778 protein-coding genes, 6 tRNA genes, 4 pseudogenes and 4 riboswitches (2 of these 792 running past the window's edge) are annotated in these 922746 nt (G+C 62.0%); of the genes and pseudogenes, 362 read left to right on the top strand and 426 right to left on the bottom strand.

What is annotated here, in order from left to right:
• Both AXF13_RS14375 and metE read left to right on the top strand, forming a co-directional pair.
• A protein-coding gene (locus AXF13_RS14375) for a bifunctional diguanylate cyclase/phosphodiesterase (protein ID WP_062254280.1) crosses the window boundary here: on the top strand, positions 1-1796 show its 3' portion. 427 nt of this gene lie to the left of the window's left edge; 1796 of the gene's 2223 nt are visible here — the last part of the coding sequence; the start codon falls outside the window, past its left edge; it ends in the stop codon at positions 1794-1796.
• 176 nt (positions 1797-1972) lie between these two features.
• A riboswitch (cobalamin riboswitch) is annotated at positions 1973-2150 on the top strand.
• 259 nt (positions 2151-2409) lie between these two features.
• Positions 2410-4674, top strand: coding sequence for a 5-methyltetrahydropteroyltriglutamate--homocysteine S-methyltransferase (gene metE / locus AXF13_RS14370; RefSeq protein ID WP_062254278.1), 2265 nt, complete (start codon positions 2410-2412; stop codon positions 4672-4674).
• Between the two features lie 141 nt (positions 4675-4815).
• Here the strand turns inward: metE and AXF13_RS14365 are convergent, their stop codons facing one another.
• Positions 4816-5385, bottom strand: coding sequence for a hypothetical protein (locus AXF13_RS14365; protein WP_062254276.1), 570 nt, complete (start codon positions 5383-5385; stop codon positions 4816-4818).
• Between the two features lie 176 nt (positions 5386-5561).
• On the opposite strand from AXF13_RS14365, the gene panC reads away from it, so the two are divergent.
• Positions 5562-6410, top strand: a complete 849-nt coding sequence (gene panC / locus AXF13_RS14360; RefSeq protein ID WP_062254275.1) for a pantoate--beta-alanine ligase — start codon at positions 5562-5564, stop codon at positions 6408-6410.
• Positions 6411-6440: 30 nt separating this feature from the next.
• Positions 6441-7613, top strand: coding sequence for a methionine adenosyltransferase (metK, locus tag AXF13_RS14355; RefSeq protein ID WP_009303238.1), 1173 nt, complete (start codon positions 6441-6443; stop codon positions 7611-7613).
• A gap of 207 nt (positions 7614-7820) precedes the next feature.
• On the opposite strand, the gene AXF13_RS14350 is transcribed toward metK, so the two are convergent.
• From AXF13_RS14350 to AXF13_RS14330, 5 genes are all read right to left on the bottom strand, one after another.
• Positions 7821-8462 carry an ABC transporter permease gene (locus AXF13_RS14350; protein WP_062254273.1) on the bottom strand — a complete coding sequence of 214 codons (642 nt, stop codon included), beginning with the start codon at positions 8460-8462 and terminating at the stop codon, positions 7821-7823.
• On the bottom strand, positions 8455-9231 hold the full coding sequence (locus tag AXF13_RS14345; protein WP_062254271.1) for an ABC transporter ATP-binding protein: 777 nt from the start codon (positions 9229-9231) through the stop codon (positions 8455-8457). The genes AXF13_RS14350 and AXF13_RS14345 overlap by 8 nt, the downstream gene beginning before the upstream one ends.
• Entirely contained in the window at positions 9228-10145 is a 918-nt protein-coding gene (locus AXF13_RS14340; RefSeq protein WP_062254269.1) for a glycine betaine ABC transporter substrate-binding protein, read from the bottom strand. The genes AXF13_RS14345 and AXF13_RS14340 overlap by 4 nt, the downstream gene beginning before the upstream one ends.
• A gap of 14 nt (positions 10146-10159) precedes the next feature.
• Positions 10160-10729: an ABC transporter permease gene (locus tag AXF13_RS14335; protein WP_223299937.1), complete on the bottom strand. Its 570-nt coding sequence runs from the start codon at positions 10727-10729 to the stop codon at positions 10160-10162.
• A 239-nt stretch (positions 10730-10968) separates the two neighbouring features.
• Positions 10969-11295, bottom strand: coding sequence for a hypothetical protein (locus AXF13_RS14330; RefSeq protein WP_150116191.1), 327 nt, complete (start codon positions 11293-11295; stop codon positions 10969-10971).
• Positions 11296-11864: 569 nt separating this feature from the next.
• Between AXF13_RS14330 and aroC the strand changes: the two genes are divergently transcribed.
• The 5 genes from aroC to AXF13_RS14305 all read left to right on the top strand — a co-directional run bounded on the left by aroC (position 11865) and on the right by AXF13_RS14305 (position 17834).
• Complete coding sequence (gene aroC, locus AXF13_RS14325) at positions 11865-12959, top strand: chorismate synthase (RefSeq protein WP_062254264.1); 1095 nt, start codon at positions 11865-11867, stop codon at positions 12957-12959.
• The gene (locus AXF13_RS14320; RefSeq protein WP_062254261.1) at positions 12956-13261 is read left to right on the top strand and encodes a helix-hairpin-helix domain-containing protein; all 306 of its coding nucleotides are present in this window, start codon (positions 12956-12958) and stop codon (positions 13259-13261) included. The genes aroC and AXF13_RS14320 overlap by 4 nt, the downstream gene beginning before the upstream one ends.
• Positions 13261-15555, top strand: coding sequence for an SF1B family DNA helicase RecD2 (gene recD2 / locus AXF13_RS14315; RefSeq protein ID WP_062254259.1), 2295 nt, complete (start codon positions 13261-13263; stop codon positions 15553-15555). Before AXF13_RS14320 ends, recD2 begins: the two co-directional genes overlap by 1 nt.
• Positions 15556-15603: 48 nt before the next feature.
• Positions 15604-17220: a glucosyltransferase domain-containing protein gene (locus AXF13_RS14310; protein WP_062254257.1), complete on the top strand. Its 1617-nt coding sequence runs from the start codon at positions 15604-15606 to the stop codon at positions 17218-17220.
• A gap of 422 nt (positions 17221-17642) precedes the next feature.
• The gene (locus tag AXF13_RS14305) at positions 17643-17834 is read left to right on the top strand and encodes a hypothetical protein (RefSeq protein WP_009303252.1); all 192 of its coding nucleotides are present in this window, start codon (positions 17643-17645) and stop codon (positions 17832-17834) included.
• Positions 17835-17951: 117 nt separating this feature from the next.
• On the opposite strand, the gene ribB is transcribed toward AXF13_RS14305, so the two are convergent.
• The 6 genes from ribB to dsrA form a co-directional block, all read right to left on the bottom strand.
• Positions 17952-18632, bottom strand: a complete 681-nt coding sequence (ribB, locus tag AXF13_RS14300) for a 3,4-dihydroxy-2-butanone-4-phosphate synthase (protein ID WP_062254255.1) — start codon at positions 18630-18632, stop codon at positions 17952-17954.
• 234 nt (positions 18633-18866) lie between these two features.
• Positions 18867-19019: riboswitch (FMN riboswitch) on the bottom strand.
• 70 nt (positions 19020-19089) lie between these two features.
• Positions 19090-19674: an AmmeMemoRadiSam system protein A gene (amrA, locus tag AXF13_RS14295; RefSeq protein WP_062254253.1), complete on the bottom strand. Its 585-nt coding sequence runs from the start codon at positions 19672-19674 to the stop codon at positions 19090-19092.
• Positions 19675-19973: 299 nt separating this feature from the next.
• Positions 19974-20201: a hypothetical protein gene (locus AXF13_RS16920; protein ID WP_150116190.1), complete on the bottom strand. Its 228-nt coding sequence runs from the start codon at positions 20199-20201 to the stop codon at positions 19974-19976.
• 155 nt (positions 20202-20356) lie between these two features.
• Positions 20357-20593, bottom strand: coding sequence for a dissimilatory sulfite reductase D family protein (locus AXF13_RS14290; protein ID WP_008682714.1), 237 nt, complete (start codon positions 20591-20593; stop codon positions 20357-20359).
• A 56-nt stretch (positions 20594-20649) separates the two neighbouring features.
• A complete protein-coding gene (dsrB, locus tag AXF13_RS14285) occupies positions 20650-21795 on the bottom strand; it encodes a dissimilatory-type sulfite reductase subunit beta (RefSeq protein WP_009303254.1) in 1146 nt (381 codons plus the stop codon).
• 18 nt (positions 21796-21813) lie between these two features.
• Complete coding sequence (gene dsrA, locus AXF13_RS14280; protein WP_008682717.1) at positions 21814-23127, bottom strand: dissimilatory-type sulfite reductase subunit alpha; 1314 nt, start codon at positions 23125-23127, stop codon at positions 21814-21816.
• A 430-nt stretch (positions 23128-23557) separates the two neighbouring features.
• Here dsrA and AXF13_RS14275 point away from each other — a divergent pair, with 430 nt between their 5' ends.
• Genes AXF13_RS14275 through AXF13_RS14265 form a run of 3 tightly spaced genes read left to right on the top strand, consistent with a single transcriptional unit; the run spans position 23558 to position 25457 of the window.
• Positions 23558-23827 carry a hypothetical protein gene (locus AXF13_RS14275; RefSeq protein ID WP_008682719.1) on the top strand — a complete coding sequence of 90 codons (270 nt, stop codon included), beginning with the start codon at positions 23558-23560 and terminating at the stop codon, positions 23825-23827.
• A complete protein-coding gene (locus tag AXF13_RS14270) occupies positions 23824-24750 on the top strand; it encodes a hypothetical protein (protein WP_062254252.1) in 927 nt (308 codons plus the stop codon). Before AXF13_RS14275 ends, AXF13_RS14270 begins: the two co-directional genes overlap by 4 nt.
• Positions 24747-25457, top strand: a complete 711-nt coding sequence (locus AXF13_RS14265) for a septal ring lytic transglycosylase RlpA family protein (RefSeq protein WP_062254250.1) — start codon at positions 24747-24749, stop codon at positions 25455-25457. The genes AXF13_RS14270 and AXF13_RS14265 overlap by 4 nt, the downstream gene beginning before the upstream one ends.
• An 85-nt stretch (positions 25458-25542) precedes the next feature.
• Here the strand turns inward: AXF13_RS14265 and AXF13_RS14260 are convergent, their stop codons facing one another.
• The 4 genes from AXF13_RS14260 to AXF13_RS14245 form a co-directional block, all read right to left on the bottom strand.
• Positions 25543-26211: a YiiX family permuted papain-like enzyme gene (locus AXF13_RS14260; RefSeq protein ID WP_062254248.1), complete on the bottom strand. Its 669-nt coding sequence runs from the start codon at positions 26209-26211 to the stop codon at positions 25543-25545.
• A gap of 19 nt (positions 26212-26230) precedes the next feature.
• Complete coding sequence (locus tag AXF13_RS14255; protein ID WP_008682724.1) at positions 26231-26926, bottom strand: LrgB family protein; 696 nt, start codon at positions 26924-26926, stop codon at positions 26231-26233.
• A complete protein-coding gene (locus AXF13_RS14250) occupies positions 26914-27297 on the bottom strand; it encodes a CidA/LrgA family protein (RefSeq protein WP_062254246.1) in 384 nt (127 codons plus the stop codon). The genes AXF13_RS14255 and AXF13_RS14250 overlap by 13 nt, the downstream gene beginning before the upstream one ends.
• A gap of 418 nt (positions 27298-27715) precedes the next feature.
• On the bottom strand, positions 27716-28738 hold the full coding sequence (locus tag AXF13_RS14245; RefSeq protein ID WP_062254244.1) for an SDR family oxidoreductase: 1023 nt from the start codon (positions 28736-28738) through the stop codon (positions 27716-27718).
• Between the two features lie 250 nt (positions 28739-28988).
• Between AXF13_RS14245 and AXF13_RS14240 the strand changes: the two genes are divergently transcribed.
• Together AXF13_RS14240 and AXF13_RS14235 are read left to right on the top strand one after the other, a co-directional pair.
• Entirely contained in the window at positions 28989-30125 is a 1137-nt protein-coding gene (locus AXF13_RS14240; RefSeq protein ID WP_062254242.1) for a glycosyltransferase family 4 protein, read from the top strand.
• 10 nt (positions 30126-30135) lie between these two features.
• The gene (locus AXF13_RS14235) at positions 30136-31485 is read left to right on the top strand and encodes a sugar transferase (protein ID WP_062254240.1); all 1350 of its coding nucleotides are present in this window, start codon (positions 30136-30138) and stop codon (positions 31483-31485) included.
• A gap of 9 nt (positions 31486-31494) precedes the next feature.
• On the opposite strand, the gene AXF13_RS14230 is transcribed toward AXF13_RS14235, so the two are convergent.
• The 20 genes from AXF13_RS14230 to hisH form a co-directional block, all read right to left on the bottom strand.
• Positions 31495-32436: a glycosyltransferase family 2 protein gene (locus AXF13_RS14230; RefSeq protein WP_062254238.1), complete on the bottom strand. Its 942-nt coding sequence runs from the start codon at positions 32434-32436 to the stop codon at positions 31495-31497.
• Between the two features lie 52 nt (positions 32437-32488).
• On the bottom strand, positions 32489-33475 hold the full coding sequence (locus tag AXF13_RS14225; RefSeq protein WP_062254236.1) for a glycosyltransferase family 10 domain-containing protein: 987 nt from the start codon (positions 33473-33475) through the stop codon (positions 32489-32491).
• A 203-nt stretch (positions 33476-33678) separates the two neighbouring features.
• Positions 33679-34734, bottom strand: a complete 1056-nt coding sequence (locus AXF13_RS14220) for an FAD:protein FMN transferase (RefSeq protein ID WP_062254234.1) — start codon at positions 34732-34734, stop codon at positions 33679-33681.
• Between the two features lie 12 nt (positions 34735-34746).
• Positions 34747-35655 carry an RnfABCDGE type electron transport complex subunit B gene (gene rnfB, locus AXF13_RS14215; RefSeq protein ID WP_062254232.1) on the bottom strand — a complete coding sequence of 303 codons (909 nt, stop codon included), beginning with the start codon at positions 35653-35655 and terminating at the stop codon, positions 34747-34749.
• Positions 35656-36029: 374 nt separating this feature from the next.
• Complete coding sequence (locus tag AXF13_RS14210; protein WP_008682742.1) at positions 36030-36605, bottom strand: electron transport complex protein RnfA; 576 nt, start codon at positions 36603-36605, stop codon at positions 36030-36032.
• A 53-nt stretch (positions 36606-36658) separates the two neighbouring features.
• A complete protein-coding gene (gene rsxE, locus AXF13_RS14205; RefSeq protein ID WP_008682744.1) occupies positions 36659-37333 on the bottom strand; it encodes an electron transport complex subunit RsxE in 675 nt (224 codons plus the stop codon).
• Between the two features lie 37 nt (positions 37334-37370).
• The gene (rnfG, locus tag AXF13_RS14200; RefSeq protein ID WP_062254230.1) at positions 37371-37946 is read right to left on the bottom strand and encodes an RnfABCDGE type electron transport complex subunit G; all 576 of its coding nucleotides are present in this window, start codon (positions 37944-37946) and stop codon (positions 37371-37373) included.
• 2 nt (positions 37947-37948) lie between these two features.
• The gene (locus AXF13_RS14195; protein ID WP_062254229.1) at positions 37949-38905 is read right to left on the bottom strand and encodes an RnfABCDGE type electron transport complex subunit D; all 957 of its coding nucleotides are present in this window, start codon (positions 38903-38905) and stop codon (positions 37949-37951) included.
• A complete protein-coding gene (locus AXF13_RS14190) occupies positions 38902-40182 on the bottom strand; it encodes an electron transporter RnfC (protein WP_062254227.1) in 1281 nt (426 codons plus the stop codon). Before AXF13_RS14190 ends, AXF13_RS14195 begins: the two co-directional genes overlap by 4 nt.
• A 7-nt stretch (positions 40183-40189) precedes the next feature.
• Positions 40190-40990: a cytochrome c3 family protein gene (locus AXF13_RS14185; protein WP_062254225.1), complete on the bottom strand. Its 801-nt coding sequence runs from the start codon at positions 40988-40990 to the stop codon at positions 40190-40192.
• Between the two features lie 532 nt (positions 40991-41522).
• Entirely contained in the window at positions 41523-43043 is a 1521-nt protein-coding gene (locus AXF13_RS16265; protein ID WP_083522121.1) for a sensor domain-containing diguanylate cyclase, read from the bottom strand.
• A gap of 242 nt (positions 43044-43285) precedes the next feature.
• Positions 43286-44659 (bottom strand): alanine/glycine:cation symporter family protein, encoded by a 1374-nt coding sequence (locus AXF13_RS14175; protein WP_062254223.1) that lies wholly within the window; start codon positions 44657-44659, stop codon positions 43286-43288.
• Positions 44660-45097: 438 nt separating this feature from the next.
• On the bottom strand, positions 45098-45850 hold the full coding sequence (locus tag AXF13_RS14170) for a hypothetical protein (RefSeq protein WP_062254220.1): 753 nt from the start codon (positions 45848-45850) through the stop codon (positions 45098-45100).
• Positions 45847-47961: a L,D-transpeptidase Cds6 family protein gene (locus AXF13_RS14165; RefSeq protein ID WP_062254219.1), complete on the bottom strand. Its 2115-nt coding sequence runs from the start codon at positions 47959-47961 to the stop codon at positions 45847-45849. The genes AXF13_RS14170 and AXF13_RS14165 overlap by 4 nt, the downstream gene beginning before the upstream one ends.
• A 55-nt stretch (positions 47962-48016) precedes the next feature.
• Positions 48017-48574: an orotate phosphoribosyltransferase gene (gene pyrE / locus AXF13_RS14160; RefSeq protein ID WP_062254217.1), complete on the bottom strand. Its 558-nt coding sequence runs from the start codon at positions 48572-48574 to the stop codon at positions 48017-48019.
• Between the two features lie 15 nt (positions 48575-48589).
• Complete coding sequence (gene purB / locus AXF13_RS14155; protein ID WP_062254215.1) at positions 48590-49900, bottom strand: adenylosuccinate lyase; 1311 nt, start codon at positions 49898-49900, stop codon at positions 48590-48592.
• Between the two features lie 267 nt (positions 49901-50167).
• Positions 50168-50560 carry an FmdB family zinc ribbon protein gene (locus tag AXF13_RS14150; protein ID WP_223299936.1) on the bottom strand — a complete coding sequence of 131 codons (393 nt, stop codon included), beginning with the start codon at positions 50558-50560 and terminating at the stop codon, positions 50168-50170.
• A 554-nt stretch (positions 50561-51114) separates the two neighbouring features.
• Positions 51115-52026 (bottom strand): ATP-dependent sacrificial sulfur transferase LarE, encoded by a 912-nt coding sequence (larE, locus tag AXF13_RS14145; RefSeq protein WP_223299935.1) that lies wholly within the window; start codon positions 52024-52026, stop codon positions 51115-51117.
• Between the two features lie 14 nt (positions 52027-52040).
• On the bottom strand, positions 52041-52820 hold the full coding sequence (hisF, locus tag AXF13_RS14140) for an imidazole glycerol phosphate synthase subunit HisF (protein WP_008682777.1): 780 nt from the start codon (positions 52818-52820) through the stop codon (positions 52041-52043).
• On the bottom strand, positions 52810-53451 hold the full coding sequence (gene hisH, locus AXF13_RS14135; RefSeq protein WP_062254211.1) for an imidazole glycerol phosphate synthase subunit HisH: 642 nt from the start codon (positions 53449-53451) through the stop codon (positions 52810-52812). The genes hisF and hisH overlap by 11 nt, the downstream gene beginning before the upstream one ends.
• A gap of 291 nt (positions 53452-53742) precedes the next feature.
• Between hisH and AXF13_RS14130 the strand changes: the two genes are divergently transcribed.
• The 4 genes from AXF13_RS14130 to AXF13_RS14115 all read left to right on the top strand — a co-directional run bounded on the left by AXF13_RS14130 (position 53743) and on the right by AXF13_RS14115 (position 56350).
• Positions 53743-54654, top strand: a complete 912-nt coding sequence (locus AXF13_RS14130) for a sulfite exporter TauE/SafE family protein (RefSeq protein ID WP_062254209.1) — start codon at positions 53743-53745, stop codon at positions 54652-54654.
• A gap of 41 nt (positions 54655-54695) precedes the next feature.
• Positions 54696-55526, top strand: a complete 831-nt coding sequence (gene murI / locus AXF13_RS14125; RefSeq protein WP_008682783.1) for a glutamate racemase — start codon at positions 54696-54698, stop codon at positions 55524-55526.
• Positions 55527-55868: 342 nt separating this feature from the next.
• Entirely contained in the window at positions 55869-56144 is a 276-nt protein-coding gene (locus AXF13_RS14120) for an HU family DNA-binding protein (protein ID WP_008682784.1), read from the top strand.
• Positions 56145-56260: 116 nt separating this feature from the next.
• Positions 56261-56350 (top strand) — tRNA-Ser (locus AXF13_RS14115).
• 168 nt (positions 56351-56518) lie between these two features.
• On the opposite strand, the gene AXF13_RS14110 is transcribed toward AXF13_RS14115, so the two are convergent.
• Positions 56519-57259 (bottom strand): LexA family transcriptional regulator, encoded by a 741-nt coding sequence (locus AXF13_RS14110; RefSeq protein WP_223299934.1) that lies wholly within the window; start codon positions 57257-57259, stop codon positions 56519-56521.
• Positions 57260-57365: 106 nt separating this feature from the next.
• Between AXF13_RS14110 and AXF13_RS16260 the strand changes: the two genes are divergently transcribed.
• From AXF13_RS16260 to AXF13_RS14095, 5 genes are all read left to right on the top strand, one after another.
• Positions 57366-57617, top strand: coding sequence for a helix-turn-helix domain-containing protein (locus AXF13_RS16260; protein ID WP_083522120.1), 252 nt, complete (start codon positions 57366-57368; stop codon positions 57615-57617).
• Positions 57618-57704: 87 nt separating this feature from the next.
• The gene (locus AXF13_RS14105) at positions 57705-58031 is read left to right on the top strand and encodes a helix-turn-helix domain-containing protein (RefSeq protein WP_062254207.1); all 327 of its coding nucleotides are present in this window, start codon (positions 57705-57707) and stop codon (positions 58029-58031) included.
• A gap of 2 nt (positions 58032-58033) precedes the next feature.
• Positions 58034-58201, top strand: coding sequence for a hypothetical protein (locus AXF13_RS16255; RefSeq protein WP_236887149.1), 168 nt, complete (start codon positions 58034-58036; stop codon positions 58199-58201).
• Positions 58202-58536: 335 nt separating this feature from the next.
• Positions 58537-59124, top strand: coding sequence for a hypothetical protein (locus AXF13_RS14100; protein ID WP_062254205.1), 588 nt, complete (start codon positions 58537-58539; stop codon positions 59122-59124).
• 106 nt (positions 59125-59230) lie between these two features.
• Positions 59231-59791, top strand: coding sequence for a DUF4823 domain-containing protein (locus AXF13_RS14095; RefSeq protein ID WP_062254203.1), 561 nt, complete (start codon positions 59231-59233; stop codon positions 59789-59791).
• A gap of 52 nt (positions 59792-59843) precedes the next feature.
• Here the strand turns inward: AXF13_RS14095 and AXF13_RS14090 are convergent, their stop codons facing one another.
• Positions 59844-60842 (bottom strand): AraC family transcriptional regulator, encoded by a 999-nt coding sequence (locus AXF13_RS14090; RefSeq protein WP_062254202.1) that lies wholly within the window; start codon positions 60840-60842, stop codon positions 59844-59846.
• 298 nt (positions 60843-61140) lie between these two features.
• On the opposite strand from AXF13_RS14090, the gene AXF13_RS14085 reads away from it, so the two are divergent.
• Both AXF13_RS14085 and AXF13_RS14080 read left to right on the top strand, forming a co-directional pair.
• Positions 61141-61548: a thioesterase family protein gene (locus AXF13_RS14085; RefSeq protein ID WP_062254200.1), complete on the top strand. Its 408-nt coding sequence runs from the start codon at positions 61141-61143 to the stop codon at positions 61546-61548.
• A 186-nt stretch (positions 61549-61734) separates the two neighbouring features.
• Positions 61735-62283 carry an NADPH-dependent FMN reductase gene (locus AXF13_RS14080; RefSeq protein WP_062254198.1) on the top strand — a complete coding sequence of 183 codons (549 nt, stop codon included), beginning with the start codon at positions 61735-61737 and terminating at the stop codon, positions 62281-62283.
• A gap of 126 nt (positions 62284-62409) precedes the next feature.
• Here the strand turns inward: AXF13_RS14080 and AXF13_RS17295 are convergent, their stop codons facing one another.
• Genes AXF13_RS17295 through rnhA form a run of 4 tightly spaced genes read right to left on the bottom strand, consistent with a single transcriptional unit; the run spans position 62410 to position 65622 of the window.
• A complete protein-coding gene (locus tag AXF13_RS17295; protein WP_062254196.1) occupies positions 62410-63705 on the bottom strand; it encodes a biotin synthase BioB in 1296 nt (431 codons plus the stop codon).
• Positions 63702-64142 carry a C-GCAxxG-C-C family protein gene (locus AXF13_RS14070; RefSeq protein WP_062254194.1) on the bottom strand — a complete coding sequence of 147 codons (441 nt, stop codon included), beginning with the start codon at positions 64140-64142 and terminating at the stop codon, positions 63702-63704. The genes AXF13_RS17295 and AXF13_RS14070 overlap by 4 nt, the downstream gene beginning before the upstream one ends.
• Before the next feature lie 12 nt (positions 64143-64154).
• Positions 64155-65129, bottom strand: coding sequence for a hypothetical protein (locus AXF13_RS14065; protein ID WP_062254933.1), 975 nt, complete (start codon positions 65127-65129; stop codon positions 64155-64157).
• Between the two features lie 13 nt (positions 65130-65142).
• Positions 65143-65622 carry a ribonuclease HI gene (gene rnhA / locus AXF13_RS14060; RefSeq protein WP_062254193.1) on the bottom strand — a complete coding sequence of 160 codons (480 nt, stop codon included), beginning with the start codon at positions 65620-65622 and terminating at the stop codon, positions 65143-65145.
• Between the two features lie 265 nt (positions 65623-65887).
• Here rnhA and AXF13_RS14055 point away from each other — a divergent pair, with 265 nt between their 5' ends.
• From AXF13_RS14055 to AXF13_RS17355, 3 genes are all read left to right on the top strand, one after another.
• Entirely contained in the window at positions 65888-66919 is a 1032-nt protein-coding gene (locus AXF13_RS14055) for a LacI family DNA-binding transcriptional regulator (protein ID WP_062254191.1), read from the top strand.
• Between the two features lie 87 nt (positions 66920-67006).
• Positions 67007-67696, top strand: a complete 690-nt coding sequence (locus AXF13_RS14050) for a Bug family tripartite tricarboxylate transporter substrate binding protein (protein WP_062254189.1) — start codon at positions 67007-67009, stop codon at positions 67694-67696.
• Complete coding sequence (locus AXF13_RS17355) at positions 67606-67965, top strand: tripartite tricarboxylate transporter substrate-binding protein (RefSeq protein WP_190276412.1); 360 nt, start codon at positions 67606-67608, stop codon at positions 67963-67965. Before AXF13_RS14050 ends, AXF13_RS17355 begins: the two co-directional genes overlap by 91 nt.
• Positions 67966-68051: 86 nt before the next feature.
• Here AXF13_RS17355 and tnpA (AXF13_RS14040) read toward each other — a convergent pair whose 3' ends face one another.
• Positions 68052-68510, bottom strand: coding sequence for an IS200/IS605 family transposase (gene tnpA / locus AXF13_RS14040; RefSeq protein ID WP_062251401.1), 459 nt, complete (start codon positions 68508-68510; stop codon positions 68052-68054).
• A gap of 335 nt (positions 68511-68845) precedes the next feature.
• Between tnpA (AXF13_RS14040) and AXF13_RS14030 the strand changes: the two are divergent.
• From AXF13_RS14030 to AXF13_RS13925, 23 genes and pseudogenes are all read left to right on the top strand, one after another.
• A pseudogene (locus tag AXF13_RS14030) lies at positions 68846-70278 on the top strand (tripartite tricarboxylate transporter permease).
• A gap of 21 nt (positions 70279-70299) precedes the next feature.
• Entirely contained in the window at positions 70300-70896 is a 597-nt protein-coding gene (locus AXF13_RS14025) for a tripartite tricarboxylate transporter TctB family protein (RefSeq protein WP_062254181.1), read from the top strand.
• A gap of 50 nt (positions 70897-70946) precedes the next feature.
• Positions 70947-71444 (top strand): nucleotide-binding domain containing protein, encoded by a 498-nt coding sequence (locus AXF13_RS14020; RefSeq protein WP_062254179.1) that lies wholly within the window; start codon positions 70947-70949, stop codon positions 71442-71444.
• A complete protein-coding gene (locus AXF13_RS14015) occupies positions 71441-71992 on the top strand; it encodes a class II aldolase/adducin family protein (protein ID WP_062254178.1) in 552 nt (183 codons plus the stop codon). The genes AXF13_RS14020 and AXF13_RS14015 overlap by 4 nt, the downstream gene beginning before the upstream one ends.
• Positions 71993-72111: 119 nt before the next feature.
• A complete protein-coding gene (gene otnI, locus AXF13_RS14010) occupies positions 72112-72906 on the top strand; it encodes a 2-oxo-tetronate isomerase (RefSeq protein ID WP_062254176.1) in 795 nt (264 codons plus the stop codon).
• Between the two features lie 34 nt (positions 72907-72940).
• Entirely contained in the window at positions 72941-73822 is an 882-nt protein-coding gene (gene ltnD, locus AXF13_RS14005; protein WP_062254174.1) for an L-threonate dehydrogenase, read from the top strand.
• A 1360-nt stretch (positions 73823-75182) separates the two neighbouring features.
• Complete coding sequence (locus AXF13_RS14000) at positions 75183-77015, top strand: hypothetical protein (protein WP_150116189.1); 1833 nt, start codon at positions 75183-75185, stop codon at positions 77013-77015.
• A 78-nt stretch (positions 77016-77093) separates the two neighbouring features.
• Positions 77094-77705, top strand: coding sequence for an SIS domain-containing protein (locus AXF13_RS13995; protein ID WP_062254171.1), 612 nt, complete (start codon positions 77094-77096; stop codon positions 77703-77705).
• An 11-nt stretch (positions 77706-77716) separates the two neighbouring features.
• Positions 77717-79234, top strand: coding sequence for a PfkB family carbohydrate kinase (locus AXF13_RS13990; protein ID WP_062254169.1), 1518 nt, complete (start codon positions 77717-77719; stop codon positions 79232-79234).
• A gap of 2 nt (positions 79235-79236) precedes the next feature.
• Positions 79237-80205 carry a GSU2086 family protein gene (locus AXF13_RS13985; protein ID WP_062254167.1) on the top strand — a complete coding sequence of 323 codons (969 nt, stop codon included), beginning with the start codon at positions 79237-79239 and terminating at the stop codon, positions 80203-80205.
• A complete protein-coding gene (locus AXF13_RS13980) occupies positions 80198-81274 on the top strand; it encodes a radical SAM protein (protein WP_062254165.1) in 1077 nt (358 codons plus the stop codon). The genes AXF13_RS13985 and AXF13_RS13980 overlap by 8 nt, the downstream gene beginning before the upstream one ends.
• Before the next feature lie 85 nt (positions 81275-81359).
• The gene (locus AXF13_RS13975) at positions 81360-82958 is read left to right on the top strand and encodes an aminoglycoside phosphotransferase family protein (RefSeq protein ID WP_062254162.1); all 1599 of its coding nucleotides are present in this window, start codon (positions 81360-81362) and stop codon (positions 82956-82958) included.
• Complete coding sequence (locus AXF13_RS13970) at positions 82955-83791, top strand: transketolase (protein ID WP_062254161.1); 837 nt, start codon at positions 82955-82957, stop codon at positions 83789-83791. The genes AXF13_RS13975 and AXF13_RS13970 overlap by 4 nt, the downstream gene beginning before the upstream one ends.
• Positions 83788-84717: a transketolase family protein gene (locus AXF13_RS13965; protein ID WP_062254159.1), complete on the top strand. Its 930-nt coding sequence runs from the start codon at positions 83788-83790 to the stop codon at positions 84715-84717. Before AXF13_RS13970 ends, AXF13_RS13965 begins: the two co-directional genes overlap by 4 nt.
• Positions 84718-84739: 22 nt before the next feature.
• Entirely contained in the window at positions 84740-86329 is a 1590-nt protein-coding gene (locus tag AXF13_RS16240) for a TIGR04372 family glycosyltransferase (protein ID WP_083522115.1), read from the top strand.
• A 314-nt stretch (positions 86330-86643) separates the two neighbouring features.
• Positions 86644-87318 (top strand): class I SAM-dependent methyltransferase, encoded by a 675-nt coding sequence (locus tag AXF13_RS13960; protein ID WP_062254158.1) that lies wholly within the window; start codon positions 86644-86646, stop codon positions 87316-87318.
• A 187-nt stretch (positions 87319-87505) separates the two neighbouring features.
• Positions 87506-88513: a class I SAM-dependent methyltransferase gene (locus AXF13_RS13955; protein WP_190276356.1), complete on the top strand. Its 1008-nt coding sequence runs from the start codon at positions 87506-87508 to the stop codon at positions 88511-88513.
• Positions 88513-89040 (top strand): WbuC family cupin fold metalloprotein, encoded by a 528-nt coding sequence (locus tag AXF13_RS13950; protein WP_062254154.1) that lies wholly within the window; start codon positions 88513-88515, stop codon positions 89038-89040. The genes AXF13_RS13955 and AXF13_RS13950 overlap by 1 nt, the downstream gene beginning before the upstream one ends.
• Positions 89037-89783 carry an SDR family NAD(P)-dependent oxidoreductase gene (locus AXF13_RS13945; RefSeq protein ID WP_062254152.1) on the top strand — a complete coding sequence of 249 codons (747 nt, stop codon included), beginning with the start codon at positions 89037-89039 and terminating at the stop codon, positions 89781-89783. The genes AXF13_RS13950 and AXF13_RS13945 overlap by 4 nt, the downstream gene beginning before the upstream one ends.
• Before the next feature lie 2 nt (positions 89784-89785).
• On the top strand, positions 89786-91024 hold the full coding sequence (locus AXF13_RS13940; protein WP_083522110.1) for a methyltransferase domain-containing protein: 1239 nt from the start codon (positions 89786-89788) through the stop codon (positions 91022-91024).
• A 7-nt stretch (positions 91025-91031) separates the two neighbouring features.
• Positions 91032-92273 carry a class I SAM-dependent methyltransferase gene (locus AXF13_RS13935; protein WP_062254149.1) on the top strand — a complete coding sequence of 414 codons (1242 nt, stop codon included), beginning with the start codon at positions 91032-91034 and terminating at the stop codon, positions 92271-92273.
• 19 nt (positions 92274-92292) lie between these two features.
• Positions 92293-94725: a TIGR04372 family glycosyltransferase gene (locus tag AXF13_RS13930; RefSeq protein WP_062254147.1), complete on the top strand. Its 2433-nt coding sequence runs from the start codon at positions 92293-92295 to the stop codon at positions 94723-94725.
• A gap of 9 nt (positions 94726-94734) precedes the next feature.
• Positions 94735-95253 carry a hypothetical protein gene (locus AXF13_RS13925; protein ID WP_062254145.1) on the top strand — a complete coding sequence of 173 codons (519 nt, stop codon included), beginning with the start codon at positions 94735-94737 and terminating at the stop codon, positions 95251-95253.
• Between the two features lie 344 nt (positions 95254-95597).
• On the opposite strand, the gene AXF13_RS13920 is transcribed toward AXF13_RS13925, so the two are convergent.
• From AXF13_RS13920 to AXF13_RS17350, 8 genes and pseudogenes are all read right to left on the bottom strand, one after another.
• A complete protein-coding gene (locus tag AXF13_RS13920; protein WP_062254143.1) occupies positions 95598-96263 on the bottom strand; it encodes a class I SAM-dependent methyltransferase in 666 nt (221 codons plus the stop codon).
• Positions 96264-96324: 61 nt separating this feature from the next.
• Positions 96325-97386 (bottom strand): radical SAM protein, encoded by a 1062-nt coding sequence (locus AXF13_RS13915; RefSeq protein WP_083522107.1) that lies wholly within the window; start codon positions 97384-97386, stop codon positions 96325-96327.
• Positions 97387-98004: 618 nt separating this feature from the next.
• On the bottom strand, positions 98005-98643 hold the full coding sequence (locus AXF13_RS16235) for an LbetaH domain-containing protein (protein WP_083522192.1): 639 nt from the start codon (positions 98641-98643) through the stop codon (positions 98005-98007).
• 10 nt (positions 98644-98653) lie between these two features.
• A complete protein-coding gene (locus AXF13_RS13905) occupies positions 98654-98884 on the bottom strand; it encodes a hypothetical protein (RefSeq protein ID WP_062254137.1) in 231 nt (76 codons plus the stop codon).
• 27 nt (positions 98885-98911) lie between these two features.
• Positions 98912-100075, bottom strand: a complete 1164-nt coding sequence (locus AXF13_RS13900; protein ID WP_062254136.1) for a 3-oxoacyl-ACP synthase III family protein — start codon at positions 100073-100075, stop codon at positions 98912-98914.
• Between the two features lie 212 nt (positions 100076-100287).
• Positions 100288-102333, bottom strand: a complete 2046-nt coding sequence (locus AXF13_RS13895; RefSeq protein ID WP_062254134.1) for a glycosyltransferase family 2 protein — start codon at positions 102331-102333, stop codon at positions 100288-100290.
• Positions 102308-103189 carry a DegT/DnrJ/EryC1/StrS family aminotransferase gene (locus tag AXF13_RS16230; protein ID WP_250636998.1) on the bottom strand — a complete coding sequence of 294 codons (882 nt, stop codon included), beginning with the start codon at positions 103187-103189 and terminating at the stop codon, positions 102308-102310. Before AXF13_RS16230 ends, AXF13_RS13895 begins: the two co-directional genes overlap by 26 nt.
• Positions 103190-103275: 86 nt before the next feature.
• Positions 103276-103350: pseudogene (locus AXF13_RS17350) on the bottom strand (hypothetical protein); the annotation flags it as partial.
• Between the two features lie 825 nt (positions 103351-104175).
• Between AXF13_RS17350 and AXF13_RS16225 the strand changes: the two are divergent.
• Together AXF13_RS16225 and ltnD (AXF13_RS13885) are read left to right on the top strand one after the other, a co-directional pair.
• A complete protein-coding gene (locus tag AXF13_RS16225; protein WP_223299932.1) occupies positions 104176-104559 on the top strand; it encodes a leucine zipper domain-containing protein in 384 nt (127 codons plus the stop codon).
• 381 nt (positions 104560-104940) lie between these two features.
• Entirely contained in the window at positions 104941-105834 is an 894-nt protein-coding gene (ltnD, locus tag AXF13_RS13885; protein WP_062254931.1) for an L-threonate dehydrogenase, read from the top strand.
• A 31-nt stretch (positions 105835-105865) separates the two neighbouring features.
• Here ltnD (AXF13_RS13885) and AXF13_RS13880 read toward each other — a convergent pair whose 3' ends face one another.
• Both AXF13_RS13880 and AXF13_RS13875 read right to left on the bottom strand, forming a co-directional pair.
• On the bottom strand, positions 105866-106981 hold the full coding sequence (locus tag AXF13_RS13880) for an aldo/keto reductase (protein ID WP_083522106.1): 1116 nt from the start codon (positions 106979-106981) through the stop codon (positions 105866-105868).
• A 26-nt stretch (positions 106982-107007) separates the two neighbouring features.
• Entirely contained in the window at positions 107008-107421 is a 414-nt protein-coding gene (locus AXF13_RS13875) for a putative quinol monooxygenase (protein WP_223299931.1), read from the bottom strand.
• 236 nt (positions 107422-107657) lie between these two features.
• Between AXF13_RS13875 and AXF13_RS13870 the strand changes: the two genes are divergently transcribed.
• Positions 107658-108599, top strand: coding sequence for an AraC family transcriptional regulator (locus tag AXF13_RS13870; protein WP_062254927.1), 942 nt, complete (start codon positions 107658-107660; stop codon positions 108597-108599).
• A 25-nt stretch (positions 108600-108624) separates the two neighbouring features.
• Here the strand turns inward: AXF13_RS13870 and AXF13_RS13865 are convergent, their stop codons facing one another.
• The 3 genes from AXF13_RS13865 to AXF13_RS13855 all read right to left on the bottom strand — a co-directional run bounded on the left by AXF13_RS13865 (position 108625) and on the right by AXF13_RS13855 (position 111841).
• Entirely contained in the window at positions 108625-109173 is a 549-nt protein-coding gene (locus AXF13_RS13865) for a pyruvate kinase alpha/beta domain-containing protein (RefSeq protein ID WP_062254128.1), read from the bottom strand.
• A gap of 110 nt (positions 109174-109283) precedes the next feature.
• Entirely contained in the window at positions 109284-110705 is a 1422-nt protein-coding gene (ahcY, locus tag AXF13_RS13860; protein ID WP_062254127.1) for an adenosylhomocysteinase, read from the bottom strand.
• Positions 110706-110917: 212 nt separating this feature from the next.
• Positions 110918-111841 (bottom strand): ArsR/SmtB family transcription factor, encoded by a 924-nt coding sequence (locus AXF13_RS13855; RefSeq protein WP_062254125.1) that lies wholly within the window; start codon positions 111839-111841, stop codon positions 110918-110920.
• 103 nt (positions 111842-111944) lie between these two features.
• Here AXF13_RS13855 and AXF13_RS13850 point away from each other — a divergent pair, with 103 nt between their 5' ends.
• The 5 genes from AXF13_RS13850 (at position 111945) to AXF13_RS13830 (ending at position 115429) form a co-directional block, all read left to right on the top strand.
• Positions 111945-112502 carry a DciA family protein gene (locus AXF13_RS13850; RefSeq protein WP_062254124.1) on the top strand — a complete coding sequence of 186 codons (558 nt, stop codon included), beginning with the start codon at positions 111945-111947 and terminating at the stop codon, positions 112500-112502.
• Positions 112503-112947: 445 nt separating this feature from the next.
• On the top strand, positions 112948-113319 hold the full coding sequence (locus AXF13_RS13845; RefSeq protein WP_008682987.1) for a hypothetical protein: 372 nt from the start codon (positions 112948-112950) through the stop codon (positions 113317-113319).
• Positions 113320-113667: 348 nt separating this feature from the next.
• On the top strand, positions 113668-114057 hold the full coding sequence (locus AXF13_RS13840) for a PadR family transcriptional regulator (RefSeq protein ID WP_223299930.1): 390 nt from the start codon (positions 113668-113670) through the stop codon (positions 114055-114057).
• Positions 114058-114106: 49 nt separating this feature from the next.
• Positions 114107-114559 (top strand): C-GCAxxG-C-C family protein, encoded by a 453-nt coding sequence (locus AXF13_RS13835; protein ID WP_062254120.1) that lies wholly within the window; start codon positions 114107-114109, stop codon positions 114557-114559.
• A 21-nt stretch (positions 114560-114580) separates the two neighbouring features.
• Positions 114581-115429, top strand: a complete 849-nt coding sequence (locus tag AXF13_RS13830; RefSeq protein WP_062254118.1) for a split-Soret cytochrome c — start codon at positions 114581-114583, stop codon at positions 115427-115429.
• Positions 115430-115535: 106 nt separating this feature from the next.
• Here AXF13_RS13830 and AXF13_RS13825 read toward each other — a convergent pair whose 3' ends face one another.
• Positions 115536-116396: a hypothetical protein gene (locus AXF13_RS13825; protein WP_008682983.1), complete on the bottom strand. Its 861-nt coding sequence runs from the start codon at positions 116394-116396 to the stop codon at positions 115536-115538.
• A 326-nt stretch (positions 116397-116722) separates the two neighbouring features.
• Here AXF13_RS13825 and AXF13_RS13820 point away from each other — a divergent pair, with 326 nt between their 5' ends.
• Complete coding sequence (locus tag AXF13_RS13820) at positions 116723-120268, top strand: FAD-binding and (Fe-S)-binding domain-containing protein (protein WP_062254116.1); 3546 nt, start codon at positions 116723-116725, stop codon at positions 120266-120268.
• 469 nt (positions 120269-120737) lie between these two features.
• Here AXF13_RS13820 and AXF13_RS13815 read toward each other — a convergent pair whose 3' ends face one another.
• Positions 120738-121406, bottom strand: coding sequence for a class I SAM-dependent methyltransferase (locus AXF13_RS13815; RefSeq protein WP_062254114.1), 669 nt, complete (start codon positions 121404-121406; stop codon positions 120738-120740).
• A gap of 504 nt (positions 121407-121910) precedes the next feature.
• Here AXF13_RS13815 and AXF13_RS13810 point away from each other — a divergent pair.
• From AXF13_RS13810 to AXF13_RS13785, 6 genes are all read left to right on the top strand, one after another.
• Positions 121911-122585, top strand: coding sequence for a site-2 protease family protein (locus AXF13_RS13810; RefSeq protein WP_062254113.1), 675 nt, complete (start codon positions 121911-121913; stop codon positions 122583-122585).
• A 175-nt stretch (positions 122586-122760) separates the two neighbouring features.
• Entirely contained in the window at positions 122761-123198 is a 438-nt protein-coding gene (gene ruvX, locus AXF13_RS13805) for a Holliday junction resolvase RuvX (RefSeq protein WP_035073122.1), read from the top strand.
• Positions 123195-124247 carry an endolytic transglycosylase MltG gene (gene mltG / locus AXF13_RS13800; RefSeq protein ID WP_062254112.1) on the top strand — a complete coding sequence of 351 codons (1053 nt, stop codon included), beginning with the start codon at positions 123195-123197 and terminating at the stop codon, positions 124245-124247. Before ruvX ends, mltG begins: the two co-directional genes overlap by 4 nt.
• A gap of 30 nt (positions 124248-124277) precedes the next feature.
• On the top strand, positions 124278-124514 hold the full coding sequence (locus tag AXF13_RS13795) for a hypothetical protein (protein ID WP_062254109.1): 237 nt from the start codon (positions 124278-124280) through the stop codon (positions 124512-124514).
• A 250-nt stretch (positions 124515-124764) separates the two neighbouring features.
• The gene (locus AXF13_RS13790; RefSeq protein ID WP_062254108.1) at positions 124765-126363 is read left to right on the top strand and encodes a cobyrinate a,c-diamide synthase; all 1599 of its coding nucleotides are present in this window, start codon (positions 124765-124767) and stop codon (positions 126361-126363) included.
• A gap of 9 nt (positions 126364-126372) precedes the next feature.
• Entirely contained in the window at positions 126373-127023 is a 651-nt protein-coding gene (locus AXF13_RS13785; RefSeq protein WP_062254106.1) for a precorrin-8X methylmutase, read from the top strand.
• A 23-nt stretch (positions 127024-127046) separates the two neighbouring features.
• Here AXF13_RS13785 and AXF13_RS13780 read toward each other — a convergent pair whose 3' ends face one another.
• Together AXF13_RS13780 and AXF13_RS13775 are read right to left on the bottom strand one after the other, a co-directional pair.
• Positions 127047-128006: a DUF4272 domain-containing protein gene (locus AXF13_RS13780; protein ID WP_223299929.1), complete on the bottom strand. Its 960-nt coding sequence runs from the start codon at positions 128004-128006 to the stop codon at positions 127047-127049.
• A gap of 262 nt (positions 128007-128268) precedes the next feature.
• Positions 128269-129147 carry a hypothetical protein gene (locus AXF13_RS13775; RefSeq protein ID WP_062254103.1) on the bottom strand — a complete coding sequence of 293 codons (879 nt, stop codon included), beginning with the start codon at positions 129145-129147 and terminating at the stop codon, positions 128269-128271.
• Between the two features lie 113 nt (positions 129148-129260).
• Here AXF13_RS13775 and AXF13_RS13770 point away from each other — a divergent pair, with 113 nt between their 5' ends.
• From AXF13_RS13770 to AXF13_RS13755, 4 genes are all read left to right on the top strand, one after another.
• On the top strand, positions 129261-130280 hold the full coding sequence (locus tag AXF13_RS13770; protein WP_062254101.1) for an NAD-dependent epimerase: 1020 nt from the start codon (positions 129261-129263) through the stop codon (positions 130278-130280).
• A complete protein-coding gene (locus AXF13_RS13765) occupies positions 130277-132448 on the top strand; it encodes a peptidase U32 family protein (RefSeq protein ID WP_062254100.1) in 2172 nt (723 codons plus the stop codon). The genes AXF13_RS13770 and AXF13_RS13765 overlap by 4 nt, the downstream gene beginning before the upstream one ends.
• 422 nt (positions 132449-132870) lie before the next feature.
• Positions 132871-133683 (top strand): tRNA1(Val) (adenine(37)-N6)-methyltransferase, encoded by an 813-nt coding sequence (locus tag AXF13_RS13760; RefSeq protein WP_062254098.1) that lies wholly within the window; start codon positions 132871-132873, stop codon positions 133681-133683.
• A gap of 8 nt (positions 133684-133691) precedes the next feature.
• Positions 133692-137057, top strand: a complete 3366-nt coding sequence (locus AXF13_RS13755; protein WP_062254096.1) for a UvrD-helicase domain-containing protein — start codon at positions 133692-133694, stop codon at positions 137055-137057.
• A 264-nt stretch (positions 137058-137321) separates the two neighbouring features.
• Here the strand turns inward: AXF13_RS13755 and AXF13_RS13750 are convergent, their stop codons facing one another.
• The 3 genes from AXF13_RS13750 to AXF13_RS13740 form a co-directional block, all read right to left on the bottom strand.
• The gene (locus AXF13_RS13750) at positions 137322-137579 is read right to left on the bottom strand and encodes a hypothetical protein (RefSeq protein ID WP_062254095.1); all 258 of its coding nucleotides are present in this window, start codon (positions 137577-137579) and stop codon (positions 137322-137324) included.
• 136 nt (positions 137580-137715) lie between these two features.
• Positions 137716-139158, bottom strand: coding sequence for a sigma-54-dependent transcriptional regulator (locus AXF13_RS13745; RefSeq protein ID WP_062254093.1), 1443 nt, complete (start codon positions 139156-139158; stop codon positions 137716-137718).
• Positions 139158-141536, bottom strand: coding sequence for an ATP-binding protein (locus AXF13_RS13740; RefSeq protein WP_062254091.1), 2379 nt, complete (start codon positions 141534-141536; stop codon positions 139158-139160). The genes AXF13_RS13745 and AXF13_RS13740 overlap by 1 nt, the downstream gene beginning before the upstream one ends.
• Positions 141537-141774: 238 nt before the next feature.
• Here AXF13_RS13740 and AXF13_RS13735 point away from each other — a divergent pair, with 238 nt between their 5' ends.
• From AXF13_RS13735 to AXF13_RS13720, 4 genes are all read left to right on the top strand, one after another.
• The gene (locus tag AXF13_RS13735; protein WP_008682949.1) at positions 141775-142242 is read left to right on the top strand and encodes a NapC/NirT family cytochrome c; all 468 of its coding nucleotides are present in this window, start codon (positions 141775-141777) and stop codon (positions 142240-142242) included.
• Entirely contained in the window at positions 142235-143806 is a 1572-nt protein-coding gene (locus AXF13_RS13730) for an ammonia-forming cytochrome c nitrite reductase subunit c552 (protein WP_062254089.1), read from the top strand. Before AXF13_RS13735 ends, AXF13_RS13730 begins: the two co-directional genes overlap by 8 nt.
• Positions 143807-144126: 320 nt before the next feature.
• The gene (locus AXF13_RS13725; RefSeq protein ID WP_223299928.1) at positions 144127-144537 is read left to right on the top strand and encodes a C40 family peptidase; all 411 of its coding nucleotides are present in this window, start codon (positions 144127-144129) and stop codon (positions 144535-144537) included.
• Between the two features lie 412 nt (positions 144538-144949).
• Entirely contained in the window at positions 144950-145540 is a 591-nt protein-coding gene (locus AXF13_RS13720; RefSeq protein ID WP_062254085.1) for a MerR family transcriptional regulator, read from the top strand.
• Positions 145541-145689: 149 nt separating this feature from the next.
• On the opposite strand, the gene AXF13_RS13715 is transcribed toward AXF13_RS13720, so the two are convergent.
• From AXF13_RS13715 to AXF13_RS13705, 3 genes are all read right to left on the bottom strand, one after another.
• Positions 145690-146151 (bottom strand): GNAT family N-acetyltransferase, encoded by a 462-nt coding sequence (locus AXF13_RS13715; RefSeq protein WP_062254083.1) that lies wholly within the window; start codon positions 146149-146151, stop codon positions 145690-145692.
• 1 nt (position 146152) lies between these two features.
• A complete protein-coding gene (locus AXF13_RS13710; RefSeq protein WP_062254081.1) occupies positions 146153-146965 on the bottom strand; it encodes a DsbA family protein in 813 nt (270 codons plus the stop codon).
• Positions 146966-147692: 727 nt separating this feature from the next.
• Positions 147693-148094, bottom strand: coding sequence for a response regulator (locus AXF13_RS13705; protein WP_062254079.1), 402 nt, complete (start codon positions 148092-148094; stop codon positions 147693-147695).
• A 322-nt stretch (positions 148095-148416) separates the two neighbouring features.
• On the opposite strand from AXF13_RS13705, the gene AXF13_RS13700 reads away from it, so the two are divergent.
• Positions 148417-149205, top strand: a complete 789-nt coding sequence (locus AXF13_RS13700) for a ParA family protein (protein WP_062254077.1) — start codon at positions 148417-148419, stop codon at positions 149203-149205.
• A 15-nt stretch (positions 149206-149220) separates the two neighbouring features.
• Here the strand turns inward: AXF13_RS13700 and AXF13_RS13695 are convergent, their stop codons facing one another.
• Positions 149221-149625 (bottom strand): hypothetical protein, encoded by a 405-nt coding sequence (locus tag AXF13_RS13695; protein WP_062254075.1) that lies wholly within the window; start codon positions 149623-149625, stop codon positions 149221-149223.
• A 120-nt stretch (positions 149626-149745) separates the two neighbouring features.
• On the opposite strand from AXF13_RS13695, the gene AXF13_RS13690 reads away from it, so the two are divergent.
• Positions 149746-150672 (top strand): ParB/RepB/Spo0J family partition protein, encoded by a 927-nt coding sequence (locus AXF13_RS13690; RefSeq protein WP_062254073.1) that lies wholly within the window; start codon positions 149746-149748, stop codon positions 150670-150672.
• Positions 150673-150871: 199 nt separating this feature from the next.
• Here AXF13_RS13690 and AXF13_RS13685 read toward each other — a convergent pair whose 3' ends face one another.
• The 13 genes from AXF13_RS13685 to AXF13_RS13625 form a co-directional block, all read right to left on the bottom strand.
• On the bottom strand, positions 150872-152266 hold the full coding sequence (locus AXF13_RS13685; RefSeq protein ID WP_062254072.1) for a transcription antitermination factor NusB: 1395 nt from the start codon (positions 152264-152266) through the stop codon (positions 150872-150874).
• Complete coding sequence (locus AXF13_RS13680; protein ID WP_009303347.1) at positions 152263-153096, bottom strand: DUF116 domain-containing protein; 834 nt, start codon at positions 153094-153096, stop codon at positions 152263-152265. Before AXF13_RS13680 ends, AXF13_RS13685 begins: the two co-directional genes overlap by 4 nt.
• 467 nt (positions 153097-153563) lie before the next feature.
• Positions 153564-154556, bottom strand: coding sequence for a methionyl-tRNA formyltransferase (fmt, locus tag AXF13_RS13675; protein WP_062254070.1), 993 nt, complete (start codon positions 154554-154556; stop codon positions 153564-153566).
• Positions 154529-155047 carry a peptide deformylase gene (gene def, locus AXF13_RS13670; protein WP_008682933.1) on the bottom strand — a complete coding sequence of 173 codons (519 nt, stop codon included), beginning with the start codon at positions 155045-155047 and terminating at the stop codon, positions 154529-154531. The genes fmt and def overlap by 28 nt, the downstream gene beginning before the upstream one ends.
• Positions 155048-155062: 15 nt before the next feature.
• Complete coding sequence (aspS, locus tag AXF13_RS13665; protein ID WP_062254067.1) at positions 155063-156922, bottom strand: aspartate--tRNA ligase; 1860 nt, start codon at positions 156920-156922, stop codon at positions 155063-155065.
• Positions 156915-158171, bottom strand: a complete 1257-nt coding sequence (gene hisS / locus AXF13_RS13660) for a histidine--tRNA ligase (RefSeq protein WP_062254065.1) — start codon at positions 158169-158171, stop codon at positions 156915-156917. The genes aspS and hisS overlap by 8 nt, the downstream gene beginning before the upstream one ends.
• Before the next feature lie 91 nt (positions 158172-158262).
• Positions 158263-159663, bottom strand: a complete 1401-nt coding sequence (gene purF / locus AXF13_RS13655; protein WP_020990206.1) for an amidophosphoribosyltransferase — start codon at positions 159661-159663, stop codon at positions 158263-158265.
• Between the two features lie 6 nt (positions 159664-159669).
• Positions 159670-160479, bottom strand: coding sequence for a tetratricopeptide repeat protein (locus tag AXF13_RS13650; protein ID WP_062254064.1), 810 nt, complete (start codon positions 160477-160479; stop codon positions 159670-159672).
• Positions 160469-163042 carry a DNA gyrase subunit A gene (gene gyrA / locus AXF13_RS13645; protein ID WP_062254062.1) on the bottom strand — a complete coding sequence of 858 codons (2574 nt, stop codon included), beginning with the start codon at positions 163040-163042 and terminating at the stop codon, positions 160469-160471. The genes AXF13_RS13650 and gyrA overlap by 11 nt, the downstream gene beginning before the upstream one ends.
• A 326-nt stretch (positions 163043-163368) precedes the next feature.
• Positions 163369-163677 carry a hypothetical protein gene (locus AXF13_RS13640; RefSeq protein WP_062254060.1) on the bottom strand — a complete coding sequence of 103 codons (309 nt, stop codon included), beginning with the start codon at positions 163675-163677 and terminating at the stop codon, positions 163369-163371.
• A 120-nt stretch (positions 163678-163797) separates the two neighbouring features.
• A complete protein-coding gene (gene gyrB, locus AXF13_RS13635; protein ID WP_062254058.1) occupies positions 163798-166203 on the bottom strand; it encodes a DNA topoisomerase (ATP-hydrolyzing) subunit B in 2406 nt (801 codons plus the stop codon).
• A 55-nt stretch (positions 166204-166258) separates the two neighbouring features.
• The gene (gene dnaN / locus AXF13_RS13630) at positions 166259-167413 is read right to left on the bottom strand and encodes a DNA polymerase III subunit beta (protein ID WP_062254056.1); all 1155 of its coding nucleotides are present in this window, start codon (positions 167411-167413) and stop codon (positions 166259-166261) included.
• Positions 167414-167560: 147 nt separating this feature from the next.
• Positions 167561-168934, bottom strand: coding sequence for a helix-turn-helix domain-containing protein (locus AXF13_RS13625; RefSeq protein WP_062254054.1), 1374 nt, complete (start codon positions 168932-168934; stop codon positions 167561-167563).
• A 317-nt stretch (positions 168935-169251) separates the two neighbouring features.
• On the opposite strand from AXF13_RS13625, the gene AXF13_RS13620 reads away from it, so the two are divergent.
• The 3 genes from AXF13_RS13620 (at position 169252) to AXF13_RS13610 (ending at position 173048) form a co-directional block, all read left to right on the top strand.
• The gene (locus AXF13_RS13620) at positions 169252-170946 is read left to right on the top strand and encodes a M23 family metallopeptidase (RefSeq protein WP_062254052.1); all 1695 of its coding nucleotides are present in this window, start codon (positions 169252-169254) and stop codon (positions 170944-170946) included.
• A gap of 174 nt (positions 170947-171120) precedes the next feature.
• Positions 171121-171345: a hypothetical protein gene (locus tag AXF13_RS13615; protein WP_020990204.1), complete on the top strand. Its 225-nt coding sequence runs from the start codon at positions 171121-171123 to the stop codon at positions 171343-171345.
• A gap of 170 nt (positions 171346-171515) precedes the next feature.
• Positions 171516-173048, top strand: a complete 1533-nt coding sequence (locus AXF13_RS13610; protein WP_062254050.1) for a sensor domain-containing diguanylate cyclase — start codon at positions 171516-171518, stop codon at positions 173046-173048.
• Positions 173049-173156: 108 nt separating this feature from the next.
• Here the strand turns inward: AXF13_RS13610 and larB are convergent, their stop codons facing one another.
• On the bottom strand, positions 173157-173930 hold the full coding sequence (gene larB, locus AXF13_RS13605; protein WP_062254048.1) for a nickel pincer cofactor biosynthesis protein LarB: 774 nt from the start codon (positions 173928-173930) through the stop codon (positions 173157-173159).
• A gap of 109 nt (positions 173931-174039) precedes the next feature.
• On the opposite strand from larB, the gene AXF13_RS13600 reads away from it, so the two are divergent.
• A complete protein-coding gene (locus AXF13_RS13600) occupies positions 174040-175527 on the top strand; it encodes a sigma-54 dependent transcriptional regulator (RefSeq protein WP_062254046.1) in 1488 nt (495 codons plus the stop codon).
• A 459-nt stretch (positions 175528-175986) separates the two neighbouring features.
• Here AXF13_RS13600 and AXF13_RS13595 read toward each other — a convergent pair whose 3' ends face one another.
• From AXF13_RS13595 to AXF13_RS13535, 13 genes are all read right to left on the bottom strand, one after another.
• The gene (locus AXF13_RS13595) at positions 175987-176238 is read right to left on the bottom strand and encodes a GlsB/YeaQ/YmgE family stress response membrane protein (protein WP_008682910.1); all 252 of its coding nucleotides are present in this window, start codon (positions 176236-176238) and stop codon (positions 175987-175989) included.
• Between the two features lies 1 nt (position 176239).
• A complete protein-coding gene (locus tag AXF13_RS13590) occupies positions 176240-176938 on the bottom strand; it encodes a DUF421 domain-containing protein (protein WP_008682908.1) in 699 nt (232 codons plus the stop codon).
• Between the two features lie 391 nt (positions 176939-177329).
• The gene (locus tag AXF13_RS13585) at positions 177330-178010 is read right to left on the bottom strand and encodes an RraA family protein (protein ID WP_062254044.1); all 681 of its coding nucleotides are present in this window, start codon (positions 178008-178010) and stop codon (positions 177330-177332) included.
• Positions 178011-178186: 176 nt separating this feature from the next.
• Positions 178187-179347, bottom strand: a complete 1161-nt coding sequence (locus AXF13_RS13580) for a UxaA family hydrolase (protein WP_062254041.1) — start codon at positions 179345-179347, stop codon at positions 178187-178189.
• 3 nt (positions 179348-179350) lie between these two features.
• Positions 179351-179635, bottom strand: coding sequence for a UxaA family hydrolase (locus tag AXF13_RS13575; RefSeq protein WP_062254039.1), 285 nt, complete (start codon positions 179633-179635; stop codon positions 179351-179353).
• Between the two features lie 89 nt (positions 179636-179724).
• Entirely contained in the window at positions 179725-180318 is a 594-nt protein-coding gene (locus AXF13_RS13570) for a FumA C-terminus/TtdB family hydratase beta subunit (RefSeq protein WP_062254037.1), read from the bottom strand.
• Positions 180319-180328: 10 nt separating this feature from the next.
• Positions 180329-181210 carry a fumarate hydratase gene (locus AXF13_RS13565; RefSeq protein ID WP_062254035.1) on the bottom strand — a complete coding sequence of 294 codons (882 nt, stop codon included), beginning with the start codon at positions 181208-181210 and terminating at the stop codon, positions 180329-180331.
• A 12-nt stretch (positions 181211-181222) separates the two neighbouring features.
• Complete coding sequence (locus AXF13_RS13560) at positions 181223-182668, bottom strand: cytochrome b N-terminal domain-containing protein (protein WP_062254033.1); 1446 nt, start codon at positions 182666-182668, stop codon at positions 181223-181225.
• The gene (locus AXF13_RS13555) at positions 182668-183978 is read right to left on the bottom strand and encodes a 2Fe-2S iron-sulfur cluster-binding protein (protein WP_062254031.1); all 1311 of its coding nucleotides are present in this window, start codon (positions 183976-183978) and stop codon (positions 182668-182670) included. Before AXF13_RS13555 ends, AXF13_RS13560 begins: the two co-directional genes overlap by 1 nt.
• 11 nt (positions 183979-183989) lie before the next feature.
• Positions 183990-184328 (bottom strand): succinate dehydrogenase/fumarate reductase transmembrane subunit, encoded by a 339-nt coding sequence (locus AXF13_RS13550; RefSeq protein ID WP_062254029.1) that lies wholly within the window; start codon positions 184326-184328, stop codon positions 183990-183992.
• A gap of 30 nt (positions 184329-184358) precedes the next feature.
• Positions 184359-186086, bottom strand: coding sequence for an L-aspartate oxidase (locus tag AXF13_RS13545; RefSeq protein ID WP_062254027.1), 1728 nt, complete (start codon positions 186084-186086; stop codon positions 184359-184361).
• 192 nt (positions 186087-186278) lie between these two features.
• The gene (locus tag AXF13_RS13540; RefSeq protein WP_062254025.1) at positions 186279-187625 is read right to left on the bottom strand and encodes an SLC13 family permease; all 1347 of its coding nucleotides are present in this window, start codon (positions 187623-187625) and stop codon (positions 186279-186281) included.
• Positions 187626-187706: 81 nt separating this feature from the next.
• Positions 187707-188465, bottom strand: coding sequence for a sulfite exporter TauE/SafE family protein (locus tag AXF13_RS13535; protein ID WP_062254023.1), 759 nt, complete (start codon positions 188463-188465; stop codon positions 187707-187709).
• 346 nt (positions 188466-188811) lie between these two features.
• Between AXF13_RS13535 and AXF13_RS13530 the strand changes: the two genes are divergently transcribed.
• The 3 genes from AXF13_RS13530 (at position 188812) to glmS (ending at position 194726) form a co-directional block, all read left to right on the top strand.
• A complete protein-coding gene (locus AXF13_RS13530; RefSeq protein WP_062254021.1) occupies positions 188812-190446 on the top strand; it encodes a sigma-54-dependent Fis family transcriptional regulator in 1635 nt (544 codons plus the stop codon).
• Positions 190447-190632: 186 nt separating this feature from the next.
• Entirely contained in the window at positions 190633-192555 is a 1923-nt protein-coding gene (locus AXF13_RS13525; RefSeq protein WP_062254019.1) for a SurA N-terminal domain-containing protein, read from the top strand.
• A gap of 344 nt (positions 192556-192899) precedes the next feature.
• The gene (gene glmS, locus AXF13_RS13520; protein ID WP_062254017.1) at positions 192900-194726 is read left to right on the top strand and encodes a glutamine--fructose-6-phosphate transaminase (isomerizing); all 1827 of its coding nucleotides are present in this window, start codon (positions 192900-192902) and stop codon (positions 194724-194726) included.
• Between the two features lie 466 nt (positions 194727-195192).
• On the opposite strand, the gene AXF13_RS13515 is transcribed toward glmS, so the two are convergent.
• The 12 genes from AXF13_RS13515 to AXF13_RS13460 form a co-directional block, all read right to left on the bottom strand.
• Positions 195193-196635, bottom strand: coding sequence for a phospholipase D-like domain-containing protein (locus AXF13_RS13515; protein WP_150116185.1), 1443 nt, complete (start codon positions 196633-196635; stop codon positions 195193-195195).
• Positions 196636-196722: 87 nt separating this feature from the next.
• Positions 196723-197145 carry a universal stress protein gene (locus tag AXF13_RS13510; protein WP_008682875.1) on the bottom strand — a complete coding sequence of 141 codons (423 nt, stop codon included), beginning with the start codon at positions 197143-197145 and terminating at the stop codon, positions 196723-196725.
• Between the two features lie 704 nt (positions 197146-197849).
• Positions 197850-202670 carry an ATP-binding response regulator gene (locus tag AXF13_RS13505; RefSeq protein ID WP_062254015.1) on the bottom strand — a complete coding sequence of 1607 codons (4821 nt, stop codon included), beginning with the start codon at positions 202668-202670 and terminating at the stop codon, positions 197850-197852.
• Between the two features lie 174 nt (positions 202671-202844).
• Positions 202845-203603: a tetratricopeptide repeat protein gene (locus AXF13_RS13500; protein WP_062254013.1), complete on the bottom strand. Its 759-nt coding sequence runs from the start codon at positions 203601-203603 to the stop codon at positions 202845-202847.
• 133 nt (positions 203604-203736) lie between these two features.
• Positions 203737-204408, bottom strand: a complete 672-nt coding sequence (locus AXF13_RS13495) for a tetratricopeptide repeat protein (RefSeq protein ID WP_062254011.1) — start codon at positions 204406-204408, stop codon at positions 203737-203739.
• Positions 204401-204538: a CcmD family protein gene (locus AXF13_RS13490; RefSeq protein ID WP_009303319.1), complete on the bottom strand. Its 138-nt coding sequence runs from the start codon at positions 204536-204538 to the stop codon at positions 204401-204403. The genes AXF13_RS13495 and AXF13_RS13490 overlap by 8 nt, the downstream gene beginning before the upstream one ends.
• Positions 204539-204571: 33 nt before the next feature.
• Positions 204572-205243 (bottom strand): cytochrome c biogenesis protein, encoded by a 672-nt coding sequence (locus tag AXF13_RS13485; protein ID WP_062254009.1) that lies wholly within the window; start codon positions 205241-205243, stop codon positions 204572-204574.
• Positions 205244-205921: a heme exporter protein CcmB gene (locus AXF13_RS13480; RefSeq protein WP_062254007.1), complete on the bottom strand. Its 678-nt coding sequence runs from the start codon at positions 205919-205921 to the stop codon at positions 205244-205246.
• Positions 205909-206631, bottom strand: coding sequence for a heme ABC exporter ATP-binding protein CcmA (ccmA, locus tag AXF13_RS13475; protein WP_062254006.1), 723 nt, complete (start codon positions 206629-206631; stop codon positions 205909-205911). Before ccmA ends, AXF13_RS13480 begins: the two co-directional genes overlap by 13 nt.
• Positions 206632-206648: 17 nt before the next feature.
• A complete protein-coding gene (locus AXF13_RS13470) occupies positions 206649-208577 on the bottom strand; it encodes a heme lyase CcmF/NrfE family subunit (protein WP_062254003.1) in 1929 nt (642 codons plus the stop codon).
• A 273-nt stretch (positions 208578-208850) separates the two neighbouring features.
• A complete protein-coding gene (locus AXF13_RS13465; RefSeq protein WP_062254001.1) occupies positions 208851-209264 on the bottom strand; it encodes a cytochrome c maturation protein CcmE in 414 nt (137 codons plus the stop codon).
• Between the two features lie 154 nt (positions 209265-209418).
• Positions 209419-210489 carry a hemolysin family protein gene (locus tag AXF13_RS13460; protein ID WP_008682861.1) on the bottom strand — a complete coding sequence of 357 codons (1071 nt, stop codon included), beginning with the start codon at positions 210487-210489 and terminating at the stop codon, positions 209419-209421.
• Positions 210490-210797: 308 nt separating this feature from the next.
• Here AXF13_RS13460 and AXF13_RS13455 point away from each other — a divergent pair.
• A tRNA-Met gene (locus AXF13_RS13455) sits at positions 210798-210874 on the top strand.
• Positions 210875-211366: 492 nt separating this feature from the next.
• Here AXF13_RS13455 and AXF13_RS13450 read toward each other — a convergent pair.
• The 5 genes from AXF13_RS13450 to AXF13_RS13430 are packed head-to-tail and all read right to left on the bottom strand — an operon-like array spanning position 211367 to position 219338.
• Positions 211367-212275 carry a restriction endonuclease gene (locus AXF13_RS13450; protein ID WP_062253999.1) on the bottom strand — a complete coding sequence of 303 codons (909 nt, stop codon included), beginning with the start codon at positions 212273-212275 and terminating at the stop codon, positions 211367-211369.
• 32 nt (positions 212276-212307) lie between these two features.
• Complete coding sequence (locus AXF13_RS13445) at positions 212308-213915, bottom strand: type I restriction-modification system subunit M (RefSeq protein WP_062253998.1); 1608 nt, start codon at positions 213913-213915, stop codon at positions 212308-212310.
• Entirely contained in the window at positions 213912-215021 is a 1110-nt protein-coding gene (locus AXF13_RS13440; protein WP_062253996.1) for an AAA family ATPase, read from the bottom strand. Before AXF13_RS13440 ends, AXF13_RS13445 begins: the two co-directional genes overlap by 4 nt.
• Positions 215018-216373 carry a restriction endonuclease subunit S gene (locus AXF13_RS13435; RefSeq protein WP_062253995.1) on the bottom strand — a complete coding sequence of 452 codons (1356 nt, stop codon included), beginning with the start codon at positions 216371-216373 and terminating at the stop codon, positions 215018-215020. The genes AXF13_RS13440 and AXF13_RS13435 overlap by 4 nt, the downstream gene beginning before the upstream one ends.
• Positions 216366-219338 (bottom strand): type I restriction endonuclease subunit R, encoded by a 2973-nt coding sequence (locus AXF13_RS13430; RefSeq protein WP_062253993.1) that lies wholly within the window; start codon positions 219336-219338, stop codon positions 216366-216368. The genes AXF13_RS13435 and AXF13_RS13430 overlap by 8 nt, the downstream gene beginning before the upstream one ends.
• 187 nt (positions 219339-219525) lie before the next feature.
• Here AXF13_RS13430 and AXF13_RS16910 point away from each other — a divergent pair, with 187 nt between their 5' ends.
• The 5 genes from AXF13_RS16910 to AXF13_RS13410 all read left to right on the top strand — a co-directional run bounded on the left by AXF13_RS16910 (position 219526) and on the right by AXF13_RS13410 (position 227443).
• Entirely contained in the window at positions 219526-219702 is a 177-nt protein-coding gene (locus tag AXF13_RS16910) for a hypothetical protein (protein ID WP_223299927.1), read from the top strand.
• A gap of 484 nt (positions 219703-220186) precedes the next feature.
• Complete coding sequence (locus AXF13_RS13425) at positions 220187-220696, top strand: hypothetical protein (protein ID WP_062253991.1); 510 nt, start codon at positions 220187-220189, stop codon at positions 220694-220696.
• 150 nt (positions 220697-220846) lie between these two features.
• On the top strand, positions 220847-222130 hold the full coding sequence (locus AXF13_RS13420; RefSeq protein WP_062253989.1) for an MFS transporter: 1284 nt from the start codon (positions 220847-220849) through the stop codon (positions 222128-222130).
• Positions 222127-222615, top strand: a complete 489-nt coding sequence (locus tag AXF13_RS13415) for a methylated-DNA--[protein]-cysteine S-methyltransferase (RefSeq protein ID WP_083522104.1) — start codon at positions 222127-222129, stop codon at positions 222613-222615. The genes AXF13_RS13420 and AXF13_RS13415 overlap by 4 nt, the downstream gene beginning before the upstream one ends.
• Before the next feature lie 199 nt (positions 222616-222814).
• Entirely contained in the window at positions 222815-227443 is a 4629-nt protein-coding gene (locus tag AXF13_RS13410; RefSeq protein WP_062253987.1) for a PAS domain-containing protein, read from the top strand.
• A gap of 98 nt (positions 227444-227541) precedes the next feature.
• Here AXF13_RS13410 and AXF13_RS13405 read toward each other — a convergent pair whose 3' ends face one another.
• The 3 genes from AXF13_RS13405 to AXF13_RS13395 form a co-directional block, all read right to left on the bottom strand.
• Positions 227542-228159, bottom strand: coding sequence for a nitroreductase family protein (locus AXF13_RS13405; protein ID WP_062253985.1), 618 nt, complete (start codon positions 228157-228159; stop codon positions 227542-227544).
• 150 nt (positions 228160-228309) lie between these two features.
• Complete coding sequence (locus tag AXF13_RS13400) at positions 228310-229395, bottom strand: glycerol dehydrogenase (protein ID WP_062253984.1); 1086 nt, start codon at positions 229393-229395, stop codon at positions 228310-228312.
• Positions 229396-229512: 117 nt separating this feature from the next.
• Entirely contained in the window at positions 229513-231207 is a 1695-nt protein-coding gene (locus AXF13_RS13395; protein ID WP_062254922.1) for a sensor domain-containing diguanylate cyclase, read from the bottom strand.
• A gap of 273 nt (positions 231208-231480) precedes the next feature.
• Here AXF13_RS13395 and AXF13_RS13390 point away from each other — a divergent pair, with 273 nt between their 5' ends.
• From AXF13_RS13390 to AXF13_RS16900, 10 genes are all read left to right on the top strand, one after another.
• Positions 231481-231759 carry a helix-turn-helix domain-containing protein gene (locus AXF13_RS13390; RefSeq protein WP_236887148.1) on the top strand — a complete coding sequence of 93 codons (279 nt, stop codon included), beginning with the start codon at positions 231481-231483 and terminating at the stop codon, positions 231757-231759.
• A gap of 422 nt (positions 231760-232181) precedes the next feature.
• Positions 232182-232475, top strand: coding sequence for a helix-turn-helix domain-containing protein (locus tag AXF13_RS13385; protein ID WP_062253981.1), 294 nt, complete (start codon positions 232182-232184; stop codon positions 232473-232475).
• A 263-nt stretch (positions 232476-232738) separates the two neighbouring features.
• Complete coding sequence (locus AXF13_RS13380) at positions 232739-234250, top strand: glutamate synthase-related protein (protein WP_062253979.1); 1512 nt, start codon at positions 232739-232741, stop codon at positions 234248-234250.
• Positions 234251-234530: 280 nt separating this feature from the next.
• On the top strand, positions 234531-235535 hold the full coding sequence (locus AXF13_RS13375; RefSeq protein WP_062253978.1) for a methionine ABC transporter ATP-binding protein: 1005 nt from the start codon (positions 234531-234533) through the stop codon (positions 235533-235535).
• Entirely contained in the window at positions 235528-236190 is a 663-nt protein-coding gene (locus tag AXF13_RS13370; RefSeq protein WP_062253976.1) for a methionine ABC transporter permease, read from the top strand. Before AXF13_RS13375 ends, AXF13_RS13370 begins: the two co-directional genes overlap by 8 nt.
• A gap of 34 nt (positions 236191-236224) precedes the next feature.
• On the top strand, positions 236225-237025 hold the full coding sequence (locus AXF13_RS13365) for a MetQ/NlpA family ABC transporter substrate-binding protein (RefSeq protein WP_062253974.1): 801 nt from the start codon (positions 236225-236227) through the stop codon (positions 237023-237025).
• Positions 237026-237555: 530 nt separating this feature from the next.
• Positions 237556-237870, top strand: coding sequence for an ElaB/YgaM/YqjD family protein (locus AXF13_RS13360; RefSeq protein WP_008682825.1), 315 nt, complete (start codon positions 237556-237558; stop codon positions 237868-237870).
• Between the two features lie 8 nt (positions 237871-237878).
• Positions 237879-238163: a hypothetical protein gene (locus tag AXF13_RS13355; protein ID WP_062253973.1), complete on the top strand. Its 285-nt coding sequence runs from the start codon at positions 237879-237881 to the stop codon at positions 238161-238163.
• Complete coding sequence (locus AXF13_RS13350; protein WP_062253971.1) at positions 238127-238390, top strand: hypothetical protein; 264 nt, start codon at positions 238127-238129, stop codon at positions 238388-238390. Before AXF13_RS13355 ends, AXF13_RS13350 begins: the two co-directional genes overlap by 37 nt.
• Positions 238391-238509: 119 nt before the next feature.
• The gene (locus tag AXF13_RS16900) at positions 238510-239151 is read left to right on the top strand and encodes a hypothetical protein (RefSeq protein WP_150116184.1); all 642 of its coding nucleotides are present in this window, start codon (positions 238510-238512) and stop codon (positions 239149-239151) included.
• A gap of 685 nt (positions 239152-239836) precedes the next feature.
• Here the strand turns inward: AXF13_RS16900 and AXF13_RS16895 are convergent.
• The 3 genes from AXF13_RS16895 to AXF13_RS13335 all read right to left on the bottom strand — a co-directional run bounded on the left by AXF13_RS16895 (position 239837) and on the right by AXF13_RS13335 (position 242258).
• The gene (locus tag AXF13_RS16895) at positions 239837-240703 is read right to left on the bottom strand and encodes a hypothetical protein (protein ID WP_150116183.1); all 867 of its coding nucleotides are present in this window, start codon (positions 240701-240703) and stop codon (positions 239837-239839) included.
• A gap of 153 nt (positions 240704-240856) precedes the next feature.
• Positions 240857-240932, bottom strand: a tRNA-Ala gene (locus AXF13_RS13340).
• A gap of 132 nt (positions 240933-241064) precedes the next feature.
• On the bottom strand, positions 241065-242258 hold the full coding sequence (locus AXF13_RS13335) for a pyridoxal phosphate-dependent aminotransferase (protein ID WP_062253967.1): 1194 nt from the start codon (positions 242256-242258) through the stop codon (positions 241065-241067).
• Between the two features lie 127 nt (positions 242259-242385).
• Between AXF13_RS13335 and sfsA the strand changes: the two genes are divergently transcribed.
• Together sfsA and AXF13_RS13325 are read left to right on the top strand one after the other, a co-directional pair.
• Entirely contained in the window at positions 242386-243237 is an 852-nt protein-coding gene (gene sfsA, locus AXF13_RS13330) for a DNA/RNA nuclease SfsA (protein WP_150116182.1), read from the top strand.
• A 161-nt stretch (positions 243238-243398) separates the two neighbouring features.
• Positions 243399-244688: a phenylacetate--CoA ligase family protein gene (locus AXF13_RS13325; protein WP_062253966.1), complete on the top strand. Its 1290-nt coding sequence runs from the start codon at positions 243399-243401 to the stop codon at positions 244686-244688.
• A 131-nt stretch (positions 244689-244819) separates the two neighbouring features.
• On the opposite strand, the gene AXF13_RS13320 is transcribed toward AXF13_RS13325, so the two are convergent.
• On the bottom strand, positions 244820-245731 hold the full coding sequence (locus tag AXF13_RS13320; RefSeq protein ID WP_062253964.1) for a sirohydrochlorin cobaltochelatase: 912 nt from the start codon (positions 245729-245731) through the stop codon (positions 244820-244822).
• A 44-nt stretch (positions 245732-245775) separates the two neighbouring features.
• A riboswitch (cobalamin riboswitch) is annotated at positions 245776-246013 on the bottom strand.
• Between the two features lie 154 nt (positions 246014-246167).
• Between AXF13_RS13320 and AXF13_RS13315 the strand changes: the two genes are divergently transcribed.
• Together AXF13_RS13315 and AXF13_RS13310 are read left to right on the top strand one after the other, a co-directional pair.
• The gene (locus AXF13_RS13315) at positions 246168-246806 is read left to right on the top strand and encodes a hypothetical protein (RefSeq protein WP_062254920.1); all 639 of its coding nucleotides are present in this window, start codon (positions 246168-246170) and stop codon (positions 246804-246806) included.
• Positions 246807-246902: 96 nt separating this feature from the next.
• The gene (locus tag AXF13_RS13310; RefSeq protein WP_062253962.1) at positions 246903-248621 is read left to right on the top strand and encodes a 30S ribosomal protein S1; all 1719 of its coding nucleotides are present in this window, start codon (positions 246903-246905) and stop codon (positions 248619-248621) included.
• 348 nt (positions 248622-248969) lie between these two features.
• Here the strand turns inward: AXF13_RS13310 and AXF13_RS17475 are convergent, their stop codons facing one another.
• The 6 genes from AXF13_RS17475 to AXF13_RS16200 all read right to left on the bottom strand — a co-directional run bounded on the left by AXF13_RS17475 (position 248970) and on the right by AXF13_RS16200 (position 251917).
• Positions 248970-249104, bottom strand: a complete 135-nt coding sequence (locus tag AXF13_RS17475) for a helix-turn-helix domain-containing protein (protein ID WP_417926380.1) — start codon at positions 249102-249104, stop codon at positions 248970-248972.
• 183 nt (positions 249105-249287) lie between these two features.
• Positions 249288-249833 carry a helix-turn-helix domain-containing protein gene (locus AXF13_RS17290; protein ID WP_223299926.1) on the bottom strand — a complete coding sequence of 182 codons (546 nt, stop codon included), beginning with the start codon at positions 249831-249833 and terminating at the stop codon, positions 249288-249290.
• A 31-nt stretch (positions 249834-249864) separates the two neighbouring features.
• Positions 249865-250062, bottom strand: coding sequence for a helix-turn-helix domain-containing protein (locus tag AXF13_RS13300; RefSeq protein WP_062253959.1), 198 nt, complete (start codon positions 250060-250062; stop codon positions 249865-249867).
• 100 nt (positions 250063-250162) lie between these two features.
• Positions 250163-250663, bottom strand: coding sequence for a helix-turn-helix transcriptional regulator (locus AXF13_RS13295; protein ID WP_062253957.1), 501 nt, complete (start codon positions 250661-250663; stop codon positions 250163-250165).
• Between the two features lie 108 nt (positions 250664-250771).
• Positions 250772-251323, bottom strand: a complete 552-nt coding sequence (locus tag AXF13_RS16205) for a DNA-binding protein (protein ID WP_083522102.1) — start codon at positions 251321-251323, stop codon at positions 250772-250774.
• 60 nt (positions 251324-251383) lie between these two features.
• Entirely contained in the window at positions 251384-251917 is a 534-nt protein-coding gene (locus tag AXF13_RS16200) for a helix-turn-helix domain-containing protein (protein ID WP_083522101.1), read from the bottom strand.
• 127 nt (positions 251918-252044) lie between these two features.
• Here AXF13_RS16200 and AXF13_RS13290 point away from each other — a divergent pair, with 127 nt between their 5' ends.
• On the top strand, positions 252045-252731 hold the full coding sequence (locus AXF13_RS13290) for a LexA family transcriptional regulator (protein ID WP_062253955.1): 687 nt from the start codon (positions 252045-252047) through the stop codon (positions 252729-252731).
• Positions 252732-252926: 195 nt separating this feature from the next.
• Here AXF13_RS13290 and sppA read toward each other — a convergent pair whose 3' ends face one another.
• The 4 genes from sppA to AXF13_RS13270 all read right to left on the bottom strand — a co-directional run bounded on the left by sppA (position 252927) and on the right by AXF13_RS13270 (position 256762).
• Positions 252927-254003 carry a signal peptide peptidase SppA gene (gene sppA, locus AXF13_RS13285; protein ID WP_062253953.1) on the bottom strand — a complete coding sequence of 359 codons (1077 nt, stop codon included), beginning with the start codon at positions 254001-254003 and terminating at the stop codon, positions 252927-252929.
• A gap of 224 nt (positions 254004-254227) precedes the next feature.
• Positions 254228-254401 carry a helix-turn-helix domain-containing protein gene (locus tag AXF13_RS13280; RefSeq protein WP_062253951.1) on the bottom strand — a complete coding sequence of 58 codons (174 nt, stop codon included), beginning with the start codon at positions 254399-254401 and terminating at the stop codon, positions 254228-254230.
• A gap of 44 nt (positions 254402-254445) precedes the next feature.
• Complete coding sequence (locus AXF13_RS13275; RefSeq protein ID WP_062253949.1) at positions 254446-256122, bottom strand: AMP-binding protein; 1677 nt, start codon at positions 256120-256122, stop codon at positions 254446-254448.
• Between the two features lie 70 nt (positions 256123-256192).
• Complete coding sequence (locus AXF13_RS13270; RefSeq protein ID WP_062253947.1) at positions 256193-256762, bottom strand: helix-turn-helix domain-containing protein; 570 nt, start codon at positions 256760-256762, stop codon at positions 256193-256195.
• Between the two features lie 156 nt (positions 256763-256918).
• On the opposite strand from AXF13_RS13270, the gene AXF13_RS13265 reads away from it, so the two are divergent.
• The 4 genes from AXF13_RS13265 to AXF13_RS13250 all read left to right on the top strand — a co-directional run bounded on the left by AXF13_RS13265 (position 256919) and on the right by AXF13_RS13250 (position 261834).
• On the top strand, positions 256919-259390 hold the full coding sequence (locus AXF13_RS13265) for a carbamoyltransferase HypF (RefSeq protein WP_062253945.1): 2472 nt from the start codon (positions 256919-256921) through the stop codon (positions 259388-259390).
• A gap of 119 nt (positions 259391-259509) precedes the next feature.
• Positions 259510-260337, top strand: a complete 828-nt coding sequence (locus AXF13_RS13260) for an ABC transporter substrate-binding protein (protein ID WP_062253943.1) — start codon at positions 259510-259512, stop codon at positions 260335-260337.
• A gap of 148 nt (positions 260338-260485) precedes the next feature.
• Entirely contained in the window at positions 260486-261208 is a 723-nt protein-coding gene (locus AXF13_RS13255; RefSeq protein WP_062253942.1) for an ABC transporter permease, read from the top strand.
• Positions 261205-261834 carry an ABC transporter ATP-binding protein gene (locus AXF13_RS13250; protein WP_062253940.1) on the top strand — a complete coding sequence of 210 codons (630 nt, stop codon included), beginning with the start codon at positions 261205-261207 and terminating at the stop codon, positions 261832-261834. The genes AXF13_RS13255 and AXF13_RS13250 overlap by 4 nt, the downstream gene beginning before the upstream one ends.
• Positions 261835-261876: 42 nt before the next feature.
• Here AXF13_RS13250 and AXF13_RS13245 read toward each other — a convergent pair whose 3' ends face one another.
• The 4 genes from AXF13_RS13245 to AXF13_RS13230 form a co-directional block, all read right to left on the bottom strand.
• The gene (locus AXF13_RS13245) at positions 261877-263238 is read right to left on the bottom strand and encodes an MATE family efflux transporter (protein ID WP_062254918.1); all 1362 of its coding nucleotides are present in this window, start codon (positions 263236-263238) and stop codon (positions 261877-261879) included.
• Positions 263239-263332: 94 nt separating this feature from the next.
• Positions 263333-263992 carry a YkgJ family cysteine cluster protein gene (locus AXF13_RS13240; protein WP_062253938.1) on the bottom strand — a complete coding sequence of 220 codons (660 nt, stop codon included), beginning with the start codon at positions 263990-263992 and terminating at the stop codon, positions 263333-263335.
• Positions 263993-264008: 16 nt separating this feature from the next.
• A complete protein-coding gene (locus tag AXF13_RS13235) occupies positions 264009-264452 on the bottom strand; it encodes a winged helix-turn-helix domain-containing protein (protein WP_020990224.1) in 444 nt (147 codons plus the stop codon).
• 55 nt (positions 264453-264507) lie between these two features.
• The gene (locus AXF13_RS13230) at positions 264508-265791 is read right to left on the bottom strand and encodes an NOL1/NOP2/SUN domain family protein (RefSeq protein ID WP_062254916.1); all 1284 of its coding nucleotides are present in this window, start codon (positions 265789-265791) and stop codon (positions 264508-264510) included.
• 170 nt (positions 265792-265961) lie between these two features.
• Here AXF13_RS13230 and AXF13_RS13225 point away from each other — a divergent pair, with 170 nt between their 5' ends.
• From AXF13_RS13225 to purE, 3 genes are all read left to right on the top strand, one after another.
• Positions 265962-267647, top strand: a complete 1686-nt coding sequence (locus AXF13_RS13225) for an FG-GAP repeat domain-containing protein (RefSeq protein ID WP_062253936.1) — start codon at positions 265962-265964, stop codon at positions 267645-267647.
• 87 nt (positions 267648-267734) lie between these two features.
• Entirely contained in the window at positions 267735-269030 is a 1296-nt protein-coding gene (gene purD / locus AXF13_RS13220; RefSeq protein ID WP_062253934.1) for a phosphoribosylamine--glycine ligase, read from the top strand.
• A 54-nt stretch (positions 269031-269084) separates the two neighbouring features.
• Positions 269085-269582: a 5-(carboxyamino)imidazole ribonucleotide mutase gene (gene purE, locus AXF13_RS13215; protein ID WP_008683036.1), complete on the top strand. Its 498-nt coding sequence runs from the start codon at positions 269085-269087 to the stop codon at positions 269580-269582.
• A gap of 131 nt (positions 269583-269713) precedes the next feature.
• Here the strand turns inward: purE and AXF13_RS13210 are convergent, their stop codons facing one another.
• Entirely contained in the window at positions 269714-270016 is a 303-nt protein-coding gene (locus tag AXF13_RS13210; protein WP_008683037.1) for a hypothetical protein, read from the bottom strand.
• Between the two features lie 144 nt (positions 270017-270160).
• Between AXF13_RS13210 and mutL the strand changes: the two genes are divergently transcribed.
• On the top strand, positions 270161-272188 hold the full coding sequence (gene mutL / locus AXF13_RS13205) for a DNA mismatch repair endonuclease MutL (protein ID WP_062253932.1): 2028 nt from the start codon (positions 270161-270163) through the stop codon (positions 272186-272188).
• A gap of 117 nt (positions 272189-272305) precedes the next feature.
• Here mutL and AXF13_RS13200 read toward each other — a convergent pair whose 3' ends face one another.
• From AXF13_RS13200 to AXF13_RS13190, 3 genes are read right to left on the bottom strand one after another with little or no spacing between them, the layout of a single operon-like run.
• The gene (locus tag AXF13_RS13200) at positions 272306-272647 is read right to left on the bottom strand and encodes a hypothetical protein (protein WP_223299925.1); all 342 of its coding nucleotides are present in this window, start codon (positions 272645-272647) and stop codon (positions 272306-272308) included.
• The gene (locus AXF13_RS13195; protein ID WP_223299924.1) at positions 272647-273978 is read right to left on the bottom strand and encodes a tetratricopeptide repeat protein; all 1332 of its coding nucleotides are present in this window, start codon (positions 273976-273978) and stop codon (positions 272647-272649) included. Before AXF13_RS13195 ends, AXF13_RS13200 begins: the two co-directional genes overlap by 1 nt.
• 6 nt (positions 273979-273984) lie before the next feature.
• Entirely contained in the window at positions 273985-274587 is a 603-nt protein-coding gene (locus AXF13_RS13190; RefSeq protein WP_062254912.1) for a hypothetical protein, read from the bottom strand.
• Between the two features lie 261 nt (positions 274588-274848).
• Here AXF13_RS13190 and serS point away from each other — a divergent pair, with 261 nt between their 5' ends.
• Positions 274849-276120: a serine--tRNA ligase gene (gene serS, locus AXF13_RS13185; RefSeq protein ID WP_062253929.1), complete on the top strand. Its 1272-nt coding sequence runs from the start codon at positions 274849-274851 to the stop codon at positions 276118-276120.
• Between the two features lie 218 nt (positions 276121-276338).
• Here the strand turns inward: serS and AXF13_RS13180 are convergent, their stop codons facing one another.
• The 7 genes from AXF13_RS13180 to AXF13_RS13150 all read right to left on the bottom strand — a co-directional run bounded on the left by AXF13_RS13180 (position 276339) and on the right by AXF13_RS13150 (position 287357).
• The gene (locus tag AXF13_RS13180) at positions 276339-276629 is read right to left on the bottom strand and encodes a putative quinol monooxygenase (protein WP_062253928.1); all 291 of its coding nucleotides are present in this window, start codon (positions 276627-276629) and stop codon (positions 276339-276341) included.
• 19 nt (positions 276630-276648) lie between these two features.
• On the bottom strand, positions 276649-278664 hold the full coding sequence (locus AXF13_RS13175; RefSeq protein ID WP_083522100.1) for a putative bifunctional diguanylate cyclase/phosphodiesterase: 2016 nt from the start codon (positions 278662-278664) through the stop codon (positions 276649-276651).
• Positions 278665-278786: 122 nt separating this feature from the next.
• Positions 278787-280160, bottom strand: a complete 1374-nt coding sequence (locus tag AXF13_RS13170; RefSeq protein WP_062253926.1) for an L-serine ammonia-lyase — start codon at positions 280158-280160, stop codon at positions 278787-278789.
• Between the two features lie 873 nt (positions 280161-281033).
• Positions 281034-283361: a hydratase gene (locus AXF13_RS13165; protein ID WP_062253924.1), complete on the bottom strand. Its 2328-nt coding sequence runs from the start codon at positions 283359-283361 to the stop codon at positions 281034-281036.
• A 41-nt stretch (positions 283362-283402) separates the two neighbouring features.
• Positions 283403-284083: a LysE family translocator gene (locus tag AXF13_RS13160; RefSeq protein WP_062253922.1), complete on the bottom strand. Its 681-nt coding sequence runs from the start codon at positions 284081-284083 to the stop codon at positions 283403-283405.
• Positions 284084-284298: 215 nt separating this feature from the next.
• Positions 284299-285438 carry an NADP-dependent isocitrate dehydrogenase gene (gene icd / locus AXF13_RS13155; RefSeq protein WP_062253920.1) on the bottom strand — a complete coding sequence of 380 codons (1140 nt, stop codon included), beginning with the start codon at positions 285436-285438 and terminating at the stop codon, positions 284299-284301.
• Positions 285439-285512: 74 nt separating this feature from the next.
• The gene (locus tag AXF13_RS13150; protein WP_062253918.1) at positions 285513-287357 is read right to left on the bottom strand and encodes a triose-phosphate isomerase; all 1845 of its coding nucleotides are present in this window, start codon (positions 287355-287357) and stop codon (positions 285513-285515) included.
• A gap of 246 nt (positions 287358-287603) precedes the next feature.
• On the opposite strand from AXF13_RS13150, the gene AXF13_RS13145 reads away from it, so the two are divergent.
• The 4 genes from AXF13_RS13145 (at position 287604) to thrC (ending at position 293533) form a co-directional block, all read left to right on the top strand.
• A complete protein-coding gene (locus AXF13_RS13145) occupies positions 287604-288278 on the top strand; it encodes an amidase family protein (RefSeq protein WP_236887147.1) in 675 nt (224 codons plus the stop codon).
• A gap of 542 nt (positions 288279-288820) precedes the next feature.
• Positions 288821-291001 carry a ribonuclease catalytic domain-containing protein gene (locus AXF13_RS13140; RefSeq protein WP_062253916.1) on the top strand — a complete coding sequence of 727 codons (2181 nt, stop codon included), beginning with the start codon at positions 288821-288823 and terminating at the stop codon, positions 290999-291001.
• A 339-nt stretch (positions 291002-291340) separates the two neighbouring features.
• Positions 291341-291934, top strand: a complete 594-nt coding sequence (gene plsY, locus AXF13_RS13135) for a glycerol-3-phosphate 1-O-acyltransferase PlsY (RefSeq protein WP_062253914.1) — start codon at positions 291341-291343, stop codon at positions 291932-291934.
• A gap of 189 nt (positions 291935-292123) precedes the next feature.
• Positions 292124-293533, top strand: a complete 1410-nt coding sequence (gene thrC, locus AXF13_RS13130) for a threonine synthase (RefSeq protein WP_150116222.1) — start codon at positions 292124-292126, stop codon at positions 293531-293533.
• Positions 293534-293607: 74 nt separating this feature from the next.
• Here thrC and AXF13_RS13125 read toward each other — a convergent pair whose 3' ends face one another.
• The 6 genes from AXF13_RS13125 to AXF13_RS13100 form a co-directional block, all read right to left on the bottom strand.
• Positions 293608-294330, bottom strand: coding sequence for an aspartate/glutamate racemase family protein (locus tag AXF13_RS13125; RefSeq protein ID WP_062253910.1), 723 nt, complete (start codon positions 294328-294330; stop codon positions 293608-293610).
• A 186-nt stretch (positions 294331-294516) separates the two neighbouring features.
• Entirely contained in the window at positions 294517-295950 is a 1434-nt protein-coding gene (locus AXF13_RS13120) for a sodium:solute symporter family protein (protein WP_009302513.1), read from the bottom strand.
• Between the two features lie 188 nt (positions 295951-296138).
• Positions 296139-297527, bottom strand: coding sequence for a (2Fe-2S)-binding protein (locus AXF13_RS13115; protein WP_062253909.1), 1389 nt, complete (start codon positions 297525-297527; stop codon positions 296139-296141).
• Positions 297527-297808, bottom strand: a complete 282-nt coding sequence (locus AXF13_RS13110; RefSeq protein WP_008683094.1) for a (2Fe-2S)-binding protein — start codon at positions 297806-297808, stop codon at positions 297527-297529. Before AXF13_RS13110 ends, AXF13_RS13115 begins: the two co-directional genes overlap by 1 nt.
• A gap of 11 nt (positions 297809-297819) precedes the next feature.
• Complete coding sequence (locus tag AXF13_RS13105) at positions 297820-298953, bottom strand: NAD(P)/FAD-dependent oxidoreductase (protein ID WP_062253907.1); 1134 nt, start codon at positions 298951-298953, stop codon at positions 297820-297822.
• A 25-nt stretch (positions 298954-298978) separates the two neighbouring features.
• The gene (locus tag AXF13_RS13100) at positions 298979-299362 is read right to left on the bottom strand and encodes a RidA family protein (protein WP_062253905.1); all 384 of its coding nucleotides are present in this window, start codon (positions 299360-299362) and stop codon (positions 298979-298981) included.
• A gap of 348 nt (positions 299363-299710) precedes the next feature.
• Between AXF13_RS13100 and AXF13_RS13095 the strand changes: the two genes are divergently transcribed.
• Positions 299711-301636 (top strand): sigma-54-dependent Fis family transcriptional regulator, encoded by a 1926-nt coding sequence (locus tag AXF13_RS13095; RefSeq protein WP_062253904.1) that lies wholly within the window; start codon positions 299711-299713, stop codon positions 301634-301636.
• 194 nt (positions 301637-301830) lie between these two features.
• On the top strand, positions 301831-302355 hold the full coding sequence (locus tag AXF13_RS13090; protein WP_062253902.1) for a DUF2179 domain-containing protein: 525 nt from the start codon (positions 301831-301833) through the stop codon (positions 302353-302355).
• A gap of 69 nt (positions 302356-302424) precedes the next feature.
• Here AXF13_RS13090 and mgtA read toward each other — a convergent pair whose 3' ends face one another.
• The 4 genes from mgtA to mtnA form a co-directional block, all read right to left on the bottom strand.
• The gene (gene mgtA, locus AXF13_RS13085) at positions 302425-305211 is read right to left on the bottom strand and encodes a magnesium-translocating P-type ATPase (RefSeq protein ID WP_062253900.1); all 2787 of its coding nucleotides are present in this window, start codon (positions 305209-305211) and stop codon (positions 302425-302427) included.
• A gap of 238 nt (positions 305212-305449) precedes the next feature.
• Positions 305450-305881 (bottom strand): C-GCAxxG-C-C family protein, encoded by a 432-nt coding sequence (locus AXF13_RS13080; protein ID WP_062253899.1) that lies wholly within the window; start codon positions 305879-305881, stop codon positions 305450-305452.
• Positions 305882-305888: 7 nt separating this feature from the next.
• Complete coding sequence (locus AXF13_RS13075) at positions 305889-307832, bottom strand: TIGR04326 family surface carbohydrate biosynthesis protein (RefSeq protein WP_062253897.1); 1944 nt, start codon at positions 307830-307832, stop codon at positions 305889-305891.
• Positions 307829-308887 (bottom strand): S-methyl-5-thioribose-1-phosphate isomerase, encoded by a 1059-nt coding sequence (mtnA, locus tag AXF13_RS13070; protein ID WP_062253895.1) that lies wholly within the window; start codon positions 308885-308887, stop codon positions 307829-307831. Before mtnA ends, AXF13_RS13075 begins: the two co-directional genes overlap by 4 nt.
• A gap of 181 nt (positions 308888-309068) precedes the next feature.
• Between mtnA and AXF13_RS13065 the strand changes: the two genes are divergently transcribed.
• Positions 309069-309623, top strand: a complete 555-nt coding sequence (locus tag AXF13_RS13065) for a hypothetical protein (protein ID WP_062253893.1) — start codon at positions 309069-309071, stop codon at positions 309621-309623.
• Positions 309624-309711: 88 nt separating this feature from the next.
• Here AXF13_RS13065 and AXF13_RS13060 read toward each other — a convergent pair whose 3' ends face one another.
• The 3 genes from AXF13_RS13060 to AXF13_RS13045 form a co-directional block, all read right to left on the bottom strand.
• Positions 309712-310050 carry a DUF3467 domain-containing protein gene (locus AXF13_RS13060; RefSeq protein ID WP_062253891.1) on the bottom strand — a complete coding sequence of 113 codons (339 nt, stop codon included), beginning with the start codon at positions 310048-310050 and terminating at the stop codon, positions 309712-309714.
• Positions 310051-310052: 2 nt separating this feature from the next.
• Complete coding sequence (locus AXF13_RS13055; RefSeq protein ID WP_062253889.1) at positions 310053-310631, bottom strand: OmpH family outer membrane protein; 579 nt, start codon at positions 310629-310631, stop codon at positions 310053-310055.
• Positions 310632-311468: 837 nt separating this feature from the next.
• Entirely contained in the window at positions 311469-316385 is a 4917-nt protein-coding gene (locus AXF13_RS13045) for an autotransporter domain-containing protein (protein WP_062253885.1), read from the bottom strand.
• Between the two features lie 496 nt (positions 316386-316881).
• Here AXF13_RS13045 and AXF13_RS13040 point away from each other — a divergent pair, with 496 nt between their 5' ends.
• The 11 genes from AXF13_RS13040 to AXF13_RS13005 all read left to right on the top strand — a co-directional run bounded on the left by AXF13_RS13040 (position 316882) and on the right by AXF13_RS13005 (position 327433).
• Positions 316882-317139: a type II toxin-antitoxin system Phd/YefM family antitoxin gene (locus AXF13_RS13040; protein WP_062253884.1), complete on the top strand. Its 258-nt coding sequence runs from the start codon at positions 316882-316884 to the stop codon at positions 317137-317139.
• A 2-nt stretch (positions 317140-317141) separates the two neighbouring features.
• Positions 317142-317402: a Txe/YoeB family addiction module toxin gene (locus tag AXF13_RS13035; protein ID WP_062253882.1), complete on the top strand. Its 261-nt coding sequence runs from the start codon at positions 317142-317144 to the stop codon at positions 317400-317402.
• Positions 317403-317787: 385 nt separating this feature from the next.
• Positions 317788-318546 (top strand): hypothetical protein, encoded by a 759-nt coding sequence (locus AXF13_RS16885; protein ID WP_150116181.1) that lies wholly within the window; start codon positions 317788-317790, stop codon positions 318544-318546.
• 1 nt (position 318547) lies between these two features.
• The gene (locus tag AXF13_RS16880) at positions 318548-319084 is read left to right on the top strand and encodes a hypothetical protein (protein WP_150116180.1); all 537 of its coding nucleotides are present in this window, start codon (positions 318548-318550) and stop codon (positions 319082-319084) included.
• Positions 319085-319087: 3 nt separating this feature from the next.
• Positions 319088-319576: a hypothetical protein gene (locus AXF13_RS16875; RefSeq protein WP_150116179.1), complete on the top strand. Its 489-nt coding sequence runs from the start codon at positions 319088-319090 to the stop codon at positions 319574-319576.
• Between the two features lie 343 nt (positions 319577-319919).
• Positions 319920-321101: an aminotransferase class I/II-fold pyridoxal phosphate-dependent enzyme gene (locus AXF13_RS13030; RefSeq protein ID WP_062253881.1), complete on the top strand. Its 1182-nt coding sequence runs from the start codon at positions 319920-319922 to the stop codon at positions 321099-321101.
• Positions 321102-321103: 2 nt separating this feature from the next.
• Positions 321104-322459, top strand: coding sequence for a homoserine dehydrogenase (locus AXF13_RS13025; RefSeq protein WP_062253880.1), 1356 nt, complete (start codon positions 321104-321106; stop codon positions 322457-322459).
• A gap of 229 nt (positions 322460-322688) precedes the next feature.
• Positions 322689-323846, top strand: a complete 1158-nt coding sequence (locus AXF13_RS13020; RefSeq protein WP_062253878.1) for an ATP-grasp domain-containing protein — start codon at positions 322689-322691, stop codon at positions 323844-323846.
• A gap of 11 nt (positions 323847-323857) precedes the next feature.
• Positions 323858-324295 (top strand): secondary thiamine-phosphate synthase enzyme YjbQ, encoded by a 438-nt coding sequence (locus tag AXF13_RS13015; RefSeq protein WP_062253877.1) that lies wholly within the window; start codon positions 323858-323860, stop codon positions 324293-324295.
• Complete coding sequence (locus AXF13_RS13010; protein ID WP_062254910.1) at positions 324292-326028, top strand: cation:proton antiporter; 1737 nt, start codon at positions 324292-324294, stop codon at positions 326026-326028. Before AXF13_RS13015 ends, AXF13_RS13010 begins: the two co-directional genes overlap by 4 nt.
• Positions 326029-326185: 157 nt before the next feature.
• The gene (locus AXF13_RS13005; RefSeq protein ID WP_062253875.1) at positions 326186-327433 is read left to right on the top strand and encodes a DNA polymerase IV; all 1248 of its coding nucleotides are present in this window, start codon (positions 326186-326188) and stop codon (positions 327431-327433) included.
• Between the two features lie 198 nt (positions 327434-327631).
• Here AXF13_RS13005 and AXF13_RS13000 read toward each other — a convergent pair whose 3' ends face one another.
• Positions 327632-328426: a TlyA family RNA methyltransferase gene (locus AXF13_RS13000; RefSeq protein ID WP_062253873.1), complete on the bottom strand. Its 795-nt coding sequence runs from the start codon at positions 328424-328426 to the stop codon at positions 327632-327634.
• 239 nt (positions 328427-328665) lie between these two features.
• Here AXF13_RS13000 and rpmE point away from each other — a divergent pair, with 239 nt between their 5' ends.
• The 3 genes from rpmE (at position 328666) to prfA (ending at position 331227) form a co-directional block, all read left to right on the top strand.
• Positions 328666-328878 carry a 50S ribosomal protein L31 gene (rpmE, locus tag AXF13_RS12995; protein ID WP_008683132.1) on the top strand — a complete coding sequence of 71 codons (213 nt, stop codon included), beginning with the start codon at positions 328666-328668 and terminating at the stop codon, positions 328876-328878.
• A 19-nt stretch (positions 328879-328897) separates the two neighbouring features.
• Positions 328898-329908, top strand: coding sequence for a DUF1385 domain-containing protein (locus AXF13_RS12990; protein WP_009302524.1), 1011 nt, complete (start codon positions 328898-328900; stop codon positions 329906-329908).
• 248 nt (positions 329909-330156) lie between these two features.
• Positions 330157-331227: a peptide chain release factor 1 gene (gene prfA, locus AXF13_RS12985; protein WP_062253872.1), complete on the top strand. Its 1071-nt coding sequence runs from the start codon at positions 330157-330159 to the stop codon at positions 331225-331227.
• 109 nt (positions 331228-331336) lie between these two features.
• Here prfA and AXF13_RS12980 read toward each other — a convergent pair whose 3' ends face one another.
• From AXF13_RS12980 to AXF13_RS12920, 14 genes are all read right to left on the bottom strand, one after another.
• Positions 331337-335077, bottom strand: coding sequence for an ATP-binding protein (locus tag AXF13_RS12980; RefSeq protein WP_190276355.1), 3741 nt, complete (start codon positions 335075-335077; stop codon positions 331337-331339).
• A 320-nt stretch (positions 335078-335397) separates the two neighbouring features.
• The gene (locus AXF13_RS12975; RefSeq protein ID WP_009302526.1) at positions 335398-335694 is read right to left on the bottom strand and encodes a DUF1330 domain-containing protein; all 297 of its coding nucleotides are present in this window, start codon (positions 335692-335694) and stop codon (positions 335398-335400) included.
• A 30-nt stretch (positions 335695-335724) separates the two neighbouring features.
• Positions 335725-336687, bottom strand: coding sequence for an SPFH domain-containing protein (locus AXF13_RS12970; protein WP_008683138.1), 963 nt, complete (start codon positions 336685-336687; stop codon positions 335725-335727).
• A gap of 100 nt (positions 336688-336787) precedes the next feature.
• Positions 336788-337261: an NfeD family protein gene (locus AXF13_RS12965; protein ID WP_008683139.1), complete on the bottom strand. Its 474-nt coding sequence runs from the start codon at positions 337259-337261 to the stop codon at positions 336788-336790.
• A gap of 105 nt (positions 337262-337366) precedes the next feature.
• Positions 337367-338362 (bottom strand): hypothetical protein, encoded by a 996-nt coding sequence (locus tag AXF13_RS12960; RefSeq protein WP_062254908.1) that lies wholly within the window; start codon positions 338360-338362, stop codon positions 337367-337369.
• Positions 338363-338442: 80 nt separating this feature from the next.
• Positions 338443-340683, bottom strand: coding sequence for a polyribonucleotide nucleotidyltransferase (gene pnp / locus AXF13_RS12955; protein WP_147568428.1), 2241 nt, complete (start codon positions 340681-340683; stop codon positions 338443-338445).
• A gap of 203 nt (positions 340684-340886) precedes the next feature.
• Positions 340887-341156, bottom strand: a complete 270-nt coding sequence (gene rpsO, locus AXF13_RS12950) for a 30S ribosomal protein S15 (RefSeq protein ID WP_008683142.1) — start codon at positions 341154-341156, stop codon at positions 340887-340889.
• A gap of 25 nt (positions 341157-341181) precedes the next feature.
• Positions 341182-342135 carry a tRNA pseudouridine(55) synthase TruB gene (gene truB, locus AXF13_RS12945; protein WP_062253869.1) on the bottom strand — a complete coding sequence of 318 codons (954 nt, stop codon included), beginning with the start codon at positions 342133-342135 and terminating at the stop codon, positions 341182-341184.
• Positions 342136-342201: 66 nt separating this feature from the next.
• Positions 342202-343218 (bottom strand): DHH family phosphoesterase, encoded by a 1017-nt coding sequence (locus AXF13_RS12940; RefSeq protein WP_062253867.1) that lies wholly within the window; start codon positions 343216-343218, stop codon positions 342202-342204.
• Positions 343205-343495 carry a DUF503 domain-containing protein gene (locus AXF13_RS12935; protein WP_062254906.1) on the bottom strand — a complete coding sequence of 97 codons (291 nt, stop codon included), beginning with the start codon at positions 343493-343495 and terminating at the stop codon, positions 343205-343207. Before AXF13_RS12935 ends, AXF13_RS12940 begins: the two co-directional genes overlap by 14 nt.
• Positions 343496-343945: 450 nt before the next feature.
• Positions 343946-346984 carry a translation initiation factor IF-2 gene (gene infB, locus AXF13_RS12930; protein WP_062253865.1) on the bottom strand — a complete coding sequence of 1013 codons (3039 nt, stop codon included), beginning with the start codon at positions 346982-346984 and terminating at the stop codon, positions 343946-343948.
• Positions 346977-347411 carry a YlxR family protein gene (locus tag AXF13_RS17410; RefSeq protein WP_083522099.1) on the bottom strand — a complete coding sequence of 145 codons (435 nt, stop codon included), beginning with the start codon at positions 347409-347411 and terminating at the stop codon, positions 346977-346979. The genes infB and AXF13_RS17410 overlap by 8 nt, the downstream gene beginning before the upstream one ends.
• On the bottom strand, positions 347398-348792 hold the full coding sequence (gene nusA / locus AXF13_RS12925; protein WP_062253863.1) for a transcription termination factor NusA: 1395 nt from the start codon (positions 348790-348792) through the stop codon (positions 347398-347400). The genes AXF13_RS17410 and nusA overlap by 14 nt, the downstream gene beginning before the upstream one ends.
• A gap of 38 nt (positions 348793-348830) precedes the next feature.
• Positions 348831-349529 (bottom strand): ribosome maturation factor RimP, encoded by a 699-nt coding sequence (locus tag AXF13_RS12920; protein WP_062253861.1) that lies wholly within the window; start codon positions 349527-349529, stop codon positions 348831-348833.
• 334 nt (positions 349530-349863) lie between these two features.
• On the opposite strand from AXF13_RS12920, the gene AXF13_RS12915 reads away from it, so the two are divergent.
• Positions 349864-351426, top strand: a complete 1563-nt coding sequence (locus tag AXF13_RS12915; RefSeq protein WP_062253860.1) for a methyl-accepting chemotaxis protein — start codon at positions 349864-349866, stop codon at positions 351424-351426.
• Between the two features lie 121 nt (positions 351427-351547).
• Here AXF13_RS12915 and mutY read toward each other — a convergent pair whose 3' ends face one another.
• Positions 351548-352729, bottom strand: a complete 1182-nt coding sequence (mutY, locus tag AXF13_RS12910; protein ID WP_223299922.1) for an A/G-specific adenine glycosylase — start codon at positions 352727-352729, stop codon at positions 351548-351550.
• 172 nt (positions 352730-352901) lie between these two features.
• Here mutY and AXF13_RS12905 point away from each other — a divergent pair, with 172 nt between their 5' ends.
• From AXF13_RS12905 to AXF13_RS12895, 3 genes are all read left to right on the top strand, one after another.
• Positions 352902-353411 carry a peptidylprolyl isomerase gene (locus AXF13_RS12905; protein WP_008683157.1) on the top strand — a complete coding sequence of 170 codons (510 nt, stop codon included), beginning with the start codon at positions 352902-352904 and terminating at the stop codon, positions 353409-353411.
• Between the two features lie 18 nt (positions 353412-353429).
• Entirely contained in the window at positions 353430-353909 is a 480-nt protein-coding gene (locus AXF13_RS12900) for a DinB family protein (RefSeq protein ID WP_062253857.1), read from the top strand.
• 136 nt (positions 353910-354045) lie between these two features.
• Positions 354046-354978, top strand: coding sequence for a diguanylate cyclase domain-containing protein (locus tag AXF13_RS12895; RefSeq protein ID WP_223299921.1), 933 nt, complete (start codon positions 354046-354048; stop codon positions 354976-354978).
• An 82-nt stretch (positions 354979-355060) separates the two neighbouring features.
• Here AXF13_RS12895 and AXF13_RS12890 read toward each other — a convergent pair whose 3' ends face one another.
• Entirely contained in the window at positions 355061-355522 is a 462-nt protein-coding gene (locus AXF13_RS12890; RefSeq protein ID WP_062253854.1) for a nuclear transport factor 2 family protein, read from the bottom strand.
• 245 nt (positions 355523-355767) lie between these two features.
• Here AXF13_RS12890 and cysK point away from each other — a divergent pair, with 245 nt between their 5' ends.
• Together cysK and AXF13_RS12880 are read left to right on the top strand one after the other, a co-directional pair.
• Positions 355768-356685, top strand: a complete 918-nt coding sequence (gene cysK / locus AXF13_RS12885) for a cysteine synthase A (RefSeq protein WP_062253852.1) — start codon at positions 355768-355770, stop codon at positions 356683-356685.
• A gap of 195 nt (positions 356686-356880) precedes the next feature.
• Positions 356881-357822 (top strand): chemotaxis protein, encoded by a 942-nt coding sequence (locus tag AXF13_RS12880; protein WP_008683165.1) that lies wholly within the window; start codon positions 356881-356883, stop codon positions 357820-357822.
• A 68-nt stretch (positions 357823-357890) separates the two neighbouring features.
• Here AXF13_RS12880 and AXF13_RS12875 read toward each other — a convergent pair whose 3' ends face one another.
• From AXF13_RS12875 to AXF13_RS12835, 9 genes are all read right to left on the bottom strand, one after another.
• A complete protein-coding gene (locus AXF13_RS12875) occupies positions 357891-358106 on the bottom strand; it encodes a hypothetical protein (protein WP_062253850.1) in 216 nt (71 codons plus the stop codon).
• Between the two features lie 90 nt (positions 358107-358196).
• Positions 358197-359492 carry a TRAP transporter large permease gene (locus AXF13_RS12870; RefSeq protein WP_062253848.1) on the bottom strand — a complete coding sequence of 432 codons (1296 nt, stop codon included), beginning with the start codon at positions 359490-359492 and terminating at the stop codon, positions 358197-358199.
• Positions 359492-359998: a TRAP transporter small permease gene (locus tag AXF13_RS12865; RefSeq protein ID WP_062253846.1), complete on the bottom strand. Its 507-nt coding sequence runs from the start codon at positions 359996-359998 to the stop codon at positions 359492-359494. The genes AXF13_RS12870 and AXF13_RS12865 overlap by 1 nt, the downstream gene beginning before the upstream one ends.
• Positions 359999-360057: 59 nt before the next feature.
• On the bottom strand, positions 360058-361059 hold the full coding sequence (locus AXF13_RS12860) for a TRAP transporter substrate-binding protein (protein ID WP_062253844.1): 1002 nt from the start codon (positions 361057-361059) through the stop codon (positions 360058-360060).
• Between the two features lie 24 nt (positions 361060-361083).
• A complete protein-coding gene (locus AXF13_RS12855; protein WP_062253842.1) occupies positions 361084-362796 on the bottom strand; it encodes a thiamine pyrophosphate-binding protein in 1713 nt (570 codons plus the stop codon).
• A 210-nt stretch (positions 362797-363006) separates the two neighbouring features.
• The gene (locus tag AXF13_RS12850) at positions 363007-364425 is read right to left on the bottom strand and encodes a sigma-54 interaction domain-containing protein (protein ID WP_062253841.1); all 1419 of its coding nucleotides are present in this window, start codon (positions 364423-364425) and stop codon (positions 363007-363009) included.
• A 582-nt stretch (positions 364426-365007) separates the two neighbouring features.
• Positions 365008-365691, bottom strand: coding sequence for a phosphoribosylglycinamide formyltransferase (gene purN / locus AXF13_RS12845; RefSeq protein WP_062253839.1), 684 nt, complete (start codon positions 365689-365691; stop codon positions 365008-365010).
• Positions 365692-365710: 19 nt separating this feature from the next.
• Complete coding sequence (gene cobA / locus AXF13_RS12840; protein WP_062253837.1) at positions 365711-367231, bottom strand: uroporphyrinogen-III C-methyltransferase; 1521 nt, start codon at positions 367229-367231, stop codon at positions 365711-365713.
• A complete protein-coding gene (locus AXF13_RS12835) occupies positions 367228-368733 on the bottom strand; it encodes a leucyl aminopeptidase (protein WP_062254902.1) in 1506 nt (501 codons plus the stop codon). Before AXF13_RS12835 ends, cobA begins: the two co-directional genes overlap by 4 nt.
• Before the next feature lie 181 nt (positions 368734-368914).
• Here AXF13_RS12835 and hemW point away from each other — a divergent pair, with 181 nt between their 5' ends.
• Entirely contained in the window at positions 368915-370180 is a 1266-nt protein-coding gene (hemW, locus tag AXF13_RS12830) for a radical SAM family heme chaperone HemW (protein ID WP_062254900.1), read from the top strand.
• A gap of 74 nt (positions 370181-370254) precedes the next feature.
• On the opposite strand, the gene AXF13_RS16185 is transcribed toward hemW, so the two are convergent.
• The 5 genes from AXF13_RS16185 to AXF13_RS12810 form a co-directional block, all read right to left on the bottom strand.
• Positions 370255-370674, bottom strand: a complete 420-nt coding sequence (locus AXF13_RS16185) for a GNAT family N-acetyltransferase (RefSeq protein ID WP_236887146.1) — start codon at positions 370672-370674, stop codon at positions 370255-370257.
• Positions 370675-370811: 137 nt separating this feature from the next.
• Positions 370812-371462 (bottom strand): class II aldolase/adducin family protein, encoded by a 651-nt coding sequence (locus AXF13_RS12825; RefSeq protein ID WP_062253835.1) that lies wholly within the window; start codon positions 371460-371462, stop codon positions 370812-370814.
• Positions 371446-372372, bottom strand: a complete 927-nt coding sequence (locus AXF13_RS12820; RefSeq protein WP_062253833.1) for a glycosyltransferase family 2 protein — start codon at positions 372370-372372, stop codon at positions 371446-371448. The genes AXF13_RS12825 and AXF13_RS12820 overlap by 17 nt, the downstream gene beginning before the upstream one ends.
• Positions 372372-373445: a thiamine-phosphate kinase gene (gene thiL / locus AXF13_RS12815; RefSeq protein WP_062253831.1), complete on the bottom strand. Its 1074-nt coding sequence runs from the start codon at positions 373443-373445 to the stop codon at positions 372372-372374. Before thiL ends, AXF13_RS12820 begins: the two co-directional genes overlap by 1 nt.
• Before the next feature lies 1 nt (position 373446).
• Positions 373447-375747, bottom strand: a complete 2301-nt coding sequence (locus tag AXF13_RS12810; RefSeq protein WP_062253829.1) for an ATP-dependent helicase — start codon at positions 375745-375747, stop codon at positions 373447-373449.
• Between the two features lie 116 nt (positions 375748-375863).
• Here AXF13_RS12810 and AXF13_RS12805 point away from each other — a divergent pair, with 116 nt between their 5' ends.
• The 3 genes from AXF13_RS12805 to panB all read left to right on the top strand — a co-directional run bounded on the left by AXF13_RS12805 (position 375864) and on the right by panB (position 379498).
• Complete coding sequence (locus tag AXF13_RS12805) at positions 375864-376397, top strand: hypothetical protein (protein ID WP_062253827.1); 534 nt, start codon at positions 375864-375866, stop codon at positions 376395-376397.
• Positions 376398-377774: 1377 nt separating this feature from the next.
• Positions 377775-378671 carry an agmatinase gene (speB, locus tag AXF13_RS12800; RefSeq protein ID WP_062253825.1) on the top strand — a complete coding sequence of 299 codons (897 nt, stop codon included), beginning with the start codon at positions 377775-377777 and terminating at the stop codon, positions 378669-378671.
• Complete coding sequence (gene panB / locus AXF13_RS12795; protein WP_062253824.1) at positions 378668-379498, top strand: 3-methyl-2-oxobutanoate hydroxymethyltransferase; 831 nt, start codon at positions 378668-378670, stop codon at positions 379496-379498. Before speB ends, panB begins: the two co-directional genes overlap by 4 nt.
• Positions 379499-379602: 104 nt before the next feature.
• On the opposite strand, the gene AXF13_RS12790 is transcribed toward panB, so the two are convergent.
• The 9 genes from AXF13_RS12790 to AXF13_RS12750 form a co-directional block, all read right to left on the bottom strand.
• Entirely contained in the window at positions 379603-380130 is a 528-nt protein-coding gene (locus tag AXF13_RS12790) for a GNAT family N-acetyltransferase (RefSeq protein WP_062253822.1), read from the bottom strand.
• Between the two features lie 26 nt (positions 380131-380156).
• Entirely contained in the window at positions 380157-380414 is a 258-nt protein-coding gene (locus AXF13_RS12785; protein ID WP_062253820.1) for a YjhX family toxin, read from the bottom strand.
• A gap of 334 nt (positions 380415-380748) precedes the next feature.
• On the bottom strand, positions 380749-382080 hold the full coding sequence (locus AXF13_RS12780) for an amidohydrolase (RefSeq protein ID WP_062253819.1): 1332 nt from the start codon (positions 382078-382080) through the stop codon (positions 380749-380751).
• A complete protein-coding gene (locus tag AXF13_RS12775) occupies positions 382077-385211 on the bottom strand; it encodes a DEAD/DEAH box helicase (RefSeq protein ID WP_062253817.1) in 3135 nt (1044 codons plus the stop codon). The genes AXF13_RS12780 and AXF13_RS12775 overlap by 4 nt, the downstream gene beginning before the upstream one ends.
• A 1-nt stretch (position 385212) precedes the next feature.
• Entirely contained in the window at positions 385213-385908 is a 696-nt protein-coding gene (locus tag AXF13_RS12770; protein WP_062253815.1) for an acyltransferase, read from the bottom strand.
• A 305-nt stretch (positions 385909-386213) separates the two neighbouring features.
• Positions 386214-387119, bottom strand: coding sequence for a PP-loop family protein (locus tag AXF13_RS12765; RefSeq protein WP_062253813.1), 906 nt, complete (start codon positions 387117-387119; stop codon positions 386214-386216).
• Between the two features lie 321 nt (positions 387120-387440).
• On the bottom strand, positions 387441-388691 hold the full coding sequence (locus tag AXF13_RS12760; RefSeq protein ID WP_062253812.1) for a glycosyltransferase family 4 protein: 1251 nt from the start codon (positions 388689-388691) through the stop codon (positions 387441-387443).
• Positions 388691-389641 (bottom strand): aminotransferase class IV, encoded by a 951-nt coding sequence (locus AXF13_RS12755; protein ID WP_062253810.1) that lies wholly within the window; start codon positions 389639-389641, stop codon positions 388691-388693. Before AXF13_RS12755 ends, AXF13_RS12760 begins: the two co-directional genes overlap by 1 nt.
• Before the next feature lie 16 nt (positions 389642-389657).
• Positions 389658-390704 (bottom strand): aspartate-semialdehyde dehydrogenase, encoded by a 1047-nt coding sequence (locus AXF13_RS12750; protein WP_008683199.1) that lies wholly within the window; start codon positions 390702-390704, stop codon positions 389658-389660.
• 375 nt (positions 390705-391079) lie between these two features.
• Positions 391080-391196: riboswitch (glycine riboswitch) on the top strand.
• Positions 391197-391251: 55 nt separating this feature from the next.
• Between AXF13_RS12750 and AXF13_RS12745 the strand changes: the two genes are divergently transcribed.
• The 9 genes from AXF13_RS12745 to AXF13_RS12695 all read left to right on the top strand — a co-directional run bounded on the left by AXF13_RS12745 (position 391252) and on the right by AXF13_RS12695 (position 400673).
• Positions 391252-391650, top strand: coding sequence for a GrdX family protein (locus AXF13_RS12745; RefSeq protein WP_009302561.1), 399 nt, complete (start codon positions 391252-391254; stop codon positions 391648-391650).
• Between the two features lie 134 nt (positions 391651-391784).
• On the top strand, positions 391785-393071 hold the full coding sequence (locus tag AXF13_RS12740; protein ID WP_062253778.1) for a glycine/sarcosine/betaine reductase component B subunit: 1287 nt from the start codon (positions 391785-391787) through the stop codon (positions 393069-393071).
• A 190-nt stretch (positions 393072-393261) separates the two neighbouring features.
• Positions 393262-394572, top strand: coding sequence for a glycine reductase complex selenoprotein B (gene grdB, locus AXF13_RS12735; protein WP_083522097.1), 1311 nt, complete (start codon positions 393262-393264; stop codon positions 394570-394572).
• Positions 394573-394647: 75 nt separating this feature from the next.
• Complete coding sequence (gene trxB, locus AXF13_RS12725) at positions 394648-395565, top strand: thioredoxin-disulfide reductase (protein WP_062253773.1); 918 nt, start codon at positions 394648-394650, stop codon at positions 395563-395565.
• Positions 395566-395711: 146 nt separating this feature from the next.
• Positions 395712-397250, top strand: a complete 1539-nt coding sequence (gene grdC / locus AXF13_RS12720; RefSeq protein ID WP_062253771.1) for a glycine/sarcosine/betaine reductase complex component C subunit beta — start codon at positions 395712-395714, stop codon at positions 397248-397250.
• Positions 397251-397258: 8 nt separating this feature from the next.
• Entirely contained in the window at positions 397259-398440 is a 1182-nt protein-coding gene (grdD, locus tag AXF13_RS12715) for a glycine/sarcosine/betaine reductase complex component C subunit alpha (RefSeq protein ID WP_062253770.1), read from the top strand.
• Between the two features lie 199 nt (positions 398441-398639).
• Positions 398640-398960, top strand: a complete 321-nt coding sequence (locus AXF13_RS12710; protein WP_062253768.1) for a thioredoxin family protein — start codon at positions 398640-398642, stop codon at positions 398958-398960.
• Between the two features lie 51 nt (positions 398961-399011).
• On the top strand, positions 399012-399488 hold the full coding sequence (grdA, locus tag AXF13_RS12700; RefSeq protein ID WP_083522096.1) for a glycine/sarcosine/betaine reductase complex selenoprotein A: 477 nt from the start codon (positions 399012-399014) through the stop codon (positions 399486-399488).
• A gap of 246 nt (positions 399489-399734) precedes the next feature.
• Positions 399735-400673: an AEC family transporter gene (locus AXF13_RS12695; RefSeq protein WP_062253766.1), complete on the top strand. Its 939-nt coding sequence runs from the start codon at positions 399735-399737 to the stop codon at positions 400671-400673.
• Between the two features lie 29 nt (positions 400674-400702).
• On the opposite strand, the gene AXF13_RS12690 is transcribed toward AXF13_RS12695, so the two are convergent.
• From AXF13_RS12690 to AXF13_RS12630, 13 genes are all read right to left on the bottom strand, one after another.
• A complete protein-coding gene (locus AXF13_RS12690; RefSeq protein ID WP_062253764.1) occupies positions 400703-401287 on the bottom strand; it encodes a hypothetical protein in 585 nt (194 codons plus the stop codon).
• A gap of 268 nt (positions 401288-401555) precedes the next feature.
• A complete protein-coding gene (locus AXF13_RS12685; RefSeq protein ID WP_062253763.1) occupies positions 401556-402092 on the bottom strand; it encodes an HdeA/HdeB family chaperone in 537 nt (178 codons plus the stop codon).
• 166 nt (positions 402093-402258) lie between these two features.
• Positions 402259-403119 carry an FAD/NAD(P)-binding protein gene (locus AXF13_RS12680; RefSeq protein ID WP_008683212.1) on the bottom strand — a complete coding sequence of 287 codons (861 nt, stop codon included), beginning with the start codon at positions 403117-403119 and terminating at the stop codon, positions 402259-402261.
• A gap of 396 nt (positions 403120-403515) precedes the next feature.
• On the bottom strand, positions 403516-404589 hold the full coding sequence (locus AXF13_RS12675; RefSeq protein WP_009302573.1) for a 4Fe-4S dicluster domain-containing protein: 1074 nt from the start codon (positions 404587-404589) through the stop codon (positions 403516-403518).
• On the bottom strand, positions 404586-406034 hold the full coding sequence (locus AXF13_RS12670) for a hydrogenase iron-sulfur subunit (protein ID WP_062253761.1): 1449 nt from the start codon (positions 406032-406034) through the stop codon (positions 404586-404588). Before AXF13_RS12670 ends, AXF13_RS12675 begins: the two co-directional genes overlap by 4 nt.
• Entirely contained in the window at positions 406022-407983 is a 1962-nt protein-coding gene (locus AXF13_RS12665; RefSeq protein WP_008683215.1) for a CoB--CoM heterodisulfide reductase iron-sulfur subunit A family protein, read from the bottom strand. Before AXF13_RS12665 ends, AXF13_RS12670 begins: the two co-directional genes overlap by 13 nt.
• A complete protein-coding gene (locus AXF13_RS12660) occupies positions 407980-408876 on the bottom strand; it encodes a CoB--CoM heterodisulfide reductase iron-sulfur subunit B family protein (protein ID WP_062253759.1) in 897 nt (298 codons plus the stop codon). Before AXF13_RS12660 ends, AXF13_RS12665 begins: the two co-directional genes overlap by 4 nt.
• A complete protein-coding gene (locus AXF13_RS12655) occupies positions 408873-409457 on the bottom strand; it encodes a 4Fe-4S dicluster domain-containing protein (protein ID WP_008683217.1) in 585 nt (194 codons plus the stop codon). Before AXF13_RS12655 ends, AXF13_RS12660 begins: the two co-directional genes overlap by 4 nt.
• Before the next feature lie 126 nt (positions 409458-409583).
• On the bottom strand, positions 409584-410042 hold the full coding sequence (gene aroQ / locus AXF13_RS12650; protein WP_062253757.1) for a type II 3-dehydroquinate dehydratase: 459 nt from the start codon (positions 410040-410042) through the stop codon (positions 409584-409586).
• A gap of 148 nt (positions 410043-410190) precedes the next feature.
• A complete protein-coding gene (locus tag AXF13_RS12645) occupies positions 410191-411084 on the bottom strand; it encodes a shikimate dehydrogenase family protein (RefSeq protein WP_062254898.1) in 894 nt (297 codons plus the stop codon).
• 305 nt (positions 411085-411389) lie between these two features.
• Positions 411390-412901 carry a flagellar hook protein FlgE gene (locus AXF13_RS12640; RefSeq protein WP_062253755.1) on the bottom strand — a complete coding sequence of 504 codons (1512 nt, stop codon included), beginning with the start codon at positions 412899-412901 and terminating at the stop codon, positions 411390-411392.
• Between the two features lie 447 nt (positions 412902-413348).
• On the bottom strand, positions 413349-413807 hold the full coding sequence (locus tag AXF13_RS12635; protein ID WP_062253753.1) for a rhodanese-like domain-containing protein: 459 nt from the start codon (positions 413805-413807) through the stop codon (positions 413349-413351).
• A 16-nt stretch (positions 413808-413823) separates the two neighbouring features.
• Positions 413824-415014 (bottom strand): pyridoxal phosphate-dependent aminotransferase, encoded by a 1191-nt coding sequence (locus AXF13_RS12630; protein ID WP_062253750.1) that lies wholly within the window; start codon positions 415012-415014, stop codon positions 413824-413826.
• An 89-nt stretch (positions 415015-415103) separates the two neighbouring features.
• On the opposite strand from AXF13_RS12630, the gene AXF13_RS12625 reads away from it, so the two are divergent.
• Positions 415104-415535, top strand: coding sequence for a YbhB/YbcL family Raf kinase inhibitor-like protein (locus AXF13_RS12625; protein ID WP_062253748.1), 432 nt, complete (start codon positions 415104-415106; stop codon positions 415533-415535).
• A 142-nt stretch (positions 415536-415677) separates the two neighbouring features.
• Here AXF13_RS12625 and AXF13_RS12620 read toward each other — a convergent pair whose 3' ends face one another.
• Positions 415678-417429, bottom strand: a complete 1752-nt coding sequence (locus AXF13_RS12620; protein WP_062253746.1) for a 3-phosphoshikimate 1-carboxyvinyltransferase — start codon at positions 417427-417429, stop codon at positions 415678-415680.
• Between the two features lie 420 nt (positions 417430-417849).
• Here AXF13_RS12620 and aprB point away from each other — a divergent pair, with 420 nt between their 5' ends.
• The 6 genes from aprB (at position 417850) to AXF13_RS12590 (ending at position 426348) form a co-directional block, all read left to right on the top strand.
• Positions 417850-418338, top strand: a complete 489-nt coding sequence (gene aprB / locus AXF13_RS12615) for an adenylyl-sulfate reductase subunit beta (protein ID WP_062253744.1) — start codon at positions 417850-417852, stop codon at positions 418336-418338.
• Positions 418339-418375: 37 nt separating this feature from the next.
• Positions 418376-420364, top strand: coding sequence for an adenylyl-sulfate reductase subunit alpha (aprA, locus tag AXF13_RS12610; protein WP_062253743.1), 1989 nt, complete (start codon positions 418376-418378; stop codon positions 420362-420364).
• A gap of 341 nt (positions 420365-420705) precedes the next feature.
• Positions 420706-421941, top strand: a complete 1236-nt coding sequence (locus AXF13_RS12605; protein ID WP_009302591.1) for a CoB--CoM heterodisulfide reductase iron-sulfur subunit A family protein — start codon at positions 420706-420708, stop codon at positions 421939-421941.
• Between the two features lie 5 nt (positions 421942-421946).
• A complete protein-coding gene (locus AXF13_RS12600) occupies positions 421947-424223 on the top strand; it encodes a hydrogenase iron-sulfur subunit (protein WP_062253741.1) in 2277 nt (758 codons plus the stop codon).
• Positions 424224-424236: 13 nt separating this feature from the next.
• Positions 424237-425421, top strand: coding sequence for a quinone-interacting membrane-bound oxidoreductase complex subunit QmoC (qmoC, locus tag AXF13_RS12595; protein WP_062253739.1), 1185 nt, complete (start codon positions 424237-424239; stop codon positions 425419-425421).
• Positions 425422-425622: 201 nt separating this feature from the next.
• Positions 425623-426348: a coiled-coil domain-containing protein gene (locus AXF13_RS12590; RefSeq protein ID WP_062253736.1), complete on the top strand. Its 726-nt coding sequence runs from the start codon at positions 425623-425625 to the stop codon at positions 426346-426348.
• Positions 426349-426444: 96 nt separating this feature from the next.
• On the opposite strand, the gene AXF13_RS12585 is transcribed toward AXF13_RS12590, so the two are convergent.
• Both AXF13_RS12585 and AXF13_RS12580 read right to left on the bottom strand, forming a co-directional pair.
• On the bottom strand, positions 426445-426897 hold the full coding sequence (locus tag AXF13_RS12585) for a GNAT family N-acetyltransferase (protein WP_062253734.1): 453 nt from the start codon (positions 426895-426897) through the stop codon (positions 426445-426447).
• A 35-nt stretch (positions 426898-426932) separates the two neighbouring features.
• A complete protein-coding gene (locus tag AXF13_RS12580) occupies positions 426933-427157 on the bottom strand; it encodes a SlyX family protein (RefSeq protein ID WP_009302599.1) in 225 nt (74 codons plus the stop codon).
• A 118-nt stretch (positions 427158-427275) separates the two neighbouring features.
• Between AXF13_RS12580 and AXF13_RS12575 the strand changes: the two genes are divergently transcribed.
• Positions 427276-427686: a diacylglycerol kinase gene (locus tag AXF13_RS12575; RefSeq protein WP_062253732.1), complete on the top strand. Its 411-nt coding sequence runs from the start codon at positions 427276-427278 to the stop codon at positions 427684-427686.
• 150 nt (positions 427687-427836) lie between these two features.
• Here AXF13_RS12575 and AXF13_RS12570 read toward each other — a convergent pair whose 3' ends face one another.
• The 5 genes from AXF13_RS12570 to AXF13_RS12550 form a co-directional block, all read right to left on the bottom strand.
• The gene (locus AXF13_RS12570; protein WP_417926379.1) at positions 427837-429792 is read right to left on the bottom strand and encodes a YgiQ family radical SAM protein; all 1956 of its coding nucleotides are present in this window, start codon (positions 429790-429792) and stop codon (positions 427837-427839) included.
• A 337-nt stretch (positions 429793-430129) separates the two neighbouring features.
• Positions 430130-430564 carry an EF-hand domain-containing protein gene (locus AXF13_RS12565; RefSeq protein WP_009302603.1) on the bottom strand — a complete coding sequence of 145 codons (435 nt, stop codon included), beginning with the start codon at positions 430562-430564 and terminating at the stop codon, positions 430130-430132.
• Positions 430565-430710: 146 nt separating this feature from the next.
• Positions 430711-431106 carry a hypothetical protein gene (locus AXF13_RS12560; RefSeq protein WP_062253728.1) on the bottom strand — a complete coding sequence of 132 codons (396 nt, stop codon included), beginning with the start codon at positions 431104-431106 and terminating at the stop codon, positions 430711-430713.
• A gap of 63 nt (positions 431107-431169) precedes the next feature.
• Positions 431170-432435, bottom strand: coding sequence for a phenylacetate--CoA ligase family protein (locus AXF13_RS12555; RefSeq protein WP_008683254.1), 1266 nt, complete (start codon positions 432433-432435; stop codon positions 431170-431172).
• 212 nt (positions 432436-432647) lie between these two features.
• On the bottom strand, positions 432648-434024 hold the full coding sequence (locus tag AXF13_RS12550) for a chloride channel protein (RefSeq protein ID WP_062253726.1): 1377 nt from the start codon (positions 434022-434024) through the stop codon (positions 432648-432650).
• Positions 434025-434158: 134 nt separating this feature from the next.
• Here AXF13_RS12550 and AXF13_RS12545 point away from each other — a divergent pair.
• A tRNA-Phe gene (locus AXF13_RS12545) sits at positions 434159-434234 on the top strand.
• Positions 434235-434418: 184 nt separating this feature from the next.
• Here AXF13_RS12545 and AXF13_RS12540 read toward each other — a convergent pair.
• The 3 genes from AXF13_RS12540 to AXF13_RS12530 all read right to left on the bottom strand — a co-directional run bounded on the left by AXF13_RS12540 (position 434419) and on the right by AXF13_RS12530 (position 437021).
• Complete coding sequence (locus tag AXF13_RS12540; RefSeq protein WP_062253723.1) at positions 434419-434754, bottom strand: hypothetical protein; 336 nt, start codon at positions 434752-434754, stop codon at positions 434419-434421.
• A 339-nt stretch (positions 434755-435093) separates the two neighbouring features.
• Positions 435094-435528, bottom strand: a complete 435-nt coding sequence (locus AXF13_RS12535) for a hypothetical protein (protein ID WP_062253721.1) — start codon at positions 435526-435528, stop codon at positions 435094-435096.
• Between the two features lie 53 nt (positions 435529-435581).
• Positions 435582-437021: an SLC13 family permease gene (locus tag AXF13_RS12530; protein ID WP_062253719.1), complete on the bottom strand. Its 1440-nt coding sequence runs from the start codon at positions 437019-437021 to the stop codon at positions 435582-435584.
• A 229-nt stretch (positions 437022-437250) separates the two neighbouring features.
• Between AXF13_RS12530 and AXF13_RS12525 the strand changes: the two genes are divergently transcribed.
• Positions 437251-440313: a sigma-54 interaction domain-containing protein gene (locus tag AXF13_RS12525; protein ID WP_062253718.1), complete on the top strand. Its 3063-nt coding sequence runs from the start codon at positions 437251-437253 to the stop codon at positions 440311-440313.
• Between the two features lie 57 nt (positions 440314-440370).
• Here the strand turns inward: AXF13_RS12525 and AXF13_RS12520 are convergent, their stop codons facing one another.
• The 12 genes from AXF13_RS12520 to AXF13_RS12465 form a co-directional block, all read right to left on the bottom strand.
• Complete coding sequence (locus tag AXF13_RS12520) at positions 440371-441651, bottom strand: 2-hydroxycarboxylate transporter family protein (RefSeq protein ID WP_062253716.1); 1281 nt, start codon at positions 441649-441651, stop codon at positions 440371-440373.
• Between the two features lie 142 nt (positions 441652-441793).
• Complete coding sequence (locus tag AXF13_RS12515) at positions 441794-442549, bottom strand: sulfite exporter TauE/SafE family protein (protein ID WP_062253714.1); 756 nt, start codon at positions 442547-442549, stop codon at positions 441794-441796.
• A 357-nt stretch (positions 442550-442906) separates the two neighbouring features.
• Entirely contained in the window at positions 442907-443131 is a 225-nt protein-coding gene (locus tag AXF13_RS12510) for a MoaD/ThiS family protein (protein ID WP_062253713.1), read from the bottom strand.
• Between the two features lie 55 nt (positions 443132-443186).
• Complete coding sequence (locus tag AXF13_RS12505) at positions 443187-444029, bottom strand: ThiF family adenylyltransferase (RefSeq protein ID WP_062253710.1); 843 nt, start codon at positions 444027-444029, stop codon at positions 443187-443189.
• Positions 444030-444089: 60 nt separating this feature from the next.
• Positions 444090-445829, bottom strand: coding sequence for an aldehyde ferredoxin oxidoreductase family protein (locus AXF13_RS12500; protein ID WP_008683267.1), 1740 nt, complete (start codon positions 445827-445829; stop codon positions 444090-444092).
• 316 nt (positions 445830-446145) lie between these two features.
• Positions 446146-446604: an IS200/IS605 family transposase gene (gene tnpA, locus AXF13_RS12495; protein ID WP_062251401.1), complete on the bottom strand. Its 459-nt coding sequence runs from the start codon at positions 446602-446604 to the stop codon at positions 446146-446148.
• A 260-nt stretch (positions 446605-446864) separates the two neighbouring features.
• Positions 446865-448298 (bottom strand): tetratricopeptide repeat protein, encoded by a 1434-nt coding sequence (locus AXF13_RS12490; protein ID WP_062253708.1) that lies wholly within the window; start codon positions 448296-448298, stop codon positions 446865-446867.
• A gap of 104 nt (positions 448299-448402) precedes the next feature.
• Positions 448403-449764, bottom strand: a complete 1362-nt coding sequence (locus AXF13_RS12485) for a tetratricopeptide repeat protein (RefSeq protein ID WP_062253706.1) — start codon at positions 449762-449764, stop codon at positions 448403-448405.
• 6 nt (positions 449765-449770) lie between these two features.
• Complete coding sequence (locus AXF13_RS12480; protein WP_062253705.1) at positions 449771-451840, bottom strand: alkyl/aryl-sulfatase; 2070 nt, start codon at positions 451838-451840, stop codon at positions 449771-449773.
• A 115-nt stretch (positions 451841-451955) separates the two neighbouring features.
• Positions 451956-453245: a hypothetical protein gene (locus AXF13_RS12475; protein WP_062253703.1), complete on the bottom strand. Its 1290-nt coding sequence runs from the start codon at positions 453243-453245 to the stop codon at positions 451956-451958.
• A gap of 15 nt (positions 453246-453260) precedes the next feature.
• Complete coding sequence (locus AXF13_RS12470; protein WP_062253700.1) at positions 453261-454754, bottom strand: MBOAT family O-acyltransferase; 1494 nt, start codon at positions 454752-454754, stop codon at positions 453261-453263.
• A gap of 398 nt (positions 454755-455152) precedes the next feature.
• The gene (locus AXF13_RS12465; protein ID WP_009302678.1) at positions 455153-455440 is read right to left on the bottom strand and encodes an integration host factor subunit alpha; all 288 of its coding nucleotides are present in this window, start codon (positions 455438-455440) and stop codon (positions 455153-455155) included.
• Positions 455441-455698: 258 nt separating this feature from the next.
• Here AXF13_RS12465 and AXF13_RS12460 point away from each other — a divergent pair, with 258 nt between their 5' ends.
• From AXF13_RS12460 to AXF13_RS12450, 3 genes are all read left to right on the top strand, one after another.
• Positions 455699-456772, top strand: coding sequence for a radical SAM protein (locus AXF13_RS12460; protein ID WP_062253698.1), 1074 nt, complete (start codon positions 455699-455701; stop codon positions 456770-456772).
• A 148-nt stretch (positions 456773-456920) separates the two neighbouring features.
• Positions 456921-457160 carry a hypothetical protein gene (locus AXF13_RS12455; RefSeq protein WP_062253695.1) on the top strand — a complete coding sequence of 80 codons (240 nt, stop codon included), beginning with the start codon at positions 456921-456923 and terminating at the stop codon, positions 457158-457160.
• A gap of 177 nt (positions 457161-457337) precedes the next feature.
• On the top strand, positions 457338-459401 hold the full coding sequence (locus AXF13_RS12450) for a methyl-accepting chemotaxis protein (RefSeq protein ID WP_062253693.1): 2064 nt from the start codon (positions 457338-457340) through the stop codon (positions 459399-459401).
• 635 nt (positions 459402-460036) lie between these two features.
• Here AXF13_RS12450 and AXF13_RS12445 read toward each other — a convergent pair.
• Together AXF13_RS12445 and AXF13_RS12440 are read right to left on the bottom strand one after the other, a co-directional pair.
• Positions 460037-460552: a Spy/CpxP family protein refolding chaperone gene (locus tag AXF13_RS12445; RefSeq protein WP_062253692.1), complete on the bottom strand. Its 516-nt coding sequence runs from the start codon at positions 460550-460552 to the stop codon at positions 460037-460039.
• A gap of 718 nt (positions 460553-461270) precedes the next feature.
• Positions 461271-461744: a periplasmic heavy metal sensor gene (locus tag AXF13_RS12440; protein ID WP_062253690.1), complete on the bottom strand. Its 474-nt coding sequence runs from the start codon at positions 461742-461744 to the stop codon at positions 461271-461273.
• Between the two features lie 398 nt (positions 461745-462142).
• Between AXF13_RS12440 and zraS the strand changes: the two genes are divergently transcribed.
• From zraS to AXF13_RS12425, 3 genes are all read left to right on the top strand, one after another.
• Positions 462143-463681 carry a two-component system sensor histidine kinase ZraS gene (zraS, locus tag AXF13_RS12435; RefSeq protein ID WP_062253688.1) on the top strand — a complete coding sequence of 513 codons (1539 nt, stop codon included), beginning with the start codon at positions 462143-462145 and terminating at the stop codon, positions 463679-463681.
• 119 nt (positions 463682-463800) lie between these two features.
• Entirely contained in the window at positions 463801-465168 is a 1368-nt protein-coding gene (locus AXF13_RS12430) for a sigma-54-dependent transcriptional regulator (protein ID WP_083522093.1), read from the top strand.
• A 174-nt stretch (positions 465169-465342) separates the two neighbouring features.
• On the top strand, positions 465343-465963 hold the full coding sequence (locus AXF13_RS12425; protein WP_062253686.1) for an HD domain-containing protein: 621 nt from the start codon (positions 465343-465345) through the stop codon (positions 465961-465963).
• A gap of 215 nt (positions 465964-466178) precedes the next feature.
• Here AXF13_RS12425 and argB read toward each other — a convergent pair whose 3' ends face one another.
• A complete protein-coding gene (argB, locus tag AXF13_RS12420; protein ID WP_062253684.1) occupies positions 466179-466961 on the bottom strand; it encodes an acetylglutamate kinase in 783 nt (260 codons plus the stop codon).
• 158 nt (positions 466962-467119) lie between these two features.
• Here argB and AXF13_RS12415 point away from each other — a divergent pair, with 158 nt between their 5' ends.
• Positions 467120-469123 (top strand): ATP-binding protein, encoded by a 2004-nt coding sequence (locus AXF13_RS12415; RefSeq protein WP_062253682.1) that lies wholly within the window; start codon positions 467120-467122, stop codon positions 469121-469123.
• Between the two features lie 83 nt (positions 469124-469206).
• A complete protein-coding gene (gene gltX / locus AXF13_RS12410; protein ID WP_062253679.1) occupies positions 469207-470598 on the top strand; it encodes a glutamate--tRNA ligase in 1392 nt (463 codons plus the stop codon).
• A gap of 423 nt (positions 470599-471021) precedes the next feature.
• Here the strand turns inward: gltX and AXF13_RS12405 are convergent, their stop codons facing one another.
• The 4 genes from AXF13_RS12405 to nth all read right to left on the bottom strand — a co-directional run bounded on the left by AXF13_RS12405 (position 471022) and on the right by nth (position 476284).
• Positions 471022-473337, bottom strand: a complete 2316-nt coding sequence (locus tag AXF13_RS12405; RefSeq protein WP_190276354.1) for an ATP-binding protein — start codon at positions 473335-473337, stop codon at positions 471022-471024.
• Between the two features lie 313 nt (positions 473338-473650).
• A complete protein-coding gene (fliR, locus tag AXF13_RS12400) occupies positions 473651-474442 on the bottom strand; it encodes a flagellar biosynthetic protein FliR (protein ID WP_062253675.1) in 792 nt (263 codons plus the stop codon).
• Positions 474443-474543: 101 nt separating this feature from the next.
• Positions 474544-475497, bottom strand: coding sequence for a chemotaxis protein (locus tag AXF13_RS12395; protein WP_062253673.1), 954 nt, complete (start codon positions 475495-475497; stop codon positions 474544-474546).
• Positions 475498-475600: 103 nt separating this feature from the next.
• Positions 475601-476284 (bottom strand): endonuclease III, encoded by a 684-nt coding sequence (gene nth / locus AXF13_RS12390; RefSeq protein WP_062254894.1) that lies wholly within the window; start codon positions 476282-476284, stop codon positions 475601-475603.
• A gap of 872 nt (positions 476285-477156) precedes the next feature.
• Here nth and AXF13_RS12385 point away from each other — a divergent pair.
• From AXF13_RS12385 to AXF13_RS12355, 7 genes are all read left to right on the top strand, one after another.
• Positions 477157-478194 carry an HD domain-containing phosphohydrolase gene (locus AXF13_RS12385; protein WP_236887145.1) on the top strand — a complete coding sequence of 346 codons (1038 nt, stop codon included), beginning with the start codon at positions 477157-477159 and terminating at the stop codon, positions 478192-478194.
• Positions 478195-478204: 10 nt separating this feature from the next.
• Positions 478205-478555, top strand: a complete 351-nt coding sequence (locus tag AXF13_RS12380) for an Hpt domain-containing protein (RefSeq protein ID WP_062254892.1) — start codon at positions 478205-478207, stop codon at positions 478553-478555.
• A 262-nt stretch (positions 478556-478817) separates the two neighbouring features.
• On the top strand, positions 478818-481391 hold the full coding sequence (locus tag AXF13_RS12375; protein ID WP_223299920.1) for a response regulator: 2574 nt from the start codon (positions 478818-478820) through the stop codon (positions 481389-481391).
• Between the two features lie 131 nt (positions 481392-481522).
• Positions 481523-481846, top strand: coding sequence for a divalent-cation tolerance protein CutA (gene cutA, locus AXF13_RS12370; RefSeq protein ID WP_062253667.1), 324 nt, complete (start codon positions 481523-481525; stop codon positions 481844-481846).
• A gap of 95 nt (positions 481847-481941) precedes the next feature.
• Positions 481942-482895, top strand: coding sequence for a carbohydrate kinase family protein (locus tag AXF13_RS12365; protein WP_062253665.1), 954 nt, complete (start codon positions 481942-481944; stop codon positions 482893-482895).
• Between the two features lie 183 nt (positions 482896-483078).
• Positions 483079-483507, top strand: coding sequence for a DMT family transporter (locus tag AXF13_RS12360; RefSeq protein WP_062253663.1), 429 nt, complete (start codon positions 483079-483081; stop codon positions 483505-483507).
• 226 nt (positions 483508-483733) lie between these two features.
• The gene (locus AXF13_RS12355) at positions 483734-484198 is read left to right on the top strand and encodes a YbaK/EbsC family protein (protein WP_008683307.1); all 465 of its coding nucleotides are present in this window, start codon (positions 483734-483736) and stop codon (positions 484196-484198) included.
• A gap of 435 nt (positions 484199-484633) precedes the next feature.
• Here AXF13_RS12355 and AXF13_RS12350 read toward each other — a convergent pair whose 3' ends face one another.
• From AXF13_RS12350 to AXF13_RS12340, 3 genes are all read right to left on the bottom strand, one after another.
• A complete protein-coding gene (locus AXF13_RS12350) occupies positions 484634-486304 on the bottom strand; it encodes an NFACT RNA binding domain-containing protein (RefSeq protein WP_223299919.1) in 1671 nt (556 codons plus the stop codon).
• Between the two features lie 232 nt (positions 486305-486536).
• Positions 486537-486899, bottom strand: a complete 363-nt coding sequence (dksA, locus tag AXF13_RS12345; protein ID WP_062253659.1) for an RNA polymerase-binding protein DksA — start codon at positions 486897-486899, stop codon at positions 486537-486539.
• Positions 486900-487057: 158 nt separating this feature from the next.
• On the bottom strand, positions 487058-488155 hold the full coding sequence (locus tag AXF13_RS12340; protein WP_062253656.1) for an adenine nucleotide alpha hydrolase family protein: 1098 nt from the start codon (positions 488153-488155) through the stop codon (positions 487058-487060).
• A 357-nt stretch (positions 488156-488512) separates the two neighbouring features.
• Here AXF13_RS12340 and recA point away from each other — a divergent pair, with 357 nt between their 5' ends.
• The 10 genes and pseudogenes from recA to AXF13_RS12285 all read left to right on the top strand — a co-directional run bounded on the left by recA (position 488513) and on the right by AXF13_RS12285 (position 501509).
• Positions 488513-489610: a recombinase RecA gene (gene recA, locus AXF13_RS12330; protein WP_062253653.1), complete on the top strand. Its 1098-nt coding sequence runs from the start codon at positions 488513-488515 to the stop codon at positions 489608-489610.
• Positions 489611-489693: 83 nt separating this feature from the next.
• Positions 489694-492372 carry an alanine--tRNA ligase gene (gene alaS, locus AXF13_RS12325; RefSeq protein ID WP_062253651.1) on the top strand — a complete coding sequence of 893 codons (2679 nt, stop codon included), beginning with the start codon at positions 489694-489696 and terminating at the stop codon, positions 492370-492372.
• Between the two features lie 11 nt (positions 492373-492383).
• Positions 492384-493565, top strand: coding sequence for a 12,18-didecarboxysiroheme deacetylase (ahbC, locus tag AXF13_RS12320; RefSeq protein WP_062253648.1), 1182 nt, complete (start codon positions 492384-492386; stop codon positions 493563-493565).
• Positions 493566-493651: 86 nt separating this feature from the next.
• On the top strand, positions 493652-494641 hold the full coding sequence (hemB, locus tag AXF13_RS12315; protein ID WP_062253647.1) for a porphobilinogen synthase: 990 nt from the start codon (positions 493652-493654) through the stop codon (positions 494639-494641).
• Positions 494641-495816: a heme b synthase gene (ahbD, locus tag AXF13_RS12310; protein ID WP_062253644.1), complete on the top strand. Its 1176-nt coding sequence runs from the start codon at positions 494641-494643 to the stop codon at positions 495814-495816. The genes hemB and ahbD overlap by 1 nt, the downstream gene beginning before the upstream one ends.
• Before the next feature lie 41 nt (positions 495817-495857).
• Positions 495858-496367, top strand: coding sequence for a siroheme decarboxylase subunit alpha (ahbA, locus tag AXF13_RS12305; protein WP_062253642.1), 510 nt, complete (start codon positions 495858-495860; stop codon positions 496365-496367).
• A gap of 222 nt (positions 496368-496589) precedes the next feature.
• A pseudogene (locus tag AXF13_RS17340) lies at positions 496590-498010 on the top strand (amino acid permease).
• Between the two features lie 347 nt (positions 498011-498357).
• The gene (locus tag AXF13_RS12295) at positions 498358-499047 is read left to right on the top strand and encodes a phosphatase domain-containing putative toxin (RefSeq protein WP_062253641.1); all 690 of its coding nucleotides are present in this window, start codon (positions 498358-498360) and stop codon (positions 499045-499047) included.
• Positions 499034-500467, top strand: a complete 1434-nt coding sequence (gene aldA, locus AXF13_RS12290) for an aldehyde dehydrogenase (RefSeq protein WP_062253639.1) — start codon at positions 499034-499036, stop codon at positions 500465-500467. Before AXF13_RS12295 ends, aldA begins: the two co-directional genes overlap by 14 nt.
• Before the next feature lie 223 nt (positions 500468-500690).
• The gene (locus tag AXF13_RS12285; protein WP_062253637.1) at positions 500691-501509 is read left to right on the top strand and encodes a hypothetical protein; all 819 of its coding nucleotides are present in this window, start codon (positions 500691-500693) and stop codon (positions 501507-501509) included.
• A 91-nt stretch (positions 501510-501600) separates the two neighbouring features.
• On the opposite strand, the gene AXF13_RS12280 is transcribed toward AXF13_RS12285, so the two are convergent.
• Complete coding sequence (locus AXF13_RS12280; RefSeq protein WP_062253635.1) at positions 501601-501951, bottom strand: cupin domain-containing protein; 351 nt, start codon at positions 501949-501951, stop codon at positions 501601-501603.
• An 82-nt stretch (positions 501952-502033) separates the two neighbouring features.
• Positions 502034-504661: a mechanosensitive ion channel family protein gene (locus AXF13_RS12275; protein WP_062253633.1), complete on the bottom strand. Its 2628-nt coding sequence runs from the start codon at positions 504659-504661 to the stop codon at positions 502034-502036.
• A gap of 160 nt (positions 504662-504821) precedes the next feature.
• On the opposite strand from AXF13_RS12275, the gene AXF13_RS12270 reads away from it, so the two are divergent.
• Positions 504822-505808, top strand: coding sequence for a DUF362 domain-containing protein (locus AXF13_RS12270; RefSeq protein WP_062253631.1), 987 nt, complete (start codon positions 504822-504824; stop codon positions 505806-505808).
• 11 nt (positions 505809-505819) lie between these two features.
• Entirely contained in the window at positions 505820-506488 is a 669-nt protein-coding gene (gene thiE / locus AXF13_RS12265; protein ID WP_062253629.1) for a thiamine phosphate synthase, read from the top strand.
• 125 nt (positions 506489-506613) lie between these two features.
• Here the strand turns inward: thiE and AXF13_RS12260 are convergent, their stop codons facing one another.
• The 10 genes and pseudogenes from AXF13_RS12260 to AXF13_RS12220 all read right to left on the bottom strand — a co-directional run bounded on the left by AXF13_RS12260 (position 506614) and on the right by AXF13_RS12220 (position 517480).
• Complete coding sequence (locus tag AXF13_RS12260; protein WP_062253627.1) at positions 506614-507006, bottom strand: helix-turn-helix domain-containing protein; 393 nt, start codon at positions 507004-507006, stop codon at positions 506614-506616.
• A gap of 428 nt (positions 507007-507434) precedes the next feature.
• Positions 507435-508462 (bottom strand): annotated as a pseudogene (locus AXF13_RS12255) (IS110 family RNA-guided transposase).
• An 895-nt stretch (positions 508463-509357) separates the two neighbouring features.
• Positions 509358-509681, bottom strand: coding sequence for a hypothetical protein (locus AXF13_RS12250; protein WP_062253625.1), 324 nt, complete (start codon positions 509679-509681; stop codon positions 509358-509360).
• An 83-nt stretch (positions 509682-509764) separates the two neighbouring features.
• On the bottom strand, positions 509765-510370 hold the full coding sequence (locus AXF13_RS12245) for a DUF8043 domain-containing protein (protein ID WP_008683340.1): 606 nt from the start codon (positions 510368-510370) through the stop codon (positions 509765-509767).
• 101 nt (positions 510371-510471) lie between these two features.
• Entirely contained in the window at positions 510472-512112 is a 1641-nt protein-coding gene (locus AXF13_RS12240) for a glycosyltransferase family 9 protein (protein WP_062253623.1), read from the bottom strand.
• Between the two features lie 19 nt (positions 512113-512131).
• Positions 512132-513277 carry a VgrG-related protein gene (locus AXF13_RS12235; RefSeq protein WP_062253620.1) on the bottom strand — a complete coding sequence of 382 codons (1146 nt, stop codon included), beginning with the start codon at positions 513275-513277 and terminating at the stop codon, positions 512132-512134.
• Between the two features lie 228 nt (positions 513278-513505).
• On the bottom strand, positions 513506-515647 hold the full coding sequence (locus AXF13_RS12230; protein WP_062253618.1) for a methyl-accepting chemotaxis protein: 2142 nt from the start codon (positions 515645-515647) through the stop codon (positions 513506-513508).
• Positions 515641-515778: a hypothetical protein gene (locus AXF13_RS17165; protein ID WP_190276353.1), complete on the bottom strand. Its 138-nt coding sequence runs from the start codon at positions 515776-515778 to the stop codon at positions 515641-515643. Before AXF13_RS17165 ends, AXF13_RS12230 begins: the two co-directional genes overlap by 7 nt.
• A gap of 170 nt (positions 515779-515948) precedes the next feature.
• Positions 515949-516593, bottom strand: a complete 645-nt coding sequence (gene traT, locus AXF13_RS12225) for a complement resistance protein TraT (RefSeq protein ID WP_062253616.1) — start codon at positions 516591-516593, stop codon at positions 515949-515951.
• A gap of 170 nt (positions 516594-516763) precedes the next feature.
• Positions 516764-517480, bottom strand: a complete 717-nt coding sequence (locus AXF13_RS12220) for a hypothetical protein (protein WP_062253614.1) — start codon at positions 517478-517480, stop codon at positions 516764-516766.
• A 241-nt stretch (positions 517481-517721) separates the two neighbouring features.
• Between AXF13_RS12220 and topA the strand changes: the two genes are divergently transcribed.
• The 6 genes from topA to AXF13_RS12190 all read left to right on the top strand — a co-directional run bounded on the left by topA (position 517722) and on the right by AXF13_RS12190 (position 528465).
• Positions 517722-519962, top strand: coding sequence for a type I DNA topoisomerase (gene topA, locus AXF13_RS12215; RefSeq protein ID WP_062253612.1), 2241 nt, complete (start codon positions 517722-517724; stop codon positions 519960-519962).
• Positions 519955-521127: an XdhC family protein gene (locus AXF13_RS12210; protein WP_062253610.1), complete on the top strand. Its 1173-nt coding sequence runs from the start codon at positions 519955-519957 to the stop codon at positions 521125-521127. The genes topA and AXF13_RS12210 overlap by 8 nt, the downstream gene beginning before the upstream one ends.
• 75 nt (positions 521128-521202) lie before the next feature.
• Positions 521203-521829, top strand: coding sequence for a hypothetical protein (locus AXF13_RS12205; protein ID WP_062253608.1), 627 nt, complete (start codon positions 521203-521205; stop codon positions 521827-521829).
• 763 nt (positions 521830-522592) lie between these two features.
• Positions 522593-523711 (top strand): efflux RND transporter periplasmic adaptor subunit, encoded by a 1119-nt coding sequence (locus AXF13_RS12200; protein WP_062253607.1) that lies wholly within the window; start codon positions 522593-522595, stop codon positions 523709-523711.
• A 6-nt stretch (positions 523712-523717) separates the two neighbouring features.
• Positions 523718-526921 (top strand): efflux RND transporter permease subunit, encoded by a 3204-nt coding sequence (locus tag AXF13_RS12195; RefSeq protein WP_062253605.1) that lies wholly within the window; start codon positions 523718-523720, stop codon positions 526919-526921.
• Positions 526918-528465 carry an efflux transporter outer membrane subunit gene (locus tag AXF13_RS12190; protein WP_062253603.1) on the top strand — a complete coding sequence of 516 codons (1548 nt, stop codon included), beginning with the start codon at positions 526918-526920 and terminating at the stop codon, positions 528463-528465. The genes AXF13_RS12195 and AXF13_RS12190 overlap by 4 nt, the downstream gene beginning before the upstream one ends.
• Positions 528466-528698: 233 nt before the next feature.
• On the opposite strand, the gene AXF13_RS12185 is transcribed toward AXF13_RS12190, so the two are convergent.
• A complete protein-coding gene (locus AXF13_RS12185; RefSeq protein WP_062253601.1) occupies positions 528699-530819 on the bottom strand; it encodes a HAMP domain-containing methyl-accepting chemotaxis protein in 2121 nt (706 codons plus the stop codon).
• Positions 530820-531466: 647 nt separating this feature from the next.
• Between AXF13_RS12185 and AXF13_RS12180 the strand changes: the two genes are divergently transcribed.
• The 4 genes from AXF13_RS12180 to AXF13_RS12165 all read left to right on the top strand — a co-directional run bounded on the left by AXF13_RS12180 (position 531467) and on the right by AXF13_RS12165 (position 536311).
• Positions 531467-532135 carry a hypothetical protein gene (locus AXF13_RS12180; protein ID WP_223299918.1) on the top strand — a complete coding sequence of 223 codons (669 nt, stop codon included), beginning with the start codon at positions 531467-531469 and terminating at the stop codon, positions 532133-532135.
• Between the two features lie 380 nt (positions 532136-532515).
• The gene (locus AXF13_RS12175) at positions 532516-533310 is read left to right on the top strand and encodes a helix-turn-helix transcriptional regulator (RefSeq protein WP_062253596.1); all 795 of its coding nucleotides are present in this window, start codon (positions 532516-532518) and stop codon (positions 533308-533310) included.
• A gap of 317 nt (positions 533311-533627) precedes the next feature.
• Positions 533628-535157, top strand: a complete 1530-nt coding sequence (locus AXF13_RS12170; RefSeq protein ID WP_062253594.1) for an aldehyde dehydrogenase family protein — start codon at positions 533628-533630, stop codon at positions 535155-535157.
• 71 nt (positions 535158-535228) lie between these two features.
• Positions 535229-536311: an ABC transporter substrate-binding protein gene (locus tag AXF13_RS12165; protein WP_062253592.1), complete on the top strand. Its 1083-nt coding sequence runs from the start codon at positions 535229-535231 to the stop codon at positions 536309-536311.
• A 76-nt stretch (positions 536312-536387) separates the two neighbouring features.
• Here the strand turns inward: AXF13_RS12165 and AXF13_RS12160 are convergent, their stop codons facing one another.
• On the bottom strand, positions 536388-536582 hold the full coding sequence (locus AXF13_RS12160; RefSeq protein ID WP_062253590.1) for a hypothetical protein: 195 nt from the start codon (positions 536580-536582) through the stop codon (positions 536388-536390).
• A gap of 381 nt (positions 536583-536963) precedes the next feature.
• Between AXF13_RS12160 and AXF13_RS12155 the strand changes: the two genes are divergently transcribed.
• Positions 536964-538559, top strand: coding sequence for an amidase (locus AXF13_RS12155; protein ID WP_062253588.1), 1596 nt, complete (start codon positions 536964-536966; stop codon positions 538557-538559).
• A 60-nt stretch (positions 538560-538619) separates the two neighbouring features.
• On the opposite strand, the gene AXF13_RS12150 is transcribed toward AXF13_RS12155, so the two are convergent.
• Positions 538620-539162, bottom strand: coding sequence for a flavodoxin family protein (locus AXF13_RS12150; protein WP_062253586.1), 543 nt, complete (start codon positions 539160-539162; stop codon positions 538620-538622).
• Between the two features lie 209 nt (positions 539163-539371).
• Between AXF13_RS12150 and AXF13_RS12145 the strand changes: the two genes are divergently transcribed.
• Positions 539372-540331, top strand: a complete 960-nt coding sequence (locus tag AXF13_RS12145; protein ID WP_062253584.1) for an AraC family transcriptional regulator — start codon at positions 539372-539374, stop codon at positions 540329-540331.
• A gap of 82 nt (positions 540332-540413) precedes the next feature.
• On the opposite strand, the gene AXF13_RS12140 is transcribed toward AXF13_RS12145, so the two are convergent.
• Complete coding sequence (locus tag AXF13_RS12140; RefSeq protein ID WP_062253582.1) at positions 540414-541607, bottom strand: MFS transporter; 1194 nt, start codon at positions 541605-541607, stop codon at positions 540414-540416.
• Positions 541608-541671: 64 nt separating this feature from the next.
• Positions 541672-542727, bottom strand: a complete 1056-nt coding sequence (locus AXF13_RS12135; RefSeq protein WP_190276352.1) for an alpha/beta hydrolase — start codon at positions 542725-542727, stop codon at positions 541672-541674.
• Between the two features lie 216 nt (positions 542728-542943).
• Here AXF13_RS12135 and AXF13_RS12130 point away from each other — a divergent pair, with 216 nt between their 5' ends.
• Positions 542944-543858, top strand: a complete 915-nt coding sequence (locus AXF13_RS12130; RefSeq protein WP_083522091.1) for an AraC family transcriptional regulator — start codon at positions 542944-542946, stop codon at positions 543856-543858.
• Between the two features lie 251 nt (positions 543859-544109).
• On the opposite strand, the gene AXF13_RS12125 is transcribed toward AXF13_RS12130, so the two are convergent.
• The 8 genes from AXF13_RS12125 to AXF13_RS12090 all read right to left on the bottom strand — a co-directional run bounded on the left by AXF13_RS12125 (position 544110) and on the right by AXF13_RS12090 (position 549787).
• On the bottom strand, positions 544110-544532 hold the full coding sequence (locus AXF13_RS12125) for a hypothetical protein (RefSeq protein WP_008683383.1): 423 nt from the start codon (positions 544530-544532) through the stop codon (positions 544110-544112).
• Positions 544529-544852, bottom strand: coding sequence for a hypothetical protein (locus AXF13_RS12120; protein ID WP_062253580.1), 324 nt, complete (start codon positions 544850-544852; stop codon positions 544529-544531). The genes AXF13_RS12125 and AXF13_RS12120 overlap by 4 nt, the downstream gene beginning before the upstream one ends.
• Before the next feature lie 53 nt (positions 544853-544905).
• A complete protein-coding gene (locus tag AXF13_RS12115; RefSeq protein ID WP_062253579.1) occupies positions 544906-545580 on the bottom strand; it encodes a flagellar basal body-associated FliL family protein in 675 nt (224 codons plus the stop codon).
• Between the two features lie 239 nt (positions 545581-545819).
• Positions 545820-546200, bottom strand: a complete 381-nt coding sequence (locus AXF13_RS12110) for a chemotaxis response regulator CheY (RefSeq protein ID WP_008683386.1) — start codon at positions 546198-546200, stop codon at positions 545820-545822.
• 82 nt (positions 546201-546282) lie between these two features.
• On the bottom strand, positions 546283-547062 hold the full coding sequence (locus AXF13_RS12105) for a FliA/WhiG family RNA polymerase sigma factor (protein ID WP_062253577.1): 780 nt from the start codon (positions 547060-547062) through the stop codon (positions 546283-546285).
• Between the two features lie 167 nt (positions 547063-547229).
• The gene (locus AXF13_RS12100) at positions 547230-548042 is read right to left on the bottom strand and encodes a MinD/ParA family protein (RefSeq protein ID WP_008683388.1); all 813 of its coding nucleotides are present in this window, start codon (positions 548040-548042) and stop codon (positions 547230-547232) included.
• Between the two features lie 32 nt (positions 548043-548074).
• On the bottom strand, positions 548075-549127 hold the full coding sequence (locus AXF13_RS12095) for a flagellar biosynthesis protein FlhF (RefSeq protein ID WP_062253575.1): 1053 nt from the start codon (positions 549125-549127) through the stop codon (positions 548075-548077).
• A gap of 207 nt (positions 549128-549334) precedes the next feature.
• The gene (locus AXF13_RS12090; RefSeq protein WP_062253573.1) at positions 549335-549787 is read right to left on the bottom strand and encodes a helix-turn-helix domain-containing protein; all 453 of its coding nucleotides are present in this window, start codon (positions 549785-549787) and stop codon (positions 549335-549337) included.
• Between the two features lie 818 nt (positions 549788-550605).
• Here AXF13_RS12090 and AXF13_RS12085 point away from each other — a divergent pair.
• Positions 550606-555885: an autotransporter domain-containing protein gene (locus tag AXF13_RS12085; RefSeq protein ID WP_062253571.1), complete on the top strand. Its 5280-nt coding sequence runs from the start codon at positions 550606-550608 to the stop codon at positions 555883-555885.
• Between the two features lie 484 nt (positions 555886-556369).
• Here AXF13_RS12085 and AXF13_RS17160 read toward each other — a convergent pair whose 3' ends face one another.
• The gene (locus tag AXF13_RS17160; RefSeq protein ID WP_190276351.1) at positions 556370-556519 is read right to left on the bottom strand and encodes a hypothetical protein; all 150 of its coding nucleotides are present in this window, start codon (positions 556517-556519) and stop codon (positions 556370-556372) included.
• A gap of 82 nt (positions 556520-556601) precedes the next feature.
• Here AXF13_RS17160 and AXF13_RS12080 point away from each other — a divergent pair, with 82 nt between their 5' ends.
• On the top strand, positions 556602-557180 hold the full coding sequence (locus AXF13_RS12080; protein WP_062253569.1) for an OmpH family outer membrane protein: 579 nt from the start codon (positions 556602-556604) through the stop codon (positions 557178-557180).
• A 2-nt stretch (positions 557181-557182) separates the two neighbouring features.
• Positions 557183-557521 (top strand): DUF3467 domain-containing protein, encoded by a 339-nt coding sequence (locus tag AXF13_RS12075; protein WP_062253567.1) that lies wholly within the window; start codon positions 557183-557185, stop codon positions 557519-557521.
• A gap of 81 nt (positions 557522-557602) precedes the next feature.
• Here the strand turns inward: AXF13_RS12075 and AXF13_RS12070 are convergent, their stop codons facing one another.
• The 3 genes from AXF13_RS12070 to flhB form a co-directional block, all read right to left on the bottom strand.
• Positions 557603-558319 (bottom strand): tellurite resistance TerB family protein, encoded by a 717-nt coding sequence (locus tag AXF13_RS12070; RefSeq protein WP_062253565.1) that lies wholly within the window; start codon positions 558317-558319, stop codon positions 557603-557605.
• Between the two features lie 133 nt (positions 558320-558452).
• A complete protein-coding gene (gene flhA / locus AXF13_RS12065; RefSeq protein ID WP_062253563.1) occupies positions 558453-560561 on the bottom strand; it encodes a flagellar biosynthesis protein FlhA in 2109 nt (702 codons plus the stop codon).
• 50 nt (positions 560562-560611) lie between these two features.
• Complete coding sequence (gene flhB / locus AXF13_RS12060) at positions 560612-561691, bottom strand: flagellar biosynthesis protein FlhB (RefSeq protein WP_062253562.1); 1080 nt, start codon at positions 561689-561691, stop codon at positions 560612-560614.
• 144 nt (positions 561692-561835) lie between these two features.
• Between flhB and AXF13_RS12055 the strand changes: the two genes are divergently transcribed.
• From AXF13_RS12055 to AXF13_RS12030, 6 genes are all read left to right on the top strand, one after another.
• A complete protein-coding gene (locus tag AXF13_RS12055; protein ID WP_062253560.1) occupies positions 561836-563779 on the top strand; it encodes a sigma 54-interacting transcriptional regulator in 1944 nt (647 codons plus the stop codon).
• A gap of 192 nt (positions 563780-563971) precedes the next feature.
• The gene (locus tag AXF13_RS12050) at positions 563972-564970 is read left to right on the top strand and encodes a Bug family tripartite tricarboxylate transporter substrate binding protein (RefSeq protein ID WP_062253558.1); all 999 of its coding nucleotides are present in this window, start codon (positions 563972-563974) and stop codon (positions 564968-564970) included.
• A 79-nt stretch (positions 564971-565049) separates the two neighbouring features.
• Positions 565050-565523, top strand: coding sequence for a tripartite tricarboxylate transporter TctB family protein (locus AXF13_RS12045; protein ID WP_062254887.1), 474 nt, complete (start codon positions 565050-565052; stop codon positions 565521-565523).
• A gap of 10 nt (positions 565524-565533) precedes the next feature.
• On the top strand, positions 565534-567018 hold the full coding sequence (locus tag AXF13_RS12040; RefSeq protein WP_062253556.1) for a tripartite tricarboxylate transporter permease: 1485 nt from the start codon (positions 565534-565536) through the stop codon (positions 567016-567018).
• Positions 567019-567054: 36 nt separating this feature from the next.
• Entirely contained in the window at positions 567055-568698 is a 1644-nt protein-coding gene (locus AXF13_RS12035; RefSeq protein ID WP_062253553.1) for an amidohydrolase, read from the top strand.
• A 48-nt stretch (positions 568699-568746) separates the two neighbouring features.
• Positions 568747-569994 carry an MFS transporter gene (locus AXF13_RS12030; RefSeq protein WP_223299917.1) on the top strand — a complete coding sequence of 416 codons (1248 nt, stop codon included), beginning with the start codon at positions 568747-568749 and terminating at the stop codon, positions 569992-569994.
• Here AXF13_RS12030 and AXF13_RS12025 read toward each other — a convergent pair.
• The 6 genes from AXF13_RS12025 to AXF13_RS12000 all read right to left on the bottom strand — a co-directional run bounded on the left by AXF13_RS12025 (position 569987) and on the right by AXF13_RS12000 (position 576824).
• Positions 569987-571438, bottom strand: coding sequence for a sensor domain-containing diguanylate cyclase (locus AXF13_RS12025; RefSeq protein ID WP_062253551.1), 1452 nt, complete (start codon positions 571436-571438; stop codon positions 569987-569989). The genes AXF13_RS12030 and AXF13_RS12025 overlap by 8 nt on opposite strands.
• A 142-nt stretch (positions 571439-571580) precedes the next feature.
• Positions 571581-572366 (bottom strand): prephenate dehydrogenase/arogenate dehydrogenase family protein, encoded by a 786-nt coding sequence (locus AXF13_RS12020; protein ID WP_062253549.1) that lies wholly within the window; start codon positions 572364-572366, stop codon positions 571581-571583.
• Complete coding sequence (locus AXF13_RS12015; RefSeq protein ID WP_062253547.1) at positions 572363-573808, bottom strand: 3-phosphoshikimate 1-carboxyvinyltransferase; 1446 nt, start codon at positions 573806-573808, stop codon at positions 572363-572365. The genes AXF13_RS12020 and AXF13_RS12015 overlap by 4 nt, the downstream gene beginning before the upstream one ends.
• Before the next feature lie 4 nt (positions 573809-573812).
• Complete coding sequence (gene pheA, locus AXF13_RS12010) at positions 573813-575033, bottom strand: prephenate dehydratase (protein ID WP_150116176.1); 1221 nt, start codon at positions 575031-575033, stop codon at positions 573813-573815.
• A gap of 4 nt (positions 575034-575037) precedes the next feature.
• Positions 575038-576021, bottom strand: a complete 984-nt coding sequence (locus AXF13_RS12005) for a 3-dehydroquinate synthase II family protein (RefSeq protein ID WP_008683412.1) — start codon at positions 576019-576021, stop codon at positions 575038-575040.
• A gap of 5 nt (positions 576022-576026) precedes the next feature.
• Entirely contained in the window at positions 576027-576824 is a 798-nt protein-coding gene (locus AXF13_RS12000; RefSeq protein ID WP_062253545.1) for a 2-amino-3,7-dideoxy-D-threo-hept-6-ulosonate synthase, read from the bottom strand.
• Positions 576825-577288: 464 nt separating this feature from the next.
• Between AXF13_RS12000 and AXF13_RS11995 the strand changes: the two genes are divergently transcribed.
• The 5 genes from AXF13_RS11995 to AXF13_RS11975 all read left to right on the top strand — a co-directional run bounded on the left by AXF13_RS11995 (position 577289) and on the right by AXF13_RS11975 (position 582652).
• On the top strand, positions 577289-578521 hold the full coding sequence (locus tag AXF13_RS11995) for a dicarboxylate/amino acid:cation symporter (RefSeq protein WP_008683415.1): 1233 nt from the start codon (positions 577289-577291) through the stop codon (positions 578519-578521).
• A 20-nt stretch (positions 578522-578541) separates the two neighbouring features.
• Positions 578542-579246: a cysteate racemase gene (gene cuyB, locus AXF13_RS11990; RefSeq protein ID WP_020990272.1), complete on the top strand. Its 705-nt coding sequence runs from the start codon at positions 578542-578544 to the stop codon at positions 579244-579246.
• Between the two features lie 85 nt (positions 579247-579331).
• Positions 579332-580339 carry a D-cysteate sulfo-lyase gene (cuyA, locus tag AXF13_RS11985; protein WP_062253543.1) on the top strand — a complete coding sequence of 336 codons (1008 nt, stop codon included), beginning with the start codon at positions 579332-579334 and terminating at the stop codon, positions 580337-580339.
• A gap of 87 nt (positions 580340-580426) precedes the next feature.
• Positions 580427-581827: a Na+/H+ antiporter NhaC family protein gene (locus AXF13_RS11980; RefSeq protein WP_062253542.1), complete on the top strand. Its 1401-nt coding sequence runs from the start codon at positions 580427-580429 to the stop codon at positions 581825-581827.
• 165 nt (positions 581828-581992) lie between these two features.
• Positions 581993-582652: a GntR family transcriptional regulator gene (locus AXF13_RS11975; RefSeq protein WP_062253540.1), complete on the top strand. Its 660-nt coding sequence runs from the start codon at positions 581993-581995 to the stop codon at positions 582650-582652.
• 13 nt (positions 582653-582665) lie between these two features.
• Here AXF13_RS11975 and AXF13_RS11970 read toward each other — a convergent pair whose 3' ends face one another.
• The 6 genes from AXF13_RS11970 to AXF13_RS11945 form a co-directional block, all read right to left on the bottom strand.
• Positions 582666-583421 (bottom strand): class I SAM-dependent methyltransferase, encoded by a 756-nt coding sequence (locus AXF13_RS11970; protein WP_062253538.1) that lies wholly within the window; start codon positions 583419-583421, stop codon positions 582666-582668.
• Positions 583422-583435: 14 nt separating this feature from the next.
• Entirely contained in the window at positions 583436-584488 is a 1053-nt protein-coding gene (locus AXF13_RS11965) for a DHH family phosphoesterase (protein ID WP_062254881.1), read from the bottom strand.
• Between the two features lie 277 nt (positions 584489-584765).
• Positions 584766-585523 (bottom strand): IS5 family transposase gene (locus AXF13_RS16865; protein WP_150116175.1). Its coding sequence is split into 2 segments (ribosomal slippage): positions 584766-585199 and positions 585199-585523, totalling 759 coding nucleotides; the frame shifts between segments, so codons are not numbered across the junction.
• A 136-nt stretch (positions 585524-585659) separates the two neighbouring features.
• Complete coding sequence (cbiR, locus tag AXF13_RS11955) at positions 585660-586496, bottom strand: cobamide remodeling phosphodiesterase CbiR (protein WP_062253533.1); 837 nt, start codon at positions 586494-586496, stop codon at positions 585660-585662.
• Positions 586493-587371 (bottom strand): sulfotransferase family protein, encoded by an 879-nt coding sequence (locus AXF13_RS11950; protein WP_062253532.1) that lies wholly within the window; start codon positions 587369-587371, stop codon positions 586493-586495. Before AXF13_RS11950 ends, cbiR begins: the two co-directional genes overlap by 4 nt.
• A gap of 2 nt (positions 587372-587373) precedes the next feature.
• A complete protein-coding gene (locus AXF13_RS11945) occupies positions 587374-590286 on the bottom strand; it encodes an insulinase family protein (protein WP_062253530.1) in 2913 nt (970 codons plus the stop codon).
• Positions 590287-590779: 493 nt separating this feature from the next.
• On the opposite strand from AXF13_RS11945, the gene AXF13_RS11940 reads away from it, so the two are divergent.
• The 3 genes from AXF13_RS11940 (at position 590780) to AXF13_RS11930 (ending at position 595699) form a co-directional block, all read left to right on the top strand.
• Positions 590780-591352 carry a (2Fe-2S)-binding protein gene (locus AXF13_RS11940; protein ID WP_223299915.1) on the top strand — a complete coding sequence of 191 codons (573 nt, stop codon included), beginning with the start codon at positions 590780-590782 and terminating at the stop codon, positions 591350-591352.
• Between the two features lie 9 nt (positions 591353-591361).
• Positions 591362-592669, top strand: coding sequence for a cytochrome c (locus tag AXF13_RS11935; protein ID WP_062253527.1), 1308 nt, complete (start codon positions 591362-591364; stop codon positions 592667-592669).
• 96 nt (positions 592670-592765) lie between these two features.
• Positions 592766-595699, top strand: a complete 2934-nt coding sequence (locus AXF13_RS11930) for a xanthine dehydrogenase family protein molybdopterin-binding subunit (RefSeq protein WP_062253525.1) — start codon at positions 592766-592768, stop codon at positions 595697-595699.
• Between the two features lie 176 nt (positions 595700-595875).
• Here the strand turns inward: AXF13_RS11930 and AXF13_RS11925 are convergent, their stop codons facing one another.
• Genes AXF13_RS11925 through AXF13_RS11905 form a run of 5 tightly spaced genes read right to left on the bottom strand, consistent with a single transcriptional unit; the run spans position 595876 to position 603337 of the window.
• Positions 595876-596916, bottom strand: coding sequence for a tellurite resistance/C4-dicarboxylate transporter family protein (locus AXF13_RS11925; protein WP_062253523.1), 1041 nt, complete (start codon positions 596914-596916; stop codon positions 595876-595878).
• The gene (narI, locus tag AXF13_RS11920; RefSeq protein ID WP_223299914.1) at positions 596916-597599 is read right to left on the bottom strand and encodes a respiratory nitrate reductase subunit gamma; all 684 of its coding nucleotides are present in this window, start codon (positions 597597-597599) and stop codon (positions 596916-596918) included. The genes AXF13_RS11925 and narI overlap by 1 nt, the downstream gene beginning before the upstream one ends.
• Positions 597596-598186 carry a nitrate reductase molybdenum cofactor assembly chaperone gene (narJ, locus tag AXF13_RS11915; RefSeq protein WP_062253521.1) on the bottom strand — a complete coding sequence of 197 codons (591 nt, stop codon included), beginning with the start codon at positions 598184-598186 and terminating at the stop codon, positions 597596-597598. The genes narI and narJ overlap by 4 nt, the downstream gene beginning before the upstream one ends.
• A complete protein-coding gene (gene narH, locus AXF13_RS11910; RefSeq protein ID WP_062253519.1) occupies positions 598183-599643 on the bottom strand; it encodes a nitrate reductase subunit beta in 1461 nt (486 codons plus the stop codon). Before narH ends, narJ begins: the two co-directional genes overlap by 4 nt.
• Positions 599633-603337, bottom strand: a complete 3705-nt coding sequence (locus AXF13_RS11905) for a nitrate reductase subunit alpha (protein ID WP_062253517.1) — start codon at positions 603335-603337, stop codon at positions 599633-599635. The genes narH and AXF13_RS11905 overlap by 11 nt, the downstream gene beginning before the upstream one ends.
• A 38-nt stretch (positions 603338-603375) precedes the next feature.
• Here AXF13_RS11905 and AXF13_RS11900 point away from each other — a divergent pair, with 38 nt between their 5' ends.
• The 4 genes from AXF13_RS11900 to AXF13_RS11885 all read left to right on the top strand — a co-directional run bounded on the left by AXF13_RS11900 (position 603376) and on the right by AXF13_RS11885 (position 607883).
• Positions 603376-603711 (top strand): hypothetical protein, encoded by a 336-nt coding sequence (locus AXF13_RS11900; protein WP_062253515.1) that lies wholly within the window; start codon positions 603376-603378, stop codon positions 603709-603711.
• Positions 603712-604381: 670 nt separating this feature from the next.
• A complete protein-coding gene (gene rpsB, locus AXF13_RS11895) occupies positions 604382-605179 on the top strand; it encodes a 30S ribosomal protein S2 (protein WP_062253513.1) in 798 nt (265 codons plus the stop codon).
• 119 nt (positions 605180-605298) lie between these two features.
• Positions 605299-606156, top strand: coding sequence for a translation elongation factor Ts (tsf, locus tag AXF13_RS11890; protein ID WP_062253511.1), 858 nt, complete (start codon positions 605299-605301; stop codon positions 606154-606156).
• Positions 606157-606296: 140 nt separating this feature from the next.
• Positions 606297-607883 carry a TerC family protein gene (locus AXF13_RS11885; protein WP_062253509.1) on the top strand — a complete coding sequence of 529 codons (1587 nt, stop codon included), beginning with the start codon at positions 606297-606299 and terminating at the stop codon, positions 607881-607883.
• Between the two features lie 18 nt (positions 607884-607901).
• On the opposite strand, the gene AXF13_RS11880 is transcribed toward AXF13_RS11885, so the two are convergent.
• Complete coding sequence (locus AXF13_RS11880) at positions 607902-609122, bottom strand: bifunctional nucleoside/nucleotide kinase/histidine phosphatase family protein (RefSeq protein WP_062253507.1); 1221 nt, start codon at positions 609120-609122, stop codon at positions 607902-607904.
• Positions 609123-609181: 59 nt separating this feature from the next.
• Between AXF13_RS11880 and AXF13_RS11875 the strand changes: the two genes are divergently transcribed.
• On the top strand, positions 609182-609874 hold the full coding sequence (locus AXF13_RS11875; protein ID WP_062253506.1) for an aspartate/glutamate racemase family protein: 693 nt from the start codon (positions 609182-609184) through the stop codon (positions 609872-609874).
• A 27-nt stretch (positions 609875-609901) separates the two neighbouring features.
• On the opposite strand, the gene AXF13_RS11870 is transcribed toward AXF13_RS11875, so the two are convergent.
• The 9 genes from AXF13_RS11870 to hisI form a co-directional block, all read right to left on the bottom strand.
• On the bottom strand, positions 609902-611641 hold the full coding sequence (locus AXF13_RS11870; RefSeq protein WP_062253504.1) for a hypothetical protein: 1740 nt from the start codon (positions 611639-611641) through the stop codon (positions 609902-609904).
• A gap of 73 nt (positions 611642-611714) precedes the next feature.
• Positions 611715-612911 (bottom strand): tyrosine--tRNA ligase, encoded by a 1197-nt coding sequence (gene tyrS, locus AXF13_RS11865; protein WP_062253503.1) that lies wholly within the window; start codon positions 612909-612911, stop codon positions 611715-611717.
• A gap of 190 nt (positions 612912-613101) precedes the next feature.
• Positions 613102-613350 (bottom strand): hypothetical protein, encoded by a 249-nt coding sequence (locus tag AXF13_RS11860; protein ID WP_008682089.1) that lies wholly within the window; start codon positions 613348-613350, stop codon positions 613102-613104.
• A 258-nt stretch (positions 613351-613608) separates the two neighbouring features.
• Positions 613609-614499: a hypothetical protein gene (locus AXF13_RS11855; RefSeq protein WP_062253501.1), complete on the bottom strand. Its 891-nt coding sequence runs from the start codon at positions 614497-614499 to the stop codon at positions 613609-613611.
• Positions 614500-614618: 119 nt separating this feature from the next.
• Positions 614619-615350, bottom strand: coding sequence for a hypothetical protein (locus tag AXF13_RS11850; protein WP_062253499.1), 732 nt, complete (start codon positions 615348-615350; stop codon positions 614619-614621).
• 2 nt (positions 615351-615352) lie between these two features.
• On the bottom strand, positions 615353-616618 hold the full coding sequence (locus AXF13_RS11845) for a sulfite exporter TauE/SafE family protein (protein WP_062253498.1): 1266 nt from the start codon (positions 616616-616618) through the stop codon (positions 615353-615355).
• 347 nt (positions 616619-616965) lie between these two features.
• On the bottom strand, positions 616966-617739 hold the full coding sequence (locus tag AXF13_RS11840; protein ID WP_062253496.1) for a YkgJ family cysteine cluster protein: 774 nt from the start codon (positions 617737-617739) through the stop codon (positions 616966-616968).
• Between the two features lie 167 nt (positions 617740-617906).
• Positions 617907-618800 carry an ATP phosphoribosyltransferase gene (gene hisG, locus AXF13_RS11835; protein WP_062253494.1) on the bottom strand — a complete coding sequence of 298 codons (894 nt, stop codon included), beginning with the start codon at positions 618798-618800 and terminating at the stop codon, positions 617907-617909.
• Positions 618797-619228: a phosphoribosyl-AMP cyclohydrolase gene (gene hisI, locus AXF13_RS11830; RefSeq protein ID WP_062253493.1), complete on the bottom strand. Its 432-nt coding sequence runs from the start codon at positions 619226-619228 to the stop codon at positions 618797-618799. Before hisI ends, hisG begins: the two co-directional genes overlap by 4 nt.
• A 328-nt stretch (positions 619229-619556) precedes the next feature.
• Between hisI and AXF13_RS11825 the strand changes: the two genes are divergently transcribed.
• From AXF13_RS11825 to AXF13_RS11810, 4 genes are all read left to right on the top strand, one after another.
• On the top strand, positions 619557-621182 hold the full coding sequence (locus tag AXF13_RS11825) for a DEAD/DEAH box helicase (protein ID WP_062253491.1): 1626 nt from the start codon (positions 619557-619559) through the stop codon (positions 621180-621182).
• Positions 621183-621193: 11 nt separating this feature from the next.
• Positions 621194-621667, top strand: coding sequence for a hypothetical protein (locus AXF13_RS11820; RefSeq protein WP_009302759.1), 474 nt, complete (start codon positions 621194-621196; stop codon positions 621665-621667).
• Between the two features lie 347 nt (positions 621668-622014).
• Entirely contained in the window at positions 622015-622938 is a 924-nt protein-coding gene (locus AXF13_RS11815; RefSeq protein WP_062253489.1) for a bifunctional riboflavin kinase/FAD synthetase, read from the top strand.
• Positions 622939-623075: 137 nt separating this feature from the next.
• On the top strand, positions 623076-623903 hold the full coding sequence (locus AXF13_RS11810; protein WP_062253488.1) for a histidinol-phosphatase: 828 nt from the start codon (positions 623076-623078) through the stop codon (positions 623901-623903).
• A gap of 71 nt (positions 623904-623974) precedes the next feature.
• On the opposite strand, the gene AXF13_RS11805 is transcribed toward AXF13_RS11810, so the two are convergent.
• The 11 genes from AXF13_RS11805 to AXF13_RS11755 form a co-directional block, all read right to left on the bottom strand.
• Complete coding sequence (locus AXF13_RS11805) at positions 623975-626527, bottom strand: ATP-binding protein (protein WP_062253486.1); 2553 nt, start codon at positions 626525-626527, stop codon at positions 623975-623977.
• A 361-nt stretch (positions 626528-626888) separates the two neighbouring features.
• Positions 626889-627701 carry a tRNA (adenosine(37)-N6)-threonylcarbamoyltransferase complex dimerization subunit type 1 TsaB gene (gene tsaB / locus AXF13_RS11800; RefSeq protein WP_062253484.1) on the bottom strand — a complete coding sequence of 271 codons (813 nt, stop codon included), beginning with the start codon at positions 627699-627701 and terminating at the stop codon, positions 626889-626891.
• Positions 627702-627714: 13 nt separating this feature from the next.
• Positions 627715-628869, bottom strand: coding sequence for an RIP metalloprotease RseP (rseP, locus tag AXF13_RS11795; RefSeq protein WP_083522087.1), 1155 nt, complete (start codon positions 628867-628869; stop codon positions 627715-627717).
• 124 nt (positions 628870-628993) lie between these two features.
• On the bottom strand, positions 628994-630325 hold the full coding sequence (gene dxr / locus AXF13_RS11790) for a 1-deoxy-D-xylulose-5-phosphate reductoisomerase (RefSeq protein ID WP_062254875.1): 1332 nt from the start codon (positions 630323-630325) through the stop codon (positions 628994-628996).
• 214 nt (positions 630326-630539) lie between these two features.
• Positions 630540-631349 carry a phosphatidate cytidylyltransferase gene (locus AXF13_RS11785; protein ID WP_009302770.1) on the bottom strand — a complete coding sequence of 270 codons (810 nt, stop codon included), beginning with the start codon at positions 631347-631349 and terminating at the stop codon, positions 630540-630542.
• Entirely contained in the window at positions 631339-632061 is a 723-nt protein-coding gene (gene uppS, locus AXF13_RS11780; protein ID WP_062253483.1) for a polyprenyl diphosphate synthase, read from the bottom strand. The genes AXF13_RS11785 and uppS overlap by 11 nt, the downstream gene beginning before the upstream one ends.
• 147 nt (positions 632062-632208) lie before the next feature.
• Positions 632209-632769: a ribosome recycling factor gene (gene frr, locus AXF13_RS11775; protein WP_062253481.1), complete on the bottom strand. Its 561-nt coding sequence runs from the start codon at positions 632767-632769 to the stop codon at positions 632209-632211.
• 107 nt (positions 632770-632876) lie between these two features.
• Complete coding sequence (gene pyrH, locus AXF13_RS11770) at positions 632877-633593, bottom strand: UMP kinase (protein ID WP_062253479.1); 717 nt, start codon at positions 633591-633593, stop codon at positions 632877-632879.
• A gap of 158 nt (positions 633594-633751) precedes the next feature.
• Positions 633752-634117 carry a DUF4911 domain-containing protein gene (locus AXF13_RS11765; RefSeq protein WP_150116174.1) on the bottom strand — a complete coding sequence of 122 codons (366 nt, stop codon included), beginning with the start codon at positions 634115-634117 and terminating at the stop codon, positions 633752-633754.
• Positions 634117-634461, bottom strand: a complete 345-nt coding sequence (locus AXF13_RS11760; RefSeq protein ID WP_062253478.1) for an AzlD domain-containing protein — start codon at positions 634459-634461, stop codon at positions 634117-634119. Before AXF13_RS11760 ends, AXF13_RS11765 begins: the two co-directional genes overlap by 1 nt.
• Positions 634458-635249 (bottom strand): AzlC family ABC transporter permease, encoded by a 792-nt coding sequence (locus AXF13_RS11755; RefSeq protein WP_009302778.1) that lies wholly within the window; start codon positions 635247-635249, stop codon positions 634458-634460. The genes AXF13_RS11760 and AXF13_RS11755 overlap by 4 nt, the downstream gene beginning before the upstream one ends.
• 78 nt (positions 635250-635327) lie before the next feature.
• Between AXF13_RS11755 and AXF13_RS11750 the strand changes: the two genes are divergently transcribed.
• Complete coding sequence (locus AXF13_RS11750; RefSeq protein ID WP_062253476.1) at positions 635328-636389, top strand: methyltransferase; 1062 nt, start codon at positions 635328-635330, stop codon at positions 636387-636389.
• Between the two features lie 125 nt (positions 636390-636514).
• Positions 636515-637306, top strand: a complete 792-nt coding sequence (locus tag AXF13_RS11745; protein WP_062254872.1) for a putative metalloprotease CJM1_0395 family protein — start codon at positions 636515-636517, stop codon at positions 637304-637306.
• Positions 637307-637441: 135 nt separating this feature from the next.
• On the opposite strand, the gene AXF13_RS11740 is transcribed toward AXF13_RS11745, so the two are convergent.
• Complete coding sequence (locus AXF13_RS11740; protein WP_062253474.1) at positions 637442-638668, bottom strand: EAL and HDOD domain-containing protein; 1227 nt, start codon at positions 638666-638668, stop codon at positions 637442-637444.
• 531 nt (positions 638669-639199) lie between these two features.
• Between AXF13_RS11740 and AXF13_RS11735 the strand changes: the two genes are divergently transcribed.
• The gene (locus AXF13_RS11735; protein WP_009302786.1) at positions 639200-639475 is read left to right on the top strand and encodes a helix-turn-helix domain-containing protein; all 276 of its coding nucleotides are present in this window, start codon (positions 639200-639202) and stop codon (positions 639473-639475) included.
• A gap of 79 nt (positions 639476-639554) precedes the next feature.
• Here AXF13_RS11735 and AXF13_RS11730 read toward each other — a convergent pair whose 3' ends face one another.
• The gene (locus tag AXF13_RS11730; protein ID WP_062253473.1) at positions 639555-639929 is read right to left on the bottom strand and encodes a helix-turn-helix domain-containing protein; all 375 of its coding nucleotides are present in this window, start codon (positions 639927-639929) and stop codon (positions 639555-639557) included.
• Positions 639930-640356: 427 nt separating this feature from the next.
• Positions 640357-641385 carry an IS110 family RNA-guided transposase gene (locus tag AXF13_RS11725; protein ID WP_062253472.1) on the bottom strand — a complete coding sequence of 343 codons (1029 nt, stop codon included), beginning with the start codon at positions 641383-641385 and terminating at the stop codon, positions 640357-640359.
• Between the two features lie 446 nt (positions 641386-641831).
• On the opposite strand from AXF13_RS11725, the gene AXF13_RS11720 reads away from it, so the two are divergent.
• Together AXF13_RS11720 and AXF13_RS11715 are read left to right on the top strand one after the other, a co-directional pair.
• Positions 641832-642401, top strand: coding sequence for a DUF417 family protein (locus AXF13_RS11720; protein ID WP_062253470.1), 570 nt, complete (start codon positions 641832-641834; stop codon positions 642399-642401).
• A gap of 13 nt (positions 642402-642414) precedes the next feature.
• Positions 642415-642930 carry a DUF302 domain-containing protein gene (locus AXF13_RS11715; protein ID WP_062253469.1) on the top strand — a complete coding sequence of 172 codons (516 nt, stop codon included), beginning with the start codon at positions 642415-642417 and terminating at the stop codon, positions 642928-642930.
• 349 nt (positions 642931-643279) lie between these two features.
• Here AXF13_RS11715 and AXF13_RS11710 read toward each other — a convergent pair whose 3' ends face one another.
• From AXF13_RS11710 to AXF13_RS11690, 5 genes are all read right to left on the bottom strand, one after another.
• Positions 643280-644341, bottom strand: a complete 1062-nt coding sequence (locus tag AXF13_RS11710; protein ID WP_009302793.1) for a tetratricopeptide repeat protein — start codon at positions 644339-644341, stop codon at positions 643280-643282.
• Positions 644338-646092 (bottom strand): LIC12162 family transferase, encoded by a 1755-nt coding sequence (locus AXF13_RS11705; protein WP_062253466.1) that lies wholly within the window; start codon positions 646090-646092, stop codon positions 644338-644340. Before AXF13_RS11705 ends, AXF13_RS11710 begins: the two co-directional genes overlap by 4 nt.
• Positions 646089-647150, bottom strand: a complete 1062-nt coding sequence (locus AXF13_RS11700) for an N-acetylneuraminate synthase family protein (protein WP_062253465.1) — start codon at positions 647148-647150, stop codon at positions 646089-646091. The genes AXF13_RS11705 and AXF13_RS11700 overlap by 4 nt, the downstream gene beginning before the upstream one ends.
• 131 nt (positions 647151-647281) lie before the next feature.
• On the bottom strand, positions 647282-648562 hold the full coding sequence (locus AXF13_RS11695; RefSeq protein WP_062253463.1) for a molybdopterin molybdotransferase MoeA: 1281 nt from the start codon (positions 648560-648562) through the stop codon (positions 647282-647284).
• A 67-nt stretch (positions 648563-648629) separates the two neighbouring features.
• Positions 648630-649445, bottom strand: a complete 816-nt coding sequence (locus AXF13_RS11690) for a MerR family transcriptional regulator (protein WP_062253460.1) — start codon at positions 649443-649445, stop codon at positions 648630-648632.
• A gap of 153 nt (positions 649446-649598) precedes the next feature.
• Here AXF13_RS11690 and AXF13_RS11685 point away from each other — a divergent pair, with 153 nt between their 5' ends.
• The 11 genes from AXF13_RS11685 to AXF13_RS11635 all read left to right on the top strand — a co-directional run bounded on the left by AXF13_RS11685 (position 649599) and on the right by AXF13_RS11635 (position 662962).
• The gene (locus tag AXF13_RS11685) at positions 649599-650762 is read left to right on the top strand and encodes an MFS transporter (RefSeq protein WP_062253458.1); all 1164 of its coding nucleotides are present in this window, start codon (positions 649599-649601) and stop codon (positions 650760-650762) included.
• Between the two features lie 172 nt (positions 650763-650934).
• Entirely contained in the window at positions 650935-651840 is a 906-nt protein-coding gene (locus AXF13_RS11680) for a DMT family transporter (protein ID WP_062253456.1), read from the top strand.
• 22 nt (positions 651841-651862) lie between these two features.
• Positions 651863-652492 (top strand): RdgB/HAM1 family non-canonical purine NTP pyrophosphatase, encoded by a 630-nt coding sequence (rdgB, locus tag AXF13_RS11675; RefSeq protein ID WP_062253454.1) that lies wholly within the window; start codon positions 651863-651865, stop codon positions 652490-652492.
• A gap of 284 nt (positions 652493-652776) precedes the next feature.
• On the top strand, positions 652777-655998 hold the full coding sequence (gene fliD / locus AXF13_RS11670; RefSeq protein ID WP_062253452.1) for a flagellar filament capping protein FliD: 3222 nt from the start codon (positions 652777-652779) through the stop codon (positions 655996-655998).
• A gap of 237 nt (positions 655999-656235) precedes the next feature.
• Positions 656236-656901, top strand: coding sequence for a flagellar export chaperone FliS (gene fliS, locus AXF13_RS11665; RefSeq protein WP_062253450.1), 666 nt, complete (start codon positions 656236-656238; stop codon positions 656899-656901).
• A gap of 171 nt (positions 656902-657072) precedes the next feature.
• Positions 657073-658677 carry a hydroxylamine reductase gene (gene hcp / locus AXF13_RS11660; RefSeq protein ID WP_062253448.1) on the top strand — a complete coding sequence of 535 codons (1605 nt, stop codon included), beginning with the start codon at positions 657073-657075 and terminating at the stop codon, positions 658675-658677.
• Positions 658678-659079: 402 nt separating this feature from the next.
• Positions 659080-659766: a Crp/Fnr family transcriptional regulator gene (locus AXF13_RS11655; RefSeq protein WP_223299913.1), complete on the top strand. Its 687-nt coding sequence runs from the start codon at positions 659080-659082 to the stop codon at positions 659764-659766.
• A gap of 32 nt (positions 659767-659798) precedes the next feature.
• Positions 659799-660290 (top strand): flavodoxin family protein, encoded by a 492-nt coding sequence (locus AXF13_RS11650; RefSeq protein WP_062253444.1) that lies wholly within the window; start codon positions 659799-659801, stop codon positions 660288-660290.
• Between the two features lie 120 nt (positions 660291-660410).
• Positions 660411-660887, top strand: a complete 477-nt coding sequence (locus AXF13_RS11645) for a pyridoxamine 5'-phosphate oxidase family protein (protein ID WP_062253443.1) — start codon at positions 660411-660413, stop codon at positions 660885-660887.
• A gap of 155 nt (positions 660888-661042) precedes the next feature.
• The gene (locus AXF13_RS11640; protein WP_062253442.1) at positions 661043-662365 is read left to right on the top strand and encodes a 4Fe-4S dicluster domain-containing protein; all 1323 of its coding nucleotides are present in this window, start codon (positions 661043-661045) and stop codon (positions 662363-662365) included.
• Positions 662366-662422: 57 nt separating this feature from the next.
• Complete coding sequence (locus AXF13_RS11635) at positions 662423-662962, top strand: HPP family protein (RefSeq protein ID WP_062254870.1); 540 nt, start codon at positions 662423-662425, stop codon at positions 662960-662962.
• A gap of 463 nt (positions 662963-663425) precedes the next feature.
• Here AXF13_RS11635 and AXF13_RS11630 read toward each other — a convergent pair whose 3' ends face one another.
• The 13 genes from AXF13_RS11630 to AXF13_RS11575 form a co-directional block, all read right to left on the bottom strand.
• A complete protein-coding gene (locus AXF13_RS11630; protein ID WP_009302805.1) occupies positions 663426-663665 on the bottom strand; it encodes a hypothetical protein in 240 nt (79 codons plus the stop codon).
• Positions 663666-663867: 202 nt separating this feature from the next.
• Positions 663868-664467, bottom strand: coding sequence for a 4Fe-4S dicluster domain-containing protein (locus tag AXF13_RS11625; RefSeq protein ID WP_062253440.1), 600 nt, complete (start codon positions 664465-664467; stop codon positions 663868-663870).
• On the bottom strand, positions 664460-664843 hold the full coding sequence (locus tag AXF13_RS11620) for a hydrogenase maturation nickel metallochaperone HypA/HybF (protein WP_062253437.1): 384 nt from the start codon (positions 664841-664843) through the stop codon (positions 664460-664462). The genes AXF13_RS11625 and AXF13_RS11620 overlap by 8 nt, the downstream gene beginning before the upstream one ends.
• Before the next feature lie 147 nt (positions 664844-664990).
• A complete protein-coding gene (locus AXF13_RS11615; RefSeq protein ID WP_062253435.1) occupies positions 664991-666073 on the bottom strand; it encodes a hydrogenase large subunit in 1083 nt (360 codons plus the stop codon).
• A complete protein-coding gene (locus AXF13_RS11610; RefSeq protein WP_062253433.1) occupies positions 666070-666606 on the bottom strand; it encodes an NADH-quinone oxidoreductase subunit C in 537 nt (178 codons plus the stop codon). The genes AXF13_RS11615 and AXF13_RS11610 overlap by 4 nt, the downstream gene beginning before the upstream one ends.
• A 30-nt stretch (positions 666607-666636) precedes the next feature.
• Positions 666637-667215 carry a hydrogenase gene (locus tag AXF13_RS11605; RefSeq protein WP_008682107.1) on the bottom strand — a complete coding sequence of 193 codons (579 nt, stop codon included), beginning with the start codon at positions 667213-667215 and terminating at the stop codon, positions 666637-666639.
• Position 667216: 1 nt separating this feature from the next.
• Positions 667217-667378, bottom strand: coding sequence for a hypothetical protein (locus AXF13_RS17155; protein WP_009302806.1), 162 nt, complete (start codon positions 667376-667378; stop codon positions 667217-667219).
• Complete coding sequence (locus AXF13_RS11600; protein WP_008682106.1) at positions 667379-667828, bottom strand: NADH-quinone oxidoreductase subunit B family protein; 450 nt, start codon at positions 667826-667828, stop codon at positions 667379-667381.
• Positions 667829-667838: 10 nt separating this feature from the next.
• Complete coding sequence (locus tag AXF13_RS11595; RefSeq protein ID WP_008682104.1) at positions 667839-668810, bottom strand: respiratory chain complex I subunit 1 family protein; 972 nt, start codon at positions 668808-668810, stop codon at positions 667839-667841.
• The gene (locus AXF13_RS11590) at positions 668810-672571 is read right to left on the bottom strand and encodes a complex I subunit 5 family protein (protein WP_062253432.1); all 3762 of its coding nucleotides are present in this window, start codon (positions 672569-672571) and stop codon (positions 668810-668812) included. Before AXF13_RS11590 ends, AXF13_RS11595 begins: the two co-directional genes overlap by 1 nt.
• Before the next feature lie 377 nt (positions 672572-672948).
• Positions 672949-673959 (bottom strand): NAD(P)H-dependent glycerol-3-phosphate dehydrogenase, encoded by a 1011-nt coding sequence (locus tag AXF13_RS11585; RefSeq protein WP_062253431.1) that lies wholly within the window; start codon positions 673957-673959, stop codon positions 672949-672951.
• A 5-nt stretch (positions 673960-673964) separates the two neighbouring features.
• Positions 673965-675437: a M14 family metallopeptidase gene (locus AXF13_RS11580; RefSeq protein ID WP_062253429.1), complete on the bottom strand. Its 1473-nt coding sequence runs from the start codon at positions 675435-675437 to the stop codon at positions 673965-673967.
• Positions 675438-675665: 228 nt separating this feature from the next.
• On the bottom strand, positions 675666-675863 hold the full coding sequence (locus AXF13_RS11575; RefSeq protein ID WP_009302810.1) for a heavy-metal-associated domain-containing protein: 198 nt from the start codon (positions 675861-675863) through the stop codon (positions 675666-675668).
• Between the two features lie 86 nt (positions 675864-675949).
• Between AXF13_RS11575 and AXF13_RS11570 the strand changes: the two genes are divergently transcribed.
• From AXF13_RS11570 to AXF13_RS11535, 8 genes are all read left to right on the top strand, one after another.
• Positions 675950-678322 carry a heavy metal translocating P-type ATPase gene (locus AXF13_RS11570; protein WP_062253428.1) on the top strand — a complete coding sequence of 791 codons (2373 nt, stop codon included), beginning with the start codon at positions 675950-675952 and terminating at the stop codon, positions 678320-678322.
• 138 nt (positions 678323-678460) lie between these two features.
• A complete protein-coding gene (locus AXF13_RS11565) occupies positions 678461-680194 on the top strand; it encodes a calcium-binding protein (protein WP_223299912.1) in 1734 nt (577 codons plus the stop codon).
• Between the two features lie 334 nt (positions 680195-680528).
• Positions 680529-681038 (top strand): tripartite tricarboxylate transporter TctB family protein, encoded by a 510-nt coding sequence (locus AXF13_RS11560; protein ID WP_062253426.1) that lies wholly within the window; start codon positions 680529-680531, stop codon positions 681036-681038.
• 38 nt (positions 681039-681076) lie between these two features.
• A complete protein-coding gene (locus AXF13_RS11555; protein WP_062253424.1) occupies positions 681077-682582 on the top strand; it encodes a tripartite tricarboxylate transporter permease in 1506 nt (501 codons plus the stop codon).
• Positions 682583-682677: 95 nt separating this feature from the next.
• Positions 682678-683643 carry a Bug family tripartite tricarboxylate transporter substrate binding protein gene (locus tag AXF13_RS11550; RefSeq protein WP_008682226.1) on the top strand — a complete coding sequence of 322 codons (966 nt, stop codon included), beginning with the start codon at positions 682678-682680 and terminating at the stop codon, positions 683641-683643.
• A gap of 63 nt (positions 683644-683706) precedes the next feature.
• Positions 683707-685089 carry a glycerate kinase type-2 family protein gene (locus tag AXF13_RS11545; RefSeq protein ID WP_223299911.1) on the top strand — a complete coding sequence of 461 codons (1383 nt, stop codon included), beginning with the start codon at positions 683707-683709 and terminating at the stop codon, positions 685087-685089.
• 28 nt (positions 685090-685117) lie between these two features.
• On the top strand, positions 685118-686404 hold the full coding sequence (eno, locus tag AXF13_RS11540) for a phosphopyruvate hydratase (RefSeq protein ID WP_062253420.1): 1287 nt from the start codon (positions 685118-685120) through the stop codon (positions 686402-686404).
• Positions 686405-686755: 351 nt separating this feature from the next.
• A complete protein-coding gene (locus tag AXF13_RS11535) occupies positions 686756-687436 on the top strand; it encodes a GntR family transcriptional regulator (RefSeq protein ID WP_062253418.1) in 681 nt (226 codons plus the stop codon).
• Between the two features lie 418 nt (positions 687437-687854).
• Here the strand turns inward: AXF13_RS11535 and AXF13_RS11530 are convergent, their stop codons facing one another.
• The 10 genes from AXF13_RS11530 to AXF13_RS11490 all read right to left on the bottom strand — a co-directional run bounded on the left by AXF13_RS11530 (position 687855) and on the right by AXF13_RS11490 (position 701307).
• The gene (locus AXF13_RS11530) at positions 687855-690050 is read right to left on the bottom strand and encodes a putative bifunctional diguanylate cyclase/phosphodiesterase (protein ID WP_062253417.1); all 2196 of its coding nucleotides are present in this window, start codon (positions 690048-690050) and stop codon (positions 687855-687857) included.
• 351 nt (positions 690051-690401) lie between these two features.
• Positions 690402-690728, bottom strand: a complete 327-nt coding sequence (locus tag AXF13_RS11525) for a DMT family transporter (RefSeq protein WP_008682217.1) — start codon at positions 690726-690728, stop codon at positions 690402-690404.
• The gene (locus AXF13_RS11520; protein ID WP_062253416.1) at positions 690725-691612 is read right to left on the bottom strand and encodes a tRNA (adenine-N1)-methyltransferase; all 888 of its coding nucleotides are present in this window, start codon (positions 691610-691612) and stop codon (positions 690725-690727) included. The genes AXF13_RS11525 and AXF13_RS11520 overlap by 4 nt, the downstream gene beginning before the upstream one ends.
• A 53-nt stretch (positions 691613-691665) precedes the next feature.
• On the bottom strand, positions 691666-693279 hold the full coding sequence (locus AXF13_RS11515; RefSeq protein ID WP_062253414.1) for a GGDEF domain-containing protein: 1614 nt from the start codon (positions 693277-693279) through the stop codon (positions 691666-691668).
• Between the two features lie 17 nt (positions 693280-693296).
• A complete protein-coding gene (locus tag AXF13_RS11510; protein WP_062253411.1) occupies positions 693297-694097 on the bottom strand; it encodes a substrate-binding periplasmic protein in 801 nt (266 codons plus the stop codon).
• 37 nt (positions 694098-694134) lie between these two features.
• Positions 694135-696573 carry a penicillin-binding protein 1A gene (locus tag AXF13_RS11505; RefSeq protein WP_062253409.1) on the bottom strand — a complete coding sequence of 813 codons (2439 nt, stop codon included), beginning with the start codon at positions 696571-696573 and terminating at the stop codon, positions 694135-694137.
• A 128-nt stretch (positions 696574-696701) separates the two neighbouring features.
• Positions 696702-696995, bottom strand: coding sequence for a transglycosylase domain-containing protein (locus AXF13_RS17470; RefSeq protein ID WP_417926388.1), 294 nt, complete (start codon positions 696993-696995; stop codon positions 696702-696704).
• 60 nt (positions 696996-697055) lie between these two features.
• Positions 697056-697388, bottom strand: a complete 333-nt coding sequence (locus AXF13_RS11500) for a hypothetical protein (protein ID WP_062253408.1) — start codon at positions 697386-697388, stop codon at positions 697056-697058.
• Between the two features lie 15 nt (positions 697389-697403).
• On the bottom strand, positions 697404-698885 hold the full coding sequence (locus AXF13_RS11495) for a DUF3999 family protein (RefSeq protein ID WP_062253406.1): 1482 nt from the start codon (positions 698883-698885) through the stop codon (positions 697404-697406).
• Between the two features lie 10 nt (positions 698886-698895).
• A complete protein-coding gene (locus tag AXF13_RS11490; RefSeq protein ID WP_062253404.1) occupies positions 698896-701307 on the bottom strand; it encodes a DUF2339 domain-containing protein in 2412 nt (803 codons plus the stop codon).
• Between the two features lie 149 nt (positions 701308-701456).
• Here AXF13_RS11490 and AXF13_RS11485 point away from each other — a divergent pair, with 149 nt between their 5' ends.
• Positions 701457-701966: a hypothetical protein gene (locus AXF13_RS11485; RefSeq protein WP_150116173.1), complete on the top strand. Its 510-nt coding sequence runs from the start codon at positions 701457-701459 to the stop codon at positions 701964-701966.
• Between the two features lie 8 nt (positions 701967-701974).
• On the opposite strand, the gene AXF13_RS11480 is transcribed toward AXF13_RS11485, so the two are convergent.
• Together AXF13_RS11480 and AXF13_RS11475 are read right to left on the bottom strand one after the other, a co-directional pair.
• Complete coding sequence (locus AXF13_RS11480) at positions 701975-702292, bottom strand: TusE/DsrC/DsvC family sulfur relay protein (RefSeq protein ID WP_008682206.1); 318 nt, start codon at positions 702290-702292, stop codon at positions 701975-701977.
• A gap of 344 nt (positions 702293-702636) precedes the next feature.
• Positions 702637-703305, bottom strand: a complete 669-nt coding sequence (locus AXF13_RS11475) for a CBS and ACT domain-containing protein (RefSeq protein ID WP_008682205.1) — start codon at positions 703303-703305, stop codon at positions 702637-702639.
• Positions 703306-703484: 179 nt separating this feature from the next.
• Here AXF13_RS11475 and larC point away from each other — a divergent pair, with 179 nt between their 5' ends.
• Both larC and AXF13_RS11465 read left to right on the top strand, forming a co-directional pair.
• Positions 703485-704633, top strand: a complete 1149-nt coding sequence (larC, locus tag AXF13_RS11470; protein ID WP_062253401.1) for a nickel pincer cofactor biosynthesis protein LarC — start codon at positions 703485-703487, stop codon at positions 704631-704633.
• Positions 704634-704716: 83 nt separating this feature from the next.
• Positions 704717-705247, top strand: a complete 531-nt coding sequence (locus AXF13_RS11465; RefSeq protein ID WP_062253399.1) for a hypothetical protein — start codon at positions 704717-704719, stop codon at positions 705245-705247.
• Between the two features lie 193 nt (positions 705248-705440).
• On the opposite strand, the gene AXF13_RS11460 is transcribed toward AXF13_RS11465, so the two are convergent.
• From AXF13_RS11460 to AXF13_RS11445, 4 genes are all read right to left on the bottom strand, one after another.
• Positions 705441-706649 carry an FprA family A-type flavoprotein gene (locus AXF13_RS11460; protein ID WP_008682201.1) on the bottom strand — a complete coding sequence of 403 codons (1209 nt, stop codon included), beginning with the start codon at positions 706647-706649 and terminating at the stop codon, positions 705441-705443.
• A gap of 114 nt (positions 706650-706763) precedes the next feature.
• A complete protein-coding gene (locus AXF13_RS11455) occupies positions 706764-706901 on the bottom strand; it encodes a rubredoxin (RefSeq protein WP_009302824.1) in 138 nt (45 codons plus the stop codon).
• 83 nt (positions 706902-706984) lie between these two features.
• Positions 706985-707365: a desulfoferrodoxin gene (locus tag AXF13_RS11450; RefSeq protein WP_008682199.1), complete on the bottom strand. Its 381-nt coding sequence runs from the start codon at positions 707363-707365 to the stop codon at positions 706985-706987.
• A 238-nt stretch (positions 707366-707603) separates the two neighbouring features.
• Positions 707604-708878, bottom strand: a complete 1275-nt coding sequence (locus AXF13_RS11445) for a phosphodiester glycosidase family protein (RefSeq protein WP_062253397.1) — start codon at positions 708876-708878, stop codon at positions 707604-707606.
• Positions 708879-709125: 247 nt separating this feature from the next.
• Between AXF13_RS11445 and AXF13_RS11440 the strand changes: the two genes are divergently transcribed.
• The 12 genes from AXF13_RS11440 to fliW all read left to right on the top strand — a co-directional run bounded on the left by AXF13_RS11440 (position 709126) and on the right by fliW (position 722402).
• On the top strand, positions 709126-709995 hold the full coding sequence (locus AXF13_RS11440; protein WP_062253396.1) for a methylenetetrahydrofolate reductase: 870 nt from the start codon (positions 709126-709128) through the stop codon (positions 709993-709995).
• Positions 709996-710427: 432 nt separating this feature from the next.
• A complete protein-coding gene (locus AXF13_RS11435) occupies positions 710428-711801 on the top strand; it encodes an MFS transporter (protein ID WP_062253395.1) in 1374 nt (457 codons plus the stop codon).
• Between the two features lie 67 nt (positions 711802-711868).
• A complete protein-coding gene (locus AXF13_RS11430; protein WP_062253393.1) occupies positions 711869-713251 on the top strand; it encodes a phospholipase effector Tle1 domain-containing protein in 1383 nt (460 codons plus the stop codon).
• A gap of 125 nt (positions 713252-713376) precedes the next feature.
• Positions 713377-713811, top strand: a complete 435-nt coding sequence (locus AXF13_RS11425; RefSeq protein ID WP_062253392.1) for a DVU0524 family FlgM-associated protein — start codon at positions 713377-713379, stop codon at positions 713809-713811.
• A gap of 92 nt (positions 713812-713903) precedes the next feature.
• A complete protein-coding gene (gene flgM / locus AXF13_RS11420) occupies positions 713904-714212 on the top strand; it encodes a flagellar biosynthesis anti-sigma factor FlgM (protein WP_009302828.1) in 309 nt (102 codons plus the stop codon).
• A 180-nt stretch (positions 714213-714392) separates the two neighbouring features.
• Positions 714393-715505 (top strand): flagellar basal body P-ring protein FlgI, encoded by a 1113-nt coding sequence (locus AXF13_RS11415; RefSeq protein ID WP_062253390.1) that lies wholly within the window; start codon positions 714393-714395, stop codon positions 715503-715505.
• Position 715506: 1 nt separating this feature from the next.
• Positions 715507-717009 (top strand): rod-binding protein, encoded by a 1503-nt coding sequence (locus AXF13_RS11410; RefSeq protein WP_062253389.1) that lies wholly within the window; start codon positions 715507-715509, stop codon positions 717007-717009.
• Between the two features lie 280 nt (positions 717010-717289).
• The gene (locus AXF13_RS11405) at positions 717290-717757 is read left to right on the top strand and encodes a flagellar protein FlgN (RefSeq protein WP_223299910.1); all 468 of its coding nucleotides are present in this window, start codon (positions 717290-717292) and stop codon (positions 717755-717757) included.
• Between the two features lie 3 nt (positions 717758-717760).
• The gene (gene flgK / locus AXF13_RS11400; RefSeq protein ID WP_062253385.1) at positions 717761-719896 is read left to right on the top strand and encodes a flagellar hook-associated protein FlgK; all 2136 of its coding nucleotides are present in this window, start codon (positions 717761-717763) and stop codon (positions 719894-719896) included.
• A 131-nt stretch (positions 719897-720027) separates the two neighbouring features.
• Positions 720028-721587: a flagellar hook-associated protein FlgL gene (gene flgL, locus AXF13_RS11395; protein ID WP_062253383.1), complete on the top strand. Its 1560-nt coding sequence runs from the start codon at positions 720028-720030 to the stop codon at positions 721585-721587.
• A gap of 78 nt (positions 721588-721665) precedes the next feature.
• A complete protein-coding gene (csrA, locus tag AXF13_RS11390; RefSeq protein WP_008682049.1) occupies positions 721666-721905 on the top strand; it encodes a carbon storage regulator CsrA in 240 nt (79 codons plus the stop codon).
• On the top strand, positions 721881-722402 hold the full coding sequence (gene fliW / locus AXF13_RS11385; protein ID WP_008682047.1) for a flagellar assembly protein FliW: 522 nt from the start codon (positions 721881-721883) through the stop codon (positions 722400-722402). The genes csrA and fliW overlap by 25 nt, the downstream gene beginning before the upstream one ends.
• A gap of 559 nt (positions 722403-722961) precedes the next feature.
• On the opposite strand, the gene dnaJ is transcribed toward fliW, so the two are convergent.
• A complete protein-coding gene (gene dnaJ, locus AXF13_RS11380) occupies positions 722962-724077 on the bottom strand; it encodes a molecular chaperone DnaJ (RefSeq protein ID WP_062253373.1) in 1116 nt (371 codons plus the stop codon).
• Positions 724078-724356: 279 nt separating this feature from the next.
• On the bottom strand, positions 724357-724596 hold the full coding sequence (gene rpoZ, locus AXF13_RS11375; RefSeq protein WP_062253372.1) for a DNA-directed RNA polymerase subunit omega: 240 nt from the start codon (positions 724594-724596) through the stop codon (positions 724357-724359).
• 287 nt (positions 724597-724883) lie between these two features.
• Here rpoZ and AXF13_RS11370 point away from each other — a divergent pair, with 287 nt between their 5' ends.
• On the top strand, positions 724884-725663 hold the full coding sequence (locus AXF13_RS11370) for a tRNA lysidine(34) synthetase (protein WP_062253370.1): 780 nt from the start codon (positions 724884-724886) through the stop codon (positions 725661-725663).
• Positions 725664-725702: 39 nt separating this feature from the next.
• Positions 725703-725903: a hypothetical protein gene (locus AXF13_RS11365; RefSeq protein WP_150116172.1), complete on the top strand. Its 201-nt coding sequence runs from the start codon at positions 725703-725705 to the stop codon at positions 725901-725903.
• A gap of 9 nt (positions 725904-725912) precedes the next feature.
• On the opposite strand, the gene AXF13_RS11360 is transcribed toward AXF13_RS11365, so the two are convergent.
• A complete protein-coding gene (locus AXF13_RS11360; protein WP_062253366.1) occupies positions 725913-726401 on the bottom strand; it encodes an SMI1/KNR4 family protein in 489 nt (162 codons plus the stop codon).
• A gap of 236 nt (positions 726402-726637) precedes the next feature.
• Between AXF13_RS11360 and AXF13_RS11355 the strand changes: the two genes are divergently transcribed.
• The 3 genes from AXF13_RS11355 to AXF13_RS11345 all read left to right on the top strand — a co-directional run bounded on the left by AXF13_RS11355 (position 726638) and on the right by AXF13_RS11345 (position 730620).
• A complete protein-coding gene (locus AXF13_RS11355) occupies positions 726638-727528 on the top strand; it encodes a M23 family metallopeptidase (RefSeq protein ID WP_062253364.1) in 891 nt (296 codons plus the stop codon).
• 305 nt (positions 727529-727833) lie between these two features.
• Complete coding sequence (locus AXF13_RS11350) at positions 727834-729033, top strand: dicarboxylate/amino acid:cation symporter (RefSeq protein WP_062253362.1); 1200 nt, start codon at positions 727834-727836, stop codon at positions 729031-729033.
• 300 nt (positions 729034-729333) lie between these two features.
• Positions 729334-730620, top strand: a complete 1287-nt coding sequence (locus AXF13_RS11345; protein WP_062253360.1) for an L-cysteine desulfidase family protein — start codon at positions 729334-729336, stop codon at positions 730618-730620.
• Positions 730621-730778: 158 nt separating this feature from the next.
• Here AXF13_RS11345 and AXF13_RS11340 read toward each other — a convergent pair whose 3' ends face one another.
• The 7 genes from AXF13_RS11340 to dnaK form a co-directional block, all read right to left on the bottom strand.
• Complete coding sequence (locus AXF13_RS11340) at positions 730779-731594, bottom strand: dimethyl sulfoxide reductase anchor subunit family protein (protein WP_062253358.1); 816 nt, start codon at positions 731592-731594, stop codon at positions 730779-730781.
• A 2-nt stretch (positions 731595-731596) separates the two neighbouring features.
• Positions 731597-732226, bottom strand: coding sequence for a DMSO/selenate family reductase complex B subunit (locus tag AXF13_RS11335; RefSeq protein WP_062253356.1), 630 nt, complete (start codon positions 732224-732226; stop codon positions 731597-731599).
• A 31-nt stretch (positions 732227-732257) separates the two neighbouring features.
• Positions 732258-734627 carry a DMSO/selenate family reductase complex A subunit gene (locus AXF13_RS11330; protein WP_236887144.1) on the bottom strand — a complete coding sequence of 790 codons (2370 nt, stop codon included), beginning with the start codon at positions 734625-734627 and terminating at the stop codon, positions 732258-732260.
• A 325-nt stretch (positions 734628-734952) separates the two neighbouring features.
• Complete coding sequence (gene gatA, locus AXF13_RS11325) at positions 734953-736419, bottom strand: Asp-tRNA(Asn)/Glu-tRNA(Gln) amidotransferase subunit GatA (RefSeq protein WP_062253352.1); 1467 nt, start codon at positions 736417-736419, stop codon at positions 734953-734955.
• Between the two features lie 10 nt (positions 736420-736429).
• Positions 736430-736726: an Asp-tRNA(Asn)/Glu-tRNA(Gln) amidotransferase subunit GatC gene (gatC, locus tag AXF13_RS11320; protein ID WP_008682021.1), complete on the bottom strand. Its 297-nt coding sequence runs from the start codon at positions 736724-736726 to the stop codon at positions 736430-736432.
• Positions 736727-736752: 26 nt separating this feature from the next.
• Entirely contained in the window at positions 736753-738159 is a 1407-nt protein-coding gene (locus tag AXF13_RS11315) for a type 1 periplasmic-binding domain-containing protein (RefSeq protein WP_062253350.1), read from the bottom strand.
• 400 nt (positions 738160-738559) lie between these two features.
• The gene (gene dnaK / locus AXF13_RS11305; RefSeq protein ID WP_062253346.1) at positions 738560-740479 is read right to left on the bottom strand and encodes a molecular chaperone DnaK; all 1920 of its coding nucleotides are present in this window, start codon (positions 740477-740479) and stop codon (positions 738560-738562) included.
• A gap of 330 nt (positions 740480-740809) precedes the next feature.
• Between dnaK and AXF13_RS11300 the strand changes: the two genes are divergently transcribed.
• Positions 740810-741649 carry a split-Soret cytochrome c gene (locus AXF13_RS11300; RefSeq protein WP_062253344.1) on the top strand — a complete coding sequence of 280 codons (840 nt, stop codon included), beginning with the start codon at positions 740810-740812 and terminating at the stop codon, positions 741647-741649.
• A gap of 125 nt (positions 741650-741774) precedes the next feature.
• Here AXF13_RS11300 and AXF13_RS11295 read toward each other — a convergent pair whose 3' ends face one another.
• From AXF13_RS11295 to AXF13_RS11265, 8 genes are all read right to left on the bottom strand, one after another.
• A complete protein-coding gene (locus tag AXF13_RS11295) occupies positions 741775-743457 on the bottom strand; it encodes a methyl-accepting chemotaxis protein (protein ID WP_062253342.1) in 1683 nt (560 codons plus the stop codon).
• Positions 743458-743801: 344 nt separating this feature from the next.
• Entirely contained in the window at positions 743802-745400 is a 1599-nt protein-coding gene (locus tag AXF13_RS11290; protein ID WP_062253340.1) for a methyl-accepting chemotaxis protein, read from the bottom strand.
• A 44-nt stretch (positions 745401-745444) separates the two neighbouring features.
• Positions 745445-745732 (bottom strand): hypothetical protein, encoded by a 288-nt coding sequence (locus AXF13_RS17150; RefSeq protein ID WP_190276350.1) that lies wholly within the window; start codon positions 745730-745732, stop codon positions 745445-745447.
• A gap of 209 nt (positions 745733-745941) precedes the next feature.
• Positions 745942-746754 (bottom strand): ZIP family metal transporter, encoded by an 813-nt coding sequence (locus AXF13_RS11285; protein WP_062253339.1) that lies wholly within the window; start codon positions 746752-746754, stop codon positions 745942-745944.
• A 277-nt stretch (positions 746755-747031) separates the two neighbouring features.
• Positions 747032-747640: a recombination mediator RecR gene (gene recR, locus AXF13_RS11280; protein ID WP_009302846.1), complete on the bottom strand. Its 609-nt coding sequence runs from the start codon at positions 747638-747640 to the stop codon at positions 747032-747034.
• Between the two features lie 6 nt (positions 747641-747646).
• Complete coding sequence (locus AXF13_RS11275) at positions 747647-747958, bottom strand: YbaB/EbfC family nucleoid-associated protein (protein ID WP_008682006.1); 312 nt, start codon at positions 747956-747958, stop codon at positions 747647-747649.
• A gap of 21 nt (positions 747959-747979) precedes the next feature.
• The gene (gene dnaX, locus AXF13_RS11270; RefSeq protein ID WP_062253337.1) at positions 747980-749881 is read right to left on the bottom strand and encodes a DNA polymerase III subunit gamma/tau; all 1902 of its coding nucleotides are present in this window, start codon (positions 749879-749881) and stop codon (positions 747980-747982) included.
• A gap of 86 nt (positions 749882-749967) precedes the next feature.
• Positions 749968-750888, bottom strand: coding sequence for a branched-chain amino acid transaminase (locus tag AXF13_RS11265; RefSeq protein WP_062253335.1), 921 nt, complete (start codon positions 750886-750888; stop codon positions 749968-749970).
• Between the two features lie 262 nt (positions 750889-751150).
• Here AXF13_RS11265 and AXF13_RS11260 point away from each other — a divergent pair, with 262 nt between their 5' ends.
• The 21 genes from AXF13_RS11260 to AXF13_RS17145 all read left to right on the top strand — a co-directional run bounded on the left by AXF13_RS11260 (position 751151) and on the right by AXF13_RS17145 (position 778116).
• Positions 751151-752233, top strand: coding sequence for a hypothetical protein (locus AXF13_RS11260; RefSeq protein ID WP_062253333.1), 1083 nt, complete (start codon positions 751151-751153; stop codon positions 752231-752233).
• Complete coding sequence (locus tag AXF13_RS11255; RefSeq protein ID WP_062253332.1) at positions 752230-754206, top strand: Hsp70 family protein; 1977 nt, start codon at positions 752230-752232, stop codon at positions 754204-754206. The genes AXF13_RS11260 and AXF13_RS11255 overlap by 4 nt, the downstream gene beginning before the upstream one ends.
• Positions 754207-754718: 512 nt before the next feature.
• A complete protein-coding gene (locus AXF13_RS11250) occupies positions 754719-756443 on the top strand; it encodes a hydantoinase/oxoprolinase family protein (protein ID WP_062253330.1) in 1725 nt (574 codons plus the stop codon).
• 9 nt (positions 756444-756452) lie between these two features.
• Positions 756453-757955, top strand: a complete 1503-nt coding sequence (gene glpK, locus AXF13_RS11245) for a glycerol kinase GlpK (protein ID WP_062253328.1) — start codon at positions 756453-756455, stop codon at positions 757953-757955.
• A 7-nt stretch (positions 757956-757962) separates the two neighbouring features.
• A complete protein-coding gene (locus AXF13_RS11240) occupies positions 757963-758442 on the top strand; it encodes a tRNA (cytidine(34)-2'-O)-methyltransferase (RefSeq protein ID WP_062253326.1) in 480 nt (159 codons plus the stop codon).
• Entirely contained in the window at positions 758433-759482 is a 1050-nt protein-coding gene (locus AXF13_RS11235; RefSeq protein WP_062253324.1) for a CobD/CbiB family cobalamin biosynthesis protein, read from the top strand. Before AXF13_RS11240 ends, AXF13_RS11235 begins: the two co-directional genes overlap by 10 nt.
• A gap of 10 nt (positions 759483-759492) precedes the next feature.
• A complete protein-coding gene (locus AXF13_RS11230) occupies positions 759493-760236 on the top strand; it encodes a sulfite exporter TauE/SafE family protein (protein ID WP_009302854.1) in 744 nt (247 codons plus the stop codon).
• 12 nt (positions 760237-760248) lie between these two features.
• Positions 760249-763380 (top strand): efflux RND transporter permease subunit, encoded by a 3132-nt coding sequence (locus AXF13_RS11225; protein WP_062253322.1) that lies wholly within the window; start codon positions 760249-760251, stop codon positions 763378-763380.
• A 14-nt stretch (positions 763381-763394) separates the two neighbouring features.
• Complete coding sequence (locus tag AXF13_RS11220; RefSeq protein ID WP_223299909.1) at positions 763395-764441, top strand: alpha/beta hydrolase; 1047 nt, start codon at positions 763395-763397, stop codon at positions 764439-764441.
• Between the two features lies 1 nt (position 764442).
• Positions 764443-765183, top strand: coding sequence for a YkgJ family cysteine cluster protein (locus tag AXF13_RS11215; RefSeq protein WP_150116171.1), 741 nt, complete (start codon positions 764443-764445; stop codon positions 765181-765183).
• Positions 765184-765465: 282 nt separating this feature from the next.
• A complete protein-coding gene (locus AXF13_RS11210; RefSeq protein ID WP_062253317.1) occupies positions 765466-766680 on the top strand; it encodes a bifunctional 3,4-dihydroxy-2-butanone-4-phosphate synthase/GTP cyclohydrolase II in 1215 nt (404 codons plus the stop codon).
• A 352-nt stretch (positions 766681-767032) separates the two neighbouring features.
• A complete protein-coding gene (locus AXF13_RS11205) occupies positions 767033-767608 on the top strand; it encodes a cytochrome b/b6 domain-containing protein (protein ID WP_008681978.1) in 576 nt (191 codons plus the stop codon).
• Between the two features lie 325 nt (positions 767609-767933).
• Positions 767934-768401: an EVE domain-containing protein gene (locus AXF13_RS11200; RefSeq protein WP_062253315.1), complete on the top strand. Its 468-nt coding sequence runs from the start codon at positions 767934-767936 to the stop codon at positions 768399-768401.
• 553 nt (positions 768402-768954) lie between these two features.
• On the top strand, positions 768955-770340 hold the full coding sequence (locus AXF13_RS11195) for an FAD-binding oxidoreductase (RefSeq protein WP_062253314.1): 1386 nt from the start codon (positions 768955-768957) through the stop codon (positions 770338-770340).
• Between the two features lie 3 nt (positions 770341-770343).
• A complete protein-coding gene (locus AXF13_RS11190) occupies positions 770344-771645 on the top strand; it encodes a (Fe-S)-binding protein (RefSeq protein WP_062253312.1) in 1302 nt (433 codons plus the stop codon).
• 131 nt (positions 771646-771776) lie between these two features.
• Complete coding sequence (locus AXF13_RS11185) at positions 771777-772409, top strand: LutC/YkgG family protein (protein WP_008681966.1); 633 nt, start codon at positions 771777-771779, stop codon at positions 772407-772409.
• A 4-nt stretch (positions 772410-772413) separates the two neighbouring features.
• Positions 772414-774567, top strand: coding sequence for an L-lactate dehydrogenase (quinone) large subunit LdhH (gene ldhH / locus AXF13_RS11180; RefSeq protein ID WP_009302860.1), 2154 nt, complete (start codon positions 772414-772416; stop codon positions 774565-774567).
• Positions 774568-774883: 316 nt separating this feature from the next.
• Positions 774884-776572, top strand: a complete 1689-nt coding sequence (locus AXF13_RS11175) for an L-lactate permease (RefSeq protein ID WP_062253310.1) — start codon at positions 774884-774886, stop codon at positions 776570-776572.
• A 389-nt stretch (positions 776573-776961) separates the two neighbouring features.
• On the top strand, positions 776962-777360 hold the full coding sequence (gene crcB / locus AXF13_RS11170) for a fluoride efflux transporter CrcB (RefSeq protein ID WP_062253308.1): 399 nt from the start codon (positions 776962-776964) through the stop codon (positions 777358-777360).
• 152 nt (positions 777361-777512) lie between these two features.
• Entirely contained in the window at positions 777513-777830 is a 318-nt protein-coding gene (locus AXF13_RS11165) for a DUF190 domain-containing protein (RefSeq protein ID WP_062253306.1), read from the top strand.
• Positions 777831-777951: 121 nt separating this feature from the next.
• The gene (locus AXF13_RS17145; protein WP_190276349.1) at positions 777952-778116 is read left to right on the top strand and encodes a hypothetical protein; all 165 of its coding nucleotides are present in this window, start codon (positions 777952-777954) and stop codon (positions 778114-778116) included.
• A gap of 146 nt (positions 778117-778262) precedes the next feature.
• On the opposite strand, the gene AXF13_RS11155 is transcribed toward AXF13_RS17145, so the two are convergent.
• From AXF13_RS11155 to AXF13_RS11145, 3 genes are all read right to left on the bottom strand, one after another.
• Positions 778263-778667 (bottom strand): hypothetical protein, encoded by a 405-nt coding sequence (locus AXF13_RS11155; RefSeq protein ID WP_062253303.1) that lies wholly within the window; start codon positions 778665-778667, stop codon positions 778263-778265.
• A gap of 149 nt (positions 778668-778816) precedes the next feature.
• Positions 778817-779377, bottom strand: coding sequence for a hypothetical protein (locus AXF13_RS11150; RefSeq protein ID WP_062253301.1), 561 nt, complete (start codon positions 779375-779377; stop codon positions 778817-778819).
• Positions 779378-779595: 218 nt separating this feature from the next.
• The gene (locus tag AXF13_RS11145; RefSeq protein WP_223299908.1) at positions 779596-780684 is read right to left on the bottom strand and encodes an alpha/beta hydrolase family protein; all 1089 of its coding nucleotides are present in this window, start codon (positions 780682-780684) and stop codon (positions 779596-779598) included.
• Positions 780685-780936: 252 nt separating this feature from the next.
• On the opposite strand from AXF13_RS11145, the gene AXF13_RS11140 reads away from it, so the two are divergent.
• Complete coding sequence (locus AXF13_RS11140; RefSeq protein ID WP_062253298.1) at positions 780937-781602, top strand: DedA family protein; 666 nt, start codon at positions 780937-780939, stop codon at positions 781600-781602.
• A 119-nt stretch (positions 781603-781721) separates the two neighbouring features.
• Here AXF13_RS11140 and AXF13_RS11135 read toward each other — a convergent pair whose 3' ends face one another.
• From AXF13_RS11135 to AXF13_RS11120, 4 genes are all read right to left on the bottom strand, one after another.
• The gene (locus AXF13_RS11135; RefSeq protein ID WP_062253296.1) at positions 781722-783263 is read right to left on the bottom strand and encodes an ATP-binding cassette domain-containing protein; all 1542 of its coding nucleotides are present in this window, start codon (positions 783261-783263) and stop codon (positions 781722-781724) included.
• Positions 783264-783279: 16 nt separating this feature from the next.
• Positions 783280-784116: a histidinol-phosphatase gene (locus tag AXF13_RS11130; protein WP_062253295.1), complete on the bottom strand. Its 837-nt coding sequence runs from the start codon at positions 784114-784116 to the stop codon at positions 783280-783282.
• A gap of 199 nt (positions 784117-784315) precedes the next feature.
• Positions 784316-785734, bottom strand: a complete 1419-nt coding sequence (gene gltA, locus AXF13_RS11125; protein WP_008681934.1) for an NADPH-dependent glutamate synthase — start codon at positions 785732-785734, stop codon at positions 784316-784318.
• Positions 785724-786566 carry a sulfide/dihydroorotate dehydrogenase-like FAD/NAD-binding protein gene (locus AXF13_RS11120; RefSeq protein ID WP_062253294.1) on the bottom strand — a complete coding sequence of 281 codons (843 nt, stop codon included), beginning with the start codon at positions 786564-786566 and terminating at the stop codon, positions 785724-785726. The genes gltA and AXF13_RS11120 overlap by 11 nt, the downstream gene beginning before the upstream one ends.
• Positions 786567-787363: 797 nt before the next feature.
• Between AXF13_RS11120 and AXF13_RS11115 the strand changes: the two genes are divergently transcribed.
• On the top strand, positions 787364-787645 hold the full coding sequence (locus AXF13_RS11115; protein ID WP_062253292.1) for a hypothetical protein: 282 nt from the start codon (positions 787364-787366) through the stop codon (positions 787643-787645).
• Between the two features lie 153 nt (positions 787646-787798).
• On the opposite strand, the gene AXF13_RS11110 is transcribed toward AXF13_RS11115, so the two are convergent.
• A complete protein-coding gene (locus AXF13_RS11110; protein ID WP_062253290.1) occupies positions 787799-788191 on the bottom strand; it encodes a hypothetical protein in 393 nt (130 codons plus the stop codon).
• A gap of 265 nt (positions 788192-788456) precedes the next feature.
• Here AXF13_RS11110 and AXF13_RS11105 point away from each other — a divergent pair, with 265 nt between their 5' ends.
• Complete coding sequence (locus AXF13_RS11105) at positions 788457-788681, top strand: hypothetical protein (protein ID WP_008681929.1); 225 nt, start codon at positions 788457-788459, stop codon at positions 788679-788681.
• Between the two features lie 51 nt (positions 788682-788732).
• Here the strand turns inward: AXF13_RS11105 and cobM are convergent, their stop codons facing one another.
• The 4 genes from cobM to AXF13_RS11085 all read right to left on the bottom strand — a co-directional run bounded on the left by cobM (position 788733) and on the right by AXF13_RS11085 (position 793217).
• Entirely contained in the window at positions 788733-789527 is a 795-nt protein-coding gene (gene cobM, locus AXF13_RS11100; protein WP_062253288.1) for a precorrin-4 C(11)-methyltransferase, read from the bottom strand.
• A 144-nt stretch (positions 789528-789671) separates the two neighbouring features.
• The gene (locus AXF13_RS11095; protein ID WP_008681927.1) at positions 789672-791141 is read right to left on the bottom strand and encodes a bifunctional cobalt-precorrin-7 (C(5))-methyltransferase/cobalt-precorrin-6B (C(15))-methyltransferase; all 1470 of its coding nucleotides are present in this window, start codon (positions 791139-791141) and stop codon (positions 789672-789674) included.
• On the bottom strand, positions 791138-792334 hold the full coding sequence (cbiD, locus tag AXF13_RS11090; RefSeq protein WP_223299907.1) for a cobalt-precorrin-5B (C(1))-methyltransferase CbiD: 1197 nt from the start codon (positions 792332-792334) through the stop codon (positions 791138-791140). The genes AXF13_RS11095 and cbiD overlap by 4 nt, the downstream gene beginning before the upstream one ends.
• A gap of 19 nt (positions 792335-792353) precedes the next feature.
• Entirely contained in the window at positions 792354-793217 is an 864-nt protein-coding gene (locus tag AXF13_RS11085) for a histidine racemase CntK family protein (RefSeq protein ID WP_062253284.1), read from the bottom strand.
• Between the two features lie 298 nt (positions 793218-793515).
• Between AXF13_RS11085 and AXF13_RS11080 the strand changes: the two genes are divergently transcribed.
• Together AXF13_RS11080 and AXF13_RS11075 are read left to right on the top strand one after the other, a co-directional pair.
• Positions 793516-794514: an OmpA family protein gene (locus AXF13_RS11080; protein WP_062253282.1), complete on the top strand. Its 999-nt coding sequence runs from the start codon at positions 793516-793518 to the stop codon at positions 794512-794514.
• Positions 794515-794588: 74 nt separating this feature from the next.
• On the top strand, positions 794589-795170 hold the full coding sequence (locus tag AXF13_RS11075) for a hypothetical protein (protein ID WP_062254866.1): 582 nt from the start codon (positions 794589-794591) through the stop codon (positions 795168-795170).
• Between the two features lie 457 nt (positions 795171-795627).
• Here the strand turns inward: AXF13_RS11075 and thrB are convergent, their stop codons facing one another.
• Entirely contained in the window at positions 795628-796185 is a 558-nt protein-coding gene (gene thrB, locus AXF13_RS11070; protein ID WP_009302874.1) for a homoserine kinase, read from the bottom strand.
• Between the two features lie 413 nt (positions 796186-796598).
• Here thrB and AXF13_RS11065 point away from each other — a divergent pair, with 413 nt between their 5' ends.
• From AXF13_RS11065 to jag, 6 genes are all read left to right on the top strand, one after another.
• The gene (locus tag AXF13_RS11065; protein WP_150116170.1) at positions 796599-797243 is read left to right on the top strand and encodes a hypothetical protein; all 645 of its coding nucleotides are present in this window, start codon (positions 796599-796601) and stop codon (positions 797241-797243) included.
• Between the two features lie 339 nt (positions 797244-797582).
• Complete coding sequence (gene rpmH / locus AXF13_RS11060; protein ID WP_008681909.1) at positions 797583-797717, top strand: 50S ribosomal protein L34; 135 nt, start codon at positions 797583-797585, stop codon at positions 797715-797717.
• A 42-nt stretch (positions 797718-797759) separates the two neighbouring features.
• Positions 797760-798143, top strand: coding sequence for a ribonuclease P protein component (gene rnpA / locus AXF13_RS11055; protein ID WP_008681907.1), 384 nt, complete (start codon positions 797760-797762; stop codon positions 798141-798143).
• 112 nt (positions 798144-798255) lie between these two features.
• Positions 798256-798519: a membrane protein insertion efficiency factor YidD gene (yidD, locus tag AXF13_RS11050; RefSeq protein ID WP_008681905.1), complete on the top strand. Its 264-nt coding sequence runs from the start codon at positions 798256-798258 to the stop codon at positions 798517-798519.
• Between the two features lie 8 nt (positions 798520-798527).
• Positions 798528-800183 (top strand): membrane protein insertase YidC, encoded by a 1656-nt coding sequence (gene yidC / locus AXF13_RS11045; protein ID WP_062253278.1) that lies wholly within the window; start codon positions 798528-798530, stop codon positions 800181-800183.
• 610 nt (positions 800184-800793) lie between these two features.
• On the top strand, positions 800794-802023 hold the full coding sequence (gene jag / locus AXF13_RS11040; protein WP_062253276.1) for an RNA-binding cell elongation regulator Jag/EloR: 1230 nt from the start codon (positions 800794-800796) through the stop codon (positions 802021-802023).
• Here jag and AXF13_RS16845 read toward each other — a convergent pair.
• Positions 801995-802291 carry a hypothetical protein gene (locus AXF13_RS16845; protein ID WP_150116169.1) on the bottom strand — a complete coding sequence of 99 codons (297 nt, stop codon included), beginning with the start codon at positions 802289-802291 and terminating at the stop codon, positions 801995-801997. The genes jag and AXF13_RS16845 overlap by 29 nt on opposite strands.
• Here AXF13_RS16845 and mnmE point away from each other — a divergent pair.
• The 6 genes from mnmE to AXF13_RS11010 are packed head-to-tail and all read left to right on the top strand — an operon-like array spanning position 802272 to position 808320.
• The gene (gene mnmE / locus AXF13_RS11035; RefSeq protein ID WP_062253273.1) at positions 802272-803687 is read left to right on the top strand and encodes a tRNA uridine-5-carboxymethylaminomethyl(34) synthesis GTPase MnmE; all 1416 of its coding nucleotides are present in this window, start codon (positions 802272-802274) and stop codon (positions 803685-803687) included. The two genes, AXF13_RS16845 and mnmE, sit on opposite strands and share 20 nt — an antisense overlap.
• Positions 803688-803705: 18 nt before the next feature.
• The gene (locus tag AXF13_RS11030) at positions 803706-804356 is read left to right on the top strand and encodes a 3'-5' exonuclease (protein WP_062254864.1); all 651 of its coding nucleotides are present in this window, start codon (positions 803706-803708) and stop codon (positions 804354-804356) included.
• Positions 804353-805585: a GAK system CofD-like protein gene (locus AXF13_RS11025; RefSeq protein WP_062253272.1), complete on the top strand. Its 1233-nt coding sequence runs from the start codon at positions 804353-804355 to the stop codon at positions 805583-805585. The genes AXF13_RS11030 and AXF13_RS11025 overlap by 4 nt, the downstream gene beginning before the upstream one ends.
• The gene (locus AXF13_RS11020) at positions 805582-806640 is read left to right on the top strand and encodes a pseudouridine synthase (protein ID WP_062253269.1); all 1059 of its coding nucleotides are present in this window, start codon (positions 805582-805584) and stop codon (positions 806638-806640) included. The genes AXF13_RS11025 and AXF13_RS11020 overlap by 4 nt, the downstream gene beginning before the upstream one ends.
• Positions 806641-806693: 53 nt before the next feature.
• A complete protein-coding gene (locus AXF13_RS11015) occupies positions 806694-807323 on the top strand; it encodes a DUF47 domain-containing protein (RefSeq protein ID WP_008681892.1) in 630 nt (209 codons plus the stop codon).
• Positions 807316-808320, top strand: coding sequence for an inorganic phosphate transporter (locus AXF13_RS11010; protein ID WP_008681890.1), 1005 nt, complete (start codon positions 807316-807318; stop codon positions 808318-808320). Before AXF13_RS11015 ends, AXF13_RS11010 begins: the two co-directional genes overlap by 8 nt.
• Before the next feature lie 204 nt (positions 808321-808524).
• Here AXF13_RS11010 and AXF13_RS11005 read toward each other — a convergent pair whose 3' ends face one another.
• The 4 genes from AXF13_RS11005 to AXF13_RS10990 form a co-directional block, all read right to left on the bottom strand.
• Positions 808525-808746, bottom strand: a complete 222-nt coding sequence (locus AXF13_RS11005; RefSeq protein ID WP_008681889.1) for a TraR/DksA family transcriptional regulator — start codon at positions 808744-808746, stop codon at positions 808525-808527.
• Between the two features lie 201 nt (positions 808747-808947).
• A complete protein-coding gene (locus tag AXF13_RS11000; protein ID WP_062253267.1) occupies positions 808948-810147 on the bottom strand; it encodes an aspartate aminotransferase family protein in 1200 nt (399 codons plus the stop codon).
• Between the two features lie 146 nt (positions 810148-810293).
• Positions 810294-810821 (bottom strand): dUTP diphosphatase, encoded by a 528-nt coding sequence (gene dut, locus AXF13_RS10995; RefSeq protein WP_223299906.1) that lies wholly within the window; start codon positions 810819-810821, stop codon positions 810294-810296.
• Positions 810818-811279, bottom strand: a complete 462-nt coding sequence (locus AXF13_RS10990; RefSeq protein ID WP_062253265.1) for a hypothetical protein — start codon at positions 811277-811279, stop codon at positions 810818-810820. Before AXF13_RS10990 ends, dut begins: the two co-directional genes overlap by 4 nt.
• A gap of 444 nt (positions 811280-811723) precedes the next feature.
• Between AXF13_RS10990 and trmFO the strand changes: the two genes are divergently transcribed.
• The 3 genes from trmFO (at position 811724) to AXF13_RS10975 (ending at position 814255) form a co-directional block, all read left to right on the top strand.
• Positions 811724-813085: a methylenetetrahydrofolate--tRNA-(uracil(54)-C(5))-methyltransferase (FADH(2)-oxidizing) TrmFO gene (gene trmFO, locus AXF13_RS10985; RefSeq protein ID WP_062253262.1), complete on the top strand. Its 1362-nt coding sequence runs from the start codon at positions 811724-811726 to the stop codon at positions 813083-813085.
• Positions 813086-813122: 37 nt separating this feature from the next.
• A complete protein-coding gene (locus tag AXF13_RS17280) occupies positions 813123-813602 on the top strand; it encodes a hypothetical protein (RefSeq protein ID WP_062253260.1) in 480 nt (159 codons plus the stop codon).
• Positions 813603-813775: 173 nt separating this feature from the next.
• Positions 813776-814255 carry a hypothetical protein gene (locus tag AXF13_RS10975; RefSeq protein WP_062253258.1) on the top strand — a complete coding sequence of 160 codons (480 nt, stop codon included), beginning with the start codon at positions 813776-813778 and terminating at the stop codon, positions 814253-814255.
• A gap of 66 nt (positions 814256-814321) precedes the next feature.
• Here AXF13_RS10975 and AXF13_RS10970 read toward each other — a convergent pair whose 3' ends face one another.
• On the bottom strand, positions 814322-815014 hold the full coding sequence (locus tag AXF13_RS10970; protein WP_062253255.1) for a hypothetical protein: 693 nt from the start codon (positions 815012-815014) through the stop codon (positions 814322-814324).
• A 228-nt stretch (positions 815015-815242) separates the two neighbouring features.
• Between AXF13_RS10970 and AXF13_RS10965 the strand changes: the two genes are divergently transcribed.
• Positions 815243-815794 carry a hypothetical protein gene (locus tag AXF13_RS10965; RefSeq protein ID WP_150116167.1) on the top strand — a complete coding sequence of 184 codons (552 nt, stop codon included), beginning with the start codon at positions 815243-815245 and terminating at the stop codon, positions 815792-815794.
• A 41-nt stretch (positions 815795-815835) separates the two neighbouring features.
• On the opposite strand, the gene AXF13_RS10960 is transcribed toward AXF13_RS10965, so the two are convergent.
• Positions 815836-816537, bottom strand: a complete 702-nt coding sequence (locus AXF13_RS10960) for a hypothetical protein (RefSeq protein WP_062253252.1) — start codon at positions 816535-816537, stop codon at positions 815836-815838.
• Positions 816538-816914: 377 nt separating this feature from the next.
• Here AXF13_RS10960 and AXF13_RS10955 point away from each other — a divergent pair.
• The 12 genes from AXF13_RS10955 (at position 816915) to AXF13_RS10900 (ending at position 829345) form a co-directional block, all read left to right on the top strand.
• Positions 816915-816991 (top strand) — tRNA-Val (locus AXF13_RS10955).
• Positions 816992-817140: 149 nt separating this feature from the next.
• On the top strand, positions 817141-819087 hold the full coding sequence (gene thrS / locus AXF13_RS10950; RefSeq protein WP_062253250.1) for a threonine--tRNA ligase: 1947 nt from the start codon (positions 817141-817143) through the stop codon (positions 819085-819087).
• A 1-nt stretch (position 819088) separates the two neighbouring features.
• Complete coding sequence (gene infC / locus AXF13_RS10945; RefSeq protein ID WP_008681873.1) at positions 819089-819619, top strand: translation initiation factor IF-3; 531 nt, start codon at positions 819089-819091, stop codon at positions 819617-819619.
• 103 nt (positions 819620-819722) lie between these two features.
• A complete protein-coding gene (gene rpmI / locus AXF13_RS10940) occupies positions 819723-819920 on the top strand; it encodes a 50S ribosomal protein L35 (RefSeq protein WP_008681871.1) in 198 nt (65 codons plus the stop codon).
• Positions 819921-820213: 293 nt separating this feature from the next.
• Entirely contained in the window at positions 820214-820567 is a 354-nt protein-coding gene (rplT, locus tag AXF13_RS10935) for a 50S ribosomal protein L20 (protein WP_062253248.1), read from the top strand.
• 119 nt (positions 820568-820686) lie between these two features.
• A complete protein-coding gene (gene pheS / locus AXF13_RS10930) occupies positions 820687-821721 on the top strand; it encodes a phenylalanine--tRNA ligase subunit alpha (protein WP_062254860.1) in 1035 nt (344 codons plus the stop codon).
• 10 nt (positions 821722-821731) lie between these two features.
• Entirely contained in the window at positions 821732-822112 is a 381-nt protein-coding gene (locus AXF13_RS10925) for a hypothetical protein (RefSeq protein WP_062253246.1), read from the top strand.
• A gap of 17 nt (positions 822113-822129) precedes the next feature.
• Complete coding sequence (pheT, locus tag AXF13_RS10920) at positions 822130-824535, top strand: phenylalanine--tRNA ligase subunit beta (protein WP_062253245.1); 2406 nt, start codon at positions 822130-822132, stop codon at positions 824533-824535.
• A 438-nt stretch (positions 824536-824973) separates the two neighbouring features.
• Entirely contained in the window at positions 824974-825318 is a 345-nt protein-coding gene (locus AXF13_RS10915; protein WP_008681863.1) for a MerR family transcriptional regulator, read from the top strand.
• Positions 825319-825361: 43 nt separating this feature from the next.
• The gene (rpe, locus tag AXF13_RS10910) at positions 825362-826084 is read left to right on the top strand and encodes a ribulose-phosphate 3-epimerase (protein WP_062253242.1); all 723 of its coding nucleotides are present in this window, start codon (positions 825362-825364) and stop codon (positions 826082-826084) included.
• An 18-nt stretch (positions 826085-826102) separates the two neighbouring features.
• Complete coding sequence (gene tkt, locus AXF13_RS10905; protein WP_062253240.1) at positions 826103-828097, top strand: transketolase; 1995 nt, start codon at positions 826103-826105, stop codon at positions 828095-828097.
• A 78-nt stretch (positions 828098-828175) separates the two neighbouring features.
• Positions 828176-829345 carry a phosphoglycerate kinase gene (locus tag AXF13_RS10900; protein ID WP_062253238.1) on the top strand — a complete coding sequence of 390 codons (1170 nt, stop codon included), beginning with the start codon at positions 828176-828178 and terminating at the stop codon, positions 829343-829345.
• 85 nt (positions 829346-829430) lie between these two features.
• Here AXF13_RS10900 and AXF13_RS10895 read toward each other — a convergent pair whose 3' ends face one another.
• The 3 genes from AXF13_RS10895 to AXF13_RS10890 all read right to left on the bottom strand — a co-directional run bounded on the left by AXF13_RS10895 (position 829431) and on the right by AXF13_RS10890 (position 832375).
• A complete protein-coding gene (locus tag AXF13_RS10895) occupies positions 829431-831011 on the bottom strand; it encodes an LTA synthase family protein (RefSeq protein WP_150116166.1) in 1581 nt (526 codons plus the stop codon).
• A 37-nt stretch (positions 831012-831048) separates the two neighbouring features.
• Positions 831049-831219, bottom strand: a complete 171-nt coding sequence (locus AXF13_RS17140; RefSeq protein ID WP_190276348.1) for a hypothetical protein — start codon at positions 831217-831219, stop codon at positions 831049-831051.
• 76 nt (positions 831220-831295) lie between these two features.
• Positions 831296-832375 carry an alcohol dehydrogenase gene (locus AXF13_RS10890; RefSeq protein WP_062253235.1) on the bottom strand — a complete coding sequence of 360 codons (1080 nt, stop codon included), beginning with the start codon at positions 832373-832375 and terminating at the stop codon, positions 831296-831298.
• Positions 832376-832586: 211 nt separating this feature from the next.
• Here AXF13_RS10890 and AXF13_RS10885 point away from each other — a divergent pair, with 211 nt between their 5' ends.
• A complete protein-coding gene (locus AXF13_RS10885; protein WP_008681856.1) occupies positions 832587-833354 on the top strand; it encodes a methyltransferase domain-containing protein in 768 nt (255 codons plus the stop codon).
• Between the two features lie 605 nt (positions 833355-833959).
• Complete coding sequence (locus AXF13_RS10880) at positions 833960-838174, top strand: acyl-CoA dehydratase activase-related protein (protein ID WP_062253233.1); 4215 nt, start codon at positions 833960-833962, stop codon at positions 838172-838174.
• Positions 838175-838229: 55 nt separating this feature from the next.
• On the opposite strand, the gene fliM is transcribed toward AXF13_RS10880, so the two are convergent.
• Positions 838230-839210 carry a flagellar motor switch protein FliM gene (gene fliM, locus AXF13_RS10875; protein ID WP_008681854.1) on the bottom strand — a complete coding sequence of 327 codons (981 nt, stop codon included), beginning with the start codon at positions 839208-839210 and terminating at the stop codon, positions 838230-838232.
• 712 nt (positions 839211-839922) lie between these two features.
• On the opposite strand from fliM, the gene AXF13_RS10870 reads away from it, so the two are divergent.
• From AXF13_RS10870 to AXF13_RS10840, 7 genes are all read left to right on the top strand, one after another.
• On the top strand, positions 839923-841686 hold the full coding sequence (locus AXF13_RS10870) for a methyl-accepting chemotaxis protein (protein ID WP_062253231.1): 1764 nt from the start codon (positions 839923-839925) through the stop codon (positions 841684-841686).
• A gap of 42 nt (positions 841687-841728) precedes the next feature.
• Positions 841729-842256, top strand: coding sequence for a PilZ domain-containing protein (locus AXF13_RS17275; protein WP_062253229.1), 528 nt, complete (start codon positions 841729-841731; stop codon positions 842254-842256).
• Positions 842257-842307: 51 nt separating this feature from the next.
• Positions 842308-843963 (top strand): ASKHA domain-containing protein, encoded by a 1656-nt coding sequence (locus AXF13_RS10860; protein WP_062253227.1) that lies wholly within the window; start codon positions 842308-842310, stop codon positions 843961-843963.
• Between the two features lie 201 nt (positions 843964-844164).
• Positions 844165-845532, top strand: coding sequence for a small ribosomal subunit Rsm22 family protein (locus AXF13_RS10855; protein ID WP_062253225.1), 1368 nt, complete (start codon positions 844165-844167; stop codon positions 845530-845532).
• A gap of 194 nt (positions 845533-845726) precedes the next feature.
• Complete coding sequence (locus AXF13_RS10850; RefSeq protein WP_062254858.1) at positions 845727-848012, top strand: vitamin B12-dependent ribonucleotide reductase; 2286 nt, start codon at positions 845727-845729, stop codon at positions 848010-848012.
• A gap of 305 nt (positions 848013-848317) precedes the next feature.
• On the top strand, positions 848318-849094 hold the full coding sequence (gene bla / locus AXF13_RS10845; RefSeq protein ID WP_062254856.1) for a subclass B1 metallo-beta-lactamase: 777 nt from the start codon (positions 848318-848320) through the stop codon (positions 849092-849094).
• 64 nt (positions 849095-849158) lie between these two features.
• Positions 849159-849656 (top strand): metal-dependent hydrolase, encoded by a 498-nt coding sequence (locus tag AXF13_RS10840; protein ID WP_062253223.1) that lies wholly within the window; start codon positions 849159-849161, stop codon positions 849654-849656.
• Positions 849657-849915: 259 nt separating this feature from the next.
• Here the strand turns inward: AXF13_RS10840 and murJ are convergent, their stop codons facing one another.
• The 3 genes from murJ to AXF13_RS10825 all read right to left on the bottom strand — a co-directional run bounded on the left by murJ (position 849916) and on the right by AXF13_RS10825 (position 855149).
• Entirely contained in the window at positions 849916-851502 is a 1587-nt protein-coding gene (murJ, locus tag AXF13_RS10835) for a murein biosynthesis integral membrane protein MurJ (RefSeq protein ID WP_062253221.1), read from the bottom strand.
• Positions 851502-853991, bottom strand: coding sequence for a ribonuclease R (gene rnr / locus AXF13_RS10830; RefSeq protein ID WP_062253219.1), 2490 nt, complete (start codon positions 853989-853991; stop codon positions 851502-851504). Before rnr ends, murJ begins: the two co-directional genes overlap by 1 nt.
• 450 nt (positions 853992-854441) lie before the next feature.
• Positions 854442-855149 carry a Bax inhibitor-1/YccA family protein gene (locus AXF13_RS10825; RefSeq protein ID WP_062253217.1) on the bottom strand — a complete coding sequence of 236 codons (708 nt, stop codon included), beginning with the start codon at positions 855147-855149 and terminating at the stop codon, positions 854442-854444.
• Positions 855150-855603: 454 nt separating this feature from the next.
• Here AXF13_RS10825 and AXF13_RS10820 point away from each other — a divergent pair, with 454 nt between their 5' ends.
• Positions 855604-856197, top strand: coding sequence for a peptidylprolyl isomerase (locus AXF13_RS10820; RefSeq protein ID WP_008681839.1), 594 nt, complete (start codon positions 855604-855606; stop codon positions 856195-856197).
• Positions 856198-856418: 221 nt separating this feature from the next.
• The gene (locus tag AXF13_RS10815; RefSeq protein WP_062253216.1) at positions 856419-857324 is read left to right on the top strand and encodes an esterase-like activity of phytase family protein; all 906 of its coding nucleotides are present in this window, start codon (positions 856419-856421) and stop codon (positions 857322-857324) included.
• Between the two features lie 109 nt (positions 857325-857433).
• Here AXF13_RS10815 and ruvC read toward each other — a convergent pair whose 3' ends face one another.
• The 3 genes from ruvC to AXF13_RS10800 form a co-directional block, all read right to left on the bottom strand.
• On the bottom strand, positions 857434-857937 hold the full coding sequence (ruvC, locus tag AXF13_RS10810; RefSeq protein WP_062253214.1) for a crossover junction endodeoxyribonuclease RuvC: 504 nt from the start codon (positions 857935-857937) through the stop codon (positions 857434-857436).
• Between the two features lie 206 nt (positions 857938-858143).
• Entirely contained in the window at positions 858144-858881 is a 738-nt protein-coding gene (locus tag AXF13_RS10805) for a YebC/PmpR family DNA-binding transcriptional regulator (RefSeq protein WP_008681833.1), read from the bottom strand.
• Positions 858882-859041: 160 nt separating this feature from the next.
• Positions 859042-859674, bottom strand: a complete 633-nt coding sequence (locus AXF13_RS10800) for an RlmE family RNA methyltransferase (RefSeq protein ID WP_062253212.1) — start codon at positions 859672-859674, stop codon at positions 859042-859044.
• Between the two features lie 249 nt (positions 859675-859923).
• Between AXF13_RS10800 and AXF13_RS10795 the strand changes: the two genes are divergently transcribed.
• The 4 genes from AXF13_RS10795 (at position 859924) to AXF13_RS16165 (ending at position 863708) form a co-directional block, all read left to right on the top strand.
• A complete protein-coding gene (locus tag AXF13_RS10795; protein WP_062253210.1) occupies positions 859924-860460 on the top strand; it encodes a superoxide dismutase family protein in 537 nt (178 codons plus the stop codon).
• Between the two features lie 141 nt (positions 860461-860601).
• Positions 860602-862209 carry a glycosyltransferase family protein gene (locus AXF13_RS10790; RefSeq protein WP_062253208.1) on the top strand — a complete coding sequence of 536 codons (1608 nt, stop codon included), beginning with the start codon at positions 860602-860604 and terminating at the stop codon, positions 862207-862209.
• 102 nt (positions 862210-862311) lie between these two features.
• Positions 862312-862387, top strand: a tRNA-Ala gene (locus AXF13_RS10785).
• 142 nt (positions 862388-862529) lie between these two features.
• A complete protein-coding gene (locus AXF13_RS16165; protein ID WP_190276347.1) occupies positions 862530-863708 on the top strand; it encodes a glycosyltransferase in 1179 nt (392 codons plus the stop codon).
• A 219-nt stretch (positions 863709-863927) separates the two neighbouring features.
• Here AXF13_RS16165 and AXF13_RS10775 read toward each other — a convergent pair whose 3' ends face one another.
• The 20 genes from AXF13_RS10775 to AXF13_RS10695 form a co-directional block, all read right to left on the bottom strand.
• A complete protein-coding gene (locus tag AXF13_RS10775) occupies positions 863928-865184 on the bottom strand; it encodes a glycosyltransferase (protein ID WP_083522081.1) in 1257 nt (418 codons plus the stop codon).
• Positions 865185-865188: 4 nt separating this feature from the next.
• Positions 865189-866220, bottom strand: coding sequence for a glycosyltransferase family 2 protein (locus AXF13_RS10770; protein WP_150116163.1), 1032 nt, complete (start codon positions 866218-866220; stop codon positions 865189-865191).
• Positions 866178-867035: a glycosyltransferase family 2 protein gene (locus AXF13_RS10765; RefSeq protein WP_062253200.1), complete on the bottom strand. Its 858-nt coding sequence runs from the start codon at positions 867033-867035 to the stop codon at positions 866178-866180. Before AXF13_RS10765 ends, AXF13_RS10770 begins: the two co-directional genes overlap by 43 nt.
• Positions 867035-868237: a glycosyltransferase family 4 protein gene (locus AXF13_RS16160; RefSeq protein ID WP_150116162.1), complete on the bottom strand. Its 1203-nt coding sequence runs from the start codon at positions 868235-868237 to the stop codon at positions 867035-867037. Before AXF13_RS16160 ends, AXF13_RS10765 begins: the two co-directional genes overlap by 1 nt.
• Entirely contained in the window at positions 868195-868809 is a 615-nt protein-coding gene (locus AXF13_RS10750) for a class I SAM-dependent methyltransferase (protein WP_236887160.1), read from the bottom strand. The genes AXF13_RS16160 and AXF13_RS10750 overlap by 43 nt, the downstream gene beginning before the upstream one ends.
• Before the next feature lie 171 nt (positions 868810-868980).
• Positions 868981-869457, bottom strand: a complete 477-nt coding sequence (locus tag AXF13_RS16835; protein WP_150116161.1) for an FkbM family methyltransferase — start codon at positions 869455-869457, stop codon at positions 868981-868983.
• The gene (locus AXF13_RS16155; protein ID WP_083522078.1) at positions 869399-869902 is read right to left on the bottom strand and encodes an FkbM family methyltransferase; all 504 of its coding nucleotides are present in this window, start codon (positions 869900-869902) and stop codon (positions 869399-869401) included. The genes AXF13_RS16835 and AXF13_RS16155 overlap by 59 nt, the downstream gene beginning before the upstream one ends.
• 31 nt (positions 869903-869933) lie before the next feature.
• Positions 869934-871055 carry a DegT/DnrJ/EryC1/StrS family aminotransferase gene (locus AXF13_RS10745; RefSeq protein WP_062254855.1) on the bottom strand — a complete coding sequence of 374 codons (1122 nt, stop codon included), beginning with the start codon at positions 871053-871055 and terminating at the stop codon, positions 869934-869936.
• A gap of 306 nt (positions 871056-871361) precedes the next feature.
• A complete protein-coding gene (locus AXF13_RS16150; protein ID WP_083522077.1) occupies positions 871362-872282 on the bottom strand; it encodes a glycosyltransferase family protein in 921 nt (306 codons plus the stop codon).
• Positions 872283-872285: 3 nt separating this feature from the next.
• A complete protein-coding gene (locus AXF13_RS16145; RefSeq protein ID WP_083522076.1) occupies positions 872286-873506 on the bottom strand; it encodes an NAD-dependent epimerase/dehydratase family protein in 1221 nt (406 codons plus the stop codon).
• Positions 873507-873702: 196 nt separating this feature from the next.
• Positions 873703-874425, bottom strand: a complete 723-nt coding sequence (locus tag AXF13_RS16140; RefSeq protein WP_083522075.1) for an FkbM family methyltransferase — start codon at positions 874423-874425, stop codon at positions 873703-873705.
• On the bottom strand, positions 874422-875684 hold the full coding sequence (locus tag AXF13_RS17135) for an ABC transporter ATP-binding protein (RefSeq protein ID WP_083522074.1): 1263 nt from the start codon (positions 875682-875684) through the stop codon (positions 874422-874424). Before AXF13_RS17135 ends, AXF13_RS16140 begins: the two co-directional genes overlap by 4 nt.
• A gap of 10 nt (positions 875685-875694) precedes the next feature.
• Positions 875695-876516, bottom strand: a complete 822-nt coding sequence (locus tag AXF13_RS10730) for an ABC transporter permease (RefSeq protein ID WP_062253191.1) — start codon at positions 876514-876516, stop codon at positions 875695-875697.
• 8 nt (positions 876517-876524) lie between these two features.
• Positions 876525-877460 carry a GDP-L-fucose synthase family protein gene (locus AXF13_RS10725; RefSeq protein WP_150116160.1) on the bottom strand — a complete coding sequence of 312 codons (936 nt, stop codon included), beginning with the start codon at positions 877458-877460 and terminating at the stop codon, positions 876525-876527.
• Positions 877461-877533: 73 nt separating this feature from the next.
• Positions 877534-878679 (bottom strand): GDP-mannose 4,6-dehydratase, encoded by a 1146-nt coding sequence (gene gmd / locus AXF13_RS10720; protein WP_062253189.1) that lies wholly within the window; start codon positions 878677-878679, stop codon positions 877534-877536.
• Positions 878680-878729: 50 nt separating this feature from the next.
• Positions 878730-879170, bottom strand: a complete 441-nt coding sequence (locus AXF13_RS10715) for a cupin domain-containing protein (RefSeq protein ID WP_062253187.1) — start codon at positions 879168-879170, stop codon at positions 878730-878732.
• 613 nt (positions 879171-879783) lie between these two features.
• On the bottom strand, positions 879784-880347 hold the full coding sequence (locus tag AXF13_RS10710; RefSeq protein WP_008681798.1) for a tetratricopeptide repeat protein: 564 nt from the start codon (positions 880345-880347) through the stop codon (positions 879784-879786).
• A 653-nt stretch (positions 880348-881000) separates the two neighbouring features.
• Positions 881001-881702: a (d)CMP kinase gene (cmk, locus tag AXF13_RS10705; RefSeq protein WP_062253185.1), complete on the bottom strand. Its 702-nt coding sequence runs from the start codon at positions 881700-881702 to the stop codon at positions 881001-881003.
• The gene (gene hisC, locus AXF13_RS10700; RefSeq protein ID WP_062253183.1) at positions 881699-882835 is read right to left on the bottom strand and encodes a histidinol-phosphate transaminase; all 1137 of its coding nucleotides are present in this window, start codon (positions 882833-882835) and stop codon (positions 881699-881701) included. Before hisC ends, cmk begins: the two co-directional genes overlap by 4 nt.
• Positions 882836-882923: 88 nt before the next feature.
• A complete protein-coding gene (locus AXF13_RS10695) occupies positions 882924-883379 on the bottom strand; it encodes a universal stress protein (protein ID WP_062253181.1) in 456 nt (151 codons plus the stop codon).
• A 309-nt stretch (positions 883380-883688) separates the two neighbouring features.
• Between AXF13_RS10695 and AXF13_RS10690 the strand changes: the two genes are divergently transcribed.
• Positions 883689-884204 (top strand): hypothetical protein, encoded by a 516-nt coding sequence (locus AXF13_RS10690; RefSeq protein ID WP_062253179.1) that lies wholly within the window; start codon positions 883689-883691, stop codon positions 884202-884204.
• A gap of 163 nt (positions 884205-884367) precedes the next feature.
• Here AXF13_RS10690 and AXF13_RS10685 read toward each other — a convergent pair whose 3' ends face one another.
• Positions 884368-885936 (bottom strand): outer membrane homotrimeric porin, encoded by a 1569-nt coding sequence (locus AXF13_RS10685; RefSeq protein WP_190276346.1) that lies wholly within the window; start codon positions 885934-885936, stop codon positions 884368-884370.
• A 498-nt stretch (positions 885937-886434) separates the two neighbouring features.
• On the opposite strand from AXF13_RS10685, the gene AXF13_RS10680 reads away from it, so the two are divergent.
• Positions 886435-887820, top strand: coding sequence for a cytochrome c peroxidase (locus tag AXF13_RS10680; protein WP_150116159.1), 1386 nt, complete (start codon positions 886435-886437; stop codon positions 887818-887820).
• An 88-nt stretch (positions 887821-887908) separates the two neighbouring features.
• On the opposite strand, the gene AXF13_RS10675 is transcribed toward AXF13_RS10680, so the two are convergent.
• Positions 887909-888835, bottom strand: a complete 927-nt coding sequence (locus tag AXF13_RS10675) for a TIGR01777 family oxidoreductase (RefSeq protein WP_062254850.1) — start codon at positions 888833-888835, stop codon at positions 887909-887911.
• A gap of 38 nt (positions 888836-888873) precedes the next feature.
• On the bottom strand, positions 888874-890085 hold the full coding sequence (gene trpB, locus AXF13_RS10670) for a tryptophan synthase subunit beta (protein ID WP_062253174.1): 1212 nt from the start codon (positions 890083-890085) through the stop codon (positions 888874-888876).
• A gap of 165 nt (positions 890086-890250) precedes the next feature.
• On the opposite strand from trpB, the gene AXF13_RS10665 reads away from it, so the two are divergent.
• Positions 890251-891123, top strand: a complete 873-nt coding sequence (locus tag AXF13_RS10665; protein ID WP_083522073.1) for an FAD-dependent thymidylate synthase — start codon at positions 890251-890253, stop codon at positions 891121-891123.
• An 88-nt stretch (positions 891124-891211) separates the two neighbouring features.
• Here AXF13_RS10665 and pap read toward each other — a convergent pair whose 3' ends face one another.
• Together pap and AXF13_RS10655 are read right to left on the bottom strand one after the other, a co-directional pair.
• Positions 891212-892726: a polyphosphate:AMP phosphotransferase gene (gene pap / locus AXF13_RS10660; protein ID WP_062253171.1), complete on the bottom strand. Its 1515-nt coding sequence runs from the start codon at positions 892724-892726 to the stop codon at positions 891212-891214.
• The gene (locus tag AXF13_RS10655) at positions 892719-894053 is read right to left on the bottom strand and encodes an O-antigen ligase family protein (protein ID WP_062253170.1); all 1335 of its coding nucleotides are present in this window, start codon (positions 894051-894053) and stop codon (positions 892719-892721) included. Before AXF13_RS10655 ends, pap begins: the two co-directional genes overlap by 8 nt.
• A gap of 175 nt (positions 894054-894228) precedes the next feature.
• Between AXF13_RS10655 and AXF13_RS10650 the strand changes: the two genes are divergently transcribed.
• The 3 genes from AXF13_RS10650 (at position 894229) to AXF13_RS10640 (ending at position 896987) form a co-directional block, all read left to right on the top strand.
• Positions 894229-894873, top strand: coding sequence for an NYN domain-containing protein (locus AXF13_RS10650; protein ID WP_009302941.1), 645 nt, complete (start codon positions 894229-894231; stop codon positions 894871-894873).
• A gap of 320 nt (positions 894874-895193) precedes the next feature.
• Complete coding sequence (locus tag AXF13_RS10645; protein WP_008681757.1) at positions 895194-895937, top strand: basic amino acid ABC transporter substrate-binding protein; 744 nt, start codon at positions 895194-895196, stop codon at positions 895935-895937.
• Positions 895938-896183: 246 nt separating this feature from the next.
• Positions 896184-896987 (top strand): amino acid ABC transporter permease, encoded by an 804-nt coding sequence (locus tag AXF13_RS10640; protein WP_008681758.1) that lies wholly within the window; start codon positions 896184-896186, stop codon positions 896985-896987.
• Between the two features lie 338 nt (positions 896988-897325).
• Here the strand turns inward: AXF13_RS10640 and AXF13_RS16825 are convergent, their stop codons facing one another.
• The gene (locus tag AXF13_RS16825) at positions 897326-897676 is read right to left on the bottom strand and encodes a hypothetical protein (RefSeq protein ID WP_150116158.1); all 351 of its coding nucleotides are present in this window, start codon (positions 897674-897676) and stop codon (positions 897326-897328) included.
• A gap of 436 nt (positions 897677-898112) precedes the next feature.
• Between AXF13_RS16825 and AXF13_RS10630 the strand changes: the two genes are divergently transcribed.
• Both AXF13_RS10630 and mnmA read left to right on the top strand, forming a co-directional pair.
• Entirely contained in the window at positions 898113-898862 is a 750-nt protein-coding gene (locus AXF13_RS10630) for an amino acid ABC transporter ATP-binding protein (protein WP_008681761.1), read from the top strand.
• A gap of 358 nt (positions 898863-899220) precedes the next feature.
• Positions 899221-900333 (top strand): tRNA 2-thiouridine(34) synthase MnmA, encoded by a 1113-nt coding sequence (gene mnmA / locus AXF13_RS10625; RefSeq protein WP_062253167.1) that lies wholly within the window; start codon positions 899221-899223, stop codon positions 900331-900333.
• Between the two features lie 61 nt (positions 900334-900394).
• Here the strand turns inward: mnmA and gcvPB are convergent, their stop codons facing one another.
• The 4 genes from gcvPB to gcvT form a co-directional block, all read right to left on the bottom strand.
• Complete coding sequence (gene gcvPB / locus AXF13_RS10620) at positions 900395-901852, bottom strand: aminomethyl-transferring glycine dehydrogenase subunit GcvPB (protein WP_062253165.1); 1458 nt, start codon at positions 901850-901852, stop codon at positions 900395-900397.
• Complete coding sequence (gene gcvPA, locus AXF13_RS10615; protein WP_008681767.1) at positions 901849-903180, bottom strand: aminomethyl-transferring glycine dehydrogenase subunit GcvPA; 1332 nt, start codon at positions 903178-903180, stop codon at positions 901849-901851. The genes gcvPB and gcvPA overlap by 4 nt, the downstream gene beginning before the upstream one ends.
• A gap of 458 nt (positions 903181-903638) precedes the next feature.
• Entirely contained in the window at positions 903639-904025 is a 387-nt protein-coding gene (gene gcvH / locus AXF13_RS10610; RefSeq protein WP_062253163.1) for a glycine cleavage system protein GcvH, read from the bottom strand.
• 77 nt (positions 904026-904102) lie between these two features.
• Positions 904103-905185, bottom strand: a complete 1083-nt coding sequence (gcvT, locus tag AXF13_RS10605; RefSeq protein WP_062253161.1) for a glycine cleavage system aminomethyltransferase GcvT — start codon at positions 905183-905185, stop codon at positions 904103-904105.
• A gap of 278 nt (positions 905186-905463) precedes the next feature.
• Between gcvT and AXF13_RS10600 the strand changes: the two genes are divergently transcribed.
• Complete coding sequence (locus AXF13_RS10600; RefSeq protein ID WP_062253159.1) at positions 905464-906810, top strand: diguanylate cyclase domain-containing protein; 1347 nt, start codon at positions 905464-905466, stop codon at positions 906808-906810.
• Positions 906811-906893: 83 nt separating this feature from the next.
• On the opposite strand, the gene AXF13_RS10595 is transcribed toward AXF13_RS10600, so the two are convergent.
• Together AXF13_RS10595 and AXF13_RS10590 are read right to left on the bottom strand one after the other, a co-directional pair.
• Complete coding sequence (locus tag AXF13_RS10595) at positions 906894-907955, bottom strand: lipoate--protein ligase (protein ID WP_062253157.1); 1062 nt, start codon at positions 907953-907955, stop codon at positions 906894-906896.
• Positions 907956-907990: 35 nt separating this feature from the next.
• A complete protein-coding gene (locus AXF13_RS10590) occupies positions 907991-908854 on the bottom strand; it encodes a TatD family hydrolase (protein ID WP_062253155.1) in 864 nt (287 codons plus the stop codon).
• Between the two features lie 179 nt (positions 908855-909033).
• On the opposite strand from AXF13_RS10590, the gene AXF13_RS10585 reads away from it, so the two are divergent.
• The 10 genes from AXF13_RS10585 to uvrC all read left to right on the top strand — a co-directional run.
• On the top strand, positions 909034-909990 hold the full coding sequence (locus AXF13_RS10585) for a UDP-glucuronic acid decarboxylase family protein (RefSeq protein ID WP_062254848.1): 957 nt from the start codon (positions 909034-909036) through the stop codon (positions 909988-909990).
• A gap of 27 nt (positions 909991-910017) precedes the next feature.
• A complete protein-coding gene (locus AXF13_RS10580) occupies positions 910018-912087 on the top strand; it encodes a proton-conducting transporter transmembrane domain-containing protein (protein WP_062253153.1) in 2070 nt (689 codons plus the stop codon).
• On the top strand, positions 912084-913031 hold the full coding sequence (locus AXF13_RS10575; protein WP_062253151.1) for a respiratory chain complex I subunit 1 family protein: 948 nt from the start codon (positions 912084-912086) through the stop codon (positions 913029-913031). Before AXF13_RS10580 ends, AXF13_RS10575 begins: the two co-directional genes overlap by 4 nt.
• A gap of 172 nt (positions 913032-913203) precedes the next feature.
• Positions 913204-913830, top strand: coding sequence for a hypothetical protein (locus tag AXF13_RS10570; RefSeq protein ID WP_062253150.1), 627 nt, complete (start codon positions 913204-913206; stop codon positions 913828-913830).
• Positions 913831-913836: 6 nt separating this feature from the next.
• Positions 913837-915333, top strand: a complete 1497-nt coding sequence (locus AXF13_RS10565; protein ID WP_062253148.1) for a proton-conducting transporter transmembrane domain-containing protein — start codon at positions 913837-913839, stop codon at positions 915331-915333.
• Positions 915334-915473: 140 nt separating this feature from the next.
• Positions 915474-916997, top strand: coding sequence for a hydrogenase large subunit (locus AXF13_RS10560; protein ID WP_062253146.1), 1524 nt, complete (start codon positions 915474-915476; stop codon positions 916995-916997).
• A gap of 9 nt (positions 916998-917006) precedes the next feature.
• Entirely contained in the window at positions 917007-917822 is an 816-nt protein-coding gene (locus AXF13_RS10555) for an NADH-quinone oxidoreductase subunit B family protein (protein ID WP_062253144.1), read from the top strand.
• A gap of 140 nt (positions 917823-917962) precedes the next feature.
• Entirely contained in the window at positions 917963-919261 is a 1299-nt protein-coding gene (locus AXF13_RS10550; protein WP_062253142.1) for a tyrosine-type recombinase/integrase, read from the top strand.
• A 171-nt stretch (positions 919262-919432) separates the two neighbouring features.
• Positions 919433-920893, top strand: coding sequence for an outer membrane homotrimeric porin (locus AXF13_RS10545; protein ID WP_223299905.1), 1461 nt, complete (start codon positions 919433-919435; stop codon positions 920891-920893).
• A 108-nt stretch (positions 920894-921001) separates the two neighbouring features.
• Positions 921002-922746, top strand: the 5' portion of a protein-coding gene (gene uvrC, locus AXF13_RS10540; RefSeq protein WP_062253140.1) for an excinuclease ABC subunit UvrC. Its footprint extends 241 nt past the window's final position; 1745 of the gene's 1986 nt are visible here — the first part of the coding sequence; the start codon lies at positions 921002-921004; the stop codon falls past the right edge of the window.

Raw genomic sequence — 922746 nt, 5'->3', positions numbered from 1 at the left:
TGGACGAGCAGAAACGCGCCGTCGGCCTGGCCCGCGAAAACGCCCTGCTCCAGCGCCGGCGTCTGGATGAGCTGCGCTACAAGGCCGTGCTGGACCACACCAATACTCTGGTGTTCGAATGGCGCGACAATCAGCCCACCTACACCTCGCCGCACATTCCGCAACTGCTGGCGGGCGATTACAACGGCCGCTGGCTTTTTGACGTCTGGCGCGAGGACAATGTGCTTTCCCCGGAGGACGGAGGAATTTTCAAAGACTGCCTGAACGCGCTGGAGCAAGGCGCCTCCTCCGGCGAGATGACCGTGCGCCTGCGCCGCCGCGACGGGCGCCTCATCTGGTGCAGGGTCACCTATACCTGCCTGGCCGACCCGGACCTCGGCATCCGCTACATCGGCACCATCAGCGACGTGGATGAAGTCACACGGGCCACGCAGGCCCTGCGCTTCAGGGCTGAATACGACCCCCTGACCGGCGCGTACAACATGCAGACCTTTTTTGAAAAGGCCGACCTGCTGATCCGCCAGGGCGACGGGCCGCGTCATATCGTGCGTTTCGACGTGGCGGGCTTCAAGGGCATCAACGAAATGTTCGGCCTGGAGGAAGGCGACCGCCTGCTGCGGGCCATCGCCCATCTCGTGCGCGAACAGATCGACAAGCGGTGGGAAACCTTCGCCCGCCTGTCCGGCGATGTATTTGTGGCCTGCCTCGCGGGCGACCGCGAGCGGGTCCGGCGTTTTGTGGGCTGGCTCTCGCGCCAGTTGCGCGAATATACCCAGTCTTACCGGGTCATGCTCTTTTTCGGCATCTGCCCGGTGGAAAAACGCAGGACCCCGGTGCACGTGCTCTGCGACTGGGCCCATCTGGCCCTGAAAACCGTCAAGGGCAGCGACCTGACCAACTATGCCTTTTATGACGGCGAGCTGCGCGCCCGGCTGCTGGATGAAAACAATATCAAGGATCAAATGCACGAGGCTCTGGAAAAAGGCCAGTTCGTGCTCTATCTCCAGCCCAAGGTGGAGATTTCCAGCGGCCGCATTGTGGGGGCCGAGGCTCTGGCCCGCTGGCGGCACCCCACGGACGGACTGATCCTGCCGGGCCGCTTTGTGCCGCTGTTCGAACGCAACGGCTTCATCGTCCGTTTTGACGAGTACATCTGGGAACAGACCTGTAAAATGCTGCGCCTCTGGCTGAACAAAGGCTACCGGCCCACGCCCGTGTCCATCAACGTCTCGCGCATGCACTTCAACGACGACCATTTCTGCGGCAAGCTGCTGGCCCTGACCGACAAATACCATTTGCCCCGGCATCTGCTGGAGCTGGAGCTCACGGAAAGCGCCTTTTTTGAAAGCGAAAAAACCCTGATCCGGGTCATGAACGACCTCCAGAAACAGGGTTTCGTCTTTTCCATGGATGATTTCGGCACGGGCTATTCCTCCCTGAGTACCCTGCGCGCCCTGCCTTTCAACATCGTCAAGCTGGACCGCACCTTCATCAGCGACGGCACGGACAATGAACGCGGCCAGATCGTGGCCCGCAACACCGTCACCATGGCCCGCCAGCTCAAGATGAAAATCATCGCCGAGGGCGTGGAAACCGTGGAGCAGGCGCACTTCCTGCTCAGCATCGGCTGCAATTACGCCCAGGGCTACTATTACGCGCGCCCGGTGGATCCCGAGGAATTCGAAGTGCTCAGCTTTGTGCAGGAAAAAGCCTTCTGGGTGGACCCCAGTCTCCAGGAGGAAGCCCTCCGCCTGAACCTGCCCCTGGGCCTGAACGCTCCGGACCGGGAATACTGAACCGCCGCTACCGCCGGAACGCTTTTCCTGATCCATGCGCTTCTCGGAAAGGCCGCCGGGGGGCAACGCCGTCCCCAATCCATGCCCCCCCATTGAACACCGCCCTCTTGCGGCGATTTTCCACGCCTTCGCCCCGTGGGCCTGTCCTTCGGCAATGCTTGACAGCACAGGCCAAAGTATATATCAATTTATCTAGATATTGTGATGAGAAACGGAAAGCGGTGTAAATCCGCTACGGACGCGCCACTGTAACCGGGACAAACCCAGCCGAAGCCACTGTTCGACACGGACGAACGGGAAGGCAAGGCGAGCACGGGCCGGAAGTCAGGAGACGACTTGTCACAATGGCCGCGATCGGCGCGGCACGGCAGTACTGTCTCGCGTATAGGCATTTGCCCGGACTGGAGCTTACGCTTGAAATTGCCGCCCAACGGCCCGGCATCTCCGCTGTTTTGCGTTCCACGGCTCAGCGGCGGATGCGCCGTGCGGCAATTTAGCGGCGCGGTTTATCCTGCACAAAGACGGACCGCCCTCTCCGGATGCATCCCTGTATTCCGGCTCTGGACGCACGTGAAATAGACTGCCCTTTCAACTCTTTTGAAAGGAGCATCCCATGCGAACCCACATTCTCGGTTTCCCGTCCATCGGAAAACAGCGAGAGCTGAAACAGGTTCTCGAAGCCTTCTGGAAAGGCGATCTTGCCGCTGAAGCGCTTACCGAAACCTGCACGGCGCTGAAGAAGCGCCATTGGCGCATCCAGCAAGACGCCGGTCTTGACTATGTGACCACAGGCGATTTTTCACTCTACGACCGCATGCTGGACATAACCCGCATGCTCGGCGCAATGCCCCCCCGCTTTGCCCCCTGCCTCAAGGACGCGCACCCGGACCTGTATTTCAGCTTGGCGCGCGGCGATGCGCGGCGCAACATTCCGGCCCTGGAAATGACCAAGTGGTTTGACACCAACTACCACTATCTTGTGCCAGAAATCGATGCCGATACGCCCTGGCATCGCGAAGAGCACCCGCTGGTCGCGGATACAAGGCTGGCCGGGGAACTCGGCTTTTCGCCGAAACCGGCCCTGATCGGTCCGTTCACCTGGCTGGCCCTGGCAAAAGCCCGCAACGGCGCGCACAAGTGGGCGCGGCTGAACGCGGTTACGGCCGCCTATGCCGACCTTTTTACGCTTCTTGCGCCCTTGTGCGACCGCATCCAGGTTGAGGAACCCGTGCTCTGCACGGAACTTCTGCCGCAAGAGGCGAGCGGGGCTTTTCGGGAGGCCTACGCGGCCCTGAACACGGCCAGCAACGGCAAGCTCATGCTGACGACCTATTTCGGCCCGCTCTGCCGGAATCTGGATCTAGCCCTCGCTTCCGGCTGCGCAACGCTGCATGTGGACATGGTGCGCGGCAGGGAACAACTGGATGCCGTTCTGGACAAGCTCCCCGCCGACACGGCGCTTTCGCTCGGCGTGGTGAACGGACGCAATATCTGGAAAAGCGATTACGCCCAAATCCTGCCCCTTGTCACGCGGGCCGTCGCCGCGCTCGGCACGGAACGGGTTTTGCTGGGATCAAGCTGCTCGCTGCTGCACTGCCCTGTGGACCTGGAGGAAGAAACAACCCTGCCGGAGCACATCCGGAACCGCATGGCCTTTGCCGTGCAGAAGTGCGCGGAGCTGACCGACCTGCGAAACATTGCGGAAAACGGCGACAACGCGGCCCTGGCGGCCAATGCCGCCGTATTGCGGGCGGCTGCCGGGCATGCCGACAGCCGCATTGACGCCGTGCGCCGACGCGCGTCCGCCGTCACGCCGGACCAGCTTTCCCGCCGCTCGGCCTATCCGCAGCGGCATGCCGCGCAGGCCTGGCTCAACCTGCCCCCGCTGCCCACCACGACCATCGGCTCCTTCCCTCAGACCGCCGCCATCCGTAAAACCCGCCTGGACTACAAGCGGGGCGACATGCCGGAAGCGGACTATCTGGCCGCCATCAGACAGGAAATCAAAAACTGCATCGCAAAGCAGGAGAAACTGGGCCTGGACGTCCTTGTGCATGGCGAGGCTGAGCGCAACGATATGGTGGAATATTTCGGCCAGCAGCTCGGCGGCTTCTGCTTTACGCAGAATGGCTGGGTGCAGAGCTACGGCAGCCGCTGCGTAAAGCCGCCCGTCATCTACGGCGACGTGTACCGCAAGCGGCCCATGACCGTGGACTGGATTCTCTACGCGCAGTCGCTCACGCAAAAACCGGTTAAGGGCATGCTGACCGGCCCGGTGACGATTCTCTGCTGGAGCTTCGTTCGCGAGGACCTGGAACGCGGCGAAGTCTGCAAACAGATCGCTCTGGCTATCCGCGACGAAGTGCTGGATCTGGAAAAGGCGGGCATCCGCATCATCCAGATCGACGAGGCCGCCCTGCGGGAAGGCATGCCCCTGACCAAAGCCTCGGCGGAAGACTATCTGCGCCGGGCGGTGGACGCCTTCCGTCTGGCCGCGTCCGGCGTGGAGGACGCCACACAGATCCACACCCATATGTGCTACAGCGAGTTCAATGCCATTCTGCCCTGGATCGCCCAAATGGATGCGGACGTCATCAGCATTGAATCCAGCCGCAGCGGCATGGAACTGCTGGAAGCCTTCACCGAGTTCCGCTATCAGGGAGAAGTGGGGCCGGGCGTGTACGACATCCACAGCCCGCGCATTCCCGGCGTGGAGGAGATGACGGATCTCCTGCGCAGGGCCTTGCGCCACATTCCCAAGGAACAGTTGTGGGTGAATCCCGATTGCGGCCTGAAAACCCGCCAGTGGGACGAGGCATATCCTTCTCTTGAGAATATGGTCGTCGCCGCTTTGCGGGTACGTGAAAGCCTGCGCTGACGCGCACCGGACGGGTCGAAACCTGCCTATCCGATAGACTGGTAAGGAAGTGCTGATTACTGAGGATGTTGTTCTTTGCCGAGGGCCACGGAGCGGGCCTGACGCGGGCAGAGGGCAAAAAGACCGGTAGTCAGCGCTTCCTTAAAACGGAAGACGCAGCAGACGCAGACTGCCGGGCTGGATATAGAGCAGACGGCCCTGGCTCACGGCCTCGGGCCGGGTGACGAAACTGTCCTTGCGGATGTTCAGAATGGCTTCGGCCTCATGGCTGCAATCAAAGAGGTGCAGGATTTCATCGTCCATGCGGTCGGCGGTGGTCCAGTGGCGATTCACCGGCGGGCCCTCCGGGGTCAGGCTGCGCAGAAAGCGGAAAATGACCGCGCGGCCGCGCTCCGGCGCGAGCCATTCCCGGCAGACCCGCCAGAGCTCGTCCACTGTGGGCCGCTCCTCCGGGGCAAAAGGCCTGCGCACCTCCAGGGGAAAGGCGCGGCTCTGCGCCCGCAGCATGCCGTCCACCAGATTGAGATAATCTGTTTCCTGATCCAGCACGGCCCTGAAGGCTTCGGGCGCGCCTGCCAGGGCCAGCAGGGTTTCGTTGAGAATGTCCCGCGCCTTGAGCACCCGGATGCCGTGGGTCAGGCGCAGAGCGTTGAGCACCGCGTAAATGGCGCAGAAGGTGTCCAGTTTGCCCTGATAAAACGGTTTGACCATGCAAGCCTCCGCGCATTGTTATGCCCGCAAGCCCAAGGGGGGTCAAGGCGGGCGCGCCGCGCGCCCGGCCAGGGCGTAAGTTGCGTCGGCCCTGCTTTCCCGGCCTGTTTTCCTTTACAAGCTTGGTGCGCGCATGTATAAGAGGACATTCATCAACTATATCACAATACCTTGATATGCAGATATTAACCAATCCCCAAGAATTGGCGGCCAAATGCCGGGCCTGGCACGCCCAGGGCGAGGACATCGCCCTGGTTCCCACCATGGGTTATTACCACGCCGGGCATGAAGACCTGATGGTCCACGCGCGCGGACTGGCCAAGCGTCTGGTGGTCAGCCTGTTCGTGAATCCCGCGCAGTTCGGCCCCGGCGAGGATCTGGAAGCCTACCCCCGCAACGCCGAGCGCGACGCCGCCATTGCCGAAAGCCGCGGCGCGGACGTGCTCTTTATGCCCGAGCCGGGTTCCATGTACGCGCCGGACCACGCCACCTGGGTGGAGGTGCCGGAACTGGCGAAAGGCCTCTGCGGCCAGAGCCGGCCCATCCATTTCCGGGGGGTCTGCACCGTGGTGCTCAAACTTTTTATGCTCACCAGGGCCGATGTCGCCGTGTTCGGCCAAAAGGACTGGCAGCAGCAGGCCATCATCCGCCGCATGGTCCGCGACCTCAACGTGCCCACGCGCATTGAGGCCCGTCCGACGGTGCGCGAGGCCGACGGTCTGGCCCTGTCCTCCCGCAACGTCTATATGACCGCCGCGGAACGCGCCCAGGCCCCGGAAATCCGCGCGGCTCTGCTCTACGCCCAAAAGCTGGCGCAGGAAGGCGAAACCAGCGCGGCCCTGTTGCGCGAGGCAGTGCTGCGGCGCTGGGCCGAGCGCCTGCCCCTGGGCCGTCTGGACTATCTTTCCATTGTGCATCCCGAATCCATGGCTCAGCTCAACGAGGTAAACGGCCCGGCCCTGATGGCCTGCGCGGTGCGCATGGGCAAGGCCCGGCTCATTGACAATATTCTGCTGCGTTCATAAGACGACATTCCATTTCGCAAGGAGACGACAATGCAAACCAAGGGCAAATACTTTTTCACCTCCGAATCCGTGACCGAGGGACATCCCGACAAGGTGGCCGACCAGATTTCCGACGCCGTGCTGGACACCCTGCTGGCCCAGGACTCGGAAGCTCACGTGGCCTGCGAAACCCTGGTGACCACGGGCATGGCCGTCATTGCCGGCGAAATCAGCACGCGCGGCTATGCGGACCTGCCCAAGGTAGTGCGCGATACCATCAAGAACATCGGCTACAACAGCTCGGAAATGGGCTTTGACTGGCAGACCTGCGCGGTGATTTCCTCCATCGACCATCAGTCGCCGGACATCGCCCAGGGCGTGCTGCGCACCAAGCCCGAAGATCAGGGCGCCGGCGACCAGGGCATGATGTTCGGCTACGCCTGCAATGAAACCGCCACCCTGATGCCCGCGCCCATCTACTGGGCCCACCAGCTTTCGCAGCAGCTGGCCCGCGTGCGCAAGGACGGCATCGTGGATTTCTTCCGCCCGGACGGCAAAACCCAGGTCTCCTTCGAGTATCAGGACGGCAAGCCCGTGCGCATCAACAACGTGGTGGTCTCCACCCAGCACGCGGCCAGCGCCAGCCAGGGCGAAGTGGCCGAAGCCGTGAAAAACGAGGTCATCCGCCCCATTCTGGGACCCTCGGGCTATTTTGACGAAAAGGACTGCGAAATCTTCATCAACACCACGGGCCGCTTCGTGGTGGGCGGCCCCATGGGCGACTGCGGGCTTACCGGCCGTAAAATCATTCAGGATACCTACGGCGGCAGCGGCCATCACGGCGGCGGCGCATTTTCCGGCAAGGACCCCTCCAAGGTGGACCGCTCCGGCGCGTATATGGGCCGCTACATTGCCAAGAATGTGGTGGCCGCCGGTCTCGCGCCGGTCTGCGAAGTGCAGATCGCCTATTGCATCGGCGTGGCCCAGCCGGTGAGCGTGCTGGTGTCCTCTCAGGGCACGGGCGACATCCCGGACGAAATCCTGACCAAGGCCGTGCGCGAAGTCTTTGACCTGCGCCCCTATTTCATCAGCAAGCGCCTGAATCTCAAGCGCCCCATTTACGCCAAGACCTCCTGCTACGGGCATTTCGGCCGCGAGCTGCCGGAATTCACCTGGGAAGCCACGGACGCGGCGGCCGACCTGCGCACCGCCGCCAAAGTCTAGCGCGACGGCGTACGTCTGTTTTGAAGGCTCGCCGGGGCTACGCCTTTCAGCTTCCGGCCGGATTGAAAAATTGAAAAAGGTCCACAGGCCAGAGACGGCATCCTTCGCCGCCTTGGCCCGTGGACCTTTTCATATCGGAAAATAACAAAACGCTTTTCCCGCAGGCGTCTCCGGCCCCACGTCGGCCGGTTCCTCAACGCGCCCGCTTCATACGCCGTCTTTCGTTCCGGGAATGGTTACGGCCACTTTGTTTTCCAGCCACAGCAGCAGGTGGTTCGCCCCAATAGCCAGACAGGCGGAAAGCAGCGCTCCCCACATGATTTTATACATGTTCATGGAGCGCAAGCCGTCAAACAAAATGCTGCCCAGGCCGCCCGCATTGATGGTCGCGGCGATGGTCGCTATGCCGATGGTCGAAACGGCGGCAAGGCGAAGTCCGGCGAACAGGGGATTGAGCGACAGGGGCAGGCGGATTTTATACAGCATCTGCAACGTGGTCATGCCCATTCCGGCGGCGGCCTCAAGCATTGCCGGGTCCACCCCGCGCAGACCGGCAAGAAAATTGCGCAGCAGCACATATTGATTGTAGAGGATAAGAACAATGATCGCCGTGGTCTTCCCCAGGCCGGTGGCGGGAATGAGGATGGCGAACAGCGCCAGGCTGGGAATGGCGTAAATCACGGAAAAGAGGTTCACCAGAAAGGCGGACCAGACTCTTGAATACATGGCCGTCACGGTCAAAACCGCCGCAGCAGCCAGCGAGAGCCCGAGAACAACGGCAACCATCCACAGATGCTCGAGAAATGCCCGGCCAAGCGTGGCGTACTGGCTGAACAGATAGTCAAACATCGGCAAAACCTACCCAGAGCCGTTGCTGCTGCCGCGCGGAGCCGACAAGGGAGGCCACAAAGTCATCAGCCGGTTCCCGGATGATGTTCATCGGCGTGTCGAACTGGCAGACCTTGCCCTGGTTCATCACAACCACCCTGTCTCCCAGCTTGACGGCCTCGGCAATATCATGGGTGACGAAAAGAAATGTTTTCTTCAGGCCGCCGTGCAATCGGAGCAATTCATCCTGAAGATTGTTCCGGGTTATGGCGTCAATGGCGCCGAACGGCTCATCCAGAAGCATGATTTTAGGATCCACCGCCAGCGCGCGGGCAAGTCCGACCCGCTGCTGCTGGCCGCCGGAAAGTTGCCCTGGGTAGCGGGCATGGAAGAGGTCCGGTTCGAGGCCAACCAGGCGCAGCAGTTCCTCCACCCGCGCCGCGATGCGCCGCCGGTCCCACCCGAGCAGCTCGGGGACCGTCGCGATATTCCCGGCCACGGTCATGTGAGGAAACAGGCCCGCCTGCTGGATGACGTAACCGATGCGCCGCCGCAGCTTGATCACATCGACATCCCGCGCGTTCTCGCCGAAAAGATAAATGGACCCGGTGTCCGGTTCATACAGCCGGTTCACCATTTTCAACAGGGTGGTTTTGCCGGAGCCTGACGACCCGAGAATGGTGATGAACTCCCCCTCGTTAATGGAAAGATGCACATGATCGACGGCAAACGGCCCGGAGCGGCCGAAACGCTTGCTGACGCCGTCAAATAAAATGGCGCATCGGCTCACCGCCCTTCTCCGCCGGGTTGCGGCCGTATCCCGAGGTAGAACTCCTTCGCCACATCCGCAACCTCCCTTTTGTCCACATCCACTTTGGCGTTGAGCGCGGTCATAGTGCCGGTGTCAAGAGAGGCGCTTACCCGGTTCAGGATACCCGCAATGTCGGGATGCGCCGCCAGTACGTCGGCACGAATGACCGGGGCCAGGTAATACGGCGACCACATGTGCTTGTCGTCCCGCAGAAGCGTGAATTTTTCGGTGTCCGCCAAACGGCCCTCGGTGGTATAGGCGGGAACAAGATCAGCCTCATCATCCAGCAGAACCTGATACTTCAGGCCGTTGTCGAAAACCCGCGAAGACTTCCAGCGGAACGGCCCGTACACCTGCTCCAGGCCGGGCAGGCCGTCGGCGCGCTGGTCGAACTCTCCCTGGGATGCGAAGCGGATCTTGTGGGCATTCCGTTGCAGATCGGAGATGGTGGCTATGCCGAACTCGCGGGCCACGGATGTTTTCAGGGCCAGGCCCTGGCTGTCGTTGGCGCGGGACGGCTCAAGCCAGACAAGGTTGAAGCGCCGGGCATACTCCCGTTTGACCGTTGCATATACCTGCGCGGGGTCCGCCATGGCTTCCATTTTCAGCACCGTCAGCAGGCCCGTCCCGGTGTATTCCGGATAGAGGTCAATCTCGCCGTTCACAATGGAGGCATGCACCACCGATCCCGCAATAGTAAAAACGCGCTTTACCGTATATCCGGCGTCTTCAAGGGCGAGGGCATACAATTCGCCGACGACCAGGTTTTCCGTAAAATCCTTGGTTCCGACCCTGATGGCCGTCCCTTTTGTCTCGCCGCCGCACGAGAACAGCAGCATCCCCGCCGCCAAAATTCCCATTGCCGCCATGACGGCCTTTTTCCAGGTTTTCATGCTTTCTCCCGCTCTCATGCCTCTCTGTACCGGAACAGCGCTTTGCCCAGGACGGCGAACGTCAATCCGCCGGCCAGCGAGAGAAGCGCGACGGAGAAACCGCCGATGAGAAGCAGATCGATTCTGTTCAAACCAAGACCGGTAAAAATAATTTCGCCCAGCCCTCCGGCGCCGATTTTCGCCGCAAGGGTCGCACTCGCTATTATTTCAATGACAGCGATTTTCACGCCTGTCAAAATCATGGGCATAGCCAGGGGAAAACGCACTTTCCGCCAGACCTGCCGCCGGGTCATGCCCAGCCCCGCCGCTGTTTCCAGCATATCTTGCGGCACCCCGTCCAGACCGGCAACGGTGTTCAGCAGGATGGGCGGTACGGCCAGCAGCACAAGCGCGGCGGTCGCGGGCATGAATCCCGTGCCCATGACAGGAATAAGCAGAAAAAGCACCGCCAGGCTCGGAACGATGCGAAGCGTCTGGAACACGGCGAGCAGCGCTTTTTTCAGACCGCCATACCGCACGCACAAGTATCCTCCGGGGACGGCAATGAGCAGCGCCACGGCGAGAGACGCCGCGCTGATCAGCACATGCTCCCGCACGGCGGCCCAGAAAGCCGCGCTGTTGGCCATGAAGTATGCGATTATCGCCTGACGCATGCGGGCCTCAATGTCTTTCGGCGAAAGACCGCTTCGCCGTCGTGCATTGACAATTATGCCAAAGTCGTCTTTGTCCGGCGTTCCGGCTTGCCGTTCCCATTGAAAAATACTTTTTACTCTTCTTTTTGCGGATCAATTTCACTCTGTTTTCATAATCTCATTTTCCGGCCTTACAGCATTTCACACTTGAAATGGTGTAGCGCCGCGAAGACCGACCCTACGGGCCGCCCGTCGGGCCGTGCCTGTAGCCCAAAGGGCATACAGGCATCGAGAGCAACGACGTGGATTCCGGCAAAGCGACCGAAGGCAGCCCGAAGGGCTGTCCCCGTTGGCGACAACGGAACCATACGGAGATCGACAGCGGCGATAACCGTGCTTTTTGCCGGAATGACCCCTTTGAACTGTGTAATTTCAAAGGCAATCCGCTCTGGAATAACACGGAATACGCCGCATACTTTCTTTGTAATCCTGTTGTTACGCCTTTTGTTCGCCAACATGTTTCCGTTCTTCTGTAAACACAGAAGCATCCTCTCAGGATTGAGAACATAATATATATCGCATATCAAATTTTGGCAAATCAACAAACGAGATTATCTCGTAATTTCAGGATAATGCGGATTCCTTCCTCGATTACGGGCCATATCAAATTTTTGCGCGCGAGCATTCCGCGCGCCGGAATCCCCCGGAGACCGCCTTTACCCGCCTCGGCCTTTCCACATCATCTCTCTTCTTCCGTTTACGGTCGCCTCAAAGAGAGCTGAATAAGACCGGCGGCACGTAAGTCGGCAAAGTCCTGTGCCGACCCGCGCGGCCATGCAATGTCACAGGCGCTCGTTTATACATGACGCGCAACGCATCCGGCGCGTGAAATACCTGAGCCTTGCCAGTGGCCGGAGCCTTTCATATACTGGGAAGCCGGACCAGTTGCGGGCGGGCCTTTCCACCGCAACGCCAGCCCAAGGAGCCCCATGAGCCAGAACAATTTCCCGAGCCTTTTCGCGTTTCGTTCTCTTCCCGTTCTCTTTCCGGACATCTTCACCGGCACGGCCGCGGACAGGGCGTAACCATGGCGGGCAACACTTTCGGGCGCGTTCTGCGCCTGACCACGTTCGGCGAATCCCACGGGCCCGGCCTGGGCGGCATGCTGGACGGCTGTCCGGCGGGCCTGGAGCTGTGCGAGGCGGACATTCAGGCCGACCTGGACCTGCGCAAGCCCGGCCAGGGCCCCACAGCCACCAAACGCAGAGAGGCGGACCGGGTGCGCCTGCTTTCCGGCGTGTTCGAAGGCCGCACAACAGGCACGCCCATTGCCTTTTATATCGCCAATGAAGACCAGCGCTCGCGCGACTACGGCAATCTGGCCGAAATCTTCCGGCCCGGCCATGCGGACTGGAGCTATTTTCAGAAATACAACGGCATCCGCGACCATCGCGGCGGCGGCCGCTCCTCGGGCCGGGAAACAGCCGCGCGCGTGGCCGGGGGCGTGATCGCCAGAAAAATTCTGGCCCGTCGGGGCGTGACCGTTCTGGCGGCCTGCGTGGAGCTGGGCGGCATTGCCGTGCCCGCCACGGGCGTGGATATGGACGGCGCTTTACGCCGCCCGTATTTCGCGGCTTCGGACGCCGGCCCGGCCCTCTGGGACGCGGCTGTGGCCGAAGCCCGCAAGGCCGGGGACACCCTGGGCGGCATTGTGCAGATTGTGGCCCGCGACGTGCCCGCCGGACTGGGCGAACCGGTCTTCGACAAGCTGGAGGCGGTGCTGGCCCATGCCGTCATGAGCGTGGGCGCGGTCAAGGGCGTGGAAGTGGGCGATGGCTTCGCGGCGGCCCGCCTGCGCGGCTCACAGAATAATGATCCCCTGCTGCCCGGCGCAGACGGCGCCATTGAAGCCGTGCGCTTCGCCTCCAATCACGCCGGCGGCATCTTGGGCGGCATTTCCAGCGGCCAGGACATCATACTGCGCGCGGCCGTCAAGCCCATCGCCTCCATCGCGCACGACCAGCATACCGTGGACACGACAGGCCGCGCCGCCACAGTGCGTATCGGGGGCCGCCACGACCTCTGCGCCATCCCGCGCATTGTGCCCGTGCTTTCGGCCATGACCGCCCTGGCCCTGGCCGACGCCCTGTTGCTGCAAAGTCGCATGGGGCACGGCCTGTGAGCCCGTGCCCCGCAACGGATGGACGCGCTCTGGCGGATCTGAAATCCGTGGGCAAGGCCACGCTGGCGGACTTCCGCCTGCTGGGCGTGAGCAGCGTGGCGGCTCTGGCCGCCCGCGACCCGCGTGAACTCTACGAGCGCCTTTGCCGCCTAAAGGGCGTCAGCGTGGACATCTGCCAGTACGATCTTTTTTGTTGCGCCGCGGCGCAGGCCCTTGATCCGTATCTGCCGCCGGAGCAGTGCGACTGGTTCTGGTGGTCGCGCCGACGCAAGGCGGCCAAGCCGGATAAGGCGGAGGACTGATGGCCGATCTGCCCCTGCTGCGCGATCCCGACGCCGTGGAACTCACCGGCACGGTGGAGCGCGTGATCTTCCACAATGAAGAAAACGGCTACACTGTCCTTCGTCTGTTGCCCGACAAGGGCCTGACCGGCGAGGCCAAGGTAACGGGCGCGCCGCCGCGTACCGTCAGCCGCGATCCCGTGTCCTGCGTGGGACACATGGTGGACCCGCAGGCCGGGGTCCAGCTCAAGGTGGCCGGGCGCTGGGTGAACAACGTCCGTTTCGGCCGTCAGGTGGAATTCAACACCGCCGAGGAAGTGCTGCCCGCCACCAGCGAGGGCATCCGTCTCTATCTGGCCTCGGGCCTGATCAAGGGCGTGGGCGAAGAACTGGCCGGGCGCATTGTGGAAGCCTTCGGCACGGACACCATCCGCGTGCTGGACGAGGAGCCCGAGCGCCTGCTCAAAGTGCGCGGTCTGGGCCGCAAAAGCCTGGGCCGCATCCGCGACTCCTGGGCCGAACACCGGGGCATGCGCGATCTGCTGCTTTTTTTGCAGCCCCACGGCATCACCCCGGCCTATGCCGTGCGCATCTACCGGGCCTACGGCAGCCAGGCCCTCAACGTGGTGCGCGAAAATCCCTACCGCCTGGCCATGGACATTCACGGCATCGGTTTTGTGACCGCCGACGCGGCCGCCGCCAAGCTGGGCTTTGAAGCGGACAATCCGCTGCGCATCCAGGCGGGCACGCTCTACATTCTGCAAAAGGCCACGGATGACGGCAACGTCTATCTGCCCGAGCACAAGTTGGTGCGGGACGTCTGCGCACAGCTGAGCGTGGAGCCGGAACAGGCCCGGGACGCCATTGCCGCCCTGGAACAGGACGAACGCCTGGTACGCGAGGCCATGGACGCGCCCGAAGATTCCGAGGGTCAGGACGGCGCGGACGACTTTGATGCCGGGGACGGCGTGGAAGTGGGCGTCTATCTGCGTCGCTATCATCATTGCGAATCCAAAACCGCTTTTTATCTCCAACGCCTGTTGCACTCGCCCAAGGCCGTGCGCTTTGAAAATCCGGACGCGCTGGTGGACAAGGTCACGGCCGAGCTGCCCATCGCCCTGGCCCCGGAACAGCTGGAAGCCGTGCGCACGGCGGCGCGCAGCAAGGTCATGGTGCTCACCGGCGGCCCCGGTACGGGCAAGACCACCATCATCAACGCGATCATCAAATTGTTCGGTGAAGTGCGGGCGCGCATCCTGCTGGCCGCGCCCACGGGCCGGGCCGCCAAACGCATGGCCGAAACCTCGGGCCGCGAGGCGCGCACCATCCACCGCCTGCTGGAGTACAGCCCCAAGGAGGACGGCTTCGCCCGCAACGAGGACAATCCTCTGGCCTGCGGCCTGCTGGTGGTGGATGAAGCCTCCATGATGGACACCCTGCTCTTCTACCATCTGCTCAAAGCCGTGCCCCTGGGCGCGACCCTGGTGCTGGTGGGCGACGTCTACCAGTTGCCCTCGGTGGGGCCGGGCAATGTGCTGTCGGACATCATTTCCTCGGGCGTGTTGCCGGTGGTGGAGCTGACCGAAATTTTCCGCCAGTCCGCCGAGAGCGAAATCATCTGCAACGCGCACCTCATCAACCACGGCGAGATTCCCTGCCTGGAATCCAGCAAGGAACGGCTGTCGGACTTTTACTTCATCCATCAGAACGACCCGGAAAAGGCGGCCGACCTGATGGTGGATCTGGTCAAAAATCATATCCCGCGCCGTTTCGGCCTGGACCCGGTGGACGACATCCAGGTGCTCACGCCCATGCACAAGGGCGCCGTGGGCGCGGGCCAGATGAACACCCGCCTGCAGGAAGCGCTCAATCCCAACGGCCTGGAGGTGCGGCGCGGCGACCGGGCCTTCCGCCTGCACGACAAGGTCATGCAGGTGCGCAACAATTACGAGAAAGATGTCTTTAACGGCGACATGGGCCGCATTGTCTTTCTGGACTCCAAAGAGCGCACCCTGAGCGTCAGTTTTGACGAACGCGTGGTGCCCTACGACTTTGAGGAACTGGACGAGCTGGCCCCGGCCTACGCCATTTCCATCCATAAGTCCCAGGGCTCGGAATACCCGGCCGTGGTTATTCCCATCATGATGCAGCATTACGTGCTGCTCCAGCGCAACCTGGTCTATACCGGAGTGACGCGCGGCAAAAAACTGGTGGTGCTGGTGGGCGAATCCCGCGCCCTGCATATGGCCGTCAAAAACAACAAGACGCGCAAGCGCTATACGCGCCTGGCTTGGCGGCTGGCGCCGCAGGGCTAGGAGCAAGGTCGAACGTTTTCGTTGCTACTTATTAAGGAAAGAAGAGACATGAATGAAAGAGCATTGCTGATAAGATCCGATTGGCGCGAAGACCTGCTGAAATTGTGGCAGCGCATTCCCGTAGATTGGAAAAAGGCTTTTATCGCGGCAATGCTGATCAATATCATCGTCTATTTCTTTGATCTGGCACAATTTCCTCTTGGCGATCACGACGTAGGTTATGAAGACGGCATTCCTCTCTTGAGCGGAGGTCGAACGGGCCGTTGGTTTACCCCCTTTCTACATCTGCTGAGCGGCCATGTGCAAATTCCTGTCTACACCCAGCTTCTGGCTTTTGCCACACAGATTGCCGCAGGTATGGGCGCGGTTCTGCTCTGGCGCCCCAAGGCCGGGGCGTGGCTTCTGTTCGCTGGCGGTATTATGGTTTCCTGCATGCCAGCGGTGACGGATTTTTACTATTATCACTACATGGCGCTGGCCTTTACAGCTTCACAACTTTTTATGGTCCTCGCCCTACACGCCAGCCTGAAACCGGGAAGGCATCGCCTGCTGAGCTATGCTTTGGCCGTCGTTCTGACGACATGTGCATTGGCCAGCTATCAATCTTCCATCATGACCTGGACCACCTGCTTCTGGGGCTTAGTTCTGATCAAACTTCTGGAATGGGACGGCAGGTTGAGCGCGCTATATGTTTTGTGCAAAGCGCTCTGTCCGGCATTGCTCTGCCTTATGGCGGCTTGCCTGCTCTATGCAGTAAGCCTGCGCCTTTATCCCCTGGTAGGCTTCTCTCTGGATTTATACCAGTTTCAGACCGTCGTGTTCACCGATCTGCCGCAGCGCCTTTGGGAGCTGGTGCGCCAATCCTGGCTACATCTTGTCGTGCCGCAGGGTTTTATGTCTCTATGGCTTAAAATCCTTCTACTTTGTGCTCTGGCGGGAGGCGCGGCAGCCATGCTGAGCAGGGCGGTGCATGTGACGCAACGCCAGCTCCTGAAAGTTTCCATTTTCATAGTGGCCATTGCGCTCTTCCCGGTAGCCGCCAAGTCGCAATTTCTGGTCAGCAACAACAGCAATTGGTACCTTTACCGTTTTCTGGCGATGGGTCTCAGCTATGTATACAGTTTTTTCCTTCTGACATTGCTTGCCGACAGCAAAACGCCCATACGCAATGCCGGTCTTTTGCTTTTTATTTTGTTACTGCCATGCATGGCCGTCAACTGTCTGGACCAACAAATCCGTCATGTGCGCTCCACAGAGCATGATCTGGCGGTGCTCAATCGTGTCATTGGGCGCATAGAAAGCCTGCCGAATTTCGACCCTGACAAAACATACAATCTTGTTCAACTGGGCCGTACCAAGTCTTACCTCCAAGATACCCCTCGGGTTGGCCCTTTGACGCCCCTGTCTTCTCGAACAATATCTCAAGCCTGGAATCCCGGCTTTGAGCTTTGGCTGCTCTCCAAATATCTCAAACTGGGAGACAGGCTTAATGAAGAAATCCAGAAGCGGCCGGATCTTATGGAAAAAGCTCTACATTTTGCGCGCGACAAGCAAGCTTTTCCACATCAGGGGTCTATCGGCATTGTGGATGATACAATTATTCTAATTTTTGATCGCGACGCCATTCCGACGGCAGAGGCTCGTTTAAAAACACTGAAACAATAATCTCAAAGCTGCTGCGAACACTATACCGGAGGCCGCTGAAGCGGCCTTTTCTTTTTGTATGGAGAAAACCCCCCGCTAGTGGTCTGCCCCCATCAAGGTAGACAAAGTAAAAAAGCCCCTCTAGGCTCAAACTTTGGAACCCTGATGGGGGCAGACCACTAGCGGGGGGTTCCTTTTTTATACCGGATCAATGTCGCCAGAATAATTCACTCATCTTAAATGTGAATTACGCTGGTGACCGCGTGAGCGGGCACCAGCGTCCAAGTGCAAGGAGAAGCTGCATTTTTTCCGCAGCACGCTGATGGCGTAGAGTTTGAAATGTATAACATTTCAAACGCGAAATGTTGTAGAACCAATTAGCTCACTCTATATTGACAAAATACATTTTTAGGTCAATCGTAAAAAAAAATGGGAGGTGCGCCATGCCCAGCGACAACGCCCTTTTTAATTGCGACCAGGACCACGAGATCAATTATGTTGCGTCCTTATATCTGGAACAACAGAAAGTCCGTGAACTTCTCAAGGAAAAATGCGCCGACGGCGTTATCAGCCATTGGACGCATAAAAAACTGTATGCTTGGTTGGAAAGCCAGGGCTTTACCAAAATAAAATGACGCTTCGGCGGGCGGTTCCGTCCGCGCGTTCGAAGAAATCATTTCCGCGTCTGTACGCGGACAGAAGGCGGCCTTACGGCCGCCTTCCGACGTTCATTCACTATTGTCCAGCGACGCTTAAGCCACCCGGCCCGCAGGACGCGCTTTTCCCCCGGCCGGGGCCTGCCGCCAGGAGGCGATATCCTCCACGCTGAGCAGGGGCATGGCGTGGGCGCTGGCAAAGGCCGCCACCTGCGGCAAACGGGCCATGCTGCCGTCCTCATTGGTCAGTTCGCAAAGTACCCCGCAGGGCTCAAGACCGGCCAGGGCCATGAGGTCCACCGTGGCTTCGGTATGGCCGCGACGCTCCAGAACGCCGCCGGGACGCGCCCGCAACGGAAAGACATGGCCGGGGCGGCGCAGATCTTCCGGCCGGGCCTCCGGGCTGACGGCGGCCTGTACCGTGGCCACACGATCAGCGGCGGAAACGCCGGTGGTCACCCCCTCGGCCGCCTCAATGGACACGGTAAAGGCCGTGCCCTGCGAATTGGTATTGACCTCCGTCATCATGGGCAGACGCAGGCGACGGATGCGCTCGTCAGTCAGGCAGAGGCAAACAATGCCGCTGCAATGCCGGATCAGCAGGGCCATCTGCGGCACGGTGAGGAATTGGGCCGGAAAAATCAGATCGCCTTCGTTTTCGCGGTCCTCGTCATCCACGATGCAGACGCCCTGACCGGCGCGCACCGCATCCAGGGCGCGGCGCATCCGCTCCGTGGAAGAACCGAACAACACAAGGGGGGATTGGGACTGATGCATGACATGCTCCTTGTCCGGCCACAATGGCCGGGAGATGGTGCATCAGGGCGTGGCTGGATATCGCGCGCGTGAAGAATGTGGTGTTCTCCCGCAGGAAAATACCAAAGCAATTCCGTACAAAACCATACGGCCCCGCCAGGCGGCAGCTCAAGCTGACACCCACGCTGAAGGAAAGGGAAAGAATCTGCTTTCCGATTCCGGGGCGGCTTGTTCACTCACGCACGCGACATACTTGACCATTCTCTTCCATCCGGACTGTTACCGTCGGCTCCGGAATCACACCGGATCTGCTGACCCTTCACGGAAGGCGCTCGCGGGCTGGCGGCGCGCACATGGCGCGACCGCATCACCGCCGGTGGGGACTTGCACCCCGCCCTGAGAATAGTGCCAACATACGCCCGGCCTGGGCGCATGGCAAGACGGCGGCAGGGGCAAAGCGAGGCAGGCGCAGTCCGGCTCAGGCATCGAAAACCAGAGCTTCATACCAGAACAAACGCGCGCCGGGCGCGCGCCAACTGCCGCCCGGCAAGCCCGCCTTGGCGCAGAGATTTTCCAGGTAGGACAGACGATCCCAGCCCTGCTCCACCGGCACCTGAGGCAGAAAAACGCCGCTGTGCCCCAGATATTGCAGGGCCAGACCGTGCCGCCCGACTTCAATGGCTTCCGGGTCCGGACAAGGCGTGAGTTCGTCCAGTACGGAAATGTGCAGGGCCGCTCCAGCCCATTCCCGGAGGGTCAGCGACGGAAAACGCGGATCTTCAAAGGCGGCGGCGCGGGCCATGCGCCAGAGATTGAGGTAAAGAGGCTCGCGGCCCACAATGGTGCCGATGCAGCCGCGCAGCCGCCCGTTTAGAGTGATGGTTGCAAAAGAGCCCAGCGGGCGGCGCAATGTGCCGACGCTCTCCCTCACCGCGTCGCCTTTCTCCGGCGGTTCCGGCGGCCGGGCCGTACCCTTGTCCGCCAGAGCGCTTTCAATGGCCAAACGGGCCAGCCGGGCCAGAAAGGCTCGCTCCTCGGCATTCAAGGAAAAGGAAAGCGCCATGATCACCTCCTGGATTCCTGACCGGGCCGATTGCCCTGGGGCCTGTTGACACTGCTGGGATTTTGTTCGCTGGCGAGGAGAACGATCCTTTTATCGCTGCTGTCTTTATCCGTAATGCTCGTTCCTCGCATAACGGCTAAAGCATGAAAGGAGTGTACTCTTGCCTCAGCCGTTGCGGCGAAGCTGCTTACGGATGAGGACAGCAGAGCTATGGTACTCGACTGGAATAAAAGGCGAAGTTCAACAAAGCCAGCGGGCAAAAGAACATAGTGTCAACAGGCCCTAAAGTCATGCCCTGCTCAAAATAACGTGCCTATGGCAAGACGCATCGAAGCATCCCAATTTGCGCGTTCATCCGCCGCTGAAGCAAAGGGCGGCAGGTGAACCAAGCCCGAAACAAGAAATGCCACAACAGACGTTGCGGCAGATCTTGCGCAAAAGGGGTTGCGACATTTGAGTTTTTTGCCGCTGGCAAGAAAAATAAGCGGCACGCTGACGGCGCTATAAGCTGTTGCCGTGAACGGCATACAGATAGCGACAGCCTTTACCCGGACGAATCACCGACTGCGGCATTGCTGCCTTTGGCCGCAACGTCCTGCCTTGTAACGGCCAAAAAGCCGCCCGTATAACCGAGCCGCGCCGTGAAATTTGACGCTGCCAGCGACAAAAAAGGCCAAATAGGCTAGTCTTCGCCCTCGGCGTGCGACTGCTTGCCCGCACCCTTCAGGCCGTACATGCTGGTGGAGCCGGAGGACCAGAATTCCAGCACTTCCTCATTGATCAGCTTGGTGAGGACTTTTTTCACGTCGCGGGGGCCCCTGTCCGGAAAGAGTTCCAGAAAGTCCTTGAAGTAGAACTTGGACTTGGCCGCGGATTTGCTTTTCAGAAATTCAACAACAATCTCTTTATCGTCAGCCATGAGCGTTCTCCTGGCCCGGCGGCGCGTTGCCGCGCCGCCGGGGTTAAGCAAACTGCCTAGAACTTGAACTGGGTGCTTTGACGCCAGGTGTAATAGGCGGAATCGCGGAAGTCGTCGATGAGGTGGTGGGTGAACTCAAGGCCGGTCAGCTTGAAGAAGCTTTCCCAGCCGATGCGCTCGGCCCATTCGCCCAGACGTTCGTATTTTTCGGCGTTGGCCGCGTAGACCTCGACAATGTGCTTCACGGTCTTGGTCAGGCTGGGCCAGCGCGGCGGTTCGTTGGGGATGTAGCCCACGACCACCTTGGAGAACTTGGGCATGGAGATGCGGTTGGAAACCTTGCCGCCCACCATGATGGCGATGCCGTCGCCCTCGCTGTCAGCGATGGGCAGGGCCGGGCACATGGTGTAGCAGTTGCCGCAGTACATGCAACGGTCTTCCTTGATGGCGATGGAATTCACCTTCTCGCCGTTGTGCTCCACCTTGGTGGGACGCACGGCGGCCGTCGGGCAGGCGGCCACGGCCAGCGGAATTTCACAGAGCTGGTCGGCCCATTCGTGGTCGATCATGGGCGGTTTGCGGTGGATGCCCACCAGGCCGATGTCCGAGCAGTGCACGGCGCCGCACATGTTGATGCAGCAGGCCAGGGACACGCGCACGGGTGCGGGCATGCGCATGTGATCGAACTCGTCGAACAGGGCGTCCATCACGCATTTCACCGGGCCGGAAGCGTCGGTGGCGGGCGTGTGGCAGTGCACCCAGCCCTGGGTGTGGATCATGTTGCAGACGCAGGCGCCCGTGCCGCCCACGGGGAACTTGAAGGAACCGCCGGGGAACTTGCGGGAGTTCAGGTCGTCGCGCAGGGCCTTCATGGTGGCTTCGTCGTCCACCATGAATTCAATGTTGTTACGGGTGGTCCAACGCAGATAGCCGCCGCAGTACTTGTCGGCGATGTCGCACAACTCACGGATGTGGGTGATGGACATGGTACGGGCGCCGCCGACGCGCACGGTGTAGACCTTGTCGCCGCTTTCGGCCACATGCATCAGTACGCCGGGCTCCAGAATTTCATGATAGAGCCACTTGCCGAAGTTCTTTTTGATCATCGGCGGGAAATAGTCGTCGTACTTATGAGGGCCGATGTCGGAGATACGGCCTTCCATGGGTTTCTGGGGATTGTACCCGGTAGAAATAAAAGCCATGTTCGTTTCCCCCTTATACTAGCGTTGATGGCGTTTACGGAATTCGGCGAGATCGCGATTCCAGCCGCCGGGCACTTCCTCTTCCTTAAAGAAGATGAAGGGATTGGCACGAGGCGCTTTCACCTGGCAGGGCATGGCCGGCGTGTCGGTGACTTCCAGCAGCTTCTGGAAGGAGAGGCGCTTCATGGTTTCGCCCACGCGCTCGCGGTTTTTGCCTTCTTCCATCCACCAATCCCAGATCTTTTCGATGACTTCTTTGACATCGTCATAGGGGGCTTCACAGGAGATGAAGGGAACAAGCAGCGAACCCATCTGCGCGCCGTCCACCACCGGGGCCTTGGCGCCCACCAGAATGCTGGCGCCGCGCTCGTCGCCGATGTGCAGGGCCTGGGGCATGGTGTTGATGCAGTGCATGCAGCGCACGCAGTCGGCAGTCTTGATGGAGAGCTTGGAACCGTCCCACTTCATGCACTGGCTGGGGCAACGGTCAATGACTTCCTTCTGGATGTCGAACTTGCCCCAGTCGCGCCCGGCATGCGCACCCGCGTTGGGTTTGATTTCGCCGGCCAGGTAGGCTTTGACCTTTTCCTGGTCGATCTTGATGTCGTCCTTCCAGGTGCCCACCACGGCGAAGTCGGAACGGGCCATGGCGCAGACGCAGCCGTTGGGGCAGCCGTCGAATTTGAATTTGAACTTGTAGGGGAAAGCCGGGCGGTGCAGCTCGTCCTGGTAGTCCATGGTCAGCTGATAGCACATATCCTGCGTATTGTAGCAGGCGTACTCACAGCGGGACTGTCCGAGGCAGGCTTCGGGCGTGCGCAGGTTGGAACCGGAACCGCCGAGGTCCACGTTCATCTTGTGGGTCAGCTCGTGGAAGACTTCTTCCAGCTGGACGGTCTGGGTGCCCAGCAGCACGATGTCGCCCGTGGAACCGTGCATGTTGGTCAGGCCGGAACCGCGCAGATCCCAGATGTCGCACAGGTCGCGCAGGAACTTGGTGTCATAGTATTTGCCGGCGGGCTGGGCCACACGCATGGTGTGGAAGTGGGCCACGCCGGGGAACTGTTCGGGCTGGTCGCAGTAACGGCCGATAACGCCGCCGCCGTAACCGAACACGCCCACGATGCCGCCGTGTTTCCAGTGGGTTTCCTTGTCGTTGTAGGAAAGCTCCAACACGCCCAGCAGGTCTTCGGGGCAGTCCGCCGGGATCTGATAGTCAAGACCCTTGGGATTTTTGGCCCGCGCGGCCGCTTCCTGTTTAATGTCGGACACAAAGCTCGGCCAAGGGCCGCTTTCAAGCTCGTCCAACTTGGGGGTTGCATATTTCGCCATTGCCATACCTCCACATGGTTTGGTTGTATCACGCCATCGCGTGACATGCCGTTCAGGTGCGCCGATCCCGGAGCATCGCAAAACGGACTTCTGCGCGTGTGCCGATGCGCGGCGGGAACGCATCCCGCCTCGGTGCCCCGGCAACTTCCCGCAAAGCCGCCGCAGCGCCCGCTCCGCAAAAGCGGAACGCCCCAAGGGATCACGAACGAGCGGGCGAGCCAAAGCCTCGGCCCCTCGGGCCGCAACGCGGTCTTTTCGTTGCATATCTCATTTTTCCCCTGATGACAACCGGCAGGGTCGAACATTGACCACATTTTCACAGCGTCGCCTCCGGTCCCGGCGGGGGGGGCACGCGCCGCCTTTGCCAAGGCGGCGCTTTAAGCGTAAGATACGGGCGTTTTACTTTCCACCGTAAAGGATAACGACAGCCATGAAAGACGAACGCGGCTTGTATTATCATCCCCAGGCGGGCAACAGCCGCGCCCGGGTTTACGTGCGGCGCGGCCGGGACGGCGAAGTGGAATTCCGGCTCTGGCAGGCGGACCATCCCGAAGTCTGGGAGCGCCATCCCTGGCTCAGCTTGAGCGTGGTGCAAAACGCGGCCCGCTTGTACAAAGAGGAACGCAACCAGGAAGCCGACCCGCTCAAGCTCTACGACCTGGCCGTGGCCAGGACGCTCCTGCGGGAGGACGAGGCGTGAGCGAGCGTTGGCTGCTGGCCAACAGGGCCTTTTTCGTGCGCGACCTGGTGCGCGACTACTGCATGGTCTTCCGCCTGTTGTCCGACCAGCGGCGACGTTTTGAGCGCGACGGCACGGTTTCCTATTCCGCCCTGCGCGACCTGCTGGGCGAGGCCATGCGCAAGGGCGTGTTCTGGCGGCTCAAGGATACGGCCCACCACCTGTTCCGCAATACGGTCCGCACGGCGGCGGCAGCTACAGAGGCTCCGGCGGAAAGCCCGGGCATCATGCTCTGGCAGTACGCGGCCAGCCCCCATCCCGACGGCACCGCCGTGCAGAGCCCGGTGGAGGCCCTCATCGACTGGTGCGTGGGTTACGCTTTTCACGAATGCGCCAAGCTCAAGGAAGACGCCTTCCAGGGCCAGCATTACGCCAACCGCCTGGCCCAGCTGGGCCGTCACCCGGCAGTGACCGGCGAATTCTACGGCCCCTTGAGCGCCCTGGCCGCGCAGACCGCCGAAAGCTCGGTGCGCGAGCTGGAGCGCATCATCCACGTCCTGTCGCACGGGCTTTTCCTGCTCACCCGCTATCTGACGGCCGAGGGCCGGAACTGCCGCCTGGCCCGCTGGCTGGCCTGCGAGGAGCCTCTGGCCCGCGAGGTTTTCGGCCCGCTCTATCCGGATCTGCTCACGGCCCTGTACGACGGCGAACCCGAACGCCTTTATTTGCTGGCCGCCCGGGATTTTCTGGAATCGGGGCGGCACGAACCCGCCATGGCCCTGCTCCGGCGGGCGCGGGAGCGGAACCTGCTCAATGACGAAAGCCGGGAGCTCCTGCGCGGTCTGGAAAGCGGCTCCGCCGGGGAGGCCGACACGGCGCTGTGCGCGGCCTGCGCTCAGAACGGCCTGCCGCGCTGTCTGGCCGAATCGGAGCCCGCCGCATGAACAAGGCCTTTCGCGCGCTGCGGGTCTGCCTGGCACTCCTGCTCTGCGCGGCCCTGTTGTCCGGCTGCGGCTCGCGTTCCTGGCGCAAGGGCGGCGTACCGGGCAGCAAGCCCTACACCGTGCGCGGCAAGACCTATTATCCCCTCAAATCCGCCCACGGCTTTGTGGAAGTGGGCACAGCCTCCTGGTACGGACCGGGCTTTCACGGCAAAAAAACCGCTAACGGCGAGCGCTACAATCAATACGCCATGACAGCGGCCCACAAGATCCTGCCATTAGGCACCAAGGTGCGCGTCACCCATCTGGGCAACGGCCGTTCCATCATTGTGCGGGTCAACGACCGGGGCCCCTTTGTGGACGACCGCGTCATCGATCTCTCGCGCAGCGCGGCCACGCGCCTGAACATGATGGGCACGGGCACGGCCAGAGTGCGCGTCCAGAGCCTGGGCGGCATTCCCCAACTGCGGGAGAACGGCGACATGAGCGGCCCCTTCTATGTGCAGGTGGGAGCCTTTGCCGACAAGAACAACGCCTACAAACTGATCAATATCCTGACCCGGTCCGGCCACAAGGGCCGCCTGGAGTTCGGCAGCAACAACATGTGGAACGTGCAGGTGGGCCCCTGGCAGGATTCCAACGGCGCGCAGCAGATGCTGGACCTGTTCAGAGCTCTCTACCCCCACGCCTTTGTGGTGGGGGGAAACTGACGGTAACGCCGGAGGAACAAAAGCGTTGGAGCATAAGCGCCTTCCCGCCCGGACGCCGCAATGCAAACTGCTTTTTCAGGTTCGCCTATTCCTCCCGCACTATGCGCAGCAGGGGGCTGTCATACAGGGCCGCTGGCGTGACCACGGGCTCGTCCGGCGGCGGCATGTTTTTCCCGTAGCGGCGGGCGGCCTCTCCGGCCAAGGAGGGCCGCGCCGGATTAAAATCTCTGAAATGCTGCGGTTTGCAAAGGGTGATGCCCGCGCCGCGACGATAGAGTTTCCAGACCAGTTCCGAGCAGTATAGTTTCGCGTCGGACCAGCGAAACTGCCGGTCATAAGCCCGGCCCAGCATGCCCAGGCCAAGACGCCGCATGCGCTCCAACACGTCGGGCGTGAGCGCGGCGTCCGCATTCTTGAGGCGTTTAAGCACATAATGCCCGCCCGCGCCGCGCGCCGTCCAGGCCGCCAGGGGCGTAAGCTTCACCGGCTGCACCGCCTCCAGCACCAGCCAGCGCCCCTTGTGGCGCATCACAAGGCCGCAGTGGGTATACGGCGAACGGGTCAGCAGGCGGATGAGCGCGCTCTGGGACGAGGTGGAGGCGTGAAAAATGATGTCCCCCTCCCGGACCTCCGGCGCGATCGCGGCGGCAACGGGCCGCCGGTCCGGCATCGCCGCGAGCAGCACTGCCAGAAGCAGTCCGGTGAGAAAGAAAAGAAAGAAACGCGGCCGCGATATTTTTTCTTCACGAAGCATGGAGGAATGTGTTCCGGGTTCAGGCGGCGACGCGCAGCAGCCAGACCACCGGCGGCGCGAAGGCGGCGGTGAGGATGCCCGCCAGAATCATGGCCAGACCGGCCATGGCGCCCGCCTCCTCGCCTTCCTGCAGGGCCGCCGCCGTTCCCTGGGCGTGGGAGATTGTGCCCAGGGTCAGCCCACGGGCAAAGGGGGAGTTGACGCGCACAAGGTTCAGGGTCCAGACGCCCAGCAGCGAGCCCAGAGTGCCGGTAGCCACCACAAAGGCGGCGGCCAGGGAAGGAATCCCGTCGTAGATTTTGGCGACCTCCACGGCAAAGGGAATGGAAACCCCTTTGGAGAGGATGGACATGACCACTTCACGCGGCAGGCCGCCGCTCTGGGCGATGAGCCCGGCGGAAAACATGGCGACAAAAGCCCCGGCGCTCACGCTGACAATGATGGCCACGGCATGGCGCAGCAGCAACTTCCTGTAGCGGTACAACGGCAGGGCAAGGCTGACCGTGGCGGCCCCGATGAGCGCGGTCATGATCTTCCTGGCCGGTTCATAAGCCGCGTAGGGCACATCGAGAAGCAGCAGCGCGCTGATCACAACGGCGGCGCTGAGCCCCACCACATTGATCAGCGGATGCTTGTAACGCAGGTACAGACGGCGCACGACCGCATAGACAAAGACCGTGCCCGCCACGCAGAGCAGGGTCGTCACTGACCACATGACTCCGCTCCTTTCTCAGGGCGGCGGCGCAGGGCCCCGGCCAGCCAGCCCACCACGAGCAGGGGCAGGGCCGTGCTGATCACAATGGCCGCCAGCAGAACCCAGCCGTAATCGTAAAAGACGCCGCCCCAGTTCATGAGCCCCACCGCGATGGGGACAAAAAAGAACACCAGGTGCTTGAGCAGAAAATTGGCGGCCTCGCTGATGTGGCTTTCCTTGACCACGCCCGTGCAGAGCAGAAGGAAAAGCACGATGATGCCCAGCACATTGCCGGGGATAGGCAGGTCGCACGTCCGCGCCAGCCAGTCCGCCGCCCAGGCGAAAGCAGCCAGGATGCCCATTTGCCAGAGCAGGGTCAGAGTCTGCCGCATGCCAACCTTCTTTATCTTCCTTCCGGCCGGAGCTGACGGGCGCGCCTGAACGCGGGACGAAACAGCGTTGTGCCGCGCGTCAGCCGTCGCCGCAGCCCTGATTGCCCGAGCCGGGCACGGCAAAGCCGTGCGCCTTAGAGCAGATTAACTTTGAAATTTTACAAATTTCAAAGTTGACATTCTGGCGAAAACCACGTTTTTCGCCAGAATCCACGCCGCTTCGCGGCGTGCCGCACCGTGTGCGTCGTCAGAGCAATTTCAAAAGTGAAATTGCTCTGACTGTGGCTGCAACGCAACATACAGGCAAGAACAGCACGACCGGGAATCAGGACAACGCCGCCGCGACCGACGGGAACAATGAGAGTTTGAGGAAAGGGGCCCTGTTTGAAATTATATGCGATTTCAAACAAAGTCCGCCCTACAGGTTGGCCGCGTACCAGTCCCCGGCCAGGCGCAGGCCCTCGCGCACGTCGTAGCGCGGCTCATAGCCCAGCAGCTTTTCGGCCCGGCTGATGTCCGCCAGCGAATGGCGCACGTCGCCCGCGCGGAAATCGCGGTGCACGGCTTCAGCCGTGGCGGCGGCGGGCAGATGCCGGGCCACTTCCTCCCGGATCAGCAGAAACAGTTCGTTCAGTGTCGTGCGCTGGCCGAAGGCCACATTGTAAATCTTGTCGCGGGCTTCCGCGCGGGCGCGGCTCGCCAGCAGATTGGCCTGCACCACATTGTCGATGTAGCAGAAGTCGCGGCTGGTTTCGCCGTCGCCGTTGATGTACACGGTTTCGCCCTTGATCAGGCTGGCGAACCACTGCGGAATTACCGCCGCATACGCGCCGTAGGGGTCCTGACGCTGGCCGAAGACGTTGAAATAGCGCAGGCCGATGCTGGTGAAACCGTAGCAGCGGGCAAAGACATCGGCATACAGCTCGTCCACATACTTGGTCACGGCGTAGGGCGAGAGCGGACGGCCGATCTTGTCTTCCACTTTGGGCAGCTCCGGCGAATCGCCGTAGGTGGAGGAAGACGCGGCGTAGACGAAACTTTCCACCTTGGCGTCGCGCGCGGCCACCAGCATGTTCAGAAAGCCGTCGATATTGCAGCTGTTGGAGAGCAGGGGATCGTCGATGGAACGCGGCACCGAACCCAGGGCGGCCTCGTGCAGCACGTGCCGCGCTCCCTCGCAGGCCTTGCGGCAGGTATCCAGGTCGCGGATGTCGCCTTCAATGAAGGTAAAACGCTTCCAGGCCTCCGGCCCCACCAGGTCGCGGACCATATCCAGGTTTTTCTGATAGCCGGTGAGAAAGTTGTCCAGTCCCACCACGGTCTGGCCCATTTTCAAAAGATGCTCCAGCAGATTGGAGCCGATGAAACCCGCCACGCCGGTCACCAGCCAACGGGAGGGGGCGGCGGTCATTGTTTCGCACAAGGCGGCATACGCGCTCATGGTTGCGTCCTGTTTTATTGTTTCCTGAGGGTTGATTATAACGGCGCCCCGCGCCTCCGGACCCGCGCCGGTCGGCCTCGGCGGGCCGCTCTCCTTGTACTCCGCGCGGCGCGGCCTGTAAAGACGCGGGCGGCCCCGCACGCTCCACCCTCTTTTCAGGGCCGGGCACAGGTGCTATAGGCAAGACCATACCGGGGCCGCCCCGGTACGGCGGCCCCGCGCCGCCGCGACGGAAGGGAGAAAAACTGGCATGAAAATCATTGTCCTGGGCAACCAGGCCAGGGCTTTGTCCAATTTCTGGAGCGTGTTGATCCGCCAAATGCGTCAGGGCGGGCATGAGGCGCTCTGCTGCGTGCCGCCCGGCGACCCGGAGGCCGACGCGGCGCTGGAAACCCTGGGCGCGCGCGTACTCCACTACGAGCTGGACCGCAAAGGCCTCAATCCCCTGCATGACGCGCGCTCTTTCGCCCGACTCAGGCGAATATTCGATGCGGAGAAGCCGGACCTGCTCTTCGCCTCAACCATCAAACCGGTCATCTACGGCGGCCTGGCCGCGCGCCGCGCGCGCGTGCCGCACGTCTACGCCACCATCACCGGTCTGGGCTACGCCTTTGAGGCCGACAGCCTGTTCAAGAAATGCGTCAACCGTCTGAGCGTCTTTCTTTACCGGCAGGCGCTCAAAAACGCGGAAGGCGTCTTTTTTCAGAATCAGGACGATATCCGCATCTTCCGCGAGTCGGGCATTCTGGGTCCCGGCGCGCGCGTGCTCACGGCGCGCGGCACGGGCGTGGACATCCGGCGTTTCGCGCAGGCTCCCCTGCCCCCGCTGCCGCCTGACGGACCGGTCATCTTTCTGCTGGTGGGTCGTTTGCTGGAAGCAAAGGGCCTGCCGGAATACGCCGCAGCGGCGCGTCTGCTCAGGGCCCGCTACCCCGAAGCCCGCTTTCAGCTGTTGGGCCCGCCGGAGCAGGGCCTGGGCAGCGTCAGCCTTGACCAGGTCAGAACCTGGGAGCGCGAGAACGGCATCGAATATCTGGGCGAAACCAGGGACGTGCGCCCCTATCTGGCCGCGGCCCACGTGCTGGTGCTGCCCTCCTGGCGGGAAGGCACGCCCACGTCCATCATGGAAGGCATGAGCATGGGCCGCGCCGCTGTGGTCACGGATGTGCCCGGCTGCCGGGAAGTGGTGCGCGACGGCGTCAACGGACGCATGACGCCCGTGCGCGATCCCGAGGCCCTGGCCGGGGCCATGGAAAGTTTTATCCTCGCGCCGGGGACTATCGCGCGCATGGGCGAGGCCGGGCGCGAGCTGGCCGTCAGGGAATTCGACGCCGAAAAAGTGGCGGCCCGCATTCTGCGGGACATGCATGTGCCCGCCGGGGCATAAAGGAAGGGCAATGATCAGTACGTACCGCATGGCGCTCCTGCAGGTTCTGGACATCTTCTGCCTGCTGCTGGCGCTGACCATCACCGGCGTGACCACCATCGCGCCGGATCTGAGCGTGTTTCACGACTACACCGGCGCTTCGCTGTTCACGGTCTTTTTTTACATGCTCTTTTTCTACATTCTGGACGCCTACAGCGTGGGGCGGGAAGATTTCAGGGAAACCTCGGGCCGGGTGCTGGTGGCCTGCGTGCTGGGCATCATCTCCTCGGCCACGGCGTCCTATTCCTTTGACCACTGGCGTTTCGACCGCGAAACCCTGCTGATGCTCTTTACCCTGTCCCTGGCCTTCAGCCTGGGCTGGCGCTGGCTTTACTACCGCAATGCGGACAAGCTGACCCACCCCCTGCGCATCCTGCTGGTGGGCGTGGACCGCGCGGGCAAGGTGCGCCAGCTGCTGGCCGAAGGCCTGCCCCAGGCGACCATCATCGGTTATGTGGGCGAACGGGATCAGGGCCCGGACGCGGGCCCCTGCCTGGGGCCGCCCTTCAAGGCCCTGGACGTGGCCAGGGAAAAGCGGGCCACCATGATCCTGCTGCTGCCCGACGCGCCCATTGACGACGACATCGCCCACGATCTGCTGGAAGCCAAGCTGCGCGGCAGCATGGTGGTGGACATCCGCACTTTTTACGAGCACGTGGTGCAGCGCCTGCCCCTTTCGCAGATCAACGACGAATGGCTGCTGCAGACCGAGGGCTTTTCCCTGAACACGCGCGGCTCGCTGCGGCGGCTGAAACGGGCTCTGGACGTGCTGATCTCGCTGGTGCTGCTGATTCCGGCCACGCCCGTCATGCTGCTCACGGCCCTGATCGTGCGCCTGGAATCGCCGGGCCCGGTGATCTACCGCCAGGACCGCGTGGGCCTGTACGAAAAGGAATTCACGGTCTACAAATTCCGCTCCATGCGCGCGGACGCGGAAAAAAACGGCGCGGTCTGGGCCAGCGCCCACGACAACCGGGTGACCCGCTTCGGCAAGTTCATCCGCAAGGTGCGCATCGACGAGCTGCCCCAGATCTGGAACATCCTCAAGGGCGACATGAGCTTCATCGGCCCCCGGCCCGAGCGCATGGCCTTCGTCAAACAGCTCAAGAAGGACATTCCCTACTACAGCCTGCGCCATACGGTGAAGCCGGGCCTGACGGGCTGGGCCCAGGTCTGCTATCCCTACGGCGCGTCCGAGGAGGACGCCCGCCGCAAGCTGGAATACGATCTCTACTACATCAAGAATATGTCCATTCTGCTGGACATCCACATTATCTTCAAAACCATCGGCGTGGTGCTCTTTCCCAAGGGGGCGCGCTAGGAGCTGTCTCTAATCTTTTGTCAGCCCGGCGATATCCAGGCTGCGGAAAAAAGCGGCCGCATCCTCCCTGTCCGGAGCCAGGGAAAGGATTTTCGCCGCGAAAAAAAGAATGTAACGCCGCATGGCCGGGTCATCCCCAAAGGAGGCGGCCCAGGCGCGCCAGAGCTTGTCCAGCCAGGCCAGCAGCGGGCGCGCGCCCGCGCGGGCGCAATGCGTTTTAAGCGGGGCGTAGACCAGGCCCGCGTGCAGGGCGGCCTCAGCGACGTCGGCCTCCAGGCCCAGATGGGGAAAGACGTGCCCCAGCAGAGCCCGCACATGCCAGCGCGGTACAAAGGGGCGGCGCACATAGCGGTAGTGCAGCAGCACTTCCGGCAGATTGGCGGCGCGCTGACCCGCGCCCAGCAGCAGATCGCCCCAGAAGGCGAAATCCTCGGCGCGGTCCAGGGCCGGATCATAGCGCAGACCGTGGGCGCGCGGCGCATCCAGGCGCAGCAGACTGCACCCGTTGACCACGGACGTGCCGAAAACCGTGGCCGCGCGGATATCCTCCGACGTCCGGGGAAAACGCTCCAAGGCCGTGGACTGGTGAAAGTATTGCAGCCAGCCGCCGCAGACGGCCACATCCGAATGGCTTTCCAGAAAGGCCAGTTGCTTTTCCAGACGCCGGGGCACGGCAATGTCGTCGGCGTCCATCCAGGCCAGATATACGCCGCGCGCGTTGTCCAGGGCCACATTGCGCGCAGCTGCCCGGCCCCGGTTGGTTCCCAGGCGAATCAGACGGATGCGCGCGTCCGCGCGGTCCGCAACGCGTTGCGCGGTCTCATCCGTGGAACCGTCGTCCACCACCAGCAGCTCGAAATCCCGGCAGGTCTGGCCCAGAATGGAATCCAGCGCTTCCCCGATATACGGGGCGGCGTTGTGGGCGGGCATGGCGACAGTGATCAGCGGCACGCTGCAATTCTCCCAGAAATAGTGTCAGAGACGTTCAGGCTGAGGCAAGGCTTCAAGCCCGGGCCCGGCCGTACAAGGCGGCAACAGCCTGCCGGTCCGTGCCGTACAGGTTTTCGGGCCTCATGGGCATGGGCAGACGTTGGATGCCGGGCGGCGCATTGCGGATCAGCGCGGCCGTCCTGGCAAAGACATTGGTGCCTTGCAGGCACCAAGCTCGGCAGCAGGCAAGGGCCTCCCGCCGCTCTTCCCAAAGCGGGCGCCCCAGGCATTGCGCAATGCGGGCCAGATTGCCTTCCTCGTCGTCCGGGTCAAGCGCCACAAAACCGTCCGGCAGGCCGCAGGCCGCCGCCAGATTGGGAGCGCCCAGATAAAGGGGCAGCGCCCAGCCGATCCAGGCGTCCGCCAGCTTTTCCGTCCAAAAATTGTCGATGTAGTTGTTTTCCAGCACCAGATGGTACGCATACGGGGCAATGGCCTCGGCCTTGTCGGACACGGGACGGAAACCCCGCCCAAAGACATCCAGATCGTCCCCCAGGATATCTTTCAGGCGCCGGACGAAACGGATGCGCCGCCGTTGCGCTTCCGTGGCCGTTTTGGTGGAGCAAATGACCGAACATTTTTTGGGCTTGGGCGGCATGGGCAGATTTTGGATGTCGTCGAGGCGGCGCAAGGCCGGAGATACGGGCGCGCCGTGGCCCGTGGCAACCCCGTAGTGCCAGTTCAGGCAGGGATTTTCCAAAAGAAGGGCACGGGGCTCCACGCCCCGGAAGGCATAGGGGGAAATGACCGTGCCGAACTGGCCCAGGTAGGAACGCGGATAACGCTTGATTTCCGGCGGCTCGGTGACGAAGAGCACACGCCGTTCGCGCGGAACGCGGGTCGCCGCGCCCGCGGGCGGCTCGTCAAAGACCACCAGCCAGGGAGCACAGCCGTCCTTGTCCTCCAGGACAAAGCGTACGTCCCCCATGCGGCCCGATCCGTCTTCCGTCTGGCGCAGCCAGGGCCAGGCCGCGTGCACGGTGCAGAAAAAGCAGTCCATCACCCGCCTTTCTTACACTCGGAAGGACAGGTCGGGCAAGCGCCCCGCAGCGCGGCCTAGGGCCTGTTGACACTATAGAATTTTTGTTCGCCCGCAAGGAAGATAAGCCTGTTTTGAGGGAGTGTACTCTTTTGGTACTCGACCGAAAAAGCAGGTGAAATCTGACGTAGCGAGCGGGCAAAAAGGCATAGTGTCAACAGGCCCTAGACCGGCCGCCCCTGCCAGCGACCGGATACCCGCGCCAGCCCGTCCCGGCGCAACAGGCAGCAGGCGCAGCCGGGCAGGGCGTCGGCCAGGGCCAGAGCTTCGCGCGGCGGCATGACCGACAGGGCCGTGGCCAGGGCATCGGCCATGAGCCCCTCGGGCGCGGTCACGGTCACGCTGGCCAGGGCCGGGCTTTGGCCGGTGGCCGGACTGACCAGATGGCTGTGGCTTTGCGCGGCGTCGTAAAAAACCTCATAGCCGCCGGACGTGGCAATGGCCCCGCCCGCGGGCAGTTCCACCACCTGGGGATACTTGCCCCGCTTTTGCGGGTCTTCCACGGCCACGCGCCAAGGCGCGTCCGGAGCTTTGCGGCCGCGCGCCACCATGTCGCCGCCGGCATTGACCAAGTGATCCGGGCAACCGGCGGCCGCGAGTTCACGCGACATGGCCTCGGCAATATGGCCCTTGGCAATGCCGTCCAGGGTCAGACCCATGCCGGAACGCATAAAGCGCAAAGCCTTGCCGCTCGCTTCCAGATGTTCCGCGCCCACCAGTTCCAGGGTTTCGCGCAACTCGCCTTCGGCCAGGCGCAGGCTGCCTGTGGGATTGCGGTGGGCGTCCAACAGGCGCAACAAAGGCAGTACGGTCACGTCAAAGGCGCCGCCCGTCAGGCGGCCCACGCGCATGGCGCGTTGCAACAGCGCGTTCAGCTCCGGCGGCGTGTCGGATAACGCGCCGTCGGCATTGAGCGCGCCCACCGGCGACGAGGCGTCAAAACGGGTGAATACGTCCGCCATGCGGCGGCCCAGGGCAAACGCGCGCGCCATGCCTTCTTCGGCCCGGCCCGGCTCGACCTGGGCCACGCTGATGCTGACCATGGTGCCCATGAACAGGCTGGTCTGCTGCAGCGGCTCCGCAGGCGCGCCGCCCGGCAACAGTCCACCGGCCCTGGCGGCCAGCGGCAGCAAGGCGGGCGTCAGGGTGGCGGCGGTGAGAGCCCCGCCGCTCAGCAGCGCGGCCCGCAGAAAATGACGGCGACTGTAAATGGACGGCATGCTGCCTCCCTCTCAGGCTTGGGGTTGGGGCCGGGATTGCTCCGAAGCGGCGGCCTCGGGCGCGGGCGGCGTTGCCGCCTTGTCGTCCGCGTCCGCAACGGCGCGGGGCACAAGGGGATTCCGGGTGGAACGCAGAATATGGCGCGGGCAGGTGCCCACGCAGGCCTCTTCGCAGATGGGGCCGTAAGAAAGACAGAGAAGATGGTCAATGACAATGCGGTTGTCTTCCAGGCGCACGGCCTTGGCCGGACAGGTCTTGATACACTTGCCGCACTTGATGCAGCCCACGTCGCAGACATCCATGACCGCGCGCAGCTTGTCCCTGGTGTTGCAGTAGACCGCCACGCGTCCCCGCTGGGGCGTCAGTTCCAGAATGCCGCGCGGGCAGGCGGCCACGCACACGCCGCAGCCCGTGCACTTGCTCCGGTCCACGCGTACCAGGCCGTCACGCACTTCCATGGCACCGAAGGGGCAGACCTGCACGCAGTCGCCGAATCCCAGGCAGGAATAGACGCAGACATCCGTGCCCCCGCGCATCAGAGCCGCGGCGGCGCAGGAAGGCATGCCCTGATACTGGTAGCGCGGAGCCACCTTGCCTGCCAGCTTGTCGCAACGCCGCAAGGCATACAGGGGCTCGGCCTCGGCCACGGTCTTGCCCGTGAGTTCGCCCACGGCGATGCTGGTGGCCGCGCCGCCGGCGCAGCATTTGTTCGCCGGCACCGAAGGATCATTGACCACCGCCGTGGCATAACCCTCACAACCCGCAAAGCCGCAACCGCCGCAATTGGCACCGGGCAGGGCCTCCACCACGGCCTCCACTCTGGGATCCTCTTTGACGTAAAAGACACGCGAAGCCACGGCCAGGATGATCGAGGCCGCGAGTCCCAGGGCGAACAGGGTCATAATGGATACAAAGACCATAACGGCAACCTCGGCTAACGTAACAACAACGCAAATAACTTCTAGAGCATTTAACACTTGAAATGCTCTTCTACTCGCATTCCGTGGCAAGGATTTGCAGACAAATCCTTGCAGGCCGGTTGACGCATTTCATGCGCCGACTCTCTAACTATCAGATAAGCCTTTTCTTTCTACCTGCAACGCTCTCTATGGACGCGCCGTCACGTTCGTTCGTCGGCAAGGAAAACAAGCGGCCCGGAGCTCTGGAGAAGAGGCGGATTTTGTTTCCCGGCAAGGAAGGCAAGCGTTGTGCGACGGGAGTGTATCAAAACATACATGACCGGCGCGCGACGCGACGCCTGACGCCGCCCGGGGGGGGCAAAAGACGCCTCTTCTCAATGGCCCATACCCTTGAAGCCCATGAACGCCAGCGACATCAGCCCGGCCATGACCAGGGCGATGGGCGTTCCGGCCATGGCTTTGGGCAGACGGCAGGTGTCCAGCCGCTCACGAATACCGGCCATGAGCAGCAGGGCCAGCGTAAAGCCCACACTGTAGGCAGCGCCCCAGATCACGGATTCCAACAGGCCGAAACCTTCGCGCTGCACCAGGATGGCCACGCCCATAACCGCGCAGTTGGTGGTGATCAGCGGCAGAAAAATGCCCAGGGCCGCGTAGAGCGGCGGCACGGCTTTTTTCAGGAACATTTCCACGAACTGCACCAGGGCGGCGATGACCACAATGAACACAATGGTCTGCAAGTAGCCGAGGTCATAGGGGTCCAGCACATAGCGCTGCATGAGCCAGGTGCAGAACGTGGACACGATGATGACGAAAATCACGGCCCCGCCCATGCCCAGAGCCACGCTCTTTTCCTTGGAGCAGCCCAGATAGGGACAGTTGCCCAGATACTGCGCCAACACGATGTTGTTGACGAAGATGGCGGAAATAAAGATCGCAAAAATTTCCATGCGCCGCTCCTTTCAAAAATCCGCGATGCTCCGGCAGACGGCCTGAGGCGGCCCTAGCCTTCGCGAGCCGCCATATTGCAGGCCTGGCAGGCGCCGCAGCCTTCAGTCAGGGGCCGGGGCTCACGGCCCTTGCGCCGGGCCTGCCAGAAGTTGATCAGATTCATTCCGGCCAGGATCAGCCCCAGGCAAATGAACGCGCCCGGCGCCTTGACCATGATCCGGAAAGGTTCAAAGCCGTCCCACATGATGGCATGGCCGAACCATGTGCCGTTGCCCCAAATTTCCCGCAACGACCCCAGAAATGTCAGGGAAAGCGTGAAGCCCAGGCCCATGCCCAGACCGTCGGCCACAGAGGCGGCCACGCCGTTTTTGGCGGCAAAGGCTTCAGCCCTGCCCAGAATGATGCAGTTGACCACGATAAGGGGCACGAAGATGCCCAGGCGCTGGTAGAGCGGATAGGCATAGGCCTGCATGAGCAGTTCCACGGCCACCACCAGCGAGGCCGCGATGACGATGAAGCAGGCGATGCGCACCTTCTTGGGAATGATGCTGCGCACCATGGAAATCAACATATTGGAGAGCACCAGCACGAAAATAACCGCCAGGCCCATGCCCAGACCGTTGTCCGCCGAATTGGTCACGGCCAGGGTGGGACAGAGCCCCAGCACCAGGCGGAAAGGCGGCAACTCTTTCCAGAGCCCCTTGGTGAATTCCTGCATGACGGTCATGGCTGCCTCCTTGCGGCAAAATCGGCGCGATGCGCTTCTATTTGGACCAGACTTTGAGAATTTCCGGTTTAAGCCGGCTGTAGACCTGGACCGCCTTGTTCACGGCCGTTACCACGCCGCCGGAGGAAATGGTGGCCCCGGACACTCCATCAATGGAACCCCCCTGGGAGGCGAGCGCCACAGGGGTGCGCGCCCCGGCGAACTGTCCGGAAAAAGCCTGTTCCGTCACCCGCATGCCCAGACCCGGCGTTTCCTTGAGCGTGGTGATGCCGATGCCCGCCAGGGTGTCGCTGGCCACATTAAAGCCCACCATGACGCCGATCTCGCCGCCGTAGCCCTTGCCCTGCTCTTCCAGGGCCACGCCCACCAGCTTGCCGTCGCGCAGGGCCGGGAACACCGTGATCGAGCCGTGGTCCAGCGGGAATTTGCGGCGGTCCGCAATGGGTGAATTCTGGGTGTGGGTGAAAACCCGCGCCAGAGCCGGGCCCTGCACGTAGGTCAGCACCTGTTCCTCAATGCGCGGAGCCGTGACCATCTTGAGATAGGACAGCGCAAAGCCCGACAGCCCGCACAGCACCGAAAGCACCACCACCATTCGCAACATGCCGATCATGACTAACGCGCTCCAAAAGGTTTGGGACGGATCAGATCCAGGAAGGGGGTCAGCAGATTGACCAGCAAAATGGCAAAGGGCGTGCCGTCCGCATAGATGCCGTATTTACGGATGATGATGGTCAGCGTGCCGCCCATCAGGCCGTAAATGAACATGGGCAGCGGCCTGGAGGGCGCATTGGCCGTCTCCGTGGCCAGAAAGAAGCCGCCCAGCATCACCGAGCCGGTGCAGAGATGGAAAAAGGGCGAGGCGTCCACGGCCGGGTCCAGCATATTATAGAGGGCCGCCAGCCCGACCACGCCGAGAAAGAAGCCCAGGGAAATCTGCCAGCGGATGATGCCGCGCGCGGCCAGGAAGGAACCGCCCAAGAACAGCGCGCCTACCTGGGTCGCGCCCAGGCCGCCGATCTGTTTGCCCAGCAGCAGATCCGTGAAGGGAATGGACTCCGCCGCCGCGGGGCCGAAATATTTGAGCCGGATCAGCGGGTCCGCGAAATCCGTGGCGAGCTGCATGGCGTTGGGATCCATGAGCAGGGGAAAGGACACGAACAGAACGGCCCAGCCCACCAGCGGCGTGTTTACCGGATTGGCGCCCAGGCCGCCGAAGGCCATTTTGCCCAGGGTCACGGCGATGAACGCGCCCAGCATGACCAGCCACCAGGGCGCGGCGGCGGGCAGCAGAAAGGCCAGCAGCAAGCCGGAATTGACCGCCGTGAAGTCGTCCACCGAGAGTTCGCGGCCCATGGCTTTCTGGCAGAGCGCCTCGGTGAGCACGGCGGTGGCCACGCACAGGGCCATGACCCGCGCCGCGGGCAGGCCCCAGTTCCATATGGACATGATGATCGCCGGGGCGAGGCCCGCCAGCATATACAGGCTGGTCTGGCGGATGGTGCGCCCGCAGTGCCAGTAAGGCGGGGCGCTCATGGCCAGAAGCACGGGCGTGGCGGCTGCGGACATCATTCACCTCCCTGTTTGGCGGCGGCCCCGTCGCTGAAGGGCGGCGTCAGGGGCCGTAATTCCTGAAGTTTGGCCGCGGTGTCGGCCTGGGCCAGTTTATGCTTGGACAGGCGGATGTATTGCAGCACGGGCCGCCGGGCAATGCAGACATAACCGCACAGCCCGCACTCCAGGCAGCATTCGATACGTTCGGCGCGGTTGCGCTCGTGCAGGGCGAATTCGGCGTAACGGCTGAGAAAGCCGGGACTCAGCCGGGCCGGGCAGATCAGCGTGCAGGCGCCGCAGTTGATGCAGGGGCTGTGCCCCTCCATGGGCGGAATGGTGCCCGCCTCCACCACAAAGACGCCGGTGGAGCCCTTGGTCACGCTGCGGTCCAGTTTGTCCAGGCTTTCGCCGCGCAACGGGCCGCCGCGCACCAGGGTGTCGCCGTTTTTCAGCTCAATGTTGGCGAACTCCAGCAGCTCGCCGATGGTGCTGCCCTCTTTGACGATGTAATTGCCCGAGTGCTCGAAGCTGCCGATGGTCACCACGGTTTCAATGAGCGGCAGGCCGGTGCGGGCCACCCGGCCCAGGCTCCAGACATTGTGCAGGCCCACGATGCCCACGCCCTCGGGATTTTCCTTGCCGGTGACGGCCTTGATCACCAGGGCATTGATGCTGGCCGGATACTGGGACGGCACAGGAGCCACCTCGATATCATGGTGGTGCAGGCGCATTTCCTTGGGCACGGCCAGCAGAATTTTTTCCGCCGGGGAAAGGCGGCGCAGCACTTCCAGGCCGGCCTTGAGATTGTCCAGGTGGGTGAGCAGCATGGGCTCGGCCCAGGTCACGCCCGGGTCCGGATTCAGGCCGTTGATGATCAGGGTCTTGCAGTCCTGGCCCAGGGAACGGGTGTTCAGACCCAGGCTCTTGAGAACCAGGCCCAGTTCCGCGCCGCGCTCCGGCAGGGAAAGCAGATCCAGCTTGTCCCTTTCCACGGCTTCGGCGGCCAGGCGCTGTTCCTCGTTGGGCTCCACGGCCTCCACAAAGATGCTGCGCTCGTTTATTTCGCAAATGCGGCCGAAAATGGGCGAAAAGGCGTCGCCCTTGAGCGGCGAGGGATGCACGGCCAGGCGCATGCGCGGATGGACCAGGGTTTTCTTGGTCACCCCTTCCACCAGCTTGAAACCCTCGCGGTTCAGGCGCACCAGGCGCGGCTCTGGCCCGGTACTGAAACGCTGCGTCACCCCATACAGCAGATGGAAACGAGGGTCGTTCAACATCTGGAATAACTCTTTCATCCCCGCCTCACTTGCTGGTATGGCACTGCGCGCACTGTTGCTTGCCGTAGGGGCCCTTCTTCAGCTTTTCGTGGCAGCCCATGCACAGCTTGTGATAGGCGTCCATGCGGCCGGGGATGAGCTTTTCCGCGGGCAGACCGTGGCAGACGGCGCAATTGGTGAACATGGGATTGAGCTTGACCAGGCCCTGCCTGGGCAGGATGTCGCGCACGGCCGTCTGGCTGTGGCACTGGGCGCAGCCCTTGGCCTTGGCGGCGAACATTTCCTCGTGGCAGGTCACGCAACGGGCGTGCACGGCGTCGGCCAGATCGGGCGGCGTGCCCTTTTCGGCCTTCTGTCCCGTGGGCGCGCCGGAGTCATGGCAGTCCGCGCAGTTCTGCGGCTCAGGCTCGATGTCGGTATTCTTGTGGTGGCATTCGCGGCAGTCCACCCCGTATTCTTCCTGATGCTTCTTGTGCCCCCACTTCTTGGCCCCGAGCTCATAGTGGTGACAGGTGGCGCAGGAAGCGTTGTCGTTGAAGGCCGCCACGTGATTCTTTCTGAAGGCCGCGTCGAACGACGCGCCGTGACAGGATTCGCAACGCTGTACGTTTTCCCGTTTGACCGGACTTTCATGGTGGCACTTCTGACAGGGGATTTTCTGCTGAAAGGCATGGTCCGCATGCTGAAAAACCACCGGTCCGCCGGCGTTGTCCAGCAGGACGCGCTGGGGCACGGCTTCGTGCGGCTCGGGCAGTACATAGCCCACCACGGCCACCGCCGCCAGAACGGCTGTCAACAACGCTATGGGAAGATAACGCTTTTGCAACGCTGCACCCCTTCAGTAAGAACAGTTGCGCGGCGGGAACCGCGTACCGACCCGCGTGGAGCGGCCTTGCGGCCGTCCGGCCGCTCCGCTCCAAAAACCGCGACAATCTTCCGCCGCCGGCCCGGAGCAGCGTGGACCCGTTCAGCCGCTGCCGCACTGCGGTTGGCGGCTGAAGGCGGCCCGGCTTGAAGTTGGCTGCAACTTCAAAGCGAACCCGCTCTTGCCCATTGCGACGCAACAGTGAAACCATATTGTGGTGAGAATTCTTTGAGCTTTATAGCAAGGTTTTTCCCTTTTGGGAAGGCATGTTACACAAATTCATGCTGCTCCATTTTTCACGAGCCGCGCCACGCGAAACAAAAGCCGCGCGATTGGCCGCGTCACAAATTGTTTGTTTATTCAATGAACACACAAAAAACGTCCTCCCCTCTCGCCGGAGACGGAAACAGGAACAGCGGGCGCGCCCGCCGCAGGGCACGGCAACGCCAGCGCGACAAAAACCCGGGAGCAGGCCACGGCATTGCCGCGCCGCTCATTCGTGGACGGAGAAGCCACCCCTGCCTTGTGACTTGGCTTTGTACAGGGCCAAATCCGCGGCACGCAAGGCTTCGTCAAAAGAGAATGCGCCGCAGGGATACGGGCATATGCCGATACTCGTGCCGTAGACATAATTCTTGCCGCGCCCCTTGACGCTGCCCCGCTGGTTTTGGAGCAGCTTTTCGGCAAGCTCCGGAATATCGGAGGCGCTTTGCAGCGGCACGAAGAGCACAAATTCGTCGCCGCCGTAGCGGCAAGCCAGGCCGTGATGTTCTTCCGCAAACGACGCAAGACTGTCCGCGAAGTCGCGTAACGCCTTGTCCCCGGCCTCATGGCCCAGATTGTCGTTGATGGGTTTCAGCCTGTCCATATCGAGAAAGAAAACACCATGGAGCCGATCCGGAGCCTCTTCAAGAAGTTCGTTGATCTGCTGATGGAAAAGATGGCGCGTGGGCAAGCCGGTGAGCATATCAAACAGGCCACGACGCGAAATCTTGATGAGGTCGCCGGCGTTTTCCATGGATAACGGCTCGGAATCGCGGATGCTCTTGTTCAGATCTATCACATGACGGACGATATTGTCGACCGGCGCGAAGGATTTGCGGCCGTTGCGCAGAAGCAACACAAAGAACAGGGCGTAGAGCAACGTCTGAACGCCGAAGCTCCACAGCATGGGGTACATGGTGGGCAGCATCGGCACGCGGTGGATGAGCGTCCACTTGCTGTCGGCCACAGTGGTGAAAAAGGTGAAAGTCAGCCGTCCCTCGAAAAAACAGATAAAGCTGCCGCTGCGCCGGTTCGCGATATCATCAAGAAACCGCTGACGGCTGCCGCCGATCAGAAAGGTTTCCTGATCCACCAGATTTTTTATATCCATCATCAGCTTGTTGGCATCCGGATGGGCGATGATTGAACGACGGCTGTCGACCAGAAGATAATAGCCGTTTTCATAGCGGGCGCGGAACGGCGGCAACTGGCTCATATGTGCCAGCGGTGTGGTGACGAAACAGATGCTGATGACCTTGCCGTCTTTCTTGATCGGCATGAACTGGGTGAAATTCATGTCGCCCGTGGCCCCGGCGGGAAAGGGATCGCTGAGTTCCCGTTTGCCGGTGCGCATGATCCGGGGGATATAGTCACGCTTCAGTTTGGCGATTTTGGGCCGCAATGTGCTGGAAATGGTGCCGTCCGGGTCCACCACGCCGATCATCCAGAACTTGAAGGCATCGGCGTAGGTTTTCATGCTCATGGCGCGGTCCAGGACGGAAATGCCGGTATCCTGGATCAGGGGCTGGTTGCTCATGCCTTCAAGCAGATTGTAGGTCGCCTCAAGCCGGGATGTGAGGTTCTCGGCCAGAGCCATGGTGGAGTTCTCGGCCGTGGTCTTGATAAAAAGATACCCGGCGTAAAGCGTACTGCCGAGGCTGATGCAGACGAACGCCCCGAACACCAGCCAGAGGCTTCTGGAAAAAAGCCCGCTGCCCGTGCCGGTGAAATGTGGTTTTTTGCAGATCATTGCAAACGGGACGGTAAAAATTACTGAATAAAATCTTTCGTATTCCTGTGACAGTAGACAACTATTTATGAAAAATCCATGTGCAATTTTCGTAAAAATACTATTTTTTCTCAATAAAAGAAGGTTATTTTTTGTATCCGGAAAAAACGAGTGCGCCCGGACATCAAGGGATGTCCAGGCGCACTGTCCGTGCAGTTCGGCGGCCGGGAGGCCGCCGGACCGCACATTATCGCAGGTTGAGGCTACAGGACGAAACGCGGGTCCTTCTTGACTTCCTCGCGCACGATCTTGAACAGCACGGGGCTGAGCAGGATGATGCCGATAATGTTGGGGAAGGCCATCAGGGCGTTGCCGATGTCGGCCAGCAGCCAGACCAGGTCCAGGGCCAGAACGGCGCCCAAAGCCACGGCGCAGACATAGATGACGCGGAAAGGCTTCTGAGCCCTGTCGCCGAAGAGGTAAATGACGCAACGTTCGCCGTAGACGCACCAGCCCAGGGCGGTGGTAAAGGCGAAAAGCGTAAGACAGAAGGTCACGCCGTATTCGCCGAAGCCGGGCAGATTGTACTGGAAGGCCGCCGCGGTCAACACCCCGCCGCCCATTCCGGAACTCCAGAGGGGCTGGCCGACGGGGTCCAGGGACACCAGGATCACGAAGCCGGTCATGCTGCACACGATGATGGTGTCAATGAACACGTCCAGCATGCCGATGGAGGCCTGCACCAGGGGGGACTCGGCCGTGGATGCGGCGTGGGCCATGGGCGCGGAACCGAGGCCGGCTTCATTGGAGAAAACGCCGCGGGCCATGCCCATACGGATAGCCATCATCACCGAAGCGCCCACAAAGCCGCCCTGGGCCGCCGTGGGCGTGAAGGCGTCGGAAATCACCCACCAGAAAACAAAGGGCACGCGATCGATGTTCATGAAGATGATGACCAGGCACATGACGATATAAATCACGGCCATGAAGGGCACCAGCTTGCCGGCCACCGCGCCCACGCGCTTGACGCCGCCGACGAGCACGATACCCGCGAAGAAAAGCAGGCCCAGCGCCGTGCCCCATTCCGGCACGTGCACGGTCTTGGCCAGATTCACGCTGATGGAGTTGGCCTGGACCATGGCCCCGATGCCGAAGCAGGCTATCATGCCGAACACGGCAAAGGACGTGGCCAGCCAGATATAGTTCTTGCCCAGGCCGTTCTTGATGAAGTACATGGCCCCGCCCACCCAGTTGCCGGCCGGGGTCTTTTCACGGAAGTGCACGGAGAGCAGCACTTCCGAAAATTTGGTCATCATGCCCACCAGGGCGGTCACCCACATCCAGAACAGCGCGCCCGGCCCGCCGAGCGTGATGGCCGTGGCCACGCCCACGATATTGCCGGTGCCGATGTCCGCCGCCAAGGCGGTCATCAGGGCGTTCCAGGGTGAAACTTCACCATGTTCGGACTGATGCTTGCGGCCTTCCCACAAGCATTTGTAAGCCCTGACCCAGTTCCGGAAAGAGAAAAACCGCAGGCTGACAGTCAGGTACAGGCCCGTGCCCACCAGCAGGACCAGCATGATCGGGCCCCAGACCACATTGCTGACCTCTTGCAAAAAACCATACAATGCTTCCATCGCCACCTCCGCATGTTCACAATTCCAGCGCCGGCCCGTGGACCGGCATCGTTCCCGCAGAGAACGCCCCCTCACACGTTTTATGGAATAGTACGATGGTACACCGGAAAAAAGAAAAGAGGCAAGCGCTTTTTACTATTGAGTGTTCGATCAATGGCGCCCGGCAGCAGAGCAAGCGGGTTGTCATACCACAAGGCATGCACGCAAAAAAGTTTCACAGCGTGCATAAAAGAAGCGGGACGGGGGGAAGTTGCGGAATACGGCGCGGCCCAAAGGCAGCCGCAACAAAGAGGGATTTTGTCTTTCGGCGGAATCCGAAGAGTATGACAGTAAAATGTCCTGCCCCGGACTACAATGCAACAGGCGGGTTTCCGGAAAGGCCTGTCAGAATGTGGCCTGCCACAGAGAGAGGGCGAAAGGACAATTTAAAAACTGCTCCTAATGCTCCACGGCGAAAATATTGCGGTAAGCCACGGCCTGATCCTGGCTTTTGACCTCCAGGATGATCTGGGCGTTGACCAGGCTCAGGCGTTCGGGCAGGCGGGCCACCATGACCGTGCGTTTGAAACGGCTGATGCGGAAATTGCCCACGTCGTCCGGGTCAAAAGAAAGCGTGTGCTTCTGGCCGTCCGCCGTCACCAGGGTCGCCAGCACCGTGCCGGAAGCCAGTCTCTGAGCGTCGGCATTACGCAGATCCAGGGCAATGCGCAGCTTGCCGCCGCGCAGGGCGCGGGCCTGTACATTGCCCACCTTCACGTAGCCCGTGTCGATGGCCGGAAATTCCTCATGGCCCGGCCCCTCACTCATGGCCGGAGCGCCTTCGGGAGCCGAAGCGGCCTCCGCGCCGGAGGCCTGGGGCGGCGTTTCAGCCTGCTCGGCGCTGGCCAGTTTGCGCAAGACCAGCTCCCGGCCCTGCACGCCTTCCTCGCGCAGCAGTTCCTCCAGATTTTCCAGCCGCTCGGCTGTGGCCTGGGCCGTCTGATAGTCACTTTCAAAACGCAGCACGTTTTCGCGCAGGGCCCTGTTTTCCTGCCAGAGCCGCCAGGTCTGCCAGCCCAGCACGCCGCAAACCAGCGGCAGGCAGGCGAAAAAGGCCAGCATCAGGAAAAAACGGCCCCGGCGCACGCGAAAGCTGTGCCGGGGGCCGTTGTCACGCATAAAGATGATGCAGAGCCGCTCCCGATATCTCAAGGCAGAGTCCTCTGCGCACTCCGGCGGGATGCCGCGGCGCTCTGTCCGGCCGGGGCCGGGGCAGCCGGAGCCTGGGGGGCCCAATCCTCGCGCTGGATGCGCCAGTTTTTACCGTCAAAACGCAACAACAAGGTCTTGGTGCCCCGGTCGGTGTGGCCCGCGCTGTCCGCATACGTTTGGCTCATGTCCGCACGGATGCCGTGCTTGTCCATGGCCAGGCGAAGGCCGGAAAGTTGCACCAAGGTGGGCTTGACCCGCGCCCAGAGAGTTTCCTTCTGGCGACGGATGTTCTTGGCCCCCCAACGGCCCTGCTGCACGGCGTCGGCGGCGTAAAAACCCATGTAGTCATCCAGGCGGCCCCCCTCCCAGGCCTTGCGCCAGGATTCCAGATCCGCGCTGACAGCGGCGCTGACGTCCTCCAGATAGTTGGCGGCCAAGCCCAGTTCGGCGGGCTTGAATTCCGACCCCACAATACGGAAGCTCCCGTCCGCCTCCCTGCGCCACCAGAAGGTGCGCACGCCCTGCTCCGTGCCGGTGGGCCCGACCACAAGTTGTTCGCTGCGGCTTACGGCCAACGGACCCTGAATCTCAAGAACAGGCGCGCGGCTGATCAGGCTCAGCCAGGGGGCGCGGAACTGACGCTCCAACTCGCGCTGCACGCTGTTGTAGGAATGCCCGCGCGGCACGCCGGGCACACGATTATACTGCTGTTGATCATACAGGGCGGCGATGTCGGCGGAACGCGCGGCAAAGGCCTTGTTCCAGGCTTGCACGGCCTTTTCCAGCGCGGCGCGCGTCTCCGGGTTCAGGGCCGGAGCCACCGGCTGCGCGGCAGGGGCCGGGGCTTCGGGCGTAACGGGCGCGGATGACGCCGGCGCTGCGGGGGCAGCCGCGGTCTCGGGAGCAGCGGGAATTACAGGGGCAGTGGGAACCGGAGCGGGCGCGGCGGCGGGGGATTCTCCCTGGGCGGCATCCATGCCCGGCTTGGCGCCCCAGTTGATTTCAGCGGGCGGCGGCGCGGGAGCGCGGCGGGGAACCAGGGGTTCGCTGACGGCCAGCAGTTTTTCGGCCACGGCCGCCGGAGGCGCGGCGGGCGCGGTTTTTTCGTCCGGGGCTTCGGGCATGTCCAGGCGCGGCGGCAGGGGCGCTTCGGAAGAAGCATCCGTGGCCACGGGCACGCTCGCGGCCACCAGGCGGCCTTTCTGGAAATCGGCGCGCATGCCCACATCGCGCGGGGTCCATTCCATGCCCACGATACGGAATTTTTTGTCCTTGCCGCGCTGCCAGTACAAACGGCGCACGCCTTCGGTGGAGAGATTGGAAGCGGCGTAGAACTGCTCGGCCCAGGTCACCCAGTAGCCCGGCCCTTCCAGGGCATGGATCTCACGATTATAGATCTTGACGAAGCCGAGCATCTTGAACAGGCGTTCCTTGTTCTGACGGAAAGCCGAGAAGTTCTCGGTGGCTTTGGAGTAGGATTCGGGGTCGTAATAGTCGAACATCTTGCGCGAACGCGCGGCCCAGGCGTTGCTCCAGGCCTGCATCAGGCGGCGCAGCTCGCGCGCCGTGCCGTTGTCCGGCTGGGGAACCTTGCTTTCGTCCAGTTGCTCGGCCAGCACCACGGCCGTGCCGGGCGTGAGCTGCGGACCCACCGTATCGATTTCTTTCAGGCCGATAGCCACGCAGCCGCGCGTGGGCACCAGGCCGAAGCCCTTGCTGTGAATCCAGATGCCGTGCCCGGTCTTGCCGCGCAGCCGGTCCACGGGGTTGGGATAGTTGAGGGTATAGGCGATGCCCCCGTATTCCTTGAAGTCCAGGCCGCTGGCGATTTTGTATTCCACAAAATAGATGCCCTCGGGCGTGCGCAGGTCATTGAGTTCCTGTTTGTCGCCCGCCAGCTGGCCCGTGACGCAGGGGAAGGAATATTTGAGTTTGAGAGGGCTTTTTTTCTCGAAAAAAAGGAAGGCGCGTCGATTTTTGTCCACCGCCACCAGATGAGAAGGCAGGCCTTCATTATACAGGTTGGCCTGCCAGTTGTCGGCACAGGCCGGAGCAACCGTTACGACGGCGAGGGCCAAGGACAGCGCCAGCCCCACCAGCAACCTGGACATGGACGCGCGAAGAGACGCCGCAACAGCGGCGCGGCAGGGAAGCCCGGCTCCGGCCTCAGCGGGCCAGATCGACCAGCTCCTTGCGTGTGAAAAGCGCCAGCAGGTCGTAGCCCGCCTCTTGCAGCTTTTCACGTCCCCCCTCCTCTCTGTCCAGGATGGCGCAGACGGCGGCAATGGACAAATCGGCCGCGCGCACCCGGTCACAGGCCTTGAGCAGCGAACCGCCAGTGGTGACCACATCCTCCAGCATGGCGACGGAATCGCCGGCGCTGAAATTGCCCAGCCCTTCCACAAACTGTCCGGTGCCGTGGCCCTTGGCCTCCTTGCGCACCAGCAGCCCGTGCAGCGGCCGCCCCTGCTCATGCGAAATAACCGTGGTGGCGGAAACCAGCGGGTCCGCGCCCATGGTCATGCCGCCCACGCCCTTGATGTCCAGGCCCTTGAGCATGTCGTTGAACAGCGTGCCGATGAGCCAGGCCCCTTCGGCGTGCAGGGCCGTGACCCGGCAGTCAAAATAGTAATCGCTCCTGCGGCCCGAAGCCAGCACAAAATCCCCCTCGCGGTAGGATTTTTCCACCAGCAGGCGGGCCAGACGGCGCTTGAGTTCCAGCATGGCGTTGCTCCCGGCTCAGTTTTCCGCCGCATCGGCGCTGAAGACGCGCGTGAAGACGGCGTCCTCGTGTTGCAGATAATAGGCCGGGTCGAACAACTCCGCCAGGGCGGCTTCGCCCAGGCGGGCGCGCATGTCCGCGTTCTCCCGCACCAGGTCCGGGAAGGGACGGCGGGTTTCCCAGCTCTGCATGGCAAGACGCTGCACGGCCTCATAGGCCTGCTGGCGGGGCAGTCCGGCGGCGATCAGGGCCGTGAGCACCCGCTGCGAGAAATACAAGCCGAAGGAACGCTCCATATTTTCGCACATGCGCTCGGGCTTGACAACCAGGCCGGACAGCAGACGGGCCAGGCGGGTCAGCACGTAATCGGCCAGAATGGTGGAATCGGGCATGATCACCCGTTCCACCGAGGAATGGCTGATGTCGCGCTCATGCCAGAGGGCCTGGTTTTCCAGGGCCGCCAGGGCGTTGGAGCGCAGCAGGCGCGAAAGGCCGCTCATGTTTTCGGCGGAAATGGGATTCTTTTTGTGCGGCATGGCCGAAGAGCCCTTCTGGCCCTTGGCGAAACCTTCTTCCACTTCCAGCACTTCGGTGCGCTGGAGGTGGCGCAGCTCCACGCAGAGCCGCTCCACGCCCCCGGCCATGATCGCCAGGGAAGTGAAAAAATGGGCGTAGCGGTCGCGCTGGATGATCTGGGTGGAGTGCGGGTCCACCTTGAGACCCAGACGGCTGAGGGCCTTCTGCTCCAGCTCCGGCGAAAGGAAGGCATACGTGCCCACCGCGCCGGAGATTTTGCCCACGCGCACGCTTTCCAGGCCCGCTTCCACCCGTTTGAGGTGGCGCGCGAATTCCGCGTAAAAACCGGCCATTTTCAGGCCGAAGCTGGTGGGCTCGGCGTGGATGCCGTGGGTGCGGCCCATGCAGAGCACGCCCTTGTGGCGGCGGGCCAGGTCTTCCAGAGTTTCCAGCAAGGCGCGCAGATCTTTGAGAATCAGCTCCCCGGCCTGGACCAGCAACAGGGCGTTGGCCGTGTCCACGATATCGGATGAGGTGCAGCCCAGATGGATGAAGCGGGCCTCGGGCCCCACTTTTTCCTCCAGGGAAGTCAGAAAGGCGATGACGTCGTGGCGTGTGGTTTCCTCAATGGTCAGGATGCGCTCCACGTCGATGTCCGCCTTGTCGCGGATCGTCTTCACGGCTTCCGCCGGGACGCGTCCCAGCTCGGCCCAGGCCTCGCACACGGCCACTTCCACCGCGAGCCATGCCCGATAGCGGTTTTCCAGGGTCCAGATCCGACCCATTTCCGGCCGGGTGTAGCGTTCGATCATGGCTTCCCCTTTAGAAATCTTGCGCTTAAGCTTGCCGCGCGCCGCCTGGGCATTCAGCGCTTGAAATGCCCCGACGCTTCGCGCCGCGAATTTTCCCGAAAAAGCCGCACAAAGCGCGGTTGCCGTCACAACCGTCCTGGGGTCTGACCGCAAAAATTTCGAGCATTGGCATGCTCTCAATTTTCACTGACTCACGGCGGCCATGCCACCGCGACACCCTACGGATTTTGTGTGTCTAACATTTCAAATTAGCCGCCAGGTTCCGGGCTATGAAGCCGCCGCGCCGCCCTTGGGCTTGGCGGCCTTGGACGGAGGCGCGGCTTTGGCGACGGCTTTTTCCGCCGGGGCGCTCTTTTCCGCGGTTGCGGGCGCAGCCTCGGCCTTGTCGGTTTTGGCCGCCTCGGCGGGCTTGGCCTCTCCGGCGGACGCGTCGGAAGCGGAACCCGCCGGAGCGCCGCCGTCCTCAGAAATGCCCTTGCGGTAACCGTAGTCGCTCACATACCAACCGCCGCCCTTGAGCACAAAGGACGTCTGCGAAATAATCCGGGGCGAAGGCGTGCCGCAGTCGGGACAGGGCTCCTGCCCATGCGCGTCCGACGCCTTGACCCACTCCTCAAACACGCGCTGACACTTGGGACATTGATATTCGTAAATAGGCATGATGACGCCGATGACGGCCTGTTCCATTGTAACGGAACAACCGCTGTGTTGGAGTGACGCGCCCCTTCGGACCGGGCGCGAAGGTCCGCGGGGCGATCGCCGCCGCGCCGCCTTGCGGCTTACCGCCACAGCAGATACTGCTTTTCCGCCGCCCGTCAAGGGGCGAGGATCCTGTCAGCACGGGATCCGCCGGAATAAGCAGAAAAATCCACGCCGAATGCACGCGCCCCGCGAGGGGAGCGCGGACGGCGCAGATCGGGCGGCATACCGGTTGTTGGCACTGCGGAAAACCGCTGACCGAAAGGACATGAACCCGTTATAAGGCGCATCCCCCGCGACATTCGCCCCGTGAAAAGACGACATTCCGCAGCCGCCGGAACAAAGTGGCTTTGAAAGGCTGCTTTGCCCTAGGCCTTGGCCGCGGCCTTGGCTTCGCGCGCGCGCAGCTTCAGGCGCTCGGCGCGACGTTGACGGCGACGATCCAGCTCTTTTTTCCGTTCGATTTTCTTATGTGCCATGATAGTTCCTCCAAATGAACCCATATGATTAAGCGGTTATTCATAGACCTTTTCAATTGCAAAGTCCAGCCCCGGCCCGATTCCGCTGTCACAGGCCGCACATGACCCGTCAAAAAAACCGCTGACCTTGTCCGTCAGGCGTATCTCGCAGGGGGCGAAACCGTGCTCGGACAAAACAGCTTCGGCCAAAGGCCCCGCATTGCCGGGCAGGCGCGTGACCTGGAGCAGGGGGGCGGGCGTAAGGCGCAGACGAAAATCTCCCCAAACCGGCGCACTGTCCGGCGTACCACCCGGCGCGTGCCCAGGCGCTGACAATTGCGCCAGGGCTGATTCGGCCCGCGCCAGCCGCGCCAGCGTTCCGGCATCCGGGGAAAGGCCGTAGGCCAGACGGGTCAGCAGGCAGGGGCGGGCCTTCTGCTCCGGCCTGTCCAGCCCCGTGGACGCGGCCAGGGCGCGGATGGTTTCCTTGGACAGCCCGGCTTCGGCCAGCGGCGAACGCACCCCGGCTTCGGCCAGAGCCCGCAGTCCGGGCCGAAAGGCGCGCAGATCGTCGGCATTGCTGCCGTCGCAGAGCAGGCGACGGCTTTCGTCCCGCTCGCCCTCCGTTTCCCGCAAAGCCATGCGCAGGGTCGTGATAAGTCCCTTTTTACAGCCGTAGCAGCGCTCCCGGCTGTTGGCCGCCACCTCCGGCAGCGCCAGGGGGTCAAAATCCACCAGAAGCAAGGGCAGGGAATTCTCCCGCGCCCATTGCGCGGCCTGCGCGCTCTCTTCCGGCGGAATGTGCGGCCCGCGCGCGTGCAAAGCCAGCACGTCGCAACCGCAGAGCCGGGCCGCATGGCAGAGAAAGCGGCTGTCCAGGCCGCCGGAAAAGGCCACGGCCAGCGGCGGCAGACCGCGCAGGGCCGCGGCAAAGGCTTCGGGCAGGACTATGGGCAGGTCTTCGGGCAAGTTTGGGCCCCCGGCTACCACGTCAGCCGCACCTTCGCTCCCCGGGCGGCCATATCTTCCTTGCACCGGCGGATGCTGTACTCCCCGTAATGCACGATGGAGGCGATCAGGGCCGCCGACGCGCCGCCCTCGCTCACGGCTTCGTACATATGCCGGGGTTCGCCCGCGCCGCCCGAGGCAATGACCGGAATGGACACGGCGTCCACAATGGCGCGGGTCAGCTTGAGCTCGTAACCGTCCTTGGTGCCGTCGGCATCGATGGAATTGACGCAGAGCTCGCCCGCGCCCAGATCCTGACAGCGCCGGGCCCAGGCCAGGGCGTCCAGGCCCATGCGGGCGCGGCCGCCGTGGATCACGATCTCATAGCCCGAAGGGATGGCCTCGCTCACGGGCACGGCCAGCACGTCCATGCCCACCACAATGGCCTGGGAGCCGAAGGCCTCCGCGCCCTCGCTGATGATGCGGGGATTCTTCACCGCCGCGGAGTTGACCGAAACCTTTTCCGCCCCGGCCAGGAGCACGGCGCGCATGTCCGCCACGGTGGCGATGCCGCCGCCCACGCTGAAGGGGATAAAGATCTGCTCGGCCACCCGCTCCACCACATCCAGAAAGATGCCGCGCGCCTCGGCCGAGGCCGTGATGTCGTAAAAAACGATTTCGTCGGCCCCTTCCTCATAATAGCGCCGGGCGCTTTCCACCGGGTCGCCGATGTCCTGGTTGCCCGCGAACTTCACGCCCTTGGTCAGCCGCCCGTTGCGCACGTCCAGGCAGGGAATCACCCGTTTACTGAGCATGGCGCGCCTCCCGGCAGTATTCGTAAAAATTGCGCAGCAGGGCCAGGCCGGGCCGCCCGCTTTTTTCCGGATGGAACTGCGCGGCCCAGAGCCCGTCGCGGCCATACAGGGAGCAGAACTCCCGGCCGTAAACCGTGGTGGCGATGACAAGGGCGGGGTCCGGCTCCACATAATAGCCGTGCACGAAATAGAATTCCGCCGTGGGCTCCACGCCCGCCAGCAGGCGGCAGGGCGTTGCCGCGCGCAGGCTGTTCCAGCCCATGTGCGGCACGGGCGCGGGACTGCCGTCCTCCTGCCGGAGATTGTCCTCGAAACGACGGCAGACGCCGGGCACCAGGCCCAGGGTGGGCATGTCGTTTTCCTCGCTGCGCTCCAGCAGGATCTGGCAGCCCAGGCAGACGCCCAGCAGAGGCTGGCCCACGGCCACGGCACGGCGCAGGGCCGCGTCCAGCCCGGCCTCGTTCAGGGCCCGCATGGCCTGCCCGGCAGCGCCCACGCCGGGAAAAATGATGCCCCGCGCGCTTTCCAGCAGGGCCGGGTCCGCCGTGACGGCGCAGGGAATGCCCAGATGTTCCAGGGCACGGCGGACGCTCGTCTGATTGCCCGCCTTGTAGTCCAGGATCGCCAGCATATGTGTTCCTTGGTTACGGTGCCGCCCGCGCGAAAGCGCGGGTTTGCGCGCCGAATATAGCCGGTTCGGGAGCGGCAGGCAATGCGGGGTGGAGCAAGGGGCAGGGGATGACATTTTTTATAATCACGCTTATTATGGAAACCGTGATTATCAATATCCATATTTCCAGTCATGTCCGGACAGGCTCAACATTTTGCCCATAAGCTGATACACCAGATCGTTGCCGCCGGCCCAGCCGGAGCAATGACGCCCACGCCGGGATTCACACGCCCAACCCCACGGGAGGCGGCCATGTATTTTCCCACCGCCGGTATTGAATGCTCCCCCTTTGTTCCTTTTGCCGTGGCACTGGGTGTTTCCTTTTTCACCTCCATGGGCGGCGTTTCCGGCGCGTTTCTGCTTTTGCCGTTCCAGATGAGCGTGCTGGGCTACGTCAACCCCAGCGTCAGCGCCACCAACCAGTTTTTCAACGTGCTGGCCTGCCCCGCCGGGGTTTGGCGCTATTGGCGCGAAGGCCGTCTGCTCTGGCCTCTGACCCTGGTGGTGGCTCTGGGCACCCTGCCCGGCGTGTTCGCCGGAGCGCTCATCCGCATCAATCTGCTGCCTGATCCCCGCCACTTCAAAATCTTCGCAGGCCTGGTGCTGCTGTACGTGGCCGCGAAAATGCTGCGCGACCTGTTGTCCCGACGACGGCATCCGTCCGGCGGCACGAGCCGGGCCGCAAGCCCGGCGGCGCGGCTGACGACCGGGGGCAGTTGCCAGGTCCTGTTCTGGAACACCCGTATACTGGCTTTTAGCTTTCAGGACCAGGAATACCGCATTTCCTGCCGGGGCATTGTGCTGCTCAGCCTGATCGTGGGCCTGGTGGGCGGCGTATACGGCATCGGCGGCGGGGCCATCATGGCGCCCTTTCTGGTCTCCTTTTTCGGTCTGCCGGTTCACGCCGTGGCCGGGGCCTCGCTTTTCGCCACCTTTCTGACCTCCGTGGCCGGAGTCGGCTTTTACAGCCTGCTGGCCCCGCTCCATCCCGGCCTGGCTGTGGCCCCGGACTGGCGGCTGGGCCTCCTGCTGGGCCTGGGCGGCATGGCGGGCATGTATCTGGGCGCGCGCTGTCAGAAACACATCCCGGCCACGGCCCTGAAATATCTGCTGGCGGGCATTTTGCTCTTTACAGCAGCCCGCTATCTGGGCCAAGCTCTCTGAGTTTCGCGGCACGACCGCCGCTGTAAAGGACGATCACGATCATGAAGGACGCTTCGCTGCTGCCCGTGGCCCTGTTTGATTCAGGCGTGGGCGGCCTTACTGTGCTCAAGGCCCTGGCCGACCGCCTGCCCGGCGAGGATCTGCTCTATCTGGGCGATACGGCCCGGCTGCCTTACGGCACCAAAGGCCGGGAGACCATCACCCGCTATACCCTGCTGGCCGCCCGGAAGCTGGTGGACAGAGGCGCGAAGATGCTGGTGGTGGCCTGCAATACCGCCACGGCGGCGGCCCTGCCCGCCCTGCGCGAGCATTTCGCGCCCCTGCCCGTGGTGGGCGTGGTGGAACCCGGCGCGCGGGCCGCGGCCCGGACCAGCCGTAACGGCGAAATCGTGGTCATCGCCACCGAGGCTACCATTACCGGCGGCGCATACCAGCAGGCTATCACACGCATCCGGCCCGAAGCCCATGTGCGGGGCCGGGCCTGCACCCTGTTCGTGCCCATGGCCGAGGAAGGCTGGATGGACGGCCCCCTGGTGGAGGGTATTGCCCGGCGCTATCTGGAGGATATGTTCACCCCGGCGGTCACCGCGCCGCGCCCGGACACCCTGCTGTTGGGCTGCACGCATTTTCCGCTTCTGCAGGCGGCCCTGCAAAACGTGGTGGGCCCGCAGGTGCGCATTGTGGATTCAGCGGCCACCACAGCCGAGAGTGTGGAGGAAGAACTGACGCGCCTGGACCTGCTGCGCACGGACGAGCATACCGGCGTCCGCCGCTTTATGACCACGGACAATCGGGAGCGTTTTGCCCGCACAGGCGGCCACTTTCTGGGCAGTCCGCTGAAAAGCGCGGATGTTGAACTTGTTGATTTGTAATTTTTTCAGCATGTTAGTCTATTTCCCGGCTGCGTCGTCGAAAACGCCGCCTCCGCGCGCGCAAGAAGGCATCCGCCGGGAAAACAAGAGCGGCCGGGCGATTCCGCGCTTTTTCTGTTGACATGCCCCCAGGCATTACTTAGAGAAAGCAAAGTTATGGTCGTTGGCACCAGGTCGGCGGCCAGATACGGAAATCCCCAGGGCGCGCGCCGTGCCTGTCGCTGAGCAATAACGCACTGATCCCAGAGTTCCGCGAGGCGGCCTCCAAAATCCGCAGTGCGGGCCGTCTGGTCTGACTTGGCACAAACGGGGCAACCCGAAAATCCTGTACGGAGAAACATCATGACTAAAGCTGAGCTTGTTGAAAAAATCCACGCCAAGGCCGGCCTGCCCACCAAAGCTAAAGCCGAGGAAGCCCTGGACGCCGTGGTGGCTTCATTGCGTGAAGCTCTCGCCGACGGCGAATCCGTGACCTTTACCGGCTTCGGCAGCTTCAAGGTTGTGGCGCGCGCCGCGCGTAAGGGCCGCAACCCCCGCACCGGCAAAGAAATCACCATCCCCGCCAGCAAAGTTGCCAAATTCACGCCCGGCAAGGGCCTGAAAGACGCCATTAAGTAAGGCACGCTGTCTACGGATTTTTCGGCGGCGCCTTTATTCCAGAAGGAACGGGGCGCCGCCTTTGCGTTCGGACTACCCCGCCCCATGCGATGCGGCGGCAGTGCTTATGTTTATACGGAAGGGTGGCAGAGCGGTTTAATGCGGCGGTCTTGAAAACCGTTGATGCCGTGAGGCATCCGGGGGTTCAAATCCCTCCCCTTCCGCCATGCAGCATAGAATAGCGCCACGTTGCCGGAACGAAAGACCGGCGACGCGGCGTTTTTTGTTTCATTGCCGACTTGCCCCGCCTTCTCCCCCCGGCTCCCGCCTTGCCGCCCACCCAAAAAGCGGAGTGGCCTCTGCCCTCATGGCGGCGGTTATTGCGCGCCCGCCGTTTATATTTCCTGCATGACCCAGGCCAATCGCCCGAGAATCCATTCCGTCCGGACTAAGCGTATCCTGCGATCCGGATACGCGGGGTTCTCGGCGCATAAGCGGAAATAATCCTCATCCCAAAGCAGTCGGCGCAGGACGATCTCCCCGTGGGGAAGCGTGATGGCGAACAGTTCGCCGCTCGCGGGGCAGTCGGCGCGCGTGTCAATGCCGACATACGCTCCCCGGCGCACTGTGGGCGCGGCCGCGTCGTTGTCCACTGCCAGAACGACTATGCCCTCTCTCGCGTATGCCCTAGGCAAGAGGATGCTGCCTGTCGGCCGGAGCGTGGCCACGGCTGCCCCGTTTTCCGTGTCGTCGCCGCGCATGGCGTACATGGTGACAAGCGCAGGCTGCGACAAAGGCGAGCCCAACAAGCCGGGGGCCAGGGGCTTTCCGTCACCGTCGCCGGGGATGTACCCGACCTCGGTGCGCAGATACACCGGGCCGATGCCGCTTTTCAGCCAGTCGGGGTTCACGCCCAGCTTTTCAAAGAGCGTCATATACCAGGCCCCCGGCACGGATTGCCGTCTTTTGGCGTCGGAAATGCTCGATTGCCTGATCTCAAGAATTTCAGCCAACGCGGTTTGCGTGCGGGTGTTGGTTACGGCCTGAATGCGTTTGATAATGTCCCAATAACCTAACCCGCTGTTTTGGCATGCCAATTCGACTTTGTAGGTTATGCCCATTATCTTTTTTCTCACTACGCTTTCCCCACACGTTCATACCAGTTCAGTTGAATTGGTACTCCTCCTTACCAGTCCTTTTGAATAGGTACAACGATTTTTTTGATTCCTTCAAACTGGAAAAATGGAATCAAAAGTAGGTGAACATTTTGGAAGGGCGTTGGTTCAAATCCGGAATAATCTGGGAATTTCCCAGTACCGATTAGCAAAATTGTCTGGCATTTCAGAGGGATATTTAAATAAATTGGAAAATGGAAAAAGAGAACCCAGAGCAGAAATGATCATCCGTCTAGGGCGAGCCCTTGGTATTGCCCCTGGAGATTTAATCAATGAGACTGATCGGCTTATGCGCGAAGTTAGTTCTTCATCTACCTAATTTATCTGGATAAACTATAAATGCAGCCTCCGTACCCATTCAATTAGACTGGTAAACCGGAACCCCCATTCCCGATAAAAGAAAAAGATGGGAAACGTAAAGCAATGCCTGTTTGGAACCGCTCTTGTTAACATTCGAGAGTCCCTCCATATTTCGCAGTACCAACTTGCGAGGAATTCCGGGATCCCGGAAGAGTATCTCAATAAACTGGAAAATTCCAAAAGAGAGCCCAAAGCTCGTATGATCATTCGCCTCGGCCGGGGGCTTGATATCCCCCCCGGCGACCTGCTGAATGAAATGGACCGGCTTATGCGCGCGGAAGAAATGAAACAGGCTTCACCACAGGACATACCCGTCGATGAACGAAGGCAATGTCAAACACCCGCGCCAGGAGCCGCAGAATCCGGAAAATGAGCTTGGAAACACTGGAAACTATTGCTCATGCGCTTGGAGTGACAATTAAAGACCTGTTTGACGAACGCGTTGATTCCCATAAAAAGCAGGCAGAGCAAGCCATCTCTCAACGCGTTTCTCCGCAAAACAGAAAGCAGGATTGCCCTGTAAAAACAAAAACAGGCCGATGAGCTTCCCCATCGGCCTGACTGGCCCCGCATCTTTCCTTCCTGCCCCGATACATCTTGCGTGCCGTTTCGTTCCGTATAATTTTTCAACATACATATGCGGAAAGCAGCCTGCCCCGGAAGGATGCAAGGAAGCCGGGCGATTGAACCCGACCGCGAAAAATCCGGCCCCCTCCTTCCCACGGACTCTCCTGCCCGCGCGGTGGCTATTCCCAAACGAGCGCCGCTGTATCGGCCTTTTCCATGTCCTGTTGACTCGCGCGCCCGCGCAGGGCACACTTTTTTTACAAAATACTCCCGGGATGCGGGACGGTCCATAAAACCGTACAGGACATTCCATGAAGCCATGCCTGCTGCTGTTTCTGTTGCTGTGCGGTCTGGGCGGTTGCCTCAGTCACAGCATCGGTCCCGCCGAAGTAAAGCGCGATGCGTCCGCTCCCCACGCCGTGCTTGAACGCGATCAAGCGGTTTTCGTAACCACCCTGACGCCGCTCCCGCCGGATGCGGGAGATTCGGCGGAATACATCGCGGCCCAGTTCGCCAAGTATCTCCGGCCTGTCGCGCGCGAAACCCGGTACGGAGCTCCGGTGGCCGATGCGGCGGACGGCCTGGCAAAGGCCCGCGACTGCGGCTGCGGCTATCTGGTTCTGTTGCGCGTTCTCCAATGGAAAGCATCCAGCCTGTTCAGCCCCGGCCATGCGGCGGAAGTTGAAATCAGCGTCATGAAAGTTGATACCGGCGCGCTGCGGGACAAAAGCACAGTCAGCGCCTCCTGCTGGAGCATGCTTGCAAGTCTTGAACAATCCACGCGCGAATGCCTTCGCCCGCAGGTCAATACATGGCTGCAACAAGCCTTCAATACGGATACCGTATTGAAAGCGCATACAAATCCCGGCACGTTCAGCCTGGGGGTCACCTACAAGTGAGGCCGCACTCGTGGGCAACTCCCGCCGGGACAATCCGCGCGGGAATGCCCTGCCGTGTTTCGCAGCCCGGCCCGGCCTGGATCCGCATACATCAGGAGGAACCCGCATGCCGCGCTTGAAAATTTTTCCCCTATTTGTGTTATGTGCGCTTCTCTGCGCCTGTCAGATGGACCTCCGGACCGGAGGCACCAAAGCAGACGTCACGCCCCTGAAATCCGGACCGGCCGTGGACAGGGGGAAAAAGCTGTTTGTGGCTATGCCCGCCGATTTCACCAAGGGCCAGGACACGGAAAAAGGCTCCGGAGAAGACACACAACAGGCTCTGCGTAAGGAACTGGAGGGGGCTTCGGTTCAGGCGGTATACGCACCCGCGCCCCAAGGCATGCAACAGGCCTTGGCGGCGTCCCGGAATGCGCAGTGCGCCTATCTCATAGACCTGAGCATTCTTGACTGGGACGATCCGCCAGCGAGCTTCCAACTGCGGCCGGATAAAGGCGAAATTTCGCTTTCAGTCTATGACGCGAGCTCGGGAGAACTGTTGCGCAACGACGAGGTTTCCTGCTCGGGATACGCCACGGTCGTTAATTCCGTCGGCTTCTACTCGCCCAAGGACTGCCTCAAGCAGGCTTTCAGAAAATGGACGGCTGAAGCCCTGACCCCAAATTAGACATAAGCGGCGGCGAGATGGAGCATCTCCGTCCCGCCGCCGCTTATGTTGTTTACTTTTGCTCCTGTTGCCGCACCATAAGGCAAATGCTCACGTCACAAGCCAAGTCGGGATCTTCGCTGCAGACCAGAGGCGGATGATAGTATTCAAAGCCCGGCCCTGTGACTTCATAGCCGCTCTGCGGCAACCAGACGCCGATCAGTTCATTCCAGGCCGCCGTATACTCATCCATGCGGATGGGCCGCCGGTAGCAGGCATACAGCCCGGCGGGCAGGCTTTGCAGGCAAATGCCCTCCTGCGCCAGGGCCTGCTCGTCCGCCGCGAAGCCTTGGGGCAGCACCACGCAGGCGTCATAGCGGCAGCGCTCGGGCGGGGTCAAAGAGGGATTGTCCCAACTGACGCCCAGTGCCGCCGTGTCCGGTCCCAGCAGGCCGTTTTTTCCGGCCCAGGCCATGATCCTTTCCCAAGCCTGAGCCAGGGCCGGGCCGTACGGGCCGATCTGCCGCACATAGGCCACGCGGTATTCCGGCAATTGTTTCACATCCACTTTCATGTCCGCTCCTTTGGCCAGTACGGCCAGGTTGGGTTCAAGCTGCACGCGGGCCGCAGCGCCCGCCTGGTCCGTGGTATACGTCAGATCATAGGGGCGCGCGTTTCCCGGCTTGCGCTTTTGGCCCGGCGGCACGGGCGGCGTCCCCTGCCCACAGGCCGCGCGGAACGCGCCGGGGCTCATGCCCATCCATTCGCGGAACACGCGGGCGAAATTCTGGGAGGAGGAAAAGCCGCAGGCCAGGGCAACGGCCGTGATGTTCAGGCTTGAGGAAAAACGCAGCAGATTGGCGGCTGTTTCCAGGCGCAGCCGACGGATACAGGCCGCCAGGGTTTCGCCGGTCATGGCGCTGAATACCCGATGCAAATGGAAGGGCGAGAGGCAGGCAATTCCGGCCAGCTCTTCCAAGGAAAAAACGCGCGCCGGATCAGCTGAAACGGCGTTCAGAATTTTGTTGATGCGTTGCTCGTAGGAAAAATGCGTGGACGCGCGGCGCGCCATACTGACTCCTGTTTCTGGTGTCTGATTGTAAAAATTTCGAGCATAGCCATGCTCTCAATTTTCACAGGATCGTCAGCGAAAAAACGTGATTTTCGCTGACGTTCGGCGGTTGCGCCGCCGCAAAACCTGTAGAGTCTTGCGCGCCTGGTTTTTCACATCAGGCATTGGTTTCAAGCGGCTTGCCCGCGCGGGCGTTTCCGCGCGCCGGGCTTGAATCCACGCCTTTACTCTTGACATGAAGGCCGCCCCCCGGACAAGACATATCTGAACCGTTTTTAATCTGATATGAGGTAGATAGATGAAGACAGCATTGCAAGTGGGGCTGAAAGGCCAGTCGGAAACAATGGTCGGCAAGGAGCTTCTGGCCAGCGAGGTGGGCAGCGGCCTGGTGACGGTCTACTCCACGGCCATGATGATCGCGGGCATGGAAGGCACGGCCGTGGCCTCGGTGCAGGATGCGCTGGAGGACGGCCAGACCACGGTGGGCACGCGCGTCAATGTCGCGCACCTGGCGGCCACGCCCTGCGGCATGAAGGTCCGCTTCGTCACGGAACTGACCGCCGTCTCGCCCAACGGCAAGGGACTGACCTTCAATGTGGCGGCTTATGACGAAACCGGCCTCATCGGCGAAGGCGTGCACGAACGGGTGGTGGTCAACAAGGAAAAATTCGAGAGCAGAACCAGGGATAAAGCCCGCCAGGCCTGAATCCCGCTGCCAGGGGACGCCGCTCTTCTTCGCGCGTTTGCTTACGGCATTGCGGGATTGCGGCAGGAACCGGCAGTGGGCTTTCCCATAAAAATCGTGTACACTGTATGCACAACGCGGATCGCAGGCCCAGGCTCAGGGCCGGGCACAAGCGAACCGCAGATCATATATCCCTAGGAGTACACGATGGATACGCTTACATTTGTGGGCATGACGGGCAGCCTGCGCCGCGCCTCACGCAACAAAGGCCTGCTGCGCTGCTGCGCCTCGCACCTGCCGGAAGGCGTGCGCATGGAAATCGCGGATATTTCCGCCCTGCCCTTTTATAATGAAGATCTGGAAAAACCCCAGGCCGTCAAGGACCTGGTCGCTCAGGTGACCGCCGCCGACGCCCTGGTGCTGGCCTGCCCGGAATACAACTATTCCATGGCCCCGGCCCTGAAAAACGCGCTGGACTGGCTCTCGCGCGAGCCCGATCTGGCCCCGCTCAACGGCAAGCCCGCCTGCCTGCTGGGCGCGGGCGGCGGCATGGGCACGGCGCGCAGCCAGTACCAGATGCGCCAGACCTGCGTATATCTGAATCTGCTTCTGCTGAACAAGCCGGAATTCTTTTCCAACGCCTTTTCTCCGGCTTTTGACGCCGACGGCGATCTCGTCGATGAAGGGCTGATCAAGCAGGTAGCCGCGCTGATGCAGGCTCTGGCCGACTGGACGCGCTTTTTGAAAAATGCCTAGGCTCAGCCCTCCGCACGGACGCCCCGCGCCGGAAGTCCGGCCGGAAGCCGACGGCAGCGGATAATAACAGGCAGGCCGTGGGATACGCCCACGCCTGCCTGTTATTATTTTTTGGAGGAGAGTGCCTTACCCCGACGAAGCCACCTTGCGTACCAGCAACTCGTCGTCCGGCCAGATACGGCGATCCGGGGTGAGCAGTTCGCCCTGACGGGCCACCAGGGCGGTTTCCTCGGCCAGGCCCAGAGCTTCCAGCAACTGGCGGGCTGTTTTGGGTCTGGGCAGGGAAAGGCGGCGTTCCTCGGGCTGCACAAGCACCATGACGCGCGCGCCGCAGTGCTCCGGCCTGACGATCTGGACATGGTTTTCCGCTTCGGTTGCCGTCATGGATGTTTCTCCGTTCCGCATGCAAAGGTTATCCTCAATCTCCCGCCCGTCGCCGTCACGGACCGCATATCCGGCACGCCGCAGCAGCCGCACGGCCCCGGCGGCGGAAAAGGCCTGCCAGTCCCGCTCGGACGGCGCGCTGTCGCGCGGAATGGCTCCTTTTTCCACCACCACGATATTGGCTCCGGCGGTCATATTTTCCAGAGCGGCCGGATGCGCGCAGACTCCGGCCAGACGCCCGCCCCCGGCCAGGCGGAAAATCGCGGCCAGCTGAGCCAGACGCGCCGGGCTCAGGGGCGGCTGGTCGCCCAGGGGCGTGCCCGGCACGGGCACTCGGGCCATAACGCCGGAAATGCTCGCGCCCGTGGCCATGATCCGCAAAAAACAGTCCGCCAGTTCCTGATCCGCGTGTTCCGGGCCCACCGGCTCCACCAGGGCCACCAAACGCAGTCCCGCGCGAACCGCCGCCAGCATGGTGGCTTCGCGCACATCCGGGTCAAAGGCCGTATCCCGCCCTTCGCGCACGCGGATGGTGTGATAAACGCCCGAACCACCGGCCCGGCGCACGGCCAAAGCCGCGTCCGCGTCAAACTCGCCGGTGTTCAGAATGATCTCATAGCCGCCGGGCACGGCCTTGCGGATGGCGGCCAGCATGCCGCAGAGCGCGTCCAGGTCGTAGAACTGAGTGGTGCGCAGCACCACGAAACGCGCGCCCGCCGCCACATAGGCCCGCGCGTGGGCGATGATCTCCGTCTCCGTATAACTGCGCGGCGCGTCGATAAGTTTCCAGGCTTCCCCCAGGGAGCAGAAGGCGCAGTTCATGGGGCACGGCGTATAGTCCAGGCCCAGCGCGCCCCAGAGGTACGCGCGGCCCCCATCCAGAGCCAGGGCGGCCTTGTGCGCGGCATGGCGCAGATACAGGGCCTCATCCGAGGCCGGAGGCACGGCCACCAGTTCCAGCAGGGCCTCCCGCTCCAGAGCCTCGCCCCGCAGGCAGCGCCGCAGGGCCATGTCCGCCAGGGCCCGCGCCACGCTCACAGCAAACCCTCAAGCATATCGCAGGCGGCACAGACCAGAGGCGCGCAGACCGAGGCGAAAAGGCCTTTTTCCACAATCAGGGCGCGCTGCTCGGGAACGGTCAGGTCATAGCCCAGAATCTCCCGGCAAAGCAGGCCGTTATGGGCCTCGGCAAAGGCGGCGGTGAAGGCGTCCCGCCGGGCGTACAGACTCCGCTGCTCGGCGCGCGAGCACGCGCCGCCGTGGCCGTGGGCCAGGCCCAGAACCATGAGCGCGCCCGTCACGCAGCCGCAGACATCCGCCCGGCCCAGACCGGAGCCGAAGCAGGAGGCCGTGCGCATCGCCACGTCCGGCGCGATGCCCAGGCGGTCGGCAAAGTGCGCGAAAACCTGCTGCGCGCAAACAATGCGCTGTCCGAAATCGGCCTGCGACTCCGTCACGGTTTTGCTCTTGGCCATGCCCTCTCCTCCTCACAAGAAATAATACAGCAGGGTCACCAGAACCATACTGGCGGCGCGCAGCCCCTGATTGGCAAGAATCAGGCGCAGGGCCAGGGCCGGGCGGAAAAAGCCCGTGTAGGACGGCAGCTGATGCCGGACGGCCCGCATGGGCGTGGACAGGATGTTGCCCACCATCAGGGCCAGCACCACGTCGCGCGGCGAAAGCGCCCCGGTCTGGAGCACGCTGCCCGCCGCGCCCAGGGCCGCGCCCAGCTCGGCGGCCAGATGCAGCACGATGATGCCCATGGCCTGCGGCTTGAGAAAAGAGAGCCACCCCATATGGGCGGCCAGCCATTCCTCGGCCAGATTGAAAAAACCATAGAGCTGCAAGAGATACATCAGCACATAGACCGGCACCGTAAAGTATACCAGCTTGGGCAGACGGCGGAGGAAGCGCTTCCAGGCCTTGCGCAGGGCCGCGCCCCAGTCCGTGCGGGCGTCGCCGTCCGCCTTGCAGACCAGACAGCCCGGCGGGGGCGGCGGCAGCAGGCGGCGCGCCAGCAGCACGGTAAAGCCGGTGCGTCCGGCGGCGGCCAGCAGGGTAAGCCCCACGTAGGTCACGGCGGGCGCGCCCAGCACCGGCCAGGTCAGCAGAAAAATGGTGGGCGTGTGCACCAGATAGGCGGGCAGGCTGTTGAACAGGTTCGCCAGCATCAGCTCACGGCCCGAAATTTCGCCCGCGCCGTGGCTGTCGGACAAAAGGCCGTTGGCCGCCGCCGGGGAGACAAAAGCCAGGGAAAACGACGCCCCGGCCACTTCGCGCAGATGGGCCGTGCGGGCCAGGGGCGCGGCCAGACGCGCCAGATAGCGCGTCCAGCGCAACGCCTCCAATAAATTGGCGATAAGCAGACCCACGGCCAGCCCCAGCAAAAGGCGCAGCAGGGGCCAGAACAGGGCGTGCCAGAGGGCGGCCAGGGAAAAAGGGGCGTCGGGGCTCGGCAGCATGGCGCAACGGGTTTCAGGCGTCTTCGGGACGGAAGCCGGGGTCCGGCGGCAGATCCCGCCGCCCGGCATAGGTACGGGCCAAAACGTCGCAACGCTCGTTTTCCGCATGGCCCGCATGGCCCCGCAGCCAATGCAGATGCACGGTATGCCGCCCCAGCTCGGGCAGCAGTTTTTGCCAGAGGTCCACGTTTTTGACCGGCTTTTTGTCCGCCTTGACCCAGTTTTTCTTCTGCCAGGATCTGAGCCAGCCTTTTTCCACCGCATTGCGGACGTATTGCGAATCCGTATACAGCTCCACCGCGCAGGGTTCCCTGAGTGCGGCCAGGGCTTCCAGCACGCCGGTGATCTCCATGCGGTTGTTGGTGGTCAGGCGGAAGCCGCCCGCCAGTTCCTTGCGGTGATCCGTGCCTTCCAGACAGAGCACGGCGGCCCATCCGCCGGGGCCGGGATTGCCCAGGCAGGAGCCGTCGGTATGGATAACGACCTGCTTCATCGACTGTTTGTATCCTTACGGTTGCGTTGGGGTGGGAGTTGCCACGGTGGCAGCATACACGTCTCGCGACGGGCGGGCAAATGCGGCAGAGAGCCTTCAATCGCAACAAACTTCCCTGAACGGGAAAAAACTTGCCAGAAACTTTATTCCGAACCATAAAAAGTTAACGCTAACATCAGCGGTAAAAATTTTTATCTCAAAATGTTAACGTTAACATGCAGCGACATTTTCCCATTGCCTTTCCACCTCTGCAATGGAGCCCCGCATGGGCATACGTACGCCACCCGCTTCCGCATCTTCTCCATCCGGAACCAACCGGACGGCGACTCAGCCGCGCCATTCCGAATTCAGACAGATAACCATCAAGGACGTGGCCCGCCTGGCCGGAGTCAGCCTGATGACGGTTTCACGCGCTCTCAACCGGCCGGAACTGGTATCCGCCAAAACCCGCGAACTGGTGCGGCAAGCCGTCGAACGCACGGGATACATCCCCAACCGCCTGGCGGGAGGACTTTCCGGCCTGCACACCGGTCAGGTGGCCGTTCTTGTGCCCTCGCTTTCCAACTTGGTCTTTTCCGACCTGCTCAATGGTCTAGCTTCGGTTTTGGAACCTCACGGCATGCAGATGATGGTGGGTAACTATCATTACGCGCTGGTGCTGGTGGGGCCGGCGCCCCGGTCGGCGGCCCCCTTGCTGCGCGCACGCGCCCTACCGATGGTAGAGACAGTGGAGCTTATCGATACGCCCTTTGATTGTAACGTGGGTATTTCGCACCAGGACGCCGGAGCGGCCATGGCCGCTTATCTCACGCAACAGGGCTACCGGAGCGCGGCGGCCGTTTCCGCCAACGCGGGACTGGAACGACGCACCAGCCAGCGTATTGAGGGGTTCTGCCGCTACCTGGCCGCCAACAATTTTCCCCAGCCCGTGCGCCTGGACCTGGAAAACCGCTCATCCATCAGCGAAGGCGGCAAGGCCATGCGCCGGATACTGGATTTGCCCGAACGGCCGGAGGTGGTTTTCTGCGCCAACGACGACCTGGCCTTCGGCGCCATGATGGCCTGCCTGGATGCCGGGCTGCGTGTGCCGGAAGACATCGGCGTGGCTGGATTCAACGCGCTCGATCTTGCCTTGCAGTGCCGTCCGAGCATCACCACGGTCAATGTCGATCGCCATCGGATGGGCGTACTGGCGGCACGCCTGCTGCTGGGCCGACTGTCCGGCGAGAACGGCGCTGAACGCCTGGATGTGGGTTTTACCGTAATTCCGGGCCAGAGCACGCGGAAGCCGACCTGAGCACAGGCGCACGGCAAAGGCATCAAAACACCGTGAACGGACAGCGGAGCGCCCGGCGTTCCGTGCAAACCAGCATTGGGAGGCTTTATGAAAAGTTTGTTCCTACTGGCCGTATCCTGTCTGATTCTGGCGTTGAGCGTTCCTGTTGCGGCAACCGGCTATCCCGACAAAACCGTGCAATTCGTTGTGCCCTTCGGTCCCGGCGGAAGCACCGACGTGGCAACCCGCCTGCTGCTGAAAACATTCAACAAAAACTTTCCGCGCGAGGCTGTGGTCATCAATATTGCCGGAGCAGGAGGCGCGGTGGGCGCGCGCAAGGTCCATGACGCCAAACCCGACGGCTATAATCTGCTTTCCTTCAACACCATTCTGCCCGTGCTGCGGATTATGGGCATGATCGACTTCAACTACACGGATCTTGCGCCCGTGGCTCTCTTTTCCACCTCGGACACCGGGGTTTTCGTCAGAAACGACTCGTCCTGGCAAAGCGTGAAAGACATGGTGGCCGACGCCAAAAAGCGGCCCGGCAAGATCCGTTTCGGCGTGGGCTTCGGCACCCTGGCCCACCTGGGAGCCATCGCCCTTGAGCAGAAGGCGGGCATCAAATTGAACATCGTGGCCACGGGCCGCGGCGAAAAAAATCCGCAGCCCTGCTGGGCGGGCATATCGACACCTATTTCGAACCAGTGCCGCCTGTCACCCAATATCTGGAAAGCAAGGCCTTCCGCTGCATCGGTATTTTCAGCGAAAAACCCAATCCGCGCCTGCCAGGAGTAAAAACCCTGCGCGAGCAGGGCCTGGACATCATACTCATGCAGAACAACGGCATTTTCGCGCCCAAGGACACGCCTGAAGCCGTGCTGGCAACATTGTGCGCGGCCTTGAAAAAGACCTGCGCCGATCCCGGATTCCAGAAAGAACTCACCGACAACAATCTGGATGTCGTCTATCTGGACGGACAGGCCTACCACGATCTGCTGGCCCGCGAGTTCGCCACCCTCCAAGGTATTGCCGAAAGCTTGCAGAAAAGGAACCCCCCGGCATAGCCGGGGGTTCTTCATATGCGCCTGTAAGGCTTTCTTACCAGCTGCGCCCTAGCAGGCGCTCTTGCGATCTGACATTTGCATTTCTGTTACTTGCGGCCCGTAAACGGGCTCCTTGGGTAGGGTAGGCTCAACTGATCGCCAAGTTTATCCGACTCCAGCTGATGCTTGATGTAATCCTGAATCTTGGCCTTATTCTTGCCCACTGTATCGACGTAATACCCACGGCACCAAAATTCTCGATTGCGGTATTTGAACTTCAAATCCCCAAATTGTTCATAGATCATGAGACTACTCTTACCCTTCAGATAGCCCATAAAACTCGACACACTCATTTTGGGGGGAATCTCAAGCAGCATGTGGATGTGGTCTGGGCAACATTCTGCCTCCACTATTTTTACATCCTTCCATTCGCACAACTTGCGCAGAATTTCGCCAATGGCGCGCTTCTTTTCACCATAGAACACCTGGCGGCGATATTTAGGCGCAAAAACAATGTGATATTTGCAATTCCACCTTGTGTGGGCTAAACTTTTGGCGTCACCCATCGTGACCTCCTTTTGATTTGTTGACTCGCAGTTGCCAGACCGCGAGACTTTTTAACAAATCAAAAGGAGTTTTACTGACATGGGCAAAGCTGTAAGCTTTTTAGAACCCCCCGCCTAGCGGGGGGGTTTCTCCATACAATAAGTCCCGGCCGTTGCGCGGCCGCCGCGCTCAGGATGCTTCAAACCGAATAGCCTTCTGGGGGGCCCGTGCGGGCCGAGGGAAAGTCCTCCTCTCCGGCCCGCACCCTCCGCACGCCAACAGCCGAGGTGCACCCGTGAGCGATATTCTTTTACAGGCGGTCCAGACCTTATGCGACCCCCTCACCCTGTTCTGCATGACGCTGGCCATGGCCTACGGCATTCTGCTGGGTGCCATCCCCGGGCTTACCGCCACCATGGCCGTGGCTCTGATGATCCCGCTAACCTACAGCCTGCCTAAAAACGTGGCCATGGTTTCCTTCATCGCCGTCTATATCGGCGGCATTTCAGGAGGCCTGATTTCCGCCATCCTGCTGCGCATGCCCGGCACGCCCTCGTCCATCGCCACCACCTTTGACGGCTATCCCATGACTCGCCAGGGCAAGGCGGCCAGAGCACTGGGCATCGCCATTCAGGCTTCGTTCATCGGGGGCGTGGTCAGTGCCGTGGCTCTCATGGCCATCGCGCCGCCGCTTGCCAACTTCGCCGTGACCTTCGGCTCCTATGAGTATGCCGCCCTGGCCTGTTTCGCCCTGAGCATGGTTTCATCCCTTTCGGAAAAAGACCGTCTCAAGGGTCTGATGTCAGCGTTGCTGGGACTTTTTTCTCCTGTGTGGGGCAAAGCCCCATTGACGGTTCGTGGCGTTTCGCCTTCGGCTTCGCTGAAATGGATGCCGGTTTTGAAATCCTCTCCGTACTGATCGGCCTATTCGCGGTTTCGGAACTTCTGAACACGGCGGCCCATCTGCACGAAAAAGCCGACAGGATCGAGACCAGGGTGCGCTTTTCCGGTTTCTTCCCGCCTCTGCGCGAAACCCTGTCCGGCTGGCGCTCCTATTTGCGGGCTTCGGCCATCGGTACCTTCATGGGTCTGTTACCGGGCATCGGCGGAGGCCCCGGCGGCCTCCTGGCCTACGCACAGGAAAAGCGGGCCTCCAAGACGCCGGAAAAGTTCGGCACCGGCATGCCCGAGGGGCTGATCGCCTCCGAAACCTCCAATAACGCGATTACCGGCGGCGCATTGATCCCCATGCTCACCCTGGGCATTCCCGGCGACGCCACCACAGCTATCATCATGGGCGGCTTCATCGTGCACGACATCCGGCCCGGACCGCTGCTCTTCCAGAACAGTCCGGCCATAGTGACCACCATTCTGCTTTCCGTACTGCTCTGCAACGTGCTCATGCTGCTTATCGAAACCCTCGCCATCCGGGGCTTTGTCCAAGTTCTGGACGTGCCCCAAACAAGACTCGTGCCGATCATCATGCTCTGCGTGGTGGGCGTGGTAGGGGTGAACAACCGGCTTTTCGACGCCTGGGCCATGCTCTTCTTCGGCTTTCTGGGCTACGTCTTCGAGCGCAACGGCTATCCCCTGGCTCCCTTTGTGCTGGGCTTCATCCTCGGCCCCATGGTGGAGGAAAATACCCGCCGCACCCTGCTTTTTTACGACTCCCCCATGCTGTTGCTGGAACGTCCCGTGGGCACCTGCCTCTTGCTGCCGGCTCTGCGGCCCTTCATTCTCTGGCTGTTCAGGACCGTGCGCCAGCGGCGGCGGGCAACGGACGGTTAAACCCATCCTCGGGAGGTTGTAATGGGTAGCAGGATCTTTCTGAGCATTGTGGTGGCTGCGGCCGCGGCTCTGTTTTACAGCACTTTTTTCTTCAAAAAGAGCTTGGTCGGCGCATCCAGCAGCCCGGAAGGCATGCCCCGCTTCGTGCTGACGGGCATCATTGTCGTGGACCTGTTGCTTCTGGCACGGGATTGGAAAAAATGCCTGTCCGCGCATATGCGGGAACTGTTCCAAGGCACGCGGCTCTATGTGGTCATCGCCCTGCCCGTCTATCTTCTGGCCCTGCCTTGGCTGGGTTTCAGCCTGAGCACCTTTCTGCTGCTTTTCGCCCTGTTTACCCTTCTGACGGAGAGCAGGCCCGACGCAAAGGGGCTGGCGCTGAACGCCCTGCTGGCGGGTGGGGTGTTTTTCCTCTTCCGGCAGGTTTTCCATTGTCCACCCTCTGGCTCGGCTTGCCGTAACCGACGCCCTGGAAGATGCGGACCTGCTGACGCTGGGCCAGGCCTGTGCCGATCTGCCCCTGCTGACCGGCGGCAGCGGTCTGGCACTGGGTCTGGCGGAGAATTTCCGCCGCCAGGGCCTGCTGAACGGGGAGCAGGCCGCCGCGCTGCGGCCTGAGTCCGGGGGGGTCGGCTCTGATTCTTTCGGGCAGTTCTTCCGAGGCCACGTTGACCCAACTGGCCGAACTGGCCCGACACGGCCACCCCACCAGACAACTGGATGCCTTCCGCCTAGGGGATGCGGCCTATCTGGATGAGCTTTGCGGTTGGGCGGCGGCACATCTGGGTACTGATCCGGTGGTGGTCCGGGCCAGTGCGGAATCCGCGGTGGTCGGTGCGGTGCAGTCCCGGCTGGGCAAAGAACGTTCCGGCCAATTGGTGGAAAACGCCTTGGGGCGCATCGCTCAGGCCTGTCGCCGGGCCGGGGCCCGGCACATTATTGTGGCCGGAGGTGAAAGCTCCGGAGCCGTGGCCCAGGCATTGCAGGTGCGGGCCATGCGCATCGGGGCACAGATCGCGCCTGACGTACCTTGGATATTCAATGCGGGAGGGCTTGGCGAACCGCCCTTGCCCTTGGTGTTGAAATCGGGCAATTTCGGCGGCCGGGACTTTTTCAGCCGAGCCCTGGCCATGCTGCCGACGCCCCGCACGGGAGTGAAGCCATGAACAGTATTGCCGCGGAAGACATCCTGCGTCGAGATATGGTCCGCCACGGACGCTCCCTGTTCGAACGCGCTCTGTCCGGCGGCAATTCCGGCAATCTCAGCGTGCGTCTGTCGGACGGCAGGCTGCTGACCACGCCCACCGGGCGCAGTCTCGGCAATCTGCACACCGACGCCCTGAGCCTGCTGGACGCCCGGGGAAACCATCTGGACGGCCCGCCCCCCACCAAGGAAGTGCCCATGCATCTGGCCTGTTACTCGGCCAACGCGGACTGCGGGGCCGTGGTGCATCTGCATTCCCCCTACGCCACGGCCCTGGCTTGCCTGGCAAATCTTGACCCGGCGGATTGTCTGCCTCCGTTGACGCCGTATTTTGTCCTGCGCATCGGCACGCTGCCCCTGGCCCCGTACCGCATGCCGGGAAGCGCGGACATCGGCGCAGACCTTGCCCGTCTGTTGCCGGGGCGAACGGCCGTGCTGCTGGCCAATCACGGCTCCGTGGTTTGCGGCCCGAGCCTGGAAACGGCCGTGGGCAACAGCGAGGAGCTGTAAGCCACGGCCCGGCTGTATTTCATTCTCAACGGCCAGGCGGCGCGCCCGCTCAACGCCGAAGAGCGCGCCGCCCTGCACCCGCATTCCGCCAATCCGTCCAGGACATAAGGAGGTCCGCCATGCCCCGTTTCGCCGCCAATCTGACCATGATGTTCACGGAACTGCCCTTCCTCGACCGCTTCAGCGCGGCGGCGGATCAGGGTTTCCAATGGGTGGAGTATCTTTTTCCCTATGAGTTCGCGCCTGAGGATCTGGCCCGTGCCCTGGAACGCAACAGGCTCAAACAAGCTCTGTTCAATCTGCCGCCCGGCGACTGGGCCGCCGGGGAGCGCGGCCTGGCCTGTCTGCCGGGCAGGGAAAAGGAATTCGACGACGCTGTGGAAAAGGCCGTGCTGTATGCTCAGGCTCTGAACTGCCCGCGCCTGCACGCCATGGCCGGCAACCGCCTGCCGGGCGCGTCCGCCGAAATTATGCTGACAACGTATCTGGGCAATATCCGCAGGGCCGCGCAGCGCCTAGCTGACGAGGGTCTGGAGCTCTGCCTGGAGCCCATCAACCAATACAGCATGCCGCGCTATTTCCTGCGCGTCCAGGAACAGGCCGCCGGTTATATCGAAAGTCTGGGACTGCCCAACGTGCGCCTGCAATTTGACTTCTTCCACTGCCAGATGGAACAGGGCAACATCTCCGGTCGCCTGCGGCGCTTTTTCCCGCTTATCGGACACTGCCAGCTGGCCGGCGTGCCGGACCGGCACGAACCGGATCAGGGCGAACTCAACTATCCCTATCTCCTGGGCCTGCTGGATGAGCTCGGCTACCAGGGCGTGGTGGGCTGCGAGTATAATCCGGCAGGCAAGACCGTGGACGGGTTGGGTTGGATCCGCGCCTTCGACGTGGTTCCGAATCATTGCTGAAGGCGCGGTTTTTTCACATGTAAAGGAGGATCACATGTCGCAACAGACATACGCGGTCATCGGTCTGGGAGCCATGGGCATGGGTTTGGCGCAGTCGCTGCTGCGCGCGGGCCTGAAAACCGTGGGCTGCGACGTCAACCCGGCGGCTCTGGCGTCTTTTGCCGAAGCGGGCGGTCAGACGTCCGCCGACCCGGCGGCAGCCGCAGCCATGGCGGACGTACTTTTTCTGGTGGTGGTCAACGCCGCCCAGATGGAGGACGTGCTTTTCGGTCATGGCAAGGCCACGCAGGCGATGAAGCCGGGCGCTCTCGTGGTGGGGTGCAGCACGGTGAAGCCGGACTTCGCCCGGAACATGGAACAACGCCTGGCCGACTTCGGCCAGCTCTATCTGGACGCGCCCATTTCCGGCGGCCCGGTCAAAGCCGCCGCCGGTCAGATGACCGTCATGGCCTCAGGCGCGCCCAAGGCCTTCGCCAAGGCCGAAACCGCGTTGCGGGACGCGGTGGGCACTGTATACCGCCTGGGCGACAAGGCGGGCATGGGTTCAGCCATGAAGGTGGTCAATCAACTGCTGGCCGGAGTGCATATCGCCGTGGCCGCCGAAACCATGGCCCTGGGGCTGCCGGCCGAGGACATCTACACGGTCATCACCAACGCGGCAGGCAATTCCTGGATGTTTGAAAACCGCATGGCCCATGTGCTTGCAGGTGATTACACGCCTCTGAGCGCGGTGAACATCTTCGTCAAGGACCTGGGCATCGTCAGCGAAACCACGCGGGAGCAGGAAATGCCCGCCCCCCTAGCCGCGGCCGCGCTGCAACAGTTCGTTACGGCCCGGGCACAGGGCCTCGGCCAAGAAGACGATGCGGCGGTAATCAAAATCTTTCCCGGCATTGAGCTGCCGCAAAAATCCTAACGTATTTTGTGCTTGAAATTATCGCTTAACGGCGAAGTATCAGGATGTCTTCAGTAGTTGCCAGCATTGCGATCTTTAGCCATACGGCTTGTAGACTCGCCTACGTCTAAAGCTCCTTCACCGCAACATCTGAAGCAAATTCGCCTTGCGATCATAACGCTTCACGGAGCGGATTTTTACGAAAAATCAGCGCAGAACATTTGGATATTTCCAATATCGAGATCAAAACGCTCTGAAAGCCGCAAACATGCCGCGCCCAAAGCGGATGTATCTAATCTTTCGAGAAAAACTGATATTGCCCATCGCTGTCTAAAATAGACAAGAGCTGGGCTCGCTTGGTCGTGACTCTTCCAGGGTCGGGCTGATTTTTCTTCAAAACAAACGCCCAGTCAGCCTTTTTATCTTTGCTAATGACATCGGCAAGATTTTGGGGGGCACCCTATAGCATCAATGATAGCACACTTTACATCAACTAGCTTCAAAAGTTCAGGAATTTCTGTAATCTCATTTTTGCTACTGACATCACATTATTCCAAGACCATTCTAGCTTCCGTCGCCCAGGCGCTTGTTGTATGCAGTGCTGCTATACATTTTGTTTTGTCAAATGAAGAACATAATGTTTTACCATCTATTGCGACGATTTTGACTTCAAGCAAATAGCAAGAACTTTGCACCACGAAATCCCGTTCAAAGTCCGCCAGAGTGGATTCCTCCGTACCACACGGCGCGGGCCAGAAGACATTCACCAGCATTCCCTTTTCGACTATGCTAGGTCAAGCATGAAATCGATGTCCGTGGCAGCACAGATGGGAATTCCCGCATAGCACCGGGGCCCTCGCCACACGGCGGCGGAAATGTCCATTTTGTTGTTGATCCGTATTGTTGAACTGCTGTTGTGCTCACTACATCCACGGCTTGCGCTCTCGATACTCTCTCGATAGACTGTAGCGTTCGCTGATTCCGTTAAGGCTGTGACGAACGGCCAGATGGGGCCTGCATAAATAATGAGGCCGTTGTCCAGCTGATGATTACGGATAATGGGGGCAGTGAGTATGAGGAGGGGCTTCGCACGGGGCAGCACACATACGAATGCCTCTTTTTTGCCGCTGTAGGGAGAATAGCGCTGAATTTTTGAAGATAACGCCTTTATAGTTACGCATATGGCGATACTTGCTGACTAGACAACGAAAAGCACCACATAGTTTTTATAGTTTGCCGTCGCCTGATATGCCTCACCACACGGCATCAAAATGGAAAATGGCATCCGATTTACCTGTCTGAGCAGAATATTACAATTTTCAACGTCCTCACAGTGCTCTTGGGTAAATAACGTGTTGACACTCTGCACCTAGGCCCAGCCATGAATATGTCTGCCCAAGCCATCGACGACACCTGCTATTTGAAAGAAATCCAGAACTATGCGGATTTGACGGCGGGAATGCTGGGCTATACTCTCCCACCCTGTGCCGGACAAGAAAGAATCCGGCGCTGCCATAAAATTTTATCCAAGTACCCTTACGCATATCCGTTAGCCCTTGAATTATCGCTGCTACTGCCATCTGCCATGGCCATCACCTGGCTGCGCGCGATACACAGTACATTTTATGCGCGGGCGGATGTGCTGGAGGAAATCGACACCTTTCTGGTGTGGCGTATGTCACCCGTGCAGGCACTGACAACGATATTACGACAGGCGGGAAAACGGGGCCTTTTTTTACCCTCCCTGGAGGCGTATCTGCAAAAATACTACCCTTCAATGGCTCGCTACATAAGGAAACGCCGTGCTTGGGATATGATGGCCCGCCTTCCATGGCGGGCGCATTGGGACACTGTCGTACAGCATATATTCCGTGTAGCCTTCTTCGTCCTACAAAAGAATGGGCAACTTCCAGAGGATTGGCTGGCTTTCTATCTGCGAGCTGCGGTTCCTAGGAAACACCACGGTATAGGAATGCAGCTGGCGCGTTGGGCTGTTATGCGCTTGCTGACACACAGAGTAACGGCGGCCTCCGGGGAGGGATTTCGCCGCGAATGGTGGAATCTGCCTGTCAGGGACCATAAACGTACCGCAGCACAGCTTACAGATGGCCCGGGCTTTGATGTTGTTACGGTATTATGGGGCGAGCGCTATGTGGATGATTTCGCCAAGTTTTGCATGCCTAGTCTGCTCGCATCAGGTAATCTGCCAGCGCTGGCCTCAACAGAAACGCTGCGTCTTGTTTTTTACACAACGCATAAAGATATGGCGCGCATACAGGCGTTGCCCCATTATGAAGAACTGCGTCGCCATGCAGATGTTCGCTTTATTTTCATTGATACGGTATTACATGCTGTCAAGGCGGACATTCCGGGGTTTAATTTTACCAGTAAATATGCAGCTATGACGGCTGCGCATAATCATAGCTTGCGGTCGGCAGCTCGGAATGGTCGCTATGTGATTATAAACCCGCCCGACTCTATCTGGCAAAAAGACACGTTTGTAAATCTTCTTCAATTACAAAAGCAGGGTAAAAATAATATTTTTCTATACACTGGGCCATTTATATGCCGACAATATATTGATGATATCATCAATAAGTGTATGAAGAATGGCATTTTAGAGCTAGATGAAAAACTTATGCGTTCATTGATGCACAAATATAGACACCCAATATCCACAATATTTCACGAAAATTTTCCTATTCGTCATTTATTTAGCCCATTATTACATTTATTCAGCGTTGGCGATGAGGGTGTTGTAGCTTACAGCACATGCCACTTGCCCCTCATGTTGAAGCCAACCATGGATACCGTAGTACGTGAAACTGTGGATTATGATTGCCCCATATCGCCTTTGATGCTCCATGACGAAGTGGCCGTGCTGCAGGGCAACGCGCTCGTGTGCATAGCGGGCATCGAACCGTTAGACGGACAAGACAGTGCGTTGCGCTGGCCTCCCTATGGTTTTGCCGAATTGGCCAAGGCCTTCCGTTACACGCGGTTGTGGAACAGATTGTTTTTAACCCTCCCTTGTAAGTTCAGCGCCACAGGGTGCTACGAAAACGAACAATGGAACAAAGTAACGACCGCAAGCCGCCTTACGATAGACAAGCTCCTGCGGGCAGGGGAGCAGGCAATGCCCTTGCCTCCTGTGGAACTGTTTCTGAAAGGTGTCACGGCATTCTTGAGGGAATACGAGGAATCCCGGCCATGATGTGCGATGTTTCTTTAGCACACATACGGGAAACGCATCCAAAAAATCGAATGTAACGCGATTACCAGGGAACACAGCATGAGCGCATATTGTAATGGTGTAGTCAAATACGAGCAACGGTGGCAGGACTTTATGTACCTCCTCAACCGAACCTTGGCCGATGTATCTTTTCGCGATGCGTCCGGAGCGGAGCTGGATCAGGAGGAAGGTTTTGCCGTGTGGACAACAAACGGTTATGCCCTCAAAAAAAATGGGGCCTGTCTCTATTTTGCGGGCAACGGGGCCAGCGCTTCTATGAGCAGCCATTTTGCCGCTGATATCAACAAAAACGCCGATATTCACACCCAAGTATTTACAGATTTGGCCTTGGTCACCGCCATAGGCAACGATATCGGCTACAGCGAAGTATACGCATATCCCCTGCGCCGTCGCGCCATCGCAGGCGATATGCTTGTTACCATTTCAAGTTCGGGTAATTCCCCCAATATCCTCAAGGTGATTGACGCCGCGCGTGAGCTGAACTTGTATGTAGTTACGCTTTCGGCCATGGACGGCGAAAACGCATGCCGCCAACGGGGACATCTCAACGTCTATGTCCCCGCTATGACATATGGCATGGCAGAAAGCGCACACACCGCTATTTTGCACTACTGGACGGATTTGCTGGTCGCCCTCGCGTCGCAAGCATAGGATGGCCTGGTATGTCTCCCAACGCAAAAATATCTTCTCTGGAATTACTGGCTACACGCCTTGCAGAACTCCGGGAGCTGGGCAAACGTATCATACTTTGCCACGGTGTCTTTGATCTTCTGCACATCGGACACATACGCTATCTGCGGCAGGCAAAAGACTTGGGCGACGTGCTTGTGGTCACGCTCACTCCGGATCGCTTTGTGGACAAAGGGCCTCACAGGCCGGCCTTCAGCGAAACATTGCGTGCGGAAGCCCTAGCTTCTCTGGACTGTGTTGATTTTGTGGCCGTTAACATGTGGTCCACAGCAGAAGAAACATTGCGTCTGCTACGCCCAAACATTTATGCCAAGGGCGCGGAGTTCAAAAACCTTGAGGATACGACGGGCAAAATCCAACGCGAAGCGGCAGTAGCGGAAGCGGCGGGCGTGGAAATCGTGTTTGTGGAAGATATCGTTTTTTCCTCGTCAACTCTGATAAACCGCTATTTTTCGACATTCTCCACTGACTGCCGCGACTACCTGGAGCTTCTGCGCAAGCGTTTTTCCATCGCAGACATCCAAGACAGCCTGAGTTCCTTCGGCGGTATAACGGCGCTGGTTGTAGGGGACACCATTCTGGATGAATACGTCTACTGCTCCGGCCTGGGCGCATCCTCCAAGGATCCCGTGCTTGCGCTATTGTGCAAATCACGTGAACTGTATGCCGGAGGCGCGGCGGCAGTGGCCAATCATGTGGCCCAGCACGTAGAGAGAGTTATTTTTTGCACGGTGGTGGGCGATGACGGCAAGGAAGACTTTATCCGCAGCCACCTTGCCCCCAATGTGGAAATGCATGCCGTGGTCCGTCCCACAACACCCACCCTACGCAAAGAGCGGATGGTTGAGGGATATAGCTTGCAAAAGTTGCTGGAACTCTATCACATGGACCGTACCCCTTTGTCGGAAGCTCAAGAAAAGGAGCTCGCAGAGCGTGTAAAAACGGCTATGTCCCGCGCAGAAATGGTAATTGCCGCTGACTTCGGCCATGGCTGCATCACAGAATCGCTGGTGAGCACGCTGTGCGCCGGACCGCTTTTTTTAGCCGTCAACACGCAAGCCAATGCGGGAAACAGGGGATACCATACTATCGGACGCTATGGCCGGGCGGATTTCGTATCCCTGGCTTCGCATGAAATCACGCTGCAATACCGCAACAGCAACATGCATTTGCGTGAGATGATGGAAGATTTGGCCGCCCGCCTCCATGTACGTCAACTTGTGGTTACCGAAGGACGCAATGGCTGCGCAGCGTTGAGTGAAAAAGGGTTCATCCGTGCGCCCTCTTTCACCTCCTCGGTCGTGGATCGCGTGGGCGCGGGGGACGCTCTTTTTTCTGTGGCCGCTCTAGCCGCATACAGGAACCTGCCGCTGGAATTGATACCCTTTTTGGGCAATATCGCCGGTTCGCTGGCGGTAGAAATCGTGGGTAACGCGCGAGCAGTAAGCAACACTGCCATGCAGCGCTATCTTACAGCATTGATGAAGTAATTATGAGTCGTTATACGATTTTTGACGTGTCCCGCCTCCGCCTGCGTCCCCTTGGGGAAAGGATCAATGACCTTTCAGGTAATATCCTGCTGCCTTTGCGGACTCCTGTGGCCGCACCCGCGTCTGGCCTGCTCATGGCCGCCCGCGCCATGCTCAAGGCCAGAAACGAAGACAGGCATACGCTTTTTCTCTGCGGCGGGCATGTGGTGCGTAGCGGCGTACAACGGTACATCCTGGACATGATGGAGCGCGGTCTTGTCCACGGCCTTGCCGTCAACGGGGCCGTGGCCATCCACGATTACGAGCTGGCCCTGCAAAATGCCACCACAGAGTCGGTAGCCCGGTACATCCGGGAAGGCCAGTTCGGATTATGGACGGAAACAGGGCGTATCAACGACATTGTCGCTAAAGGCAATGAGCATGGGCTGGGCTTCGGCGAAGCCATGGGCAAAGAAATCGCCGAGGGAGACTATCCCTTCAAGAAGCACAGCCTGTTTGCCGCGGCATGGCGCCTGGGGGTGCCTGTAACAGTGCATGTGGGCATAGGCTATGATATCATTCACGCCCATCCCAACTGCGACGGCGCGGCTGTGGGCGCGGCCAGCTACAGGGATTTTCTGATTTTTGCCGCGTTGTTGCAGAAGCTTGGCTGCGTGTGCAGCTTCGGATCGGCGGTGATGGCGCCGGAAGTATTCCTCAAGGCGCTGTCCATGGTGCGTAATGTTGCCCGCGGTGAAGGGCGCGAACCGGAGCCCTTTACATCGCTGGTATGCGATATTCTCACACTGCCGGAGGATACGGCAAAGGAAGCGGCAAAGGACGATCCGCGCTATTATTTCCGTCCATGGAAAACCCTGCTGACCCGAACCGTGGCTGGCAGCGGGCAAAGTTTTTATGTGCGCGGACGGCATCACGAAACCGTGCCAGCACTATGGAGCGCCCTGAACATCTGTGAGGCTGACCATGAGTGACATGCAGCAATACCGCATTGACAGCCATAAACTGCATCTGCATCCCCAAAGGGTGAGCCGATGGCTTGAAGGTGAGACCGTTGCTCCTATTTACCTGGAAGTGAGTCCCTCTGGCTCCTGCAACCACCGCTGCCGCTTCTGCGGCATGGATTTCATGGGCTATAAGACACGTTTTCTGCCCACGGATATTTTTTCGCAGCGCCTTGCCGAACTGGGACAGCTGGGTGTCAGGGCCATCATGTATGCCGGGGAGGGCGAACCCTTCCTACACAGAGAAATGTCTCAGCTGGCAAAGAATACCAAGGCCGCTGGCATAGACGTGGCCTTTACCACCAATGGTGTGCTGCTGCGTCCCGAAGTGGCTCGCGAGGTGCTGCCTGTAACGACATGGATCAAGGTAAGCTGCAATGCGGGCACGCCGCATACTTACGCTCATGTGCACGGTACAAAACACGAAGATTTTGAACGGGTCATGGCCAACATCGCCGTGGCGTTGCGCTTGCGGGAAGACCTGCGCAGCACATGCACGCTGGGCTTCCAGATGCTGCTTTTGCCGGAAAACCGGCAAGATGCCGTGCCCCTCGCGCAACGGGTGCGCGATCTTGGAGCCGACTATCTTGTCATCAAGCCCTACGCCGTGCACCGCCTGAGCCTGCGCACCGAATACCGCGAGCTAACCTATGGGGATTGTTCAGCTTTGGCCCAGGAACTTTCGGCCCTGAATACGCCGCGATTCAAGGTCATCTTTCGACATGAGACCTTGCGCCGTCGCGAGCACCCTATCCACGCCCATCATCGCTGTCTGGCGCTCCCATTCTGGGGTTATGTAGACGCCTCCGGCATGCTCTGGGGCTGTCTCCGCCATATCGGTGAAGAGAAATTCGCCTACGGCAATCTGTGTGAAACTGACGCGGCCGAGGTACTGCACGGCAGACGGCGACAGGAAAATATGGCTTGGTGCGAGGAACATCTGGACATTGAGGAATGCCATGTGGCGTGTCGCATGGAGACCGTCAACGACTATTTATGGGAACTGAAACAGCCCGCAACGCATGTGAATTTCATTTAGGGTGCGGCGTCTGGGGAACGCGGAATCGTGCAAGATATGATCAGCCTGGCCCGCCATCTCAAAGTTAACCTGTTTCAGGGGCATCATGCGCATCGGACTTGACCTGGATAACACGCTCGTATGCTACGATACGCTTTTTTACCGGCTGGCGCTTGAACGAGGGCTCATCGACGCCACCTGTCCTCCGCGCAAGCGGGACATCCGTGATGCCGTGCGCCGGGAGGCGGGTGATGCGGCGTGGCAGGCATTGCAGGGCGACGTCTATGGTCCGCGCATGTGCGACGCTGTTTTTTTCAGCGGCGTGCCGGAAGCTTTACGCCTGTGGCGTACTGCGGGCCATGAGCTGTGCATCGTGAGCCACAAAACCCGCTTTTCCAGTGTGGAAAAATTTGATTTGCATTCAGCGGCCCTCGACTTTCTGCGTGCATCAGCCCTGTTGCGCCAGGGCTTGCTGCACGAGCGTGACATATATTTTTGCCGGACGCGCGACGAAAAAATCGACCGCATCGCGAACTTGCGCTGCCACGTCTTTGTGGATGATCTGCCGGAAATTTTTTTACATCCCGCGTTTCCGAGGGATACGCGCCAATGGTTTTTTGCGCCGCGTGATAAGGAATCTGTGCCCCAGGCCCTGACGTTCAGCGCCTGGGAGGACATACAGGGCTTCGATCCAGCTTTTGAAAACTCACTGTTTCAGGGGGCAGGCGCGTTTCCGCAACGGCTGCACCGTCTCGGCGGCGGCAGGAACAGCAGGGTCTGGGCAGTGGAGCTGCCCCAGGGCACTGTGGTGCTCAAGGCCTATCACCGTTCTCTTTCCGACCAGCGGCACAGGCTGGAACACGAACACGGCGCTTTTGATTTGCTGCATGAATACCATATTCACGACACGCCGCGCACGCTGCATGTGGACACTGATCTTGGCGTGGCCGTATACAGCCATATACAAGGCCAGCCATACGCTCCCAATACCGCCGGAGAGAAGGTCGTGCAGCCCTTTGTGGCGCTGACGGCCCGACTGCATATGCTGGCGCGGGCATTGCCCACAGAACGGGCGGCGAGCATTCCTTGGGCCACCGATGCATGCAAAAGTCTGACAATCTGGGAACAATGCGTAGAAGATCGCCTGGAACGCCTGCTCACCCGGCCACGGCAAAACGAACGCGATGAAGAAATGGCGGATTTCGTCACAAAGGTCGTCTCTCCTGCCTGGCGGAGGCATCGGGACAAGGCGCGCGACGTATACGCCCGTCTGCAGCGCGATCCGGTCGCTGTGCTGGCCGAGCACGAACGTACGCTCAGTCCTTCCGACATGGGCTTTCATAATGCTCTGCGTAAACCCGACGGTTCGTTGGCGTTTGTGGATTTTGAGTATTTCGGCTGGGATGACCCGACTAAACTTCTGTCGGACTTTGTGTTGCATCCCGGCATGCACCTGACGGAAAACCAGCAGCATTTCTTTATTGATACGCTGCTGGAGCGCTTTGCCATGCCGGATCTGGAGGAACGCCTGCAGGCCATGCGGCCGCTTTTTGCCACGGCATGGTGTTGCATATTACTCAATGAATTTTTAAAGGACGGCACCCGTAACTTCATCCTGCCTCAGAAAGAACGTGCACGGCTCTGCTCTCTGCAACTGGCACGGGCGCGGGATTTCTTTAACCAACATATGGAAACGACTCCATGACGACACCATTGCCTTCTCGTGCTCCCCTCGACGAGCGCGGCATTGCACTGCGCAGACAAATGCTGCATACGCTGTGGCAGGCGGGACGCGGGCATTTGCCTTCCGCCTTTTCTCTCACCGAAATCTTGCGTGTGCTCTATGACAATGTGCTGCATGTGCGCCCGCAGGAACCTTGGTGGTCGCAACGGGATCGCTGCATCCTCTCCAAGGGACATGGCTGTCTTGCCTTGTATGCTATTCTGGCGGACAAAGGTTTTTTCCCTCAGGAAGACATGCAGACCTTTTGTCGGTTTGACGCACACCTTGGCGGCCACCCTGAACGCGGCCATACGCCGGGCGTGGAAGCCAGCACCGGAAGCCTTGGCCACGGTCCTTCGCTGGCCGTGGGGATGGCTCTTGCATTGCGTATGGATAACAAGGACGCGCGCGTATTCGCCATTTGCGGCGATGGAGAAACCAACGAGGGATCCGTCTGGGAAGCCATGCTTTCAGCAGCTAAGCACAAATTGGATCGCCTGACCGTGATCATTGACCACAACAAGCTTCAGTCTTGGGGCACTGTGGATGAAATCCTCCCTCTTGCCCCTTACGCCGACAAATGGCGTGCGTTCGGGGCCAGCGTGGCCGAGGTGGATGGACATAACGTTTCGGAGTTGCAACGCGTGTTCGCGGCTTTGCCTCTGGACAAGGACAGGCCTTCTGTCATTATCGCCCATACCGTCAAGGGACGCGGCATAAGCACCATAGAGAACAATCCGGGCTGGCATCACAAAACCAGGGTTTCTGATGCCGAATATCAGGATCTTCTGCAAGCGCTGGAGCAGCAGTCATGAGGCGCACGGCATTACAATGCGTATTGGAGATGGCGCGGGCCGACGACCGCGTCTGTTTCATCGGCTCCGACTTGGGCGCTGGCGTCATGGATGCATTCGGGTGTGAAATGCCGCAACGTCTCTTTCGCGAAGGCGTGAGCGAGCAGCATGTCATGGGCATGGCGGGCGGTTTGGCCCTTGAAGGTAAAATTGTCTATATAAATACGTTGGCGACCTTCATCACTCGGCGTTGCCTTGAACAGATCATGCTCGATCTGGCCTTGTACAAGGCCAAAGTACGCTTCATCGGCAGCGGAGGCGGCCTTGTTTATGCGCCTCTTGGGCCCACGCATGTGACCACCGACGACATGGCGCTCATGCGCTGCATTCCCCACATGACTGTGCTCGCGCCGTGCGACGCCCAGGAAATGCGGCGGTTCATGCCGCTTACCCTGGAGCACGACGGCCCTGTCTACATTCGTCTGGCCAAGGGCGGCGATGCTATTGTGAGCCGGGAGGAGCCGGTGGCCATTGGAAAGGGTCTTCTTTTTGGCGACGGCGACGACGCCCTGCTGGTAACCACGGGCATCGGCCTGCAGATCTGCTTGGAAGCATCAAACCTGCTGAAAACACAGGATGTGCAGACAACCGTAGTGCACATGCCCACAGTAAAGCCGCTGGATGCGCAATGCCTGCGGCAACAGGCGACGCGTTGCCCTGTCGTGGTCACGGTTGAGGAACACGGCATCCTTGGGGGTCTCGGCACGGCCGTAGCCGAAGTATTGGTCGAAGCCGACCTGCCGCGCATGCCGCGTTTCCGCCGCATAGGCTTCCCCGACGCATTTGTGGGGCACTACGGCAGCCAGAACGAACATCTGGCCTCGCACGGCCTGACGGCCTCGGGCATCGCCGACATGGTGACTCGATTACGGAACAAGAGACTGTAATTTTTTCTGTTACGGAAGGCGCGTGAATATATACGACAGATATTATGCTGTTTTCCGGCAACTAAGGTACATTATGATGAATATTATGTGCTATCTGGGGAAATTAGCATACTATATTCAGATGTTTTCTATTATGGCACGATCACTTTTCTTTGTTTGGTTCAATTTCTCAGGTGAAGCATTTATTGCTGTTTTTGGGGTCGGCAAAAAAAAATATCTCGAGCGCTACTTGCGGCTACGCCGGTATAACACGGCTAACTCCAAGCAGTTATATACACATATACGTAGCGTTATGGACACAAAAACGCCTCCAGGCAAGGACTGCTCCAGCGGATTTTCCATAATAGATTGCGATTATAAATGTTTTTTCAAAAAACCTCTCTTTGTTGTGAGGTGTCGCTGTTCGCACTGCGGAAATATTTTCTCCTTCGCCGAATTAAGCGATTTTGTCCCGTATATGGAAGATATTGCAAGCTTCGCATGTCCGTGTTGCGCTGCCGCTCTCATCTGGAGAAGTAAGGAGGTACGCTCAAGATTATGGGATATTTTTGAAAAAGTAAAATTCCCGCACTTGTCGCAGAGCCCGCACTTATCGCAAGACACTCAGAGAGAGCCTTCACGAGTTCAGCACACTTTGATGCTGGCGCAAAGCTTATTGCCCTTGGCAAAAATTCGATTCGGCTCATGTTATCCCAATGCAGGCCATCTTGTTATGGATGTGGCCAGGCTCTATAACGGAAAAAAACATAGGCTGTATGAGCCGTCTTTAGATTTTTACACATATGATCATGGGGCATATACCAATAGATATATCACCTATTTATGGGATAGAGTATTTTTGCATACAAATTTCGACGAAGATATGCGCGTTGTTCTCTCTCCACGTGTTGTCGATTATACACGGAGATTACCGTATTCATCTCCCAATTATGTCCAATATCATGGCTTTGAGATCTCACATCCCGATATTTTTTCTCTACCTTGGAAGTTTATTGCTGAAGAGCGTATCCTCGCCAAAAAGAAACTTATAGACATGGGAATTCCCGCAGGCGCTAAAATAGCCTGTCTTTTGGGTCGCGATGAGGCATACATGAAATCGTTCAATGCCCCTGCAACTTACATTATGCAATATCGAAACTCAGACATAAATACATATAAAAATGCCGCTGAATATCTGGTATCGCAAGGGTGGTATGTCCTTCGGATGGGTTTCGTTACCGGCAAAGCAATAGAATGGGAAAATGAAAGAATCATAGACTATGCAAATCGATACAGAGACCCGTTTTTGGATGTATATATTTTTTATCATTGTAATTTATGCATAACTACAGGAACAGGCCTGGATATTATTCCCCAACTACGCCACATCCCCACTGTTTTTGTAAATTATTTTTATGCACAGCATTGCAATCCTGCATATGGCCCGTCTGTGCTCATCAGCAAACATTTTATTTTGAGAGGGAGAGAGCTTTCTTTTGAAGAATATGTTTCAGATAAGTATGCACTGGCGGAGAAAGCTCGTATCCTCATTTCCCCAAATGCCGTCCCCCCCTTGAAAAAGAGGGGATCCAGATCATCGACAATTCGCCTGAAGAAATTCTTGACGCCGTGAAGGAATGCCTTGAAATGATGGAAGGCCGAGATACCTCCACCGAGGAGGACAGGGAGAACCAGAGATTCGCATGGTTCACACCGGCCAATGCAGTGCGCTCCTACAGGCATCCTTTGGCACGATACGGCAGAGCTTGGCTCCGTAACGTGCCCCTGCGCGCCCCCGATCAACTCTGATGCAGTGCTGCTGCATCGTGCTTCAGTAGAAAAACGAACAATGGCGGCTGTCACGGAGCAGAAGGTATATTTCACGTTGTGTCGCGCTCGCAATCTCCACCAGAGTCCATGCACCATAAACGCCCAAAGAGGCCGACCATGACCACACAAGCCATATTGCCCTATGATCAGGTGATGTTTGACGACTACGCAGCCTTTAAACCCTATATGCTCGGACCGCGTACCAGCCACGCCCTGCGCGCCGACCCGCGGCACCTGCTCTTTTCACTCTCCCGATACAAATTCTGCGCAAAAATGCTGGAAGGCAAAGAACGCGTTCTGGAAGTAGGCTGCGGCGACGCCTTTGCCGCGCCCATTATGCTACAAACAGTGGGACATTTGCACTGCGTGGACATAGAGCCGCGCATGATCGAACAAAGCATAGCCGCTAATGAATTTCCCGACCGACTCTCTTTCGCTGTTGCAGATATAACGCGGCAGCGTCCCCAAGGAGAGTTCGATGCCGCCATCAGTCTGGATGTGCTGGAGCATATCCCTCCGGACATGGAAAAAAAATTCCTGACGAATCTAGTGGACTGCCTCACGCAGCATTGCGTATGCATTATAGGAACTCCCAATATTGCTGCGGACAAATATGCTTCCGCGCTGAGTAGACAAGGCCATGTCAATCTCAAAAGCCAGAACACTCTTAAAGACAGCCTAGCGCCGTATTTCAGGCATATTTTTTTATTTTCCATGAATGACGAAGTGGTGCATACAGGCTTCGCACCTATGGCCCACTTTCTCTTCGCCATGTGCGTCGAGAAATGCTGAGCTTCACACCGTCTGTATGTATTGAGAGTAGTATACAATGGAAAGACCATTTCTTGACTATTATACCAGTAACGCCATTTCCCCGGTTTCACAAAATATTTCAAATCTGAAAGTTCATCTGAACAGGCGGGGGGCGTTATATCGCCTATTGGGTATGGCTCCGGCCCTTCTGCGGGGTAAAAGCATCGTGGAATTCGGCCCCGGCAGCGGCTTCAATGCCGTACACACTCTGCAGCTCGAACCCGCCCGTCTTTTGCTGGTGGACGGCAATCCCTTTGGTCTTGACAATTGCCGCGAGCTGTTGACGAATACATTGCATGATATGCCTCGATTCTCTGTGAATCTGGACTATATTCTGGCCGACTTTATGGAGTTTGCCACCTCTGAACGTTTTGACGTAGTGCTCTGCGAAGGATTTTTACCGTTGCAGCTTGATCCCTGCGCCATGTTGCGCCGTCTGGCTTCTTTTACGAAACCAGGCGGCATTGTGGTGTGTACCTGCATCGACGCGGTTTCCTATCTGCCCGATCTCGTGCGGAGGGCTTGTGGGCAGGCTCTGGTCGACCCCGCTTTGCCGCTGCAGGAACAGGCGGCGCAGATCGCCCCCGTGTTCAGGTCGCATTTTGAAACCCTGCCCAATATGAGCCGGCCCCTCAATGACTGGATTCTGGATAATGTGCTGCACCCATTTGTGGGCAAACTCATGTCCATGCATGACGCCATCACAGCGTTGGACGACAGCTTTGATGTGTTAGGAGCTTCGCCGCATTTTATAACAGATTGGCGCTGGTACAAGGACATGACCGGCAGCCAGTCGGGCATCAACGCGCTCGCCCGGCGGGCATGGATGAAAAATTTGCATAATTTCATAGACTTCAGCGTGATTTTAGAGGAACGCCCCGAAGAAGAAAATGCATGTCTCCATGACGCCGCCGAACGTTTTGTGGCCTGCTGCTTTCCCTTTTACGAGTCCAGAGCCCCTCAGCTGCTGGAAGATATGGCGGAATCTGTGATGTTCATAGCGGACAGCGTGGCGGGTATCGGAGCGCCCGCCCGCAGCACGGCACAAAAGCTGCGGGATGCCGCGCAGGCCCTGCGCCAAAGCGCGCAAGGAAAATTTCCGCCGCATTTCGGGGCGTTTTCCACCCTGTTCGGGCGTTCGCAACAATATTTGTCTTTTGTAAGGATTCGATGATGCTGGAAAAAATTTCCGATGAAATTTTTTACCTACGTGGAGACATGCGTCTGCTGAAAGGCGGCATGGTGCGATTTTTACAACGACAGGCCGAAAGCAATCCGCGACAGCGTTGCCGCATCTGCATACATGAAAGCCCGGATGCTCCCATCCATGAAATGTTCATCGCGCACGGACGTAATGTTTTCGTACCGCCGCATGCACATATGTCACGGTCGGAAACGTTTACCGTGCTGTCCGGACTGGTGACGGTTTTTTTGCTGGATTCCGGGGGCAATTATTTGGACTCTATCCCCATGGGCGACATTTCCACGGGGCGGAGCCTCTGCGTACATATCCCGGCGGGGCAATGGCATTCGCAAGCTTTCGAGTCGGATATGGTCATTTTTCATGAAGTTACATCGGGGCCGTTCCTGCCGCAGGACACGAAAACGCTATGGGATACGAACGACGACAAGCAGAAAACACACCAAAAAAACTTTCTGAACGGCCTGCGCCATGCCGCGCGACAGAGGGAAAGGCTATGAAAAAGCACACGCTCATCATCGGCGGTACGCGGGGTTCCGGCAAAGAACTGGCCCGCATGCTTGCGGAACGAGGAGAAGCGGTTTCCGTTGTCGGGCGGCGCAACGTAAATGGGGCGGAACTCGGCCATCCCGGCATCCGCGTATGTCCGTTGGACATCACGGACGTCAAACAGACTCTCGAACGCATTCCCCCTCTCTGTGACGACTGGTCCTCATTGGTCTTTTTTCAAAAATACCGCGCTGACGGCGACAACTGGACAGGCGAATGGCAGGTAAGCATGGACGCCACCAAACGTATTGTGGATATCTGCGTCGACGCTGTGCGCCCCCTTCCTCCCCGGCCCAGGGCGATTGTCCTCATCGGATCTGTGGCGGGCAAGGCTGTCATCGCGGATCAGCCTATCGGGTACCATGCGGTCAAGGCTGCTCTCGAGCACATGGCGCGTTTCTGGGCAGTGCAATTGGGACCGCTGGGCATCCGCGTCAACATGGTTTCGCCGCATGCAGTGCTCAAGGAAGAGTCTGCGGATTTTTATCTCGGGTATACGAAGCTCATGGATTTGTATAAAAAAATTATCCCGTTAGGGCGCATGGGCACTTCACGTGAGATAGCTTCGGTAGTGGATTTCCTGTGCTCCGACGGCGCTGCCTATGTGACGGGGCAGAACCTGCTGGTCGACGGTGGAATAACCTTGTCCATGCAGGAAGGACCGGTGCGCGCCGCCCTCCATATGGAACGTTGAGCATGGGCGACGCCTGGACAGAAAATTGCCGCCTGTGCGCCGCGCCGTTGCCGACGCTGCTTGATGCCGGGGGCCAGCCGCGAGCCACCGACTATGCCCTTATGCCGCAAAGTCGGGCAGAGACGTGGCCCAAGAGATTCGGCTGCTGTCCGCGTTGTGGATTGGCCCAACTGCTGTGCCCGCCGCCAGCGGCGTGGCTGGCTCCTTGCGTGGATTGGCTGGCCTTCAACGAGCCGGAGAGCCATCTGGATGCCTTGGCAGCACAGTTGACGCAGCTTACCGGGCGCGGTTGTGCCATGGCCGGGCTCAGCCTCAAAGACGCCGGCCTGCTGGAGCGCCTGACGAGCCTCGGCGGCCGGGAAAGCTGGCGTCTCACCCCGGACATACTGGGTCTTGACGGCGCCCGACCGATGCATATCGCGCTCGTTCAGGAAAGTCTGAGCGCCCCCCCCCGCCAAAGCCTCCCCCCCGTGCGTCTGCTTGTGGCGCGCCATATCCTGGAGCATGTACACAATCTGCCTCGTTTTCTGTATACAGCGCGAAAACTGATCAGGGAAGACGGCTGGCTTTTTGTGGAAGTGCCCGCATGTGAAGCGGAACTGCAAAGCTGCGACTATGCGCGGCTCTGGGAAGAACACACGCAGTACTTTACGGACGTGAGCTTGAGCAATACCTTGATGATGGGCGGTTTTTCACCGGTATGGACGCAAAGAACCCGTACAGGTCAGGAGGAACTTCTTCTGGTGCTGGCCCGGAAAACAGACCCTGCGACCGTGCCCCTTGCCTCGGCGGAGGATACGGCGCGCGAATGCTCCCGCGCACGTTTCTTTGCCGACCGATATGCCGCCATTGCCCGGCGGATACGCAGCCGCGTCAATGCCTGCAAAGGCAGCGGTTCTGTGGCCTTGCTGGGGGTGGGACATCTGGGCGTCACCTTTACTCATCTTATGGGTCTTGCGGGGCATATAGGCAAGCTTTGGGATGATCATCCCCGCAAGCAGGGGCATTATGTAGCGGGTCTGACGCCCTGCATTGCGCCGAGTGCTGCGCTGGACGACAGTGATACGACGCTCTGTCTTCTGGCAGTTCCGCCGGAAGCGGAAGACCGCATATTGCAACAGCACTCCGCATTTATACAGCGCGGAGGAATATTCGCATCGGTGTTTCCACAGAGCCGCTTGTACATAGGACACGATGCTTTCATCGTGCACAAGGCGCCCCTTGCAACATCCAACAGGTAAGTGCCCCATGGAATGCTCTTCTTATTCACGAAACACATGCCGCCTTTGCGGTTCGTCTGATGTCTCGGTATTTCTGCCCCTGGCGGCCTCACCCATTGCCGATGCCTATGTGCCCAAGGAAAAGCTTGAGCAAAGCCAACCCCTTTTCCCCATGGATGTATGGATTTGTCTCAACTGCGGCCATGTGCAGCTTCTGGATGTGGTGAACCCCGACCACATTTATCGCGAATATCTGTACATAACGCACAGTTCGCCGGGCCTGGTCGACTATTATCGGGAATATGCGCATCAGATGGCGGCGTTCGCTTCCCTAGCGAAAAGCGATCTGGTTATCGACATCGGCAGCAATGACGGCGCGCTGCTCAGTACTTTTCAGCGTCTGGGCATGCGCGTGCTGGGCATTGATCCGGCGCGGAAAATTGCGGCGAAAGCCACACGCGAAGGGATTCCCACAATCCCGGAATTCTTGACGCCGGAACTGGCGGCTCACATACGGCAAACGCACGGGCCGGCCCAAATGGTTACTGCCAACAATATCGCGGCCAATGTGGATGATGTACGGAGCCTGTTCGAGTCAGTTGAAATCCTACTCGCGGACAAGGGACTTTTTGTCCTGGAAAGCGGATACTGGTTCGATATTGTAAATAACATGCTTTTTGATACTATTTACCACGAACATTTGTCCTATTTTTCCATTTTACCTTTGCAACAGTTTGTGAAATCCACACCCTTTACCATGGTGCATGCCCTGCACACGCCTTCCAAGGGAGGATGTCTGCGCTATGTTTTTGCCAAAAGGCAGACTTCGCGTCCAGTATCATCGCAATTGGAGAGCATGGCGGAGTCGGAATCGCGCTTCGGCCTGAACACCCTCCGAACCAATCTCGCCTATGCGGAACGGGTGGCGCAATGCCGATGCGATGTCCGCACCCACCTTGCGCGTTTGCGGGATGAAGGGAAAAACATCGCTGCCTATGGCGCCTCCAATACGACGACCACCCTTTTTTATTATTTTGGACTTGCGGAATATATCCCTTATATCGTCGACGACAATCCCATCAAAATCGGCTCCTACAGTCCAGGACTGCATCTTCCCGTTCTTTCGCCCTCCGTTATCTATGAGCGAAAACCAGACTGCATATTTATTGCCGCATGGCGCTTTGCAAACCTTATAATCGAACGCCACCCGCAATATGCGGATATCGGTGGACAATGGTTTATACCCTTGCCGGAAGTTACGCTTCTGTAATACCTCTTGGGAGATGCTTATGAGCAAATATCGTATTTCCTTCAGAAGGCCCTTTTTTGTGCAGACCCGCAAACATGTTTTTCTGCGGTTCCGCGCAGCTGTGCATTTTTTTCGCAAACGGGAGTCAAAATATCTGGGTTGGGTGTTCAAATGCAGCAGGCTTTTTTTATCCGAATTGGTGAAGCCCGTAAGAAGACCTTCGCTGGGCCAATGGGAAAACATCGCATGGAACATGCGGCCCCAAGATATTCGTACCATGCTCACGGCGTCGCCGCATGCTGCCAGCGCCAGTGAAGCCGCCTTTAAAGCGCGGAGCTATCTCTACATCGGCGACAGCATATCCGCCCGGCGCTGTCTGGCCGAAGCGGAAAAAGACGAGCAACTGCTGCCGAGCGCGCCGCGCCATGCGCTTATGGCGGTGCGAGCCTATCTGGCTTACTTTGAAAACAATGAGGAAATGTTTGCCCGTTGGGCGCAGGATATCGATGCTCCCGCATGGGCAAAAAATGCGCTCCGGATCTCCGCAGTGCGGGAGTACGCCTGCTCCTGCGTGGAATTTATCGGGTCCATGCATAATTCTGAAATGAGGCCGCAGTTGGCTGTGAAAGACCAATGCCCCTGCTGCGGGTACGAGTACACGTTCTACAGCAAAGGCCCCAGGCTCCCCTGGTCGGGTTTTCCTGACGATCGTTGGCTCTGCCCTCGCTGCCTCGCACAGCGCACTTGGGACAAAGATCTTGCCAAGGCCGATGCCCTTGCTTTTTTTCAGGAATATACGGCGCGCTTACCGGAAAAAAATCATCGCCTTACCCCCGCTTCCGAGCAACTGGCCAGCATCCTGGCGCAATCTCTCACTCCTGTGGCATGTGTCCGCATTGGGGGCCCCCTCATGCTGACAGGGCATCCAGCTATAGGCCATTATGTTTTTGATATAAGCTTGTATCTGCTAGCCCGGCTTAACCGCATGGCGGGGCAATGCCTTGAATACGTCGATTATGCGACAGGAGAGCCCACTTCCTGCGTTACTCGCGTATGGGACAGGGTTTTTGCCTTTTTACGGCATGACCCGGCGATGCACGGGGTTATCGGAGGAAAGAACGCGGCGCGCGTCAGCCGGACACCTATTTTTTTTCATCAGAACCGGGTGGAACTTGCTCTTGCAAGAGATGAGCACAATATCCTGCAACGCGGCGATCTCCCCTGGCCGCTCACGGCTGAAGAAATGGCCGAAGGCAACAAAAATGTCCGGAGGATGGGCATCCCGCCGCATGCAAAAATTGCCTGCCTGATGGTGCGCGACGGTGCTTATGATAAACAAACGCGCCCTGAATCCAAATTTACATACCCACATCGCAACGCCGACATAAACACCTATAGGCCGGCTATGGAATTTCTTGCCGAACAGGGATGGTATGTACTGCGCATGGGTGCCAGTGTCGAGAAACCCATTTATTGGAAATCTCCTCGCATCATCGACTATGCGTCAGAGCATCGTTCGCCCTTTATGGATGTATGGCTTGTTTCTCAATGCCACCTTGCCATCTCCACGGGCCTGGGACTGGACGCCATTCCGACAATCCTCAAAAAACCGTTAATTTATACAAATATGCCTTTTCTCTATTGGCCGCACGGCAACTATGCGCCGTTGCTCATCCTGCATAAGCATTTCTATCATAGCGCCTCGCGCGTCGCCCTGACAAGACTTGACGTCATGCGCTCCCATCACGCAGAAGTATTTTTTGATAAAGATTTTCACGACGCGAATTTATCCGTACTAAACAACACGGCCGGGGAAATTTTGGAAATTACAAAAGAAATGCTTGAGATTATAGACGGAAAACATACCCTTTCGCCTGAAGATATACGTTGCCAGAAGCATTTCTGGGAAACGCTGGCCGCGTATGTGACGAGCTTCCCCAATTATGCGCCGCTGTACCGCCTCGGCAGGGAGAGTTTACGCAGAGATCCCGATTTCTCCGCTGCATCCTTGGAAAGAACCGCCACTCTGGCTCCAGGAACTCCCTTGCCGTGGAACGCCGCGCCTGTCCCCAAATGGGAAGCTTCCTCTGAGATGCTGCAGGCCGCATACGCAGAAGCTATATCCACCGACAATATGCATATACGTGAAACGCTGCTGCTCTGCCTCCTCTGGGCCAAGCCCGGCCACGCGGAAGCCGGATGGCAGTTATCCAACCTGTATTCCAAACAGGACAGAAAAGCCGAAGCTCTTTTCTTTGCTGCGCATGCCGCTTTTTTCGGAAAAAAAGAACCCTATTATGAACGGTGCGCCACATTACGCGCAGAGATATCCGACATAGTAGTGCCGGGAGACCTTCCCACCGACAGCCCAGCCGCGCTTGAACTGATGGCAAAAAACGATACTTTGAATATTGACGGCAATATCCTTCAAAGGGTGTTCTCTGGCGCAAAAACAACGAACGAATTAATTTAGGATTGAGTCATGAACTTGCCTCCCATCCTTATTTGCACCTTACCGAAATCAGGCAGCGTTTTTCTTGCCAAAAAAATCGGAGCCTCTCTTAATCTTGCTTGGAAATATATTGATACTGCGGATTTTCCATACTCCCAATATGACGCGGGAAAGCTTTTCGACTTTGTCAACACAGGCGGCATAGCTCAAGCCCATCTACAACCGTCGATCGTCAACATCGCCGCACTTTGCCTGTCGGTGAGAAAGATGATTTTAAATATACGCGATCCGCGAAATGCGCTTATATCTTGGATACACTATATGGATCATATAAACAGGCAGATCGAAGGTAAACCTTCAAGCGTACGCTTTTCACCGCAAACGGCACCATACATCTCGGCATCATGGACGAGCAGCGGTTTTTCTGAAAAGTTTGAAATTTGCTACAAATTCTTTTACAGGGAATGCATTGTCTGGCTAATTCAATGGTTTAAATTCTTGAATATCGACTTTAAGAGAGAGAGAGAGAGAGAGAGAGAGAGTCTTTAAAATAGACAGCAACTATATTTCAAGTCTATTTCCAAAAATTACAAAATCCCGCCATCATGATGTCACCGTACTCCTCACGACACAAGAAGATATGGTCATAAGTGGTGAAGACTATATTTTGACTTTGATATGTAGTTTTTACGGCATTCCTCCAGCAGCATACATCATAGAAAGTGTCCCCAAAGACATGTCGACCCACTTTCGCAGCGGTCGCACGGATTCATGGAAGATCGAGCTATCGCCGACGCAACAAGATAGGGTAACGAAACTTCTACCTGTTCAATGGTGTACGTATTTTGGATGGGATGATACAACCGCAAGATGATCTTATGTATGAATGTTGTTTATTCAAAGTAAATAAATTCATAATCGCCCTGATATCCGAATTGCTCATACAGCCACACCCATTCTTCGGCATCAAAAAATGACTCTGCTGTGAGCGCCCAGCATTGCAAATTAAAAAGTTCCTGCTCATCACGGTAACTTTCAACCATCAAATACTGCTGCCGCCCCATCCGCTGCATTTCCGACAGCGCTGTTTTAAGATCAAAAATGCGCAAATTGTGGAAGCATCCCAAAGAAATAACCAGATCAAACTGCTTATCACCAAAAGAATAGACATCCTGAGCGCGATGGATGAACAAATGCGGCCGGATTTCTTGCGGGGCGCAACTCAGGGCATGTTCTGAAATGTCGCAGCCCATAACCACAAGATCGGGAAGCAGCAATTTCAATTCGTGCAGTAGAAAAGCTTTCCCGCAACCGATATCAAGGACTTTTGAGCCATTTTTGAGAGAGTAGATGTCAATCAGAGCCTCGGCCACAGGCTTCCACCGGCCCGGCATATAGCGGTATCCGCCATAACCGTACCGCCTGTCCCCATCCCAATATTCCGCCTCATACATTTTTGCCTTATGCATGCACTGAACCTTTTGATCCATCATGCGAGCGAGATAGTCTCTCCTGGTCGCTGTATGCAAGGGGGTAACGATATTCAACAAACGATTCATGGCATTTCTCATGGTTTCAGGCGCGCTATGTAAACTTCATCATTTTACAATATAACCGCATCTATACAAATTCTGTATGTCCTTCTACAAGAGACAAATATTCATGCAGCATCATGTTCTTTCCATTCGCGACACAGTGGTGCCGGCAGTGCACATTAGGGTGTATTTTAAAAAAAGCATCCTTGTTTTCGAACCACCATTCGCGTAAGCGCTGTCCACGCAGGCTTCCCAGCAAGGCCTCATCGTTATAGGCCTTGTCCTGGCACGGATATATGCCAAGATCCGCGCCTATCACGGTCAATATCTGTGAATACGGACACCAGTCGTAATCCTTGTGAAAACGGGCGTCCATTGCATGCCATGCGTCGACTATTTCAAAACTTTGATCTGCAAATAGTTCTTGAGACTGCCGTATGGCGTCCTGAACATAGTGAAAGTGCGGTGCATGATATTCATTGGCCCTCTCGGCATCATTGGACGTGATGCAGGCGGAAAGCTTCACACTGCGAACCCCGATGTCCTTATATCGCCGTAGAACTTCCGGGATATGCGTATAGTTTTCTGCATCAATGATATAGCTGACCCCGAGTACACAATCGCCGCCAAGGGCGGAAAAGGCCAAAAGATTTCTCATGATTTTGGAGTATTCGCCATCGCCGATGCCGCGATAACGCCTGTAGCTGGCATCATCCCAGCCGTCCATTGAGATACGTATCCAGGCGGCATTCTGCGAAAAAAACCTTGCAACGTCGCCCTGCAGCAGCGCACCGTTGGTCAGACAGGCAAGGCGGACGCCGCCCTCTTTGAGTATCCGAGCCCCTTCCAGCAAATAAGGATACATCAGCGGTTCCCCTCCACCGCTGAATGTGACTGCCTTCACTCCCATGGCAACAATATCTTTGCAAATTTCGAACATTTTTCCTTGAGGAATAGTGTCCGCGATCCGCATATCCTTGCCTAGCTGTAGATCCGAACTGCGATATGCACAATATCTGCAGCGATGATTACACTTATTTGTGGGTTTTAAACGGATATGGACAGGAGCTGTCACCGGCATATCATGACCCAAATTGTCAATTTTTTGGGGAAAATGAAATATTTTTAAATCAGAGTATAGTGTCATACCAGCCTCATTACACAATCACATAGTGCATTTTTAAATTATCCATTCCTGCTCCACTTCTCAATGCTACAGACATTCTGAAAAAAAAAGCAACATCAAAGGATTACCCCTAAGTAATTGCCTTATAGTGCAACTCTATTTGAACAGCTTGGTCCAAAGTTGACGGTATCCTTTGATATACTCCCTCAGGTCTCTTTCGTGAAACTCATTATATATACATTTTTATGTTCATAACAATGCCCGTAGAGTTCCAAGCCATTATTTTTAATTCGCCATCGCCAGATGTAAAATGTCAATATATTATTTACCCTTCATTTATCGCTAAAACCGGAGATTTTCTGTCAAGAGCACTGTGGAAGCGCCGAAAATTGTAATATCCTATTAATGTCACTCGGGTGGAGCGTCCGCTTTATCGTTGGTTTATGGACGGTGCGGTCAACTGGCTGTGTTTATGCCCAATTCTCGTCAGCCTCACGGAATCTTTATGGTTTATAGCATGAACCGCCATTCCCTAGCTCCCTCCACTTTGATGCAGAGTGAGGCGTACGGCATCGGCTTCCTGTTGCCTGCCAACTCCAGCTTTAGCGATTTGAGGCAGGGTGAACAACCTGAATGCAACTAGGGAGTGTTCATGCGCAGGGCCGGATTCCCGGCCATCATGCACGCATCGCTGCATCCCTTATAAACATGCGCACCGGGAGCTACGGTATTGCCATTGCCGATGTGCGCGTGATCGAGCACGGCAGAGTATACTCCGAAGCTGTTTCCGGAACCGATGCGGACATTTCCCAGCACGATGCTGAACGGTGCGAAAAAATTGCCATGCCCGACACGAGTATCATGACCGACCACTACACTTCCGTTGAAATAATTGGCGTTGCCGATACTTGTATTGCACGAGACGTGACAATTATGCGCTATAATATTGGCATCGCCCAATGCGACGTCACCCACAATTTTTACAGTGGGATGAATCAAACTAAAAAAACGCGCTTTGCGTGCCTTCCATTTTTCATAAGCTTTGAGCCTCAGGGCTGGCTTTCCGATGCCGATGACCAGCGCGTGATCTTCCTGCGGCGAGTAGGCATCATCTGAGCCCAGTTCCCAAGCGGCAAGATCACGCAAGTCCCCTTTGTGCCCCTCAAACGATAAAAAACCTTCGAAGACAAGATTTGGTTGTTGCAGCATCACATCCCGCAAAAGCCAGTAGCACTCCCTGGCAGCGCCGGAATTACCAATAATAACAATCTTTTTCATCGTTTTATCGTCAGTCTTCAAATACAGCTTTACTCAGGACCATGAGATCCTCCACTGTTGACACATCCTTATATTGATTGAATTTTGTTTTTACGCCGAAATTTGCATCGAAGTAGGCAATGCAGGACATGATGGCCATTGAATCCCATTCTTCCAAATCCCACAGGCAAGTATCAATAGTGAGGTCCGCTTCACACTGCAAAAATTCTTTTAGCTCTTTAAAAAACTGGATTCTTGTCATCGAAATACTCCCCAACTGTTATGAAGGCTATATGTGCCTATCGCCGGAAATTTTTTTCTGCCAATAACTTACCAGTTCTTCCGGAGTATGCACCTTATCTGGCGTGACATACTCGCGTACATTGTCACAACATGCATGGTCCAGCTCCAGAACGGCAGTAGCCCATGACAGCCCTACACCGAAGCCAGAAAGCACTAGCCGTGCGGTAGAATTGTTGATTTTGGAGGCCAACTCACTGCAAATCGCTGTTGGAATACTTGCCACGGCAGTGTTGCCGTATTTGCTAAAACTTTCCATGGGCACTTTTTCCAAGGGAAAGTTCAGCTGTTTGGCAATAGCAGAAATGATTTGTTTATTAGCTTGATGCAATACAAGAAAATCTATGTCATATTCATTTTTTTGAGCGTATTGTAGAGCTTTGCTTATATGTTCAGGAACGATATCCATGGCAAAATCAAAAATTGCGCCACCATCCATATAGGTCCAATTCAAACGCCAGGGTGTACCCTGTTCATCCACCAATGTTTCACAAAGCGGAGCATATGCTTCCTGATCCAATGGTAAAGGGATGCGAGCCCCCCCGGCGGGTACAATCAACGTTTCCGCCCCTCCTCCATCGGTGCCGAGCACAAAAAACGATCGTGTTTCCCGCTGCGAATATGTCAATACTGTTGCTGTACCACAATCACCAAAAATCGGTGCTGTTACGAGATTTTTTTTGTCGTACAATCGTGAAAGTCCGTCGCCTGCCAGCAATAACACGTGTGTGGCGGCGCGAGACTCAACGAGAGAGGACGCGAGCCACAAGCCATAGACATAGCCCGCACAACCTTGGTTGACGTCAAAGGCTGCGCAGTGTTTGGACAGACCGAGCCTGTCCTGCAAAATACAGGCGCTGGCCGGCAAGATGTAATCAGGGTGCTGGGTAACAAAAATAAGGGCGTCAATAGAGGATTTCTCCAATCGAATGTCATTGAGCAAACATTCCGCCGCCTGATAACAAAGGTCCGATGGGGTAACACCTTTCGCTGCGACCCGACGTCGATCAATACCGGCTATCTTGGTCATACGATGTGCTTTCTTGACATTTCTCCCCATAAAAACCAGATCCTCTTCAATGCGTCTTTCCTCGGCGGGCACGACAGCGCTAATCCCGTCGACCCTGACATGAGAGAATGTGGAATATGCCATGATATAATCCTACCAGCAGATTGTTATAAAAGTCTGAATAGTATACCGCATCACAATCTGTTGCGCCGCGAAAAATGATTGTTCGTGGAGATACCTCAAAATTTGCAGTTCGCATGTAAACTGTAAACAACGAAACTTCTAAAATTCATACCATCAAAATAATAAGTCGACCACAGCTCTTTCAGCATGGAACACCTGTTTTTCCATCATCGCTATTCTTCAGATCGGAGTTGTGCCTCGCCAGAGTGAACACCCAGGCCGGGCCGCTTTTTACGCACAACTTTCAGGGACTGCAAAAAATAGCAAGCAAAGCCTGGAAAATTCTTACTGGCCTGATCCAGCAATGTTTTATCACCTTCATTCGAGTATATTTTAAAAAAATCGGCGAATATATCGTTTGCCAGCATGGCCAAGCGGCGAAAATAACGACCATGAAAGTGTTCATTGAAAGCCTGATACGTTGACAATTCAGTCATACCATGTATTCTGTGATGTTCTATTGGCGAAATAAACGCCATCGAATACACTGCGTTTTTATGTCGCCGGTAAACGGACATGACTTTCGGCAAGAAACCGATTTTGCCCATCTCCGCATGGAGCAGATGCCAGTACCAGTCGCCCGGGCAAAGGTCCGGGCGGAACCACTCCGGCATCCCATCTCTGAAGCGCCAGCGATACACAACAGAATTTGTCTGGATTAAATTACCCTGAAACATGTCCGCCAGATAATATTCTTCACGCACGCCACGAGGCAGCATAGACGGCGGAGGATAGACCCCCGGCTGCTCGCCGTTTTCAAACACGACGCTCACAGGATGAAAGCACAGGGCGCAGTGCGGATGGCTTTCCAGAAAATCCACCTGTTTTTGCAGCTTAAACGGATCGGTAAAGTAGTCGTCTCCGTCGCACAGGGCGGCGTAAGTGGTACGGCAGCGGCTAAACAGGCCCGTGACGTTTTCAAAGGGGCGACGTTGAGACAGAATCACAGGCCGGATGGAAGGATGCCTGGCGGCGTAGGCCGCTACAATACCCGCGGTTCTGTCCGTGGAATGATGGTCGAGCACAAGATGCTGCACCGAAAAATCAGTACGCTGGGCCAACACGCCGTCCATACACTCTGCGATATACGCCTCATGATTGTAAGTCATGGTCAGGACAGTCAGCATAACGGGAGGAACCGGCTCGCCTATCACAGCGGTCTCATCGGATGCGACAGCAGACAAGGCTTCTGCCAGCCCCTTTTGATCCTCTGACAGCAAAGACGCATCAAGAGCATAGCGTTGCCGCAAAGGGATGCGCACAGCGGAGGGAAGGGCGGACGCAAAGGCCTTGATTTTGTCACCGGGCAGTGGAGAGAAAAAATCAGCTTCCGCCTGCGTGGCCAGCCACTCCGGGCAATCCAGGCTTCCGGGAGCCAACTCCAAAAATGTTTCAAGTGTGCGCTGGTCCGCCGCGCCTTCCCGTATCAGAATCTGCCGCAATTTCCTGGGACTGAGGGGAGCTGTGCCCCAATCCCGTTCCATCATGCTCAGACAGTCCAAGAACCGCCTTTCATCCAGCTTCGGCCAAGCGTTATCCCGCACCTCCAGAGCCCAACTCAAGCGCCGCGCTTCAAGGGAATCCAAAAACAGGGGATGACGCGGCAGAGGATCAGGCACAATCGGGGGCGGGCAGCCCAGAGCGGCAAACAGACTTTGGGCCAAAGCGTCGCTCCGTCCGGCTGTGGGACTGTCTGACAGATCGGGCAACAGTGTGACGTTGTTTTCTCCCCACTCACGGCGGGCTTCCATGATAATACTGGAGAGTGCTCTGTACTGTTCGGTGAATGCCTGCCCCACAGCCTCCGATAGAGTCTTTCTTGCCTCACGCCACCGCTGCTCAAAAACACAAACAGGACGTCCTGCAACGAAAACAGCTCGAACTTCGTGCTTGTTCAAGTCAACATGACTTCGTAACAAACGCGCCAGAGACTGATGAGCCAGAAGGTGTGGCGAGTATGACATGAGCAGTATGTTCTGCCCGGCTTCAATTTTCTGACTCAATTCCCCCATTCCCTGGGCCATGCCGGGAGGTGGGGACTCGTTCTCAGGCACGGGATTCCAAAACAGCATGTGAGAAGGGATGAGTTCGCATGACCATGGATCCAATGGTCCAAGCTTAAGGCCAAACTTGGATAGCAATGTAAGATTGGCGTATATCGTCGCAAAAAGCCAGGGACGCGACGGGCTCAAATCAGTGTAAAGAAAAATATGAGCCATTATTGAATCTCCTATATGCCATTACGTAGTGCTGTGAGTATGCTTTGTGCCATATGCAAGACATTTTCCTCCTCAACTCTCCATACATGGGTAGGCACAAAACGCGCTTAGCAGCGTCTTCAGCGACATTGCAAGGACTGCGCCACTCACTCTTCAAATATGACAATGTATTAAGAGACAGATAAAAGTATCGTCTGGGATGAATGTTTTGCACAGACAAGAATCGTTCAACTCGGCTACGGCAGCGCTCATCAGGCAAAAGAATAGGATAATAGGCGTAGTTCCACTCCAGCCCTTCACGAACGGCGGGACGAATCGGGCGCAGATCTTTCAAAGCCTCGCCATACACTGCATAAAGCTGCTTGCGCCATTCGATTTCCGCATCTGTTCCGTCCCAAAAGGCCAGCCCCATTGCGGCATGGAGTTCACTCATTTTGCCGTTGATGCCCAAATTGTAGTGATCATCATTGATGAGGGCAAGGGCGCGGGCAAGAGACAGGGCCTTGTGAGCCTCCGCGCTAGGCGAAATAACACACCCGCCTTCCGCAGTATGGAAAATCTTTGTGGCGAGAAAACCACATATGCTATAGCCCAGAAGGCTTCTGCCCTTATAACAAGAACCGAAAGCCTGCGCCGCATCATAAACGAGAGTAACGCCATGTTCCCGACAAATGTCTTCCAGGCTTTCCACATCACAAGCCAAGTCATAAATATGGACAGGCAAAGCCCCGGAGATATCAGGCTCATTACGCAACCGTTGCCACAAAAGCTCAGATGAAAGGCAAAAGCTGTTCGGCTCAACGTCCACGAAGACAGGCTCACAACCAAGCCAAAGCAAAGCTGAAAGTGTCGCCACATACGTATAAGGGGTGAAGGCACCTTTCTTCCAGCCAGTCCGGCACGTTGCAGAGCCAGCATGAGAGCTGTCGTGCCGTTATTGCCGGTGAGAATATATCTTACTCCAAGGTATTCGCTCAGAGAACGTTCAAGCTTACGGACACATTGGCCGTTATTCATGAGCCATGATGATTTGAAAATATCACTGCTTTGCCTGGAAAAATATTCTTCTTTCGGCATTCGCGATTTTGTAATATATGTATGGTTATCAATACTCATTAGTTGAACGCACATTTACAAAATGTATAGGGCACAAAAGACACGAGCAGGCACCAAGGCATGTCTTTTCAGACAGTTTCCTGGCTGTAACCAAGGCTTTCCTCATTGACAGATACACTGTTGATGACTTCTGAGAAATCAATACATTTAAACGCCATAATTGGCAATATCCCCTCTTATTGAAGAATTTTCTATCGTCGACTACAAGAAATCAACAGTGCGCCTGTCAATGAGAAAAGCCTTGATTACTAAAAACTGTTTCTAACTAGGGATTTTCATTCTCTGCCAAGGGCGCAAGCCGTTGCCGCGCCAAAGACTTGCCTGAACCATTCACGGCGAAGCCGTGTTGCCTTATCTGTAGCCGCAAGGCGGCGTGCAGATAAGGACAGCACTGCTATAGATAAAGACATCATTGCTACGGATAGTGACAGCAATCTCCCTGGAGCACATTTATGAAGTAATTTATGTCATTATCAATAACTAGCGTTACCGTCTTTACTTGTACATCTCACAAGCTCTCCTACGGCTAAAGTAAGGCGAGTACTGGACGGAGGGAGTATATTCAAACATATCCGACCTTCACACAGGACGATCCTGACACAAGCAGAGGGCGAAAGGACAATTTAGAAACAGCGCCCATGTGTAATGTTTCAATAGGTTGTTCACCCTGCCTCAAATCGGTAAAGATGGAGTTAGCAGACAACAGCAAACCGAGATGAGGACAGAGTGAACATCCATAAGAATTCCAAACTGACGGCCAGAGATCGAGAGGAAATGATTCGGCGGATGCAGGCCGCCCCGGCTGCCGCGGTAGCAACTGGTTTTGGCGTCAGCCTGCGAACTGCCGAAAAATGGATGAGTCGATTCCGACAGGGCGGCTCCGAGGCGCTTGCGGACAGAAGCTCCCGCCCGGGTCATTGCCGAAGCAAGCTGACGGAACATGGTCTTGGCCGTGTTTTTGCGTTGCGCAAGAAACGGCTGACAGGCGATGAAATCGCTTTGCGGCTTGGCCTTTGTCGCAGCATGGTATTTCGGGCCCTGCGTAAGCTCGGTTGTTCACAGCTTGCCTGTCTGGAAGAAAGACAGCCTGTACGACGCTATCGATTTTAGCGATGAACGGAGGGTGAATAACGTGTCGACACTCTGCACCTAGGGCGAGCGTATCCAATTCTCCTGGATCCATATGGCATTGGCTTTCGTTGGGAGGGACTGGTTGAATCCACAGCATGGCGATCCCGAAAAACAGCCACGCACGACAAATAATGCACTGAACAAAGCCTGCCACTCATCCAATAAGCAACAGAAAACCTTTTTTGACGTCACCCCCAGATATTACATTGGCCGTATGCCCCTAACTTAGACGAGCACCCCAGTGCCGCACCCGTGAACGCCGGGCAGCCGGGAACCCGCGCGGGGGCCGTGTCTTTTGCCGTTCTGGCGGAATCTCCGCTTTTCCTGTACAGCTTTCTGGGAAAATATATGGAGAATCATATGTCGCAACGGACATACGCGGTCATCGGTCTGGGGGCCATCGGCCTGGGCATGGCGCAATCCCTGCTGCGCGCGGACCTGAACGTCATCGGCTGCAATCGCGGCCCCGGCCCTCTGAAGATCTTCGCCGGGAACGGCGGCCGGACCACCCATGACCCGGCAGAGGCCGCCAAGGCGGCGGACGTGCTTTTTCTGGCAGTGGTCAACGCCGCGCAGGCGGAAGACGTGCTCTTCGGCCGGGGGCAGGCAGCGCGGGCTCTGAAGCCGGGCAGCCTGGTCATTGACTGCGTTACGGTCAAGCCCGCCTTTGCGCGGGAGATGGAACGGCGTCTGGCCGAGCTCGGCCTCCTCTATCTGGATGCGCCGGTTTCCGGCGGCCCGGCCCAGTCCGCCGCCGGGCAACTGAGCATCATGGCCTCGGGCCTGCCCGAGGCCTTTGCCAGGGCCGAAACCGGGCTCAAGGCCGTGGCCTCCGTGGTGCACCGCCTGGGAGACGAGGCAGGCAAGGGCTCGGCCATGAAGGTGGTCAATCAGCTGCTGGCCGGAACGCATATCGCCGTGGCCGCCGAAGCCATGGCCCTGGGCCTGCGCATGGGTCTGGCGGCCGAGGACGTCTATGCGGTCATCACCAGCGCCGCCGCCAATTCCTGGATGTTTGAAACCCGTATGAAGCATGTGCTCAGCGGCGATTATACGCCCTTGAGCGCTGTGGACATCTTTGTCAAGGATCTGGGCATCGTCAGCGAGACCACGCGGGAGCAGGCCATGCCCGCGCCCCTGGCCGCCGCCGCGCTGCAACAGTTTGTGGCGGCCCAGGCGCGCGGTCTTGGCCGGGAAGCCGACGCGGCGGTGATCAAGACCTTTCCCGGGATCGAGCTGCCCTCAAAAGAATAAGGGGCGTCGGCCTCCCGCCCCGCAACAGCCGTCAGCCGTCAATCTGGCTTTGCGTGAAGGGATCGGCGCGGTGCCCTTCCAGGGGGATGGCGGCCAGCGCAACGTCGAACTCCCGCAGCTCCGCCGGGGAAAGGCGCAGCGCGGCCGCCCCGATGTTTTCCCGGAGATGCGCCGGATTCGTGGTGCCGGGAATGGGCGCGACCCAAGGGTATTGCGCCAGAATCCAGGCCAGCGCGAATTGCGCGGGCCTGGCGTTTTTGCGTTGCGCCCAGTCGCGCAACAGCGCTACCAGCGGCATGTTCTTTTTCAGGGCTTCGGGCGTGAAGCGCGGCAATGTGGACCTGCGGTCGGCCTGTGCAAAACGGCTGTTTTCGTTGATGGTGCCGGTCAGAAAGCCGCGCCCCACCGGACAGTAGGGCACAAAACCGATACCGAGCTCGCGCAGAGTCGCAAAAATTTTTGTTTCCGGCTCGCGCCACCAGGCAGCGTATTCGCTCTGCACCGCCGCCACCGGCTGAACGGCATGCGCCCGGCGAATGGAGGCGGCCCCGGCCTCGGACAGCCCGAAATGCCTGACCTTGCCCTCCCGGATGAGCTCCCCCACGGTTCCGGCCACATCTTCCATGGGCACCTGGGGGTCCACCCGGTGCTGGTAGAGAAGATCGATATAGTCTGTGCGCAGCCGCCGCAGCGAACCCTCCACCGCGCGCCGGATATGGTCGGGACGGCTGTTCAGGGTTCTGGGCGCGCCCTCCTCCACGCCGAAGCCGAACTTGGTGGCAATGACCGCACGATGGCGAACGGGAGCGAGGGCCTCGCCCACCCATTCTTCACTGATATGCGGGCCATAGACCTCGGCCGTGTCGAAAAAGGTCACGCCCTTGTCAAAGGCCGTGCGGATCAGGGCAATCATGGCCTTCTTGTCATAAACGCCACCGTAATAGCCCACCATGGGCAGGCAGCCCAAGCCGACGGCGGAGACTTCCAGCGGGCCCAGCCTGCGGCGCGGCATGGACACATTCCGTGCCACAGCCACGGCATCCCCCGCACGGCTTTCCCCCATGCCCGCCAGCAAGACGGCCATGCCGAAAGCGAGTCCTCCGGCCATGAATTGACGCCGTTCCCGCGATACAATTGTTCCGCTCATCTTCGCGTTCCTCCTTCCGGGTAATTTTACTTTTCCGCCGCTGCCGTCTGCCTGTCGCACAGCGCCACAGGCACGGCCTCCAATAAAACACGTTCCTCAATCATATCCCTGGTCGCGTGAAAGTATTTCCGAAAATGCGGCGTTTGGCGGTGAGCCTCATAGGCCCGCTCATCCACGTACATCTCAAAAAAGGTCAGTCTGGTCGGGTCGTTTTTGTCCGCCACGGCGTAAATCGCCACAACGCCGGGCTCCAGGCGCAGGGAGGCGGCCATTTCCTCCCGTACCACGGCTGTGAACGCCTCCACTTGATCCGCTTTTATCCGCAGCCGCGCCATGCGGATGACCGCGGCATCGGCCGCAATGACAGGATGCGGCACACAGAGCGCCAACGTGGCCGCCAGGGCCGATGCGCAAAAGATGTTGCGAAATTTCATAAGCATGAGTTCTCCGTTGTGTTCATGAATCGCAATGCGGATATGGGCCGTCTGCCCGCTCATCGCCCTGATTGGGCGGCTGCTGGACATGATCCGTTATAGTGGCGGCAGGAGTCCCGGAATAGAGCGGATTCCGGCAAAAAATTGCCTGATTGTATCAAAAGGCTGTACAGCCAAAAAATTCCTTCTTATAAAAAAACATCAGTCACAGCCGGTCTTCGCGACGGGAATGGGGTGTGGAAATGGAAGGAGACAAGCGAAAAGGCGGGGTCGTCCTGGAGGAACAGGAGCGTGAAAAGGCGGCGGCCATCAATGAGGAACTGAAACTGCTTCTGTTGCGGCATCTGGAGCAACCGGCAGTCCGGCCGACCGCCATTGCGGGCCTGACCCTGGTTCGCCGTGAAGCCGCCAACAGTTCGGAGCGCTGCTTTGAAAAACCCCTGGCGTCCATTCTCGTACAGGGCAGCAAGCATACGGTCATCGGCACGCGCGCCTTCAGCATTGCCGCAAAACAATGCCTGGTTGCCGCAGTGGACATGCCCAGCACATCATACGTGGTTGATCCGACGCCGGAAAAACCTTTTCTTTCTCTTTTCTTTTATCTGGACAGGCAGCTGATTACCGATCTGGCTATGGAAATGGAGCAGGATTTACCGCCTTCCGGCGAAGGCAGCCTGGGTGTGGCGGTTGCCGATGCGGAGCCGGACCTGCTGGAAGGCGCGTTACGCCTGGTAAAGCTTCTGGGCAAGCCGGAGCAGATCCCCATGCGCGCGCCCATGATCATGCGCGAGCTGCATTATCTGCTGCTTACCGGCCCGCAGGGCGGCATTTTGCGGCGGCTGCACACACTCGGAACGCAGAACAACCAGATCGTGCGGGCCATTTCACTGCTGCGGCACAATGTGAACGCGGCAGTGCGGATGGACGATCTGGCCCGTCAAGTGCATATGTCCGTCTCAAGTCTGCACCGGCATTTTAAGACGGTTACAGGGCTCAGTCCTCTGCAGTATCACAAGCAGTTGCGTCTGTACGAAGCGCGACGCCTGATGCTGACGCAGCGCGAAAACGCGAGCGGAGCGGCCCTGGCCGTGGGCTATGAAAGTCCCACCCAGTTCAACCGCGAATACAAACGCATGTTCGGCGAACCACCGCATCGGGATATAAGCCGTCGCAGCCGCGCATAGTGATCGACGGCGGGCGCCGTGTGGATTAAAAATTCCCGGGCTTGCAGACTATCTCGTTGATCTTCGTATCCAGAATATTGTTGGCATGCGCCGGGTGCATGATGACAGCGGTGTCCGCCCCACGGCCGCTGCCCGCCACTACCATGATCTCCTCGCCGTGGGGGATCAGGCCCGCGTCCAGGGCCATGACCGCGATCTCCACGCAAACCTTGACGCCCTGGCCGAGCATGCGCAGGGTGTCGGCCATCAACTCCACCGGGCCCACGCCGCCATGCTTCCTGCTGATGCCCCGCTCCGCGCCGCTGAGCACATGGGTTGCGGCAAGCACCCGGATGCCCGCGCGCTCAAGTTCTTGCCGGGCCGCGTCCGTGATTTTTGTTTTGCCCGGTTCCTTGAAGCCGTAGGCATTGGTCACGCACACGACCCGCGCGCCCTTCGCGCCGATGAACAGCCTGGCGGTGTCTCCGCTGCCGCTGGCCACGACGATATGCCTGATGTTCCGTTCCGCCGCCGTCTTCAGGGCCAGCACCACGCATTGCTCGGTATTGCCCGCGCCTTTTTCGTCAAAATACATGGCAGTTCTCTCCTTATTGAAACGACCCGGCAAGCGTGAGAAACACGCCTGCCGGGCCAGGGTCGGACTTCACTAGAGCTTTTTACACTTGAAATACGGGCCGGCGGGAATCAATACCTGTACATCTCGGCCTTGTACGGGCCTTCCACCTGCACGCCGATATAATCGGCCTGTTCCGGGGTGAGCTTGGTCAGCTTGGCGCCCAGGCGGCCCAAGTGCAGGCGGGCCACTTCCTCGTCCAGTTCCTTGGGCAGGGTGTAGACCTTCTTTTCCAGGTTTTCCTTGGCCAGCTTGATCTGGGCCAGGGTCTGGTTGGTGAAGCTGTTGGACATGACAAAGCTGGCGTGGCCCGTGGCGCAGCCCAGATTGACCAGGCGGCCTTCGGCCAGGATCAGAATGCTGCGGCCGGACTTGAGAGTCCACTTGTCCACCTGGGGCTTGATGTTCAGCCTGCTCACGCCGGGCGTGTTTTCCAGGTAGTTCATGTCGATTTCATTGTCGAAGTGGCCGATATTGCAGACAATGGCCTCGTCCTTCATGCCTTCCATGTGCGCGCCGGTGATCACGTGGTAATTGCCGGTGCAGGTCACATAGATGTCGCCCAGGGGCAGGGCGTCTTCCACGGTGGTCACTTCATAGCCTTCCATGGCGGCCTGGAGCGCGCAGATGGGGTCGATCTCGGTCACCAGCACGCGCGCGCCGAAGCCGCGCATGGACTGGGCGCAGCCCTTGCCCACGTCGCCGTAACCGCAGATCACCACCACCTTGCCGGCCACCATAATGTCCGTGGCGCGCTTGATGCCGTCGGCCAGGGACTCGCGGCAGCCATAGAGGTTGTCGAACTTGGATTTGGTCACCGAATCGTTGACGTTGATGGCCGGGAAGAGCAGCTTGCCTTCCTTTTCCAGCTGATAGAGGCGGTGCACGCCGGTGGTAGTTTCCTCAGAAACGCCCTTCATCCCGGCGGCAACCTTGTGCCAATGCCGCGGATCTTCCTTGAGGCGCAGGGCCAGGCGATCCAGCACGCATTGAAATTCCTTGTTGTCGGTCTTCTGCTCCAGAATGGAGGGATCGTTTTCGGCCTCCACGCCCTTGTGGATGAGCAGGGTGGCGTCGCCGCCGTCGTCCACGATGAGATCCGGGCCGGAGCCGTCGGGCCAGGTCAGGGCCATTTCCGTGCACCACCAGTAGTCCTCAAGAGTTTCGCCCTTCCAGGCGAAGACCTTGGCCAAGCCCTGCTCGACGACGGCTGCGGCCGCGTGGTCCTGGGTGGAGAAAATGTTGCAGGAGGCCCAGCGGATGTCCGCACCCAGGGCGTGCAGGGTTTTGATCAGCATGGCCGTCTGGATGGTCATGTGCAGGGAGCCCATGACCTTGAGGCCTTGCAGGGGCTTCTGGGAACCGTATTTTCTGATGCATTCCATAAGGCCGGGCATTTCCCGCTCGGAAAGCTGCATTTCCTTCCCGCCGAAATCGGCCTGGCTGAGATCCGCCACTTTATGGGGCAGGCTTAAATCCAGTGCTTTGGTCATCTTCGCTCTTCTCCTTGGAAGTTTTTGGCGTGTGAGGCGCATTTGAAAAATCAGGATGCTCTGGGAGCTGTTTTTAAATTAGGAAGTTTTGCCTTTCCAGCGAGGAAAACGAGCTTTTTACGGCGGGAGTATACTCTTATGGTATTCGACCAGAGTGAAAAGCGACGTTTGAAGAAGCCGGAAGGCAAAAGAACCCGATTTAGAAACAACTCTTAACGGGCTTCCGCGCCCGTCAGCAACAGCGCAAGCCCCCGTCCCACGGGCTGCCGCGCGCTGTCCAGAACGGCAAAACCGGCCTGCTCCAGACCCGTCGCCAATTCGTTTTCCTCAAAGCCCAGCCAGCGGTCGCCGTAACGGCTGCGCATGGTTTCGTCGTTGTGGCGCAGAAAATCCGCCACGAACAGACGCCCGCCGGGGGCCATGATCCGGCGGATCTCGCGCAGGCCTTCCTCCGGCGCGGACAAATGGTGGAGCACAAGGTTGATGCAGGCGAAATCCGCCTCATGGTCGCGCAAGGGCAGATGGCTGAGCTCGCCGATGCGCAGGGAGACGCGGCCTTCGGCCAGGTCCTCCTGGCTGAAGCGGCGGCGGCAGAGTTCCAGCATGCGGGCCGAGCCGTCCACGCCGATGACCCCGCGCGCCAGGGGCAACAGGCGGCTGAGCACCGCGCCCGTGCCGCAGCCCAGATCCACAGCCGTGCCGCAACCTTGGGGCACGGCGGCGCAGACGGCTTCAGGAAGGTCGAATGCCCCGAGCACCTCGCGGTTGAGTTCATCCCAGTCTTCGGCAATGGCATTGAAAAACTGGCGGGTCTTGCGGGCTCGCTCTTCAAGAATCTGGGCCGCCATGGACAAATCCGCGCGCATGACGGCGTCGGCGGGCACAAAGGGCATGACCGCCCGCAGAAACTCGCGCTCCTCACCGGCGCGCGGCGCGGCATAAAACACCCACAACCCGTCCCGGCGCGAAGTCAGCAGACCTGCCTCGGTCAGGATTTTCAGATGTCGGGAAACCCGCGACTGGCCCATACCCAGAATGCTCACCAGCTCGTTGACCGAGAGCTCGTAATGCAGCAAAATGTGCACAAGCCGCAGCCGGGTTTCATCGGAGAGGGCCTTGAAATGCAGCAATGCCATGGAACGCCTTTTTCCCTGTATAAATCAAATTAGGTTGATATTAATATCAGTATATCCGGATATAGTCAAGCAGACCGCCTTGTGGCGGCAGGATAATCGCAGCATGGAGCGAGAAACGCAGAATCAGCGCCAGCGGAACTGGACGCGGCACAAGCCTCGCCCACGGCGCAAAAACAGCGGCCCGGCACAAGCCGGGGACGTGCTGTCCGCCCTGCTGGCCTCGCTGGGCGGCGGTCCGGAACGCGCCCGCCTGAGTCTGCTCTGGCAGAACTGGGAACCGATCATGGGGCCGGAACTGGCCCCTCTGGCACTCCCCTTGGGCCACCATAAGGATATTCTGCTGATCGGCGCGGAAGACGCCATGCTTATGCAGGAGCTGCACCTGATGAGCGGGGAAATCCTGGAACGGGTCAACGCCTTTATGGAAAGCCCTTTTTTCAAGAGCATAAAAGTCTCTCTGGTGCTGAACAAAACCGTGCTGCGCACAGCCGAATCCCGGCCCTCGACGGAAGCCCGAATCAGACCCGACGCTCCCCCGCCCCGACCCAGCGGCTCTTTTCTGACGAAGATGGACCCGGCCTCGCCGGTTGCCCGCTGCTATGCGCGCTTCGCCGGAAAACGGGCCGCCCGGAGCGCCGCGCGAAAGAACGCAACGGACTGAACGCGGCTTCATTCCTTACTTTTCTGACAGTTAAAGCAGGGCTTCAAAGGTACTACTTTAAAACCGCAATGCGAAGTCCGTCGCCGGACAGGGTAACGGCAACCCGCCGTAAGGGACATCCGGCGGCTATGACGGCGAAATGCGGCCAGTGGCGCGCCTGCGGCCGGATCCCCGTCTCGTGATGCGGATGGAGCGCGCCGATGCACAATCCAGGCTTCTTCACAAATTTTTTTGGTGAACCGCAAGACTATTTCTAGACATAAATTTCATATTTTATCTTTGATGGCAGCATGTTATAAAAATACGACGGCGAGGGGCATGCGATTTTGCTGTTTGGTTGCTGCGATCATTGACAAGGCTTTGCCTGCAATGCTAGCTTGCCCCAGATAACACCCGCCAGCGTCCGGTCTCCGTCCGGCAAGAGCACGCGGAGGAAGGAGTGAACGTGCAGAAAAATATGGAAGAAATCTGTCTGAAACATGACAACGGCAGCGATCTTCAGTTCCGCGGCCGCCTTTTTTCGGAGTGCTCCTGGTACGACGAGGAGCACGGCATGCTCACCCGCCAGAAGCTCTATGTGACGGACAACAACGAACAGGTCTATTATATCGTGCGCTCCAGCGGCCAGGAACGCAGCCGCCATGCCTATCGCCTGTCGGTGCGCGGCGATAATTGCATCATTGACAACGGCGTGACCGAAATGGCTCTCCAATTCGATATGCTCATGCTGGCCGTGCGCGGGCTCTGCGGCCTGGAAGCCGGCGCTACCCCCACCCTGTCCATGGTGGAGGAAATGCTCAAGGCCGCCAATGCCTAGTACCGCCTCCGTATTCTGATTTTCCGCCGCTCCCCTTGGGAGCGGCTTTTTTATGCGCATCCAGCCATGCGCTGTTGCCCCGTCCTTTCCCTCTCCTCCCCCCCAAGCCCATCTCCCCGCCTCCCAACTGGCCGTTTCGTCCGCTTAGAGTATTTTGCGCTTGAAATTATCGCTTAACGGCGAAGCAAATTCGCCTTGCGATAATTTCGCGGTGCGGATTTTCACGGAAAATCCGCACCGCGCGTTGAGATACTTTCAATATTAAAATGCTCTGAAGCGCCTGCCCCCGCAGGCGGCGCGACGGCATTTAGGTTGCAAATATAATAGACCAACTCTAGTATTATGCCCATGAAAGAACTTCTGACCTTTATGAATTGCCCCTGTGCCGGGAGCAACCTGCCCCGCTTTGTTCACCCCATTCTGCTTGGCTTGCTGGCTGATGGCCCGCTGCACGGTTACCTGCTGCTCCAGCGGCTGGAGGCCATGCCCCAGTTTCAGGGCAACGCGCCCGACCCTGCCGGGGTCTACCGCCTGCTGAAACAAATGGAACACGACGGCTTGCTGCACGGCACGCAGGAGCCGGGACGCACGGCAAGCCGACGGCTCTTTTCTCTGACCGAGCGGGGGCGGGCCTGCCTGCTGCGCTGGATGGACACCTTGGAACAGCATCAGGCGAGCATAAGCCGCATCCTGAATTTTTTGCGCGGCGCGTCCCGTTCCAGACCAAGTCACTCTTGAAAAGTTTCGCGTTTTCAAAGGTTCATTCAGCACAACAAAGGGAAGGCACATGGATACCGACACAATTTTGCGAAACTTCGGCCGCCGGGTCGTCTGTACGCAACAGATATGCGCACGCTTTGCGCCCCGCCTGGGAATCAGCCGGGCGCAGGCCTTGGGCATGGGGGCCGCTTTCGGCAGCGGCATGGGCCATGCGGAAACCTGCGGCTGTGTTACCGGGGCCCTGCTGGTGCTGGGCCTGCAATTCGGCCCGCAAAACGAGGAGGCAGCCGCCACGGCGGCGGGACGGCTGCAGGAACAGGTGGCTGTTTTTGAAGAGCGCTTTCTGGCAAAGCAGCACAGCCTGATCTGCAAGGAAATCCTGGGCGCGGACATCTCCCGCCCTGAGGACATGGCCGTTGCAATGCAAAAGGGCCTGTTCGCCGCGGTCTGCGCTCCCATGGTGGCCGCGACCTGTGAAATTCTGGAAGAGATGCTCGCCACGGAAACAACGCAGCCCTGAGACCACAAGGAGGCTTGGCCCATGTTGCCGGACAGACGCGCTTTACTGGGAGGATTGGGTGGACTGGCCATCGGCGGCGCCGTGGCCGGATTGACGGGAAGCCTGGCCCGGGCCGGAACAGGCTCCGGCGCTGCCGAAACGCGGCGCTTTACGCGCTTTTCACAACAGGGCGGCGACTTCAGCTGGACGCCGCGCAAACTGGACCCCGACGAATGCGCGCCCGTGGCCTACGACGGCTTCTGGCATAACCTGAATGCCTGCGGCTACGGCGCTTTTTACAGTATTGTTGGCATGATGGCCGAAAAATACGGCGCGCCGTACGATCAATTTCCTTTTTCCATGCTGGCCGTCAACGAGGGCGGGATCATCGGTTGGGGCACCATTTGCGGCGCGCTCTACGGCGCGGCCGCGGCTTTTGCCCTGTTCTGGAACCGGGAAGAATGCTCCCCCATGGTCAACGAGCTCTTCCGCTGGTATGAAAGCGCGCAACTGCCCGTCTATGATCCGGGTTCCGCAGCCAGGGCCTTTGTGGGGCCGCTTCCGGCCAACGCGCCCGGTTCCGTGCTCTGCCATGTTTCCGTCTCCAAATGGTGCCACGGCTTCAACAAGAAGGCCGACAGCAATGAGCTGGGCGAGCGCTGCGCCCGCCTGACCGTGGACGTGTCCCGCAAGGCCATTGAAATCCTGAACGCCAAAATAGCGCAGGGCAAGGCATATAAAGGCGCTTTTTCGGTTCAGGCCGCCGTTGTCCAGTGCGCTGCCTGCCATGCCGCGGGCAAGGAGTCAGACATCCAGAAAAGCAAGATGGACTGTGCCCCGTGCCACAGCGGCAATCCGCATCTGGGGGATAAATTCAGGAAACATCCTTGACCCCCCAAGGGCGGACAAAAAAACCATCCGGCATATTATGCCGGATGGTTTTTTTGTGTCTGTGAAGACAGAGACGAAAGCGATCTTGGCCTCAGTTTCCGCCTGGTTAGCTTTCCGGTTCCAGATTGGGGCTGAAATGGTTGGTGCCCCAGGTCAGAGCCAGGACGAAAAGCGCGGCGAACAGGCCGATGGCCGGGCTCCAGAGCGGCGGGGCCGATAGCGAAAGCCGCATGAGCAGGGTACCGATCACAAAGCCCGAATTGCGGAACACCGCATGGTAAAAGGGCATGTAGCGCTGGGCGATGAGCACCATGGCGATGTCCGCGAAAATCAACACGGTATAGATGGTTTCAAAAAAATGCTGGTCCTTGCCGGTTTGCAAATGAAGCACCAGGTCGTGCATGCCGATGGCGAAAAAGATCACGAACAGGGCCAGGGCCAGCAGTTTTTTGCTCATGACATAACGCATGCGCATGTCCGCATTCTGGATAAAGCGCTGTCGCCGCGCGATGCGCCGGTACATGCCCAGGCAGAGAAAAACGCACAGCGCCCCGGCTCCGGACACGCCGATCTCCGCCACCCGCCAGATATTGTCGATATTGACATAAACCGGCTCCGGCAGGGCGGCCAGTTCCTTAAAGGCATTGCGCAGCAGGATCAGGGTCAGGATCTCGAACTGCTTGCCCATGGACTGGGACAGGGACGAAGGGATCACGAAAATCAGGCTCATGACCTCCATGGCCAGAATCAGGGTGAAGGCCAGGTGGATGGCGTAAAAATGGCTTTCCGGCGGCTGGGGCAGCCAGAGCGGGTACAGGCCCAGACGTTTCAGCTCCACGCCCGCCAGGGCGGCCAGATAAAACCAGAGCAAAAAAAGGGCGATGCGCCGCTGGGTGGACGGGCGCTCCCAGAAATGATGCAGCCAGTCGAGTATATCGGTGAGCGGCTGGAATTTGTGAATCAGCATAAAGCCTCTGTACTGCGCGCGTTGCGACGTTATTATTCAGGAAGGAGTACTGACAGGCAGAAGATAGCCGGACGGGCGCAAATGTCAAAGGCGGGAATGTCTCTTTTCGGCGGCAGCCCGTAAACCGCCATGCCCGCAGGACACACGCGACAGGATTCAAACCACAACCCCCGAGCCCGTCCTCCCCAAAGGGCGACAGGTGCCGCCCTCGGAACCGCCCTCCCCCACGGCTTGCCATCCGTGCCCAGAAAACGTAGAAAAAGAGCTTCCCCCACGAGCCCCCATACCTTGCGACAGCATATCCGCAGCACATTGAGGTAGAGATCATGCCCCATAAGGGTCCGCATATTTCCATTTCGCCCGACTATGTGGTCAACCGCATCCTGAAGATCAATATCGACGACTTCGCGGAATGGCCTGAATCCGTGCGCAATCTCGCCATCGCCATCGCCGAGGAACTTTTCCTGGTGGCCTACAATCCCTTTATCGACGCCGACACCGTGCGCGGCAGCGTGCGCGAGAGCTTCGAGCGGGAATCCGTGTCCCTGGCCCACTATTACGCCACGGCCATCGGCGAGGGCATCACCATGTTCTGGTCCGCCTATGAGGCGGAGGCCGAATTTCGGGACAGGCTCATCGACGCCCTGCGCCGCGTCCTGCCCGAGGAATGCATTCTCATCGAGCCCTCGGCCCTGGTGGAAACGGCCACCGACGCCACGGACCTGCGCATGGAGCTGCCCCTGCTGGTGGTGGAGCCGGACAATACCGAGCAAGTGGCCGAGCTGGTCAAGCTGGCCAACGACATGAAGTTCGCGCTGATCCCGCGCGGCGGCGGCTCGGGCATGACCGGCGGGGCCGTGCCCGCGCGCAAACGCACCCTCATCGTCAGCCTGACCCGCCTGACCCGCATCGGGCCCATTGATCCGGACGAAATGACCGTCACCTGCCGGGCCGGGGCCATCACCCAGGAAGTGATTAACGCGGTGGACGCGGCGGGCGCGCTTTTTTCCGTGGACCCCGCCTCCAAGCAGGCCTCGTCCATCGGCGGCAACGTTTCGGAAAACGCGGGCGGCCCCAGCGCCTTTGAATACGGCACCACCCTGGACAATCTGCTCTGGTGGCGCATGGTCACGCCCACGGGCGAAATCATCACCGTGGAGCGCGAGAACCATCCCCGTCACAAGATCCTGCCCGACGAAACCGCCGTCTTTGTGGTCAAGGACGTCAGCGGCGGCGTGCGCAATGTTGTCCATCTGCGCGGCGACGAAATCCGCCTGCCCGGTCTGGGCAAGGACGTGACCAACAAGGCCCTGGGCGGCCTGCCCGGCATGCAGAAGGAAGGCGTGGACGGCATCATCACCGAAGCCTGTTTCATCATCCACAAGAAGCCGCAGCACAAGCGGGTCATGGTCCTGGAATTTTTCGGCCGCTCCATGCACCCCGCGGCCGTGGTGGTGCGCGAGCTGGTGGCCCTGCGCAACCGCATCCGCCAGGAGGGCGACTACGCCCACCTTTCGGCCCTGGAAGAATTCAACGCCAAGTACGTCCAGGCCATCGAATACAAGCGCAAGTCCGAAAAATACGACGGGCTTCCCATTTCTGTGATCATCCTACAGGCCGACGGCGACGACCCCTATCTGCTGGACAAATGCGTGGGCGACATCGTCAGCGTGGTGGAACAGCAGGAGAATGTGGACATCATCGTGGCCGGGGACGACAAGGAGGCCGAACGTTTCTGGGAGGACCGCCACCGCCTGTCGGCCATTGCCAAGCGTACCTCGGGCTTCAAGCTCAATGAGGACGTGGTCATCCCCATGGAGCGCATTCCGGATTTCGCGCTTTTCCTGGAGCAGCTCAACCTGGAGTGCACGGCCGCGTCTTACCGCCATGCCTTGCAGGAAGTAGGCCGCCTGCCCGGCTTCCCCATGGAGGACAAGGACTTCAACCGCGAGTTCTCCCAAGCCTCCAAGGCCGCGTCCGGCGACGTGTCGGCCGCGGATGTCTCGGACATTGAAATGGGCGCGCGGGCCGAAGCCTTTCTGGACCAACTGGCGGAAAAATATCCTCACCTGGCCAAGAAGATCGCCAAAATCCGGGCCTACATGGAGGCCAGCCGCATTGTGGTTGCCAGCCACATGCACGCGGGCGACGGCAACTGCCACGTGAACATCCCGGTCAACTCCAATGACGCCCACATGCTGGAGGAAGCCGAGGAAACAGCGGCCCGGGTCATGGCCGAATGCCAGGAAATGGGCGGCGAAGTTTCGGGCGAGCACGGCATCGGCATCACCAAGATCGCCTTTTTCGGCAAGGACAAAATGGACGCCCTGCGCGCCTTCAAGGAGCGTGTGGACCCCCGCGACGTCATGAACCCGGCCAAGCTGGTGCACCGCGAGCTGCCGGTGCGGCCCTTCACCTTTTCTTTCAACCGCCTGATCAACGACATCCATGCCAGCGGCCTGCCGGACAAGGAAAAGCTCATCAGCCTGCTCACGGCCATCCAGATCTGCACCCGCTGCGGCAAGTGCAAGCAGGTCTGCTCCATGTGCTATCCCGAGCGCTCCATGCAGTACCACCCGCGCAACAAAAACATGGTGCTGGGCATGCTGCTGGAGGCGGTCTATTACTCCCAGGTCAACAAGGGCCGCATTGACGAGCGCCTGCTCAAATGGCTGCGCGACCTGGTGGAGCACTGCACGGCCTGCGGCCGCTGCATGGCCAACTGCCCGGTGAAGATCCCCTCCGGCGAGGTGGCCCTGACCCTGCGCGCCCTGCTGGAACACGAGGGCGCGGGCGGGCATCCCATCAAGGAACGCACCCTGGAGTGGCTGGTGCGCGACATTCCGCACCGGGTGCCCAAGGCCGCCAAGATGGCCTCCCTGGGCCAGAAGATGCAGAACAAATTCCTGGGCTTCGTGCCGGAGATGTGGAAGCGACGCATGCAGAGCCCGCTCTTTTCCGGGCGCGGGCCCAAGATGGGCTATACCAACCTCTACGAGGCCCTCAAGCTGCATCGGGGCTCGGTCTTCGCCCCGGCGGAGCCGCAACCCGGCATGCCCTGCGTCCTCTACTTTCCGGGTTGCGGCGGCGCGCTGTTCTACGACCGCATCGGCCTGTCCTCCATCATGCTCCTGCTCAAGGCCGGTTTTGCCGTGGCCGTGCCGCCCCGGCACCTCTGCTGCGGCTATCCCTTGCTGGCGGCGGGCATGGATACGGCCTTTGAGGACAATCTGGCCCAGAACCGCCAGTATCTGGCGGCCATGCTGCGCAATCTGGCCAAGCAGGGCTTTGACTGCAAATACCTGGTTTCGGCCTGCGGTTCCTGCCGGGACGGCCTGGAACGCCTGCACCTGGAAGAGCAGTTCCCGGACCTGCTGCGGCGGGACGTGAGCCAGCTCGTGCTGCCCCTGCTGGACAAAAATGCCGTACAGGCCGCGCCCGAGGGTAAGAATCTGATCTACCACGGGGCCTGCCACTGCGAATGGGCCGACGTGCACAAAATCAAGGGCCAGAAGCAGTTGGTCAAAGCCCTCGGCGACTTCAGCGGCCTGACGGTCAGCCTCAATCCCGGCTGCTGCGGCGAATCGGGCATGGGCGCCATGACCTCGCCGCAGATCTACAATCTGCTGCGCTCGCGCAAGCAGGACCGCCTGGGACAAGCCTTTGCGGACGGTTATGACGGGCCGGTGGTGGTGGGCTGCCCCTCTTGCAAGATCGGCATTGCCCGCAGCCTGATCAAAATGCACGACAAGCGGCCCGTGCTGCATGTGGCCGAATGGCTGGCCGGGCTGCTGGACGGCGAGGACCGGCGGCAGAGTTTCCGCAAAAAAGCCAACGAGTCGCGCGGCGAGATCCGCGTGATCGAGTTCTAGCATCGACGCATGCGCGCGTGTGGGAAAGGGGCCGGAACCGCTGTGCGGTTCCGGCCCCTTTCATTTCCGCATTGCGGTTACGCGCTTCCTGGCGTCTGATTGCTAAATTTGAGAGCGCATAGGGGGTGTTTCCCAATTGAGGAGTTTTGTCTTTCCGGCAATAAAAACAAGCTTTTTACGAAGGGAATGTACTCTTACGGTACTCGACTTGAGTGAAAAACGCAGGTTGACGCAACCGGAAAGCAAAAAAACATGGAGCAGATTAACTTTGAAATGCTGCGCATTCCAAAGTTAAAGACACGATTATTCCGCCGCTTAGCTATGCTGTTCTCGCCCGTAACGCTCGAAGACTCGCTAACGGGAGAGGCAACAGAGCAAATAAATTGCGCTACGGCTTCGTAGCGTGATACTGCTCTCGCAGCCTCGTTAGAGCCTTTCAAAATTAAAATGCTCCGGTCAGAAGCAGCCCCTAGAAAGAACGGAAGCGCTCCACCTTGGCGGGCGGCAGGTTGCGCAGGACCAAACCGCGTTTTTCGCGGCGGCAGCCCGCGCGGACCAGGGGCGAACAGCCCCAGAGCGCATAGGTGAACTGGATGATGCAGCCGCTGCGGGCCGTGGCCGCGCGCATCTGCTCCACAATGGCCTGTTGCACGGGCGCGGGCAGGCTGAGCAGGGGCAAGGAGGAGACCACGGCAGCCACGGGCCGGTTTGCGGGCAGATAATCGGCCAAGCGCGTCGCGTCGCCCCGGATGACGGTCAGTTCGGGAAAACGGTTCCGCAGGACGCGGCAGAACGCGGGCAGACGTTCCAGCACGAGCAGGCGCTCGGGAGCCACACAGGCCCGCAGCGCCCGAGTCACCGCGCCGGTGCCCGCGCCCAGTTCCACCACCAGGCCGTCGCCAGGCGGCAGCATGGCGGCCATGCGCCGGGCCAGATGGACGCCGCTGGGGCAAAGCGCTCCCACGCTGCGCGGCGCGCGTGCCCACTGTCCCATAAAGGCCTCCGCCCGCCCAAAGCGATCCAGCAGAAGGGCCGGGCGCAGAGAAGGGGCCATCCCTTCCAGGGTCTGCCGTCCCAGGTTCAGGGCCAGAGTCGCCAAACGCTCCCGTGCCGCAAGCGCGCAGGAAAATATCTTCATCGCTCACTCCTGGTTGAAAAGAACACGCTGTGCGTGCAAGACGTAGCGCGAGCGGCGTCAGCAAAGCGTCAGGCCGGATGCCGGGCATGTCCGGCGCGGCTCGCTCCTGTTTCAGGCCGTCCGGGGAAAATACGCCTGCGGCGATTGCACTGTGCGTTACGTCCGCGCGCAACGGCAACCAGGGCGCGTTAACACTACTGGGATTTTGTTCGCTGGCTAGGAAAACGACCCTTTTATGAAGGGAGCGTACTCTTACGGTACGTGACCGGAATAAAAGGTGAAGTTCGACGACGCCAGCGGGCGAAAGAACGTAGTGTTAACGCGCCCTAAAGCGGTTGGCGCATTTCGTGCGTGAGCGGCTCTAAACGGCCGCCATCGTATCACGGCAATGCCGCGAACGGCCCCCTGCGGTCGGAACGCAAAGCAACGGCTGGCAGGCTGCCACGCCCGACGCCTTCGCGACCCCGTATCGACATTCAGGCTCGAACATGATACCCGCCAAGCATGCTTAATATTGATTTTTCCCAAGCTCTCCACACGCTGGCCATCGCCCTGGTGCCCGCGCTGCTGGGCATCATCCTGCACGAAGTGGCCCACGGCTGGGTGGCCGAACGCTGCGGTGACCCCACGGCCCGCCTCATGGGCCGCCTGACCCTGAACCCCCTGCCGCATATTGATCCCATGGGGCTGCTGGTCTTCGGCCTGACCAGCCTTTCCGGCGCGTTTGTTTTCGGCTGGGCCAAGCCCGTGCCCGTAAACGCGCGCTATTTCCGCCATCCCGCCAGGGACATGATGCTGGTGGCTCTGGCCGGGCCGCTGACGAACTTCCTGCTGGCCGTGCTTTTCGGCGTGACCCTGCGCCTGGTGCTGGCCTTTTTCCCCTTTGACGCCTGGCAACAGCACAACTTCTACATTTTCGTCCTGTCTTCCCTCCAGGCCGGCGTGGTGATCAATTTCGGCCTGGGCTGGCTCAATCTGGTGCCTATTCCGCCGCTGGACGGCAGCAAGGTTGTGGCCTATTTTCTGCCCGGCGAAACGGCCTGGCGCTACCTGAGCATGGAGCGCTACGGTTTTATCATTCTTTTGCTGCTGCTGTTCACCGGAGCCCTGGGCTACGTGCTGGGGCCGCTGGTCAGCGGCAGCGCCAGAGGGCTTCTGTCCCTCCTGGGCTTATTGTAATCCAAAGGGAACACTGATTAATGGCCTTGTTGCCGCCTGCCTCGGCAGAGAACAAAACCCCTCATTAATCAGCGCTTCCCGGAGCAGATTCACTTTGAAATTTTATAAAGTTCAAAGTGAAATTGCTCTAAGACCTCCCCGCCGCAGGCGCGGGGAAAAACGGGGCATTACGCGCTTGAAATACGTGGGCATCGATTACGGTCTGGCCCGCACGGGTCTGGCCGTGTCCGACCCGGAAGGGCGGCTGGCCTTTCCCCTGGTCACCCTGCGCCTTGAGGAATACCCAAACCGTAAGGACTTCCTGGCGGCCCTGGCCGCCAGAATCACTGCGGAAGAGGCAGAAGCCGTGGTCATGGGCCTGCCCCTGCTGGACGACGGCACGGACAGCCTGACCACCCGCCAGGTGCGCAATGTTACCGAGCGCCTCAAACGCCGGGTGGACCTGCCAGTCTTTTACATGCCCGAGCTGCTGAGTTCCGAAGAGGCTTGGTCCGACCTGCGCGACGCCGGGCTCACGGCCCGCAAACGCAAGGCCGTGCTGGACCAGCAGGCGGCGGTGCGCATCCTCGCTTCTTTTCTGGCGCTGCCCCCCGAACAACGGAGACCGGCATGAAAACCATGCTGCGCATAGTGGGCCTGCTGTTTGTGCTCGCCCTGGCGGCCTGCGGCTGGCTGTGGTACGAAGCCCAGGTCTTTCTGAACAGCGCGCCCGAAACGCCGGGCCGCGAAATCTTTTTCGACGTGACGCCCGGCGCGCGCCTGGGGCAGGTTTCCGCCGCTCTGGCCGAAAAGGGCCTGGTTACCGATGCCCGCAAGTTCAGCCTGCTGGCCCGCTACAAACAATGGGAAAACCGTCTCCAGGCCGGGCGCTTCGCCCTGAACAGCGGCTGGACGCCCGAGCAGGTCTTGGACGCCCTGGTCAACGGCAAGCCCGTGCTTTTCCGTATCACGGTGCCCGAAGGTCTGACATGGTGGCAGACCGGCCGCCTGCTGGAAGAGGCCGGGCTGGTCCGCTTCGCGGATTTCCGGGACGTGGTCACGGACCCGGATTTTCTGCGCCATTACGGCATTCCCTTTGCCACGGCCGAGGGTTTTCTGATGCCCGACACCTATCTGCTCAAAAAAACCGACGAGCCGGACGACGCGCAGTTCAAGGCCCAGGCCCGCGCCGTGGCGGGCCGCATGGTGGACAATTTCTGGCGCAAAACCGCCGCCGTCTGGCCCGGCAAGGCCAGGCCCAAGCCCGACGATCTCAAAAAATGGGTGATTCTGGCCTCCGTGGTGGAAAAGGAAACCGCCATCGACGCGGAGCGGCCCCGTGTGGCCGGGGTGTACCGGAACCGCCTGGCCCGGCAGATGCTGCTCCAGGCCGATCCCACGGTGATCTACGGCATGGGACCGGCCTTTGACGGCAATCTGCGCCGCAAAGACCTGGACGATCCGAACAACCCTTACAATACCTATCAGCGGCCCGGCCTGCCGCCGGGGCCCATCTGCTCCTTCGGCACGGCGGCCCTGGCCTCGGCCGTCAATCCGGAAGCCCACGATTTTCTGTACTTTGTGGCCAAGACTGACGGCGGCGAGCACGTCTTTTCCACCACACTCACGGAACACAATCGCGCCGTGCGCCAGTATTTGCAAAACCGGCGCGGCGGGCGTTAAGGTGGGCGTAACGCAACGCCAGGAGGCCGTATGAACTATCTTATTGTGGAAGACTTTTCCGGCCAGGCCGTGCCCTTTATCTTTCCGCGCCGGGTGGACCACGGCGACATGCGCGAACAGTTGCCCTACGGCCAGGTACTCTCCTGCGGCGTGCTGGAACTGGGGCCCGACGGCTTCATCTGCTCCGGCGGCAACAATGAACTGGGCGTCAAGGCGCGGCCCGAGGAGGATGCGGCGATTATCGCCGAGGCCCTCCGGCGGCGGTGAAAGTAGACGCCCGCGCCGGAAGCCAAGGCGCCTTTAGCCGTTCGCGAGCAAAGCGAGCGTTGCTGTCCTTCTCCGTACGGTTCCTTTGTCGCCAACGGCTAAGGCAAGGCCTTCGGCCAACGGCTGCCGCAAGGACAGCGGCGCTACGGATGACGACAACAACAGGCTGAAGGCAGCGTCAACTTCGAGAATGTCGATTCTCAAAGGCAATCTGTTCTAGACGGGTCCGCCCCGCAGTCAAGGCTCTTGCATGATCCGCTCCGCCCCGAACCGCGTTCCCGGCCTCATCGTGGGCGGAACCGGCAGCAACGCCGGTAAAACCGTCACCACCCTGGCCCTGCTCTGCGCCCTGCAGGCCAGGGGCCTGCGGGTCCATGCCGCCAAGACCGGCCCGGACTTCATCGACACCGCCTTTCACGCCGCGTTGACCGGCGCGCCCGCCGCCAACCTGGACGTCTGGATGTGCCGCGCGTCCCGGCCGAACCGCGCGGGAGAGCCGTTGCGCCGCATCCCCCAGGGGCTGGCCCGGATCTTTGCCCGCATGCGGGCCCCCGGAATGGACGGCCGGGCCCCGGATATTCTGCTGGTGGAGGGGGCCATGGGCCTCTACGACGGCGGCGCTGGAGGCTCCGGCTGCACGGCCCAGTTGGCGGCCCTGCTGGGCCTGCCCGTGCTGCTGGTGCTCAATGCCCACGGCCTGGGCCAGTCCGTGGCCGCCCTGGCGGAAGGCTTTCTGCGCCATCGCCCGGCCTGGAGCGCAGGCACGGGACAACCCGCCTTTGCCGGAATGATCTGCACCCACGCGGGCAGCGAAAAGCACAGGGAAATTCTACGCCAGGCCCTGGCCCCATTGGTTGCGGATACGGATGTGCCCCTGCTGGGCCTTTTACCGCGCGACGGCGCGCCGAGGCTGGAATCCCGCCATCTGGGCCTGGTGGAGGCGCGCGAATCCCTGTCCGGCCTGGACCGGGGCGCGCTGGCCGCCTGGCTGGAAACGCATTGCGATCTGGACGAGCTATTGTGTAGCCTGGGCGCGCCCTTGGGCAACAGGCCCCAAACCGCCCTCCAAACAACGCCATCGACCGTTTCCGCCGCTGGGAGCACAACGGCCGCAGCAGCCCGCTTTTTTCCGCCCCGCGTCCGCGCCGGGAAAAACGCGGGCCCTGCCGCACGACAAGTCCGGCCTCTGCTGGGCGTGGCACGAGACGCGGCCTTCAGCTTCTGCTATGCGGATCTGCCCGCCCTGCTGCAGGAACTGGGCGCGGACCTGGCTTTTTTCTCGCCGCTCAGTGATGCCGCGCCGCCGCCAGGCTGTTGCGGACTCTATTTTCCCGGCGGCTACCCCGAGCTGCATGCCGCCCAGCTGGCCGCCAATACCGCCATGCGCGCGGCCCTGCGAGACATGGCGGCCCAAGGCCTGCCCATCTACGGCGAATGCGGGGGCTACATCTACCTGATGCGCGAACTGCGTCTGGAGGGACAAGGCCACGCCATGAGCGGCCTGCTGCCGCTGGATTGCCGCATGGGCGACCGGCTGGCGGCGCTGGGTTACCGTGCGGCCCAGACCCTGCCCGGCTGGCCCGCCAATGTCGATATCCCGGCCGGCATCATACGGGTGCGCGGCCATGAGTTTCACTATGGCCGCCTGACTCAAACGGAACTGCCGCCCGGCTGCGCGCCCCTCTGGCAGCTGAGCGACAGCAAGGGCGCGCCCCTGGGACCGGAAGGCTGCCGCCGGGGTTGTGTGGCCGGTTCCTGGCTGCATCTCTACCCGGAAGGCGCGCGGAACTTCTGGCGGGCCTGGCTCGCCGCCCTGCCCGCGTCCGGCATTCTAGCCGGTAAGCCCTGAGAGGAACATATGCCTACCGTAGAACTGGACCCGGCCTGCACGCCGCAGGAAATTGAAGCCCGCTCCTTTGCCATTATCGACGCGGAAATTCCCGAACCGCGTCCCTTCAGCGGCGGGCTCTGGGAGGTGGCCCGGCGTTGCGTGCACACCTTGGGCGATACGGAGATCGTTGCGGATTTGCGCTTGAGCCGGGACGGCCTTGCGGCGGGCGTGGCGGCTTTGCGCCGGGGCTGCACGGTCTATACGGACACGCGCATGGCCGCCGCCGGGCTGCCTCTGCGCCGCCTGACCCCTCTGGGCGTCACGGTGACGCCGCTCATGGGACTGCCGGGACTGGAAGAGATCTCCCGCCGCCGGGGCGTCACGCGTTCCCGCGCGGGAATCGAGATGATCGCGGACAGGCTGGCCGGGCAGATCATGGTCATCGGCAATGCGCCCACGGCCCTGCTGGCCCTGTTGGAGGCGCTGAACCAAGGCGCGCCCGCGCCCGCCCTGGTTGTGGGCATGCCTGTGGGATTTGTGAACGCGGCCCAGTCCAAGGAACTGTTGCGGCAAAGCCCCTGGCCGCATTTCACTTTGCTGGGCCGCAAGGGAGGTTCGGCCGTGGCCGCCGCCTGCGTCAACGCGCTGGCGGAACTGGCCCTGGCGAAGAACGCCTGATCCCGGAAAAAGGGGACGCCACGCTACGTGTCCGTACGCACGTCATCCCAGGCGGCGTCCATGTAGCGGATGAGCCAGTTGAACATTCTGTGCCGTTCCACGACCACGCCGGGATCAAGCCCGGCCGGAGCGTCCCGGCCGTTGACCCGCGCGTCCGCGCAGGCCCAGTCATAGCGGTAGATGCGGTCCGCCTCGTCCAGAATCCGCGACGGCGCGCGCAGGCGGCAGGACCGCAAAAAACCCGGATAATCGCCGCAACCACGCACCATGGCGGCCATGCCCCCGACATCACAGACAGCCCTCGGATAGGCCAGCGTATCCACGAGACCGAGGGCCCACAGGCCGACCCAGGCGCATTCATAGCGCCAGGTGAAGTCGGCGAGACTCTTCCCCTCCGGGGCCGGGCCGCTGATGAAAGCCCGCTCCCCGGGGCTGAGAAAATCCCGGGCGCTGTACTGCTCAAGCAAATCCGCAATACTCGCGCGCGCGGCCTCCACGCCCCGACTGGAAACAAGCTCCGCAAACACCGAAGTGAGGAGGATGCCCAGCGTGCGCTGCGCCACCTCCTCCACGGAACGCGGCAGATAGGCCGCATCGCCCACAATGGGCGGCAGGGCGGCGCAGACGGGCACGCCCTCCGCAGCCAGGCACTTGTTGCTGCGCTCCTTGCGCGCTTCGCCCGATGCCGTGGCCTTGGGCGGAACAAGCAGGGCCGCGGGCGCGGTGACGGTCCAGGAGTCGAAATCCGATTCCCCGTCGGCGTTGAAGACTGTCGCGCCATCAGCGGTATACAGATCGGCCGGGGGCAGAAAAATCAGCCCGTGCCCTTCGCCCGCGACAGTCATGACGGCCCCGAAGGTGGCGTCGTCCATATCCTTGTCCGCCACTACGCCTACACAGAGCGTGAAAACCTTGATCTGAGCCAGCAGGGATTGTTTCAGACTTTCCTTGTCCGTGGGAATGGCGGCGAAGAAGTCATGCATGCCCTGCATCATTTCTGTAAAAGACCCGCCGTCCGCATCACGCGACTTCAGATGAAAGGCTATATGTCGCCGGGACAGCAGCTTCCGCCTTGCGGCAATAAGCGTGTCACCGCGATTTTCAAGGGACCAGCCGGAAAGCAGCCTGGCCAGAAGAGGAAAAAAATCATCTCTGGAGGCCAGCGTCATATACAAGGTGCACTGTTGCATCCTTCCCTCCGGTCCGCTGTGTTTTTCTCAAAAAAAGCCCGGCGCACGTCCCGGGCTACTTCTGGTCCGGCCCGTCCCGCGCGTCGCCCGGAACCGGCGGTTCCGAGACGCCATCCGATTCCGCACCCGGTTCCGCGCCGCCCATATCCAGCACCGGCGGCAGAGCTTTCACATGTTCCGCCTCCACCAGCATGACGCGCTGTTCCTCGCTCCGCGGCAGGGGAACGCAGCCTTTGTCCACCAGCACAATGCCGGTGCGCTCCAGCACTTCCCGGCGGAAAGCGTATTCCTGCTCCATGCGGCGCTGGCGGTAGACGAACCAGCGGTGCCCCAGGAAACAGACGGCCAGCAGAGCCGTAGCGCTGCCCACGATCCAGGGAATATAGGCCGTCAGCGCGCCGCCCAGCCGGACCAGGGCGGAAAAAGCCCCGTCCACAAAGAAGAGCCCCGCGCCCAGCAGAAGAATGCCCAACAACAGCACAACCGTGGGCGCGTTGCGCACCATGGCGTAAAAACGCTGCAGGCGTTCAGGCACCGCGGCACTGTCCGCGCCGTCCTGCTCCCCTTCCAGCGTATGGGAAAGCCAGCGGCCCGTGAGGTGCACCACCAGCAAAAGGGCCACCGGCGCGAGCACAGCGGCCAGCGCCCAGATCAGCCAGGGAAAGCGGGCCACCGGCGGCCCGCCGGGCGCCTCGGGCGCGGCATGCACCAGACCGTAGAAAAAAGACACGCCGCCCACGATCATCTCCACGAAAAGCACGGCGATCAGCAGATAAAACAGCGTATCTTTATGCTCTCCGGCATACCAGGGCCGGACGCGGCCGCGCGTCGTCCCGCCGGGTGCGGCCTGGGCGTCGGCGGTCTTTTCCGCACCGGCATCCGGTTGGGAAGACCCTCTGAAATCTCGGGAGGAATGGTCGGGAGACGTCTTCATGACATACCTCAATGCGGCAAAGCATACGTGTCCGGTCCGCATCCGGCAAGTCCCCGCCCTTGCCCCCGGCGGCCATCTGGCTTACCCTACGGCGTACAGGCAAAGGGGGCGACATGCATGTTCTGGTAACCGGCGCTGCCGGCTTCATCGGCTATCATCTGGCCCGGCGGCTGCTGGCTGACGGGCACACTGTGGTAGGCATCGACAATTGCAACGACTACTATGACGTGCGGTTGAAAAAGGACCGGCTGGCCGGCCTGCAAGCCCTGCCCGAGGCCCCCGCCCGCTTTCGCTTCGAGCTTCTGGACCTGGCCGACGGCGGGGGCATGGCCGAACTTTTCCGGCGCGAGCGTTTCAGCCACGTGGTCAATCTGGCGGCCCAGGCCGGTGTGCGCTACAGCCTGCAAAATCCCGCTTCCTACGTCAATTCCAATCTGGCGGGCTTCGGCAATCTGCTGGAAGGCTGCCGCCACAACGGGGTGGAACATCTGCTCTTCGCCTCCTCCTCCTCGGTCTACGGCCTCAACGCCGCCCGCCCCTATTCCGTGCACCATAACGTGGACCATCCGGTGAGCCTGTACGCGGCCACCAAGAAGAGCAACGAACTCATGGCCCATGCCTACAGCCACCTCTACCGCCTGCCCTGCACGGGCCTGCGCTTTTTCACGGTCTACGGCCCCTGGGGCCGCCCGGACATGGCCCTGCATCTCTTTACCACGGCCATTGTGCGGGGCGAAGCCATCAAGGTCTTCAACGAGGGCCGCATGCGCCGCGACTTCACCTATATCGACGACATCGTGGAAGGCGTGGTCCGCCTGCTGCCCCTGATTCCCGCGCCCGACCCGGCCTTCGACGCCGCCGCGCCCGACCCGGCCTCCAGTTCCGCGCCCTGGCGCATCTATAATATCGGCAATAACCAGACTGTGGAACTCAACGAGTTCATCGCCGTACTGGAAGAGGCCCTGGGCAGGACCGCCCGCAAGGAGCTGCTGCCCATGCAGCCCGGCGACGTGGAAGCCACCTGGGCCGACATCGACGCCCTGACCGCCGCCACCGGCTTTGCCCCCGTGACCCCACTGCGCGAGGGCATCGCCCGCTTTGTGGACTGGTACAAAGAGTATTACAAGATATGAGCACACAGGACATACAGCCCGCCACGCCGCGTAAGCCCGAAATTCTCGCCCCGGCCGGGGACACGCCCTCCTTTCTGGCCGCCCTGGCCGCCGGAGCCGACGCCGTCTATCTGGGCCTGAAACATTTTTCCGCCCGCATGCAGGCGGAAAACTTCGGCCTTACCGAATTGTCGCGGCTCACGGATCTGGCCCACGCCGAAAACGCGCGTGTCTACGTGGCCATGAACACCCTGGTCAAGCCCGGCGAAAACGCCGCCGCCTACCGTCTGGCCGCGCGCCTGGCCCGTCAGGTGCGTCCGGACGGCCTGATCATCCAGGATCTGGCCATGCTGGATCTGGCCCGGCAGGCCGGGTTCGAGGGCGGCCTGTTTCTATCCACCCTGGCCAATCTGACCCATCCCGAAGCGCTGACTCAGGCCAAAGCCCTGGGCGCGAACCGCGTCATCTTGCCGCGCGAGCTGTCCATCGACGAAATCCGGCGCATGGGCGAAGCCTGCCCCGAGGGCCTCGACCTGGAATGCTTCATCCACGGGGCCCTGTGCTACTGTGTGTCCGGGCGTTGCTACTGGTCCAGCTACATGGGCGGCAAAAGCGGCCTGCGAGGCCGCTGTGTGCAACCCTGCCGCCGCATCTACCGCCAGGGCGGCGCGGCGGCCCAGGCCCTTTTCCGCAATGCGGAAAACGAGGAGCGCGAAGCCGCCCGCCGCGACGGGAAAAAGGCGCGCGACGGCCGGTCCTCCCGCGACGTCCGCCCTTTCGAGCGCGAGAACAGGCCCTCCCGCCAGATACGCCCCCCGGCGCGCGGCAAGGAACACAGCGGGCGCTTTTTTTCCTGCCTGGATCTTTCCCTGGACGTGCTGGCCAAGACCCTGCTGGACATCCCGCACCTGGTATCCTGGAAAATTGAAGGCCGCAAAAAAGGCCCGCACTACGTCTACCATGTGGTCACGGCCTACCGCATGCTGCGGGACAACCCCGGCGACTCCAAGGCCCGCAAGACCGCCGAGGAAATTCTGGAAATGGCCCTGGGCCGCCCCGGCAGCCGGGCGCGCTTTCTGCCCCAGAAGAACAACGTGCCCACCACGCCCGACGGCCAGACCAGTTCGGGCCTGCTGGCGGGCAAAATCCGGGTGGAGCCCGACGGCCGCCTCGTGCTCAAGCCGCATTTCGAACTGCTGCCGCAGGATTATCTGCGCATAGGCGTTGAGGACGAGCGCTGGCACGCCACCCTGCCCGTGACCCGGCGCATTCCCAAGGCCGGAAGCCTGATCCTGCGCCTGCCCAAGCACAAGACGCCCAAGGCTGGCACGCCGGTCTTTCTTATCGACCGGCGCGAGCCTGAACTCATGCGCTTGCTCACGTCCTGGCAGGCGCGGCTGGACGCCCTGCCCGGCTGCCCCAGCAAGGCCGTGGACAGTGCCCCCCGCCTGCCCAGGGCCGTGAAGCCCAGGGCCAGGGCGGACATGCTGCTGCGCGCCAGCCTGCCCCAGGGCCGTGAAACGCGCGGCGGGCGCAATCAGCTGCTGGCTCTCTGGCTTTCGCCGCGCAGCGCGGAAATTTCGCGCACCGTGGCCCCGCGCGTGGCCTGGTGGCTGCCGCCCGTCATCTGGCCTGAAGAGGAAGACGGCCTGCGCCGCATGATCGCCCGCCTCTGGCGCGACGGCGCGCGGCATTTCGTCTGCAACGCGCCCTGGCAGCGCGGCTTTTTCCCGGATGCGCTGCCCAAGGACGCCGATCTGCTGGCCGGGCCCTTCTGCAATGCGGCCAACGCGCCCGCTCTGGGCATGCTGGCAGGCATGGGTTTCACCGGGGCTTTCGTCAGCCCGGAACTGGCCCGCGAGGACCTGCTGGCCCTGCCGGAACAGAGCCCCCTGCCCCTGGGCGCGGTGCTCAGCGGATTCTGGCCCGTGGGCCTCAGCCGTTTCGGCCTGCTGGGCGTCAAGGCCAACGAGCCGTTCATGAGTCCCAAGGGCGAGGTTTTCTGGGCTCGCCAGTACGGCGGCAATGTCTGGATCTATCCCGGCTGGCCCCTGGACCTCACGGCCAAGCGCCAGGAGCTGACGGCCGCGGGTTACGGCTTTTTCGTCCATATTCAGGAGAATCCGCCCGCCGGTCTGCCGGAGGCGCGGCGGCAGGGGTTGTTTAACTGGGACGGCGCCCTCCTTTAGAGGGTGTCGTCATGAGTGTCTTTTCGGTTATCTCTGCGTCGAACTTCGCCTTTTATTCCAGTCGAGTACCAGAAGAGAACACTCCTTCCATAAAAGGCTTGTTCTCCTTGATATAACACGAAAATCCACTCATGACGACACCTTCTAGTGTCTAATTTGAAAAATTAGACACATAAAACCCGTAGGGTTTTACGGCGGCGATGAAGCCGCCGTGAGTCAGCGAAAAACCACCTTTTTTCGCTGACGATCCTGCGAAAATTAAGAGCATAATTATGCTCGAAATTTTTGCAATCAGACACTAGAAACAGCTCCCAAGAAGCGGCAAAAATCCTCATTACTCGACGCTTCCTCCAGAGCTTTCCTTACCGGCGACACAAAATCTTGAATGGGCATTGGGGATACGGCGGATCAGCACGATAAAAATGAACGAGCAAGAAAGCATCAGCGCGGCTCGCGCCGCTTTTCCGCGCGGGTTGGAGCAGCCCGGCGGGGCTCTGCGCTTCGGGCTGGACGCGCTCTTGCTGGCGGCCTTCGCGGCCCGGCATTGCGAGGAACGCCGCGCCCGCCTCTCCCAAGCGACAGCCCAAACCTTGCGCCTGTCCGTTGCGGAACTGGGTTGCGGTTGCGGAGCGGCCCTGCTGGCCCTGGCCCTGCGCTGCCCCGAAGTAAGCGGCCAGGGACTGGAGCGGGAAGAAAGCCTGCTGGCGGCTGCCCGGCGTAATGCCGTTGCCCTGGGCCTGGAGCAGCGCCTGCGCTTTCTGCATACGGACCTTGCGGAGTTGCGGCCCGAATCGGAAAGAAAGCTCGCGCCGGACCTGGTGCTGGCCAACCCGCCCTACGGCTTGCCGGGGCGGGGCAGAATGTCGCCCTCGGCCATGCGGGAGCGCGCGCTGCGCGACGCCGACGCTCTGCGCGTTTTCTGCCGTGCCGCCGCCCGGCTTCTGCCCTATCGGGGACATTTTTTCTGCATTTTCGAGGCCCGTTCCCTGTCCCGGCTCTGCGCCGCGCTCGGCGAAGCCCGCCTGGGCCTGCGCCGCATCGTTCCCGTGCGGCCCAACAGCCACAGCCCGGCCACGCGCCTGTTGGTGGAGGCCCGCAAGGACGCCGCCGCCGAGCTGCGCCTGGAAGCTCCGCTGACCCTACACCGCAAACAATCGCGCCAAGCCGCGCGGGCCGTGCCTTTCTGGACTTCGCGGGCTCTGGCTTTCTGCCCTTGGCTGACCGCCACAACATGAGGTTACACATGAATTTTATTGCGGACCTGCACATCCATTCGCGTTTCTCCCGGGCCACCAGCAAGCAGCTCAATCCCCGCCATCTGGCGGCCTGGGCGCGCTGCAAAGGCATCGACGTGCTGGGCACCGGCGATTTCACCCATCCGCAATGGCGGGCCGAGCTGCGCGAGCAGATGGTTTTCGACGAAGCCAGCGGCCTCTACCGTCTGAAGGGCGAGCCGGAGGAGCTGGACTTTCTCGGCGGCGCGCGCACCCGCCCCCATGAGGGCGGCAAAGAGCCGCTGTTCTGCCTGCAGGCGGAGATCAGTTCCATCTACAAACGCCACGGCAAGGTGCGCAAGGTGCACAATCTGCTCTTCGTGCCCAGCCTGGAAGACGCGGACCGCCTTTCCGAACGCCTGGCCCAGATCGGCAACCTCAATTCCGACGGGCGGCCCATTCTGGGCCTGGATTCGCGCGACCTGCTGGAAATCATGCTCGAAACCGTGCCGCAGGGCGTGCTGGTGCCCGCCCATGTCTGGACGCCCTGGTTCGCCTTGTTCGGCTCCAAATCCGGCTTTAATCGTCTGGAGGACTGCTTCGCCGACCTTTCCGAGCATGTTTTCGCCCTGGAAACCGGCCTCTCCTCGGACCCGGCCATGAACCGCCTGATCAGCGGGTTGGACGGCTATGCCCTGATTTCCAATTCCGACGCCCATTCCGGAGCCAACCTGGGTCGCGAGGCCAATCTTTTTGCCGGGCCGCCCTCTTACGCGGGCATGTTCACGGCCCTGCGCGCGGCGGCTAGGCGCGAATCCCAGGAAAACCTGGACTGCCGTTTTCTGGGCACCATGGAATTCTATCCCGAAGAAGGCAAATACCATCTGGACGGGCACCGGGCCTGCAACGTGGTGCTGGAACCGCGCGATGCCCTGGCCCTGGACAATATCTGCCCGGTCTGCGGCAAGCCCCTGACCGTGGGCGTGCTGCACCGCGTGCTGGAACTGGCCGACCGCGAAACTCCGGCCCAACTGCCCCTGGAGCCCGAGGCCCAGCCCCTGATTCCCCTGCCGGAGGTGGTGGGTGAAATTCTGGGCGTGGGCTCCGGCTCGCGCAAGGTGCAGGAGCGTTACAGCCGCCTGCTGCGCGAACTGGGGCCGGAGCTGGATATCCTCTGCCACCTGCCGGAAGCGGATATCCGCGCCCACTGGGAGCCTCTGGGCGAGGCCGTGGCCCGCATGCGGCGCGGCCAGGTCATCCGCCAGGGCGGATTTGACGGCCAATACGGCGTGGTGCGCGTGTTCGAGCCCGAAGAACTGCGCGACGTGCGCGGGGGCGGGCAGAGCCTGCCGGGCCTGGAACGCTCCGCCGCCAGGTCCGGACGCCCGCGTAAGGCTGCCGCCACGGTTCCCGCCGCAAGCGGCTCGGGGAACGGCCTGCCCCTGCTGGCTCTGGCCAAGCCCGCGCCGGGCAAGGGTCATGAGACGCAGCACACCGGACTTTCGGGATACGCGGGACACGCGGGGCACTCTGAACCGGCAGAGCAACCCGCGTCCGCCACGCTGTTTTCCGAGGAGCAGAATGCGGCCCTGAACGCGGGGCCCGGCCCGGTGCTGATTCTGGCCGGTCCGGGCGCGGGCAAGACCCGCGTGCTCATCGGCCGCCTGCAGCGGTTGCTGGAAGAAGGTGCGCGGCCCCAGGATCTGCTGGCCGTAACCTTTACCCGCCGGGCCGCCGGGGAACTGCGGGAACGCCTCAGCGCGGCCCTGCCGCATTTGTCCCGCCTGCCGCAATGCGACACCCTGCACGGCCTGGCCTGGGGCGAATTGCGCAAAGCGGAACCGCACTGCCTGCTCCTGGCCGAGGACGCGGCCTTCCGCCTGTTCAGCGCGGCCAATGCGGACCAGCCCGCCCGGCGGCTGCGCACGCTCTGGGACGCCCTGAATCTGGCCCGCGAAAGTCGGAAGGAACCGGCGCAAGGCAGTGACCTGGACGAGGCCGCCGCGCGCTACCGGCAACGCAAAAACGCCCAGAGCGGCGTCCGCTATGTGGATTACGCCGATCTGCTGGACTGGCTGCTGGAACAGGCGCCCAATCTGGCCCAAAGGCCGGACGGGCCCTGGCGGCATGTGCTGGTGGACGAGGTGCAGGATCTTTCACCCGTGCAGCTGGCCGTGATTCGCGCCCTGCTGCCGCCGGACGGCCGGGGATTTTTCGGCATCGGCGACCCGGATCAGGCCATTTACGGCTTCCGTGGGGCCACGGGCCAGAGCGAGGATTCCCTGCGGGCCTGCTGGCCGACGCTTATGGTCTACAGGCTGGGACAAAGCTACCGCGCCAGCCAGGACGTACTGGACATGGCCCAGAATCTTCTGCAGGGCCGGGGCCGATGCGGCAACCTGCACGCGGCCAGGCCCCTGAGGGCCCAGTTGCAGCTTTTCGCCGCGCCGGACGAGCGGGCCGAAGCCCGCTGGCTGGCCGGGCGCGTGCAGCGGCTTATCGGGGCCACGGCCCACACTCTTTTGGACCAGGCCCAAAACCGCGCCGACGCCGGAGAACTGGACAACAGCCTGTCGCCGGGCGACGTGGCCGTGCTGGTACGCCTCAAGGCCCAGATTCCGCCCCTGCGCGCGGCCCTGGAACAAATGGGCATCCCCTGCGCGGCTCCGGCCCAGGAGGAATTCTGGCAGGAGCCGGTCTGCGCCCGCTTCCTGGCCCTGGCCACCGGGCATTGCGGTTTTGCGGATATTCTGCCCACCCCGCCGGATCTGCCTGCCCCGGCCGCCCCGGCGGAGCCGTTGCCCTGGCCCGAGGGCAATCTGCCCAAGCCGCAGGAGATGACGACCTGGCTGGGCGCACAGGCCTGGACCGGGGAGCTCTTTTGCCAGAGCCGCCAGTGGCGGTCGCTCTGCCGCCTCTGGCAGGAATGCGGCGGCTGGCAGCCCCTTTTCCAGCGCCTGGCCTGGCTGCATGAGGCGGAGTTGGTGCGGGCCAAAGCCGAGCAGGTTCAGATTCTCACCCTGCACGCTTCCAAGGGCCTGGAGTTTCAGGCGGTCTTTCTGCCCGGCCTGGAAAGCGGCCTGTTGCCCCTGCGGCGTGAACTGCTGTTTGAAAACGCGGCGGAGAACACTATGAACGACGCGGACGCAGCCGTTCCGGGCGTGGAAGCGGACCCGGAGGCCCGGCTTGCGGAAGAACGCCGCCTGCTTTACGTGGGCCTGACCCGCGCCGCGCGGGCGCTGTTTGTGAGCTATTGCGCCCGCCGCACCCTGTACGGCAGAAAACTGCGCTTGGCACCGTCGCCCTTTTTGGCCCAGATCCGCGATTTCTGCCGCCAGAGCACCCTGACCCCGCACAAGCGCAAATCAGAGGAGCATCTTTCGCTCCTGGGATAGTGGGCAATAATTCCCGTTCCGGATAAACTGCTGGGTGTAGAGCAATTTCAAAGTGAAATTGCTCTACACCCAGCAGAACGGCCTTACATGCGGGCAAGTTCCCGCCGAAATGAGAAGAACAGGAAAGGAGCGGGACGCCGCGCGGCGTCCCGCCTGTATTTGCGCGGGAGCACGGGAAAAAACGTTGGCTCGAAAAGGCAGCGGCTTCCAGACAGAATTTCCAAAGCCGCCGAGGCCCTTCCGGGCCGTCAATGCGAAAGCGCGCTATTCCTCAAGCCAGGAATCGTCTTCCAGAACCTTGTAGCCGCGCACAGTGAGGTAGAACACGCCGTCCACCTCTTCCACCAGGCCGGTGACTTCCACGGGCACGCTGACCTCACCGGCCAGATCCATCCCGGCCCCGCGCGGCATCACGCGGTATTCCACATCATCCTGCACCACGGCCACCCTGGCCTGGCGCTCATCCACAGAACGCGGTACAGCCGCGACATAGCCTTTAACGGTAACGGGGCTCTTATTCATGCTCTGACATAGCCTCTGCAAGCTTTTTTTTGGCCTATAGCGCCTTTTGCGGCATGAGGCAAGAGAGTGCCGCAAACCAGCGCCCGGCGTGGCCTGACGGCCATTTTGCCTCTGGACGCGCCTGCCCTCTTCCCGTTCAAGGATGGTATTTTTTGACCAGCTCATACCAGTGCCCGCGCGAGATGCCGGCCACGCCTGCGGCCCGGCGCGCGTCGCCCGCGCTCACGGTCATGACCCGGCGCACATATTCCTCTTCGGCGCGGGATTTCCACTCCCTCAGGCTGGGCAGATCGCCGCTGCCGCCCGCGATTGCGGCTGTCCCGGCGCGGCCGTCTTCCACATGGGCCGCGGGCAGCGTCCGTGCGGGGGGCGGCACGGGCTCCGGGCTTTGCTCCCGGCCACGGCTTACCCGGTGCCGGGCCACGGCCACCCGCATCTGGGTGGGCAGATGCCCGGGCAGGATCAGATCCCCCTCCCCGGCGGCAAGGCAGGCCCGCTCCAGGGCGTGGATCAGCTCCCGCACGTTGCCGGGCCAGGGATATTCCATCAACATGTCCAGCACCGGCTCGGCCAGGGCCTTTTCCGGCAGATCGTTGCGCAGGCAGAAGGCGGTGACGGCCTGGCGGGCCAGGCCCGGGATTTCGTCGCGCCTCTCGCGCAGCGGCGGGATCACAATGGTAATGCCCTGAAGACGGTAGAGCAGATCGCCCCGGAACTGGCCGGTGCGCGCCATTCCCTCCAGATCACGGTTGGTGGCCGCCACCAGGCGGAAGTCGCTGTCCACCTCGTGCACTTCTCCCACCGGGCGGAAGCGGCGCAGCTCCAGGGCGCGCAGAAACGCGCCCTGCATGACCAGGGGCAGGTCCCCCACTTCATCCAGAAAAAGCGTGCCCTTGTGCGCGGCCAGCAAAAGTCCCTCACGGGCGCGCTCCGCGCCGGTGAAGGCCCCCCGGCTGTGACCGAAGAGGTGGCTTTCCACCAGGGTTTCCGGCAGGGAGGCACAGTCCACGGTCACGAAAGGCTGGGCGGCGCGCCCGCTGTTGCGGAACAGGGCTTTGGCGAATAGTTCCTTGCCCACGCCGGTTTCGCCCAGAATCAGCACGTTGACTTCGCTTTGGGCGGCCTGGGCCAGCAGTTTGAGGGCCTGGGTCATGCCCGGTCCGGAGCCCAGAATGTGCCCGCTGTCCACTTTGAGGGAGGCCGGGCCCGGCTTGCGGCCCTGGCGGAACGCCAGAATGTGCCGCAGGCATTGTTCGATGTCGCGGATCTGCAGGGGCTTGGTCAGAAACTCCCAGGCTCCGGAGCGCAAGGCCGCTTCCGCCGCGTCGCCGTCGCCGTGGCCGGTGATGATCACGATGTCCGGCTCTTCAGGCAGATTGGCAAACTCCCTTTGAAATTCCAGGCCGTTGCCGTCCGGCAGCCAGGCGTCCAGCAGCACCACGTCCACGCCTTGGCGGCCCAGAGCAAGGCCTTCCTTGATGGAAGAGGCGCACACGGCCTCATGCCCCATGCGCGTACAGACCACTTCCACCATGGTGCGCATCAGGGCTTCATCATCTACCACCAGAATACGCGCCATTATGCCTTCCTCCCTGTCTCCGCGGTCCGCGTTTCCGTCTCTGTCCCGCTGCCGCCGTCAACGGCCTCCAGCAGCGCCAGGGCCTCATGCATGGCCCGTTCCAGTTTCCCTGCCCTTGCGTCCAGTGCCGCGTCTTCCGCTTTTTCCGTCAGGGCGGCTGCGCCGTGCAGGCGCATCAGGCGCATGGTGCCCGCCGAATTCTTGCAGGCATGGGCCAGCCGACGGATGTTCTTCCGATCCCCCGCCGCCACGGCTTCTACCAGTTGGTCCAGCATATTCCCCAGATCATCACGCAAGACCGCAAGCAAATGCGCAAAGATTGCCGCGTCCCCGTCCATGGCCGCCAGAGCGGCTTCCCGGTCCCAGGGCGGCAATTCAATATCGTCCGTATTTGCCCGGCCGTCTCCGGCAATGGTCTTTTCCCGGCCGACAGAGATGTTTTTTTCCGGCACACTCGTGTCTTCCTGCGTCAGCGTTGCTCCGTTGCCCCGCGCTGTCGGCAGGGCCGCCAGGCGCTGCCGCAGCAGCGCGAAACTGACCGGTTTGAACAATATATCGTCGGGCCGCAACCTGCGGCAGCGTTCTTGCGCTTCGGCGTCCAGCGCCGCCGTGTACAGGACCACACATTGCCCCGCAGGCGCTCCGGTCCGGCCCTGCCGGATGCGTTCCAGCACGTCCAGGCCGTCGGGACCGGGCATGCGCGCGTCCAGCAGCACCACGTCCCATTCCTCTTCACCCAGGGCGGCCAGGGTGGCTTCGCCGTCAGCGGTCACCACGGCCCGCGCGCCCTCCCGGCGCAAGGCCTGTTCCAGGAAATAGCGGCTGGCCGGATTGTCCTCGGCGGCCAGAATCCGTCGGCCTTCCAAGGCTCCCCTGCCCGCGGCGCCGCTTTCGGGCACGGCGTTTCGGTCCGCATCCGCGGGCGGGCACGGCCTTGCGCTGCCCCAATCCGTGCGTACAAGCACTTCCAAGGTAAAGCACGAGCCCTGCCCCGGTTGGGAACTGACCCGCACATCGCCGCCCATGCGCCGGGCTATGGTCCGGGCAATGTTCAGGCCCAGGCCGGTGCCCGGCTGACAGCCCGCGTGCGAACCGCGCTGAAAACTCTCGAAAATCCGTTCCAGTTCTCCCGGCTGCAGGCCCGGCCCGCTGTCCCGCACGCGCAGTCGCAGCAGAAGGCGGCCCGTGCGCGCGCTTTCCGCTTCCACCTCCAGCCGCACGCCGCCCTGCTCGGTAAATTTGAGCGCATTGCCGACAAGATTGCCCAGAGCCTGGCGCAAGCGGAAGGCGTCGCCGTAAAGATTATCCGGCACAGGGGAAGGCACGTCCAGTTCCAGCCGGAGGCCCTTGGACGCGGCGGCCGGGCGATACAGCTCAAGGCATTGCGAAAGCGCGGCCCGCAGGCTGAAGGCACTCTCATGCAGGGCCAGCGTACCCTGTTCCAGGGCCGCGTGGTCCGTGATGTCGCTGACCATTTCCAGAAGCGCTCCACCCGCCTGAACCAGGTAACGCAGAGCGCGCTTCTTTTCCGGCGCGGCGCCGTCGCCCCGCTGCAGCAAGTCGCTCATGCCCAGGATGGCGGTGAGCGGCGTGCGCATGTCATGGCTCAGGCGGGCCATGAAAGCACTTTTCATGCGGCTGGTTTCCTCGGCCTGCCAGCGCCGCCGGGTCAGGTTGAGGGTCAGGCCGCCGATAGCCAGCACGCCCGTCACCCCCAGCAGGGCATACAGCAGGCGCATGTTGCCTTCCTGCTTCGCGGCGTTGTGCAGATACGGCCCGGCATCCTGGCTGACGCTGATGCCGCCGAGCACTTCCCCCACCCTGCTGTCCGCGTGGCAGCGCAGGCAGCTCTGTTGCGCCACCAGCACGGTGAGCAGACGCAGGCGGCCCTGCCCGTTCTCATCCGGCGGGCTGAAAATTTCCTGGCGGCCCTCCGTGCATTCGATGAGGGCCTCGCCTTCCCAGGTGTCGGATTGATTTTCAGGCCGTAGCGGCCTGCGCCCGATAATCGAAATGCTGATGCCCGGCCAGGAAGTGCGCTCGGCCAGCTGGCGGCTCATGTAGGCGGGATTCATCAACACCAGGGTCCGCCCGTCGGCGGTTTTCAGGGTCCGCTCATGGAGCGGCAGCCAGGGATTGGGCCTGCCCAGATCGCTCTCCGGCACATAGACCCCCCCGTGCGCCGCGTTCCAGTTGCGCGCGTCCAAGAGTTGCCGGGCCACAGTGGAGAGGCGGATGCGTTCCAGTTCCAGGCGATGCTCCTCATCCACGCGCGCGGCGCGGCTGTAGAGTCCCAGAATCAAACCCAGCCAGAGCAGACCGGCCAGGACAGGCAGCCAGAGGACCCGGAACCAGCGCCCGGCAAAGGTATGCGCCATGTTTTCTCCAGGGGGTAAAAAAGGCCTTGGTGTCAGCTTTTTCTGATTTTTTGTCTTTTTTTTCTGAACAAAACAACCCTGCTATTGATAACCATTACAATCTCATCTCAAACTGCCGGTCTTTTCAGGATTAATTTTTTCTCATTTTTTATCTTGGCTTGGCATGTTTTTTGATTCACAAAGAAGATAACGCCGTCATAGGGACGGCAAGTTGTTGGAGTGAGTGAAGGAGGCTTCTATGGGAACACCCCGCAATGGACCCTGGCTCAAATGGTTGTTGGGCGGCGTTGCGGTGGGCGTGGTGCTTGTCGGAGTGCTGGCCTATGCCATGACGGCAACGGATCAGCGTCCGTTCTGCGCCAGTTGTCACATCATGCAGGAGGCGGCAGTGACCCACAAGCTGGGTACGCACGCCGACCGTTCCTGTAATGAATGCCACGCCCCGCACAATCTGCTGGCCAAGCTGCCGTTCAAGGCGCAAGCGGGCCTGAGTGACTTCATGGGCAATCTGTCGGGCAAGGACGTGCCGTATCCGGCCAGTGTGACCACGCGCGACGTGGTCAATGAAAACTGCAAGGCCTGTCACGCCCAAACTAACGTCAACGTGGCCAGTATGAACGCCAAGCCTTATTGCGTCGACTGCCACCGCAATGTGGCCCATATGCGCCACAAGCCCATCAGCACAAGGACGGTAGCATATGAATAAGCATATCCGCACTATGGCTCTGGCCGTTTCGGCGCTGTTGGGAGCGGCGCTGCTCAGCGGCTGCAATGATGTTTCGACGGAATTGAAAGCCCCCGCCTACAAGACCAACATCAAGGACGACGAAACCCGCATGTCGGCATTCAAGGCTGATTTTCCGGATCAGTACGCCTCGTACCAGAAAAACAACGAGTCCGAGGTGATGACCGAGTACAAGGGTTCCGTGCCGTATCACAAGAACGACAACGTCGATCCCCTGCCCAAGGGCTTCAAGCATGCCCAGCCCTACCTGAAAAACCTCTGGCTGGGCTACGGCTTCATGTATGAATACAACGAAGCCCGTGGCCACACCCATGCGGTGGAGGATTTTGTCCATATCGACCGCCTGAACCGCTGGGGCGCGGACGGCAAGGGCAAGATGCCCGCCACCTGCTGGAACTGCAAGACGCCCAAGATGATGAACTGGATCAAGCAGTACGGCGATTCCTTCTGGTCCAAGGACGTCAACGAATTTCGCGGCAAGGACATGATCGATGCCAAGGAAGAGAGCATTTCCTGTTCCACCTGCCACGATCCCAAGACCATGGAACTGCGGCTCTATTCCGAACCGCTCAAGGATTGGCTGAAGAAGACCGGCAAGGACTGGAACAATATCTCGCGCAACGAAAAGCGCACCCTTGTCTGCGCCCAGTGCCATGTGGAATACTACTTCACCCATCCGGACAACGGCCCGGCCATGCGCCCGGTCTTCCCCTGGGACAACGGCTTTAATCCCGAAGACATGTACCAGTATTACAAGGGCCACGGCAAAAAGGACGCCGACGGCAAGCCCGGCCCCTTCTCCGACTGGGTGCACGCCGCCTCCAAGGTGCCTCTGATCAAGATGCAGCACCCCGACTTCGAGACCTTCCAGGACGGCCCGCACGGCGCGGCCGGTGTGGCCTGCGCGGACTGCCACATGCCTTACCAGCGCATGGACGGCAAGAAAATGTCCAGCCACTGGATGACTTCGCCCCTGAAGGACAAGGAAATGCGGGCCTGCCGCCAGTGCCATGCCGACAAGACGCCTGAATATCTGCGCGAGCGGGTCATCTACACCCAGAAGAAGACCTTCGACCAGTTGCTCAAGGCCCAGGACATGTCGGTCAAGGCCCACGAGGCCGTGCGCTTGGCCAACAACTACAGCGGCGAACGCGCCCCTGACTATGGCGCGCTGATGACCGAAGCCCGTGAGATGGTCCGCAAGGGCCAGCTGTTCTGGGATTACGTTTCCGCTGAAAACAGTGTGGGCTTCCACAACCCGGCCAAGGCCCTGGATACCCTGATGACGTCCATGGAATGCAGCCAGAAGGCCGTGGACCTGGCCAGCCAGGCCACCAATTACGGCATCGCTCCGGCTCTGGCCGGCGACATCAAGAAGATCGTGCCGCCCATTCTGGAAATGAGCCGCAAGCTGCAGCAGGACCCCGAATACCTCAAGACCAATCCCTGGCTCCAGTTGCTGCCCGTGCTGCCCAAGACGGACGCTGCCTGGGACGGCCAGGAACGCCTGAACTCCGGCAAGTAGGCCCTTTGGCGCAATAAAACGCGCATGAGATGAAAAGCCCCCGCATCGCGGGGGCTTTTTTCGTTCAATGATAGTTATATCTTCGTATTTCCCTTTTTGACTTTATCCGCGGTTGCATGTATCGCGTATAACACTTAAGTTTTCGCGCAACGTGCCGAAAAGAGCAGTAGGAAACCGTGCGATAACTTTCTAACACAATGTAAAAAAATCTCTATATATTGTTGAGACAGTTTATGGACAGAGAACACAATAAACAGAAACGTTTCTGGCGCGCTTGCGTTCTCGGACCGCTTTTGGCACTGCTTTTGTCCGGCTGCGGCATGTTTCGCCCCGCAGACAACGGACCGGCACCGGTCAAAGCGCAAAAAGTGGTTCACACCGCCTACAGCCAGATGGGCAAACAATATCGCCTGGGCGGCGCTTCGCCGCAAAAAGGCTTTGACTGTTCCGGCCTGATCTGGTGGGCTTACCGACAGAACGGCATGAGCGTGCCCCGAGTTACGGTTGACCAGGCCCGGACCGGCCAGTCCGTCCCCAAAGGCTTGGCCCGGCCCGGCGACATTGTGGTTTTCCGCACCGGGCAGAGCCCGCGCGGCCTGCATACCGGCATCTACGCCGGGGACGACTCCTTTATCCACAGCCCGCGCCGTGGCGAGCGGGTACGCATGGAGAGCATGAACATCCCCTACTGGCGCAGCAAATTGATTTCCGTACGCCGGGTCGTTCGCTGAACCGTAACGCAATGCTCATGACATGTGACACTTGAAATGCTCTTTTGCGGAGAGCAAAGCCCGCCTGCTCACAATTCGCGGCAAGGATTTGTCTGCAAACCCTTGCGGTGCAGTCGTCGCATTTCATGCCTGAACCGCTCTGACAGAAGACCCCGCGCAATGGTGGCGCGGGGTCTTCTTGCGCAAGAGCGCAGCTTGCTATTATAGATTGTTTGAAGTAACCCTGAAAAGAGGTCGGCAAATCTTTATTTGCGGTCTGCCCTCCCCAATCGCCATCCGCCAGATCCGCAAGCACAAAGACTTTCTTCAGACCTGCCCTCAATCCGCGGATGGCCCGGCCCGGCGGTATGGCGGGAACGGTTTTTTGTGACGGCAACGACAGCAATGCTGCGGAAAGCCAGCAGGAGGCGTCATGACGCGCACGGCATCCCCGACAGAAGGCCTTTTGAGCATTGCGGACATCTCCCGCCATTTTTCTTTGCCGGAATCCACCACCCGCTATTACTGCAAACGCTTTGCGGCTTTTATCCCCAGCGTCGGCGAGGGCCGCAGGCGGCGCTACCGCCCGGAAACCCTGGAGGTCATTGCCGCCATCCTGGAGCAGATGCGGAAGTCGCGCACGGCGGCTTCAGTGGAAAATGCCCTGCTGGCCCGCTTCCCCCGCAATGCGCTTGCCGTTTCCAAGCCAGAGCCCTGCCTGACGCAAGCGGAGCATCCGGTTGCGGAACTTCTGCCCGCAGCGGCCCTGCAGTTGCTGGAACGCCAAACACTGGCCTTGGAGGGTATTGCCCAGCTTATCCATCTGGTTATTGAACGCCTGCCGCAGCCCGGCATGATGTTGCCTGAAACGGCGCAAGAAAATCAGCAACTGCGCAAGGATGTGGAAAACCTGCGCGTACTGCTGCATGCTTCGGAAAAAACCCAGCAGGCGGACCTGGACCAGCTGCGCGAATGGATGACCAAGGTTATCCGCAGTCGCGGCAAGGATGCGGCTTCGGCGTGAGGCCCGAAATGTTTTTCCTGTAAGCATTCGTAAACCGAGATATGCGCCGGTAATGGCCAGCCGGCCAACCGTAAGGAAAAGGCGCATCGTTGGATGCGCCTTTCCGGCAGATTCAACCGCAATGCGGCCATGATGTTATTTTCCCGGCTCTATTTTTCCAGAAAAACCAACCGCAGGCCGGGTTCCGGCTCTTCCTCCCGAAAGGGGCGGTAGCCCGCCCGCTCATATAGGCGTAAATTGCGCAGGCTTTGCGTACTGGTGAACAGTTCGTAACGCGCTTGTGGAACTATGGAACCCATGGCGGACTCCAGGGCAGCCAGAAGGCGCGTTCCCAGGCCTTTGCCCTGATATTGCGGATGCACCATCAGTTTGCCCACATAAACCGTGCCCTGCGCCGCGCGGGCGCGGACCGAACCCCTCAAGCCGCCGTCCGTATCCACAGCCTTAAGAAACACCATGCCCGCCTCAAACTGGCGAACCAGATCCTCAAGGCTCTCGCGCAACGGCGGAATGCTGAAGTTGTTCAGCAGGCGCGCTTCGCTCTGATAGGCCAGATACTGCAAACGCAAAATTTCTTCCAGATCCGGGCGCTCTGCCCTGACAATGCACATTTTACTTGTTGTTCTGCTTAAGGGCCATGTCCACGGCGCCCTTGAACAGATCCAGGGGCAGGGCCCCGCGCACCACCATATTATTGACCAGGAAGTACGGGGTGCCCTCCACGCCCAGCTTCTGCGCGTCCTGCTGGTCTTCAGCGAGAATATCGCTGACCTTCTTGCCGCGCACGTCACGGCCGAGTTTTTTCATGTCCACATCCAGCCCCTGGGCGGTCTTTTTCAGAAAATCCTCACCCTCGGTCACCAGACGGTCCCGGTCGGCGAACAGGGCTTTGTAGAACTTCCAGGCCTTCTCCTCACTCTGCTGCGAAACGGCGACAAAATAGGCCGCCGCCTGTCCGCCGGGGCCCTTTTCATCCAACGGCAAATTCTTGAAGACCAGGCTGACGTCCTTGCCGTACTCCTGCAAGAGCGCGTCCACGGTTTTGGAAGCCTGCTGGCAGAAATGGCAGGTGAAGTCGGAAAAGGCCACGATACGCACCTTGGCCTTGGGCGAACCCAGCACCGGACGCCCCTCCAGACGCACGCTCTTGGGGGTTTTCATATCCTCGCGCCACTGAACTTCCAGATTGTGTTTGCGCCGCATGTTGGAACCCTGCTGGGCGATATCCAGTACGGCCTCACTGTTGCGACGCAACACATCCAGCACGATATCCGGATGTTCACGCAAGGCTTTTTCCAGCAATTGCGGCAGATTATCTTCCGTTACCTGGCTGGCGGCCGCACGGGCTTCCCCGCCTGCCGGAAACATGGCCGCCAATCCCAACAGCAGGGCGGGAACAAAAAGAATTTTGTGGGTAATGCGCATGAAAACCTCATCTTTTAGAGCAGTTCAACCTTGAGAATGCACATTCTCAAGGTTTTTAAGACGCTCACTCCGGCGCTTAGCTCTGCTGTCCTCGCCCGCAAAGCTCGAAGACTCACTAACGGGCGAGGCAACCGCGCAAATAAATTGCGCTTACGCCTTCGTGGCAGGCGTCTGCTTACGCAGCCACCAGAGCAATTTCACTTTGAAATTGCTCTAGAGTCGTTGACACGTGAAATGCTCGTTTACGGCGAGCAAAGGCTGCCGACTTGCATTTCGTGGCAATGATTTGTCTGCAAATCCTTGCGGTGCAGGTTGCAATGGATATCCGTTTGTCCCTTACGGGCGCATGCCGCAACCCAAAACGGCACTTTCCGGAAAGCAGAATTTTTTTAGAGCATCTTATGTTTGAAATGTTACACATTTCAAACTGTACGCCGCCTGCGTGCAGCGGAAAAAACGCGGTCTATTGCTGCTGTCGATGCCCGTAAGCCCTTTGGGGCTAACGGGCACGGCTGCGCCGCTCCGGTCGCTCCCTTGCACTTGGGCGCGGGTTCCGCTCACGCGGCCACCAGAGTAATTCACTCATTCCAATCGTGAATTGCTCTAGCAACGAAATTTTCCCAATGCAAGTATGCCGCCATACCTTACCGCAATTCATGTCGACAAACGGCGTGGTTGTGGCTGCCCTTCTATCCACTTACGGCCGCCCGCGCTGCCGCAACCTCTTTCAGGACCGCGCAGCCTCATTGTCCGATTCCAGCCGGGTCTGGGTGGCGGCATCTTCAATTTTGAAGAGCAGTTCATCAAAGTCCACCGGCTTCATCAAATAGCCGAAAGCCCCCTGGCTCATGGCCTGCACTGCCAATTGCATGTCGGCGTGACCCGAAAGCAGGATGATCTGCGCCTTGGGCCAACGCGTGGTCATCTGCTGCAATGCGCCCATGCCGTCCAGCACCGGCATTTTTACATCCATGATCACAATGGGGAAAAATTCCCCCTCCATAGCGTCCAGCGCCTCGCGCCCATTAGCGGCTCTGGCACAGGCATATCCACGTTTTTCCAAGCGCTTTGCCAGAATGCGGGTAACATCCTCTTCATCGTCCACCAGCAAAATATGAGTCAGGCACATATACTCTCCCGGTCAAATACGACACCGCGTGCGGCATCCTGGTATTCTTACCCAGAATGCACTCACCCGGCAAGATGCGGCTGCGGTAAAAAAATTTTCCAGCAACGACAGGCCCTGACGCGGCATTGGACCGCGCAAATCTTGTTTACGCCTTGACGCCCATACGCGCCTCTTTTACAAACAGACAGACGGCGCCGTACGGCGCGTTTTCCATCAAATGTTTCATGTGAAACGTTCAGGCCACTTATAAGGTCACCGGCTTTTCTACGCCGCGACAAGCAAAACATCAGCCAGGCCAAGGACAGGAAGCGGAGGTCAGCGTATGGCGCGCATTATTTCCATTGCCAATCAAAAAGGCGGCGTGGGCAAAACCACTACTGCCATCAATCTTTCCGCGGCCTTGGCCGTCATGGAAAAAAAAGTGTTGTTGGTGGATTGCGACCCACAGGCCAACAGCACCAGCGGCCTCGGCTTGAGCCAGGAAGAACTCACCGGTGATTTATACAGTACATTCTACTCGCCGGACAATGTACATCAAAGCATTGCCAAAAGTCGCACTCCCTTTCTGGATATTTTACCGGCCAGCACCAATCTTGTGGCGGTGGAATTGGAACTGGTGGACAAAATGGCCCGCGAATTTTACCTGGATGAATGCCTTAAGCGGGTCAATGACGATTACGAATATATCGTCCTGGACTGCCCCCCGTCTTTGGGCCTGCTGACGCTTAACGCCCTGTGCGCGGCAAGGGAATTGCTGATTCCCCTGCAATGCGAATTTTTCGCTCTGGAAGGCATCGTCAAATTGCTCCAGACCTACGAGCAGGTCAAAAAACGGCTCAACCCTGATCTGGCCCTGCTCGGCGTGGTGCTGACCATGTACGACATTCGGAACCGGCTCACCCGCGAAGTCAAAAACGAAGTACGCCGCTGTTTCCCGGATCATTTGTTTGAAACCGTGATTCCGCGCAACGTACGCCTTTCGGAGGCGCCCAGCCACGGCAAGTCCATCATTCACTACGACATCAAATCCAAGGGAGCCGAGGCATATCTCGGCCTTGCCAAAGAAGTGGTACTGCGTCGGCCGTCCAAAAAAAGCACGGTGCTGCAATAAACCGTAGACGCCGCATTACGCTTTGGGTGAAGTATGCTCCAACGCCACGTGGTCACGAAAATGTTTTTGCCGGATGGTCGTGCCGCACGCCCGACAATGGAAAACCAACAGGCCGCCCACATTCGCATTGGTCAGCCAGAACGGGTGTTCCGGATCTTCGCGCCAATCTTGCGTGGACGCGCCGCAATGCGGGCAACTCACCGCCGGATTGTAAGGATAGCGGAAGTCCCAGAACTGCAAAAATTCCTCAAAGGCCGAAATCGCCTCTTTCACAGGTTCAGCGACGGCCGGGGCAGAAACGGCCCGCAGCACGGGGCGGGCCAAGGGTTCAATTTTCTGCCAGAGATCCCAGGGAATCTGCACAGCCTGGACGCGATCTTCGGCATCGGTAAGATATAACAACGGCAATGAATCAGACATACGAGTTCCTTCAGCTGACTGAAATTCGCGCAATGCGGCGAAAAGCCGTGCGCGGAATCAGGGTGCCGCGCGCCGGGGGCGCTTGTCAAGGCGCGGGCAGGGCCTGAACAAGGAGAAAATATGAGCAACGCAAGCAAAGGACTGGGCCGGGGCCTGGATGCGCTTTTCGGCGGCTCCGAGCCACTGCGCGAACAGAGCGGCGACGTCAGTATGCTGCCGATAACTGTCCTGCGGCCGAATCCGGACCAGCCGCGCCGGCATTTTGATCCTGAAAGCCTGCGTGAGCTGGCCGATTCCATCAAAACTCAAGGCATCATCCAGCCGCTGCTGGTGCGACCGATGGCCGACAATGCCGCCTATCAGATCGTGGCCGGCGAACGCCGTTGGCGCGCCGCGCGCCTGGCCGGGCTGACGCAGGTGCCTGTCTTTGTGCGCGCCTTGAGCGACAAAGAAGTTATGGCCGCCGCCCTGATTGAAAACCTGCAACGCGAAGACCTCAACCCCATTGAAGAGGCTCTGGCCCTGCAAGGTTTACGCGAAGCGCTGGAACTGACCCAGGAGGAACTGGCCGCCCGGTTGGGCAAAAGCCGCCCGGCCATTGCCAACGCTCTGCGCCTCCTGCAATTGAGCCCCGCCGCACAGGAAGATCTGCGCGCCGGACGACTCAGCGCCGGACACGCCCGCTGCCTTTTAGGTGTGAATGCTGTCGAGGCGACCGAGGCCCTGCGCCTGCGCATCATCAGCCATACACTGACCGTGCGCGACGCTGAGGAAGCCGCCGCCTTCTGGCGGGAAAACAAAGTTTTTCCCTGGGAGCCTGAGAGCGGACAGGCCGACGCCGAAGCCCAAAAAGAACCGCCCGCTCGCGCAACCCGTAAAAAAAGTCCGCAAATCCGCAACTTGCAGCAAAATCTCAGCAAGGCCCTGGAGTGTAAAGCTCTGGTCAGCGGCAACGAGCAGACCGGCAAGATCACCCTGGCTTACGGGAGCGCCGAGGAGCTGCAAAGCCTCCTGGCGCGTCTGGGCGTGGCCCTGCCGGAAGCGTGATACCGGACAGTACAAGACAAGGGCAGCGCTGGCAGCGATAAACCTCGTTTCAGCATTGCTGTCGGTATCCGCACAGCTACCGCTTTCGCAGCATCCTGGCGGTGTAGGGTTTGAGAGGTTAAAAAGCCGTCGCCAAGTGCGACGGCTTTTTTCTGCCGGTCTCACCGCTGCCGGTTGCCGAAAAGTAGCCCAACAACGCTTAACGGCGGCGCAGAACAGCTCCGTACATTCCTTCCAGCCAGGGATGCCCATGCGGGGTCTGCCACTGGCGCAACAGCATAAGCTCAGGCCGCGCCGCCAGCAGGCGGGCCACGGCCAGTTCATTTTCCGTGGGATTCAAGGTACAGGTGATGTAGGCCAACTCGCGGCCTTGTTGAAGCAAGGCGCTGAGCCTGAGCAGCATCCGGTCCTGCAAGGCCGCAAGTTGTCTGAGGTCCGCCGGAGTCCGCCGGGAGTCCTTGCGAATATCCGGCCGCCGTGCCAGCACGCCCAAGCCGCTGCACGGGGCGTCCAGAAGGATATGCCCGTTCCAGCCCCTCAGCGGCGGCGCACAGGCATCCGCCAGACAGACAGCCGGGCGCGGCAGATGCAACTCCCGGCACACGCCGGGCAAATGACGCAGGCGGGACCAGGAGCGGTCTGTACACAAGGTTACGTCAATGCCCTGCTCCAACAGAGCAACACTCTTGCCGCCGAAGCCGGCGCAGGCGTCCCAGACCGGAGCATCCCAACAGTCAAGCTCCAGAGCCTGTACCGCCAGTTGCGAACCCGCTGACTGTAAGGAAAGCGCCCCGCTCGCACGCCACAGGCCCAGGCTCTGCCCCAGAACGTGAGCGGGCAGTTCGCCCGGCGCAAAAGCCACGCCCCAGCGCCCCACAGCCTCACCGCAGCCTTCTTTTGCGCAATGCCGCAAGCCCGCGAGCAATTCTTCAGCGGCCTCATGCCGGGCATTGACCCGCACACCGCTCCAGGGCCGGGCGAAAGAACGCCGCATCAGGCACAACGCGGCCTCGCCGCCGTAGGCGTCATGCCAGAGATCCCCAAGCCATCGCGGCAAGCTGTAATAACGGCACAAGCCGCCCCACTCGTCCGCAAGCGCGCCTTCTTTGCCCACAACATAAAATTCCCGCGTATCCACCGCCGCGCCGAAACGCTGAATGGAGCGCAACGCGCCGTTGGCCACCCGCGCGAGAGAGCGGCCGAACAAGCGTTCCGCCTGCGCCACCGCGCTGTGTACAGCCGCATGATCCGGCACCCGCTCCTGAAACAGCAGGGCATAGACCGCCAGCTCAAGGATGTGCCACAAGGGAAGCGGCAAGCGCTCCGGTTTGGGCAACACCCGGCCCAAAAGATACGCAATACGGATTTCCGCGCGCAAACAACCGTAGACCAGTTCAGAACACAAATGCCGTTCCTGTTGGGGCAGGACTGCAACAGCCTTGCCGCCCTCCCCCAGCGGCCCTGACAGGGCGTCGGCAAGCGCCTCCTGGGCGCTGAGTCCGGAATCCGCCAACAAAAGCGCGTGCAAGGCGGCCGTGCGGCCGTTACGCGGCAATTTCTTCAAGGACCGCAAGAAAGATGAACTCCCGCTCACGCCCGCCTCCCGGCATGCAAAGGTTCAGAGGATGCGGAACAACCCAGAAAAAGACGGATGGCCTCTTCCAACGCGCCCAGAGGCACGAGCGTATCCAGGCAGGGGCCGCAGGGGCGCTGGTTGAGCACGCCGAACACCGGCAAAGGGTAACTGTCCTGAATGCCGGAGGTCAGATCCCGTTCACAAGCCACGGCCACAATGCAGCGCGGCCGGGTCTGGACCACAATGCGGCGGGCGATGGTGCCGCCGGTGGCAATAGCCAGTTGGATGCCGTAGCGGTCGCGCAGGGCCAGCAGACTGCCCACCGGGCATTGGCCGCAACGCACACAATTATCCAGCTTGTGGGTCAGGCGGCGCGGGCAGGCGCTGCTCTGCACGCAATGCGGCAAAAGTAGCAATAACTCGCTCGGGACCACGGGCTTGCGGTCCGCCAGCACCAGTTCGTTGTTTACCTTGACGAAAGAACGCCGCACCTTGTTGCGGTCCATGCCCACGGCCTTGGCCAGCAATTCCATGAGCGGAAAAAATAAGCGGATGATCACATGCCGCACGCCGCGCACGCCCGGCAGCGGCAGGCCGGTATAAATATGAAAGATCAGGGTCAGACACATCCAGGCCAGCACCGCGATGCCCAGCACGCCCACCGTCATGCTGAGCAGGGGCAGCCAGTGCAGACCGGCGCCCAGACCGGACCAGGGCAGAATCAGAAAAAAGCAGAGCACCAGGCAGAGCAGAACGCAGGAGGCCAGCATCAGGCCGATGAAGATCCGTTTGCGACCGCCGCCGTATTGCTCGGGCGGCAAAGAATGGGGGGATTTGCGCAGAAACATGCGGGGCCTCGCTGTCGGAAGCGGAAGAAAAACCAAACAGGGAGGATCAAAAACATATGGGGCCGAAACAGCGCAGAAAGGGGCTTCTGACCGACGCGCGGCATCAGGATGGAGCACGGGCCGCAAAACAAAAAATACGGCCTTAAAATCAGCACGGAAATACACATCAGCGTGGGGCCGAACAGTGGAAATATCAGAGCGCTTTGATATTGAAAATATCTTAACGCCCTGTGAGGATTGTCCGTGAAAATCCCCACCCCGAAATTATCGCAAGGCGAATTTACTTCGCCGATAAGCGATAATTTCAAGCGCAAAATACTCTAGGGTCTGTTAACACTATAGAATTTTTGTTCGCCTGCAAGGAAGATAAACCTGCTTTGAGGGAGTGTACTCTTCTGGTACTCGACCGAAAAAGCAGGTGAAATCTGACGCGGCAGGAGGGCAAAAAGGCATAGCGTTAACAGGCCCTAGACCGGAGGCAAGGCCCTGCCGCAGATTCCCTCAGGCAGGTCGCGCAAGCGCCCGTTGATGAAATCACGCACCGGCATGTCCTTACGGCCTTGCGGGCGCACCTGAAGCAAGCGGTACCAGCAATCGGCGCAAGCCACGCTCAAGCCGTCGGCATCATGCCGCAGTTCACCGGGCCGCGCGTCGTCCGCGGGCTCTCCCACCCGGCCGGGGGCAAGCAGCAGCGGCAACGGCTCAGCCTCCCCCGCAAAGGCGAAGATAACACGCGCGCCGGGCCAGGGCGTCACGCCCCGAATGTGGGCATGCACTTGCGCCGCCGGACGGTTCCAGTCAATGAACCCGTCCTCCTTGCCGATCTTGGCCGCATAATCGGCACAAGATTCATCCTGCTCACGGGCCTCCGCCCGGCCGTCCAGCAGATCATCCAGCACGCGGATCAGCAGATCCGCGCCCAGACGGGCCAGTGCGTCATGCAGGCTGCCCGCCGTGTGCTCAGCAATGGGCAGGGCCGCGTCCGCATAGACCGGACCCGCATCCAGGCGGCTGGCAACCCGCATGATGGAAATTCCGCTTTGCGCGTCCGGGCCCCAGTTTTCCATGATGGCCCGCTGAATGGGCGCGGCCCCACGATAACGCGGCAAAAGGGAGGCATGCACATTGAGCGGCGCCAGGCGCGGCGCGGCCAGCACGGCGTCAGGCAGAATCAGGCCATAGGCGGCCACAACCAGCACATCCGGTTGCAGAGCTGCCAGCTCGGCCTGGATCGCGACATTTTTCAGGCTTCCCGGTTGCAGGACTGGCAGATCCAGCTCCTGGGCCACTCGCTTGACCGGTGAGGGCGTCAGCTTATGGCCGCGCCCGGCGGGTTTGTCCGGCCGGGTATACACCGCAACGACTTCACCCCGCGGCCATTGCGCAAGTTCTTTGAGAATCACCGCCGCAAAATCCGGCGTGCCCATGAAGACTAACCGGCATTTTTGCGCTTGAGCCATTTCTTTACCTTGCTGTCATAGAGCGTGCGCCGCAAGCGGCTGATCTTGTCGATGAACAGGATGCCGTCCAGGTGGTCGGCCTCATGCTGGATAATGATAGCCGGGAAGTCCGTCAGATCTTCCTCAATGCCGTTGCCGTCCAGATCCGTGGCTTTGAGCAGAACGCGGCTTTTGCGGGGCACGTCCGCGCGATAGTTCAACGGCACGGACAGGCAGCCCTCCTGCTCGCTGACCACGTCCTCTCCGGAGAGTTCCAGCACGGGATTGATCAAGACGCGCGGCTGCTTGTCCTCATCCTTGCCCGCCGGGTCCATGACCAGCATGCGGATATTGCGGCCCACCTGCGGCGCGGCCAGGCCTACGCCGGGCGCGGCATACATGGTTTCCAGCATGTCGGCGGCCAGTTTGCGGATCTCGTCGGTCACTTCCGTCACAGGCTCGCAGGGCTGCTTCAGACGCGGATCAGGATAGGTCACAATATCAAGAATCATGGGGCCTTCCTTGTCTCAGGCCTGTGCGGCTTCTTCGCTCTTTTTGGCTTCCCCTTCCTTGGCGGGCTGCTCACGCAAGCGCAGGCCCAGCTCACGCAACTGCTTGCCCGCCACCGGAGCCGGAGCCTCGGTCAGCAGGCAGGTGGCCTTCTGGGTCTTGGGGAAGGCGATAACGTCGCGAATGCTGGCCGCCCCGGCCAGAAGCATGATCAGGCGATCCAAGCCGAAGGCCAGGCCGCCGTGCGGCGGCGCGCCCTGCTCCAGGGCCTGGATCAGGAAGCCGAACTGGGTCTCGGCCTGCTCCGGCGTGAATCCCAGGGCCTCGAACATCTTGCGCTGCACGTCGCCGGAATGGATGCGGATGGAGCCGCCACCCACCTCATTGCCGTTAAGCACCATGTCATAGGCGCGGGCGCGGGCCTTGGCCGGGTCGCTGGTCATCAGCTCCAGATGGCCGGGCGCTGGCGAGGTGAAGGGATGGTGGCAGGCCACATAACGCTTCTCCTCCTGGTCATACTCATACAGCGGGAAATCCGTGACCCAGAGGAAATTAAAGCTGTTTTCCGGAATGAGCTTGAGATGCCCGGCCAGATGCACGCGCAGGTTGCCCAGGGCCGCGTTGACCATATCCGGCTCTCCGGCCTGGAAAAAGACGATGTCGCCCACCCGCAGATCCAGGGCTTCCGCAATGCCCTTGCGTTCCTCGTCGGAGAGGAACTTGGCAATGGGCGACTGCCATTCCCCGGCCTTGATCTTGATCCAGGCCAGGCCCTGCGCGCCGTAGATCTTCACGAATTCGGTAAAGGCGTCTATTTCCTTGCGGGTCATGGACTCCCCGCCCGGCACCTTCATGGCCTTGACCAGCTTGGCCTGGGCAAAAAGTTTGAAGCCCGAACCGCGCACGATGCCCGTAATGTCCTTGAGCTCCAGGCCGAAGCGGGTGTCCGGCTTGTCCACGCCGTAGCGGCTCATGGCCTCGTCCCAACGCATGCGCGGGAAAGGCAGGCTGAGCTCCTTGCCCATGACGTCCTTGAAGACGCGGGCCATCAGGCCTTCGGCCATGGTCATGACCTTTTCCTCGTCCACAAAGCTCATTTCAATGTCCACCTGGGTGAACTCGGGTTGGCGGTCGGCGCGCAGGTCCTCGTCGCGGAAACAGCGCACGATCTGGAAATAGCGGTCCAGACCGGAAACCATCAGCATCTGCTTGAAAAGCTGCGGGGACTGGGGCAGCGCGTAGAATTCGCCGGGATTCAGGCGGCTGGGCACCAGAAAGTCGCGCGCGCCCTCGGGCGTGGATTTGGTCAGCACCGGAGTTTCCACTTCCACAAAGCCGCCCTCGTCCAGATACCGGCGGATGGTCTGGGCCACCTTGTGGCGCAAACGCAGATTGGCCTGCATGCGCGGGCGCCGCAGATCCAGATAGCGCCAGGCCAGGCGCAGGTTCTCGCCCGCGTCGCAACGGTCTTCAATGGGGAACGGCGGCGTCTTGGACGTGTTCAGCAGCTTCCACTCGTAGGCCACTACTTCGATTTCGCCGGTGACCATGGTGCTGTTGACCATGCCCACGGGCCGGGGGCGCACCTTGCCCTTGACGGCCAGCACGTACTCGGAACGCAGGATATGCGCGTTCTCATGAGCCGAGGGCGCGATATCCGGGCTGAAGACCACCTGAGTCAGACCGTCGCGGTCGCGCAGGTCCACGAAAATCAGGCCGCCGTGGTCGCGCCGGTACTGCACCCAGCCCATCAGGCAGACCTCCGCCTGATCGTCGGCCAGGGTCAGCTGCCCGCAGGTGTGACTGCGTTGCCAGTCGCCCAGGTCTTCAACGAATTTCTGATGTTCCAGCTGTACGTCCTGCATTTGCTCAGTCATTGGCTGTTCCCGCTTGCAGATAAAGGATTGCGTCGGCTTGCGGCATGCTCCGCTGCTCGCCGCTGTCCAGATGTTTGATGGTCACGTTGTTCTGAGCCGCTTCGTCCGGCCCGATGATCAGGCAAAAGCGCGCGCCGGATTTCCCGGCCTGGCGCATGAGGCTTTTAAAGCCGCCCGTGCTGAAATTCATTTCTCCGCGCAAGCCCGCGGCGCGCAGCTTCTGGGCCAGGGCAAAGGCCTGGGCGCGCCCGGCCTCCTCAAGGCCCAAAAGATAAAAATCCGGCCGCGTTTCCGCGTCGTCGCCCAGCAGCAGAGCCAGTCGCTCCATGCCGCAGGCAAAACCCACGCCCGGCACGTCCGGACCGCCCAGGCTTTTGATCAGGCCATCATAGCGGCCGCCTCCGGCCACAGCGGATTGCGCGCCGATGCTCCCGCTTACCACCTCAAAAGTGGTCCGGCAATAGTAGTCCAGACCGCGCACCAGGCGGTGATCCAGCTCCAGAGGCAGATCCTCGGTGCGCAGCATTTCCAGCACGGTTTCAAAGTGAGCCTTGCACTCCGGGCAATTGTAGTCCAGCAGTTTTGGCGCGTTGTCCGTCAGGGCACGGCAGCCGGGCTGCTTGCAGTCCAGCACGCGCAGGGGATTGCTGTCCACCCGACGGGCGCAGTCCGGGCAGAGCGCATTGCGGTCCACGCCGCGCAAATATTCCAGCAGGGCTTCCTTGAAGCGCGGACGGCATTCGGCACAGCCCAGGGAATTGAGCTTGAGGCCCAGGTCCTTCAGACCCAGGGCACGCAGAAAACGCATCAGCATGATGATCAGTTCCGCGTCGGCCAAGGGACTCTGCGTGCCCAGGCATTCGCAGTTGATCTGGTGGAACTGGCGCATGCGGCCCTTCTGCGGGCGCTCGTAGCGGAACATGGGGCCGGTGGTGAACAGGCGGCTGACCGCCTCTCGGCTGTTCAGCCCGGATTCGATGTAGGCGCGCATGACTCCGGCCGTGGCTTCGGGCCGCAGGGTCAGGGAGCGGCCCTTGCGGTCCGGAAAGGTGTACATCTCTTTTTGCACCACGTCGGTTTCCTCACCGATGGAGCGCTGAAAGAGTTCGGTGAACTCCACGAGAGGCGTGCGCAATTCCACAAAACCGTAACGGCCGAAAATATCCCGCGCGCAGTTTTCCATGCGGGTGAAGTTATCGCTCTGCGGCGGAAACATGTCCGCAAAGCCCTTAATGCGTGCGATGTTCATATCTTCCTCTTCAGATGGCCGTATTCGACCGTGCAGCCCTGTATCTTGTCGGCGCGACGGCGTCAACCGGCGACGCGTGGTTGGCCAGGCCCTAGCGGCTGCCGCAGGGACCCTCCAGCCTGTACTTGTCGCACTCCTCACAGGGCACGGGGTATTCGCCGGTAAAGCAGGCCAGGCAATAGCTGTCCGAATGCATGACCGAGCGCAGCAGGCCGTCAATGCTCAAGTAATGCAGGGAATCCACATCCAGGCGGCTGACAATCTCCGGCAGGGTGCACTGGGCCGCGATAAGCTCGCCGCGCGAGGAAAAATCAATGCCGTAATGGCAGGGATATTTCACCGGCGGGCAGGAAATGCGGATGTGCACTTCCTTAGCGCCCAGTTCACGCAACTTTTTCACGCGAGTGATCATGGTGGTACCGCGCACGATGGAGTCGTCCACAATGCAGATTTTCTTGCCCTCGATCATGGCCCGCACCGGATTGATTTTCACCCGCACCCCGAAATTGCGCATGCTCTGGGTGGGCTGGATGAACGTGCGGCCCACGTAATGGTTGCGGATCATGGCGTGCTCATAGGGCAGTTCCGCGCACTGGGCGAAGCCCACCGCCGAATAGACCCCGGAATCCGGGAACGGCAGCACAAAATCCACGTCCGGCGTGGATTCATGGGCCAGCTGCCAGCCCATCTGCTTGCGGCAGAGGTAGACCTGCTCGTTGAAGACATAGGAATCAGGCCGGGCGAAATAAACCAGCTCAAAGATGCACTGGCGGGGTTTTTGGGGCAGCGGCCCGCGCAGCTGTTCGCTGCGCTCGCCCGAGGCGTCCACAATAATCATTTCGCCGGGTTCCACGGAGCGCTCGTACTCGGCTTCCAGAAGGTCGAAAGCGCAGGTTTCCGAAGCGAAAACCGGCTTGCCGTCCAGACGGCCCAGCGCCAGGGGATGGAAACCGAAAGGATCGCGCACGGCCACCAGAGTTGAACCGGCCAGAATCAGCAGGCAGTAGGCTCCGCGCACACGGGAACAGGCTTCGCGGATGGCTTCGGGCAGATTGTGCCGCCGCAGGGCCCGCACCAGCAGATGCATGAATATTTCCGTGTCGTTGCCCGTGGAAAAAATGGCTCCCTCGTTTTCCAGCTCCTCGCGCAGTTCCCCGGCGTTGACCAGGTTGCCGTTGTGGGCCAGCACAATGTCCTGTCCCTTGTAGTGGGCCAGGAAGGGCTGAGCATTGCAGCTGGAGGAACGGCCCGTGGTGGAATAGCGCACATGGCCCACGGCTATCCGGCCGGTGAGGGCGCGCAGGCCGGCCTCGGAAAAGACGTCAGGCACCAGGCCCATGCCCTTGTGCTCGTGCACGCCGTCCGTATCCAGGGTAACGATGCCCGCGCTCTCCTGGCCCCGGTGCTGCTGGGCGTAGAGGCCGAAATAGGCCAGACGGGCCGCGTCCTCATGATCATAAATACCGAAAAGACCGCATTCGTGCCGAATCATAACCATCTACTTCTTCAGTTTTTTGCGCAAATGCGCAATGCGATTGTCCATGACCGACGGATTGGGATATTCGTCGCGCGCCAGTTCAAATTGTTTCAGGGCTTCCTCGCCCCGCCCCAGCTGTTCCAGGGCATCACCCAGCAGATAACCAGCCAGGCCCCTCACTTCCTTGTCCGGCCCGCTGTCCAGGATCTGCTGGCTGAGGTCCGCCACTTCCTGCCAGTGCTCGCGGGCCATGTTTTGGTCCGCCAGATCATACATGCACATGATCTTGTCGTGATCCGCCAGAGGCAGGGCCAGGCATTGCTGCAGGGTTTCCTCCCCGGCGTCGAAACGGCGCTGACTGAACTGCGTGGCGGCCAGCCGACGATAGCCCTCCACGGTTTCCCCCGGCGTCAGGCCGGCCAGCCCGATATAGGAGCTCCAGGCGTCCGCCGCACGGTCATAATGTCGCAGGCTTTCATTAAGCCGCCCCATGCGCTCCAGCACAACCTTGGTGCGGGCGTCGTCGTCCGCGAATTCCGCCAGCATGACCTCCAGATATTCCAGAGTGGCGCGGGCTTCCGGATTGGCGGAATTGACCACGCTCAACAACTGCTGCCAGGCCTCCCAGCGCTGGTCCGGATTTCGCTCCTCGCGCAGATAACGTTCCAGCAGGCGTTCGGCCAGAGGCCAGTTGCGCTCGGCCATTGCCGCGCGCGCCGCGCCGAGGTCGTCGGTCAGCAACGCATCTTGTTCGCAACCGGTCGCCAGGCAGGCCCAAAGAGCCAGGGCCGCCAGCAGCAGGCACGAACGCGGGCGCGGTTTAGTCCTCATCACCATCCTGATTCGGTTCCGCGTCCGGCTTCGAGCCACGGCCGTCGGCGGAATCAGAGGCGGAGGCAACGGAAGGCATGCCGTCCGCCTCATCCAGCTCCACGCTGAGATCACGTACGATCTGGCCGCCCTCGTCCACACGGTCAAAGCCCACCACGCGCGCGCCTTCGTCCAGGCGTACCAGCATCACGCCCATGGTGGCCCGGCCCTTGCTGCGCACCTCGTCCACGCCGATGCGCACAATCTTGTTGGCCGAGGTCAGCAGGATCAGGCCGTCGTTATCCCGCACGGGCATGGCGCCCACCACCGGGCCTGTCTTGGCCGTGACCTTGAAGTTGATGATGCCCTTGCCGCCGCGCGACTGAAGGCGGTAAAGATCCACCCTGGTGCGCTTGCCGTAGCCGTTGGCCGAAATGGACATGATTTCCGTGGTCTGATCCACATCCTTGAGAACCACCCCGGCCACCACACTGTCTTGGCGGCGCAGGGCAATGCCCTTGACCCCAGTGGCCACCCGACCCATGGGCCGGATGTCACCGCAGGAAAAGCGGATGGCAAAGCCGTCCGCCGTGGCCAGTACAATGTGATTGTCCTCGCGGATGGGCCGCACCACCACCAGCTCGTCGTCCTCGCGCAGGCCCACGGCCATGAGTCCGGTTTTACGGCAGCGGGCATAGAGCGAGGCCGAAGAGCGTTTGACCATGCCGCGCCGGGTCACAAAGAGGAAATACTTGTCCTCGGCAAACTCGCGCAGGGCCAGCACCGTGGTGACCCACTCGCCCTCTTCCAGCGGCAGCAGATTGTTAATATGCACGCCCTTGGCCGTGCGGCTGCCCTCGGGCACCTGATGCACCTTGAGCTGGTGCATGCGGCCTTTGTTGGTGAACAGACAGAGATACTGGTGATTGGTGGTGGTCAGGAATTCCTGCACGTAATCGTCGTCCGAGGTGTGCAGGGCCGCAATGCCCTTGCCGCCGCGCTTCTGCTGCTGGTAATTTTCCAGATTGGTGCGCTTCATGTACCCGCGGCGGGACAGGGTGATGACCACCTCATCGTCCGGGATCAGGTCCTCGATGTCGATGCCGCCCAAGGCCTCGGTGAGCACTTCCGTGCGCCGGGGCGTGACGAACGTTTCCCGAATCTCGCGGATCTCGCGCTTCATCTCGCTGCGCAGCACTTCCGAATTGTCCAGCACGGACTTATAGAATTCGATTTTCTGGAGCAGATCCTTGTATTCGGCCAGCAGTTCCTCGCGCTGCAAACCGGTGAGGCGTTGCAGACGCATGTCCAGAATGGCCCTGGCCTGAATTTCGGACAGCTCGAAGGTTTCCATGAGGCCCTGGCGGGCTTCCTCAGGATTGGCCGATGCGCGGATCAGGGCCACCACCTGGTCGATATGGTCTATGGCGATGCGCAGACCTTCCAGAATATGGGCCCGGGCTTCGGCTTTTTCCAGATCGTAACGGGTACGGCGAATGACCACTTCGCGCCGGTGGTCCACAAAGCAGCTCAGTGCGCTTTTAAGAGTAAGCAGCACCGGCCGGTTGTCCACCACAGCCAGCATATTGATGCCGAAGCTGGATTCCAGGGGCGTGAATTTATACAGGGCATTGACCACAATATCCGGAATCACGCCGCGCTTGAGGTCAATGACGATGCGGATGCCCTTGCGGTCCGATTCATCGCGCAAATCCGCAATGCCGTCGATCTTGCGGTCATTGACCAGGGCCGCGATTTTTTCCACCAGGCTGGATTTGTTCAGGCCAAAGGGAATTTCCCTGATGACCACGGACTGGAGGCCTTTTTTGCGCTCCTCGATTTCCACCCGGCCGCGCATTTTTACCGTGCCCCGGCCCGTATGGTAGGCGTCGTACAGTCCCTTGCCCGCGTAGACAAAACCGGCGGTGGGGAAGTCCGGCCCCTTCACGTACTCCATGAGGTCGTCCACGCTGCACTGGGGATTGTCCAGCAGAAGCTGCAGCGCGTCACAGAGTTCGCCCAGGTTGTGCGGCGGAATATTGGTGGCCATGCCCACGGCAATGCCCGACGAACCGTTGAGCAGCAGATTGGGCACCTTGGTGGGCATCACCGAGGGTTCCTGCAGGGTATTGTCGTAGTTGGGCCGGAAATCCACGGTATTCTTGTCCAGGTCGCCCAGGAATTCCTGGGCCAGCCGGGACATGCGCACTTCCGTGTAGCGCATTGCCGCCGCAGAGTCGCCGTCGATGGAGCCGAAGTTGCCCTGGCCGTCCACCAGGGGATCGCGCATGGAAAATTCCTGCGCCAGGCGCACCAAGGCGTCATAGACCGCCGAATCGCCGTGCGGGTGATATTTACCGATGACGTCGCCGACGATGCGCGCGGACTTCTTGTGCGGGCGGTTGTAATTGTTTGCCAGCTCGTACTGGGCGAACATGATCCGCCGGTGCACGGGCTTCAGGCCGTCACGGGCGTCCGGAATGGCGCGCCCGATGATGACCGAAAGGGAGTACTCCAGATAGGACTGGCGGAGTTCTTTTTCTATGTTGATTTGCGGATGCTGTCCGTCTTGCGCTTCAGACACGTTCGCCTCGCGGGTAGAATATCAACCGTGGCCGCCCAACGCGGCAGGGTATAGTGACTACATCTAAACACCGGTTAATGAAGATTTTTATTCTCTGCCAAGATCACTAGCCGTGGCCGCGCCAGCGGCTTGCTTGAGCCGTTCACGCGCAGGCAGAGAGCAAAAAGACCAGTAATCAGTGCTTCCCTAGAACAGATTAACTTTGAAATTTTACAAATTTCAAAGTTGGCATTCTGGCGAAAAACGTGGTTTCCGCCAGAATCCATGCCGCGTTGCGGCGCGCCGCACCGTGTGCGGCGTTAAAGCAATTTCACTTTGAAATTGCTTTAAGTTCCGATAAAAAATCTGCCCCCTGCAAAGAGCAGCAGCAACAGCACGCCTTCGGCCATGCACACGCGGCTCACGGCCCGGAACAGAATTCCGGCATGTTCGCCGAAACGTGAAGACATGAAGAGAAACACGACAATATTGCTGAACAATATGGCTATGACCGCCGGAAGGACAAAATTATAGGCCTTGGGCCAGCCCTCCAGACTGACTGTCAAAAAAAGACACATGGCCGCGCAGGTCAGCCAGCCGCCCACAGCTATAAGCCAGGACAGCCAGCCTGTGGAGGGTTGTTTGCTGTTTTCCATTCCTATGCGTAGTTCCGTTTTGAGAAGTGTGATCAATGAAAATTTTTGTTTTGCCGAGGCCGTTAAGCTGCTGGGTGAGCAACACGGCACAGGGCAAAAAGACCATCAACCAGCGCTTCCTTAAATATCCAGCTCCTGTACAGCCAGGGCGTTACGTTCAATGAAATCGCGACGCGGTTCCACCCTGTCGCCCATCAGTTCCTCAAAGGCGTCGGAGGCGGAAGTGGCATCCTCTACGGAAACCTGCAACAGAATGCGGTTGTCCGGGTTCATAGTGGTCACCCAGAGCTGGTCCGGATTCATTTCGCCCAGGCCCTTGTAGCGCTGGATGTTGATGCCCCTGCGGGCTTCGTCCAGCACCATCTGCATGAGCTGAAAGACGTCGTCGGCCGCGGCTTCGCCGTCCTTGCGCCTGAGGGTAAAGACCAGGCCGCCGCACTCCTCGCGCAGTTCTGTAAAGAGCTGCCAGGTCTGGCGGTACAGGCGGGAGGCAAAGAACTCCATGCCGCGCCGGGTGTGGTGGCTGCCGGTGCTTTCAAAAACCGCGAACAGGCGTTCCTCGTCGTCCTCCTCGCTGCGCTCGCGCTCCAAGGTCAACAGATAGCCGTGCTCATTGAGCCAAGCCGTGAATTCGCTGTCCTGGTCCTCCAGCATGGAGGCTTCCGCACGCACGGGATAGGTGGTCAGGGCCAGGAAAAGGTCGCGCGGGGTGCCCGCCCCTTCGGCGTCGGTCACGCGCATTTCCAGCTTTTCAATACGCCGCATGAGGCTGATCAGGGCTTTGCCGCTGAAAGTCTTCCCATTACGGGCCACGATGCTGACGTCCTCACTGACCCGGGAGAGCAGAAAATCGTTGAGCTCCGCATCGTCCTTGATGAACTTCTCCATGCGTGAGTTGTGCACGCGGTAGAGCGGCGGCTGGGCGATATACACAAAGCCCTTTTCCACCATTTCCTGATACTGGCGGAAAAAGAAGGTCAGCAACAGGGTGCGGATATGCGCGCCGTCCACGTCGGCATCGGTCATGATGATGATCTTGTGGTAACGCAGTTTTTCCAGGTCCGTGTCGTCCTGAATGCCCGCGCCCATGGCCGTGATCAGAGCCTTGACTTCCTTGTTGGCCAGCATCCGGTCAAAACGGGTGCGCTCGGTGTTCAGAATCTTGCCGCGCAGGGGCAGGATAGCCTGATTTTTAGGATTGCGTCCCTGCTTGGCCGAACCGCCTGCGGAATCGCCCTCCACGATAAAGAGCTCCGATTCCACGGGGTCTTTGCTCTGGCAGTCGGCCAGCTTGCCGGGCAGGGCGTTGTCCGACAGGGCCCCTTTGCGCCGCACCAATTCCTTGGCCCGGCGGGCCGCGTCGCGGGCCCGGGCCGCATCCACGGCCTTATCGATGATCAGCCGGATGTCCTTGGGATTTTCCTCAAAATAGACGTTCAGGCGGTCATAGACCACCCCGGCCACCAGACCGGCCACCTCGCTGTTGCCCAGTTTGGTCTTTGTCTGGCCCTCAAACTGCGGCTGGGGCAGCTTGACGCTGATCACAGCCGTGAGGCCCTCGCGCACGTCGTCGCCGGACAGGGCGGTATTTTTCAGCTTCTTGACCAGATCCTGCTGGCCCTTGATATAGCCGTTGATGGCGCGGGTCAGGGCTGTGCGGAAGCCCACCAAGTGGGTGCCCCCTTCCTTGGTGCGGATATTGTTGGCAAAGGTAAGGATGTTTTCCTTGTACCCGGCGTTGTACTGCAGGGCGAAATCCACGGTGACGCTGTCCACCATGCCTTCGCCGAAAATAATCGAATGGATGCCCTGCTCGCCGGAATTGAGATCCGCCACAAACTGACGAATGCCGCCCTCGGCGTGGAAAACATGGGTTTCTCCGATGCGCTCGTCAATGCACTCGATGATCAGGCCCTTGTTCAGGTAGGCCAGTTCCTCAAAGCGCTTTTTCAGCGTTTCATAGGAAAATTCGAGGACCTCGAAAATTTCCTCGTCCGGCCGGAAACGCACGGTGGTGCCATGGCCTTCCACATCCTCGCCGATGACGGCCAGCTGGTCCTGCGGCACGCCGCGCGCGTAGTGCTGACGATAGCGCTTGCCGTCGCGGCGCACCGTGACGGTCAGTTCCTCGGACAGGGCATTGACGCAGGACACGCCCACGCCGTGCAGACCGCCGGACACCTTGTAGCTCGTATTGTCGAACTTGCCGCCGGCGTGCAGCTTGGTCATGACCACCTGCACGGCGGGTACGCCTTCCTTGGGATGGATATCCACCGGAATGCCGCGCCCGTCGTCGCGCACGGTCACGGAATTGTCCGCATGCAGGATCACCGTGATCCGCGAACAATAGCCGGCCATGGCTTCGTCAATGGAGTTGTCCACCACTTCATAGACCAGATGATGCAGGCCGCGCCCGTCCGTGGAACCGATATACATGGCCGGGCGCTTGCGCACGGCGGAAAGGCCTTCCAGAATGGTGATGGAAGAGGCGTTGTAGCCGCCGTTGCCGGAGGTTTCAGGAACCATCAGTATTTCCTTGTCTTGATCCGTGTGCTTTGTCGGAAAGCCCCAAGGGGCTGCTTTAAACGTCTTCTTCGCTGTAATAGGTGGTCTCGGAAACCTTCATGGGCATGATGATGACCGTGTAGTCCGGGTCTTCCGGTCCCCGGATGCCGCAGGGGCCCTCCGTTCCGGTGAGCAACATGTCGATCTTGGCGGAAACGAAATGTCCGAGCACGTCCAGTAGATTGCGGGTGGGGAAGGCTATACGGGCAATGTCGCCCCTGTAGGCCACTTCCAGGCTTTCCGAGGCCGAACCCACGTCCTGGCCCTGGGCGGACAGACGGGCTTCGTTTTCAGAAAGATCCATATAGGTGCAACGGTCGCTCTCGGTATTGAAGATCAGAATACGACCCAGAGCGTCCATGCCTTCCTTGCGATCCAGGGTCATGGAGTTGACGCCTTCGTCCGCGAGCTTGCCCATAAAGATGTTGTAGTCCGGATATTCGTAGGCCGCGCGGGGCAGGCTGAGAGTTTCGGCCCCGTCCAGGCTGCGCAGGTAAAGGCGCTTATCCGTAATATTAAGTTCGATTTCGTCCGCGCCCAGCCATTTTTTGATATCCTGGAGATATTTCTTCTGAATCAGCATGCCTTCGGCGGGCAGGCGCGCGGCCAGATCGTCATGGGTGAAGGAAACCAGGGCGAACTGATGGCCGTTGAGGCCGCAGACGTCGATATGCCCGTTTTCGCCCGGCTTCATGCACAGGCAGGCAATGGCGTCCATGGCATCGTCGTCGCTGATGCAGAAAGCCACCTTGTCCAGCACGTCCTGCAGAAAGTCGCCGGACCAGGTCACCGCGTTTTCAACGGGAAATTCCGAAAAATTCTGGAACCACTCGGAACCGCTCACCGGCAGTTTGTACACCCGGCGTCCCTGTTCCAGCAGCAGATTGCCCGAGGCCTCGTCCAGGGTGAGATTGAGCACGCCCGTGGGCAACTGGCGTACCAAATCCACAAAAGCCCGGCCCTGTACGCCGATGAGACCCGGCTGGCTGACTTCAGCCGGGTAACGGCCCGTGAATTCAATGTTGGCGTCCGTGGACATGACCGCCAGACTGCCCTCCTCGGCCTTGAGCCAGATGGAGCGAAGATAGGCGGCGCCGGCTTTGGCCGGAATGATGGCGGCGGCTTTCTGCAGGCCTTCGATGATCTGCTCTTTGTTTACAGTAAGTTTCATATGCTTTCCTTGAATATTATTAAGGTCTGTTCCTTTGTGCGCAACTCACAAAACTCTTTGAAATATTTTACTTTTTTATGATCAGCATAATGCCCGGACAAGGAACGGCGCGCACATTTTCCAATGTGCGCAGGCCGGAAGGGCCGCTTACAGGGCCGTTGTTTCCAATTGCGTCACCAGACGCTGCACATCTTTGTCACTAACCAGCAATTTCTTAATCTTTTTAATGGCATGGATGACCGTACTGTGGTCTTTTCCGCCAAAGGCCCGGCCCAGCTCCGGGTAGGACAAACCCAGCTTCTGGCGGCAGAGGTACATGGCCACCTGCCGGGCCAGGACCAGATCAGGCCTGCGTTTGCCACCCAGAATGTCTTCAGGCCGCAGATTCAGGCCTCGGGCCACTTCGCCCAGAATTTCCCGGCAGCCGGGCGGTCTGTCCGCTCCGCCGGTGCGCACGATGTTTTCCAGGTCCGCCGGGGTCAGATTTCTGCCGTGCACGGCGGCAAATGCCGCCACTTTCAGCAGCAGGCCCTGAAGCAGGCGGAACTGGGCGCAACGCTGCGCCAGATAGAGCAACTGGTCGCGCCCCAGATTCAGCCGTCTCTCCTTGCAGAGAGCCTGCAGATAACGCAGGCGCACATCCAGGTCCGGTTCCAGCAGCTCCACCACCAGGCCGCTTTCCAGGCGGGAACGCAGGCGCTCGTCCAGATCCTTCAGGGCCTGGGCCGGCCCTGCGTGGGCGAAGATCATCTGGCGCGGCCCGTCGCTCAACCCGTACTCCATTCCGACCGGAGTCGGAACATCCGCATTTTGCCGGGGAACCGGGGGACAGGCGTCCATGCAGGCGATCAGTTTTTGCTGCCAGGCCGCCTGCCCGGCCAGATCCTGCAGATCGTCCAGCAACAGGGCGTCGCACTGTTGCCAGAACAATTCCGGACGGCGTGCCCAGGGCGTGTCTTCGGCGCAGAAGCGCGCGGCATTCTGACAGATGATCCGTCTGGAAGCTGTTTTTCCGGAGCCGCGCCGCGCGAAAGACTTGGCCAGAGCCCGCAGCAAATGGGTTTTACCCGTACCGCTGCGCCCGCAGAGCAAAAAGGGGTTGTAGGCCTCGCCCACATCGCTTTCAGCAATTTCCTTAGCCGCGGCCAGAGGGAAGGCGTTTTTGGCGTTGCTGATAAATGAGGCGAAATTGTCTTCCGCGTTACGCGCGTCGTCCGGCCCGGCCTGCGGCTCGCCCTCTGAACCTTCCCGGCCGGAAGAGGCCTGAGGAGCGCTGACCTGGGGGGATGGCCCGCAGTGTTCGTAAACCACGCGCGGCAGGCTCTTGTCAGTAAAATGGCGGCTGAGGGCCTCTTCAAAGACGTTGCGTTTATGGCGCGAGAACCAGGCGGCGAAATACGTATGGGGAAAAACAACCCGCAACGTATCGTCCTCCTGCCGGAGGGTCAGACATTCGAACCAGGCTTCCGCTTCCTGCGTGCCGTCCTGGTTCAGTATGTGCCGCAATTCATTTTTCAGCATGACGTCGCGCCGTCGGCGCCTGCGCGCCGGCCTGTGGATAAGCTCCCGGGCCGCGCGCTGCCGGGCGCGGACAAGGCCTTGAGCCTTTCTTTCGTCGTATGGAAACAAAGTGTCTTTGTACCATAAAAACTTTGCTGAAACAAGTCTTGCCCGCAGGCCAGCGCATCCTGTGGACAATTGTGGATAGGGTGCGTACAAGGCGCGCATCGGATGAAAAAAGGAAGAATCCGATCATCTCAAAGCCTTGCTCCGCCAGCCGCGCGGGTCAACTGGACAAGGCCCTGAGGGCCGGATATAGTTATTAAATGGAGTTGCCGATGAAACGACTCTGGCTGGTGGGAGTTTTTTTTATTTTTCTGGTGGGCGGCGTGCTGGTACAGCATGCCGGCAGAACCGGCTTTACGCCCGATGCCGCGCCCGAACAGGCGGCTGAACAGGTCTCGGAACAATCGACGCAGCGAACGGGCCGGGAGGCGCAACAGGATCAGAAGGTTCGGCAAGACCCAAGCGCGGATGCAAGCGGACAACAGGTGTCGTCTGTTCCGCCCGCGCGGCCCGGTCCGCCGCAGGCGGATAAAAACGGGATGGGCACAGCTGTTTCTGAAGAGGCCGGGCGTGCGCCCGAGGCTGTGGCCGTTCAGACTTCCGCTTCTGATCCCGCCGATCGGTCCCGGCTTCCAGAGGCCCAGCCGGATGTTTCCGACAGCGTTTCCGGTGAGGAAACCTCCCTGCCGCCGGACACGGCCGTGCCCGGTGCGGAGACGTCTGCGCAAGCGCCTTCCACGGGCTTGATCGAAGAGGCGCAGCCCGATGACGCCCCGGGTGAGGAAGTGGTCAAAGGCACGGTGGAAAAGGGCGACACCATCAGTAAAATTTTGGAAAATACGGGCAGCGAAGGCATCTACCAGTATATCAGCGCGGCTCGCCAGGTGTTTTCCATGCGTTCCTTCCGCGAGGGCCAGCCCTATGTGATCGTCACGGACTCTGCTTCGGGCCGGGTCAAGCGTTTTGAATACGAAATCGACAGCCGCCGCCGTCTGGTGGTGGAGGGCGTCGAAGAGCCCGTGGCCAGGGTGGAGGCCATTGAATACGTCACCCTGCTCAGCACGGTGGAAGCCACCATCAGCGACAATCTCTTCCAGGCCGTGGCCGATGTGGGCGAAAGCCCGCAAATGGCGCTGCAACTGGCTGACCTTTTCGGCGCGGAAATCAACTTTATCCGTGATCTGCAGGAGGGCGACAGTTTTTCCGTGCTGGTGGAGAAACGCTATCGCGAGGGAGAATATAAAGGCTACGGCCGCGTTCTGGCCGCGCATTTCACCAATAAGGGCAAAACGTTCGAGGCCTATCTTTTCCGGGACGGTTCTGGCCGGGCCCAGTATTACAACCGCAAGGGCGAAAACCTGCGTAAAACGTTGTTGCAGGCTCCCCTGGCCTTTACCCGTGTGACTTCCCGCTTCACGTCGAGCCGCAAGCACCCTATTCTGGGCTACAGCCGTCCGCATATGGGAGTGGATTACGGCGCGCCCACCGGTACGCCGGTCAAGGCCGTGGGCGAAGGCGTGGTCACCAAAAGAAGCTGGGGCGGCGGTTACGGCAACCAGATCATCGTCAAGCACGTGGCCGGGCTGGAATCCATGTATTCGCACCTTTCCGGCTATGCCCGGGGTCTGCGCCAGGGCCAGCGCGTGCGCCAGGGCCAGGTTATCGGCTTTGTGGGCAGCACGGGTTTGTCCACCGGGCCGCATCTGGATTTCCGTCTGCGCCAGAACGGCAAGTTCATCAATCCCACCAAGGCCATCAATCCGCGCGGCGAGCCGGTTTCCGCCAGGCACATGGCCGCCTTTGAAAAAGTCGTGGCCGAAGAACTGGCTTATCTGAAAGACCGCAAGCCCCTGGCCGAGTATACGGTGGACAGCGTGGTGCCGGAAAATGCCGTGCTTACCGACAATGCGCCGGATGCGGAAAAGGAGAAAAAGCCGGAACCCAAAAAACGCCGCCGTCGGAGCTAGACTTTTCGGAATACACCCTTCCAGAACAATTTACGTTTGAAATGTTATATATATTTCAAACGCAACATGCTGTAGTTTGGGGAGAAGACATCTTCGGCAACGCAGGCAGGCGTCATGCCGGGCAATGTCCGTATCCGGCCGGACCGCTTCATGAAAGAAGCGGGGGAGGGCCGTATGATCTTCTTTGATCCCATATCCCAGGGTCTGTCCGTGGTGCAGGATACGCCGCCCGGCGACGCGCTGGTGATTTCCTACACGCCGTCCGTAGTCAGCGACAGCACGGCCGCCGCCGCACAACTGGCCGACGCGGCCAGTGCGGCTTCCTTCATGCAGGATCAGTGGCGGGCCGCGGCGGAAAATATGCAGGATATGGGCAACGTGGTCAGCGCATACAGTTAGACCATGTCTAAAATGCGGGCCGCTCGGACAGGAATCAGCAAGAAAAGAACGTCCCAAAAGGGGACATTTTTTGGGTTTTGACGGGAAAATGCACAACGAGTATGCTTTATCAGCAAGTCTAATAAGCGGTTCTTCACCATTTTGAAAATTTTTCACTGCCTGAAAACGCTATGGACATGAAAATCAGAGATAAAAATCAGGCAATATTTTTGGGAATACGGGTCGGATTTATTTTTCTGCTGACCGTAATTGTGATCATTTTTGCGGCATATTATACGTTATCAAATAATTTTCAGACACTTCTGACCAATTATACAATAAAACTCGTACAAGCCATGGTGGCGCAGGGCGTGGACATGGTGGAGTCCGAATTGGAAATCGGACGCAAGGAAGCCGCCATGTCCGCCGCTTTTTTTGATGTTGCTGATGCCGTCCAGGGATCCGGGTCCCGCTTTCCCCGTTTTTCCCCGGGCAAGGATGCCATGCGCATGGTTTACGTTTCGGAAGCACGAACCATGGCATCAGACGGCCGAGAGCGGATCATAAATGACCGGCCGGATATCCGTGCCGCCTTTGGCGGGGATATCGCCGTCTATGGACCATACTTCAATGAAGATAATGAATTTGTGATTTGCTATTCGGCGCCGGTGATACGGAACGGAAAAATTGCGGGTGTGCTGAGCATCGAAAAAAACGGCTATATATTCTGCCGGCTGATTCAAAGCATCCGCTTCGTCAATACTGGAGAATCCTACATCATCAACGCGGAAGGGACGGATATCGCGGTCAGTGACCCACACCATATGGAGTGGGTCACTTCACAATATAACGCCAAAAAAATACTCGGCGGACAGGAGGATGCGACGACGCGTTCCATCCTGGAGCTGGAGCGGAAAGGACTTGACGGCAAAAAGGGAATCGGAACGTATTATTGGAAAAACGGCTTGGTCTATGTAATATATGAACCTGTCCCGTCCGTGGGGTGGGTGCTGTTTGGCGGTTTGCGGGAAGAAGAACTTGCTTCCATGACGCAATCCGTCTTTTTTGCTTCTATTTCCAAGGGGCCCGCGTTAAAAATTTGTCTTTCCGTGGTTTTTCTGCTCACTGCATTGATTATTTACTGGATTATCTCCAGCATGAAAAAAAATGCTGAAATCAATAAAAAGCTGGAGATCATCGCCAATCATGACGCCCTTACCGGCTTACTGAACCGCCGTTTCATTGAAACCGGTCTGGCCGAGGAATGGAAGTACCCGATCAGAGCCTCCGGTCAAGCGGCACTGTTTATGCTCGATATTGATAATTTCAAGAAATATAACGACTTCTATGGACATCTGAAGGGGGACGACTGCCTGCGCCGGATAGCCGCCACGCTTAAAAAAGCTATTGATGGCCATAACGGCTATGTCATACGGTATGGCGGGGAAGAATTCATTGCTGTCATTTTTTTGGTTGAACGCAAGTTCACTCTGGAACTGGGCAACAAGATTTGCCGCCTGGTGAAAAATGAGGCATTGCCGGATGCCGAAGGCGGTGTGGTAACAGTCAGCGTCGGCATGTGCCATATACAGAGCACGATCGACGTTTCGCTCTCTGACTGTATACGGATTGCCGATAAGGCCCTGTATCAGGCGAAAACAAGCGGAAAAAACAGAGCGGTGATGCTGGACGCCCCGCAACAGGCTCACGGCACAGCGGCGTAGCAATGAATTTTCTGTTCTATAACAATGAGTTAGAGACAGTTTTTTCGTGTTTCAGGCTGTGTATCCGCACGGACAGTTTGGGCCGCCGTACTGTGGAACCGGTCTTTTTTACTTTCTTCCCAGCACTTTGGCCGCAAAGGCCGCCGCGCCGAAGCCGTTATCGATATTGAGCACGGCCACGCCGGGCACACAAGTGCAGAGCATGGTGGAGAGCGCCGCGAAGCCGTGCGCGCCCACGCCGTAGCCCACCGAAGTGGGCACGGCCAGTACGGGAGCGGGGGTAAGGCCCGCCAGCACGCCGGGCAGGGCTCCTTCCATGCCGGCCACGGCGATGATCACCCGTGCTTCGTGCAGGGCCCGCAGGTGCGGGCTCAGACGGTGCAGCCCGGCCACGCCCACATCCGTGACGCAACCGCAGTCACAACCCCAGAACGCCAGCGCGCCGAAGGCTTCCAGGGCCACGGCCATGTCCGCGGCTCCGGCGGAAACCACCAGGGCCGCGCCGGATTGCGGCCAGGGCGGGGTCATCTGTTGTTCCAGATGTTCCGGACCGCCCAGGGAAAACAGCCCGGCTTCAGGCCAGTGCAGGCCCGCCGGAAACATGCTGCGCAGCAGCCCGGCCTGTTCACGGCTGACGCGGCTGACCAGCACCGGCCCGTGGCGGGAAAGGCCATCCACGGCGGCCAGCAGGGTTTCGTCGCTCTTGCCCTGGGCGAAGATAACTTCTCCCAGCCCGCTGCGCAGTTCGCGTTGCGGGTCCAGATTCAGGCCGTGCAAGGCATCTTGCGCGGTTTCAAAACTCAATTGATCCAAGGCCTTGTCCGTCGAAAGACCGCCCTCAGCCACCAGGGTCAGAATATGCCTGATTACGCTTTTCTGCATGCGGCCTGTATACGTCAGGCCGGAGGCGTTGTCAGCTTTTTCCCAGTAATTAGGCCGTATTCAGGCCGTGCTGTTGCATTGTGGCACGCGACACGGTACAAAAAGGCCCATGTCGACCCGTCGTCTGCTTTTTCTCGCGCCGGCCCAGGCCATTACCGGCATTTTCCCGCCTCTGCGGGATGCTGGCTATGAGCTGGGCATTGCCGAAAATCTCAAAGGGGCTTCGGTCTTTATCCGCAAGTCCGGTCCCGGCGTGATTTTCGCGCGGCCTTCCCTTCCCGGCTTCCGGGTGGAGGATCTGCTGGCCGTGAGCGCGGAAGACCCCAATTTCCCGCCGGTCATCGTCACCACCGACAAGGGCAGCCCGGAAGAAGCCGAACGCCTGCTCGGTCTGGGCGCGCGCGACTACTGGTTGGAACCTCTGGATGTGGAACGGATCATGGCCGTGGCCCGCGAGCCGCGCAAAGCCGCGTCCGTGCCTGCTTCCAGCACCTTTGGCGGACATCGGCCGCAGTATGCCGAAGGCCAGGGCGGCCCGCGCATCGTGGGGCGGCATCCGGCCATTGCCAGGGTCTTGCAGCTGGCCCGGCAGGTGGCGGCTTCCAAGGCCACGGTGCTGATCACCGGCGAGTCGGGCACGGGCAAGGAAATGTTCGCGCGCTATCTGCACGCCATGAGCAAACGCGCGCGCGGTCCCTTTGTGGCCGTGAACTGCGCGGCCCTGCCTGAACATCTGCTGGAAAGCGAATTGTTCGGCCATGAAAAGGGAGCCTTTACCGGAGCTATTGCCCGCAAACTCGGCAAGTTTGAGTTGGCCAGCGGGGGCACCCTGCTGCTGGACGAAATTTCCGAAATGGATCTGGCCTTGCAGGCCAAATTGCTGCGTGTGCTTCAGGAAGGCGAGATCGACCGGGTGGGCGGCGCGGAAACCGTGCGGGTGGACGTGCGCGTGCTTGCCACCACCAACCGCGATCTGGAAGACTGGGTCAAGCAGGGCAAATTCCGTCAGGATCTGTATTTCCGGCTCAATGTCATTCCCCTGCGCCTGCCCTCCCTGCGCGAACGCGGCGACGACGTGCTGGAACTGGCCCGCTTTTTCGTGGACCTGTATGTGCGCGAATATAAGCTGCCGCCCGTATCCCTGTCCGAAGCCGCTGTGAGCTGGCTGAAAAATTACGATTTTCCCGGCAACGTGCGCGAGCTGCAAAACCTTATGGAGCGCGCCGTACTGCTGGCCAACGGCCGTCCGGTGGAGCCCTGCCATTTTCTGCTGGAAAACGAGGCCTGGCCCCTGTTTGAGGAAGACAGCCTCCCGGAGGACGGGGGCGTCGAAACCGCCGGACCCTCCGCCGCCTCCGCGTCGCCGGCGGAGCGGACGGCTACCGCCGCACCCGTTCAGGCAGGCTCCAATACCCCGGCGGAGCAGTTTGCCGGGCCGGTAATTCCACTGCACGAAATGGAGCGGATCATGATCATCAAGGGCCTGGAAGCCACCTCCGGCAACCGCACCCAGGCCGCCGAACTGTTGGGCATCTCGGTGCGCACTCTGCGCAACAAGCTCAACGAATACCGTTCCCTGGGCCATCCCGTGGACTGACGGGGCGTTTGCCTCCGTTACGGGAGGCACCGTCACGCCCTGAGGGGCACTTTTCCGCAGGGCCAGTAGTTCCCAACTGCTCAGACGCTCAAGCCGCACTCCGCCCTCAATCGTAAAAAAATCGACACATTTTCCCATGCCGTCAAAATAGAATCTGCAGCTCAAGCTGTGGCAGCCCTCTGTTTGCCCGTCGCCCGCAAAGACTTTCACCGACGTGTGGTCAATGCAGGCCGCAGCATAAGTCTTTCGCGATAGTAAATGAGCCCGTTGAGGGCGTTCATCCAGCCGCTGGGCGACGCCAGGTGAAATGCCGGGTAGTCGGCGTAGCTGTTGCCCCGGCATTGGCAAAAACCGGCTCTGAAGCGCGCCTGACGGGCTCTTCATGCGGAGACATGCTCTTGTCAACGCCTTCATGATATGGATTCATTGACAGCGCTCCGGTATGCTGCTCTGGCCGCATTATCTCGATGTAAGTTTGCCGTGGATGATCAAGACGAGAAGCGCTCCCAGTACGGCCACAAAAAAGCTCGGCAGGTTAAATCCGGTTACTTTGCCGAAACCAAGCCATGTGCCGATGAATCCGCCGACACATGCGCCGACGATTCCTAACAGGGATGTCACAATAAAGCCGCGTTCAAGACGTCCCGGCAAAATGAATTTCGCAATGGCGCCGGCGACCAGGCCAAAAATAATCCAGGATATAATGCCCATTTTATTGTCCTTCTTTTTTTTCGCACGTAATGATATAGAGGTTTCCGAATTTTTTTCCTTCAGCGTCCGTATCTTCGTTCCATTCAGCAAAGAAAATATCTTTGCATGAATCACAGCCGTTTTTATTCAATTCCTGTTTCAGCCATTCCTCATCTTTTTCGATCAGCTTCATGGCATTTTCATCGATAACGCCGTTGCTTACAAGAATAATTGCCCTTTTGGGTTCATCCTTTTTCTGGATGGTGACCTGACCGTTGGGTTCAAGCTGCGCATTCCATATGTCATGGAGTGAATGAATGCCCTGCATTCGCGCCAGGGTCGCAAAGTCGGCAATATCAAGTCCGGCCTGTTGAAATTTGTCCTGCAGATATTCTCCCTTGATCACAATAGGAGTGGGCGAGCCCACAATCATTTTTCGCCCGGATTCAGTATGCATGCGCAATGAATTGACGGAGATCACAAGAATCTCCCACAGCGCCAGCACGATGATGAATTTTATGATGTGAATGTCCGGATTATAAATAACGCCGCCGATAATGCCGCCCAGCACAAAGTTGCCGATGAGGTCCACAGGCGTCATCTGCGTCAGTTGGCCGCGATTGGTCGTCCGCAATAACAGAATAAAAGCGGTCAAGCCCACGGCCAGTTTTACGGCGATGTTTCCGTATACAACAAGTGAATCCATTATGGCCTGATCCATCTGAATCTCCGGGAAATTTTTTATCTGAAAACTGTCTGAACACGCCTGCGTCAGATCCGGTTATGTTCTGAAGCTCCCCAAGAAAACGGCATATTTTTAGTCTGTCATCACGCCGTTCAGGCTGGGTGGTCAAAAAAAAGACTATAATTTCTATATAATGTATCCTGTAGGAGAGAAAGCAAGTAGCTGCCGCGACCGCATGGAGAATATCGGCGTTTTCGAATCGCGTTTGCCCGGCGGGAGGGGCCCGGAGGAGAAAATGCGCGGGGCAAGAGGGGCCTGTTGATGTCGCTTTGTAAAAAACAACGGCCGGTTTCCGTATTATGCGGAAACCGGCCTGCTGTTGAAGGATGTTCCCCCTCAGCTTCCAATTCGGCGGGAAGGTCTGGCGTCAGTCAAAGATAGCGCAGGAACCGGCCGCCAGTTTTTCGTACAGCCAGGTGAAATCCAGCTTACCGGTTTTTTCAATGGATTTGAGCTTACGCAAGCCGGTATCCCGGATGGCGCGGGCCTGTATGGCCGCGGATTCGGCTTCGTCCCGGCTGACGGCCACAATGCCGTCGCCGTCGGCCACCAGTATGTCGCCCGGCCTGATCACCGCATTGCCCATGGCAATGGGCGCGTTGATTTCGCCGCAGCCGTCCTTGTACGGACCGTTGGGTGAAACCGCGCGGGCGTAGACCGGAAAGTCCATGGCCCGCAGGGCGTCCGCGTCCCGCACCGCCCCGTCCACCACAAAACCGGCCAAGCCCCGCTTGCGGGCCAGAGCGGCCATGATCTCGCCGCACACGGCGCGGTCTTCGTATCCGTCGCAGGCCACGGCCAGCACATCGCCGGGCCGGGCATTATCCACAGCGTAGTAGAGCAACAGGTTTTCACCGGCGGGCAGATTGACCGTGTAGGCCGTGCCCAGCAGGCGAGCGACGCCCAGAGGCTTGATGGCCGAGGGCAGGGCGGCGTTGCGGCCCAGGGCGTCGCAGATGTCGGCCACGGCCAGGTCCGCAAAGAGTTCCGGCAGAGAGAAAGGCGCTTCTTCACTGTGCGGCATGATTCTGTATCGTAGGGTACTCATGGCTGTTCCTGTGACGGATGGTTGCTCGGTCCCCGGCGGGCAGCAGAAACATGCCCGCCGGGGCATCCCCGCGTCCGCGCACAGGAACGGAAACGGGGATGTCCTTGGCCGCCGCGTCCGCGCGTGGTTTGCGCTCGGGACATGGGAGGGCGCGGCGCGGCGGCTGTGGAACAGCATCAGGCGCTTTCGTACAGGCGGGTCATGACGAACTCGCGATGGCCCAGGGCCTCGGCGCTGGTATTGCGGCCGTTGCAGGTGCGGACCATCATTTCCAGGAGCTTGTCGCCCGCCGCGTTCAGATCGTATTCACGCTGGAGCAGACCGGTCACGTCCACGTCGATGTGCTCGCTCATGGTGCGCACGGTACGCGGATTGGCCGAGAGTTTGATGACCGGCAGAATGGGATTGCCGATCACGTTGCCCTGGCCCGTGGGGAAGAAGTGCACCACAAAACCCGAGGCCGCCGCCAGGGTGACCATTTCCGCTGCGGCGGAAGAGGAGTCCATGAACCACAGGCCAGGCCCGCTGGGGCTTTCGGCCTTGTCCAGGCAGCCCATCACAGGAGCCTTGCGGCCTATTTTCTGGATGTTGCCCAGAGCCTTTTCCTCAATGGTGGTCAGACCGCCTTCGATATTGCCCTTGGTGGGCTGGGAGTCGCAGAGGTCATTGGTTTTGTGGTCGTCCACCACCTTGGCGTAGCGGTCGAAAAAGTACATGAACTTTTTTTTCACGTCCTCATTGACGCAGCGCGCGGCCACCAGATGTTCGCCGCCCGTGATTTCCGTGGTTTCGCCGAACAGGGTGGTGGCCCCGGCTTCCCAGAGCTTGTCAAAGGCGTTGCCCACCGTGGGATTGGAGGCAATGCCCGAGGTGGTGTCCGATTCGCCGCATTTGCAGGAGACCCAGAGCTCTTTGATATCGCATTCCACACGCTGGTAATCGGTGACCTGCTGAAGGAATTCCTTGGCCTTGCGGGAGGCAGCGGCGATGGTGTTCAGGTCGCCGTTCTTCTCAATGGAGAAACCGGCTACGGGTTTGCCGGTTTTGGCGATGCCGTCCACGATCTGCTGCGTCCAGACCGGCTCGATGCCGATGACCACCACTGCGGCCACGTTGGGATTGCAGCCCGCGCCGATCAGGGTTCTGAAATGCAGGTCCAGATCCTCGCCGAACTGCAGGCGGCCGTAATGGTGCGGCAGGGCCAGGGTGCCCTTGATGTTGTTGGCCACCGCCTGGCAGGCCGCATTGGACAGATCGTCCAGAGGCAGCAGAACAACGTGGTTGCGGATACCCACGCGGCCGTTTTCCCTTCTGTAACCCCAGAATTTCTTATTCATGTTCTACCACCTCTTGGTTTTGACGTTGTGCACATGAAGGTGTTCGCCCTGCTTGATGGGCTTGACCACCTTGCCGATGTCCGTACCGTATTTGACGACCGTGTCATTGACCGCGAAATTGTGCAGGGCCACTTTGTGACCAATCGGGATGTCGTCCAGAACCTGAAAGGTGATCAGCTCATCCTCCTGCATGATCCAGCCGGTGCATTCCTGTCCCTTTTTCAATCCTTCCACGACCACAACGCCCACGCCGTCGCCTTTTTCGTGAACAACAAAATCAACGCCCATATGTCCTCCAAAGGGTTGCGCATGCTCCGGCCGTTACGCATGCCGCTGTTCGGGAGATACCCGCCCTGGCCGGAAGGCAAGATTTCTGCCTACGACACGCCGAGTCTGGCGTAGATGTCGGGCAGTTTTTCCCTGATTTTTTCGCTGACCCGCTCGTAGAGATGCACGCCGTGGCTGTCCATGGCCACGGTCAGCGGTCCGAAGTTTTTCACTCGGAAGCGGTAAAGGGCTTCGGGATGCAGCTCTTCGAAATAGACCTGTTCCACTTCCTCGATCTGTTCGGTTTCCAGAGCCGCCGCGCCGCCTACAATGGCCAGGTACACGGCCCCGTATTTTTTCATGGCCTCCAGGCTGTCCTGGTACAGTCCGCCCTTGCCGATGACGGCCCGTACCCCGTACTGGCCGATGAGTCCGGGCGTGAAGCGCTCCATTCGGGTGCTGGTGGTGGTGCCCACGCAGATTTTCTCCCATTTGTCGCCGACCTTGCGCAGGCTTGGCGCGGTGTGGATGCAGGGCATGCCCTCCAAACTCACCGGCGGGGGATTGTTGTGGTCGAAAATGTGAATCTGGGTCAGATCGCGGATGCCGAACAGCGGACCGTCAAAGTAGATGATGTCGCCGGCATGCAGGCTCCGGATAACTTCCTCGGAAAAAGGCGACGTGAGATGATGAATCTTGCTCATGATTGCCTCCTTAATAACCGTAGGACACCTGGCCGGCGGGCGTGATCACGGCGCGAGCTCGGCGCGCGGGCCAGCATTGCGTGTTCACGGCCACGGGATTCTGGGTGATGTGGGTATAGGCGCTCTCAATATGCACGGCGAGACAGGACACGTCGCCGCCCAGCCCCATGGGCCCGCGCCCCGTGGCGTTGATGGCCTCTTCCAGCTCTTCTTCCATTTCGGCCAGCAGGGGGTCGGGATTGCGTTGGCCCACGGGCCGCGCGATGGCGTCCTTGGCCAGCTTCATGACCAGGTCGGCGGTGCCGCCCAGGCCCACGCCGATGATGCCCGGAGGGCAGGGGTTGGCGCCGCTTTCAATGACCGTGTCCAGAATGAACTTCTTCACGGCCTTGATGCCGTGCTGCGGGTAGAACATCTTCATCTTGCTCATGTTCTCCGAACCTGAACCCTTGGGAATCATCAGAATGTCCAGGTCCGCGCTTTCCCCGTCAAAGTCGAAGTAGGTCACGGGCAGGCCCGGTCCCACCGAAGTCTGGGGGTTGACCCGGGTGATGGTGTGGGTGGAACTGCTGCGGAAAGGAAACTCCTGGGTGGCGCGTTTGGCCCCTTCGTAGAGGGCGGCCTTGATTTTCGCGCCGTTCCAGGCGTGGGCCGAGCCGATGCGCACTTTGTAGATGGGCAGGCCAGTATCCTGGCAGAGCAGGGTCTTTTTGCTGTCCGCGATCTCGATGGCCTTGAACATGGCCTCGAAAACGCTGCGGGCAGCGGGCTGGGTTTCCCTCTCATAGGCTTTTTTCAGGGCTGCGCGCACATCGGGCGGCAGATCGCAGAGCGCCTTGATGTAGCACTGCTTGGCCGCTTCTTCCACGATGGTGTAATCAAAGCTGTCCATACAAAGTCCTCCTTATGAGCCGGACGCGACGGCGTCCGTTTGCCCTGTTTGCTGTCCGGCCTTGGTTGTTCCGAGAATTTCGGACACAGGCTTTTCAACAGCCTTCGCGCCCCTGAAATCCAAGGCCAGCAAAAAAGCCGCCAGATCCTTGAGTTGTTCGGGCGTGAGGTCATAGGCCGGCATGGTGGACGACGAGTATACTTTGAGCGGATTCTTGACGTAATCCGCCAGGTACCGGGCGCTTCTGCCCTTTTTGATCATATTGCTCATGTCCGGCCCGGTGCGATGGCCGCCCTTGCCCATGATGTTGTGGCAGTAAGAGCATTCCCGTTCGGCATAGAGAAACATGCCGCGCTTGGCCTGTTCGCTCATGGGCCTGTCCGGCAGCATGAGGAACTTGTTGTAGGGTGCGGCCTCGGAGTAGGCCATGAGCGTGAGATAAACGATGCAGACCATGAAGGTGGCGGCCACGGCCAGGGACACGGGCCTGTTGCCCACGCCCTTGAGCCTGCTTTCGCTGAAGAAGGGCACGCCGAAGAGCAGGAAGAGCCCGCCGCCGAAGAGGAAGAGACTGCCGATCATCTCCCAGGAGCCGGTGAAGTAAGTCAGCAGCTGGAAGAGCCACATATAGTACCATTCGGGCCGGGGCAGATAATCGGGAATAAAGGTGCCCGCCCTGGCTTCCATATGCGGCGGCGCATAGTGGGCCAGCAGCACCAGGCCCGCGAAAATGAGTCCGAAAGCCAGGGTGGTGCGGTTGATGTGCTCAGGATAGAAGCGGTAGGGCTTGCCGTCGGCGGGCGGCAGAGCCTCGCCGGCCAGCCGCTCGCGCGGGTCGGAGATATTGTGGATGCGGATCAGATAGATGTGCATGGCCATGATCAGCAGAAGACAGGCAGGCAGAATCAGGGTGTGCACGGAATAGAAGCGCGAGAGCGTGAAGCCCGAGATGTCGTTGCCGCCCAGGATGAAGCGGGTGATGTAATTGCCCACGCCGGGATACTGGTTGGGAATGTTGGCCCCCACCACCGTGGCCCAGTAGGCCTTCATGTCCCAGGGCAGCAGGTAGCCGGTGAAGCCCAGGCCCAGGGTGACCAGAAAGAGGCAGACGCCGGTGATCCAGGTCAGCTGCCGGGGCTTGGCGTAGGAGCCGTGCACATAGGTCACCATGAGATGGCAGAAGACCAGAAAGACCATCAGACCCGCGCCCCAGTGGTGCAGCCCGCGCAGGATTTTGCCCAGGGGCACGTCATTGCTGATGTACCGCACGGAATCCCAGGCCTTGTCCGGCGACGGCACATAGTAGAAGGCCAGAATCATGCCGGTCATCACCAGAACAATGAAGGTCAGGGCGCAGAGGGTGCCCAGCACGGCGCTCCAGCCGGTGCGGTCCGGCAGCCTTTTGTACAGGAAGGGCTTGAGATACTTGTCCCAGCCGATGTCACTTCGGAAGCTCATTAGACCACCTCCACCTTAAGAATGCCGTTGTCCAGTTTCCAGGGCAGACGGACCAGCGGCGACGGCGGCGGCCCGGCAATGACCTTGCCGTCCCTGTCAAAGGCTCCGCCGTGGCAGGCGCACTTGAAGCGCCGGGAAAGCTCGTCCCAGCTCACGGCGCAGCCCAGATGCGGGCAACTGCTGCTGAAGCAGATGAAGTCCTGTTCGGAATCGCGGCGCACCAGCACCGGCACTTCCTTGTTTTCGGCGTGGAAGGCCTGGCTGCGCTTGTAATGTAGGGTGACACTGGTGATATCGCCCACCGGAAAGTCCTTTTCCGGACCGGCATCCACCCACTGGCGGGGTTGATCCGCCAGGGTGGGACCCACGGCGCTGACGCCCAGAACGGCCCCCAGGGAAATCACGATTCCCGCGCCCACCAGACCGGTGGCGCTTTTGAGAAAGGAACGGCGGGATGCGTCGGAGGCGTAGCAGGCGCGCGGCGGGACGGCGGCCGCCTGATCGGTTTGAGCCGCCTGGATCACTTGGGCCGCTTGGGCCGGGGTGCTCTTGGCCGTCTCGGCGGGATGCGGTGGAAGGGGCTTGACGGCCTTGAGGTTTTTCAGGGCCAGGCGCTGGATGTACTTGATGGCCCGTGTGCCGCTGATGGACTTGGGACAGACTTCCGTGCAATTGAATTCGGTGCGGCAGTTGTAGCAGCTGTCCAGTGCTCTGGTCAGGCGCGGCTCAAAGAGCGCGTCGCGTTCGTCGGCCAGCAGGGTGAAAGCGCGGTTGAGGGCCGCCGGGCCGCAATAGCCTTCATGGTTGTCCACCATGGTGCAGCTCGACACGCAGCAGCCGCAGGCGATGCAGTCCGTGGCCATGCCGATGTCCACCCGGTTTTTGTCGTCCGGCTTGATGACGTAGGGCTCGGCGCGTTTTTCAAGCGGTTCGAAGAAGGGCAGGGCTTCTTCGTACTTGGCGAAAAACGGGCCCATGTCCACCACCAGATCCTTGACGATAGGGAAGTGGTTCAGCGGCCGCAGGGTGATGTCCTGGCCAGAGGGCAGGTCGCAGACGTTGGTTTTGCAGGCCAGGCCCTCGCGACCGTTGATGACCATGCCGCAGGAGCCGCACATGTTCACGCGGCAGGCGAAGCGGAAGGCAATGCTTGGGTCCTGTTCCTTCTGGATGCGCAGCAGCACGTCCAGAATAGTGGTGGTGTCGGGATTTGGGATTTCCAGCGTGTAGCTCTGAAAGCTCCCGTCTCCGCCCTTTTCGGGGTCGTAGCGGAATATCCGTACCGTGCGCGTATTGCTTGAAGATTGCATGGCGTCCTCCTTTAGTAGATGGCAAACCAGGCAATCAGCGCGGCGATGAGACCCAGGCCCAGCGTCCAGGGCACCAGACGGCGCGCCGAGGTTATTTTGGCGAGGTTGAAGTCCAGAAGGATGACGCGGATGCCCAGAGAGGCGTGCAGGGTTACGGCCAGCAGCAGAAGAAACTGAATATAGGGCTTGTAGGTGAAGCAGAGATGCAGGATCAGCAGCACGACGACAAAAACGGCGCTGACGCGTTGCAGCAGCCAGGCCCACATGCCCACATGCGCCCGCCCGCGCCGGTACGGATCAATTTCCCCCCACTGCATGGGCTTTCTGTAATCAAGTTCAGGCGTATTCATTATTTCCCCCATTAGAGTACGTTTCAAAACTTACTTTTTGTGCTTCTGGCAGGCCTCAAGCGACTTGTGCTTGAAGACCACATCCTTCTTTTCAAAGACCGGCAGACCGTCGTCGCCGCGCCGCATGAAGGTGTTGAACAGACCGTAGTCGTCGCGTTGTTCGGGGAAGTCCTCGCGCGTGTGCGCTCCCCTGGTTTCCTGGCGCTGCAGCGCGGAAACGGCGGCCATGACGGAAACGTCGATCATGTTCAGGGTGTCCAGATGGGTGTTGAAGAGCATGTTGTAGGCTCGACCTCCGCTCACGCCGGCCCGTTCCACATCCCGGCGCAGGCCGGCGAAGTCGTCGAGGGCCTCTTCCAGGGCGGATTCCTTGCGCACCACGCCCACCTTGACCCAGTTGGTTTCCTGGATTTCGCGGCGATTGGCGAAAGGCGAGGTGCCCCCCTTGCGGGTGAGCGGCGCGCTGATGCGGGCCATGGCCTCTTTGGCCATGCCGGGCGCGCTGTCCTTGATGCGGCGGTTTTCCGGCTTGGACAGGTAGGCTGCGATGGACTTTCCGGCCAGGCGGCCGTAGACGCAGGATTCACCGATGCCGTTGCCGCCCAGACGGTTGGCCCCGTGCACGCCGCCCGCGTCCTCGCCGGCGACGAAGAGTTTGTCCAGAGAGGCCCGGCAGTCCACGCCGATGGCGGCCCCGCCCATGAAGAAGTGGGCCGAGGGCGACACGGGCACCATGCCGTGGGCCAGATCGTATTTGAACTGGGCGCAACGTTCAGCCATGCCGGGAAAGCTTTTGAGCACAAAATCCGCGCCGAGGTGGGCCGCGTCGATACGCACGCCGCCCTCGGGACAGGCGCGCCCGGCCATCATTTCCAGATAGGCGGAACGGCTGACCACATCGCGGGTGGCGCGTTCGGCCACGTCCGGCGCGTACTTGAGCATGTAGCGCTCGCCCGCGCCGTTGTAGAGATGGGCGCCCGCGCCGCGCAGGCCTTCTTCCAGCAGTGCGCCGGCCACCACGCTGCCGGGAATGATCAGGCCCGTGGGGTGGAACTGGATCATTTCCATGTCGCGCATCAGCGCGCCCGCCCGGTACAGCATGGCGATGCCGTCGGCGGACTTTTCCGGTCCGGGGGCATGGAAGCGGTACTGGGTGGGGCCGCCGCCGGTGGCCACCAGGGTGGCCGCGGCCTCCACGGTGATGAACGCGCCGGTGCGCATATTGTAAAGCAGCGCGCCGGTGACCGTGGTTCCCTCGGCATCCAGCAGCAGCTCCACGGCGCGGGTTTCCTCGAGTACCGGGATCCGGCGCTTGAAGACCTGCTCTGTGGTGCGGCTGATGATCTCAATGCCCGTCAGGTCGCCCTTGTGCACGGTGCGGTCAAAGCACTGGCCGGCGAAGGCCTTCTGATGGATGTGCCCGTCGGGACGGCGGTCGAAAAAACAGCCGCAGACGGTTTCCAGCTCCTTGACCGTGGGCGTGGCCTGCTCCACCAGAGCCAGGGCCAGGTCCTGATCGTTGATGTACTGCCCGCCCTTGAGCGTATCCATGAGATGCTTTTCATGGGAATCGCCGGGGTCGAGCACCACGTTGAAGCCGCCTTGAACCATGCGGCTGCATCCGCCTTTGCCCTTCAGCGCCTTGGTGGCAATGAGGATGTTCAGGTCCGGGTCGGCATCATGGGCATAGATGGCCGCCAGTTGCGCCGCGGCGCCCATGCCCAGCACCAGTAAATCCACTTTGTAGTCCGCATTCATAAGCTCTACCTCTGTAAAACATTGCGGCAGCTGCGTTGCCTAAAAAAAGCAAAGATGGTGCCAGTCATATTTTTTACTGTAATATATTGATTTTTATTCATTTTATGAATTTGTCACCATCTTTGTTCTTCTCTCCTGCCCAAATAGGGGCGGAGTTGTGCCCGTATTCAGGCGAAAATGCCCGTGAATCCTTCAGGGCATGAAGGGCCAGACACGCGGGATGATCAGCAGGGAAAGGGCATAGGCTATGACCTGCCAGAAAAAGCCGTAACGCACATAATCAAAGAAAGTGTAGTTGCCGGGCCGCAGCACCAGGGTGTTGGACGGCGTGGCGATGGGCGTCATGAAGCAGGCGGCGGCGTTCATGGCGATGCCCATGACAAAGGGCAGGGGACTGAGGTTCATCTCCAGGGCGATGGGAATGACCAGCGGCACCATGATGGCCGTGGTGGCCGTGTTGGACATGATATTGGTCAGTATGCCGGTAACCGCCATAAGGGTGCAGAACAGAAACAGGGGGTCGGAGATATAGCTGACGACGAAGTGGGCTATCAGCGTGGCCGCGCCGGACTTGTTCATGGCGAAGCTCATGGACAGCATGCCCGCGAACAGCCAGACGGTGGTCCAGTCGATGCCGGCCTGGGCCTGTTTGAGGGTCATGCAGCGGGTCAGGATGCAGAGCATGGCTCCCAGCATGGCGGCGGAGGTCAGCGGCACCAGGCCCGTGGCCATACAGATGATGACGAGAAAATAGATCCCGCCTGCGATCCACATGTGCACGCCGCCGTCGGGAATTTCGATTTCCTTGAGTTCGGCTACGTCCTCGCGGGCCGGAGGTACCAAAAAGCGGGGGAACAGCGCAAAAAGGACGGCGCCGATCAGGGTCAGGGGCAGGCCGTACCAAGCGAATTCAAAAAAGGCGAACTGGCCGTATTCCGGCGCCATTTTGGCCAGAATGCCGTTGGCCACCATGGACGGTGCCTGGCCCACAAGCGAGATACAGCCGCCGAAGCTAGCCGCGTAGGCTGTGGGCAACAATATGCGCGAAGGTGAAAGGTGTGCCTTGCGGGCAATGGAAATGAGCATGGGCAGGGTGATGGCCGTGACGCCGGCGTTGTTCAGGAAGGCCGACATGAAGGCGATGAGGAGAATGGCGAAGACCAGCAGGCGGGTTTCGCTGGCTCCGGCCTTGCTGATGATTACGGTCGCGACGCGCTGGGCGAAGCCCGTGGCGAAGGTGGCCTCACCCAGCATGAACAGGCCCACGATGGTCAGAATGCTGGTGTCGCCGAAGCTGATCCAGGCCTCCTTGACGGTAATGACCCCTAAGGTGGAGAGCGCGCAGGGCACCAGAATGGAGGTCACGGCCAAGGGAATCCATTCTGTGAAAAAGAGCACCGCAGCCACGAGAAGCACGCCGAAAACAATATAGACGTGGGGCATGTTGATGGTTTGCGGTGGTGGCGCGCTGGCGGCGCAGGCCGTTTCCGGAAGCAGAGAAACACAAAGAACAAGTAAAAAGAGAAAACATTTTTCCATGAGACTTCCCCGTTATTGAAGGTTGTGTCCCGAGCAGCCAAGAATAGTAGGGAAATGAAATACGTCGCATGAGTGCAAAAATCAGATGCACAGCGATACGGAGATGAAGAGGATAAAACAGAGAACTATTTTTCTGAATAAAATATAATTACATCGTTTGTTGATCACATTGCCGAGATAGGACCCCAGAAAAATCATAGGAATGGCCGGGATGACTTTCAGCAGGTCGTCCGGGCCGATGATGCCGATATATACGTAGGAAACTGTCTTATAAATGTTGGTGACAAAGAAGAGAATAATTGTGGTACCCACAAAGATGCGTCTGTCACGCGCGGCCGTGATCAGGTACAGGGACCAGACCAGGCCGCCGGCATGGGCCAGTACGGTGGAAACGCCGCCCAGAAAACCATAGATGTAGGCGCCCTCCTCCGCGTAACGCGCGTTGAGTCCCCCGAAAAGCCGCCGCAGCAAAACGGCGGCGGGAAATTGGGGCCAGAGCAGACTGAGGGCGTAAAACACGCCGAAGACGCCCACGCCGATGCGAAAGATCCCGCCCGGAATCAAGGGCAACAGCACAGCCCCCAGAATCAGGCCCGGCAGAGCGGCCAGAAAGAGCCGTGCCAGTTCGGTTCGCGGCAGCCATTGCTTCCAGTAATAGCGTAGCCCGATGGCGTCCGAAGCCAGCAGGAGCGGCGCGCCCAAGCCCAGAGCCAGTTTGGCGGGGAAGCCCAGCGCCAGCGTGGGCAGCAGGAAAATACCGGAACCCACACCCACACCGGTTTTGATGATGCCTGAAAAAAAGCCGGCCAGAGCAATGATGACAATGTCGGAAGAGATCATAACTATACCACGCGGAGAAGGTTAAAAGTTATGACTCATAAAAATGCACAACAAGAGTCCAGAACTATGGCATAGATGCCATAGCAATATATATTTATATAATTGTATATAAAATTATATATTATTTATTAATCATATAGACTCCCATTTTTAAGAATGATAAAGTTCAAATATGCTTGAATATGAGCAAACCCTGTGCCAAACTGGAGGTATCCGGTAGTTGCTTGAACTTCCTGCTGTTTTTTCTTCTCAATGTTTGCGTGTTCAATGAGAACGCGGTGTAGTTGAGCGCTTTTGTCGGCATTTCAGCAAAAAATGCCCTCATATGGGCGGTGGAGGTGGGGCCATGCAGGAACGAAACGATGGCAGCGTCTGCTTGGGGAGCCCATTGCTGGCTGCGGCCCAGATTATTCACCGCCTGTCCAGGCTGGTTCCCGGCAATATGGACCGTAGCGGGCTTTTTTCCTTTCTTTCCAAAGAGTTTCGTACGCTTTTCGTTTATGATCGTTTCAGCATCAATCTTTATGACGCGGAGCGGGAATTTCTGAATTCCTTTACCTCGGCGGACGGTACCGTGGTGGAAATGTTCTCCAACACGCGCATCGCCCAGAATACCGTGGCCTGGCAGGCCATCCAGACCCGCAAGCCCGTAGTCATCAACGATCTGACTTCGCTGGGCTGGGGCGGCGGGGCCTCGTCTCTGGCCTCAGCCGGGCTCAACGCCACCATCGCCCTGCCTCTGATCCTGAACCGCGAAGTCGTCGGCACCCTGCACGTTTCCTTTGTGCGTCAGCCGGACAATGTGGTGGAGATTCTGAATTTTTTGTTGGAACTGTGTCCGGTATTGACGATTTTTTTGTTTGTGGTGCTCACCGAAGAGCGCCGGGCCAGGGCCAAGGCGGCGCAGCAGGCTGCCCTGAATTCGCCGGGTGAGGACGATGCGGACGGCACCGCCACTCGGCTGGTGGACCGCCTGCTGGAAACCCAGGACATGGCCCGGGTCATGTCCGTGGCGCGCAAGGTCGCCAAGCTGCATATTCCGGTGCTGATCATCGGCGAGACCGGCACGGGCAAGAGCATGCTGGCCCGCTGGCTGCACCGGAGCAGCCCCAGGCGGGCGGCCAATTTCGTCAAGGTGAACTGCCCGTCCCTGGCCCCGACCTTGTTTGAGAGCGAGATGTTCGGCTATGCCAAGGGCGCGTTCACCGGGGCCTACGCCAAGCGCATCGGCCGGATTGAAATGGCCCAGAGCGGAACCTTGTTTCTGGATGAAATCGGCGAGCTTTCGCCGGATATGCAGAGCAAGCTCCTGCAGGTCATGGAGGAGAACTCCTTTGAGCGGGTGGGCGAGGCGCGCTCCATCGGCGTGGATATCCGCGTGCTGTCCGCCACCAACATAGACCTGGAAAAGGCCCTGGTTGAAGGCCGCTTGCGGCGTGATCTCTTTTACCGCCTGGCCTCGGTCATCCTGCGTCTGCCGCCGTTGCGGCAACGAAAGAACGACATTCCCATTCTGGTTGAATACTTCATCAGCCAGTTTTCCCGGCAATGGGATCTGCGGCCGCCGCGCCTGTCCAGGGGGGTGCTGAGCGATCTCTGCGATCATGACTGGCCGGGCAATATCCGCGAATTGCGCAATGTGATCAGCCGCCTTTTGCTGCACTCCCTGGACGGGGCGGTGACCGAGAGCTTTGTGCGCGATGCCCTGCATGAGTGGGAGCCGTCGGCGGAGACGGAGGCGCCTGCCCCGGCCTCGCCGGAAGCCGTCTCGGCGGTGGAAGGCCGCCCGTTGCATGCGGGGGCCGGGTCATGTTCGGGTCCGGCCCTGCCCACTCTGGAAGAAAACGAGCGCGCCCATATTCTGGAGGCCTTGCGCCTGACCGGGGGGCGTTTGTCCGGACCGCGCGGTGCCGCCGCCCTGCTGGGCGTGCCCCGCTCCACCCTGCAACACAGGCTGCGCAAGCTGGGCATCACGCCGTAGGCCGTTTTAAAATATCCGCCGCCTGCGAGCCTCAGTCACAAACAGGTTGAGGCCTCGACGGCGCGCGGGCCTTCCTTTTCTTGAGTTTCCGCGCAAAGGCGCTTATACTTTCCGCTTCTGTCAGCGCCCTTGCTTTTGGCGGCCTTCGCTGCGGGCAAGAGGACAATTCGGCATTCCGGAGTACGCATGCTCGATTATATCCGTTCCAACGCACAGTCTTTCGGCGTCAAAGTGGCTTTCGGCGTCATCATCCTGGTCTTCGTGTTCTGGGGAGTGGGCAGTTTCAACGACAGGAACTCCGCCAATGTGGTGGCCATCGTCAACGGCGATCCCATTCTGGTCCAGCAGTTTGAGCAGGCCTACCGCAATGCGGAGGAATCGATCCTGCGCAATAATCCCGGCGCTACCCGCGAGCAGCTCAAGGAGCAGCATCTGGGCCGCCAAGTGCTGCGCGATCTGATCCAACAAACCCTGCTGGCCCAGGAGGCCGCGCGCGCGGGCGTCAGTGTGACGCCGCTGGAACTGCGCCAGGCCGTGGGACGGATCAAATCCTTCCAGGATGCCCAGGGCCGCTTCGATCCCGAAGCCTACACGCGTGTGCTGGCCGCCCAGCGGATCAGCCCGGCCCAGTATGAGAAGGATATGAGCGATCAGCTGCTGCGCGAAAAGATTTTTACCCTGGTCACCGCGCCGGTCTGGGTGGACCCGGACGAAGCCCAAAACCGCTATAATTTCCTGCGGGAAAAACGGGTGGTGGACTATCTGTTCATTCCGGCCAAGAATTTTTCCGGCGAGGTCAAGGTCACGGATCAGGACGTGACGGCCTATTATGATGCCCACAAGAAAGATTTTGCCATTCCGCCCAAAGTGGACGTGGCCTATGTCAGCGTGACGCCCGGCGGGCTGGTCAAGCCCGAGAGCGTCAGCGAGGCGGATGCCCGGAAATGGTACGAGGCCAACAAGAGCCGTTTTGAAGAGCCCGCGCAGGTCAAGGCCGCGCACATTCTGGTGCCTCTGGCTGAAAACGCCCCGGCCGACGCGGAGAAAAAGGCCCGCGAAGAAGTGGCGAAAATCCAGGCCGAGCTCAAGAGCGGCAAGGATTTCGCGGCCGTGGCCGATGCCCATAACGGCCCCAATGCGGCCGGTCCCGGCGGCGAACTGGGCTGGATTGCCCGCGGCAAGACGGTAAAGCCTTTTGAAGACGCGGCCTTTGCCCTGAAGGCCGGGCAGGTGTCCGAGCCCGTGCGCAGTCCTTTCGGCCTGCACATCATCAAGGTGGAAGACAAGAAGCCCGGCGGCCTCAAGACCTTCAAGGACGCTGCCCAGGAAGTGCGCCAGGCCATGGCGCAGGAACAGGGCGCGGACAAGCTGCACGATGTGCTGGACAGCCTGATCGAAGACAATATTCTGGGCAAGCCGCTGGCCGAGAGCGCTGCCCGTTTCGGCCTCAAGGCGGAACAGAGCGGCCTGCTCAGCCAGAGCGAACTGGAGCAAAAGCTGGGCGTAACTCCGGCCGGAGCCTCCGCTCTTATCGCCACCGCTACGGGCGCGCCCGTGGACACGGCCCTGGAGGCCGGGGACAAATATCTGGTGGCCCGGATCATCAAGGCTGAACCCGCGTCCACCCAGCCGCTCGACGCGGTGAAGAGCGCCATTGTGGCCAAGCTGACCGCCGAAAAGGCCCTCAAGGCCGCCGTGGAAAGCGCCGCGGCCCGTCGCAAGGAATTGAAGGACGGTCCCCTGCCCCAGCCCCTGAAGGCGAGCCTGGACATCAAGACCGCCCCGGCCATGGATCGTGGCGGGAATCTGGCGGATTTCAACCCCGATGAGGCTCTGGCCGAAGCCGTCTTTACCGCCAAGCCCGGAACCTGGCTGCCATCGGCCTATGCCGTGGACGGCAAAAGCGAAGGTCCGGGCGCACTGCTCTGCCGCGTGGACGCCGTGCTGCCGCCCGATCCGCAGGAGTGGAATACCGTGCGCGACCTGATGGCCAACGGCGTGGCCCGCGAACGGGTGGACGGTCTGTATCAGGTCTTCATCCAGAACCTTGCCTCCAAGGCCAAGGTGGAAGTGCTGAATACGGATATTGTGGATCGCGTCAATCTGTAGAGAAGAGTTTTCCAAGCATTTGAAGCCGGGCCGCCGGTCCGCGCGCGGTGCGGAGCGAAACCGGCGGCCCTCTGGGCTGCGTCGCACGCCGGGCATGGCCCAGGTTGTACCGGAACGTACTTCCTTGGGCCATGCCCGTTTTTTCACTGTACCGGTTAGAGCGTTTTGATATTGAAAATATCTTAACGCTCTGTGTGGATTTTCCGTGAAAATCCGCACCGCGAAATTATCGCAAGGCAAATTTACTTCGCCGCTAAGCGATAATTTCAAGCGCAAAATGCTCTGATGAAGTCTTAAGTCTAAACGACCCCTCATAGCGAGCGGGTCTTGCGGGAGTAAGAGATATGTGCGGCATTATCGGATATGCGGGCCACCGGCCCGCCGTGCCCGTGGTGGTGGAGGGCCTGCGCCGTCTGGAATACCGGGGTTATGATTCGGCCGGCGTGGCCTTTGTGCGCCAGGGCGCTCTGCGCGTGGTGCGGGCCAAGGGCAAGCTGGCGGCCTTGGAGGAAAAGCTGGCCCAGGAGCCGGTTTCCACGGCCACCTGCGCCATGGGGCACACCCGCTGGGCCACGCACGGCGTGCCGGCGGAGCGCAACGCCCATCCCCATCTGAGCAACGATGCCTCTCTGGCCCTGGTGCACAACGGCATCATTGAAAACTACCAGGAAATCAAGGCCGAACTCACGGCCAAGGGCTATGTCTTCCACTCTGAAACCGACACCGAGGTGCTGGTCAATCTGATCGCCGAGCGTCGCAAAAGCGAGCCCGATCTGCTGCACGCCTTTGCGGCGGCCCTGCGTGAGGCCCACGGGGCCTATGCCGTCTGCCTCATGGATCGCGGCGAGCCGGAAACCATCTACGCCGCGCGCATGTCCGCGCCGTTGATTTTCGGCCTAGGCACGGGCGAAAATTTTGTGGCCTCGGACATCCCGGCCTTTCTGCCCTATACCCGGCAGGTGGTCTTTCTGGAGGACGGCGAGGTGGTGCGGGCCACGGCCACGCACTATGAAATCCTGCGTCTGGCGGACCTGACTCCGGTGGAGCATGAGGTGCAGACCATCCAGTGGGACATGCAGGCCGCGCAAAAGGGCGGCTACCGCCATTTCATGCTCAAGGAGATTTTCGAGCAGCCGCGCGTGATTACCGACGGCCTGGCGGGCCGGATCAACGCGGGCCGCGACGCGGCCCTGCTGCCTGAACTGGATGCGCTGCCCGTGCCGCGCCGCCTGCACATCGTGGCCTGCGGCACCTCCTATCATTCCGGGCTCTGGGGCCGCCATCTGCTGGAACACTGGGCCGGGGTGCCGGTGCAGGTGGAAATCGCCTCGGAATTCCGCTACCGCGACAGCCTGATTCTGGACAAAGAGGACATGGTTCTGGTCATCAGCCAGAGCGGCGAAACCGCCGACACCCTGGCGGCTCTGCGCATCGCGCGCGAGCGCGGCGTGGCCGTGCTGGGCCTTTGCAATGTGGTGGGCTCGTCCATCGCGCGCGAGGCTTCGGCCGTTATCTACACCCAGGCCGGGCCGGAAATCAGCGTGGCCTCCACCAAGGCCATGTGCAGCCAGATGCTCACTCTGGCCCTCATGGCCCTGTACTGGGGCGGGCGTCAAAATGCGCTGCCGCAGGAGCGGCGGCGTGAGCTCATCGGCCTGCTGGAATCCCTGCCCGCCCTGCTGGAATCCCAGTTGCCGGGCATGCACGACAAGGCCCGCGAGCTGTCGCGCAAATACGCCCAGGCTCGCAATTTCTTCTATCTCGGGCGGGGGCATTGCTTCCCCCTGGCCCTGGAAGGCGCCCTCAAGCTCAAGGAACTGTCCTACATCCACGCCGAAGGCTATGCCGCCGGTGAAATGAAGCACGGGCCCATCGCGCTTATTGACCCGGCCTTTCCCACCTTTGCCCTGGCCCTGGACGACGCGCTCTTCCCCAAGGTCAAATCCAATATCGTGGAAGTGCAGGCCCGCCAGGGCAAGGTCATCGCCCTGACCAATCCGGGGCTGGACCTGGCCGTGGACGACCCCTGGATCATCCCGGCTCTGCCCGCGCCTCTGGCCGGTTTCATGGCCCTGCCCGCGCTTCAGCTCTTCAGCTATGAAACCGCCGATTATCTGGGCAAGGATGTGGATCAGCCGCGTAACCTGGCCAAGAGCGTTACGGTGGAATAAAAACCGTTGTGAGGGAAGGGGTTCCTTCACACCTCTCAGGGCAGACGTATCTAATTCCGGTTTTTGCTTGCCTCTTATTTGCCGCGATTATCCGTCAAAACCAGCCTTTTCGGCGCGGGCGGCGTCATCTGGCGCTTTTTGCGCGCAGCGTACTCAAGTACGTGAGCAGCAAAAAGCGCCAGATGACGCCGCCCGCGCCGAAAAATCTTATTTTTTAGGATTCTCCCGGCACCAGCCATCCGCCTGCGCTTGGCTTCGGCGGAGCAAAGGGGGCTTTGCTCAACTCCGCAGCGCGATCAGTATCACTATTAACTAGTTAAAATAATGCAATCAGAGACATGCTGACAGCGTTTCAAAGGTAATCTGCTTTAGATGCGCCTGCCTGTCACACCCCAAGCCGTCGGCAATGCCGACGGCCTTTGTGGGGTTTTAACAACATATGGAGTTCGGAACGAAGTTTTGTTGCCTACAGATAGGGCGAAAAAATCCAGCAGGCCGCGTTGCGCAGCTTGACCGGCAGGGATTGGCGTTTCAGATCCTCAAGGCTGATTTCGCGGCTCCGGCTGATGATGGTGTCGATATGCCCGGCCAGCAGGCCGTGGAAGGCGGGATTAAAGACTTCCATATTCAGTTCGAAGTTCAGGCGCAGGCTGCGGGCGTCCAGATTGGCCGAGCCGATCTGGCTGTAATAGCCGTCCACGGCCAGCAGCTTGGTATGGGCAAAGGGCGGCGGCTGGTACCAGACCCGCACCCCAGCGCTGAGCAGGGCCGGCAGCAGGCGGAACGTGGCCCAGTGCACATACGGCAGATTGTTTTTGGCGGGCAGCACCACGCGCACGTCCACACCGCGCTGGCCCGCCGAGCGCAGGCTGGACATGAGGTCGTGCGAGGGCAGGAAGTACGGGGTCATGATCCGTACTGAACTCCGGGCCGTGTTGATGACCCCGCAGAAAAGATCGTTGAGCACGTCCGCGTCCGAGCCGGGGCCGTCGATGACGATGCGGCAGCGGCTTTCGCCCCTGGGCTCGGTGGAGCTGGGCGGCAGGGGCGTGTATTCGCCGGTGGAAAAGCCCCAGTTGAGCAGGAAGGCGCGTCGCAGCTGATTGACGATGGGCCCCAGACAACGGAAATGCACATCCTGCACGCAGCTTTTCCGCAGGCTCTGGAGATTGTCGTCGGAAATGTTCATGCCGCCGGTAAAGCCGATGTCGTCGCAGACCAGCACCTTGCGGTGATTGCGCAGATTGATGCTCAGATTGGGAGGGAAGAGCTTGGGGGGCAGGAAAAGCGCGGTTCTGATGCCCCGCGCGGCGAGCTTCTTCCAGGGTTTGCGCCAGGAGTAGAGCGTGCCGATGCCGTCCACCAGCACGCGCACGTCCACGCCGCGCGCGGCCGCCGCGGCCAGGGCTTCGGTAAAGGCCGCGCCCACCTTGCCGGCATTGAAGATGTAGGTAGCCAGAAAAACGTGGTTCCGTGCCGCCGCGATGGCCTCAAGCATGGCCGGATAGGCCTCGTCGCCGTTGCGCAGCGGACGGAGCGCATTGCCGCCGCAGAGGTGCTGGTCCGTCAGGCGGCGGCCCAGGTGCGCCATGCGGGCAATATTTTCAGGCACCTGTTCCGGCGGCCGCACGGGGCAGGGCGGATGGGCGTATTCGGGCTCCAGGGCGGCCTGCTGCCGCATGATCTTGTCGGCCCGGCTCTCGGCCCGGCTGATGCCGAAAAGTGCGTAAAGCAACGGCCCCAGTATGGGCAGGAGCAGGGCCGTGGCGGTCCAGCCCAAGGCCGAGCGCGGGTCTCGCTTGGTCAGCAGCGCATGGCAGACCGCCACCCAGGAGAGGATGTGGACGGCCAGCAGGCCCAGAGTTTCCAGCAGTATCAGCACAAGGCGCTCTTCGGCATCACGGGACATCACGGACGCTGACGGCCCCGCCGCCCTTCGCCGGAGAGGCGAGGAGCGAAAGGAACGCGGGCCCTTTCCGCCTGAGCCGGAACCGCTCTAGTGGCGCACGGCCAGCAGAGGGGTATCTGTATTGCGCAGCACGCGCTCGGTGATGGAACCGATCAGCAGATCGCCGAGGCCGTCGCGTCCGTCGGTGAACATGACGATCAGATCCGCGTTTTCCTCATCAGCCACGCGTACAATGGTTTCCGCCGGGGTGCCCTCTTCCACGCGGGTGTGAAAGCTGACGCCGTCTTTTTCCAGAATTTCGATAAGCGGGCAGAGCAGAGTCAGGCCTTTGGCGGCTTCCTCGCGCTTCAGTTCGGTATGGGCTTCGCCGCCCACGATCTGCGACAGCGGCTCAGTGACGTGCAGCAGGATGATCTCGCCGGAGCAGAGACCCAAGGCATGTTTAAGAGCCTGATGGGCGCGTTCGCCGTGTTTTTTGCCGCTCACCGGCAGAAGAACTTTTTTGTACATGTTTACTCCTTGTCTGCCCTCAGTGGCGGTATTCCTGCCTGGGCCGTGGTATTTTCGCATGCCGCCGCGTTTTGCGCAAGCCTTTGCCCGTTGGTGCCCAGGACAGACGCATCTAAAAAAGTCTTTATTCCCCGATAGATCGGAGAACGAGCAAAAAGGGGCGAAGCCACCTTTGCTCCGACAGAGCGAAGCGCAGGCGGATGGCTGGTGCCGGGAGAATCCTAAAAACTAAGATTTTTGCGCGCGGGCAAGGAAAATGGCGCTTTTTGCGCGCAGCGTACTCAAGTACGTGAGCAGCAAAAAGCGCCAGATGACGCAGCCAGCGCATAACAGGCTGGTTTTGACGGATTATCACGGCAAATAAGAGGTCTGCAAAGGCTGGAATCAGATGCGTCTGCCCTGCGTTGGTGCCGCTTGATTTCGTCGTCCGCGAAGACCGTGCGCCTCACCGTTCAAAGTTGAAATGCTCTAGAGCCTGTTAACGCTATGCCTTTTTGCCCTCCTGCCGCGTCAGATTTCACCTGCTTTTTCGGTCGAGTACCAGAAGAGTACACTCCCTCAAAGCAGGTTTATCTTCCTTGCAGGCGAACAAAAATTCTATAGTGTTAACAGACCCTAAAACAACTTCATGATGAAAAGCGTTTTGAACGGAAACAGCCCGCTCCCACAGGGAACGGGCTGTCGTCCGCTTTATCAGGGCGCGCTTATTTGCGCGGGGTAAGCGCGATACGGTTGCGTTCCACGGCCACGGCCAGTTCGGGCAGCAGATCCTTGAGCGCGTTCATGTCGTTGGCCTTGGCCGCCCGCTCCACACAGCGGGCCATACGGGCCAGAACCCGGAAGCCGAAGGCGTCCGACTCCGCCGCGATACGCCCGGCGGCCTCGCCCACCATATAGCCTCGTCGGCTCTGGAAAGCCTGCTGGGCGTCTTCCATGGCCGCGTCCAGGCGTTCCACCAGTTGCAGGATGGTCTTGTCAGGCCCCGGCTGCGGCGGCGTTGCGGGCGCGGGAGGCGGCGGCACAGGGGCCGCTCTGTCCGTTGCGGGTCGGGCTTCGTTTGTCCCGGCCACGGGCCGGGGTTCCGGCAAGGGCATCTGCAAACGGCCCTGAACTGTTTTTTCCGGGGTCGGGCTGCTCATGGTCCGCCGGGGTTCTTCCGCCGGGGGCGGAGCAGGCGGCGCGGGGGCGGGTGAGGGGCCGGAAACTTCCGCAATAAGCGCGGCCAGGGGCGGCACTTCTTTTTTTACGGGCTCAGCTCCGGCGATAAAGTCCATAATGGAACCGTTCAGCCCTCCGGAACCGTCTGAATCGGCCGCCGTTGCGGCAGCGGTGGTCTCCGGAACGGACGGCGAAACCGGACTGGTCTCCCGCACGGGCATGCCCGCCGGGGCTTCCTGCGGCTGGGACGTTGCGGGAGTGAGCGCGGGTGCGGGCCGTTCTTCGGTGCCGGTGGGACCAGGGGCTGCCGCTGCGGGCTTTTCCACTGCCGTCGGTTCCGGCGTCGCGGGCACGGTTGCGGCGCGCCGCGCGGCAACCTGGGCGTTGGTCAGGCTCAGATCCAGACCGGCCTTGTTCACCTGCCGGAGGGCTTCTTCCGGGCCGTTGCGCCTGGGCGGAGCTGGTCTGTCAGCTGTGGCTTTGGGAGATATGGGCATGGGTTCCCCCACCCATTCGCCGGGCGTGCTCAGACTGGGACTGGTATAGACGTTCTTGGCGGTATCCGCGGTGTTCTCCGTGTCCCGCCGGGCGGTTGTGGTCGGAACGGATCTGATCGTGATGCGTGGTCCGCGACGCACAGCGTTTTCGGTGGGGGACACGTCTTCCGCGTCCTGCGAACGGGAAGACAGGGGGCTGCCGATGGGCATGGGCTCGCCCACCCACTCGCCGGGCGTGTTCTGCCGGGGGCTGGTGTAGGAGCCTGTGGCGCTGGCCGTGACAGTGGGCTTGGCTTCCGGCACTTCCGGCACGGCTGCGGCCTTGGGCGCGGCTTTGGGCCGGATGGGGACAATGGTGGCGCCCGGCCGCGCGGCAAACGTGACAGGCCGGAAGGCAGGCTTACGGGGCTGTTCCGGCTCCACGGGCTTTTCCGGGGCCGGCGGCACGGCTGCCGCTGCTTTGCTCTCCGGCACGGACGTTTCCGCAACAACTTCTTCCGGCGCGGTCACCTCCACGGGGGCGGCTGTTTCCGGCTCTTCCGGCAATTCCGGAGCGGCGGAAGCGCCTTCAGCGGCAGACTGCGCGGCCTCAATGTCGACTTCCGGTACGGAGACAACAGCCTGGGAAGCTTCAACGGGCGGCGCGTTCTTCACCGCGTCCGCCGTTTTTTCCTCGGCTGCATCAGCGGCAGCAACGACTGGGGCGGGCTCCGCAGGAGTTTCCTCGGTACTTGAAACCGGGTTTTCCGCTGCCATAACGCTGCCGTCAGCCAGATCTTCCGTGGATGGGGCGTCTTCCGGAGCGGCATCGTTTGTCTCTTGGGCCGTATCGGACTCCGCAGGCTCTTCCTCACCCCAGACCGGTCCTTCCAGGCCAGCGGCCACAGAAAATTCCGCCTGCATGGCGGCGTCTTCCGGAGAAGATGCGGGAACCGGGGCCTCGTTGCTTTCGGATTCGACCGCCGTGGTTTTGGACGTCGCGGTCATAACCAGATCGTCGGGTGCGTAGGGATTGACGAACAGGCCCGCCGGAATGTCCGGCTGCTCTTGCGCGGTCTTGTGGGACGCGTTCAGACGGCTGACCGGGGTCAGACCGGCTTCCGCCGGAGGCAGGTCAATGTCCGGCAGGGGATCGCCGTTTTCCGGCAGGCCGCTGAACAGGCCGCCCGCGGGTTTGCCGGATGTTTTATCCTCTCCCGGACCGACCAGGGGGCCGCGCAGGGATTCCGCAAAGCTCAACAGATCGGGCAGGGCCGTCAGATCCGGTATTTTCAGGGGAGAGGCGCCGTGGCCGTCCTCGTTGCCGAACAGATCCGGCAGAGGCGGCCGTCCGGCCGGTGCTCCCGCCGTTGCGACGGAAGGCGCGGCTGCTTCAGGAGCCGCCGCCGTCATATCTGTCGAGGCCGTGCCGGTTTGCCCGGCGGGTTCCGCGGGTACGGCTTCCTGTCCTGTTTCATCGGCTGTCCGCGCGGCCGCGGCGGCATCCAGAATTTCCCGTACGGTCTGGCAAAGGGCTTCGCTGTCCACCGGCTCCAGCAGGGCATGGGTGAAACCGGCGTCAGCCAGGCGGTCCCACTGGCTGTCGTCCACAGTGACGGCCAGGGCCTTGCAGAAAGGCAGGCCCGCTGTCGCCGCCAGTTCGCGGAACTTGCGCAGAATATCGCCCGCCGCCGGAGAGGCCAGCTTGCCCTGCGCTATCAGCAGGAGCGCGACCTCGCCCTTGTGCAGTTGCAGGGCCTCGCTCAAGCTGCGCGCTTCAGCGTTGCGGCAGGGCATGCCGTCCAGCATGCGGGCCAGCATCTGGCGATCCAGCGCGTTTTCCGCCGCGACCAGGACCAGTGGTTGCCTGCGTTCCACGGGCGCGTCCTCGCTGTCGTCCCGTTCCAGATATTTGAGGTGCAAGGTAAAAGCGATCGTGGTGCCGTGGGGGCTGCACTCCACGCCCAGAAATCCCTTGTGCGCGCCCGCCAGTTCCCAGGCGCGGGTCAGGGCCAGGCTGGAACGCTCCTTGGGCGGCATGCCCGAACCCGTGTCCGTGACGGTGAAGAGCAGATGCCCGGCATCGGCGCTTTCCGGCACGCGGCGCACCGAAAAATGCACGGCTCCGTGTTTGGTGGCGCGCACCGCGCTTTCCAGCAGCAGGCAGAGGGTTTCGTTCAGAGCTCCGGCTTCGCCCTCGTACATATGGCCCAGATGGGGCGGCATGTACCAGGCCAGGCCGATGCCCGCGCTTTCCGCCGCCGGAGCCACGGCGTCATGGGCTTCGCGCATCAGATGCTGCAGATTGAAAGGCGCGGCGGCTTCGGTGGTGGGCCGTTCCTGATTCAATTGTTTGGGATTGCTGACAATATCCGCCATCTGGCGGGCCGCGCCCAGCATGTTTTCCGCGTATTGGCGTACTGCCGGAGGCAGGGCGCAATGGCCCAGAGCCGCGCCTTCCCGCATCAGGCGGTCCAGGGGCAGGCGCAACGCGTCTTCCAGAAGATTGGGCGGAAAGTTGGGCGAAAGATCGGAGAGCAGACCGGCGTGCGGCGCGGTCTGAGGATCAGGGCGCGCGGCGGATGCGTCCGCCTCCGAATCATCCGAGGGCATGGGCGGTCCCGGCGGGATCAGCCGCAGATTGGGATCGTCCAGAGGCTGGTCCAGGGTGATGGTGCCGTCGGCCTCTCTGCGCACGGCCTTGGCCGCCGTGGAGTCGGCCTGTGCAACGGCCGTGTCGTGCGGGGCCCTGGTGGCGGCGATGATCAAAGCACTGAGAGCCGTGCCCCAGAGCGGGGCGGAGGCCAGGAGGTTGGGGGCAAAGCCGCTGTCCAGGCCCAGCATGCCCCCGGCCACAAAGAGCGGCGGCAGAAGGCAGCCCAGCAGAAAACGCTTGGCTCCGCCCAGGCCCATGATCCAGGCTCCCAGGGCGGTGGGTACGAAAATCAGGGTACCCAGGGGCCAGAGATCCAGATAGCGGGTCAGCCAGCCGAAGTTCGGCACCAGAGGCAGCAGGGCCAGGACCGCGCCGGGCAGGGAGAGCAGGAGGAGCTGGATGTCCAGGGCGCGCGAACGCTCACGGGTACGCATCAGATGGCGGCCCACATGGGGCAGCAGCATCAGGGCCACACCCGGCGCCAGCACGGCCCCAGACTCGCCCAGGCCGATATGGCCGGAACCGGAGGCGGGCATGCCCATGAGGCCTTGACCCAGGGCCACGCCCACGTACAGGGCCGTCCAGACGCGCCACTGGCCCTTTTCGGACAGGCCGCGCAAAAGGCAGAGCAGCATGACCACGCCCAAGGCCAGAATGGCCGCTGTGCGCGACAGGCTGCCCCAATTGGTGGCCGCGTCCTGCGGGGTGCGCAGCATGGGCGCGAACCACAGGCCGGGCAGACCGTCCAGGCGGATATAGCAGGTCAGAGGTCCCTTGCCCGCCTCGGGCAGAAGCAGCACATTACGCTGGGCCGGGCTGGATTCGCGCCATTCCAGCGCGCCGCTCAGGCTGTTGGACACGGGTTCATAAAGCATGGGCATGCCGGGCACGCTTTCGCCCATGTCCAGCAAGAGCGTGGCGGGCCGGGCGCCCTCCGGCAGGGGAGCCAGGGTGAAGCGCAGCCACATGACCCCGGTTTCGCGCGGCAGATCCTTGAGCGCCAGAGGCCGATAGTCCCCGGCCTTGTCCGGAGCGGCGGCTTCCTCCACATCCATGGTGCCGGTTTCATCCAGCAGATAGTCGAGGTAGGGCAAAAGGGGCGTGCTGGACGTGGTGGGCGCGGCGGGCAGCATGGTCTGGGCCGGGGCGCCGCCCCAGCCGAAGCAGAGCGCGCAAAACAGAAGAACAGCGGCCGAAACCCGGAAACGGGCCGTGCCGGAAAAAACATATGCCATAGTGTTTCCGCCTGTCATATAACTTTGCATGAACGCCGCGCGGTTCCGTCTCCGCGTGACGTCCGGCGAGCCGTTACGGGCTTAAACCGGAGCAACGCTGCAACGCCGGGCGTTCAACGTTGCGTGCGGCATCCGCGCGTCCGCCGGGCAGCGCGGGCATCATCTCTGACAGCCCTAATGCAGATGCTTGATCAATTCGGACACCGGCTGCCCGTCCGGCGAACGCGCGCCGGGATTGGCCTTCAGCAGGCTTTGCCAGGCCTGCACGGCTTCGTCTTTGCGGTGCAGATCGTAATAGAGCACCACGCCCTCGTTGAACAGGGCGTTTTCATGGCCGGGCCGGGCGGCCGAGGCCTTGCGGAAGCTGTCCACGGCCTGTTCGTAGGCTCCGGCCTCGCGGTACATGATGCCCAGATCCGTAAGCACGTCGGGATTGCCCGGCGCGAAAGTCAGGGAACGCTCATAGGCCGAGATGGCCTGTTTGGCCTGGCCCGTGTCGAAATACAGATTGCCCAGGGCCGCCCAGCGGGCGGCGTCCTTGGGATCGGCCAGCAGGGTTTTTTCCAGCTCGGCAATTTTTTGGGCCAGTTCCGGGGGCATGGGCGGCGGATTGTCCTGCGCGGGCCTGGCCGCCTGCTGGGCCGCGGGAGCGGGAGGCGCGGCTTCCGGCTGCGCCGTGGCGGGGTGGGTCGTAACGGCCGGGCCGTGACCGTTGATCAGGCCGGGCAGCAGGCCGCCCAGATACAGGCCCAGCGCCAGCGTCAGCAGCATGCCCATGATGCAGGTGCTTTTGCGCACCATGCCGGAAGGCGCGGCCTCCGAAGAGGCTGCGGGAGATGCACTGCCAAGGGCGTCGGGAGTGGGGCGCGTCAGCGCGTCGCGCGGCGAAGCCGCTTCCGTTTCAGGACTTTTCTTGCTTTTACGGCGGGCCATAAGCTCCTCAATAATGTGGGGGGGCGCGGTCAAAGTCTTTGCGGTCAACCTACAACCTGAAAAAAAAAGAGGCAAGCCCGCAACTTATGGTCAAGAAGCGGGCCTGGCAACTGCGGCATTGACGGGAGGCGGTTCAGGGTCGCGCGTCCTTCCCATTGGTTTTTTTTGCCTTTTTATCCATCTTGTCCTGCCGGACCGGCTGATCCGGCGTGTTGTTTTCCGCGCCGCCGGCATGGGACAGCGGGGCTTTTTCCAGCTCCTCGCGGATGCCCTTCTTGAGATCCTCACCGGCCTTGGGGTCATGCAGGCCCGCGCTGAGATGTTCCACGCCGCGCGCCGGGTCGTTGAGGAAATGGATGTAGAGCACGCCCAGGCTGTAACGCACCGAGGCGTTGTCATGCAGGGCCACCACTTTTTCCAGAAGTTCGGCGGCTTCCTTGTGCTTGCCCTGGTTGTGCTTGATGACGCCCAACAGATAGAGCGGTTGGGGATTGTTCACATCCAGGGTGCTGGCGCGCTGGGCGAAAGTCTCGGCGGCCTCCCAGTTCTGGGCGGTCATCAGGGCTTCGACCAGGTGGACCAGGGCGTCCACGTTTTGGGGATTTTTGGCGACTTCCTGCATGAGCGCGCCGATGGCGTCGCCGCCCATGCCCGCCGGAGCCTGGGGCGCGGGCTGCACGTGCACGGTGATCTGCGGATGCTTGAAGCGTTCCGTAAGGGAAATCACCAGCATGGCCGCCAGACTCAGGGCCAGCAGCAGGGCCAGCGCGCGCGCCGGAGTGTTGAGCTTGGGCAGATCAGTCATGGTTGAGCATCTCCCATTGGCTCAGGCGGGCCGCCAGAGCGCGCTGCTGCGCGGCCAGAAAGGCCAGATACGCGCCGAGGCCGATCCAGACGGCGGCATTGGCGATGACGATCCAGGTGAGGGTATCCATACTTGTCCTCCGAGGGAGAGTTCGCTGCGGCGTTTACGCCGCCGGGTTGTCGGCATTGGCGGCCAATGCGTCGAGGCGGGCGCGTAAATCGAGCTGGCATTTGCGCAGCCAGACCAGCCCGGCCCAGAGCAGACCGAAAGAAAGCACGCAGGCAATGACCGTCATCTTCATTTCCGGCTCCAGGCCGCCGCCCTTGGCCGCGAAAACCGCCGGATGGATCGAGCGCCAGATCCGGGCCGAAATGAAGACCAGAGGCACGTCCAGAAAGGCCACCACGCCCACCACGGCGCAGACCAGGCTCTTGCGCTGCGGCGGCAGATCCAGGCCGCGCAGCACCAGATAGCCCGCATAGACGAACCACATGATCAGGGTGGTGGTCAGGCGCGGGTCCCAGGTCCACCAGACGCCCCAGGACTTGCGCGCCCAGAGCATGCCGGTGACCAGGGCCAGGCCGCTGAGCAGCACGCCCACCTCGGCGGCGGCGGCGCAGAGTCTGTCCGCGCCGGGCGCGCGGCGCAACAGATAGGCGATGGAACCCAGAAAGACCGTGAAAAAGCTGATCAGCGCCCACCAGGCCAGGGGCAGGTGGATGTAGAAGATTTTCTGGATCAGACCCAGAGTGGCCTCTTCCGGGGCATAGACATAGATCAGCCACTGGCAGCAGGCAAAGGCCAGTCCGCCCAGCAGGGCCAGGAGTTGCGGCATTTATTCGTCCCCCGTGTAGATGAAGCTGAACAGCAACAGACCGGCCCCCAGAAAGACCGCGTCAAAGGCGCAGGCCACGCCCAGCCAGCCGCCGGGCCCGTCCGGGGAGGCGGCCCCCAGCGTCTGCGCACCCACGCCGATACCGGCCAGCAGCAGGGGCGTGAGCAGCGGAAAAAGCACGATGCTCAGCAGGGATTCGCGCGCCGCCTGCCCCTGGGCCAGAGCCCCCAGCAGGGAACCCAGGGCGCACATGCCCAGATCCACCAGCAGCAGGGCCGCCAGGCCCGGCAGCGGCGGCCCGCCCAGCTCCTGGCCCAGAAAAATCACGGACGCGGGCAAAAAGATGACCTGGGCCAGCAGCAGCAGGGTCAGGCCCGCCGCCGCCTTGCCCAGCCAGACGCCCTGGATGGGGGCGGGGCAGAGCAACAGGCCCAGGCGGGCGTTGTTGGCCTCTTCCAGGGCGTAGAGCTGGTTGAAGATCAACACCTGGCAGAAGGCCGAACTCAGCCAGAACACGGCGGCGGCGGCCTGCGGGCTCATGCGCTCGCCGATGCCCTGGGAGAGGCTGAACACGAAAAGCAGCAGCAGGCCCAGCAAAAGGGCCTGGATCAGACCGCTGCCCCTGGCCAGGGTCAGGGAGAGATCCTTGCGGGCCACGGCCAGGGTCAGGCGCAGCATGCCGGGCCTCCCCTATCCGCCTTATCCGTATTGTCCGCGGCAGCCGTGTCCGGCGCGGGATGAAAGCCCGTGAAGTCCGAGGGCGCGCCGTCATAGACCAGTTTGCGCTCCGCCAGGGCCAGCAGGCGGTCGGCCAGGGGCGCGTCCCCGGCCAGATCGTGGCTGATGAGCACCACGCAGGCCCCACGCTGCCGGGCGTCCCGTACCTCACGGCGCAGCAGGGCCAGGGAGGCCGCGTCCAGCCCGGTGCCCGGCTCGTCCAGCAGCAGGAGGTCCGGCTCAATCATGAGCACCCGCGCCAGGTTCAGGCGCTGGGCCATGCCGCGCGAAAAAACGCCCGCGCGCTCGTGGGCGTGGGCGGCCAGGCCCACCCGCTCCAACCCGGTCAGCAAGTCGGACCGGGACAGGCGCAGGCCGTGGGCCGTGCGCCAGAAAGCCAGATTCTCCAGTGCCGTGAGGCCGGGGTAGAGAAAGGTGGCGTGCCCGAGATAGCCCAGGCGGAGGCCGCCGGAACGCGTGCCGGATTCCGCCTGCCGCACGCGGCCCGCGCTGGGGCGCGACAAGCCGGCCATGATCCGCATCAGGGTGCTTTTGCCCGCGCCGTTGCCGCCCACCAACAGCGAGACGCTGCCCGCCGTGAAGGCGCAGCTCACTTCCTTGAAGATCACTTTGACGCCGTAGAGCTTGGCGACACGGTCGAGTTCAAGCACGCGCGGGCCTCCCGGCTTCAGGCCTTGCCGTCATCCGGACCGTCCTCGTCGTCGGGTTCCCTGGCCGGGGAAGTGCGGCGGCGCAGGCCCAGCAGGGGCACGAGACACATCAGGGTGCCGCCGATCCAGATCCAGTTGACCAGAGGCTCCACGCTGACCTTGACCAGCACGCGCATGTCCTCGTCCAGGCCCAGCAGGGAGGCGTAGACTTCATTGCCCAGACCCGGAATCACATCCACCTCGGAAAACTGCATGCTGCCGAACTTGTCGTACATGCGGCGTTCCGGCGCGACAATGCCCAGATTCCTGCCGTCTTTGCTGATCTGGAGCCGGGCCGCGATAAAGTCGTAGCCGGGCTGGCGGCCGTCCTTGATTTCCAGCAGGGTGGCGGTGTAGCCGCCGACCTGTTCGGTCTGGCCCGGAGCCAGGAACATTTCCTTGTCCTGCGTGTAGGGGCCGGAAAAAGCGATGCCCAGAGCGGCCAGGGCCATGCCCAGGTGCGCGCCCAGAGCCCCCAGGCTGGCTGGCTGGCGGCGGACGGCGCTGTCCGTGAGCAGCAGGACCACGCCGAGGCTGACGGCAATGGCCGCGGACGAGCCGAGCAGGGCCGTGGGCTGGCGATAGCCCAGCGCCCAGATCACAATGCCGCCGGCGACAAACGCCCCCAGCACCGCGAAGAAACGGCCCTTGCCGCGCATGCCGCCGTTCCAGCCGAGCCAGGGACAGGCCGCCATCATGACCAGCAGCAGCGCGCCCAGAGGCAGGCAGACCCGGTTGTAGAAATTGGCGTCCAGGCCGCGCGGGGCGGTGGTCCAGAGCTTGCTGATCACCGGCCACATGGTGGCGACCAGGATGATCACGGCCAGGGCCAGCAGCACCCAGGCCACCAGGGTCAGAAAGCCTTCGCGGCTGTCCAGCCCGGCCAGGGGCTTGCCTTCGCGCGGGGCCGTGCAGGCCACCCAGAAGGTGACCGCCAGGCCGGCCAGCACAAAAACGGTCAACGGCGTGCCCACGCTGCCGTCGCCGAAGGCGTGCACCGAATCAATAACCCCGCTGCGCACCAGGTAGGTGGCGAAAAAGGCCGATACCGTGGTCAGGGCCATCAGGGCCACATTGACCCGGCCGAGCTTGCCCCGGCGTTCCTCCACAATCAGGGTGTGCAGGGCGGCGGTGCCGATGAGCCAGGGGATCAGGGAGGCGTTTTCCACCGGGTCCCAGGCCCAGTAGCCGCCCCAGCCCAGTTCCATGTAGGCCCACCACGCGCCCAGCACGATACCCGCGGTGAGGAAAAGCCAGGCCAGGATGATGAAAGGCCGCGTCAGGCGGAACCAGGGCCCCTCGCACCGTCCCCTGCGGGAAAGGGCCTGGGCCAGGGCCAGGCAGGCGGGCACGGTAAAGCCGCCGTAGCCCAGGAAAAGCAGCGGCGGATGGAAGATCATGCCCGGATTCTGGAGCAGGGGGTTCAGGCCGTTGCCGTCGGCCGGGGCCGGGGTCTGCATGAGAAAGGGGTTGCTCCAGTTGGTCAGGATCAGGGTGAAAAAGGCCATGATCACGTAAAAGAAGGTCCAGTACCAGAGCTTGGTGGCGGGACTCAGATTTCGACAGGCGCGGGTGCAGGCGAAGATGCTGCCGCTCAGGCTCACGGCCAGGGCCCAGAAGAGCATGGAACCGGGCTGCCCGGCCCAGAAGGCGGTCAGGCGGTAGAAGACCGGCAGGATCAGATCCGTATAGCTGGCAACGTATTGCAGGCTGAAGTCGTGCCAGTAGAGGGCGTGCAGCAGCAGGGCCGAGGCCAGCAGCAAGCCGCCGGTGACGACCCAGTGGGCTTTTTCGATCAGGCGCAGGCTGTCTGCGCGTCCCTGCCAAAGCTGGAGCAGAGCCATGCCGCCGCCGCCCAAGGCGCAGAGCAGGGCCAGAAGTTGCATGGCGTAGGCGAAAACGTACATGGGGCTCCTTTACGCGTGGATGACGGCGGGACAACCCGGCTGGTCCGCCCGGCTCATCCCGGTCCGCCCGGTTCAAGTGACGTGACGGGAAAAAACAGCGCCCCGTGTTGGGGGGCACCGCGTGGCCGGAGCAATTTCACTTTGAAATTGCTCCGGCGGCTGCGGGAGCAGACGCCCGCCACGGAGGCGTAAGCGCAATTTATTTGCGCGATTAAACGCCGGAGTGAGCGTCTTAAAAACTTCGAGAATGCACTTTCTCAAAGTTGAATTGCTCTAGCTTGTACGGTTTTCCTTCTGGTACTTGGAAGGACACTTGGTCATCAGGGTCTTGGCCGCAAAGTGCCCACCCGGCCCCATGCCGCCTTCCACGATGACTTCCGCCCCGGCCTTGAACGTGTCGGGCACAGCGCCGCTGTAGTTGACCACGATGGTCTGGCTGGCGTTGTCCTTGTCTTCCAGGCTGAAGGTGACGCCCGGTCCGCCCCGGTGCTTTTCAATGCCCCGGCTTGCCACAGTGCCGAACAGCCGGGCCGCGGTCAGCTTGTCCGGCGTGGCGGCCTTGGCTTCGGCCACGTTCAGGAAGTAAACGCTGTTTTCCGAAAAGCCGGAATAAACCAGATAGCCTACGCCGCCCAGGAAAAGGAACAGCGCCGCCACATAGATGGAAGTATTTTTTTTGCGGGCCATGCGAGTCACTCCAGTGTTGCGCTGAGTGAAGATGGGGTACCCTAGCCCATTTCGATTTTTCTGACAAGATAAGAATTGTTATCAATATTTGCGGTGCCGCCCGTTTCGCGCGGACATTGCGGGCCAGGCAAACCCGGAGGCGCGCGCCGGGGACTTACCTGGTGGGCGCGGTCGGCGCGGCGGGCTTGTCCTGGGGAGCCTTGCGGGTCAGGGCCTTGCGGCGGTCGCGGGCCAGGGCGCGCAGATCCGCCACATTGTCGCTTTCGTCCATGATCTCGCTGCCCAGAATTTCCTCCAGCACGTCCTCCAGCGAAACAACTCCGGCCAGGCCGCCGTATTCGTCCAGCACGGCGAACAGATGCACCCTGGCCTTGAGCAGTTCGCGCAGCAGCACGTCCAGGGTCTGGCTTTCCTGCACGAAATGCAAGGGCCGCATGATTTCGGACAGGCGCGTGCCTTCCTTGTCCTCCTTGAGGCAGCGGCCCAGGGTGCGGCGCTCCACCAGGCCCACCAGGTCCTCGTTGTTCTCGCCGTAGACCGGAATGCGGCTGAAATGCCAGATGCGCGGGTCCTTGTAGGCCTCTTCCACGGTGATGTCCTCGGGCAGGGAAAAGACCACGGTACGCGGGGTCATGATCTCATGCACGCGTTTCTGATCCAGGGTCAGCACGTTGCGGATGAAATTTTCCTCATAGGGCTGGATGCGCCCGGCCTGGCGCGAAAGGCTGGTCACGGCGCAGATGTCGTCCTCGGAAATCTGCGGCGCGCTGGAGGGCGGCGACATCAGGCGGGTGAGCAGGCTTGTGAGCCAGAGCAGCGGCGAAAGCAGCTTGATGGTCAGGGCCAGGGGGCGGGCCAGGGCGCTGGCTAGGGGCGTGGCATAGGCCACGCCCAGGGTTTTGGGCACGATTTCGCCGAAGGCCAGGATCACGACGGTGAAGGCCAGGGCAAAGAGCGCCATGTGCTCCGCGCCGAAGACCGCCAGAAAAGCCGCGCCCGCAATGGTGGAGCCGGCGGTGTTGGCCACGGTGTTCAGGGTCAGGATGGCGGCAATGGGCTTGTCCACCTCAGTGCGCATTTTATAGAGCAGTTCGCCCACGGGGCGGCCCATGCGGCGCAAGCGTTCAATGGAGGACCAGGGCACGGCGTACAGGGCCGCCTCGGTGAGCGAACAGGAAAACGAGACCAGAACGGCTATGCCGACGGCCAGGATAAGGGTGAGCATGACGCGGAATCCTGCGGCTGCGGTTTGACGGGCGGCCACGGGGCCCGGAGAAGGACGCGGTGGGCGAGCCCATATTTATATGGATAAACTATAGCCCGACGGACCGGGCTTGGCAATTGCCGCCCGGCGCGGCCGAGATCGGGGGAGGCGAACCGCCGCGCGGCAGGCTTGAGCGGAAGGCGGGGAACGGCTTTTGGGGGATGGCGCTGAAAAAATGACGAGCCGGAAATAAAATGCGCGACTTTGCTTGACAGAATCCACCCGCAGGACTATATCTCTTTCTCGCGATATGACATGTCGCCACATGGCGCGGGGTGGAGCAGTTCGGTAGCTCGTCGGGCTCATAACCCGAAGGTCGTAGGTTCAAATCCTGCCCCCGCAACCAAGAAATTCAAGCGCTTATGGAATCCTAACCATAAGCGCTTTTTTCATTTCCTAACCTATTCCTAACCAGGAAAGGGACTACTACCAGATTTCATGAGGCAATATGTGAACGGAAGTCAGACAGGATTGCCGCAGCAAGCCGATTTGATGCTGTCAGTATTTCGTCTTGTGTCGTTGGCTGCATCTCATGTGTTATGCAAGATTCAATATACAGGGCAAACTCGGAGGCCAGTTGAGAAACCTTTGCGGATCCACTCAACTCCAGAAGTGCAAGCGTGGCTTTAAACTCCATGGGCTTGATGGGAATTCGGGACGATTGCGCAATCACGGCAAGATAATTCTGGTAGGCTTGCCGTTTCAGCTCGAAACTGCGTTCTTCCTTTCTTCGCCCCTCCTGGCGTTCCCATTCCTCGGTGCCGCAAGGCGACAATACTTCCCAAAAGGGTGAACAATCCGCCTATGGCCGCCCCCAAAATCGTTTCCCAAGGCATTGTCATTTCTCCGGGGTCAGAAAAAAGATGGGCGTAAGGGGCAGTCGCTGCCATGCCTGATCGCTCAAGCGCGGGATGTTGTCCGACCAGAGCTGGACAAGTTTGGCACTGTCCACAAGCATGATGCGCTTGCTTTCCTGACTGCGGGCGTAGGCCTCGGCATCCTTGGTGAACCCCCCTGTGCAGAAAAAGATGCCGCTGTCATGCTGGCCGATATTTGCCATGAATGATTTGAGATCCGGCTCGGTTACGGCTTTGCATTGTTGCTTGACCTGCACCTTGATGCGCGGTCCCTGAGTACCCAGTGGATCTGTGTATGCCAGGATGTCCACGCCGCCGTCTTTGCCCGGAGGCGCGATCCACGTCACATGGTAGCCGATGGCCTTGAGCAGCTCTGCTACTAGTTTCTGAAAATCATAGGGATCCATGGCATGTAAAAAAGCGTCGATTGTCTCCTGTGCCTGTTCCCTGGCTTCCTCGTAGGAAACACTGACGCTTTTTTCGCTTTCATCCTCAACATCTTCCGATTCGGAGGAAGCAGCGCATTGATTTTCGGCTTGCCGCCCCTTGTGCTGTTTATACCATTGACGATACAGCTGGGCGGCCATCTTGTGGAATACTTCAGGGTCCTTGAAGAGCTTCAGGGCCTTCGCTCCCTCTCCAGTCAGGGTCCATATCCCGTCATCCTTGATGAGCCAACCTGCGCGTACTGTATCAACGGTGGCAAAGCGCACGATCTTTTCAAAGCGGCGCCCGCTTTCATAGCTGCCCGCTTCATACTCTGTAAGCGTGACGGAATCAGCCAGCGCCGCCAGGGCCTCTTTAGCCTTCATGCCTTCCGGCTGCTTTTCCAGAATACGAAAAAGGGTCTGTACCAGCTCCCCAAGGCGCTTATTGGTAATTTGGGCCATGAACTATTCCTTGTAAAAGATAGTGTGCTTCCCTATGGCAAAAGGGGCAGACCCAGCTCTTTCAAAAACGCATTGTGTTTTTCCGTGGCGGCTTTGATTTGCGCATCCACCGCCATCATTTTTTTATGAACATCGGCAAGGTCAATTTCCTTTTCCGGCGTTGCTGTGCTGACGTATCTGGAAATATTCAGATTGTAGCCGTTTTCGGAAATTTCTTCCATGCTGACACATTTAGAATATCGTTCTTCTTCTGTGCGGAACTGATAGGTATCTACAATTTTTTTTATGTGTTCCGTAGAGAGTCTATTTTGCCGTTTACCCTTTTCAAAATGCTCAGAGGCATTGATGAAGAGCACGTCATCAGACTTTTTACACTTTTTGAGCACAAGGACGCACACGGGAATGCCCGTGGAGTAAAAAAGGTTGGCGGGCAGCCCGATAATGGTGTCTATGTTGCCGTCTTCAAGCAGTTTGCGGCGGATGCGTTCCTCCGCGCCGCCACGGAACAGCACGCCATGCGGCAGGATAATGGCCATAGTGCCTTCCCGCTTCAGGTAGTGGAAGCCGTGCAGCAAAAAGGCGAAGTCTGCGGCGGATTTCGGAGCCAGTCCATAATTTTTGAAACGCACATCTTCGCCCAGCGCCTCACTGGGATTCCAACGGTAGCTGAAAGGGGGATTGGCCACCACGGCATCGAAATAGGGCTTTTTCGCGGGATTGGTTTCGCGCAGCATGTCCCAGTCGTTGGTCAGGGTGTCGCCGTGGAATATCTCAAATTCCGAGTCTTTCACGCCATGCAGCAACATGTTCATGCGCGCCAGGTTGTAGGTGGTGACGTTCTTTTCCTGACCGTAGATTTTGCCTATGCCTTGCGCTCCCATGCGCCCCCGTACATTGAGCAAAAGCGAACCGGAGCCGCAGGCGAAATCAAGCACGCTGGCAAGATGTTTTTTGGGGCCGGTGCTGGGATCCTGGCTGTCCAGCGTCACTATCCCTGATAAAATGCTGGATATTTCGTGTGGTGTATAGAATTCGCCGGCTTTTTTGCCGGAGCCTGCCGCGAATTTGTCGATCAGATATTCATAGGCATCGCCCAGCGTATCGCCCTCACTGGAGAAGCTGGACAAGCCTTCGGCAATTTTCTTTATAATATCACAAAGTTTCTCATTGCGCTCGGGGTTGCGCTTGCCAAGCTTCTCGGAAGTGAGATTGATTTCTGAAAACAGCCCCTGAAAGGTGCTGTCGAAGGATTCATTTTCAATATATTTGAAGCCGTACTGAAGGGTGTTCAGCAATTCCCCATCCTGCGTGCGCGCCATCTCGGCAATACTGTCCCAGAGATACTCCGGCTTGATGACGTAATGTACGCGACGGCGCATGAGCTTTTCAAACTCCGGCACGTCGGCCTGATTGGCGGCATACCAGATGCGCAAGGGCGTTACGCCGGGCTGTGTGCCGGCATCGGGGTACTCGTTTCCCAATTCCTTTTTGGCCGCGACTTCATAATTGTCGGACAGGTAGCGCAAAAAGAGAAAGGCAAGCATATAGTCACGGAAGTCGTCCGCATCCATGGCTCCGCGCAAGGTATCGGCAATGCTCCAAAGGACAGCGCCCAGTTGTTTTTGGTTTTGTTCGGTCATGGCTGTTCCTTGGGGGTGGGGGTGTTGGCAATTTGTTTGGTGAGTTGGGGAATTTCAAATCGGTAGCGGCTCAGAAAAGCCGTGAAAATACTTTTAAAAAGCTCTTTGGTGTCGTCCACCATCTCTCGCGGGGTATAGATGGAGTATTGGCCGTGGCTTAAGAGATTGAGGGCGCGTGTATACAGCACTTCGTCATCAACGCCATGAATGCACGATGAAAAATCTTTGTAGCCAAAGAAAACGGCTGTTTTTTCCATAATGCTGCGCAAGGCATTGAAATGATGCGTGTAGATTTGATTGCTTTCCATAGCCTGTTGCAACTCGCTGAGCATGGCCACATGATGAAAGAAGGGCGCTTCGTCCGTTCTTTGCAAGGAGTACTTTTCGCCTTGTGCCGAGCGGTAAAAGAAATAAGTGTTATAGTTTGTACGTGAGCGTTTGAATTCGTTCCACAGCACATTGAAAAACAATCCATGATGGGAGGAAATGATACACTTTGTTGTATTTTCTGGTTTTTTTAGTGTATTGATGAGGTCTGTAGCTACAGCAATGGCGTTATTATCATCCAGAGATGATATGGGGTCATCAATATAGATATATTTCACCCATGCATAGGACTCGTGTCCTTCAATGACAAGGGTGCAAATGGCAAGGAAAATACACCAGATAAAAATATTCTCTTCGCCACGAGAAATCTTGATGTTTTCTTCTTCCCCACGCGAGAACGAAATCGACCACTGTTCATAGTCAATCTTGAAGTCAAAATCCGCATAGCGTTCGAGGTACGAAAAAATTTTTTCTTCCAACGCCAGCTCTTTGAAGCCGGAAAAAAACTTGGAGACTGTGTTGAGGCGTAAATAACGCTCCGCATCGCTTTGAAGATCATTGTCCCAGGAAAAGAGGTCTTCGGTGTAGGCGTTGAAATAGAGTGTATCGCTGGAAACGTCTCTTTTTCCGGCATTCTTGAATTCCATGGAAAGGCGGGTTTTGCCTGTGCCGTTATAGGCGAACAGCAATACATAATTTGCGTTATTCAGGTCATCCCGAAGGCGTGTCACCAGCTTGCTCAAGGTGGGGTATTCCCAAATTTTCGGGGTATTACTCATACCTGGGCCTCGTTAAGGACTGGGAAAAGCTGTTGCATAAGTCCTTTCTTGTGATCTTTGAGTAGGTTAATCTTTTGTGTTTGGGCGGCGATGAGTTCGTCAAGAGAGGACAGGCAGTTGGCGATGCGTTGTTGCTCTTTTTTATATATAGGGATATAAATAACAGTTTTACCAAGTTCAGTCTGGTTGATGCTTGCTTGGTTTACAGCTTTATTTGCTCGTCTTCTAAAAGACTCACGGACACTAGATGTATTTATGTAGTAAAATAAAAATTTTGCAATTCTAGGTTGACTTGTTGCGACTAAGCGCAGAAGATTCATTCCATGATATATGCCATAATCCTTATCAATAAAGACACTTTTTCCAATATGCTCTATACTATTAATATTACTAAATAAAATATCTCCGACATTAAGTTTGTAGGCTGTCATCCCTTGGAACGGATGAATATAACCTACTTTATAATTGTCTATTTTTTGTGTAGAAATGGTTTCTATTCTCGTAACTTTATAGTCTGTTGGGTAATTCACTTGCTCTACATTTAGTCCAGCATGAATTGAGACACAGTTGTTCAATCTTGTTTTATTCCACTCCCCCGCATCCTGAAACTCAGGAAAGCGCAACTGCGGCAGCGTTTCGCCCTCCGCCGGAAAAAGCTGCTTGAGCAGCCCTTTTTTATGAGCCTTGAGGGCGTCGAGCTTATTGGTTTCGGCGGCAATGCGTTCATCAAGGGAGGAAAGGCAGTCGGCAATTTTTTGCTGTTCTCCCTTAGCAAAAGGAAAACTAATTGAGATCGTTGCTAACCTTCCAGAAGATATTCCTAAAATTTTTGTACCCTGAGCCTCTTTTTGGATTTGCGCCCTCACTCTGGGGCTTTGAAACAAATACCCGCCAAATCCAATTACCACTGTGCTACTAAACTGACGTGTAAAAATCGTGTGTAAACCGGATAAGATACGTTCTTTATTATTGGAGATAATCTCAATGCATTTTCCAATATCTTTTATGTCCTCAGAGGCATCTGCAAAAATAATATCACCAGCTGTACAAAGACAATCTTCTGATATGCTTCCTAAATTTATATTACAATTTACAAAGGGAATATTTTCATTTTCTGCATAAAAATGTGAAGAAAATTTTTTGTGAATATCCCCGTAGTGAATATTTTTTACATCACCAGCATTATAATTCAACATATCCCTAGAAAAAGAATTGTTCTTTTTAAAGGCGTATATATCACCCATCTGTGCACAGTCCCACTCCCTATCCCCAATAAATTCAGGAAAGCGCAAACGCGGTACCAGAGCGCCTTTCTTTTTGTCTTTTGCACTCATCATTTTCACCTTACTCATAGGCTCCCAGCCCCGAAATGTCGCGCCCCTTGGCAAGCTTATGCAGCAGGGGGATAAGGTCTTCCATCAGGGCCAGTTCCTTCTGGGTGCGGGCCTTCCAGCCCAGGCCCAGAGGCGCCAGCAGGTCGCTGAGCTGCTCACCGTCAAAGATCATGCGCTGCATGATGCTGTCCACGAAACCTTGCATAGAGGTCGCCTCAAGACCGTGCCTGGCGGCAATGGCGGCCAGATCTTGCGCAGTTTTCTCGGTTTTAAACTGCTCGTAGCCTTCACGGATAGCGGCCTCACTCATCCCCTTGTCAGTGCTCAACGTCTTGATATAGGCGGCAATATCGTCGCGCTCGTCCACAAATTTGGCATCGGCCTGGATAAGGCCGATGAGTTCGTCGCGGGTCATGGACTGCTTGCCCGGAACAGCCTGGGTATATCCGGCAATGAGCTTCATGATATAATCATAGTCGATCACTGCGGAGGAAAAGAGCACAAACTCAAATTCCAATTGCTGCACCGCATCAGCAGCGGGGTCGGCCTTGCCATCCTTCTTTTCCTGCTGGGCTTTCAGGCGTTGGGCAGTTTCCAGGTACACCCCCTGCAAGCCCTGCAATTGATCGGGAGGGATGAGCTTTTCTATGGTTTCGGCGTGTTCCGGGGTGAGGTCGGTGTACTGGTCAAGCTGGGTTTTCAGGCGCTTGACCTCTTTGAACAGATTGATGAACTGGCAGCGGGCTTCGTCACCCTTCAGATTGTTCACGTCTTCCGGGGCGCACGTCAGGCCCTGGGAGTGCATGAAGGCATCCAGCTGCGTGACTGCGCTTTCCAATTTGGTAATGACGGCAGGGGCGGGATCGACAAGCCAAATCTCTCTCGCTGTGTCGGACTTTTCACCGGAAAACATGGCTATGGCAGTATCAACGGCCTTTTCCTGCTGGCGGAAGTCCAGAATCTTGCCATAGGGCTTGGTGTCGTTCAGTACGCGATTAGTGCGCGAAAATGCCTGAATCAAGCCATGATGCTTGAGGTTTTTGTCCACATACAAGGTGTTGAGAAATTTGGAGTCAAAACCTGTGAGCAGCATATCCACCACAATGGTGACGTCGATCTTTTGCGCGTGAGGCAAGTCCTCATTGGGATATTGCTGATCCTTGATGCGCTTTTGTATGTCCTGATAGTACAGGTCAAATTCATTGATGCTGTGATTGGTGCTGTAGCTGGCATTATAATCGGCAATGATAGCCTTGAGCGCAGCCTTTTTCTCTTCGGGGGCTTCGGTGTTATCCAGCTTTTCCTGAGGCAGGTCTTCCTGAATTTGCTGCACATCTTTGTTGCCTTCCGCGGGCGGGGAAAACACGCAGGCGATGTTCAACGGTTCATAATGGCTGTCCGCCGCCGCGCGCTCTGCCTGAACCTCTTTGAAAAGCTGGTAATACTCTATCGCGTGAATGATGCCCGATGTGGCAAACAGCGCATTGAATTTGCGCTGGGCGGTGGAGGCATTGTGTTTGTCCAGTATAGCTTCCACAACAGCACGCTTGCGCATCGACTCGTTGAGCTTGGAGACGCCTTTGTCCTCCGGCTTGTAGTATTCAACAAGAAAACGCAGCACGTTGCGGTCTTCAATGGCATGGGTGATGGTATAGGCGTGCAGCTCACGCTGAAAAATATCTGCTGTGGTTTTATAGTAACCTTGCTCCCCTGTGATTTGCGTATAGGAAGCGTTTGCTTCAAAGATGGGGGTTCCAGTGAAGCCGAACAATTGGGCGTTTGGGAAAAAGTCTTTGATGGCTTTGTGGTTATCGCCAAACTGAGAGCGGTGACATTCGTCAAAAATGAACACCATGCGCTTGTTGCGCAGCGGTTTCAGGCGCTCCTTGTAGTTGCCGGGGTTGCCGGCATCGAGGGCAAGCCCCAGTTTCTGAATGGTGGTGACGATGACCTTGTCGGCGTAATCATCGGAAAGCAGCCGCTGCACCAGCGCAGCCGTGTTGGTGTTGGCCTCAACACAGCCCTCCTGAAAGCGATTGAACTCTTCCCGCGTCTGACGGTCAAGGTCTTTGCGGTCAACCACAAACAGACACTTTTCTATGTCCGGGTTGTCTTTGAGCAGTGTGGACGCCTTGAAAGAGGTCAGCGTTTTGCCGCTGCCTGTGGTGTGCCAGATGTACCCATTACCGCAGTTTTGGTGAATGCAGTCCACAATGGCCTGGACGGCATATATTTGATAAGGGCGCATAACCATGAGCTTTTGTTCGCTGGCCACCAGCACCATATAACGGCTGATCATCTCTGCCAGCGTACATTTGGCCAGAAAATGGTCTGCAAAACGGTCAAGCTGGGTGATTTTTTTGTTGTCGTCTCCGGCAAACTGATAGAGTGGCAAAAAGCGTTCATCCGCATCAAAACTGAAATGGCGGTTGTTATTGTTGGCAAAATACCATGTGTCGCTCATGTTGCTGACAATGAATAATTGCAAAAAACAGAGCAGGGTTTTGCCGTAGCCGTTGCCGGGATCATTTTTGTAGTCAACAATTTGCTGCATTGCCCGGCGCGGGCTGATAGCCAGCGTTTTCAGCTCAATCTGCACTACAGGGACGCCATTGATGAGCAATATGACGTCATAGCGGTGGTGGCTGTAATCTGTATTTATGCGGAGTTGGTTGACAACTTCAAAGGTGTTCTTGCACCAGTCTTTGATATTGACGAGTGTGTAGAAGAGCGGCGTGCCGTCGTCGCGTTCAAAGCTGTTGCGTTCGCGCAAAAGCCGGGCGGCACTGAACACATCTGGGATAATAATTTGTTCCAGCAGGCGTGAAAATTCGCCGTCTGTCAGGCGTACCCGGTTCAGAGCTTCAAATTTCTCCCGGAAGTTGGCCTCCAGCGCGGCACGATCGCGGATGTCCTGACGGTGAACATACTTGAGGTCAGCCAGATTCTTTATCAGCTCTTGTTCGATTTGTTGTTCTGTCATGAGCTGCTTGACCCTATTGGAAGGTTAGGCTGTGTTGTGTAACCCGGCTTTCCCATTCACTGGGTGGCCAGTGGGTGGAGTACGAGTCTTCACCAAGAAGGAAATTGACGTGTCCGGATACTATGCGAAAAAGCTTGTTCGTACAATGTGACCTCCTGGGCCGAACACGTATGCGGATGAGCTTCATGTGAAAGTCGAGGTCGCCCACTTGACCAGCGGCAAATACGCCAAGCTGGCAAAGTGTTCGCCGGATACCGCCTTGCGGGATATTCGGGAGCTGATGGAATACGGCATCTTGCGACAAGGGGAAAGCGGCGGACGGAGTACGAGTTATGAAATGATTCACTTCTTAGAATGGCAGTAATGCAATTTCTGCAATCATATTCAATGCGTCGTTGTATATAATTTATGGAGAACAAGCCTGAAAACTAAATTTATCTGAGCGTTGTTGCCGCCATGTTATATTTGGATTAAAGATAATAAAGCTGTACTCCACCGTGCCCATCTACCCCTTGCAGACCATGGCGTTCTTGGCGATAGTATTCGTCGGGAGGGCTTGCTGCCGTGCGTCTTCCCGGCCCTGCCCGCTGTTGACAGTTCCCCGCGCCTATGATTCCCTTCTTCCCGGTGCTCAAAACACCTTCCGTAGACGGCTCCCACCCCGACAGACTGTGGGCTTTCTTGCGCTGTGCCTTTGGCACGGCGTAACTTCCCGTATGCTCTTTCCGGGTGTGGGCGAAATACAAGACCGGCTTGCCGGAAAATAGCCCGCTGCTCTGCGGCAGTTTTGAGCACCCGGAACTTTCTGTTTTTGAGAGTTCCGAATCAAAAAACCGTAGAGGTACTCCATGTCCAGTTCTTCCCCGAGCGCACGCCGCTCACGGCCCCAATTTGCTCCGCCTGATGCGGCGTCTCCAGATTTTTCCTGCTCCCACTTCACGGATCTGGCCGAAAAGCTGCAACAGGCGGCCCAGGCCTTGCTGGTTTTTGCGGCAAAAGAACAGCCGGAACCGGCGCAACGGGACACGGCAGCCGCCGCTTCCCCCAAGGCCGCCGGGCCCGCCGGGGAAGTGCCGCACGAATTGCGCTGCTACCGCGTGCCGTCGTATATGCTGAAATATGAGGAGGAAACGCTTGCCGCGCACAAAGCCGAGGATTTATCCGGCCTGCTCGATAAGGTGCATGACGATCTTTATGTCACGGCCTACCTCATGGAACATTTCGAGGATGGTGAGGATATTGACGGCTTCACCGTTCAACTGATCGGCGACAGGCTGCAAACTTCCGTGCATGTTTTGAGTAAAGTCTGCTCTGTCCTTGCGGATTTCAGACCGGCGGAAGCGCCGTTGACAGCCTGAATCTTGTGAGACAAAGGCCCCGGTTTTCCGGGGCCTTCTATCCAGGGAAGTGGGGGCCACATGGCGCTGAACGGCGCGTCCGGGCGGGCAGGGCGCGCCTGCGCCGTCTTCCGTCTTGGATTTGCCCGGCCTTTGGTGTAGCGTCCCGCAATGGACAAAAAGAAAATCCTTCTCCTTTCGCTGGGGCATCTCTCCTGCGACGTGAACGGCGGCGCCCTGCCCGCCGTGCTGCCGTTTCTGCGGGCCAGCTACGGCCTGAGCTATCAGGCCACGGGCGGCCTGATGTTTGCCTATTCCTGCCTTTCGTCCATCATCCAGCCCCTGTTCGGCTGGCTCTCGGACCGCTTTTCCAAGCCCTGGTTCATTCCCCTGGGCGTGCTGCTGGCCGGTTGCGGCCTGGCGGCCGTGGGCTTCATGCGGGACTACTGGGCCATTTTCGCGGCCATCGCGGTCAGCGGCGTCGGCGCGGCGCTCTTCCATCCCGAAGGCGCGCGCTATGCCAATAAGGTGTCCGGCCAGAGCAAGGGCGTGGGCCTGAGCATCTTTTCCATCGGCGGCAACAGCGGCTTTGTGCTGGGGCCGTTGCTGGTCACGGGCTGCGTGGGCTATTTCGGCATGAGCGGCACGGCGGTTTTTGCCTGCCTTGCCGTGTGCATGGCCTCCATCCTGCTCTGGCAGATCGTGCGCATGACCGGCCTTGCAACCGGCGCGGCCGTTGTGCCCGTCCCGTCCGCGCCCCCGACCGAATCCGTTGCGAGCGAAAATCCGCAGGCCGCTGCCGCCCCTGTTGACCCTGTTGCGTCTGGTGCGCCCGCCGCCGAGGGCGCGGATGGGGACTCTGAAATCCTCGGCCGCAACAACTGGCGGGAGTTTTCCAAGCTGACCGTCGCCATTGTGGCCCGTTCCACCCTGTTTGTGGGCTTCAATACCTTTATTCCGCTGTACTGGGTCAATGTCTTCGGGCAGTCCAAGGCCGCCGGGGCGCTGGCCCTGACTTTTTTCTGCACCTGCGGGGTGATCAGCAACATCATCGGCGGCCTGCTCTCGGACCGCTACGGCTGCACCAGGATCATCCGTCTGGCCTTTGTGCTCATGGCTCCGGTGGTTTTCGCCTTCAGCCTGGCGGGCAATCTTTACGCGGCCTTCGCCCTTCTGCCCTTTCTGGGCTTCGTGCTCTATGCGCCTTTCAGCTCCCTGGTGGTGCTGGGCCAGAAGCTGCTGGCCAGGAACATCGGCTTTGCCTCGGGCGTGACCCTGGGCCTGGCTACCAGCATGGGCGGCATGGCCGCGCCATGCCTGGGCTGGATCGCCGACAATTACGGCCTGGCGCGGGCCATCCAGTGCCTGGGCCTGGTGGCCGTGCTGGGCGCGCTGTTCGCTTTTCTGCTGTCCTCGTCCAAAGCGCCCGGCCGGGCGCGGGGAGCCGCCGCATGATGTACACGCAGCACTATGACCTGCCCCTGATCGGCGGGGTTTCCCTGGTGGAGGAGGACGGCCGCATCCTGGCCCTGGACCTGATCTGCAAGGACGGCGGCCGTAAATCCGGCCCGCTGGCGGCCAATGCCGCCGACGAGGAAACGCCCCTGCTGCGCGAGGCCGAACGCCAGCTCAAAGCCTATCTGGCGGGCAGGCTGCGGGACTTTGATCTGCCCCTGACCCCCAGGGGCACGCCGTTCCAGCAAAAGGTCTGGGCCGCGCTGACCGCCATTCCTTACGGCGAGACGCGCAGCTACAAGCAGGTCGCCGAAGCCGTGGACTGCCCCAAGGGCTGCCGGGCCGTGGGCATGGCCAACAATCGCAATCCCATCGCCATAGTGATTCCCTGCCACCGGGTCATCGGGGCCGACGGCGCGCTGGTGGGCTATGGCGGCGGCCTGCCCATCAAGGAATGCCTGCTGCGCCTGGAAGGCTGCCTTTAATCCGTATGCCCGGGCCCGGCTTTTTGCCGGGCTGCCGCAAACTTTCGTTGCGGGCGGGCTGTATTTACGGCATATCTCTTTGAAATGTCCGCAATGACCCTGATGGACAATGTGATGACTATTCGCCGTATGCCGTTTGGCACGCGGCAAAGCTGAGAAAGCGGACAGCGCGGCACGCGCGGGAAGGAGTCGGCCGGATATGGGCAAGGATGCATTTCCATCCAGTGACAGATTATCGCTGATTCTGGACCATGCGCCGGTGGCGGTATATGTCAGCGCGCTTGATACCTGGGAAATACTCTATGCCAACCGGCTGGCGGCGGAACTGCTGGGCTGTTGGCCCGGCTGCGGGGCCACCTGCTACGGCCTGATGGGCTTTGAGCGGCCCTGCCCTTTTTGCCGGGTCGGCGAAATGAGCGATACGGAACCCCATGTGCGGGAGCATGTTCGTGGGGGCCGCGTGTACCAGCTCAGCGGCAAGGTCATTGACTGGGCCGGCATCCCCGCCCATCTGGAATACATTCACGATATTACCGAGGAAAAACGGGCCGAAGAGGCCAGTACGGCCCTGACGCGGGAATTACGCTCGCTGCTGGACAATATGCCCGGCGGCCTGTGCGTCTACCGTTTCGACGGCGAAAAACTTTCCCCGGTCTTTCACAATCCCGGCTTTTACAGCCTCCTCGGCTACTCGGACGAGCACATTGCCCGCACGCGGCGGGAAACCGATTACCTGAACGTGCATCCCGAAGATGTGGAAGCCCTGAAGGCAGGCATAGCGGCGGCCATCGCGGACGAGGGCGTCGCGCGGCACGCCTACCGCGTCTTTCACGACGGGAAAAAAGAGTACATCTGGGTTCAGCTTGAGCTGGCGGCCAGGCGGCAGGCCGACGGGACGTTTCTGCTGTACGGCGTGTACTCCGACATAACCGAGCGGCATCAACTGGAAAGCCGGCTCGCCGAGGCGCACGAAAAGACGCAGGACATCATCAACGCCATTCCTGGCGGCGTGGTGATCTACAAGGTTTCCGACATCTTTGAAACCGTCTATTTTTCCGACGGAGTGCCCGAGCTGAGCGGCTACACCGTCCGGGAATATCACGAGCTGATCAAGGGCGACGCCGCCGAGATGACCTATCCCGAAGATACGGCCATGGTCGTCGGCAAGCTGCGCCACGCGCTTGCGCGCAATGAGATTGCGGATTTTGAATTCCGCAAGAAGCATAAGGACGGCCATGCGGTCTGGGTGCATATCCAGGCCAAAAAGGTCGGGGAAGAAGGCGGTTTTCCGCTGCTCCAGTGCGTGTTCCACAATGTTTCGGCGTTGCGGAAGACCCAGCAGGAGATGGAGCACCTGGTCAACTCCATCCCCGGCGGCATCGCGGTCTACAACGTGACGGACACCCTTACGCCGGTCTTCTGTTCCGAAGGCGTGGCCGCGCTTTCAGGTTATACGAAAGAGGAATATCAGGCACTGCGGGGCAACGACGCCTTTCAGGCAGTATACGAAGAGGACCGGGAGCGGGTGCGGGCGGCGGTGCTCCGCGCGGTGCGCAGCGGCGACCCCGTGGAAATATCCTACCGTATCCTTCACAAGGACGGCCGTCTGGTCTGGCTGCATCTGAACGGCAGGCGCATGGGCGCGCTGACCGATACCTCGACTTTTTATGCCGTATTTACCGGCATGTCGGCGGAGAGCAAACTCTATCAAAGCCTGGCCAACGAGGCCGCGGACGGCATCTACGTCATCGGCAGAGAGGATTACAGCCTGCTCTACGTCAATGAACGGGTCAATCTGTTCATAGACGAGAAAGCCCTGACTTCCGGCCGGAAATGCCATGCCGCCCTGCACGGCAGGCGGAAACCCTGCGAGTTCTGCAATCTTGACCGCCGCAACGACGGCCGGAAGCGCCAGGACATGGTGATTCCCGGCTCGGACAGGATCTATGCCACGGCCACGCGCGAGACCGACTGGAACGGCATTCCCGCCTATGTCAGGTATGTGACGGACATTACGGAAAAAGTACGCACCCGCAAGGAAAAGGAGCGGCTGGAGCGCTACTACCAGACCCTGATCCGCCATTTGCCCGGCGGCATTACGGTCCTGCGCTGCGCCGCCGACGGCGCCATCGTGCCGGAATTCATCTCGGACGGCTTTGCCGCCATGACCGGCATGACGCTTGAACAGGCCTATGCGCTGTACGGCAGCGACGCCGGCGCGGGCGTGCATCCCGAGGACGGGGAGTACGTCCTGGCCCGCATCCGCGGGCTGGTGGAAACGGGCCAAGATTCCTGTGAAACGGTTTACCGGCTGCGCAAGGGCGAACAGGGCTATATCTGGGTGAAAAACATTTCCGCCCTGATTCCGGATGAGGACGGCAACGCGCGGATTTACGCCGTGTTCAGCGACGTCACGGAGGACATGAACGAACGGGCCGAGCTGAGCCGCCGCTACAACAACATGCTTATAGAGCATCACAAGGGCCTTACGCACGGCGAGATCATCACGGGCCACTGCAACATCACCCGCAACTTTATTATTGAAATTACGGACCAGACCAACAGCCGCCTGCTGGAGACATTCGGCACTGTGCGTGAGCCGTTTTTCACGGGTCTGGCCGGGCTGGTCGTGGACGAGAACGAGCGCCGCGTTTTTCTGGAGCGCTTTCTCGCCCCGCCCCTGCGCGCGGCCTTTGCGCGGGACGAGGTCAAGCATGAACTGGAGTGCTTCGTCAAATTGCCCACCGAGACGCAGGGCCGCTATGTCCGGGTCGTGGTCAAACTGGTGGTCTCCCCGGACAGCGGCGATCTCATCGGCGTTCTTTCCGTGCTGGACGTGACCGAGCAGAAGATTTCGGAACAGATCCTGAACCGTCTGTCCCACGCGAGCTATGATTTCCTTGCGGATGTGGACCTGCGGCGCGACCGCTACAAGGTGCTTTCCTTCAATCACCAGGCCAGCGCGCTGCCGCCGTCCGAGGGCGGCTATACCGCGCAGGCCGCTTACCTCTTCCAGTCCCTGGTGGTGCCCAAGGACAAGGAGATTTGCGCCAGGATGCTCGACCTGGGCTACATGCGGCAGCGTCTGGAAAAAGAGGGCTCCTACTCTTTCCACTATTCCCTGACGGACGAGAACGGCGAAATCCTGACCAAAAACATGGTCGTCTTTTCCATTGACAAAAAGCTGGGCCGGGTCTGCCTTTCCCGGACGGACATTACGGAATCCGTGCGGGAGCAGAAGGCTCTGCTCAACATGCTGGCCTACACCTTTGATCTGGCCGGCTTCCTCAACCTCGCCACCGGCGGTTTCGTCATTCACACCCGGGAAACCGTGCTCCGCAACCTTGCCCCGTATACCACGGAGGATTTTGACCTGGCCCTGGAGAAGTTCATCCGCCATGCCGACACGGAAGAGGGCCAGGACGAAATACGCGGGCAATTGTCCGTGGAAGTCATGCTGGCGCGCTTGGCCGAACATCCCGAAGGCTATGAATTCACTTTTCCCTGCCGCTCCGATGCCGGGCTCCGCCACAAGCAGATCAGCGTTCTCTGGGGCGGGGAAAATCACCAGACCGTCTGCCTGGTGCGGGCTGACGTGACCGACGTGCTCAGGGCGGACCAGCAGACCAGGGAGCAGTTGAAAAACGCGCTCACCCTCGCCCGGGAAGCCAGCCAGGCCAAGACCGACTTCCTTTCCTCCATGAGCCACGACATCCGCACGCCCATGAACGCCATTGTCGGCATGACCGAACTTGCCCTGGCCCGGCGCGACAATCCCGTTCAGATTGACGAGAGCCTTGCCGTCATCAGGACCGCCTCGGAGCACCTCCTGCGCCTGATCAATGATATCCTGGACATGAGCCGCATTGAAAGCGGCCATATAGTTCTGGTCAAGGAGCTGTTCAGCCAGCGGGAGGAAGTGGAAAAAATCGTGACCCGGGCCCTGGCCCTGGCCGGGAAAAAGGGACTGGCCTTCAGTCATTCCTTCCAGGTCCGCCATGACAAATGTATCGGCGACATTTTGCGCATCCACCAGATTCTCGAAAATCTGATCAGCAACGCCGTCAAGTTCACGCCCGAGGGGGGCCGCGTCTCCCTCGCCGTCACGGAACTGCCGCAAAAAAACGGGCAGATCGGCTGGTACCGCTTTGTGGTTGCGGATACCGGCATCGGCATCGGCCCGGAGGATATTCCGCATATCTTCGAGGTGTTCTTCCGGGTGGAAAACTTGCGCGTCGGACATACGGAAGGCACGGGCCTGGGGCTCTCCATCATCAAAAATATTGTGGACTACAAGGGCGGCACCATCAAAGTGGAGAGCGAGCCGGGCCAGGGCACGCGCTTTACGGTGGACCTGCCCCTGCACCTGGCGGACGCGCCGGACGCCCAGGCCCCGCCGGAGGTCGCGGAGAGTGCCGAAGAGAATGTGGACATTTCCGGCCTGCGCGTGCTGCTGGTGGAGGACAATGAGGTGAACCAGCTGGTGGCGCAGCGGATTCTTGAAAGCGAAGGCGTGGCGGTGAGCATCGCCGACAACGGCAAGGCGGGTTGGGAAGCCTTTGAGAGCAGCGCGCCGGATGCCTTTGACGCCGTTTTCATGGATATCCAGATGCCGGTCATGGACGGCTATGAAGCCACCCGCGCCATACGGCGGAGCGGGCATGCCCGCGCGGCGGACATTCCCGTCATCGCCATGACGGCCAATGCTTTTGCCGGGGACGTCCGGCGCTGCCTGAACGCGGGGATGAACGCCCATATCGCCAAGCCCATCGAGCCGGGAAAGCTCTTTGAGCTCTTGTGGAAACACACAAGGGGCCGCGCCTCCTGAGCCGTTTATTTCCAGGAGCCCGTCATGACGAAAAGGCCGTTGCCCGAATGGACAACGGCCTTGGTCTGCCCGCGGCAACGGGCCGTCGCAGGGGCACGTTACTGAATCAGACCCACGGTCTGGGCGATGAGCACGCGCCAGCCGTCGGGCAGGGGCAGTTTGCCGTCCAGGGCCGAAACGCCGGAAGCGTGCACATAGTTGCCCAGACCGGCGGAGGCGCAGTAGAGCCCGGCGTTCTGGTAGAGCGCGCCCACGTGCATGCCGGACCAGCGGCCCTCGGGCGCGGCATAGAGCAGCACCAGCGAGCCGCCGCCTGCCGCGTCGCGGTAATCGCCGCTCAGTTCCCGGATCAGGGCGTGTTGGGCCGCGTCATAGCGCCAGACGCCGTTTTCCCGCACCACATAGACCGTCACTTCCTGGCGGTTCATGGCCGAAGGCGCGGTGCGGCGGCCGTCGGACCGGTTCACGCCCCAGGTGGCCCAGAGCAGGTTGCTCAGTTCCTGGGCGGACAGGGGCGCGCCGGTATAGCCGCTTTTGCTGGAATGACGTTCGGCCAGGGCTTGCATCAGGGGCATGCCGCCCTTTTTGTCCGGCGCGGGCAAATCCATGCGCGCGCCGTCGGCGGAAACCGCCCGTGCCGGACCGGCCGGGCTCAGGCTGAGCGCCAGCACGGCCAGACCCGTACTCAGGGACATCAGAATGTTGCGGATGCTCATTGTTGTCTCACTCTTGGGAAACGCCGCCTGATGGTCCTTTTGCTCTTTTCCCGCGCCGGGCTGGCCCTGTGCGCGATGTTTGCCTTTCGGCAAAGAACAAACATTTTCATCAGTCAGCGCATCCCTTAGTTTGTCGGATGGTTTCATCAATCAGGCGCGCAGGGCGCGGCCCAGGCCGTCCGCCGCCAGAACGGCGTCGGTCAGTTCCTCCGGCGTGACGTCGCCGATCATGTTGTGGATGCTTTCGCCCGGCGCGCAGGCCTTCGTGGCGGCCACGGCCACCCGCGCGGGGTCGGTGACGCCCATTTCCGCCAGGGTCACGGGCAGGCCCACATTCAGACAGAAGTCCTGCACCTGGCGCAGTTCCGCGCCGGGCGCGTTTTCCAGCAACAGTTGCACGATGGTGCCGAAGGCCACCACGCTGCCGTGGGCCGCCGTGCATTCTTCCAGGGCGGTGAAGCCGTTGTACACGGAGTGGGCCACGCACAGGCCGCCGTTGTCCGCGCCCACGCCCGAGAGGTAGATATTGGCCTCAATGATCGCCTCCACATCCGGGGTGAGCAGATGCCGCTCCACGGCGGCCTTGGCCCGTGCGCCGTTTTCCAGCAGGGTTTCGTAGCAGAGGCGGCAGAGGGCCAGGGCCGAACGGGTGATGCCGCCGTTTTCCAGGCTGGGGGCTTTGGCTCTGGCGCACATCCGGGCTTCGAAATAGGTGCCCAGGGCGTCGCCCATGCCCGCCACCAGGAATTTGACCGGCGCGTTGGCGATGACCGTTGAATCCACCAGAACCACGTCGGGATTTTTCGGATAGAAAAGGTATTTGCTGAACGAGCCGTCATCCTTGTAGATGACCGAAAGCCCGGTGCAGGGCGCGTCCGTGGCGCTGACAGTGGGAATGACCAGCACGGGCAGGCCTTCGTAATAGGCCGTGGCCTTGGCCGTGTCGATGGCCGAGCCGCCGCCCACACCGGCCACGCAGTCAATGCCGTGAGCGCGCACGATGTCGCGCATGCGTTGAATTTCGCCCTCGGAGCTGTGTCCGCCGAAAATCTCGAAGCGGATGGCGGCCTCCTTGCCGGCAAAACTTTGCTCCAGGTGGGCGCGGCAGGCCTTTTCACCGCTGCGGCTGCAGATGAAGAGGAAGGATTTGCCCAGATTTTTGGTTTCGTCATACGTGGAAAGCAGGGCGTCCTTGCCCTGGATATATTTTGCGGGTGCCCGCATCAGTTTCAACATTGGTATTCTCCTGTGTTCTTCTTGGGAAATAAAAAGCACGCGGCGCGCCCAGGGGGCTTGTCGCGTGCTTTCATTGTGTATGCCGGCGGAGGGAACTGTCAAGAAAGAAGGCCCGGTTCAGTTGACTGGGAGACGGTCGTCGGCGCGGATGTTGTGGCCCGTGCGGGCTTCAATCCAGTTTTTGATCTCTCTGTGCGCGGTTTTGCGCTGGGCCCGCTTCTGGCGCAGCATGGCCGTATCCGCCTGCACCATGACCTTGGCCAGGGTCATCTCCGGGTTTTCGCTGCAGGCCAGGCCAAAGGCCGCCAAAAGCGGCATCCGGCCGGGATGCTGGTTGCGTTCGGCAAAACAGGTTTCGATGTTGCGCAGCAGCTCCCTGCCCTTGTCCGGCGCGCAGCCCGGCAGCAGAACCACAAATTCGTCCCCGCCCATGCGCGCCACGCAGTCCGTGAGCCGCAGGGGCTTGCGCAGCAGCGTTGCGGCCTCGGCCAGCAATTCGTCCCCGGCCGCGTGGCCCAGGTTGTCGTTGACCATTTTCAGGCCGGTGATGTCGCAGGAGATCACGCAGACCGGGCGGATGTTGTTTTTTTCGATGCGTTCGGCCTCCAGATTGCAATAGGCCCGGCTGCGCAGGCCGGTGAGCGCGTCGTTTTTGACCAGTTCCTCCAGCCTGTCCCGCTCGGTCTGGGCCGTGGTGATGTTGGTGACGATGTTCACCAGATGGCACGCCCGGCCGTTTTCATCCCTCCGGGTCACGCAGCCGCGTCCGAAAAGCCAGGCCCAGCCGCCGTCTGCGCGCCGCATGCGGTAGGTGCATTCAAAGGAATCGCCGTAGCGCGGGGACTGGACGATAGCCAGTTGCGTGTCCACGATTTTGTCGTGGTCGTCGGGGTGGATTTTGTCTTTCCAGGCATCCACATGCGCGGGAAACTGCTCCGGCGTATAGCCCAGCATGGCCAGACAGCGGGGGCTGTAATAGACCGCGTCGGTGCGCAGGTCCCAGTCCCACAGGCCGTCGCCCACCGTGTCCAGGGCGTAGTGCAGCCGCTCGTCGTCGGATGAGCGGAGGCCGGGGCGGAGGCTTTCCTCGCGTTGCAGCGTGCCGGCCAGCAGGGTGGCGCGGCCCGTGTGGTCGCGCTCCAGCACGGAGCCGCGCACCAGCATGCGCGCGTACTGGCCGTTGTTCAGCCGGACCCTGATGATGTCGTCAATGGATTCGCCCAGAAGTTTCTGTTCGATGAACAGCCGGTAGCGGCGGAGCAGGTTTTTGCGGTCGGCCGGGTGGATGCTTGTGGTACGGTCGTCGTAGCTGACGGCGTAGGTTCCGGATGCGTCCTCGCCCAGCAGAGCCGCGCAGATGCTGTCCCGCCAGACGTTTCTGCTCGGGATGGAATATATCCAGATGCCCACTTCGGGCAGGCCGCTTTGCCGGGCCTTGGCCTCCACGGCGGGATCGCCGGACAGGGCCGGAGTGACCGTGAAACGGCCCATGATTTTGGTTGCCCGGCCCTTTTCGTTGCGGGCCAGCACCAGCAGATGTTCCTGAATCCATTGATTGTTGAAGGGGTAGTCGCACTCCAGGCAGGAACCGGCCGTGCCGCTGAGCACGCCCTCGCGCAGCTCGTTGAGCCTGGGCAGGGCGTGGGGCGGAATGCAACTGAGAAAATCCGCCATGCGCGTTGGCGGTTCGGGCAGGCGCAAGCGGCTGCATGCGCCCAGACTCAGAAAAAGCGCGTCGGAAACGATGTCCCATTCCCACAGCGGCTCGCTGGAGGTAAGCGGGATAAGACAATGTGCCGGATGCGTGGACATGGGAGGGCCTTTGCTGTGGTTGTGGCGTTCCTCCGGCGGGCCGCCGCCTCCGGATGTCATTGTTGCATTGCGGCAGAGGCGCAACAATGACAGAGGCGTGTCAACCCGTCTTTTTTCCGTCGGATTTTTTATGCAGTGTGTATCTATATACCGATATAGGACTTTAATCCTTTATGCAAGCCGGGAAGTTCATGTTTTAATGGCAAGATGGAAACGGAACAGGCCAAGCAGATTATGGGCCGCATTGTGGCCGCTCTTCGCGAGGAGAGACTCATGAGCCGTTACGCCCTGGCCAAGCGGGCCGGGGTGGACTGCTCATGGCTGCGCCGTTTCGAACAGGGCCGTTCGGGCGTGCGGGTGGAGACTCTGATCGCCATTGCCCAGGGCCTGCAAATGCCGGCCGCGCGGATCGTGGATATGATCGAAATCGCCCTCTGCGAAGCCGCCGTTTACCCCGGACCGTGCGCCAAGTCCCATGCCGAACCCCTTTCCAAACAGGAGGGGCAAAACCGCTTCGGGTCCCCGAGGCGGAAGGATGCGGACCTGTACTGAGCGGGCGCGTCCGGCTCAGCCAGGTTTGTTCCAACGCTGAAATCCCGTTCGCTCCGCCCTGTCGCCTTGCTTGTCAGCTGTTCCCGGCCAGCTGCGGCCGCACTGCGGCTCTTTCAGATGCGACGCCGCGCGCGTTGCCTTTTTCCTCTTGAGCGGGTTAACGTTGAGAATTGATATTCTCAACGTTGGCGCTGCCCTCAGCCTATCGTTGCTGTCTTGACCCGTAATGCCCGCTTTGCTCGCGAACGGCTAAAGGCGCCTTGGCTTCAGGCGCGGGCGTCCGCTTTCGCGGCCGACGGAGCAAAGTAACTTTGCTCATTGCCTATGGTATTCCGCGTTGTCGTGTTGCGGGCGTTTTTCGCCTGCCGGATATCCGTATAAATATACGGATATTTTGTCAAGGGCCGCGCTATGGTTCGCGCATGGAAAAAATACCCACATTGCAGTGGGCCGTGGCTGCGGTGATCCACCGGCTGCGGCGCAAGGCCGGGCTTTCCCAGGGGCAGTTGGCGGGCCTGGCGGGGCTTTCCGAAGATTATATCTCCGGCATGGAGCGCGGCATCCAGTGCGGTTCGCTGACCGCCATGCTGCATATCGCGGCGGCCCTGCGCATGGAAACGGCGGAACTGGTCCGGCTGATCGAGGCCGAGATGCGCGCCGGTCCCTGTCCGCCGGAACGCGGGGCGGGCAAGCCGCCCAAGCGGGAAGGAGACTAGGCGGCACGCTGAGTTTCGCGGCCGTTGTGGCGGCGCGGGTATCGAGCGTCGGGCATTCCGGCTGAGCGCAGGAAAGAGGTGACGGAACGCCGGGAAAAACGTAAGATCAAAACCATTGATACCACGGGCCGGGACCGGCCGTCATATTCCGGATGCGCCTCGCATCCGGCGCATGGCGCGGCCTCCGCCCTTGAAAATACGCCTGACGATTGCCTGATGGTCTGATCGGCTCCCTTTCCCCCAACCGCAAGGAGATATGCGTCATGTCCCTCAACCCCGGAATCGCCTCCAGCTTCAACGAAACCAAAACACGCAGCCACACGCTGTCGCCGCAGAGCGGCATGTGCTCCTTCTGCACCGCCGACTGCCCCGGCACCTGCGAGATAGGCCTGTCCGCCGTGCTGGGCGCGCAGAGCGTCTACCCCACCACCACGGGCAACAACCAGATCGCCTCGGAGAAGGATTATCCGCTGGATTACTCCCACTTCAACATCAACGGCCGCGTCTTCGGGGCTCAGGGCGTACCGGCCGGAACGGATCAGGCGGCCATCTTCAACGTCAGGCTCGAACGCACGCTGGGCAGGCGGCATCCGGTCAAGATCGCCCTGCCGGTGATCCTGCCCGCCCTGCTGAAAATGAACTGGCAGGATTATTTTGCCGGGGCCGCCATGGCCGGGGTCTGCTGCGTCATCGGCGAAGGCTCGCCCTCCAAGGACCCCGCGCTGCAAATGCGGAACGGAAAAATTGCGGAATTTCCCTATCTGAATGAAATCATGGACGCCTTCCGCCGCTATTACCGGGGCTACGGGCAGATCGTGCCGCAGGCCAACTTCGAGGAGGACGGCCAGGGGCTGCCGGAATACGCCATCAGCCGGTGCGGGGCCGAGGCCATTGAATTCAAGTTCGGCCAGTCGGCCAAGGGTACCCAGCCCGTGACCCGGCTCAAGGATTACGACGCCGCGCTCAAGAAAAAGGCGACCGGGGCCCTGGTCCATCCGGACCCGGAGGACCCCGCGGTCCGGGCCGCGGCGGAACGGGGCGAAGCGCCCAATTTCTATGCCTACGGCCGTCTGCCCATGTGGGACGAGGAGTATCTGGTCACCCGCATCGGCATGCTGCGGGACATGGGCCTGAAAAACGTCTATTTCAAGATGGCCGGCTTTGACCCCGTGGACATTGAGCGGGTGCTGCGCATTGCCGCGTCGGCTGAAGTGGATGTGGTCACTTTTGACGGCGCGGGCGGCGGCTCGGGTTACAGCCCCTGTAAAATGATGAACGAGTGGGGCCTGCCCACCGTGCCGCTGGAAAGCACGGTCTGCGGCATTGCCCGCCGCCTGGGCCGGGAAGGCCTGGAACTGCCCTCCATGGTCATCACCGGCGGCTTCGCCACCGAGGACCAGGTCTTCAAGGCCCTGGCTCTGGGCGCGCCCTGTTTTCAGGCCGTGGGCCTTTGCCGGGCCGCCATGGCCGCCGCCAACAGCGCCAAAAAGGTGGGCGAACTGATCGAAGCGGGCAACATTCCCGCCTATCTCCAAAAATACGGCGACAGCAAGGAAACGCTGTTCGCGGATCTGCCGGATCTCAGGCATCTCTACGGCAAGGAGGCGGAGAGCTTCCCGGCCGGGGCCATCGGCGTGTTCTCCTATCTCAACCGCATCGCCATGGGTCTGCGCCACTTCGCGGCCCTGAACCGCAAATTTGACGTAAACCTGCTGGGCCCGGACGATCTGATTCCGCTGACCCCGGAGGCCGCGGAGCTGCTGGCCGGAAGATAGGCGGGCAGTCCGATAGCATGAAGCACCCTGTTCCGGCCTTCCGTGGCCGTGGTGGAAGGCCGGGGCGGAGGTGCAAAATCCGCTCGGACTTGAGTGGACGGGCGGCGCGTTCCCACGGACTGTTCCGCCGGGAGTGAAATTGCTCTGCCTGCGCGCCTTTGCCGCCTCTTTGCGCCTGCGGCAAAATGTGCTATTGTACCCCCTCCGTTCCGGAAGGGGTCAAGGATGCGCCAGGTGCGCTCCGCCTTTGCCGGAGCGGCAGCGTCACGGCGGAGGCATTATGGCTGACGGCCCCATCATCAGTATCGAGCATCTGGAAAAGCGCTTTTCCGGTAAAAATGCCGACGTGTTCGCCCTGCGCGGCATTGACCTTGCCATCGGCCGGGGAGACATTTTCGGCATCATCGGCAAGAGCGGCGCGGGCAAGTCCACGCTGGTGCGTTGCATCAACATGCTGGAACGCCCCACGGCCGGAAGCGTCTTTTTTGAAGGCAGGGATCTCTGCCGTCTGCCCGAGGCCGCGCTGCGCAAGGCGCGGCGTTCCATGGGCATGATTTTTCAGCAGTTCAACCTGCTCATGCAGCGCACAGCCCTGCAGAACGTCTGTTTTCCGCTGGAGCTGACGGGCGCGCCCAGGGACGAGACCCGCAAGCGGGCCGAAGAGCTGCTGGATATGGTGGGTCTGGCCAACCGCATGGATTCTTACCCCTCCCAGCTTTCCGGCGGCCAGAAGCAGCGTGTGGCCATTGCCCGCGCCCTGGCCACCAAGCCGCGCGTGCTGCTCTGCGACGAAGCCACCTCCGCGCTGGACCCGGCCACCACGGATTCCATTCTCGCGCTCATCAAGGACATCAACGTCCAGCTCGGCATCACGGCGGTGGTCATCACCCACGAGATGAGCGTCATCGAAAAGATCTGCAGCCATGTGGCCATCATCAGCAAGGGCGTCATTGTCGAGCAGGGTCTGGTGGAGGACGTTTTTTTCCACCCCCGGACCGAAGCGGCCCGCCGCCTGGTCCTGCCCGAGGCCCTCCGCAAGCTGCCGCAGCCCAATCTGTACCGGCTCATCTTCAACGGCCGCTCTTCCTTTGAGCCCGTCATCGCCAACATGGTGCTGGAATGCGGCTGTCCGGTGAACATCATGTATGCCGACACCCGCGACATCAACGGCGTGGCCTTCGGCCAGATGGTCCTGCAACTGCCCGAGAGGGAGGAATCCCGCGCGCGGATCATGGCCTTTGCCGAGGCGCATTCCATCATGCTGGAGGAAATGAAACATGTTTGACCAGCAGACCGTTGAAATGCTGCTTGTGGGCGTATGGGACACGCTCTACATGACCGTGGCGGCGACATTTTTTTCCTATGTCTTCGGCATGGTCATGGGCGTGGTGCTGGTCATCTGCCGCAAGGACGGCATCCGGCCCAACGCGCTTGTCTACAACGTGCTGGACGTGGTGGTGAACCTCACGCGTTCCTTCCCCTTCCTGATCCTGATGATCGCGGTCATCCCCTTCACCCGCTTTCTGGTAGGCACCACCATCGGCAACAACGCCACCGTGGTGCCGCTGGTGCTGGCCGCCGCGCCCTTTGTGGCCCGGCTGGTGGAATCTTCCCTGCTGGAGGTGGACAACGGTGTGGTGGAGGCCGCCCAGAGCATGGGGGCCAGCACCTGGCAGATCATCGTCAAAGTGCTGCTGCCCGAGGCGCGGCCCTCGCTGCTCAACGGCAGCGCCGTATCCGCCATCACCATTCTCGGCTACTCGGCCATGTCCGGGGCCGTGGGCGGCGGCGGACTGGGCAAGCTCGCCATCATGTACGGCTACAACCGCTATCAGACCGACATCATGGTCATTACGGTGGTTTTGCTGATCATCATCGTGCAGGCCTTCCAGTCTTTCGGCAACTGGGCCACGCGTCGCAGCGACAAACGCGGTTCGTAGCCCGGCTCCAACCTTTTACACAAGGACAAAACCCATGAAAAAACTGCTTCTGGCTTTTGCCGCCCTGTTGGGCACGGCTTCCTTGGTCTGCACCGCTCAGGCCGCGGGCACGATCACCGTGGGCGCGTCCCCCACGCCCCATGCCGAAATCCTCGCCGAGGCCGCCAAACTGCTCAAACCGCAGGGCTACGTCCTCAAGATCGTGGAATATTCCGACTATGTGCAGCCCAATGTGGCCCTGGACAGCAAGGAGCTGGACGCCAACTATTTCCAGCACAAGCCCTACCTGGACGACTTCAACGCCCAGAAAGGCACCAAGCTCGGCTCTATGGGCCCGGTGCACTATGAACCCTTCGGCATCTACGCGGGCAAGACCAAGAGCCTCAAGGACCTGAAGGACGGCGCGCTGGTGGCCGTGCCTAACGACGCCACCAACGAGGGCCGCGCGCTGCTGCTCCTGCAGGACGAGGGCCTTATCAAGCTGAAGAAGGATGCCGGTCTGGCCGCCACCCGCCGCGACATCGTGGAGAATCCCAAAAAGCTCAAGATTGAGGAAATCGAGGCCGCCCAGCTGGTGCGCGCCCTGCCCGACGTGGACATTGCCATCATCAACGGCAACTACGCCATTCTCGGCGGTCTGAAAGTGGCCGACGCCCTGGCCGTGGAAGCCGCCGACTCCGTGGCCGCCGCCACCTACGCCAATATTCTGGCCGTGCGCGAGGGCGACGAAAAGCGTCCCGAACTCCGGGCCCTGTATGAGGTTCTGATCAGCCCGGAAATGGCCGCCTTTATGAAAAAGAAGTATGCGGGCGCGGTGCTGCCCTCCGTGAAGTAGGCTTTTCCCGCTGGTTTTAGAGCGTTTTACTATTGAAAATATCTCAACGCGCGGTGCGGATTTTCCGTGAAAATCCGCACCGCGAAATTATCGCAAGGCGAATTTACTTCGCCGTTAAGAGCTGATTTCAAGCGCAAAATGCTCTAGGGCCTGTTAACGCTATGCCTTTTTGCCCTCCTGCCGCGTCAGATTTCACCTGCTTTTTCGGTCGAGTACCAGAAGAGTACACTCCCTCAAAGCAGGTTTATCTTCCTTGCAGGCGAACAAAAATTCTATAGTGTTAACAGACCCTAAGGAAGCGCTTGTTTCCGGCTGGATACAAAAAGCGGCCCGTGACTGAACGTCATGGGCCGCTTTTTGTATCTTCGCGCTGCCGGGTTGTAGAGAGGGCCCGGCGCTCGGAAACGGGAAGCGTTTTCGCGGATTTGTCATCCCGGCGGTAATGGGGTACCAATGAACCATGGACAGATCAGCAATGCTCTGTCCCCTACATAAAATATAAGGGCGCTGCCCGAACAGGAGATATTATCATGGCTGAAAAAAATGAAGAAAGCATGGATACGTTGCGGAATGAACTGAACACCCTGCGCGATCAGATGGAAACGCTGGTGAAATCTCTCGGCGAAAAAGGCGGCGAGGCCTCCTCGGACATGGTCGCCAAGCTGGAAAGGGAACTGGAACACTACCGGAGAATGGCGGCCGATAAAGTGCACAAGGCTTACGAGGCCGGGAGCGCCGGCATCGAGCAGGTGGGCGAACAGGTGCGCCGGAATCCCGTGACAAGCCTGCTCGTGGCCTTTGGCGCGGGCTGCGCGCTTTCCTGGTTGTTCCGCCAGTACAGGTAAGAGCCCGCGTGAAGGGTCTGGCTGAACTCATCATCAGTTTCTTTGACCTGCTTGAGGCCGAAGGGCAGCTCCTGCGGCATAACGCTCTGCGCACATTGCGCACGGCAATGCTGCTGGGTTTGGGGCTGCTCTTCGGCGCGGCGGCCTTGGCTTTTTTTGTGGCGGCGCTGTATAAGGCCCTCTCGATCGTGCTGCACCCGGCCTGGGTGTTGTGCATCATCGGGCTGGCCTGCGCGGGCATCGCCGGAGGCTTGTTATGGATGTCGCTTCCAAAGAAAAAACATACACAGTAGGCGAGGCCAAAGAGCGTTTGCGCCGGGTTTCGGCCCGGTTCGATCCTTTTGCCGTTGTCAGGCGAAAGCCTCTGCACGCTACGGGCGCGGCCTTTCTGGCCGGACTGGCTTGGGGGGCGTTGCGCCGTGGCGGCGCGCCCGCGCCGGTAAGCCTGCTGCCTCTGGCCGCGCAGATCGTGAGCCTGGGGATGCGCTGGGGCCTGCGGCCAAAGGATGCTGCAAATTAATGTGTAAGACGTAGACAAATGAGAGCGAGCCGCCTCTTCCAGGGCGGCTCGTTTTTTAAGCAAAACGATAAAGTGTTATGATAAAATCGTTGGCAGTAAGTTGGGAGGATGCTCTTTAGGTGCAGATGGTAAAAGTTAAAGAGGGCAATATGAAGGGAATATTTTTTATATTTTTATTAGCCGTTATGCTCTCAGCTTGTGATATATCTCCAAGAATTGCATATCGTGAGAAATATACGCCAGAATTTGTAAATAATTCCGAAGAAAATATGGACGTATATCTTGTCTTTCAAGAGATTCGCGATAATGGGTATCTTGCTGTTTACCATGAAAAACTGGCCCCAGGCAGCTCTATCCCCGTTTGGCTTAATAATTATGACGGCATCGGCTATGTATTGGGTTCTTATGAATTTCGTATAAAAGAAAGCCTAGTGACCAGAGATGGGCAGTGTATAGAGGCAATTCGGAAATACAGGGCAAAAGGTGATCCTAATAACAGCTACTTTGATACGCAAGAAAATCTGGATATGTTTTTGGCTTTATGCCCTGTGCTTTTTAAATTTTCTGAAAAAGATGTATATGATATTTGGAATGGACTTCCCCGGCAGGGTGGCTCATGCATCCTCCTCAGCGCGGACAAGAAACTAAGAGCCGTTAATATCGATGAATTCAATATTGAAAGTAAGCGTAATCTAAATCCGAATTTCAGCGTTAGGTTGTGTGCGGACCCAACTGCGCGATATCCCCAGCCTCTATATTAGTACCTCGATTATCGGAAGATGGTCGGGGGTTTTGCGTTTGTAGCGGTGCCACCACTGCATAATCCTAGTTAGAGTTCACACAGGTGTTCAGCGGAAGATATCTCGAAGAGACTGATATCCATCTGTTCTTGTTGCACTTAAAATATCTTTAACCGCGATAGCTGTGAAATAATTTCTTATAATGATAATAAATGTTATAAAATACGAGATGATGAGAAATATTAATGATATAATTTCAATAATTCTAAAATATAAGGTGTTGTTAAAAGCGAAGCTTAAAATAAATGTGTAAATGAATGTAAATATAAAAACTGAACATGTATAAATTATATTTTTTAATGTTTTAACTGTATATATAATGCTAAAACGCTTTAGATTTAAGTCGTGCTGGGTATTTTTTTGAAAAATTATTGTTCGAATAGCTTCAAGTTTTGCTAAAATAAATGTCCTTGAAAAGAGGCATAATATATTAAATATAAATTTTGCAATCCAAATAGATGCAGCGACAATAAAAATTGCAAAATAAAATATAGGCATTTTTAGTGGAAGTAAGAAGATTTCAACATCAAATTGGGTTATTAAAAAATTTTTTACGCCAATACAGAAAATATATTTAATAAATATAAGTAAGTATGCAATGCACATGTCCACGGCTATGCTAAGAAGCAGCCTGTTTTTTAAAATTTTAATTACCCACTCTATCCACATATAAAATGTCGCCCCTATTTACATCTAAAGTTGCATATTCCGCACATGGCATGCCAATTATAGAAATAAGTTCCTCTCCATTGAATTTATTTCGAGCGCTATTGAATGAGTCCTTGTCTACAAATCTTATTTTTTGCTCAGAGTTATTGTTATCTAGATTGTAAGCAATTGCTGTCTTTGTCTTTTCATTCATTTCAAATAATTTCATATTATATATTACAGGGTTCAGATAGTATAAATCATTTGCAAGGTGGTATAAACTATCAGCTAATTCTTTATTAAAAAAATAATCGTGAGTTTTATCTGAAATAACAGATAGAGTTATAGAATCATCGGCATGGGTAGATCTTTTTAATGGTGTTAACGCTGTTGAGATATCTCTTGTTAATGATTTTGCAGCATAGCTTTGAGCAAATTCTTTAGGGGGATTTTGTTTGAATTCTTCAAATGTCTTTGGCTTAATAGCTTTAAGCTCAATGTTATGCATAATTTCTTGAACTTGATCAAAACTTGAATAATAATCTCGCTTGAATCCTTTGTTGATTATTTCATATGCTGGATCTAACAGCTTTTGAAAAGTCTTTGCTATCTTTAACGAAAATGCACTATGTTCTATAAAATCAACGATGAAGCTACCTTCACGAGTGGATTGAAACATAAATATCGTCTTTTCATAGTCATCTTTAGATAATTTTTGGTATTTATATACATGTGAATTTTTTGCTTCAAGAAAAGCTCGGTTCAACGCACTCTGAGTATTAGTACATAGACATCCCAAAAGGTGCATTGAAATTTTATTTTCAGGTGCCAACCCGCCGGTAACCTTGAAGCTTATACCTGCCATGTTGACCTCGATTTGCTAGAATAATTGATATTAATCGCTATCAATTGGTCTATGAACTGTTAGATAGCTTGGTAGCTAGCTTAGTAGGGGGGGCAACCCCAAAACGCCAAAACCCCCGACCATCTTCCGATGATCGGGGGGTTTAAAAAAATCTGGTGGAGCTGGACAGAATTGAACTGACGGCCTCTTGAATGCCATTCAAGCGCTCTCCCAACTGAGCTACAGCCCCACGGCAGAAGGCATACTGCCCAAAAGAGCGGCGTCTGTCAATATTTTTTATACGTTTTTTTCAGGGCCGCACGGGCCGGGGTTTTCGGGGTCCGCAACCCGGCCATATTCGGCCATATTGGGGCTATCCGGCTCAACGCCGGGTTTCTCCCGCCAGTTCGCCCAGCACCTCGCCCACCCGGGACAGGGCGTCAGCCAGCACATCGTCCGCCACCGCGTAGGACAGGCGGATGCAGTTGTCGTCGCCGAAGGCCGCGCCCGGCACCAGGGCCACATGGGCCTTGTCCAGCAGGTACGTGCAGAGCTCCGTGGAATTACGCACTTGGTCGCCGTAGCACTGGTGCACGTCCACAAAGAGGTAGAAGGCCCCGTCCGGCTTGGGACAGACAGCCCACGGCCAAGCCTTGATGATGTCCAAGGCCAGATCGCGCCGCCGCAGGAAGGCCGCGCGCATTTCGTCCACGCACTCCACCGGGCCTTCCAGGGCGGCCAGGGCGGCCTTCTGGGATACGGAACAGATGCTGGAGGTGCTGTGCCCCTGCATGGAGGAGATTTTTTTAACCAGGTCCGGGTGCGCGGCCAGAAAGCCCACGCGCCAGCCGGTCATGGCATAGCTCTTGGACAGGCCGTTGAGCACGGCCACCAGTTCGGGGCAATGCTCGAACCAGGTGATGGCGCTGGTCATCTTTGCCGGGGGAAAGACCAGTTGGTCGTAAATTTCATCCGACAGTACAAAGATGTTCCGCGCCAGGGCCCAACGCATGATCTGCATGAACTCGCGGTCGGAATAGACCGCGCCCGTGGGATTGCTGGGCGAGTTGAGGACCAGCAGCCTGGTCTTGTCCGTGGTCTTTTCCTCAAGCATGAGGGGCGTGACCTTGAAATTGCGTTCCGGCCCGGCATGCACGGTCACGGGCACGCCGCCCGCCAGCTCCACCATGTCGGGATAGCTCAGCCAGTAGGGCGCGGGAATCAGCACCTCGTCGCCGGGGTTGATGGTGGCCTGCATGAAATTGTAGAGGCAGTGCTTGCCGCCCGCGCCGATGATAATGGATTCTATGGGCACGGGCGTGCCGTAGTTCCGTTCAAAGTAGCGGCCCGCGGCCTTGCGCAGATCGGGAATGCCGGGCACGGCGGTGTAGCGGCAGAAATTGGCGTCAATGGCGGCCTTGGCCGCGTCGCAGATATGCCTGGGCGTGGGGAAATCCGGTTCGCCCACGGCCAGGCTGGTCACGTCCACGCCCTGCGCCTTGAGCTCCAGGGCCCGGCTGTTGACACTGAGGGTCAGAGAAGGTTTGATGCTGCGCAAGCGTTCGGAAATCTGCATGGAGGGCTCCTTAGAAGAGCGGCATGGCATTGAAAATGTCGCCCTTCTGACGTTTGGCGCGCGGACGCGGCGGAAAAGAACGAAAAATCTGCCGCGAATTTTTTAGCAGGTTCAAAGCGGGGTGTAAATGCGGGACAGGGATGAACAGGGATTGCCGTCCGGACCGGGCGGCTGTCCGGCCGGTGGAGGTTCCGGCAATGCGGATGCGGCGCCGCTGCTGCCCTTCGCGCCGGATTGCGTGATCGGGACGTTCGTGCAACGGCAAAAGCGTTTCAGTGTGGAACTGCGCCTGGACGGCGCTTCGGTCTGGGTGCACAGCAACAACTCGGGCAGCATGCTGGGCCTGACCCGGCCCGGCGCGCCGGTGCTGGCCTCTCCGGCGGCCAATCCGGCCCGCAAGCTCAAATATACCCAGGAATGCGTCTGGCTGGCGGAAAGCGCCGTACCCGGGCCGCCTCTCTCGTCGTCAAACCCGCCCGGCCCGGTTCCCGGCGGCCCCGGATTCTGGGTGGGGGTGAACACCAGCGTGCCCAACCGCATGCTGGAGGCGGCCTTTCTCGCCGGGCGGCTGGCTTTTGCCGAGGGCTATGCCGGGCTGACCCGCGAGGCCAAACGCGGCCAGAGCCGCCTGGACGGCCTGTTCAGCGGGCCGGTCCTGCCGCCGCTCTGGGTGGAATGCAAGAACGTGACTATGGTGGAGGACGACGCGGCCTGCTTTCCGGACGCGGCCAGCGAGCGCGGGCGGAAGCATCTGCGCGAACTCATGGACATTGTGGCCCACGGCGAGCGGGCGGCCATGTTTTATCTGGTGCAACGGCCTGACGGGCACTGTTTCGCACCGGCGGACTTTATTGATCCGGCCTATGCCGAGCTTTTTTATGAGGCGGTCGCGCGCGGGGTGGAGATCTATCCCTACCGGGCCGTGGTCAGCCCGCGCGGAGTGGATCTGGGCGGTTTGCTGCCCGTGCGCCTTTATTGACTTTCCGCGCGCGGGGAGTCTAGAAACGGGGCGGAACAACGAAATCGGAACAACAGGAAGCGGACACAAACAGCCGTTCCCGCCCGCACGGCCCGCGTATGGCCCTGGCACGGGCAGAACGGCGGGACAGACCGGCCAGACAAACAGAGGGGGCTCCTTCCATGCCCGACACGACCCATCGTTTCATTCCCCGGCTCACGGACGAGCAGCTCCGGCAGATCCAGTTGGACGGCCTGCGCTACACCCTGCGCCAGGCGCGCAACTCCCCGCAGTACCGGGCGCGGTTGGATGCTTGCGGCGCGCGTGCCGAGGATATCCACAGCCTGGACGATCTGCGCCTGCTGCCCACTGTGGATGTGGAGGATCTGCGCGAGGGCTACCCCCTGCCCCTGCTCTGCGTGCCGGAAAAGGACGTGGTGCGCATCCATGCCTCCAGCGGCACCACGGGCAAGCGCAAAATTCTGGCCTACAGCCGCCGCGACATCGAGACGTTCAGCACCCAGATGGCCCGCTGCTACGAGCTGGCCGGGCTCACGCCCGAGGACCGCATGCAGGTGGCTGTGGGTTACGGCCTGTGGACCGCCGGGGCGGGCTTTCAGCTGGGCAGCGAGCTTTTCGGCATGCTGACCATTCCGGTGGGGCCGGGCAATCTGGAAATGCATCTGCAACTGCTCAGGGACGTGGGCGCCAGTTGTTTCGGGGCCACGGCCTCCATGGCCCTGCTGCTGGCCGAGGAAGTGGAGCGCGCGGGCATCCGCGATCAGATCCGGCTGCGCAAGATGATCTGCGGGGCCGAGACGCGCAGCGAGAAAATGCGCCTGGCCATCGAGAGCAAGCTGGGCCTGGAAGGCAGCTATGACATCGCGGGCATGACCGAAATGTACGGTCCGGGCACGGCCATGGACTGCGACGCCCATGAGGGCCTGCATTACTGGGCGGATTTGTTCATCATCGAAGTGCTGGACCCGGACACCCTGCAGCCCGTGCCCGAGGGCGAAGTGGGCGAGATGGTGGTCACCAGCCTGCGCAAGGAGGCCGTGCCCCTGTTGCGCTACCGCACCCACGACCTGACCCGCCTGCTGCCGGGCCGCTGCTCCTGCGGCCTGAACATGCCCCGGCACGACCGCATTCTGGGCCGCTCCGACGACATGGTCATCTACAGGGGCGTGAACATCTATCCCGGCCAGATCATGGAAGTCATCGGCCAGTTCCCGGAACTGGGCGGCGAATACCAGATGGAGCTGACCAGGGACGAGCGCTCCCTGGACCATCTGGCCCTGATTGTGGAGCGCGCCCAGGATCAGCCGTCCGGCAATGACGCTGCCCTGGCCCAGGCTCTGGAGCGGCGGCTGCACAAGGCCATTCTGGCGCGCATGGAAGTGCGGGTGGCGGATTACGCCGGCCTGCCGCGTACGTTCAGCAAGTCCAAGCGGGTGATCGACAAGCGCTGATCCCGCTCCGTGCGTTGTGCCCCTTTCAGGACGATAGGGCGGACTTACCGTAAACCCGGCACGAAAACGCCGCCCGTCTCCACGGAGTGTGGAAACGGACGGCGTCTTTGCTGCGGTGGATAAATCCGGCTTTACTGCTTCTTGGGTTCCTTGGTCAGGTCGTCCACATTTTGCTTGGCATGGTCCACAAAGAGATCACGCACGCCGGGCACTTCGCCCAGGCCCTTGAGGTTGGCCTCCACCTTGAAACCGGCGGCCTTGAGCTTGGAAGCCCAGGAATCCTCCTCGTCCCCGGCCAGGTCGTTGCGGGCGTGGTCCCCGGCCACCACCATCAGGGGCTGCAGCCAGACTTTCTTGATCTTGTGGGCTTTGAGCTCGGCCAGCAGGTCGTCAATGCCGCGCGCGCCTTCCACTGTGGCCATGAAGACCAGGGGGTCACTTTCCTTGAACGTGGCCCGTGTGCCTTCAAAAACCAGGTCCGCCCGGCCGTGGGCCTGTCCGTGGCCCATGAGCACCACAGCCTCGCCCTTCCGGCGCTTGCCGCCCATATCAGCAAGCACGGCCTTGGCCACGCTTAAGGCATCCTTGTGCGACTCCAGCAGGGGGCGGCCCAGGTACACGGCCTCAAAACGGCCCGGATGCTTCTGGATATCCAGCAGCACGGCCCGCTCAAGCTCCGTAAATTCCTCGCCGGGCATCACATGCAGGGACTGCACGCGCACCACTTTCACCCCCGCCTTGGCCAGCGCGGCCAAGCCGTCGCTGATGCCGCCCACGGGCTTGCCCTGCTTGGCAAGTTTTTTGCGGATGATCTGCGAGGTGTAGGACCAGACCACGGGCGTGTCCGGAAACGCGGCCTTGAAGGACGCGTCCACGGCCTTGAACGAGGGCAGGGCTTCGGGCACGCTGGTGCCGAAAGCCACCAGCAGCACCCCTTCCTTGGGGGCTTTCTGATCCGCCGCTTGGACGGACGCGGCCAGCAGGGCCAGCAGAAGCAGGAAAAGCGGCAGGACGCGCGGGAACACGCGCAACGTACGAGACATGGCAACCTCCTCAATCGTGCGTTGAAAGGTGGATACGGCGGCGGCGCAAAGCGCCCCGGCCAGCGGGTGTTCGGACTTAAGGGATGTGGAGGTCCGCGTTTCTGATCATAATCAGGACAACGGCCCCGCGCCTCGGCTTCGCCTTCACCTGTGACGGCTGGCTGTCGCGCCCCGCCGGGATGTTTCCGGCAAGGCGAAGAAGCTCTGTACCCTCTTACCGCAGCGCGACTGTTTCCGATTTGCACGGAATTCCCCGCTACAGCGGGCAGAGGACAATAGGGAGGCGCAAAAGTCAAGACAAGTGTCGAAGCTGAAAAATGAGATAGCCGCCGTGACTCAGCGAAAAAGCACATTTTTTGCGATCAGGCACCAGGAGCTGTTTCCAGGCGCGCGCCGGGCCTTGGCCCGGCGCGCGTTTCAGGCTATACTTCCGAATATGGATACCTCCCTTGAGATGGATGCTTGTTGCGGCACCGGCAAGCGGCCTGAAAACCCCGCCGGGCTCAGCGCCGAAGTTTCGGCCGCGGCCGCGGCCCTGCTGCGCCGGGGCGTGCTGCTGCCCGCGCGAGGCGGGGATGCCGTGAGCCTGGGGCGTTTTCTGACCTTGGGGTTGGGGCTGGAAGAAGCATATGTGGAAAGCCGCATCCAGACCATTTTGCGTAACGGTCTGGCTGCGGATGATTTTGCCGTGCCCCTGGCCTCCGGCGACCGGCTGGCCCTTTCGGCGGCCATGCCCGGCGTGGCCGGGGCAGCCCTGCGCCGGGGCGGCCGGTACGCGGCCATGCGCGCCGCCATTACCCAGCGCCGGGAAGACGCGCCTCCCGCGCCCATAGCTCAACTTGAGGAACCGGTCTGGATCGAGCTGCGTTGCTTCAACAGCATTGCCGAGGAGTTGGCCGGGCATCTGCTGTGCCGGGGGCTGGCCGCCCGGCCCGCCGACGCGGGACAAGTCCTGCTTCCGCTGGCGGCCACGCCGCCAGCCGGTCTGGCGCTGCCTGAGCCGGGCCTGCTCTGGCTCGCGGCCTGGCAAACCCGACCCTGCTTCGCATTTTTCCGTCTCTCTCCTTGGCCGTAAAACCTTGCGCCGGACAATTTCTCTTGTGCTTTTCCTTTGCCTCTGATAATTTTTCCCACTCTCTCAGCGAGGGGAAATTATTTGGAGGCATGGCAGATGGCAGACAAGGAAACCGGGCACGACGAAATTAATTTCGAAAGCGCCCTCGAAAACTATCTCAATCCCGATTTCGGCGACCTTGAAGAAGGCTCCATTACCAAAGGCGAGATCGTCCGTGTGGATGACGACAATGTGCTGGTGGACGTGAATTTCAAGTCCGAGGGGCAGATCCCCGCGGCTGAATTCCGTGACGCCGCGGGCAACATGGCCGTCAGCGTGGGCGACAGGGTGGACGTTTATGTGGTGCGCAAGAACGAAATGGACGGCACCATCACCCTTTCCTTTGAAAAGGCCAAACGCATGCAGGTCTTCGACCAGCTCGAGGACGTGCAGGAAAATAACAGGGTCATCAAGGGCCATATCGTGCGTCGCATCAAGGGCGGCTACACGGTGGACATCGGCGGGGTGGAGGCGTTTTTGCCCGGTTCGCATGTGGATCTGCGTCCCGTGCCGGATATGGACGCTCTGGTCAACCAGGAATTTGAATTCCGCGTGCTCAAGATCAACCGCCGCCGCAGCAACGTCATTGTTTCCCGCCGCGTGCTGCTGGAAGAGGAGCGCGATTCCAAGCGTCAGGATCTGCTGCGCACCCTGGAGGAAGGCCAGATCGTCCAGGGCAAGGCCAAGAACATCACCGAGTACGGCGTGTTTGTGGACCTGGGCGGCCTGGACGGCCTGCTGCACATCACGGACATGAGCTGGAAGCGCATCCGCCATCCCAAGGAAATGATCACCATGGGCCAGGAGCTGACCCTCAAGGTGCTTTCCTTCGACCGTGAGAACAACAAGGTTTCCTTGGGCCTCAAGCAGCTCGTGCCCGATCCCTGGCAGGATATCTCCGCCCGCTTCCCCGAAGGCGCCAAGTGCACCGGCAAGGTCACCAACCTGGTGGACTACGGCGCGTTTGTGGAGCTGGAGCCCGGCGTGGAAGGCTTGGTGCACATCTCCGAAATGTCCTGGACGCGCAAGCTGCGTCATCCCTCCCAGATGGTCCACACCGGCGACGAAGTGGAAGTGGTCATCTTGGGCGTGGACGGCGAAAAGAAGCGCATCAGCCTGGGTATGAAGCAGGTCCGTCCCAATCCCTGGGAACTGGTGGCCGAGAGATATCCTGAAGGTACCGTCCTTGAGGGCGTCATCAAGAACATTACCGAATTCGGCATGTTCATCGGCATTGAGGACGGCATCGACGGCCTTATCCACGTGTCCGACATTTCCTGGACCAAGAAGGTGCGCCATCCCAACGAGCTGTACAAGGTGGGCGACACCGTGCAGGCCAAGGTGCTCACCGTGGACCAGGAGAACGAGAAGTTCACCTTGGGCGTCAAGCAGCTGGTGGACGATCCCTGGGGCCATGTGCCGGATACCTATCCCGTGGGCTGCACCATCAAGGGCGTGGTGACCAACATCACCGACTTCGGCCTCTTTGTGGAAGTTGAAGAGGGCATCGAAGGTTTGGTGCATGTCTCCGAACTGTCCGGCAAGAAAGTCAAGACCCCGGCGGAAATCTACAAGGAAGGCCAGGAAATCCAGGCCAAGGTCATCCATGTCAGCGCCGAGGAGCGCCGTCTGGGCCTCTCCATCAAGCAGATCAAGGATGAAGAGGAGCGCCGCAAACCCAAGGAATTCCATTCCGGCCCGCAGGAAGCCGGGCAGAGCTTGGGCGACCTGCTCAAGCAGAAGTTCGAGGAAAGCGAAAACAGCGAAAACAGCTAGGCTGGCTGTTTCAGCGATACAAAAAGGGCGTCCGCAAGGGCGCCCTTTTTCTGTGCCGGATCCGCTCGCTGTTTTTCATCATGGCAGGCGTTCTTGAGTCTGCCATTACCGGAACGGGATATCTGTTTTGCCGGTTTCATTGGATTTGTGGGCGGCTTTCACGCGTTATCACATAAATCAGCCGGGCATAGTCCCGTCTCATTCCGCAGCAGGCGAAAAATCCTTGCGCTGGCCGGGGACGGTCAAGGCACAACGTCGGCGAACTTGGGATCAGGATTCTGAACCAATCCTCACGCATGAGCCGAGCCGTGGCACTGCCGGGCAATAACGGCTCTTGTGGGGCACACATCACCTTTGCGCCTCGTTCACCAAAATCCCCGGCCCCATATTCAGTGCGCGGGCGAGCATAATAATTGTTGAAAGTTTGGGTTCTCTTTCGCCGCACTCAATCCGGCTGATCTGCTGAACGGAGCGCCCCGCCAACTGTGCAAGACGATATTGCGTGATACCGCGTTTCTCGTGAGCACGGACGAGGATTTTTCCAAAAGGACATGGGGGAAATTATTGCTCATTGTAGGTAGAACATAGCTGTTATGTTGATGTCGTGCGGACACGGAAGAGGTGGGAGAATCAGCCGGGCCGGAGAGGAAGCTCGTCGGCCTGCTTTTATTTCACAGGAGGCCCCTGATCTTCGTTTTGCGGAGAAGGGCGCTGAGAGATGGCTTGCTCTGTCTGCTTTTTATGGGAAACAATACGTTCATCAAACAGGTCTTTAACCGTCACTCCAAGCGCATGAGCAATAGTTTCCAGTGTTTCCAAGCTCATTTCCCGGATTCTGCGGCTCCTGGCGCGGGTAATGGTCTGGCTCGAAAGTCCTGTCATCGATTCCAGTTCGGCATATGTAATATGCATATTTTCCATAATATTTTTGACATTACTTTCGATCATCGGGGGTACGTCCTGCTCTGAAATACCGGATAACTTTGCCAGCTGGTATTGGGAACTCTGGGAGCTGTTTCTAACTTGTCCTTTCGCCCTCTGCCGGTGCCGGGCTCGCCCCGTGCGAAGGTCGAATATGTTTGAATATACTCCCGCCGCCCAAGGTTCGTCTTTCTTGGCAGAGAACGAAAATCCTAATTTAGAAACAGCCCCTAGTCGGAGACGTATTTGAAGCAATGCCTTTCCAAAAAAATTATCGGCTTTTGGTTCCATATCTCCATGTGGGCTTTTTGTGGTCTGAACTTCACACTTCATCAAACAAATCTTTAATTTTTACCTGTAGAGCCCTGGCCAAGGCATCAAGGGTCGATAACTTGCATTCGTAGATTAATGCTCCTCGAGCCCTGTTGATTGTCTCTCCCGCAATACCTGAAAGCTCTTCAAGTCGCCGGTATGTGATTTTCTTTTCCTTCATAAGGATTGCAAGATTGCTTTTTATCATTAGTGCGCTCCTTTTGAAGGTGCACTAAAATCGAATCAATAAAATGAAGTCAGTGATGCTATAGTATATAAATATGGATTTGACATAGTCGATCAACATACTACAGAAATTTATTTTTTGAAGCATGAGATACGTGTTTCTGACTCTCTGCTGCTTCGACCTGTTTCAGGAGATGAGACGCCGTCGTATTAATGCGTTGGGCCAAGCGTATAAGTTCGTCCAATGAAGGCTGCAATAATCCTCTTTCAATTTTTGAAAGGTATGCCTGTTCAAGGTCGGATTGGAGAGCCAGCTTCTTCTGCGTAACTTTTGGAATTGATAACCTTTTCTTTTTAATGAGGATTCCTAATTCTATGGCCAAAAGAGAGGGCTCAGCCCCTCGCTCTGAACCTGCTTGTATCTCCAAAGATTCACAGTAGAGATCTTTTGTTTGAACTCCAAGGGCCTGCGCAATGGAAATCAATGTATCCAGGCTGCACTCTCTAATTCTTTCACTTTTAGTGCGCGCGACTGTATCGGCGGAAATGCGAGCCCTCGCCGCAAGGGTCTGGTTGGTCAACCCTTTGGCCGCCATGAGTCGTTTTACGTTGCTGCTGATCATGAACTACTCCGTTTTTCATGATTAGCTGACGTTCAGAGAGTTTTGGTAAATATTTTTAATTGTTACTCTATGTATATAATTTGATAATTATATTTCTATATAAAATATTTATTTATAGTGCGTTGAGTTTATTGCTTGCAACTTTTTGCTGAAAAGATCAAAAAATATTCCAATCTCAATACCGGTAGCAGCAACAAGCTTTGCTGCATTAATAACACCGGGAATTTGTATGCCTTTTTCTACTCTTTGTAGACTTCTATGGTCGTATTTTGCTATAGAAGAAACGCAATTCTGCGATAAATTTGTTGCAGCTCTGCATTCAGATAAAAGTATTCCAAAAATTTTAGTTTCATCTGATGGGAGTAGAGCTGAATTCAATTTTTTTTTAAATTCATTTTGAGATAAGACGGGGAGCTTTGAAGATTCAATAGATTGGAATAAATGGGGGGATAGAGAAGTAAAGAAAGATTGTATGTCGGCATTTGCGGCAAGAAGCATTTTTACGGCAATAATAACATTAGGTTCCTGATTTCCGGCTTCTACTTGATTCACATTGCTCAGATGTGTTCCCGCCCTGACGGAAATCTCCCACTGTGACAGCGTAGTTTGAGAACGAACCGCCTGAAACAGGCTGCCGAATATGCATAATTCCTTGCCCATGTCATAGCAAATGCCTCAAAGCCCGGAATCATACTAGATGGTTGAAAACATACTTGATATTTACCCAATAGGAGACAAAAAAAATCCTAACCACTCAAAGAACTGCCCCGGCGGCATTTCGATTGCGGTAACTAACTTCACCGCAGTCGTCACCTTCGGTTCTTGCTCTCCTTTCTCAACGCGTTGCAAGCTCCTTAAATCGTAATCAATATTGTTTGCTGTCGTTTTTTGAGACAGTCCCTTTTGGGTTCGACAATATCGCAGTAAGTCTCCATATCCGGTAATTTCAAATAATTCAGAAGAATAAGAAGCATTGCCTTCTTCCAATCCTTCCATAAAAGAATTTGTTTGCTCAGGATGGGGATACAAATTCATTCTTCCAGCTAATTCGGAAAAAAAAGAACTCAAATCCCCGCCACATGCGCCGACAAGCCGCATCGCGCCAAGAATGCGCGGCTCCTGATGGCCTGCTTCGATTTGGTGAACACTGCTGAGATGAATTCCGGCCTTAATTGAAACATTCCATTGAGAAAGCCCGCTGTTCCTCCGAACTTCCCGAAATAACTGGCCAAAAATACATACTTTTTTACCCATTAGAAATTATTGCCAGAAAATACTGGATCAAGCTAGACGGTCTAAATCATACTTTGAATTAACCCAGAAATATTATATTTTCTGAAACAAGGGCGATCATGCGAATTCTATTGGCGGGGAGTATGAAATGGATCATATCTATAAAGAAACGATAGAGCGGATTAAGGCCGTAACCCATACCCGCACGCAAACCGCGTTGGCTGAAATTCTTGAGATCAGGCAATCGAGCATTTCCGACGCCAAAAGACGGCAATCCGTGCCGGGGGCCTGGTATATGACGCTCTTTGAAAAGCTGGGCGTGAACCCCGACTGGCTGAAAAGCGGCATCGGCCCGGTGTATCTGCGCACCGAGGCCGGGTACATCCCCGGCGACGGTGACGGAACGCCCCTGGCCCCCGGCTTGTTGGGCTCGCCTTTGTCGCAACCTGCGCTTGTCACCATGTACGCCATGCGCGGCGACGACACGGGAAACGGGGCAGCCGGGGCCACGCTCCGGCCGACAGGCAGCATCCTCTTGCCCAGGGCATACGCGAGAGAGGGCATAGTCGTTCTGGCAGTGGACAACGACGCGGCCGCGCCCACAGTGCGCCGGGGAGCGTATGTCGGCATTGACACGCACGCCGACTGCCCCGCGAGCGGCGGACTGTTCGCCATCACGCTTCCCCACGGGGAGATCGTCCTGCGCCGACTGCTTTGGGATGAGGATTATTTCCGCTTATGCGCCGAGGACCCCGCGTATCCGGATCGCAGGATACGCTTAGTCCGGACGGAATGGATTCTCGGGCGATTGGCCTGGGTCATGCAGGAAATGTGAGCAGGATGCGGGGGGAGAAATGCGGAAGTGAATACTTTTGATGCGCGGATGCATTTCATGCATCAACTGCTCTGCAAGGATTTGCAGACAAACCCTTGCCACAGGAAGGCGCGAGCGCGCCGCCCTTTTCCGGCCTTGAGAGAGCCGGGGGGATGATCCCCCCGGCGGGATTTGGGGCGGCAGCCCCAGGCCTTCTCAGAACTGGTACAGAAAGACCGGCGTCCGCCAGTCGCTGCCCGCGGCGTTAAGCCCGCCCATGGTTGCAAGGGCCGAAAGGTCCAGGCCGAACCAGGATTTGAGGCTGTCCGCGAGCCAGGAACTTTCCTTGGGTTTGGTCAGCAGCTTGCGCTCGGCGGGCACGCCGGTCTGTTCGGCCAGCCAGCGCAGGGCCGCGTCCTGGCCGCCCAGTTCATCCACCAGACCGAGCTTCAGGGCCTCCTGGCCGGTAAAGATCTTGCCGCTGGCCAGCCCTCCGGCCCGCTCGCGCGGCATGTCCCGCCCCTTGGCCACAATGTCCACGAACTGCTCGTGCATGTCCTTGAGCACGCCTTCAAAATAGGCCCGATCCTCGGGTGAAAGCGGGTGCAGATAGGAACCGGCGTTTTTGTAAGGCGCGGTGACCAGGGTTTCCTGCCCCACGCCGATCTTGCCCAGCAGCCCCTGGAGTTGCGGGATGTCCATGCGCACGCCGATGGAGCCGGTGACCGTGGAGGGATTGGCGAAAATCCGGCCTCCGGCCATGCTGACCATCAGGCCGCCCGACGCGGCCATGGAGCCCATGCTCACCGCCAACGGGCGTTTTTGGGCCAGGCGGGCCAGCGCGTCGTAGACTTCCTGCGAGGCGGCGGCCCCGCCGCCGGGGGAATCCACGCGCAGCAACACGCCCTTGACCTGGGGGTTGCGTTCGATTTTGCGGATCCAGGCCAGGGTGGGGGCCACGTCCATAATCGGGCCGCGCACCGTGACCAGGGCCAGGCGGTCGCCGCCGCTGAGCAGGCCCTGGCCGTTTTCGTCCCGGCTGAAAACGGCCAGGCCGATCAGAACCAGGGCCAGGAGCGAGAGCCAGAAGATGAAGGGATGCCGCTTGCGGAAGGGGCGGCGCAACAGGGCGTTCCAGACCGAAGCCGGAATCCGGGCCAGCGGACAGGCCGCGGCGCAGGTTGCTCCGCGAGGATCGGCATTCGCGGACGGAGTGCTGTTCGGGGCGGCGGGGAGTGTCCGGGCCGGAGAGGCCGTATCATCAGGGGTCAGCGTAAAGTTTTCAGTGTTCATGGGCCGTTGATTAGCACGACGCGGGCCCGGAGAAAAGGCCGTCCCCAGGCAGCGCGGCTCCGGGGCATCAAGCCCGGCGCCGCGCTGCCTGGGGACGCTGATGAGTGAAGATTTTTGTTCTCTGTCGAGGAAGGCGAATGTGTATCAAGACATCCATGAGTTTCGCATGGGGGGATGAGCCTGACGCGGGCAGAGGGCAAAAAAGCCGATAATCGGCGCTTGCACTATTTTACCGGGGCGTAAAAGCAGCGCTTGGGCGACATGACTTTGCCCTCTTTTTTCAGGACGGCGATGGCCTTGCTGACGTCCTTGGAGTCAACGCCCAGCTCTTTGGCAATGTCGCCGGGGCGCAGGGGCTTGTCCGCTTTGGCCAATATTTCGAGAACCTTGTCTTCCATGCTGTTAACTCCTTTTCGGATGCGCGCCGTCCGGGACGGGCTGTTTATTGCATGGGCTCGGGCCAGCGCTCGGCCGCCATTTCTCGCAGCTTGTATTTCTGGATCTTGCCGCTGGCCGTGAGCGGAAAGGCGTCCACCAGGGCCACGTATTTGGGAATTTTGAACCAGGCGATCTTGCCCCGGCAGAAGTCGCGTATGTCTTCGGGCAGCAGGTCCGCGCCGGGCCGGGGAATGACGAAGGCCCCCACTTCCTCGCCGTATTTGCGGCTGGGCACGGCCACCACCTGCACGTCCAGCACGCCGTCCATCTGAAGCAGGAATTCTTCCACTTCGCGCGGGTAGACGTTTTCGCCGCCCCGGATGATCATGTCCTTGATCCGGCCCGTGACGCGCACGTAGCCATGCTCGTCCATGACGCCCAGGTCGCCGGAGTGCAGCCAGCCTTCCGGGCTGATGGCCCTGGCCGTGTCCTCGGGCATCTTGTAGTAGCCCTTCATGATGTTGTAGCCCCGGCAGAGGATTTCGCCCACTTCGCCGCGCGGCAGTTCCTCGCAGGTCTCCGGGTCGCCCACGCGCACCTCAATGCCCGGCATGGCGCAGCCCACGGTTTCACAGCGCACGGCCAGGGGATCGTGGGTGTCGGACTGGGTCATGACCGGCGAGGCCTCGGTGAGGCCATAGCAGATGGTGATTTCCTTCATGTACATGTCTTCCACCACCCGGCGCATGAGCGGCTCCGGGCAGACCGAACCGGCCATGATGCCGGTGCGCAGGCTGGAGACGTCAAAGCGCTTGAAGAGCTTGTGCTCCAGCTCGGCCAGAAACATGGTGGGCACGCCGTAGAGCGCGGTGCAGCGCTCGCTGTCCACGGCGGCCAGCACTTTCAGGGGATTGTAGGTTTCCAGAATGACCATGGTGGTGCCGTGGTTGACGCAGGCCGATACGCCCAGCACGCAGCCGTAGCAGTGGAAAAGCGGCACCGGCAGGCAGAGCCTGTCCTGCTCCGTAAAGCCCTGGTGGCGGCCGATCCAGTAGCCGTTGAGGCCCACGCCCACGTGGGTCAGCATGACCCCGCGCGGAAAACCCGTGGTGCCCGAGGTATACTGCATGTTGATTTCGTCCCAGGGGTCCAGAGCGGCCTGGCGGGCCTCATATTCCTCGTCGTCCACCATCACGGACATGGCCAGGATTTCCGGCACGGAATACATGCCCCGGTGCTTTTCCGCGCCCAGAAAACAGACCCGCTTCAGGTGCGGCAGCTCGGCGCAGCGCAGGTTGCCGCGCCCCTGGGTGCGCAGCTCGGGCACGATCTTGTAGAGTGTGGCGATATAGTCATGGTCGCGCAGGTTGTCGATGAGGAAGATGTTTTCGCATTCGGACTGGCCCAGTAGGTAGCGCAACTCGTGTTCGCGGTAATTGGTGTTCACCGTGAGCAGAATGGCCCCGATCTTGGCCGTGGCGAATTGCAGGGCCACCCAGTAGGGCACATTGGTGGCCCAGACCGCCACTTTTTCGCCCTTTTGCACGCCCAGCGCCATGAGCCCCTTGGCGAACTGGTCCACCACGTCGGCGAATTCCCGCCAGGTCAGGCGGTAGTCGCGGTCGGCGTAGACAATGGCCTCCCGGTCGGGAAAGCGGGCCACGGTATGATCGAGAATCTGCCCCAGGGTCCATTCGCGCAGTTCAAACTGAGCCTGCCGCTCGCGTACTTTTTCGTCCATGCCTTTTCTCCGCGCCCTCCGCTCGGGTCGCCGCGCCGCAATTGCAGAGTGAATCCGGCCCAGGGTCCTCTTAAGGATTATACGCCACGGCCATGATTCTGACCGGCGCATCCCCGGCCGCGCCCACGAAATGCGGCACAATGGAATTGTAATAGATGGTGTCCCCGGCCTTGAGCACGTGGCTCTCCCGCCCGTAGATCACCAGCAGTTCGCCCTCAAGCACCAGGATGAATTCCTCGCCCTGATGGGATGAGGTTTTGCGTTCCACCGAGGGGTCGGGAAAAATTTCAATGTAAAAGGGCTCCATGTTGCGGTCGCTCTTGCCCTTGCCCAGCGCATGATAAACATAGGTGGGCCGGGCCATGCGCCCGGTGTGCAGGGCCGGATCGCCGCCCTCGCCGCCGATGCGTCCGATGATCGGGTCGCGGGTGTACTGGTCATCCAGAAAGGTGCCCAGGCGCACGCCCAGAGCGCGGGCCAGCTTCTGCATGGGGCCGATGCTGGGGTAAATTTCGCCGTTTTCCAGCTGGTTCAGGAATTCCACACTCAGATTGGTGTCCTGGGACAGGGCTTCCAGATCAATTTCACGTTCCTCGCGGAAGGAACGGATCCGGCTGCCGATATTGTGTTTTGTGGGCATGGGCGCTCCTCCTTGCCGCCGCAACGGCGGGGAACTGTTTAATAATCCGGTTATAACTGAAGAGAATACAGAAAAGCCGTTGGCACCGCAAGGGCGTTCAATCTTGAGCAATTGAACAGTCTGGCGGCATTTTTTCTTTTGGGCTACAGTGCGATAATGGACATGAAACAGACAGTGCGCCGGGCCTTTGTGGCTTCCGGCCAGGTTCAGGGCGTGGGCTTCCGCCCCTTTGTCTACCGGCTGGCGCGGGAGGGCGGACTCACCGGCACGGTGGGCAACACCTCCGACGGCGTGCGCATGGAAGTGCAGGGCCCTCCGGCGGAGGTGGAGCGCTTCGGCCGCCGCCTGCGTGCGGAGTTGCCGCCCCTGGCCCGGCTGGTGGGCTTGAGCGAGGAAGAACTGGCGTTTCTGCCCGGCGAAACGGCTTTTGTCATTGTGCCCAGCCACGGCCACGCCGGGCACAGTGTGCTGGTCAGCCCGGATATGGGCATCTGCCCGGACTGCCTCGCGGACATGCGCGACCCGGCCAACCGCCGTTACGGCTATCCCTTCACCAACTGCACCAATTGCGGCCCGCGCTACACCATCACCCGCGCCATTCCCTATGACCGGGCCACCACCACCATGAGCTGCTTTCCGCTCTGCCCGGATTGCGCGGCGGAATACGGCAATCCCGCCGACCGGCGTTTCCACGCCCAGCCCATTGCCTGCCCGGTCTGCGGCCCGCGTCTCTGGTTTGTGGACAGACACACGCGGCAGGGCGGAGACACCGGTCCCACGGCGGACAACCGGCGTGAAGCCCTGGCCCGCGCCGGGCAGGTTCTGCTGGACGGCGGCGTCCTGGCGCTCAAGGGCCTGGGCGGTTTCCAGCTGGCCTGCGACGCCCGCGCCGCTGCGGCCGTGCAGGAGCTGCGGCGGCGCAAGAACCGTCCTCACAAGCCCCTGGCCCTGATGGTCGGGGATCTGGCCACGGCGCGCGCGCTTTGCGAACTCACGCCCGAGCACGAAGCCCTGCTGCAAAGTCCGGAAAAACCTATTGTGCTCTGCCCGCGTCGGGCCGTCCCGGCCGGAGAGACAGACCCCCTGCCGCCCGAGGTGGCTCCGGACACGCGCAACGTGGGCCTGATGCTGCCTTATACGCCCCTGCACGCGGCGCTTTTTGATCGGCTCGCGCCGCGCGCGCCTCTGCCCCCGGCACTGGTGATGACCTCGGCCAATCCCCACGGCGAGCCCCTCTGCCTGGGCAACCGCGAAGCTCTGGCCCGCCTGGATCATCTGGCCGACGCCTGGCTGCTGCACGACAGGGACATCCTGGTGCGCGTGGACGACAGCGTGCTCGGCGTGGCCCTGCGTCCCCCTCGGGCCCGGCAGCCCGAGAGCGGGAGCGGCAAGGCCGATGCGGCCACTGCCCCGCACGCGGTTGATCCGTTTTTCTATCGGCGGGCGCGCGGCTATGTGCCGCGCCCGGTCTTTCTGCCGCCATTCGGAGAGGGCGGGAAAGAAGGCGACCCCACAGTGCTGGGAGCCGGGGCCGAACTCAAGGGCACCATCTGCCTCACCCGCGGGCATGAGGCCTTTGTGGGCCAGCATATCGGGGATCTGGAAAATCCGGCCACCCTGGGCTTTTATGAGGAAGTGGCGGCCCATCTGGAAAGCCTGCTGGAAGTGCGGCCCAAGGCCATTGTCTGCGATCTGCACCCGGATTTTTTGTCCACCCGCTATGCCGAGGCCCGCGCCGCGCGGGAGGGCCTGCCGCTCTGGCGGCTCCAGCACCATGCGGCCCACGCCGCCTCGGTACTGGCCGAAAACAACTGCTATGAGCCCGCCCTGGCCTTGTGCCTGGACGGCACGGGCCTGGGCGACGACGGCACCATCTGGGGCGGGGAACTGATCCATATGGATCTGGGCCGTGCGGACTGGAGCCGCCTGGGACGCTTGGCCCCCTTTGCCCTGCCCGGCGGCGAGGCCGCCATCCGTGAGCCCTGGCGCATCGCCCTGGCCCTTCGGATTCAGGCCGGAGAGGATGCCGGTCCCGCGCCCTGGGACGCCGAATACGCCATGGCCGCAACGGCTGTGCGGGAAATGCTGGCGCGCGGCCTGAACTGCCCGCTGACCTCCAGTTGCGGCCGCCTGTTCGACGCCGTGGCCGCCCAGTTGGGCCTTTGCCTGGCGACCAGTTACGAAGGCCGGGCGGCCATCCGCCTTGAAGCGGCGGCGGACGAAGCCACGTTGCGCGAGGGCGCGGCCTGGCCTCTGCCTCTGGTGGAGCGCAACGGCCTGTTGGAGCTGGACAGCATGGCCCTCTTCCGCCGGGTGCTGCAAGCCCAAGCGGCCGGCGAGCCCGTGGGACGCGTCGCGGCCCGTTTTCATCTGAGCCTGGCGCACGCGCTGGCGGGCATGGCCGCCACGGCGGCCCGAAAGACCGGCACGCGCCGGGTGGGCCTTTCCGGCGGAGCCATGCAGAACGCCCTGCTGGCCCGGCTCTTGCCGCAAGCCCTGGCGGAGCATGGCCTTGACCCGCTCACCCACCATGAATTGCCGCCGGGCGACGGCGGCCTTTCCCTGGGGCAGGCGGTCTGGGGACGTCAGCTTTTGCGCGGGCAGCGGCTTGGGTTGGCATTATGCTGATCCGCAACCTCGTTAGCTCAATCGGACCCTGTCGTCGCGCTGGAGCCATTGACGCGCTGTCCGTGGGCGGCTATGCACTCGTCTATCTTTTTTCCAATATCTTACAAGGAGTCGCATCCATGAAACGTCTTTCCGTCCTGGCTCTGGCCGCCGCCTTCTGTCTGGCCCTGAGCCTGCCCGTGGCCCATGCCGCCGACAAAAAGCTGATGATGGCCACCACCACCAGCACCCAGGATTCCGGCCTGCTGGAGTATCTGCAGCCCACCTTCAAGGCCGAGACCGGCATTGATCTCAAGTGGGTGGCCGTGGGCACGGGCAAGGCCCTGGAAATCGCCAAGAACTGCGACGCCGACGTGTTGCTGGTGCACGCGCCCGCCGCCGAGATGGAATTCGTCAAAGCCGGGCACGGCGTGGACCGCCGACAGATCATGTATAACGATTTCGTGCTGGTGGGCCCGGTCAAGGACCCGGCCCAGGTCAAGGGCAAGGCCACGGCCGAGGCCCTCAAGGCCATTGCCGGGCACAAAAGCCCCTTTGTGAGCCGCGGCGACCAGTCCGGCACGCACAAGGCCGAGCTCAAGCTCTGGAAGGCCTCCAGCCTGTCGCCGGACAAGGAAGCCTGGTATGTTTCCGCCGGGCAGGGCATGATGGCCACCCTGAACATGGCCGCCGAGAAAAAGGGCTATGCCCTTACCGACCGGGGCACCTGGATCAAGTTCGCCAACAAGCAGGGCGACAAGAACCCCCTGGCCATCCTGGTGGAGGGCGACAAGGCTTTGTTCAACCAGTACAGCGTGATCACGGTCAATCCGGCCCAGTGCCCCAAGGTCAGGAAAGACCTGGCCCTGGTTTTCGAGGACTGGTGGGTGAAGCCTGAAACCCAGAAGCGCATCGCCGACTACAAGCTGGAAGGCAAGCAGTTGTTCTTCCCCAATGCCGGGAAGTAGATGAGGAAAGCGGAAGCGGAACATCTGTTCCGCTTCCGCGCTGTTCCTTTGCCGTAAGCCGGGAGGGGGCTTGTCGTCCGGGTGATGTTTGGCGTGCCCTGCGGGCGACAGGCCTCAATACTCCGCCCCGCAAGGCACACCTACAGTTATGGACTACCTATCCCAAGGCGTCACGCAGGCCCTCGCCCTGCTCCTGCACATGGACGCGGCCACGCTGTCCGCCATCACGGCCACCCTGGTCTCCACGGCCTACGCCATGACGGCGGCCATGCTGCTGGGCTTGCCCTGCGGGTTTGCCCTGGGCTATTACGATTTTCCGGGCAAACGCTGCCTGCGGCTCATTTCCGACACCCTGCTGGCCTTCCCCACCGTGCTCATCGGCCTGCTGGTCTATGCCTTCATCACCTACCGGGGCCCGTTGGGCGAATACGGCCTGCTCTTCACCCTGCCGGGCATGGCTATCGGCCAGGCCGTGCTGGCCCTGCCCATCGTGATTTCCTGGACGGCTCAGGCCGTGGAAGGGCTGGACCCGCGCTGCCGCCAGACCTTGCTGACCCTGGGGGCATCGGGCGCGCAGGTGGCCTGGGGCTCGTTGAAGGAGGCCCGTTACGAAATCGGCATGGTCTGCGTTACGGCCTTTGGCCGGGTGATCACCGAAGTAGGCATCGCCATGATGCTGGGCGGCAATATCCGCTATGAAACCCGCACCATGACCACGGCCATTGCCCTGGAAACCAGCAAGGGCGAATTCGCCCAGGGCATTGCCTTGGGGCTGGTGCTGCTGCTCATGGCTTTTGTGGTCAATCTGGCTCTGGCGGTTTTGCGCCGGCGCGGACGGGGCGATCACGGCAGGCGGGGAGGCGGGGCATGAGCGTGTTGTACCAATGCCGGGACATGACGCAGCGCTACGGGGGGCGCACAGTGCTGCGCCTGCCGGAGCTGAGCATCGCGCGCGGCGAGGTGCTGGCGCTCACGGGCCCCAACGGCGCGGGCAAGAGCACGTTGCTGCGCCTGCTGGCTTTTCTGGAAAGTCCCGCCTCCGGCGAACTGTGTTTTTACGGCACGCCGGGCCGTCCGCCTCGGCAGGACGTCACTCTGCTGTTGCAGGAACCCTATCTGTTCAAAGCCTCGGTGCTTGAAAATGTGGTCTACGGCCTGCGTGTGCGCGGCCGCCGCCATGATCTGCGGCAGGCCGCCGAGGAAGCCATGCTGGCCGTGGGCTTCACGCCGGAGCAGGACATGCTGCGCCGTTCCTGGAAGGCGCTTTCCGGCGGCGAAAAGCAGCGCGTGGCCCTGGCCGCCCGGCTGGTCCTGCGCCCGCTGGTCCTGCTGCTGGACGAGCCCACCTCCAGCGTGGACGCGGCCAGCGCCAAGGCCATCGAGACGGCGGTACGCGCCGCGGCCCTGGCCGGAACCACCGTGGTGGCGGCCAGCCATGACATGGTCTGGCTCTCCAGCCTGGCCGCGCGCCGTCTGGACCTGGGCCGTCCGGCCTGACTGTCCCGGCTTGGGTTCTTGTCCTGCCCTTTCCCGTTTTTCCTATAAATACTGATAGGTGCCGCGCCAGCGCCAGACGAAAAAGGCCGCCACCAGCGCGGAGATGGCCTCGGCCAGGGGCGCGGCCAGCCACACGCCGGTCAGGCCGAGGAATTCCGGCAGCACCAGCAGAAAAAGCGCGATAAGCGCGAAGGTGCGCAAAAAGGCGATAATGGCGGAAACCTTGCCGTTGGACAGGGCCGTGAACAGGGACGAGGCAAAGATGCCGTAGCCGCAGAACAGAAAGTTGAAGACGAAAATATGGAAGCCCTGGTCCGCCAGGGCGAAAACCCGGCTGTCCGGCGGCGCGAAAATGCCGATGAGCCGGGAAGCGCCCAGCAGGGCCGCGCTGAAGACCAGAATGGAACCCACGCAGATGAACAGCAGGCAGGAGCGGAAGATGCGGCGCTGGCGGGCATGGTTGCCGCTGCCGTAATTGTAGCTGATGACCGGTGCCACGCCCATGGAAAAACCCAGAAAGAGCGTGACCAGAAAATATTCCGAATAGGCCGTGATGGTCAGCGCGGCCACGCCCGCTTCCCCGGCCAGGCGCAGCATGGTGATGTTGAACAGATAGGTGGTCACGCTGATCGAGAGTTGGGCGATCATCTCGGAGCTGCCGTTGAAGCAGGCCTGGCCGAACTCCCGCAGGCGCATGCCGGGCCGGGTGAAGTGCAGCGGCCCTTTGCTGTACAGGAAAAAACACAACCCGCCCAGAGGCGGGATCAGAAAGGCGATGCCCGTGGCCAGGGCCGCGCCCGCCACGCCCATGCCCAGCAGCACGATGAAGACATAGTCCAGAAGCGTGTTGGTCAGGCCCGAGGCAATAATCAGGGCCATGTTCAGCGCGGGTTTGCCCGCTGCGACGAAGAAAAAGGCGAACAGGGCCAGCACCAGGCCCGCCGGGGTGAAGAGCAGCAGGGTGCCGAAATATTCCCGGCAGTAGGGCGCGAGAATGTCGCTGGCGCCCAGGGCGCGGATGATCGGCTCCAGAAAGAGCAGGCCCAGGCCGGAAAAGAACAGGCCCAGCAGCGCCCCGGCCAGGATCAGCAGGCTGAAGTTGCGCCGCGCGCCGGCAGTGTCGCCGCCGCCCATCTTGCGCGCGATAAGCGCGCTGCCGCCGGTGCCCAGCATGGTGCCCAGGCCCCAGAGCACGCCCATGGCCGGGTTGATGATGTTGATGGCCGAGAGCGCCTCGGTGTTCACGAAACGGGCCACAAAAATCACGTCCACAATAGTGTACAGGCCGTTGAAGACCATCATGACCATGGTGGGAAAGGCGAAACGCAGCAGGGAAAGGAGGCCGGAAACCCGCTCAAGGGCGTTGGCCGGTTCGCGCGCGGGCGCGGCGGTACTGGTGGACATATTCAAACCCGGAACAGCGCGGCGCGGGCCGGAAGCTGCTTCTGAATCATTCTTCGCGGGAAAAGGGCACAAAGACCATTACGCAGTGTTTCCTTTAAGCCACGCCGTCCTCTTGGGCAAGCTCTTTTCCCCAGGGCAGGGCCTGGATAACGGTGGTCACGGAGCGGAAGAAACGCCGGGCCGCCGCCGGGTCTGAAGACCGGGGCGGCAGCGGGCATCCGGGCCGGCGGACGTACCAGGGCAGGGTGCGCAGCAGGGCGGCTGCCAGCAGGCCCGGGTCGGGCAGCAGCAGATCGGCGGGGCGGCTGGATGCGGCGTCCTCGCCGGGGGCGCAGGACCTGTCCAGCACCAGATAGCGGCGGCAGGCCAGGGGGCGCACGACATAGGCCGTGCAACGGCCGTCAAGCAGCAGGGGGCAGTTGCGACGCAACGGCGGCAGAGCCAGGGCCGCGGCATGGTTTCGGGCCAGGGCCGCGTGTTCTTCGGGCTTGAGCCGCAGATGCGCGTAGCGTGCCAGCAGCAGGGCTTCCAGCGGCGTGAGCGGGATGGGCTGGCAACAGCAGGCCGCGCAACCCGCCCCGCAGGCGGGCGCGCGTCCGGCCTGGCGCGCCCGCGCCAGAGCCTCGGCCACGCTCAGGTCCACCAGGGCGCAGGCCTCCAGAGCCAGGTCCGCGCCGGGCAGGGATTTTTCCAGCAGGGAGTCCCGGTGGCGGAAGCGGGCGGCTTCGGGCCGCCAGCGCAGCATGCTTTCCATGCGCGTCCCGCCCGCGTCAATCCCGCAATGCGGACGCGCCGGAGGGAGCGTCGTCGCGGGCGTCAGCGTCCGCCTCGGCCGGGGCGTCCGCTTCCAGGGCGATATTGTGCAATTGCGGCGCGTGCGCCAGGGCGAAACGGCGCACCTCGTCCTCCCAGAGACGGAAGGCCGCGACCAGTTCCTCGCCCGCGGGCGTGAGGCTGTAGCCGCCACGCCGGTTGTCGCCGCTTTCCACCAGGGGGCGGCCCAGGGCTTCCTCCATTTTTTTCAACCTGCCCCAGGCCAGGCGGTAAGACATGCCCATGCTTTCGGCGGCTTTTTTCAGCGAACCCAGTTCGGCCATGCGGCGCAAAAGCTCCACCCGGCCCTGGCCCAGCAGTTCCTGGCCCGCCGTGCCGCTGTTTTTGCCGTCGGCGCGGGTCAGCCAGATTTTCAGGTGCATGCGCGCGTTCACGGGCATGGCGGCCTCCTTGCCTGCTTCAGGGAAATGAGAACAACTTCAAACGGAATCCGCTCTACTTGAACACGGCCACGGCCCGGCCCTGTTTGAGCGCGATCCGCCCCAGGGGCAGATCGCGCCACCAGAGTCCGGCCTCACGGCCCGCCAGGCCGGTTTGGCGGCTCTGGCCCGAAAGCAGGGCCGCCAGGTCCGCAAGGTCGTCCAGCACCAGGGCCGTGTCCGGTCCGGGCGGCTCGGGCAGCAGGCAGCGCAGGCGCGGGGCCGGGCTCAGGCGGCCGCCGGTCAGGCGGCCCAGCAAGGCTCCCTGCCAGATGCATTCCGGCGGCAGCAGACCGACCGCCTGTGCGGGAATAAAACGCACATGCTCGCCGTAAAGCGCGGCGTGGCCCGGCGGCAGCAGAGCCGGGTCGCAGCAGGGCCCGGCCAGGCAGTCCGGCGGCAGGGTCCGGCCCGCTTCGCGCCGCGCGCCGCGTTTTTCCGGGGCGGACGCGGGCGGCACGGGGGGCGTGCCCGCGCTGCTCGCCGTCTTGCGCAACAGGGCCAGGTAAAATCCCTGGGCCCGCGATTTTTCACCGTCCACCCGCAGCGTGCCCGCGCCGTCGGAGCGTTCTTCCCAGGCAAAGCCGGGAAACGGCGGCAGCGTTTCACGCACAAGGCCCAACTCTTCTTCGGCGAAACAGACTTGGGCCTCGTTTTCCGCCTCGTTGGTGGTGCAGGTGGAGTAGACCAGCCGTCCGCCCGGCGCGAGCAGGGATGCGGCGTGCCGCAGCAGACGTCGTTGCAGGCCGATGAGGCTGTTCAGTTTGTCTCCCTGCCAGAGCTTGAGCACGCGGGGATGTTTTTCCGCCGTGCCCCAGCCGGAGCAGGGCGGGTCCAGCTGGATGGCGTTCCAGGAAGCCGGGACCAGGGGCAGGTTTTCGCCGCCGTAGGAGCAGGTGGCGGCCTGGAGCAGATTGCACTGGTGCAGATTGGCCCGCAGGGTGCCCAGGCGGGCGGGCGCGGGCTCGTTGGCCAGCACAAAGCCCGTGGGGCCGGTCAACTGGGCCAGAAAGCCGCTTTTGCTGCCCGGGCTGGCGCAGACGTCCAGCACGGCTTCCCCCGTCCGGGGGGCCAGCGCCAGGGGCGGCAGCATGGAGGAGCGGTCCTGGATGTAGATATACCCGAAAAAGGCCGCCAGGGAACCGCCCAGAGGCCGGGGCTCGCGGCAGAGGCGGCGGCAGAGCGGGGAAAAGGGCTCGGGTTCGAATTCGTAGCCTTGGGCGCGCAGCAGGGCTTCCACCAGGGGGATGTGCCGGGTTTCGCAGACCAGACGGAAGGAGCGAGAGTGCTGTTTGGGCATGATGCGCCCAGTATAGGGCAGATCAGGGGCAAAGTCAGCCGGATTCAGGCCCCCGCCTGCGGAGGCCGCCGCTTTCATATTGCGCGGCGGGCCAAGTCTGCGTATACTGCGACGATATGGCGGGGCTGGAGCTTTGCCGCGCCTCCGAAAAAGACTCCAAGGAGTACGGGATGAAATTTGCCATGCGATTGTCCTTGACGGCCTGCCTGCTGACGCTCGCCCTGGGCCTGGCCCAGGCCGCCCAGGCCGCGCCGAAGAGCTTTGTGCTGCTGCCCTTTACGGTCAATGCGCCGCAGAGCTATGCCTACCTGTCCAAGGCCGTGCCGGCCACCATGCAGGCGCGGCTCAACCGCCCCGGCGTGCTGGAAGGGCGCAGCGCGCAGACCAGGGCCGCTTCCGCCGCCGAGGCCCGCAAGGCCCTGAGCGCCGCGGGCGCGGATTACGCGGTCTGGGGCTCGGTGAGCGTCATGGGCAATGAGTGCACCATTGACGTCCACAGCGTGGACAAGGCGGGCAAGACCTGGAGCAAGACAGCGCAGGGGCCGTTGAGCGGCCTCACCGCCACAGTACAGCAACTGAGCTCCGCCATGGGCAGCGAGGCCTTCGGCGTGTCCGTGGCGGGTCGGCCCGGCTATGTGGCTCCGTCCGGCAAGGGCGAGCCGGTCAATCAGATGAATTCGGACATCGTGGTCAATGAGACGGGCCAGCAGCGGGTTTATCTGAACCCGCAGTTCCGTTACCAGGGGTCCGGGGCCAACGACGGCTCGCGCCTGCGCAGCCAGCGCATGAAGGACAATATGGTGGATATGGCCGTGGGCGATTTCAACGGCGACGGCAAAAACGAAATCGCGGTGCTCGGCGACCACAAGCTGACCATCTATATCTGGGAGCCCGACGGTCGGCTCAAGCAACTGGGCGAAACCGTCATTTCCCAGTCCAATCTCAATTTTTCCATGCGGGCCATCGACCTCAACCGCGACGGGGCCAAAGAACTGGTCATCGCCACCTTTGAGGAAGACAGCAACCGTCCCTACTCCTATTTCTACTCCTTTAAGGGCAACAAGCTGACCCAGTATGCCGACCGCATTCCCTACTTCGCCAGCGTGATCAAGACCCCGCCCCATTTCATGCCCACTCTGGTGGGCCAGGGCTGGGATTCGCTCAAGCTCTTCTCTCCCGGCGTGCACGTGATGGTCAAGAGCGGCAACAAGTTCTCTCTGGGCGCGCGTCTGGATCTGCCCGCCGGCGCCACGGTGTTCAACGTGGCCTGGCTGCCCGGCGGCAAGGACGGCAAGGGCGACCAGCTGGTCATGCTCACGGACGACGAGCGCATCAAGGTCTTCCAGGGCAACGGCAATACCCTGATCCACACCACCATGGAGCGCTTTTCCGGTTCCGCCGCGGGCATGGACCACTACAAGGGCATGCCCGGCCTGGGCATCGACCGCAACTACCAGCTGCCCAGCAAATACTACGCGCCCATGCGCATGATCGCGGCGGACCTGGGCCGTACCGGCGAATACGTGCTGCTGCTGAACAAGCCCATTTCCACGGCTTCCCAGCTCTTTGACCGCTATCGCTTCTTCCCCCAGGGCGAAATCCACGCCCTGTACTGGGACGGCGTGGGCCTGGGCCTGAAGTGGAAGACCCGGCGCATCCGGGGCTCCGTGGCTGAAATCGACCTGGCCGACGTGAACAACGACGGCATCCTGGATCTGGTAGTGGGCCTGAACACCTCGCCGGATCTGGGCATCGGCAGTCGTCAGAGCATGATCACCGCCTACCCGCTGGACGTGTCCCAGACCGATCCCAACGTGCCCGCGGATCTCAGCGACTTTGAAGTGAACCCCAACTAACGTGCGGCAATCCGGCCCCCTGCCCGCCGGGCGGGGGGCCGTTTTTTATCCCTTTATTTTCTCCATTATCAGCCAAAGGAGGCCAAGGTGCGCATCCTTGTGATCGGTTCCGGCGGGCGCGAGCATGCCCTGGTCTGGAAATTTCGCCAGAGCCCGAGGGTCAGTGAAATTTTTGTGGCTCCCGGCAACGGAGGCACCAGCGGCGCGGGCGCGATCAATGTGCCGGTGACCGCCGACGACCTGGACGCACTGGTGGATCTGGCCCGCCGGGAAAAGATCGATCTGGTGGTGCCCGGCCCCGAACTGCCGCTGACCCTGGGCATTGTGGACCGCATGCGCGAGGCGGGCATCGCCTGTTTCGGTCCGGACGCCTATTGCGCGCGGCTTGAGGGCAGCAAGGCCTTTGCCAAGGAGATCATGGACCGGGCACAGGTGCCCACGGCCCGCTGTGCGGTGTTCAGCGATCCGGAAATCGCCAAAAACCATGTGGTCAAAGTGGGCGCGCCCCTGGTGATCAAGGCCGACGGCCTGGCCGCCGGCAAGGGCGTGGTGGTGGCCCGCGATTCGCAGGAAGCCCTGCAGGCTGTGAGCGACATCATGGAAGCCAGGGCCTTCGGCGCGTCGGGCGACCGCGTGGTACTGGAGGAATGCCTGGTGGGCGAGGAAGCCTCCTTCCTCTGTTTCTGCGACGGCGAGCGGGCCGTGCCCCTGCCCTCCGCCCAGGACCACAAAGCCGCCTGGAACAATGACCAGGGCCCCAATACCGGCGGCATGGGGGCGTACAGTCCCGCGCCGGTACTGCCCGACGACCGGCTGGAGGAAATGGCCGATCTGACCATCCGGCCCATTCTCAGAGAGCTGGCCAAGGACGGCCATCCCTTTGTGGGCGTGCTCTACGCGGGCCTGATGCTCACCGCCGACGGGCCCAAGGTGCTGGAGTATAACGTCCGCTTCGGCGATCCCGAGTGCCAGCCCCTGCTGGCGCGACTGGAGGGCGATCTGGCCCAGGTCATGCTGGACTGCGTCAACGGCGGACTGGACCCGGCCAGCCTCGGTTACAGCGCGCAGACCGCTCTGGGCGTGGTGCTCACCGCCAAAGGCTACCCGCGCGCCTATCCCAAGGGCCTGGTCATCAAGGGCATCGAGGAGGCCGAGGCCCTGCCGGGCGTCAAGGTTTTCCACAGCGGCACGGCCGTCAAGGATCAGGTGCTGATTTCCAGCGGCGGGCGCGTGCTCTGCGTCACGGCTCTGGGCGACGATCTGCCCGCGGCCCAGAAGGCCGCCTATGCGGCCTTGGAAAAGATTCAGATGCCGGAGGGCTTTTACCGCACGGACATCGGCGACAAGGGAATCCGCCGCCTGGAAAGCGAAAAAGACCGTTGAGATTCAGGCCGCTTTCCCCGGTGGCGCAATGTCTGAAGCAAACAGGATGGTATCATGGCGCATGTTGTTATTTTGATGGGGTCCAAGTCCGACGAGGAAAAAGTCAGCCCCTGCGTGGACGTGCTGAAAAGCCTGGGCATTGACTATGTGTTTACCGTGAGTTCGGCCCACCGGACGCCGGAGCGCACTGAAGCCCTGGTACGCGACGAGGAAGCCAAAGGCGCGCGGGTCTTTATCTGCGCTGCGGGCATGGCCGCGCACCTGGCCGGGGCCGTGGCCGCGCGCACCAGCAGGCCGGTGATCGGCATCCCGGTGTCCGGCGGCAGCCTGGCCGGCATGGACGCGCTTTTCTCCACCGTGCAGATGCCTCCCGGCTTCCCGGTGGCTACGGTGGCCCTGGACAAGGCCGGGGCGCGCAACGCGGCCTGGCTGGCCGCCCAGATCCTGGCCGTGGCCGATCCCGCGCTGCATGGGAAAATCGAGGCGGCACGCGCGAAAATGCGCGCCGACGTGGAAAAGGCCGGGGAAGAGATCAGTAAAAAATACGCTTAGCCCGTCAGGGCGCCTCCGCAAAAGGCAATGCGTCTGCAACGCAAAAGGCCGCCGGAATTCCGGCGGCCTTTTGCGTTTTCGGCAACGGGCGTGTCTGGAACAGATTAGGGCAATTTCAAAGTGAAACCACTCTAGGCCGTGCCGTAATACGGGGGACGGCGTGTTTCCGATCCGGCGCTGACCCGGAAAATCTGGACCGTGTACTGGCCCTTGCTGCCGCACATGGGGCAGCCGTCCGTGACCAGCAGACAGGAGGCATCCAGTTCCAGAGGGTCGATGCCCGCCTGTTCCAGAATGCGGCTGGCCCGGCCCTGTTCCCACATGACGGGCGAGCCGCAGCGGCCGCATTCCACATAGAGGAGTTCGGGGTCGTAGCCCTTGAGGGCCAATGGTCCGGGCGCGGAAGTTGTGATGGCTGTGGTCGTATTGTGCATATTTTTCTCCCGGCAGGCGGCGCGCGCCGGGGAGCGCATGGCTTGGCGCAGTTTTTGCCTGCCTCTCTCAAAATAAGCACGACGCGCCGCAAGGCAAGGGCGCGGGCGCTTGCCTTGCGGGAGTGAGCCGACTACACTGGTTCCATGTCTGAAAAAATGCGTCATATCCGTTTATTACCGCCTGAGTTGCGCAATCAGATCGCGGCCGGTGAAGTGGTGGAACGCCCGGCCAGCGTGCTCAAAGAACTGGTGGAAAACAGTCTGGACGCCGGGGCCGCGCGTATCGACGTGCGCCTGGACAACGGCGGTCAGGCCCTGATCCGCGTGCAGGACGACGGCTGCGGCATTCCCGCCGATGAGCTGGAGCTTTCCGTCACGCGCCATGCCACCAGCAAGATCGCCAGCATGGACGACCTGGAGCGCATCCGTTCCTATGGCTTCCGGGGCGAGGCCCTGCCGAGCATCGCTTCGGTCTCGCGCTTCCGCATCGTGTCCGCCTGGCAGGGGCCGGGCAACCAAAGCGCGGCCCATTGCGTGGAAGTGGAGCACGGCCGCCTTCTGGCGTCAAGCCCGGCGGCGCTGCACAAGGGCACCATCGTGGAGGTGCGCGATCTTTTTTCCAATATACCCGCCCGCCTTAAATTTTTAAAGACCCCGGCCACGGAATTCAAACGCGCCCAGGACTGGCTGGCGCGCCTGGCCCTGGCCCGGGCGGAAGTGGGCTTCAGTCTGCATTCCGGCGATCGCGAGGCTCTGCGCTTTCTGCCCGGCCAGACCTTGCGCGACCGCCTGGCCCTGCTCTGGCCCCGCTTGATCGTGGAGGCTCTGCGTCCCTTTGAGGGGGAGCGCCACGGCATCCGCGTGCACGGCCTGGCGGCCCTGCCCACGGTGAGCCAGCCGCGCGGGGACCGCATCCTGCTCTTTGTCAACAACCGTTCGGTGTTGGACAAACGTCTGCTGGCAGCCGTGCGCGAGGCTTACAAAGGCCGTCTGACCAGCCGCGACTATCCGCAGGTGGCGCTTTTTGTGGACATGGACCCGTGCGAGGTGGACGTCAACGTGCACCCGGCCAAGTCCGAAGTGCGCTTCCGGGATGAATCGGCGGTCTTTTCCGCCTGCCTGCACGCGGTGCAGGGCGCCCTGGTCACGTCGTTCACGGCGGCTCTGGAGGGCGAAGCCCCGGACGCTGCTGCCCCGGACCTTTTTACGGAAGGACCGTCCAGTGGGCAGCCCGGCGGACTGTTTCCCGCGCGGGAGAATCCGGCCGGAACGGCATCGGCTTCTGAAGCGGCCGCGCCCAGGCCACAGGGATTCTGGGGCCGTCTGGATGACCCGCCGCTGCTGGCCCGCCCGGAAACGTCTTCCGCCCCGGATGCTCCGGAGGAAGACTGGCGGGTGAGCGTGCCCCCTGACCGGAGTGCGGCCCCGCGCATCTTCGCGCCCGTGGAGGAAGACGCCGCGCCCTACGGGCCGCCCGCTGAACACTCTTTTCCGCCGGAGGGCGCGGGTGCGTCCGCCTCCATGCCGGACGCGGCCTGGTCCGGCCTTGTTCCGGAACCGGCTGCCGTGTCCGATGCCTCATTCGCTGCCGCGCCGGAGCCGCGGGAGCGCGAACCGTTGCGGGTGGGCCCGCTGTCCTATCTGGGACAGGTGGCCGACACCTATTTAATTTTACGGGATGCCGAAGGCGCGCTGCTTTTGCTGGACCAGCACGCGGCCCATGAGCGGGTGCTTTACACACGGCTGCGCCGGGGCGGTTTCGCGGGCACGGGCCAATGCCTGGCCCTGCCCTTGGAGCTGGGTCTGCATCCGGCGGAGCAGGAACGCTTTCAGCAGTTGCGCGAGCGTCTGGAAAGTCTGGGTTTCGCCCTGGAATGCGCGGACGGGACGCTGCTGGTGCGGGCCATGCCGCCCGTGCTCTCGCGCGCCGAGGCCCGCGATTTCCTGCGCGAGGCCCTGGCCGGGCGCAAGGACGATCTGGCGGGCATGTTCATTTCCATGTCCTGCAAGGGGGCCATCAAGGCCGGGCAGCGTCTGACGGACGATGAGGCCGCCGGTCTGCTGCGCCAGTGGCTGGCTGTGCCGGAGCGCGAATACTGCCCGCACGGCCGCCCCTGCGTGCTGCGCTGGGATGCCGCCGCCCTGGAAAAATTCTTCAAGCGCCGCCAGTAGGGCATTTTAGAGCAGATTCGCTTTGAAGTGGTCCCGCTTTGGATTCAGGCTCTGGCGTCCGCTCACGCGGCCGCCAGAGCATTTCAACATTTTCAAAGTTGAAATGCTCTAAATGAATCAGTGTCCGGAATAGTCCAGCACGTTGTTCAACGGCGCGGAACTGCTGCGGATCCGCCCCTGGTCGAACAGATGGCGGGTGAGCCGCCAGTTTTCCAGATCCAGCACGTCCAGCTTGCCCTGGTGTTCCGGCCGCAAATGCCGGGCCAGGGCCGCCAGCACCTCGTCCACGGGAAAATAGACGCCCTCAAAGGAGACGCGGGCCATATCCCCTTCGCGGCACAGCACGGGCTCGTCCGCGTCGTCGGCCAGGGCGTCGGCGCAGGCCGCGTCCAGGTCGGCGTAAAATGCGTCCGAAATGGGATAAACATGGCCGTAGACCTTGAGCAGGGGCTCGCGCATCACGAGGCGGGGTCTCCTTCCGGCCGGTCCGGTTTATCCGAGTTCATCGGGTTTCCCTGTGCGGGCTCGGGCGTCTGTTTTTCCGTGTTTTCCGGAATCTGTCCGGCGGGCGCGGCAAGAAAGGACGGCGGCAGGCTGGCAGGACCGGATTCCGGCGCGGCCGCTGCACGGGTCCGGCAATACTTCTGCGCGCGGGCCACGGCCAGGCCCTCGCAGTCACCCAGGGCGCAGGCCGCCGAAAAGTCAGCGCACATGCCCGGATAGTTGCGGCGCAGCATGCGCACCGCGCCGCGCGCCCGCAAGCGCCGGGCTTGCTCCGCGCCTTGGGGCGCGGAGGGGGTGCGGGTATGCAGAGCCGCGTTCAGATCGTCCTCGGCCAGGGCCAGCTGTTGCAGGCGCCAGTGGGCCAGTGCGCGGATATAGCGCGCCCGCCCGCTGATCAGGTTCGAGCCGGGTGCCAGACGCAGGGCCTCGGTACAGGATTCAATGCTCTGCTGGGGCAGGTTGCGCTGCAATTGGGCCTCGGCCAGCAGCAGCCGCACCGTGGGGCTGCGCGGGGCCTCTCTGGCCGCCCGTTCCAGTGTGCTCAGGGCATCGGCCCCGGTCAGCCAGCCTTCGGGCGTGAGGTCCAGGGCGGCCTGGGCCAGCCAGAGGCCGTTCAGGCGCGCGCCCATGCGTTGCCAGTCGCGGGCCTGCCAGAAACCCCGTTCCACTTCCGGCGTTTTCACGCCGGGGGTTGCGGGCTGCAACGCCGCCGTACCGCCGGGCCAGTGACGGTCCATGATTTCCAGCGTGTCCCTGGTTTCGCTGATGAGCGTGTGGCGCAGGGCCAGCAGTTCGGGATTGCGCAGGGCCAGGATCAGTTCCGTTCCGGCCTGGGGCCGGGACGTCAGGCTGAGCGCCACGTGCAGAGGGGAATCTTCAGCGGTGTCAGGGGCCTTTGCGGCATTGGGAGTGTCGGCAAGGGGCGGCGCGGCGGCCCGGTACAATTGCGCGGCCAGAGCCAGGCGCTCCGCCGGAGCTACCGCGCCCATGCGGATTTCCCGCCGCTGGGGAAAGGCGATTACGGCCCGGTGCAGGGCCGCAAGCCAAGCCGAGGCCCGGGCGTGCGCCCAAGCCGCTTCGCGCGTCACCGGCGGGGTGACGGCGCGCATTTCCACCTCGGTAATCGGCCTCAACTCCAGCGCGGGTGCTTGTGCCGACGCGGAAGGCATATCCCCGGCATCCGCCGGAGCGGTGGGAACACGCCCGGATTCAGCCCGCGCGGGCCCGGCCCACGCCAGAAACAGCAGCAACGCAAGGCCCGCAAGCCCGAAACGCGGGACCGCCATGGCCGGTTATTTTTTGGCCTGGATGGTCTGGACAATCTTCTGGGCCATGGGCTTCACGAGATCCCGCAGCGTTTCCAGCATCAGGTTTTCCGCCGCCGCGCCCGAGGGCAGGCCGGTGCGGCTCTGGCTGGAAGAGAGCGACTCGCGCAGCAGGCGGCCCTGGCGGTTGGCCAGCACGTAATTGACCCGCAGATTGGTGGCGAGATCCGTGGCCGAGGTTTCGCGCAGCCAGGCCTCGTCCACCTGGCCGGTGACCAGATAGTCGGGATTGCCGCTGCGGGCCTGGCCCACATTGAGAGCAAAGGTGACCTGCATGCCGTTGCGGGCCAGCTCGTCGGCCAGAGCGCGGCTGATCCACTGGGCCACGTCGTCGCTGGTCACAAAGGCGCTGTTGTCGCGGCGCACGCCCAGAGCGGACTGGTCCGTGCGTTTGTCGGCAAAGGTCACCACGCTGACGCGCGGGGCGTTGGGGGCGGGCAGCACGGAGGCGTCCAGCGGCGGCGGGGGAAGCAGGCGCACGTTGTTGCTCGGTCCGCAGGCCGAGAGCAGCAGGACTGCCAGCAGCGCCGGCAGCAGGGCGGCGGGAAAGACACGGCGGGTATGTTTCATGACGGCCTCGCGGAGTTCGAAAAATGTTTCGAAATTTTTATGATATTTTTTAGATATATCCGGAAAACAGCCGTCTTGCAAGGCAATGCTCCCCATGCTACAGGGCTGCTGTCTGATTTCTCGCGCGGCGCGCGTGTTCCGCCGGACTCCCGGCCGGGACGCGGCCTGAAGACGCGGCGCTGGCGCCTCTCTCGGAAATTCATGCTAACAGGCTGACATGCGTGGGGAATTCTCGAATATGTCTGCCCTGCGGGAGCGATTATGATTGATCTCAAACTGGTGCAAAAGCAGCCGGAAGTGCTGGCCAAAGCCTTGGCCGACCGGCATTCGGAACTGGACGTCAATGAATTTTTGGGCCTGGACGCCCGCCGCCGGGCCCTGCTCGCGGAAGTGGAGGCCCTGAAGAGTCAGCGCAACACCGCCTCCGGCCAGGTGGCGGCCCTCAAGCGCGAGGGCAAGGACGCCGGTTCCCTGCTGGCCGAGCTGGGCGGCCTGTCGGACCGCATCAAGGAGCTGGACGGCCAGACCGCCCAGGCCAAGGCCGATGTGGAAGCCTGGCTCATGCGCGTGCCCAACATTCCGGACGCTTCCGTGCCCGTGGGCCGGGACGAGACGGAAAATGTGGAAGTGACCCGCTGGGGCACGCCGCGCCGATTCGACTTTCCGGTGCGGGAGCACGGCGATCTGGGCGTGGCCCTGGGCGGCCTGGATTTCGAGCGCGCCGCGCGCCTCACGGGCAGCCGCTTTGTGGTTTCCCTGGGCTGGGCCGCGCGCCTGGACCGGGCCCTGGTCAACTTTTTTCTGGACCAGCACACCCGGCATGAGAACTATATCGAAGTCTGCCCGCCCTATATGGTCAACCGCGCCACCATGACCGGCACGGGCCAGCTGCCCAAGTTCGAGGAAGATCTCTTCAAGCTGCGCGAGTGGGACTATTACCTGATTCCCACCGCCGAGGTGCCGCTGACCAATCTGCATGCCGGGGAAGTTCTGGACGAAGCCGACCTGCCGCGCGCCTATTGCGCGGCCACGCCCTGCTTCCGCTCCGAGGCGGGCAGCGCGGGCAAGGATACGCGCGGGATCATCCGCATGCACCAGTTCACCAAGGTGGAGATGGTCCGTTTCGCCCATCCGGACGACAGCTTCAACCAGTTGGAGCTGATGTGCGGCCATGCCCGGCATCTGCTGGAATTGTTGGAGCTGCCCTATCGGGTGATCACGCTCTGCACCGGCGACATGGGCTTCGGTTCGGCCAAGACCTATGACGTGGAAGTCTGGCTGCCCGCGCAGAACACCTATCGCGAGATTTCCTCCTGTTCCAACTGCGGGGACTTCCAGGCCCGGCGCGCGGACATCCGCTTCAAGCCCAAGGGCGGCAAGGCGGCCTTTGTTCACACGCTCAACGGCTCGGGCCTGCCCACGGGCCGCGCCATCGCCGCCATTCTGGAAAACGGCCAGCAGAGAGACGGCAGCGTGCGTCTGCCGAAAGCGCTTGTGCCGTACATGGATGGGGTGGAGGCCATTGAGCCTTAGGGCCTGTTAACGCTATGCCTTTTTGCCCTCCTGCCGCGTCAGATTTCACCTGCTTTTTCGGTCGAGTACCAGAAGAGTACACTCCCTCAAAGCAGGTTTATCTTCCTTGCAGGCGAACAAAAATTCTATAGTGTTAACAGACCCTAGGGCGAGCGGCGACGTGTATCTTTTTCAAACAGAGGGGGTTCCGTTACCGGAGCCCTCTCTGTTTCTGACGCTCAGAAGACCTGTTTCAGTTTGACCACGGCCTTGCGGCGCAGTTTGTCCTTCTGGAGTTCCCCGAAGGCCTTGAAGTGCGCGCTGACGTTGTGTTCGGCAATGGCCTCGGCTGAAGCCCAGGCTTCAAGGATGAAAAAACGGCAGGGATTTTCCAGGTCCTCTGTCAGGTCGTAAGCCAGATTGCCGGATTCGGCCCGGCTGGCTTCCACCATGGCGCGGAATGCGGGCAGCATGGCTTCCCTGTGTTCGGGCATGACCTCAAGTTCGGCCACAATGCGGATTTCGTTCATGGTTGTTCCTTCAGCGTCGTCAGTCGGCATCATTGCGCGCGGCCGGGGGAAGCGCGGCGCGGCAGACAGGCCGCCGGGGCATTTTGGAGAGCGGGGAAATGCCGTTGGTTTTGCGGGCTGCCATTACACGGTTCAGGTTCGGGCAACGGCGCGGCTCTCTCTCTCTCTCTCTCTCTCTCTCTCTCTCTCTCTCTCTCTCTATGGCCGTTTCGTATTCCTGTTCAGGCATGGGCTTGAAAAAAACGTAGCCCTGCACCAGATCACAGTGGACGCTCTTCAGAAAGGCGACCTGATCCGGCGATTCCACGCCTTCGGCCACGGTCTGGATATGGAGCTTGCGAACCAGCCCGATGATGCTCTCAACCAGGATGGCGTCCTTTTCCTTATTCTCGCCGTCAATAAAGAACAACCTGTCGATCTTGAGCGTGTCGATGGGCAGGCTTTTCAGCAGGCTGAGCGAGGAATAGCCCTTCCCGAAATCGTCAATGGAACAGGAAAAGCCTTCCTGCTTCAGCTTTTTCACGATTTCGGTCATCAGCTCGAAGTTGTCGCAGGCGATGGATTCCGTAAATTCAAGGTCCAGCAGGCCGTTCGGGATCCGGTAACGATTTTTGACGGCCACATAGGCGGCCACAAAGTCCGCTTCGTAAAACTGGAGCCGGGAAATATTCACCGAGACCGGCAGGACGGGCCGCTCTTCGTCCAGCCTGCGGCGCAGGGAACGGCAGACGCTTTCAAAGACGTACTGGTCCAGCTCGGCGATAAGATGGTTTTTTTCAAAAACAGGGATAAACCTGTCGGGCGGGATGATCCGGCCGTCGGGTTTTTTCCAGCGCACCAGAGCTTCCGCACAGGCGATGGCGCCGGTGCGCAGATCCACCTTGGGCTGATAATAGACGATGAATTCCCCGTCGTTCAGGGCTTCCTGCATCTGGCTGACAAGGCCTTTCTCCTCCAGCAGGTTGTCGCGGATGCTTTCGTCGTAGAAGGCATATTTGGCATGGGCGCCGTTTTTGACCGTCTTGCGCGCGAAATTGGCCCGGTCCAGAATGTTGTCTATGACCAGGTCGCCGGGGGCGTCCTCCAGGCAGCAGATGCCGCAGCATACCGGCAGGGTCTGCTTGTGCCGGGATTTGTGCATGAAATCCGTGATGTCGGCGTCAACGGACTGCTGGCGCGCAAGAAGCTCTTCTTTGTCCTCATAGCGGCGCAGGATTACGAAATTGTCCGCCGAGATACGGCTGAAAATCTCATTTTCCTTGAGTTCCTTGCCGATAATGCGGGCGTATTCCCTGAGGACCGTGCTGCCGTATTCATAGCCGAACACATCGTTAATGTATTTAAAGTCGGCGAAATCAGCATAGGCCACGGCATAGCGCGTGCTTTCGCCGGTGCTGATCAGCTCCTTGGCCTCGCGCTTGAAGCGTTCCAGGTTATACGCGCCCGTCAGGGGGTCCCGATCCGCCATGTCGTTCAGATTTTTGTTCAGATTCTCCAGCAGAAGCATTTTTTTGCCGTAGGCCCAGAGAATGAACAGCCAGGTCAGCAGCAGAAAAGCCGCCATGAGCACGATCAGGCGCAGGAGCATGGAGGTTTCTTTGTGGGCGAAGGACTCCGCGGCAAAGACCGTCTTGTTCGCCAGGTCAAAATAGTCCTCGCTGGCGCGCAGCAGGGCGGCGGACGCGGTCTTGTCCTGTCTGGCGGCCAGGATGTCCTCTTTCAGCGTTCCCCAGAGCCGCTGGAGCTGGAATAAGTTATTGTTGTATTCCAGGTTGTCGGGCCTGATCAGGCCGTACGGCCCTTCGCCGGTACGCAGTTCATTCTGGATGCCGTCAAGATAGGCGATCAGATCGTCGCGCGGCTCTTGCGCCAACTCCAGTTTCACAAGGCGCTGGGTCGCGCCCCGCACGATGCCCACATAGTTGATCAGCCGGCCGTAGGTCTGGGATTGGTCGATGGAATAGATCGCGCCCACGCCAAGCAGAACCACCAGCAGGAAGAGGGTCTTAAGACCGAAATTCAGCATGTTCTGCATAGTTGCGCGGACCCCGAAAAATTTTTACGCTACCCTACGCCATAACCAAAATTTTGTTAAGAGAATAAGGGCAGTGCGAAGAATTTCGGCGCGCTTGGCGGCTGTGGGCTCCGTGGTCCGGGTCAGTTCCGGTAGGCCTCGCCGATGGCTTGGGCCAGTCCGCCCAGGGAGGTTTCCTTGTAGCGGGCCTGGAGGTCTATTCCGGTACGGTACATGACCTCAATGATCTTATCCAGAGAAACCACGCGCTGGCGGCCGTCTTCCAGGCGGGAGAGCTGGGCGCAGTTCACGGCGCGTTCGGCGGCCACCCCGTTGCGTTCGATACAGGGGATCTGCACCAGTCCGCCCACGGGGTCGCAGGTCAGGCCCAGATTGTGCTCCATGCCGATTTCGGCGGCCACCTCCACCTGCTTCACGCTGCCGCCGGTGACCGCGCAATAGGCCCCGGCGGCCATGGAGCAGGCCACGCCCACCTCGCCCTGGCAGCCCACTTCCGCGCCGGAGATGGAGGCGTTCAGCTTGTAGAACAGGCCGATGGCGCCGGCCGTGAGCAGAAAGTCCCGCTCGCCCCGCTCCGTGGCGTGGGGATAGAAGTTGGTATAGTACATCAGCACCGCCGGTATGATGCCCGCCGCGCCGTTGGTGGGCGCGGTGACGATGCGTCCGCCCGAGGCGTTTTCCTCGGCCACGGCAAAAGCATAGAGCATGGGCCAGAGGCTCAGGTCGCGGCGGCCCGTGGCCTGGAGCGCGCTGACCTTGCGCAGCAGGTTGGGGGCCCGGCGTCGTACCTTGTAGCCGCCGGGCAGCACGCCGTCCGTGCAGCAGCCCCGCTCCACGGATTCGCGCATGGTGCTGATGATGGTCGCCATGCGCGCGGCCACTTCCGCTTCGGAGCGCCAGAAAATTTCGTTGGCCAGCACGATGTCGGCAATGCTTTTGCCCTCCCGCTCGCAGATGGCGAACAGTTCACCGGCCGTGGCGTAAGGATAGGGCGGTGTGGGATATTCCTCTTGCGGGGCGTCGAAATCCTCTTCGGTGCGGATGAAGCCGCCGCCGACGGAATAATAGGTTTTGGACAGCAGGGACGCGCTGTCGTCGGCAAAGGCCGTAAGCGTCAGGGCGTTGGAATGGCGGGGCAGAAAGAGCCCCTTGTGCACCAGCATGTCCCGCGCATAGACAAAGGGCACGGCCCGTTTTCCAGCCAGCAGCAGGTCCGCGTCGTTTTTCAGCGCGCTGACCCGCCCGGCCAGATGAACCGGTTCCACGCTGTGCGGCTGCTCCCCCTCCAGGCCGCTGAGCACCGCGCCCATGGTGCCGTGCCCGTCGCCGGTGAGCGCCAGGGAACCGTAAAGATCAAGCTGGACGCGGGCCGTCGTGTCCAGCAGGCCTTTGCCGCGCAGCTCGTCGGCAAAGGCTTTGCCCGCCAGCATGGGACCTACTGTGTGGGAACTGGACGGGCCGATGCCGATTTTGAACAGGTCGAACACGCTGAGCATGGTTTTCTCCGCCTAGGATTATTTATCATCAGTATGACGGAATATCCATGCGGAGTCGAGGGCGGAGGCTGACCGGCAGGGCCAATACGTTGTTATACGCGCCAGCCCTGACGAAAACTAATATCTTCATTGACATGCTCCGATCCCGTCCGCTATTTGTGATACACGGAGCTTAAGAACTCCTGCAAGCAAAGGCCGACTTTTATGTTGGCGATCAACGCTTTTTCGTTACTGGAAAAGCGTGTCTCTTGGCTTTTACAGCCGGGAGTGGGCTAATACAAGACCGGTTAACCGGAAATATGCCCGCCGCGCTTGCACGGTTCTTAGCTCCCGGCTGTTGTTGCTTCGACAAAGCCAATAAGAAAATGCAAGAGGTGCCTTATGTCTCCTTCAACTCCTCCCATTGTCACCCTGGTGTCACAGCTCGCAGGCCGGCAGCAGACGTTCCCACGGCATGGTGGACGCGTCACGACGGGTGAATTGCAAAGTCTGCATGCCCGCGTGCATCAATTAATAGTGTTGTCCGCTCATCTGGCGAATACCATCGAGCGCATAAGAGCCAGGGCAGAGCTGGAACCGGCTGAGGCCCATGAATCTGTAAATGCTGTACCCGTTGAGCATACGGTCGCATTTGACAAGTAGATAACAAGCAATTTTCTCTACCTTCAGCCTTGCGCCGTAATCACTCGGCTTGGTTGATGAAAAACGGCGCGCGGATCATATCCGCGCGCCGTTTGTTCTGTATTGCGGCAGCCGTGTTCTGGAGCGGATTAACGTTGAGAATTGATATTTTCAACGTTGACTCGGGCTTCAGGCGCGAGCCTCCGCTTTCGCAGCCGCCGGAGCAAAGTAACTTTAAAAAGTTGCTTTGCTCTATTGCGGCTGTTTGCTGTTGTAAAAGTTGATCAGGCAGCCGTCCAGGATGATCCGGCGTTCGTCGTCCGTAAGTTCCTTGAGAGTCAGGGCGATCTGTTCGGCCCAGATTTTATGCTCGCCGTCCGCCTCGCTTTCATGCACCAGGCAGGCCAGGATATTGGGATGGGCCTTTTCCACGGCCTCGCGGATGCGCGGAATCACCAGATAGTCGCCCACACGCAGATCCTTGGCCAGATCAGCGTCAACCACAAAGGGCAGCATGCCCCAGTTGATCAGGTTGGAGCGGTAGCGCTTGGTGGCGTATTCCACGGCCAGGTTGGCCCAACCGCCCAGCACCTTCTGGCAGGAGGCCGCCTGCTCGCGTGCCGAGCCGTCGCCCGGCTTGACCGCGAAAATGGTGCTGCCCAGGCCGATGTTTGCCAGCGACGTGAGTTCGTCAACGAAATCCCCCACGCCGCAAGGCGTGCAGATTTCGCGCACGCGGGCCAGCAGCGCCGGGTCCGCCGGGTTTTTCAGGCGGGCTTTTTCCAGGGCCTGGAAGGCCTTGGCCCGCTCCACGTAGCCGGGATCCTTGCGCGACAGGGTATACTCTGCCAGCTTGAGCGGATTGGAGCGCAGGGAGGAGGTCTCGCCCGAGGGAATCAGCTCGTCCGTGGTGGTCACCGGGTCGGTGATCACGCTGACCACCTGGAGAATCAGATGCTGGGGCAGGGGGCTCATTTCCGGCCAGTCCGCGATGTTCGGGCCGAAGATCAGCGGGGTTTCCGGTTTGGGCGCGCCGAAGCCGTTGTAGACGCGGCGCTGATAGATGATGGGCTCGAAATGGTAGTTGAGGTCCACGTTCAGGCCGGGGTCGTTCCAGTCCAGATCCGTGGCCGGGGTCAGGCGGCCGCCGTTGGCCGCGGTGGCGGCAATGGAGCGGGCGTCCATGAGCGCCACGGTGGAAAGCTGGCCGTTCGAGGGCTTGGAGCCCTCGCGGTTGGGGAAGTTGCGGGTGGAGTGGCGAATGGACAAAGCTCCGTTGGCCGGGGTGTCGCCCGCGCCGAAACAGGGGCCGCAAAAGGCGTTTTTGAGCACGGCACCGGCGGCCATCAGTTTGGTCGTGGAGCCGTTGCGCACCAGGGCCAGGGCCTGCGGCTCGCTGGCCGGGTAGACAGAGAGGCTGAAGGCTTGGTTGCCCGTGCTCTTGTCGTCCAGAATGGCGGCGGCCAGGCTGATGTTTTCAAAGGAGCCGCCCGCGCAGCCCGCGATGATGCCCTGGTCCACCCATACGCCGCCCTCGCGGATCTTGCCGCGCAGGTTCAGGCTCTTGCCCGCTTCGCCGAACTGTTTCACGGCCTCTTCGTCCACGGCGGCCAGGATTTCGTCCGCGCGGCGAACCACTTCGGCCACGGGCCAGACGTTGCTGGGGTGGAAAGGCAGGGCGATCATGGGTTCGATCTTGCCCAGATCCACCCGGATCAGCCCGTCGTAGCAGGCCGGTCCCTGAAGGGCCAGTTCGGCGAAATCCTGTTCCCGCTTATGCAGGGCCAGGTACTGACGCACTTTGTCGTCCGTGCGCCAGATGGAGGACAGGCAGGTGGTTTCCGTGGTCATCACGTCGATGCCGCAGCGGTACTCCACCGAAAGACCGTCAATGCCGGGGCCCATGAATTCCATGACCTTGTTTTTCACAAAACCGTTCTTGAACACCGCGCCGATGATCGCCAGGGCCACGTCCTGCGGCCCCACGCCGGGCGCGGGCGTTCCTTCCAGCCATACGGCCACGACCTTGGGCGCGGGCACGTCGTAGGTCTTGCCCAGGAGCTGCTTGACCAGTTCCGGGCCGCCCTCGCCCACGCCCATGACGCCCAGGGCCCCATAGCGGGTGTGGCTGTCCGAACCCAGAATCATGCCGCCGCATTTGGTCATCATTTCGCGCACGTACTGATGGATGACCGCCAGATGCGGGGGCACGAAAATGCCGCCGTATTTCTTCGCGGCGGAAAGGCCGAAGAGATGGTCGTCCTCGTTGATGGTGCCGCCCACGGCGCAAAGGCTGTTGTGGCAGTTGGTCAGAGCGTAGGGCACGGGGAATTCCGTCAGGCCGCTGGCCCTGGCGGTCTGGATGATGCCCACGTAGGTGATGTCGTGGGAGGCCAGAGCGTCAAAGCGCAGGCGCAGGCCCGCGTCTCCGGCCGGGGCGGCATTGTGGGCCGCCAGAATGCGGTGGGTCAGGGTATGGGCGCGGGCGGCGTCCGGCTCCACGCCCCGTGCGCGCGCCTCGCCGACGGCAAGGACCTGCGCGCCGTCAATAACGGTGGTCTGGTCAAAAAGCTGGATCATGGGAAACCTTCTTCAGTAGTGTTGACGTTGAAGCCGCCCGGTCAGTCGGCATGCGCCGCGGCCAGTTTGAGGCCGAAGGCGATGAACACGACGCCGGTGCAGCGGTGCAGCCATTGCTGGAAACGGGGATTTTCAAAGGCCCTGCGCACCTGGCCCAGAATATAGGCCAGGGACACGTACCAGAGCAGACAGAGCAGCGACATGATGCCGCCCAGTTCCAGAAACTGGGGGACAAGGGGCATGTGCGGGTTCATGAACTGCGGCAGGAAGGTCAGAAAAATCAATACGGCCTTGGGATTGAGCAGATTAGTCAGAAAACCCTGCTTGAAGGCGCGCCACAGGACGCGGGGCGCGGGCCGCGCCGTTGTGTCCGTCATGCTTTCCGGCTCCCGGCCGGGCAGGGGCGCGGTGCGGACCACAGCCCGGCTGACGGCCCGGCCCTGGCGCAGGGCGTGGATGCCCAGCCAGAGCAGATAGGCCGCGCCAACGTATTTCAGGATGCTGAACAGAAACACGGATTGCGCGATGATGGCGGAAATGCCCAGCATGGCCGCGCTGGTGTGGATCACGATGCCCAGGGCCACGCCGCAGGCCGCGGCCTGACCCTGCCGCCTGCCGTCCAGAAGGGAAATCTTGGCGATCAGGGCAAAGTCCGGCCCCGGCAGGATGACCAGAATGGCGGCCAGGGGCACGTAGAGCAGCAGGTTTTCCAGCGAAATCATGGCAGGGCCTTCATGGAGAGGATAACAGCGACTCCGGCGGCTCAAGGGGCGCGGCCCTTTGAGAACCCCATTTATTAAGAAGCGGCGCGGCTATGTCAGCCGGTGTTTCCGGGTGACTCTCTCCATAATCACGCTAAAGAATAAAGGTTTTGACGGGTGGGGGACCGGGGGAGGGGAACTTTTACAAAAGTTCCCCTCCCCCGGAAAGGCGATCCCTACAAATTTTCTCCTATGATCTCGCCGAACTCCCGACAACCGACCACGCGCGCGCCGCTGACCTGGGCGGCCAGGTCCACGGTGACGGCCTTGGCGGCAATGGCCTTGCCCACGGCGGAGCGGATGCGCTCCGCAGCCTTGGGCAGGCCCAAATGCTCCATGAGCAGCGCGCCGCAGAGGATCACGCTGCCGGGATTGGCCTTGTCCTGCCCGGCGATGGTGGGCGCGGTGCCGTGGGTGGCCTCGAAAAAGGCCAGACTGTCGGACATGTTCACGCCCGGCGCGAGGCCCAGCCCGCCCACTTGGGCGGCCAGGGCGTCGGAAATGTAGTCGCCGTTGAGGTTGGGCGTGGCCAGCACCTGATATTGCTCGGGCCGCAGCAGGGCTTCCTGGAACATGGCGTCGGCAATGCGGTCCTTGACCACCAGACGGCCGGGCATGGGCTCTTTTTCCGTGCAGGTTTGGCCGCCGAATTCCTGCGCGGCCACATCGTAACCCCACTGGCGGAACGCGCCCTCGGTGAACTTCATGATATTGCCCTTGTGCACCAGGGTCAGACTGTCGCGGCCGTTGTCCAGGGCATAGCGCAGGGCCCGGCGCACCAGCCGCTTGGAGCCCGCCTCGGTCATGGGCTTGATGCCCACGGCGGCGGCCTCGCCCACCTTGCTCACGCCCAGCTCATCGCGCAAAAAGGCGATGAGCTTGCGGGCCTCGGGCGTATTAGCGGCGAATTCCACGCCCGCGTACACGTCTTCCGTATTCTCGCGGAAGATGACCATATCCACCCGCTCGGGATGCTTGACCGGGGTTTCCAGGCCGTCGAAATGGCGCACGGGCCGGATGCAGGCATAAAGATCCAGACCCTGGCGCAGGGCCACGTTCAGGCTGCGGATGCCCGTGCCCACGGGCGTGCCCAGGGGGCCTTTCATGGCGATGTCCGCGCCGCGCAGGGCGTCCATGGTGGTTTCGGGCAGAGGGGAGCCGGTTTCGGCCACGGCCTTTTCCCCGGCCAGCAGTTCCTGCCAGTCCAGGCGGAGATCCGATTCCTTGGCCAGGGCCGCGTCAATGACCGGGCGCGCGGCCCGCCAGATTTCCGGGCCGATGCCGTCGCCTTCGATCCAGTAGATTTTTTTGCGCATGTTCCTTTCCCGAGTTAGCGTGTTCCGCGTAAAAAGGCCGCCTTGCCGCTACGGGCAAGCGGCCTTGCGTGGTGCTATTCGCTGTCGCTGTCGACCTCGTCCTGCGAGCCGACTTCCTGTTGCAGGGCACGGGCGCGCTTGAGCAGCTGCTCCAGCTGGATGTCGCCGCTGACCACGCCCACGATGCGGTCTTTCTCGTCGGTCACCGCGCAGGACACCGTAATGACCAGCTTGCCGGTGAAGTGCGACTGATAGACGTCCATGATGTGCAGGTCGCCGGTCTTCATGGGCATCTTGAACCATTCGCGCTGCGAGAAGTCATAACCCACGGGCAGGGCTTCGTAGACTTCCTTGTATTCCGGGTCCGTGACAGCCGAGCAACGCATCTTGCCCCGGGCGTCCGTGAGGCAACAGAACTGGATGAAGGGATACTCGTGCACGAATTCATCCAGCCGGGCGCAGGCCTGCTCGCTGAGGTCGGTCAGGCCGGGACTGCGGGACAGGCGCACGATGAGATGCGCGGCCAGATCCCCGGCCAGTTGTTTCATCTGGTCGAATTCGGTGGCGAAGAGTTCGGGCATGAAGCGCTGGACCAGTGCTTCCATTTCGTCATGGGAGAAGCTGGTGGTGCGCCCGGTTTCCTCGTACACGGCCATGATGGCGTCGTAGATCTGGCCCACGGCGGGATGCTTTTTGGAAACCTGCTTGTCTTCCGCCAGATTCAGGTTGTTGTTGATCCAGTAAGCCACGCCCGCGCGGCCGGTCTTGTCGGTGATGATGATCGGCACCGGGCGCCCCAAAAGATGCTTGGTGTCGAAGATATTGTAGATTTCCTCGTTTTTGGCCAGGCCGTCGGCATGCACGCCCGCGCTGGTGGCGTTGAAGTCGCGCCCCACAAAGGGATAATTGTGCGGGATGCGGTAGTGCAGTTCTTTTTCGAAGAATTGGGCCACTTCGCTCAGAACCGTGGTGTCCGCCGCAGCGTCGTCGCCGGTGAGGGAGATATATTCCACCAGCAGGGCTTCCAGGGGCGTGTTGCCCGTGCGTTCGCCGAAGCCGAACAGGGTGCCGTTGACCGCGCCGCAGCCGTACAGCCAAGCCGTGACGCCGTTGACCAGCACCTTGTGGAAGTCGTTGTGGCCGTGCCATTCCAGCCACTGGCCGGGCACTCCGGCCTCGTCGGTGAAGGCCCGCACGATGCGCTGCACCGAGCGGGGCAGGGCCGCGCCGGGCCAGGGCACGCCGTAGCCCATGGTGTCGCAGAGGCGGATCTTCACCGGCATGCCGCTCTGGCGCGAAAGCTCCATGAGCCGCTGGGCAAGGGGCAGGCAGAAACCGTAAATGTCGGCCCTGGTCACGTCCTCGAAGTGGCAGCGCGGAATGATGCCCCATTCCAGTGCCTGGCTGGCCAGGTCCACATACATGTCCATGGCCTGTTGGCGGGTTTTGCCAAGTTTGAGAAAGATATGGTAGTCGGACACGCTGGTGAGCATGCCGGTCTCGTCGAATTCCATGTCCCGCACCAGCTTGAGGTCTTCCTTGGTGGCGCGGATCCAGGCCGTGACCCTGGGGAAGCGGTAGCCGCGCGCCCGGCAGACATCGATGCACTTGCGGTCCTTGGCCGAGTAGAGAAAGAATTCCGACGCCGTGATCAGCCCGGTTTTGCCGCCCAGGCGGTGCAGGAAGTCGAACATTTTGGCCACCTGCTTGACCGTGTAGGGCGGCCTGGCCTGCTGGCCGTCGCGGAAGGTGGTGTCGGTGATGCGCATCTGCTCCGCCGGACGCGGGGCCAGCAGCACTTCGTCGAAAGACGTGCGGCAAATGCTCGTATAGGGAAAAAGTTCACGGTAGAGTTGGGGCTTTTCAGGCTCGTGCAGATTCAAGACGCGGTTGCCGCCCGGCTGGTGAATGATGCTCATGGGCTGTGTCTCGCTCGTGCGCGCCCTTGGGGCACGGTAGGAATTGAGGCTATAAAAATTTTGTATAGCCGCTTCCCGCCCGCTCGTCCAGTGCGCGGTCCTTCTTCCACTCCTCCGGCGCGTCGGAATTCCCGGTCGAAGCGCTGGCCCGCATCCGGCCTCGCGCCACAGACCCGCCGCATTTGTTCCGGATTGCAAAAGTATTCGATTACGGTAACACTGATTAAGTATGAGAATCTCAAGGGCGTGAAGATCGCGCTGGACTATTTTGAGGACTGGCTGCCGGAGGGCGTCGACGCTTCCGTGCGGGATTCGCTGCGCAATGCGGCAGAAGTGCTGCGCGGACAGGGAGCCGTGGTGGAGGAGGTCAGGCTGGGCTGGACCAACGCTCAGATATTCCCCATCTATATGAACGGCCTGCTCTCCACCGGCATCGGCGCCATGTTGCTGGCCGCCGAGCCTCAGCAGGAGCTGATGACGAGCTACGCCCGGCAGGCGCTCAAATCGGCGCGCAACGGCGGGCCCGAGGCCATGGCCGCCGCCGATGAGCTTGCGGCCAGGCTCCACCGGCACCTGCAACAGGAGGTTTTCGGCAAGGGCTGCCGGGCCTTGCTCATGCCGACCCTTGCCACGCCCTATTTCCCGGCGGACAACGATCCGACGAAGGATGCCCTGACGATCAACGGCAGGCCCGTGAAGGGACCCGGATATATACTGACATATATCTGGAACCTGCTGAGCCGTTATCCGGTGGTGGACGTGCCCGTGGGCGTGGCCCCCAATAATATCCCCATGGGTATGCAGGTGGTGGGCAATACCTTTGACGATCTGGCCGCCTTCCGGGTGGCCGCCGGATACGCGCGGACGGGCCTGCGCCTGTACCACGGCGATCTGTTCCCGGATTACCGGGACAAAGCCTAGGACCCGGCGGCTTGGGGCCGCCGGGCCGTGTCATCGCGCCGTCTGAAAAATCCGTGCCCTTTCTGTGGGGAAGGGCACGGATTTTTCAGACGGCGGCGTCAAAGCGGTTTCATCTTGAAATTGTTCCGGCAGGGGGCGAAAATCCTTATTTAGAAACAGCTCCTAGCGGGCATGGCTGTTGACGACGCAGAAGTCCTGGACAGTGAAGCCGCCGCCTGAGCATGGACGCATTTTCACCGCAACGCTGCCCTAAAACTCAAACTTCATGCTCAGCCAGCCGGTATGCACCTCCTGCTGCGCGCCGTATTCGCCGGCATAGGCCCGGATTTCCTCTTCATTGGGGTCGAAGACCCCGCGGCCCACCGCCGCGCTAGGCGGCCCAAATGCCGGGAGGCGTAAAGCCCCGTACCCGCAGGGCAGAATAAAACAACGAGCGGGAAACGGAATGACCTTGGCAGAGGCCCAAGACTTGCCAGAACGGCAAAAATGCTGGATTCTCTGCGTCGGGCTGCCATGAGGATGTTCGGACTAAAGGAGCGTTTATGCCGGGTTGTGTGCGCTATCCCGCGCCGGGCTGCATTGTGGAATATATGGAGGGCAATGCCGTCCAGATCGCCATGGTCACTGAAGAAGTCGGGGGCCGCCTGCGCCTTTTGCTGCCTAATCGGCGGGAAACGCGGCTGACGGCGGCGCGCCTGCTACCCTGGCTCGGGCCGCTGCACGCGGCCGACGCGGGCCGGGAAGAGGCGGTGCGCCTGCTGGAAACACACAAAAAGGCCAGGGAGGAACTGGCCGCCGCGGTGCCGGTCATGGACGCCTGGGAACTGGCCCAGGGCGAAGTGGCGACGGCCCAGGCCCAATGGTTCGCCGAGCTCTTTGTCAGCGATCCGGACCCGGACCATGTGTCCGCTTACGGCCGCGCGCTGCTGGCCTGCAAAAGCCATTTTCGTTTCCAGCCGCCGGATTTTCAGGTCTTTTCCGCTGAAACCGTGGAAAAGCGCCTGGCCGAGCAGAAAAGCCGGGAGGAACGCGAGGCGCTTATCGCGGGCGGGGCGGCTTTTTTCCGCCTGCTCTGGGATGTGGCCTGCAAAAAGCGTCCTCTGCCGCCCCCGTCCGCCCCCTCCGGACGGTCCGGCGCGGAAAGCGGTTCGGAATGGCCCGCGCCCGAAGTGGCGGATCGCCTCAAAGAGTTGCTGCGCGCCCGGATGATTGATCCGGAAAGCCAGGAGCATGAAGCGCTCTGGCGCATGCTCGCCAAGGGCCTGCCCGACGTGCCGCATCTGCCCCTGCAACTGCTGGTCGCCTGGGGCGAGTTGCCGCCGCACTACAATTTCTGGCTGGACCGGGCCGACTACGCGCCGGACGATACATGGTGGCAGGAGCACGCCGACGAGGTGGAGGCCCTGGCGCGGGCGGCCTGCGGGGACGACCCGGCAGCGGCGGACCTGCCGCTCTGCGAGCTGCCCTTTGTGAGCATTGACAGCGCCAGCACCCGCGACGTGGACGACGCCTTTTTCGTCCAGAGCGACGGCGCGGGGTGCAGCCTGACCCTGGCCCTGGCCTGTCCGGCCCTGCTCTGGCCCTTCGGCGGGCCGCTGGACAAGGCCGTGCTGCACCGGGGCACCAGCATTTATCTGCCGGAAGGCACATGCCACATGCTGCCCGAGACGCTGGGCACCGGGGCCTTTTCCCTGCTGGCGGGCGAGCCGCGTCCGTCGCTCTGCGTGCGGGTGGCTGTGGACAGCGAAGGCCAGGCGGGCGCGTGCGAGGTTTTTGTCGCCAGGGCGCGTCTGGCCGCCAACCTGACCTACAAGGACAGCCAGGCCGTGCTGGACGCCCTGGCCGCGCAAGGGCGGGTGGAAACGTCCGGCGGCGCGGAGGCGGCTCTGCCGGACAATCCCGCCGCGCTCCACGCGGAGCAACTGCGCCTGGGCCTGGATCTGGCCCGGCGGCGGCAGAAGGCGCGCATCGCGGCCGGAGCCGTGATCATGGACCGGCCCGATCCGGTGATCCGCCTGGAAGGTGAAGGCGCGGAACTGCGCGTGGACGTGTCCCCGGACGATCCGGCCCCGGATGCCCAGATGCTGGTGGCGGAAACCATGATTCTGGCCAGCGCCGCCGTGGCCGAATGGGCGCGGGAGCGTGGGCTGCCCATGCTCCACCGGACCCAAGACGTGGCCCTGCCCAAGGAATACGCGGGCGTCTGGACCGCGCCCCAGGACATGGCCCGGATCATGCGGGCGCTGACGCCCTCCAGCCTGGAACTCCAGGCCCGGCCCCACGCGGCTCTGGGCCTGCCCCGCTACACCCCTGTGACTTCGCCTTTGCGCCGCTACCCGGACCTTGTCAACGAGGCCCAGGTGGTGCATTTTCTGCGCGCCGGGCAGGCACGCTGGGATGAAAGCGGTCTGGCGGAGCTGCTGAACAGCCTTTCGCCCGTGCTGGAAGCCGCCGGGCAGGTGCAGCGTTTCCGGCCCCGTTACTGGAAGCTGCTTTTCTTCCGCCAGAAGGGGGACAAGGCCTGGTGGCCCGGTGTGATCACCGAGGAGAACGACGCCTTTGTCAGCGTGAGCCTGCCGGATCAGGGCATTTTCGTGCGCGGCAAGCGCCGGATGTTCGACGAGCGGGCCTGTCCCGGCATGGCCGTGGAAGTGCGCCTGGGCAAGGTGCATCCGTTGTATAATGAGATACAGATCGTGGAGGCCGCCACCCTGGAAGGGTAGACCCGCCAGGCTGGCGCAACTGAAAGTTATTGAAAGACAGCAGGGTACACTCAGGAAATATAATTCTGAATGTTGCCCGGCATTGTTGGGCAAAGCCTCCTTTACTCCGCCGGAGCGTAGCGGAGGCGGATGGCTGGTGCCGGGGGAATCCGGCGGAGAATAAGATTTTCGTGCGCTGCCGAGGTCCGGCATTTTTCGCGCGCAGCGTACGCAGGTACGTGAGCAGCAAAAAATGCCGGATGACGCGGGCAGCGTGCGTGAGGCTGTTCTCCCCGGAGAATCGCGGCGGGCAAGATACGCCTGCCTTGGGTCAGTCCGGTTTTTCGGGAGGAGAAAAACATGCTTGTGCAGGCACTCTGGATAGCGGTGGCCTATGTGCTGGGTTCCGTGCCCTGGGGACTGGTCATCGCCAAAACCTTCTGCGGCATCGACCCCCGCACGGACGGCAGCCGCAGCACCGGGGCCACCAACGTCTCCCGGCTCTGCGGTTTCGGCTGGGGCGTGGCAACCCTGCTCTGCGACGTGCTCAAGGGCGCGCTGCCGGTCTGGGCCGCGCTGGCCATCAATCCGTCCCCTGTCTTTGTCAGCCTGACCGGCCTGGCCTGCGTGCTGGGGCATGTCTTTTCCTGCTTCATGAAGTTCAAGGGCGGCAAGGCCGTGGCCACCAGCATCGGCGTGTTTCTGCCCCTGGCCTTCTGGCAGTTGCTTATCGCCGCCGCGCTCTGCCTGCTGGTGATCTGGCGCAGCGGCTATGTCTCCCTGGGGTCCCTGACCCTGGTGGCGGCCCTGCCCCTGCTTCTGCTGCTCAGCGGCATCTGGAGCTGGCTGCCCCTGAGCCTTTGTCTGCTGGCCTTGGTGGTCTGGAAGCACCGCGAGAACATCGCCCGCCTGCGGGCGGGGACGGAAAAAAGCTGGTTAAAGAGCAAAAGCTGAAACGCGCCTTTCTTTCCCTGGGCTGCGGCAGAAGGCGGTTCCGGCCCGGGGCTGTACCATAAGAGTACTATCCCCGAACCGGGACCGCCTTCTTTCTTGCCAGGGGAAAAAATCCATCGTTTCAGAACGCCATCCACTATGGAGGAATGTTTCGTGGTACATCCTGATTTTCCGGCCTATCGCGGCCGTATGGAATACGTCTGTCTGGACTGCGGGGCGCGTTATCCCGGCGACAGCCTGCTCTACGCCTGCCCGCAGTGCGGCGGCGTGTTCCTGCTGGAAAACCTGGACTTCGAGCGCCTGAAAGAGCGCGACGGCGCGGCCTGGCGGGAGCTGTTCGATGCCCGCGCGGCCACGCGCGACACGGCGCTCAAGGGTATTTTCCGCTATTACGAACTGCTGGCCCCGCTGCTGGAGCAAGAGGACATCGTCTATCTGGGCGAAGGCCTGACCCCCATCGTGGAGGCCGCGCCCGCCCTGCGCGATCGCGTGGGCCTGCCCTTCGCCTACAAGAACGACGGCCAGAATCCCAGCGCTTCCTTCAAGGACCGAGGCATGGCCTGCGCCTTCAGCTATCTCAAATGGCTCTGCCGCCGTCACGAGTGGGACGAAGTGCTTACGGTCTGCGCCTCTACCGGCGACACCTCCGCCGCCGCCGCCCTGTACGCGGCCTATGTGGGAACGCCGCTCAAGTCCGTGGTGTTGCTGCCCTACGGCAAGGTCACGCCCCAGCAGCTCTCGCAGCCCCTGGGCAGCGGAGCCACGGTGCTGGAGCTGCCCGGCGTGTTCGACGACTGCATGAAAGTGGTGGAATATCTGGCGGAAAACTACCGCGTGGCCCTGCTCAATTCCAAAAACAGCTGGCGCATTCTGGGCCAGGAATCCTACGCCTATGAAGTGGCCCAGTGGTATGGCTGGGACGTGGCCGGGCTCTGCCTTTTCGTGCCCATCGGCAACGCGGGCAATGTCACGGCAATCATGTCCGGCTTTCTGAAAATGCTGGACCTGGGCATCATCACGAGCCTGCCGCGCGTCTTCGGCGTGCAGTCCGAACACGCGGACCCGGTCTGGCGTTACTATGCCGCGCCCAAAGAGACCCGCCACTGGCAGCCGGTGACGGTCACGCCCAGCGTGGCCCAGGCCGCCATGATCGGCAATCCCGTGTCTTTTCCGCGCGTGCGGCGGCTGGCCGAGCGTTTTGTTGAGGCGGGCGGGGAAACGGCCTTCCAGGTGGTTCAGGTCACGGAACAGCAGATCATGGACGCCATGATTCAGGCCAACCGCCACGGGCACATCGCCTGCACCCAGGGCGGCGAATGTCTGGCCGGTCTGCTGAACGCCCGTGCGCTGGGGCTCATCGGCGGCGACGAGCACGCGGTGCTGGACGCCACGGCCCACAGCCTGAAGTTCGCGGGTTTTCAGGACATGTATTTCAACGATGCCTTTCCGCCGGAATACGGGGTCACGCCGGACAAGAGCCTGGCGAACCGGCCCGAACTGCTCTTGCCGGAAAGCGCGCGCCAGGGCCGGGACGTGGCCGAATTCGCCCGCCTGGGCGCCGAGGCCGTGGTGGAACGGTTGGGTTTGAAGAGGAAATAGGCGCCACAGGATGGATGCATTGCGGGGCGGAAAGGTTTTCAACGGCCTTTCCGCCCCGGTTTTTTGGGCGTTGCCTACCGTTGATCCCATTTTCTGCGGCACACCGCATGGGCCGCGTATTCCACCAACCCGCAGATGTCGTAGACCGGGATGCCCGTCGCCTTCTGAACAGGTTCGGCAAAAGCCGAGAGATCCGTGCATTCCAGCAGCAGGGCGTCCAGGGCCTGCGTCCGCGCGAAGGCTTTTGCCGTGCCGACGATTTCCTGTTCCAGGCGGTCCAGGTCAAAATCGTGTCGCTTGTTTTCCAAGATGGTTTCCCGGAATTCGGGCTGCTCGTCCATGCCCTGAATGCGCACCGCGTCCCTTTTCGAGGCGCAGGCCGCGAAAAGCTCCGGCGTGAGCGCCGCGGCGCTGGCCGTGAGCACGCCGATGACCGCGTTTTCGCCGTGCAGCAGGCGCAGCAGCGGCAACTGCACGAGGCTTGAGAGCAGTACCGGCACCTTGAGTTCCCGCGCGATCTGCCCCTGGAAGCGGGCCATGAAGCCGCAGGAACCGGTGACGGCGCGCACGCCGTCGGCTTCCAGTTCCCGCGCGGCTTGCACAAAGGGCTCCAGCAGCTCGGGCGTGGGATTGAAGAGCAGGCGCGGGACGTCCACGCCCGTGATGACCCGCGTCACCACCGGAAAGCCGAAGGTCAGGGGATTGCGCAGATGCCCCCTGGGTTTGGGAAAGAGAGAATCCAGGCAGAGCACGCCCACGGGCGTGTCATAGTATCGTGTGCCGCCTTTCAGAATCATGGCCGTCTCCTTGCAACGCGGAAGAAGCGCGGAAAATCAGTTTTTGCGCAGATCGCGGACCCAGCCGATGATGCCGAAAAAGACCCAGACGCCGCAGGCGATGTTCAGCACAAAGGATGTATAGATCAGTATCTTGGTGAATTCCAGCATGGGAGTCTCCTGAATGATTGCGTGAACGGGCTCGGATTACAGTTGTTCCGGGGCGTACATGCCGCTTCGGGGCGGGCGGTTTTTCATGAGCTGGTGGATGACGAAGAGGACCAGGCAGTTGATGCCCATGCCCACCAGGTTGGCCGGAATGCCGAAGGGCTCGCCCAGCACTTTGTCGCTCCACAGCAGATAGCTCAAGCCGCCGATGACCATGGCGGGCGCGCCCGCGTAGGGCGAAATCCTGCCCCAGAGCAGGCCGCAGAGCAGGGGCGGAATGATGGTGGAGGGCCAGAGTTTGAAGACATAGAGCATCAGGCCGAAGACGTCCTGAAAGGTAATGGCCGCCAGAATGGCCCCGCCGCCCACCACCAGGGTGGAAAGGCGCGACTGGCGCAGCATCTGGGCCTGGGTCGCCTGGGGATTGATGAACTTGTTGTAGATGTCGCGCGTGTAGGAGACGCAGGCGGTGTTGATGAAGGCCGCGGCCGAGCTCATCACGGCGGCCAGCAGGGCGGCCAGCACCAGGCCCGTGATGCCCACGGGCAGCACGTCGCGGATCAGGTTGGTGAAGGCCAGATCCGGCTTGACGTCGGGTTGCAGGGCCATGGAGGCCAGACCGATGCCCGCCGTGGTGGCCAGGAAGAAGATCCAGTGTACGGAGAAGATCAGCACGCCCGCCTTGCTGTCCTTGGCCGACTTGGTGGAGGCATAGCGCTGGATGAAGTAGGGCGCGCAGAATTCGCCGAACAGGAAGCCGAAAAAGAGGCTGACGACCTGGATGGGTGACCAGTCCGCGAAGATTTTGAGATTGTCGACATAGGCGGGCGCGGCCTGAAGGTTGGCCATCATGACGTCGAAACCGCCGGCGTGGTCAATGGCCAGCCAGCCGCAGAGGCTTATGCCCACAATGATGATCACGTACTGGATGGCGTCGGTCATGGTCACGCCGAGCATGCCGCCGCAGCAGGTGTAGGCCAGGGTGATGGCCGAGGAGATCAGGGCCGCCGGGATCAGGTCGATGCCGGTGGCCGTCTGCATGATCGCGCCCATGGCCAGAATCTGCACGCCGAACAGCCCGAGGCAGAAGAGAAAGGAAACCACGGCGGACACAAGCCGCCCGGCATGGCCGTAGTAGAGGCCGCAGAGGTCGCCCAGGCCGTAGACGTTTTTGATGTTGTGCACGCGCCCGGCGATGTACAGGCCGGAGAAAATCTGGTTGATGACCACGCCCATCAACCCGGCGAAAACCACAATGCCCGTGGTGTGCATGAAGGCCACCCGGCCGATGGTGGCACCGCCGCCGCAGAGCGTGGCCGCGATGGCCGCGAAAAAGATGCTCATGGGCAGGCCGCGCCCGGCCACGGCGTAGTCGTCGAAGTTGGAGACCTTTTTCATGGCCCACCAGCCGATGTAAACGACCACGAAAAGGTAGAGGATGATGATGGAATAATCTATCCAGTTAATGGGCATGTCCGTCACTCCTGGGGGTTCGGGCAATTTCACGTTGAAACGGCCCTGGTGGCTGCGGAAGCAGCCGCCCGACGCGTGGGCGTATGCGCAATCCGTTTGCGCGGATAAACGCCGAAGCGGGCCTGCTTCAAATTCCGGGGATATATATTCTCAAAAGCTTTTCTCTTTACTCTTGCGCGGGATGGCGATCATTCCGGCGCGTGGAGATTGCAGTAGGTTTCAAGTTTCACGGGGCGGAAGGGGCTGCGCATGTGCAGGCAGCCCACGGCGTCGGGCCGCGCGCCCTGCGCACGGGCCGTAATCTCCGCCAAGGCCGGGCCGCACATGCGCCCCTGGCATTGGCCCATGCCGCAACGGGTCACGCGCTTGACCTCGTTGACCTCGTGAAAGCCTTCGGCCACGGCCTTGCGGATGGCGCCCGCGCTGACGCACTCACAGCGGCAGACCAGGGTTTCGTCCGGCACGTCGAAAATCTTCGGGTCAGGCGCGAAGACGTAACGCAAAAAGCCGCGCGCCGCGCGCAGCACGGCCAGTTTGCGCCGGGCCCCAGCCGCGCGGCGTCCGGCCTCGGCCGGGGAGATGACGCCCAGACGCCGGGCCGCGTCGATGCCGGCCAGCCAGCCCTTGAGGCGGCTGGCGTCGCCGCCGTGCACATAGGCGCCGTCGCCCGCCACATACAGGCCGTCCAGGCTGGTGCGACCGTTGGCGTCCACGTCCGGATACCAGCAGCGCTGGACCCGGTCCCAGCGCAGGCGCGCGCCCAGGGCGTTACAGATCTGGACGCGGGGGATGATGCCCTCATGGCGCAGCAGCACGGCGGCCGGAAGTTCCCTCGTTTCGCCCTTGGCGGCGTAGGAAACCTTTTCCAGGCTGTTCGCGCCCAGAGCCCGGATGTCCCGCGCGTTGCGGATGACGGGCACGCCGCCCCTGAGCACGCGCAGGGCCATGCGCAGGCCCTTGCCCAGATAGGGCGGGTCCAGCAGGGCGGCGGGCATGGCCGCGCCGGAGAGCAGACGTTGCGACAGGCTGCCCGTATCCAGCCAGGCCGCGATACGCACGCCCGCGTCCAGCAGATGCCCGGCCAGCAGAAGCAGCAGGGGGCCGTTGCCCGCCAGCACCACGGGGGCGTCCTTGTCCGCCGTGAGGCTGCCGCCGGAGCGCAGCAGAATGTCCGCCCCGCCCGCGCCCATGACGCCGGGCAGGGTCCAGCCCGGAAAGGGCACGGGCCGTTCCATGCCGCCGGGGGCCAGAATGACGTTGGCCGCGCTCAAACGTTGCGGCACATTGTCCACGCTGAAGGAAAGGCAGCGTCCTTCCATGCCCCAGACCACGGCGCGCGGCACGTATGTCGCGCCGCTGCCGCGGAAATCCTCCACCAGGCGCAGGCCCGCTTCACGTTCCCTGGGGTCCATGAGGGCCTGGGCCAGGGGGCTTTCCACATTGCGCAGCAACTGCCCGCCCGGCGCGGCCTGCTCGTCCAGCAGGGTCACCGTCAGGCCGCAGGAACGCGCCGCGCAGGCCGCGGCCAGACCGGCCGGGCCCGCGCCGACAATGACGACATCCGTATGCTTGTCCATCACTTGTCCTCCGGGGGCGTCTGCCGGTTCACGACCATGCCTTCCCGCACGGGCACCAGGCAGGACTGGACGTCGGCTTCGCCGTCGATTTCCATGAGGCATTCAAAACAGACGCCCATCAGGCAATAGGGCGCGCGCGGGCTGTGGTCCACGGGATGCGTCGCGGTACGCCCGGCGTGGGCGTGCCCCAGCACGGCGGCGGCCACGCTGATGCCCGCCGGAACGTCCAGGGCCCGCCCGTCAAAGATGATGCGCACAGTGGCTGTGTTGGCGTTGTGCATGAAAACTCCTTTCAGCAGGCGAAGCCGAAGCGTTTGAGCGTCATGCCGCGCGCGGTTTCGGGCAGCTCCCCGCCCAGAATGAAATCGGGCAGCAGACGGCTGTGCGCGGCGGCCATGGTCACGGCGCTGTGGGTATTGATCAGGCTCACCTGGGGGTGGCCGGGCAGGCGGCTGTAAATGGCCATATTGTCTTCCGGCATGACGCGCAGGCCGGACCAGGTCCGGATCAGGCGCTTTTTCGCCAGTTCCGGCCAGACCCGCATGGCCCAGCGGCCTTCCGTGGCCACCGAGGCGGGAACAACGCCGCTGTCGTGTCCCACGCGTTCATGCTTGAAGCCGATGATCACCGTGCCGCCGAAGGTCTGGGTGGCCCCCAGCACCGGAATGGGCATGACCATGGGCAGGCGTTCCACCAGCAGCACCTGGCCCTTGTCCGGATAGACCGGCAGATCCGGCACGGCGAAACGGGCGAAGCGCCGGTTTGCCAGACCGGCGGCCAGCACCAGGCGGCGGCAGAAATAGTCCCCGTTGCGGGTGGCGACGCGGTAGCCGCCCGCATGGGGGGTCACGTCGAGCACCAGGGTTTCCACATATTCGGCCCCCAGCCGGGGCAGAGCCGCCCGGTAGGCGCGCAGCAGGGCCAGCGGGTCGATGACGCCGTCCTCCTCACACCAGGCCGCGCCGCAGACCTCCGGACCAAAGGGGATTTTGGGCAGCTTTTTTTCCAGCTCGCCGCGTTCGATCACGGCCCCCCGGTATTCGCCCAGAGCTTCGCGCAGCTTGACGATGTAGTCGGCGCGCTTCTGAAAATCCTCCGCGCCGAGCACCGGAATCAGGCCGCCCGTGAAGTTCACGGGCACGTGCAGGCCGGAGATTTCTTCCAGTTCCCGGACCAGTTCCGGAAAGAGCCGCGAGGACATGAAGCCCCAGCGGGCGTATTCCGGCAGATGCAGGAATTTGGACTGGCACCAGATCAGCCCCACATTGGTGCGCGAGGCCATGTTGGTGCGGGTGGGCGCGTCCAGCACCGTGACCTTGCAGCCTTTTCCGGCCAGTCCGAAAGCCAGGGCCGCGCCGGAAATGCCGCCGCCCACGATGACGACGTCGCGTTCTCCGGATTTTCTTGACGGCGTTTTTTTGTCCATGCTTCGCCTCCCGGCGGCGGTTTGCTCAGGCCTTGTCCCTGTAAGCGATGCAGTCCACTTCCACGCGCAGATCGCTCATCATGGCGGCCTGCACGCAGACCCGGGCCGGGGCGTGCTCCGGCGTGAAAAATTCCGCGTAGACCTTGTTGAACTGGGCGAAGTCGCGCGGGTCGTCGATGAAGACGTTCACCCGCACCACGTCTTCCAGGCCGTAACCCGCCAGGGCCAGGGCCGCCTTGAGGTTGTTGAGGGCCGCGCGGGCCTGCACGGTCATGCTGCCGGAAACGATTTCGCCGTCGGCGGCGCGGGGCACCTGACCGCTGACGTAGAGCCAGCCGTCCGCGCCCGCGGCCTTGGAAAAGGGCAGCGCGCCCGCTTTGGCCGGAGTCCCGTAACGTGTGATGGGCATGTTTCCTCCCTAAAATATTTTGCGCTTGAAATTATCGCTTAACGGCGAAGTAAATTCGCCTTGCGATAATTTCGAGCTCCGGACAGGCCGGGGCAGGGCGCGCATTCGGGAGAGGAAAAGCAGGGACCATGCCAACTTTGGCTTGAAGTGTTTTTATTAGTATTTTAAGCGTGTTATGGTTGGTATTGATAAAAAGAGGCCATGGTTATGTAATAAAACGTGACAATCTGTGAAAAAAGAAGCACGTTGAAATCAGCATCAGCCGCGAATGCAGCCTGTCCGGGCGCGCATTTTCGTATTTAAGTGTAATAAAATTTTACATGTATTTTTTTATTACAAGGACAGCCCATGCTCAGCCAGATGTCCGCCATTCCGAACCTTGAGGAACTTATCCGGCGTTCGCACGCGCGTTCCGCGCGCTACGGCCTGGACCCGCATCTGGACGGCGCGCCCGAGGCCGGAGGTCTGAGCGCGGCGGGTCTGCGCAAGCGGATCAACGGGCAAAGGGAGTTCTTTGACCTGGCCCGGGCGCAGATCGACACGCTCTACGGCCTGCTCAAAGGCACGGGTTTCTGTATGGCCCTGGCCGACAGTGAGGGCTATGTGCTTTACGTGGTGGGGGACGCGGAACTGGTGGAGCATTTCAAACGGCGGCGCTGCCTGCCCGGCTACCGCTGGCTGGAGCGCGACGTGGGCACCTGCGCCATCGGTCTGGCCCTGGAGGAGAAGGTGCCGGTCTTTCTGCCCGGCGACGCCATGTTTTCCATGGACGCGCGCCGTCTGAGCAATGCGGGCGCGCCGGTTTTCGCGCCGGACGGCGGCGTTGTGCTGGGGGCCATTTCGCTCAGCGGCGAGTCGGCCATGATGCATGTGCACACCCTGGGCCTGGTGCGCCAGGCCGCGGAAACCGTGACCTCCCAGTTGCGCGAGCGGGAGCGCATGCGGGACCTGGCCACCACCAACCAGTATTTGCGCGCCCTTATCGAATCCGACTCGCGGGGCATTGTCACCGTGGACTCGCACGGCCGCATCGTGCAGACCAACCGTAGCGCCCGGCGGCTCTTCAGTCTGCCCGTCTCGCCCGCCGGGCGGGATTTCGAGGACTTTACCGGCGGCCGCAGCGGCGTGCTGGAACATCTCGCCACGGGCAAAAGTTTCAAGGCGCGCGAAATTCTCGCCCGGCACAGCGGCATGACGCATTTCGCTTCCTTTGACCCCATCTGCATGAGCAACGGTGAAGTGGTGGGCGGCCTGCTCACCGTGCAGGAAAAAAAGGAAGTCATGGGCATGGCCGTGGAAGTGACCGGCAGCCACGCCCATTTCACCTTTGATTCCATTCTGGGGTCCAGCGCCTGCTTGGGGCAGGCCCTGCGCCACGCGCGCATCGCGGCGGCCAGTACGGCCCCGGTGCTGCTCTGCGGCGAAACGGGCACGGGCAAGGAGCTCTTCGCCCAGGCCATCCATAACGGCGGGGAGCGGCGCAACCGGCCCTTTGTGGCCATCAACTGCGGGGCCATTCCCAAGGAACTCCTGGAAAGCGAGCTGTTCGGCTATGAGGAGGGGGCCTTTACCGGCGCGCGCAAGGGCGGGCGGCCCGGCAAGTTCGAGCTGGCCGATTCGGGCACGCTTTTTCTGGACGAAATCGGGGACATGCCCTTTGACATGCAGGTCAAGCTGCTGCGCGTGCTCCAGACCGGCGAGATCCAGCGCGTGGGCGGCCTGCGTACCGTGCCCGTGGATCTGCGCGTCATTTCGGCCACCAACAAGGATCTGAGGCAGGCCATCGAACAGCAGAAATTTCGCGCGGATCTCTATTACCGCATCAGCACTCTGAACATCCTTGTGCCGCCCTTGCGCGAGCGGCCGGAAGACATTCTGCCCCTGGCCGAGTATTTCATCCAGCGGCACAGGCTGCGTCTGAACAAACCCACGGCGGTCCTGCCGCCGGACACCGCCGCCATGCTCACGGCCCATGCCTGGCCCGGCAACGTCCGCCAGCTGGAAAGCGCGGTGGAGCGCGCCATGCATCTGGCCGAGGGCGGCGATCTGCTGGCCGAGCATTTCGGCATCGCCGGGCTGGAGCGGCCCCGGCAGGCGGCTCCATCGGAACCGTCCGGCGGCTCCGGCCAGGGCACCCTGGAAGACCTGGAGCAACGGGCCGTGGCCGAAGCTCTGGCCCGGCACAACGGCAATATCCGGGCCGCGTCCCGCGCCCTGGGCGTCAGCCGCCCCACGCTCTACCGGAAATTGAAGAAAATGGCGGGCCGGGACTGAAGCTGAGCCGCGTCGGAGTCGTCCGCCCCGGTTTTGCAAGGCCGCCTGATTGCCAAAATGCGGCGTTCTGGTAGCATTGCCATAAACACATCGCCAGGTTGGGTATTTCAACTCAAAGTTAATCTGCTCCAGGGGCGAAATTTTCAGCCGGGATATCCGCACTATCCCGGCTTTACATATTCAGTGAGGATGTCATGACACTCTTGGGAATGCATTTGGATTTTGCGGGAGCGCTGCTGATTTTCTGCCTGCGTCTCGCGGACGTGACTCTGGGTACGGTCAGAACCGTCCTGGTCATGCGCGGCGTGCGTTTTGTGGCGGCCCTGGTGGGCTTTTTCGAGATCGTCATCTGGGTGGTCGCCATCTCACGGGTCATGGCGCATCTGGACAACGTCTTCAACATCATTGCCTATGCCGGGGGCTACAGTTGCGGCATTCTGATGGGTATTTTCGTGGAAGAGCGCCTGGCTCTGGGCATCACCGTCGTCAATATCGTGGCGCCCGAGGACGACGAGCACCTTGCCGCCGTGTTGCGCAAAGCCGGTTTCGGCGTAACCCGGCTTGAGGCCTTCGGCATGCATGACGAAATGCACTTCTTGCGGGTGGTCTTGCCGCGCCGCAAGGTCAACAGCCTGGTGCGCCTGTGCAAGAAACTTTCGCCCAAGAGCTTTCTTACCATTGAGGATGTGCGCAGCGCGCACGGCGGCTATCTGCCGTAGGAGCTGTTTCTAAACGCGCGGTGCGGATTTCCGTGGAAAATCCGCACCGCGAAGAGCTCGCTTCAGCTTCTACAGCAGCTGGCCGTAGCGCCGGATGTAAGCCCGCTTCACCACGGTGGTCAGCAGCATATAGCCCAGGATCATGCCGCCCAGCCAGGGGAAATACCCGACGGGCAGGGCCGCCATGTCCAGGCCCCGGCCCAGGGAGGTGAAGGGGATGACCGTGCCCACGGCAATGCCCAGGCTGGTCAGGAGCGTCAACTGCCAGGCCGCCCGGCTCTCCACGAAGGGCAGCTTGGGCGTGCGGATCATGTGAACGACCAGGGTCTGGGACCAGAGCGACTCCACAAACCAGCCCGCCTGGAACAGCGCCGCGAAGGCGGCCTGCCCGGCCGGGTCCAGGCTGTGCCAGGGGCCGCCCAGAACCGCCGGGCAGATCAGCCGGTACATCAGGACAAAGGTCAGCAGATCGAAAATCGAGCTGGTGGGCCCGAGCCAGAGCATGAAGGAGCTGATGGAACCGGCGTCCCAGGTACGGGGTTGGTGCAGGAATTCCTCGTCCACATTGTCCCAGGGGATGGTGGTGCAGGACAGATCGTAGATCAGGTTGAGCACCAGAATCTGCAGGGGCGTCATGGGCAGGAAGGGCAGAAAGACGCTGGCCGCCAGCACCGAGAACATATTCCCGAAATTGGAACTCACCGTCATCTTGATGTACTTGATGATGTTGGCGTAGGTGCGGCGTCCTTCAATGACCCCGGCCTCCAGCACGGTGAGATCCTTTTCCAGCAGGATCACGCCCGCCGACTCGCGGGCCACGTCCACGGCGGTGTCCACGGAAATGCCCACATCGGCGGTGCGCATGGCCGCCGCGTCGTTGATGCCGTCGCCCATGAAGCCCGTCACATGGCCGTTGCCGCGCAGGCAGGCCACAATGCGCGCCTTCTGCTGCGGGCTGAGCTTGGCGAAGATATCCACCCGCTCTACTTCCTGCCGAAGGCGCTCGTCGTCCATATCCGCAAGATCCGCGCCCAGCAGCACGCGTTCGGCGGGCAGGCCCACCTGACGGCAGATGCTGCGGGTCACGGCGTCGTTGTCACCGGTGAGCACCTTGACGCGCACCCCGTAGTCGCGCAGGGCGGCCACGGCCTGGGCCGCCGATTCCTTGGGCGGGTCCAGAAAGGCCAGATAGCCCATGAGCACCATGTCGGCCTCGTCGGCTACGGAAAAGCTCCGGCCGCCGTCCGGCAGGGTTTTCCGGGCCACGCCCAGCACGCGCAGGCCGTCGGCATTGTAGCGGCGGGTGCGGGCCAGGATTTCCTCCCGCAGTTTCGGGGTCAGCGGCTCCACCTGGCCGTGGTATTCGGCCCAGGCGCAGACGGCCAGCATTTCCTCCAACGCGCCCTTGGTGATCATCCGGGTCTTGCCCAGGTGGTCGGCGACGACCACGCTCATGCGGCGGCGGCCGAAATCAAAGGGGATTTCATCCACTTTGACGTAGTCCCGCCGCAGGGTGAGCATGTCCAGGTCGTCGGCATGGTCCACAATGGCCACATCCAGCAGGTTTTTCAGGCCGGTCTGGAACCAGCTGTTCAGAAAGGCGTGGCGCAGCACGCGCTCGTCCTCGTTGCCGTGCACGTCCAGGGAATATTCCAGAATGATCTTGTCCCTGGTCAGGGTGCCGGTCTTGTCCGTGCAGAGCACGTCCATGGCCCCCAGGTTCTGGATGGCGTCCAGCCGCCGCACGATGACCTTTTTGCGGGCCATGAAGGCCGCGCCGCGCACCAGATTGGCGGAAACCACGGTGGGCAGCATTTCCGGCGTCAGGCCCACGGCCACGGACAGGGCGAAGAGCGCGGCCTCCACCCAGTCGCCCTTGGTGAAGCCGTTGATGAAAAAGACAATGGGCACCATGCAGGCCATGAAACGGATCAGCAGCCAGGACACGGCGCTGACGCCCTTGTCGAAACTGGTGCGGGTGGTGGTGTCGGCGATCTGGCGGGCCAGGGAGCCGAACAGGGTGGCGTTGCCCACGGCCAGCACCAGGGCCAGGGCCGAGCCGCTGACCACGTTGCTGCCCATGAAGGCCAGGTCGGCGCAGTCCAGCGGGCTCTGGGGCGGACTGGCCGGGGCGTCTGGAGAGGCGTCCGGCAGACCGGCGAATTTTTCCACCGGTTCGCTTTCGCCGGTCAGGGAGGACTGGCTGATGAAGAGGTCCTTGGCCTCCAGAATCCGCAGATCAGCCGGGATCATGTCCCCGGCGGCCAGGCGGACCACATCGCCGGGCACCAGCTCGCTGATGGGCCGTTCGCCGCCCCGGCCGTCGCGCAGCACGTCGATGGTGGTGTTGACCAGGGATTCCAGGCGGGCCACGGCGTCGCCGGAGCGGGCCTCCTGCACGAAGCGCAGCGTGCCGCTGATCAGCACCATGCCGCCCACGATGAGCACGGCCGTGAGATCCTTTTCCCCGGCGGCGGCCAGCAGATAGTCGGTGATGAAGGAAATGGCCGCGAGCAGCAGCAGAACCACGCTGAAGGGATTGAGAAATGCCCTGAGCAGTCGCAGGGGCAGAGGTTCCCGGCGGCTGCGGGTCAGGCGGTTTTCACCGTGGCGCCGGCGCAGGGCCGGGATTTGCGCGCTGTTCAGGCCCTGCGTGGACGAGTTGTAGGCGCGCAGCAGGGCGTCCGGCCGTTGCCGGGCGGCATCAAGCAGATGTTGCGAGGCGGCGCGCTTCGGCGCTGCCGGGGCGTGGGGGCGTCCGACGCCGCGCGCGGCGCGGTCCGCGCGGGACAGCGGGCGGGACGACGGACGCGGGGAATGGAATAAGGCTTTCAGAGTCGTGAAAAAGGAAAACATGGGAACCTCCTGGGACCGGCGCGGGACGCGCCGCTCTCAAGAGGCGTTCAGCGGGAGAGGGCGGGCGCGGGCAGGCCGGCGGGATTATGCGTACCGGGTTCAGGTGCGGGAAAGTCGGGACTGTCGGATGACATAAGGTCGTGCTCCTTTGTGCTGCTGAAACAAGGCATAATGATTACTGATTAAGGGAAAACGCCCGGAACGTCAAATCAGGGCGGGCCCGCGACCCATTCTCCGGTCAGCGCAACGCCGTCACAAAATCGTGGAGCAGGCGGACAGCCTCCACGGTCAGCCCCTCGCAGAGATGCGGCGGATCGCTTTTCTGAAAGCCGCCGGGCCGCAGCACCCGGCAATCGACCCCGCCGAAACGTTCCTGGAAGGCGGCGGCATAGCGGCCGCAGACGGCGCAGACTTCCTTTTCCGTCTTGCCCAGGGACGACGCATGGATTCCGAGGAAGAGCAGCGCGCCCTCCAGCAGGCCGCACTGGCAGCCCATGCGCCCGGCTCCGTTCAGGCCGATGGCCGCGCGGTCCAGCTGCGGGTCCAGGGGCGGATCGAAGAGGCGGCTCATGCAGTACAGGGTGGTGCGGGCACAGTTGATGTCCCTGTCCCAGTAACAGGCGCGGACCATTTCCGCGATCCGCCGGTCGGTTTCCTGATGCGCGTCCATAACGGCCTCACAAGCCCAGGAGTTGCCGCCAGCGGGGCAGTTCCGGGTTCAGATCCAGATAATCGGGCGGCAGGTCCAGGGGCGCCGCCGTTGCCAGGGCCAGGCGCACGTCCTCCAGATCGCCGGTGCGCGGCAGTTCCGGCACGTCCTGCAAGGGGCAGAGGTCAAAGTCGTCGCTGGGCAGCATGACCATGACCGGCAGGCCCTTGAGCGCCGCTTCCAGGGCGGCTGTGGTGGAATTGGAGGCCCAGACCGTCACGCCGGGCCGCAACTGTTCGGCAATGGGGCCGTCCGCCAGGCGGATTTCGCGCATCCGGCGGCCCAGCAGGGCGCGCAGGCGTTCTTCCACGGGCAGGTAGGGGTGGGGCTTGACGACAATATCCCAGCCTTCCAGCAGCCCGGCATGCACGGCGCGTGCCAGCAAGACCAGATGGGCCTCGGTTTCGTCGTTGAAAAAGCTGGTCAGGACCAGCAGCCGCTTGAGGCCGCCCGCGGGCGTAGTCGGCGCGGGGTCCGGGGCTTCCGTTTGCGCCGGAGCCGCGTCGGCGAGGTAGAGGTAGCGCAGGGCCTCCACTTCGCCCAGGCGCTCGGGCGGCATGCCCGCGTCCAGCCACTGGCGGCAGGCCGAGCGGCCGTTGCCCCGGATGGCGTCAGGTTGGAAGATCGCGCAGTCCGGCGCGCTGAAGGTGCGCGGGTCGTCGAAATAGCGGAAGTCCGTGGGCCGGATGGTGGAATGCTGCGCGCCGAAGACCGGCCCGTTCCCGGCCTCATGCGCGGCCTGGGTCAGCATGCGCTCCCAAGGGCAGTTTTCCAGCGGGAACAGGGTCCAGCGCTGCGGCCCGGCGCAGTGCGCATAGCTCTTGAAGGCCCGGTTCTGAAGGCAGCGCTCCAGGCCGCGCCAGCCCCGGAAGGATTCGGCCCAGTCGCCCTTGGCGTAGTCCCAGAAATTGAGCCGGGAACCGGCGAAGTGAAAGGCCGGGCGCGCGTGTTTTTCCAGGCGCAGGCTGGCCCAGCAGAGGCGCAGATGCCGCCACAGGGCTGCCCAGAGATCGCGGTGGCGCAGAAATTCTTCCAGATAGTGGAAGGAAAGGCCGTCTTTGCCTTTCTCGCGGAAACGGTCGCGCAGTTTGCGGCATTGGGCGAAGGAAAGCTGGGGCGCGGGAAAGCGGATGAACAGCCAGCGCACGAACTGCGCGCCTTCACGCCGGGCCTCCGCGTCAAGAACGTCGTGCAGCTTTTCCCAGTAGCGGGAGCGGAAGCGCCCCAGACCGGCGGCGTGCATGTCCAGATTAGGGAAATAGGTGGCAATGGTGGCGGCGGGCTTTTGCCCCGATGCGGGCGGCAGACAGTTTTTTTCTTTCCGGATGCAGGGCAGCTTGCGTCGTATGGTCCACCACCAGTGCGCGTAGCGGGCCGCGGCCCGCAAGGGCGCGGGGCAGGCGTTGTAGACCCGCCGCAGCAGGCTTTGCGCGGGCTTGAGGCGCAGCCCCGGCTCGTGGCATTCCACAAAGAGGCGGCCCGACACGGCGCAGAAATCCGCCAGCGTGTGGCGCAGGGTGGCGTCGCCGCCGCAGAGCCGCAGGGCCGTGAAGCCTTCCTCGTCCATGAGGCGTTCCAGGGCGCGCAGCTTGTAGATGGCGTAGAGATTGGGCGCCATCTTGGGGTGGCGCTCGTAGAGCAGGGAGCACCACCACATGGACAGGCTTTCCCCGGCTTTGAGTTTTTCCTGCAATTCCTTGCGGCCCACGCGCAAACGGCCCAGATCATAGGCCCAGGCCATGTGTTCGGCGCGGATCGCCACCAGGTCCGCATGGAGACGCGCGGGCAGGGATATCCGGCCTTCCGGCACTTCCCAGGCGCTCCAGTGGGCGACGGCCTGGCCCCGGCCGGAGGCGGGCGACGGTACGGACGGCTCCTTGGCCGGTTCCACCAGCAGCACCAGTTCTTTCATGGGCGCGCCTCCGTCGCGGCTTCGTCCAGGGCCGCGCGGACAGCCGGGCCGTAAGGCGGCCGCAGCACGCCCGCTTCGGTGATGATGCCGCTGATCAGCGCCGCCGGGGTCACGTCAAAAGCGAAGTTGTAAACCGGCACGTCCTCGGGCGTCACGCGCCGCCCCCCCGCATGGGTCACCTCCCCGGCCGGGCGTTCCTCAATGGGAATGGCCGTGCCGTCGGCCGTTTGCGGGTCAATGGTCGAGAGGGGCGCGGCCACATAGAAGGGGATGCCGAAATGCCGCGCCAGCAGGGCCACGCCGAAGGTGCCGATTTTGTTGGCCGCGTCGCCGTTGGCCGCGATGCGGTCCGCGCCCACCACCACGCGCTGGACGAGCCCTTTCTGCATCAGCAGGGCGCAGGCGTTGTCGCAGGCCACGGTAACCGGAATGCCGTCCTGGTGCAGTTCCCAGGCCGTGAGCCGCGCGCCCTGCAAAAAAGGGCGGGTTTCATCGGCAATGACCCGGATGCGCTTGCCCTGTTCCACTGCCGCGCGGATCACGCCCAGAGCCGTGCCGTAGCCCGCCGTAGCCAGGGCCCCGGCGTTGCAGTGGGTGAGCACCGTGTCTCCGTCCTCAAGGCAGTCCGCGCCGAAGCGGCCCAGGCGCTTGCAGGCGGCCACGTCCTCGTCCTGCATGGTCCGGGCCTCGCGCAGAAAAAGCTCCAGCAGGGCGGGGCGGTCCACATCTCCGGCGGCGCGTCGGCACGCGCGCATGCGTTCCACTGCCCAGCGCAGATTCACGGCCGTGGGCCGGGCGTCGGCAATGGCCTCCAGGGCGGCGTCCAGGCGCTCCCGCCAGCCGTCGCCGTCCCCGGTCCGGGAGACGGCCAGGGCGCAGCCCCAGGCGGCGGCGACGCCAATGGCCGGAGCGCCGCGTACCACCATGGTTTGCAGAGCCGTGATCACCTCGTCGGGCGTGCGGCAGACGAAATCCGCCTCCTCTCCCGGCAAAAGGCGTTGGTCCAGCAGATGCAGTTCCAGGGCGTCGCGATCAAAACGGATGTGGTCGTTCATGGCGTCTCCTTGTTCCCTGCCTTACACGACAATGCGTCCGATGGCAAAAAACGGCTTGCCGGAAGAGTGCCCGCGCCGGTATGGGGTCGGGTTCTGGACAGTCCCGCGAGCCGGGCATAGAGTTGCTCCGGCGGCAGGGGATTGTGCCCGCGCCGCCCACTACTCAGGAGGAAATCAAGATATGCGTTACGCATGGACTTTGCTGCTGGCCGGGGCATTGAGCCTGGGCCTGGCGGGCGCTGCCCTGGCGGCTCCGGACGGCTTCAAGGAGCACAAACTGCCGGGCTTGGCCATCGACCTGCCCTCGGACTGGCAAATCGCCCCCAAGGAGGCTCTGGCCCAAGTGCAGAAGCAGGCCGGGGACATGAAGGTGCTGCTGATGGCCCAGAGCCCGGAAGTGCCGCAGTTCGCCATTATGGAGCAGCCCGTGGGCGAGATGGACCAGGCCGCTTTCGCCAAACTGGATGAGGACGGCGTCAAGAAAATCTGCGCGCAGGCCATCGACGGCTTCAAGCGGGGCGGCGCCACGGAAGTGAACTGCGCGCGCGAAACAACGGCCAAGGGCGCGGCTCTGGCCGTGTCCGCGCTGTTCCCGGCCAGGGGTCTGTGCAATGTGAGCTGGGGATTTTACGAAGGCAAAAAGACCCTGGCCGTGAGCGCTATGCTCCGGCAGCGCGACACCAAACTGCCCGCCAAGCTGCAAACCGTTTTGAAGAGCATCAAGCTGGGCAACTAGAACAGTTACCACTTGAAATGCTCTGTCATGTAAGAGGCCGCGTCGTCTGACGCGGCCCTTTTGCGTGGTTTCGGGTCGCAAAACCGGTTCAGGCGTGCGGGCTGTTGTTGCTGAAACGGGCGGCATGCTCCTTGAGCGTGCGGTCCAGGGCCAGGAGCAGGCGTTGGGCCGAGGCCGGGGTCATGACGATGCGCCGGTCCAGGTCCACGGCCAGGACGTTTTCAGTACCGCCGTCCTGGGTGTTCAGGCTTTCGGGCTGACTCAGGCCGCAGCAGAGGATGACCTCCTCGGCCGTGCAGCGGGTCTGGAAGACATTGGCGTAGGACGTGCGGAGCCGCGCGCTGTTCAGGGCCACGCGGATTTGTTGGCCTTCGCCGGAAGCGGCGGTTTCGGCCCCGGTCTTGCCGGAATTTTTCTGTGCGCTCATGCTTACTTCCTTTTTGCGCCGGGGGCGGCGTTGTGATTGGCTTGGCCGGGGGTTTCCGGCGTTTTCCCCTTCTCGCCGGGCAGCTTGACGGACACCACGGGCAACGCCGGGAAGACGGCCTTGCGGGCGTCCATGCCCTTGAGTATGGCTGCGGTGATGTCCAGGCTGGCGTCGGCGTCCAGCACATTCCGGCGGGGCAGAACCAGGGCGGCCTTGTGGGCCTTGCGCCAGGCTTTGACCTCTTCCAGCAACAGGCCGTTGACGACATTTTGTACGGCGGCCTCCTCGGCGGCCATCTGGCGGCGGAGGGCCAGCGCGCCGTCGCGGAGCACGGCCTCGCGCTCCTTGTCCGGAGCCTTGGCCCAGGCTTTTTGCAGATCGGCAAAGCCCTGTTCCAGGCGCCGACGGGCCTGGGCCAGATGGGCGCGCCCGGCCTCGGCGGCGCGGGATTGTGACATGATCCGCTCCAGATCGACCACGGCGGTCTGGGGCGCGGCGCTGGTGCTGCCCTCCAGACAGCCGCCCAGGAGGCAGGCGGCAAGGAGGGCCGTGAGGGCAAGCGTTGTTGCAGTGTGACGCATGGGGATGGTTTCCTGTTTTTATGTGTGTCGTGTCATTGAGGGCTTTTTTTATCCTGCCAGACGGAAAGGTCTTGTCATACGGATGATGTTCTGTGCGCCCTGCGGGCACGGGGGCTTACGGCGTGCCGCCGTTTTGGCCGCCTACGCGGCGTGCGGCAGGGGGCCGGGGGCGGCAGCCCCCAGGCCCCCTACAACCCCCTGCCCCCGCTGTACGTCGTAACGTGGTGACGCGGCGTCCCACGGGTCTTGCTCGCGTGGCTCGCTGCGCCCCGAAATCGCCGCGCGTCAATTTCCGGCAGCGGACGGCGTTTTGACTCGAAGCCCAGCCGTCAATGGCAATTGCGCGGCGCGGAGGGAGGCTTCAGCCGTTGGCGGCAAGGCAGCCTTACGGATGAAGACAGCAACGATAGGCGGCCCAAACGCCGGGAGGCGTAAAGCTCCTGTGCCCGCAGGGCACTATAAATCCAGTCCGGGCGACAAGCCCCCCTCGCCCCAAAAAACGGCGCGGCGGAATTCACCCGCCGCGCCGTTGCCCGCGCCCTTCAGGAAGGGACAAGAGCGCGGACTTCAGGAGGTGCCGCCCGCCGGGGAAGCGATGTCGGCGGACGGCAACCGGACCCGGGAAGCCCCCGCCTCCCGGATGTCCGGGCGCGGCGGCTCCTTACCCAATGGAGCCGCCGCGCTGATGTTAGAGGGTGTCGTCATGAGATGGATTTTCGTGCTATGTCAAGGAGAACGAGCCTTTTATGCAGGGAGTGTACTCTTCTGGTACTCGACCGAAATAAAAGGCGATGTTCGACGCGGAGATAACCGAAAAGACACTCATGGCGGCACCCTCTAGAACTCGTAGCGGAACGTCCCGAACACGCCGTGCGCCGTGCTCTTCGCGCCGAGCTGGATGTTGTAGTTCACGCCCAGGGACGTGGTATCGTTGCCGAATTCCAGGCCCAGGCCGCCCATGTAGGAGACGTAGTCCATGGTCTGAGTGTCCAGTTCCGCCTTGGTGCCCGTGCCGGTGAAGCGCACGTCGCTGCGGGCGTCAATGTCCCCGGCGGCCGGGATCACGGCCAGGTCCAGGCTGGGCTTGAAGTGCCAGCCGTTGCCCGTCTCGATTTGCTTGCTGAAGGCCACGCCCACCGGGAAGGTCCAGATGCTCTGGTTGATGGCGTCGCCCTTGAGCAGCGTGCCGCCGGACTTCACGTCGTATTCGTCGGTGTTCAGGCTCATGTAGCGCACGCCTACATGCGGGGTGATGTCCATGACGCTGGTTTCGAACCTGTATTCGCCGCGCAGGCCCGCACTGATGGCGTAGGCCGTCACGTCGCTCTTGAGCTTGCCCATCTGCATGCTTGCGGGCAGGTCCTGTTCCAGCTTGTTGTAGGTGGAGGTGTAGTTCACGTCGGCGGTCACGCCGAAGTTGTTCTGGGCCCAACCGGCATACGCGCCGATGCCCCAGAAGTTCATATTGTTGGTGGTTTCGTTGAGGTCGCCGGAGCCGGTGGCGTAGCCGCCGCCGATGTTGAAGGTGATGCCCGCGCGGATGGCGTTGTCGAAGGTGTAGTCCGCGCCGATGGCCACGCCGCCCAGGCCGCCGCTGAAGTCCATGTCGAAGTTTCCGGCCTTCATGCCGTAGCCGTTGCTGCTCTGGTACAGGGGCATGATCCACATGGCGAAGCCGGTCTTGGCGGCGTCTCCGGCGGAAGCGCCGGTTTGCATGGAGCCGTCCGGGGCCACGCTCTGGATGGCGTTGCCGCCGGGCTGGGCCAGGCTGGTACGCTGGGTCACGGCATTGCCCGCCGCGTTGCTGGCCGCCATGGTCATCTGCGGCACCGCGCCGACGAGCGCCATGCGCGCCGCGCTTTCAATGGTCACGGCGGCAGCGGCGTCATTGTTCAGATATTTTTCGCTGATGGCCCGGTTCAGGAATCGGACGCCCTTGGTCTCGGACATTTCACCGGCCGTGCCGGTGTTGCCCGCCAGGGCCATGTTGTTCACCACCTTGACCAGTTCGCCGTCGAGCTTGGGCATGAAGGCGGCGGCGGAAGTCAGCGCGCCCTTGTATTCGCCGGTGGCGCTCTTTTCCAGATGCACCAGCTTGGAGTCCGTGGAGAGGTTCGCGCCCACCCAGGCCGTGGAGTCGGCTTCGGTCGTGGGGGTAGTACCATCAGCTTTAAGGTAGTTTGTTGTCGTGAAACCATCCACCACAGTGTAGTCCGCACCGATTTTCGCCCCGGCGATGCGCAGTTTCGCCCCGTCGGTCAGGTTGAGCGTGCCGCCGGTCGCGGTCAGAGCCACATTGCCGCCGGTCGCCGCGTCGGCGTTGACCACCAGCAGGGATTTGCCGGAGAAGTCGGCAGTGTTGGCGGCGGGACTCAGCGAAGTGACGCCGCTATTCGTCTTGGTGCCGTCCACCTGAATGCCGCCATTGGTGTTATCCAGCGTCTGGGAACTGTAAATACCCAGCACGGAATCCACGCCGTTCCGGGTCAGGCCCGCGCCGTTGGTCGCGGCATTGACCTGGGAGGTCAGCCAGTTCGCGTCCGCGCTGCCGATAAGCAGCATGGAATTCTGGCCCACGCCCGCAAGCACATCGATGTCGCCGCTGTCAAAGTCGCCGACAGCCATCACGTTGGAGCCGGAAGTCCAGGCCGGGTCGATAAGCAGGCTGCCGCCCGCCATGTCCAGAGTGTTGACCGTCAGGCTGGTGGCCACGGTGTCTGTGTCCGAACCCACCTTGATGGTCTGTCCAGCGCCGGTCAGCGTATCCACCGTGACTTGCGCGCCGTTGCTGATTTCGCCGCCGCCGGACAGGGTCACGGCGTTGCCCGTGAAGCTGCCGCCCTCAATGGTCGCCGCGCTGGTCACGGTCAGATCGCCCACTACCGCCTGGGCATTGTCCAGAGCCAGAGAGCCCACGGAGCTGGCGTTGCTACCAGTCCCGCTGAGATCCAGGTAACCGTCAGTGATGGCCACAGTGCCGCTACCGGTCTTCAGAGTAGTGGCACGCACCTGGGTGGCCGTCACGTTTCCATTTGCAACCTGAGTATCAATAATGCCGCCCGAATGGACACTGGTGGCCTCAATGGCACCAGCGGTAATTTTTTCAAGCCCATACAGGTTCAGACTTTTGCCGGAGGCGGCGGTGATGCTAGAACTGCCAGCATTAATCTCACCCAAGGTGGCCTCAATGAGACCGCTGGCGTTGCTCGCGCCAGCAGTCAGGGTCACGTCGCCGGTGGTGGAATGGATTGTGCCGTTGTTCAGGCCGGTCACAGCGCTGGTAACAGTGATGTTACCTGTGGCCTTGACTATGCCGTTGTCGGCGGTCAGGGCGTCAGTGTTGATGGAAGCTGCGTTGATGGTGCCGCTGTTGGCATTGACGGTGCCGACCTTAGTTCCCGCAACGCCGATAGCTTCGGCATTCAGGGTTGCGCCGGTCGCGTTGATCACGCCGCCACCGTCAGTTTGGGCCGTGATGTCGCCGGTGATGAAAGACGCGCCGCCGTTGCCCATGGCGTTGAGCGTGCCGGTGCCGGTCAGCGTCACATTGCCCACCGTGCCCTGATTGTCCTTGCCCGCTTCGCCCAGAATCGCGGTGCCGGTGTTCGCCACCGTGAGAGCGCCCGCATTGTCGCTCGCGTCCGCGATGATGTTGCCGCCGTTCGCGCCGGAGAGCTGCAAGGTGCTGTTGGCGGCCACGCTCAGGGAAGTGGTCCCGGCCTGAAGTTCCGCACCCGCGTATGCGCCGGAGAGAGCGCCGTTCACATCCGTGACCGTGGCTTCGCGCAGGCTGTCGCTGGTGGTATTGCTCAGTTTTTTCGCGTCGGTATACGCAATAGTACTGCCGCCGCTGACGCCGCTGATATCGGCGTCGGCCACGTCAAGGAGACCGTTGCCGGTCATTAGGTTGGTTTTGAGCGTACCAAGATCGGCGGCGGTAATGCTTCCGATGCCGCTGACCTTGAAGGTGCCGCCGCCATTGATAGTGAGCACTTGGCCTACATTGTCCCAGTCAGTCGTTGTGGTCAGAGAATCTTTGGAAGCAACCAGAGTCCCAAGATTTTCCACTGTGGCTGCAACGCCGTTCGTGGTCTTCAGCGTGCCTTTGCTCACATCCAGCTCGGCGGGAAGGTTGCCCGCGTAGTCGATGTCCGTTCCGCCGCCCACGGTGAGCGCGCCGCCCTGGATGTCCAGGGTTTTGCCCTCGGCCAGGGTCCAGGCTCCACCGTTCACAGTCACCTTGGCGTTGTTGCCCGTGGCCGTAATGTCGGCATTCAGGCTGCCGCCGGGATTGACCGTGCCGTCAGACTTCACCTCGCCCAGCTTCAGTTCGGCGTTACTGCTGCTGCCGTCGACTTTCAGGCCGCCCGTGCCTCCGACGGAAAGCGTTGAAGAACCGTCTTCGCCCTTGAGCATGAGTTGGCCGGAGGACAGGGTGAAGGCTTGAGCAGCGTTCGGCGTCAGGGTCAGGCTGTTGACCTTGATTCTTCCCTTTTTATTGATCGACAGAGAATCACCGGTCAAAGTCAGATTCTGGACCTGAAGGCTGCCGTTGGCATCCACTGTAATCGATTTGCCGTCACTCTTATCGCCCAAAGTCGAAGTGGCCAGAGTGACATTTTCAGCCGTACCCAGACGAATCTTGGCATATCCGTTCTGGTCCGCGCCATAGCCATCAGGATCGTAACCGAGATAGACCTTGCCTGTCCCGGCCGTCAGATCTGTCAACGCCACATTGCCGTTCAGATTGAGTTCGCCTTCAACATGCAGGGTCCCCGCGCTGCTCAGCGTGCCGCCGCTGAGATTGTATTCCACGCCTCTATTGATGTTCAGCGCGCCGCCAGCCGCCACCGCCACCGTGCCGCCGGTCTGGTTGACCGTGGCGTCGCCGCTGGCCTTGAGGGCGTTGGCAAGGCCTTGTTTCTTGGCCAGCGCACCGGCCAGGGTCAGGTTGCCCTTCACGTCCAGGGTGCCGCCGTTGATGTTGACCGCATTGGCGGTCAGCACGCCATACTTGGAGGCAGACACGCTGATTTTGCCGTTGCCGGTGAGGGTCAGGGCGTTGTCCGCGCCGTAAGAGCGCAAAATGGCGGCCTTGCCGCTGTCGCCGCCCAACGCCACTTCGCCGCCGCTGATGTTGACCTGTCCGCCCACCACTTGGCCGTAGTCACCCACGGTGATTTTGCCGCCGCTTACGGTGGTGGCCGCGCCGTTCAGGCCGCCCACCAGCATGGCCCCGTCATCCCAGTTGGTGCCGCCGCCGATCCGCCCGGCAATGTTGGCCGTGCCGCCGCTGATAGTTACGGCATCCATCTGCAACTGGCTGCTGCTAATTTCCAGCTTGCCGCCGGTCATGCCAAAGGAGCCGGTCCAGGTGTCGGCCGCCTCGCTGGCGTTGTCCGTGGTGCCCAGCAGGCCGTGCGGGCCGGTATTGAGGGTCAGCATGCCGCCGTCATTCAGGGTGGTCGCACCGCTCACATAGAGATGGCCGGTGCTGGAACTGACGGTCAGGCTGTTGCCCGCGCCGCCGATGGTCAGGTTTTTGGCTTGCTCGCTCTGTGTCACGGATACCGAGCTCTCAATCACCACATCCTGATCCGCCCCCCAAGGAACCGCCGCCACGGCCAGACCCGCGCCGCCCAGGACCAGCGCCCCGGCCACGGCCAACGAGCCGAAGACATTGAGCAGGCCGCATTTTTTGAGTACAGCCCGGTATTTGTTAACAAGATTGCCGATAGCGCCCTTCGTCAGCATAGCATACCTCCCAGGAGCATCCGCTCCTCAAGAATTCATACGGAGCCCAATGCTCCTTTCCTTTACCGACAGATGTACTGTCGGTTTCCGGCTGGGCTTCGAGAATTTGTGGGAGAGCTATCTTGATGAAATAATGAGTATTTTTATAAAGTAGAAATTGGGAATTTTTTATCAGCGAGATGCTATTGCAAATTTATGCGGCTGAAAGTATCATTATTCAATAACTCATTGACAGTACATCTGTCGATGAATTGTATACATATCCGCTGGATATGCGTGCGGACATTTTTGATCTCTGTCGGAAGTGCAGTGTAACATGCCGTTTTTTCTGCTTTTCAGGTCCGGAATAAGGCCTCTGGCCTGAACGGCCCCGGTGGAGGAGATGAGGGGATGCGGAGAGGGCGACACGTGGCCCGTTGCGCGCATTTCCTATGTGGGCAGAAGTTCTTGACATACTCTCCAGTTGTACATATTTTTGTACAAAATGGAGTTTGTCATGAGCCAGGCCATTACCTATTCCGAGGCCCGTCAGAATCTGGCGGAAACCATGAATCGCGTATGCGACACGCATACGCCCCTGATCATCACCCGACGCAAGTCCCAACCAGTGGTCATGCTTTCGCTGGAGGACTACAGCAGTCTGGCTGAAACCTCCTATCTGCTGCAAAGTCCCGCCAATGCCGAGCGGTTGCGGGCGGCCCTAAGCGCCGCGGCCAAGGGGGAAACCACGCTTCGCCGGCTTGAGGAGGCATAGGCGTGCTGCTTGCCTGGACGCCGCAAGCCTGGGAGGATTACCTCTACTGGCAAGGTACGGACAAAAAAATCCTCAAACGTATCAACGCGCTTCTCCGTGACGCCCTGCGCGACTTCGGTTCTGGACTGGGCAAACCGGAAGCGTTGAAATTCGATCTCAACGGCTGCTGGTCACGCCGGATTGATCTCGCCCACCGCCTCGTCTATCGAGTGGATGAGCCCGCCGGACAGTTCATTGTGCTGCAATGCCGTTATCACTACTGACAAAAGCCCGTCCGCGCCTCCGCCGCGCCGCCCGGCTTATACAGCTTTGGTCTGGAGTGTTTGATTTTTTTTGAATCCAAGATATCCTAAAGCAGAGTGTCCTTGAAAGGTTTCACTTTTTCAAAGGCTCATTCAGCTAAAAAAGGCGGTTGCCGCTGCTGTCGATCTCCGTATGGTTCTGTTATGCCAAAGAAGACAGCTCTTCGATGTACGCGCCTGATGGCGGCCATCAGGGGTATGCCTGTACAGGCAAAGCACTCTGGGAACCTTGATAACTGCGATGCGCCGTTAGAGCATTTCAAGGTTGAAATACTCTAATATCAAAAGAAATGTCTTTACAAAAAATATATTTCTACGCTCAGTAGCTGGAAAATAGGTGTTAGCTATGCATTCAAAAATTATACCGATTAAGACTGAGCACGCACTTGCAGAAAGTGTCGTTTTTTTTACTCTATCCAAAAAAGCGGCAACATATATAGAATTTTTTAAAGATATATATTTATCTAATTTAATTGATAAAGAATGTGTTGTAAAGCGCACTCAAAAGCGTTCGTCAACAGAGATAGCATTACTAAAAAACGATAATATAATTTGGAAAATCATATTTGTTGATAAATGTATAGGTGTTGAGTGCCATGAATATACGAGATGGAGCAAATTTTTTGATATTGCAAAAAATATATTTTCTAACCTTGATGCATTTATATTAAATGATATAAAAGGCATAGGATTGTATGTTGAAGATGAATTTGATGTTATGATGGAAAAGGAGACAGGGAGAGATTTCGCGCTTAATGAACTTTTTAATAAAAAATCAAAATTTATAGTTCCTGTTTTTTTTGATACAAAATATCCACCGGCGCTCTCAGCGTACAGGTTTCATGAACATAATATACAATGTAAAAATTTTTCATATTGTTTGGAGAATGATATAAAAATCATAGCAAATTTTTCAGACAGTGGGTTAAATTTTATTGTTGCACATCGGCAAATTTCTTCTTTTAGAGATAAAAAGGGGAAAATTGGGAATACCGATATTAGAGAGATTTTTGAAACATTGACCCAAGTAATGCATGAACGCAATAAGGAATATGTGTCAAATATTTTAGAAAAAGACGTATTAAAAAGCATTGGATTGATGTAATATGCAATATCCTTTATCACAAGACGCCCTGATGCAGGGCTTCTGGATGGGCATTGCGGCCTCATTTTCAGCGATAAACGGTGCATATGAGAGGGAAGCGTGTTCGTCCAATTGCAATAGTATTGAACAGATTGTTTTTAGCAAAAAAGCTCCTCCTATTGCTGTTTCTTCGATCACTGAATATAAGTCATGCATAGAGCAACTTTTATCTGAAATCGATGAATATTATGATCTTCCTGAAGGCTGGGATAATGAATTAGAGGAAAAAACCAATCCGACCTGCCTGAGCCTTGCTAAAAAATTTGTATGTCTGCTTCAGCCCGCACACAAAATACCGGAATTTTCTGCCGCGACAGGTGAAGAAGTCGCCTTATATTGGCAAGAAGAGAATTTTTATTTTATTATTCACTTTTTCCAAAATAATTCTTTAAGATATTTTTGTAAGACCTCCAATTCCCAGATTTCGGGTGAAATTTTGTCTTTTTCTGACTCCATTCCCCAAGAAATTGAACTTCATATTTTAAAGAGACAGAGTTAAGGTATGAGTCAGATTGTTCGCTGGGTGCACCCCAAAAAAGTGAATAAAAACGGCACACTCAAGCCTTCAGCTTTTCCTCTAAGCCAGATATTGAAAGCAATGAACAGGTTGCCATCTGGAAAATGTGATAGCGGCACAATTTCCCTGGCTTCCTTTTTACTCTTAACAGCGCAAAATAAAGATGCAGCCAAGGCTAATGCCTGTAGCTATTGTTCAAGGGGTGCGAGACAAAACAGCACCTGGGATGACAGCGAGGAATGCGATTGCGAGAACCATGACATTGGTGCAAGGGGGGCGTGTACAACAAAAGATATTTTGTCAGAAATGGATTTTTCTCTGCAGAAGGCAATCAGTGAAGATAACCCGCTCCATGTTTTGTTATGCGCGAATTCAGAATTTGAAGGTAATGATCGAAATGACCCCGCTGCGATCCAAAAGCAATTGATAGACTCTTTTTCTGATATACAAACAGTAAAAAATTTATTTCAGTAATTGAATATTGCCCCCGCATCCTTGTTGCAATTTTTTATTTTAGTTTATTTTTTATATAATCCTTATAGTCGCAGCATGACTTTTCGTCACAAAAAATATTTTTCCTTTCGTTAAGGCTGCGAATTTTCAGCGTAGCGACCTCCAGTCAGGTTTGGGTTCCGCACATCCCACCCAGGCGGCGCGTCTTTACAAAAAGACGCGCCGCTGGCTATTCTGCACGCCAAGCCGGGCCGCGCGCCGTGCGCGCCCGACCTCTGGGGCAAGGAAACTTTGAGAATGTCTATTCTCAAAGTTAATCCGCGCCGGGGTCCGGGGGGCCGGTTCAAAACAAGCGAGAAGCACAATGGAAGAGTTTTCGCGTATCCAGCGCCTGCCTCCTTATGTCTTTGCCGTCGTGGGCGACCTCAAGATGAAGTTGCGTCGGCAGAATATCGACATCGTGGATTTCAGCATGGGCAATCCCGACATTCCCACGCCGGGCCATGTGGTGGACAAGCTGGTGGAGGCCGCGCAAAAACCGGTCAACCACCGCTATTCCCTGTCCAAGGGCATCCCCAATCTGCGCAAGGCCGTCTGTGACCGTTACGCCCGCCTCTACGGCGTGGAACTGGACCCGGAACGCGAAGCCATCGTGACCATGGGCTCCAAGGAAGGCCTGGCCCACCTCTCCCTGGCCATGCTGGAGCCCGGCGATGTGGTGCTGGCTCCGGACCCCACCTATCCCATCCATAAATATGCGCCGATCATCGCGGGCGCGGACGTGCGCAGCGTGCCCATCGGCCCGGGACGCGACTTTTTCGAGGATCTGACCGCCGCCACCCGCCAGGCCTGGCCCAAGCCCAAGCTGCTTTTCCTCTGCTATCCGCACAATCCCACCACCGAGGTGACGGACCTGGATTTCTTCCGCAAGGTGGTGGCCTTCGCCAAGGAGAACGGCCTCTGGGTCGTCCATGACCTGGCCTACGCGGATCTGGTTTTCGACGGCTACAAGGCCCCCAGTTTCCTTCAGGCCGAAGGGGCCAAGGATGTGGGCGTGGAGTTCTACACCCTGTCCAAGAGCTATTCCATGCCCGGCTGGCGTGTGGGCTTCTGTCTGGGCAATCCGCGTCTGGTGCACGCTCTGGCCCGGATCAAGAGCTATCTGGACTACGGCATCTTCCAGCCTATCCAGATCGCTTCCACCGTGGCCCTCAACGGGCCGGAGGACTGCGTGCACGAAATTTGCGACATCTACCGCGAGCGCCGCGACCGCCTCATTGAGGGGCTGGGGCGCATCGGCTGGGAGGTGCCCTCGCCCAAGGCCACCATGTTTGTCTGGGCGCGCATTCCCGAGCCCTTCCGCAAGATGGGTTCCGTGGAATTTTCCAAATTGCTGCTGACCGAGGCGCAGGTGGCCGTATCGCCGGGGCTGGGCTTCGGTTCCTACGGCGACGAGTACGTGCGTTTCGCCCTCATTGAAAACGAGCACCGCACCCGGCAGGCCATCAGCAATATGCGCCGCCTGCTCTCGGGCGCGCCGGAGTAAGCATGACGAAAGCCAACGAAAGCAAACCCCTGGTGGCCGGTCTGGCCGGTTTCGGCACGGTGGGCGGCGGCCTGGCGCGTCTGCTCAAGGAAAACGCGGACATCATCCGCCGCCGCACGGGCCGCGACATCGTGGTCAAGCGCGTGCTGGTGCGCAACGCCCAGAAGGCCCGCAACGTGCCGCTGCCCGAGGGCGCGGAACTGACCACCGACCCGGCGCTGCTCACCGACGATCCGGATATCGACGTGCTGGTGGAGCTCATCGGCGGCATTGACCAGGCCCGCGCGCTCATCGACCGCGCCCTGGACCAGGGCAAGCATATCGTCACGGCCAATAAGGCCCTGCTGGCCGAGGAGGGCCTGGCCCTCTTCCAGAAGGCCGAGCGCAAAAAGCGCATTCTGCGCTATGAGGCCAGCGTGGCCGGGGCCATCCCCATTGTCCAGGCCCTCAAGGAAAGCCTGACCGGCAACCGCATCGAGTCGCTGATGGGCATTCTCAACGGTACCAGCAATTACATCCTGTCGGAAATGACCTCCAACGGCCTGGATTTTGACCTGGCCCTCAAGCAGGCCCAGGAGCTGGGCTACGCCGAGGCCGATCCCACGCTGGACATCGACGGGCACGACGCGGCCCACAAGCTGATCCTGCTGATCCGCCTGGCCCACGGGGTCAATTATCCCTACACGGCCCTGTCCGTGCGCGGCATCCGGGGGCTTTCGGCCATGGACATCCGTCTGGCGCGCGAGTTCGGCTACCGTATCAAGCTCATCGGCCAGGTGCGCGAAGTGCGTTGCCCCGATGCGAAAAAGGACGGCAAGGAGTGCGCGGGCGACGGTTTTGACCGTCCGGTCCGCCTGGAAGCCGGGGTCTTTCCGGCCCTGGTGCACCATACCTTTCTGCTGGCGCGCGTGGGCGGCGTGTACAATGCCGCGCGGGTGGAGGCCAACGCGGCCGGGGCGCTCTTCTTCCACGGGCGCGGAGCCGGGGATCTGCCCACGGCCGGGGCCGTGCTGGCCGACCTGATGGCCGTGGCCCGCGAGGAGCGGCCCAACAACACGGGCTTTGTGGGCAAGGAACTGCCCAAGGCCGCCATTGTGCCGCCCGAGGAATGGCGCTCCTGCTACTACGTGCGGGTCATGGTCCAGGACGCGCCCGGCGTGCTGCGGGACATTTCCGGCTGCATGGCCGCCGAGGGCATCAGCGTGGCCCAGATGATCCAGAAAGCGGATGAGGGCCAGGGCGTGCCCCTGGTTTTCATGACCCATGAAACATCGGCCAGAGCCATGAGCGACGCCCTCCAGCGCGCGGTGGACGCGGGCCTGCTCAAGGAACCGGCGGTGTATTTCAGGGTGCTGTAGAAAGCGGCAATGCGGCGGCGGGTTCCGGAAGGGGCCCGCCGCTTCTCGTTTCGGTCGCGCCCGCAGGCCCCCCTCCCCCCCCCCCTCGACCCCGCCCCGCAAGTCTGGCATTCTTACGGCTGCCCGCCGGGGCAGGTTTGCCTCCGGTCCGGCGCGCCGCCGCGGCGGCCGGAAGGCGGCGCATGCATGTTCAACAATCAGACAGCATCAGCGGAGCCACGGCCCAACCATGATCATTCTCGATGAACCCTATGTCTCGCCGGAGCTGGCCGCCTACGCCGCCGCCCGGCAGGAATCCGTACTGGATAACGCCACGGCCCGCGCCTGCGCGCGCGAATACGGGGCGGCCCTTAATCTGGTGTCCGACGACGCCTTCGCGGCGCTCTGCCGGGGCGCGCCCCGCCTGTACACTTGTTCGGAAAACGCCCTGGAGTGGGTGTACAAAAAATCCGGCAACAACGCGCTGGTGGAACGCATCTGGCGGCTGAAGGACAAGGCGGCCTGCCGGGATCTGCTGGCCCCGCTCTATGGGGATTTTTTCTTCCGCCGGGTCACTCCGGCGGAGCTGGCGGTACTGCCCTTTGAGGAACTCAAGGTTCCCTGCGTGCTCAAACCCGCGGTGGGTTTTTTCAGCCTGGGCGTGTACAGCATTGAAAACGCGGCCCAGTGGGAGGCGGCCAAGGCCGCCGTGACCGAGGACGCCGCCCGCTGGAGCGAGCAATACCCGCCCGAGGTTGTGGGCGGCGGCACTTTCCTGCTGGAGGAATACATCCAGGGCGAGGAATACGCCGTGGACGTCTACTTTGACGAGCAGGGCCGGGCCGTGGTCTGCGACATTCTGCGGCACGAATTTTCCTCGGCTGCGGACGTCAGCGACCGCCTCTACTATACGAGCCGGGAGATCATCGAAAGCCGCCTGACTGAGTTCGAGGCCTGGTTCAACCGGGTCAACGGCCTGTTGGGCCTGCGCAATTTCCCGGTCCATGTGGAGCTGCGCCGGGACGACAAGGGCCGCATCGCGCCCATTGAATTCAATCCCCTGCGTTTCGCGGGCTGGTGCTCCACAGACGTCAGTCTTTTTGCCTGGGGTTTCCACTCCTACGGCTGCTTTCTGGAAGGCAGGCGTCCGGACTGGGAACGGGCCCTGGCCGGCAAGGCCGGGAAGCTCTATACCCTGATGGTGCTGAACAAGCCCGAAAACTGCTCGCCGGTGCAGAGCTTTGACTACGACGCCCTGCGCCGGGATTTCGGCAAGGTGCTGCATTTGCGGCCCTGCGATTTCAGGCGTTTTTCCCATTTCGGCTTTTTGTTTACCGAAACTCCGGCGGACCGGCGGGAAGAGCTGGACCGCATTATCCGTTCCGACCTTACGGAATATATGCAGTAAGGACATGTTTTATGTACAAACTCGAATTCACTACCAACGCGCGTTGCGAAATGCGCGACATTACCCCGGAGCTGCGCGCCCTGGCGGGCCGCATGGCCCGTGAGCGGGGTTGGCGGCAGGGAGCTCTGGCCCTGTTCTGCCCGCATACCACCTGCGGTCTGACCGTCAACGAAGGCGCGGACCCGGACGTGCGGCGCGACATGCTGGCCTTTTTCAGCCGCCTCGCGCCGGAGCAAGGCGACTACCGCCATGCCGAAGGCAACAGCGACGCCCACATCAAGGCCAGCCTGCACGGCCCCTCCCTGCTGCTTCTGATGGAGGACGGCGAAATCCGCCTGGGCACCTGGCAGTCCGTCTATCTCTGTGAGGGCGACGGCCCGCGCCGCCGTTCCCTCTGGCTGCAATGGCTGCCCGGCGAAAACGGAGAATGCGGGGAGGCCCGGCCATGAGCGGCACGCATGAAGTCACTCTGATCCTGACTCTGGCCGGTGGCCTTTCCGCCGCCCTGGTACTGGGTTTCATCACCCAGAAGCTGCATCTTTCGCCCCTGGTGGGCTATCTGCTGGCGGGCGTGCTGGTGGGCCCGCATTCGCCGGGCTTTGTGGCCGACGCGGCCACGGCGGCCCAATGCGCGGAGATCGGCGTGATCCTGCTGATGTTCGGCGTGGGCCTGCATTTCCATCTCAAGGACCTGCTGGCCGTGCGCAATATCGCCGTGGCCGGGGCTGTGGCCCAGATCGGCCTGACCACCGTGGCCAGCATGGGCATATTGTCCCTGTTCGGTTTTTCGCTCCTGGCCGGGGCCGTGTTCGGCATGTCCGTTTCCGTGGCCAGCACCGTGGTGCTGACCCGCGTGCTTTCCGACAACCACGCCCTGCACACCCGCACCGGCCATGTGGCCCTGGGCTGGCTGGTGGTGGAGGATCTCTTCACCATTCTGCTTCTGGTGCTGCTGCCCGCCGTGCTTACGCCCGAAGGCGGCGTCAGCGGCGGCGGTTTCTGGTCCGCCCTGGGCCTGACCCTGCTCAAGCTGGCCGCGCTTTCCGTGTTCACTCTGCTGGTGGGCCAGAAGCTGATCCCGCTTTTCCTGGGCTATGTGGCGCGCACCGGCACCCGCGATCTCTTCACCCTGGCGGTCATCGCCCTGGCGCTGGGCATTGCCGTGGCCGCCGCGCTCTTTTTTGACGCCTCCATGGCCCTGGGCGCGTTTCTGGCGGGCATGGTGGTGGGCCAGTCCGATTTCAGCGCCCGCGCCGCCGCCGAAGCCCTGCCCCTGCGCGACGCCTTTGCCGTGCTCTTTTTCGTTTCCGTGGGCATGCTTTTCGACCCGGCGGCCCTGCTCAGCGACTGGCCCCTGATGCTGGCGACCCTGGGCATCATTATTGTGGTCAAGCCGCTGGCGGCTCTGCTCATGACCACCCTGTTCCGGAAGCCTCTGCGCCTGAGCCTGTCCGTGGCCGTGGCTCTGGGCCAGATCGGCGAATTTTCCTTCATTCTGGCGGCCATGGGCATCAGCCACGGCCTGTTCGGACCCGAGGTGAACAACGCCATCATCCCGGCGGCCATGATTTCCATTACCCTCAACCCCCTGCTGTACCGGCGCATTGACGGCGCGGTCCGCTGGCTGGAGCGGCACGGCCCGGCCTGGCTCTCCCGCTCTCCTTTGCCGCGTCTGTCCGCCGAGGCTGTGGGGGCTGGCGGGACCGTCGAGGAAAACGAGCCCCACCGCGTGGTTGTGGTGGGTTACGGCCCGGTGGGCCGCAACCTCTGCCGCATCCTGCGCGACAGCGACATCACGCCGGTGGTGGTGGAAAACAACATCGACACGGTGCGCAAACTGCGCGCCGACGGCAAACCGGCGGTGCACGGCGACGCGGCCCAGGCCGAGGTGCTGCGCGAAGCCGGACTGGAACGGGCCGAGGCCCTGCTGCTGACCACGCCGTCCATTCCGGCCCGTGAAGTGACGCCCATTGCCCGCTCGGTCAATTCCGGCATCCGTATTCTGGCCAATACCGCCTTCCTGAGCGAGGCCCGTGCCCTGCGCAAGCTGGGCGTGGCCGAGGTCTTCAGCGGCGAACGGGAAGTGGCCCTGGCCATGTCCGAATTCCTGCTGCACGACCTGGGGGCCACGGACGCCCATGCGCAGAGTGAATTGCAGCGCCTGCGCGAGGAACTGGAATAGCCGTGCCATGTTCTTTTGTCCGCTGGCTGCGTCAGGCGAGCTTTGTATTCCGGTCGAGGACCGGCAGAGTCCACTCCCGTCATAAAAAGCTCGCCTTCCTTGCCGGCGGGCAAAATTCCTATGGCACGGCCTTGCTGGGGGCAAAACCGGATTCACCATGATTCTGCACCTGGATATGGACGCCTTTTTTGCCGCTGTGGAGCAAATGGACAACCCGGAACTGCGCGGCAAACCGGTGATCATCGGCGGCGGCCTGCGCGGGGTGGTGTCCACGGCCTCCTATGAGGCGCGGGTCTTCGGCGTGCATTCGGCCATGCCCATTGTCACGGCCCGGCGGCTCTGCCCGCAGGGCATCTTTGTCCACGGCCGCCGTCATCGTTATTCCGAGCTTTCGCGTGCCATCATGGCGGCCTTGGGCGATTTTTCCCCTTTGGTGGAACCGGCCAGCATCGACGAGGCCTATCTGGACGCCACGGGCCTCACGCGTTTGTTCGGCCCGCTGGAAGAGCTCATCGCGCGGATCAAGAGTCGGGTGGCCGAGGTGACGGGCGGCCTGACCTGCTCGGTGGGGGCCGCGCCCGTGAAGTTTCTGGCCAAGATCTGCTCGGATGTGAACAAGCCCGACGGCGTGTTCATCCTGCGGCCCGAGGATGTGGATGATTTCCTCCTGCCCCTGGAAGTGGGCCGCCTGCCCGGCGTGGGACGGCGCATGGTGGAGAGCCTGCGGGATCTGGGCATTGTGACCGTGGCCCAGTTGCGCCGCTACAGCCCGGAATTTCTGGAAAAGCGCTACGGCAAATGGGGCCGGGCCCTGCATGAGCGGGCCTGCGGCATTGATCCGCGCCCGGTCACGCCCGAGCGGCCCATGAAAAGCGAGAGTGCGGAATGCACCTTTGAGCGGGACACCCGCGACCGGGAGTTTCTGATCCGCATGCTTCTGGCCCACGCCGAGCGGGTGGGCGCCTCGCTGCGGCGACACAAGCTCAGCGGCCGGACCATCACCCTGAAGGTCAAGTTCGCGGATTTTCGCCAGATCACCCGGTCCCGCACCCTGGCGGAAGCCACCAACGCCACGGAGACCATTTTTGAGACCGGCCGGGAACTGCTGCGCGAACTCAAGCTGCCACAGGCCGTGCGGCTCATCGGCCTGGGTGTTTCCGGTTTTGAGGAGAATCCGGTCCAGCTTCTTCTGCCGGGCCGGGACCTGAGCAAGGCGCTGGGCAAGGGCGGTCATGATCCGCAACAGGAGGCCAAACGGCGCAAGCTGGACCAGGCCCTGGACACGCTGCGCGGGCGTTTCGGCAAGGAGGCCGTGCAGCGGGGCAGGCTGTTCCGGCCGGGCGAGGCTGGTGCGGAGGAAAAGCCGGGCAAAGAAAAGAAGGGCGGCAGGACGAAAAAAACGTGAGGTTCCGGCAACGCGACGAGTGCCTGGCGGACGCGCCGGGGGCGCTAGAGCATTTCAACTTTGAAAAAGTTGGAATGCGAGGCGGTGAGCAAATCGAGCCGCCCGCCGCAACGCGGTGTGGATTCAGCCGAAGAATGCGGTCTTCGGCTGAATGAACCTTTGAAACGTGTAGCGTTTCAAAGGCAATCTGCTCCAGGTTCAGTCCCGCCGGTTCTTTCGAAACAGGGCCATGTATTCCTGATTTCCTTTGGGCCCCTTGACGGCGGCGGGCAGCACGCCCTCGCTCGCCAGACTCAGGTTGGCCGCGCAAAAGGCCAGAATCTTGTCCACCGCGCGCTGGCGGGCGGCTTCGTCGCGTACCACGCCCTTGACCGTTTCGCCGGGCCCCAGCTCGAACTGGGGCTTGATCAGCACGGCCGCCAGACCGCCGGGCTTCAGCCAGGTCATGCACGGCGGCAGCACCAGCGTCAGGGAAATAAAGGAGACATCCGCCACCACCAGGTCCACGGCTTCGGGGATCAGCTCCGGCGGCGCGTGGCGCAGGTTCACGCCTTCCAGGCTGACGACCCTGGAGTCGGCGCGCAGTTTTTCATGCAACTGGTTGCGGCCCACGTCCACGGCGTAGACCCGCGCGGCCCCGCGCTGGAGCAGGCAGTCCGTGAAGCCGCCGGTGGAGGCTCCGGCGTCCAGGCAGACCAGGGCGCTCACGTCCAGATGGAAGTGGTCGAGGATGGTCAGCAGCTTGTAGGCCCCCCGGCTCACGTAGCGTTCGCTTTCCAGCAGGGCGAAGCGCGTTTCCGTGGGGTAGGGGTGGCCGGGCTTGGGCACGCGCTGCGGCGGCGCGCCGGGCGGCAGCAGGGGCTCGCCGTCCGGCCCGGTGGGCGAAAGGACGATCTGACCGGCCATGATCAGGCGGCGGGCCTGCTCCCGGCTTTCGGCCAGGCCCTGTTCAAAGGCCAGTTGGTCGGCGCGCTGACGCTTGTCTTTGGGCATGGGGCAGATATAGCCGCTCGGAGCCGCGCTGGCAATGGCGGTCCGCCCGCCTGATCCCGGCGCGCGAGGCGCTTGCCAAGCGACAAAAAGAGGTCTATATATGTCATCCCTGTCTGATATTCCCTTCAGGCAGAGTAAAAAAATTGCGCGGCGTCCGTAAAGGTCAGGCCCGTGCCGGTCCATTCCGGCAAGGCGGGCTGCTCGAAGCCGGGTCCGGCCGACTGCGACGAGGTTTTGTCATGAAAAAAGACATTCATCCCAAAGTGTTCATGGCCACCATTACCTGCGCCTGCGGCCATGAGGAGCAAGTGCTCTCCACCAAGGGCGAACAGGTGCATGTGGAAGTCTGCTCCGCCTGCCATCCCTTCTTCACCGGCAAGCAACGCTTCCTGGATACGGCCGGCCGCATTGACCGCTTCCGTAAAAAGTACGCCAAGTTTGAGCAGAAGTAAGCGCGGACCGGCCGGACGCATGCGTTTCGCCCCGCCGCCGGGCCTTGTGCCCGGCCTGCTGGCCCTTTTGCCCTGCCTGACGGCCGACTGCCCCCCGGTGGGCGGTCAGGCCGTCATGGAGGGCGTGATGATGCGCAACGGCGATACCTATGGTCTTGCCGTGCGCCGTCCGGACGGCGTCATTCGCGCCCAGCGGCTGCCCTGGTTTTCCCTGACCCGCCATGCCTGGCTCAAGAAGCCCTTTGTGCGGGGTTTTCCGGTTCTGCTGGAAACCCTGGTCAACGGCATCCAGGCCCTGAACCGTTCGGTGGAAGCCGCGGCCCAGGGCGAGGAGGAAGAGCTTTCGGGCTGGCATCTGGCTTTGAGCCTGGGCCTGGCGCTGGTCATGGCCGTCGCGCTTTTTGTGGTGGCCCCGCATCTGTTGTCGCTGGTCATGCTCTGGCTGCATTTGGGCGGCGACGTGGAAGGGCTGTCCTTCCATCTCTGGGACGGCTTCTTCAAGTGCTGCATCTTCATGGGCTATATCCGGCTGATTTCCTATGTGCCGGATATCCGTCGCGTGTTCCAGTACCACGGGGCCGAGCACAAGACCATCCACGCCTTTGAGAGCGGGGACGAGGTCAGCGCGGCCAGCGCCGCCCGCATGAGCCGCCTGCATCCGCGTTGCGGCACCACCTTTCTGCTCTTTGTGATCTGCATTTCGATCATTCTGCACGCGGTGCTGGTGCCCCTGCTGTTGATGATTTACACGCCCCAGAGCGCGATTGCCAAGCATGCCCTGACCATCGCCTTCAAACTTTTGCTCATGGTGCCCATCAGCGCCCTGGCCTACGAGCTGATCCGTTACGCGGCGCGCATGCCCGACGGCTTCTGGGCCACGCTGCTGCGCGCGCCGGGTCTGGCTCTGCAACGCCTGACCACCTACGAGCCGGACGAAGCCCAGCTGGATGTGGCCGTGGTTGCCCTGCGCGAGGCCCTGGGGCCGGACGCCGGGGACAACATCCGCACCGCGCCGTATACGGAAGCCTGACTTTTCACCCGCGCCGGGACAGGGCGGATTGCCTTTGAGACGCACACGTTTCAAAGGATTCATTCCGGTAAAAAATGCGGTTATCGCTGCTGTCGATCTCCGTATGGCTTCGTTGCCGCCAACGGGGACAGCCCCCTCGGGCTGCCTCGGTCGTTTTGCCGTGCGGGCCGTTGCCGCGCCCGCCAGGGGCCGGGTGGATCGTATTTTGTTCTTTTTCATCTTTTTGCAGTGCGTGTTGGAGATCGTATATGTTCGCCAAACTGGAAGGCCTTGAAAAGAAATATATGGAGCTGGAAGAAGCTCTGGCCCAGCCCGACGTGTTCAACGATCAGGAGCATTACCGCAAACTGACCAAGGCGCATGCCGATCTGCGTGAGATTGTGGATCTCTTCCGCCGCCACCGGGCCCTGCAGCAGGAAATGGCTGAAAACAAGCAACTGCTGCACGACGAGGACCCGGATATCCGGGATATGGCGCATGAGGAGATTCGCAGGGCAGAAAGCGAACTGCCCCGGATTGAGCAGGCCCTGAAAGTGGCCCTGCTGCCCACGGACCCCCTGGACGAAAAGAACACCATTCTGGAAATCCGGGCGGGCACCGGCGGGGAGGAGGCGGCCCTGTTCGCGGCGGATCTCTTCCGCATGTATACCCGCTATGCCGAGCTTCAGGGCTGGAAGGTGGAAATCATGAGCGAGTCGCCGTCCGAGTCCGGCGGCTACAAGGAAATCATCTGCCTGATCGCCGGCGACCGGGTCTACAGCCGACTTAAATTTGAAGCGGGCACCCACCGCGTGCAGCGCGTGCCCGCCACCGAAACCCAGGGCCGCATCCACACCTCGGCGGCCACCGTGGCCGTGATGCCCGAAGCCGAGGAAGTGGACGTGGAGATCCGGCCCGAAGACCTGCGCATCGATATTTACCGCGCTTCCGGCGCGGGCGGCCAGCACGTCAACAAGACGGAATCCGCCGTGCGCATCACCCATCTGCCCACTAACACGGTGGTCACCTGCCAGGATGAGCGCTCCCAGCACAAAAACAAGGCCCGGGCCATGAAGGTGCTGGCCTCGCGCATTCTGGCCGCCGAGCGTGAACGCCAGAATTCCGAACTCTCCGCCGACCGCAAGGCCCAGGTGGGTTCAGGCGACCGCTCCGAACGCATCCGCACCTACAATTTTCCACAGGGCCGCTGCACGGACCATCGCATCAACCTGACTCTCTATTCCCTGGACCGGATCATGGAAGGCGAACTGACTCCGCTGTTCGATGCCCTGTCCACAGCGGCGCAGACCGAGGCGCTCAAGGCGCAGGCCGGAGACTAGGCACAGCACCAAACCGGCGCATTTCGGCGGTCGCGGCAAGCCCTCATGGGCGGCCGCGACCGCCTTTTACGTTGAGTCGCCGTTGCGCGTGGTCTTCAGGGTGCGGTGGCTATGCCGGAGGCCGCCGCTGTTCGCCGTCGCCGTTGGCCAGGAGTTTTTCCAGCATCTCCATGAGCTTGTCGTTTTCAAGCGGCTTGGCAAGATGGCCGTTCATGCCGTTGGCCAGCACCAGGTCCACGTCTTCCTTGAAGGCATTGGCGGTCAGGGCGATGATCGGCACGCTTCGGGCATCGGGCCGGTCCATGGCGCGGATGGCTTTGGCCGCAGCGTAGCCGTCCATCCTGGGCATCTGCAGATCCATGAAAATCAGGTCATAGAAGTTGACGGGCGAGCGTGCGAACATCGCCACGGCTTCGGTTCCGTCCGCGGCCTCATCCATCCGCAGACCCAGGTTCGAAAGCTGTTCAATGACGATGATGCGGTTTATCTCCACGTCATCCACGAGCAAAATGCGCTTGCCCGCCAAGGCTGCCGGGCTTTTGTCGGGGGCTTCCCGCTGTTGCGGGGTGTTGTCCGCTTCCTTGAGCCAGAGCAAGAATGAAAATGCACTGCCCTTGCCCGGCGTGCTTGTGACGGCAATATCGCCGCCCATATGCTTGATGATGCTTTTGCTGATGGAGAGCCCGAGGCCCGTGCCGCCATAGGCGCGGGCAATGTGGGTGCCCCCCTGCTCAAAGGGCTTGAACAGGGTCTTGAGCGTTTCCTCGGCAATGCCCACGCCGTTGTCCTGAACCAGAAAGGAAATCAGGCGTTCGCCCCGGCGTCTGTCCTCCTGGCGCACCCGGAAAAGAATTTCCCCGAGTTCCGGCGTGAACTTGGCCGCATTGCCCAGCAGATTGATCAGCACCTGCCGCAGGCGCAGCGAGTCCGCTTTCAGATGCGCGGTTGCAATGCCTTCCACGGCAACATTGAAAGCAATGTTTTTCTCCATGCAGCGGGGACGGATAATGCTCTCCACGCTGTCCACAAGCTTGGAAAGCGCAAAACTGTCTTCGCTCAGTTCTATCTTGCCCGCCTCGATTTTGGAGATGTCCAGAATGTCGTTGAGCAGGCCCAGCAGATGGTGCGAGGAAACCTCTATCTGATTGGCGCAGTTCAGCAGTTCATCGGTGGGACTGCCCGCGTGTAGTTTTTTTCTGGCGATATTGGCCATGCCGATGATGGCATTCATGGGTGTGCGTATTTCATGGCTCATCCGGGCCAGGAAGGAGCTCTTGGCCTCGTTGGCCCTGTTGGCCGTGGCGCAGGCCTCCTGCAATTCCGTCTGGATCCGGCGCAGCTCCTTTTCCACGGCAACCCGCTGCGAAACGTCGCGGGCCACGCCCAGCAGGGCCAGAACCTCGCCCCCGGCATTGAATTGGGGGATGCGCACCACATCCATATTTTCGCTGTGGCCGTCGGCAAAATACACGGTTTCTTCGGTATACAGAGGCGTGCGTCCCTCGATGGCCGCCCGGAAATTTTCCAGCGAGCGGGCGGCGACCTCCGGCGGAAAGACGGCGGACGCGGGCAATCCGCGAATTTCCTCGGGAGTTTTATTCACCAGGGCCGCAAAGCGCGGGTTGACCGCCTGGTAGTTGCCCCCCTTGTCCTGATACCAGAGTATGTCCGGAGAATTGACGAAAATGGTTTCCAGCAGGGCGCGTTGTCGTTCAATGCGTTTCTGCTCCTCGATAATGGCGGTGACGTCGGCGGTATGCACAAGATGGCCCGTAACCACGCCCCGGCCGTCGGTCAGGCTCTCGGCCCTTCCCTGGTAGTAGCGGCCGGAATGTTCATGCCGGAGCACCTCCGGCTCTGTGCCGCGCGCCAGGCATGCCAGCGGGCAGTAAGCCGTGCCCGGAGGGAAGATGGTGTTTTCCGCATAGGGCTTGCCCAGCACATCTTCCAGGGATTTGCCGATCAGGGCGAGCCCGGCCTCGTTCATGTATGCCAGCTTGCCCGAGAGATCGACAATGCTGAGCGGGCCTTTGTCGCTGTTCACCAGGCTGTCGGCCAAACCGTCGAAGGAGTCGGACAGGGCCCCCATTTCATCCTTGACCGGCGCGCGAAAACGAAATTGCCGCTCGCCCGCGCGGAAGCGGGAGATGCCTCGGACCATCTGCGCGATGCGCCTGGTAAAGACCGAGGCCATCCAGATGGCGATGAGGATGACCAGCACGGACATGAGCGTTGTGGAAACGGACAGGCTCGCGGCGGTCTGCCAGAGGTTTTCGCCGATGGCCCGGTAGGTGTCTTCGGAAACGGCGGAAAGTTCCTCATCCGTGGCGCTGACGAGGTTTTGCAGGGTGGCCTGCGTCGTCATGGCCGGGCGGTGGAATTCATCCAGTCCCGCGCCCACGGCCACAAAGCCGAAGCCCCGGCGGCTGTTGCCGTATTGCCCGGTATAATAGGGAATGGCCGCCGCGGTGTTCAGCTTCCACAGGCCGCTCCATAAAATGCGAAAGGAGCCCGAGCCGCCGTCCCTGGTCAGGTCGAACCAGCCGGTACACTGCGGCGCGAAATTCAGATAGCGGCAATCCAGGCCCACCATGCCCCGGCGGGTCAGTTCAGCCGCTGGTTTTTTGCTGTTGGACTGGGCCTGAAAGGTGGGCACGTCCTCAATGAACGCGGCGTAACTTTTGCCGCTGGCCTGCCATTCCTCGTAAATTCGCTCTTCAAGCCAGGGAACCTGCGGGTCGCCGGTTTCGGGATCATAACCGGCGATGGAGTGGTGGCGGGGGTGACAAATGCTGCGGCCCTTGTGGTCCCAGATGAAGGCGTAATTGCCTTCAAAGGCGTCGGGCAGTTCCGTGTAGCGCTCAAGGGCCGGGGTCAGCCTGTCCACGAATTCCATGAGGTGGTCATGGTCCAGCGCAAGGGTGACGTAGCCCGTAACCGCGCCGTCGCGCACCACGGGCGAGGCCCAGCGCACCAGGCCCTTGAAGCGTATGCCGTTGGGATTTTCCTTGCCCGCATAGGCCTGCTTTTCCGGATCATAGGGGATATGGCGGGCCCGTGTATTGCTCGGCGTGTACATGCCGATGAAATTCGTGCCCACATATTGGCCGATGACGTCGGAAACGTAAATCTCGCCGGGCCTGAGTTTTTTTAGCTCCGCGAAATAACTTTCCGCCCTGACAAAGGTATTGCGCCTGTCGGCGATATTTTTGAGCGTTGGGGACAAAAGCGGGGAGGTGGTCACCTTGAGGCGCTCCATGCCGTCGAGGTCCACAAAGGTCATTTCAAGATACAGGGGGCGGGATTCACGTTCAAAGCCGTCGGGCGGCCGGTAGTGGAAGCTGTAGTCGTTTTCCTCAATGGAGGAGGTGATCCGCGGCGCGGGCGGCGGCGGGCTTGCCCGCTGCCAGGACCGCCCGTTGGCCGCCAGCTCCCACTGGCCGGGCTTGACGAGGCGGCCCAGCTTTTGGGCTGTGAAGTTGCGGTACAAGGCCTCGTCCGGGGGGAGAGCGGCGGCAAAAAGAATGTCCGCGTCGCGGTGATACAGAAAGTCGGCCACGGCGCGGGCCGTGTCGGTGGTCATGCGCTCTATCTCGGCGGTGGCACGGTTGTCCAGGGCCTGCACCGTGTCGTTGACCGCGATCTTGCCGGTATGATCAAGGGCCTTCACGGCCTTGCGCGAAATTTCCGCCGTGCGGACTTTCAGTTCCTCGCCGAGTTCCTTGGATTGCATCCAGGCCAGGAGGGCGAGCAGAATCAAAGGCAAGACTTTGATGGCCGCAAACAGGCTGATGAGTTTAGCGCGCATGCCCACGCCGAGATCCGCCAGTTTTTTTTCAAGGCGTGTCATCAAAGGCAGTCGTTTCGGGTCCACTTCGGGAACCTCCATGTGGCGTCAACGGGGAATCAATGGAAGAACTGAGAAAATGCGCGAAGGGCGGGATAAGACAGAGGTGTGGTTAGAGGGTCGGTACGGAGGGGTATTGTAATCTCATAGTCTGAAAGATGTTTTTCCGCAAGAGATGCGGGAAAAGCCGGAGAGCCGTTGCTTTTGCCTGTTTTGATGCGCCTTCAGGGAACCGGGATGAAGGGAGTCCGGAACGCGGACGCGCCGTGCCCAATTGTGAGGGGCACGGCGCGCGGCGCGAGAAAAGGCTGTAAGCGTGGGGCTCAGTCGTCTTCGGCAATGACCGCGCTGCTCCTGACAGACGCAAGCCGCAGATCCTGGATGGCCCGATATTCTTCCGAGGCGAAGCAGGCTTCCAGCGCGGCTCTGTCCGGAAAACGGATCATAATCACCCGGTCCGGCCGCCAGTCCCCGGCAAGATGCGCAAGCCGTTCGGTCCGCACTAGGTAGCGGCCGCCGTGACGTTCCACGATGGGCCTTACTTTCTTAATATAGGCATCATAGAGCGGACGGGCGGCCGGATTGTCGAGCTGGATGCTGACTATGAAAAATGCCGCCATGGCCGATTCCCCCTTGGCCTATATGCCCAATCAGGCTTTGGTCTTGTTGGTTTCGGCGGACAGGCCCTGGCCCGGCTTGATGATCTTAGTCATGGTCGCCACCATGCCGGCGGCGTCGGCCACGTCGGCCGGTATGATCATGCTGTTGCCGGTCTTGGCCAGCTTGCCGAATTCGTTGATGTAGGCCTCGGCCAGCCGGAGCTGGGCCGCGGCCACGCCGTCGTTGCCCAGCTGGTCGCCCACGATGCGGAGGCCCTCGGCCGTGGCCGTGGCCACGGTGCGGATCTGGGCGGCCTCGCCCTCGGCCTGGTTGATGATGGCCTGCTTCTGGCCTTCGGACTGGGCAATGGCCGCCGCCTTGGCGCCTTCGGCCCGGTTGATCTGCGACTGCATTTCGCCCTCGGATTCGGCGATGGTGGCACGCTTTTCACGTTCGGCGCGCATCTGTTTTTCCATGGCTTCCATGACCGTGGCCGGGGGCGTGATGTCGCGAATTTCATAGCGCAGCACCTTGACCCCCCAAGGCGCGGTGGCCGCATCCAGGGCCTCCACTACTTCCTGGTTGATGCGGGTACGTTCCTCAAAGGTCTTGTCCAGTTCCAGCTTGCCGATGACCGAGCGCAGCGAGGTCTGAGCCAGCTGAATGGCGCCCCATTCGTAATCGGAAATGCCGTAGGCGGATTTTTCCGGCGTGATGACCTGGAGGTAGAGCACGCCGTCAATGTCCACGCTGACGTTGTCGCGGGTGATGCAGGTCTGTTTGGGCACGTCCAGAACCTGCTCCTTGAGGCTGCGTTTGTAGGCCACCACATCCACAAAGGGCAGCAACAGGTGAAAGCCCGCGTAAAGCACCTTGTGGAATTTGCCCAGGCGTTCCACCACATAGGCGGATTGGTTGGGCACCACAACGGCGGTTTTGATCAGAACGATGATGACCAGTACCGCCAGCAGGAACAGCCAGCCGAACTGACCAAAGGATTCAAAGAGGGACATAGGAGCTCCGGAATGGTTGTGCGTGAAGGGGGAGGGCGGGGCCGCAAGGCTGAAGGCAGCGTCAGCTTTGAAATTGGTACAATTTCAAAGCGAATCTGCTCTAGATCCGCTCTCCCGAAGGGCCGTCGAAAGGGGCCACCCGCAACATCAGCGCATCGCCGGGCTGGGTGCCGAGCACGCGAACCGGGCGGCCTTCGTGGATTTCCGTTTCCGCCACGGCCCGCCAGAAGCTGCCGTCAATGCTCACCTCGCCCACTTCGCCGGGGCGCAGGGTTTTGCTGACCGTGCCTACGCGGTTCGTCAGGGGATGGGTCGGGGCATGGCCGCCCTGGTCATCGACCCGGTGGGCCCGGCCGCCGAAAACGGCGCGCAAATGGCGGCGCAGAAAAAGCAGGGTGAACAGGGAGACAAAGATGAACGTCACCAGCTGCCAGTTCAGGGAGAGGCCCAGCAGCGCGACGCAGGCTGTGACCCAAGCCCCGGCGCCGAAAAAGATCAGCACCAGGGTCGGGGCCATCAGCTCGATAAGCAGAAAAGCGAGACCCAGCAGAAACCAGAGCAGAGGCGCGCTCATGCCGCGCCTCCCGGACCGCGTACCCGCCGCAGGCTGAAGGCAGCGTCAACGTTGAGAATGTCACTTTTCAACGTTGATCCGCTGTTGTTGATCGGGAGCACGCGCCTACTGCTGCGGGCCCTGGTCGATATCAATGATCCGTGCCTGCAACCAGACATAGGCGTCCACTTCCTGGCCTTTTTCGGGCTCAAAGTCGCCCAGTACCATTTTGGAGACATAGAGCGCCAGGCGCATGGGCTCGCGGTTTTCAAAGGGGAAACTCAGATACAGGAGCTTGACCGGCATTTTTTCCAGCTGGCAGTCCTGGACTTCCTCAATGACGGCGCGCATCTGGTATTCGCAAAAGCGACGGCCCGGCATGATCATGTGGCGGCCCGCCACCTTGACCTTGAGCGGCGGCACGTCCAGACGGGATGCGCCGGGGTTTTCGGCCAGCCAGGCTTCGGCGTAGGCTTCAAATTTCGGGCCCTGGGTGATGGTCACCTCGTCCAGCAGGGCCTTGCGCAGGCCGTAGGCCAGACCGGCCAGCAGAAAAGTATGGGTGATGCCGGGCGTGAGGTCGTCACGGTCCCGCCCGTAGAGCGGGTCAAAGAACCACATGGGATTCTTGCCCTCGATCATGCTTACGGCCACATTGGCGCCCAGCCCGTTTTCCCAGGGGTGGACTTCCTCCACGGTCAGATCGTTGGGCAGGCCGTCCAGCAGGGGCACGGCGCTGACCGGAGCCAGTTTGCCGCCTTCTTCCCCGGCCACCAGCACCGAGGCGCGCACGGGCTGGTCCTGGGGCCAGGCCAGCAGGATGTGATCCCTGCCGCCGCGCTTCCACTGCCAGGCGGGACGGGTGCCGCCCTCGTGCATGACCGTGCCCACCACCTGGGGCACCACCGCGGCCGGATTCTGGCCGGTGAGCACGGCCCAGGCGTCGCCCAGGCCTTCGAAGTGGGTGCGGTTCTTGCCTTCGAGCATGGCTTCCATTTCTTCGGGCGTGGGCTCCCGTCCGTCAGGCATCGCGCCGTCGGCCGGGCTCACCTGCACAAACTGCTCAGCGGCGGGCCGTTCGGCAGCCTCTTCGGGCATTGTTTCCTTGCGTTTTCCGGGCATGCGAAAAATCCCCATCTGTGCGTCTCCGTCCTTCCGCTTCCCCCTTCGGGGAAGCGGAAGGACGGGACGCGACGTTATGTTCAGCGACGTCCGCCGCGATCACCACGGTCGCCGCGATCCCGGCCGCGTCCGCCGCGGTCATGCCGGTCGCCCCTGTCGCCGCGGTCGGAACGCGGCGGGCGGGCGGTTTCCTCGGGATTCCAGGGATGGCCCTGCTCTTCCAGGAGTACGGCCTTGCGGCTGGCGCGGATGCGGTCTCCGTTGATCTCAATGACCTTGACCAGCATGTCCTCGCCCAGGCGCGCCACGTCGCCGGGCTGCTCCACGCGGTTCACATCCAACTGGGACACATGGACCAGGGCTTCCACATTGGGCAGCACTTCCACAATGGCCCCGATTTCCATGACCTTGCGGACCTTGGCCAGGTAGTTCTTGCCCAGGTCGGGGCGCTGGTCGTAGTAGGCCACCATTTCGCGGGCCTTTTCCAGGGCTTCGGCCGTGGGCGCGAAAATGGACACCCGGCCCGAATCCTCGATGTCCACGGACGCGCCGGTGGCGGCCGTGATAGCTTTGATGTTCTTGCCGCCGGGGCCGATGATCAGACGGATGATGTCCGGGTTCACAAAGACTTCGGCGTGCTGCGGCGCGAAGCGCGAAAGCTCCTTGCGCGGCTCGGCGATGGCCCTGGCCATTTCGGCCAGGATGTGCAGGCGGCCTTCGCGTGCCTGCCGCATGGCGGCGCGCATGATGTCCGTGGTCAGGCCGGTGATCTTGATGTCCATCTGCACGCCGGTCACGCCGTCGGCCGTGCCCGCGATCTTGAAGTCCATGTCGCCCAGCGCGTCCTCATCGCCCAGAATGTCGGTGAGCACGATGAATTTTTCGCCTTCCTTGATCAGGCCCATGGCCACGCCGGCCACCGGCGCGCTGACCGGCACGCCCGCGTCCATCAGCGACAGGGAGCCGCCGCAGACCGCGGCCATGGAGGAGGAACCGTTGGATTCCATGGTTTCGGCCACCACCCGCAGGGTGAAGGGGAAATCCGCGTCCGCCGGAAGAATGGGCCGCAGGGATTTTTCCGCCAGGGCGCCGTGGCCGATTTCACGGCGCGACACGCGCACGGGCTTCACTTCGCCCACGCAGTAGGGCGGAAAGTTGTAGTGCAGCATGAAGCGCTTGGTCACGTCGCCGGTGAGCGAGTCCATGCGCTGCTCATCCGTGGAGGAACCCAGGGTGGCGATAACCAGGGACTTGGTCTCGCCCCGGCGGAACAGCGCCGAGCCGTGGGCCCGGGGCAGCACGCCCGTCTGGATCTGGATGGGGCGCACGCTTTTGGTGTCGCGTCCGTCGATGCGCGTGCCCTCGTTGACGATGCGGGCGCGCACCAACTTCTTTTCCAGGTCGCCGATGATGTCGCCCACGCTCTTCAGCGCGGCTTCGTTCTCGGCCCAGGCCGGGTCGGCCTTGAGGGCCTCCATGACTTTTCCCTTCACGGCCTTGCGGGCGTCCTTGCGTTCTAGCTTGTCCGGCACGCGCAGGGCGTCCTCGATGCCGGCCTCGCGGGCCAGCTCATGCACCCGCGCCAGCAGGGCGGGATCGTCCTCATGCGGGGTGAAGGCCATCTTGGCCTTGCCGCAGAGTTCGCGCAGCTGAAGCTGGGCGTCGATGAGCGGCTGGATTTCCTTGCGGCCCCAGTCCAGAGCCTCGATGATTACATCCTCGGACAGGAAGCGGGCATCGCCCTCCACCATGGTCAGGGCGTCGCGCGAGGCCGCGAAAAGGATGTTCAGGTCGCTCTGGGCCTGCTGCTCAAAGGAGGGATTGAGCACAAACTGGCCGTTGACCCGGCCGATGCGCCCGCCCGCCACCGGGCCCTCAAAGGGCAGGGGCGAAACCATCAAGGCCGCCGACGCGCCGGTCAGGGCCAGCACGTCGGACTCGTTCTCCTGGTCGGCGGAAATCACGCTGGCCAGCACCTGGACGTCCTCGTTCAGGCCTTTGGGAAAGAGCGGGCGGATGGGCCGGTCGATGAGGCGGGAAACCAGGGTTTCACGCTCCGAGGGACGGCCGATCTCGCGCCGGAAGAAGCTGCCGGGAATGCGTCCGGCGGCGTACATTTTTTCGGAATATTCCACCGTAAGCGGGAAAAAGCCCTTGTCGAATTCCAGGGGCTGGGAGCAGACCGTGACCAGCACCACCGTGCCGCCGCACTGCATCCAGACCGCGCCGTGGGCCTGATTGGCCAGACGGCCGCATTCAAAAATGACTTCCTTGCCGCCCACCTGGGCTGTGACCCTGGTGGGATTGAAAATATCCTGCAACATATGTGAATCCTTTGCTCGTCCGAAGGGGATTCCGGCAAAAGCGGGCAAATGAACGACAAATTTGCCTGATTTTCCCGGACCCCCCTTCTCTCGCGTTTGTGCCCCTGCGGGCGTTCATGCAGCCGCATCCGCGTCGCGGACGAACCGTAAGCCGAATGCGGCAAGGGGGAGTCCGCGACTCCCCCTTTCAGCCAAAAAGTTTACTTGCGCAAGCCCAGTTTTTCGATAAGCGCGCGGTAGCGCTGAACATCTTTCTTTTTCAGATAGTTCAGGATCTTGCGGCGCTGGCCCACCAGCTTGAGCAGGCCGGTACGGGAGTGGAAGTCCTTCTTGTGCACCTTGAAGTGCCCGGTCAGGCCTTCAATGCGCGCGGTGAGCAGCGCCACCTGGACTTCCGGGGAACCCGTGTCGCCTTCATGTTTGGCGTGGGCGTCAATAACCGTCTTTTTCTGTTCCGCATCCATGACCACAGCAGTTCTCCTTGAGAGGATGAAGTTAGTTCCAAAGTCCCCGCAATACGGCCCAGCAGGGCCCGCCCGGCGCATCCTCACGCCGCGCCAGAGCCAGGGCTTCGCCCTGGACCAGCAACAACGCCAAGTCGTCCTCCGCCGTCCCGTTATCGGACGGGGTTGCGGCGCAGGACACGGCAATGCCGTTGCGGACCCGCGCGGCCTGTTCCGGCGTGAGCTCCACCCTGGGCCAGTGCGGCAGCGCCGAGGCGATGGGACGCAGGCTGGCGGCCAGCAGGGCAGGGTCAGCCGTGAGGTCCCGCAGGTCGCGGGCCGCGTCAAGGCCGAAGGGGTGACTATACTCCCGGGTCAGTTCCGTGAGCACGGCTCCGCACCCAAGTCGCATCCCCAAGCTGTGGGCCAGGGAGCGTATGTAGGTGCCGGAACTGCAAGCGACCCGAAAGCGCACAAACGGCAGGCTCACATCGAGCGTGTCCGCCTGTGAAATTTCCATGCGTTTGACCTTGGCCGGAGCCGCCGCGCCCTTGCGGGCCAGCTTGTACAGAGGCTGGCCCTCATGCTTTGCCGCCGAATAGGGCGGCACGGGCTGCTCGCGCGCTTCTTGCCAGAGGCTGATCTCGCGCCGCACATCGCCTTCGCTGACGTGTTCCCAAGGCGCTTCGGTCAGCACCTGGCCCTGGCAGTCCCAGGTGTCCGTGGTCCGGCCCAGGCGCAGAACGCCGCTGTAGACCTTGCCGCCGCCCGCCATCAGGTGCGAGGAGAGCTTGGTGGCCTGCCCCAGCAACACCAGCAGCACGCCCGACGCCAGGGGGTCCAGCGTTCCGGCGTGGCCGATTTTTTTCTGCCCCAGACGCTTGAGCGCCGTCAGGCAGCGGGCCGATGTGGGGCCCGAGGGCTTGTTCAGCACCAGCACCCCGTGCAATTGGGGCAGCTGGGGCGGGCGCGTTTGCGGCGCGGCGGCGGTTTCCTCGTTGGTCATACGCAAGCATGCACCATAGCCGCAGTGCGGCGCGAAGTCAAAATGTTATCTGTTATCGACAGCGGATCAGATATTGTCTTCCCGGTCCAGTTGCGCGTTGACGGCCGCCAGCAGGGCTTCCTCGGCCCGGTCCGGCGTCATCCTCAAGGTGCCGCCCGCCGCGTTGAGGTGCCCGCCGCCGCCCAGGGCGGCCGCGGCCGCGCGCACGTCCGTGGCGCCGTAGGAACGCAGGCTGAATTTGCACAGTTCCGGGCTGTCCTCGCGCAGCAGGGCCGCCGCGCGCACCCCGCCCAGACGCCGCAACTGCTCCACAAAGCCTTCCAAATCCTCTTTGAGGGCCCGGCATTGGCGCAGATCTTCCAGCAGCACCCGGCAGAAAGCTATCTCGCCGTTGCGTTCCAGGCGGGCGCGGTCCATGAGCCGTCCCCAGAGGCGCATGCGGCCCATGCTCCAGGTGTTTTCCAGACGCTCGCGCAGCCCGGTCAGATCGCAGCCGTTGCGCACCAGATGCGCGCAGAGGGAAAAGACGTCCGCGCTGGTATTGCCGTGGCAGAAGCCGCCCGTGTCCGTGATGATGCCCAGGGCCACGTCGCAGGCCAGTTCGTTTTCGAGCGGCAGACCGGCGGCCAGGGCCACATAGGCCATGAGCTGGGCGGTGGCCGCCGCCTGGGGCTCCACCCAGTTTGCCAGACTGCCCATGCCGTTCCCGCCCAGATGGTGGTCGATGTTCACGCTGGTGAGGCGCGGCAGGCGATCGGCAAGTTCACTGCCTAGGCGGTGGGGTTCGCCGCAGTCCAGCAGCAGGGCGCTGCGGGGCGTGAAAGGCAGATGCCTCAGGCTGGTGCGCACCGTGCCGGGCAAGGGGAAGAACTTCAGGTACTGGGGCAGGCCGGTGCTGCTGTAGAGTATGAATTCCTTGCCCATGGCGCGCAGGATATGCCCGGCGGCGGCCAGGGAACCCACGGCGTCGCCGTCGGGGTTGACGTGGCCGGACACCAGGACGCGGTCCACGCCCCGCAGGGCTTGGGCCATACGTTGCGCGCCGTCCCGGAAGAACGCGGGAATCAGTTCAGTCTGCGGCATAAATCTCCACCTGGCTGCCCACCATTTCCTCGGAGCAGACCGCTTCCATCATCAGGGCGCATTTGTCCATGCGGCTACGGAGGTGGGTTTCGCTGTTGGAAATGGAAACCACGGCCAGACGCAGGCGGGTGAGGCAGTCCTCGGTGCCTGCTTCGGCGATGGCCACGTTGAATTTGTTGCGGGTTTTTTGTTTCAGGCTGTTGGCGACGCGGCGCTTGGCCTTGAGGTTGTCGTTGCCGTCCAGGCTGAATTCGACGGTCAGAACCGCCATGAACATGGGCATAAAAGCTGTGCCTTGGCTTGGGGCCGTTAATACGCCCTGGTTATTTGACGAAAAGCAGCCTTTTTCATGCTGCCTGTGTCAGCAAAACTATATTGTTTCCTTGGCAACATAAAAAATTTTTTAAGGAAGCTGACGACCAATGATGCCGGGAGGGAGAATAGTAGAGCAGGTATCGCGTGCGGTGATGGTACCGGCAACTTTTTTCAGCGTTGAGCGAAGCACCCTTGCTCCGCCGAAGCGGAGCGGAGGCGGATGGCCCGTGCCGGAGAATGCGGTAAAAATAAGAGTTTCTTTTGCAGGCAAGGAAGCGGCGCGGTTGGGACGCGCAACGTACTCAGGTACGTGAGCGTCCCAACCGCGCCGCTGACACAGCCAGCGGAAGAAAAACCGTTTTTCGCCGTATAACCCGGCAATCCAACCAGGCCGTAACCCGGCTTCCAGCCTCTACAGCGTCGCCGCTTCCTCCACAGTCTCGAAGGCTTCAATAATGTCGCCGATCTTGACGTCGTTGAAGTTCTCCAGGCCCACGCCGCATTCATTGCCCTTGACCACTTCCTTGGCGTCATCCTTGAAACGCTTGAGGGACGAGATCTTGCCGGTATAGACCACCACGCCGTCGCGCAGCAGGCGCACCCCGGCATTGCGGGCGATCTTGCCGTCCGCCACATAGGAACCGGCAATGACGCCGATCTTGGGCACGCTGAAGGTCTCGCGCACCTCGGCCTGACCCAGGTAGACCTCGCGCTGCACCGGGGCCAGCAGGCCGGCCATGGCGCTCTTGATGTCATCCACCAGCTTGTAGATGATATCGTAGAAGCGGATGTCCACGTTCTCGTGCTCGGCCACGTCCTTGATCTTGGACGTGGGACGCACGTTGAAGCCGATGATGATGGCCTTGGAGGCCGACGCCAGCAGAATGTCGGATTCCGTGATCGCGCCGGTGCCGCCATGCACCACGTTGAGGCGCACCTTGTCCGTGCTCTGCTTGTTCAGAGCCTCGGTAATGGCTTCCAGGCTGCCCTGCACGTCGGCTTTGACCACCAGATTGAGGGTCAGGGTTTCCTGATCCGAAGCCCGCTGGGAGAGGAACGTTTCCAGCGTGACTCGGGATTCGGAGGCCAGATCGCGTTCGCGCTGCTTGGCCGCGCGGGAATCGGCGATGCGGCGGGCCAGCTTTTCGTCGGCCACCACAAAGAATTCCTCGCCCGCCACGGGCACACCCTCAAAGCCCTGCACTTCCACGGGCAGGGAGGGTCCGGCTTCCTTGACCTTCTTGCCCTGGTCGTTGGTCAGGGCGCGCACGCGGCCCGAGAAGGGCCCGCAGACGAAGTTGTCGCCCTGCTTGAGCGTGCCTTCCTGAATCAGCACCGTGGCGATGGGGCCGCGGCCCTTGTCCAGCTTGGCTTCCACAATATGGCCGCGCGCGGGTTTGTCCGGGTTGGCCTTGAGCTCCATGATTTCCGATTGCAGGGCCACCATTTCCAGCAGATCGTCCAGGCCCAGGCGGGTCTTGGCCGAAACCTTGGCCACAATGGTGTCGCCGCCCCAATCCTCAGGCTGGAGACCCAGCTCGGCCAGCTCGCGCAGCACGCGGTCCGGGTCGGCGCCGGGCTTGTCCATTTTGTTCACGGCCACCATGATGGGCACGTTGGCCGCGCGCGAGTGGTTGATGGCCTCGCGGGTCTGCTCCATGACGCCGTCATCGGCGGCCACTACCAGGATGACCAGGTCCGTGACCTGCGCGCCGCGCGCCCGCATGGCCGTGAAGGCCTCGTGGCCCGGCGTGTCCAGAAAGACAATTTCGCCGCGCTTGGTCTTCACGTGGTAGGCGCCGATGTGCTGGGTGATGCCGCCCGCTTCGCCGCGGGTCACGTTGGATTTGCGGATGGCGTCCAGCAACGAGGTCTTGCCGTGGTCCACGTGACCCATGATGGTCACCACCGGCGGGCGCTGCTTCAGGGTTTCAGGCGCGTCGGCCTCCTTGGGCAGGAGATAGTCATCCTCGGAGAAGCCCGCCTTTTCCACTTCGTAGCCGAACTCGGCGGCCACCAGGGTGGCGGTGTCGATGTCCAGGGACTGGTTGATGGTCGCCATCACGCCCAGGCCGAAGAGCACCTTGATGATTTCATTGGCCTTGAGGCCCATCTGATGGGCCATGTCCGCCACGCGGATGGCTTCCGTGACGCGGATCTTGCGCTTGGCCGCCTTCAGGGGCTGGGTGGCCTGGGGCAGATTCACGGGCTTGCCGCCCTTGCGGCGTCCCTTGCCCCGGTTCAGGCGCGGCGAATCATCGTCGCTCTGGCGGCGGGCGAAATCTCCCTGCTGGAAGTCCACGGTACGGCGGCCCTTGAGCCGTTTTTTCTTGCTCTGACCGTCACGTCCGTCAGTGGGCTGGGCGGGCGCGGGCTGGCCGAAACCGCCGGGCCGTCCGGGACCACCGGGACGCGGGGCGCCCGTGCCTCCGGGTCTGCCAGCGCCCGCGGGGCCGCCGGGTCTGCCCGGGCCGCCGGGACGGGGTGAACGCGGGCCGTCGCCGGGCCGTCCGGGACCGCCGGGGCGGAAGCCGGGCGCGGAACGTGGGGCGGGGCGGCTGTCCTGCGAACCGGGCGCGGGACGTGAAATGATCCGCACCTGGGGCGCGGCGGGTTCAGGCCGGGATGCGCGACGCGGCGCGGCTTCACCGGCATCGTCCGACGCGGGCGCGGCATCGTCCGTCTGCCCGCCCTCGGAACGGGATTCTGCCGCACGCGGGAGCAGGCTGGGCGCGGAAGAGCCCTCGGGCACAGCCGAGGCGTCGGGCCGGGCCAGGCGGGAGGTTTTGGCGCTTTTTTCCGGGGCTTCGGCGGGGGGTTCGCTGGCCGGAGCCTCGGGAGCGGCTGCCTTTTCCTCCTCAACGGGCGCAACAGGAGCTTCGGGCGCGACCGGGCGCGCGGGTTCGTCGCCAGGGCGGCTGATGACGCGCGCGGCGGCCACCACACGGGCGGTCTTCTGTGCCTTGGGCGCGGCAGCGGGCGTTTCCGCAACTTCCGGAGCGGCGGCCTGGGCCGTGGCGCCTTCCGGCGCATCAGCGCGGGCGTCGGCCACCGGGGCCTCGGCTGCGGCTTTTTCAGCCGTGGCCGTGCTTACGGCAGCGACAGGCGCGCTTTCCGTTTCAGCTTTGGCCGCGGGAGCGACTTCGGCCTCGGAGGCCTTTTCTCCCGGCGCGGCAGCGGACGGCGCAACGGCCGGGCGCGCGGGTTCGGCGGGCGCGGCGTCCTTGCGGCGGCGGCGCACGATGACATTGGGCTGGACCTCCGTGCGCTCCACGCCGCCCTGCTTCCGGCCGGCGAAATGGTCGCGCAGGCGCGCCGCGTCCTCCACGGACACGGAGCCAGCCGTGGTCTTGGCCGGAAGGCCAAGATCACGCAGAGCGCGCAGCATGTCCTTGGACTGCACGTCGAGCTCTCCGGCGAGATCCTTTATCTTAATTTTTTCTTCAGGCATGGTTACCCCCCTTATCAAAGCTGTCGCCAACCGTAGCGCTGCTGTCCTTATCTGTAAGCGGTTGCGCCGCAACAGCTAAAGCAACGTTCTTTTTTCGCTTATCGGCTGCCGCATCGCTGCTGTCGGCATCCGTAACACTCGTTCCTCGTGCCACGGCTGCCGCGCGCCGTGTGCCGGGCCTGTATTTCGCGAATTTTCGCTCGCAGACAGGATCGGAACACACATACCAGCCCCTGCCCGGTCTGGTTTTTTCTACGTCAATACTCAAATTCCCCTGCGGGGTCAGCACATGGCGGTTCACGTCGGCCTTGGAAAAACGGCGGCGGCAGATAACGCACATCCGCACCGGACCTTCCGGCCTTTTTCGTTGTTCCGGCGCTTCCGGGCCGGATTCCCGCGCCGTTGCGGCGGCCTTATTTTTCCGCATCGCCGCTTCCGGCGTCTTCCGCTGTTTCGGGTGCCGCATCAGGCTCCGCCCCGTCTTCTTCGGGCCGGGCGTCCCCGTCTTCCGCTTCCTCTGTCCCGGCGGCCCTGCCCAGCTCCACGGCCGAGGACTCGGGCGTGCTCTCCACTACCGGCGCCAGGAAGTTGATGGCCGAGCGCAGGTCGGAAATGCGCGAAGCGCTGATGGTCAGCTTGTCGGCCAGTTCCTCGTCGCTGGCTTCACGCAGCGCGTCCAGCGAGGAATAGCCCGCTTCCAGCAGAGCTTCAATGGATACTTCCGCCACGCTGGCGACCTGCTCCAGGCCGTGGCCGATGGCATTGGCCTCGTTGTAGCGGGTTTCGGTAAAGATATCGACCTTCCAGCCCAGAAGGCGCGCGGCCAGCTTGACGTTCTGGCCCTTGCGGCCGATGGCGTTGGTGAGCTGGTCGTCGGGCACGATGACTTCCAGGAGGTTTTCCTCCTCGTCCACCACGATGCGCGAAACCAGGGCCGGGGCCAGGGCGTTGCGGGCGTAGGTGGCGATCTCCGGGCTCCAGACCACGATGTCGATGCGTTCGCCGCGCAGCTCCTGCACGATGTTCTGGATGCGCGAGCCGCGCACGCCCACGCAGGCGCCCACCGGGTCCACGTCCCGTTCGCGCGAGAGCACGGCCACCTTGGCGCGGGAACCGGGATCGCGGGCCACGCCCATGATCTGCACAACGCCGTCGTCCACTTCCGGCACTTCGCGGCGGAACAGGGCGGCCATGTAGTCGCGGTGCGCGCGGGAGATGACCACCTGCGGGCCGCGTCCCTCCTTGCGCACTTCGATGATCAGGGCCTGCACGCGGTCGCCGCGCTTGTAATGTTCGCGCGGGATCTGCTCCTCACGGGGCAGAATGGCCTCGGTGCGGCCCAGGTTGACCACCCAGCCGCCCTTGTCGCGGCGCTGGATGATGCCGGAGACGATTTCGCCCACGCGGTCCTTGTATTCCTCGTAAATGATTTCCTGCTCGGCGTCGCGCATGCGCTGGATGATGACCTGCTTGGCGGACTGGGCCGCGATGCGTCCCAGGTCCTCCACCTTGACCCGGAAGCCCATTTCGTCGTCCAACTGTACGGAGGGATCATGCTCGCGGGCGTCGGCCAAGGCAATCTGAGTGTCCTCGTTGGCCACGTCGTCGTCTTCCACCACGATTTTGAACTGGTATACCTCAATGTCGCCGGTGTCGTCATTGTAGGTCACTTCCACGTCCATATCCTCGCTGAAGCGGCGCAGCACCGAGGTGCGCACGGCGTCTTCCAGCGTGTCGATGAGCATGTCGCGGTCAAGGCCCTTGTCTTTGCTGATCTGATCAATGGCCTTTTTGAGTTCAAGATTCATGTCTGCCTCCGGCTGCCGCGCGTGGCGGCGTGAAATCGCTACTTCGCTTCAGGTGATGCCTCGCCGTGGGCGGGGACGGGACCGGCGCTCTTGCCGGGAGTTTTGCGGGAGCCCTTGCCTGACCCCTTGCCGGGCTTCACCGGCTGGCGGAAAATATACATGCGGCTGGCCCGGCGCACAGCCGCCCAGGGCAGGCGCACGGGCGGCAGGCCCTCGGGGCTGACCTCCCCTTCGGGGGAAAGCGCGGCGGGTTCCAGCACAAAGGCGTCCGCCTCAACGGCGGCGAGCCTGCCGCGCCAGAGGCGGCGGGGGGCCCCGCCTCCGCAATCCGCAGGTCCCGCGGCGGCTTCCGGGGCCACGGGGGCGTGCAGCCGGGCTTCCACCATGTCGCCCAGATAGGGGCGCATCTGGTCAAGGCTGAAAAAAAGGCGCGTGAGCCCGGGGGTGGATACTTCCAGCACATAGGCCGAGGGCACGGCGTCCTCCACTTCCAGGGCCAGGCCCAGATGGCGGGAGATTTCCTCGCACTGGCCTATGCTGGCTGAAGAGGGGGCTTCATTTTTCTCCCCGTCGGCGGCCTGAGGGCTTTCCGGCGCGCCGGAAGGAACGTCCACAAAGAGCCGCACCGCCATGCGCCCGGCCTGGACAACTTCCACGCCCCAGATGACCAGCCCCAGGGAGCGGACCACGGGTTCGGCCAGACGAATGACGGTTTCCTTGAGGGCGTTTTCGCTCATGTTTTCCTTACTGAGGGCGGCTAAAGATGAAGCCCGGAAAGGGACCTGCTTTTGCCGCGGGGACAAAAAAAAGGGGGCCTATTCAGGCCACCCCGTTGTGAACATACGTCCTGCATCAGGATGTGACGATATGCGCCGAAGCGTAAACCGTCTTGAATTGGACTCAATTAGCGCATGCCGCAATGCTTGTCAAGCAGGAGGTCCGGAAATAACCGTGGAAAATAAATTGCGTCGCGAATTACACAAGATAGACTAAAAGAAATCCGGTATTCGCCGTTAAGACTCGTGCGAGCGAGAAATATTGCCGAGGCGTTCACTGCAAGGGGATGGAAGTATGACGCTTTTTCAAAAATTTTCAGTAAGTTGCATTGCGACGGCCGCGCTGACGGCGGTTCTGGCCTGGGCCGGGACGGCTTTTTGTCCCGAGGGTCTGGGCGCCGCGGCACTGACCGGGGCCGTGTTGGCCGCGCTGTTTACGGCCTTTTGCCTGGGCCTGAGCGCGCGGCTGATTTTTCTGCGGCCCCTGAAGGCTGTGGGACAACGGCTGCGCGATCTGGCCGAGGGCCGCCTGGACGCGGCCCAGGTCTTCCGGGCCGAGGATCTGCCCGCAATCCACGCGGGCCTGGACGCCGCGCTGCGCGCGTTGAAATTCGAGCGCGGCCTGTCGCGCGGCGTGTTTCAGGGCCTGCCCATGCCCTATCTGCTGGTGGACGCGCAAGAGCGTACCACCAGCACCAATCAGGCCTGCCTGGACATGCTGGAGATTGACGACAGCGTGGAGTCCTGCCTGGGCAAAACCCTGGCGGAACTCTTTTACAATGATCCCGCGCGGGAGACGGCGGTGGGCAAAAGCATCCGCAACGGCGAGTACTTCCGTAATCTGGATATCGTCATCACCGGCCACAAGGGGCGGAAAATCGACGTGCTGGCCAATATTTTTCCCATCTACGACGAGGACAAGGCCTGCATCGGCGGGCTCTGCCTCTATGTGGACATGACGGCCCTGAAGCGGGCCGAGCAGCTCATCATGGACAAGAACGAGCGCATGGCCCTGGTGGCGCGGTCCCTGGAAGAAGCCGTGGGCAGGATTTCCGGCATTTCCGGCGGCCTGTCGCGGGGCATCCAGCAATCGGACAGCGGCGCGGCCGTGTCCGCCCAGCGGCTTGCCGAAGCGGCGGCCTCCATGAACGAAATGAACGCCACTGTGCGCGAGGTGGCGAAAAACGCCGAGGCCGCTTCCGGCGCGTCGGCCCTGACCAGGGAAAAGGCCGAAGCCGGTGCGCAGGTCGTGGAAAAGGCCGTGCGCAGCATCAAACAGGTGCATCAACTCTCCCTGGACCTCAGAGAGGACATGGGCCAGCTGGATGAGCACGCCCGCTCCATCAACCGGATCATGAACGTCATTTCGGATATCGCGGACCAGACCAACCTGCTGGCCCTGAACGCGGCCATTGAAGCGGCCAGGGCCGGGGACGCCGGGCGCGGCTTTGCCGTGGTGGCCGACGAGGTGCGCAATCTGGCCGAAAAAACCATGGCTTCCACCCAGGATGTGGGCAACGCCATCCAGGCCATTCAGGACAGCACGTCCAAAAGCATGGCCTCCGTGGACAAGGCAGTGGCCCAGATCGAACAGGCCACGGATCTGGCGGGTGAGTCCGGCCAGGCTTTGGAGGAGATCGTCACCACCGTGGAGCACACGGCCGGTCAGGTCAGCGCCATTGCCACGGCCAGCGAGCAGCAGTCCGCGGCCAGCGAGGAGATCAACCGCTCCATCGACCAGGTCAGCGGCATGGCCGCCGATACGGCCAAATCCATGGCCGAGGCCCGCGAGGAAATGGACCGGCTGGTGGAGCTGACCGGCACCCTGGAAGCGCTCATGGTCCGGCTCAAAGAATAGCCGGGGCCGCGTTCCAGCGGGACTGTCTTCAAAAATCAGGGCAATCAAAGGCCGCGCCGGGATATGGCGCGGCCTTGGCGTTTAGCTGACCGGCAGGGGCGCGCGGCCGATATTCCGGCGGCTATGCGCCGGGCAGGCGCGATTGTCCGCCCGGCCCAAAAATCTGATCCGCCAGTTTGCGGTGGGCGGCGGGCATGGCCAGATTTTCCAGTTCAACGGGCGTGACCCAGCGCCAGGCGCTGGCCGCCGTGAGGATGGGCGGGGCGGGCGGTTCCGCCGCTGTTGCGGCCGCCGTTGTCGCCGCCAGGCTGAGGGCGAAGCAGTGCAGGGTGATCCTGTAGGTGGTATAGCCGTGGCGGATGATGCCGTAGCTGCGGTCCACGGCCACGTCGAAGCCGGTTTCCTCGCCGAACTCGCGGGCAACGGCCTGTTCCGGGCTTTCGCCCGGCTCCACCCGGCCGCCGGGGAATTCCCAGAGATTGCCCCAGACCCCGGAGGCCAGGCGCTTTTGCACGAAAACCCGGCCCGTGTGGCGCAGCACGCCGGTGACCACCTCAATGGGCGTGATCGCGGCCCGTTTGCCGGGTACCGGGCGCTGGTCCACAATGCCCAGATGCAGGCTGACGCAGAAGGCGGCCAGGGGGCAGAGCGCGCAGCGCGGCTTTTTGCCGCAGACCAGCGCGCCCAGTTCCATCATGGCCTGGTTGTGCTCGCGGGCCCTGCCTTCGGGCACCAGGCGCAGCGCCCAGGCCCGCACGGCCGAGGCCGCCGGTTCCTGCTTGACCGGACCGTCCAGATCAAAGACGCGGGCCACCACCCGTTCCACATTGGCGTCCACGCAGGGCAGCTTTTCGCCGAAGGCGATGCTGGCGACGGCCCCGGCCGTGTACGGCCCCACGCCGGGCAGGGCGCGGATGTCCTCCAGGCCCGAGGGGAAGACGCCCTTGTGCTTTTCCATGATCAGCCGGGCCGCGGCCAGCACGTGACGGGCGCGCGAATAGTAGCCCAAGCCCTCCCAGAGGCGCAGCACTTCCTCTTCCGAGGCGGCGGCCAGCGCCGCCACGTCCGGAAAGCGGGCCATCCAGCGCGTGAAATAGCTCACCCCGCGTTCCATCTGAGTCTGCTGGAGCATGACCTCGGAAATCCAGACCTCATAGGGGGTGTAGTTGATGCGCCAGGGCAGGGGCCGCTGGTGCGCGGCGAACCAAGCCAGCAGGGCTTCCCGCAATTGCGGCAGATGCGCGTCGGGCGGCAGGTGGCGCGGCGGGACGGGTCGGGGGGCGGCCTCCAGGCCGGGCAGCATCGCCGGGGCGGCTCCGGGCCGCGCTGCGGGCTGTTTGGGAGGAATTTTCTTCGTTCCGGGCATGGGCGGCAGTGTATACCCCGGCCCCGGCATTGTCATCCGGCCCGGCCTGGCCTATATTTCAAAAACGGCCCATGCCGGGCCGAATATCCCCAATTTTTAAGGAGCAGGCATGGCTGACAATCCCACCGTGTTGCTGGAAACCTCGTCCGGCGACATCCTGATCGAACTTTTTCCGGACAAGGCTCCCCAGACCGTCGCCAATTTTTTGCAGTATGTGGATGACGGCTTTTATGAAAATACCATCTTCCACCGCGTGATCCCCGGCTTCATGATTCAGGGCGGCGGCATGGGCGCGCGCATGGACGAAAAGGACACCCGCGAGCCCGTGCAGAACGAGGCCGACAACGGCCTGAAGAACGAGCGCGGCACTCTCGCCATGGCCCGCACCCGCGACCCGCACAGCGCCACGGCCCAGTTTTTCATCAATCTGGTGGACAACGACTTTCTGGACCACAGCCAGCCCACGCTCGACGGCTGGGGCTACTGCGTGTTCGGCAAAGTCACCGAAGGCATGGACGTGGTGGACAAGATCGCCAAGGTCAAGACCAAGAGCATGGGCATGCACGAGAATGTGCCCGTGGACATGGTGCTGATCACCGGCGCGAGCCGCTTTGAGTAACAACGTCAAGGAGGCTGTATGTCCCGCGCAATCGTAATGGCGGCCCAGGGGCCGTTTCTGCACGCCTGGGGACTGCTGGAGGCCTATGTGGACGTCTGCCCGGATGAAATATGGGTGGAGAAAAACGGCGGCTGGCCCGTCTGGCAGCAGCTCGCCCACGCGATCATGGTGCTGGATTTTCTTGTGCTCGGCGAGAATGGGCAACTGCTGCCCGTGCCCTGCGACATGGACGCGCTCATGCTCAGGACGCAGGACGTTCCGGCGCTGGGCAAGACGGCCCTGCGGGACTACGCGGCCACGGTCAAGGCCCGCGTGGACAACTGGATCGCCGGGCTGGAAGACGCGGATCTGGCCCGCACTAACGTCGTGCTGAGCGCGAAGCTGGGCCGCGAAACCTCCTACGCGGCCACCCTGGTCATGCTGGCCTCGCACACCGACTACCATATCGGCTCCTGCGACGCGGCTTTGAGGAACCATGGTTTGCCGGGCGTGTTTTAGCTGAGACGGCTTGCCCTGTTTTCGCTGTGATGTTCTGGAAAGGCGGCGGCATGTTTTACCGGGAGGCCCCGGCCGAGCATGTCGCCGCCGTATGTTTGCCGGTGGGAAAGGCCGCGCCGGTGAAGGGGGATTGACTTTGAAAACGAAGCCCGCAAGCGGGGAAGCGGCGGTGCGGCAATTGCTGCATGAATATGGCGAACGGAACCGGGATGGAATTCTGGAACTCCTCACGGACGATGTGATCTGGATCGGCACGGCGGCACATGAGCAGATTTTCGGCAAACACGCGGTGGCCCGCTTGCTGGACGACGATCTGCGAACAGACGCGACGCCGTATGACGTGGAGCTCACGGACGTTAAAGAAATTGCTCTCGGACCGGTCGTGGCCACACTGTTCGTGCAGACCAGAGCATCCCTGCGGGGAAGAACGGATTTCGCCCTGGAATGCCGCAACACCTATACCTGCTGCGACAAGGGCGACGGCTTCAGGATTTGTTCGTGGCATTGCTCCACAGCGACGGCCCTGCAGAATGAGGATGAATATTTTCCGATTTCCTTTGCGGAAAATATCATGAAAAAAGCCACCCTGGATCCGGTGACGCGTATCATGAACCGGGCCAGCTTTGAGGAATCCGTACAGCTTTACCTCAAAGAGCGGCGCGGCAATTACGCGCTGGCCCTCATTGACCTGGATGATTTCAAGGGCGTCAACGACAGGTACGGGCATCATTGCGGCGACAAGGTGCTGGCCTTTGTCGCGCAACGCCTGAAAAGGGCTTTTGCGGAAACAGACCTTGTAGCGCGTCTGGGTGGCGATGAACTCGTGGCCTTTGTGCCTTCGCTGACCGGCGAGGAAGAGCTGCGGGCCAAGATTGAAGCCTTTTTCAGCGGCATCTCCCGCGCATTGACTCTTGATTCCCAGGTCTATATGCCCTCGGCAAGCGTGGGCGTGTGCATTTGCCGGGAAAAGCGGGGAATGAGCTACGAACAGTGTTACAAGGCGGCGGACGCCGCCATGTACCAGGCCAAGCACAGCGGCAAAAACGCATGGCGCTTCAAGCGCTTCTGAGAAGGAAAATCTTTTCGGGAAACAAAAATCCGCCGCTGCCTCAAGGCAGCGGCGGATCATAATTTTTGAAGAGCGGTCGGCCTTACTTGATCTGGCAGTTGCCGTCCTTGCAGTCCGGAGTGGGGTCCACGGGCGTGGCCTGGAAAAGCGCCACCTGCTCCTGGCCGTTGTTGTTGGCCAGCACCATGGTGAAGCGCATCAGCCCCTGGGGCAGAGCCGGCACGGCCGTACCCTTGAAGTAGCCGTTGGCCGTAAGCATCCTGGTGTTTCCGACCTTGGTGTCGCGCACGTTGGTGAGCGTCAGGCGGTCCACGACCAGCTCCTTGTTTTTGATGCCGGCGATGAAGTGCTCCTTGTCCTGGATATGGCCGTTGGAGCTGACGTGCCAGTAGTTAGGCGCCAGCAGCTTTTGCAGGGCGGCCACATCGCCGGTCATTACAGCTTCGGTGTACAAAGCCACGGTATCGGCCTTGGCATGAGCCACGCCGCCCGCCAGACAAAGGGCCAGAGCCAGAAGAAGCGGCACCAACTGTACAAATTTCATGACATTTCCTCCATAAAATCAAAGGCTTGTGACCGGGCAACGCCCGACTCCGCGCCGATGGGACGCTTTCTTTACGGCTACTTGTCGCGCCTGTCAAGAGGCTGCTGGAACTATTTGCCAAGCGGCGCGCTTTCCTCTACCCTTATCTAAGGAATATCCGTAAAAAGTAAATGCCGGTAACGCTTCCGGAACCGGCTTTTTTGAGCGCAGCAAACGCGAGAGTATATAACGCGAGGCTATAGATTATGTTGACCACTGTTTTGCAGACCATCGGCAATACGCCCATGCTCCGTCTGGATCTTTCCCGCGACCTGCCGGGCACGGTCTGGCTGAAGCTGGAAAACCGCAATCCCGGGGGCTCCATCAAGGACCGCGTGGCCTTTTACCTGATTGAGCGCGCCCTTGAAAACGGCGAGCTGGAGCCCGACGGCGTGTTGGTGGAGGCCACCAGCGGCAATATGGGCATCGGCATGGCCCTGGTCTCGGCCGTGCGCGGCCTGCGTTGCGTGCTCGCCATGCCGGAATCCATGAGCCTGGAGCGCCGCAATCTGCTCAAGGCCTTGGGCGCGGAGCTCAAGCTCACGCCCGCGGACAAGGGCATGGGCGCGGCCGTGCAGGAGGCGCACCGCATCGCCCAGGCCACGGGCGGCCATATTCTCGGCCAGTTCACCAATCCCGAGGCCGTGGAGGCCCATTACCAGAGCACCGGGCCGGAAATCTACAAGGACAGCGCGGGCAAGATGGACGTGCTGGTGGCCGGTGTGGGCTCGGGCTCGTCCATCACCGGCACGGGCCGTTTTCTGAAGGAGCGCATCCCCGGCTTCAAGGTCATGGCCGTGGAGCCCGCGGCTTCGCCCGTGCTCTCCGGCGGCAAGCCGGGGCCGCATCTGATCCAGGGCATCGGGGCGGGTTTTGTGCCGGAAATCCTGGACCGCGCCCTGCTGGACGAAATCATTCAGGTGGACGGCCGGGAGGCCATTGACATGGCCCGCAAGCTCATGCGCACCGAGGGCGTGTGCGCGGGCATCTCCACCGGAGCCAACGTGCTGGCCGCGCTGGGCGTGGCATCCCGTCCCGAAATGCGGGGCAAGAACATCGTCACCTTTGCCTGCGACACCGGCGAACGCTATATGTCCACAGCCCTGTTCCAGGATCAGGACTGAAATTTTCAGCGGTACGCAGGCGGCGGCCCGGTATATTTGCCGGGCCGCCGCTAATCTTTTCCGGCCGTTGTCCGATAAGAGAACGCAACGGCACTGACAGGCGCGGATGACGGAGCGCCGGCGTTTTTCCCGGTCGGACCGACATTCGGAAATTTTTTACCTATCCGCGCGGCGTCCCCCGCACATGGAGCAGCTATGGCGCAGACCAATATCTTGCTGGAAACCGGCACCAATGAGCTGGAAATCGTGGAATTTTACGTCAACCAGGACGGCTACGAAGCCCACTACGGCCTGAATGTGGCCAAGGTGGTGGAAATCGGGCGGCGGCAGACCGTCACGGCCATGCCGGAAATGCGCCACAAAGCCCTGCTGGGGGCCTTTCCCCATCGCAACGGCCGCATTGTGCCGCTCATCGACATGGCCCAGTTCCTGGGCAGCGGCCCCATCACCAATGAGGACGCCAAAGTCATTGTGACCGAGTTCAACACGGTCTGCACGGGCTTTCTGGTGTCGGGCGTCAACCGCATCTACCGCCTGAGCTGGACGGATGTGGAAGCGCCGGGCAATTTCCTGCAGAACGTCAGCCGCAGTTCCGTGACCGGCGTGGTGCGGTTGGAAGAGCGGGTCATTTTTCTCCTGGATCTGGAGGCCATTGTGGCCGAACTGCACCCGGCCATGGCCATCAGCTTTGACGGCGCGGCCATGAATGACGCCGACGGCAAGACCTACAATATCCTGCATGTGGACGATTCCAGCAGCATCCGTTCCCTGGTGCTGGATCTGCTCAACAAGGAAGGCCGCTTCAACGTGGTGCAGCACGTCAACGGCCAGGAAGCCTGGGATTATCTCCAGCGCCTGCGCGCCCGCAGCGAAGAGGAAGGCAAGCCCATTTCCTCCTATGTGCAGGGCATCATCAGCGACATTGAAATGCCGTCCATGGACGGTCTGGCCCTGTGCAAGCGGATCAAGACGGACCCGATGCTCAACCAGGTCCCGGTGGCTATTTTTTCCTCCATGATCAACGAAAGTCTGGCCCGCAAATGCGCCAGCGTGGGCGCGGACGCTCAATACACCAAGCCGGACCTCAAGGCCCTTTCGGTAAAGCTGCACGACCTGATCACCAGGGCCTGGGCGTAACAAACCGCTCCGCCGGACCACTCCCGTCCCGCCGCCGAGATCGCTCCCGGCGGCGGGACATTTTTTATTCAGTTCAGGAGCAGCAGAGATATTTGCGGCACGGCGGCCAGCACGGCCAGGGCCAGGAGCATGGCCAGCAGCAGATGTTTGTTGTGGGCCACGCTGGCCAGCAAGACGCCCACGGCGTCCGGCACGTTGTGGATCAGCAACAACTGGCCCGGGGCGCAGGTCACGCACATGATGATGAAGATGGTGACGTTGGTGATGGCCGCGCCTTTGAGCACTTCCCAGGCTTTGCTTCCAGGTCAGGGAACGCAGCAGCAGACCCTCCACCAGAAAGGCGTAGAGTACGGCTACGGATGCTGATCTGTCGCTTATAGATAGCCGAATAGTCTCGGCAGACAGAGTGAAATCTCCGGAATAAAAGCCACCAGCAACGTACACAAAATGAGTACGCCGATATAAGGCATGATGCCGATGACCACCGATTCCACGGGGATGTCCGCTATGCGTGAGGAGACGAAGAGATTTACGCCCAGCGGCGGGGACAACAGGGCTACTTCGTTGGTCAGTACGAGGAAAATGCCGAAATGCACTGGGTCGATGCCGAGTTGCGTCACGATGGGCATAAGCACCGGCACGAGGATGATAAGCGTCGCCAGCGTTTCGAGGAACATGCCGAGCACAAGCAACAGGGCGAGAATCAGCAGCATAATGACGGTCTTGCTTTGGGAGAAAGCAAGAAAGGCTTCGGCCAGACGCAAGGGTACCTGCTCATAGGTCAGCAGCTTGCCGAAAAGTGTGGACGAACCAACGATAAGCAGCACTACGCCACAGAGCATGGCTCCGTCCACAAAGGAGTGGTAAATTTTGTTCCATGTCAGTTGCCGGTTGACGAGGCCCCCGACGAGAAATGCCCAAATCACCGCCACCACCGAGGCTTCCACTGGCGTGCAGATGCCGGAATAGATAGAGCCGAGGATGATGAAGGGCGTCAGTAGAGACGGCAGATATCTGAAGCAGGTTTTGCAGAAATGGGCGACATTGAATGGGGGTTGAGAGACATCGCCGGAAAAATCCTGTCTTTTGGCGATGAACCAGGCCGTTAGGCTCATAAAGAAGGCAACCATGAAGCCCGGTACGAAACCGGCTGTAAATAGACTGGTGATGGAGACATTACCCATGATCCCATAAATGATTAACGGGTTGCTCGGCGGGATGAGGATGCCGATGGTGCCCCCGGAAGAGGAGGCCGCAGCCGCATAGCGTGGGCTGTAGCCGTTACGGATCATGGAGGGGATGAGTAGGGTTCCCACGGCGGCGACTGTTCCCGGTCCCGAGCCGGAGATGGCGGCAAAGAAGGTACAGGCCAGGATGGTCGTGATGCCCAGGCCTCCGTGGATGCGCCCGGTCAGCTGTTTGACCGTATCGATGATCTGGTTGGTGATGCCGCCGCGCTCCATGAGCGACCCCGCCACGACAAAGACGGGGATGGCCAGCAGGGCAAAGGAATTCAATCCCTCAAACAGGGCTTCATGAATGATTTCAAGGGGGAGCGTGCCCGCACAGACAAGGGCGATGATGGTTGACCCGATGAGTACCATGTAGATAGGGACGCCAATCAGGATAAGCAGGAGCAGGCTTGTTCCGAGTATGGTCAGCGTATCCATCAGAGATCCCCTTCGCCTGCATTTTTGACGAGATTTTCCAATGTCCCTCGCCGCCAGTTGACAACCCAGGCTTCGATGCAGCGCCAGCTTGCCAGAACAAAGCAAACAGGGATGACCATTTCAACATAGCCTTTGACGATGCCCAAGGTGGCTGAAATTTCGGGGAAATCAAAATTTTCCGCGATGGAGGAGAAACATACCCAGGCGACAAAAAAATTGAATGCGATACAGATGGCGTCGGCGATGAAGCGGAAAATGAGTCGAGTCCGTACGGAAGCCCGCAAAAACTGCGCGGTGATGCGCACCTGCGTCAGCCGTTTGGTGGCAAAGCACATGGCCACGTAGACGGTCCAGATGAAGCAATAGCGGCTGAGTTCTTCCGTCCAGGCCAGAGCGTCGCCTGTCAGTGTTCTGATACCCACCTGTAGGATGAGGCAGAGGACCATAACCGCACTGAAAAGGAAACAGAGGTATTCTTCGAGGTTGTCGTAAAGTTTGCGGAGCATGCCTCTCCTCCCTCCCGTCGTCGGTGGGCCGAAGCCGTATGGCTCCGGCCCGGTTCAGCCTACTTTTGCCCCATGACGGCCAGTGCTTTGTCCAACACTTCCTTCCCGCCGATCACGTTATAGTACTTGGGCCAGATGGCGCGAGCCTTTTCCATCCAGACAGCTTCATCTTCGAGATCATTGACGGTCATACCATGATCAAGACATTCCTGAAGAGCCTTTTTGTCCTGGGTTTCGGCCCAGTCCCACATCCATAGGGCCGCTTCCTGAGCCGCACGGTCAAACAGCTTTTTAGTGTCGGGGTCCAACTTACGGTACCAACGCTCGCTCACCAGGATCGGGGCTACCCAGATCATATAATGTACATTGGTGATGTACTTCTGTACTTCCCAGAACTTGGTGTCGCGGTTCAGGTCGTTGGGATTTTCCTGGCCGTCAATGACGCCTTGCTGCAGGCCGTTGAAGGTTTCGATCCAAGCCAGAGGATGCGGTTCCACGCCCCAGGCCCGAAAGGTATTCAATTGGAGTTCTACCGGAGGCACGCGCCATTTGAGGCCGCGCATGTCTTCCAGTTTTTTGATGGGATGCCGGGAATTGGTGAGCACGCGATAACCGCTCATAAGCCATGCCAAAGGGCGTGTACGGCTTTGCTCGGCTATTTTGTCAGCCAAAGCGCCCATCAGGGTTTTGTCGCTGAAGAAGATACGAGCCATTTCCTTTTTAGGAAAAAGGTAAGGCATGATGACGAGTGTGGAGCTGGGAGCAAATGGTGTGAGGTTACCCGCCGCCATGACGCCGATCTGGATGCTGTCGCTTCGCAGCTGCTTGACGGTGCTCTGCTCGTCGCCCAGAACGCCGCCATAGAACTTTTCGAAAGTAATTTTGCCATCGGATTCACGCTCAACGATCTCTGCAAGCTTGTCCAGCGGCGCGGCTTGGATTGTGCCGGGTGGCGTCGAGCAGGCCATTCGGATTTTCATCGTTTTGTATTCCGTCGCATGGACGGAAGTGACGATGAGCAATATGGCCGCTGCAGCAGTGCACAATTTCGCAATTTTCATGGGGGCTCCTGTTTTAAAGGGGTATTAGTCCGTGATCTTGTAGGCCCCCAGCTGCCCCAAAGCGATGCTGGCCGGGCTGATGACCGAGGGGTCCACCATCACATTGACGCAGGCCACGGTATTGGCGGCAAAGGCCGCTTCAATGGCCGGGCGGATGTCCTGCGGGCGTTCCACGTAAAAGCCCTTGCCGCCCGCTGCTTCCACCATTTTTTCGTAGGGCGTGGGGCCGATCCAGGTCACGGAGTCCAGGGTGTAGCCCAGGCGCAGTTGCTGGCTGTGCCGGATCATGCCCCAGCTCTGGTCGTTGGCTACCACGATGACCAGGGACAGGCCCTTGCGCAGCGCTGTGGTCACTTCCATGAAATTGAAGCCAAAGGAGCCGTCGCCGGTGACCAGCATGACCCGGCTTTCGGGATAGACCAGCCGGGCCGCAATGGCGTCCGCGATGCCGCCGCCGATGCACCAGTACTGCCCGTGGTCCAGAATTCTGTACGGCGTGCGGGCCGTGCGGCCGATATGCACCCAGGTCAGGGTATCGCCGCCGTCGGCCAGCACCACGTCGTCGTCCCGGTCCATGAACCGATCCACTTCATGGACCAGACGCTGAGGATGGATGGGCACGGCGTCGCTGGTCTGCATGGGCAGCATGGCTTCGGCGCAGCGCTGTTGTTCCGCGCGCAGCTCCTCCACCCAATCCGCGTAGCGGCGTCCCAGGCCGTCCGATCCGACCCCGGAGAGACCCAGGGCGTCCAGGCGGCTGTTGGTCAGTTCCAGGAAGGCGCGCACATCGCTGATGACGGGCAGATCAATGGCCCGGTTGCGTCCCAGTTCCTCTCCGGCCACGTCCACCTGGATCAGCGTGGCCTTTTTATTGTAGGCGGCTCCGAAAAAATGGTTGAGGCTGATGCGGTTTCCCAGGATCAGGGCCAGATCCGCTTCCGCATACGCTTTCTTGGCCGCCAGCGGGCGGTGCGGCCCGGCCAGCCCGAAGCAGAGCGGGTGCAGGTCCGAAACAAGGCCGCGCCCCATGTTGCAGGTAAAGACCGGGATGCCGCATTTTTCCACAAAGGAGCGCAGTTCCTCTCCGGCCCCGGCGTAACCGGCGCCGCTGCCCGCCACCACAATGGGCCGTTCAGCCTCGCGCAGCAGGGCGATGGTTTTTTCCACCCCGCGCGGGTCCACGGGCCTGGACTCCATCACTGTCTTGTGCCAGGGGCACTCCCCGCCCGGCATGGCCTTGCCCAGCACGTCACAGGGCAGTTCCAGAAAAACCGGGCCGGGCCGGCCGGCCAGGGTCATGCGGAAGGCTGTTTCCACATATTCGGCCACCCGCTCGGTCTGGGTGCAGACATAGGCGGCCTTGACGATAGGCGCGGCAATGGCCGCCTGGGGGGCGTCCTGAAGGTCCATCTTGTCCCGGTAGTCCGTGCCCGAGGCTCCGGCGATGACCAGCAGCGGCGTGCAATTGGTGGCCGCCTGCTGCAAGGGCGAAATGCAGTTGGTGAAGCCCGGCCCGGCGGTGAGCATGGCCACGCCGGGCTTGCCCGTCATGCGGGCGTAGGCGTCGGCCATGAAGGTGGCCGCCTGTTCGTGCCGCGTATCCACCAGGCGGACCGGGCTCTTTTCCAATATCTGGTGGATATGATTGAGATGCCCGCCGGTCAGGGTGAACACAAATTCCACACCCAGGTCGATCAGGGCGCGGGCGGCGGCTTCGCCTCCATTGGCAGCTTGCATGATTTTCTCCTTTGCTGGGGTCGGGACGTGGCGGCGTGATGAATGTCCGCTTTGTCCGGAGATAGCAAGGGGCGTGCCTCAATGTAGGGGAATGGAGATTGTTTTGTATTTCAAATGGATGCATGTCGTGGCCGAAGAAAACGGGCGGAGAGTGCAGGATTTTTTGTAAAGTTTTCTTAATCGTTGTACAGAGTGACTGTAAGGGAATCTTTACAGATCGATTGCAGCCGTGTCGGCGTCAGAGTGCCGGATGCCGTATTTTTTCAGCTTGGCGTAGAGGGTCACGCGCGAGATGTCCAGCTGCCGGGCCGTGAGCGTGACGTTGCCTTGATTTTCCTGCAGGGCCGCAGTCAGAAAGCCCGCCTCCTGCGCGCTCAGCCAGGCGGCGAGATCATGGTGGCGTTGCGGAGGCGAGTGGCGTTCGGGAATCTGAACGCCGCCCGTGACCTCGTGGGGCAGATCCCGCGCGTCGATGCGTTCGCCGCTCTGATGCAGGGTGGCGTGCACCAGGGTATTGAATAGCTGGCGCACATTGCCGGGCCAGGCATAGGCCTCCATGGCGCGCACGGCCTCGTCCGTGAAGTTCGCCGTGGGGCAGCCGATCTTGGAGAGAATATGCCGGGCCAGAGGCAGAATGTCTTCCGGGCGGGCGCGCAGGGGCGGCAGTCGGATGGTCAGGGTGTTGATGCGGTAATAGAGGTCTTCGCGGAAGTTTCCCTGGCTGATCATGTCCTGCAAATCGCGGTTGGTGGCGGTGATCAGCCGGAAGTCCACCTCCCGGCCGGAAACGTCTCCCAGGCGGGTGATGCGTTTTTCCTCCAGCACGCGCAGCAGCTTGACCTGGGCGTGCAGCGGGATGTCGCCGATCTCGTCCAGGAAGAGCGTGCCCGTGTTGGCCAGTTCGATCTGGCCGATTTTGCCTTCCTTGCGCGCGTCGGAAAAGGCGCCCGGCGCATAGCCGAACAATTCGGCCTCGAAAAGCTCTTTGGGAATGGCCGCGCAGTTGATGCTGACAAAAGGACCGGCGGCGCGGTTGCTGCGCACGTGCAGGGCGTGTGCCGTCAGCTCCTTGCCCGTGCCGGTCCTGCCCAGAATCAGCACGGGATGGGCGTCGGCGGCATAGCTCTGGATGAGTTTTTTCACCGCCCGCATGGGCGCGCTGTCGCCGATGATGCTTCCAATATCGTAATGGGCGTTGTGTTCCGACTTGAGGCTGCGGTTGTAATGCTTCAGCTTTTTTGCCAGGAAATCGATTTTGCGGTTCAGCTCGCGCAGTTCCGCCGGATCCGTGAAAAGAATATGCGAAACCATGCCCGTGACCGCGCCGTCGCTGTCGCGCACCGGGATTCTGTTGACCACGAATTTGTAGTTGTCGCCGAAGAGCGGCAGGGTACAGAGATCGCCCATTTCCGGGCGGCCGTTTTTGATGACCACCGGCGCGCGGGTCAGGGGATTCAGGTCCGGCAGCGGCCTGCCCAGAATGGTTTTGACGTCGCCGCCCAGCAGGGAGGCATAGCACTGGTTGACTTTGCGGACGATGTAATTGGCGTCGCAGTAAAGGATGCCCTCGGGCAGGGCATCCAGCACGCTCTGATAGAGCAGTTCGGAACTGTTCCACTCCTCCGGCATACGCCCTCCATCGGCTCCCTCGGGAAGGGGGGAGCCTGCGCGGCCGCTGTAGCGGCTTTTTCGCCAGTTGTATCCTTGTAACATAGGCGGGGGCGTTGTAAATAATTCCTGTTAATAAAATTACTTATATTTAATGTACTATACATGGTCGGAAAATGCAACGGCCCGGTATTGCCGGGGCAATCGAATGAATGCCTCAATCATCGGATATTCATTTGTTTCCATAAGTGGCCTTCCTTCCTCATTCCCGCGAACGCAGCCGACACAGTCGGCAAGTGAGCGGGGGCTGGTTTTGCGGGAATTTTGCAAAATTGGCGATTTTTTCGTGCGGACAAGGCAGCGGCGCATTTTTGTGCGGAACATACTCAAGTATGTGAGCAGCAAAAACGCGCCGATAACGCCGCCCGCGCGGAAAAGGCGGATTTTGTGAAATAACCGCAAAGCTACAGGAAGGCTGCCGCAAGAGTCTTTTCTTTCTCGCCCTATTTATTCGCTTATCCTGCCGGCATTGCTGGCCCGTATGCGTTCATCTTCGCGGGATTAAAACAAAGCGGATTGCGGCTTTTCCGCGCCGCCGGAGAGTCAGAATCCTTCTTCCAGCGGCGGCCAGACCAGCCACGGGCCGTCGGGCCGGACGGCGGACCGGGCGGGCGAGACGGCCGGGTTCAGGTGCACCTGGCGGCCCCGCGTGCTGATGCGGCCCTCGGCGAACCATTGCAGGGCCTGGGGATAGATGCGGTGTTCCATGGCATGGATGCGCCGCATCAGGTCGTCCGGGTCTTCCCCGGCGTTGACCGGCACGGCGGCCTGGATGATCACCGGGCCGCTGTCCACTTTTTCCTCCACGAAATGCACGGTGCAGCCGGAAATTTTGACCCCGTAAGCCTGGGCGTCGGCCCCGCCGTGCACGCCGGGAAAGCTGGGCAGCAACGCCGGGTGGATGTTGACGACCCGCCCGGCAAAAGCCTCCAGAAAGGCGGAACTGAGCAGGCGCATGTATCCGGCCAGGACGATGAGTTCCGCGCCGCTTTCCCGCAGCACGGCGATGAGCTTCCGGTCGTAGCTCTCCCGGTCCGGAAAGAGGGTGTGGTCCAGAGCCAGATGGGGCAGTCCGGCCTTGAGGGCGCGCTCCAGCACGCCGGCGCCCGGCCGGTTGCTGAGGATCATGCGGATGTCCACATCCAGAATGCCGTCGGCGGACTTGTCGATCATGGCCTGGGCGTTGGTGCCGCTGCCCGAGGCCAGTATGGCGATTTTCAGGGGCATAGTGTCCTCAACGGGCGGCTCAGGCCCGCGTAAAGTGTTGCGTAATGGCGTCCACCAGGGCCGGAATGGTATATTCCCCAGGCTGGATCCGGCAGCCCAGCCCGTGCTTGCGCAGCGTTTCCGCCGTCACCGGCCCGATGGCCGCCAGCAGGGTTTCCGGATGGGCCTTGAGCTTTTCCGCCGGGATCAGATTGAGGAAGTTTTCCACCGTGGAGGATGAGCCGAAGGTCACGCAGGACAGCGAGCCCTCTTCCAGGCGCGCCAGCACCTCGTCCTTGCGACCGGCGGCGGGCACGGTTTCATAGGCCGGGATGACGTCCACCACGGCCCCGGCCTTGCCCAGTTCCACGGGCAGCACGTCGCGGGCTTTGGCCGCGCGCGGCAGCAGCATGCGCGTGCCCGCCAGTTTGCCGCCTTCACGCGCCAGCAGGCCTTCCACCACGCCCTCGGCCACATAGCGCTCGGGCACGAAATCGGGCCGGATGCCGCGCTCATGCAGGGCGTCCGCCGTGGCCGGGCCGATGGCCGCCACCTTGCAGGCCCCCAGGGCCCGGCTGTCTTTGCCCGCGGCTTCCAGCCGGTGCCAGAAATGACGCACCCCGTTCACCGAGGTGAAGATCAGCCAGCCGTAGTCCGCCAGCCGGGCCACGGCCATGTCCAGCTCTGCATAGTCGGGCAGGGCGCGGATTTCAATGGTGGGGCACTGGATGACCTCAGCCCCGAGCCCAGCCAGACTGCGGGCCAGACCGCTGGCCTGTTCCCGCGCGCGGGTGACCACAATACTTTTGCCCAGCAGGGGCTTTTTCTCAAACCAGTTCAACTTGTCGTGCAGGCTTGCTACCTTGCCCACCACGATCACCGAGGGATTGGTGAAATGCGCGTCCACGGCGGCTTGGGGCAGCTCCCGCAGAGTGGCGACCAAGCTGCGCTGGCGCGGCGTGGTGCCCCGGTAGATCAGGGCCGCCGGGGTTCGCGGGTCCAGTCCCGCGTCCAGCAGGTTGCGGGCGATGTCCGGCAGATTCTTCATGCCCATGACAAAGACCAGGGTGGAGGCGCTTCGGGCCAGGGCCTGCCAGTTGTGCATCGAGCCGGGCTTGTCCGGGTTTTCGTGGCCGGTGATGATGGTCACCGAGGAGGCGAAATCGCGGTGGGTCAGGGGAATGCCCGCGTAGGCCGGGGCCGCGATAGTGCTGCTGATGCCCGGCACTTCCTCAAAGGGCACGCCCGCGGCCAGCAGTTCCTCGGCTTCTTCGCCGCCGCGCCCGAAAATGTAGGGGTCGCCGCCCTTGAGCCGGGCCACCATGTTGCCCTCTTTGGCCTTGCGCACCAGCAGGGCGTTGATCTCGTGTTGGGGCAGGGCGTGGTTGCCCGCCACCTTGCCCACGTAGATCAGTTCGGCGTCGGGCCGGGCGTGCCCCAGCAGGCTGTCGTTGGCCAGGGCGTCGTAGACCACCACGTCCGCCGCGGCCAGGATGTCCCTGGCCTTGAGGGTCAGCAGGCCCGGATCGCCGGGGCCCGCTCCCAGAAGATAGACTTTCATTGCACGCCTCCGCGGGCCAGTTCCAGCAGGGTGCGCGCGCCGAAGCCCGACGCGCCCACCGGGCAGAGCGGGGATTTCTTGGCGTTCCAGTCCACGCCCGCGATGTCCAGATGTGCCCAGCGCACGCCTTCGCGCACGAAATGCTTCAGGAACAGCGCGGCATTGATGGCCCCGCCTTCGCGCGGCCCGGTGTGGCAGATATCCGCCACTTCGCTTTTGAGCTGTTCCGCGTAAGGCTGCCAGAGCGGCAGCCGCCAGTAATTTTCGCCGCCCACGCCCCCGGCGGCGCGGATGCGTTCGGCCAGGTCCGTATCGTCGCAGAACAGACCGGCGAGTTCCGTGCCCAAGGCCACGGCGCACGCGCCGGTGAGCGTGGCGATGTCCACCATGGCCGCCGGGGTCCACTGTTTCTGGGCGTAGGCAAGGGCGTCGCAGAGAACCAGGCGGCCCTCGGCGTCGGTATTGGTAATTTCCACCGTGTCGCCGCCGGCCGAGCGCACCACGTCGCCCGGACGCGTGGCCCTGCCGTCGGGCATGTTCTCGGCGCAGGCCAGCAGGCCGATCACCCGGCGGGGCGCGTCCTCTTCGGCCAGGGTCGCGATAGCGGCCAGCACGTCGGCCGCGCCGGTCATGTCGCACTTCATCTGCTGCATGTTGGCCGCCGGTTTGAGGCTGATGCCGCCGGAGTCAAAGGTGATGCCCTTGCCCACCAGGATCAGCGGCTTGTCCTGCTCGTGCCCTTCGGGGGCATGCTCCAGCACGACCAGGCGGGGCGGACGGGCCGACCCCTGGCCCACGGCCAGCAGCGCGCCCATGCCTTCCTCGGCCAGGGCGGTTTCGTCCAGCACCGTGCAAGTGAAGCCCAGTTCCCTGCCCAGTTCCACGGCGCGCTGGGCCAGGCTTTCGGGATAGAGCAGATTGCCCGGCATGTTGGCCAGATCCCGCGCCAGAGCCACGGCCTTGGCCGCGCGCTCGCCCCGGCGGGCCGCCGCGTGCTCGCCGTCGGGCACGGATTGTCCGTCAAAGCCCAGGGCCAGCCATTGCGGATCAGCGGCTTCGTCTTCCTGCGGCTTTTTCAGGGCCGTAAAACGGTAGAGGGCCAGCTGAGCGGCATAGACGCATTCCTCCACCAGGCGTTCCCGCCCGCCGGGCAGGCGGGACAAAGCCGGTTCGGGCAGCAGGATGGAATTCAGCCCCAGGCCGCGGCAGCGCTGCACGGCGGCGGCGATAGCCGCGCGCAGTCTGGCGGCATCCACTTTTTCGCGCGGTCCCAGACCCACGGCCAGGACGCGCGGCACGGAAAGCTCCGGATGACCATGCAGCAGGACCAGCTCGCCGTCCTTGCCCTTGAAGTCGCGCATGGCCGGAGCTATGGCCAGCCAGGGCGCGGCCTTGTCCAGTTCCGGGCACTCGCGTAAGATGTCTTCGCCTTCGCAGGCCGGGGCCAGCATGATCTCGGCTTTCCACTGCTCGGGTCCGAGGTTCTGGAAGCGTATATCCATAAATGGGTTCTCCTCATGGGTGCGGTCGCCGCCGCGGCGGCGCGCTTGAAATCCGAACGCCCGAATATACGCCGGGCCGCCTTTTTTGCCAAGCGCGGCGGTCAGGGGGGGCATCCTTCCGCCGGGCATGATCCTTGCAGTTTCTAAAACCGCCCGCCATTTTTTTGCCAACGGAAAATTCATGCTCGTTTATATCCACGTTCCCTTCTGCCGCACGCGCTGCCGCTACTGCGCCTTTCATTCCATCCCGCTAGGCCGTGGCGTGGAGCCCGCCGCGTCGCCCCTGCTGCGCGACTATCTGGACACCCTGCTGCTGGAGCTGGCCCATTGGGGCGACCGCCTGGGCGGAACCGAGGTGCAGACCATTTTTTTCGGCGGGGGCACGCCCAGCCTGCTGCCGCCGCGCATTGTGGGCATTGTGCTGGAACGTCTAGCCCGCTGTTTCACGCTCAGCCCCAAAGCTGAAATCACCCTGGAGGCCAATCCCGAATCCCTGCGGGGAAGCCAGAGCGTGCCGCAGTATCTGGCGGCGGGCGTGAACCGTTTGTCCATCGGCATCCAGAGCCTGGATGAAAGCATGCTGCGCCTGCTGGGACGGCCGCACAGGGCCCAGGACAGCCTGCACGCGGTGTTCGCGGCGCGTGAGGCGGGTTGCGCCAACATCAACATGGACCTGATGTGGGGCCTGCCCGGCCAGAGCGTGCGCCAGTGGATGCAAACCCTCAAGGACGCCGTGCGCATGAGCCCGGACCATATTTCCGCCTACGGCCTGACTCTGGAGCCGGGCACGGCGCTGGAACTGGACTGCGAGGAAGGACGCCTGGCTCTGCCGCCCGAGCGGGATCAGAACATTATGTTCATGGAGGGCGCGGCTTTTCTGGAAGCCAGCGGTTATCTGCACTACGAAATTTCCAATTTCGCGCGCATGGGCTTCCAGTGCCGTCACAATCTGGGTTACTGGGAGGGGGCGGATTATCTGGGGCTGGGCCCGTCGGCCACCTCCACTATCGCGGGGCGGCGCTGGACCAATCCGGCCGGTCAGCGGGCCTGGGACGCGCGTGCCCGCGAAGGTTCGCTGGGCGCGGAAGTGGAAAACCTGACCCCCACCGTGCGCGTGCTGGAACTGATCATGCTGCGCCTGCGCACCTCGCGGGGCATGCGGCTCAAAGCCTACCGGGAAATGACGGGGCGCGATTTTCTGCGCGATCACCAGCGCCTGATCCAGGCTTTGCACGAAAACGGGCTGATCCGCATCCGCAACGGCTATCTGCGCCTGACCCGCAGCGGCATGCTGGTTTCTAATTCCATTCTTTCCAACCTGTTTGAGCGCACTGAAACCGTGCTGGCGCAGCCCCTGCCGCCCGGCGCGGCCACACGGCTGCCCCCGGCCCAGGCGGGGGGGGACGAAGAACCGGAAGTGCGGGCCGTGGTCTGGCCGTCGGCGTAATTCAGATAATATTTTTCAGATAAATCGTGACTTATAGCTCTTAACCAAAGGATATGTCATAAATATATATTGTGCTATATTCGAGTGGAGTAGAGAAAATGCACGGCTTCGACATTCTCAATGATGGCGCTATGAGTTTGTCGAAATCCATTTTTTTCAAAGATACGCAGTGAAGACGCATTGTCGCGTTTTACCCATGCACTGATGCTAGCTATTTCGTTTTCCGCTAGCAATTTCCGGCATGCAAGGGAAAGGAGCCGCGTGCCGATGCCCAAGGCACGATATGCGCGGTGAACGGCGACGGAAGTTTCCATGACGTCGGCATCATCCAGACATGGCGTAAAGCGGACATATCCACAAGCCGCATCTTCGAACAATCCGAGATAAAAGGGATGAGCTTCATTTAATTGCCGGTCGAACCAACGGCAGTGTTCTTGCCAACAAATCGCGGCTTGTTGAAATGAGGCTGCGCGCACTGTGGCATCATTAGCCAAAGTGAAGAGAAAATGTTTATCATGGGGTCTGACGGAAATGAGGGTAATCTCTCTCTCTCTCTCTCTCTCTCTCTCTCTCTCTCTCTCGCGCGCGCGCGCGCGTAGCTGCTAACATTTCAGACGTCTTCCTAACTATATTAAAAGGATATCGAATCGCCTGCCCGATTTTTTTGCAAGGCCAGCAATTGCACGGCGGCCAGATGTTCCAGCTCCTCGCTCATGCACAGGGCGTCGGCCAGGTTCGGGCCCCAGCAGCAGAGGCCGTGTCCGGCCATCCAGACTGCGGCCCCGGCAGCCTTGTCCGCGCCCACCGCGCGCGCGGCGTCGGCAACGGCCAGGGCCAGCTCCGCGCCGCCCGGCGGCAGGGCGGGCGCAAAGCCCAGGCGGGCCCGCCAGACATCGGCCTCGAACAGGGGCAGACGCAGAAAATCCTCCTGATCAGCCACAACCAGGCTCAGGGCCAGCAGGCGGCGGGGATGGCTGTGCAGCACGGCTCCGCAATGGGGCAGGGCGCGGTACAGTTCCAGATGCATGCTCAGTTCCGAGGAAGCCGGGCCGCCGCAGTGTATTTCGCCGGTCCGCGCGTCCACCAGGCAACAGTCCCGCGCCGTCAGGCGGCCCTTGGCCGCGCCCGAGCGGGTCACACAGAGCAGGCCGTCGCGGGGCGCGGGCAGACGGCGGCTGGCGTTGCCGTTACAGCCCGACAGCAAGCCCTCCTGCCATGCGTCGCGGCAGACGGAACGCAGATCCTCCACACAGACATCCAGGTCCTCAGGATTCGGATTCATACTCGCTTGCTCCTTGCCGCCATGCGCTCAGGTCCAGGCGGGACAGCTCGCCCGACGCGTCCACCTCGACGGTCCGGGCCAGGGTGTTCAGCAGCTTCTGCACCGGCCGGTAGGCGGGATTCAGCGCAAAGGAAATGCGGCCTTCCTTTTCCACCGGCAGGTATTTACGGATCATCCGCAACGGCAGCAGGCCTTCGTCAAACAGCAGCAGATTGAGATAATAGGCGGTGTCGCCGGAAAGGCGGGACTGGTTACTCGTTTTTTTGCCGCGCTCGATGTCCGCGTCCACCATGCCCTCGGCATAGCCCAGATGGCGCACCATGCCTTCGGCCGCGACCGAAGCCAGCGCATAGCCGGCTTTTCGTGCCCGCCAGCTGTAATCCTGATCCTCATGTCCGTATCTGCCGTAACCTTCATTCCAGAAGCCCAGGCGCTCATATACCGCGCGGGGAATACAGACGCAGCCCCCGCCGCAGACCGTGGTCAGTTCCGCTTCGCCGCCGTCGCGCAGGACAAGCGGTTGACGGGAGGGCTCATGCCAGTCGCAGAGCCTGTAGGCGGCCATGCCCACCTGCGGATTTTGCGCCAGCAATCGTGTGAGCCGCTCCAACCAGAGCGGATCCAGAATCTCCACATCATTGTCCAGTTTGATGTAAAAATCGTCGTTCGCCGCGTCATCCCAGGCCAGATTGGCGGCCACGCTGACGCCCATATTGCGGGAAAGCAGCTTCAGGCGGATATGCGCATGGGCGGCGGCCAGGCTTTGCAGATACTCCCGGCTGCCGTCCTCACTGCCGTTGTCCACAATGGTCAGCGTATAGCCCGGCGGGGTTCGGGCCAGCAGGCTTTCAAGGCAGATACGGGTAAGCGCGAGCCTGTTCCAGGTGACAACGGCCAAGTGGGCGCACATCAGTCGGCCTCGATGCCTTCCCGGTCGCCGCTTTCAAAGTGGTCAAAGCCGTGCAGGCAGTCCAGGGGCTCGTTGTTGCAGATGATGCCGCCGCCTGCCGTGACCGTGCCGATGCTGCAAAAGCCGGGGATGGCCGCGTGCAGGGAAGGCAGCATGTCCGGCGCGCAGGAACCCAGCAGGGCGTAGTCCTCGCCGCCCAGCAGGGCTTCGTGGACCGGATTTTTGCCCTGCTCCCGGGCGTAGCGCAGCACTTCGGCGTGCAGCAGGCCTTGGGGCAGCAGGATAGCCGCGCCCAGACCATGATTGTCCCGGCCTTTTTCGGCTCCGGCGCGCAGTTCGCCGCTCAGGCCCAGCAGGCGGGGCAGATCGCGGATGATGCCGTCGGAAAGGTCCATGAGCGCGGGCGGCCGGGCGTTGTAGCCCGCGCGCGCCAGCATCAGGCCCGCGTCCACCTGGGGTTCGGGCCGCAAATGGGCGGCGCAGGCCTCGGGCCAGTCCCGCAGGGCATCGCGGCCGCAAGCCTCCAGCATATGCAGGCCCACCCGCGCCAGGCCCACGCGGCCCACCACAAAGAGGCTGTCGCCGGGCATGCTGCCGCCGCGCGCCAGAAAACCGCCGGGCTCGGCGGTTTCGCCCCAGACCGTCACGCAGATGTGCAATTGCCGGCAACGGGAGAGATCCCCCCCGGCCAGGGCCATGCGCTGCTGTCCGGCCAGGGCGGCCATGCCGCTGAAAAAGGCTTCCAGCCAGGCCATGTCCACCCAGTCCGGCAGGCCCAGGCAGAGGGTGAAGCCCAGAGGCCGGGACCCGCAGGCGGCCAGATCGCTGACGTTGACGGCCAGGGCCTTGTGCCCCATGTCCTCGGGGCTGAAATAGGAGCGCCGGAAGTGGATGTCTTCCAGAAAGAGGTCGCTGCTCACGCACAGGGGCCGCCCGGCCTTGAGCACAGCGCAGTCGTCGCCCCGGCCCAGCAGCAGAGAGGCGTGTGTCTGGGGAAAATGGCGGGCGAGGCAGGCCAGAATGCCGTCCTCGGAAAAGGGGGAAGCAGAAGGGGATGGCGGGGCCGGAACCATGTCAGTTCTCCATGAGCAGATATTCGGTCAGAATGACTTTCAGCCCGAAACCGGGAAAATTCACCTGCACCTTGTCCGGAGGCAAGTGTTTGATGATCTTGCCCCGGCCGAAAATGCGGTGGCGGCAGTGGCAGAGCCGGGCCGTGCCGGACGTGGAAGCGGTGGGAGATGTTGCGTCATCCGCGCTATCCTGAACCTCGGCCTGAAACGACGACACGGAGCCGCTTTCAGGCAGGAGCTGGCAGTCGTCAAAGGCCGTGCCTTCTCCGGCTGGGCCGGGAAAGGCGGGAACCGCCTGACGCGCGGGGGGCAGCAAACGGCCGCGCACGCCGCCCACGCCGGAAAAGCAGCTTCCGCGGCGGCTGAGTATCCCGCCGAAGCCTTCCACCCATTCTTCGGTCAGGCCGGGGGACAGCTCGCGCACAAAGGGGCTCTGGCTGACGTGCAGGCTGCCGCGCTCGGCCCGGCTGTAGATGGCCGCCGGGGCGTACAGTTCCAGATCCTGGCGGGCGCGGGTGCAGGCCACGTACATCAGGCGGCGCTCCTCCTCAAAATCCTCGGGCCGGGCCAGGGCGTGGCGGGAGGGAAAGCGGTCCTCCACCAGATCGATGATCAGCACGGCGTTCCATTCCAGGCCCTTGGCCGAATGCACGGTGGACAAGGTGATGCGCCCCTCGCCGTCGTTTTCGTCCTCTTCCGGCGACTCCAGGGCCAGATCCGCCACAAAGAGGTCCAGCTCGCTGTACCCGGCGGCCATCTGGATGATTTCCTCCAGGCCCTGCTGGCGGCGGGGCCAGTCTTCGGGGTAGGTGCTTTCCAGCCGGGGCCGGTAGTGCTCCAACACGGCCCCGAACAGGGCCGCCGGGCTCTGCGGCCGGGCGCGCAGGTCGTCCACGAAGCGCATGTCTTCCAGCAGATCCGGATGGCGGGCAAAGGCCTTTTCCACGGCTTTGGCGTCCCCGCCCAAGGCCACGGCATAGAGCTTCTGCACTGTCTTGGGGCCGATGCCGCTGTGCAGTGCCGCCACCCGCGCGAAGGCGGGCAGGTCCAGGGGGTTGAGCACCAGACGGGCGTAGGCGATGACGTCCTTGACGTGCGCGGCCTCGGTATAGCGCAGGCCGCCGTATTTGCGGAAGGGAATGCCCGTCTGGTTCAGGGCCATTTCCAGGTTGTAGGAATGGAAGCCCGCGCGGAAGAGCACCGCGATTTCGTGGGGCAGATGCGTGTCCAGCAGTTCCTCGATGCGGCGCACCACCAGCTTGGCCTGGCTCATGTCGCTGAGCGGCGTGACCAGGCGCACCGGGTCGCCGCCTTCCTTGCGGGTGAACAGGGTCTTCCGGAAGGATTCCGCCGCGTGGGCCAAAAGGCTGTTGGCCACGTCCAGCACGGGCTTGGTGGAGCGGTAATTCTCCTCCAGGCGGATGATGCGCGTGCCCGGAAAAAGTTTGGGGAAATCCAGAATATTGCGGACATTGGCCCCGCGAAAGGCATAGATGGACTGGGCTTCGTCGCCCACGGCCATGACGTTGCCGGTTATGGATGTGGTTTCCCCGCCGTTCGCATCCTTGTCGGGCGGCCCGGCCAGCAGGCGCACAATGCGGGCCTGGACCAGATTGGTGTCCTGGTATTCGTCCACCAGGATATGGCTGAAGCGCAGGCGCAGGGCTTCGGCGGCGGCCTGGTTTTCGCGCAGCAGGGTTTCCAGCTCAAAGAGCAGGTCGTCGTAGTCCAGCAGGCCCTTTTCGCGGCGGTAGGCGGTATAGGCTTCGCCCAGAGCCGCGAGGGCTTCGGTGTGGGGCAGAAGGTGGAAGGCTTCGCGCCGCAGCACTTCTTCCAGGGACAATTCCTTGTTCCGGGCTTTGCTCAGCAGGCCCACGATGCTCTGGGTCTTGGGGAAGGAGCGGTCGCCCCGGCCCAACTTGAGCTCGTCCTTGCAGTATTTGACCGCCGCCGTGATGTCCGCCGAATCCATGACCGTGAAGGGCCGTTCGCCCAGCCAGGCGGGGCGCCAGCGGCGCAGCACGCCGTAGGCGAAGGCGTGGAAGGTGCCGCCCTGAACGCCGGAAAGGCCCTGGTCCAGAAGCATGCCCGCGCGCTGGAGCATCTCTTGCGCGGCCTTGCGGGTGAAGGTCAGCAGCAGGATGGACGTGGGCGCGACGCCGTGCTCGGCCAGCCAGGCCAGGCGGTAGACGATGGTGCGGGTTTTGCCGCTGCCCGCGCCTGCCACGACCAGCACGGGACCGTCGCCGCTGGTGGCCGCCGCGTACTGGGCTTCGTTGAGGGCCTGGGCGTAATCAATCATGAGATCAGCATAGCATAAGCCGTGTGCACAAGCCAGAGCCGCGCGCAACCCCGCATTGACGCGGCCTGTGCCCGCGTCTATTATTAAAAATATACGCCTAGCGGAGGAAAAATGACATGCCTGAACAACAGGAACAATTTCAGAACGCGGTTTTTCAGGTTCTTGAAGCCGTGATGTTCGAGAACTGGCTGCGTTTTTATTTTATTACCGAAAAGCCGGACGCGCCCGCCGGGCCGGACGGCGAGGCGCCGCTTTTTCTGGCCGTGCCCGAGAAGGGTATGGAGCGGATCAAGGAACTCTATCCCCATCTGCTGCCGTTGGCCGAGGATATGAACGGCCGGGAAGTGGATTTTGAAACCTCCCGCCGGGCCGTGTGCACGTTCGTGCTGGACAACCTGGACGGCAAGAGCCTGCCCAAGGACATGACTTCCACCATTTTTGAGAGCGCCACCTTCCAGGTTCAGATGCAATTGTTCAATGCCTGGGTGCAGATGCACGAGAGCCAGCTGGACCAGGGTTTTCTGGAATTCGGGGCCTGGCGCAAGCTTTTCACCCAGTGGCGGGAAACGCCGGGAGCCAAGGAGCTGGCGAACAGGCTGGCCATGTCGGGCCAGGGCGCGGCCGCGCAGGGCAAAGACACGATACATTAGAGCGGATTGCCTTTGAGAATTGGCATTCTCAATGTTGACGCCGCCTTCAACCTGTCGTTCTGTCGCCACTCGCAGCAGTGCTGTCCTTATCTGTAGGCCGCCGGCCGTTCCGCCGGCTCCAGTTTTCGTAGCCCCCAGAGCAAAGTAACTTTTCAAAGTTACTTTGCTCTGGGGGGGCCGTCCCCGTTGCTGACGGGCGTCACCTGTGACCAGCGCCTAGAGCAAATTAACTTTGAGAGTTGACATTCTCAAAGTTTTTAAGCCGCTCGCCCTGCTCTCGATGTCCGTACGGCGCGCTTCGCGTGCCTACGGCCATGGCCCTGCGGGCCACCCTTCGGGTCGGTCTCCGGCGCTTAGCTCTGCTGTCGTCATCCGTAAGGCGGCATAGCCGCCAACGGCTGACGCTCGTGGCTGGCGTCTGCTTACGCAGCCGCCAGAGCAATTTCAAAGTGAACTTGCTCTAGGGCCTGTTAACGCTATGCCTTTTTGCCCTCCTTGCCGCGTCAGATTTCACCTGCTTTTTCGGTCGAGTACCAGAAGAGTACACTCCCTCAAAGCAGGTTTATCTTCCTTGCAGGCGAACAAAAATTCTATAGTGTTAACAGACCCTAGTGACTGTCTTTTTCTGAAGCGGCACACACCCGCTTTCTGTGGCGTGGGCATCAAGACCGGCAGCCCGGCGGCGTTCCTCCATGCACGTCTTGGCCTGAAGGACGGTTCTGTTTTTCTCGATGTTGTAGTCTTGAGTGGAGATAATTTTTTGTACGTCCACATGCCTGTAGGGTTGGATCGGGCTTGCCGGTGTATAAAATTTTTTACGCAGCGGCGTAGCAACTGAAAAATTTTTACATTATATTTCAGAATGTTAAATAAATTTTCGAGAAAATCTAATTTGGCATGCCAGTTGCAATATAAAAAGTACCTTCCTTTCTTTTGCTGACAGCCTCCTCCAAACAAAACGGCCTGCCTCCCCAAGCGGGCCGTTTTTTATTGCCTCCTCCCTGTGGTCGTCTGCCATGCCGCTAGGGCAGACCCATCTAAAAAATGCCGCCAAGCTATGCATACGTATATTTATTTCAAATAGTTACTATTTATGATCTGGCCTCCCCGTAGAATTGAGCAAATCCTCCTCTGCCCTACCGGAGCGTAGCGTAAACGGATGACGCGGGCAGCGCACGAAAGTCTGTTTTTCCCGGATAATCACGATAGGCAATGATGGCAGGAAATATGAAATTTGATATGTCTGCCCCGCCCGCGCCGCGCCCGCCCGTTTACGGATGCGGGTGGCGGCGTTATACTGGCGGCGCGCGGATAACGGCGTGCAAGCCTTACATTGCGCGCGGCTTCGCCATAAAGCCGCGCTGAGGATGGGACAGCATGGATCAGCAAAACTTTCTGGCTTCGGAGTATGCTCCGGCACGGCCCGAGGACGCGGCCTTTCACATCATCCCCGCGCCGCTGGAGCGCAGCGTCTCCTACGGCGGCGGCGCGGCGCAGGGCCCGGCGGCCCTGCTGGACGCCTCCCGGCAGTTGGAAGCCTGGGAAAGCGGGCTTGCGCCGGGCGAGTCAGGTTTTTATACCGCGCCGCCCGTGGACTGTGCCGGGCCGGTGGAAGGGGTGTTGGCCCGCATTGAGTCCGCCACGCGCCGGGCTCTGGATTGCAAGGCCGTGCCCGTGCTGCTGGGCGGCGAGCATACCGTGAGTCTGGGCGCGCTGCGGGCCCTGGCCCGGCAGGCGCGGGAAAAGAACGAACCTTTCGGCATCGTCCAGTTTGACGCGCATGCGGACCTGCGGCCCGAATATGAGGGCGATCCCTTTTCCCACGCCTGCGTCATGCACCGGGCCGTGGCCGACCTGGGCCTGCCGCTGGTGCAGTTCGCGGTGCGCGACATGAGCCGGGAGGAGGCCGAGGTACGCAAACGCTACAACGTCACCCATTATGACGCCTATTTTCTGGCCCGCGTGGGTCTGCCCGAACAACCCCTGCCCGAGGATTTTCCGCGCCGCATCTACATCAGCTTTGACGTGGACGGCCTGGACTCTTCGCTGATGCCGGCCACGGGCACGCCGTCGCCGGGCGGCATTTCCTGGCGCGAAGCCCAGTTCATTCTGGAGCGCTGCGCGCGGGACCGTGAAATCGTGGGCCTGGACGTGGTGGAACTGGCTCCCATTCCGGGCCTGCACCACGCAAACTTCACCGCCGCTAAACTGACGCATCTGCTCATGGCCCTGGCCCTGCAGGGCCGGACAGACTTGCAGGGGAAAAAGGCATGAAAAACACCGTCGCCACGTTCAGGCAGGCCAAGGGCCGGGAAAAACTGGTCATGCTCACGGCCTATGACTACAGCACGGCCAAGCTCATGGACCGGACCGGCGTCAATGCCCTGCTGGTGGGGGATTCGCTGGGCATGGTCATGCTGGGCTACCCGGACACCCTCTCCGTCACCCTGGAGGACATGATCCGCCATTGCGCGGCTGTGGCGCGCGGCGCATGCTCGGCCCTGGTGGTCTGCGACATGCCCTTCATGAGCTGCCAGGTTTCCGTGACCGACACCGTGCGCAATGCCGGTCGGCTGGTCAAGGAAGGCCGGGCCCAGGCCGTCAAGCTGGAAGGCGGCGCGGACTTCTGCGACGAGGTGCGCGGGCTCACGCGGGCGTCCATCCCGGTCATGGGCCATCTGGGCCTGACCCCGCAGTCGGTCAATGCTTTCGGCGGTTACAAGGTACAGGGCAAAAGCCTGGCCGCCGCCCAGAAGCTGCTGGATGACGCCCGCGCTTTGCAGGAGGCCGGGGCCTTTTCCCTGGTGCTGGAATGCGTACCCGCCGCCCTGGCCGCCCGCGTCAGCAAGGAGCTGGAAATACCGGTCATCGGCATCGGCGCGGGACCCGAGTGCGACGGCCAGGTGCTGGTCTGGCAGGACATGCTGGGCCTCTGCGATACCGTGGCCCCCAAATTCGTCAAGCGTTTCGGGGAGGTGGGCGAAGCCATGCGCGCGGCCTTCACGGTCTACGCGCAAGAAGTCAAGGGCGGAACCTTTCCGGCGGAGGAACACTGCTACAGCCTGGAGGACGAGGCCGAGCTGCTGGAAAAACTCTACTAGTCTCAGCCCTGGGCATATGTGCGTTACCTCCTCCACATTCCGGAGATGCGCCCTTTCCCGGCGGCGGAAGTTCAACCGCCGCCGGGAAGAGGACGGGTATAAGGTTATGCCGGACTCTCCGGGAAGAATGCCGGGGAGTACTGCAGCAGGCCGGACAGGCGTTCCGCCCCGCCTCTGAGGTTGACGGCCATAAAGGCTTCCTCCGGCACCTCAAAAGGGGAAACAAGGCCGAAAGAAGCGGCGGGCTTGTAGCCGAAGCGCGGGTAATAGCCCGCATGCCCCACCAGGATTACGAATTCCCAGCCCAGAGAACGGGCAATCTCATGCCCGCGCCGGATAAGGGCGCCGCCTATGCCTCTGCCCTGGTGCGAAGGCGGCACGGCCAGCGGGGCGAGGGCCAGAGCCGTCGTCTCCCCGACCTTCAGCCTGGTGAACATGATGTGGCCGACGATGCGGCCGTCTTCCTCGGCCACCAGGCTGAGTTCGGGAATATATTCCCGCGAACGGCGCAGGCGATCCACGAGAAAATGCTCGTCGCCGCTTGCATGCTCGGCGTTTTCAAAGGCCGTGCGCACCAGGTCGTGAATAATGGGGAAATCCTCGGGGCATTCCGGGCGGATAGCGATAGTCATGGTTGACTCCATGGAGAGGTGAAACATCAGCGGTTATCGGTCTGGGCGCGCACGGCGCGCAGACCTTCGGAAGTGATGCGGTAAGGGAGACTGTTTTTCGAGCTGATGAGCTTTTTGCTTTTCAGCTTTTTGAAGATCTCCGGGCTGCAGTCGCTGAGCAGCCAACCCTCGCGGGTATAGCATTCCACCTCAGCTATCTTGCCGGAACTGTCGCGGATTATCAGGATTCTGCCACCCTTGGCCAGGGTGTGAAGAGTTCTTTGCTCAAGATGGGAAATGTTCACGGGATACCTCGTGTCAATGGATAAACGACAAGACGCCGCGCAAAGACGGCCGGCCATGTTCGCGTCCCGCCGGCCCTGCGGCCTCAGCGGAACTCATTTATCCAATGATGACGGTATCCAGCATCCAACATCCGTTAAAACAAAGTAACGGCGCACTCTATACGTAAGGCCCTCATACCGTCAATGAGGGCTGAGCCTAGTGAGATGTCACGCTTCACCTGTCGGTTCAGCGTGAAGACCGCACAGCAAAAAACGTGGTTTTTGCTGTGCTTACGCCGCCTGCGGCGGCGCGCAACCCCTTGCGGGTTTGCGATATGTGTCGCTTGACGCGACACTAGCCGCACAGCCTTCCGCACACGGCCGCCAGCCACAACGCGCCCGGCCAGAGCACGCTTTCGTCAAAGTCGAAATGCGGCGTATGGTGGCCGCCTGCCAGATCAGCGCCCAGCAGGGCATAAGCGGCCTGGCCGCCGCCCAGCTGCACGGCTTCCATCAGGGTGGCCGCGTCTTCGCTGGCCGCCATGCGCCCCTCGGAACATATTTTGCCCGCTGCGAACAGGGGCTGTCCGTCCGGGCCCGGCGGCAGTTCCAAGGCGGTCCGGGCCAGCAGTTGGGCCAGCTCCGCATCGCTGTTCGCGCAGCCCGCGCGGCCTTGAATCGTGATCTCCAGGCCCAGTTCCCGCTCACGCGCAATGCGCCCCAGAGTCGCGCTGGCCGTGGCCAGCAGGGCGTTGTCCGCCTCACGGTCAACGCAACGCGTTTCGCAGGCCATGACGGCCTGATCCGGCACGATGTTGCGGGCCGAGCCGCCCGCGAGCAGGCCCACGTTGATCCGGCCTTTTTGTTTCGCCTGTCCCTCCTGCCCGCTCTGGTCCGTCTGGTCAGGCAGGGCGTGCAGGGCCAGCAGCGCTTCGGCGGCCCCCTGAAGGGCGTCGCGTCCTGCCTCGGGAGCAAGCCCGGCATGCGCCGCGTGGCCCGTGAAGCGCGCGTCGAATTTGGTTGTGGCCAGAAAGCCCGACAGCCCGGTGACCAGGCTCCCGCTTTCCGGCGCGCCGAGCCCCAGGTGCACGGCCAGAAAACGGCGCGCGCCCAGCACCTGCTGGATCAGCGCGGACGCGCCGCGCACGCCTTCCTCCGCCGGTTGGAAGAGCAGGCGCACATTGCACGCCAGGCGCGTTGCGTCCCGCCGCAGCAGAGCGGCCAGCCCCAGGCCCAGGGCCGTATGCCCGTCGTGGCCGCAGGCGTGGCAGAGACCGGGGTGGCGGGAGGCGAAACCCTCCCGCGCCGGGAGATGCCCGGCATCGTCGGCCTCCGGCATTTCCAGGGCGTCCAGATCGAAACGCAACACCAGATCCGGCTCCCGGCCGGGATGCAGATCCGCCACAAGCCCGGTGGCCGGGCCCATGCGCTCAAGCCAGCGGGGGGCGGCGCCTTCCTGAACGGCCCGTTGCCGCGCCCGCTCGAGCACGGCAGGGGCGGGCAGGCCCATGCGCTGGTCCGGATTGAGGATTTCGCGGCCCACGCGCGGGGCATAGCCCAGAGAGTGCAGGACGTCCGCCGCAAAGGCCGTGGTCCAGAATTCCGTCCAGCCCGTTTCGGGATGCCGGTGCAGCTCGCGCCGCCAGGTGATCAGGGCCGCCGCCAGTTCCGCATCCGTTCTGTTCATGGCCGTTGTCCGAAATCCACGGGCACGCGCACACGCTGCGCGGCCTTGTTGGTGAACAGCAGATAGCCCTCGCGCAGGCCGAAGAGATAGAGGCGGCGGGTCAGGTCCACATCCTTGCGGCAATAGGCCGCGATTTCCTCGCAGCGGCCTTCCTTCCACCATTGCAGGGCCTGCAGGCCGTCGGCGCTTTTGGGTTCGCCGAGCGTGGCCTGGCCCAGGTTGTCGAGCGAAATCCGATAGTTGAGGCGCTCCTTGATGCGCTGGAGCAAATCCAGGCTGGGCAGGGCGCGCAGCTCAAAGGGCGCAAAGGGCGTGAGCACCGCATAGTCGAAACGCAGGCTGTTGAAGCCCACCACGGTCTCGGCGGCGCGCAGGCGCTCGAACAGGGCGGGCAGTTCGTCCTGGCTGTAGGAAAAATAGTCGTCGGCCAGGCTGTCGTAGAGCACGGTGACGCTCACGCCCATTTGTCCGGCTTTGTGCCAGCCGCCGACGTCAGCCGCCGAGCGCCGGGTTTCCACGTCAAAGACCACATAATGCCGGGGCGGCGGCACGGGAATATGGACCGTGAGGCTGTCGGGCACGGGAGGAGCTGCCGGAGTCGCGGGCCTGTTTTCCATAATTTTCTCCTGGCGCGGGGCGTTGGCGAACGGCGTGCCCGGCGTTTCTCGCGGACGGATATCCGGAGGGGCTCCCGCTCCGGCGTTCAGGTTCGCCTCCAGGCGGTCATTCGGGAGGTCGTCCAAATGTTCCGGGGCCGGGCTGATTCGCAGTTCCCGGCAAAGGGCTTCGCCTTCGCCGCCCGGCGCGAGCAGTTCGTCCAGCAGGGCCAGAGCGCCCTGTTTGCTGATGGGCCGGTTGCCCGAGCCGCATTTGGGCGAATGCACGCAGGAGGGGCAGCCGTCCTCGCAGGGGCAGGCCCCCACAACCCGGCGCGTGGCTTCCAGCAGTTCCCGCGCTCCGGCAAAGGCCTGGCGGGTGAGGCCCGCGCCGCCGGGCAGGCCGTCGTAGACGAAAACGCAGGGCAGTCCCGTCTGGGGATGCAGCGGAATGGAAATGCCGCCGAAGTCGTTGCGGTCGGCCATGACCTGCAAGGGCAACAGGCCGATGATTGCGTGCTCCAGAGCGTGGATGGAGCCCATGAAATGCAGGAAGCGCTCCTCCAGCCCGGCCCGGACAGCGTCCGGAATCACGTACCAGAGGCCCTCGGTTTCAAAGACCTGGGGCGGCGCGTCCAGAGGCACGATGGTCAGCAGGCGGTTGCCGGACGTCGCGCGTTTTTCATAGCCGGTAATGCGCTCGGTGATCCGCAGCCTGCCCCGGCAGACCAGGCAGCGGCCGATGGCAAGGCGCTCCGTCTCTTCCAGGATGTCCGTGCTTTTCTGCCCGCGCGTGCGCGTGAACCAGGAAACGTTGGCTTCTTTGGCGCGGATCGCGGCCCGGCCGGGGTCCACTTCCTCAATAACGTACGTGCGGCCCCGGTGCAGGTAGACCGCGCCGGGATGGGTTTCGCGCCAGGCCCGGAAGCCGTCCACCGAGCCGATGACAGCGCCCTCCTGATCCTCGATGCTGTAGCTTTGGCCCGTGCCGCGCAGGTCCACCAGGCGCTGGGGCCGCTTGCGCGCGGCCAGCCATTGCCTGCCGTCGGCGGATTGCAGCAGCAGGCTTTGCTTGCGGAGTTCGCGCACGGCCCGGCGCGCGCCCGCGGAGTGCAGCCAGGGCTCATCCGCGCTCAGGGGCAGTTCGGCGGCGGCGCATTCCAGATGCCGGGCCAGAATGACCTCGTTGTCCGGATTGACCACGGCCTTTTCCGGCGGGCGGCTGAAAAAATCCTCGGGATTGCGGGCGAAATACTGGTCCAGGGCGTCCTCCCCGGCCACCACGATGACCGCCGATTCCTGCTGCGCCCGGCCCACCCGGCCGCCGCGCTGGAGGGTTGCCATGACCGTGCCGGGATAGCCCACCAGAATGCAGACGTCCAGGCCGCCGATGTCGATGCCCAGCTCCAGAGCGCTGGTGCTGACCACGGCCAGCAGCTCGCCCGAGGCCATGCGGGCTTCGATGCTCCGGCGCTCCTCGGGCAGAAAGCCCGCGCGGTAGGCGGAAATGCGTTCCTTGTACGGGCCGGACCGGCTGCCCGCCCAGAGGCTGACCAGCTCGGTCATCCGGCGCGAGCGGCAGTAGACGATGGTGCGCAGATTGCGGGCCAGCGCCGCCTTGAGCAGGTCGATGGCCGCCGTGGCCGGACTCTGCTCGGGATTGAGAAACACGAAATGGCGCGGCCCCTGGGGCGCGCCCGACGTGTCAATGACCACAGGCGCATCGGCCGGGCGCGGCGTTTCCGCCATTGCGTCCGGTTCTTCAACGACGACAGGCGCGCTGTCGCCCGCGCCGATAAGCCCGCTTGCCAATTCGCCGGGATTGCCCACCGTGGCCGTGCAGAGCACATAGGTGGGCCGCGCGCCGTAGCGCCCGGCCAGACGGTTCAGCCGCCGGAAGACCTGGGCCATGTGCGCGCCGAACACCCCCCGGTAGGTGTGGGCCTCGTCCACCACCACGTGGGTCAGGCCCGCCAGAAAGGCGGCCCACTGCTCGTGGTGGGGCAAGATGCCCAGGTGCAGCATTTCCGGATTGCTGACCAGCACCGTGGGCGGATCGCGCCGGATCTTGCGCCGGAAATGGTCGCTGGTGTCGCCGTCGTAGAGCGCGGCTGTGGGCCGGGCCGCCTCGGGCCAGGTCGCGGTCAGGGCCGTGAAGGCCGCCAGCTGGTCCTGGGCCAGGGCCTTGAGCGGAAAGAGATAGAGCGCCCTGGCGTCGGGATCGTGCAGATGGCGCTCCAGCACGGGCAGATTGTAGATCAGGCTTTTGCCGCTGGCCGTGGGCGTTGCCACCACCACGGAATGCCCGGCGCGGATGTGGTCCGTGGCCAGGGCCTGATGGCTGTAAAGGCGGACGCCGCGCTCTTCCAGCAGATTGCCGATGGCGCGCGGCCAAGGCAGGCGGCTGGGCGCGAACACGGGTTCCGCGCCGGGCAGCAGGCGGTGATGGGTGACCTGGTCGCCCATTTTGGCTGAGGCCAGCAACGCGGCAATGTATTCGCCGACGCCTGCGGGGGTTCCTCTTCCGGCATCCATCTCAGGCTCCCCGGCCTTCTGAACCGGGCATGGCGTCCTCCGGGCCCAGGCGGCGCAGCACGCGCGCTGGCGCGCCCGCGGCCAGGCAGAAGGGCGGCACGTCGCGGGTCACCACGCTGCCCGCGCCGATCATGGCGCCCTCGCCGATGCTCACGCCCTTGAGAATCAGGCAGTTCATGCCGATCCAGACGTAGTCCCCGATGCTCACCGGCGCGTCACGTTCCAGGCCCGGTTCCGTGGCGCGGGCCTCGGGCGGCCAGGGGGCGTGGAAGTCCGAATCCACAATTACGCAGTTGGGGGCCAGCAGAACCTGACGGCCGATGCTGATGCGTTGCGAGCGCGCGGTGACGGACGTGCCGCTGAGCTGCGCGCCCTCGCCGATTTCGATGGCCGCGCCTGGCCCGAACACGCGCAGGCGCACGGGCGCGTACAGGCTGGCCGCCGTGGCCCGCCGCCGGGAGGAAATCAGACTGGCGCGCGCGCCGATGCGGATGCTGCCGCCCGGCCAGCGCAACAGGCCCACGGGCCCGTGGGCACGCGTGCCCGGCCCCACGGCCACGCCCAGCAGGGCGGCCTTGCAGCGCAGGCGCACTGTGCCCCAGAACGCGCCCCAGAGCCGCATGCTCTCCAGGCAGACATAGCTGATGATATTGCTCGGGGTCAGGCCCCGTTGCAGAGCTTTGCGCAGGATGTTCATAAAACGCAGGATAGCGCCTTGGCGGCGGGGGAGCAATACGCGCGGGGCAGGGTCATTCTGTTCTCCTGCCGTCGGCAGAGTGATTTTGTATTTAGAGCGGGTTATTTTTCAAAGGTACTTGTTCTATGGGCTTGTCATGCGGATGAGGTACTCCGGGCCCTGCGGACACGGAGGATTCACGCCTCCGGCCCCTGCCCGCGCCGGAGGCGGCCCAAACGGCGGCACGCCGTAAGCCTTCGTACCCGGAGGGCAGAATAACACAGCGGACGGAGAACAGAATGACCCCAGGGGCAGGGCAGGCAAGGCTACTCGCCCCGCAGCGCCTCCCGTATCCGGCAAACCCCGCAGAGATCGCCGGAAGAGGTGGGGTAGCCGCACTGCGGGCAGGGGGCCAGTTCCACGCCCTCCTCGGCCTCGCGCCGGGCGAAGACGGGCCGCCCGCGCGCCAGAAAGCCCTGGTAGAAATCCAGTTTGCGGCCGGGCATGGCCGTTTCCAGGCGTTGCAGCAAGCCCTTGAGCACGGTGAAGCTGGCGCCGGGGCTGTAGGGGCAGGGCGCGTAATGGTTTTCAATGCCCATTAGAAAGGCGTAGTTGGCGGTTTCAAATTCCGTGAGCCGCCAGAGCGGTTTGACCTTGCGGGCAAAGCCGTGCTCGCCGGGCAGCAGGGGGCCCTGATCCGAAAGGTAGGCCGTGTCCCAGCGCAGGGTATTGCTGAACAGGCGGGCCGCCTCGTCGTCCAGGTTGTGGCCCGTGGCCAGGGCGTCAAAGCCTTCGTCCAGCGCCACCTTGTTGAAGAAGTGGCGCTTGATCTTGCCGCAGGCCGAACAGATCGGCCGGTGCAGGCGTTCCTTGACCGCCGGAATGGGCAGGCCCTCGGCGGCCATGTCCTTGATCAGCAGCTTGAGGCCGTGCTTGGCGCAGAAACGCTCCACCACTCCCCGCGCCGCCGCCGAGGAGCCGGGAATGGCCAGGTCGATGTGCAGGCCGGTGACGTTGTAATCCTGGCGGGCCAGCTCCAGCATCAGGGCCAGGGAGTCCTTGCCGCCGGAAAGAGCCACCAGAATACGCTCGTCGCGGGTAAAGAGCTTTTGGCCTTCAATGCCGCGCGCGACCTGGCGGGCGAAAAAATCCTTGTAGCAGTCCGGGCAGAAGGCGGCATTATGGCTTTTAAGGGCCACGGCCGCCGGGGCCTTGCAGATTTTACACTTCATGGGTGTCCTGAAAAAGGCTGGAGGTTAGAGCAAGTTCACTTTGAAATTGCTCTGGCGGCTGCGTGAGCAGACGCCCGCCACGGAGGCGTAAGCGCAATTTATTCGCGCCGGTAAACGGCGAAGCGGGCGTTGCGCAAAAAGACTCATTGTGGAGTATCGCAACGGTAATCCGCTCTAGGGCCTGTTAACGCTATGCCTTTTTGCCCTCCTGCCGCGTCAGATTTCACCTGCTTTTTCGGTCGAGTACCAGAAGAGTACACTCCCTCAAAGCAGGTTTATCTTCCTTGCAGGCGAACAAAAATTCTATAGTGTTAACAGACCCTAAGACGATTCGTCGCGCTGGGCCGCCGCAGGCTCCCGCGTATCCGGAGTTTTCTCCGCCGGGGCGGGCGCGTCGGTCCCCAGAGCCCGCAGCCAGGCTTCGAACAGGGCGCAAGCCTGGTCGGCCATGTGCTGCAGGCCGGTGGCCCGGGCCAGCGCGCGGCCGCATTGCGCCAGTCTGTGCCGCAGCTCCGCATCCTGCATGATTTCGATCATGGCCTTGGCCAGAGCCTGGGGATCGTTCTCCTCCACGGCCAGGGCCGCGTTCTGCGCCTGGTCCGGGCCGCCCAGGCGTTCCAGGTGCAGGCCGCTTCGGCTGCAAATGACCGGCAGGCCCGCCGCGAAGCCAGACCAGAGCGTATCCGGCGCTTCCTCGGGCGAGGAACCCGGCGCGAGCCAGGCGTGGCAATCCCGCAGCACATCCGGCGCGTACTGTTCGTTGAGCAGGCAGAGGCGCGATTCCACACCCAGGGCGGCGGCCTCTTCCAGCACTTCCTGAAAACGCGGACCGCCGCCCAGCATGCGCACTTCCCAGGGGGGCAGGTCGTCGCGCTGCCAGATGGCGGCCATGGCCCGCGCCACCAACTGCGCGCCGGATCGCGGCGCAAGGCTTTCCCCCATGCCGAAAATGAAGTGCCGCCCTTCTTCCTCCCGGAACGAGCTGGGCGGATCAAAGCCTTCCAGGCAGATGCCCGGCGGCAGCAGGGGCAGGGCGTCTGCGGGAACGATGGGGGGAACGACGGGCGCGGCGGCATCGGGCGCTTGTTCCCAGGCGGCCAGAATTCGGTTTTGCACGTGTTTGGAACCGCAGAGGATATAGCGGGCGGCGCGCATCTCTTTGCTTTTGCACCGTTCCGGCGCGGGCGGCCGCAAAAAGAAGGCGTGCGCGAGCAGCGCGCTGCCGGACGGGCGCATGCGCAGCACACGGCGGCCCAGAGCTAGGGCTTCCTCGCCCACGGTCTGGATCAACAGCTTTTTATGCCGCCGTTGCCGGTTCCAGAGGCGCAAGAGGGCCAGGGGATTGCCCGTGCCGCTCATGGCCAGCAGGGGCAGATTCAGGGCGCGTGCGCGCTCGTGCAGGCGCGAGCCCTTGAGGCAGACCAGCAGAGGGGCCAGGCGCCCTCCGTCACGCATGGCTCTGACCAGGGCCAGGGTCTGTTCCTCCTCCAGCCGCCGGACCCGCGCGCGCGTGGAGCCGGCGGGCGCGGCGTCCTGATTTTCGTCCTGAAGGGAGAGCAGCAGGATACGCATCAGTAAGGCGTGCCCTGGGCCAGCATCTGCGCGAGCAGGGCGTCTTTGAGCCAGAGGGCCGTGGGGCCGGGGCGGCCCCGGTAGTCCCCCTGGCCCACGGGCCTGCCGTCAAAATGAGTGACGCCCACGCAGAGCGTGGCGCTGGTGAACAGCAGCATTTCGCGGGCCGTGGCGATATCCTCTTTGTGGATGGGCGCCTGGATGACCGGCATGCGTTCCTCGGCCAGCTTGAGGGCCGCCAGCAGGGTGGTGCCGGGCAGGATGCGGCGCAGTTCCGGGCTGCGCAGGCGGCCCCGCGCGTCCACAATGCCCAGGTTGGCAATGGCCGCTTCGCCCATGAAGCCGTTCTCGTCAAAGGTCACGGCCACGTCCATGCCTTTTTGGCGGGCCTCCACGGCCATGAAGACGTTGGGCAGATAATTGGTGTTCTTGATCCGGGCCAGATATTCCTGCTTGGGCGGAATGGCGCTGCTGAAGGCCGTGAGCCCTTTGCGGTACAATTCCTCGGAGGGCAGCCTGGAGGCCAGGGCCACAATGTACAGACCGGCCTGCGGGCATTCCTGCGGGGAAACGCCGAAACCGCCCGGCCCCCGGCTGAGAAAGACGCGCAGGTCGCCGTGGGCCCGCCCCGAGGCGCGGGCCACGTCCAGAATGCGCGCGCGCATTTCCTCCCAGGAGCAGGGCGGCGTGATGTCCAGGGCCTGCGCGCCGTCGCGCATCCGGGCCAGGTGTTCGTCCAGGACGAAAATCTTCCGCTCCCGGTAACAGATGCTTTCGAACAGGCCGTCGCCGCGATGGCAGATATGATCGTCCAGGGGCAGGAGCAGGAGGCGCGGGTCCGTGCCGATGCATCCCACCCGGTGATCGTAAAAGGCCAGGAATTTGTCCGCCCCCGGACGGGGGGCGGACAAAAGGGCTTGCAGATAGGTGTCGGAATCCACGGCCTGCATGGCATATTTCTCCGCGCTATCGCATGAAGACATTCTTGTCCGGCACGCGGACCAGATCGCGCTTGAGCAGTTCCTCGGCGATCTGCACGGCGTTGAGCGCCGCGCCCTTGCGCACGTTGTCGGCCACGATCCAGAGGTTCAGGCCGTTTTCAATGCTTTCGTCCTCGCGGATGCGCCCCACAAAGGTGGGATCGTCGCCGATGCAGTAGGCGGGCATGGGGTACATGAGTTCGCGCGGATTGTCGAAAACCTTCACGCCCGGAGCCTGGGAGAGCATGATCCGGGCTTCCTTGGCCGTGATCTTCTTTTCGGTTTCGATATTCACGGATTCCGCATGGCAGAAAAATACCGGCACGCGCGCGCAGGTAGCCGTGACCTTGATTGAGGGATCGTCGAAGATCTTCACGGTTTCGTTGACCATCTTCATCTCTTCCTTGGTGTAGTCGTTGTCCAGGAAGACGTCGATGTGCGGCAGGACATTGAAGGCGATGCGGTAGGGATACACCTTGTTTTCCGGGTCGCGGGCGTTGAAAAGGTCGCGCACCTGGCGTTCCAGCTCCTCAATGCCTTTCTGGCCTGTGCCGGACACGGCCTGATAGGTGGAAACCACCACGCGGTTGATGTGTGCCGCGTCGTGCAGGGGCTTGAGCACCACTACCATCTGGATGGTGGAACAGTTGGGATTGGCAATGATGCCCTGATGCTCTTCCAGGGCCTCCGGATTCACTTCCGGCACCACCAGGGGACAGCGCTCGTCCATGCGCCAGGCCGCGGAATTGTCCACCACCACGCAACCGGCATGGGCGGCGTGCGGCGCGAACTTCGCGGACGTGCCGCCGCCGGCGGAAAAGATGGCCAGGTCGATGCCGTCAAAGACATCTTCCTTCAGCTCTTCCACCGTGAGTTCCTCCTCGCCGAAGGGCACTTTGCTGCCCGCTGAACGGGCCGAGGCGAAGGCCCGTACTTTCGTGGCCGGGAACTGCCGCTCGTGCAGCGTCTTGAGCATTTCACGACCCACGGCGCCCGTGGCGCCCACAACGGCAACAGTCAACGTATCGCTCATGGCTTTTGGTCTCCTTGGTGGAAAAGAGGCGCGCGTTTTCCGCGTTTGTGAGCACGCATCATAACCGCCCTTATCCGAAAAGTGAAGCCGGGGCTGACAGTGTCCCAGGGCAATCGAATGAATAGGATGAGTATTTTTTGTGTCCGGAGTGAAAAAAGAAAAATACTTTTGCGTCAGCCTTCCTGTACCTTTGCGGTTATTTTACAAAATCCGCCTATTCCGCGCGGACGGCGTCATTCCCCGGCCCGGCCCGCGCCGGTCGCCGCAATCCATCGTTTGGTTCTTCAACCAGGCATAATTTGCGGATATGTTTTATTTTTTTTATGAGGCCACCGCTTGACATTTTTTTCTCAATGTGGGAGTGGGGAATTGCGAGCGAAAGTTGCAAGAGAGCACCCGCGCACAACCGGCATGCCGGACGTTGCCACGGGGTCGCCGAAGGGGCAAGGCCGCAAGGCTGAAACTCTCAGGCATCAGGATTGCAACCGGACGCATCTCTGAACCGCCCAGCGCGCGACAGAGCCAACGCAAACGCGGGAGCTTTGCTGTGGCCGGTCGCGCGATTCTCATTACCAACAATCCCTCTTTTCCGTCCCGCGTTCCGGCGGGTGTGGACGTTCTGTTGCTGGACGGCGGCGCACGCGACGCGCTGACCATGGCGCGCGACCGCGTGCATCAGGGCTGGCGGCTTGCTAACCACCCGTTGTACGGCAATTTCCGTCCGCATCAGCAGCCCTACCGTTCCCTGCTTCTCTTGCCGCCCTCCCCCTCCGGGACGGTGGACTCTGACTCTCTGCATTTTCTGGAAGAAGCCCTGCAGCTTTATCAGAGCCCTGCCGCGAAGGTCCGGCAAAGCCTGCCCGGCGACCTGCCCGAGGCCATGCGCCGCGATTGCGCTCTGCTGGACTGTGAATTGCTGAAAGCCACTCTGGAAAGCCTGCACTGACTCCTTTCCCAACCGGGCCGGTCGGTCCGGGCATGCCGGGATGCGGACGGATGCGGGCTCCTCCCGTTGCGTCACAATCATCATGGATTCATCCGGGCGGCCCGCCCGAAGACGTCTGACCCAAGGAGTTTGTCGTGAACCTGGAACTGCATAAGATTGCAATCCGCAAGCTGGAATGGGGCCCGCGCACCGGCGCGCGGGATCATGTGCTCACCGTCAACAAGGAGGAGCTGGTCAGCCTGCTGCTGGAAGACCCGGCCCTCCGGAATGTGGAGGCCGAGCTGGTCCATCCCGGCGAGAGCGTGCGCATCCTGCCCTGCAAGGATGCTGTGGAGCCGCGCTGCAAGCTGGAAGGCCCGGGCGAGGTGTTTCCCGGCTGGATCGGCGACGTGGACACCGTGGGCCAGGGCAAGACCCTGGTGCTCGAAGGCGCTGCGGTGCTGACCACCGGCCGTCTGGTGGCCCCGCAGGAGGGCATTGTGGACATGAGCGGCCCGGGCGCGGCATACACGCCTTTTTCCAAAACCTGCAACGTGGTTCTGGTCTTCGAGCCCGTGGACGGGGTGGAGTTGCATGAGCTGGAGGCGGTCTACCGCCGGGCCGGGCTCAAGGCGGCATACTATCTGGCCTCCTGCTGCAAGGAAGACAAGGCCGACACTGTGGAGAGCTACGCCTTCCCGCCCCTGGCCGAGGCCATGAACGCCTGGCCCGGGCTGCCCAAGGTGGCGTATTTGTATATGCTTCAGTCCCAGGGCCTGCTGCACGATACCTGGGTCTACGGCGTGGATGTCAAAAAAATTCTGCCCACCATGATCAGCCCCACGGAAATCATGGACGGGGCCATTATTTCCGGCAACTGCGTTTCGGCCTGCGACAAGAACAGCACCTATACGCACGTGAACAATCCGGTGATCAAAAGTCTCTACGCCCACCACGGCAAGGACATCAATTTCGTGGGCGTGATCATCACCAATGAAAACGTCACCCTGGCCGACAAGAAGCGCAGCTCCTCCTACGCGGTGAAGCTGGCCCGGATGCTCGGCGTGGACGGCCTGGTGATTTCCGAGGAAGGCTTCGGCAACCCGGACGCGGATCTGATCATGAACTGCTGGAAGGCCGAGCGCGCGGGCATCAAGACCGTGCTGATCACCGACGAATACGCCGGGCGCGACGGGTCGAGCCAGTCCCTGGCCGACTCCTGCCCCGAGGGCGACGCCTGCGTCACCGCCGGCAATGCCAATGAAGTCATCGTCTTGCCGCCCATGCAAAAGGTCATCGGCGAACCGGCCACGGCCGACGTCATCGCCGGGGGCTTCTTCGGTTCCCTGCGCGAGGACGGCAGCATGGAAGTGGAATTGCAGGCCATTATGGGCGCCACCAGCGAGTTGGGGTTTAACCGTATTGGCGGCCGCACTTTATAGGGGCTGTTCTACATCGGCCCTTTTGACTTCCGGCTGCGTCAAACTCGTTTTCCTTGCCGGAAAGCCAAAATTTCTCAATGTAGAAACAGCCCCTCACGCAGTGCCGAAACGATCAAGAGACGGCCAGTCTCAAATGAAACATCGGCACTTCGTTAGAAACAGCGCGGAAATGACAGAGAAGGAGTGGATCATGGCATATCGTGTCATACACTATATCAATCAGTTTTTCGCCGGCATCGGCGGCGAGGACAAGGCGGACGTCGGCCCTGAAGTGCGCGAAGGCGTTGTGGGTCCCGGCATAGCCTTCAAGGCCGCTCTGGGCGGCGAAGCGGAAATCGTGGCGACCTTCATCTGCGGCGACAACTATTTCGCCAACCATATGGATGAAGTGTCCGCCCTGGTGGTGGAAACCGTGCGCGAATACAAGGCCGACGCCCTGATCGCGGGTCCGGCCTTCAATGCCGGGCGCTACGGCGCGGCCTGCGCCTCGGTCTGCGCGGCGGTCCAAAAGGCTCTGCACATACCGGTGGTCACGGCCCTGTACCGGGAAAATCCCGGCGTGGATCTTTTCCGCAAGGAAATTCCCATTGTGGAAGCCGCCGATTCCGCGCGCGGCATGGCCAAGGCCGTACCGGCCATGGCCCGCGTGCTGCTCAAGCAGCTAGGGGGCGAGGCTCTGGGAACCCCGGCCGAGGAAGGTCTGATCGAAAAGGGCATCCGCGAAAACATGTTCTATGAGCAGCCCGGCGCGGAGCGCGCCGTGTCCATGCTGATCAAAAAGCTCAAGGGCGAGCCCTTTGCCACGGAATACGCCATGCCGGTCTTTGACCGCGTGACCCCGCGCCCGCCCGTGGCGGACATGAGCAAGGCCAAGATCGCCCTGGTTACTTCCGGCGGCATTGTGCCCTTCGGCAACCCGGACCACATCGCGGCCTCCAGTGCCCAGAATTTCGGCGAATACGACATCGCCGGCGTCACGGATCTGCTCCAGGGCAAATATCAGACCGCCCACGGCGGCTACGACCAGACCTACGCCAATCAGGACCCGGACCGCGTGCTGCCCGTGGACGTGCTGCGCGACCTGGAAAAGGAAGGCCGCATCGGCTCCCTGCATCCGCTCTTCTATTCCACCGTGGGCAACGGCACGGCCGTGGCCAAGGCCAAAGCCTTCGGCATTGAGATCGGCAAGCGTCTCAAGGACGCCCAGGTGCAGGCGGTGATCCTCACCTCCACCTGAGGCACCTGCACGCGTTGCGGTGCAACGCTCGCCAAGGCCATTGAGGACACCGCCGACGTGCCGGTGGTTCACATGTGTACCATCGTGCCTATCTCTTTGAGTATCGGGGCCAACCGCATTGTGCCCACGGTCTCCATCCCCCATCCGCTGGGCAATCCCGAACTCTCGCCGGAAGCGGAAAAGGCCCTGCGCCGCGAACTGGTGGAGCGCGCGCTCACGGCGCTCTCCACTCCCGTGGATGAACAGACGGTCTTCAATAAGTAAATTGCGGACGTAACAACAGCAATGACGGCCCGTCGGGCGCGACAGCGCCCGACGGGAACCGCGGGAGCATACATCATGGAGCAGCGTGAACTGGTCATCATCGGGGCGGGCCCGGCCGGACTGACCGCCGCCGTCTACGGCAAACGCGCGGGCCTGGACGTGCTTGTGCTGGAAAAGGGCAAGGCCGGCGGCCAGATCCTGATCACCAGCGAAATCGAAAACTGGCCCGGCACCATCAGTGCTTCGGGCGTGGGGCTGGCCGACAGCTTCCGGGCTCACGCCGAGCATTTCAAGGCCGAATTTCGCACCGCCACGGTGAAGGAACTGCGCCCGGCGGGCGGCGGAGCCGTGGTGGTCACGGACCAGGGCGAGATTGAGGCCAAGGCGCTGATCATCGCCACCGGGGCCAACTTCCGCAAACAGGGCTGCCCCGGCGAAAAGGAATTCACGGGCAAGGGCGTTTCCTACTGCGCGGTCTGCGACGCGGCCTTTTTTGAGGAGCTTGAGGTGGCGGTCATCGGCGGCGGCAATACCGCCGTGGAAGAGGCCTGCTATCTGACCCAGTTCGCGGAGAAGGTCTACATCGTGCACCGCCGCGATCAGTTCCGCGCCGACAAGCTGGTGGCCGAGCGCGCCCTGAAAAATCCCAAGATCGTGCCCCTCTGGGACAGCGTGTTGGAAGCCATCGAGGGCGACGGCCTGGTGGAGCGCATGGTGCTCAAGAACGTCAAGAGCGGCGAAAAGAACGTGGTGGCCGTCAACGGCGTGTTCATATTCATCGGCACGCTGCCCAACGCCGCTTTCTTGAGCGGCGTCTGCGAAACCACGGAGCAGGGCTGGATTATTACGGACGCCGACATGCGCACCTCCACGCCGGGCGTCTTCGCGGCGGGCGATGTGCGCGACACGGCCTTGCGGCAGGTGGTCACGGCTGCCGGGGACGGCGCGCGGGCGGCCATGTCTGCTTACGCCTATCTGGCTGAACAGGAATAGATTGCCTTTGAAACGCTTCGCTTTTCAAAGGTTCATTCAGCCGAAAAATGTGATTTTCGGCTGAATCCACGCCGCGTTGCGGCGCGCCGCATCGTGTGCGGCGTAGCGGGAGCTCGTGCGGCTATTTTTATACAAGGAGCAAGCACATGGGCAATGTCGGCATCAAAGGCACGGCCTACTGCCTGAATTTCGCGCCGGAACTGGCGCTGCATTACGGCGGCACGCCCGCCCAGGAGCGTCGCGCCAAGCCCGATTCCGAGTATCTCAAGGCCCTGCCCGGGCGGGCCCAGAGCTATGAGGAAGCCGCGGGCTACGCCCCCAACAAGACCTACATCGGGGCCATGAGCGTGGAGGAACTGGCCGCCGCGCCCGCGCCCTGGCTGGAAAATCTCGGCGCGCCCGAGCGTTACGGCAAATACGGCGAGATCATGCCCGAAGACGAGTTTCTCGGCTTCATGGACATCTGCGACGTTTTTGACTTGATCTGGCTGGACAAGGATTTTGCCGCGCGCATCAAGGAAAAACTGGCCCAGGATCCGGTTGTGGGCGAGAGCCAGCTGGCCCGCCTGGAAGCCGGTCATGAGGCCGCTGAAATCGCCGAAGCCGTGGAAAAGCACATGGCCCTGCCGCTGTATCTGGACGGCCGGGTGGTGGGCTGCTGCCGCCGGGCCCATGATACGGACGAAAACCTCTCGGCCCACGTCATGCTGGAAAATCTGGCCTGCAAGGCCAGCGGCGTGCTGGCCCTGTTGCATTTGATCAAAAACAGCGGGCTCGCGCCCTCGGAGATCGACTTTGTTGTGGAATGCTCCGAGGAAGCCGTGGGCGACGTTATGCAGCGCGGCGGCGGCAACCTGGCCAAGGCCGTGGCTGAAATCGCGGGCTGCGGCAATGCCAGCGGCTTTGACGTGCGCGGCTTCTGCGCCGGTCCGGCTGCGGCCGTCATCGCCGGCGCGAGCATGGTGGCCTCGGGCGTTCGCCGGAATGTGGCCGTGCTGGGCGGCGGTTCGCTGCCCAAGCTGTATATGAACTCGCGCGACCACGTCAAAAAGGGGCTCAAAGCCCTGGAAAACTGCATCGGCAGCTTTGCGGTGCTGCTCGTGCCGGACGACGGCACGGAGCCGGTGATCCGCCTGGATTCCGTGGGCAAGCATTCCGTGGCCGCCGGGGCGGCCCCGCAGGCCATCACCTCGGCCCTGACCTTTGAGCCGCTGACCCGCCTGGGCCTCAAGCTCACGGATGTGGACAAGTACGCTCCCGAACTGCACAACGCGGAAATCACCCTGCCCGCCGGGGCGGGCAATGTGCCCGAGGCCAACTTCAAGATGATCGCGGCCCTTTCGGTCATGAAAGGCCAGCTCAAGCGTGAGGAGATTCCGCAATTCGTGGCCGAGCACGGCATTCCCGGTTTCGTGCACACCCAGGGGCACATCCCCTCGGGCGTGCCCTACATGGGCCATGCCCGCGACGCCATCAAGGCCGGAAGCATCAAGCGCGCCATGATCATCGGCAAGGGCAGCCTGTTCCTGGGCCGCCTGACCAATCTGGCCGACGGCGCGTCCTTCCTGATCGAAGCGCCTTCCGAAACCGGAGGCGCGACGGGCGCGGGCGTCACCAAGGACGAAGTGCGCGAACTGCTGCTGGACGCGCTTGCCGATCTGGCCGCCAACCTTCAGAAAAACTGAGGTCTGCCATGGCGGAAGTAAACGAAAGCAAACGCGCGCTCATCGGCAACGCCCTGGCGGAGCTGGTGGCCACGGCGCGCAGCGGCGGTCCGCGCAATCGCATCGGGCTGATGGCCGCGGGCAGTGAGCTGCCGGTGGAAGAGTTCCTGCTGGGCGCGGGCACGGCCATGCGCCGGGACAGCCGCCTTCAGGTGGTAGGCCTGGGCCCCCGGCCGGACGCCCCGCTGCCCGAGGGCATGGACTGGATCGAAACGCCCGACTGTGAGGCCGACATTGCGGCGGCCATGGAAAAGGCTCTTGATTCCAAAGGCGCCGACGCTCTGGAAGGCGCGGTGGCCCTGCACTATCCCTTCCCGGTGGGCGTGACCACCATGGGCCGGGCATTCACTCCGGCCAGGGGCAGGGCCATGATCCTGGCTTCCACCACGGGCATCAGCGCGCCGCAGCGGGCCTGCGCCATGCTGCGCAACGCGGTGTACGGCTTGGCGACGGCCAAGGCCATGGGCATTGCCGATCCCGGCCTGGGCGTACTCAATCTGGATGCCGCGCCTCAGGTTATGCGCGCCCTCAGCCGTATGGCCGAAAAGGGCTATGCCGTGCGTTTCGGTCAAAGCGTGCGCAAGGACGGCGGCGCGTTGCTGCGCGGCAATGACATCCTGGCCGGCGCGGTGGACGTTTGCGTCTGCGACACCCTCACGGGCAACGTGCTGGCCAAGGTCTTCGCGGCCTTCGGCACCGGCGGCGGCTACGAAGCCGCGGGCTGGGGCTACGGACCCTCCGTGGGCGAGGGCTGGAACAAGGTGGTGTCGATCATCTCACGGGCTTCGGGCGCGCCGGTCATCGCCAATGCCCTGAGCTACACGGCCCAGGCCTTGCGCGGCGGCCTGCCCGCCAGGGTGGCGGCGGAACTCCGGGCGGCCCGCGCCGCCGGTCTGGACGAGGAGTTGGAAGGGCTCATGCCCAGGCCCGAGGCCGGAAGCGGCGACGTGCCGGTCATGCCGCCTGTGGTGCCCACGGATGAGGAAATTCACGGCATCGACGTGCTTGATCTGGAAAACGCCGTGCATGTGCTCTGGAAAGAAGGTCTCTACGCCGAAGGAGCCATGGGCTGCACCGGGCCGGTGGTCAAGCTGGCCTCGGCCGGACTGGAAAAGGCCAGGGCGCTGCTTACGGCGGCGGGCTATCTGTAAGGGAATCGCTGAGTAATGGTTTTGCCCTCTGCCTGCGTCAGGCTCGCTCCGTGCGAAGGTCGAATATGTTTGAGTATACTCCCTCCGCCCGCAGCTCGCCGTCCTTGGCAGAGAACAAAAATCTTCATTAATCACACGTTCCAGGAAAATGTCTCCATCCCTTTGCGGCATATACAACACGCAAGCAGCGAGGTGCACTATGGTTATCGTGGACAAGGAAAATTTCGAAGCGGAAGTGCTCAACAGCGCTATGCCCGTCATCGTGGACCTTTGGGGCCCGCAGTGCGGTCCCTGCCTGGCCCTGATGCCGTCGGTGGAAAAGCTGGCCGAAGAGTACGAGGGGAAAATCAAATTCTGCAAACTGAACGTGGCTGAAAACCGCCGCCTGGTCATCTCCCTCAGGGTCATGGCCGTGCCCACCATTCTGTTTTACAAGGGCGGGGAAAACGTGCAGCGCATCAGCAGCGACGAAGTGACCCTGGACGCCATCCGGGAAGGCGCGGAGAAGCTGTTGGCATAACAACGGCTTGGCTTGTTGCGGAACAAGCAAAGCAACAACAAGGAGTGCATCATGGGTAAACTTGCAGGTAAGAAGCTGCTGCTTCTGGGCGAGCGGGACGGTGTTCCCGGTCCGGCCATGGCGGCGGTCTTCGCCAACTCCGGGGCCGAGGTGCTGTTCTCGGCCACCGAATGTTTTGTCTGAACCGCCGCAGGCGCCATGGACCTGGAAAATCAGCAGCGTGTGAAAGACGCCGCTGAGAAGGTCGGGGCGGAAAACCTGGTGGTGGTGCTCGGCTCTTCCGACCCCGAAGGGGCGGAAATCTATGCCGAAACCGTCACCCTGGGCGACCCCACCTTCGCCGGTCCGTTGGCGGGAGTCCCGTTGGGACTCTGCGTGTACCATGTGTTTGAAGAGGAAATGAAGAGCGAAGCCGATCCCGCTGCCTGGGAAGAGCAGATCAGCATGATGGAAATGGTGCTGAACACCGAGGCGCTGGCGGCATCCGTGAAGAAGATGCGCGACGCCAACAGCAAGTATTCGCTGTAGGCCGGGCCGCGTCCGAAAATGTGCGCTTCCCCCGCAGAGCGTGACGCACTGCGGGGGAAGCGTCGTACTGAAGGGCCGTGAATGAGTTTTGCTTCAGGCCCCCTGCCCGCGCCGGAGGCGGCCCAAACGGCTGGAGGCGTAAAGTCTCCGTGCCCGGAGGGCAAAACAAAACAACGGACGGAGAACAGAATGACTCTGCCCGCCCCCGCTGTTTACGGAAGCCGCAAAAGCCGCTAAGAAATCCCTATGGTTTTTCTGCACGCCTTGGGGGGAATTTTCGGTCTGCTGCTGGTCGTGGCGGTGGGCTATGCTCTGGCCTGGAAGGGCTGGTTTTCCACGGAAAGCCAGATGCTTTTGCCCAGGCTGGTGACCTATGTGGCCCTGCCGCCTTTTCTGATGTGCACGCTGTTGCAGTCCTTTGACCGCGACCATCTGCTGCACATGCTCTACGGCGCGCTGCTGCCCTTCACCTCTCTGGTCATCACTTTCAGTCTGGCCTGGGTGGTGGGCAGGATAGCTCATGTGCAGCGAAAGCACTTCGGCCTGTTCTGCGCCTGTGTTTCCAATTCCAATACCATCTTTGTGGGCATTCCGGTCAATCTGGCCCTGTTCGGGGAGGAATCCCTGCCCTATGTGCTGCTCTATTACTTTGCCAGCACCATCTTTTTCTGGACTGTGGGCAACTACGCCATCAGCAGCGACGGCTGCGGGGATGGCCGGGAACGGACACGGCTCTGCGACAATATCCGACACATTTTTTCACCGCCCATGCTGGGTTTTCTGACCGGCCTGGCCTTGGTGATGTTCAAGGTGGATCTGCCGCGTTTTCTGCTGGATGCGGCCAAATATCTGGGCAATCTGACCACGCCCCTGGCTCTGCTGTTCATCGGCGTCACCCTGCAAACCATGGATCTGCGCCGCCTCAAGCTCGACCGGGACCTGGTTCTGGCCCTGGTCGGCCGCCTGGTGGTCAGCCCTCTGGTGGTGCTCTTGCTCGTGCCTCTTTTTCCCATACCGGAACTTATGGGCAAGGTCTTCATCATGCAGGCCTCGCTGCCGGTGCTGATGCAGGCGGCCATCCTCAGCGCCTACTACCGCACGGACCCGGAATTCGGCGCGTTGATGGTTTCCCTGTCCACGCTGCTTTCGGCTCTGACCATTCCCATCTATATGACCCTGCTCTGAGCGGCTCCCGAAATCTCCCATAAACCGGGTCATTTTCCCTGCATGCGCCGCAGCACGTCCAGAAGCGGCGCGTCGGGCGTGTGCGCGCATTCCTTCCAGACCAGTTCAGCCGCTCCGGCGGGTATGTCCCGCAGGGCTTCCCCGATGTTGCTGCCGTCCCTGGCCTGATCATAGGCGTAAAGCCAGATGCCGAAAAAGAAGGCGTCCTCATTATGATCGCCCGCAGCCAGGATATCCCGGCAACGGGTCATGGTTGTTTTCCAGGGGCCGCGATGCCAGGTTTTTTTCTGTTCTCGCCAGACTTCGGCCAACCCGCGCTCGGGATGTGCGGCGCAGATCCGTTCCACGCGGGCCAGCAGGGCGTCCAGATCGCGCGGGTTGAAACCCGTGCCGCCGTGCCGGGCGCTGACATAGGCGTCCAGCTCCAACGCCTCCAGGAGACGGCGCATTCTTTCGCCGCCCGGCTTAAGCGCGGGCTCGGCCCAGGCCGCGCACATGACTGAGGCCGAATCCGTGAAAACTTCCCGTCCGGCGGCGTCAGGCGGCGTGCTTTGCGGCCATGCCGTCAGCGGCAGGCAGAGCAGGAAGGCGCACAGCGCCGGGATGTTCCGCATATTTCCCCCTTCAGACATTTTCACATTGAAAATGGGCAAATGCACGGCGGCCGCGAGAGCAGCGTCACAGCTTTAGAACAGGTCAACTTTGATGTTATGCATTTCAAAGTCAAAGGCATGCTTACTCCGCCGTAAAGCCTTACGGGTTTTGCGTGTCGGATTTTTCAAATGAGGCACTGGATGCTGCGAAGGCCGCGGCCGGGGGAGAGAGCGTGTTGCGTCTCCCGCTGCGGTCGCGGCCTTCGGCATGGTCAGACTTGGGAAGGATTTATTTGACGCTTTCACGCATGACGTCGAGCATCAGCGCCTCAGGCTTTTTGGAGCAGGCATCCAGATACGCCTTGAGCGTGTCGTCGCTTTCCAGCACCGAGCCGGGCTTGCCGCTCTTCTGGCGGTTGTAGCCGTCCAGCCAGATCACAAAGCCGCTGCCGTCGTCTTCATTGGCCTTATAGTCTTTGCAGGTCGTTTTGTCCGCCCGCCAGGGGCCGTCGGCTGCCACAGGCTGGTTCTTGCGGGCCTCCTGCCAGAGAGTGACCACCTTTTCAGTGGGCTTGGCCTGGCAGGCCGCATAGACCTGCTCCAGCAGCGGAGCCATGATGTCCGGATCGGCCACGGCCTTGCCCTGCGCGGCGGCGGCATAGCCGTCGATCTGCAGCCCTTCGAACAGCGGCGGCTGGCCGGACGTGCTGGAAATGGCCACCAGTTCAGCGCAGATGAAATTGGACGGGTCGATTTTTTCGTCCGCCGCCTGGGCTCCTGCGGGCAGGGTCAGCATAAGGCAGCAGAGGATAAACAGTTTTTTCATTCTTTCTCCCTTGGATGGAACGTTGTGACTTTTCTTCCATTACCCACGAGCCCGCATCTGTCAACAGGCGATATAAAACGGCCGCCGGAAAATCTCCGGCGGCCGTGGGAAGACGTGAAACCTATGGGATTTTTTGATCTGTTGCCAGCTTTTCAGACGTGTTTCCCTAAAGCTCCGGGGGCAGCTCCTGCAATTCCTTCCAGGTAAACACCGGCCCGTCCACACAGACGTAGCGGCCGCCGATATTGCAGCGCCCGCAGATGCCGATGCCGCATTTCATGCGTTTTTCCAGGGTGGTGACAATGTTCTCCGGCGCGAAGTTCAGCTTTTGCAGAGCCTGCACCGTGAACTTGATCATGATCGGCGGCCCGCAGAGCACGGCCACGCAGTTGGCCGGGTCGGGATTCAGTTCCAAAAGCACATTGGGGATCAGGCCCACCTTGTGCTCCCAGCCTTCAAAGGGGGCGTCGATGCACAGGGTGCAGTCCAGGTCGGGACGCCGCAGCCAGTCTTCCAGCTCATAGCTGAAGGCCATGTCGCGGGGCGAGCGCGCGCCGTAGAGCAGGCTGATCTTGCCGTAGTCCGCCTTGTGTTCCAGCAGATGCAGCATGATGGTGCGGATGGGTGCCATGCCGATGCCGCCGCCCACGAAGAAGATGTCCTTGCCCTTCCAGTCGTTGTAGGGGAAGAAGTTGCCCAGCGGGGCGCGCACGCCCACCTTGTCGCCGGGCGACAGGCGGTGGATGGCGGCGGTCACTTCACCGGCCTGCATGACCGAGAATTGCAGATAATCCTTCCGTGACGGCGGGGAGTTGATGACGAACGTGGATTCGCCCGCGCCGAACACCGAGAGTTGGCCTACCTGGCCCGGCTCGTGGGTGAAGGACTCCATGGCTTCGGGATCGTCCAGGACCACGCGCAGGGTCTTGATATTGCCGGTTTCCTGGATGACTTCGGCCACGGTGGCGGGCATGGGTTTATAAGGATTGCCCTGGGGCTTGGGCCGGGGCGAGATCTCCCGCAGCATGCCCTTGCCGCCCGCGGGGGCTTTAGGGGCGGTTTTGGGGGCCGTCTTGGCCTTGGACTCAGCCTTGGGCGCGGGGGCGGCTTCGGGAGCCGGGACCTCGGCGGGCGTTTCCACGGCGGGGACGGCGCTTTCCTTGACGGCCAGTTCGCCCTCTTCCCTCACCACAGGGGGGTGCTCCTCATGCGCCACAAGGTCCGCCTCCGGGCGCACGGCCGGAGAGACCGGCCGGGCGGACGCGGGCACTTCGGCGGGCCGGGGCTTCGGGGGCGCGTCTTTCTTGGGCGCGGCGGCCTTGGCAGCTTCCTTGGGCGCGGTTTTGGGAGCGGCCTTGGCGGCCGTCTTGGATGCGGTTTTGGCTTTGCCGGAAGTTTTCTTGGTAGCCATGCGTCAGCTCCTCTACTCGGCGGTAGCCTGGTCTGCGTTGAGCGCGGCGAGCACTATGGCGCGGATGTCCAGGCAAACAGGGCAGTTGCTGATGCAGCGGCCGCAGCCGTTGCAGGAGAATGCCCCCCAGTTTTCAGGATAGGTGGAGAACTTGTGCGACACGCGGTTGCGCATGCGAAAGGCTTTGAGCATGCGCGGGTTGTGGCCGCTGGCCTCGCGGGTGAACAGCGAGGACATGCAGTTGTCCCAGCTGCGCAGGCGGCGTCCGCCCTTTTCGCTCAGGCCTTCGCCTTCGTCCGTGATGCTGAAGCAATAGCAGGTGGGGCAGAAGTAGGTGCAGGCCCCACAGGACAGGCAGCGGTCGGTCTGGCTCTGCCAGAACTCCGTATCGGTGAACAGGGCCGCCAATTTTTCCGGCGCGCCCTTGATATTGGGCGCGGGCTCCAAGGTGGCCCAGGCGGCTTTGCGCGCGGCCTCGGCCAGGGGGAACTGTTCCGCGCCGTCGGGCAGATCCGAGGCGGCCAGCAGTTCCTCGCCCTTGGGCGTCACGGCCTGAAGCACGTAGCCGCCTTCAATCTCGGTCATCAGCACATCCGACCCCTCGGGGGAGGAAGGACCGCCGCCCACCCAGTGGCAGAAACAGGTATTGCAGCCGGAGGCGCAGGTGATGGTGACCACCGTGAGCGCCTCGCGCCGGGCCTTGTAATAGGGATCGGCAAAAGGACCTTGCAGGTAGGGCCGGTCCAGCACGGAAAAACCGCGCGCGTCGCAGGGGCGGCAGGCGAAGACCACCGTGGGCTGGGCCTCAATGCTGTCGTCCAGGCTCATGGTCACGCGCTCGGGATTTTCCGGGTCTTTGCTTTTTTTATAGCTCACCAGGGTTTCACACTGGGGCAGCACCGCCGCCTTGGGCGGCACGGTGGCCTTTTCCAGGGTGAAGGGCATGCCCCGGCTCCAGGGCTCGTAGACCACGGAGCGCTTGTTGGCCGGTTTTTCCACCGGCACCAGCACGCGGCGGCCGTTTTGCGAGAGGAAGGCCAGAAGGGCGGGCAGGCCGTCGGATGTGACAAAGCGGGTAGTGCTCATTTCCAGTCCCTCTCATGAATGTTCTTTTCTTCCAGCTCATAGCCCAGCAGCGGCGGCACGGCGGCGGGGTCAAGGCCGGCCTTGTAGTCGTCGAAGAGCCGGCTGACGGCGCGGGCGATCTGCTGGCGCAGGGCCAGGATCGGGATGCCCACCGGGCAGGCCCGCTGGCATTCGCCGCAGCCCGTGCAGCGCCCGGCCAAGTGCAGGGCGTGGATGGTCTGGAAAAAGAGTTTTTCGCGCGTGCTGTCCTCCTGGCTCATCCAGTGCGGGTCGCGGCTGTCGGAAACGCAGAAGTCGCGGCACACGCACATGGGACAGGCATTGCGGCAGGCGTAGCAGCGCAGGCAGCGCTCCATCTGGCCGCGCCAGAAGGCCATGCGCTCCTCAAGGCTCATGGAATCCAGCAGGGCCAGCTCCGGCGGAGTGTACGCGCCGGGCTCCACCTTGACCGGCTCGCCCGCGCTCGTGTCGGCCAGCACAGCCATGGGCGTGGTGCAGCCGTAGCATTTGCCCTGGGCGAAGTCGGTCATGCAGAAACGGTGTTCCTTGCCGTCGGCCGTGATGGTCACCCCGGCCTCGTCGTAGGCCACCTTGTCGATCTTCGTGTAGCGGCCCAGCTTTTGGTTGACGCGGGCCATATCCAGCGTGCCCTCGCAGGGCAGTGCGAAAATGGTCACGTCCTCGCGTCTGATCAGGTTTTCCTGCAACAGTTCCACCACCGAGCGCGAATCGCAGCCCTTGACCACGATGCCCACCTTCTTGCCCTTGAAGGAGGGCAGGTAGACGGCCGGGTTATTGACGTTGAAAGGCCCCCAGACCAGTTTGTCCACGTCTTCCGGGGTCTTCATGAACAGGGGCACGGTATGCGCGCCGTCATAGCCCTGCTGCCAGCCGATGACGCAGTCCAGTTCCGGCAGCTTGGCCTTGATGGCTTCCTTGAGCTGGTTCAGGGCGGCGTTCTGAGCGGTGCCCAGGGGGCGCAACGAGGTCAGGGCCATATCCGCGATCTTCAGCAGGGGCTCGGCGTCCTCCAGGCGGGGCGCGGGGCCCAGCTTGTGGATGCGGTCGGTAAAGACCGTGACCACCTGCTGCCAGCGCTGGCCTTCGGAGGCCGAAACCCAGGTGTACTCGAAGCGCCGCTCGTCAATGCCCAGCACGGGCAGAAACTGTTTGAGCACTTCCAGACGGCGGCGGGCGTAGAAGTTGCCCGCGGCGTAGTGGCAGTCACGCGGGTGGCAGCCGGAAACCAGCACGCCGTCCGCGCCGTTGAGCAGGGCCTTGACGATGAAGAGCGGGTCGATGCGGCCCGAACAGGGCACGCGGATGATTCTGAGGTCCGTGGGCTGCCCGGCGCGGGCCACGCCCGCCGTGTCGGCGCCGCCGTAGGAGCACCAGTTGCAGAGAAAACCCACAATCCGCAGTTCTTTGCCGTTCAGCACTGGCATAGCGCGTTCACCTCCGCAAGAATCTGGTTGTCGGTGGCGTGGGAGAGCTGGATGGCGCCCTGCGGGCAGGTGGCCGTGCACAGACCGCAGCCCTGGCAGACGGTCTCAATGACCTGGGCCTTCTGCTCGCCGCGGATTTCCACTTCCTTGATGGCCCCGAAGGGGCAGCAGCGGATGCATTTGCCGCAGTCCACGCAACGGCGGATGTCCACCTGGGCGATCTGCGGGTCGCTCTCCAGCTTGTCGCGGGCGAAGAGCGCCAGCACCTTTGCCGCCGCCGCCGAGCCCTGGGCCACGGAGGCCGGAATGTCCTTGGCTCCCTGGCAGACGCCCGCCAGGAACACGCCGGCGGTATTGGTTTCCACGGGCTTGAGCTTCACATGGCTTTCCATGAAGAAGCCGTAGTGGTCGTAGGAGATGCGCAGCTTCTCGGCCAGCTGGGGCGAGCCCTTGCTGGCTTCGATGCCCACGGCCAGGACCACCAGGTCGGCCTTGATCTCCACGGGCTCGCCCAGCAGGGTGTCCACGCCCATGACCACGTACTGGCCGTTGCCGTCGGGGTAGATGCTCGAAACGCGGCCCCGGATGTACTCCGTCCCGTATTCCTCCATGGCCCGGCGGGTGAATTCGTCGTACATCTTGCCCGGCGCGCGGATGTCCATGTAAAAGACGTAGGACTGGGAATTGGGGATGTGGTCCTTGGTCAGCACGGCCTGCTTGGCCGTGTACATGCAGCAGAAACCCGAGCAGTAGGGCCGCCCGATGGATTTGTCGCGCGAGCCCACGCACTGGATGAAGACCACCTTCTGCGGTTCGCGGCCGTCCGAGGGGCGCAGGATGTGGCCGCCCGTGGGGCCGGAGGCGGACAAGAGGCGCTCGTACTGCAGCGAGGTGATCACGTCGGGATATCTGCCGCCGCCGTATTCCTCGTACACGGTCCAGTCCATGAGATCGTAACCCGTGGCCGCCACGATGGAGCCCACTTCCTCGGTGACTATCTCGTCCTGCATGTCGTATTGGATGGCCCCGGTGGGGCAGACCTTGGCGCAGACGCCGCACTTGCCCTTGACGAACTGGCGGCAGTGCGCGGCGTTGATGACCGCCTTTTTGGGAATGGCCTGCGGGAAGGCGATGGTGATGGCCGTGGTGGGGCCGGTAAATTCATTGAAGGCGTCGGGCGTCTTCTTGCTGGGGCATTTTTCAGTGCAGGCCCCGCAGCCCGTGCATTTGCTCCAGTCCACGTAGGCGGCCTTCTTGCGGATCTTCACCGTGAAGTTGCCCACATAGCCCGAGATGTCCTCCACTTCCGAGTAGGCGTAGAGGGTGATGTTGGGATGCTGGGCCACGTCCACCATCTTGGGGCCCAGAATGCAGGCCGAGCAGTCCACAGTGGGGAAGGTCTTGTCCAGCTTGGCCATTTTGCCGCCGATGGTGGCTTCGCGTTCCACCAGAATCACCGGCACGCCGCCGTCGGCGCAGTCCAGGGCGGCCTGGATGCCCGCCACGCCGCCGCCGATGACCAGCACCTTCTTGGTCACGTCGAAGGATTTGGCCTGCAGGGGCTTGTCGTTGCGCAACTTTTCCACGGCCAGGAGCACCAGCTCGGCGGCCTTGTTGGTGTTGGCTTCCTTGTCCTTGCCGATCCAGGAGACGTGCTCGCGGATGTTGGCCATTTCGAACATGTAGCGGTTGAGCCCGGCCCGTTCCACGGTGCGGCGGAAGGTGGGCTCGTGCATGCGCGGCGTACAGGAGGCCACCACCACGCCGTCCAGCTTGTGCTCGTGGATGGCGGCCTCAATGGCGGCCTGGCCCGGCTCGGCGCAGGTGTACATGGGATCGTCGGCATAGACCACGTCAGGAAAACCGCGGGCGATTTCAGCTACTTTGGCGCAGTCCACGGTGCCGCCGATATTGCTGCCGCAATGGCAGATAAAGACGCCTATTCTCATGATCTGTCTCCTTCGCCGGCCTGCGCGCCGTCAATTTTGCGCAGCAGATCGTCGGCGCTGACGCGGAGTTTTTCAAGGCCGAGATGCTCGGGGGCGATGCCGAAGGCCAGGCCCATCATCTGGGTGAAGTAGAGCACGGGCATGCGGAAGAAGGCGTCGGCCTCCTTGGCGGCCTGTTTCTGGCGCAGATCCAGGTTCATCTGGCAGAGCGGACAGGCCACCACAACGGCGTCCACACCCATCCGCGTGGCCAGCTCCAGAATACGGCCCGAATTGCGCGCGGTCATGGCCCGTTCGGGAATGCCGAAGGACGCGCCGCAACAGGCGGTCTTGAGCGGAAAATCCACCATTTCCGCGCCGCAGGCGGAAAGCAGGCTTTCCATGAGGGTGGGATTTTCCGGGTCCCCGAAGTCCATGATTTCCGGCGGGCGGCTCATCAGGCAGCCGTAATAGGCGGCCAGCTTGACGCCCTTGAGGCTCTTTTTCACCATGGCGGCAATGGCATCGGCGTCGTAAACCTGGGCAATGCCCTGCATTACCGAGGTGACCGGAGGAAACTGCGCCGCCGCCGGGCTGTCCAGCAGCTCGTCCACGCGCGCGCGGAACTCGGGATTTTCCATGCGCTTGGCCGCGTGGCGCAGATTGGACAGGCAGCTGGGGCAGGGCGTCAGCACGGTTTCGGCCTGCTCGCGGGCCGCGATGTCCAGATTGCGGACGCAGAGGGCCGCGGAAAGCTCGGTGTCCACGGCGTGGGCCGGGGTGGAACCACAGCAGTTCCAGCCGGGCAGTTCCTCAAGATACATGCCCAGAGCCGCGCATACGGCCTGGGTGGATTTTTCATAATCCGCCGAGGAGCCTTTGGCCGAACAGCCGGGATAGTAGGAAAATTTCATGGCCGCACCCCCTCGCGTTTGGCGCGCTCCTTATAGCGCTGCATGATCCGGGCCACGGCGTCGGCCCCGCCGCCGGGGATGGCGTGGGGTTTGAAGCCCAGCTTTTTCTTTTTCAGCGCCTCGGGCGCGAGATCCAGGTCGGTGAACAGGCGCATGGAGCGCATCATGTACAGCGCCATGGTGCCGATCTCGTAGGTGCGGCCGAAGGCGCGCACGGTATCGAGAAAGGAGAACCAGAACTTTTCCACCTTGGGCACGGCCACCCGGCCCTCTTTGCGGGCCATGTGCCGCAGGGTCTCCATGACCGCCGCCACATCGATATTGTTGGGGCAGCGCAGGGAACAGGTGGAACAGGACAGGCACAACCAGATAGAGCGCGAATTGAGCACCTCATCTTTCAGGCCGAGCTGCACGCCGCGCATGATCTGATTGACCTGCCGGTCGTAGACAAAGCCTGCCGGGCAGCCGGCGGTGCAGTTGCCGCACTGGTAGCAGGTAGAAACGTTTTGGCCGCTTTGCGCCTCCACTTCCGCCGTAAAGGCGGCGTCGCGCATCCGGCTCAGGTTGATGGCGTCGTTCATGACAACTCTCTGGTTAGAGGCTGAAGGACAGGGGCGGATGAAAGCCAAATTTTTTTGGTATCTACAGGAGAAGATAGTAAAAATCTAGGTGCTGGCCGGGAAAAGTCAAATATAAAATCTTTTCTTTCACAACCTCCTGGTATCACGCGTATTTTGGATCAAGTTCCAGGCCGCGCGCAGTCCCAGAAGATAGCTCTGCACGCCGAAACCGGCGATGCTGCCCGCGCTGACCGTCGAAAGTACGGACTCGTGGCGGAAGGCTTCACGCGCATGTACATTGGACATATGCACTTCCACCACGGGCATGTCGAGAATGGCGAGCGCGTCCGCAATGGCGTAACTGTAGTGGGTCCAGGCGCCGGCGTTGATGACCACGGCCCGGATGCCCTCGCCGGGGACGCGGTGGATGCGTTCCACCATCTCCCCCTCGTGGTTGGTCTGGAAGGTTTCCAGCTCCACGCCCAGCTCCTTGCCCAGATCCGCCAGGGCGGCGTTGATGTCCGCCAGGGTGGCCGTGCCGTAGTGGGCCGGGTCGCGCTTGCCGAACATGTTCAGGTTGACGCCGTGCAGAATCAGAATTTTCATGGGAGTATTTCCGTTCTCTTCTCTGAAAGATGTCAGTGTGCGCCGTACAGGGCGGTTTCCAGAGCCTGCCGGTAGGTGCTGTTAATTGCCTGGATGAATTTGATAACAGCAATTGACCATGGTAGGTATTTCGATACGTGTACCTTGGCTATATACCATACAGGGCGGCTTCCAGATCCTGCCGGGAGGTGGCGGGCAGGGGCCTGCCGGTCCAGAGCCGGAACTGGGCGTCGCCCTGGCCGAAGAACATTTCCAGGCCCGTGACGCAACGCCGCCCGGCCTGCCGCGCTTCGCGCAGAAAGCGGGTTTCCAGCGGGTTGTAGACGATGTCGTAGGCCAGGCCCGCGCCGCCGTCCCCACCGTAGGTGTTTCCGGCCGCCGCGTCTGTCGCGGATGCGACATGGCCGGGCGCGGCCAGGCTGAAATCATAGGGGCTTTCTTCCTCATATTTGCCGCGCATGCCCAGAGGCGTGGCGTTGATGATCAGGCTAGCTGGCACATCGTGGCGCTGCTCCCAGGGCACGGGCGTAAAGCCGAAGCGCTCGGCCAGGGACAGGTGTCTGCGGTTGGAGGGCGTTGCCGCAAAGACCTTGCGGCAACGGCGCAGACGCAGCCCGGCGGCCACGGCGTGGGCCGCGCCGCCCGCGCCCAGCAGGAGCGCGTCCATGTTTTCCAGGGGCACGGCCGCCAGCGGGGCCAGAAAGCCGCTCACGTCGGTATTTTCACCGCAGAGGTCTTCGCCGTCCCAATAAACGGTGTTGGCCGCCCCGGCCAGCTCCGCCTGCTCGCTGACCCGGTCCAGCAGGGGCAGCAGGGCCATTTTGTGCGGAATGGTCACCGAACAGCCCCGGATGCCCAGCAGGCGCACGCTGTCCACAAAAGCGGCCAGGCGTTCCGGCGGCACTTCCCAGCGCAGATAAACGGCCGGAATGCCCAGCGCCTGAAAACCACTGTTGTGCAGCAGCGGGGAAAGGCTCTGGGCCAGGGGCCAGCCGATCACGCCGTAGAGCTGCGAGGGAAGAAAGGGGGGTATGTCGGACATGGGAGGCTCGGGGATGACGGTGACGGACAAGCGGGCCGCGTAAACGCACGCCGCCGCCACGTCAGAATAGCCTATCCCGGTCCGCCGGGCAAGAATGCGGTCCCCGTGGGCAGGGATGGGCGGCAGAATCTGCCGCCCGGAGGGGTTCCGGCGCGGATTAGGGCAGATTGCCTTTGAAACGTGCAGCGTTTCAAAAGTTCATTCAGCCGAAGAACGCGGTCTTCGGCTGAATCCACGCCGCGTTGCGGCGGGCGGCCCGGTTTACTCGCCGCCCCGCATTCCAACTTTTTCAAAGTCGGAATGCTCTAACGCTTCAGTTCCATGGCCTTCTGAAGCATCTGGTCCGCCGTGGTCACCACTTTGCTGTTGGACTGGAAGCCGCGCTGGGTGATGATCATGTTGACCATTTCCGTAGCCATGTCCACATTGGAATTTTCGACGTTATAGGCGTTCACGGTGCCGTAATTTTCCGTTCCGGCCACGCCCATTTCCATCTGCCCGGCTTCCTCAGTGGCCGAGAAAAGATTGCTGCCCTCGCGGCGCAGGCCGTCCTCGCTGGTGAAGCGGCAGACCGGGATCTGCCAGAGGTTCTGGCCCTGGCCGTTGGAATACCGGCCCACCACTGTTCCGTCGGGCGTGATGCCGATGGTGCTCAGCGTGCCCTCGGCATAGCCGTCCTGCTTGTAGCCGCCTGTGGGCGAGGAGCTGTTGTAGGCCGTGGTGGCGCCTTCGGCGCGCACGGCGCCCGCGCCCATGGAGGGCAGCTTGCTCTGGTCCGTGCCGACCTCCGCCGCCGAGGCCGGAGCGTTCTGCCAGCCTCCGGCGGCGCTGATGCCGAAATTCACGGTCATGGCCGCGCCGTCCAGATTGAGCTGGGGCAGGCCGCCTTCCAACTGGGCGGGCTGCCAGTCCGCAAGATTCTTGCTGCCTTCCGCGGAGGGCGTGAAGGCGGACATGCCGGTCAGGCGGCCCGAGGCGTCGAACTGCAGAACGCCGCTCATCAGCAGGCCGTCGCCCTCCGAAGGCTGAATGGGGTTGCCGTCCGCATCGGTCTTGCCCGCGGCCGCTCCGGCGGCAATGACGAATTCAATCATGGAACCCGCCGTGCTGTCGGGCGTGCCGTCGAAATAGGCCGTGACCGTGCGCGCGTTGCCGTCGGCGTCGTAGAGCGTCATGGCCTGGGAATAGGCGTAGGAGTCGGAGGAAAGGGGGGGCTTGCCCGCCGCGTTATAAAGCCCCAGCAGCCCGAAATAGGGATTGTCGGCATCCTCGGTCTTATTTTGATTCGAATTCAGATTGAGGGTCAGATCCACCCGGGCCGTGCTCTTGGCGGGCATGGTGCCGAACCTGTCGATCTTGACTTCCTGCAGGCCGCCCAGGCTGCCGTCCGTGTTATACTGGTAGCCGTTGAGGGCCAGGCCCGTGGGGGTGCGCCACACGCCCTCGTTGTCCGGGCGGAAGTCGCCCGCGCGGGTGTAGTAGAGATTCGCGCCGTCGCTGACCTGGAAGAAACCCTTGCCGTTGATGGCCATGTCCGTGACAGTATTGGTGGACTCCAGAGCGCCCTGCTGAAAAATGGTGCGCACCGCGTCCACCTGCACGCCCTTGCCGGTCTGGCCCAGGGCCACGCGCGAATTCTCCTGGGCGTTCCACCAGTCACCCGTACCGCCCTGGCTCGTGGAGAGCATATCGGAAAAAAGGGTATTCTGCTGCTTGTAGCCGATGGTGCTGACATTGGCCAGATTATTGGTAGTCACCTGCATGCCCTGGCTCATGCCCTTCATGCCGGTGGCTCCGATGTACAGTGCCGAGTTCACATGCGCCTCCGAAAAAAAGCGGGCGAAGAGGAAAAATCTTCCTCTCCGCCCCCAAGAGAAGCAGTATTCATGCCAACGGCAAATCAGGCTCAGCCCTCATTAAAAGCGCCTGCTGCAAAGCCGCCTTTTTCCGTGCGGCTGCGTTGCAAAAAAGAAATTGACCTCGCGGTATGTTCAATACGGCTTCGCCCAATTTCTCCTTTGCGCCTTGCTGCCCGAAAAAATGCAGCTTTTCGCGGACGGCGTTTTAATGAAGGCTGAGCCTAGGGTCTGTTAACACTATAGAATTTTTGTTCGCCTGCAAGGAAGATAAACCTGCTTTGAGGGAGTGTACTCTTCTGGTACTCGACCGAAAAAGCAGGTGAAATCTGACGCGGCAGGAGGGCAAAAAGGCATAGCGTTAACAGGCCCTAGGGCATTTCAGTGTTACCTGCTCTAAACTATTGCTTATTTTTCCAGGGGCAGCCCGGCCTTCTCCCAGGCCTCAATGCCCTGGTTCATATGCAGGATGTTTCTGATCCCTGCCTGTTCCAGTGCCTCTTGGGCTCCGGCGGAACGCTGCCCCGTGCGGCAGTAAAGCAGCACGGGCCTGTCCTTGGGCAGGGCCGCCACATCCAGATCAAAGCGGCCGCCGAAGAAGTCCAGGTTGCGCGCGCCGGTCAGATGCCCCTGCCGGAATTCGCCTGGCGTGCGCACGTCCAGAACCAGCAGCCCCTCGGGCGGGGACCGCAGCAGGGCCGCCGCCTCCTGCACGCTGACGTCCTTGGCCTGGGCGGCGGGCGCGGCCCAGAGCAGGACGCAGAACAGGATGCAGGCCAGCACGCCCGGCAACAGCCCGAGAGCCGCCGGAATGCGGTTCCCGGCATGGCCGGTGACGGCGGGAAGTGAATGCGGATGCCGGGTCATAATGCCGTGTCTCCTTTTACTGGATGGCCTCGCGGGCTTTGGCGAAGCCGTCGGCGGCCTTGCGGATCACGCTTTCGTCCACGCAGAAGGCCAGGCGGAAGTGGCCGGGGCAGCCGAAGCCCGAGCCGGGCACGGCCAGCACGCGCTCTTCCAGCAGCCTGTTCACAAAAGCCACGTCGTCGCCGCCCGGCGCTTTGGGGAAGAAATAGAACGCGCCAGCGGGCATCTGGAATTTATAGCCCGCGTCGCGCAGCACTTCGGCCATGGCTTTGCGCCGGGCCGCGTAGACGGAAAGATCCACCTGGCTGCCCAAGGCCTTGGCCATGATGTGCTGGCCGATGACCGGCGGATTGACAAAGCCCAGAATGCGGTTGGTCAGGGTCAGGCCGGCCATGAGCTCGGCTTTTTCCCGCAACCGGGGCGAAAGGGCCACATAGCCCACGCGCTCGCCGGGCAGGGAGAGGTTTTTGGAAAAAGAGCTGATGCACACGGCATAGGGGTAGAGGGGCAGCACCGAAGGCACTTCCGCGCCGTCATAGGCCAGAAAGCGGTAGGGCTCGTCGGCCACCAGCCAGATGGGCCGCCCGTATTCCTGGCTCTTGTTTTCCAGCAGGCTTGCCAGGGCCGTGAGGTCCTTGCGGCTGTAGATCACGCCCGTGGGATTGTGCGGGGAATTGATCAGCACCACCCGCGTCTTTTCGCTGATGGCCGCCTCCAGGGCCTTGAGGTCCGGGGCGAAGGTGTCCTTCTGGCTCATGACGGCCTTGAACGTGCCGCCGTGGTTGGCGACGTAGAAGCCGTATTCCACAAAGTAGGGGGCAAAGCTGATCATTTCCTCGCCGGGATTGATCACGGCGCGCAGAAAGGCGTTCAACCCGCCCGCAGCGCCGCAGCTCAGCAACACGTCGTCGGCCGCGAGCTTGACGCCCTGCTCGGCGCTGAGGTGGGCGGCCAGCTTTTCGCGCAGCCAGGGAAAGCCGCCGTTGGGCATATAGCCGAAGGCAAAGGGCTCGCCCGCGTGCTCGGCGAAATCGCGCAGCCCTTCAGCCACGGCGGAAGGGGCGGGCAGGTCGGGATTGCCCAGGCTGAAATCGTAGACATTTTCCGCGCCGAAGCGCGCCTTGAGCTGGCCGCCGGCTTCGAACATGCGGCGGATCCATGAAGCGTTGCCCAGGTATCCGGTCACGCTGTCGGCAAGAACTGACATAAACGACTCCTGATGGTTGTTGTCTTCGCCATGACTATTGGTTATAGCTTTGCTGAGCTAGAGAAAGCAATCTCCATTGGAGGCTCTGAATGCGTCTGACTGTGTTCGCCAAAACGGCGCGGCTCATTGTGCCCGCGCTTTTCGCCGCCCTGCTTCTGTCCGCCTGCGCCGCCAAGAATGCGGAGGACGAACAGGCCGATATGACCATTACCGTCACTCTGCGCGATCTGCACCGTTGCTCGCGCATCTCCCCGGAAATCCTCGTCGCCAACGCGCCGGACGGCACGCAGACTTTTGACGTGCGTCTGGTGGAGTATGGCGATGAAGAACGCTTTTTCGGCGGCGGTTCCTGGGATAACGACGGCTCGGGCGTCATCCCCGAGGGCGGCCTGACCCGCCATTACCGCGGCCCCTGCCCTCCGGCGGGCCAGAGCAGGGACTACGCCTTTGTGGTCTCGGCCATGGGCAAGGACAACCTTCAGCCCCTGGCCGTGCGGCTTTATCGTTTTACTCAGGAATAAACGCCGCGTCCATGCCTTTATGCACAGAGCCCCGCCTGCACAAGCAGGCGGGGCTCTGTGGTTGGAGCAATTCACTCAGTGGAGCCCACGTGCAAGGAAGCGACCGGAGGCGGCGTGGCCGCCGGGGCAAAGCAACGCTGTCCTATTCTTCGGGCAGCTCCGGCGGCACGGCCACGGCCGAGGTGATGATCCGCCGCCGTGCGGGAGCCGTCGGCGTTTCACCGCTGACAGGGCGTTTGGCCGCCGGTTCGGGCAGGGCGTTGTACAGAGCCCAGAAGGCCGGGTACAGGCCGGTCATGACGCCGGGATTGCCCAGGCGGAAGCCCTGGCCGCGCGTATCGCGCGCGCAGGCGGTCAGGGCCAGGGCCAGGGCCCAGACCGGCGAGGGGGCGTTCCAGGCTGATGCGGCGTTCAGTTGGGAGGCCGCTTGTTCTGTTTTGCACAATCGGCCTTCGGCATTCCGCTCCAGACCCACGGCGTGGAGGAAACTGGTTACTTCGCTCATGTCCGCGCCGGGCAGCTCGGGCAGGCTCGCCTCGCCGCCGCGCAGGGCCGCGCAGGCGGCCAGGGCCACGGGCAGGGGCGCCCAGTCCGGCGGCAGCTCGGTCAGAAGCTCGGCGGGCAGATCCGCGAGACAGGCGCGTTTCAGCGTTGCGTCGGCTTTGGCGCGCACCGCGCTGTCCGACCTGTTTTCGTCGGGTTGGCCGGGGCGCGAATCAAGGCGCAGATCCAGGCCCAGCGCCCGGAGAAGCTCCCAGGCTGCCTGCGCGCCCGGCCATTGCGGCCAGTCGCCGTCCAGGCGGGTTTCGCCGGAAAGCACCAGGGGCAGGGCCAGCAGAAATACGGCCAGCTCCGGCTCCAGGGGCAATTGGGGCCGCGCGGGCAGGCGCAGGGGGCCGGGCGCCACGCGCACGCGGCTTTCCGTCAGGCTGAAATCCGCTCCGGCGGCGCGCAAAATGGGCAGCACGCGGGCCAGAATCAGCTTCCGCTGCGGATGGGCGGCCAGATCCAAGGTCAGGGCGCGTTCATAAAAGGGCGCGGCCAGCAGGATGCCCTCGGCCAGCTCCGCCGGAACGTCGGCGGGCAGGCTCACGGCATCCGGCAGAATGCCCGAGCACTCCAGGCGCGCGGGCAGGCCGTCGCTCTTGGGCACCACATGCACGAGGCGCGCGCCCATCTGCGGAAGAAAATGCCGCACGGCGGAAAAATCCGCCAGTTTGAGGCTCGTTTCGCCGGTGAACTTGGCCCGCGAGGGGCGGCCCAGATAATGGCCCAGCAGCAGGAAGAAATTCCAGGCGCTGTCGCCCACGTGCAGCACCTTGTCCGGCGCGCCCAGGGGCGCGGCCTCGCGGGCGGTCACGCCGTCCTCTTCGCGGGTCAGGGCGGCGCCGAGCTGATTGAGCGCCTTCACGCAGTCCACGATGGGGTCGTTCATCAGGCCGGGTTCAATGCGCAGGGGCCGGCCCGAAGCCGCGGCCAACATGAGCCAGGCGCGCGTGGCCCGGCAGGCCAGGGGCGCGGGCATGCTCAAGCGCACGGGTCTGAGGGGCGGAGCCAGGTTGAAGGCCGGGCGGCGTTCCGCCCCGGCGTCCTGGCCGGCTTCGCCCGCCTCACGGTCCTGGCTGATGTTGGGCCGGGGCAGAAATTCCACTTCCTGCATCAATGAAAAGAAACGGCCGGAAAGGCGGGCGTCGCGGCTCACTCGGGAGACGGCGGCCTCCCAGGATTCGCGCAGGGCCTTTTCCTCGGCTGGGTCCAGAAAACCCTTGCTGTTGTGCATGCGCGCCAGTAGGTTGTGGCGGCGCAGCAGCAGGCGCAGGATGTCGCGGTCAATGTCGCCGACCACCTCGCGCAACGGGCGGCGGGGGCGGGTGTCGTGGGCTTGCTCGGTCATGCTCGGTCCTCTGCGGGAAATGCGTGCGGCGGGGGTTGATTTTTGTCTGCGCAAGCCTGTTAGCCCGAAACGCGTCCGCTGGCAAGGGCGCGCGGCGGCCGCCGGAGGCGTTTTCGGGCCTGTCCCGGGCGCCCGGCCGGGAAAAAACGGCAAGGGGGCTTTACGCGGCCTCTTTTTCCGAATATGCTCCAGGCATTGGTTTTACTGGCTTTACGGGGGAGGGCATTGTGAAGAACCCGCGAAATTTTGCAAAAGGGGCTTGACGCGAACAGCGCTCGCTTGTTACTAAATGCGCAAGCCATGCGCCCCCATAATTTTCGAGGCGCGCGACTGACCTGGCGTGCCGGCAAGGGATCGCGCACGCCTCGCCGAGGGCTTGGCGGGATGTTTTGTAACACTTTTAAGAGTTGGAGGATACGTATGCCGACGTTTGTCGATCCGTCCAAATGCGACGGCTGCAAGGGTGGCGAAAAGACGGCCTGCATGTACATTTGCCCCAACGACCTGATGATCCTCGACCCCGAGGAAATGAAGGCCTACAACCAGGAACCCGACGCTTGCTGGGAATGCTATTCCTGCGTGAAGATCTGCCCGCAGGGCGCCATCACGGCCCGCCCTTACGCGGACTTCGCGCCCATGGGCGGCACCTGTATCCCCATGCGTTCGGCCGACTCCATCATGTGGACGGTCAAGTTCCGCAACGGCAGCGTGAAACGCTTCAAGTTCCCCATTCGCACCACGCCTGAAGGCTCCATCAAGCCCTTTGAAGGCCATCCCGAAGGCGCCAACCTGGAAGATGAACTGCTGTTCACCGAGCAGGCTCTGGCCGCTCCGAAGGAAGCCCTGGGCAAGAAGTTCGACGTGTCCGACGCCGACAAGGTCTTCACCTGCATGGAACACGGTCGTTAAGCCGTTTCAACCGCTAGTGCGATAAGGAGAAACAATTATGCCGATGATTCCCGTTAAGGAAGCGACCAAGGGCGTAGCCATCAGCGAACCCGAAGTGAAAGAACATGCGGTTGACCTGCTCATTGTGGGCGGCGGCATGGGCGCTTGCGGCGTCGCTTACGAAGCTGTGCGTTGGGGTGACAAACATGGCCTGAAAATCATGCTCTGCGACAAAGCCGCGCTGGAACGCTCCGGCGCCGTGGCGCAGGGTCTTTCCGCCATCAACACCTACCTGGGCGAAAACAGCGCCGACGACTATGTGCGCATGGTCCGCACCGACCTTATGGGCCTGGTCCGCGAAGACCTGATCTTCGACGTGGGCCGGCATGTGGACGACTCCGTGCATCTGTTCGAAGACTGGGGTCTTCCCTGCTGGATCAAAGGCGACGACGGCCACAACCTGAACGGCGCCGCCGCCAAGGCCGCCGGCAAGTCCCTGCGCAAGGGCGACAAGCCCGTGCGTTCCGGCCGCTGGCAGATCATGATCAACGGTGAGTCCTACAAGTGCATCGTGGCCGAAGCGGCCAAGAACGCCTTGGGCGAAGACCGGATCATGGAACGCATCTTCATCGTGAAGCTGCTGCTCGACAAAAACACCCCCAACCGCATCGCGGGCGCCGTGGGCTTCAACCTGCGCGCCAACGAGGTGCACATCTTCAAAGCCAACACCGTTATGGTGGCCGCCGGCGGCGCGGTGAACGTGTACCGCCCCCGCTCCACCGGTGAAGGCATGGGCCGCGCCTGGTATCCCGTGTGGAACGCCGGTTCCACCTACACCATGTGCGCTCAGGTCGGCGCTGAGATGACCATGATGGAAAACCGCTTCGTGCCCGCCCGTTTCAAGGACGGTTACGGCCCGGTGGGCGCCTGGTTCCTGCTGTTCAAGGCCAAGGCCACCAACTCCAAGGGCGAAGACTACTGCGCGACCAACAAGGCCATGCTGAAGCCCTACGAGGACCGCGGCTACGCCAAGGGCAACGTCATCCCCACCTGCCTGCGCAACCACATGATGCTGCGCGAAATGCGCGAAGGCCGCGGCCCCATCTACATGGACACCAAGACCGCCCTGCTGAACACCTTCGCCAGCCTGAACGAAGAAGAGCAGAAGGACCTTGAGTCCGAAGCTTGGGAAGACTTCCTCGACATGTGCGTGGGCCAGGCCAACCTGTGGGCCTGCACCAACACCGCCCCCGAGGAACGCGGCTCCGAGATCATGCCCACCGAGCCCTATCTGCTCGGTTCGCACTCCGGCTGCTGCGGTATCTGGGTGTCCGGTCCGGACGAAGCCTGGGTGCCCGAGGACTACAAGGTCAAAGCCTCCAACGGCAAGGTCTACAACCGCATGACCACCGTGGAAGGCCTGTTCACCTGCGCCGACGGCGTGGGCGCTTCCGGCCACAAGTTCTCCTCCGGCTCGCACGCCGAAGGCCGTATCGCCGGCAAGCAGATGGTTCGCTGGTGCCTGGACCACAAGGACTTCAATCCTGAAATCAAGGAATCGGCCGACGAACTGCGCAAGCTGATCTATCGTCCGTACTATAACTTCGTGGAAGGCAAAGCCATTTCCACGGATCCCGTGGTGAACCCGAACTACATCACGCCCAAGAACTTCATGATGCGCCTCATCAAGTGCACCGATGAATACGGCGGCGGCGTGGCCACCTACTACACCACCTCCCAGGCGCTGCTCGACACGGGCTTCAACCTGCTGGCCATGATGGAAGAAGACTCCCAGAAGCTGGCCGCCCGCGACCTGCACGAACTGTTGCGCTGCTGGGAAAACTACCATCGCCTCTGGACCGTGCGTCTGCACATGCAGCACATCGCCTTCCGTGAGGAATCCCGTTATCCCGGCTTCTACTATCGTGCCGACTTCATGGGGCTGGACGACAGCAAGTGGAAGTGCTTCGTGAACTCCAAGTACGATCCCGCCACCGGCGAGACCAAGATCTTCAAGAAGCCCTACTACCAGATCATCCCCGACTAGTCGGCGGCATTGACCATCAGGGGGCGGCCCTCGGGCCGCCCCCGTTGCCGGCGGCGCCGGCGATCCGGCGCGTGGGGCCGTCAAGAAACGGTATGCCGTTTCCGGCGGTCGCGCGGGCTCCTGAGAACGGTTCAGGCTTGAGATGTCTGCCTGGCGGAGGGCAACCTTCGGCACCCATCTCGCGGCAAGGATGCGCGAGCAGTTCTTGCGGCCCGGTCCGTTCAGGCGGAGCCGGCCATCTGTCAGGGTTGGCCCTTTGTGGTCCGCCCTCTTTTTTCCCGCGGCGGGAGGCCGGTCTTCCTTCTTCAGCCGCTATGCAACAACGCAGGAGGATATCCAGGATGTCCAATGCCATTCTCGTCGTGGGCGGCGGCTTTTCAGGCCTCACAGCCGCCATTGAAGCGGCGGAACTGGGCCACGACGTCTATATCGTCGAAAAGTCGCCCTGGCTCGGCGGCCGCGTGGCTCAGCTCAACAAATATTTCCCCAAACTCTGTCCCCCCTCCTGCGGCTTGGAAATCCAGTTCCAGCGCATCAGGAAAAACCCGCGCATCAAATGCCTGACCATGGCCGAAGTCACGGGGCTCACGGGCCGCAAGGGCGACTACAGCGTGCGGGTCCGCCTGAGCCCGCGCCGCACCGCGCCCCACAACGTGGACTTCAGCCTGCTGGCCTCCAGCCTGGAAGGCGAAACTCCCAGCGAATTCGATCTGGGCCTTTCCAAGCGCAAGGGCTTGTATAAAGCCATGCCCTTCGCCTTCCCCGGCCGCTATGTGCTGGATCCCTCCACCCTGTCCAAGTCCGACGCGGCGCGGGTGGCGGGCAATAAATTTCTTAATCTTACGGAAAAAGAGCACGAGATTGAGCTGAACGTGGGCGCCATCGTGGTGGCCACGGGCTGGAAGCCCTATGACGTGACCCGTCTGACCAATCTGGGCGCGGGTTCGGTGAAAAACTGCATTTCCAACATGCAGATGGAGCGTCTGGCTTCGGCTTTCGGCCCCACGGGCGGCCGCATCGTCCGTCCTTCGGACGGCCGGGCCCCCCACACCGTGGCCTTTGTGCAGTGCGCGGGCTCGCGTGACCAGAACCATCTGAATTACTGTTCCTATATCTGCTGTATGGCTTCGCTCAAGCAATGCCTGTACATCGCCGAACAGAACCCGGATACCCTGATCACCGTCTATTACATTGATTTGCGCGCCCCCGGCCGCTACGTCAACGTTCTGGAAAAGGTCAAGGCCCTGCCCAACGTGCGTTTCGTCAAGGGCAAGGTGGCCGACGCTGTCCAGGCTGACGGCGACAAGGTGCGCGTCACGGTGGAAGACGCCGTGCGCGGCGAAAAACTCACCCTGGACTATGATCTCGTGGTGCTGGCCACAGGCATGCAGCCCTCGCTGGCCGGCGAAAATCCGCCGCTGCCCCTGCCCCTGGATGAAGACGGCTTCATTGCAGGCGGCGAGGAGGCCGGCATTTTCGCGGCCGGTTGCGCGCGCATGCCCCTGGATGTGACGCGCTCGGCGCAGTCCGGCACAGCCGCCGCCCTGAAGGCGGTGCAAACGGTGAAAGGGAGGTAGGCGGCATGGCCGGTAAAATTGGCGTCTATTTTGACCTGCAGAACATCGGCGGAGGCCTCGACGTGGAGGCCCTGGCCGCCCAAACGCGCGACAAGTGGGGCGACCTGACTCCCGTGGTCAAGGTCGTTCCCCTGCTGGCCGAGGCGGTGGACGAAGTCAAGGCCGATATCGAGGCCCAGGGCCTGGACGGCGTGCTGCTTTGCGGCGCTTCGCCGCGCGTGGACGGAGACCTGTACCGTTTCCCCGTGCAGGTGGAGCATGTGAACCTGCGCGAGCAGTGCGTGCTGGCCTATAAGAATCCGGACAACAGCCCGGTGGACAGCGCCGAGGGCGCGCCGGAACTGCTGACCCTCATGGCCCGCGACTATGTGAACATGGGCGTGGTCAAACTGCAGAAGAGCGAGGTGCCGGACTCCGCGGCCATTCCGGGCGTGGCCCGCATCCTGGTCATCGGCGGCGGCTGGACCGGCCTCACGGCTGCGGCCGAGGCGGCGGCCACCGGCTATGAAGTGGTGCTGGTGGAAAAGGCCGAAAAGCTGGGCGGCGCGGTCAACAACATTCCCACCGCCTCGCCCCTGGGACCGCTGTGGACCGACAAGCAGCCCACCAATCTGGCGGCCAAGATCGAAAAGGTCACGGCTGACGACAAGATCACGGTGCATCTCAATGCACGCATGGAAAAGCTGGAAGGCCAGCCCGGTGAATTCACGGCCGTCATCGCCACGGCCGGGGGCCCGGTGAGCGTGGAAGTGGGCGCTGTGGTCCTGGCGAGCGGCTGGGTGCCCCTGGATGAAAAATATCTGGCCCCCATGGGCCTGGGCGTGAGCCCCAAGGTGGTGCATGCTGCCCAGTTCGGCAAAATGCTGGTGGCCGGCGAAGTGACGGCCCGGCGCATCGCCTTTGTGCTGGACACGACCCTGGCCGAGGAGGCCGTGCGCAAGGCCGCCGAGGAAGCCCCCGAGGCTCCGGCCGAAGCGGAGGCCGCCAAGCCCGCTCCCGCGGGGGAAGAGGGCGGGGAAAAGCCCTTTGTCAAGGAAGACCTGGAGAGCGTCAAGCATCTGCAGTACTCCAACGCGGTGAACAGCGTGGGCATGCTGCGGCTGGCCAACACCATTTGTGAAAAGACCGACGACGCCACCCAGGCCTTTATTCTCTACAAAGACATGACCGTGCCCGGCATTCTGGAGCGCTTCTACAAGAAGATGCAGGACCGCCTGGGCGTGATGATGACCAAGGCCGACGTGACCGAAATCCGGGATCACGGCGACCGCATGGTGGTGGCCTGCAAAAACACCCTGCTGGGCATGGATTTCGACCTGGACGTGGACCTGGTGGTTCTGCCCACGGGCCTGGTGCCCACCACGGCCAAGGACGTGACCGTGCGGTTCGCCTACCGCCAGGGCCCGGATTTCCCGGACCTGGAGCTTTTTGACGGTTTCGCGGACTCCAACTACATCTGCTTCCCCTACGAGACCCGGCGTACCGGCGTCTACGCGGCGGGCTGCGTGCGTCAGCCCCTGACCATGGACGCCTGCGAGGAAGACGCCAGGGGCGCCGTGCTCAAGGCCATACAGTGCATTGAAGCGGCCGAGCACGGCGTGTCCGTGCACCCGCGTTCCGGCGACCGCTCCTACCCGGTGTTCAACTTCGTGCGCTGCACCCAGTGCAAGCGCTGCACCGAGGAATGCCCCTTCGGCGCCCTGGACGACGACGAAAAAGGCACGCCCAAGCCCAATCCGGCCCGTTGCCGCCGCTGCGGCACCTGCTTCGGCGCCTGCCCCGAGCGCGTGATTTCCTTTGCCAACTACAATATCGACCAGATCGGCTCTATGATCCGCGAGGTTCAGGTGCCCAAGGACTTCAAGAAAGAAGGCCCGCGCATCCTGATCCTGGCCTGTGAAAACGACGCCTATCCGGCCCTGGACATGGCCGGTATGCGCCGCAAGAGCTGGAGCCCCTACTGTCGCATCATCCCGGTGCGCTGCCTGGGTTCGGTCAACGCCATCTGGGTGTCCGACGCCATGAGCAAGGGCTTTGACGGCGTGATGCTGCTGGGCTGCAAATACGGCGACGATTACCAGTGCCACTTTGTGAAAGGCTCCGAAATCTGCAACCGCCGCAAGGAAAACATCGCCGAGACGCTCAACCGTCTGGGCGTGCAGCCCGAGCGCGTGGATCAGCTGGAAGTGGCCATTGACGAATATGACAAGGTGCCCGATCTGATCGACGGCTTCGTGGCCCGCATTTCGGCTATGGGCCCCAACCCGTTCAAGGGCATGTAGGAGGATGGCAGCAATGGCACAATGTACGCTTAAACCGGATCTTGAGTTTACCCGGGAGCTCACGGAAGCGGGGGGCGAATCCCTCAAAAAGTGCTTCCAGTGCGCCACCTGTTCCGTGGCCTGCCCGCTCGCTCCGGCCAACGCGCCCTATCCGCGCAAGGAAATGGTCTGGGCTTCCTGGGGCCTCAGGGACAAACTGCGCGCCGACGTGGACCTCTGGCTCTGTCACAACTGCGGCAACTGCTCGGATCTCTGCCCGCGCGGCGCCAAGCCCGCGGACATGATGGCCGCGGCCCGCAACGTGATCTACAAGGACCTTACCGCGCCCTCCATCGTGGGCAAGTGGATGAGCAAAGCCTCGGGCCTGCCCATTCTCTTCGCCATTCCGGCGGCGCTCTGGCTCATCGTCTGGTGGATTCGCGCCGGGTACAACAACGGCGAGTGGTTTCCGCGCGCCGCTGACGGCCGCATCGTCTTCGGCCAGATCTTCTACGGCGACTATACCATCGACCCCATCTTCATGATCACCTTCTTCGGGGCCTGCTTCATCCTGCTGCGCGGGGTGATGAAACTCTGGGCCATGTTCAAGCCCGAGGGCCGCATGACGGTCATCGGCAAAACCAAGTGCTGGGTCTGGCACCTCTGGGACGTGCTCTGGGATGAGGTCATTACCCACCGCAAGTTCAACGACTGCGAGGACGGCCCGGCCACCGGCGTGGACACGCCCAACCGCAAGTACGGCCACGCCGTCCTGGTCTGGAGCTTCGTCATCCTGGCTTGCGTCACCGCCATCGTGGCCGTGGGCCACTGGGGCGGCAAGATCATTCCCATGATCAAGATCGAGACGCCCATGCCCCTGACCTTCCCGGTCAAGATTCTGGCCAACATCGGCGCGCTCATGCTGCTCGCGGGCCTGGCCATTCTCACGGTGCGCCGCCTGCGCCTGAACCCCGAATACCAGGGCTCCAGCTTCTATGACTGGTACCTGCTGGGGATCATCTGGCTGGTGGCCGTGACCGGCGTGCTTTCCCAGTGCTTCCGCCTGGCGGACGCCATCAAGCCGGCCTTTGTGGTCTATTATCTGCATCTGGTCTTTGTCTGGATGCTCTTCGCCTATTTGCCCTGGTCCAAGTTGGGGCATTTCGTGTACCGCACGGCGGCCCTTGTCTATGTTCGCATGTACGGGCGAAGCAACTAGCGGCTGAGCCTTTTTGCCGCTGGCGGCGTTACACGGCGTTTTTTGCTCCGGTTACGGGCCGAAGAGCCCGCGCCCTCCGCAAAAAATTTGTGTGCCTTGCCAGCGAACAAAAAATCTCACCCGCCGGTGAGAGTGGGTAAGGCGGAAGGAAAGAGCAACGCATCAAAGTAAAAAATAACGATCTCCGAGGAGGAGGCCGCCATGTCTGATAGTGATCGCAAAGTATTTCCCGTGGAATCCGTGCTGGCCCTGGTGGTGGGCAAAGAGGGCGTGGACATCAAGGATATCGCCGGTTATGTGGTGGGGCGCTCCATCGCCTGCGACTGCTGCGCCAAGGCCGTGGGGCCGTTCGCGGCGGCCTGGCTGGCCCGCTGGTACCCCAAATTCATGGACCTGACCTGGAGCGAGGACCAGTCTTGGGAAGGCTTCGTCACCCGTGGGCGCGGCATGCTGGGCGACAATGTCTCCCTGACCCCCATGGACGGCCGTACCAAGGCCCTGGCCAGCCAGACCCTGGATTATCTGGCGGATACCTTCGCCAGTCTGTCCGCGCAGACCGCCGCCGTGGTCAAGCTGGAAGAGCGCGTACGTGAACTGGAACCCGCCGAGGCCCGCGCCGAGGCGCTCCAGAAAAAATGCGACGAGCTGGAAGCCAAGATCAAGACCATGAATTCCGACATGGGCGGCCTGCGCAAGCAGGTGGCCGAATTCCAGGGCAAGGTGGCCGTGAGCCATGACGACCTGATGCAGACCATCAAGGACGCCATCAAGGACGGCCTCAAGGGCATGGTGGTGGGCGGTGTGGCCGCCGGTGCCGCCGTAGCCGGGGCTGACGCCGCAGAGGCCGCGCCCGCTGAGGAAAATGCGGTGCCGGATGATTTCGGTTTCGGTGCCTCCGGTTCCAATTCGGACGGCTTCGGTTTCTAGCCGCTGTTCGGACTTTGTGAATGCAAAACGGCTCTTCCGCCTTGGCGGAAGGGCCGTTTTTTGCGGAAAGGACACGCGGACGCGTTGCGGCCGGGTTCAGAGCGGAGCCGCGTAGATGCGCGAGCTTTCGCCCCAAGGGTGCCAGCCTTGCCCCAGATAGGCAAAGCCGTAGCGTTCGTAATAGCCGATGTGTTCCGTGCTGAGATAGATTTTGCGGAAACCGAGCCGTCGGGCGTCAGCCTTGGCGTAATCCAGCAGTCGGCGGCCGTATTCATGGCCCCGGTGTTCCCGCGCCACATACAGCGCGCAGATCCAGGGCCAGAGATCCATGCGGCTGATGAAATCATTGGGGATCAATCCGGCGCAACCCGCAAGCGTCTCTCCGTCCCGCAGCAGATACCACTGGGGCAGGGGGCTTGGGCTGCCCAGGCAGTGCCGGACGCAGTCCTCATACATGATCTCATTGTTGCCGCCGCCCCAGGCCTGTTGCAGAAAGGCGATGGCGGCATCCGCACAGCCCGGCTGCGCGCGGACGGAAATGATTTCCATCCCACCTCCAAAGAATCTTTAACCCTTGAAGTGCGTCAGTAGCGTTCCGGCATGAAATGCGGCGGCAGCGTGTTTTCCGGCTGCTCGGCCAGCTTTTCGCGCAAAAGGCGGATCACGGCCAGCGCGTCGGCCAGATCCCGCTCCACCTTGTCCAGCTGGGTCTGCTGGGCCGTGAGCGCGGCGTTAAGTTGCCTGAGCTGTTCTTCCTGAAAGAAGCTCAGCTCCTCCAGGCGGGCCAGACGTTGTTCCGGATCGGGCATGGTTTTCTCCCTGGTTCCCTGTTTACGCCGCACTGGCGCGTCCGGGCTTTTTCAGGCACACTGGCCCGGACGCTCCCGGCGTTTTGTCCGGGGCGGACGATAGTTGTAAGGGGGCGACATGGCTGCGCATGGTCCACAGGCGCCGGACAATCTCCGCAACAAGCTCAAAGGGCGTTCCGGTCTGCGGCGACTCTGGAATGCCTGCCGCTATTCCCGCGACGGCTTTACGGCGGCCTGGCGGGACGAGCAGGCTTTCCGCCAGATAGTCTGGGGCTGCCTCGCGGGCCTGCCGCTGGCCTGCTGGCTGGGCCAGACCTGGGGCGACCGCGTACTGCTGGCCCTGGTGCTGGTAGTGGCACTGCTGGTGGAGTTGCTGAACAGCGCCATTGAAAACGTGGTGGACCGCATTTCGCCCGAGCTGCATCCCCTGTCCAAAAAAGCCAAGGACATGGGCAGCGCCGCGCAATTCACCGCCCAGATCTGTATCCTCGTGGTCTGGGGCACGTATCTGATCGGTCGCTTTTTTTAAGGAAGCGCTGATTCATACTCTTTTTGCCCTCTGCCTGCGCCAAGCCCACTCCCTCCGCCCGGTGTTCGCCTTGCTTTAGCCGTAGGCTCAAGCAAGCCGCCGACGCGGCAACGGCTTGCGTCCTTGGCAGAGAACAAAAATCTTCATTGATCAGCGCTTCCTGCGATCTTGCCGGTTTTCGGACCTGCGCATTCCCTGAGGCCTGCGGGGGCCCTCCGCCGTTTCCGCCACCGGCATGAGAATGCGATGCTGGCGCAGCCGTGCCGCGTCGCTGCGGGCCACTTCAATATCTTCACCGGCTTCATTTTTAGCACAATAATACATGGCTGTGGCAATGGTGCCCGGCGTGGGGATGAAGCACTGGGTCTGGCGCGGATTCCAGCGGCGCTGGCGCAGCCAGTGGGCCAGCGCATACATGTCTTCATCCGTGCAGCCGGGAAAGGCGCTCATCAGATAGGGCACCACATACTGCTCACGTCCGGCGGCCCGGCTCTGGCGGACGAAACTCTCCAGAAAGGCCTCGAAAACCGCCAACGGGGGCTTGCGCATCAGGGCCAGCACCGAAGGCGCGCAGTGCTCCGGGGCCACTTTGAGCTGCCCGCCCGTGAACTCGCCGGTATAGGCGGCAAGAGCGTCGGCATCGCGCAAGGCAAGGTCCGCGCGCACGCCGCTGGCGACACGCACCTGTTTGACTTCGGGCAGAGCCGCCACCGCGCGCAGCAGTTCCACATGCTTGCGCTGCGGGGCCACAAAGGCCTTGCAGACCGTGGGAAAACAACAACTGGAGCGGCGGCAGCGGCTTTTGCGCATGCCGGTCGGGCTGTCGCCCCCTTCTTTGGTCCCCGCGTCTTCCAGAGCGCAGTGGGCCTGCCACATATTGGCAGTGGGGCCGCCCACGTCGGAAATGGCCACGCCAGCCTTGCTCCGTCTGCCGGAGGCCGCGTCACGGCCCAGAGCGCGCGCCTCGGCCAGAATGGAGTCCGCCGAGCGCGAGCTGATGTGCCGCCCCTGATGCAGGGCCAGGGAACAGAACGAACAGCCTCCGCCGCAGCCACGGTGGCTGGTGATGCTGGTGCGCAGCATTTCCGCCGCCGGAATAGGCTGCGTATAGATGGGATGGGCCTCCCGGCAAAAGGGCAGGCTGTAGAGTTCGTCCATTTCCGCCGTAGTCAGGGGCGCGGGAGGCGGGGCCAGAACCAGGGCGCGGCCGTCCACGGGCTCAAAGGCCCAGGCGTCGCCCCGGTGCACCTGCTGTTCCAGCATCTGAGTCAGTCTGAGCAATTGTTCCGGTTCGTCCAGCAGCTGCTGATGGCTTGGCAGGGTCATCAGCGGCGCGTCCGCCAGCGTGGCAGGCGGCTTGGCGGGTCGGCCCTCGGCGTTCAGTTTGTCAAGCCAGGCCGTGCCGGGAATTCCGGCCAGCACGTTCGCGCCCGGGCTCTGGTCCCGGCCCTGATTCCGGTCTTGATCCAGGCGGCGGGCACATTCCAGAATAGCGCGCTCGCCCATGCCCCAGACCAGCAAGTCAGCCTTGGCGTCCATAAGAATGGGGCGGCGCAGGGCGTCGGTCCAGAAATCGTAATGACTGACCCGCCGCAGGGAGGCTTCAATGCCGCCCAGCACCAGGGGCAGGCCGGGAAAGGCCCGGCGCGCCAGGTTGGCGTATACCAGGCAGGCCCGGTTGGGCCGCGCGCCCGCCTTGCCGCCGGGGGTGTAGGCATCGTCATGGCGTTTTTTGCGAAAGGCCGTGTAATGGGCCAGCAGGGAGTCCAGGGCTCCGGCGCTGACACCCGCGAACAGGCGGGGCCGCCCCATGACCAGCAGGTCGTCGGGGCTGTCCCAGCGGGGCTGGGCCACCAGGCCGGTGCGGAAGCCGTGATGGATCAGCCAGCGCGCCAGCAGCACGCAGCCGAAGGAAGGATGGTCCACATAGGCGTCGCCGTTGATCAGCAGCACGTCCAGTTCGTCCCAGCCCAGGGCGAGCATCTCTTCGCGGGACATGGGCAGAAAGCGGGGCTGGGCCAGAGCTGCCGGACCTCCCGAACCTCTTGGATGGCGCAATCGTGTCGAATGGTCGGGCCGGGCCGGGGCATCTGCCGTATCCGCCATTTCCGCGAGAGCGCCGGGCCGCCATTTTTCATCCGGGCCGCACGGCACGGTCCGGGAACGCGGGCCGGGGGCGGCTTGTCCGTGTGCGCCTGTATCCGACGGCGCTGAAATGTCGGGAAATTGGGGGCAATGCGGCTGGCCTTGGGCCTCCGCATTTCGGGGAGCGCTTTGACGATGCGGGCGTGGACGGGCGCCGCGCGCGGGGCGTTCCCGGCGGGCCCGAGAAAGAGGCGCGCCGGACGTTTCCGCCCGGCGCGGGGAAGCTGCGCCCGCCTCTTCCGCGTCAGGAGCCGTTGCCGGACGCCAGGGCACGGGAAAAGGCGGGGCCTTGTGTTTATCAGCGGCCATTGGGCGGCGTAACCAGAGGCATGTCCGCGCTGTCCGGCGACGGAATCATGGGATCGCCGGGCATATTGTTCATGGGAGCGCCCATCTGGGGCGGCATGCCGCCCATGCCGGGCTTCATGCCCGCCGCGTGGCCTTTGAGAAATTCATCCCATTCCACGCGGTCAATGGCGCCGTCGCCGTTTTTGTCAATGACGACAAAGGCGCTTTCCTTCATATTGGGGAAAGAGGCCTGGAATTCTTCCAGAATCACTTTGCCGTCCTTGTTTTTATCCATTTCCTCGAATTTGTCCTTTGAGGCCGCCTTGGCCGGATCGTCGGCCGCCCGGGCCTGAAGGGCGGGCAGAGCCAGCAGGCCCGCCAGGGCCAGCAGGGCGAACATCCGCAACAAAACCGGCAGGGCCGGAAAACGCAGTACACGCGTCATAACTTGCTCCTTATGCGTGGATTTTGTCTTGCCCGCGCGTGCGGCGCAAAACAATTCTTTCGGAGGCCGGAGGGCCGCCGATTTTTTAAGTATCGGCCAATCCGTCGTCCCTGTCCAGTCTCTTCGGCGGACAGGGCCACGGCGGGCTATGAAAAGTTTTCGCCTTCGCGCTCCATGCGGTCGATGCAGACCGTCAGATCGTCGGGCTCGCCCTGCTTGTGATCTTCGGGATAGAGCAGGGCGGACATGTAAAAGACCGAATTGAGGCCTAGCGCATTGCGGGCGCTGCCCGAAAAACGTTCCAGCGCCAGAGCCAAGTTGAAGCGCAGTTCGCCGGGCAGCCCGGCCAGCAGGGGTTTGGCGTCCTCGCCCAGGGCGGCGAGCAATTCGGCTTTTTCGCGCATTTTGGCGTTGTGGCCGGGGGTGTCCCCGGCTTCCAGCAGGCGCAGGGCTTCGGCCTCCACGGCCATGATCCTGTCATGGCGCTCTCTGAGCCATTGGATGAGCCCGGCCAGGGCTTCAGCGGCATTCTGATCGGACATGTCGTCCTCCTTTTGAAGAATAGACAAAAGCCCGGCCAAGAGGCCGGGCTTTTGCAACAGCGGTTAATCCCAGTGGCGCTTGTCCTCGATGGGCCGGATCTGCGGCGGTAGGCTGCCCGGAGCCAGAACGCGCAGTTCGGGGCGCAGCTTGATCTTTTCGCGGAACTGGTGCAGCAGCTCCTCTTCGCGCTTGAAGCCGCTGGTTTCGATGAACAGCGTCATTTCGTCGATGCCGCCGGGGTTGGTGACCTCGATCTGCCAACGCTTGATCTCCTCGAAACGGCTCATGACCTGCTCCACCTGATGGGGGTAGACGAACATGCCCATGATGCGGGCGGTGGTGTCCACGCGGCCCACAATGCTGCCCAGGCGCGGGCTGGTGCGGCCGCAGGCGCAGGGGCTGCGGTCGATGTAGGAAAGGTCGCCCGTGGCCAGGCGGATCAGCGGATACGTCTTGTTGAAGGCCGTGACCACGATTTCGCCCACTTCGCCGTCCTTGAGCGGAATGCCGGTGTCCGGATGGCAGATTTCCACATAGCAGCGGTTGGCGATGTGCAGGCCCGTCTTGTGAAAGCATTCATAGCCGATGCAGCCCACGTCCGCCGTGCCGTAGCCCTGGCGCATGATCAGGTCGTATTTCTTTTCCATCTGGGAGCGCATTTTTTCCGAGAGGCGCTCGCCGGTGACGAAAGCCACTTCCAGAAAGAGATCCTTGCGCAGATTCAGGCCCTTTTCCTCGGCCTTCTGGGCCAGGTGCATGAGGAAACTGGGCGTGCCCACATAGCCGGAGACGCGCAGCTTCTGCATGATGTCCAGCTGGGTGGCCGCGTCGGACGGCCCGGCCGGGATCACCGCACAGCCCAGGTTGCGCAGGGGTTCTTCAAACATCAGGCCCGCGGGCGTTAGCTGGTAGTTGAAGGTGTTCTGCACCGCGTCGCCGGGGCGGAAGCCCACGGAATAGAAGGCTTCGGTATAGCCCCAGTAGTCCTCTCCCCGGTCTTCGGGATCGAAGATGGGGCCGGGCGAAAGAAAGATGCGCTTGAGTTCGCCGATGTCCTTGGTCAGCAGCCCGCCCAGACGCGGCCCCATGGACTGCAGAAAGATCAGTTCTTTCTTTTTCAGAATGGGGATGTGCTTGATGTCCGAGAGAGTCTTGAACTTCTCCACATTGAACTGCGCGCGGTCAAAACGCTTTTTGACGTCTTCCGAATAGCGGTAGGCGTAAGAGAGCAGATCCTTGAGCTGGATCAGGCAGTATTGGCGGCGCTCGCTCTCGTCGAGCACTTCACGGCGGCTGTAAATGCCTTCAGTACGGTCTTTGCGGGTCATGACGTTCGCCTTGTAATATTGATGGGAGGCACCATATGTAAGCAATGATCTGTACTATTGCAAGTATTTTTTTATTTATATTTATATTTCAATATGTTATATACAAATAAAAATGATTCTTGATCGTGCGCACGGCGATGAACCCATGCAGCGGGCCGGTTACCGAAAGACATCCGGCTTCCGGGGTCACCGCGCATGCCGCGACTCTGATTCTATGTGGTTGCGCCCGGAGCACCGGCGGCCTGGTCGATTTTGGCTTGCCGGGCTTTTTCCTGGTCCACGGCGCGTTGCTTCAGGCTGTCGTAGACCGGCGGCGAATTCAGGCAGTTGGCGGCCAGGGCGGCCAGATAGGATGTGACCACAATGGCCGGGGCGTTGTGCAGCGAGCCGGTCATTTCGATCAGCAGGGCCGCGCCGGTGAGCGGCGCGCGCACCGTGGAGGCAAACAGCCCGGCCATGCACAGAATAAGCAGGGTGGCGCCCTGTTCCGGGCCGATGCAGTTCAGGGAGAGCAGGGCCGAGGCCGCGCAACCGCCGGCCAACGCGCCGCCGAGCAGCATTGGCATGAGCAGGCCGCCGGCCACGCCAGAGGCGAAGCTCACGCAGGAAAACAGGATTTTGGCGGCCAGCAGCAGCAAGAGCGCGCCCAGCGGCAGGGCCAGGCTTTCCAGATCCAGCGCGCCCGGACCAAAGCCCACCAGCACCTGGGGGTAGAAGTAGAGCAGCAGGCCGCTGATCAGAAAGGGGGCCAGCACGCGCACGGGCTGGGGCATCAGCGGGCTGCGGTCGGCCCAGTGGGTCAGGCGGATCAGGATGGCGTTGTAGGCCGCGCCCAGCATGCCCACCATGCCGCCCAGCAGGGGCACGATCCACCATTGCAGCAGGGAGAGCGTGCCCGTATTGTGGAAGGGAAAAACCCGCCCGAAGCCGAAGAGCACTTCGATCACAAACCAGGCCGAGGCGGCGGCCAGCGCGGCAAACAGCAGCATGGGCGCGCTGATCACGGTTTTCATTTCCTCAAAGGCGAAACAGAGCCCGGCGGCCGGAGCGCCGAAGGCCGCCGTGAGCCCGGCCACGCTGCCGCCGATGAGATAGCGCGGCATGGTCTGGGCCTTGTCGTCATGCCAGATGCGGCCCACGCCGCAGCCCACGGCCGCGCCCATCTGGATGCAGGGCCCTTCGCGGCCCACGGAAAGCCCGCCGCTCAAGGACACCAGGGTGCCCACGAATTTGGCCCAGATGACCGTGACCCAGCGCATGGGCAGATGCCCGGCCACGGTCAGCTCCACCTGGGGGATGCCGCTGCCGCTGATCAGCGGTTCATGCCGCAGCAGTTGCCAGGCCAGAAGGCCGAGCAGAACCAGCGCCACGAAGATGCTCAGGCCCACCAGGGGGTCGGACAGGCTGTGGCCGTGCACATAGTCCACAACCGCCGTATTGATCAGGGTGTAGGTCTGGCGAAACAGGCCGATCACCGCGCCGGTGATGCCGCCCGTGACCAGGGCCTGCAACATGAGCCGCCACACGCCCAGGGTGCGCAGGGCTTGCATTTCACGTAAAATCGGGGGGACTGAGGCACGAAATTGCACGGGAACTCCTTGGCTGGGCTGCAAACAACGCGAGTATGGCCGGAAGATGCGCAAGATTCAAGTTTTCGCGGGAAATTTCCCCAAAAAAGGCTTGCCAAAGCCGCGCCAAGCGGGTACAAGACTTTCCCACATGGGCCGAGGTAGCTCAGTTGGTAGAGCAGGGGACTGAAAATCCCCGTGTCGGCAGTTCAATTCTGTCCCTCGGCACCATAGATTTCAGAAGGCCGGAAACTGAAGAATCAGTTTCCGGCCTTTCTTTTATTCGGCTTGAGACCGCGCTGCGAGGTCGGCCCGCGCGTTTATCCCTCTTCGGGCTGGAGGCGAAAATCCGCCACCAGCGAGCACAGGCTGTTCAGCGTGTCCAGGGGGGCCATCAGGGTGTCGCCCAGCAGTGTCACGGCGTAGCCGTCCATGCTCGCGCCGTTTCAAAGTGCTGCAGGAGAAAGATCAGGGTGTGGAGATGGTTGCACGTTTTGTCAAACATCTCCTGCCAGCTTTGGACCTGGTGTTGCGCGAGCAGTATCCGCTCTTCCTCCACAATATAGCCGGGGACGCGGTAGGTGCGGACTTCCGAGGGCTTTTCGGCGGCGGGGGCGTCGCCGGGTTCGGCCACGGGCGCGGGCGGGCCTGCCGCCAGCAGGGCCTGGGCGGTTTGTCGCAGTGTTTCGGCCAGGGCAACCAGATCAGGGAGGGACCGCGCCGAAGGCGCGTCCGTGAGGGGATGGGACATAAGGCACTCCATTGGTTTTAGTATCGGCATTTGGCGATGAGAAATGCCGGGACTCAACTGCGCCCAATGGAACGCTGCTCGTATTCCCCCGAAGGGTCTTGTATTCGGAGCTATCGACCCGGCAATGCATGCTGTGGGCATGGATGCCCGAAAAGAAACCCAGCAGTGTATGCCGGGCAGATTGCGCGCCGCGTTTATCCAGCCGCGCCCGCTGCCATTGGAAGTAGTGGAAAAAGGATAAACCGCCCCCCGGCGGGCGTCAAGCCGTCGGGGAGGGATGCCCGGCAAGGGCATCCCTCCCCGTGTGGGGAAAGTGTTCCATGTCCTCAGCGCAAGTACCTAAAAAGCCGTATTTCCGCCGATGACGCCCGCGTAGCTGGAGCGGAACTGCGTGCCCCAATGCCCGTTCATCCTGGTGAGGATGTAGAAGGATTCAAAGGCGACGATTTTTTCATGCGCGGGCGTGTAGCGCGAGAACTGCACGGCCATGTGGATTTTATCCTCATCGGCCTGGATCATCTTGCGCCGGTCCCACTTTGTGTAGCCCCAGCCGGAGGCTTCGCGCAGGCGGCTGACGTCATTGTCCCGGGCGTAATCTTCGGGCGTGTTCCAGATCTGGACCGCGAGGCCGCCCAGGCGCATGTGCGGATAGTGCAGGCTTTGCGCCCAGCGCAGGGGCGAGCCGCTGTTGAAGGTTTCCATGAATTCGTCCAGCGCGGCCATGCCTGCGCGTTCCAGTTCGATCCATTGCGGCGTTCCGGGGGTGGCTGCCATATGATCCTCCTTGTATCCGGGGTTGCGGGTATGGGGATTGCCGTGCGGCGGGCTCAGGCCGCGCCGGTGAGCTTCCAGAAGGGATAGAAGACGAGGATGAGTACGATCAGCGCCATAAGCGCCCGCCAGGCGAAGACCATGACCATGTCCTTGAAGTTGATGTAGCCCGTGGAGAACATGTACAGAAAGGCCGCGTATTCGTAGGGCAGCACGTACTGGTCCAGGCCGAGCATGAAGGCGTAGGCCGGGGCCAGGGGATTGATGCCCAGGGCCTTGGCGATTTCCGCCAGCGGTACGGTGAAGGTGCTTACGGCGGCCACCGGCGTGAGCAGGAAGTTGAGCCCCGCCCCGGAGAAGAAGGAGGCGATGACCGTGCCCAGCTCTCCCTTGCCCTGCAGCAGGGGCAGCACTGCCCGGGCGATGCTCTTGTCCATGCCCGTGGCCTGGGCCGCCGCGCCGATGGACATGCAGCCCACGATGAACAGCACGGAGGTCAGGTTCAGCGTGGCGAACTTTTTGCCGTCCACCAGGTCAAAGCCCGGCAGAAAACCGACAAAGCCCACCACCATCATGATCCAGCCGATGTTGATGCCGTGCCACTTGTCCGTCATCATCAGGACGGCCAGCACAGCGAAGAGCGCCAGGGCCTTCTTTTCGCGCAGGCTCATGGGGCCCAGCCCGGCGTACTGCTCTTCCACCCAGACGCGGGCGTCAACAGTGCTCTTGGGCCGCATGACCAGCCGCAGCACCACAATGGACAACACGCTGTAGACCACGCTGGGCGCGAAATTCTGCAGAAAATACTCCAGCCATGACACGTGCACCCCGGCCGTGGCGAGCATTTGCAGATTCAGGGTCACTTCGCCCGCGCCCGTGTACAGGCCCATGCGGGGCCCGGCCACGGCCAGGTAACCGGCCATCAGCAGGGTGGATGCCTCGCGCGAGCGGGCCTTGAAGCCCATGGCGTCGCAGATGCCGATGCAGATGATGCCCAGCAGGATGCACTTCCCTGTGGATGTGGGCATGAGCGGCGCAATGATGAAGCCCGCCAGCAGAATGCCCCAGAGCAGGCGGCGGAAGGAGCTGCCCGTGACGTGCAGGGCCCAGAGGGCGATGCGCCGGGCAAGCCCCGTATGTTGAAGCACCAGGCCGGTCATCAGCCCGCCGAGGATCATCCAGCCCATGGGCTTGGTCCACGGTGAAAGCACCTGAGCGGGCGTGCCCACCCCCGAGAGAATATAGCCCATGGGCAGCATGACAGCCACGAGCCCGTCGGGCAGCAGGGAAAAGCCCCAGAGACAGATGGCCAGCACTGTGAGGCTGAAAAACCAGCAGGCGGGCCGGGGCAGGCCGGCGACGACGCAGACGGCCAGAATGACCGCCGCGCACAGCAGGGAAAAAATCCATTTCAGATGTTCGTTGCGGGTGGGAGGGATCGCGGCCGCGCCGCCCATGCCGGTGGCTGCGGTTTCCGTGGCGTGTGTGACGTTCATGCCCGACCTCCATCATGGTTTCCGGTGCGGTGGCGCTTCCCGACTCTCCGAAAGCGGCGTGGGAAGCTGGAACGGAAAGAGCAAGAGCGGTGCCAATATGGATATTTATTTTTTATTGTGTATAATCAGTGTGTTGTTGTTCTCCATTCCAAATACGCTTTTTTTCGGGCTTGTTTGTTACATGGATTTTGTCCAATATCTGGATTAAATCTGAAAACAGGACCAACAAATGATCCATGATCCGCAAGAATCCCTGCCGCAGGCTCTGGCCGCGCTGCTGGCCGTGGATAAAATCCGCTACACGCGGCAGGCGCTGATTCAATTGGGGCCCTGGCCGCCCTCGGCCGTGGACGAAGTTTTGCGTCTTTTCGCCGCGCGGGGCCTGGCGCGGCCGTCGCGCTCGGGGCTCTGGCGGGGACGGGCCGAGGCGCTGCGCGCTTTTTCGCGTGAACGCGCGCCGGAAACCACGGCGCGTCCGTTGTTGCGGGCCGTGGCTTCGTTGGAGCGCGGAGCCGTTCTCGACGGCTGCGAAATATTGCTGGAAGAAGTGCGGCATACCCTGGACGACGGGCGGTGCGCGGCGGTGCTGGCGCTGTTGGACCTGCTGCTGTCCGGCCTGCGCCGATGGAGCGGGGACACGGAAGAGGCGGAGGCGCTGCGGCGCTATCTGAGCGTGTTCCGCAGCGTTCAGGGCATTTCCATCTATATGGGCAAGAGCGGCCAGGAAGTTTTGGATTTGCTGCCTCGGGCCCGCGCCGCCGCCGAGGCGCTGGGGGACAGGCGCGTCACCCTCATGCTGGACCTCACGGAGGCCAGCCAGCGTCACCTGACCCGGATGCACAATACGGAACGGCCATATGCCCTGCTGGCCCGTACCCTGGCCTCCATCAGGGAACTGGGCGACCCGGACATTCTGGAGGAGGCCTCGCACAGCATCGGCATCCTGCATTTTATGCAGGGCGCGTACAGCGAGGCCCTGCCCTATCTTGAAACCGGCGCTGTGAGCCGGTTCACAGCGCATTTCAACTACTTTGAAGAAGCGCGGTTGCGCTATATCGGCAGCGCCGCCTGCAGTCTGGGCCTTCCGGCCAAGGCTGCGGGCATTCTGCTGGCCGGGCTGCGCGAAGCGCGGCTGCGCCGTAACCGACAGACGCGGAAATGGATTCAGACCCATCTGGCCGACGATCTCATGCGCATGGGGCGGCCCGACGAGGGCCTTGCCCTGCTGGATGAGCTTCTGCTCTGCTGCGACCCGGCCACGGAAACCACTCTGTGGATCTGGAACATGCGCTCGCTGGCGCACTATCATTTTCTGAAAGGGCGCGTCGCAACCTCGCACAGGATTTTTTACGCCAGCATGCGCTATTGCGTGCGCATGGGGCTCCAGCGTCCCTATTACGGCTTCACCTGGCTGTTTGATATGCTTTGGGCCTATGAATGGCAGGGCCTGCCCCGGATTCCGGGCTATGATCTTGAAGATGAGCTGACGGCCGCGCAGCAAAGCCCCAACCGCCATCTCAAGGGCGCGGCCTTGCGCATCCGGGCTTTGCAGGCACGCGCCAGAGGGGTGGACCCGGCCCAGGTGCGCGGCCTCCTGGTGCGCGGCCTGACCTATGCCAAGCGGGTGGGCAGTCCGCTGGAGATCGCCCGCTGCCGCCTCGCCCTGGCGTATTGCCTTTCGCGGCGGCGCGCCCGCCAGGCCGAGCTTCTGTTTTCGGCGGCCAGAACCGTGTTGCGGCGCTATACCCAGTATGACTGCCCTGACGGGCCCGGCGGCGGGCAGGACGCGCCTTACTGCCCCGACGGCCGAAGCTGCCTGCGCCGCTGCCGGGAAGGACTGGAGGCCCTGCCCGCCTGGTCGGATCTGGACGCCCATCTGGCCGACATGCTGCGCATCGTCAGCGAGACCTTTGAAGTGGAGCGGGCGGCCCTGTTCAGCCCGGACGCCGAGGGACCGGTCATGGTGCGCAATATCTCGCGCCTGGAGCTGGAAAGCCCGACCTTCCGCCCGGTGCTGAAAAAGGCCGCCGCCGTCATGGAGGCGGCTTCAGGCGAACCCGCGCGCGCCGCGCGGGGCACAGGAATATATCTGCCTCTGGCGGTTCCCAATGCCCGCCCGTGGCTTCTTTTTCTGCAATGCGAGTTTTTCGCCGGCCACATCAGCGCCCAAGGCACGGAAATATTCCGCGAGCTGGGCGGCTTGCTGGCGCGGGAGCTGCAAACCGCCCGGCGTTTGCAGGAAGGCATGCGCAAGGCCCTGTATGCCGTGGAAGAACGGGGCCGCGTGGCCGCCGAGCGCATGGCCGCCCTGGATGAGCCCTACTACGGGACCGGGCTCGACGACGTGTTGCGCCAGGCGGACAGCACGGCCGTCACCGACGCGCCGGTGCTCATTCTGGGAGAAACCGGCGTGGGCAAGGATCTGCTGGCCCGGCGCGTCCACGCGCGCAGCGGCCGGGCCGGAGCCTTTGTGCCTATTCATCCGGCCAGCATTCCGGAGCAGCTTTTTGAAAGCGAACTCTTCGGGCATGAAAAGGGTGCGTTTACCGGAGCCTGGCGGCAGAAGCTGGGCCATCTGGAAGTGGCGGACGGCGGCACGCTGTTTATCGACGAAGTGGGTGAGGTGCCCCTGCCCATGCAGACCAAGCTGCTCAGGGTTTTGCAGGAGAAATGCTTTATGCGGGTGGGCGGCATCCGCGAGATCCGTTCTGATTTCCGGCTGGTGGCGGCCACCAACCGGGACCTCAAAAGCATGGTGGCTCAAGGACGCTTCCGGGAAGATCTCTACTATCGTATTTCCGTGGTGCCCCTCACCCTGCCGCCCCTGCGCGAGCGTCCCGCCGACATTCCCCTGCTGGCGCGGCGCTTCGTGGAGATGTTCAGCCGCCGTTACCAGCGCCCCGTGCCTCCCCTGGAAAAGGAAGAGGCGGAACGCCTGCGCGCCTATGCCTGGCCCGGTAATGTGCGGGAACTGAAGAACGTGGTGGAGCGGGCGGTCATCCTCCACTCCGGCGGCCCTCTGCATCTGTTGCGCCCCACGGAACCGCCGCCGCTTCCGGCGGAAAAGGCAGCTCCGCCCGGGACGCTTTCCGGTCTGGAATGGGAAGATTTGCCGAGCCTGGAAGAATTGCAGCGCCGCTACATCCGCCATGTGCTGCGTCTTGCCAGAGGCCGCGTGGACGGCGAGGCCGGGGCCCTGCGCATCCTCGGCATGAAGCGTTCGACCCTGTATGCGCGCATCCGGGCCTGGGGCCTGGACGCGGTTTCGCAGCTTTACGGCAGGGAGAAATAGGGCCGCCGGCGGCCGAAGCCGCCGGGACCGCAAAGCAATGTCGCGGGATGCGCGCCTTTACCGCATGAGCAGCGGCACCACCAGGCCCACCAGCACCAGGATGATCGCGCCGCCCAGGCGGGAGGAAATCTGGGCAAAGGGCATCAGCACCATGCGCCGTGACGCCGAAAGCACGGCCACGTCGCCGGTGCCGCCCATATTGGCCATGCACAGACCGGCGGAAATGGCGGATTCGATGAAATGGAAGCCCACCAGCACGCCGCCCAGGCCCGCGCCGAGCACCGCGCCCAGCACCACCGCGATGACCTGGAGGGTGTTGACGATGGAAAAGGTGTCGATGACCAGGGAGAGGTCCGTGTAGGTCACGCCGATGCCCACCAGCAGCGGGGCGGTCATGTACTTGGCCACGAACCTGAACCAGACCGTGCAGGACTGCTCCACGGATCTGGGCAGCACGTGGAAGATTTTGAACACGGCCACGCTGAGGATCATCAGGGCGTAGTAGTGGATGCCGGGAATGACCATGGCGGCCAGGCGTCCGAACAGCATGAAGGTGCAGGAAACCAGCAGACCGATGCCCAGGGCCGTGTAGGTGACCGGCAGGCTTGTCTCGTCTTCCGCCGCCGGGGCCTCGCCCTTGAGCAGCTGCCCTTCGCCGGACAGGCGCGGGAATGCCTTGCCCAGCTTGTCGAGCAGGCCGCCGGAAATGATGGCGACCACATTGCCCAGGGCCACCGGCGGAATCAGCATGGAGAGGATGTCCTTGAGCGCCGTGTCCGGGTTGCTCTGGTGCAGGATTTCAGCCATGGGAATGGCCCCGGCCCCCATGCCGCCGCCCATGATCGGGAAGGAGACGTAACTGATGCCTTCGCGCCAGCCCGTACCGGCCAGCAGACCCACCAGGGCGGCCAGGAGGGCCGCGCAGACCACGGCGGCCGTCAGGGGGACCACGTAGCGCGCCCCGGCCTTGACCAGCAGGCGGGCCTCGATGCCCAGAATGCTGCCGCAGATCAGGGCGCAGATGTAAAAGGTCAGGAAGTCGTCGGCCTGCATGAAGGTGTCGATGACGGCCTTGGTCGAGGCCGGCATGACGCCGCTGTATACCAGCAGGGCGCTGCCGAAAATGACAATAAGGGGCCCGCCGCCCAGATAATCCTTGATCAGCGGCAGGCGGTCGCCGATGTATTCCAGCAGAAAGCCCAGCACCATGACCACGGCGAAGCCGCCCACCATGCCTTTGGGCAGGGCGTCCAGGTACATGGCCGCCACGACCACCACGCTGATTCCCAGAAAAACAGGCCAGCTTATGCCTTTGATTTCAATGTCCGCTATTTGCATTATGTACCCCTGAAAGAAATATATTCTTTTATAGATAAGCATCTTTCAGGGTTGTCGCCAGAGGTATGAAATTTAAAAAAACGCGGCGGAAGTTATGCAAGGGGGCTGATTCGCCGTCGGCGCGGCCTGGAACTCACGGCTCCTAGCGGGCAAGGAATAAAATGAAGCCGCCGAAGGCGGGCAGAGCCACCATGGCGATCTTGAGCAGTATCTGCGGGGCCAGGCGGGTGAGCTTGGCCCCGAAAAACGCGCCGATCGTCTGGCCCAGCAGCACCTGGACGAAAAGCAGCGGTTCCAGATGCCCGGCACTGAGAAAGCCTACGCCGCCCAGCACCGCGATGGGCAGGATGACCAGCATGGTGGTGCCCACGGTCTGATAGAGAGGCGCGTTGAAGACCAGCAGCAGGCTGAGCTGGATGAAAGAGGCCGCGCCCACGCCGCAGGCTCCGGAGATGAGCCCGTTGATCAGGCCGGTCAGACCCGCCAGCAGCCAGAATCTGCCGCCCCTGGGCGTCAGGAAGCGCTGGCGGAAGAGCGGGCTGTGGGGGTGGAAAATGCGCAGATAGATCAGCAGGGCCGACAGCAGCAGGGCCGCGGCGGTGAGCGGGGTGAGGACGGCCGTGTCGAGGGAGGAGGAAATCAGTGCGCCGCAGAACGCGCCCACGGCCCCGAACAGGCCCATGGCCAGACCCAGGCGGCGCAGCACGTTGCCTTCGCGGAAATGGCTGTACGAGCCGGAAAGCGTGGTAAAGGCCATGGCCGCCAGGGACGTGCCCAGGGCCGTATGGATAGGCACGTCAAAACCCACGGTGAGCAGGGTGATCATGACCCCCGCGCCGCCCGCGCCCACAAAGCCGATCACCGCTCCCAGCAGAAGCATGGCCGCGAAAACAAGCATGGCATTCCCCGTGCTGAAAAAAACGCCGCCCGGCGGCGTTGGGATGCAATAGCGCCAAGCGGCGTCGGAGGCAAGGGCCGGGGCGGTCCGTGCGCAGCGGAGGCGGCTTTGTGCGTGGGGGAAAAGCAGCGCCTAGAGCGTGTTGATATTGAAAATATCTCAACGCGCTGTGCGGATTTTCCGTGAAAATCCGCACAGCGAAATTATCGCAAGGCTAATTTACTTCGCCGTTAAGCGATAATTTCAAGCGCAAATTGCTCTACACCTAGTGCCTGATTGCAAAAATTTCGAGCATAATTTTGCTCTCAATGTTCGCAGGCTCGTCAGCGGAAAAATGTTTTTTTTGGCTCACGGCGGCTAGCCCCCGCCCACGGCCGGGAACAGGCCCACGCGGTCGCCGTCGTGCAGCACGGCGTCAGGCTCCACGGCCACGCCGTTGATGAAGATGATTTTTACTTCGGCGGCGGGTAGTTGCAGGCTGTCCATGAGCCGGGCCACGTCCGCGCCTTCAGGCAGTTCGCAGGCGCCGCCGGGCGGGCTTTTTTCGGCCAGGGTGGCGAAACATTTGACGTTCAGTCGCATGGTTTTTCCTCCGGAGGCGGGCGGGTTGCGGGCAAGTTGAAAGGGGATTCGCGGCTTATAAACGGACGCGTTGAAACGTGCCGTCCGCCAGGTCAAAGACGCACATGCCGGGGGCGGCCCCGCGGCCGGTGAGCAGCTTCAGGGCTTCCGCGGCCTGGAGGGAGGCGGCTGTCGCCGCCGTGGGCGCGAGATTGCCCAGCTCTTCCTCGGGCGAAGCTCCTGTTTCATCAGTCCCGCATGTTTCGCCCGCGCCCAGCCATTGAACCGGGCCCGCCTGTCCGGGCGGCACCACGGCCACCCAGCCGGTCAGGCCCGCAATGCCCGCGCTGACCAGCGGCACGCCGGTCGCGGCGGCCGCTTCCTGCAAGGGCAGGCGGCAGGCCAGGCCGCCCAGGGCGTCCAGAGCCAGATCCATGCCGCGCAGCAGCCGGATCAGCAAAATTTTGTCCGCAAAGCGGGGCACGGGCGTGAAATGCACGGCGGGATTGATCCCGGCCACGCGCGCGGCAGCGGCTTCGGCCTTGCTTTGGCCCAGTTGGGCCGTATTGCCCAGCGACTGGCGATTCAGATTGGATTCTTCAAAGCAGTCGCCGTCCACGCCGGTGATCGCGCCCACGCCCATGCGGACCAGCTGCTCCAGCAGCCAACCGCCCAAACCGCCCAGGCCCACCAGCAACACGCGGCTTTGCAGCAGGGCCAGCTGGTCCCGCAGGGAAAGCTGCCGGGCGTTGCGGGCATAGCGCGCGGGCCAGATTCCGGCGCGGCAGGCTGCCTGCTGGGTCGCGAGCAAGTCCACGCCTGCCGCGATGGCCAGCTCGCGTAACGCGTCTTCCGCAATGCGGCCCGCCCGGGCGGCGTGGCGGATGGCGATTTCAAGTTGGGGCAGTGGGTCCGGCATGAGGTGATGCTATCCAAAAAACGGCGGCCGGGCAAAACCCGGCCGCCGTGTCGCTCAGGCTCAGAAGTTGAAGACGCTGTCCAGCTCCTCGTCGCTCACGTCAAAGGTCGTGTTGTGCGGCGGCAGCAGTTCGCGGCGCATGTACATGGGCAGGCGGTCGTGGGCGCGGGTGAAACCGGCGGCGGCGTTGAATTCCCGCTCCTGCTTCAGGACGCTCTTGCCCAGGGCCACCACGTCGTCGCCGGTCATTTTGCGACCGGTGAAGGCGCTGAGGGTGTCGATGAGAGCCTGGAAGGTCTCGGGCTGGTCCAGGATGCAGAAGGCCACGAAGATGCAGTAGCCCGTGGAGTCCAGGGCGGCGGTGGCGATCTGAAGGTTGCGGGAGAGCTCCACCTGGCCCTCCGGCTTGAGCGGGTCCACCTTGCCGCCGAGGCCCAGAATATTGGTGGCCACGGCGTAACCGGCGGTGTGGTCCGCGCCCATGGGCGTGGTGGCGTAGGTCACGCCCACCCCCTTGACCGCGCGCGGGTCATAGGCGGGCATGGCCTGGCCCTTGACTACGGGAGCGCGTTCCAGGCCGTAGCAGCGGGCCACGGTGGCCGTGCCCGCGCCCAGGATGCGCCCCAGCGGCGTGCCCTTGCCCATCTCGTGGATCATCTCGATGCAGGCCTTGGAGTCGCCCCAGGGAATGACCCCGGCTTCCATCAGCACGCCGAGGCTGGCCCCGGTTTCAATGGTATCCAGGCCGTAGTCGTCCTCCAGATAGTCCATGCGGATGATGTCGTCCAGATTGTCCACGCCGCAGTTGGCGCCGTGCCCCCAGACGGTTTCATATTCCGGCTGCTTGGAAAGGTACTCGCCGTTTTCGTCCACGCAGATGCCGGAGCACTTCATAATGCAGCCCCGGTGGCAGCCGTGGGTGGGATTGCCGCCGCGCTTCTTCTGGATTTCCACCATGGTTTCGGCACAGATTTTTTCCGCGCCCGCGAAGCGGCCTTCCTTGAAGTTGTAAGTGGGCAGCCCACCGGCTTCGTTGAGGATATTGACCAGCACGTTGGTGCCGTAGGCGGGCAGGCCCTGGCCGGTGACCGGGTGGGAGGTGATGCCCTTGGCGAAGCGCTTGCAGGCGTCCTTGAAGGCTTCGGGATCTTGGGCCTTGCGCATGGTCGGCGTGTCCGCCGGGTCGAGCACGATGGCCTTGATGCCCTTGGAACCCATGACCGCGCCCACGCCGCCGCGTCCGGCGTGCCGGGTGGCCCGGCCTTCGGGATCGGTGAAACAGATGGTGGAATTGCACATGCGCATTTCACCGGCCGTGCCGATGGTCACGAAACCGGGGCCTTCGCCGTATTCCTCGCGCAGCCGGGCCACACAGGGATAGTTGGAAAGCATGGCAAGTTCGTCGCACTGCTCGACGGTCACGCCGCTGGCCTTGATGACGATTTTGTACAGATGGTCGTCGCGGCGCTGGCCTTCAATGATGATGGCGGCGTAGTTCAGACGGGCCATGTACTGGCCGCCGGTGCCCCCGGCGTTGGATTCCTTGATGCCGCCGGTGAGCGGGCTCTTGCAGCCCACGGAAATGCGGCCCGAGGAACCGGCCGTGGTGGCGCAGAGCATGCCCGGCGCGAAGACCAGCTTGTTTTCGGGACCCAGGGCATGACAGGTGGGGGGCACTTCCTTGCAGATGACCGCGGTGGTCAGGGCGCGGCCCGCGAGGCCCGCGTATTCGCCCAGACGCTCTTCCCTGATCTTGGGGCCGCCCTCGGCGCCCACATCAATGCGTAAAATCTTGTCCATAGCGACCTCGTCTGTATAAAAAATGTGTGAAGGAAAAATGCACTGCAATTATGTATAACTATAACCAATGAAAAAAGAGCCGCAATATGTTTATTGCGGCATAAATAAGAAGAGATATATTGTGACGTCTTCAATATGCTTTTCAATGCATATAATATACGTCTTTGCATGCCGCTTGAATCACTGGCCCGCACCGACCCATGGGCGCAAAAAGGAACCCCCCGGCATAGCCGGGGGTTCTTCATATGCGCCTGTAAGGCTTTCTTACCAGCTGCGCCCTAGCAGGCGCTCTTGCGATCTGACATTTGCATTTCTGTTACTTGCGGCCCGTAAACGGGCTCCTTGGGTAGGGTAGGCTCAACTGATCGCCAAGTTTATCCGACTCCAGCTGATGCTTGATGTAATCCTGAATCTTGGCCTTATTCTTGCCCACTGTATCGACGTAATACCCACGGCACCAAAATTCTCGATTGCGGTATTTGAACTTCAAATCCCCAAATTGTTCATAGATCATGAGACTACTCTTACCCTTTAGATAGCCCATAAAACTCGACACACTCATTTTGGGGGGAATCTCAAGCAGCATGTGGATGTGGTCTGGGCAACATTCTGCCTCCACTATTTTTACATCCTTCCATTCGCACAACTTGCGCAGAATTTCGCCAATGGCGCGCTTCTTTTCACCATAGAACACCTGGCGGCGATATTTAGGCGCAAAAACAATGTGATATTTGCAGTTCCACCTTGTGTGGGCTAAACTTTTGGCGTCACCCATCGTGACCTCCTTTTGATTTGTTGACTCGCAGTTGCCAGACCGCGAGACTTTTTAACAAATCAAAAGGAGTTTTACTGACATGGGCAAAGCTGTAAGCTTTTTAGAACCCCCCGCCTAGCGGGGGGTTTTCTCCATACAAAAAAGCCGGTGTTCGTAAACACCGGCTGAAGGCCGCGCCGACGTTGAGAATGCCGATTCTCAACGTTAATTTGATCCGGACCGGAAAGGCCGGGGCACGTTTTCCACTCCCCGGCCTGGGATCAACTTTCTTCCCGGCTCGCCTGGGTCAGCAGATCCCTGGCCTGATCGTTGGCCGGGTCCTGTTCCAGAGCCAGACGCAGCAGGGGCAGGGCGTGCATATTGTCGCCGGTCCGCACAAAGACCGTAGCCAGGTTGCAGGCGATGAGCGAGGATTTGCGCGGCAGGTCCGGATTAAGGGCCAGAGCCTTGAGCGTGGAGGCCCGGGCGGATTCGAAATCCTTGCCCTCCAGATAGGCCATGCTCAGATTGTAGTGCAGATTTTCGTCGTCGGGGGCCACCTTCAGGGCCTTGAGATATTCCTCGGCGGCTTCGCGCCATTTGCCCGCGCGGCGCAGCAGAATGCCCACGCGGTTGAAGGTGAGCAGGTCCTCGGTGCCCCAGAACCCCCTTTTGGCCTCCAGGCCCCGCTGCAGAAAGGCGACGGCGGTCTGCGGGTCCTTGTCCATATAGACGTCGGCCACGCGGAAGGCCACGCCCGAGATGTATTCCGTGGCTTCGCGGTCCGAAAGGGTCATGGCCTGATCGAAAATTTTTCTGGCGCTTTCCGGGCGGTTCATCTGGAGGTAGATCTCGCCCAGGGTCAGTTTGCGCTCCACGTTCAGGGGCGAAAGCCCGTCCAGGCGTTCCAGGCATTCCAGGCGTTTGGCCGTATTGCCGGTCTCCGCGTAGACTTCCGCCATCTTGCGCAGGGGTTCAAGATACATGGCCGAGGTGCGGCTGGCGTTTTCATAAGCCTCGCAGGCCTTATCATACTGCCGCATGGCCCGGAAGACGTCGCCGATGAGCAGCAGGGCCGCCGCGGAATTGGCCTTGAGGTCCAGGGCCTGTTTGCAGACCTGCAGGGCGCGCAGATGCTCGCCCTGGGCCATGAGGGCGCGCGCCCATTCCAGAACCCGGCCCAGCTTGCCGTGGGGCTTGATGGTCAGGGCGATCTTTTCAAGCAGGGCCTGCACGCCGATGGGTTTGACGATGCAATTGTCCACGCCGCTTTCGTGCAGAAGAACAAAACGCTGTTTGTTGGTCTCGCGGGCGACGCTGATGATCCACAGCTCTGGATAGGCATTTTTGAGCTGCCGGAGCAGATAGGTCATGTCCCGGCTTCCGAGGTTCTGCTCAATGAGCAGCAGGGGCGCGTTTCTGGCCGAGATCATGTGGCGCAGGGTGTGCAGCAGCATATCGGCGCTGCTGCTGATGGACAGGCAGCCGGAGGGCATCTTCAACCGCGTGCATACGGCCTCGCGCAACAGATCGGTAAATGTCTTGTCGTCGGAAATACAGATGATCTGGCCGTTGTCGCGCAGATATTCGATAACGGCTTCCCCATAGAACTTATCTTGAATCTTGCTTTCGGCCATGGTTTTCGCCATGGTCTGCTCGATCTGCCTGAGTTGTATGCGCTTTGCAAGGCCGCTTTTCGCGGTATCGTCCTCCATAAGGCCTCCATCCCGCTGAAATGCAAAAGAGCTACGTTTTTGCAGCATAGACAAAAGAATCGTCCCCGTCCAGCGGAGGAGAGGGCCGCGCCAAGGTCATTCCGCTATGGCCGGCGGGTCAGATGGTAGACGCCCGGCACCATATACATCAGGCTCATCTGGCGGTGGGTGGGCGCGTACTGGGTTGCCACCACCACGGAGCCCAGGTTCCAGAGCCGGGCGTCGTCCCCTTCACCGGCTGAGGGCGGCCCGAAGCGTTCTTCCACCATGTGCAGGATCTGCGCGGCCGTGGCCTTGTCCGGCGCGGCATAGTCGATTTTCAGAAAGCCCAGGGGCGCGGGCGAGCCCGGTCCGTAACAGGCGGCCATCTGCTCCGCGCCGGGCACCACCCGGCGCACGTCGTACAGATCGCAGATAAAGTCGTCGCTCTCGCGGCTGGCGGGCGTGCCGGATTTTTTCAGGGCGGCGCGCATGGCGGCGCGGTCCGTGGCGTCCAGCTTCTGGCCGAAGAGCACGGCGGCCGGGCGGGACGGGCCCTCTTTCGCCATTTCTTCCAGTTCGCGGATGGCCCCGGCTTCGCCGCTCATGGCCGCCGCGTAGAGCAGCAGCACGGCCCGGCCGGGATTTTTTGCCACGCCCCGGCCCGCGCGGTAGAAATGCCCCAGGCGGGCCAGGGACTCGCTTTGCTGCTGGGCCGCGGCCCGGCTGTACCAGGCGGCCGCCGCCTTGTCGTCCTGGGGCACGCCCCGGCCCCGTTCGTACAGCAGCCCCAGATTGTACTGGGCTTCGGGCTGGCCCTGGCGGGCGGCCAGGTCAAACCAGCGGGCGGCTTCCCGCGGGTTGGCGGCAATGCCGCGCCCCTGCTCCAGCATGCGGCCGTAATTGCTCATGCCCGAAGGATGCCCGGCCTTGGCCGACTGGGCGAACCAGTGCAAAGCCCGGCCCGTGTCGGGCTCCACGCCGTGGCCCTGGTCATAGAGCACGCCCAGATTGTTCATGGCCTGGGCGTCGCCCTCCTCGGCCAGCTTTTGCCAGATGTCCCTGGCCTTGAGGAAATTCCCTTGGGCGTAAGCGCGGGCGGCGTCCCCCGCCGGGCCTTCGGGCAATTCAGGGGCCCTGGCCTGGACCGGAGATTCCTCCTTCGGCCCGGACGCGTCCGTCGTGGGCGCGGTTGGTTGCTGCGACGCTGCCGCCGGAGCGGCTTGGGACGGCGGATTCTTTTTACGCGCGGGACGTGCGTTTTTGCGGGACGGCTGCGCCTTCTTCGCGGCGGGTGCGGCCGGAGTGGGGACCGGCGGCGCGGCCTGTATTGCGGCCGCCGCCGGAGATGTGCCCGGCGCCTGGGCCTGGTCCGCCGAAGCGTTGCCGGGCACGGCCCAGATCAGGGATGCGGCCAGAAAGACAGCCGGGAAGACGGCCGGAACCGGGCTGCGCCGAAAGCGTCCTGAGGAAAACATGAAGCTCATGCGTACTTATTCCTTTCCGGGCAGCACCAGGGGAAAGTCGGGCGTAAAGCGGTCCAGCAGGCCCAGCAGTTCCGCCACGGTTTGGCTGTCGCCCGTGATCATGCCCTGTTTGGCGGCTTCGGCTACGCTCAGGCGTCCTTCAAACAGGGCCATGACCGTGGGCATGGCGGCGGTCAGGGTCGCTTCCGGCGCGGGGGCCGCATCGGGGTCGCCTGCGTTCAGGCGGGCGCGCAGCACGCTGTTGCCCAGGCGCAGCTCCCAGACCTGTTCCGGATCGCTGAGTTTTACGCGCAGCGCGAGCCTGCGGCCCTGAGCCCTCTGGGCATTGAGGCGCACGCCCAGATAGCCGAAGTAAAGCTCCGGGGTCATGGCCTGTGACTGGCTGTTGCTCGTTTGCGCGGCATTTTCGTCCCTGGCCGGGGGCAGGCCGCGCAGGTCCCGCGCCCCGCTGAGATAGAAATTGCGCCAGGGGCCGCTTTCCGCCTGATAGCCCAACTGCTCCAGGGCGTCCGCCGCCAGTTCCCGCGCCGTGGTATTGCCGGGATCGGCAAAGATCACGTGGTCCAGCACCTGGGCCACCCAGCGGTATTCGCCCTGGGCGAAATCCTTGCGGGCGCGCCGGAGCACGGCCTCGGCCCCGCCCATGTACTCCACGTACTTGCGGGCCGCCACGCGCGGCGGCAGGGCGTGCAGATGCGCGGGATTGCCGTCGAACCAGCCCAGATAGAAATTGTACACGGCTTTGACGTTGTGATTCAGGCTGCCGTAATAGCCGCGCAGGCCGAAGCTTTGCGCCAGTTCCGGAGGCAGGCGCAGTTTTTCGGCGATTTCCAGCATGGTCTGCCCCTGGTTGGCTGCATGCAGGGTCTGATCGTTAATGTAGCGGTAGAGATCGCTGGTCAGGGCCAGGGTCCGGCGTACCCGCTCATTGCCCCAGACCGGCCAGTGGTGCATGCCGTACAGCACTTCGGCCTCGTTGCCCCAGAGAGCCAGGGTTTCGTCCAGGGCGCGGCACCAGCTCAAGGGATCGCGCGTCTTGGCCCCTCGCAGGGTATAGAGATTGTGCATGGTGTGGGTGCAGTTTTCAGCGGCGGTCAGGGCCTTCAGTTCGGGGATGTACCAGTGCATTTCCGCCGGGGCCTCGGTATTGGGAGCCAGCAGAAAAACAAAGGTCAGGCCGTCCAGTTCAAGGCGCTCGCCGCTTTGGGCAATGGTACGCGTGGGCGGAATGAGGCCGGTGGACCCGCCGGAATTTTTCAGGCCCAGGCCCGCGCCCACATGGCCGGTGGGCGACGGCGGCAGCAATTCGCCGTACATGTACTGGGCCCGGCGGCCCATGGCTGTTCCGGCCAGCACGTTTTCCGACATGGCGGCACGCAGAAAGCCCTCCGGCGCGATGACCCGCACCGCGCCGCTCTTGACGTCCTCTTCCGTGGTCACGCCCGGCACGCCGCCGTAATGATCCACATGGCTGTGGGAATAAATGACCGTCTTCACGGGCTTGCGCGGGCGGTGCGTGTAGTAGAGATCCAGGGCGGCGGCAGCGTTTTCGGCGGAAATCAGGGGGTCCACCACGATCAGGCCCGTATCGCCTTCAATGATGGTCATGTTGGAAAGATCCGCATTGCGCACCTGGTAAATGCGTTCCGTGACTTTGTACAGGCCGTCGCGCAACACCAGCTGCGACTGCCGCCAGAGCGAGGGATGCACCGTGTCCGGCGCGGGCGTAGGCATGATCCGGGAGGGCGGCATGTCCCGGCTCATGGCCGGGGCCAGAAACGCGTATTTCCGGAAATTCCAGGTTTCACGGCCGTTTTTGTCCAGAATGCGGCCGTTGTCCGGCAGGGGAGCGATAAAGCCGCGCTGGGCGTCATCATAGTCCTGCCGGTCGTTGAAATTCAGATCCCGGACAGCGGCCTTGTTGGCCGCGCGGGTGGCGGCCGTGGCCGCTTTGCCGGTCGCTTCCGCGAAGGCGTCCTTCATGGGAGCCGCATATGCCGGATGCACTCCCAGACCGCAGACAATGCCGCAGGCCAGGCCCGCCGCGCTGAGAAAGAAATGACGGAACATCCTCATAATTCCTCCTAACGTATTTGATACTTGAAATGTTGTTCACGCGGGCAAAGCCCGCCTGCGCGCATCGCGGCAAAGATTTGCAGGGCAGTCCACGCATGAAATGCGTGAACCGCTCTCAGGGTTGACGTTTGGAACAGCCGAAGCGCATGAAATCCGTTTCCGGCAGGCTCGTGAGGCGTTCGTCAGGCACCAGCGCATGTCCCTGCCAGTCCCGGATGGCGGCATTGAGCCGTTCCATGTTCACATAGGAGAGCAGGGCGGGCCAGCGGTCGGCCATGGCCCGCAAAATCCGGGCGTAGGTGACTTCCCCGCCGTGAAAGCCGTCGATGAATTCGCAGTCGTTGGAAGCGAAGGCGCGCGGGTCCGTGCAGTCCAGCACGTCGATGCCCCGCGCCAGCAGGGCGTCGCGCAGGGCGAAGAGGTGGGGATAGTCCCGCTCGTGCTCGCGCATGGCCGTCAGCACGCGTTCGGAAAGCGGCGCGATGAACACGAAGGTCTGAATGCCGCGCGCCTTGAGGCGGCAGTATATTTCGGCAAAGGCGTCCAGATGTTCCTCACTGGGACCGGTCTGGCCCGGCTTGGCCCGGTAAAAGGCCTTGATGCCGTGGCGGACCTGGCTGAGCGTGTCGCTGAACTGGTAATCAAAGGGGCGCTTTTGGCCGGTGATGTCCGCCGTATAGTACCAGGAGCCGTCCGGGCCGAAGCCGTCGTCGGTCTGCTGGGCCATGATGCCGTAGCGCCCGGCCCGGAAGCCGTGCCCGAAGGGGCCCAGGAGGGGCGCGGCCGACTCCGCCGGGGAGAGCTTGCCGTCCAGCAGCCAGCTCCAGGGCTTTTTGAGGCTCTCGAAACCGTAATTATAGGAGCCGCTGGTGGGCGGCACTTCCTCAAAGGGCCGGGCTTCCCACTGGGGCATGAACCACCAGAAATCCAGGCCCAGGATCACGGCCTGGGGCTTGTGGATGCGCAGCATGGCGTCCAGGGTGGAGCGCAGCACCGCCAGATTGCCCGCCACCCCGCCCATGTTCAGAAAAGGCTTGCGGAAATAGGCCGCGCGGAACTGCATGACCCGCGAGGAGCCCACGACTGTGATCTCCGGCTTGACCGCCGCGTAGAGCCGCAGCTTGTAGTCCACGAAATCCTGGGAAACCCCGGAGCCGAACAGTGCGAATTCGCCTTCGGCCTGGGCTTCCACGGCGCGCTCCACGGCCACGTCCCCGCTTTCATACAGCCACCACCAGGTATAGGGCAGCACCAGAACAAGCCCCAGCAGGGCCAGGGCCAGCAGGGTCTTGAAATAGCGCCGGAGATAGGCCGCGTCGCTCAGATTGCGGGCAGGCAAAGCTCTCGGGGTCTTGGGCTCGGGCCGCTCTTCCGGGCTGGTGGAAGATGTTCGGAAAAGTCGCATGTGGGGCTCCCGGCGCTAAAACTGAAAATATAAAAAAGTGGACTGCCGCGAGACCAGAATCAACGCCGCAAAAGCCAGCAGGGCCAGACCCGAGGCCCAGAGCCGGGAAGGCCGCCAGGCCAGCCGGGGCCGGGAGCCGTCGCGGCGGCCCTGGAGAATTTCCCGGCTGTTGGGAAAGGCCCAGACCAGCACGGCGCAGAGGATGAGCAGGGCGAAGGGCTGCCAGCCCTGGAAGTAGTGGTTGGGCAGCAGGCCGCCCGTCGGTCCGGGTTGGAGGCTGAACGGGCCGGTGAACATGGCGGTGTAGACGCGCAATGCGCCGTCCAGGCTCAAGGCTCGGAAGACCACCCAACAGAAATTAATGCACAGAAAGGTAAAGGCAATGGACAGCAGGCGCAACGGCGCGGAGGCCAGTATGGCTTCCAGGCGCGAGCCCTTGATTTGTGCGCGGAAAAAATGATTCACGCTGAGCATCAGGCCGTGCAGAGCCCCCCAGATCATGAAGGTCCAACCCGCGCCGTGCCAGGCCCCGCCGATGAGCATGGTCAGGAAGAGATTTCGGTACTGTTTGAGCCGTCCGGCCCGGTTGCCGCCCAGGGGAATATACAGAAAGTCGCGCAGCCAGGCGCTGAGCGTGATGTGCCAGCGTCGCCAGAAATCCACGATGCCCGTGGATTTGTAGGGTGAATTAAAGTTCTCGGGCAGGCGCAGGCCCAGCATCAGACCCAGGCCCAGGGCCATGTCCGTGTAGCCGGAAAAGTCGAAATAGAGCTGGAAGGTATAGCAGAACGAGCCCAGCCAGGCTTCGGCGCCACTGAGGGGAAAGGCCTTTTCCGCCGCGTTGAACACCGCGTCGGCGTACAGGGCGATGCTGTCGGCCAGGAGGATCTTTTTGGCCAGGCCGATGCTGAACAGGCTGAAGCCGCGCGCCAGACCCTCGGCCCCGGGATCGGCCAGGGCGTCGAACTGCGGGCCTACCTGCTCGTAGCGCACAATGGGGCCGGAAATCACGTAGGGGAAGCAGGAGGAGAACAGCGCGTGCCGCGCCAGGCCCCGCGGCGCGATCTGGCGGCGGTACACACTGACCAGCCAGGCGATCTGAATGAAGGTATAGAAGGAAATACCCAGAGGCAGACCGGGCGGCTGGAAATTCCATTCCGTGTGGAAGAGCAAAGCCAGGTTCTGGGCCAGAAACCAGGAGTATTTGAACCAGAGCAGGGGCAGCAGATTGAGCGTCAGGGCCAGGGCCAGCAGGCCCTTGCGGGACAGGCTCAGAGGTCTTTTTTTCAGGTTTTCCGGCGCGGCCAGGGCCAGGCCGAAAGCGTAGTTCATGCCCACCATGACGGCCAGCAGCAGAAGAAAGCCCGTGCCCCAGAAACCGTAGAAGACCGCCGAAAAGAACAGCAGCACCAGGGCCAGCCGCGCGGAGCCGAAGCCCCCGGCCAGCCGCCAGGCCAGCAGCAGAAGAGGCAGAAAGCAGAACAGAAAGGGATAGGAATTGAACAGCATGCGCGACTCCCGGCACAACGCCCCGATTCCGCCACTCCCACGGTCACAACGGATTGTCCGTTCTCGCACGACAATCTGACGCGGTAACGCCCGCTACCCGCCTCAACTGGCGTCGCGGGCAGCGGAGCGGAAAACGGACGGCATGGCCGCAACGTGCCGTGGACGTCAACAAGGCCGACGTCCACGCGCAAAGTGGATTACGGCCCCGCTACAGGCCGGGAGCGGGGTTGCCGCTGAGCGGGTCAGGGCTTAACAATGCTCCGCTCTTACAGCATGTTGCGTTTGAAATGTTACACATTTCAAACTCTATGCCGTCTCCGGTCGCTTCCTTGCACCTGGGCGTGGGGCCCGCTCACGCGGCCACCAGAGCTATTCACTCATTTTAAACGTGAATTGCTCTAAGGATTGAGTTCCGAACGGAATTTGCGCGACAAGCGGAAGACCATGACTTTGCGCGGCGGCAGGGTGATGGTTTCATCCGTCTGCGGGTTGCGGCCTTTGCGGGAGGCCTTGTCGTAACACTCGAATTTGCCGAAGCCGCTGATCAGCAGAGCCCGGTCCTTCTTGATGGCGGTCTTCATGATCTCCAGGAGCTGCTCCACCACGTTTTTCACATCCACGCGGTTTTTGTCGGTCTCTTCGTAGATGGCCTCCACAATATCCGCTTTGGTCAGTGTTTTTTTCATCGTGAATTTCTCCGGCGCGTTCATGCCACGCTTCTGCGGCTGGCGGCCCCAAGCCGTCGCGCAGGCGATCCCCGCGTCCATGTTGAATGGCGCGCATCCGCTTCACACAAGTGACACTTTCTTTTATAAGTACACGCAAGTCCTGGTCTGAGCAAGATTTTTCTTTTTTGCCCGGCTGTATTCATTGTCCCGGCAAAGGTCCATCCCTGTTGCTGCCCTGTTCTGTTCCTTGTCCCGTGCCCTGTTCCGCGAGGCCCTATGCCGTCCGATTGCCTTTCCTCAGCTTTGTTCCCGCTGAACGCGCCCTGGCCGCCGCTCCCGCGTGCCCGGCCCATTGTGCCGGTATTTCTGCCTTTCCGTGGCTGTCCCACGCGCTGTGTTTTCTGCGCGCAGGACGTCCAGACCGGCCGGACCGATAAGAGCGAGGCCACGCCGGACCGAATCCTGGACACGGCCCGCGCGGCCCTGGATCTGCGTGCCGCGCGCGGTCTGCCTCCGGCGGAACTGGCCTTTTATGGAGGCACTTTCACGGCCCTGCCCGAAACGGAGCGGGACGCTTGTCTGAAGTTTGCCGCCGCCGCGCTGGCGCGTGGGCGGATAACCGCCTTCCGCTGTTCCACCCGGCCCGATTGTCTGGATGCGGCCCTGCTGGCCCGTTTGCGCCAATCCGGTTGCGCGGCTGTGGAACTGGGCGTGCAGAGTTTCGCGGACGCGGCCCTGCGCGCCGCTCGGCGCGGTTATGACGGCGCGGCGGCCCTGCGCGCCTGCGCCCGGGTCAAGGAGGCGGGCCTGGCCTTGGGCGTGCAGCTGCTGCCGGGCATGCCGGGGACGAGCCCGGAGATTTTTCTGGCGGATGTGCCCCTGGCCTTGAGCGCGGGCGCGGACATGCTGCGTTTTTATCCCTGTCTGGTGCTGGAGGGCACGGGCCTGGCCGGGCTCTGGCGCGCCGGAGCCTATGAACCCTGGGATATGGAGTCCACCCTGGACGCCCTGGCCCGCGGCTGGCTGCTGGCGCGGGCTGCCGGGACGCCGGTGATCCGCATGGGCCTCGCTCCGGAAGCCTCCCTGGCCGGAGCGGTGCTGGACGGCCCCTGCCATCCGGCGCTGGGCGCGCGGGTCATGAGCCGGGCCCTGTTCATGACCGTGCGGGACCTGGCCGCCCGTGAGCTGGGGGGGCGGCTCCTGGCGCGTCTGGAGGCGCCCCGCGCCTGCCAGGGCTATTTCTGGGGCCACGGCAACGAACTGCGCCCGGCCTGGGCCGGGCTGGGCCTCGGGCCGCGCAACGTCCGCTACGGCGCGGACCCTGTCCTGCGGCTCTGGCCCCGGCCATAGTCGCGGGACAGGCCGCATTTTCCCGCTTCTGATTTTTCCTCCTGAAAGGTCCCGGCGTGCGTATACTTGGCGGCGGGCGGCAATCTACGTCTTGGCTATAATCTTTTTCCGGAATATGCCGAAAAGGCAGAGAGGAAAATGGTTCGCCATGTTCCCCGGCACCGGCCTTATGTCCATGCGGATGCTGTATTCCGGCACGTCCGGTCGTTTTTTTTTCAGTAACGGGCACATTCCGGTCGGATTTTTCCAGAGCAAAGTATTTTTTCAGAATTACTTTGCGCCGGCGGCTGCCGAAGCAGGCGCGCACGCCCGAATTCAAGGCGGGACCGCGTTCCCGCCGCAGGATGAGGACAACGTCAATTTTGAGAATGCGCATTTTCAAAATTAACCTGCCCTGAAGACGGAAAACCGGCATAGGCTCTCCATTTCGCCCGTATCCGCATGGGTTTTCTCCAGTCCGGGTGTTCCGGTGCCGGAAACCTGTTTTTTTCGGGTGGGCGTCTGCGCTGTGACGCCTTTTTCACGCCGCTGTCCGCGTCGTTCGATTGGAGAAGGGAGAGATGGCATGAGATTGCGATTGTTGGACAAAATGTTGCTCTTTGTTCTGCTGCCCGCGTTGCTGGGGCTCTGCGCGGTCACCTGGTTCAGCTATACCAGCGCGGAAAAATCCCTGGAGAAGCAGATCGGGGAAGACCTCAACATGATGGTCCTGAGTGAAACCAGCCAGCTGGAAAGCATGACCGGTTTGCTGCGCAATGTGTTGAACAACGGCGCGGGCATTGCGCGCATCAACAATTTTCTCAGGGCCGGGTCTGATGAGGAGAGAGCCTCCCTGCGGCCCGGCATGCAGCAGGCGCTGAAAAATCTGGCCGATGATTTTCCCCTGCTCAAGGATGTGGGGCTGATCGGTCCGGACGGCATGGTCGTGGGACATACCAACATCCAAAAAGGAAAGGGCATGGACCTCAGGGAGCGCCCGTATTTCACGGCGTCCATGCAGGGCAAAAGCAGCGTGCAGAACACGCGCAGCAAGACCTCCGGCGAGGTCACCACCATCCTTTCCGCGCCGGTCATGGACGGGACCAGGGTGCTGGGCGTGATCTACGCCACGCTGGATCTCAAGAATCTCAGCGCGGAAACCACGGACAGCATCAAAATCGGCAAAACCGGTGCCTGCTTCGTCTATGACGGCAGCGGCCTGCTGCTGATGCATCCCAACAAGAAATACATCGGCGACGAGGACGGCAAGCTGGATTGGGTCAGGCAGATTATTGCCCAGGGCAGCGGCCGCCTGGTCTACGGCTGGGGCGGCAAGGAAAAGGTCGCCTATTTCCGCAGCATCCCGGCCATGAACTGGTTCGTGCTGGTGAGCGTGGAGCGGGCCGAAGTGCTCGCGCCCGCCAAGGCCCTGTTGCGCAGCAACAGCCTGATTTCCGGCGGCATCGCCCTGCTGGTGGGCCTGATCATTTTCCTGGTGGCCCGGAACATCGCCGGGGCCCTGCGGGAAGGCGCGCACTTTGTGGGCCGGGTGGCCGAGGGACATTTTGAGATTGACGACGCGCAACGCCGCAGCCTGGAAAAGAGCGCGGCCCGGACGGACGAAATCGGCAGCCTGGCCAGGGGCGTGGGGGCCATGGTGGAAAACCTCAAGCAACTCTTTGCGGACAGCGAGCAGAAGACGCGGGAGGCCCATGCGGCTACTGAAGAGGCCCGTCAGGCCATGCGCGAGGCCGAGGAGGCCCGCAAAGCCGCCGAAGGCGCGCGCCGCGAAGGCATGCTGAGCGCCGCCGGCCAGTTGGAGGAAGTGGCGGCCGTGCTTTCTTCCGCCTCCACCCAGTTGTCGGCCCAGATTGAGCAGTCCGACAGGGGCGCGGCCGAGTCCGCCACGCGGCTCTCCGAAGCGGCCACAGCCATGAACGAGATGAACGCCACAGTGCAGGAAGTCGCCAAAAATGCCGGTTCCGCCTCCAGCGCCTCCGCCGAGACCAAGGAAAAGGCCGAGGCCGGTGCGCAGGTGGTGGAAAAGGCCGTGCGCAGCATTGAGGATGTGCATCGGATGTCCCTGGCCCTCAAGGGCGATATGGCCCAGCTCAATGAACACGCCCGGGACATCAGCCGGATTATGGCCGTGATTTCGGACATCGCGGACCAAACCAACCTTCTGGCGCTCAACGCGGCCATTGAGGCCGCCCGCGCGGGCGAGGCCGGGCGCGGTTTCGCCGTGGTGGCCGACGAGGTACGCAAACTGGCTGAAAAGACCATGGCCTCCACTAACGACGTGGGCAACGCCATCACGGCTATTCAGGAAAGCACGGCAAAGAGCATGACCGGCGTGGACAACGCCGTGGAACGCATCGGCGAGGCCAACAAACTGGCCAGCCGCTCCGGCGCGGCCCTGGAAGAGATCGTCGCCACCGTGGTAGCCACGGGGGACCAGGTCAACGCCATCGCCACGGCCAGCGAGGAGCAGTCCGCAGCCAGCGAGGAGATCAACCAGTCCATCGTCCAGGTCAACGATATGTCCCGCCAGACCGCCGGGGCCATGGCCGAGGCCTCCAAGGCCGTGTCCGACCTTGCCGCGCAAGCCCAGCGGCTCAATGAGCTCATCATCCGTATGAAAGAAGCCTGATTTCCGCGGCACGACGCGTTTTTTCTCCCTGCGACAGTATGACAGCCGGCGGCAACGCCGGCTGTCGTCGTTGACGGGGCAATTGCCGTTTCCGGCGGCCTCAGGTCCTGTTGGGACGGAAGATTCGGCAACAGGGCGCGGGCATCCCGTGTCTGATTGCGAAAAACGTGGTTTTTCGCTGCGTCACGGCGGCCACGCTTCCCGGGCGGGCTTTGCAGCCATGGTTGATCCTTCGGGCGGGGAGAATTTCTACTTGGAGCGGCCGGTCTTTCAGACGTGTGCTGCCGCGTGCCGCGAAAGGGCTGAATTGTGGATGCGGCCGTCGGCTGGGCGCGGTGAGACCGCAATGGACAGGGTTTGCCGTGTAGATTTGTAGCGGGCGGCGCCGCTTGCGGACGCCATGCTTAAAAAGGAAGGGCGGCCGCCGGGGGCAACCGGCGGCCGCTGAGAGGGAGGATGTTCCGATGGTTAGAGGGTTCTGTTCAAAGGAGGAGGTTTTTCGGGGGGTTCTCCTTGCCGCTCCTGATGGGGGCTGGGAGCGGCAAGGAAATTTGTTTTATTTTTTTTCGTATATGTCGACCGCCCGTCGGCGGATAAGCAAGTTGGTGATTCAGCAGGTTAAAGGTTGCTGTCGGCTAGTATTGGTCCATACCATGGCCATAGCCCATGCCGTGACCGTAACCCATACCGTGGCCCCTCATGTGGTAACCGGGACCGTATCCATTAGGACGGGTGTCTGCGCCTGCGGGTTCACCCACTTCCTTTTCAAGGCGCTGGGCCATTTCATCGTGCAGGGCGCCCAGCTGATTATTTAATTTCGTTAGTTCCGTAGCTGTTTCCCGTACAGCTTTGACATCGGGGTTGGTAGCGTTCCTCAGGGCACGCAATTCCTGCCGTTTTACGAAAATTTGGTCTTGGAGGGGATCCATACGCTTGGCGTACTCGTCCACGATCTTTGTATATTTTTCCTGCTGCTCGGGGCTCAGAGCCGCGCCTCTGTTCCATCCTTGGCCGTACCCACCGGGGCAGCCTTCGCAGCCGTAGCCGGAATCAGGGCTGTAGTGGGAGCGGGCCATGCTGTCCGTGACCAGAACGCCACCAGTCAGAGCGGCGGCCAGCAGGGCGGGCAGAATGAAACGGGAACTTCTCATTATAATCTCCTTACCTTTCAAGCAGTTAGGTTATTTTTCTCTCGGCGCCCGGTGTTCCGTGCGTCATGCCCTCTTATAGCAATGCGCGTGCCAAAGTCCGACAAAACGGCTAACCTATTATAATTTAATAGAGTTTCTCCTCTATTGATGCAGGAAGAATAAAAAGCGGGGCGTATGCTTTTTATACAGAGCGCGTACAGGTTGTATAAAATTTACACAGGTGGCTGTATTTCACACAGGCGGAAGCGGAGGGGCACGGGGGGAGAAGTGGAAAAAGCGACCCCGTGCCGACAAGATATCAGGCGGGGGCCGGTCGGCCGCGCCGGAGCCCGGAGTTCTTAGAGCAATTTCACTTTGAAATTGCTCTGGTGGCTGCGTAAGCAGACGCCCGCCACGAGCGTCATCCGTAAGGCGGCATAGCCGCCTTACGGATGACGACAGCAGAGCTAAGCGCCGGAGACCGACCCGAAGGGTGGCCCGCAGGGCCATGGCCGCAGGCACGCGAAGCGCGCCGTACGGACATTGAGAGTAGGGCGAGCGTCTTAAAAACTTTGAGAATGCGCATTCTCAAAGTTGAAATGCTCTTAGTGAACGGATGGGGGCTCGTGTCTAATTTTCCAAATCAGACACACAGAACCCGTAGAGGTTTGGGGCGGCGCAGCCCCGCGAGCCAGTGAAAAACCACATTTTCGCAATCAGACGCTCGTGACGGCAACCTCTAATCTTCTTCATCCGCCGGGGGAATGCCGGCATGGCTCATCCGGCAGCCCCGGCTGACGGGCGGCCCCAGCGAAACGCCCACTTCACGGCGCAGGCGTTCGTCTACATCCACCAGGGAGGCTCGCAGGGCGTCGCGCAACTGTTGCAGTTCCCGTCCCAGGCGGGGCAGGGTATCCGGAGAGGTTCCCTGGTCGTAGCTGAGGCTTTCCAGTTCCGCCATCTTTTCCCGGATGCGGCCGCGCAGTTCCCGGACCCTTGGGCGGGCGTCATCTATGATTCTTCTGGCTTTGTTCTGCTGATTCGGGGGGAGCTGTTCCAGCCAATCATCTATATCCTGGACGTTGCCGCGATAGCGTCCCATCCTGTATTCGCCCTGCCCGTTGTACGGGCCGGGGCCGCTATGCCCCGCAACCACGGGCTGCGACAGGCAGAACGCCGCCAGAAGGCAAAGCGAAAAACAAGTTTTTAGCATATGTTAACCTTTATTATAGTTCGATCCGGCATATGCGCTCGTGATGCCGAATGGTACGGCGCGGAAATATTGCCCGTAGACAGATCTGTAAACCATGTGGATACAGACGGCGAATGCGTGCAAACAACGACAATGCTGTGTTATACGGGACGACAGACGGCGAAATTGCTGTCATTCTCTGTGTCGTAGCTGGATCGCAAACCGCCTGCCGCAGAGCTTTGACTAAATCGGCGTATCGCTCAGCCAATATCAGGCCGTTTTCCGTGGCGCAAGCGTTAAGAGCGCCTGTTGTTTGCTTTCGTCTATTTCAGGAATTTCTTGCAAAAAACGTGCAAAAAATTTAACCCCACGGCGGCCCATGGGATGACAGTCGCGGGCGGGACGGCTATAGTCGAAATATGAATGCTGAGCAAGACGATGTCCGGTCCGAACCGGAAGCGCCCGGCGCGGTTGGTGTGTCCGGCGGAGGCGACGCCCCGGCTCCCGATGCGCCTCCCCGCGCTCTGGCCATGCGCGTGGGGGCTTCCCGCACGCCCCTGGGCCTGGTACTGGGGGGCGCGGCCGTGGTGCTGGCCCTGATGGTGGGGCTGCTGGCCTTTATCTCCATTGAGCGCAGTGAAGCCGCCATGGCCCGTTTGCTGGCGGAAAAAGGCTCTTCGCTGATCATGGCTTTTGAAAGCATTCTGCGTTCGGGCATGCGCAGCGAGGCCGGGGTGCGCCTGCAGGTTCTGCTGGAGGAAATGGCGGCCAGCCCGGATATTATGTTCGTGGCCGTGACCATGCCCGACGGCACTATCGTGGCCCACAGCAAACGGGTGCGCCTGGGCGAGATTCTCCAGCTTGAGGGCCGGGAACTGGATGACAGGCGCATGCGCGAGCTGGCCCCGGGCGCGGCGGCGCAATGGGGCATCATGAGAATAGAGGGGCAACGGGTCTTCGTGGTCTACCGTTACTTCACGCCGGGCCTGCGCGACATCCCCAAGGGTTTTCCCATGCCGATCATTTTTCTGGGCCTGGATGTCTCGCCCTTTGAGATCACCCGCAGCCAGAACCGGGACTATGTGGCCATGCTGGCTGCGGTGACGCTGCTGGTGGGGCTGCTCTGCCTGCTGGCCCTGTATTATGCCCAGCGCGCCCGCGAGTCGCGTCAGCGGCAGCGCAAGGCCGAAGGCGAAGTGCGCCGTCTGGAGGAAGAGGTGCGCCGCAAGGAAAAACTGGCCGCTGTGGGCAATCTGGCGGCGGGCGTGGCGCATGAGATCCGCAATCCTTTGAGTTCCATCAAGGGCTATGCCACCTATTTCGGCCAGCGCTTCCCCGAGGGCAGCGACGACCGCGAGGCCGCCGCCGTCATGGTGCGCGAGGTGGACCGCCTGAACCGGGTGATTACGGATCTGATCGGCCTTTCCCGGCCCAGCGACGTGCGCCCGCGCCCGGTCTGCCTGGAGAATGTGGTGGCGCACGTCATGCGTCTGATCCGCCAGGACGCGGAGCAACGCAACGTCAGGCTGGAATATCGCACCTCCCGGCGCGTGCCCAACGTGCTGGTGGATTCGGAGCGCATGGGCCAGGCCCTGCTCAATCTTTGTCTCAATGCTCTGGACGCCATGCCCGACGGTGGGCGCATGACCCTGGTCATCGCCAAGGCCAAACGGCGGGTCTGCCTGATGGTGCGGGATACGGGCAAGGGCATTGATCCCGCCGCCAGGGCTCATATTTTTGATCCCTATTTCACGACCAAAGGCCAGGGCACGGGTTTGGGGCTGGCCATGGTGCACAAGATCGTGGCGGCGCATAACGGCGAAATCAGCGTCTATTCGCATCTCGCCGGTGAAGACGGCCATGGGGAAACCATTTTTCGCCTCTGGCTGCCCCTGGCGCCCAAAGCGCCTGAGGAATTTCCCGAGCTGCGCTATCGCGGCAAGGGGCGGAAAAACTAGGCCTTGCGGCAATCCCGAAAATGAGAATAATCCGGTGGAACGCCGGCACGGGCGGCGGGGCCGGTCGCCCGGCCCGTGTCCCCGGCGTGTATCCGTATATACGGCAAGGAGGGGTAAGGGTGAATGCCGACATTTTAGTGGTCGATGACGACGATGCCCACCGCGGCATGCTCAAAACCATGCTGAGGTCCTGGGGCTATACGGTGGATGAGGCTACCGACGGCGACGAAGCCGTGGACCGGGTGCGGGAAAAGGCCTTTGACGCGGTGCTGACCGATGTGCGTATGGCGCGCATGGACGGCATCCACGCGCTCAAGGGCATTCTGGAATATAATCCGGCGCTGCCGGTGGTGCTGATGACGGCCTATTCCTCGGTGGAAACCGCCGTGGAGGCCCTGCGCTTGGGCGCGTATGATTATCTGGTCAAGCCCCTGGATTTCGAGGCCCTCAAGCACACGCTGGAAAAGGCCATCGAACATTCCCGCCTGAGCGTGGAAAACCGTGAACTGCGCCGCCAGCTCACCGACGCCGCGACCCGCCCGGGCATTCTGGGCCGTAGCCAGGTAGTCAAGGACATGCTTCAGATCATCAGTACCGTGGCCCCCACTGAAGCCACCGTGCTGATCACCGGCGAATCGGGCACCGGCAAGGAGCTGGTGGCCCGCGCCCTGCATGAGGGCAGCGCCCGCGCGGACAAGCCTCTGGTCACTGTGAACTGCGCGGCCTTGGCGGAAAACCTGCTGGAATCCGAGCTCTTCGGCCATGAAAAGGGTTCGTTCACCGGCGCGGAACGCCGCCGCGAGGGCCGTTTTGTCCAGGCTAACGGCGGCACGCTGTTTCTGGACGAAATCGGCGAGATGCCCATGCAGCTCCAGGCCAAATTGTTGCGCGCCCTGCAACAGGGCGAAGTGCAGCGGGTGGGTTCGGACTCGCCCATCACCGTGAATGTGCGCGTGCTGGCCGCCACCAATCGCGACCTGCGCCTTGAGGCGGCGCAAAAGCGCTTCCGCGAGGATCTTTATTTCCGGCTCAATGTCATCAGCATCGACGTGCCGCCCCTGCGCCAGCGCGGCGAAGACATTCCTCTGCTGGCCGCGCATTTCCTCCAGCGCTTTGCCGGGCGCAATCGCAAGAGCATTAAGGGATTCGCGCCCCAGGCCCTGGACAGCATGTTGCGTTATCCCTGGCCCGGCAATGTCCGCGAGCTGGAAAATGCCGTGGAGCGGGCCGTGATTCTCTGCAACGGCGATCTGATCACGGGCCGCGAACTGCCCGCCAATGTCATTGATGCCTCGCCCTTGGCGGAAGCGGCGCTTGTGCCCGAAGGGGATGTCTCCCTGGCCGGACTGTCTCTGGACATGGTGGAGCGCCGGGCTATTGAGGAAACGCTGCGCCAGACCGGCGACAACAAGAGCGAGGCTTCCCGGCGGTTGGGCATTACGCGGGCTACCCTGCACAACAAGCTGCGGAAGTATGGCCTGGAGTAGGGGCGGTCCCGCGACAGCGCCTTTTGCCCACTGGACCGCGTCAAAGGTCGGGCGCGGCCCAGGTCTGTACCGTAAGAGTACTATCCCTGTCCCGCGCCCGGCCTTTTCCCTGCCGGAGAACAAAATCCATCTGTCGGGGGACCGCCCCCTCCGGATGGGGGACTATGAGGCCATATGACGACGACATCGAAGCAACTTTCCGCGGAACAGCTCGGACGGCTGGCGGACTTCTGCAACGAGGTGGGCATGCTGCGGCACACGCCGCGCAGCGGCTACGCCTTTCTGGGCTCGGGCAAGGAGAATGTGGCCGAGCATTCCTATCGGGTCAGCGTGCTGGGCTACGCCCTGGCGCGTCTGGCCGGGGCGGACCCGGCGCGGGTGACCTTTCTCTGCCTGTTTCACGATCTGCACGAGGCCCGCACCGGCGATTTCAACTACGTCAATCACCGCTATAACCAGTGCCGCGCGCGGGAGGCCCTGGAGGACGCCACGCAAGGCACCGGCTTGGCGGAAGATATCCTCGGTTTCTGGGACGAACTGGCTGACGGGCGGAGCCTGGAAGCCGAGCTGGCCCACGACGCGGATCAGTTGGACCTGATCTGCAATCTGCATGTGGAATTGAGCAAGGGCAACGCCTTTGCCGAGGAATGGCTGGACAGCGCGCTCAAGCGCTTGCGCACGCCCTTGGCCCGCGAGCTGGCCGAGGCCGTTCTGCGCACGGACCCCAACCGCTGGTGGTACGGCCAGGTGGACAAGGGCTGGTGGGTTCACCACCGGAAGCCGGAAAAGTTCTAGGGCCTTATTGACACTACGTTCCGTTGTCCGTTGGCTTTGTCATCGCTGCGGTCCTCATCCGCAACACGTCAAAGCCGTGGATGTTGCTCTCTCGCGTTTGCCGGGTGCATATTTTCAATGCAAAAATTCCCCGGGGGTTGCTGCTGTTCACCGTTTGTGCGGCATCCCTCGGGGAATTTTGCGTTTGAAGTCGCCGGTCTGATCCGGCGTATTCCTCAACTCACGACAACAGTGCCCAGCGGCGCGTCATCCAGGAGATAGCGCCGCAGACTGGATTGGGCGCGGCCGTCCAGAATCAACGCACGCGAGCAGCCCGCGTCCAGCGCGTTCAGGCAGGCTTCCACCTTGGGGATCATGCCGCCGCTGATCACGCCGTCCTCTTTCAGGCGGGCGATTTCCGCCCGGTTCAGGCCGGGAATCAGCCTGCCGTCGGCGTTCAGCACGCCCGGCACATCGGAAATCAGCACAAAATACTCGGCCGCCAGGGCCCCGGCCAGCGCGCCCGCCGCCGTGTCGGCATTGATGTTCAGGGCTTCGCCGTCCGGGCCCGAGGCCACGGGCGCCACCACCGGCAGAAAACCGGCGTCCAGCAGGCAGCGGGGCAGGGCCGGGTCCACTTCCGTGACCTCGCCCACCAGGCCCAGGGCCGGGTTCTTGCGCCGCGCCCGCAGCAGGTTGCCGTCGCGGCCTGAAATGCCCGCCGCGCGCACGCCGTGCCGCGAGAAGCCGCTGACCACCGCCTTGTTGACCTGGCCGCAGAGCACCATTTCCACGGCCTGCATGGTGGCTTCGTCCGTCACGCGCAGGCCGTCCACAAAGCGGCTTTCAACCCGCAGGCGTGCGAGCAGGGCGCTGATCTGCGGCCCGCCCCCGTGCACCACCACAAGGCGCATGCCCTGTCCGGCAAGATGGGCCAGATCCGTGGCGAAGGCTTCGCTCAACTCCGGCTTGTCCATGGCGTGACCGCCGTATTTAATGACCACTGTGGGCTGTGTCATGGCTGTTCTCCGCTGCTGTGTTCCGGCGCATGATCCGCGCGTTACGGAAGCGGAAAAATAGCATCAGGGGGCGTGGGGCGCAAGCCTGCGGCGTCCCCGCATTGCCTTGCACTGTTAAAAAAGGTAAAAACGGATACGTTCATTTTTCCGGAGTTTCCATGAGCCAAGATCTTGCCTGGCGTAACCTGCTCAAAGAACAGTCCTGGATGCAGGAGGCCATGGATGCCGCCAATACCGGCCTCTGGGTGATCATGATCGACACCCGCAACGGCTGTTGCTCCATGCTGGCCAGCGCGCCTATGCTGCGCCTGCTGGGGCTGGAAGAGCATCCCGCGCCGGAGGAGTGTTTCGCCTTCTGGCGCGGTCGGGTGGACAAGAAGTGCGACGACGACGTCAATGACGTGGTGGACCAGTTTCTGGCCGACACCCAGCTGCACGAAGTGCGCTATCCCTACCATCATCCCAAGTGGGGCGTGATTTTCGTGCGTTGCGGCGGCCGCCGCATTTCCGCGGACGACGACCCCTTGGTGCGCATCACCGGCTACCATCAGGATGTCAGTGAGATTCAGGCCATGCACCAGTCCCTGCGGGAGAGCCTGGCGCGGCTTTCTCTGGCCTGCCGCCTGGGGCAGCTCGGCGTGTTTGAACTGCGGCACGGCGAAGGGGATCTGGAACTCACGGGCAACGATATTTTTTTCGGCCAGTTGGGCTTGCCTGAAGGCCTTGGCGATGAAGAGCGCGTGGACGCGGTGGAAGCGCGCCTTGTGCCCGAGGACCGCGAGGCCTGGCGGGCTCTGCGGCATCCTGAGGATTGGGTGGTGGGGCGGCACGAACATACCGAGGTGCGCGTGCTGCATCCCCGGCTGGGCCAGCGCTGGCTCAAACTGGCCTATGAGGTCATGGGTTCCGGCGAGAATCGCCGCATCGCGGGCTATACCGACGACGTCACGGAACGCCGCCTGCACGAGCGCATGCTGCGCGAGGCCAAGGACGAGGCAGAGGCGGCCAATGCCGCCAAAAGCATTTTCCTGGCCAATATGAGCCACGAAATCCGCACGCCCATGAACGGCATCATGGGCATGGCCTATCTGGCCCTGAACACCGACCTCACGACGCAGCAGCGGGACTACATCGAGAAAATCCACGGCACCTGCGTGTCCCTGCTGGACATCATCAACGACCTGCTGGATTTTTCCAAAATTGAGGCCAACCACATGGAGCTGGAAAATCTCCCCTTCCAGCCCGCGCATGAAATCGAGGCCGTGCTGACCTTGCTCCAGCCCAAGGCCCAGGCCAAAAAGCTCGGCCTGGAAACCGTCATTGATCCGGACATCCCCACCGTCCTTTCGGGCGACGCCCTGCGCCTGCGCCAGATACTGCTCAATCTGGGCAGCAACGCGGTGAAATTTTCCGAGCACGGCACGGTCCGCATTGATCTGGAACTGGTGGGCCGCACTACGGATACGGTGCGCCTGCGCTGCAGCGTCAGCGACGAGGGCATCGGCATGAGCCCTGAGGATCAGGCCCGCATTTTCAAGCCTTTTTCCCAGGCGGACACCTCCATCACCCGTCGTTTCGGAGGCACGGGCCTGGGCCTGGCCCTCTGCCGCCGCCTCACCGCGCTGATGGGCGGCGGCATTTCCGTGGAGAGCGAGGAAGGCAAGGGGAGCGTATTTCGGGTGGAGCTGCCGTTCCGGCTGGCCGCGGGCGCGGACCTGCCCGCCGACGCCGCCGACGGCCCCGAGGATCTGAACTGCCTCAAGGGCTTGCGCGTGCTGGTGGCAGAGGACGGCGACATCAACCGCGAAATCATGGAAGCCCTGCTGGACGGCATGGGGGCGGTCTGCATTCCGGCGGTCAACGGGCGGGAAGCTCTGGATATCTGGCGCGCCCGGCACGAGGACATCGACCTCATCCTCATGGATGTACAGATGCCGGTCATGGACGGCTATACGGCCACCCGCGAGATCCGCGCCGGCGGCCTGCCCGGCGCGGTGGAAACGCCGATCATCGCCATGACGGCCTATGCCATGCGCGGCGACGCCGAGCGCAGCCTGGCCGCGGGGATGGACGGGCATCTGACCAAACCCGTGAATGTGAACGAGCTGACCCGCATGCTCAAAAGCTATGCCCGGCGGCGGCCCAAGGCCCGGCCGGACTGAGCGCCCCCTGGCCGCTTCTTGACAGGGCCGCGCGTGAGCGCGTAAGTCCGGCAGACACTTCACTCTTCAAGGAAAGTCACACCATGTCAGACGTTGTTACCCGTTTTGCGCCCAGCCCCACCGGGCATCTGCACATCGGCGGCGCGCGCACCGCCATTTTCTGCTGGCTTCTGGCCCGCCATTACGGCGGCCGCTTCCATCTGCGCATTGAAGACACGGATCTGCTGCGCTCCAAGCAGGAATACACGGATTCCATCCTGGCCTCCATGCGCTGGCTGGGCCTGGACTGGGACGGCGGGCTCACCTATCAGACCCGGCGCACGGACCTGTACAACAGCTATGTGGACAAGCTGCTGGAAACAGGCCACGCCTACTGGTGTTCCTGCACGCCTGAAGAGGTGGAGGCCATGCGCGAGGAGGCCCGCCAAAACGGCCTCAAACCGCGCTATAACGGCCACTGCCGCACGCGTGACCTGGGCCCCGGCGAGGGGCGTTGCGTGCGCCTCAAAACCCCGCTCACGGGCAAGGTGGTCTTTGACGACATGGTCAAGGGCAAGATCGCGGTGGATGTGGGCGAGCTGGACGACATGGTCATCCGCCGCGCCGACGGCATGCCCACTTACAATATGGCCGTGGTGGTGGACGACCATGAAATGGGCATCACCCACGTGATCCGGGGCGACGACCATGTGTCCAACACCCCGCGCCAGATTCTGATTTATGAGGCGCTGGGCCTGCCCGTGCCCCGCTTCGGCCATGTGCCCATGATTCTGGGCCCCGACCGCCAGAAGCTTTCCAAGCGCCACGGCGCGCGGGCGGTCATTGAGTACCAGAAGGACGGCCTGCTGCCCCAGGCCCTGGTCAGTTATCTGGTGCGCCTGGGCTGGTCCCACGGCAATCAGGAGCTGTTCAGCCTGGACGAGCTGGTGCGGTATTTCGACGGCAGCAACCTCAATCCGGCGGCAGCGGCCTTTGACCCGGCCAAACTGGAATGGTGCAACGCCCACTTCATGCGCGAACTGCCCCTGGACCAGTTGGCCGCACTGGTGGAGCCCTTTGTGCGGGAGGCCGGTCTGGGCGATCTGCCCAGAGAGCGCCTGGAACCTCTGTGCGTGATGTTCCGCGAGCGGGCCAACAACCTCAAGGCCCTGGCCGAGAGCTTCCGCCCCCTGCTCGTACCCGCCGCCGAGCTGGTCTATGCGGAAAAGGATGCCAACAAGCATTTCACGGACGCGGGCAAGGCCCATCTGCGCGCCCTGGCCGTCGTCTTCAAGGCCTGCGATCCCTTCAGCGCCGAAGTCCTGGAAGCCGCGCTCAACGCCTATGTGGCGGACAACGGCCTGAAGTTCAAGGAAGTGGCCCCGCCTCTGCGCACGGCGCTCATGGGCTTCATGGGCGGTTCGCATCTCAACGAGATCATGGCATTTCTGGGCCGGGAGGAGACGCTGGCGAGGCTGGAGCGGGCCGCCGGATAGGCTGTCCTACGTTTTTATGTCCTGAGGACGGAAAAGGGATTCGGAGGGGCCTGCCCCCTCCGAATCCCTTTTCCGTATCATGGCGGCACGGCCCGGAACAGATGGATCTGTTCCGGGCCGTGCTGTGTAACCGTCAGGTGCAATTCCAAAGCGAGCTCATTTTGAGAGTAGATCCATCTTGACGCGTCTCCATGCCAGGGCCAGATCTCATGAAAATGCCGTCCGAGAAAAACCGCATTTTGCGGGCGGCAAGGCGCAAGACGGAAATTGGGCGAAGCTGTATTGAAATACCGTGAGGGCAATTTTCGCTTTGCAATGCGGCAAAGGCCATGCCCGGCCTTGTCAGGACACCGCCGGGAGCGGGCTTGCTTAAACCTTACGCCGCTCCGGCCTGGGAGGGAGCGTTTCCGCGCGAATCGGGACTCATGCCTTGAAATACGTCCTGAGCAGTGCGCACAAGGCGTCGATTTCCAGAGGTTTGCTGGCGTGGGCGTTCATGCCGCTGGCCAGGGATTTCTGGCGGTCCTCCTCAAAGGCGTTGGCGGAGAGGGCGACGATGGGCACGGTGCGCGCATCGTCACGGCGCAGATCACGGATCTTCCTGGTCGCCGTCAGGCCGTCCATGACCGGCATGAGAACATCCATGAGGATGACGTCGAAGTGATGCGGCGGGCTGGCCGCGAAGCGTTCCACCGCTTCTTTTCCGTTGCAGGCCGCTTCGACGCTGAACCCGCAGCCCCTGAGCTGCTCGCGGGCGACCTCCATGTTGAGTTCATTGTCCTCAACCAGAAGAAGGTTTTTCCCCGTAAAATCAAAGAGGTCTTCCTGTGGCCTTTCTTTGGGGGCGTTTCCGTGAAGTTCCCGCAGGCCGTCCAGGAGGAGCGAGCGAAAAAAGGGTTTGCGGATAAAACCGGGCCCGTCGTCAGCCATTGCTTCCGGATCGGGAAGCCGGCCGCCTGTCAGCGCCAGCCGGACGCCTGCCAACTCCGGCCGGCTGCGAAGATGCCGCCTGACCGTGTCCGCGCCGGGCAGGGCGGCAGCCAGCAACACGGTGCCAAGGGGCTCGCCGCCCGCCGCCGAGGCCTCCAGGCGCCGAATGGCCTCGGAAGCGCCGGAGGCGAAAACCGTTTTGATGCCCGCGGCGTTCAGGATGCGCGTCGCCGTCTCCCCATCTTCCCTGTTGTCAACCACCAGCACACCTGAAAAAGTGTCTTCCGCCACGGCGGATGACGGCGGTGCGGCCACGGCGCCAAGCGGCAGGACAATGGTGAAGGCGCTTCCCCGGCCTTTTTTGCTGCGCACGCTGATGGTGCCGTCCATCAGTTCCACAAGGGACTTGCTGATGGAAAGCCCCAATCCTGATCCGCCGTATTGGTTGACGATCTCGGTGGTTTCCTGCTCAAAAATGTTGAAAATCCTCGTCAGGCCGTCAGGGGAGATGCCGATGCCGGTATCTGAAACGGTAAATTCCAGCACGCTTGTCCGGCCCCTGCGTGTCAGCTCGCGTACCGCCAGGGTGACGCGCCCATGCTTTTCGGTGAACTTGAAGGCATTGGACAGAAGATTCACGAAAATTTGCTTCAGGTGAAGCGCGTCGCCGTTGAAATGCTCTTCCTCAAAGGGCTCCACGCGCAGGGTGAAGTCCAGCAGTCTCTGTTCCGCCTCGCCGGAGAACAGGTCGTAAAGGTCGTAGAGAAAAGCCGGGAGCGAAAAGGGTTGGATGGCGAGTTGCAGTTTGCCGTTTTCAATGCGGGAAAAGTCCAGCACGTCGTTGATGAGCGAGAGCAGGTACCGGGCGGCGGCTTCTATTTTCGCATGGCAGTTTTGCAATTCCTTTGCGTCGTCCTGCCTGTGGATGGCAAGGCGGTTCATGCCGATGACGGCGTTCAGCGGCGTGCGCAGTTCATGCGACATGCGGGACAGAAAGCGGCTTTTGGACTCGCTGGCCGCCTGCGCTCTGGTCAACAGGGCATCCTTGACTTCCCGCTCGTTCCGTTCCAGCAGGCGTTTGTATTCGGTAATGTCGATGATGACGCTGTAATAGGCGGGATGGGACGCGTTCTCCGAGGGGTGGCTGTAGCCGATGGTGGCCAGCAGGGTGCGGACTTCTCCGTCGCGCCGCCGGATGCGCATTTCAAGAAGCTGGGTCTGATGCGTCCGCTTCGTTTTTTCCAGAGCGGCGGCCACCATCGCCATGTCCTGCGGAAGAATATAGTCCGCCGTGCCGTTCAGTTCCGTTTCGAACTGCTCCTGCGTATAGCCGATAATCCTGAGGAAGGTTTCATTATTCCAGAGGATGGTCATCTGGCCGTCGTCGGCCAGCTGACAGATGCCGCCCGGTATGCTTTCAAGTATGGATTCTATTTTATTTTCAAGTGTCTGTACTTTGTTTTTGAAATCCGTGATATCGAAAGAAAGTTCAATACGTGATTTGTGGCCATGCCAGTCAATCAGTTTATTATGGATGGAAAAATGCCGACCAAGATAGGGGTTTTTGTATTCCCACATGTACACTTGATCATAGCTGAGATATTTATTTGTACAGAAGGGGCAGGGCGCGTCAACGCCCTGTATGATTTCATAACATTTTTTATGCTTGTAATTTTCAGGGCTGAGATTGAGAAAATTGAGGCAGCGTTCATTCATATACAACAGTTCATAGGTATGAATATCAGCTACATAAACAAACTCGCCGAAGGCATTCAGCAACTGCTCCCGTTCGTTTCCGTGTTGGCTCATCATGCCGGCACCCCCTGACTCCGTTGACAGCATACAAAATTAAACAGCCGTGCAGCGCGTACACAGCATAACATTCAATAACCGCAGCATATTTTACTGCAAAAGGTAAGAGCTTCATATTTCACGGATGAGCCGATATTTTGTTTTTAGCTGGCCACATAGCGCATGGCGGCATTTGAAAATCGTAAAAATGAAGCTATCGCAATATCTCCGAAAGAGTATACTTCTCTACTTTCAGCGAGGCAAATAAATAATTTGATTGACAGTAAAAAATTGTAGGATATCGCCTTTGCTGATCTCTGTTCGGAACCGTTTACTGATAGAAGGGGCTCATGGCCCGCAGCAGATGGGTGAACAGCCCGTCCATGCCGTTGATGAAGTGCTCCACATGGTCGGCCATGACAACCAGCAGCAGACCCACAAAGAAAAAACCCACGCCGATCTTGATGGGAAAGCCGAATTCCATGATGTGAATCTGCGGCGAGGTGCGGGCCACCAGGGCCAGGGCCACTTCCACCATGAACAGGGCCACCATGACCGGCGCGGCGATTTTCAGCGCCAGCACGAAGACCTGGGCCGCCAGATCCAGCACCTGCCAGAGCAGATTTTCGCCGATGAACAGGCCGCCGGGCGGCACCAGGGCAAAGGAGGCGGCAAAGCCCTTGATCATGTACAGATGCCCGTCCAGGGCCAGAAAGGCCAGCAGAGAGACCATCCAGAGAAAAAAGGCTGTGGCGCCGGTCTGGTTGCCGGTGAGCGGGTCCGCGAAATTGATCATGGTGAAACCCATCTGAAAACCCAGCAACTCGCCGCCCGCCTGGATGCCCATAAACAAAAAATTGACGGCCATGCCGAGCACCAGGCCCAGTACCACCTCGCCCAACAACATCAGAACCATGTCAAAGGGGTGGGCGGGCATGACCGCGCCGGACAGGGCCAAATGCGGCCATACGCCCAGCGAAAAGACAATGGTGACGGCCGCTTTGACCGGAATGGGGATGTTGTTGGTGGAAAAGACCGGCAGCATGAACATGACGATGCTCACCCGCATCATGGTGAGCAACAGGCTGAGCGCAGCCGCCGGATTATAACTGAAGGCATCCATGCCGGGCGGAGATGCAAAAAGGCTGCCAGATAGGCAAAGGCCCGCGCCAAGGCGCGGGCCGAAAATGTTGTGCCGTTGCGGCCGGGTCAGGCCGCCGTGGACTACTTGTGCAGCTTTTCGGCGATCAGCTCGCGGATAATCTTGTTCAGGCCGGGCAAATCAGGCTTGGAAACCTGCCTGTCCGCGCCCACTTTGACGCCTCTGGCGCGCAGGGCTTCGGTGATCAGGGAGGAGAAGAGGATTACCGGCAGATCCTGCGTGCCCGGCGTCTCGCGGATTTTGGCCGTGAGCGCGTGGCCGTCCATTTCCGGCATTTCAATGTCGGAAATGACCAGATGCACCAGTTCGGTGAGTTCCACCTGTTTGGATTGGGCCTCGTTGCGCAGTTCCGAAAGATAGTCCCAGGCCTCCCGGCCGCTGCCCACCACCGTGACCTGAAAACCGGATTTTTCCAGCGAGGATTTGAGGATATGCCGCAAGGAGCTGGAGTCGTCGGCCACCAGCAGATGGAACTGGCCCGCGCCTTCCACGGGAGTGGTGTCCACCTCCACCTGGGACATGTCCAGGGTGCTGTCCAGGCTGGCAAGAATTTTTTCCATATCTAGAATGAAGAGCACCCGGTCCTGGATGCGCAGCACGCCGGTGATGCTCTCGCGCGAGTAGGCCTGCACGTATTTGTTCGGCGGCTCGATGCGGTCCCAGGTCATCCGGTGGATGCTGGTCACCGAGGAAACCAGAAAGGCGGCCTGCACGCCGCTGAATTCGGTGACGATGACCTTGTTGTTCTCATCGCTGGCCATTTCCTTGCCGAGCCAGGCCGCCAGATTCAGGATGGGCAGCACCTTGCCGCGCAAATTGAAGGTGCCGAGCACCGAGGAGTCATGCTTGCTGGGCACGCTGGTCACGCTGGGCAGGCGGATGATCTCCAGCACTTTGGCGACATTGATGCCGTAGTGCCCGCTGTAGGCGCTGCCGTCGGGCTGCTTTTCATCAATGAGAAATTCTATGATTTCGAGCTCATTATTATTGACGTTGAGCAAGCTGTTCTGGGTCATGGCATTCCTCGTCCTTGGCTGAAACGGCGTCAATGAACCTTATCGGCGGCCGCACGCTTTCCTTAAGACGCGTGGGAAAATATCCGCAAAATTTCCGCCGCGTTCAGCGCCGTCCCGCGCTGTTGCGCCCGGTTTTTTCCTTGGGCGGCTCCAGGCGGGGACAGAAGGAGGCCATTTCGCATTCCCCACAACGGGGCTTGCGGGCGTGGCAGACATCCCGTCCGAACCAGACCATGCGGTGGTTGACGTCGCCCCACTCCTGTTGCGGGAACAGCGCCATCAGGTCCCGTTCCACGGCCACGGGGTCGGTCTGGTCCGTGAGGCCCAGCCGGTGGCTGATCCGCTTCACGTGGGTGTCCACGGCCAGGCCCTCATTGATGCCGAACGCGCCGAACAGGACCACATTGGCTGTTTTGCGGGCCACGCCCGGCAGGGTCACCAGATGTTCCAGGGCTTGGGGCACCCGGCACTCAAAGTGGTCCCGCACGCGCCGGGCCGCGCCCAGCAGATTTTTTGCCTTGCTGTGGTAAAAGCCCGCCGAACGGATGACCTCTTCCAGCTCTTCCTGGGTGGCCCCGGCCAGCTCCGCCGGGCCTGGCCAGCGCCGGAAGAGTTCCGGCGTGATGGTATTGACCCGCGCGTCGGTACACTGGGCGGCCAGCACGGTGGCGACCAGCAGTTCCCAGGCGTTATGGGAATTGAGGTGGGTTTCGGGCCTGGGGTAGCGGGCCTGCAGGGCGGCCAGGACTTTTTGCGCCCGTGCCGGGCGGGAGTCTGCTTTTGTCATACCTCTGCTATGCCACAGGCGGCAACGGCCCGCAAGGCGGTCCGGCAGGATGGCCTTGTCCCGGATGGCCGGAGACACGTCGGCCAAAGCCGCGCCCCTTACCGGGGCGTCGGCGGGAATACCCGGTTCCGACGCCGTATCCTGCGTTCCGCCCGGATCGAACAGGGCTGTGAAGCTGAATCAGGTGCCCTTGCCGTGCATGGCTTCCGCCAGCTTGCGGGCGATACTCAGCCCAGGGCCTGCGCGAAAACGGCCTCCGGAGACGCGGCGCGCGGGCGGAACCGGGGTGAGCAATAAAAAAGCAAAGCAGAGCGCCGCCGCGGATATGATATTCCGTACAGCATCCATGTATTTTAGCACGTAAAATACCGCGATTGTCCCGTTCAGGTCCGTAACTCTCTCTCTCTCTCTCTCTCTCTCTCTCTCTCTCTCTCTCTCTCTCTCTCTGGATGAATATAGACGAAGGGATTTAAATTTATTTAGGCTAGTTGAGAGCTGAAGTACAGAGGCCGAGCGGTCGCCGGGCAGAAACAGCCTGGGAACACTTGCCGGGATCGAAAAAAATCCGTATCTAAAAAAAGTTGTTTATATTCAGGAAGCCAACAAAATAAGATAAATTAAAGTAATTAACTATGATTATGGGTTTGATGTGGTTATCTATCAAAAATTTATATGTATTTTTTGTTTAAATATCGTCATAGCATGAAATTGAATAATATATGGCTTTAAGGAAAAGAACAGCGGTGCGATATCCTGCGGCGAATAAAACACGGTGTGATATGTTGTATAACTCCCTTTAAATATTCATGGAAAATTCATTTAAATGTCAGGCGGATGCTCCAAACACGCTGCTTATTGTCGACGATGATGAAATGAACCGCGAGGTGCTGGCGAACATTTTCGCGGCGGCTCATTCCATTGAAACGGCGGAGAACGGCAGGGAAGGCCTTGATAAACTGCGGATGCGCAGGCGGGAAGTCTGCGCTGTTCTTCTTGATGTGGTTATGCCTGTGATGGGAGGCCTCGCCATGCTGGAGGAACTCGGCAGAGAAAATGTGGTCAACCAGATCCCCGTATTTCTCATCACGGGCGAAACGGACGACCGCGTCATCAAGAAGGCCTATGATCTCGGCGTGATGGATGTCATCCCCAAGCCTGTTTCTCCCCACATCGTGCGGCGCCGCGTCAACTCCGTCATCGAACTTTTTGTGGCGCGTGAGCGTTTCGCGGATACTGTCGACCGGCAAAAGGCTGAAATACAGTGGCAGGCCGAGCGCATCCTCAAGCTGAACATGGGGATGATAGCCTCCCTGGCCACGGCCATTGAATTCCGCAGCGGCGAATCCGGCGAGCATGTCCGGCGGATTCACGACATTACCAGGCTCTTTCTTACGCGTTCCCCGCTGGGAGAAGGCTTTTCGGAGGATGCGATTGAGCATATTTCCCTGGCCGCCATCATGCATGACGTGGGGAAAATATCCGTTCCCGACGCCATACTGAATAAGCCCGGGCGGCTTACCGCCGAAGAATTTGACATCATGAAGACGCACACCACCGAGGGCTGCCGCCTTCTGGCGCAAATTCCCCAGATGCGTGAGCTTCCCTTTTTTGACTGTGCCTATGACATCGCCCGGCATCATCATGAGCGCTGGGACGGGGGCGGCTATCCGGACGGGCTCAGGGGCGGCGATATTTCCCTCTGGGCGCAGATTGTCTCCATTGCCGACGTTTACGACGCCCTGGTCAGCAAACGGGTGTACAAAGAGGCCTATGGTTGCGACAAGGCGGTCGAGATGATTTCCGGCGGGGCGTGCGGCGTCTTTAATCCTCGGCTTCTGGAGTGTTTTCAGGCTATTGAAGGCCGGATACGCAATCTTTACCTGACCGGCGCGGCGGATGCCGGGGAATGAGGTTGAAGGAATGGATCAGGACAGGAAAACACGGCTGGAAGAGGGTGGGATCAATCTGAGCGGCGCTCTGGAGCGTTTTATGGGTAATGAACCCATGCTCGAGCGCTATCTGGGAAAATTTCTTACTGAAAAAAGTTATGCCCAACTGCTGGAGGCCGTTGCGGCCGATGACCGGGAGGCGGCGTGCATCGCGGCGCATTCGCTGAAAAGCGTCTGCGGCACCCTGGGCTGCGAAAGCATGCAAAAGCTGGTGCTGCGGCAGGAGCAGTGCATCCGCACAGGCAACTGGGATGAAGCCGTCACAATGATGCCGGAGATTACAAGCAGCTACAACGGAATCTGCGCGGCTCTGCGCGCGTAGGGCAACGGTCCCGCCCGTGCCCGCCCGGCTGGCGCGGGCCAGGGCGTGTTCTGGCATCGCTTTTTTTGTCTTGCGGCTTCGCCGGGGTATTTGCCCGCAAATCCGTGCCGGACATTTTTACAACTGATGAACCCGCAAGGGCCGGCAGGCGGAACGGTTTGGAGATGATCCTATGAAATTTCGCACTGCAATCCCGGACAGGGCGGCGACAGAGCCTTTTCCAAAGAACGGCGAGGCCGTTTCCGGCGGAAAACACGGCGCCATGTCCTCAAGAAACCTGCGGACGCTGGGCCTTTGCGCCATCACGGCCTGTTATGTGGCCTTTGTGGTTGTCGTCATGTACCGGATGGGAGAGTCAACGGCGACGCTCTATGAGCATCCATATATGGTTTCACGCGAGGCGCGTGAAATGAAAGCCCGCATATATGAGATGCGGAACACGTTTCCCACCATGCTCGCCACGCCTGATCTGGCCCCCGAGAAGTTCGAAGAAATACTGAGCCGGCAGGAGAAGGCGCAGAATGATTCCATGGCAAGGATCAAGACTCTCTATCTGGGCGACAAAGAGGATCTGAGCGCTCTGGAAGGGGCATTGCATGATTTCCGGCAGTCCCGGAGGCGGGCGGTCCAGGTGGCTGCCGGCGCCGGGCTCGCAACGTTTGACGAGGTAAACGCCTACTACAAGCGTGAGGTGCTTCCGTATCTGGACACGCTGGACAGCGTGCTGGACCGTTTCGGCAAATCCGCCGACCTCAGGGGCGCGGCGATTCTAGCCGATATGGACAGGACAAGAATTTTCTCCATTCTGGTTACCATGCTGATGGGGGGGCTGATCATCTGGCTGATCGCTTTCACAAACAGGCTTGAGCGCAAGAAAAACAAGGAGATAGCGTACCGCGAGAAACTCTTCAACCTGTTGGCCGAAAATATTGATGAAGTTTTTTTCATTGCCCGCAGCAAAGAAAATTTTGAATACATCAGCTCCAACAGCAAGCGCATCATCGGCCTGGACTCGAACGAACTGTACCGGGACAACAATACGTTATATTCCCTGCTGCCGCCCGATGTGGGCGGCTGGCTGCGGGCCGTTTTCAGCGACGGAAGCCTGCGCGGCCCGGTGGAACGGGATGTCGCGCTTGCGGAGAACGGGCGGCAATTCAAAATCCGGGTCTACCCCGTTTACCAGGACGGCGCGCTGGAGCGTTATATTACGGTTTTGGCCGACCAGACCGACGCCATCGGCTATCAGCGGACACTGAGCGACGCCCTTGAAAGCGCGCGTAACGCCAATGTCGCCAAAAGCAATTTTCTTTCGCACATGTCCCATGAGATCCGCACGCCCATGAACGCCATCATCGGCATGACCACCATTGCCATGAGCAGGCTGGATGACCGGGCCCGTCTTGAGGATTGCCTCGGCAAAATCGCCCAGTCCTCGCGCCATCTGCTCGGCCTCATCAACGATGTGCTCGACATGTCCAAGATTGAGGGGGGCAGACTGTCCATTGCGCACGAGCCGTTCAATTTTCGCTTGTCTCTCCAGGGGATCGTGAATCTCATTCAGCCGCAGATCCAGGAACAGGGACAGAATTTCGAGGTCTCCCTGTCTGAAGTTGATGAGGAAGAGCTGAACGGCGACGCCATGCGTCTGAATCAGATTCTGATCAACCTCCTTTCCAACGCCGTCAAGTTCACGCCCAGGGGCGGCTCCATCCGGCTGGATATCCGGCAAGTTCATAAAAACCGTAATAATGTCCGGTTCCGCTTCATTATCCGCGATACGGGCATCGGCATGAGCGAGGAATTCATCAGCCGCCTGTATATGCCCTTTGAACAGGCCACGGCTTCCACCGCTTCAAAGTTCGGCGGCACGGGGCTCGGCATGGCCATCACCAAAAACCTTGTTTCCCTGCTGGGCGGCATGATTTCGGTAAAAAGCAAGGAGGGCAGGGGCACGGAATTTACCGTGGAGCTTCCCTTCGGCCTGAGCGGCCGCCAAACCTCACGGGAATTATCCGCTCTGGACCCGCTCAAGGTGCTGGTGGTGGATGACGACCCCGGCACCTGCGAGCATGCCTCGCTGTTGCTGGGCCGGATGGGTCTGCGCGCCAGATGGGTGCTCACCGGCAAGGAGGCCGTGGATCTCATCCTGCGGGCGCGTGAATGCGGCGATGATTACGACGTTTGCCTTATTGACTGGCAGATGCCCGACATGGACGGCGTGGAGACAGCGCGGCGCATCCGCCGGGAAGTCGGGCCGGAAACGCTGATCATTATCATCAGCGCCTATGACTGGTCTCCCATTGAGCGGGAGGCGCGCGAGGCCGGAGTCAATGCCTTTATCAACAAGCCGTTTTTCGCCTCCACCTTGCACGACACGCTTCTTTCCATAACGCGGCATGCCCCGGCAAAGGCCGAAGTGAGCGTTCCCAACCGCCGGGAATATGACTTTTCCGGAAGGCGGATCCTGCTGGTCGAGGACAATGAGTTCAACCGGGAAGTCGCCAAGGAGTTCCTGGAAATGACGGGGGCCGCCGTCGAGTGCGCCGGGGACGGCAGGGAGGCTCTGGAAAAATTCACTTCTTCCGAGCCCGGGCACTATGCCCTTATTCTTATGGATGTGCAGATGCCGGTCATGAGCGGCTATGAGGCCACACGGGCCATCCGCGCCTCGGACCACGCGGAGGCGGAAACAATCCACATTCTTGCCATGACCGCCAATGCCTTTAGCGAGGACATCGCGGCCGCAGTGGCGGCGGGCATGAACGGCCATCTGGCCAAACCCATCGACGTGGCCGCCCTGTACCGGCTGATTGCCTCGCATCTTGAAGGCTGACACGGGCGGCATTTTAATGAGGGCTGGTCCTGGATGCGCCCGGCCGGGTCGTTTCTCCGCTGCTTCTGGACCGGCGCGGCATTGCCGTGTAAACTGAACCCCATGCCGTTTCCCGGCGCGCCGGAGGAAGCATGTCCTTTCTGGTTTACGTCACCGTGCCCCATGAGCGGGAAGCCCTGGACCTGGCCCGTATGCTGGTGGAAGCCCGGCTGGCGGCGGGCGTCAACGTGCTGCCCGGCGCGCGGTCGGTCTACCGCTGGCAAGGCGAGGTGCGCGAAGCCGGGGAATGCCTGCTGCTGGCCCAGGTCAGCCGTGCGGCTTTTGAGGATTTTTGCGCGGCTGTGCGCCGCGCGCACAGCTACGAAGTGCCCTGTATTGTGGCCCTGCCCCTGGAGGCCGGACACCAGCCCTTTTTGCGCTGGATTGAGGAAAACAGCCTGCCGTCCGTGGGGTAGAGCATTTCAACGTTGATCTGCTTTAAACCGTTTCTCAAGTGAGCGACAGCCCCGAAGCGGTTGAGGCGGCATATATCCGCAACAGTGAGGCGACCATGTCCATCTATGTTTCCGGTTCCCTGGCCTTTGACCGCATCATGACTTTTCCCGGCAATTTTCAGGATCACATCCTGATGGACAAGCTGCACATGATCAACGTCAGCTTCATGGTGGACGGCATGGACGAGCGGCGCGGCGGTTGCGCGGGCAATATCGCCTATTCCCTGGCCCTGCTCGACGAAAAACCGGTCATCGTGGCCGCCGCCGGGCGCGACTTCGTGCCCTACGCCGAAGCCCTGAGCACGCTGGGCCTGCCCCTGGACGGCATCCGGCGCGACGCGGACATTTTCACCGCGCTCTGCTACATCACCACGGACATGAACAGCAACCAGATCACCGGCTTCTACCCCGGCGCCATGACCCTGCCCGCCCAATACTCTTTCCCCGATCTGGACCCGGATACGGACATCGCCATCGTCTCGCCCGGCAATGTGGAGGACATGCGCCGCCTGCCCGCCTTCTACAAGGAAAAGGGCGTGCCGTATATTTACGATCCCGGTCAGCAGCTGCCCGTGCTTTCCGGCGCGGACCTGCTGTCGGCCATTGAGGGCTCGCTGGCCTGCATTACCAACGACTACGAACTGAATATGATCTGCAAGGCCACGGGCAAGAGCGAGGACGAGCTGCTGGGCCGCACCCTCTGGCTGGTGACCACCTTGGGGGCGGAAGGCGCGCTGGTGCGCGGGGCCGACGGCACGGAAGTGCGCATTGCGCCGGTGCCGCCCACGGGCGTGGTGGACCCCACGGGCGCGGGCGACGCCCACCGCGCGGGCCTGCTCAAGGGCCTGACCCACGGCCTGCCCATGCCCGAGGCCGCCAAACTGGGTTCGGTGAGCGCCAGCTTCGCCCTGGAAAAGATGGGCACCCAGGAGCACATCTATACCCCGGCCCGGTTCCGGGAGCGCTATGAGGCGGTATTTGGGGCGCTGCCCGAGGGACTGCTGCCGTAGTGCTCGTCGTCACGGGTGTCTTTTCGGTTATCTCCGCGTCAAACTTCACCCGCTTTTTCAGTCGAGTACCAAAAGAGTACACTCCTTCAAAGCGGGTTCGTTTTCCTTGATATAACACGAAAATCCACCCCGTGACGGTGCACTCCGGTGCAAATGGTTTCAAATGCGGACAAGAAAAATGCTATGTTGTATATTCTGCTGATGCTGCTGGCCGGCTGCATGATCGCCATGCAGTCGCCTATCAACGCGGCCTTGAGCCGCACGGTGGGCGTGCTGGAAAGCAGCCTGATTTCTTTTGCGGTCGGCACGCTCTTTCTGGCTCTGGCGGTGTTCTTCTTCGGCCGGGGCCAGCTGCCCCGCGTGACGGAAACGCCGCCCTGGCAATGGATCGGCGGCATTCTGGGCGCGGTCATGGTGCTCAACACCATTATCGCCGTGCCGCGCATCGGCGTGCTGACTACCGTGCTGGCCATGATTTTCGGCAATCTGGTCATGGCGGCGGTTATCGACAATTTCGGCTGGTTCGGCCTGCCGGTGACGCCCTTCGGCTGGCGGCGTCTGGCGGGCTTTGCCCTGGTGCTGGCGGGACTGCTGCTGGTGTTCCGGCGCTAGGAGCTGTTTCTAAATTGGTTCTTTTACCTTCCAGCTTCGTCAAAGGTCGCTTTTCACTCTGGTCGAATACCAGAAGAGTATACTCCCGTCGTAAAAAACTCGTTTTCCTTGCTGGAAGGAAAAATTCCCTAATTTAGAAACAGCTCCTAGGCTCAGCCTCTGGAAGGCTTCGATAACGTTGCAATGCGAGACGGCGGGTCGGCCATATCCGCCGGGAGGAAAAAACATGCGGGTGGATGCGGTACGGGAATTTCTGGAGCGGCACGGGCTGGGCGCGGCCTACCGTCAGTTCGAGGTTTCCAGCGCCACGGTGGATCTGGCGGCTGCCGCCGTGGGCTGCGAGCCTGGGCGCATCGCCAAGACCCTCTCCCTGCTGGGCAAGGACGGCCCGCTGGTGCTGGTGGTCATGGGCACGGCCAGGCTGGACAACCGCAAGTTCAAGGACGTTTTTCACCAGAAGGCCCATTTCATCAAGGCCGAGGACGTGGAAAGCCTGGTGGGGCATCCCATGGGCGGGGTCTGCCCCTTTGCCCTGCCCGAGGGCGTGCCCGTATACCTGGACGCAAGCCTGAAGAACTTCGACCCGGTCTATCCGGCGGCGGGCGCGCCCAATAACGCCGTGGAAATCTCCCTGGCGGACCTGGAGCGCGTCACCGGCGGCGTCTGGGTGGACGTCTGCAAGGCGGAGTGACGGCGGCCCGTACAGCTTGCGGCATTTCCTCTAGGGCCTGTTAACGCTATGCCCTTTTGCCCTCCTGCCGTGTCAGATTTCACCCGCTTTTTCGGTCGAGTACCAGAAGAGTACACTCCCTCAAAGCAGGTTTATCTTCCTTGCAGGCGAACAAAAATTCTATAGTGTTAACAGACCCTAGAGCCTGTTGATACTACGTTCTTTTGCCCGCTGGCTTTGTTGAACTTCGCCTTTTATTCCAGTCGAGTACCATAGCTCTGCTGTCCTCATCCGTAAGCAGCTTCGCCGCAACGGCTGAGGCAAGAGTACATTCCTTTCATGCTTTAGCCGTTATGCGAGGAACGAGCATTACGGATAAAGACAGCAGCGATAAAAGGCTCGTTCTCCTCGCCAGCGAACAAAATCCCAGTAGTGTCAACAGGCTCTAGAAATGCTCTATGCGTCGGGCAGCAGGCGCGTTTCCAGCGCATGGTCCACGGGCACCTCGCGGGAGGCGAATACCTTGTCTATCCGCACGGTGCCCGCCGGGGCGTTGCGCAGGGGCTTCACATGGCGCATTTCGGCATAGATGATGCGCGCGACGGCCGCGTCGCGCTGCCAGCTCTTGCAGGCCGCCAGGCCTCCGGCCTGGTCCAGGGTGCGCTCGGGCACGGGCTGGCCGCCATGGGCCCGCCGGATGATCACATGCGAGCCGGGGCCGTTGTCGGCGTGCAGCCAGATATCATGGGGCGCCGCCAGCTTGCGCGCCGCCAGATTGCCCTTGGCGTCGCGGCCCCGCAGCAGGGCGAAGCCGTCCTCGCTGATAAAGAGCTGCACGTTTTTGGGCAGGCCGCCGGGCAGGGGCCGGCGCATTGCTTCTTCTGAACCGGCGGCTGAAGTCGCCTTGCCCGCATCCCCGCCTGATATGCCCGCCAGACTTTCCCGGCGGGCGCGTTCCAGGGCCGCGGCCTCGGCTTCCAGAGCCGCGCGGCGTTGGGCCAGATGCTCCAGGCCGCGCTGCCCGCGCCGGGCTGTGTGAAAAAGCCGTTCCATGGCTTCGCGCACTGTATAGCGCGGGTCCAGCCTGATATCTCTCGCCGGGCCGTGTTCCGTTTCCGGCAGATTGACAAGGGGCGCGCGTAAATCCGCAGGCCAGCGCCAGAGGTTTTCCCGCAGGGCCAGGGCGTCGGTCCGGGCCGCGCGCATGGCCGTGAGCCGGGCTTCTTCCTCCCGCAGTTTGTCCAGCAGGCGATCCAGCTTGCGGCCGCGTCGGGTCAGAGGCAGGGCGGCGGCCACGGCCTTGTCCTTGGCCAGACGCTCCAGCACCAGACTTTGCCCGGCCCGCTCCAGCAGGGGCAGGACGTCCGGGCCGCTTTCCTCCTTTAAATCCCCGCGCAGGCCAGGCGGCAGGGGCCAGGCCGTGGCGGAGCGGACGCCCCCGCAACCGTCCCGAAGCCCGTCAGATCCCTCCGCGCTGTAGAGAAAAACATCGCCCCCACCCACGCGCAGATCTTCCAGCAGGGCCCACTGTTCGGGCTCTTCCATCCGCTCCAGGCTGCGGCGCAGGGTGGGCGTGAGCACGGGCCACTGCCGCCAGTCGCTGCGGGCGCGGGCCAGTTCGGCCGGCGCGGGCCAGCGCGCGTCTTCCGTCTCCGGCCCGTCCTGGGCGTCCAGGAAATGCAGGGACGCGCCCTCGCGCAGGTCCAGCAACAGCCAGGTCAGGCTTGTGCCCGGCGCGGGCTCGGCTGCTCCGCCCAGCAACAGCCAGAGCCTGCGCTGCCAGAACTGCGCCACGCAGGCGGCCACCCGGCGGTCGGCCGCGTATTTGCGCAGGCGCATAAGCTGCGCCGTGGGCGCGTGCCCCGTGCTGATCCGGCTTTCGGTCAGAAAGCAGAAGGGTTCCTTGCGCCCGAAGCGCAGGCAGAGCTGACGTTTGCGGCCCGAACCGTAAAAAGTCAGGGTCAGGATGCCCGGCGCGGGTTCCTGAAGTTTTTCCAGGCGCGCGCCGGTGAGCAACGGGAGCAGCAGGTCGCAGAAGCGGCGGAAAAGATGGGCGTCCATGCGCGCGAGACTACAGGGGAACGAGCCGGGCGGCAACAGCGGCGCGTCCCGTTCCCGCCGCGGCATTGACCATGAAAAATCCCACCTGAACAGCGGGATGAGAAGTGCGGGATGAAAATTACAAGGTTACGGAAGCGACCTCTCCGGGACTGGGCGGCCGTGCAAAACGATGGATTTTGTTATCCGGCAAGAAAGCGGACCGGCGCGGCTCGGGGATAGTACAAAACAGTACAGACCCGGGCCACGCCGGTCCGCTGACGCTGTCCAGATGGCAAAAGGCGCGTTTTACGCGGCCTCCCTAATCTCCTCGAAGATGTTCGTCCTCTTCCTGCTTCGCCTTGCAGTTGATGCACAGACGCGTCACCGGCCGGGCTTTGAGACGGGGAATGCTGATTTCATCGCCGCATTCCTCGCAGATGCCGTAGGTGCCGTCGTCGATGCGTTGCCGGGCGGCCTGAATCTTGCGGATCAGACGACGTTCGCGGTCGCGGATGCGCAGGGTAAAGGCGCGGTCGGATTCGGCCGTGGCCCGGTCCGCCGGGTCGGCGAAGACTTCATTGCTGTCGGTCAACTCCTCGATGGTGCTGTCGCCCTTCTGTTGGGCTTCCTCCAGCATCTCGGACAGGAGTTTGCGGAAAAATTCAAGGTCCTTGTGATCCATATATCCTCCGGCCGGGTTGTATCGCATGCGCGATATCGGTTCGGCATATAAACTTCTCTTAGGTTGCAATAGGAATGTATAGCTGCAAAAGGCTCTTTTGTAAAGAGCCGTCGTCTTCAGAGAGGGAAGGTCGTGCCCGCGCGCTCCACCGGCGCGGTTCAGGCCCCGGGGGCGGCACGGGGCGGCATTTCCCGCCTGAGGCGCGCTTCTTCCCGGATTTCGGCCCGCACCTCTTCCCAGGAAGGCTCGGACCAGGGCGTGCCCGCGCGTTGCGGCGGGACGGCCAGTTCCAGGGCGCTGTTCTTCCAGGAAGCGCGCAGGGCGGTGAGTCCGCCGACGGCCACGGCCTTGGGGGCATATGAGGCGGTCAGGGCGGCGGCTTCCTCCAGCAGGGGACGCGGCCAAGTCGCGCCGTGGCGTGCCAGCCCCAGAGGGCCGGGCAGGCCCGTCAGGCTGAGCAGGGCGTCGTCCGGTCCGGCGGCCGCTGCCAGGCGCTTGTTGTCCGTGTTGTTGCGGCCCACGCTGAGCCAGTAGTCGCGCCCGTCGTCCTGCCGCCAGAATTGCCGCCCCAGATTCGCCAGGGCGAAATCCCGCGCCAGGGACGGCGCGGCGTCGGCGCGGCGCGTGAGCACGGGCCAGTAGCGCCGGGCGTTTTCCCGCTCGGTCAGGCGGCAGCCGCCGCCGGGCGTGGGAATTTCTTGAAGGCCGAAGCGCTCGGCCAGGGCCAGTTGTTCCCCGCGCCCGCGCCCGGAAATGGACAGCAGGCGTGTGCGGTCCACCAGGCCGTTTTCCTCGGCCGGGATGGGGGCCAGCAGCCGGGCGCAGAGCGGGCGCAGCAGCAGGCCGGTCACGTCCGCGTCGCGCGGGATCACATGCAGGGTGTCGCGGCGTTGGGACATGGGGCGCTGGCCCAGCACCTCGCCCGAGGCCAGCAGGCGCGCGCCCACGGCCTCCATGTACAGGCGGGCGTGGCGCAGCAGCAGGATCTTGCAGTCCACGCAGGGGTTCATGACCTTGCCGAAACCGTGAACGGGGCGGCGGCGCAATAGGGCCGCGAAATCCTCGCTGACGTCCAGGCTGGCGATGTCCAGATTATGCAGCCGCCGCCAGCGCGGCAACGCGGCTTCATCCCCGAAAAAGGGCGAGACACAGTGCAGGCAGCGCACCTTCAGGCCCTGGTCCTCCAGCAGCTTGGCGGCCAGGATGCTGTCCAGGCCGCCGGAAAAAAGTACGATAACGTCCGGCGTTGCAGTCATGCCCGGCTTTGTACGCGAAGGACGCGCCCAAAGGCAAGGCTTTCGCTCGGAAAAGTCCGGCATTCCAGCTATTGATAATTATCTCTGTTAAGTTAGAATGCGGCCAGCCACAGGGCGAAAGGGGATTTGCCTTGCGCCGGGTGCTTTGTTATTATGGTGCGCTTGAATATCCGGACTGACGGCAAAGGCCGCGTGGCGGCATTTGCGCCGTTTTTCGTCTTCGCAAGCCGTGCCGCGTGCGGCACGTGATGCCTCTGTGGGGCGCCTTCCGGGCGGAGAGCGACAGCCTTTTTATGAGTCTTGGTTGCGTCGGCCATGCCGATGCTTGAGATATCTTTTACCTGGAGCAACAGCAGTATGGCCAAAAAACCGGCCTTGAGCCCTGAAGACGCCCGCGCCGAAGCCCTGAGCACAGCGCTGTCCACCATTGAGCGCAAATACGGCAAGGGCGCGGTGATGAAATTATCCGACGACGTGCAGGTGGACATTCCCGTGATTCCCACGGGTTCCATCGGCCTGGATCTGGCCTTGGGCGTGGGCGGCATTCCGCGCGGGCGCGTCACGGAAATTTTCGGGCCCGAATCCTCGGGCAAAACCACGCTCACCCTGCACATCATCGCTGAATGTCAGAAGCTGGGGGGCACCTGCGCCTTTGTGGACGCCGAGCACGCCCTGGATGTGGCCTATGCCCGGCGCCTGGGCGTGAACACCGACGAACTGCTCATCTCCCAGCCGGATTACGGCGAACAGGCCCTGGACATCGCGGACATGCTGGTGCGCTCCGGCGCGGTGGATATGGTGGTCATCGACTCCGTGGCGGCCCTGATTCCCCAGGCCGAGCTGGAAGGCGACATGGGCGAAACCCAGGTGGGCGGCCATGCCCGGCTCATGTCCCACGCCATGCGCCGTCTCACCGGCACCATCCACAAATCGCGCACCTCGGTGATCTTCATCAACCAGATCCGCATGAAGATCGGCGTGCAGGGCTACGGCAGCCCTGAAACCACCACCGGCGGCAACGCGCTCAAGTTCTACTCCTCGGTGCGCATGGACATCCGCCGCATCCAGACCCTCAAGGACAAGGACGAGGCCTTCGGCTCGCGCACCAAGGTCAAGGTGGTCAAGAACAAGGTGGCCCCGCCCTTCCGCATCGCCACCTTTGACATCCTGTACGGCCAGGGCATTTCACGCTCCGGCGAGCTGCTGGATCTGGGCATTGAGGCCAAGATCATCGAGCAGAGCGGTTCATGGTTCGCTTTCGGTTCCGAAAAGCTGGGCCAGGGCCGGGAAAAGGTGCGCGCCCTGCTGGATGAAAACCTGGATCTGCGCAATCAGATTGAGGCCAAGGTCATCGAATTCCTGGGCATGCATCCCAAGGAGTTCACGCCCAACGCCGAGGATCTGGACGAAGGCGCCGCCCCGTTGGATTCCCCGGCCACGCCGGAATACGAGTAGTTTGAGGCCGGGGGCATCCCCCGGCCGTAATCCTTTCCCCGGCCGTCGCAGTTTCGGCCGGGCGCAGCCGCCACGGAGCCCGTATGCTGACTGCCCAAGAAATCCGCCGCCGTTATCTGGACTTTTTTCTGCGCCATCGGCACGAAATCGTGCCTTCCGGGCCGCTGATCCCGCCCAATGACCCCAGCCTTCTGTTCACCAACGCGGGCATGGTCCAGTTTAAAAAGCTCTTTCTGGGCGAGGAAAAGCGCGCCTACACCCGCGCGGCTTCCTGTCAGAAATGCCTGCGCGTGTCCGGCAAGCACAACGACCTGGAAAACGTGGGCCGCACCGCGCGCCACCACACCTTTTTCGAGATGCTGGGCAATTTTTCCTTCGGCGACTACTTCAAGCGCGAGGCCATTGCCTGGGCCTGGCAGTTCGTGACCGAAGAACTGCAACTGCCCAAGGAAAAACTCTGGGTCACGGTCTTCCGCGAGGACGACGAGGCCGCCGAGATCTGGAAGGACGTGGCCGGGCTTACCGACGCGCGCATCATCCGCATGGGTGAGAAGGACAACTTCTGGACCATGGGCGACACCGGCCCCTGCGGCCCCTGTTCCGAAATCTATATCGATCAGGGCGAGGACATGTCCTGCGGGCCGGACTGCGGCATCGGCAAGTGCGATTGCGACCGCTTTCTGGAAATCTGGAATCTGGTCTTCACCCAGTTCGATCAGGCCGCCGACGGCAGCCGCGCTCTGCTGGCCGCGCCCAACATCGACACCGGCATGGGCCTGGAGCGCATCGCCGCGGTCTGCCAGGGCAAGCGCTCCAATTTCGACTGCGACCTCTTTCAGGAAATCATCCAGTACGCGGCCGGGCTGGCGGGCGTGACATACAGCTTCAGCGCGCCGGACACCAACGACGTGGACACGGCCCTGCGCGTCATCGCCGACCACAGCCGTTCCGCCGCCTTTCTCATCGCCGAGGGCGTGCTGCCCTCCAATGAAAACCGGGGGTACGTGCTGCGCCGCCTGATCCGCCGGGCCCTGCGCTTCGCCACGCTCATGGGCGTGCATGAGCCCTTCATGCACAAGGTGGCCCGCAAGGTCACGGAAGTCATGGGCGAGGCCTATCCCGATCTTCTGGAGAGCGCGGACTTCATCGACCGCGCGGTCTTTGAGGAGGAACAGCGCTTCTCCCTGACCCTGGAAAAGGGCCTGCACCTGCTGGAAGAAGAGCTGCAACGCCTGGAAGCCGCCGGGCAGACTGTCATCCCGGGCGCATTCTGCTTCAAGCTCTACGATACGTACGGTTTCCCCCTGGACATCGTCACGGACGTGGCGGGCAAGCGCGGCTTTACGGCGGACGGGTCGGGCTTTGAGGCCCACATGCGCGAACAGCGCGAACGCGCCCGCGAGCACCAGAAAAAGGGCGGCCTGCTGGGCCAGGGCGCGGGCGAGGGCGACGCGGCCTTCAAAAAGCTGGCCGCCGACGGTCTGCGCAGCGTCTTTGTGGGCTATGAAAGCCTTACGGCCGCAAGTCCGGTCACGGCTCTGCTGGACGCCGGAGGCGTGCCCGTGGACCACCTGGGCGAAGGCGAAACAGGCTTTGCCGTCACGGAAAAAACGCCGTTTTACGGCGAATCCGGCGGCCAGGCGGGCGACGCCGGGCTGCTTGCCGTCGTGTCGGGCGAGGCTGGAGTGCTGACCGCCCGCAAGCCCGCGCCGGATCTCATTGTCCATGAAATCGAAGTGTTGCGCGGCGAAGTGCATCTGGGGCAGGAAGCGACTCTCAGCGTGGACGCGGACAGCCGTCAGTCCACTGCCCGCAACCATACCTGCACCCATCTGCTGCACGCGGCCCTGCGCCGGACGCTGGGCACGCACGTCAAGCAGGCCGGTTCCCTGGTGGACAGCCGGCGCCTGCGCTTCGACTTTTCGCATATTGCGGCCCTGACCCCGGAGGAGCTGGCCGCCGTGGAACGCGACGTCAACCGCGCCATTATGGCCGATCTGCCGGTGGCCGCGCGCGAAATGCCGCGCGAGGAAGCCCTGGCCGGAGGGGCCATGGCCCTGTTCGGCGAGAAATACGGCGAAACCGTGCGTGTCCTTACTGTGGGATGCGAAGGCCGGGAGCCCGAATCCGTGGAACTCTGCGGCGGCACCCATCTCAGCCGCACCGGCCAGGCCGGCTCCTTCCTGATCGTGGCTGAAACCGGCGTGGCCGCCGGAACCCGCCGCATTGAGGCTGTCACCGGCTGGAACGCTTACGGCCTGGCTGTGGAACAGCGCGCTGAAGCCGCGGCCCTGGCCGGTCTGCTCAAATCCAAACCCGGTCAGCTGGCCGAGCGCGTACAGACCTTGCAGACGGAAGTCAAGAAAATGCGCAAGGCCTCGGAAAAGGCCGCCGCCGCGCCTGTGACGGGCGCGGACCTGCTGCGCCGGGCCGAGGAGGTCAACGGCGTGCGCCTGTTGGCCGCGCGTCTGGAAAACGTGCCGGTCAAGGCCCTGCGCGAGATCATGGACGACGTGCGCTCGCGCCTTTCCAGCGCCGGGGTGGCCTGCCTGGCCACGGTGGAAGAAGGCAAGGTGGGCCTGCTGCTCTATGTCTCCAAAGATTTGCACGGCCGCTTCACGGCTCCGGCCCTGATCAAGGAAGTGGCCGCGCCCTGCGGCGGCGCGGGCGGCGGCCGCCCGGATCTGGCCCAGGCGGGCGGCACCAGGCCCGAGGGCATTGACGAGGCCTTTGCCGTACTGAAAACTCTGATTGAAAAATAAGGACATATTCCATGATAGGCATTTCAAAACTGTACTGCGGACAGGTGGAACCTTCGGACGCACTGCGCTACGGCCGTGAATCCGGCAAACTGCCCTCGCATCTGCTGCAATTCTCCAAGGACAAGAAACCGGTCATTGTCTGGAACATGACCCAGCGCTGCAACCTCAAGTGCGTGCACTGCTATGCCCATGCCGTGGAAGTGGACGGCACGGATGATATCAATACCGAACAGGCCAAGGCCATGATCGACGACCTGGCGGCCTTCGGCGCGCCGGTGATGCTTTTTTCCGGCGGCGAACCCCTGGTGCGCAAGGATCTGGTGGAGCTGGCCAGCCATGCGACCGGCAAGGGCATGCGCGCGGTGGTCTCCACCAACGGCACCCTGATCACGCCCCAGAAGGCGCGCGAACTCAAAGAAGTGGGCCTCTCCTACGTGGGCATTTCCCTGGACGGCATGGAAGACGTGCACGACCATTTCCGCTGTGTGCCCGGCGCGTTCAAAAAAGCCCTGCAGGGCATTGCCAACTGCCAGGCCGAGGGCCTCAAGGTAGGCCTGCGCTTCACCATCAACAAGCGCAATGTGGCGGAAATTCCCGGCATCTTCCGTCTGCTCAAGGAGCTGGAAGTGCCGCGCGCCTGCTTCTACCATCTGGTCTATTCGGGCCGGGGCTCGGAACTGATCAAGGAAGACCTGGATCACGCCGAAACCCGCGCCGTGCTGGACCTGATCATGGATGAAACCCGCGCCCTGTTCGACGCGGGCCATCCCAAGGAAATTCTCACCGTGGACAACCATGCCGACGGCCCCTACGTCTGGATGCGCCTGAAGCGCGAAGACCCCAAGCGGGCCGAGGAAGTCTTTGAATTGTTGCAGTATAACGAGGGCAACAATTCAGGCCGGGGCATCGGCTGTATCTCTTGGGACGGCAAGGTGCACGCCGACCAGTTCTGGCGCGAGCACGTCTTCGGCAATGTGCTGGAGCGCCCCTTCTCCCAGATCTGGGACGACCCGGACATTGAACTGCTGCACAAGCTCAAGAACAAAAAGGTCCATGTGGGCGGGCGTTGCGCGAAATGTAAATATCTGAACATCTGCGGCGGCAACTTCCGGGCTCGGGCCGAGGCTTTTTACGGCGACGAATGGGCGCAGGATCCGGCGTGTTATCTCACCGATGAAGAGATCGGCCTGTAAGGCGGCCTTTTGTCCGCTGGCGGCGTTAAACCGCGCGGCCCGGCTTGGTGGGTGGATGGTCGCCCGGCATATATAAGGAAAAAATCATGACTACTGCATTTCATCGCGGCCGTCGGCTGCGCTGGACCCCGGAACTCCGCACCCTGGTGCGCGAAACTCCGCCCCTGCTGGTGGAAGACCTGATCATGCCCTATTTTGTGGTGGAAACCGAAGACGCATCCTTCCGCAAGGAAGTGGCTTCCATGCCCGGCCAGTACCAGCTCTCTCTGGCTGAACTGGAAAAGCAGGTGGAAAAGGCCGTGGACGCGGGCCTGATGTCCGTGCTGCTCTTCGGCATTCCGGCTGAAAAGGATGAAAAAGCCAGCTCGGCCTACGCCGAGGACGGCATTGTGCAGCAGGCCGTGCGCCGCCTCAAGGAGCGCTGGCCCAAACTCATCGTCATCACCGACGTCTGCCTCTGCGAATACATGAGCCACGGCCACTGCGGCGTGCTGATGCCCGACGGCGCGGTGCTCAATGATCCCACGTTGCCCCTGCTGGCCAAGACGGCCGTCAGCCACGCGGCCGCCGGGGCGGACATGGTGGCCCCCTCGGACATGATGGACGGGCGCGTGGCGGCTATCCGCGCGGCCCTGGACGAGGGCGGCCTCAAGGAATTGCCCATCATGTCCTATGCCGTGAAGTACGCCTCTGCCTATTACGGTCCTTTCCGCGACGCGGCGGAATCCGCCCCGGCCGCCGGGGACCGCAAGTCCTATCAGATGGACCCCGGCAATGCCCGCGAGGCGCTCATTGAAGCTCGCGCGGATCTGGCCGAAGGCGCGGACGCGCTCATCGTCAAGCCCGCCGGCCCGTACGGGGACATCATCCGCCTGGTGCGCGAGCATGTGGAAGTGCCGCTCTGCGCCTATCAGGTCAGCGGCGAATACGCCATGATCCGCGCGGCCGGGCTCAACGGCTGGATCGACGAGCGCGCGGTCATGCTGGAAAGCCTGCTGGGCCTCAAACGGGCGGGCGCGGACATGATCATCACCTATTTCGCCGAGGAAATCCTGAGGCAAAGGCTGGCGCGCTGATGCACGGACACGAGCAACACGGCGGGCATCCGGGAGCCATGCCTAAAGGCCATCCCGGCGGCCATCCGGGGAGTGAGCCCGGCAATGCGCCGGGCATGCCCGCCCGCGTTCTGGAAGACGGCAGCCCGGTCTGCCGTCTGGTCGCCTGGGAAGTGACCCGCTCCTGCAACCTGGCCTGCAAGCACTGCCGGGCCGAGGCCCACCCAGAGCCCTATCCCGGCGAGCTGTCCACGGACGAGGCCAAGGCGCTCATCGACACGTTTCCTCAAGTGGGCAATCCCATCATCATCTTCACCGGCGGCGATCCCATGATGCGGCCGGACGTCTATGAACTGGTGGCCTATACCCACTCCAAGGGCCTGACCTGCGCCTTTTCGCCCAACGGCACCCTGATCACCCCGGAAAGCGCCCGCCGGATCAAAGAGGCGGGCGTGGAGCGCTGCTCCATTTCCATCGACGGGGCCGACGCGGCCAGTCACGACGCCTTTCGCGGCGTGCCCGGCGCGTTTGAGGACAGCATGCGCGGCATCGGCTATCTCAAGGACGTGGGCGTGCCCTTTCAGATCAACACCACGGTGACCCGCAACAACCTGAGCAGCTTCAAGAAGATCTTCGAGCTCTGCGAGCGCATCGGCGCGGCGGCCTGGCATATCTTTCTGCTGGTGCCCATGGGCCGGGCCTCGGGCTTGGCGGATCAGGTCATCACCGCGCAGGAATACGAGGACGTGCTGCACTGGTTGTATGATTTCCGCAAGGGCACAAACATGCACCTCAAGGCCACCTGCGCGCCGCACTATTACCGGATCATGCGCCAGCGCGCGCATGGGGAAGGCCTGAGCGTCACGCCGGAAACCTTCGGCATGGACGCCATGACCAGGGGCTGTCTGGGCGGCACGGGTTTCTGCTTCATCAGCCATACCGGCCAGGTGCAGCCCTGCGGGTATCTGGAGCTGAATTGCGGCAATGTGCGCGAAATGCCCTTCCCGGAGATCTGGCGCAAGAGCGAATACTTTCGTCAGTTCCGCGACCAGTCCTGTTACACGGGCAAATGCGGCGTCTGCGAGTTTCACAAGGTTTGCGGCGGCTGCCGGGCCCGCGCCCAGAGCATGAGCGGCGACCATATGGGGCCTGAGCCCCTGTGCACCTACGTGCCCTCGAAAATGAAGACACGCTGAATCCGGACAACAAGATAACAGTCAAACCGCAGGATCGCAGCATGGATAAGCAGAGCCGCGGCATCACGGACAATGCCGCCGGTCAGATGGACAGCGTGGACAGACAGCTGCTGGACATCATCCAGACGGACTTTCCACTCGTATCCCGGCCGTATGCCGAGCTGGGGCAACGCCTGGGCATCCCTGAGGAGGAAGCTCTGGAGCGGGTGCGGGCTTTGCGCAGTCGCAAGATCATCCGCCGGATGGGGGCCAATTTCCAGTCCGCCAAACTGGGCTTCGTGTCCACGCTCTGCGCGTCCAAGGTGCCCGAGGACAAGCTGGACGCCTTTATTGCCGAGGTCAACGCCCAGCCCGGCGTGACCCATAATTATCTGCGCGAGCACAGCTACAACGTCTGGTTCACCCTGATCAGCCCTTCGCGCGAGGAGAGCCAGGCCATTCTGGACGGCATCAGCGCGCGCACCGGCGTGAACATCCTCAATCTGCCGGCCACCAAGCTGTACAAGATTCGCGTGGATTTCCGCATGGGGGACGAGGCGCAGCCGCTGTGAGTCAGTGAAAATTTCGAGCATAAATTGTGCCCGAAATTTTCACGATCAGCCCCTAGCCCGGAGCCCGAAGCCGCAATCGCATTCCGGCGAAAGGACGCTTTCCGTCATCGCGATGACGGAAAGCGTCCTTTCGCCGGATTTTTTTCTCGACCTATCTCCGGCAGTTTGGCATGCTTAAGACGGGAGGGTGACAACCGATTGCCGCCATTGAGGAAAAACAGAATGAGCGAGCATCATGTCAACCCCGACGGGCAGGATCCACCGCACGCGCTCAAGCGCGGTTTGAGCCAGAGGCATATCCAACTTATTGCCATCGGCGGCGCCATCGGCACCGGCCTTTTCATGGGCTCGGGCAAGACCATCAATCTCGCCGGGCCGTCCATCGTTTTTGTCTATATGATCATCGGCGCGTTTATCTACCTGGCCATGCGCGCCATGGGCGAACTGCTGCTTTCCAACCTGCGCTACAAATCCTTCATGGACATGGCCGAGGACATCATCGGCCCGTGGGCGGGTTTTTTCGTCGGATGGACGTACTGGTTCTGCTGGGTGGTGACAGGCACGGCGGACGTCATCGCCATCGCCTCATACTTCCATTTCTGGTTTCCGGCCATCTCCGTCTGGGTTCCGTCGATTCTGGTGGTGCTCCTGATCATGGGCCTGAATCTCGTTTCCGTGAACCTGTTTGGTGAAATGGAGTTCTGGTTCGCTTCCATCAAGGTAATGGCCATCCTGGCTATTATCGCTGTGGGCGTGTACATGGTGCTCACGGGCTTCACCTCTTCCGTTTCCGGGCACACGGCATCCGTGGCGAACCTGGGGCGTATGGGGGATGGTTCCCCAAGGGCGTTTTCGGATTTTTCGCCGGTTTCCAGATCGCTTTGTTCGCCTTTGTCGGCATTGAGCTTATCGGTACCACCGCCGCGGAAGCCAAGGACCCTGAAACCAGCCTGCCCAGGGCCATCAACACCATTCCTTATCGTATCGTCTTTTTCTATGTCTTCGCGCTGCTTGCCATCATGTGCATCACGCCCTGGTCGGACATCGACAGCCAGAGCAGCCCCTTTGTGAACACCTTTGTGGCCGTGGGCATTCCGGCCGCGGCCAGCATCATCAACTTTGTGGTGCTGACGTCCGCGGCGTCCTCGGCAAACAGCGGCATCTATTCCACAAGCCGCATGCTTTACGGCCTGGGGCTGGTAGGGGTGGCTCCACGAAGATTCGGCAGGCTTTCATCCCGCCGGGTGCCCGCCGACGGACTGCTGTTTTCCTGTATCTGCCTGTTGCTCGGCGCGTCCATGCTGATCATCATGCCCACCATCATGTCCGCATTCACGATTATGACGTCGGTTTCGTCAGTGTGCTTTGTTTTCATCTGGTCAATGATCATGGCGGCCTATTATGTGTATCGCAAGAAGCATCCGGAGCGCCATGCGGCATCCAGGTTCAAGCTGCCCGGCGGCCTGTTTTCCTGCGGGGCTGTCCTGGCGTTCTTTATCGGCATCCTTGTCCTGATGGCGCTTGAGCACGACACCAGAATGGCGCTGCTGGCCACGCCTCTCTGGTTTATCGTCCTGGGCGTCGGCTATTATTGCAGTCGCAAGAACCACATCAGCTACAGGAAGGAAAATACCCGGCCATAGAGCGGAGCAACGTTAAGAATCGACACGTTCGAAGTTGCCGCAGGCCCGGACTGTAATAATTCCCCGGCTTCGTGTCCCGTCCGCTGCCCGTCTGACAAGCGGCGAACTACGGAATCACGGAGCTACGGAATCACGGAACTACGGAACCGGGGATTGGGGATTATCGTTTGAGGGGTGCCGCGCTCTTTACGGCTTTGCCGCTATGGAGGTATGTTTGCAAATAGGGCGGGACCACGCTCCCGCCGCGGCTTGAGGGTCGCGTATGCTTTGAACCCGGACCCCATTTCAAAGCGTACCTGCCCCGGAATCGAAATGCGGGCCGGGCGCGAGCCCGGCGGGAGAGATAGATGCGAGTTTTGGCAAAAGCGGTTTTATTGTCGCTGCTGTTGGCGGCGGTCGCTGGATACGCGCTGCACGCCGCAAACACGCCTGATCCCCGTGCCGAGGCCGCTCAGAGGGACAGCCGATGGGCCGAGCCCGTGCGGGCGGAAGGGCTCCCCAATCTTTACCGGGTGGATTCCGAAGTCTATCGCTCCGGCCAGCCCGAGGGAGAGGGCCTGCGCAGCGCGGAAAACCTGGGCATCAAAACCGTCCTGTCCCTGCGCTCCCCCAACAGGGATGCCGCCCTGGACAAAAGCGGGGACCTGCTGCTCAGAAATGTGCCCATGCACTCCTGGAACACCCATGATGAGGATATCATCAGCGCATTGCGCATCATCCACGGCGCGCCCAAGCCCATCCTGGTGCACTGTCGGCACGGTGCGGACAGGACGGGCCTGATCATGGCCATGTACCGGGTGGTTTTTCAGGGCTGGACAAAGGAACAGGCCAAGAAGGAAATGCTTGAGGGCGGCTACGGCTTTCATGCCGTCTGGGTCAATATCACGCGGAGAATAGACAAGGCGGACATCGCGGCCATCCGGGCCCGAATTTTCAGGGAGCAAGGCGCGGCCGCCGCCGTTCCGGCGCTCCAACGGGGTGCCGCCCTCTTTCATATCGAAAACCTTTTCAAGGAGAACGCCCATGCGCACGTATAAACAATTCATCAACGGCGAACTGGTCAGCAGGCCCGGCGAGGGCATGATTGATGTGGAAAATCCTTCCAGCGGCCAAATCATGGCCCAGGTGCCGGACGGTGGGGCGGAAGACGCCCAGGCCGCGCTGGAGGCCGCGCGCGCCGCGCAGGACGCCTGGGCCGCGCTGCCCGCGCCCACACGCGCCACGGCGCTGAAAAAACTGGCCGAGGGCATTCGCGGGCGTCGAACCGAACTGGCCGCCATCCTGGCCGAGGAGCAGGCCAAAACCCTGCCCCTGGCCCAGGTGGAAGTGGATTTCACCGCCGAGTATTTCGACTACTACGCGGGTTGGGCCCGGATCTACGAAGGCGAGATCATCCAGAGCGACCGCCCGCGCGAAAACATTCTGCTTTACCGCCAGCCCATCGGCGTGGTGGCGGGCATCTGCCCCTGGAATTTCCCGCTCTTCGTCACGGCCCGCAAGGTGGCCCCGTCCCTGCTGGCCGGGTGTGCCGTGGTGGTCAAACCCAGCAGCGTGGCCCCGGTCACGGTCATGGAATTCGCCAAGATCGCCGCCGGGCTTGATCTGCCCAGGGGCATCCTCAACGTGGTTACCGGCGGCGGGGCGCGCCTGGGCGAGGCCCTGGCCAAAAGCCCGTTGACCGACATGGTTTCCCTCACCGGCAGCGTGGAGGCCGGGCAGCGCATCATCACGGCCGGCGCGGCCAATATCACCAAGGTTTCGCTGGAACTGGGCGGCAAGGCCCCGGCCATCGTCTGCGCGGACGCGGACCTGGACCTGGCGGCCAAGGCCGTCACGGCCTCGCGGGTGATCTTCAGCGGCCAGGTCTGCAATTGCGCCGAGCGGGTCTATGTGCACGAGAGCATTGCCGACGCCTTTGCGGAAAAACTGGTCAGGGCTTTTGAGGCCGTGCGCCTGGGCGATCCCTTTGACGAACCCGCGCCGGACATGTGCAGCCAGATCAATGCCGAACAATTGGCGAAAATTGAGGGCATGGTCCGCCGGGCCAGGGCCGACGGCGCGGAGGCGGTCACGGGCGGCGCGCCCGCGGACAGGAAGACGGGCTATTTCTACATGCCCACGCTCTTGCGCAATTGCCGTCAGGATATGGAAATCGTGCGCAAGGAGATCTTCGGGCCGGTGCTGCCCATGCTGACCTTCCGCGATTTCGACGAGGCCATTGCCCTGGCCAACGACTGCGAATACGGTCTGACTTCATCCATCTACACGCGCAATGTTTCCCTGGCCATGGAGGCCGTCAACCGTCTCAAGTTCGGCGAGACCTACGTCAACCGCGAAAACTTCGAAGGCATGCAGGGCTTCCATGCGGGCTGGCGCAAGTCCGGCATCGGCGGCGCTGACGGCAAGCACGGCCTTCTGGAGTACTTGCAGACGCACGTGGCGTATATCCAGTATTAGAGCAATTTCACTTTGAAATTTGTAGAATTTCAAAGTGAATCTGCTCTAAGGACCAGCTGACATCGCCCGGCGGGGATGTTCCGGAACATCCCGCCGGGCGCGTGTTGAAAGACGAACGGGCCGCGCCGTAACGCGGCGGGTTCAGTGTGCGAAGCCGTGCCGTTGCCCAACGGCGGAGAGTGACTCACGCGTGCCCTTATTACCGGAAAAGGAAAAAACCGTCATGAAGAAAATTCTGTTCGCCTGCGCCGTCTGCCTGTTGCTGGCCGGGACCGCGCACGCGGCAAGCCTGTCCATCGGGGGCGAGAGCATCAGTTACACTGTGCCGCAAGGCTATCTGCCAGGCGACAAGGAGCCCTATCTCAGCGTGCGCAAATTCCTGGCCGAGATTTCGCCCAAGACCATGCGGGTCCTGGCGCTTTACGTGGACGAGGAAAGCCACAAAAAATTCGTGGACCCCAACGGGCAGCGCCTGGAAAAATATTTCATCATTTCCACGTTGCGGCCGCTTGCGGACAAAAATCTGAGCATAAAGGATTTCGCCGAGGTGAAAAAAGGCATCACCAAGGCGCAGGAGCAGTTGAAGACAACGCTTAAAAAGAAGATCAACAGCGTACTGGGCAAAACCGGCGACGGCAGCATGAGCATCGGCGACATTGACACGCTGGGCGTTTTCGACAGCAGCGACACCAGCCTTTCCTTCATGGCGGTCATGGACCAGGTAAGCCGCGCGGGCGGGCAGCGGGAAGTGGACAAGCAGGCCGTGATTTCCAGCTATCTGCTGGCTCAGGGGAAGCTGGTCATCGTCAACCAGTACCAGATTCTCAACCCGGCCGAGAACGTGGCCGAGCAACTGGGCGAGGCCAAAGCCCATGCCCAGGAAATCCTCAAGGAGCTGAACATCGACCACAGCGTGCCCTGGGCGTCGTACCTGGATTCCTTTGCGGGCAAGCTGGTGTTGGCCGCGCTGATCGGCGGCCTGATCGGCGGGGTCATCGGCTGGGTGGTCAACCGGAAAAAGAAGAAGGCCGGAAGCGCTTGAGCGATTTAATTTTGAAAGTTGACCGTGCTGCAAGGCCTTGCCGGGAAATGGAGGGGGCGGCTCAAGGCCGCCCCCTTTTCAGTTGTGGCTGTCATTTTTCGGAATAGAGAATCAGGGCGATCATTTCCAGGTCGTCCGGGCCGTTGTTAAGCAGGGCGTGCTCCTCGTCGTGGCGGCAGACGGTCACATCCCCGGCCCTGACCGTGGTTTCGCACCCGTTGTCGTCATAAAGGCCTTCGCCCTTGAGGATGAAAAAAACCTCAAAGTCGCCGTTGTGGCGGTGCTTGCCCACGGCGTCGCCGGGACGGAGCAGGACGTGGTTGTACAGCCGTCCTTTGCCCTCGAATTCCGTTTCGTTCAGGAGCTTGGTGAAATGGGCCATACCCGGCCCGCCGAACATGGTCTTGTCACACGTTTCACGTTCCTGGGCGCGGCGGATCATTACAGCCTCCTTTGCCGGTTGCGGGTGGGGGACAGCCCTCGGAGCACGTTGACATCCAAGATGCCGACAGGGTCGAAATGCGTCAGGCGGTCTGCGGCACGCCCTTTTCCTTGGTTTCTTTTTCCGTTTGCACGCTTGTTCCGGCGGCATTTTCCCCGGCGGGCGCGGCTGTGGCCGGACGGCGGCGCGGCCGCCGCGCGGGCCGTGCCGCACGGACGCGGGCCGGGGCCTGCGGGGCCCTGAAGCGCGGCGGCATGTCCTTGATGTGCACGTCCAGCTGCGGGAAGGCCACCTCAATACGGTGCTGGCGGAACTGTTTTTCGATTTCCAGGCGCATGTCCGAGGAAGTGGACACGCCCACGTCATAGTCCTTGACCCAGAAGCGCAGCACGAAATCCAGGGTACTGGCCCCGAAATCATTGAAGGTGACCGTGGGCGTGGGGTACTTGAGCACGTTTTCGTGCCCGTTGGCTATGGCCAGCAACAGCTTCATGACCAGAGCCGTATCCGAGCCGTAGGCCACGCCCACCGTAATTTCGCGCCGTACAGTGCGGCTGTTGCGCGTCCAGTTGATCAGGCGGCTGGCCACGAATTCGGAGTTGGGCACGTAGATGAGGGCGTTGTCGAACGTTTCCACCATAGTGGCGCGTACGCTGATTTTGCGTACCCGGCCCGTGGTGCCTCCCACTTCCACCACGTCCCCGGCCTGGAGCGTGCGGCTGAAGATCAGGATCAGACCGGAGAGGAAGTTGTTCACAATGGTCTGCATGCCGAAGCCGATGCCCACGGAAAGACCGCCGGCCACCATGGCCAGATTGCTCAGTTCCATGCCCAGAGCCCGCAGCACAAACAGGCCGAAGATGGCCCAGACCGCGTAGCTGAAGGCCGTTTGCATGGGCGGAATCAGGGTCGAGTCAATCTGCAAGCCCTGCTTGGGCAGTTTGGCCAGAAAGCGCGAGCCCATGGCCACGGCCGTGCGCGTGAGGTAGAACACGCTGATGATCAGCAGGATCTGAATGATGTTGAACTGGGTGGCCCCCACGTTCACGCCCTTGAGCACGTATTCGCTCAGCAGGTACATGCCGCCGGGCAGAGTGCCCACCCAGAGCAGCACGCCCACCACGGCCACCACCAGCACCACGGGCGCGGCCAGGGCCACCAGCAGGCGGGCCAGGGCGGCGCGCGCGCCTTCCTTGGGAAGATGCTCGTTGATGTTGCTGATCAGAGCCATGCCGCCCAGGCTGAGTTCAAGAGCCAGGGAGCAGGAGACAAAGAGCAGGTAGAGGGCCATGCTGTAGATATGCAGGCCGGAGATAGCCAGCAGCAGGCAGAGCCAGAGCACGATGGAGTCTCCGTCCAGCACGCTGGATTCCAGTTGCAGGGAGCCGTAGTTGCCCTTGGCCCAACGCCGCCGCCAGAACAGGGAGGCCACGACCAGACTCATCCAGATCATCAGGACCAGCGGCTTGGTCAGCGGCAGATAAAGCAGGGCGTAGGCGCAGAGGGTCAGGGGCATCAGCCGCCGGAAGGGCGCGGGCTGTTGTTCCACGTCCGGGTATTTCAGCAGGCGCAGGTCCCAGGCCAGGAAAACCTGGCCCAGAATGATGGAAAGATTGCCCAGCGCCAGGAAGAGCCGGTAAAATTCGCCCGTGGCGGACAGGGAACTGCCCAGCAGGGAGAGCCCCAGGCAGAGCCAGGGCAGGCTGACCCGGAAAATGTGGCGGCTGACGGGATTGGAATTCTGGTTGATCCAGCGGCGGTAGAACAGCAGGCTGATCGCGCCGGTGAACAGCAGGCAGATGATGAAGCGCAGGGCCGCCGCGCTCCACTGATTGACGGTGACCGGCATCTCCACGGGCAGGCGCAGCATCATGCCCTGGTAGGAATAAATCATCTGTTGGCCGAAATTGGCCCAGGCCTCGGGGCTGAAGTAGGGCACCGGGCTTTGCAGATAATAATCTTTCCAGAGCGCGGGCAGTTGGGCGCTGATGTCCTTCCGGGTTTGCTCCAGGCGCTTGATCAGGGCCAGGGAGGGGGCCAGGGCCGAATTATACTGCGCCAGCACGGCGGTGAGGCGCAGCCGGGCCTGGCCGATGTCCTGAATGTAGCTCCGCATTTCCTGGCTTAGCCGCCCGTCGTGCAAATCCTCGGGCAGGCTGTCGGCCATGTAATTGACCTGCTCCAGCAGACCCTGGGCCTCGGAGCGGGCCAGCAGGATGGGCTCCAGCACCTGGTTTACCTGGTTGACCGTGACCGTGATGCGGCGGCTCACGGCCTCCATGGGATTGGGCCAGTTCTTGAAAGTATTGGTCAACACCAGCAGGCGGCGGGCCTCTTCTTCGAAGGGCTGGGCCTTTTCCGTGAGATGGGCCGCCTCATCGGCGAAACCGTCGCTGAGCTTGGAGGCGATTTGCTTGATTTGATTAAGCCTGTCCTGCTGGCCGGCCCAAACCATTTCCCATGGGTCGTGCTCCGGGAGCAGGGGCTTTTCCTCGGCCTTGGCGTCCTCGGCTTTCTGGTCCGGCGCGGCGTCGGCGGCTTTATCCTTGCCCGCGTCCTCGGCTTTGGCTGCCTTGTCAGCCTTGTCCTTTTTTTCGGCCTGGGGCGCGGCCCCCAGGGCCGGGCCCACGACCGGATTCGGCAGGCCGGGCAGTGCAGGCAGAGCCAGCAGACAGAACGAAAGTATGAGCAAAAAACAATAATGGCGCATAGTGTATTATATCCTTATGGCCCGCGCTTCACGCGGTTGTCTGTTTCTACGCCAAGAGGGGCGGCTTGAAAAGAGCGCCCCCGGCGGCGGGAGGGCGGCCGGAGCTGTGCGGCTGGACGATTGTCTTTACAAATCGGGCCCCTGACGGCATAGTCGCCGCATGACCGACATCCCGTTTGCCGCGTCCCGCCTCCCTGTGGAGCGCGGTCTGCCCGTGGCTCTGCTGGCCTGTCCGGACTATGCCGCGCCGCGTCTCCGGCAGGCCGTGTTCCAGGCCCTGGAGAGCGCCGGGCCGCGCGTGGGTGTGGGCCTGCGCGTGCTGGTCAAGCCCAATCTGCTCACTGCCCGGCCCCTGGCCTGCGCCGCTCCCGAAGTGACGGCCGCTGCCTGCGCCTGGCTGTTGGAGCGGGGGGCCAGGGTGGAGGTGGCCGATTCGCCGGGTTTCGGCCGCGCCGATGCCGTGGCCCGCAAGATCGGCCTGGAAGCGGCCCTGCGGCCCCTGAAGCTCAAGGTGCGCGGCCTGGACCGGCCCGTGCCCGTGCGCCTGCCCCTGCCGGAAGCTCCTGAAGGGCGCGGCGCCCGCTTCATGGTGGCCCGGCGGGCCCTGGAGTGCGACCTGATTCTCTCCGTGCCCAGGGTCAAGGCCCACAGCCAGATGCTGCTGACCCTGGCGGTGAAAAACTGTTTCGGCTGCGTCAGCGGCCTGCGCAAAGCCCTGGTCCACACCTGCGAAGGGCGCGACCCCGACTATTTCGCGGATTGCCTGGCCGCGCTCTGGGCGGCCCTGCCGCCGGTGGCCGCGCTGGCCGACGGCGTGCGGGCCATGCACGTCACCGGCCCCAGCCGGGGGCGACCCTTCGCCCTGGGGCTCATCGGCGCGAGCCCGTCCGCCGTGGCCCTGGACGAAGCCCTCTGCGCCGTGCTGGGCCTGGAGCCCGGCCGGACGCCTCTGGGCGCGGCCTTGGAACGGCGCAAGGCCGAAGGCTGCGCCACAGCCGGTTGGCGCGCGGAATACCCGTTGCTGCGGCCTGGAGATTTCGACGCGCGCGGCTTTGAACTGCCGCGCGAACTGGCCCATACCTCATTTCACCCGGCACGCTTTGTGAAAAGCTGTATCCGCCGCCTCTGGGCGGCGTGCAAACCCTGAAGGAGACCGCCATGCCCGCCATTCTGCCCGGTCGGACCGACCTCTACGCCCTGACCGATTCGCGCCTTTCCCTGGGCCGTCCCCTGGCCGTGGTGGCCGGAGCCCTGCTGGAATCCGGGGTGCGCATTCTGCAATACCGGGAAAAAAAGCTCAAAGCCGGTAAGATGCTTGAGGAATGCCGCCTGCTGCGCCGCCTGACCGAAAGGGCCGGGGCCTGCTTCATCGTCAACGATCACATCGACATCGCCATGCTGGTGGGGGCCGACGGCGTGCACATCGGCCAGGAAGACCTGCCCGTGCCCGAGGTGCGCCGCCTGGTGGGGCCGGACATGCTCATCGGCCTGTCCACCCATACGCCGGAGCAGGCCGTGGCCGCCGTGAACGCGGGCGCGGACTACATCGGGGTGGGGCCCATCTTCGCCACCCAGACCAAGGAAGATGTGGTGGACCCGGTGGGCTTCGAGTATCTGGAGTGGGTGGCGCGCAACATTGAGCTGCCTTTTGTGGCCATCGGCGGCATCAAGGAACACAATATCGCGGACGTGGCCCGCCACGGCGCGCGCTGCTGCGCCCTGGTCTCGGAACTGGTGGGCGCGCAGGACATCCACGCCAAGGTGGAAGCGGTGCGCCGGGCCATGCGGGAAGGGCTCGGCCCGGACGGCGCACCGGCGGCCCGCTAGGGCCTGTTGACACTATGCCTTTTTGCCCGCTCGCTACGTCAGATTTCACCTGCTTTTTCGGTCGAGTACCAAAAGAGTACACTCCCTCAAAACAGGCTTATCTTCCTTGCGGGCGAACAAAAATTCTATAGTGTCAACAGGCCCTGGCCGACGCTTTTCAACGCGCGGCGCATAATTTCCGCCATCAGGTCTTCAGTCGTGCATTCCGTCGCCGGTCTGCTTGTGACGGCGGCGGAAGCGGGGCTGACGCCGATTTCGTCCGTGGTCCACGCCATTCTGCCGCCCAGTCCCGTGCGTACCCATTCAGGATTGATCCGTTTTTTCTCAAAAAGCGTTATGAGCCAATCGGACGGCACGGCCTTGCGCCGCTCGGCGTCGGAAACGGCCGATAGCCGGATGCCCAGGGCAACAGCCAGTTCCGCCCGCGTCTTGCACGCGGCGGCCTCAAAAACGCGGCGGTATTGCGAGGCAAAATCTCTTTGTGGCGGGAAGCCATATGGGGCGGGCGTTTCAGACATGGCGCTCTCCGGCGTAGCTGGTTGGCGATTGCCGAAAAGCAATTGCCGGGAGCTGATAACTGCCCTAGGACAGCGGGTTTATTCCCCCACGAGGAGGTGTTGTATTCACCGCACTCCCGACATATATGGCCCCGCCCTGAAGTCAAGAAAAAAGATATGGTTTTTTTGTCGGATGCAAACATATATTCGGCGTCAGCCTGTGTTGGCAGCGCCCTGATGGGGTATACGCGCTTTCGTTCCTCTACAGCGTATCGGCGTCATTGCGCCAGTCGGGAGTTCAGGTTTTCCGAAAGCCGGTCCGACCGTTTTTCCATCTCTTTTTCTTGGCAACCTTGGGAAAGCTTTTATGCCGTTAGTGTTTGGCGGGCCGCATGCGCGCGGCTCACGCAAAAAGAAGCCGGGATGCATGCGGCATGGCAAACACTATTTTATGCGGCATGCCTGTATTCAGTGCCCTGGGCAAGCATGCTCCACGCTATCCGCGCTGTTTTATTCGCCATAGCCACACAGGCCTTGTTTCTTCCTCGCCGGGCGATGAGTTCTATAACCCAGGGGTTTGGCCGATATTTTGGCGTTTGTCCGGCGAGAATGCGAGTAATCGCCGACCTCGCGCCGTGAATAAACAGGGTTCGGATATAGCAGTCGCCCCGTTTCGAAATGCTCAAAAGCCTGGTCTTGCCGCCTGTGGAGTTTTGGCGCGGCACAAGGCCCAAGAAAGCGGCAAATTCCCTGCCGTTTTTGAAATTTGAAGCGACACCGGCAACAGTCAGCAGAATTGTAGCGGTCATGATGCCTATACCCGGCACCTGCATGAGCTGCTGGCAAGCTTCGTTCTCTTTGGCCACGGTCTTGAGCAGCTTATCCTGCTCAAGTATCTGGCTGTCGAAGAAACATATGGATTCATACAGTGAAGCTATATTACGGCGCATAAGGCCCGAAAGGGCGTTTTCCTCGTCGGCGATAATCAAGGGCAGTTGGTTTCGGATAGCGCTGATACCCTGGCGAATGATGATGCCGTACTCGGCCAGTAACCCTCTGGCCTGATTTACCAAAGCCGTGCGCGATTTGATGTATCCCTGCCGGGTTCTGTGTATGCATTGGATGTCAATCTGCTCCGGGGATTTGTGCGGCACAAAGCGCATGTTGGGTCGCTGCACGGCTTCGCAGATAGCAGCCGCATCATTGGTGTCGTTTTTCGCGCCAAGCAGATAGGCTTTCACATACTGGGGGTGGATGCGGCGGACTTCGTGCCCAAGACTTTCGATGGTTCTGGCCCAATAATCCGAGGATGCGCACGCTTCCATGCCGACAAGGCAGGACGGCAAGTTGGCGAAAAGCGTACGACCCCGGCCCGGGTCAAAGTACGGCTGAGTACCGTCTTGCCTTTATCGTCAACGCCGTAGAGGGAAAAGCTGTTCTTTGCCAGATCAATGCCGATGGTGGTAGCGCTCTTCATGGGATGGTCTCCTCGCAAGGGTTTTACAGTAACCTATGCATAGCCCGTTTGTACGGGCGGGGCCATCCCATCAGCGTACGCGGAAAGACGGTTGCACTTGCAGCGCAAGAGCAACCCCGCGTGTGTCGGCGGCGGGTCCGCCTAGGGAAAGGTGTTATCAGCACCTGCCGGAAATATGCCCGAAGGCCTGGGATAAAGCAAGGCGGGGCGGGCAGGGGCAATCCGTTCCCCGCCCGCAGCCAGAGTGATAATGAGGGCAGAGCCTAGTTTTAGTGGGCTTGTCGTATGGATGAGGTATTCCGGGCCCTGCGGCACAGTGGCTTTACGCCTCCCGGCGTTTGGGCCGTCTGTCGTTGCTGTCTTGATCCGTAACACGACCTCGTCGTGAACGGCTCAAGCAAGCCGCTGGCGCGGCAACGGCTAGCGCGCAACCCCTTTCCTCCGCGTGAGCTGCGAGGGCAGCGCGGCTTTTGCTGCGGGAGCTTCCTTTGCTACGCTCAGGCGGTCTCCCTCCGCGCCGCGCAATTGCCATTGGCGGCTGGGCCTGGAGTCAAAACGTTTTTCGCTCCCGGAAATTGACGCGCGGCGATTCCGGGGCGCAGCGAGCCCCGCGAGCAAGACCCGTGGGACGCCGCGCTAACGCGCTGCGGCGTACAGCAGGGGCAGGGGGTTGTAGGGGGCCTGGGGACAGCCGTCCCCGGCCCCCTGCCGCGCGCCGCGCAGGCGGCCCAAACGCCGGGAGGCGTAAAGCCACTGTGCCCGCAGGGCCCGGAATACCTTATCCGGCGGAATGCCCCTGGGACTTTGGGCGCGTTGCGTCAGCCGTTGCCGCGCGAAAAGCCCCGGCTTCCGTCTGGAGGCCGGGGCGTCACTGTTCCCGTTGCATGGTGCCGATTTATTGCAGGGCCTGGCCCACCGCCTGATGGTAGCCCCGCATGCGCTGTTTTTCCCGCCGCGAGCGTTGCAGGCTTGTGCGAATGACCTCCTGCGCCTTGGCGGCGAGGTCGGCCAGATGCTCCTGGAGCCGGGTGAGTTCGATGAGGCGGTTCCGGTACTGGTCGGTGCTGCCGGATTCCAGCACATGCCATGCCATGCTGGTGACCTCGTTGCGCCGCTCCGCCAGTTCCACTGCCCTGTCATAGGCTCCGTCCTCCAGCGCCAGCATTTCCTGGCGGGCAAGATCCAAAGCCTCGTCTAACAGGCATAGTCCCTGACTCATGGGCACTCCTTTTTTCCGCCCCTGGGCGGCCGGGCATGTACAGCCCCGGCCCGTTCCGGACGGATTTTTTTGAACATCAGCGTTTATTGCGCGACGCGTTTGACCATCTGTTCATGCAGATGGCCGCTGACTTCCTGCCATTCATCGCACAGGGGCAGGAATTCGTATTCCAGCAGGTCGGCCAGCAGAATCCAGTCTTCGTTTTCCAGCACGTCGCTCATTTCGGAAAGCAGCTCAGCCAGTTTTTCGGCCTTGCGGGTGAATTCCTCATCAGCGCCGCCGAGATAGCGCTCGCGCAGCACGCCGAGCATGCCCATGAAGTCGCGGGTCACGTCCAGCAGATCCTGGAACAGCTCCAGGGCGTCGGTGTCCGAGGCTTCGCGGAACAGGCGGGCCACATTGCGCGCGCCGCTGCCCATCATCCGGGCCACCTTGCCCATTTCAGCCGACATGTCCACGGCCAGTTCGGCGGCGGGCACAGAGCGCACCTCCACCGAGGTGATGGTGTCGCAGGACACATCCTCGGCCTGGTGGGGGTAGATTTCCGAAAAACTTTCATTATTCACGAAAACATCGGTGACCACCCGGTCATCCATTTTTTCGTCGTCCATAAGATTGGTCAGTACTTCTTCCAGGTTGGCGAAGTTGGAAATTTCCTTATCGCTTTTGCAACCGTCAACAATAATCATACAGCCCTCCTTGCTCCCCACGGGGAATTATTTGCCGATATGTTGCGTGCCTTTGATACTGCAAGGCATGTGCCAAATCAGGAATTACAAAGGATTGCGGTTCAAACCGCCATGCTTGCGGCCCAGCGCCGCAGATGCCCGGCCAGCAGATCCACAAGGCGCAGCAGCTCGTCCATGCGGCCGCCGCGCTCCTGACGCAGCTCGCGCCAGAAATAACCTAGGGAGGCCAGTGGCGGGCAGGCATCCAGAAGATTCTGCAAGCGCTCGCAATTGAGCAGAAAAAGTTGGCCCGCCTTGGACGATTTGCCCGTCAGGCGTCCCTGTTCGGCCAGCATGTCCAGCAGGCGCGCGGCCTGGTCCAGTACCGGGGCCACCCGCGCGGCAAAGGCCGGGGAGCAGGGCGGGGCGTCCGGCGTCCGAGCTTCCGCCCGCGCCGGGCGGGCGGTCGCGCCGTCCGTGGTGCTTTCCAGGTCGTCAAGAATGTGACGCCAGAACAGGCGTTGCCGGTTGAGCCAGAGGCTGCGGTCCTCGCGTTCATGCCCGGAAAGGCTGCGCACGCGGGCGAAGCCGAACTCGTCGGTTTCCGTCAGCCAGACGCGGGCTTCGCGGCAAAGTTCCGGGCTCAGGCCCGCCTGCCAGTCCCCGCTTTCCAGGCGGGCCAGAATCAGATCGCCCGCGCGGCGCGGGTTGATGCGCGTCAGGCAGACCTGGTCGTGCGGACAGGCCTGATTATACGGGCAGGGGTGGCAGGGCAGGGCCGGTTCCAGGCAGCAGCAGCCGGACAGATAGGGGCCGGTGTCCCAGGGCTGGGCCGTGGCCAGAAAAAAGGCCAGACAGGGCAGGCCCAGACCGGCGGCCAGGTGCATGGTGCCGGTGTCGTTGGTGGCCAGCAGGCGCGTTCTGGTCAGCAGGGCCGCTAGTTGGGGGATGTTTGTCCGTCCCACGGCATTGACGAAGGGAGCGCTGGCGCGGGCCGCATATTCCTGAGCCAGCGGGCTTTCGGCGGGCGCGCCCAGCAGCACCGGGCAGAGGCCCGCCTCGCGCCAGAGCCGGTCGCCCAGGGCCGCGAAATACGCTGTGGGCCATTGCCGCCGGGCCTCGCTGGCGCCCAGTTGCAGGGCCACAAATCCTTGGATATGGCCGCCCTCGGGCGGATTTTCGGGCTCGGCCAGCAGGGCGTCGGCGTGGGCCAGGGCCTCCGCCGGGGGCGTTTGCAGGCTGAAGAGCCCCGGACGCGCGGCAATGCCGGGGGCGTACAGGGGCGCGCCCACCATGCGGAACATGTCCACCAGATTAAAGGGCGCGTTCAGGCGGCGCAGCGTGGCCCCGCTCAGAAACGAGGACCAGATGCCGCGGTTGACGCCGAAACCTTCGGCGTCCAGGCCGAAGCCCAGCACGGCTTCCGGCGAGGGGGCCAGCAGTTTTGCCAGCAGGCGGCCCGGCAGGCTGGGCGTCAGATTGACGACCCGGCTTGGCCGGGCCTCCTCGCGGATGCGCCGGGCCAGATCCAGCAGGGCGGCCGCCGCCGTCTGCCAGTGGCGGTCCAGCGCGGCCATGAGCTTTGCGCCGGGCAGGGGCCAGGCCGCGCCCACATGGCGCAGCAGAGGCAGGGCGGCGGCAAAATTGTCCAGGCAGACCAGGCCCACGCGGTGGCCGCTGTCGTGCAGGTCCTGAATCAGGGGCTGGCTTTGCAGCAGGTCCCCGAAACGGGTCAGGTTGAGAAGCAGAACGTCAACGCTCATGCCGTACCGCCCCCGCGCCTCAGGCCAGGGCGGTGCGCCCGCCGCCGTCCAGCATGTTCAGGGCCAGGGTCTTTTCCTGCCGGAAGCGGTTATGCACCGCCGCCTGCACCTCGTCGGTGGAGGAGCCGAACTGCCCGGCGCGCAGTTTGTAGACATTGCTGATGAGCTTGCGCTCATAAGCCGGGTCCGTGGGCTTGCCGCTGAGGTCGTCGGCCCGGTCGAAAATGCGGGCCGCGCCCGCCGGGCCGTGCTGCACGGCGGTGCTCCAGATCACTTCCCGCATGGCCGGTGAGAGCTTGTCGGCTTCCAGGCCGGTGCGTTCCGCAATGGCCTCCACGGCGGGTTTGTAATGGCTCTCGCGGATGAAGCCTTCCTGAAGGGCTTCAAAGCGCTCCGGTTGTTCCTTGGCGATGCTGCGCCAGGCGTCGGGCATGCCGCCCCGGCGGCTGCCCGTGTTGGCCGGGCCCGCTTTGCGCAGGCGCTGGGAAATGTCCGGCGCCTCGCCGTCCAGGAATTCCAGGAAATTTTTCATGCTGCCCACGCGCGAGGCGATCTGGTATTTGCCGTAGGACGTGCCGCCGTTGCGGTCATAGCCGATGGCCGCGACGCCGTCGCCGCCGGATTCGAAGCGGGCGGAAAGCTGGCCCAGCCCGTCATTTTCCTGAGTCCGGCCCGCAGCGCGCCGTCCGCGCCCCGCGCCGGACCGGGTATGGATGAAATCGCCCACGCTCAGCCCGTTCAGACGGCCTTCAAAGGTGTTGGTCATGCTGCGCAGATGCCGGGCCATGCCCATGTTGCGGGCCAGATCCAGGGGCGAATCCCCGCCGGAAACGCTTTGCATCATCCCTTCCATGGCCTGGGTCTGGCGCAGATCGGCCTGGGCCTTGGTAAAGGTCTGAGCGCGTATGAGATCGCTGGGCGAGCGTCCGGCCAGGACGGGATTGCGCAATTGCAGGGTGGTACCCGTTTCCTCCGGCCGGGCGGCCACAAGGGCGCTTTTGTCCGCGCCCTTTTTTTCCTGGCCGGCCATCAGGGCGGCAAAAGGCGAGACGCCGCCGCCCGCCGGGGTGGTCGGGGCGGCCGGGGCGCGGCGCTGGGGCGCGGCGGAAGCCGGATTTTGCTGCTGCTCGGTCGGGGGCCGGATCAACCATGCGGACTGTGACATGCTCTTCCTCCTGCGGCGGCGAATGAAGACGGGCTTCGGGCCTGCCGCGCGAAAAGAACGAAGCAAGTACAGTGCCAATGCCCGCCAAATGCCGTGGCACGGGCCTCGCGCGGCGGGGGGCCGCAGGGCCGGGACGGCGCGCGACAAATTGCCGACAGGGCGGAAGAAAGAAAAAAGCCCCGCCGGAAGAACTCCGGCGGGGCGCAAAAGACAGGGTGCCGTAAGCGTTTAGCCCTTCTTCATGGCCTCAATCAGTTCCGTAAGGCCGTGGGCCTGGGCGGCCAGGTCGGACACGGCCCTGGCGGCCTCGGCCATGGCCTCGGCGGTCTGGCGGGACATGTCGTTGACCTGGACGATGGACTGGTTGATCTCCTCGCTGGCGGCGGATTGCTCCTCGCTGGCCGTGGCAATGGCATTGACCTGGTCCGCCGTGGTCTCCACGGTGGCCACGATTTCCTCCAGGGCCGCGCCGGATTGGCTGGCAAGTTCCGTGGCCTCGCCGATGCGTTCCACGGCATTGTCCACGCCGGTCATGCTCTTGGCCGTGCTTTCCTGGATGGCCTTGATGGCATTGCCCACGTCATTGGTGGAGGCCATGGTCTTTTCGGCCAGCTTGCGCACCTCGTCGGCCACCACGGCGAAGCCGCGACCGGCCTCGCCCGCGCGGGCGGCCTCAATGGCGGCGTTCAGGGCCAGGAGGTTGGTCTGGTCCGCGATGTCCGAGATCACGCCCATGATCCTGGTGATGTCCTGGGCGTGCTCATTGAGCTGGGTCATGTCGCCCTTGAGCTCCAGGGACATCTGGTGGACCTGCTCGATGCTGCGCACGGCCTTTGCCACCACCTGCGCGCCCGCCTCGGCCTTTTCCTTGGTATCGGCGGAGGCCGTGGAGGCCGAACCCGCATTTTTGGCCACTTCCTGGACCGTGGCGTTCATTTCGTTCATGGCCGTGGCCGCTTCGGACAGGCGCTGGGCGGATTCCGCCGCGCCCCGGTCGGACTGCTCGATCTGGGCCGACAGCTCACTGGATGCCGAGGAAACCACGTTGCCCACTTCCTCCAGCTTGTCGGCGGCCGTCAGCATGGTCTGGGTTTTGGCCTGCGCTTCCTTGCTCGCGGCCTCGGCCTGGGTCATGGCCTCCTGGGCCTTGCGGGATTCCTCCTGGGCGGAAGCCGAAAGGGCCTCGGCCTTTTTGATGCCTTCGACCAGGGAGGCAATCATCTTTTTCAGGGAGGTGCTCAGCATCTTCACTTCGCCGCCGAAGCGCTCGTCCTCAATGGGTTGTTCCAGATTGCCGTCCGCGATGATTTCCGCCGTCCTGGCCAGATAGTTGATGGGTTTCACGGAAGAGCGGATCAGCAGGAAGATCACCACCAACAGCACTACCAGGGTGGCGACGCACAGGGCGATGGTCATCCGGCTGATGGAATTGGCCTGGGCCAGCACCTCGTCCATGGGCGCGATGACGGCCAGGTACCAGTGCTGGCTGCTGCCCCGGATGGTAATGGGCTGATAATAACGGAAGACCCGGCCTTCCTTGGTGTTGACTTCTTCGGTGTAGGCTTTGCCGGCCTTGAATGCCTTGGCCGCCGCCGTGGGATCATTGAACCTGTTGATGTCAAACAGGTTTTTTCCTTCCAGGTCCTTGGACTTGTGGGCCACCACCAGGCCCAGATCGGTGATAAGGCCGGCGTAGCCGCTGTCATAAACGGCAATGCCGGTGATTATCTCTTCCAGCTTGGCCAGAGAGAGGTCCACCACCACGGTGCCCCGGAACACGTTGTCCACGATAATCGGATACGAGGCTGTGGACATGGGAATGGGTTTGCCGTTGACCGTGAAAGGATAGGGATCGGAAAGATAGGGCGCCAGCGTCTTTTTGGGCACGGTATAATAGGATTTTTCAAGCTGATCGCCCAAATCCGTGATTGCCGCGCCCGCGGACGAATAGGAGAGGAAGCGGCCTTCGGCATTGCTGCCCGGCACGCCCCGGTAAGCCTCGTCCTTGCCGTCAAAGGCGTTGGGTTCCCACATGACGCCGCAGCCGAAGAGTTCGGGATTGCCCAGGTGCAGGCCTTCTTCCATGGCCATCAGGGTTTCCCGCGAAGGAATCACGCCTTTTTTCAGGCTCTGTTCCAGGCTGTCGGCCAGAGCGCCGGCCTCGTTGACGGCCATGTTCAGGAGGCTGCGGACGAAGTTGCCGTTCTGCGCGGCCAGAGCGGACAATTCTCTTTTTGCGACGCTTTCGATAGCTTGCGAACTTTTGGACTGGATCTGCCAGGTGAGGAAACTCAGGATCACCACCAGCACGATGGTAACGGGAAGAACAATTTTGGGGGTCATGCGCAGATGGCGGTACCAGGCTAACATGGCATCTCCTTATAATAGTTATGGATCTTTAATTCTCTCTCTCTCTCTCTCTCTCTCTCTCTCTCTCTCCATAGCGCCTTCTCACTATTGAAAATATATATCCATGAGACGAACAGCACGACCGCGAGCAAACGCCGAAGCTCCGCGGAGGTCGCCATGGCCGGATGGGTTTACCTTTTCTTTACGGATAAAAAGGTTCTTCTCTTAGGGACAAAAGGACTAATTTTAACATGTCGGAACAAAACGGCCCCGCAGTTGCAGCGGAAACCATTTTGAACCCAGGCAGGTGCCTTACGCGCGTTCAGCGCGCGGAGGAGGGCGGGGATGCGCCGGCTTCGCCGTCGGCGGCGCTGATGGCCGTGCTCAGTTCCCGGGCCAGCACGTCCGCGAAATAGGGGGGGAGCCCGGCTTTCAGCCGGATGTCATGGCGCACCAGCAGGCCCAGGCGCATCTGGCTGCTGGCTACGGCATTGCGGTTGGAAATATTTTTCAGGTTCGCCCGGCTGGGACGGCGGGCGCTGGGCACGCGCCGCTGCACAAGCAGCACGTCGGCCAGCAGGGCGGTGCCGCCCGTGCCGGAAAATTTGGAGGGGCCGTCATATCCGGCGTCCACCACCGCGCGCAGGCTGTCCGGGTCCACCGGGCCCGCCGCGAGCACGGAAATCTGCACAATATACCCGGCCTGGCTGGGATTGTCGGTCACGGTGAAGCCCTTGCGGCCCAGCCAGGCTTCAGCCTGGGAACCGAGATGGAAAACGCGGTTGCTCATGTCGCGCACGTTCACGTAGGCCACATTGGGGATGTCCTCGTCCCCGGCCCTATTCAACGCGCCGGAGCGCAATACCTCCACCTCTCCGGCGTCGCCGTCGCGCTGACGGACGCAGGCGTTGAGCGGAAGCAGGCTCAGACCCAGAAGCAGCAGAAGAAACAATCGCGCTATGGGCATATGGCTCCTTGCATGCGGCGGGCCGTTCTGTTCACGGTCCGTCGAAAAAGTACGGTTTGCGGCTTGCCGGAGGCAATCCGCCCTTCCAAACGCATATCGTCCGGCGCGGGTGTCCGGAGAACGCCGCGTCGCAAAGCCGTCGCGGCGGGGGACGATGTCAGGCGACATTTTCAGGGCGCAAGGGCGTTGAGCACTTCAAGGCTCAGCTTGTCTTCCAGGGCGGGCAGGCTGTCCTCGCGGCCCATGTCGGCCCCCTCGGCGCTGACGGCCACCTGGCGCATGTCGGCTTCGGCGGGTTCGCGCCCGTCGGGACTGATGCCGACCCTGGCCCGCATGCCCCAGACCTTGCTTTTGCCGTGGCTGTCCAGCAGGGCCACGCCCAGGCCCAGCAACGCGCCGCCGCCCGCGCCCCAACCCGCGCCGCTGCGGCCGTTGACGTTCACGGCGCCGCCCAGCAGCATGCCGAGCATGGCCCCGGTGGCCGCCCCGCCCAGGGCTTTGCCCGCGCTGACCGGCTCATTTTTGGAACCCAGGGGGTAAATATCCTCAATGCGCACGCGCACCAGGATGTCGGCGTCTTTCGCCGCGTCGGCCGGGGCCAGGCCGCGCTCGCTCTGGATGTAAGCCGTGAGCATGGATTGCAGGTCCGCGTTCAGATTGGGCTCGCCGCCGCTGACGGCCACGTGCACGCTCTGCCCGCTCTTGACGGCCACGCGCGGCAACGGATCGAAGGGGCCTTGGGAGCCTTCGGGGGGGTGGGCCGTTGTGCCGTCCGGCATGGTTCCCGCGTCTCCGGCCTGGCGCCCGGCGCAGGCGGCCAGCAGGCAACAGAGCGCCAACGTCAGGAGGGGCAAAACATGGCGGCATGACTTGCGGAACGCGCGCATACAACATCCTTTCCGGCCGGGAGCGGAAAGATTTCCGGGCCGACCGGTAGTCTCTCATTAGCCCAGATGAACGTCCCTGTCCACCGCGCGGGAAAACAGGGCGGCCGGAGATTCCGTCGGGCCGCCGCACTTGACGCCGCGAACTTTTGTCGTATCTTGCCCCTACAATAACGAATGCAATGAACCCGGAACGCCGGAAGCCCCGTTGCGGGGCCGCCGGACGTCCGGATAAGGACGGCGCATGGGCAAACAGCTGATCATAGTGGAATCTCCGGCCAAGGTGAAAACCATCAAAAAATTCCTGGGGCCGCAGTATGCGGTGCAGGCCAGTGTGGGCCATGTGCGCGATCTGCCTTCCAGTTCCCTGGGCGTGGACGAGGCCAACGATTTCGCGCCCCATTACGAGGTGATCGAGAACAAGAAGAACGTGGTCAGCGAACTGCGCGCCGCCGCGGCCAAGGCAGACACGGTCTACCTGGCCCCGGACCCGGACCGCGAGGGCGAGGCCATTGCCTGGCACGTGGCCGAGCTGATCCGCGACAAGGCCAAGGACATCAAGCGCATCCAGTTCAACGAGATCACGGCCAAAGCCGTCAAGGACGCCCTGGAGCACCCGCGCGACCTCAATGTCAATCTTTTTGACGCCCAGCAGGCCCGGCGCGTGCTGGACCGCCTGGTGGGCTACAAGATTTCGCCCCTGCTCTGGAAAACCATCAAGCGCGGCATTTCCGCCGGGCGCGTGCAGTCCGTGGCCCTGCGTCTGATCGTGGAGCGCGAGGCCGAGCGCGAAGCCTTCAAGCCCGAGGAATACTGGCTGTTCAAGGCCCTGCTGTCCGCCGACGTGCCGCCGCCGTTCAAGGCGGAACTGGTCAAGGTCAGCGGCAAGAAGGCCGTCGTCAGCAACGCGGAACAGGCGAACACGCTGGAGGCCGCGCTCAAGGGCAAGCCCTTTGTGGTGGAAAGCGTGGAGGAAAAGGAGCGCGAGCGGGCGCCCCAGCCGCCCTTCATCACCTCCACCCTGCAGCAGGCGGCCAACCAGCGCCTTTCCTACACGGCCAAGCGCACCATGAATATCGCCCAGCGCCTCTATGAAGGCGTGGAACTGGGCGACAAGGGCCTCACGGCGCTGATCACCTACATGCGTACCGACTCCACGCGTATCGCGGACGAGGCGCGCCAGGCGGCCCGAGATTTCATCGTTCAGACCTTCGGGCAGGACCATCTGCCCAAAAAGGCCCGCATCTACAAGGCCAAGGGCGGAGCCCAGGACGCCCATGAAGCCATCCGCCCGGTGGACGTGACCGTCACCCCGGACATGGTCAAGCCCCACCTGCCGCCGGAACAGTACAATCTTTACCGCCTGATCTGGTCGCGTTTCGTGGCCTCGCAGATGGCCGGGGCCCGCTTCCATGACACCGCGGCCCTGATCGCCTGCGCCCACACGCTCTGGCGGGCCAAGGGCGAACGCCTGCTCTTCCCCGGTTTTCTGGCCGTGCTGCCGCGCGGCAAGGAAGAGGCCGACGCCGAGCTGCCGCCGCTCAAGGCAGGGCAGGCCCTGACCCTGGACAAGCTGGAAAAGGAACAGAAATTCACCCAGCCTCCGGCCCGCTACAGCGAAGCCAGCCTGGTGCGCGAACTGGAAGAGCTGGGCATCGGCCGCCCTTCCACCTACGCGGCCATTATTTCCACTCTGCAGGACCGCGACTACGTGCATCTGGCCGAGCGCCATTTCGTGCCCACGGACCTGGGCCGGGTGGTCTGCCGCCAGCTCACCGAGCACTTCGCCAAGCTCATGGACGTGGGGTTCACGGCCCAGATGGAGGAAGGGCTGGACAAGGTGGCCGAGGGCGGCCGGAACTGGGTGGATCTGATGCGCGCCTTCGCGGCGGACTTCAATCCCACCCTGGACGCGGCGGCCAAGAATATGCAGAGCCTCAAGGGCGGCATGCCCACGGACCTGCCCTGCCCGGACTGCGGCAAACCCCTGCTGATCAAATTCGGCAAGGCGGGCGCGTTCCTGGCCTGTTCCGCGTATCCGGAATGCCGCTACACCAGCAATTTCGCGCGTACCGAGGACGGCAAGGTGGAAGCCGTGGCCCAGGAAAAACCGCAGTATGAGAAGGTGGGCCAGTGCCCGCGCTGCGGCAAGGATCTGGTGATCAAGAAGTCGCGCACCGGCAGCCGCTTTATCGCCTGCACGGGCTATCCGGCCTGCGATTATGCCGCGCCCTTTTCCACGGGCGTGCCCTGCCCGCGCTGCGGCAAGGGCAGCCTGGTGGAAAAGAGCAGCAAGCGCGGCAAGATCTTCTACTCCTGCGACCAGTATCCCCAGTGCGATTTCGCTCTCTGGGACAAGCCCGTGCCCGGCCCGTGCCCGCGTTGCGACTCACCCTACCTGGTGGAGAAAAAGAGCCGGGACGGGGTCAAGATCATTTGCCCGGTCAAGGGCTGCGGCTATGTGAAGGAGGACGGCGATGCGTAAGGGTTCCAAAAAGGAAACGCCGCCTGATCCGGCCCCGGAAACGCCGCGCGGCGGCGTTCCGGAAAATGTCCCCTCCCCGGCGGGCGAGGACTGCCTGGAAGAGCGCCTGGCCGTGCTGCTGGCCGCCGGGATTCCCGCCGTATTGCTGACCGTCATCAGCAGCCGGGGTTCGGCCCCGCGTCACGCCGGCACCCGCGCCCTGCTCACGGCGGCCGGTCTGGAGGGCACGGTGGGCGGAGGCGCGCTGGAGGCCCGCGCCGTGGAAGCGGCCCGCCAAAGCCTGGAAAGCGGCATTTCCGCCCGCGTCGCCTGCGATCTCACCGGCTTGAGCCCGGCCAGCGACATGATCTGCGGCGGCAGCATGGAGGTGCTCTGCGAAGCGCTCGGGCCGGAACAGGCCCGGCTGTTCGCCCTGGCCGCGCAGGTGCTGCGCGAGGGCGGCCGGGGCGCCTGGATCGTGGATGTGAGCCGCGAGAGCCTGCCGCAACGCCGGCTGCATCTGGCGGCCCTGCCGGAAACACCGGCGGCGGGTACGGAGGACTGGGCGGCCCTGGCCGCCTCCGGCGCGGTGCGCACGGACCTGGACGCGGCAATCCCCCTGCTGGAAGAAATCAAAAACAAGGCCGGGCTGATCAGCCTCGGGGAGCGCTCCGTCTATGTGGAGCCCCTGGACGCGCCGCCCGTGCTCCTGCTCTGCGGCGGCGGCCACGTTTCGCTGGAGGTGGCGGCCCTGGCCCATGCCTGCGGCTTTGTGGTGGACGTGGTTGACGACCGTCCGGAATTTTCCGATCCGGCGCGTTTTCCCATGGCCCGGCGTTGCCTGACCCTGCCCGGTTTTGAAAACCTGGTGGAGGCCTGCGGCATCGGGCGGCGGCATTACGTGGCCATTGTCACGCGCGGGCACAGCTTTGACCGCGAGGCTTTGGCCCAGGCCCTGACCAGCCACGCCGCCTACATCGGCATGATCGGCAGCAAATCCAAGCGCGAACAGGTCTATGCCTTTTTGCGCGCCCAGGGCGTGCCCGACGCGGAACTGGCGGCGGTGCGCTGTCCCATCGGCCTGTCCATCGGCGCGGAGACGCCGCGGCAGATCGCCGTGTCCGTGGTGGCCGAACTGCTGGCCGCGCGCGCCGGAACGTTGCAGCGCCTGCGTTTTGAGGATTGAGCGCACGCAACGCACCCTCCCGCCCTTGACATTTGCTTTCAGACAAGGCTAGGTCGAAATGGGGAGACCGGCCACATGGAATTTACCTTAGGGGCGCTGCTGATCGCCTTTCTGCTTTTCCTCTATCTGGAAACCAAGCGCAAGACGGCACGTCTGCAGCGCCTGATCGCCGAGGAAAAAAGCGGCATTGCCGACGCGTCGCGCATGACGGCCAGCATCGGCGTCTTTTACCCGGATTCGCAAACCACGGTGATCATCGGGGCTTCCGAGGAATTCGGGGCCTTTTATTACCGCATGTTGCGCCAGAGCAAGGTGATCAACCGCAGCAAGATCAATCTGGCCAATATCGCCCGGGTAGACCTGCTGATCAACAGCCGCCCGCACGAGTTTGACTACGACTCGGAGCAGGCTACCACCTCGCTCCGGGCCACGGAACTTTCCGGCAGGGTCCTGAGCCGCTTCTCGCCCGAGGAGCTCAAAACCATCCAGCGCGCGGCCCTGAGGATTACCTTTTTCAGCGAAACCGGCAGCGAAAAAAATCTGGACATCACCGCCCTGCGCACTGGTGACGAGCGCCACCGTTTTCAGCGCGTCCAACTGCTGAAAAACGCCATCTGGTGGGCCGCCTTTCTGGGTATCGCCAGCCGCCAGGCCCGGCATCTGCGCACCCGCCTGGAAGAGGGCGCCGCGGAGCCGGAATAGACCCCGCGGCCGTGGCTTCAGCCGTCGCCGTGCGTCCCGCCTCCGGAGCCGCTGCCGTGATGCGGCGAAAGATGCACCGTTGCGGGCGGGTCGCCCGTGCCGGTGTATCCTTATTGTGCGGACCGCGTCTCGGCGGGGGGGGAGCCGTTTTTTTGAAAAAAATTTTATCTGTTATTTCAGAGACTTACAAAATGAGGACGCGGGTAGTTAACTCACTGAAATAACAGGAAATTCATCAAAGCAGCTTTTCCGCCTCTGCTTGGCCCGTTTCTTGCTTTTTCCCTTGAAATATGCTTTTTAGAAGGCTGTTTGAGCCCTTTTTTATAGGGTCTGCGCCCGGATGTCCGTTCGGGCGCAGTTTGTTCGCCGATGCGTTTGTGTTGCGGCGAAGCCGCGCCGGCCGCAGGGCCGGCGGGTTGGTTTGGAGCATTGTAGCTTTGAAACGTTGCCGTGTTCCGGAGACTGCGGGAACGGATGTCCGCGCCGCGAAACGGCGCGGGTTCCCCGGAAGTCGCATTTCCGGCGGAATGACCCCCTGAAACCGCAGCGCGGTTCAAAGGTAATTTGCCCAGGGAGCGCCCCGGATTTCTCACGCCCGGAGGCGCCGACCGCCGCAACACGCCCGCCGGGCGGCAAGAGCGCTTCACGGCGCTGACTTTCAAAAGACCTGCCCGGAGCGGGCCCACGTATTCAACGCGGAGCGGCTCCGCGTCAAAAAGGTTTTTTCGGCGCGCGCACAGCGCCGCGCGCAACGGAGTAGTGCATGACCATGAGATCGCTGATTTTCTTTTCCCTTGCAGTGGGCCTCTGCCTGGCCCTCGTCGCCTGCGGCGACGGCAAAAAAACCCAGCAAAGCGCGTTGCCCCCGGTGGCCGTCTTTGACGTGACGGTGGCCGACGTGCCCTGGACCGCCGAGTATCAGGCCCAGGCCTCGGGCTCGCGCGCCGTGGAAGTGCGCGCGCGCGTGGAGGCCATTATTGAAAAGCGCCTGTATGAGGAAGGCGATTTTGTGAAGCAGGGGCAGCTCCTGTTCCAGCTGGAGCGCGACCAGTACGAAGCCAAGGTCCAGCAGGCCCAGGCGCAGTTCAACAACGCCGAACGCGAATGGAAGCGCATCCGGCCGCTTTACGAAAAGAACGCCGTTTCCCAGAAGGAGCGCGACAACGCCCGCGCCGCCTATGAAAGCGCCAAGGCCGAATTGCGCCAGGCCAGGATCAATCTGGATTACTGCCAGGTGACGGCGCCGGTTTCCGGCTACAGCAGCAAGGAAAACTTCACCCCCGGCAACCTGGTGGGCAATAATTCCCTGCTTACCTACGTGAACCAGACCGACCCCATGTACATCGACTTTTCCATCGCCGCCCCCGAGCGCATGCGCCGCCAGCAGCTGGCCGCCGCCGGGCGGCTGCGCTTCCCGGACAACGGGCATTACAAGGCGCAACTGCGCCTGCTGGACGGCAGCATGTACAAGGGTGAGGGCGAAGTTACCTTCATCGACAGCCAGGTACAGCCCAGCACGGGCGTCATCAAGGCCCGCGCGGTCTTCGCCAATGCCGACGGCCACATCATGCCCGGCCAGTATGTGCGCCTGTTCATGGAAGGCGACGTGCTCACCAACGCCGTGCTTATTCCCCAGAAGTGCGTCCTGCTGACCCAGAAAGGGGCGCTGGTCATGGCTCTGGACAAGGACAACAAGGTACTCCCCGTTCCCGTCACCCTCAGCGTGGCCGTGGGCGACCGCTATCTGGTGGATTCCGGCCTCAAGGGCGGCGAGAGGATCATCAGCGAGGGCCTGGTCAAGGCCCGGCCCGGAACCCAGGTGCGCGTGCAGGAAACCGCCGCCCAACAACAGCAGGCTCAGACTCCCGCCGCTCAAAAGTAGGTACATATGGCCGCTTCTGCTAAGCCGAATCTCTTTTTGCGCCGGCCGGTCCTATCGGCCGTCATATCCATCCTGATCACCCTGGTGGGCGCACTGGCCATGAAGGCCCTGCCCATCGCCCAGTATCCGGACCTGGTGCCGCCCACGGTCAACGTGAGCGTGTCCTACCCCGGCGCCTCGGCCGAGACCATCGCGGCCACGGTGCTGGCGCCTCTGGAAGTGAACATCAACGGCGTGGAAAACATGCTTTACATGACTTCCACCGCCGCTTCCGGCTCCGGCTCGGGCAGCATCAACGTCTACTTCTCCCTGGGCACCAACCCGGACATGGCCCTGGTCAACGTCAACAACAAGGTCAACCTGGCCCAGACCCTTCTGCCCGAAGAGGTGCGCCGCCAGGGCGTGACCGTGGTCAAGCGCTCCCCGGCCATGTTGCAGGCCTTCGCCTATTACTCGCCCGACGGCCGCTACGACGAGGTCTATATCCACAACTGGATGCAGATCAACGTGGTGGACGAGCTCAAGCGCGTGCCCGGCGTAGGCGACTGCTCCGTGTTCGGTTCCATGAGCTATTCCATGCGTATCTGGCTCCAGCCGGACAAGCTGGCCAAATACGGCTTGACGGTCGGCGAGGTGGCCCAGGCCATTCAGGACCAGAACTCGCAGTACGCTCCCGGCCGACTGGGCGACATGCCCTCGCCGTCCTCCACCCAGCTCACCTGGCAGATCGACACGGAGGGGCGCCTGGTCACGCCCGAGCAGTTCGGCGAGATCATCGTCCGCACCGGCGAGGACAGCGCCATGCTGCGCCTCAAGGATGTGGCCCGCGTCGAGCTGGGCGGCCAGGATTACAGCGTGGGATCCCGCTACAACGGCATGGCGGCGCGCATGGGCGCGGTCTATCTGCTGCCGGGCGCCAACGCCATCGCCACCGGCGATCTGGTCCTGGCCCGTCTGGAAGAGATAGCCAAAACCCTGCCCGACGGCATGGCCTACAAAGTCGTGGTGGACACCAACGACTTTGTTATGGAATCCATCAAAGAAGTGATCAGCACCCTGGTGGAGGCCATGATTCTGGTGTTCATCGTGGTCTATGTCTTTCTTCAGAACTGGCGGGCCACCCTGATCCCCTGCATTGCCGTGCCGGTGTCCATCATCGGCACCTTCGCGGGCATGTACGCCCTGGGCTACTCCATCAATACCCTGACGCTCTTCGGCATGGTGCTGGCCATCGGCATCGTGGTGGACGACGCCATCGTGGTGCTGGAAAACGTGGAACGCATCATGAGTTCCGAGCATCTGCCGCCCAAGGAGGCCACGGCCAAGGCCATGAACGAGGTCACGGCCCCGGTTATCGCCATTGTGCTGGTGCTCTGCGCGGTGTTCATTCCGGTGTCCTTCATGGGCGGTCTGGCGGGCCAGATGTACAAGCAGTTCGCCATCACCATTTCGGTATCCGTGGTGCTCTCGGGCATTGTGGCGCTGACGCTCACGCCGTCGCTCTGCGCCCTGCTGCTCAAGCCCCACGCCCATGACTACAAGCCGCCGCGCGCCTTTACCTGGTTCAACTACGCCTTCGGGCGGGTGACGCACCGTTACCTGCGCGCCGTGCGCTTCATCAAGGACTCGGGCCTGCGCGCCATGATCCTGTTCGGCGCGATGGTGGTCGCCATCGTCTGGCTGCTCAAGGTGGTGCCCGGCGGCCTGGTGCCCAACGAAGACCAGGGCTACATCCTGGGCATGGCCATCCTGGCCGACGGCGCGTCCCAGCACCGGACCACGGCGGTCACCGACACCCTGAGCGACTTCGTGCTCAAGGACCCTTCGGTGGACGGCATCGCCACCATCAATGGTCTGGACATCACCTCCATGGCGGTCAAGAGCAACTACGGCACCTTCTTCGCCACCCTCAAACCCTGGGATCAGCGCAAGGGGCCGGGGATGTCCGCCGACGACCTGACCAAGAAGGTCATGGCCGTGACCATGATGCAGCCGGAAGCCGTGGTGCTGGGCTTTTCGCCGCCGCCCATCAGCGGCATGAGCACCACCGGCGGTTTTGAAGGCTATATTCAGATGCGCGGCGACGGCACCATCTACGACCTGGAAAAGGAGGCCAACGCGGTGGTGGCCGAGGCCACGGCCAAAAAGGCCGACGGCACGCCCAAGTATCCGGCCATCGGCAGCGTGCAGAACCTCTTTTCCACCGGCGCGCCCCAGCTCTACGCCAATCTGGACCGCGAGCGCTGCAAGGACATGGGCGTGAGCGTCAGCGACGTGTTCACGGCCATGGGCGCCACGTTCGGCACGACCTATGTGAACGACTTCAACTACATGGGCCGCACCTTCCAGGTGCGCATGCAGTCCGAGGCGGCCTACCGCATGCTGCCGGAGTCGCTCAACGACGTCTTTGTGCGCAATGACAAGGGCGAGATGATTCCGCTCACCGCCGTCATGACTCTGGAGCGCCGCACGGCCCCCCAGGTCATGGAACGCTATAACGTGTTTCCGGCCGCGCACATCATGGGCAACCCGGCCGACGGCTATTCCTCGGGCCAGGCTCTGGAAGCCATGGAGCGGGCCGCCAACGCGGTGCTGCCCAACGACTTCAGCCTGGGCTGGGTGGGCTCGGCCCTGCAGGAAAAGCTGGCCAGCGCCGACACCACCATCATCTTCGTGCTGGCTCTGGTCATGGTCTTCCTGATTCTGGCGGCCCAGTATGAATCCTGGTCCCTGCCCCTGGCCGTGCTCACCGCCGTGCCCTTCGGCGTGTTCGGCGCGCTGGTCGCCACCTGGATGCGGGACCTGTCCAACGACGTGTACTTCCAGGTGGCTCTGGTCACTCTGGTGGGCCTGGCGGCCAAAAACGCCATCTTGATTGTGGAATTCGCCGTGGAATCCTGGCGCGACGGCCGTAGTCTGGACGTGGCCGCCATGCAGGCCGCGCGCCTGCGTTTCAGGCCCATCGTGATGACTTCCCTGGCCTTCATCCTGGGCTGCGTGCCGCTGGCCATCAGTTCCGGCGCGGGCGCCAACAGCCGCCACGCCATCGGCACGGCGGTCATCGGCGGCATGCTGGCGGCCACCTGCATCGCCACGCTCTTTGTGCCGTACTTCTTTAAGGCCATCATGCAGCTTTCGCTGAAATTGCAGGGCAAGAAAGACCCCAATGAAGGCAAGAGCCGTTTTGATGACGATCCGGAGGATATATGAGCGCCCCCTATAAAGCCCGCCGGGTTCCGGCCTTTGCCGCGGCCCGCGCGCTGGCGCTGGCGATGACGCTGGCCCTGCTGCTTTCCGCCTGCTCGCTGGCGCCGCGTTATGAGCGGCCCGGGCAGGACATCCCCGAGCAATGGCGCAAGGTGGATCTGGGTTCCACGCCGTTGAACACCGACTGGTGGACCCGCTTCAACGACCCCGTGCTCACGGCCATGGTCGAGGAAGCCCTGAAAAACAACCAGGATCTGGCCGAATCCCTGGCAAAGATTGACTCCGCGGCTGCCCAGGTGGGCATTGCCACCTCCCAGCTGCTGCCCTCGGTCAGCGGCGACGCGGCGGCCACTTCGCAGAGTTCGTCCACCAAGATCGCCAACTACAGCACTCTGGCCGACCGCTCCAACACCAATTACCAGGGTTCGCTCAACGCTTCCTGGGAACTGGATTTCTGGGGCAAGTACCGCAACAATTACACGGCCCTTTCCGACGTGTTGATGAACACCGTGGTGGGGCACGAGGCCTTGCGCCTTTCCGTGGCCGGGCAGACGGCCCAGGGATATTTCGCCCTGCTGGCCCTGGACATGCAGCTGGACACGGCGCGGCGCACGCTGAAGAGCCGCGAGGATGCCTTCGGCATCTACACCAGCCGCTACAAGCAGGGCGACATCACCGAGCTTGACTGGCAGCGGGCCCGGGCCGAGGTGGAAACCGCCCGCGCCCAGGTGCACACCAGCACCGTCTCCGTGGATCAGGCCGAGGCCGCCCTGGCCGTGCTGCTGGGCCGCTCGCCGCGCGACATCATCAACCGCGCCATGCCGCGCGGGCAGGCCATCGGCATGCTGCCTTCGCCGCCGGTGCTGCCCGAGGGCCTGCCGTCCGAACTGCTGGAGCGGCGGCCGGACGTGCGCGCCGCCGAATACATGATCATGGCCTACAATGCCAATATCGGCGTGGCCCGCGCCCAGTTCTTCCCGTCCATCTCCCTGACGGGCATGCTGGGCACGCTCAGCGCGGCGGTGGGCAATCTGTTCACCGGTCCGGCCGGAGCCTGGAGCTACGGGGCCACTGGAACGCTGCCCATCTTGGACTTCGGCCGCAACTGGTATAATCTGAAGGACGCGGAAGCCCAGAAAAAGGCCGCCATCGCGGTGTATCGCAAGACAGTGCAGACGGCTTTCAAAGACATCCGCACCTCGCTCACCTCGCAGCGCGAGGCGGACGCCATTGTGCGCAGCATGCAGATTCAGGTGGAAAGCCTGCGCCGCTCGGTGGACATCGCCCGCTTGCAGTATGACAACGGCTATACCGACTATCTGACGGTGCTGGACGCCGAGCGCCAGCTCTTTGCCGCCGAGCTGCAACTGGCCTCGGCCCTGCGCGACCGTCTTGACGCGGTGGTCAGCGTCTGCATGGCCCTGGGCGGCGGCTGGGAGGACCCCGGCAAGAGCCCGAGCTTCCCGGTGGTCAATACCGAACGCCTGCTGCAGGAAGAAACCGGCGCGGGCAAAACGCTGCCCACGCCCGCGGCGCAGTCCAGATAGCTGGACGGCACAGATCCGTTCCTGACGCCCCGCCGGGGTGGACAGCAGGCCTTCCGGGCTGAAGCTGTCCCCCGGCGGGGCTTTTTACGACGAAAAGCCGGGGCGGGAATGCCGTTATCGGGGAAGGCCCCGCGCTTTTTTTGTCTTGGGAGTGGCGAGCTGATGCAAAAAGACCGGCTTTCTTCGCTGGAGCGCGGGAGAAAGCCGGTCTTTTTTACAGGCGGGAAGGGTCGCTAGCCCTGCTTCATTTCATGGATGAGTCCCGTGAGGTTCTGGGCCTGGTCGGCCAGTTCGGTTACGGCTTTGGCGGCTTCGGCCATGGCCTCGGCGGTCTGGCGGGACATGTCGTTGACCTCCACGATGGTCTGATTGATTTCTTCGCTGGCGGCGGACTGCTCCTCGCTGGCCGTGGCAATGGCGTTGACCTGGTCGGCAGTGGCCTCCGCGTTCCTCACGATCTCCTGCAAGGCCTGTCCGGACCGGCTGGCCAGATCCGTGGCTTCTCCGATGCGCTCCACGGCCTGATCCACACCGGTCATACTCTTGGCCGTGCTTTCCTGGATGGCCTTGATGGCATTGCCCACGTCATTGGTGGAGGCCATGGTCTTTTCGGCCAGCTTGCGCACCTCATCAGCCACCACGGCGAAGCCGCGCCCGGCTTCGCCGGCCCGCGCCGCTTCAATGGCAGCATTGAGGGCCAGCAGATTTGTCTGGTCCGCAATGTCCGAAATCACGTTCATGATCCGGGTGATGTCCTGGGCGTGCTCATTGAGCTGCACCATGTCCTCCTTGAGAGCCAGGGACATCTGATGCACTTCTCCAATACTTTGCACGGCCTGTTCCACAATATGGGAACCGGCGGCGGCTTTTTCCCTGGTTTCGGCCGAGGCGGTCGAGGCGGAACCAGCGTTTTGGGCGACTTCCTGGACCGTGGCGTTCATCTCATTCATGGCCGTGGCCGCTTCGCCCAGGCGCTGGGAGGATTCGCCGGCGCCACGGTCGGACTGCTCGATCTGGGCCGACAGCTGGGTGGAGGCGGAGGAGACCACCGAGGCCACTTCTTCCAGCCTGCCGGCGGCGGTCAGCATGGCCTCGGTCTTGGCCTGGGCTTCCTTGCCCGCAGCTTCGGCTTTTTCCATGGCAAGCGTGGCTTCATCGCCCTTGGCCTGAGCTTCGGCGGACTTGGCGTTGGCTTCCTCGATTTTTTCGTTCAGGGAATCCACCATACTGTCCAACGCCTCGGAAAGGCGTCCGAATTCATCCCGTTGCTCCAGGCGCAGCCTCTGGTCCAGCTCGCCCCGGGCCACGGACTGGGCGAAGCCGAGGGTTTTGGCCATGGGCGTTGTGATGGAGCGCGTCAGGAAGATGCCGATCAGAAGTCCGAGCACAAGGAGTACCGCGCAGACGCCGAAGGTCACCTTTACGCTGTCGTTGGAGGCCTGTGACACTTTTCCGACGACGCCGGCCTGCAGTTTGGCCGTCCGGGAGGCGATGTCGGCCATGATGGCCAGGCTCGCCTCTCTGGTTTCATTGCGCTGAATGTTCAGGGCGTCGGTTTTGTCCCAGAGTTCGAGCATATTGCGTTGCGCATCGCGGAAGGTTTCCGTGTCCTTGCGCATGACGCTGATCACCTCGCGCCACTTCGGATTAGTGACCTTGGCCAGCAGATTATCGATGTCGGCGAGCACCTTGGGGAAAAGTTTGGTGACATTGTCTTTGGAATATTCGCGGTTCTGTTCGGCCATGCCGCGCAGCATTCTGATCCGGATATCGTTGATGCTCTCGGCTATGGCGTCGGCCGCCTCAAGGCGATCCAGACGCAGGCCCATTTCCGCGATGTCGCCTCTGGCCTGGGCTTCCCGGAAGGTTTTGAGCATTCCCTGCTTGTAGTCGCTTACAGCGGTGCCGGCCCTGAGGCCGGCGGGGGTCATGATGCCTCTGGCCTGGATGAAGGCTTCATTGGTTGCGTGGACATTGCGCAGGGTTGTCTCGAATTGCTTGAATTTGCCCTGCAACTGCGGTCCCAGCGCTGTGTCGATGTCCGGATTGTCCGCAATGGCCTTGACCAGTTTGTCTATTTGCCCATTCACGTCGATCAGGCTTTTCTCGGTGACGTCCCAGTATGACTCCCGCCCGGTAAGCAGGTACATGTTCATGCTGGCGGGCACGTCCTTGAGCCTGTCCTGCGCCGTGGCGGCCAGTTCGTCCAGGGGCAGATAGCTTTCCTCGATGGACGTCATGCCGTCCTCAATGCCCACCAGCGAATTGATGGAAAATACACTGTTGAGCAAGACCAGCAGGAGGATAGTGCCTATCCCCAGCGCCATTTTCATTCCGATTTTCAGGTTCTTCATCGATTCCCTCCTCATAAGACAAAGATTTTTCACCGGCCCGGCGGGCGGCCTTGCCGGCAGGGCCACGAAAATATTGCGGCGGATATCCGCCGGACAAGCCACTCCGGCCCCTTGCCCATTCTAAAGTTTTTTTCTTCCTCTTTTTCGTGACTGTTTTTGTATATCGAAAACCTTATCGTCCCTCTTAATTACGGCAAAACCGGAGCGCCTCAGTTTACACAAAGGCGTTCCGGTCTCAGCAACCGCAAGCAGATGACTGCATCAAAAAGTTAAAGTTCTCTCTCTCTCTCTCTCTCTCTCTCTCTCTCTCTCTCTCTCTCTCTCTCTCTCTCTAAAGAAAAAATTTGAAAAAATATATTCATATGTGTTATCTCGTCATAAAATAAATGATAATTGTAAAGACGTAGATATTTTTTTTGATATGTCGACTTATTTGTACATATCATGGAAAAAATACATATTTTATTTATATTCGTAATCATTTGATCGGTAGTTTCCAATAAAACTTTAGATTGCTCAAGATGATTTGCTATGGATTTTTCTTCCGGGCATGCGGCAAATCGCGGGCTTGCATTTTTATGAGGACCGCCTCTGAAAAAGAGCCGTCCGGGCTTTACAGGGACGCACAGCCTGAAGTAAGAAAAAGCATGAAGAACCGATGGATGATGATTTTCACCGCTATTGCGGCCCTGGCCTGCGGCGCGTATTGGCCTGCGGGCTCAGTCGCGGCGGCGGAACAGCGCGTCGCGCCGCAAGTTGCCGGAACGCGTCCCGCGACGGACAAGCATCCGGCCGGGGCCGCGTCCGGGCAAAACCGTCCGGGGACGGGCGCCAAGGCCGACGCCCGGAAAAAGAAGGCCCTGCACGGCAATGCCTGGGCTTTCGGACAGTCGGATGACCGCGATGCCGCCATCTGGCGCCAGGGCATGCCCGTGCGGAGCCTGCATGACCGCGCCGTGAGCAAGGCCGGGGTCAAGAAGAAAGCCATGAACACCGCGCCGGGCATCGACAATGCCCTCAATGAAGCGGCCGGAAGCAAGAAGAAAAAGAGCGGCCTGGCCCTCAGTGTGGAAAATGAAACCTCCACCTGGCGGGAGCGCCTGCCCACGGAGACCGCGCGGCCGGATGAAATTCTGCCTCTGGAAAGCCGCCATGTGGTGCGGGCTTTTGCCGATCTGGAAACCGGAGAGGATCTGAGCATCAGCGTGGGCCCGGAGCTGATTCTCAAGGACGAGCAGAACCGGGATCACAGCGCCAGCAACAGCCAGCCGGATTCTGCGCTGGGGCTTGGCATGCAGTTCAAGCTGGACTTTTAGAGACTGTCGTCACGAGCGTCTTTTCGGTTATCTCCGCGTCGAACATCGCCTTTTATTTCGGTCGCGCTAGCCGTTCACAGCTCTGCTGTGTTATGGATAGCGATAGTGATTTCGATGAAAGGAATTTTGTGTAACTCATTGCTGTCTTCATCCGTAGCTTCCTTCGTCGCAACGGATAAAGCGAGTACCAGAAGAGTACACTCCCTGCATAAAAGGCTCGTTCTCCTTGATATAACACGAAAATCCGTCTCGTAGCGACTGTCTCTAGAGCAGATTAGCTTTGAAATTCTACAAATTTCAAAGTGAAATTGCTCTGGGGAAGCGCCAAAGGGCCACGCAACAGGCCCCTTTTTATTCGGATTTGCTTTTGCGGGGCGTCCATGGAACCACTGGAAGCCAAAAGCTATCTCGCGCCCTATGATCCGGCCGCCAGGCCGGTAGTCTGGTTTAATGACGACTTCCCACCCGATACCTGGAGCAAGCCCCATGTGCATCCCTGGGGCGAGCTGGCCTACACCGGGCACGGCTGCATGGTCATGTGCACGGAGCAGGGCAACTGGCTGGCCCCGCCCCAGCGGGCCGTCTGGGTGCCCGCCGGTTGCCGTCATGAATGGTATGTGCCTTGCGAAGCCAGGGATTGCAGCCTCTGGATCGACCAGCGCGTTCTGCTGGGGGTGGAGCGTTTCACCCGCTGCCACGTGATGGAGATCACGCCCCTGGTGCGCGAATTGCTGCTGCATCTCACGCCGCAGCCCTATTCCTACGGTGCGGATGCCCGGGGCCGTCTGGTGGCCGTGCTGCTGGACCTGCTTCTGGAATCGCCGGAAGAGGCGCAGCCGCTGGCCATGCCCAGCGACCACCGCCTGGTGGAACTGTGCACGGCCCTGCTCACCACGCCCGGCGTGTCCACTTCCCTGGCCCAGTGGGCCGAGCGCCTGGGCATGTCCGAGCGCAATCTGGCCCGGCTTTTCCGCCGGGAGACCGGCACTTCCTTCCGCACCTGGCGGCAGCGCCAGCGCATGCAGGCCGCCTACAACCGTCTGAAACAGGGCGAGAGCGTCACCTCCGTGGCCCTGGACAGCGGCTATTCCTCGATTTCAGCCTTTATCGCCACCTTCAAGCAGGCCTTCGGGCGCACGCCGGGCTGCGTTTTCCGGGCGCGCGGCGACAATTAAAGCATCCAGCACTTGAAATGCTTCAACTGCCTTAAGCCTGAACGCGTGGCTCCTCCCTCCATGCCTTCGCATGCGTCAGTCGCTTTTTTATGGCCTTTTTTGTCCGATTGCCGACAGATTTTGTCAGATTTCCGCAAGCAGTCTGTGCGCGAAAGACGCTATCTGAAAATTGAGGAAAAGAATCAGCCGGACTTCCCGGAGCGGATGCGTTTTGAAATCGCGGCCATGTGAACATGCTCCGGTTCCAGCCCAATGAGCAAGCCATGTCAGGATAACACGTTCTAGTAACAGACCAGTATCCACGCGGAGGGTACGCCATGTCGGACATCAAGATCAAAAATTTCATCAACGGCGAATGGCAGGAAGAGGCAGGCGGCAAGCGCGTGCCGCTCTACAACCCCTCCACCGGCGAGGAAATCGGCAGCGTGCCCATTTCCGGCCCGGCCACGGCTGAGGCGGCCATCGCCACGGCCCATGCGGCCTACAGGCCCTGGCGCAATCTCTCCATCGGCAAGCGCATGGCCTATATCTACAAAATCCATGACTGCATGGTGCGGGACCTGGAAAAACTGGCCCAGGCCATTGCTCTGGACCAGGCCAAGCATATTTCCGAAGCGCGCGGCGAAGTGCAGCGGGTGATCGAAATCCTGGAATCCGCCGCGGCCACGCCGTCCACGATCCAGGGCGACACCTTGGATTACATCTCCACCAATATCTCGGCCAAGGTGGTACGCCAGCCCCTGGGCGTGTTCGGCGGGGTGGCTCCCTTCAACTTCCCGGCCCTGGTCTTCGGCTGGTTCATTCCCTACGCCATTGCCGTGGGCAATACCTTCATCTTCAAACCCTCCACCCAGTCGCCCTATTTCATGCAGCTCATCTGCGAGATCTTCATGGAAATCGGGCTGCCCGCGGGCGTGGTCAACGTGGTGCACGGCAACCGCGACATTCCCGGTTCCTGGTATGAGGACCCGCGCATGGCGGGCGTCTGCCTGGTGGGCTCCACGCCCACGGCCAAAGCCATGGCCGCGGGCTGCGCCAAGGGGGCCAAGCGTTCCATGCTGCTGGGCGGGGCCAAGAACCTGCTTCTGGTCATGGAAGACAGCAATATGGACGTCTTCATCAACAACTTCCTCAATTCCTGCTACGGCTCCGCCGGGCAGCGCTGCTTGGCCGGGTCCATCGTGGCCGCCGTGCCGGAAGTTTACGAGGAAGTGCTGGAGCGCATGATCGAGGCCTCCAAGACCGTCAAGGTGGGCGACGCCTTTGACCCCGACGTCTACATGGGGCCGCTGATTTCCCGCAAGGCCGCGGACAATGTGCTCAATTACGTGGATATCGCCCTCAAACACGGCCAGGGCTGCAAGCTGGTTCTGGATCGCCGCCGGGTGGACCTGCCGGAAAAGAACAAGAACGGTTTCTTTGTCGGCCCCTGCATCATCCGCGACGTGACGCCCTGCAACCCCCTGTTCACCACCGAGGTGTTCGGTCCTCTGGTGGCCACCATCAAGGTGGCGGACATTCACGACGCCATCGAGCTGGTCAACAGTTCGGAATACGGCAACGGGGCCTGCATTTTCACCCAGAACATGCATTACGCGGAAGTGTTCAGCCGCGATACGGATGTGGGCATGGTGGGCGTCAACGTGGGCATCTGCGCGCCGCATCCCTATGTGCCCTTCGGCGGCATCAAGGGCTCCCTGCTCGGCACGGACAAGGTGCAGGGCAAGGGCGGCATAGACTTCTTCACCCAGCACAAGGTCACCACGACGCGCACCTATGATCCCAAGGGCAAGGCCGGTCAGGCCGCCCCGGTCGCGCCGCGCGTGCGCTCCTGCGTGGCTTCGTAGCGCATCAGGCTTCGCGGGGCGCGGCATGCCCGCGTCCCGCCCCGACACCCTCTCACCCTGGAGGCATGAGGATGAAACTGCGCAATCTTTTGGGTCCGGCCCTCGCGGCCGTGCTTTTCCTGGCCGCCGCGCCCGTGTTGCAGGCCAAGGAATTGGTCAAGGTTCCCATGGGCTGGATGAACGAAAACGAAACCTTCGCCGCCTGGCTGGCCCATGAACGCGGCTGGGACAAGGAAGAAGGCCTGGATTTCGAAGTCAATTATTTCAATTCCGGTATGGACATCGTCAACGCCACGCCCTCCGGTTCCTGGGTGGTGGCGGGCAACGGCGCGGTGCCCGGCGTCTGGGGCGGCCTGCGCTACGACACCTATGTGATCGCCATCGGCAATGACGAATCCTACACCAACGGCGTGCTGGTCCGCCCGGACAGCCCCATCGCCAAGGTCAAGGGCTGGAACAAGGACTTCCCCGACGTATTGGGCAGCCCGGAAACCGTGCGCGGCAAGACCTTCCTCTGCACCACCATGTCCTCGCCGCACATGGCCCTTTCCTCCTGGCTCAAGGTGCTGGGCCTCACGGACAAGGACGTGGTCATCAAGAACATGGATCAGCCCCAGGCCTTGGGCGCGTTTGAAAACGGCACCGGCGACGGCGTGGCCCTCTGGGCGCCGCACCTCTACGTAGGCGAAGCCAAGGGCTGGAGGCTGGCGGGCAACATCAAGAATTGCGGCCAGACCCTGCCCATTGTGATCCAGGCAGACAAAAAGTATGCCGACGCCCATCCGGAAGTCATCACCGGCTTCCTGCGCGCCTATATGCGCGGCATCCATATGCTCAAGAACGAGCCCGCCGAATCCCTGGTGCCCCTGTACCGCCGTTTCTTCATGGACTGGGCGGGCCAGCAGTACACCCCGGAAGTGGCTCTCAAGGACATCAAGACCCACCCGGTCTTCAACTATGAGGAGCAGCTCAGGCTGCTGGACAATTCCAAGGGCATGAGCGAGGCGCAGCAGTGGCAGCGGTACCTGGCCGCCTTCTTTACCCAGTTGGGCCGCCTCACCCCTGAGGAATATGAAAGGGTCAAGAACGCCGACTATGTGACCGACAAGTTTATGAAGATGGTCAAGACGCCCATTCCGCCGTACGCCAAGTAGCCTTGCGGGCGCTGTCCTCGCTTGAACGGCGGTGAACCCGGCCCCGCGCGCCCAGAGCGCGCGGGGCATTTTACATTCAAGGGCGGGATGAGCCCAGGGCGAAGCGTTTCCAGTCCACCCGCAGCAACACCCACAGAAGCATGGCGCACTGGACGAGCTGGGAGGCGATCATGGCCCAATAAACTCCGGCGGAAGAGCGCAGCACCACGTGCCCCAGCCACCACGAAAGCGGCAGGCGCACTCCCCATACGGCAAGCGCGTAACTCCACATGGGAGGATCAGATATATCTCCGCGCGTCCCGACAACGCGGCCTGCCCCCGCTGTTGGACTTCTCCACGGCTTTTGACGGCATCCGGATGCGGGCCCGGATGTAACATATCCCTCCTGAATTGAAAAAGCTCCCAACTATGATTATAGAATAAGGAACGCGTATTCCCGGTTATCGCTGCCGGGGCGGGGGCCGCGCATCCGGACGGCCCGGAAGGCGGCGGATTGCATATTGCCGGTTCCGCCCCGGGAAAGGCGGCTCCTCGGGCGAGAGGCGCGGCAAACAAGCCGCTCGTGGGCCCTGGCTGTGCGGCGCCGCTGTTGCGGCCGCGTTGCGGAAACGGCAGAGCGCTTGCGGCGGCATAGACATACAAGGAACTGATTATGATTTCTGTTATAAAACGGCGCGACTTTCTCCGTTTGAGCGCCATTGCGGCCATTGAAGCCGGGCTTTTCTCCATCGGCTTCCCTCGTTCCTCCCTGGCCGGGGCTCCGGCGAAAGAGGGCCTGGCCTATCTGACGGCTGTGGAACAGATACAATATTTCAGGGAAGGCGCGCTGTCCCCGGTGGACGTGCTCACGGCCCAGATTGAAAGAATAAACAAATATAACGGGCCGTTGAACACCAGCGGCAGGGAATTAAAAGACTATCTGAAATTCAATGGTCAGGTGAATGCCGTTACGTACGAGCATTTCGGCCAGGCCATGCAGGCCGCCAAGGAAGCGGAAAAACGCTATAAATCTGGTTCCGCTCGGGCCCTGGAAGGCGTGACCGTCGCCGTCAAGGACGAAAACGACGTGCGCGGCTGGCGCGTGACCATGGGCTCGGTGCTTCTGCAGGACGCTCCCCCGGCCGGGGAAAACGCCGCCATCATCGACATGCTGCTCTCTGAAGGGGCCATATTGCACATTCAGACCACAGTGCCGGAACTCTATATCCACAGCCAGACATGGTCCCGGCTGTGGGGCGTCACGCGCAATCCCTGGAACCTCCATTACGCGGTGGGCGGCTCCTCCGGCGGGTCCGGGGCGGCCTTGGCGGCCGGATTCACAACTCTCGCCACAGGCTCGGACATGGGGGGCTCGATTCGGATTCCCGCATCGCTTTGCGGGCTCTACGGCTTTAAGGCGCCTTTCGGCCGTGTTCCCACTTCCGAGACCACCTTTGAGACGCTCGGGCCCCTTGCCCGGACCTTTGACGACATGGTGCTGATGCAGAATGTGATCACCGGGCCGCATCCCAAGGTGCATGCCGCCCTGCGGCCGAAACTGGACTATCCGCGCACGTACGGGGGTCTTAAGGGCGTGAGAATCGCGCTTGATTATTTCGAGAGCTGGATACCGGAGGGCATTGATCCTTCGGTCCGGGAAGCGCTGGCGGATGCCGCGGCCGTTCTGCGCGGCCAGGGGGCCGTTGTGGACGAGGTCAGGCTGGGCTGGAGCTACGCGGGCCAGTACAAAACCTTCATGCACGGCCTGCTTTCCACCGGGATCGGCGCCATGCTGCTGAACGCCGGGCAACATCGGGACAAGCTCACCAGCTACGCCGCGCATTTCCTCAAGGAGGCGCGCAACGGCGGCCCGGAGGCCATGGCAGCCGCCGACGAACTTGCGACCCGGCTCCATCGGCAGTTGCAGCAGGATGTTTTCGGCAAGGGGTATCGCGCCCTGCTCATGCCCACTCTGGCAACGCCGTATTTCCCGGCGGACAACGATCCCACCACCGACACGGTGATGGTGAACGGCAAACCCGTCAAAGGAATGGCGCACGTGCTGACGTATATCTGGAACCTGCTCAGCCGCTATCCCGTGGTGGATGTGCCGGTGGGCATTGCCGGGAACAATATTCCCATCGGCATGCAGGTGGTGGGAAACACTTTTGACGACCTCGCCGCGTTCCAGGTGGCTTCCGGCTATTCCCGGGCCGGGCTGCATCTGTACAAAGGCGACCTGTTCCCTGATTACCGAAATAAGGCCTGATCTGAAAGGGGGCGCGCTCCCAACGCGCCCCCTCCTCCGTGGTCATAAGCATTGCCTGGGTCAGGCCTGTCTGCCCAGGTCGTAAGCGGCTTTCAGGGCGGCGGGAACGTTCTGAATTTCACCAACACCGGTCACGCCCACGCCCCGGACCACGCCTTTCAGGCGGGCCTTTTCAAAACAGTCGATCCAGCCCTGCAGACCCTTGACCGCGCCGTCCATGGCGCTTTCCGCCCCGTCCGCCGCACTGGCCAGCAGATAAATATCCCGGAAGGCGTAGTCCGAGGGGAAGAGGGGGTTCGTGCGGTCGAGCAGGGTCTTCATCTGGCCGCACATTTCATAAAAGTAAATGGGCGTGGCAAAGACGATGACCTCGGCGGACCGCATGGTTTGCGCAATGGCATCCGCATCGTCGCGGATGACGCAGCGCTGTGTTTTCTGGCAGGCCAGACAGCCTCTGCAAAAGCCGATGGTTTTGTCGTACAGAACTATTTTTTCCACCTGATGGCCTGCCTCCCGCGCGCCCTCGGCAAAGGCGTCGGCCAGGCCGTCGGAATTGCCGCCCTTGCGCGGGCTGGTGGAAAGGATCAGAATTTTTTTGCTCATACTGGTCTTACCTCGCTTGGTTTCCGGCTTGGAGCGGCTGGATGCCCTCGCCTCTGCCGGGTTTTCAGCTGTTGCGTCAGATATAAGCCCGACCTTGGGCTCCATGAAGCAATAAAATTATCCATTTTTTGCCTGATTCTGCCGTGAGCTTCCCCTCTGCCGCCGCCTGTGCTAGCTGGGAGAAAACAACGTTTCTTGCGGAGAAAGCCATGCAGACAGACGGGATCGCCATGCGGGAAGAGGCCATGCGGGAGGCCAATGAGCGCCTGAAGACGACGCTCATGCGTCTGGCCCCGGAGCCGGGCAGGCAGTCCACGGCCGTGGAGGGCCTGACGCTGACGCGCTGGAACGCGGCGAATATGGTGGATACCTGTTTTTACGCTCCGTCCGTCGGCCTGATCGTGCAGGGCCGCAAGAAGTCCGTGATCGGGCGTGAGATCTTCCGCTACGGAGAGCTGGACTGCCTGGTCAACGGCGTGGACATGCCGAGCGAGAGCCGGATACTCGGGGCCTCGCCGGAGCAGCCGCTGCTGGCCGTCTCGCTGGTGATCAACCGGGCGCTTGCCACGGAACTGGCTTCAGTGGCGGCATCCTCTTTCGATGCTCCGGGCGGCCGCTGTCTCGGCGTGTCCGTGGCCAGGGTCGAGCCCGACGTCCACGACGCCTTTGCGCGCCTGGTCGACTTGCTGGACAGGCCCGAAGAGGCGGCCCTGATGGCCCCGCTGCTGGTGCGGGAGGTCCTCTTCCGCGTGCTGGCCGGGCCGCAGGGCGGGGATCTGCGGCGGCTCCACACGGTCGGTTCCCACGGGCATCAGGTGGCCGAGGCCATAATCTGGCTGCGGGCAAACTACATGCGGCCCCTGTCGGTGGACGCGCTGGCCGCGCGGGTCGCCATGGCCACGTCCACCTTTCACCGCCAGTTTAAAAAGGTGACGTCCCTGAGCCCTCTGCAATTCCAGAAGCGTTTACGGCTCTATGAGGCCCAGCGCCTGATGCTCAGCCGCAATCTGGACGCCAACCACGCGGGCCGTGCCGTGGGCTATGAAAGTTCCTCGCAGTTCAGCCGTGAATACAGCCGTCTGTTCGGCGCGCCGCCGCGCAGGGATTTGGTCAGGATGTTGGGCGAACCCCAGACGACACCCTCATCAGAGCAAAGTAAGAGCCCCTAACCGGACGATATCCGCCGTCGCGCAAAAGTCAGGCGACATTTTTCTGAATGCCCGCCTGACTTTTATGCCGTGTTTTTTGGCTTCAGGGGAGCTGCTCCCTGTCCTTGGCGTACAGCGTAAAAATGCCTCTGACCAGGCCTGCGGCCGCGAGGAGAAACGTCACGGCGATCAGAAAGATGCCGCTGATGCCGAAGTCGTCAAAAGTCAGGCCGCCCACGGCGGCCACAAGGCCGATGGAAAACTGGGTGACCGCCACGGAGATGCCGCCCGCCAGTTCCGCCTTGTCGGCGAGCGTGCGGGCAATCCAGGCGGACCAGCTGACCGGGATGAAGCCGAAGAGGAATCCCCAGGCCATGACCAGGATCATGTTCAGCGGGCGGTTCTGCACGTAAAACAGCAGGATTGCCACAGCGGCAAGCGCGAGGTGCACGCCGAACAGGGTAGGCCGGAACCATTTGCCCAGAACAAAACCGGCGGCCAGGGTGCCGAGGCAGTTGGCGATGCCGAAGGCCAGGAGCACTGAGGACAGCGCGGCGGGTTGAAGCGCGAGATCATGCTCCAGAAACGGCCTGAGATAGGTGAAAAAGACGTGATAGCCGCCGTAACTGAAAATGGTGCCGCCCATGCCCGCCAGCACCCAGTTCCGCCGCAACAGGGCGAACATGTTGCTGAAGCTGTTTCCGGGGCGGGACGGCAGCGGCGGGATGACCGCGAACTGCCAGGCGTACATGACGCCGCCCAGCAGCGAGGTGAGCAGAAAGACGTTGCGCCAGCCGAGCAGATGGCCGAGATAGCTGGCCAGGGGCAGGGAAAGAATGGTCGCCACTGAAACCCCGGCGTACACGATGCTCAGCGCGCGGGGAAGATCCTTTGCGGGCACCAGCTGCAAAGTGACCGCCGGGGCCATGGACCAGAAGCCCCCCACGCAGATGCCCAGCAGGCCGCGTCCGGCCAGGAGGACGTAATAGTTCGGGGCCAGGGCCACAAGCAGATTTGAGACAATCAGCAGCAGCGAAAAGGCCAGCAAAATGCGTCGCCTGTCCATGCCCCTGGTCAGCGGTGAAAGAAGCAGGCTGGTGAGTACGGCGAAAACGCCTACGGCGGTGACCGTCTGCCCGGCCATGCCTTCGGTGACGGCCAGGTCCCGGGCCATGGGCGTCAGCAGGCTGACGGGCATGAATTCCGCCGCGATGAGACATGTGACGCCCATGAACAGGGAAAACACGGCGGACCAGTGCGCCGTATCGCTCTGAAAAACGGCAGTGTGCGCGTTCATCTGATGGCATCTCCGGCCGGAGCCCCGCAAGCGGCGCGGAACCCCGGCATTTTTTCATAAGGGCTTACTTCAGATTTTCGCTGAAAAAAGCCGTGAGCTTGTCAAAGGGAATGCGGTCGAGCCGGTCGTAGAGATCGACGTGCCCGGCATCCGGAACAATGAAGAGTTCCTTGGGTTCGGCCGCGAGCCGGTATGCATCTTCACTGAACTCCACGGAGTGGGCCTTTTCACCGGCGATGAACAGCAGGGGACGCGGAGAGATCGTTTCCAGGTCCGCGAAGGGATAAAAATTCATGAATTTGACGTTGCTGGTCAGAGTCGGGTGGGTCGTGAGCAGGGGCGACGAGCCCTTGGGCGTGAATTCGCCCCGCGGCGTGCGGTAGAAGTCGTAAAATTCGCGCTCAACCGGGGTGGAGTTTGCATGCAGTTCATGCACGCTCCCGCTGGTATATTTGGTTTCGCCGCCGCTGAACTCCACATAGCGCTGTTCCGACGCCTCCCGGAGGATCTGCTTGCGTTGCCCCGGCGTCAGCGCGTGCCGGAGCCCGTTGCGGTTGGCCGCGCCCATATCGTACATGCTGACCGTGGCAATGGCTTTCAGGCGCGGGTCAACCTTGGCGGCGCTGAGCACAAAGCTCCCGCTGCCGCAAATCCCGATGGCCCCGATCTGTTCCCTGTCGACAAAGGGCCTGGTGCCGAGAAAATCCACGGCGGCGCTGAAATCCTCGGCATAGATGTCCGGGGAAACGGCATTGCGTGGCTCGCCCTCGCTTTCCCCCCAGAAGGAGAGGTCCAGGGAAAGGGCCACGAAACCTTGTTCCGCCATCTTGGCGGCATACAGGTTCGCGCTCTGCTCCTTTACCGCGCCCATGGGATGCCCCACAATGACGGCGGGATGTTTCAGATTCTGATCCAAGGCCTTGGGCAGGAAGAGATTGCCCGCAACAGTCATTTTGTACTGATTCTTGAATGTGACCTTTTGCATGCTGACTGCCTCGCCGGTGTAAAAGTTGTCGGCCCCCTGGGGCGTGCCCTGGGCAAGAGCCGGAATGCCGCCGAAGGACAATATGCCCAGCACGGCGGCCGTTATGCCGAGTAATCGGAATCTGCGCATGCTCATTTCTCCTTGAGTGTGTGGAGCGTCGTCGAATATTCTGTTGCCTGCCGGATCAACGCCGCCCGGCGGGACGCTCACCATGGCCTGCTGTATAGCGCGGTCCGCCGCGGGCGGTGTAGATATGGAATTATCCGTTTTTTGCACGATTCTGCCGGGGCTTTTGCCCTTGCCCGGCCTGGGGTATTCTGGCACGCACGGCAAAGATCAGGAGATGCTGCGGTGAACGAGCTCAAAGACGGCGCTGGGGCCGGAAGAACCGATGCCCTGCTCAGGGAGATGTGCTTGCGGCGCATGCCCGCGCCCGGCGATTATCCCACGCCCGTGCCGGGTTTTGTCCTGCATCGGCGGGATGAGCCCCACAAGCCGGAAAACTGCTTCAACAGGCCCATTCTGGCCGTCACCGTGCAGGGGGCCAAACGGACGGTGGCGGGGGGCGAGGAGTATCGCTACGGCGCGGGGCATTGTCTGCTCGCGGGCGTGGACATGCCGAACATGAGCCACATTACGGACGCCTCGCCGGAGAGGCCCTATCTGGTGCTCTCCCTGGACCTGGACAGCCATCTGACCGCGCGGCTCGCTGCCGGTCTGCCTCCGGCGCGGGCGCGCGAGGCTCTCAAGGGCAGTGCCGTGAGCCCCACGGACCCGGAAGTGCTCAGGGCTTTTCTGCGCCTGATGGAGCTGCTGGACAGGCCGGAGCATATTCCGGTGCTCGCGCCCATCACGCTGCGGGAGATACATCTGCGCCTGCTCCTGGGTCCGCAGGGCGAGCTGCTCCGGGCCCTCAATACCCAAGGCACCAAGAGCAATCAGGTTTTTCAGGGCATCAACTGGCTGCGCGACAACGTCAAAGCGCCTCTGGACGTGGATGCGCTGGCAAGGCGTCTGAATATGGCCCCGCCCACATTCCGCAAACACTTCAAGGCCGTTACGGGCATGAGTCCCGGCGCGTATCACAAGCATCTGCGGCTCTATGAGGCGCAGCGCCTTATGCTGGTGGAGACGGCGGACGCGGCGCGCGCCGCCTACGCCGTGGGCTATGAAAACCTGCCCCAGTTCTACCGTGAGTATAAGCGGTTGTTCGGCGCGCCGCCCGCACGGGATGCGCGTCGCTTGCGGGAAAAGGCTCCGGCCTGACTGCCGCGTCCACAAGACAGAGCCCCCGCGCGGAGTGACCCGCGCGGGGGCTTTTGCATACCGGGACCTAGGCCTGTTGACACTGTAGAATTTTTGCCCGCTCGCCACATCAGATTTCACCTGCATTTTCGGCTGAGTGCCAAAAGAGTGCACTCCCTCAAAGCAGGCTTATCTTCCTTGCGAGCGAACAAAAATTCTACAGTGCCAACAGGCGTTAGAGCAGAGTAATATTGAAATGGTCTGGCATACTATTACGGATTCTGAGCCAGAATCAGCTCCACCTCATCCACGCTGAGCCCGGCGTTGCGGGCGATCTGGCGGCTGGACAGGCCCTTGCGGCGGCCGTTGAGAATGATTTCGCGCAGAAACTGCGGCGAACGGCAGATGCCTTCGGCCTGTTCCAGCAGGCGGCGCAGTTCCTGGGCGCGTTCTTCCAGTTTTTCGTCCAGGCCGCGCAGTTCGGCCTGGCGCTGGGCGAAGGTCGCCACGATTTCCCGCTCCAGGCGCGCGTTCATCTCAATGCGGGCCAGCAGGCTTTCCTGATTGCCCTGCAAGGTGTTGAGCAGGGTTTCGGAGCGGCGCAGGCGCAGATAAAAGAAGAGCACGCCGCCCAGGATGAGCAGTTCCAAAAGGGAAAAGACAATGACCAGCGCGAGAAAAGGAGTGACGTTCATACTTTGACGTTCAGCAGATTGCCCACCAGCGGCGAGGGAGAGGCGCGCGGTTCGTCGTCTTCGGCGTCGTACGGCTGGGGCCGTTTGCGGCGGCGGCTGCCGAACTGCGCGTTGCCGCCGCCGCGCCCGTCGGGCGCGATGTTGGGGCCTTCGGCTTTTTCTGTTTTTTCGATTTGTTGCTGTTGCTGACGGGCCATTTCAGCGGCCAGAACCCGCGACATCGCCAGCGAGGCCTGGGGGGCCACGGCGGCGGCATTGGCCAGGGGAGCGGCCAGGCCCGTCTGGGCATAGAGTACGGCCATGGTGGCGTCGACGCTCATGGCGATTCCCCGGGCGCCCTTCAGGACGCCCTCATCCGAACTACGGTACTTCCCTATTCATTCAGATAGCTTTCAAACAGAATATCCTCGATCTTGCCATGCGTCAGATAGTCGTTCAGCACGGAGGTCAGATCCTGCTTGATGGCCGGGCCGTTGCGCGGGTCCATCAGATATTCGTTGCTCTTGCTGCGCAGATAATAATACATGGCGTCGCGCAGGGAAATCATCTTCTGGTCCATTTCCTTGCCCAGGCCGGCGTCCTTGCTCACGGCGGAAAATTTGCAGACCAGAAAGCGGGTTTTGCTTTTGCCGTCATCGCGCGGCACAAGGAAGGGAGCGAACTCCTTGATGTAATCCGGCTTGGTTTTCACCGTGGGCTTGGAGGGCACCACGATGACCTCGGGCTTGAGCGCATCCGGCGCGGGCGGCGGCGTGCGCAGAAAAAACCACCAGGCGGCCGCGCCCAGAATCAGCAGCAGGCCGACGACCGCCCCGGCGGCCAGCAGGAACAGCTTTTTTTTCTTTTGCTTGGCCTGGGCGGCGGCCTGATCCTCAGGCTCGGCGGGAAGGTTGTCTTCCTGTTCAGCGGGCAGATCATCTTCCGTCGGCTGGAGGAAGGGCGCGTCGTCAAGGTCCAGCTCCACCTTGGTCTGGCCGAGGCTGGGGCCCAGGCTGACCTGTACTTCGTCCTTGGGCGGGGCTGTTTTGAGTTCGGTTTCGTCTGCCACGCGTTTACTCCCGGGCGGCCCGGCGCATCTTGCAGTCACGCATGGCGGCCATGCATGCAGGAAGGGCTCGGAAAAAATTCCGGCGGAACGGCGTTGCCGCGCTTACGGATGCGGCGGGCCCTGCGCAAAAACGCGGGCCGCGAACATGCGGGCGTGTCCTGCGGGTGACGGCGGTCCGCTTAAGTCCAGAGGCGGCGGCATGGCTTTGCTGTTCGCCGCGATTCCAGGCGCGGCGTGCGCTAGGGAAAAATTTTGTCGATTTTCTGTTTCATGGTGTCGGCGGTGAACGGCTTGACGATGTAATTGGACACCTTGGCCTGCACCGCTTCGATGATATTTTCCTGCTGGGCCTCGGCCGTGACCATCAGAAAGGGAATGTCGGCGAACTGCTCGCTGGCGCGCACTTTGCGCAGCAGATCAATGCCGGTCATCTGGGGCATATTCCAGTCGGAAACGATGAACTCGACCTTTTCCCGGTTGAGAACTTCCCAGGCCGTGGTGCCGTCGTCGGCCTCCACCACGTTATTGAAGCCGAGCTGGCGCAGAATGTTGCGCACAATACGGCGCATGGTGGAAAAGTCGTCCACGACGAGGACACGCATATTGGGATTGTAAGGCATGACATATACTCCTTCGACGATCCGGGCAAAATAGCCGGAGACGCTGGCGCGTCCGCGCCGCAAAGGCCGCAGTCCGGTTCCGCTACATTTCCGCGGTGCCGTACAGACTGGCAAACTCTTTGCGCAGGCGGCCCAGAGCCTGCGAATGCAACTGCGAGACGCGGCCTTCGGTAATACCCATGATTTCAGCCGTTTCACGCATGTTTAATTCGTCTGTATAATATAATGAGAGTACCAACTTTTCTCTAGGCGTCAAGCGTTCGATCAGCGGGGCCACGCGTTCCACAAGTTCCCGCAGGGCCGTATTGCTGTAGGGTTCGCCGCCGCTTTCCGGACCGTCGCCGGCCAGGGTGTCCTGTATGGCGTCCAGGGAGAGCCAGAGCTGGTTCTGCAAGGCTTCCAGGCCCTGGCGCACATCGCGCAACTCCAGGCCGGTGATATCTTGCAGTTCCTCCTCAGTGGCCTGGCGGCCCTGCTCGTGCTCCACTTTGCGCATGGCCTCGTCCAGCACGCGCACGCGCTGGCGCAGGGAGCGGGGGAACCAGTCCAGGCGGCGCAACTCGTCCAGCATGGCCCCGCGGATGCGGTTTTCCGCGTAGGTCTCAAAGCGGATGCCCAACTGCGGACGAAATTTGCCCAGAGCTTCCATGAGGCCCAGAGTGCCGGAGCTGATCATCTCGCCCAATTCCACGCTGCGGGGCAGCTTGGATTTGAGCCGCAGAGCCAGAAAGCGGATCTTGGGCGCGTAGTGCCGCACCACCTCTTCCTGTTCCGCCGAGGAGAAATCCTCCCAGGCTGTGGCGCCGGTTTCAAGCGCTTCCCAGGGACTTACCTGTTGTGCTTGCGCTGTGCCGGTTTTCATGTCGTGTTCCTTTCCGGTTCGTGCCTCTTCTTCCTCCGGCATGCCCGCATGCCGCGTTGTGTTGCCGCCGTCCTCAGCCCGCCCGGCCGGACGACGGAGTAATAATCCCGTTGAGAGTATTGTATCGTATCGCTTTCATTCTCTTGCATGCCGCCGTGACGCGGGTATCAATGAAAGAGCAGTTTCTTCCAGAAAAATTTGATGTTGCCGTCCAGGTTTTTCGGCGCTTCCCAGGCCGTAATGCTTCTGGCCAGTTGCATCACGGCTTTGGCCGCCGGGCTCTGGGGCTCGCTGACGCAGAAAGGCAGCTGCTGCACCACGGCCTTGCGCACGCCCGTGTCGCGCGGAATCACGCCCACCAGGTCCAGGGAGACGCCGCTGAGAAAGTGGTCGCAGGCCTGGTGCAGGCGGATGAACATGTCCTTGGCGGTCTTGAGGTCCGGGGCCATGTTGACGCAGACCTTGAAATGCTCCACCCCGTGGGTCAGCTTGAGTACCTTGATCAGGGCGTAGGCGTCGGTCAGCGACGTGGGTTCGGGGGTGAGCACCACCAGTCGTTCCTGGGCGGCCAGGTTGAAATAGAGCACATTGTCGCTGATGCCCGCGCCGGTATCCACAATAAGATAATCCAGCTCATCCTCCAGCTCGCCCACGGCTTCCAGCAGTTCCAGCTTCTGGCCTGTGGACAGGGTGAGCATTTCGCTCACGCCCGAGGAGGCGGGCAGAATGGAAAAGCCGTAGGGCGTGGGAAAGAGGATCTCCCGCAGTGACGCGCCCTCGTGAAAGAGGTGGAAAAGGTTTTTCTGCGGGGTCAGGCCCAGCAACACGTCCACATTGGCAAGGCCCAGGTCCGCGTCGATCAGCGCCACGCGCTTGTTAAGCTGGGCCAGGCAGAGCGCCAGGTTGACCGAAAGATTGGTCTTGCCGACGCCGCCCTTGCCGGAAGTGACGGAAAATACCAGGGGGAATGTGCCGCTCATCTGTCTGCTCCGCATTGTTTGTATGGGCTCGGTCAGGCTCTGGCCGCTTGGCCGGGGATTTGCCGTTTGAAGATCAGCCGCCAGATCAGCGGTTCCGTGGCCGGGGCGAGGCTTTCCTTGAGCTCCGCGCCGAAGGACAGCGCCGAAACCGGCAGCCCGGCCGCGCAGGCCACATTGACGATGCTGCCGAAGCTCACGGCCTCGTCCAGTTTGGTCCAGACCAGACTGCCCGACCCGTCGCTCTGATAGCGCCGTAAAAATTCCTGTGTCTGAAGCGCGTCGCAAAAGGGCGAGAGCACCAGATGCGTGGCGGTCTCCGGCATGTCCAGGCCCATGTCCGCCCGCCACTGGGCGAGATTTTGGCCGCGCGCCAAGCCCGGCACGTCCACGAACACGGCCCGGGCGTTTTTGGCGGCGGCCAGGGCCTGTTCCATGCCGGCCCTGTCCGGGGCTTCCATATAGGTGAAGTTGGAAAGCTCCGCCCAGTGGCGCAAGGTCAGGCGGCCGTTGCCGCGCAGGCAGTCGGCGTTGATGAAGGCGATGCGCGCTTCGGGCTCGTTTTTGCGCAGATGCAGGGCAAAGCGCAAACCGGTGCTGGTTTTGCCGAAGCCGAAAGGCCCCACCAGCAGATGCACGCGCTGGCCCCACTGCGCCGGGCCCCAGGCCTTGACCGGCACCATGCCGCAGAGACATTCCAGTACCGACGCGCCGGGATCGGCCAGCAGGCGCTTGTACAGATCCACGGCCACGGCGTCGGAAACGCCCTCGCGTTGCAGGTACTCCAAGGCCACGCGTTGCCGGGGGGTGAGGCGCTCCAGCTGGATGGCGGGCTTCATCAGGGCAAAAAGCTGGTCCTTGATCTGCATCCACTCCTTGTGCCATTCGCCCCAGCCGCTGGGCGCGCCCGAAGCCGCTCCGGTTTCGCCGGGGGCCTGCCGCTCAAGCCCGGCGGTGATTTCATGACAGACCACGCCGTTCTTGCGGTAGGTACGGTTGCCCAGGATGACGGCCTCAGGCCCCATTTCAGCCTTGATCCGGGCAAGAACCTCTTGCGATGTGGCGCCGGTGAATGTCTTTACCTGCATGGTCCGTTCCTTTGCCTCGCGGCTTGCGCCGCCGGTTGTTGCCTGTACGTGCCGTCCGCCGTGTCGCTTGTCTGACGGCGAAAAGAGAAATGCAAAATAGGGGCCAAAATAAAAACGTCCTCCCGTAACGAAGGAGGATATTTTTGTTTCGACCCCGGATGAGAAGCCCCGGAGGCGGTTTTTGTTTCGGCCCCGGAAAAAAGCCGTTCAGGCGGCGGAACAATCCCGAGCAGCATTTCCCGCAGGGCCGCCTTTTTTCTGCTGCTCTTCCAGGCGCGCCACACGCGCGTTCAGGTCGCTGTTTTCCTTCCAGAGACGGCGGTTTTCCGTGTTCAGCTCCCGCCGTTCCTCTTCCAGCTTTTCCAACTTTTCTTCCAGCTTCAGGCAACGCGCACAGTACGGCGCGGCCGTTTCCGGCGGCGGGCCTGATTCCTGCGGGCGGGGCGCGGCGTCGGCGCGCATGGGGCCGCGCCCGGAGAGCAGCCATTCGACTGAAAATCCGGTCTGCCGACAAATTTTCAGGGCCACGTCCGTGTTGGGCAGATTTTCGTCCCGCTCATAGCCGCCCAGCGAGCCCTTGCTGACGCCGATCAAGGCCGCGAAAGCCCCTTGCGGGGTTTTGCCGCGCGCCAGACGGATGCGTGCTCCCAGCGTGTCCATAGAATAAATTTCCGTCGCCCGGAGATCTATCCTATCTGACTGAAATTTTGGAACAAAAAACAGAATTTCAGAATAATAATAGGATAAATTTTACTTTCTGGTCAATATTTCAGTTGAATTGACTAAAATTTTGTTCTAACCAGAAATTGCGGGCGGTAAAAGTTCGTATTTCGCAAGCCGACTTTACCCGCCCCGCATTCGGAAAGCAATGTCCGGTTCCGTCCGGCGCGGCTGCTGCCGCGCGCATCCTTCAGGATGACGGACGGCCCGGAAGGGAGGCGGCATGGCGGCGAAACGCTGACATCTTTTTTGGGGTCCGGAGCGCCCGTAAGGGTTCTCCGGACGTGTCCTTTTTTGCGGCCGGTAAAGACCGGAAGGCTTCAGACGCGCCGAAAACGCGTGGTCTTGTTTTGCGCTCTCACGGCGGCGGAGCCCGGCCCGGAACCGGGGCCGTTCAGGCCAGAGGCGTTATTCCGGACCTGAAAAGCAGAAAAAACGGTCTGTTATACTGCACTTCCGACAGATATCGAAAATGTCCGCACGCATATCCAGTGGATATGTATACAATTCATCGACAGATGTACTGTCAATGAGTGCTTGAATGATGATACTTTCAGCCGCATAAATTTGCAATAACATCTCGCTGATAAAAAATCACAAATTTCTACTTTATAAAAATACTCATTATTTCACCAAGATAGCTCTCCCACAAATTCTCGAAGCCCAGCCGGAAACCGACAGTACATCTGTTGGTAAAGGAAGGGAGCATTGGGCTCCGTATGAATTCTTGAGGAGCGGATGCTCCTGGGAGGTATGCTATGCTGACGAAAGGCGCTATCGGAAATCTTGTCAATAAATATCGGGCTGTACTTAAAAAATGCCGCCTGCTGAACTTGTTCGGCACCCTGGCCCTGACGGGCGCGCTGACCGTGGGCGCGGCGGGCATGGCCGGGGCGGCTTCCGTACCTGCCCCTTGGGATGAGGACGTCGTGAATGTCAGCGACGCCACCCATAAAGATGTTCCGGTTATGCCCATGATCCAGGACATCGAAGGCGTCGGCGCGCAGAACATCAACGCCACCACACTGAACATCCTGAACGGCGGTGAACTGGTGTTAAAGGACGGCGCGCGTCTTGCTCACTACAATTATAGCCATACCGGAAATCCGGCCATTGTGGGCATGTCCGTGAACATGAGCGGCGGCTCGCTGACCATCACGAACGGTTCGGGCTTTTCAAGCATTGACGCGAACACCGCGCACATAGGTGGTGGCGAAATCACTCTGACGGGCACTACGGACGGTCCTTGGGAAAATGCCGCCTACATCGGCGCCTACAAGGGCATGGACATCACCGGCGGCACCGTCAACATGGGCGTCAACAGCGAATTGTTTGCCGGAAATCACCTCTCCATTACCGGCGGCACCATCAACATGCAGGGCACCGGCACCAGCGGCGGTTTCGGCAACAACGCGGCCCATATCATGTTTACCAGTGAGAACACCATCGGCGGCACGACCGTCATCAATGTGGACGCCGGCAAGTACGGCGTGATGAGCGCCCCGACGCTGAACATGACCGGCGGCAAACTCAACGTAAATGGCAATCTGCTGCTTCAGCCGGACACAGGCGAGAGAGGCGCTAGTGTCGTGTATGACGGCAGCGCCGACGACGGCAAGAGCGGCGTCTTCAACCTTTCCTCCGGCGACGTGACCGTGGCGAAGGACGGCGCGCTCTACGCTCCCTATACCCAGATCAACCAGGAAGGCGGCACGCTGACCGTCAAGGGCACGCTCTGGACGGAAAAGCCCGACGGCAGCGCGGACGGCACGCAGGACAACTTCAGCTATACCAACAGCGGCTACAGCCTTTCCGACGGCAAACTTGTGGTCAAGGGCGACGCCTCCGCCAACAGCGGCGGCAGTCACGGTCAGCTCAACGGCGACATGCAGGTGGGCAATCTGGAAATCAGCGGCGGAACGGTTGAAATCGGCCTTGCCGAGGGCGGTTCCGTGACAGCCTGGGACAACGGCCCCCGGTTGGGCGGCTACGGCGTGAACAACGAAAGCCGGACCGATATTTCCGGCGGCACGGTGACCCTGGGCACTTCCGGCGTGCTCTTTGCCGGTGTTGAGGCCTGGAAATCCGGCGAAAGCGGCCAGATGAATCTTTCCGGCGATGCCAAGATCGTCATGGACGGCACGAATTCCGTGCTCTATGCCTCTTCCACGGATGCTGGCACGGACTTTGTGTCCCTGAATATCAGCGACAACGCCGGCATTACGGTAAACGCGGGCAAGACCGGCTACATTCTGGCCCGCGAAACCAATATGAGCGGCGGTTCCATTGATGTGGCAGGCGCCCTGACCGTGGCCGGGAAATCCGCGAAGGGCGGCACTGTGGACGCCGGGCTCTCTGTGGCCAAGGGCGGCGAGTTCAACCTTTCCGGCGGCGCTATTACCGTGGCCGACAAGGGCAAGCTGGATTTCGCCACGGGCGGGGTGAATGCGACCCTGACCGGCGGTTCTGTCACTTATAACGGCGGTGCGGACGGCCAACTGGCCTTCCATGGCCTGACCCTGGCCGGCGGCGCGCTGAACGGCGTGGACAGCCTGACCGTGGACTCTTCCGTAGCCGCTAAAGGCGTGAGCGCCTCCACTCTGACCGTGGGCGGCAGCGGCAACGCCGCCAAGGCCGACCTGACCTTGGCGACGTTGACCCAGAATGCGGGCGCGGTGGCCGTGAACAACGGCAGCCTGACCGTGGACAGCCTGAACCAGAGCGGCGGCACGCTCACGGTGGGCGGCGCGGGCGCTGACGGCAAGTTGACGGTGACCGGCACAACTGCCGGAACGTCACTGAAGACTACCGACGTAACGGTTAACAATCTTGGTACGTTGGACGTCCAGAGCGTCGTTACAGGCACGTTCTCCAGCGATGTCTTCACCAGAAATGCCTCGGTCGCCCAGGCTGAGGTCAACGCGGGCGGCACCCTGAAAGTGAACGGCTTTGCTGAGATGAGTAAAGCTGCGTTCTTGGATATGAAAGGAAAGTTAGTAGCTGGTGACGGTCTGCTGGATCTTGGCAGCACGAAAATCACAGGACTGGTGGCAACGGATACATCAGGCAACAAAACGGTTGCCTTTGATGAGGTAAAAACAGGCGGAAGCACCGGCGGCGTCAAAAACGATGAAACCCTGCAGGCTACCGTTACCGGGGCGAGCAGTGCAACGTCTCTCACGGGCGGCTACAACAAGGTCGTGACCAGCGATTCGCTCAAGACTGAATCCGGAACCCTGCAACTGGCCGGTAATGCCAACGGTGGAAATATTGTAGACAAGTCCGGCGCCGCTGCTGACATTAGTGTGGGTGACAATTCCGCCGCTAAAGACGCGGTCGTTACGCTCGGCACCTCTGACGCTGACAACAGCGGCAAGGTGGGCAATGTGACCCTGGCAGTCAATAGTACCGGCACAGCCACGCTCAATGCGGTGGGCAGCGGCAACGCCTTTTTCTCGACAGGGACGATTAACGGGAACGGCGCGGTTAATGCCGCCGGAGCGACCCTCACGGCGGACAGCATCGGCGCGACCGCTGTGGTAGCCGAGGTTAACGGCATCGGCGGCACTGTGTTTTCCAAAGGCGTCATCAAGGCTGATAAGCTGACCGCCGACAACGGCACAGTCAGGGCCGAAGGTGACATCACTGTTACCAGCGCTGTGACCGGCCTGAACAACGGCCTGGTCCATTCCGCCACCGGCGACGTGACCCTGACTGCTGGCGCGAGCAACGCCAGCGGCGCGATTGTCGCCGACGCGGGCAATATCACGGCCAGCAGTCAGAATATCACTGCCGCTGCTGACGAGGATCTTACCCTTTCCGCCGAGAAAGGCACGATTGCTGCCAAGGACGTCACCGCCACCAACGTACAGGCCAAGACCCTGACCGCCACCGGCGCGGTGACCGTGACCGACGGCGTTCTGATTGCCACGGGTACCGGCGCGGATGCCAGCTCCGTGGACGGCACTCTGAACTTGAGCGATGCCACCGCTCGGGTGGGCGATCTGGACGTGACCGGCGCGGCTACCATTGAGGGCGGCAGCTTCACGGGCAACGCCGTGACCCTGTCCGGCGGCGGCGAAATCAGCAACGGCGCGCAAGTCACGGTGGATACGCTGACCGGCGCTGGACAGACCATCAAGGTGGGTTCGGACACAGACACCGTGGCCACCAGCCTGACGGTCAACACTCTGGACATGGCGGGCGGCAGCCTGCTTATCGACCCGGCCTGGACTTCCGGCTCCAACGTGATGGCTGTCGGCGACTTTGACAGCGGCGACATCGATGTGCTTGCGGGCGTGGGCCAGAATTCCATGCTGCTTATCGGCAGCGCGGACGCGAACTGGCTGACCTCCCAGGTCAATGCCGCGACCAACGGCGCGGGCCTGACCCGGAACGGCGTGGATTCCGTGCTGGGTATTTACAGTTCCCAGACGCTGGATAACACCAATGGCGGCATTCAGGTGGACGGCACCAAGACGAATAGCGGCGTCACTTCGCTGAGTCCCGCCGCCAACACTGCCGACTTCTCCGGCAAATCCCTGCTGGTGGTCAACGCCGACGCGGCGACCGGCGGCAATGTGGCTCTGACCGCGACCGGCGGCACGCTCAACCTGACCGACGGGGCGAAACTGCGCATCGCCGGGGCGAAAATCGGTGCGGACTACACTGTGGTGGATGGTTTCACGACAACAAACTACCTTAAAGCTGATGGTACTACCCCCACGACCGAAGCCGACTCCACGGCCTGGGTGGGCGCGAACCTCTCCACGGACTCCAAGCTGGTGCATCTGGAAAAGAGCGCCACCGGCGAATACAAGGGCGCGCTGACTTCCGCCGCCGCCTTCATGCCCAAGCTCGACGGCGAACTGGTCAAGGTGGTGAACAACATGGCCCTGGCGGGCAACACCGGCACGGCCGGTGAAATGTCCGAGACCAAGGGCGTCCGATTCCTGAACCGGGCCATCAGCGAAAAATATCTGAACAATGACGCCGCTGCCGCCGTGACCATTGAAAGCGCGGCGCGCATGGCGCTCGTCGGCGCGGTGCCGCAGATGACCATGGCGGCCAGCAACGCGGCGGGCAATGCCGTGACCCAGCGTACCAGCCTGGCCCAGCCCGGCGGCAACGCCATCCAGAGCGTGGCCCCGGACGGCTCCATGCAAACCGGCGCTTCCGCCGGAGACGCCGCCAAGACCGGCTTCGCCATGTGGATCATGCCCCTGTACCAGAGCAGCAACGGCTACGGCATGAAGGCCGGAAACTTCGACATGGACTTCAGCGGCGGCCTGGGCGGCGTGGCCATCGGCGCGGACTACACCTTCGACAACGCCATCCGCGCGGGCATCACCTTCAACATCGGCGGCGGCTACGCCACCGGCTCCGGCGACCTCAACGAAACCACCAACAATATGAACTTCTGGGGCATCGGCGCGTATGCCGGTTGGGCCCAGAACAACTTCGGCGTGACCGCCGACGTGAACTACACCTCCACCTACAACAAGCTGGAACAGGACCTGCCCGCAAGCATGCAGATGGGCAAGCTCAAGAGCGACGTGACGGCCTACGCCATCAGTGCGGGCCTGCGCGGCGAATACAGGTTCGAAACCAGCGTCATGGACATCACCCCGCATGTAGGCGTGCGCTACATGAGCCTGAACACCGACGAATACGACGTGAAGTCCGGCGGCACGCTGCTCAAGGGCGACGCCATCAACCAGAGCATCTGGACCTTCCCGGTGGGCGTGGCCTTCAGCAAGCAAATCGAGACGGGCAACGGCTGGCACTTCAAGCCCAGCCTGGACCTGGCCGTGATCCCGGCCGCCGGGGACATTGACGCCCGCAGCGACGTGCGCTTCACCGGCACGGGCACCAAGGCGGAACTGGACACTCAGACCATGGACTACGTCTCCTACATGGGCGGCCTGGGCCTGGAATTCGGCAACGATACCACGTCCCTGGGCGTGAACTACAACATCCAGCTCGGCGCGAAGAGCACGGCGCACGGCGTGTTCGGGACGTTCCGCTACGAGTTCTAAACCGACAACCTGAAGCGTTATCAGCATCAGCGCGGCGGCTCCGTTGGATAAGGAGCCGCCGCGTCCGGACATCCGGGAGGCGGGGGCTTCCCGGGTCCGGTTGCCGTCCGCCGACATCGCTTCCCCGGCGGGCGGCACCTCCTGAAGTCCGCGCTCTTGTCCCTTCCTGAAGGGCGCGGGCAACGGCGCGGCGGGTGAATTCCGCCGCGCCGTTTTTTGGGGCGAGGGGGGCTTGTCGCCCGGACTGGATTTATAGTGCCCTGCGGGCACAGGAGCTTCACGCCTCCCGGCGTTTGGGCCGCCTATCGTTGCTGTCTTCATCCGTAAGGCTGCCTTGCCGCCAACGGCTGAAGCCTCCCTCCGCGCCGCGCAATTGCCATTGACGGCTGGGCTTCGAGTCAAAACGCCGTCCGCTGCCGGAAATTGACGCGCGGCGATTTCGGGGCGCAGCGAGCCACGCGAGCAAGACCCGTGGGACGCCGCGTCACCACGTTACGACGTACAGCGGGGGCAGGGGGTTGTAGGGGGCCTGGGGGCTGCCGCCCCCGGCCCCCTGCAGCGCGCCGCGTAGGCGGCCAAAACGGCGGCACGCCGTAAGCCCCCGTGCCCGCAGGGCGCACAGAACATCATCCATGTGACAAGCCTTCTCCACCCGGCAATAACAGTCACATACAGCAAGGAACGAGAACAGATAAGATAAAGGAGATCATCCCCCCATGCGCCACATTGCAACAACCCTTGCCCTCACGGCCATCCTTGCCGCCTGCCTCCTGGGCGGCTGTCTGGAGGGCAGCACCAGCGCCGCGCCCCAGACCGCCGTGGTCGATCTGGAGCGGATCATGTCACAATCCCGCGCCGCCGAGGCCGGGCGCGCCCATCTGGCCCAAGCCCGCCGGCGCCTGGAACAGGGCTTTGCCGATCTGCAAAAAGCCTGGGCCAAAGCTCCGGACAAGGAGCGCGAGGCTGTGCTCCGCGACGGCGCGCTGACCCTCCGCCGCCAGATGGCCGCCGAGGAGGCCGCCGTACAAAATGTCGTCAACGGCCTGCTTCTGGAAGAGGTCAAAGCCTGGCGCAAGGCCCACAAGGCCGCCCTGGTTCTGCCCCGCCGGAATGTGCTGGACGCCGACGCCAGCCTGGACATCACCGCAGCCATACTCAAGGGCATGGACGCCCGCAAGGCCGTCTTCCCGGCGTTGCCCGTGGTGTCCGTCAAGCTGCCCGGCGAGAAGGGGAAAACGCCGGAAACCCCCGGCCAAGCCAATCACAACGCCGCCCCCGGCGCAAAAAGGAAGTAAGCATGAGCGCACAGAAAAATTCCGGCAAGACCGGGGCCGAAGCCGCCGCTTCCGGCGAAGGCCAACAAATCCGCGTGGCCCTGAACAGCGCGCGGCTCCGCACGTCCTACGCCAATGTCTTCCAGACCCGCTGCACGGCGGAGGAGGTCATCCTCTGCTGCGGCCTGAGTCAGCCCGAAAGCCTGAACACCCAGGACGGCGGTACTGAAAACGTCCTGGCCGTGGACCTGGACCGACGCATCGTCATGACCCCGGCCTCGGCCCAACGCCTGCTCCTGGCCCTGGACCGCACGCTCAAGGAGCATGCCGCCCGTTTCAGCAACAACAGCCCGCACGCCTGAACCGGTTTTGCGACCCGAAACCACGCAAAAGGGCCGCGTCAGACGACGCGGCCCTTACGTATTCTTTCTGTGTCCCGCCGGTTAAACAGCGTTTTGAACAGCGGCTTCCGTCTCTTTTTCCAGCCGGGCCTGTTCGTCCGCCCCGATGTTCAGGGCCCGGGCCAGGCCGTCCAGGTAGCTGCGCTCCATGAAATTGTCCACATTCACCACCGCGCGGGAAAGGCGGTAAAGATCACGCCCTTCCTCGGGGTCGCGCACCCTGGCCGCCAGGGCCGCCGGGTCGATGGGCCTGTTCATGAGCCCATCCAGCAGCTCGGTCATGCTCTGGCCGGGAAAGAGCGAGGCCGCCGTGTCCTGGATGCGCGATTTTTCCTCTTCGTCAATATGGCCGTCAGCCCGCGCCGCAAAGACCATGGCCTCCAGCAGAAGCAGAGCCGTGTTCTCGGCCGGGGGCAGAGCGCCCTGGGCCTGGGACGCGGGGATTTCCGCCGCCGGAGCCGCGTTTGCGCCGTCGGCCTGGCCAGCCTGGGCCCATTTTTTGTAGAAGTTCCAGGCCAGCGCGCCCGCCGCGGCCGTGCCTCCGACCATAAGCGCGCCCTTGGCGAATTTTTTGGCGCTTTTGCCCGTGAACAGCGCGCCCAGCAGGCCGCCCAGAGCCGCCGAGCCCAGCAGGCCGCCGATGCCGCCCGGGCTGCCCGCGCCGACATTTTGCAAAGTGTTTTTGAGCGTGTCGCCCACGTTTCCGAGTCCGGCTTTCAGGCCGCCGTTGCCGTTCAGTGCGTCAAGAATGTTTTTCATAGGGTCCTCGTAAGGGGATTTACCATAAGATATAGGCAGCGCGGTCGCTTTGACAAGCGTCCGCATGGCGTCAATCAGCAAAGGCCCGCCCGCGTGTGCGGGCGGGCCTTATATCTGTCGCGGCGTCGCGGGTTTATTCCGCGCTGACCGTGCCCACGGCCTGCAGGCGGATGTCCGAGGGAATTTCCGCCTGGGAAATCACGGGCACTGTGGGCAGGAAGCGGGTGATCAACTGGGCCAGGTGCGGCCGGACTATGGGACTTGCCAGAATCACGGGCTGGCCGTCGGTATTCACGGCGTTCTCCACAGCGGAGTTGATGTTCTGCACCAGACGCTGGGCCGCCGCCGGATTGAGCGAAAGAAAGGTGGCCCCGTTGTCGGTCTGGCGGATGCCTTCCTGCACCATGCGTTCGGCGTTGCCGTTGAGGGTCAGCACGGGCAGCACGCCCTGGCTGTCCAGATAGGGCCGCACAATGGAGCGGGAGAGTTTTTCGCGCACGTATTCGGCCAGCATGTCCGGATTTTTGACGCCGCCGCCGAAGTCGCCCAGGGTCTCCACAATGGTCAGCATGTCGCGGATGCTGACGTTTTCCCGCACCAGCAGTTGCAGCACCTTCTGCACGCCGCCCAGGGAAATGGTGCCGGGCACCAGATCCTCCACGGCCTTGGGCGAATGCTTGGCCACGGTGTCCAGCAGGCCCTGGACGGCCTGGCGGTCAAGAAAGTCGGCCAGGTGGCGCTTGAACACTTCCGTCAGATGGGTGGCGATGACCGTGGCCGGGTCCACCACCGTATACCCCGCCAGCATGGCCTCTTCGCGCTGGCTGTCCGGAATCCAGAGGGCGGGCAGGTTGAAAGCGGGCTCGCGGGTTTCGATGCCGTTGATTTTGGTGGTCACGTTGCCCGGGTCCATGGCCAGGAAGTGGTCCACCAGGATTTCCGCCGAAGCCACCTGATTGCCCTTGATCAACAGGGCGTACTGGCCGGGCTTCAGTTGCAGATTGTCGCGCAGGTGCAGGGAGGGGATGACTACGCCCATATCCAGAGCGAACTGCCGCCGGATGGAGCGGATGCGCGCCAGCAGGTTGCCGCTCTGTTCCTCGTCCACCAGGGGAATCAGGCCGTAGCCCACTTCCAGCTCCAGGGTGTCCAGGGGCAGCAGGGCCTGCACTTCCTCGGGGGTGTCCGCCGTGGCCGGGGACTTGCCGCCGCTCTTGCCCTTGGCTCCCTTCTTGTCGGCCTTGGCGTCCTCCTCTTCATCCTTGGCAGTCAGGCGCGCCACCATGAAGAGCAGGATGGAGAGCACCAGGAAAGGAATGGTGGGCAGGCCCGGCACCAGGGCGAAGACCAGCAGCACGCCGGAAACCATTTTCAGGGCCTGGCTGTTGAAGGTAAGTTGGGCCAGAAACTCCTCGCCCATCTTGGCTTCCGAGGCGGCGCGCGAAACCAGCAGGCCCGTGCCCGTGGAAACGATGATGGACGGGATGGTGGAAACCAGGCCGTCGCCGATGGTCAGCAGGGAGTAGGTGGTCAGGGCCGTGTTCCAGTCCATGTCTTTCTGGACCACGCCGATAATGATGCCGCCGATCAGGTTGACCATGGTGATCATCATGCCCGCGTTCACGTCGCCGGAAACGAATTTGCACGCGCCGTCCATGGCGCCGTAGAAGTCGGCCTCCTTGCGCAGGGCGTGGCGGCGGTTGTTGGCCTCTTCCTCGTCAATGAGCCCGGCGTTGAGGTCGGCCTCGATGGCCATCTGTTTGCCGGGCATGGCGTCCAGGGTGAAGCGCGCGGCCACTTCGGCGATGCGCGTGGTGCCCGCGGTGATGACGCTCTTGTTCAGGATGAACATGATCATGAAGATGACGCCGCCCACCACGTAGCTGCCGCCCACCACGAATTCGCCGAAGGAGCGGATCACGCTGCCCGCGGCTTCGGCGCCCATATCGCCGTTGAGCAGGATCAGGCGGGTGGAGGCCACGTTGAGGGCCAGGCGCAGCAAGGTGGTCACCAGCAGCAGGGAGGGAAAGATGGTGAACTCCAGGGGCGAGGTCATGAACATGGTGGTGACCAGCACCAGCAGCGAGATGGAAATGCTCACGCAGAGCATGATGTCCAGAAAAAAGGTGGGCAGCGGCACCAGCATGACGAACAGGATAATCACCACGCCCGCCGCCAGCATAAGTTCGCCGTGCTTGGAGAAGCGGCTGTAATCAATTTGCGGAAGTCCGGTCGTCGCCATTTTTCTGACACCTCGTCATGTTCTGTGGGCGGGGAGCCCCGCAAATAAATTTAATTCTGCCGCATGGTTGGCTTGAGCTTCCAGATGCTGGCCAGCACAGTGGCCACGGCCTTGTACAGCTCTTCGGGGACCATGTCGCCCACTTCCACAGCCTTATACAAAGCGCGTGCCAAGGGCACGTTTTCGCGGATGGGCACGTTGTGCTCGCGGGCCACGGCCTTGATTTTTTCGGCCAGGTGATCCGCGCCCTTGGCAAGCACCACCGGGGCCGGGGCCTCCTGCGCGTTGTAGCGCAGGGCCACGGCGATATGGGTGGGGTTGGTCACCACCACATCGGCCTTGGGCACATCCTGCATCATGCGCTTCATGACCACTTCCATCATCTTGCGGCGCTGCTGCCCCTTGATGACCGGGTCGCCCTCGGCCTGCTTGCGCTCGTCCTTCACTTCGTCCTTGGTCATCTTCATGCCTTCCTTGTAGGCAAAGCGCGACTGCCAGACGTCAAAAGCCGCGATGGCCAGGATGGGCAGCAGGGCATAGTAGGCCAGCTTGAGGCCCATCTGGAGCATGTAGGCGGCCACGCCTTCGGGCGTGGCGTAGTACATGGGCAGGAAGTTCTGGTATTCCTGATAAATGAGATAGCCGGGAATCAGGGCAAGGATAATGGAGAACAGCAGGCTTTTAATGGTGCGCAGGGCGGTCTGGGGCGAAAACATCATCTGTTTCAGACCCTTGATGATGTTGAAGCGCTGCCACTTGAACTTGAAAACCTTGGTGGTCCAGAGCTTGCCCACCTGGAGGCGCTGGGCCAGAAAAGCCAGAAAACCCAGAAAAAGCAGGATCGGCAGGATGATCTTGCACAGCTCCACTGTCAGATCGATGCTCAAGGTGTAGACGTTCTGGGGATTGGGATCGAATTCCCAGGCGTGGCCCAGAAAGCGCCGGAACAGCGTCTTGATCTCCTCGGTCATGGGGCCGAGCCAGAGATGGAGGGCGATGAGGCCGCCCGTAAGGCTCACGGCTTTGCCCAACTCCTGGGATTTGGGAACATTGCCCTCCTGGCGCTGTTTGTTTCTGCGTTTCGAAGTGGCTTCTTCCGTTCTGCTGGGGTCTTGCTGCTTGCCGAACATATGACGTTCCCGCTGTTGCGTTTTTGGCGATCAGCGGGAAGATAGCAAGAAGCATGCCCCGGCCGGAGACGGTCTGATCATTGCTTGGCGGGCGGGTTGCGGCTATTCTGCACGGGAGCGGCAAATAGCCGGGGGGGCTGGACCATGCCAAGGAGCACGGCGGGCGACGGGGGTACGGACAAGGGCTTTCACGGCATTCTGATCGCGCCGTATCCGGAAATGGGCGCGGTATTCACGCCCATTGCCCGGCGCATGGGCTGCCGCCTGCGCGTGGTCGTGGGACAGGAGGACGCGGCTGTGGCCGTGGCGCGGGCCACGCCGCCCGACGACTGCGACGTCTTTCTAAGCCGCAGCATCAATGTTGCCTTTTTGAAGCGGCATACGGCCGTGCCCGTGGTAGCCATTGAAATGACGGCCATGGATCTCTTGCGCCTGCTGTTGCCCGATGTCGGAAAGGTTCGGCGGGTGGCCTGGTTCCGTTACGCCGGGCCCCTGCGGGATGTGGATTGCGTGGCCGGGGTTTTGGGCATGGAGATTCGCGAGTGCCTTTTCCGTTCCCGCGCGGAGGCGCGCGACATGGCCGCAGAGCTTGAACCGGGTTCCGTGGACCTGGTGGTGGGCGGCACCTATGTGCGGGATTTTGTGGCTCCCCTGGGCTTTTCCACCCGCCAGTTCAGAGTTGACGAAGAAACCGCCGCGCGCTGTCTGCGCGAGGCCGCCGCCATCGCGGAAGCCCGGCGGCTTGAGCGGCGGCGCGCGGCGCGCATCCACGCCGTCTTCAATGCCGTGAGCGAGGGCCTGCTGGTGCTGGACGAAAAGGGCGCGGTAAGTCATGTGAACACCTCCGCCGCCCGGCTGCTCAAGAGAACGCCCGAAGACCTGCTGGATAAGGACATCCGCGCGGCCGTTCCCGGCGGCTTTCTGGGCGGCGAAGGGCTGCCGGACAGGGCCGAGCGGGGGCGGGTCCGGGACATCGGCGGCGTGACCCTGGTCGTCAACCGGGTGCCCGTGGCGGTTCAGGGCAAAAGCGCGGGCCTGGTCTTTTCCTTTTCCGACGCCGGAAGCATCCGGCGGGCGGAAGGCCGTCTGCGCAGCAGCCTCAAGGCGTGCGGTTTTACCGCGCGTTACACCTTTGCTGATATCGAAGCCCGCTCGCCCGTCATGCGGCAAGTAAAGGAACTGGCGGCGCTCTATGCCTCCACGGACGCCAATCTGCTGATCTGCGGCGAATCGGGCACGGGCAAGGAAATTTTCGCCCAGAGCATTCACGCGGGCAGCCGTCGCGTGGACAGCCCCTTTGTGGCGGTCAACTGCGCGGCCATTCCCGAAGGTCTGCTGGAAAGCGAGCTGTTCGGCTATGAGGAGGGCGCGTTCACGGGCGCGCGCCGCCAAGGCAAAGCCGGGATGTTTGAACTGGCCCATACCGGCACGCTTTTTCTGGACGAGGTGGGTGATCTGCCGCTGTTGTTGCAGGGGCGCCTGTTGCGCGTTCTGCAGGAGAGGGAGATCGTCCGGGTGGGAGGCACCCAGGTCATCCCCCTGGACGTGCGGGTGATCTGCGCCACCAACCGGGATCTGGAAGATCTTGTCCGGCGCAGGCTCTTCCGGGCGGATCTGTACTATCGCCTCAATGTGCTCAATCTGACCCTGCCTCCGTTGCGGGAACGGTCCGAAGACATTGTTCCCATGGCTGTTTCCCGGTTGCGCAAACATCTGCGGCCGACGCCTCCGGCGGATGTGATGGAGCGGGCCCTGGGTCCCCTCCTGACGCGCCGGGCCTGGCCCGGGAATGTGCGCGAGCTGTTCAGCGTGTTGGAGCGTCTGGCGTTGATCGCCAACCATACGGGCGCGGGCACGGCGGGCGGACGGGATTGGGCGCGGCTTCTGGCGCGCGTCTGGCAGGGCGCGGATCCGGCTTTGGAGAGCCCGCCGGGCGAAGCCTGCGCCGCTGACCTGCGGACGCAAGTGCGGGCTCTGGAGCGGAAGATCATTGAAACGGCTCTGGCCGCGACGGGCCAGGATCTGGGCGCGGCGGCGCGCCGCCTGGGCATCAGCCGGATGACGCTCTGGCGCAAGCTGCAGCCTTGAGGCGCGGCCCTGCCTCGGCTTGTAGCATTTTTGTTACATAGTTGCATAAGAATTGTTACAAAAATCGCCGTAAGAACTGCTCTGAACAGCCTTGGTCCCGCCCGCGGCCCGCTGCTGCGCCTTTTTTCACGAATGGCGCATTCCTGGCATGGTTCTTGATGAAACTGCTCCAACCTCAACGCTGGAGTAGTTATGAGAAAACTCATCCTTGCCGTCTGTCTCGCGCTCGGCGTCTGTCTGCCGGGCCTTGCGTCCGAGGCCCGCGCCGACTACCCCCAAGACCGCCCCCTGAACATCATCGTGCCCTTCGGTCCCGGCGGCGCGGTGGACATCGCCAGCCGCATCCTGGCGGAGTATTTCCAGAAAGAATTCAAGATCACCATCAATGTGATCAATAAACCCGGCGGCGCGCAGGCTATCGGCCTCAACGACATGCTGCGCGCCCGGCCCGACGGCTATACGCTGTGCTTTCCCGCATTCGGCGGGCTGTGCACCACGCCCAAGTTGACCAATGTGGGTTTTACGGAAAAAGACTTCAAGCCCGTGGCCCAGGTCACGGTCATGGAGTTGGCTTTTTCCGTCAACAAGGCCTCGGGGCTGAAGGATTTTCCGGCCTTTATCGAGGCCGCGCAGAAGAACCCCGCTGATATCGTCTACGGCAGCACCGGAGCCATTACCACCCAGCGCCTCTACCTGACCAAGCTTCTGCAACGCTTCCACAACGGCCTGAAAATCCGGCACGCGGCCTACGGCAGCGGGCATGAGGTCTCCACGGCCCTGCTCGGCAAACACATCACGGCCGGATTCCAGGTGCCCACCAATGTGCTGCCCTATGTGGAATCGGGCGACTTCGCCACCATTGCCGTCACCCGGAAGACCCGTCATCCGTCGCTGCCGGACACGCCGACCTTCCGCGAGATTTACACCGACAGGCTGAGTCCGGAAGACGAGCAATGGATCGATATGGGTTCGTGGCACGGTCTGGTGGCCTCCCAAAAAGTGCCCGACGAACGTATCGCCGCCTTGCAGCCCCTGCTGCAAAAGGCCCTGGCCGATCCCGACGTCATCGCCAGGTTCAAGAAGATCGGCCTGTCCGTGGACTATCTGCCGCCCAAGGAATTCGGCGAGGTCATCGCGGCCGGTTCCGCTCTGGTGGACGACGTGCTGGCCGGGCGCAAATCGCTGGACTGATCCTTCGCGCGGGGCGCGGCAAGGAAGACCCGCGTCCCGCCCTTCCAGCCCAGGTATGCCGCCGGATACGGGAGGCCCCATGAAAAACAAAACGGATTTTTTCATCGCCCTGGCTCTTCTGGTGATCTGCGCCGTGGCCTGGCAACAGATCCGCCTTTTGCCGGAATCAGCGTCGGCCGAGTTTTTCAGACCGGCCTCCTTTCCCACGGGAGTCACCGTGTTGCTGGCTGTGCTGGCCTGCATTCTGCTGGTCCGCAGTTTTCTGGTCCGGGGCCGGGCCGCGTGGCCGGAACGGCCCGTGCTGCTGAAAGTGCTGCTGATGATTTTGCTGGTGCTCGGCTATGTGGCGGGCTTTGTCGGGCTTGGCGAATACGCCTATGACGCGCTTTGGCCGGGCGGCACGGGCTTCTGTTCCGCCACCCTGATTTTTCTGGTGCTGGCCCAGGTGCTCACGGGCTGTCGCGGCCCCTGGCGCATCCTGCTGATCGCGGGCCTGATGACCGCTTTTCTGTATCTGGTCTTCGCCCTTTTGTTTAACGTCCCGCTTCCCTGAGGCTGAGCCTATGGATACTTTTTTTTCGGCACTGGCCGCGGCGTGCGGCTTTGAGGCGCTGCTGGCGAATCTTCTGGGCGTGGCGCTGGGCATCGTGTTCGGAGCCCTGCCGGGGCTCACGGCCGTCATGGGCGTGGCCCTGCTCATCCCCCTGACCTTCGGGCTGCCTCCGGTGGTGGCCTTTTCCTCCCTGCTCGGCATGTACTGCGGGGCCATTTACGCCGGTTCCATCACGGCCATTCTGGTCAGTACGCCGGGCACAGCGGCGGCCGCGGCCACCATGCTTGAAGGCCCCCGGCTGACCGCCAGGGGGGAATCGCTGCGCGCCCTGGAAATGACCACCGTGGCTTCCTTTGTCGGCGGCGTGTTTTCCTGCTTCATCCTGGCAGGGGTGGCCCCGCAGCTTGCGCGCTTCGCCCTGAATTTCAGCGCGCCGGAGTATTTCGCCCTGGGCATTTTCGGCCTGACCATCGTGGCGACCCTGTCCGAGGGCGCGTTGCTCAAGGGCTGCATCGCGGCCTGCCTCGGCCTGCTCATCGCCATGGTGGGCATGGACCCGCTCACCGGCAATCTGCGCCTGACCTTTGATTCCGCCAACCTGATCAACGGCGTGTCGCTGATCCCGGCTCTGGTGGGCTTGTACGCGCTTTCACAGGTTTTTCTTACCTGTGAGGACGTCTTTCGCGGCAAGCGTCTTTCGGCTGTGAACATTTCCAGAAAAGGCATCTCCCTTGCGGAAATCTGGGCCAACAGAAGCGCGCTGTTGCGCGGCTCGCTGATAGGTACCTTTATCGGCATTGTGCCGGCCACGGGATCGGGAACGGCCTCGTTCGCGGCCTACAGTGAAGCCAAGCGCAATTCCAGGCATCCGGAAGCCTTCGGCAACGGGGCCATAGAGGGGCTTGCGGCGACGGAGTCGGCCAACAACGCCGTGACCGGCGGAGCGCTGATCCCTCTTCTGACTCTGGGCATTCCCGGCGACGTGGTTACCGCCGTCATTCTGGGCGCGCTGATGATCCAGGGCATGACGCCCGGCCCGCTGCTTTTTCAGGAGCAGGGCGCCCTGGTCTACAGCATCTTCATTTCCCTGCTCCTGGCCAATGTCTTCATGCTGGTTCTGGGCATGGCATCGGTACGGGTGTTTTCGAAAATCGTGAGCATCCCCGGCGGCATCCTCATGCCGCTGGTCACCACGCTTTGTGTGGTGGGCGGCTACGCCCTGAACAATTCCAATTTCGATCTGGGGGTGATGGCGGTCTTCGGCATCCTGGGCTGGATCATGACCAAGGCTTCCATTCCGCTGGCCCCGCTGCTGCTGGCCATGATCCTCTCAGGCATCATTGAAACCAATTTCCGCCGCGCCCTGAGTATTTCCGACAATGACTACACGGTCTTTCTCACCCGGCCGGTGTGCGCCGTTTTTCTGTGCATCAGCCTGTTCATCCTGTTCAATCTGCTGCGCAAGGAATGGAAAAAAGCCGCGGCTCGGCGCTGAGGCCGCCACTACCCTAAAAAAACAGAAGGACGCGCTATGCCTGCCGCCACCCATATCTATCATAACGGAACTATCCTGACCATGGACTCGCGCGCTTCCACGGCCTCCTGCCTGGCCGTGCGCGGCGACAGAATCGCGGCGGTGGGCGGACCGGATGACGTGGCTCCCCTGCGCGGCCCGGACACGCGGCTCGTGGACCTCAAGGGACGGACCATGCTGCCCGGCTTTTACGACTGCCACAGCCATTATATGCGTGCGGGCATGTATAACGCCCTGTATCTGGACGCCTTTGCCGCGCCCATCGGCAGTCTGAAGACCCTGGCGGAACTGGCCGGGCGCATCAGGGCCGGAGCCGTGGAAACGCCCAAGGGCGAATGGCTGCTCTGCGCGGGGTACGATGATACGGGCCTGGCTGAAAAGCGCCACTTCAGTCTGGCGGAGCTGGACGCCCTTGTGCCGGAGCATCCGCTGTTTCTGCGGCACATTTCCGGGCATTCGGCCTTGTGCAACAGTCTGGCCCTGGCCGCGGCGGGCATCGGCCCGGACACGCCGGACCCGACGGGCGGGCTGTTCCGGCGGGGGCCGGACGGGGCCCTGACCGGCCTTGTGGAGGAGCCCGCGGCCATGGACAGGGTGCTGGAGGCGGCTCCGGCCATGACCGGCGAGCTGTGGCTGATTTCAGCCCGCCGGGCCTGCGAGGACTACCTGGCCAAGGGCGTGACCACAGCCCATGACGGCGGCGTGACCACGGCCATGTGGCACAATTATTTCAAGGCGCATGCGGCGGGCATCATCAGAAACCGGGTACAGCTTCTGCCCAAGCACGGCTTGTTCGACTTCAGCCTGGCCCCGCGCGACCCGGCGCCGGGCGGTTGGCTGACCGGTGACGGCAAACTCAGCCTGGGCGCGGTCAAGCTCTTTCAGGACGGCAGCATCCAGGGCTACACGGGCTATCTGAGCAATCCCTACCATAAGCTTCTCGACGCCGGGCTTCCCGGCCAGTGGCGCGGCTATGCCATCCATACGCGCGCGGCCCTGGCGGAGCTGATCACGGGCTACCACAAAAAGGGCTGGCAAGTCGCCGTGCACGCCAACGGCGACGCGGCCATCGACGACGTGCTGGAGGCCTATGAGCAGGCCCAGAAAGCCCTGCCCGACGTGAACAGGCGTCATATCATCATTCACTGCCAGACCGCGCGCGAGGACCAGCTGGACCGCATCAGGCGGCTGGGCGTGGTGCCCTCCTTCTTTGTGGTGCATACCTATTACTGGGGAGACAGGCATCACGAGATTTTTCTCGGCCCGGACAGGGCCGGGCGCATCAACCCCCTGCGCAGCGCCCTTGAACGGCGGATTCCCTTTACCAATCACAACGATTCCGCCGTGACGCCCATGGACCCGCTGCTTTCGGTCTGGTCGGCCGTCAACCGGCGCACCGCTTCGGGCCGCGTGCTGGGAGAAGAGCAAACCATCCCGGTGCTGGAGGCCCTGCGCAGCGTGACCACTTGGGGGGCCCGGCAGTTTCACGAGGAGCGGCTCAAGGGCAGCCTTGAGCCGGGCAAGCTGGCGGACATGACCATTCTGGCAGAAAACCCACTGGCCGTGGCCCCCCGGCGCCTGCGCGACATCAGCGTCGTCGGCGTGCTGGTGGGCAATGAGCTCATGTTCGGGGAATGCTGAGGCGGCGCGCGCCGCAGCCGCGTTGCGGACGCGGCACGGGGGAGAAGCGTGTTTTACGGATGGAAGATCAGCCTGCTTTCCATGGGCGGCAACTTTATGCTGCAGGGCAGCGTGCTCTACTGCATGAACGCCTTCATGGAACCCTTGTGCGAGGTTCATGGCTGGACACGGGCGGGACTCAATCTCAGTATGGGCTTTGCCGCGCTTATGGGACAACTGGCCATGCCTCTGGCCGCCGCGATTTCCGCCCGCTGCTCCCTGCGGCGGCTCATGGCCCTGGGGGCGCTGGCGGGCGGCGCTGCCACGGCGGTCATGGGCCTTACCGGGAACATCCTGCTCTATACCCTGCTGTTCACCGTCGCCTGGGTCTGCACCCAGTTCTGCGGCGGGGTGGTGGGCAACGCCCTTATGAATAACTGGTTTCATCATTACCGGGGCCGGGCCTTCGGCCTGGCCAACGCGGGGACGTCCCTTTCCGGTGTGGCGCTGCCGTTTCTGAGCCTGGTGCTGATCCGGCATTTTGACGCGGGCACGGCCTATCTGGTTCTGGGCCTGCTGACCTGCGCTCTGGCTCCCCTGGCTTGGTTTCTGGTGCGCGACACGCCCCGGGCCATGCATCTGCACCCCGACGGCAGGCGGCGCGAGCCCCGGCGTCCCAGGCGGCCTCCCGCGGAGGTTTCGTTTTCCGGCATGCTGCATGAGCCGCGAGCATGGTTCCTGGGCCTGGCCTTCGGCATGGCTCTTATGGCCGGTTCGTCGATCATGAGCCAGATGAAGCCGCGTTTCGCGGATCTGGGGCTGGAGGCGTACCCGGCCATGCTGCTGGCCTGCGCCGCGGCGCTGTTCGCGGCCCTGGCCAAATACGCCTGGGGCTGGGTCTGCGACCGGTTCACACCACTCTTCGCCGCGCGTCTGGTCATGCTGTGCAGTGCGGCGAGCCTGGGCCTCTGCTTTCTGCCGCCCGGCATCTGGAGCATGACGGCTTTCAGCCTGAGCTTCGGCGGCTGCATCGGCGGTCTGTGGACCATTCTGCCCGCCGTGGTTTCCTACTTTTTCGGCAACGGCAATTTTCTGCCGTCCTACAAGTTTATTTCCATCTTCATCATTCTGCGCAGCGCGGGCTTTCCCGTCATGGGACTTTCCCATGACCTTACCGGCAGCTACGCCGCCTCGGACGTCATTTTCGGCGTGAGCCTGCTGGCCTCGCTGGGCCTGACGCTGCTGCTGCGCGAAAGCGAGGCCGTGGAAAGCGCCGCGCGCAGGCATGCGGCGGCAACGCCGGAACGGGTCAGATAAAGGAGAGACGGTCCCGGCCGTCGTTTTTGGAATGGTACAGGGCCTCGTCCGCGCGTGAGACCAGGCTGTCCACATCGTCCGTCTCTTCAATGCGGGTCATGCCGATGCTCAAGGAAACACCCAGCTCCCTGAGTTCCGGGTGCTCGCGCACGGCGGCCAGCAGCCGCTCCAGCAGGGCACGGCTCTCTTCCGCGTCAGCGTGGATCAGGCCGAAGAACTCATCGCCGCCCCAGCGCGCCACCATGCCGTCTTCGCCCGCATTTTCGCGGGCCAGCCGGGCCGCCAGCACCAGCACGCGGTCACCGGTCAGGTGCCCGTGCCGGTCGTTGATCTGTTTGAAGAAGTCCACGTCGAACAGAAAGGCGTGGCAGGTCCGCTTCCAGTCGCGGGCGGCCTCCACCTCCCGGCTGATGATGTCGCCCAGCGCGCCCCGGTTGGGCAGGGAGGTCAGTTTGTCCGTGACCGCGAGTTTCTGCAGCATGCTGCTGTGGCGGTTCATGAGATAGGAAATGAGCAGCAGAACGGCGGCGATCACCAGCAGGGCCGTGGCCGCGCTTTGGATCAGCTGGATTCTGAACGCGCTCCGGAGCGGGGAAGTATCCTTTTCCACAATCAGGTACCAGCCCAGAGTGCCCACATAACGGGACAGCATGCAGATGTTCCGGGAACCCAGGCCGGACCAGCGCCCCTCGGTTTCATCCTTGTGACCAAGCAGTTTGTTCTTGAGTTCGGACAGCGGCGGTGTGGCGAAGAGATTGCGTTTCTCAATCAGCGCGCTGTCCGAAGCGACCTGAATCACGCCCTCGTCGTTGACCAGAAAGGCCTTGAGCGCGAAACGCCGCTCATAGGAAGTCAGGATGTCCTGGAGGCGGTGCATCTTCATGCCCACGCCCAGGACGCCCAGCAGCTTGCCGTTGTCGTCGTCGATGCGGCAGTTGACGAAGACCGTGAGCGCATTGTGGTCCGCCTCATCCATATCCACGTCCAGACCGTAGAGGCGGCCGCTGTTCACAAAGCCATAGTACCAGGCGTCGCGGGCGTTGCGCGGGGAGATGGTTTTGCCGGATTTGCCTTCATAATGAAAATAGGTCCGGCTGGCCTCGGAAACAACAAAGACGGAATTGTATTTGAATTTTTTTTGCAGTCCCGCCAGATAATTCTGTAATTGCCGGATATGCGCGGCGTCGCCGGGGCGCTTTTGCTCCTCCTCAAGCCAGGCCTGCAGAAAGCTGTCGTTGGCCATGGACAGGGAAACGGCCACGGGCATGCTCAGGGCCTTGTCGATTTCATGATAGATGGTCAGGGAGCCGAGTTCCGAGATGCTGCGGATGTTGTGGTCGAAAACCTGCTTGTAGGCGCGGTGGCTTTCCAGCGTGACGCAGGCGAAACCCAGGATGATGATGCAGCAGACAATGAGTTTGATGTGGCGCAGAATATATTTCATGAGATCCCAGCAACGGAGCTCGCCGCGCGGGCTGCGAACCGCCGTGCGAAAGGCATTTTTGCGGTTCGGCCGAAGCGGAACCGGATACGCTGTTCTGCCACGAAGCGCGGGGCGGCGCAAGGCGGAGCGGGGATCGGAAACGCTATTTCGTGTTCCACCACCACTGGGCGCGGCGGCAGAGCAGGTCGATGTCTCCGGCAGCGGCCAGATTGAGCATCTGGCGGTACTGGCGCACGGCCTCGTGGCTGTGGGGGTTGGCCTCGAACAGGCCGGCGAAGAGCTGCGCGTCCTCGGTGAGCATCTTGCGCGCCGCGTTCCGGCGGCGGCGGAAGGACGGGGTGAGAAAGGGCAGCAGGTCCTCCTGCCCGGCCAGCAGGGCGAAATAGGCCAGATTGGTGATGAAGTTCATGTTCTGGATGCGGGCCATGGCCTGGTCGTGCTTTTCCGCCGTGGTCTGGAAGGTTCGGCAGCCCAGGGCCGTGAAAAAGCCCTCGGTCAGGGCCAGATCTTTATCCGTGGCGTTGCGGCCGGGAATCACGGCCACGGGCTGGTCCGCATCCGGCTCGGGTTGGGGGCCGAAAAGGGGATGGGTGCCCACCACCGGGCCGGGCCAGAGCCGCTCCATCTGGCGCAGGGGGTGTTCCTTGACCGAGGTAATGTCGGCCAGCACTGTATTTGACGGCAGATGCGGGCGGACGCGCAACAGCACGTCCTCGAACACGGCGGCGGGCACGCAGATCAGGGCCAGGTCCGCCCCGGCGCAGGCCGGGGCCAGAATCTCCGGCGTCAGGGGCTGATCCGCGCCCGCCACAGTCAGTCCGGCGGCCCGGGACCTGGCGCAGAGCATGGCCCCCATGCGTCCGGTCGCCCCGATGATGACGGTTTTGGCGGGGGTAGCCGCGCCGGGGAGGTTTTTGCTCGGGCTCATTGCAGTCGGCTCCAGACGTCCCAGAACCGCGGGAAGGACTTGCGCACCACTGTGGGGTCGTCCAGGCGCTCGCGCACGCGCAGGCCGGGATCGCGCAGGCCCAGCAGGGCCAGGGACATGGCCATGCGGTGGTCGTTATGCGCGGAAAGCGTCGCGCCTTCGGGCAGACGCGGCGCGGCGGGCCTGTTGCGGAGGCGCCCGCCCATGCCCCCCGTTCCCCCTGTCCCGCTGACCAGCATGCCGTCCGAAAGTTCGTCCACGGTCACGCCCGTCTTGGCCAGTTCCGTGGCCGGGGCGTTGATGCGGTCCGACTCCTTGATCCGCAGATGGGCCACGTTGCTGATGCGCGTGGAACCCTTGGCAAAGGCGGCCAGCACGGCCACCGTGGGCACCAGGTCCGGGCAGGAGCCCATGTCCAGGGCCACGCCGTGCAGTTCGGAGGGGTACACCGTGACCGCGTCGGGCTCCACCTCCAGACGCGCGCCCATTTTCTGAAGGATGCCCAGCATGGCGCGGTCGCCCTGCAGAGAGTCGGCACGCAGGCCCCGCACACGCACGGCCCTGCGGCCCAGGGCCCCCGCGGCCAGAAAATAGGACGCGCCGGACCAGTCGCCCTCCACCGTATAGTCGCCGGGCCGGTATGCGCCGGGCCGCATAGTGACGCGCAGGCAGCCGGGGCGGGCCTCGGCCAGATCGCGCCAGTCTCCTTCCGGCAGGGTCTGCCAGGGGGCGGCCTCGTTCTTGCGCGTTTCCACGCTGAAGCTGATGCCGAAATCCGTCAGACATTGCAGGGTCAGGCCCACATAGGGCCAGGACACGGCTTTGCGCCCGGCCAGCTCCACGCTGAGCGGCGTGGCGCAGAACGGCGCGGCCAGCAGCAGGCCGGAAAAATACTGGCTGGACATATCCATGCCCAGGTGGATTATGCCGTCGGCAAGGGCGGGGTTCAGCCCGTGGGCCTGAAGCAGCAGGGGCGGGCAGCCGGGTTTGCCCTCAAAGGCCACGCCCGCGCCCAGGCGGGTCAGGGCATCGGTGAGATCGCCGATGGGGCGCTCGTGCATGCGTTCCGAGCCGTGGATGCGGAACAGGCCCTCACCGGCGGCCAGCACGGCCGTGAGCAGGCGGCAGGTGGTGCCGGATTCGCGCACGTCGCAATCCAGGGGGCGCCCCCGGCCGCCGCGCGGCGCGCCGCCCAGTCCCTGAACCCGCCAGCCGCCGCTGTTGTTTCCCGCCCCGTTGCCGGAGGCGTCGAACGCTTCCATGCGCGCGCCCGCGCCGCAAAGAATAGCCCTGGTGCATTCCAGGTCCGCGCTTTCCAAGGTGTGGCGCACCGTGGATTCGCCCCCGGCTAGGGCCGCGCCGATGAGGTAGCGGTGGGACAGGGATTTGGAGGCCGGGGCCGTGACCGTAACGACTGAAGTCTGATCTGTGTTTTGAAGCATGGTCTTACATACCTTGTTCGTCGGAAGCGTCGTCCCCGCTGAGACTCATGCGGTCCAGCTGCGGGCCGGTGGGATAGCTGCCCAGGATGCGGAAGCTGGTGCAGGCGTTGCGCAGCCGCTCCAGCAGGGCGGCGTGGCGCGGGTCTTCCAGATCGCTCTCCACATCAGCGAAAAAGACGTATTTCCAGCACTGGCCGCGCAGGGGGCGGGATTCCAGCTTGCGCATGTTGATGTCATTTCCGGCCAGCAGGTCCAGCACCGTGGAAAGGGAACCGGCCTTGTCCGGCAGGGTGAAGAGCAGGGAGGTTTTGTCCGCGCCGGTGTGGCCGGGCATGGGCCGGGGCGCCACGCCGTTCTGGCCGGGCTGGGCCGATTTGGGACCGATGATCACAAAACGCGTCCAGTTGCCGGGCTCGTCCTCAATGCGCCGGGCCAGCACGCCCAGACCGAGCATGTCGGCCAGTTTGCCGTGGCCTATGGCCGCCGCGTCCGGCTGGCCCGCCGCGCGCTGTGCCGCCGCGGCCGTGGATTCCACCGGGATCAGGGCCGCGCCCGGCAGATGCGCGCGCAGCCAGCCGCCGCACTGGGCCAGGGGCTGCGGGTGGGAATAGACCGTGCGCACGGCGGCCAGGGCCGGGGCGTTGCTCAGCAGGCAGTGCGAAATGCGCGAAAAAAGCTCGGCCTGAATGAAAACCTCGTGCTTGAGGAAAAGGTCAAAACTCACGCCCACCGTGCCTTGGAGGGAATTTTCCAGGGGCACCACGCCCAGTTCGCACTGGCCGGAGCTGACCTCCTCGAAAATCTGGGTAATATCTCCGCAGGGGTGAAAGCTGGCCGCGTGGCCCAGATATTCCACGCCCGCGAAATAGGAAAAGGTGCCTTCCGGCCCCAGATAGGCCACGTTCTGCGGGCGTTGCAGGGCGCGCGAGGAAGAGAAGATCTCCCGCCAGATGGCCCGCAGATGTTCCTCCGGCAGAGGGCCGGGATTTTTGGCCGCCAAGCCGTCGAGCACTTCGCGCTCGCGCAACGGCTTGAAGATTATGCCCGACTCAGTGGCCTTGATCCGGCCCACTTCCAGGCTCAGGTCCGCGCGGCGGTTGAAAAGCCGGAGCAGCTCCAGATCCACGCTGTCGATTTCCTTGCGGATGGCGGCCAGGCGTTGCGCGCCCTCCATTCCGTTTTCCGTATCCCGGCCCTGGGGCCAATGTGCCTTGGCGTCGTCCATGCCCCTAGACCTCCCGGATTTCTTCGCGCACGCGCATGCCGAAATGACGGCCCGCCTCGTCGATGCGGCAGAGCACCGTATCGCCGGGCTTGAGGCCCACCACGCTCAGCGGCGTGCCGTCCGGGCCCGTGAGCCGGATGGTTTCCGCGTTCTGGAGGAAGATGGCGCCGGTTTTGGTGCCGCCCTCACATTCCACCCGGGCTTCGATCAGGAGCATGGGCCGCACCTCAATCTTGACCCGGCCCAGAGTCGCCACGCTGGTTTCGCCGTCCGCGCCCACGATGAGCACTTCCTGCCCGGCGCGCAGTTCGCCCAGATAGGTGGTCTTGTCGTGGGGCAGGCGCGTGTAGGCGTGCACGGCTCCGGCATTGACCCGGAAGGGCCGCGCGGCCACATATTCGTTGTGTTCGGTTTCGGCGTGCACCAGAAAGGTGAAGGCGCTGGAATTGCCCACCAGCATGCCCTGGCCCCGGCGCAGCAGGGAGAGGGTGTCCGCGCAGACCCGGTGCCCCAGGCCCACGGGTTCCACGCGGGTAATCACGCCGGGCAGCAGATGCTCGCGGCCCTGGGAGAGCTTGCACTGGGCCACGATGGCCTTGAGCTCGCCGAGAGCTTCGGGCCGCACCACGATGCCGTCCACGCCGCGCTCCAGGATGCCCGCGGCCAGGCGGGCCTCGTCCAGGCTCCCGGCTTCGGCCAGCACCGCGTCGCTCTGGGCCAGCAGATTCTCGACCGGGATGACCTCCCAGCCGCGCGCCAGCACCACGCGTTCGCCGTTTTTGAGACGGGCCAGCACGGCCTCCTCGTCAGCCTTGACCGTGAGCGCCGCCACGGCCACGTCCTCGTCGGCCCAGACCGGGCAGCGCGACAGCGCCGCCACCCGCTCCACATGGTCGCGCGGCACGATGACGCCGTCCACGCCGGATTCCAGAGCCAGAGTGACCTGCCCTTTGTCAAAGGGCGCGCAACGGAAATAGATGCGGGACATGGAGCCTACTCTCCCACGACCTTGAGGGCCTGATCCACGTCGGCGTCCTCGTGCACGATGGAGCGCAGGGCCTTGACCAGATTCACGCGGCTGGGATGCTGGAAGACGTTGCGGCCCACGGAAATGCCCGCGCCGCCCGCCTTGAGGGAATCATGGACCATTTCCAGAATCTGGCGGGTGGATTCCATGCGTTCGCCGCCCGCGATGACCACAGGCACGCAGCAGGCCGAAACCACGTCGGAGAAGCTCTCGATGTCGCCGGTGTAGGGCACCTTGACGATGTCCGCGCCCAACTCCACGCCCACGCGGGCGCAGTGGGCCACCACTTCGGGATCGTAGCTGTTCTTCACCTGCGGGCCGCGCGCGTAAACCATGGCCAACAGGGGCATATGCCAGTTGTCGCAGGCTTCGGCCACCCGGCCCAGGTCGGTGAGCATCAGGCGCTCGTTGGGGTCGCCCAGGTTGATGTGCACGGAGACGCAATCCGCGCCGTGCTTGATGCCTTCTTCCACGGTGCCCACCAGGGTTTTGGTGTTGCCGCAGGGCGAGAGGGCCGTGGAGGCGGAAAGATGGACGATGAGGCCCACGTCCTTGCCCGCGTTGCGGTGGGAGCAGCGCACCAGGCCCTTGTGCATGAGCACCGCGTCCGCGCCGCCCATGGCCATGTCGTTGACGGCCTCGCGCATGTCGATCAGACCCTCCACCGCGCCGAGGGTGACGCCGTGGTCCATGGGCACGATGATGGTGCGGCCGTTCTCACGATTGATGATGCGCTCCAGACGGACTTTTTTGCCGAGGTACATGGGAAACTCCTTTCTTGTTGCGTGTCAGCATGTTTTGCGGACAGCCCGCCTGCGGCCGAAAACAAAAAAGGGCCGCAGGTGGTATGCCTGCGGCCCTTTGAACTTGCGGACAATGGACGTCAGCGAAGTTCCCGACCACAGGCTTCGGTAAAGTACGCAAAAAAATACCAGCTGAAGCCGGCGGCGTACGAGGAAGCGGTGGCGGGAACAAATCGGGACATGACGTAAAACTCCGTTGTTGAAAAGTGAGTAGCGCCAGGTTTGGCGGATGTCAATAAAAAATTACGGGAGATTTTTTTGTTGACAGCACTTGTGACAAAGGACACAAATTAATTACATCAAATGTTAACATTTAACTTTTAACAAGGAGCGCCGGAATATTTCCGTAAACCCAGGCCGCCGCCCGTCGGCGACGGTGAACCTTCTGCCGGGACGCACGCCGCGGCCCGACGTGAGGAGCGAGTATGAGCGGGAAAAGGAGAATAAGTTTGCCGACCCAGATGGGCATCGGCATGGTTTTGGGCATCATGGCGGGCGCATCCGCCCAGTACTGGAACATGGACCCGCAGTGGTTCAAACCCCTGGGGCAGTTGTTCATCAACCTTGTGCGCATGGTGGTGGTGCCGCTGGTGTTGGCTACGCTGGTGGCGGGCGCGGCCAGCGTGGGGGACATCGGCCGCCTGGGCCGCGTGGCAGGAAAAACCCTGGTTTATTATTTCGCCAGCACAGCCGTGGCCATCATCATCGGCCTGATCCTCGCCAATATCTTTCAGCCGGGTCTGGGGCTTGATCTTTCCACCACCGGCCTCAAGGCCAAGGACGTGGTCCCTCCGAGTCTCACCCAAGTGCTGCTCGGCATCGTGCCTATCAATCCTGTTGAGGCCCTGAGCAAGGGCAATATGCTGCAAATTATTTTCTTTGCCGTGTTGCTGGGTTTTTCCCTCAGTATCTGCGGCGAAAAAGTCAGGGTCGTCACGGCGTTTTTTGACGGCATGGCCGAAGTGATGATCCGCGTGACCTCCATGGTCATGCTTTATGCGCCCATCGGTGTTTTCGGGCTTATGGCCTATACCGTCGCCACCCACGGGCTGGAAGTGCTGCTGCCGCTCATCAAGCTGGTGGCCGTCATGTATCTGGCCTGCATCCTGCAAATACTGCTGGTCTATTTTCCCTGCGTGAAGTTCAGCGGCGTCAGGCCCGGACATTTCCTGCGCGGCATCAGCGAGCCCCTGCTCATTGCCTTTACCACCTGCTCCAGCGCGGCGGCCCTCTCCTCCAACCTCATGAGCGTGCAGAAGCTCGGAGCCTCCCGGAGCGTCTCCAGCTTCTCCATCCCCCTGGGCAATACCATCAATATGGACGGGGCCGCCATCTACATGGGCATCGTGGCCATTTTCGCGGCTGAGATCTACGGCATCCCCATGCCGCTGGACAAGCAGCTGACCGTCGTCCTTATGGCGCTTCTGGCCTCCATCGGCTCCATGGGCGTGCCGGGGGCGGCGCTGATCATGATCACCATGGTCTTCACGCAGGTGGGCATTCCCTTGGAAGCCATCGCCCTGGTGGCCGGGGTGGACCGGGTCATGGACATGGCGCGCACCACCATCAATGTGCTGGGCGATGCCACGGGGGCCATTGTGGTTTCGCGTTTGGAAACGGATATGGACCCCGCGCGCGGGGCGGCCATGAACGTCTGAGCATCGTGGAGGACAAAACCATGAAGGAAAAGACGGCGGGCATTCTCGGCGGCATGGGGCCCGAGGCCACGGTGGATCTGATGCGCCGCATCATCGCCCATACCGACGCCCGCGACGACGCGGACCATGTGCGCTGCATTGTGGACAACAACCCCAAGGTGCCCTCGCGCATCAAGGCCCTGCTGGAGGGCGGCGGCGTTTCTCCCGGCCCGTGCCTGGCGGACATGGCGCGGCGGCTGGAGGCCTGGGGCGCGGATTTTCTGTGTATGGCCTGCAACACGGCGCACAACTATTACGGCGAGGTGCGGGCGGCTGTGGGCATTCCGGTGCTCAATATGGTTGAACTCACGGCCAGGGCCGCGTCGGAACTCGCGCCGGGCGGCGCGGCGGGCATCCTGGCTTCGCCGGCGGTGCGGCTCACCGGCCTTTACGAAGGCCCCTGCGCGGCCTTGGGCCTGACCCCCCTGTATGCCGACGGTCCGTGGGAGCAACGCCTTTTGCAGGTCATCAAAGATGTCAAGGCGGGCCGCGCGGGCGAGGCGGCGCGCGCGGCCTTTGCGGAGATAGCCGGGCACGTGCGGAGCAGGGGGGCGGCGGTGCTGATCGTCGCCTGTACGGAACTCGGTGTCATCGGCGCGCGGGCGGACTGCCCCCAGGTGGATGCCGCCGATGTACTGGCGCGGGCCGTGGTGGACATGGCCAAGGGGCGTACCTCCCCACATTGATTTTTTCCGGCAACAGCCATCAGGGGCGTTCCCCGGTGGCCGGACAACGGCTGAACAACAAACATCTGATTCAGGAGGAAACTGTATGAATCTGGCTCGCTTCGCCCGTCGCGGCTATGTGCAAGAGGCCACGCCGCTGGAATTCCTGCCCGCCTTCAGCAGGGCCCTGGGCAACAAGGCCAACATCTGGATCAAGCGGGACGACCTGCTGCCCGGCGCGGGCGGCGGCAACAAGACCCGCAAGCTGGATTTCTCCATTGCCGACGCCCTGGCCCAGGGCGCGGACACCATCATCACCTGCGGGGCCGTGCAGTCCAACCATTGCCGCCTGACTCTTTCCTGGGCGGTCAAGGAAGGCCTGGACTGCCATCTGGTGCTGGAGGAGCGCGTGCCCGGCAGCTACAGGCCCGAAGCCTCGGGCAACAATTTTCTCTACCAACTGATGGGCGTGAGTTCCATCAGCGTGGTGCCCGGCGGCAGCAACATGGCCGCTGAAATGGAGAAAAAGGCCGAGATGCTGCGGCGTGAGGGCCGCAAGCCCTACATCGTGCCCGGCGGGGCCTCCAATCCCGTGGGCGCGCTGGGCTACGTGCAGTGCGCCCAGGAGCTCATGCAACAGATGTTCGAGCGGGGCCTCAACTTCGATCACATCATCGTGCCCAGCGGCAGCGCGGGCACGCATGCGGGCTTTCTGTTGGGCCTGTTGGGCTGCCACATGAACATTCCGGTCACGGGCATCGGCGTGAACCGCAAAAAGCCCGTGCAGGAAGAGGCTGTGCACAAGCTCATGCGGGACACGGCCGCATACATGGGCGTGAGCATGGATATTCCGCGCGATGCCGTGGTGGCCTATGACGATTACGTGGGGCCGGGCTACTCCCTGCCCACCGACGCCATGGTGGAGGCGGTCAAGCTCCTGGCGCGCACCGAAAGCATCCTGCTGGACCCGGTCTATTCGGGCAAGGCCATGTCCGGTTTGATGGACCTGGTGCGCAAGGATCATTTCAAAAAAGGCGCGAACCTGCTTTTCCTGCATACCGGCGGTTCCCCGGCGCTCTATGCCTATCTGGATTCCTTCCGGCAGAAGTCATAAACGCCCCTGCCGCGCGCCGCTTCCGCCATGGGAACCGGCGCGCGGCAGTTTCCCGGCTCAGCCGGGACAAGCACAAGGAAAAGGACCATGCAGGAAAAAACACTGCGGATGTACGGCGGCATGCTGGGCGGGCTGGTGCCTCTGACCATTCTTGTCATTGGCCTGGTCTGGCTCTCCGTGGCCGGGCGCGGCGGCACCAAGCCTTTCTGGGCCTGCGCCTGGCTGGCCCTGGCCGTGGGGCTGTTTTTCGCCCGCGACAAGGCGGAATACTGCAAGGCCGCCATGCGCGGCATCGGCGACAAGACGGGCATCGTCATCGTTACGGCCTGGCTGTTCGCCGGGGTTTTCGGCAAACTCATGGCCGCCGGGGGCCTGGTCAACGGTCTGCTCTGGCTGGGCATGACCACCGGGGCGCAGGGCGCGGTCTTCACCCTGCTGGTCTTCCTGGCGGCCATGCTTTTCGCGCTGGGCACGGGCACCAGCACGGGCACCTGCATCGCCCTGACGCCCGTGCTGTACCCGGCGGGCTACTTTCTGGGGGCGGACCCGGCCATGCTCGGCCTGGCTATCCTGTCCGGCGCGGCCTTCGGGGACAATCTGGCCCCGGTGTCGGACACGACCATTGTTTCCGCGTATACTCAGGGCGCGAGCATGCGCGAGGTGGTGCGCAGCCGTTTTCCGCTGGCCATGAGCGCGGCCGTCATCTCGGGCATCGTCTTTCTGATGTTCGGCGGCGGCGGAGAGGTGCGCGTGCTGCCCGAAATCAAAGCCACGCTGAATCCGTCGGGCGTGTTCATGCTGCTGGCCCTGGTGGTGGTCGTGGTTGCGGCCCTGCGCGGCAGGCATATCATTGAAGCCCTGATTTACGGCAACGTGACCGCGGCCCTGGCGGGCATTTGCGCGGGCACGCTCAAGCCCGGCGATATTTTCGGCATCCCGGCCAAGGCCGGGGGCTCCACGGGCATCATCCAGTCCGGCATCGACGGCGTGGTGGGGGCCATCATCTTCGCCATCCTGATTCTGGCCGTGACCCAGATTCTTGTGGAATGCGGCATCATGGGCAAGATTCTGGAGTTCGCCCGGAAAAGCGTGGTGGCCACCGTGCGCCAGGCCGAACTCTTCATCGTGGGGGTGACCATTCTGGCGTCCATTCCCATTTCGGCCAATGCACCGGCGGAACTTCTGGTGGGCCCCAGCCTGGTACGTCCCATGGGCGAAAAATTCCGCCTGGCGGCGGCGCGGCGCGCCAATCTCATGGATTGCGCGGTGTGCACGGTCTTCTTCATCCTGCCCTGGCATATCGCCGTGGCAGCCTGGTACGGCGCTCTCTACAGCGCGGCCGAGAGTTACGGCATCGCGGCGCCGCCCATCAGCGCTGCCCTGTACAATCCCTACTCCTGGGCGTTGCTGGCGGTGCTGCTCTTCTCGGTCCTGACCGGCTGGAACCGCCGTTTCGCCGAGTCCGGCGAAAACGGAGAGGCGGCCTAGCAATGCAAACCACCCTGCCCCGGACAGGCCCGATCAGCGGCTGTCCGGGGCAGGGTTGATCGTTCCCGCGGGCACGGGAGGGAAAAAGGTTCGCCCGCGTCCGGAAATGTTGACATTACGCCGGCGTAAGTCTACCTCATGGGACAAAAACATGAGGAGCCCCCCTTGTCTCAGGTCAAGACGTACAGCGCCCAGGCCATCGCCTATATCAAGCAGCGCCTGCTGGACGGCACCCTTTCGCCCGGCGATCCCATCCGTGAAACCGAGATCGCCGAACATCTCGGCATCAGCCGGGGGCCGGTGCGCGAAGCCCTGCAAAGCCTGCTGCAACAGGGTCTGGTCACGGGTCTGCCGCAGAAGGCCAAGTTCATTCGGCATCTTACGGCGCGGGAGATTGAAGACAGCTATTGCCTGGGCGGTACCTTGGAAGGTGCCTGTATTGTCCAGTCTCTGGAGCGCTGGGACGACAAGGCACAAGCCGGGGTGGAGGAAATTCTGGCCGAGATGGAGCGCCAGAGCCGCACCGCCGCCGGTCTGGCCGCACTGAGCCAGATTGACGAAGCCTTCCACGACGCCCTGCTGGCCCCTTGCCGCAATCGTCTGATGGCGGGCATCGCGCGCAATTCCTGCGCGCACATCTCCAAATTCCTCTACTACAAGTGCTGGGACACGCTTTTTTCACCGCGCGAATTCTATCAGCGGCACGAAGTCATTTACGACGCCGTGCGCGGGCGCGATCCCCGGCATATCCAGCGGACCCTGCTGGAGCACTACGCGGAATCGGGCCGCCGCCTGGCCCTGGTCTGCGGCCGCCGCGAGGACTGAGCCTCCCGGTCGTTCAGCTTCTGACGGCCAGCAGCCGGAGCCGCCGGTAATCAGCGACCCACTGCTCCCCGTCCCAGAGGCGCGGCCGCAGGGCGCATTCCACCTCGCGGAAGATTTTCACTTGTTCCGCTTGTTCAAAACCGGCCAGATCCCCGGCGAAAAACTGTTCCAGCCAGTGGGCAAGGCCGTTTTCCCCGCCGGACAGGGGCGTGGGGCGGTCGTAGTCCTCAATCTGCCGGGCCTGAAAGCCCGCTGTTTCCAGTTTTCGGCGGTATGCCGCCGGTGCGGGGAAATAGAAGGGCTCGGACCGGGTCCGGCCGCGAGCCGCCAGCGCCGAGGCAAAGGCCGAACACACGGCCGCCACGTTGCCCTGGGCGCCGAATTCGCAGACCAGCAGGCCGCCCGGCTTCAGAACCGCATGCAGGGCGCGCAGCAGCGCGTCCTGATCCTGAATCCAGTGAAAAACCGCGTTGGAAAAGACCAGGTCGAAACGGGCCGTCCAGCCCTGGACGGCCAGACCGGCCGCGTCCAGAACATGGTATTCCGGACCGGGATACTTTTCGCGCGCCGCCCGGATCATGGCGGCGGACTGGTCCACGCCGATCACCTGCCCGGCTTTCCGGGCCAGGGCGGCGGTCAGCTCGCCGGTGCCGCAGCCGAAATCCAGAATACACTGGCCGGCGTCTTCCGGGACGCAGGCCAGCAGATTTTTGCCGTATTCGGCCACAAAACCATGGCTTTTCCGGTAAAGCGCGGCGTTCCAGTCCATTTTTTTCAGCGCGATCAGGATTTGGCGACAGGGTGGGCCGGTTCCGGGGGCGGAGGGACGGGCTGGATCGCGGCTTTGGGGCGCAGCTTGCGGGTCTGCAGACGCTGCTGCACAAAGTCGGCGGCTTTGACGCCCTCGGGTACGGCGGAAAGTGGAAATTCCGCCCGGCCCAGGTTGCGGTGCCCGCCGGCGGTGCCCACGTCGTAAAAACAGGCGTCGGCCAGACGGCCGATGTCCCGCCCGCCGTCGCCGCGAAAGATCACGATCACGGTTTTGTCCACAATGCCGCTGACAGCGATCCACTTCAGGCCGTGCACACGGGTAAAGAAGTCGGCAATGGCCACCAGCAGGTCCGCGCTCTTGATTTCGCCGAGCGTGGCGTGGGCTCCGCCGCCCCGGCAGTCGGTGAGCGAGCGGAAGGCGCGCGAAAAGAGCGGCAGCCAGGCGCGCAGATATTCGCTGCGGGCGATCCGGCGCAGCAGATTGTTGTCCGCATGGTGGGAGAGCCACTGGTAAGCGCGTAAGTCCTCCTCGCCGCCGGAGCGCTCAAAGGCCGCCGTGTCCGTGCGGATGCCGTAGAGCAGGGCTGTTGCCAGCAGCGGGCCTGGGCGCATGCGCAGAGCCTGGAGAAAGCGGGTCATCATGGTGCTGGTGGCGCCGATGCCGGGCCGGATGTCGCAAAAGGCCGCGGGCGTGGTGCAGTCCGTGAGGTCCGTCAGGGGATGGTGGTCGATGATCAGGTCGTAGGAAATGCCCGCGAAGGCCTGATTGTGCCGGGGCTGGGAGTCCACCATGCCGAAACGGGTATACTGTCCCGCCTTTTCCGGCTGCCAGGGTTTGGCCGGGATGCGCAGATAACGGATCATGGCCAGGTTGTCCGGCCGGGTCACCTCGTTGATGCGCATGATGTCCACGCTGTGCACCTTGTGCAGCATGATCCGTTTGAGCGCCATGGCCGAAGCCAAGGCGTCCGGGTCGGCATTGATCATGATGCACCAGCGGTCGTCCTTGTCCAGATTTTGCCGCCATTGCTTGAAACTGGCGATGTGTTCGGCGTTGACCGGCATGGCCCTCCCCTTGGCCTCCTGGAACAGTTCAGGCATGAAAAGTGTCAACTGCTCCAAGGCAGATTACCTTTGACACGCTATACGTTTCAAAGGGGTCATTCCGGCAAAAAACGCGGTTATCGCCGGAATCCACGCCGCGTTGCTCTCGATGCCCGTGCGCCCTTTGGGCTACAGGCACGGCCCTACGGGCCGCCCGTCGGGTCGGTCTTCGCGGCGCGCCTCACCGTGTTCGGCGTTAGGGCATTCCAACGTTGGAATGCCCTATGGCCTGTTAACACTATTTGAGAGCCTCGACGATGAGAGCAAAAACGATAAAGGCAAGGAAAATGACATCCAGCTTGTCATATCGAGTTGCTATGCGCCTGAAGCCTTTTAACCGTCTGAAGAGTCTCTCAATTTCGTTGCGTTTTTTGTACAGTTCTTTGTCATACTCCCACGGTTTCAGCCGATTGGGATTTGGCGGAACAACCGGGTCGTAGCCCAAGCTACGGCTTAGGCACTGAGTTTCATTGCCTTCGTATGCCCTGTCCATGAGAAGGCTGCACGGTCCCGGCGCGGGACCGAGGCGCTCCAAAAGACTTCTTCCCTGGGGCGCATCCCCGGCATTGCCGGGGGAAAGGCTGAATATCAGCGCGCATTCGGCTGACGCGGCAACCATATGAATTTTGGTTGTCCATCCGCCTCTGGACTTTCCGATGGATTGCGGACCTGTTTTTTTAAGGCTCCCATCCCATCGGGGTGAACTTTAACAGTGGTACTATCGAGAGAGACGGCTTCGATTTTGATGCATAGTAAACGTTCGCGTTGGAGGCGTTCAAAAATCCTGTCGAGCACACCGTTTTTGCTCCATCGGCTCATGCGAGTATAAATTGAGTGCCAGTTTCCAAACTCTGCCGGCAAGCTTCGCCACTTGCAGCCATTTTCAGCGACGTACAAGATGGCGTTAATGATTTGAAGGTTGTCCTGAGTAACATTGCCTCGCTGTCGCGGAAAGCTATTCGCAATACGCTCATACTGTTCTTTGGATATCTTCATAGGGCAAAGTTAACCCATGAAGAACATTTTTACAATTAGTGTTAACAGGTCCTAGAGCGTTTCAAACTAAAAATGCTCTAATAGGCGTAGCAGCACTGAGAATGGTCTTTTTGCCCCTGGTAAAGAACAAAAACTTTCATGAATGCGTGTTTTCGTATGGTTGTGCGTTCGGGTCCGTTTTTTCCGGCAGAGCTTCGCGGGCCAGCGCCGCCAGCACGGGCAGCGATGCCGCCACACCCGGCCAGTGAAAAATTTCCGCCAGATGAACAGCCGTATGCGGCAGACGGCCCATGAGAGCTGCCGCCGTGCGGCGTTGCCGCATTGTGAATTCCGTCAGCGGGAGGTGTTGATCCTTCCTGCCGGGCGCGCTCCAATGAACCAGGGCCGCTGTTTCCGGCAGCTCGGAATTCAGGAGATGGTCTTGAGCATAGCCCAGGAGATGCCCTACGTCCAGACAGAGGCCCAGCCCGTGGTCCGCCGGAAAGGTTTTTCCCAATTCCAGCACGTCGCAGGAATCCACATTCTCCAGTAAAAGGGGAATGCGGCTGCGGGCCTGCCAGCGGGCCGCGAAAGCGCGCAGCAGGCGGCGTTTGTGCGCCGGGGAACCTGCGGGCGGGTGCAGCACGGCCAAGCCCGGATGCAGATAGGCGGCTCCGGCGCAGACCGCCAGGGCCAGATCCGCCGCGGCCGCCGCTTCGGCTTCGGCCGCCGTCCCGTGGCGGGAGGGCCAGGGCAGGTCCACGGGCAAGTGGACGTGGCAGCGCAACCTCCCTGATTCCGAAGGTTCCGCCAAATCCGGCGGCAGATCATTTTCGCCGTACTTCAGGCAGGCCTGGGCTTCAAAAAAGCAGAGGGCCATCTCGTCCACTCTGCCGCTCAGAAAACGCGCGTTTTCCGCCACCGTGCCGGGCAGCACAAAGGAGGGCGCGGCCAGGCGGCCCGCCAGGGGATGGGCCGTGGATTGCCCGCTCATGGCCGGGTCTCCGGAGAGACCGGAAACGCCAGGGCGGCGGATTCACGCCGCAGGCTCGTCACCAGGCGGGCTAGGCGCGGTTCGTCCAGCGTCCGGCGCTCAGGGGAATCAGCGGCCGCCGGGACAAGGGCCTCATACAGGCGGAGGGCCATGGCCGCCCAGGCTCCGCCGTGGCTTTTCCGGTCGGCGCCGTCGGCCGGGCTGTGGTGGCAGAGTGTTTTGTCCAGAAAATCGTCCGCGAACAGCGTCAGCTCCGCCGGGTCCAAGGGCAGATTCAGAAAATGTCCCAGGCGTTGCAACTGTTGTTCGGGCTTGCGCAGCAGAAGGCCGTAGTCCGCCAGCAGACGCGGCAGGCCGATGCTGCCTTCCAGAGCGTCGAGCATGTATGCGAGCCAGAGGGCGTGGCTGAGTTCCGCGTTCAGGCGGTCCCGCTGCCACAAGGAATGAGCCACGCTTTCCGGGTGGCGCAGGGCGATGCAGCAGTGCGCGCGCAGGCCTGAAGCCGCCAGCACCGGCCGCCAGAAGGGCAGCAGGCGGCTCATGCGCGGGTCTTTGAGGCCCAGAATCGCCTGTCCGGCGCTTTTTTCGCGCAGCAGCCCCAGGGCCGTGACTCCCGGCGGACCGGCGGCCAGCCGCCGCAACGCCGCCGTGTCCGGCGCTTCCGGGCTGCGCCAGGTCAGGCCCAGTTGGGCCAGCAGAGCCTTGTTGAAGGCATAGAACCCGGCATCCTCGAAAAAGCCCTTGGGATTGCAGGGGTGCGCGGGCAGCAGATTCTTGCCCAACGCGACCCCCAGAACCCGCAGGCCCCTGGCCAGCGTGCTGGTGCCGCTGCGGTGCATGCCCAGCACCAGCACGAGACGGCCGGGGGCGTTCATGATTACAGCAGGTTTTGCGCGGCCCAGCCGTGGGCTTCGGCCGCTTCCTTGGTTTTGGGGCCGCCCAGCACGCAGACCGCGCCTTGGCGCGCGGCTTCGGCCAGCACGTCGGCGAACTCGCTGAAGTGCCGCTCCGTGGTGCCCAGAATTTCCTCGCGCATCCGCTGGCGGATCTCGTCCGTATCGCCGGTGAGCCAGCGCGCCAGGGACTGGGCCCCCTTGGCGTCGGGCAGCAGGTAACTGTCCAGATCGCCTACCGCGCCCACAATGGCCTGGGTCAGTTGGGCCTTGTCCGGCTTGAAGCCGCGCAGAAAGTCGGCCATGCCGTCATAGGCGGCCAGAGTCTGGTCCACGTTGGGGTCGCGGTAGGAGGCGCAGACCAGGGTGCCGCCCAGGCGGTCCAGCATGCAGAAGGCCCCGTAGGCCCCGCCGCGCACGCGTACCTGCTCCCACAGGTATCCCATGCGCAGATAGCGCAGAATCACGCTGGCCGAGCCGTGGTAGACATAACCCTGGTCATAGATGTTGGCGGCTTTGCCCACGTAGTTGATCTGGGCCGGGGCCAGGAAGGCCTCGGCCATGGGCAGGTCGCGCATGGGCCCGGTTTCGTGGTCCGTGCGTTCCGGGCCGTTGGAAGGCAGCTCGGCCAGCAGGGCGCGGGCCCTGTCCTGGGCCAGGGCCAGTCCCCCGGCTTCGGCCGTGCAGTCAAAGACCGCGCCGGAAGCGGACATGACCAGGGTCCGCAATTCCTCCAGATCGGCCAGCAGGGCCTCCGGCTGCGTTTCCAGCTGTTCCAGCAGGCCGCGTATTGAAGCCAGATAACTTACGCCGCCGGTGCGTTCGGCCAGCGCGCCCGCGCCGGTGAAATGCGCGCGCAGCCGCGTGCCCACCGCCGTATGCCCGGCGGCCTGCAGGCCGTGCTCCAGGCGGGCCTTGCCTTCCAGCAGCATCTGCCTGAGACGCTCGCGGGCCACGGCGGGATCGCGCAGGGGCTCCAGCAGGATTTCATGGAAGATGCCGAACAGGTCCGGAATCTTGTCGTAGACCGCCTTGCCCGCCAGGCTCAGATAACTGAAGGTGCGGCGTTCGCCCCTTGTGGTGCCCAGCAGGGTGTCGGCCCCGACGCCGCCGGTCTTGGCCGCCATGTACGCGCCGAGCTCCGTGAAGTCGCGCCGTGCCGTGCCCAGTTCGGTGAGGGAACGGGCAAAGAGCGGCAGCAGGGGAACCAGCCGCTCGGGCAGGCCTTTCAGAGGCAGCAGCAGATTGGCGTAGGCAATGCCCCTGGTGGGCAGCTCGTGGCTGAGGCAGACTTCCGGCAGACGGGATTCGGCGCGGGGAATGGCGGCGTTGCGGCGCGGCAGATCGCCCAGGCCCAGAGCCGGGATGGTCGCCAGGGCTTCCGGGCTGTCCGGCGCGGTCTGGGCCTCCTGCAGGCGCAGGGTTTCTTCCACCAGGGCCGCGCGCCGCTCCGGTCCCGCTTCGGCCTGGACATCGGCCAGGCGGGCGCTTTCCGCCTCTTCGCGGACTTTGCCCAGGCCGGCGTCCGGCAGCAGGACCACGGTGGCCCGGTGCTCGTTGTTTAAAAACCACTGGCGGATGGCTTCCTCAAAAACCTTCTCGCCCTTGGCCAGGCGCTCCTTGATGGCCGTGAGCGGTCCTTCCCAGGCCAGGGGGGCCAGGGGGTCGCCGTCGTACAGCCAGGTGGACAGGGCCTGGATCATGGCCGCCAGACCGCGTGGGAAGCGGCCGGAATTGTTTTCGCGATAGGCGAATTCCACGCTGTTCACCGCCGCTTCCACAGCCGCCGGGTCAATGCCTTCCTCGGCCAGTCGGGCCAGCGTGTCGAAAATCAGCAGTTCGGCCTGCTGCACGTCGTCGGGAGCCACGCCCTTGAGGCCTGTGGAATAGTACATCTGGCGCAGGTCCGTTTCCAGGCCGCAGCCCGTGGTGTCCTCGCCCAGGCCGGAACCGATCAGGGCCTTGCGCAGCGGCGAACCGGGCAGGCCTTCCAGAATGTGTTCCAGCATTTCCATGAGCAGGGCCTGGCCCACGTCGCCGCGCTCGCCCAGCAGCCAGTTGACCGTGAACAGGGCGCGCTGTTCGCCTTCGGCCGCCGCGTAGGGCACCTCGATCTGGCGCGGCACATCCCGGCGCGGCTGCAGGGGCACGGCGGAATCCGCGGGCCGGGCCGTGTAGCCCGCCAGGGCCGCGTCCAGCAGGCGCAGGCGCTCGTCCTCGGGATCGTCGCCCCAGAAGAAGAAGCGGGCGTTGCTCGGATGATAGTAGCGGCTGTGGAAATCGTGAAAGGCCTGGTAGGTCAGGTCCGGAATGCGCTCGGGATTGCCGCCGGAATCCAGGCTGTAAAGCGTGTCCGGGAACAGGGCCTGCTGGCTCTGCTCGGCCAGCACGGAATCCGGCGAGGAATACACGCCCTTCATCTCATTGTAGACCACGCCCTTGTAGGTCCAGGGGCCGTCGGCGTTTTCCGCCTCCACGTGCCAGCCTTCCTGGCGGAAGATATCCTCGCTGATGCGGGGATGAAAGACCGCGTCGATGTAGACGTCGATGAGATTGTAAAAATCGCGCAGGTTGGCGCTGGCCACCGGATAGCAGGTCTTGTCCGGAAAGGTGAAGGCGTTGAGAAAGGTTTGCAGCGAGCCCTTGAGCAACTCCACGAAGGGCTCCTTGACCGGATACTTGTCCGAGCCGCAGAGCACCGAATGCTCCAGAATGTGGGCCACGCCCGTGGAATCCGTGGGCGGCGTGCGGAAGCTCACGCCGAAGCATTTGTTTTCGTCCGCATTGACCACGGAGAGCAGTTGCGCGCCCGTAATCTTGTGCTGCCAGAGGCGGGCCGTGCCGCCCACTTCCGCCATGTCCCGTTCCGTGAGCAGGGTGAAGCCGTGTTTGTCCATGTATGGGGTATCCTTGTGCTTGAGTTCGTGGCTGAGGCCGGAAACCGGCAAGCACACTATAGGTAGGGAACACGGCTTTGAAAAGGGGCCGGGGCGTCCCCGCGCGCGGCGGACTCCGGTTTGGGCTGCGGGTAGTGGGCGGCGGCGCGGATCGCGCTGAAAAAGAATATTCCCGAGCCCCCATTTTGGTACGCCGGGCGGAAGCGCGCCGCCGCCCGGCCGGGCCGGACAGCCATATTTTATAATATTGCATATATTATTATGCAACTATTGATGTTTCCAGAGAAAGCTCCTACATTCCAAAGTGAGAATCGTGACCATACCGGCTCCGACCCGCCTGAGTTTTGTTCTTTGCCGCCAATCGATTCAAGAGAAAACTGTAAGAGGGAAAGGGTGCGCAACCCTGAATCAACGCGCTTGAAGATGCCGGGTCGTCTTCAGGCGCGGCTGATATATTTATGGATTTCCAACCAGATCAAAAAATAAGAAAGGCATGAGCATGGGCAACGAAAATATAGCTCCCGGAATTGAGAAAAAACCATTGAGCATGATTGTAAACGGCAAGAAGGTCGGCCCTCTCGAGGTGCCGGTCGGGATGCCGATGATCGACTTTTTACATCATTATCTTAACTTGACCGGCACGCATTTCGGCTGCGGGCAAGGCGTCTGCCATGCCTGCACCGTCGTGGAAGTGCGGCCGGACGGCAGCCTGGTCGACACCCGGACCTGCATTGCCAATGCGCATGCCTTTGACGGCAAGACGATCATCACGATCGAAGGCCAGGCCAAAACGGACGCTGACGGCAACATTACCGAACTGACGCCGATCCAGAGAGCTTTCATTGAAAAATTCGCGTTCCAGTGCGGCTACTGCACGCCCGGCTTTGTCGCGGGCGCGACCGCCTTCATCGACGGCCTGAAGCGCAAGCCGATCAGGCGCGCCGAACTGGAGGGCGCAATCGAGGAAGCGCTCAACGAGCATATTTGCCGCTGCACGGGCTATGTGCGGTATTACGAAGCCGTGCGCGATGTGGCGCTTGCCACTCCCGGCTGTGTGATCGGGTAGGGGGCTGCCATGAAAAGCCATGCATTGCGCAATTCAATTTTTGTCGTCATCGCTGTCGTTATCGTGGCGGCGCTTGCCGTCTTGTTCGGGCTGTTCCGGACGTCGGGCGTGGCCCCGCAGGCGGAGCGGGCCCTTTCGCCCGAACAGATGAAAGCCCTGATTCCGCGCGGGCGCGAACTGGCCCTGGCCGGCGACTGCTTCGGCTGCCACTCGCTGCCGCAAGGGCCGATGGGCGCCGGAGGCCTGGCCATAGGGACGCCGTTCGGCACGCTGTATTCGACCAACATCACGCCGGACAAACAATACGGCATCGGCAACTATACGCGCGCCGATTTTCATCGCGTGATGCGCGACGGCATCGCGCCGGGCAACCGCAATCTCTATCCGGCAATGCCCTTTGTCTTCACGCAGCTCACGACGCCTGACGACATTGACGCGCTCTACGCCTACAATATGAGCATTCCGGCCATGCCGGTCGCCAACAAGGCCAATACCGGCGCTTTCGTGCTGCCGGTGCGCCCGTTCATGAACTTCTGGACCCTGTTGAACTTCCCGGACCGCAAGCTGCCGCGGAACGAACAACGCTCCGCCGCATGGAACCGGGGGGCCTATCTTGTCGAAGGGCTGGCGCATTGCGGCGCCTGCCATTCGCCGCGCAACTTCATGATGGGCCTCGAATTCTCCCGGGCCTTGCAGGGCGGCGAAGTGGACGGCGTGGCGGTTCCCGCTATTACCGCCGCGGCGCTTGCCAAACACGGCTTCGACGTTCCCGCGCTGAGCGCCTATCTGGCCACCGGCATCGCTCCCCAGGGCACCGCGTTCGACGGGATGTACACCGTCACGCATTTCTCGACCGGCGCGATGGAACCGGAGGACGTCAAGGCGGTAGCCACCTATCTGCTCACCGCCAAGGACGGCAAGCTGGTGCCGCCGTCCGCGCCCCCCGCGCCGCTGCCGCAAGCCGTCGCCCCGGAATCCGGCACGCCCATGGCAGCCGGCCGGTTGGCCTATATGGCGTCCTGCGCGGGCTGTCACGGCATGAACGGCCAGGGCATCCCCAATGTCGGCCCGGCCATGAAGGGCAATGCGACGCTGGCCATGGACGACCCGCAGACGCTCATCAAAGCCGTTCTCAACGGCATTCCCACCCAGATCTTCAAGAACGGCGAGCGGATGTACGCCATGCCGCCCTTCGCGCACCGCATGAGCGACGCCGAGATCGCTGAACTCGTGACCTGGATCAGGGCGGAATGGGGCGGCCAGGCCGTGCCGGTGAGCGCCGGTCAGGTGAGTGCCCAGGAAACCGCGGTAAAATGAATGCAATAACGGACTGGCCTGTCGCAAGGCCTGCCTGTCTTCTTTTATGCCGCTTGCAGTCTGCGACGCAAGCGGATCCCGAATAGGAAAAAAACCATGACTATTGATATTTCGCGACGCAATTTTATCAAACTCGGAACAGTGTTCGGCATTTCCGTCATGATCGGACGCTTGCCGGATGCCTTTGCAGTGGAAATAAATTCGGGCCCCGGCCCCACAGACTGGATGTCGCCGGACGGCAAGGTTCGCTATCGGTGGGATGCCGTGCGCAAGGTGGCCGGGCAAAAGGACTTCGCGCGGGACTTTCGTGCGCGGGATCTGCCCGGCTGGCCCAGGGAGCAGGCCCACGCCTTCTTCATCAAGGCGACGCGGGCCGACCGGACCTTTGAGGGTGTGGACCTGAGCATTCTGGGGCCGGAATTGCAGCCCGAACGCCTTGTCCTGCATGAAAATTTGGCCGGTGACGGCGTGACCATGCCGCAGGCCGAGGGTTTGGCCGCCGACTTCTACGGCAAAAACTTTCTGGTTCCCAAAGGGCAGACCCCGCCGCTGCTCGGCCACCCGGTGGCCCTGCTGATTTATCGTGACTTTGATACGTTCGAGGCGGCGAAGCGCAGACTGCGCTTTGCCGAAAATGTCGTGAAATACGGCGCCGCCACCGGCCCGAACACGCCGCCCAACTACGGCGCGGCACGCTATGTCCGCATCGGGGGCGACAGTCCGACAGCCTCATCCGTGTATTCGCCGATGCAGGACGCCGTCATTTGGGGCGCTTTCGACGGCAATAACCCGGTCTGGCCGCCGGAAAGCCCGTCCGGACTTTTCGTGCCCGCCTCGGTGATGACGCGGCATCGTGGCGGCGGCGGCGTGCGCGACCCGCTCACGGTGGCGCGCGAAACCTATGAGCCGATGCGGCGCGGCATGAACGCGGCCGCGGACATCGAAAAGGCCATTGAAGCGGCGCGCAAGGATGAAAGCAAACTGGTGCTGGAGCGGCAGGGCTTCTCGCAGTCGATCGACTCGTGCGCGCTGGAGGCGGACAACGGCAACGCCTGGTATGATGCCGAAACGCGCACCCTGCACCTGGTCGCGTCGGCACAGTCGCCGTATGAGGTCGCCCGCGTCGCGGCGCTGATGGTCAAGGACAACAAGCGCTTCCCGGTCAAGACGATCAAGCTGCTCACGGGCACCACCGTGGGGTACGGGGCCAAGGACCATTCGATCTTCCCGTTCTATGTCATCGCGGCGTGTTTCTATGGGAACGGCCTGCCGGTACGGCTTGCCAACAACCGCTATGAGCAGTTCCAGCTCGGCATCAAGCGCCACTCCGTCGAAATGGATGTGACCATCGTGGCCGACCGCAAGAGCGGCAAGTTCGAGATCCTCAAGGGCTTCTATAACCTCAATGGCGGCGGCCGCGCCAACTTCTCCTTCTCGGTCGCGCAGGTGGCCGCCACCGCCGCGCAGTCCATCTATTATTTCCCGAAATCCGATCTTGCGGCCATCGCGCTGGCATCGCCCGCGGTGGAGGCGGGGTCCATGCGCGGCTACGGCACCCTTCAGGCCATGAGCATCACGGAGCTGATGGTCGATGAAGTCGCCGCCGAACTGGGCATTGATCAGATCGAACTGCGCCGCCGCAATGCGATGCGGGCCGGTTTCGAAAACACCCAGGGTGCTCAGCCGCTCGGCGAGCCGGGCAATATTGAAATGCTCGACATCGCGGCAAAGCATCCGTTGTGGGCGAACCGGCACAAAGCCAAGGCCGAGTTCGACAGGGCCAACCCCGGCAGGCTGTACGGCGTCGGCTTCGCGCAGGCGCAGAAGGATTACGGCACCGGCGCGGATACCACCGCGCTGGCGCTGGAATTCGATGCCGACGGCAAGGTGCGGATGCGCCACTGCGTGCAGGAGATCGGTACCGGCGCGACCACCGCGCAGCAGGTCATTGTCCGTGACATGCTGGGCAAGACGCCCGATTCCGTCGAGTTCGGCGTCGCGGAATTCGCCGAACTGCCGATGGTCAGCAACTGGTCGCCCTACACGACGACGCAGAAACAGCAGGACGACCTGCAGAAGAATCCCTACTGGGTGCCGTTCATGCTGCCGGCCATGAGCGCCTCCAACAGCGCCTATTTCATCGGCTTCGGCACGCGGCAGGCGGCGAAGTTTCTGTTTGAAAACACGCTCTGGCCGGCGGCGCGCGCCATCTGGAGCGAGGGACCGGCCGGCGGCCAGATCTCCAGCGGCTTCATGACCGTGAATGACCTGCGCGTGGTCGAGGGCGGCATCGGCGGGGGCGGCATGGAAATCCTGCCGTTTGAACGGGTCGCCAAAAAAGCCCACGAGCTGGGGCTGGTGACCGGGGTTGCCCTGCACTGCTTCAGCCGCTGGGAATGGACGACCGCGACATTCGATGTTCCGACCATCGGTTCCATCGAAGTGGCGGCCGACGTTCTCTCCGTGCGTTACGGCGACGGGGCCGCGCCGGAACTCAAGCGGCGCATGACCAGCGGCGGCTATGACTTCATCAAGAGAAGCAGGGTGAAATTCCCTCCGGTTCAGCGCAATAACGCCGGTGTGACGACCTACGCGCCCGCTGCCTGCATCGTTGAGCTCAACGTCAATACCTTCACCGGCGAGATAGAAATCATGCGCCATCACAGCCTGCTCGGCACCGGTAAAATGATTGTGCCGGAACTCGTATCCGGCCAGTTGCAGGGCGGCCTGGCCATGGGCATCGGGCATGCCCTGATGGAGGAATTGCCGCTTTATGAAGACGGGCCGGGCAACGGAACGTGGAACTTCAACCGGTACACGCTGCCTCGGGCCACGGATGTCGCGGTCTGGAATCAGACCGCCGATTATCTTGAGCCGGAATCCGAAACCGCGCCGCCCAAAGGAATCGGGGAAGTGGTGATGGTCCCGGTGGTCGCCGCCATCGGCAATGCCGTCACCCATGCCGTCGGCAAGCGTTTCTACCGGTTGCCCGTGACTTCGGAAAAGATCAAAAAGGCTCTGGGCCTGTAACGACGTGTCGAACCCTCGCGGGTGAGGAGCACGCGGAGCCGTTTGGCTCGCGATAGGAAGTGGTAATAAAGAAGTCCTGAGCCCGACCGGGCTCAGGACTTCTTTATTACAATGGAATGAGGGGAAGCTCCGGAAGCGTCGGCGTAGTGTACGCGTGGACGGTTTTAACCGGTTTTTTACCGCAGCGAGCGCCACAGAAAGCGCCCCAGGCCCCAGAAGGTGCACAGCCAGCTCAGCACGGACACGTAGATGAACAGACCCGGCACCGCCATAAGCGAGGCCACGCCCAGGGCCTTGCTGCACATGATGGTGCAGGCCGTGAACATGCCCATGGGGAAGACCATGCTCCAGTAGCCGGGCGTGTAGACAAAGGGAAAGCGCCGCGCCGCGTGCCGCCAGAACCCGAGGATGAACAGCATGACCACCCACCAGGCCGCGAAGCCCCAGGCCATGAGGGTCATGCCCTTGAGAAAGGGCAGAACGGACTGGAGGAAGGGCGATTCCCCGGCGCGCAGGATGAGCTCGCTGCCCGCCAGGGTGGTGATGGCCACGGCCCCGGCGTTGACCCAGAAGGTCGGGTCCAGGGCCTCGGGAGCCAGCGGTTTGTAGCACAGCCGGTAGACGATGAGGGTGATGACGATGGCATAGAGCATGAAGCCCGTGCCGAAGAGCGCCGTGAGCAGGAGGAAGGCCGTCTCGTGGTCCCAGCTCGTGTGGTCGATGATCACGCAGCCGAGAATGACCAGGGCCTGGCAGCTCACGGTGTTCAGGAGCCACGCGCCGTTGATGCCCTTTTCAATGGGCGGTTTCCGGTCCGTGGTGAAAAGGGCCAGAAAGTCCGCCCAGATGAAGAAGCACCACACGGCCAGGGCCAGCCAGAAGAGGCCGCAGGCCAGGTCATAGCGCCCCAGCAGCAGGGCGCACTGATTTGCCAGCAGGCCCGTGCCCGCCACCATGGTCAGGTAGCCGGGGCCGCGCGCGTGATCGGCCATATCGCCGAAGAAGTCCCGGGGATAAAGGCCCAGGCGCAGGATGTACACCGCCCACAGGCAGCAGAACATGCCGATGTTCACATAAAAGAGCGCCAGCGCCCCGGCCTCCATGCCCAGCAGGTGCAGGGCAATGGACACGATGCCCGTGGCCATGACCATGCCGAAGTTGGCCGGGGCGGCGCTTCTGACCAGCGCAAGGGCCCTTGCCGTGAGCGGGCCGCCCATCACACGCCTCCCCAGCGGCGGCGGTAGATGGTGAAGGGGAAGGTCACATAGCTCAGCGGCACGCTGAAGATGTGCACCAGCCGGGTGAACGGCAGCAGGGCGAAGATGGTCAGGCCGCTCAGCACGTGCAGTTGCAGGAAGAGCGGCACGTAGATCATGCGTCCGGGCGCGGGCGCGAGCGTGAGAATGCCGCGCACCCAGGGGCCGATGGTGGTGAAGGCGTCAAAGTGCGCCGCATAGGCCTGGTACATGCCCGTGGCGGCGTTGAAGCCGATGAGCAGGAGCACGATGATGTCCGTCCGGCGCGTGGTAAGGCGCACGGGCAGGCAGATTATCCGGCGCAGCAGCAGAATGCCCACGCCCAGCAGCACCATGGGCGCGATGAGCATGCCCGCCAGCCCGGCTATTTGGGCGTGGGCCTGGGCGGAGACGCCCACGGCGCGCAGGGCTTCGGGCGGCAGCACCAGGCCCACGATATGCCCGCCCAGAGAGAGCAGGATGCCGATGTGGAAGATGAGACTGCCGCAACGCAGCATCCGGCTTTCCAGGAACTGGCTGGAACGGGCGTTCCACTCTTCCTGGGCGTAGGTGTAGCGCAGCAGCAGGCCGCCGGTCAGCAGGGTCAGACAGATATAGGGGTACACCGCGAAAGCGGCGATGAACAGCTTCATGAGCGGAGTCATATGCATACCTCCCGGGGGGAAATGTTCCGCGCCGCACGGCTGCCGCCCCGGATTGCGGGATGGTCGTCGGGGGACGCGGGATCGGGGTCGGCGTCGGGAGCGCACTCCCGCATGGCGTCGGCGGCGGCGCGCAGCATGGGCGCCCAGGGGCTGTTTTCCGCCGCGAGATGCGCGGCGATGCCCTGTGCCGCCGTGGCGAATTTTTCGCACAGGCAGGCGGCGGCCCAGGCCGGAGACATTGCCAGGAATTCCAACACCAGCGGCAGATAGTCCGGCAGTTCCCCGCCGGAAGGCGTGCACCCGCTGTCGCGGTACAGTTCCGTCAGCGCGGCCAGGGCGCGCCCCTGCAAGGGGGAGTCGCCGTAGGCGTGCGTGGTCAGATACAGGCAGGCGGCGCGGTTGAGATCAAAGGTCTGCACGAAGGCCGCCTGCAGATCCAGCAGCGGCGTGGCCGCCGCATGGTCCAGAAAGGCGACGGCCCAGGCGGGCGCGGGCTCCCGGCGCGCCTCGCGCGCCAGGGCGGCCAGCTCCTCGTCCGGGTAGCGCAGAAGCTGCGCCGCCCACAAGAAGGTTTCGGCGCGGGTCATGCGTGCACCCCCTTGAACTCCGGAGCCACGGGGTCGCGGTCCGGGTAGCCGGTATGGCCCTTGAGGGCTTCCACATCCTCGCCGGGGGCGTCTTCGCGCCGTACCGTGGGAATGACGAAACGGTCCTCATAGCGGGCCACGGCCAGCAGGCGGTACATGGCGGCGGCGCTTTCCGGGGTCATGCCCGCCGTTTCCAGAGCCTGGGCCGCGTCCGGGCCGCTGAAGGTCTTCTCCCGCATGAAGCGGCGCAGGGCCAGAATCTTGCGCAGGGCGTCCCGCACCGGCTCTTCCCGGCCGACGGTGAAGAGATTTGCCAGATAGCGCACGGGGATGCGCATGGCGTCCAGCTGCGTGTCAATGTCGATGTCCGTCTCATTGGTGAGCGGGCTGGCGGGCGGAATGTACCAGACCATGGGCATGGTGCGGAATTCCGGATGCAGGGGCAGCGCCAGTTTCCAGTCGCTGATCAGCGTGTATACGGGCGAGTTCCGGGCCGCCGTGAGGAACTGATGGGGGATGCCGTCCTTTTCCGCCTGCCGGATGACGGCGGGGTCGCGGGGGTCGAGAAAGACCCGCAACTGCGCCTCATAGAGGGCGGCCGGGTCGGGCGTGGCGGCCAGCTCATGCACGGCGTCGGCATCGTAGAGCATGACGCCGATGTAGCGGATGCGCCCGGTGCAGGACTGCGCGCAGAGTGTGGGCTGACCCGATTCCACGCGGGGATAACAGAAAATGCACTTCTGGGAGTGGTGGTTTTTCCAGTTGAAATACACCTTTTTGTATGGGCAGCCGGACATGCAGAAGCGCCAGGAGCGGCAGCGCGTCTGGTCCGTGAGCACAATGCCGTCCTCGTCCCGCTTATAAATGGCTCCAGAAGGGCAGGAGGCCACGCAGGCCGGGTTCAGGCAGTGCTCGCACAGGCGCGGCAGATGCAGCATGAACACCCGCTGGAATTGCAGCAGGGCCTGGGCGTCCAGGCCCGCGAAATCGGGGTCGTCCAGGCCGGTGACCTGGGTTCCGGCCAGGTCGTCGTCCCAGTTGGGGCCGGCCTGCGGGGTCATGGGACGGCCCGTGACGCTGGAATAGGCCCGGGCTATGGGCTGATGCTTCTGCTCCGGGGAGGTGGTCAGGTTCTGGTAGTCGTAGTTCCAGGGCTCGTAATACTGATCCATGCCCGGAAGGTTCGGATTGCCGAAAATCTGCGCGGCCTTGCGCAGCTTGCCTCCGGCCCTGAGGCGGAGTTTGCCGTTCTCCACTTCCCAGCCGCCCTTGTGGATGTCCTGGTTTTCCCACAGGCGGGGATAGCCGATGCCGGGCTTGGTTTCCACATTGTTGAACCACATATATTCGCTGCCCGGATCCGTGGTCCAGGCATTCTTGCAGGGGATGCTGCAGGTGTGGCAACCCAGACACTTGTCCAGGTTGAGCACCATGCTCATCTGCGCTTTAATCTTCATGGAATATCACCTCCCCGGCCTTGCGCACCACGATGTATTCATCGCGCTGGCAACCCGTGGGTCCGTAGTAGTTGAAGGAATAGCTGAGCTGGCCGTAGCCGCCGATCATCTGCGTGGGCTTGATGAAGGGGCGCGTCAGGCTGTTGTGCGTGCCGCCGCGCTGGCCCGAAAGGGGCGAAAGCGGCGTGTCCACGTGACGTTCCTGGGCGTGGTAGATGAAGGCCCGGCCCTTGGGGATGCGGTAGCTCACCAGGGCCCGGCCCATGAACACGCCGTTGGCGTTGAAACATTCCAGCCATTCGTTGTCCGCAATGCCCGCCTGGGCGGCGTCCTCGTCGTTGAGCCAGATTTCGCCGCCGCCGCGCGAGAGCGTGCGCATGATCAGGTTGTCTGAGTAGGTGGAGTGAATGGACCACTTGCTGTGCGGGGTCAGCAGGTTGAGCACCAGGTCCGTGTCCTTGCGGGGAACGGCGTCCCCGGTCACCTCGCCCAGGGTTGCCAGGGGCAGGGGCGGGCGGAACACGGGCAGGCTTTCGCCCAGGCCGCGCATCCACTGGTGGTCCAGATAGAAGTGCTGGCGGCCCGACAGGGTGTGGAAGGGCAGCAGCCGCTGCACGTTCTGGGCAAAGCGGGTGTAGGTCACCTGTTCGCCCTTGAGGCCGCTCCAGTTGGGGCTGTTCAGCGCCCGTCCCGGCCGCGCCGTGATGGATTCAAAAGTATGGTCGATGCCCTCGGAGGGCGCGGAGATGTCCTTGAGGGACAGGCCGGTGCGTTTTTCCACGCTGGTCCAGGAGCGCACCGAGACGGTGCCGTTGGATTCCGGCGAGAGGCAGAGAATGGCGTCGCAGGCGGCGCGGTCCGTGTCCAGACGGGGCATGCCCTTGCTGACGCCTTCCTCCCGCACCGTGCCCAGGCGGGCCTTGAGCAGGTCATGTTCGACCGCTCCGGACCACTTGGCCCCCTTGACGCCCATGCCTTCCGGCCGCCGGATGTTGGGGCCGAGGGAGGTGTACATCTTGAGCACGTCGGCATAGCGGCGCTCCACCACATGCAGGCCGGGCATGGTCTTGCCGGGCACGGGTTCCACCTCGCCCGTGCGCCAGTCGCGCACCTGGCCCAGGGGCTGGGCGATTTCGCCGGGGCTGTCGTGCAGCAGGGGCGTGGCCACCAGGTCCTTGCGCGTGCCCAAATGCTTTTCCGCCAGCCGGGAGAAGACCTCGGCCACGGTACGGAACTGCTCCCAGTTGTTGCGGGCTTCCCACGGCGGGTCGGCCGCCGGGGTAAAGGGATGGATGAAGGGATGCATGTCCGTGGAGGACAGATCGTTGATTTCATACCAGTGAGCCGCGGGCAGCACCATGTCGGCATAGACGCAGGACGTGCTCATGCGGAATTCCGACACCACCATGAGGTCCAGCTTGCCCTGTTCCATGGGCGGATCGCACTGGAATTCACTCGGCTGCACCGGGGATTCCCCGCCGCGCACGGCGTTTTCCGTGCCCAGAAGGTGGCGCAGGAAGTACTCGTGCCCCTTGACGTTGGAGCCCAGCGGATTGGTGCGCCAGAAACACATGATGCGCGGCACGTTGTCTTCGTGCGAAGGGGCCTCGACGGCCATGCGCAGGTCGCCGGACTTCAGGCGCGCCACGGCGTGCCTGATGATCTCCTCGTCGCTGGCCGCGCCGTCGGCTTCGGCCTTGCGGCAGATCTCCAGGGAGTTCTCCTGGAACTGCGGGTAAAACGGCAGCCAGCCCAGGCGCGCGGCCACGGCGTTGCAGTCCGCCGGGTGGTCGGGCAGGACGCCTTCCTGGCCGGGCGGGCACATGCGCCCCATGTTCAGCAGTTCGTAGCGCCAGGCGTCAATGGCGAAATAGTAGAAGGAGGTGCCGTTCTGCAGGCGCGGCGGCCCGGTCCAGTCCCCGGCCATGGTCACCGTGGTCCAGCCGGAGAGCGGGCGCACCTTTTCCTGGCCCACATAGTGGGCCCAGCCGCCGCCGTTGACGCCCTGGCAGCCGCAGAGCGTGGTCAGGGAAAGAATGCTGCGGTAGATGACGTCGTTGTTGTACCAGTGGTTGATGCCCGCGCCCATGACGATCATGGAGCGGCCGTTCGTGGCGGCGGCATTGTCCGCGAAGCCGCGGGCCACCTGGATGACCTGTTCGCGCGGCACGCCGGTCAGCGCTTCCTGCCAGGCCGGGGTGCCGTTGACCCCGGCGGCGTCGTAATCGCGGGCCACGTCGCCGCCGTGCCCCCGGTCCACGCCCAGGCTTCCGGCCAGCAGCTCAAAGACCGTGGTCACGCGGCGCGGCCCCTCGGTCGTGCGCAAGGTGACGTACGGCACGGGACGCAGTTTGACGGAGGGCTTTCCGGCGTCGAAAACAGGAAAGGCCGCCATGGTCCATTGGGCTCCGGGGGCTTCCTCCATGCGCAGCAGCGGCGTCAGTTCGGCCTCGTCGGCCTCGTCGCGCATGTGCAGATTCCAGCGGCCGTCCTCGCCGTAGCGCGCGCCCACGCTGCCCATGGGCACGGCCGGGCCGTTGCGCGCGGCGTCGTAGACCACGGTTTTCCATTCCGGATTGTTGCCCTCGCGCCCGATGTCCGAAGCACGCACAAAACGGCCGGGAGTATGCTGATTGTCCGCGCCGTCCAGGAGGACAAGGCAGGGCAGGTCGGTGAAGCGCCGGGCGTAATCCTCGAAATAGGGAACGCGGCGGTCCAGGAAATATTCCTTGAACACCACGTGGGTCATGGCCATGCCCAGGGCCGCGTCCGTGCCGGGCTTCACTGTGAGCCAGTGGTCCGCGAACTTGGTGAAGTCCGCGTAGTCCGGCGACACGGCGGCGATTTTCGTGCCCCGGTAGCGGGCCTCGGTAAAGAAATGGGCGTCGGGCGTGCGCGTCTGGGGCAGGTTGGAGCCCCAGGCGATGATATAGCCCGCGTTGTACCAGTCCGCGCTTTCGGGCACGTCGGTCTGTTCGCCCCAGATCTGCGGCGATGCCGGGGGCAGGTCGCAGTACCAGTCGTAAAAGCTGATCATGCTGCCGCCGATGAGACTGAAAAAGCGCGCGCCCGAGGCGAAGCTGACCATGGACATGGCGGGCAGGGGCGTGAAGCCGAAGATGCGGTCCGGTCCGTAGCGGCGGATGGTGTGCACCATGGAGGCGGCGAACATCTCGGCGGCCTCGTCCCAGGTCCAGCGCACAAAACCGCCCTTGCCGCGCGCCCGCTGGTAGGCCCCCCGTTTCACGGGGTCGTTGACGATGGAAGCCCAGGCTTCCACCGGATCGCCGTGCTCTTGCAGCGCCGCGCGCCAGAACTCAAGCAGCTTGCCCCGGATGAGCGGATGGCGCACCCGCAGCGGGCTGTATACATACCATGAGGCTGATGTGCCGCGCGGGCAGCCTCGGGGTTCGTAATCGGGGAAATCCGGATGCGGCGTGGGATAATCGGTTTTCTGGGCTTCCCAGACGATGATGCCGTCCTTGACGAACACGTCAAAGGAACAGGAGCCGGTGCAGTTGACGCCGTGGGTGGAGCGGGCCACCTTGTCGTACTGCCAGCGGCGGCGGTAATAATCTTCCCAGGAGCGCCCGCCTTGGCGTTCGCTGTATTCGGAACCGGAGAATAATTCGCCTCCCATTTCGCTGAGGCGTTCTTTGAAGTATCGGAGCTTGGGAAATAGCGTAGGACGCATAAATCCTCCTGCGGAGAATTGAGCTGTAGTTGGTGTATATGCGCCACGGCCTGAAAGCGGGCGATCTTACGGAACGGCTGAAACCGGCGGACGCCGGAAAAGACAGGCCCTGGCGACAAAGCTTGCGGCTTGTTTCATCACCGGGTGACCAACTGAATCTCGTTTTGTATAGGAACTATAAAAAAAGAGAGGGGACTAAGGCCGGACGTTGGGACGGAAGGTGGGGGGAATCCGCAAAACAAGGTTGGCAAGCATACTTGTTGATTTCATACGATTTTTACATGCGCGCTGTCAACGACAAGCGGGAGTTTGCCCAGGGCAGTCGAATGGATAGAGCGAAAAAGAAAAATACTCTTGCGTCAGCCTTGCTGTAACGTTACGGAAATTTTGCAAAACCGGCCCTCCGCTCAATTGCCGACTATGTCGGCCGCGTTCGCGGGTCTGAGGAAGGAAAACACAGGTATGGAAGCGAATAATATCCGGCGATTGAAGCATTCATTTGATTGCCCCTTGGGGCCAGCTCTCCTCAAAGGACTCTGAATCACGTTTGCGGCCTTCCGCGCGCTTGCCGCTGCAAAAAAAGCCCGGAGCGGGTGAGGAAGTTCTCTTTGCCCGGCCGCCGGACTCACGCGCGAGGCCGGGCGCGGCGTTGGGTTCTTCCGGCTGAGCGCGTCTCTCTCTCTCTCTCTCTCTCTCTCTCTCTTACATAAACTATCCCCCATTTTTCTGTGCCGTCGGGCTCGGTGGCTGTAGCTTCCCATGTTTTGTTTCAGCAAAGCACGTTGCTGAGAAAAAAGAAGATCAGGAAGAGGGTGATGTCGGGGGGATTTTTACTCTTGCCGCGGGCCTGCTCGTCCGCCCTGTCCGCATGGGGGCATCCTCTTGCCATCCATACGGCTTTGGGCTATAGAAGCTGCTCCATTACACACACTCCGGCGGTTCTCGGGGTGCCCGTTCCGCGGACGCGCGTCGCGTCCGACCCACGGCGGGTGAAGAGAACAGTACAAACCGGAGTGGAGGAAACCAACCCATTGGAGGATCACAATGGCTTACGTCAGCATGAAGCAGATGCTGGAAACCGGGGTGCACTTCGGGCACCAGACCCGGCGCTGGAACCCCAAAATGCGCCCCTACATCTTCGGCGCGCGCAACGGCATCCATATCATCGACCTGCAGCAGACCGTGAAGCTTTTCCGCGTGGCCCACGATAAAATCGTGGACACCGTGGCCAAGGGCGGCAAGGTGCTCTTTATCGGCACCAAGCGCCAGGCCCAGGAGGCCGTGGCCGCCGAAGCCGGTCGCGCCAACCAGTTTCATGTGACCAACCGCTGGATGGGCGGCACCCTGACCAACTTCGTGACCATCCAGAAAAGCGTGGACCGCCTCAAGAAGCTGGAAGCCATGTTTGCCGACGGCTCCATCAACCGTTACCAGAAAAAGGAAATCCTGCTTCTGGAGCGCGAGATGAAGAAGCTGGAGGAAACCCTGGGCGGCATCAAGAACATGGACCGCCTGCCGCAGCTGGCCTTCATCATCGACCCCAACCGTGAAGACATCGCGGTGAAGGAATGCCGCAAGCTGGGCATCCCGATTGTGGCCGTCACGGACACCAACTGCGATCCGGACCTCATCGACTACATTATTCCCGGCAATGACGACGCCATCCGCGCCATCAAACTCTTTGTGGCCGCTTTCTCCGAAGCCTGCATGGAAGGCGAGGCCATGAGCAAGGACCACAAGGACGCCGCCAACGCCGAAGAGGCCATGCAGAAAGCCGCCGCCGCTGAAAGCGCTCCGGCCGCTGAGGCCGCCCCCGCGCAGGAAGCCGCTCCCGCCGAATAATCGGGGTCCGCGATTTCGTATTTTCAGGGCAGCGCGATCGTTACGGGTCTGCGCTGCCCTTCTTGAAATTTTTTACGCAGCAACTCCGGCGCATTGGCCGGACGCATCTGGAGACGACAATGGCAATCAGCGCTCAAATGGTCAAAGAACTGCGCGAGAAAACCGGCGCGGGCATGATGGACTGCAAAAAAGCCCTGGTGGAAGTGAACGGCGACCTGGAAAAGGCTGTGGACTGGCTGCGCCAGAAGGGCATGGCCAAGGCCGCTAAAAAATCCGGCCGCGCCACCTGCGAAGGCGTGGTTACCGCCGTGACCAGCCCTGACGGCAAGCATGTGGCCATGGCTTCGCTGATGTGCGAAACCGACTTCGTGGCCCGCGGCGACCAGTTCCAGAACATGGCCGCCCGCGTGGCCCAGGCCGTGCTGGAGCACAATCCGGCTGACCCCACCGCCCTGGACGGCGTGGTGGGCGACGAGGTCAAGCAGCTCATCGCCTCGGTGGGCGAAAACATGCAGCTCGGCAAGTTCGCGCGCCATACCCGCCAGTCCGACAATGAAGTTATCGGGCAGTACATCCACGCCAACGGCAAGATCGGCGTGCTGGTCTTCCTGACCTGCGGCAAGGCCGAGAGCGTGAACGCGCCCGAAGTCAAGGAGCTTGCCAAGAACTTGGCCATGCAGGTGGCCGCCGCCAGTCCCATGGCTCTGGACGCCGGAAGCCTGGACCAGGCCGCCGTGGAACGCGAGCGCGAAGTCTATCGCCAGAAGGCCCTGGAAGAAGGCAAGCCCGCCAATATCGTGGACAAGATCGCCGACGGCGCGGTGAAGAAGTTCCAGAAGGAAGTCTGCCTGATGGAACAGCCCTTTATCCGCGACGACAAGAAGAGCGTGAGCGATATCGTGCGCGAAGCCGGCAAGGCCGTGGGCGACACCATCACGGTGACGGGCTTTACCCGCATCCAACTGGCCGCGGAATAAGCATGCCGGCAGACGGAATTGCGCGTCATGCGGCGCGCATGCAGAGTAGTCTCGTTGTTGATTGAACCTGAAAGGGGGCTTCGGCCCCCTTTTTTTATTTTCCAGGGCCCTTGCGGCCCGCGATAAACAGCGGAAAGGATATGTGGGATTTTTCGTGGATTACGGAGCTTTCGGCCTGGGCCGGTCTGGGCACGCTGGTACTGCTGGAAGTGGTGCTGGGCGTGGACAACCTGGTATTCATCTCCATTCTGGTGGGGCGGCTGCCCGCCGAGCAGAAGCGTCATGCCTTTCTCACCGGCCTGGGGCTGGCCCTGCTCATGCGCCTGGTCCTGCTGGCGGCCATCGCCTGGATCATCGGGCTCACCGCGCCCCTGTTCACCCTGGGCGGGCGCGCCTTTTCCGCGCGGGATCTGATCCTGATAGGCGGCGGCCTGTTCCTGCTTCTCAAGGGCACGCTGGAGCTGCACGAACGCCTGGAAGGCCATATGTCCGGTCCCGCGGACGCGGGCCGTCACGCGGGCTTCTGGCGGGTGATCGCGCAGATCATCGTCCTGGACGCCGTCTTTTCCCTGGATTCCATCATCACCTCCGTGGGCATGGTGGACCATGTCTCGGTGATGATGCTGGCCGTGGTCGCGGCCATGCTGGTCATGGCCCTGGCCGCCGCGCCGCTGCTCCGCTTTGTGGAGCGCCATCCCTCGGTCATTGTGCTCTGTCTGGGCTTTCTGCTGATGATCGGCCTGGGGCTGCTGACCGACGGCCTGGGCTACCACATTCCCAAGGGCTATCTGTATGCGGCCATTATTTTCGCCGTGCTGGTGGAGGCCTGCAATCAGTGGGCGCTGCGCAACCGGCGCAAGCGCATCAGCATGCGCGACATGCGCGAGTCCACGGCCCGCGTGGTGCTGGGCCTGCTGGGCGGGCGGTCCGGCCACGGCGACGCCCAGCTTGACGCGGCGGCTCTGGCCGGGGAGAGCCGGGGCGCGCTGTTCGCCCCGGAAGAGCGGGACATGGTGGCCCGCGTCATCCGCCTGAGCGGGCGCACGGCCCGCTTTATCATGATTCCGCGTCAGCGCGTGAACTGGCTGGACAGCCGCGCCGACCGCGAGACTGTCTACCGCTTCGCGGCGGCGGCCGCCCTGCCCTGGCTGCCGGTGCTGCGCCGCGAAACGGACGACGTGCTGGGCGTGGTGCGCACGGGCGAACTGCTGCTGCCCGCGCCGGACGTCTCCAAGGATGCGCCCTGGAAATTGACGGACTACATCCGTTCCGCGCCGACCATTTTCGAGCACACGGCCCTGGCGGACATTCTGGACGATTTTCGCGCGCATCCCGCGCCGCTCTCCTTTGTACGCGACGAATACGGCAGCGTGGTGGGCATGATCACGCCCGCCGAGCTGCTCAGCGTGCTGGCCGGTCAGGTGGGGGATTTGCCCGCCGGGCCCGAATCCTGCCGCCTGCCCGACGGCAGTTGGCGCATGCCGGGCAGGCTTTCCGTGGACGCGGTCACGGCCTGGCTGGGCATCAGCCTGCCGCCGCGTTCCGCCAGCGCCACCCTGGCCGGGCTGATTCTGGAGCGCCTGGGACACATTCCGGTGACGGGCGAGCGATTGCGCCTCCAGGGCTGGGAACTGGAGATCACTCGCATGGACCGCCAGCGCATCGACGAGGTGCGCGCCGTCAAGCTGCCGGAGAGCGGGCGGAAAAAGGAGCGCGGCGCGGCATAAAGCGGCGGGGCCCCGGCTTCAGTCCCGCCCCGTCCGTTCGTAGGGGACGCGCTCGAAGACTTTGCGGTGCGGGGTCAGGGAAATGTGGTAATACTGGTTCTGGGGAATGTAGATATAGGGCACGTCCTCGCTGCGCTGGCGCAGAAAGAGCGAGAGCAGCACCCGGTTGATGGCCTGATGCCCCACGATGAGCAGGGGCGCGTCCCCGGCCAGAAAGAGCGCGCGCCTGAGGCCGCGCTGCACGCGTTCGCGCAGGATGGCGTAGCTTTCGCCGTTGGGATAGGCGTAGCCGTATTTGTCCGCGTTGCGGCCCGCCGTGACGTCGGGCATGCTCCGGCGGATTTCCGAATAGAGCATGCCTTCGCAGTCTCCGGCCCAGATTTCGTCAAACTCCTTGAGAGCCATGGCGTGCGCGCCGGGGCGTTCAACCAGCAGCGGGGCCGCTGTTTCGTGGGAGCGCAGGCGGGTGGAGGTGAACACCCAGTCGATGCGCCGGTCGCGCATGTGCCGGGCCAGGGCTTCGGCCTGGGAGCGGCCCAGGGCCGTGAGCGGGGGATCGCCGCCGATGCGGCCCTGCACGTTGAATTCCGTCTGGCCGTGGCGGGCCAGATAGAGGCTGTGCACCCAGACGCTGACCACAATCTCGCGGATGGCCGGATAATAGGGCGAGCCTTCACAAGGGCGTTCGTCCAGAATGCGGTTGGCCGTGGAATCCACGCAGAGCCAGAATTTTTCATCCTGAAGCGGGCTGTAGATGGATTCATAATAGCCGATGCGCTTCATGAAACTGTCCAGGGCGTCGGCCTCGCTGTAGGACGCGTATTCGGGCAGGGTGGTTTTGCGGCGGATGCAGGCGTTGAGCAGCAGCGGGTCTTCGTTGACGCACTCCACAAAGAGCACGGGGTGGTCGGTGAGGGTCTGTTCGATGAGAATCCGCCGGGCGCGGCTGGCGTTGGTGGCGTCCAGAATGGCCACCTCGCCCTGCTCGGCCAGCCAGGCCCGGGCCCGGGCCATGTTGCGGAGGCAGATCTGCTCGCGGATTTCGCGGCCAGCGCTGTTTTCCGGATTGTAGAAATCCGGCTCCGTGGATTCCGCGCCCACCAGGGCCCGGCGCATGTCGCCGTTGTTGAAGATCTGCGCCCGGATGCCCTCGGCCAGCAGGCCCTGGCGGATGCGCCGCGCCAGCGTGGACTTGCCGCGCGCGGGCAGGCCCACCATCGCCACGTACAGTTTCCGCATATTCCCCTCCGCTGTGGATCATGGTAGGGGAAAAGCCCCGGAAACGGAAGGAGGCGCGCATGAAGACCATCGGCCTGTTGGGCGGCATGAGCTGGGAAAGCACGGTCAGTTATTACCGGATCGTCAACACTGTGGTGAAGGAACGCCTGGGCGGCCTGCATTCGGCCCGCTGCCTGCTCTACAGCGTGGATTTTCAGGAAATCGAGGCTTGCCAGTCCGCCGGGGACTGGGACAGGAGCGCGCTGCTGCTGGGCGCGGCGGCGCAAAATCTGGAGAAGGGCGGCGCGGATTTCATCGTCATCTGCACCAACACCATGCACAAGGTGGCCCCCCGGATTCAGGAGGCGGTCTCCATTCCCCTGCTGCACATCGCGGACGTCACGGCCGCCGAAATCCTGGGGCGCGGCCTGCGCTCGGTGGGCCTGCTGGGCACGCGTTACACCATGGAAGAGGATTTTTACTGCGGCAGGCTGCGTCGGCAGGGTCTTGAGGTGCTGATTCCGGACGCGCCGGAACGCGACATGATCAACAAGGTCATTTTCGAGGAGCTCTGCCTGGGCGTGATTCGCGAGGATTCCCGGAAAAAGTTTCAGGCGGCCATGGCCGGACTGGCCGGGCGTGGCGCGCGTGGCGTCATTCTGGGCTGCACGGAAATCGGCCTGCTGCTGCGACCCGAGGACGCCGAACTGCCTCTTTTCGACACCACCGTGCTGCACGCCACCGCCGCCGCGAATCTGGCCCTGGAAAGCTGAGGCAAACTTTTCCCAAAAGGGGCGGCGCTATTCCGCGTTCGGCCGCGCGGCGTGGCCCCGCAGTCCGGTAAGAATTTGCACGAGCGGCTTCCGGGGGTTGGCTTTGCAGGCCGCTTCCAAGGCTCTGCCCCGATCCGTTACGGCTTCTTGCGGTTCCTCTTGGTATGTCCCGCGTTCCAGCCATCCGCGCCAGCCGTCCCACCAGAGAGCCAGGCTCGTAAAATCCACGCCATGTTTCTTGTTCAATCTGAGCAGATCCGAGCAAGGTGCGCCCAGATAGACCTTATCGTCTTGCTTCTCGTACATTTTGACTGTTTTCCAGGCCTCGGTGATGGTCATGTCCGGCGTGCGGCGGCACTGCGAGGCCAGAATAAGAGGCAGTTCCGCGACAAAGTATTTGGTGCTCCACAAGCCCACGGGCGCATAGTCCAGATTCATCTGCGCGCTGACGTAGCCGTCCAGCCAGATTTTGGGCGGCAGGACGGATTTCGCGGCAGTCTCCGCCTCCGCCCATTCCCGGCAGGTCAGAGCCGCCATGCCCGTGTACCGCTGCGGCGCGTCCGCGTGGAAGGCCGTATTTTCTGTTATATCCGCATACGCGGCGATCCCGGGCGCGGGAAGCGGGTCCGGCGGAGTAGTGCTTGGGGGCAAGGCCGCGAGGGCCTTGCGGGCCGCATCCGAAAACGGCATTCGGGGATGTGCCGCGCAAAAGGCACGGATGGCCGCGCTTCGCGCCACGAACGTTTCAGGCGCGGGTAGACGCGTGGAGGGGTGGCTTTGGTAGCCGTCCCACCACAGCAGCCAGCCCACGGCGTCATGGCCGTAACGGAAAATATCCGCGCAGGAACGCTTGCCGACCTCGGCGGCGCGCCAGATTTCATCGTCGGCATCCCGCCAGGCCCTCGTTACCGGGACTGCGGGATGCCGCGCGCAGTAGGCGTCAATAAACGCGCTGCCGGCTTCCGGTTCCGTGGCGTCCGCGTCGGTTTTTTCGCGCTCCGCAGCGGGGTTGGGTTCGCGTTCCCGCCATGCGGCGGCCCAGCCGCTCAGCCATCTGCCTGTCATAAAGAAAAAACGGCCGCGGCCCGCCGCGCCGCCGGTGTCCCGGCAGGTCAGGGCAGCCAGCTCCACCGGCCATTCCCGCACAAGGTAAAGGGCCTCTCCCAATGCGAGAATGGGCAGGCGCGCGGACAGGGCTGCGAGTTCACGGGCCATCGGACGGAGCTCAGCCACGTCGGGCGGGCGCCCTCCGCCGTGCTTAAAGGCCCGGTGACCGTCCCCCCAGAGGAGCAGGGCGGCAAACAGGCTTTCCTGGACAGCCGCGATAGCCTCCGGCCGGGCAGCTTTCTTGCGGATCAGCGAACGCGCGTCTTTCCAGGTGGCGTACCCGAGATTCAGAGCGTCACGGATGTTCCCCGGCTCGTTCGGGGAACGGAAGTGCAACATGGCCGTTTTCCAGGCTTCGGTCAGGGCCATATCCGGCGTGCGGCGGCACTGGGCGCTCAGTTCAGGCGGCGTTTCCATACGCCAGCGCCCGGCATCCCATGTCAGATGGACATCGTCAGTGTCGATCTGCGCGCTGACGTAGCCGTCCAGCCAGAGCGGCGGCAGCGGCGGGCGTCCGTTCGCGTCCAGATCGCGGCAGGTCAGGGCGGTTACGTCCGTCTTTTGTGGGAGAGCACCCGGCCCGGCGGCCAGGGGGTGCATGCCGAAGGGCAGCAGGCAGGCCAGCAAAGCCAACCCGATCGCAACAAAGGCAGCGCGCATGCCGTCTCCTTTATAGAGCAATGCGGGCGGCCCCGAGGGGCCGCCCGTTGAAAATATGGAGCAGTGCTGCGATTCAGCGCACGTTGAGTTTCAGAAAGCGCTTTTTGCCCAGTTTGATCACATAATCCCCGGCGGGCAGCGGGGCCAGCGCGTCGTCGCAACGCTGGCCGTCCACCGAGAGCGCGCCTTCCTTGATCAGACGCTTGGCCTCGCCCCGGCTCTTGACCAGCCCGGCGGCCTCCAGAAAGGCCGGGGGCGTGCTGTCCTCGCCGTGTTGGCAGGAGTGGGAGGGCGCGTCGGCGGGCACGCCGCCGTCCGCGAACACCGCGTTGAAGCCCTGGCGGGCCTCATCGGCGTCCTTCCCGCTGTGGTAGCGGCTGACCATTTCATGGGCCAGGGCTTCCTTGGCGGCCTTGGGATGCACGCGGCCTTCGGCCACATCCCGCTTCAGGGCCGCGATCTCTTCCAGGCTTTTGGCTGAAAGCAGCTCGTAATAGCGCCACATGAGCTCGTCGGACACGCCCATGACTTTGCCGAAAATTTCCGCCGGCGGCTCATCAATGCCGATGTAGTTGCCGTAGGACTTGGACATCTTGCGCACGCCGTCCGTGCCTTCCAGCAGGGGCATGGTCAAAATGCACTGGCTTTCCTGCCCGTAATGGGCCTGGAGGTTGCGGCCCACCAGCAGGTTGAACTTCTGGTCCGTGCCGCCCATTTCCACGTCGGTTTTCAGCGAAACCGAGTCAAAGCCCTGGCAGAGCGGATAGAGAAATTCGTGGATGGAAATGGGGCGCTGCTCGCGGAAGCGCTTTTCAAAGTCGTCGCGCTCCATCATGCGGGCCACAGTATAGCTGGAGGCCAGCTTGATGAAGCCCGTGGCGTCCAGCTTGCTCAGCCAGCGGGAGTTGAATTCCACCTGGGTCTTTTTCGGGTCCAGGATTTTGAAAACCTGCTTCTTGTAGGTTTCGGCATTGGCCAGAACCTGTTCCTCCGTCAGCGGGGGGCGGGTTTCCGAACGGCCCGAAGGGTCGCCGATGCGGCCGGTGAAATCGCCGATCAGAAAAATGACCGTGTGCCCCAGCTCCTGGAAATGACGCATCTTGTGCATCACCACAGTATGCCCGAGGTGCAGGTCCGGAGCCGTGGGGTCAAAGCCCACCTTGACGCGCAAGGGCACGCCGCGCGCCAGCTTTTTGCGCAGTTCGCCCTCGTCGATCAGTTCAGCCACGCCGCGTTTGATAAGGGCCATCTGCCGATCAATATCCGTCATCGCCGTATCCTTATTGCAAGCTGCGGTAAAAAATGCCGGACGCGCCGCCAAAGCGGCGGCGCGTGCGCGGAGACGGAATCTGATACCCTTTTGGCTGCGGCGGTGTCAAATTCACGGAAACCGGAAGCTATGGTGAGAATCCGCCGCCACTGTAGGAATTTTGTTCGACGCGGGTGGCGGAGAGGGAATTCTACAGGCCGAGAAGCGCGAACACGCGACTCTGGCTCAATCCCCCATGCACGGACAGGGCGCCCACATTGTCCTGGGCGATCATGTTCAGGGTATCGTCCAGCACGCCGTCCACTTCGTCGTCCTCCAGCAGCTGGGGCGCGCGGATGTCCACGGTATCCTGCACGGCGGCGGGGGTGGAGCCGGAGTCGTCCTTGTCGGGCATGGTGAACGCAAAGGGCAGTGAAGAGTTGATGCCGGAAATTTCCATGACGTATCCTCCAGATATCCGCCGCAGCGGTCAGGGGTCAAATTTTCCGCCCGCACGGGCGGCCGCACTGAAATATGCAAATCCGGTGCCAGGAGGGTTTACAGCAACGTCGGGAGCGGGCGGGGGGATGGAGCGCTGAGCGCATGGAAGGTATGTAACGCCGTCGGGCCGGGAGGCGGCTCGACGGCGTGTACCGCTGGAACGCGGGGCGGCGGAAACGTCAACGTTGAGAATGTCAATGCTCAACGTCAATCTGCTCTAAAGGCCCACAGCCTGGTCCTGCGCCGGGGCGACGGTATCGTTCAGATCGCGGATGAGGTGGCGCAGACGCTCCGAGCCGGAAGATTCGATATCCGTCCAGTGCAGGGCGGACGGGCTTTTGGTCCAATCCAGCTCATAGAGAAAGCGCATGCGCAGTGCGGCGCCCTGTTCGCAGACGTCGCGACTGAGGCCCACTTTTTTGCCCGTAAAAATGTAGGGCGGCTCGCCCTGGTCAGCGGTTTTGGACGCGAGAAGAAAAAGATACAGCTCGTGCGCCATGAGCGGCCTGCGCGCCAAGTCTCCCTCCACGCACAGGCAGGCGCCGCCCGCCGAGATATTGATCAGGCCCGGATTTTTTCCGCCGTGCAGCTTGTAATAGTCTTTGATCCGGGCGCTCAGTTCCTGTCGGCTGGAGGGCGGGTCGGCAATCACCAGCAGGCCGAGCAGGCCGGTGTTCTCCGCATTCCAGTCCAGGCGCTTGTCCCGCCGCAGGCGGCGGGTGACATACTGCCGGGAGAGGCGCAGCAGCATTCTCCGCGGCATGCCGTCCTCGTCCGTCCGGTTTTCCAGAATGGTGGCCCGGCCGGAATAGCCCATTTTTTCAGTGATTCCGGAGGGCGCGTCCTGATCAAGGCTGAAAGAGAACTCGCAGGCGGGATCAACGGGCTTGCTCTTGCCGGGCAGGGTTTCATGCGACTTGATTTCAAACAGCGCGACACTGCCGGTGACCTCCAGGAACTGGCCTTTCAGCAGAACGTCGGTTGTGCCGCCGCCCATGCGCATATGGCAGCCGAGTCTGATCCGCGCGCCCTGGCGGCGGGCTTCCTGAAAAACTTCGAAGCTGTTGGGCCGCCACAGGCTGTATGATTCCATCTCGTTAGTGTTCATAGTTTTTCCGCACCGTTCCCTCTGCGGTTGATAATAGGCAGCGGCGCGGCCCTCGTCAATAAAAGCGGCCGCAACGGCAGTGCGTTGCGGCCGGCAAAAGAGCTGGGAAACAGGGCTGATCAGCTTTCCTGCTTGACCTTGGACTTGGTCATGGCCAGGCCGATGCCCTCGAAGAGCTCGAAGATGGAGAAACCGTACCAGAGGGTGTACAGCACGTAGAAGATCAGCATGCCGCTCATCAGCCAGACGTGCTCGGAAACCTTGGCCGGAACCACGCTGTAGAAGTTATTGCCCGGTTCCACGGCGCGGCGCAGGACGTGATCCACCACCTGGGCCTCGCCGAACAGGCGCTGCTTCTGGAGCTCCTTGATGCTCGGCGACAGCAGGTACCACCAGGCGGCCGCGACTTTGAGGGCCGGTTCGCCGCCGTATTTCTGGCTCACGGCGTCGGCGTTGTTGTGGTACAGCGCGTCCGCGTCGTCCGTAGCGGAAGTCAGGATCAGGCCCAGGTCGCCCTTGAAGCTCACCTTGCCGCCGTCGGCCACGGCCTCGGTGGCGCCGGACTTTTGCAGCAGGGCCACGGCCAGGGGGGCAAGGGCGGCTTTTTTCATGGTCACCGTCATCTGGACCATCTTGCCGTCCACGCTCTTGACGCTCTCGCGCACGCCGGGAATGAAGTAGGACGAACCCTTGGAGAGTTCGTTAAAGACATTGTCCGCGTATTGCAGGCCGGTCATATGATTGCCGTTCTCGTCACGCATGATGGGCGTGAGCAGCACGGCGAAAAGCACAAGGAAAGAGATCAGCAACAGGCTGCCCCGGATAAAGGGGCCTTTTTCGTGAATAAGCATTATCAGGCCTCCCCTCTGAGTTTGCCGAGATTAAGGAAGAATTTGCTGAAGACCCAGATGCCGAAAAAGGCCACCACAACCCAGAAGACCACATTGCCCACGTCCTGGATGATGTTGCACACACTGGGCGACCAGTGGAGCACCTCCATCTCCACAAGCTTTTTGGGCAGCGTGGCCGCGCGGTTGATGAAACCGGCAATGATCGAAATGGCGTAAAAGCCCCGGATATGGATGCCCTTGACCACCTTGGTGGTCAGCGCGCCGACCTGGATGCCCAGCAGCGAGCCCAGCAGCATGCCGATGGCCAGGGTGTAGAACACGTAGCCGTAAATGGCGTACTGGCCCACGGCGGCGAAACCGGCGGTGAAGATGATCTGCAGAATGTCCGTGCCCACCGTGGTCATGGAGGACACGCCGAAAATGTAGACGAACATGGGGAAGGTCACGAAACCGCCGCCCACGCCCATGATGGCGGCCAGCAGGCCCACCACCATGCCGCCGGCGGCCACGATCCAGCCGGAGATGCGCCGCCCGCCGGGCACCAGATCCTCGTCGAAGGAGATCATGGGCGGCACGGTCAGGCTCTGCATTCTGACGGACAGGCTGGTCAGGCCCGCGCTGCCGCCGTGGGCGCTCTGGCTGGCCGCTTTGCTGCCGCCGCGCGTGGCTTTCAGAAAGTCGAACAGGGCGTAGAAGCCCAGGAAGCCCAGCAGCACGGCGTAAATGGTGCTGATGAACAGCTCGGAGAGCAGGGGATCGGCGTTGTACAGGCCTTTGTTGATGGCGCCGCCGATGAACGTGCCCACAATGGAGCCCACCAGGAAGGCGATGGCCAGTTTGCCCGAGACGTTGCCCAGCTTTTTGTGCACCGTGGTGCCCATGATGGCCTTGGCGAAAATGTGAAACAGGTCCGTGCCCACAGCCAGAATGCCCTTGACGCCCACGGCCATCAGGGCCGGGGTGATGATGAAGCCGCCGCCCGCGCCGATACAGCCGGTGATCAGGCCCGCGGCCAGACCCACGGCGATGGAGGCCAGAAAGATGGTGGTGGTGTAAAAGGCCGGAGCATACGCGCTCTTGCCGCCGAGCATCTCGTGGTACTCGTAGGCTTCAGCCAGGCAACCGGCCAGAATGGGCACGGCCAGCGCCAGCAGAATGAGCAGTTTTTTGCGGTTTCTGAGAATGGAGGTTGAAACCTCCAAATCCCATTTGGCGTATGCCTGTGAACCGCTCAATAGAAAATCATACACTTGCCTGCCAAAACTCATACGCTCCTCCCGTGCGATTGTGGCCGGTGGGCGGCCGGGGATATGGGCACAGACAACAGGGCCGCGCGGAACGGAAAAACAGCGCCGCCTCAAGCGCGTGTTTTTGAGTTTCTCATGCCATAACTATTTAAAATTATTATAAATAATATAAAAAAGAACGGCATGGATTGGTCCGCACAACTTCCGATTAGCAGATTTTTTTTATCTTGTAAAAGAAATTTGTCACGAGCGCGATAAACAAAGCCGTTGCCGGGCGGGCGGGGGCCGGGCCCGGAAACGCGAAAAACCGCCGGGACACAAGGCCCGGCGGTTTTTCGCAAGCGTTTGCCGCGTTGAAACCGGCGTAGCTATTTTTTGTTCAGGCCCTGGCTTTTGCCGAAGATTATCAGCTCCATCCAGTCCAGGCCGAAGTTCAGAGCGGCCACGTCGCCGGCCTGGCTGTCCTCCATGATGGCGGCCCGGCGCGCAGCGTCAATGTCCACATGTTCAAAAATGCGCATATGGGTGATGAGCTCGCGGAATTTGTCCAACTGGTAGAGGCAGAGCACGCTCATGGTCGCCAGGCGCGCTTCCAGCGGCTTGCCGGTGGCCCGCACCAGGGCCATGAGCCGCATGTAGCGATCGTTGGCCGCGTTGTATTCCGAAAGGCCCTGGTCCTCGAACCACTGGCGCGCCGTGCGCTGCGTGCCCTGGTCAAAGCCGTGGCAATGGGGCTCGCGCACCACGAAAAAGCGTTCGGCCACCCCGTTCTCGGCCATCTTGGTGCCGCGCCCCAGCGGGTAGCAGCGGCAGGCGCCGGGCCGGTCCTCATAGATCGAACAGCCCGCCGGGCCCACAAAGGGGCAGGGCTCGCCGGGGCCCTGGAGCATGCGCAGCATGGGCAGGGGAAAGCCCGTGTCCGGAAAGGAGCGCATGGTGGCGAAGGTATTCAGGAACTCCTCGCTGGTAATGCCCATGTGGCGGCGCAGGCGCAGTACGTCATACGGCGTGAGCGGCAGGGTCAGCTCCGCGCAGCAGCGGTTGAAACAGGGCACCTGTGGATTGCAGTCAAAACAGAAGGTTTCGTCCGCCTGGAGCTCGGGCAGGCTTTCCAGAAGTTCGCGGCTTTCATCGGTCTCCATGAAATCTCCTTTGCGCGCTCAAGGCGGGCGCATCTTCTTCGCAGTGTCCGGCATTGCGTCCGGCGGGATTTTCCGGAAAAACCGGCTTTGCTTCAGTCGTGGGCCGGGCAAAAAGGCATAGCGTTAACAGTCTCTGGAGCAGATTGACGTTGAGAAGTGATTTTACCCTAGATGACCTTGTTCAACGCGTATTCAATAATGCCCTCGGCCCCGGCTTCGCGCAGGCGCGGGATGAGATCGCGCACAATGCCGATCTCCACCACTGTTTCCACGGACAGCCAGCGCCCGTCGCGCAGAGGCGATACCGTGGGCGAATTGAGCGAGGGCAGCATTTCCAGGATGGCGTCCAGATGGGCCGCGGGGGCGTTCATCTTGATGGCCACCAGGTTTTCGGCGCGCAGCGCGCCCTGCAAAAGCAGGGTGAGCTGTTCGATCTTGGCCCGCTTGCGCGGGTCCTCCCAGGCCTCCTTGTTGGCAATGAGCACCGGGTAGGAGACCATGACCTCGTCGATGATCCTGAGCCCGTGCGCGCGGATGGTGGTGCCGGTCTCGGTCACTTCCACAATGCCGTCGGCCAGGCCTCCCACCACCTTGGCCTCGGTGGCCCCCCAGGAGTAGAAGACATCCACATCCACGCCCGCTTTGGCGAAATAACGGCGGGTCAGGCCTTCCAGCTCCGTGGCGATGCGTTTTCCGGCCAGGTCGGCGGCGCGGGTATAGGGCGAATCCCCGGCCACGGCCAGCACCCAGCGGCAGGGCCGGTTGGAGGTTTTGGAATAGACCAGGTCCGCGATGCGCGCCACCTTGTCCTCATGCCCGCGCTCGGACAGCCAGTCCAGGCCGGTAATGCCCACATCCAGCACCCCGGCTTCGATATAGCCGCCGATTTCCTGCACGCGGCAGAGCGAGGCCGCGATTTCCGGATCGTTGATGTCCGGGAAATAGTTGCGGGTGTGCTTGCGGATTTTCCAGCCCGCGCGTTCGAAAAGATTGATGGTGGCTTCTTCCAGCGAGCCCTTGGGCACGCCCAGTTTGATGATCGGCTGCGTCTGCGCGCTCATGAGGATTTCCTTTCTCCGCCGTAAACTTTTTGGGGATCGAACACCTGGGGCGAACAGACGGTCACGGCTCCGTCCTCCCATTCCCGGTAAAAGCAGGAGCGCCGCCCGCTGTGGCAGGCCGCGCCGCCCACCTGCTCGATGAGCAGCAGCACGGTGTCGCTGTCGCAGTCCAGACGCAGGGAGCGCACCTTCTGGACATGGCCGGACGTGCCGCCCTTGTGCCAGAGTTCTTTGCGGCTGCGGCTCCAGTAGTGGGCCTCGCCGGTCTCCAAGGTCTTGCGCCAGGCCTCCTCGTTCATATAGGCCAGCATGAGCACCTCGCCCGTGGCCTGGTCCTGGGCGATGGCGGGCACAAGGCCCTTGCTGAAGTCGGGCGCGAAGTCAGCCGGGGCATCTTCCCCGTGCCGGCAAGACTGCTGACTGGACATGGATGTTCTCCTTGGAGCATGTAACACTTGAAATGCTCGTTCACGACGGCAAAGCCCGTCCGCTCGCATTTCGCGGCGAGGATTTGCGGACAAATCCTTGCGGAGCGGCTACGGCACATGATGTGCCCACCCGCGCGGCGGGCTGAATTTATCCGCAATCGACGGCGGAGGCAAGCCGCGCGTCTTATTCGCGCGCCTCTCCTCCCCGGCGGGGATGCGCCCTTTTGCCGTCCGCATGGTGAACCTTGCGGAAAAGTGTGGTTTATGGCATTATAACTTGTTGACAATACCTTTATACTAAGGCGGTTTTATTCCGCCGGGATGACATATGTCAGAAGATCTCTCCGATACCACAATGCCCGGCGCGGACGTTTCCGCCCCGGAACCGGCGGAAGACGCCGCTCCCCTCGCCACGGAGGAACTCTCCGTCAGTGAGCCGGAAAACGCCCTGCCCAAAGTCGGCTTGGCCGACCTGCCTGAAGCCATGCGCGCGGCTTGTGCCCGCGCGGGCTGGCAGAGCCTGATGCCGGTGCAATCCCTGGCTTTGCCCTATCTGCTGGAAGGGCGGGACATCATGGTCCAGTCGCGCACGGGCAGCGGCAAGACCGGCTGCTATCTGCTGCCCATGCTGCCCCGCCTGGATCCGGAACTCAAGGCCCCGCAGGCCCTGGTGCTCGCTCCCACGCGTGAGCTGGCCGTGCAGGTGGAACGCGAGGCCGCCGTGATTTTCGCGGATACCGGCATCCGGACCGTGGCCGTGTACGGCGGCGTGGGCTACAAAAAACAGATGGACGCCCTGCGCGAGGGGGCCCAGGTCATTGTGGGCACGCCGGGCCGCGTGCTGGACCACCTGCTGCGCCGCACGCTGGACCTCAAGGACTTGCGTGTGCTGGTCTTTGACGAGGCCGACCGCATGCTGTCCATCGGTTTTTACCCGGACATGAAGGAAGTGCAGCGCTATCTGCCCAAAAAGCGCATCCACACCTGCCTGTTTTCCGCCACGTATCCGCCGCACGTGCTCAAGCTGGCCGCCGAGTTCATGTCGGAACCGGCCCTGCTTTCCCTGTCCCAGAAAGAGGTCCATGTGGCCGAGGTTCAGCACCTCTTCTGCGAGGTCAAGCCAATGGACAAGGACAGGGCCCTGGTACGCCTGCTGGAAACGGAAAATCCGGCTTCAGCCATTATTTTCTGCAACACCAAGGCCAATGTGCACTATGTGACCGGCGTGCTCCAGGGCTTCGGCTACAGCGCCGACGAGCTTTCGGCGGATCTTTCGCAGAACAGGCGCGAGGCCGTGCTGGACAAAATCCGCAAGGGCCGCCTGCAATATCTGGTGGCTACGGACGTGGCCGCGCGGGGCATTGATATTCCGGCCCTGTCGCACGTCTTTCTTTATGAGCCGCCGGAGGACCATGAAAGCTACATCCACCGCGCCGGGCGCACGGGGCGCGCCGGGGCCGCGGGTACGGTGATTTCCCTGGTGGACGTGATGCAGCGCATGGAGCTGGAGCGCATCGCCAAGCATTACAAGATCGGGCTCATGGAACTGCCCCTGCCCACGGACGAAGACGTGGCCAAGGTGGCGGGCACGCGCCTGACCGCCATTTTGGAGGCGCGCTTCCGCACGCTCACCGGCCTGGAACGCGTGCGCGTGGCCCGCTACGCGGCCCTGGCGCGCGAACTCGCCCAACAGAGCGAGGAAGAGGACGATGTCCAGCTGCTGGCCATGCTGCTGGACGCCTGCCATCAGCAGAGCCTGCACGAAAACCGCTTTCCCGACAGCGAGCCCGTGCCCGCCAGGCGAAAGAATGATGCCGGGGATGCCCCGCGTTCCCGCGTCGATGCCGCCGGCCGCAGTGAGGCCGAGCCGCATGACGGCAGCCGCAAACGCCGTCGGCGTTCGCCGCGCAGGCGCAAGGACGGCGGCGACAGCGACGCCGGGACGGAAAGCTGAACGGAAGGCCTATGCAAAACGTTGCGGAAGTGTTTGACGACAAGAGCGTTGTGCAGGAGGCTCTGGAGAATTTCGCGGCCCTGTTGGAGGACGCTGACTTCACGGCCGAGCTGGAGCTCATGGGCATCGGCCGCATGCAGTTCATGCGCCGCCGCCAGATGCTGGTGGAATGGCGCGGCCTGTACATGGCCCTCTGGCGTCTGGCCCTGTCCAGTTCCTTCCCGCAGGATGCGGAACATATTTTCGCCACGTTTTTGCATGCCTACCGTATTGCCCATCCGGACAAGCTCAGCGCCCGGATCATGGAGCGCGCCCAGCAGTACTGGGGCATGCTTCAGCCCAAGGGCGACGCGGATTTCAGTGATGTGGCCCGGCATCTGGGCTCTTTTTCCGTGCAGGATGAAAAGCAGGCCCGCAGCCTGACCCTCAGGCTGGTGCTGCATATTCGCAGGGCGTACAAAATTATTTTCGACAGATTGATTTAGGGGCAGTTTCTAAATTGTCCTTTCCCCCTCTGCCAGCGTCAGGCTCGCCCCGTGCGAAGGTCGAATATGTTTGAATATACTCCCTCCGCCCAAGACTCGCCTTCCTTGGCAGAGAACGAAAATCCTCATTTAGAAACTGCCCCTAGAGCCCGTTTTCAACAGCGGCTTTTGCCTCCTGGTCTGCGCCAACGGCCGATTATGGGCCAGGGCTGTATTGTAAGAGGATTCTCTCCAGTCAGTAATCGGCTGTTTTCTTGCCAGGGAATAAGATTCATTCTGCTGGGAAAACGGGCTCTGCTCCCGAGAGACTCGTTCCCTTCCTCCAACGCTCGGAACTGACGCGACCTATGCAACTTGTACATTCCGTGGACGGCCTGGGCTCCCTGACGGGCGCCGGCGTCACCATCGGCAACTTCGACGGCGTGCATAAAGGCCACCAAGCCCTGATCCGCCGCACTCTAGATGTCTGCCGCCAGGATGATCTGGCCTGCGTGCTGGTGACTTTCTGGCCGCACCCGCGTCTGGTCGTCTCCCCGCACAAGCCCCACGCCCCGCTGACCAGCCGGGAACGGCGGCTGGAACTGCTGGCGGGCCTGGGTGTGGAGCACGTGCTGGAGCTGCCTTTCACCCAGGAACTGGCCGCCCTGACGCCCGAGGAATTCGTGCGTCGCTATCTGCTGCCCATGCATCTGCGCCGTCTGGTGGTGGGGTATGATTTTTCCCTGGGCCGGGGCCGCAGCGGCCATGCCGAAGTGTTACGGAGCCTGGGCGCGGACTGGGGCTTTGCGGTGGAACAGTTGCCGCCGGTCATTGTGGACGACGCGGTGGTCAGTTCCACCCGTCTGCGCGACCTGATCAGCCGGGGCGACGTCTGGCAGGCCGCGCGCCTGCTGGGGCGCTGCTACGGCTTTTCCGGCGAAGTGGTGCACGGCGAAGGGCGTGGCGGCGGACTGGGTTTTCCCACGGCCAACCTGCTGCCGCCGGAAACCCTGCTGCCCGCCGAAGGCGTCTACGCCGCCCGCGTGCGTCTGGACGAAACCTGGCATCAGGCCGTGACCAATGTGGGGCGCAAGCCCACCTTCGGGGGGCGGGACGTGACTGTGGAAAGTTTTCTGCTGGATACCTCGGCCGATCTGTATGGACGGCGCGTGCGCCTGGAGTTCGTGGCCCGACTGCGCGGCGAGCGCCGCTTCGCCTCGGTGGAGGAGCTCACCCGTCGGATCGGCGAGGACGTGGCCGAAGCCCGACGGATTCTGGAGAAGACCGATTAATGGTCTTTTTGCCCTCTGCCCGCAGTTCGCCGTGCTTTGGCCGTTGTGACGCAGGCTCCAGGCGTTGTGCGGAGAACAAAAATTTTCAGTAATCAGCATTCCCCCAAATCAGAAAGACGCCTGACGGGAGGCGCGGCATGATTCTCGCTGACGTGCATAATCACACCCTCATCTCCCACGGCGAGGCCTCGGCGGCGCAAATGTACGAGGCCGCGCGGCGTCTGGGACTGGCCTGGTACGGCTTTTCCGAGCATTCGCCCCTGCCGCCGGGTTATGCCTGCCCGCTGTATCATGGCGACCTGGCCGGGGATTTTCCGGGCTATGTCGACGACGTACTGGCCTTGCGGGAGCTTTTCCACCTGCCGGGAGCCCCGCGCGTGCTGCTGGGCATGGAGCTGGACTGGATCCCCTCGCGCATGCCCTATATGCGGGAGCTGGCGGCGCGCTGGCCTTTTGACTACGTGATCGGCGGTCTGCACTTTCTGGGCATGCTGGCTGTGGGGTCACCCAAAAACTGGGGCCGGGGCGAGAGCGAGGAGGAACGTTACAGGCGTTTCGCGGCCTATTACCGGGAGATGACGGCCATGGTCCGCAGCGGCCTGATGAACATCGTGGCCCACCCGGACTTCATCAAGGTGCGCTGCTGGGAGAGCTTCCACGCCTGGCTGGCCATGCCGGGCAGCCTGGACCTGATCCGCGAAACCCTGACCGCCATGCGTGAAACCGGCGTGGCCCTGGAAGTGTCCTCGGCGGGCCTGCGCAAGGACTTCGCCGAACCCTATCCGGCCCCGCCCATTATGCGCCTGGCCGCCGAACTGGGCGTGGACATCAGCTTCGGCTCGGACGCCCATGCCACGGCGGACGTGGCCTTCGGTTTCGACCGACTGGCGGCGTACGCCCGTTCTTTCGGCTATGCGCAAAGCGTGATTTTTGTGGACCGCAAGCCGCGTTTTCTGCCTTTTTGAGCCTGACGGGCGGCGCGCATGCCGTTCAGAGAGGATGAGCGTTGAAATGCTCTGACGTCAGGCATCCTTTCTCAGAGCCAGCGGCGCAACGTGTCCCGCAGCAGGGCCAGGTCGATGGGCTTGGGCAGATGCCCGTCCATTCCGGCCCGTTCGGCGGCCTGGATGTCTTCGGCAAAGACATTGGCGCTCATGGCGACAATGGGCACTTGGCGGGCGTCCTCCCGCTCCAGGGCGCGGATGGCCCTGGTGGCGTCGTGTCCGTTCATGACCGGCATCTGGATATCCATGAAAATCAGATCATAATAGCCTTCCGGTGAAGCTTTGAAGCGTTCCACGGCCTGCTGCCCGGTTTCGGCGCAGTCGATGGTCACGCCCATGGAGCCGATCAGTTCCAGGGCGATTTCCATATTCAGCGCGTTGTCCTCCACCAGCAGAATGCGCCTGCCGTTGAAGTCGTCCGGCATGACCAGCAAGGTCTGGTCCGCCTCAAGGCGTTCCGGCGGCTCGGGCTTTTCGGCCGGGGCTTCGTCGGCCCAGGCGCTCTCGTCCCGGCTGCGGCAGAGGGCCAGATCCACCGTAAAGCGGCTGCCCTGGTTCAGTTCGCTTTCAATGACAATGCTGCCGTGCATCATCCGCACCAGATTGCGCACAATGGGCATGCCCAGGCCCGTGCCCTGAATGCGGTGCACCCTCTCGTCGTCGGAGCGCGCGAAAGAGTCGAAAATCCGTTTCCGGAATTCCGGGCTCATGCCGAAACCGTTGTCCTCGACCACAATGATGATCCGGCTCATGGACGGGTTGAGGGCCGGTTTTTCGCTGATGAAAAGGCTGATGCGGCCCTTGTCCGGCGTGTATTTAACGGCGTTGGTGAGCAGGTTGAGCAAAATTTGCTGGATGCGTTGCGTGTCGCCCGTCAGCTCCGGATGGACGACGTCCATGCGCAGCTCGAATTCGTGCTGCTTGCTGTCCAGCATGGGGCGGATCAGGTCCAGGGTGTCGCGGATCAGGTCATTGAGATTAAAGGGCGCGTTGCTCAGCAGCAGCTTGCCGCTCTCGATTTTGGACATGTCCAGCACTTCATTGATGATGCCCAGCAGCAGCCGCGAGGCCACGGAAATCTTGTCCAGGCAGTTCCGCACGCGCGCCGGGTCGCCTGCGTGCCGTTCGGCAATGGCCGCCATGCCGATGACGGCGTTCATGGGTGTGCGGATGTCGTGGGACATGGCCGAAAGAAAACTGCTTTTAGCCCGGCTGGCTTGTTCCGCGGCGGCCAGCGAGTCTCTGAGCAGGCGGCGCACGGCCTTTTCTTCCGTGATGTCGCTGAGGGAAATGACGTAATAGGCCCGGCCGTCGGCGTCTTCCTTGGGAGTCAGGGAAAACTTGACCCAGCGCTTTTCCCCGGTGGCGGGATTGATGATGCGGCAGTCCTCGCTGCGGGCTGTGCGGATGGAGGCCGTTTCAAAATCCTCGCGCAGGCGCGAGCCGGACTTGAAGACGCAATGTTTGAAAAGGGCCGCGGGATTTTCAAGGCAGGCCCGCATGGAAATGCCGAACACCCGCTCCAGATTTTCGAACACGTATTCCATGCTCCGGCGGGAGGCGTTGTAGATCAGGAATACGCTGTCCGTGCTGCCGGAAAGCGTGTGGAACAGAAAGTCGCGGTAATGGCGTGCCTTGATTTCCAGGGCCATGGCGCGGTGGCGGCGGGTCAGGGAAAACATGACGAGCAGGCCGGCCAGAATGAGCAGGCAGACGACGGCCACCAGCGCGTTGACGTAGTTGGCGGCCTGGTGCATGGCGTCCACCGGGACCATGGAAACCATGTCCCAGTTGTTCGTGGGAAAGATGGGCGTGTAATACAGATAGGTCTGGCGGCCCTGAACGTTCATAACCACACTGCCGCTCTTGCCCTCATTCATGGCCTGCCGCAGCGCGGCGATCCGTTCCGGCTTGTTTTCCGGCGACGCGGCCAGGACGGCGTAAAAATCGGTTTTGTTCCCCTGTTTCGGCGCGTCCGGCGAGGCGATCAGATATTCGCCGGTCCAGGCAGAAACCATAAAGGATAAGCCCTGGCCGTCAAAAAAGTCCATGGCGCTGGGCTGGGCGTATGTTTTGAGAGACAGGCTGCCGTAGACGGCGCCCCTGTACCGCCCGTTGACGATAAGCGGCCGCCGCATGGTGACTTGGCGCTGCCCCTGGGCGTTCAGATAGGTGCGCGAGACAGAGGTGTCTTTGACGAAATTATGCCAGTCTTCGTCATTGTTGACGTCCACCGGGCCGCCGTCGGCAAAATATCCCCTGCCCTGTTCATTCACCACCGCGACCTGACTGAAGGGACTGGTGGCCACGTAGCGCTGCATCAGGCCGATGGCCGCGACAGGCGTCACGACGTCCGCCCCCAGCAGGCTCTCCTTGAAGGATTCAAGGCTCTGGACGTCGCGGCGGATGGCGTTGGCGATGGCTTCCCCGCTGGCCTGGGTCAGGCTGCGGATAGTGCTTTCCGTGGACCGCCATATGGCCTGATTGATGGCGTTCAGCAGAGCCAGGACAATCACAAACAGCAGCAGGCCGATGCATGCGTTGCAGAGAGCGACCCTGTGGAGCGGATATTTTTTCAGAAACATCAACTGTCCTTTCGGGCGCGGCGGCGCACACACCGACACGCCGCAGACGTGCTCCGCTGCGCGGACCGGAAACAGGCCGCAACTAAACGGCCCTCCGGCCCGCATGGCGGGAAACGGACAGCGGCTTCTCTGGAAGAGATATCACCCGTGGACAGGATAAGCGACATATATCCCAAAGCGCCGTGCGGAACAATGTTCTTTTACTAAATAAAATAATATGATGTTATTTTATGAGGTTATTAAAAAGAACCGCCGTGGGCTCCACGGCGGAGCGGAAAAAAGCGATATACAAGGGGCGCGTCGGCAGGAGCCGGACGTGCCGGAGAATGGAAGCACGGGCACTGCGGCGGCAGGCCGGGGATCAGATTTCGCTTTCGGGGGTACGCGCAAGCATGTTGCCCAGGGCGCTGACGGCCTCGTCGGCATCCAGGCCCTGGCGTCCAGCCAAGTGGGGCAGGTTTTCCACGGCGTCGCAGGGGCGCACGTAAAGCGGCTCCAGATCCTGGGGAAAGTAATCCCCGTGCCGGGCCAGCAGGCAGAGGGCAGCGATGTCCGGGCTGGTCAGGTCCGGCATCAGGACCGCGTCCGGGGCCCCGGCCGGGCCCGAGCCGGTCCGGAGCGGGGTGAAGAGCGCCGCGTTGCGGGCCAGGCCGCTGCCGCAGACATGCCCCGGCCGCGCGGCCAGGCGTTGCAGGGCTTCGGCGGGGGCGAGCAGTTCCACGGACTCCAGGGGCTGGGCCGGAATCTGCGGGCCGTAGGCCACAAAGGGCTGGCAGTGTACCAGGTTGCGGCGGGCATGGGTCAGCACCCAGAGCGGCGCGCCGTAGAGCAGGCCGCGCCGGAGCACCGTGCTGGTGGCCAGGGCCTGCATATAGTCCAGACCGGCCAGTTGGGCGCGCCCCGTGCGGCGCAGGGCCGCCGCCGTGGTCAATACCAGGCGGATGCCGGTGAAGGAGCCGGGGCCGCGCACGCAGGCGATACGCCGGAAGTCCGCCAGGCGCACCTCCAAGCCCGCGCAGATATCCCGCAGGGCCGGAGCCAGGATTTCCGTGGCCCGTTCGGAGCGGTGCCACTGCTGGGCGCAGAGCAGGGCCTCATTGTCCGTAACCGCGATCTGCAACACGCCCTCGGCGGCGTTGAGAATCAGCTCCAGGCCCGTGGAATGCGCGTTCATGGCGGCCTCCCGTTTAACCGGCGCCCCCGGCGGACTTGATCAGACGCCAGACGTCGTTGAAGGTGGCCAGCAGCATCAGGGCGATGAGCAGGGCCAGGCCCGCGCGCATGGCATATTCCTGCACTTTGCGGTTCACGGGTCGCCGGAAGATGATTTCCAGCAGGCAGAAGACCACCTGGCCGCCGTCCAGGATGGGAATGGGCAGCAGGTTCAGGATGCCCAGGTTGATGCTGATAAGGGCCGTGAGCGCCAGCAGGCCCGGCAGACCCTCGTGCACCTGTTTGCCCACCATCTGGGCGATCATGATGGGCCCGCCCACCTGGTCCAGGGGCACCACCCGCTCGGCCAGCTTGACAAAGCTCAGCCATGTCAGGGAAACCATACGCCCGGTTTCGGTTGCGCCCGCCGAAGCCGCCTCCCAGAAGCCTTTCGGCTGCATATCCACGCTGTTGGCGGCGCGCACGCCGATGAGCCAAGCGGTTTCATTTTCGCCGAAAATGGTCTTGCGCGCGGCGCGTTCCGCCGTCATTTCCAGGTGCAGGGTCGTACCCTCGACCGTGGCGCCCTGACCCCGTGTGCCGTCGGCGGCGGGTTCGGTTTCCATGGCGGCCTCCGGAGCGGGCCGGAGCACTTCCAGCTGCATGGGTTTGCCGTCGCTGTGGGCGATGGCCGCGGACATGGCGTCCCAGCTCCCCACGGCCTGGCCGTCAATGCTCAGGATGCGGTCGCCGGCTTTGAGACCGGCCTTGGCCGCCGGGCTGTTTTCAACCACCGCGCCCACATCGGGCAGCAATACGGGCGTACCCCAGCCGAAGGCCAGAATCCAGCAGAGCAGCCAAGCCAGCAGGATATTGGCTGCCGGTCCGGCGATCACCACCAGCAGGCGCTGCCAGGCCGGGCGCAGGGCGAAACTTTCTTTCGGGCTGAAGCCTTCCGGGATCTCGGATTCATTGCTTTCGCCCACCAGGGCCACATAACCGCCCAGAGGCACCAGGGACAGGGCGTATTCGGTCTTGCCCAGTTTGCGTTTGAGAATTTTGGGGCCGAAGCCCAGGGAAAATGTGGATACGCCCATACCCAGACAACGGGCCACGGCGAAATGCCCCAGCTCGTGGAAAAAGATCAGGCCGCCCAAAACTATGATTACGGCAATAATGGTCATCAGCACGCGGATTCTCCGTATCTATTGTCTGATTGCAAAAACTTCGAGCATAGCTGGGCTCTCAATTTTCGCCGGCTTTCGGCGGCTGCGCCGCCGCAAAACCCTATGGGTCTTGTGTGTCTAGAGCAGATTAACTTTGAAATGCTCTAACGTCACGCGTCAGTTCACGGACCAACGCGCGGCTGTGATGGTCGAGGCGCTCTATGCGCTCTACCAAGGTATGTACTTCACGTTCAAGAGCAAGGGGATCAGCCGCGTCGGCCGGAGTGGTCACGGGCGGACAGAACGGCCCCTGTCCCGGCGCGGTGGCCGCATGGGCCTCCAGAACCGCGCCGATGAGCCGGGGAATATCCGCGAAGCCGCAGTTCCCTTGCAGAAAAAGTTCCACGGCGGCCTCGTTGGCCGCGTTCATCACCACGCACAGCCCGCCCCGCCGGGCCAGGGCCTTGCGGGCCAGACCGAGACAGGGAAAGGCTTCCAGATCAGGCTCATGGAAGGAGAGCTGCCCGGCGGCCACCAGGTCCAGCGGCGGCACGCCCACGGGCGCGCAATGGGGCCAGAGCAGGCAGTGGGCGATAGCCATGCGCATGTCCGCCGGGCCCATCTGGGCCAGCATGGAATTGTCGGCCAGTTCCACCAGGGAATGGACCACGGACTGGGGATGCACCAGCACGCGGATGCGTTCGCTGGGCACGCCGTAGAGATGGAAGGCCTCGGCCACTTCCAGCCCTTTGTTCATCAGGGTGGCGGAATCAATGCTGATTTTTGCGCCCATCCGCCAGTTGGGGTGCTTCAGGGCTTGCTCCACCGTAACCTGGCGCAGTTCCGCCGCGCTTTTGCCGCGAAAGGGGCCGCCCGAAGCGGTGAGCACCAGGTTGGCGACCTCCTGGCCGCGCCCGGCCAGGCATTGAAAAATGGCGTTGTGTTCCGAATCCACGGGCAGGATGACCGCGCCGGTGCGGGCGCAGATGTCGCGCACCAGACCACCGGCCAGGACCAGGGATTCCTTGTTGGCCAGACAGACGACCTTGCCCGCCAGGGCCGCCGCCAGGGTTCCGGCCAGCCCGGCCGCGCCCACCTGGGCCGAAAGCACGGTGGAGGCTTCGGGCAGGGCCGCCAGTTGCGCATAGCCCTCGCGCCCTACCAGAACGCGCGGCCTGTATCCGGCGGGAAGCAGGGCGGCGAGTTTTTCGGCGGCGGCCTCGTCCAGCACGGCCAGGAAGGGCGGGCGGTGGCGTTGGGCCTGGGCCGCCAGGCGCTCCACATTACGGGCGCAGGCCAGACCCCACACGCGAAAGAAATCCGGTTTGGCCTCCACCACGGCCAAGGCGTTGCGCCCGATGGAGCCGGTGGCGCCCAGAATCACCAGGCCGCGCGGTTGTTCCCGCTGCCAGCGCTCGGAGGGCGGCCCCGAAATATAGTCGATCGCCGGACCGCCTTGGCCCGGCCAGAGTTCTGCCATCAGAGTGTCCGCATCAATACCGTCGTATCCGTTGCTTTGCCGCGTCCGGAAAAAAACAAAAAAATGGAAGCGCCCGGAAAACGATGAATTTTGTTTCCTGGCAAGGAGCAAGTCCAGCGCGGGCCAGGGATAGTATTCTTAGTATACAGACCTGGGTCGCGCTGGACTTGCGACGCGGCCAGGGGGCAAAAGACGCGTTTTCCGGGTGCTTCCGTCAGAAGAAAAAGAACCACTGATCCACCACCGCCACCATCGGCATCGCAAACAGGAAGCTGTCCGCGCGGTCCAGAATGCCGCCGTGGCCGGGCAGGATGGAGCCGGAATCCTTGACGTGAACGGAACGCTTCAGCGCGGATTCAAACAGATCGCCCACCTGGGCAAAGGCATTGACCGCCACGCCCAGCAGGGCGAAGGAGAACCAGCCCACTTTGCCGTAAATTTCACCGTACACGGCGCAGAAGATCACGCAGGCCACCAGGCTGCCCACAGCGCCCTCGGAACTTTTGTTGGGGCTCACGCGCGGCCAGAGCTTGTGGTGGCCGAAGCGCGTGCCCACGAAATAGGCGGCGGTGTCGGACACGGCCACGGCGGCCAGCACAAAGATCAGCTTGACCGTGGAAAGATAGGTGGCCGGAAGCAGCAGCAGGGGCACATAGGCCAGACCGGCCATGAAAATGCCGCTGGCGGAAAACGCGTTTTCCTCCTCCACCACGTCCCAGCGGAACAGAAAGGTCATGGCCGCCAGCACAAAACCCGCGCCCAGGCAGACCAGGGCGTCCTGCGGGCGGTTCAGCCAGGTCAGGCAGAGCATGCCCCAGCCCAGGGCGATGGCGCAGATCCGGCTGGGAATGCGGCCCGTGGGGCCCCAGAACAGCGAATAGAATTCCCAGAGGCCCAGCGCCGCAACCAGCAGGATCACAAAGAGCAGGGGCCAGCCCCGCAGCCAGAGCACCAGCAGCAGCGCGGCGGCCAGAGCCAGGCCGGTGATGATGCGGCGGATATCGACGGCATGGTCAACGGACATCAATTTGCTCCTGTGTTTTGCCGAAACGGCGCGAACGCCCGGCATAGACGGCCAGCGCCTCGCGCAACTGGTCGACGCCGAAGTCGGGCCAGGGCACGGGCGTGAAATACAGTTCGCTGTAGGCGCACTGGTACAGCAGATAATTGCTCAGACGCTGCTCGCCGCTGGTGCGGATGAGCAGGTCCGGATCGGGCTGACCGGCGGTGTAGAGGCGTTGCGCCAGGCTCTCCTCGGTAACGTCCTCGGGCCGCGCGTTGTCGCGCAGAAAGCCTCGCACGGCGCGCACCAGCTCGGCCCGGCCGCCGTAATTGAGCGCCAGGTTGAGCGTCATTTCCCGCCCGGCTTCGGTGCGGCCCATGGCGTGGCGCAGGGCCGTGCGCTGCGGCAGGGGCAGACCTTCCAGGTCGCCCAGCACCTTGAGGGCGATGCCCTTTTCCTCCATCAGCGGCACCTCACGGCGCAGAAATTCCAGCAACAGGCTGAACAGGGCGCTGATCTCGGACTTGGGCCGGTTCCAGTTTTCGCTGGAAAAGGCGTAAAGGGTCAGATGACGGATGCCCAGACCGCGGCATTCGGTGACCACGGTGCGCACGGCTTCGGCCCCGGCGCGGTGCCCGGCCGAGCGCGGGAGCCCGCGCGCCTGGGCCCAGCGGCCGTTGCCGTCCATGATGATGGCGATATGCGTGGGCAGTTTTTCAAGTTCTTCTGTCATGAATGGCCTGTTTCACCGTAAGATTTGAGATTTTTTCGTCGCTGGCAAGAAAGACGAACGGCGCGCCGACATGGAGTGTAGCTGCCTACAAGACCGAGGCGCGCCGCGAAGTCTGACGCCGCCAGCGGCAAAAAAATCCAAATCTTACTAGATGTCCATGATTTCCTTTTCCTTAGCCGCGCATTTCTTATCCACGTCGCCCACGAACTTGTCCGTGAGCTTCTGAACGTCGTCCACGGCCTTTTTCAGCTCGTCCTCGGTGATTTCCTTATCCTTTTCCAGCTTCTTCAGGCCGTCGTTGGCGTCGCGGCGCACGTTGCGCACGGCCACCTTGGCCTCCTCGCTGTACTTGCGGGCCACTTTGACGAGATCCTTGCGGCGTTCCTCGGTGAGCGGCGGAATGACGATGCGGATGATCTTGCCGTCGTTGACCGGGGTAAGTCCCAGGTCGGACTTGAGAATGGCTTTTTCCACCGCCGCGATGCCGCCCTTGTCCCAGGGCTGTATGGTCAGGGTGCGGCTGTCGGGCACGGCCACGGAGGCCATCTGGCTGACGGGCGTGGGCGTGCCGTAGTAGTCGGCCTTGATGCCGTCCACCAGGGCGGTGGAGGCGCGTCCCGTGCGCAGTTTGGCGAAGTCGCGGTCCAGCGCGGCCAGGGCCTTTTCCATGCGGTCCTCAGCGTCCAGAAGGGTGCTGTCGATATCCATCAATCCTACTCCTTGCGTGGATGAAAAGCTTGGGAAACCCCATTTGGGTCTTGTTGTCCCTTGCCCGGCATGGGCAAAAGGCAACAACCCGCATCACGCGGGCTTCCTCAATTTTCGCGTACGATGGTGCCCACGGCTTCGCCCAGCACGGCCCGGCGGATGTCGCCCCCGAACATGCGGCAGACGATGATGGGCACGTTATTGTCGCGCACCAGGGCAAAGGCCGTGGCGTCCATGACGCCCAGACGCCGCGAGAGCGTCTCGTCGTAGCTGATGCTGTCGAACTTGACGGCGTCGGGGTGCGTGGCCGGATCCTTGTCATAAATGCCGTCCACTTTGGTGGCCTTGATGATGGCGTCGCACTTCAGTTCCATGCCGCGCAGGGCCGCCGTGGTGTCGGTGGTGAAATAGGGGTTGCCCGTGCCCGCTGCGCAGATCACCACCCGGCCTTTTTCCAGGTGGCGCAGGGCACGGCGGCGGATAAAGGACTCACAGACTTCCTGCATGGTGATGGCCGAAAGCACGCGGGTGGGATAGCCCTGTTTTTCCAGCATGTCCTGCACGGCCAGGGCGTTGAGCACCGTGGCCAGCATGCCCATGTAGTCCGCCGAGGAACGCTCCATGCCTTTGGCCGAGCCGGAGAGTCCGCGAAAAATATTGCCGCCGCCGATGACCAGGGCCATTTCCACGCCCATTTCGAGCACGGTGCCGATTTCGCCGCAGATGGCGGCCACGGTTTCAGGGTCGATGCCGGTTTTGTGCTCGCCCGCCAGGGCTTCGCCGCTCAGTTTGAGCAGCACGCGCTTGTACTTGAGTGTGGGCATGGCTCCGCCTTGGTAAAAGCTTTTGAAAGGATACGCCTGCCGTCGGAAAGGGAACAAAGGCGCGCCGGGCCGCCGCCGTGTAACGGAGATGTCATAGCAGAAAACGCGTCCGGCTCAAAGCCTTTTTGCGCGGGTCCGCGTCCGGCGGCCGGGCCGGTTCAGGCGCGGTCGGCGGGCTCGGGCGGGACGGAAAGATCGGGCAGGGGCCAGTCCTCCGCCGTAAAGGGCAGGCTCCGGGCCATTTCCGCCAGGGCGCGGCGGACGGCGCGTTCCCGCTGGGGCGAAAAGACCAGCTTGAGCAGAGCGGTACGCCGCTCCAGCACGGTGAAATAAGCGAGATTGTCGTAGGCTTCCAGCAGAAAGCGGAAAAGCGCGATGTGTTCCGGCGTCAGGCGCAGCAGCAGGCGGCCGCTGCGGCGGGGCGGCCGCAGGGGAGGTCCGGCGCGCCGTCCCGCGCGGCCCATGCGGTACAGGGCCGGGTGCGGCATGCCCGGGCCGGGATCATTGGGGCGGTCCGCGTCCATCAGTACCAGCCCAGCCAGCGGGCCAGAATCACCAGGCTGATGCCGAAGGCGATGGTCACAAAATAGTTCTTGCCCCACCAGGCCACCAGCAGGGAGGGCAGGGAGACCATCAGGAAGAGATTTGACGTGCCCGCGTTGAAACGCCCTTCGTAGAAGAAAACGTCCGGCCCCACCAGGGCGGCCATGACCGCCACGGGCACGAAGGACAGCCAGTGCCGCAGCAGGGCGGGCAGGCAGTCGCCCCTGAGAAAGGTCACGGGCAGCACCTTGGGCAGCTGGGTTACCAGCACGCTGCCCAGAACACAGAGCAGCAGCGCGCTGTGGGCGTCAATCCATGCGTTCATGGCCGGACCTCCGAAGGTTGGGCCGAAGGTTTGTCCGAATGTTCGGCTTGCGTTCCGGCGTTCTGTTCCGCTCCCGGATTCTCTAGGCCGGGGCCGCGCCGGGCGTAGAGCAGCAGCACGCCCAGGCTCGCGCCGAGAATTGTGGCCACGGCCACATTCCACTGGCTCATGCCGGCGGCCTTGAGGGCGATGGACAGGGCCGTGGTGAACAGGGCCACCAGCACGTGCAGGCGGCTCACGCACTGGGGCACCAGCAGGGCCAGAAACATGGCGGTGAGGGCGTAATCCAGGCCCAGGGGGCGCACGTCGTTGACCAGTTCGCCGCAGAAAGCGCCCACGGCGCAGCCGATCACCCAGGCCAGATGGGTGGTGCTGTTGCAGAGATAAAGCGTGGTGAGAGAGAGCTTCCAGCCGCGTTGCAGGGCTGTGATATGCACGGCGAACGTTTCGTCCGTGAGGCCCAGGCCCAGCAGAAAACGCTGCCAGCGCGGCAGGCGTGCCAGCCAGGGGGATTCGGCGGCGGACATCAGCAGATAGCGCAGATTGACGATGAACACCGCCGCGATGACCGACAGGATGCCCGCGCCCGCGCCCCAGAGGCTGGCGAAGACGAACTGGCCGGAGCCGGAAAACATCAGCACGGCCATGGCCACGGCCAGGGACGGGGGAATATTGTTTTTGACCGCCAGCACGCCGAAGGCGAAGCCCACAGGCACATAGCCCAGCACGATGGGCAGGGCGCGCCGCAGGCCTTCCGCCACAGGGGAGACGGTGGAAGGACTCGACATAGGCGTAACCTCACCGTAGAATGGAAGCAATAAGGGCTACTCTTTTTGCCCCGGTCTGGCAAGCCAAGGAGGCCTCGCATGGACAGAACCCCCTTTGCCGTATTGCAGCGCGACGCCACGGGCTACCAGCGCTCCTGCGCGCTGACGGCGGCGGCTGAACTGGATTTTTTCACAGTTATTCTGCGCAACGGCAACCGGATGAACGCCGGGGACCTGGCGCGGGAATGCGGCGTGGACGAGCGCGGCGCCGCGGTGCTGCTGAACGCCCTGGCGGGCATGGGTTATCTGTGCAAAAGCATTGGCGGCGCATCGGCTGATCCGGAGCAGGGCGGCCCGGGGGTCTATGCCGTGGCCGAAGCCTACCGGGACGCGCTGGACAGCCGCCACCCCCTTTCCTATGTGCCCATGCTGCGGCATATGGCCAACGCCCAGCGGGGCTGGGCGGAGCTGGCGCGCACGGTGCGGGACGGCAAACCCAGAACCCGGCGGCCCAGCATCCTCGGCGAAGAGGAGGACGACCGTTCCTTTATCATGGGTATGAACTCGTTGGCCGTGCGCACGGCGGCCCCCATGATCAGGGCCCTGCACGAGGCCGGGGTGCTGCATTTCGGCGAAGGACCGGCGCGGATTCTGGACGTGGGCGGCGCGTCCGGCACCTATACCCAGGCTTTTCTGGAGTGTTTGCCCACGGCGACGGCCGTGATATTCGACCGCCCCGTGGGCATTGAGGCGGCGCGACAGCGTTTTGCGGGCACGCCCCTGGAAGGCAGGGTGGATTTTCAGGCCGGTGATTTCTACAGCGACGCCCTGCCGTCGGGCTTTGATCTGGCCTGGATCAGCGCCATCATCCACCAGCACGGGCGAGAACAAAGCCGCGCCCTGTACCGTAACGCCTTGCAGGCCCTGAAATCCGGCGGCAAGGTGGCCGTGCGCGATTTCATCATGAGCGCGGACGGAACCAGCCCGGCGGCCGGAGCCTTGTTCGGCCTGAACATGCTGGTGCATTGCGCGGACGGCAGGGTGTATACCTTTGAGGAAGTGCGGGAGGATCTGCAGGCTGCCGGTTTCACTGCGGCGGAACTGGCCGTGCCCGCTGAAACCATGTCCGCCGTGGTGACCGCCGTGCGACCTCGGATGTAGTTTCAGAAATGAGAGACAACCCCTAACGTCCGGATTGAATCCGCCGATAAGAAAAGCGTAACGGCGTTTTTCGGGGTCCCTGCGCGGGCTTGGGACCGTTCTTCGTCGTTAAGGATCAAATGGATATGTCCGAAGCTCTGGAAAGCATCAGTCCCCGTCCTGTGGGACCGTTGACGCCGTTGGCTCCCGCCGCCGGTCCTGACGGCGTGGGCGGGGGTGGACGCGGTCGGGAGCGGAGTCCCTTTGCCCCGGCAAGCCGGGCGGGTCAGAACGACGGACAAGAGAGCGGCCCGGCGGGCCTGCCGGATCTGGCGGACAGCCTGAGCCTGAGTCCCGAAGCTCAACAACAGTTGCGCGAGCTGAAACTGCGTGACGCCGAGGTACGCGCCCATGAGAGCGCGCACATGGCGGCGGGCGGCGGGCATGTGAACGGCGGGGCCGGCTATACCTACCAGAAAGGGCCGGACGGGCGGCAGTACGCCATCGGCGGCCATGTTTCCATTGACGCCTCGTCCGTGCCGGGCGATCCGGAAGCCAGCAGGGAAAAGGCACAACAGGTGCGCCGAGCTGCCCTGGCCCCGGGAGAGCCTTCCGGCCAGGACCGCCAGGTGGCGGCGCGCGCCGCGGCTCAGGAAGCCCGTGCCGCGCGGGATGCCCGGAAAGAAGAGGACGACGGCGAGGGCCCGGCCGCATCCGGCCTGGTTTCGACCGTTGTGGAGCCCGCTTCCGCCGGGCGGACTTCCGCCTCGGACGCCGCTGTTTCCGCTGATGCCGCAGCGGCGGCCCTTGCGGGAACGGACCCGGTTGATTCGGCCGCGCGCCGTCGCGCCGCCGGAGCCTATGCCGACATGTCCATGCGCGGCGTCATGCCCACGGCCCTGGCCCCCGGCGGCACGGGCATTTCCCTGCAAGTCTAGGGCCTGTTGGCACTATGCCTTTTTGCCCGCTCGCTACGTCAGATTTTTGCTTTGCAGCGAAGCGCGCGAATCAGTTGCAGCCGCGTGCGGAGACAGGATTCCGACGGCAGGGGATATGCCGACAGCGGGCGGCTGTCAGAGCGTTTCGGCGAAAGTGTGAAACGTCGAGGCCAGCGTCATGGCTGTCCTGTATTTTTTCACTATCTCGCGCAGATCGAAGACGCCCAGAGCCGCAAAGAGCCGCGCCGCCTCGTCTATATTGCCTGTTTCAAGACAGAGTACGGCCTTGAGCCAGGGATAAAAATCTCCTTCCTGCGAGATGAGCGCCTTTTTCACCGCTTCGTTCAGGAAGGCCCGTTCAAAAAGATTCTCGAAGGATGTGCGGTGCATGGCGTCCAAAGTGGAAAAAAGCCCCAGCGCGAAAAGCTGCTCGGCATAGGGGGAGCCGCTGGAGGCGGCTATATCGCGCAGGAAATGCGCGCGGAAGACGCACAGTATGGACAGTTCCCGCGCGGTGTCGGAAGTGTGGCTCTGATCGGCGATGAGCATGGCCGAAAGCCAGCGGCGCAGCCGGTCCACGCCCATGAGCACGATGGCCTGTTTTATTGAGTCTATTTTCTCCCGGAAAGAAAAGGCGACCGAGTTGACAAAATTGAGCAGCCTGAACGCCAGTTGCGGGCTATAGGAAAGAAGAGCGAACAGTTCTTTCCGTTCTATCCTGCCGGAGGCCAGATAGTACAATATCCGCAATTTGGTGTGCGCGTCGGGGGTCAGCCTTTTGGCGGAGATCAGCTCGGGGCGCTGAAAATAAAAGCCCTGAAGCAGCTCGTACCCCGCATTCCCGGCCCATTCCGCCTCCTGGTAGCTTTCCACTTTTTCCGCCAGCATCGTGACGCCGCGCGTGCGCAGGCCTTCCGAGATGCCCGCCAGCCGCCGGGCGGGCGCGCTCTGGAAATCCACCTTCACGATATCCACAAGATCAAGGAAACCTTCCACTCCCCGCTGCCCCCTGTAATCATCCAAGGCCAGGGTGTAACCGAGGGATTTCAGATGCCGCAGGACGGCAATATTCTCCCGCGTACAGGGAACTGTTTCCAGGATTTCGAGAATGCACATGTCCGGCGACAGGGATTCAAGGATCTCACTGCGCAACAGTTCATCAGGTATGTTTATAAAAACTTTCGTGCGCGCGCCGGAGTGGGCGGAAGCAAACGAAATTCCGTCGACAATGATTTCCGAGGTCGCCTGGCTGCCGTCCTGAATATTGGCGGCGGCCAGATTGGACTGATCCCGAAAGAGCAGTTCATATCCGTATAGTGTGCCGCGTACCGTGAATATGGGTTGTCGTGCAAAAAATAGCATACTGGATGTTTTTTACGAGGAATACGAGAAAAAATCATTTTACGGAGGCAGTATATTTGACAAAGCCTTTCTGTGTCAAATGTACGAATTGAGATGTCCGGCAGAAAATAAACTTTACGGAATCTGTTCACAATAACGTATTTTTACTTTCCACGGACAATATACAGCGCGCATCCGCGCATTTTCCTCCGCAGAGGCCCGAGTGCCCGTTGACTGTTTCCGGCCGGTCAACCCGTCTTTTTTGCCGGGCCGGCCTGACTTCGGAAACATCCGCATGCGACAAGCGCCTTCCCGTCAAGGATTGCGCAACGGCCGCCGGTGATTTTCGGAAATACGCCGCATAGCCGACTGAGCAGTACGTCGGCAGGCTGAAATCGTCACTGTCACAGCGATTGCCGTCTTCTTTCCCTCCGGCGTGATTTCGTTGCTCCCGGGTGTTTTCCTTTTTCTCATGGGAGGGCTCTTTTTTTGAGCGTTTTCGATCTAAAGATCGAGTGTCAGGCCCTAAAAAAAAGTTTAACTTGAAAGCTTATGACGGCCAATAAGGTAGACCCTTCTATTTTCGGTGCGGAGCTTGCAGCCTTGCGCCGAAAATGCGGAATGACCCAAGCGGACTTGGGCAGGGCTTCCAATATCAATCCCCAATATATCAGCCTGCTTGAGAACGGCAAGCGCGAGGCGGGGCTTTCCACCATTGTGGCATTGGCGCAGGCTCTGGGCGTTCTGCCGGGGGTCCTGATCAATACGTATGTGGTGAATCGATCTATAGATCGAAAAATAAATAAAGGGAAGCCCCCCCAGGATTAGGGGAGGCCTTTAAAAATGCGGATTTTGCTCTCCGGCGGCGTCGCCTTTGAGAATGCCAATTCTCAAAGGCGACGCCGCTCTAACCGGCGCTTTTCAAAGCACGGCGCATAATTTCCGCCAGCAGGTCTTCAGTCGTGCATTCCGCCGCCGGTCTGCTTGTGACGGCGGCGGAAGCGGGGCTGACGCCGGGCTCATCCCTGGTCCGCACCATCCTGCCTCCTTGCCCCATGCGTACCCATTCCGGATTGATCCGTTTTTTCTCGAAAAGGGTTATGAGCCAATCGGACGGCACGGCCTTGCGCCGCTCGGCGTCGGAAACGGCCGATAGCCGGATGCCCAGGGCAACAGCCAGTTCCGCCCGCGTCTTGCACGCGGCGGCCTCAAAAACGCGGCGGTATTGCGAGGCAAAATCTCTTTGTGGCGGGAAGCCATATGGGGCGGGCGTTTCAGACATGGCGCTCTCCGGCGTAGCTGGTTGGCGATTGCCGAAAGCAATTGCCGGGAGCTGATAACTGCCCTAGGACAGCGGGTTTATTCCCCCACGAGGAGGTGTTGTATTCACCGCACTCCCGACATATATGGCCCCGCCCTGAAGTCAAGAAAAAAGATATGGTTTTTTTGTCGGATGCAAACATATATTCGGCGTCAGCCTGTGTTGGCAGCGCCCTGATGGGGTATACGCGCTTTCGTTCCTCTACAGCGTATCGGCGTCATTGCGCCAGTCGGGAGTTCAGGTTTTCCGAAAGCCGGTCCGACCGTTTTTCCATCTCTTTTTCTTGGCAACCTTGGGAAAGCTTTTATGCCGTTAGTGTTTGGCGGGCCGCATGCGCGCGGCTCACGCAAAAAGAAGCCGGGATGCATGCGGCATGGCAAACACTATTTTATGCGGCATGCCTGTATTCAGTGCCCTGGGCAAGCATGCTCCACGCTATCCGCGCTGTTTTATTCGCCATAGCCACACAGGCCTTGTTTCTTCCTCGCCGGGCGATGAGTTCTATAACCCAGGGGTTTGGCCGATATTTTGGCGTTTGTCCGGCGAGAATGCGAGTAATCGCCGACCTCGCGCCGTGAATAAACAGGGTTCGGATATAGCAGTCGCCCCGTTTCGAAATGCTCAAAAGCCTGGTCTTGCCGCCTGTGGAGTTTTGGCGCGGCACAAGGCCCAAGAAAGCGGCAAATTCCCTGCCGTTTTTGAAATTTGAAGCGACACCGGCAACAGTCAGCAGAATTGTAGCGGTCATGATGCCTATACCCGGCACCTGCATGAGCTGCTGGCAAGCTTCGTTCTCTTTGGCCACGGTCTTGAGCAGCTTATCCTGCTCAAGTATCTGGCTGTCGAAGAAACATATGGATTCATACAGTGAAGCTATATTACGGCGCATAAGGCCCGAAAGGGCGTTTTCCTCGTCGGCGATAATCAAGGGCAGTTGGTTTCGGATAGCGCTGATACCCTGGCGAATGATGATGCCGTACTCGGCCAGTAACCCTCTGGCCTGATTTACCAAAGCCGTGCGCGATTTGATGTATCCCTGCCGGGTTCTGTGTATGCATTGGATGTCAATCTGCTCCGGGGATTTGTGCGGCACAAAGCGCATGTTGGGTCGCTGCACGGCTTCGCAGATAGCAGCCGCATCATTGGTGTCGTTTTTCGCGCCAAGCAGATAGGCTTTCACATACTGGGGGTGGATGCGGCGGACTTCGTGCCCAAGACTTTCGATGGTTCTGGCCCAATAATCCGAGGATGCGCACGCTTCCATGCCGACAAGGCAGGACGGCAAGTTGGCGAAAAAGCGTACGACCCCGGCCCGGGTCAAAGTACGGCTGAGTACCGTCTTGCCTTTATCGTCAACGCCGTAGAGGGAAAAGCTGTTCTTTGCCAGATCAATGCCGATGGTGGTAGCGCTCTTCATGGGATGGTCTCCTCGCAAGGGTTTTACAGTAACCTATGCATAGCCCGTTTGTACGGGCGGGGCCATCCCATCAGCGTGTGTCGGCGGCGGGTCCGCCTTGGAATGGTGTGATGAGCACCTGTCGGAAATATGCCGAAGGCCTGGGATAAAGCAAGGCGGGGCGACCTGGCGCGCGTTGCGCCAGCGATTTGCTTGAGCCGTTCACGGCGAAGCCGTGTGGCCTTGAATGTAGCTAAAAGGCAGGCGGCGCTGCCTCGGGTCAGGACGGCATCGCTGGGGGCCACATCCGCGCGAGGCTGGGAGCGGCGCCAACGTTATTCCCACCGTATTTTTTTCTTGACATTTGATTCTATTTTTTAATAAACGTTAATTAACGAAAGCGCGTCACAAGAAAACGCACACGGCATCCGGCCCGCCCGTTCACCACCAAATCGGAGGAAATCCGTATGGCATCCGTCTTTCAACTCATGGCCGACACTGAAACCTTCGCCGTCTCCCTGACCCGCCTGGGGCTCATTGTGGTCCTGTTCTGGATCGGCGGCCTGAAAATCGCACCCTATGAGGCGGACGGCATTGTGCCCTTTGTGGCTGAAAGTCCCTTCATGAGTTTTCTGATGGACGACCCCTCGGACTACAAGGCGCATATGAATCCGGAAGGCAAGCTGGTGCCGGAAAACCGCCAGTGGCACCTGGAGCACGGCACCTACACGGCTTCGTACATCCTCGGCGCGATCATCGTCAGCCTGGGCATTCTGCTCTGCTTCCAACCCTGGCTGCCGCAGGTGGCGGCCGTGGGCGGCCTGCTGGTTTTCGGCATGTCCCTGGTCACGCTTTCCTTTCTGATTACCACGCCCCAGGTCTGGGTGCCCGACCTGGGCGACGCGGAGCACGGTTTCCCCTACCTGAGCGGCAGGGGGCGGCTGGTGCTCAAGGATGCCGTCATGATGGGCGCGGCCCTGGTCTGCATGGCCGATTCGGCAAAAAAATATCTGCGCCGCCGCGTCGCGGCCAACTGAGCGGGAGAATGATATGAATAGCTCTGAATTCAAATCCGGCGGCATCGCGCCTTGCCTGGCCCTGTGTTGTCTGCTAGCCCTGTTGTACACAGGCATTGCCTCTGAAACTCAAGCCAAGGACATCCCCATGAATGATATGCAGAATGGTCTGATGCGGAAAAAGGCCCACGGCGATCTGGACACGGTCTGGAAGCGCCTGCTCGACACGCTCACGGCGGCCAAAGCCCCGGTGTTCGCCACTGTGGACCATAAGGCCAACGCCCAGGGCGCGGGCCTGGACATGACCGGCGCGCGGGTGGTCATTTTCGGCAATCCCGCCGTGGGCACGGCCCTGATGCAGGCCGCCCCGGAAGCGGCCCTGGACCTGCCGTTGAAGATTCTGGTCTGGGAAAGCCCGGACGGCGTCATGCTGAGCTGGAGCGACCCGGCCTGGATCGCGGCCCGCTATGGTGCCGATCCTGATCTGGAAGTGGTGAAGAAGATGCGCGGCCTGCTGGAGAAGCTGACCAATGCCGCCGCAGGCATGTAGAGCGTTTTTATATTGAAAATACCTCAACGCTCGGTGCGGATTTTCCGTGAAAACCCGCACCGCGAAAGTATCGCAAGGCGAATTTACTTCGCCGTTAAGGGATAATTTCAAGCACAAAATGCTCTAGGGCCTGTTAACGCTATGCCTTTTTGCCCTCCTGCCGCGTCAGATTTCACCTGCTTTTTCGGTCGAGTACCAGAAGAGTACACTCCCTCAAAGCAGGTTTATCTTCCTTGCAGGCGAACAAAAATTCTATAGTGTTAACAGACCCTAAAAGACCCCGCAGAGATATCAACAGCAAAAGAGGCCGCGAAATCGCGGCCTCTTTTGCTGTACTGTCCGGCGGAAATTACTGCTGCTTGGGCTTCTTGCGGCTCTGTTTGGCGGCCGCCGCGGGTCTGGACGCGGTTTCGGGCTTGCCCTGCGCGCGGAGAACGGCCTTGGCGTCCGGGTCGCCGTTCTTGGCGGCCAAACGGTACCAGCGGGTGGCCTCGCTCAAGTTGCGGGGCACGCCGGTGCCCTGGTCGTACATCAGGCCGAGGCTGTACTGGGCTGCGGGCTCATTTTGCTCGGCGGCCTTGCGGTACCATTCCACGGCCTTGTTGTAGTCCTGCGGCACGCCCCGGCCCTGTTCGTACATGAAGCCCAGGTTGTACTGGGCCTCGGCGTAGCCGCGCTCGGCGGCGCGGTTGTACCATTGCACGGCCTTGACCGGGTCCTGGGCGTAGCCGCGCCCTTCGGCATACATATAGGCCAGGTTGTTCTGGGCCTTGAGGTTGTCCTGCTCGGCGGCCTTTTCAAACCAGTGCACGGCCTTGGTGTCGCTCTGATTTTCGCCCTTGCTGTTCAGATAGGTCCAGCCCAGGGAATACTGGGCGTCGGCCAAACCCTGGTTGGCGGCGCGGCTGTACCAGTCGATGGCCGCGTTTTCATCCTTGGGCACGCCCCGGCCGTAGGCGTAAAGATAACCCAGATTGTACTGGGCCATGGCCAGGCCTTGCTCGGCGGCCTTGCGAAACCAGCGCGCCGCTTCGCGGTAATTGCGGCGTACGCCCTGGCCCGAGGCTTGAGCCGTTCCCCAGGCGTTCTGGGCGCTGATGTCGCCCTTTTCCGCCGCCTGGCGGAAAAGCTGGGCCGCGCGCTGCTCGCTTTTTTTGACGCCTTTGCCGTCCAGGGTCAGGCGGCCCAGCACATAGAGCGCTTCGGCATTGCCCTTGTCGGCCAAGGGTTTGAGCAGAGCCACGGCCTTGCCGTAATCCGCCTTTTCAATGGCGGCCTGGGCATTGCGCAGGTCGCCCGCCTCGTCGGCCAGAGCCGCGGGTACCAGGGAGGGCAGTCCCGGCGCGGCCGGGGAGCAGAGCAGCCCGGCGGCCAGGAGGAAAAACAGGAAACAGCGGGAAGATAGCTTCATAGTTTCGTCAGGGTTTGGGTCCAGTAGGGATTTTCGCTGCCCTTGACCATCATGGCCTGAAGGGCGCAATAGGTACGGCGCGCGGCCTGCACGGCGGCGCTGCGCCACCAGGAAACCGGGTCTTCCCAGACCTGGTTGACCTTGGCGGCGGCTTCCTCGGCGGTGCCGAACCAGATTCCGGCCCGCGCCAGCACGTCCAGCAGGGCTTCGCTTTCCGGCGTGAGCGGCCAGGCCTCGCGCGTCCAGAACATGACTGTGGGCACATTGGCGGCCAGGGCTTCCAGCATGGTGGTGCCGTGATGGTCCAGGACCAGCAGGCGGCAGGCCAGCATCTGTGGGGTGAGCGGGCCGGTGCTCAAGCGTACGCGGGGAAAGCGCGGCAAGAGCCATGTGGCATCCTGCAGGGCGCCGGGCACGTCGAAATAGGGGCGGTAAAAGGCGCGGGATTGCAGCGAGCGGCCCAAGGCCTCGAAGAACCACTGCTTGTCCTCGCGGTACTGGATCATCTGGAGCGGCGTGGGATGGGCGTCCAGGCGGTAGCCGTAGGCGGGCATCTCCGTGCCCACAAAGAGCAGATGGCGGCCGTTTTTGCCGTGCCAGCGTCCGGCGATGCGCGCGATCTGGGGATAGGGCAGGGGGATGAAATTGCCCCGGCTACCCGCGTGCTCGCTCCAGCCCCAGGTGCCGAAGGCATGTTGGCTGTATTCCACCAGGGCCGTATCGCAGGTGACCCGCACCTGTCCGTAGTTGCCGCCGTGCTGCACGTACATCAGGCGGTTGCCGTGGGCGCGCCAGACGGCCAGGCGTTGGCGGTAGGCCGCGTCCTCATAGGCCGCCACGCTGGCGACGCGCAGGCAGGGCGGGAAGAGGTGCTTCTTGAGCCGTTCCGGGTGGCGCAGCCGCGCCAGGGATTGCGGCAGGGCGGCCAGAAAGAGGGGCAAGGGGTCCAGGGGCAGGTCGGCGCGCGCGCCCGTGGCCCGGCTGCCGTAGGTTTCGGCCAAAGGCTGGGAGCGGTCCGGACCGTCGCTCACATGCACCAGCGAGAGGGAAAAACGCAGGGCCTGCCGGATGCTCATGCCTTTGAGGCGCGGGAAGAGCAGGCGCAGTTGCGTGCGCCGGGCCCACTGCCGCAGACGGCTTTTCAGATCCGCAGGGGCCTCGTCGCCGTAAGCCTCGCTGAGCGGGGGCAGCATTTCCTTTTGCCAGGCCCGGGGCCAATGGGCCTCCAGCAGGCGGGAAAGCAGCCAGTGGTTGAAGGTCTGGCCCAGCGCGCCGTGCAGGGTGAAATCGTGCTCGCCGTGGAAGCTGAAGGTGCAGTTTTCCGGCAGCAGGGGCACGCGCAGGGGCAGATGCCCCCAGGCCTCGGTCATGGCTTTGACCCGCTGCCAGCGTTCCACAATCTGCTTGGCGACGTCGATGGCCCAAGGCGTGAGCAGGGTTTCCCAGTAGGGGGACGGCAGTTCCGCGCTGTGCGGGCAGAGTCGGGCGGCCAGGGCGGGCAGGCTGTCCACGCACAGCGCCTGGGCCTCCTTGGCTGTGCGCTCCAGCACCTTGAGGTCGCGTAACGGTTCCGGCGCGAAGACGAAACGGTCTTCCCAGTCCGGGAAGAAATCCTCCTCACCGGCAAAGCACCAAGGCCCGGCGGCCCAGTGACTTTCCGGCTCGGCTCCGCGCGGCATGGCCCCCAGCACCAGGCTGACGCCGCCGTGTACCGCGCCGGACGCCGTATCCACAGACGTGAGCGCGCTCATGCCCGGTCCAGATCCGCCCAGGTCAGCACCGTGTCTTCCGGCAGATCGCGCCGGGCGCGCAGGCCGAGCACTTCGTCATAATTGCGCGGGGAAATGCCGTGGGCCGGGCGCTTCCAGGTCAGGTCCGCCGGAGTCAGCGCCTGGCCGGCGGGCACGGCGCGGGTCGTGACCAGGGAACGGCGGGCGTGTTGCCGGGCCGGTTCCTCCGCGGGCAGGGCGCGCACGTCGAGATCGCCCACGCTGTCCAGCGTGCGCCGGAGCCGGGCGTAAAAGCGCTTCAGATCCTCTTTGTCCATGGCGTGGTAATGGTCGTTGCCGGGCAGGGCCTTGTCGTGGCTGAAATGTTTTTCCAGCACGCGCGCGCCCAGCAGGGTGGCCGTTTCGAGGATATGCATGTCCTGCGGCAGGGTGTGGTCGGAATAGCCGATGACGTGTTGCGGGAAGTGGCGCTTGAGCGCGGGAATCATGCCCAGGGCCGCGTTTTCGTCGGCTGTGGGATAGTTCAGTACGCAGTGCAGCAGGGCCAGCTTGTTGCCCTTTTCCTCGATCCATTCCACGGCCTCGGCGATTTCGTGCAGATGGGCCGCGCCCGTGGAGAGCAGGATGGGCTTGCGGAAATCGCAGAGAATGCGGATGAAGGGCTTGTTGGTGATATCGGACGAGGAAATCTTGAACACGTCCATGAGGTCGTTGAGGAAATGCGCGGATTCCACGTCAAAGGGCGTGGACAGAAAGGCGATGCCCGCCGCGTCGCAGTGCTTCTTGAGGGCTTCGAATTCGTTTTTCCAGAAGGAGTCATGCCGCTTGAACAGCTCGTACTGGCTTCTGGTGGGCTCCTTGCTGGTGTCCCAGTAGGCGGGCGAATCCTTGGAGGCCAGGGTGGCGGCCTTGTAGGTCTGGAACTTGATGGCGTCGGCCCCGCCCTCGGCGGCTTCGTCGATGAGGCGGCGGGCGATGTCCATGCTGCCCTCATGGTTCACGCCCGCCTCGGCGATGACGTAGGGCACGGGGATGCGTTTTTCCGGCGCGGGAATATCGAATATATCTGTAATTTTCATACGGATTTCCTCACTCTCTTGCGGATGAAGCGCGCATTATACGCGCTTGGGGCGCAAAAGAAAAGCATGGTGAGGGCGGCGTGGCGGGCGTCAGGCCCCAAAAGGAGCTGTTAACATTTGCCGCGAGCGGCCTACAGCAACAATACGTCCACCACGCTGCCCTGTTCCAACCCTTCCAGGTCGGCGTCAATGCGTACCAGGCCTTGGGCGTCCAGCAGGGTGCGCAGCAGGCCGGACAGGCCGGGCACGGGCACGGCAAGGGGCAGGCCGCCGGTGGGCTCCGGGTCGGCCGGAGCTTCCAGGCGTACCCGCAGATAGTCCTCGCGTCCCTGCTTGGAGGCCATGTTGCGCGACAGCACGGCCCGGCGCGCGGGCCAGAGGTTCTGGTCAAAGGCATCGGACCGCCCCGCCAGATGGCGCAGAAAGGGCGTGCCCAGCACAAACATGACCACCTGGGCCGAAGCCACCTGGCCAGGCAGGCCCCAGACGCATTTTTGCCCCACGCGGGCCAGAATCAGCGGCTTGCCCGGCGAAAGGGCCACGCCGTGGCAGAAAATTTCCGCATCGGGCAGGCGTTCCAGGGCCGCGACGGTAAAATCGCGCGCGCCCACCGAACTGCCGCCCGAGAGCAGCAGCACGTCCACATCGGCCAGGTGTTCCCGCAGAGCAACGGCAATGGCTTCCAGGTCGTCGGGCACAATGCCCAGCAGGCGCGGCTCGGCCCCGGCTTCGCGGCAGATGGCCGCCAGGGCGTGGCTGTTCACGTCGCGCACCTGGCCGGGCCGGGGATCGGCGCTGACGGGAATGACCTCGTCGCCTGTGGAAAGGATGCCCACCCTGGGCCGGGCGCGCACGCTCACGCCCCGCGCGCCGCAGGCGGCCAGCAGGCCGATTTCCTGCGGGCGGAGCAGAACGCCGGATCTGAGCGCCGGGCGGCCCTCACGCGCGTCGTCGCCGCGCCGCAGCACATGCATGCCCGGAGCCACGGGCCGCCGGATTTCCACCAGGGGCTCCCCATTTTGGCCGTCGGCCAGTTCGGCACTGTGCTCCATCATGACCACGGCGTCGGCCCCGTCCGGCAGCGTGCCGCCGGTGACGATGGCCGCGCATCGGCCCGGCTCCAGACTGAAGTCGGCCGGGCGGTCCACGGCGATGCGGCCCGTGAGGGCCAGATAGACCGGATTGCCCTCGGACGCGCCGAAAACGTCCGCCGCCTGCACGGCATAGCCGTCCATGCCGGAGCGGCTGGTCAGGGGCACGTCGTCCCCGGCAATGACGTCCGCCGCCAGCACCCGGCCTTCCAGGCCGCGCGGGTCGGTCAGGGACGCCGTTTCGGAGGGCAGGGGGGCAAAGGCCGCCAGGCGGCGGGCCACTTCCGCCACGGGCAGGACCACAAAAAAGTTTCGGGGCATGGCTCTTCCTCCCATCCGCCCGTGTACAGCATCCCCGGCGGCCCGGCAATACGGGCCCGGCAGTGCTTCATTCCAGCCGGACAATGTATTTCGCCACATAGACCGCGCCCGACCCGGTCAGCAGGTGGCTCATCAGATCATAACCGTAAGCGTCGCCGCGCATGCGCAGCCCCGAGTCGGCAACAGCCCTGACCATGCGCCCGAAAGCGGCGGCTTGGCTGGATACCTCGCCCTTGTGGAAAAAGGCCGCATAGCGTCCGGCGGGAATTTCCCGCACGTCCCCCGCGTCGCCCGCTTCCGCCCGGGTAAAGAAAAAGCAGGGCCGGAATTCTCCTTTTCCGGCGTGTTCCGCCGGGATGATCATGCCGAGAGGGGCGTCCGTGCTGTTGCCGCGCTCCAGATCATGCGCCAGGCAGGCGGAGTAGCATTCGACGCTGCCCGCGCCGCTGAGAATTTTTTCCGGGTCCGTGGGCACGGCAATGATGCGTTCCGCCTCCTTTTCCTCAAGCAGCAGCCTGTCGAAGTCCGCACCAATGGTCTCTTCGGTCAGGGCGATGAGCCTGCGCAGCATGGCTTCGCGCCGGGCCAGACGCGCCCGCTCTTTCTCGAGGATTCCGGCGCGCTCGCGGAGCAGGCGCAGATAGGCGCGGGGATCGCGCATTTCCCGACAGGCCCGGATTTCCCCAAGCGTGCTGCCGGTCTCTTTAAGCAGGGATATCATGTCGAAATCGAAAAACTGCTCCAGGCCGTAGCGGCGATAGCCGTTGCCCGAGACGTGCCTGGGCTTGAGGATGCCTTCCCGGTCGTAGTGGAAGAGCGTTTCCTTGGTTGTATGGCACAAGCGGGCGAATTCCCCGGTTTTCAGAAATTTTTCATTTTTCATGCAATGCTCCTTGACCCTTGCCTTACCTCATAGTTTATAGTGATCCATTACAAGAGGGAAGTCCGCGCGCAGAGGGCGCCCGGGCCGCATCCTCCGGGTATTTCAGAGCAGCTTTCCTTTGAAAGGCAAACTGCTTTAAGGAAGTGACGTGTCATGAAATGGTCCGAGTTCAGCACGGCCCGCGCGGCCTGTGCGTATTTCTTCATCTGTCCCGGCCTTGCCTACGGCCTGCTGACAGCGCGCCTGCCCGCGCTCAAGGCGCAGACCGGGGCGGACGATGCCCAGATAGGCCTTATCCTGCTCTGTCTCGGCGTGTCCGGGCTGGTCGCGCTTTTCGGCAGCGCCTGGCTCATCGCGCGCTGGGGCAGCCGCGCGGTTCTCCGTCTCGGCACCCTTGTGCTGCTTTTTTCCCTCCCGTTCTGCGGGCTGGCCTCCACGCCGCTGTTGCTCGCCTTGGCCTGCGTACTGGTCGGTTGCGGCACGGGTTTGGCCGATGTCGCCATGAACACGCAGGGGATACAGATTGAACGGCGTTACCATGCCCCGTGCATGGCGCTCATGCACGCCTCCTACAGCCTCGGCGGCGTCATGGGCTCGCTGATGGGGGCGCTGTTCGCCGCTCTGGGCTTCAGCCCGCTTGTCAATTTTATCGGCGTGCTCGGGGGCTATGCCTGCTTCCGGCCGCTGGCCGTGCCCCGCCTCCAGCCGGACGGCGCGACGGAACAAACGGCGCGGAAAAGAACCTTTCGCGCCCTGCCGCTTTTCGTCATCGGCTGCGGTCTGCTTGCCATGTGCACCTACGCGGCCGAAGGCTCGGTGGCGGAATGGGGCAGTCTGCTGCTCTTCAGCGTGAAAGGGGCCGATGAACAGACCGCCGCCCTGGTCTACGGCGCCTTTGCCGGAACCACGGTGCTCTGCCGCGTTTTCACCGACCGGCTGCGGAGCTGGGCCGGGGATTTTCCCCTGACCTGCGGCGGGGCATTGCTCGCGGCCTGCGGCATGGCCCTGGCCCTGTTTTCTCCCAGGGCGGGCGTCTGCCTTCTGGGCTATGCCTGCATGGGCGCAGGGCTTTCTCCCATTGTTCCCATTCTGTTCAGCCGCGCCGGGGAATATCCCGGCGTCACTCCCGGCGAGGCCAGCGCGGCCGTCTCCGTGCTGGCCTACGGCGGCCTGCTGTTCTTTCCGCCCACCCTGGGCTGGCTTGCGCACAGGGTCGGGCTGGGCAACGCGCTGCTTGTGGTGCTCGGGCTCTGTTGCTGTCTGGCCCTTGGGACGTTTCTGCTCCGGGGCGGTTCCAGGAGCGTAACGCGGGCATAAGGGCGGCATATGGCGCAAAGCGGGAAGCGGAGCACCGTCGGTCGATGGCGGCTGTGCTCCGCTTCGGCTGTGGCCCGTTTTTGCCTTTGCCCCGGGAATCGGCTATGCTGCCTGACCGCGCGGCGGCTTGTTCCCTTTCATTCCCCCGGCCGCCGTCCGGCAAAGGACGACTATGCAGCAAACCGCTTTGGGCTACGGCAGCGCCCTGCTTGCCACCATCATCTGGTCCGGCAATTTTGTGGTCGCCAGGGCTCTGGCAACCCTGATACCCCCGTGGCAGTGCAATTTCTGGCGCTGGCTGGTGGCTCTTGCGGTGCTTTTGCCTTTTGCCTGGCGGCACCTGAAGCGGGACTGGCCCGGCATCCGCAGGCACTGGCTGTATCTCTCGCTCATGGCCGTGCTGGGCGTCACCCTGATGAACACCCTGATCTACAAGGCCGGGCAGACCACGGAAAGCCTGAACATGGCCCTGCTGGTGCCCACCGCGCCTATCGTGATCCTGCTTTTTTCGCGTATCATCTACGGCGAGCCCATCACCCCGCGCCGCCTGGCCGGGATGCTGGTTGTGCTGGCGGGCGTGATCATTCTGGTCAGCCGGGGCGACTGGCAACGCCTGGCCGGGCTGCGCATCAACAGCGGCGACTTCTGGGCCCTGGGCGGCGCGCTCTGCTTCGGTCTCTACTCGCTGTTCATGCGCCAGCGCTCCGGCGAGGTGTCGCCCCTGGGCTTTAATGTGGCGACCTTTGGCCTGGGCCTGCTCTATTCCCTGCCCTTTACCGTGGCCGAGGCCTGCCTGTTGCCCCGGCCCGAGATTTCCCCGGCCCTGGTCACGGGCATCCTGTATGCCGGGGTGGGCTGTTCCTTTTTCTCGTTCTGGTTCTGGACCCTGGCCGTGGACAGAATCGGCCCGGTGCGCGCGGGCATTGTGTATTACAGCCTGCCGGTCTTCGCGGCCGTGGCCTCGGTGCTGGTGCTGGGCGAAAGCATCGCCCCGGCCCAGGTGGCGGGCGGCGTGCTGGTTATCGGCGGCATCCTGGTCGCCACGCTGGTTATTCCTCATCATCGCAAGCAAGCGTAACGCGTTCCAAAGGAGCTGACATATGGCGGAAGAAAAACAGCGCGTCGTCCTGGCGACCCATAACGCGGGCAAGGTGCGCGAACTGGCCGGGCCCCTGGCCGATTTCGGCGTGGAAGTCATCGGGCTGGAGGCCTTCCCCCAGATTGAGGACATTGAGGAGACCGGCACGACCTTTGAGGAAAACGCCCTGATCAAGGCCCGCGCCGTGGCCGGGATCACCGGCCTGATCAGCGTGGCCGACGATTCGGGTTTGATGGTGGAGGCCCTGGGCGGCAGGCCCGGAGTCTATTCGGCCCGCTATTCCGACGACTGGCAAAGCCTGCCCGGCGAAAGCCGGGACCAGCGCAATATCCGCAAGCTGCTGCACGAGCTGGCCGCCGTGTCCGAGGGACGCCGGGCCTGCTGCTTTGTGAGCTGCATGGCCGCCGTGAAGCCCGACGGCGGGGAGATGGTGGTGCGCGGCACCTGGGAAGGGCGCCTGCTGGCCGCGCCGCGCGGAGAGAACGGCTTCGGCTATGATCCGATTTTTTTTGATCCCCTGATCAACAAAACCGCGGCCCAGCTTTCCCGAGAGGAAAAAAACGCCCGCAGCCATCGCGGCAATGCCCTGCGAGCCTTGCTGGCGCGCTGGGGGGCGTTCATGGCCGGGTAACGCGGTCTTTGGCCTTTTCCCGCGTGCTGTTTTCGAGCGCCGCGCGGCCGCTGTTTCCGGCAGCCGCGCGGCGCTCGGCGTTCCCGTTCTAAACTTTTTTGCGTTCCGGCCGTTAGAAAAGGAGAACGGAAGATCCCGGTGTCCGGGGGCGCGGCGGCGCGCCTGTCCGCACCCGGCAAAAAATTCTTTGCACGCATTTTGCATGAGTTTGTGCGCACCGCTGTTTTTTGGTGGCGGGCCCGCGCCTAAGGCGCGGCAGAGATCTTTCGCAGTGCGAGGCGCATATGGCAATCAGCATTTCCGGCTCCAACGCCATTTCCGGTCTGAGCGGCAACGACACCAACTTCGACAAGGTGCTGGAGCAGCTCAAAAAGATCGAATCGTCGCAGCTGAACCGGCTTGAAGCCTGGAAAGGCGACTGGAACCTGCGCTATGAGGCCTTCGGCAAGATCATCGAGCAGGTGCAGGCCGCCAGCAGCATGCTCTCCGCGCTGAGCGACAAGAACAACTTCGTCACCAAGAACGTCAGCAGCAGCAACGAAAACATCATCACCGCGGTGGCCAATGCCTCGGCCCAGGATGTGCAGCACACCATCAAGGTCAGCCAGATGGCCAGCAACGCCATCTGGGCCAATACCGGTTGTGTGTTCGATTCCAAGACCGATATCATCAACGACACGGGCGACGTGCAGTACTTCCGCTTCAATTACGCGGGCAAGGACCACAGCATCAAGGTTCCGGCCGGTACCACGCTGGAGTCGTTCGCCAGCATGGTCAACAATTCCACGGAAAATCCGGGCATCAAGGTCAGCCTGATCCAGACCGGTTCCGGCTATGTCTACCAGGTGGCGGGCAAGGATACCGGCGCGGACAACAACCTGATCATCTACAACAACAATCTGAAGGGGATGGGGGCCTCGGGCACGAACTCCACCTGGCTGACCAACGGCAGCCTGGATACCAGCCAGTCCCTCACCAACCCCACGGAATATACCTATGACCTGGTGTTGCGGAACGGCGCCAAAAAATCCGTGACCGTCAAGGGCAACTCCACCGCCGACCAGTTGGTGACGGCTCTCAACGCCGCCGCCGGCGGCATCAATGCCCGGCTGGACGCCGACGGCAACCTGCTTATGGACGGCGTCAAGTCCTTCAGCCGCCGCAAGAGTTCGGATGAAGCCTATACGCCGCCCTCCACCTGGGTGGGTGTGGGCAGCGGCAGTCTGAATGACGACAAATTGAATGCCGCCGGAGGCATGGCCGAGGGCAAGGGGGACAATGACCTCCTGACCTTTACCATGACCATGGAAGACGGCAGCACGCGCGAATTCAAGATCAAGGCCGGGGCCAGCAAGCGGGAGCTGCTGGTGCAGATGGCCCAGGCCACCCAGAGCGGCGACAGCGTGGACATCGGCCTGAACAGCGCCGGCTCCTGGGGCGTGAACCTGAGCGGTGTCACAAATGTGGCGTGCGCCGACCTCACCGACGCCAGCAAGCTGCAGAGCAATCACACGCCCGCCAAGGGCGTCCGGGACGAGTTGGGCGGTACGCTGGACTCCGCCTCCGCCACCCTGACCTTTGCCGCGGGCAAGCTGGGCAAGCGCATTGACGGCAAGGACGACGAAACCCCGCCGCCTCCGGGCTCCGAACTTGTCTTCACCATCACCAAGAAGGACGGCAGCGTCGTTTATGTGGATCAGCTGACAAGCGGCATGACCAACCAGCAGTTGCTGGACGCCATCAATGCCGCCTATCCCGGAACGCTCACAACGGACGCCGACGGCAACCGGGTCCTGAAACTGGACGACGTGAAGGATTTCAAACTGACCACCGGCGCCAGCGGAACCGCCGGTTTCACGACCACGTTTGAAGCCAGCACCAAGGTGCCCAAAACGAATACCGCCGGAAATTCTCTGTTCTACACTGACGGCACGGGCACCTACCTGGAAGAGCCGCCGGATCTGGTCTACACCGTCACCACCAATAACGGCGAAACCGGCACCCTGACCCTGACGTCTCCCCAGACCATGAAGGATGTGCTGACAAAACTGAAAGACGGTACGGGTATTGTCTGGAAGGACAAGGACGGCAATTCCATGGCCTCCGCGCCCGCCGACTGGGGCGTGGCCTATACGGACGCCGACGGCAAGGAACTCACGCCGGACGAGATTGCCGCCGGAAAGCCGGTCTACCTCCAGCTCAAGAACGTCCAGAACCTCGAAGGACCGGCCCTGCAGGGCCAGGTAGCCACGTCGGACAACTGGACCATCCAGCGGTCGGCCAACGCCCGCTATACCGTGGACAACTGGCCCATGGAAATGGAGTCGGCTTCCAACAGCGTGAGCGACGTCATTGAGGGCGTGGTCTTCAGCATCCAGAATACGGGCGATGCGCACATCAGCATAAGCACGGACATTACCTCGGTGGAGCAGTCCATCCAGAATTTTCTGGACGCGGTCAACTCGGTGCTGCTGACCGTCCGCGACTATACCTCCTATGACGAGGACAAGGAGGTCACTTCCAACGACCCCGATGATATTGAAAAGGACAACTATAGTCCGTCGGGCCTGACCAACCAGAAAGGCGGCCTGTTGCAGGGCAACTACGGGGTGCAGTTGTTCAAAAGCCGCTTCTCCAGCGTGCTCAGTTCCTCGCCGCCCGGCTTCAAGAGCCGCCAGTCGGCGGACGACATTCTTTCCGGCGACGTCCTGGCCAGCCTCGCCAATCTGGGCATCAAGACCGACACGGATGAAAGCAGCGAGACCTACGGGCTGCTGGTGATCGCCCCCAAGTCCGGCATTGCGGAATTGCAGACGCTGGACAAGGAAAGCTACAATGACATGATCACCAACAACCTGGAAGCCGTGGTGGATTTTTTCTGCGCCAGCGGCACGGGTTCTTCCACCAGCGCCGATTTCCGCTACGGCAGCCATGTCGAGGGCATTACCAAGGCAGGCAATTACGAAGTAAAGTACCATGTGGAGACGGGCAGCGACGGCAAGCCCCAAATCACCAATGTGACCATCGGCGGCGTGGAGGCCACGCGCGACGAAAGCATGCCGGGCAATTATTTCAGCGTGGCCAGGGGCGACGCGCGCGGCCTGTCCATCCAGATTGACGACCTGAGCCTCGGTGATCACCCCCAGGCCGGCGAAGAGCCCATGTATGTGCGCATCAAGCAGGGCCTGACGCAGACGGTAAACAGTTTTTTCAAGGACGAACTGAATTTCACGGCTGCGAATATCACGAGCAATATGACGCAGTCTGAAATAGACGACGTCATTGCCCTGAAGTCCAAGAACGGCGCCCTGATGTCTTTGCGGGACAACTACAAGAGCATCATGGAGAATATCGACAAGAAGATCGAGCGCGAGCAGTACCGTCTGGAAACCTGGGAGGCGCGGCAGAAGACGATTTTCGCCAACCTGGAAACCCTGCTCAAGAATTACAGCGAGCAGCAGAAGACGCTGGAATCGCAGCTCAAGCAGTTGAGCGGCAACGACTAGGGCCTGTTAACGCTATGCCTTTTTGCCCTCCTGCCGCGTCAGATTTCACCTGCTTTTTCGGTCGAGTACCAGAAGAGTACACTCCCTCAAAGCAGGTTTATCTTCCTTGCAGGCGAACAAAAATTCTATAGTGTTAACAGACCCTAGGGCGGGTCAATTTTAAAAAGTTACCCGCACTGAACAGTGCTTTCCGCTCCGGCACGGCGGACCGGCGCGGGCAACGAGAAGGAACAGCCTATGAACAAAGCGGCGCAAGCATATTTCCAAACCAAGGTCAGCACCACGGATCAGGGGCAGCTTCTGATCATGCTCTACGACGGCGCGCTCAATTATCTTCAGCAGGCGCGCGACAAGATGCTGGCCAGGGATTTCGCGGGCAAAGGCATTCTGATTTCCAAGGTCATCGACATCGTCAATGAACTTTCCGCCTCCCTGAACATGGACAAGGGCGGCAGCCTGGCCGTGAACCTCAACAATCTGTATATCCTCTGTACCGCGCGGCTCCTGCAGGCCAATCTGAAAATGAACGTGGAGTCCCTGGACAGCGTGGTGCATATTCTCTCCGGCCTGCGCGGCGCTTACGCCCAGATCATCGAAACTCCGGAGGCCCGTCGCGCGGCGGCGGAAATCGCTGGGCGCATGCAGCCCGCGGGCTCGGCCATGAAAACCGCCCAGCCCATCATGCAGGCGCCGGTGACGGCGGTGCCGCGCGCCCATGCCCGGGCCGCCTACGGCAGAAACGCCATGCAGCCCGGCATTCCGGCGGCCGCGCCCACCGCTCCGTCCGCTCCAGCAGAAGCGGCGGCGCGGGCCCATGTGCAGAATTTCGCGCCGCCCGCCGCGCCGGTCGCCCCTGTTGCCGCCCGCCTGCCCGGAGCCTACGCCAAGCCCGACAACAGTTGAGCTTCCCGCTCCGTCCGTTTCTTCCCGCGCCGGTCTTCGCACAGTCGAAGCCCGGCGCGTTTTTTTTACCTTTTGCAAAAAACTGTGATTTCAATCACAGTGAACGAGGTGGGTTTGTGTTGTATATGGGGACACATCCTCCACCGAGGGAGGAAAAGGAGTTTTACCCCTATGTTTTGCAATCAGTGTGAACAGACAGCCAAGGGAACGGGCTGCACGGTGGCCGGTGTTTGCGGCAAAAGCGCGGATGTGGCGGTCATTCAGGATCAATTGATTTATCTTCTGCGGCGTCTGGCGGCCCTGGTCCTGCAGGCCCGTGCCGCAGGCATTGTGGATACGGATACGGACGACTTCATGGTCGAGGCCCTGTTCGGCACCCTGACCAATGTGAATTTCGACCCCGAGGCTCTGCGCAAAATGCAGGCCGAAACCCTGGAGCGGGCCAAGGACCTGGCCGCCCGGCTGGGGGAAAAACCCGAGGATCTGAACGTCTCCCTGGACGAATATCTGGCCCGTCTGCCGGAAAGCGTGGTGGGCATCGACGTGCTCAGCGCGGACGCGGACGTTGCTTCGGCCATGCAGATGCTGCTTTTCGGGCTCAAGGGCGTGGCCGCCTACGCCGACCATGCGGCACGGCTCGGTCAGCGCGATTCCGAGCTTGCGGCCTTTGTCTGCAAGGCTCTTGTGGCCGGTACGCTTTGGGACGAGGAAGTCCGCGATCTGGGCGGCTGGCTGGAGCTGGTGCTGGAATGCGGCAAGGCCAATCTGCGGGCCATGGAACTGCTGGAAAAGGGCAATACCGAATCCTTCGGCGATCCCGTGCCCACGCCGGTTTCCCTGGGGCACCGCAAGGGCAAGGCCATTTTGGTTTCCGGCCATGACCTTTTGGATCTGCAGGCCCTGCTGGAACAGACCGAAGGCACGGGCATCAATATCTACACCCACGGCGAAATGCTGCCCGCCCACGGCTACCCCCGCCTGAAGGCCTTCAAGCATCTGGCCGGACATTTCGGCACGGCCTGGCAGAACCAGCAGAAAGAACTGCCCGACTTCCCCGGAGCGGTGCTCTTCACCACCAACTGCATTCAGAATCCCCGCGCCTACGGCGACAAAATCTTTACCAGCGGCAATGTAGGCTGGCCCGGCTGTGTGCACTGCAAAGGGCGGGATTTCGCGCCGGTCATCGCCAAGGCCCTGGAACTGCCCGGCTTTGCCGAGGACGAGCCCGGCAAGGAAATTCTGACCGGCTTCGGCCGCCAAACCATGCTCAATGCCGCGCCCAAGGTGCTGGAAGCCGTGGCCCAGGGCAAATTGCGTCACATCTTCCTGGTGGGCGGCTGTGACGGGGCCAAGCCCGGCCGCAACTATTACACGGAATTTGTGGAAAAAACTCCGCAGGACACCTTGGTGCTGACTCTGGCCTGCGGCAAGTTCCGCTTCTTCGACAAGGACCTGGGCAAGCTCGGCGACCTGCCGCGCCTGCTGGACATGGGCCAGTGCAACGACGCCTACGCGGCGGTACAGGTGGCCCTGGCCCTGGCCGACGCCCTGAAATGCGACGTCAACGATCTGCCGCTTTCCCTGGTGCTTTCCTGGTATGAGCAGAAAGCCGTGAGCATCCTGCTCACCCTGCTGGCTCTGGGCATCAAAAATATCCGTCTCGGACCCAGCCTGCCCGCCTTTGTTTCACCGACCATTCTGAATATCCTGGTAGAGAAGTGGGGCATCCGTCCCATCAGCACCCCGGATGAGGATTTGGCGGCCATTCTGAAGTAACGTCGGCAGTTGTCGGGCGGCTCCGGGGAGCCGCCCGGCGATGATGTAAAGCGATTTCACTTTGAAATTGCTCTGGCGGCAGCGTGAGCAGGCGCCCGCCACGCGTGTCATCCGTAAGGCGGCTATGCCGCCTTACGGATGACGATAGCAGAGATAGGCGTAAGTGCAATTTATTTGCGCGGTTGCCTCGTCCGTTAGCGAGTCTTCGAGCAATTTGTGCTTGAAATTATCGCTTAACGGCGAAGTAAATTCGCCTTGCGATAATTTCGTAGTGCGGATTTTCACGGAAAATCCGCACAGCGCGTTGAGATATTTTCAATATCAACCCGCTCTAAAAACTTTGGGAACGTGCATTCTCAAAGTTAAAATTATCTAAAGATTGACGCCATGCCGGAATCACCCTTGAAAGAACCTGCACAACAGGCCGTTCTGACGGCTCTCGGCAACGGACTTTTCGCCGTGTTGCGTCCGGAGGAGCGCCTGGCCCTGGCCGGACACGCTCGCTTGCGGGCCTTTGCCAAGGGCGAGGTGTTGTTCCGGGAAGGCCAGGAAAGCGCGGACCCCGCCTTTCTGCTCTCCGGCCTGGTCAAATTGTCCCGCAGCGCGCCCCGTGGCCGGGAATGCGTGCTGCATCTGGTGCGGCCCGGCCGCCTTCTGGACGCGGGCGTGCTGTTTTATGAGGGCGGTTTGCCCGCTTCGGCAATGGGCGTCCGGGAGGGCCGCCTGCTCTGGCTGGACAAGCGCGCCCTGCTGGCTGTCCTGCGCGGCAACGCGGCGCTGGGCCTGGGCCTGATCGCGGCGCTTTCCCTGCGCCAGCGCCTGTTCATTAACAAGCTGGCCGGGTCGCAGGGGAGGATTTCCGCTTCCCGCCGGGTGGCGGCCTGGCTGCTGCACCGGTCGAAAATGGAAAAGACCGACGCGCTGGATCTCGGCGTCAGCCGTGAAATTCTGGCGCGTCTGGTCGGCATCAGCCGCGAGAGCCTGAGCCGGGAACTGAGCCGGCTGGCCGCCAACGGCCTGATCAGCGTTGAACGCCGCCGCGTGCTCCTGCTGGACCGGGCGGGGCTGCAAAAATTGGCCGATAGCTAACATCCATGCGCTACGCTGCGGGAACACAGAATATGAAAAGTTGCATCATTTATTCCTCAGTCACGGGCAATACCCGTAAGGTGGCTGAAGCCCTGGCCGCCGCTTCCGGCGCGCCCTGCTTCCCCGTGCGTGAGGCGCCGGACCCTGATGATTACGACCTGCTGGCCCTGGGGTTCTGGGTACGCCTGGGCCAGGCCGACGCCAGGACGCAAGGATACATGCGCCGCGTGCTCGGCAAGAAAGTCTTTTTTTTCGGAACCCTGGGAGCCTGGCCGGATTCGCCGCATGCCCGGCGCTGCGCGGAAGGCGCGCGGGCCCTGCTGGAAGAGGGCGGCAATACGGTGCTGGACGGCTTCCTGTGCCAAGGCCGGGTCGATCCGAAAATTCTGGAAATTTCGCGGCAAAAAGGCCGCCATCCCATGACGCCGGAACGCCGCGCCCGGCTGGAGGAGGCCGCCCGCCATCCCGATACGGCGGATCTGGCGGAAGCCGGGCGGCGCTGGCAGCGGTGCCTTGCGGATTGATTGCATGTCGGGCCGGAGCGTTTCAGGTGTGAAATGCTCTGCCGAACGAAGCGCAGGCGTGTTTTGCGCGCGCCGTTACACAACTGTTTGAAGCATTGATTCCCGTAAAAGGAGAGAGGTATGCGCCTGAGCAAACGCGAGTGTTCTGAACCGGCTTTTTTTGACGAGGTCTTCGCCAAGGCCGAAGAACTGTTTCTGGCCCTTAACAATGGGGACTTCCCCTATCTGATTTCGCTTAATTTCGTGCGTCTGGACCAGCGCATCTATCTGCACAGCGCTCCGGAAGGCACCAAGTTGGATTTGATCCGCAAGGACGGCCGCGTGGCCTTCAGCCTGGCGGCGGACGTGCGGATCGACCGCGAAAAATCCTCCACCTACTACAAATCCATCTGCGGCACGGGCCGCGCCTCTCTGGTCGAGGACACGGAGGAAAAGCGTCTGGCCCTGGACAGCCTGGCGGAACGCTATGCCGCCCGTTGCCCGCGCCCCGCGCCGGACGCCAATGTCCGCCGGGTGGCCGTCATCCGTATCGACATCCTGTCCCTGACCGGCAAGCGCTGTCTGCCGGAGGGAGCGACGAGCCCCGAGCCCGTTTAAAACCGTCCTGACGCACTGCGGGCCCGCTTGAGGGGCTACGCCAAGGCCTTTGCCCGCTGCCTCCCGCCGACCCGTTTCGGCAGGGATTCCGGCACTGCGCCTTGCGCGTCGCCTCAGCACGCCGGGCTGGAATTTCAGTCAAGGAGCTGTCCGAGATGTCCATGACCGCAAGCGCCCGTCTTTGTCCCTTGCCCGCAGCCCTGGCGCTGCTGCCGGCCGGTGCGCACTTCTGGCGGGCCGGCCTGCCCGCCCTGACCCTGGGCTGCGTTCTGCTGGCCCTGCTGGCCTGGACTCGCGAGGCCTGGGTGCGCCGGGTCCTGCTGCTGGTCCTGCCCCTGCTGGCTGCCCGCTGGATCTGGACCACAAGCCAGTTCGTCCAGGTACGCCAGTTCATGGACCAGCCCTGGCACCGATTGGCCGCCATTCTTCTGGGCGTGGCCCTGTTCACCGCCCTGGCCGTCCTGCCGTTGCTGAGCGAGCGGGCGCGGGCGCGCTATGCCCGCCGGGAAAGCAGCGCGGGCGCGCAACTGGCGGCCCTGGGACTGACCACCGGCATTCTGGCCGCGGCCTGGGCTCTGGCGCCGGGCCTCTTTGTGCTGGAGCGCTTCGCGCCCGGCTGGGGCTTGGCCCAGGTCTTTTTGCCCGGCCTCTGGGCGGCCTGGGTGGCGGGGCGGCTGTCTGACCGGCACACGGCCGTTGCCGCCCGGCTCTGGACCTGGCGGCTGTTTTCCCTGGTCTTTTTCGGCCAATTGTTGCTGGGCCTCACCCTGGACGGGCGTTTTCTGCTCAGCGGCAACCTGCATCTGCCCGTGCCCGGCGTGATTTTGGCCGCGCCGTTGTACCGGGGCGGGGGCTATTTCATGCTGATTCTTTTCGGCGTCGCCGTGTTGCTGGCGGGCGCGGCCTGGTGCAGCCAGCTCTGCTATTTCGGCGTCTGGGACGCGGGCACGGCGGCCCGGGGGCGCGTGCGCCCGGTACCGGCCTGGCTGCCCCGGCTGCGTCTGGTCGTGCTGGCGCTGACCTTGCTGACGCCCGTGTTGCTGCGCCTGGCCGGGGCTCCGTTGGGGGTGGCCCTGGCCTGCGGCCTGTTGCTGGGCCTGCTCTTGCCGTGCTGCGCCGGACTGTTCAGCCGTAAGCTGGGTTTCGGAACCTATTGCCTGGGCGTCTGCCCGCTGGGCCTGGTCGCGAGCGGGCTGGGGCGGCTGTCGCTCTGGCGCGTCCGCCGCACGGGCGCGTGCAACCGCTGCGGAGCCTGCGCGCGGGCCTGCCGTTATGGGGCCATGACGCCGGAACGCCTGGATCAGGAGACGCCCGGTTCCACATGCACCCTCTGCCGGGACTGTCTGGCGGCCTGCCGCCGGAACGCGCTTTCTCTCGGCTTGTACGGTACAAAAAAACACGGCCCGGCGGTGGAAAACTCCTTCATCGCCCTGCTGGCCTCGCTGCATGCGGTGTTTCTGGCTCTGGCGCGGGTATAGAGCAGTGTTCATACGCATGAAATGCGTCACAGCTCCTGGGGAGGGGATATGACCGGAATGACACGGGTACTGAGCCGCCTGGGCGGCGCGCGGGCATCCGCGCGGACAACCTGGAGCGACGTGGGCTGGGCCTGGTTGGGCAGTGCCCTTTCCATTGCCTGCCTGGCCTGGCTGGAACGCGCGTGCGCCCAGGAATGGAATTTGCCCTTGCTCATCGGCTCGTTCGGGGCTTCGGCGGTCCTGGCCTTCGGCGCGCCTGAAAGCCCGCTGGCCCAGCCGCGCAATCTGGTGGGAGGACATCTGCTTTCGGCGCTGGTGGGCGTCAGCTGCCAGCTGCTCCTGGGGCAGGAGCCCACGGCGGCCGCGGCGTTGGCCGTGTCCACCGCCATTGCCCTGATGTGCGTCACCAAAACCCTGCATCCACCCGGCGGGGCCACGGCGCTGATCGCGGTCATCGGCGGGGCGGACATCCACCGCCTGGGCTACTGGTATGTGCTTCTGCCGTGCGGCGCGGGGGCCTGCTGCATGCTGTTGCTGGCCCTGCTGACCAACAATCTGGGCGCGCGGCGGCGCTATCCCCAGAAGTGGTGGTGGTAACCGGGAGTGACGGGTGCATTAGGGCATTTCAACGTTGAAATGCTCTAGGACCTGTTAACGCTATGCCTTTTTGCCCTCCTGCTGCGTCAGATTTCACCTGCTTTTTCGGTCGAGTACCAGAAGAGTACACTCCCTCAAAGCAGGTTTATCTTGCTTGCAGGCGAACAAAAATTCTATAGCGTTAACAGGCCCTAACGCCGAACACGGTGAGGCGCGCCGCGAAGACCGACCCGACGGGCGGCCCGTAGGGCCGTGCCTGTAGCCCAAAGGGCGTACAGGCATCGAGAGCAACGCGGCGTGGATTCAGGCGAAAATCATGTTTTTCGCCTGAATGTCAACTTTGAAATTTGTAGAATTTCAAAATGCATCTGCTCAAGGGCCATTGCGGGTATGGTCGCTGAAAAAAAGCCCCCGGCTCTCCTGAACAGGAGGACCGGGGGCTGATGGTTCGGGTGAAGGTTGTCTATTCTTCGGTTTCAGGCGCTTTCACCGGCTGCTTGGCGGCGGGCTTGGCGGCCTTGGGAGCGTGTTTGACGGGTTTCTTCACGGCCGCGCCGGGCTTGTGCGCCGGGGCTTTGGCTGTGGAAGCGGCCGGAGCTTTGGCCGCGCCCTGCTGCGGAGCCGCAAAAGCAACGCCCGCGCAGGAGATGGAGAGAGCACAGGCCAGGACAAGGCAACGGGCAAGGGTTTTGGAAAACAACATACAGATTCCCCCTTATACATAAGGGAAAATGTTTTTGAAGGGAAAATCCCTATGCGGCCGGAGTTACCGACTCCGCCGTATCCGGCATGCATGCCGGTCAAACGAAGCGTGACGAAGGTCACATCTTTCTGAGTCAGCCACTAAGGAGTTTGTCCCCGCCTGTCAACAGGATTTATCAGCCTTGCTGCGCGCCCTTCCGAAGCTACGCCTGAGCCCCCTCGCCTGGCGTTTCCGTGGGGGACGCCTTGGCCTCGGCCACGGGTTTTTTCTCAGGCTGGGGGACTTCCACCACCGTGCCGTCCGGCTCCACCATGGACAGGGCGCGCACCGGGCAGGCCTCCATGCAGGCCGTGATCTTTTTGCCGTTTTCCTCGCGCCAGGCGCGGCACATGTCGCAACGCACGGCCACTTCCCGGCGGGCCCTCTGGGCAAGGGTTTCCGCGTCGCTGCCGCTCAGATCGGGCATGCCGATGGTATCCAGGGAAATGGTGCCATAAGGACAGGCCGCGATGCACATCTTGCAGGCCACGCAGAACTGGACGCGCATGGTGATGCGGCCGTCCTCCTCCTGCTGCAGCGCGCCGGTGGGACAGACGTTGCAGCAGGGCGCGGGATCACACTGGTGGCAGCGCACCGTGGTTTTGAAGCCTTCGGCTTTAACCACTTGCACGCGCGCGACCAGCACGTCGCGGTGCTTCATGGCTTCCTTGAAGGACATGCCGTGGTGGGCGGCGATGCAGGCCACCTCGCAACGGCGGCAGGCGCGGCATTTATCGGGTACGACCTGAATGTGTTCAAGCATGGTCCGTTTCCTCGGATTCAACGCGCAGGGACTGGAGCGTAAGCCCGTGCCCTCCGTTGAAGTGGATGTTTTCGCTGCCGCAGGCCGGGCAGACGAAACGGCGTTGTGTCAGGCTGAAGGCGTGGCCGCAGTTTTCACAGCGGCAGGCCAGAGGCGCGGTGTTGAGCGTGAGCGTCGCGCCTTCGGCCAAGCTGCCTTCGGCAAAAAGTTCAAAACAGGCGGTCAGGGTCTGGGCCTCCACACAGGCGATCAGGCCCAGTTCGCAGGTGATTTCCTGAATCCGCAGCGCGCGGTTGTCGGGATGGGCCGCGTTGTGCTCCTCCACGGCTTTCAGGGCCATGTCCAGCAGGCCTTGTACAAGGCTGGCCTCATGCATGTATTTCCTTTTACCGTTTTTTCCTGACAGTGGAGGCTTTTCCCGCCGGCAAGGAAAACAAGCGGCGCGCCGAAGCGGAGCATAGCCGTCTATGTGACCGAGGCATGCCGCGCTGTTTGACGCAGCCGGCGGGGAAAAACCCCGCTGTCAGCGTTCCGTGCAGGAAACGCACGGATCAATGCTGTTGGTAATCAGCGCCACGTCCGCCACCTTGCAGTCGCGCATCATCACGCCCAGGGCTTCCCAGTTCATGTACGAGGGCACGCGCCACTTGAGCCGCGCGGGCATGTCCGTGCCGTTGGTGCGGATGTAATAAAAAACCTCGCCGCGCGGGGCTTCGGAGCGGGCGCAGGCCTCGGCCGTGCGGATCTGGCGCATGGGCGCGGTCACCGGGCCGTCAGGCACGCGTTCGCAGCACTGGCGGATCAGTTTAAAGGATTCAAAGATCTCGTTCAGGCGCACCATGGTCCGGGAATGGATGCAGCAGCCTTCGGAGGTGATCATGTCAAAGTTCAGTTCGGGATAGGCGGCGTAGGGCGAATCCTTGCGCACGTCGATGACAACGCCGGAACCGCGCGCCACCGGGCCCACCACGCCCAGGCGCACGGCGTCTTCCTTGGGCAGCAGGCCCAGGCCCTTGGTACGGGCCAGCACCAGGCTGTTGGTGTCGTAAATTTCGCGGATTTCATCCACTGCGGGCTCCACTTTGGCGATCATGCCCAGGATGTAGTCCAGCATGTCGCGTTCCACATCGCATTTGACGCCGCCGATGCAGTTGGAGGCCAGGTTCATGCGGTTGCCGTACACGGTTTCCTTCACGTCCTGCATCATTTCGCGCACTTCCATGACGTGCATGAACAGGGACTTGAAGCCGATGATATGGGCCTGGATGGCGGTATTGAACAGATGCGAGGCCACGCGCTTGATTTCCTCGGCCAGCACGCGCAGATAGCGCGCCCGCTCCGGAATGGTGATGCCCAGCACGTTCTCCACGGACATGCAGTAGGTGAAGGAATGGCTGTTGGAACAGAGCGAACAGACCCGTTCGGTGAGAGTGGTGTTCTTGATCAGATTGCGCTGGGTGGCCATGGCCTCCATGCCGCGATGCACGTGGCCCGAGGTCAGCTCCACGTTGCGCACGGTTTCGCCCTCCACCGTGAGGCGAAAGTAGACCGGCTCCTCCAAGGCCACATGCACCGGGCCCAGAGGCATGGTGAAGGTGCTGCTCATGGCCGCTTCTCCTTGTCTTTCAGAATGCGTTCCCAGAGGTCGGTGGTGCAGGCCCCGTTCATCATGATGGACAGGGGCACGGCCTCGTTGAGAATGCCCGCGTCCAGTTCCTCGTCCAGGAAGAGGCGGCGCGGATCGGGATGATCCGTGACCTGGATGCCGTACAGCTCCATCATTTCGCGTTCGTGCCAGTCGGCATTGGCGAACAGCGGGGTGATGGAGGGCACGGTGGGCCACTCGCCGTTAAGCGTCACCGTGAGGTTGTAGATGACGCCTTTCAGTTCGAAATGGTAGCAGACTTCCTGCATGGGCTCGCTCAGCTGGCGGCGGTTGTAGGCCGTGACCATGGCCAGGCGCGCCCCGGTTTTCCGCAGTATTGCGGCGGCCTGCGGCAGCTGGCGCGGCGTGTCCAGCCGGAACCAATGAAAGGCGTTGCCGAAGCTGTCGATGCTGTGATGAATGGCGTCGCTGTCGGTGCAGAGGGCCGAAATGTCCTCAATGATCCGCGCGTCGCCCCGGATAATGTCTTGCATACTGTATCCTTTGCGGTTTCCGCTCGTCTCTTATTCCCTGGTGGGCGCGGCCGAGGTCACGCGCTGTTCCGGCTTGTCCTCAGTGTGGGCGGGCAGCACGCAGGCATTGCGCTTGGCGTCCTCGATCTGGCGGCACTTGGGGCAGAGGTGGCGGATCAGCTCCGGGTCGATGTCCGGATTTTTGGCGTACAGGCGCTTGGCCAGATGCGCCGGAACGGGCCGCATCAGCGTGCCGCAGTGGGCGCAGGGCTCGTACTTGATGGTGTGCTGCTCCAGGCGGTCGAACTTTTCCTCTTCCGGATGGGCCGAGTGCCAGTCCGTGCTGATGCTCATGGCCCCGGTGGGGCAGTAATGGCGGCAGGAGGCGCACAGGCAGCAGGAATTCTGCCAGATGGTGATGGTGTAGCCGCTGCCGTCCGGCAGATGGGTGATATTGATGGCCCCGGCCGCGCAGACGTGGCGGCAGACGCCGCAGCCCATGCAGAGGGTGGGATCCACTTTGGCCCGGCCGCGCAGGCGCGCCGGCGTGAATGTTTCGCCCAGCGGGAAGGGATCGGTGCTCGGGCCCTCCAGCAGATTGCGGAACAGAACTTTCAGAAAGCCCGCCATATTATTCCTCCAGAACCTTGGCGTCGTTACGCGGCTTGGGGCGTCGCAGCAGGCCGCAGACATGATGGCAGACGCCGCAACGCCGACAGATTTGCCCGTTGTCGGCCCACGCGGCCCGCAGGCGCTCGAAGGTCTGCCGCAAGGCCAGCCGCAACGCGGTCATTTATTCCTCCAGGCCCAGTTTCTTGAGCCAGATGGAGCGCGCCAGCACCACGCCTTCCAGAATGGCCTGCGGGCGCGGCGGGCAGCCGGGCACGTTCACGTCCACCGGCAAATAACGGTCAATGGGCCCTTCAATGGAATAGCCCTCGCGGAAGACGCCGCCGGAAATGGGGCAGATGCCCACGGCCACGGTCACCTTGGGTTCGGGTATTTCATGCCAGACCCGGAGCACGCGGTCGCGCACCCTGGTGGTCAGGGGGCCGGTAATCAGTACAATGTCCGCGTGTCGGGGGCTGCCGCAGTATTTACAGCCCAGGCGCTCCACGTCGTAACGCGGAATGCAGGCCGTGGTGGCGAGTTCCACGTCGCAGCCGTTGCAGGAACCGGCATTGATCCGGAACAGCCACGGCGAGCGCACGGAAAGTTTTTTGAGCAGATTGTCCAAAGCCACAGCGGCCTCCTTACATCACCCAGACCAGGATCAGACTGCACAGCGCGAGCGCCGTGGGTACCGTCACATAGAAGCGGAAGGCCTGGTCAATGCGGAAACGCCCGGTGGCCGATTTGACCAAGGTCAGCGAAACCAGCATCAGGCCCAGGCACTTGAGCACGAACCAGATCAGATTCACCGGCCACCATTCAGATATAGTGCCGGGAAAGAAAAGCGCCACCCCCAGGCCCAGCACCACGAAGGTCTTCAGCGCCGAGGTCACCTGGAAGAGCGCCAGCAGCGGGCCGCCGTACTCCAGCAGGGGACCTTCGATGATTTCGGTTTCCGCCTCCGGAATGTCAAAGGGGGCCACGCCCATGGTACCGGGCAAAAAGATCAGGTAGGCCAGCAGGGCCGGAATCATGGAAGGGTTGAAGCCCAGGGAGCCGCTGTGCTGCTGCCAAGCCACGATCTTGAGCAGGGAGAACTCGGCCCCCCAGTCCCCGCCGGAAATGCCCTTGCCCACCAGCATGGCCACGGCCAGCAAAATCATCAGCAGCGGGGTTTCATAGGCCAGCATGAGCAGCATCTCGCGCGAGAAGCCCACGGCGCCGAAGGGCGAGCTGGAGGCCGAACCGCCCAGCATCAGGGCCATGGCCGGGATGGGCAGTAGGTAGAAGATCACCAGCAGGTCGCCCATGTTGAACAGGCCGTCGAACACGCCCGGCACCGGAATGAAGGCCGCGCACACGGCCATGCCCGTGAAGCCGAAGACCGGAGCCAGCAGAAAGGCCGAACGACAGGCGGTTTTCGGGATCAGGGTTTCCTTGGTCAGCAGTTTGGCGATGTCCAGCCAGGGCTGGATCAGGGGCGGGCCCACGCGGCGCTGGAGGCGGGCTTCCACCCGCCGGTCCAGGCCCTTGAAGAAGAATCCCACGGCCAGGGCAAAGGCCCCGCCGGGAAAGATGCACATGTGCAGAATGGCAAGCAGGGTGTCGCTCATCAGCGGTTCTCCTTGGAAGCGCGCCCGCCGCCCAGCAGGCGCGTCAGGTCGCCGTAGATGCTGGAGGGAGCCATGCGGCTGGTGGCGATTTCCGGAGGCAGGCCGCAGGCGTGCACGTCGATTTCACGCAGGCGCGTGAAGCGGCGTACGAACCAGTACCCGGCCAGGAAGGCCAGCGCCATCATTACGAACATGCCTGTGGCGTTCCAGGCGCCGGGGCCGGAAAGCACGCCGGAAAGCCCCACATCGAGGGGAGCCAGCCCGTATTCCAGCAACACGCTGTTGACGGGCATGAGCGCCAGGCCGGGGAAAATGCCCGTCAGCACGCAGCCCACGGCCAGAATGCCCATGGGCACGCGCATGACCTTGGGGGCCTCATGCACGTCGTCCAGGTCCGGGGCGGGCTGGCCCAGGAAGGCCGCGTGCAGGAATTTGGCGATATAGGCCAGGGTCAGCACGCTGCCCACCAGGGAAAGCAGGGCCAGGAAGGGTTGCCCGGCCTGCATCAGGGCATGGTAGATCAGCCACTTGGAGGAGAAGCCGCTGGTGGGCGGCACGCCCACCACGGACAGGCCCGCGATGGCGAACATGCAGAGGGTGAAGGGCATCTTGCGGCCGATGCCGCCCAGATCATCCAGGCTGTCCCGGTGCGTGGCGAACATCACAGCCCCGCAGATCAGGAAGAGCAGGTCTTTGAAGAAGACGTGGTTGATCAGGTGCAGCATGCCGCCCGCGTAGCCCAGGGCCCCGCCCGCGGCCACGGCCAGCACCATGTAGCCCAGCTGGCTCACGGTGGAGTAGATGAAGATCAGCTTGATGCCGTTGGCCCGCAGGGCCTGCACGGCGGCCATGATGATGGTGATGCCGCCGATCCACATGACGATCAGGCTGATCACGCCCTGTTCGAAGCCGTCCAGGATGCCCGCCAGGGCAAAACCCCCGCCCAGCAGCATGAAGAGCTTGATCAGGCCGATGACGGCGCTCTTCAGCAGCACCGAGGATATGTAGCCGGACACCGGCGTGGGGGCCAGGGCCGGGTGCATCTGCCAGTCAATGCGGAAGGGCAGCTGGGCGGCCTTCATCACAAAGCCCACGGCCAGCAGGGCCATGCCCAGCCAGGCCGCGCCCGCGGGCAGGTCGGGCACAAGCCCGGCCAGCAGGCCGGCGTTGAATGGCGTGAAGGGCCCGAGCACGCAGAGGCCCACAAAGAGGAAGCCTGCGCCCAGAAGGTTGAAGAGAAAGTACTTGAAGGCTTCCCGTAACGAGGCCTTGTCGCCCTCGTGGGCGATAGCCATGTACAGGGTCCAGGAGCTCATGATTTCCCAGAACAGGAAGAAGCTCAGCAGGTACTGGCTGGCCGCCATGCCCACGAGGCCGCCGCACATGCAGGTAAAGGCGCAGTAGAAACGCCACTGGCTGTGGCTGTGCTCCATGTAGCCCACGGCGTAGGCCATGTTCACCGCGCCGATCAGGGGCACGATCAGGGCAAAGCAGAAGGAGAGCATATCCAGATCGCGCCCGAAGAGCAGCACCAGCAGGGCCGTGAGCAGCAGCACGCCCACGCTGGTCCAGCCGGCCATCCTGCGCCAACCGGCGAACAGGGCGGGCAGCACCGCACCGAAGACCGGCACCACCACATAGACGGGCCAGAACACGTTCATGGCCAGCATGATCTGCGGGGCGGCCGATGTGGGCTCGTAGCAGAGCGAGGCCACGGGCAGAACCAACTGCATGGGCAGTTGCGGGGCCAGGCCCAGCAGCAGACTGAGGGCCGCCAGCACCAGCAGGCCCAGGCGCATGCTGAAGGGGGCTTCTTCCACCTGCGGCAGGTGGGACGGGCGTTCTTCAAATATCAGGGTTTTCAGAATGCGGGTGTAGTATACGGCTCCCACCAGGGAGCCCGCCAGGATCAGGGCCGCCAGCCAGATCTGACCGGCGTTGACCGCGGCCTGGATCATCAGGAATTTGCTGTAGAACGCGCCGAAGGGCGGCAGGCCCATGATGCTCACCAGGCCCACGGCCATACAGGCCACGGTCCAGGGCATCTGACGGCCCAGGCCGCGCAGGTCGGCAAGATTGCGGCTGCCCGCGCGCATGATCAGCGCGCCCGCGCCCAGAAAGAGCAAGTCTTTCATCACGGCGTGGTTAAACACATGCCAGAGCGCCCCGGCCGTGGCCAGCCAGGTGCCCAGGCCCAGCACCAGCGCGATTTCGCCGATCTGCCCCAGGGTGGAGTAGGCCAGCATGCGCTTGATGTCTTCCTGGCGCAGGGCCATGACCTCGCCGTAGACCAGGGTGGCGACGCCCATGGCGCTGAGGCCCGTCCCGAACCAGGACAGGCCGAACAGGCCGCGCATTTCGCCGGCGGCCTGACCCACGCCCATGAGAATCACGCTGACGATGCCGAACACGCCCATCTTGGTGATGATGCCGGACAGGGGCGCGGACACCGATGAGGGCGCGGCGGGGTGGGCGTCGGGCAGCCAGGAGTGCAGGGGCACCAGACCGGCTTTGACGCCGAAGCCCGCCAGGCAGAGCGCCAGGGCCGTCTGGAACCAGAACGGGAAGTGGAAGGCGGCCAGCGGCGCGGCGGAAAAAACGCCGAGGATGAACAGGCCCGGCAGCATGAACAGCGCGCCGCCCGCGCACATCACGTAATATTTGAGACCGGCCTCATAGGCCGTGCGCCGCCCCTCGTGCACTACCAGGAAGTAGGAAGCGAAGGTCATCAGTTCCCAGTAGCCGTACATGGCCGCCGTATCCGGCGTGGAGACGATGCCCGCCAGGGAGGCGAAGGTCAGCAGCAGGAAAAACCAGTACCAGCCCTTGCGCCGGTCGTGGATGTAGCCCAGCGAGTAGACGCTGACCACCAGGGCCACCAGGGCGATCATTACCAGGAAGAGCCGCGCCAGGGGCGGGCTGGGAATGACGCAGACCGCCGCGAAGGCCAGAGCCGAGAAAAGAACGGCGATCTGCGGGGCCGCGCGCAGGCGCAGTAAAAAGGCCAGACCGGCGACGAACGCGCCGACGTAGAAACACCAGTAGGCCGGATGCACGGGGGCGTGCATGACCAGCAGGCCGAAGTGCCCGCCCACGGCGTCGGTCAGGGGCGCGCGCAGCAGGCCGAGGGCCGCCGTCAGCAGACCCAGACCGAGCAGCGGCAGGCCCAAGCCGGACAGTCCGGACAGGCCGCCGGGTGCGGGAGCCGCCGCGTCCGCGCCTTCCGCGCTTTCGAGGGCTTCCTCAAGGCTCACGCGGCGCACGGCGTCCACGTATAGCCAGATGAAGACCGTGGTGGCCGCGGCCATCAGCAGGAGGCAGAGCAGCCCCCCGGCCGGGGCCGCTTCCAGCAGGCCCTGAACGATCAGCGCGCGGGCCTCGGGCAGCAGAAAGGGCGAGCCGCCCACGGCGGCCAGCAGGCCCAGGCCGAAAAGGGCTCCGGCCCAGGGATTACGCCGTCCCGCGCCGCGCAGTTCGTCCAGAGTCGCGCCGCAGGGCGCGAGGCGCGCCAGCGCGGCCAGAGCCAGCAGCCTGGCGGAAATCTGGAAGATGACGAACAGCCACAGGCCGGTCAGGCCCGCGGCTGTCTGCGCGGTCAGCGCCATACAGGCGACGCCCGCGTCGTGCAGCGCGCCCCAGAGAATCAGGCGGCGCGGGTCTTTGCGCTCCCGCACGGCCTTGACCGTGGCGATCAGCAGGAGGACCGAACCGAGCAGCAGCGGCAACCAAGAACCGCCGGCCGTGAACAATGGTGATGTCATAGACGCCCCGTGATTTATGGATCTTCCGAACAACATCTAGTGTCTGATTGCAAAAATTTCGAGCATGGTTATGCTCTCAATTTTCGCAGGATCGTCCGCGAAAAAGCGTGGTTTTTCGCGGACTCCCGGCGGCTGCGCCGCCGCAAAACCCTCCGGGTTTTGCGTGTCTAATTTTTCCAATTAGACACTAGTGATGCCGTCCGGGCCAATACGCGCCGCGACGAGTGTGCGGGTTTTTCTGCACGAAATCAGCCGTCCCCGAAGGCAGGAGGGCTGATTTGCTCGTGAAAAAAATCCCTAGCTGAGTAGTCAGTCAATACACTACATTAGCTTCAGGCGCAAGCAGGAAAATCTTTTTTTCACAGCCCGGAATGGCCTCATTCCTCGCGCAGGTCGCGGTTCATCAGGATTCTGAGCGCTTCCCGCGGGGCCTGTCCCTCGTAGATGACGCAATGCATGGCGGCGGTGATGGGCGCGTCAATACCCAGGCGCAGAGCCAGGGCATGTACGGCGGCCGTGGTTTTGACGCCTTCGGCCACCATGCCCAGGCTGCGGGTGATGGCCTCCAAATTTTCGCCGCGCCCCAGGCGCAGGCCCACCTGCCGGTTGCGCGAAAGGTCGCCGGTGCAGGTCAGGGTGAGATCGCCCAGGCCGGAAAGCCCCATGAAGGTGGACCGGCGCGCGCCGCACGCCGCGCCCAGGCGGCTCATCTCGGCCAGACCCCTGGTGATCAGGGCGGCCCGGCTGTTGTGCCCCAGGCCCAGGCCGTCGCAGACTCCGGCGGCGATGGCCATGACGTTCTTGAGCGCGCCGCCCATCTCCACGCCGATGACGTCCGTGCTGGAATAACAGCGGAAGGACGGGCCGGAAAACAGTTCCCGCAGGGTCCGGCCCAGGGCTTCGTCGCGCGCGGCCAGCACCACGGCCGTGGGCAGGCCCCGCAGCACCTCCGCCGCGAAGGACGGCCCGGACAGCACGCTGTAGCGGGGCTCAAGACCGGCCAGGGCTTCGGCGACCACCGCGCCGCAGGTTGCGAGGCTGCCGGTTTCCAGGCCTTTGGCCGCGTTGACCAGCACCGGGCCGGGCCGGAAAAATGTCCTGTGCGTGCCCAGCCAGCCCCGCAACTGCTGGCTGGGCACGGCCAGCACCAGCAGATCTCGATTGAGGACGGCCGGGTCCGTGCTTGCCGCCAGGCGGGCGTCCAGGGCAAAGCCCGGCAGGTAGCGCGGGTTTTCGTGGCGCTCATTGACGGCCAGGGCCACCTCCGCGTCCCGCAGCCAGAGGGTGGCGGGCAGGCCGCGCGCGGCCAGCAGGTGGGCCAGGGCCGTGCCCCAGCTGCCGCCGCCGGCCACGGTGACGGGCGTTGTTAGGGAAAGCGTGTCGGACATGTGGTTCAGAATCCCAGTTTCGATTCCGGGCCGGGCCTGTCGGGCAGAATGGCGCGGCCCTTGGCCAGCCTGGCGTTTTTGGCGTTGAAGCGCAGCAGGAACAGCCCGGCGAAGCTCTGGTTTTTGTAGACTTCCACCCGGAAGAGCGTGCCCCCCCGGTCCACGGAAAAGCGCGGCGCAAAGTCCTTGCGGCGCAGGGGCAGGCCGCTTTCGTCGCGGCGGCCGCTGTCAAAGCCGATGGCGTTGACCCGAAAGCCCTCCTGCGGATGCACGCGCACCGTTTCGGCCACGTCCAGCACCCGGCCGAAGGGCACCACTTCCTCGCGCCCGTCCACAGTGACGCGCACGGCTTCAAGGCTGTGGTCCATTTCGCGCCAGTCGGGCTTGATCAGGGTGATGGTGCGGTTGCCGTAGTGAATGCAGAGTTCCCTGTCGCGGTCCCGGCAGGGCAGGACCGCCATGATGGGCTTGGAAGTCACGGCCCTGGCCGGGCTGCCCTTGGGCAGGGGCAGATAGTTGATGGCCGGGCGCACGTCCTCCAGGGGCAGGAAGACGCGGTTTTCCGCGAAGGACACTCCCAGATTGGCCCGCAGGGCCTCGCCCACGCCTTGAGGCGTCAGGCTGAAGTCGCGTTTGAAGCGCACGCCCGCCCGGCGCAGAAAGCCTTCCACCATGCTCAGGTGGTAATAGGCCCGCAGCTCCACCGGAAATTCCTTGCTGGCTTCCAGGCCGAAAGCCGCCTTGCCCTGGCGCACGGCATAGTAGGAAAGGCTTTTTTCCATTTCCTTGTCCCCGGCGGCGGTGTTCGTATTGTGGACATGCAGGACGTGCAGGGGCTTGATCAGGCGCTGGTTGACCTCGGCGGTCACTCGGGCCGCCTCCTGGGCCAGCGCGCCCATGAACACGCCCGAGGGCAGGCCGTCCTGGTCGATGATCACCGACTGGCCCCAGCGGGCCGGATTGCAGAGGTAATTCTGATAGTTCGCGCGGTAGTAGCCGCTGCCGTCGTGCAGATTGAGCACCAGGGCCACGCGCGGATGGCGGATCAGCTCCTGGATGCGGCGCACTGTGGGGAATTCCGGATCGCTTTCGTCCAGGCGGGCGAATTTGCGGTTCATGTCCCCGTGCAGGCCGCGCGAGCGCTTGATGATGCTGGGGAAATTGAGGTTGGGCACCACCCAGACGGCCCCTTCCTGGATGTCATAGCGGGTCGCCAGCAAGGTGGCGGCGGAGAAACCGCCCGGCTCGTCGCCCTGGATGCCGCCCACCACCAGCACGACGCATGCCGCGTCGCCCAGGCGGATGGTGGTGAAATCCAGGGGAAAGGCCTCTTCACCACGTGCCGCGACGGGCAGACAGAGCCAAAGAATGGCGCAGAGCAGCGGCAGACAGACCGCCAGGCAGGGCAAAAGGCCGGGCCGGTGGTAAAAAACCGGCCCCGTTACGGGGCCGGACACAGCGCATGCGTTTGTATTCACTGCCTGTTCCTGTGTTTGAAGATACAGGCGACTGTTACGCCATTTGGCGGCAAACGGCAAGAAGGGCGGCGCGGCTGAAGCGAGGCTTGCCGGTCGAATGCGGTTCGGGCCGCCTTTCCGGCCTGAGCGGGAAAGGCGGCCCGATTGCGGGAAAGAGAGAAACGCCGTGCCCGGCGGGCAGGCCCATGCCCGCGTCATAGGCCCAAAGCCTCAATCGGGCGCGTCTATCTATTCCGGATCGAAACCGATGTCGCGGATGGCGGTTTTCAGGGCTTCCAGGTCCACGGGGCCGGATTCCTCGAAGCGCAGTTCCTTGGCGGCCAGATCCACTTCGGGCTTGCTCACGCCGGGTATCTTGGCGGCGGCTTCCTCTACGGAGGCCTTGCAATGGCCGCAATGCATGCCGTTGACTTTCAGAGTTTTCATCTTATCCTCCAAAATAATTTTGGTTTTCATTTTCAACGGATTCAGGCTACGCTGAACCCGCTGGAAAAACAAGCGGAGGCGCGGCAATGGGTACGGAAAAAGAAACCAAAGACAGTAATGAAGCCTGCCAGTTGGGCTTTGATATCGGCGGCATGCATTGCGCCGCCTGCTCCTCGCGCATCGAGCGCGTGGTGGGCCAGTTGGACGGGGTGGACAAGGTCAGTGTGAACCTGGCCACGGCCAAGGCCAAGGTCTGGGCCAAGCCCGGCGACGAGGACGAGGTGCGCCGGGAGGTCATGGAGCGCGTCGCCAAGCTGGGCTTTTCGGCCACGCCGAGCAAGGACGAGGACGCCTCGGCCCAGTATGAAGCGGCCAAGGCCAAGGCCCTGGAGGACCGGCGGCAACGCCTGGGCCGTCTCTGGCCCATGCTCGGCTTTACCGTGCCCCTGCTGATCGTGTCCATGGGACACATGATGGGTCTCTCCCTGCCGTCCTGGCTGGAGCCGCACAGTTCGCCGCGCGCCTTTATGCTGGTGCAGTTGCTGCTGACCCTGCCGGTGGTCTGGCTGGGGCGGCATTTTTACATTGAGGGCACGGCGGCCCTGCTGCACAAGTCCCCGACCATGGACAGCCTGGTGGCCGTGGGCACGGGCGCGGCCTTTCTGTACAGCCTGGTCAACACCGTGCTGGGCCTTCTGGGGCATGATCCGGTCATGCGGGCCATGAACCTCTACTATGAGTCCTGCGCCGTGCTGCTGACCATGATCGAGTTCGGGCAGTTCCTGGAAGCCACGGCCCGGCGCAAGGCCGGGGACGCCATGGGCGCGCTGATGAGCCTCACGCCGGAAACGGCCCTGCGCCTGGACCCCGAGGACGAGGCCGTGCCGCCCGAGGATGTGCCTGTCTCCGCGTTGAAGGCGGGCGACCGCCTGCTGATCCGGCCCGGCAGCCGCGTGCCCGTGGACGGCGTGGTGCTGACCGGCAAGAGCGCGGTGGATCTTTCCCTGCTGACCGGCGAGTCCATTCCCGTGCCCGTGGGGCCGGAGGACAAGCTGGTGGCGGGCAGCGTCAACGGCGAAGGCTCCCTGACCATGCGCGCGGAAGCCGTGGGCCAGGACACGCGCCTGGCGCGGATCATCCGCCTGGTGCGTGAGGCCCAGGGCAGCAAGGCCCCCATCGCCCGCCTGGCAGATCGGGTGAGCTTTTATTTCGTGCCCGCGGTCATGGCTTTCGCCCTGTTGGCGGCGCTGGCCTGGCTGGTCTTCAGTTCCGAGCCCGTCACCACGCCCTTGTCCGTATTCGTGGCCGTGCTGGTCATGGCCTGCCCCTGCGCCATGGGCCTGGCCACGCCCATGTCCATTATGGTGGGCACGGGCCGCGGCGCGCAATTGGGCGTGCTGATCAAAAACGGCGCGGCCCTGGAACAGGCCGGGCGGATCACCACCCTGGCCGTGGACAAGACCGGCACTCTGACCACGGGCAAGCCCGTGCTCACCGGCATTTCAGTGCTGGCCGCCGACGGCTCGGCCACGGACGGCGTTGTGGACGGACTGGCCGAAAAGGATTTGCTGACCCTGGCGGCCGCCCTGGAGGCCCGCTCCGAACATCCCCTGGCCCTGGCCCTGATCAATGCGGGGCGTGATCGCGGCTGCCCGCCCTGCCCGGTGGATGATGTGGACGTTTCGCCGGGTCTGGGCATTGCCGGCACGGTGGGCCTGAACAATCAGAAATATGTAGTAGCCGTGGGCAACCGGGCTTTTATGAAGGAGCGCGGCCTGGAAGTGCCCGAGACGGCGGGCGCGCAACTGGCGGCTCTGGCCGAGGCCGGGCAGACCCCCTTGCTGCTTTCCGTGGGCACGGGCACGGATGCGCGCCTGGCCGGCATTCTGGCCCTGGCCGACGCCCTGCGGCCGGAATCTCCGGCCGTGGTGGCCCGTCTGCATGAAATGGGCGTGCGGGTGGTCATGCTCACCGGCGACAACGAGCGCACGGCCCGCGCCGTGGCCCGTGAGGCCGGTGTGGATGAAGTGGCCGCCGGGCTGCTGCCCGCCGAAAAGGCCGACTATGTGCGCCGTCTCCAGTCCGAGGGACAGGTGGTGGGCATGGTGGGCGACGGCATCAACGACGCTCCGGCTCTGGCCCTGGCCGATGTGGGCATGGCCGTGGGCACGGGCGTGGACGTCAGCGCCGAAGCCGGGGATATCGTGCTGATGCGCGGCGGCATGGAGGCCGTGTTGACGGCCCTATCGCTTTCGCGCGCCACCATGCGCAATATCCGTGAAAATCTGGGCTGGGCCTTCGGCTACAATATTCTGGGCCTGCCCGTGGCCGCCGGTCTGCTGCATATTTTCGGCGGCCCCATGCTCTCTCCCATGCTGGCGGGCACGGCCATGGCCCTGTCCTCGGTGTCCGTGGTGACCAACGCCCTGCGGCTGCGCTTCTTCAAGATTGCGCCGTAGAACCTGCGGATATTGATGAACAGGCCGCGCATGTCGTGGCGTGAGGGCATTTCAAAAAAATTGAAATGCCCTCATATTTTATCCCAGGCGGCCGATAAAATAGCTATGAGCTTTATAAGCCGCCTTTTAAACGCCGATATGTTCGGCACGTTGTGGCGCCCTGATCCCGGCGGAATCAGGGTCGGCCGCGATGTCGGCGCGCTGACCTCCACCGGTTTTTCCCGCGGCGCCCCGGACAATGTGATTGTCAGCCGGGGCGACGATGTTGAACTGAAGTCCGCCGATCTCTTCAACAAGGTCAGGGACGCCGCGCGAAAAGGGGAAAATGTCACCCGGTTTCGTTCCATAAGCCCGCAAGACCTCGTTGAGGGCAAGGTTTCCTCCGGCAATACCGTGTACAAGAACGGGGATTATTGCGCGGCCTTTGCCGACGGGACCCTGACCATTTCAAAGCGAAACGCGGAGACGGGTAAGTTTGATCAGGTTCTCTCCACCAAGATACGGGAAGACACCAAAGTTGTCTGGAACGAAAACGGCGAACCGCAACTTTTGACCGGCAGATCGGCCAGGACCGAAGGGGTTCTCAAGGCTGAGGGGGAAAATGAACTTCTCTTCCGCGTGTCCGATTGCGATGTGCAGGCCGGGGCAGGGACTGTCGTGTATAATTTGTGCAGTTCCTCGGGCACATATTCCGGCGGCGATAATGTAACCTATCTGGGCGCGTATGAGGGCGGCACGTTCACCGAGACCACGGGCAAGGTGACGTTCGGCGGCTATTTCAACGGCGCATCCTTTTCCAAGCTGACTGGAATTTCAGAATTTTCCGGCGTGTTTGAAGCTGCCGCCGTTGATCTTGCAGACGGCAAGGGCAGCTTCAGCGGCTATTTTTCCGCTTCGGCCATTACCGGTTCCGCCGACCACGGCAATACGATGGACGGCATATTTCTGGACGCCTGTACCATACAGGGCGGCGATGGCAACGATACGTTCAACGGCCGTTTCATCAACAGCACCATTGACGGCGGCGAAGGGGACAATTCTTTCGGCGACATGGGCATGAATCTGATGCGCACCTTGACCGCCGAAGCCGACTTTATCAACTCCAGCGTCAGCTCCGGCGCGGGGCGGGACAACCTGCGCGGCGTGGTCTGGGGAGGCTCCTTTGACCTTGGCGACGGCGATGACAGCGTGGACGGCGTTTTTTCCCAGACCACCATCAGCGGCGGCAGCGGCAACGATAGGCTCAAGGCCGACTACGCCAATGCCGCCTCCTTTGATACGGGCCGGGGCGACGATGTTGTGGACCTGACCACTGCCGTCAACAATACGGTGACGACCGGCGAGGGCAGCAACCGGGTCAGCATGGGCAGAAATGACGTGAGCGGCCAGACCAAGACCTGGCAGACGGCTGAAGAACATGCTTTGCGGACAAGGCCCACGCAGACCGGCGAACTCGCGCGCAATACCGTCGTCGCCCATGAGGGTGAAAACGCCGTTACCATAAACAACGGCCTGAGCACGCGGCGGCTTGCGACCTCTGACGGTCAAAAGCAGGCCGGTCAGGGCGACGCCGTTGACGACGGCCCGGCGGAGGAAAACCCGCCGAAGGCGCAGCCGCAGGGCGACGGCACCGACAGGGCCATGGTCACCGCCATCAAGCGGTATCGCCTCTCGATGGTCACGGGATCGGAAACCGCCCGCGAACTGGCGGCCACAGTCATCTACGCTGACGGAAGCCGGGATAATATCAACGCCATGACCCGCCGGGAGAAAAAATATGAAGATCCGGCGGGCGGCATGGTCCGGATGGTCCGCCGCTACGGCAGCGACGGTTCCGTCTCTTGGGACCGTTGGATGCGTCTTGCCGGGTAAACACGTTTTTCCCTTATCGCAGCCCGGTGGCGGGCTGTTTTTCTCCTCCGGCTTTTGAGAAGCCCTGCATTATTTGCTCTATTTTTTTTCTTTGCAGCTTTCCTTCATCCATGTCCTGATGCTCCGGTTCAGGGCTCGTTACGCGAGCGATACTGCTGGCCGCGTCGCGTCCGGCCTCTGGCCCGGACGACAGGCAAACGCGAAAATTCCGGATTATGGCGTCAACGCTGGGTTTGCGGGATTTATGCAAAATTTTTTTCTAAAATTGTATACAATCTTACAAAATGACGCTACGGTTTCGGCACAGGCAACGGAGCAACAAAGGGGGCCACCCATGCATTGCCCACGGACCTTGCGCACTGATCTGATCATAACCGCCGCGCTTCTGCTTCTGTTGGTCATTTTGCGGGCCAACATCGACAAATGCGTACAGCAGGTGGTGCCCTCGCTCATCAATCCCGACTTTTTCCCCTCCGTCGTTCTCAACTGCCTGATCGCCATCAATCTATTGATTCTCGTTCTGGATCTGCGCCAATGGCGCAGGCCGTCCCTCGCCGTGCCCGCCGGCGAAGCGGACAGTGATGAAGCCGGGGACGAAACCGGGACCGGCGGCCCGGCATCGCTGCTCATCTATATCGGCATTCTCTTCGGCTATGTGCTCGGTCTGTACTGGCTGGGCTTTGTCTGCGCCACGCCGCCGGTCATGCTGGCCATCGCCCTGATGCTCGGCCTGCGGCGGGTGGCGCTCGCCTGCGTGGTTTATGTTTTGTTCGCGGTACTCATGAATTATCTGGCGCTCCACGTCATGCAGATCATTCTCCCCGTCGGGGTACTCTGGAATTAGGGAAGCGTTGCGGGTGAACCTTCAGGCAAGGGGGCAGCATGATTGAGCAGATTCTCGCCGGACTTCTTTCCGTCCTGACGCCCGAGTCCCTCGGGGCCATAGCCCTGGGCATTTTCACCGGCCTGATGTTCGGGGCCATTCCCGGCATTTCGGGCATCATGGCCATTTCCATCCTGCTGCCCATGACCTTTTACGTCAGCCCGCTGGTGGGCATCCCCATGCTGCTCGGCATTTACAAGGCCAGCATGTTCGGCGGCTCCATCACGGCCATTCTGCTGAATACGCCGGGCGCGCCGCCCGCCGTGTGCACGGCCATGGACGGCTATCCCCTGGCGCGGCAGGGCAAGGCGGGCAAGGCGCTGAACGCGGCCCTGACCGGTTCGGTGTTCGGGGATACCTTCAGCAACATCCTGCTGATCTGCGTGGCCGCGCCCCTTTCCTACCTGACCCTGAAGATCGGCCCCGTGGAGCAGTTCACCCTGATTCTGCTGGCCCTGACCGTGGTGGGCAGCATTTCCGGGCGCTCCCTGCTCAAGGGCATGAGCTGCGCGGGGTTCGGCCTGCTGCTGGCCACGGTGGGGGTGTCGGCCACCACCGGGGACATCCGTTTTACCTTCGGGCATGACGAACTGGTGTCGGGCATCGCGCTGATCCCCATGGTCATCGGGCTGCTCTGTCTGCCGGAGGTCATCCATCAGGCCCGCGCGGGCATCCGGCGGCAGGTTCTGGCTAAAATCGATTTGCGCGGCGAAAACGGACGCCTGACCTGGCCGGAATTCAGGCGCAATCTGCCGTTGTTGTTCCGCTCGTCCATCATCGGTTCCATTATCGGGGCTCTGCCCGGCCTGGGCGTGACCCCGGCGGCCTACATGGCCTATTCCGAGGCCCAGCGGACTTCCAAGACGCCGGAAAAGTTCGGCAAAGGCATGGTTGAAGGCGTGTTGGCCCCCGAGGCCGCCAACAACGCGGTGACCGGATCGGCCATGATCCCCATGCTGACGCTGGGCATCCCCGGCGACGACGTCACGGCCGTGCTCATGGGGGCATTTTTCATCCAGGGCCTGTCGCCCGGGCCGAATATCTTTTTCGAGCATACCGAGGTGGTTTACGGCATTTTCGGCTCGCTGATCATCTGCGACATCCTGCTCTATGTCATTGCCAAAGCCGGTTTCAACGTCTGGATCAGAATCATTCAGTTGCCCAGGCATGTGATTTTTTCGGGCGTGACGGTCTTCGCCGTGGTGGGCGCGTACTCCATCAACCAGAGCCTGTTCGACGTGGTCTGCCTGATCTGCTTCGGCGTTCTGGGCTACGGCATGCGCCGCTTCGGCTACAGCGCCGGGGCCATGATCATCGGTTTCATTCTCGGACCGCTGCTGGAACGCGCCTTTGACCAGAGCATGACCATTTCCGACGGCAGTTTTTTGATTTTCGTGGAGCGGCCCATCGCCCTGGGCCTGCTGATCCTCACGGCGCTGTCCGTAGCCAGCGTGATCCATGTGCGGCTGCGCAACGCCAGGTTCGCGAAAATGGCCCAGAGCTGAAGGCGGCATCAGCCCCCCGGCCCGGCCTGTTTCGATCCCGGAGCAGATTGACGGTAAAAATTAAACTGCTCCAACCCTCAACCCTGGAGACCGCTATGTTCAAGACTCTGCGAACGGCCCTGTGCGTTCTGGGCGCTCTTCTGCCAGCCGCTTTGCCGTCCGTGGCAACGGCCGGCAGTTATCCGGTCAAACCCATCCAGCTCATCGTGCCTTACGGGCCCGGCGGAGACAGCGACCTCACGGCCAGAGTCTGGGCCGAGTTCGCCAAACAGCGCCTGGGGCAGCCCGTGGTGGTGGTGAACAAGGCGGGCGGCGGCGGGCTGGCCGGAACCCTGGCCGCGGCCAAGGCCCGGCCGGACGGCTACACGCTCTATCTGGTCCAGGCCGGACCGGTGCTGATCCTGCCCCAGACCGCCAGCGCGGGCTATACCTTTGACAGCTTCGCCTACATCGCGCGGGTCATGATCGCCAATTGCGCGGTAGTGGTGCGTGCCGACGCGCCCTGGAAGGATCTCAACGAATTCGGCGCGGACGCCAAAACAAATCCCGGCAAATATATCTTTGCCACGCCCGGCGCCACGGCCTGGCTGACCTTTGCCATGCGCAACTGGCAGAGCATTTCCGGCGCGCAGCTCAAGCAGGTGGAATACCAGAGCGGCGCGGAAACCATCAACGCGGTGGTGGGCGGCCATGCGGACATGAATTTCATGTTTCCCCAGACCTATGCGCCCATGGTCCGAGCCGGAAAACTGAAGATTCTGGCCATCGGCGCCAAAAGCAAGGACTTTCCGGACGCGCCGACCTTCGCGGATCTGGGCATCAAGGGCAATTATTTCGGTTGGGCGGGCATAGCCGCTCCCAAGGGCACGCCCAAGGAAATCATCGACAAACTCACCGCCGTCACCGAGGACATGAGCAAGGACCCGGCCTTTGCCAAGGCCATTGAAAACATGGGGGCCATGCCCGATTTCACCGCCGGCGAGGCATGGATGCGGCAGTTGAAGGAACAGCAGGCGGAAATGACTCTGGTGCTCCGGAATCTGAACATGCTCAAGAAGTAAAACCGGTTCGGGAGGGTGGGACAAGCCCGCCCTCCCGAACCGGCCGATGACAAGGAAGAGGACATGCTGCCCATCAAGAATACTTCCATGCTTCAGAACACGGGCGATCCCCTGGTGCGGGGCCCGCTGCTGCGGATGGCTAATCACGCCCTGGCGGCGCTCAATTCGGAACGGCTGATTCCCTCGTTGGTCCGGCTTGAGGGCGACATCCTGCATGTGGGCGACACCGTCTGGAACCTGGCCGACTACCGGCGCGTGCTCGTGGTGGGCGCGGGCAAGGCGGGCAATCATATGGCCCGCGCCCTGGAAAGCATTCTGGGAGCCCGCATCAGCAGGGGCCTGGTCATTGTCAAACAGCTTGAGCCGGGGGACGAGCTTGCGCACATTGAGCTGGCGCTGGGCGGCCACCCCTATCCCAATGAAAGCGGTCGGCGGGCCACCCAGCGCATTCTTGACCTGCTGGGCGGCTGCGCCTCCGGAGATCTGGTGGTTTCGCTGATCAGCGGCGGCAGTTCGGCTCTGATGAACTGCCCGGCGGAAGGCATCAGCGTGGAGGAGGAAAGCCGCCTCACCGAGCTCCTGCTCACGGCCGGGGCTTCCATCCTGGAAATCAACACCGTGCGGCGGCATGTCTCGGCCGTGAACGGCGGCCGCCTGGCCCAGCGGGTTTCGGCTTCGGGCGCGCAGATGCTCAACCTGATCCTGTCCGACCGGGTGGGCGACACGGCTGTGGGCACGCCGCGCGTGCCCACGGCCTATACCGGCACCCAGATCGGCCTGGACCCCACCACCTTTCTGGACGCCTGGAACATTCTTGAGCGTTACAGGCTGCTCGCCGCCGCGCCGAATTCGGTGCTGGAGCATCTGCGGCGGGGGCCGCAACTGACCGAGACGCCCAAAAGCCCCTTGCCGGGGGTGAGCAATTTTGTGATCCAGGGCCTGCCCGACGCCTGCGCGGCGGCCGTGGACGCGGCCCGCGCGGAACACTTGCCGGTGCATGTGCTGACCTCCGGCCTGGAGGGGGATTCGCGTCAGGCGGGCATGTTTCTGGCGGCCGTCGCCCGTGAGGTCCGGGACCGGGGCGAGCCCTTTGCCCCGCCCTGCGTGCTGGTGGCCGCCGGTGAAACCACGGTGCGCCTGAACGGCCCGGCGGGCAGCGGCGGCCCCTCGCAGGAACTGGCCCTGTCCTTCGCCAGGGAGGTGGCCGGTCTTGCCGGGGTGGGCATCGCGGCCATCGAAACCGAGGGCACGGACGGCCCCACGACGCTGGCCGGAGCCGTCACCGACGGCACCACCCTGGAACGCTGCCGCGCCGCGCGCGTGGACATTCTTGCGGCCCTGGACGGGCACGACTGTTGCCCGGCTCTGACCGCCGTGGGCGACCAGCTGGAAACAGGCAACACGGGCACCAATCTCTGCGATCTGAACATCATCTACATTGCCTGACGATCCGGCCGGGCGGACGGGAAAGAGCATGAAAAGTTACTGCATCAGCGGCATGAAGGCGCGGGAAGTTCTCAACAACAAGGGCTGCCCGGTACTGGAAGTGGATGTGCTCAGCGAGGACGGCCGCCTGGGCCGGGCCTCGGCCTCCTTCGGCATTTCGGCGGGCGCGCATGAGGTTGCCGTCGTGCGGGACGGCGGGCCGCGCTACGGCGGCATGGGCGTGCTGGGGCCCATCCGGCTGGTGGAGGAGCGGATTCTTCCGGCGCTCCGGGGTCTGGACTGCCGGGACCAGCGCGCCGTGGACCGGGCCCTGCTGGAGCTGGACGGTACGCCGGACAAGTCCGCGCTGGGCGGCAACACCATCTGCAGCGTGTCTCTGGCCGTGGCCCGGCTGGGCGCGCTGCATCGGGAAGTGCCGCTGTATCAGTATCTCGGCGGCGCGCTGTGCGACACCCTGCCCCTGCCGCTTTTCAACATGATCAACGGCGGTCCTTATTCCGCGGCGCCCACGGATTTCCAGGAATTTCACGCGGCTCCGGCGGGCGCCAAAAGTTTCGCCGAGGCCATGCGCATGGGCGTGGAGGTCTTGCAGCGCCTGCCGGAAGTGATCAGGAAACGCCACGGCGCTGCGGCCTACCGGCCCGGCCATCTGGGCGGCATCGGCGCGCCGTCGGCGGACCCGCGCGAGGTGTTGGCCACGCTCTGGGCCGCCGTGGAAGAGGCGGGCTATGCGGACCGCTTCGTGCTCAGCCTGGACTGCGCCACCAGCCATCTTTTCGATCCGGAAAGCGGGCGCTACAACCTGAATTTCGGGCGGTTCGACACCACGGAGATGATCGACTATTTCACGGAGCTGGTGCGCGACTTCCCCATCTTCATGCTGGAGGACCCCCTGCATGAGGACGATTTCGAAGGCTTCGCCCGGCTGAACGCGGCCGTGCCCACCCTGATCTGCGGGGACGACCTCTTTGTGACCAGCGTGCGGCGGCTGGCCGGGGGCGCGGCCCTCAACGCGGCCGGGGCCATGATTTTCAAGCCCAATATGATCGGCAGCGTCAGCGAGGCCCTGGATGCCGCCAGATATGCCGTGGCCCACGGCATGGAGGTGATCCCCTCGCAGCGCGCGGCCACCTCGCCCGACGACCCCACGGCGGAACTGGGCCTGGCCGTGGGCGCGCGGTTGATGAAGGTCGGCGCGCCCCAGACCGGCGAACGCACCCAGCAGCAGAATAATCTGATCCGCATCGAGGAAAGCATGGGGGGCGCCGCGCGCTTGATCAGCGGGGAGGAGGTGCGGCGCTGGCTGGTTCGTTAGGGCCTGTTAACGCTATGCCTTTTTGCCCTCCTGCCGCGTCAGATTTCACCTGCTTTTTCGGTCGAGTACCAGAAGAGTACACTCCCTCAAAGCAGGTTTATCTTCCTTGCAGGCGAACAAAAATTCTATAGTGTTAACAGACCCTAGAACATTTCAACTTTGAAATGCTCTGATCAGCGCTTCCTTCGGCCAGGAGAGGGACGAGCCCCGGATAGCGCCGGGAAAACGGACGGCCTGTATTCATTGCCGAATAGAACGGCCTGCTCTATACTATGCGTGATATGGCGGGCGCGGTGCGCGCCCACCGGGCACGGGCGGAAAAGAGCCCAGAGAAGGGGTAGGGAAAGGGTCATGGGAGCGGGATACGTCTTTACCAAGGAATCGCGGCCCACATTGCGGGACAGGGCCGTGCAGCAGATCAAGCGGGCCATTCTTTCCGGCAAGCTGAAATCCGGAAGCCGGCTTATTGAGCAGGAGCTTTCGGAAAAAATGGGCATGAGCCGCTTTCCCGTTCGGGAAGCCTTCGCCAGTCTGGAGTGCGAGGGCCTGGTGACCATTGAGCCCTACAAGGGGGCGTTCATCAGCATACCGGACAGCACGGAGATCGTGGAGACCTACGAGATCCGCGAACTGCTGGAGGCCCACGCCCTGTCCCTGGCCATGCGCGGGGACGTCGCCGGGATCGCGGCCCGGCTGAGCGCCATCATCAGCGCCATGGACTCCGCCACCGAGCCCTCGCGCGAGGACTTTCTGCGCAACGATTTTGAATTCCACGAGACGCTCTGCAAGCTCTCCGGCAACAGCGTGCTCTATCGGACCTGGCTGACCCTTTCCACCAAAATCCAGATCCTGCTCAACGAAGAGTTGCACGTGGAATCCATGAGCCAGATGTGCAGAAATCACCAGCTGCTCTGCACCCTGATCGCTTCCGGAGATGTGGCGGCCGCGTCCGGGGAGCTGCGCGCCCATCTGCAACGCGGCAAGGCCAGCCTGCTCAGCCTGCGCCGGAACAAGGGAGACAGGGAAGGTTAGGGCGTGTTAACACTACGTTCTTTCGCCCGCTGGCGTCGTCGAACTTCACCTTTTATTCCAGTCACGTACCGTAAGAGTACGCTCCCTTCATAAAAGGGTCGTTTTCCTTGCCAGCGAACAAAATCCCAGTAGTGTTAACGCGCCCTAGAGCGTTTTGATATTGAAAATATCCCAACGCTCCGTGCGGATTTTCCGTGGAAAGCCGCACCGCGAAATTATCGCAAGGCGAATGTACTTCGCCGTTAAGCGATAATTTCAGGCGCAAAATGCTCTAGGGTCTGTTAACACTATAGAATTTTTGTTCGCCTGCAAGGAAGATAAACCTGCTTTGAGGGAGTGTACTCTTCTGGTACTCGACCGAAAAAGCAGGTGAAATCTGACGCGGCAGGAGGGCAAAAAGGCATAGCGTTAACAGGCCCTAGCCCCCGGCAGGCGTTGCCGGAAAGCCTTGCCCGTCCAGCAGGGATTCCAGCTTGGCGAGTTCAACCGGCCGCGAGTAATAATAGCCCTGGCCCAGATCACAGCCCGTTTCACTCAGGATGGCCTGCTGCTCCTTGGTTTCGACGCCCTCGCAGACAATTTTGAGGCCGAATGTTTTGGCGATCTGGACAATGCCGCGAATGATCATGATGCTTTTGCGCTCGGTCAGGTCCCGCTGCACAAAGCAGCGGTCGATTTTGAGCACGTCCGCCGGGAGGTCCTGTAACAGGCCCAGAGAGGAATAGCCCACGCCGAAGTCGTCGATGGCCACAGTGAAGCCGCTTTCCCGCAGCTTGCGGTTCTGCTGGATGATGGCATCGGGATCGTCCATCAGGGCGCTTTCCGTGATTTCGATTTCCAGAAAGGCATGGGGGATCGCATGGCGGTCCGCAATGCTTTTCAGGCGCTCCGCGAAGTTTTCATCAATGAAATGCAGCCTGGAGAAATTGCAGGCAACGGGCACGACCGGCTTGCCGGAGTCAAGGCGGTTGCGCAGTATCTTGCAGACTTCCTCGAACATATACAGATCAATCCGCTTGATGAAGCCGTTGCGCTCAAAGACCGGAATGAAATAATCCGGGAACAGCAGGCCCTTTTGAGGGTGCAGCCAGCGGACCAGGGCCTCCGCGCCGAGAACCCTGCCCGATTTCAGATCGACCTTGGGCTGGAAATAGGGCAAGAATTCCCGCTGGTTCAGGGCCTCGTGCATTGCGGATTCCACTTCAAGGTCATGACTGCGGCTGTTTTGCAGCAGGCGGAAGGTGTAATCCTTTTCGGAAAAGAGCACATGCTGGTCCCTGCCGTTTTTCTTGGCCTGGGAGAGCGCCAGGTCGGCCTGATAAATCAGTTCACGCGGCGTGTGCGGTTCTTTCCGCTCCCAGAGAATGCTGCCCATGCTGAGGGTGACGTGGGTGTCCGTGAGCGGCACGATATCATGCCGCAGATTCTGCTTCTGAATGTTCCGCAGAATGGTTTCCGCCACCTGGTTGATGCTTTCCGCGTCGGCGTCCGGCAGCACGATGACGAATTCCTCGCCGCTCAAGCGGCTGACCAGCCCCTTGTCCTTCGGCACGGCGTCTTGCAGGCAGCGGGCGATGCCCGCCAGGACCTGGTCCCCGGCCATATGCCCATAGGCGTCATTGAAGGATTTGAAGGCGTCGATATCCGCCATGACCACGCCCAGATTTCCGCTGCCGCGCGCAATGGCCTTTTCCAGATATTCTTCCAGACTCCTGCGGTTGGGCAGCCCGGTCAGATAGTCCATGGCGTTCAGTTCCGTGAGGCGTCGGTTCTGGGCCTGCCACTCGTTGTAGATCTTGTTGAAAACAAGGGCGAAGCCCCGCATTTCCCGGGACCCCTCGGGTGTCAGAAGAGTGGGAGCGCCTTTTTCGATTTTCCGCAGGCTGGTCAGATAGCGGTTGAACGGCCGTAGCGTCAGGGCATAGAAGCAGAGCAGCAGAACGGCCAGCAGAGCCAACACCACGGCATTGGACGCCTGTGCCGAGAAAAGCGCGTGTTCGGTGGCCGTTGCGGCCCGCGCCAGTTCCGCGTTTTTCCGGTTCTGGAGTTTCTGCCGAAATTCCTGCAGGTTGTCGCGAATGATCTGCTTGTTCTGCATGTAGATCGGGCCGAAGATGAAACTCATGGCGAGCACGGCTTTTTGGTCCGCCGAGAGTTGCGCCTCCCGGCTGTTCCGGCGGGCGGCGGCCATCTCGGGCGGCATATCCGCTTTTTTCATGCCGATGCTTTCCGCTACCAGGCGCATGGCCCAGGCTTCCCTGGCCACAAGGTCGTCGGATGCCTTTTTGGCGGCGTTGACCAGCGCGCTTTCCTCGGCGGTCAGATGCAGCGCCGCAAGCTGCTCAAGGACCTTTTCCCGGCGTTTCAGAATGGTGACTTCATGCCAGTAATTGCGCAGATACTCCGCGTTTTTGTTGGCGATGAAGCGCCAGACTTCCTGGGTCAGGTAATCGGAGGCGTCCGCAAGCGTCTGGCTCTGCTCCTCGCTCAGCCGCCTGCTGCGCTCCACTTCCACCTGGTTTTGCACGCGCTCGTAGACGGTCCGCACTTCCCGAACCGAGAACAGTATGGCCAGAACGCTCAGAATGAGCAGAATGACGAAAAGAGAACGCATATCGCGCGGCTTCTCCTTTAGAGCCGTTTGCGCTTGAAATTATTGCTTAACGGCGAAGTAAATTCGCCTTGCGATAATTTCGCGGTGCGGCTTTCCACGGAAAATCCGCACAGCGCGTTGAAATATTTTCAATATCAAAAGGCTCTAACGTCGAACACGGTGAGGCGCGCCGCGAAGACCGCCCCGACGGGCGGCCCGTAGGGGCGTGCCTGTAGCCCAAAGGGCGTACAGGCATCGAGAGAAACGCGGCGTGGATTCAGGCAAAAACCGCGTTTTTTTGCCAGAATAGCCCCTTTGAAACATATGTTTCAAAGGTAATCCGCTCTAAGTTCGATTCCCCTGCCGGAGGAGCTACGGGCTGACGGTTTTGAGCACGATGACCCCGCCCACGATCATCAGCACGCCCAGAACCCGGCCCCAGTTCAGGGCGTCGCCGAACACGGCCACGCCGATCAGAAAGGTGCCCGCCGCGCCGATGCCCGTCCAGACCGCATAGGCCGTGCCGATGGGGATATGCTTCTGGGCCAGGAACAGCAGCCAGCCGCTGGCGGCCATGCTCAGGACCGAGAGGGCGATGGCGGCCGCGCGCCAGGCGGGCGCGGTCTGGGCCAGCTTGAAGCCCAGGGGCCAGCCGATTTCAAACAGCCCGGCGGCGATCAGCACAATCCAGGGGTTCATGCCTCGTCTCCGTCCGGCATCGCGTCCGCGCCGGGGGCGGTCAGGCCCAGGCGGGCCAGGCGGGCGGCTTCCTGTTTGCGCTCGCGCGTGCCCATGGGCCGACGGGATTCAAAGTCCACGCTGCATTCCTGCTGGCGGCAGAAGACCAGAAAGCCGGTGTGCGCGGTCATTCTGTCCTCGGGCCGCAGCCGGTCGGCCACGGGCTTCCAGCGGCGGATCAGGATTTCGCAGACCTCGGTTTCCGCGAAGGGACCCTGCTCCAGGCCCAGCAGGAGCTTGCCGACCTGGTCCACTGTGGGCAGCAGAAAGCCAAGACTCGCGCCGGGTTTCACGGCTTCGACGGCCTGTTTCAGATATTCCCAGGGGGTGCGCACGTCCAGAAAGAGCGCGTCTGCCCCGCTGACTGCAAAGCCTTCGGCCACATCCCGGTGGTGCAGCTCCACATTGCCGCCCACCCCGGCCCAGTCCAGATTGCGGCGGGCCAGGCGGGTGAATTCCTCGCGCGCGTCGTGGCTGACTACTTTGCCGGTGGGCCCGCAGAACCAGGAAAAGCCCACGGTCAGGCCGCCGGAACCGCAGCCCGCCTCAATGATGGTGCGGCCCGGCCCGGCCCCCAGGCGCAGGCAGATATAGGCGATGTCCTTGGCGTAGATGATCTGGGTCTGGCGCTTGATGCCCTGGAGGCGGTCAAAGAGCGTGGCCTCCAGCACGCGGATGGGAACGCCCAGCGTGGTGCTGGTTTCCGAACCGAAATCCAGGGCCGCCACCTGGGCGGCGGGCAGAGTGCCGTCGTTGCTGTGCCAGTCCCGGCCTTCTTCCAGCCGTTTGATGTAGCGTCTGCCCTTGGGGGTCACAAAGACCACTAACGAGCCGTAGGGAATCATGCTTTTCCTTTCTGTCGCAAAGCCGTGCGTCAATGCCCGGCCGTTACGTTCTGTTACAGCGCCGTTTCGCCCGGAAGCGAAGATGCGGCGGGGTTGTAGAAACAGACTTGGTTGCGGCCGGAGGTTTTGGCCCGATACAGGGCTTTGTCCGCGTATTCCGTCAACTCCTGATTGCTCATGGGGCTGCCCGCCTCGCGCAGAGCCACGCCGATGCTGGCCGTCAGATGCGGGGCCACGGACGAGCTTTGATGCGGGATCCGGAGGTTCTGGATGCGCTTGCGCAAGCGTTCCCCCACGGCCAGCGCCTCGGCGGCGGAAACGCCTGGCAACAGCGCGCAGAATTCTTCGCCGCCGTAGCGGAAGGCCTGGTCCACGGAACCCCGCAGCTCTTCGAGCATGGTCCGGGCAACGGCTATGAGCGCGCTGTCGCCCGCCAGATGCCCGTAAGCGTCATTATAGAGTTTGAACATGTCCACATCAAGCATGAGCAGGGCCAGCGGGCGGTCCCGGCCGCTTCTGGCCAGGCAGGCGTCGAAATGGCGGCGGTTGCCCGCGCCGGTCAGGCCGTCCACCAGGCTGAGATTTCTGAACCTGTCCTTTTCCTGCTCCAGCAGGCCGGAACGGGCGGAAAGGTCCGTAACATGCCTGCTCACCACGGGCAAGATATTGAGCATGTCCTGCAGTTCGCGTACGCGCACGGGCGGCAGATTTTCCACGCGGCCGCCGTCGCGGATGCGCCGCAGAGAGCGCGAGGCCAGGGTCAGGGGCGAGAGGATGTAACGGTGCAGGACCAGGATGAAGACGCAGAAAATCAGGACAATGAGCACGCCCGAAAGGTAAAAGACGAAATGCGTGCGCCGGGCCGATTTGCTGATGTATTCCATGGCCCAGTGGGTTGCTTCCGCCTCCTTCGACGAGGCGAGGTCGCTCAGTTTCCGTAAAAGCTGGTCAAACTGTTTCCATAGTTCACGGGCCTCCGTGTCGGCATCGGAATGGCGTTGCCGGGCCTTTTCCATAGCCTGGCGGCTTTCGCGCAGGGTGACGCACTGGGCGAGCGCCCGCGGAAGGGTTCCGGGCGCGGCGCGGAGTTTTCCGCAATAGGCAAGCACGCGTTCCGACACGCGCGCATCATCCTCCGCGGGCATGGCCTCATGCCTGTCCTCTCCGGCGTAAACGCCGAGGCGCGCCTCAGTCTGGACAAAAAGGCGCGCGGCTCGCGCCAGTTCCTCTTGCGCGCGGTCGCTGCGTTTTTTCACAGCATCCAGCGCGTACAGCAGGGACTTGGCCGAGGTTGCGTATTCCACAAAGCGGGAATTGGCCTCAAATACCGACTCCGTGGCCAGCGCCAGCGCGTTGACCAGGGCATCCCGGCGTATCTCGGCGTCGGAGGCGTTGTAGACCGTTTCCACGTAGCGGCGCAGGCTCTCGATATTGATCAGGGTGCGCTGATTCTTGAGAATGCCCGGCAGATGGACCTGATTGGTGCTTTCGGCGGCGGTTTTGATTTCCTGGAGATTGTCGTCGACATACCAGTAGACGAGGGCCAGAAGGCAGACCGTGGGCAGAAGCGCCAGGGCGATAAAACGGTAAATGCCGATCCGGTGGAACCTCTCGGCCCGTCCGTCGGGAGACCGTGGCGGGGGCGCCGCTGTTTCTCGGGTATCCATGCGCTGCGCGACAGTGCTCAATAAATGTTGAAGGGGAAATATTTTCTGGTGATGTGGTTGTATTCGCCGTTGACGCGCATGGTCATGAGGGCCTTGTTCAGAGACGCAGTCAGCTCACGGTCGCCCTTGCGCACGCCGATGCGGGCCAGGCTCAGCACGTCGTTGATTTGCAGAGGGTCTCCCACCATGCCGAAATCCTTTCCCGCCCGGCTTTTCAGGAAATCGTAACAGGCCAGGGCGTCGGCCAGCACCACGTCCACCTCGCCCCTGGCTAGCATGCCGAAAAGGTCCGCAAACGGCGCTTCGACCACTGTGGCCACATCCGACCATTCTTTCTTCAGAATATCCAGTTGCATGGAACCGGTCTGCGCGCCGAGCCGTTTGCCGCGCAAACCCTCCTTGGTGACCGGCAGGCCGGGCCGCCCGATGTAGATGGTGCTGGACCTGTAATACGGTTCCGTAAACTCCATGTATTGTCTGCGCTCCGGCAGGGCGGCCAGCCCGGCGATCATCACATCCAGCCCGCCACTGATCATCTTTTGCAGCAGGTCGTCGAACGGTTCGATGACGAACTCGCAACGGGCGTTGATCTGACGGCAGAGGGCTTCGGCCATGTCGCGGTCAAAGCCGGTGTGCTTCCCCTGCGCATCCGTGAAGGCCATGGGCGGATAATGGTCTTCCAGGCCCACGCGCAACACGGCAGGCGCGGCTTTTTCCGCCCCGGCGGGCAGGATGCGCTCCCGAAGGAAAAAAGCGGCCAGCGCGCAGGCGCAAAGCAGAAGCGGGATGCAAACCCGGCGGCAGGAAAAAAGAGGCATGCGCGTTCTCCAGGAAAAATGCGTTGAGAGCGGCGTATCAGAACATCTGACGCATCAGGTCTTCGCCGCCTTCGGAGGTGTCCACCACCGTGCCGTCCTGGGCGCCGGCGTCCGTGGCCGAAGCTCCCTGCAGGGGCATGTCCGCCCGGTAGGCGAAGCCGCCGGACATGACGATGCCCTCGGGCATGGTGAAGTCCTTGGGTTCGTACAACTCCTCCACCACACTGCGGTAATAGCGGAAGATGGGCGCGGCCGTGCGGCCGCCCTGTTCCAGGCGGCCCAGGGACTGCAATTGGTCGTAGCCCACATAGACGCCGGTGACCAGGTAGGGCGTGAAGCCCACGAACCATGCGTCGTGCTCGTCATTGGTGGTGCCGGTTTTGCCCGCGATGAAGCGGCCTTCGATTCTGGCGCGCGAGCCGGTGCCGGCATTGACCACGTTTTTGAGCAGCGTCGCCATGATATAGGCGTTCTGGGGGCTGACGGCCTGCCAGTGTTCCTCGTCCTGGCGGTAAAGTTCGCGGCCCTGGGCGTCCGTGATGGAGGTGATGATCCGGGGGCGCACGCCCAGGCCCTGGTTGGCAAAGGCCGCGTAGGCCTGGGTCAGGTTGAGCGGGGACACGGCCACCGCGCCCAGGCTCACGGAAAGCTCCTGCGGAAAGCTGGGCTCCAGGCCCAGAGCCTTGGCCCGCTGAATCACATTGGCGATGCCCACTTGCTGGGCCACGCGCACGGTGCTGGTATTGCGCGACAGGGCCAGGGCCTGATGCAGGGGCAGCTCGCCCTTGTAGTTGTGCTCGTAGTTGGAGGGTCGCCAGACCTCGTTGGTGTAGGGGTTCACGTAGACGAAAGGCGCGTCCAGCACGATGGAAGACGGCGTGAATCCGAAATCCATGGCTGTGGAATAAACCACGGGCTTGAAGCTGGAACCGGGCTGTCGGCGGGCCTGGGTGGCGCGGTTGAAATGGCTGTCGCCGAACTGGAAGCCGCCGATCAGGGCCACCACGTCGCCGCTCTGCGGCTCCAGGGAGGCCAGAGCCCCCTGTACGGCCGGTTCCTGCTGTAACAGCAGGGGAACGGGCGCGTTCTTTTTGACCTCGGCGGCGTCAAAGGGCACGGTCTGTTGTTCCTTGCGGCCCTTGGCGTTGGTTACGGTGGTTTTGCGCGGCGCGGCGGAAACCCAGATCAGGTCGCCGGGGCTGAGCACCAGCTTGGCGTCCTTGATTGCCGGGGCGTAGATGCCCGCCACTTTGGGATTGGGCTTGCGCGCCCAGGACATGTTGGCCACCGGGATGACGCCGGTATAGCCCTTGCCCAGGTTCACGCGGGCTTCCTTGGCGTCCACGGCGGTGACCACGGCCTTGACCCAGGACTCGCCCGCCAGATCCAGGGGCGTAAAGGAGCTGGCTTCCAGAAAGGCGTGCTGCTTTTCGGCATCCAGCTGTTCCAGGGGGCCGCGCCAGCCCTGGCGCTTGTCCAGTTCCTCCAGGCCGCGCCGCAGGGCCTGGCCCGCGGCAGCCTGCTGGGCGGGCACCATGGCCGTGCGCACGGTAAGGCCCGCTTCATAGACATAGTCCTCGCCGTACTTGCGGGTGTCCACTCCCAGGGCCTTGAGGTTATGCTCGGTGAAAAATTCGATGAGCAGGCGGCGGGCCTCCTCCAGATACCAGAGGGCGGCCCCGCCCTGGCCTTCGGGCATGCTCCAGTAGACCAGGGGCTCGGCCGCGGCCTGTTCGTATTCTTGGGGGGTGATCCATTTCAGGTCGCGCAGGCGGCCCAGTACGTACATCTGGCGGCCCTTGGCGGCCTCGGGATGGCGAAAGGGATTGTAACTGCTGGGGGCCTTGGGCAGACCGGCGATGACCGCGCTTTCGGCCAGGGTGATGTCCGAAGCGTGCTTGCCGAAATAGGTGCGCGCGGCGGCTTCCACGCCGTAGGCGTGCTCGCCCAGGTAGATCTGATTCAGGTAGATGGTCAGGATCTCGTCCTTGGAGAGATCCTTTTCCAGGCGGTAGGCCAGGATGGCTTCCTTCATCTTGCGCGTGTAGCTGCGCTCGGAGGTCAGCAGCAGTTGCTTGATGAGCTGCTGGGTGATGGTGCTGCCGCCCTCGCCCGCGCGGCCTTTGCGGAAGTTATTGATGGCCGCGCGCGCGATGGCCACCGGGTCCACGCCCATGTGGCGGTAGAAGGAGTCGTCCTCGGCGGCCAGGAAGGCCATGGGCAGAAAGCGTGACATGTCCTTGAGGCCGATGACGAAGCGTTTTTCATGGTAGAGGGTGCCCAGCACCGAACCGTCGCGGGCCAGCACCGTGGTGGCCTGCGGCGGGTTGTAGTCGGCGATGCGGGTGATGTTGGGCAGATCGCGGGAAGCCCAGTACAGGAGCAGGGCCGCGCTGCCGCCGCCCGCCAGACCGCAGACTAAAAAGATGCCCACCAGCCAGAGGGTGAGCTTTTTCCAGGAGAATCTGATCTTCATGGCAGGGCAGTACCGTTTTTTTGCCTTGGCGTAAAGGGCGGGTGGGGAAATCCGGCTGGAACGGGACAGCTGCGGGGGGAATGTTGCCGTAAGGATAAATTACAAAATACGGACCGGAATTGCCGGTCTTATTCCGGCCTTTCGGCTGTCGGCCATCCTTCGATTGGGGAGGCCGAATGCGTCATGGGCTCGGTTGCGGCTCGAGCGTATTCGGGGGACGTAATCCAGCCCAGGCGGCGCAGAGCATCCAGTACCGCCATTTGGCGAGTTTTGGCCCGGCCCGGATGGCGTAAAGGGCTGCAGGAGGCGGGGCAGCGTGCCAGACCAGCCAGCAGGGCACACTGCCCCGTGCTGAGCGCGGCGGTGTTTATGCCGAAATAGAACCGGGCCGCAGAATTTACGCCGACAGAATGGCCGCCCAGATAGATATGATTCAGATAGAGGGTAAGGATATCGTCCCGAGATAGATTATACTCCAGTTTTCAGGCCAGCAGACTTCGCTTCAGAAGGTAGTCGGCATCTTTTTCTCCGGAGCGCAGCAGCCATCTGGCGAGATGGCGGACGATAGGGCTGTTTTCTCCATTCTCGCGCCGGAGGAAGGCCGTATCTTCCAATGCCAGAAAGGCCAGAGACAGCGTGCGCGGCATCGCTTCGCGTCTGACTGCGGCCTGTTCCAAGAGCGCGTTCACATCGGGCAGATCACACCAGAGTTCATAGAGCCGGAAGGCTGCCGTCCCGGCCGCCGACAGCAGGATGCACAGCGCTACAGCCGTCAGCCGGAGGGCTGTTTTTTTCCGAAGGCCTGGGCATCCCATGCGTTGCGGACTCCTTCATTCCTTGGGCTTGCGCAGCAACTGCACGGCCATGAAGGCCATGCAGGCGGCTCCGAGCAACAGCACGCCCCAGAGCAGCAGGCGCTGGCCGCCGGAGGTTTCGGCATAAGCCGTGGGCGGCGTCTGCGCATGCAGCTTGTCCATTTCCAGCCTTGCGGGCGCGGCCTGCACGGGCAGTTCGCGCAGGGCGGCGTCCCGCGTATCGGCGGCTTCCTCCGTCTTGAGACTGCCCACGGCCAGGATGTAGGGCCCGGGCCCTCCGGCCATGAAATAGAGTTGCTGGCGCGCCCAGCGCACCAGCAAGGCCGGGGCTTCCGCCCTGTCGCCCCGCAGGCGCAACAGCAGGGTGAACGGCGCGTCACGCAGCAGGGGGGCGTTGTTCTCCGGTCCCAGCCAGTTCCGGTCGAACGGAACCGGGTCGCTGTGCCGGAGGTCCCGGCCGTTGCCGCCCAGCCGGTAGTAAAAAAGAGGCGCGCGTTCTTCCCAGACCAGTTCCGTTTCATTCTGCCGCCGGGCGACCTGATGCCGCGCGTTGCGTCTCTCAAGCAGAGCCGGGGTCAGAATGCGGCCGCGCAGCAGAACATTGTCCGAGTCCAGCTCAGGCTCCAGGCTGAGCACGGGCAGGCCGCGCGGAACCGTGTAGCCGAAGCCCCCGGCCTTGTCGTCCTTGCGGCCGTGCAGGCGGACGCTCTGGACCGGCGTCGCATTTTTGGCTTTCTCGCGCGCGAGGAGTTCCCGCACCGGAAAAAGTTCGCTCCCGGCGGCGGGCACAAGCAGCATGTAACGTTGATCAAGCTCCCCGACGGGCAGCTCCAGCATTTCCAGGCTCTGCCCATCCACGCGCAGGCGGCCCAGGGAGGGACGCGCCGCCAGAGACCAGTGTTGCAGATCCCGGCTGACATAGAGTCGGGTGCTGAGCATGGAGCCGCGCTGGCCGTCCGGTCCCGCCGCACTGTTGGAAAGCGTTTCCCCCGGCACCAGCCGCACGCGATCGAAGCGCGGGCGCTTCTGGTCGAAATCCACCAGCAGGCCACGGGTTTCGTATTCTTCGTTTTTGTCGCGTCCCGGCCCGGATGCGGGCGCGTCCCGGCCGTCGCGCAGCAGGGCGACGCCATCCGGGCTGACGCGCACCCTTAGGCTGAAGCAGGGGAATGCGTGTTCCCGCGCCGGTTCCGGCAGGGATTCGACGGCGTTGATGCAGATGGCTTCGGCCTGCCCCAACCTGTTGAAAACACGCACATCGCGCAGGGGCGACAGGCGGGAACGCTCATAGACCAAAAAGGGCAGATCAAGCCGGTAGACCGGGGCGTTGCCCCTGGTTTCAATGGGAATCAGGGTGCTGAAATCCCGTGGCGTCAATTCCTGCTCCCTCGTGGCTGCATGGGCGGGCAGGGCCGCCAGCAGCGCGGCCAGGGCCAGAGCCGGGAGCGGAAGCCATGTGGACAAGTGGAAGAAGGAAGGTCGGCGGCTGGAGGACATGGCGGCTCCTTTACGGCGCTGGGCTGGAGTTCTGTTCGGAGGCTTCTTCCCGCCGCTTGGGAGGCAGAGGGCAGAAATAGCCCATGCCCAGCATCAGCAGCCCCAGGAAAAGGAAGGAAATAATCCGGTAAACGGTCTGGTGGTCGGCCAGATCAAAGAGCAGCAGTTTGCAGAGGGTCAGGCCCAGCAGGGCCGCCCCGGCGAACCAGAGTTTCCGTTGCCGGAAGACGCGCGAGGCCGTGAGCACCAGACCCAGGGCGATGCTGCCCCAGAGCACGGACAGCACGGCCTGGAACACGGGCGAACGGACCAGGGCCGCCGCCGTGTAGGGGCAGTATGCGTACCAGGAAACGGCCCTGGCCGCGACGACCGTGCAGAGCGCGAAAGCGCCCGCGCCGAAACCCGCGAGCAGCCCGCGGTACAGGCGTTCGGGCGGGAAGCCCGTATGCCGCATGCCGCGCAGCCAGTACAGGCAGGCCAGCAGGCAGAGACTCTGGGCCATGTCCAGGGGGCCCAGCAGGGGAATGTACGGAAGCGGCGCTGCCGCGCCGGGCAGGGCGCAGAAGAGGCAAAACCAGCAGACCAGGACAAGGCTCAGGACAAGGCCGCTCCAGCGGACCGGATCGGCCGGGCCGGACAGAACCGGCAGGCGGGAGCCCCGGCGGAGCAGGAAAAGAAAGGCGGCCGCCAGAATGGTCAGAAGCAGGAGGCTCCAGGCCGGGCCGAGCAGCGGCAGGCGGCCCAGGTCGTGGTTCGCGGCCGGAAGCAGCAGGCCCGGCACGGAAAGCAGGACGGCGTTTGCCACGATTTTCCGGTAACGGTCGCCACTACTGGGCCAGGGCATGGAGCGGAGGCAGAAGACAAAGGAGGCCCAGGCCAGGGGCAGGGCCGCAAGGCCGCCGTGGCTCCAGGCCAGAGGGGAGACCGCGGGCGGGGGGCGCAGGGGCAGAAACGGCAGGAGCGCAAGGTCCGGCAGAAAACGCCATTGCGAGAGCAGCAGGGCCGGAAGCAGCAGATGCCCGGCGGCGGCAAATGCCCGCCAGCTCAGGCGCGTCCCGATGCGGACCCAGAGCACGCAGCTCAGGACCGTGAAGACCAGAGCGGCATTGGCGAAAAGCTGTTCCTGAACGTCGAGGAAACCGGAGAGTATGTTCAGGCCGGTGCCCAGCCACCAGATCATGGCCCAGGTCTGCCAGGGCAGCAGCATTTCGCGTTCCTGCCGACCCAGGACGTTCCGGTGCCGCGAGCAGAAATGTACCAGCAGCAGGGCCGCCAAGGTCATGACCAAGCCGCAGGCCATGCGGTTGTCCAGCAGGCCGCCGGGCAGGGAGATCAGTTCACGCAGGGAAAAGAGATCCATGAAGGTTGTCGCCGCCAGCAATTGCAGCGCATAACCCAGAAAACGCAGCAGGGGGCGCTTCTGCCGCAGGCCCAGCCAGATCAGGCCCAGGCCCTGCAAGGCCCAGGTGCAGGTGGTCCAGCTCAGATCCAGAGCCAGGGGCACGGCCAGAGCGGAGAAGCCCAGACCCAGCACCAGCAGCGCTTCGCGGGTCAGGCGCCGGGCCGCTCCGTCGCGGCGGCGCAGCCGCCAGCCCAGGCCTATGTGCCAGGCGGCCATGCCCAGCGCGCTGAAGGCCGCCATGTAGGGATAGGGCCGCACCAGATAATACTGGTAGCTGAACGTCAGCAAGGGCAGGCCGAACAGCAGGGAGGCGTGCAGATAGCGCCGGGCCGCGCCCGCGCGCCCGGCCGTGCGGGCATCCATGGCGTCGGCGTGCGCGGCCAGTTGCAGCTGCATGAAGCTGAACAGGACGAAGAAGAACAGCAGAAAGAGTTCAACAGGAAAGAACATCCGGGCTTCATAGGAGCGTCCGCCCCAAAGCCCGCCGATGCCGTAGACTGCGGCAAAGGAGATCAGCGCCGGGATGTCCCAGGCCCTGAAGCGGAGCAGGAAGGCATTGCCCAGACACAGTACCGCGTAATAACCGAACAGGCCGAGATAATCGGCGCTGCCCGTGGAGAGCAGCACCGGGGCCAGAAAGCCGCCCACGGCGGAAAGCGCGGCCAGCACCTCGGCGTCGGCGGCCAGAGCCAGCACGGCAACGCCCAGAACCAGAGCGACCATCATCCCGAGGGCGGCCAGGGGGGAGAGCAGTTCCAGGCGGGCGGCCGTGAACAGCACGAAGTAGAGCACCACCGCGCCGCCGCCCATGAGACCCAGGCCGTAAAGGGCGTTGCGGCGGCGCAGCCGCCAGCCCAGAACCTGCATGCCCAGACCGGCCAGACCTACCAGAGCCAGGCGGACTTCCAGACTGACGTAGCCGTGCCGGACCAGATAGCCCAGGGCAAAAGCGATGCCGGTCAGAAACACGCAGAGTCCGGCGTAGAGCATGGGATTGGCCCGCAGCCAGCCCCAGACCACGGTTAACGCTCCGGCCAGGGCGGGCGGGCTTGCCGGGGGAGGACGGCGTGGGCCGCGTGGTGTCGCGGTTCTCGTGGGCGGCCCGGATTGCGCGGCCGGAGCCTCTTCTTCCAGCGCCGGGCCAGGGGGGGGACCGGGGGCGGGCTTACATGTCCAGCACCGGCATCGCCCGCATCGACAAAGCTGAACTCCAGTTTTTCAGCCGTGGCCGGAAGAGCTTGCGGCGGCATCCGCGCTGCCGGGTCAGGCAAGGGATTCCCTTCGTCGTCGTCGCTTTGGGGTTCGACGTCCCCGGCGGGCGGCATTTCCTGGGCCCGCACGTCGTCCCGGCCGGATGCGGAAAAAGATGTCGCGTCTGCGCGCAGGTTCCGGACTTCCCGGCGGAGTGCGTCAACCTCGTCGCGCAGGGCCGCCAATTGCCGACGTTGGCCTGCGCCGCGCGCAAAAAGGACGATCAGACAGATCAGGATCGCCAGCGGCACCAGTATGGTCAGAGCGACTATTTCCTCCACGCGGCCTCCCGGATGCTGTGGCCCGGACGGACAGTCCGATTTTGGGTCAACATAGCGTGGACGGACACGGCGGGCAAGGCGAGGAGGCGGAACGCGGACAATAAAAAAAGCGGAAGGGATATCCCTTCCGCTTTTTCCGAAAATTGAAGCTCGGACTACACGCAACCGGTGGGCTTGGGCAGGCCGGCCATTTTGCAGGCGCCTTTGCCGGGGCCGGAGGGGAAGAGTTCGTACACTTCCTTCAGCTTGTAGCCGGTGTTTTTGGAAAGAATGCGCACCATGGGAGCGATGCCGTTCTTTTTGTAGTAGTCCTGCAGGAAGTCGAGGATCTTCTGATGATCAGGGGTGATCTCGGAGATGCCTTCGGATTCCTTCACATATTCCATCCATTCGGGGCACCAGTCGTCAAAACGCAGCAGGAAACCATCTTCGTCAACTTCAAAGCTTTTACCTTTATAGGTGATCTCAGCCATGCGTGTCCTCCTTGGACAGATATTGCTCAACTCGCCGGGACGATATGCCCTGGCGCTACGCCAGCCGGAATGTCCGACCCCGGCCGAATTCCGCTTGGAAGCGCGATTGAGAACCCAATCGCAATACACGAGCCCTTATGTCATAAAACGGTGTCGATGGCAAGCCCCGCGCACTTTTTTTCACGTCTCCCAGCACATTTGTCGGAAAAATTTGCTATATATTCCAAATAGCTATTCCAGATGGCGACGCGGCCCGGATCAAGCTCAGCCCTTATTTACCGCCGTTGTTTCGCGGCGCGCCGCGCATGGTGAAGGCGCGAGAGCATTTCAACGTGAAACAGCCCCTAAACCAGATGCACTTCGTTGCGCGCCCAGTACAACAGATGGGCATGTTCCTTGACGTCGGCGATGACCGCTTCCTCGGCTTCGCGGTTTTCCATTTCGCGCAGACGCAGAAAGACCTTGCGGTTGCCTTCCTGATTGTTGGCCGAGAGCACGGAGAGTATCCGGGCCCCGTGCGCGCGCAGCAGGTCGAAGACGGGCTTCATGGCTCCGGGCTGGTTGGCGATTTCAATGCCCAGCTGGATGCCGCCCTCGCGTACGCCGGTAATGCTCACCAGGGCCTTGAATACGTCCTGGTCCGAAATGATGCCCACCAGACGTCCGCTTTCCTCCACCACGGGCAGGCCGCCGAACTTGTTGTCCAGCATCAGCATGGCCGCTTTTTCCACGGTATCCGTGGGTTTGACTGTGAAGGGCCGGGGCGTCATAATATCTTTGGCCTTGAGTTCGGCCAGCAGGTAATGCATCTCATACATGTCGAGGGTAGTGGCCTTGGAAGGCGAGGCGTCCCGGACATCGCGGTCTGAAATGATGCCCACCACATGGCCCTTGTCGTCCAGCACGGGCAGACGGCGTACGCTGTTGTCGCGCATCAGCTTGCCGATTTTGAGCAGGGACGTTTCGGGCGTCACGGTAATCACTTCGGTGGTCATCCAGTTCTGTACGAGCATGCTTCCTCCCCTGGGCGGTTGAAATCGTTGGCGCGGGCGTGGCGGGCGGCCGGCCGGTCCGTGCGCCGGGAACCGTGTTCCCGGCTTTATCCATACACCAAGGGCGGGCTGCCGCACAAGCCCGCCATGGCGCGACGCCCGCGGGCCGTATGCCTTTTTTCGGCGGAGGGAGTGGAGACATGGATTTATATCTGGATTGCGGCAACGGCATCAGCGGCGACATGACCCTGGCCGCCCTGGTCCATCTGGGGCTGGATATTGCCCCTCTGGCGTCGGTCCTGGCCCGCGCCGGTGTGAATTGCCGCATTGAGACCTGGCCCGAGACGCGCGTCGGCGGCCCCGGCAGGCGGGTGGACGTGAGCTGGGACGAGGTCCAGCCCCTGCGCCATCCGGCGGACATCGCGGCCGTCTTCGCCGTCCTGGATATGGGCGGCGCGGCGCGGCAACGGGCCTTGGCCGTGCTGGAGGCCCTGACCCTGGCCGAGGCCGAGGCGCATCAGATTCCGCCGGAAGAGGTGCACTTTCATGAGGTGGGGGCCATCGACACCCTGGTGGACATCGCCGGGGCCTGCTGGGGCCTGGAGCAACTGGGCGTGCGCCGGGTTACGGCCTCGCCCCTGCCCTGGTTTTCCGGCACGGTGCAATGCGCCCACGGGCTGATTCCGCTGCCCGCGCCCGCCGCTGCCTGGCTGATGCGCGGCAAGCCCGTGCGGCCCACGGACGCGCGCGAGGAATTGGTCACGCCCACGGGCGCGGCTCTGGTCCATGTGCTGGTGGATGAATTTACGGACGGCCCGCTGGGCGTGCTGCGCGCCTTGGGCACGGGCTACGGCTCGCGTCCGGCCCCGGGGGGGCTGCGGGCCTGGCTGGCGGAGCCCGCGCCCGAAGCCGTGTCGCACGCGCGGGGCGGCCGGGAACAGGTGCTGCAACTGGAGACCCATCTGGACCACCTCAGCGGCGAGGAGCTGGGCATGGCCCTCACGGCCTTGGCCGCGTCGCCCGAAGTGCTGGATGTGCTCTGGCTGCCCGGCATCGGCAAGAAAAACCGTCCCGCAGGCCTGCTGCGCGTGCTCTGCCGCCCGGAGGACGAGGAGGGCGTAAGCCTGGGCCTGCTGCGCCATACCCACAGCCTGGGCCTGCGGCGGCAATGCCTGGAACGGCTGGTGCTGCCGCGCGAGGCGGCGGAGCTGATCGACGCGGGTGAACGCCTGGAAGCCAAGGCCTATATCCTGGAGGGGCGGCGCTACGTGCGCGCCGAGGCCGAGGCCGTCAAATCGGCGTCGGCCCGCCTGGGGGTGGGCGCGCCCGCCCTGCGTTTCAAGGCCTGAAGCGCGGGCCGGGCTTGCTTCCGCTTCGGCTTCAGCGTATGAGCGGGGTAAGGCATTCATGCCTTTTATTTAGGAGGTAAGCAATGAAAATGTACGCTGTATGGCGACCCTTGAGCCTGTGCGCCGTGGCCGCCGTCGTGTGGATGGCCGGAGGCCTGAGCGCCAATGCCGCGCCCGTCGCCGACACGGAAAATACCCCGGTCGTGGCCGGTCATGCTCTGCCCGGCAAAACCGTGGCGGACAGGGACGATGGCCGCAAGCGTGAAGATTTTGAACGTCGCCAAGACCGTAAACGCGAGGATTTCGAACGCCGCCAGGACCGCAAGCAGGATCAGTTCGACCGGCGCGGAGACCGCAAGGCGGACAAGCAGGACCGCAAATACGACCGCCGTGACGACCGCCGGGACGGTAAATATGATCGTCGGGACGACCGCCGCTATGACGGACGTCATGACCGCGACCGTTACGACCATCGCCGGGACGATCGCGACCACCGCCGCGACGGGCGCTATGACAAGCGTCGCGACGACCGGCGGGATTATGACCGCCGCGACCATCGCGGCCCCGGCCCCCGCCATGACGACCGCCGTCCGGACCACATGCGCACGCTGTAAAAAAACGAACTCGGATTCTTGAATCTGAATGTGAAAAGCGCGCCCCGTTTGCACGGAGCGCGCTTTTTCGTCATTAATTTCTCCGCACCGGGTTCAAGGTCGCCGGTTGCTTGCTTTATCCGTACGGCTCACACGTCCGCCCAAGGCTCGCCTTTCTTGGCAGAAAACAAAAATCCTAATTTAGAAACAGCCCCTAGCCTTCCTGGCACTTCTTCTTGAGAGTCTCAGCCACGGTTTTGCCCAGCTCATGGCAGGCGCGGAATACGTCCTTGTCCGGAGCCCAGTTGCACTTCACGGGATCGGCGGGCATGTCCATATTCATGGCGGCCAGCTGTTCCTGGAGATATTTGGGCGCTTCGCCCGACCAGCCGTAGGAGCCGAAGGCGCCGCCCACGCGGTTGAGCGGCCGCAGCCCCTTCATATAGGTGAGCTGCGCGGCCACCAAAGGCAGCACCGTGTTGTTGTGAGTCGGCGAACCGGCCAGCACGGCTCCGCAGTCGGCCAGTTCGGTCATCACCGCGCTGTGGTGGTTGTGCTTCACGGACATGATCCGCGTGGGCACGCCGTTTTCCTCCAGGCCGCTGCATGCGGCATAGGCCATGCGCTCCGTGGACTGCCACATGGTGTCGTAGAAAATCAGGGCGCGCTGCTGCGGCTTCTGCTCGGCCAGGTTGCGGTACATGTCGATGATGAAGCGCACGGCCTTCTCGCCCCGGTGGATCAGGCCGTGGTCCGGAGCGATCATGTCGATGTCCAGTTTTTCCACCACGGGCAGGGTTTTGAGCACCATGGGGGAATAGGGCAGTATGATGTTGTAGAAATATTCCTTGATCCGCTTCACGAATTCGCCGTCGTCCCCGAAATCGTCCGCGAAACGGGCGCTGCTGGCGATGTTCTGGCCGAAGATGTCGTTGCTGATCAGCAGTTTTTCCTCGGGAATGTAGGAAACCATGCTGTCCGGCCAGTGCAGCATGCGGGTTTCCTGAAAGACGATGTTGCGGCTGCCGATGTTCAGGATGTCGCCGCTTTTCACGGCCTGCACGGGCCAGTTCTTGCCCGCGAAATACCCGGCCATGGACTTGAGCCCGGCCTGGGAGACGAAGATTTTTTCCGGCTTGACCCGCTCCACCACTTCGGCCAGGGAGCCCGAATGGTCCAGTTCGATGTGGTTGCAGACGATGTAATCCACTTTTTCGGGTGCCAGGGTCTTGGCCAGACGGCAGAGCAGCGTGCCTGCGCAGCCGGGAGCCACAGTGTCTATGAGCACGTTTTTCTGGTCTTTGATCAGATAGGCGTTGTAGGTGGAGCCGTCCGGCGAGCGGGAATAGCCGTGAAAGTCGCGGTGATCGTAATCAACGCAGCCCACCCAGAAAATGTCTTTTTTGATTTCAACAGGTTGCATGTCAATTCTCCAGAAAGTGCAAAGTGGAAAGGAAATTCTCCGTCATTAAAAGCCCCGCCCCGCCGGCGGACCGGCAAGGCGGGGAAAGACGGAAATACAAACCACAATCAAAACTTAGGCGGGATTGAACTGGTCCTTGCTCACGCCGCACACCGGGCAGACCCAGTCGTCGGGAAGCTGATCGAAAGGCACGTTGTCATGTTCCGCCGGGTCATATTCATAGCCGCAAACGCTACAGACGTATTTCTGCATGGATATTCTCCTTTTTTCGATCCGCGCGCACGGGCCGCGCGGTCATGCTTGCCGAAATTAGAGCAATTTTATTTTGAAATGCTTTAGTTCTCAGCCTTCCACAGCCCGTGCAGATTGCAGTATTCACGGGCGGTCACCTTGGCGGCGTCGATTTCGAAGAAGGCTTCGGGCGCGTCGCCGGGCTTGAGGAATTTGGTGTAGCTTCTGCCGTCGGCCAGCAGCTCGATCCACTCAATGTAATGCTTTTCTTCCATGGGATGGGCCATGCTGCCCACCTTGACCTTGTAGCCGCCGTCCACTTTTTCGATCACCGGCACGTGTTTCTCCAGCGCGCCGTCGGTGGAGCCTTCCTTCATGAGCTTCATGGGCTCGCCACAGCAGACGAGTTCAGCGCCGCCGCCGTGCAGAACTTCAACAATATTGCCGCAATGGGTGCATTTATAAATTTCCAACTGGTTGGGCATAATAATCCTCGCTATGTCATAAAAAAACTATGAAGGCATCGGCCTCTCGGGGCTCGGATGCCCGGCCCGCAAACGGGGCGGATTTGCAAACACACCGGCGGGCCGGACCCGCTGGAAGGCCTTTCGGCGTTGTGGCCGGGCCGGATGTGCCGACCTGCCGTTCACCGAAATTCCGATACAGATTTTGGGCTAAAAACGGTTTTTTGTAAAGGCTTTTTACAGGTAATAAGAATATTTCTTATTTGTGGGCGCCTTCAGGCGACGGAACCGTGTTGGTCGACGCCGGATCAACATGCGCCGGGGAGGGAGAGCTTTCATCCGGTCCCGCGGCCGCTTCCGCAGGAGGTTGGCCGGGAATCCGGGCAGTGGGGGAGTCGGCGGTTTGAGCGGGCTTTGTGTCGGGCGTCGGGGCGGTTGTGGTGGGCGTTGCTTTGCGGCGCGCGCCCAGCACGTTGGGCAGAGTGGCCTTGAGATTGCCGGTCACCAGAAAAGAGACGGCGTGGCGTCCGGCCAGCTCACGCCGGAGCGAGGCGGAACGCACCAGCAGGCCGGCCTGGGCCCCGCCTTCCACATACATGACGGTGCGCACGTCCAGCGGCAGGTGCAGGAGCTGCTGGGCAAAGGCGTAGGCCTCCACGGGTTCGCGGCAGTGCAGGAAGAGAATTTGGCCGTCGCCGTCCTGGGCCACGGCGGAAATGGAGTAGAGAGGGCCGCCCGGAGCCCAGAGAATGCGCCGTTCGGCATTAATCATCCGGTAATTCTGGACCACCAGGCCGTAGTGGTCGATGCGCTGCCTCCAGTCGGGGCTGTCACGATCCAGGATGGCCGCCGGGGGCAGATTGGGGCTGTCGGGCCGGGCTACGAAAAAGGCCCCGAAGCGCTGGACCAGACGCTTGTTGTTGACGTGTCCGCCCTGGCGCATGTAGCCGGTGCTGGTGCTGCCGTCGGGCAGATACATGCTGGCGTTGATGGCCGCCGTAAGATCGTATTGCTCGCCCCAGTCGCTCAGGGCGCGGGCCGGGCGGCCGTCCTGCGAGCTGGCGCAGAGTATGAAGTCGAACCGGGCGGGGTCAATGCGCAGGGCCGTGAGCCGCGCTTCGCTGTCGTTGAGCTGAAATTCGCCGAAGGCCAGGCCGGGTTCCAATTGCGTCCAGGCCGGGCGGCCGTCCCGGTCCACGCCCTGTTGGCCGGGGACCGGCGCGGGCGGAGGCATGTTGCCGTTTGCACTGTTGCCTGCTTCGGCTTCGCCGCTGCCGGGCGCATTGTCCGCAACTTCCGGAAGCGCGGCCTGATCGGCCGTGAAATCGGGTGACCCATTGTCCGCAAGGTCAGCCGCCGGAACGGACGAGGACAGGAACAGCAGCCAGCAGAGCAGGGTCAGGCCGCGCACGGGCGCAAACCAGAGCCGGGCACGGGGGCGGGCGTGCTGTGGCGCGCGGCACGGCACCAGGGGGAAATAATCCGAAACGCTGTCATCACAGCGGGTTATCTTTGACCGTAAAGGCACGTACATGGTTTTCCCTTACGACCAAGTCCGGTCTTTGGCAAGACGGAGCACGTCGGAGGGAAGACGGGAAACAGATGGCGGCATTGACATATCAGCTTATCTTGATATACACATAATTAAGTTGCTCAACGACACGCAAGCGGCCCGCGGGCCCGATGTCTACTTTGAAAAATAAGACACACAAACCCGTAAGGGGTTGCGCGCCGCCGCGGGCGGCGTGGCATCCCGCCAGGCCCCGGCCAAGGAGCGGAACATGCAGATAGGCACGCTGATTCAAGCCGCCAAAGCGCCTTTTTTCTCCCTGGAATTTTTTCCTCCTTCGGACGAGGCCCAGCTGCCGGGCTTTTACGCCACAGTGGAACAGCTGCGCGCCCTTGATCCGCTCTTTGTGTCCGTGACCTACGGCGCCGGGGGCGCGCGGCAGCACAGCACCCTGGCCGTCACGGCCGAGCTGGCTAGGCGCGGTTTTACCACCATGGCCCATCTGACCTGCGTGGGGGCCGAACCCGGGAACATCGCGGCTTTCCTCAAGGAGTTGCGCGCCGCCGGTGTGGGCAATGTGCTGGCTCTGCGCGGCGACCCGCCCAAAACAGGCAACTGGGACTGGAAACAGGGTTATTTTCAGCATGCCGCCGACCTGGTGGCCTTCACGCGCGAGCATGAACCGGACATGGGCATCGGTGTGGCCGCCTATCCCGCGCCGCACCCCGAATCCCGCTCCTTTGCCCTGGACCGCCGGTACACGGAGGAAAAACTGCGCGCCGGGGCGGACTTTGCCGTGAGCCAGCTCTTTTTTGACGTGCGCGAGTATGAAGCCCTGGTGGAAGATCTGCGCGCCAAAGGGCTGAATGTGCCGGTGGTGCCGGGAATTCTGCCCATTCAGAGTTTCGATTCCCTGCGCCGGGTGCTCTCGCTGTGCGGGGCCAATATCCCGGGCAAGCTCTATCTCAGCCTGGAGGAAGCCCACCGCAAGGGCGGGGCCGAGGCCGTGCGCGACGCGGGCCTGGATTTCGCCGTGCGCCAGATCTGTCAGTTGCTGGAGTGCGGCGCGCCGGGCATCCACCTGTATACCCTGAACAAGGGTGATCTCTGCCTGCAGATCGCCGAGGAAGTGGGCATGTAGCGCGGCGCGCGAGCAAGACCTGCGGGACGCCGCGCCATTGCGTTACGGCTACAGCGGGGCAGGGGGGCCTGGGGCGGCCCAAACGCCGGGAGGCGTAAAACCACTGTGTCCGCAGGGCTCGGAATACCTCATCACATACGACAAGCCCACTAGGGCGTGTTAACACTACGTTCTTTCGCCCGCTGGCGTCGTCGAACTTCACCTTTTATTCCGGTCACGTACCGTAAGAGTACGCTCCCTTCATAAAAGGGTCGTTTTCCTAGCCAGCGAACAAAATCCCAGTAGTGTTAACGCGCCCTAAAACAATTATCTTTAGAAAGGTAACCTGCTATAAATACAAAATAACTCTGTCCACGGACGGAGAACGGATTGACCCTGACGCCGCGCCGCGCGTGTTGACCCTCCCCCGCCGCCGGAGATATATGCTGCGGCATGCCTATTGAAAAAAATCATCGCCGCCTGCTGCTGGCCGTCTGTACGGCGCTGTTCTTCATGCCGTTCATGATGGCCGGGGTCAACGCCGTTCTGCCGCCCCTGGGCGAGAGCCTGCGGGCCAGCGCCCGCCAGCTCGGCCTGGTGGGGGCCTTCTATTCCTTGGGGCTGGCGGTGTTCCAGCTGGCTTCGGGCAGCCTCGGCGACATCTGCGGCCGCCGCCGCGTCTTCCTCTGGGGCATGGGCGTCTTCGCCCTGGCCGGGGCTCTGCTCGGTTTTGTGGATTCCGCGCCGCTGTTTCTGGTTTTGCGCTTTGTGCAGGGCGTGGGCGGTGCCATGTTCAACGCCAGCGGCCTGGCCCTGCTGGCCTCGGCCGCGCCGCCGGGCCAACGCGCCAGCTATCTGGGCTTCAGCGGCGCGGCGGTCTATGCCGGTATTGCCTGCGGCCCGCCCGTGGCCGGATTCATCGCGGGCTGGCTGGGTTGGCGCTGGTTGTTCTGGGGCAATGCCCTGGCCGCCGCCGGGGCGTTTCTGCTCATGAAGTACTGCGTCAAGCTGGAATGGCGCACGGCCGAGGGCCAGCCCTTTGACTGGTGGGGTTGCATCATTTACGGCTGCGCCATGGCCGCCCTGACCTTCGGCGCGTCGGAACTGGCGGAAAGCCCGGTTCTGGCCTGGGGCCTGCTGGCGTCCTTCGCGCTTCTGCTGGCCGTATTCTGCCTGCTGGAGCTGAAAAGCCGCTATCCTCTGCTGGACATCCGCCTGCTGGCCCGCAACCGGGTCTTCGCCCTGTCCTCGCTGGCGGCCTTTGTCAACTACAGCTCCTTTTTCGGCATGCTGTTTTTTTTCAGCCTCTATCTGCAGGTGGGGCGCGGCATGAGCGTGCAGGAGGCAGGTTTTTTCCTGGCGCTGCAATCCGTGGTGCAGGTCCTGACCACGCCGCTGGCCGCGCGCCTCTGCAATGCCTGGAATCCCGGCTATGTCTGCGCCGTGGGCGTGGCTCTGTGCGGCCTGGGGCTCACGGCGGCGGCCTTCCTGCAACTGGACTCGCCCCTGAGTCTGCTGCTGGGGGCGCAATGCCTGCTGGGCGTGGGCATCAGCCTGTTCGCCCTGCCCAACACCACCATCATTCTGGAAAGCGCCGGGCCGGATCACGTGGGCCAGGCCTCCGGGCTCACCGGGGCCGTGCGCACCGGCGGCCAGCTCTGCAATATGGTGGTCATCACCCTGACCCTGAGTCTTTTTCTGGGCCAGGAGGCCGTGAGCATAGCCAATATCGACGGTTTTCTGCGCAGTATGCGCACGGACCTGATCATTTTCGGCCTGCTCAATCTGCTGGCCGTGGGCTTTGTCCTGGCACGCAACCGGCAATAAGGCAGGGCGGATGCCCGCCGGTCGCGCCGGGAAACACAGGCCCTGGCCGCAACCGGCAGGAGTCGCTATGCCTTCATCAACAGATACCGGCGGGCCGGACCTGCGCATCGGCATTTTTTTCGACGGTACGGGCAATCATAAGGATCTGCGCGCAACCGCGGCCCGGCCCACTAATATCGCCGCCCTGTACGATCTTTATGCCACGGACGGCCAAAGCGTGTTCGCGGCCTATGTGCCGGGCATCGGCGTGTATGATTCCGCGGGCAATCTGCGCGGCGATCCCCTCTCTCTGGCCACGGGACTGGGCAAGTCCGGCGGTTATGCCCGTATGGCCGACGCGGCGGAAGGCCTGCTGGCGGTCTTTCAGCGGGTCTGGCCTTTCCCGCCCGCGCGGATCGTGCTGGATGTCTTCGGTTTCAGCCGGGGCGCGGCCCTGGCCCGGCACTTCGTCAACGCGGTGTTGCTGGCCGGTCTGCCGGACCCCCGCCGCCCCATGGACGCGAGCGCGGTGCCCCGTCCCATCCGTCCCAACCTTCGGGTCATCCGGAACCAGGGCTACGGTCGTCTGGACTGCCCGCTGGAGATCGGTTTTCTGGGCTTGTTCGATACTGTGGGGTCCTTCGGCCTGCCCGGCAATGCCGACGAAGGCGATTTCGACGTGGCCCTGGGACCGGAAATCGTGGCCCGGACCCTGCACCTGACCGCCGCCAACGAGTACCGCCGGAATTTTCCCTTGCGTTCCATTTACGACGGCGCGCCCAATACCGGCAATGAGGCGGCCTGCCCCGGCGCGCACGGGGATGTGGGCGGGGGCTACGCGCCGCCCGGCGCGGCAAATCCGGAACATATCCTTGTGGGCGTGGCGGAGGTCAGCGCCCGACGCGGCGGCGGATCCACCGTGTATGTCTTTCCGGACACGCCCCCGGAACTGGAAGCCCTGTTCCGGCGCATACTGACCCCCTGGCCCGGCAGGTCCCCGGCCGCTCTGGCCCGGGAGGCCCTGGATAAGCACGGCCTGGTGCTGCGCCGCGCTCCGCAGGCGGCCAGTGAGGGCGACGAGATATTGCGGGTGCGGTTTTTCGTGCCCAAGCGCACGCGGGAGACGCTCGGCCTCGTGCCGTTGCGCCGCATGCGGGACAGTGCCGCGCGTCACGGCGTGCCCTTCCGGGAGCTTGACCCGGAGCGGGAGCGAGAGGCCTCGCGGGTTGCGGCGGCGCGGGCGGGAGACCCCCTTGTTTTCTGGCGGGACTATATCCATCTTTCCGCCGTGGCGGACACCCGCTACAGCCGCTGTTTCAGCCTGTCCGCCGACGGGCGGGTGATATTGCGGCCCGGCCTGACGGAGGCGGATCTGCCCAAAACACGACATATCGCGGACGGCATTTTTCTTGTGGACGGTCCGGCGGCAAGCGGCAGACGGGTCATCTTCGATAACGGACGAAAAAAGTAAGAAATTTAATTCGATGTATTTCCATAGGTTATCTGAAAAAAATGGCGTTATGACGCCAAAAAGCGTAAAAAAGTCTAAAGTTTCACGGTGGAAGGCCGAAAACACCAACAGGGACGGAAAATATCATGGCCGATACGACCACCGCGCAAATGCGCATCATGCTGCAAGGCTATGAGCAGCAATTGCTGGCGGCCCGTCGGCTGGCCCGTTTCCGCGTGCGGCGGCGTCTGGCCGAAGGGCTGGAGCCGCAGGACCCCGACCCGTCCGTCAAACGCCGCGCCTATGTGGAAAAAGTGGCGCAGGAATTGTTTGACAGCCTGATCTTCACCGGCAGCGACAATCCCGTGGTGGAGGAAATCCGCCGGGAACTGGGCAAGGCCGTGGGGCAGGAGGTGCAGTTCACCTACCCGCCGGGCGGCAGACTCTGCATCGTGGGCCAGGGCCCCGAGGGGCCGCGTCCCCTGAGTGAAGAGGAACAGCGCCGCACGCGGCATGTTCTCTGGCGCATCACGCGCCAAAAGGTTGACCAGAGCATGTTGGAAAAGCCGTCCGGGCAATAGGGGGACATGCGCCCCGTGCCGGACGCGAGCGGAGCCGGCGTCGAGAAGCTGTGAGGCGGGAGGACGCCTGCTCTGGATTGGAGAAAAAGGATATGGAAATTCAGACCAATACAAACCCGTTACTGGATCCCTACGCTACCGGCCTGGAAAAAAGCGGCGAGGCCCGCGCCCGGGCCAGAACGGAAAGCCAGTCCGACGGAGAGCGGGGCGATACGGTGAGCGTCTCCCAGGACGCTTTGCTGCTGACCGAGGCCCGCCGCACCGCGCAGAATACGCCGGACGTGCGCGCCGACAAGGTGGAATCTCTGCGCATCCAGGTAGCCAACGGCACCTACCAGCCGGACAGCCGCCTCATCGCGGCCGGACTGGTCCGGGAGGAGCCGGGCCTCTTCCGAATATAGGCAACGTGTCTCCGTCCCGTCCGCGTCGTCTATTCGGCGACGGGCGTATGCACGATGTTTTTTCGCCGCTTCCCGTAAGGGGGGGCGGCTTTTTTCATCTGGAACATTTAACTTTGAACTGCTCCGGGCATGCTTCCTGCATAAAGGTTTACGCCGGTTCTCCGGCAAGGAGCATGCGCCATGAAATTGACGATCACCCGCCATTACGCCCTCTGGTTGGCCGTAGCGGCCCTGCTGCTCTGCTGGGCCCTGCCCGCCCAGGCGGTACGCATCAAGGATATCGCCACCTTTTCCGGAGTGCGCGACAACCAGCTCATCGGCTACGGCCTGGTGGTGGGCTTGGCGGGCACCGGCGACAAAAAGGATTCCGTCTTCACCCTCAGTTCCATGAAAAACATGATGGACCGGATGGGCATCGGCGTGAATTCCTCGGCCCTGAAAATCAAGAATGTGGCCTCGGTCATGGTCACGGCGCGCATGCCGGTCTCCTCCAAGCCGGGCAGCCGCCTGGACGTGACCGTCTCCTCGGTGGGCGACGCCACTTCCCTGCTGGGCGGCGTGCTGTTGCAGACCGCGCTCAAGGGCGTGGACGGCAAGACCTACTGCCTGGCCCAGGGTTCGTTGACCGTGGGCGGCTTTTCTGTCACCGGAGCGGCGGCCAGCACCCAGAAAAACGTCAATACCGTGGGCCTGATCCCCGGCGGCGGCATTGTGGAGCGGGGCATCCCCTTTGAGTTCAACCAGCAGGACAAGCTGACCCTGAACATGCGCGTGGGGGATTTTTCCACGGCCCAGCAGATCGCCGAGCGTCTCAACGCGGCCATGGGCGGCCCTTACGCCCGTGCCGTGGACGCCATGAGCGTGAGCGTGGACGTGCCCCCCCAGTACAAGAGCAATCTCGTGCCCCTGATGGCCTCGGTGGAGAACCTGGAAGTAACCCCGGACACCGCCGCCAAGGTGGTGGTGGATGAAAAGACCGGCACTGTGGTATTGGGCCGGGACGTACGCATTTCGCGCGCGGCTGTGGCTCACGGCAATCTGCAGATCACCGTCCAGGAAAGCCAGCAGGTTTCGCAGCCCGGTCCCTTTTCCCAGGGCCAGACCGTGGTCACGCCCCAGACTGACATCAACGTGCGTGAGGAAAACCGCCGCCTGGTCATGGTGGAAGGGGCCACCCTGCAGGAACTGGTGGACGGCCTGAATGCCATCGGGGCCACGCCCCGCGATCTGATTTCCATTTTGCGCAGCCTGCAGGTGTCGGGCTCGCTGCATGCGGAGCTGGAGGTGATCTGAGATGACCGCGCCCCTCAATGCCGTCCCGGCCGCGATCCCGCCGGAAAGCGCCCGCAACGAAGGTTCCCGCCGCGAACTCCAGGCCAAGCTCGCCGGTCTGGGCGATCTCGGCGGAAAAAAGATTTCGCCTGAGGCCAAGGCCAAGAAACTGCGCGAAGCCTGTGAGGGTTTCGAGTCGGTTTTCATCCAGAAGATGTGGCAGGAAATGCGCAATACCCTGCCCAAGAACGGCCTTCTGCATGGCCGCGATGAGCAGTACTGGCAGGACATGTATGATCAGGAATTGTCCAAAAGCATGACCTCGGCCGGCGGCATCGGTCTGGCGGACATGATGTACGAGCAGCTTTCGCGCAATCTGGTGTCGGCCAGCCGAGGCGCCGCCGGGTCGGGTCGCGGCGCGTCCTTTACGCCCACGGCGGCCCCGCTGCTGCAGGCGGCGCCGAAAACTCCGGAAGCTACGGCGGTTGCGGACGCGCCGTCAGCGGCCCATGCCGCCCAGGCCCCCCAGGCTGCGGGCCGCAGGGATGCCGTGCCCTCCGTCTATGACGGCGCGGCTCCGCAGAGCGGCGCCATGGACCGGCAAGCCGCCGCGTCCCGGGTGGCTGCCTCTGCCGACAACGGCGCGGACGCGCGCAGCGGGACAGAAGCCCTGAGTAATCCTGAAGTGGAACGGGCTTTGGCCGCCCTGCGGGCGCAGCAGGCCCTGGCCCCGCCCGCGCAGGGACGGGTGGAAGCCGTGCCCGCCGGACAGGGCGTGAGGCGGCAGGAAGCGTCTTCCGGCCTGGAACTGGCGCAGATGGCCCAGCGCGAGGCCGGGGACAAGCTCGGCCCGCGTGCCGTGCGGCCTCCATTGCGGCATCCGGCGCGGCCCGACGGGGCCCTGCTTCAGAACGCGGCCTTTACTCAGGCCGCGCCGTCGGCGCAAAGCATAAGCCAGTCGGCCATACCTGCGGGAACGCCCACGGCCGTGCAGGCGGCCATGTCTTTTGCGGGAGCCATCCCCGGCGCGCCTTTGGCGTCGGCGGCGCAGCCGGGGGTAATGCCCGCGCCGCAGACTCAGGGCCAGGGGCGGAATCCGGCGCAGGCCGCCGACGCCGCGCCGCCAACCCGCACAGTGCGTTACACCACCAATATTCCACAGAAAGGCCGCAGGCGCGGCCAGGAGCTGATCCGCACCCTGAACACGGACGGCACCGGGCCGAGCAGTCGCGCGGGCGCGGGCCTGGCCGCCTATCATGCCGCCCAGATCCAGGCGCAGTCCCAACCCGCCCAGGACGCTGCCCAAAGCTCCGTTCAGAATTCCGGCCGGACTGTCGCCCCGGCTGGCGCGCAGGCGGCGAATCCGGCACCGGTTCAGGCCGCCGCACAGCCCGCGCCGCACGCCGGAGACCAGGCCGTGCCGCCGCTGACCGCGCGTTCGGCGGAGGGCCGGAGCGCATCAGGCAACGGCGCGGCGGATTCCTTTGCCATCCCGCCGCTGACGGCCGGGGATCTGCGCGGCTAGTAAAATTGTTCTCATTTGAAAGGTGAGACGCATGCAACCCTGCGGGTTTTGCGGCGTCCAGGCCGCCGTGAGTCAGCGAAGCCCCATGTTTTTTTTGCTGTGCGATCTTCACGCCCAATCGACAGGCGAGGCGTAACATCTCACTCGAAACGTTGATTCAGGTATGACCGTTTAAAAGGGCATGGATTTTGCTTGATCGGGATCAGGCGGCAGTTTCTGCCCGGCGCGCGGTATGCCGCCCGCAGGCGGCTCCCTGATCGTCAAGGCCAAGCGAGGCAGTATGTACCAGAGAATTAAGGAAAGTTTATCCCGCCAGGACAAGGCGCTCGCGCTGTTGCGCGATCTGCTGGAAGAGGAATACCACATCCTGCTGGCGCGCGACACGGACGGCGTGGTGGCGCAGGAATTTTCCGTCCAGGAGCTGATCCGTCAGCTGGCCGTGGAAAAGACCACGGTCATCAAGGCTCTGGACGGCGTGCGCGTGACGGAATACGCCCGCTCGCTGCCCCAGGAGCAGGGCGAGGCCCTGCGGGCGTTGTTCCGCTCCGTGGATCAGGGCGAGCAGGAGGTTTCACGCCAGGCCTCGCGCAACGCCCAGCTTTCCCTGGCGCTGCTGGACCAGAGCAGCCGCACGTTGCAGGCCCTGACCAGCAGGGCTATGCCTCCCAGAGCCGAAACCTACGGACGCAGGGGCGGCATGCGCCCTGAAATGCATCCTCAAGCGGCCATTATTTCCGGGAGGCTCTAAACCATGCTCTATGGTCTGCTCAACATCGGCCAGTCGGCCCTCAACGCCTCCCAGGCCTGGATCTCGGTCACCGGCAACAACCTTGCCAATGCGGATACCGAAGGCTACTCGCGCCAGTATGTGGACCAGCGCGACGCCGGCGGCCTGACGGCCAAGCCGGGCGCACAGGGGCTGGGGGTCAACGCCCAGCAGATCATGCGTTTCTTCGACTCGTTCCTGGAGCGGTCCTACGTGCGCCAGGCCACCAATTCCGCGCGTTGGGACGAGCAGGACACCATCATGACCTCGCTGGAGAATATCTTCAACGAGTCCAACCGGGCGGGCCTCAGCTCCTCCCTGAACAAATTCTTCACCGCCTGGCAGGATCTGGCCCTGCGCCCGGAGGACACGGCCACCCGCGAGAGCCTGCTTTCCTATGCCGACAACCTCAGCGACATGTTCGGCAGCACCATGGACGGCATCAAGGCCATCCAGAAGGAGATGGACGTTTCCATCGGCCAGACCGTGGACCGCGTCAATGATATCTCCAAGGCCATTGCGGATCTCAACCGGCAGATCACGTCCAACACCGTGGACGGCGTGAGCAATCCCAACAGCCTGCTGGACAAGCGCGATCAGTTGGTGCGCGAGCTGGCCTCCCTGGCGGACGTGGAGACCATCGACAACGGCAAGGGCAATTTCCGGGTGCAGCTGAGCAACGGCCAACCCCTGGTGGACGGGCAGAACAGTTATGAGCTGAAGATCATGGGCCCGCAGGCCGAAAACCGGCTCACGGTCAATTCCCCCTATAAGGGCTCTGTGCAGTTTGACGGCGCGGACAGCCATGAATACACGGTGGAGATCGTCAACGGCGGCAACGCGGGCGACGTGCCGCCGCCGCAGTTCCGCGTTTCCCTGGACGGCGGCAAGACCTGGCTGCGCGACGACGACGGCAAGGAGCTGCATTACGACATTACGGACAGCGACGGCGACGGCACGACCGACCAGGTGCTGGTCAAGAACCTGAAAATTTCCTTCAGCGCGGCGGACAATTTCCACGCCGGAGACAAGTTCGACATCATGCCCAAGGACGGTCTGTACTGGATCGAACCCACGCGCGGCCCGGAAAACATCACCCCGCAGATCGGCTTTGACGGCACGGACAACCTCAGCCGCCTCACCGGCGGCAAGCTGGCCGCGTACTACAATATCCGCGACGACAACTGCGGCCGCTACATGGACGAGCTGAACGCCGTGGCCTCTTCCCTGATCTGGGAAGTGAACCGCATCCACAGCCAGGGCTCGGGCCTGAGCATGCTGGATTACGCGCAGGGCCAGCAGCGCGTGGAAGACATCACCAAGGCCCTGGGCTCGGCCCAGGCCATCTTGCCCTTCTCGGACAAGCTTCAGGCCGGCAACGTCAATTTTCATTTCTACGACAAGACCACCGGCGAGTACAACTCCTCCGGCATGCTGGATTTTGATCCGGCCACGCCGGGCATTCAGAATTTCGACCCCGACAAGCACAGCCTGGAAGACGTGCGCGACGCCATCAACAATATGGTGGACGCCGACGGCAACCCCATCGCGCCGCCGCCGCTCAACGCCAGCATCCAGGACGGCAAGCTGATCATTGAAACCAATCCCGCCGCCGATGTGACCTTCGGCATGGGCGCGGATTCCACGGGCCTTATGGCGGCCCTGGGCATCAATACCTTTTTCAGCGGGGACAGTGCGGACAACCTGGCCGTCAACAGCCAGGTGCACAGCAATGCCAACCTCATCGCCTCGGGCCAGGTTAACGGCCAGCATCAGGCCAATGCGGGCGACAACGCCACGGCCACGGCCATCGGCAAGCTGGCCGACAAGAAAATCACCATTTCCACCCTCTGGAAGACGGTGGATAATCAGAGCATTTCCGAATATTACGCCAACCTGGTCACCACCGTGGGCTCGGACCGGCGGCTTTCCAAGACCAATTCCGAGTACCACTCCGCCCTGACCAACGATCTGGCTGAGCGCACGGCTTCGGTGTCGGGCGTGAACATGGACGAAGAAATGAGCAATCTGATCAAATTTCAGCACTCCTACACGGCGGCGGCCAAGCTGATCACCACCGCCGATCAGATGCTGCAGACCCTGCTCGGGCTCAAGCAGTAGGGCAGGGCATTTCAGGCCTGACATGCCCGCGAGGATTTGCAGGCGAATCCTCCCCCTCAACTATGTCTTTTAAGGGTGGGCAAAGCCCGCCTGCGGCTGTTTGAGGCGTTAATTACCCCAGTGGAGGGCGTATGGCTATCCGCATTACCCAAAGCATGATGTACAGCGATATGGTCGGCCAGATGCAGAAAAATCTGGCGGCCTATATGGAAAGCAACGAGCAGGGTTCCACCCAGAAGAAGATCAACCGGCCTTCGGACGATCCCGCCGGAGCCTACCGCGTGCTGACCACCCGTGACGACCTCAATGCCACGGCCCAGTACCAGACCAACGTGGATACGGCCCGGGGTTGGCTGGAGCTGGCGGACAGCGTGCTGAGCACCCGGGTCAGCACGCTTTTCCAGGATCTGGAAAGCCTGGCCCAGCAGGCCAGCAATACCGAAATGTCCGCCGAAAACCGCAAACAGATCGGTGAGCGGGTCAAGCAGATTTTCGGTCAGCTTCTCAATCTGTCCAACACGGAATTTGAAGGCAAGAGCCTCTTCGCCGGACACAAATACGACAAGAACGCCTTTGAGCAGGGCCTGGCCCTGACCAGTTGGGACGACAACTGGTCAGGCGACATCAGCCAGGGCAATTACAGCATTCAGGGCGCGTCCGACACGTCCATGATGCTCCAGTTCACCAGCAACGGCAATCTGAGCGACCCGGCTACCTACCGCTGGTCCAAGGACGGCGGCACCACCTGGAACGACGGGACCGTGCAGGTGAATGCGGGGCCTCCGCAGACATACGACATGGTGGCCGACGGCGTCACCGTGACCATGAAGCAGGACATGGCCGTCAATGCGGCGGACGTGGACGCCGGGCCCGGAGCCGAAAACGGCACTCTGGTCTACATCCGGCCCACAGCCGTGTATCAGGGGGACGACAAGGACCCGCCGCCCGAAATGACCGTCATGGGCGGCCAGCAGGGCCTCAGGGCCTCGGCCAGCGGCACGTTCAGCAAGAATATGCTGGTACGCATGGATGAGCCCGCCGCGGGCGTGGACTTGAACACCACGGGAGAGGAATTTACCTGGTCCTACAGCACGGACGGCGGCTCCACCTGGGTCACGGCTAAGGGCCAGACCTCCGGCGGCGGCACGGTGCGCCTGCCCGTGCCCGGCGGCTATATGGATCTGGACGCCACGACGGCGGCCGGGGGCACCACCGTGCCGGCGGGCGCGCAGGTCATGATCCATCCCTCCCGCGCGGATCTGAATTATGAAATCCTCAAGGATACCTATATCTCGGTGAACGGGATAGGCAAGGACATCTTCGGCGGCTATTACCAGGGCAAGCCCGCCATTGAAGGCGATGCCAATGTCTTTGAGGTAGTGGGCAATCTCATTGCCTACTGCGAAAACAACAACGCCACGGGCTGCGGCCAGTCCCTGGCCGCCCTGAAAAAAGCCCACGAGCGCATCACGACCGAGGCGGACCGCTACGGCGGCCTGGAAAACCGCGTGGAAATGGCCGCCGACGTGCTCAGCTTCCAGAAGCTGGACCAACAGGAGCGATTAAGCTATACTGAAGACATTGACCTGACTGAACTGCTGACCAAGCTTACCCGGCAGCAGCTCACGTACCAGACGGTGCTCCAGTCTTCATCCATGATCATGAAATTGAGCCTTGCCAACTATATTTAGAGCGGCGCTCCAGCCTGAAAAAACGGAAGATCAGAAAACCGTGAGCTGCTCCGTGAAAGTACTCCATATGGACAAGCCATGCTGATATTGACGCGACGCCCCGGTGAAAGCCTTTATCTGGGCGAAAACATACGCATAACCGTCCTGGGTATGCAGGGAAAACAGGTCAAACTCGGCCTGGAGGTGCCCGGCGATACCACAGTGTACCGCGAAGAGGTTTACAAGCGGGTCATTGAGGAAAACCGCCGCGCGCTGGCGACAAGCAACGAAGACTTCATGGTGGCAGCTGAACTATGGCACGAGACAAAGAAGAAATAGAGATCGACACCCGTCTTGGACGGCGCCGCATCGATACCGATAAAGTGATCCGCTTCCCCCACGGCCTGGCCGGATTTGAGGGCGAGCGGGATTTCATTCTGCTCCAGATCCGGCCCGAAGCGCCGTTGCTCATCCTGCAAAGCGTGACCGAGCCGCAGGTGGGTCTGCTGGTGGCCGATCCCTACAGCTTCCTGCAATCCTACCCGGTCATGGTGGGGGATGCGGAACAGCAGCTGCTCCAGATCAAACGCATGGAAGACGCGGCCATCCTGGTCACGGTTTCCATCCCGGCCGGAGAGCCGGAAAAGGCGGCCCTCAATCTCACCGGGCCCATCGTCATCAACCACAATGCCCGCATTGGCCTCCAGGTGCCCCAGAGCAGCGAAGGGCCGGCCCAGATCAACATGCATTCGCTCGAACCCATGGAGTCCGCTCCGGCCTCGCCGGAAGAGGAAAACGTGTCCGCCCCGGATTCCGGCACGGCCCCCGGCGCATAGCGCGGCTCCATAGCTCAAACTCCGCGTCGCCCGCGTGCCGCGGTAGCCGTTGGCAAGTCTTTGAGCCGGGCGGATGCCGACGGCCGCGCTAACACGCGGCTTTTCCGATGGGCTGAAACCGGACGTAATTTTTCTGCGAATTCTCATCCAAATGCGGCATTTTTTTCCACGCGCCATAATTCAGGGCCGCCCCCTTACGGGAGCGGCCCTGTGGTTGCTGATAAAGCAATGCATCCATTTCAAACGTGAATTGCTCCGGAAAACTTAGAGAAAATTAACGTTGAGAATTGATATTCTCAACGTTGACACTGCCTTCAGCCTGAGGTGGAAACACGGTCTCGCCTTGGCTTCAGGCGCGGGCGTCTGCTTTCGCAGCAGCCGGAGCAAAGTAACTTTTCAAAGTTACTTTGCTCTAGGGCCTGTTAACGCTATGCCTTTTTGCCCTCCTGCCGCGTCAGATTTCACCTGCTTTTTCGGTCGAGTACCAGAAGAGTACACTCCCTCAAAGCAGGTTTATCTTCCTTGCAGGCGAACAAAAATTCTATAGTGTTAACAGACCCTAATCCAGGCCCATGGCCTTGCTGATTTTCTTGGCGGCTTTTTTGACTTTTTCCAAAGGAGTCTGTTCCCCGGCCTGTTCAAATTCGCGCAACAGTTCTTCCTGTCTGGCGGAAAGGCGGGTGGGGGTGAGCACTTTGACTTCCACCAGCAGGTCGCCGCGCTCTCTGCGGCCGGGGTAGGGCAGGCCTTCGCCCGCCAGGCGCAACAGTGTGCCGCTCTGCACGCCCTTGGGAACTTCCAGGGGCAGGGGGCCGTCGATGCCCGGCACTTCCACCTTGTGGCCCAGGGCGGCCTGCACGAAGCTGATCTCCTGGCTGTAGATCAGGTTCTGGCCCTGGCGCTGCCAGCGTTTGTCCTGCTCCACGGTGAGCACCACGTAGAGGTCGCCGGGAGGGCCGCCGTGCACGCCCGCCTCGCCCTCGCCGCGCACCCGCAGGCGGGTGCCGGTATCCACCCCGGCGGGCACGCGCACCACCAGCTCGCGCGTGTCCGTGACAATGCCTTCACCCCTGCACTTGGCACAGGGCTTGGTGATCATCTGTCCCGTGCCCTGGCAGATCGGGCAGGGCATGGCAATCTGGAAAAAGCCCTGGGAGCGGCGCACCTGGCCCGTGCCGTTGCACTGGCGGCAGCTTTCCACCTTGCTGCCGGGCGCGGCGCCGCTGCCCTTGCAGTCCGGGCAGGTGACGTGTTTGGGCAGGGACAAGGTGATTTCATCGCCCTTGGCCGCCTGGGCGAAACTGACGGTCAGGTTGTAACGCAGATCCGCTCCGGCCATGGCGCGCGGACCGCGCGAAGCCGAGGAAAAGCCGAAGAGATCTCCGAAAATGTCGCTGAAATGGGCGAAAATGTCCTCGGCACTGCCGAAGCCCCCCACGCCGCCGTTGCCCTGCACGCCCGCGTGCCCGAAACGGTCGTAGCGGGCGCGTTTGTCCGGGTCGCGCAGTATGTCGTAAGCCTCGGCGGCCTCCTTGAATCGCTGCTCAGCCTCGTCGTCGCCGGGGTTGTGGTCAGGATGGTATTTCATGGCCATTTTCCGGTAGGCACGTTTGATTTCGTCCTCTCCGGCGGTACGGCTGACGCTCAAAACTTCGTAGTAGTCACGCTGCATCATAATTTTCAGGTGCTTTTGCGTTTAGGGCAATTCACGTTTGAAATAAGTGAATTGTTCTGGTGGCCGCGTAAGCGGACATCCGTGCCCAAGTGCGAGAAAAGACCACGTGTCAGGTTGCTGTCGCCATCCCCGGCACACGGGCGGCATAGAGTTTGAAATGTCACACATTTCAAACGCAAAATGCTGTAGTTCCGGTATGGCGCGCGCCCATGCTGACGTCTGTCCCCCGGCTCGCCGCGCGGACCGGGGGACAGGGGGGGGCACGCGGATCAGACTCCGCTAGCCCTCGGTATTGGGCACGCCCTGTCCGTCGGACAGGGGGTTGTACAGACTTTTGTCGTCCGGCATGACCTTGCCGGCGGCAATTTCACGCAGGGCGGTAACCACTTCCTTGTTGCGCGTTTCCAGCAGGGGTTCATACCCTTCGCGGTACTGGTGTACGCGTTTGATGGCCATCTGCACCAGCAAGAAACGGTTGTCCACACGTTCCTGACAATCTTCCACAGTAATACGGGCCATGCTGCCTCCGTGTCCGGTCGACCCTGACGCGCCGACCGCTGTTCCGGGAAATCCGGTTGAAAAATAATACCGCCCGGCCTGTTGTAAAGAGGGCGGGCGAACGAATGCGCCTGAGTACTAGGGCTTTGCCTGCTGAAATAAGATATGATAGGGGGGGGATTGCGATCTGTCAAGGACCAACCGCCGCCGGACAGTCCGGCGTTTTTCGGAGGAGCCATGCGTTTTGTCTGTCTGTTCGCAGCCATGGAAAAGTCGTCCGTGCCCTCGGGCCAGAGGGAGGATCGCCCGTGAGCCGCGAGAAACGCTCCTTCGCCCAGGAGGTCTGCGTCAAAAGCGCGGGCAAGGCCATGCAGAAAACCGGCATGCTTTGGCCCGGCTGCCGGGTGGGAGTGGCCGTATCCGGCGGCGTGGACAGCTTTGTGCTGCTCAAGACCCTGAAAATCCGCCAGGGTATTGTGCCCTTCCGCTTCGAGCTCATGGCCGTGCACCTCAATCCCGGTTTTGACCCGCACAGTCATGCCGCCCTGCTGCCCTGGCTGGCCCGCGAGGGCATTCCCGCCCATCTGGAGGTGACGGATTATGGGCCGCAGGCCCATTCGGAGCAGAATCTGCGCCGCTCGGCCTGCTTCCGTTGCGCCTGGCTGCGGCGCAAACGCCTGTTCGAACTCTGCGCGCGCTACGGCCTGACCCATCTGGCCCTGGGCCACAACGCCGAGGATCTGGTGGAGACGTTTTTTCTGAATCTCTGCCGCAACGGCCGGGTGGACGGCATGAGCATGTGCGAGCCCTTTTTCAACGGCGGGCTGCGCCTGATCCGGCCGCTTCTGCTGGTGGAAAAGAAGTACATCCTCAAGGCCGCCAGGCAGTGGGAACTGCCGGTCTGGGCCAATGCCTGCCCCTCCGCAGGGCACACGGCGCGCAGCGCCATGGCCGAAACCTTGTCCGGCCTTTACGGCCTGACCAAGGATGCCCGCCGCAGCATATTTAACGGCCTGATCCGCTGGCAGCTGGATAAAAACAGCCTGCCCGAGGAGCCGGACGGCGGAGCGGAGGACGTGGCGCGCTGAGCGGGGACGTCATACGGCGAACATCAGGGGGGAGTGGTCATGCCCGGGTCACGAGACATGGAGATGGCGGCTGCGGCATGTTTCCCGCAACACGCCGGGCGGATTATTGACCTGGCGGGCAATGCCCTCACCGTAAAGGAGAGGGGCGCCGAAAGCGTGCGGATTATCGCGGAAGAGGAGCTGGCGGACGTGCTGGACCGTTATATTCAGATGGGCGACATGCCGCGGAAACCGGCGTGAAGCCCGGATTTAGTCGGAGTACAGGTATTTCACCAGCGTTTTGTTGAAGAAGTTGAACACCCCGTCGGCCATTTTGGTGATGGCCCCGTTGCGCTGCTCCAGATAGTAGACCGCCGGATCGTCAGGCAGCATGAGCAGGCGGTCGCCGGGGTTATAGAGATAAAATTCGCCGATGATCAGGGCGTCCGAGCCGGGCATGACAATGGGCCCGAACTCGGCGGCCTTCACGGACAGGCCCGCCATGGAAACGGCGGCGCAGCGCGTGAGCAGTTCCCTGAGTTCCATGGAAAAACCGAATTCCAGCTTTTTCTCCAAAGCCGCCACCGCCTCCGGGCTGAGACCCGGCGCGGCCTTCAGGTCTTCAAATTCACCCACGGCCGCGTAGAATTCGGGCAACAGAGCCTGCAGGGCCCGCTTCGCCGGGTCTTCGGGGGCGTTGGAAGCGCCGGGAGCGGCGGCAACGGAAGAAGCGGGGGATGTGGGGATATTCTCCGGCATGGGCGTTTTCTCCTTGCTGCGGGTGCGCTGCAACGCAAGCCGCGAAAAGAACCATACACGTCTGCCGCCGCATTGTCAGCAAGGGGAGAGATGCCCGGCGGGGCGGATATCTCTTGAATCGAGGAGTCAGCCGCATGGGCAAAGGATTTGCCGTCCTCCGCGCGTGGCAGGCCCGGAAAATCATTTGCCGCCCGCGCATTGACAGGGGCCGGAGCGCACCCTAAACTATCCGCTTCATGCTGCTCGGCAAATACCACATCGTCATTTTCAAGGAAGGGCGCAGCGGCAGCCGCAATCTGCGGATGCGCGGCTGGTTCGGCTTCACGGCCGGTCTGCTGATCCTGGCCTTGATCGCCTGCAACGTCTGGCTCTGGCGGGCCTGGCTTCAGGCGCGTCATCTGGATGAGAATCTGAACAACGCCCAGCGGGTCATTGAGGAGCAGCGCCGCCAGATCGTCAATCTGGCCGGGCGGATCACCGGCGTCAGCCAGGATTTGCAGCGCGTGCAGCGCTTTGATTCCAAGCTGCGGATGATGATGAACATGGAAAAGGACCCGGCCGAAGTGGGCGGCGCGCCCGGCGATTTTTCGCGCGCCTATCTGCCCCTGCACCGGCAGGAACTGGCCGCGCGCAAGATGCAGGATTTTCTTTCCCACCTTTCCGAATCCGTGCGCCTGGAAGAAGTGCGCCAGCAGGATCTTTTGCGCGCCCTGCGCGAAAACCGCGACGCCCTGGCCTCCATGCCGTCCATCTGGCCGGTGGTGGGCTTTATTTCCTCCAGTTTCGGCGGACGTTCCTCGCCCTTCGGCGGCGGAGGCCAGTTCCACAAGGGCCTGGACATCAGCAACCGCATGGGCACGCCTGTTCTGGCCCCGGCCCAGGGCGCGGTGATCCTGGCCGCGCGCGACGGCGCCTACGGCAACAGCGTGGAAATCAACCACGGCGGCGGCATCGTCACCAAGTACGGGCACATGCAGCGCTGGGCCGTGCAGCCCGGCCAATGGGTCAAGCGCGGCGAGATCATCGGCTACATCGGCATGAGCGGGCGCACCACCGGCCCGCATCTGCATTACGAGGTGCGGCTCAACGGCGTGCCCGTGAATCCCATGCGCTATATTCTGGAGTAGGCCCCGCCTCGGCTTTCATGTCTCCTTATATTTAATGTATAGCTTTGGCTATTGCGGAACAGGGCGGCCCTGGCGTATAGTAAGCAGTACGCTGTCGGCACGGTCCGCGCGTATCCGCGTCCTACAGCATTTTGCGTTTGAAATGTGTACATTTCAAACTCTATGCCGCCCGCGTGCTGCGGAAAACGCGATTTTTCCTTGCACTCGGGCGCGGGTGTCAGCTCACGCGGCCACCAGAGCAATTCACTCTTCAAAGTTGAATTGCCCTTGAGCGTGTATCTTATTCAACCTTGCGGAGGATCAGGATGGCCAAGATCGGTGATGTTTCGCTCATCCTCAAGTTGCTGGCCGGGCTTGTGCTCGGCGCGCTGCTGGGCTTTGTGGCCAATGAGGCCGTCATGGACGTGGTGGTGTCGTTGCGGCATATTTTCGGCCAGATCATTTTCTTCCTGGTGCCGCTGGTCATTGTGGGCTTCATTACCCCGGCCATTGTGCGCCTGGGGCAGAACGCCAGCAAGATCCTGGTGGTGGCCGTCTGCCTGGCCTACGCCTCCTCACTGGGCGCGGCCCTGTTTTCCATGGGCTCGGGCTACCTGGTCATTCCGCACCTGTCCATCGCCACGGAAACGGAGACCCTGCGCAAGCTGCCGGAAATGGTCTTCCGCCTGGACATTCCGCCGCTGTTCAGCGTCATGAGCGCCCTGGTCACGGCCCTGTTCTTCGGCGTGGCCATCGCCTGGACCAAGTCGGAAACCCTGGGCAAGGTCTTTGCCGAACTGGAACGGATCATGACCTGGCTGGTGACGCGGGTGCTGATCCCCATTCTGCCTTTTTTCGTGGGCCTTTCCTTCATGGGCCTGGCCTATGAGGGCTCGCTGACCAAGCATCTGCCCATTTTCGTGACCATGGTGGCTCTGGTGATCCTCGGCCATTTCATCTGGCTGACCGTGCTGTACGGCATCGCCGGGATCGTTTCGGGCCGCAATCCCTCCCAGGTCTTCCGCTATTACACGCCCGCCTATCTTACCGCCGTGGGCACCATGTCCAGCGCCGCCACCCTGCCCGTGGCCCTGGAGTGCGCGCGCCGCTCGCCGGTGCTCAGCCGGACCATGGTGGAATTCATGGTGCCGCTGGGCGCCACCGTGCATCTCTGCGGCTCGGTGCTCACGGAGACCTTTTTCTGTATGACCATCAGCCTGATCCTTTACGGCACCCTGCCCTCGGTGGGCACCATGCTGCTGTTCTGCGTCCTCCTGGGCATTTTCGCCGTGGGCGCGCCCGGCGTGCCCGGCGGCACGGTGGTGGCCTCGCTGGGCATCGTGACCGGCGTGCTGGGCTTTGACCAGACCGGCGTGGCCCTGCTCATCGCCATCTTCGCCCTGCAGGACAGCTTCGGCACGGCCTGCAACGTCACCGGCGACGGCGCTCTGACCCTTATGCTGGACGGCATCTTCAACCGCCACGGCGAATTGGGGCCTTTGCAGCACTCGGGGACTAGTGTTTGATTGCAAAAATTGAGAGCATAAATATGCTCTCAATTTTTACAGGATCGTCAGCGGAAAAGCGTGGTTTTTCGCTGACTCACGGCGGCTATGCCGCCGCAAAACCCGTGGGGTTTTGCGTGTCTAATTTGAAAAATTAGAGTAGCTTAACTTTTAAAGTTAAACTGCTCTGGCGGCCACGAAAGTGGACGCCCGCGCCAGAAGCCAAGGTGGGACCGCGTCCCCGCCGCAGGTTGAGGGCAGCGCAAACTTTGAGAATGTCAATTCTCAAAGTTAATCTGCTCTAGATATCAGGGAGAACGCATGAACCCGTCCAAGCAAGCCTTTCTTGATCTGATCCACCAGGAAGTGGTGCCCGCCCTGGGATGCACCGAGCCCATCGCCGTGGCTCTCACGGCGGCCAAGGCGGCCGAAACCCTGGGAGCCGTGCCGGAGCGCCTCTGTGTGGAGGTCAGCGCCAATCTGCTCAAGAACGGGATGGGCGTCATGGTGCCCGGCACCGGCGAGATGGGCCTGAACATCGCGGCGGCGGCGGGCGCGCTGGGCGGCAAGAGCGCCCTGGGGCTGGAATGCCTGCGGGACCTGACGCCCGCCCAGGTGGACGCGGCCGGGGCCATGCTCAAGGCCGGACGGGTGGAATTGAAGCTGCCGGGCAACGATCTGTTGCTGTACTGCACGGTGACCGCGGCGGCCGCCGGGCATACGGCCAAGGCCGAGTTGCGGGACAGCCACGCCAATATCACCAGAGTCTGGCGCGACGGTGAGCTGATTTTCGAGAAAGAAGATGCCGCCGGGGCGGAAAACCGGAGCGCCGCCGGGGAGGACTGGCCTCTGACCCTGGCCGGCATTTACGAGTTCGCCGCCACGGCCCCGCTGCAGGACATTGCCTTCATTCTGGAGGCCGCGCGCATGAACCGCCAAGTGGCCGAGGAAGGCCTGACCCGCCAGTACGGCCTGGCCGTGGGCAAAAGCATGGACGCCCAGGTGCGGCGGCGCATCCTGGCCGACGACATGCCCACTTTCGCGGTCAAACTCACGGCGGCCGCGGCGGACGCGCGCATGGCCGGGGTGATGATGCCGGTCATGAGCAATTCCGGCAGCGGCAATCAGGGCATCACCTGCACCATGCCGGTGGTGGCCTGCGCCATCCGCCAGGAAAAGAGCGACGAGGAGCTGGCCCGCGCCCTGATCATGAGCCACCTCGCGTCCATCCACATCAAGCACCATCTCGGGCGGCTTTCGGCCCATTGCGGGGCCATGGTGGCGGGCACGGCCGCGGCCTGCGGCATTGCCATGCTGCTGGGAGGCGGGCTGAAGGAAATGGAAATGACCGTGCGCAACATGGTAGGCAACATCGCGGGCATGATCTGCGACGGGGCCAAGAGCTCCTGTGCGCTCAAGGTGGCTTCGGCCGTGGGGGCGGGCATCCAGGCCGTGATGCTGGCCATGGAGGGTTCCGCCGTGCCCGGCAACGAAGGCATCGTGGACGAAGACATTGAAATCTGCATCGCCAATCTGGGGCGTCTGGGCTCCACGGGCATGCGCGAGACGGACAAGGTGATTCTGGACATCATGCTGCATAAAAAATAGCGCCCGCCGACGACGGAGCGCGTGTCATTGAAACAGCCGCCCCTTTGACCCTGCGGTCAAGGGGACGGCTGCTTCTGGTGTTGTGGCGGCGAACGCCTGGGAGTGCTGCGCTTTTTCCGCGTCCGCCGGAGTCGGCGTCTTCCCGGCCTGGGTTCGTTTTACATGCCGAACCAGGTGTACCCGCTGTAAAACAGCATCCGTCCGCAGATCTCCCCGGCCCAGGTCAGGCCGCAAAGGATGCCCGCCCTGACGGCGAGCGGACAGGGGCAGATCCGGGACTCGCCGGAAAGAGCCGCGCGGCAGCCGTTGCGGACCAGCAGCAGGGGGCCGAGGGCCGCTCCGGCCAGCAGAAAAGCCAGGGTCCAGCATTGCAGGACGACATGGTCGGGCATCGGGGAAGCCATCCATTGCAGGGGCAGGACCAGCACGCGCAACCCGAAGGCCAGCACGAGGATCACGGGCTGCCAGCCGGTGGCCAGCCGCCGCGCCGCTTCGGGATCGCGTCGCGCGGCAAGCCCGTTGAGGAACAAGAGGGTCGCCGCGCCCGTCAGCAGGCCTGACGCGAGAAAGGTCCAGAACGTGGCCGCTGAATTCCAGAAGGGCACCGTGGGCAGCGTGTACACCCGGCTCATGACATACACCAGCCCCAGGCCGACGAGTGCGGCCAGCCAGCGAATCCAGGCCCGGCGCGTCACCAGCCAGGCAAGCGTCGCCGCACCGAGCAGGCCCACGAACCAGATTTCACGGCTCAGCCAGGACGTGCCCGCATTGGTGATGGTGTAAAAGCTGACCCAGGGGTCGGAAAGGTGCCCGAGCGAAAACAGCGCCCCGGCGCAGAGCAGCGCGAGGGCGACCCCCCCGGCGATGCGCCCCCGGCCGGTTTCAGGATCGGCAAAGAAGGGGAGCAGCAGCACCATGCCCGCCGAAGCCTGCCCCAGAAGGGTGAAAATAACGAGGCTCAAAGACCCTTCCATGGCTACACCTCCTCGGGATTGCTGATCAGGCCGCCCCGCAGGCCTTCCGTGCTCCCCTGCGGTTTCGCATGGCGGTTGGGGGCGCAGATGAAGTGCGGGCGCGTCAGCTCCGCAGCGGGCAGCGGCGCAATGGGAGCCTGCGCGCCGTAACGCTCGACCAGTTGCCCGTAATCGCCGTAATCCAGCGCCCGGCAGGGACAGGCGGCTACGCAGGCCGGTTTTTTCCCCTGTTCCAGATTGTCCCGGCAGAAATCGCATTTGGTCATTTTTTTTCGCTGCGGATCGAACTGCGGCGCGCCGTATGGGCAATTCCATTCACAATAGCGGCAACCGACGCAACGGCTCTCATCTATGGACACGATGCCGTTTTCATCCTTGTGCATGGCCTGTGTGGGACAGCCGTTGGCGCAGACGGGATTTTCGCAGTGATTGCAGGACAGGGACACATAGTAGGCAAAGACGTTCTGCTCGAAAGCGTCGCCCACGGGCAGCCATTCTCCGCCGGAAAACTCCAGCACCCGCCGCCAGAGAACGCCCGGATTCGCATTGTGCTTGTCGATACAGGCGATCATGCAGGCTTTGCAGCCGGTACAGAGCTCGGAGTTGAAATAAAAAGCCGGATTTTTGATCATCGTGTCATCCTTGGCGCGCATGCCTTGACGCTCAGGCTTTTTCGACCTGGACGAGGTTGGTGTGGTGGGGGTTGCCTTTGGCCAGGGCCGTGGGCAACAGCTTGGTCAGCACGTTGACGCAGCCGTTGGTGTCCTGCCCGGAACTGTCGGGCGTGTGCCACGCGCCTTCCGGCAGGGACACGACGCCGGGCATGATGCGCGGCGTGACCTTGGCCTTGACGAACGACACACCGCGCTCGTTGAAGACTTTCACCCTGTCGCCGAGGCGGATGCCCCGCGCTCCGGCGTCGCGCGGATTGATCCACAGCTCCTGCGGGGCGACCTCCTGCAACCACCAGCAGTTCCCATAAGTGGAGTGCGTGCGCTGTTTGTAGTGATGGCCGATGAGCTGCAGCGGCCAGGTTTTGCGTCCCGGCCCCTCGGGTCCTTCAGGGTTGGGGATGTATTCCGGCAGGGGCGTGATGGCCTGCTCGGGCAGCAGGGTCCAGGTTTTCGCCAGTTCCGCCAGCCGGGGGGAATAGATTTCTATTTTGCCGGACGGGGAAGGCAGCGGATGCGCCTCCGGGTCCTCGCGAAACTCCTTGTAGGCGATGTGGTTTTCAGGAAAATACTTTTTGACGACGCCCATTTTGAAGGCCTCTTCCAGCGTCGGCGGCAGTTCCGGCACCGCCTTGCGGGATTTTTCGTACAGCGCTTCCAGCCACTGGTACTGTGTGCGTCCTTCCGTGAACTGCGTTTCCACGCCCAGTTCCCTGGCCACGCCCGCGCAGATGTCGTAAATGCTGCGGGCCTCTCCCAAGGGTTCTATGCACTTGTTGTCAAAGATGACATAGGCGATGTTGCTGTCGCCGTCCGACGTCCAGTCGTGTTCCTCCAGGTTCATGCAGCTCGGCAGCAGAAAGTCCGCGTAGCGGGCGGAGGGCGTCAGCGTGGTGTCGATGACCACGATAGTCTCGCATTTTTTGTCGTCGGCCAGAATAGGATGCATCTGGTTGATGCCGCCGTGCTGGTTGGTGAGGCAGTTGCCCGCGTAATTCCAGATGAATTTGATTGGCGCGACGAGACGGTCGCGTCCCCGGACGCCCGCGGTGGTCGCGGTCATCCGGGTGTAGTCGTCAATGGCCTGATACCAGTTGAAGCAGGAGATCTCCGTCTTCACCGGGTTTTCCAGCGTCGGGAACAGGGCCATGGGCAGTTTGTATCCGGCGTTTTCCCGCGCGCCGGTATTGCCGCCCCTGATGCCCACGTTGCCGGTAAGCACGGCGAGCATGCCCACGGCGCGGGAGAGGTTCTCGCCGTTGGTGGTCCGCTGCGGCCCCCAGCCCTGGCAGATGAAGCAGGGTTTGGCCCCGGCGATTTCCCTGGCCAGCTTTTCAATGCGCGCCGGAGGAATGCCGGTGATGCGCGAGGCCCAGGCGGGCGTTTTGGGGGTCTTGTCCGGGCCGTGTCCCAGAATGTACGACGCATAGGAGGAACCGGAGGGCGCGCCCTCGGGCAGGGAGGCTTCATCGTAGCCTATGGTGTATTTGGCGAGAAAGGCCTTGTCCACACGGTCTTCGGTTATCATGACGTAGGCCAGGGCCGCGCTGAGCGCCGCGTCCGTGCCGGGGCGGATGGGAATCCACTCGTCGCCCACGGAAACCACGGTGTCGGAATAGCGCGGATCAATGACGATGACCCGCGTATTGCGCGTGAAGCGGGCGTGCTGGAGTGTTTTGGCCTTGCAGCCCGACATGCGGGTTTCCGAGGGATTGTTGCCGAAAAAAACGGCCAGTTCGCTGTTTTCTATATCGGAGAGCGAGTTGCCGTCCACCCAGCCTCCTCCGTACAGATAGGGCATGCCCACCGTGATCTGGCAGGTGGAATAGTCGGAATAATGGTTCAGGTAGCCGCCCACAAGATTCATCAGCCGGGCCACCGCCGTTTGCGCGGGGGGCCAGCTTTTGCCCATGGTGCTGCCGAGCGCGCCGGTGCCGTAGTTGAGATAGACGGATTCGTTTCCGTAGGTGTCGATGGCGCCGCGCAGCCGTTTGCCGATTTCGGCGAAGGCTTCGTCCCAACTGATGCGCTCGAACTTGCCTTCCCCGCGTTTGCCGATCCGGCGCAGGGGGTAGGGAATACGTTCCTTGGCATACACGCGCTGGCGCATGGAACGCCCGCGCGGGCAGGCGCGGAGCTGTTGCAGACCGTATTGGTCGTCGCCGGTATTGTCCGTTTCTATCTGGGTGATGACGCCGTCGCGCACATGCACGCGCAAGGCGCAACGGCTCCCGCAATTCACATTGCAGGAGTTCCAGAGGATTTTCCCCTCTCCCGTGCCCGCTGGGACGGAAGGTTCGGCCAGGGCCTCACCCGCGTTGAAAATTTGTATGGAAAACGGGAAGAACGCCGATGCAAGCACAGCGGTTCCTCCCTTGATGACATCGCGCCGCTTCAAGACATCTTTTTTTTCTGATGACTTGCTGTCTGGCATGGTACCTCCGCAAAATTCGGTACAGTTTAGAGGGGGCCTCGCCAAAGGACGAGGCGGGTCCTCCTCTTTGATACAAGCATTACCGTCCATGCGGGGGGGCGTCCAGGCTTTTGTGGGGGAGATGATCGCCTTATGGTTCCGGCTTCCGCAGCGGCGCGAACCCCGCTTCATGGAATTTGCCGTCACACGAAACAGAGCCCCGCGCGGGAGTTTCGCGCGGGGCTCTGTTCCGTGACCGTGTTCAGAGTAATTTTTACAGCGCGGGCCGCCCGATGCCCGGCAGGGCCCGCTCCAGGGCATGCCCGATGCCCAGAAGGCGGGCTTCGCCGAAGGCCGGGCCGATGAGTTGCAGGCCCACGGGCATCTTGCTTTCCGCGCCCAGGCCCACGGGCAGGGACAGGCCGGGCAGGCCCGCCAGATTCAGGGACAGGGTGTAAGCGTCCATGAGGTAGGCTTGCAGCGGATCGGCGGCATGGCTGCCCAGATCCCAGGCCGTCACCGGCGAGACCGGAGCGCAGAGGACGTCGCACTGTTCCAGGGCGGCCAGGTATTCGTCGCGTATCAGGCGGCGCACCTGAGCGGCCTTGCGGTAATAGGCGTCGTAATAGCCGGAGGAGAGCACATAGGCTCCGAGCATGATCCGGCGTTTGACCTCCTGGCCGAAGCCCTCGGAACGGGATTTGACGTAGAGCTCTTCCAGATTTTTCACGTCCGGGGCGCGGCGGCCGTAGCGCACGCCGTCAAAGCGGGCCAGATTGGAGCTGGCCTCGGCCATGGCGATGATATAGTAGGTGGCGATGGCCGCATCGGTATGCGGCAGGCTCACTTCCACCGGTTCCGCGCCCAGCTCCCGCGCGCGCGCAATGGCCGTTTCGCAGGCCGCGCGCACTTCCGGGGCCAGCCCGTCGCCGAAGAATTCTTTGGGCAGGCCCAGACGCACGCCCTTGAGGTCCGCGCCGTTCCGGGGCAGGGCCGCCGCGTAGTCTTCCACGGGCCGGGGATCGCAGGTGCCGTCGCGCGGGTCGTGTCCGGCGATGACCGAAAGCACGCGAGCGCAGTCTTCCACCGAGCGGGTCAGGGGACCGATCTGGTCCAGGGACGAACCGTAGGCGATGAGCCCGTAGCGGGACACCCTGCCGTAGGTGGGCTTGAGCCCCACGCAGCCGCAGAACGAGGCGGGTTGGCGGATGGAGCCGCCCGTATCCGTGCCCAGCGAGGCGAAGCACTGCCCGGCCGCCACCGAGGCCGCCGAACCGCCGGAGGAGCCGCCCGGCACCTTGGCCGTGTTCCAGGGGTTGCGGGTTTTCTGGTAGGCGGAATTTTCCGTGCCCGAACCCATGGCGAATTCGTCCAGGTTGGCCTTGCCCAGCAGCACGGCTCCGGCCCGGCGCAGCTTTTCCACGGCAAAGGCGTCGTAGATGGGTACAAAACCTTCCAGAATATGCGAACCCGCAGTGGTGGGCAGCCCTTTGGTGGACAGGGCGTCCTTGACGGTCACGGGCACGCCCCAGAGCGTCTGGGCCGGGTCCGGCCCGGCCGCGTCCAGCTCACGGGCGCGCGCCAGCGCGCCCTCCGCGTCCACGCGCAGCATGGCGGCAATCCGGGGTTCCGTGGCCTCCATGCGCGTCAGGCAGGCCCGCGCGGCTTCCACGGCGCTGATTTCCTTTTTCTGCAAAGCCCCGGCAACGGCCGTGAGCGAAAGCGAACAGATCTCGGTCATGTAACTGTCCTTATACGATTCGTGGGACGATGAAGTATTCCCCGTCCGCTTCCGGCGCGTTGGCCAGCACTTCCTCGCGCGAGCGCCGGTTGACGGCCCGGTCCTCGCGGCCCTCGGCCGCGTGCTGCACCGGGCTGTACAAGGGGTCCACATTCTCGGTGTTCACCTGTGCGAGCACATCCATGTAGCCCAGAATGTCCCCGAACTGGCGGGCGAAGAGTTTCTGTTCCTCGTCGCTGACGCGCAGCCGGGAAAGCGCGGCCATGTGCGCCACTTCCTCCCGGCTGATGTTGTTAGGTTCTGCCATGACCAATCCTTATTCCGTGTTCGGTCTCAGCGCCGCGTGGGCAGGCGCAGTTTGTACGAAGGTTGCGGGGTGCTGCTCAGGGGCAGCGCCGACGGCGTCGCGCCGGGTTGGACCGTTCCGCTCTGGTCCGGCGTCTGCCCGGCGGCGGGCGGCAGGCCGGGCACCAGGGGGTTGCCCTCGGCGTCCACGGCGGGCAGGCCCTGCATGCGCAGCGCGGCACGTTGCAGCACGGCGGCGCGGGTTTGCTGGAACTGCCCCAAGTCCAGCGGCGTCATGCCCGAGGGCGAGGCCTGGAAGATGAAGAGCTGCTGGTGGGCCACGCCCGCGCTGTCCCAGGTGATGGGGGCCATGGCCCGGATCATCTGCGCGGCGCGCCCGGCCCTGGCGGTGATTTCCGGCGCGCTCAGGCGTGAATTCAGCCCCAGGTTGACGGCGAAACGGGTGAAATCATAGCCCAGGGCCACCCAGAAGTCGTTGCCCGGCGCCTGCAGGGCGCGCGGGGCACGCGCGGCGTTCCACGCGCCGGGAAACACGGCCAACGCGTATTTTTCCGCATTGGGCACTATCTTGCCGGACAGGCTCTGCTCCCAGAGGGTTGTGCCCAGCAGCACCAGGCGGTCTTCTCCGTTATAGAGCAGGCTGGTTGTCAGCATGTCCATGCTTTTCCAGGAATCGGGCAGGAAGAGGGCCTCAAAGGCGGTCTGGGGCACGGGCGTGCTGCTGCCCTCGGCCTGGGTGGCGTTGATCAGCGGGGCCACGGCGGTACTCCAGGAACTGACGTCCGCCGGATCATAGGAGGCCTTGTGCAGCACCATGTTCTGGCCGGCGAGGCTCTGCTCCAGCATGCCGGTCATGCGCGCGCCGTAGGCGTCCGTGGGATAGAAGGCCCCGTAAGTGCGGATGTTCAGATCGTTTGTGGCAAAGCTGATCAGGGCGTCGATCTGGTCCTGCGGGCTGGGAAAAAAGCGCCAGGCCCGCGCGCCCTCGTCGCCCTGCTCCAGACTGGGCAGGAAGGTGAAAAAGGCCCGTTGGTCCACGGCTCCGGCGGAACGGGCCTGAGCATAGTTGCGGGCCTGCAGCGGTCCGCCCACCACGGCGCATTCCGGGGGCAGGGCCGACAGCCTGCTCAGCCAGTCCGGGGCTTCGGTATTCACGGTTTCCAGACGTATCTTGATGCCGTCGGCGGCCAGTTCCTGACGGGCCAGACCCGCGCCTCGGCTGATCTTGCCGCCGATGGGCGCGTACGGGCCCGAGGCGGGCAGGGCCAGGACCACACAGGGGCCCTGGGCCGCGGCGGGCGTGGCGGGCCTGATCTGCGCGGCATCGCGTTTGCCGAAGGGCATCTGGCAGGCTGCCAGCATGAGCAGCGCGGGCAGGACAAGGGACAGCCGCAGGAAAGCCTGGCGGGGGAAGAACATTGGTTGGACGGACATACGCGCTACCTGCCTGTCCGGTATGAAGGCTGCTTGTGCGGGTCGCCGGGGCCTGAATCAGGGCGCGAATCGGGACGCGGCGCATTGGAGGCCTGTCCCGGAGTATGCGGCGGCCGGGGCTGATCCGGGCGGTGCTGCGGCGCCTGATGAACCTGAGGACGCTGCGGCGCGGGCCTATGGGCGGCCGGAGGATGCCCGTCCGGCGGGGGCGGGGGCCCCTGGCGGCAGGCGGCCAAGCTGAAAAAGGCCGCGATCAACAGGGCAGGGGTACAGAAACGCAAAAAATGACGCAGGCTACGCATGGCGGCTCCTCCGGAAATAAAAAAGGCCTGACCTTTTACGGTCAGACCTTTTTAGTACAGCGGAAGCCTACTGGCAAGCCGGGCAACCCGGCCTGAGCTTATTTCTTAACTTCGGTGTAATCGGCGTCCACCACGTCGTCGTTGCCGCCGGCGGAGGAAGCGCCCGCTCCGGCGTCAGGGCCGGGCTGGCCGCCCGCGGCCCCGGCATTCTGCTGGGCCTGCTGCTGGTAGAGCTGCTCGGCCAGCTTGTGCGAAGCCTTGGCCAGTTCCTCGGTGGCATTCTTGATGGCCGTGGCGTCCTCGCCTTCCATGAGCTTGCGCAGAGAGGCGATTTTGCCTTCGATGTCGCTCTTCACGGCGGCGTCAGCCTTGTCGCCCAGGTCGGCCAGGGATTTTTCCGTGCCGTAGATCAGGCTGTCGGCATGGTTGCGGGCCTCAATGAGCTCCTGCTTCTTTTTGTCGTCGCTGGCGTGAGCTTCGGCCTCGCGCACCAGGCGCTGGATGTCCTGCTCGGACAGGCCGGAGGAAGCCGTGATCTTGATGGACTGTTCCTTGCCGGTGCCCATGTCCTTGGCCGAGACGTTGACGATGCCGTTGGCGTCGATGTCGAAGGAGACCTCGATCTGCGGCACGCCGCGCGGCGCCGGCGGAATGCCGGTGAGGTCGAAGCGGGCCAGGGTCATGTTGTCATTGGCCATGGGCCGTTCGCCCTGGAGCACATGGATAGACACCGAGGGCTGGTTGTCCGCCGCCGTGGTGAAAATCTGGCTCTTGCGCGTGGGGATGGTGGTATTGCGCTCAATAAGCTTGGTGAACACGCCGCCCATGGTTTCAATGCCCAGGGAGAGCGGCGTCACGTCAAGCAGCAGCACATCCTTCACGTCGCCGGTGAGGATGCCGCCCTGGATGGCGGCGCCCATGGCCACGACTTCGTCGGGGTTCACCGAGCGGTTGGGCTCCTTGCCGAAGAATTTGCCCACCACCTGCTGGATCAGAGGCATACGGGTCATGCCGCCGACCAGGATGACTTCGTCGATCTGGTTGGGGTCAAGGCCGGCGTCGGTCAGAGCCTTGTTGCAGGGCTCAATGGTACGATCCGCAAGATCGCTGACCAGGGATTCCAGCTTGGCCCGGCTGAGCTTGATCAGAAGATGCTTGGGGCCGTTCTGGTCGGCGGTGATGAAGGGCAGGTTGATCTCGGTCTCCATAGCCGTGGACAAGTCTTTCTTGGCCTTTTCCGCGGCTTCCTTCAGGCGCTGGAGGGCCATGCTGTCCTTGGACAGATCAATGCCGTTTTCCTTTTTGAATTCTTCCACCAACCAGTTGATGATGCGCTGGTCGAAGTCTTCGCCGCCCAGGAAGGTGTCGCCGTTGGTGGCGCGCACTTCCACGACGTTGTCGCCCACTTCCAGAATGGAAATATCGAAGGTGCCGCCGCCCAGGTCGAAGACGGCGATCTTTTCATTGGCTTTTTTGTCCGAACCGTAGGCCAGGGAGGCGGCCGTGGGCTCGTTGATGATGCGCTTGACTTCCAGGCCGGCGATGCGGCCGGCGTCCTTGGTGGCCTGGCGCTGGGCGTCGTTGAAGTAGGCGGGCACGGTGATGACCGCTTCGGTGACCGGCTCGCCCAGATAGGCTTCGGCGTCGGCCTTGAGTTTGGCCAGGATCATGGCCGAAATCTCGGGCGCGCTGTAGATGCGGCCGTCCACTTCCACCCCGGCGTCGTCATTGGGGGCCTTGGTGATGAGATAGGGGGAATGCTCTTTCCAGCGGTCGACTTCAGGGCTGTCGAATTTGCGGCCCATCAGGCGTTTGATGGCGAAAATGGTGCGTTTGGGGTTGGTCACGGCCTGGCGCTTGGCGATTTCGCCCACCAGCCGTTCCTTGTCGGTAAAAGCGACCACCGAAGGGGTGGTGCGGCCGCCTTCGGGATTGGTGATGCATTTGGGGTCCTTGCCCTCCATGACGTAAACGCAGGAGTTTGTGGTACCCAGGTCAATACCGATGATTTTGGACATATGTGTATCCTCCTCAGGGAAATATAAGTCTTGTCGAAATCATGTTTCCCGCGTCGCGGACGGCGTCGGCGCTCTCTTCCGTCAGGCTGCCGACGCGGGCGAATCCGTCTGTTCCGGGGCTGCCGGCGGACGTTGAAAAATACAAAGTTTCAGGCGGCCGTGCCGCGCGGAAAAGAATGTAAGTCCTTCTTCGGCCGCGTCCAGTGGCGGACGGAAAATTTTTACAAAAAAACCTGTTTTCCGTGGGGATTCCGTTGACTCGCTTTTCCATGCAATGCTAGTGATTTTTTTAACAATAGGGATTGGATTCCTACAAAGGAGGAGAGCATAATGGACTGCAACAGAAGGCATCTGCTTTGTGGACTTGGAGGGCTGGCCGTGGGGGGCGCCGTGGCGGGGCTGGTCGCTCCGGCTCTGGCCGCGCCGCAGGCCGCGCCCGCTCCCGGTGAGCGTTTCGCCCAGGTAGGCGGCGAGTTCGGCTGGCAGCCGCACAAACTCAATGCTGACGAATGCGCGCCCGTGGCCTATGAAGGCTACTGGCACAAGGGCTATGCCTGCGGTTACGGCGCGTTTTACGGCATCATCGGGATGATGGGCGAGAAATTCGGCGCGCCGTACAACCAGTTTCCTTTTACCATGCTGGAAGCCAACAAGGGCGGCATTTCCGACTGGGGGACCATCTGCGGCGCGCTCTACGGAGCGGCGGCGGCCTTTGCCCTGTTCTGGGGCCGCAGGGAGCGCACCCCCATGGTCAACGAGCTGTTCCGCTGGTATGAAACCACGGCCCTGCCCATCTACAATCCGGGCGACGCGGCCACGGGCTTCAAGGGAGCCCTGCCCACCGGCGTTTCGGATTCCGTGCTCTGCCACATTTCGGTATCCAAATGGTGTTACGAAAACAAGATTGAGGCCAGCAGCAAGCAACGCAGCGAACGCTGCGGCCGCCTCACCGCCGACGTCTGCCGCAAGGCCATTGAAATCATGAACGCCAAGATCGAGCAGGGCAAGAATTACAAGGGCACCTTCCCGATCCGGAAGGCCGTGGCCGGTTGCGGCGAATGCCACATGACCAAGGGCAACGAGGCCAACTGGAGCAAGGGCGTCATGGACTGTACTCCTTGCCACAGCGGCGGCAAGGCTGTGGCGGACAAGTTCAAGGACCACCCGTAGGAGAGGGATGCGGACCTCCGCGAGCGTCGGCACTGCCGACGCGACCCGAAAAGCGCAAGAGGCCGGAGCATTGCTCCGGCCTCTTGCGTTGCGCATTTTAATGATGTTGCGACAACCGTCGCGGGTCAGACAGCCGGAGCGGGGGATGCCTTGAGCTCGCGCGGCCCGTCTTCACTCTGCAGGGCGGCTGTTGTTTCGGTCTCCTCCACGCGGATTTCATTCAACAGTTCTTTGAGGACATGGGCCTGGTCCGTCATTTCCCGTACTTCCAGGGCGGCCTTTTTCATGGCTTCGGCCATGGTGGCGCTCAGGACGTTCACGTCGGAAATATGCCGGTTGATTTCCTCGGCGGCGGCGGACTGCTCCGTGGCGGCGGTGGCGATAGCCGCCGCGCGGCTGCTGGAATCCTCGGCCAGGGCGGAGATCTCTTCCAGCGAGCGGCCTGAATCCTGGGCCATGCCGGTCACTTCCTCAATGGCGGCCACGGCGTCTTCCACCGTGGTGGCGCTTTTGTCCGTACCCTGCTGGATGGCCTCTATGGCGGATTCCACCTCGCGGGTGGCGTTCATGGTTTTTTCAGCCAGTTTGCGCACCTCGTCGGCCACCACGGCGAAGCCGCGCCCGGCCTCGCCCGCGCGGGCCGCCTCAATGGCCGCGTTCAGCGCCAGCAGGTTGGTCTGGTCCGCGATGTCGCGGATCAGGGTGAGCACCGTGCCGATGTCGCGGGACTGCTGGTCCAGGCCCGCCATGTCCTGTTTCAGGCCCAAAGAGCGTTCCTGTACGGATTTGATGTTCTCGATGGTGCGCAGCATCAGGCCCGTACCGCCCTGGGCCCTTTCCTGCACCGAGACCGAGGATTGAGCCGCGCTTTCGGCATTGCCCGCCACTTCCAGCACCGTGGAGTTCATTTCCTCCATGGCAGTGGCGGTTTCCGCCATGCGCTCGGCCACCTGATCGCTTTTGACTTTGGTGTCGCCCAGTTGGGCGCTGAGGGCTTCGGCCGCGGCGTTGAGCCCGGTCACCACTTTTTTCAGGCGGGCGTTTACGGAAATGCGGGTGCGCCTGGAGTTGTCTTCCACCTGCTTCAGGCGCAGTTCCTCGGTGATGTCCACGCCCATCTCCACATGGCCCACGGGCGTGCCCTGGGGGTCGAGCAAATAGTGGATGACCATTTTCATGGCCTTGCCGTTGGGCATATGATTGATGACCGTATGCTGTCCCCGGCGCAGGCATTCAATGCCGCAGTTGGGCGTGTCGCAGAGATTGCCCTTGCGGGCCGAGCAATGCCGCCCCAGAATCTCGGCGGGCGAGGCCTTGCCCATGGATTTGAGCGCCGCCGTGTTGCAGAAGGTCCAGTGCATGTCCAGGTCCGTGACGGCCACGGAGTAGGGCATGCTGTTGAGAATGCTCTCGTACCAGTGGGTCTGCTGGCGCAGCTTGCCGACCATGTTCCGCAGGGATTCGGCCAGATGCCCGAGACAGTCCGCGCGGTAAAATTCCAGTTCCCGCTCTTCGCCCCGGCTTACGGCGTCGGCATAGGCCACCAGAGTGTAAATGGGACTGAGCCGACGATGGATGAACACGCCGCCCACAACCGCGATGAGCGCGATGAACAACAGGCTGTACAGCAGACTTTCACGCGCGGAGCTCGCGATCAGCTCGGTGGCCTCCAGGCTTTGCTGGAAACGCAGCAATTCATGGAAAGGTTGTCCCACCAGAGCGTAACCGATGACCAGCAGACCGGCCCAGGCCAGAAGCATGGCGACGACAAACGCAATAATGATTTTAGTGCTGAGCCGTAGACGCATGAAACCCCCTAGGCTGCTGTGGTCCCGGAAGCAAAGGCCGCTTGAAACGGCGGGATACGACATTTCATGTCGCCCGATCCGGCATGAAGCCCAAATAACATATCGCTGCCGATAAGTGCTTTTTCGGACATTGTCCGGAAAACATGATACCAAGGGAAGATTTTTTTATGAGTATGCGGCAGGAAGGCGCCCGCGTCCAGACAAGAGGCGTATTTTCAGGCGCTTTCTTTCAAAAGAGAACAAAAAAAGGCCTGGGCGAAATCGCCCCGGCCCTGGGATTGCCGATAATGATCAGTGGTCACGATATATCACGAACAGCCGGAATTCACTTCCGACCGGCGGATTCAGCTCGCGGCCGTATCGGCCCGATCCGCGCCCCGGGCGCGGATGGCGTCCAGAATGTCCTTGAGCACATGGGCCTGCTCGGCCATGTCCCGTACCTGGCTGGAAGCTCCTTCCATGGCTTCGGCGATGTCCGCGCTCAGATGGTTCACTTCGGAAATGTTGCGGTTGATTTCCTCGGAGGCGGCGGATTGCTCCGTGGCGGCGGTGGCGATAGCCGACACGCGACTGCTGGAATCCTCGGCCAAAGCGGATATCTGCTGCAGAGAATGCCCCGACTCCTCGCCCATGTGTCCGGCTTCCTCAATGGCGGCCACGGCGCTGTCCACGGTTGCGGCGCTTTGGTTGGTGCCCTGCTGGATGGCCTCAATGGCGGATTCCACCTCGCGGGTGGCGCTCATGGTTTTTTCGGCCAGTTTGCGCACCTCGTCGGCCACCACGGCGAAGCCGCGCCCGGCCTCGCCCGCGCGCGCCGCCTCAATGGCCGCGTTGAGCGCCAGCAGGTTGGTCTGGTCCGCGATGTCGCGGATCAGGGTGAGCACCGTGCCGATGTCGCGGGACTGCTGGTCCAGGCCCTGCATGTTATCTTTAAGGCTCTCGGACTGCTGCCGCACCGTCCGCAGGCTCTCGATGGTCTGGAGGACGAGGCGGTTGCCCTCATGGGCCTGGCTCTGCACGGACGTGGCGGCGTCGGCCGCGCCTGAGGCATTGCCCGCCACTTCCAGCACCGTGGAATTCATTTCGTTCATGGCCGTGGCCGCTTCGGCCAGGCGGGCGGCGGCCACTCCGGCCTGGTCCTTGACGCCGGAAAGCGAGGAATGCAGTGTCTCGGCGGTTTCGTTGAGCGTGCTGACCACGCCTTCCAGTTGCGCCACCATGGCGGCGCGGACCTTGGCGGCGGCTGTTTTGCTTTCCTGTTCCAGGCGGATTTTTTCGGTGATGTCCTCGCCGATTTCCACATGTCCGATGGGCGTGCCGGATGCGTCATACAGGTAATCCAGCGTGATCTGCATGGTCTTGCCGTTGGGCATATTGTTGATGACCCGCTTGTTGCCCAGGCGCAGCTGTTCGATGCCGCACTGGGGCGTGTTACAGATATTGCCTTTCTTTTCGGAGCAGTGCAGACCGCGTACTTCATCCATATGAGTTTTGTTCATGGATCTGAGCGAGGCCGTATTGCAAAAAGTCCAGTTCATATTCATGTCCGTGACCGAAATGGCCCAGGGCAGGGTGTTGAGAATGCCCGCGTACCAGTGGGACCGGCCGTCGCAGGTTTCGGCCATTGTCCGGATGGCTCCGGCAAGCGGCTTCAGGCTGCCGGAACTCTCCACATCCAGGCTGGCCGTGCTGTCGCCCGCGCCGACGGCCTGGGCGTACCGCAACATTTTTTTCAGAGGGGCGAGACGGTTGACAATGAACAATGAGCCTATCGCGGCCAGAAGCACGACGGCAATCAGGCCGGGAAGCAAGGCGGCGGCCAGGTCCGGGACCGGCAGGGCGTCGCCCAGGCAGATGCGGCCGCTGACGAACAGCGCCGCGCAGGACAGAATCAGGCCAAGGAGATGGGCAATGACCATGGTAGTACTAAGAGTGAAGCGCATACAGATTCCCTCAAGTGCTGGCCAGCAGGTGACACGGGATTGAACTACGACAGCAGGCGGGCGGAACCGCTTGTGAACCTCCTTTGGCATGGCACACTTTCACCGCGCGGGCATTTGCAAACTCGCGCGGCGGCGCCGTACCGGTTGACTGTTTCGGGATGTCTGGATCGGAAGGATAAACGAGACGCGTGCGCCGGAGCGGCGGCCACAACGTCTTCAGACGGAAGGCGGCAGCGCGTCTCTCTCTCTCTCTCTCTCTCTCTCTCTCTCTCTCTCTCTCTCTCTCTCTCTCGGCATTCTGCATAAAAGATGACAGCGCGCCGGACACGCACGTCGTCTTCGGATAGCAGCGGAAGGGAGTGGATATTTTTCATATAGAAAAACTATGTTATGGGTGGCGGCAAATAAGCTGCCGTGGCTCTCCGTTCATGCCGGAGTGTATTGGGTGCTTCAGATATTTTTTCGGCTGTTACTGATAAATCTTTATACGGAAGAGGATTTTTGGCAAGAAAAACACTCTTTGGGCCGGAAGCGTGCGGCGTCAGCCCACCAGCGCGGACAGCATGATCACCAGGCAGACGCCCGTGATACAGGAAACCGTGGCCAGGTTGCCGTTGCCCGAAGCATTGGCTTCAGGCACGACTTCTTCCACCACCACGTAAATCATGGCCCCGGCGGCGAAGGAAAGTGCCACGGGCAGCAGCCCGGCGGTGATGCCGGCGGCCAGCGCGCCCGGCACCGCGCCCAGAGGGGCGGTAAGCCCGGAGAGCACGCCGTAAAAGCAGGATTTACGCGCGGAAAAACCCTCGGCCCGCAACGCGGTGGAGACCACCAGGCCTTCGGGCACGTTTTGCAGCATGATGGAAAAGGTCAGCACCAGCGCTGTGGCCAGGCCGGAAGCCGCGCCCTGGGCGGCCACGCTTTCCGCGGCCGCCGCGCCGTAGCCCACGCCGATGGCCAGGCCTTCGGGGATGTGGTGCAGGGCCATGGCCGTGACCAGCAGGATGCTGCGCCGCCAACTGGTGGAAATGCCTTCGGCCGTGTCCTGCAACATATGGATGTGCGGCAGCACGCGGTCCAGACACCAGAGAAAGGCCGCACCCAACAGAAGACCGGACACAATGGGCACAAAAGTCAGACGGCCCAGATGCGCGGCGAGCTCAAGCGCGGGCTGCAACAGACCGAAAAAGGCCGCGGCCAGCATCATGCCCCCGGCCCCGCCCAACAGGCAGTCCATGGCCCGGCGCGAGAATTCGCGCCGGGTGAAGATGAGCGCCGCGCCCAGGCTTACGGACAACCAGGAAAGCAGCCCGGCCACCAGGGCCTGGAAAACGGGATGGGAAGCAATAGTCATGGATTCCCCCTGAATGTCCGCCCTCGCGCCGGAAGTTCAGTATCCGCAGTCGGGCGTATTTTCTTTCCGACCGAATGCATCCTTGAAACACTCCGGGGGATTACCGATTATATTTAGAAACGGTTCCTAGTGTCTAATTTGAAAAATTAGACACACAAAATCCGAAGGATTTTGCGGCGGCATAGCCGCCGTGAGTCAGCGAAAAACCATGTTTTTTCGCTGACGATCCTGCAAAAATTGAGAGCATAAATATGCTCGAAATTTTTGCAATCAGACACTAGAGATCCTGCCGGTATTGCAGGGACTGGCGCAGTGTTTCCTTGTCCATGTATTTGACCTCCGCGCCCAGGGGGATGCCCTGGGCCAGACGCGAAACACGGATCTGAGGAAAGCGCTTGCGCACCATCTGGCGGATGAAGGAGGCCGTGTTTTCCGCTTCCAGGGTCGCCCCCAGGGCCAGAATCAGCTCCGTCACCTCGCCCTCGTCCAGCCGCCGCGTCAGGCGGTCCAGATCCAGGCTTTCCGAATCCATGCGTTCCAGGGGGGCCAGCAGGCCGCCCAGAATCATGTACTGCCCCCGGTAAAAGCCGCCCTCGTCCAGGGTCAGCATGCTGTCCCATTCAGTGACCAGACAGAGCGTCTCGCGCGTCCGTCCGGCGTCCGCGCAGACGGCGCAGGGGTCCGTGGAGGACAGGCCGCCGCAGCGCGAGCAGAGGTGCAGATTGTCACGCAGGTCATGGATGCCCCGGCCCAGGCGGCGGGTTTCGGCCTCCGGCCACTTGAGCAGAGTCATGGCCGCGCGCATGGCCGATTTGGGGCCCAGGCCCGGCAGGCGCGCGAGCTGCTCCACCAGGGCCTTGAGCGGTTCGGGAATGCGGCTGTGCATGGGGGCCTAGAACACTCCGGGCAGCTTGATGCCGCCGGAAATATTGTTCATTTCGCGTTCCATGGTCTCGCGGGCAATGCGTCCGGCCTCATTGACGGCGGCCAGGATCAGATCCTGAAGCATTTCCACGTCGCCGCCTTCCAGGGCCTTGGGGTCGATGGTCAGCTTACGCAGCTCCTGCTTGCCGGAAACTTCGGCCTTGACCATGCCGCCGCCGCTGGCGGCTTCGTAGGAGCGCTCGGCCATTTCCTGCTGGAGTTTGGACAATTTGCTCTGCATGACCTGCGCCTGGCGCAGGATATCGTTCATATTCCGCATGTTCGTCTCCTCGGGGCTTCTTTATTTGATTTCCGTACAATGGGCAATGGAGGCCTTGAGCACCTCCAGGCAGGGTTGCAACTCGGGTTTTTTGCTGAACTCCTCAATGAGTTCGGCTTCACCGCGCGGCGGACGCGGGACAATAAGCTCCAGACGCGGCACGCCCGCGCCGAAAGCCGCCAAGGCCGCTTCAAGCACGGCACGCTGCTTCTCCAACTGATGAAGCAGAGTTTGGGCCTTGGGCGTCAGACGCAGAACGTCCCTCTGCCAGTCCACGCCCAGGCCCCGCAGCAGGTGCGGCGGGGGCGCGGGCCTCCCGGCGGCCTGCTCGGCCGCGCAAAATTCACAAAAAGCCTGCCAGTCCGGCTTGAAATCAGGCCAGGGCGCTGACCCGGCGTCCGGTCCTGCCTCCGTTGTTTCGGCAACCGGGGCGACGGTTGCGGGTTCCTGTTCCGCCTCGTGCGCGGCACGGGCCGAACAGGCCGTTGACGCCGAATCGGAAGCGGGCGTCGGCGCGGGCTCGGGGCCCTCCGCCTCGGCCGGGTCTGTCGCCGAATCTATTGCCGAATTTGTTGTCTGTTCCGTTGCCCGGCCTGTCGCCTGACCCTGCGCGGGTGCCGCGCCGCCATTTTCCATCGCACGGGGCCGGGAGAGCGGGCGCGTTGCGTCCGGCTGCGGCGGAACGGCCTGCGAAGGCGTCACGGATTGCCGGGGCCGTTCGGGGTGCGGGGCGTCGGCGAAATTCCCGCTTGCGGGCGCGGCCCGCATGGGCGCATCGGCCGGGACCGCGGCCGCGGGAGCCGCTTCCGGCAGTTTTTCCAACGGCAGCAACTGGGGCAGCAGCGCCAGGTTGAGCAACAGAAGCTCCAGGGCCGCCGCCGGCTCCGGGCTCTGGACGATGCCGCGCTGGGCGTCCAGGGTCATCTGCCAGGCCGCGTGCAGATGACCGGCGGAAAAACGCGGAGCCAGCTCCAGCTGGAAGGCCGCCTCGTCGGCGGGCAGGCGCAGGCTGGGCAGCACTGCGGAACCGCTCTGGCGCAGCAGAAAAAGATTGCGCAGGTTGCCGGCCAGCTCGCGCACGAAAAAGCCGATGTCCACACCCTGCTGGAGAATCTGGCGGGAAAGCGCGGCCACGGCGGCGCAGTCGCGTCCGTGCAGGGCTTCAAACAGCCGGCTGAACAACTCCTGCCCGGCCAGGCCCAGCACTTCGCGGGTGGCGGCCGTGGTCAGGCTCGCGCCGCCCAGGGCCAGGGCCTGATCCAGCAGGGACATGCCGTCGCGCACGCTGCCCGCCGCCCGCCGGGCCAGAAGACGCACCGCGCCTTCCTCAAACTCCGTTTTTTCCTTGCGCAGCACGGAACTGAGGTGCTCGGCCAGGGCGTCCTCGCTCAAGTGGCGGAACACAAAATGCTGGCAGCGGCTGACGATGGTCACCGGGAATTTGTGGGCCTCGGTGGTGGCGAAGATGAAGACCACGCGTTCCGGCGGCTCCTCCAGCGTCTTGAGCAGGGCGTTGAAGGCGTTGCGGGTGAGCATGTGGGCTTCGTCGATGATGAAGATCTTGTAGCGGCCCTCCATGGGCGCGTAGCCGATGGTCTCGCGCAGGGAGCGGGCGTCTTCCACGCTGTTGTTGGAAGCGCCGTCGATTTCAGTGACGTCCACATGCGCGCCCTGGGTGATCTTGCGGCATTGGGCGCATTCGTTGCAGGGCTCCGGACCGGGCGCGTGCTCGCAGTTGAGGGCCTTGGCGAAGATGCGGGCAATGGTGGTCTTGCCCACGCCGCGCGTGCCGCTCAGCAGATAGGCCGCCGCGGGCCTGTCTTCGGCGGCGGCGCGGGACAACACGGCCTTGACCATGTCCTGTCCGGCCACCTGGGCGAAGGTCTGGGGGCGATAACGCGCCGCAAGAGAAAGATGCTTCATGAAACCCTGTCATTGCCCAGGCGCGGCCGGACGGCGGAAAACGGCGTCCGGCCGCGCCTGAAAGCTGGGAAACAGTTTTTTACCCGTTACACGGTATAATGGTGCAGCCAGCCCGCATACTTGGGATTCTCGCCCTTGACCACTTTGAAGAATTCCTTCTGGAGGTGCTTGGTCACCGGACCGGCGTGGCCCGCGCCGATCAGGCGGTGGTCCAGTTCGCGGATGGGCGTGAGTTCCGCCGCCGTGCCGGTGAAGAAGGCTTCGTCGGCGATGTAGAACTCGTCGCGGGTGAACTGCTGCTCTTCCACAGTATAGCCCAGGTCGCGGGCCAGAGCCATGATGGACTGGCGGGTGATGCCGCCCAGAATGGAGGTCAGGGGCGTGGTTTTGATGATCCCGTCGCGCACGATGAAGATGTTTTCGCCCGTGGCTTCGGAGACGAAGCCGCTGGTGTCCAGCATGACGGCTTCGTCGAAGCCCTCTTCCTTGGCCTCGATCTTGGCCAGGATGGAATTGATGTAGTTGCCCGAGGCCTTGGCCTTGGACATGCAGGTGTTCACATGGCTGCGCGCAAAGGTGCTGGTTTTGACGCGGATGCCCTTTTCCAGAGCCTCGGCGCCCAGGTACGCGCCCCAGGGCCAGACAGCGATGATGGTCTGGACGGGATTGTTGCCGGGGTAAACGCCCATTTCGCCGTGGCCCACAAAGGAGAGCGGACGGATGTAGCCCTCGGGCAGCTTGTTGGCGGTGAGGGTTTCAATGCAGGCTTCGGCCAGCTGGTCGGCGCTGTAGGGCAGCTCCATGCGCAGGATCTTGGCGGAATTGAGCATGCGCTTGCAGTGGTCCTGCAGGCGGAAGACCGCGGAGGTGCCGTCGACACAGGCATAAGCCCGGATGCCTTCGAAAATGGCGCTGCCGTAGTGCAGGGCGTGGGTGAGCACATGAACCTGGGCCTGATCCCAGGGAACCATTTTCCCGTCAAACCAGATGAACTTCATTGTCTGCATGGCTAACCTCGTAAAGAGCCGCTGGGTGGAGCGCTGTGCCGGACCGGGCCTTTGCCCGCGCGGCCGCGCAAGGGCAAAAATTTACTGAAAAGCGGCGCGCATGGCAAGCATTGTCGGCGGCCCCGCCGGAACGGATGTGCCGCCGACGGACATTGCCCTCGGGGCTTGCGCGGGATATAGGCGGAATTATCATACCTTGAAAGATGCGGCGGCCACGCCGCGAATCCGGATTGCGGCATGAATTTTTACGGGAGCCCGACAGATGGAACCACAGGAACGAACCCATGAACTTGAAGAACGCGCCGCCGGGCTTGCCGACGGCGTGGTGGAAAAAATAGCTTCCTTTCCCCGGGAATACGCCCAGCATCAACAGTTTTTATATGATCTGAAGACCGAACTCATCGAGCTCTGCGCCCGGCCCGTCACGCGGCCCGGCGCCCGCGACGGCATTCCGGGCGACGACCTCAAGTGGGAGCTGGCCCGGAACATGCCGGACTTTTCCACCGAATCCCTGTACCAGAAGCGCTCTTCCTTTCTGTCCATGGGCGGCATCGTCTTTTTCGGCTATCTGCTGGGCGGCCTTCTGTCCACAGTGCTCGGCTGGCTGGGCATGGGCGGGGACATCATCCGGGTGGTCACGGTCTGGGGCATGTTCTACGTGTCCGAATATCTGTCGGCCAATCCCAAGGCGCGCTTCCGGCTGCTGGCTTTTCTGGGGCTCGGAACCCTGGCGAAATTCACTGTGGATTTGCTGACCGGCATGCTCCAGCTGACCTCCTGGGCCGGGATCAAACGGGCGGTCTTTGGAAGCGGGGGCGCGCCGGGCCTGCTGAAACGCTGGTATCTGCTGCTGGGGGCCGCTTTTCTGTTCGTTTTTCTGTCCAAAAAAGTCACCGCCCTGGACGTGACCGCTTTCAGGCATTCCCTGCGAAAACAGGCTGAGGAGCGGGTGCGCTTCCTGCTCGCCTTTTTTGAGGAGCTGGAACGCCTGGAGGCCGAACTGGCCGCGCTGCAACCCGGCGCGCATCCGGACCGGAGTTCCGTAAAATGCCCCAAAAGCGATTGTCTTCTGGCCCTGGACGTCATTGAGATGCTGGATTCCTTTGACCCGGACACCAGAAAATTTCTGACTGAAAAGCTGGCGGCCGTGGGCTATGTGACCGCCGCACCCGGGGCCGCTACGGACGAATACCTTGTCTGGAACGACGCGGAACACGGAAAATTCTACGATATGATCGGGCTGGTCCGGGACGGGGACCGCTGCCGCATTCTCAAGCGCGCCTATGCGGCGGATGAAAAGATCGTCAAGGGCTATGTGCAGCGGGAGACCGGGAGCGGCAAATGAAAATCATCGGCATTGATCTCGGAACCACCAATACCTATCTCTACGGCGTGGAAAAAGGGGACGCCGCGCCCGCGCCCGTGACGCTGCCGCGCATCAGCGATGAAAACGGCTGCATAGCCACGGTGGTTCTCTATCAGGACGACAAGCCATGCCTTATCGGCAATATCGCGGAGAGCGAGTACCACACCAACCGCGCCCGGCTGGCCTCGCGGACTCTGCGCAGCCAGTTCAAGCCCGAGATTGCCCACGGCGGCTCCGAGGCCATGCGCTGGATGACGGATTTCCTGCATGAGCTGCGCGCGGCCCTGCCCGACGGCGTGCTGGAGCCGGACACCCGCGTTTATGTGGGCACGCCATCCCGGACCAGGGAGGATTTCGGCCTCAATCTGGCCCAATGCTTTGTGCGCGCGGGCTGGCCCAGGCCCACCTTCGTCAGGGAGTCGGACGCGGCCATGATCTCCTGCCTCCAGTCCGGAGCCATCGACATTGACGACATCGAAAACGAAGTGCTCATTCTGGATTTCGGCGGCGGCACCTGTGACTTCACCCTCCTCGAAAGCATGGACGTGCTTCAGAACGACGGCGACCCGCTGTTCGGCGGGCGTTTGTTCGACGATCTGCTGTTTCAGGTGTTTTGCCGGGACAACGCGCTGTTCCGGGAAGAATTGCCCGGCTCCGGCTGTGAATATTACATCCACTGGATTCAGTGCAAAGCCGAGAAGGAGCGTTTTTCAGACGCGGCGGCGCGGGATGAAAATTGCAAAGTCAGCCTGCATGCCTCGTGGCGCGACGCGCACGGAATCAGAAAAGACGCCTATATCCATGACTACACGCGCGAAGCGTTCATCCGCGATGCGGAAAATTACACAGCCACGGACGGCCTGCTGGCCATGCTCGGCCGGTATGCCGACAGGGGCGGCCTGAGCCCGCAGGCCCAGGATATGCTGCGGGGCAAACAGATCGGCCTGCTTTCCTGGTTCAGGAGCATTCTGCATTCCATCCGCGATCACCGGCATATTTCAAAGGTCATTCTCACGGGCGGCAGCAGCCGCTGGTTTTTCGTCAGGGACATGGTGAAAGAGGTGTTTCCCGCCGCGAGCTGCGGCATGAGCGGGCGCACCTATGAGGACATTGCCTACGGGCTTGCCCTTTACCCGGTGCTTTCCGAGTCGCATGCCGCTGTCCGGCTGCTGCTGGAGGAAAAGGCCGGAGCCTTTGCGGACGAGGCCTGCGCGTTCGTGCAACGGATTTTCGCCAAACACGCCCGGCTTGCCGTGCGCCTGTGCACGGAACGGATCGTGGACCGGGACATCATGCCCGTTCTGGAAGAAGCTCAGAAAACCCGGAAAACCGTGGAGCAACTGGAGCAGGACTTTGCGGACAATATCCGGAACGACGCGGGGCTGCTGGCCATCATCGAGGAAAAAAGCGAAACGCTGCGCGCGGAAATCGAATACGAATTGCGGCAGCGTTTCCGGGCCTGGCTGCGGCGGAACGGCGTTTTTCTCGTGCCGCGCGTTGACTTTCCCGCGCGGGCGCTCAGCAGGGATTTTTTCGATGCGATCAGCGTCAAGGTGTCGCGCCTGGGCTTTCTGAACATTATGGATTTCATGGCAACGGCGGTACTGCCGGGCATCGCGGCCTATGCCGTGGCCGGGGCCATAGCGCACACGGGCGAGGCCGTCTCCGCCGTGCTGGGCGGAAGTCTGGCTTTTGCGGGCACCTGGGGCCTGGGCAAAGTGGCCAAGAATTTTTTGTGGAAGCGGAAACTGCCCAAATTCTTTCTCACGGAAAAGAACCGCCGGAAGATCATTGAAAAAAACAAGGCCTATATTGAAGAGGCCCTGGGCAAGGCTTTTGCGGAAGTTCAGGACGGCCTGGCCGACGAGACGGAACGCAAAATCCGGCACGCCCTCTCCTCCATGCTGGCCCGGCTGACGGTGCTGAATCAGGTGCGTTGCGCGCGGCCGTAGGGGCGGCCCCGCGCGCAGGCCAGGCGCATCCAAAAAACGAGCCACGTCATACCCAATTCAATTTATTCAATATATTGATACTCATAATGACTCACCTTTTCAGAATTGGGCAACGCCACCTTGACTCCGCCGGAGCGCAGGCGGATGGCTGGTGTCGGAAGAATCCGGAGAAGAATAAGATTTTCGCGCGCTGCCAAGGAAAACGCCGTTTTTTGCGCGCAAACCGACCGGAAGGCGGCCCAAAGGGCCGTGCTCGTTGGCGAGCCGGGCGAGCCTTACAGGCATCGAGAGCAGAGCTGTACTCAGGTACGTGAGCAGCAAAAAAGCGGCGGATGACGCAGGCGGCGCACGAAAGGCTGTTTTTCCCGGATAATCCCGACATGCAACGATGACAGGGTATATGCAAATGAGGTGTGTTTGCGCGGTCCCGCGCGTGGAAAAGCTCTGGCCCGCCGGGGCGGCATGGCGTATGCTCCGGCGCACTGCAAGCATACTTCACAGGCGGAGCGAGCATGAAAGCAAGCACAGTACTGGGCATTGACGCGGGCGGCACCCATACCGACGCGGTGCTGATCACCGGCCACGGGGCGGATCTGCGCCTGGCGGCCTCGGCCAAGGTCAAAACCCGCCATGACGATCTGCCCGCCTCGGTGCGGGAAGTGCTGGCGGCTCTGGCCGGAGAGCCGGGAAGCGACGGCGCGGCGGCCCTGGCCGCCGTGGAGCGCGTGACCCTGGGCACGACCCTGGCGGTCAACGCCCTGGTGCAGGGCCGGGCCGGCACGGTGGGGCTGGCGCTTTCCGCCGGGCCGGGCCTGAACCCCGCGCGCTTTGCCCTGGGCGAACATGTCTGCGTGGCGCCCGGCGGCCTGGACCACCGGGGCGTGGAAGTGAGCCCCCTGCAAACGGACGGCCTGGCCCGGCAGGCGGCGGCCTGGCGTGACGCGGGCGTGGCCGCCGTGGCCTGCGTGGGCAAATTTTCGCCGCGCAATCCGGCCCATGAGCGCGTCATGGGCGCGGCAGTGGCCAAAGCGTCAGGCTTGCCCGTCACCCTGGGGCACCGGCTCTCAGGACGGCTCAATTTTCCCCGCCGGGTGGCCACGGCCTATTACAACGCGGCCGTGCAGCGCCTGCACAACGCTTTTCTGGACGCCGTGGAGGCGGCCCTGGCCGACGCGGGCATCCATGCGGCCACCCGGCTGCTCAAGGCCGACGGCGGCGCGGTGCCGGTATCCCTTTCGCGGCGCGAGCCGGTGCAGTCCATTTTGTCCGGCCCGGCGGCCAGCGTCATGGGCGTCATGGCCCTCTGTCCGGAAGCGGGGCGGGGCTGCTCCCTGCTGCTGGACATGGGCGGCACCACCACGGACATGGCCCTGTTCGCCGACGGCTCGCCGGTGATCGACCGTGACGGCATGTTGTTGCAGGGCCGCCGCACTCTGGTGCGGGCTCTGGCCTCGACGTCCATCGGCGTGGGCGGGGATTCCCTGCTCACCGTGGAGGGCACGGGCGCGGCGACGCGCGTGCGGACAGGCCCCCTGCGCGAAGGCCCGGCCATGGCCTTCGGCGGCGTTCGGCCCACCCTGCTGGACGCGCTGAATGCGCTGGACGGCAACAGCGCCTCCGGCGACCGGGGCAACGTGGCCGCCTCGCGCGACGGCGTGGCGGCCCTGGCGGTCTTGTGCGGCCTGGAACCCCGCGTCCTGGCCCAAAAGGCCGTGGACGACGCCCTGGCGCGGGTCACGCGGGCCGCACATGAACTTATCGACGCGGTCAACGCGCGGCCCATCTACACATTGGCCGCGCTCAAGGCCGCGCGCGAGGCCCGCCCCGACCGGATCTGGCTGGTGGGCGGCCCGGCGGACTGCATCCGCGAGCGGCTGGCGGCGGCCTTCGGCCTGCCTGTGGCCAGCCCGCCGCACGCCGCCGTGGCCAATGCCGTGGGCGCGGCCCTGACCCTGCCCACGGCCGGGCTGGAAATTTACGCGGACACGGGCCGGGGCCTGCTGCGCGCGCCCGCCCTGGATCTGGAGGAGCGCATCAACAAGGGCTTTACTCTGGACGCCGCCGAGCGCCGCGCCGGGGAACTGCTTGAGGCCCACCTGGCCGCCGAGGGCGTGCCGGATGCGGCCGTGGAAGTGCTGGAGGCCGACCTTTTCGCCACCCTGGACGACAGCGGCTACGGCTCCAAGGACATCCGGGTGGCCTGCCAGGTGGTGCCGGGCATTGCCGGGAGGTTATAGGGGAAGCGCATGACCGCCTCGTATATTCTGGCTCTGGACCAGGGCACCACCAGCTCGCGGGCCATTCTGTTCGACCGCCGGGGCCGTATGCTCCAGGTGGCGCAAAAAGAATTCACCCAGATCTATCCACGGCCCGGCTGGGTGGAGCACAGCCCGGACGAGATTTTCGACACCCAGGCCCATGTGGCCCGCGACTGCCTCAGGCAGGCCGGGGTGCAGGGGCATGAGCTGGCCGCCGTGGGCATCACCAACCAGCGGGAAACCACCGTGGTCTGGGACCGGGCCGGCGGCGCGCCGGTGTATAACGCCATCGTCTGGCAGGACCGCCGCACCGCCGCTGTCTGCGACCGGCTGCGTGCCGAAGGCAAGGCTGAAATCATCCGTCAAAAGACCGGCCTGGTGCTGGACGCCTATTTCTCCGGCACCAAGATCGGCTGGATTCTGGACAACGTGCCCGGCGCGCGGGCCAGGGCCGAGGCGGGCGAGCTGCTCTTCGGCACTGTGGATTCCTGGCTGATCTGGAATTTCAGCAAACGCGGCGCGCACCTCACCGACCCCTCCAATGCCAGCCGCACCCTGCTGTTCAACATTCATACCGGCCAATGGGACGACGAGCTGCTGGACCTGCTGGGCGTGCCGCGCGCCATGCTGCCCGAGGTGGTTCCTTCCTCCAGCCTCATGACCCGCGTCCATCCCGAGTTTTTCGGCCACCCCGTGCCCGTGGCGGGCGCGGCGGGCGACCAGCAGGCCGCCGCCTTCGGCAATGCCTGCCTGCACGAGGGCATGGTCAAGAACACTTACGGCACGGGCTGTTTCCTGCTGCTGAACACCGGCGCGCGGCCCAGGGAGAGCCGGAACAACCTGCTGGCCACCGTGGCCTGGGAAACGCCGCGCGGCAGAAGTTATGCCCTGGAGGGCAGCGTTTTCGCGGGCGGGGCCGTGGTCCAGTGGCTGCGCGACGGCCTGGGCTTCATTCGGGATTCGTCAGAAATGGAAGGGCTGGCCGCCAGCGTGCCGGACAACGGCGGCGTCTATCTGGTGCCCGCCTTCACGGGCCTGGGCGCTCCGCATTGGGATCAGTACGCGCGCGGCATCCTGGTGGGCCTGACCAGGGGCACGGAGCGCGGGCACATTGCCAGGGCGGCCATTGAGGCCATCGCTCTCCAGACGCTGGACGTCATGGAGGCCATGCGGGCGGATGCCGGTCTGGATCTCAGCCTGCTGCGCGTGGACGGCGGGGCCAGCCGCAACAATATGCTCATGCAGTGCCAGGCCGACCTCACCGGCGTGGGCGTGGAACGCCCGGTGGTTACGGAAACCACGGCCCTGGGGGCCGCCTGCCTGGCGGGTCTGGCCGTGGGCTTCTGGCAGGACGAGCAGGAAGCGGCCTCCCTCTGGCAACTGGACCGCCGCTTTGAGCCAAAAATGCCTGAGGAGCGGCGCGCCGAGCTGCTCCACCACTGGTGCCGGGCCGTGGAGCGCTCCCGCCGCTGGATCGAGACCGAGGAGTGAAGCCCGCATGCGGATAGTTCTTTTTGAGCCCGAAATCCCTCCCAATACCGGCAATGTGGCCCGGCTCTGCGCTGCCACCGGTACGGAGCTGCACCTCATCGAACCCCTGGGCTTCAAGCTGGAAAACCGCTATCTCAAGCGCGCCGGTCTGGACTACTGGCCCAATGTGCGCCTGTTCACCTGGCCGGACTGGCGGGCCTTCGCGCAACGTCCCGGCAGGCCCGCGGCGGAGCGCTGGGTCATGACCTCGGCCAAGAGCCGCCACGGCAGCGCGCCTGTGCAGCATTTCGCCTTCCAGCCGGAAGACAGCCTGATCTTCGGCCCGGAAACGCGCGGCCTGCCGCCGGAAATGCTGGACGCCTCGCCGCATCATGTGCGCATCCCCATGCGTGAGGGCGGGGTACGCAGCCTGAATCTCTCCACCTCGGCGGGCATTGTGCTGTATATGGCTCTGGCCGCCAGCGGCCTGCTGGAACAATGGACCTGAGCCTCCTGCGGTCTTTGTTCCCGTACTCGGTGTGGGACTGCTGGTGGCTGGCCCCCGTGGCCCTGTTGCTGGATCTCCGGCTGGGCGATCCCGCCTTGCCCTGGCCGCATCCGGTCTGTTTCGCGGGCCGTCTGCTGGGCCGCCTGGAAGGCCCGGCCCGGCGCTGGATGCGGCGCGGCGGCGCGGCAGGCGAAAAACGGCGCGGGCGGCTGGCGGGGCTGGTCTGCCTGTTTTTGCTGACCGGCGTGAGCGGCCTGGCGGTCTGGCTGCTGATTTCGCTGCCGTTGCTGGGAGTGCTGTCGGCCGTGTATCTGGCCTGGGCCGGACTGGCCATGGGCAGCCTGCTGGATACGGGCAGGGAAGTGTTGCGCCGGGTGGAAACATACCCCGAGCCTGAAGCGCGCGAGGCCCTGTCCCGGCTGGTCAGCCGGGATACCGGCCGTATGGACCGCCCGCTGATGCGCAAGACCCTGGCTGACACCCTCTCGGAAAATTTTACCGACGCGCTGCTGGCCCCGTTTTTCTGGCTCTTGCTGGCCGGTCCCGTGGGCCTGTGGATGTACAAGGCCGTGAGCACCGCGGATTCCATGTGGGGCTATCTGACGGAGCACTGGCGCTGGCTGGGTTGGGCCGGGGCCCGCGCCGACGACTGCCTGGCCTTCATTCCCGCGCGCCTTTCCGTGGGGGCTTTACGGCTGACGGATGTTCTGCTGCGCTGTCTGAGGCCCGCAGCGCGGATCTGGGACGGTTCATGGCCGGGCTTCCGGGTGGTGGCCCGGCATGCGGTGGGCATGCCCAGCCCCAATTCCGGCTGGTCCATGGCCGCCTGCGCCTGGCTCTGCCGGGCGCGCATGGCCGGGCCTTCGGTCTATTTCGGCGCACTGGTGGACAAGCCTTGGCTGGGACCGCCGCGTGAATCCGCCGCCCCCTGGGACCGCGCCCGCCTGCTGGCCTTGTGCGCGCTTATGCGCTATAGCGCCCTTTACGGCGGCCTGTCGCTCTGGCTGGCCTGTCTCTTACTCCGTTTTTTCTTTGCCTGAAGGATGCTCCATGTTGCTGGCCGTATTGTATGCCTTTTGTCTGGCTGTGGGCTTTCTGACCGGGGCCACCGGCGTGGGCGGCGTGCTGGTGCCGCCCGCCCTGGTGCTGTTGAGCGGGCTTGAAACCCATACGGCCATGGGCACGTCCTTGGCCGCCATGTTTTTTCTGACCCTTCTGGGCACCTGGATGTTCTGGCGGCTGGGCCTGATCCGCTGGCGCGAAGCCCTGCCCCTGGTGCTCGGCGGCGGTCTGGCGGGCTGGCCCGGCGCCTGGTGCAACGCCCGTCTGGACGCCGGGCCGCTGATCTACATTCTGGGCGCGGTTATTGTGCTGGCCGGGCTGTGCGCCCTGCGGCCGCCGACGGCCCGCGACAAGGGCAATCTCTTCTGGCATGGAAAGGCGGGCCTGTTCGGCATCGGCGCGGCCACGGGCTTTGTGGCCGGGCTCACCGGCGTGGGCGGGGGGGTGCTCTCCGTGCCCTGGATGATCATTGTGGGCTATGCGCCGCTGACGGCCGTGGCCCTGTCCATGCCTTTCCAGGTGCTGGCGACCCTGTCCGGCTCCCTGGCCAACGTGACCGGGGGCTATCTGGATTACAACCTGCTGCCCGGCGTGACCCTGGCCTGCCTGTTCGGCTTCTGGCGGGGCGTGGCCGCGGCCCGGCGCATGTCGCCCCTGCTGCTGCGCCGGGCCATCGGCGTGGTCTGCTGCGCTTTGGGCGTTTTTTTGCTTGTGCGCCAGCTCATGTCTTAGCATACTCCAGCCATGAATATAGCCGCCGTATTCATCCGCCGTCCTGTCGCCACCGCCCTGCTCATGCTGGGCATGCTCTTTTTCGGCGTTACCGGCTACCTTTCCCTGCCGGTGAACCAGCTGCCCAACGTGGACTTTCCCACCATCCAGGTCATGGCCGACCTGGCGGGCGCGGACCCGGAAACCATGGCCGCCTCCGTGGCCACGCCCCTGGAAAAGGAATTTTTCACCATCGCGGGCATTGATTCCATTTCCTCGGTCAATGCCGTGGGCCGCACCCGCATCACCATCCAGTTCGCCCTGGACAGGAATATCGACGCGGCGGCCCTGGACGTGCAGTCGGCCATCGGTCTGGCCCAGCGCCGCCTGCCCACCAGCATGACCACGCCCCCCAGTTTCCGCAAGGTCAACCCGGCGGACATGCCCATTCTCTATCTGCGCGTTTCCTCGCCGACCCTGCCGCTGTACCAGCTCAACGAATACGCGGATACGCTCATCGGCCAGCGCCTGTCCATGGTGGAAGGCGTGGCCCAGGTGGTCATTTACGGCCAGAAGAAATACGCCGTGCGCGTGCAGCTGGACCCGGACGAGCTGGCCTCGCGCGGGCTGGGCATCGACGAGGTGGCCGACGCCGTGGCCGCCGCCAACTCCATGCTGCCCACCGGTTCCCTGGAGGGCGAGCAGCGGGCCAGCTCCATCAAATCCTCAGGCCAGCTGCTCAACGCCCGGGCCTTCCGCGACACGGTGGTGGCCTACCGTAACGGCGCGCCCGTGCGCCTGCGCGATCTGGGCACGGTGGAAGACAGCGTGCAGCAGGACAAACAGATCTCCTGGAGCAACGGCGGCGTGCCCAGCATCACCCTGGCCGTGGAGCGCCAGCCCGGCACCAACACAGTGCAGGTGGTGGACGCCATCCGCAAGCTGCTGCCCGCCCTGGAGCGCCAGGTGCCGCCTTCGGTCAAGGTGGACGTTTTTTACGACCGTTCTGAATCCATCCGCGAATCCGTGGCCGACGTGAAGTTCACCCTGGTGCTCACGGTTTTTCTGGTGGTGCTGGTCATCTTCATCTTTCTGCGCAATCTCCCGGCCACGGTCATTCCCAGCCTGGCGCTGCCCATGTCCGTGATTTCCACCTTCGCGGTCATGGCCGTGCTGGGCTACAGCCTGGACAATCTCTCGCTCATGGCCCTGACGCTCGCCGTGGGCTTTGTGGTGGACGACGCCATCGTCATGCTGGAAAACATCGTCCGCCACCAGGAAATGGGCAAGGACCCCCTCAGGGCGGCTTACGACGGCTCGGCGGAAATCGGCTTCACCATTGTCTCCATGACCATCTCCCTGGCGGCGGTCTTTATTCCCGTGCTGTTCATGGGCGGCATCGTGGGGCGGCTGTTCCGGGAGTTCGCGGTGGTCATCATCACGGCCATCCTCTGTTCCGGCGTGGTTTCGCTCACGCTCACGCCCATGCTCTGCGCCTATTTCCTGAAAGCCGGGCAGAAGCACAAGGCCGGATATGAGGGCATGTACGGCAGGCTGGAACGCATGTTCGACTGCCTGGCGGCGGGTTATGCCCGTTCGCTGGATTACGTGCTGCGCCATCGCCTGGCCGCGCTCGGCGCCTCCCTGGGCCTGCTGGTCCTGACCATCTGGCTGGGCGTGGTCATGCCCAAGGGTTTTCTGCCCGCCGAGGACATGGGCTTTCTGGTCGCCAGCACCGAAGCGGAGCAGGGTGTTTCCTTCCAGGGCATGGTGGACGCCCAGCACAAGCTGGATACCCTGCTGGAAAAGCAGCCCCATGTCTCCATGTTCAACTCCGTGGTGGGCATTGTGGGCTCCAGCCAGAGCATGAACAACGGCATTCTGCTCATGCACCTCAAGCCTCATGACCAGCGCCCGAACATCGAGACCGTGGCCCAGCGCCTGCGGCGGGAGCTGAACACCTCCCCGGCCCTGCGGGTTTTTGTGCGCGTGCCCCCGGCCATCAATATCGGCGGGCGCTCCTCCAAGGCTCTCTATCAGTATACCCTGTCCGGACCGGACATGGCGGCCCTTTACGACAGCGCCCAGAAGGTGGAGGAGGCCCTGCGCAAGCTGCCCGAAATCCAGGATGTGAACAGCGATCTGCAGCTCAAGAACCCGGAGCTGCGCGTGACCATCGACCGCAACCGGGCCGCCGCTCTGGGCGTGAGCCCGCAGCAGATTGAGCTGGCCCTGCAATCGGCCTACGGCTCGCGCGAGATCTCCACTATTTACGCGCCCACCAATGACTACAAGGTCTTTGTGGAACTACAGAAGCGCTTCCAGCAGGACAGCTCGGCCCTGTCCCGTCTGTACGTGCGCTCCAAAGACGGGGATCTGGTGCCTCTGGACACCCTGGCCAAACTCTCGCCCGGCGTGGGACCTATCGCCGTGAACCACAACGGGCAGTTCCCGGCCGTGACCATCTCGTACAATCTGCGGCCCGGCGTGGCTCTGAGCCAGGGCGTGGGGGCCGTGGAAGCCACGGCTCGGCCGTTGCTGCCCGACTCGGTGACCGCCGAGTCCCAGGGCACGGCCCAGGCCTTTCAGAATTCCCTTCAGGGCATGGGCTGGCTGCTGATCCTGGCCATTGTGGTCATCTATCTGGTGCTGGGCATCCTCTATGAGAGCTTCATCCATCCCCTGACTATTCTCTCCGGCCTGCCTTCGGCGGGTTTCGGCGCGCTGGCGACGCTCTGGCTGTTCGGCCTGGAACTGGATCTCTACGGCTTTGTGGGCGTGATCATGCTGCTGGGCATTGTCAAGAAAAACGCCATCATGATGCTGGACTTCGCGTTGGAGGCCCAGCGGCGCGACCCCTCGATCACGCCGCTGGCCGCCATTACCGAGGGCTGTCACGTGCGCTTCCGGCCTATCATGATGACGACCATGGCCGCGCTCATGGGCGCGCTGCCCATCGCCATCGGCATCGGGGCCGGGGCCGAGGCCCGGCGGCCTCTGGGCCTGGCCGTGGTGGGCGGGCTGTGTTTTTCGCAGATCGTGACCCTCTACATCACGCCGGTGTATTACTATTATATGGAAAAGTTCTCCCGCCGCCTGAACCGCAGCTACGGCGGGCGGTTCCATGACGGCGGAGCGGAGGCCAGAGCCGATTCCGGCGCATGATGCACGAGGTTACTATGAAAAAAATATATGTTCTTCTGCTGGCGTTGCTCTGCGCCGCCCCGGCCGGGGCCGCCGAGAGCACACGCTGTTTCAATGCCGACGGCCCCAAACTTTCCGTGCAGTCTGGCGTGGTGCGCGACGGACTGCGCCTTCTGCTGCGCGTGCCCGGACTCAGGGGGGACAATTTTCTGCGCGCGGCGCGCAACTACGTCAACAGCGAGTCGTCCTGGAAAGCCCCGCGAGGCTATACGATCACGCGCGCGGCCCTCAAAAACTGCGGCGCCGAACTTCTGCACAAGGACGGCGAGCCCCGTGAGCGGGCGGTTTTGCTGTTGCACGGCGGGGCCTATATCCTGAAACTTTCCAATATCTACCGCGGCATGGCCGTGCGCTATTCGCGCATGGCCGGGGATGCCGACGTGTTCAGCCCGGACTATCGCCTGGCCCCGGAACACGTCTTTCCGGCGGCCCTGGACGACGCCCTGGACGCCTGGAACTGGCTGCTGGCCCAGGGCTACAAGCCGGAAAACATTCTGGTGGTGGGGGACAGCGCGGGCGGCAATCTGGCTCTGGCCCTGACCCTCAGTCTGCGCGACGCGGGCAGGCCGCTGCCCCGCGCCCTGGTCTGCATGTCGCCGTGGACGGATATGACCGGCTCGGGCGAATCGCACATCAAAAATGCGGATATTGATCCCATTTTCGGCAACAATCCCGAATATATGCCGCCCAGGGACGGGGCCATGCCCAAGACCCTGCCCTTTATCTTGAGCTATGTGGGCAAGACAGACCCTAAAAATCCCTATCTTTCCCCGGTCTTCGCCTCCTACACGGGCTTTCCGCCCATGCTGATCCAGGTGGGCACGGACGAAATTCTGGAAAGCGACTCCGAAATCGTCTACCGGCATGCCGTGGACGCGGGCGTGGACGCCACCCTGACCCGTTATTACGGTTTGTTCCACGTTTTCCAGATTTTCGGGGACGCCCTGCCGGAAAGCAGGCACGCCTGGGAAGAGGTCAGACAGTTCATCGCCCTGAAATTTCTTGCCCCGCTGCCGCGATAACATGTCGACGCCCATGCCTGAAACGCCCGCTGCGCGCTGCCGCCGTTGCGGAGAATGCTGTCTGCGCGGCGGCCCGACGTTGATGCGCGAGGATGCCCCCCTGTTGGCAGGGGAGGGGGCTTTGCCTTTGGAGGCCCTGGTCTGCCTGCGGGCCGGAGAGTGGGCGCGTGACGACGCGCGCGGCGTGTTGCGGCCTCTGGACAGGGAACTGCTTAAATTGGCGGCCACGGGCGAGTCCGGCCATCCCTGGCGCTGTCTGTACTACAGGGACGGCGCGGGCTGCTGCATCTACGCCCGGCGTCCCGTGCAGTGCCGTGTTCTGCTCTGCGCGGACACCGCCCCCCTGGAGGCTTTGCTGGCCAACAGGCAAAGCCTGGACCGTTGCGCCGCCCTGGAGGTTTGGGCGGAGGCTTTGGCGGGTGCCGGGCCGGGGCTGCCGTCCGCCGCGCGCGCCTGCTGGCCGGAACTGGCCGGAGCCCATGACGAGGCCTGCCCGGCGGGCAAGGCTCTGGCCCTGGCGTCGGCTCTGGGCTTCCGGCCCCGCCTTGCGCCCGCTCCGGCCCCGCTCGCGGAGGAAGATCGGGAAGCCGCGCGCGCCGAACTGGCGGAGCTGGTCCGTTACGACGCCGCCTTCCGCGAACTCTGCGCCACGCGCGGCCGCGTGCCCGCGCGGGTGTTGCCTTTTCTGTTGGGCAGGCCGCTGGCGGCCCTGCTGTGGGACGTGGGCCTGCGGGTGGGATAAACAGCCTGGGCAATTGAATGGACAGAGCGAAAAAGAAAAATACTCTTGCGTCAGCCTTCCCGCAAAACCAGCTCCCCGCTCACTTGCCGACTGTCTCGGCCGCGTTCGCGGGAATGAGGAAAGAAGACTTACTTACGGACGCAAATGAATATCCGACGATTGAGGCATTCATTCGATCACCCTGCGGGACAAGCCGCGCCCGGTTGACAGAAGCCCGCCCCCGCCCTACCTTTGCCGCAACCAAATCCCGATCACGACAGTAACTTTACTAAGGATGTAGTCATGCCTTTGTGCAGCGTTGAAGAAGCCGTTGCCGACATCCGGCTGGGCAAAATGGTCATTCTGGTGGACGATGAGGACCGCGAGAACGAGGGCGACCTGACCATGGCCGCCGAACACGTCACGCCGGAAGCCATCAATTTCATGGCCCGTTTCGGGCGCGGCCTGATCTGCCTGCCCATGGCCCCGGAACTGACCGACCGCCTGCAACTGCCTCTGATGACCCAGCGCAACGGTTCGCGTTTCGGAACCAATTTCACGATTTCCATTGAGGCCCGCGAGGGCATTTCCACCGGCATTTCCGCCGCTGACCGCGCCGCCACCATCAAGGTCGCCGTGGCGGACAACGCCCGGCCCGAGGATATCGTTTCGCCCGGCCATGTCTTTCCGCTCCGGGCCAAAGCCGGAGGCGTGCTGTCGCGCACCGGCCAGACCGAGGGCAGCGTGGACCTGGCCCGCCTGGCGGGCCTCAAACCGGCGGCCGTGATCTGCGAGATCATGCGCGACGACGGCACCATGGCCCGCATGCCGGACCTGGAGAAATTCGCCGCCGAGCACGACATCAAGATTGCGGCGGTCCGAGACATCATCCGCTACCGTTTGGAACGCGGCCAGGTTTCCGTGCGTTGCGACGCGCACGCCCATTTGCCCAGCCTGTACGGCGACTTCACGGTCTATGCCTACGAGAGCGAACTGGAGCCCGGCACCCATCTGGCCCTGGTCAAGGGCGACATCAGCGGACCGGAGCCCGTGCTGGTGCGCGTGCACAGCCAGTGCCTGACCGGCGATGCCTTGGGCTCGTTGCGCTGCGATTGCCGGGGCCAGCTCGGCGCGGCCCTGCGCCAGATCGAACAGGAAGGGCGCGGGGTGCTGCTCTACATGCGCCAGGAAGGGCGCGGCATCGGCCTTGCCAACAAGATCCGGGCCTATGCCCTGCAGGACCAGGGCTACGACACGGTGGAGGCCAACCGCATGCTGGGCTTCCCCGACGACCTGCGGGACTATGGTACCGGCGCGCAGATCCTGGTGGATCTGGGCATCCGCAAGATCCGCCTGCTGACCAATAATCCCAAGAAAATCGTGGGGCTTTCGGGCTACGGCATTGAAATCGTGGAGCGCGTGCCCATCGAAATCGAATCCTGCCCGGAAAATGAAGCCTATCTGCGCACCAAGAAAGAGAAGATGGCGCATCTGCTGAGCGGCATCCGCTGCCATTAGGGGCTTTGGCACTATGCCTTTTTGCCCGCTCGCTGCGTTAGATGTCATCTGCTTTTTCAGTCGAGTACCAAAAGAGCACACTCCTTCAAAGCAGGCTTATCTTCCTTGCGGGCGAACAAAAATTCTATAGTGTCAACAGTCCCTGGTCTGTCTCTGGCCTGTCTGTTCCCGGCGCTGATTGTATTTCATGCCCGGATTTCCCATGGGAAATCCGGGCATGGCGTTTTTGAGCGTTTGCGGGTAACTAACAGACATGACGCGCGTTCCAGGGCACGGAGTGGAACGCGCCTACCGGGTCGAATGCCTGAGTTACGGCCCTGCATCCCGGAGGGAGGACCACCGGGAGAAAACAATGAAGATACAAGAGCTGATCAAAACCCAGTCCGAGCTGCTGTGGCGGTTCATGGGTTTCTTCCAGAGCCCCTTTCTGCGCGTGCTGCATGCGCTGGTGGTTCTTTTCGTCATCCTGCAGCTATGCAGCAGCACGTTGATGCGGGTAACGCCGGACGGAGCTTCCTGGACGGCTTGGTATCACATGCTGGAGGGGATGAGCCTGTGCGTTCTGGGCGTGATTGTCGCGGCCTACAGCCTGGGCAAGCACGGCCTGAAATATTTTTTCCCCTATCTCTGGGGCGACGTGGATCAGATCCGTAAGGACCTGATCGCCAGCCTGCACGGCCGGCTCGTGGCGCCCCGGCCCGGCGGCCTGGCTACTTCCGTACAGGGCCTGGGTCTGGGCGCGTTGCTGCTGACCGCCTTTTCCGGCCTGACCTGGTTCTTGCTCTGGCGGGACGGTTCCCCCGCCGCGCATGGCTGGCGCGTGACGCACGAGTGGCTTGCCTGGCTGGTAATCGTGTACTTCATCGGCCACGGCGGCATGGCCTTGCTGCATTTTTTTGTCTGGCAGCGGCAGGTGGCGAAAAAGTAAGGGAAGCGCTGATTACTGATCTTTTTACCCTCCAACTGCGGTTCGCCGTGCTCCAGCCGTAGCCGTGAACGGCTCAAGCAAGCCGCTGACGCGGCAACGGCTTACGCCCTTGATCGAGACAGAAATCTTCAGTAATCAGTGCTTCCCCAACCGTTTTTTCGGAGTCCCGGTCCGCTTCAAGGCATCGCGATTCCGGAAAATCGCCGCGCCTTGCATCCACACCGCCCACGGGCGGTGTTTTTGCATCCGCACGGGCATTGACGAAAGGGCTGTTCGGCTCCATATGTAAATGAGAATAATTCTTTTTAAAGGGAAAGGGCGAGGCATGAATTACTGGCTTTTCAAGACGGAACCCGGCTGTTTTTCCTGGCAGGACCTGGAGAATTCTCCCGATCAGACCTCGCCCTGGGACGGGGTGCGCAACTATCAGGCCCGCAACTTCATGCGTGCCATGCGGGTGGGCGATCTGGGATTTTTTTACCACAGCGGGCAGCAGCCGGGCATTGTGGGCATTGTGGAAATTGTGCGCGCGGCCTACCCGGACGCCACGGCCCAGGACCCGGAGAATCAGCATTTCGACCCCAAGGCCACGCCGGAAAAGCCCATTTGGGAAATGGTGGATGTGCGCCTGCGCCGCGCCCTGCCGCATCCCTTGAGCCGCAAGGAGTTGGCTGCCTGGCCCGAGTTGTCCGGCATGGAACTGATGAAGCGGGGCAGCCGCCTTTCCGTGCAACCCGTGGCCGCTAAAGCCTTCGCCTTCATTTGCAAGCTGGCCGGGATCCAGCGCCCTTGACCCTTCCGGCCGCAAGCCGCGTGCCGCGCGGGCATGCCTGTACAGCGGCCGCCGGGCGAGGTCGGGTCATTGCGAGCGGCTCCAGCGCCGCTGAAGTTTGCTGCTATGTTGATGGTGATACCACTGCATTTTTTTGGAAAGTCCTCTTTGCAAAAATGACAAAGCAGGCTATACAGTCACATTGTGCAAAGAATCCCAAGCGTTGGCGCGGTTTCCGCGCTCCGAGACCGGACTTTCACAGTTTTCGGGCCGCGCCGTGCGCGGCCTGTTCCCGTAAGGCAATGCGACAGCGGAAAGGTCCGTTGTTCCGGCGGTTGCGGACAGGCTCCCAGTGTCTGATTTTTCAAATGAAACACACAGAACCCGTAGGGTATCGCGGCGGCGTAGCCGCCGTGAGCCGGCGAAAATTGAGGGCATGACCAGGCTCGAAATTTTCGCGATCAGACATCGGGGCGGCTCCGCCGGGGCAAAGGCCGACGTCCCGCAAAGGGCGAATCGTCCATTTGCGGAATGTTTCAGGATACGATGATGCGAGAGCGTGCAAGGAGGCTCTATGGCAAGCCAGGCGTTGATCAAGGATTTTGAAGATCTGATCGGCAAGGAAAATGTGTTCACTTCCGAGGCCGACCGCCAGAGTTATTCATTTGACTCGGCGGTGCTTGAACCCGTGGTTCCGGCGATGGTGCTCCGGCCCACGACCACCGAGCAGCTGGGCCTCTGCGTCAAGAAACTTTATGACAACGGCATTCCCATGACCGTGCGCGGCGCGGGCACCAACCTGTCCGGCGGCACCATTCCGGACCACAGCGATACCGTGGTGGTCTTGACCACAGGCCTGAACCGCATCCTGGAGATCAATCCCAATGATCTCTACGCTGTGGTGGAACCGGGCGTGATCACCGCCGACTTCGCCGCCGCCGTGGCCAAGAAAAATCTTTTCTATCCTCCGGATCCGGGCTCCCAGGCCGTGTCCACCATCGGCGGCAATATCGCCGAGAACGCTGGCGGCCTGCGCGGCCTCAAGTACGGCGTGACCAAGGATTACCTTATGGGCGTCGAATTTTTCGACGCCACGGGCGAGGTGGTCAAAACCGGCTCGCGCACGGTGAAATGCGTCACCGGCTACAATCTGGCGGGCATGCTGATCCAGTCCGAGGGCACCCTGGGCGTCATTTCCCAGGCCATTCTCAAGCTGGTGCCGCCGCCCAAGGCCTCCAAGGCCCTTATGGCGGTCTTCGACGACATGCAGAACGCCGCCGAGGCCGTGGCCGGGATCATTGCGGCCCACGTGCTGCCCTGTACCCTGGAATTTCTGGACAACAACACCATCGTGCGCGTGGACGACTTCACCAAGGCCGGTCTGCCGCGCGACGCGGCGGCCATCCTGCTCATTGAGGTGGACGGCCACCCCGCCCAGGTGGCGGACGACGCCGAGGCTGTGGAGCGCGTGCTCAAGGAAAACAAGGCTGTGGCCGTGCATGTGCCCAAGGACGCGGCCGAGAAATTCAAACTCTGGGAAGCCCGGCGCATGGCCCTGCCGGTGCTGGCCCGCTGCCGTCCCACCACCGTGTTGGAAGACGCCACCGTGCCCCGTTCGCAGATCCCGGCCATGATGAAGGCCGTCAACGACATCGCGGCCAAATACAAGGTGGAGGTGGGCACCTTCGGCCATGCCGGCGACGGCAACCTGCACCCCACCTTCCTTTGCGACAAGCGCGACGCCGAAGAGTTCAAGCGGGTGGAAGAGGCCATCGACGAAATGTTCGACACGGCCATCAGGCTCCAGGGCACTCTCTCGGGCGAGCACGGCATCGGCACGGCCAAGGCCAAGTGGATGGAAAAGGAAACCTCGCGCGGCACGATCCTGTTCTCGCAGCGGCTGCGCCGCGCCCTGGACCCCAAGGGCCTGCTCAATTCCACTAAATTAGTGGGGATTTAGTTCATGAACAATCTGCACGAATTGGCCCAGCGCCTCATGGCGCTGGACGACAGGATCACCGCCTGCATGAAGTGCGGCATGTGCCAGTCGGTCTGCCCCATGTTCGGGGCCTCCGGCAAGGAAGCCGACGTGGCGCGCGGCAAGCTTTTCCTGATCAACAATATGGCCCATGAGTTGCTCAAGGACCCCGAGGCCCTGGCCGACAAGCTCGGCCGCTGCCTGCTCTGCGGCTCCTGCCAGGCCGCCTGCCCTCCGGGCGTGAAAATCATGGAAGTCTTCATGGAGGCGCGCGAGCTGGTCAATGCCTATATCGGCCTGCACCCGGTGAAGAAAATGGTTTTCCGCACCCTGCTGGCCAAGCCCGGTCTGTTCAACTTCGCCATGCGCGTGGGCGCGCCCATGCAGGGCCTGATCTTCCGCAAAACCGGCGACGCCCAGGGCACGGTCTGCGCGCCCATGCTCAACTTCATGCTGGGCGACAGGCATATCCGGCCGTTGGCGAAAAAGCCCCTGCACGCCGTTTACGGCGCGCTGGACGAGCCCCGGCCTTCCCGGTCCGAGGGCGGCCTGAAAGTGGCTTTTTACCCGGGTTGCCTGGGCGACAAGATGTACACGGACATGGCCGAAGCCTGCCTCAAGGTGCTGCGTCACCACAAGGTGGCGGTCTTCATGCCCGTGGGCCTGGCCTGCTGCGGCATTCCCGCGCTGTCCTCCGGCGACGCCGAGGGCATGATCAAGCAGATGAAGGTCAATCTTGAAGTGCTCGGCAAGGGCGATTTCGACTATTTGCTGAGCCCCTGCGCTTCCTGCACCTCCACCATCAAGGAGCTCTGGCCGCGTTACGCCGGACGCCTGGGCAGCCTGGAACAGAAACAGGCTGAAAAACTGGCGGAAAAGACCATGGATATCAACGCGTTTTTGGTGGACGTGCTCAAGGTGGAAGCAGCGGCGGCCTCCGGCGACGCCGTGCCCGTCACCTATCACGATTCCTGCCACCTCAAGAAATCGCTGGGCGTGACCGCGCAGCCGCGCGCGGTCATCGCGGCCAACCCCGGCTACAGGCTCACGGAAATGGAAGAGGCCGACCGCTGCTGCGGCTGCGGCGGTTCCTTCAACCTTTTCCACTACGATTATTCACGCCGGATCGGCCAGCGCAAGCGCGACAATGTGGTTGCCACGGGCGCGCAGGTAGTGGCGGCGGCCTGTCCGGCCTGCATGATGCAACTGGAGGATGTGCTTTCGCACAACAACGACCCCGTGCGGGTCAAACATCCGGTGGAAATCTACGCGGAAAGCCTGAAGTAGGCGTCAGGCTCCGTATCGCCCCCCGGCGGCGGTGGAATGCGAACAACGTTCCGCCGTCTGCCGTCCGGCGCGCTTCACGCTGTATATCCGTTCAAGTCAAAAGGTGTTAACGCCGTTCAAAGGAGTACGCTATGCCCCCTGTGAACCCGGAACTGGTAGAGGCCTTCAGCGCCAAAGCCGCCATAGTCAACGCCGTGGTGCAGGAAGTGCCGTCCATGGCGGCGGCCCTGCAGTATGTGGTGGATGTCTGTGAAAACAAAGCCCCGGCCGAACTGCTGGCCGACGAGCCCGGCGTGCAGCAGGGCCCGCTGGGCCCCAACAAGGTGCCCACCCGTGTGCAGCGCATTGTGGCCGCGCCGGACCTTGACGACGAGGATTTCGCCGCCCTGGCCCTGGCCTGCGAGGAAAAGGGCTTTGCCTGCCTGCGCAACGGCCTGCGCAACCATCTGGCCGGCATCGACGTGGGCCTGTCCCGCGCCGAGCTCGGCGTGGCCGGCAGCGGCACCTGCATGATGAACACGGATAACGAGGACGTTCGTCTGGCCGGCATGATCTCGGAAATCCACGTCATCCTGCTGCGCAAGTCCGACATTTATCCCGATCTTCCTTCCATTGCCCAGCTTCTGCGCGAACGCATGAACGCCGCGCCCGCCACGTACACCACGCTGATCACCGGCCCGAGCCGCACCGCGGACATCGAGCGGGTGGGCGCTGTGGGCGTGCACGGCCCGCTGGAACTGCACATCATTCTTCTGGAGGACTGAGGCCATGCATGAAGCCCCCAAATCTCTTTCCGATTACCGCAAGCAAATCGATGAGGCCCTGCAGGACGATTTTCTGCGCCGCACTCTGGACACCTTTGCCGTGTCCTACCGGGCCAACCGCGAAGCCGTCTTCCAGGAAGTGGACGAGCGTGGCCTCATCGCCAAGATAGCCGAAGCCAAGGACTACGCCTGCCAGCACATGGAGGAACTCTACCAGCAGTTCAAGGAGCAGGCGGAAAAGCGCGGCGTGCACGTGCATCGCGCGGCCACGGCCAAGGAAGCCAATGAGATCATCGCCCGCATCGCCAAGGAAAACGACGTCAAGCGGGTGGTCAAATCCAAATCCATGACCGCCGAGGAAATCCAGCTCAATCCCGCGCTGGAGGCCGAAGGCCTGATTGTGGACGAGACGGACCTGGGCGAATGGATCATCCAGCTGCGCCATGAAGGCCCCTCGCACATGGTCATGCCCGCCATCCATCTTTCGCGCTACCAGGTGGCCGACGACTTCACCAAGGCCACGGGCGAAAAGCAGGACACCGACGTCCAGAAGCTGGTCAAGGTGGCCCGCGTGCAGTTGCGCCGCAAGTTCATCGCGGCGGACATGGGCGTCAGCGGCTGCAACTTCGCCGTGGCCGAAAACGGGGCCGTGTCCACCGTGACCAACGAAGGCAATGCCCGCATGGTCACCACCCTGCCGCGTGTGCATGTGGCCATTGCCGGTCTGGACAAACTGATCCCCACCCTGGACCAGGCCCTCACCGCCCTGCTGGTGCTGCCGCGCAACGCCACGGCCCAGCGCCTGACCTCCTATGTGACCTGGATGTGCGGGGCCGGTCCCTGCGCTTCCGCGCCGGGCAACAAAAAGATCATGCATGTGGTCTTTCTGGACAACGGCCGTACCGAAATCGCCAAGGACCCGCTGTTCTCGCAGATTTTCCGTTGCGTACGCTGCGGCGCCTGCGCCAACGTCTGTCCGGTGTTCCGCTTGGTGGGCGGCCACAAGATGGGCTACATCTACATCGGCGCCATCGGCCTGATCCTGACCTATTTCTTCCACGGCAAGGACAAGGCCAAGGTGCTCTGCCAGAACTGCGTGGGCTGCGAATCCTGCGCCAATGTCTGCGCGGGCGGCATCGACCTGCCGCGTCTGATCCGCGAGATCCGCAGCCGGGTCACGGAAGAGCAGGGCGGCGGAGCCCAGGCGGCTCTCCTGGCCTCGGTGATGAAAAACCGCAAGCTTTTCCACAGCCTGCTCAAGTTCGCCAAATACGCCCAGAAACCCTTTACCGGCGGCACGCAGTTCCAGCGTCATCTTCCGGCCATATTCCTGGGCAAGCACGGCTTCAAGGCCCTGCCCGCCATTGCGAACAAGTCCTTCCGCGACCGCTGGCCGGAAATCGCGCCCAAGGCCCAGAATCCCACCATGCGGGTGGCCATCTTCAGCGGCTGCGCCCAGGATTTCGTCTATCCCGAGCAGCTTGAAGCCTGCGTGAAGATTCTGGCGGCCAAAAACGTGGAAGTGGAATTTCCCATGGAGCAGACCTGCTGCGGCCTGCCCCTGGAAATGATGGGCCAGCGCAAAACCTCGGTGGACGTGGCCAAGCAGAACATTCAGGCCTTTGCCGTGGGCAAGTACGACGCCATCATCACGCTTTGCGCCAGTTGCGCGTCGCATCTGAAGCACACCTATCCGAAAATCCTGGAGAATGAGCCGGATATCCTGCCCCAGGCCAAGATTTTCGCGGACAAGGTTATCGACTTCAGCTCCTTCGTGCGCGACCGCCTGGGCCTCAAGCCCGAGGACTTCACCAATTCCGGCGAAAGGGTCACCTACCACGCCTCCTGCCACCTCTGCCGGGGCCTGGGCGTCAAGGAGGCCCCGCGTGAACTCATCGCGGACGCGGCCCAGTACGTGCCCTGCGAGGAGGAAGAAGTCTGCTGCGGCTTCGGCGGCACGTATTCCATGAAATTCCCGGAAATCTCGGCCCAACTGCTGGACAAGAAGCTGAAGAACGTCCGTGAAACACGCGCCGCCCGCCTGGTGGTGGACTGCCCCGGTTGCGTCATGCAGCTGCGCGGCGGCGCTGAAAAGACGGGCCTTAACGTCAAAGTGCAGCACATCGCGGAACTTCTGGCCGAAAACCTCAAACGTTAGCGCGGCGCGCCCCGGAGGCAGGGGCGCCGGGGGCTCCCACTCCGGGAACCCCGGCCGCGCCGAAAAAAACCTCAAATAAGGGCACGCCGTTGCAAAGAAAAAAGCGGCGTGCCCTTGCGTTTTTATAGCGTTTTACGTTATCGATGAAGAACTGGTATCAAAGGTGCTCTGTTCCGCGTGCCGGCGCGGAGGGGGCGGGATCGGCCTGGAAAAAACGCCGGATGTTTTCCGGCGGAGGAATGGCCTTGGGCAGTTCACGCATGACGTGCGTCAACTGCTCCGATCCTGCGGACCCGGTTAACTAAGGGAGGTTTTCATGTCTATTGGAATGCTGGCGTTACTGGCGGTCATCCCCATTGTGGCGGCCCTTGTCCTGATGGTGGGTTTGCGTTGGCCCGCCACACGGGCCATGCCCGTAGCTTGGCTCGCCTGCGTGATCTGCGGCCTGATCGGCTGGAATCTGGACGTCATGTATCTGCTGGCGCTTTCCCTGCAAGGCGTGGTGGTGGCCGTGGGCGTGCTGATTATCGTCTTCGGCGCCATTCTTATTTTGTACACCCTGGAAAAAAGCGGGGGCATGGAGACCATCCAGCACGGCATGCAGAATGTAAGCCGTGACCGGCGCCTCCAGGCCATCATCATCGGCTTTATGTTCGGCGCGTTCATCGAAGGCGCGGCGGGCTTCGGCACGCCGGCGGCCCTGGCCGCGCCCCTGCTGCTCGCCCTGGGCTTCCCGGCCATGGCGGCCGCGGTGATCTGCCTGGTCTTCAACAGCGTGCCCGTGACCTTCGGCGCGGTGGGCACGCCGGTCATCGTGGGCTTCGGCTTCCTGAAAGGCCCCGTGGCCGAAGCCGTCGCCAACAATCCCAACCTCCCTTTCACCACGTATGACGGTTTCTGCAAAGCCGTGGGCGAGTGGGCCACTTTCATGCACGCCCCCATGGCCATCATTCTGACCATCTTCATGCTCGGCTTCCTGACCCGCTTTTTCGGCGCGGAAAAGTCCTGGTCCATCGGCTTTCGGGCCTGGAAATACTGCGTGTTCGCCGCGGTCTGCTTCCTGATCCCCTATCTGCTCTGCGCATGGCTGCTCGGGCCGGAATTCCCCAGCATGCTCGGCGGCCTGCTCGGCTTGGCCGTGGTGATCTGGGGCACTAAGAAAGGCTTCTGCGTGCCCAAGGACGTCTGGGGCTTCCCGCCGCACAGTGAGTGGGACCCCTCCTGGTCCGGCACCGTGCCTTTGAACACCAAGACCGAATTCCAGGCTCACATGAGCCAGTTCATGGCTTGGCTGCCCTATGTGATCATCTGCGCCCTGCTGGTCATCTCCCGTATTCCCCAGTTGGGCCTCAAGGCCTGGCTCACGGCCCAGAAGCTGAACTTCGTCGACATCCTGGGCTTCAAGGGCGTCAGCGCCAGCATTGATTACCTCTATGTGCCCGGCACCTTCTTCGTCGTAGTGGCCCTGTTGACCATTCTGCTGCACAAGATGCCCGGCTCCGCCGTGAAGGACGCCTGGGCCGAGAGTTTCCGCAAGATGAAGGCCCCGACCATCGCCCTGATCTTTGCCGTGGCTCTGGTGTCCATCTTCCGCGGTTCCGCCACCAACCCGCTGGGCGTGCCCTCCATGCCTCTGGCCCTGGCCGAGGCCGTGGCCGCCGCCGCCGGCAGCGTCTGGCCCATGCTGGCCGCTTTCGTGGGCGGTCTCGGCGCGTTCATTACCGGCTCCAACACGGTTTCCGACCTGATGTTCGGTGAATTCCAGTGGGGCATGGCGGGCGCACTGGGATTGCCCCGCCAGATCATCGTGGCCGCCCAGGCCGTGGGCGGCGCCATGGGCAATATGATCTGCGTGCACAACATCGTGGCCGCCTGCGCCGTGGTGGGCCTCTCCGGCCGTGAAGGCGAGGTGCTCAAGCGCACCTTCTGGCCCTTCATGCTCTACGGCATTGTCGTGGGCATCATCTGCTGGGTGCTCATCGCCATGAATCCCAACGTGTTCTAAAATCTGATCCCCAGGCGTCCGGCCCCGTATGGGGCCGGACGCCTGGGCCTTGCCAACGCTATGCCTTTTTGCCCCTGCCGCGTGCGGCAGCCTCGGTCGAGTGCCAGATCTCTGCTGTCCTTATTCGTGCAGCTTCGCTGCAACGGCTGAGGCAAGAGTACACTTCCTCAAAGCAGTTTTATCTTCCTTGCGGGCGAACAAAAATTCTATAGCCTTGACAGGCACTGGAGCGTTGACAACGTCAACGCGGTCAAAAATCAGAAGCAGGTCACGGCGTTGCCGTGCCGCGAGCTGCCCGAAGGGTGCCCGGCAAGTTTTTCTGAAAACGAGCCGATGGCGGCACAAGCACCGTGCAAGCGGGGTTTGCCATCAGTCTGAGGGGGCCGGCCATGATCCATTCTCTGCTTGCCATCTGCGTGGGCGCGTCGGCCGGGGCCGTCTTGCGCTGGCTGCTCGGCCTGGCGCTGAACCCCGTCTTTCCGACCCTGCCCTTGGGCACCCTGGCCGCCAACTGGCTGGGGGGCTATATCATCGGCCTGGCGCTCAGCATTTTTGCCTTTTTCCCTTCGCTGGGCGCGGAATGGCGCCTACTGGTGGTGACGGGCTTTCTGGGCGCGCTGACCACCTTCTCCACCTTTTCCGCGGAAGTGGCGACCCTGATTCAGCAGGGGCGATTGTTCTGGGCCGGAGGAGCCGTGGCGCTGCATGTCTGCGGTTCTCTGGCCATGACTTTTCTGGGCATGGGCACCTTTGCCCTGATCCGCTGTCTTTTGGGCTCGTGGCGCTGACAAATCGTCTTTTGTAGTCGGCCTGAAGCACTACGGCGGACATCGCGTGAACACCCGTGAATGCCGTGCACTACGGGCGGGCAAGGCGGACGCGCAAGCCGTGGGGAATGGGTTCATTCTCAAGACAGATTCATTTGAAAAAGGAGGCGGCCATGCGGGGCTGGCAACTGACGTTTTACACGCAGCAGGGCCGCAGCCACGGCACGCGCAGCATTGCCGAATGGCTGGTGGCGGAGGCAAAGGCTCTCGGCATCAGCGGCGCGACTATGAGCGCGGCCCAAGGCGGTTACGGACGGGACGGCAGGCTGCATTGGGCCAACTTTTTCGAGCTGGCCGAGCAACCGCTGGAAGTGACCATGGCGCTCAGCGACGAAGCGGCGGAACGCCTGTTCGCCCGCATTGCGGCCGAAGGCCTGCGCATTTTTTATACCAAAGTGCCGGTGGAGTTCGGCATTACCGGCGAAAAATAGGCGCGCTTCTGATGTTCCAGAGCGCGCCTGTCATAAGAATCTGTCCGGGAAAGCATGGCCGCTGTGGCGGTCATGGGCGGAAAGGCGCGGGATTGCCTTGGCGGCGAGTATTCAGAATCTCATGAACGGCAGCGTGTTCTTTGCCGCGCACTACACGCTAACGGGCACTGCCGCCCCTATTGAGAACAATGTCAATACCCAGAACGGCGCAAAGATACCCTTGCTCCGCTTGTCGTCAGATTTTTCTTCTCTGATTTTTTCAGGCTGGACCGGCCTGTACGCCTAAGGCATTGTAGCCCTGAAACAGCAGCATCCGCTGCAATCCTTCCCGACGCGGCCGTTTTTTCGCCATATTTCGCTCAGAAGCCATAAGAGCGCATGCTCCCAAGCGTTTTTCCCGGCCGCGTGAGGAGGGCTTATGCCCGGCAGGCTCTAGTGCGCCGGCAGCGACGGAATACGCCACCAATACCAGAGGCTGACCAGGGTATTGTCCTGAGGCTGCCACTCGCCGCAATGCTCAAAATGGTGCAGAACCTGCTGCTCAATGGGGCTCAGGGCCCGGTCCGGGTTTTCATGCTGCCTGAGGCGGAAGAAGATGGCCAGGCATTCAAAAAGACTGAAACAGTCTTCATCGCCGGCAATGCCCGCTCCCAGCAGCTTGACGAATTCCTGGTAGAACGGATTGGTCTCAGGTACGCACGCGTCAAAATCCGCCACATTTTCTATGAGGAATTTCAAGCCCTGGCAGAACAGCAATTGGGTCGGCTCCGATGAAACATGCGCCAGACGGGCCGAGTACAGTTTTTCCATATCGTTCAGATATGTGGAAAGGGGCATGGTTTCGCTCCTGTGCGGGTGAATTCAGCTGGATTATAGTCAAACTTTTATAAAATCCAGTTTTTATTTGTTTTACGATATTCCTGGAAAATCAAATAAGTAGCTCGCGCTCGGCGGCAAAAAGCCCGCCGTCTCCACTTCGCGCTGAACTAATTCAGGCTGCGGCGGGGTTGCAGATACTGCGGCTGAAAAAACAGACGGTACCTTTTTGCCGGGGAAAGATGGGCCGGCTTAGCTACTTGCCCTTCAATGGAGAGAGGCTTGTCGGAAAGACCGAAGGGCTGAAGTTGGTCCGGCGAGGGCGCGGCGCGCGCGAAACCTTCGCCCGTAAGATAAATCACCGGCATGCTGCTGGCGGCGCTGCCCGCCATCAATACCGTGCCGCCGGTCAACAGTCCGCCGTCGACGGCATCCCGCGCCGCGGTGGCGTTGAGCAGGCTGGGCATACGGACATCGGTGCGGCGCAGCACATCCAGAAAATCGTTGCCCGTGCGCCCCACAAAGGTCAACAGGGAGGAACCGTCGCCGGATACCAGCAAACTGACCGGCATGGTGCCCCCATGAATGCCCATATATGTGGGCCGCGCTCCGGCAGGCATGATTACCCAGCCGTCGGGGGCCTTCACCCCGCTGTCCACAGCCGCCGCGCACATCCCCGGAAACGCCGGTGCCAGCAGCAGGCATAGCATGCAAATGATCAGTCTCTTCATGCTGTTATACGAACCCCAGCTGGTTTTGAGGGCGTCTTTCCCTACGCCCGTTGCCGGACCCGGTCAGAAATGGATAGATATATATCCCGGGGAGCGGTTTTCTGGCCCCACGGACCGTCGTCCGGTATAAAACCGGCTTTGAAAGCATCTATGTACTGTGGAGAGGCTAGTGATTCGCACTAGCGTTGTCAAGCCGCCGGTACCTTTCGCAACGCGGCTCAGCGAGAGCGGTGCTGCCGTGGACGCGGCGCGGGCGCGGGGAGCTGCGGCGCGGGCGGAGGCGGCGGCGTCAGGTCCGGCGGCGGGGGAATAACGGGCAGATTTTTACCGCTGCCCAGAACATGAAGAAAAAAGTCGCTGAGGGCGTCATCCATGTGCCGGTGAATGGCCCGGCGCTCCTCCGGGCTCACCGAGCGGCAGAGTTCGGGCAGCTCAGCGGCCAGGGCCTCCGGGCAGGGAGACATCAGCGCGCCGGTATCCGCGCCCGGAAGACTGAGATAGCGGGCCTTGCCGTTCAGCAGTCGGGCAATGGTATCGGCGTGCAGGGAAGGGCGGTTCATGACGTCGCTTTCGGCGGCGATAAGCAGCAGCGGCGGGTAAAAATAGCGAAAGGACGCGGGGCTGAACAGCATGCCGAAACCGGGGGCGGCAGCGGCCACGGCCTTGATCCGGGGATCGGCCAGGCTTTCCGTCAGCGGCAGGCTTTGGCAGATGGCGTTTACCCGGTCCCTTGCCCAACGGTTGCAATACATATCCCGGCGTCCGGCTTTTGCGCAGTATTCCGGCCAGGAGGCGCAGTCAGGCAGGGCCCCGCCCAGCAGCAGGGCGGCGGTGCCCCCCGTGCCGAAGCCCAGCAGGCCGATGCGGTTTTTATCAATGCTGGCGGCAAGCTCCTGGTCGGCCAGCAAAAGGTCGATGGTGGACGAAAGTTCTTTGGCCCTGGTTTCCAGCTGCCGCCAGGTGAAAAGCAGGCTCATATTGTCCATGCAGTCCTGGGAATGGGTGGGCGCGGCCACCACAAAGCCGCAAGAAGCCAGCCAGGCGGCTGTGTCATGGTAGGAAAAACGCGTGCCCGGCGACGCGTGGGACAAGAGCAGCAGGGGAAAGCGCCCCTCCACCGGCTTGCCGTTACGCGCGGCGGCAATGGTCCAGGGCGCGTAATTAAGTTCGCGCGGGGGCCGGAGGCTGGGATACCAGATATTGACGTCCAGGCGCAGATTGGTGTCCGCCGACCACTGTCCCAGCGTGCGGAAGCCTACCTGGTAGGAATCGGCCGCCGCGGCGCTGCCTGCCGGGACAGCCGACAAAAGAAAAAACAGCAGCGGAATGAAGAGCCGGATGTGGTATGGTGAAAATGCGCGCCGCCCCGGCGGACGTTGACGTCCGCACCCGAGGGCGGAGCACGCGCCGAGAAGAGGCGGATGCGCAAGGGGGGTCTGTTCTGAGAGATATCGGGGCATAGGCGTTGTTGTGCCACAAGCCGGCTTGCGGTACAAGAGTGGGGCCGGAGCGGGGCGGAGTGCCCGCCGCGAAACCGGCAGGCAAGGAGATCATCCCGGATGGAAATGGTCAGTTATTTTCTGGATTTTGTGCTGCACATTGACGTGCATCTGTTTGAGCTGGTGGAGCAGTACGGGCTCTGGGTCTATGCAATTCTTTTCGTCATCGTCTTTTGTGAAACCGGCCTGGTGGTCACGCCTTTTCTGCCGGGCGATTCCCTGCTGTTTGCTTCCGGCGTGGTGGCGGGCGCGGGGCTCATGGGCTACGGCGAGATCATGCTGGTACTGCTGGCCGCCGGTATTTTGGGCGACGCCGTGAACTACTGCATCGGACGGCATGTGGGACCGGCCATTTTTTCCCGCGAAAACCGGCTGATCAAGAAAGAGCATTTGCTCAAGGCCCATCAGTTTTATGAGCGGCACGGCGGCAAAGCCATTGTGCTGGCGCGTTTTGTGCCCATTGTGCGCACATTTGCGCCCTTTGTGGCGGGCATCGCCCTGATGCACCCCACCACCTTCTTTTTCTACAATATTACCGGCTGCATTCTCTGGGTGGGCGGGCTTGTGTCCGCCGGTTATTTCCTGGGCAACCTCACCTGGGTGCGCGAGAATTTCGGCATCATCGTCTATGCTATTATCGTCATTTCCGTATTGCCCGTGGCTGTTGAAGTGATCCGGGCCAAGTGGGGGCGGAAAAAGAAGGACGGCGGCCCTGACGCGCGCTGAGCGCCTCGTTTTTTGTTCTTCGATCTGAAATAAGAAATTTTTAATGCCGGGCGCCCGCGAAAGTCCGTTTTCGCGGGCGTCTGTTGTCTGCAAAACCCTTGCCGGGAATGTCCGGGCATTCAGCGCCGCACGACCAACCGCCCTCTTTCCATGCGCGCCTCGCGGTTGACGCAGAGCGGGGCGTCCTCTCCGTGGTGGGAGACGAAAACCAGATGCACGCCCCCAGGGATATCCCGTCCGTCCTGCTCCCTCTCTTCCGGCTGTCCGGCCAGCCGGTCCAGCAGGGCCAGGTAGCGGGCGCGGCTTTCCGCGTCCAGGCCGGAACAGGGCTCGTCCAGCAGCAAAATATCCGGGCGGCCCACCAGGGCCCTGGCCAGGAACAGGCGGCGCAACTGGCCGCTGGAGAGCTGGCGGATGGATTTTTCCGCCACGCGGGCCGCGTCTCCCTCCGGAAAAAGCCCGGCCATCACGCGCAAGGCCTCGTCCCGCTCCTCTTCCGTAAATTCCCGGTATACGCCGATGCTGTTGTCAAAGCCGGAGCAGACCAGTTCCAGCCCGCTGAGCGTGAAGCCGTAGAGAGCCTGGGAAAGATCCGACACCAGACGCACGCCCTTGCGCACATCGGCCAGCATTTCCACATGGCCGCCCTGGCCCGGCAGCCAGCGGCTGATAATGCCTCCGGCGGCCACGAACTCGTCCCCGGCCAGCAGGCGCAGCAGGGTGGACTTGCCCGAGCCGTTGGCTCCGGTGATCTGCCAGTGCTCGCCCTCGTGCAGGCTCCAGGTGACGTCGTGCAGTACCTTGTGGCGGTCAATGTAAACCGACACGTTTTCCAGAGCCAGCAGGATGCGGCCCGTGGCGCTGTACGCCGGGCGGCTTTCCCCGCGCCGCGCGGCCGGGGCGGCAAAAACGGCGGGCGGGGCGTCCGGCAGACGTCCCTTGCTGACGTAGCGGCGCTCGCGGCACCAGTCCGGAATTTCTTCGGGCCGGTGCGCGGTCAGAATCACGGTACAGCGCCCGGCGTATTCCTCCAGCACGTCGAAAAAGATTTTTTTGTGGGCCGTATCCAGGCCGTCGGCACATTCGTCCAGCAGCAGGAGGGCGGGCGCGCGCAACAGGGCCCGGCCCAGAAGCAGCAGGCGCAACTGGCCCTGCGAAAGAGTGGGCAGGCTGCGGGCCAGCAGGCCCAGGGCCTTCAGGCGCGCGGCCAGGGCCTCCACGGCGGCGGCCTGCCCGTCACCCCTGGGCATGCCGGAACAACTGTAGAGCAGGGGGGTGTCCTCCAGGCCGGTGAGCAGCAGGTCGCGGCCCGTGATGTCCCAGGCCTGACGCTGGTAGCTTTCCTGCTGGGCCGGGGAGACCAGGGCGGTCATGGAGCGTCCGGCCAGGGGAGATTCCTCCGCGCTCTCCTCCGTATGCCAGTAAATATGGCCGCTTGCGGGCCAGAGTTCGCCGCGCAGCAGGCGCAGCAAGGTGGATTTGCCCGAGCCGTTGGGGCCCAGCAGGGCACAGTGCCGCCCGCGTTCCACTCGCCAGTCGATATGGTGCAGTACCATTTCCTGGCGGGGATCGCCGGGCAGAAACAGGCTGACGCCGTCCACCGTGACCAGGGGGGCGGCGCAAGAGGCGGGCGGCGCGGCCGGAAAGCGAAACGGAGACATGCGGGCGGTCTCCGTTTTACAGGGGGAGGGTCGTCATGCGGCCCTTGTCGAAAAACACATGTTCCCTGAAGCCGAACGCTTTGGCGTAGGAGCCCAGCCGAGCGAAGCCGTGGGCCACGTCGTCCACGCCGTGGGCGTCCGAGGCGAAGCTGACGGGCAGGCCCAGCTCGGCGGCCAGGGCCATGATGGGCGGGGCCGGATAGATTTCGCGACAGGCCTTGCGCAGCCCGGCCGAGGAGATTTCCATGGCCATGCCCGCGTCGCGCAGGGCCGTGAGGCAGCGGCGGATTTGCGCCGCGCTCTCCGCTTTGGCGAGCCAGATGTGGAATTGCTCCACGGAGAAAATTTTGATCAGGTCCGGGTGGGCCGCGATATTGAACAGGCCCGAGCGGATCATGGCTTCCCAGGCCGTGAAATAGGCTGTATAGCGGCTTTCGCATTCTTCCTGGGAGGCGTTTTTCCAGGGCTCCGCGCCGTCGTCAAAGCCCCAGCGCCCGAGAAAGTGCACGCTGCCCAGTAGATAGTCGAAGTCATAGGCCGTGCACGCGGCGCGGGTGTAGTCTTCCTGCCCGTCCAGCCAGTCCATTTCCATGCCGAACAACACGCGGCAGGGGCCATGGCCCCCCTCGCGCGGCACGGCCTTGAGCGCGAGCACCTCGCGCGCGTAGTCCGGCAGATGGCGGGTGAGCTGCTCGCGGTACTCGTGCAGGTAGTCGAAACCCAGCGGGCGGGGCGAGTGCTCGGAAAAGCCCAGCAGGGTCAGTCCCTTGTCCAGGGCCGAAGCGTACATCTCGGCGGGCGAGTTCGCCCCGTGCGAGTATTTGGTGTGGGTGTGCAGATCGACTGTTATCATGTTCGGCTGTCCCAGGTGCGCGGCTCGCAGGAAAAAGATAAAAATTTATGGGAGAGGAGGCAAGCTCCTCTCCCATAACGCCATAGGAATTTTGTCCGCTGGCAAGGCAGGCAAGCGGCCCGGCGCGGGCGCGTAGTCGTCTGCGTAACTAAGCCGGGCCGCGCGGCCTAACACAGCCAGCGGGCAAAAGAACATGGCGTCAGGCAAGCAGTCTCTTGACGATTTCCTGCCCTGCCCGCCGCCCCGCGCCCATGGCCAGAATGACCGTGGCCGCGCCGGTGACGATGTCGCCGCCGGCAAAGACATTGGGAATGGAGGTTTCGCCGGTTTCCTCATTGGTCTGGATGTAGCCCCACTTGTTCTGCTCCAGGTCGGGCGTGGCGTCCAGAAGAATGGGATTGGAACGGGTACCCAGAGCCACGATAGCCAGATCCGTGGGCAGATCGTAGACTTCGCCTTCCACGGGCACAGGACGGCGGCGTCCAGAGGCGTCGGGTTCGCCCAGCTCCATCTTTTGCAGGGTCACGGATTGCAGGCGCATTTCGGCGTCGCCGTTGAAGCGCAGGGGAGAGGCCAGCATGGCGAACTGCACGCCCTCTTCCTCGGCGTGTTCGATTTCCTCGCGGCGGGCGGGCATTTCCGCCTTGGTGCGGCGATAGACGATGTAGACGTTTTCCGCGCCCATGCGCAGGGCTGTGCGGGCCGCGTCCATGGCCACGTTGCCCGCGCCGAAAACGGTCACGTTTTTACCGGGGAAGGCCGGGGTGTCCTGCTTGGGGAAATCGTAGGCCCGGCCCAGGTTCACGCGGGTGAGGTATTCGTTGGCCGAGAATACGCCCACCAGGTTTTCGCCGGGCACGCCCAGAAAGACCGGCAGGCCCGCGCCCACGCCGATGAACACGGCGTCGTATTCCTTGCGCAGTTCGGCCACGTCCAGGGTGCGGCCGCCCACATAGTTCATGTGAAAATCCACGCCCGCCTGGCTCAGCCCGTTGATTTCCGTAGCCACCACATTCTTGGGCAGGCGGAAGGCCGGGATGCCGTAAATCAGCACGCCGCCCGGCTCGTGCAGGGCTTCGAAAACGTCCACCTTGATGCCCGCTGCCGCGCAGACGCCCGCGCAGGTCAGGGAAGAGGGGCCGGAACCGATGCAGGCCACTTTTTTGCCGCACTGGGGCACGGCGCAGGCATTGGTGCCCGTGACCTGCTCACAGGCCGTGGTGGCGATGTAGGTGTCGGCCACAAAGCGTTCCAGCCGCCCGATGGCGATGGGCTGGCCTTTGGCCTTCAGGATGCACTTGCCCTCGCACTGGTTTTCCTGCGGACAGACGCGGCCGCAGACCGCGGGCAGGCTGTTGGTGGATTTGATGATCCGGTAGGCCGCGTCCATGTTGCCGCGCGCCACCTCGCCGATGAAGTCGCGAATGGGCACTTCCACGGGACAGCCCGAAACGCAGAGCGGCTTTTTGCACTGAAGGCAGCGTGAGGCTTCCTCCATGGCCATTTCCCTGGTGTAGCCCAGGGCCACTTCCTTAAAATTGGAGCGCCGCACTTCGGCGGGCTGACAGGGCATCTCCACCCTGGGGGCCAGCGGTTTTTTGGCTTTCTTAGTTTCCATGAGCGCACCCGTTGTAAGAGTCGAAGGAGATTCTTTCCTGGTCGCGGTAGGCGGAAAGGCGGCGGCGCAGTTCGGGGAAGTCCACTTCATGCCCGTCGAATTCCGGCCCGTCCACACAGGCGAATTTTGTTTTGCCGCCCACGCTTACGCGACAGGCGCCGCACATGCCGATGCCGTCCACCATGATGGGATTGAGGCTGACCGTGGTCTTCACGCCGAAGGGGCGGGTAGTGTCGGCTACGGCGGCCATCATGGGCACCGGGCCCACGGCCACCACCTCAAAGACGGTCTTGTCCTTTTCCAGGCGGTCCCGCAGCAGATCCGTGACCAGGCCCTTGTGGCCGTAGCTGCCGTCGTCGGTGGAGATCAGCAGTTCGTCGGCAAAGGAGGAGAGCTCTTTTTCAAAGAGCAGCAGGTCCTTGCCGCGCGCGCCGATGATGCCCACCACCCGGTTGCCCGCGCGGGAGTGGCCCTTGGCGATGTGGTGCATGGCCGCGATGCCCGTGCCGCCGCCCACGCAGATCACGGTGCCGCGTTTTTCAATGTGCGTGGGATGGCCCAGCGGACCGCAGACGTCCGGAATGGCGTCGCCTTCCTTGAGGGTTTCCAGCAGGGCCGTGCTTTTGCCCAGGACCAGATAGACGATGGTGATGGTGCCGTTGGCCGCATCCGTATCGGCGATGGTCAGGGGGATGCGCTCGCCCGTGGGGCTCATGCGCAACATGACGAAATGTCCCGGATGCGCTTTTTGGGCGATGTGCGGCGCGTGCAGGACCAGTTTGCTGGTTTTGCCCGGGATCAGGCTTTCCTTGTGCAGAATGGGGGTCGGCATATGCTCTCCTGTGCTGCGATTGGGCTCTTAGTGTCGCGTCAAGCGACACATGTCGCAAACCCGCAAGGGGTTGCGCGCCGCCGCAGGCGGCGTAAGCACAGCAAAAACCGCGTTTTTTGCTGTGTGATCTTCACGCCGAACCGACAGGTGAGGCGTGGCATCTCATTAGAGCGGTTTACCTCTGAAACGCTACGGGTTTCAGAGGGGTCATTCCGGCAAAAACCGCGGTTATCGCTGCTGGCGATCCCCGTATGGCTCCGTTGTCGCCAACGGGGACTGCCCATCGGGCTGCCTTCGGTCGCTTTGCCGGAATCCACGCCGCGTTGCTCTCGATGCCTGTGCGCCCTTTGGGCTACAGGCACGGCCCTACGGGCCGCCCGTCGGGTCGGTCTTCGCGGCGCGCCTCAACGTGTTCGGCGTTGCGTCCCCTTGGAACAAACTTGCAACAAGTGACGCAATGCCGGTCGCCGCCCTCGTGGGCGGCGGGCGAGTCGAAAACCGGTTTTCGGCGAAACGATTTGCGCCAGATTAAACGCGAATGAACGACGTGGCAAGCGCGGCCACCCGGCAACCGTCTAATTTCATATGCCTTTATAGGCCGCCAGGGCCCGGTTTGTTTGAATATTCAGTCAAAATAATTTTTATAAATTTTTTTTATCCGCCCTAATGACCGCTTCCGGCGGGCCGATAAGAATACTGTTGAGTGGGGAAAGGGGAGAACGCAACACCAAACGTAAGGAGGCGGATCAGACCACCCCGTTGCAGGGAAGCAGTGATCCATTCAGGGAGGAATGGACATGTCGCTAATCATAACTGACGCATCCCGAACGGCGAAGGCCGCGCAGGATGACGCCGACCCCGAGGCCAGACTGGAACTGGCCCGGCTCACGCGTTATCTTGCCATTTTAGAAGACAATAAAAAGGCCAGCCGCTTTGTCCCCGACGACGCGGCCCTGGCTCTGGATATGGCCGGTTTTGTACGCAACCGGCTGCGCGGCGGGCGCGCCGCGCCGGGCAGCTCTCTGGCGCGCCTGGCACTGGCGCTGGTGCAGACCAGCCCGGACGCGCCCGCGCAATAACGCGCCGACCCACCCGCGCCCAAGCCTTTGGCGACAGGCGCGAAAACAGCCGCCGCGCGGCGTGGAACGCCGTCAGGCGGCATAACCGGAACGCATCACCTTTCCGTGACATGAAGGGGTACGCGGCTGATCCGCGTTCCAGCATATCTCCACTCAGAATGGGAGGGGCCGTGGGGGCCCCTCCTTTTTTTGTATGGAGAAAACCCCCCATACCGCTCCCGAGCCGATGGCGGCGCTGTTGCCGGAGTGCAGCCCTTCCAGCATGGCCACGAGCAGCTCGCGCGAAACGGGAATGCCGCTTTTGAGCGCCTGGCCCAGGCCGCCGGCCAGGGTGTCGGCCTGCGTCAGGGCAGCGCTCAGAAAGGTGGAGATGGGACCGGCCTGTGCCGTGGCGAGATCGGCCAGTTCGCGTCTGGCCATCTCTTGGGTGGCGGCGGACGTTCTGGTCTGGATCTGCCAGGTCAGAGTGCCCAGCACGGCGATCAGCAAAATGGAAACCGGAACAATGATCCGGGGGGCCATGCCCAGACGGGTATACCATGCCATGACGTGATCCTGTTTTTGACAAAATGGGTGAATATGAAGGGTCGGGCGTGTATATATTGCTCGACCGGCGATTTCAACTGTATTTCCGGTCAGTTCCGGAATTTTTTATGAAAGGTTTTTCCACAGGGCCGCGGCGGGCAGGCCGGGCTTGTCGACCGCCTGCCCGGCTGCTAGATTCAGAATCTGCCTGAACCTCCCCCGGCTGCCGCAGCCGTCTGGTCTGTGGAAGGCGCGTTGATGTTCTGTGTGATACTCAGGAGGGATTATGCTTCTGCTCAGCCCGAGAATGACGCCGGAGGAATACGCCTTCGCGCTCACGGATGAGGCCTTTGCGGCCTGGCGGCCCGTGGAGGGCAAACAACAGTTCTGTTTCGACTATGACGGCGAAATGACCGTGTACCAGAAGCTGGAATATATGGGCGGGCTCATGCAGGGCTTTTACCGCCGATTCCGACAGGCGCGGGCCGCCGGTGGCCGGGAGGCGGAGTGAGAGAAGCATCGGGTTTACAAAGCGCTGAACGGCGGAGACAGCCGCCGGGCGCTATGCTTTTTCCTGCCGCCGACCGTGGCTGAAGTCCGCCGCGTACAGGCGCGAGGCCGCGCCCTTTTCCAACTCGCCGGGCAGGATCAGAAAAACGGTCTGGCGGGTGATGCCGTGTTGTTCCACGCAACGGGCCAGGCCGTCCAGGGTGGTCCAGTGCAGTTGCTGGTCCGGCCAGCCCACGCGATGGGCGCAGAGCACCGGCGTTTCCGGGGGCAGGCTGCGGGCCAGTTCCGCCTGAAGGCCAGCGGCGGAATGGGCCGAGAGATAGACGGCCAGAGAGGTCCTGTGCGCGGCCAGGGCGGCCAGGCGTTCGCGTTCCGGCACGGGAGTGCGGCCTTCCATGCGGCTGATCATCAGGCTCTGGGTCACTTCCGGCACGGTAAAGGTCACGCCTGCGGCGGCGGCCGCCGCGCAGGCCGCCGTGACGCCGGGGATCACTTGCCAGGGGATGCCGTCGCGTTCCAGCAGGGCGATCTGTTCGCGCAGGGCTCCGTATAATGAGGGGTCACCCGTATGCACGCGGGCCACGTCCTTTCCGGCCAGGGCCGTCTCGCGTACCAATTGATGGCATTCTTCCAGGGTCAGCGGCGCGGAATCCGCCACCCGCGCGTCCGGCCCGGCGCAGGCCACCACCTCCGGGGGCACCAGGGAACCGGCGTAGAGCACCAGCCCGGCTCCTTCAATAGCTTTGCGGCCCTTGAGGGTCAGCAGTTCCGGGTCGCCCGGCCCGGCCCCCACAAAGAAAACCATGCCTGTTTTCGCGTTTTCGGACTTTGTGTGCGTGCTCGGCATGAATGCTCCTTTTCGCCCTCTGCCGGCGTCAGGCTCGCCCCGTGCGAAGGCCGGGTTTGAATATACTCCCTTCGCCCGGGACTCGCTTTCTTGGCGGAGAACGAACATCCTTATTAAGAAACAGCTCCTGGCGGCGCGTCCGTTTTACTTCCCGCCGGACGCGGGTTTCTGCGCGGCCAGCAGAAAAACCGGATTCAGGGCCGCCAGGTGCAGATCTCCCGCCAGCTCGCGGGCCTCGGACGCCTGAATCTGCATAATTTCCAAGGGCCAGTCCAGACCTTCCAAAAAGCGGCGGCAGAGGCAGAAGGTGTCCAGCAGCACGCAACTGGCAACCAGACGTCCGCCGGGCGGCAGGCGGTGGCAGACATGGCCCAGAATATCCTCGGCATCCTCGCCGGACAGGCCCCCGCCGATGAAGACCCGTTGCGGATCAGGCAGGGAGGGCAGGCATTCCGGGGCCTGGCCCAGGCAGACGTCCAGAATGGCGGCCCCGAAGCGGCGGCGGTTTTCCTGAATGCTCATGGCCCGCCCGGCGCTGCGCTCCACGGCCACCACCCGGCCTTCATGGGCCAGCACGGCGGCTTCCAGAGCCACGGCCCCGGAACCCGCGCCGATATCCCAGACCACATGGCGCGGCCCTACGCGCAGCAGGGACAGCGCGGCGGCGCGTACCGGCTTTTTGCTGATCAGCTTGCCTTCCACGGCCAGCTCCTCGGCGTCCAGGCCCAGGTGCGGCCTGCGCGGGAGCTCGCCGGGGATCAGCAGCAGGGTGCAGGCCGGGCCGAAAGTGCGACAGGCCGCCTCGGCCAGGCTCAACTGATGCCGGGCTTCGTCGGGCGCGCCCATGCGCTCGAAAATATGCGCCGTGAACCAGTCCACGCCCCGGTCCAGCAGATGGCGTGCCAGCACGTCCGGGGTCATGCGGGCGTCGGTGAGGATGCAGAGCGGCGCGTCCTTGGCCACGGCCACATTCAGCGGGCCCAGGTCGTCCCGGCCGTGCAGGGAGAGGCAGACGACCTTGTGCCAGGGCAGGGCCAGGCGGGCGCAGGCCTGCTGCAGGGAGCTGACCGCCGGAATCAGACGCACGGCCTCCGCGCCCAGCTGACGCACCAAGGTGGCCCCGATGCCGAAAAAGAGCGGGTCGCCGTCGGCCAGCAACAGCACGCGTTCCCCGGCGGCACGCATCTGGCTCAGGCGGCTGAGCAGGGGTTCCAGCGGCAGGGTGAGCGGCAGAAGGCGAGCCTTGAGGCCGCTTTGGCCGTCCTGAGCTTCAAAGGCCGCCAGCAGTTCCCTGCCGCCGCAGAGCACGTCGGCCGCTTCCAGAAGGGCGCGCTGTTCCGGGGCGAGGGCCGCCGGGCCGCGCGCGCAGCCGCAGCCCAGACCCAGTACGGTGATGGGCGCGGGCTCCGGCGTGGTGGGTTCAAAAACAAAGAGCGAATGGAGCATGTCCGCCATGGGCGGCCAGCCGTCCGCCTGTCCTGTTTCTTTTATCGCTTCAGCTTGCGGGGACGCGCCCTCGGCACGGTCTTCCGCGTCCACCGTATCCACGGCGGCGTCCGTGGGCCGGGGCGTTTCCGTGAACGCAATGCCGGGAAGCACAATCTGCTTTTTCATAGTGCCATCAATTCCCTGCCGTCAGTGTGAAAAAGGTGCAGGCTTACGGGGCGACCCGCGAAAGCCCATGCGGTTTGGGCCGCCCGACGGATCACGGCGGCCAGCGCATCCGATCCGGCGGGGTCGGCCAGCAACAGTTCCAGGGCGTGCGATGCGGTCACGCAACGGGCCACAGCCGGGGCGCAGGCCGTGCCCGCCTCATTACAGAGATGCGCCAGAGCCGCCATATCCAGCTCGGCGTCGCGGGCGTGGGTATAGGCATGGCCTTGGGCGAGCTTGACCAGTTTGCCGAAAAAGCAGCCCCAGACCAGCCGCTCGAAGGGCAGAGCTCCGGCGGCGCGCAGGGAAAATTCCGCAAAATCGGCAGCCTGCACGAAACACCGGGGCGCAAGCTCGGGGTAGCGGGCCATGAGCAGTTTCTCCGAGCGCCGTCCGGTGGAAAGGCAGACTGTGCGGCATCCCGTGGCCTGGGCCACATGCAGGCCCTGTTCGATGGTGGCGCGCCAGGCGGCGTGGCTGTATGGGCGGACCGTGCCTTGGGTGCCCAGAATGGAAATGCCGTCCACAATGCCCAGGCGCGGATTAAAGGTATGCCGGGCGATTTCGGCGCCCTGCGGCACGCTGATGATCACGGTCAGAGGCGGGCAGGGGCCGCGTCCGGGAACCGGGCGCGCGGCCTGACGGCCCAGGGCGAAGCGAAGCTGCTCCCGGGGCACGGGATTAATGGCCGCTGTGCCCACGGGCAGGGGCAGGCCCGGCAGGGTCACGCGGCCCACGCCGGGGCCGCCCTCGATGCGCGTAAAATCGGGATCGTCCGGTGCCAAAAGAGGTTCTTCGCAATCGCGCAGCAATACGCTGGCCGTGATCAGCGCGCCCGAGGTGGCGTCCGGATCGTCGCCGCCGTCCTTGCGGATGGAGGCGTGGGCCGCTCCGGCGGCCTGTGCCGGAGCCGGGAGAAAATCCGGAATCAGCTCCGCCGCCGGGCCCGGCGCGCAGTCCGCCACCGGCAGAACGCACCGGCCGCGCGGGCCGCGCCCGGCGAAAGATTCTTCCCCGGCGGCGGGCGCGAAGGGCGGCAGGGGCACGTCCACGCTGTCGGGCGCGCGACCCGTGCGCAACAGGGTGAGCGCGGCCAAGGCCGCGCCCGTGGCCGCCGTGCCGGTGGTGAAGCCTTCGCGCAGGGGTCGCGTCACAGTCCGGGCCACGTCGCGCTCACGCCGCGTCGTCAGGCAGCCAGACCTGCCCCCGCGCCACCAGAGAAACCGGGCCGTCCACAGCGGCCAGACGTTCCTCGCCCTCGTTGAACAGCCGCACGTCCAGGGCCGAGCCGCCGGGCTGCATGATGGAAAAATCGCGCCGCCCGCCCGCGCGGGACAGGCTGAGGGCCAGAGCCAGCGCGCCGGAACCGCAGGAACTTTCCAGGCAGGTGGTTTGCGCGTCGCGCACATGGACCAAGGGCAGCATGTCCAGCTGGCCCTGGCATTCCCGCCACCAGATGGCCCCTACCGCGGCTTCCCCGTCCAGTCCGCAACGCCGACGCAGCAGGGCCGCCGCCGTGTCGCAGTCCTCGGGAAAGGGATGCAGGGCGGCATTGAGCAGCACATGGACAATGCCCGGCAGGCGCACCAGGGTCAGGCCCTCGGCCAGAGACCGCATGGAGCAGGCGGGCAAGCGCAGCACGGCCTCCACTTCCCAGTGCGGGCAGCTGCCGCGCACCGCGAGGCGCACGGGGCTCTGCCAGCCGGAAACCCGTATTTCATAGTGCTGTTCCGCTGTGCCGTCGCGCGGCGTTTCGGGCAGACCCTCCAGAGCCGCCTGACGGGCCCCGTGCTCGTGTTCGCAGAAGGCCAGCAGCGCGCCGAAGGCCCGGCTGGCATTGACGCAAAATTCGCCCCCGGCCATGCGCAGCCGCTGTTCGCGCGGGTCCACGAAACCGGCCTGCTCGCCGCCGAGATGCTGCGGGTCCAGAGCCAGACGGGCCAGGCGCGCCTGTTCGGGGGCGCTTTTGCCCTCGGCCGGGAAAAAAAGCGTGGTGTTGCCGCCGGGGCTCCATTTGGAAAAGGTCAATGCGGGCATGACTGGGTTCCTTTATTTCTAAAAGAAAGTATGCCCGAGCCGCGCCGCACTGTCCAGCATCCCGCACAGTCCGTAACGTTTAGCCGATGTGCCGGGTCGCGTCCGGACCTCCCGCGCGTCCGGAATCGCCCGGAATTCCCACATTACGGCTTGCGGTTTTTCCTGAATCTGGTTATGGAAAAGGCAGTTATCGTCTCCATGCCTGCGCGGCAACGAGCCGGTAATATGGCGGGCAAACCGTGATTTACTGTATGTTGACGGTAATTCAACGACACACAACAACGTTTTGGGAGGCACTATGAAATCAGTTCGTCTTCTTGTTCTTGCGGCTGCTCTTGTACTGAGCTACGCCGTCGCGGCGGTCGCCGCCACGCCGGCGTGCAACAAAAAAATCGAGAGCTTCGACTTCGTCGTGGACTATTCCGGTTCCATGATGATGCAGAACAAGCAGCTTAAACAGGATAAAATCGTTGTGGCCAAAAATGTGCTGCAGCGCGTGAACGCGGCCATTCCGGCCCTGGATTATAACGGCGGTCTGCACACCATCTCGCCCAACGGCATGATCATCGCCCAGGGCCCCTGGGACCGCAACGCCATGAGCGTCGGCATCGACAAGCTGCGCTCCGGCTTCCAGATCTTCGGCCGTATGACCAGCATGGGCAACGGCCTGCAGAAGTATGAACCCTTTATCTCCAGCATGAAGCGCGACGCCGCTCTCATCCTGGTCACCGACGGCGACAACAACCGCGGCAGCGACATCGTGGAAGTGGCCCGCCAGCTGTATGCCAGCCAGCGTAACATGGTCATCCACATCATCTCCTTTGCCGACACCCCCCATGGTGAAGCCGTGATCAAGGAGATCGCCGCCATGAACCCCGGTTCCGTCGTGGTTCGCGGTGAAGAGCTGGCCACCAGCGACGCCGCTGTGGAACGCTTCGTGCTGTCCGTGTTCTGCCAGGACGAGGACGTGATCGTGCTGCGCGGCGTGCACTTCGCTTTCAATTCCTATGCTCTTGACGGCAAGGCCATGGGCATCCTGAACGAAGCCGCCAGCCTGATCAAGGCCAATCCCAACAAGCGCGTGATCCTCAACGGTTGGACCGACTGGATCGGCACCGACGCTTACAACAAGGTTCTTTCGCAGAACCGTGCCAACGCCGTGAAGAACTATCTGGAGAAGCAGGGTATCCCCGCCAGCCGGATGACCGCCATCGGCCGCGGCAAGTCCTTCAAGTACGACAACAAGACCGAAGAAGGCCGTTACATGAACCGCCGCACCGAAATCTCTTTCGACTAAAGCGGACCGTGTAGCGTAATTGCAGAAAAAGCCGGGCGGCGCTTGCCGCCCGGCTTTGATTATGAGGTATGTCCATGCGAATTTTACTGGCTCTTATTCTGACCCTGGGCCTTGCGACCGGCGGCTGCGCCTGGTTCAGCAGCAGTGAAGACTCCGAAACGCAGACCCCCGCCGCGCAGCCGCAGGATCAGGCCGCCGCCTCCGAAGCCGCGCCTGAGCCCGCGCCGGCTCCGGCCAAGGACGTCCCCGGCAAGAGCAAATCCAAGACCAAGGCCAATGCTGAAAAAGCCTCGGCCAAAAAAGCCCCCAGAGGCGCCAAGTCCGAAGCGGAAATCAGCGCCGAACTGGACAGGGTGGGCCACAAACTGGCGCTCCAGGCCTCCCGCACCGTCATGCCTTCCAAGGCCAGCAAGGAAGTGCGCAAGGACGGCAAGGATTATGTGGCGAGCTACGTGGAAGTGGACACGTCCAACGTGACCACGGAACTGCGTCCCGGTGCTTCGGGGCAGTATGTGGGCTTTATCCGCTATCAGGAAAAATTTTATGAATGCCGCGGCGCCAGCAAGAAGGAAGCGCTTTCCGCGTCCTGCCAGCAGGTGCGCGCCCGCCGTCTCAACGAGCTGATCCGTTACGACGGCAAGGAATGGCAGTTCTAGGCCGCCACCGGCATTGAACAGATCTTGAAAAGCGGGGCGCAAGCCCCGCTTTTCGTTTGTTCCGCCATTGCTCAGCGGATGAAAGCCCCGGCGGCGGCCATAGCAATCGGGCGTCAGCCTGTCAGAGGATTTCAAGTGGTAAATGTTCTAGGGCCTGTTGACACTATGCCTTTTTGCCCGCTCGCTACGTCAGATTTCACCTGCTTTTTCGGTCGAGTACCAAAAGAGTACACTCCCTCAAAACAGGCTTATCTTCCTTGCGGGCGAACAAAAATTCTATAGTGTCAACAGGCCCTAGAGCGTTTTGATATTGAAAATATCTCAACGCGCTGTGCGATTTTCTGCGGAAATCCGCACAGCGAAATTATCGCAAGGCGAATTTACTTCGCCGTCAAGCGATAATTTTAAGCGCAAATTGCTCTGGAATATGGCGACGATGCCGTGAAAACGGCATGGCTCAGGCATCGGCGGTGAGCAGATCCGGCGGCAAATGCCTGAGGATCCACTGGGCGCATTCACGCGGATTTTTGCCTTGGGAGTCGCAGCGCAGATCGGCCCAGGCCGCATACAGGGCCTCCCGCTCACGAAAGATGTCGTCCAGGGTCTGGCCCGGCGCGATGGCCAGCCCGCGCTGGGGATTGCGGGCTATGCGTTCTTCGATCACGGTCAGGGGCAGGTCCAGATGGACGATGGGGCCCAGCTTCGCCAGGTGGCGCATGGCTTCCTCCCGGTAGACCACGCTGCCGCCGGTGCCGATGACCGTGCGGTTGGCCTTGATGGCCCGGATTACCGTGCATTCCGCATCCAGAAAGGCTTCCTTGCCCAGGGCGTCAGTCACGTCCTGGAGGCGTACGCCGTATAGGGCCTCAATCAAATGGTCGCTGTCCAGAAAGGCCCAGCCCAATTCCCGCGCCAGCACGCCGCCCACCGTGGACTTGCCCGCTCCGGCCATGCCGATGAGGACGATGCAGGGGGCGAGTCGGGCCGGGGCCGCGACGAGATCGGGCGTGGGCATGTTTTCTCCTTAGAGTATTTAACACTTGAAATACCCGCTTACGGCGAGCAAGGCCCGCCTGCTCGCATTTCGTGACAAGGATTTGCGGACAAATCCCTGCGGAGCCGTTGGCGCATTTCATGCGTGAACTGCTCCGGAGCATTTAACTCTTGAACGGCTTTGGAGCTGGATAGGCTTTGAATTTGTGTCCAATATCAGGCGGCATTGTCTTCGCGGCAACCGTTTAGCTGCTCCCGAGCTTCGTGCCCGGCTGATTTCGGAAACTCTGCCCAAGCCGGACGGTGGTGTCAAGGAGCATGGGGCGGAAGCGGCAGCGGAAAAATATTGCCGCGAAATCCGGAGAAATGGGGGTTCCGCTCTAAAGTGGCTGGGGAACGGGCCGATAAGCCGGGTAGAGGTGTAGTCTCATGCGCATGTTGATTGTCTTGACTGTTTTGCTGGGCCTGGCCGCGCCGGTCCTGGCTGTGGAATCCCGCTCCCTGCCCGCGTCCGCCGCGCCGGGCTATCTTGCCGGGCCGCAGGCTCCGCTCGTGTCGTCGCCCACCGTGGGCGCTCCGGTGGTGCCGTTGCCGCCGCATCTTCCGGCCCGGTTGCCCTCGGGCGGCGTCAACCTGGATGAAGCCTGGATTCAGGACGGCGGAGCGCGCCTGTACTGGAATACGCTGGTGATCCCGCGCCAACTCCGGATGGGCGGCGCGAGTTTTGTGGACCCGGCGGCCGTGCCGGAACTTCTGCCTGTCGACAGCGACAAGGTCGTGCGACCCGCGCGGCGGCGCGTTCCGGCCAGAGCCGTGACTTCTGCGGAAAAGCAGAAGCCCGGGCAGCGGACGGCTCCGGCAGGGGCGGGTTCCACCGCGCTCAAGCCGCCCGCAGCCGCCGCTCCGGCCGCCAAGAAGGGGGCCTCCCCAACGCCGTCGCCCGAGGCCGACAAGCCTGTGGTGTCAAAGCAGGCCGCGCCGTACAGCGGTCCCGCGCCCGCCGTGGCGGTTCCGCCCGTGCCTCTGCCGATTATGCCCGCGGACCCGGTCGCGCCCAAGGCTCCTGCGACGCCCCGTTGATCCGGAAAATTTCTCCGGGCATTGCGGAAGGTCGACCGGCTGTCGAGGCCCGGTCCGGGCGGCCGCGCGCCTTTTTCCGCCGGGACCGGAGCGATCCTCGTCATGTGCGCCGCTTGACGAGGGGACGGCGGGCGTGTATGTAGCTTCTTCCATATATTTTACCGTTCAGGGTTCAGACCGTTTTGTGCAGCCGCGCGGGTATGCCGTCGGCGCGAAACACGGGTAAAACCCGCAGCATCCGCGTCCGCCCCTGTTTCCGGGCCGATAGTTCCGGAGTCCGGCAACCTGCCGCGCCATTGTCGCGGGCGGAGTGCGTAAAAAAGAGAAGGGAGCAGAGTCATGAAAAGAACATACCAACCCAGTAAAATCAGAAGAGCCCGCACCCACGGTTTCCGCGCCCGCATGGCTACCCCCAGCGGCCGCGCCATTCTGCGCCGCCGTCGCGCCAAGGGCCGCAAAAACCTGAGTGCCTAGCCGGACGGGTATGACCGCCCTTGTCGTACGCCGGGGGCTTTTGTGTCGCGTCTGACCTTTCCACGGCACGTCCGTGTTCGCCGCAGGGCGGAATTTACCGCCTGTTATGAGCGGGGCAGACGTTACCATACCGAGCATTTCCTCCTGTTTGTGCTTCCGAGAGAGCATGTCGGCGATTGTACGCGCACGGGCATGGCTGTTTCCCGCAAAGTAGGCAATGCGGTGGTCCGCAATCGCGTCAAGCGTTTGCTGCGGGAGTTTTTCCGTTTGCACTCCGACCTCCTGCCGGTCCATGCTGATCTGGTGGCTGTGGCGAAAAGGCATACCGGCGGTGACGCGCTGGACCTTTCCCGCGTGACCGCCGAATTTCTGCCGCTGCTGCGGCGGATAGCCCGGCGCGGGCGGGCGGCCGAAGCATGCGATTGAATCGAAAACGCCCCACGGGCCGAGCGGCTCCGAGCCGTCGCGGTCCGTGGGAGGGCGTCTCCTTTGGGGGCGCCGGGCCGTTGCCGCGCGCGACGGCCCGAGGTGGGGTGTGATGAAAATGCTGCTGCGCGGCCTTTGCGTTTTACCCATACGTATCTATCAGCGCTGCATATCGCCGGTGCTGCCCCCCGCCTGCCGCTTTTATCCCACCTGTTCCGCCTATGCCGTGGAGGCCATCCTGCGCCACGGCGTGTTGCGCGGCGGCTGGCTGGCGCTGCGGCGTCTGGCCCGCTGCCATCCTTGGGGCGGTTCAGGTTATGACCCTGTTCCACCCCCACGGCGTCGCCGCGACGTCCCGCCTCTGTCCCAGGAGTGAGCGTCCACATGCAAGACAGCAAAAATTTGATTCTGGCCATTGTGTTGTGCTTAGTGATTCTTTTCGGTTGGGGACGTCTGGCCGAATACATGGGATGGGTGCAGACGCCCGACCCGGCGGCGGTGGCGCAGCAGCAGGAGGCTGTCCGTCAGGAGGCGGTCAAGGCGGAACAGCACAAGGAAGAAGCCGCCAAAGCCGCGACGTTGCCCGTGTTCACTCCGGCTCCCGGCCGCGACCTGACCGTTGATTCCCCGCTGTACGAAGCTGTTTTCTACACCGGCGGCGGCCCGCTGCGCTCCTTCAAGCTCAAAAAATTCCAGACCGGTCTCGCGCCGGATTCGCCCCTGGTGAACATGGTGGACGAACGCACGGCCGCTGTGGCGCCGTTAGGTCTGGTGATCAACAGCCAGCCGTCCTGGAGCACCGGCCAGTGGTCGCTGGACAGCGGCGAGCAGAACCTGAAGCTGGACGCCGGTCAGCAGGGCGCGTTGCGCCTTGTGGGCGTGGTGGACAACCTGCGCGTGGTCCGCGAACTGACCTTCAACGCGGACTCCTATCTGATTAAGGAAAAAATCCGGCTCATCAATGCCGGGGATCAGCCCCGCAGTGTGCGTGTGAGTTACACCGTGGCCTCCGACGCCAGCAATGCGGCCGGCGGCCGCTATGATTCCATGCGCGTGGCCTGGGACAACGACGGCAGTCTGTCCGAGGAATCTTCGAGCAAAACCCTGGAAAGCACGGGCGTGCAGGCCACGGGCAAGATTTACTGGGCCGGGGCCATGAGCACTTATTTCCTGTCCGCCGTGCTGCCCGGCGAAACCAACAACGTCACGGTCAAGGGCCTGTTGCAGAAAACCGTCTACCGCACCGCCGTTGAAGAGCCTGAAAATCTTCTCGCGCCGGGGCAGGAAAAGGAACTGACGGTTTCCTACTGGCTGGGCCCCAAGGACCGCACCCAGTTGCTGGCCGTGTCCGACCAGCTGGCCAAGAGCATCGACCTGGGCATGTTCAGCATCATCGCCAAGGGTCTGCTCTGGTTGCTGGAGTTCTTCCACAAGTACGTGCATAACTGGGGCGTGGCCATTATTCTGCTGACCATCGTGATCAAGGCCGTGTTCTGGCCCCTGACGGCCAAGAGCTATGCGTCCATGGAGAAGATGAAGAAGCTTCAGCCCATGATGACGGCCATCAGGGAAAAGTATAAGGACAACAAGGAGCTCATGAACAAGGAAGTCATGGCTCTGTACAAGACCTACGGCGTCAACCCGGCCAGCGGCTGTGTGCCCATTCTGATCCAGCTGCCGGTCTTCTTCGGCCTGTACCAGGCCCTGCTCACGTCCATTGAGCTCAGACACGCGCCGTTCATCATGTATCTGCCCTTTACGGACAAGCTCTGGCTGGCCGACCTTTCGGCCAAGGATCCCTATTACATCACGCCGGTCATCATGGGCCTGACCATGTTCCTGCAGCAGAGGATGAGCCCCCCGGCCACGGATCCCACCCAGCAGAAGATCATGATGTTCCTGCCTCTGATCTTCACGGTGCTGTTCCTGGGCTTCCCCTCGGGCCTCGTCATCTACTGGCTGGTCAACAACATCCTGTCCATCTTCCAGCAGTGGCTGATGATGCGTAAGAACAAGGCCGCCGCGCGGGCCGAGGCGTAGAACGGTTCAGGTGTAGAGGTAGAGCGATTCACGATTGAACTGTGTAATATTTCAATCGAAAAACGCTGTAAAAATGTTGAGCCGCGCGGCAGGGATTTGCCCGCAAATCCCTGCCGCGCGTTGCCTGCGGGCGGCCTTTCCCGTCCGAAAAGGCAATGCGGGATTTTAAAGATGCGCCCGCTTTTATTGTATCTGACTGCAAAAATTCGAGCATGGTTATGCTCTCAATTTTCGCAGGATCGTCAGCGAAAAAATGTGGTTTTTCGCTGACTCACGGCGGCTGCGTCGCCGCAAAGCCCTATGGGGTTTGTGCGTCTAGAGCAGATTACCTTTGAGAATTGACATTCTCAAAGTTTTTAAGCCGCTCGCTCTGCTGTCCTCGCCCGTAAAGCTCGAAGACTCGCTAACGGGCGAGACAACCGCGCAAATAAATTGCGCTTACGCCTTCGTGGCGGGCGTCTGCTTATGCAGCCGCCAGAGCAATTTCAAAGTGAAATCGCTCTAATTTGAAAATTAGACATGAGGCGTGCCCGGCGTATGCCGCGTTGGAACATCCGTCGTGCTCCGGCATCGAGCTGATTTTGTCCTCTCTGTGTGAGTGAGGTTCGTTATGGAAGGGTTCAAAGAATTTCAGGGCAAAGACCTGGACAGCGCCATCGAGGAAGCCTGCGGCTACTTCAACACGGCGCGGGAAAAGCTGGAGATTGAAATACTCCAGGACGCCAAGTCCGGCATTTTCGGCATCGTGGGAGCGCGCAAGGCCAAGGTGCGCGCGCGCAGGGCCCATCTGCGCGAGGCTGTGGAAAGCATCCTGGGCAAAAAAGGCGCTGCCGCCCCCGACGAAGAAGGGGAGTCCGCAGGCGCGGCTCCGCGTATCCCGGAAAAGAACGCCCGGCAGGAACGCCCCCGGCGCGGGCGGGAGCAGAGCCAGGAGCGCGGGCGCAAAAACGCCGCTTCCATTGCCGCTGAAGAGTCTTGTGCCCGCGCGGCGACGCCGCCCGAGTCCGGCGCGGCTCCCGCTGGGGAAATGGAAGAGACGGCCCAGGCCGCGCCGTCCATCCGTTCCGCACCGGAGCCGGAAGTGGGTGCCCGCGCTGACGTCGCTCCGGCTGGGGACGAGAATCGTCCTGAAGGCCAAAGCGAGGAGCGGGAAGCCGCGTGCGCCGCAGGCCGTGACGAGGCCCGCGCGGAAACACGCGCAGGCGGGCGGCGGGAATCCGGCCGCGCTTCCGGGCGTGCCCGGCCCCGGCGCGAGGAAAGCCGCCCTGGAAGCCGGGAAGGAACGCCCGGCGAGGGACTGGATCTGTCTGGGGAGGATCTGGACGAAGCCGGTGAAGGTCTGCCCGTGACGCCTGTGGAGCAGCTGGATGCCGTCCGTCTGGAGGCTCTGGTTCAGGAGGCCGTGCGCGAGCTGGTGCGGCCCATTGTGGGTACGGAGATGTGCCTCGACGTCAAAGTGGGCGAGGGCCGGGTGCAGGTCTGCGTGGACTGCGACGAGGACTCCGGTCTGCTTATCGGGCGTGAGGGCCAGACCCTGGCGGCTTTGCAGTATCTGGTGTCGCGCGTTGTGTCGCGGGGTATGAATGCCGCCGTGCGTGTGCAGCTGGACGCCGGGGAATACCGTCGGCGCCAGGACGAAAAATTGCGGGAAATGGCCCTGGCCCTGGCTGAAAGGGTGCGCCAGAGCGGACGTTCGTATTCCACGCGGCCCCTTTCTTCCTATCACCGGCGCATTGTGCATGTCTGCCTCCAGGACGCCGGGGATGTGCAAACCCGCAGCACCGGCGACGGTCCCATGAAAAGAGTGGTCATCATGCGCCGGAAGCTGGAAAAAGCGTAGCGGACGATTTTGGAGCAATTTCAAAGTGAAATTGCTCTAACGCCGCACCGTGTGCCAGCTTTGAAATTTGTAAAATTTCAAAGCTGACGATACGCTTACTCCGCCGTTCAGCCCGACTGTCCTCGCCGTAAAGCTCGTAAGCACGCTGACGGGAGAAGCGACAGCGCAAATAACGTGCGCTTACGGTTTCGTAGTAAAGCATTCCAACGTTGAGATGCTCTAAAATGCTCCAGGGAGCAAAGCTGTCCATGTCCACCATTGCCGCCATAGCCACGCCTCCCGGAGCCGGGGGCATCGGCATTGTGCGCCTTTCCGGCCCGAGGGCCAAGGCGTTGCTGGCGCGCATGTTTCTGCCCCTTTCGCCGCGTTTTGAAAATTTTCGCCCCTGGTTCCTGCACCGCGGCCGGGTCCTGGACCGGTATGGTGAAGCCCTGGACGACGTGCTGGCCGTGTTCATGCCCGGCCCGCGCACCTTCACCGGCGAGGATATGGCCGAAATTCACTGTCACGGCGGCCCGCTTATTGTCCAGGCCGTGCTGGAAAGCATTCTGCGTCTGGGCGCGCGCCAGGCCGAGCGGGGCGAGTTCTCGCGCCGGGCCTTTGTCAACGGGCGCATGGATTTGAGCCAGGCCGAAGCCGTGGCCGAACTTATCGCCGCGCCCTCGCGCGAAGCCCTGCGTTACAGTCTGAACCGCCTGGACGGCCTGTTGGGCCGCCGCGTGCTGGCTTTGCGGGAAGAACTGGAAGCTCTGCGCGTCCAGGTCTGTCTGGCCGTGGATTTTCCCGAGGAAGAGGTGGAATGCCTTGCCCCGGCGGCCTTCGGCCGGGCCGTGACTGAAGTGGCCTGCTCCGTGCGGCGCCTGCTGGCCGGGCAGAAGCGGGCCCGCGTCATGCAGCAGGGAGCCGTCGTGGTCCTGGCCGGAGCGGTGAACGCGGGCAAATCCAGCCTGCTCAATGCGCTGCTGGGCCGCAATCGGGCTTTGGTTACGGACATTCCGGGCACGACCCGCGATTTTCTGGAAGAAGCCTGCGATCTGGACGGGCTGCCCGTGCGCCTCACGGATACCGCCGGTCTGCGCCAAACCGAGGAGGGCCGGCACGGCGCGGATGCCGTGGAAGCCCTGGGCATGGCCCTGAGCCGGGAAAAACTGGGCGAAGCGGATTGCATCCTGCTGGTGCTGGACGGCGCGCGCCTGGGTGAGGCCGGAGCCGCCGCGGAAAGCTGCCCCGACGCGGCGGCACGCCAGGTGCTGGGACTGGCCGGAGATACGCCCGTGCTCCTGGTCTGGAACAAGAGCGACCTCTGCTCGCCGGAATTGTTCCCGCCGCGCTGGGCAGACGGCCTTTCCTGTTGTAAGGTAAGCGCGCGTTCGGGCGACAATGTGGACGCTCTGGCCATGGCTCTGCGGCAGGCCCTGCTGGCCGACGGGCGCGACAGGCCGCCGTCCGACGGCCTTGCGCCCAACGCGCGGCAGGCACTGGCTCTGGAAGAGGCGTTGGCCGAGCTGGAAGCTCTGGAAGCGGACGTCCGCGCGGGCCAGCCCTATGACTGCTGCGCCGTGCGCCTGGATACGGCGGCGGCGCACCTTGGTGAAGTGACGGGCCTGTCCAGCCCTGCGGAAGTGCTGGACAGGGTCTTTGCCCAATTCTGCATCGGCAAATAAATGCATATGGACCTGAATATGCTGCGCCGCCGTTTGAGCGGCGATGAAATCAACGCCATGCCCCTTTGTCATTATCAGGGGCCGGTGCATGTGATCCGCGTGCTGGAAGACTGGAAGCAGGCCCTGCCCGATCTGCGCGCGGACGGCGTGCTGGGCTTCGATACGGAAACCCGGCCCACCTTCCGTAAGGGCAAGGTCAACGCGCCCTCGCTGATCCAGCTCGCGACGGAACGGGCCGTCTACCTGGTCCAGCTGGCCTGGCTGCCCTTTGGCCCGCATCTGGCCGAGATTCTCGCCGATCCAAACATCATCAAGGCCGGTGTGGGCATCCGCGACGACATGCGTGAGCTCTCCAGGCTGCACGACTTTGAGCCCGCCGGTCTGGTGGACCTGGGCAATGCGGCCCGCGCCCACAAGCTGCCCAGCCAGGGGCTGCGCACCCTGGCCGCCAATCTTTTCGGCTGGCGCATCTCCAAGGGCTCGCAGTGTTCCAACTGGAGCCTGATGGAACTGAGCCAGCGCCAGATCGCCTATGCCGCCACGGATGCCTGGATCGGACGCCTGATTTTTCTGCGCATGCGCGAGTTCGGCCTCATTCCGCCGGTTCCGGCCAGTCCGGCCAGCCTGGTTGTCCCGCGCGCAACCCCCGGACCGGAGAGCGACGCATGAACAGCGACGGCCAGAATCGTGGGGCGGCTTCCCTGCCTCCCCCTGCTTCCGGCCTGATCCCGGCCCTGGGGCCGCGCCTCGTTTTTTTTACCGGCGGCACGGCCTTGCGCGATTTAAGCCGCCAGTTGACCCGCTATACCCACAATTCCGTCCATCTGATCACCCCCTTTGATTCCGGCGGCAGTTCCGCCGCTCTGCGCCGGGCTTTTGCCATGCCCGCCGTGGGCGATATCCGCAACCGCCTGCTGGCCCTGGCCGACAGCGCCGTGGTGCCCCGGAACGTGCTCGATTTCTGCGCCCGACGCCTGCCCGAAGAAGGGAATGCTGAAGCCCTGCGCGCCCGACTGCGGGCTCTGGCGGCGGTGGAGCATCCGCTTTGGGCCGCCATGCCGGAGATCTTCGCCGGGGCCCTGCGCCTGCACATGCGTTTTTTTCTGGAGCGCATGCCCCGGGATTTTGACCCGCGCCTTGCCAGCCTGGGCAATCTGATCCTGGCCGGGGGCTATCTGCACCACAAGCGTAATTTCGGGCCGGTCCTGGCCTTTTTCAGCCGCCTGCTCCAGGTGCGCGGGGTGGTGCTGCCCATTGCGGGCGAAAGCCTGCATCTGGCGGCGGAGCTGGACGACGGTTCGCGCCTGGTGGGCCAGCACCGCTTCAAGGAGCTGACGCGTCCCGTGCGCCGCCTTTTTCTTACGGTGCACGAGCCGGACCGCGCCGGGGCCGCCGTTCATCCCCAGACGCCCTGCCGTCCGCCTCTGGCGCCCGCCGCGGCCGCCTACCTGCGTTCGGCCGGGGCCATCTGCTATCCCATGGGCAGTTTTTACACCAGTGTGCTGGCCAATCTGCTGCCGCAGGGCGTGGGCCGCAGCGTGGCCGCCGCGAACTGCCCTAAAATCTTCATCCCCAACTCGGGCCATGATGCGGAAGTGCACGGCCTTTCCCTGGTCGGGCAGGTGGGCATGCTGCTGCGTCATCTGCGCGAGGATGCGTCCGAGGCGCGCACTGAAGAGCTCCTGCACTGGGTGCTGGTGGACAGCCGGAACGGCCGCTACGAGGGCGGCTTGGGGCCGGAAGTCCGCCACGCTCTGGCGGATTTGGGCGTGCCTCTGCTGGAACGCGACATGGTCTGCGAGGGAGATCCCCAACGGCATGATCCGGAATTGACGGCCAGAGCCCTGCTGGGCCTGTTGCCCGACGGCGGACGCGCCGGGGAATCGGAGCTGGGATGAACGCGTGCGAACTCCGCGTTGATGCTGCACTGGCCGGACAGCGACTGGACCAGGCCCTGGCCGCGCTGACGCCCGAACTGGGGCTGCGCGGCCGCCGCCGGTTGATCGCGCGCGGCGCGGTGCTGGTCAACGGCAGGGTGGGAGATGCGGGGTGCCGTTTGCGGCCGGGCGACGTCCTTGCCCTGCGCGGCACGGAGGACGGAACAGGTGCGACGCCGTGTTCCGCGGACATGCCGCGCCTGCTCTCCCGCCAGGGAGACTATTGTTTTCTGTACAAGCCTGCCGGGCTGCACAGCGCGGCCCTGGCCGGGGACAACGGCCCCAGCCTGGAGGCTCTGTTGCCCGTCTTGCTGTCGGAAGAGAGCGGAGGGCGTGCGCCGCGGCTCATGCAGCGCCTGGATTATGGAACTTCGGGCATTGTCTGCGCGGCCCTGGGGGCAAAGGCGGCTCAGGCCTTCCGTGTCGCGGAGCGGACGGGCCGGTGCGAAAAGCGTTATCTGGCCCTGCTCAGAGGGACACTGGCCGGGCCGTCCACAGTCCGGCTGGCCCTGGATACGGCGGATCGCCGCCAAAGCCGTGTGCTGGCGGACACGGACGACACGCTCCGCTGGACGGAATTTCTGCCCCTGCACGTTTGGGGCGGCGCGGCGGCAACAGGTCCGCTTGCGGGCCTGGTCCGGGATACGGCGCACGGCGAAAGTACTTCTTCCGCGTCCGGCGCGGGCGAAGGGGAAGATCCCGGCGGCCTGACCCTGGCCGCCTGCCGCATCCGTTGCGGCGCGCGGCATCAGATCCGGGCACACGCGGCGGCCCTGGGCCATCCCCTCTGGGGGGACGGCCTGTATGGCCGGTCGAATCAACACGGCCCGGCCGGAACGGGATTTTTTCTGCACCACGGGGCCCTGCTGCTGCCCGGCGCGGCCTGCGTGCAATCGCCGCCCTGGCCGCTGCCCGAAGCCCAGGCCGGGGCGGTCAGGAAATGGCTTGAAAGCCCGGCTCAATGCGGTATACTGAGGCGTGGGCATCGCAACAGCCCGGACCCGCATCAGCCGTAACAGGACACACACCTCGTCCGGCCTTGCCGGTGACTCTTTTACCAGGAGAGCGCATGTTTGCCGCCTTGCTACCCAAGTCCGCGCCTTTTTTCGCCATGTTGCAGGAGCAGAACGGCTTGTTGCGCCGCATGGCCGGGTTGCTGGTCGAGATGCTCGAAGATCCCTCCAAAATGGACGACGTCCATAAAGAAATCGCCTTTCTGGAAGAAGAAGCCGATCTGCTGCACACCCGGATCATCCGGGCCCTTTCCCAAACCTTCATCACGCCCATCGACCGCGAAGACATCCTGCGCATCAATCAGGAGCAGGAAGAAGCCATGGACTGCTTGCAGAGTCTGAGCACCCGCCTGCATATTTTTGAATTCACTCGGGTGCGCTTTCCGGCCCTGCAAATGGCCCGGACCATCAGCGCCATGCTCGACCTCACCCGGCTGATGCTGGAAGGTCTGGCCCATCGGCGCGACTGCCACAAAACCCGCGCCTTCCGCACGCTGCGCGGCGAATGCGACATGCTTCTGGCCGTGGGCCTGGCCGAACTGATGGACGAGCAGCAGGAGGTCACGCCCGCCCTGATCATGCAGATTCTGAAATGGAGCCAGGCCTACGAGCGCATGAGCATGCTGCTGGAACAGGTCAACACCCTGGCGGAAACCATTGAGGAAGCGGTGCTGAAAAATGTTTGAGGTGCCCCTCCTTCTGGCCGTCATCGTGTTGGTGGCCCTGGTTTTCGACTTCACCAACGGCGCGCATGACTGCGCCAACGCCATCGCCACCGTAGTGTCCACCAAGGTGGTCACGCCGCGTTTCGCCGTGGGCGCGGCGGCCCTGCTCAATCTGGGCGGAGCCCTGCTGGGCACGGAAGTCGCCAAGACCCTGGGCAGCGGCATTGTGCTGCCGCATGTGGTGGAAGGCAGCCACGTGCTGGTACTGGCCGCCCTGGTGGGGGCCATCGCCTGGAACTGCATCACATGGTATTACGGCATTCCGTCCTCGTCCTCCCATGCCCTGATCGGCGGGCTCATCGGCGCGGCCGTGGCCGACGAGGGCTTCGGCGCGCTCAATGTCAGCGGCATTGTGGACAAGGTACTGATCCCCCTGGTGGGATCGCCTCTGGCCGGCTACATCGCCGGTTTTCTGATTATGTGGCTGATTTACTGGATTTTCGGACACGTCCACCGCAGCAAGGTCAACTGGACCTTCCGGCATCTGCAACTGGTGTCCGCCGGGTTCATGGCTACCAGCCACGGCCTCAACGACGCCCAGAAAACCATGGGCATCGTCACCCTGGCTCTGGTGATCTTCGGCGAGATCGACAGCGTGGAAGTGCCCCTCTGGGTCAAACTGGCCTGCGCCGGGGCCATGGCCCTGGGCACGGCCGTGGGCGGCTGGAAGATCGTCAAGACCATGGGCCACCGTATCTTCAAGCTGGAGCCGGTGCACGGCTTTGCCGCCGAAAGCTCGGCGGCTCTGGTGATTACCGGGGCTTCGTTGCTGGGCGCGCCGGTAAGCACCACGCATACCATTTCGGCCTGCATCTTCGGCGTGGGGTCCACCAAACGGCTCTCGGCCGTGCGCTGGAACGTAGCGGGCAGTCTGCTCGTTGCCTGGACCCTGACCCTGCCCGCCGCCGGGATAGTCGGTTTCATTTCCTACAAGTTGCTGCATTTCATCTGGAATTGACGGGCTGATTCGGGGCGATACGGCCGTGTCCAAACGCACAAAAGCCGTTCTGCTTTTGCAAGCTGAACGGCTTTTGTGCGACGTGACGTCTCACCCTGACGATAAACTGAGGGCAGCCCAACCCGAGAATGTCAATTCTCAGGGCTAATCTGCTCCAGGGGCCATCCGGGCTCGCGCCCGGCGGTGCGGATGTGGGGGGATGATTCAGCGATTGCTGTTTTCGCGTTCTTCCTGGCAGGCGCGGCAAAGGCCCACGCCGGGCAGCGCATCCAGACGTTTCTGGGGGATGGGATCGCCGCATTCACGGCAACAGGCCACGCCGTCGATCCATTCCGGTCCGCCGCGATCCATGGAAGCGCGGGCCCGCACCAAGGCGGACTCCCTGTCCAAGCGTTCCAGTTCGGTGGCCTGATCAAACACGTCCATCACTGTCTCCTTGCTTCTTGCGATAAGGCTGTTCGTCTTGCTGGTTTAGGCTCAGCCATCCTTGTTTTAATGAAGGCTGAGCCTAGGCAAAGTAAGCGGCAACCCCGCCGGGGCGGGGTTGCCGTAAGTTTTTCGCTCTATTTTTCCAAAGACCCATGCTCTTAGCATAAGGGGGCGATGCTGTAAATCATTGATTGCCCGTCAATTCGCCCGGAGCACATCTTCCAGCACGCGTACAAAGCCGTCCAGATCCGCCTGGTCAATGGTCAGGGGCGGCAGCAGGCGCAGGGTGACGCCGTGGCTCAGGTTGCAGATGTAGCCCCGGCGCAGCAGTTCTTCCCAGACCGGTTGGCCGTCGCCGGTCAGTTCGATGCCCAGCATCAGGCCCACGCCGCGCAATTCACGGATTTTCTCGGGTAGGCGCTGTTGCAGGGCCGCCAGTTCTTCCTTGACGTGCGCGCCCAGAGCGGCCGCGCGTTCTGCCAGATGGTCGCGCAGCATGATTTCCACGGTTTTGGCGGCCACCGCCGAGGTCAGCGCGCCGCCGCCGAAGGTGGTGGCATGGCTGCCCGCCTCAAAGCCCCGGGCCATTTCGTCCGTGGCCAGCATGGCGCCCATGGGCAGGCCGTTGGCCAGGGATTTTGCCATACTGATGGCATCGGGCTGAAGATTGTAGTTCTGGAAGGCCCAGAATTTGCCGGTACGGCAGAGCCCGGCCTGGACTTCGTCGCAGAGGAAGAGGACGTTCTTTTCCCGGCAGAGGGCCTGCACTCCGTGCAGATAGTCCGCGGGCAGGGGCACCACGCCGCCCTCGCCCTGCACCACTTCCACCAGCACGGCGGCCGTGGCGGGCGTGATCGCGGCCCTGAGAGCTTCCAGATCACCGGCGGGCACCTGCTTGAAGCCCTCGGGCAGGGGCGTGAAGCCCTTGCTCAGGCTTTCGCGGCCCGTGGCGGCCAGGGCCCCCAGGGTGCGGCCGTGGAAGCAGCCGCCCAGGGTAATGATTTCATAGGCGTCGCGCTGCTTGACCGTGCGCATATAGCGCCGGGCCAGCTTGATGCAGGCCTCGTTGGCCTCGGCCCCGGAATTGCAGAAAAAGGCCTTGCCGTGGTGGCTGGTGGAAAGCAGCAGCTTGGCGAGATCCAGTTGTTCCTGCTGGTAAAAGAGATTGCTTACGTGCCAGAGTTTGCGGGACTGGCGTTCCAGAGCCTCACAGACTTCGTCGTTGCAATGTCCCAGGCCCGCCACGGCGATGCCCGCCAGCAGGTCCACATATTCCTTGCCGTCCACGTCCCAGAGGCGCGCGCCCTTGCCGCGCGCGATAGCCAGCGGGTAGCGGCTGTATGAGCGGCAGAGCAGGTGTTCTTCCTCGGCTTTGACGGCGTTGAAGGCTTGCGACATGGAATTGGACTCCTTATGGGATTGCGTCTGAAAAGGGTTCACCTCCAGCGGGCGGCCCGGCTGACGGCATGTCCCGTTTTACCGGTGTCGTCGCCGTTGGCGGCGGCAGGATACGAAAATCATGCGCGGCGAGGCTGCGGCCCGCTTCAACGGCCCGTGTGCCCGAAACCGCCCGCGCCGCGCCGGGTGGCGGCCAGTTCCGGCACTTCCTGCCAGACAGGGCGGACATAGGGCTGAAAGATCAGTTGGGCCATGCGCTCGCCGCGCTTGAGTCGTCGCTCTTCCCCGGAGGTGTTCAGAAGCATGACCAGGATTTCCCCGGTATAGTCCGGGTCGATGACGCCCACGCCCTGGGCCACGGTGAGCCCGTCGCGCGCGCCCAGGCCGCTGCGGGAGTAGACAAAGCCCGCCAGACCCGGCTGTTGCGGCTGCACGCTGAGCCCTGTGGGCACGCACAGCCGTGCGCCCGGCGCGATATGCGCTTCGGGCGTGTCCAGGCAGGCCCGCAGGTCGAAACCGGCGGAAAGGGCCGTGGCCGGGGCCAGAAAGTCTTCCCGTTCCTGGGCGTAAAGCTCGCGCGCGCCGGAGCGGACAAAGGCGACATGCACCGGGGCTTCGGCTGAAACCGGGGCCGGAGTCTGGCCGGAAATGAGAGGAGTAGTTGTGGTCTTCACGCCCAGTCATGTAGCGCAGGAAGGCTGCGGGGGCAAGTGCGCGGGGGCGCGCAGGCGTCATATTTGTCGTCCGCGGGCGGCGGGGTGAAGTCAAAGGAGGAGGGGAACCAGGCGGCATAGAGATAGACCGCCAGCAGCATAAGGGGCACGGCGACCGTCGCCGAGGCCAGGGAGAGCAGCAGGAGCACAGTGCCGCGCACTGCCCGGCGCAGGAGCGGACGCGCGGCGTACAGCAGAACCGCCGTGGTTACCAGGGTGGCAAAAAATTTGTTGACGGCCGAAACGGACGGGTCCAGCGCGCCCGCGCCCCAGAACAGCAGGCAGGCAAGCAGCACGCCGGGCGCGAACAGACCGAGGAACAGGCGGAATTCCTCCGGCTCCAGAACCAGTTTCGCCAGCCAAAGCATGCCGGCGAGAGCCAGCAGCAGGCCGCCGAAAAGCATCAGAGCGGTTCCCATGCCGCACCTCCGGGAAGATTGAGAATGACGGCCGCTGCCGGGCAGGAACGGCCCGCGCGGGCGTATGCCCAACATACGCCGACATCCCGCACGGGGCTAGTGTCTAAAGTAGATCAACTTTGAAATTTGTAAAATTTCAAAGTTGACATTCAGGCGAAAAACGTGGTTATCGCTGCTGTCGATCCCCGTATGGTTCCGTTGTCGCCAACGGGGACAGCCTTAGAATCCACGCCGCGTTGCTCTCGATGCCTGTACGCCCTTTGGGCTACAGGCACGGTCCTACGGGCCGCCCGTCGGGTCGGTCTTCGCGGCACGCCGCACCGTGTGCGGCGTTAGAGCAATTTCAAAGTGAAATTGCTCTCATTTGAAAAATCAGACACCGGACGTCTCGCCTTGCTTTTGGCGCTGTTTTCTTACAAGCTGCCGGGCAGAAAAGGAGCCATAATGAATCCGACATCCATTGCCGTGGTGGGCGGCGGCCTCGCGGGTTGCGAATGCGCGTTGCGCCTGGCCCGCGCGGGCCTGGACGTGACCCTCTTTGAACAGAAGCCCGGCTTCCGTTCCCCGGCCCATGTGAACGACTGCCTGGCCGAACTGGTCTGCTCCAATTCACTGCGCTCGGACGAGGCCACATCGGGCGTCGGTCTGCTCAAGGCGGAAATGCGCGCCCTGGACAGCGATTTCATGGCCGTGGCCGACGCCTGCCGGGTGCCCGCGGGCAAGGCCCTGGCCGTGGACCGCGAAGCCTTCGCGCAGGCCATGACCGCGCGCGTGGCCGCCGAGCCCCGCATCCGGCTGGTGGAGCGCCGCATCGACTCCCCGGACGATCCCGCCCTGGCCGAAAGCGGGGCGGGCACGGTGGTCATCGCCGCCGGGCCCCTGGCTTCGGAGGAGCTTTCCGCCTCCCTGGCCCGCACCCTGGGGACGGAACACTGCTATTTTTATGACGCCATAGCGCCCATCGTCTGGACACATTCCCTGGACATGAACGTGGTCTTCCGGGCCTCGCGTTATGACTGCGAGAACGGCGAACCGGCGGGGCAGGGGGACTATCTCAACTGTCCCATGAGCCGCGAGGAATACGAAATTTTTTATCAGGCCCTGCTGGAAGCCCGCAAGGTGGAGGCGCGCGCCTTTGAGCGCGAGACGCATTTCGAGGGCTGCATGCCGGTGGAGGCCCTGGCCGAGCGCGGCCCGCGCACCCTGACCTTCGGGCCGCTCAAGCCCGTGGGCTTTGTGGACCCGCGCACGGGCCGCCGCCCCTGGGCCGTGCTGCAACTGCGCGCGGAAAACGCCAACAGCGAAACCTGTAATCTGGTGGGCTGCCAGACCAAACTGACCCAGCCCGAACAAGCCAGAGTGTTCCGGCTGGTGCCGGGCCTGGAACGGGCGGAGTTCGCCCGCTATGGCAGCATGCACCGCAATACCTACGTCAACGCGCCGGAAGCCCTCAATGCGGACCTTTCCCTCAAGACGTATCCCCACGTCTTTCTGGCCGGGCAGATCACCGGCGTGGAAGGTTATGTGGAGTCCGCCGCCAGCGGGCTCTGGCTGGGGCTCGTGCTGGCGGCCCGGGCGCGCGGCGCGGAGTTGCCCACCCCCCCGGCGGAGAGCGCCCTGGGCGCGCTGCTGCGCCATCTGCAAACCCCGTCCAAGCGTTTTCAACCCTCCAACGCGCACTTCGGCCTCATGCCGGAACTGGGCGAAAAAGCGCGTAAAAAGGACCGCAAGGCCCTGTACGCGGCTCGCGCGCAGGCCGCCTTCGCGGCCTGGCTGGCCGGGATCGGTGAAGCGGGAGCCCTGTAGCGGAGGAGGCCGATTGGCCGCCGGAAAGGAGGCGACAATGTCATCAGCAATGGGCCTGGCCAAACTCGGATCGGCGTTGCGGCAAAACTGGCTGCTTGCTTTACTTGTGTTGGTGCAAAGTGTTCTCAATATAGAGAGTGGGCATGGACTTGGTTTAACCTTCGTTTTTGCGGCGCAACTGGGCAGTGTATGGCTGTTATATGGAAAGTCTTGTGCATATATAGCAAAAGTATACTTTTTTACATTTTCAGTCATTATCTTTGTGCTTGCTGTCACCAACTTGAAAATGGATTTTCTTTTTAGATATATGGCAATCGAGTCGGCTTTAGTTTTGCAAGCTGCGTTGTTGGGACTTATCAGTGCCGCTGCCAGCGTGCCTTTTGTTTTTTGGAAGAAAAAGCAGAGGGCTGGAATGTGGCAAATTCCGGCAGCCATATTTTTTACGTCAATAGCAGCATTTACAATGATAGCGCTGTTAGTCTTGGTTTATTCAATTGCCGTTGGAAAGCAGTTATAAATTTTACGTTGTAGTTCAAAGAGCAATGCACGTTTGAAATGAATAAATTGCTCCGGCGGCTGCGAAAGTGGGCGCGTGTCCGGACGGCCTTCGCGGCCTGGCTGGCCGGGATTGGTGAAGCGGGAGCCCTGTAACGAAAACGGGGCGGCCCGCTTTCCGGCGAGGAGGGGACAATGGCGGCAGTGGAATTACGGGGCGGGATCGGGACGGCGTTGCGCCGGAACTGGCTGCTTGCTTTACTTGTATTGCTGCAAAGTGTTCTCAATATAAAAACGCAACATGGACTGGGATTAGTCCTCATCCTGGCTGCGCAACTGGGTAGTGCGTGGCTGCTCTATGGGAAGCCCGGCGTCTATGTAGCAAAAATATACTGTTTTGCACTTTCCGTGCTTGCTCTGGTGCTTGTGCTTACCGAATTTAAAATGGATTTTATTTTTAACTCCATGAAAAGTGATTTGGCTTGGTTTTTTTATATTTCAATATTGGGACTTATTTGCGCAGCCGCCAGTATGCCTTTTGTGATTTTGAAAAGAAAGCATGCTGCTGCATTATGGAGAGTTCCGGCAACGATATTTTTTACAATTATAGCATCATTTACGGCTTTTGTTTTTTTTATAGTGTATTATATGCTCAGCACTGGAAAAAACCTGTGATATTTATACTGTGATTCCATAAGAGCGCCGGATCAAAAGACTCCGATCCGGCGCTCTTACTATAACTTAAGGAAGTATCAGGGGATTATCCGGTGTCTCATGTCTTTTAGCACAATCCAGGACATGCTGGATATAGTCCTGGCAGTTGTTGGAACGTGTATGATAGCGCGAAGCGGGATCTCCCGGATGCGCCTTTTCCCATTCAGCATCCAGTTCGGCGCGGGCTCTGTCGATCAGCTCTTGGTTATATTTCGGTTCCATGACGTGATAGCTGTTCCGCAACTGTGAACTGTCCTCCCGTACAAGCCCGTCAGCCATCAGGCCGAAGTTGCTTTTGCCGTCATTGCCCAGAAATTGCATATGTTCCATATCTTGGCCTGCCCTATAGAGACTCCACGTTTGAATCCATTGTCCGAAGGAGCCCATATTCAGGTCCAGTGCCCGCGTGCCGATCCTGTAATACGGCACGGCCGCATTGGGTTCAGCCTTGTAGGGCCGCAGATCCGAGTGATCCCCCCGGCTGTGCCGGGCCACCACATCGTGGATGGAGTCCGGATAAAGACGATCCTCCAGGGGTGCGTCAGTCGCCACCGGCAGAGTTGCGGGAGCCGCTCGCCAGTCTTTGGGGTACATTTGCTCTGCCAGCGGTTCATGGGCTGCCGCCAGCGGCGGCCTTTGTCCTGCCACCGGTGTGCCGTGTCTGGCCCCAAAGGGATGATGGATGCCCAAATGCCCATTGCTCTTGCCTGTGTCGGCCATGCTTCCTCCCTGCTTGCGCGCGTCCCGAACGGCTTTGCGCGCGGTTTTGGGGACAAGCATAGCCTGCGGGGAGGATTCTGTAAGAGTGAAAGGCTTCAGTACGATCAAAGTCGTGAACGGCGCGGCTTTTGGGCCGCCGGAGGGGCCGACTTCCTCTGTTTTTCAAAAAAAGAACTATGATTTCAGAATATTAAAAGATAATCGGGGCTGGTTTTTCCTGAGATCCGTATGGATTTCAAAGAAATAAGTTCGTATTCTGGCAAGAAGCGCAACAGAGGGGGACACATGGCGATGCCGGAGCTTGTGAACAGAGGATTGGGCTATGTGCGGCGCGAGTGGCCGCTGTGTCTTTTTGCCGCAACGGCATTATGCAGCATCTTTTTCTGTTATGATGATGCGCCCCGAAGATTCGCGGGTCTGATCGGTTTGGCCGGCGGGGCGCTTTGTCTGAAACGATTCGGGTTGGATCGCAATATCTGGATTTACCTGCTGGCCGCAGTTCTCGCTATACTGCCGGGAATTTCTCTGGACGACGTCAAACGAGTACGTACGGATTGGCAACTCCATAATTTTGATACGCAACTTGTCTGGTTGATGCTCGCGTCGCTGCGGGGTTTGCTCGTTGCCGTCCCTTTCTCCCTGCTTTTTATGAAAAAGGCGCAAGGCGTTTCCATGTTATGGAAGGTTCCGCTGTGTGTTTTCTTTTTGATTCTGGCTCTTGAGCCTCTGTTTTTGGGGGTGGCGATTATGATAATTCTACCTTTTGCTTCCTGCCCCTGAGCGCGGCGGCAAAGCCGCCGCGCCCGAGTCATGCCGCTGGGTTATGGCAGGACCAGCGGTTTTTCCCTGGTTTCATAACTCTGCGCTCTTTTGATGATCTCAGCGAAATAGTGCTGGCAGTTGTAGCTCGGGAGAGAGTAGCGGCGGAGCGCCGTGCCGAAGGATGACTGATGGGCTTCGGCCTTTTTTGTCTGCCATTCGGCCTCCAGTTCGTCGCGGGCGCGGTCAATGTATTCCTGGCGGTACTTGGGACTTTCCACCTGGTAACGTTTAAGCTTTTCCGGCTTTTCCACCAGTGGCCGCTCGGAGTCGGTCAGGCCGAAATTGCTGCCGTCGCTGCCCACGAAGTGCATGTGGTCAATGTGTTGGTTAAGGTTACTAACTCTTTTTCCATATGCCCAATCGCCTCCCGCAATATTTAATGGCCGAACCCCCATGCGGTAGAAGGGCACTTTCGCATCAGGTTCCGGCGTGTAAGGCCGCAGGGTGGAATGATCCCCACGGCTGTGCCGGGCCACCACATCCGCGACGCTTTGCCGATAGATGCGTTCCTCCAGAGAAGCATCCGGCGGCAACGGCAGGGGATGCCTCCGAATATCCGGGGTGTTGTCATACATGCGTTCCGCCAGCGACTCATGGGACGCCGCCAATGACGGCCGTTGGCCCGGCACCGGCTTGCCGTGCCTGGCTCCGAAAGGATGGTGGATGCCCAGATGCGCGTTGCTCTTGCCTGTGTTTGCCATGTTTCCTCCCTGTCTGCGGCGCACGCCCGGAACGGGCCTTGCGCATATTTGGGGGACAAGCATAGCTTGTTGGGAACATTCCGTAAGACTGAAGGGTTTCAGTAAGGCCAAAACCGTGAACGACGCGGGTTTTTCGCCGCCGGAGAGGCCGACTTCCTCTGTTTTTCAAAAAAAGAAGTATGATTTCAGAATATTAAAAGATAATCAGGGTTGGTTTTTCCTGAGATCGGCAGATATCCCGGTGTGATATGCCGCAACCGCATTCCAACCCGCCGCCGGAACGGACGGCGGTCCGGCGCGGCAAAAGTTACGGGAATCCGGCAAAAAAGAGTTGACGCTGAACGCGGCAACGGCTATACAACCTCTTGCCTCTATGTAGGAGCGTAGCTCAGGTGGCTAGAGCACTTCCTTGACACGGAAGGGGTCAGCAGTTCAAGTCTGCTCGTTCCTACCAATTGCAATTCCGGGGATTTTCCCCTCAGCATAGAAAGCGCGCCGCGTGAAAGGCGGCCCGCGCTTGGGTGTCCGGCACAGTGGGGAGGTTTGCCTCCCCATTTGTTTTTGGGGCGTTGCGCGCCGGGCCCCGCGCAGAAGGAGCTTGTGATGGATGTCCGTGTGGAAGGGCAAATGGTGGACGTTCCCGCCGGGGCCGAGGTTGCGGCGGCGCTGCAAAAGGCTTTGAGCGGCAAGAAATTCAAGGCCGTGGTGGCCGCTCGCGCCGTCGTCGACGGCCAAAGCGTGCTGCTGGATCTTTCCGCGCCGCTGCCCGAGGGGTGCGGCGAACTCACGCCCGTTTATGCCGACTCGCCCGAAGGTCTGCAACTGATCCGCCATTCCACGGCCCATGTCATGGCCGCTGCGGTCAAGCGCCTGTTTCCCACGGCCAAGGTGACCATCGGGCCGTCCATCGACAACGGCTTTTATTACGATTTCGATGTGGAGCGCCCTTTCTCCAGCGAGGATTTTCCGGCCATTGAGGCCGAGATGCAGAAAATCGCCGCGGCGCGAGAGCCTTTCAGCCGCGAAGCACTCTCCAAGGCCGACGCCGTGGCGCGCTTCAAGGCCATGGGCGAAACCTACAAGGTGGAGCTTATTGAAGGCATTGAGGCGGACACTGTTTCCCTCTATACCTGCGGCGACTTCACGGATCTCTGCCGTGGCCCGCATGTGCCGCATACGGGTTTTGCCAAGGCTTCCAAGCTGATGTCCGTGGCCGGCGCCTACTGGCGCGGGGATGAAAAAAATCCCATGTTGTCGCGTATCTACGGTACTGCCTTTGCCGACGAGAAGGCCCTGGCCGCCTATCTCAAGCAGTTGGAGGAAGCCAAGCGCCGCGACCACCGCAAGCTGGGCCGCGAGCTGAGCCTGTTCGCCTTCCAGGAGGACGTGGCTCCGGGTATGGTGTTCTGGCTGCCCAAGGGCATGCTGGTGCGCGCCATTCTGGAAGATTTCTGGCGCAAGGAGCACCTCAAGCGCGGCTACGACATGGTGCAGGGGCCGCAGCTGCTGCGCGTGGAGACCTGGCAGCGTTCCGGCCACTACGATCACTACCGTGAAAACATGTATTTCACCCGGATCGAGGACGACGCTTACGGCATCAAGCCCATGAACTGCATCGCGCACATGCTCATCTACAAGAACGAGCTGCGCAGCTACCGCGATCTGCCCCAGCGCTATTTCGAACTGGGCGTGGTGCACCGCCACGAAAAGAGCGGCGTGCTGCACGGCCTGCTGCGCGTGCGCCAGTTCACCCAGGACGACGCGCACATCCTTTGCGCGCCCGAGCAGCTGGAAGGCGAGATTCTGGGCGTCATCCATCTGATCCGCGACCTGATGCACCTCTTCGGTTTCCAGTACAAGGTGGCCGTGTCCACCCGGCCCGAGAGCAGCATCGGCACGGACGAGGCCTGGGAATTGGCGACCAACGCCCTGATCCAGGCCGTGGAAAAAGCCGGGCTGCCCTATGAGATCAATGCCGGAGACGGCGCGTTCTACGGTCCCAAGATCGACGTGCGCCTGCTGGACTGCATCGGCCGCGAATGGCAGTGTTCCACCATTCAGGTGGACTTCACTCTGCCCGAGCGTTTCGACCTGACCTATGTGGGCCAGGACGGCGAGCGCCACCGCCCGGTCATGGTTCACCGGGCCATCATGGGCTCGCTGGAGCGCTTCATCGGCGTGCTTATCGAGCAGTATGCCGGTGCCCTGCCCGCCTGGCTCGCGCCGGAGCAGGCCCGCCTGCTCACAGTCACCGAAGCCGGGGACGCCACAGTGGAACGCATGCGCGGGGAACTGCAGGCCTTGGGCATCCGGGTGACGGCGGACACGCGCAATGAAAAACTCGGTTTTAAGGTGCGCGAGGCCCAGGTGGCCAAAGTGCCCTACATTCTGGTTGTGGGAGAAAAGGAAGTGCAGGCCGACGGCGTGAACGTCCGCCTGCGCAGCGGTGAAAATCTGGGGCTCAAATCCATTGCGGACGTGGCCGCCCTGATCCGGGCGGACGCGGAAGAGCCTTTCAAACAAGGAGGGATGCGCTATAGCTTCGCCTAATATGAGACCGCGGCGTGAAATGCCGCAGGACGGCGTGCGCCGTAACGAACTGATCCGCGCGCGCGAGGTGCGCGTTATCGGCGCGGACGGTGAACAACTGGGAATTTTGCAGCGCAACGAGGCCATTGCCCTGGCTAAAGAAGGGGGCATGGATCTGGTGGAAGTGGCTTCCACCTCTGAGCCGCCCGTCTGCCGGATCATGGATTACGGCAAGTTCAAGTACGAGCAGCAGAAGAAGAAAGCGGAAGCCAAAAAACGCCAGACCGTGGTGCAGATCAAGGAAATCAAGGTCCGGCCCAAGACCGACGACCATGACTACGAAACCAAGCTGCGTCACATCCGTCGTTTTCTGGAAGACGGCGACCGCTGCAAGATCACGGTATTTTTCCGCGGCCGCGAAATCGTGCACAAGGACCGCGGCCTGAACATACTGGAACGCGTTGTGCAAGATCTGGCGGACGTGGCCAAGGTGGACCAGGAGCCCCGCGCCGAAGGCCGCACCCTGCAGATGTTGCTGGTGCCCAAGAAATAATCTTCTTGCGGTCGAATGTTTTTTAAGGCACTATGCCTTCCCCGGCGGTCTGGACACGGGCCTTCGGGCATATCCGTTTTTTTGTTCTGTTAAGGAGTACGCCATGCCCAAGATCAAAACCCGGCGCGCCGCGGCCAAGCGCTTTCAGCTTACCGGCAGCGGCAAGTATAAGCGCCGTCGTCAGAATCTGCGCCACATCCTGACCAAGAAGGCTCCCGGCCGCAAGATGCGCCTGGGTCAGGCCACCTTGGTGGACAGCACCAATGAAAAGGCTGTTCGTCGCATGCTGCCCAACGGCTAGCAAGCGCGGCCTTTTGCCCGCTGACGGCGGCATCCTTCGCTTTTTATTCCGGTCACGGACCAGAAGTGTCCGCTCCCGTCATAAAAAGTTCGGATTTCTTGTCAGCGACCAAAAATCCGCGCTTGCCCAGCATTGAGCGCGGCGGTTTTTCTTTTCGACCCGTTTGGGGTCGGCGGCGCGCGCGGAGCCGCGAGTTCGCTTCAATCCGCGTCCCCCGGCAACGGGGGCGGAGCAAATTTTACCCACCCGGCGGGCTTTCCTCCGCCTGGCCGGTGTGAAGGAGGGGACATCCCATGCGTGTGAAGAGAGGTCTTGCCAGTCATCGTCGCCACAAAAAGTATCTGAGCGCCGCCAAAGGTTTTCGCGGGGGCCGCAGCCGCCTGTACCGCACCGCCCGCGAGGCGGTGGAGCGTTCGCTCCAGTATGCCTTTATCGGCCGCAAGAACCGCAAGCGTGATTTCCGCACGCTCTGGATTCTGCGCATCAACGCCGGTGCGCGTCTGAGCGGGCTTTCCTACAGCCGTTTCATGCACGGCCTGAAGCTGGCCGGCATTGAGCTGAACCGCAAGGTGCTCGCGGATCTGGCCGTCTATCAGAAGGACGATTTCGCCAAGGTGGTCGAGCTGGCCAAGGCTGCCCTGAAGTAAACGGCATCTGGTCTATTTCTCCAAATGCCTTTCCAAATTTTACGGGCGGCGCGGCCAAAAGCCCGCCGCCCGTGTTTTATGAAAGCCTCAGCGCCGCGCAGGCGGCATCGGGAATCTGCATGGACCTGATTACAGCATTGGAAGGCCTGGTACCGGAACTCGAGCGAGGGCTGGACCAGGCTTCTTCATTGGAAGACCTGGAAGGCTTGCGGGTGGATTTTCTGGGCCGCAAGGGGCGTCTCGCCCAGATCATGAGCCGGCTGCCCAAGCTCGAGCCCGCTGAGCGTCCGGCCGTGGGACAGGCCGCCAACAGCGTCAAGGAACGCTGCAACGCCCTGTTCGAGGCGCGCAAAAGTGCTTTGGAAGCCGGGCGCGAAGCCGTGGCCCTGGCGCGTTTCGATCCCTCCCTGCCGGGCCGCGCGCCCTGGCGCGGCTCCCTGCATCCCACCACGCTGGTCATGGAGGAGATCTGCGGCATTTTCAAGGGCCTCGGCTTTGACGTGGCCTCGGGCCCGGAAGTGGAAATCGACCACTACAATTTCGAGTCCCTGAACATGCCCGCCGAGCATCCGGCCCGGGACATGCAGGACACCCTCTACATCACCGAAAAGGTGCTCATGCGCACCCACACCTCGCCGGTGCAGGTGCGCACCATGCTTTCCCGCAAGCCGCCCGTGGCCGTGGTGGCCCCCGGCAAGGTCTACCGCCGCGACTCGGACCTGACCCATACCCCCATGTTTCACCAGATCGAGGGCTTGATGGTGGGGCACGGCATCAGCATGGCCCACCTGCGGGGCACTCTCACCGCCTTTGTGCGGGCCGTGTTCGGCGGGGAGACAAAGGTGCGCTTCCGCCCGAGCTTTTTCCCCTTCACCGAACCGTCGGCCGAGGTGGATATTTCCTGCTGCATGTGCGGCGGCAAGGGCCATGTGGACGGCGAACCCTGCCGCGTCTGCAAGACCACCGGCTGGGTGGAAATTCTGGGCTGCGGCATGGTGGACCCGGCGGTGTATGCCGCCGTGGGCTATCCCGAGGATGTGAGCGGTTTTGCCTTTGGTCTGGGCGTGGAGCGCGTTGCCATGCTCAAATACGGCATCGGGGATCTGCGCATGTTCTTCGAGAACGATGTGCGCTTCCTGGGGCAGTTCGCCTGAGGATAGGGCCATGAGGCGAGTTCTGATTCTGCTTGCCCTGAGCGCCGCCCTGTGCGCGGGCGCGGTGCTGTCGGACGGCTTTGCCCCGGCTCCGCGTTCGGCCTGGGCGGCTTCGGCCCTGAGCCCCCGCCACTCCGGCCTGGAACCGCCGGGCGGCCCCAAGCCTCTGGAAGGCCTGCCCGCCGCCGGTGCGCAGTCGGGCACCACTCAGGGCGGCGGGGGCTATACCGACGCCTACGGCAATACCGTCGACGACCGCCAGCCCGAGGAAAAAGCGCCCCGTCAGCGCCCGCGCCCAGGTGCCTATGGTTCATACGGCTCCAGCGCGGATTCCCGGCCATTGCCGGACCCGACCCCCAGGCGGGAAACCCCGGCCTGGTCATTCAAATAAGCCCACAGGAACGAGATATGCTGCTTTCCCTTTCATGGCTGCGTGAATTTACGCCCTACGAGGGCGATGCCGAAGCGCTGGGCGACCGGCTGACCATGCTCGGCCTGGAGCTGGAGGACATTCAGCGCCCCTATGACGCCATCAGCGCCATTGTGGTGGGGCATGTGCTGGAATGCGTCCGGCATCCGGACTCCGACCATCTGCATTGCTGCAAGGTGGACGCGGGCCAGGGCGAACTGCTGGATATCGTCTGCGGCGCGCCCAACGTGGCCGCCGGCCAGAAGGTGCCCGTGGCCTTGGTGGGCTCGAGCCTGCCCGACGGCACGGTGATCAAGAAGGCCAAACTGCGCGGCGCGCCGTCTTTCGGCATGATCTGCTCCGAACGGGAACTGGGCCTCACCGAGGACCACAGCGGCATTATGGTCCTGCCGGAAAACGCCCCGGCAGGCGCGCGTCTTGTGGACGTGCTGGATCTGGACCGGGAGGTGCTGGACATCTCCATTACGCCCAACCGCGCGGACTGCCTTTCCGTGCTGGGCCTGGCGCGGGAGGCGGCCCTGGCCTTCAACCTGCCCCTGACCATCCCGGACCTGCCCCTGCATCTGGACGCCGACGGCCCGGAAGCCGTGGTGCCCATCGAAATCGCGGCTCCTGAGCTTTGCTGGTTGTATTCGGGCCGGGTCATCTCCGAAATCAAGGTGGCGCCCTCGCCCATGCGCGTGCGGCACCGCCTGCATGCCGTGGGAGTGCGGCCCATTTCCAATATCGTGGACGTGACCAACTACATTTTGTTCGAATGCGGCCAGCCTCTGCATTCTTTTGATCTGGACAAGCTCCGAGGCGGGCGCATCGTGGTCAAACCCGCCCGCGAGGGCGAGAAATTCGTCACCCTGGACGGCCAAGAGCGCGTCCTGACCGGCCGCGATCTCTGCATCCGCGACGCGGAACGGCCCGTGGGACTGGCCGGGGTCATGGGCGGACTGAACACGGAAATTACGGATCAAAGCCGCAACGTTTTTCTGGAAAGCGCGGTCTTTCGGCCCGGTACCATCCGCAAGACTTCGCGGCGGCTGGGACTTTCTTCCGAAGCCTCCTACCGTTTCGAGCGCGGCATCGACCAGCAACGCACGGTCTGGGCTCTGGACCGGGCCTGTGCCATGATGGCGGCCTTCGGCGGCGGCGTGGTGCGGCGCGGCCTCTCCATTGTGGAGCCCCGGCCCTTTGTTCCGGCGCGCATCGCCTTTCGTCCGGCTAGGGCCGACGCCCTGCTGGGCGTGCGGCTGAGCCCGGAATTCGACGAAAAAGTGCTCACCGGCATGGGCTGCGCTGTGGAAAAGAGCAACGACGCATGGCTGGTGGAGCAGCCTTCCTGGCGGCCCGACCTCACTCGCGAGGCGGACCTCATTGAGGAAGTGGGCCGTGTGCACGGGCTGGACACCATCCCGCCGGTGCTGCCGCCCGTGCATCTGGACCTGGCGCGCGCCGCCGAGCCGGAGTCCCGCTATGCCTTCTGGCTGCGGCTCAAGCACTGGGGCGCGGGCCTGGGCCTCAACGAGGCGGTCAACTACAGTTTTGTGGGCCACAAGGATCTGGACCAGCTGGGCCTGCCCGGCGAGGGCCGCATTTCCATCATGAATCCCCTTTCGGCGGAGCAAGACGCCCTGCGCACGGCTCTGGCACCGGGCCTGCTTCAGGATCTGCGCAACAACTTGGCCCAGGGCGCGCAGGGGTTGCGGCTCTTCGAGCTGGCCCATATTTTTGAGGCCGATCCCGCTTCGGAAACCACGGCCCGCGAAACCGGCATGCTGGGCATCCTGCTCTACGGCGCGCGGCATGACGCCTCCTGGCCGCATGTTGAGGCGGATATGGACTACGCCGATCTCAAGGGCGTGGTGGAGCACCTCCTGCACTTCCTGCATCTGCCCGCGCCGGTCTGCCGCCAGGCCGAAGAGCATCCCTTCCTTCTGCCCTGCGTGGACGTGCTGGCGGAGGGCAGGCGTGTGGGCGTCATGGGACGGGTCAAACCCGCCCTGGCCGAGGATTTCCACGCCCGCAAGCCCGTCTGGCTGGCTGAACTCAATCTGGAGTTGCTGCGCGAGCTGTATGACAAGGCCGTGGTCCGCTTCACGCCCTTGCCGGTCTATCCGCCGGTGCGCCGCGACATCACGGTCATGGCCGGGCCGGAACTCAAGGTCAGCCAAGTGCTTGACCATCTGGCCGGGCTCAAGCTGCCCCTGCTGGAAGAAGCCGTATTGGTGGACTGCTTTGAACCCGGGGGCGATGGGAACGAGGAACCGGCCCGCAACCTGACCTTCCGTCTGACTTTCCGCCACGCCGGGCGGACGCTCAAGGACGCGGAAGTGGACAAGGAGAGGGAAAAGGTGGCAGACTCGCTGGTACGGACCTTGGGCGTGCGGATCTGACGCCCGTGGGCTAGAGCAATTCACGATTGAAAGGAGTGAATTACTCTGGTGGCCGCGTGAGCGGACACCCGCGCCCAAGTGCAAGGGAGCGACCGGAGGCGGCGCAGCCGTGCCCGTTAGCCCAAAAGGGCTTACGGGCATCGACAGCAGCGAAAAACCGCGTTTTTTCCGTAGCGCGGGCGGCGTAAAGTTTGAAATGTGTAACATTCAAACGCAACATGCTCTAACGTCAAAGTATGTACACATTTTCAATGTGAAATGTTCTAAGGAAGCGCTGAGTAATGAAGATTTTTGTTCTTTGCCAAGGAAGGCGAACTGCGGGCGGAGGGAGTATATTCAAACCCGACCTTCGCATGGAGTGAGCCGGACGCGGGCAGTGGGCAAAAAGACTATTAACTCAGTGCTTCCTTAACGTTTTCGCGGCATCGGGGGGAGCTCATGTCGGAAAAAACCTACCGCATCGGCGAGGCGGCGGAGCTGCTCAATCTCAAGACTCATGTTCTGCGTTTCTGGGAAACGGAGTTCCCCCAGCTGGACCCCCTGCGCACGGACAAGGGCCAGCGTTTGTACACGGAAACGCATCTGGCCCTGTTGCGGCGCATTCAGCAGTTGCTGCACGAGCAGGGCATGACCATCGAAGGCGCGCGCCGCGTGCTGGAGGGCAGCGCGGTTCTGGACGAAAACCTGCCCGAGCGGGTGGCCGCCGTGCCGGACCCGGCCTTCATGCAGATGCTCAAACGGGAGCTGACGGCGGTGCGCCGCCTGCTGGCCGGGCGGCTCTGAACTTCCCGCCGCGTTGGCGTTCAGTCCATACGAGGATGTCCGCATGATTCTTTCCCCATCCCTGCTTTCCGCTGATTTTTCCTGTCTGGCCGAGGAACTGGCCGCGTTGGAAGCCGCCGGTGTAACCTGGTTGCATCTGGATGTGATGGACGGGGCCTTTGTGCCCAACATCACTTTCGGTCCCCCGCTGATCAAGGCCCTGCGGCCTCACAGCGGGCTTTTTTTTGACGTGCACCTGATGGTTGAGGAACCGGCCCGTTATCTGCGCGACTTCAAGGAAGCCGGAGCCGACCTGTTGGTCATCCATGCCGAGGCCGACCGCCATGCCCAGCGCACCCTGACCGAAATCCGCAAGCTGGGCCTCAAGGCAGGGCTGGCCCTGAACCCCGGCACGGATCTTTCCGTAGCCCGCTGGCTCGCGCCGGACCTGGATCTCTTGCTGCTGATGAGCGTCAATCCCGGTTTTTCCGGCCAGGCCTTCATTCCGCAGACGTATGAAAAAATCCGCGCGGCCCGCGCCCTGCTGGCCGAAGCCGGAGCCGCGGGCGCGCTGGTCCAGGTGGACGGAGGCGCCTGCCCGGAAAACGCGGCCGCCTTGCTGGATGCCGGGGCCGATGTGCTGGTTTCCGGCTCCGCCTTTTTCGGCCATAAACCTTATGACGCGCGCCTGGCGGCCTTTATGAAAGCCGCCGAGGGCCGCGCTGTGCGTCCCGGCCTGCGCGCCGCCCGCGCCTGGCGGCACGCAGCGTCCAATGCCAACCCGTAACGCCAAGGAAAGAGAGTCATGCCTACCCGCAGACAGTGCGCTAACGCCATACGCGCCCTTGCCATCGACGCTATTGAAAAATCCCGCTCCGGCCACCCCGGCGCGCCCCTCGGCATGGCCGACATGGCCGAAGCCCTCTGGCGGCACGGCTTCAAGCACAATCCCGCCAATCCCGGCTGGCTGGACCGCGACCGTTTCGTGCTTTCCAACGGGCACGCCTCCATGCTCCAGTACGCGGTGCTCCATCTCACCGGCTATGATTTTCCCATTGAGGAAATCAAGAATTTCCGCCAGTGGGGCTCCCAGACGCCGGGGCATCCCGAGCGCGGCCTGCCGCCCGGCGTGGAAATGACCACCGGTCCGTTGGGCCAGGGCATTTCCTCGGCCGTGGGCATGGCTCTGGCCGAACGCATGCTGGCCGCCCAGTTCAATACCCCGGAACAAACGGTGGTGGACCACCGCACCTATGCCTTCTGCGGCGACGGCTGCCTGATGGAAGGCGTCTCGCACGAGGCCTGCTCCCTGGCCGGGACCTGGGGCCTGGGCAAACTCATTGTGCTTTATGACTCCAACGGCATTTCCATTGACGGCAAGATCGACGCATGGTTCAGCGAAGATGTGGGCGCGCGCTTCCGTGCCTACCGCTGGCAGGTTATCGGCCCCATTGACGGGCACGACAGCGAGGCCCTGGACAAAGCCCTGGCCGAGGCCCGTGCGGACCTTTCCCGTCCCAGCCTGATCATCTGCCATACCCATATCGGCTTCGGCTCGCCCAAGGCCGATTCCGCCGCCAGCCACGGTTCGCCGCTGGGCGAAAGCGCCTCGGACGCCACGCGCCGGGCCTTGGACTGGCACGAGCCGCCCTTTGAGATTCCCCAGGATATTTATGCGGCTTGGGACGCGCGCGCCGCCGGGCAGGCCGCCGAAGCAGCCTGGAATGAAACCTTCGCCGCCTACAGGCAGGCCCATCCGGAACTGGCCGCCGAATTTCTGCGGCGCATGGCCGGGGATCTGCCCGCCGGCTGGGCGGCCATTGCCGCGGGCATGCTCAAGGAAGCCGTGGACAAGGGCGAAAATGTGGCTACCCGCGTGGCCTCCCAGAAGGCCCTGGAACATCTGGTGGGCAATCTGCCCGAACTGGTCGGCGGCGCGGCGGACCTGTCCGGTTCCGTGGGCACCCTGACCACCAAGTCAGAGCACCTCAAGCCCGGCGCGTACACCGGCAACTACATTTCCTACGGCGTGCGCGAGTTCGGCATGAGCACGGTCATGAACGGCCTGGCCCTGCACGGCGGCTTCATCCCGTATGCGGGCACCTTCATGGCCTTTTCGGATCAGGCCAAAAACGCCGTGCGCCTGGCGGCCATCATGGGACTGCGGGTAGTCTGGGCCTTTACCCACGACTCCATCGGCGTGGGCGAGGACGGCCCCACCCACCAGCCTGTGGAACAGGTGTCCACTCTGCGCCTGACGCCCAATCTGAATCTCTGGCGGCCCTGCGATACGGTGGAAACCGCCGTGGCCTGGCAATCCGCCCTGGAGAGCCGCGACACGCCCACCTGCCTCTCGCTTTCGCGCCAGAAGCTGCCTTTCTTTGAGCGCGACTCGGCCCGGATCGCGGCCATCGCCCGTGGGGGCTATGTGTTGCGCGACTGCCAGGGCACGCCGGAAATCATTTTGCTGGCCACGGGCTCGGAAGTGGCCCTGGCCGTGGAGGCGGCGGAGCAGCTCAATGCGGGCGGCCGCCGCGCGCGCGTGGTTTCCATGCCCTGCGCCGAGATTTTCGACGCTCAGGACGCGGCCTGGAAGGAAAGCGTGCTGCCCTCCGCAGTGCGCTGCCGTCTGGCTGTGGAAGCCGCCTCGCCGGACTACTGGCATAAGTATGTGGGCCTGGACGGCGCGGTGCTGGGCATACACAGCTTCGGCGCTTCCGCGCCGGGCTCGGTCATGTTCGAGCGTTTCGGCTTTACTACGGCCAATGTGCTGGAAAAGGCGCGCGATCTGCTGAAATAATGCAGGGCTATCCTCTGCAACGGACGAAAGGCCGGTGCGGGGGCAGGCCTGATAACGCCAACCAAAGGGAGGCGCATTATGCCCGTTAAAAAACTTGCGGATCTGGATTGCGGCGGCAAGATCGTGGTCATCCGGGAAGATCTCAATGTGCCCATGAAGGAAGGGCGGATCACCAACGACAAGCGCATCCGCGCGGCCCTGCCCACCATCGGGATGGCCCTGGACAAAGGCGCGGGCGTGATCGTGCTCTCGCATCTGGGCCGCCCCACGGAAGGCCAGTACGAGGAACAGTTCTCACTCAAGCCCGTGGCCGCGCGCCTGGGTGAACTGCTGGGCCGGGACGTGCCTCTGGTCAGGGATCCGGCCGAGGCCAAAGCGACGCCGGGCCAGTGCGTGCTGCTGGAAAACGTGCGTTTTCTCAAGGGCGAGAAAAAGAACGATCCTGCTCTGGCCGCGCAGCTGGCGGGCCTGGGCGACATTTATGTGATGGACGCTTTCGGCGCGGCGCACCGGGCCCATGCCTCCACCGAAGGCGCGGTGCGTCAGGCCAAGGTCGCCTGCGCCGGGCCGCTGATGGTGGCGGAACTGGCGGCCTTCGCCAAGGTGCTGGACAATCCGGCGCGGCCTCTGGCGGCGGTCATCGGCGGTTCCAAGGTCTCCACCAAGCTGGGCCTGCTGGATAATCTGCTGGCCAAGGTGGACAGTCTGGTCGTGGGCGGGGGCATTGCCAATACCTTCCTGGCCGCCGCGGGTTACGGCGTGGGCACGTCCCTGTGCGAACCGGATCTGATCCCGGAAGCCAAAAAGATCATGGAAACGGCCAGGGTTGCGGGCAAGGATCTGCCTCTGCCCGTGGACGTGGTCACGGCCAGGGAACTGGCCCCCGGACAAAAGGCCACAGTGCACGCGGTGGGCGACGTGCCCGCGGATGAAATGATTCTGGACATCGGCCCCAAGACCGTGGCCCTCTATGAAGCGCTGCTGGCCAAGGCGGCCACCGTGGTCTGGAACGGACCGGTGGGCGCGTTTGAAACCGAGCCTTTCGGCGCTGGCACCAAGGCTCTGGCCGAAGCCCTGGCCGCTTCCAAGGCTTTTGTCGTGGTGGGCGGCGGCGACTCCGTGGCCGCGGTGGAAGGCTATGGCCTGGCCGACAAAATGGGCTATATTTCCACGGGCGGCGGCGCTTCCCTGGAACTGCTGGAAGGCAAGGTCCTGCCCTCGGTGGCGGCTCTGGAAGACAGGGGTTAGGGCGGCTTAACGTTCAAAATGAACCGCTCTGGCGGGCACTCTTGTGTCCGCCAGAGCGGTTGTACATTTTCAACGTGAAATTGCTCTAACGCGGATAATACAGCTGAAACCAGCGCCCCATAACGGAAGTTGTATCCTTGCGATCGAACAGCCGCTCTGCCTGCGCATCCACAAAGCGGACGGTCTTGCGTTCCAACAGGGAGCAACCCACATTCTTGAGCCGGATGTCGTTGCCCATGAATGTGGGCGGCACCGGCAGACCCAATAAATCCAGCAGCGTCACGCTCAAATCTATTTGCGAGCAATACCTGGTGATTTCCTGTCCATTGCCGCCCAGACCCGGCACGCCTCGGCGTGAAAGAAAAATCAGGGGAATGCGGTCCGGCGCAAAGTCGGGCCGTTGTGTATACCTGGCACCGTGCGTGGCGCTGTGATCAGCCGTGATGATCAGCAGTGTGTCGTCCAGATAGGGTTCCAGCCCGCGTAGAAAATGGCCCAGCGCCCTGTCCTGCGCGCACAGAGCGATAAAAAACGTATTTCCGGCCAGTGCGGGAATGCGCGCGCAGGCCTCATTTTCCCGCGTTGGCGTGGTATACGGCGCATGGGTTTCTATGGTGGAAATAACGATGAAATTTTTGCCGCCGGGCCGCGATCGCAGGATCTCCAGCGCGTCCTCAAAGAGATAGCCGGACTCAATACCCCATTTCTCGTTGATATCCCCGACCTTATCTTCAAAATACTCGCGGAAACGGATATGGCTCGGACTGTAGCGTCGCGCAAAAGCTGCCCTGCCGCTGTCGATGAAGTGTCCCCAGCGACCGGACACCGCGCTCAGATAGTAGCCGGTAAAACCGGCGCGCTCCAGCGACGTGAACAGATTGGGCGCGCTCCCCTGGTCGTCGTCATAACTGAGCCGGGAAGCCAGCAGGGCGTGCAGGCCGCGTGCCGTGGGCGCGGCGCTGGTGTAAAAATTGCGGCAGGCAAGGCCCCGCCCCGCCAGAGCGTCAAAATGAGGCGTGGCTTCGGCAGGAATAGTGCCATTGTACTTGTGCAGAAATTCCAGATTCAGGCTTTCCACAGCCACAAGAATGATATTGCGGAAAGGTAAGGGGTGTCCCGGAGGAGGACTTGTCCGCAACAGGCCTAACGCGGCCATGGCCTGCCTGTCGGCGGCCAGGGCTTCGTGTGGCGGCCCTACCGGAGCGCTACGGCTTTCTTGCCGGTCATACCATATTTCCCAGGCGCTTTTCCAGGCCGGAATGCTCATCCAGCCCCGCCGCCGGTCCATGTCGTAACGAGTGGCGCAGTAATAGCCTGTGGCCAGCGCGGACATGGCAATAAGCAGCAGCAACATCCCCGCCGGAACGCGCTTGGACCGCCGCAGAGCAAAGCGCCGCTGGCTTCTGACCAGCCAGGCGGTCAGCGCGGCAGCACCCGCCGCGCCCGCGACGACGACAACTATGCCGTATTCCGGAAGCGCATCCAGAGCGTGCCGCGCCTCCGGCAGCACCTGCAGCAGAATGTCGTAATCAATGATCCGCCGCGCCGTGTGAATGAGAAAACAATTGGCGGCGTTCCAGACGAGAATAATCAGCAGCCAGAACGCTGAAAGAATGTTCAGCAGCCGCGTTTTCCAGAACAGCGCGGCCAGGCTGAATACAAACAATGGTCCGCAGTCCAGCAGGGTGCCCAGGGCAACCCGTTCAATCTTCCAACCGAGCGGAATCTGTTCCGGGAAAAGCAAGGCGAGACAAAGACGCAGGCACGCCACCAGAGCAACGCAGGCCGCCAGACAGAGCGGATATCGGTCCGGTCTCTCTCTCTCTCTCTCTCTCTCTCTCTCTCTCTCTCTCTCTCTCTCTCTCTCTCTGCATCACAGCCCCCCTTGCAAACCCCAGAGTCAAGCCTGTTTATTTCCATAAATTTATCTTCCTAAGTTGGCTTATACCCTTACTCAGGGGGATTAAACACCTGTTCCGCTGTTGCGGGCGTGACCACGCATTTGATGCAGTTGCCGCTCTTGCGCTCAAAAATGTCATAGCCTTCCAGAATGCGCTCCAGGGGCAACCGGTGGGTAATCAGGGGGCGCATGTCCAGCCTGCCCTCGGCGATAAGCCGGATCAGACGGTCGCAGTGCACGGCATCCACACCGCCGGTCTTGAAAATGAGGTTTTTGCCGTACATCCGGTGCAGAGGCAGGCTCTGGGCCTCGGCATACATGGCTACCACGGCCACACAGGCGTGGGGCCGGGCGATTTTCCAGGCCGTCTGAAAGGTGTCTCCGCCCCCGGCGGCTTCGATCACGGCATCCGCGCCTTTGCCCGCGCTGAGTTCGCGCACGCGGGCTTCCACATCTTCCCCGGCGGCGTTGATCGCATCGTCGGCCCAGCCCCGGGCTCTGGCCAGACACAAACGGCTTTCCAGCAGATCCACGGCAATGATCCGCCCCGCGCCGAACAGGCGGGCGCAGGCCATGGCGCAGAGGCCCACGGGTCCGGCTCCGAGCACGGCCACCGTGTCGCCGGGGCGGATCTCGGCCAGTTCCGCGCCGAAATAACCGCTGGAGAGCACGTCGCCCACAAAAATGACCTCCTCGTCGGTCAGGTCCGCAGGGATGGGGTTGAGGCCGTTGTCCGCAAAGGGCACGCGCACATATTCGGTCTGGCAGCCGTCAATGCGGCAGCCCAGTTCCCAGCCGCCCTGCTCGCAGTTGTTCACATAATCGTGACGGCAGAAGAAACAGGAGCCACAGAAGGTTTCCACATTGGCCGCTACCCGCATGCCGGGCCGGACTTTGCGCACCTCGGGGCCGATCTCGACCACCTCGCCCACAAATTCGTGGCCCAGAATGACGCCGGGCCGGGCGCGCGGCACCGCGCCGTCGCGGATATGCAGATCGCTGGCGCAGATGCTGGACAGTGTCACCCGCACAATGGCGTCGCGCGGGTCCTGAATGTGGGGGAGGGGGCGTTTTTCCAGACGCAGTTCGCCCGCGTCGCGCCAGACCAGTGCCGTCATTGTGCCGTTCATGACAAGCCTCTTTGAACATGGATATTTTTAAAGCGAATCTGCTCCGGGGGACAGCATGCCGGAAGACGGGTGCGCGGTAAAGGCCGGAAGTCCGCCGCAGCGCGCCGGGACATTGCGCCGCGCCGAAGGTTGAGCTATAGTGTTCTATGTCGGGCAACCGCCGGAGACCCTTGTCTTTGCGCGTTGTTCTTCTGATCCGGGAGGCGTAAGAGTGCGGCGTTTTTATCAGGAAAGCTGGCAGGGAATACCGTTCACGGCGTTCTCGCACATTTCGTTTTTCCATCTGGCGGAGCCCAAGTTCTACGCCACGTTTTACGAGGAGTTGTTCCGCCGCTACAAGGATTGGGACGACCTGCCCTCGGTCTGGCGCGCCAACAAGCGCAAGGACGCCCGCTGGCTGGCCGGTCAGTTGCGCGCCAAGCTGGCCCAGGAACCGGGCCGGGCCGGGCCGTTGCGCGTGCTCTCCATCGGCAGCGGTGTGGGCTATATGGAAAAAGAGCTCCTGGAGGAAATGCCCGAACTGGAACTGCACGTCAACGAACCCAGCACCGTGGGCATGAAGTGGCTCAGGCGGCAGATCCCGGCGGAGCGCATCTACATCGGCCTGCCCCCGGCCTGCCTGCCCTCGGACGTGCAGTACGACATGATTTATCTTTCCACGGTGGATTACGGCATTCCCACCCGCGAGCTCACCCATTTGCTGGAGGAACTGCGCGCCCAACTGGCGCCCGGCGGCGAGCTGGTCTGCCTGTCCGCCTCGTTGCTGGAAGAGGATTCCTTTATCGGCAGCTTCGTCAATGCCATCAAGATCGTCATTCGCGGCGTCCTGCATTATCTGGGCATCCGCCGCCAGCAGTTCTGGGGCTGGCGGCGCACCCGCGACGAGTACCGCCAGCTTTTCAAGCAGGCGGGTTTCAGCAATGTGGAGGACGGCTGGCTGGAAGACGGTTTTGAAACCTACTGGATCCGGGGACAGTAGCAGGCGGAATGTGGGCAGGCGAGGGCATGTTCAAGGTGAAAATGCTTAACTCCCGGCGCAGATGTAGAGCATTTAACGTGTTGACTGCTCTGGGAGCTGTTTTTAAATTGTCCTTTAGCCCTCTGCCTGCGTCAGGCTCGCCCCGTGCGGAGGTCGAATCTGTTTGAATATGCTCCTCGCCCAGGACTCGTCTTCCTTGGCAGAGAATGAAAATCCTAATTTAGAAACAGCTCCTAGCCTACATCTGTTTCTATTGTTGTGCGGCCCGCGCGGCACTTTCCCCTGCCGCGCTTCCCTGTACCAGTATCACCCCGGAATTGCCGTTGACCGTCTGTGGCGACGGCTCCTATGTCTGACCTGTGATTCGCATTGCCGGAGTTGTGACTGATTCCCCCTTACCATTGCAGCGCGTGCTCATGTTCCGGCACGGGCTTGAGCCGTCTTGTCGCTCTTATCCGCTTGTCGGCTTGTGCCCAGAGGACACTCCGGCAGCTTTTCCCCCCTATATGAATACCTTTATTTTTGAATTGATAGTGCATAGAATGCTGTCTGTCGCTATCTAAATGTATACTATATACGTATGAAAGGTCAGGTCTGAGCGCTCCATGCAGCCTCCAGCAATATACCATGTCGGTCTCGATATCGGCTCCACCACCGTTAAAACGGTTGTCATGGACCCGGCGGAGAACATTCTTTTCAGCAAATACACGCGGCACTATTCCGAGGTCAGGGAATGCGCGGCGCGCCTTGTGCGCGAGATCGCGGCTTTCGGAGGCGATACGGCCTGCCGCATGAGCATCACCGGCTCCGGCGGCATTTCCCTGGCCGACGAGCTGGGGCTGCCCTTCATTCAGGAAGTGCTGGCCTCAAATCTGGCCATCAGAAAAAAAATTCCCGATGCCGACGCGATTATCGAGCTGGGCGGCGAGGACGCCAAGCTGACCTTTCTGACCGGCGGCCTTGAGCAGCGCATGAATGAAACCTGCGCCGGAGGCACGGGCGCGTTTATCGACCAGATGGCGGCCTTCATCGGCACGGACGCCGCCGGTCTGGACCGGCTGGCCCGGAACTGCGCGACCATCTATCCCATTGCCTCGCGCTGCGGGGTTTTCGCCAAAACCGACATTCTTCCCCTGCTCAACGAGGGCTGCGCGCGCGAGGACATTGCCGCCTCCATCATGCAGGCGGTGGTCAACCAGACCATCGGCGGCCTGGCGCGCGGCAGGGCCATCAAGGGTAAGGTCGTTTTTCTCGGCGGCCCGCTGTTTTTTTTGCACTCGTTGCGGGAGCGTTTCACGGCCATGCTCAAGGACATGACCGAGGCTGTTTTTCCGGATGACGGGCATTTTTTCGTGGCCCTCGGCGCGGCCTACCATGCGCTGAACATGGCCCCGCGGGAAATGTCTTTTCAGGACTGCCTGACCGTACTGGAAAAACGCAGCGCGCCGCAGACCTACGGCAGGCTGCCGCCCCTGTTCGCCTCCGAGGCGGAGCGAAGGGCCTTTACGGCGCGGCATGCCGGAAGCCGGGTGACGCGGCGGGATCTGGAAAGCGCCGTGGGCGACGCCTGGCTGGGTTTTGACTGCGGCTCCACCACCATCAAGGCCGCCTTGCTGGATGCCGACGGCAATCTGCTCTACTCCTTTTATGATTCCAACAAGGGCGACCCCCTGACCGCGGCTCTCGGCGTGCTCAAAGACATTTACGCCCGCAAGCATCCGGATCTCGTCATCAGAGCGGCGGCGGCCACGGGCTACGGCAGCGCCCTGCTGACGGCGGCGTTGCGCCTGGACATTGATGAAGTGGAGACCGTGGCGCATTTCACGGCGGCCGCCTTTTTCGAGCCGCGCGTCTCGTTCATTCTGGACATCGGCGGCCAGGACATCAAATGCATGCGCATCCGCAACGGCGTCATCGACAGGATCAATCTCAATGAAGCCTGCTCGGCCGGATGCGGTTCTTTTATCGAGAATTTCGCGGAGTCCCTGAACATGCCGCTGGCGGACTTTGTGAACGAGGCGCTGTATGCCGGGTCGCCCGTGGATCTGGGCACCCGCTGCACGGTGTTCATGAATTCCAAGGTCAAGCAGGCCCAGAAAGAAGGGGCGAAAATAGGCGACATTGCGGCCGGCCTTTCCTACGCCGTGGTGCGCAACGCCTGCTTCAAGGTGATGAAGATCGCCAATGTGGCCGAGTTGGGCGAATACCTGGTCGCCCAGGGCGGCGCTTTCGCCAACGACGCCCTGCTGCGGGCCCTGGAGCTGGAGCTGGGGCGTCCGGTCAAGCGCCCCTCCATTTCCGGGCTGATGGGGGCTTTCGGCGCGGCCCTGATCGCCGAAAGGCGCGGGCCGATGGGTGCAAAAACCAGCCTGATCGGCCCGGAAGAACTCAAGACGTTTTCCGTGCGCACGGCCGCGACCCGCTGCCGCCGCTGCACCAACGCCTGCCTTTTGACCATCACCACCTTTGCGGACAAGCGGCGCTTCATCTCCGGCAACCGCTGCGAGCGCGGCGCGGAAACGGAACCCTCGCGCTGTCCCAATCTCTATGCCTACAAGTACAAGCGCCTGTTCGAACCCTATACGCCACTGGCAGCGCGGGAGGCCTGGCGCGGCTCCATCGGCATTCCCCGCGCGCTGAACATTTTTGAAAACTATCCGCTCTGGTTCACCTTGTTTACCAGGCTGGGCTTTCGGGTGGTTCTCTCCTCTCCGTCGTCCAAGGAAATATATTACGGCGGTTATGACACGATTCCCTCGCAGACCGTCTGTTACCCGGCGAAACTCTCGCACGGCCATGTGCTGGACCTGGTGGAGCAAGGGCTCACCACCATTTTTTTTCCCTGCCTGCCGCACGAGCAGAAAAGCGCCGGATCCGATGCCGGCACCTTCAACTGTCCGGTGGTCATCGGCTATCCTGAGCTATTGGCGCGCAATATCAGCGCTCTTGAGGAGCGCGGCATAACTTTTATCCATCAGTTTCTGCCTCTGGACAGAAAGTTGCTTGCCAGGCGCATGCGCGACATTCCCTTCTTTTCGGGCATTCCCCTGGCCGAACTGGAAGAGGCCGTGCGCGCGGGCTTTGGGGAGATGGACAATTTCCACCGGGAAATGCGCGAGGCGGGCGAAGCCGCCCTGGCGGAGCTGACGGCCGAGGGCAAGATGGGAATCGTTCTGGCCGGGCATCCCTACCATACTGACCCGGAGGTGCACCACGGCGTGGCCGATCTGGTGGCCTCCTGCGGTCTGGCCGTGCTGACCGAGGATTCCGTGGCGCATCTGATGCCGGATCCCGGCCCGTTGCGGGTGGTGGACCAGTGGGCCTACCATTCGCGCCTGTACCGGGCCGGTGCCTATGCGGCCACGGTGGACAACCTGGCCGTGTTGCAGCTGGTGTCGTTCGGCTGCGGCCTGGACGCCATCACATCGGACCAGCTGGAAGAAATCGTCACCCTGCGGGGGCGTCTGTATGCCCAGATCAAGATCGACGAGGGCGCGAACCTCGGCCCGGCGCGCATTCGCATCCGCTCGCTGCTGGCGGCCATGCGCGAACGCCGGGAAAAGCAGGCCTGCCGCGCCGTGATGGCGGGCGGGCCGCCGCCGGTCTTTACCAGAGACATGCGCGAAACGCATACCTTGCTGGTGCCCCAGATGTCCCCCCTGCATTTCCAGTTCGCGGAAGCGGTGTTCGCCTCCGAAGGCTACACGGCCGTGCAGTTGTCCCATGTGGACAGGGCGGCCATTGAGCTGGGGCTGCGCCATGTGAACAATGACGCCTGCTTTCCGGCCATCGTGGTGGTGGGGCAGTTGCTGGCCGCAGTCAAAAGCGGCGCCTATGATCCGGACAAGGTGGCGCTGGTGATCTCGCAGACCGGCGGCGGCTGCCGGGCCACCAATTACATCGGTTTTCTGCGCAAAGCCCTGTTGGACGCCGGTCTGGAGCATATCCCCATTGTTTCCTTTTCCACCAGCATCCAGGCGGATGCCCCGGGCATCAGGCTGACAGGCAAGATGCTGCGCCGGATGATCATGGCCGGGCACTACGGCGACGCGCTGTTGCGCATGACCCATCGGGTGCGGCCCTACGAAAGGGAGACGGGAAGCGCGGAGGCCCTGGCCGCGCTCTGGGCGGAGAAAGCGAGGAAAAATATTGTCTCAGGAAACATTCCGCGTTTTGAGTTGAACATGCTTTCCATGATCCGGGAGTTTGACCGTCTGCCCCTGCTGACCGAGGAGCGCAAGCCGCGCGTGGGCCTGGTGGGCGAAATCCTGCTCAAGTACCATCCGGACGCCAACAACAATGCCGCCGGAATCGTGGAAGAGGAGGGCGGCGAGGCGGTGGTCACGGACCTTATGGATTTTGTCCTCTACAACTTCTATGACCACGTCTTCAATTACAAACACTTGGCGGGCTCCAAAAAGGATTCCCGCGCGGCCCTGGCCGGAATCGCCTTTCTGGAGTTCACCCGGCTGGGCATGCGCATCGGCTTTCGGCGCAGCAAGCGCTTCAGCACGCCGGTGCGTTTTCACGAACTGCGGAAAAAAACCAAGGATCTGATTTCCCTGGGGCACCAGACCGGCGAAGGCTGGCTGCTGGGCGCGGAAATGGTCCGGATGCTGGAGGCGGGGGTCAACAATATTCTCTGCATGCAGCCTTTCGGCTGCCTGCCCAACCACATTACGGGCAAAGGCCTGCTCAAGGAGCTGAAACGGCGCTATCCCGAGGCCAACATCATTGCCCTGGATTATGATCCGGGCACGAGCGAAGTGAATCAGATCAACCGGATCAAGTTGATGATGCGCTCCGGCCAGTTGAGGTGACGGGGCGCGGGCGGCGGTTCCGGAAGACGCGCTCTTTCGGCCGGAAACGCCATTTTTATGTATACTGCGGCTCGTTTTCCTTGATGATCTGAAAGGCCTTCATGGCTTTGACCGTGCCCGCGATGCCCTGGTATTTGCCCACACCGGCCACAGTGCAGGTGAGCAGGTCCTCCACGTCGGTGTCCAGCACCAGCACGTCGCCCACCTGCATGCGCAGGAGCTGATTGCCGGTGATGGTGGTGTTGCCGTAATGCACTTTGAGTTCCACCGGGGTTTCCAAGAGCCGCTCCTTGAGGCGCGCCACCCAGGCGTGGTCCACTTCCAGGCGTTCGGTCTGGAAGCTGGCGTGCAGTTTGGAACGGATGGGCTCAATGGTGGCGTAGGGCAGGCAGATGATCATGGAGCCCAAGGCCGTATCCAGCTCCACCTCAAAGGTGATGACCACCACCACGTCGCTGGGCGGCACGATGGCCGCGAACTGGGGGTTGATTTCGCTGCGCACCAGTTCCAGTTTGACGTCATGCACGGGCCGCCAGGATTCCTCCATATTGTCCAGGGCGATCTTGACGATTTTGTCCACCACGGCCTGTTCGATGCGCGTGAATTCGCGGCCTTCGATCTTGGGCTGGGTGCCCGCGCCGCCGAAGACGTTTTCCACCAGGGCGAAGACCAGGCGCGAGTCCACCACCATGATGGCGTTGCCGCGCAAGGGGTCCATCTTGAAGATGTTGATGGACGTGGGCACGGGCAGGGAGCGCATGAATTCCCCGAACTTGGTCATGTCGATGGAAATGGGGTTCAGCTCCACGCGTTTGCGCACGGCGTTGGACAGGGCATTGGTGCAGAGCCGGGCGAAACGGTCGTTGACGATTTCCAGCACCGGCATGCGGCCGCGGATGATACGGTCCTGATTGGCGAGATCAAAGGCCACAATGCCGGAATCGTCTTCCGGCACTTCCGGTTCGTTTTCAATCTCGCCGCCGGAAAGCCCGCGCAGCAGGGCATCCACTTCGTCTTGCGCCAGAACTTTGTTCATATGGACCTCGAAACTCCTGCTGATGTACCTGTTCGCAAAGCAGAATGCAAAAAAAAGGCCAGATTGACAAGGCCGCCACCGGGCTTCGCGCGACAAGCCCGCCCGCGCCGGACCAAAGAACGGCGTGGAGCTGTTGTCGGAAGTCTGACGATCCCGGCGTTCCGCTGTCTTGTCTTGGCGGGACGGATTTTTATATCTGCATAATATGCATGATATTATATGAAGCAGGCTATGCGAAGCCTGGCGGAAATTGTAAAAAAGAAGACTACATAAAAAAAGAATTCAACGTACAGTATGCGGCAGTAAAGTGTAGTGCATCTGTAAGATATCCCCATTGCCTTTTTTCCAGAGGCAAGCTATGTCTAAAAATACGTTATATTAAATCTGAATTCGGAGAACTTGCCGTGTCCTTCGCCATGCCGGGTGCTGCCAGTATGGCGTTGGCTTGTCAACGGTTGTTGTCCGTTGTTCTTTTTAGTTTTCCCCGGAGTTTTTTGGGGAAAAATTTCATGTGAACTGTGGCCCGCTTTCTCAGGGAAGGCTTTCGCGTGTCATGCACCGGCAATAATGACAAAGCTCAGCCGGAGTTCTGGCATGGGCTTGCCGCTGTCCGTCTGAACGAGCCCGTGAACCGACAACAGACCCGCCCCGGAAAAGGGATGCGCCGTTAATGCGCTGACGGCGGCGCGACGGGGAAACACGGGAGGGCGTCATGCGTTTGAGCGACATTTCCATAAAAAAGAAACTGGTCGCCATTTTTCTGCTGGGCATGCTCGTTGTCCTGGCCTTCATGCTGCTCAATATTCGGGAATTGCGGCTGATCGGGGGCGAGGCCGACATCTTGAGCCGCCCCCGGCAGGACACCATGCTCCTGGCCGCTGAAGTGGCCCATTTGCAGTGGGCGTCCCGCGTGCAGACGTATCTGCTCGACAACGGCGAGACCACGTTGGACGCCTCGCTGGACGGGCATAAGTGCGCATTCGGCCGCTGGTTCTACGGTTCCGGCAAAGCGGGGCTGGAGCGGGAACTGCCCGCGCTGGAGCCGCTTTTTCAGAAGCTCGGGACCGTCCATCTGGCCCTGCATGATTCCGCCGTACGGCTCAAAGCCGCCATGGAACGCGGCGACAGCGCCCAGGCCCGCCGTCTGTTTGAAGACGTCACCATGCCGCTGCTCAAGCAGGTGCAGGAAATTCTTACCGAGGCCCGGGGCGAGATCAATACGTCCTTTGCCGGGACGGTGGAAAAACTGCGCGCCAAAATCCATATGACCACCATGCTGGATATGGGTCTCGGCACGCTCACCGTACTGGGCTGCTGCCTGGCGCTCTGGCTCCTGATTCGGGGCATTTCCGCGCCCCTGGCCAAGTTGAAGGATCACGCGGGCCGCGTGGCGCAGGGAGAGTTCAGCAACGTGCCCATCCGTCAGGCCGACGAAGTGGGGCAGCTGGCCGAAGCCTTCAATATCATGGTGGGGCATATCAAGGAAAAGCTGGGCATGTCCCAGGGCATCATGCGGGGCATCACCCTGCCGTTCGCCGCTTTTGACGTGGATTGCCGCCTGACTTACGTGAACCGGGCCATGCTGGCCTGCTGGGGGCATTCCGGCAGTCCGGAAGACTACCTCGGCAGAAACGCGGGCGAGTTTTTTTACGCTGATCCCCACCGGGAAACGCTCTGCGACCAAGTCATGGGAGAGCGGCATGAAATTTTGAATTACGAAGTCACGCGCGAGAATTTCAAAGGGCAGGCCAAGCGCGTGGCCATGGACGTTTCCCCGCTCTGGGATCTGGACGGCACGCTGATCGGCTGCTTCACCCTGCACCGGGATCTGACCGATATTCACGCCCAGCAGGAACGTATCGCGGCCCTGAACGAGCGTATCTACCAGTCCGCCGACGAGGCGCGGGATATTTCGGGCCGGCAGGCGCGGGCCTTTGAAAAACTCAGCGGACAGTTGCGCACCACCGGCGATATGGCTGAGGAACAGGCTCGGGCCTCTCTGGCCGCGGCTGACGGCATTCGCGCTATGGTCGAGATCATGAGCGAGGTGGCGGCCGCCGCCGGTCGGGCCGCTGGCGACAGCAAAAGCGCGGAGGAAGAGGCCGGCAGCGGCGTGGAGGTGGTGCGCGAAACCATCGCCTGCATCGCCAGGGTGGCTGAACAGACCGCCGCCGTGGCCGAAGGCATGGAGGAACTGGGCGCGCATGCCGCGGGCATCGGTCACATTCTTGAGCTGATCACCGACGTGGCCGATCAGACCAATCTGCTGGCGCTCAACGCGGCCATTGAGGCGGCGCGCGCGGGCGAGGCCGGGCGCGGTTTCGCGGTGGTGGCCGACGAGGTGCGCAAGCTGGCGGAAAAAACCATGCAGGCCACCACGGATGTGGCGGCGGCGGTGCGGGCCATCCGGCAGGGCGTGGACGCGGGCAGCACGGCTACGGAACGCGCCGTGGAACTGACCCGCCAGACCACGTAACTGGCCGACAGTTCCGGGGAGCGGCTGAACCGCATTCTCGACGTGTCGCGGCAGGTGGCCGACACGGTGGCGGGCATCGCCAAAGCCACGGAAGAGCAGGCCGCCTCCGGCGGGCGCATGCTGGAGAGCATCAAGAGCATCAGCGACAAGGCCCGCGACACCACGGACAATATGCAGGCTTCCGACGGGCATGTGCGGGACTTGAGCGCGCTTTCCGGCGAACTGAAAAAGATCATCGACGGCATGCGCGGCGAGCGCCGCGCGGAGCCTCGTTTCCAGTTGCGCGATCCCTATAATATGCATGTTTCCTTCAGCGGACGGAAGATTGAGGCCGTGCTGCTGGATGTCAGCCGATCGGGCGCGCGCCTCTGTTTTAACGCTCCCGCCGGGCTGGAGGGCGGGGAGATCCTTGTCCTGCACGCTGTGGCCGACCCCTTTGACGCTGCCCTCGCCGGGCGGGAAGCCAGGGTCATGTGGGCGGACGGCCCGCAGGCGGGTCTGGCTTTTGCCGAGCCCGTGGAAGGCGATCTGGAGGCCCTGACCAGAGCCGTGGGCGGCAACAGGGCCTGAGAGCGCCCGCGCGGCTTGCCATTGCGGCGGCCTTGGGGCAGGGTAGGCGGCATGAAATTGCGCCTTTCTCCCGTTGCGGAGGTTGCCTCCGGCGGTACGGCCCCACAAATTCCCGCGCCGTGCGTGGACATTGAAGCTCCGGCCGGAGAAAGCCTTTCCCGAGCCCTCTGGCTTTCCGGGAAGCTGCGGCCCCTGCCGCTCTGCGGCGGGCTGGGCCGTTGCGGCCGCTGCCGCCTGCGTTTCCCGCGGGATGCGCCCTTGCCCCTGCCCGCCGAGGAGGCTGTTTTTTCAGCGCGGGAGCTGGAAGCGGGCTGGCGGATGGCCTGTCGCCGCCAGGTTCCCGCTGTGCCCGCTATCGGGCCTGATTCCGGGCCGGGCAGCGTGCTGGAGTTGGAACTGCCGCCGGAGGATTTTGCGGCGGAAGTCGACGAGGTTTCACCGGGGAACGCCCTGGGCGCGAAGACGGGGCGGGAACTGGCGCTGGCTGTGGATCTGGGTACCACTTCCGTGTACTGGCGGGCTCTGGAGACGGATTCCGGCGCGGCTGTTGCCCTGGGACACTTTCTCAATCCCCAGGCCGGGGCCGGAGCGGATGTCATGTCCCGCCTGGCCGTGGCCCGCGAGCCGGGAGGCCGCGCCCGTCTGGCCGGGCTGGTCCGCGACGCGTTGCGCCGCGTTGTGGACGGCCTGCACGCCTCGGGCAACACGGTGGTCCGCATCTGCCTGGCGGCCAATACAGCCATGACCGACATTTTTCTGGACCGCGATGTGGAAGGCCTCTGCGCCGCGCCCTATCACGCGGCCCACGCCGGGCACGAAACCGCGCATCTGCCGGGTCTGCCGTCTGTCTATATCCCGCCGCTGCCCGCGCCCTTTGTGGGCGGCGACGTGAGCGCGGGCCTGGCGGCACTGCTGGCGGCCCGAACGCCCCGGCCCTTTGTGCTGGCGGATCTGGGCACCAACGGCGAATTGGCCCTGGTCACGGCGCGGGGGGATCTTCTGCTGACCAGCGTGCCCCTGGGCCCGGCTCTGGAGGGCATCGGCCCGGAATGCGGGCAACTGGCCGGGCCCGGCGTGGTCACGGACTTCAGCCTGACTCCGGCGGGACTGGCGGCGCATTCGCCGGACGGCGCACCCGGCTCCACGTCTGGCCCCGCGCGCGGCATCAGCGCCACCGGCTATCTTTCGCTGCTCGCTCTGCTGCGGCAAGTGGGGCTGCTGGACGCCTCCGGCCTGTTTGCCGATGGGCGCGCGGGATTTTCCATGCCTCTGGCCCGTAAGCTGGCCGCCGGTTTGCAAAAAGAGCATGGCCGCATGCGCCTGCATCTGCCGCGCGGTCTCTGGTTGGCCGCCGCCGATGTGGAAGAGCTGCTCAAAGTCAAGGCCGCCTTTGCCCTGGCTCTGGACGCTCTGCTGCGGGCCGCCCGCGTGCCGCCGCGCGAGCTGGCCGCGTTGTGCCTGGCCGGTGCGCTGGGCGAGCATGTGCGGGCCGACAATCTGGAACAACTGGGTTTTGTGCCTTCCGGACTCGGCTCCCGCATCCGGGCCGTGGGCAATGTCTCTCTGGACGGCGCGGCCCTGTTGGCCCTGCATCCGGACAAAGGCGCGGAACTGGCCCGCCTCTGCGCCGGAGCCCGCCTGCTGCCCCTGGTGGAAAACCCGGATTTTTATCACGCCTATCTGCGCCATATGCGCTTTGGAGTCTGAATGCCCCGCCGCCCCGCGTCCCCGCCCTCCCGATCCGGCAAGAACAAAGCGGATGCCCCGCCTCGCCGCGCGCCTCGCAAGGAGCGCCGCGAGCCCGCCGCCCGTGCAGAAAAACATTCCGAGTTCCGGCATTTCGTAAGAACCGAGCCGGACGGGCCGCGCCCCACGCACCCCGCCCACCCTGTCCGGACGGAGCGCGCAGTGCCAAGCCGCCCGCTGCCGCCGTCTCCATGGCCTCATGCCGAGCCGCTCTTCCCGCCTCTGGACGCGGACGCGCGCACGGCTCTGGAGCGCCTGCCCGAGGCCCTGCACAAGGTCTGGCCCCTGAACGCCGCGCATCGCCGCTCCCTGCCCGAGGATGTGGCCGCGCTGTCGCGCCTGCTGACCACGGAACGCCGGGATCTGCGGCATCCCTATTGGAGCTCCCCGGCTTTTGTCAGCGCCTATCTCTATTATTTCCTGCCCTGGAATCTGCTGCGCCTGGCCCGGCTGTTGGCGGCCCTGCCGTTGCCCGACCCGCGCGCTCTGGCCCCGGCGGGCGGCGAGGCCCTGCTGTTGGACGCGGGTTCCGGCCCCTTGAGCCTGCCCCTGGCCCTCTGGCTGGCCCGGCCGGAGTGGCGGGAGGCCCCGGTGCGGGTGCTGGCCCTGGACAGTGCCGCCCGGCCCCCGGAACTGGGCAAGGCCCTGTTCGCGGCCTGGGGCGCGTGCCTGGGCTGGAAAACCTGGCCCGTGCGCACGGCGCAGGGACCACTGGAAAACCTGGCCCGGCAGGCGGCCCCCCTGCTGGCGGGCCGTGCCGGGGCGGGGCCGTGCCGTCCCTGGCTGATCACGGCGGCCAATGTGCTCAATGAGCTGCGGCCGGGCCGCAAGACTGCGGGCGGACGGCAGGCCTGGGACGAGGACGGGGAGGACCCGGACGGTTCCGATGCCGGGGACCGGCAGTCCGGCCCGCTGGCCGAGCGCCTGGACGGCCTGCTGGAGGCCTTCGCGCCCCTGCTGTTCCGTCGTGAGGAAGCTTGTTCCGGCGGCACGCGGGCCGCCCCGGCCCTGCTCTTTGTGGAACCGGGCACGCGCCTGGGCGGCAATACCATCATGCGCCTGCGCGCCCTGGCCCTGGAAGGCGGGCTCGCGGCCCTGGCTCCCTGCCCGCACAACGCGGCCTGTCCCCTGCTGTCAGGGCAGGGCGGGCGGACCTGGTGCCACTTCACCTTTGACAGCCGGGATGCGCCGGACTGGCTGCTGCGTCTCTCCACCGAGGCCGGACTGCCCAAGAGCGGCCTGTCCCTGGCACCTCTGCTGCTCGGCCCGGACGTGGAGAACGCCCATGTCGCCGGACAAGGGACCGGCCTGCCCGCGAGGGTGCTTTCCGCGCCTTTCCCGGTGCCGGGCCTGGCGGGCAGGGGCCGCTATGCCTGCACGGCTCAGGGGCTGGCATTGCTGGAAGATGCCGAGGCCCTGGCCTCGGGCGGGTTGCTGCCCGTGCGGCTTAATCCGGACGCGCCGCGCGATGCCAAAAGCCGGGCGCGCATTGTCCGCAGGCAGCGCCCGCAGCCGTCCGCAAAGCCTTGAGCGGCGCGGCTCCGGCACTTTTCCCGTGAACTTTTTAAGAAAATTTATTTTGTTATTACAGCATGTTATACGGGGAATGCGGATTTTCAGAGGCTTTTTTTTCAGCCCCGCCAGGCGTATATGAACAAAGTTCGCGCCCCTGCCGCAGGCGGGGCGTGTCCTTGTCCAACTTCTATCCCAAGGTTTATGCTCTGATGATCGCAATGCCCAAAAATCTGCCGCAGCCGCAATTGAAACCCAACACCGAGGTGGTGCTGCAGAAGCGCTATCTGCGCAAATCCCTGGACGGCAAACTCTCGGAAACCCCGCGCGACCTCTTCTGGCGCGTGGCTTCGGCCATCGCCGCGGAGGAAGGCAAGTACGAGCGCTCCTCCCGTGAGCCGGAAGCCCTGGCCCGCGACTTTTATGATCTGATGACCGGCTGGAAGTTCCTGCCCAATTCGCCCACCCTGATGAACGCGGGCACGGATCTGGGCCAGCTCTCCGCCTGTTTTGTGCTGCCCGTGGGCGACTCCATTGAAGAAATTTTCGACGCCGTGAAGTATGCGGCCATGATCCACAAATCCGGCGGCGGAACGGGCTTTTCCTTCTCGCGCCTGCGCCCCAAGGAAAGCCGGGTGGGTTCCACCGGCGGCGTGGCCTCCGGGCCCGTCTCCTTCCTGCGCATTTTCAATACCGCCACGGAGCAGATCAAGCAGGGGGGCACCCGGCGCGGCGCCAACATGGGCATCCTGCGCGTGGACCATCCGGACATTCTCGATTTTATCCGAGCCAAGGAAAAAGAGGGCGAATTCAACAACTTCAATCTTTCCGTGGGCCTGACCGAAGCCTTCATGCAGGCCGTGGAAAAGGACGAGCACTACGATCTGCGCGCGCCCAACACCGGCGAGGTGGTGGACCGCCTGCGCGCCCGCGACGTCTTTGACCTGCTGGTCAAAAAAGCCTGGCAGTCAGGCGATCCGGGCATCGTCTTCCTGGACCGCATCAATCGTGACAATCCCACTCCGGACCAGGGCGAGATCGAATCCACCAACCCCTGCGGCGAGCAGCCCCTGCTGCCCTTTGAGGCCTGCAATCTGGGCTCCATCAATCTTGCCTGCTTCTATCTGCCCGGCCATAACGACGACGCCGACCCGGCCCGCGACGGCATCGACTGGGCGGAGCTCAGGCGCGTGGTGCATCTTTCCGTGCGTTTTCTGGACAACGTCATTGACGCCTCGTTGTTCCCGCTGCCCCGCATTGCCGAAACCGTGCGCAAAAACCGCAAGATCGGCCTGGGCGTCATGGGCTTCGCGGATCTGCTCTTTGAGCTGGGCGTGCCGTACAATTCCCGGGAAGGCATTGCTCTGGCCGAACGGGTCATGGGCTTTGTACAGGAGGAAGGGCACAAGGCCTCGGTCGAACTCGCCAAGGAGCGCGGGCCCTTCCCGGCCTATCCCGCCTCCACCTACGCCAAGGCGAAAAAAGGCCCCTACCGCAACGCCACGGTGACCACCATCGCGCCCACGGGCACGCTCTCCATTATTGCGGGCTGCTCCTCCGGCGTGGAGCCGCTCTTCGCGCTCTGCTTCACCCGCAATATTCTGGACGGCGAGCGCCTGGTGGAGGTCAATCCCTATTTCGAGGCCGCGCTGGCCGCCACCGGCCTGGCCAGCCACGAGCTCATGGACAGCGTGGTGGCCAAGGGCTCCATCCAGGACATGGACTTTCTGCCCGCCAAACTGCGCAAGGTCTTTGTGACCGCCATGGATATCGAACCGGTCTGGCATTTGCGCATGCAGGCGGCTTTTCAGCGGCACACGGACAATGCCGTATCCAAGACCGTGAACCTGTCCAACACGGCCACGGAGCAGGACATTTTCGACATCTACTGGCTGGCCTACAAGGAAGGCTGCAAGGGCGTCACGGTGTACCGTGACGGCTGCAAGAGCATTCAGGTGCTGGCCACCGGCGAAGGCCAGAAAAAAATGGACGGCGAACCCGCCGCCCCATCCGGCCAGGTCGCCGTTCAGACGGGCCGGGCCCAGGCCGCGGTGCGCAAGCGCCCGGACATCGTGCAGGGCTTCACCCAGAAGGTGCAGACCGGCCTGGGCGCCATGTACCTGACCGTCAACGAGGTGGGCGGCGAACCCTTTGAGGTCTTCGCCACCATCGGCAAGTCGGGCCGTTCCATCACGGCCAAGGCCGAGGCCATCGGCCGCCTGGTGTCCCTGGCGCTGCGCTCGGGCGTCCATGTGCGCGATGTGGTGGCCCAGATCAAGGGCATCGGCGGCGAACACCCGGTCTTCCGGGGCAAAGGCCTGCTGCTGTCCATTCCGGACGCCATCGCCTGGGTTCTGGAAAAGCGCTATCTCAAAGACGAGCACATCGGGGAGGTCAACGACCTGGAAGCGCAGCGCTGCCCCGAATGCAACGAGCCCCTGGTTTTTCAGGAAGGCTGCCTGATCTGCCCGGCCTGCGGGTTTTCCCGCTGCGGTTAGAGCATTTCAACGTTGAAATGCTCTAACCGCCGAACACGGTGAGGCGCACCGCGAAACGGCGTGGATTCAGCCGAACACCGCGTTCTTCGACTGAATGAACCTTTGAAACACAAGGCGTTTCAAAGGTAATCCGCTCTAGCCCGGACGGTCTTTTTGCCCGCTGACTGCGTCAGACGGCGCGGCCCGGCTTGGTCACGTAGTTAGACTACGTTCCCGCGCCGGGCTGCTTGTCTTTCTTGTCGGCGAACAAAAACCCCCGTCCGCCGGGGAAGCGTCTTATGATATGGCATGGTATGGAGGAAAATATGACACAAGTACGAGTGTTTTTGGGGGCAGTCGTGCTGGCCCTGATTGTCTGTTGGTGGTCCCCTGCAAAGACTGCGGCGCAGGAAATCGGCGAGTCGGCCCGTGTTGCGGAGGATCTGGACGTGGTCCGGCTGTCCGGGCGGGTATACATGCACGTATCCCGCTATGAGATGCCGCCGTTCGGCCTGGTGCCCGCCAATGGTTTGATTCTGGTGGATAAGGGCGAAGCCTTTCTCTTTGACACGCCGTGGACCGAATCTCAGACCGAAGTCCTGCTGGACTGGATAGAAAATGTCCTGCACGCCAGAGTCACGGCCTGCGTGCCCAATCACTGGCACAAGGATGCCATGGGCGGCTTGCCCGCCGTGCACCGCCGGGGCATCCCGACCTACGCCTACGACGGCACTATTGCCATTGCCCGGCAAAAGGGCCTGCGCCCGCCGGAGCACGGCTTCGCGAGCGAGCGGACGCTCAAACTGCACGGTCTGGAGGTGCACAACGTCTATCTGGGCGGCGGCCATTCCACGGACGGCATCTTTGTCTGGATTCCCGCCGAAAATCTGCTTTTTCCGGGCTGCATGGCAAAGGACGCCAAGGCCGTCAATCTGGGCAACACTGAGGACGCCGACGTGCGGGCCTGGCCGGGCACTATGGAAAAGGCCCTGGCCGCCTTTCCCGATGCCCGCATTGTGGTTCCCGGCCACGGGCAGCCCGGCGGCCCGGAGCTGTTGCGGCATACGCGCGATCTGGCCCTGCGGGCGGGCGGATCACGATAGAGAAATTCCCGATTGAAATGTATAACATTTCAATCGCAAAATACTGTAGGTTACGGGACAGCGCATGAAATGGATCACCCATCAGGCGGCGGCTGTGGGCGCGGCCCTGGCCCTGCATCTGCCGCCTGCGGGCGTGCTGGCGGCCTGCGTGGGCGCGGTGCTGCCCGACGTGCTGGACCAGCGCCTGGCCGGTCTGGCCCCCACGCGGCGCGGCCGTCAGAAGGTCTTCAACCGTATCCACCGGGGCGCGACGCATTGGTTCGGCTGGTGGCTGGCCCTGTTTCTGGCGGCCCTGTTCTGGCATCTGCCGCCGCTGGGACGGGCCGCGCTGACCGGGCTGGCTTTCGGCGGCCTTTCCCATGTGGCCCTGGACATGCTCACGCCTCAGGGCGTGCCCTTGCAGCCCTTTTCACGCAAGGGACGTTTTTCCCTTAAGCTCTGCGCCACGGGCAGTCTGGGAGAATACTGCTTTCTGGCGGTCATTGCGCTGGCGGTCTGGTTTTTCATGGGCCGGGATCTGCTGCGCCTGGTGCAAGGACTGGGGCACGGCGCGCTGTTTTAGGGCCTGTTGACACTACGTTCTTTTGCCCGCCGGCTTTGTTGAACTTCGCCTTTTATTCCAGTCGAGTACCATAGCTCTGCTGTCCTCATCCGTAAGCAGCTTCGCTGCAACGGCTGAGGCAAGAGTACACTCCTTTCATGCTTTAGCCGTTATGCGAGGAACGAGCATTACGGATAAAGACAGCAGCGATAAAAGGCCCGTTCTCCTCGCTAGCGAACAAAATCCCAGTAGTGTCAACAGGCCGCCACGGCTGAACGCCCTAAGGGGAACGCCGCAGCCGCCGCAGCACGGGCTCCAGAATGGACGGCGCGAGCCACCAGGCCAGAGGCAGGAAGAGCAGGGCAAAAGCCAGGCCGCTGACGACTAGAGCCGCGCAGGCCGCCGCAATGGGCGGCAGCGGCAGATGCGCGAGACTGTATCCGGCCAGCCACCAGGCCGCGCCCGCGCCGGGCAGAGAGCAGGCCAGGGCGCGCAGCCCCAGTCCGCAGAGCCCGGCAAAGGCCCCGTCGCCGTGGCGGCGGATCCACAGCCCCACCAGCCAGAGCACATAAAGGCTCACGCTCGCGCCGGACAGGGCGGCGATGGCCCAGGCCCCCAGGGGCACGGCCCAGTAATAGTAGAGCGGCAGGCAGGCCAGGGTCATGATGGTGCCCGTGACCGCCGGGGTCAGGGTGTCGCCGTGGGCGTAGTAGGCCCGTACCAGCACCATGTAGACGATCCAGAGCGGGGTCGAGGCCAGCATGATCCGGGTCAGGGGCACGGCGGCCATGGTCTCTGCCGCGCCGAAGCGCCCGCCCTGGAAGATCACGCCCAGAATGGGCCAGGCGGCGGCCATCATCCAGAGCGCGCAGGGGATGATCAGGCCCAGGCCCGCGCGCAGGGCCGTGCGCAGGGTCTGGTCGAAGCGTTCCGTGTCGCCCTTGGTCAGCAGGGAGACCAGAAAGGGATAGGAGGCCACGGCGGCGGCCTGCCCCATGAGGCCCACCGGCACCTGGGCAATGCGCCGCGCGTAGTTCAGCAGGCTGACCACGCCGTCCCCGGCCAGACTGCCGAAGACGCGCAAAAACTGCTCATCCAGCATGATGATGGTCTGGCCCAGCATCAGGGGCAGGGCCGTGATCAAAAATCGGCCCATGAGCCTGTGCCGCCAGACCGGGCGCAGATGCAGTCCGCCCGCGGCCGCCACCCGCAACGGCAGGGCAAAGGTGCCCAGGGCCGCGCCCACGGTGACGCCCAGGCAATAGCCGGTCATGCCGTAACCGTTGCCCTGGCTGATGCCGAGGCGCGTTCCCAGCAGGGGCAGCAGCAGGCCGCCCGCGATGATGCAGCCGTTGTAGACCAACGGGGCCAGGGCCGGAACGCTGAACTGCCGCCGCAGGAAGAGCAGGGCCGTGAGACAGGCCCCACAGAGAAAAAAGACCTGGGCGGGCAGAATGATGCGCATGAAAAAGGCCAGCCTCTGCCACTGTTCCGGCGAGAAGCCGGGGGCCACCAGACGGGCTAGGGGTTCGGCGGCCAGGATGCCCGCTCCCGTGAGCAGCAGCGAGGCGGTGAGGGTCCAGCAGAACACGCAGGAAAAAAAGCGCCAGGCGTCGGCCTCGTCCTCCTGAAAGCGACGGGAAAGCAGGGGAATGATGGTGATGGACATGAAGCCGCCGGCCAGCAGGTAGTTGATGATGTCCGGCACCACAAAGGCCGCGAAATACATGTCCGCTTCACCGCCCGCGCCGAACTGCCAGGAAATGACCTTGTCCCGGATCAGGCCCATGAGCCGGGAAAGAATGGTGCTGGCGGCCAGAATCAGGGCCGCCGCGCCCATGTGCTGGCGGGAGGAGAGCAGGCCCATCAGCGTCCCCGTTTGGGGCGCGCGCCGTTTTGCTTTTGCCCGTTTCGTCCGGTCCGTGTTTCCTGTCCGGTGCGGGCGCGCGTCCGGCTCTTGCGGTCCGGCGCCGCGTCGGCGGGTTTGTTCCGGGTCTGTTTCTTGCGCGTCTGTTCAGCACGTCGCTCCGGGCGGGCCGCGCTTCGCGTCCGTCCGCCCGCATTGCGCCGTGCGCGCGCGCCCCGGTTTGCGCGGGGCAGTTCCAGGGGCATGAGCCGGATTTCCAGGCGGCCCATGTGCACCTCGGCCAGACGCACGTCCAGACGCTGGCCCAGACGCCAGCACAGGCCGGATCGCTGGCCCAGCAGGCACTGGCTGCGGGAGTCCAGCTCGTACCAGTCGTCGCCCAGGTCTTCCACGCGGATCATGCCTTCCACAGGCATGTCCGCGAGCTCCACGAACAGGCCGAAATCCGTCACTCCGGAAATCACACCGGCAAAGCGTTCCCCTTCACGGTCCCGCAGGGCCAGGCAACCCAGACGGCGGGCCATTTCGCGTTCGCAGTCCACGGCGGCGCGCTCCCGCCGGTTGAGCTGGTCGCCGACGCGCAGCAGCTTCTGCCCGGCGGGCAGGGGGCCGACGGCCTGTCCCAGCGAGGTTTTCAAGGCCCGGTGAACCAGCAGGTCCGCATAGCGGCGGATGGGCGAGGTGAAGTGGCAGTAGGCCTGGGAGGCCAGGCCGAAATGCCCCTCGTTTTCCGGCTGGTAGCGGGCCTGGGGCATGGCCCGCAGGCAGAGGCGGTTTACCAGAAATTCCTGGTCCGTGCCCTGGGCCGCGGCGAGGATGCCCTGAATGGCCGCCGCATCGGGCCGCCCGTCCGTCTGCTTTCCTGATTGCTTGTCCGTGGGCATCGTTTCCAAAGCCGTGGCGGCAAGGGTTTCAAAGAGGCTTTCCAGGCGCTCCGGCTCCGGCTGGGGATGCACGCGGTAAAGAAAGGGCAGCCCGGCGTCGCGCAGATGCCGGGCCACGGCCTCGTTGGCCGCGATCATGAATTCCTCGATGAGCCGGTGGGCGTCGTGGCGCCGACGGAAGCCGATCTTGAGCACCCGGCCCTCCGCGTCAAACGTGTATTCCGGTTCGGGCAGGTCGAAATCCAGACTGCCGCGCTCCCGCCGGGCCTCGCGCAGCACTGTATAGAGCCGGAAGGCCTCCTCCAGCATGGCCAGCACGTCCCCGCCGCGCGGGTTCTCGCGCAGCCGGGCCAGAGCTTCGGCGTCATGATCCAGCAGGCAGGCCTTGACCTGGTCGTAGGTCAGGCGCGCGGCGGAACGCATCACGGCCGGGGCGAAACGCGCCTTGCCAGGCTGGCCTGTGGGTGAAAAGGGAATTTCCGCCAGCACGGCCAGACGGTCTTCCTGGGGTTTAAGGCTGCACAGGCCGTTGGACAGGGCCGGGGGCAGCATGGGTTCCACGGAACGGGGGAAATACCAGGAGTTGCCGCGCGCCAGGGCCTCGGCGTCCAGGCTGGCGTGCCCCTTGCCGGGAGCGGGCCGCACGTAATGGCTCACGTCGGCGATGGCCACCCGCAGCAGCCAGCCCTTGCCCTTGCGCTCCACCTGCACGGCATCGTCAAAGTCGCGGGCGTCCGCGCCGTCAATGGTCACCAGTGGCAGATGGCGCAAATCCTCACGCCCGGCCATATCCGCCTCGCCGGGAGCCGCGGGTAAGGCCGCCGCCTCGGCCAGGACCGAGAGCGGAAAATCGCGCGGCACCTCATGGTTGAGCTTGACCAGCTCCTCCTGCACGTCCACGTCGTCTTCGCGGCCGTAGGTGCCGATCAGGCGCGCGCGCCAGAGATCCGAAGCCAGACGCTCTTCCGGGGCCACCAGCAGAAGCGCGCCCTGTTCCGGCACGGCGGTTCCCTCGGGCAGGGGCACGCTGAAGTCCACGGCCAGGCGGCTGTCCGCCGGGCGGCAGAACAGGGTCCGCCCCGTGCGGCTGTGCAGATGCACGGGGATTTCCTTTTGCGGGCGCTCCAGAATTTCCACAATACGGCCTTCCGGGTTCGGTCCGCCGCGCCCCTGCCCGGAGCGCGAGGAAGCCGGAGCCAGCACCACCCGCACCAGATCCTGATGCCAGGCCTCATTGCTTTGCAGGGGATGGATGAAAATGTCCCTGCCGCCCGCCACGCGCACGGCGGGCGAGCCGTTTTCGGCCGCCAGCGAGGTGACGAAGCCGCCGCCGTTGCGCAGGGCCTGATAGCGGCCCACCAGGCTTTTGAGGCTTTCGGGCCGGGTCCAGAGGCCGCCGCGCAGGCGCACCAGACGCCCCTGCCGGGCCAGATCCGCCAGGCTTTCCTCAAGCTCTTTTTTCGCCCGGCGCGGCAGACCCGTGGCGCGCAGCAGGCCGTCCAGACGCATGGGGCGGGATTCGCGGGCAAAAAGTTCCAGCAGTTCGTCATTGCCGGGAAGGGCGGCGGGATCGGTAGGGCGTATATTTTTATGTTGCTTTTTCACGTTATTTCCATGGGCCGCGCCATGCTCAAAAAAAGGGGCAAAAGGCTCCGCCTTTTGCCCCCGCGCGGCTGAAAAAAGGTTCAGGGCTTATCTCCAACGTGTGATATTTCCGGCAAGAAAACCGGGAAATCCATTTGGAGACAGTCCCCGCGGTCCGGCGGAATTGCAATCAAGATCCGTCGGGCCCGCGTTCTAGATGCAGATTCGCTTTGAAATTGTGCCAATTTCAAAGCTGACGCTGCCTTCAGCCTATCATTGCTGTCGTCATCCGTAGCGCTGCTGTCTTGATCCGTAACACGGCTTCGCCGTGAACGGCTCAAGCAAGCAGCCCAGCGACAACGGCTGACGCGCGGCGGGAACGCGCTCCCACCTTGGCTTCAGGCGCGGGCGTCCGCTCACGCGGCCGCCGGAGCATTTCAACATTTTCAACGTTGGAATGCTTTAGGCGGCTCAGTTGCGGTTGCCGCCGAAAAGCCGCAGCATCATCAGGAAGAGGTTGATAAAGTCCAGGTAAAGGGTCAGCGCGCCCATGATGGCCCCGCGCCGCACCGCCGTGCCGTCGTCCAGAGGCGCGGCTTCGCCGAAGCGGCGCAGCTTCTGGGTGTCGTAGGCGGTCAGGCCGGTGAAGATCAGCACGCCCAGGCAGCTGATAATAAAGTCCATCATGGTGCTCTTGAGGAAGATGTTCACCACCATGGCGATGATGATGCCGATGAGCCCCATGAACAGGAAGTTGCCCATGGTCGTGAGGTCGCGCTTGGTTACCGTGCCGTAGACCGACATGGCCAGGAAAGTGCCCGTGGTCACCAGAAAGGCGTTGGCGATGGACGCGATGGGGTAGATCACGAAGATGGACGAAAGCATGGCGCCGGTCAGGGCCGAGTAGAGCAGGAAGAGGCCGGTGGCCGTGCCCGCCGACATTTTGTGGATGGCGGCCGAAAGGGCGATGACCATGCCGAATTGGGCCACGATCAGAAGAATCATAACCAGGCTGTTGCCCAGAATGGCATCCCGGATGGCCGGCGAGTTGGCCACGCCGTAGGCCACCACCGTGGTCAGGGCAAGGCCCGCCGTCATCCACTGGTAGACCTGGCGCATGTAAACGGAAACGGCGCTGGTCACGCCGCTTTGCGCGACACTGCGGGTAGTCGGTGACATAAGTCCTCCAAAAAAACTGTTGTTGTCCGGTCCGGCACAGCGTGCCGCGGGGTGGTTATCCACACTCCTTTTCGCATACTATATGACTCCCCCCCGATTTAGCAAGTGCCGTGGCCTTGCGGCGGCGGAGCGGTTTTGGGGTTCCCGCGCCAGGCGTTGTTTCTAGGTTCCGGCTATGCCGTATAGGCTCTTATCGGGCAGACGCTCGTCATCGAAATTTTGTTTTTCTTGTCGGATGCCGAACCGGCCCACCGCCCGGCAAGGATTTGTCTGCAAGTCCTTGCCGCGAAATGCGGGCAGACGGGCTTTACTCGCCGTAAGCGGGCATTTTATGTGTTAAAGTACTGGTGGGCGGGCCATGCTTCGTCTTGCGGGTGGGCCGGGCCGCGTGCTAGCATGCACAGTCGGCGCGGTGCCCGCACCGGCGAAAATGCCGTATTCCAAGGAGTCAGTTATGAAATTTTTTCTTTCGGCCTTCTGCCTTGTCCTGAGCCTGGCGCTGCTGCCGGTTTTCGCCGGGCAGGCCCGCGCCGCCGCGCCGGCATCCGATCCCGCCGTCAAGCTGGAAACCAGCCTCGGGGACATCGTGGTGCGCCTGGATGCCCGCAAGGCCCCCATTACCACGGCCAACTTCATCCAGTACGTGAAATCCGGACATTATGACGGCACCATTTTTCACCGCGTTATCAAAAACTTCATGGTCCAGGGCGGCGGCCTGACTCCGGACATGAAGGAAAAGAGCGCCCGCGCGCCCATTCACAACGAGGCCAACAACGGCCTGCGCAATCAGAAGTATACCATCGCCATGGCCCGCACCGCCGACCCGCACTCGGCCGGCGCGCAGTTCTTCATCAATACCAAAGACAACGGCTTTCTGGATTTCAAGAGCCAGACCCCCCAGGGCTGGGGCTATGCCGTGTTCGGGAAGGTCATCAAGGGCCATGAGGTGGTGGACAAGATTGAAGCCGTGGCCACGGGCAAAAAGGGCTTTTACGAAAACGTGCCCACGACGCCGGTGATCATCAAAAAGGCCGTGGTCATTGAATAGTGCGTTGAAAGCAATTGCCGGGTCCGGACTCCGGACCGACGACGAACCCCGCCCCACGGCGGGGTTCGTTTTTTACGTGTGTGAAATTTTTATGACGTTACGCTTCGGCAGCGCAGGGCTTCTTGTCAGTCCATTTCGCTTGCATTACGGTATTTGAAGGCCCGTTGCGCGGCTTCATGGGGAAGCCCCGCGCGGCGCCGCAATCCGCAAGGAGAGAAAGGATGAAAAAGCTCATTGCGCTGGTCGCGCTGCTGCTGGGCGCGGCCTTGGTTCCGCCGCAGGCCTCGCAGGCCCGTCCGGCCCATGCCCCCAAGTACGAGTACACGCTCAAAAGCGTCATGCCCGTGGCCGGCCGCCAGGGCGTGGCCTGCGACGGCAAGTACATCTACGTGAGCGACAGCAAAAAACTGTTCAAATACGACATGAACGGCAAGCTGCTGAAGCAGAACGACAATCCCTTTGAGGGCTACGCCATCCCGTCCAATCACATCGGGGACATCGACGTCTACAACGGCGAATTGTACATCAGCGCCGAGAATTTCATGGACGGCGTGGGCAAGGATATTCAGATCGCCGTGCACGATGCGGACACTCTGAAATTCAAACGCACTTTTAAGTTCGAGCCCAAGTCCGGCCAGCTGGAAGTGTCCGGCATCACTGTGGACCCGGTCAAGGGCACGGTGTGGATGTGCTCCTGGGTGGGCGAGGAAAGCGGCCGCTATCTCTATGAATACGACCTGGACGGCAAGTATCTGCGCAAGGTGCATCTGCAGCCCGTGCCGCAGTGGGTGCAGGGCGTGTTCTACTATGACGGTTCGCTTTTTGTGACGGCCGACGACGGCACCGCAGACGACAACGAGCCCGACCATCTTTATCGCGTGGACGTGACCTCGGCCACCAACGCGCCCGTGGTGCTGGAAAAGACCTTTGACGAAGCCATCAAGCAGGGCGAAATCGAAGGTCTCTGCGTGGACCCCTCCAGCGGCGACCTGCTGGTGCACATGAACCGGGGCGCGCGTATCGTGCTCGGCATGGGCAAGGGCTTCTATCCCGGTTACGACAAGGAAATTCACGAATTGTACCGCTATTCCATGCAGCCCGCCGGGCCGCGCGCGCCGCGCCCGTAATGAAAACGGCGCACAGCGGACGCGAACCGTCCCCATGCGCCGGTGTTTATTTCTGATGGACGGGATGCGTTTCCGGCTCCGGAGGCGCATCCTGTTCTTCGTTTTGTGGTCAGCGCGCCGTGAGCGCGGCAAAGCGCCGCATGGTCAGATGGCAGACAGCCACGGCCAGGGCGTCGGAGGTGTCCAGCGCCCAGTCGGCCTCGCGGACGTTGAGCAGGCGCTTGACCATAAAGGCCACCTGCTCCTTTTCCGCCCGGCCTGTGCCCACCAGGGACTTTTTGACCAGGGTCGGCTCGTAGTCGCTGATTCCCAGGCCATACGCCGCGCAGGCCGCCACGGCCACGCCTCTGGCCTGGCCCAGCTTGAGGGCGCTGGCCGCGTTTTTGGCGGTAAAGACCTGTTCAATGGCCGCTTCGTCGGGCTTGCAGCGCCCGAGCACCTTGGCCAGCTCATGGTAAATGCGCGCCAACCGCGCGGAAAATTCCTTTCCGGCTGAGGCCGTGCGCACCACGCCGCAGTCCACCAGCCGGAGAACGCCGGAGACTTCGCGCACCACGCCCCAGCCCGTGCGCTGGGAACCGGGATCAATGCCGATGACGGTGACGGGCTGCATAGAAGGTGCCCCAACAATATAGTTATGCCGCCGTCAAGCCGGTAGCGGGAGGCATGACGGCGGCAATGAAAAAGGGCGCGCGACGAGGAATTTTGCCTTTCCGCAAGGAGCGCGAGTTTTTTATGCAGGAAGTGGACTCTTCTGGTCCATGACCGGAATAAAAAACGATGCGCGACACAGCAAGAAGGCAAAAGGACCGGCTTGCGTCAGTCGGTGGGCATATCGTCCGGAAAATCCACATTGGCATAGACATTCTGCACATCGTCATTGTCGTCCAGGGCTTCCATCAGGCGCAGCACCTTCTGGCCCATATCCGCGCTCACGGCCACCAGGTTCTGCGGCACCATGGCCAGCTCGGCGGACTGCATCTCAATGCCCGCGGCTTCCAGGGCGTCGCGCACGGCCGCGAAGTCGGCCATGGCCGTCTGAAGGGTCCAGACATCCTCGTCGTCCAGCACGTCGTCGGCCCCGGCTTCCAGGGCGGCTTCCATAATTTTATCCTCGGCGTAGGCGGCCTTGTCCACGCTGATGACGCCCTTGCGCTCGAACATCCAGCCTACACTGCCGTTCTCGCCCATGGAGCCGCCATGCTTGGTGAAAAGGTGGCGCACTTCGGCCACGGTGCGGTTTTTATTGTCCGTGGCGACCTCCACCATGATGGCGATGCCGCCGGGACCGTAGCCTTCGTAGAAGCCTTCCACAAAATCGCCGCCCGCGTCTTCGCCGGTGCCCTTGCGGATGGCGGCTTCAATCTTGTCCTTGGGCAGGTTCACGGCTTTGGCCGCAGCGATGGCCGCCCGCAGACGGGAATTGCCCGAAGGATCGCCGCCGTTTTTAGCGGCAATGATGATTTCCTTGGCGGCTTTGGTGAAAATCTTGCCGCGCTTGGCGTCCTGGCGTCCCTTGCGGTGCTGGATATTGGCCCATTTGCTGTGACCTGACATAAAACCTCCCGAAAACCGTAAAAGTATTAGAGCGTTTCACCTTGAATGTTTGCGCGGCCCGTGGGGACCGCGCGCCGCGAAGCGGCATGGATTCAGCAAAAAAAATGTGTCTTTTTGCTGAATACAGTCTGAACCGCCATATGATTCAGACGAAATCCGGTTATGTTTCCGGCCCGGCATCGCCGGACGCGATAGCGGCCGTGTCGCCGCGAAAACCCAGGCCCGTAAAAAAGGTTTCCTTGCTTTCGGCGCGTGAGCTTTTGGGCTTAAAGGATTTGACCGAGCTGAACGCCTTGCGCATGGGGGTGAGCAGATCCTGAATATCCGGTCCCATGAAGATCTTGACCACAAAATTGCCGCCTTGCTTCAGATGCAGGCAGGCTACGGCCAGAGCCTCCAGGGTCAGCTCCAGGGAACGGGCCTGATCCGTGAAGCGCGTACCCGTGGTACGCGGAGCCATATCGCTGATGACCAGGTCAAAGGGGCCCAGTTCGGCCAGCTTGGCCTCAAAGGCGGCGGAGCGCTGGAAGACGTCCTCCTGCATGAAGAGCACCTGGGGCGGGAACGCCGTTTCCGTGCTCTGGATGTCGCAGGCCAGGACAAGCCCCTTGGAGCCCACTTTTTCCGCGACGCCCAAAGACCAGGAACCGGGGGCGGCCCCCAGATCCAGCACTTTCATGCCCGGCTTGAGCAGACGGAATTTGGCATCCAGCTCTTTCAGCTTGTAGACCGAGCGGGCCGGATAATTTTCACGCTTGGCTTTGAGGAAATAATGGTCGCGATATTCCTTCATAAAAACCCCAACACATAAGTATAGCCTTTTTCAATTCGTTCGCCAAGTCTTGATGCCGGATGAGGCTAGGCGGCCTTGCACCGTGCCGCAACTGGCTTATCTGCCTGGTTTTTTGCCTGATTTGAGAATAATTATTTCTTGTATTGACGAAAAGCCGGAAAGCAGGCTAGCGTCAGGACAGGTTAAAAAATCCATGCCGCTCCGGTTGAAGCCCGGAGTGCGCATTTGCCTATCTTAAGGAGAATGACAATGATTTTGAAAAACATGAGTTTCGCCCTGCTGCTCTGCGGCGGGCTGTTGTTGATGGGCTCCGCCGCGCAGGCGGAAAGCGTTAAAACCCCGGTGAATAAAATCAGCCCCGACGGCGTGGGCGAGGAAATCGGCTTCATCACCTTCTCGGACGCCGACGGCGGCGGGGTGGATATTATTGTGGACCTGACGGGCCTGCCCGAGGGCGAGCACGGCATGCATGTGCATGAAAACGCTTCCTGCGCTCCGGCTGAAAAGGACGGCAAAATGGTGGCAGGCCTGGCCGCCGGCGGGCATTACGACCCCATGAAGACCAATAAGCACGCCGGGCCCGGCAAGGCCGGCCATAAGGGCGACCTGCCGCATATCATGGCCGATGCCGAAGGCGTGGCCAAGGCCAAGCTGCACGCTCCCAACCTCCAGGCCAAGGACCTCAAGGGCCATTCCGTGATGATCCATGAGGGCGGCGATAATTATACCGACAATCCGCCCTTGGGCGGCGGCGGCGCGCGCATCGCCTGCGGCGTCATTAAGTAGTACGTAATCAGGCTCATACCTTTCACTTTCCTTCTGTCGACAGGCCCCGCCGGAAATCCGGCGGGGCTTTTATGTCGCACGGCCTTGCGGCGGGCGGCGCATGGCGGCTATGGTGGGAAATCCGTTTTCTTGCGAGGGAGCATGTCTGAATCCATGCGCGCGCCACGGCGCGTCAGTTTGCCTGATTTCGCGGGGCGCAGCCTGAGCCTGCCCGACAATCCCGAATCCTGGGAGCGCCTGGGCGTCGGCAAGGATGTGCTGTTGTTAGGGCTGGGGCCGGGGCGGCCTGGCGACCTGCCCTTTGCGCGGGGCGGCGTGGACGGCGCGCGGGTGTTCTGGCTGGACGAGCCGGAAACCCTGCGCCGTCTGGATGTCGCGCATTCGGGAGCGGGGCGGCGGTCCCTGCCCGGGCATTGGCAACAGATCACGCCGGAAGATATCGTGGCCCTGGCCGCGCGCTGTTCTGTCTTTTTTTACCGGCCCGGTCTGCGCCTGGCCCCGGATTTCTGGGGTCCGCTCCTGGGACGTCTGGGCGCGGCCCGGCTGGAAGAGCGGACGCGGCGGACAGTCATTGAAGACGCTACGAAACATGTGGCGGAGGTGGGCGGTCGCCGCCCGGTTCTGCTGCCCGGCACAGAGCGGCAGCTTCTGCATCAGGAATTGCGTCAGGCTTTGGGCGAAGCCGGTTTCGGACCAGTGCTGGAAAGTGTGCCCATGTGCCGCGATACGGAAAACCTGTTGGCGGCCTGGGAAAATCTGCTGGCCGGGAGCAATCCCGCGCTGCTGCTCTCCGTCAATTTACGTGGCCTGGACCCGGAAGGGCGGATTTTTTATCTTTGCCAAGCTCTGGGCGTGCCGGTGGCTGTCTGGTTTGTGGACAACCCTTGGCATTTGCTCTCCGGTCTGCGTCTGCCCTGGTGGCAAGAGGCCGCGCTGTTCGTGACCGACGAGAGTTTTATTCCCGGCCTGCGGGCCGCCGGAGCCCGGCGGGTTTTTTATTTGCCTCTGGCCGTGGCCCCACAAATGTGGCGGGATTTGCCGGACGAAAACGAGGCTGCGGACCTTGTCCAAAACCCGCCGCTCTTCGTGGGGCGTTCGGCCTTTCCGGAGCGGGAACGTTTTTTTGCGGCGGCCCGTGTGCTACAGGGCCTGGAGCAGGAGGCGCGCACCCTCTTGACGCATTCCGGCGGTCCTGCGGAGGGGCCGCATTTTCATTGGTGGCTCCGGAAATCTGGGGTTGCCCCCTGGCCTGGACAGGATGTGCGTTGCGTTGGTCTGGGCGCGGAGATCTGCTCCCAGGCCAATCGCGCCCGCTGGGTCCGGGCCGGGCTGGAAGCCGGAATGCGGGTGGTGGGCGATGCGGGCTGGCAAGATTTGCTGCCGGGCCTCGAGGTGCTGCCGCCGGTGGATTATTATACGGTCCTGCCGGATATCTACCGCCGGGCCGGGGCCGTGCTCAACGTGACCAGCCTGTTGCTGCCGCAGAGTCTGAGCCAGCGCCATTTCGACGTCTGGGCTGCCGGTGGACTGCTTTTGAGCGACGCCACGCCCGGCCTGCGACTCTTTCCCGAGGCGTTGACCCGGCCTGTAACATTAAGTAGCCCGGCGGACCTGCTGCCCCGGCTGGCCGCTCTGCGCGCTGATCCGGCCCGGACCCGCGAACTGCGCCAAGCCTGGCGGGAACACATACGCTCGGGCCATGCCTACAGCCATCGCGTGGCGCAACTCCGTGATACGTTGGGAATTTGAGAGAAAATTGTGCTGCAAGCGCGATCGGCCTTGGACTGGAGAAGGGCTTGACAGGCTGACCTTTTTTGCCTAGAAATTTTTTTCCACGATGTTTCCACTTGTGGGGAAGTAGCTCAGCTGGGAGAGCATCGCCTTCGCAAGGCGGGGGTCGAGGGTTCAAATCCCTTCTTCTCCACCACAAATTTAAGGGCTTATGGTTTTAAAACCATAAGCCCTTTCGTCGAGTGGAAGTTTTTTCGTGGACGACACTTTAATGAGGGCTGAGTCTGGCGTTTTATTGGCCTTTGGCTTGATATAATCCTTTTTTTATGATGGCTGCCATGAATAACAGACGAGGTCAGAAAAATATTCTTCTTTTGTCCACAGCAGACTGGGATAATCCTTTCTGGACTAATAAGCAAAGGATGGCCGTTTTATTTGCTGAGCATGACTATAATGTCGTTTATGTCGATTCTCTCGGCTTGCGGCAACCCTCCTTGCATCCGCGTGATATAAAAAGAATTTTCAAGAGATTGCTCAAAGCGGTTCCTATCCCGCGCAATGTGGCCAAGAATATCTGGCGCATTTCGCCATTTCTCTTGCCATTTCATTCAATCCCCTTTGTGCGCAGAATCAATCGGTACATTCTTTTGCTGACGATTAAATGGAATCTATTTTTACTGGGAATTAGACGTCCACTCATCATCACATATACGCCTATCGTCAGTGATATCTGCCGGTCATTGCCGCATGAAGGCATCGTTTACCATTGTGTTGATGATTTGGGAGCGTCTCCGGGGATTGATGTTAACGTCATCCGGCAGGAAGAGGCCCGGCTGGCACAAATCGCCGATATCTGTTTTGTGACATCACGTCATCTGCAAAAGATGCTCGCCCCTATCTTTTCAAGAGTCATATATGATCCTAATGTCTGTGATCTCGGCTTGTTTCAGAGCGCCCATGACCGTCTTGATGAGCCAATGGAACTAGTGGGCATCCCCCGTCCCCGCCTCATCTTCATCGGTGCGCTCAGTCAGTATAAGGTGGATTTTTCCCTGATGCAGCGCGTAGCGGAACTGCTGCCGGATGTGCAGTGGGTACTCATTGGGCCAGTGGGGGAAGGACAGCCAGACACAGAGAAACCGCCTCGTATGCCCAATGTGCATATTTTGGGACCGCGCTCTTATGAGCATCTGCCGGCTTTTCTGGCACATTGCGATATTGCCGTATTGCCTGCCGCGCGCAATGCCTACACGACGTCCATGTTCCCGATGAAATTTTTTGAATACCTTGCCTCCGGACTTCCTGTGGTGGCAACACGGCTTCCGGCACTGGAGGAGTTTGAAAAACTCTATTTTCCAGCGGATACGGCGGAGGAATTTGCGGAACATATCCGCAATGTGCTGGAAGGGGAGCGCAGAGACGCCAATCTCATTGATGCCGCGTGTTTATATCATACCTGGGAGGCCAGATTTAAACGCATGGAGACAGCCGTACAGTCTGTTCTCGCCAAAGAATAACCATTTTATGAATACTGCTTGTGGATATGCTGGACTGCTGTGTGAAAGACTCTTTGGCGATGAAGACTGGGGCTGCTCCCGAGTGCCCATTTTTTGTCTGTAATAATTTCATGTAGCTGATAAAAGAGATAAACTGGCAAGCGGCCATTCTATCTCCTTAATTGTTTTGATTTTATTTCATCAAAATCACGGCTGCGATATATTTTGTGTGGGATACAATCAGGCTTTTTGCAGCAGCCGTTTGAGCAAAGCCTTCAGGCGAGGGTGTCGCCAGATGATGCGACGCAACAATTGGGAATCACGCAGAAGCAGATTCTTTCTGGCGCATAGCTTGCGCATGGTGTTGCACCAGCTCTCCTCATCCAATGAGGACATGGGGGAACAGACATCCATTTTTTGTAGCTGCGTTTGCCCCTTACTGGCGGCGGTTTCGCACAGCAAGCGTTCCCACTGATCATAAATAATTGCCGGAGAAAAAAGCTGAGCGTCCTTTTGCGCGACCTGCCCCATGTACTGTCGCGCATTGGCGTCCGCCATCAGGTGGCGGAGGCAGGCAGCCAAGCTTGTATCTGTCATTTCCACCGCCAGTAGCCCGTTCTGGTTTGGACGGACAAGGCCGTTGACGCCACTGCAATCCGCGAAACCCACCACCGGAACACCATGGGAAAAAGCTTCCACAACAGTCAGCGGCAGGCCCTCAAAGCGGGAGGGAATGCAGAAAATATCCGCCTGGGCGAATTGCTGCGCCGGTTGTCGCGTTATGCCGTGCAGGAATATTCGGGAGGCGCATCTTGTCGCGGCAATGGCCTTGCGAATATTTTTTTCATCGCTGCCGATCCCCCAGATATGCAGTTCCCAGAGGGGAAACTCCGCGGCAAGCAGCGCGAACGCCCGTACCAACATGGGGATTTGCTTTACGGCAGCAAGTCTGCCAAGGGAAAGTATGCAGGGAGCATGTTTTTGGGAAGGGATGGCTGGCGGCGCGGGTACAGGATTGGCGATGATGCGGCATTTGCTTCGTAATGCCGTGGGCACTGAGTCCAGAAACTGGGGCATGAGCAGATGTACCGCATCCGCAGCCCAAAGCGCCGCCTTCCGCTCTTCCGGGTTCCAGCGTTCCTGCTCAATGCGCCAGGGATTATTATGTTCGGAATAGAGCAGAGGAATGCCCGTGCTGCGCAGTACGGCACTCCAGAACAGAATGTTGTTGAAGGACGATGGGCTAATGAAGACATCCGGATTACTGCGCAGGATCCTGTCGCGCATGGGGCGAACTATGGCCGCGTCTCCGGTGAAGGAGTAATACTCTAGGCGCAGTCCGTCCGACGGAGGGGGAGTAGGGGAGCGTAGCGGCGCGGCATAGGTAAAGCAGCTTACCTGATGGCCGCGCCTTGCCATTTCGGTCGCAATGCCCATCACGACTTTTTCCAGGCCGCCAGTGCGGTTCATGTCATGGACATCAAGAGCAATGTGCATCGTATTACTCGTAGTTGCGGAGGTATTTGACGGACGTGCTGTATGCTTTTTTTAACAGGTTACGGATTTTTCTTGCCAAGTACATAACATGAAAACGTGGATCCCTAGTCTGTTTCAGAAAACACATGCGCTCATGGCATGTGGAAAGTCGCTCTGCCAGCTGGAAGCAATCCCAGTCTCTGCGCCGGCGGATGAAAGCCGCGTATAGCTGCTCATCTTGGGGAGCAAGGTCCTGCAGTTGAGCAAGAATTTTCCCGTAAAGGAGATATACTTGGTTGCATGTTTCCAAAGAAACGGGCGCACGGGACACGGATGCTTTACGCTGTCGATAAAAATATTTTGCCTCTGTTGTTAGGGTAACCTTGCTAGCTGTAATAAGCGAGAATATTGTAAAAGAATTATCTTCTGCCGGGGTAGTTGTGGGTATATAGTATTTGATAGATTTTTTTATAAATTCATTTTTATATATTTTGTTGCAAGCACTTCCCATGTGCAGAAAGAGAGAACAACGGTCTTTATTTGTGAGCTGTCGTTTCTTTTCATGAAAACAAGATTTTTTGAGATAGGTTTTACCATCTTCTGAAAAAGCGACCATAGAAGTTGTAACCGCAATGTCAGCGTCTTCTGCACAGGCTGCCATATACAAATATTCAAAAAAATATTTTTCTATATAGTCATCACTATCAATAAAGCCGATATATTTTCCTGCCGCTTGTGCTACTCCGGTTTTGCGAGCTTCGGACGGCCCTCCGTTCTTTTTATTGATCAGGATGATGCGCTTGTCATACAAGCGCATCTCGCGGATGATGGCTTCAGAAGCATCCGGTGAACCATCATTGATACAAATTATTTCAATATTCTTTAATGATTGATTACAAATGCTGGAGAGGCACTGCCTGATATAACGTTCTGTATTATATACGGGGACAATGACAGAAATGTCTGGGCGGGAATCTTGCTGCTTCATAATATAAATAAGGATAAATTTTTTAGTTATTTTATGATGTAACGCCGAAATTTTTGCAATTTCCCCCAAAGAGCCTTACCGCCTTCAGACAAATAGAATTTATTTTTTAATTCCATTTTGATGTTGAAAAAATAGACGTCCACAAGGATAACAACATATCGAAGGCCGTGTTTCCAGTCAAATGGAAGATTTTTTTTGATTGCTCTGCATTTTTCTGACTGACACTTTTTTTTAGTTTGCGATGAGCTGGATATTCCGCCAATCGCCATTTTAGTAACTGTGATATTGAGCGGATATACTTGTTCTGGAGATTTCCATGTACGCAAAATGAAATCGTAATCACCAGCTATTTTGAAGCTGATATCAAAATTACTTTGCTTGAATATGCTCTTTTTGTTGAAAAGAGCTGGATGCTGAAACGGCATTCCAAAGAAACGTCGCTCAAAGTTTATTGCGGAATATTGTTGGGGAGAGTGTTCTACAAAACCAAGATCAGGGTCAAAAAGAATCAGCTCTCCTGCTCCGAAGATAATTTTTTCAGAACAATCTTGGAGTAAGTTCTTAGCTTGGTTCAGTACGTGATTATCCGCAAGCATATCGTCCGCCCCCATGAAGAGCACCCATTCCCCCAGCTTGTCTCGCCAGTGGTTCAGGGCCGTATTCCATGCATCGTAGATGCCGCTGTCCTTACCGCTATCCGCCAAAATTTCCGGTAGACGGTCACGATACCGCTCCACTATGCGCATGGTGTCATCTGTAGAGGCGCCGTCCTGCACAATCCAGTTAAAGTCCTTGCAAGTCTGGAGCGTCAAGGAATCTAGCAATCTGGGCAGGGTAGACGCGGCATTATAGGTGGATGTGATGATGGTGAAGAAAGGAGCCATTATGACTCCTCTATCTGATGCAAAATATGTATAAAGCGTTTTTCAAAATCTATTTGTCCCCAAGCTGCTATATGCTTTTCTCCAAGTTTTCTCAATTTCAGGCACAGGGCATCGTCTGTCCAGAGTTTTCGTATAGTGTTGGCCATATCTGGAGCGCTTTTGGGGTCAAAGTAAAGGGCTGCGTCTCCATAGCGTTCACGCATGGCATAGATATTGGATACGCCGACAGGACAACCCGCCAGCATAGCTTCAAGCGGAGGTATGTTTGTCGGACCAAAGAAGGTGGGCATAATCATGCATCGGGCATTTTCATACAACCATCGCATTTCATTGTCGCTGACATAGCCGAGATGGTGAACTCGTTGCGCAAGATCCAGGTCATCTACAAGGCGATCATATAATGCAGCCCCATTTTTATCTTTTGTGCCGGTAAAGATGCAGTGAATATCAAGCTCGGGAAGCAGGCTGTGCACGGCTCTCAGCAGGTTTGCATGATTTTTATGCAGCCACATCTGTGCCGGGTAAAAAAGGAAGGGAGTGTCGTCGGTGAGGGGAAAATGTGAGGGCTTCTCAGCATGTTCTGCCAGAGGCGAAGGCACGAAAGGGAGGACAAATATTTTTTGGGGATCAGGATGATATATCTCCAGTACCTGTTCTTTACCGATGTGCGAGTCAACGAGAATGGCATCAGCATTGGCACAATGGCTGGCGAAGAGCTTTTCTCTGCTGCAGTATACGCTTTCCTCTCCCACTTCAGGGAAGCGTGCTTCGTAACGATGCATTAGATCATGGATAGGACCGATTATCTTACAATTAACAAGCGGAGTGAAAGCTTGATTAAGGCATACACATATATGAGGATGCCATCGCTGGATAGGAAGAAAGAAAGGAGTAAACTGTTGGGCAGGCAAATCACATACTTTTCTCAGCTCTCGAACTCCACGCAAAACGATTCGCTGTAGCAGGGGGGAGTGAGCGGGGAACAGCGTCCCGGGAATATGAAATTGTGCGGCGATGGGGAGCCATGCAGGATCACGGCACCAGAATCGGGATTGATAGTTCCTGGCATCCAGTTGGCTGAGCGCGGAGAGGATCGATGCCCCATACTGAAAGCTCCCTCCCCCTTCGGGAGAAATCGTGGTATAGATAGCTATCCGCTTTAACATTTTTTCAATGCCATCCAGGCGTTCCAGGTATTGCAAGTAGGAGCATCAAAGGAAAGCCATGCCCCTTCTGCTGCAACAGTGAAGCCGCTTTGGAAAGCCAAGTAGCGTAATTCGGGAAGGAACCAGTAGCGCATACTGTGCATTTCAGTCAAATGAGAGCACTTGCCGCTGCTCTTGTCTGTGAGGTCTATGCTGTAGTGTACCTCGACGATGTTATCGTTGAACCTGTGTACAGGATGAGCATGTCGTTGCACGAGTGTCTGCTCATCTTCCATCTGACGATCACGCTCTGTGGGGGGATCGGTCAAAACTCCTGGGCCGTACCAGAAATCAAAAAGAAAAACCCCTCCTGTTTTTAAATGATTCTTGGCTGTCTCCAATTCGGCGAGAGCGTCTTCTTCCGAATTCTGATAGCTCATGACATGGAATAGGCTGGTAACTGCATCGAAGGTCTCATGTAACCGTACGTTGCGGGCATCACCTTCAAGCAGCCGGGGAAGAGGTTTCCCGTTGTGCGGGGGGATCATACTGGCGTACAGAGATCGCCCCATTCCCAACATGGTGGTGGACATGTCTATACCGGTAACTGTGAGGCCCCGATGCGCCATTTCCAAGGCATGCCGCCCAGTGCCACAACCCAGATCCAGAAGCGTTGCGGGCCAGCATCCCTGTTGTTGAAGGCAGTCTAGAATGAAAGACGTTTCGCCAGCATAATCCTTGTTCTGATAGAGGACGTTATAATAATATGAATATTCGTTGAAAGGTTTCATTATTGGTGCTTATCTTTTTTGTATAAAATTATATTTATTAATAACATTGTCGATAAACGGTATGTCATTTTCTTGACAGGCTAAAATATCATAATAGGGAATATTGCTGTGTTTCATTATCGTTAATGATTCTTGATAATAGCTTAAAAAGTATATAATGTCGCTTCCTAGGGTTGAAACCATAAAATTACCATAGTTGTCGAATATATAAAATTTTTTATAACCACATTTGATGAGGAGGTTAACTGCTTCAGAATAATTTTTTAGAGAATCTTCATTTACAAAATCATTTTCCCAAAAAACAAGTGCTGAAGTTTTAGAAAAAAATTTTTTCCCAGAGAGTATACAATCATAATCAAACCCGTCGGTATCAATTTTGATAAGACGGCATTGTTCAGGTAGCTGAGGTATCTCTTCCGCCATATCATCAAGAGACTTTGCAGGAATGGCACCTTGAACAGAATCGATTTGGCTGGCAGTGCACATGTTGTGCACTAAATGAAAGTTTTTCTTTTTTAGAACTTATTGCAACATTAAATGCAACGACATTTGCTTCCAGCCTTTTCCCTAATCGTTGAATATTTTTTTGCAGAAACGAAAAAAAACGAGGCTCTGGTTCAATGCATATAAATTTAGTATTATTGTCTTGGATCATTCCATACAATGTATCACCAACATTTGCACCAATGTCAATAATAAAACCTTCGTTTATATATTTTGCAAGATGTGGAAGAAAAGTGTCATATTTATGATATATTAATTGGTAGTGGTCAAGTCGATGATCCCATGGAATAAGTAAGTCTTTCCCGTGAATAGTATAAGTCCTATCTTCTTTTGATTTATTATTAGAATACGATTTTATTTTTTTATACACTAAAAGGATTATAGGAGGAATAAAAAGCTTACATACTTCCTTAGTGCTTCGTATCATATGGTTTTTCCTAAACTTTTTTAAGGAAAGTTTAACGACGGAATTCTGCTAGTACAGAGCAGACATATTCGATATCCGCTTCCTGCAGGCCACTGCCGCTGGGCAGATAGAAACCGTTGTCGGCCAGCATGTCAGAAACAGGATAGCTGTCGTCACATGCGCAACCATAGTTCTTCAGTGCAGGTTGGCGATGCATACCATTAAAAAATAGCCGACTATCAATATTGTTTTCCCTCAAATGGGCAATGACTTCGCCTCTACTGCGGCCGTATTCAGGCGTGAGCGCCAAGCCATTCATCCAGTTGACGGATTCGCCGCAAGGCGTGTCCTGCTGCAGCAATATTCCGGGGATGGCGGAAAGGCGCTGGCGGTAAAGACGCCCATGCGACTGACGCAGAGCTTTGTAAACATCGGCGCGTTCGGTCTGAGCCAAGCCTATGGCCGCATGAAGATTACTCATACGGTAGTTGTAGCCGATATCCGCGTGCAGATATGAGCGTGGCGCATCCAGCGGAAAACACATGTTCTTGAAATAGCGGCAGGCGTGAGCCAAGTTGTCGTCATTTGTGACTACCATACCACCTTCGCCGGTGGTAATATTTTTGTTGGCAAAAAAGCTGAAACCTGCAATGCGGGACAGGTTGCCCACTCCACGCCCTTGGAAAAGCGCGCCATGAGCCTCCGCAGCGTCTTCCATCAGCCAGAGTCCGTAACGGTCAGCAATGTGCTGTAAGGCAGCCATGTCACAAGGGTTGCCGAAAATATGCACGGCCATGATACCCTTTGTGGCCGGATTGATTTTCTGCTCTATTGCAGCAGTATCTATATTCCAGGTAATCGCGTCGGCATCCACAAAGACGGGCTTGGCACCGCAGTAGCAGATCGCCAATGCCGAGGCAATCATGGTAAAGTCCGGAATGATAACTTCATCCCCCGGGCCGACGCCCAGTGCCCGCAGGGCCAAATGGAGAGCCACTGTGCCGTTGCAGACGGCAATAGCGTGTCTTGTTCCGCAGTAAGCAGCAAAAGCTTCTTCAAAAGCGGAGACGTATTTACCTGAAGAAGAAATCCAGCTGGTGGATATTGCTTCTGTAACGTAGGCAAGCTCATTGCCCTGCAGTAGCGGTTCGCAAACAGGAAGGAACTTAGTCACAAAATCCCCCAAGGCTCAAACGCTGTTCTTCACAACACCCTATAGTGCCAAAGTAACTCTTGATGCAAATCTGATATATTGATTTCTATCAGTTCTGCTAGTTCATGAGCAAGGCACTGCTATCATTTCCGTTCTTCTTCTTCTTCTTCTTCTTCTTCTTCTTCTTCTTCTTCTTCTTCTTCTTCTCAGCCGCTGAAAAGAATGACGCGCGGTGTCTGCAGCTCATGGCGAAAGCTACGATTAGGTTCCAGCGCCGATCCTATTCTGCTATATCAAAATTGCAAAATTTCAATCCAATGCTGTTCTTTATATAAATTTCTGACTAAAAATGCACTTGCACCAGTTAATCATCCGAGAAAAAAAAGCGAAGCTCCGATCTCCTGAAAATGCTAAAAGAAATTTCCTCATTAGACGTGGATCACAAAAAACGTAGTCAATCAAATCTGGAGCATGATCACTAGTCAACTGTATATCCATGTATTGAGGAATAGAATTCACTGGATGTTGGCCAGAGAATAATCCAATATTAACAGCTAAAGACTTTAGTGGGAAAAGTGACAATAGTCCATTTTTAAAACGATAAAAATCTACACAAACATCCCAATTTATTTTATGCTTCTGGTGTAACATTAATTTAACTAAATTAGGTTGAATGCATGCCATATTGTTTAATAATACTGGGTAGTTTTCTATATCTTCTTTTTCAGGAAAGCTCCAGTCAATCAAATCGAATCTATCTTTCCATATGGCCCAACCCCAACCTCCAAAGTTGGGGAAAAAACAAACCTCAAAAGGGTAATCCCTTGGTGCGCGAATAAAATTTGCAGATGGACTCCAGGCTGAAATAGTGAAAACGCTTCTTTTGTCCTCATACTTATTCAAAGCGTTATTAAAATATTCTAAAGCAAATGGAGATAAAAGGATATCATCTTCTAAAACAATAAGGCTATCATAAAGATTAAACATCTGACGCATGCCATCAGGAATTGCCCGGAAGCCACCAAGATTCTCGTCTCTCGTTACAACGTCTAATGTAGCAAATCCTTTTACAGATTTCGCAATACTGCGCACTTGGCCTGTCAACAACGCTTCGGCTTCGTCACGTGGCCCATCGCAAAATATGGTAACATTACTTTTCTCGGAAAGGGGGTTTGCCATAAGTGCTGCTATGGTTTGTTGCAACAAGTCAGGCCTGTTAAATGCAAAAATGGCAATTGGAGCTGGCATAATTTATACCCTGCTGATCAATTCATTGGCTTCATAAAATTTTTTGCATTCCTCTGCACGTTCTCTATCCCAGTAGGAAACACAAGGGATCTTTTTTTTATCGCAGCGATCTGCATACTTCTGAGAAATATTATAAATTTCCGAAAGCAAACCTTCTGCCAAGGTAGTAGGCTGGAGCCCCAATTCGAGAAAGCATCTATGATCTACATCCAAATCATTTTCTATGTCTTCGTTACGTGGGTCGGGTATGCTAATAGTCTCTGCTCCTGTCAATTTAGATACCAATTTAGCCAAGTCCCTAATCCTATGTGTTTCTGTGACCTGATTCCGTATGCAGACACGTTCTCCCTTAATTGGAGGATTTTCTATAGAGAGTTCCAAACATTTAACCGTATCACGAATATGAATAAAACCTCTTGTTTGTCCTCCCGTACCGTGTACAGTTAAAGGATACTTTAAAGCCGCCTGCATTAAAAAACGGTTTAAAACAGTGCCATAATCGCCATCATAATCAAACCTATTTATGAGTCTTTCATCTCTGGATGATTCTTCAATTTCTGTACCCCAAACAATTCCTTGATGCAAGTCCGTTATCCTCAACTTATCGTTGTTATTATAGTAAGCAAATAATAATTGATCTAATGTTTTTGTCATATGATAAATGCTTCCAGCACTTGGAGGATACAGTATCTCTTTTTCTATTTTTTTACCATTGTCTGCATCAATGGTCACTGACAAGTACCCTTCTGGTATTGTCATTCCCTTTGAAGTATACCCATATACCCCCATAGTACCAAGATGAACCAAATGAACATCTAATCCTGACTCTACAATTGAAGCCAAAATATTATGTGTGGCTCTAATATTATTATCTACAGTATATTTTTTTGTAAAAGTTGATTTCATTGAATATGGAGCTGACCGCTGTTCAGCAAAGTGAACAATGACATCTGGCTTAATTTCATTTATTAAATTCAAAAATTTTGCATAATTCGATGCTAAATCCAGTTGAACAAAACGAATAATATTTCCGCTGATTTCGTGCCAAGCTCGAATTCGCTCTCCGATAAAATGTATTGGAGTGAGTGATTGAACTTCAAGATCAATATCTATTTTTCGCCGAGAAAGATTATCAATAATTGTAATCTCATGCCCGCAAGCTGAAAGGTGTAAAGAAGTCGGCCAACCGCAAAAGCCATCTCCTCCACATACTATTACCTTCATTTTAGTCTCCAGTTGTTAATTTTCAAATGTGGACAGGCCGTCTATGAATCATATTCATCCTAGTTTTTATCCCAGCACAGTGGAGTCTATCACCATAAAATTCGGAACATCCTTGGTAACTCACTTGTTTTGCAACAAACGCAAAAGACAATATAAAAACTTGATCAATTGAAAGCAAAATGACAATAGAACATTCTTATTTTTTATACTTTAAATATACCACATTTAGCACTTTGCCAACAATCTCATACCCAATACCAACTAGAAAACGAATTGCTGGATCATTTTTAACCATATATATATCTCCGTATGTTGATATTAATGATTCAATAATTATAAGCTTAGGCAAAAACTTCTCCCAATTATTTGTCATCAAAACAGGTAGTTCCATACTCTCAACATCAATAGACATTAAATCTATTGATTTTCCCTTAGGAACATATCGGTCAAGCAAGTCAGCCAATGGCTTAGATTGAATATCTATTATATTTTTAAGTCTTGTTACATTTAAAGATAAAACCTTTTCCGCTCGTTCTTCTGAGATTGTATTATACGCAGGTTCGTCGAACAAATAATATTTTACAATGCCTGAATCTGCTGAGACACAAATTTCCAAATTAATATCTTCGTTCCGCTCTTTTTCAAAATGGGTCATACTTCCGGGGAGAGGATCAATATTAATGCCACGCCAACCCTTTTGATAAAAACTATAAGTATTAGAAAAGCGTTGTGGATGATGAGCCCCAATATCTACATAAAATCCTTTATAATTGGTATCAAAAAATTTTTCAGCAATCATATCTTCGGCATTTTGTCCATAACATATCGATCCATATGAATATTCATTGCATATATTTGCAATTTTTTTGCATATAAAAGAGTTTTTTATAATACATTTAATGCATTTTTTCACTTTCATATAGAAAACTCCAATATGCCTTTCTGATAAGTAATTCCTTCGCCTCGGGAATATCCATAGCCAGTATGGAATATGTCAGAATCAACTATATAAAATTTAATTGCGGGTTCAATTCTATCTATATATTCACCCGCTAGTTTTCGTGCCGCACAGATATTAATAGTATATTCTCCAGGTGGAAAAATCATTTCAGGAATAATGAGGACAAGTTTTTTTGCTTTTTTATCAAGTTTCACGCCCATCATCCATGTAGTATATGTCACAAGCCGGACGCCAGACTCATTAAAAATAGAAATTCCGAAATCAATATCAGGATATATATCAATATCATTGAGAAATATTTCTAGTTTTACCCCAGAAAGCATAGTAAAAATATTTTTTAGTTCTGATTCCAGTGTCATTAACCTTATTTTCGAAATAATTTTATGGACACACCCAAATGGCCGTCTATCAATCAAGTCCCTGGTAGTAGTTTCAGAATTTTGCGATAGATTTCTACCGCATCCATGGCAATTTTGATACATATCAATAGCCATCTCAACGCTACTATTAACCTTTAATCTGGCATTTTCTAGCAAAATACCTTTTTGGCATAACTGTTGTACCGCCGCCATATTATGGCTTACGAACAGTACTGTCCTCCCTTCCTTACTCACTGCCTCCATCTTACCAAGGCATTTTTTTTGAAACGCCGCATCCCCCACAGCCAGCACCTCGTCCACGATGAGAATTTCCGGTTCAAGGTGGGCGGCCACGGCGAAGGCAAGGCGCACATACATGCCGGAGGAGTAGCGCTTGACCGGAGTATCCAGAAATTTCTCCACTCCAGCGAAATCCACAATTTCATCAAATTTGCGCCGCACTTCGGAGCGAGTCATGCCAAGAATGGCGCCGTTTAGATATATATTCTCACGGCCCGTCAGCTCCGGATGAAAACCTGTGCCTACTTCCAATAGACTGGCCACGCGGCCGCGTAAGGTAATACGCCCGGTGGTGGGCTCGGTAATGCGCGAGAGCAATTTGAGCAGTGTGGACTTGCCCGCGCCATTGCGACCGATGATGCCCACGCGGTCGCCGGGCATAATGTCGAAGCTCACATCCTTTAGCGCCCAGAATTCTTCCCGGCTCTGTCCGCCGCGTCGCAATAGGCGCGAGGGCAATTTGAATATTTCCTCTCGCAGAGATTTATAATGCGTTTGCCCCTCATGGCGGATGGTATAACTCTTGCCGAGTCCTTCAACGGAAATGATTGGTTTCATATGCAAGCCTCTAAATCACATCCGCAAAGGTGCGTTCCGTTCTGCGAAAAACCTTTATGCCCAACAACATAAGCAGGCAGGCGCAAAGCAGACTGATACAAAACGCTCGCTCAGGAAATTCAATGGTGCCCAGTACGGCCCAGCGAAAACTGTCGATAACGCCGACCATAGGATTACACTCGTACAGTAGTTTCCATTTTTCCGGTACGATGCTTGAGGAAAAGCCCACCGGTGAAATGTACAGACCGAACTGGGTAATGAAAGGCACGATGATACGGAAATCCCGGTAGGTCACATTCAGAGAGCAGAGGATAAGTCCCGGCCCCAACGCCACCACAGCCGCCAGTAGAGTCAGCGGAATGACCGCCAGTACTTGCATTGGCGGTAGATACTGGTACCAGACCATCATGCCGCCCAACAACACAAATGAAATGGCGAAATCCACCACCGCCACGCCAATGGTCGCTGTTGGGACGATAATCCTGGGAAAATACACTTTGGACACCAGATTGCTATTGGTGATCAGGCTATTGGCGGAAGCAGCGATGGCGGTGGCAAAAAACTGCCATGGCAACATGGCGACAAAAACCATCAGCGGATACGGCGCAACGCCTTCCGAAGGAAGTTTGGCCACCTTGCCGAACACAAAGGTAAAGGCCGCCATGGTCAGCAAAGGGCGCAGCACGGCCCAGAGAATACCTACCACGGTCTGCTTGTACTGTACGGCCACATCGCGCCAAGTCAGAATGAGAAAAAGCTCCCGGTAACGCCATAAATCTTTCCAATACTGGCGTTCCGTACGCCCGGCTTCAATAATCAGTTCTTGCGACATGAAAAGAGCTATCCGGGTAGAGAGTTTTGAAAATCCGCATATGCGTCGCGCAGCCCGTCTTCCAGACTAAATTTAGGTTTCCAGCCCATGTCGAATAATTTGCCGGAATCCATGAGTTTGCGTGGAGTTCCGTCGGGACGACTGGGGTCCGTAAGAATCTCGCCTTCATAACCGACCACGCGGGCTACAAGGCGGGCAACGTCCATGATGGTCATTTCCTGCTGACTGCCCACGTTGATGTGCTCGAAGTCGGAATAGTTATTCAGCAGAAAGACACAGGCCTCAGCCATATCGTCAGCATGCAAAAATTCACGTAACGGGGTGCCTGTGCCCCAGATGCGCACCTGCAGGGCACCAGCCGTTTTGGCTTCATGAAAACGGCGGATCATGGCCGGGATCACATGGCTGTTTCCCGGATGATAATTGTCGCCCGTGCCGTAGAGATTGGTGGGCATGGCGCAGATGGCGTCAAAACCGTATTGTCTGCGGTATGCCTGACACATTCTGATACCTGCAATTTTGGCCAGCGCGTAGGCATCGTTGGTGGGTTCAAGGGGGCCTGTCAAGAGATATTCCTCTTTGATGGGCTGTGGGCACAGCTTTGGATAGATACAGGAAGATCCCAGAAAGAGAAATTTTTTCACGCCGTTCTGCCATGCGCTGTGAATGACGTTGTTCTGGATCTGCAGGTTTTCGTATATGAACTTGGCCGGATAGGTGGCATTGGCATGGATACCGCCCACCCTGGCCGCCGCCAGTACCACATAATCGGGCCTCTCGCTGGCTAAAAAATCACGTACAGCCTGCTGTTCGGTCAGATCCAGTTCTGCGTGGCTGCGGAGCAGCAGATTCTCATAGCCCGCGCGACGTAAGGCACGACAAATGGCGCTGCCCACAAGACCGCGATGACCAGCCACAAAGAATTTCCCATCTTTTAGCAACATAGGTTCTCTCATATGATGGGACGGTGATATTGCGTCATCCCGCCCCATGAATCAAAAACAGGCCAGACAGGTCTTATTCTTCGTGCTTGAAACTGGTGAAGCCGGCGCCCTCCACCACAGCGTCACGCAGAGCCAACTCAAGGTCATGGCGGGCCATTTCTTCAACCATTTCCTCAAAAGAGATGTGTGGCTTCCATCCCAGTTTTGTTTGGGCTTTGACAGGATCGCCCAGCAGTGTTTCCACTTCAGTGGGTCGGAAATAGCGCGGATCTACACGCACGATGATGTCGCCCTCATTGACTTGGATGCGCAGATTCTTACCTCTGGCGGCCTGGGCTGCCTTGGTCGCATCAATGGCCGCTACAGTGGCGATCTCATCTACGCCTGTCCCCTTCCATTCCAACGTCAGGCCTAGCTCCGCGGCCGCAGCATTGACAAAATCCCGCACCGAAAACTGGCGGCCTGTGGCGATAACAAAATCATCAGGCTGCTCCTGTTGCAGCATGATCCACTGCATTTCCACATAATCGCGGGCATGGCCCCAGTCGCGTTTGGCATTCATGTTGCCCAGATACAGACAGGACGCAAGACCCAGCAGGATACGGGCCAAGGCACGGGTGATCTTGCGGGTTACAAAAGTTTCGCCACGCACGGGGGATTCATGATTGAAAAGAATGCCGTTGCAGGCGTACATGCCGTAGGCTTCGCGGTAGTTGACCGTGATCCAGTAAGAATAGAGCTTCGCACAGGCGTAGGGTGAACGCGGATAGAAAGGGGTCTTTTCCGTCTGGGGTATCTCCTGCACCTTGCCGAAAAGCTCCGAAGTGGAGGCCTGATAGAAGCGGGTCTTTTTTGTTAAGCCCAGCATCCGGATGGCTTCCAGCAGGCGCAGAGTACCCAGGGCATCCACATTGGCCGTGTATTCGGGGGATTCAAAGGACACCTGCACATGACTCTGGGCCGCCAGATTATAGACCTCGTCGGGCTGCACTTCCTGCATGATGCTGATCAGGTTACCGGCGTCGGAAAGGTCACCGTAATGCAGCATGAACTTACGGCCTTGCTGATGGGGGCCTTGATACAGATGATCGATGCGGTCGGTATTAAACAGCGAGGCACGTCGTTTGATACCATGTACCTCGTACCCTTTGTTCAGAAGAAATTCAGCCAGATAGGAGCCGTCCTGGCCGGTGATGCCGGTGATCAGAGCTTTTTTCATGTGCTGTATGTGGTTGGGGTGATGTGCGGGAAAACGCGCATAGAAGCGGCTCAGTCCCTGATGATGATACAGTTTTCGGATACGGAGGAGAAGCGTTCCTTGTCCTGCTCGGCGGCATATGGGCCCTGCTTGACCTCGATCATTTCTGAAGGTTCAAGCATAACAAAACCATGACCGCCATGGGCCAGAAGAACAATATCTCCTGGCAGGAGCTTCCGACTTTCAAGATAAACCCGGCTGCCAGGAGCGTAAATATCCATACGAACTTTTCCTGATCGGACAAAAAGTACTTCCTGCGTCCATTCAACAGTACGAGGCACAGGATTGTGATCATGCGGCAGAATTTCATAACCTGCAGGATGGCTCATGTAGCCCAACTGCTGGGAAAATGTCCCGGGGGTAAAAAACTGTATGCCATCAGCATGATATGCTGCTGGAATAATGATAGCCAGCAATTCGTCGCCATGCCGGATGGAAACAATATCTGTCATGTTGGTTTCCTGAGTGCTGTGTCTTAAAAAGGATCGAAAAAGATTGCCTGTCTTAGAGGCGTCATGTCTGCTGGCGAAAATCGAGACAGGCACTTCGTCTTTTTCAGATAGCATATATCAAAACAAAGAAAAAGAGGCACGGCCCCAGCTGGCAGGGCGCTTATATATTTTTATAATACGCTGAAAATACAAATATATTTATTCGCTACCAGGATTTTGGCTGATACTTCTTAAAAGGAAAGTTCTCCTGAGGCTGCATGGTGTAAATGCCAATTCCTCCATTTTATAGTAATGTCACAAATCCATGTCCAAGCAAGCGTGTCGGAATTTTCTATTTTAAGGATGAGCATCTTTAACAAGATCGTAAGTACCGAAAATGACGGATCTGCAGGGGCCAGCCGAATGCCGGTGGGCGATGTTCCGGGCACGTCTTCGCGCTTTTTTCGTACAACGGACAACAGAACGCCGACGTGGATGACCCGCGTCGGCGCTGCTTCCCCTGAAGAAGAGATTTTCCGGCCCCAGGCACCCGCCGGGGGCCGGAAAATCGTGTGGGGAGGGGAGTATCTACTGGCTGCGCGCAAGGCCGGGCGTGTTCTCGCCCGGCTTTGGCTTACGCGGCCATGGTGTCGAAAAGTTCCTTGGCGTTGTTATTGGACGGATTGGCGCCCAGCACGGTTTCCAGGTGCTGGCGGGCTTCGTCGCTGCGGCCCAGGTAGATCAGGCAGCCGGCCAGGGTCACGCGCACGGCCTCGGCTTCTTCGCTGCAGGCCAGAGCGGCTTCCAGGTAGGGCAGAACCTGTTCCACGCAGCCCAGCTGATAGGCTTCGCGCACCAGGCAGTTCAATGCCACAATGTTGGCGGCGGATTTGTCCAGCGCGCGGGCAAAGTGGCTGAAGGCGTCTTCGTGTTTGCCTTGTTCCATGTAGACCAGCCCGATACCGCAGAGGGCCTTGTCGGTTTCTTCCACGGCGGCGGCTTTCTGATAGAGCACCAGGGCTTTTTCCAGTTCGGAACGCTGCACGGCCACGGTGGCCAGCCCCATGTAGGGCGCGGCGCTCTGGGCATTGTTGCTGGCGGCCTTGCGGTAGTATTCCTCGGCCTTGTCAAAATCGCCCATGAAAAGATAGCACTCGCCCAATTCCTTATTGATTTCGTAATCCAGTTGGTTGTCCATGTTGTCCTCCCCATGAGGCTGTTTCCCACACCGGCGCCGTATGCGCCTGTGGCTTGTGTCCTTCTGTATGCACTGCTTGTGCCATTCAAAATAAAAGGTAATAAAATCAGCGGAATTTTTTCTAAAAAATATCTCACGAGCGGGATGCATACGCCGTAATGGCATGGACGCGCCAAAGACTTGCCGCGCTGGGGGAGGGCCGTCGGCAATTTCTGCCGTGAACAGGCAATTTCTGCCGAGGTCATGGCGAACTGGGGTTTGGGAAATACGGCGAGGGAAAGAGGGGATATGGCGGGACAGAAAGCGTCGTCACGTCAGAAGTCAACCAACAGGACATTTCAACAGGAAAAGGAGAAAAAAAGATTGGGGGATTGTGCCTACGATGCTGCCGGAAACGCAACATCTGCACGCGGTCGTCCAAGGTAACGCCCCGAGTCATAGAAATGGGCCAAAGATGGCTCCAGGGCCAAGCCTTTATAGGAAACGGCGACGAAGAAGGGGAAACAGCGGAAAGGAAATCTTCATTTCAACTGTTGCGCTGGAGTCCCGAAATCTTACCATTCGCCGGATAGTAATAATTAATGGAAACCGCAGAGGTGCCGTCGAGGTCCGCCTGGACGGCGACAGCAGAACAAGGGATAAAACGCCTTTCCCTATTTCGCCTGTGAGGATAAGGCCTGCATGCCGCCGTGCACATTGATATAGTGCAACATCACGCCCAAAACACCTTCAATATCCAGCTGGGATGTATCCACAATCAAGGCATCCGCAGCCGGGCGCAGAGGGGCCACAGTTCGATTGCGGTCCAGGGCGTCGCGCTGCCGGATCTGTTCGGTCAGGGCGGTCAGTTCCGCATGCTCGCCCCGGTTTTCCAGGTCGCGCAGGCGGCGCATGGCGCGCACTTCGGGGGCGGCGTCCAGAAAAAACTTGAAGCGCGCATCCGGAAAGACCACAGTGCCCATATCCCGGCCCTCCGCCACCAAGGGCGAGTGTTCGCCCATGGCCCGCTGCGCCCGACGCAGCACATCGCGCACCACCGGCACTGTGCCGATGCGCGCGGCCAACATGCCCACTTCTTCAGTGCGCACTTCGCCGCGCACGGCCTGGCCGTTGCAGAACAGCGTGGCGCTCTGGCCCCTGCCCGCGATGCTGAAAGTCCACTGGCCGCAACGCTCGCGCAGTTCGTCCTCGGGCAGATGCTCCGCGCCGGGGCCCAGTTTGAGGGCCAGGCAACGGAACATGGCCCCGGTATCCAGATAGGCCAGGCCTAGGCTTTCGGCCATGCGTCGGGCCAGGGTGGTCTTGCCTACGCCCGCGGGGCCGTCCAGCGTCACCACCGGCAGACGTCCGCTCATGCGCGCCTCCCTTCGGACCCGGTCAGAATGTCGCGCATGGCGGCAAGAAAGGTCGCGTTTTCTTTGGCGTCGCCCACGCTGACGCGCAAGTGCTCCGGCAGATGATAACTGTTCAGCGGGCGGATGATGATGCCGCGCCGGAGCAGGGCCTCAAAGCAGTCCCTGGCCGTACCCGCGCCCGGAGGCAGTTGGAAAAGCAGAAAATTGGCCGCGCTGGGCCAGACAGCGCAACCCAACTTCGTAAGGCCGTCGCGCAGCGTGGCGCGTCCCTGGCGCACAGCGTCCAGAGTCGCCCGGCGGAAGGCCGTGTCCGACAGGGCGGCCAGCGCCGCCTCTTCCGCCAGGATGTTGACGGAGAAGGGCAGGCGCGCCCGCCAGAAATATTCGGCCAGAGCGGGCGGCAGCACCCCGTAGCCCAGGCGCAGCCCGGCCAGGCCCCAGCTTTTGGAGAAGGTGCGCAGAACGGCCGTGTTGTCCGGCAGCATGTCCGAGGCCAGGAGGGATGCGCTTGCCTCGTCCTCGGCAAAATCCATATAGGCCTCGTCCACTACCAGCAGGCAGTCCGGCGCGAGCCCGGCCAAACGCCGGGCCAGGTCCGCCACAGCCTCGCGCGGCGGGCAGTAACCTGAGGGATTGTCCGGGGTGGTCACGAAAACCAGGCGGGTGCTCTGGTCCACCAGGTCGAGCAGGGCGTCGAAATTGAAGGAAAAATCCTTTTCCAGCGGGCAGCGGCGGACCTCCACGCCGGAAATCCGGCCTTGGATGGGGTAAATGCTGAAGCAGGGCTCAAAGCAGGCCAGGGAATGTTTGCCCGGTTCGGCCAGGATGCGGATCAGCAGATCAATGATTTCATCGGAGCCGTTGCCCACGGCTACCCGGCACGGGTCCACCCCGTGCAGTCCGGCCAGGGCCTGGACCAGACGCGGATTGCCGCCCTGGGGATAGCGGAACAGAAACGGCGCGTGGCGGCGCACGGCTTCCTGGGCCAGAGGCGAGGCCCCCAACGGGTTTTCATTGCTGGCCATTTTGATGACCTGGGAAAGGCCGTATTTTTGCTGGATTTCCGCAATGGAAAGCCCCGGCACGTAGGCGTCGAGCTCCCGGATGTGTGGGCGCACGCTGATCTCGGACATGGTCACCCCAAAAAAAGCCGCCGCTGGCGCGGCGGCTGGCAGGCGTTGCGTGGCGGCGGGAAAAGGTCCCCGTCGCCGTCACGGCGGATTATTCCCCGATGGGTTCTGCGGGACGGATGGTCAGCACGGGCATGTCGGCATTCTTGACCACCTTTTCGGCGACGGAACCGAAAAGGATGCGGTCAATGCCCTTGCGGCCGTGGGTACCCATGACAATGATGTCCACCTTTTCCTCATGGGCGCGGTTCAGAATTTCCTCGGCCGCGTAGCCGATGAGCACCTGGCCCTTGGCTTCCACGCCGGCGAAGTTCTCGGCCACGAAGGCCTCCATGGACTTTTCCGCGCCGGTGACAATTTCACCCACGAAGTTCTCAATGGTATTGGGCGGTACATGAAAACCCACATATTGGCTCAGCGAGGGAGCCGTATACACGACGAGGACGCTGGCCCCCAAACCCTTGGCAAGCAGGACCGCGTATTCGGCCACGGCCTTGCTGTGCTCGGAGAGGTCCACAGCGCAAAGAATCTTCTTGATTTCCTTCATGGCAAGCTCCATTTCCCCTGCGGGCTGCTAGTGTGACTGGGGAGCTCCCGGCAGGGGCGGAAAATTTCCCCCGCCCTAGCCGAAGGCGCGCCCGGCTTGAAACCGGACGCTTTAACCCTGTAACTTGTATAAAAGCATAGAGTTTTTTTGAATAATAGACAAGGGCTTTTACAAAGCATATGCTTCGGACACGGGAAATTTTTTCCTTCTTTATAGGGATGAAGGCTGAAAAAACAACATGTTAGCTGTCTATCCTCCTGTGGCAGAGATCTTGCATGTGCGGAATGAACGCCAACCCTGGAGGCGATTATGGAAATTAATACCGAACAATTGGAAGCCTTGCTGCGCCAACAGGAGCAGCAGGCAACGACGGCTCGCAGGCAGACCGGCCAGAGCGGCGGTTTTGACGCCATTCTGGCCCAGCAGCTGGGAACCGGCGCGGAACAGGCCAATGCCGCTGCCAGCCCGCTCTCACCCGGAGCGGCGCAGGCCGGGATGATCAGCCAGATGCTGTTGAACGGCGCGGGACAGAGCCAGGCTGCCGATCCCGACGCGGAGATTTTGCAGGAAGCCTTCAATCAGGCCTCCGGCACGCTGGATCTCTGGGATTCCTATGCCAAAACCCTGGGCTCGTCCTCTGGCGCGGGTTCCCTGCGCGACGCCTATGCCCTGTTGCAGGGCATCGACGGCCAAGTGGCCCAGCTCAAGCAGGGCACAGCCGGCGTGCGCGGCCAAAACCCCGGTTTCGATTCGTTGCTGAACGAGCTGGAAGTGATGACCGCCACGGAAAAATTCAAATTCAACCGGGGCGATTACAACGTGTAAGCGCCTTGCATAGCTTGTTATGTTAAGAGCCGCGGATTTCAGGGGATCCGCGGCTCTTTTTTTATATAAGCGCCTACGTGTGCCGTCGGAATGCGTAAAATCCATACGAAAAGGGGAGCCTTGTGGGCTCCCCTTTGTTGAGTGCCGTGCCGTCTTTCGCGAGCTAGAAGGAGTACACGAAGCTGGCGTTGATGTTCCAGGCGTCGCGCTCCTGGTCGCTCTTGCCGTTCATCTTGCTGTTGCCCCACACGGAGCGGCTATGATCCAGCCAGAGGGCGATGTAGTCGGCTTCCACATTGATGACGAAGTTTTCGTACATCTGGTAGCTGTTGGTCAGGCCGACTTCCAGAGCGCTGTCCATGGTGGTTAGGTACATGGCTTCACGACCCACATTGGCGAACTGATCAGGATCATAGGTATAGCCATTGGCAGCCATGCCGTTGAGGCTCATCTTCTTGGCCATGGTCGGGCTATTGGTGCCGCCGATGTAGTTCACGCGCAAGGTGTGCTTGAGGTCTTCCACAAAGCTCATATCCTTCAAGCGCGCGCCGATGCCCCAGGTACCGCCCATGCCGTGACCGATGGCCGCGTCGCGGGCGATATAGGGATCGCCGTCAAAGGCGAAGTTGGAGAATCCGTTGGTGTTGTTGGCGCTGAGAGTGGGCATGCGCTCGGAACCGTTGGCCGGGTTGCTGTCGTCACCGGAACCGTACCAGCCGTACAGACCGGGAGTGGCCCAATCCAGTTTGTATTCAAAGAGCAGGGAGGCCAGCCAGCCCTGACGGTTCAGGCGGCCGTCATCCTGCCAGGTCACAGAACCGTAGTTGAAATCCCAGGCAAAGCGGAAGGGATCCCACAGGGTCACTTCGCCGGTCAGGCCACCCCACCAGGCGTCGCCATAGGAGCTCAGACGGCGTTCACCGTTGGCGTTCGTGCCATCCCGATGCATGGCGCCGCCCACGGGCAGCATACCGGCGCTTACATAGCCTTTGGAAGTGCCCATATTGTCGATATTGCCGAAGGGATCACGGTTACTCCCATTTTCAGCCCTGAAAGTATTGGGGCCGATGGCCGCATACATGCCCCAGGGGGTCACTTTTACGCCCTCAAAGGTCAGGGGCACCAGCAGGGCAAAGGCGTCCAGATTGTCCATATAGTTGGCATGGCCGGGGCGCATACGGTTGCCGTCGAACCAATTCCCGCCGGGGTAGTTGTCATTGTAGGCACGCGCCCACAGGGCGGTCAGGCCCACGTTTTCGTTGAACTGGTAGGAGGCGGTGATGCCGGCCACGTCGTCGTTGAGCACGGTGCTGCCGGTGGTGAAGCTGGGCAGGGCCACACCCTGGATGCCCATACGCACCTTCAGGTCGGTCTGGGGCACCATCCAGTCGATGTAAGCGCGCTTTACCTCAACGATCTTGCCGTCCGCGCCCAACGCGCCGCCGCTTTTTTCCTGCCCCCACATTGTGTCGCCGATTTCAAAGAAGACCGTGCCGGACAGGGACTCGGAAGCCACGGCGTCCAACTGCAGACGCACACGCTGGCGGGCTTCAAAGTCGTCTTCCTTGCCGTTGTAGCCGGTCTGACCATTACCGCCGGTGAAATTGCCGTTCTGGCCATAGTCGAAGCTCATGATCCACTGGCCTTTGGCCTTGAAATCAATGGCGCTGGCGCCGGTAGCAGCACCGAACACCAAGCCCGCCGCCAACAGAAGCGTAGCGATCTTTTTCATGGTTAACCTTCCTTTCTTTTGCTCCCCGGTATGGGGAACGAGTTGTCGTAACGGAAACGCCTGTGGGGCGGTTTCCCGCCGCGAGCTGAATTTAAGAAATCCCCGCCTGCATTGCAAGTCTATTCGTGCAAAAATTTTTACTCTTTAGGGCGGGAAAAATGGTGTCAAAAAATTTTGACCATAAAATCAGCCTGTTAAATTTTTTCACGATGAAAATTTTTTTTTAAATTTTTTTGCGCGGCCTGGAAAAACATGCTCCTCATGTCCTAGTAGAGCCTGTTTCCGGGGTTGTGGCGCCTGTCCGGGACGGTTTAAAAATTTTTGAGCTGCCGGAGCGGCAACATGCGGGGCATCCGGATACGATACCGGCAAGTTGCGGCCTGTGCCATGCCGGCAGGCTTTGCCCCTCTATTCAGTATTGATAATTTTTCTTGACAAAAGAACAAGGATTGTGAAGATGGACACAACTGCAACCCACACCAACAGGGAGGAATGGGTATGAGGATTTCCTGTGCCGCAGCGGCCGCTTTGGGGATGGTCGCACTGCTCAGCGGGCCCGCGTCGGCCGCGCCCACCGGTGAAACGGCGTCCGGCGGCATGCCGCCCATGGCCAAGTTCGCCAAGGTTTCCCAGGTTGTGCAGGACAAGTGCATGGCCTGTCACACCCGCGGCTATGACCTGCCGTTTTACGCCAAAGTGCCGGGCATCCGCCAGATCATTGAAAAAGACTACCGAGACGGCATCCGCGCCATGGACCTTAATGTGGAGCTGATCCAGAACAAGGGCAAACCCATCGGCGAAACCGTACTGGCGAAAATGGAATGGGTGATCGTCAATGATACCATGCCTCCGGCCAAGTTCGCGGTGGTGCACTGGGGCAGCCGCCTTTCGGACCGGGACAAGAAGGACATCCTGGACTGGGTGAAGACCTCGCGCAAGGCCCACTATGCCACCGACGCCGCGCCCAAACGCGCCAACGAGCCCTTGCAGCCTCTGCCGCGCTTGATCAAGGCCGACGCCAAAAAGGTGGCCCTGGGCGACAAGCTGTTCAATGACAAGCGCCTTTCCACGGACAGCACGCTGTCCTGCGCCGGTTGCCACTTTTATGACCGGGGCGGCACGGACCACCAGCGCTTCTCCGAAGGCGTGCGCAAGCAGTTCGGCGACGTGAACCCGCCCACGGTGTTCAACGCGGCCTTCAATCTGGCCCAGTTCTGGGACGGCCGCGCGGCCGACCTGCAGGAACAGGCGGGCGGCCCGCCCATGAATCCCATTGAAATGGGCAGCAAGAACTGGGAGGAAATCATCGGCCGCCTGTCCCGGGACGCTGCCCTGACCGCAGAGTTCACGGCCGTCTATCCCGACGGCTGGAGCGGCAAGAACATCACCGACGCCATCGCCGAGTACGAAAAGACCCTGATCACGCCGGACAGCCGTTTCGACAAGTGGCTGCGCGGCGACGACAAGGCCCTCAGCGCCCAGGAAGTGCAGGGCTACAACCGCTTCAAGGCCTACCGTTGCGCCTCCTGCCATGTGGGCAAGAGCGTAGGCGGCCAGTCCTACGAATACATGGACCTGAAAAAGGACTATTTCGCCGACAACCGCAACGGCAAGGAACTGGGTTCGGACAAGGGCCGCTACAACCATACCAAGAGCGACGTGGACATGCGCCGCTTCAAGGTGCCCAATCTGCGCAATATCGAGCTGACCGGCCCGTATCTGCATGACGGCACCGTGGACACGCTGGATGAAGCCGTGCGGATCATGGGCGTCTATTGCGCCGGTCTGGACGTGCCCCAGAGCGACCGCGACCTGATCGTGGCCTTCCTGCGCACTCTGACCGGCGAGCACAAGATGCTCTCCGGCAAGGTGGCGGCCAAGTAGCTTTATAAGCTGGCAGCGTTGATCATGAAAGCGGGGTTCAGACGGATCTGAACCCCGCTGTTGTTATATCCGGGAGAGCGCTAGACGCTTACACGCAGGCCGCCAGCGCTCCGTCCAAATTGGGATAGCGGAAGACATAGCCCGCTTCCAGCAGCTTGCGCGGCGCGTAGCGCTGGCCGTTGAGCAGCAATTCCTCGGCCATTTGTCCCAAGGCCAGCCGCAGGACAACGGCGGGCACCCGCAAGAACGCCGGGCGATGCAGCACCCCGCCCAGAGCGCGGGCAAAGCCCGCCGCGTCGGTCCGCTCCGGCGCGCAGAGATTGCAGGGGCCGCTGATCTCCGGATGCTCCAGTAAAAAGACAATGGCCCCGGCTTCATCGTCCAGATGAATCCAGGGAAAGGGCTGGCGGCCAGTGCCCGCCGGGCCGCCCAGGCCCCAGCGGTACAGGGGCAGCATCCTGGCCAAGACCCCGCCGCCCTTGCCCAGCACCGGTGCGGTGCGGATACGGACCCGGCGCACGCCTAGAGCTTCCACCGGCGCGGACGATGCCTCCCAGCGGCGGACAACTTCAGCCAGAAAGCCCGACCCCGCAGGGGCGTCTTCCGTGCAGTCAGGGGCCGTCGCCAGATCGGGCCAGAGCCCGTACCAGCCCGAAGCAGAAGCCTGGATCAGGGTTTTCGGCAACGCATCCCCAGCCTTGTCCAGCAGGGCGAACGCAGCGCTCACGGCTTCTCCCGCGCGGACGCGGCTCTGTATAATGGCTTCACGCCGGGCAACAGTCCAGCGCCCGGCGCCGATATTCTCGCCCAGCAGATTGACCACAGCCGCCGCGCCCTTGCAGATTTCCGCCAGGGCCTGCGGGCTTTGGCCGTCCCACCGGGCGTATGCCGGTCCGCCGTCCTCTTGGGGACGGACGCGGCGACTGCTCACCGTCACATCATGTCCGGCCCGGAGCAGGGCCTTGACCAGGGCCGAGCCGATAAAGCCCGTGCCGCCTAAAATTACAACGCGCATATGCGCCTCCGCAAGGAACATCCGAAGCCCTCTCCGCCTCAGGCATTCTCCTTGCGCATCAGCTCGGCCACCTGGGCCACGTCTTTGTCCCCGCGGCCCGAAAGGCTGACCAGCAGCACCGTGTCCGCGGACATGGACGGGGCCATCTTGATGGCCTGGGCTAGGGCATGCGAGGACTCCAGAGCCGGAATCACGCCTTCATGCCGGGACAGCGCGAAAAAGGCGTCCAGGGCTTCCCGGTCCGTGACGCTGACATATTCCGCCCGGCCCATATCCTTGAGCTGGGCATGTTCCGGGCCCACAGAAGGATAATCCAGCCCGGCGGAAATGGAGTAGACTTCCCCGGCCTCGCCCTGCGCATTCTTGATCATATAGGAATTAAAGCCGTGCAGCACGCCCGGCTCGCCCAGGCAGAGGGAGGCCGCATGCTCGCCGTAGGCCGTGCCGCGCCCGCCGGGCTCCACGCCCACGAGCCGCACGTCCGCGTCGTCCAGAAAACCCGCGAACAGGCCGATGGCATTGGAGCCGCCGCCCACGCAGGCCAGGCAGGCATCGGGCAGGCGGCCCAGTTCCTCCAGCATCTGGGCGCGGGCCTCGCGCCCGATCACGGACTGGAAGTGGCGCACCATATAAGGATATGGGTGCGGTCCCACCGCCGAGCCCAGCACATAGAACATCTCCGGATCGTCAATCCACACGGCCAGAGCTTCATCCACGGCTTCCTTGAGCGTGCGCTGGCCGCTTTTGGCGGGCAGCACGCGCGCGCCGAGCATTTCCATGCGGATCACATTCAGATGCTGGCGTTCGATATCCACTTCGCCCATGCAGATGGTGCATTCCAGCCCCATGAGCGCCGCGCCCGCCGCCGTGGCCACACCATGCTGCCCGGCCCCGGTTTCGGCAATGACCCGCTTTTTGCCCATGCGTTTGGCCAGCAGGCACTGCCCCAGCGTATTGTTGATCTTGTGCGCGCCCAGATGATTCAGATCCTCGCGCTTGAGCCAGATCCGGGCCCCGCCCAGCATGCGGCTGAGATTGGCGCAGTGGAACACCGGGCTCGGGCGCCCTGTATAATGGACAAACAGATATTCCAGCTCCCGCTGGAAGGAAGCGTCGTTCAAAGCCGCGTCAAAAGCTCCGGCCAGTTCGTCCAGGCGCGCCCTGACAGGTTCCGGCACATACTGGCCGCCGTACGCGCCGAAAAATCCCCGGCTGTCGGGTTTGCCGCTGAGGGCGGATTGTTGGCTCATGCTGTTCTCTCCTTACGCAAAAATGGGTTCTTACTCTGTCGTTTTTGCGAAGGAGATGTCAAGAGCGGGAGATATGCCGCGGCCTTGCCGCTGCCCCGGCTTTTGCCTATAGTGCGGCCATTCTCCGCTCGCCGCGCGCGGGCATACCCCAACACGGAAGCGGTCATGCTTGAAGAAAAATACACCGGCAAGGGCAAAGTGCTGCTGCTCGCGGGCGGCGGCAAAATATACACGGATCTGGCGGCCCGCTTCGTGCGCAGCGAGCGGGAGCTGGAGGACATCGCGGCCTCGCCCTATTCCCGGCAGATCGTGCGGAACATTTTATCCAGCGGGCACCGCGCGGCCCTGGAATTCGACTATTTTCTCTTCGGAGTAGGGGGCTACTCGCGCGTGACCGAGGCCCAACTGGTACGCAAGCGCCTGGCCTCTTATCTGATCAAATCGGGCCGGGCGGAGCTCAACGGCAAACGGCGTTTCTCCGTGGTCTACCCACGCGAGGTGGCGGAATTTTCCGCGCCCGTAACCTTGCCCGGCGGGGGCACCGCCACGCTCAGCGGTCGGGATCTGGCCGAGTTGACCCGCCAATGGTATGAAGCCGGCCTGGAAGCCGGACTGCCCGAGGAAAATCTGCGCTATCTGAAACCCCAGGCCACGGAATTCAAAGCCATCATCGGCATGAACGCCCACGCCCTGCTGGACTGGTTCGCTATCCGCTGCTGCCGCAACGCCCAGCACGAAATCCGGGATCTGGCCTGGAAGATGCTGCGCCTCTGCCGAGGGGCCGCGCCCGACCTGTTTGAAGGCGCGGGCCCCAACTGCGTGCAGCTGGGGTATTGCCCGGAAAACAATTTGCAGAACGCGCGCTGCAAAGGACGGATCATCACCAAGGACGAAGCCTTGGACGTGTTGCGGGAGCGGGGCGCGTCAAAGACGAAAACCACGGATCTTCTCGGCAACGGAAAGCTGGGGGAACTGACCTTGAGCGGCGGCATGCGGGAAGCTGCGCCCCCCAGCGACGGCGAATTCGAGGAAGAATAAACGACAGGCCCCGATCCGTTACCAGATCGGGGCCTGTCGTTTTTCTGTTTTGTTCTTAGAGCAGGTTAACTTTTAAAAGTAATCCGCTCTAAATCCGCTTGAGGGCCTTTTTCAGCGTGTCCCGGTAAATGCGCAGCACATCCAGACGGGCATATTTCTTGTCCTCCGCCGGGACGATATGCCAGGGGGCCTCTTCCGTACTGGTACGGGCGAACATTTCTTCCGCGGCCTCCATGTAGGCAGGGAATTTTTCCCGGTTGCGCCAGTCCTCTTCCGTGATCTTGTACTGCTTCCAGGGCGTGTTTTCCCGCTCCCGGAAACGCCGCAGCTGTTCTTCCTGGGAAATATGCAGCCAGTATTTAACCACTATATTGTGGGGTTCCCGTAACTGGGCCTCAAAATCGTTGATTTCAGCGTAAGCCCGCTTCCAGTCGGCGGACGGCGTAAGTCCCTCGACCCGTTCCACCAGCACCCGGCCATACCAGGAGCGGTCGTAGACAGTCACAAAACCCGCCATGGGCACATGCCGCCAGAAACGCCAGAGATAATGATGGGCCAGCTCCTCGTCCGTGGGCGCGCTGATGGGGATCACCCGCACAATGCGCGCATCCATGCCCGCCGTGAGCCGCCGGATCGCCCCGCCCTTGCCCGCGGCGTCCCAGCCCTCGAAGACCAGCGTGCTGGAAATGCCGTGTTTCCAGGCCTTATAGGTCAGGGCATAGATATCCTCCTGCAGGGCGGCCAGCTTCTTTTTATACTCGCTGTGCTCACGCGCGCTGCTCAGATCCACCGCGTCCAGAGCATTGAACGCGGCGGCATCGTCCCGCTCCGGCATGCTGCTCCCCTCGGGGCAAGCCTGGCTGGTCATAACGGGCGCTTCCTGCGCGAGGGTTTCGCGGGCGGCCACGGCGCTGGAAAGCGCGGCGGTCAGGGCGCGGGTGACGGCCACATTACGGAAATTGGCGTCAAAAGCGTCGATGAGAGTCCAGGGCGCATAGGCCCGGTCGGTAATGGTTATGGCTTTGGCCGCCGCGCTGACCAGGGCGTCGTAATTTTCCTCACTCTTCTTGTCATACGGCGTGAAGCTGCGGTGGCCCTTGTGCTTCAGGCGCTGTTCCAGACGTTCCTTGTGGGCTTTCTTCCCGATATGCAGCCAGAATTTAACGATCAGGGTTCCCGATGCTGCCAGTGCGCGTTCCAGCCGGGCCCAGCGCTGCATCCGCCGGTTGAAATCGTTCTCGTCCAGGCCGCCGCAACAGAACTTCCGGATAGGTTCGCTGTACCAGCCCCCGAAAAACACGGCCATTTCGCCCTTGCCGGGTAACGCGCGCCAGTAACGCCAGGCCTCGGGCCGTTTCTTTTCCTCATCGGTTTCCAGCCAGAAGGTGTGGTTGCGGATGTTTTTGGCATCCATCCAGGCCGACAGCAGATTGACCACCGCGTCCTTGCCCACGCCGTCCACGCCTTCAATAATTACCAGCGCGGGCACGTCGTGTTCGCGCGCCTCGCGTTGCGCGGCGAACAGTCTGCCGCGCAGATCCTCTTTAAGAGCGTCGTATTCCTTGGTAGAATAAGATCTGCCCAGGGATGCCGATTCAAACATTGCTTTCTCCCTTTACCTCGCGCGGCGGCGGGTCCGAGCTCTGGGCCGAACCGTTGACCACCGCGCCGATCATGACGCCCAGGTGGCTCATGGCCAGGCCCAGCCACCAGATGCGATAAAAGTCATGCCCGAAAATGCCGTTGACCAGCCAGCCGGCGAAACCGATCCAGAACCAGGCGGTCAGCCGCCAGTGCAGGCTCGGGCTTTTTCCCGCACATTCCGCCGTCAGGCGCGGGCGGATGCGCTTGTACCCCCACCAGAGGAAGCCCAGCAGAAAGACCATGCCCAGACAAAAGCCTACCAACCCATGGGCATAGAGCAGGTCCAGGTAGAGATTATGCGGATGGCTGATGGTGATATCGTCCTCGGCCGGAGAAAGGCCCAGGGCACGGAAGGCCGCGTTGTACTGCCCGGCGCCGGCGCCGAACCAGGGATGTTCCAGAAAAACGCGCCAGCCCAGTTCCCAAAGGCTCCAGCGCCCGTCGGAGGCCAGTGTTTCCGGCGTCAGACGTTGCGGCTGGCAGAGGATGAACACGACCAGAGCCGCCAGAGGCCAAAGTAGGATGCGCCACTGCCAGCGCCGTCGGCGCAGCAGGGCCCAGAAACCGAAGGCCGAGGCCACTGCCAGCGCGCCGCTGCGGCTGGCCGCCCCCTGGAGCAAAAAAAAGGCGGGCCAGAAGACGGTCAGACACAGAAAGGCGGAACTGACGGCGTCCAGCCCACGGCGCAGGATGAACCAGAGGCCGAAGGCCGGGATCAGAGCCAGCGCGATATAATTGCCCACCGTGTAGTCGCCCAGGCTGCCGGTCAAGCGCCCGGCATTGGGTTCATAGCCCATGATGAAGTCGCGGCCTGTGAAGGCCTGCCAGAGACCGTCCAGGCCCTGCCAGGAGCAGGCCAGCACGCAGGCCCAGACCAGGCGGCGCAAGTCCTTCTCGCCGCGCACGCATTCCATGGCGATAAAGGGCAGGATAAAACCCTTGTTGATGCCCGTGCCCGCGTGCAACAAGGAAGAAAGCGGATCCGTGGAAAAACAGACGCCGATGCCGACCATCAGCCACAGGCAATAGAACAGCGGACGGGCGTCGAGACGGCGCAGCACGCTGTTCCGCCATTCATGGCGGTAATAGAGCAGCAGAAAAATAAAGCTGAGCACCGGCATGACCTCGCGCATGCCGTAACCGATGGGAAAAGAAGCCAGCGAGAGCCAAAAGGACCAGAACAGACAGGCAAACCAGAATTCACCCGGCCGTTCCCGGCGCATGGCGCGCCACGGCTCCAGCCTGGACGCGGCCCAAAGGGCCGGGGCCGCGAAAATCTTTGGCATCACACCTCCTCACATGCGGCGGCGGGGCCGCCCGATGCCGTCGCCGCGCCGCACATTTGCAGCATAGCCGCCCGGCCCGGCAAATTCAAGCCGATACGGCCTTGTGTTGCCGGGGCTATGGCACTAGTATGCTGTGATCTGCAGTATTCACTTTATGACTTGTTTTGAGGAGCACATGGCACGATTTACCGGTTTTGATGAAGTTTTCAGCGCGTTATATGTGGATTTTGACAATATCTATACCCGTTTTCTGGAGGCGGACCCGGAAGCCGCCCGGACCTTCGGCTCGGCGCCCTACCGCTGGGTTCGCTGGATTGAAAACCACGCCCTGCGCATTCTGTACGGCGAGGGCGTGCGCCGACGCATCCTCAAGCGGATGTGTTATCTGAATCCGCAACGTTATCAGGAATTCCGCAATCCGTTTATCCGCAGCGCCTTTCAGGTGGTGGACTGTCCGCCGTTGACCTCACGCGGCAAAACCAGCACGGACATCCATCTGGTTATGGACTGCATGGACGATCTCTCCCATTCCACCCATTTTGATGAATTCATCATTTTGTCCGGCGACGCGGACTTCACCCCCCTGCTGATCCGCCTGCAGGAACACGCCCGGCGCACCTTGGTGCTTTCCGTGGGCTATTCCTCACCGGCTTATACCGCCGCCGCTTCCTGGCGCATCCGCGAGGATTGGTTCCTGCAGCAGGCCCTCAAGGACGACCGCAGCGATGATGAGGACACCGAGCTGCCCGCCCGCGCCGCTCCGGCCGCGCCTCCGAACAACGATGAGGAAGAGGACGACTCTGCCTCCGGCAACCGTTGAGGCCTTCACCGGGTTCCGACGCTTGCCGCGGACACCACGGCCGCTCCGCGTCTTCCCGCTGCGGGCGGCATATATAAGGAAGCAAACGGCAGTTTGCCGGAGATTTCCCGGCAGCAAAACGGCCATGTCCCAAGCCTGCGGGCAACGGGCATGGCCGTGCCGCGTCCGGGCGCTTTCTTCCCGGCAGCGGCACAGGCCGGGAGCGCCCTTGACGGCGGCTGCGCCCCCGGCTAAAGATGGGCATGCTCCGGCCTGTGACCGGAGGGATGTTCCGGCGCGCGGCGCGCGTCTCGTTGATTTCGCAATCTTAAGGAGGCCCTATGTTTCGCGGAGTTTCCCTTGCCCTGCTCGTGCTGACGCTTTTCTGCGGCCAGGCCCTGGCGGCGGAAAAGTACACCGTAGCCAGTGACTGCACCTGGCCGCCCATGGAAATGCTCAACGCCCAGAAACAGCCTGAAGGTTATTCCACGGATTACATCCGCGCGGTGGCCAAGGCCGCCGGTTTTGAGGTGGACGTCCGCAATATCGCCTGGGACGGCATTTTCGGCGGCGTAGCCACGGGCAAATATGACATCGTGGCCTCTTCCACGACCATCACGCCCGAGCGCCAGAAGCAGTTCGACTTCTCCGATCCCTATTATGAAGTGGTCCAGGCCGTGGTGCTGCCCGCGGGCACGAGCATCAAGAGCCTTGCCGACCTCAAGGGCAAGAAGGTGGGCGGCCAGATCGGCACCACGGGCATTTTCGTGATGCGCAAGGCCGATGTGGACGCGGACCTCAAGGAATACGACGACGTGGGCCTGGCCATTCAGGATATGGTGGGCGGCCGCCTGGACGCGGTGATCTGCGACGACCCCGTTGCCATGTACTATGTGAACAAAAAAGCCGACTACGCCGGCAAGCTGAACCTTTCCTTCAAGACCGGCGACAAGGAATACTACGGCTTCACCGTGCGCAAGGGCCGCCAGGATCTGGTGGACAAGCTGAACAAGGGCATCAAGCAGGTCAAGGAATCCGGCCAGGAAGCCAAGCTGATTGAAAAGTGGATGGGTAAGAGCAACTAGGCGGGATCCTCGGATTCTCCGGCGGAAGCGACGCGTTTCCGTCGTTTACCGGCCCTGACGCGCGGGCGGGCGGCTTCAGCCCCCGCCCGCGCCCACCACAAACAAGAGCGGTCCGGCTGTGACAACGGCAAACCGCTTTGCGCGGATTTCGGAAGAATCCGCGCGCGGCTATCGGCGCGGGGCGGATTCCTTTTGCCGTCAAGCGCCGATTGCACGCGTAAAACACACTAAAAGGCGGCGGCGTCCATGCCCGAACCCAACGACACTCACAGCAAGGGCAATATTGTCATGGTCACGGACGGGGCGTCCATCCCGGACCCCCGCGAATGGCGTCTGATCAACGCCTGGTCCATTGCCCTGGTGGGCGCTGTGTGCGCTCTTTTCGCGCTCTGTCTGCTCTGGCCGGACCCCTATCTGCGGATTCTGCTCTATCTGCCGGACGGCGTGGTGGTCACCTTCAAAATCACGGTCATGTCCATCTGCTGTGCCGTGCCCCTGGGCCTGCTGACCGGCCTGGGGCGCATTTCGCGCAATCGCGCAATCAATCTTCTCGCCTCCACCTATGTGGAGGTCATCCGCGGCATCCCGCTCCTGGTCCAGCTCTTCTACATCTACTACGCACTGTCCCGCTTTTTCCAGATCAGCGGCATCACCTCGGCGGTCATTGCCATCAGCGTCTGTTACGGCGCATACATGGGCGAAGTCTTCCGCGCGGGCATCATGGCGATTTCCAAAGGCCAGAGCGAAGCCGCGCGCTCCCTGGGCTTCAACCGCTTTCAGACCATGTTTTACGTGGTGTTGCCCCAGGCCTGGCGCACCATTCTGCCGCCCGTGGGCAACGAGTGCATCGCCATGCTCAAGGACACCTCCCTGGTTTCGATCATGGCCGTGCCCGACATCATGCAGCGCGCCCGCAGCTTTGTGGGCACCACCTATCTGTATTTCGAGACATACACGGTTATTGCCCTGATTTATCTGATCATCACCCTTGCGCTCTCCAAAGCAGTGAGCATCATGGAATCCAGACTGAACTACTATGACGGCAAATAACTACGCCTCGTTACGGATTTAAAGGCAACCTGCTCTCCTCTGCCGGGATCGGCAAAATCCCGGCAGAGGTTTTTTCATGCAAAACCACGCGGACCACCCCGAAAAGGCAGCCCGCGCAGAAAATAATGGCGCACAGGCTTAGTCGTCGTTCATCTTCTTACCGAACAGACCAAGAATAAGGGCGAAGAGAAAAAATCCACCACTGATGAGAAGAACCTTCGTACCGAGATCCATGATGTGCTCCTTGCGTTCCTGAAATGGAGGTTTGTCGTCCACGCTCGTCCGGCACAATATATCCGTACAGGAGAAGCGTACGACGACTTGTGGAGGAAACGGGTTCAGGAGGCACGAGCGGGAGGAGGAGCAAGGGAAAAAGGCAGCATGCCCCGGATTTCACGGAGACCGGGAATATGGCCCATGTCATGGGAAAAAAGGAGCCGCGTGAAAAAATGGGGATGAAAAATGATAGGGATGACGCCGGAGACAAGAGGAGAATCAGGCGATCCCGGCTCTGAGCCATCCAGGGAGCGGTGGCGCTGTTTGCTCCCCTGTTTCCGAAAGGGAACAGAAAGGGTGGGGAGTGCGGGAAAGGCGCTGGATGCCATGAACGGCTTGAAATTTACAAGCCCCAAGGATCGGGCCGGTGCGTTTCGCCCGCAGGTCAGCAGGAAGATCGTGATGATCCCCATACATATTCCGCAGAAAAGGCAAATCCGGCGAGTGGCGTTCATGGTCTTGCACTCTTTTTTGTCTTTGGGTACACGTTATAAGGAAAAAATCGACTTGTCAAGCAAAGAGGGATGAGAACGGCCTTATCAAGGACAGCCACAGCGTTCGTCTTCTTGCTCCTGACTCTGTGGCGAAGAGTGAAAATCCGTCGCCAACTGCCGGTTTACATACGATTTTGGGCCAATTTCTTGACGAAACACCGACATTCCCATATGCCAATCCCTACGGCCATACAATCGTCGAAGCAGGATCCATACCGCCCCAGGCGGATATCAATAGCCTGCGGCGCGCAGATTGCCATAGTTTGATTTCTGCATGTAACTATTTGATTTTCAAAAAAAATATCATTATTCTCAACCGGGTGGAATCTCCATTCAGAATCCAGGCTGGACTACTATGACGGAAAGTAACGATCACGACCCCATCATCACTATCAGTCACGTCTGGAAATATTTCGGCCATCTGCCCGCCTTGCAGGACGTGAGCCTGGATATCGCCCCCGGCGAGCGGGTGGTGATCATCGGCCCTTCCGGTTCGGGCAAGTCCACCCTGCTGCGTTCCATCAACCGCCTGGAAGAAATCGACAAGGGCGAGATCACGGTGCAGGGCCAGGACATCATGAGCCGTGAGAACAATATCAATCTCATCCGGCGCAACCTGGGCATGGTTTTTCAACAGTTCAACCTGTTTCCGCACAAGACCGTGCTCCATAACCTGACCCTCGCCCCCATCAAACTGCTTCATCTCTCCCGCGAAGAGGCCGAAGCCCGCGCTCTGGGCCTGCTCAAAAAAGTGGGCATCAGCGACAAGGCCAACGTCTACCCGGCCATGCTTTCCGGCGGACAGCAGCAGCGCGTGGCTATCGCCCGGGCCCTGGCCATGCAGCCCGCGATCATGCTCTTTGACGAACCCACATCGGCCCTGGACCCGGAAATGGTGGGCGAAGTGCTGGACGTCATGGTCAACCTGGCCGAGGAAGGCATGACCATGATCTGCGTCACCCATGAAATGGGCTTTGCCCGCACGGTGGCCGACCGCCTGATCTTCATGGATCAGGGGCAGATCGTGGAAGCGGGCAAGCCGGACACACTGTTCACCGCGCCGCGCCATCCGAGACTCAGGCAGTTCCTGAATCAGATTCTGTAGGAGCTGTTTCCAAATTGGTTCTTTCACCTTCCAGCTTCGTCAAACGTCGCTTTTTGCTCCGGCCAAATACCGTGAGAGTATACTCCCGTGGTAAAAAACTCGTTTTCCTCGCTGAAAAGGCAACACTCCCTGATTCAGGACATTTCAACTTTGAAAATATTGAAATGCGCTGGCGGCCGCGAGAGCGGACGCCAGCGCCGGAAGCCAAGGCGGGACCACGTTCCCGCCGCGCTTCAGCCGTTGCCGCTGGGCGACTTATGGATGACGACAGCAACGATAGGCTGAGGGCAGCGTCAGCTTTAAAATTGGCAGTATTTCAAGGTCGAAATGCTCTAGGAACAGCCCCCGGAGATTGCCCATGCGCATTGCCGTAGCCGTGAGCGGCGGCGTGGACAGCCTCTGCGCCCTGCTGCTCCTGCGCAGGGCCGGGCACGACGTGCTGGCCCTGCACGGCTTCTTTCTGCCGGAACAGTCCCATCCCCGGCCCGGCGGCGCCTGTGATCCACTGCCGGGCCTTGAAGCCGCCTGCCGGGCCCTGGGCATTCCCCTGCACACAGTGGATCTGCGCGTCGTTTTTCAGCGCGAGGTCATGATTCCCTTTGCCAGGTCCTATGCCGAAGGGCGCACGCCCAATCCCTGCGCGCGCTGCAACCGGGCCGTCAAATTCGGAGCCCTGCTGGACGCGGCCCTGGATCTGGGCGCGGACAAGCTGGCTACCGGCCATTACGCCCGCCTGCTGCCGGGGCGCAACGGGGAGAAGGAGGCGCCGCCGGTTCTGGCCGCCGCGCACGACAGGGCCAAAGATCAGAGTTATTTTCTCAGCCTGGTGCCCGCCGCGCGCCTGCGCCATGCCTTCTTTCCCCTGGCGGACCAGGACAAGGCCCGAAGCGTGGCCCTGGTAGCCGCTGCTGGTCTGGCCGTGCCCCTGCCCCGTGAAAGCCAGGACATCTGCTTCGTGCCGGAAAACGATGCCGCCTACCGGCCTTTTCTGGCGGCGCAATGGCGCGCCCAAGGCCTGGAGCCCTCCGGAGAAGGACCGGTACTGCTGGCCTCAAAGCCCGGCGGTGCGACGGACGGCTTGTGCGAAATCGGACGGCATCAGGGGCTCTGGCGCTACACCGAGGGCCAGCGCAAGGGCCTGGGCATCGCCCACAGCGAGCCGCTGTATGTGCTGCGCAAGGACAGGGCGGACAATGCCCTGATCGTGGGGCCGCGCGCCCTGCTGGGCATGCGCGCCTGCCTGACCGGCCCGGCCAATATTCTTGTGCCGCCGGAACATTGGCCCGAAGATGTGCTGGCCCGTCTGCGCCACCGCCAGCGGGCCGTCTCGGCCCAGGCAGTCCTGGACGGCGAGCGCTTGCGGATTACCTTGGAAGCGCCCCAGTTTCCCAGCGCGCCGGGCCAGGTGGCGGCCCTTTACGACGCCGGGGGCCGGGTGTTGGCCGGGGGCGTTGTGGAAGAAATCAGGTAAACAGGAAAAGGCCGGAGCAAACTCCGGCCTTTTGCAGCAACGGGAATATGTGAAGACGGACTTACCGGCCCTGTTCCATATCCTCGGTGAGTACCATCTGGCGCGCGGCCGTGGTTTCGTCCAGGCGGCGCACCGGCAGCCCGACAGGCGCGTCCGCCAGACTCTGCGGATCAGCCTTGCCCTGGGCGATGATCTCATGCAGGGCGTCCACATACGCGTCCAGGGTTTCCTTGCTCTCGGTTTCCGTGGGCTCGGCCATCAGGCATTCCTTGACGATCAGCGGGAAGTAGATGGTCGGCGCATGGAAGCCCCGGTCCAACAGGGCCTTGGCAATGTCCAGGGCGCGGGTGCCTTCGGGCGCGGAGGCCACGAACTCATGGGCGCAGAGCCGGTCGGCAAAGGGCACGTCCAGTACGTCTTCCAGGCGTTTTTTAAGGTAGTTGGCATTGAGCACCGCGTATTCCGAAGCACGGGTCAGGCCTTCGCCGCCCAGGCGCAGCATGTAGGCCAAGGCTTTTACCACAACGCCGAAACTGCCGTAGAACGGCCCCATGTAGCCGATGGACCGGGGCAGATTGTAATCAAGATAATAGCTGCCGTCCTCGCGCAGGGCCACGCGCGGCACGGGCAGGAAGGGCAGCAGGCGTTCGCCCACGCCCACCGGCCCGGCGCCGGGGCCGCCGCCGCCATGCGGGGTGCCCAGGGTCTTGTGCACATTGAGGTGCACCACGTCAAAGCCCACGTCGCCCACGCGCATCTTGCCCATGATGGCGTTCATGTTGGCGCCGTCGTAATAGAGCAGCGCGTCCACCTTGCGCAATTCTTCCACGATGCGCGGCAGGTACAGCTCCATGAGACCCAGCGTGTTGGGGCAGGTCATCATCAGACCGGCCACGTCCTCGCCGTGCTCGGCAATGGCCGCAGCCAAGGCGTCCGGGTCCACCATGCCGTCGCGGGACTCGATGTTCACGGTCTCAAAACCGGCCAACGCGGCGGAAGCCGGATTGGTGCCGTGGGCCGCGTCCGGAATGAGCATCTTTTTGCGATTGCGGCCCTTGGCCTTATGGTAGGCCGCGATGAGCTTGACGCCCGTGAATTCGCCGTTGGCTCCGGCCATGGGCTGGAAGGTGAAGGCCTTCATGCCCGTGAGCTCGCACAGCCAGCGCTCGGCCTCATAGAGGCATTGCAGCGCGCCCTGCGTGCAGGCCGCCCCGCGCGAGAGCTGGGCCAGCAGCGGATGCAGGCGGCTGAAGCCGGGCAGCGCGGCCACGTATTCGGTGAACTTGGGATTGTACTTCATGGTGCAGGAGCCAAGGGGGTAGAAATTGGCGTCCACACTGTAATTGAGTTTGGAAAGCCCGGTGAAGTGCCGCACCACGTCCAGCTCCGAACATTCGGGCAGGCGCGGCGGATCTTTGCGCAGCAGACCGGCGGGCAGCATCCGCGCCGCTTTGGGCGCGTCGGAATCTATCTCCCAGGCGCGACGGCCGGGCACGGATTTGGCGAAAATGGTTTTCACAGCAGACCTCCCACGGTTTCGGCCAGAAAGCCGATCTGGCGGCGGCTGTTGAGCTCGGTGCAGGCCAGCAGCAGCACGTTTTCCATGCCCGGATAGTAGCGGCCCACGGGATAGCCCGGCACGCAGCCGTGGCTGGTGAGCGTGTCCACCAGGGTTTCAGCGGGCATGGGCAGGCGCAGGGCCACTTCATTGCCGAAGGGCGCGTCGTTGAGCAGCTCCACGCCCTTGAGGGCCGTGAGCCGCTCCACGGCATAGCGGGCCAGCGCCATGTTGTTTTCCGCCAGGCGGGTCAGGCCTTCCGGTCCCAGCAGGCTCATGTGGATCAGGGCGCGCAGGGCGCAGAGAGCCTGGTTGGAGCAGATGTTGGATGTGGCCTTGGCGCGGCGGATGTGCTGCTCGCGGGCCTGGAGGGTCAGCACGTAGCCGGTTTTGCCGTCCAGATCCGTGGTGCGGCCCGCGATGCGGCCGGGGAACTGGCGGATGTGCTCTTTGCGGCAGGTCATGACGCCCAGATAGGGACCGCCGAAGGACAACGGCTGGCCCAGGCTCTGGGCCTCGGCCACGGCCACGTCGGCCCCCATTTCGCCGGGGGTTTTGAGCACGGCCTGCATGACCGGGTACACGGAGATGATGCCGAAGGCCTTGTGCGCGCGGGCCTTGGCGAAAAGTTCCGTATAGTCGGCCACCGCGCCGAAGAAGTTGGGATTCTGCACCAGCACGGCCGCGCAGTTGTCGTCCACGGCGGCCATCAGCGCGTCCATGTCGCTCACGCCGTCGCGCTGGCGCACGGTCTTCAGTTCCAGGTCCAGGCTGGACATATAGGTGCCGAGCATGACCCGCCAGATGGGGTTCACGGCCTCGTCCACCACCAGCACGCGCCGCCGGGTGGCGCGCACGGCCATCATGGCCGCTTCGAACAGGGCGGTGCCGCCGTCGTAAACCGAGGCGTTGGCGCAGTCCATGTCCAGCAGGCGGCTGATGGCCGTCTGGAATTCAAAAATGGCCTGCAGGGTGCCCTGGGAGCATTCCGCCTGGTAGGGCGTGTAGGCGGTATAGAACTCGCTGCGTCCGGCCAGGGCGTCCACGGCCTTGGGGATCTGGTGGGCATAATAACCCGCGCCCAGGAAGGAGATCATTTCCGGACGGTTTTTGGCGGCCAGGTCCTCGAAATAGGCACAGACCGAGGCTTCACCCTGCCCCTTGGGCAGTTTGAAACTTTTGGGCCGCATGTCCTGCGGAATGTCGGCGAAAAGGTCATCCAGGGTGCGCACGCCGACCACGGAGAGCATTTCCTGGAGATCGTCCGGCGTATGGGGAATATAGGGCATGTTTACTCCTTTTTGAACCTGCCTTGCGGCTTGCCCTGCAACGTTGCGCGTCTTTTGCAAAACCAGTTAGTTTTACAAAACATATCCAAGGAACCGCTACGTCAATCAAAATGACATCAGCGCTTCCTTAGAAACAGCCCCGGAGCATTTCAAAGGAATCTGCTCAAGGGAAGCGCTGAGTAATGAAAATTTTTGTTCTCTGCCAAGGGCGGCGAACCGCAGGCGGAGGGGTATATTCAAACCCGACCTTCGCACGGAATGAGCCGGACGCGGGCAGAGGGCAAAAAGACCATTACTCAGTATTTTCCTGGGAGCTGTTTCTAAATTAGGGAGTTTTGCCTTTCCAGCGAGGAAAACGAGCTTTTTACGACGGGAGTATACTCTTCTGGTATTCGGCCGGAGTGAAAAGCGACGTTTGACGAAGCCGGCAGGCAAAAGAACCAATTTAGAAACAGCTCCTAGTGAGCCTCTGTTGCGCAGAAAGCCTCATACGCCGCCGCATCCATCAGGCCCTCGGGCTTGCCGGACAGCTTCACGCGCACCAGCCAGCCTTCGCCGTAAGGATCGCTGTTGCATTTTTCCGGGGCATCCTCCAGAACGGCGTTCACCTCGGTCACTTCGCCGCTCACCGGCGAAACCAGGTCGCTGGCGGCCTTGACCGATTCCACGGAGCCGAATTCCTTGTCCACAGCCAGGGCGTCGCCCGCCTGCGGCAGTTCCACATAGGTGATGTCGCCGAGGGATTCCTGGGCGAAATGGGTGATGCCGATAACGGCTTCGTCGCCTTCCAGGCGGGCCCATTCATGACTTTTGCTGTAGAGAAGATCGGCGGGAGCGTTGGACATGGTGTTTCCCCTTTACACTGCATAAAATGTGTTGGTTATGTGAAATCAAAAGCCTTGCGCGGGCAAAGGCTCCGCGCCTACTGCAATTTTTTGCGGGCCGTGCCTTCTTTGTAGAAAGGCAGATCCGCGCGGCGGGCCGCCAGCTCGCTGCGGGCCGTGCGGACCACGAAATCCGCATGTTCGGCCTGAGCCGCGTCCACCCAGGCAAAAGCGATGACGCAGCCCAGCGAGGGCGCAAAGGAACCGCTGGTCACCCGGCCCACTTCCGGGCCGCCGGGCAGAGCCAGAACGTCGCCGTGCCGCGCGGAACGGCGGCCTTCAATGCGCAGAGGCACCAGCACCTCGCGCACGCGCTGCGCGCCTTCCTTGCCCACATAGTCGGCCGTGCTGGTCAACATGCGGCCCATGCCCGCCTCGGCCGGAGAGTGTTTGTCGTCCAGATCGTGTCCGTAGAGGGGCAACCCGGCCTCCAGGCGCAAAGTGTCGCGCGCGCCGAGGCCCACGGGTTTGACCCGTTCGTCCTTGAGCAGGGCCGTCCAGAAGGCCTCGGCCTTGTCCCAGGGCAGATAAAGCTCAAAACCCAGTTCGCCGGTGTAGCCCGTGCGGCTGACCAGCAGAGGCGCGCCGTCAAAGGTCGTTTCCCGGAAGCCAAAATAGGGCAGGTCATGAAAATTCTCGTTGAGCGCGGCTTCCAGCACGTCCACGGACTCCGGCCCCTGCAGGTCGACCTTGGCCGTGACGGCGGAAAGGTCGGTGAGGGCCACGCCCTGGGGCAGGCGCTCGCGCAGGGCCGCAAAGTCCCCGGCGGCGCAGGCCGCGTTGACCACGATCATGAAGGCGTCCGGGCCGAAGCGGTAGATGATGCAGTCGTCCAGCACGCCGCCCTCGGCATTGAGCAGAAAGCCGTAACGGCATTTGCCCGGCGCGAGGGTAGCCAGATTGTGGCTCACCGCGCGGGACAGCGCCTCATCCGCGCCCGGCCCTTCAATGCGGAATTCGCCCATATGACAGATGTCGAAAAGACCGGCATGCTGACGGGTGTGCTGATGCTCGATCAGAATGCCCTCGTACTGGATGGGCATGAGCCAACCGGCGAAAGGCGCCATTTTGGCCCCATGGGCCTCATGCCAGGAAGTGAGCGGCGTACGCAGTTCCGACATGGATTCTCCTTTGCTGCAGTGTCTTGAACGCGGCCGTAAGCGGCCGGAGCCCGTCGGGCAGCTTGTGATGGGCGCGTGTACTTTAGCATGTCCGAAGGCGGGGCACAAGAAGCCCGTCCTGGCGCGTAAGCCCGGCAGCGCGGTAAAAAAGACGCCGGAACCGCCGCTCAAGACGTCTTGACCCTTGCGGGATATGGAGCCATAAGAAACAGAAAGTGTCCAACCATGCCCGCCGTCCCGCAACAGCCCTCTTTTCAAGCGGCTTTTGGAAACATTGCATGCCCAAGGTCCGTCCCCTGCATTTTCCGGTCTTTCTGACCGGCGTGCTGCTTACCATCGCCTTCGCCGTCTATGCCGCGTGGACCTCGGTCGACCATCGACGGACGGACGCCCTGCGCACCGCCGAAGTGTACAGCGCCCGCCTGGAAACGCTGCTGAGCGGACTTTTCCACAAAACCGACGTGCTGGAATCCGTGATCATTGCCGGACACGGGCACATACCGGAAACAGTCTTTGAGGACCTGGCCAGATCACTGGCCGACGGCGCGGGCATCCGGGCCATCCAGTATCTGCCGGACGGCGTCGTGACCTATTGTTATCCCCGCGAGGGCAATGAAGCGGTCATAGGCACAAGCGTTTTTACCAATCCCAAACGCCGGGCCGATGCCCTGCTAGCCGTCAACAGCCGCGGCATTGTTTTATCGGGCCCGTACAGCCTGTTCCAGGGCGGCCTGGGGCTGGTGGCGCGCAATCCCATTTTTCTGACCGAGGCCGACGGGCAGGAAAAATTCTGGGGATTCGCGGTGCTGATCCTGGACCTGCCCGAGGCTTTGAAGCCGGTCTTCCTGAACGCGTTGCGGCAGGAGGGCTACGCCTACCGCCTGCACTGCCGGGGGGAACACGGCGATGATCTGACAATCGCCCAAGGCGGCGTCATGCCCCCCGGACGGCCTGTGGACTACGGCATCCAGGTGCCCAACCATGCCTGGACACTCAGCCTTGCCCCGGAAGGCGGCTGGATCGGCACAAAGGAGCTTCCCCTTCACCTGGGCCTGGGCTTCGTCATCAGCGGGCTGTGCGCCGTCGTGGCGCACCAGCGGCGGGAAAAGGAACGCTTGCTGCGCCAGACCGCGGAGACTGACGATCTGACCGGCCTGTTCAACCGCCGCAAGCTGAACCGGATAGTGGACGCGCTCTGCCGCGCGCCGCAGTCCGCGCACTTTGTGTTTCTGTATATGGATCTGAACGCGTTCAAGGCATGCAACGACACGCTGGGCCATTTCTGGGGAGATACGGTGCTGAAGGAATTCGCGCGGCGTCTGCGCTCCGCTCTGGGGCCTTTGGCCGCTCTCGCCCGCGTGGGCGGCGACGAATTCGCGGCCGTGGCCGTCACGGACGGCGGCCGGGACGCGGCGCCGGAACTGCTGCGGCGCATCCGGGAAAGTTTGCGCGAACCGGCCATGCTCGACGGAGCGCCCTACCGGATTTCCTGCAGCGTGGGCTGGGCGGAATTTCCCGCCGAAGGCAAGAATTATGAAACGCTGATGAAAACGGCCGACGCCCGGATGTACGAGGACAAGCGGCGGAATGGAACCGAACGGGCGCACGGGAACGCCCAAGCCTGAACGCCGCCCGCGCGGCGGCGCCAGAGCGGATCAACGTTAAAATGCTCTCATCGCGCCCGGCGGCGGTGGAAGCCGATGCGTTCTTATTCCGCAAAAAAGCGGCGCATTTCCTCCGGATCGCAGCCGCTGAAATACAATTCCCAAGGCACGTCTTCCAGGGCTTCGGCCAGGGCTCCGGGCTCATGCTGCAACCCGGCAAGCATGTTTTCCAGATCCTCGATCTCGGCATTGGCGAAAAAATCGCCGTAAATCCGGCAATCCGCGATCCGACCGTTGCGCACGCTCAGCCGCAGGTTCACACCGCCCCAGGGAAAACGGCGGCGCTTTTCCTCGGTGAAGGCCGGCGAAGCGCCGTAGTTCCAGCTCCACTGCCGGTATTTGCTGTCGGCCAGAGCCTGGGCCGCGGCGTAGTCCCCCATGTCCAGACGGGCGGCGCTTGCGGCGCAATGGCGCAGCAGGCAACATTTGAGCGTGCCCATGTCCGTGCCCGGCGTCCAGCATTCGGAAAGATTGCGGACCCTGGCCCGCACCGAGGCCACGCCCTTGGAGCGGATTTTCTCCGGATCCACGCTCAAGGCCTCGCTCAAGCGCCCGAAATCCACGTCCACCAGCAGGGTGCCGTGGTGCAGCACCTTGCCCCGGTGAATCCGCTGGCCGCTGCCCGATATCTTGCGTCCGTCCACTTCCAGGTCATTGCGGCCCGAAATTTCGGCCCGCACCCCCACATCGCGCAGGGCTTCGCGCACCGGTTCCAGGTAACGCCGGAAATTCACCCGCTCCTGGCCGTTGGCGTTTTCAATGAAGGAAAAATTGAGATTGCCCGTATCATGGTAGACCGCGCCGCCGCCGGTGATGCGCCGTACCACCGGCAGGTTTTCGCGCCGCACGAAATCGGCGTTGACTTCCTCGGCGGTGCACTGGTGGCGGCCCACAATAATGGAAGGGCCGTTCTGCCAGAGCATGAAAAGTCCGGGATGTTCCGGCGGCAGGGAATCAAAAAGCCGCTCTTCAAGAGCCAGATTAAAAGCGGGGTCCAGCGAAGAAAATGTCAGAAATTCCATGGCGGCCTCGTCATGCCCCTGGTATCCGGCCTGTCCGGGGCGCGTCACGGTGACATACGCGCCGCTGAACAGGATCGCAGGCATCGGTCATTAGAGTATGCTATGCTGAAAGCAGTATACTATGCTGAGCAGTCAGACATTTTCAATGCCAAAACGCCCTGATTCAGCTTGAAAAAGCGGCGTGCGTTTTCCCCGCAGGCCAGCCAGAGTTCTTCCGGCGCGACGCCGCGCGCCTCGGCCACGGCCCTGGCGGTGAACACGGTCAGGGCAGGTTCGTTGCGCTTGCCGCGCCAGGGGATGGGCGAAAGATAGGGGGAGTCGGTTTCCAGCAGCAGACGGTCCGCCGGGATAGTCGCGGCGGCTTGGCGCAGTTCGGCATTGGCCGGGTAGGTCGCAGGGCCGGGCACGGAAATGTGCCAGCCGTTGTCCAGAATGCGGCGGGCCAGAGCCGGACCGCCCCCGAAACAGTGCCAGAGCAGCGGATATCCGGCGAAACCGCGCGCCTCCAGGGTCATGAGGCATTCATCCTCGGCCTCGCGGCAGTGAATGACCACGGGGACGTCCAGCTCGCGGGCCAGATCCAGCTGTTCGGTGAACGCCTTGAACTGCAACTCCCTGGGGCAGTCCTGCCAGTGGAAGTCCAGGCCGATTTCGCCCACGGCCCGCAGGCGCGGCTCCGTCGCAAAGGCCGCGCGCATGGCCGCCAGGCTCTCCGGCGTGCAGTTCCGCCCGTCGCAGGGATGGATGCCCAGCAGAAAAAAGACTTCCGGATGCTTGTCGAACAAGGCCCGGCGCGCGACGAAATCCTCAGGCCCCAGAAAGACGTTGCCCACGTTGGCCAGCCCTGCCGCGCGGGCCCGGGCCAGAACATCCTCACGGTCCGGATCGAAGTCCGGATCGTCCAGATGCGCGTGGCTGTCCACCCCGCCCAGGGGCAAAGCCCGGCTCAAGGGGTCAATACGCTCCACTTTTTTGTGTCCCATGCGTAACCTCGCGGGGAAACATAGCAATGCTCCGGCAACGAGGCAAGTAAAGCGGGAACCGCGCGGCACGGCCGTCGGGCGGCATTGCCAGCGGCGGGCATTGAGAGTAATATATCTGCATTACGGACGCCGTGCGCCTGAACGCGGCGGCGTCCGGCTACAGTCTTTCCGGGGGAAACATGCATCTGCGTAAACGGGTTCTGGTCACCGGCGGTTCGGGCTTTCTGGGGTCGCACCTCTGCGAGCGTCTGCTCAATCAGGGGCACGAAGTGATTTGCGTGGACAATTTCTTTTCCAGCGCGCGGGCCAATGTGGAAGAGTTCATGGACAACAAGCGCTTTGAGCTGATCCGCCACGACGTCACCTTCCCGCTCTACGTGGAGGTGGACGAGATTTACAATCTGGCCTGCCCGGCCTCGCCCGTGCATTATCAGCACGACCCGGTGCAGACCATCAAGACCTGCGTACACGGGGCAATCAATATGCTCGGCCTGGCCAAGCGGCTGGGCGCGCGCATCTATCAGGCCTCCACCAGCGAGGTATACGGCGATCCGGAAGTGCATCCGCAGACCGAGGACTACTGGGGCCATGTGAATCCCAACGGCATCCGTTCCTGCTACGATGAAGGCAAGCGCTGCGCCGAGGCGCTCTTTTTCGCCTACCGGCGGCAGGGCAACCTGCCCATCAAAGTGGGCCGCATCTTCAATACATACGGTCCCAAGATGCATCCCAACGACGGCCGCGTGGTGTCCAACTTCATCATCCAGGCCCTGAAAAACGAACCCATCACCATTTACGGCGACGGCAGCCAGACCCGTTCCTTCTGCTATGTGGACGACCTGGTGGAATGCATGCTGCGTTTCATGGCCTCGCCCGACGACTTCACCGGCCCCATGAACATGGGCAATCCCGGCGAATTCACCATCAGGGAACTGGCCGAAAAGGTGGTGGCCCTGACCGGCAGCGGTTCGGTCATCAGCTATGAACCCTTGCCCGGAGACGATCCCAGGCAGCGGCGGCCCGATATTTCCCTGGCCCGGAAGATGCTGGGCTGGGAGCCCGTGGTGCCCCTGGAAGAAGGCCTGAAAAAAACCGTTGCCTACTTCGAGGGACAGTTGCGGCAGGGTTTGGCGTAGCCCGGCCGAGAACATCCGGAACAGCGCATGAAACTCTTTCTCACGGCCCTTCTGATTCTGGCGGGGACGGCGCTGGCGACGGGCCTGCTGGCCATCGCGGCGGCCCTGCGGCCTTTTGGCGCGGCCTGGGGACGGGCCGTCAACCGGTTCGGCTCGCTGGGCGCGGCCCTGGGTTGCCTGATCGGGCTCTGCGCCCTGGCCGTCGGCCCATGGGAGGCCGTCGACAGTCTGTCGACGGCCCTGCCCTGGGGACTGCCAGTGGGCGCGTGCGTCCTGGGTCTGGACTCCTTGAGCCGCCTTTTTCTGCTGCCGGTTTTCGGCCTGGGACTGGTCTGCGCCCTTTCCGGCGGCCTCTCCCTGCGGCAGGTTTCGCCGCGTATGCACAATCTGGGCGCGCACTGGTTCTTTTATCTGCTTCTGCTGCTGGGCATGGCCCTGGTCATGAGCGCGCGCGACGCCGTGCTTTTTCTGCTGGCCTGGGAAATCATGTCCCTGGCTCCTTTCTTTCTGATTGATTTCAACGACGGCGACAGCAAGGTGCGCGACGCCTCCTGGGTCTATCTGGTGGCCGCGCATTTGGGGGCCGTGGCCCTGATCGCCTTTTTCGGCCTGCTCTGGCAGAGCTCGGGCGTCACGGCGCTGGACGCGCTTCGCGATGGCGCGGCCCTGCGCGCGGCCGGGCCGGGCGTCATGACGGCGCTGTTCCTGCTGGCCGTGCTGGGCTTCGGGGCCAAGGCCGGGCTCGCGCCCCTGCACGTCTGGCTGCCCGAGGCCCATCCCGCCGCGCCCAGCCATGTCTCGGCCCTGCTGTCCGGGGCCATGATCAACGCCGGACTGTACGGGCTGATCCGCAGTCTGGGCATACTGGCGGCTCCGGGCGCCGCGCCCGAATGGTGGGGCTGGTGTCTGCTTCTGCTGGGCCTGGGCACCGGCCTGATGGGCATTCTGAAAGCGCTGGCCCAGAGCAACCTCAAGCGCCTGCTGGCTTATTCCAGCGTGGAGAACATGGGCCTCATGTTCATGGGCGTGGGGGCCGGGCTCATCGGCCAGGCCTCGGGCAACGCCTGGATCGCCCTGCTGGGCTTCGCGGGCGCACTGCTGCACATGCTCAACCACGCGGGTTTCAAGGGCCTGCTCTTTCTCTGCGCGGGCGAAGTGCTGCACGCCACGGGCACGGTGCGCATGGAACTGCTGGGCGGCTTGCAGAAGCGCCTGCCCCTGCTGGGCGCGGCCTTCGCCCTGGGCGCGGCGGCCATCGCCTGCCTGCCGCCCCTAAGCGGTTTTGCCGGAGAATTTGTGCTGGCCCTTTCCATGCTGGACGGCCCGTCCCTGCCCGGCGTGGAGCGGCAGATGGGCCTGCTGCTGGCCCTGACGGGTCTGGCCCTGATCAGCGGCCTGGCCGCAGCCCTCTATGCCAAGGCTTACGGCATGACGTTTCTGGGCGAGGCCCGCACGGGCTTCGCGGACAATGCCCACGCCGTCTCCTGGCGCACGCTCTGGCCGCTGTCCCTGCCCGCCCTGGCCTGCGTGGCGGGCGGCCTGCTGGCCCCGAGCTTTTTCGGCCTGGCCGCGCAAACGGCCCTGCACGCCGTCCCCCCGCCGCAAGGTCTGATTCCCGGCGCGCTGGAAGTCCAGGCCCAGGCGAGCGGGAGCCTCGGCATGGTTTCCATGCTGGGCGGGGGTGGCCTGCTGCTGTCCCTGGCGCTGCTGCTGGGCCGCAAATGGCTGCTGCGGCGGCGCGGCGCGGCGGCGCAAATGGAGCGGACGGAACAGACATGGGGCTGCGGCTTTCAGGCGGGTTCAGCGCGCATCCAGTATACGGACGCCTCCTTTTCCGAGCCGCTGGCGCGGATTTTCGCCCCGGCCATGGGGCTCAAGGTTCGCCGCCCGATGATCGAGGGGCTTTTCCCCGGCCGGGCCGGGCTGAGCGTGACCGCGCCGGATCGTCTGCGCAGCGGTCTGTTCACGCCCCTGTTCGAAGCCGTGGAACGCCTCTGCAATGCCTGTAAAATCATCCAGCACGGCAAGATTCATCTGTATATCCTCTATATTCTGGCCACGGTGGTGGGCCTGCTGATATGGGGGCTGGGCGTATGAGCCAGAACATTTCCGCCTATCTCGTCCAGCTGCTGCTGGCCCTGGCCCTGGCCCCGCTGTTGCCCGGCATCATCAATCGGATCAAGGCCAAGACGGCCGGGCGCAGGGGCAAGCCCCTGCTGCAAACCTACTATGATCTGGCCCGGCTGCTGCGCAAGGGCGAGGTCATCAGCCGCACCGCCACCTGGACCTTCACCGCCGGGCCCGGCGTGGCCCTGGCCGCCACTCTCTGCGCTCTGGCCCTGCTGCCCCTGGGCGGCGCGCCCTCGCCGCTGGGTTTCAGCGGGGATTTTCTGCTGGCCGCCTATCTGCTGGGCATGGGGCGCTTCGCCCTGATTCTGGCGGCCTTGGATACGGGCTCCTCCTTCGAGGGCATGGGCGCCAGCCGTGAAGCCGCCTTTTCGGCTCTGGCCGAACCCGTTCTGTTTCTGGCCTTTCTGGTGCTGACCAGCCTGAGCCTCGACCTGCATCACGGCCTGGACCCGGCCGCGTCCTTCTCCCTGTCGGGCATGTTCGGCGGACAGGCCGCCGGGGCCTGGCTGCTGGGCCGTGCGGAGCTGTTGCTGATTCCGGCGGTGTTCTTTGTGCTGTTGCTGGTGGAGAACTGCCGCATCCCGGTGGACGACCCCAACACCCATCTGGAACTGACCATGATCCACGAGGCCATGGTGCTGGACCACTCCGGCCCCAACCTGGCCATGATCATATATGGGGCGGCGCTCAAGCTCTGGTTTTTCGCGGCGCTCATCGCCGGGCTGCTGGTGCCGCCGCTGCCGCTCTGGCAGCAGGCCGGTCTGTGGCTGACCGTCATTCTGGGACTGGCGGCGGTGGTAGGCGTGGTGGAATCCGTCATGGCCCGCCTGCGCCTGACGCGCGTCCCCCAGCTGTTGGGCGGCACGGCGGCTCTGGCGGCCCTGGCCCTGATTCTGACCCAGGTTCGCTGAAATGCGCGGCGTTTCAACGATAGAGCATTTTGCGCTTGAAATGATCGCGTAACGGCGAAGTAAATTCGCCTTGCGATACTTTCGCGGTACGGATTTTCACGGAAAATCCGCACAGAGCGTTAAGATATTTTCAATATCAAAACGCTCTAAGCTGTTCCAGGCGAGGCGGACAATGACCACGACGTTCCTCCCCACAGTGCTTTTTCTGCTGCTGCTCAACAATCTTCTGCTGCTGGGCGCGCCGCGTCTGCCGGCTCTGATCCGGCTCACGGCTTTTCAGGGCATTCTGCTGGCGGCCCTGCTGCTGTGTCTGGATCATGCCCTGCTGGCCGGAGCCGTGCTGCTGATCAAGGGCCTGCTGCTGCCCGGCCTGCTCACGCGCACCCGGAAGCGCCTGCGCGCCGGGGCGGGCCTCAGGCCCCGCCTGCACATCGGACTGGGCATTCTGGCGGGCATGTCCGGGCTGGTCTTCTCGCTCTGGCTGGAGGCCCGGCTGTCCATCCTGCCGGGGCTTTTTCCGCCGCTGCTGCTGCCCACGGCCCTGACCACTCTGTTCTGTGGGCTGATCCTGGTCGTGGGGAGGACCACGGCCCTTTCGCAGGTCATCGGCTATCTGGTGGCGGAAAACGGCATTTTTCTGCTGGGCGCGCCGCTGATGACCGCAGGCGCGGTCTGGTTCGAACTGGCCCTGTTGCTGGACATTTTTGTGGCGGTTTTCGTCATGGGCATCGCCATCAATCACATCGGCGAAACCTTTGAATCCATTGACGTGGGGCGCTTTCGCAGCCTCAGGGACTAGACGCGCATGCTGGAAGCTCTGCTTTTTCTCCCGCTCGGCGCGGGCCTGATCATGCTGCTGGTGGGCAACGCCGCCTTCTGCCGGGGACTGTTGCCGCTCACGGCTCTTGGGCACGTCACGCTGTCTCTGCTGACCGTTGCGCGCGTGGCGCGAGGCGAACAGCCCTGCGCTCTGGGCGGCCTGCTGGCCCCGGACGCGCTGGGTGCGCTTTTTCTGGCACTGGCCAGCCTGCTGTTTCTGGCGGCCTCCATCTACGCCGTGGGCTATCTGCGTGAAGAGGAAAACCTTGAGGAACGCACCTGCATCCAGGACGGCCGCCCCTTCACCAACGCCCCGGAGCGCCGCTTCACGGCCTGTCTCTGCTTCTTTCTGGCGGCCATGAGCCTGGTGACCACTACCCCGCATCTGGGCGCGCTCTGGGTGGGCATAGAAGCCACCACCCTCTCCAGCGCGCCGCTGATCTATTTTCACCGCCACCGCCATTCGTTGGAAGCCACCTGGAAATATCTGATCATCTGTTCCGTGGGCATCGCCCTGGCGCTGCTGGGCAATATCCTGCTTTCCGTGGCCTTTTACGCACCTGACGGAAGCGGCATCCCGGCCGGGGACATGGACCAGGTCGGCTGGTTCATCCGGCACGCGCATACGGCCGCGCAACCCTGGCTCAAGGCGGCCTTCATCTTTCTGCTGGTGGGCTACGGCACCAAGATGGGCCTCGCGCCCCTGCACAACTGGCTGCCCGACGCCCACAGCCAGGCCCCGTCCCTGGTGTCGGCCCTGCTTTCCGGCGCACTGCTCAACTGCGCCCTGTTGGGCATCCTGCGCGGGCACCAAATCATGCTGGCGGCGGATCTGGGCGATTTCAGCGGCGGCCTACTGGTCTTTTTCGGCCTGCTCTCTCTGATCACGGCGGCCATTTTCATCGTGGGGCAGGGCCATTACAAGCGCCTGCTGGCCTACTCCAGCGTGGAGCACATGGGCATTCTGGCCCTGGGCGCGGGCCTGGGCGGCTTGGCGGCCCAGGGCGCGCTGTTGCATGCGGTCTGCCACTCCCTGACCAAATGCATGCTCTTTCTGCTGGCGGGCAACATCCTGGCCCGTTATCACACCTTTTCCAGCTATGACATACGCGGCCTGCGCTGGACCATGCCCGTCACCGGCGCGCTCTGGACGGCGGGTTTTCTGGCCGTGGCCGGTTCGCCGCCCTTCGGCATCTTCGTCAGCGAATTCCTGATTCTCAAGGGCATGCTGGCCCAAGACTCCTACGGCGTGGCCGCCGCCTATCTGACGGCTCTGGCCGTGATTTTCGTGGGCATGTCCGTGGCCGTGCTGCGCATGGTGCAGGGCAACCGGCCCCCGGACTTGCCGAGGAGCCGACACGAGACCTTGCTGAGCGTGCTGCCGCCCCTGGCCCTCTGTCTGGCCGTACTGACGCTGGGCCTCTGGGTGCCCGACCGGCTGTGGCATTTTCTGCAACGCGGCGCGGCGCTTATCGACGGCTAGAGCGTTTTGATATTGAAAATATCTCAACGCTCCGTGCGGATTTTCCGTGAAAATCCGCACCGCGAAAGTATCGCAAGGCGAATTTACTTCGCCGTTACGCGATCATTTCAAGCGCAAAATGCTCTCTAGGAGACTTGGGTATGCTTTCCTTTGATTACCGGCAGGCCATGGATCTCGACGATCTGCCCCTTATGGACGCGGCGGAGCTGCGCGACCGTCTGACCGGAGCCGTGGCCGAAGGCTGGCGCGTACTGGCCTTCTTCGGACTGCCGGAAGCCGCACGCGGTCCGGACGCTTCCGGCCCCGTGGGCCTGTGCTGCGTGCTGGGCCACGACGCCGCGCGCATGCTGACGGCGCTGCGCACCCCGCCGCTGGAGCGCTTCGACTCTCTCACGCCGGACTGCCCCCAGGTTCACCTTTTTGAGCGCGAGATATACGAGCAATGGAGGGTGGAACCCGTGGGGCATCCCTGGCTCAAGGCCGTGCGCCGCACGCCCGACGGCATGCGGGGCGGCGCGAAGAGCGACGCCCCGGCGGACTACCCCCTTTACCGGGCGGACGGCGGCGAAGTGCATGAAGTAGCCGTGGGCCCGGTGCATGCGGGCATCATTGAGCCGGGACATTTCCGCTTTCAATGCCACGGCGAAATCGTATTGCACCTGGAAATCGCCCTGGGCTATCAGCACCGAGGTCTGGAAGCCATGCTCACGCACGGCCCGGCGGGCCGCCGCCTGCCGTTGCTGGAATGCGCGGCCGGAGATTCCAGCGTGGCCCACGCCACGGCCCATTGCGTGCTGTGGGAACGCCTGACCGGGACGGGCGTGCCCCAACGCGCCCAGCTTGTGCGCCGCATCGGCCTGGAGCTGGAGCGTCTGGCCAACCATTGCGGCGACCTGGGGGCCATTGCCGGGGATACGGGCTTTCTGCCCACTTCCTCCTGGAACGGGCGCATCCGGGGCGATTTTCTGAACATGACCGCCAGCCTGTGCGGCAACCGTTTCGGGCGCGGCCTGCTGCGCTACGGCGGCGTGGCCTGGGATCTGGACCCGGCGGGCTGCGAGGATCTGGCGGCGCGGCTGCGGGCGGCCGGACGGGACACGCGCGGCGCGGTGGACATCATGCTGGAGGCGGCCAGCGTGCGCGACCGGCTGGCGGGTATCGGCGCGCTGTGCCCCGAGGACGCCCGCGTTCTGGGGCTGGTGGGCGTGCCCGCGCGGGCCTGCGGCCTTGATCTGGACGCGCGCTTTCATGCCCCTCTGTCGGAGCTGCCCGTGGGCGATCACGGTCCGCGCCGGGAACGCGGCGGCGACGTGCTGGCCCGCGCCCTGGTGCGCAGCCATGAACTGGACGATTCCCTGGCGTTGCTGCGGGAGGATCTGGCCCGTCTGGCCGCCTGTCCGGAAACGCCCGCCGTGTCCGCGCTTTCGTGGCCGCCGCGTCTTCCGGCCCGCAAGCTGGCCGTGGCCCAGGTGGAGGGGTGGCGCGGCGAAATCTGCCATCTGGCCGTCACCGGCACGAACGGGGAACCGCTGGTCTGCAAAATCGTGGACCCGTCCTTCCACAACTGGCCCGGCCTGGCGCTAGCCATGCGCGGCGGCCAGATCTCGGATTTTCCCCTCTGCAACAAGAGCTTCAATCTTTCATATTGCGGCCACGATCTGTGAGGCTTGCCCATGCTGCGCATCATCAAGGAACGCTTGCACCAGAAATACCGTACGCTGGACTATCCCCGGCGGGAGCCCGCGCTTTCGCCGCGCTATCTGGGGCGTCCCACGCTTACGGATGTGGATTGCGGCGACTGCCGGGCCTGTTTCACGGCCTGCCCCGCAGGCGCGCTGTTGCCGTCCCCCTCCGCTGCATCCGGCCCATCCGGTCAGTCCTGCGGCGCGCGCACCCCGCTGCTGGACATGGGCCGCTGTATTTTTTGCGGCGCCTGCCGCGCGGCCTGCCCCAAAGGGGCCTTCCACTTCAGCGGGGAGCACCGTCTGGCCGCCTTCCGGCGGGAGGCTCTGCGCATCGCGCCCCTGCCGTCCGGCGTGTCCGCTCCGGCATCCGCGTCGCCGTGCCCGCCCCGCGATTATAGCCTGTTCCGCCGTTCCCTCAAGTTGCGCCAGGTCAGCGCCGGGGGCTGCAACGCCTGCGAGGCCGACTGCAATGTGCTGGGCACCCTGGTGTATGATCTGGGCCGTTTCGGCATCGAATTTACGGCCTCGCCGCGCCATGCCGACGGTCTGGTGGTCACCGGCCCGGTGACGGAAAACATGCGTCGGGCTCTGCTGGACACGTGGGCCGCCATGCCGGAGCCGCGTCTGCTGGTGGCCGTGGGGGCCTGCGCCATTTCCGGCGGCCTGTTCCGGGAAAGCCCGCAATGTCATGGGGGTCTGGATGGAGGCGGTCGCCTGCCGCCCGTGGATGTCTTTGTGCCCGGCTGCCCGCCCAATCCCTGGAGCATTCTGGACGGTTTGCTGTCGTTGCGCCGCCGGGACTGACAGCTTTTTCGCCGCCGCGCGCGGCTGTTGGTACGGGCGTTGGTATCTCCCGGGAACCTGTTTTCGCATCGAGCCGCCCCGTACCTCCCCGTTTTTTGCCGATTTCCTCCTTGGCGGCATCCAGCCGCCAAGGAGGAAGCATGAAACTCACGGAAAAAGCCGTCCGCGCCGTCACCGGCAACGGCAAGGCCCAAAAGCTCGCTGACGGGGGCGGGCTTTTTTTGTACGTCTCGCCCAAGGGCGGGAAATCCTGGCGGCTGGCCTACCGCTATCTGGGCCGCCAGAAACTGCTGGTCATCGGCCCCTGGCCCGAACTCAGTCTGCGGGAGGCCCGGGAACGCCGGGAAGCGGCCAAAAAACTGCTGCTGGAACACATTGATCCCAGCGCGGCGAAGCGGGCGGCCAAAGCCGAAGCCCTGGCCGTTTCCCGCAATACCCTGGAAGCCGTGGCGCGCGACTGGCTGGACAAATTTTCCGGCCAGTGGGCTCCGCGCACCGCCGCCGCCATTGTGGGGCACGTCACGCAGGTTCTGATCCCCGCCTTGGGCGCGCGTCCCATCAAGCACATCAGCCCTCCGGAATTGCTGGATATGTTGCGCGGCGTGGAACGCCGCTCCGTGGTCACGGCGCACAGGCTGTTGTCCGAGTGCGGACGCATTTTCCGCTATGCCGTTGCCACAGGCCGGGCCGAGCGTGATGTGGCCGCCGATCTGCGCGGCGCGCTGCGACCCATGCGCACCCGGCACCTCGCCGCCCTGACCGAACCCGGTGAAATCGGACGGCTGCTCTGCGCCATTGACGCCTACTGGGGCACCTTTCCCGTTAAATGCGCGTTGCAAATGGCTCCCTATGTCTTTGTCCGAGCCAACGAACTGGCTGGGGCCCAGTGGCGGGAGTTCGACCTGCCCGGAGCGGAATGGCGCATCCCCGCCGAACGGATGAAAACCCGCGTGGCGCATATCGTGCCTCTGGCCCGCCAGGTCGTGGCTCTTCTGGAGCAATTGCGAACCTACGGCGGCAACAGCCGTTTTCTCTTTTCCGGCCTGCACGGCGGACAGGACAGAATCTGCAATATCACGCTGGTGAGCGCTATCCGCAGGTTGGGCTATGACAGGGAGAGGATGTCATTCCACGGTTTCCGTTCCATGGCCTCCACCCTGCTCAACGAGCGGGGCTACAACAGCGACTGGATCGAACGCCAGTTGGCCCATTGCGAGAAAAACAGCGTGCGCGCCTCCTATAACCATGCCCGTTATCTGCCGGAGCGCAAAAAAATGATGCAGGAATGGGCGGATTATCTCGACCACCTGCGCGTGTCCTATAAAGAACGGCACCACGCCGCCTACCTTGAAGACATGCGTTTGGCGCTTCACAAAAGAAAAATGCGGGATAATCGGCGGATAGCCGAACATCGACGTGCGGCGCTCTGCCCGAAATAACCAGGACGCGCGGGGCCGGTGCGCCATAATGCGGACCGGCCTTTTTTCAGAAACGCTGTTGGTAGAATTGCGGGTATTTTTACTTTATTTTTATTTTAATCATTTTATTTCAAATGATTAACTGAGGCATATGCTTTTGGCCAGAACGGCGGCTTTACCGGCGGCAACGGCATGACCGGCTTCAACAAGGCCAACAAGTCGTACAAGGGCGAGGACGAATTCGAAGCCAAGCAGCGTGTGCGCTTGCAGTTGGACGCCGTGGCTTCCGAGTCCCTGTCCGGCACCGTGTTCTTTGAAATCGGCGCCCAGACTTGGGGCCAGAACAGCACCGGCGGCGCCCTTGGCGCTGACAACGCCGATGTGGTGAAGCTGAAGAATGCCTACATTGACTGGATGGTGCCCCAGACCGACCTGAAGGTGCGCATGGGCATCCAGGGCATCGCCCTGCCCAGCATGACCACCGGCAGCAACGTCTTCAATGACGACGTTGCCGGCGTGGTGGCCAGCTACCAGTTCAATGAAAACGTGGGCCTTACCGCTTTCTGGGCTCGCCCCTGGAACGACAACTTTACCGGCTGGAATGACACCGTCCATGGCGATAACTATCAGTCCAACTACATGGACAATGTGGACGTTTTCGCCCTGCTGCTGCCCCTGTCCTTTGACGGCGTGAAAGTGACCCCCTGGGGCATGATGGCCGGCATCGGTCCCAACGCCTTTGCGTCGCAGACTGGCAAGGGTACCGCTGCTGATCCTTATGACCGCGACTATTTCAACGTGTCCGGCACCTCCAACAAGTATGCCGCCGCAGGCATGTTCCCGGCGGGCGGCGCCATGCACAAGGACGGCACCAACGCCGCCAAGCGCCTGAACAGCTACGGCACTGCCTGGTGGGCCGGCCTGACCGGCGAAGTGACCATGTGGGATCCCTTCCGCATCGCTTGGGATTTCAACTACGGCGACGCGCAGTATGACGACAGCCGCCTGAACCGCTCCGGCTGGCTGGCCTCCCTGCTCTTCGAATACAAGATGGATTGGGGTATTCCGGGCCTGTACGGTTGGTACGGTTCCGGCGATGACGACAATCCGGCCAACGGTTCCGAGCGCATGCCTTCGCTCAGCGTGAACAACAACAACAACGGCTTCTCCAACTTCGCCTTCAACGGCAACCCCTATATCGCCCGTGAAGGCATCCTGGGCTACAGCATGGCCGGCACCTGGGGCATCGGCGCCCGCGTGAAGGACGTGAGCTTTGTGGAAGACCTCAAGCACACCCTGCGCGTGAACTACATCGGCGGCACCAACGCTCCCAAGATGGCCAAGTACCTCTCGGGTAACGATGCTCGTGGCTATAATGGCATTAGCGGTGCTGTTAACGGCGTCACCGGTCCCAACATGCAGGGCCTGGGCATGGATCCGCTGTACATGACCACCGAGGACAGCGCCCTGGAAATCGGCCTGACCAACGAATACAAGATGTACGAAAACTTCACCATTATGCTGGACGCCGCTTACCTGGCCACCTGGATAGACCACTCCAAGTCCACTTGGGGCCGTAGCGCCATGAACGGCAAGAGCGACCAGGAACGCGACCCGTGGAACGTCAACTTGAGCTTCGTGTACGCTTTCTAAGCGTAAGCGGTTCAGTCTGTCTTGAAAAAGGGAGCCTTCGGGCTCCCTTTTTGCGCCGGTGGAGCGGAGGGGCTTGGCAGCCACACGCCCTTCCGGTACAACCATTGCGTGCAAAAGCCCGACCCTTCCACCATACCGCTCACGCCCGGCGTGTACCTGTACAAGGACAGCCGGGGCCGGATCATCTATGTGGGCAAGGCCCGCATTCTGCGGCGTCGCGTGCTGTCATATTTCCGGCCCGAGGGGCTTCCCGCCAAGACCAGGGCCATGCTGGCCCATGCGGTCAGCATGGAATATCTGACCACCACCACGGAAAAAGAAGCTTTGCTGCTTGAGGCAAGCCTGATCAAGAAGCACCGTCCGCACTACAATATCGTTCTGCGCGACGACAAGCAGTATGTGCTCTTCCGGCTCAACCTCAAGCATCCCTTCCCGCGCCTGGAGGTCGTGCGCCGGGCCCGTCGCGACGGCGCGCGTTATTTCGGGCCGTTCACCTCCGCTCTTTCAGCGCGGGAAACCTGGAAGCTGATTCACCGCGCCTTTCCGCTGCGCCGCTGTTCGGACCGGGCCATGAAAAACAGGGTGCGGCCCTGCCTGTACCACCACATGGGCCAGTGTCCGGCCCCCTGCATGGACCTGATCACGCCTGCGGCCTATCATGAGGCGGTGCACAAGGTCTACGAATTGCTGCAAGGCCGGTCCGAACCTCTGCTGCGCGGCCTGCGCGCGGAAATGGAGCAGGCCGCCGAGAACCTGGAATTTGAAAAGGCCGCGACCTTGCGCGATCAGATCCGGGCCGTGGAGCGCACGGTGGAGCGCCAGGCCGCGGTTTTGCCCGGCGGCGGCGATATGGACGCCGTGGGCCTGTTCCCGGCGGACAAAGGCCTGGCTCTGGGCATTGCTTTTGTGCGAAGCGGGGCGGTCACCGACGGCCGGGCTTTTTACTGGCCGGGCCTGACGTTTGAGGACGCGCCGGAATTGCTGAGTTCCTTTGTCAGCCAGTATTACAGCCAGGTCACGCCCCCGCCGCGCATACTCCTGCCCTGGCTGCCGCCGGAACTGGAATGGGAGGCGGACGAGAGGGAAGAAGGGCCTGCTTCGCCTGATGCGGAATCAGCGGAGTCCGGCGCATCGTCTGTCGTATCGGAGCCGGATGCGACCGCACTGGGCGGGGATTCGGCGCAGGGTGCCCCCAGCGGCAAGGCTTTGCTGGAGCAGGCCCTGGCCGACCGCCGGGGAGGACCGGTACGCATTGTGGCCCCCCAGAACGCCTCGGATAATCAGCTCATTGATCTGGCGCAGTCCAATGCCCGCGAAGAGGCTCGTCGCCGCCGGAATCAGGACGGCCAATCCATTCTGGAGCGGCTGGCCAAAGCCCTGCATCTGGCCGGGCCGCCGCAACGCATTGAATGCGTGGACGTGTCCCACACCGGCGGCCGGCAGACCAGAGTGGGGCTGGTGGTATTCACGGACGGCCAGCCCAGCCGCCCGGATTACCGTACCTATGCCATGCCGGACAGCGGCGACGATTACGCCACGCTGCACGCCTGGGTGGCGCGGCGGCTGGAGAGCGGCCCGCCCTGGCCGGATCTTTTGCTGATCGACGGCGGCCGGGGACAATTGGCCGTGGTGGAGCGGGCCCTGGCTGATGCCGGGCAAACCGGCCTGTTCAGCCTGGCGGCCATTGCCAAGGCCCGTGACGAGCGCGGCCAGGCCGACCGCCGGGCGGGCAACGTGGCGGATAGGATTTTTGTGCCGGGCCGGGCCAATCCCTTGCCCCTGCGCGAGGGTGGACCGGAATTGCTCTTTTTGCAGAATGTGCGCGACGCCACTCATCGCTTCGCCATCGGCCG

This window comes from Desulfovibrio fairfieldensis (genome assembly GCF_001553605.1).
GTDB classification, from domain to species: Bacteria; Desulfobacterota; Desulfovibrionia; order Desulfovibrionales; family Desulfovibrionaceae; genus Desulfovibrio; species Desulfovibrio fairfieldensis.
The sequence above is the reverse complement of the archived record's forward strand: the minus strand, read 5'-3'. Positions and strand labels throughout refer to the sequence as shown.

What these genes read in the sequence shown, in the direction of transcription:
- metE (WP_062254278.1), top strand. Translation starts at nt 2,410, where the DNA reads ATGCGAACCCACATTCTCGGTTTCCCGTCCATCGGAAAACAGCGAGAG.
- AXF13_RS14365 (WP_062254276.1), bottom strand. Translation starts at nt 5,385, where the DNA reads ATGGTCAAACCGTTTTATCAGGGCAAACTGGACACCTTCTGCGCCATT.
- panC (WP_062254275.1), top strand. Translation starts at nt 5,562, where the DNA reads ATGCAGATATTAACCAATCCCCAAGAATTGGCGGCCAAATGCCGGGCC.
- metK (WP_009303238.1), top strand. Translation starts at nt 6,441, where the DNA reads ATGCAAACCAAGGGCAAATACTTTTTCACCTCCGAATCCGTGACCGAG.
- AXF13_RS14350 (WP_062254273.1), bottom strand. Translation starts at nt 8,462, where the DNA reads ATGTTTGACTATCTGTTCAGCCAGTACGCCACGCTTGGCCGGGCATTT.
- AXF13_RS14340 (WP_062254269.1), bottom strand. Translation starts at nt 10,145, where the DNA reads ATGAAAACCTGGAAAAAGGCCGTCATGGCGGCAATGGGAATTTTGGCG.
- AXF13_RS14330 (WP_150116191.1), bottom strand. Translation starts at nt 11,295, where the DNA reads ATGTTGGCGAACAAAAGGCGTAACAACAGGATTACAAAGAAAGTATGC.
- aroC (WP_062254264.1), top strand. Translation starts at nt 11,865, where the DNA reads ATGGCGGGCAACACTTTCGGGCGCGTTCTGCGCCTGACCACGTTCGGC.
- recD2 (WP_062254259.1), top strand. Translation starts at nt 13,261, where the DNA reads ATGGCCGATCTGCCCCTGCTGCGCGATCCCGACGCCGTGGAACTCACC.
- AXF13_RS14310 (WP_062254257.1), top strand. Translation starts at nt 15,604, where the DNA reads ATGAATGAAAGAGCATTGCTGATAAGATCCGATTGGCGCGAAGACCTG.
- AXF13_RS14305 (WP_009303252.1), top strand. Translation starts at nt 17,643, where the DNA reads ATGCCCAGCGACAACGCCCTTTTTAATTGCGACCAGGACCACGAGATC.
- ribB (WP_062254255.1), bottom strand. Translation starts at nt 18,632, where the DNA reads ATGCATCAGTCCCAATCCCCCCTTGTGTTGTTCGGTTCTTCCACGGAG.
- amrA (WP_062254253.1), bottom strand. Translation starts at nt 19,674, where the DNA reads ATGGCGCTTTCCTTTTCCTTGAATGCCGAGGAGCGAGCCTTTCTGGCC.
- AXF13_RS16920 (WP_150116190.1), bottom strand. Translation starts at nt 20,201, where the DNA reads ATGCCGTTCACGGCAACAGCTTATAGCGCCGTCAGCGTGCCGCTTATT.
- AXF13_RS14290 (WP_008682714.1), bottom strand. Translation starts at nt 20,593, where the DNA reads ATGGCTGACGATAAAGAGATTGTTGTTGAATTTCTGAAAAGCAAATCC.
- dsrB (WP_009303254.1), bottom strand. Translation starts at nt 21,795, where the DNA reads ATGGCTTTTATTTCTACCGGGTACAATCCCCAGAAACCCATGGAAGGC.
- dsrA (WP_008682717.1), bottom strand. Translation starts at nt 23,127, where the DNA reads ATGGCGAAATATGCAACCCCCAAGTTGGACGAGCTTGAAAGCGGCCCT.
- AXF13_RS14275 (WP_008682719.1), top strand. Translation starts at nt 23,558, where the DNA reads ATGAAAGACGAACGCGGCTTGTATTATCATCCCCAGGCGGGCAACAGC.
- AXF13_RS14265 (WP_062254250.1), top strand. Translation starts at nt 24,747, where the DNA reads ATGAACAAGGCCTTTCGCGCGCTGCGGGTCTGCCTGGCACTCCTGCTC.
- AXF13_RS14260 (WP_062254248.1), bottom strand. Translation starts at nt 26,211, where the DNA reads ATGCTTCGTGAAGAAAAAATATCGCGGCCGCGTTTCTTTCTTTTCTTT.
- AXF13_RS14255 (WP_008682724.1), bottom strand. Translation starts at nt 26,926, where the DNA reads ATGTGGTCAGTGACGACCCTGCTCTGCGTGGCGGGCACGGTCTTTGTC.
- AXF13_RS14250 (WP_062254246.1), bottom strand. Translation starts at nt 27,297, where the DNA reads ATGCGGCAGACTCTGACCCTGCTCTGGCAAATGGGCATCCTGGCTGCT.
- AXF13_RS14245 (WP_062254244.1), bottom strand. Translation starts at nt 28,738, where the DNA reads ATGAGCGCGTATGCCGCCTTGTGCGAAACAATGACCGCCGCCCCCTCC.
- AXF13_RS14240 (WP_062254242.1), top strand. Translation starts at nt 28,989, where the DNA reads ATGAAAATCATTGTCCTGGGCAACCAGGCCAGGGCTTTGTCCAATTTC.
- AXF13_RS14235 (WP_062254240.1), top strand. Translation starts at nt 30,136, where the DNA reads ATGATCAGTACGTACCGCATGGCGCTCCTGCAGGTTCTGGACATCTTC.
- AXF13_RS14225 (WP_062254236.1), bottom strand. Translation starts at nt 33,475, where the DNA reads ATGGACTGCTTTTTCTGCACCGTGCACGCGGCCTGGCCCTGGCTGCGC.
- AXF13_RS14220 (WP_062254234.1), bottom strand. Translation starts at nt 34,734, where the DNA reads ATGCCGTCCATTTACAGTCGCCGTCATTTTCTGCGGGCCGCGCTGCTG.
- rnfB (WP_062254232.1), bottom strand. Translation starts at nt 35,655, where the DNA reads ATGGTCTTTGTATCCATTATGACCCTGTTCGCCCTGGGACTCGCGGCC.
- AXF13_RS14210 (WP_008682742.1), bottom strand. Translation starts at nt 36,605, where the DNA reads ATGGAAATTTTTGCGATCTTTATTTCCGCCATCTTCGTCAACAACATC.
- rsxE (WP_008682744.1), bottom strand. Translation starts at nt 37,333, where the DNA reads ATGACCGTCATGCAGGAATTCACCAAGGGGCTCTGGAAAGAGTTGCCG.
- rnfG (WP_062254230.1), bottom strand. Translation starts at nt 37,946, where the DNA reads ATGATCGGCATGTTGCGAATGGTGGTGGTGCTTTCGGTGCTGTGCGGG.
- AXF13_RS14195 (WP_062254229.1), bottom strand. Translation starts at nt 38,905, where the DNA reads ATGATGTCCGCAGCCGCCACGCCCGTGCTTCTGGCCATGAGCGCCCCG.
- AXF13_RS14190 (WP_062254227.1), bottom strand. Translation starts at nt 40,182, where the DNA reads ATGAAAGAGTTATTCCAGATGTTGAACGACCCTCGTTTCCATCTGCTG.
- AXF13_RS16265 (WP_083522121.1), bottom strand. Translation starts at nt 43,043, where the DNA reads ATGATCTGCAAAAAACCACATTTCACCGGCACGGGCAGCGGGCTTTTT.
- AXF13_RS14175 (WP_062254223.1), bottom strand. Translation starts at nt 44,659, where the DNA reads ATGGAAGCATTGTATGGTTTTTTGCAAGAGGTCAGCAATGTGGTCTGG.
- AXF13_RS14165 (WP_062254219.1), bottom strand. Translation starts at nt 47,961, where the DNA reads ATGTCCAGGTTGCTGGTGGGGCTGGCGCTGTCCTTGGCCCTCGCCGTC.
- pyrE (WP_062254217.1), bottom strand. Translation starts at nt 48,574, where the DNA reads ATGCTGGAACTCAAGCGCCGTCTGGCCCGCCTGCTGGTGGAAAAATCC.
- purB (WP_062254215.1), bottom strand. Translation starts at nt 49,900, where the DNA reads ATGATCGAACGCTACACCCGGCCGGAAATGGGTCGGATCTGGACCCTG.
- AXF13_RS14150 (WP_223299936.1), bottom strand. Translation starts at nt 50,560, where the DNA reads ATGCCTATTTACGAATATCAATGTCCCAAGTGTCAGCGCGTGTTTGAG.
- hisF (WP_008682777.1), bottom strand. Translation starts at nt 52,820, where the DNA reads ATGCTCAGTAAACGGGTGATTCCCTGCCTGGACGTGCGCAACGGGCGG.
- hisH (WP_062254211.1), bottom strand. Translation starts at nt 53,451, where the DNA reads ATGCTGGCGATCCTGGACTACAAGGCGGGCAATCAGACGAGCGTCCGC.
- AXF13_RS14130 (WP_062254209.1), top strand. Translation starts at nt 53,743, where the DNA reads ATGTATTTTCCCACCGCCGGTATTGAATGCTCCCCCTTTGTTCCTTTT.
- murI (WP_008682783.1), top strand. Translation starts at nt 54,696, where the DNA reads ATGAAGGACGCTTCGCTGCTGCCCGTGGCCCTGTTTGATTCAGGCGTG.
- AXF13_RS14120 (WP_008682784.1), top strand. Translation starts at nt 55,869, where the DNA reads ATGACTAAAGCTGAGCTTGTTGAAAAAATCCACGCCAAGGCCGGCCTG.
- AXF13_RS16260 (WP_083522120.1), top strand. Translation starts at nt 57,366, where the DNA reads ATGGAATCAAAAGTAGGTGAACATTTTGGAAGGGCGTTGGTTCAAATC.
- AXF13_RS14105 (WP_062254207.1), top strand. Translation starts at nt 57,705, where the DNA reads ATGGGAAACGTAAAGCAATGCCTGTTTGGAACCGCTCTTGTTAACATT.
- AXF13_RS14100 (WP_062254205.1), top strand. Translation starts at nt 58,537, where the DNA reads ATGAAGCCATGCCTGCTGCTGTTTCTGTTGCTGTGCGGTCTGGGCGGT.
- AXF13_RS14095 (WP_062254203.1), top strand. Translation starts at nt 59,231, where the DNA reads ATGCCGCGCTTGAAAATTTTTCCCCTATTTGTGTTATGTGCGCTTCTC.
- AXF13_RS14090 (WP_062254202.1), bottom strand. Translation starts at nt 60,842, where the DNA reads ATGGCGCGCCGCGCGTCCACGCATTTTTCCTACGAGCAACGCATCAAC.
- AXF13_RS14085 (WP_062254200.1), top strand. Translation starts at nt 61,141, where the DNA reads ATGAAGACAGCATTGCAAGTGGGGCTGAAAGGCCAGTCGGAAACAATG.
- AXF13_RS14080 (WP_062254198.1), top strand. Translation starts at nt 61,735, where the DNA reads ATGGATACGCTTACATTTGTGGGCATGACGGGCAGCCTGCGCCGCGCC.
- AXF13_RS14070 (WP_062254194.1), bottom strand. Translation starts at nt 64,142, where the DNA reads ATGGCCAAGAGCAAAACCGTGACGGAGTCGCAGGCCGATTTCGGACAG.
- AXF13_RS14065 (WP_062254933.1), bottom strand. Translation starts at nt 65,129, where the DNA reads ATGCTGCCGAGCCCCGACGCCCCTTTTTCCCTGGCCGCCCTCTGGCAC.
- rnhA (WP_062254193.1), bottom strand. Translation starts at nt 65,622, where the DNA reads ATGAAGCAGGTCGTTATCCATACCGACGGCTCCTGCCTGGGCAATCCC.
- AXF13_RS14055 (WP_062254191.1), top strand. Translation starts at nt 65,888, where the DNA reads ATGGGCATACGTACGCCACCCGCTTCCGCATCTTCTCCATCCGGAACC.
- AXF13_RS14050 (WP_062254189.1), top strand. Translation starts at nt 67,007, where the DNA reads ATGAAAAGTTTGTTCCTACTGGCCGTATCCTGTCTGATTCTGGCGTTG.
- tnpA (WP_062251401.1), bottom strand. Translation starts at nt 68,510, where the DNA reads ATGGGTGACGCCAAAAGTTTAGCCCACACAAGGTGGAATTGCAAATAT.
- AXF13_RS14025 (WP_062254181.1), top strand. Translation starts at nt 70,300, where the DNA reads ATGGGTAGCAGGATCTTTCTGAGCATTGTGGTGGCTGCGGCCGCGGCT.
- AXF13_RS14015 (WP_062254178.1), top strand. Translation starts at nt 71,441, where the DNA reads ATGAACAGTATTGCCGCGGAAGACATCCTGCGTCGAGATATGGTCCGC.
- otnI (WP_062254176.1), top strand. Translation starts at nt 72,112, where the DNA reads ATGCCCCGTTTCGCCGCCAATCTGACCATGATGTTCACGGAACTGCCC.
- ltnD (WP_062254174.1), top strand. Translation starts at nt 72,941, where the DNA reads ATGTCGCAACAGACATACGCGGTCATCGGTCTGGGAGCCATGGGCATG.
- AXF13_RS14000 (WP_150116189.1), top strand. Translation starts at nt 75,183, where the DNA reads ATGAATATGTCTGCCCAAGCCATCGACGACACCTGCTATTTGAAAGAA.
- AXF13_RS13995 (WP_062254171.1), top strand. Translation starts at nt 77,094, where the DNA reads ATGAGCGCATATTGTAATGGTGTAGTCAAATACGAGCAACGGTGGCAG.
- AXF13_RS13990 (WP_062254169.1), top strand. Translation starts at nt 77,717, where the DNA reads ATGTCTCCCAACGCAAAAATATCTTCTCTGGAATTACTGGCTACACGC.
- AXF13_RS13985 (WP_062254167.1), top strand. Translation starts at nt 79,237, where the DNA reads ATGAGTCGTTATACGATTTTTGACGTGTCCCGCCTCCGCCTGCGTCCC.
- AXF13_RS13980 (WP_062254165.1), top strand. Translation starts at nt 80,198, where the DNA reads ATGAGTGACATGCAGCAATACCGCATTGACAGCCATAAACTGCATCTG.
- AXF13_RS13975 (WP_062254162.1), top strand. Translation starts at nt 81,360, where the DNA reads ATGCGCATCGGACTTGACCTGGATAACACGCTCGTATGCTACGATACG.
- AXF13_RS13970 (WP_062254161.1), top strand. Translation starts at nt 82,955, where the DNA reads ATGACGACACCATTGCCTTCTCGTGCTCCCCTCGACGAGCGCGGCATT.
- AXF13_RS13965 (WP_062254159.1), top strand. Translation starts at nt 83,788, where the DNA reads ATGAGGCGCACGGCATTACAATGCGTATTGGAGATGGCGCGGGCCGAC.
- AXF13_RS13960 (WP_062254158.1), top strand. Translation starts at nt 86,644, where the DNA reads ATGACCACACAAGCCATATTGCCCTATGATCAGGTGATGTTTGACGAC.
- AXF13_RS13950 (WP_062254154.1), top strand. Translation starts at nt 88,513, where the DNA reads ATGCTGGAAAAAATTTCCGATGAAATTTTTTACCTACGTGGAGACATG.
- AXF13_RS13945 (WP_062254152.1), top strand. Translation starts at nt 89,037, where the DNA reads ATGAAAAAGCACACGCTCATCATCGGCGGTACGCGGGGTTCCGGCAAA.
- AXF13_RS13940 (WP_083522110.1), top strand. Translation starts at nt 89,786, where the DNA reads ATGGGCGACGCCTGGACAGAAAATTGCCGCCTGTGCGCCGCGCCGTTG.
- AXF13_RS13935 (WP_062254149.1), top strand. Translation starts at nt 91,032, where the DNA reads ATGGAATGCTCTTCTTATTCACGAAACACATGCCGCCTTTGCGGTTCG.
- AXF13_RS13930 (WP_062254147.1), top strand. Translation starts at nt 92,293, where the DNA reads ATGAGCAAATATCGTATTTCCTTCAGAAGGCCCTTTTTTGTGCAGACC.
- AXF13_RS13925 (WP_062254145.1), top strand. Translation starts at nt 94,735, where the DNA reads ATGAACTTGCCTCCCATCCTTATTTGCACCTTACCGAAATCAGGCAGC.
- AXF13_RS13920 (WP_062254143.1), bottom strand. Translation starts at nt 96,263, where the DNA reads ATGAATCGTTTGTTGAATATCGTTACCCCCTTGCATACAGCGACCAGG.
- AXF13_RS13915 (WP_083522107.1), bottom strand. Translation starts at nt 97,386, where the DNA reads ATGACACTATACTCTGATTTAAAAATATTTCATTTTCCCCAAAAAATT.
- AXF13_RS16235 (WP_083522192.1), bottom strand. Translation starts at nt 98,643, where the DNA reads ATGAAAAAGATTGTTATTATTGGTAATTCCGGCGCTGCCAGGGAGTGC.
- AXF13_RS13905 (WP_062254137.1), bottom strand. Translation starts at nt 98,884, where the DNA reads ATGACAAGAATCCAGTTTTTTAAAGAGCTAAAAGAATTTTTGCAGTGT.
- AXF13_RS13900 (WP_062254136.1), bottom strand. Translation starts at nt 100,075, where the DNA reads ATGGCATATTCCACATTCTCTCATGTCAGGGTCGACGGGATTAGCGCT.
- AXF13_RS13895 (WP_062254134.1), bottom strand. Translation starts at nt 102,333, where the DNA reads ATGGCTCATATTTTTCTTTACACTGATTTGAGCCCGTCGCGTCCCTGG.
- ltnD (WP_062254931.1), top strand. Translation starts at nt 104,941, where the DNA reads ATGTCGCAACGGACATACGCGGTCATCGGTCTGGGGGCCATCGGCCTG.
- AXF13_RS13880 (WP_083522106.1), bottom strand. Translation starts at nt 106,981, where the DNA reads ATGAGCGGAACAATTGTATCGCGGGAACGGCGTCAATTCATGGCCGGA.
- AXF13_RS13875 (WP_223299931.1), bottom strand. Translation starts at nt 107,421, where the DNA reads ATGCTTATGAAATTTCGCAACATCTTTTGCGCATCGGCCCTGGCGGCC.
- AXF13_RS13870 (WP_062254927.1), top strand. Translation starts at nt 107,658, where the DNA reads ATGGAAGGAGACAAGCGAAAAGGCGGGGTCGTCCTGGAGGAACAGGAG.
- AXF13_RS13865 (WP_062254128.1), bottom strand. Translation starts at nt 109,173, where the DNA reads ATGTATTTTGACGAAAAAGGCGCGGGCAATACCGAGCAATGCGTGGTG.
- ahcY (WP_062254127.1), bottom strand. Translation starts at nt 110,705, where the DNA reads ATGACCAAAGCACTGGATTTAAGCCTGCCCCATAAAGTGGCGGATCTC.
- AXF13_RS13855 (WP_062254125.1), bottom strand. Translation starts at nt 111,841, where the DNA reads ATGGCATTGCTGCATTTCAAGGCCCTCTCCGATGAAACCCGGCTGCGG.
- AXF13_RS13850 (WP_062254124.1), top strand. Translation starts at nt 111,945, where the DNA reads ATGGAGCGAGAAACGCAGAATCAGCGCCAGCGGAACTGGACGCGGCAC.
- AXF13_RS13840 (WP_223299930.1), top strand. Translation starts at nt 113,668, where the DNA reads ATGAAAGAACTTCTGACCTTTATGAATTGCCCCTGTGCCGGGAGCAAC.
- AXF13_RS13835 (WP_062254120.1), top strand. Translation starts at nt 114,107, where the DNA reads ATGGATACCGACACAATTTTGCGAAACTTCGGCCGCCGGGTCGTCTGT.
- AXF13_RS13830 (WP_062254118.1), top strand. Translation starts at nt 114,581, where the DNA reads ATGTTGCCGGACAGACGCGCTTTACTGGGAGGATTGGGTGGACTGGCC.
- AXF13_RS13825 (WP_008682983.1), bottom strand. Translation starts at nt 116,396, where the DNA reads ATGCTGATTCACAAATTCCAGCCGCTCACCGATATACTCGACTGGCTG.
- AXF13_RS13820 (WP_062254116.1), top strand. Translation starts at nt 116,723, where the DNA reads ATGCCCCATAAGGGTCCGCATATTTCCATTTCGCCCGACTATGTGGTC.
- AXF13_RS13815 (WP_062254114.1), bottom strand. Translation starts at nt 121,406, where the DNA reads ATGAAGATATTTTCCTGCGCGCTTGCGGCACGGGAGCGTTTGGCGACT.
- AXF13_RS13810 (WP_062254113.1), top strand. Translation starts at nt 121,911, where the DNA reads ATGCTTAATATTGATTTTTCCCAAGCTCTCCACACGCTGGCCATCGCC.
- mltG (WP_062254112.1), top strand. Translation starts at nt 123,195, where the DNA reads ATGAAAACCATGCTGCGCATAGTGGGCCTGCTGTTTGTGCTCGCCCTG.
- AXF13_RS13795 (WP_062254109.1), top strand. Translation starts at nt 124,278, where the DNA reads ATGAACTATCTTATTGTGGAAGACTTTTCCGGCCAGGCCGTGCCCTTT.
- AXF13_RS13790 (WP_062254108.1), top strand. Translation starts at nt 124,765, where the DNA reads ATGATCCGCTCCGCCCCGAACCGCGTTCCCGGCCTCATCGTGGGCGGA.
- AXF13_RS13785 (WP_062254106.1), top strand. Translation starts at nt 126,373, where the DNA reads ATGCCTACCGTAGAACTGGACCCGGCCTGCACGCCGCAGGAAATTGAA.
- AXF13_RS13780 (WP_223299929.1), bottom strand. Translation starts at nt 128,006, where the DNA reads ATGCATGACTTCTTCGCCGCCATTCCCACGGACAAGGAAAGTCTGAAA.
- AXF13_RS13775 (WP_062254103.1), bottom strand. Translation starts at nt 129,147, where the DNA reads ATGAAGACGTCTCCCGACCATTCCTCCCGAGATTTCAGAGGGTCTTCC.
- AXF13_RS13770 (WP_062254101.1), top strand. Translation starts at nt 129,261, where the DNA reads ATGCATGTTCTGGTAACCGGCGCTGCCGGCTTCATCGGCTATCATCTG.
- AXF13_RS13765 (WP_062254100.1), top strand. Translation starts at nt 130,277, where the DNA reads ATGAGCACACAGGACATACAGCCCGCCACGCCGCGTAAGCCCGAAATT.
- AXF13_RS13760 (WP_062254098.1), top strand. Translation starts at nt 132,871, where the DNA reads ATGAACGAGCAAGAAAGCATCAGCGCGGCTCGCGCCGCTTTTCCGCGC.
- AXF13_RS13755 (WP_062254096.1), top strand. Translation starts at nt 133,692, where the DNA reads ATGAATTTTATTGCGGACCTGCACATCCATTCGCGTTTCTCCCGGGCC.
- AXF13_RS13750 (WP_062254095.1), bottom strand. Translation starts at nt 137,579, where the DNA reads ATGAATAAGAGCCCCGTTACCGTTAAAGGCTATGTCGCGGCTGTACCG.
- AXF13_RS13745 (WP_062254093.1), bottom strand. Translation starts at nt 139,158, where the DNA reads ATGGCGCGTATTCTGGTGGTAGATGATGAAGCCCTGATGCGCACCATG.
- AXF13_RS13740 (WP_062254091.1), bottom strand. Translation starts at nt 141,536, where the DNA reads ATGGCGCATACCTTTGCCGGGCGCTGGTTCCGGGTCCTCTGGCTGCCT.
- AXF13_RS13735 (WP_008682949.1), top strand. Translation starts at nt 141,775, where the DNA reads ATGGGAACACCCCGCAATGGACCCTGGCTCAAATGGTTGTTGGGCGGC.
- AXF13_RS13730 (WP_062254089.1), top strand. Translation starts at nt 142,235, where the DNA reads ATGAATAAGCATATCCGCACTATGGCTCTGGCCGTTTCGGCGCTGTTG.
- AXF13_RS13725 (WP_223299928.1), top strand. Translation starts at nt 144,127, where the DNA reads ATGTTTCGCCCCGCAGACAACGGACCGGCACCGGTCAAAGCGCAAAAA.
- AXF13_RS13720 (WP_062254085.1), top strand. Translation starts at nt 144,950, where the DNA reads ATGACGCGCACGGCATCCCCGACAGAAGGCCTTTTGAGCATTGCGGAC.
- AXF13_RS13715 (WP_062254083.1), bottom strand. Translation starts at nt 146,151, where the DNA reads ATGTGCATTGTCAGGGCAGAGCGCCCGGATCTGGAAGAAATTTTGCGT.
- AXF13_RS13710 (WP_062254081.1), bottom strand. Translation starts at nt 146,965, where the DNA reads ATGCGCATTACCCACAAAATTCTTTTTGTTCCCGCCCTGCTGTTGGGA.
- AXF13_RS13705 (WP_062254079.1), bottom strand. Translation starts at nt 148,094, where the DNA reads ATGTGCCTGACTCATATTTTGCTGGTGGACGATGAAGAGGATGTTACC.
- AXF13_RS13700 (WP_062254077.1), top strand. Translation starts at nt 148,417, where the DNA reads ATGGCGCGCATTATTTCCATTGCCAATCAAAAAGGCGGCGTGGGCAAA.
- AXF13_RS13695 (WP_062254075.1), bottom strand. Translation starts at nt 149,625, where the DNA reads ATGTCTGATTCATTGCCGTTGTTATATCTTACCGATGCCGAAGATCGC.
- AXF13_RS13690 (WP_062254073.1), top strand. Translation starts at nt 149,746, where the DNA reads ATGAGCAACGCAAGCAAAGGACTGGGCCGGGGCCTGGATGCGCTTTTC.
- AXF13_RS13680 (WP_009303347.1), bottom strand. Translation starts at nt 153,096, where the DNA reads ATGTTTCTGCGCAAATCCCCCCATTCTTTGCCGCCCGAGCAATACGGC.
- fmt (WP_062254070.1), bottom strand. Translation starts at nt 154,556, where the DNA reads ATGGCTCAAGCGCAAAAATGCCGGTTAGTCTTCATGGGCACGCCGGAT.
- def (WP_008682933.1), bottom strand. Translation starts at nt 155,047, where the DNA reads ATGATTCTTGATATTGTGACCTATCCTGATCCGCGTCTGAAGCAGCCC.
- aspS (WP_062254067.1), bottom strand. Translation starts at nt 156,922, where the DNA reads ATGACTGAGCAAATGCAGGACGTACAGCTGGAACATCAGAAATTCGTT.
- hisS (WP_062254065.1), bottom strand. Translation starts at nt 158,171, where the DNA reads ATGAACATCGCACGCATTAAGGGCTTTGCGGACATGTTTCCGCCGCAG.
- purF (WP_020990206.1), bottom strand. Translation starts at nt 159,663, where the DNA reads ATGATTCGGCACGAATGCGGTCTTTTCGGTATTTATGATCATGAGGAC.
- AXF13_RS13650 (WP_062254064.1), bottom strand. Translation starts at nt 160,479, where the DNA reads ATGAGGACTAAACCGCGCCCGCGTTCGTGCCTGCTGCTGGCGGCCCTG.
- AXF13_RS13640 (WP_062254060.1), bottom strand. Translation starts at nt 163,677, where the DNA reads ATGGAAAACAGCAAACAACCCTCCACAGGCTGGCTGTCCTGGCTTATA.
- gyrB (WP_062254058.1), bottom strand. Translation starts at nt 166,203, where the DNA reads ATGGTTCCTGAAACCTCCGGCAACGGCGGCTACAACGCCTCTTCCATC.
- dnaN (WP_062254056.1), bottom strand. Translation starts at nt 167,413, where the DNA reads ATGAAACTTACTGTAAACAAAGAGCAGATCATCGAAGGCCTGCAGAAA.
- AXF13_RS13625 (WP_062254054.1), bottom strand. Translation starts at nt 168,934, where the DNA reads ATGCTGAAAAATGAATTGCGGCACATACTGAACCAGGACGGCACGCAG.
- AXF13_RS13620 (WP_062254052.1), top strand. Translation starts at nt 169,252, where the DNA reads ATGAAACGACTCTGGCTGGTGGGAGTTTTTTTTATTTTTCTGGTGGGC.
- AXF13_RS13615 (WP_020990204.1), top strand. Translation starts at nt 171,121, where the DNA reads ATGATCTTCTTTGATCCCATATCCCAGGGTCTGTCCGTGGTGCAGGAT.
- AXF13_RS13610 (WP_062254050.1), top strand. Translation starts at nt 171,516, where the DNA reads ATGGACATGAAAATCAGAGATAAAAATCAGGCAATATTTTTGGGAATA.
- larB (WP_062254048.1), bottom strand. Translation starts at nt 173,930, where the DNA reads ATGCAGAAAAGCGTAATCAGGCATATTCTGACCCTGGTGGCTGAGGGC.
- AXF13_RS13600 (WP_062254046.1), top strand. Translation starts at nt 174,040, where the DNA reads ATGTCGACCCGTCGTCTGCTTTTTCTCGCGCCGGCCCAGGCCATTACC.
- AXF13_RS13595 (WP_008682910.1), bottom strand. Translation starts at nt 176,238, where the DNA reads ATGGGCATTATATCCTGGATTATTTTTGGCCTGGTCGCCGGCGCCATT.
- AXF13_RS13590 (WP_008682908.1), bottom strand. Translation starts at nt 176,938, where the DNA reads ATGGATCAGGCCATAATGGATTCACTTGTTGTATACGGAAACATCGCC.
- AXF13_RS13585 (WP_062254044.1), bottom strand. Translation starts at nt 178,010, where the DNA reads ATGAGTACCCTACGATACAGAATCATGCCGCACAGTGAAGAAGCGCCT.
- AXF13_RS13580 (WP_062254041.1), bottom strand. Translation starts at nt 179,347, where the DNA reads ATGAATAAGAAATTCTGGGGTTACAGAAGGGAAAACGGCCGCGTGGGT.
- AXF13_RS13575 (WP_062254039.1), bottom strand. Translation starts at nt 179,635, where the DNA reads ATGGGCGTTGATTTTGTTGTTCACGAAAAAGGCGACGGCGTGGGCGTT.
- AXF13_RS13570 (WP_062254037.1), bottom strand. Translation starts at nt 180,318, where the DNA reads ATGAGCAAGATTCATCATCTCACGTCGCCTTTTTCCGAGGAAGTTATC.
- AXF13_RS13565 (WP_062254035.1), bottom strand. Translation starts at nt 181,210, where the DNA reads ATGGACAGCTTTGATTACACCATCGTGGAAGAAGCGGCCAAGCAGTGC.
- AXF13_RS13560 (WP_062254033.1), bottom strand. Translation starts at nt 182,668, where the DNA reads ATGAGCTTCCGAAGTGACATCGGCTGGGACAAGTATCTCAAGCCCTTC.
- AXF13_RS13555 (WP_062254031.1), bottom strand. Translation starts at nt 183,978, where the DNA reads ATGCAATCTTCAAGCAATACGCGCACGGTACGGATATTCCGCTACGAC.
- AXF13_RS13550 (WP_062254029.1), bottom strand. Translation starts at nt 184,328, where the DNA reads ATGAATACGCCTGAACTTGATTACAGAAAGCCCATGCAGTGGGGGGAA.
- AXF13_RS13545 (WP_062254027.1), bottom strand. Translation starts at nt 186,086, where the DNA reads ATGAATGCGGACTACAAAGTGGATTTACTGGTGCTGGGCATGGGCGCC.
- AXF13_RS13540 (WP_062254025.1), bottom strand. Translation starts at nt 187,625, where the DNA reads ATGGAAAAATGTTTTCTCTTTTTACTTGTTCTTTGTGTTTCTCTGCTT.
- AXF13_RS13535 (WP_062254023.1), bottom strand. Translation starts at nt 188,465, where the DNA reads ATGATCTCTTCCGACATTGTCATCATTGCTCTGGCCGGCTTTTTTTCA.
- AXF13_RS13530 (WP_062254021.1), top strand. Translation starts at nt 188,812, where the DNA reads ATGCAGGAACGAAACGATGGCAGCGTCTGCTTGGGGAGCCCATTGCTG.
- AXF13_RS13525 (WP_062254019.1), top strand. Translation starts at nt 190,633, where the DNA reads ATGCTCGATTATATCCGTTCCAACGCACAGTCTTTCGGCGTCAAAGTG.
- glmS (WP_062254017.1), top strand. Translation starts at nt 192,900, where the DNA reads ATGTGCGGCATTATCGGATATGCGGGCCACCGGCCCGCCGTGCCCGTG.
- AXF13_RS13515 (WP_150116185.1), bottom strand. Translation starts at nt 196,635, where the DNA reads ATGTCCCGTGATGCCGAAGAGCGCCTTGTGCTGATACTGCTGGAAACT.
- AXF13_RS13510 (WP_008682875.1), bottom strand. Translation starts at nt 197,145, where the DNA reads ATGTACAAAAAAGTTCTTCTGCCGGTGAGCGGCAAAAAACACGGCGAA.
- AXF13_RS13505 (WP_062254015.1), bottom strand. Translation starts at nt 202,670, where the DNA reads ATGGCATATGTTTTTTCCGGCACGGCCCGTTTCCGGGTTTCGGCCGCT.
- AXF13_RS13500 (WP_062254013.1), bottom strand. Translation starts at nt 203,603, where the DNA reads ATGGCCCGCCGTAAAAGCAAGAAAAGTCCTGAAACGGAAGCGGCTTCG.
- AXF13_RS13495 (WP_062254011.1), bottom strand. Translation starts at nt 204,408, where the DNA reads ATGACTGATCTGCCCAAGCTCAACACTCCGGCGCGCGCGCTGGCCCTG.
- AXF13_RS13490 (WP_009303319.1), bottom strand. Translation starts at nt 204,538, where the DNA reads ATGGATACCCTCACCTGGATCGTCATCGCCAATGCCGCCGTCTGGATC.
- AXF13_RS13485 (WP_062254009.1), bottom strand. Translation starts at nt 205,243, where the DNA reads ATGCCGCAACTCCTGGCCCTGCTGGGCGGACTGGCCTTTGCCTGCTGC.
- AXF13_RS13480 (WP_062254007.1), bottom strand. Translation starts at nt 205,921, where the DNA reads ATGCTGCGCCTGACCCTGGCCGTGGCCCGCAAGGATCTCTCCCTGACC.
- AXF13_RS13470 (WP_062254003.1), bottom strand. Translation starts at nt 208,577, where the DNA reads ATGTACGTTTTCGCCTACGCCATGCAACTTCTGGCCCTGCTCTGCGCC.
- AXF13_RS13465 (WP_062254001.1), bottom strand. Translation starts at nt 209,264, where the DNA reads ATGGCCCGCAAAAAAAATACTTCCATCTATGTGGCGGCGCTGTTCCTT.
- AXF13_RS13460 (WP_008682861.1), bottom strand. Translation starts at nt 210,489, where the DNA reads ATGCTCACCCTTATCCTGGCCGTCGGCATAGCCGTTCTGGTCTCGTTT.
- AXF13_RS13450 (WP_062253999.1), bottom strand. Translation starts at nt 212,275, where the DNA reads ATGGCCCAAATTACCAATAAGCGCCTTGGGGAGCTGGTACAGACCCTT.
- AXF13_RS13445 (WP_062253998.1), bottom strand. Translation starts at nt 213,915, where the DNA reads ATGACCGAACAAAACCAAAAACAACTGGGCGCTGTCCTTTGGAGCATT.
- AXF13_RS13440 (WP_062253996.1), bottom strand. Translation starts at nt 215,021, where the DNA reads ATGAGTAATACCCCGAAAATTTGGGAATACCCCACCTTGAGCAAGCTG.
- AXF13_RS13435 (WP_062253995.1), bottom strand. Translation starts at nt 216,373, where the DNA reads ATGAGTAAGGTGAAAATGATGAGTGCAAAAGACAAAAAGAAAGGCGCT.
- AXF13_RS13430 (WP_062253993.1), bottom strand. Translation starts at nt 219,338, where the DNA reads ATGACAGAACAACAAATCGAACAAGAGCTGATAAAGAATCTGGCTGAC.
- AXF13_RS13425 (WP_062253991.1), top strand. Translation starts at nt 220,187, where the DNA reads ATGTCCAGTTCTTCCCCGAGCGCACGCCGCTCACGGCCCCAATTTGCT.
- AXF13_RS13420 (WP_062253989.1), top strand. Translation starts at nt 220,847, where the DNA reads ATGGACAAAAAGAAAATCCTTCTCCTTTCGCTGGGGCATCTCTCCTGC.
- AXF13_RS13415 (WP_083522104.1), top strand. Translation starts at nt 222,127, where the DNA reads ATGATGTACACGCAGCACTATGACCTGCCCCTGATCGGCGGGGTTTCC.
- AXF13_RS13410 (WP_062253987.1), top strand. Translation starts at nt 222,815, where the DNA reads ATGGGCAAGGATGCATTTCCATCCAGTGACAGATTATCGCTGATTCTG.
- AXF13_RS13405 (WP_062253985.1), bottom strand. Translation starts at nt 228,159, where the DNA reads ATGAGCATCCGCAACATTCTGATGTCCCTGAGTACGGGTCTGGCCGTG.
- AXF13_RS13400 (WP_062253984.1), bottom strand. Translation starts at nt 229,395, where the DNA reads ATGTTGAAACTGATGCGGGCACCCGCAAAATATATCCAGGGCAAGGAC.
- AXF13_RS13395 (WP_062254922.1), bottom strand. Translation starts at nt 231,207, where the DNA reads ATGTCCACGCATCCGGCACATTGTCTTATCCCGCTTACCTCCAGCGAG.
- AXF13_RS13390 (WP_236887148.1), top strand. Translation starts at nt 231,481, where the DNA reads ATGAGCCGTTACGCCCTGGCCAAGCGGGCCGGGGTGGACTGCTCATGG.
- AXF13_RS13385 (WP_062253981.1), top strand. Translation starts at nt 232,182, where the DNA reads ATGGAAAAAATACCCACATTGCAGTGGGCCGTGGCTGCGGTGATCCAC.
- AXF13_RS13380 (WP_062253979.1), top strand. Translation starts at nt 232,739, where the DNA reads ATGTCCCTCAACCCCGGAATCGCCTCCAGCTTCAACGAAACCAAAACA.
- AXF13_RS13375 (WP_062253978.1), top strand. Translation starts at nt 234,531, where the DNA reads ATGGCTGACGGCCCCATCATCAGTATCGAGCATCTGGAAAAGCGCTTT.
- AXF13_RS13370 (WP_062253976.1), top strand. Translation starts at nt 235,528, where the DNA reads ATGTTTGACCAGCAGACCGTTGAAATGCTGCTTGTGGGCGTATGGGAC.
- AXF13_RS13365 (WP_062253974.1), top strand. Translation starts at nt 236,225, where the DNA reads ATGAAAAAACTGCTTCTGGCTTTTGCCGCCCTGTTGGGCACGGCTTCC.
- AXF13_RS13360 (WP_008682825.1), top strand. Translation starts at nt 237,556, where the DNA reads ATGGCTGAAAAAAATGAAGAAAGCATGGATACGTTGCGGAATGAACTG.
- AXF13_RS13350 (WP_062253971.1), top strand. Translation starts at nt 238,127, where the DNA reads ATGGATGTCGCTTCCAAAGAAAAAACATACACAGTAGGCGAGGCCAAA.
- AXF13_RS16895 (WP_150116183.1), bottom strand. Translation starts at nt 240,703, where the DNA reads ATGGCAGGTATAAGCTTCAAGGTTACCGGCGGGTTGGCACCTGAAAAT.
- AXF13_RS13335 (WP_062253967.1), bottom strand. Translation starts at nt 242,258, where the DNA reads ATGCAGATTTCCGAACGCTTGCGCAGCATCAAACCTTCTCTGACCCTC.
- sfsA (WP_150116182.1), top strand. Translation starts at nt 242,386, where the DNA reads ATGCGGGACAGGGATGAACAGGGATTGCCGTCCGGACCGGGCGGCTGT.
- AXF13_RS13325 (WP_062253966.1), top strand. Translation starts at nt 243,399, where the DNA reads ATGCCCGACACGACCCATCGTTTCATTCCCCGGCTCACGGACGAGCAG.
- AXF13_RS13320 (WP_062253964.1), bottom strand. Translation starts at nt 245,731, where the DNA reads ATGTCTCGTACGTTGCGCGTGTTCCCGCGCGTCCTGCCGCTTTTCCTG.
- AXF13_RS13315 (WP_062254920.1), top strand. Translation starts at nt 246,168, where the DNA reads ATGGATACCTCCCTTGAGATGGATGCTTGTTGCGGCACCGGCAAGCGG.
- AXF13_RS13310 (WP_062253962.1), top strand. Translation starts at nt 246,903, where the DNA reads ATGGCAGACAAGGAAACCGGGCACGACGAAATTAATTTCGAAAGCGCC.
- AXF13_RS17290 (WP_223299926.1), bottom strand. Translation starts at nt 249,833, where the DNA reads ATGGAACCAAAAGCCGATAATTTTTTTGGAAAGGCATTGCTTCAAATA.
- AXF13_RS13300 (WP_062253959.1), bottom strand. Translation starts at nt 250,062, where the DNA reads ATGATAAAAAGCAATCTTGCAATCCTTATGAAGGAAAAGAAAATCACA.
- AXF13_RS13295 (WP_062253957.1), bottom strand. Translation starts at nt 250,663, where the DNA reads ATGATCAGCAGCAACGTAAAACGACTCATGGCGGCCAAAGGGTTGACC.
- AXF13_RS16205 (WP_083522102.1), bottom strand. Translation starts at nt 251,323, where the DNA reads ATGGGCAAGGAATTATGCATATTCGGCAGCCTGTTTCAGGCGGTTCGT.
- AXF13_RS16200 (WP_083522101.1), bottom strand. Translation starts at nt 251,917, where the DNA reads ATGGGTAAAAAAGTATGTATTTTTGGCCAGTTATTTCGGGAAGTTCGG.
- AXF13_RS13290 (WP_062253955.1), top strand. Translation starts at nt 252,045, where the DNA reads ATGGATCATATCTATAAAGAAACGATAGAGCGGATTAAGGCCGTAACC.
- sppA (WP_062253953.1), bottom strand. Translation starts at nt 254,003, where the DNA reads ATGAACACTGAAAACTTTACGCTGACCCCTGATGATACGGCCTCTCCG.
- AXF13_RS13280 (WP_062253951.1), bottom strand. Translation starts at nt 254,401, where the DNA reads ATGGAAGACAAGGTTCTCGAAATATTGGCCAAAGCGGACAAGCCCCTG.
- AXF13_RS13275 (WP_062253949.1), bottom strand. Translation starts at nt 256,122, where the DNA reads ATGGACGAAAAAGTACGCGAGCGGCAGGCTCAGTTTGAACTGCGCGAA.
- AXF13_RS13270 (WP_062253947.1), bottom strand. Translation starts at nt 256,762, where the DNA reads ATGCCCACAAAACACAATATCGGCAGCCGGATCCGTTCCTTCCGCGAG.
- AXF13_RS13265 (WP_062253945.1), top strand. Translation starts at nt 256,919, where the DNA reads ATGGACATGAAACAGACAGTGCGCCGGGCCTTTGTGGCTTCCGGCCAG.
- AXF13_RS13260 (WP_062253943.1), top strand. Translation starts at nt 259,510, where the DNA reads ATGAAACGTCTTTCCGTCCTGGCTCTGGCCGCCGCCTTCTGTCTGGCC.
- AXF13_RS13255 (WP_062253942.1), top strand. Translation starts at nt 260,486, where the DNA reads ATGGACTACCTATCCCAAGGCGTCACGCAGGCCCTCGCCCTGCTCCTG.
- AXF13_RS13250 (WP_062253940.1), top strand. Translation starts at nt 261,205, where the DNA reads ATGAGCGTGTTGTACCAATGCCGGGACATGACGCAGCGCTACGGGGGG.
- AXF13_RS13245 (WP_062254918.1), bottom strand. Translation starts at nt 263,238, where the DNA reads ATGTCCACCAGTACCGCCGCGCCCGCGCGCGAACCGGCCAACGCCCTT.
- AXF13_RS13240 (WP_062253938.1), bottom strand. Translation starts at nt 263,992, where the DNA reads ATGGAAAGCATGCTGCGCTGGCGGCCCGAAGCCGCCCGCTTCCGCCAC.
- AXF13_RS13235 (WP_020990224.1), bottom strand. Translation starts at nt 264,452, where the DNA reads ATGCCCGTGAACGCGCGCATGCACCTGAAAATCTGGCTGACCCGCGCC.
- AXF13_RS13230 (WP_062254916.1), bottom strand. Translation starts at nt 265,791, where the DNA reads ATGCCCAAACAGCACTCTCGCTCCTTCCGTCTGGTCTGCGAAACCCGG.
- AXF13_RS13225 (WP_062253936.1), top strand. Translation starts at nt 265,962, where the DNA reads ATGAAATTTGCCATGCGATTGTCCTTGACGGCCTGCCTGCTGACGCTC.
- purE (WP_008683036.1), top strand. Translation starts at nt 269,085, where the DNA reads ATGGCGCATGTTGTTATTTTGATGGGGTCCAAGTCCGACGAGGAAAAA.
- AXF13_RS13210 (WP_008683037.1), bottom strand. Translation starts at nt 270,016, where the DNA reads ATGCACAATACGACCACAGCCATCACAACTTCCGCGCCCGGACCATTG.
- mutL (WP_062253932.1), top strand. Translation starts at nt 270,161, where the DNA reads ATGTCTGAAAAAATGCGTCATATCCGTTTATTACCGCCTGAGTTGCGC.
- AXF13_RS13200 (WP_223299925.1), bottom strand. Translation starts at nt 272,647, where the DNA reads ATGCGCGAGCCCCTGCTCAAGGTCTACGGCCATGTTTATCCCATTTCG.
- AXF13_RS13195 (WP_223299924.1), bottom strand. Translation starts at nt 273,978, where the DNA reads ATGGCGGTCCCGCGTTTCGGGCTTGCGGGCCTTGCGTTGCTGCTGTTT.
- AXF13_RS13190 (WP_062254912.1), bottom strand. Translation starts at nt 274,587, where the DNA reads ATGAAACATACCCGCCGTGTCTTTCCCGCCGCCCTGCTGCCGGCGCTG.
- serS (WP_062253929.1), top strand. Translation starts at nt 274,849, where the DNA reads ATGATTGATCTCAAACTGGTGCAAAAGCAGCCGGAAGTGCTGGCCAAA.
- AXF13_RS13180 (WP_062253928.1), bottom strand. Translation starts at nt 276,629, where the DNA reads ATGAACGAAATCCGCATTGTGGCCGAACTTGAGGTCATGCCCGAACAC.
- AXF13_RS13175 (WP_083522100.1), bottom strand. Translation starts at nt 278,664, where the DNA reads ATGCAGAACATGCTGAATTTCGGTCTTAAGACCCTCTTCCTGCTGGTG.
- AXF13_RS13170 (WP_062253926.1), bottom strand. Translation starts at nt 280,160, where the DNA reads ATGCTCAGCGTGTTCGACCTGTTCAAAATCGGCATCGGCCCGTCCAGT.
- AXF13_RS13165 (WP_062253924.1), bottom strand. Translation starts at nt 283,361, where the DNA reads ATGATCCAGCTTTTTGACCAGACCACCGTTATTGACGGCGCGCAGGTC.
- AXF13_RS13160 (WP_062253922.1), bottom strand. Translation starts at nt 284,083, where the DNA reads ATGATTTCGCTGGAAAACCTGCTGCTCTACGTGCCCCTGGCCGCCATT.
- icd (WP_062253920.1), bottom strand. Translation starts at nt 285,438, where the DNA reads ATGCGCAAAAAAATCTACTGGATCGAAGGCGACGGCATCGGCCCGGAA.
- AXF13_RS13150 (WP_062253918.1), bottom strand. Translation starts at nt 287,357, where the DNA reads ATGAGCATCATTCACCAGCCGGGCGGCAACCGCGTCTTGAATCTGCAC.
- AXF13_RS13140 (WP_062253916.1), top strand. Translation starts at nt 288,821, where the DNA reads ATGCCGGGTTGTGTGCGCTATCCCGCGCCGGGCTGCATTGTGGAATAT.
- plsY (WP_062253914.1), top strand. Translation starts at nt 291,341, where the DNA reads ATGCTTGTGCAGGCACTCTGGATAGCGGTGGCCTATGTGCTGGGTTCC.
- thrC (WP_150116222.1), top strand. Translation starts at nt 292,124, where the DNA reads ATGGAATACGTCTGTCTGGACTGCGGGGCGCGTTATCCCGGCGACAGC.
- AXF13_RS13125 (WP_062253910.1), bottom strand. Translation starts at nt 294,330, where the DNA reads ATGATTCTGAAAGGCGGCACACGATACTATGACACGCCCGTGGGCGTG.
- AXF13_RS13120 (WP_009302513.1), bottom strand. Translation starts at nt 295,950, where the DNA reads ATGCCCATTAACTGGATAGATTATTCCATCATCATCCTCTACCTTTTC.
- AXF13_RS13115 (WP_062253909.1), bottom strand. Translation starts at nt 297,527, where the DNA reads ATGGACAAGCATACGGATGTCGTCATTGTCGGCGCGGGCCCGGCCGGT.
- AXF13_RS13110 (WP_008683094.1), bottom strand. Translation starts at nt 297,808, where the DNA reads ATGCACAACGCCAACACAGCCACTGTGCGCATCATCTTTGACGGGCGG.
- AXF13_RS13105 (WP_062253907.1), bottom strand. Translation starts at nt 298,953, where the DNA reads ATGGACAAAAAAACGCCGTCAAGAAAATCCGGAGAACGCGACGTCGTC.
- AXF13_RS13100 (WP_062253905.1), bottom strand. Translation starts at nt 299,362, where the DNA reads ATGCCCATCACACGTTACGGGACTCCGGCCAAAGCGGGCGCGCTGCCC.
- AXF13_RS13095 (WP_062253904.1), top strand. Translation starts at nt 299,711, where the DNA reads ATGCTCAGCCAGATGTCCGCCATTCCGAACCTTGAGGAACTTATCCGG.
- AXF13_RS13090 (WP_062253902.1), top strand. Translation starts at nt 301,831, where the DNA reads ATGACACTCTTGGGAATGCATTTGGATTTTGCGGGAGCGCTGCTGATT.
- mgtA (WP_062253900.1), bottom strand. Translation starts at nt 305,211, where the DNA reads ATGTTTTCCTTTTTCACGACTCTGAAAGCCTTATTCCATTCCCCGCGT.
- AXF13_RS13080 (WP_062253899.1), bottom strand. Translation starts at nt 305,881, where the DNA reads ATGGACGCGCATCAGGAAACCGACCGGCGGATCGCGGAAATGGTCCGC.
- AXF13_RS13075 (WP_062253897.1), bottom strand. Translation starts at nt 307,832, where the DNA reads ATGAAAGAACTGGTGCTGCTGGTGGAACCGGCCAAGGAGCCGTCCGTA.
- mtnA (WP_062253895.1), bottom strand. Translation starts at nt 308,887, where the DNA reads ATGAACGACCACATCCGTTTTGATCGCGACGCCCTGGAACTGCATCTG.
- AXF13_RS13065 (WP_062253893.1), top strand. Translation starts at nt 309,069, where the DNA reads ATGCGTTACGCATGGACTTTGCTGCTGGCCGGGGCATTGAGCCTGGGC.
- AXF13_RS13060 (WP_062253891.1), bottom strand. Translation starts at nt 310,050, where the DNA reads ATGAGCGCACAGAAAAATTCCGGCAAGACCGGGGCCGAAACCGCCGCT.
- AXF13_RS13055 (WP_062253889.1), bottom strand. Translation starts at nt 310,631, where the DNA reads ATGCGTCACACTGCAACAACGCTTGCCCTCACGGCCCTCCTTGCCGCC.
- AXF13_RS13045 (WP_062253885.1), bottom strand. Translation starts at nt 316,385, where the DNA reads ATGCTGACGAAGGGCGCTATCGGCAATCTTGTTAACAAATACCGGGCT.
- AXF13_RS13040 (WP_062253884.1), top strand. Translation starts at nt 316,882, where the DNA reads ATGAGCCAGGCCATTACCTATTCCGAGGCCCGTCAGAATCTGGCGGAA.
- AXF13_RS16885 (WP_150116181.1), top strand. Translation starts at nt 317,788, where the DNA reads ATGCATTCAAAAATTATACCGATTAAGACTGAGCACGCACTTGCAGAA.
- AXF13_RS16880 (WP_150116180.1), top strand. Translation starts at nt 318,548, where the DNA reads ATGCAATATCCTTTATCACAAGACGCCCTGATGCAGGGCTTCTGGATG.
- AXF13_RS16875 (WP_150116179.1), top strand. Translation starts at nt 319,088, where the DNA reads ATGAGTCAGATTGTTCGCTGGGTGCACCCCAAAAAAGTGAATAAAAAC.
- AXF13_RS13030 (WP_062253881.1), top strand. Translation starts at nt 319,920, where the DNA reads ATGGAAGAGTTTTCGCGTATCCAGCGCCTGCCTCCTTATGTCTTTGCC.
- AXF13_RS13025 (WP_062253880.1), top strand. Translation starts at nt 321,104, where the DNA reads ATGACGAAAGCCAACGAAAGCAAACCCCTGGTGGCCGGTCTGGCCGGT.
- AXF13_RS13020 (WP_062253878.1), top strand. Translation starts at nt 322,689, where the DNA reads ATGATCATTCTCGATGAACCCTATGTCTCGCCGGAGCTGGCCGCCTAC.
- AXF13_RS13015 (WP_062253877.1), top strand. Translation starts at nt 323,858, where the DNA reads ATGTACAAACTCGAATTCACTACCAACGCGCGTTGCGAAATGCGCGAC.
- AXF13_RS13010 (WP_062254910.1), top strand. Translation starts at nt 324,292, where the DNA reads ATGAGCGGCACGCATGAAGTCACTCTGATCCTGACTCTGGCCGGTGGC.
- AXF13_RS13005 (WP_062253875.1), top strand. Translation starts at nt 326,186, where the DNA reads ATGATTCTGCACCTGGATATGGACGCCTTTTTTGCCGCTGTGGAGCAA.
- AXF13_RS13000 (WP_062253873.1), bottom strand. Translation starts at nt 328,426, where the DNA reads ATGCCCAAAGACAAGCGTCAGCGCGCCGACCAACTGGCCTTTGAACAG.
- rpmE (WP_008683132.1), top strand. Translation starts at nt 328,666, where the DNA reads ATGAAAAAAGACATTCATCCCAAAGTGTTCATGGCCACCATTACCTGC.
- AXF13_RS12990 (WP_009302524.1), top strand. Translation starts at nt 328,898, where the DNA reads ATGCGTTTCGCCCCGCCGCCGGGCCTTGTGCCCGGCCTGCTGGCCCTT.
- prfA (WP_062253872.1), top strand. Translation starts at nt 330,157, where the DNA reads ATGTTCGCCAAACTGGAAGGCCTTGAAAAGAAATATATGGAGCTGGAA.
- AXF13_RS12980 (WP_190276355.1), bottom strand. Translation starts at nt 335,077, where the DNA reads ATGACACGCCTTGAAAAAAAACTGGCGGATCTCGGCGTGGGCATGCGC.
- AXF13_RS12975 (WP_009302526.1), bottom strand. Translation starts at nt 335,694, where the DNA reads ATGGCGGCATTTTTCATAGTCAGCATCCAGCTCGACAATCCGGCCGCC.
- AXF13_RS12970 (WP_008683138.1), bottom strand. Translation starts at nt 336,687, where the DNA reads ATGTCCCTCTTTGAATCCTTTGGTCAGTTCGGCTGGCTGTTCCTGCTG.
- AXF13_RS12965 (WP_008683139.1), bottom strand. Translation starts at nt 337,261, where the DNA reads ATGAGCGCGCCTCTGCTCTGGTTTCTGCTGGGTCTCGCTTTTCTGCTT.
- AXF13_RS12960 (WP_062254908.1), bottom strand. Translation starts at nt 338,362, where the DNA reads ATGCCCGGAAAACGCAAGGAAACAATGCCCGAAGAGGCTGCCGAACGG.
- truB (WP_062253869.1), bottom strand. Translation starts at nt 342,135, where the DNA reads ATGACCAACGAGGAAACCGCCGCCGCGCCGCAAACGCGCCCGCCCCAG.
- AXF13_RS12940 (WP_062253867.1), bottom strand. Translation starts at nt 343,218, where the DNA reads ATGCCGCAGACTGAACTGATTCCCGCGTTCTTCCGGGACGGCGCGCAA.
- AXF13_RS12935 (WP_062254906.1), bottom strand. Translation starts at nt 343,495, where the DNA reads ATGTTCATGGCGGTTCTGACCGTCGAATTCAGCCTGGACGGCAACGAC.
- infB (WP_062253865.1), bottom strand. Translation starts at nt 346,984, where the DNA reads ATGCCTGAAGAAAAAATTAAGATAAAGGATCTCGCCGGAGAGCTCGAC.
- AXF13_RS17410 (WP_083522099.1), bottom strand. Translation starts at nt 347,411, where the DNA reads ATGCGGAAAAATAAGGCCGCCGCAACGGCGCGGGAATCCGGCCCGGAA.
- nusA (WP_062253863.1), bottom strand. Translation starts at nt 348,792, where the DNA reads ATGAATCTTGAACTCAAAAAGGCCATTGATCAGATCAGCAAAGACAAG.
- AXF13_RS12920 (WP_062253861.1), bottom strand. Translation starts at nt 349,529, where the DNA reads ATGAGCGAAAACGCCCTCAAGGAAACCGTCATTCGTCTGGCCGAACCC.
- AXF13_RS12915 (WP_062253860.1), top strand. Translation starts at nt 349,864, where the DNA reads ATGACGCTTTTTCAAAAATTTTCAGTAAGTTGCATTGCGACGGCCGCG.
- mutY (WP_223299922.1), bottom strand. Translation starts at nt 352,729, where the DNA reads ATGCTGCCCGGCCTGGAGGCCGCCCCCCGACCCGTCCCGCCGCGCCAC.
- AXF13_RS12905 (WP_008683157.1), top strand. Translation starts at nt 352,902, where the DNA reads ATGGCTGACAATCCCACCGTGTTGCTGGAAACCTCGTCCGGCGACATC.
- AXF13_RS12900 (WP_062253857.1), top strand. Translation starts at nt 353,430, where the DNA reads ATGTCCCGCGCAATCGTAATGGCGGCCCAGGGGCCGTTTCTGCACGCC.
- AXF13_RS12890 (WP_062253854.1), bottom strand. Translation starts at nt 355,522, where the DNA reads ATGAAATTTGTACAGTTGGTGCCGCTTCTTCTGGCTCTGGCCCTTTGT.
- cysK (WP_062253852.1), top strand. Translation starts at nt 355,768, where the DNA reads ATGTTGACCACTGTTTTGCAGACCATCGGCAATACGCCCATGCTCCGT.
- AXF13_RS12880 (WP_008683165.1), top strand. Translation starts at nt 356,881, where the DNA reads ATGGCGCAGACCAATATCTTGCTGGAAACCGGCACCAATGAGCTGGAA.
- AXF13_RS12870 (WP_062253848.1), bottom strand. Translation starts at nt 359,492, where the DNA reads ATGGATACGCTGACCATACTCGGAACAAGCCTGCTCCTGCTTATCCTG.
- AXF13_RS12865 (WP_062253846.1), bottom strand. Translation starts at nt 359,998, where the DNA reads ATGCTCCGCAAACTTTACGACAACCTCGAAGAATACCTCTGTTTCCTT.
- AXF13_RS12860 (WP_062253844.1), bottom strand. Translation starts at nt 361,059, where the DNA reads ATGAAAATTGCGAAATTGTGCACTGCTGCAGCGGCCATATTGCTCATC.
- AXF13_RS12855 (WP_062253842.1), bottom strand. Translation starts at nt 362,796, where the DNA reads ATGCAAGCTGCCAATGGAGGCGAAGCCGCCGCCCGCGCCCTGATCGAC.
- AXF13_RS12850 (WP_062253841.1), bottom strand. Translation starts at nt 364,425, where the DNA reads ATGCCGGAGGAGTGGAACAGTTCCGAACTGCTCTATCAGAGCGTGCTG.
- purN (WP_062253839.1), bottom strand. Translation starts at nt 365,691, where the DNA reads ATGCCCCTGAAAATCGCCATACTGGCCTCGGGCAGCGGCACCAACGCC.
- cobA (WP_062253837.1), bottom strand. Translation starts at nt 367,231, where the DNA reads ATGAAAGTCTATCTTCTGGGAGCGGGCCCCGGCGATCCGGGCCTGCTG.
- AXF13_RS12835 (WP_062254902.1), bottom strand. Translation starts at nt 368,733, where the DNA reads ATGGATATACGCTTCCAGAACCTCGGACCCGAGCAGTGGAAAGCCGAG.
- hemW (WP_062254900.1), top strand. Translation starts at nt 368,915, where the DNA reads ATGCTCGTTTATATCCACGTTCCCTTCTGCCGCACGCGCTGCCGCTAC.
- AXF13_RS12825 (WP_062253835.1), bottom strand. Translation starts at nt 371,462, where the DNA reads ATGAATCCGAATCCTGAGGACCTGGATGTCTGTGTGGAGGATCTGCGT.
- AXF13_RS12820 (WP_062253833.1), bottom strand. Translation starts at nt 372,372, where the DNA reads ATGTGCGCCCACTTGGCCGTTGTCACCTGGAACAGGCTCGCGCTTACC.
- thiL (WP_062253831.1), bottom strand. Translation starts at nt 373,445, where the DNA reads ATGGTTCCGGCCCCGCCATCCCCTTCTGCTTCCCCCTTTTCCGAGGAC.
- AXF13_RS12810 (WP_062253829.1), bottom strand. Translation starts at nt 375,747, where the DNA reads ATGATTGATTACGCCCAGGCCCTCAACGAAGCCCAGTACGCGGCGGCC.
- AXF13_RS12805 (WP_062253827.1), top strand. Translation starts at nt 375,864, where the DNA reads ATGCCTGAACAACAGGAACAATTTCAGAACGCGGTTTTTCAGGTTCTT.
- speB (WP_062253825.1), top strand. Translation starts at nt 377,775, where the DNA reads ATGGATCAGCAAAACTTTCTGGCTTCGGAGTATGCTCCGGCACGGCCC.
- panB (WP_062253824.1), top strand. Translation starts at nt 378,668, where the DNA reads ATGAAAAACACCGTCGCCACGTTCAGGCAGGCCAAGGGCCGGGAAAAA.
- AXF13_RS12790 (WP_062253822.1), bottom strand. Translation starts at nt 380,130, where the DNA reads ATGACTATCGCTATCCGCCCGGAATGCCCCGAGGATTTCCCCATTATT.
- AXF13_RS12780 (WP_062253819.1), bottom strand. Translation starts at nt 382,080, where the DNA reads ATGAACAGAACGGATGCGGAACTGGCGGCGGCCCTGATCACCTGGCGG.
- AXF13_RS12775 (WP_062253817.1), bottom strand. Translation starts at nt 385,211, where the DNA reads ATGGATGCCGGAAGAGGAACCCCCGCAGGCGTCGGCGAATACATTGCC.
- AXF13_RS12770 (WP_062253815.1), bottom strand. Translation starts at nt 385,908, where the DNA reads ATGAACATCCTGCGCAAAGCTCTGCAACGGGGCCTGACCCCGAGCAAT.
- AXF13_RS12765 (WP_062253813.1), bottom strand. Translation starts at nt 387,119, where the DNA reads ATGAAGTGTAAAATCTGCAAGGCCCCGGCGGCCGTGGCCCTTAAAAGC.
- AXF13_RS12760 (WP_062253812.1), bottom strand. Translation starts at nt 388,691, where the DNA reads ATGCGTATCCTGCTGCTCTCCCTTCAGGACGAAAATCAGGACGCCGCG.
- AXF13_RS12755 (WP_062253810.1), bottom strand. Translation starts at nt 389,641, where the DNA reads ATGCAGGCCGTGGATTCCGACACCTATCTGCAAGCCCTTTTGTCCGCC.
- AXF13_RS12750 (WP_008683199.1), bottom strand. Translation starts at nt 390,704, where the DNA reads ATGAGCGATACGTTGACTGTTGCCGTTGTGGGCGCCACGGGCGCCGTG.
- trxB (WP_062253773.1), top strand. Translation starts at nt 394,648, where the DNA reads ATGGAGCAGCGTGAACTGGTCATCATCGGGGCGGGCCCGGCCGGACTG.
- grdC (WP_062253771.1), top strand. Translation starts at nt 395,712, where the DNA reads ATGGGCAATGTCGGCATCAAAGGCACGGCCTACTGCCTGAATTTCGCG.
- grdD (WP_062253770.1), top strand. Translation starts at nt 397,259, where the DNA reads ATGGCGGAAGTAAACGAAAGCAAACGCGCGCTCATCGGCAACGCCCTG.
- AXF13_RS12710 (WP_062253768.1), top strand. Translation starts at nt 398,640, where the DNA reads ATGGTTATCGTGGACAAGGAAAATTTCGAAGCGGAAGTGCTCAACAGC.
- AXF13_RS12695 (WP_062253766.1), top strand. Translation starts at nt 399,735, where the DNA reads ATGGTTTTTCTGCACGCCTTGGGGGGAATTTTCGGTCTGCTGCTGGTC.
- AXF13_RS12690 (WP_062253764.1), bottom strand. Translation starts at nt 401,287, where the DNA reads ATGCGGAACATCCCGGCGCTGTGCGCCTTCCTGCTCTGCCTGCCGCTG.
- AXF13_RS12685 (WP_062253763.1), bottom strand. Translation starts at nt 402,092, where the DNA reads ATGAAAAAACTGTTTATCCTCTGCTGCCTTATGCTGACCCTGCCCGCA.
- AXF13_RS12680 (WP_008683212.1), bottom strand. Translation starts at nt 403,119, where the DNA reads ATGCTGCGGGAGATCTCGCCCCGGCCCAAGCCCCAGGGCAATCCTTAT.
- AXF13_RS12675 (WP_009302573.1), bottom strand. Translation starts at nt 404,589, where the DNA reads ATGAGCACTACCCGCTTTGTCACATCCGACGGCCTGCCCGCCCTTCTG.
- AXF13_RS12670 (WP_062253761.1), bottom strand. Translation starts at nt 406,034, where the DNA reads ATGCCAGTGCTGAACGGCAAAGAACTGCGGATTGTGGGTTTTCTCTGC.
- AXF13_RS12665 (WP_008683215.1), bottom strand. Translation starts at nt 407,983, where the DNA reads ATGAGAATAGGCGTCTTTATCTGCCATTGCGGCAGCAATATCGGCGGC.
- AXF13_RS12660 (WP_062253759.1), bottom strand. Translation starts at nt 408,876, where the DNA reads ATGAAATTTTCCTACTATCCCGGCTGTTCGGCCAAAGGCTCCTCGGCG.
- AXF13_RS12655 (WP_008683217.1), bottom strand. Translation starts at nt 409,457, where the DNA reads ATGAACGACGCCATCAACCTGAGCCGGATGCGCGACGCCGCCTTTACG.
- aroQ (WP_062253757.1), bottom strand. Translation starts at nt 410,042, where the DNA reads ATGAAAATTCTGATTCTGCACGGCGTCAACCTGAACATGTTCGGCAAG.
- AXF13_RS12645 (WP_062254898.1), bottom strand. Translation starts at nt 411,084, where the DNA reads ATGTCCGACATACCCCCCTTTCTTCCCTCGCAGCTCTACGGCGTGATC.
- AXF13_RS12635 (WP_062253753.1), bottom strand. Translation starts at nt 413,807, where the DNA reads ATGACCCGGCATCCGCATTCACTTCCCGCCGTCACCGGCCATGCCGGG.
- AXF13_RS12630 (WP_062253750.1), bottom strand. Translation starts at nt 415,014, where the DNA reads ATGTCAGTTCTTGCCGACAGCGTGACCGGATACCTGGGCAACGCTTCA.
- AXF13_RS12625 (WP_062253748.1), top strand. Translation starts at nt 415,104, where the DNA reads ATGCGTCTGACTGTGTTCGCCAAAACGGCGCGGCTCATTGTGCCCGCG.
- AXF13_RS12620 (WP_062253746.1), bottom strand. Translation starts at nt 417,429, where the DNA reads ATGACCGAGCAAGCCCACGACACCCGCCCCCGCCGCCCGTTGCGCGAG.
- aprB (WP_062253744.1), top strand. Translation starts at nt 417,850, where the DNA reads ATGCCGACGTTTGTCGATCCGTCCAAATGCGACGGCTGCAAGGGTGGC.
- aprA (WP_062253743.1), top strand. Translation starts at nt 418,376, where the DNA reads ATGCCGATGATTCCCGTTAAGGAAGCGACCAAGGGCGTAGCCATCAGC.
- AXF13_RS12605 (WP_009302591.1), top strand. Translation starts at nt 420,706, where the DNA reads ATGTCCAATGCCATTCTCGTCGTGGGCGGCGGCTTTTCAGGCCTCACA.
- AXF13_RS12600 (WP_062253741.1), top strand. Translation starts at nt 421,947, where the DNA reads ATGGCCGGTAAAATTGGCGTCTATTTTGACCTGCAGAACATCGGCGGA.
- qmoC (WP_062253739.1), top strand. Translation starts at nt 424,237, where the DNA reads ATGGCACAATGTACGCTTAAACCGGATCTTGAGTTTACCCGGGAGCTC.
- AXF13_RS12590 (WP_062253736.1), top strand. Translation starts at nt 425,623, where the DNA reads ATGTCTGATAGTGATCGCAAAGTATTTCCCGTGGAATCCGTGCTGGCC.
- AXF13_RS12585 (WP_062253734.1), bottom strand. Translation starts at nt 426,897, where the DNA reads ATGGAAATCATTTCCGTCCGCGCGCAGCCGGGCTGTGCGGATGCCGCC.
- AXF13_RS12580 (WP_009302599.1), bottom strand. Translation starts at nt 427,157, where the DNA reads ATGCCCGATCCGGAACAACGTCTGGCCCGCCTGGAGGAGCTGAGCTTC.
- AXF13_RS12575 (WP_062253732.1), top strand. Translation starts at nt 427,276, where the DNA reads ATGGCTGCGCATGGTCCACAGGCGCCGGACAATCTCCGCAACAAGCTC.
- AXF13_RS12570 (WP_417926379.1), bottom strand. Translation starts at nt 429,792, where the DNA reads ATGGCGGATACGGCAGATGCCCCGGCCCGGCCCGACCATTCGACACGA.
- AXF13_RS12565 (WP_009302603.1), bottom strand. Translation starts at nt 430,564, where the DNA reads ATGACGCGTGTACTGCGTTTTCCGGCCCTGCCGGTTTTGTTGCGGATG.
- AXF13_RS12560 (WP_062253728.1), bottom strand. Translation starts at nt 431,106, where the DNA reads ATGTCCGATCAGAATGCCGCTGAAGCCCTGGCCGGGCTCATCCAATGG.
- AXF13_RS12555 (WP_008683254.1), bottom strand. Translation starts at nt 432,435, where the DNA reads ATGACCCGCAAAGACCGTACTGAAGGCATTTACAGCCGCCGTGAAGTG.
- AXF13_RS12540 (WP_062253723.1), bottom strand. Translation starts at nt 434,754, where the DNA reads ATGTCCCATCCCCTCACGGACGCGCCTTCGGCGCGGTCCCTCCCTGAT.
- AXF13_RS12535 (WP_062253721.1), bottom strand. Translation starts at nt 435,528, where the DNA reads ATGGCAGCCACCCCCGGAACGCCGCAATGGATCGAACTGGAACGCGCA.
- AXF13_RS12530 (WP_062253719.1), bottom strand. Translation starts at nt 437,021, where the DNA reads ATGAACGTCACACACGCCACGGAAACCGCAGCCACCGGCATGGGCGGC.
- AXF13_RS12525 (WP_062253718.1), top strand. Translation starts at nt 437,251, where the DNA reads ATGATCCATGATCCGCAAGAATCCCTGCCGCAGGCTCTGGCCGCGCTG.
- AXF13_RS12520 (WP_062253716.1), bottom strand. Translation starts at nt 441,651, where the DNA reads ATGCAAATAGCGGACATTGAAATCAAAGGCATAAGCTGGCCTGTTTTT.
- AXF13_RS12515 (WP_062253714.1), bottom strand. Translation starts at nt 442,549, where the DNA reads ATGCTTGTTTTCGCGGCCATGCTTCTGCTGGGAGCGGTGATCGGCTTT.
- AXF13_RS12510 (WP_062253713.1), bottom strand. Translation starts at nt 443,131, where the DNA reads ATGCGACTGAACGTCAAATGTTTCGCCACCCTGGCCGAAAAAAGCCCG.
- AXF13_RS12505 (WP_062253710.1), bottom strand. Translation starts at nt 444,029, where the DNA reads ATGCCGGACCCACTGCCCCAACTTGAAATCGCCATCCGCCACGCCGCC.
- AXF13_RS12500 (WP_008683267.1), bottom strand. Translation starts at nt 445,829, where the DNA reads ATGGACAAGATTTTACGCATTGATGTGGGCGCCGAGGGCGGCCCCAAG.
- tnpA (WP_062251401.1), bottom strand. Translation starts at nt 446,604, where the DNA reads ATGGGTGACGCCAAAAGTTTAGCCCACACAAGGTGGAACTGCAAATAT.
- AXF13_RS12490 (WP_062253708.1), bottom strand. Translation starts at nt 448,298, where the DNA reads ATGGAGGACGATACCGCGAAAAGCGGCCTTGCAAAGCGCATACAACTC.
- AXF13_RS12485 (WP_062253706.1), bottom strand. Translation starts at nt 449,764, where the DNA reads ATGAGCTTCATGTTTTCCTCAGGACGCTTTCGGCGCAGCCCGGTTCCG.
- AXF13_RS12480 (WP_062253705.1), bottom strand. Translation starts at nt 451,840, where the DNA reads ATGAGGATGTTCCGTCATTTCTTTCTCAGCGCGGCGGGCCTGGCCTGC.
- AXF13_RS12475 (WP_062253703.1), bottom strand. Translation starts at nt 453,245, where the DNA reads ATGCGACTTTTCCGAACATCTTCCACCAGCCCGGAAGAGCGGCCCGAG.
- AXF13_RS12470 (WP_062253700.1), bottom strand. Translation starts at nt 454,754, where the DNA reads ATGCTGTTCAATTCCTATCCCTTTCTGTTCTGCTTTCTGCCTCTTCTG.
- AXF13_RS12465 (WP_009302678.1), bottom strand. Translation starts at nt 455,440, where the DNA reads ATGAAAAAAACACTGACCAAAGCGGATATTGTGGAGGCCATCTACGAA.
- AXF13_RS12460 (WP_062253698.1), top strand. Translation starts at nt 455,699, where the DNA reads ATGCCGTCCGATTGCCTTTCCTCAGCTTTGTTCCCGCTGAACGCGCCC.
- AXF13_RS12455 (WP_062253695.1), top strand. Translation starts at nt 456,921, where the DNA reads ATGTTCCCCGGCACCGGCCTTATGTCCATGCGGATGCTGTATTCCGGC.
- AXF13_RS12450 (WP_062253693.1), top strand. Translation starts at nt 457,338, where the DNA reads ATGAGATTGCGATTGTTGGACAAAATGTTGCTCTTTGTTCTGCTGCCC.
- AXF13_RS12445 (WP_062253692.1), bottom strand. Translation starts at nt 460,552, where the DNA reads ATGAGAAGTTCCCGTTTCATTCTGCCCGCCCTGCTGGCCGCCGCTCTG.
- AXF13_RS12440 (WP_062253690.1), bottom strand. Translation starts at nt 461,744, where the DNA reads ATGCTAAAAACTTGTTTTTCGCTTTGCCTTCTGGCGGCGTTCTGCCTG.
- zraS (WP_062253688.1), top strand. Translation starts at nt 462,143, where the DNA reads ATGAATGCTGAGCAAGACGATGTCCGGTCCGAACCGGAAGCGCCCGGC.
- AXF13_RS12425 (WP_062253686.1), top strand. Translation starts at nt 465,343, where the DNA reads ATGACGACGACATCGAAGCAACTTTCCGCGGAACAGCTCGGACGGCTG.
- argB (WP_062253684.1), bottom strand. Translation starts at nt 466,961, where the DNA reads ATGACACAGCCCACAGTGGTCATTAAATACGGCGGTCACGCCATGGAC.
- AXF13_RS12415 (WP_062253682.1), top strand. Translation starts at nt 467,120, where the DNA reads ATGAGCCAAGATCTTGCCTGGCGTAACCTGCTCAAAGAACAGTCCTGG.
- gltX (WP_062253679.1), top strand. Translation starts at nt 469,207, where the DNA reads ATGTCAGACGTTGTTACCCGTTTTGCGCCCAGCCCCACCGGGCATCTG.
- AXF13_RS12405 (WP_190276354.1), bottom strand. Translation starts at nt 473,337, where the DNA reads ATGAGCCAACACGGAAACGAACGGGAGCAGTTGCTGAATGCCTTCGGC.
- fliR (WP_062253675.1), bottom strand. Translation starts at nt 474,442, where the DNA reads ATGGATGCCTTCAGTTATAATCCGGCGGCTGCGCTCAGCCTGTTGCTC.
- AXF13_RS12395 (WP_062253673.1), bottom strand. Translation starts at nt 475,497, where the DNA reads ATGACCCAGAACAGCTTGCTCAACGTCAATAATAATGAGCTCGAAATC.
- nth (WP_062254894.1), bottom strand. Translation starts at nt 476,284, where the DNA reads ATGACAAAAGCAGACTCCCGCCCGGCACGGGCGCAAAAAGTCCTGGCC.
- AXF13_RS12385 (WP_236887145.1), top strand. Translation starts at nt 477,157, where the DNA reads ATGAACCGCGAGGTGCTGGCGAACATTTTCGCGGCGGCTCATTCCATT.
- AXF13_RS12380 (WP_062254892.1), top strand. Translation starts at nt 478,205, where the DNA reads ATGGATCAGGACAGGAAAACACGGCTGGAAGAGGGTGGGATCAATCTG.
- AXF13_RS12375 (WP_223299920.1), top strand. Translation starts at nt 478,818, where the DNA reads ATGTCCTCAAGAAACCTGCGGACGCTGGGCCTTTGCGCCATCACGGCC.
- cutA (WP_062253667.1), top strand. Translation starts at nt 481,523, where the DNA reads ATGTCCTTTCTGGTTTACGTCACCGTGCCCCATGAGCGGGAAGCCCTG.
- AXF13_RS12365 (WP_062253665.1), top strand. Translation starts at nt 481,942, where the DNA reads ATGTCCATCTATGTTTCCGGTTCCCTGGCCTTTGACCGCATCATGACT.
- AXF13_RS12360 (WP_062253663.1), top strand. Translation starts at nt 483,079, where the DNA reads ATGTTGTATATTCTGCTGATGCTGCTGGCCGGCTGCATGATCGCCATG.
- AXF13_RS12355 (WP_008683307.1), top strand. Translation starts at nt 483,734, where the DNA reads ATGCGGGTGGATGCGGTACGGGAATTTCTGGAGCGGCACGGGCTGGGC.
- AXF13_RS12350 (WP_223299919.1), bottom strand. Translation starts at nt 486,304, where the DNA reads ATGCCGCGGCGGGAACGGGACGCGCCGCTGTTGCCGCCCGGCTCGTTC.
- dksA (WP_062253659.1), bottom strand. Translation starts at nt 486,899, where the DNA reads ATGGATCACAAGGACCTTGAATTTTTCCGCAAACTCCTGTCCGAGATG.
- AXF13_RS12340 (WP_062253656.1), bottom strand. Translation starts at nt 488,155, where the DNA reads ATGACTGCAACGCCGGACGTTATCGTACTTTTTTCCGGCGGCCTGGAC.
- recA (WP_062253653.1), top strand. Translation starts at nt 488,513, where the DNA reads ATGGCCAAAAAACCGGCCTTGAGCCCTGAAGACGCCCGCGCCGAAGCC.
- alaS (WP_062253651.1), top strand. Translation starts at nt 489,694, where the DNA reads ATGCTGACTGCCCAAGAAATCCGCCGCCGTTATCTGGACTTTTTTCTG.
- ahbC (WP_062253648.1), top strand. Translation starts at nt 492,384, where the DNA reads ATGATAGGCATTTCAAAACTGTACTGCGGACAGGTGGAACCTTCGGAC.
- hemB (WP_062253647.1), top strand. Translation starts at nt 493,652, where the DNA reads ATGACTACTGCATTTCATCGCGGCCGTCGGCTGCGCTGGACCCCGGAA.
- ahbD (WP_062253644.1), top strand. Translation starts at nt 494,641, where the DNA reads ATGCACGGACACGAGCAACACGGCGGGCATCCGGGAGCCATGCCTAAA.
- ahbA (WP_062253642.1), top strand. Translation starts at nt 495,858, where the DNA reads ATGGATAAGCAGAGCCGCGGCATCACGGACAATGCCGCCGGTCAGATG.
- AXF13_RS12295 (WP_062253641.1), top strand. Translation starts at nt 498,358, where the DNA reads ATGCGAGTTTTGGCAAAAGCGGTTTTATTGTCGCTGCTGTTGGCGGCG.
- aldA (WP_062253639.1), top strand. Translation starts at nt 499,034, where the DNA reads ATGCGCACGTATAAACAATTCATCAACGGCGAACTGGTCAGCAGGCCC.
- AXF13_RS12285 (WP_062253637.1), top strand. Translation starts at nt 500,691, where the DNA reads ATGAAGAAAATTCTGTTCGCCTGCGCCGTCTGCCTGTTGCTGGCCGGG.
- AXF13_RS12280 (WP_062253635.1), bottom strand. Translation starts at nt 501,951, where the DNA reads ATGATCCGCCGCGCCCAGGAACGTGAAACGTGTGACAAGACCATGTTC.
- AXF13_RS12275 (WP_062253633.1), bottom strand. Translation starts at nt 504,661, where the DNA reads ATGCGCCATTATTGTTTTTTGCTCATACTTTCGTTCTGTCTGCTGGCT.
- AXF13_RS12270 (WP_062253631.1), top strand. Translation starts at nt 504,822, where the DNA reads ATGACCGACATCCCGTTTGCCGCGTCCCGCCTCCCTGTGGAGCGCGGT.
- thiE (WP_062253629.1), top strand. Translation starts at nt 505,820, where the DNA reads ATGCCCGCCATTCTGCCCGGTCGGACCGACCTCTACGCCCTGACCGAT.
- AXF13_RS12260 (WP_062253627.1), bottom strand. Translation starts at nt 507,006, where the DNA reads ATGTCTGAAACGCCCGCCCCATATGGCTTCCCGCCACAAAGAGATTTT.
- AXF13_RS12250 (WP_062253625.1), bottom strand. Translation starts at nt 509,681, where the DNA reads ATGAGTCAGGGACTATGCCTGTTAGACGAGGCTTTGGATCTTGCCCGC.
- AXF13_RS12245 (WP_008683340.1), bottom strand. Translation starts at nt 510,370, where the DNA reads ATGATTATTGTTGACGGTTGCAAAAGCGATAAGGAAATTTCCAACTTC.
- AXF13_RS12240 (WP_062253623.1), bottom strand. Translation starts at nt 512,112, where the DNA reads ATGAGCGTTGACGTTCTGCTTCTCAACCTGACCCGTTTCGGGGACCTG.
- AXF13_RS12235 (WP_062253620.1), bottom strand. Translation starts at nt 513,277, where the DNA reads ATGTCACAGTCCGCATGGTTGATCCGGCCCCCGACCGAGCAGCAGCAA.
- AXF13_RS12230 (WP_062253618.1), bottom strand. Translation starts at nt 515,647, where the DNA reads ATGTTAGCCTGGTACCGCCATCTGCGCATGACCCCCAAAATTGTTCTT.
- traT (WP_062253616.1), bottom strand. Translation starts at nt 516,593, where the DNA reads ATGCCCATAGCGCGATTGTTTCTTCTGCTGCTTCTGGGTCTGAGCCTG.
- AXF13_RS12220 (WP_062253614.1), bottom strand. Translation starts at nt 517,480, where the DNA reads ATGCGCGCGTTCCGCAAGTCATGCCGCCATGTTTTGCCCCTCCTGACG.
- topA (WP_062253612.1), top strand. Translation starts at nt 517,722, where the DNA reads ATGGGCAAACAGCTGATCATAGTGGAATCTCCGGCCAAGGTGAAAACC.
- AXF13_RS12210 (WP_062253610.1), top strand. Translation starts at nt 519,955, where the DNA reads ATGCGTAAGGGTTCCAAAAAGGAAACGCCGCCTGATCCGGCCCCGGAA.
- AXF13_RS12205 (WP_062253608.1), top strand. Translation starts at nt 521,203, where the DNA reads ATGGAATTTACCTTAGGGGCGCTGCTGATCGCCTTTCTGCTTTTCCTC.
- AXF13_RS12200 (WP_062253607.1), top strand. Translation starts at nt 522,593, where the DNA reads ATGACCATGAGATCGCTGATTTTCTTTTCCCTTGCAGTGGGCCTCTGC.
- AXF13_RS12195 (WP_062253605.1), top strand. Translation starts at nt 523,718, where the DNA reads ATGGCCGCTTCTGCTAAGCCGAATCTCTTTTTGCGCCGGCCGGTCCTA.
- AXF13_RS12190 (WP_062253603.1), top strand. Translation starts at nt 526,918, where the DNA reads ATGAGCGCCCCCTATAAAGCCCGCCGGGTTCCGGCCTTTGCCGCGGCC.
- AXF13_RS12185 (WP_062253601.1), bottom strand. Translation starts at nt 530,819, where the DNA reads ATGAAGAACCTGAAAATCGGAATGAAAATGGCGCTGGGGATAGGCACT.
- AXF13_RS12180 (WP_223299918.1), top strand. Translation starts at nt 531,467, where the DNA reads ATGAAGAACCGATGGATGATGATTTTCACCGCTATTGCGGCCCTGGCC.
- AXF13_RS12175 (WP_062253596.1), top strand. Translation starts at nt 532,516, where the DNA reads ATGGAACCACTGGAAGCCAAAAGCTATCTCGCGCCCTATGATCCGGCC.
- AXF13_RS12170 (WP_062253594.1), top strand. Translation starts at nt 533,628, where the DNA reads ATGTCGGACATCAAGATCAAAAATTTCATCAACGGCGAATGGCAGGAA.
- AXF13_RS12165 (WP_062253592.1), top strand. Translation starts at nt 535,229, where the DNA reads ATGAAACTGCGCAATCTTTTGGGTCCGGCCCTCGCGGCCGTGCTTTTC.
- AXF13_RS12160 (WP_062253590.1), bottom strand. Translation starts at nt 536,582, where the DNA reads ATGTGGAGTTACGCGCTTGCCGTATGGGGAGTGCGCCTGCCGCTTTCG.
- AXF13_RS12155 (WP_062253588.1), top strand. Translation starts at nt 536,964, where the DNA reads ATGATTTCTGTTATAAAACGGCGCGACTTTCTCCGTTTGAGCGCCATT.
- AXF13_RS12150 (WP_062253586.1), bottom strand. Translation starts at nt 539,162, where the DNA reads ATGAGCAAAAAAATTCTGATCCTTTCCACCAGCCCGCGCAAGGGCGGC.
- AXF13_RS12145 (WP_062253584.1), top strand. Translation starts at nt 539,372, where the DNA reads ATGCAGACAGACGGGATCGCCATGCGGGAAGAGGCCATGCGGGAGGCC.
- AXF13_RS12140 (WP_062253582.1), bottom strand. Translation starts at nt 541,607, where the DNA reads ATGAACGCGCACACTGCCGTTTTTCAGAGCGATACGGCGCACTGGTCC.
- AXF13_RS12135 (WP_190276352.1), bottom strand. Translation starts at nt 542,727, where the DNA reads ATGAGCATGCGCAGATTCCGATTACTCGGCATAACGGCCGCCGTGCTG.
- AXF13_RS12125 (WP_008683383.1), bottom strand. Translation starts at nt 544,532, where the DNA reads ATGAACGTCACTCCTTTTCTCGCGCTGGTCATTGTCTTTTCCCTTTTG.
- AXF13_RS12120 (WP_062253580.1), bottom strand. Translation starts at nt 544,852, where the DNA reads ATGAGCGTCGACGCCACCATGGCCGTACTCTATGCCCAGACGGGCCTG.
- AXF13_RS12110 (WP_008683386.1), bottom strand. Translation starts at nt 546,200, where the DNA reads ATGCCTTACAATCCCAATATGCGTGTCCTCGTCGTGGACGACTTTTCC.
- AXF13_RS12105 (WP_062253577.1), bottom strand. Translation starts at nt 547,062, where the DNA reads ATGAAAACCGGCACAGCGCAAGCACAACAGGTAAGTCCCTGGGAAGCG.
- AXF13_RS12100 (WP_008683388.1), bottom strand. Translation starts at nt 548,042, where the DNA reads ATGAGCGGCACATTCCCCCTGGTATTTTCCGTCACTTCCGGCAAGGGC.
- AXF13_RS12095 (WP_062253575.1), bottom strand. Translation starts at nt 549,127, where the DNA reads ATGCAGGTAAAGACATTCACCGGCGCCACATCGCAAGAGGTTCTTGCC.
- AXF13_RS12090 (WP_062253573.1), bottom strand. Translation starts at nt 549,787, where the DNA reads ATGGACACGCTGGGAGCACGCATCCGTCTGGCGCGCGGCAAAACCCCG.
- AXF13_RS12085 (WP_062253571.1), top strand. Translation starts at nt 550,606, where the DNA reads ATGCTGACGAAAGGCGCTATCGGAAATCTTGTCAATAAATATCGGGCT.
- AXF13_RS17160 (WP_190276351.1), bottom strand. Translation starts at nt 556,519, where the DNA reads ATGGATGATGTTCTGTGCGCCCTGCGGGCACGGGGGCTTACGGCGTGC.
- AXF13_RS12080 (WP_062253569.1), top strand. Translation starts at nt 556,602, where the DNA reads ATGCGCCACATTGCAACAACCCTTGCCCTCACGGCCATCCTTGCCGCC.
- AXF13_RS12075 (WP_062253567.1), top strand. Translation starts at nt 557,183, where the DNA reads ATGAGCGCACAGAAAAATTCCGGCAAGACCGGGGCCGAAGCCGCCGCT.
- AXF13_RS12070 (WP_062253565.1), bottom strand. Translation starts at nt 558,319, where the DNA reads ATGAAAAACATTCTTGACGCACTGAACGGCAACGGCGGCCTGAAAGCC.
- flhA (WP_062253563.1), bottom strand. Translation starts at nt 560,561, where the DNA reads ATGGCGACGACCGGACTTCCGCAAATTGATTACAGCCGCTTCTCCAAG.
- flhB (WP_062253562.1), bottom strand. Translation starts at nt 561,691, where the DNA reads ATGTTCGGCAAGCAGCAAGACCCCAGCAGAACGGAAGAAGCCACTTCG.
- AXF13_RS12055 (WP_062253560.1), top strand. Translation starts at nt 561,836, where the DNA reads ATGCCAAGGAGCACGGCGGGCGACGGGGGTACGGACAAGGGCTTTCAC.
- AXF13_RS12050 (WP_062253558.1), top strand. Translation starts at nt 563,972, where the DNA reads ATGAGAAAACTCATCCTTGCCGTCTGTCTCGCGCTCGGCGTCTGTCTG.
- AXF13_RS12045 (WP_062254887.1), top strand. Translation starts at nt 565,050, where the DNA reads ATGAAAAACAAAACGGATTTTTTCATCGCCCTGGCTCTTCTGGTGATC.
- AXF13_RS12040 (WP_062253556.1), top strand. Translation starts at nt 565,534, where the DNA reads ATGGATACTTTTTTTTCGGCACTGGCCGCGGCGTGCGGCTTTGAGGCG.
- AXF13_RS12035 (WP_062253553.1), top strand. Translation starts at nt 567,055, where the DNA reads ATGCCTGCCGCCACCCATATCTATCATAACGGAACTATCCTGACCATG.
- AXF13_RS12025 (WP_062253551.1), bottom strand. Translation starts at nt 571,438, where the DNA reads ATGAAATATATTCTGCGCCACATCAAACTCATTGTCTGCTGCATCATC.
- AXF13_RS12020 (WP_062253549.1), bottom strand. Translation starts at nt 572,366, where the DNA reads ATGAGCCCGAGCAAAAACCTCCCCGGCGCGGCTACCCCCGCCAAAACC.
- AXF13_RS12015 (WP_062253547.1), bottom strand. Translation starts at nt 573,808, where the DNA reads ATGCTTCAAAACACAGATCAGACTTCAGTCGTTACGGTCACGGCCCCG.
- pheA (WP_150116176.1), bottom strand. Translation starts at nt 575,033, where the DNA reads ATGGACGACGCCAAGGCACATTGGCCCCAGGGCCGGGATACGGAAAAC.
- AXF13_RS12005 (WP_008683412.1), bottom strand. Translation starts at nt 576,021, where the DNA reads ATGTCCCGCATCTATTTCCGTTGCGCGCCCTTTGACAAAGGGCAGGTC.
- AXF13_RS12000 (WP_062253545.1), bottom strand. Translation starts at nt 576,824, where the DNA reads ATGTACCTCGGCAAAAAAGTCCGTCTGGAGCGCATCATCAATCGTGAG.
- AXF13_RS11995 (WP_008683415.1), top strand. Translation starts at nt 577,289, where the DNA reads ATGAGCGGGAAAAGGAGAATAAGTTTGCCGACCCAGATGGGCATCGGC.
- cuyB (WP_020990272.1), top strand. Translation starts at nt 578,542, where the DNA reads ATGAAGGAAAAGACGGCGGGCATTCTCGGCGGCATGGGGCCCGAGGCC.
- cuyA (WP_062253543.1), top strand. Translation starts at nt 579,332, where the DNA reads ATGAATCTGGCTCGCTTCGCCCGTCGCGGCTATGTGCAAGAGGCCACG.
- AXF13_RS11980 (WP_062253542.1), top strand. Translation starts at nt 580,427, where the DNA reads ATGCAGGAAAAAACACTGCGGATGTACGGCGGCATGCTGGGCGGGCTG.
- AXF13_RS11970 (WP_062253538.1), bottom strand. Translation starts at nt 583,421, where the DNA reads ATGGACTGGAACGCCGCGCTTTACCGGAAAAGCCATGGTTTTGTGGCC.
- AXF13_RS11965 (WP_062254881.1), bottom strand. Translation starts at nt 584,488, where the DNA reads ATGCCGGTCAACGCCGAACACATCGCCAGTTTCAAGCAATGGCGGCAA.
- cbiR (WP_062253533.1), bottom strand. Translation starts at nt 586,496, where the DNA reads ATGAGCGGGCAATCCACGGCCCATCCCCTGGCGGGCCGCCTGGCCGCG.
- AXF13_RS11950 (WP_062253532.1), bottom strand. Translation starts at nt 587,371, where the DNA reads ATGAACGCCCCCGGCCGTCTCGTGCTGGTGCTGGGCATGCACCGCAGC.
- AXF13_RS11945 (WP_062253530.1), bottom strand. Translation starts at nt 590,286, where the DNA reads ATGGACAAACACGGCTTCACCCTGCTCACGGAACGGGACATGGCGGAA.
- AXF13_RS11940 (WP_223299915.1), top strand. Translation starts at nt 590,780, where the DNA reads ATGAGCATGGGCAACGAAAATATAGCTCCCGGAATTGAGAAAAAACCA.
- AXF13_RS11935 (WP_062253527.1), top strand. Translation starts at nt 591,362, where the DNA reads ATGAAAAGCCATGCATTGCGCAATTCAATTTTTGTCGTCATCGCTGTC.
- AXF13_RS11930 (WP_062253525.1), top strand. Translation starts at nt 592,766, where the DNA reads ATGACTATTGATATTTCGCGACGCAATTTTATCAAACTCGGAACAGTG.
- AXF13_RS11925 (WP_062253523.1), bottom strand. Translation starts at nt 596,916, where the DNA reads ATGGGCGGCCCGCTCACGGCAAGGGCCCTTGCGCTGGTCAGAAGCGCC.
- narI (WP_223299914.1), bottom strand. Translation starts at nt 597,599, where the DNA reads ATGACTCCGCTCATGAAGCTGTTCATCGCCGCTTTCGCGGTGTACCCC.
- narJ (WP_062253521.1), bottom strand. Translation starts at nt 598,186, where the DNA reads ATGACCCGCGCCGAAACCTTCTTGTGGGCGGCGCAGCTTCTGCGCTAC.
- narH (WP_062253519.1), bottom strand. Translation starts at nt 599,643, where the DNA reads ATGAAGATTAAAGCGCAGATGAGCATGGTGCTCAACCTGGACAAGTGT.
- AXF13_RS11905 (WP_062253517.1), bottom strand. Translation starts at nt 603,337, where the DNA reads ATGCGTCCTACGCTATTTCCCAAGCTCCGATACTTCAAAGAACGCCTC.
- AXF13_RS11900 (WP_062253515.1), top strand. Translation starts at nt 603,376, where the DNA reads ATGCGCCACGGCCTGAAAGCGGGCGATCTTACGGAACGGCTGAAACCG.
- rpsB (WP_062253513.1), top strand. Translation starts at nt 604,382, where the DNA reads ATGGCTTACGTCAGCATGAAGCAGATGCTGGAAACCGGGGTGCACTTC.
- tsf (WP_062253511.1), top strand. Translation starts at nt 605,299, where the DNA reads ATGGCAATCAGCGCTCAAATGGTCAAAGAACTGCGCGAGAAAACCGGC.
- AXF13_RS11885 (WP_062253509.1), top strand. Translation starts at nt 606,297, where the DNA reads ATGTGGGATTTTTCGTGGATTACGGAGCTTTCGGCCTGGGCCGGTCTG.
- AXF13_RS11880 (WP_062253507.1), bottom strand. Translation starts at nt 609,122, where the DNA reads ATGCGGAAACTGTACGTGGCGATGGTGGGCCTGCCCGCGCGCGGCAAG.
- AXF13_RS11875 (WP_062253506.1), top strand. Translation starts at nt 609,182, where the DNA reads ATGAAGACCATCGGCCTGTTGGGCGGCATGAGCTGGGAAAGCACGGTC.
- AXF13_RS11870 (WP_062253504.1), bottom strand. Translation starts at nt 611,641, where the DNA reads ATGCGCGCTGCCTTTGTTGCGATCGGGTTGGCTTTGCTGGCCTGCCTG.
- tyrS (WP_062253503.1), bottom strand. Translation starts at nt 612,911, where the DNA reads ATGACGGATATTGATCGGCAGATGGCCCTTATCAAACGCGGCGTGGCT.
- AXF13_RS11860 (WP_008682089.1), bottom strand. Translation starts at nt 613,350, where the DNA reads ATGGAAATTTCCGGCATCAACTCTTCACTGCCCTTTGCGTTCACCATG.
- AXF13_RS11855 (WP_062253501.1), bottom strand. Translation starts at nt 614,499, where the DNA reads ATGAACACTAACGAGATGGAATCATACAGCCTGTGGCGGCCCAACAGC.
- AXF13_RS11850 (WP_062253499.1), bottom strand. Translation starts at nt 615,350, where the DNA reads ATGCTTATTCACGAAAAAGGCCCCTTTATCCGGGGCAGCCTGTTGCTG.
- AXF13_RS11845 (WP_062253498.1), bottom strand. Translation starts at nt 616,618, where the DNA reads ATGAGTTTTGGCAGGCAAGTGTATGATTTTCTATTGAGCGGTTCACAG.
- AXF13_RS11840 (WP_062253496.1), bottom strand. Translation starts at nt 617,739, where the DNA reads ATGGAGACCGATGAAAGCCGCGAACTTCTGGAAAGCCTGCCCGAGCTC.
- hisG (WP_062253494.1), bottom strand. Translation starts at nt 618,800, where the DNA reads ATGAGCGCGCAGACGCAGCCGATCATCAAACTGGGCGTGCCCAAGGGC.
- hisI (WP_062253493.1), bottom strand. Translation starts at nt 619,228, where the DNA reads ATGTCCAGTCAGCAGTCTTGCCGGCACGGGGAAGATGCCCCGGCTGAC.
- AXF13_RS11825 (WP_062253491.1), top strand. Translation starts at nt 619,557, where the DNA reads ATGTCAGAAGATCTCTCCGATACCACAATGCCCGGCGCGGACGTTTCC.
- AXF13_RS11820 (WP_009302759.1), top strand. Translation starts at nt 621,194, where the DNA reads ATGCAAAACGTTGCGGAAGTGTTTGACGACAAGAGCGTTGTGCAGGAG.
- AXF13_RS11815 (WP_062253489.1), top strand. Translation starts at nt 622,015, where the DNA reads ATGCAACTTGTACATTCCGTGGACGGCCTGGGCTCCCTGACGGGCGCC.
- AXF13_RS11810 (WP_062253488.1), top strand. Translation starts at nt 623,076, where the DNA reads ATGATTCTCGCTGACGTGCATAATCACACCCTCATCTCCCACGGCGAG.
- AXF13_RS11805 (WP_062253486.1), bottom strand. Translation starts at nt 626,527, where the DNA reads ATGTTTCTGAAAAAATATCCGCTCCACAGGGTCGCTCTCTGCAACGCA.
- tsaB (WP_062253484.1), bottom strand. Translation starts at nt 627,701, where the DNA reads ATGAACGCGCATTCCACGGGCCTGGAGCTGATTCTCAACGCCGCCGAG.
- dxr (WP_062254875.1), bottom strand. Translation starts at nt 630,325, where the DNA reads ATGGCAGAACTCTGGCCGGGCCAAGGCGGTCCGGCGATCGACTATATT.
- AXF13_RS11785 (WP_009302770.1), bottom strand. Translation starts at nt 631,349, where the DNA reads ATGTCCGTTGACCATGCCGTCGATATCCGCCGCATCATCACCGGCCTG.
- uppS (WP_062253483.1), bottom strand. Translation starts at nt 632,061, where the DNA reads ATGACAGAAGAACTTGAAAAACTGCCCACGCATATCGCCATCATCATG.
- frr (WP_062253481.1), bottom strand. Translation starts at nt 632,769, where the DNA reads ATGGATATCGACAGCACCCTTCTGGACGCTGAGGACCGCATGGAAAAG.
- pyrH (WP_062253479.1), bottom strand. Translation starts at nt 633,593, where the DNA reads ATGCCCACACTCAAGTACAAGCGCGTGCTGCTCAAACTGAGCGGCGAA.
- AXF13_RS11765 (WP_150116174.1), bottom strand. Translation starts at nt 634,117, where the DNA reads ATGGACGCGGACCGCCCCAATGATCCCGGCCCGGGCATGCCGCACCCG.
- AXF13_RS11760 (WP_062253478.1), bottom strand. Translation starts at nt 634,461, where the DNA reads ATGAACGCATGGATTGACGCCCACAGCGCGCTGCTGCTCTGTGTTCTG.
- AXF13_RS11755 (WP_009302778.1), bottom strand. Translation starts at nt 635,249, where the DNA reads ATGTCGAGTCCTTCCACCGTCTCCCCTGTGGCGGAAGGCCTGCGGCGC.
- AXF13_RS11750 (WP_062253476.1), top strand. Translation starts at nt 635,328, where the DNA reads ATGGACAGAACCCCCTTTGCCGTATTGCAGCGCGACGCCACGGGCTAC.
- AXF13_RS11745 (WP_062254872.1), top strand. Translation starts at nt 636,515, where the DNA reads ATGTCCGAAGCTCTGGAAAGCATCAGTCCCCGTCCTGTGGGACCGTTG.
- AXF13_RS11740 (WP_062253474.1), bottom strand. Translation starts at nt 638,668, where the DNA reads ATGCTATTTTTTGCACGACAACCCATATTCACGGTACGCGGCACACTA.
- AXF13_RS11735 (WP_009302786.1), top strand. Translation starts at nt 639,200, where the DNA reads ATGACGGCCAATAAGGTAGACCCTTCTATTTTCGGTGCGGAGCTTGCA.
- AXF13_RS11730 (WP_062253473.1), bottom strand. Translation starts at nt 639,929, where the DNA reads ATGTCTGAAACGCCCGCCCCATATGGCTTCCCGCCACAAAGAGATTTT.
- AXF13_RS11725 (WP_062253472.1), bottom strand. Translation starts at nt 641,385, where the DNA reads ATGAAGAGCGCTACCACCATCGGCATTGATCTGGCAAAGAACAGCTTT.
- AXF13_RS11720 (WP_062253470.1), top strand. Translation starts at nt 641,832, where the DNA reads ATGGCATCCGTCTTTCAACTCATGGCCGACACTGAAACCTTCGCCGTC.
- AXF13_RS11715 (WP_062253469.1), top strand. Translation starts at nt 642,415, where the DNA reads ATGAATAGCTCTGAATTCAAATCCGGCGGCATCGCGCCTTGCCTGGCC.
- AXF13_RS11710 (WP_009302793.1), bottom strand. Translation starts at nt 644,341, where the DNA reads ATGAAGCTATCTTCCCGCTGTTTCCTGTTTTTCCTCCTGGCCGCCGGG.
- AXF13_RS11705 (WP_062253466.1), bottom strand. Translation starts at nt 646,092, where the DNA reads ATGAGCGCGCTCACGTCTGTGGATACGGCGTCCGGCGCGGTACACGGC.
- AXF13_RS11700 (WP_062253465.1), bottom strand. Translation starts at nt 647,150, where the DNA reads ATGAAAATTACAGATATATTCGATATTCCCGCGCCGGAAAAACGCATC.
- AXF13_RS11695 (WP_062253463.1), bottom strand. Translation starts at nt 648,562, where the DNA reads ATGCCCCGAAACTTTTTTGTGGTCCTGCCCGTGGCGGAAGTGGCCCGC.
- AXF13_RS11690 (WP_062253460.1), bottom strand. Translation starts at nt 649,445, where the DNA reads ATGAAAAATGAAAAATTTCTGAAAACCGGGGAATTCGCCCGCTTGTGC.
- AXF13_RS11685 (WP_062253458.1), top strand. Translation starts at nt 649,599, where the DNA reads ATGAAATGGTCCGAGTTCAGCACGGCCCGCGCGGCCTGTGCGTATTTC.
- AXF13_RS11680 (WP_062253456.1), top strand. Translation starts at nt 650,935, where the DNA reads ATGCAGCAAACCGCTTTGGGCTACGGCAGCGCCCTGCTTGCCACCATC.
- rdgB (WP_062253454.1), top strand. Translation starts at nt 651,863, where the DNA reads ATGGCGGAAGAAAAACAGCGCGTCGTCCTGGCGACCCATAACGCGGGC.
- fliD (WP_062253452.1), top strand. Translation starts at nt 652,777, where the DNA reads ATGGCAATCAGCATTTCCGGCTCCAACGCCATTTCCGGTCTGAGCGGC.
- fliS (WP_062253450.1), top strand. Translation starts at nt 656,236, where the DNA reads ATGAACAAAGCGGCGCAAGCATATTTCCAAACCAAGGTCAGCACCACG.
- hcp (WP_062253448.1), top strand. Translation starts at nt 657,073, where the DNA reads ATGTTTTGCAATCAGTGTGAACAGACAGCCAAGGGAACGGGCTGCACG.
- AXF13_RS11650 (WP_062253444.1), top strand. Translation starts at nt 659,799, where the DNA reads ATGAAAAGTTGCATCATTTATTCCTCAGTCACGGGCAATACCCGTAAG.
- AXF13_RS11645 (WP_062253443.1), top strand. Translation starts at nt 660,411, where the DNA reads ATGCGCCTGAGCAAACGCGAGTGTTCTGAACCGGCTTTTTTTGACGAG.
- AXF13_RS11640 (WP_062253442.1), top strand. Translation starts at nt 661,043, where the DNA reads ATGTCCATGACCGCAAGCGCCCGTCTTTGTCCCTTGCCCGCAGCCCTG.
- AXF13_RS11635 (WP_062254870.1), top strand. Translation starts at nt 662,423, where the DNA reads ATGACACGGGTACTGAGCCGCCTGGGCGGCGCGCGGGCATCCGCGCGG.
- AXF13_RS11630 (WP_009302805.1), bottom strand. Translation starts at nt 663,665, where the DNA reads ATGTTGTTTTCCAAAACCCTTGCCCGTTGCCTTGTCCTGGCCTGTGCT.
- AXF13_RS11625 (WP_062253440.1), bottom strand. Translation starts at nt 664,467, where the DNA reads ATGCTTGAACACATTCAGGTCGTACCCGATAAATGCCGCGCCTGCCGC.
- AXF13_RS11620 (WP_062253437.1), bottom strand. Translation starts at nt 664,843, where the DNA reads ATGCATGAGGCCAGCCTTGTACAAGGCCTGCTGGACATGGCCCTGAAA.
- AXF13_RS11615 (WP_062253435.1), bottom strand. Translation starts at nt 666,073, where the DNA reads ATGAGCAGCACCTTCACCATGCCTCTGGGCCCGGTGCATGTGGCCTTG.
- AXF13_RS11610 (WP_062253433.1), bottom strand. Translation starts at nt 666,606, where the DNA reads ATGCAAGACATTATCCGGGGCGACGCGCGGATCATTGAGGACATTTCG.
- AXF13_RS11605 (WP_008682107.1), bottom strand. Translation starts at nt 667,215, where the DNA reads ATGGCGGGCTTTCTGAAAGTTCTGTTCCGCAATCTGCTGGAGGGCCCG.
- AXF13_RS17155 (WP_009302806.1), bottom strand. Translation starts at nt 667,378, where the DNA reads ATGACCGCGTTGCGGCTGGCCTTGCGGCAGACCTTCGAGCGCCTGCGG.
- AXF13_RS11595 (WP_008682104.1), bottom strand. Translation starts at nt 668,810, where the DNA reads ATGAGCGACACCCTGCTTGCCATTCTGCACATGTGCATCTTTCCCGGC.
- AXF13_RS11590 (WP_062253432.1), bottom strand. Translation starts at nt 672,571, where the DNA reads ATGACATCACCATTGTTCACGGCCGGCGGTTCTTGGTTGCCGCTGCTG.
- AXF13_RS11585 (WP_062253431.1), bottom strand. Translation starts at nt 673,959, where the DNA reads ATGTCCGACACGCTTTCCCTAACAACGCCCGTCACCGTGGCCGGCGGC.
- AXF13_RS11575 (WP_009302810.1), bottom strand. Translation starts at nt 675,863, where the DNA reads ATGAAAACTCTGAAAGTCAACGGCATGCATTGCGGCCATTGCAAGGCC.
- AXF13_RS11570 (WP_062253428.1), top strand. Translation starts at nt 675,950, where the DNA reads ATGGGTACGGAAAAAGAAACCAAAGACAGTAATGAAGCCTGCCAGTTG.
- AXF13_RS11565 (WP_223299912.1), top strand. Translation starts at nt 678,461, where the DNA reads ATGTTCGGCACGTTGTGGCGCCCTGATCCCGGCGGAATCAGGGTCGGC.
- AXF13_RS11560 (WP_062253426.1), top strand. Translation starts at nt 680,529, where the DNA reads ATGCATTGCCCACGGACCTTGCGCACTGATCTGATCATAACCGCCGCG.
- AXF13_RS11555 (WP_062253424.1), top strand. Translation starts at nt 681,077, where the DNA reads ATGATTGAGCAGATTCTCGCCGGACTTCTTTCCGTCCTGACGCCCGAG.
- AXF13_RS11550 (WP_008682226.1), top strand. Translation starts at nt 682,678, where the DNA reads ATGTTCAAGACTCTGCGAACGGCCCTGTGCGTTCTGGGCGCTCTTCTG.
- AXF13_RS11545 (WP_223299911.1), top strand. Translation starts at nt 683,707, where the DNA reads ATGCTGCCCATCAAGAATACTTCCATGCTTCAGAACACGGGCGATCCC.
- eno (WP_062253420.1), top strand. Translation starts at nt 685,118, where the DNA reads ATGAAAAGTTACTGCATCAGCGGCATGAAGGCGCGGGAAGTTCTCAAC.
- AXF13_RS11535 (WP_062253418.1), top strand. Translation starts at nt 686,756, where the DNA reads ATGGGAGCGGGATACGTCTTTACCAAGGAATCGCGGCCCACATTGCGG.
- AXF13_RS11530 (WP_062253417.1), bottom strand. Translation starts at nt 690,050, where the DNA reads ATGCGTTCTCTTTTCGTCATTCTGCTCATTCTGAGCGTTCTGGCCATA.
- AXF13_RS11525 (WP_008682217.1), bottom strand. Translation starts at nt 690,728, where the DNA reads ATGAACCCCTGGATTGTGCTGATCGCCGCCGGGCTGTTTGAAATCGGC.
- AXF13_RS11520 (WP_062253416.1), bottom strand. Translation starts at nt 691,612, where the DNA reads ATGATTCCCTACGGCTCGTTAGTGGTCTTTGTGACCCCCAAGGGCAGA.
- AXF13_RS11515 (WP_062253414.1), bottom strand. Translation starts at nt 693,279, where the DNA reads ATGGATACCCGAGAAACAGCGGCGCCCCCGCCACGGTCTCCCGACGGA.
- AXF13_RS11510 (WP_062253411.1), bottom strand. Translation starts at nt 694,097, where the DNA reads ATGCCTCTTTTTTCCTGCCGCCGGGTTTGCATCCCGCTTCTGCTTTGC.
- AXF13_RS11505 (WP_062253409.1), bottom strand. Translation starts at nt 696,573, where the DNA reads ATGAAGATCAGATTCTCCTGGAAAAAGCTCACCCTCTGGCTGGTGGGC.
- AXF13_RS11500 (WP_062253408.1), bottom strand. Translation starts at nt 697,388, where the DNA reads ATGGGATGCCCAGGCCTTCGGAAAAAAACAGCCCTCCGGCTGACGGCT.
- AXF13_RS11495 (WP_062253406.1), bottom strand. Translation starts at nt 698,885, where the DNA reads ATGTCCTCCAGCCGCCGACCTTCCTTCTTCCACTTGTCCACATGGCTT.
- AXF13_RS11485 (WP_150116173.1), top strand. Translation starts at nt 701,457, where the DNA reads ATGTCCAGCACCGGCATCGCCCGCATCGACAAAGCTGAACTCCAGTTT.
- AXF13_RS11480 (WP_008682206.1), bottom strand. Translation starts at nt 702,292, where the DNA reads ATGGCTGAGATCACCTATAAAGGTAAAAGCTTTGAAGTTGACGAAGAT.
- AXF13_RS11475 (WP_008682205.1), bottom strand. Translation starts at nt 703,305, where the DNA reads ATGCTCGTACAGAACTGGATGACCACCGAAGTGATTACCGTGACGCCC.
- larC (WP_062253401.1), top strand. Translation starts at nt 703,485, where the DNA reads ATGGATTTATATCTGGATTGCGGCAACGGCATCAGCGGCGACATGACC.
- AXF13_RS11465 (WP_062253399.1), top strand. Translation starts at nt 704,717, where the DNA reads ATGAAAATGTACGCTGTATGGCGACCCTTGAGCCTGTGCGCCGTGGCC.
- AXF13_RS11460 (WP_008682201.1), bottom strand. Translation starts at nt 706,649, where the DNA reads ATGCAACCTGTTGAAATCAAAAAAGACATTTTCTGGGTGGGCTGCGTT.
- AXF13_RS11455 (WP_009302824.1), bottom strand. Translation starts at nt 706,901, where the DNA reads ATGCAGAAATACGTCTGTAGCGTTTGCGGCTATGAATATGACCCGGCG.
- AXF13_RS11450 (WP_008682199.1), bottom strand. Translation starts at nt 707,365, where the DNA reads ATGCCCAACCAGTTGGAAATTTATAAATGCACCCATTGCGGCAATATT.
- AXF13_RS11445 (WP_062253397.1), bottom strand. Translation starts at nt 708,878, where the DNA reads ATGTACGTGCCTTTACGGTCAAAGATAACCCGCTGTGATGACAGCGTT.
- AXF13_RS11440 (WP_062253396.1), top strand. Translation starts at nt 709,126, where the DNA reads ATGCAGATAGGCACGCTGATTCAAGCCGCCAAAGCGCCTTTTTTCTCC.
- AXF13_RS11435 (WP_062253395.1), top strand. Translation starts at nt 710,428, where the DNA reads ATGCCTATTGAAAAAAATCATCGCCGCCTGCTGCTGGCCGTCTGTACG.
- AXF13_RS11430 (WP_062253393.1), top strand. Translation starts at nt 711,869, where the DNA reads ATGCCTTCATCAACAGATACCGGCGGGCCGGACCTGCGCATCGGCATT.
- AXF13_RS11425 (WP_062253392.1), top strand. Translation starts at nt 713,377, where the DNA reads ATGGCCGATACGACCACCGCGCAAATGCGCATCATGCTGCAAGGCTAT.
- flgM (WP_009302828.1), top strand. Translation starts at nt 713,904, where the DNA reads ATGGAAATTCAGACCAATACAAACCCGTTACTGGATCCCTACGCTACC.
- AXF13_RS11415 (WP_062253390.1), top strand. Translation starts at nt 714,393, where the DNA reads ATGAAATTGACGATCACCCGCCATTACGCCCTCTGGTTGGCCGTAGCG.
- AXF13_RS11410 (WP_062253389.1), top strand. Translation starts at nt 715,507, where the DNA reads ATGACCGCGCCCCTCAATGCCGTCCCGGCCGCGATCCCGCCGGAAAGC.
- AXF13_RS11405 (WP_223299910.1), top strand. Translation starts at nt 717,290, where the DNA reads ATGTACCAGAGAATTAAGGAAAGTTTATCCCGCCAGGACAAGGCGCTC.
- flgK (WP_062253385.1), top strand. Translation starts at nt 717,761, where the DNA reads ATGCTCTATGGTCTGCTCAACATCGGCCAGTCGGCCCTCAACGCCTCC.
- flgL (WP_062253383.1), top strand. Translation starts at nt 720,028, where the DNA reads ATGGCTATCCGCATTACCCAAAGCATGATGTACAGCGATATGGTCGGC.
- csrA (WP_008682049.1), top strand. Translation starts at nt 721,666, where the DNA reads ATGCTGATATTGACGCGACGCCCCGGTGAAAGCCTTTATCTGGGCGAA.
- fliW (WP_008682047.1), top strand. Translation starts at nt 721,881, where the DNA reads ATGGCACGAGACAAAGAAGAAATAGAGATCGACACCCGTCTTGGACGG.
- dnaJ (WP_062253373.1), bottom strand. Translation starts at nt 724,077, where the DNA reads ATGATGCAGCGTGACTACTACGAAGTTTTGAGCGTCAGCCGTACCGCC.
- rpoZ (WP_062253372.1), bottom strand. Translation starts at nt 724,596, where the DNA reads ATGGCCCGTATTACTGTGGAAGATTGTCAGGAACGTGTGGACAACCGT.
- AXF13_RS11365 (WP_150116172.1), top strand. Translation starts at nt 725,703, where the DNA reads ATGCCCGGGTCACGAGACATGGAGATGGCGGCTGCGGCATGTTTCCCG.
- AXF13_RS11360 (WP_062253366.1), bottom strand. Translation starts at nt 726,401, where the DNA reads ATGCCGGAGAATATCCCCACATCCCCCGCTTCTTCCGTTGCCGCCGCT.
- AXF13_RS11355 (WP_062253364.1), top strand. Translation starts at nt 726,638, where the DNA reads ATGCTGCTCGGCAAATACCACATCGTCATTTTCAAGGAAGGGCGCAGC.
- AXF13_RS11350 (WP_062253362.1), top strand. Translation starts at nt 727,834, where the DNA reads ATGGCCAAGATCGGTGATGTTTCGCTCATCCTCAAGTTGCTGGCCGGG.
- AXF13_RS11345 (WP_062253360.1), top strand. Translation starts at nt 729,334, where the DNA reads ATGAACCCGTCCAAGCAAGCCTTTCTTGATCTGATCCACCAGGAAGTG.
- AXF13_RS11340 (WP_062253358.1), bottom strand. Translation starts at nt 731,594, where the DNA reads ATGGAAGGGTCTTTGAGCCTCGTTATTTTCACCCTTCTGGGGCAGGCT.
- AXF13_RS11335 (WP_062253356.1), bottom strand. Translation starts at nt 732,226, where the DNA reads ATGATCAAAAATCCGGCTTTTTATTTCAACTCCGAGCTCTGTACCGGC.
- gatA (WP_062253352.1), bottom strand. Translation starts at nt 736,419, where the DNA reads ATGACCGAGATCTGTTCGCTTTCGCTCACGGCCGTTGCCGGGGCTTTG.
- gatC (WP_008682021.1), bottom strand. Translation starts at nt 736,726, where the DNA reads ATGGCAGAACCTAACAACATCAGCCGGGAGGAAGTGGCGCACATGGCC.
- AXF13_RS11315 (WP_062253350.1), bottom strand. Translation starts at nt 738,159, where the DNA reads ATGTCCGTCCAACCAATGTTCTTCCCCCGCCAGGCTTTCCTGCGGCTG.
- dnaK (WP_062253346.1), bottom strand. Translation starts at nt 740,479, where the DNA reads ATGTCCAAAATCATCGGTATTGACCTGGGTACCACAAACTCCTGCGTT.
- AXF13_RS11300 (WP_062253344.1), top strand. Translation starts at nt 740,810, where the DNA reads ATGGACTGCAACAGAAGGCATCTGCTTTGTGGACTTGGAGGGCTGGCC.
- AXF13_RS11295 (WP_062253342.1), bottom strand. Translation starts at nt 743,457, where the DNA reads ATGCGTCTACGGCTCAGCACTAAAATCATTATTGCGTTTGTCGTCGCC.
- AXF13_RS11290 (WP_062253340.1), bottom strand. Translation starts at nt 745,400, where the DNA reads ATGCGCTTCACTCTTAGTACTACCATGGTCATTGCCCATCTCCTTGGC.
- AXF13_RS11285 (WP_062253339.1), bottom strand. Translation starts at nt 746,754, where the DNA reads ATGACTATTGCTTCCCATCCCGTTTTCCAGGCCCTGGTGGCCGGGCTG.
- recR (WP_009302846.1), bottom strand. Translation starts at nt 747,640, where the DNA reads ATGCACAGCCGCATTCCCGAACCGCTCAAGGCCCTGGTGGAGCAGCTC.
- AXF13_RS11275 (WP_008682006.1), bottom strand. Translation starts at nt 747,958, where the DNA reads ATGCGGAATATGAACGATATCCTGCGCCAGGCGCAGGTCATGCAGAGC.
- dnaX (WP_062253337.1), bottom strand. Translation starts at nt 749,881, where the DNA reads ATGAAGCATCTTTCTCTTGCGGCGCGTTATCGCCCCCAGACCTTCGCC.
- AXF13_RS11265 (WP_062253335.1), bottom strand. Translation starts at nt 750,888, where the DNA reads ATGCAGACAATGAAGTTCATCTGGTTTGACGGGAAAATGGTTCCCTGG.
- AXF13_RS11260 (WP_062253333.1), top strand. Translation starts at nt 751,151, where the DNA reads ATGGAACCACAGGAACGAACCCATGAACTTGAAGAACGCGCCGCCGGG.
- AXF13_RS11255 (WP_062253332.1), top strand. Translation starts at nt 752,230, where the DNA reads ATGAAAATCATCGGCATTGATCTCGGAACCACCAATACCTATCTCTAC.
- AXF13_RS11250 (WP_062253330.1), top strand. Translation starts at nt 754,719, where the DNA reads ATGAAAGCAAGCACAGTACTGGGCATTGACGCGGGCGGCACCCATACC.
- glpK (WP_062253328.1), top strand. Translation starts at nt 756,453, where the DNA reads ATGACCGCCTCGTATATTCTGGCTCTGGACCAGGGCACCACCAGCTCG.
- AXF13_RS11240 (WP_062253326.1), top strand. Translation starts at nt 757,963, where the DNA reads ATGCGGATAGTTCTTTTTGAGCCCGAAATCCCTCCCAATACCGGCAAT.
- AXF13_RS11235 (WP_062253324.1), top strand. Translation starts at nt 758,433, where the DNA reads ATGGACCTGAGCCTCCTGCGGTCTTTGTTCCCGTACTCGGTGTGGGAC.
- AXF13_RS11230 (WP_009302854.1), top strand. Translation starts at nt 759,493, where the DNA reads ATGTTGCTGGCCGTATTGTATGCCTTTTGTCTGGCTGTGGGCTTTCTG.
- AXF13_RS11225 (WP_062253322.1), top strand. Translation starts at nt 760,249, where the DNA reads ATGAATATAGCCGCCGTATTCATCCGCCGTCCTGTCGCCACCGCCCTG.
- AXF13_RS11220 (WP_223299909.1), top strand. Translation starts at nt 763,395, where the DNA reads ATGAAAAAAATATATGTTCTTCTGCTGGCGTTGCTCTGCGCCGCCCCG.
- AXF13_RS11215 (WP_150116171.1), top strand. Translation starts at nt 764,443, where the DNA reads ATGTCGACGCCCATGCCTGAAACGCCCGCTGCGCGCTGCCGCCGTTGC.
- AXF13_RS11210 (WP_062253317.1), top strand. Translation starts at nt 765,466, where the DNA reads ATGCCTTTGTGCAGCGTTGAAGAAGCCGTTGCCGACATCCGGCTGGGC.
- AXF13_RS11205 (WP_008681978.1), top strand. Translation starts at nt 767,033, where the DNA reads ATGAAGATACAAGAGCTGATCAAAACCCAGTCCGAGCTGCTGTGGCGG.
- AXF13_RS11200 (WP_062253315.1), top strand. Translation starts at nt 767,934, where the DNA reads ATGAATTACTGGCTTTTCAAGACGGAACCCGGCTGTTTTTCCTGGCAG.
- AXF13_RS11195 (WP_062253314.1), top strand. Translation starts at nt 768,955, where the DNA reads ATGGCAAGCCAGGCGTTGATCAAGGATTTTGAAGATCTGATCGGCAAG.
- AXF13_RS11190 (WP_062253312.1), top strand. Translation starts at nt 770,344, where the DNA reads ATGAACAATCTGCACGAATTGGCCCAGCGCCTCATGGCGCTGGACGAC.
- AXF13_RS11185 (WP_008681966.1), top strand. Translation starts at nt 771,777, where the DNA reads ATGCCCCCTGTGAACCCGGAACTGGTAGAGGCCTTCAGCGCCAAAGCC.
- ldhH (WP_009302860.1), top strand. Translation starts at nt 772,414, where the DNA reads ATGCATGAAGCCCCCAAATCTCTTTCCGATTACCGCAAGCAAATCGAT.
- AXF13_RS11175 (WP_062253310.1), top strand. Translation starts at nt 774,884, where the DNA reads ATGTCTATTGGAATGCTGGCGTTACTGGCGGTCATCCCCATTGTGGCG.
- crcB (WP_062253308.1), top strand. Translation starts at nt 776,962, where the DNA reads ATGATCCATTCTCTGCTTGCCATCTGCGTGGGCGCGTCGGCCGGGGCC.
- AXF13_RS11165 (WP_062253306.1), top strand. Translation starts at nt 777,513, where the DNA reads ATGCGGGGCTGGCAACTGACGTTTTACACGCAGCAGGGCCGCAGCCAC.
- AXF13_RS17145 (WP_190276349.1), top strand. Translation starts at nt 777,952, where the DNA reads ATGAACGGCAGCGTGTTCTTTGCCGCGCACTACACGCTAACGGGCACT.
- AXF13_RS11155 (WP_062253303.1), bottom strand. Translation starts at nt 778,667, where the DNA reads ATGCCCCTTTCCACATATCTGAACGATATGGAAAAACTGTACTCGGCC.
- AXF13_RS11150 (WP_062253301.1), bottom strand. Translation starts at nt 779,377, where the DNA reads ATGAAGAGACTGATCATTTGCATGCTATGCCTGCTGCTGGCACCGGCG.
- AXF13_RS11140 (WP_062253298.1), top strand. Translation starts at nt 780,937, where the DNA reads ATGGAAATGGTCAGTTATTTTCTGGATTTTGTGCTGCACATTGACGTG.
- AXF13_RS11135 (WP_062253296.1), bottom strand. Translation starts at nt 783,263, where the DNA reads ATGTCTCCGTTTCGCTTTCCGGCCGCGCCGCCCGCCTCTTGCGCCGCC.
- AXF13_RS11130 (WP_062253295.1), bottom strand. Translation starts at nt 784,116, where the DNA reads ATGATAACAGTCGATCTGCACACCCACACCAAATACTCGCACGGGGCG.
- gltA (WP_008681934.1), bottom strand. Translation starts at nt 785,734, where the DNA reads ATGGAAACTAAGAAAGCCAAAAAACCGCTGGCCCCCAGGGTGGAGATG.
- AXF13_RS11120 (WP_062253294.1), bottom strand. Translation starts at nt 786,566, where the DNA reads ATGCCGACCCCCATTCTGCACAAGGAAAGCCTGATCCCGGGCAAAACC.
- AXF13_RS11115 (WP_062253292.1), top strand. Translation starts at nt 787,364, where the DNA reads ATGTCGCTAATCATAACTGACGCATCCCGAACGGCGAAGGCCGCGCAG.
- AXF13_RS11110 (WP_062253290.1), bottom strand. Translation starts at nt 788,191, where the DNA reads ATGGCATGGTATACCCGTCTGGGCATGGCCCCCCGGATCATTGTTCCG.
- AXF13_RS11105 (WP_008681929.1), top strand. Translation starts at nt 788,457, where the DNA reads ATGCTTCTGCTCAGCCCGAGAATGACGCCGGAGGAATACGCCTTCGCG.
- cobM (WP_062253288.1), bottom strand. Translation starts at nt 789,527, where the DNA reads ATGCCGAGCACGCACACAAAGTCCGAAAACGCGAAAACAGGCATGGTT.
- AXF13_RS11095 (WP_008681927.1), bottom strand. Translation starts at nt 791,141, where the DNA reads ATGAAAAAGCAGATTGTGCTTCCCGGCATTGCGTTCACGGAAACGCCC.
- AXF13_RS11085 (WP_062253284.1), bottom strand. Translation starts at nt 793,217, where the DNA reads ATGCCCGCATTGACCTTTTCCAAATGGAGCCCCGGCGGCAACACCACG.
- AXF13_RS11080 (WP_062253282.1), top strand. Translation starts at nt 793,516, where the DNA reads ATGAAATCAGTTCGTCTTCTTGTTCTTGCGGCTGCTCTTGTACTGAGC.
- AXF13_RS11075 (WP_062254866.1), top strand. Translation starts at nt 794,589, where the DNA reads ATGCGAATTTTACTGGCTCTTATTCTGACCCTGGGCCTTGCGACCGGC.
- thrB (WP_009302874.1), bottom strand. Translation starts at nt 796,185, where the DNA reads ATGCCCACGCCCGATCTCGTCGCGGCCCCGGCCCGACTCGCCCCCTGC.
- AXF13_RS11065 (WP_150116170.1), top strand. Translation starts at nt 796,599, where the DNA reads ATGTTGATTGTCTTGACTGTTTTGCTGGGCCTGGCCGCGCCGGTCCTG.
- rpmH (WP_008681909.1), top strand. Translation starts at nt 797,583, where the DNA reads ATGAAAAGAACATACCAACCCAGTAAAATCAGAAGAGCCCGCACCCAC.
- yidD (WP_008681905.1), top strand. Translation starts at nt 798,256, where the DNA reads ATGAAAATGCTGCTGCGCGGCCTTTGCGTTTTACCCATACGTATCTAT.
- yidC (WP_062253278.1), top strand. Translation starts at nt 798,528, where the DNA reads ATGCAAGACAGCAAAAATTTGATTCTGGCCATTGTGTTGTGCTTAGTG.
- jag (WP_062253276.1), top strand. Translation starts at nt 800,794, where the DNA reads ATGGAAGGGTTCAAAGAATTTCAGGGCAAAGACCTGGACAGCGCCATC.
- mnmE (WP_062253273.1), top strand. Translation starts at nt 802,272, where the DNA reads ATGTCCACCATTGCCGCCATAGCCACGCCTCCCGGAGCCGGGGGCATC.
- AXF13_RS16845 (WP_150116169.1), bottom strand. Translation starts at nt 802,291, where the DNA reads ATGGCGGCAATGGTGGACATGGACAGCTTTGCTCCCTGGAGCATTTTA.
- AXF13_RS11030 (WP_062254864.1), top strand. Translation starts at nt 803,706, where the DNA reads ATGCTGCGCCGCCGTTTGAGCGGCGATGAAATCAACGCCATGCCCCTT.
- AXF13_RS11025 (WP_062253272.1), top strand. Translation starts at nt 804,353, where the DNA reads ATGAACAGCGACGGCCAGAATCGTGGGGCGGCTTCCCTGCCTCCCCCT.
- AXF13_RS11020 (WP_062253269.1), top strand. Translation starts at nt 805,582, where the DNA reads ATGAACGCGTGCGAACTCCGCGTTGATGCTGCACTGGCCGGACAGCGA.
- AXF13_RS11015 (WP_008681892.1), top strand. Translation starts at nt 806,694, where the DNA reads ATGTTTGCCGCCTTGCTACCCAAGTCCGCGCCTTTTTTCGCCATGTTG.
- AXF13_RS11010 (WP_008681890.1), top strand. Translation starts at nt 807,316, where the DNA reads ATGTTTGAGGTGCCCCTCCTTCTGGCCGTCATCGTGTTGGTGGCCCTG.
- AXF13_RS11005 (WP_008681889.1), bottom strand. Translation starts at nt 808,746, where the DNA reads ATGGACGTGTTTGATCAGGCCACCGAACTGGAACGCTTGGACAGGGAG.
- AXF13_RS11000 (WP_062253267.1), bottom strand. Translation starts at nt 810,147, where the DNA reads ATGTCGCAAGCCTTCAACGCCGTCAAAGCCGAGGAAGAACACCTGCTC.
- AXF13_RS10990 (WP_062253265.1), bottom strand. Translation starts at nt 811,279, where the DNA reads ATGGGAACCGCTCTGATGCTTTTCGGCGGCCTGCTGCTGGCTCTCGCC.
- trmFO (WP_062253262.1), top strand. Translation starts at nt 811,724, where the DNA reads ATGAATCCGACATCCATTGCCGTGGTGGGCGGCGGCCTCGCGGGTTGC.
- AXF13_RS17280 (WP_062253260.1), top strand. Translation starts at nt 813,123, where the DNA reads ATGTCATCAGCAATGGGCCTGGCCAAACTCGGATCGGCGTTGCGGCAA.
- AXF13_RS10975 (WP_062253258.1), top strand. Translation starts at nt 813,776, where the DNA reads ATGGCGGCAGTGGAATTACGGGGCGGGATCGGGACGGCGTTGCGCCGG.
- AXF13_RS10970 (WP_062253255.1), bottom strand. Translation starts at nt 815,014, where the DNA reads ATGGCCGACACAGGCAAGAGCAATGGGCATTTGGGCATCCATCATCCC.
- AXF13_RS10965 (WP_150116167.1), top strand. Translation starts at nt 815,243, where the DNA reads ATGGATTTCAAAGAAATAAGTTCGTATTCTGGCAAGAAGCGCAACAGA.
- AXF13_RS10960 (WP_062253252.1), bottom strand. Translation starts at nt 816,537, where the DNA reads ATGGCAAACACAGGCAAGAGCAACGCGCATCTGGGCATCCACCATCCT.
- thrS (WP_062253250.1), top strand. Translation starts at nt 817,141, where the DNA reads ATGGATGTCCGTGTGGAAGGGCAAATGGTGGACGTTCCCGCCGGGGCC.
- infC (WP_008681873.1), top strand. Translation starts at nt 819,089, where the DNA reads ATGAGACCGCGGCGTGAAATGCCGCAGGACGGCGTGCGCCGTAACGAA.
- rpmI (WP_008681871.1), top strand. Translation starts at nt 819,723, where the DNA reads ATGCCCAAGATCAAAACCCGGCGCGCCGCGGCCAAGCGCTTTCAGCTT.
- rplT (WP_062253248.1), top strand. Translation starts at nt 820,214, where the DNA reads ATGCGTGTGAAGAGAGGTCTTGCCAGTCATCGTCGCCACAAAAAGTAT.
- pheS (WP_062254860.1), top strand. Translation starts at nt 820,687, where the DNA reads ATGGACCTGATTACAGCATTGGAAGGCCTGGTACCGGAACTCGAGCGA.
- AXF13_RS10925 (WP_062253246.1), top strand. Translation starts at nt 821,732, where the DNA reads ATGAGGCGAGTTCTGATTCTGCTTGCCCTGAGCGCCGCCCTGTGCGCG.
- pheT (WP_062253245.1), top strand. Translation starts at nt 822,130, where the DNA reads ATGCTGCTTTCCCTTTCATGGCTGCGTGAATTTACGCCCTACGAGGGC.
- AXF13_RS10915 (WP_008681863.1), top strand. Translation starts at nt 824,974, where the DNA reads ATGTCGGAAAAAACCTACCGCATCGGCGAGGCGGCGGAGCTGCTCAAT.
- rpe (WP_062253242.1), top strand. Translation starts at nt 825,362, where the DNA reads ATGATTCTTTCCCCATCCCTGCTTTCCGCTGATTTTTCCTGTCTGGCC.
- tkt (WP_062253240.1), top strand. Translation starts at nt 826,103, where the DNA reads ATGCCTACCCGCAGACAGTGCGCTAACGCCATACGCGCCCTTGCCATC.
- AXF13_RS10900 (WP_062253238.1), top strand. Translation starts at nt 828,176, where the DNA reads ATGCCCGTTAAAAAACTTGCGGATCTGGATTGCGGCGGCAAGATCGTG.
- AXF13_RS17140 (WP_190276348.1), bottom strand. Translation starts at nt 831,219, where the DNA reads ATGCAGAGAGAGAGAGAGAGAGAGAGAGAGAGAGAGAGAGAGAGAGAG.
- AXF13_RS10890 (WP_062253235.1), bottom strand. Translation starts at nt 832,375, where the DNA reads ATGAACGGCACAATGACGGCACTGGTCTGGCGCGACGCGGGCGAACTG.
- AXF13_RS10880 (WP_062253233.1), top strand. Translation starts at nt 833,960, where the DNA reads ATGCAGCCTCCAGCAATATACCATGTCGGTCTCGATATCGGCTCCACC.
- fliM (WP_008681854.1), bottom strand. Translation starts at nt 839,210, where the DNA reads ATGAACAAAGTTCTGGCGCAAGACGAAGTGGATGCCCTGCTGCGCGGG.
- AXF13_RS10870 (WP_062253231.1), top strand. Translation starts at nt 839,923, where the DNA reads ATGCGTTTGAGCGACATTTCCATAAAAAAGAAACTGGTCGCCATTTTT.
- AXF13_RS10860 (WP_062253227.1), top strand. Translation starts at nt 842,308, where the DNA reads ATGAAATTGCGCCTTTCTCCCGTTGCGGAGGTTGCCTCCGGCGGTACG.
- AXF13_RS10850 (WP_062254858.1), top strand. Translation starts at nt 845,727, where the DNA reads ATGATCGCAATGCCCAAAAATCTGCCGCAGCCGCAATTGAAACCCAAC.
- bla (WP_062254856.1), top strand. Translation starts at nt 848,318, where the DNA reads ATGACACAAGTACGAGTGTTTTTGGGGGCAGTCGTGCTGGCCCTGATT.
- AXF13_RS10840 (WP_062253223.1), top strand. Translation starts at nt 849,159, where the DNA reads ATGAAATGGATCACCCATCAGGCGGCGGCTGTGGGCGCGGCCCTGGCC.
- murJ (WP_062253221.1), bottom strand. Translation starts at nt 851,502, where the DNA reads ATGGGCCTGCTCTCCTCCCGCCAGCACATGGGCGCGGCGGCCCTGATT.
- AXF13_RS10825 (WP_062253217.1), bottom strand. Translation starts at nt 855,149, where the DNA reads ATGTCACCGACTACCCGCAGTGTCGCGCAAAGCGGCGTGACCAGCGCC.
- AXF13_RS10820 (WP_008681839.1), top strand. Translation starts at nt 855,604, where the DNA reads ATGAAATTTTTTCTTTCGGCCTTCTGCCTTGTCCTGAGCCTGGCGCTG.
- AXF13_RS10815 (WP_062253216.1), top strand. Translation starts at nt 856,419, where the DNA reads ATGAAAAAGCTCATTGCGCTGGTCGCGCTGCTGCTGGGCGCGGCCTTG.
- ruvC (WP_062253214.1), bottom strand. Translation starts at nt 857,937, where the DNA reads ATGCAGCCCGTCACCGTCATCGGCATTGATCCCGGTTCCCAGCGCACG.
- AXF13_RS10805 (WP_008681833.1), bottom strand. Translation starts at nt 858,881, where the DNA reads ATGTCAGGTCACAGCAAATGGGCCAATATCCAGCACCGCAAGGGACGC.
- AXF13_RS10800 (WP_062253212.1), bottom strand. Translation starts at nt 859,674, where the DNA reads ATGAAGGAATATCGCGACCATTATTTCCTCAAAGCCAAGCGTGAAAAT.
- AXF13_RS10795 (WP_062253210.1), top strand. Translation starts at nt 859,924, where the DNA reads ATGATTTTGAAAAACATGAGTTTCGCCCTGCTGCTCTGCGGCGGGCTG.
- AXF13_RS10790 (WP_062253208.1), top strand. Translation starts at nt 860,602, where the DNA reads ATGTCTGAATCCATGCGCGCGCCACGGCGCGTCAGTTTGCCTGATTTC.
- AXF13_RS16165 (WP_190276347.1), top strand. Translation starts at nt 862,530, where the DNA reads ATGAATAACAGACGAGGTCAGAAAAATATTCTTCTTTTGTCCACAGCA.
- AXF13_RS10775 (WP_083522081.1), bottom strand. Translation starts at nt 865,184, where the DNA reads ATGCACATTGCTCTTGATGTCCATGACATGAACCGCACTGGCGGCCTG.
- AXF13_RS10765 (WP_062253200.1), bottom strand. Translation starts at nt 867,035, where the DNA reads ATGGCTCCTTTCTTCACCATCATCACATCCACCTATAATGCCGCGTCT.
- AXF13_RS10750 (WP_236887160.1), bottom strand. Translation starts at nt 868,809, where the DNA reads ATGGCGCATCGGGGCCTCACAGTTACCGGTATAGACATGTCCACCACC.
- AXF13_RS16835 (WP_150116161.1), bottom strand. Translation starts at nt 869,457, where the DNA reads ATGTGCACTGCCAGCCAAATCGATTCTGTTCAAGGTGCCATTCCTGCA.
- AXF13_RS16155 (WP_083522078.1), bottom strand. Translation starts at nt 869,902, where the DNA reads ATGATACGAAGCACTAAGGAAGTATGTAAGCTTTTTATTCCTCCTATA.
- AXF13_RS16150 (WP_083522077.1), bottom strand. Translation starts at nt 872,282, where the DNA reads ATGCCAGCTCCAATTGCCATTTTTGCATTTAACAGGCCTGACTTGTTG.
- AXF13_RS16145 (WP_083522076.1), bottom strand. Translation starts at nt 873,506, where the DNA reads ATGAAGGTAATAGTATGTGGAGGAGATGGCTTTTGCGGTTGGCCGACT.
- AXF13_RS16140 (WP_083522075.1), bottom strand. Translation starts at nt 874,425, where the DNA reads ATGAAAGTGAAAAAATGCATTAAATGTATTATAAAAAACTCTTTTATA.
- AXF13_RS17135 (WP_083522074.1), bottom strand. Translation starts at nt 875,684, where the DNA reads ATGAAACCAATCATTTCCGTTGAAGGACTCGGCAAGAGTTATACCATC.
- AXF13_RS10730 (WP_062253191.1), bottom strand. Translation starts at nt 876,516, where the DNA reads ATGTCGCAAGAACTGATTATTGAAGCCGGGCGTACGGAACGCCAGTAT.
- AXF13_RS10725 (WP_150116160.1), bottom strand. Translation starts at nt 877,460, where the DNA reads ATGTTGCTAAAAGATGGGAAATTCTTTGTGGCTGGTCATCGCGGTCTT.
- gmd (WP_062253189.1), bottom strand. Translation starts at nt 878,679, where the DNA reads ATGAAAAAAGCTCTGATCACCGGCATCACCGGCCAGGACGGCTCCTAT.
- AXF13_RS10715 (WP_062253187.1), bottom strand. Translation starts at nt 879,170, where the DNA reads ATGACAGATATTGTTTCCATCCGGCATGGCGACGAATTGCTGGCTATC.
- AXF13_RS10710 (WP_008681798.1), bottom strand. Translation starts at nt 880,347, where the DNA reads ATGGACAACCAACTGGATTACGAAATCAATAAGGAATTGGGCGAGTGC.
- cmk (WP_062253185.1), bottom strand. Translation starts at nt 881,702, where the DNA reads ATGAGCGGACGTCTGCCGGTGGTGACGCTGGACGGCCCCGCGGGCGTA.
- hisC (WP_062253183.1), bottom strand. Translation starts at nt 882,835, where the DNA reads ATGTCCGAGATCAGCGTGCGCCCACACATCCGGGAGCTCGACGCCTAC.
- AXF13_RS10695 (WP_062253181.1), bottom strand. Translation starts at nt 883,379, where the DNA reads ATGAAGGAAATCAAGAAGATTCTTTGCGCTGTGGACCTCTCCGAGCAC.
- AXF13_RS10690 (WP_062253179.1), top strand. Translation starts at nt 883,689, where the DNA reads ATGGAAATTAATACCGAACAATTGGAAGCCTTGCTGCGCCAACAGGAG.
- AXF13_RS10685 (WP_190276346.1), bottom strand. Translation starts at nt 885,936, where the DNA reads ATGAAAAAGATCGCTACGCTTCTGTTGGCGGCGGGCTTGGTGTTCGGT.
- AXF13_RS10680 (WP_150116159.1), top strand. Translation starts at nt 886,435, where the DNA reads ATGAGGATTTCCTGTGCCGCAGCGGCCGCTTTGGGGATGGTCGCACTG.
- AXF13_RS10675 (WP_062254850.1), bottom strand. Translation starts at nt 888,835, where the DNA reads ATGCGCGTTGTAATTTTAGGCGGCACGGGCTTTATCGGCTCGGCCCTG.
- trpB (WP_062253174.1), bottom strand. Translation starts at nt 890,085, where the DNA reads ATGAGCCAACAATCCGCCCTCAGCGGCAAACCCGACAGCCGGGGATTT.
- AXF13_RS10665 (WP_083522073.1), top strand. Translation starts at nt 890,251, where the DNA reads ATGCTTGAAGAAAAATACACCGGCAAGGGCAAAGTGCTGCTGCTCGCG.
- pap (WP_062253171.1), bottom strand. Translation starts at nt 892,726, where the DNA reads ATGTTTGAATCGGCATCCCTGGGCAGATCTTATTCTACCAAGGAATAC.
- AXF13_RS10655 (WP_062253170.1), bottom strand. Translation starts at nt 894,053, where the DNA reads ATGCCAAAGATTTTCGCGGCCCCGGCCCTTTGGGCCGCGTCCAGGCTG.
- AXF13_RS10650 (WP_009302941.1), top strand. Translation starts at nt 894,229, where the DNA reads ATGGCACGATTTACCGGTTTTGATGAAGTTTTCAGCGCGTTATATGTG.
- AXF13_RS10645 (WP_008681757.1), top strand. Translation starts at nt 895,194, where the DNA reads ATGTTTCGCGGAGTTTCCCTTGCCCTGCTCGTGCTGACGCTTTTCTGC.
- AXF13_RS10640 (WP_008681758.1), top strand. Translation starts at nt 896,184, where the DNA reads ATGCCCGAACCCAACGACACTCACAGCAAGGGCAATATTGTCATGGTC.
- AXF13_RS16825 (WP_150116158.1), bottom strand. Translation starts at nt 897,676, where the DNA reads ATGGGGATCATCACGATCTTCCTGCTGACCTGCGGGCGAAACGCACCG.
- AXF13_RS10630 (WP_008681761.1), top strand. Translation starts at nt 898,113, where the DNA reads ATGACGGAAAGTAACGATCACGACCCCATCATCACTATCAGTCACGTC.
- mnmA (WP_062253167.1), top strand. Translation starts at nt 899,221, where the DNA reads ATGCGCATTGCCGTAGCCGTGAGCGGCGGCGTGGACAGCCTCTGCGCC.
- gcvPA (WP_008681767.1), bottom strand. Translation starts at nt 903,180, where the DNA reads ATGCCCTATATTCCCCATACGCCGGACGATCTCCAGGAAATGCTCTCC.
- gcvH (WP_062253163.1), bottom strand. Translation starts at nt 904,025, where the DNA reads ATGTCCAACGCTCCCGCCGATCTTCTCTACAGCAAAAGTCATGAATGG.
- gcvT (WP_062253161.1), bottom strand. Translation starts at nt 905,185, where the DNA reads ATGTCGGAACTGCGTACGCCGCTCACTTCCTGGCATGAGGCCCATGGG.
- AXF13_RS10600 (WP_062253159.1), top strand. Translation starts at nt 905,464, where the DNA reads ATGCCCAAGGTCCGTCCCCTGCATTTTCCGGTCTTTCTGACCGGCGTG.
- AXF13_RS10595 (WP_062253157.1), bottom strand. Translation starts at nt 907,955, where the DNA reads ATGCCTGCGATCCTGTTCAGCGGCGCGTATGTCACCGTGACGCGCCCC.
- AXF13_RS10590 (WP_062253155.1), bottom strand. Translation starts at nt 908,854, where the DNA reads ATGGGACACAAAAAAGTGGAGCGTATTGACCCCTTGAGCCGGGCTTTG.
- AXF13_RS10585 (WP_062254848.1), top strand. Translation starts at nt 909,034, where the DNA reads ATGCATCTGCGTAAACGGGTTCTGGTCACCGGCGGTTCGGGCTTTCTG.
- AXF13_RS10580 (WP_062253153.1), top strand. Translation starts at nt 910,018, where the DNA reads ATGAAACTCTTTCTCACGGCCCTTCTGATTCTGGCGGGGACGGCGCTG.
- AXF13_RS10575 (WP_062253151.1), top strand. Translation starts at nt 912,084, where the DNA reads ATGAGCCAGAACATTTCCGCCTATCTCGTCCAGCTGCTGCTGGCCCTG.
- AXF13_RS10570 (WP_062253150.1), top strand. Translation starts at nt 913,204, where the DNA reads ATGACCACGACGTTCCTCCCCACAGTGCTTTTTCTGCTGCTGCTCAAC.
- AXF13_RS10565 (WP_062253148.1), top strand. Translation starts at nt 913,837, where the DNA reads ATGCTGGAAGCTCTGCTTTTTCTCCCGCTCGGCGCGGGCCTGATCATG.
- AXF13_RS10560 (WP_062253146.1), top strand. Translation starts at nt 915,474, where the DNA reads ATGCTTTCCTTTGATTACCGGCAGGCCATGGATCTCGACGATCTGCCC.
- AXF13_RS10555 (WP_062253144.1), top strand. Translation starts at nt 917,007, where the DNA reads ATGCTGCGCATCATCAAGGAACGCTTGCACCAGAAATACCGTACGCTG.
- AXF13_RS10550 (WP_062253142.1), top strand. Translation starts at nt 917,963, where the DNA reads ATGAAACTCACGGAAAAAGCCGTCCGCGCCGTCACCGGCAACGGCAAG.
- AXF13_RS10545 (WP_223299905.1), top strand. Translation starts at nt 919,433, where the DNA reads ATGACCGGCTTCAACAAGGCCAACAAGTCGTACAAGGGCGAGGACGAA.